899 protein-coding genes, 12 tRNA genes, 15 pseudogenes and 2 riboswitches (2 of these 928 running past the window's edge) are annotated in these 907,708 nt (G+C 61.4%); of the genes and pseudogenes, 530 read left to right on the top strand and 396 right to left on the bottom strand.

Going from position 1 to position 907,708, the window contains the following annotated elements; translation table 11 throughout:
* Positions 1-494 carry the 3' portion of a glutathione S-transferase family protein gene (locus GA829_RS26715; protein WP_195175572.1) on the top strand. 193 nt of this gene lie to the left of the window's left edge, so 494 of the gene's 687 nt are visible here — the last part of the coding sequence; its start codon lies off the left edge, out of view; the stop codon is at positions 492-494.
* A gap of 3 nt (positions 495-497) precedes the next feature.
* Here the strand turns inward: GA829_RS26715 and GA829_RS26710 are convergent, their stop codons facing one another.
* Both GA829_RS26710 and GA829_RS26705 read right to left on the bottom strand, forming a co-directional pair.
* A complete protein-coding gene (locus tag GA829_RS26710; RefSeq protein ID WP_195175571.1) occupies positions 498-1,496 on the bottom strand; it encodes a transporter in 999 nt (332 codons plus the stop codon).
* A 162-nt stretch (positions 1,497-1,658) separates the two neighbouring features.
* Positions 1,659-1,949 carry a hypothetical protein gene (locus tag GA829_RS26705; RefSeq protein WP_195175570.1) on the bottom strand — a complete coding sequence of 97 codons (291 nt, stop codon included), beginning with the start codon at positions 1,947-1,949 and terminating at the stop codon, positions 1,659-1,661.
* Positions 1,950-2,063: 114 nt separating this feature from the next.
* Here GA829_RS26705 and GA829_RS26700 point away from each other — a divergent pair, with 114 nt between their 5' ends.
* Positions 2,064-2,957 carry a LysR substrate-binding domain-containing protein gene (locus GA829_RS26700; protein ID WP_195175569.1) on the top strand — a complete coding sequence of 298 codons (894 nt, stop codon included), beginning with the start codon at positions 2,064-2,066 and terminating at the stop codon, positions 2,955-2,957.
* A gap of 65 nt (positions 2,958-3,022) precedes the next feature.
* Here GA829_RS26700 and GA829_RS26695 read toward each other — a convergent pair whose 3' ends face one another.
* Positions 3,023-3,634 (bottom strand): LOG family protein, encoded by a 612-nt coding sequence (locus tag GA829_RS26695; RefSeq protein ID WP_195175568.1) that lies wholly within the window; start codon positions 3,632-3,634, stop codon positions 3,023-3,025.
* A gap of 149 nt (positions 3,635-3,783) precedes the next feature.
* Here GA829_RS26695 and GA829_RS26690 point away from each other — a divergent pair, with 149 nt between their 5' ends.
* From GA829_RS26690 to GA829_RS26680, 3 genes are all read left to right on the top strand, one after another.
* Positions 3,784-5,385 carry a LysM peptidoglycan-binding domain-containing protein gene (locus GA829_RS26690; RefSeq protein WP_195175567.1) on the top strand — a complete coding sequence of 534 codons (1,602 nt, stop codon included), beginning with the start codon at positions 3,784-3,786 and terminating at the stop codon, positions 5,383-5,385.
* 64 nt (positions 5,386-5,449) lie between these two features.
* On the top strand, positions 5,450-5,782 hold the full coding sequence (locus tag GA829_RS26685) for an ArsR/SmtB family transcription factor (protein WP_195175566.1): 333 nt from the start codon (positions 5,450-5,452) through the stop codon (positions 5,780-5,782).
* Positions 5,783-5,807: 25 nt separating this feature from the next.
* Entirely contained in the window at positions 5,808-7,694 is a 1,887-nt protein-coding gene (locus tag GA829_RS26680) for an ABCB family ABC transporter ATP-binding protein/permease (RefSeq protein WP_195175565.1), read from the top strand.
* Positions 7,695-7,703: 9 nt separating this feature from the next.
* On the opposite strand, the gene GA829_RS26675 is transcribed toward GA829_RS26680, so the two are convergent.
* Both GA829_RS26675 and GA829_RS26670 read right to left on the bottom strand, forming a co-directional pair.
* A complete protein-coding gene (locus tag GA829_RS26675; protein WP_195175564.1) occupies positions 7,704-8,567 on the bottom strand; it encodes an SMP-30/gluconolactonase/LRE family protein in 864 nt (287 codons plus the stop codon).
* A gap of 104 nt (positions 8,568-8,671) precedes the next feature.
* The gene (locus GA829_RS26670) at positions 8,672-9,370 is read right to left on the bottom strand and encodes a lysozyme inhibitor LprI family protein (RefSeq protein ID WP_195175563.1); all 699 of its coding nucleotides are present in this window, start codon (positions 9,368-9,370) and stop codon (positions 8,672-8,674) included.
* A 290-nt stretch (positions 9,371-9,660) separates the two neighbouring features.
* Here GA829_RS26670 and GA829_RS26665 point away from each other — a divergent pair, with 290 nt between their 5' ends.
* Both GA829_RS26665 and GA829_RS26660 read left to right on the top strand, forming a co-directional pair.
* Positions 9,661-10,359, top strand: coding sequence for a phosphatidylserine decarboxylase (locus tag GA829_RS26665; RefSeq protein WP_195175562.1), 699 nt, complete (start codon positions 9,661-9,663; stop codon positions 10,357-10,359).
* Between the two features lie 3 nt (positions 10,360-10,362).
* Positions 10,363-11,178, top strand: a complete 816-nt coding sequence (locus GA829_RS26660; protein ID WP_195175561.1) for a CDP-alcohol phosphatidyltransferase family protein — start codon at positions 10,363-10,365, stop codon at positions 11,176-11,178.
* Positions 11,179-11,206: 28 nt separating this feature from the next.
* Here the strand turns inward: GA829_RS26660 and GA829_RS26655 are convergent, their stop codons facing one another.
* On the bottom strand, positions 11,207-13,429 hold the full coding sequence (locus tag GA829_RS26655; RefSeq protein WP_195175560.1) for an AMP-binding protein: 2,223 nt from the start codon (positions 13,427-13,429) through the stop codon (positions 11,207-11,209).
* Positions 13,430-13,604: 175 nt separating this feature from the next.
* On the opposite strand from GA829_RS26655, the gene GA829_RS26650 reads away from it, so the two are divergent.
* From GA829_RS26650 to alc, 5 genes are all read left to right on the top strand, one after another.
* Positions 13,605-14,543: a LysR family transcriptional regulator gene (locus tag GA829_RS26650; RefSeq protein WP_195175559.1), complete on the top strand. Its 939-nt coding sequence runs from the start codon at positions 13,605-13,607 to the stop codon at positions 14,541-14,543.
* A gap of 180 nt (positions 14,544-14,723) precedes the next feature.
* Positions 14,724-16,178: a purine-cytosine permease family protein gene (locus tag GA829_RS26645; protein WP_195175558.1), complete on the top strand. Its 1,455-nt coding sequence runs from the start codon at positions 14,724-14,726 to the stop codon at positions 16,176-16,178.
* A gap of 102 nt (positions 16,179-16,280) precedes the next feature.
* Positions 16,281-17,657, top strand: coding sequence for an allantoinase AllB (allB, locus tag GA829_RS26640; RefSeq protein WP_195175557.1), 1,377 nt, complete (start codon positions 16,281-16,283; stop codon positions 17,655-17,657).
* Between the two features lies 1 nt (position 17,658).
* Positions 17,659-18,444 carry an aspartate/glutamate racemase family protein gene (locus GA829_RS26635; protein ID WP_219738833.1) on the top strand — a complete coding sequence of 262 codons (786 nt, stop codon included), beginning with the start codon at positions 17,659-17,661 and terminating at the stop codon, positions 18,442-18,444.
* Positions 18,441-19,679: an allantoicase gene (gene alc, locus GA829_RS26630; RefSeq protein WP_210337697.1), complete on the top strand. Its 1,239-nt coding sequence runs from the start codon at positions 18,441-18,443 to the stop codon at positions 19,677-19,679. Before GA829_RS26635 ends, alc begins: the two co-directional genes overlap by 4 nt.
* Before the next feature lie 192 nt (positions 19,680-19,871).
* Here the strand turns inward: alc and GA829_RS26625 are convergent, their stop codons facing one another.
* On the bottom strand, positions 19,872-20,279 hold the full coding sequence (locus GA829_RS26625) for a tautomerase family protein (RefSeq protein WP_195175556.1): 408 nt from the start codon (positions 20,277-20,279) through the stop codon (positions 19,872-19,874).
* Between the two features lie 113 nt (positions 20,280-20,392).
* Here GA829_RS26625 and GA829_RS26620 point away from each other — a divergent pair, with 113 nt between their 5' ends.
* Complete coding sequence (locus GA829_RS26620; RefSeq protein WP_195175555.1) at positions 20,393-21,253, top strand: LysR substrate-binding domain-containing protein; 861 nt, start codon at positions 20,393-20,395, stop codon at positions 21,251-21,253.
* Positions 21,254-21,459: 206 nt separating this feature from the next.
* Here the strand turns inward: GA829_RS26620 and GA829_RS26615 are convergent, their stop codons facing one another.
* Genes GA829_RS26615 through GA829_RS26605 form a run of 3 tightly spaced genes read right to left on the bottom strand, consistent with a single transcriptional unit; the run spans position 21,460 to position 23,615 of the window.
* A complete protein-coding gene (locus tag GA829_RS26615; protein WP_195175554.1) occupies positions 21,460-22,368 on the bottom strand; it encodes a DMT family transporter in 909 nt (302 codons plus the stop codon).
* Between the two features lie 48 nt (positions 22,369-22,416).
* Positions 22,417-23,304: a DMT family transporter gene (locus GA829_RS26610; protein WP_195175553.1), complete on the bottom strand. Its 888-nt coding sequence runs from the start codon at positions 23,302-23,304 to the stop codon at positions 22,417-22,419.
* A gap of 59 nt (positions 23,305-23,363) precedes the next feature.
* On the bottom strand, positions 23,364-23,615 hold the full coding sequence (locus tag GA829_RS26605) for a hypothetical protein (protein ID WP_195175552.1): 252 nt from the start codon (positions 23,613-23,615) through the stop codon (positions 23,364-23,366).
* A gap of 66 nt (positions 23,616-23,681) precedes the next feature.
* Here GA829_RS26605 and GA829_RS26600 point away from each other — a divergent pair, with 66 nt between their 5' ends.
* The 3 genes from GA829_RS26600 to GA829_RS26590 all read left to right on the top strand — a co-directional run bounded on the left by GA829_RS26600 (position 23,682) and on the right by GA829_RS26590 (position 25,801).
* Complete coding sequence (locus tag GA829_RS26600) at positions 23,682-24,263, top strand: VOC family protein (protein ID WP_195175551.1); 582 nt, start codon at positions 23,682-23,684, stop codon at positions 24,261-24,263.
* A gap of 27 nt (positions 24,264-24,290) precedes the next feature.
* Positions 24,291-25,169 (top strand): glutathione S-transferase family protein, encoded by an 879-nt coding sequence (locus GA829_RS26595; RefSeq protein ID WP_195175550.1) that lies wholly within the window; start codon positions 24,291-24,293, stop codon positions 25,167-25,169.
* Positions 25,170-25,294: 125 nt separating this feature from the next.
* Positions 25,295-25,801: an OsmC family protein gene (locus GA829_RS26590; protein ID WP_195175549.1), complete on the top strand. Its 507-nt coding sequence runs from the start codon at positions 25,295-25,297 to the stop codon at positions 25,799-25,801.
* A 39-nt stretch (positions 25,802-25,840) separates the two neighbouring features.
* Here the strand turns inward: GA829_RS26590 and GA829_RS26585 are convergent, their stop codons facing one another.
* The 13 genes from GA829_RS26585 to rpsF all read right to left on the bottom strand — a co-directional run bounded on the left by GA829_RS26585 (position 25,841) and on the right by rpsF (position 37,787).
* Positions 25,841-26,059, bottom strand: a complete 219-nt coding sequence (locus tag GA829_RS26585) for a hypothetical protein (RefSeq protein WP_195175548.1) — start codon at positions 26,057-26,059, stop codon at positions 25,841-25,843.
* A gap of 131 nt (positions 26,060-26,190) precedes the next feature.
* Positions 26,191-26,820, bottom strand: coding sequence for a hypothetical protein (locus GA829_RS26580; RefSeq protein WP_195175547.1), 630 nt, complete (start codon positions 26,818-26,820; stop codon positions 26,191-26,193).
* An 82-nt stretch (positions 26,821-26,902) separates the two neighbouring features.
* Positions 26,903-27,658 carry an SDR family NAD(P)-dependent oxidoreductase gene (locus GA829_RS26575; RefSeq protein WP_195175546.1) on the bottom strand — a complete coding sequence of 252 codons (756 nt, stop codon included), beginning with the start codon at positions 27,656-27,658 and terminating at the stop codon, positions 26,903-26,905.
* Between the two features lie 153 nt (positions 27,659-27,811).
* Positions 27,812-29,281 carry an amidophosphoribosyltransferase gene (gene purF / locus GA829_RS26570; protein WP_195175545.1) on the bottom strand — a complete coding sequence of 490 codons (1,470 nt, stop codon included), beginning with the start codon at positions 29,279-29,281 and terminating at the stop codon, positions 27,812-27,814.
* Between the two features lie 96 nt (positions 29,282-29,377).
* The gene (locus tag GA829_RS26565; protein ID WP_195175544.1) at positions 29,378-30,025 is read right to left on the bottom strand and encodes a CvpA family protein; all 648 of its coding nucleotides are present in this window, start codon (positions 30,023-30,025) and stop codon (positions 29,378-29,380) included.
* Between the two features lie 82 nt (positions 30,026-30,107).
* The gene (radA, locus tag GA829_RS26560; RefSeq protein WP_195175543.1) at positions 30,108-31,511 is read right to left on the bottom strand and encodes a DNA repair protein RadA; all 1,404 of its coding nucleotides are present in this window, start codon (positions 31,509-31,511) and stop codon (positions 30,108-30,110) included.
* Positions 31,512-31,559: 48 nt separating this feature from the next.
* Positions 31,560-33,050 carry a replicative DNA helicase gene (locus tag GA829_RS26555; protein ID WP_195175542.1) on the bottom strand — a complete coding sequence of 497 codons (1,491 nt, stop codon included), beginning with the start codon at positions 33,048-33,050 and terminating at the stop codon, positions 31,560-31,562.
* Positions 33,051-33,386: 336 nt separating this feature from the next.
* Positions 33,387-34,358 carry a small ribosomal subunit Rsm22 family protein gene (locus GA829_RS26550; protein WP_195175541.1) on the bottom strand — a complete coding sequence of 324 codons (972 nt, stop codon included), beginning with the start codon at positions 34,356-34,358 and terminating at the stop codon, positions 33,387-33,389.
* Between the two features lie 3 nt (positions 34,359-34,361).
* A complete protein-coding gene (locus GA829_RS26545; protein WP_195175540.1) occupies positions 34,362-34,685 on the bottom strand; it encodes a YnfA family protein in 324 nt (107 codons plus the stop codon).
* Positions 34,686-34,767: 82 nt separating this feature from the next.
* The gene (locus GA829_RS26540) at positions 34,768-36,072 is read right to left on the bottom strand and encodes an SAM-dependent methyltransferase (RefSeq protein ID WP_195175539.1); all 1,305 of its coding nucleotides are present in this window, start codon (positions 36,070-36,072) and stop codon (positions 34,768-34,770) included.
* A gap of 175 nt (positions 36,073-36,247) precedes the next feature.
* Positions 36,248-36,820 (bottom strand): 50S ribosomal protein L9, encoded by a 573-nt coding sequence (gene rplI, locus GA829_RS26535; RefSeq protein ID WP_195175538.1) that lies wholly within the window; start codon positions 36,818-36,820, stop codon positions 36,248-36,250.
* Positions 36,821-37,038: 218 nt separating this feature from the next.
* Entirely contained in the window at positions 37,039-37,287 is a 249-nt protein-coding gene (gene rpsR / locus GA829_RS26530) for a 30S ribosomal protein S18 (protein WP_006203718.1), read from the bottom strand.
* On the bottom strand, positions 37,287-37,787 hold the full coding sequence (gene rpsF / locus GA829_RS26525) for a 30S ribosomal protein S6 (RefSeq protein ID WP_195175537.1): 501 nt from the start codon (positions 37,785-37,787) through the stop codon (positions 37,287-37,289). The genes rpsR and rpsF overlap by 1 nt, the downstream gene beginning before the upstream one ends.
* Positions 37,788-38,245: 458 nt before the next feature.
* Here rpsF and GA829_RS26520 point away from each other — a divergent pair, with 458 nt between their 5' ends.
* The gene (locus tag GA829_RS26520) at positions 38,246-39,901 is read left to right on the top strand and encodes a pilus assembly protein (protein ID WP_195175536.1); all 1,656 of its coding nucleotides are present in this window, start codon (positions 38,246-38,248) and stop codon (positions 39,899-39,901) included.
* 45 nt (positions 39,902-39,946) lie between these two features.
* Here the strand turns inward: GA829_RS26520 and GA829_RS26515 are convergent, their stop codons facing one another.
* On the bottom strand, positions 39,947-41,875 hold the full coding sequence (locus GA829_RS26515; protein ID WP_195175535.1) for an LTA synthase family protein: 1,929 nt from the start codon (positions 41,873-41,875) through the stop codon (positions 39,947-39,949).
* Between the two features lie 255 nt (positions 41,876-42,130).
* On the opposite strand from GA829_RS26515, the gene fabD reads away from it, so the two are divergent.
* The 7 genes from fabD (at position 42,131) to gmk (ending at position 48,647) form a co-directional block, all read left to right on the top strand.
* Complete coding sequence (gene fabD / locus GA829_RS26510; protein WP_195175534.1) at positions 42,131-43,072, top strand: ACP S-malonyltransferase; 942 nt, start codon at positions 42,131-42,133, stop codon at positions 43,070-43,072.
* 60 nt (positions 43,073-43,132) lie between these two features.
* Positions 43,133-43,870, top strand: coding sequence for a 3-oxoacyl-[acyl-carrier-protein] reductase (gene fabG, locus GA829_RS26505; RefSeq protein ID WP_195175533.1), 738 nt, complete (start codon positions 43,133-43,135; stop codon positions 43,868-43,870).
* Positions 43,871-44,081: 211 nt separating this feature from the next.
* Complete coding sequence (locus GA829_RS26500; protein WP_006203723.1) at positions 44,082-44,318, top strand: acyl carrier protein; 237 nt, start codon at positions 44,082-44,084, stop codon at positions 44,316-44,318.
* A gap of 34 nt (positions 44,319-44,352) precedes the next feature.
* Positions 44,353-45,615 (top strand): beta-ketoacyl-ACP synthase II, encoded by a 1,263-nt coding sequence (gene fabF, locus GA829_RS26495; protein WP_195175532.1) that lies wholly within the window; start codon positions 44,353-44,355, stop codon positions 45,613-45,615.
* Between the two features lie 102 nt (positions 45,616-45,717).
* Complete coding sequence (mltG, locus tag GA829_RS26490; RefSeq protein ID WP_195175531.1) at positions 45,718-46,986, top strand: endolytic transglycosylase MltG; 1,269 nt, start codon at positions 45,718-45,720, stop codon at positions 46,984-46,986.
* 110 nt (positions 46,987-47,096) lie between these two features.
* Complete coding sequence (locus GA829_RS26485; protein WP_195175530.1) at positions 47,097-47,987, top strand: YicC/YloC family endoribonuclease; 891 nt, start codon at positions 47,097-47,099, stop codon at positions 47,985-47,987.
* Between the two features lie 3 nt (positions 47,988-47,990).
* Positions 47,991-48,647, top strand: coding sequence for a guanylate kinase (gene gmk, locus GA829_RS26480; protein ID WP_195175529.1), 657 nt, complete (start codon positions 47,991-47,993; stop codon positions 48,645-48,647).
* 23 nt (positions 48,648-48,670) lie between these two features.
* On the opposite strand, the gene rsmA is transcribed toward gmk, so the two are convergent.
* The 7 genes from rsmA to GA829_RS26445 all read right to left on the bottom strand — a co-directional run bounded on the left by rsmA (position 48,671) and on the right by GA829_RS26445 (position 56,665).
* Positions 48,671-49,510 (bottom strand): 16S rRNA (adenine(1518)-N(6)/adenine(1519)-N(6))-dimethyltransferase RsmA, encoded by an 840-nt coding sequence (gene rsmA / locus GA829_RS26475; RefSeq protein ID WP_195175528.1) that lies wholly within the window; start codon positions 49,508-49,510, stop codon positions 48,671-48,673.
* The gene (pdxA, locus tag GA829_RS26470) at positions 49,507-50,535 is read right to left on the bottom strand and encodes a 4-hydroxythreonine-4-phosphate dehydrogenase PdxA (protein ID WP_195175527.1); all 1,029 of its coding nucleotides are present in this window, start codon (positions 50,533-50,535) and stop codon (positions 49,507-49,509) included. The genes rsmA and pdxA overlap by 4 nt, the downstream gene beginning before the upstream one ends.
* 13 nt (positions 50,536-50,548) lie before the next feature.
* Entirely contained in the window at positions 50,549-51,484 is a 936-nt protein-coding gene (locus tag GA829_RS26465) for a peptidylprolyl isomerase (protein ID WP_195175526.1), read from the bottom strand.
* Between the two features lie 120 nt (positions 51,485-51,604).
* The gene (locus tag GA829_RS26460) at positions 51,605-54,049 is read right to left on the bottom strand and encodes an LPS-assembly protein LptD (protein ID WP_195175525.1); all 2,445 of its coding nucleotides are present in this window, start codon (positions 54,047-54,049) and stop codon (positions 51,605-51,607) included.
* Entirely contained in the window at positions 54,049-55,134 is a 1,086-nt protein-coding gene (gene lptG, locus GA829_RS26455) for an LPS export ABC transporter permease LptG (protein ID WP_195179814.1), read from the bottom strand. The genes GA829_RS26460 and lptG overlap by 1 nt, the downstream gene beginning before the upstream one ends.
* Positions 55,131-56,333, bottom strand: a complete 1,203-nt coding sequence (lptF, locus tag GA829_RS26450; protein ID WP_195175524.1) for an LPS export ABC transporter permease LptF — start codon at positions 56,331-56,333, stop codon at positions 55,131-55,133. The genes lptG and lptF overlap by 4 nt, the downstream gene beginning before the upstream one ends.
* Positions 56,334-56,458: 125 nt before the next feature.
* Positions 56,459-56,665 carry a hypothetical protein gene (locus tag GA829_RS26445; RefSeq protein WP_195175523.1) on the bottom strand — a complete coding sequence of 69 codons (207 nt, stop codon included), beginning with the start codon at positions 56,663-56,665 and terminating at the stop codon, positions 56,459-56,461.
* Positions 56,666-56,700: 35 nt separating this feature from the next.
* Here GA829_RS26445 and GA829_RS26440 point away from each other — a divergent pair, with 35 nt between their 5' ends.
* The 6 genes from GA829_RS26440 (at position 56,701) to GA829_RS26415 (ending at position 61,406) form a co-directional block, all read left to right on the top strand.
* Entirely contained in the window at positions 56,701-58,197 is a 1,497-nt protein-coding gene (locus tag GA829_RS26440) for a leucyl aminopeptidase (protein ID WP_195175522.1), read from the top strand.
* A gap of 19 nt (positions 58,198-58,216) precedes the next feature.
* Complete coding sequence (locus GA829_RS26435) at positions 58,217-58,666, top strand: DNA polymerase III subunit chi (RefSeq protein ID WP_195175521.1); 450 nt, start codon at positions 58,217-58,219, stop codon at positions 58,664-58,666.
* A 70-nt stretch (positions 58,667-58,736) separates the two neighbouring features.
* Positions 58,737-59,351 carry a hypothetical protein gene (locus GA829_RS26430; RefSeq protein WP_195175520.1) on the top strand — a complete coding sequence of 205 codons (615 nt, stop codon included), beginning with the start codon at positions 58,737-58,739 and terminating at the stop codon, positions 59,349-59,351.
* Positions 59,348-60,205, top strand: coding sequence for a 23S rRNA (adenine(2030)-N(6))-methyltransferase RlmJ (locus GA829_RS26425; protein WP_195175519.1), 858 nt, complete (start codon positions 59,348-59,350; stop codon positions 60,203-60,205). Before GA829_RS26430 ends, GA829_RS26425 begins: the two co-directional genes overlap by 4 nt.
* The gene (locus tag GA829_RS26420; protein ID WP_195175518.1) at positions 60,202-60,828 is read left to right on the top strand and encodes a class I SAM-dependent methyltransferase; all 627 of its coding nucleotides are present in this window, start codon (positions 60,202-60,204) and stop codon (positions 60,826-60,828) included. The genes GA829_RS26425 and GA829_RS26420 overlap by 4 nt, the downstream gene beginning before the upstream one ends.
* 125 nt (positions 60,829-60,953) lie before the next feature.
* Positions 60,954-61,406 carry a hypothetical protein gene (locus tag GA829_RS26415; protein ID WP_195175517.1) on the top strand — a complete coding sequence of 151 codons (453 nt, stop codon included), beginning with the start codon at positions 60,954-60,956 and terminating at the stop codon, positions 61,404-61,406.
* A 222-nt stretch (positions 61,407-61,628) separates the two neighbouring features.
* Here the strand turns inward: GA829_RS26415 and GA829_RS26410 are convergent, their stop codons facing one another.
* Both GA829_RS26410 and GA829_RS26405 read right to left on the bottom strand, forming a co-directional pair.
* Positions 61,629-61,958, bottom strand: a complete 330-nt coding sequence (locus GA829_RS26410; protein WP_195175516.1) for a transcriptional regulator — start codon at positions 61,956-61,958, stop codon at positions 61,629-61,631.
* A 311-nt stretch (positions 61,959-62,269) separates the two neighbouring features.
* Positions 62,270-62,797 carry a hypothetical protein gene (locus GA829_RS26405; RefSeq protein ID WP_195175515.1) on the bottom strand — a complete coding sequence of 176 codons (528 nt, stop codon included), beginning with the start codon at positions 62,795-62,797 and terminating at the stop codon, positions 62,270-62,272.
* A gap of 430 nt (positions 62,798-63,227) precedes the next feature.
* Between GA829_RS26405 and GA829_RS26400 the strand changes: the two genes are divergently transcribed.
* A complete protein-coding gene (locus GA829_RS26400) occupies positions 63,228-63,824 on the top strand; it encodes a glutathione S-transferase family protein (protein ID WP_195175514.1) in 597 nt (198 codons plus the stop codon).
* A 69-nt stretch (positions 63,825-63,893) separates the two neighbouring features.
* On the opposite strand, the gene GA829_RS26395 is transcribed toward GA829_RS26400, so the two are convergent.
* The gene (locus GA829_RS26395) at positions 63,894-64,547 is read right to left on the bottom strand and encodes an outer membrane protein (RefSeq protein WP_195175513.1); all 654 of its coding nucleotides are present in this window, start codon (positions 64,545-64,547) and stop codon (positions 63,894-63,896) included.
* A gap of 413 nt (positions 64,548-64,960) precedes the next feature.
* Between GA829_RS26395 and GA829_RS26390 the strand changes: the two genes are divergently transcribed.
* The 6 genes from GA829_RS26390 to GA829_RS26365 all read left to right on the top strand — a co-directional run bounded on the left by GA829_RS26390 (position 64,961) and on the right by GA829_RS26365 (position 70,133).
* Entirely contained in the window at positions 64,961-65,725 is a 765-nt protein-coding gene (locus GA829_RS26390; RefSeq protein ID WP_195175512.1) for an SDR family oxidoreductase, read from the top strand.
* Positions 65,722-67,788 carry an excinuclease ABC subunit UvrC gene (uvrC, locus tag GA829_RS26385; RefSeq protein WP_195175511.1) on the top strand — a complete coding sequence of 689 codons (2,067 nt, stop codon included), beginning with the start codon at positions 65,722-65,724 and terminating at the stop codon, positions 67,786-67,788. Before GA829_RS26390 ends, uvrC begins: the two co-directional genes overlap by 4 nt.
* A gap of 101 nt (positions 67,789-67,889) precedes the next feature.
* Positions 67,890-68,486, top strand: coding sequence for a CDP-diacylglycerol--glycerol-3-phosphate 3-phosphatidyltransferase (gene pgsA / locus GA829_RS26380; RefSeq protein WP_195175510.1), 597 nt, complete (start codon positions 67,890-67,892; stop codon positions 68,484-68,486).
* 58 nt (positions 68,487-68,544) lie between these two features.
* A complete protein-coding gene (locus tag GA829_RS26375; RefSeq protein ID WP_258052363.1) occupies positions 68,545-68,754 on the top strand; it encodes a MoaD/ThiS family protein in 210 nt (69 codons plus the stop codon).
* Positions 68,755-68,758: 4 nt separating this feature from the next.
* Complete coding sequence (locus GA829_RS26370; protein ID WP_195175508.1) at positions 68,759-69,241, top strand: molybdenum cofactor biosynthesis protein MoaE; 483 nt, start codon at positions 68,759-68,761, stop codon at positions 69,239-69,241.
* 130 nt (positions 69,242-69,371) lie between these two features.
* Positions 69,372-70,133, top strand: a complete 762-nt coding sequence (locus tag GA829_RS26365) for a YbaY family lipoprotein (RefSeq protein ID WP_195175507.1) — start codon at positions 69,372-69,374, stop codon at positions 70,131-70,133.
* Between the two features lie 5 nt (positions 70,134-70,138).
* Here GA829_RS26365 and GA829_RS26360 read toward each other — a convergent pair whose 3' ends face one another.
* Positions 70,139-70,612, bottom strand: coding sequence for a cupin domain-containing protein (locus GA829_RS26360; protein WP_195175506.1), 474 nt, complete (start codon positions 70,610-70,612; stop codon positions 70,139-70,141).
* Positions 70,613-70,676: 64 nt separating this feature from the next.
* Here GA829_RS26360 and GA829_RS26355 point away from each other — a divergent pair, with 64 nt between their 5' ends.
* Entirely contained in the window at positions 70,677-71,132 is a 456-nt protein-coding gene (locus tag GA829_RS26355; protein ID WP_195175505.1) for a MarR family winged helix-turn-helix transcriptional regulator, read from the top strand.
* Positions 71,133-71,188: 56 nt separating this feature from the next.
* On the opposite strand, the gene ndk is transcribed toward GA829_RS26355, so the two are convergent.
* Positions 71,189-71,611: a nucleoside-diphosphate kinase gene (gene ndk, locus GA829_RS26350; RefSeq protein WP_027048827.1), complete on the bottom strand. Its 423-nt coding sequence runs from the start codon at positions 71,609-71,611 to the stop codon at positions 71,189-71,191.
* 349 nt (positions 71,612-71,960) lie between these two features.
* On the opposite strand from ndk, the gene GA829_RS26345 reads away from it, so the two are divergent.
* On the top strand, positions 71,961-72,224 hold the full coding sequence (locus tag GA829_RS26345; RefSeq protein ID WP_258051957.1) for a DUF2934 domain-containing protein: 264 nt from the start codon (positions 71,961-71,963) through the stop codon (positions 72,222-72,224).
* Between the two features lie 11 nt (positions 72,225-72,235).
* On the opposite strand, the gene GA829_RS26340 is transcribed toward GA829_RS26345, so the two are convergent.
* The gene (locus GA829_RS26340; RefSeq protein WP_195175503.1) at positions 72,236-72,925 is read right to left on the bottom strand and encodes a glutathione S-transferase family protein; all 690 of its coding nucleotides are present in this window, start codon (positions 72,923-72,925) and stop codon (positions 72,236-72,238) included.
* A 59-nt stretch (positions 72,926-72,984) separates the two neighbouring features.
* Between GA829_RS26340 and GA829_RS26335 the strand changes: the two genes are divergently transcribed.
* Complete coding sequence (locus tag GA829_RS26335; RefSeq protein WP_195175502.1) at positions 72,985-73,497, top strand: DinB family protein; 513 nt, start codon at positions 72,985-72,987, stop codon at positions 73,495-73,497.
* Between the two features lie 58 nt (positions 73,498-73,555).
* Here GA829_RS26335 and GA829_RS26330 read toward each other — a convergent pair whose 3' ends face one another.
* Positions 73,556-74,494, bottom strand: a complete 939-nt coding sequence (locus tag GA829_RS26330) for a LysR substrate-binding domain-containing protein (protein ID WP_195175501.1) — start codon at positions 74,492-74,494, stop codon at positions 73,556-73,558.
* Positions 74,495-74,605: 111 nt separating this feature from the next.
* Between GA829_RS26330 and GA829_RS26325 the strand changes: the two genes are divergently transcribed.
* From GA829_RS26325 to GA829_RS26290, 8 genes and pseudogenes are all read left to right on the top strand, one after another.
* Positions 74,606-75,436, top strand: a complete 831-nt coding sequence (locus GA829_RS26325; RefSeq protein ID WP_195175500.1) for a hypothetical protein — start codon at positions 74,606-74,608, stop codon at positions 75,434-75,436.
* Positions 75,437-75,481: 45 nt separating this feature from the next.
* Positions 75,482-76,372 carry a DMT family transporter gene (locus GA829_RS26320; RefSeq protein ID WP_195175499.1) on the top strand — a complete coding sequence of 297 codons (891 nt, stop codon included), beginning with the start codon at positions 75,482-75,484 and terminating at the stop codon, positions 76,370-76,372.
* Positions 76,365-76,568: a hypothetical protein gene (locus GA829_RS26315; RefSeq protein ID WP_195175498.1), complete on the top strand. Its 204-nt coding sequence runs from the start codon at positions 76,365-76,367 to the stop codon at positions 76,566-76,568. Before GA829_RS26320 ends, GA829_RS26315 begins: the two co-directional genes overlap by 8 nt.
* A 164-nt stretch (positions 76,569-76,732) precedes the next feature.
* Entirely contained in the window at positions 76,733-77,182 is a 450-nt protein-coding gene (locus tag GA829_RS26310; protein ID WP_195175497.1) for a Ros/MucR family transcriptional regulator, read from the top strand.
* 140 nt (positions 77,183-77,322) lie between these two features.
* Positions 77,323-79,200 (top strand): ABC-F family ATP-binding cassette domain-containing protein, encoded by a 1,878-nt coding sequence (locus GA829_RS26305; protein ID WP_195175496.1) that lies wholly within the window; start codon positions 77,323-77,325, stop codon positions 79,198-79,200.
* A gap of 112 nt (positions 79,201-79,312) precedes the next feature.
* Positions 79,313-79,708, top strand: coding sequence for a thioredoxin family protein (locus GA829_RS26300; RefSeq protein WP_195175495.1), 396 nt, complete (start codon positions 79,313-79,315; stop codon positions 79,706-79,708).
* A gap of 9 nt (positions 79,709-79,717) precedes the next feature.
* Entirely contained in the window at positions 79,718-80,437 is a 720-nt protein-coding gene (locus GA829_RS26295; protein WP_195175494.1) for a cytochrome c biogenesis CcdA family protein, read from the top strand.
* 95 nt (positions 80,438-80,532) lie between these two features.
* A pseudogene (locus tag GA829_RS26290) lies at positions 80,533-82,643 on the top strand (molybdopterin oxidoreductase family protein).
* Positions 82,644-82,649: 6 nt separating this feature from the next.
* Here GA829_RS26290 and GA829_RS26285 read toward each other — a convergent pair.
* Positions 82,650-83,150 carry an Lrp/AsnC family transcriptional regulator gene (locus GA829_RS26285; RefSeq protein ID WP_374940369.1) on the bottom strand — a complete coding sequence of 167 codons (501 nt, stop codon included), beginning with the start codon at positions 83,148-83,150 and terminating at the stop codon, positions 82,650-82,652.
* Between the two features lie 81 nt (positions 83,151-83,231).
* Between GA829_RS26285 and GA829_RS26280 the strand changes: the two genes are divergently transcribed.
* From GA829_RS26280 to dapB, 7 genes are all read left to right on the top strand, one after another.
* Positions 83,232-84,440 (top strand): diaminopropionate ammonia-lyase, encoded by a 1,209-nt coding sequence (locus GA829_RS26280; protein WP_195175493.1) that lies wholly within the window; start codon positions 83,232-83,234, stop codon positions 84,438-84,440.
* Complete coding sequence (locus GA829_RS26275) at positions 84,437-85,672, top strand: Zn-dependent hydrolase (RefSeq protein ID WP_195175492.1); 1,236 nt, start codon at positions 84,437-84,439, stop codon at positions 85,670-85,672. The genes GA829_RS26280 and GA829_RS26275 overlap by 4 nt, the downstream gene beginning before the upstream one ends.
* A gap of 15 nt (positions 85,673-85,687) precedes the next feature.
* Positions 85,688-86,839 (top strand): M20 aminoacylase family protein, encoded by a 1,152-nt coding sequence (locus GA829_RS26270; RefSeq protein WP_195175491.1) that lies wholly within the window; start codon positions 85,688-85,690, stop codon positions 86,837-86,839.
* A gap of 407 nt (positions 86,840-87,246) precedes the next feature.
* Positions 87,247-87,507: a hypothetical protein gene (locus GA829_RS26265; protein WP_258051956.1), complete on the top strand. Its 261-nt coding sequence runs from the start codon at positions 87,247-87,249 to the stop codon at positions 87,505-87,507.
* Positions 87,508-87,607: 100 nt separating this feature from the next.
* Positions 87,608-87,781 (top strand): hypothetical protein, encoded by a 174-nt coding sequence (locus tag GA829_RS26260; RefSeq protein WP_195175490.1) that lies wholly within the window; start codon positions 87,608-87,610, stop codon positions 87,779-87,781.
* A 45-nt stretch (positions 87,782-87,826) separates the two neighbouring features.
* Positions 87,827-89,920 (top strand): ATP-dependent helicase, encoded by a 2,094-nt coding sequence (locus GA829_RS26255; RefSeq protein WP_195175489.1) that lies wholly within the window; start codon positions 87,827-87,829, stop codon positions 89,918-89,920.
* A gap of 7 nt (positions 89,921-89,927) precedes the next feature.
* Positions 89,928-90,704 (top strand): 4-hydroxy-tetrahydrodipicolinate reductase, encoded by a 777-nt coding sequence (gene dapB / locus GA829_RS26250; RefSeq protein ID WP_195175488.1) that lies wholly within the window; start codon positions 89,928-89,930, stop codon positions 90,702-90,704.
* Between the two features lie 36 nt (positions 90,705-90,740).
* Here the strand turns inward: dapB and GA829_RS26245 are convergent, their stop codons facing one another.
* Complete coding sequence (locus GA829_RS26245; RefSeq protein ID WP_195175487.1) at positions 90,741-93,866, bottom strand: efflux RND transporter permease subunit; 3,126 nt, start codon at positions 93,864-93,866, stop codon at positions 90,741-90,743.
* A 3-nt stretch (positions 93,867-93,869) separates the two neighbouring features.
* A complete protein-coding gene (locus GA829_RS26240; protein WP_195175486.1) occupies positions 93,870-94,994 on the bottom strand; it encodes an efflux RND transporter periplasmic adaptor subunit in 1,125 nt (374 codons plus the stop codon).
* A gap of 327 nt (positions 94,995-95,321) precedes the next feature.
* Between GA829_RS26240 and GA829_RS26235 the strand changes: the two genes are divergently transcribed.
* The 3 genes from GA829_RS26235 to GA829_RS26225 all read left to right on the top strand — a co-directional run bounded on the left by GA829_RS26235 (position 95,322) and on the right by GA829_RS26225 (position 98,127).
* Entirely contained in the window at positions 95,322-96,278 is a 957-nt protein-coding gene (locus GA829_RS26235) for an ABC transporter substrate-binding protein (protein WP_374940433.1), read from the top strand.
* A 133-nt stretch (positions 96,279-96,411) separates the two neighbouring features.
* A complete protein-coding gene (locus tag GA829_RS26230; protein ID WP_195175484.1) occupies positions 96,412-97,236 on the top strand; it encodes an ABC transporter ATP-binding protein in 825 nt (274 codons plus the stop codon).
* Between the two features lie 12 nt (positions 97,237-97,248).
* Positions 97,249-98,127, top strand: a complete 879-nt coding sequence (locus GA829_RS26225) for an ABC transporter permease (protein WP_195175483.1) — start codon at positions 97,249-97,251, stop codon at positions 98,125-98,127.
* Between the two features lies 1 nt (position 98,128).
* Here GA829_RS26225 and GA829_RS26220 read toward each other — a convergent pair whose 3' ends face one another.
* The gene (locus tag GA829_RS26220; RefSeq protein ID WP_195175482.1) at positions 98,129-99,487 is read right to left on the bottom strand and encodes a sensor histidine kinase; all 1,359 of its coding nucleotides are present in this window, start codon (positions 99,485-99,487) and stop codon (positions 98,129-98,131) included.
* Complete coding sequence (locus GA829_RS26215) at positions 99,477-100,145, bottom strand: response regulator (protein WP_195175481.1); 669 nt, start codon at positions 100,143-100,145, stop codon at positions 99,477-99,479. Before GA829_RS26215 ends, GA829_RS26220 begins: the two co-directional genes overlap by 11 nt.
* 566 nt (positions 100,146-100,711) lie before the next feature.
* On the opposite strand from GA829_RS26215, the gene GA829_RS26210 reads away from it, so the two are divergent.
* The 3 genes from GA829_RS26210 to GA829_RS26200 all read left to right on the top strand — a co-directional run bounded on the left by GA829_RS26210 (position 100,712) and on the right by GA829_RS26200 (position 101,656).
* The gene (locus GA829_RS26210) at positions 100,712-100,939 is read left to right on the top strand and encodes a DUF680 domain-containing protein (RefSeq protein ID WP_195175480.1); all 228 of its coding nucleotides are present in this window, start codon (positions 100,712-100,714) and stop codon (positions 100,937-100,939) included.
* A gap of 48 nt (positions 100,940-100,987) precedes the next feature.
* Complete coding sequence (locus GA829_RS26205; protein WP_195175479.1) at positions 100,988-101,197, top strand: DUF680 domain-containing protein; 210 nt, start codon at positions 100,988-100,990, stop codon at positions 101,195-101,197.
* A gap of 207 nt (positions 101,198-101,404) precedes the next feature.
* Positions 101,405-101,656: a DUF680 domain-containing protein gene (locus GA829_RS26200; RefSeq protein WP_195175478.1), complete on the top strand. Its 252-nt coding sequence runs from the start codon at positions 101,405-101,407 to the stop codon at positions 101,654-101,656.
* Positions 101,657-101,705: 49 nt separating this feature from the next.
* Here the strand turns inward: GA829_RS26200 and GA829_RS26195 are convergent, their stop codons facing one another.
* The 3 genes from GA829_RS26195 to purM are packed head-to-tail and all read right to left on the bottom strand — an operon-like array spanning position 101,706 to position 104,021.
* Complete coding sequence (locus tag GA829_RS26195) at positions 101,706-102,209, bottom strand: SixA phosphatase family protein (protein ID WP_195175477.1); 504 nt, start codon at positions 102,207-102,209, stop codon at positions 101,706-101,708.
* A gap of 10 nt (positions 102,210-102,219) precedes the next feature.
* Positions 102,220-102,930, bottom strand: a complete 711-nt coding sequence (purN, locus tag GA829_RS26190) for a phosphoribosylglycinamide formyltransferase (RefSeq protein ID WP_195175476.1) — start codon at positions 102,928-102,930, stop codon at positions 102,220-102,222.
* The gene (gene purM / locus GA829_RS26185) at positions 102,927-104,021 is read right to left on the bottom strand and encodes a phosphoribosylformylglycinamidine cyclo-ligase (RefSeq protein WP_195175475.1); all 1,095 of its coding nucleotides are present in this window, start codon (positions 104,019-104,021) and stop codon (positions 102,927-102,929) included. The genes purN and purM overlap by 4 nt, the downstream gene beginning before the upstream one ends.
* 162 nt (positions 104,022-104,183) lie before the next feature.
* Between purM and GA829_RS26180 the strand changes: the two genes are divergently transcribed.
* The 5 genes from GA829_RS26180 to GA829_RS26160 all read left to right on the top strand — a co-directional run bounded on the left by GA829_RS26180 (position 104,184) and on the right by GA829_RS26160 (position 107,425).
* The gene (locus tag GA829_RS26180; RefSeq protein ID WP_195175474.1) at positions 104,184-104,741 is read left to right on the top strand and encodes a CDP-alcohol phosphatidyltransferase family protein; all 558 of its coding nucleotides are present in this window, start codon (positions 104,184-104,186) and stop codon (positions 104,739-104,741) included.
* Positions 104,713-105,903 (top strand): AI-2E family transporter, encoded by a 1,191-nt coding sequence (locus GA829_RS26175; protein ID WP_195175473.1) that lies wholly within the window; start codon positions 104,713-104,715, stop codon positions 105,901-105,903. Before GA829_RS26180 ends, GA829_RS26175 begins: the two co-directional genes overlap by 29 nt.
* Before the next feature lie 45 nt (positions 105,904-105,948).
* On the top strand, positions 105,949-106,653 hold the full coding sequence (hdaA, locus tag GA829_RS26170) for a DnaA regulatory inactivator HdaA (protein ID WP_195175472.1): 705 nt from the start codon (positions 105,949-105,951) through the stop codon (positions 106,651-106,653).
* Positions 106,654-106,787: 134 nt separating this feature from the next.
* Positions 106,788-107,045, top strand: coding sequence for a type II toxin-antitoxin system Phd/YefM family antitoxin (locus GA829_RS26165; RefSeq protein ID WP_195175471.1), 258 nt, complete (start codon positions 106,788-106,790; stop codon positions 107,043-107,045).
* Complete coding sequence (locus GA829_RS26160; RefSeq protein ID WP_195175470.1) at positions 107,042-107,425, top strand: type II toxin-antitoxin system VapC family toxin; 384 nt, start codon at positions 107,042-107,044, stop codon at positions 107,423-107,425. The genes GA829_RS26165 and GA829_RS26160 overlap by 4 nt, the downstream gene beginning before the upstream one ends.
* 218 nt (positions 107,426-107,643) lie before the next feature.
* Here GA829_RS26160 and GA829_RS26155 read toward each other — a convergent pair whose 3' ends face one another.
* Together GA829_RS26155 and GA829_RS26150 are read right to left on the bottom strand one after the other, a co-directional pair.
* Positions 107,644-107,925 carry a hypothetical protein gene (locus tag GA829_RS26155; protein WP_195175469.1) on the bottom strand — a complete coding sequence of 94 codons (282 nt, stop codon included), beginning with the start codon at positions 107,923-107,925 and terminating at the stop codon, positions 107,644-107,646.
* 43 nt (positions 107,926-107,968) lie between these two features.
* Positions 107,969-108,874: a LysR family transcriptional regulator gene (locus GA829_RS26150; RefSeq protein ID WP_195175468.1), complete on the bottom strand. Its 906-nt coding sequence runs from the start codon at positions 108,872-108,874 to the stop codon at positions 107,969-107,971.
* 116 nt (positions 108,875-108,990) lie between these two features.
* Between GA829_RS26150 and GA829_RS26145 the strand changes: the two are divergent.
* Positions 108,991-109,272: pseudogene (locus GA829_RS26145) on the top strand (Atu4866 domain-containing protein); the annotation flags it as partial.
* A gap of 162 nt (positions 109,273-109,434) precedes the next feature.
* Here GA829_RS26145 and GA829_RS26140 read toward each other — a convergent pair.
* Positions 109,435-109,511: transfer RNA gene (locus GA829_RS26140), tRNA-Pro, on the bottom strand.
* Positions 109,512-109,635: 124 nt separating this feature from the next.
* Between GA829_RS26140 and GA829_RS26135 the strand changes: the two genes are divergently transcribed.
* Together GA829_RS26135 and GA829_RS26130 are read left to right on the top strand one after the other, a co-directional pair.
* Positions 109,636-109,941: an ETC complex I subunit gene (locus GA829_RS26135; RefSeq protein WP_195175466.1), complete on the top strand. Its 306-nt coding sequence runs from the start codon at positions 109,636-109,638 to the stop codon at positions 109,939-109,941.
* A gap of 29 nt (positions 109,942-109,970) precedes the next feature.
* Positions 109,971-110,047, top strand: a tRNA-Arg gene (locus tag GA829_RS26130).
* A 13-nt stretch (positions 110,048-110,060) separates the two neighbouring features.
* Here the strand turns inward: GA829_RS26130 and GA829_RS26125 are convergent.
* From GA829_RS26125 to ssb, 5 genes and pseudogenes are all read right to left on the bottom strand, one after another.
* Positions 110,061-110,567 (bottom strand): hypothetical protein, encoded by a 507-nt coding sequence (locus GA829_RS26125; protein WP_195175465.1) that lies wholly within the window; start codon positions 110,565-110,567, stop codon positions 110,061-110,063.
* 11 nt (positions 110,568-110,578) lie between these two features.
* Positions 110,579-110,932: a hypothetical protein gene (locus GA829_RS26120; RefSeq protein WP_195175464.1), complete on the bottom strand. Its 354-nt coding sequence runs from the start codon at positions 110,930-110,932 to the stop codon at positions 110,579-110,581.
* A 291-nt stretch (positions 110,933-111,223) separates the two neighbouring features.
* Entirely contained in the window at positions 111,224-111,493 is a 270-nt protein-coding gene (locus tag GA829_RS26115) for a hypothetical protein (protein WP_195175463.1), read from the bottom strand.
* A 52-nt stretch (positions 111,494-111,545) separates the two neighbouring features.
* The gene (locus GA829_RS37625; RefSeq protein ID WP_195175462.1) at positions 111,546-111,737 is read right to left on the bottom strand and encodes a hypothetical protein; all 192 of its coding nucleotides are present in this window, start codon (positions 111,735-111,737) and stop codon (positions 111,546-111,548) included.
* 3 nt (positions 111,738-111,740) lie between these two features.
* Positions 111,741-112,073: pseudogene (gene ssb / locus GA829_RS37620) on the bottom strand (single-stranded DNA-binding protein); the annotation flags it as partial.
* Between the two features lie 132 nt (positions 112,074-112,205).
* On the opposite strand from ssb, the gene GA829_RS26100 reads away from it, so the two are divergent.
* Positions 112,206-113,594, top strand: a complete 1,389-nt coding sequence (locus GA829_RS26100) for a hypothetical protein (protein WP_195175460.1) — start codon at positions 112,206-112,208, stop codon at positions 113,592-113,594.
* A gap of 10 nt (positions 113,595-113,604) precedes the next feature.
* On the opposite strand, the gene GA829_RS26095 is transcribed toward GA829_RS26100, so the two are convergent.
* Complete coding sequence (locus GA829_RS26095; protein ID WP_195175459.1) at positions 113,605-115,548, bottom strand: acyltransferase family protein; 1,944 nt, start codon at positions 115,546-115,548, stop codon at positions 113,605-113,607.
* A gap of 253 nt (positions 115,549-115,801) precedes the next feature.
* On the opposite strand from GA829_RS26095, the gene GA829_RS26090 reads away from it, so the two are divergent.
* The 5 genes and pseudogenes from GA829_RS26090 to GA829_RS36885 all read left to right on the top strand — a co-directional run.
* Complete coding sequence (locus tag GA829_RS26090; protein WP_258051950.1) at positions 115,802-116,680, top strand: glycoside hydrolase family 108 protein; 879 nt, start codon at positions 115,802-115,804, stop codon at positions 116,678-116,680.
* Positions 116,681-116,835: 155 nt separating this feature from the next.
* The gene (locus GA829_RS26085; RefSeq protein WP_195179903.1) at positions 116,836-117,129 is read left to right on the top strand and encodes a hypothetical protein; all 294 of its coding nucleotides are present in this window, start codon (positions 116,836-116,838) and stop codon (positions 117,127-117,129) included.
* Positions 117,130-117,298: 169 nt separating this feature from the next.
* Entirely contained in the window at positions 117,299-117,679 is a 381-nt protein-coding gene (locus GA829_RS26075) for a hypothetical protein (RefSeq protein ID WP_195175457.1), read from the top strand.
* 531 nt (positions 117,680-118,210) lie between these two features.
* Positions 118,211-118,516 (top strand): DUF768 domain-containing protein, encoded by a 306-nt coding sequence (locus tag GA829_RS26070; RefSeq protein ID WP_195175456.1) that lies wholly within the window; start codon positions 118,211-118,213, stop codon positions 118,514-118,516.
* Positions 118,517-118,672: 156 nt separating this feature from the next.
* Positions 118,673-118,795: pseudogene (locus GA829_RS36885) on the top strand (ATP-dependent DNA ligase); the annotation flags it as partial.
* On the opposite strand, the gene GA829_RS26065 reads toward GA829_RS36885, so the two are convergent.
* The gene (locus GA829_RS26065; protein WP_195175455.1) at positions 118,779-118,997 is read right to left on the bottom strand and encodes a hypothetical protein; all 219 of its coding nucleotides are present in this window, start codon (positions 118,995-118,997) and stop codon (positions 118,779-118,781) included. The pseudogene GA829_RS36885 and the gene GA829_RS26065 overlap by 17 nt on opposite strands.
* 419 nt (positions 118,998-119,416) lie before the next feature.
* Between GA829_RS26065 and GA829_RS26060 the strand changes: the two genes are divergently transcribed.
* Complete coding sequence (locus tag GA829_RS26060) at positions 119,417-119,626, top strand: hypothetical protein (RefSeq protein WP_195175454.1); 210 nt, start codon at positions 119,417-119,419, stop codon at positions 119,624-119,626.
* A gap of 97 nt (positions 119,627-119,723) precedes the next feature.
* On the opposite strand, the gene GA829_RS26055 is transcribed toward GA829_RS26060, so the two are convergent.
* Together GA829_RS26055 and GA829_RS26050 are read right to left on the bottom strand one after the other, a co-directional pair.
* A complete protein-coding gene (locus tag GA829_RS26055; protein WP_195175453.1) occupies positions 119,724-120,071 on the bottom strand; it encodes a hypothetical protein in 348 nt (115 codons plus the stop codon).
* A gap of 31 nt (positions 120,072-120,102) precedes the next feature.
* Positions 120,103-120,612 (bottom strand): hypothetical protein, encoded by a 510-nt coding sequence (locus GA829_RS26050; protein WP_195175452.1) that lies wholly within the window; start codon positions 120,610-120,612, stop codon positions 120,103-120,105.
* A 142-nt stretch (positions 120,613-120,754) separates the two neighbouring features.
* Between GA829_RS26050 and GA829_RS26045 the strand changes: the two genes are divergently transcribed.
* The 5 genes from GA829_RS26045 to GA829_RS26025 all read left to right on the top strand — a co-directional run bounded on the left by GA829_RS26045 (position 120,755) and on the right by GA829_RS26025 (position 126,289).
* Positions 120,755-121,420, top strand: a complete 666-nt coding sequence (locus tag GA829_RS26045; protein ID WP_195175451.1) for a response regulator transcription factor — start codon at positions 120,755-120,757, stop codon at positions 121,418-121,420.
* A complete protein-coding gene (locus GA829_RS26040) occupies positions 121,417-122,808 on the top strand; it encodes a sensor histidine kinase (protein ID WP_258051949.1) in 1,392 nt (463 codons plus the stop codon). Before GA829_RS26045 ends, GA829_RS26040 begins: the two co-directional genes overlap by 4 nt.
* Before the next feature lie 113 nt (positions 122,809-122,921).
* A complete protein-coding gene (locus tag GA829_RS26035; protein ID WP_195175450.1) occupies positions 122,922-123,707 on the top strand; it encodes a GGDEF domain-containing protein in 786 nt (261 codons plus the stop codon).
* A 158-nt stretch (positions 123,708-123,865) separates the two neighbouring features.
* A complete protein-coding gene (locus GA829_RS26030) occupies positions 123,866-125,092 on the top strand; it encodes an anion transporter (RefSeq protein WP_195175449.1) in 1,227 nt (408 codons plus the stop codon).
* Between the two features lie 27 nt (positions 125,093-125,119).
* A complete protein-coding gene (locus GA829_RS26025; RefSeq protein WP_195175448.1) occupies positions 125,120-126,289 on the top strand; it encodes a sugar-transfer associated ATP-grasp domain-containing protein in 1,170 nt (389 codons plus the stop codon).
* A 20-nt stretch (positions 126,290-126,309) separates the two neighbouring features.
* Here the strand turns inward: GA829_RS26025 and GA829_RS26020 are convergent, their stop codons facing one another.
* Positions 126,310-126,894 carry a TetR/AcrR family transcriptional regulator gene (locus tag GA829_RS26020; RefSeq protein ID WP_195175447.1) on the bottom strand — a complete coding sequence of 195 codons (585 nt, stop codon included), beginning with the start codon at positions 126,892-126,894 and terminating at the stop codon, positions 126,310-126,312.
* A gap of 87 nt (positions 126,895-126,981) precedes the next feature.
* On the opposite strand from GA829_RS26020, the gene GA829_RS26015 reads away from it, so the two are divergent.
* Positions 126,982-127,881 carry a crotonase/enoyl-CoA hydratase family protein gene (locus GA829_RS26015; protein WP_195175446.1) on the top strand — a complete coding sequence of 300 codons (900 nt, stop codon included), beginning with the start codon at positions 126,982-126,984 and terminating at the stop codon, positions 127,879-127,881.
* Here GA829_RS26015 and GA829_RS26010 read toward each other — a convergent pair.
* The 5 genes from GA829_RS26010 to GA829_RS25990 all read right to left on the bottom strand — a co-directional run bounded on the left by GA829_RS26010 (position 127,824) and on the right by GA829_RS25990 (position 131,933).
* On the bottom strand, positions 127,824-128,135 hold the full coding sequence (locus tag GA829_RS26010) for a cupredoxin domain-containing protein (RefSeq protein ID WP_195175445.1): 312 nt from the start codon (positions 128,133-128,135) through the stop codon (positions 127,824-127,826). The genes GA829_RS26015 and GA829_RS26010 overlap by 58 nt on opposite strands.
* 10 nt (positions 128,136-128,145) lie before the next feature.
* Positions 128,146-128,670 carry a DUF4142 domain-containing protein gene (locus tag GA829_RS26005; RefSeq protein ID WP_195175444.1) on the bottom strand — a complete coding sequence of 175 codons (525 nt, stop codon included), beginning with the start codon at positions 128,668-128,670 and terminating at the stop codon, positions 128,146-128,148.
* A gap of 108 nt (positions 128,671-128,778) precedes the next feature.
* The gene (locus GA829_RS26000) at positions 128,779-129,459 is read right to left on the bottom strand and encodes an RNA polymerase sigma factor (RefSeq protein ID WP_195175443.1); all 681 of its coding nucleotides are present in this window, start codon (positions 129,457-129,459) and stop codon (positions 128,779-128,781) included.
* Positions 129,460-129,546: 87 nt separating this feature from the next.
* On the bottom strand, positions 129,547-130,635 hold the full coding sequence (locus GA829_RS25995) for an HPP family protein (protein ID WP_195175442.1): 1,089 nt from the start codon (positions 130,633-130,635) through the stop codon (positions 129,547-129,549).
* 125 nt (positions 130,636-130,760) lie between these two features.
* Positions 130,761-131,933: a cystathionine beta-lyase gene (locus GA829_RS25990; protein WP_195175441.1), complete on the bottom strand. Its 1,173-nt coding sequence runs from the start codon at positions 131,931-131,933 to the stop codon at positions 130,761-130,763.
* A gap of 312 nt (positions 131,934-132,245) precedes the next feature.
* On the opposite strand from GA829_RS25990, the gene GA829_RS25985 reads away from it, so the two are divergent.
* The 7 genes from GA829_RS25985 to GA829_RS25955 all read left to right on the top strand — a co-directional run bounded on the left by GA829_RS25985 (position 132,246) and on the right by GA829_RS25955 (position 139,207).
* A complete protein-coding gene (locus GA829_RS25985; protein WP_195175440.1) occupies positions 132,246-132,881 on the top strand; it encodes a DUF1326 domain-containing protein in 636 nt (211 codons plus the stop codon).
* A 9-nt stretch (positions 132,882-132,890) separates the two neighbouring features.
* Entirely contained in the window at positions 132,891-133,751 is an 861-nt protein-coding gene (locus GA829_RS25980) for a DUF2182 domain-containing protein (protein WP_195175439.1), read from the top strand.
* A 400-nt stretch (positions 133,752-134,151) separates the two neighbouring features.
* Entirely contained in the window at positions 134,152-135,180 is a 1,029-nt protein-coding gene (locus tag GA829_RS25975) for an amino acid ABC transporter substrate-binding protein (protein WP_195175438.1), read from the top strand.
* Positions 135,181-135,242: 62 nt separating this feature from the next.
* A complete protein-coding gene (locus tag GA829_RS25970) occupies positions 135,243-136,430 on the top strand; it encodes an amino acid ABC transporter permease (RefSeq protein ID WP_195175437.1) in 1,188 nt (395 codons plus the stop codon).
* 4 nt (positions 136,431-136,434) lie between these two features.
* Positions 136,435-137,592: an amino acid ABC transporter permease gene (locus GA829_RS25965; RefSeq protein WP_195175436.1), complete on the top strand. Its 1,158-nt coding sequence runs from the start codon at positions 136,435-136,437 to the stop codon at positions 137,590-137,592.
* A 78-nt stretch (positions 137,593-137,670) separates the two neighbouring features.
* Positions 137,671-138,420, top strand: a complete 750-nt coding sequence (locus GA829_RS25960) for an amino acid ABC transporter ATP-binding protein (RefSeq protein ID WP_031213892.1) — start codon at positions 137,671-137,673, stop codon at positions 138,418-138,420.
* 118 nt (positions 138,421-138,538) lie between these two features.
* Positions 138,539-139,207, top strand: a complete 669-nt coding sequence (locus GA829_RS25955; RefSeq protein WP_195175435.1) for a TIGR02117 family protein — start codon at positions 138,539-138,541, stop codon at positions 139,205-139,207.
* A 33-nt stretch (positions 139,208-139,240) separates the two neighbouring features.
* On the opposite strand, the gene GA829_RS25950 is transcribed toward GA829_RS25955, so the two are convergent.
* Both GA829_RS25950 and GA829_RS25945 read right to left on the bottom strand, forming a co-directional pair.
* Positions 139,241-140,461, bottom strand: coding sequence for an FAD-dependent monooxygenase (locus GA829_RS25950; protein ID WP_195175434.1), 1,221 nt, complete (start codon positions 140,459-140,461; stop codon positions 139,241-139,243).
* 13 nt (positions 140,462-140,474) lie between these two features.
* On the bottom strand, positions 140,475-140,720 hold the full coding sequence (locus GA829_RS25945) for a zinc-finger domain-containing protein (RefSeq protein WP_195175433.1): 246 nt from the start codon (positions 140,718-140,720) through the stop codon (positions 140,475-140,477).
* Positions 140,721-140,865: 145 nt separating this feature from the next.
* Between GA829_RS25945 and GA829_RS25940 the strand changes: the two genes are divergently transcribed.
* Together GA829_RS25940 and ppx are read left to right on the top strand one after the other, a co-directional pair.
* A complete protein-coding gene (locus tag GA829_RS25940; RefSeq protein WP_195175432.1) occupies positions 140,866-143,058 on the top strand; it encodes an RNA degradosome polyphosphate kinase in 2,193 nt (730 codons plus the stop codon).
* Positions 143,058-144,593, top strand: coding sequence for an exopolyphosphatase (ppx, locus tag GA829_RS25935; protein WP_195175431.1), 1,536 nt, complete (start codon positions 143,058-143,060; stop codon positions 144,591-144,593). Before GA829_RS25940 ends, ppx begins: the two co-directional genes overlap by 1 nt.
* Positions 144,594-144,619: 26 nt before the next feature.
* On the opposite strand, the gene GA829_RS25930 is transcribed toward ppx, so the two are convergent.
* The 5 genes from GA829_RS25930 to betI all read right to left on the bottom strand — a co-directional run bounded on the left by GA829_RS25930 (position 144,620) and on the right by betI (position 148,906).
* The gene (locus GA829_RS25930; RefSeq protein ID WP_195175430.1) at positions 144,620-145,021 is read right to left on the bottom strand and encodes a DoxX family protein; all 402 of its coding nucleotides are present in this window, start codon (positions 145,019-145,021) and stop codon (positions 144,620-144,622) included.
* A 153-nt stretch (positions 145,022-145,174) separates the two neighbouring features.
* Positions 145,175-145,597, bottom strand: a complete 423-nt coding sequence (locus GA829_RS25925) for a DoxX family protein (protein ID WP_195175429.1) — start codon at positions 145,595-145,597, stop codon at positions 145,175-145,177.
* A gap of 145 nt (positions 145,598-145,742) precedes the next feature.
* Positions 145,743-147,140: a class II fumarate hydratase gene (gene fumC, locus GA829_RS25920; protein WP_195175428.1), complete on the bottom strand. Its 1,398-nt coding sequence runs from the start codon at positions 147,138-147,140 to the stop codon at positions 145,743-145,745.
* 258 nt (positions 147,141-147,398) lie between these two features.
* Positions 147,399-148,172 carry an SDR family NAD(P)-dependent oxidoreductase gene (locus GA829_RS25915; protein ID WP_195175427.1) on the bottom strand — a complete coding sequence of 258 codons (774 nt, stop codon included), beginning with the start codon at positions 148,170-148,172 and terminating at the stop codon, positions 147,399-147,401.
* 95 nt (positions 148,173-148,267) lie between these two features.
* Positions 148,268-148,906 carry a choline-binding transcriptional repressor BetI gene (gene betI / locus GA829_RS25910; protein ID WP_195175426.1) on the bottom strand — a complete coding sequence of 213 codons (639 nt, stop codon included), beginning with the start codon at positions 148,904-148,906 and terminating at the stop codon, positions 148,268-148,270.
* Between the two features lie 83 nt (positions 148,907-148,989).
* Here betI and choX point away from each other — a divergent pair, with 83 nt between their 5' ends.
* Both choX and GA829_RS25900 read left to right on the top strand, forming a co-directional pair.
* Entirely contained in the window at positions 148,990-149,928 is a 939-nt protein-coding gene (gene choX, locus GA829_RS25905) for a choline ABC transporter substrate-binding protein (RefSeq protein WP_195175425.1), read from the top strand.
* 11 nt (positions 149,929-149,939) lie between these two features.
* Positions 149,940-150,767, top strand: a complete 828-nt coding sequence (locus GA829_RS25900) for an alpha/beta fold hydrolase (protein WP_195175424.1) — start codon at positions 149,940-149,942, stop codon at positions 150,765-150,767.
* Here GA829_RS25900 and GA829_RS25895 read toward each other — a convergent pair.
* Positions 150,764-151,537, bottom strand: coding sequence for an NIPSNAP family protein (locus GA829_RS25895; RefSeq protein ID WP_195175423.1), 774 nt, complete (start codon positions 151,535-151,537; stop codon positions 150,764-150,766). The genes GA829_RS25900 and GA829_RS25895 overlap by 4 nt on opposite strands.
* Before the next feature lie 97 nt (positions 151,538-151,634).
* Here GA829_RS25895 and GA829_RS25890 point away from each other — a divergent pair, with 97 nt between their 5' ends.
* Complete coding sequence (locus tag GA829_RS25890) at positions 151,635-152,240, top strand: TetR/AcrR family transcriptional regulator (protein WP_258051948.1); 606 nt, start codon at positions 151,635-151,637, stop codon at positions 152,238-152,240.
* Here the strand turns inward: GA829_RS25890 and GA829_RS25885 are convergent.
* Entirely contained in the window at positions 152,237-152,827 is a 591-nt protein-coding gene (locus tag GA829_RS25885) for a hypothetical protein (RefSeq protein ID WP_195175422.1), read from the bottom strand. The two genes, GA829_RS25890 and GA829_RS25885, sit on opposite strands and share 4 nt — an antisense overlap.
* A gap of 132 nt (positions 152,828-152,959) precedes the next feature.
* On the opposite strand from GA829_RS25885, the gene GA829_RS25880 reads away from it, so the two are divergent.
* Complete coding sequence (locus tag GA829_RS25880; protein WP_195175421.1) at positions 152,960-154,093, top strand: metallophosphoesterase; 1,134 nt, start codon at positions 152,960-152,962, stop codon at positions 154,091-154,093.
* Positions 154,094-154,147: 54 nt separating this feature from the next.
* Here GA829_RS25880 and GA829_RS25875 read toward each other — a convergent pair whose 3' ends face one another.
* On the bottom strand, positions 154,148-154,327 hold the full coding sequence (locus tag GA829_RS25875) for a CsbD family protein (RefSeq protein ID WP_195175420.1): 180 nt from the start codon (positions 154,325-154,327) through the stop codon (positions 154,148-154,150).
* Positions 154,328-154,500: 173 nt separating this feature from the next.
* Here GA829_RS25875 and GA829_RS25870 point away from each other — a divergent pair, with 173 nt between their 5' ends.
* Positions 154,501-155,154, top strand: coding sequence for a glutathione S-transferase family protein (locus GA829_RS25870; RefSeq protein WP_195175419.1), 654 nt, complete (start codon positions 154,501-154,503; stop codon positions 155,152-155,154).
* Positions 155,155-155,221: 67 nt separating this feature from the next.
* Here the strand turns inward: GA829_RS25870 and GA829_RS25865 are convergent, their stop codons facing one another.
* Positions 155,222-156,073: a LysR family transcriptional regulator gene (locus GA829_RS25865; protein ID WP_195175418.1), complete on the bottom strand. Its 852-nt coding sequence runs from the start codon at positions 156,071-156,073 to the stop codon at positions 155,222-155,224.
* Positions 156,074-156,165: 92 nt separating this feature from the next.
* Here GA829_RS25865 and GA829_RS25860 point away from each other — a divergent pair, with 92 nt between their 5' ends.
* The 9 genes from GA829_RS25860 (at position 156,166) to GA829_RS25820 (ending at position 161,506) form a co-directional block, all read left to right on the top strand.
* Positions 156,166-156,627, top strand: a complete 462-nt coding sequence (locus GA829_RS25860; protein ID WP_195175417.1) for a RidA family protein — start codon at positions 156,166-156,168, stop codon at positions 156,625-156,627.
* A gap of 14 nt (positions 156,628-156,641) precedes the next feature.
* Positions 156,642-157,430 (top strand): SDR family oxidoreductase, encoded by a 789-nt coding sequence (locus GA829_RS25855; RefSeq protein WP_195175416.1) that lies wholly within the window; start codon positions 156,642-156,644, stop codon positions 157,428-157,430.
* A 142-nt stretch (positions 157,431-157,572) separates the two neighbouring features.
* Positions 157,573-158,946 (top strand): HD-GYP domain-containing protein, encoded by a 1,374-nt coding sequence (locus GA829_RS25850; RefSeq protein WP_195175415.1) that lies wholly within the window; start codon positions 157,573-157,575, stop codon positions 158,944-158,946.
* 194 nt (positions 158,947-159,140) lie between these two features.
* A complete protein-coding gene (locus tag GA829_RS25845; RefSeq protein WP_010915421.1) occupies positions 159,141-159,350 on the top strand; it encodes a cold-shock protein in 210 nt (69 codons plus the stop codon).
* 316 nt (positions 159,351-159,666) lie between these two features.
* The gene (locus tag GA829_RS25840) at positions 159,667-159,894 is read left to right on the top strand and encodes a hypothetical protein (RefSeq protein WP_195175414.1); all 228 of its coding nucleotides are present in this window, start codon (positions 159,667-159,669) and stop codon (positions 159,892-159,894) included.
* The gene (locus GA829_RS25835) at positions 159,894-160,298 is read left to right on the top strand and encodes a hypothetical protein (protein WP_195175413.1); all 405 of its coding nucleotides are present in this window, start codon (positions 159,894-159,896) and stop codon (positions 160,296-160,298) included. The genes GA829_RS25840 and GA829_RS25835 overlap by 1 nt, the downstream gene beginning before the upstream one ends.
* Before the next feature lies 1 nt (position 160,299).
* Complete coding sequence (locus GA829_RS25830) at positions 160,300-160,470, top strand: hypothetical protein (RefSeq protein WP_195175412.1); 171 nt, start codon at positions 160,300-160,302, stop codon at positions 160,468-160,470.
* A gap of 4 nt (positions 160,471-160,474) precedes the next feature.
* A complete protein-coding gene (locus GA829_RS25825; protein ID WP_374940368.1) occupies positions 160,475-160,807 on the top strand; it encodes a YkgJ family cysteine cluster protein in 333 nt (110 codons plus the stop codon).
* Positions 160,808-160,894: 87 nt separating this feature from the next.
* Positions 160,895-161,506 (top strand): LysE family translocator, encoded by a 612-nt coding sequence (locus tag GA829_RS25820; RefSeq protein WP_195175411.1) that lies wholly within the window; start codon positions 160,895-160,897, stop codon positions 161,504-161,506.
* Positions 161,507-161,770: 264 nt separating this feature from the next.
* On the opposite strand, the gene groL is transcribed toward GA829_RS25820, so the two are convergent.
* From groL to GA829_RS25805, 3 genes are all read right to left on the bottom strand, one after another.
* Complete coding sequence (gene groL, locus GA829_RS25815) at positions 161,771-163,426, bottom strand: chaperonin GroEL (protein ID WP_195175410.1); 1,656 nt, start codon at positions 163,424-163,426, stop codon at positions 161,771-161,773.
* Between the two features lie 62 nt (positions 163,427-163,488).
* The gene (gene groES / locus GA829_RS25810; protein ID WP_006203049.1) at positions 163,489-163,785 is read right to left on the bottom strand and encodes a co-chaperone GroES; all 297 of its coding nucleotides are present in this window, start codon (positions 163,783-163,785) and stop codon (positions 163,489-163,491) included.
* A 183-nt stretch (positions 163,786-163,968) separates the two neighbouring features.
* Complete coding sequence (locus tag GA829_RS25805) at positions 163,969-164,595, bottom strand: TetR/AcrR family transcriptional regulator (protein ID WP_195175409.1); 627 nt, start codon at positions 164,593-164,595, stop codon at positions 163,969-163,971.
* A gap of 124 nt (positions 164,596-164,719) precedes the next feature.
* On the opposite strand from GA829_RS25805, the gene GA829_RS25800 reads away from it, so the two are divergent.
* The 3 genes from GA829_RS25800 to GA829_RS25790 are packed head-to-tail and all read left to right on the top strand — an operon-like array spanning position 164,720 to position 168,326.
* Positions 164,720-165,904: an MFS transporter gene (locus GA829_RS25800; protein WP_195175408.1), complete on the top strand. Its 1,185-nt coding sequence runs from the start codon at positions 164,720-164,722 to the stop codon at positions 165,902-165,904.
* Between the two features lie 11 nt (positions 165,905-165,915).
* On the top strand, positions 165,916-167,196 hold the full coding sequence (locus GA829_RS25795; RefSeq protein WP_195175407.1) for a D-arabinono-1,4-lactone oxidase: 1,281 nt from the start codon (positions 165,916-165,918) through the stop codon (positions 167,194-167,196).
* Positions 167,193-168,326: an alanine racemase gene (locus GA829_RS25790; protein WP_195175406.1), complete on the top strand. Its 1,134-nt coding sequence runs from the start codon at positions 167,193-167,195 to the stop codon at positions 168,324-168,326. The genes GA829_RS25795 and GA829_RS25790 overlap by 4 nt, the downstream gene beginning before the upstream one ends.
* Here the strand turns inward: GA829_RS25790 and GA829_RS25785 are convergent, their stop codons facing one another.
* Entirely contained in the window at positions 168,327-169,160 is an 834-nt protein-coding gene (locus GA829_RS25785) for an AraC family transcriptional regulator (protein WP_195175405.1), read from the bottom strand.
* A gap of 293 nt (positions 169,161-169,453) precedes the next feature.
* A riboswitch (cobalamin riboswitch) is annotated at positions 169,454-169,659 on the top strand.
* A gap of 7 nt (positions 169,660-169,666) precedes the next feature.
* Here GA829_RS25785 and GA829_RS25780 point away from each other — a divergent pair.
* From GA829_RS25780 to GA829_RS25765, 4 genes are all read left to right on the top strand, one after another.
* Positions 169,667-170,149: a DUF1636 family protein gene (locus GA829_RS25780; protein WP_308462137.1), complete on the top strand. Its 483-nt coding sequence runs from the start codon at positions 169,667-169,669 to the stop codon at positions 170,147-170,149.
* Positions 170,146-170,934, top strand: a complete 789-nt coding sequence (locus tag GA829_RS25775) for an ABC transporter ATP-binding protein (RefSeq protein ID WP_195175403.1) — start codon at positions 170,146-170,148, stop codon at positions 170,932-170,934. Before GA829_RS25780 ends, GA829_RS25775 begins: the two co-directional genes overlap by 4 nt.
* A gap of 46 nt (positions 170,935-170,980) precedes the next feature.
* Positions 170,981-171,928, top strand: a complete 948-nt coding sequence (locus GA829_RS25770; RefSeq protein ID WP_195175402.1) for an ABC transporter substrate-binding protein — start codon at positions 170,981-170,983, stop codon at positions 171,926-171,928.
* Positions 171,929-172,002: 74 nt separating this feature from the next.
* A complete protein-coding gene (locus GA829_RS25765; protein WP_195175401.1) occupies positions 172,003-173,049 on the top strand; it encodes a FecCD family ABC transporter permease in 1,047 nt (348 codons plus the stop codon).
* A gap of 7 nt (positions 173,050-173,056) precedes the next feature.
* On the opposite strand, the gene GA829_RS25760 is transcribed toward GA829_RS25765, so the two are convergent.
* The 6 genes from GA829_RS25760 to GA829_RS25735 are packed head-to-tail and all read right to left on the bottom strand — an operon-like array spanning position 173,057 to position 178,855.
* The gene (locus GA829_RS25760; protein WP_195175400.1) at positions 173,057-173,992 is read right to left on the bottom strand and encodes a phosphatidate cytidylyltransferase; all 936 of its coding nucleotides are present in this window, start codon (positions 173,990-173,992) and stop codon (positions 173,057-173,059) included.
* On the bottom strand, positions 173,992-174,654 hold the full coding sequence (locus GA829_RS25755; RefSeq protein WP_195175399.1) for a lysophospholipid acyltransferase family protein: 663 nt from the start codon (positions 174,652-174,654) through the stop codon (positions 173,992-173,994). Before GA829_RS25755 ends, GA829_RS25760 begins: the two co-directional genes overlap by 1 nt.
* Positions 174,651-175,094, bottom strand: coding sequence for a hypothetical protein (locus GA829_RS25750; protein ID WP_195175398.1), 444 nt, complete (start codon positions 175,092-175,094; stop codon positions 174,651-174,653). The genes GA829_RS25755 and GA829_RS25750 overlap by 4 nt, the downstream gene beginning before the upstream one ends.
* Positions 175,091-176,416, bottom strand: a complete 1,326-nt coding sequence (locus GA829_RS25745; RefSeq protein ID WP_195175397.1) for a phosphatase PAP2/dual specificity phosphatase family protein — start codon at positions 176,414-176,416, stop codon at positions 175,091-175,093. Before GA829_RS25745 ends, GA829_RS25750 begins: the two co-directional genes overlap by 4 nt.
* Positions 176,417-176,422: 6 nt before the next feature.
* Positions 176,423-178,207 carry a bifunctional alpha/beta hydrolase/class I SAM-dependent methyltransferase gene (locus tag GA829_RS25740; protein ID WP_374940432.1) on the bottom strand — a complete coding sequence of 595 codons (1,785 nt, stop codon included), beginning with the start codon at positions 178,205-178,207 and terminating at the stop codon, positions 176,423-176,425.
* A gap of 39 nt (positions 178,208-178,246) precedes the next feature.
* The gene (locus tag GA829_RS25735; protein ID WP_195175395.1) at positions 178,247-178,855 is read right to left on the bottom strand and encodes a CDP-alcohol phosphatidyltransferase family protein; all 609 of its coding nucleotides are present in this window, start codon (positions 178,853-178,855) and stop codon (positions 178,247-178,249) included.
* Between the two features lie 272 nt (positions 178,856-179,127).
* Between GA829_RS25735 and GA829_RS25730 the strand changes: the two genes are divergently transcribed.
* The 3 genes from GA829_RS25730 to GA829_RS25720 all read left to right on the top strand — a co-directional run bounded on the left by GA829_RS25730 (position 179,128) and on the right by GA829_RS25720 (position 182,626).
* Complete coding sequence (locus GA829_RS25730; RefSeq protein WP_195175394.1) at positions 179,128-179,607, top strand: MarR family winged helix-turn-helix transcriptional regulator; 480 nt, start codon at positions 179,128-179,130, stop codon at positions 179,605-179,607.
* On the top strand, positions 179,604-180,776 hold the full coding sequence (locus GA829_RS25725; protein ID WP_195175393.1) for an HlyD family secretion protein: 1,173 nt from the start codon (positions 179,604-179,606) through the stop codon (positions 180,774-180,776). Before GA829_RS25730 ends, GA829_RS25725 begins: the two co-directional genes overlap by 4 nt.
* 314 nt (positions 180,777-181,090) lie before the next feature.
* The gene (locus GA829_RS25720; RefSeq protein WP_195175392.1) at positions 181,091-182,626 is read left to right on the top strand and encodes a DHA2 family efflux MFS transporter permease subunit; all 1,536 of its coding nucleotides are present in this window, start codon (positions 181,091-181,093) and stop codon (positions 182,624-182,626) included.
* 69 nt (positions 182,627-182,695) lie between these two features.
* On the opposite strand, the gene GA829_RS25715 is transcribed toward GA829_RS25720, so the two are convergent.
* Positions 182,696-183,208, bottom strand: a complete 513-nt coding sequence (locus tag GA829_RS25715; protein WP_195175391.1) for a CAP domain-containing protein — start codon at positions 183,206-183,208, stop codon at positions 182,696-182,698.
* Positions 183,209-183,475: 267 nt separating this feature from the next.
* On the opposite strand from GA829_RS25715, the gene GA829_RS25710 reads away from it, so the two are divergent.
* On the top strand, positions 183,476-184,300 hold the full coding sequence (locus tag GA829_RS25710; protein ID WP_195175390.1) for a DUF2189 domain-containing protein: 825 nt from the start codon (positions 183,476-183,478) through the stop codon (positions 184,298-184,300).
* A gap of 14 nt (positions 184,301-184,314) precedes the next feature.
* On the opposite strand, the gene GA829_RS25705 is transcribed toward GA829_RS25710, so the two are convergent.
* The 3 genes from GA829_RS25705 to GA829_RS25695 all read right to left on the bottom strand — a co-directional run bounded on the left by GA829_RS25705 (position 184,315) and on the right by GA829_RS25695 (position 189,270).
* A complete protein-coding gene (locus tag GA829_RS25705; RefSeq protein WP_195175389.1) occupies positions 184,315-184,947 on the bottom strand; it encodes a LysE family translocator in 633 nt (210 codons plus the stop codon).
* 186 nt (positions 184,948-185,133) lie between these two features.
* Positions 185,134-187,119, bottom strand: a complete 1,986-nt coding sequence (locus GA829_RS25700; protein WP_195175388.1) for a TadE/TadG family type IV pilus assembly protein — start codon at positions 187,117-187,119, stop codon at positions 185,134-185,136.
* A gap of 201 nt (positions 187,120-187,320) precedes the next feature.
* Positions 187,321-189,270, bottom strand: a complete 1,950-nt coding sequence (locus tag GA829_RS25695) for a pilus assembly protein (RefSeq protein WP_195175387.1) — start codon at positions 189,268-189,270, stop codon at positions 187,321-187,323.
* Positions 189,271-189,606: 336 nt separating this feature from the next.
* Here GA829_RS25695 and GA829_RS25690 point away from each other — a divergent pair, with 336 nt between their 5' ends.
* Positions 189,607-190,467 (top strand): TIGR01459 family HAD-type hydrolase, encoded by an 861-nt coding sequence (locus tag GA829_RS25690; RefSeq protein ID WP_195175386.1) that lies wholly within the window; start codon positions 189,607-189,609, stop codon positions 190,465-190,467.
* Between the two features lie 9 nt (positions 190,468-190,476).
* The gene (locus GA829_RS25685) at positions 190,477-191,472 is read left to right on the top strand and encodes a bifunctional riboflavin kinase/FAD synthetase (RefSeq protein ID WP_195175385.1); all 996 of its coding nucleotides are present in this window, start codon (positions 190,477-190,479) and stop codon (positions 191,470-191,472) included.
* 56 nt (positions 191,473-191,528) lie between these two features.
* Here GA829_RS25685 and GA829_RS25680 read toward each other — a convergent pair whose 3' ends face one another.
* Positions 191,529-192,083 (bottom strand): HdeD family acid-resistance protein, encoded by a 555-nt coding sequence (locus GA829_RS25680; protein WP_195175384.1) that lies wholly within the window; start codon positions 192,081-192,083, stop codon positions 191,529-191,531.
* A 185-nt stretch (positions 192,084-192,268) separates the two neighbouring features.
* Here GA829_RS25680 and GA829_RS25675 point away from each other — a divergent pair, with 185 nt between their 5' ends.
* From GA829_RS25675 to GA829_RS25665, 3 genes are all read left to right on the top strand, one after another.
* Positions 192,269-193,084: a MipA/OmpV family protein gene (locus GA829_RS25675; protein WP_195175383.1), complete on the top strand. Its 816-nt coding sequence runs from the start codon at positions 192,269-192,271 to the stop codon at positions 193,082-193,084.
* 279 nt (positions 193,085-193,363) lie between these two features.
* Positions 193,364-196,336, top strand: a complete 2,973-nt coding sequence (gene ileS / locus GA829_RS25670) for an isoleucine--tRNA ligase (protein ID WP_195175382.1) — start codon at positions 193,364-193,366, stop codon at positions 196,334-196,336.
* A gap of 247 nt (positions 196,337-196,583) precedes the next feature.
* Entirely contained in the window at positions 196,584-197,270 is a 687-nt protein-coding gene (locus GA829_RS25665) for a hypothetical protein (protein WP_195175381.1), read from the top strand.
* Positions 197,271-197,306: 36 nt separating this feature from the next.
* Here the strand turns inward: GA829_RS25665 and GA829_RS25660 are convergent, their stop codons facing one another.
* The gene (locus GA829_RS25660) at positions 197,307-197,759 is read right to left on the bottom strand and encodes a nucleoside deaminase (RefSeq protein ID WP_195175380.1); all 453 of its coding nucleotides are present in this window, start codon (positions 197,757-197,759) and stop codon (positions 197,307-197,309) included.
* Between the two features lie 180 nt (positions 197,760-197,939).
* On the opposite strand from GA829_RS25660, the gene GA829_RS25655 reads away from it, so the two are divergent.
* The 6 genes from GA829_RS25655 (at position 197,940) to GA829_RS25630 (ending at position 205,524) form a co-directional block, all read left to right on the top strand.
* A complete protein-coding gene (locus GA829_RS25655; protein WP_195175379.1) occupies positions 197,940-200,069 on the top strand; it encodes a pseudouridine synthase in 2,130 nt (709 codons plus the stop codon).
* On the top strand, positions 200,050-200,604 hold the full coding sequence (rsmD, locus tag GA829_RS25650) for a 16S rRNA (guanine(966)-N(2))-methyltransferase RsmD (RefSeq protein ID WP_195175378.1): 555 nt from the start codon (positions 200,050-200,052) through the stop codon (positions 200,602-200,604). Before GA829_RS25655 ends, rsmD begins: the two co-directional genes overlap by 20 nt.
* A 119-nt stretch (positions 200,605-200,723) precedes the next feature.
* On the top strand, positions 200,724-202,109 hold the full coding sequence (locus GA829_RS25645; RefSeq protein ID WP_195175377.1) for a M16 family metallopeptidase: 1,386 nt from the start codon (positions 200,724-200,726) through the stop codon (positions 202,107-202,109).
* Position 202,110: 1 nt separating this feature from the next.
* Positions 202,111-203,460, top strand: a complete 1,350-nt coding sequence (locus GA829_RS25640) for a M16 family metallopeptidase (RefSeq protein ID WP_195175376.1) — start codon at positions 202,111-202,113, stop codon at positions 203,458-203,460.
* Positions 203,457-204,326 (top strand): patatin-like phospholipase family protein, encoded by an 870-nt coding sequence (locus tag GA829_RS25635; protein ID WP_195175375.1) that lies wholly within the window; start codon positions 203,457-203,459, stop codon positions 204,324-204,326. Before GA829_RS25640 ends, GA829_RS25635 begins: the two co-directional genes overlap by 4 nt.
* 37 nt (positions 204,327-204,363) lie before the next feature.
* Positions 204,364-205,524 (top strand): ATP-grasp domain-containing protein, encoded by a 1,161-nt coding sequence (locus GA829_RS25630; protein ID WP_195175374.1) that lies wholly within the window; start codon positions 204,364-204,366, stop codon positions 205,522-205,524.
* On the opposite strand, the gene GA829_RS25625 is transcribed toward GA829_RS25630, so the two are convergent.
* From GA829_RS25625 to GA829_RS25600, 6 genes are read right to left on the bottom strand one after another with little or no spacing between them, the layout of a single operon-like run.
* The gene (locus tag GA829_RS25625) at positions 205,509-206,504 is read right to left on the bottom strand and encodes a Rieske 2Fe-2S domain-containing protein (protein WP_195175373.1); all 996 of its coding nucleotides are present in this window, start codon (positions 206,502-206,504) and stop codon (positions 205,509-205,511) included. The genes GA829_RS25630 and GA829_RS25625 overlap by 16 nt on opposite strands.
* Entirely contained in the window at positions 206,501-207,649 is a 1,149-nt protein-coding gene (locus tag GA829_RS25620; protein ID WP_195175372.1) for a GNAT family N-acetyltransferase, read from the bottom strand. The genes GA829_RS25625 and GA829_RS25620 overlap by 4 nt, the downstream gene beginning before the upstream one ends.
* The gene (locus GA829_RS25615; RefSeq protein ID WP_195175371.1) at positions 207,646-208,908 is read right to left on the bottom strand and encodes a F390 synthetase-related protein; all 1,263 of its coding nucleotides are present in this window, start codon (positions 208,906-208,908) and stop codon (positions 207,646-207,648) included. The genes GA829_RS25620 and GA829_RS25615 overlap by 4 nt, the downstream gene beginning before the upstream one ends.
* The gene (locus GA829_RS25610) at positions 208,905-209,729 is read right to left on the bottom strand and encodes an MBL fold metallo-hydrolase (RefSeq protein ID WP_195175370.1); all 825 of its coding nucleotides are present in this window, start codon (positions 209,727-209,729) and stop codon (positions 208,905-208,907) included. The genes GA829_RS25615 and GA829_RS25610 overlap by 4 nt, the downstream gene beginning before the upstream one ends.
* A complete protein-coding gene (locus GA829_RS25605) occupies positions 209,726-210,727 on the bottom strand; it encodes an NAD-dependent epimerase/dehydratase family protein (RefSeq protein ID WP_195175369.1) in 1,002 nt (333 codons plus the stop codon). Before GA829_RS25605 ends, GA829_RS25610 begins: the two co-directional genes overlap by 4 nt.
* On the bottom strand, positions 210,727-211,716 hold the full coding sequence (locus GA829_RS25600; protein ID WP_195175368.1) for a 3-oxoacyl-ACP synthase III family protein: 990 nt from the start codon (positions 211,714-211,716) through the stop codon (positions 210,727-210,729). The genes GA829_RS25605 and GA829_RS25600 overlap by 1 nt, the downstream gene beginning before the upstream one ends.
* A 299-nt stretch (positions 211,717-212,015) precedes the next feature.
* On the opposite strand from GA829_RS25600, the gene GA829_RS25595 reads away from it, so the two are divergent.
* From GA829_RS25595 to GA829_RS25585, 3 genes are all read left to right on the top strand, one after another.
* Complete coding sequence (locus GA829_RS25595; protein WP_195175367.1) at positions 212,016-214,562, top strand: caspase family protein; 2,547 nt, start codon at positions 212,016-212,018, stop codon at positions 214,560-214,562.
* 17 nt (positions 214,563-214,579) lie between these two features.
* Entirely contained in the window at positions 214,580-214,885 is a 306-nt protein-coding gene (locus GA829_RS25590; RefSeq protein ID WP_258051914.1) for a hypothetical protein, read from the top strand.
* 152 nt (positions 214,886-215,037) lie between these two features.
* Positions 215,038-216,057 (top strand): LLM class flavin-dependent oxidoreductase, encoded by a 1,020-nt coding sequence (locus GA829_RS25585; protein ID WP_195175366.1) that lies wholly within the window; start codon positions 215,038-215,040, stop codon positions 216,055-216,057.
* 16 nt (positions 216,058-216,073) lie between these two features.
* Here GA829_RS25585 and GA829_RS25580 read toward each other — a convergent pair whose 3' ends face one another.
* A complete protein-coding gene (locus tag GA829_RS25580) occupies positions 216,074-217,588 on the bottom strand; it encodes a helicase HerA domain-containing protein (RefSeq protein ID WP_195175365.1) in 1,515 nt (504 codons plus the stop codon).
* A gap of 164 nt (positions 217,589-217,752) precedes the next feature.
* The gene (efp, locus tag GA829_RS25575; protein WP_195175364.1) at positions 217,753-218,322 is read right to left on the bottom strand and encodes an elongation factor P; all 570 of its coding nucleotides are present in this window, start codon (positions 218,320-218,322) and stop codon (positions 217,753-217,755) included.
* Between the two features lie 113 nt (positions 218,323-218,435).
* On the opposite strand from efp, the gene epmA reads away from it, so the two are divergent.
* Positions 218,436-219,482, top strand: a complete 1,047-nt coding sequence (gene epmA, locus GA829_RS25570; protein ID WP_195175363.1) for an EF-P lysine aminoacylase EpmA — start codon at positions 218,436-218,438, stop codon at positions 219,480-219,482.
* Positions 219,483-219,485: 3 nt separating this feature from the next.
* Here epmA and GA829_RS25565 read toward each other — a convergent pair whose 3' ends face one another.
* Positions 219,486-219,902 (bottom strand): VOC family protein, encoded by a 417-nt coding sequence (locus GA829_RS25565; RefSeq protein WP_195175362.1) that lies wholly within the window; start codon positions 219,900-219,902, stop codon positions 219,486-219,488.
* Between the two features lie 173 nt (positions 219,903-220,075).
* Between GA829_RS25565 and GA829_RS25560 the strand changes: the two genes are divergently transcribed.
* From GA829_RS25560 to GA829_RS25530, 7 genes are all read left to right on the top strand, one after another.
* The gene (locus GA829_RS25560; RefSeq protein ID WP_195175361.1) at positions 220,076-221,419 is read left to right on the top strand and encodes a TldD/PmbA family protein; all 1,344 of its coding nucleotides are present in this window, start codon (positions 220,076-220,078) and stop codon (positions 221,417-221,419) included.
* The gene (locus GA829_RS25555) at positions 221,412-222,212 is read left to right on the top strand and encodes a 3'(2'),5'-bisphosphate nucleotidase CysQ (protein WP_374940367.1); all 801 of its coding nucleotides are present in this window, start codon (positions 221,412-221,414) and stop codon (positions 222,210-222,212) included. Before GA829_RS25560 ends, GA829_RS25555 begins: the two co-directional genes overlap by 8 nt.
* Positions 222,213-222,288: 76 nt before the next feature.
* On the top strand, positions 222,289-222,534 hold the full coding sequence (locus GA829_RS25550; RefSeq protein ID WP_195175359.1) for a DUF4170 domain-containing protein: 246 nt from the start codon (positions 222,289-222,291) through the stop codon (positions 222,532-222,534).
* Between the two features lie 5 nt (positions 222,535-222,539).
* A complete protein-coding gene (locus GA829_RS25545; protein WP_195175358.1) occupies positions 222,540-223,331 on the top strand; it encodes a lysophospholipid acyltransferase family protein in 792 nt (263 codons plus the stop codon).
* Complete coding sequence (gene waaA, locus GA829_RS25540; RefSeq protein WP_195175357.1) at positions 223,328-224,644, top strand: lipid IV(A) 3-deoxy-D-manno-octulosonic acid transferase; 1,317 nt, start codon at positions 223,328-223,330, stop codon at positions 224,642-224,644. Before GA829_RS25545 ends, waaA begins: the two co-directional genes overlap by 4 nt.
* A 1-nt stretch (position 224,645) precedes the next feature.
* Positions 224,646-225,674 carry a tetraacyldisaccharide 4'-kinase gene (gene lpxK / locus GA829_RS25535; protein ID WP_195179807.1) on the top strand — a complete coding sequence of 343 codons (1,029 nt, stop codon included), beginning with the start codon at positions 224,646-224,648 and terminating at the stop codon, positions 225,672-225,674.
* Between the two features lie 63 nt (positions 225,675-225,737).
* Positions 225,738-226,106 (top strand): YbhB/YbcL family Raf kinase inhibitor-like protein, encoded by a 369-nt coding sequence (locus tag GA829_RS25530; RefSeq protein ID WP_258051912.1) that lies wholly within the window; start codon positions 225,738-225,740, stop codon positions 226,104-226,106.
* Between the two features lie 113 nt (positions 226,107-226,219).
* Here GA829_RS25530 and GA829_RS25525 read toward each other — a convergent pair whose 3' ends face one another.
* The 3 genes from GA829_RS25525 to GA829_RS25515 form a co-directional block, all read right to left on the bottom strand.
* A complete protein-coding gene (locus GA829_RS25525; RefSeq protein ID WP_195175356.1) occupies positions 226,220-226,453 on the bottom strand; it encodes a DUF2093 domain-containing protein in 234 nt (77 codons plus the stop codon).
* 27 nt (positions 226,454-226,480) lie between these two features.
* On the bottom strand, positions 226,481-226,789 hold the full coding sequence (locus GA829_RS25520; protein WP_195175355.1) for a hypothetical protein: 309 nt from the start codon (positions 226,787-226,789) through the stop codon (positions 226,481-226,483).
* A gap of 378 nt (positions 226,790-227,167) precedes the next feature.
* Complete coding sequence (locus tag GA829_RS25515) at positions 227,168-228,094, bottom strand: LysR family transcriptional regulator (RefSeq protein ID WP_258051911.1); 927 nt, start codon at positions 228,092-228,094, stop codon at positions 227,168-227,170.
* Positions 228,095-228,185: 91 nt separating this feature from the next.
* Between GA829_RS25515 and GA829_RS25510 the strand changes: the two genes are divergently transcribed.
* Complete coding sequence (locus GA829_RS25510; protein WP_195175354.1) at positions 228,186-229,079, top strand: DMT family transporter; 894 nt, start codon at positions 228,186-228,188, stop codon at positions 229,077-229,079.
* A gap of 85 nt (positions 229,080-229,164) precedes the next feature.
* Here GA829_RS25510 and mutL read toward each other — a convergent pair whose 3' ends face one another.
* Positions 229,165-231,039, bottom strand: coding sequence for a DNA mismatch repair endonuclease MutL (gene mutL / locus GA829_RS25505; RefSeq protein WP_195179804.1), 1,875 nt, complete (start codon positions 231,037-231,039; stop codon positions 229,165-229,167).
* 59 nt (positions 231,040-231,098) lie between these two features.
* The gene (locus tag GA829_RS25500; protein WP_195175353.1) at positions 231,099-232,061 is read right to left on the bottom strand and encodes a GlxA family transcriptional regulator; all 963 of its coding nucleotides are present in this window, start codon (positions 232,059-232,061) and stop codon (positions 231,099-231,101) included.
* A 115-nt stretch (positions 232,062-232,176) separates the two neighbouring features.
* Here GA829_RS25500 and GA829_RS25495 point away from each other — a divergent pair, with 115 nt between their 5' ends.
* The gene (locus GA829_RS25495) at positions 232,177-232,485 is read left to right on the top strand and encodes a putative quinol monooxygenase (RefSeq protein ID WP_195175352.1); all 309 of its coding nucleotides are present in this window, start codon (positions 232,177-232,179) and stop codon (positions 232,483-232,485) included.
* Between the two features lie 53 nt (positions 232,486-232,538).
* Here GA829_RS25495 and GA829_RS25490 read toward each other — a convergent pair whose 3' ends face one another.
* On the bottom strand, positions 232,539-233,441 hold the full coding sequence (locus tag GA829_RS25490) for a LysR substrate-binding domain-containing protein (RefSeq protein ID WP_195175351.1): 903 nt from the start codon (positions 233,439-233,441) through the stop codon (positions 232,539-232,541).
* A gap of 85 nt (positions 233,442-233,526) precedes the next feature.
* On the opposite strand from GA829_RS25490, the gene GA829_RS25485 reads away from it, so the two are divergent.
* From GA829_RS25485 to GA829_RS25465, 5 genes are all read left to right on the top strand, one after another.
* Positions 233,527-235,095: a trimethylamine methyltransferase family protein gene (locus GA829_RS25485; RefSeq protein WP_195175350.1), complete on the top strand. Its 1,569-nt coding sequence runs from the start codon at positions 233,527-233,529 to the stop codon at positions 235,093-235,095.
* A 58-nt stretch (positions 235,096-235,153) separates the two neighbouring features.
* The gene (locus GA829_RS25480; protein ID WP_195175349.1) at positions 235,154-236,803 is read left to right on the top strand and encodes an ABC transporter substrate-binding protein; all 1,650 of its coding nucleotides are present in this window, start codon (positions 235,154-235,156) and stop codon (positions 236,801-236,803) included.
* 116 nt (positions 236,804-236,919) lie between these two features.
* Positions 236,920-237,399 (top strand): DUF3828 domain-containing protein, encoded by a 480-nt coding sequence (locus tag GA829_RS25475; RefSeq protein ID WP_195175348.1) that lies wholly within the window; start codon positions 236,920-236,922, stop codon positions 237,397-237,399.
* A 4-nt stretch (positions 237,400-237,403) separates the two neighbouring features.
* On the top strand, positions 237,404-237,970 hold the full coding sequence (locus tag GA829_RS25470) for a YqhG/Tai3 family protein (protein ID WP_195175347.1): 567 nt from the start codon (positions 237,404-237,406) through the stop codon (positions 237,968-237,970).
* Between the two features lie 6 nt (positions 237,971-237,976).
* A complete protein-coding gene (locus tag GA829_RS25465; protein WP_195175346.1) occupies positions 237,977-239,161 on the top strand; it encodes a mandelate racemase/muconate lactonizing enzyme family protein in 1,185 nt (394 codons plus the stop codon).
* A 26-nt stretch (positions 239,162-239,187) separates the two neighbouring features.
* Here GA829_RS25465 and queF read toward each other — a convergent pair whose 3' ends face one another.
* Positions 239,188-239,649: a preQ(1) synthase gene (queF, locus tag GA829_RS25460; protein WP_195175345.1), complete on the bottom strand. Its 462-nt coding sequence runs from the start codon at positions 239,647-239,649 to the stop codon at positions 239,188-239,190.
* A gap of 139 nt (positions 239,650-239,788) precedes the next feature.
* On the opposite strand from queF, the gene GA829_RS25455 reads away from it, so the two are divergent.
* Positions 239,789-241,834, top strand: a complete 2,046-nt coding sequence (locus GA829_RS25455) for an oxidoreductase (RefSeq protein WP_195175344.1) — start codon at positions 239,789-239,791, stop codon at positions 241,832-241,834.
* Positions 241,835-241,970: 136 nt separating this feature from the next.
* On the opposite strand, the gene GA829_RS25450 is transcribed toward GA829_RS25455, so the two are convergent.
* Complete coding sequence (locus GA829_RS25450) at positions 241,971-242,378, bottom strand: hypothetical protein (protein WP_195175343.1); 408 nt, start codon at positions 242,376-242,378, stop codon at positions 241,971-241,973.
* A 118-nt stretch (positions 242,379-242,496) separates the two neighbouring features.
* On the opposite strand from GA829_RS25450, the gene GA829_RS25445 reads away from it, so the two are divergent.
* On the top strand, positions 242,497-242,925 hold the full coding sequence (locus tag GA829_RS25445; protein WP_195175342.1) for a MarR family winged helix-turn-helix transcriptional regulator: 429 nt from the start codon (positions 242,497-242,499) through the stop codon (positions 242,923-242,925).
* A gap of 9 nt (positions 242,926-242,934) precedes the next feature.
* On the opposite strand, the gene GA829_RS25440 is transcribed toward GA829_RS25445, so the two are convergent.
* On the bottom strand, positions 242,935-243,675 hold the full coding sequence (locus GA829_RS25440) for a polysaccharide deacetylase family protein (protein WP_195175341.1): 741 nt from the start codon (positions 243,673-243,675) through the stop codon (positions 242,935-242,937).
* A 72-nt stretch (positions 243,676-243,747) separates the two neighbouring features.
* The gene (locus GA829_RS25435) at positions 243,748-245,823 is read right to left on the bottom strand and encodes a putative bifunctional diguanylate cyclase/phosphodiesterase (RefSeq protein WP_195175340.1); all 2,076 of its coding nucleotides are present in this window, start codon (positions 245,821-245,823) and stop codon (positions 243,748-243,750) included.
* Between the two features lie 307 nt (positions 245,824-246,130).
* Here GA829_RS25435 and GA829_RS25430 point away from each other — a divergent pair, with 307 nt between their 5' ends.
* The 3 genes from GA829_RS25430 to GA829_RS25420 are packed head-to-tail and all read left to right on the top strand — an operon-like array spanning position 246,131 to position 248,827.
* The gene (locus GA829_RS25430) at positions 246,131-247,318 is read left to right on the top strand and encodes a glycine C-acetyltransferase (protein ID WP_195175339.1); all 1,188 of its coding nucleotides are present in this window, start codon (positions 246,131-246,133) and stop codon (positions 247,316-247,318) included.
* A 52-nt stretch (positions 247,319-247,370) separates the two neighbouring features.
* Entirely contained in the window at positions 247,371-248,405 is a 1,035-nt protein-coding gene (gene tdh / locus GA829_RS25425) for an L-threonine 3-dehydrogenase (RefSeq protein ID WP_195175338.1), read from the top strand.
* A complete protein-coding gene (locus tag GA829_RS25420) occupies positions 248,402-248,827 on the top strand; it encodes a hypothetical protein (protein ID WP_195175337.1) in 426 nt (141 codons plus the stop codon). The genes tdh and GA829_RS25420 overlap by 4 nt, the downstream gene beginning before the upstream one ends.
* Positions 248,828-248,863: 36 nt before the next feature.
* Here the strand turns inward: GA829_RS25420 and GA829_RS25415 are convergent, their stop codons facing one another.
* Positions 248,864-249,313 carry a MarR family winged helix-turn-helix transcriptional regulator gene (locus GA829_RS25415; protein ID WP_195175336.1) on the bottom strand — a complete coding sequence of 150 codons (450 nt, stop codon included), beginning with the start codon at positions 249,311-249,313 and terminating at the stop codon, positions 248,864-248,866.
* Between the two features lie 92 nt (positions 249,314-249,405).
* On the opposite strand from GA829_RS25415, the gene hmgA reads away from it, so the two are divergent.
* The 4 genes and pseudogenes from hmgA to GA829_RS25400 all read left to right on the top strand — a co-directional run bounded on the left by hmgA (position 249,406) and on the right by GA829_RS25400 (position 252,211).
* Entirely contained in the window at positions 249,406-250,719 is a 1,314-nt protein-coding gene (gene hmgA, locus GA829_RS25410) for a homogentisate 1,2-dioxygenase (protein WP_195175335.1), read from the top strand.
* 43 nt (positions 250,720-250,762) lie between these two features.
* Positions 250,763-250,897: pseudogene (locus tag GA829_RS36880) on the top strand (MBL fold metallo-hydrolase); the annotation flags it as partial.
* Positions 250,894-251,907 (top strand): fumarylacetoacetate hydrolase family protein, encoded by a 1,014-nt coding sequence (locus GA829_RS25405; RefSeq protein ID WP_195175334.1) that lies wholly within the window; start codon positions 250,894-250,896, stop codon positions 251,905-251,907. The pseudogene GA829_RS36880 and the gene GA829_RS25405, both read left to right, overlap by 4 nt.
* Positions 251,908-251,965: 58 nt before the next feature.
* A complete protein-coding gene (locus GA829_RS25400; protein WP_258051909.1) occupies positions 251,966-252,211 on the top strand; it encodes a hypothetical protein in 246 nt (81 codons plus the stop codon).
* Positions 252,212-252,380: 169 nt separating this feature from the next.
* On the opposite strand, the gene hppD is transcribed toward GA829_RS25400, so the two are convergent.
* Positions 252,381-253,493: a 4-hydroxyphenylpyruvate dioxygenase gene (gene hppD, locus GA829_RS25395; RefSeq protein WP_195175332.1), complete on the bottom strand. Its 1,113-nt coding sequence runs from the start codon at positions 253,491-253,493 to the stop codon at positions 252,381-252,383.
* 138 nt (positions 253,494-253,631) lie between these two features.
* On the opposite strand from hppD, the gene GA829_RS25390 reads away from it, so the two are divergent.
* Positions 253,632-254,099, top strand: coding sequence for an Lrp/AsnC family transcriptional regulator (locus GA829_RS25390; RefSeq protein ID WP_195175331.1), 468 nt, complete (start codon positions 253,632-253,634; stop codon positions 254,097-254,099).
* 12 nt (positions 254,100-254,111) lie between these two features.
* Here the strand turns inward: GA829_RS25390 and GA829_RS25385 are convergent, their stop codons facing one another.
* The 7 genes from GA829_RS25385 to aztA form a co-directional block, all read right to left on the bottom strand.
* Complete coding sequence (locus GA829_RS25385; protein ID WP_195175330.1) at positions 254,112-254,450, bottom strand: protein tyrosine phosphatase family protein; 339 nt, start codon at positions 254,448-254,450, stop codon at positions 254,112-254,114.
* Positions 254,451-254,541: 91 nt separating this feature from the next.
* Positions 254,542-254,979, bottom strand: a complete 438-nt coding sequence (locus GA829_RS25380) for a DUF6691 family protein (protein ID WP_195175329.1) — start codon at positions 254,977-254,979, stop codon at positions 254,542-254,544.
* 4 nt (positions 254,980-254,983) lie between these two features.
* Positions 254,984-255,406 carry a YeeE/YedE family protein gene (locus tag GA829_RS25375; RefSeq protein WP_195175328.1) on the bottom strand — a complete coding sequence of 141 codons (423 nt, stop codon included), beginning with the start codon at positions 255,404-255,406 and terminating at the stop codon, positions 254,984-254,986.
* A 146-nt stretch (positions 255,407-255,552) separates the two neighbouring features.
* The gene (zigA, locus tag GA829_RS25370) at positions 255,553-256,770 is read right to left on the bottom strand and encodes a zinc metallochaperone GTPase ZigA (protein ID WP_195175327.1); all 1,218 of its coding nucleotides are present in this window, start codon (positions 256,768-256,770) and stop codon (positions 255,553-255,555) included.
* Positions 256,771-256,858: 88 nt separating this feature from the next.
* Complete coding sequence (gene aztC / locus GA829_RS25365; RefSeq protein WP_195175326.1) at positions 256,859-257,800, bottom strand: zinc ABC transporter substrate-binding protein AztC; 942 nt, start codon at positions 257,798-257,800, stop codon at positions 256,859-256,861.
* A gap of 44 nt (positions 257,801-257,844) precedes the next feature.
* The gene (gene aztB / locus GA829_RS25360; protein ID WP_195175325.1) at positions 257,845-258,720 is read right to left on the bottom strand and encodes a zinc ABC transporter permease AztB; all 876 of its coding nucleotides are present in this window, start codon (positions 258,718-258,720) and stop codon (positions 257,845-257,847) included.
* Complete coding sequence (gene aztA, locus GA829_RS25355) at positions 258,720-259,547, bottom strand: zinc ABC transporter ATP-binding protein AztA (RefSeq protein WP_195175324.1); 828 nt, start codon at positions 259,545-259,547, stop codon at positions 258,720-258,722. Before aztA ends, aztB begins: the two co-directional genes overlap by 1 nt.
* A gap of 226 nt (positions 259,548-259,773) precedes the next feature.
* On the opposite strand from aztA, the gene GA829_RS25350 reads away from it, so the two are divergent.
* Positions 259,774-260,118 (top strand): RidA family protein, encoded by a 345-nt coding sequence (locus tag GA829_RS25350; protein ID WP_195175323.1) that lies wholly within the window; start codon positions 259,774-259,776, stop codon positions 260,116-260,118.
* A gap of 12 nt (positions 260,119-260,130) precedes the next feature.
* Here the strand turns inward: GA829_RS25350 and hutC are convergent, their stop codons facing one another.
* Both hutC and GA829_RS25340 read right to left on the bottom strand, forming a co-directional pair.
* Positions 260,131-260,868 (bottom strand): histidine utilization repressor, encoded by a 738-nt coding sequence (gene hutC / locus GA829_RS25345; RefSeq protein ID WP_195175322.1) that lies wholly within the window; start codon positions 260,866-260,868, stop codon positions 260,131-260,133.
* Entirely contained in the window at positions 260,865-262,217 is a 1,353-nt protein-coding gene (locus GA829_RS25340) for a formimidoylglutamate deiminase (protein WP_195175321.1), read from the bottom strand. Before GA829_RS25340 ends, hutC begins: the two co-directional genes overlap by 4 nt.
* Positions 262,218-262,318: 101 nt before the next feature.
* Between GA829_RS25340 and hutI the strand changes: the two genes are divergently transcribed.
* The 9 genes from hutI to GA829_RS25295 all read left to right on the top strand — a co-directional run bounded on the left by hutI (position 262,319) and on the right by GA829_RS25295 (position 280,392).
* Positions 262,319-263,554 carry an imidazolonepropionase gene (gene hutI, locus GA829_RS25335; protein WP_195175320.1) on the top strand — a complete coding sequence of 412 codons (1,236 nt, stop codon included), beginning with the start codon at positions 262,319-262,321 and terminating at the stop codon, positions 263,552-263,554.
* Positions 263,551-265,089: a histidine ammonia-lyase gene (gene hutH, locus GA829_RS25330; protein WP_195175319.1), complete on the top strand. Its 1,539-nt coding sequence runs from the start codon at positions 263,551-263,553 to the stop codon at positions 265,087-265,089. The genes hutI and hutH overlap by 4 nt, the downstream gene beginning before the upstream one ends.
* A gap of 2 nt (positions 265,090-265,091) precedes the next feature.
* Entirely contained in the window at positions 265,092-265,904 is an 813-nt protein-coding gene (gene hutG / locus GA829_RS25325; RefSeq protein ID WP_195175318.1) for an N-formylglutamate deformylase, read from the top strand.
* 24 nt (positions 265,905-265,928) lie between these two features.
* Positions 265,929-266,306 (top strand): hypothetical protein, encoded by a 378-nt coding sequence (locus GA829_RS25320; RefSeq protein ID WP_195175317.1) that lies wholly within the window; start codon positions 265,929-265,931, stop codon positions 266,304-266,306.
* A gap of 4 nt (positions 266,307-266,310) precedes the next feature.
* Positions 266,311-267,981: a urocanate hydratase gene (hutU, locus tag GA829_RS25315; protein WP_195175316.1), complete on the top strand. Its 1,671-nt coding sequence runs from the start codon at positions 266,311-266,313 to the stop codon at positions 267,979-267,981.
* 4 nt (positions 267,982-267,985) lie between these two features.
* On the top strand, positions 267,986-268,585 hold the full coding sequence (locus GA829_RS25310; RefSeq protein ID WP_195175315.1) for a HutD/Ves family protein: 600 nt from the start codon (positions 267,986-267,988) through the stop codon (positions 268,583-268,585).
* Between the two features lie 266 nt (positions 268,586-268,851).
* A complete protein-coding gene (locus GA829_RS25305) occupies positions 268,852-277,407 on the top strand; it encodes a glycoside hydrolase family 94 protein (RefSeq protein WP_195175314.1) in 8,556 nt (2,851 codons plus the stop codon).
* Positions 277,408-277,736: 329 nt separating this feature from the next.
* A complete protein-coding gene (locus GA829_RS25300; protein WP_195175313.1) occupies positions 277,737-279,515 on the top strand; it encodes a glucan ABC transporter ATP-binding protein/ permease in 1,779 nt (592 codons plus the stop codon).
* A 118-nt stretch (positions 279,516-279,633) separates the two neighbouring features.
* Entirely contained in the window at positions 279,634-280,392 is a 759-nt protein-coding gene (locus GA829_RS25295) for a heme ABC transporter permease (RefSeq protein ID WP_195175312.1), read from the top strand.
* Between the two features lie 159 nt (positions 280,393-280,551).
* Here the strand turns inward: GA829_RS25295 and GA829_RS25290 are convergent, their stop codons facing one another.
* A complete protein-coding gene (locus GA829_RS25290; RefSeq protein ID WP_195175311.1) occupies positions 280,552-281,610 on the bottom strand; it encodes a D-TA family PLP-dependent enzyme in 1,059 nt (352 codons plus the stop codon).
* Between the two features lie 186 nt (positions 281,611-281,796).
* On the opposite strand from GA829_RS25290, the gene GA829_RS25285 reads away from it, so the two are divergent.
* Positions 281,797-282,483 (top strand): D-lyxose/D-mannose family sugar isomerase, encoded by a 687-nt coding sequence (locus tag GA829_RS25285; RefSeq protein WP_195175310.1) that lies wholly within the window; start codon positions 281,797-281,799, stop codon positions 282,481-282,483.
* A 41-nt stretch (positions 282,484-282,524) separates the two neighbouring features.
* On the opposite strand, the gene GA829_RS25280 is transcribed toward GA829_RS25285, so the two are convergent.
* Genes GA829_RS25280 through GA829_RS25255 form a run of 6 tightly spaced genes read right to left on the bottom strand, consistent with a single transcriptional unit; the run spans position 282,525 to position 288,472 of the window.
* Positions 282,525-283,367, bottom strand: coding sequence for an RDD family protein (locus GA829_RS25280; RefSeq protein WP_258051908.1), 843 nt, complete (start codon positions 283,365-283,367; stop codon positions 282,525-282,527).
* A gap of 10 nt (positions 283,368-283,377) precedes the next feature.
* A complete protein-coding gene (locus GA829_RS25275) occupies positions 283,378-284,397 on the bottom strand; it encodes a stage II sporulation protein M (RefSeq protein ID WP_195175308.1) in 1,020 nt (339 codons plus the stop codon).
* Complete coding sequence (locus GA829_RS25270; protein ID WP_195175307.1) at positions 284,394-285,704, bottom strand: DUF58 domain-containing protein; 1,311 nt, start codon at positions 285,702-285,704, stop codon at positions 284,394-284,396. Before GA829_RS25270 ends, GA829_RS25275 begins: the two co-directional genes overlap by 4 nt.
* Entirely contained in the window at positions 285,701-286,657 is a 957-nt protein-coding gene (locus GA829_RS25265) for an AAA family ATPase (RefSeq protein ID WP_195175306.1), read from the bottom strand. Before GA829_RS25265 ends, GA829_RS25270 begins: the two co-directional genes overlap by 4 nt.
* Positions 286,644-287,849, bottom strand: a complete 1,206-nt coding sequence (locus tag GA829_RS25260; protein WP_195175305.1) for a DUF4350 domain-containing protein — start codon at positions 287,847-287,849, stop codon at positions 286,644-286,646. Before GA829_RS25260 ends, GA829_RS25265 begins: the two co-directional genes overlap by 14 nt.
* Entirely contained in the window at positions 287,846-288,472 is a 627-nt protein-coding gene (locus tag GA829_RS25255) for a hypothetical protein (RefSeq protein ID WP_258051907.1), read from the bottom strand. Before GA829_RS25255 ends, GA829_RS25260 begins: the two co-directional genes overlap by 4 nt.
* A gap of 311 nt (positions 288,473-288,783) precedes the next feature.
* Between GA829_RS25255 and GA829_RS25250 the strand changes: the two genes are divergently transcribed.
* Entirely contained in the window at positions 288,784-289,389 is a 606-nt protein-coding gene (locus GA829_RS25250) for a hypothetical protein (RefSeq protein ID WP_258051906.1), read from the top strand.
* A gap of 11 nt (positions 289,390-289,400) precedes the next feature.
* On the top strand, positions 289,401-290,171 hold the full coding sequence (locus GA829_RS25245; protein ID WP_195175302.1) for a response regulator transcription factor: 771 nt from the start codon (positions 289,401-289,403) through the stop codon (positions 290,169-290,171).
* Between the two features lie 13 nt (positions 290,172-290,184).
* Here the strand turns inward: GA829_RS25245 and GA829_RS25240 are convergent, their stop codons facing one another.
* The 7 genes from GA829_RS25240 to GA829_RS25210 all read right to left on the bottom strand — a co-directional run bounded on the left by GA829_RS25240 (position 290,185) and on the right by GA829_RS25210 (position 297,482).
* Entirely contained in the window at positions 290,185-291,285 is a 1,101-nt protein-coding gene (locus GA829_RS25240) for a polyamine ABC transporter substrate-binding protein (RefSeq protein WP_195175301.1), read from the bottom strand.
* Between the two features lie 31 nt (positions 291,286-291,316).
* Positions 291,317-292,426, bottom strand: coding sequence for an agmatine deiminase (gene aguA / locus GA829_RS25235; protein WP_195175300.1), 1,110 nt, complete (start codon positions 292,424-292,426; stop codon positions 291,317-291,319).
* Between the two features lie 92 nt (positions 292,427-292,518).
* Positions 292,519-293,835, bottom strand: coding sequence for an aspartate aminotransferase family protein (locus tag GA829_RS25230; protein WP_195175299.1), 1,317 nt, complete (start codon positions 293,833-293,835; stop codon positions 292,519-292,521).
* The gene (locus GA829_RS25225) at positions 293,832-294,599 is read right to left on the bottom strand and encodes an N-formylglutamate amidohydrolase (RefSeq protein ID WP_195175298.1); all 768 of its coding nucleotides are present in this window, start codon (positions 294,597-294,599) and stop codon (positions 293,832-293,834) included. Before GA829_RS25225 ends, GA829_RS25230 begins: the two co-directional genes overlap by 4 nt.
* A complete protein-coding gene (locus tag GA829_RS25220) occupies positions 294,599-295,921 on the bottom strand; it encodes a type I glutamate--ammonia ligase (RefSeq protein ID WP_195175297.1) in 1,323 nt (440 codons plus the stop codon). Before GA829_RS25220 ends, GA829_RS25225 begins: the two co-directional genes overlap by 1 nt.
* Positions 295,918-296,565 (bottom strand): cysteine hydrolase family protein, encoded by a 648-nt coding sequence (locus GA829_RS25215; protein WP_195175296.1) that lies wholly within the window; start codon positions 296,563-296,565, stop codon positions 295,918-295,920. Before GA829_RS25215 ends, GA829_RS25220 begins: the two co-directional genes overlap by 4 nt.
* Positions 296,562-297,482 (bottom strand): MurR/RpiR family transcriptional regulator, encoded by a 921-nt coding sequence (locus tag GA829_RS25210; protein ID WP_195175295.1) that lies wholly within the window; start codon positions 297,480-297,482, stop codon positions 296,562-296,564. Before GA829_RS25210 ends, GA829_RS25215 begins: the two co-directional genes overlap by 4 nt.
* A 155-nt stretch (positions 297,483-297,637) precedes the next feature.
* Between GA829_RS25210 and GA829_RS25205 the strand changes: the two genes are divergently transcribed.
* From GA829_RS25205 to GA829_RS25175, 7 genes and pseudogenes are all read left to right on the top strand, one after another.
* Positions 297,638-298,804 (top strand): NAD(P)/FAD-dependent oxidoreductase, encoded by a 1,167-nt coding sequence (locus GA829_RS25205; protein ID WP_195175294.1) that lies wholly within the window; start codon positions 297,638-297,640, stop codon positions 298,802-298,804.
* Between the two features lie 14 nt (positions 298,805-298,818).
* Positions 298,819-300,657: a branched-chain amino acid ABC transporter ATP-binding protein/permease gene (locus GA829_RS25200; protein ID WP_258051903.1), complete on the top strand. Its 1,839-nt coding sequence runs from the start codon at positions 298,819-298,821 to the stop codon at positions 300,655-300,657.
* Positions 300,658-300,704: 47 nt separating this feature from the next.
* Positions 300,705-301,871, top strand: a complete 1,167-nt coding sequence (locus GA829_RS25195) for an ABC transporter substrate-binding protein (RefSeq protein WP_195175292.1) — start codon at positions 300,705-300,707, stop codon at positions 301,869-301,871.
* Between the two features lie 4 nt (positions 301,872-301,875).
* Positions 301,876-302,580, top strand: a complete 705-nt coding sequence (locus GA829_RS25190) for an ABC transporter ATP-binding protein (protein WP_195175291.1) — start codon at positions 301,876-301,878, stop codon at positions 302,578-302,580.
* 3 nt (positions 302,581-302,583) lie between these two features.
* Positions 302,584-303,465, top strand: a complete 882-nt coding sequence (locus GA829_RS25185) for a branched-chain amino acid ABC transporter permease (protein WP_195175290.1) — start codon at positions 302,584-302,586, stop codon at positions 303,463-303,465.
* Positions 303,466-303,470: 5 nt separating this feature from the next.
* Entirely contained in the window at positions 303,471-304,100 is a 630-nt protein-coding gene (locus GA829_RS25180; protein ID WP_195175289.1) for an FMN-binding negative transcriptional regulator, read from the top strand.
* 137 nt (positions 304,101-304,237) lie between these two features.
* Positions 304,238-304,432, top strand: a pseudogene (locus tag GA829_RS25175) (ornithine cyclodeaminase); the annotation flags it as partial.
* 13 nt (positions 304,433-304,445) lie between these two features.
* Here the strand turns inward: GA829_RS25175 and GA829_RS25170 are convergent.
* A complete protein-coding gene (locus GA829_RS25170) occupies positions 304,446-305,204 on the bottom strand; it encodes a hypothetical protein (protein ID WP_195175288.1) in 759 nt (252 codons plus the stop codon).
* A 274-nt stretch (positions 305,205-305,478) separates the two neighbouring features.
* On the opposite strand from GA829_RS25170, the gene GA829_RS25165 reads away from it, so the two are divergent.
* Positions 305,479-305,904 carry a hypothetical protein gene (locus GA829_RS25165; RefSeq protein ID WP_258051902.1) on the top strand — a complete coding sequence of 142 codons (426 nt, stop codon included), beginning with the start codon at positions 305,479-305,481 and terminating at the stop codon, positions 305,902-305,904.
* 28 nt (positions 305,905-305,932) lie between these two features.
* Here the strand turns inward: GA829_RS25165 and GA829_RS25160 are convergent, their stop codons facing one another.
* Both GA829_RS25160 and GA829_RS25155 read right to left on the bottom strand, forming a co-directional pair.
* Positions 305,933-307,618 carry a tetratricopeptide repeat protein gene (locus tag GA829_RS25160; RefSeq protein WP_195175287.1) on the bottom strand — a complete coding sequence of 562 codons (1,686 nt, stop codon included), beginning with the start codon at positions 307,616-307,618 and terminating at the stop codon, positions 305,933-305,935.
* 70 nt (positions 307,619-307,688) lie between these two features.
* Positions 307,689-308,741, bottom strand: a complete 1,053-nt coding sequence (locus GA829_RS25155) for an agmatine deiminase family protein (RefSeq protein WP_258051901.1) — start codon at positions 308,739-308,741, stop codon at positions 307,689-307,691.
* A 249-nt stretch (positions 308,742-308,990) separates the two neighbouring features.
* Here GA829_RS25155 and GA829_RS25150 point away from each other — a divergent pair, with 249 nt between their 5' ends.
* Positions 308,991-309,482, top strand: a complete 492-nt coding sequence (locus GA829_RS25150; RefSeq protein ID WP_195175285.1) for a YqhA family protein — start codon at positions 308,991-308,993, stop codon at positions 309,480-309,482.
* Positions 309,483-309,546: 64 nt separating this feature from the next.
* Here GA829_RS25150 and GA829_RS25145 read toward each other — a convergent pair whose 3' ends face one another.
* Complete coding sequence (locus GA829_RS25145; RefSeq protein ID WP_195175284.1) at positions 309,547-310,677, bottom strand: LysR substrate-binding domain-containing protein; 1,131 nt, start codon at positions 310,675-310,677, stop codon at positions 309,547-309,549.
* On the opposite strand from GA829_RS25145, the gene GA829_RS25140 reads away from it, so the two are divergent.
* From GA829_RS25140 to GA829_RS25120, 5 genes are all read left to right on the top strand, one after another.
* Positions 310,661-311,665, top strand: a complete 1,005-nt coding sequence (locus GA829_RS25140; protein WP_195175283.1) for a dimethylarginine dimethylaminohydrolase family protein — start codon at positions 310,661-310,663, stop codon at positions 311,663-311,665. The genes GA829_RS25145 and GA829_RS25140 overlap by 17 nt on opposite strands.
* Before the next feature lie 8 nt (positions 311,666-311,673).
* Positions 311,674-312,753 (top strand): ABC transporter ATP-binding protein, encoded by a 1,080-nt coding sequence (locus tag GA829_RS25135; RefSeq protein ID WP_308462127.1) that lies wholly within the window; start codon positions 311,674-311,676, stop codon positions 312,751-312,753.
* Positions 312,754-312,773: 20 nt separating this feature from the next.
* Positions 312,774-313,883 carry an ABC transporter substrate-binding protein gene (locus GA829_RS25130; RefSeq protein ID WP_195175281.1) on the top strand — a complete coding sequence of 370 codons (1,110 nt, stop codon included), beginning with the start codon at positions 312,774-312,776 and terminating at the stop codon, positions 313,881-313,883.
* A gap of 68 nt (positions 313,884-313,951) precedes the next feature.
* On the top strand, positions 313,952-314,731 hold the full coding sequence (locus tag GA829_RS25125) for an ABC transporter permease (protein WP_258051900.1): 780 nt from the start codon (positions 313,952-313,954) through the stop codon (positions 314,729-314,731).
* A 13-nt stretch (positions 314,732-314,744) separates the two neighbouring features.
* A complete protein-coding gene (locus tag GA829_RS25120; protein ID WP_195175279.1) occupies positions 314,745-315,530 on the top strand; it encodes an ABC transporter permease in 786 nt (261 codons plus the stop codon).
* A 26-nt stretch (positions 315,531-315,556) separates the two neighbouring features.
* On the opposite strand, the gene GA829_RS25115 is transcribed toward GA829_RS25120, so the two are convergent.
* Genes GA829_RS25115 through GA829_RS25105 form a run of 3 tightly spaced genes read right to left on the bottom strand, consistent with a single transcriptional unit; the run spans position 315,557 to position 318,601 of the window.
* Complete coding sequence (locus tag GA829_RS25115) at positions 315,557-316,495, bottom strand: helix-turn-helix domain-containing protein (RefSeq protein ID WP_195175278.1); 939 nt, start codon at positions 316,493-316,495, stop codon at positions 315,557-315,559.
* 7 nt (positions 316,496-316,502) lie between these two features.
* Positions 316,503-317,576 carry an agmatine deiminase family protein gene (locus tag GA829_RS25110; RefSeq protein ID WP_195175277.1) on the bottom strand — a complete coding sequence of 358 codons (1,074 nt, stop codon included), beginning with the start codon at positions 317,574-317,576 and terminating at the stop codon, positions 316,503-316,505.
* Positions 317,573-318,601, bottom strand: a complete 1,029-nt coding sequence (locus GA829_RS25105) for an agmatine deiminase family protein (protein WP_210337695.1) — start codon at positions 318,599-318,601, stop codon at positions 317,573-317,575. The genes GA829_RS25110 and GA829_RS25105 overlap by 4 nt, the downstream gene beginning before the upstream one ends.
* Positions 318,602-318,720: 119 nt before the next feature.
* Between GA829_RS25105 and GA829_RS25100 the strand changes: the two genes are divergently transcribed.
* Entirely contained in the window at positions 318,721-319,638 is a 918-nt protein-coding gene (locus GA829_RS25100; protein ID WP_195175276.1) for a LysR substrate-binding domain-containing protein, read from the top strand.
* Between the two features lie 5 nt (positions 319,639-319,643).
* Here the strand turns inward: GA829_RS25100 and GA829_RS25095 are convergent, their stop codons facing one another.
* Positions 319,644-320,714, bottom strand: a complete 1,071-nt coding sequence (locus tag GA829_RS25095; protein WP_195175275.1) for an ABC transporter ATP-binding protein — start codon at positions 320,712-320,714, stop codon at positions 319,644-319,646.
* Positions 320,711-321,700 (bottom strand): ABC transporter ATP-binding protein, encoded by a 990-nt coding sequence (locus GA829_RS25090; protein WP_195175274.1) that lies wholly within the window; start codon positions 321,698-321,700, stop codon positions 320,711-320,713. The genes GA829_RS25095 and GA829_RS25090 overlap by 4 nt, the downstream gene beginning before the upstream one ends.
* Positions 321,701-321,921: 221 nt before the next feature.
* On the opposite strand from GA829_RS25090, the gene GA829_RS25085 reads away from it, so the two are divergent.
* From GA829_RS25085 to GA829_RS25075, 3 genes are read left to right on the top strand one after another with little or no spacing between them, the layout of a single operon-like run.
* Positions 321,922-323,586, top strand: coding sequence for an ABC transporter substrate-binding protein (locus tag GA829_RS25085; protein ID WP_195175273.1), 1,665 nt, complete (start codon positions 321,922-321,924; stop codon positions 323,584-323,586).
* Positions 323,587-323,601: 15 nt separating this feature from the next.
* The gene (locus tag GA829_RS25080; protein WP_210337693.1) at positions 323,602-324,609 is read left to right on the top strand and encodes an ABC transporter permease; all 1,008 of its coding nucleotides are present in this window, start codon (positions 323,602-323,604) and stop codon (positions 324,607-324,609) included.
* A complete protein-coding gene (locus tag GA829_RS25075; protein WP_210337692.1) occupies positions 324,606-325,538 on the top strand; it encodes an ABC transporter permease in 933 nt (310 codons plus the stop codon). Before GA829_RS25080 ends, GA829_RS25075 begins: the two co-directional genes overlap by 4 nt.
* Before the next feature lie 103 nt (positions 325,539-325,641).
* Here GA829_RS25075 and aguB read toward each other — a convergent pair whose 3' ends face one another.
* The 4 genes from aguB to GA829_RS25055 form a co-directional block, all read right to left on the bottom strand.
* On the bottom strand, positions 325,642-326,523 hold the full coding sequence (aguB, locus tag GA829_RS25070; protein WP_195175271.1) for an N-carbamoylputrescine amidase: 882 nt from the start codon (positions 326,521-326,523) through the stop codon (positions 325,642-325,644).
* A 16-nt stretch (positions 326,524-326,539) separates the two neighbouring features.
* Complete coding sequence (locus GA829_RS25065; RefSeq protein WP_195175270.1) at positions 326,540-327,910, bottom strand: aminotransferase; 1,371 nt, start codon at positions 327,908-327,910, stop codon at positions 326,540-326,542.
* A 219-nt stretch (positions 327,911-328,129) separates the two neighbouring features.
* Positions 328,130-329,833, bottom strand: a complete 1,704-nt coding sequence (locus GA829_RS25060; protein ID WP_195175269.1) for an amidohydrolase — start codon at positions 329,831-329,833, stop codon at positions 328,130-328,132.
* A 97-nt stretch (positions 329,834-329,930) separates the two neighbouring features.
* Positions 329,931-330,875 carry a LysR substrate-binding domain-containing protein gene (locus GA829_RS25055; protein ID WP_195175268.1) on the bottom strand — a complete coding sequence of 315 codons (945 nt, stop codon included), beginning with the start codon at positions 330,873-330,875 and terminating at the stop codon, positions 329,931-329,933.
* 197 nt (positions 330,876-331,072) lie between these two features.
* On the opposite strand from GA829_RS25055, the gene GA829_RS25050 reads away from it, so the two are divergent.
* Positions 331,073-332,524 (top strand): NAD-dependent succinate-semialdehyde dehydrogenase, encoded by a 1,452-nt coding sequence (locus GA829_RS25050; protein WP_195179800.1) that lies wholly within the window; start codon positions 331,073-331,075, stop codon positions 332,522-332,524.
* An 8-nt stretch (positions 332,525-332,532) separates the two neighbouring features.
* Positions 332,533-333,762: a Zn-dependent hydrolase gene (locus GA829_RS25045; RefSeq protein ID WP_195175267.1), complete on the top strand. Its 1,230-nt coding sequence runs from the start codon at positions 332,533-332,535 to the stop codon at positions 333,760-333,762.
* Between the two features lie 141 nt (positions 333,763-333,903).
* Here GA829_RS25045 and GA829_RS25040 read toward each other — a convergent pair whose 3' ends face one another.
* The 4 genes from GA829_RS25040 to GA829_RS25025 form a co-directional block, all read right to left on the bottom strand.
* Positions 333,904-334,536 carry a hypothetical protein gene (locus GA829_RS25040; RefSeq protein ID WP_195175266.1) on the bottom strand — a complete coding sequence of 211 codons (633 nt, stop codon included), beginning with the start codon at positions 334,534-334,536 and terminating at the stop codon, positions 333,904-333,906.
* A gap of 217 nt (positions 334,537-334,753) precedes the next feature.
* A complete protein-coding gene (locus GA829_RS25035) occupies positions 334,754-335,446 on the bottom strand; it encodes a hypothetical protein (protein WP_195175265.1) in 693 nt (230 codons plus the stop codon).
* Positions 335,447-335,615: 169 nt separating this feature from the next.
* Positions 335,616-335,689, bottom strand: a tRNA-Gln gene (locus tag GA829_RS25030).
* Between the two features lie 122 nt (positions 335,690-335,811).
* Positions 335,812-336,744, bottom strand: coding sequence for a lysylphosphatidylglycerol synthase domain-containing protein (locus GA829_RS25025; RefSeq protein WP_195175264.1), 933 nt, complete (start codon positions 336,742-336,744; stop codon positions 335,812-335,814).
* Between the two features lie 429 nt (positions 336,745-337,173).
* Here GA829_RS25025 and GA829_RS25020 point away from each other — a divergent pair, with 429 nt between their 5' ends.
* Both GA829_RS25020 and GA829_RS25015 read left to right on the top strand, forming a co-directional pair.
* Positions 337,174-338,538 carry a Ppx/GppA phosphatase family protein gene (locus GA829_RS25020; RefSeq protein WP_195175263.1) on the top strand — a complete coding sequence of 455 codons (1,365 nt, stop codon included), beginning with the start codon at positions 337,174-337,176 and terminating at the stop codon, positions 338,536-338,538.
* Between the two features lie 38 nt (positions 338,539-338,576).
* Positions 338,577-339,330: pseudogene (locus GA829_RS25015) on the top strand (RlmE family RNA methyltransferase).
* 305 nt (positions 339,331-339,635) lie between these two features.
* Here GA829_RS25015 and GA829_RS25010 read toward each other — a convergent pair.
* Positions 339,636-340,538: a LysR substrate-binding domain-containing protein gene (locus GA829_RS25010; protein WP_195175262.1), complete on the bottom strand. Its 903-nt coding sequence runs from the start codon at positions 340,536-340,538 to the stop codon at positions 339,636-339,638.
* A 287-nt stretch (positions 340,539-340,825) separates the two neighbouring features.
* On the opposite strand from GA829_RS25010, the gene GA829_RS25005 reads away from it, so the two are divergent.
* From GA829_RS25005 to GA829_RS24975, 7 genes are read left to right on the top strand one after another with little or no spacing between them, the layout of a single operon-like run.
* Positions 340,826-342,340: a leucyl aminopeptidase gene (locus tag GA829_RS25005; protein ID WP_195175261.1), complete on the top strand. Its 1,515-nt coding sequence runs from the start codon at positions 340,826-340,828 to the stop codon at positions 342,338-342,340.
* A gap of 43 nt (positions 342,341-342,383) precedes the next feature.
* Positions 342,384-343,289, top strand: a complete 906-nt coding sequence (locus GA829_RS25000) for a proline iminopeptidase-family hydrolase (protein ID WP_195175260.1) — start codon at positions 342,384-342,386, stop codon at positions 343,287-343,289.
* Positions 343,290-343,307: 18 nt separating this feature from the next.
* Positions 343,308-344,969, top strand: coding sequence for an ABC transporter substrate-binding protein (locus tag GA829_RS24995; RefSeq protein WP_195175259.1), 1,662 nt, complete (start codon positions 343,308-343,310; stop codon positions 344,967-344,969).
* A gap of 21 nt (positions 344,970-344,990) precedes the next feature.
* Positions 344,991-346,007: an ABC transporter permease gene (locus GA829_RS24990; protein WP_195175258.1), complete on the top strand. Its 1,017-nt coding sequence runs from the start codon at positions 344,991-344,993 to the stop codon at positions 346,005-346,007.
* Positions 346,007-346,978 carry an ABC transporter permease gene (locus GA829_RS24985; protein WP_195175257.1) on the top strand — a complete coding sequence of 324 codons (972 nt, stop codon included), beginning with the start codon at positions 346,007-346,009 and terminating at the stop codon, positions 346,976-346,978. Before GA829_RS24990 ends, GA829_RS24985 begins: the two co-directional genes overlap by 1 nt.
* The gene (locus GA829_RS24980) at positions 346,975-347,934 is read left to right on the top strand and encodes an ABC transporter ATP-binding protein (RefSeq protein WP_195175256.1); all 960 of its coding nucleotides are present in this window, start codon (positions 346,975-346,977) and stop codon (positions 347,932-347,934) included. The genes GA829_RS24985 and GA829_RS24980 overlap by 4 nt, the downstream gene beginning before the upstream one ends.
* Positions 347,935-347,942: 8 nt before the next feature.
* The gene (locus GA829_RS24975; RefSeq protein WP_195175255.1) at positions 347,943-348,929 is read left to right on the top strand and encodes an ABC transporter ATP-binding protein; all 987 of its coding nucleotides are present in this window, start codon (positions 347,943-347,945) and stop codon (positions 348,927-348,929) included.
* A 47-nt stretch (positions 348,930-348,976) separates the two neighbouring features.
* Here GA829_RS24975 and GA829_RS24970 read toward each other — a convergent pair whose 3' ends face one another.
* Entirely contained in the window at positions 348,977-350,398 is a 1,422-nt protein-coding gene (locus GA829_RS24970; RefSeq protein ID WP_195175254.1) for an MFS transporter, read from the bottom strand.
* A 371-nt stretch (positions 350,399-350,769) separates the two neighbouring features.
* On the opposite strand from GA829_RS24970, the gene guaB reads away from it, so the two are divergent.
* From guaB to GA829_RS24955, 3 genes are read left to right on the top strand one after another with little or no spacing between them, the layout of a single operon-like run.
* Positions 350,770-352,272 carry an IMP dehydrogenase gene (gene guaB, locus GA829_RS24965; RefSeq protein WP_195175253.1) on the top strand — a complete coding sequence of 501 codons (1,503 nt, stop codon included), beginning with the start codon at positions 350,770-350,772 and terminating at the stop codon, positions 352,270-352,272.
* Positions 352,273-352,303: 31 nt separating this feature from the next.
* The gene (locus tag GA829_RS24960; RefSeq protein ID WP_195179799.1) at positions 352,304-352,849 is read left to right on the top strand and encodes a hypothetical protein; all 546 of its coding nucleotides are present in this window, start codon (positions 352,304-352,306) and stop codon (positions 352,847-352,849) included.
* A 25-nt stretch (positions 352,850-352,874) separates the two neighbouring features.
* The gene (locus GA829_RS24955; RefSeq protein WP_195175252.1) at positions 352,875-353,294 is read left to right on the top strand and encodes an MAPEG family protein; all 420 of its coding nucleotides are present in this window, start codon (positions 352,875-352,877) and stop codon (positions 353,292-353,294) included.
* Between the two features lie 7 nt (positions 353,295-353,301).
* Here GA829_RS24955 and rnd read toward each other — a convergent pair whose 3' ends face one another.
* Together rnd and GA829_RS24945 are read right to left on the bottom strand one after the other, a co-directional pair.
* Positions 353,302-354,453 carry a ribonuclease D gene (gene rnd, locus GA829_RS24950; protein ID WP_195175251.1) on the bottom strand — a complete coding sequence of 384 codons (1,152 nt, stop codon included), beginning with the start codon at positions 354,451-354,453 and terminating at the stop codon, positions 353,302-353,304.
* A gap of 76 nt (positions 354,454-354,529) precedes the next feature.
* Positions 354,530-355,774 (bottom strand): MFS transporter, encoded by a 1,245-nt coding sequence (locus GA829_RS24945; protein ID WP_195175250.1) that lies wholly within the window; start codon positions 355,772-355,774, stop codon positions 354,530-354,532.
* 193 nt (positions 355,775-355,967) lie between these two features.
* Between GA829_RS24945 and aspS the strand changes: the two genes are divergently transcribed.
* The gene (gene aspS, locus GA829_RS24940; RefSeq protein ID WP_195179798.1) at positions 355,968-357,758 is read left to right on the top strand and encodes an aspartate--tRNA ligase; all 1,791 of its coding nucleotides are present in this window, start codon (positions 355,968-355,970) and stop codon (positions 357,756-357,758) included.
* A gap of 114 nt (positions 357,759-357,872) precedes the next feature.
* On the opposite strand, the gene GA829_RS24935 is transcribed toward aspS, so the two are convergent.
* The gene (locus tag GA829_RS24935; RefSeq protein ID WP_195175249.1) at positions 357,873-359,063 is read right to left on the bottom strand and encodes a hypothetical protein; all 1,191 of its coding nucleotides are present in this window, start codon (positions 359,061-359,063) and stop codon (positions 357,873-357,875) included.
* A 330-nt stretch (positions 359,064-359,393) separates the two neighbouring features.
* Between GA829_RS24935 and parC the strand changes: the two genes are divergently transcribed.
* On the top strand, positions 359,394-361,646 hold the full coding sequence (parC, locus tag GA829_RS24930) for a DNA topoisomerase IV subunit A (protein ID WP_195175248.1): 2,253 nt from the start codon (positions 359,394-359,396) through the stop codon (positions 361,644-361,646).
* Between the two features lie 290 nt (positions 361,647-361,936).
* Positions 361,937-363,103, top strand: a complete 1,167-nt coding sequence (locus GA829_RS24925; protein ID WP_374940430.1) for an AI-2E family transporter — start codon at positions 361,937-361,939, stop codon at positions 363,101-363,103.
* A 27-nt stretch (positions 363,104-363,130) separates the two neighbouring features.
* On the opposite strand, the gene GA829_RS24920 is transcribed toward GA829_RS24925, so the two are convergent.
* The 3 genes from GA829_RS24920 to GA829_RS24910 all read right to left on the bottom strand — a co-directional run bounded on the left by GA829_RS24920 (position 363,131) and on the right by GA829_RS24910 (position 365,533).
* Positions 363,131-364,027: a DMT family transporter gene (locus tag GA829_RS24920; RefSeq protein ID WP_195175246.1), complete on the bottom strand. Its 897-nt coding sequence runs from the start codon at positions 364,025-364,027 to the stop codon at positions 363,131-363,133.
* A 130-nt stretch (positions 364,028-364,157) separates the two neighbouring features.
* The gene (locus GA829_RS24915) at positions 364,158-364,922 is read right to left on the bottom strand and encodes an arginyltransferase (protein WP_195175245.1); all 765 of its coding nucleotides are present in this window, start codon (positions 364,920-364,922) and stop codon (positions 364,158-364,160) included.
* Between the two features lie 140 nt (positions 364,923-365,062).
* Complete coding sequence (locus GA829_RS24910) at positions 365,063-365,533, bottom strand: RDD family protein (protein ID WP_195175244.1); 471 nt, start codon at positions 365,531-365,533, stop codon at positions 365,063-365,065.
* Positions 365,534-365,740: 207 nt separating this feature from the next.
* Between GA829_RS24910 and sthA the strand changes: the two genes are divergently transcribed.
* A complete protein-coding gene (gene sthA / locus GA829_RS24905) occupies positions 365,741-367,129 on the top strand; it encodes a Si-specific NAD(P)(+) transhydrogenase (protein ID WP_195175243.1) in 1,389 nt (462 codons plus the stop codon).
* Here sthA and GA829_RS24900 read toward each other — a convergent pair.
* From GA829_RS24900 to tet, 5 genes are all read right to left on the bottom strand, one after another.
* The gene (locus tag GA829_RS24900; protein WP_195175242.1) at positions 367,126-368,235 is read right to left on the bottom strand and encodes a substrate-binding domain-containing protein; all 1,110 of its coding nucleotides are present in this window, start codon (positions 368,233-368,235) and stop codon (positions 367,126-367,128) included. The genes sthA and GA829_RS24900 overlap by 4 nt on opposite strands.
* A complete protein-coding gene (locus GA829_RS24895) occupies positions 368,235-368,852 on the bottom strand; it encodes a 5-bromo-4-chloroindolyl phosphate hydrolysis family protein (RefSeq protein ID WP_195175241.1) in 618 nt (205 codons plus the stop codon). The genes GA829_RS24900 and GA829_RS24895 overlap by 1 nt, the downstream gene beginning before the upstream one ends.
* Positions 368,853-368,855: 3 nt before the next feature.
* Positions 368,856-370,427: a VWA domain-containing protein gene (locus GA829_RS24890; protein ID WP_195175240.1), complete on the bottom strand. Its 1,572-nt coding sequence runs from the start codon at positions 370,425-370,427 to the stop codon at positions 368,856-368,858.
* Positions 370,428-370,438: 11 nt separating this feature from the next.
* Positions 370,439-371,518: a toxic anion resistance protein gene (locus GA829_RS24885; protein WP_195175239.1), complete on the bottom strand. Its 1,080-nt coding sequence runs from the start codon at positions 371,516-371,518 to the stop codon at positions 370,439-370,441.
* A gap of 153 nt (positions 371,519-371,671) precedes the next feature.
* On the bottom strand, positions 371,672-372,862 hold the full coding sequence (gene tet / locus GA829_RS24880; protein ID WP_195175238.1) for a Tet(A)/Tet(B)/Tet(C) family tetracycline efflux MFS transporter: 1,191 nt from the start codon (positions 372,860-372,862) through the stop codon (positions 371,672-371,674).
* Between the two features lie 77 nt (positions 372,863-372,939).
* Here tet and GA829_RS24875 point away from each other — a divergent pair, with 77 nt between their 5' ends.
* Complete coding sequence (locus tag GA829_RS24875; protein ID WP_195175237.1) at positions 372,940-373,635, top strand: TetR/AcrR family transcriptional regulator C-terminal domain-containing protein; 696 nt, start codon at positions 372,940-372,942, stop codon at positions 373,633-373,635.
* Between the two features lie 60 nt (positions 373,636-373,695).
* Here GA829_RS24875 and GA829_RS24870 read toward each other — a convergent pair whose 3' ends face one another.
* A complete protein-coding gene (locus tag GA829_RS24870; protein WP_195175236.1) occupies positions 373,696-374,412 on the bottom strand; it encodes a TetR/AcrR family transcriptional regulator in 717 nt (238 codons plus the stop codon).
* A 107-nt stretch (positions 374,413-374,519) separates the two neighbouring features.
* Here GA829_RS24870 and GA829_RS24865 point away from each other — a divergent pair, with 107 nt between their 5' ends.
* Positions 374,520-374,924: a VOC family protein gene (locus GA829_RS24865; protein ID WP_195175235.1), complete on the top strand. Its 405-nt coding sequence runs from the start codon at positions 374,520-374,522 to the stop codon at positions 374,922-374,924.
* Positions 374,925-375,114: 190 nt separating this feature from the next.
* On the opposite strand, the gene GA829_RS24860 is transcribed toward GA829_RS24865, so the two are convergent.
* Positions 375,115-376,212, bottom strand: a complete 1,098-nt coding sequence (locus tag GA829_RS24860) for a LacI family DNA-binding transcriptional regulator (protein WP_195175234.1) — start codon at positions 376,210-376,212, stop codon at positions 375,115-375,117.
* Between the two features lie 153 nt (positions 376,213-376,365).
* On the opposite strand from GA829_RS24860, the gene GA829_RS24855 reads away from it, so the two are divergent.
* A complete protein-coding gene (locus GA829_RS24855; protein WP_195175233.1) occupies positions 376,366-376,509 on the top strand; it encodes a hypothetical protein in 144 nt (47 codons plus the stop codon).
* Between the two features lie 294 nt (positions 376,510-376,803).
* On the opposite strand, the gene GA829_RS24850 is transcribed toward GA829_RS24855, so the two are convergent.
* Together GA829_RS24850 and GA829_RS24845 are read right to left on the bottom strand one after the other, a co-directional pair.
* Complete coding sequence (locus GA829_RS24850; RefSeq protein ID WP_195175232.1) at positions 376,804-377,181, bottom strand: DUF423 domain-containing protein; 378 nt, start codon at positions 377,179-377,181, stop codon at positions 376,804-376,806.
* A 36-nt stretch (positions 377,182-377,217) separates the two neighbouring features.
* Positions 377,218-378,468 (bottom strand): multidrug efflux MFS transporter, encoded by a 1,251-nt coding sequence (locus tag GA829_RS24845; RefSeq protein WP_195175231.1) that lies wholly within the window; start codon positions 378,466-378,468, stop codon positions 377,218-377,220.
* 177 nt (positions 378,469-378,645) lie between these two features.
* On the opposite strand from GA829_RS24845, the gene GA829_RS24840 reads away from it, so the two are divergent.
* Positions 378,646-379,311, top strand: coding sequence for a GntR family transcriptional regulator (locus GA829_RS24840; RefSeq protein WP_195175230.1), 666 nt, complete (start codon positions 378,646-378,648; stop codon positions 379,309-379,311).
* Between the two features lie 103 nt (positions 379,312-379,414).
* On the top strand, positions 379,415-379,675 hold the full coding sequence (locus GA829_RS24835) for a DUF982 domain-containing protein (RefSeq protein ID WP_027028494.1): 261 nt from the start codon (positions 379,415-379,417) through the stop codon (positions 379,673-379,675).
* A gap of 66 nt (positions 379,676-379,741) precedes the next feature.
* Here GA829_RS24835 and GA829_RS24830 read toward each other — a convergent pair whose 3' ends face one another.
* On the bottom strand, positions 379,742-379,888 hold the full coding sequence (locus GA829_RS24830) for a hypothetical protein (RefSeq protein ID WP_195175229.1): 147 nt from the start codon (positions 379,886-379,888) through the stop codon (positions 379,742-379,744).
* Positions 379,889-380,084: 196 nt separating this feature from the next.
* Here GA829_RS24830 and GA829_RS24825 point away from each other — a divergent pair, with 196 nt between their 5' ends.
* On the top strand, positions 380,085-381,059 hold the full coding sequence (locus tag GA829_RS24825) for a glycosyl transferase family 90 (RefSeq protein ID WP_195175228.1): 975 nt from the start codon (positions 380,085-380,087) through the stop codon (positions 381,057-381,059).
* Between the two features lie 30 nt (positions 381,060-381,089).
* On the opposite strand, the gene GA829_RS24820 is transcribed toward GA829_RS24825, so the two are convergent.
* Complete coding sequence (locus GA829_RS24820) at positions 381,090-382,133, bottom strand: aldo/keto reductase (protein ID WP_195175227.1); 1,044 nt, start codon at positions 382,131-382,133, stop codon at positions 381,090-381,092.
* Positions 382,134-382,408: 275 nt separating this feature from the next.
* On the opposite strand from GA829_RS24820, the gene ppk2 reads away from it, so the two are divergent.
* A complete protein-coding gene (gene ppk2 / locus GA829_RS24815; protein ID WP_195175226.1) occupies positions 382,409-383,329 on the top strand; it encodes a polyphosphate kinase 2 in 921 nt (306 codons plus the stop codon).
* A 44-nt stretch (positions 383,330-383,373) separates the two neighbouring features.
* Here ppk2 and GA829_RS24810 read toward each other — a convergent pair whose 3' ends face one another.
* Positions 383,374-384,018: a dihydrofolate reductase family protein gene (locus GA829_RS24810; RefSeq protein ID WP_195175225.1), complete on the bottom strand. Its 645-nt coding sequence runs from the start codon at positions 384,016-384,018 to the stop codon at positions 383,374-383,376.
* 93 nt (positions 384,019-384,111) lie between these two features.
* A complete protein-coding gene (locus GA829_RS24805) occupies positions 384,112-384,807 on the bottom strand; it encodes a winged helix-turn-helix transcriptional regulator (protein ID WP_195175224.1) in 696 nt (231 codons plus the stop codon).
* 190 nt (positions 384,808-384,997) lie between these two features.
* Between GA829_RS24805 and GA829_RS24800 the strand changes: the two genes are divergently transcribed.
* Positions 384,998-385,327, top strand: a complete 330-nt coding sequence (locus tag GA829_RS24800; protein ID WP_195175223.1) for a DUF1330 domain-containing protein — start codon at positions 384,998-385,000, stop codon at positions 385,325-385,327.
* Positions 385,328-385,365: 38 nt separating this feature from the next.
* Here the strand turns inward: GA829_RS24800 and hemB are convergent, their stop codons facing one another.
* A complete protein-coding gene (gene hemB / locus GA829_RS24795; protein ID WP_195175222.1) occupies positions 385,366-386,397 on the bottom strand; it encodes a porphobilinogen synthase in 1,032 nt (343 codons plus the stop codon).
* A 151-nt stretch (positions 386,398-386,548) separates the two neighbouring features.
* Positions 386,549-387,406, bottom strand: coding sequence for an NAD(P)H-binding protein (locus GA829_RS24790; protein WP_195175221.1), 858 nt, complete (start codon positions 387,404-387,406; stop codon positions 386,549-386,551).
* Positions 387,407-387,607: 201 nt separating this feature from the next.
* Between GA829_RS24790 and GA829_RS24785 the strand changes: the two genes are divergently transcribed.
* The 3 genes from GA829_RS24785 to ldtR all read left to right on the top strand — a co-directional run bounded on the left by GA829_RS24785 (position 387,608) and on the right by ldtR (position 389,824).
* The gene (locus GA829_RS24785; RefSeq protein ID WP_195175220.1) at positions 387,608-388,651 is read left to right on the top strand and encodes an enoyl-CoA hydratase/isomerase family protein; all 1,044 of its coding nucleotides are present in this window, start codon (positions 387,608-387,610) and stop codon (positions 388,649-388,651) included.
* The gene (locus tag GA829_RS24780; RefSeq protein ID WP_195175219.1) at positions 388,648-389,070 is read left to right on the top strand and encodes a DUF6163 family protein; all 423 of its coding nucleotides are present in this window, start codon (positions 388,648-388,650) and stop codon (positions 389,068-389,070) included. Before GA829_RS24785 ends, GA829_RS24780 begins: the two co-directional genes overlap by 4 nt.
* Before the next feature lie 238 nt (positions 389,071-389,308).
* Positions 389,309-389,824 carry a transcriptional regulator LdtR gene (gene ldtR, locus GA829_RS24775; protein WP_013896002.1) on the top strand — a complete coding sequence of 172 codons (516 nt, stop codon included), beginning with the start codon at positions 389,309-389,311 and terminating at the stop codon, positions 389,822-389,824.
* Positions 389,825-389,927: 103 nt separating this feature from the next.
* On the opposite strand, the gene GA829_RS24770 is transcribed toward ldtR, so the two are convergent.
* On the bottom strand, positions 389,928-390,458 hold the full coding sequence (locus GA829_RS24770; RefSeq protein ID WP_195175218.1) for a hypothetical protein: 531 nt from the start codon (positions 390,456-390,458) through the stop codon (positions 389,928-389,930).
* 353 nt (positions 390,459-390,811) lie between these two features.
* Here GA829_RS24770 and GA829_RS24765 point away from each other — a divergent pair, with 353 nt between their 5' ends.
* Positions 390,812-392,065 (top strand): L,D-transpeptidase family protein, encoded by a 1,254-nt coding sequence (locus GA829_RS24765; RefSeq protein ID WP_195175217.1) that lies wholly within the window; start codon positions 390,812-390,814, stop codon positions 392,063-392,065.
* Positions 392,066-392,126: 61 nt separating this feature from the next.
* On the opposite strand, the gene GA829_RS37360 is transcribed toward GA829_RS24765, so the two are convergent.
* Positions 392,127-392,852: a helix-turn-helix transcriptional regulator gene (locus GA829_RS37360; RefSeq protein ID WP_308462119.1), complete on the bottom strand. Its 726-nt coding sequence runs from the start codon at positions 392,850-392,852 to the stop codon at positions 392,127-392,129.
* Positions 392,853-393,001: 149 nt separating this feature from the next.
* On the opposite strand from GA829_RS37360, the gene GA829_RS24755 reads away from it, so the two are divergent.
* The 15 genes from GA829_RS24755 to GA829_RS24685 all read left to right on the top strand — a co-directional run bounded on the left by GA829_RS24755 (position 393,002) and on the right by GA829_RS24685 (position 408,907).
* On the top strand, positions 393,002-394,639 hold the full coding sequence (locus tag GA829_RS24755) for a Na+/H+ antiporter (protein ID WP_195175216.1): 1,638 nt from the start codon (positions 393,002-393,004) through the stop codon (positions 394,637-394,639).
* Positions 394,640-394,813: 174 nt separating this feature from the next.
* Positions 394,814-396,127, top strand: a complete 1,314-nt coding sequence (gene glyA / locus GA829_RS24750; RefSeq protein ID WP_195175215.1) for a serine hydroxymethyltransferase — start codon at positions 394,814-394,816, stop codon at positions 396,125-396,127.
* Positions 396,128-396,230: 103 nt separating this feature from the next.
* Positions 396,231-396,800, top strand: coding sequence for an invasion associated locus B family protein (locus tag GA829_RS24745; RefSeq protein ID WP_195175214.1), 570 nt, complete (start codon positions 396,231-396,233; stop codon positions 396,798-396,800).
* 134 nt (positions 396,801-396,934) lie between these two features.
* Positions 396,935-397,399 (top strand): transcriptional regulator NrdR, encoded by a 465-nt coding sequence (gene nrdR, locus GA829_RS24740; protein WP_195175213.1) that lies wholly within the window; start codon positions 396,935-396,937, stop codon positions 397,397-397,399.
* 2 nt (positions 397,400-397,401) lie between these two features.
* Positions 397,402-398,526: a bifunctional diaminohydroxyphosphoribosylaminopyrimidine deaminase/5-amino-6-(5-phosphoribosylamino)uracil reductase RibD gene (gene ribD, locus GA829_RS24735; RefSeq protein WP_195175212.1), complete on the top strand. Its 1,125-nt coding sequence runs from the start codon at positions 397,402-397,404 to the stop codon at positions 398,524-398,526.
* An 11-nt stretch (positions 398,527-398,537) separates the two neighbouring features.
* A complete protein-coding gene (locus GA829_RS24730) occupies positions 398,538-399,155 on the top strand; it encodes a riboflavin synthase (protein ID WP_195175211.1) in 618 nt (205 codons plus the stop codon).
* Positions 399,156-399,255: 100 nt separating this feature from the next.
* Positions 399,256-399,711 (top strand): 6,7-dimethyl-8-ribityllumazine synthase, encoded by a 456-nt coding sequence (locus tag GA829_RS24725; RefSeq protein ID WP_195175210.1) that lies wholly within the window; start codon positions 399,256-399,258, stop codon positions 399,709-399,711.
* A 98-nt stretch (positions 399,712-399,809) separates the two neighbouring features.
* Entirely contained in the window at positions 399,810-400,214 is a 405-nt protein-coding gene (nusB, locus tag GA829_RS24720) for a transcription antitermination factor NusB (RefSeq protein ID WP_308462346.1), read from the top strand.
* Entirely contained in the window at positions 400,211-401,431 is a 1,221-nt protein-coding gene (locus GA829_RS24715) for an MFS transporter (RefSeq protein WP_195175208.1), read from the top strand. Before nusB ends, GA829_RS24715 begins: the two co-directional genes overlap by 4 nt.
* A gap of 227 nt (positions 401,432-401,658) precedes the next feature.
* Positions 401,659-402,570 carry a glycine betaine ABC transporter substrate-binding protein OsmF gene (gene osmF / locus GA829_RS24710; RefSeq protein WP_195175207.1) on the top strand — a complete coding sequence of 304 codons (912 nt, stop codon included), beginning with the start codon at positions 401,659-401,661 and terminating at the stop codon, positions 402,568-402,570.
* A 55-nt stretch (positions 402,571-402,625) separates the two neighbouring features.
* Complete coding sequence (locus GA829_RS24705) at positions 402,626-403,786, top strand: ABC transporter permease (protein WP_195175206.1); 1,161 nt, start codon at positions 402,626-402,628, stop codon at positions 403,784-403,786.
* The gene (locus GA829_RS24700; RefSeq protein WP_195175205.1) at positions 403,783-404,721 is read left to right on the top strand and encodes an ABC transporter ATP-binding protein; all 939 of its coding nucleotides are present in this window, start codon (positions 403,783-403,785) and stop codon (positions 404,719-404,721) included. The genes GA829_RS24705 and GA829_RS24700 overlap by 4 nt, the downstream gene beginning before the upstream one ends.
* Positions 404,718-405,467: an ABC transporter permease gene (locus GA829_RS24695; RefSeq protein ID WP_195175204.1), complete on the top strand. Its 750-nt coding sequence runs from the start codon at positions 404,718-404,720 to the stop codon at positions 405,465-405,467. Before GA829_RS24700 ends, GA829_RS24695 begins: the two co-directional genes overlap by 4 nt.
* A 193-nt stretch (positions 405,468-405,660) precedes the next feature.
* The gene (locus tag GA829_RS24690) at positions 405,661-406,575 is read left to right on the top strand and encodes a glycosyltransferase family protein (protein WP_195175203.1); all 915 of its coding nucleotides are present in this window, start codon (positions 405,661-405,663) and stop codon (positions 406,573-406,575) included.
* 190 nt (positions 406,576-406,765) lie between these two features.
* Positions 406,766-408,907, top strand: coding sequence for a sodium-translocating pyrophosphatase (locus GA829_RS24685; protein WP_195175202.1), 2,142 nt, complete (start codon positions 406,766-406,768; stop codon positions 408,905-408,907).
* Between the two features lie 75 nt (positions 408,908-408,982).
* Here GA829_RS24685 and GA829_RS24680 read toward each other — a convergent pair whose 3' ends face one another.
* Both GA829_RS24680 and GA829_RS24675 read right to left on the bottom strand, forming a co-directional pair.
* Complete coding sequence (locus GA829_RS24680; RefSeq protein WP_258051895.1) at positions 408,983-409,897, bottom strand: glycosyltransferase family 2 protein; 915 nt, start codon at positions 409,895-409,897, stop codon at positions 408,983-408,985.
* An 88-nt stretch (positions 409,898-409,985) separates the two neighbouring features.
* On the bottom strand, positions 409,986-410,528 hold the full coding sequence (locus GA829_RS24675) for a dTDP-4-dehydrorhamnose 3,5-epimerase family protein (RefSeq protein ID WP_258051894.1): 543 nt from the start codon (positions 410,526-410,528) through the stop codon (positions 409,986-409,988).
* Positions 410,529-410,743: 215 nt separating this feature from the next.
* Here GA829_RS24675 and GA829_RS24670 point away from each other — a divergent pair, with 215 nt between their 5' ends.
* From GA829_RS24670 to GA829_RS24660, 3 genes are all read left to right on the top strand, one after another.
* On the top strand, positions 410,744-411,616 hold the full coding sequence (locus GA829_RS24670) for a MurR/RpiR family transcriptional regulator (RefSeq protein ID WP_195175200.1): 873 nt from the start codon (positions 410,744-410,746) through the stop codon (positions 411,614-411,616).
* Positions 411,617-411,735: 119 nt separating this feature from the next.
* Entirely contained in the window at positions 411,736-413,304 is a 1,569-nt protein-coding gene (locus GA829_RS24665) for an ABC transporter substrate-binding protein (RefSeq protein WP_195175199.1), read from the top strand.
* 183 nt (positions 413,305-413,487) lie between these two features.
* Positions 413,488-414,870 carry a serine hydrolase domain-containing protein gene (locus GA829_RS24660; RefSeq protein WP_195175198.1) on the top strand — a complete coding sequence of 461 codons (1,383 nt, stop codon included), beginning with the start codon at positions 413,488-413,490 and terminating at the stop codon, positions 414,868-414,870.
* A 180-nt stretch (positions 414,871-415,050) separates the two neighbouring features.
* Here GA829_RS24660 and GA829_RS24655 read toward each other — a convergent pair whose 3' ends face one another.
* Positions 415,051-415,563 (bottom strand): outer membrane protein assembly factor BamE, encoded by a 513-nt coding sequence (locus GA829_RS24655; protein WP_195175197.1) that lies wholly within the window; start codon positions 415,561-415,563, stop codon positions 415,051-415,053.
* Positions 415,564-415,677: 114 nt separating this feature from the next.
* Between GA829_RS24655 and GA829_RS24650 the strand changes: the two genes are divergently transcribed.
* From GA829_RS24650 to GA829_RS24620, 7 genes are all read left to right on the top strand, one after another.
* Positions 415,678-416,217: a ubiquinol-cytochrome C chaperone family protein gene (locus GA829_RS24650; RefSeq protein ID WP_195175196.1), complete on the top strand. Its 540-nt coding sequence runs from the start codon at positions 415,678-415,680 to the stop codon at positions 416,215-416,217.
* Between the two features lie 14 nt (positions 416,218-416,231).
* Positions 416,232-416,780: a YceD family protein gene (locus tag GA829_RS24645; protein ID WP_195175195.1), complete on the top strand. Its 549-nt coding sequence runs from the start codon at positions 416,232-416,234 to the stop codon at positions 416,778-416,780.
* 121 nt (positions 416,781-416,901) lie between these two features.
* On the top strand, positions 416,902-417,972 hold the full coding sequence (gene plsX / locus GA829_RS24640) for a phosphate acyltransferase PlsX (RefSeq protein WP_195175194.1): 1,071 nt from the start codon (positions 416,902-416,904) through the stop codon (positions 417,970-417,972).
* Positions 417,973-417,981: 9 nt separating this feature from the next.
* Positions 417,982-418,953, top strand: a complete 972-nt coding sequence (locus GA829_RS24635) for a beta-ketoacyl-ACP synthase III (RefSeq protein WP_195175193.1) — start codon at positions 417,982-417,984, stop codon at positions 418,951-418,953.
* Positions 418,954-419,055: 102 nt separating this feature from the next.
* Positions 419,056-419,379 (top strand): integration host factor subunit alpha, encoded by a 324-nt coding sequence (locus tag GA829_RS24630; protein WP_195175192.1) that lies wholly within the window; start codon positions 419,056-419,058, stop codon positions 419,377-419,379.
* A 131-nt stretch (positions 419,380-419,510) separates the two neighbouring features.
* The gene (locus tag GA829_RS24625) at positions 419,511-420,050 is read left to right on the top strand and encodes a MerR family transcriptional regulator (RefSeq protein ID WP_195175191.1); all 540 of its coding nucleotides are present in this window, start codon (positions 419,511-419,513) and stop codon (positions 420,048-420,050) included.
* A gap of 91 nt (positions 420,051-420,141) precedes the next feature.
* Complete coding sequence (locus GA829_RS24620; protein ID WP_195175190.1) at positions 420,142-420,444, top strand: hypothetical protein; 303 nt, start codon at positions 420,142-420,144, stop codon at positions 420,442-420,444.
* 108 nt (positions 420,445-420,552) lie between these two features.
* Here GA829_RS24620 and GA829_RS24615 read toward each other — a convergent pair whose 3' ends face one another.
* Positions 420,553-420,735, bottom strand: a complete 183-nt coding sequence (locus GA829_RS24615; protein WP_195179902.1) for a hypothetical protein — start codon at positions 420,733-420,735, stop codon at positions 420,553-420,555.
* Positions 420,736-421,196: 461 nt separating this feature from the next.
* Here GA829_RS24615 and GA829_RS24610 point away from each other — a divergent pair, with 461 nt between their 5' ends.
* Entirely contained in the window at positions 421,197-422,729 is a 1,533-nt protein-coding gene (locus GA829_RS24610; protein ID WP_195175189.1) for an alkaline phosphatase family protein, read from the top strand.
* Positions 422,730-422,815: 86 nt separating this feature from the next.
* On the opposite strand, the gene GA829_RS24605 is transcribed toward GA829_RS24610, so the two are convergent.
* Positions 422,816-423,427 carry a hypothetical protein gene (locus GA829_RS24605; RefSeq protein ID WP_195175188.1) on the bottom strand — a complete coding sequence of 204 codons (612 nt, stop codon included), beginning with the start codon at positions 423,425-423,427 and terminating at the stop codon, positions 422,816-422,818.
* Positions 423,428-423,814: 387 nt separating this feature from the next.
* Here GA829_RS24605 and GA829_RS37615 point away from each other — a divergent pair, with 387 nt between their 5' ends.
* From GA829_RS37615 to GA829_RS24585, 4 genes are all read left to right on the top strand, one after another.
* Positions 423,815-423,994, top strand: a complete 180-nt coding sequence (locus tag GA829_RS37615; protein WP_374940366.1) for a hypothetical protein — start codon at positions 423,815-423,817, stop codon at positions 423,992-423,994.
* 151 nt (positions 423,995-424,145) lie between these two features.
* The gene (locus GA829_RS24595) at positions 424,146-424,604 is read left to right on the top strand and encodes a YbaK/EbsC family protein (RefSeq protein ID WP_195175186.1); all 459 of its coding nucleotides are present in this window, start codon (positions 424,146-424,148) and stop codon (positions 424,602-424,604) included.
* 111 nt (positions 424,605-424,715) lie between these two features.
* A tRNA-Pro gene (locus GA829_RS24590) sits at positions 424,716-424,792 on the top strand.
* 108 nt (positions 424,793-424,900) lie between these two features.
* Positions 424,901-425,131, top strand: a complete 231-nt coding sequence (locus tag GA829_RS24585; RefSeq protein WP_195175185.1) for a hypothetical protein — start codon at positions 424,901-424,903, stop codon at positions 425,129-425,131.
* Positions 425,132-425,619: 488 nt separating this feature from the next.
* Here GA829_RS24585 and GA829_RS24580 read toward each other — a convergent pair whose 3' ends face one another.
* Positions 425,620-425,823, bottom strand: a complete 204-nt coding sequence (locus tag GA829_RS24580) for a hypothetical protein (RefSeq protein ID WP_195175184.1) — start codon at positions 425,821-425,823, stop codon at positions 425,620-425,622.
* A gap of 139 nt (positions 425,824-425,962) precedes the next feature.
* Here GA829_RS24580 and GA829_RS36870 point away from each other — a divergent pair, with 139 nt between their 5' ends.
* The 4 genes from GA829_RS36870 to GA829_RS24560 all read left to right on the top strand — a co-directional run bounded on the left by GA829_RS36870 (position 425,963) and on the right by GA829_RS24560 (position 428,269).
* Complete coding sequence (locus GA829_RS36870; RefSeq protein WP_258051893.1) at positions 425,963-426,085, top strand: hypothetical protein; 123 nt, start codon at positions 425,963-425,965, stop codon at positions 426,083-426,085.
* Positions 426,082-426,516, top strand: coding sequence for a pepsin/retropepsin-like aspartic protease family protein (locus GA829_RS24575; RefSeq protein WP_195175183.1), 435 nt, complete (start codon positions 426,082-426,084; stop codon positions 426,514-426,516). Before GA829_RS36870 ends, GA829_RS24575 begins: the two co-directional genes overlap by 4 nt.
* A 424-nt stretch (positions 426,517-426,940) precedes the next feature.
* Positions 426,941-427,144, top strand: a complete 204-nt coding sequence (locus GA829_RS24570) for a hypothetical protein (protein WP_195175182.1) — start codon at positions 426,941-426,943, stop codon at positions 427,142-427,144.
* A gap of 684 nt (positions 427,145-427,828) precedes the next feature.
* Positions 427,829-428,269: a DUF6894 family protein gene (locus GA829_RS24560; RefSeq protein WP_195175180.1), complete on the top strand. Its 441-nt coding sequence runs from the start codon at positions 427,829-427,831 to the stop codon at positions 428,267-428,269.
* A gap of 406 nt (positions 428,270-428,675) precedes the next feature.
* Here GA829_RS24560 and GA829_RS24555 read toward each other — a convergent pair whose 3' ends face one another.
* Both GA829_RS24555 and GA829_RS24550 read right to left on the bottom strand, forming a co-directional pair.
* The gene (locus GA829_RS24555) at positions 428,676-431,024 is read right to left on the bottom strand and encodes a phage tail tape measure protein (protein ID WP_195175179.1); all 2,349 of its coding nucleotides are present in this window, start codon (positions 431,022-431,024) and stop codon (positions 428,676-428,678) included.
* Complete coding sequence (locus GA829_RS24550) at positions 431,017-431,280, bottom strand: hypothetical protein (RefSeq protein ID WP_195175178.1); 264 nt, start codon at positions 431,278-431,280, stop codon at positions 431,017-431,019. Before GA829_RS24550 ends, GA829_RS24555 begins: the two co-directional genes overlap by 8 nt.
* Positions 431,281-431,407: 127 nt before the next feature.
* Between GA829_RS24550 and GA829_RS24545 the strand changes: the two genes are divergently transcribed.
* Positions 431,408-431,734 (top strand): hypothetical protein, encoded by a 327-nt coding sequence (locus GA829_RS24545; RefSeq protein WP_195175177.1) that lies wholly within the window; start codon positions 431,408-431,410, stop codon positions 431,732-431,734.
* Between the two features lie 299 nt (positions 431,735-432,033).
* Here the strand turns inward: GA829_RS24545 and GA829_RS24540 are convergent, their stop codons facing one another.
* The 16 genes from GA829_RS24540 to GA829_RS24465 all read right to left on the bottom strand — a co-directional run bounded on the left by GA829_RS24540 (position 432,034) and on the right by GA829_RS24465 (position 446,076).
* On the bottom strand, positions 432,034-433,038 hold the full coding sequence (locus tag GA829_RS24540; RefSeq protein ID WP_195175176.1) for a DUF2806 domain-containing protein: 1,005 nt from the start codon (positions 433,036-433,038) through the stop codon (positions 432,034-432,036).
* 73 nt (positions 433,039-433,111) lie between these two features.
* Positions 433,112-433,642: an HK97 family phage prohead protease gene (locus GA829_RS24535; protein ID WP_195175175.1), complete on the bottom strand. Its 531-nt coding sequence runs from the start codon at positions 433,640-433,642 to the stop codon at positions 433,112-433,114.
* Positions 433,632-433,817 (bottom strand): hypothetical protein, encoded by a 186-nt coding sequence (locus GA829_RS24530; RefSeq protein ID WP_195175174.1) that lies wholly within the window; start codon positions 433,815-433,817, stop codon positions 433,632-433,634. Before GA829_RS24530 ends, GA829_RS24535 begins: the two co-directional genes overlap by 11 nt.
* A complete protein-coding gene (locus GA829_RS24525) occupies positions 433,817-434,356 on the bottom strand; it encodes a hypothetical protein (protein WP_195175173.1) in 540 nt (179 codons plus the stop codon). Before GA829_RS24525 ends, GA829_RS24530 begins: the two co-directional genes overlap by 1 nt.
* A complete protein-coding gene (locus GA829_RS24520) occupies positions 434,357-434,890 on the bottom strand; it encodes a hypothetical protein (protein WP_195175172.1) in 534 nt (177 codons plus the stop codon). It lies immediately after the preceding gene.
* Positions 434,891-435,183: 293 nt separating this feature from the next.
* Entirely contained in the window at positions 435,184-436,242 is a 1,059-nt protein-coding gene (locus GA829_RS24515; RefSeq protein ID WP_195175171.1) for a hypothetical protein, read from the bottom strand.
* 420 nt (positions 436,243-436,662) lie between these two features.
* Positions 436,663-436,860, bottom strand: coding sequence for a hypothetical protein (locus GA829_RS24510; protein WP_195175170.1), 198 nt, complete (start codon positions 436,858-436,860; stop codon positions 436,663-436,665).
* Between the two features lie 183 nt (positions 436,861-437,043).
* Entirely contained in the window at positions 437,044-438,705 is a 1,662-nt protein-coding gene (locus GA829_RS24505) for a DUF3987 domain-containing protein (RefSeq protein ID WP_195175169.1), read from the bottom strand.
* A complete protein-coding gene (locus GA829_RS24500; RefSeq protein WP_195175168.1) occupies positions 438,686-438,898 on the bottom strand; it encodes a hypothetical protein in 213 nt (70 codons plus the stop codon). Before GA829_RS24500 ends, GA829_RS24505 begins: the two co-directional genes overlap by 20 nt.
* Before the next feature lie 150 nt (positions 438,899-439,048).
* Entirely contained in the window at positions 439,049-439,255 is a 207-nt protein-coding gene (locus tag GA829_RS24495; RefSeq protein WP_195175167.1) for a helix-turn-helix transcriptional regulator, read from the bottom strand.
* A gap of 66 nt (positions 439,256-439,321) precedes the next feature.
* Positions 439,322-439,831 carry a hypothetical protein gene (locus GA829_RS24490; RefSeq protein ID WP_195175166.1) on the bottom strand — a complete coding sequence of 170 codons (510 nt, stop codon included), beginning with the start codon at positions 439,829-439,831 and terminating at the stop codon, positions 439,322-439,324.
* A complete protein-coding gene (locus GA829_RS24485; protein WP_258051892.1) occupies positions 439,831-441,057 on the bottom strand; it encodes a site-specific integrase in 1,227 nt (408 codons plus the stop codon). The genes GA829_RS24490 and GA829_RS24485 overlap by 1 nt, the downstream gene beginning before the upstream one ends.
* 273 nt (positions 441,058-441,330) lie before the next feature.
* The gene (locus GA829_RS24480; RefSeq protein ID WP_195175165.1) at positions 441,331-442,581 is read right to left on the bottom strand and encodes an O-antigen ligase family protein; all 1,251 of its coding nucleotides are present in this window, start codon (positions 442,579-442,581) and stop codon (positions 441,331-441,333) included.
* Positions 442,578-444,113, bottom strand: coding sequence for an undecaprenyl-phosphate glucose phosphotransferase (locus GA829_RS24475; RefSeq protein ID WP_195175164.1), 1,536 nt, complete (start codon positions 444,111-444,113; stop codon positions 442,578-442,580). Before GA829_RS24475 ends, GA829_RS24480 begins: the two co-directional genes overlap by 4 nt.
* Before the next feature lie 258 nt (positions 444,114-444,371).
* On the bottom strand, positions 444,372-445,502 hold the full coding sequence (locus GA829_RS24470) for a glycosyltransferase family 4 protein (RefSeq protein WP_195175163.1): 1,131 nt from the start codon (positions 445,500-445,502) through the stop codon (positions 444,372-444,374).
* Between the two features lie 10 nt (positions 445,503-445,512).
* Positions 445,513-446,076 (bottom strand): polysaccharide biosynthesis/export family protein, encoded by a 564-nt coding sequence (locus GA829_RS24465; RefSeq protein ID WP_195175162.1) that lies wholly within the window; start codon positions 446,074-446,076, stop codon positions 445,513-445,515.
* Positions 446,077-446,334: 258 nt separating this feature from the next.
* On the opposite strand from GA829_RS24465, the gene GA829_RS24460 reads away from it, so the two are divergent.
* Complete coding sequence (locus GA829_RS24460) at positions 446,335-448,662, top strand: GumC family protein (RefSeq protein ID WP_195175161.1); 2,328 nt, start codon at positions 446,335-446,337, stop codon at positions 448,660-448,662.
* 59 nt (positions 448,663-448,721) lie between these two features.
* On the opposite strand, the gene GA829_RS24455 is transcribed toward GA829_RS24460, so the two are convergent.
* The gene (locus GA829_RS24455) at positions 448,722-449,951 is read right to left on the bottom strand and encodes a GNAT family N-acetyltransferase (RefSeq protein WP_195175160.1); all 1,230 of its coding nucleotides are present in this window, start codon (positions 449,949-449,951) and stop codon (positions 448,722-448,724) included.
* A gap of 89 nt (positions 449,952-450,040) precedes the next feature.
* On the opposite strand from GA829_RS24455, the gene GA829_RS24450 reads away from it, so the two are divergent.
* Positions 450,041-451,099, top strand: a complete 1,059-nt coding sequence (locus GA829_RS24450) for a polysaccharide deacetylase family protein (protein WP_195175159.1) — start codon at positions 450,041-450,043, stop codon at positions 451,097-451,099.
* A 25-nt stretch (positions 451,100-451,124) separates the two neighbouring features.
* Here GA829_RS24450 and GA829_RS24445 read toward each other — a convergent pair whose 3' ends face one another.
* Positions 451,125-451,529, bottom strand: a complete 405-nt coding sequence (locus GA829_RS24445; RefSeq protein ID WP_195175158.1) for a hypothetical protein — start codon at positions 451,527-451,529, stop codon at positions 451,125-451,127.
* Positions 451,530-451,697: 168 nt separating this feature from the next.
* Positions 451,698-451,913 carry a DUF2842 domain-containing protein gene (locus GA829_RS24440; RefSeq protein WP_195175157.1) on the bottom strand — a complete coding sequence of 72 codons (216 nt, stop codon included), beginning with the start codon at positions 451,911-451,913 and terminating at the stop codon, positions 451,698-451,700.
* 155 nt (positions 451,914-452,068) lie between these two features.
* On the opposite strand from GA829_RS24440, the gene GA829_RS24435 reads away from it, so the two are divergent.
* Positions 452,069-453,160 carry a COX15/CtaA family protein gene (locus GA829_RS24435; protein WP_195175156.1) on the top strand — a complete coding sequence of 364 codons (1,092 nt, stop codon included), beginning with the start codon at positions 452,069-452,071 and terminating at the stop codon, positions 453,158-453,160.
* A gap of 11 nt (positions 453,161-453,171) precedes the next feature.
* Here GA829_RS24435 and GA829_RS24430 read toward each other — a convergent pair whose 3' ends face one another.
* The 4 genes from GA829_RS24430 to speB form a co-directional block, all read right to left on the bottom strand.
* Entirely contained in the window at positions 453,172-453,507 is a 336-nt protein-coding gene (locus GA829_RS24430) for a hypothetical protein (RefSeq protein ID WP_195175155.1), read from the bottom strand.
* Between the two features lie 83 nt (positions 453,508-453,590).
* Positions 453,591-454,430 (bottom strand): aminoglycoside phosphotransferase family protein, encoded by an 840-nt coding sequence (locus tag GA829_RS24425; protein ID WP_195175154.1) that lies wholly within the window; start codon positions 454,428-454,430, stop codon positions 453,591-453,593.
* Entirely contained in the window at positions 454,430-455,356 is a 927-nt protein-coding gene (argC, locus tag GA829_RS24420) for an N-acetyl-gamma-glutamyl-phosphate reductase (RefSeq protein ID WP_195175153.1), read from the bottom strand. The genes GA829_RS24425 and argC overlap by 1 nt, the downstream gene beginning before the upstream one ends.
* A gap of 38 nt (positions 455,357-455,394) precedes the next feature.
* Positions 455,395-456,399 carry an agmatinase gene (gene speB, locus GA829_RS24415; RefSeq protein WP_195175152.1) on the bottom strand — a complete coding sequence of 335 codons (1,005 nt, stop codon included), beginning with the start codon at positions 456,397-456,399 and terminating at the stop codon, positions 455,395-455,397.
* Positions 456,400-456,640: 241 nt separating this feature from the next.
* Between speB and GA829_RS24410 the strand changes: the two genes are divergently transcribed.
* The 3 genes from GA829_RS24410 (at position 456,641) to GA829_RS24400 (ending at position 460,389) form a co-directional block, all read left to right on the top strand.
* Entirely contained in the window at positions 456,641-457,915 is a 1,275-nt protein-coding gene (locus tag GA829_RS24410; RefSeq protein ID WP_195175151.1) for an acyltransferase family protein, read from the top strand.
* Between the two features lie 84 nt (positions 457,916-457,999).
* Positions 458,000-459,058 carry a glycerophosphodiester phosphodiesterase family protein gene (locus GA829_RS24405; RefSeq protein WP_195175150.1) on the top strand — a complete coding sequence of 353 codons (1,059 nt, stop codon included), beginning with the start codon at positions 458,000-458,002 and terminating at the stop codon, positions 459,056-459,058.
* 89 nt (positions 459,059-459,147) lie between these two features.
* A complete protein-coding gene (locus GA829_RS24400; RefSeq protein ID WP_195175149.1) occupies positions 459,148-460,389 on the top strand; it encodes an MFS transporter in 1,242 nt (413 codons plus the stop codon).
* 64 nt (positions 460,390-460,453) lie between these two features.
* Here the strand turns inward: GA829_RS24400 and rpsI are convergent, their stop codons facing one another.
* From rpsI to GA829_RS24385, 3 genes are all read right to left on the bottom strand, one after another.
* Positions 460,454-460,936 (bottom strand): 30S ribosomal protein S9, encoded by a 483-nt coding sequence (rpsI, locus tag GA829_RS24395; RefSeq protein ID WP_195175148.1) that lies wholly within the window; start codon positions 460,934-460,936, stop codon positions 460,454-460,456.
* A 1-nt stretch (position 460,937) separates the two neighbouring features.
* Positions 460,938-461,402, bottom strand: a complete 465-nt coding sequence (gene rplM, locus GA829_RS24390; RefSeq protein WP_013532205.1) for a 50S ribosomal protein L13 — start codon at positions 461,400-461,402, stop codon at positions 460,938-460,940.
* 216 nt (positions 461,403-461,618) lie between these two features.
* Positions 461,619-462,083 carry a PaaI family thioesterase gene (locus tag GA829_RS24385; RefSeq protein ID WP_195175147.1) on the bottom strand — a complete coding sequence of 155 codons (465 nt, stop codon included), beginning with the start codon at positions 462,081-462,083 and terminating at the stop codon, positions 461,619-461,621.
* Positions 462,084-462,271: 188 nt separating this feature from the next.
* Between GA829_RS24385 and GA829_RS24380 the strand changes: the two genes are divergently transcribed.
* The 7 genes from GA829_RS24380 (at position 462,272) to GA829_RS24350 (ending at position 467,416) form a co-directional block, all read left to right on the top strand.
* A complete protein-coding gene (locus GA829_RS24380; RefSeq protein WP_195175146.1) occupies positions 462,272-463,093 on the top strand; it encodes an enoyl-CoA hydratase in 822 nt (273 codons plus the stop codon).
* Between the two features lie 3 nt (positions 463,094-463,096).
* Positions 463,097-463,519, top strand: a complete 423-nt coding sequence (locus GA829_RS24375) for a VOC family protein (protein ID WP_195175145.1) — start codon at positions 463,097-463,099, stop codon at positions 463,517-463,519.
* On the top strand, positions 463,519-464,301 hold the full coding sequence (locus GA829_RS24370; RefSeq protein WP_195175144.1) for an AAA family ATPase: 783 nt from the start codon (positions 463,519-463,521) through the stop codon (positions 464,299-464,301). The genes GA829_RS24375 and GA829_RS24370 overlap by 1 nt, the downstream gene beginning before the upstream one ends.
* Positions 464,298-465,059: a GNAT family N-acetyltransferase gene (locus tag GA829_RS24365; RefSeq protein WP_195175143.1), complete on the top strand. Its 762-nt coding sequence runs from the start codon at positions 464,298-464,300 to the stop codon at positions 465,057-465,059. Before GA829_RS24370 ends, GA829_RS24365 begins: the two co-directional genes overlap by 4 nt.
* Positions 465,056-465,577 carry a CoA-binding protein gene (locus tag GA829_RS24360; RefSeq protein ID WP_195175142.1) on the top strand — a complete coding sequence of 174 codons (522 nt, stop codon included), beginning with the start codon at positions 465,056-465,058 and terminating at the stop codon, positions 465,575-465,577. Before GA829_RS24365 ends, GA829_RS24360 begins: the two co-directional genes overlap by 4 nt.
* Positions 465,578-465,779: 202 nt before the next feature.
* Positions 465,780-467,060, top strand: a complete 1,281-nt coding sequence (locus GA829_RS24355) for an O-acetylhomoserine aminocarboxypropyltransferase (RefSeq protein ID WP_195175141.1) — start codon at positions 465,780-465,782, stop codon at positions 467,058-467,060.
* 5 nt (positions 467,061-467,065) lie between these two features.
* A complete protein-coding gene (locus GA829_RS24350) occupies positions 467,066-467,416 on the top strand; it encodes a cupin domain-containing protein (RefSeq protein WP_195175140.1) in 351 nt (116 codons plus the stop codon).
* 2 nt (positions 467,417-467,418) lie between these two features.
* Here GA829_RS24350 and GA829_RS24345 read toward each other — a convergent pair whose 3' ends face one another.
* The 4 genes from GA829_RS24345 to GA829_RS24330 all read right to left on the bottom strand — a co-directional run bounded on the left by GA829_RS24345 (position 467,419) and on the right by GA829_RS24330 (position 472,317).
* A complete protein-coding gene (locus GA829_RS24345) occupies positions 467,419-468,483 on the bottom strand; it encodes a hypothetical protein (RefSeq protein WP_258051890.1) in 1,065 nt (354 codons plus the stop codon).
* Positions 468,484-468,679: 196 nt separating this feature from the next.
* Positions 468,680-469,834 carry a GNAT family N-acetyltransferase gene (locus GA829_RS24340; protein ID WP_195175139.1) on the bottom strand — a complete coding sequence of 385 codons (1,155 nt, stop codon included), beginning with the start codon at positions 469,832-469,834 and terminating at the stop codon, positions 468,680-468,682.
* A complete protein-coding gene (locus tag GA829_RS24335; protein WP_195175138.1) occupies positions 469,831-470,826 on the bottom strand; it encodes a sterol desaturase family protein in 996 nt (331 codons plus the stop codon). Before GA829_RS24335 ends, GA829_RS24340 begins: the two co-directional genes overlap by 4 nt.
* 240 nt (positions 470,827-471,066) lie before the next feature.
* The gene (locus GA829_RS24330; protein WP_195175137.1) at positions 471,067-472,317 is read right to left on the bottom strand and encodes a cytochrome P450; all 1,251 of its coding nucleotides are present in this window, start codon (positions 472,315-472,317) and stop codon (positions 471,067-471,069) included.
* 104 nt (positions 472,318-472,421) lie between these two features.
* Here GA829_RS24330 and GA829_RS24325 point away from each other — a divergent pair, with 104 nt between their 5' ends.
* The 4 genes and pseudogenes from GA829_RS24325 (at position 472,422) to GA829_RS24315 (ending at position 475,677) form a co-directional block, all read left to right on the top strand.
* On the top strand, positions 472,422-473,525 hold the full coding sequence (locus tag GA829_RS24325; RefSeq protein ID WP_195175136.1) for an NAD(P)/FAD-dependent oxidoreductase: 1,104 nt from the start codon (positions 472,422-472,424) through the stop codon (positions 473,523-473,525).
* Between the two features lie 122 nt (positions 473,526-473,647).
* Positions 473,648-473,746: pseudogene (locus tag GA829_RS37610) on the top strand (hypothetical protein); the annotation flags it as partial.
* A gap of 9 nt (positions 473,747-473,755) precedes the next feature.
* Positions 473,756-474,244, top strand: coding sequence for a TetR-like C-terminal domain-containing protein (locus tag GA829_RS24320; RefSeq protein ID WP_258051888.1), 489 nt, complete (start codon positions 473,756-473,758; stop codon positions 474,242-474,244).
* Between the two features lie 98 nt (positions 474,245-474,342).
* Entirely contained in the window at positions 474,343-475,677 is a 1,335-nt protein-coding gene (locus tag GA829_RS24315) for a nitrilase-related carbon-nitrogen hydrolase (RefSeq protein WP_195175134.1), read from the top strand.
* Positions 475,678-475,749: 72 nt separating this feature from the next.
* On the opposite strand, the gene GA829_RS24310 is transcribed toward GA829_RS24315, so the two are convergent.
* Entirely contained in the window at positions 475,750-476,337 is a 588-nt protein-coding gene (locus tag GA829_RS24310; RefSeq protein ID WP_195175133.1) for a hypothetical protein, read from the bottom strand.
* 326 nt (positions 476,338-476,663) lie between these two features.
* Here GA829_RS24310 and GA829_RS24305 point away from each other — a divergent pair, with 326 nt between their 5' ends.
* The 4 genes from GA829_RS24305 (at position 476,664) to hupB (ending at position 482,033) form a co-directional block, all read left to right on the top strand.
* Positions 476,664-477,293 (top strand): ATP-dependent Clp protease proteolytic subunit, encoded by a 630-nt coding sequence (locus GA829_RS24305; RefSeq protein ID WP_195175132.1) that lies wholly within the window; start codon positions 476,664-476,666, stop codon positions 477,291-477,293.
* A gap of 295 nt (positions 477,294-477,588) precedes the next feature.
* Positions 477,589-478,863, top strand: a complete 1,275-nt coding sequence (clpX, locus tag GA829_RS24300) for an ATP-dependent Clp protease ATP-binding subunit ClpX (protein WP_023759839.1) — start codon at positions 477,589-477,591, stop codon at positions 478,861-478,863.
* Positions 478,864-479,151: 288 nt separating this feature from the next.
* Positions 479,152-481,563: an endopeptidase La gene (lon, locus tag GA829_RS24295; protein ID WP_195175131.1), complete on the top strand. Its 2,412-nt coding sequence runs from the start codon at positions 479,152-479,154 to the stop codon at positions 481,561-481,563.
* 197 nt (positions 481,564-481,760) lie between these two features.
* Positions 481,761-482,033, top strand: a complete 273-nt coding sequence (gene hupB / locus GA829_RS24290; RefSeq protein ID WP_127268007.1) for a DNA-binding protein HupB — start codon at positions 481,761-481,763, stop codon at positions 482,031-482,033.
* Positions 482,034-482,108: 75 nt separating this feature from the next.
* Here hupB and GA829_RS24285 read toward each other — a convergent pair whose 3' ends face one another.
* Entirely contained in the window at positions 482,109-483,131 is a 1,023-nt protein-coding gene (locus GA829_RS24285) for an aldo/keto reductase (RefSeq protein ID WP_195179793.1), read from the bottom strand.
* Between the two features lie 166 nt (positions 483,132-483,297).
* On the opposite strand from GA829_RS24285, the gene GA829_RS24280 reads away from it, so the two are divergent.
* Both GA829_RS24280 and GA829_RS24275 read left to right on the top strand, forming a co-directional pair.
* On the top strand, positions 483,298-483,870 hold the full coding sequence (locus GA829_RS24280) for an SIS domain-containing protein (RefSeq protein WP_195175130.1): 573 nt from the start codon (positions 483,298-483,300) through the stop codon (positions 483,868-483,870).
* A gap of 6 nt (positions 483,871-483,876) precedes the next feature.
* Positions 483,877-484,620, top strand: coding sequence for a creatininase family protein (locus GA829_RS24275; RefSeq protein WP_195175129.1), 744 nt, complete (start codon positions 483,877-483,879; stop codon positions 484,618-484,620).
* Here the strand turns inward: GA829_RS24275 and GA829_RS24270 are convergent.
* The 4 genes from GA829_RS24270 to GA829_RS24255 form a co-directional block, all read right to left on the bottom strand.
* Positions 484,617-484,931, bottom strand: coding sequence for a hypothetical protein (locus GA829_RS24270; protein WP_195175128.1), 315 nt, complete (start codon positions 484,929-484,931; stop codon positions 484,617-484,619). The two genes, GA829_RS24275 and GA829_RS24270, sit on opposite strands and share 4 nt — an antisense overlap.
* A 3-nt stretch (positions 484,932-484,934) precedes the next feature.
* Positions 484,935-485,852: a carbohydrate ABC transporter permease gene (locus tag GA829_RS24265; RefSeq protein ID WP_027057238.1), complete on the bottom strand. Its 918-nt coding sequence runs from the start codon at positions 485,850-485,852 to the stop codon at positions 484,935-484,937.
* A gap of 11 nt (positions 485,853-485,863) precedes the next feature.
* Positions 485,864-486,985 (bottom strand): carbohydrate ABC transporter permease, encoded by a 1,122-nt coding sequence (locus GA829_RS24260; RefSeq protein ID WP_195175127.1) that lies wholly within the window; start codon positions 486,983-486,985, stop codon positions 485,864-485,866.
* A 90-nt stretch (positions 486,986-487,075) separates the two neighbouring features.
* Positions 487,076-488,740, bottom strand: coding sequence for a type 2 periplasmic-binding domain-containing protein (locus GA829_RS24255; RefSeq protein ID WP_195175126.1), 1,665 nt, complete (start codon positions 488,738-488,740; stop codon positions 487,076-487,078).
* Positions 488,741-489,034: 294 nt separating this feature from the next.
* Here GA829_RS24255 and GA829_RS24250 point away from each other — a divergent pair, with 294 nt between their 5' ends.
* From GA829_RS24250 to rbsK, 3 genes are read left to right on the top strand one after another with little or no spacing between them, the layout of a single operon-like run.
* Positions 489,035-490,093, top strand: coding sequence for an ABC transporter ATP-binding protein (locus GA829_RS24250; RefSeq protein WP_195175125.1), 1,059 nt, complete (start codon positions 489,035-489,037; stop codon positions 490,091-490,093).
* A gap of 28 nt (positions 490,094-490,121) precedes the next feature.
* The gene (locus GA829_RS24245) at positions 490,122-490,577 is read left to right on the top strand and encodes an RbsD/FucU family protein (protein ID WP_195175124.1); all 456 of its coding nucleotides are present in this window, start codon (positions 490,122-490,124) and stop codon (positions 490,575-490,577) included.
* Positions 490,578-490,581: 4 nt separating this feature from the next.
* Positions 490,582-491,511, top strand: coding sequence for a ribokinase (rbsK, locus tag GA829_RS24240; RefSeq protein WP_195175123.1), 930 nt, complete (start codon positions 490,582-490,584; stop codon positions 491,509-491,511).
* A gap of 20 nt (positions 491,512-491,531) precedes the next feature.
* On the opposite strand, the gene GA829_RS24235 is transcribed toward rbsK, so the two are convergent.
* Positions 491,532-491,607: transfer RNA gene (locus GA829_RS24235), tRNA-Val, on the bottom strand.
* A gap of 216 nt (positions 491,608-491,823) precedes the next feature.
* Here GA829_RS24235 and GA829_RS24230 point away from each other — a divergent pair.
* The 8 genes from GA829_RS24230 (at position 491,824) to GA829_RS24195 (ending at position 500,223) form a co-directional block, all read left to right on the top strand.
* Positions 491,824-491,900: transfer RNA gene (locus tag GA829_RS24230), tRNA-Asp, on the top strand.
* A gap of 462 nt (positions 491,901-492,362) precedes the next feature.
* Positions 492,363-494,057, top strand: coding sequence for an ABC transporter substrate-binding protein (locus GA829_RS24225; RefSeq protein ID WP_195175122.1), 1,695 nt, complete (start codon positions 492,363-492,365; stop codon positions 494,055-494,057).
* Positions 494,058-494,079: 22 nt separating this feature from the next.
* The gene (locus GA829_RS24220; protein ID WP_195175121.1) at positions 494,080-495,063 is read left to right on the top strand and encodes an ABC transporter permease; all 984 of its coding nucleotides are present in this window, start codon (positions 494,080-494,082) and stop codon (positions 495,061-495,063) included.
* Positions 495,060-495,962: an ABC transporter permease gene (locus GA829_RS24215; protein ID WP_195175120.1), complete on the top strand. Its 903-nt coding sequence runs from the start codon at positions 495,060-495,062 to the stop codon at positions 495,960-495,962. The genes GA829_RS24220 and GA829_RS24215 overlap by 4 nt, the downstream gene beginning before the upstream one ends.
* Positions 495,959-496,774 (top strand): ABC transporter ATP-binding protein, encoded by an 816-nt coding sequence (locus GA829_RS24210; protein WP_195175119.1) that lies wholly within the window; start codon positions 495,959-495,961, stop codon positions 496,772-496,774. The genes GA829_RS24215 and GA829_RS24210 overlap by 4 nt, the downstream gene beginning before the upstream one ends.
* Positions 496,771-497,694: an ABC transporter ATP-binding protein gene (locus GA829_RS24205; protein WP_195175118.1), complete on the top strand. Its 924-nt coding sequence runs from the start codon at positions 496,771-496,773 to the stop codon at positions 497,692-497,694. The genes GA829_RS24210 and GA829_RS24205 overlap by 4 nt, the downstream gene beginning before the upstream one ends.
* Positions 497,695-497,705: 11 nt before the next feature.
* Positions 497,706-498,185, top strand: a complete 480-nt coding sequence (locus tag GA829_RS24200; protein ID WP_195175117.1) for a GNAT family N-acetyltransferase — start codon at positions 497,706-497,708, stop codon at positions 498,183-498,185.
* Between the two features lie 13 nt (positions 498,186-498,198).
* Positions 498,199-500,223: a beta-N-acetylhexosaminidase gene (locus GA829_RS24195; protein ID WP_195175116.1), complete on the top strand. Its 2,025-nt coding sequence runs from the start codon at positions 498,199-498,201 to the stop codon at positions 500,221-500,223.
* Here GA829_RS24195 and GA829_RS24190 read toward each other — a convergent pair.
* The 7 genes from GA829_RS24190 to GA829_RS24160 form a co-directional block, all read right to left on the bottom strand.
* Positions 500,220-501,425, bottom strand: a complete 1,206-nt coding sequence (locus tag GA829_RS24190; protein ID WP_195175115.1) for an ROK family transcriptional regulator — start codon at positions 501,423-501,425, stop codon at positions 500,220-500,222. The two genes, GA829_RS24195 and GA829_RS24190, sit on opposite strands and share 4 nt — an antisense overlap.
* 94 nt (positions 501,426-501,519) lie before the next feature.
* The gene (locus GA829_RS24185) at positions 501,520-502,173 is read right to left on the bottom strand and encodes a GNAT family N-acetyltransferase (protein ID WP_258052360.1); all 654 of its coding nucleotides are present in this window, start codon (positions 502,171-502,173) and stop codon (positions 501,520-501,522) included.
* Positions 502,173-502,943 carry an SDR family NAD(P)-dependent oxidoreductase gene (locus GA829_RS24180; RefSeq protein ID WP_195175113.1) on the bottom strand — a complete coding sequence of 257 codons (771 nt, stop codon included), beginning with the start codon at positions 502,941-502,943 and terminating at the stop codon, positions 502,173-502,175. The genes GA829_RS24185 and GA829_RS24180 overlap by 1 nt, the downstream gene beginning before the upstream one ends.
* On the bottom strand, positions 502,940-503,935 hold the full coding sequence (locus tag GA829_RS24175; protein ID WP_195175112.1) for an ABC transporter permease: 996 nt from the start codon (positions 503,933-503,935) through the stop codon (positions 502,940-502,942). The genes GA829_RS24180 and GA829_RS24175 overlap by 4 nt, the downstream gene beginning before the upstream one ends.
* Positions 503,936-504,060: 125 nt before the next feature.
* Positions 504,061-505,101 (bottom strand): sugar ABC transporter substrate-binding protein, encoded by a 1,041-nt coding sequence (locus GA829_RS24170; protein ID WP_195175111.1) that lies wholly within the window; start codon positions 505,099-505,101, stop codon positions 504,061-504,063.
* A 40-nt stretch (positions 505,102-505,141) separates the two neighbouring features.
* The gene (locus GA829_RS24165; protein ID WP_195175110.1) at positions 505,142-505,906 is read right to left on the bottom strand and encodes an ATP-binding cassette domain-containing protein; all 765 of its coding nucleotides are present in this window, start codon (positions 505,904-505,906) and stop codon (positions 505,142-505,144) included.
* Complete coding sequence (locus GA829_RS24160; RefSeq protein WP_195175109.1) at positions 505,903-507,069, bottom strand: ROK family transcriptional regulator; 1,167 nt, start codon at positions 507,067-507,069, stop codon at positions 505,903-505,905. Before GA829_RS24160 ends, GA829_RS24165 begins: the two co-directional genes overlap by 4 nt.
* A 211-nt stretch (positions 507,070-507,280) precedes the next feature.
* Between GA829_RS24160 and GA829_RS24155 the strand changes: the two genes are divergently transcribed.
* Together GA829_RS24155 and GA829_RS24150 are read left to right on the top strand one after the other, a co-directional pair.
* Complete coding sequence (locus GA829_RS24155) at positions 507,281-508,459, top strand: M24 family metallopeptidase (protein ID WP_195175108.1); 1,179 nt, start codon at positions 507,281-507,283, stop codon at positions 508,457-508,459.
* Positions 508,460-508,469: 10 nt separating this feature from the next.
* Positions 508,470-509,684, top strand: coding sequence for a M20 metallopeptidase family protein (locus GA829_RS24150; RefSeq protein WP_258051883.1), 1,215 nt, complete (start codon positions 508,470-508,472; stop codon positions 509,682-509,684).
* Positions 509,685-509,711: 27 nt separating this feature from the next.
* Here the strand turns inward: GA829_RS24150 and GA829_RS24145 are convergent, their stop codons facing one another.
* Entirely contained in the window at positions 509,712-511,010 is a 1,299-nt protein-coding gene (locus GA829_RS24145; RefSeq protein ID WP_195175106.1) for a M23 family metallopeptidase, read from the bottom strand.
* A gap of 176 nt (positions 511,011-511,186) precedes the next feature.
* Positions 511,187-511,654 carry a peroxiredoxin gene (locus GA829_RS24140; protein WP_195175105.1) on the bottom strand — a complete coding sequence of 156 codons (468 nt, stop codon included), beginning with the start codon at positions 511,652-511,654 and terminating at the stop codon, positions 511,187-511,189.
* A 95-nt stretch (positions 511,655-511,749) separates the two neighbouring features.
* On the opposite strand from GA829_RS24140, the gene GA829_RS24135 reads away from it, so the two are divergent.
* Positions 511,750-515,130, top strand: coding sequence for a DUF3971 domain-containing protein (locus GA829_RS24135; RefSeq protein WP_195175104.1), 3,381 nt, complete (start codon positions 511,750-511,752; stop codon positions 515,128-515,130).
* 10 nt (positions 515,131-515,140) lie between these two features.
* Here GA829_RS24135 and tyrS read toward each other — a convergent pair whose 3' ends face one another.
* On the bottom strand, positions 515,141-516,394 hold the full coding sequence (tyrS, locus tag GA829_RS24130; RefSeq protein WP_195175103.1) for a tyrosine--tRNA ligase: 1,254 nt from the start codon (positions 516,392-516,394) through the stop codon (positions 515,141-515,143).
* A 321-nt stretch (positions 516,395-516,715) separates the two neighbouring features.
* On the opposite strand from tyrS, the gene GA829_RS24125 reads away from it, so the two are divergent.
* The 4 genes from GA829_RS24125 to GA829_RS24110 all read left to right on the top strand — a co-directional run bounded on the left by GA829_RS24125 (position 516,716) and on the right by GA829_RS24110 (position 520,349).
* Entirely contained in the window at positions 516,716-517,468 is a 753-nt protein-coding gene (locus tag GA829_RS24125) for a glycosyltransferase family 2 protein (RefSeq protein WP_195175102.1), read from the top strand.
* On the top strand, positions 517,461-517,793 hold the full coding sequence (locus GA829_RS24120) for a lipid-A-disaccharide synthase N-terminal domain-containing protein (protein ID WP_195175101.1): 333 nt from the start codon (positions 517,461-517,463) through the stop codon (positions 517,791-517,793). Before GA829_RS24125 ends, GA829_RS24120 begins: the two co-directional genes overlap by 8 nt.
* Before the next feature lie 45 nt (positions 517,794-517,838).
* The gene (locus GA829_RS24115) at positions 517,839-519,476 is read left to right on the top strand and encodes an ArnT family glycosyltransferase (RefSeq protein WP_195175100.1); all 1,638 of its coding nucleotides are present in this window, start codon (positions 517,839-517,841) and stop codon (positions 519,474-519,476) included.
* A 66-nt stretch (positions 519,477-519,542) separates the two neighbouring features.
* Complete coding sequence (locus GA829_RS24110) at positions 519,543-520,349, top strand: phosphatase PAP2 family protein (RefSeq protein WP_258052359.1); 807 nt, start codon at positions 519,543-519,545, stop codon at positions 520,347-520,349.
* Positions 520,350-520,377: 28 nt separating this feature from the next.
* Here GA829_RS24110 and GA829_RS24105 read toward each other — a convergent pair whose 3' ends face one another.
* The 3 genes from GA829_RS24105 to GA829_RS24095 form a co-directional block, all read right to left on the bottom strand.
* A complete protein-coding gene (locus GA829_RS24105) occupies positions 520,378-520,914 on the bottom strand; it encodes a dihydrofolate reductase family protein (protein ID WP_195175098.1) in 537 nt (178 codons plus the stop codon).
* 315 nt (positions 520,915-521,229) lie between these two features.
* On the bottom strand, positions 521,230-521,880 hold the full coding sequence (locus GA829_RS24100; protein WP_195175097.1) for an FMN-binding negative transcriptional regulator: 651 nt from the start codon (positions 521,878-521,880) through the stop codon (positions 521,230-521,232).
* Between the two features lie 22 nt (positions 521,881-521,902).
* On the bottom strand, positions 521,903-522,577 hold the full coding sequence (locus GA829_RS24095; protein WP_023669128.1) for an alpha/beta hydrolase: 675 nt from the start codon (positions 522,575-522,577) through the stop codon (positions 521,903-521,905).
* A gap of 238 nt (positions 522,578-522,815) precedes the next feature.
* Here GA829_RS24095 and GA829_RS24090 point away from each other — a divergent pair, with 238 nt between their 5' ends.
* The 8 genes from GA829_RS24090 to sufA all read left to right on the top strand — a co-directional run bounded on the left by GA829_RS24090 (position 522,816) and on the right by sufA (position 530,170).
* Positions 522,816-523,994, top strand: a complete 1,179-nt coding sequence (locus GA829_RS24090) for a cysteine desulfurase family protein (protein WP_195175096.1) — start codon at positions 522,816-522,818, stop codon at positions 523,992-523,994.
* A gap of 189 nt (positions 523,995-524,183) precedes the next feature.
* On the top strand, positions 524,184-525,701 hold the full coding sequence (gene sufB / locus GA829_RS24085) for a Fe-S cluster assembly protein SufB (RefSeq protein WP_195175095.1): 1,518 nt from the start codon (positions 524,184-524,186) through the stop codon (positions 525,699-525,701).
* A gap of 5 nt (positions 525,702-525,706) precedes the next feature.
* A complete protein-coding gene (locus GA829_RS24080; protein WP_195175094.1) occupies positions 525,707-525,994 on the top strand; it encodes a hypothetical protein in 288 nt (95 codons plus the stop codon).
* Positions 525,987-526,742: a Fe-S cluster assembly ATPase SufC gene (gene sufC, locus GA829_RS24075; RefSeq protein ID WP_027037001.1), complete on the top strand. Its 756-nt coding sequence runs from the start codon at positions 525,987-525,989 to the stop codon at positions 526,740-526,742. The genes GA829_RS24080 and sufC overlap by 8 nt, the downstream gene beginning before the upstream one ends.
* 19 nt (positions 526,743-526,761) lie before the next feature.
* The gene (sufD, locus tag GA829_RS24070) at positions 526,762-528,030 is read left to right on the top strand and encodes a Fe-S cluster assembly protein SufD (protein ID WP_195175093.1); all 1,269 of its coding nucleotides are present in this window, start codon (positions 526,762-526,764) and stop codon (positions 528,028-528,030) included.
* A 4-nt stretch (positions 528,031-528,034) separates the two neighbouring features.
* On the top strand, positions 528,035-529,279 hold the full coding sequence (locus GA829_RS24065) for a cysteine desulfurase (RefSeq protein WP_195175092.1): 1,245 nt from the start codon (positions 528,035-528,037) through the stop codon (positions 529,277-529,279).
* 5 nt (positions 529,280-529,284) lie between these two features.
* Positions 529,285-529,677, top strand: a complete 393-nt coding sequence (locus GA829_RS24060) for an SUF system Fe-S cluster assembly protein (RefSeq protein WP_136618766.1) — start codon at positions 529,285-529,287, stop codon at positions 529,675-529,677.
* 112 nt (positions 529,678-529,789) lie between these two features.
* Entirely contained in the window at positions 529,790-530,170 is a 381-nt protein-coding gene (sufA, locus tag GA829_RS24055; protein ID WP_195175091.1) for a Fe-S cluster assembly scaffold SufA, read from the top strand.
* A 16-nt stretch (positions 530,171-530,186) separates the two neighbouring features.
* On the opposite strand, the gene GA829_RS24050 is transcribed toward sufA, so the two are convergent.
* Positions 530,187-530,684, bottom strand: a complete 498-nt coding sequence (locus GA829_RS24050; RefSeq protein ID WP_195175090.1) for a GFA family protein — start codon at positions 530,682-530,684, stop codon at positions 530,187-530,189.
* A 92-nt stretch (positions 530,685-530,776) separates the two neighbouring features.
* Between GA829_RS24050 and GA829_RS24045 the strand changes: the two genes are divergently transcribed.
* Positions 530,777-531,100, top strand: a complete 324-nt coding sequence (locus tag GA829_RS24045; protein WP_195175089.1) for a TfoX/Sxy family protein — start codon at positions 530,777-530,779, stop codon at positions 531,098-531,100.
* Between the two features lie 5 nt (positions 531,101-531,105).
* On the opposite strand, the gene GA829_RS24040 is transcribed toward GA829_RS24045, so the two are convergent.
* A complete protein-coding gene (locus GA829_RS24040; RefSeq protein ID WP_195175088.1) occupies positions 531,106-532,023 on the bottom strand; it encodes a pseudouridine-5'-phosphate glycosidase in 918 nt (305 codons plus the stop codon).
* 60 nt (positions 532,024-532,083) lie between these two features.
* A complete protein-coding gene (locus tag GA829_RS24035; RefSeq protein ID WP_195175087.1) occupies positions 532,084-533,028 on the bottom strand; it encodes a carbohydrate kinase family protein in 945 nt (314 codons plus the stop codon).
* A 280-nt stretch (positions 533,029-533,308) separates the two neighbouring features.
* Here GA829_RS24035 and recA point away from each other — a divergent pair, with 280 nt between their 5' ends.
* The 3 genes from recA (at position 533,309) to GA829_RS24020 (ending at position 538,363) form a co-directional block, all read left to right on the top strand.
* Positions 533,309-534,406, top strand: coding sequence for a recombinase RecA (gene recA, locus GA829_RS24030; protein WP_008875470.1), 1,098 nt, complete (start codon positions 533,309-533,311; stop codon positions 534,404-534,406).
* A gap of 269 nt (positions 534,407-534,675) precedes the next feature.
* Complete coding sequence (gene alaS / locus GA829_RS24025; RefSeq protein ID WP_195175086.1) at positions 534,676-537,342, top strand: alanine--tRNA ligase; 2,667 nt, start codon at positions 534,676-534,678, stop codon at positions 537,340-537,342.
* Positions 537,343-537,511: 169 nt separating this feature from the next.
* Positions 537,512-538,363: an AraC family transcriptional regulator gene (locus GA829_RS24020; RefSeq protein WP_195175085.1), complete on the top strand. Its 852-nt coding sequence runs from the start codon at positions 537,512-537,514 to the stop codon at positions 538,361-538,363.
* Positions 538,364-538,421: 58 nt separating this feature from the next.
* Here the strand turns inward: GA829_RS24020 and GA829_RS24015 are convergent, their stop codons facing one another.
* From GA829_RS24015 to GA829_RS24005, 3 genes are read right to left on the bottom strand one after another with little or no spacing between them, the layout of a single operon-like run.
* On the bottom strand, positions 538,422-539,207 hold the full coding sequence (locus GA829_RS24015; protein WP_195175084.1) for a hypothetical protein: 786 nt from the start codon (positions 539,205-539,207) through the stop codon (positions 538,422-538,424).
* Complete coding sequence (locus tag GA829_RS24010; protein WP_195175083.1) at positions 539,207-539,833, bottom strand: glutathione S-transferase family protein; 627 nt, start codon at positions 539,831-539,833, stop codon at positions 539,207-539,209. The genes GA829_RS24015 and GA829_RS24010 overlap by 1 nt, the downstream gene beginning before the upstream one ends.
* 24 nt (positions 539,834-539,857) lie before the next feature.
* The gene (locus tag GA829_RS24005) at positions 539,858-541,069 is read right to left on the bottom strand and encodes an NADP-dependent isocitrate dehydrogenase (protein WP_195175082.1); all 1,212 of its coding nucleotides are present in this window, start codon (positions 541,067-541,069) and stop codon (positions 539,858-539,860) included.
* Between the two features lie 209 nt (positions 541,070-541,278).
* Between GA829_RS24005 and GA829_RS24000 the strand changes: the two genes are divergently transcribed.
* From GA829_RS24000 to murI, 3 genes are all read left to right on the top strand, one after another.
* Complete coding sequence (locus GA829_RS24000) at positions 541,279-542,130, top strand: RNA methyltransferase (protein ID WP_195175081.1); 852 nt, start codon at positions 541,279-541,281, stop codon at positions 542,128-542,130.
* Positions 542,131-542,202: 72 nt separating this feature from the next.
* On the top strand, positions 542,203-542,835 hold the full coding sequence (locus GA829_RS23995; RefSeq protein ID WP_195175080.1) for a hypothetical protein: 633 nt from the start codon (positions 542,203-542,205) through the stop codon (positions 542,833-542,835).
* A 134-nt stretch (positions 542,836-542,969) separates the two neighbouring features.
* Positions 542,970-543,737, top strand: coding sequence for a glutamate racemase (murI, locus tag GA829_RS23990; protein WP_219738841.1), 768 nt, complete (start codon positions 542,970-542,972; stop codon positions 543,735-543,737).
* Between the two features lie 78 nt (positions 543,738-543,815).
* On the opposite strand, the gene GA829_RS23985 is transcribed toward murI, so the two are convergent.
* Complete coding sequence (locus GA829_RS23985) at positions 543,816-545,207, bottom strand: RNB domain-containing ribonuclease (protein WP_195175079.1); 1,392 nt, start codon at positions 545,205-545,207, stop codon at positions 543,816-543,818.
* A gap of 167 nt (positions 545,208-545,374) precedes the next feature.
* Between GA829_RS23985 and GA829_RS23980 the strand changes: the two genes are divergently transcribed.
* Positions 545,375-545,563: a DUF3008 family protein gene (locus tag GA829_RS23980; RefSeq protein ID WP_195175078.1), complete on the top strand. Its 189-nt coding sequence runs from the start codon at positions 545,375-545,377 to the stop codon at positions 545,561-545,563.
* 30 nt (positions 545,564-545,593) lie between these two features.
* On the opposite strand, the gene GA829_RS23975 is transcribed toward GA829_RS23980, so the two are convergent.
* Positions 545,594-546,232 carry an NAD(P)-dependent oxidoreductase gene (locus tag GA829_RS23975; RefSeq protein WP_195175077.1) on the bottom strand — a complete coding sequence of 213 codons (639 nt, stop codon included), beginning with the start codon at positions 546,230-546,232 and terminating at the stop codon, positions 545,594-545,596.
* A 146-nt stretch (positions 546,233-546,378) separates the two neighbouring features.
* Between GA829_RS23975 and GA829_RS23970 the strand changes: the two genes are divergently transcribed.
* The gene (locus tag GA829_RS23970; RefSeq protein WP_195175076.1) at positions 546,379-546,798 is read left to right on the top strand and encodes a winged helix-turn-helix transcriptional regulator; all 420 of its coding nucleotides are present in this window, start codon (positions 546,379-546,381) and stop codon (positions 546,796-546,798) included.
* A 74-nt stretch (positions 546,799-546,872) separates the two neighbouring features.
* Here the strand turns inward: GA829_RS23970 and GA829_RS23965 are convergent, their stop codons facing one another.
* On the bottom strand, positions 546,873-547,073 hold the full coding sequence (locus tag GA829_RS23965) for a hypothetical protein (RefSeq protein ID WP_195175075.1): 201 nt from the start codon (positions 547,071-547,073) through the stop codon (positions 546,873-546,875).
* 391 nt (positions 547,074-547,464) lie between these two features.
* On the opposite strand from GA829_RS23965, the gene rpsD reads away from it, so the two are divergent.
* From rpsD to GA829_RS23950, 3 genes are all read left to right on the top strand, one after another.
* Positions 547,465-548,082: a 30S ribosomal protein S4 gene (gene rpsD, locus GA829_RS23960; protein WP_140769216.1), complete on the top strand. Its 618-nt coding sequence runs from the start codon at positions 547,465-547,467 to the stop codon at positions 548,080-548,082.
* A 161-nt stretch (positions 548,083-548,243) separates the two neighbouring features.
* The gene (ttcA, locus tag GA829_RS23955) at positions 548,244-549,134 is read left to right on the top strand and encodes a tRNA 2-thiocytidine(32) synthetase TtcA (protein WP_195175074.1); all 891 of its coding nucleotides are present in this window, start codon (positions 548,244-548,246) and stop codon (positions 549,132-549,134) included.
* The gene (locus tag GA829_RS23950; protein WP_195175073.1) at positions 549,124-549,957 is read left to right on the top strand and encodes an inositol monophosphatase family protein; all 834 of its coding nucleotides are present in this window, start codon (positions 549,124-549,126) and stop codon (positions 549,955-549,957) included. The genes ttcA and GA829_RS23950 overlap by 11 nt, the downstream gene beginning before the upstream one ends.
* Positions 549,958-549,987: 30 nt before the next feature.
* Here the strand turns inward: GA829_RS23950 and GA829_RS23945 are convergent, their stop codons facing one another.
* The 7 genes from GA829_RS23945 to GA829_RS23915 form a co-directional block, all read right to left on the bottom strand.
* Positions 549,988-551,256: a multidrug effflux MFS transporter gene (locus GA829_RS23945; RefSeq protein WP_195175072.1), complete on the bottom strand. Its 1,269-nt coding sequence runs from the start codon at positions 551,254-551,256 to the stop codon at positions 549,988-549,990.
* Positions 551,257-551,344: 88 nt separating this feature from the next.
* Entirely contained in the window at positions 551,345-551,680 is a 336-nt protein-coding gene (grxD, locus tag GA829_RS23940) for a Grx4 family monothiol glutaredoxin (protein WP_195175071.1), read from the bottom strand.
* Positions 551,681-551,825: 145 nt separating this feature from the next.
* Positions 551,826-552,440, bottom strand: a complete 615-nt coding sequence (locus GA829_RS23935) for a class I SAM-dependent methyltransferase (RefSeq protein WP_210337689.1) — start codon at positions 552,438-552,440, stop codon at positions 551,826-551,828.
* Positions 552,441-552,594: 154 nt separating this feature from the next.
* The gene (locus GA829_RS23930) at positions 552,595-552,828 is read right to left on the bottom strand and encodes a BolA/IbaG family iron-sulfur metabolism protein (protein WP_195175070.1); all 234 of its coding nucleotides are present in this window, start codon (positions 552,826-552,828) and stop codon (positions 552,595-552,597) included.
* Between the two features lie 96 nt (positions 552,829-552,924).
* A complete protein-coding gene (locus GA829_RS23925; protein ID WP_195175069.1) occupies positions 552,925-553,437 on the bottom strand; it encodes a hypothetical protein in 513 nt (170 codons plus the stop codon).
* The gene (gene purL, locus GA829_RS23920; protein ID WP_195175068.1) at positions 553,434-555,665 is read right to left on the bottom strand and encodes a phosphoribosylformylglycinamidine synthase subunit PurL; all 2,232 of its coding nucleotides are present in this window, start codon (positions 555,663-555,665) and stop codon (positions 553,434-553,436) included. The genes GA829_RS23925 and purL overlap by 4 nt, the downstream gene beginning before the upstream one ends.
* 153 nt (positions 555,666-555,818) lie before the next feature.
* Positions 555,819-557,231: an aminotransferase-like domain-containing protein gene (locus GA829_RS23915; RefSeq protein ID WP_195175067.1), complete on the bottom strand. Its 1,413-nt coding sequence runs from the start codon at positions 557,229-557,231 to the stop codon at positions 555,819-555,821.
* A gap of 94 nt (positions 557,232-557,325) precedes the next feature.
* Here GA829_RS23915 and GA829_RS23910 point away from each other — a divergent pair, with 94 nt between their 5' ends.
* The gene (locus tag GA829_RS23910) at positions 557,326-557,577 is read left to right on the top strand and encodes a DUF1127 domain-containing protein (protein WP_195179791.1); all 252 of its coding nucleotides are present in this window, start codon (positions 557,326-557,328) and stop codon (positions 557,575-557,577) included.
* Positions 557,578-557,592: 15 nt separating this feature from the next.
* Here the strand turns inward: GA829_RS23910 and GA829_RS23905 are convergent, their stop codons facing one another.
* From GA829_RS23905 to purC, 6 genes are all read right to left on the bottom strand, one after another.
* Positions 557,593-558,234: a Pr6Pr family membrane protein gene (locus GA829_RS23905; RefSeq protein ID WP_195175066.1), complete on the bottom strand. Its 642-nt coding sequence runs from the start codon at positions 558,232-558,234 to the stop codon at positions 557,593-557,595.
* 4 nt (positions 558,235-558,238) lie between these two features.
* Positions 558,239-558,649, bottom strand: a complete 411-nt coding sequence (locus tag GA829_RS23900) for a hypothetical protein (protein ID WP_195175065.1) — start codon at positions 558,647-558,649, stop codon at positions 558,239-558,241.
* A gap of 2 nt (positions 558,650-558,651) precedes the next feature.
* A complete protein-coding gene (locus tag GA829_RS23895) occupies positions 558,652-559,317 on the bottom strand; it encodes a glutathione S-transferase family protein (RefSeq protein WP_195175064.1) in 666 nt (221 codons plus the stop codon).
* 68 nt (positions 559,318-559,385) lie between these two features.
* Positions 559,386-560,054 (bottom strand): phosphoribosylformylglycinamidine synthase subunit PurQ, encoded by a 669-nt coding sequence (purQ, locus tag GA829_RS23890; RefSeq protein WP_195175063.1) that lies wholly within the window; start codon positions 560,052-560,054, stop codon positions 559,386-559,388.
* Positions 560,055-560,297: a phosphoribosylformylglycinamidine synthase subunit PurS gene (gene purS, locus GA829_RS23885; RefSeq protein ID WP_195175062.1), complete on the bottom strand. Its 243-nt coding sequence runs from the start codon at positions 560,295-560,297 to the stop codon at positions 560,055-560,057.
* 39 nt (positions 560,298-560,336) lie between these two features.
* Positions 560,337-561,131, bottom strand: a complete 795-nt coding sequence (gene purC, locus GA829_RS23880; RefSeq protein ID WP_195175061.1) for a phosphoribosylaminoimidazolesuccinocarboxamide synthase — start codon at positions 561,129-561,131, stop codon at positions 560,337-560,339.
* 275 nt (positions 561,132-561,406) lie between these two features.
* Here purC and GA829_RS23875 point away from each other — a divergent pair, with 275 nt between their 5' ends.
* Together GA829_RS23875 and GA829_RS23870 are read left to right on the top strand one after the other, a co-directional pair.
* Entirely contained in the window at positions 561,407-561,727 is a 321-nt protein-coding gene (locus GA829_RS23875) for a DUF1476 domain-containing protein (protein WP_195175060.1), read from the top strand.
* A 106-nt stretch (positions 561,728-561,833) separates the two neighbouring features.
* Positions 561,834-562,607 (top strand): HpcH/HpaI aldolase family protein, encoded by a 774-nt coding sequence (locus GA829_RS23870; protein ID WP_195175059.1) that lies wholly within the window; start codon positions 561,834-561,836, stop codon positions 562,605-562,607.
* On the opposite strand, the gene GA829_RS23865 is transcribed toward GA829_RS23870, so the two are convergent.
* Entirely contained in the window at positions 562,597-563,163 is a 567-nt protein-coding gene (locus GA829_RS23865) for an RBBP9/YdeN family alpha/beta hydrolase (protein WP_195175058.1), read from the bottom strand. The genes GA829_RS23870 and GA829_RS23865 overlap by 11 nt on opposite strands.
* 248 nt (positions 563,164-563,411) lie before the next feature.
* On the opposite strand from GA829_RS23865, the gene GA829_RS23860 reads away from it, so the two are divergent.
* Positions 563,412-564,224: a VOC family protein gene (locus tag GA829_RS23860; protein ID WP_195175057.1), complete on the top strand. Its 813-nt coding sequence runs from the start codon at positions 563,412-563,414 to the stop codon at positions 564,222-564,224.
* 68 nt (positions 564,225-564,292) lie between these two features.
* Here the strand turns inward: GA829_RS23860 and purB are convergent, their stop codons facing one another.
* From purB to GA829_RS23845, 3 genes are all read right to left on the bottom strand, one after another.
* The gene (purB, locus tag GA829_RS23855; RefSeq protein ID WP_195175056.1) at positions 564,293-565,594 is read right to left on the bottom strand and encodes an adenylosuccinate lyase; all 1,302 of its coding nucleotides are present in this window, start codon (positions 565,592-565,594) and stop codon (positions 564,293-564,295) included.
* 158 nt (positions 565,595-565,752) lie between these two features.
* Complete coding sequence (locus GA829_RS23850) at positions 565,753-566,277, bottom strand: hypothetical protein (protein WP_374940365.1); 525 nt, start codon at positions 566,275-566,277, stop codon at positions 565,753-565,755.
* Entirely contained in the window at positions 566,274-566,999 is a 726-nt protein-coding gene (locus GA829_RS23845) for a DUF2259 domain-containing protein (protein ID WP_195175055.1), read from the bottom strand. The genes GA829_RS23850 and GA829_RS23845 overlap by 4 nt, the downstream gene beginning before the upstream one ends.
* 142 nt (positions 567,000-567,141) lie before the next feature.
* On the opposite strand from GA829_RS23845, the gene GA829_RS23840 reads away from it, so the two are divergent.
* Positions 567,142-567,396, top strand: coding sequence for a DUF2171 domain-containing protein (locus GA829_RS23840; RefSeq protein ID WP_195175054.1), 255 nt, complete (start codon positions 567,142-567,144; stop codon positions 567,394-567,396).
* Positions 567,397-567,408: 12 nt separating this feature from the next.
* On the opposite strand, the gene GA829_RS23835 is transcribed toward GA829_RS23840, so the two are convergent.
* Both GA829_RS23835 and GA829_RS23830 read right to left on the bottom strand, forming a co-directional pair.
* The gene (locus GA829_RS23835) at positions 567,409-568,434 is read right to left on the bottom strand and encodes a P1 family peptidase (protein WP_195175053.1); all 1,026 of its coding nucleotides are present in this window, start codon (positions 568,432-568,434) and stop codon (positions 567,409-567,411) included.
* Complete coding sequence (locus GA829_RS23830) at positions 568,434-569,507, bottom strand: branched-chain amino acid ABC transporter substrate-binding protein (RefSeq protein WP_195179789.1); 1,074 nt, start codon at positions 569,505-569,507, stop codon at positions 568,434-568,436. Before GA829_RS23830 ends, GA829_RS23835 begins: the two co-directional genes overlap by 1 nt.
* Before the next feature lie 180 nt (positions 569,508-569,687).
* Here GA829_RS23830 and GA829_RS23825 point away from each other — a divergent pair, with 180 nt between their 5' ends.
* The 7 genes from GA829_RS23825 to GA829_RS23795 are packed head-to-tail and all read left to right on the top strand — an operon-like array spanning position 569,688 to position 576,063.
* Complete coding sequence (locus GA829_RS23825; RefSeq protein WP_195175052.1) at positions 569,688-570,215, top strand: flavin reductase; 528 nt, start codon at positions 569,688-569,690, stop codon at positions 570,213-570,215.
* Positions 570,212-571,141 (top strand): AAA family ATPase, encoded by a 930-nt coding sequence (locus GA829_RS23820; RefSeq protein WP_195175051.1) that lies wholly within the window; start codon positions 570,212-570,214, stop codon positions 571,139-571,141. Before GA829_RS23825 ends, GA829_RS23820 begins: the two co-directional genes overlap by 4 nt.
* Positions 571,142-571,146: 5 nt before the next feature.
* Positions 571,147-572,397: a vWA domain-containing protein gene (locus tag GA829_RS23815; RefSeq protein ID WP_195175050.1), complete on the top strand. Its 1,251-nt coding sequence runs from the start codon at positions 571,147-571,149 to the stop codon at positions 572,395-572,397.
* Positions 572,398-572,456: 59 nt separating this feature from the next.
* Entirely contained in the window at positions 572,457-572,795 is a 339-nt protein-coding gene (locus GA829_RS23810) for an XdhC family protein (protein WP_195175049.1), read from the top strand.
* Between the two features lie 12 nt (positions 572,796-572,807).
* Positions 572,808-573,512, top strand: a complete 705-nt coding sequence (locus GA829_RS23805; RefSeq protein WP_195175048.1) for an XdhC family protein — start codon at positions 572,808-572,810, stop codon at positions 573,510-573,512.
* The gene (locus tag GA829_RS23800) at positions 573,509-575,119 is read left to right on the top strand and encodes an NTP transferase domain-containing protein (RefSeq protein ID WP_195175047.1); all 1,611 of its coding nucleotides are present in this window, start codon (positions 573,509-573,511) and stop codon (positions 575,117-575,119) included. The genes GA829_RS23805 and GA829_RS23800 overlap by 4 nt, the downstream gene beginning before the upstream one ends.
* Positions 575,120-575,151: 32 nt before the next feature.
* Complete coding sequence (locus GA829_RS23795; RefSeq protein WP_195175046.1) at positions 575,152-576,063, top strand: alpha/beta hydrolase family protein; 912 nt, start codon at positions 575,152-575,154, stop codon at positions 576,061-576,063.
* Between the two features lie 21 nt (positions 576,064-576,084).
* On the opposite strand, the gene GA829_RS23790 is transcribed toward GA829_RS23795, so the two are convergent.
* A complete protein-coding gene (locus GA829_RS23790; protein WP_195175045.1) occupies positions 576,085-577,134 on the bottom strand; it encodes a DUF1176 domain-containing protein in 1,050 nt (349 codons plus the stop codon).
* A gap of 137 nt (positions 577,135-577,271) precedes the next feature.
* Between GA829_RS23790 and GA829_RS23785 the strand changes: the two genes are divergently transcribed.
* Positions 577,272-577,778, top strand: coding sequence for a DUF1993 domain-containing protein (locus GA829_RS23785; RefSeq protein WP_195175044.1), 507 nt, complete (start codon positions 577,272-577,274; stop codon positions 577,776-577,778).
* Between the two features lie 59 nt (positions 577,779-577,837).
* Here GA829_RS23785 and GA829_RS23780 read toward each other — a convergent pair whose 3' ends face one another.
* Positions 577,838-578,002, bottom strand: coding sequence for a hypothetical protein (locus GA829_RS23780; RefSeq protein WP_195175043.1), 165 nt, complete (start codon positions 578,000-578,002; stop codon positions 577,838-577,840).
* Positions 578,003-578,064: 62 nt separating this feature from the next.
* Between GA829_RS23780 and GA829_RS23775 the strand changes: the two genes are divergently transcribed.
* The 4 genes from GA829_RS23775 (at position 578,065) to GA829_RS23760 (ending at position 581,385) form a co-directional block, all read left to right on the top strand.
* On the top strand, positions 578,065-578,268 hold the full coding sequence (locus GA829_RS23775) for a hypothetical protein (protein ID WP_210337687.1): 204 nt from the start codon (positions 578,065-578,067) through the stop codon (positions 578,266-578,268).
* 85 nt (positions 578,269-578,353) lie between these two features.
* Positions 578,354-578,866 (top strand): hypothetical protein, encoded by a 513-nt coding sequence (locus tag GA829_RS23770; RefSeq protein ID WP_258051875.1) that lies wholly within the window; start codon positions 578,354-578,356, stop codon positions 578,864-578,866.
* 131 nt (positions 578,867-578,997) lie between these two features.
* Positions 578,998-580,065, top strand: a complete 1,068-nt coding sequence (locus tag GA829_RS23765) for an aldo/keto reductase (protein WP_195175041.1) — start codon at positions 578,998-579,000, stop codon at positions 580,063-580,065.
* 54 nt (positions 580,066-580,119) lie between these two features.
* Positions 580,120-581,385 carry a cysteine desulfurase-like protein gene (locus GA829_RS23760; protein ID WP_195175040.1) on the top strand — a complete coding sequence of 422 codons (1,266 nt, stop codon included), beginning with the start codon at positions 580,120-580,122 and terminating at the stop codon, positions 581,383-581,385.
* Positions 581,386-581,403: 18 nt separating this feature from the next.
* Here the strand turns inward: GA829_RS23760 and GA829_RS23755 are convergent, their stop codons facing one another.
* The 9 genes from GA829_RS23755 to GA829_RS23715 all read right to left on the bottom strand — a co-directional run bounded on the left by GA829_RS23755 (position 581,404) and on the right by GA829_RS23715 (position 589,849).
* On the bottom strand, positions 581,404-582,432 hold the full coding sequence (locus GA829_RS23755) for a histone deacetylase family protein (RefSeq protein WP_195175039.1): 1,029 nt from the start codon (positions 582,430-582,432) through the stop codon (positions 581,404-581,406).
* Positions 582,429-582,950, bottom strand: coding sequence for a GNAT family N-acetyltransferase (locus GA829_RS23750; protein WP_195175038.1), 522 nt, complete (start codon positions 582,948-582,950; stop codon positions 582,429-582,431). Before GA829_RS23750 ends, GA829_RS23755 begins: the two co-directional genes overlap by 4 nt.
* A gap of 2 nt (positions 582,951-582,952) precedes the next feature.
* On the bottom strand, positions 582,953-583,882 hold the full coding sequence (kce, locus tag GA829_RS23745; RefSeq protein ID WP_195175037.1) for a 3,5-dioxohexanoate:acetyl-CoA acetone transferase: 930 nt from the start codon (positions 583,880-583,882) through the stop codon (positions 582,953-582,955).
* A gap of 9 nt (positions 583,883-583,891) precedes the next feature.
* Entirely contained in the window at positions 583,892-585,271 is a 1,380-nt protein-coding gene (locus GA829_RS23740) for an aminotransferase family protein (protein WP_195175036.1), read from the bottom strand.
* Position 585,272: 1 nt separating this feature from the next.
* Entirely contained in the window at positions 585,273-586,913 is a 1,641-nt protein-coding gene (locus tag GA829_RS23735) for a N,N-dimethylformamidase beta subunit family domain-containing protein (RefSeq protein ID WP_195175035.1), read from the bottom strand.
* An 8-nt stretch (positions 586,914-586,921) separates the two neighbouring features.
* A complete protein-coding gene (locus tag GA829_RS23730; RefSeq protein WP_308462083.1) occupies positions 586,922-587,686 on the bottom strand; it encodes an amino acid ABC transporter ATP-binding protein in 765 nt (254 codons plus the stop codon).
* Entirely contained in the window at positions 587,683-588,342 is a 660-nt protein-coding gene (locus GA829_RS23725; protein ID WP_195175034.1) for an amino acid ABC transporter permease, read from the bottom strand. The genes GA829_RS23730 and GA829_RS23725 overlap by 4 nt, the downstream gene beginning before the upstream one ends.
* Positions 588,343-588,354: 12 nt before the next feature.
* A complete protein-coding gene (locus tag GA829_RS23720; protein ID WP_195175033.1) occupies positions 588,355-589,002 on the bottom strand; it encodes an amino acid ABC transporter permease in 648 nt (215 codons plus the stop codon).
* A 64-nt stretch (positions 589,003-589,066) separates the two neighbouring features.
* Positions 589,067-589,849 (bottom strand): ABC transporter substrate-binding protein, encoded by a 783-nt coding sequence (locus GA829_RS23715; protein ID WP_195175032.1) that lies wholly within the window; start codon positions 589,847-589,849, stop codon positions 589,067-589,069.
* Between the two features lie 136 nt (positions 589,850-589,985).
* On the opposite strand from GA829_RS23715, the gene GA829_RS23710 reads away from it, so the two are divergent.
* On the top strand, positions 589,986-590,942 hold the full coding sequence (locus tag GA829_RS23710) for a LysR family transcriptional regulator (RefSeq protein ID WP_195175031.1): 957 nt from the start codon (positions 589,986-589,988) through the stop codon (positions 590,940-590,942).
* Here the strand turns inward: GA829_RS23710 and GA829_RS23705 are convergent.
* On the bottom strand, positions 590,930-591,361 hold the full coding sequence (locus GA829_RS23705) for an acyl-CoA thioesterase (protein WP_195175030.1): 432 nt from the start codon (positions 591,359-591,361) through the stop codon (positions 590,930-590,932). The genes GA829_RS23710 and GA829_RS23705 overlap by 13 nt on opposite strands.
* A 175-nt stretch (positions 591,362-591,536) precedes the next feature.
* Here GA829_RS23705 and GA829_RS23700 point away from each other — a divergent pair, with 175 nt between their 5' ends.
* From GA829_RS23700 to GA829_RS23690, 3 genes are all read left to right on the top strand, one after another.
* On the top strand, positions 591,537-591,785 hold the full coding sequence (locus GA829_RS23700; RefSeq protein ID WP_195175029.1) for a ParB N-terminal domain-containing protein: 249 nt from the start codon (positions 591,537-591,539) through the stop codon (positions 591,783-591,785).
* Positions 591,786-591,917: 132 nt separating this feature from the next.
* Complete coding sequence (locus GA829_RS23695) at positions 591,918-592,403, top strand: SRPBCC family protein (protein ID WP_195175028.1); 486 nt, start codon at positions 591,918-591,920, stop codon at positions 592,401-592,403.
* Positions 592,404-592,425: 22 nt separating this feature from the next.
* Entirely contained in the window at positions 592,426-593,382 is a 957-nt protein-coding gene (locus tag GA829_RS23690) for an alpha/beta fold hydrolase (protein WP_195175027.1), read from the top strand.
* A gap of 38 nt (positions 593,383-593,420) precedes the next feature.
* Here the strand turns inward: GA829_RS23690 and GA829_RS23685 are convergent, their stop codons facing one another.
* The gene (locus tag GA829_RS23685) at positions 593,421-594,449 is read right to left on the bottom strand and encodes an isopenicillin N synthase family dioxygenase (protein ID WP_195175026.1); all 1,029 of its coding nucleotides are present in this window, start codon (positions 594,447-594,449) and stop codon (positions 593,421-593,423) included.
* Between the two features lie 184 nt (positions 594,450-594,633).
* On the opposite strand from GA829_RS23685, the gene GA829_RS23680 reads away from it, so the two are divergent.
* From GA829_RS23680 to GA829_RS23665, 4 genes are all read left to right on the top strand, one after another.
* Positions 594,634-595,032: a GFA family protein gene (locus GA829_RS23680; protein ID WP_195175025.1), complete on the top strand. Its 399-nt coding sequence runs from the start codon at positions 594,634-594,636 to the stop codon at positions 595,030-595,032.
* A gap of 135 nt (positions 595,033-595,167) precedes the next feature.
* Positions 595,168-595,365 carry a hypothetical protein gene (locus GA829_RS23675; protein WP_195175024.1) on the top strand — a complete coding sequence of 66 codons (198 nt, stop codon included), beginning with the start codon at positions 595,168-595,170 and terminating at the stop codon, positions 595,363-595,365.
* Between the two features lie 204 nt (positions 595,366-595,569).
* Positions 595,570-596,442 carry an undecaprenyl-diphosphate phosphatase gene (locus GA829_RS23670; RefSeq protein ID WP_195175023.1) on the top strand — a complete coding sequence of 291 codons (873 nt, stop codon included), beginning with the start codon at positions 595,570-595,572 and terminating at the stop codon, positions 596,440-596,442.
* A 79-nt stretch (positions 596,443-596,521) separates the two neighbouring features.
* Positions 596,522-597,313 (top strand): phosphodiester glycosidase family protein, encoded by a 792-nt coding sequence (locus GA829_RS23665; RefSeq protein ID WP_195175022.1) that lies wholly within the window; start codon positions 596,522-596,524, stop codon positions 597,311-597,313.
* On the opposite strand, the gene GA829_RS23660 is transcribed toward GA829_RS23665, so the two are convergent.
* Positions 597,310-597,939: a DedA family protein gene (locus GA829_RS23660; protein WP_195175021.1), complete on the bottom strand. Its 630-nt coding sequence runs from the start codon at positions 597,937-597,939 to the stop codon at positions 597,310-597,312. The genes GA829_RS23665 and GA829_RS23660 overlap by 4 nt on opposite strands.
* Positions 597,940-597,966: 27 nt before the next feature.
* Positions 597,967-598,935, bottom strand: a complete 969-nt coding sequence (locus GA829_RS23655; RefSeq protein ID WP_258051874.1) for a DUF1402 family protein — start codon at positions 598,933-598,935, stop codon at positions 597,967-597,969.
* Between the two features lie 238 nt (positions 598,936-599,173).
* On the opposite strand from GA829_RS23655, the gene GA829_RS23650 reads away from it, so the two are divergent.
* Positions 599,174-600,253 carry a glycoside hydrolase family 25 protein gene (locus GA829_RS23650; RefSeq protein WP_195175019.1) on the top strand — a complete coding sequence of 360 codons (1,080 nt, stop codon included), beginning with the start codon at positions 599,174-599,176 and terminating at the stop codon, positions 600,251-600,253.
* Positions 600,254-600,462: 209 nt separating this feature from the next.
* Positions 600,463-601,428 (top strand): DUF3592 domain-containing protein, encoded by a 966-nt coding sequence (locus tag GA829_RS23645; RefSeq protein ID WP_195175018.1) that lies wholly within the window; start codon positions 600,463-600,465, stop codon positions 601,426-601,428.
* Between the two features lie 20 nt (positions 601,429-601,448).
* Here GA829_RS23645 and GA829_RS23640 read toward each other — a convergent pair whose 3' ends face one another.
* Positions 601,449-601,808, bottom strand: a complete 360-nt coding sequence (locus GA829_RS23640; protein WP_195175017.1) for a hypothetical protein — start codon at positions 601,806-601,808, stop codon at positions 601,449-601,451.
* Between the two features lie 182 nt (positions 601,809-601,990).
* On the opposite strand from GA829_RS23640, the gene GA829_RS23635 reads away from it, so the two are divergent.
* Entirely contained in the window at positions 601,991-602,512 is a 522-nt protein-coding gene (locus GA829_RS23635; RefSeq protein ID WP_195175016.1) for a hypothetical protein, read from the top strand.
* A gap of 124 nt (positions 602,513-602,636) precedes the next feature.
* Positions 602,637-603,131: a hypothetical protein gene (locus GA829_RS23630; protein WP_258051873.1), complete on the top strand. Its 495-nt coding sequence runs from the start codon at positions 602,637-602,639 to the stop codon at positions 603,129-603,131.
* Positions 603,132-603,238: 107 nt separating this feature from the next.
* Here GA829_RS23630 and GA829_RS23625 read toward each other — a convergent pair whose 3' ends face one another.
* From GA829_RS23625 to GA829_RS23600, 6 genes are all read right to left on the bottom strand, one after another.
* Entirely contained in the window at positions 603,239-607,045 is a 3,807-nt protein-coding gene (locus GA829_RS23625) for a vitamin B12-dependent ribonucleotide reductase (RefSeq protein WP_195175014.1), read from the bottom strand.
* 713 nt (positions 607,046-607,758) lie between these two features.
* A complete protein-coding gene (locus GA829_RS23620) occupies positions 607,759-608,070 on the bottom strand; it encodes a PilZ domain-containing protein (protein WP_195175013.1) in 312 nt (103 codons plus the stop codon).
* Positions 608,071-608,206: 136 nt separating this feature from the next.
* A complete protein-coding gene (locus GA829_RS23615; RefSeq protein WP_195175012.1) occupies positions 608,207-608,695 on the bottom strand; it encodes an NUDIX hydrolase in 489 nt (162 codons plus the stop codon).
* Between the two features lie 209 nt (positions 608,696-608,904).
* Entirely contained in the window at positions 608,905-609,405 is a 501-nt protein-coding gene (gene gpt / locus GA829_RS23610) for a xanthine phosphoribosyltransferase (protein ID WP_195175011.1), read from the bottom strand.
* A 130-nt stretch (positions 609,406-609,535) separates the two neighbouring features.
* Entirely contained in the window at positions 609,536-610,369 is an 834-nt protein-coding gene (locus GA829_RS23605; RefSeq protein WP_195175010.1) for a universal stress protein, read from the bottom strand.
* Between the two features lie 81 nt (positions 610,370-610,450).
* On the bottom strand, positions 610,451-611,194 hold the full coding sequence (locus GA829_RS23600) for a competence/damage-inducible protein A (protein WP_195175009.1): 744 nt from the start codon (positions 611,192-611,194) through the stop codon (positions 610,451-610,453).
* Between the two features lie 198 nt (positions 611,195-611,392).
* Here GA829_RS23600 and wrbA point away from each other — a divergent pair, with 198 nt between their 5' ends.
* Entirely contained in the window at positions 611,393-611,992 is a 600-nt protein-coding gene (gene wrbA, locus GA829_RS23595) for an NAD(P)H:quinone oxidoreductase type IV (protein WP_195175008.1), read from the top strand.
* A 164-nt stretch (positions 611,993-612,156) separates the two neighbouring features.
* Positions 612,157-613,161 carry an alpha/beta fold hydrolase gene (locus GA829_RS23590; protein WP_195175007.1) on the top strand — a complete coding sequence of 335 codons (1,005 nt, stop codon included), beginning with the start codon at positions 612,157-612,159 and terminating at the stop codon, positions 613,159-613,161.
* 57 nt (positions 613,162-613,218) lie between these two features.
* Here the strand turns inward: GA829_RS23590 and GA829_RS23585 are convergent, their stop codons facing one another.
* The 4 genes from GA829_RS23585 to GA829_RS23570 all read right to left on the bottom strand — a co-directional run bounded on the left by GA829_RS23585 (position 613,219) and on the right by GA829_RS23570 (position 615,458).
* Entirely contained in the window at positions 613,219-613,458 is a 240-nt protein-coding gene (locus GA829_RS23585; protein WP_195175006.1) for a DUF2188 domain-containing protein, read from the bottom strand.
* Between the two features lie 30 nt (positions 613,459-613,488).
* Positions 613,489-613,764, bottom strand: a complete 276-nt coding sequence (locus GA829_RS23580) for a DUF982 domain-containing protein (protein WP_195179786.1) — start codon at positions 613,762-613,764, stop codon at positions 613,489-613,491.
* 144 nt (positions 613,765-613,908) lie between these two features.
* The gene (locus tag GA829_RS23575; RefSeq protein ID WP_195175005.1) at positions 613,909-614,226 is read right to left on the bottom strand and encodes an SH3 domain-containing protein; all 318 of its coding nucleotides are present in this window, start codon (positions 614,224-614,226) and stop codon (positions 613,909-613,911) included.
* Positions 614,227-614,354: 128 nt separating this feature from the next.
* Positions 614,355-615,458, bottom strand: a complete 1,104-nt coding sequence (locus tag GA829_RS23570; protein WP_195175004.1) for an NADH:flavin oxidoreductase/NADH oxidase — start codon at positions 615,456-615,458, stop codon at positions 614,355-614,357.
* A gap of 153 nt (positions 615,459-615,611) precedes the next feature.
* On the opposite strand from GA829_RS23570, the gene GA829_RS23565 reads away from it, so the two are divergent.
* Entirely contained in the window at positions 615,612-616,190 is a 579-nt protein-coding gene (locus tag GA829_RS23565; RefSeq protein ID WP_195175003.1) for an NUDIX domain-containing protein, read from the top strand.
* A 35-nt stretch (positions 616,191-616,225) separates the two neighbouring features.
* Here the strand turns inward: GA829_RS23565 and GA829_RS23560 are convergent, their stop codons facing one another.
* The 5 genes and pseudogenes from GA829_RS23560 to GA829_RS23545 all read right to left on the bottom strand — a co-directional run bounded on the left by GA829_RS23560 (position 616,226) and on the right by GA829_RS23545 (position 621,080).
* Complete coding sequence (locus GA829_RS23560) at positions 616,226-618,865, bottom strand: autotransporter outer membrane beta-barrel domain-containing protein (protein WP_258051869.1); 2,640 nt, start codon at positions 618,863-618,865, stop codon at positions 616,226-616,228.
* A gap of 275 nt (positions 618,866-619,140) precedes the next feature.
* The gene (locus GA829_RS36865) at positions 619,141-619,302 is read right to left on the bottom strand and encodes a LuxR C-terminal-related transcriptional regulator (protein WP_258052358.1); all 162 of its coding nucleotides are present in this window, start codon (positions 619,300-619,302) and stop codon (positions 619,141-619,143) included.
* 132 nt (positions 619,303-619,434) lie between these two features.
* Positions 619,435-619,647: pseudogene (locus GA829_RS36860) on the bottom strand (autoinducer binding domain-containing protein); the annotation flags it as partial.
* Positions 619,648-619,970: 323 nt separating this feature from the next.
* A tRNA-Leu gene (locus GA829_RS23550) sits at positions 619,971-620,056 on the bottom strand.
* A gap of 124 nt (positions 620,057-620,180) precedes the next feature.
* Positions 620,181-621,080: a LysR family transcriptional regulator gene (locus tag GA829_RS23545; RefSeq protein WP_195175001.1), complete on the bottom strand. Its 900-nt coding sequence runs from the start codon at positions 621,078-621,080 to the stop codon at positions 620,181-620,183.
* A gap of 102 nt (positions 621,081-621,182) precedes the next feature.
* On the opposite strand from GA829_RS23545, the gene GA829_RS23540 reads away from it, so the two are divergent.
* Genes GA829_RS23540 through GA829_RS23525 form a run of 4 tightly spaced genes read left to right on the top strand, consistent with a single transcriptional unit; the run spans position 621,183 to position 623,831 of the window.
* Positions 621,183-621,875, top strand: a complete 693-nt coding sequence (locus GA829_RS23540; RefSeq protein WP_195175000.1) for a cysteine hydrolase family protein — start codon at positions 621,183-621,185, stop codon at positions 621,873-621,875.
* Positions 621,876-621,899: 24 nt separating this feature from the next.
* A complete protein-coding gene (locus GA829_RS23535) occupies positions 621,900-622,241 on the top strand; it encodes a GYD domain-containing protein (RefSeq protein ID WP_195174999.1) in 342 nt (113 codons plus the stop codon).
* Between the two features lie 31 nt (positions 622,242-622,272).
* Positions 622,273-623,046, top strand: a complete 774-nt coding sequence (locus GA829_RS23530) for a transporter substrate-binding domain-containing protein (protein ID WP_195174998.1) — start codon at positions 622,273-622,275, stop codon at positions 623,044-623,046.
* A gap of 20 nt (positions 623,047-623,066) precedes the next feature.
* Positions 623,067-623,831, top strand: coding sequence for an amino acid ABC transporter permease (locus GA829_RS23525; protein WP_258051868.1), 765 nt, complete (start codon positions 623,067-623,069; stop codon positions 623,829-623,831).
* On the opposite strand, the gene GA829_RS23520 is transcribed toward GA829_RS23525, so the two are convergent.
* Both GA829_RS23520 and GA829_RS23515 read right to left on the bottom strand, forming a co-directional pair.
* The gene (locus GA829_RS23520; RefSeq protein ID WP_195174997.1) at positions 623,819-624,478 is read right to left on the bottom strand and encodes an outer membrane protein; all 660 of its coding nucleotides are present in this window, start codon (positions 624,476-624,478) and stop codon (positions 623,819-623,821) included. The two genes, GA829_RS23525 and GA829_RS23520, sit on opposite strands and share 13 nt — an antisense overlap.
* Positions 624,479-624,606: 128 nt before the next feature.
* Positions 624,607-625,458, bottom strand: a complete 852-nt coding sequence (locus GA829_RS23515; RefSeq protein ID WP_195174996.1) for an alpha/beta fold hydrolase — start codon at positions 625,456-625,458, stop codon at positions 624,607-624,609.
* Between the two features lie 204 nt (positions 625,459-625,662).
* Between GA829_RS23515 and GA829_RS23510 the strand changes: the two genes are divergently transcribed.
* The gene (locus GA829_RS23510) at positions 625,663-626,427 is read left to right on the top strand and encodes an MBL fold metallo-hydrolase (protein ID WP_195179783.1); all 765 of its coding nucleotides are present in this window, start codon (positions 625,663-625,665) and stop codon (positions 626,425-626,427) included.
* Between the two features lie 87 nt (positions 626,428-626,514).
* Positions 626,515-628,332 (top strand): adenine deaminase, encoded by a 1,818-nt coding sequence (gene ade / locus GA829_RS23505; RefSeq protein WP_195174995.1) that lies wholly within the window; start codon positions 626,515-626,517, stop codon positions 628,330-628,332.
* A gap of 43 nt (positions 628,333-628,375) precedes the next feature.
* Here the strand turns inward: ade and GA829_RS23500 are convergent, their stop codons facing one another.
* From GA829_RS23500 to GA829_RS23490, 3 genes are all read right to left on the bottom strand, one after another.
* The gene (locus GA829_RS23500) at positions 628,376-629,536 is read right to left on the bottom strand and encodes an alpha/beta hydrolase (protein ID WP_195174994.1); all 1,161 of its coding nucleotides are present in this window, start codon (positions 629,534-629,536) and stop codon (positions 628,376-628,378) included.
* 133 nt (positions 629,537-629,669) lie between these two features.
* On the bottom strand, positions 629,670-630,779 hold the full coding sequence (locus GA829_RS23495) for an alpha/beta hydrolase (protein ID WP_258051866.1): 1,110 nt from the start codon (positions 630,777-630,779) through the stop codon (positions 629,670-629,672).
* Positions 630,780-630,863: 84 nt separating this feature from the next.
* Entirely contained in the window at positions 630,864-632,267 is a 1,404-nt protein-coding gene (locus tag GA829_RS23490; RefSeq protein WP_195174992.1) for a M24 family metallopeptidase, read from the bottom strand.
* A 210-nt stretch (positions 632,268-632,477) separates the two neighbouring features.
* Between GA829_RS23490 and ilvA the strand changes: the two genes are divergently transcribed.
* Positions 632,478-633,734: a threonine ammonia-lyase IlvA gene (ilvA, locus tag GA829_RS23485; RefSeq protein ID WP_195174991.1), complete on the top strand. Its 1,257-nt coding sequence runs from the start codon at positions 632,478-632,480 to the stop codon at positions 633,732-633,734.
* Positions 633,731-634,291: a DUF1697 domain-containing protein gene (locus GA829_RS23480; protein WP_195174990.1), complete on the top strand. Its 561-nt coding sequence runs from the start codon at positions 633,731-633,733 to the stop codon at positions 634,289-634,291. The genes ilvA and GA829_RS23480 overlap by 4 nt, the downstream gene beginning before the upstream one ends.
* Positions 634,292-634,300: 9 nt before the next feature.
* Here GA829_RS23480 and GA829_RS23475 read toward each other — a convergent pair whose 3' ends face one another.
* Entirely contained in the window at positions 634,301-634,594 is a 294-nt protein-coding gene (locus GA829_RS23475) for a DUF2218 domain-containing protein (protein ID WP_195174989.1), read from the bottom strand.
* Between the two features lie 133 nt (positions 634,595-634,727).
* Complete coding sequence (gene gloA, locus GA829_RS23470; RefSeq protein ID WP_195174988.1) at positions 634,728-635,168, bottom strand: lactoylglutathione lyase; 441 nt, start codon at positions 635,166-635,168, stop codon at positions 634,728-634,730.
* A 229-nt stretch (positions 635,169-635,397) separates the two neighbouring features.
* Here gloA and GA829_RS23465 point away from each other — a divergent pair, with 229 nt between their 5' ends.
* The 4 genes from GA829_RS23465 to GA829_RS23450 are packed head-to-tail and all read left to right on the top strand — an operon-like array spanning position 635,398 to position 637,767.
* Positions 635,398-635,994, top strand: coding sequence for a cold-shock protein (locus tag GA829_RS23465; protein WP_308462081.1), 597 nt, complete (start codon positions 635,398-635,400; stop codon positions 635,992-635,994).
* A 25-nt stretch (positions 635,995-636,019) separates the two neighbouring features.
* Positions 636,020-636,583, top strand: coding sequence for a DUF192 domain-containing protein (locus tag GA829_RS23460; protein ID WP_195174986.1), 564 nt, complete (start codon positions 636,020-636,022; stop codon positions 636,581-636,583).
* Between the two features lie 20 nt (positions 636,584-636,603).
* Complete coding sequence (locus GA829_RS23455) at positions 636,604-637,371, top strand: alpha/beta fold hydrolase (protein WP_195174985.1); 768 nt, start codon at positions 636,604-636,606, stop codon at positions 637,369-637,371.
* Positions 637,372-637,398: 27 nt separating this feature from the next.
* Positions 637,399-637,767, top strand: a complete 369-nt coding sequence (locus tag GA829_RS23450; protein WP_195174984.1) for a hypothetical protein — start codon at positions 637,399-637,401, stop codon at positions 637,765-637,767.
* A 6-nt stretch (positions 637,768-637,773) separates the two neighbouring features.
* On the opposite strand, the gene GA829_RS23445 is transcribed toward GA829_RS23450, so the two are convergent.
* Positions 637,774-638,376, bottom strand: a complete 603-nt coding sequence (locus GA829_RS23445; protein WP_195174983.1) for an HD domain-containing protein — start codon at positions 638,374-638,376, stop codon at positions 637,774-637,776.
* A 124-nt stretch (positions 638,377-638,500) separates the two neighbouring features.
* Here GA829_RS23445 and cysE point away from each other — a divergent pair, with 124 nt between their 5' ends.
* Together cysE and GA829_RS23435 are read left to right on the top strand one after the other, a co-directional pair.
* Positions 638,501-639,349 (top strand): serine O-acetyltransferase, encoded by an 849-nt coding sequence (gene cysE / locus GA829_RS23440; protein ID WP_195174982.1) that lies wholly within the window; start codon positions 638,501-638,503, stop codon positions 639,347-639,349.
* A 152-nt stretch (positions 639,350-639,501) separates the two neighbouring features.
* Positions 639,502-639,705, top strand: a complete 204-nt coding sequence (locus GA829_RS23435; protein ID WP_195174981.1) for a DUF3126 family protein — start codon at positions 639,502-639,504, stop codon at positions 639,703-639,705.
* Positions 639,706-639,773: 68 nt separating this feature from the next.
* Here GA829_RS23435 and GA829_RS23430 read toward each other — a convergent pair whose 3' ends face one another.
* Positions 639,774-640,505 (bottom strand): hypothetical protein, encoded by a 732-nt coding sequence (locus tag GA829_RS23430; RefSeq protein ID WP_195174980.1) that lies wholly within the window; start codon positions 640,503-640,505, stop codon positions 639,774-639,776.
* A 119-nt stretch (positions 640,506-640,624) separates the two neighbouring features.
* Between GA829_RS23430 and GA829_RS23425 the strand changes: the two genes are divergently transcribed.
* Positions 640,625-640,966 (top strand): DUF6949 family protein, encoded by a 342-nt coding sequence (locus tag GA829_RS23425; RefSeq protein ID WP_195174979.1) that lies wholly within the window; start codon positions 640,625-640,627, stop codon positions 640,964-640,966.
* 20 nt (positions 640,967-640,986) lie between these two features.
* A complete protein-coding gene (locus tag GA829_RS23420) occupies positions 640,987-641,514 on the top strand; it encodes a gamma carbonic anhydrase family protein (RefSeq protein WP_195174978.1) in 528 nt (175 codons plus the stop codon).
* 197 nt (positions 641,515-641,711) lie between these two features.
* Here GA829_RS23420 and GA829_RS23415 read toward each other — a convergent pair whose 3' ends face one another.
* The 3 genes from GA829_RS23415 to GA829_RS23405 form a co-directional block, all read right to left on the bottom strand.
* Positions 641,712-642,320, bottom strand: a complete 609-nt coding sequence (locus GA829_RS23415) for a transglutaminase-like cysteine peptidase (protein ID WP_195174977.1) — start codon at positions 642,318-642,320, stop codon at positions 641,712-641,714.
* Positions 642,321-642,634: 314 nt separating this feature from the next.
* Entirely contained in the window at positions 642,635-643,252 is a 618-nt protein-coding gene (locus GA829_RS23410; RefSeq protein WP_195174976.1) for a PilZ domain-containing protein, read from the bottom strand.
* A gap of 118 nt (positions 643,253-643,370) precedes the next feature.
* Positions 643,371-644,009, bottom strand: a complete 639-nt coding sequence (locus tag GA829_RS23405) for a PAS domain-containing protein (RefSeq protein ID WP_195174975.1) — start codon at positions 644,007-644,009, stop codon at positions 643,371-643,373.
* Between the two features lie 390 nt (positions 644,010-644,399).
* Here GA829_RS23405 and GA829_RS23400 point away from each other — a divergent pair, with 390 nt between their 5' ends.
* Together GA829_RS23400 and GA829_RS23395 are read left to right on the top strand one after the other, a co-directional pair.
* Complete coding sequence (locus tag GA829_RS23400) at positions 644,400-645,146, top strand: rhomboid family intramembrane serine protease (RefSeq protein WP_195174974.1); 747 nt, start codon at positions 644,400-644,402, stop codon at positions 645,144-645,146.
* Between the two features lie 100 nt (positions 645,147-645,246).
* Positions 645,247-645,678: a CBS domain-containing protein gene (locus tag GA829_RS23395; protein ID WP_195174973.1), complete on the top strand. Its 432-nt coding sequence runs from the start codon at positions 645,247-645,249 to the stop codon at positions 645,676-645,678.
* A gap of 48 nt (positions 645,679-645,726) precedes the next feature.
* Here GA829_RS23395 and GA829_RS23390 read toward each other — a convergent pair whose 3' ends face one another.
* A complete protein-coding gene (locus tag GA829_RS23390) occupies positions 645,727-645,969 on the bottom strand; it encodes a YjhX family toxin (RefSeq protein WP_195179782.1) in 243 nt (80 codons plus the stop codon).
* Positions 645,970-646,365: 396 nt separating this feature from the next.
* Here GA829_RS23390 and gatB point away from each other — a divergent pair, with 396 nt between their 5' ends.
* The 3 genes from gatB (at position 646,366) to GA829_RS23375 (ending at position 649,222) form a co-directional block, all read left to right on the top strand.
* The gene (gene gatB, locus GA829_RS23385) at positions 646,366-647,865 is read left to right on the top strand and encodes an Asp-tRNA(Asn)/Glu-tRNA(Gln) amidotransferase subunit GatB (protein ID WP_195174972.1); all 1,500 of its coding nucleotides are present in this window, start codon (positions 646,366-646,368) and stop codon (positions 647,863-647,865) included.
* Between the two features lie 4 nt (positions 647,866-647,869).
* Complete coding sequence (locus tag GA829_RS23380; protein ID WP_195174971.1) at positions 647,870-648,358, top strand: GNAT family N-acetyltransferase; 489 nt, start codon at positions 647,870-647,872, stop codon at positions 648,356-648,358.
* A gap of 165 nt (positions 648,359-648,523) precedes the next feature.
* Positions 648,524-649,222 carry an AIM24 family protein gene (locus tag GA829_RS23375; protein ID WP_195174970.1) on the top strand — a complete coding sequence of 233 codons (699 nt, stop codon included), beginning with the start codon at positions 648,524-648,526 and terminating at the stop codon, positions 649,220-649,222.
* A gap of 33 nt (positions 649,223-649,255) precedes the next feature.
* Here the strand turns inward: GA829_RS23375 and panC are convergent, their stop codons facing one another.
* Both panC and panB read right to left on the bottom strand, forming a co-directional pair.
* A complete protein-coding gene (panC, locus tag GA829_RS23370; protein WP_195174969.1) occupies positions 649,256-650,107 on the bottom strand; it encodes a pantoate--beta-alanine ligase in 852 nt (283 codons plus the stop codon).
* Positions 650,104-650,946 (bottom strand): 3-methyl-2-oxobutanoate hydroxymethyltransferase, encoded by an 843-nt coding sequence (panB, locus tag GA829_RS23365; protein WP_195174968.1) that lies wholly within the window; start codon positions 650,944-650,946, stop codon positions 650,104-650,106. Before panB ends, panC begins: the two co-directional genes overlap by 4 nt.
* 252 nt (positions 650,947-651,198) lie before the next feature.
* Here panB and GA829_RS23360 point away from each other — a divergent pair, with 252 nt between their 5' ends.
* From GA829_RS23360 to GA829_RS23350, 3 genes are all read left to right on the top strand, one after another.
* A complete protein-coding gene (locus tag GA829_RS23360) occupies positions 651,199-651,597 on the top strand; it encodes an NADH:ubiquinone oxidoreductase subunit NDUFA12 (protein ID WP_195174967.1) in 399 nt (132 codons plus the stop codon).
* A 112-nt stretch (positions 651,598-651,709) separates the two neighbouring features.
* A complete protein-coding gene (locus GA829_RS23355) occupies positions 651,710-652,255 on the top strand; it encodes a DUF2155 domain-containing protein (RefSeq protein WP_195174966.1) in 546 nt (181 codons plus the stop codon).
* A 69-nt stretch (positions 652,256-652,324) separates the two neighbouring features.
* Positions 652,325-652,711 carry a hypothetical protein gene (locus tag GA829_RS23350; RefSeq protein ID WP_195174965.1) on the top strand — a complete coding sequence of 129 codons (387 nt, stop codon included), beginning with the start codon at positions 652,325-652,327 and terminating at the stop codon, positions 652,709-652,711.
* An 11-nt stretch (positions 652,712-652,722) separates the two neighbouring features.
* Here the strand turns inward: GA829_RS23350 and aat are convergent, their stop codons facing one another.
* The 6 genes from aat to GA829_RS23320 form a co-directional block, all read right to left on the bottom strand.
* Positions 652,723-653,340, bottom strand: coding sequence for a leucyl/phenylalanyl-tRNA--protein transferase (gene aat, locus GA829_RS23345; protein ID WP_195174964.1), 618 nt, complete (start codon positions 653,338-653,340; stop codon positions 652,723-652,725).
* Positions 653,341-653,352: 12 nt separating this feature from the next.
* Positions 653,353-654,696 carry an acetyl-CoA carboxylase biotin carboxylase subunit gene (gene accC, locus GA829_RS23340; RefSeq protein WP_195174963.1) on the bottom strand — a complete coding sequence of 448 codons (1,344 nt, stop codon included), beginning with the start codon at positions 654,694-654,696 and terminating at the stop codon, positions 653,353-653,355.
* A 10-nt stretch (positions 654,697-654,706) separates the two neighbouring features.
* Positions 654,707-655,165, bottom strand: a complete 459-nt coding sequence (accB, locus tag GA829_RS23335; protein ID WP_195174962.1) for an acetyl-CoA carboxylase biotin carboxyl carrier protein — start codon at positions 655,163-655,165, stop codon at positions 654,707-654,709.
* A 26-nt stretch (positions 655,166-655,191) separates the two neighbouring features.
* The gene (gene aroQ / locus GA829_RS23330; RefSeq protein ID WP_195174961.1) at positions 655,192-655,626 is read right to left on the bottom strand and encodes a type II 3-dehydroquinate dehydratase; all 435 of its coding nucleotides are present in this window, start codon (positions 655,624-655,626) and stop codon (positions 655,192-655,194) included.
* A 135-nt stretch (positions 655,627-655,761) separates the two neighbouring features.
* Positions 655,762-656,565, bottom strand: a complete 804-nt coding sequence (locus GA829_RS23325; RefSeq protein WP_195174960.1) for a DsbA family protein — start codon at positions 656,563-656,565, stop codon at positions 655,762-655,764.
* Positions 656,566-656,635: 70 nt separating this feature from the next.
* Complete coding sequence (locus GA829_RS23320; RefSeq protein ID WP_195174959.1) at positions 656,636-658,030, bottom strand: M48 family metalloprotease; 1,395 nt, start codon at positions 658,028-658,030, stop codon at positions 656,636-656,638.
* Between the two features lie 145 nt (positions 658,031-658,175).
* Between GA829_RS23320 and GA829_RS23315 the strand changes: the two genes are divergently transcribed.
* Complete coding sequence (locus GA829_RS23315; protein ID WP_195174958.1) at positions 658,176-659,324, top strand: pyridoxal phosphate-dependent aminotransferase; 1,149 nt, start codon at positions 658,176-658,178, stop codon at positions 659,322-659,324.
* 5 nt (positions 659,325-659,329) lie between these two features.
* Positions 659,330-660,259 carry a glutaminase gene (locus GA829_RS23310; protein WP_195174957.1) on the top strand — a complete coding sequence of 310 codons (930 nt, stop codon included), beginning with the start codon at positions 659,330-659,332 and terminating at the stop codon, positions 660,257-660,259.
* A 104-nt stretch (positions 660,260-660,363) separates the two neighbouring features.
* Here the strand turns inward: GA829_RS23310 and GA829_RS23305 are convergent, their stop codons facing one another.
* Complete coding sequence (locus GA829_RS23305) at positions 660,364-663,264, bottom strand: Rne/Rng family ribonuclease (protein ID WP_195174956.1); 2,901 nt, start codon at positions 663,262-663,264, stop codon at positions 660,364-660,366.
* Positions 663,265-663,913: 649 nt separating this feature from the next.
* Here GA829_RS23305 and GA829_RS23300 point away from each other — a divergent pair.
* From GA829_RS23300 to GA829_RS23270, 7 genes are all read left to right on the top strand, one after another.
* Positions 663,914-665,176: an N-acetylmuramoyl-L-alanine amidase gene (locus GA829_RS23300; RefSeq protein WP_195174955.1), complete on the top strand. Its 1,263-nt coding sequence runs from the start codon at positions 663,914-663,916 to the stop codon at positions 665,174-665,176.
* A gap of 213 nt (positions 665,177-665,389) precedes the next feature.
* Positions 665,390-667,846 (top strand): penicillin-binding protein 1A, encoded by a 2,457-nt coding sequence (locus GA829_RS23295; RefSeq protein WP_195174954.1) that lies wholly within the window; start codon positions 665,390-665,392, stop codon positions 667,844-667,846.
* A 123-nt stretch (positions 667,847-667,969) separates the two neighbouring features.
* A protein-coding gene (gene prfB / locus GA829_RS23290) for a peptide chain release factor 2 (RefSeq protein WP_195174953.1) occupies positions 667,970-669,101 on the top strand; the annotation gives its coding sequence in 2 pieces (ribosomal slippage) (positions 667,970-668,035 and positions 668,037-669,101; 1,131 coding nt in all).
* 40 nt (positions 669,102-669,141) lie between these two features.
* A complete protein-coding gene (locus GA829_RS23285; RefSeq protein ID WP_195174952.1) occupies positions 669,142-669,564 on the top strand; it encodes a GFA family protein in 423 nt (140 codons plus the stop codon).
* 241 nt (positions 669,565-669,805) lie between these two features.
* Positions 669,806-670,180 (top strand): hypothetical protein, encoded by a 375-nt coding sequence (locus tag GA829_RS23280; RefSeq protein ID WP_195174951.1) that lies wholly within the window; start codon positions 669,806-669,808, stop codon positions 670,178-670,180.
* 154 nt (positions 670,181-670,334) lie between these two features.
* Positions 670,335-670,703, top strand: a complete 369-nt coding sequence (locus GA829_RS23275) for a GFA family protein (protein WP_195174950.1) — start codon at positions 670,335-670,337, stop codon at positions 670,701-670,703.
* 162 nt (positions 670,704-670,865) lie between these two features.
* The gene (locus tag GA829_RS23270; RefSeq protein ID WP_195174949.1) at positions 670,866-671,516 is read left to right on the top strand and encodes a YiaD family glycine zipper/OmpA-like lipoprotein; all 651 of its coding nucleotides are present in this window, start codon (positions 670,866-670,868) and stop codon (positions 671,514-671,516) included.
* A 96-nt stretch (positions 671,517-671,612) separates the two neighbouring features.
* On the opposite strand, the gene GA829_RS23265 is transcribed toward GA829_RS23270, so the two are convergent.
* Together GA829_RS23265 and GA829_RS23260 are read right to left on the bottom strand one after the other, a co-directional pair.
* A complete protein-coding gene (locus tag GA829_RS23265) occupies positions 671,613-673,193 on the bottom strand; it encodes a DEAD/DEAH box helicase (protein WP_195174948.1) in 1,581 nt (526 codons plus the stop codon).
* Between the two features lie 192 nt (positions 673,194-673,385).
* The gene (locus GA829_RS23260) at positions 673,386-674,159 is read right to left on the bottom strand and encodes an NAD kinase (RefSeq protein WP_195174947.1); all 774 of its coding nucleotides are present in this window, start codon (positions 674,157-674,159) and stop codon (positions 673,386-673,388) included.
* 610 nt (positions 674,160-674,769) lie between these two features.
* Here GA829_RS23260 and GA829_RS23255 point away from each other — a divergent pair.
* The gene (locus GA829_RS23255) at positions 674,770-675,741 is read left to right on the top strand and encodes an NAD-dependent epimerase/dehydratase family protein (RefSeq protein WP_195174946.1); all 972 of its coding nucleotides are present in this window, start codon (positions 674,770-674,772) and stop codon (positions 675,739-675,741) included.
* Positions 675,742-675,755: 14 nt separating this feature from the next.
* Here GA829_RS23255 and glf read toward each other — a convergent pair whose 3' ends face one another.
* Complete coding sequence (glf, locus tag GA829_RS23250) at positions 675,756-676,928, bottom strand: UDP-galactopyranose mutase (RefSeq protein WP_258051860.1); 1,173 nt, start codon at positions 676,926-676,928, stop codon at positions 675,756-675,758.
* Positions 676,929-677,196: 268 nt separating this feature from the next.
* On the opposite strand from glf, the gene GA829_RS23245 reads away from it, so the two are divergent.
* The 6 genes and pseudogenes from GA829_RS23245 (at position 677,197) to GA829_RS23225 (ending at position 681,601) form a co-directional block, all read left to right on the top strand.
* Positions 677,197-678,132: a hypothetical protein gene (locus GA829_RS23245; protein WP_195174944.1), complete on the top strand. Its 936-nt coding sequence runs from the start codon at positions 677,197-677,199 to the stop codon at positions 678,130-678,132.
* 161 nt (positions 678,133-678,293) lie between these two features.
* Positions 678,294-679,046 carry a hypothetical protein gene (locus tag GA829_RS23240; RefSeq protein ID WP_195174943.1) on the top strand — a complete coding sequence of 251 codons (753 nt, stop codon included), beginning with the start codon at positions 678,294-678,296 and terminating at the stop codon, positions 679,044-679,046.
* An 81-nt stretch (positions 679,047-679,127) separates the two neighbouring features.
* A complete protein-coding gene (locus GA829_RS23235) occupies positions 679,128-680,114 on the top strand; it encodes a glycosyl transferase family 90 (RefSeq protein WP_195174942.1) in 987 nt (328 codons plus the stop codon).
* A gap of 224 nt (positions 680,115-680,338) precedes the next feature.
* Positions 680,339-680,539: pseudogene (locus GA829_RS37605) on the top strand (hypothetical protein); the annotation flags it as partial.
* Positions 680,540-680,625: 86 nt separating this feature from the next.
* Complete coding sequence (locus GA829_RS37600; protein WP_195179712.1) at positions 680,626-681,150, top strand: IS5 family transposase; 525 nt, start codon at positions 680,626-680,628, stop codon at positions 681,148-681,150.
* Positions 681,151-681,247: 97 nt separating this feature from the next.
* A complete protein-coding gene (locus GA829_RS23225; protein ID WP_308462078.1) occupies positions 681,248-681,601 on the top strand; it encodes a CatB-related O-acetyltransferase in 354 nt (117 codons plus the stop codon).
* A gap of 123 nt (positions 681,602-681,724) precedes the next feature.
* On the opposite strand, the gene GA829_RS23220 is transcribed toward GA829_RS23225, so the two are convergent.
* From GA829_RS23220 to GA829_RS23195, 6 genes are all read right to left on the bottom strand, one after another.
* Complete coding sequence (locus GA829_RS23220) at positions 681,725-684,661, bottom strand: caspase family protein (protein ID WP_195174940.1); 2,937 nt, start codon at positions 684,659-684,661, stop codon at positions 681,725-681,727.
* Positions 684,662-684,795: 134 nt separating this feature from the next.
* Positions 684,796-685,557: an MBL fold metallo-hydrolase gene (locus tag GA829_RS23215; protein WP_195174939.1), complete on the bottom strand. Its 762-nt coding sequence runs from the start codon at positions 685,555-685,557 to the stop codon at positions 684,796-684,798.
* A gap of 3 nt (positions 685,558-685,560) precedes the next feature.
* Positions 685,561-686,625: an ABC transporter ATP-binding protein gene (locus GA829_RS23210; RefSeq protein WP_195174938.1), complete on the bottom strand. Its 1,065-nt coding sequence runs from the start codon at positions 686,623-686,625 to the stop codon at positions 685,561-685,563.
* Positions 686,622-687,404: an ABC transporter permease gene (locus tag GA829_RS23205; RefSeq protein ID WP_195174937.1), complete on the bottom strand. Its 783-nt coding sequence runs from the start codon at positions 687,402-687,404 to the stop codon at positions 686,622-686,624. Before GA829_RS23205 ends, GA829_RS23210 begins: the two co-directional genes overlap by 4 nt.
* A 2-nt stretch (positions 687,405-687,406) precedes the next feature.
* Positions 687,407-688,273, bottom strand: coding sequence for an ABC transporter permease (locus GA829_RS23200; RefSeq protein ID WP_195174936.1), 867 nt, complete (start codon positions 688,271-688,273; stop codon positions 687,407-687,409).
* Between the two features lie 13 nt (positions 688,274-688,286).
* A complete protein-coding gene (locus GA829_RS23195; protein ID WP_195174935.1) occupies positions 688,287-689,378 on the bottom strand; it encodes a polyamine ABC transporter substrate-binding protein in 1,092 nt (363 codons plus the stop codon).
* A 91-nt stretch (positions 689,379-689,469) separates the two neighbouring features.
* Here GA829_RS23195 and GA829_RS23190 point away from each other — a divergent pair, with 91 nt between their 5' ends.
* The 5 genes from GA829_RS23190 to GA829_RS23170 all read left to right on the top strand — a co-directional run bounded on the left by GA829_RS23190 (position 689,470) and on the right by GA829_RS23170 (position 694,740).
* The gene (locus tag GA829_RS23190; protein ID WP_195174934.1) at positions 689,470-690,084 is read left to right on the top strand and encodes a TetR/AcrR family transcriptional regulator; all 615 of its coding nucleotides are present in this window, start codon (positions 689,470-689,472) and stop codon (positions 690,082-690,084) included.
* 191 nt (positions 690,085-690,275) lie between these two features.
* The gene (locus GA829_RS23185) at positions 690,276-690,842 is read left to right on the top strand and encodes a DUF2569 family protein (protein WP_195174933.1); all 567 of its coding nucleotides are present in this window, start codon (positions 690,276-690,278) and stop codon (positions 690,840-690,842) included.
* A gap of 541 nt (positions 690,843-691,383) precedes the next feature.
* A complete protein-coding gene (locus GA829_RS23180; protein ID WP_195174932.1) occupies positions 691,384-692,418 on the top strand; it encodes an extracellular solute-binding protein in 1,035 nt (344 codons plus the stop codon).
* A 93-nt stretch (positions 692,419-692,511) separates the two neighbouring features.
* Positions 692,512-693,939 (top strand): amidase, encoded by a 1,428-nt coding sequence (locus GA829_RS23175; protein ID WP_195174931.1) that lies wholly within the window; start codon positions 692,512-692,514, stop codon positions 693,937-693,939.
* 129 nt (positions 693,940-694,068) lie between these two features.
* Complete coding sequence (locus tag GA829_RS23170; protein WP_195174930.1) at positions 694,069-694,740, top strand: TetR/AcrR family transcriptional regulator; 672 nt, start codon at positions 694,069-694,071, stop codon at positions 694,738-694,740.
* A gap of 216 nt (positions 694,741-694,956) precedes the next feature.
* Here GA829_RS23170 and GA829_RS23165 read toward each other — a convergent pair whose 3' ends face one another.
* Together GA829_RS23165 and traA are read right to left on the bottom strand one after the other, a co-directional pair.
* Entirely contained in the window at positions 694,957-695,172 is a 216-nt protein-coding gene (locus tag GA829_RS23165) for a helix-turn-helix transcriptional regulator (protein WP_195174929.1), read from the bottom strand.
* Between the two features lie 128 nt (positions 695,173-695,300).
* The gene (traA, locus tag GA829_RS23160) at positions 695,301-698,348 is read right to left on the bottom strand and encodes a Ti-type conjugative transfer relaxase TraA (RefSeq protein ID WP_195174928.1); all 3,048 of its coding nucleotides are present in this window, start codon (positions 698,346-698,348) and stop codon (positions 695,301-695,303) included.
* 172 nt (positions 698,349-698,520) lie between these two features.
* Between traA and GA829_RS23155 the strand changes: the two genes are divergently transcribed.
* The 3 genes from GA829_RS23155 to GA829_RS23145 all read left to right on the top strand — a co-directional run bounded on the left by GA829_RS23155 (position 698,521) and on the right by GA829_RS23145 (position 700,226).
* Positions 698,521-698,832: a conjugal transfer protein TraD gene (locus GA829_RS23155; protein WP_195179781.1), complete on the top strand. Its 312-nt coding sequence runs from the start codon at positions 698,521-698,523 to the stop codon at positions 698,830-698,832.
* Positions 698,833-699,007: 175 nt separating this feature from the next.
* Positions 699,008-699,202, top strand: coding sequence for a hypothetical protein (locus GA829_RS23150; RefSeq protein ID WP_195174927.1), 195 nt, complete (start codon positions 699,008-699,010; stop codon positions 699,200-699,202).
* Positions 699,203-699,632: 430 nt separating this feature from the next.
* A complete protein-coding gene (locus GA829_RS23145; RefSeq protein WP_195174926.1) occupies positions 699,633-700,226 on the top strand; it encodes a hypothetical protein in 594 nt (197 codons plus the stop codon).
* 321 nt (positions 700,227-700,547) lie between these two features.
* On the opposite strand, the gene GA829_RS23140 is transcribed toward GA829_RS23145, so the two are convergent.
* The 3 genes from GA829_RS23140 to GA829_RS23130 are packed head-to-tail and all read right to left on the bottom strand — an operon-like array spanning position 700,548 to position 702,259.
* The gene (locus GA829_RS23140; RefSeq protein ID WP_195174925.1) at positions 700,548-700,970 is read right to left on the bottom strand and encodes a hypothetical protein; all 423 of its coding nucleotides are present in this window, start codon (positions 700,968-700,970) and stop codon (positions 700,548-700,550) included.
* Positions 700,960-701,256 carry a hypothetical protein gene (locus tag GA829_RS23135; protein ID WP_195174924.1) on the bottom strand — a complete coding sequence of 99 codons (297 nt, stop codon included), beginning with the start codon at positions 701,254-701,256 and terminating at the stop codon, positions 700,960-700,962. Before GA829_RS23135 ends, GA829_RS23140 begins: the two co-directional genes overlap by 11 nt.
* A gap of 49 nt (positions 701,257-701,305) precedes the next feature.
* Positions 701,306-702,259, bottom strand: coding sequence for an IS481 family transposase (locus GA829_RS23130; protein ID WP_195174358.1), 954 nt, complete (start codon positions 702,257-702,259; stop codon positions 701,306-701,308).
* A gap of 403 nt (positions 702,260-702,662) precedes the next feature.
* Here GA829_RS23130 and GA829_RS23125 point away from each other — a divergent pair, with 403 nt between their 5' ends.
* Positions 702,663-703,028, top strand: a complete 366-nt coding sequence (locus GA829_RS23125; RefSeq protein ID WP_195174923.1) for a hypothetical protein — start codon at positions 702,663-702,665, stop codon at positions 703,026-703,028.
* 13 nt (positions 703,029-703,041) lie between these two features.
* Here GA829_RS23125 and GA829_RS23120 read toward each other — a convergent pair whose 3' ends face one another.
* Entirely contained in the window at positions 703,042-703,896 is an 855-nt protein-coding gene (locus GA829_RS23120; protein ID WP_195174922.1) for a tetratricopeptide repeat protein, read from the bottom strand.
* A 54-nt stretch (positions 703,897-703,950) separates the two neighbouring features.
* Here GA829_RS23120 and GA829_RS23115 point away from each other — a divergent pair.
* A protein-coding gene (locus tag GA829_RS23115; protein WP_195174921.1) for an IS5 family transposase occupies positions 703,951-704,714 on the top strand; the annotation gives its coding sequence in 2 pieces (ribosomal slippage) (positions 703,951-704,284 and positions 704,284-704,714; 765 coding nt in all).
* Here the strand turns inward: GA829_RS23115 and GA829_RS23110 are convergent.
* A complete protein-coding gene (locus tag GA829_RS23110; RefSeq protein ID WP_195174920.1) occupies positions 704,701-707,709 on the bottom strand; it encodes a caspase family protein in 3,009 nt (1,002 codons plus the stop codon). The genes GA829_RS23115 and GA829_RS23110 overlap by 14 nt on opposite strands.
* A 639-nt stretch (positions 707,710-708,348) precedes the next feature.
* Here GA829_RS23110 and GA829_RS23105 point away from each other — a divergent pair.
* The 3 genes and pseudogenes from GA829_RS23105 to GA829_RS36850 form a co-directional block, all read left to right on the top strand.
* Complete coding sequence (locus tag GA829_RS23105) at positions 708,349-710,424, top strand: caspase family protein (protein WP_195174919.1); 2,076 nt, start codon at positions 708,349-708,351, stop codon at positions 710,422-710,424.
* 163 nt (positions 710,425-710,587) lie between these two features.
* Complete coding sequence (locus tag GA829_RS23100; protein ID WP_195174918.1) at positions 710,588-711,025, top strand: hypothetical protein; 438 nt, start codon at positions 710,588-710,590, stop codon at positions 711,023-711,025.
* A 126-nt stretch (positions 711,026-711,151) separates the two neighbouring features.
* Positions 711,152-711,351 (top strand): annotated as a pseudogene (locus GA829_RS36850) (PQQ-dependent sugar dehydrogenase); the annotation flags it as partial.
* 549 nt (positions 711,352-711,900) lie between these two features.
* Here the strand turns inward: GA829_RS36850 and GA829_RS37355 are convergent.
* From GA829_RS37355 to GA829_RS23090, 3 genes are all read right to left on the bottom strand, one after another.
* Positions 711,901-712,437, bottom strand: coding sequence for a tyrosine-type recombinase/integrase (locus tag GA829_RS37355; RefSeq protein WP_308462076.1), 537 nt, complete (start codon positions 712,435-712,437; stop codon positions 711,901-711,903).
* The gene (locus tag GA829_RS37350; protein ID WP_308462075.1) at positions 712,428-713,087 is read right to left on the bottom strand and encodes a tyrosine-type recombinase/integrase; all 660 of its coding nucleotides are present in this window, start codon (positions 713,085-713,087) and stop codon (positions 712,428-712,430) included. Before GA829_RS37350 ends, GA829_RS37355 begins: the two co-directional genes overlap by 10 nt.
* Before the next feature lie 161 nt (positions 713,088-713,248).
* Positions 713,249-713,324, bottom strand: a tRNA-Thr gene (locus tag GA829_RS23090).
* Between the two features lie 151 nt (positions 713,325-713,475).
* On the opposite strand from GA829_RS23090, the gene GA829_RS23085 reads away from it, so the two are divergent.
* The 3 genes from GA829_RS23085 (at position 713,476) to GA829_RS23075 (ending at position 714,544) form a co-directional block, all read left to right on the top strand.
* Positions 713,476-713,643: a hypothetical protein gene (locus tag GA829_RS23085; RefSeq protein WP_195174917.1), complete on the top strand. Its 168-nt coding sequence runs from the start codon at positions 713,476-713,478 to the stop codon at positions 713,641-713,643.
* A gap of 161 nt (positions 713,644-713,804) precedes the next feature.
* Complete coding sequence (locus tag GA829_RS23080; protein WP_258051858.1) at positions 713,805-713,999, top strand: hypothetical protein; 195 nt, start codon at positions 713,805-713,807, stop codon at positions 713,997-713,999.
* A gap of 236 nt (positions 714,000-714,235) precedes the next feature.
* On the top strand, positions 714,236-714,544 hold the full coding sequence (locus GA829_RS23075) for a BA14K family protein (protein ID WP_195174916.1): 309 nt from the start codon (positions 714,236-714,238) through the stop codon (positions 714,542-714,544).
* Between the two features lie 113 nt (positions 714,545-714,657).
* On the opposite strand, the gene bhcR is transcribed toward GA829_RS23075, so the two are convergent.
* Positions 714,658-715,479: an HTH-type transcriptional regulator BhcR gene (gene bhcR / locus GA829_RS23070; RefSeq protein WP_195174915.1), complete on the bottom strand. Its 822-nt coding sequence runs from the start codon at positions 715,477-715,479 to the stop codon at positions 714,658-714,660.
* 205 nt (positions 715,480-715,684) lie between these two features.
* Between bhcR and gcl the strand changes: the two genes are divergently transcribed.
* The 3 genes from gcl to GA829_RS23055 are packed head-to-tail and all read left to right on the top strand — an operon-like array spanning position 715,685 to position 719,258.
* Positions 715,685-717,466 carry a glyoxylate carboligase gene (gene gcl / locus GA829_RS23065; RefSeq protein ID WP_195174914.1) on the top strand — a complete coding sequence of 594 codons (1,782 nt, stop codon included), beginning with the start codon at positions 715,685-715,687 and terminating at the stop codon, positions 717,464-717,466.
* Positions 717,467-717,505: 39 nt separating this feature from the next.
* A complete protein-coding gene (gene otnI / locus GA829_RS23060) occupies positions 717,506-718,303 on the top strand; it encodes a 2-oxo-tetronate isomerase (protein ID WP_195174913.1) in 798 nt (265 codons plus the stop codon).
* A gap of 37 nt (positions 718,304-718,340) precedes the next feature.
* Entirely contained in the window at positions 718,341-719,258 is a 918-nt protein-coding gene (locus GA829_RS23055; protein ID WP_195174912.1) for a 2-hydroxy-3-oxopropionate reductase, read from the top strand.
* 130 nt (positions 719,259-719,388) lie between these two features.
* On the opposite strand, the gene GA829_RS23050 is transcribed toward GA829_RS23055, so the two are convergent.
* Positions 719,389-720,246: a TrmH family RNA methyltransferase gene (locus GA829_RS23050; protein ID WP_195174911.1), complete on the bottom strand. Its 858-nt coding sequence runs from the start codon at positions 720,244-720,246 to the stop codon at positions 719,389-719,391.
* Positions 720,247-720,448: 202 nt separating this feature from the next.
* On the opposite strand from GA829_RS23050, the gene GA829_RS23045 reads away from it, so the two are divergent.
* Both GA829_RS23045 and GA829_RS23040 read left to right on the top strand, forming a co-directional pair.
* Positions 720,449-720,533: transfer RNA gene (locus GA829_RS23045), tRNA-Tyr, on the top strand.
* A gap of 81 nt (positions 720,534-720,614) precedes the next feature.
* A tRNA-Gly gene (locus GA829_RS23040) sits at positions 720,615-720,688 on the top strand.
* Positions 720,689-720,772: 84 nt separating this feature from the next.
* Here the strand turns inward: GA829_RS23040 and GA829_RS23035 are convergent.
* On the bottom strand, positions 720,773-721,222 hold the full coding sequence (locus GA829_RS23035) for a YidB family protein (protein WP_195174910.1): 450 nt from the start codon (positions 721,220-721,222) through the stop codon (positions 720,773-720,775).
* A gap of 143 nt (positions 721,223-721,365) precedes the next feature.
* Here GA829_RS23035 and GA829_RS23030 point away from each other — a divergent pair, with 143 nt between their 5' ends.
* Positions 721,366-721,623, top strand: a complete 258-nt coding sequence (locus GA829_RS23030) for a GlsB/YeaQ/YmgE family stress response membrane protein (RefSeq protein ID WP_195174909.1) — start codon at positions 721,366-721,368, stop codon at positions 721,621-721,623.
* Positions 721,624-721,811: 188 nt separating this feature from the next.
* Here the strand turns inward: GA829_RS23030 and GA829_RS23025 are convergent, their stop codons facing one another.
* Positions 721,812-722,699, bottom strand: coding sequence for a DMT family transporter (locus GA829_RS23025; RefSeq protein WP_195174908.1), 888 nt, complete (start codon positions 722,697-722,699; stop codon positions 721,812-721,814).
* A 305-nt stretch (positions 722,700-723,004) separates the two neighbouring features.
* Here GA829_RS23025 and tuf (GA829_RS23020) point away from each other — a divergent pair, with 305 nt between their 5' ends.
* From tuf (GA829_RS23020) to rpoC, 13 genes are all read left to right on the top strand, one after another.
* The gene (tuf, locus tag GA829_RS23020; protein ID WP_195174907.1) at positions 723,005-724,180 is read left to right on the top strand and encodes an elongation factor Tu; all 1,176 of its coding nucleotides are present in this window, start codon (positions 723,005-723,007) and stop codon (positions 724,178-724,180) included.
* Positions 724,181-724,401: 221 nt separating this feature from the next.
* Complete coding sequence (locus GA829_RS23015; protein WP_258051854.1) at positions 724,402-726,003, top strand: hypothetical protein; 1,602 nt, start codon at positions 724,402-724,404, stop codon at positions 726,001-726,003.
* Between the two features lie 86 nt (positions 726,004-726,089).
* Positions 726,090-726,602, top strand: coding sequence for a group II truncated hemoglobin (locus GA829_RS23010; RefSeq protein WP_195174906.1), 513 nt, complete (start codon positions 726,090-726,092; stop codon positions 726,600-726,602).
* The gene (locus GA829_RS23005; protein WP_195174905.1) at positions 726,599-727,153 is read left to right on the top strand and encodes a putative glycolipid-binding domain-containing protein; all 555 of its coding nucleotides are present in this window, start codon (positions 726,599-726,601) and stop codon (positions 727,151-727,153) included. Before GA829_RS23010 ends, GA829_RS23005 begins: the two co-directional genes overlap by 4 nt.
* Positions 727,154-727,235: 82 nt before the next feature.
* Positions 727,236-727,311 (top strand) — tRNA-Trp (locus GA829_RS23000).
* A 369-nt stretch (positions 727,312-727,680) separates the two neighbouring features.
* Entirely contained in the window at positions 727,681-727,884 is a 204-nt protein-coding gene (secE, locus tag GA829_RS22995; RefSeq protein ID WP_195174904.1) for a preprotein translocase subunit SecE, read from the top strand.
* A gap of 27 nt (positions 727,885-727,911) precedes the next feature.
* A complete protein-coding gene (gene nusG / locus GA829_RS22990) occupies positions 727,912-728,439 on the top strand; it encodes a transcription termination/antitermination protein NusG (protein ID WP_013531409.1) in 528 nt (175 codons plus the stop codon).
* Positions 728,440-728,597: 158 nt separating this feature from the next.
* Positions 728,598-729,026, top strand: coding sequence for a 50S ribosomal protein L11 (gene rplK / locus GA829_RS22985; protein WP_027055614.1), 429 nt, complete (start codon positions 728,598-728,600; stop codon positions 729,024-729,026).
* 4 nt (positions 729,027-729,030) lie between these two features.
* Positions 729,031-729,729 (top strand): 50S ribosomal protein L1, encoded by a 699-nt coding sequence (gene rplA, locus GA829_RS22980; RefSeq protein ID WP_195174903.1) that lies wholly within the window; start codon positions 729,031-729,033, stop codon positions 729,727-729,729.
* Positions 729,730-730,142: 413 nt separating this feature from the next.
* On the top strand, positions 730,143-730,661 hold the full coding sequence (gene rplJ / locus GA829_RS22975; RefSeq protein WP_195174902.1) for a 50S ribosomal protein L10: 519 nt from the start codon (positions 730,143-730,145) through the stop codon (positions 730,659-730,661).
* 54 nt (positions 730,662-730,715) lie between these two features.
* On the top strand, positions 730,716-731,093 hold the full coding sequence (rplL, locus tag GA829_RS22970) for a 50S ribosomal protein L7/L12 (protein ID WP_027028829.1): 378 nt from the start codon (positions 730,716-730,718) through the stop codon (positions 731,091-731,093).
* Positions 731,094-731,347: 254 nt separating this feature from the next.
* Positions 731,348-735,484: a DNA-directed RNA polymerase subunit beta gene (gene rpoB, locus GA829_RS22965; protein WP_195174901.1), complete on the top strand. Its 4,137-nt coding sequence runs from the start codon at positions 731,348-731,350 to the stop codon at positions 735,482-735,484.
* 152 nt (positions 735,485-735,636) lie between these two features.
* Positions 735,637-739,833, top strand: a complete 4,197-nt coding sequence (gene rpoC / locus GA829_RS22960; RefSeq protein WP_195174900.1) for a DNA-directed RNA polymerase subunit beta' — start codon at positions 735,637-735,639, stop codon at positions 739,831-739,833.
* A 67-nt stretch (positions 739,834-739,900) separates the two neighbouring features.
* Here rpoC and GA829_RS22955 read toward each other — a convergent pair whose 3' ends face one another.
* The gene (locus GA829_RS22955) at positions 739,901-740,113 is read right to left on the bottom strand and encodes a helix-turn-helix domain-containing protein (protein WP_195174899.1); all 213 of its coding nucleotides are present in this window, start codon (positions 740,111-740,113) and stop codon (positions 739,901-739,903) included.
* A 10-nt stretch (positions 740,114-740,123) separates the two neighbouring features.
* Complete coding sequence (locus tag GA829_RS22950; protein ID WP_195174898.1) at positions 740,124-740,702, bottom strand: DUF2975 domain-containing protein; 579 nt, start codon at positions 740,700-740,702, stop codon at positions 740,124-740,126.
* A gap of 98 nt (positions 740,703-740,800) precedes the next feature.
* Between GA829_RS22950 and GA829_RS22945 the strand changes: the two genes are divergently transcribed.
* The gene (locus tag GA829_RS22945) at positions 740,801-741,202 is read left to right on the top strand and encodes a chlorophyllide reductase (RefSeq protein WP_195174897.1); all 402 of its coding nucleotides are present in this window, start codon (positions 740,801-740,803) and stop codon (positions 741,200-741,202) included.
* A 96-nt stretch (positions 741,203-741,298) separates the two neighbouring features.
* On the opposite strand, the gene GA829_RS22940 is transcribed toward GA829_RS22945, so the two are convergent.
* The 3 genes from GA829_RS22940 to GA829_RS22930 form a co-directional block, all read right to left on the bottom strand.
* The gene (locus GA829_RS22940; protein ID WP_195174896.1) at positions 741,299-742,222 is read right to left on the bottom strand and encodes a Gfo/Idh/MocA family protein; all 924 of its coding nucleotides are present in this window, start codon (positions 742,220-742,222) and stop codon (positions 741,299-741,301) included.
* A gap of 76 nt (positions 742,223-742,298) precedes the next feature.
* Positions 742,299-743,411, bottom strand: a complete 1,113-nt coding sequence (locus GA829_RS22935; RefSeq protein ID WP_195174895.1) for a PLP-dependent cysteine synthase family protein — start codon at positions 743,409-743,411, stop codon at positions 742,299-742,301.
* 36 nt (positions 743,412-743,447) lie between these two features.
* Positions 743,448-743,729, bottom strand: coding sequence for a transcriptional regulator (locus GA829_RS22930; protein ID WP_195174894.1), 282 nt, complete (start codon positions 743,727-743,729; stop codon positions 743,448-743,450).
* A 479-nt stretch (positions 743,730-744,208) separates the two neighbouring features.
* On the opposite strand from GA829_RS22930, the gene rpsL reads away from it, so the two are divergent.
* The 44 genes from rpsL to GA829_RS22710 all read left to right on the top strand — a co-directional run bounded on the left by rpsL (position 744,209) and on the right by GA829_RS22710 (position 778,250).
* On the top strand, positions 744,209-744,580 hold the full coding sequence (gene rpsL, locus GA829_RS22925; RefSeq protein ID WP_006333356.1) for a 30S ribosomal protein S12: 372 nt from the start codon (positions 744,209-744,211) through the stop codon (positions 744,578-744,580).
* Between the two features lie 59 nt (positions 744,581-744,639).
* Positions 744,640-745,110 (top strand): 30S ribosomal protein S7, encoded by a 471-nt coding sequence (rpsG, locus tag GA829_RS22920; RefSeq protein WP_008875664.1) that lies wholly within the window; start codon positions 744,640-744,642, stop codon positions 745,108-745,110.
* Between the two features lie 29 nt (positions 745,111-745,139).
* Positions 745,140-747,230 (top strand): elongation factor G, encoded by a 2,091-nt coding sequence (gene fusA, locus GA829_RS22915; protein WP_195174893.1) that lies wholly within the window; start codon positions 745,140-745,142, stop codon positions 747,228-747,230.
* A gap of 67 nt (positions 747,231-747,297) precedes the next feature.
* Complete coding sequence (tuf, locus tag GA829_RS22910) at positions 747,298-748,473, top strand: elongation factor Tu (RefSeq protein ID WP_195174892.1); 1,176 nt, start codon at positions 747,298-747,300, stop codon at positions 748,471-748,473.
* A gap of 69 nt (positions 748,474-748,542) precedes the next feature.
* Positions 748,543-748,851 carry a 30S ribosomal protein S10 gene (rpsJ, locus tag GA829_RS22905; RefSeq protein WP_006205468.1) on the top strand — a complete coding sequence of 103 codons (309 nt, stop codon included), beginning with the start codon at positions 748,543-748,545 and terminating at the stop codon, positions 748,849-748,851.
* 59 nt (positions 748,852-748,910) lie between these two features.
* Positions 748,911-749,633 (top strand): 50S ribosomal protein L3, encoded by a 723-nt coding sequence (gene rplC / locus GA829_RS22900; protein ID WP_195174891.1) that lies wholly within the window; start codon positions 748,911-748,913, stop codon positions 749,631-749,633.
* Complete coding sequence (gene rplD, locus GA829_RS22895) at positions 749,633-750,253, top strand: 50S ribosomal protein L4 (RefSeq protein ID WP_195174890.1); 621 nt, start codon at positions 749,633-749,635, stop codon at positions 750,251-750,253. The genes rplC and rplD overlap by 1 nt, the downstream gene beginning before the upstream one ends.
* On the top strand, positions 750,250-750,543 hold the full coding sequence (locus GA829_RS22890; RefSeq protein ID WP_023757976.1) for a 50S ribosomal protein L23: 294 nt from the start codon (positions 750,250-750,252) through the stop codon (positions 750,541-750,543). The genes rplD and GA829_RS22890 overlap by 4 nt, the downstream gene beginning before the upstream one ends.
* 23 nt (positions 750,544-750,566) lie before the next feature.
* Positions 750,567-751,400, top strand: coding sequence for a 50S ribosomal protein L2 (gene rplB, locus GA829_RS22885; RefSeq protein ID WP_195174889.1), 834 nt, complete (start codon positions 750,567-750,569; stop codon positions 751,398-751,400).
* A 16-nt stretch (positions 751,401-751,416) separates the two neighbouring features.
* The gene (rpsS, locus tag GA829_RS22880) at positions 751,417-751,695 is read left to right on the top strand and encodes a 30S ribosomal protein S19 (RefSeq protein WP_006205463.1); all 279 of its coding nucleotides are present in this window, start codon (positions 751,417-751,419) and stop codon (positions 751,693-751,695) included.
* A gap of 2 nt (positions 751,696-751,697) precedes the next feature.
* On the top strand, positions 751,698-752,087 hold the full coding sequence (rplV, locus tag GA829_RS22875; protein WP_006205462.1) for a 50S ribosomal protein L22: 390 nt from the start codon (positions 751,698-751,700) through the stop codon (positions 752,085-752,087).
* On the top strand, positions 752,087-752,818 hold the full coding sequence (rpsC, locus tag GA829_RS22870; protein ID WP_195174888.1) for a 30S ribosomal protein S3: 732 nt from the start codon (positions 752,087-752,089) through the stop codon (positions 752,816-752,818). Before rplV ends, rpsC begins: the two co-directional genes overlap by 1 nt.
* A 27-nt stretch (positions 752,819-752,845) precedes the next feature.
* Positions 752,846-753,259: a 50S ribosomal protein L16 gene (gene rplP / locus GA829_RS22865; RefSeq protein WP_006205460.1), complete on the top strand. Its 414-nt coding sequence runs from the start codon at positions 752,846-752,848 to the stop codon at positions 753,257-753,259.
* 13 nt (positions 753,260-753,272) lie between these two features.
* Entirely contained in the window at positions 753,273-753,473 is a 201-nt protein-coding gene (gene rpmC, locus GA829_RS22860; RefSeq protein WP_006205459.1) for a 50S ribosomal protein L29, read from the top strand.
* 11 nt (positions 753,474-753,484) lie between these two features.
* A complete protein-coding gene (rpsQ, locus tag GA829_RS22855; protein WP_195174887.1) occupies positions 753,485-753,724 on the top strand; it encodes a 30S ribosomal protein S17 in 240 nt (79 codons plus the stop codon).
* Between the two features lie 72 nt (positions 753,725-753,796).
* Positions 753,797-754,165: a 50S ribosomal protein L14 gene (gene rplN, locus GA829_RS22850; RefSeq protein ID WP_006205457.1), complete on the top strand. Its 369-nt coding sequence runs from the start codon at positions 753,797-753,799 to the stop codon at positions 754,163-754,165.
* A 12-nt stretch (positions 754,166-754,177) separates the two neighbouring features.
* Positions 754,178-754,492 (top strand): 50S ribosomal protein L24, encoded by a 315-nt coding sequence (gene rplX / locus GA829_RS22845; protein ID WP_013531428.1) that lies wholly within the window; start codon positions 754,178-754,180, stop codon positions 754,490-754,492.
* Complete coding sequence (rplE, locus tag GA829_RS22840; RefSeq protein WP_195174886.1) at positions 754,485-755,063, top strand: 50S ribosomal protein L5; 579 nt, start codon at positions 754,485-754,487, stop codon at positions 755,061-755,063. The genes rplX and rplE overlap by 8 nt, the downstream gene beginning before the upstream one ends.
* Before the next feature lie 27 nt (positions 755,064-755,090).
* A complete protein-coding gene (gene rpsN / locus GA829_RS22835) occupies positions 755,091-755,396 on the top strand; it encodes a 30S ribosomal protein S14 (protein ID WP_195174885.1) in 306 nt (101 codons plus the stop codon).
* Between the two features lie 12 nt (positions 755,397-755,408).
* Positions 755,409-755,807: a 30S ribosomal protein S8 gene (rpsH, locus tag GA829_RS22830; protein ID WP_006205453.1), complete on the top strand. Its 399-nt coding sequence runs from the start codon at positions 755,409-755,411 to the stop codon at positions 755,805-755,807.
* 92 nt (positions 755,808-755,899) lie between these two features.
* Positions 755,900-756,433: a 50S ribosomal protein L6 gene (rplF, locus tag GA829_RS22825; RefSeq protein WP_195174884.1), complete on the top strand. Its 534-nt coding sequence runs from the start codon at positions 755,900-755,902 to the stop codon at positions 756,431-756,433.
* A gap of 139 nt (positions 756,434-756,572) precedes the next feature.
* On the top strand, positions 756,573-756,932 hold the full coding sequence (rplR, locus tag GA829_RS22820) for a 50S ribosomal protein L18 (protein ID WP_091584612.1): 360 nt from the start codon (positions 756,573-756,575) through the stop codon (positions 756,930-756,932).
* A gap of 156 nt (positions 756,933-757,088) precedes the next feature.
* Positions 757,089-757,652, top strand: a complete 564-nt coding sequence (gene rpsE / locus GA829_RS22815) for a 30S ribosomal protein S5 (protein ID WP_006333394.1) — start codon at positions 757,089-757,091, stop codon at positions 757,650-757,652.
* 24 nt (positions 757,653-757,676) lie between these two features.
* The gene (gene rpmD, locus GA829_RS22810) at positions 757,677-757,874 is read left to right on the top strand and encodes a 50S ribosomal protein L30 (protein WP_023736690.1); all 198 of its coding nucleotides are present in this window, start codon (positions 757,677-757,679) and stop codon (positions 757,872-757,874) included.
* Positions 757,875-757,896: 22 nt separating this feature from the next.
* The gene (rplO, locus tag GA829_RS22805) at positions 757,897-758,370 is read left to right on the top strand and encodes a 50S ribosomal protein L15 (RefSeq protein ID WP_027044981.1); all 474 of its coding nucleotides are present in this window, start codon (positions 757,897-757,899) and stop codon (positions 758,368-758,370) included.
* 192 nt (positions 758,371-758,562) lie between these two features.
* Positions 758,563-759,903: a preprotein translocase subunit SecY gene (secY, locus tag GA829_RS22800; protein ID WP_195174883.1), complete on the top strand. Its 1,341-nt coding sequence runs from the start codon at positions 758,563-758,565 to the stop codon at positions 759,901-759,903.
* Positions 759,900-760,499 (top strand): adenylate kinase, encoded by a 600-nt coding sequence (locus tag GA829_RS22795; protein ID WP_195174882.1) that lies wholly within the window; start codon positions 759,900-759,902, stop codon positions 760,497-760,499. The genes secY and GA829_RS22795 overlap by 4 nt, the downstream gene beginning before the upstream one ends.
* A gap of 217 nt (positions 760,500-760,716) precedes the next feature.
* Complete coding sequence (gene rpsM, locus GA829_RS22790; RefSeq protein WP_006205445.1) at positions 760,717-761,085, top strand: 30S ribosomal protein S13; 369 nt, start codon at positions 760,717-760,719, stop codon at positions 761,083-761,085.
* Between the two features lie 127 nt (positions 761,086-761,212).
* Positions 761,213-761,602, top strand: a complete 390-nt coding sequence (gene rpsK / locus GA829_RS22785; RefSeq protein ID WP_006205444.1) for a 30S ribosomal protein S11 — start codon at positions 761,213-761,215, stop codon at positions 761,600-761,602.
* A gap of 102 nt (positions 761,603-761,704) precedes the next feature.
* Entirely contained in the window at positions 761,705-762,715 is a 1,011-nt protein-coding gene (locus GA829_RS22780; protein ID WP_013531438.1) for a DNA-directed RNA polymerase subunit alpha, read from the top strand.
* A gap of 104 nt (positions 762,716-762,819) precedes the next feature.
* Complete coding sequence (gene rplQ / locus GA829_RS22775; protein ID WP_195174881.1) at positions 762,820-763,248, top strand: 50S ribosomal protein L17; 429 nt, start codon at positions 762,820-762,822, stop codon at positions 763,246-763,248.
* Positions 763,249-763,426: 178 nt separating this feature from the next.
* Positions 763,427-764,917 (top strand): DegQ family serine endoprotease, encoded by a 1,491-nt coding sequence (locus GA829_RS22770; RefSeq protein WP_195174880.1) that lies wholly within the window; start codon positions 763,427-763,429, stop codon positions 764,915-764,917.
* A 42-nt stretch (positions 764,918-764,959) separates the two neighbouring features.
* On the top strand, positions 764,960-766,270 hold the full coding sequence (locus GA829_RS22765) for a replication-associated recombination protein A (protein ID WP_195174879.1): 1,311 nt from the start codon (positions 764,960-764,962) through the stop codon (positions 766,268-766,270).
* 68 nt (positions 766,271-766,338) lie between these two features.
* The gene (locus tag GA829_RS36845; protein WP_258051839.1) at positions 766,339-766,953 is read left to right on the top strand and encodes a DUF930 domain-containing protein; all 615 of its coding nucleotides are present in this window, start codon (positions 766,339-766,341) and stop codon (positions 766,951-766,953) included.
* A gap of 162 nt (positions 766,954-767,115) precedes the next feature.
* On the top strand, positions 767,116-767,946 hold the full coding sequence (locus GA829_RS22755; protein WP_195174878.1) for an aspartyl/asparaginyl beta-hydroxylase domain-containing protein: 831 nt from the start codon (positions 767,116-767,118) through the stop codon (positions 767,944-767,946).
* A gap of 233 nt (positions 767,947-768,179) precedes the next feature.
* Positions 768,180-769,754 carry a hypothetical protein gene (locus GA829_RS22750; protein ID WP_258051838.1) on the top strand — a complete coding sequence of 525 codons (1,575 nt, stop codon included), beginning with the start codon at positions 768,180-768,182 and terminating at the stop codon, positions 769,752-769,754.
* Positions 769,755-769,919: 165 nt separating this feature from the next.
* On the top strand, positions 769,920-770,891 hold the full coding sequence (locus tag GA829_RS22745; protein ID WP_195174876.1) for a helix-turn-helix domain-containing protein: 972 nt from the start codon (positions 769,920-769,922) through the stop codon (positions 770,889-770,891).
* Positions 770,892-771,031: 140 nt separating this feature from the next.
* Complete coding sequence (gene adh, locus GA829_RS22740) at positions 771,032-772,549, top strand: aldehyde dehydrogenase (protein ID WP_195174875.1); 1,518 nt, start codon at positions 771,032-771,034, stop codon at positions 772,547-772,549.
* Between the two features lie 109 nt (positions 772,550-772,658).
* The gene (locus tag GA829_RS22735; RefSeq protein WP_195174874.1) at positions 772,659-773,030 is read left to right on the top strand and encodes a DUF779 domain-containing protein; all 372 of its coding nucleotides are present in this window, start codon (positions 772,659-772,661) and stop codon (positions 773,028-773,030) included.
* Positions 773,031-773,062: 32 nt separating this feature from the next.
* A complete protein-coding gene (crcB, locus tag GA829_RS22730; RefSeq protein ID WP_195174873.1) occupies positions 773,063-773,437 on the top strand; it encodes a fluoride efflux transporter CrcB in 375 nt (124 codons plus the stop codon).
* Between the two features lie 37 nt (positions 773,438-773,474).
* Positions 773,475-774,455: an RluA family pseudouridine synthase gene (locus tag GA829_RS22725; protein WP_195174872.1), complete on the top strand. Its 981-nt coding sequence runs from the start codon at positions 773,475-773,477 to the stop codon at positions 774,453-774,455.
* A 46-nt stretch (positions 774,456-774,501) separates the two neighbouring features.
* Positions 774,502-775,371 carry a DMT family transporter gene (locus GA829_RS22720; RefSeq protein ID WP_195179777.1) on the top strand — a complete coding sequence of 290 codons (870 nt, stop codon included), beginning with the start codon at positions 774,502-774,504 and terminating at the stop codon, positions 775,369-775,371.
* A 12-nt stretch (positions 775,372-775,383) separates the two neighbouring features.
* Positions 775,384-776,175, top strand: a complete 792-nt coding sequence (locus GA829_RS22715; RefSeq protein WP_195174871.1) for an ATP12 family chaperone protein — start codon at positions 775,384-775,386, stop codon at positions 776,173-776,175.
* Between the two features lie 185 nt (positions 776,176-776,360).
* Positions 776,361-778,250, top strand: a complete 1,890-nt coding sequence (locus GA829_RS22710) for an MFS transporter (protein ID WP_195174870.1) — start codon at positions 776,361-776,363, stop codon at positions 778,248-778,250.
* A 92-nt stretch (positions 778,251-778,342) separates the two neighbouring features.
* Here GA829_RS22710 and GA829_RS22705 read toward each other — a convergent pair whose 3' ends face one another.
* Positions 778,343-778,540: a DUF2735 domain-containing protein gene (locus tag GA829_RS22705; RefSeq protein WP_195174869.1), complete on the bottom strand. Its 198-nt coding sequence runs from the start codon at positions 778,538-778,540 to the stop codon at positions 778,343-778,345.
* Between the two features lie 311 nt (positions 778,541-778,851).
* Here GA829_RS22705 and GA829_RS22700 point away from each other — a divergent pair, with 311 nt between their 5' ends.
* Positions 778,852-779,892, top strand: a complete 1,041-nt coding sequence (locus tag GA829_RS22700) for a glutamine synthetase beta-grasp domain-containing protein (protein WP_195174868.1) — start codon at positions 778,852-778,854, stop codon at positions 779,890-779,892.
* A 122-nt stretch (positions 779,893-780,014) separates the two neighbouring features.
* On the opposite strand, the gene GA829_RS22695 is transcribed toward GA829_RS22700, so the two are convergent.
* Entirely contained in the window at positions 780,015-781,181 is a 1,167-nt protein-coding gene (locus tag GA829_RS22695) for a DmpA family aminopeptidase (RefSeq protein WP_210337685.1), read from the bottom strand.
* Positions 781,182-781,231: 50 nt separating this feature from the next.
* Complete coding sequence (locus tag GA829_RS22690) at positions 781,232-781,834, bottom strand: TetR/AcrR family transcriptional regulator (RefSeq protein ID WP_195174867.1); 603 nt, start codon at positions 781,832-781,834, stop codon at positions 781,232-781,234.
* 146 nt (positions 781,835-781,980) lie between these two features.
* Between GA829_RS22690 and GA829_RS22685 the strand changes: the two genes are divergently transcribed.
* Complete coding sequence (locus tag GA829_RS22685) at positions 781,981-783,405, top strand: APC family permease (protein WP_195174866.1); 1,425 nt, start codon at positions 781,981-781,983, stop codon at positions 783,403-783,405.
* A 609-nt stretch (positions 783,406-784,014) separates the two neighbouring features.
* On the opposite strand, the gene glnA is transcribed toward GA829_RS22685, so the two are convergent.
* Positions 784,015-785,424: a type I glutamate--ammonia ligase gene (gene glnA / locus GA829_RS22680; RefSeq protein WP_195174865.1), complete on the bottom strand. Its 1,410-nt coding sequence runs from the start codon at positions 785,422-785,424 to the stop codon at positions 784,015-784,017.
* A gap of 68 nt (positions 785,425-785,492) precedes the next feature.
* A complete protein-coding gene (locus GA829_RS22675; protein ID WP_006205430.1) occupies positions 785,493-785,831 on the bottom strand; it encodes a P-II family nitrogen regulator in 339 nt (112 codons plus the stop codon).
* Positions 785,832-786,157: 326 nt separating this feature from the next.
* Here GA829_RS22675 and GA829_RS22670 point away from each other — a divergent pair, with 326 nt between their 5' ends.
* From GA829_RS22670 to GA829_RS22665, 3 genes are all read left to right on the top strand, one after another.
* A complete protein-coding gene (locus GA829_RS22670; RefSeq protein WP_195174864.1) occupies positions 786,158-787,699 on the top strand; it encodes an NAD(P)H-hydrate dehydratase in 1,542 nt (513 codons plus the stop codon).
* Positions 787,696-788,217: a hypothetical protein gene (locus GA829_RS36840; RefSeq protein ID WP_258051837.1), complete on the top strand. Its 522-nt coding sequence runs from the start codon at positions 787,696-787,698 to the stop codon at positions 788,215-788,217. Before GA829_RS22670 ends, GA829_RS36840 begins: the two co-directional genes overlap by 4 nt.
* Before the next feature lie 83 nt (positions 788,218-788,300).
* A complete protein-coding gene (locus tag GA829_RS22665) occupies positions 788,301-789,698 on the top strand; it encodes a hypothetical protein (RefSeq protein WP_258051836.1) in 1,398 nt (465 codons plus the stop codon).
* A gap of 10 nt (positions 789,699-789,708) precedes the next feature.
* Here the strand turns inward: GA829_RS22665 and waaF are convergent, their stop codons facing one another.
* Together waaF and GA829_RS22655 are read right to left on the bottom strand one after the other, a co-directional pair.
* Positions 789,709-790,719, bottom strand: a complete 1,011-nt coding sequence (gene waaF / locus GA829_RS22660; RefSeq protein ID WP_195174863.1) for a lipopolysaccharide heptosyltransferase II — start codon at positions 790,717-790,719, stop codon at positions 789,709-789,711.
* Positions 790,720-790,765: 46 nt separating this feature from the next.
* Complete coding sequence (locus GA829_RS22655; protein ID WP_195174862.1) at positions 790,766-792,298, bottom strand: acyl-CoA carboxylase subunit beta; 1,533 nt, start codon at positions 792,296-792,298, stop codon at positions 790,766-790,768.
* A gap of 403 nt (positions 792,299-792,701) precedes the next feature.
* On the opposite strand from GA829_RS22655, the gene GA829_RS22650 reads away from it, so the two are divergent.
* A complete protein-coding gene (locus GA829_RS22650) occupies positions 792,702-794,099 on the top strand; it encodes a DEAD/DEAH box helicase (protein ID WP_195174861.1) in 1,398 nt (465 codons plus the stop codon).
* A gap of 108 nt (positions 794,100-794,207) precedes the next feature.
* Here the strand turns inward: GA829_RS22650 and GA829_RS22645 are convergent, their stop codons facing one another.
* Both GA829_RS22645 and GA829_RS22640 read right to left on the bottom strand, forming a co-directional pair.
* Positions 794,208-795,182 (bottom strand): alpha/beta hydrolase, encoded by a 975-nt coding sequence (locus GA829_RS22645; RefSeq protein ID WP_195174860.1) that lies wholly within the window; start codon positions 795,180-795,182, stop codon positions 794,208-794,210.
* 174 nt (positions 795,183-795,356) lie between these two features.
* Positions 795,357-796,178: an SDR family oxidoreductase gene (locus GA829_RS22640; RefSeq protein ID WP_195174859.1), complete on the bottom strand. Its 822-nt coding sequence runs from the start codon at positions 796,176-796,178 to the stop codon at positions 795,357-795,359.
* A gap of 224 nt (positions 796,179-796,402) precedes the next feature.
* On the opposite strand from GA829_RS22640, the gene GA829_RS22635 reads away from it, so the two are divergent.
* From GA829_RS22635 to GA829_RS22610, 6 genes are all read left to right on the top strand, one after another.
* The gene (locus tag GA829_RS22635) at positions 796,403-797,434 is read left to right on the top strand and encodes a cysteine synthase A (protein ID WP_195174858.1); all 1,032 of its coding nucleotides are present in this window, start codon (positions 796,403-796,405) and stop codon (positions 797,432-797,434) included.
* Positions 797,435-797,437: 3 nt separating this feature from the next.
* On the top strand, positions 797,438-798,181 hold the full coding sequence (locus GA829_RS22630) for an alanyl-tRNA editing protein (RefSeq protein WP_195174857.1): 744 nt from the start codon (positions 797,438-797,440) through the stop codon (positions 798,179-798,181).
* A gap of 54 nt (positions 798,182-798,235) precedes the next feature.
* On the top strand, positions 798,236-799,087 hold the full coding sequence (sseA, locus tag GA829_RS22625) for a 3-mercaptopyruvate sulfurtransferase (protein ID WP_195174856.1): 852 nt from the start codon (positions 798,236-798,238) through the stop codon (positions 799,085-799,087).
* 5 nt (positions 799,088-799,092) lie between these two features.
* Positions 799,093-799,656 carry a GNAT family N-acetyltransferase gene (locus tag GA829_RS22620; RefSeq protein WP_195174855.1) on the top strand — a complete coding sequence of 188 codons (564 nt, stop codon included), beginning with the start codon at positions 799,093-799,095 and terminating at the stop codon, positions 799,654-799,656.
* A gap of 95 nt (positions 799,657-799,751) precedes the next feature.
* Positions 799,752-800,309 carry an OmpA family protein gene (locus GA829_RS22615; protein ID WP_195174854.1) on the top strand — a complete coding sequence of 186 codons (558 nt, stop codon included), beginning with the start codon at positions 799,752-799,754 and terminating at the stop codon, positions 800,307-800,309.
* A 219-nt stretch (positions 800,310-800,528) separates the two neighbouring features.
* On the top strand, positions 800,529-800,996 hold the full coding sequence (locus tag GA829_RS22610) for a DUF1203 domain-containing protein (protein WP_195174853.1): 468 nt from the start codon (positions 800,529-800,531) through the stop codon (positions 800,994-800,996).
* Positions 800,997-801,228: 232 nt separating this feature from the next.
* Here GA829_RS22610 and GA829_RS22605 read toward each other — a convergent pair whose 3' ends face one another.
* Both GA829_RS22605 and ald read right to left on the bottom strand, forming a co-directional pair.
* Positions 801,229-802,488, bottom strand: coding sequence for an outer membrane protein (locus GA829_RS22605; RefSeq protein ID WP_195174852.1), 1,260 nt, complete (start codon positions 802,486-802,488; stop codon positions 801,229-801,231).
* 231 nt (positions 802,489-802,719) lie between these two features.
* Positions 802,720-803,835 (bottom strand): alanine dehydrogenase, encoded by a 1,116-nt coding sequence (ald, locus tag GA829_RS22600; RefSeq protein WP_195174851.1) that lies wholly within the window; start codon positions 803,833-803,835, stop codon positions 802,720-802,722.
* A gap of 156 nt (positions 803,836-803,991) precedes the next feature.
* Here ald and GA829_RS22595 point away from each other — a divergent pair, with 156 nt between their 5' ends.
* The gene (locus tag GA829_RS22595) at positions 803,992-804,465 is read left to right on the top strand and encodes an Lrp/AsnC family transcriptional regulator (protein WP_195174850.1); all 474 of its coding nucleotides are present in this window, start codon (positions 803,992-803,994) and stop codon (positions 804,463-804,465) included.
* A gap of 599 nt (positions 804,466-805,064) precedes the next feature.
* Here the strand turns inward: GA829_RS22595 and GA829_RS22590 are convergent.
* Positions 805,065-805,715, bottom strand: coding sequence for a 5-formyltetrahydrofolate cyclo-ligase (locus GA829_RS22590; RefSeq protein ID WP_195174849.1), 651 nt, complete (start codon positions 805,713-805,715; stop codon positions 805,065-805,067).
* 170 nt (positions 805,716-805,885) lie between these two features.
* Here GA829_RS22590 and GA829_RS22585 point away from each other — a divergent pair, with 170 nt between their 5' ends.
* Both GA829_RS22585 and GA829_RS22580 read left to right on the top strand, forming a co-directional pair.
* Positions 805,886-807,151, top strand: coding sequence for an NAD(P)/FAD-dependent oxidoreductase (locus GA829_RS22585; RefSeq protein ID WP_195174848.1), 1,266 nt, complete (start codon positions 805,886-805,888; stop codon positions 807,149-807,151).
* A 141-nt stretch (positions 807,152-807,292) separates the two neighbouring features.
* Entirely contained in the window at positions 807,293-809,272 is a 1,980-nt protein-coding gene (locus tag GA829_RS22580; RefSeq protein WP_195174847.1) for a bifunctional 2',3'-cyclic-nucleotide 2'-phosphodiesterase/3'-nucleotidase, read from the top strand.
* A gap of 67 nt (positions 809,273-809,339) precedes the next feature.
* On the opposite strand, the gene GA829_RS22575 is transcribed toward GA829_RS22580, so the two are convergent.
* The 3 genes from GA829_RS22575 to GA829_RS22565 all read right to left on the bottom strand — a co-directional run bounded on the left by GA829_RS22575 (position 809,340) and on the right by GA829_RS22565 (position 812,864).
* Positions 809,340-810,596: an SAM-dependent methyltransferase gene (locus GA829_RS22575; protein WP_195174846.1), complete on the bottom strand. Its 1,257-nt coding sequence runs from the start codon at positions 810,594-810,596 to the stop codon at positions 809,340-809,342.
* A 67-nt stretch (positions 810,597-810,663) separates the two neighbouring features.
* Positions 810,664-811,509, bottom strand: a complete 846-nt coding sequence (locus tag GA829_RS22570; RefSeq protein WP_195174845.1) for a DUF1365 domain-containing protein — start codon at positions 811,507-811,509, stop codon at positions 810,664-810,666.
* 14 nt (positions 811,510-811,523) lie between these two features.
* Entirely contained in the window at positions 811,524-812,864 is a 1,341-nt protein-coding gene (locus GA829_RS22565) for an NAD(P)/FAD-dependent oxidoreductase (RefSeq protein WP_195174844.1), read from the bottom strand.
* A gap of 254 nt (positions 812,865-813,118) precedes the next feature.
* Here GA829_RS22565 and GA829_RS36835 point away from each other — a divergent pair, with 254 nt between their 5' ends.
* The 4 genes from GA829_RS36835 (at position 813,119) to kdsA (ending at position 815,505) form a co-directional block, all read left to right on the top strand.
* A complete protein-coding gene (locus GA829_RS36835; protein ID WP_258051835.1) occupies positions 813,119-813,250 on the top strand; it encodes a hypothetical protein in 132 nt (43 codons plus the stop codon).
* A 148-nt stretch (positions 813,251-813,398) separates the two neighbouring features.
* Positions 813,399-813,689: a Dabb family protein gene (locus tag GA829_RS22560; RefSeq protein WP_195174843.1), complete on the top strand. Its 291-nt coding sequence runs from the start codon at positions 813,399-813,401 to the stop codon at positions 813,687-813,689.
* 101 nt (positions 813,690-813,790) lie between these two features.
* Positions 813,791-814,675, top strand: a complete 885-nt coding sequence (locus GA829_RS22555) for a VOC family protein (RefSeq protein ID WP_195174842.1) — start codon at positions 813,791-813,793, stop codon at positions 814,673-814,675.
* Complete coding sequence (kdsA, locus tag GA829_RS22550; protein ID WP_195174841.1) at positions 814,672-815,505, top strand: 3-deoxy-8-phosphooctulonate synthase; 834 nt, start codon at positions 814,672-814,674, stop codon at positions 815,503-815,505. Before GA829_RS22555 ends, kdsA begins: the two co-directional genes overlap by 4 nt.
* 21 nt (positions 815,506-815,526) lie before the next feature.
* Here the strand turns inward: kdsA and GA829_RS22545 are convergent, their stop codons facing one another.
* The gene (locus tag GA829_RS22545; RefSeq protein WP_195174840.1) at positions 815,527-816,150 is read right to left on the bottom strand and encodes a vacuolar protein sorting-associated family 26 protein; all 624 of its coding nucleotides are present in this window, start codon (positions 816,148-816,150) and stop codon (positions 815,527-815,529) included.
* A gap of 195 nt (positions 816,151-816,345) precedes the next feature.
* Between GA829_RS22545 and GA829_RS22540 the strand changes: the two genes are divergently transcribed.
* Complete coding sequence (locus GA829_RS22540; RefSeq protein ID WP_195174839.1) at positions 816,346-816,549, top strand: dodecin family protein; 204 nt, start codon at positions 816,346-816,348, stop codon at positions 816,547-816,549.
* Positions 816,550-816,668: 119 nt separating this feature from the next.
* Here the strand turns inward: GA829_RS22540 and GA829_RS22535 are convergent, their stop codons facing one another.
* Complete coding sequence (locus GA829_RS22535) at positions 816,669-817,496, bottom strand: oxidoreductase (protein ID WP_195179775.1); 828 nt, start codon at positions 817,494-817,496, stop codon at positions 816,669-816,671.
* An 80-nt stretch (positions 817,497-817,576) separates the two neighbouring features.
* On the opposite strand from GA829_RS22535, the gene GA829_RS22530 reads away from it, so the two are divergent.
* The 13 genes from GA829_RS22530 to GA829_RS22470 all read left to right on the top strand — a co-directional run bounded on the left by GA829_RS22530 (position 817,577) and on the right by GA829_RS22470 (position 829,375).
* A complete protein-coding gene (locus GA829_RS22530) occupies positions 817,577-818,503 on the top strand; it encodes an AraC family transcriptional regulator (protein ID WP_195174838.1) in 927 nt (308 codons plus the stop codon).
* A gap of 357 nt (positions 818,504-818,860) precedes the next feature.
* Positions 818,861-820,135, top strand: coding sequence for a phosphopyruvate hydratase (gene eno, locus GA829_RS22525; protein WP_195174837.1), 1,275 nt, complete (start codon positions 818,861-818,863; stop codon positions 820,133-820,135).
* 154 nt (positions 820,136-820,289) lie between these two features.
* A complete protein-coding gene (locus GA829_RS22520; protein WP_195174836.1) occupies positions 820,290-820,613 on the top strand; it encodes an FtsB family cell division protein in 324 nt (107 codons plus the stop codon).
* Positions 820,614-820,805: 192 nt separating this feature from the next.
* Positions 820,806-821,846 (top strand): pyruvate dehydrogenase (acetyl-transferring) E1 component subunit alpha, encoded by a 1,041-nt coding sequence (pdhA, locus tag GA829_RS22515; protein ID WP_195174835.1) that lies wholly within the window; start codon positions 820,806-820,808, stop codon positions 821,844-821,846.
* Between the two features lie 15 nt (positions 821,847-821,861).
* Entirely contained in the window at positions 821,862-823,259 is a 1,398-nt protein-coding gene (locus GA829_RS22510) for a pyruvate dehydrogenase complex E1 component subunit beta (RefSeq protein WP_195174834.1), read from the top strand.
* A 78-nt stretch (positions 823,260-823,337) separates the two neighbouring features.
* Complete coding sequence (locus GA829_RS22505) at positions 823,338-823,556, top strand: hypothetical protein (protein WP_195174833.1); 219 nt, start codon at positions 823,338-823,340, stop codon at positions 823,554-823,556.
* Between the two features lie 3 nt (positions 823,557-823,559).
* Positions 823,560-824,933 (top strand): pyruvate dehydrogenase complex dihydrolipoamide acetyltransferase, encoded by a 1,374-nt coding sequence (locus GA829_RS22500; RefSeq protein WP_195174832.1) that lies wholly within the window; start codon positions 823,560-823,562, stop codon positions 824,931-824,933.
* A gap of 14 nt (positions 824,934-824,947) precedes the next feature.
* Positions 824,948-825,364 (top strand): hypothetical protein, encoded by a 417-nt coding sequence (locus GA829_RS22495; RefSeq protein WP_195174831.1) that lies wholly within the window; start codon positions 824,948-824,950, stop codon positions 825,362-825,364.
* Positions 825,361-825,996, top strand: a complete 636-nt coding sequence (locus tag GA829_RS22490; RefSeq protein ID WP_195174830.1) for an SGNH/GDSL hydrolase family protein — start codon at positions 825,361-825,363, stop codon at positions 825,994-825,996. The genes GA829_RS22495 and GA829_RS22490 overlap by 4 nt, the downstream gene beginning before the upstream one ends.
* A 16-nt stretch (positions 825,997-826,012) precedes the next feature.
* Positions 826,013-827,458: a dihydrolipoyl dehydrogenase gene (lpdA, locus tag GA829_RS22485; RefSeq protein WP_195174829.1), complete on the top strand. Its 1,446-nt coding sequence runs from the start codon at positions 826,013-826,015 to the stop codon at positions 827,456-827,458.
* An 87-nt stretch (positions 827,459-827,545) separates the two neighbouring features.
* Positions 827,546-827,803 carry a GlsB/YeaQ/YmgE family stress response membrane protein gene (locus GA829_RS22480; protein WP_195174828.1) on the top strand — a complete coding sequence of 86 codons (258 nt, stop codon included), beginning with the start codon at positions 827,546-827,548 and terminating at the stop codon, positions 827,801-827,803.
* A 138-nt stretch (positions 827,804-827,941) separates the two neighbouring features.
* Positions 827,942-828,907, top strand: coding sequence for a lipoyl synthase (gene lipA / locus GA829_RS22475; RefSeq protein WP_195174827.1), 966 nt, complete (start codon positions 827,942-827,944; stop codon positions 828,905-828,907).
* Positions 828,908-828,916: 9 nt separating this feature from the next.
* Complete coding sequence (locus GA829_RS22470; RefSeq protein ID WP_195174826.1) at positions 828,917-829,375, top strand: type II toxin-antitoxin system RatA family toxin; 459 nt, start codon at positions 828,917-828,919, stop codon at positions 829,373-829,375.
* Between the two features lie 41 nt (positions 829,376-829,416).
* Here GA829_RS22470 and GA829_RS22465 read toward each other — a convergent pair whose 3' ends face one another.
* Positions 829,417-829,905 (bottom strand): CinA family protein, encoded by a 489-nt coding sequence (locus GA829_RS22465; protein ID WP_195174825.1) that lies wholly within the window; start codon positions 829,903-829,905, stop codon positions 829,417-829,419.
* On the bottom strand, positions 829,902-831,125 hold the full coding sequence (locus GA829_RS22460) for a bifunctional 2-C-methyl-D-erythritol 4-phosphate cytidylyltransferase/2-C-methyl-D-erythritol 2,4-cyclodiphosphate synthase (protein WP_195174824.1): 1,224 nt from the start codon (positions 831,123-831,125) through the stop codon (positions 829,902-829,904). Before GA829_RS22460 ends, GA829_RS22465 begins: the two co-directional genes overlap by 4 nt.
* Positions 831,126-831,264: 139 nt before the next feature.
* Here GA829_RS22460 and dusB point away from each other — a divergent pair, with 139 nt between their 5' ends.
* The 5 genes from dusB to ntrX all read left to right on the top strand — a co-directional run bounded on the left by dusB (position 831,265) and on the right by ntrX (position 838,662).
* Positions 831,265-832,293: a tRNA dihydrouridine synthase DusB gene (gene dusB / locus GA829_RS22455; protein WP_195174823.1), complete on the top strand. Its 1,029-nt coding sequence runs from the start codon at positions 831,265-831,267 to the stop codon at positions 832,291-832,293.
* On the top strand, positions 832,290-833,432 hold the full coding sequence (locus GA829_RS22450) for a two-component system sensor histidine kinase NtrB (protein ID WP_195174822.1): 1,143 nt from the start codon (positions 832,290-832,292) through the stop codon (positions 833,430-833,432). Before dusB ends, GA829_RS22450 begins: the two co-directional genes overlap by 4 nt.
* Positions 833,429-834,889 (top strand): nitrogen regulation protein NR(I), encoded by a 1,461-nt coding sequence (ntrC, locus tag GA829_RS22445; RefSeq protein ID WP_195174821.1) that lies wholly within the window; start codon positions 833,429-833,431, stop codon positions 834,887-834,889. The genes GA829_RS22450 and ntrC overlap by 4 nt, the downstream gene beginning before the upstream one ends.
* A 130-nt stretch (positions 834,890-835,019) precedes the next feature.
* Positions 835,020-837,311, top strand: coding sequence for a sensor histidine kinase NtrY-like (locus GA829_RS22440; protein ID WP_195174820.1), 2,292 nt, complete (start codon positions 835,020-835,022; stop codon positions 837,309-837,311).
* The gene (gene ntrX, locus GA829_RS22435) at positions 837,301-838,662 is read left to right on the top strand and encodes a nitrogen assimilation response regulator NtrX (protein WP_195174819.1); all 1,362 of its coding nucleotides are present in this window, start codon (positions 837,301-837,303) and stop codon (positions 838,660-838,662) included. Before GA829_RS22440 ends, ntrX begins: the two co-directional genes overlap by 11 nt.
* Before the next feature lie 54 nt (positions 838,663-838,716).
* Here ntrX and GA829_RS22430 read toward each other — a convergent pair whose 3' ends face one another.
* Complete coding sequence (locus GA829_RS22430; RefSeq protein WP_195174818.1) at positions 838,717-839,736, bottom strand: hypothetical protein; 1,020 nt, start codon at positions 839,734-839,736, stop codon at positions 838,717-838,719.
* 310 nt (positions 839,737-840,046) lie between these two features.
* Here GA829_RS22430 and GA829_RS22425 point away from each other — a divergent pair, with 310 nt between their 5' ends.
* The 3 genes from GA829_RS22425 (at position 840,047) to hflX (ending at position 842,693) form a co-directional block, all read left to right on the top strand.
* Positions 840,047-840,910, top strand: coding sequence for a D-amino-acid transaminase (locus GA829_RS22425; protein ID WP_195174817.1), 864 nt, complete (start codon positions 840,047-840,049; stop codon positions 840,908-840,910).
* A 145-nt stretch (positions 840,911-841,055) separates the two neighbouring features.
* On the top strand, positions 841,056-841,301 hold the full coding sequence (gene hfq, locus GA829_RS22420) for an RNA chaperone Hfq (RefSeq protein WP_006202172.1): 246 nt from the start codon (positions 841,056-841,058) through the stop codon (positions 841,299-841,301).
* Positions 841,302-842,693: a GTPase HflX gene (gene hflX / locus GA829_RS22415; RefSeq protein WP_195174816.1), complete on the top strand. Its 1,392-nt coding sequence runs from the start codon at positions 841,302-841,304 to the stop codon at positions 842,691-842,693. It begins immediately after the preceding gene.
* Between the two features lie 6 nt (positions 842,694-842,699).
* Here the strand turns inward: hflX and mazG are convergent, their stop codons facing one another.
* Both mazG and GA829_RS22405 read right to left on the bottom strand, forming a co-directional pair.
* Complete coding sequence (gene mazG, locus GA829_RS22410) at positions 842,700-843,524, bottom strand: nucleoside triphosphate pyrophosphohydrolase (protein WP_195174815.1); 825 nt, start codon at positions 843,522-843,524, stop codon at positions 842,700-842,702.
* Positions 843,525-843,613: 89 nt separating this feature from the next.
* Entirely contained in the window at positions 843,614-844,798 is a 1,185-nt protein-coding gene (locus tag GA829_RS22405) for an amino acid aminotransferase (RefSeq protein ID WP_195174814.1), read from the bottom strand.
* Between the two features lie 125 nt (positions 844,799-844,923).
* Here GA829_RS22405 and GA829_RS22400 point away from each other — a divergent pair, with 125 nt between their 5' ends.
* From GA829_RS22400 to GA829_RS22380, 5 genes are all read left to right on the top strand, one after another.
* On the top strand, positions 844,924-845,538 hold the full coding sequence (locus GA829_RS22400) for a histidine phosphatase family protein (RefSeq protein ID WP_195174813.1): 615 nt from the start codon (positions 844,924-844,926) through the stop codon (positions 845,536-845,538).
* Between the two features lie 102 nt (positions 845,539-845,640).
* A riboswitch (cobalamin riboswitch) is annotated at positions 845,641-845,844 on the top strand.
* 122 nt (positions 845,845-845,966) lie between these two features.
* A complete protein-coding gene (locus GA829_RS22395; RefSeq protein ID WP_195174812.1) occupies positions 845,967-846,293 on the top strand; it encodes a hypothetical protein in 327 nt (108 codons plus the stop codon).
* 177 nt (positions 846,294-846,470) lie between these two features.
* A complete protein-coding gene (locus tag GA829_RS22390; RefSeq protein ID WP_374940429.1) occupies positions 846,471-847,001 on the top strand; it encodes a sigma-70 family RNA polymerase sigma factor in 531 nt (176 codons plus the stop codon).
* On the top strand, positions 846,998-847,774 hold the full coding sequence (locus GA829_RS22385) for an anti-sigma factor family protein (RefSeq protein WP_195174810.1): 777 nt from the start codon (positions 846,998-847,000) through the stop codon (positions 847,772-847,774). Before GA829_RS22390 ends, GA829_RS22385 begins: the two co-directional genes overlap by 4 nt.
* Positions 847,775-847,797: 23 nt before the next feature.
* Positions 847,798-848,514, top strand: coding sequence for a Bax inhibitor-1/YccA family protein (locus tag GA829_RS22380; RefSeq protein ID WP_195174809.1), 717 nt, complete (start codon positions 847,798-847,800; stop codon positions 848,512-848,514).
* Between the two features lie 86 nt (positions 848,515-848,600).
* Here GA829_RS22380 and GA829_RS22375 read toward each other — a convergent pair.
* Positions 848,601-848,759: pseudogene (locus tag GA829_RS22375) on the bottom strand (TetR/AcrR family transcriptional regulator); the annotation flags it as partial.
* 104 nt (positions 848,760-848,863) lie between these two features.
* Between GA829_RS22375 and GA829_RS22370 the strand changes: the two are divergent.
* Positions 848,864-849,748 carry an aldose 1-epimerase family protein gene (locus GA829_RS22370; RefSeq protein ID WP_195174808.1) on the top strand — a complete coding sequence of 295 codons (885 nt, stop codon included), beginning with the start codon at positions 848,864-848,866 and terminating at the stop codon, positions 849,746-849,748.
* 54 nt (positions 849,749-849,802) lie between these two features.
* On the opposite strand, the gene GA829_RS22365 is transcribed toward GA829_RS22370, so the two are convergent.
* Positions 849,803-850,048 carry a DUF1127 domain-containing protein gene (locus GA829_RS22365; RefSeq protein ID WP_258051834.1) on the bottom strand — a complete coding sequence of 82 codons (246 nt, stop codon included), beginning with the start codon at positions 850,046-850,048 and terminating at the stop codon, positions 849,803-849,805.
* A gap of 205 nt (positions 850,049-850,253) precedes the next feature.
* On the opposite strand from GA829_RS22365, the gene GA829_RS22360 reads away from it, so the two are divergent.
* The 3 genes from GA829_RS22360 to GA829_RS37595 all read left to right on the top strand — a co-directional run bounded on the left by GA829_RS22360 (position 850,254) and on the right by GA829_RS37595 (position 853,313).
* Positions 850,254-851,165, top strand: coding sequence for an agmatinase (locus tag GA829_RS22360; protein ID WP_195174807.1), 912 nt, complete (start codon positions 850,254-850,256; stop codon positions 851,163-851,165).
* A gap of 72 nt (positions 851,166-851,237) precedes the next feature.
* On the top strand, positions 851,238-852,740 hold the full coding sequence (locus GA829_RS22355) for a winged helix-turn-helix domain-containing tetratricopeptide repeat protein (RefSeq protein WP_195174806.1): 1,503 nt from the start codon (positions 851,238-851,240) through the stop codon (positions 852,738-852,740).
* Positions 852,741-852,758: 18 nt separating this feature from the next.
* Complete coding sequence (locus tag GA829_RS37595) at positions 852,759-853,313, top strand: putative immunity protein (RefSeq protein ID WP_374940364.1); 555 nt, start codon at positions 852,759-852,761, stop codon at positions 853,311-853,313.
* Positions 853,314-853,729: 416 nt separating this feature from the next.
* On the opposite strand, the gene GA829_RS22350 is transcribed toward GA829_RS37595, so the two are convergent.
* The 8 genes from GA829_RS22350 to GA829_RS22315 all read right to left on the bottom strand — a co-directional run bounded on the left by GA829_RS22350 (position 853,730) and on the right by GA829_RS22315 (position 863,173).
* Positions 853,730-854,551: an MBL fold metallo-hydrolase gene (locus tag GA829_RS22350; protein WP_195174805.1), complete on the bottom strand. Its 822-nt coding sequence runs from the start codon at positions 854,549-854,551 to the stop codon at positions 853,730-853,732.
* A 3-nt stretch (positions 854,552-854,554) separates the two neighbouring features.
* The gene (locus tag GA829_RS22345; RefSeq protein WP_195174804.1) at positions 854,555-855,349 is read right to left on the bottom strand and encodes a TatD family hydrolase; all 795 of its coding nucleotides are present in this window, start codon (positions 855,347-855,349) and stop codon (positions 854,555-854,557) included.
* The gene (gene metG, locus GA829_RS22340; RefSeq protein WP_195174803.1) at positions 855,349-856,899 is read right to left on the bottom strand and encodes a methionine--tRNA ligase; all 1,551 of its coding nucleotides are present in this window, start codon (positions 856,897-856,899) and stop codon (positions 855,349-855,351) included. The genes GA829_RS22345 and metG overlap by 1 nt, the downstream gene beginning before the upstream one ends.
* 139 nt (positions 856,900-857,038) lie before the next feature.
* Positions 857,039-858,094 carry a DNA polymerase III subunit delta' gene (locus GA829_RS22335; protein WP_195174802.1) on the bottom strand — a complete coding sequence of 352 codons (1,056 nt, stop codon included), beginning with the start codon at positions 858,092-858,094 and terminating at the stop codon, positions 857,039-857,041.
* The gene (gene tmk, locus GA829_RS22330; protein ID WP_195174801.1) at positions 858,091-858,765 is read right to left on the bottom strand and encodes a dTMP kinase; all 675 of its coding nucleotides are present in this window, start codon (positions 858,763-858,765) and stop codon (positions 858,091-858,093) included. Before tmk ends, GA829_RS22335 begins: the two co-directional genes overlap by 4 nt.
* A gap of 125 nt (positions 858,766-858,890) precedes the next feature.
* Entirely contained in the window at positions 858,891-860,054 is a 1,164-nt protein-coding gene (locus GA829_RS22325) for a D-alanyl-D-alanine carboxypeptidase family protein (protein WP_258051833.1), read from the bottom strand.
* Between the two features lie 113 nt (positions 860,055-860,167).
* Positions 860,168-861,379, bottom strand: a complete 1,212-nt coding sequence (locus tag GA829_RS22320; RefSeq protein ID WP_195174800.1) for a septal ring lytic transglycosylase RlpA family protein — start codon at positions 861,377-861,379, stop codon at positions 860,168-860,170.
* A gap of 192 nt (positions 861,380-861,571) precedes the next feature.
* Positions 861,572-863,173, bottom strand: a complete 1,602-nt coding sequence (locus GA829_RS22315) for a tetratricopeptide repeat protein (protein WP_195174799.1) — start codon at positions 863,171-863,173, stop codon at positions 861,572-861,574.
* A 214-nt stretch (positions 863,174-863,387) separates the two neighbouring features.
* Between GA829_RS22315 and GA829_RS22310 the strand changes: the two genes are divergently transcribed.
* Positions 863,388-863,477 (top strand) — tRNA-Ser (locus tag GA829_RS22310).
* A gap of 699 nt (positions 863,478-864,176) precedes the next feature.
* Here the strand turns inward: GA829_RS22310 and GA829_RS37590 are convergent.
* The 5 genes and pseudogenes from GA829_RS37590 to GA829_RS22290 all read right to left on the bottom strand — a co-directional run bounded on the left by GA829_RS37590 (position 864,177) and on the right by GA829_RS22290 (position 865,785).
* Positions 864,177-864,416, bottom strand: a complete 240-nt coding sequence (locus GA829_RS37590; protein ID WP_374940363.1) for an ArsR/SmtB family transcription factor — start codon at positions 864,414-864,416, stop codon at positions 864,177-864,179.
* Positions 864,417-864,846: 430 nt separating this feature from the next.
* Entirely contained in the window at positions 864,847-865,008 is a 162-nt protein-coding gene (locus tag GA829_RS22300; protein ID WP_195174797.1) for a hypothetical protein, read from the bottom strand.
* Positions 864,972-865,184, bottom strand: a complete 213-nt coding sequence (locus tag GA829_RS36830; RefSeq protein WP_258052380.1) for a hypothetical protein — start codon at positions 865,182-865,184, stop codon at positions 864,972-864,974. The genes GA829_RS22300 and GA829_RS36830 overlap by 37 nt, the downstream gene beginning before the upstream one ends.
* 25 nt (positions 865,185-865,209) lie before the next feature.
* Positions 865,210-865,287, bottom strand: a pseudogene (locus GA829_RS36825) (hypothetical protein); the annotation flags it as partial.
* Positions 865,288-865,518: 231 nt separating this feature from the next.
* Positions 865,519-865,785, bottom strand: coding sequence for a hypothetical protein (locus tag GA829_RS22290; RefSeq protein WP_195174796.1), 267 nt, complete (start codon positions 865,783-865,785; stop codon positions 865,519-865,521).
* A gap of 103 nt (positions 865,786-865,888) precedes the next feature.
* Here GA829_RS22290 and GA829_RS36820 point away from each other — a divergent pair, with 103 nt between their 5' ends.
* Positions 865,889-866,092, top strand: coding sequence for a hypothetical protein (locus tag GA829_RS36820; RefSeq protein WP_258051832.1), 204 nt, complete (start codon positions 865,889-865,891; stop codon positions 866,090-866,092).
* A 109-nt stretch (positions 866,093-866,201) separates the two neighbouring features.
* Here GA829_RS36820 and GA829_RS37585 read toward each other — a convergent pair.
* Positions 866,202-866,309: pseudogene (locus tag GA829_RS37585) on the bottom strand (TIGR00730 family Rossman fold protein); the annotation flags it as partial.
* A 97-nt stretch (positions 866,310-866,406) separates the two neighbouring features.
* Here GA829_RS37585 and GA829_RS22275 point away from each other — a divergent pair.
* Together GA829_RS22275 and GA829_RS22270 are read left to right on the top strand one after the other, a co-directional pair.
* Positions 866,407-866,880, top strand: coding sequence for an invasion associated locus B family protein (locus GA829_RS22275; protein WP_195174793.1), 474 nt, complete (start codon positions 866,407-866,409; stop codon positions 866,878-866,880).
* 503 nt (positions 866,881-867,383) lie between these two features.
* A complete protein-coding gene (locus GA829_RS22270; RefSeq protein WP_195174792.1) occupies positions 867,384-868,541 on the top strand; it encodes a glycosyltransferase in 1,158 nt (385 codons plus the stop codon).
* Between the two features lie 310 nt (positions 868,542-868,851).
* Here the strand turns inward: GA829_RS22270 and GA829_RS22265 are convergent, their stop codons facing one another.
* Positions 868,852-870,291, bottom strand: a complete 1,440-nt coding sequence (locus GA829_RS22265) for a hypothetical protein (protein WP_195174791.1) — start codon at positions 870,289-870,291, stop codon at positions 868,852-868,854.
* Between the two features lie 492 nt (positions 870,292-870,783).
* On the opposite strand from GA829_RS22265, the gene GA829_RS22260 reads away from it, so the two are divergent.
* Positions 870,784-871,002 carry a hypothetical protein gene (locus GA829_RS22260; protein ID WP_195174790.1) on the top strand — a complete coding sequence of 73 codons (219 nt, stop codon included), beginning with the start codon at positions 870,784-870,786 and terminating at the stop codon, positions 871,000-871,002.
* A gap of 616 nt (positions 871,003-871,618) precedes the next feature.
* Positions 871,619-872,371 carry a response regulator transcription factor gene (locus GA829_RS22255; RefSeq protein ID WP_195174789.1) on the top strand — a complete coding sequence of 251 codons (753 nt, stop codon included), beginning with the start codon at positions 871,619-871,621 and terminating at the stop codon, positions 872,369-872,371.
* A gap of 770 nt (positions 872,372-873,141) precedes the next feature.
* Here GA829_RS22255 and GA829_RS22250 read toward each other — a convergent pair.
* On the bottom strand, positions 873,142-874,578 hold the full coding sequence (locus GA829_RS22250; RefSeq protein ID WP_258051831.1) for a DUF4214 domain-containing protein: 1,437 nt from the start codon (positions 874,576-874,578) through the stop codon (positions 873,142-873,144).
* Between the two features lie 239 nt (positions 874,579-874,817).
* Positions 874,818-876,095: a glycosyltransferase family 4 protein gene (locus GA829_RS22245; RefSeq protein ID WP_258051830.1), complete on the bottom strand. Its 1,278-nt coding sequence runs from the start codon at positions 876,093-876,095 to the stop codon at positions 874,818-874,820.
* Between the two features lie 197 nt (positions 876,096-876,292).
* Between GA829_RS22245 and GA829_RS22240 the strand changes: the two genes are divergently transcribed.
* Complete coding sequence (locus GA829_RS22240; RefSeq protein WP_195174788.1) at positions 876,293-877,423, top strand: glycosyltransferase family 4 protein; 1,131 nt, start codon at positions 876,293-876,295, stop codon at positions 877,421-877,423.
* On the opposite strand, the gene GA829_RS22235 is transcribed toward GA829_RS22240, so the two are convergent.
* A complete protein-coding gene (locus tag GA829_RS22235; RefSeq protein ID WP_195174787.1) occupies positions 877,416-878,648 on the bottom strand; it encodes a glycosyltransferase in 1,233 nt (410 codons plus the stop codon). The genes GA829_RS22240 and GA829_RS22235 overlap by 8 nt on opposite strands.
* Positions 878,649-878,894: 246 nt before the next feature.
* Here GA829_RS22235 and GA829_RS22230 point away from each other — a divergent pair, with 246 nt between their 5' ends.
* Both GA829_RS22230 and GA829_RS22225 read left to right on the top strand, forming a co-directional pair.
* A complete protein-coding gene (locus GA829_RS22230) occupies positions 878,895-879,767 on the top strand; it encodes a glycosyltransferase family 2 protein (RefSeq protein ID WP_195174786.1) in 873 nt (290 codons plus the stop codon).
* A gap of 2 nt (positions 879,768-879,769) precedes the next feature.
* A complete protein-coding gene (locus tag GA829_RS22225) occupies positions 879,770-881,095 on the top strand; it encodes a polysaccharide biosynthesis/export family protein (protein ID WP_195174785.1) in 1,326 nt (441 codons plus the stop codon).
* 494 nt (positions 881,096-881,589) lie between these two features.
* On the opposite strand, the gene GA829_RS22220 is transcribed toward GA829_RS22225, so the two are convergent.
* Entirely contained in the window at positions 881,590-882,381 is a 792-nt protein-coding gene (locus GA829_RS22220) for a sugar transferase (RefSeq protein WP_258051829.1), read from the bottom strand.
* A 127-nt stretch (positions 882,382-882,508) separates the two neighbouring features.
* Positions 882,509-884,389: a GumC family protein gene (locus tag GA829_RS22215; protein ID WP_195174784.1), complete on the bottom strand. Its 1,881-nt coding sequence runs from the start codon at positions 884,387-884,389 to the stop codon at positions 882,509-882,511.
* Positions 884,390-885,110: 721 nt separating this feature from the next.
* On the opposite strand from GA829_RS22215, the gene GA829_RS22210 reads away from it, so the two are divergent.
* The 4 genes from GA829_RS22210 to GA829_RS22195 all read left to right on the top strand — a co-directional run bounded on the left by GA829_RS22210 (position 885,111) and on the right by GA829_RS22195 (position 890,387).
* Positions 885,111-886,631 (top strand): phosphomannomutase/phosphoglucomutase, encoded by a 1,521-nt coding sequence (locus tag GA829_RS22210; RefSeq protein WP_195174783.1) that lies wholly within the window; start codon positions 885,111-885,113, stop codon positions 886,629-886,631.
* 12 nt (positions 886,632-886,643) lie between these two features.
* Positions 886,644-888,944: a mannose-1-phosphate guanylyltransferase/mannose-6-phosphate isomerase gene (locus GA829_RS22205; protein WP_195174782.1), complete on the top strand. Its 2,301-nt coding sequence runs from the start codon at positions 886,644-886,646 to the stop codon at positions 888,942-888,944.
* Positions 888,945-889,206: 262 nt separating this feature from the next.
* The gene (locus GA829_RS22200; protein WP_195174781.1) at positions 889,207-889,488 is read left to right on the top strand and encodes a hypothetical protein; all 282 of its coding nucleotides are present in this window, start codon (positions 889,207-889,209) and stop codon (positions 889,486-889,488) included.
* Positions 889,489-889,667: 179 nt separating this feature from the next.
* Positions 889,668-890,387 (top strand): Crp/Fnr family transcriptional regulator, encoded by a 720-nt coding sequence (locus GA829_RS22195; RefSeq protein ID WP_195174780.1) that lies wholly within the window; start codon positions 889,668-889,670, stop codon positions 890,385-890,387.
* 11 nt (positions 890,388-890,398) lie between these two features.
* Here the strand turns inward: GA829_RS22195 and GA829_RS22190 are convergent, their stop codons facing one another.
* From GA829_RS22190 to GA829_RS22170, 6 genes and pseudogenes are all read right to left on the bottom strand, one after another.
* Positions 890,399-892,174 (bottom strand): SEL1-like repeat protein, encoded by a 1,776-nt coding sequence (locus tag GA829_RS22190; RefSeq protein WP_195174779.1) that lies wholly within the window; start codon positions 892,172-892,174, stop codon positions 890,399-890,401.
* A 1-nt stretch (position 892,175) separates the two neighbouring features.
* Positions 892,176-893,453: an HlyD family type I secretion periplasmic adaptor subunit gene (locus GA829_RS22185; RefSeq protein WP_258051828.1), complete on the bottom strand. Its 1,278-nt coding sequence runs from the start codon at positions 893,451-893,453 to the stop codon at positions 892,176-892,178.
* 136 nt (positions 893,454-893,589) lie between these two features.
* Entirely contained in the window at positions 893,590-895,740 is a 2,151-nt protein-coding gene (locus GA829_RS22180; protein WP_195174777.1) for a peptidase domain-containing ABC transporter, read from the bottom strand.
* A 339-nt stretch (positions 895,741-896,079) separates the two neighbouring features.
* On the bottom strand, positions 896,080-898,848 hold the full coding sequence (locus GA829_RS37345; RefSeq protein WP_308462351.1) for a beta strand repeat-containing protein: 2,769 nt from the start codon (positions 898,846-898,848) through the stop codon (positions 896,080-896,082).
* A gap of 618 nt (positions 898,849-899,466) precedes the next feature.
* Positions 899,467-899,856 (bottom strand): annotated as a pseudogene (locus tag GA829_RS36805) (DUF4347 domain-containing protein); the annotation flags it as partial.
* A gap of 94 nt (positions 899,857-899,950) precedes the next feature.
* Positions 899,951-900,949 (bottom strand): DUF4347 domain-containing protein, encoded by a 999-nt coding sequence (locus tag GA829_RS22170; protein ID WP_195174775.1) that lies wholly within the window; start codon positions 900,947-900,949, stop codon positions 899,951-899,953.
* Positions 900,950-901,534: 585 nt separating this feature from the next.
* Between GA829_RS22170 and GA829_RS36800 the strand changes: the two genes are divergently transcribed.
* The 3 genes from GA829_RS36800 to GA829_RS22160 all read left to right on the top strand — a co-directional run bounded on the left by GA829_RS36800 (position 901,535) and on the right by GA829_RS22160 (position 904,622).
* Positions 901,535-902,761: a glycosyltransferase gene (locus GA829_RS36800; RefSeq protein ID WP_258051827.1), complete on the top strand. Its 1,227-nt coding sequence runs from the start codon at positions 901,535-901,537 to the stop codon at positions 902,759-902,761.
* Positions 902,728-903,636: a glycosyltransferase family 2 protein gene (locus tag GA829_RS36795; protein ID WP_258051826.1), complete on the top strand. Its 909-nt coding sequence runs from the start codon at positions 902,728-902,730 to the stop codon at positions 903,634-903,636. The genes GA829_RS36800 and GA829_RS36795 overlap by 34 nt, the downstream gene beginning before the upstream one ends.
* 185 nt (positions 903,637-903,821) lie before the next feature.
* The gene (locus tag GA829_RS22160; protein ID WP_258051825.1) at positions 903,822-904,622 is read left to right on the top strand and encodes a hypothetical protein; all 801 of its coding nucleotides are present in this window, start codon (positions 903,822-903,824) and stop codon (positions 904,620-904,622) included.
* Positions 904,623-905,206: 584 nt separating this feature from the next.
* Here the strand turns inward: GA829_RS22160 and GA829_RS22155 are convergent.
* Positions 905,207-906,259, bottom strand: a complete 1,053-nt coding sequence (locus GA829_RS22155; RefSeq protein WP_195174774.1) for a GNAT family N-acetyltransferase — start codon at positions 906,257-906,259, stop codon at positions 905,207-905,209.
* A protein-coding gene (locus tag GA829_RS22150; RefSeq protein ID WP_195174773.1) for an oligosaccharide flippase family protein crosses the window boundary here: on the bottom strand, positions 906,246-907,708 show its 3' portion. Its footprint extends 214 nt past the window's final position; the window shows 1,463 of its 1,677 coding nt (coding positions 215-1,677); its start codon lies off the right edge, out of view; its stop codon occupies positions 906,246-906,248. The genes GA829_RS22155 and GA829_RS22150 overlap by 14 nt, the downstream gene beginning before the upstream one ends.

Below are 907,708 nucleotides of genomic sequence, written 5' to 3'. Positions count from 1 at the left end.
GGGATTCGCTGGCCATCGCCGAATATCTTGCCGAGCGTCACCATGGTGTGTGGCCGGTTGAAGCCAAGGCCCGCAGTTGGGCGCGCTGCGCCGCCGCCGAAATGCATTCGAGCTTTTCTGCCTTGCGCAACGACTGCACGATGAATTGCGGCGTCCGCGTTCAGCCGTTCCCGATGTCCGACGCCCTGAAACGGGATCTGTTTCGGCTTGGCGATCTCTGGAACGACGGCCTCAGCCGGTTTGGCGGGCCATTCCTGGCGGGCGGCAGCTTCACGGCCGTGGATGCGTTCTTTGCCCCTGTAGCCTTCCGGGTGCAGACCTATGGATTGTCATTCGAGGGGGCCGCTTCAGCCTATCCGGCACAGTTGCTTGGCCTGCCTGCGATGCAAGACTGGTATCAGGCGGCGCTGGTCGAGACCTGGCGCGAGCCGGAGCATGAGGCTGAGGTTGCCGCTGCTGGAACCATGCTTGAGGACTTTCGCCTCAGGGCCTGAGAGCTACATTTGACCGATCCGCCTGACGAACAGGTAGGTTATCCCCGCGATCAGCAGGGAGGCCCCTGACACCACCCAAAAGCCCATTGGGGTGTTGACCAGCGGCAGGCCGCCGACATTCATGCCGAACAGGCCTGAGATGATGGTCATAGGCAACAGCACGGCTGTCATCACCGACAGAACGTAGAGCAGCCGGTTCGACTGTGTCGTCAGCTTGGCCATCAGCTCATCCTGCAAAAGCCGAGCGCGCGCCTGCAACTGCTCGCCGTCGTGATGCAGTGTCTGCGCCCGGTGCGACAGCCGGGCCGCCATGTCGTTGATGGAGTCGGGCAAGTCGTTGCGGTGTGAGTGGTCGAGATGACGAAACAGGCTGGTCAGGGTCGCCATCTGGCGATGGATCACCACGAGATGCCGGCGCGCATCGACAAGCGCCTGCCGCTCATTGTGCCATGCGTCACAGACGATGCGGTCCTCGATGCCGTCCATGCTGTCGCCGAGTGCCGCTAGTTCCGCCGCCATCCCGTCAAAAGACTGGCCCACGACAGCCTCGATCAACTCTGCTGGCGATCGGAATTTTCGCGATCCGTTTTCGATCGCCTTGCGGATGTTGTCGACCGATTGCAGCGGCTGCTTGCGGGCGCCGACCAGCATCGTATCGTTGAGGGCGAAGCGGAAATGGCCGAGCCCGCCGGCTTCCGCTGAATAGTCATGGCGCAGGTCCGGCAGGTCGCCGTAGAGCCAATCATCCTCGAGATCGATGTGGCAGCCATGGCTGGCGGAGAGAAAGGCTTCGCGCACCGGCGCCGGCAAAGCCTGATCGGCGGCGATCTCGTGGCGGGCGCGCATGTCGGAGAGCTGGTAGCTGCGCCAGGTCCAGTGCGCGGCGCTCGCGTCCCTGGTTCGCACCCCCTCCGCCGTGAAATGATAGAGGAAGAACAGCCCGTGCTCGTCGGGCATGTAGGGGGAAAGGTCTGTGTCTTCCCGGGGAGGGGCGATGTTCATTGTCGTTTCGCCAATACGGGTCACGTCGTCGATCGGAGAACGCCCGACGGCTGCTTCCTAGCATAGGACAACCCGATTTCGTGTGACGGTTTCTTGACACTTGGCCGTGGACTGCCGCGCCTCCATGGAGACGCGGCAGTCCTGATCCGTTGGCCAGCCGCCTCAGCGCTTCGGACCGAAGCCGGGATACGGGTTGAGTGGCACCAGGGCGGTGATGTCCATCATGCCGGCCTTTACCAGTGGCAAGGTGGCGAGGTGGCCGCGCGCCTCGGCATCGCTGGCGGCTTCCAGCATCATGCCGCTGCCCGGGATGTCGCCACGGTTCCACACCTGGCGCACGGCACCGTCGGCATAGAGGGTGCGGCGCTGCTCTGCCTCGCCGGGCAACAGCGGGGCGAAATCGGCATCGGCGAATTTTTCGGTGTTGCGGGTGAGAAGGGCAAAGAACTGCATGGCGGTCTCCTTTTTTCGGCGGTTGATGACAGAAGCTATCGCGCTGACTAGTCAGACTGTCCAAGACTGATTAGATTAAAGTTGAGACCAAAAAGGACTTTATTTTCAAAAACGATGTTTGACCTTCGCCAGCTCCGCTATTTCGTCGCCGTCGCCGAGGCCGGCAATGTCGGCCGTGCCGCCGAACTGCTGCATATCTCGCAGTCGCCGCTCAGCCGCCAGATCATGCAGCTCGAGGAACAGCTCGGCGTCACCTTGTTCGAGCGGGCAAGACAGCGGGTCCATCTCAATGCCGAGGGGCGTGCCTTCCTCACCGAGGCGCGTGCTTTGCTGGCCAATGCACGGCGCCTGGAAGAGCTTGGCCGCGATCTGGCCAGCGGCGCTGTCGGCCGGCTTGCCATCGGCTATGTCGAGGGCGCGGTGCATGCCGGACTGGTCGCGGGGATGCTGCGCCAGTTCCGCCGTGATCGGCCCGATTTTCACCTGCGGCTGACGAGCGCTCGGTCGGCAGCGCAGCTGGACGGCTTGCGGCAGCGTTCACTCGATCTGGGTTTCGTCTATTCGCCCGCAGTTGCCGACGATCCTGATATCGCCAGCCTGCTGCTGCGCCGCGAGCCGCTGGTTCTGGCCATTCCGGAAGGCGATTCACTCGTGGATGTTGCCGATATCCAGCCGCGCCACCTCGACGGCCGCACCTGGATCACAGTCGTGCGCCAGCCCGACGACACCAACCGAGGCCTGTTCCTGGCCGCTTGCGCCAAAGCGGGCTTCCTGCCCGACATTGTCTATGAGACGGCCGATCCGTTGACGTCGCTGGGATTGGTCAGCGCCGGGCTGGGCCTGGCCACGGTGCAGGCCAGCCTGCGCGCCTCAGCCCCGCCTGAGGTCGTCTTTCGCGACCTGCCGTGGTTCGAACGCACCGTGTCGATCCACCTGGCGTGGCGGCGGCATGACCAGCGTGCGGTGATTGCCGCCTTGCGGCAAGCGGTTCAAAGGGTAGGGCAGTAGGGCAGTAGGGCAGTAGGGCAGTAGGGCAGTAGGGCAGTAGGGCGCGCCGTTCTCGGCAGGTCTCTCTACAGCTTGTCGATGACCGACTGCACGCCTTCAGTTGGAGCATCGACCGAAGAGCCGGCCACCATGATGGCGGCGACGATGGCTTCTGGATCGTTGACCACCAGCGGCTTGACCCGCTGTGCCGTGTGAATGAAGCCCTCGGCCGTCATGTGATCAAGCAGCGCCAGCATCGGATCCCAGAAGCCGCCGACATTGCCGAAGACGATTGGCTTGCGGTGATGGCCAAGCTGCGCCCAGGTCATGACCTCGACGATCTCCTCGACCGTGCCGATGCCACCTGGCAGCGCCACAAAGGCGTCGGATTTCTCAAACATCTTGTGTTTGCGCTCGTGCATGTTGTCGGTGATCACGAGCTCGTCGAGCCGGTCAAGCGCGGTTTCGGTTGCCTCCCTGTTGATTAGGAAGCGGGGAATGATGCCGGTCACCTTGCCGCCGGCCCGCAACGCACCTTCGGCGACGGCGCCCATGATGCCCTTGGTGCCGCCGCCATAGATCAGCCGCAAGCCGGCGCGCGCGATCGAGCGCCCGAGCAGGTGTCCGGCTTTGATATAGATTTCATCGCGGCCCGGAGACGAGCCGCAGTAGACGCAGACGGATCGAATCGTGTTCATGCAACTGATCGATGATGGGTTTCGTAATTAAAGGTCATGGACCAGATTTATGAGTTCAGGACCGAGGTCAAGCCCGGGCGGGCTTTTTCTTGTCGGCTTTGGCAAAACAGGCTAGACCGGCATTAGGTGGCTAAGGGGTGGGTAAATATATGGCGATCAATCCATTGAAGGCGTTTTTGTTCGCGGCGGGTGGGTCCGTGGCCGCGGCAGGAACTGCCTATGTGTCGGGCGCACTCGACCCGTATCTCAATCACACGCCGCCGGCGGAAGTGGCGGCATTGACACCTCCTGCGGCTCCGAAGCCGGCTGACCCCGGCACGGAAGCGAGGTTGCCGCCCGCGGCTGTACCGGCTGCTCCCGCGGCAGTGCCGCAAGCGACGGCTCCAGCCACGCCTGGCGCCGATGCGGCTGCTCCAGCCGCGCCGGCTGTGGCTGCGCCCGCCGCTGCTGGTCCAACCCTGCCGAGTTTCGATGTGGTGCGTGTTGAGGGTAACGGCTCGATCGTCGTTGCCGGCAATGCAGCGCCAAATTCAAAGGTTGAAATACTCAACGGCACGACCGTGCTTGGCTCGACGGTCGCAGGCCCCGATGGCGCCTTTGTCATCGTCCTCGATGACCCGCTGAAGCCTGGTGACTACACAATTGCCCTGCGCTCGACGACCGGCGCTGTCGTTACCGCTTCGGCACAGGCCGCTGTTGTCTCCGTTCCGGCAAATCCTGCCGGCCAGGTGCTTGCCATGGTCGAAGAGCCAGGCAAGCCGGCCGAATTGTTGACTGTTCCGGCACCAGAGACCAAACCAGCGGCACCTGCTGCCGGCGACCAGGCCGCCGCTCCCGCTGCTCCGGCCGCAGAAGCGCCTGCCGTCGCTGCGGCACCGGCCGCCCCTGCTGCAACCACACCGGCGCCGGCCGTTGTCGAAGCCGCGCCTGCGCCGGCTCCGACGGCGCCAGCGGTGTCAGCCGCACCCGCTGCGGAACCCAAGATCGTCGTCGAGGCAGTCGAGATCGACGGCAACAAGATTTTCGTCGCCGGTCTGGCCGATGCGGGCCGCAAGGTGCGCGCCTATGCCAATGACATCCTGCTGGGCGATGCGCAGACATCGCCGGACGGCCATTTTTTGGTCGAAGCAACACGCGACATTCCGGTTGGCAGCTATACTATCCATGTCGATGGCCTCGATGCCGACGGCGTGAAGGTAGTCGCCCGCGCGGCTGTTCCCTTCGAACGCGAGCCGGGAGAAGCAGTCGCCGCCGTGGCGCCGGCCGCGCCAAAGCCCGCTGAAGCAAAACCGGCTGAACCGGCGGCGCCCGCTGCGGCGGCAGCACCTGCCGCGCCGGCGCCTGCCGCGCCCGCCGTTGTCGCCGCCGCTCCCGCTGCACCGGCTGTGGCTGCACCAGCTGCCGAGACTGCACCTCCTGCGGCACCTGCGGTGGCCGAAGCGCCGGCCGTGGTGGCGGCAGCGACGCCGCCATCCGATGTGCCGGAGACAATGGCACCGAAGCTTGAACATGCCGACGGCGCCGTCATCATCCGCCGCAATGATACGCTTTGGCGCATTTCGCGGCGCGTTTATGGCCACGGCGTACGCTATTCGACCATCTATCTTGCCAACCAGGATCAGATCACCGATCCCGACCGGATCTGGCCGGGGCAGGTGTTCAAGGTTCCGGAAAAGTCGAAGGAAGGCGAAGCCGCCGACCTCAAGGCAATGGGCGACCAGGCGACGACCGCGCCGACCAAGACCCAGTAAAAGCCGGCTCTGCCCATCCGGGCAGGTTGCGGTGTATCAGTTCATCGTCTATCGCCGATAGACGATGAACGCTCCGTTGAGTCCAGATTACAAACTATGCAACGCCGCTGACAGCAAGTCTGTCGCCGCGAAGCTTGCCGCGCTGTCGCACCCGACGCGCATCGAAATCCTGAAACACCTCTCTGCCAGCCAGTCCTGCTGCTGCCGTGAGGTCGTCGATCATCTCGACCTCGCGCAATCCACCGTTTCCCAACACCTGAAGATCCTGGTTGAAGCCGGGCTGGTTCGCTTCGCGCCGGACCGCCAGCGCTCGCGCTATGAGGTCGATCACGCGGCACTTGCAGGCGTTTCCGCCTCGCTCAACGCACTCGTCAATTCCTGCTGCTCCGGCTGCTGACCCTCTCACCCAAAAGGCAAGAAAAGTGGCCGACAAAACCGTTTCCGCCGAATCCGGCTCGACCTTCAAGACATTGCTCAATCTGTGGCCCTACATGTGGCCGGCCGATCGTGCTGATCTGAGGGCGCGGGTCACCTGGGCAACTCTGCTTCTGGTCGTTGCCAAGCTGACCCTGGTCGCCGGCCCGTATTTCTTCAAATGGGCAACGGACGCGCTTGCCGGCGATGCCAAATCCGTGCCGCCGCTGCCTTCTTTCCTGCTGGCGCCGGTCATGCTGGTTGTCGCCTACAATGTCGTGCGGCTGGTGCAGCTCGGCTTCAACCAGCTGCGCGACGCGTTGTTTGCCCGCGTTGGCCAATATGCGGTACGCCAGCTTGCTTTCCGCACCTTCGTCCACATGCATCAACTCTCGCTGCGCTTTCACCTCGAACGGCGCACTGGCGGTCTGTCGCGCATCATCGAGCGCGGCACCAAGGGCATCGAGACGATCGTGCGTTTCATCATGCTCAACACCGCGCCGACCATTCTTGAATTCGCGCTGACCACCGGCATTTTTGCCTATACCTATGGCTGGAAATATGTGGTCGTCGTCGCGGTGACCGTCTGGATATATGTCTGGTTCACTGTCAGGGCGAGTGACTGGCGCATCTCGATCCGCCGCGACATGAATGACAGCGACACTGACGCCAACACCAAGGCGATCGACTCCCTGCTCAACTTCGAGACGGTCAAGTATTTCAACAACGAGGCCATGGAGGCCGAGCGCTTCGACCGCTCAATGGCGCGCTACGAAATATCGGCGACGAGAATCTGGACTTCGCTCGGATGGCTGAATTTCGGCCAGGGCATCATCTTCGGCATCGGCACCGTGGTCGTCATGTGCATGTCGGCGCTGGAAGTGCAGGCCGGCACCCAGACGGTCGGCGATTTTGTCTTCATCAACGCCATGCTGGTGCAGCTTTCGGTGCCGCTCAACTTCATCGGTTTCATCTACCGTGAAATCCGCCAGGGCCTGACCGACATCGAGCAGATGTTCGATCTGCTCGACGTGCCGCAGGAGATTGTCGACAAACCGGACGCCAAGCCCCTGGCGGTCAGCGCCGGCAAGGTCGAGTTCCGCGACGTGCATTTCTCCTACGATCCCAACCGCAAGATCCTGAAGGGTGTCAGCTTCGAGGTGCCGGCGGGCAAGACGGTCGCCATTGTCGGACCGTCCGGGGCGGGCAAATCGACCATCTCGCGGCTGCTGTTCCGCTTTTACGATATCCAGGGCGGCGCGGTGCTGATCGATGGCCAGGACGTGCGCGACGTCACGCAGGAGAGCCTGCGCGGCGCGATCGGCATGGTGCCGCAGGACACGGTGCTGTTCAACGACACCATCGCCTACAACATCCGCTACGGCCGCATCGATGCCAGCGAAGAGGAGATGCGCAAGGCAGCCGAACTGGCCCAGATCGGGCCGTTCATCGAGCGGCTGCCCGATGGGTACAAATCCATGGTCGGCGAGCGTGGCCTGAAACTGTCAGGGGGTGAAAAGCAGCGCGTGGCGATCGCCCGCACCATCCTGAAAGCGCCGCCGATCCTGATGCTGGACGAGGCCACCTCGGCGCTCGACAGCCACACCGAGCAGGAAATCCAGGCAGCGCTAGACCTGGTCAGCCGCGGCCGCACCACGATCGTCATCGCCCACCGCTTGTCGACGGTGATCACAGCGGACGAGATCATCGTGCTGCAGGATGGCCAGATCGCCGAGCGCGGCACCCATGCCGAACTCATGCACAAGCATGGCCTCTACGCCTCGATGTGGGACCGCCAGCGTGAAGCGACCGAGGCAGAGGAGCGGCTGCGCATCGCCCGCGAAGGCGATGAGCTTGGCGTGATCGTGCGCCGGCGCACGTCGGAGGTTTCGTAGCGCTGCAGCCTAGGGCCAGCCAACGCCAGGGGCCGGCGCTTCGACGCTCAGCACCTGGCCGGTGCGGGCCTCGCTCATCATGTGCTCGAAGCCGCGCCACTCGGCGGCGACGATGAACAGTGTTTTTCCGTCAGCGCCGCCCATCATGCAGGCAAAGCAGCCGCGATCGACGTCGACGGTCTGCAGCACGTCGCCACCTTCCATCACCCGAACGCAGCGTTTGTTGGGCACGTCTGCATACCAGCAAGCGCCCTCGGCATCGAGGCAGATACCATCGGGATAGCCGTCGAGGTCTGCCCACGCCCGCCGGTTGGCGAGGCTGCCGTCAGCGGCAATGTCGAAGGCCGTCAGCCGGTTGCCGTGCGATTCGGCGATGATCAGCGTGTTGTTGTCGGCGGTGATCGCCATGCCGTTGGCGAAGGCGATGTTTTCAGCGACTTGCCGAATGCTGCCGTCCTTGGCCACCAGCGCGATCGTGCCGGGACCGAAGAACTGGCCGGGGGGCGGGGTCGGCCCGCCGCCATTGACATAGATGTTGCCGCGCCCGTCGACGACGATCTCGTTCCAGGGCTGTTTCGACAGGACGCGCAGATCGGCGTGGGTGGCGAGAGAGCCATCCGCCTCCTGGCGCAGCAAAAGCCCTTCGCGCCCCGAAACAACCAGCAACCGGCCATCCGGAAGCCAGTCGATGGAGTAGGGGATGGTGGTCGGCACGCTGAGCATGACCTCGCTTGTGCCGTTCGCATCCACGGCGACGATCTCGCCGGAGCCCCAGTTAGCGAGCCACAGCCGCCCCTCATGCCATCGTGGTGATTCTCCGAAGGCAAGGCCTGTCGTGATGACTTGCGCCCTGTTCCGTGACGATTTCTGCATGGTCCCACAGCCTCCAAGTTGCGCGCATCATCGCCTTTTTCGGGATCGCATGAAGCGCTGTCTTGCCAAGGACGGTCGAGGCGTTGTCGCGCCGACAGGCACGGCTATTGTTTTTCAGTCAGGAAGAAATTGCCGTCGGCGTGGCCGTTGGCGCCGCATGAGGGCGGTTCGGTGCGGCCTTCCTTGCCTTCGCCGCTCTGCTCGACGACGAGTTGGTCGCCGTTACGGCGGAAGGTGAAGACAAAGCCCGTCGGCTTGTCGTCATCATCTGTGTCGACCAGGCGCAATTGCTTGCCCTGCTTGACCGTATCGCCGATGTCGCATGTTCCGCTGCCCGACACCGGATTGGCGACATCTTCCGAGATTTCCAGTTTTCCAGCGTCGCCCGCCTTGATCTCGACTCTGCCGCGAATGCTGCTCCACGTGCCGATGAAACCGGTATTCGTTGGCTTGCGGATACTGGCGAGGAAGGTGGCGCGGTCACGCAGGAATTCGCCGAGATCGAAATTCTGCTCGTCCTTCGGCGTGTTCTCGTTGAACCCGGCGATCTCGTCGCGGTATTGCGTGAAGTCACGCTGATCGTCGCGCAAGGCCTTGCCGGCAACAGGGTCGAGCATTTTCAGCGCGGCCGCGTAGTTTTTGGCGACATCGGCGTCAGCCAGGGCCAAGGCGGTGTCGGCGCATATGGCTTTTTCGGCCACACTGGTGGCCTTGGCGCAGTCGAAGGATGGCTTGGCTTGTGCGAGCGCACCGCCACAGGATGCGAGCACCAAAATGATCGCGGCGAAGCCCGCCGGTTTCATTGACCTTGGCGAAGACAAGCATCTTGGCGAAGACAGGCGGCTCGTCATGAAGTCCTCTTTCAAGGCTGGGGCTGATCGGCTCGCCTGAGTTTTGACGTCAACAATTCGCACGGATTGGCAACCGCGTCACCGTCACAAGCACGTGACGACGGGCGTACAGGCCAGCGGGAGCCGTTGGCCATGCGACGACCCGTATGACCGCTTCCGTTGTTCTGCATGATTGTCGCGTTGCGGCGGTAAGTCGTTTCCGATAGACAGGCCCCACCTGAAACGGAGCCCGCCCCAGCCCGATGAGCCTCGTCGACTCAATCAAAAACGCGTTCGTTCCGATCCATCGCGAGGGCTATCCGTTCATCGCCGCCTTTGGCGCGGCAACTCTTTTCCTAGGTTATTTCTCGTCGATCCTGTTCTGGATCGGCCTCATCCTGACCGCATGGTGCGTCTATTTCTACCGCGACCCCGAGCGGGTGACGCCGGTCGATGACCGCCTGGTGGTGAGTCCGGCGGATGGCATCATATCGGCGGTCGGCCCGGCCGTGCCACCGCGCGAACTTGGTCTCGGCAGCGGTGAAATGACACGTATCTCGGTGTTCATGAACGTCTTTTCCTGCCATGTGAACCGCGCTCCGGTGCGCGGCAAGATTTCCCGTATCGAGCATCGGCCTGGAAAGTTCCTCAACGCCGAACTCGACAAGGCCAGCACCGAGAACGAACGCAATGGCCTCGTCATCGAGAGCCCCAACGGCACGGTTGCCGCCGTGCAGATCGCCGGCCTGGTGGCGCGGCGTATCGTCTGCTGGGCCGAGGCCGGCGGTTCGATCGCCATCGGCGAGCGTTTTGGCCTGATCCGCTTCGGTTCCCGCGTCGACGTCTTCCTGCCGGTAGCAGCGACGCCGCGCGTCGCCGTCGGCCAGACGGCGGTTGCCGGTGAAACCGTGCTGGCCGAATTCGGCGGTATTGCCGGTACGCCCCTCGTGCGGATTTCCTGACCGGTGGGCACCCAGTACAAAAAATTCGAAGCTCATGGCAGCGGCGGCCCGCGCATCCGCGAAATTCCGATGCGCATGGTGCTGCCAAATCTCGTCACCGTGCTTGCCATCTGTGCCGGCCTGTCCGGCATCCGCTTCGGCTTCGAGGGCCGTTTCGAACCTGCGGTGGTGATGGTGCTGCTTGCCGCATTCCTTGACGGCATCGACGGCCGTCTGGCGCGGATGCTGAAGGCGACTTCCAAATTCGGCGCGCAGATGGATTCGCTGGCCGATATCGTCAATTTTGGCGTGGCGCCGGCTCTCGTGCTTTATGCCTTCCTGCTCGACCGCGCCGGCTCGCCGGGCTGGATCGCAGCACTTCTGTTCGCCATCGCCTGTGGTCTGCGGCTGGCCCGTTTCAACGTGCTCGACGAGGAAACCGATCGTCCGGCCTGGCAGTCCGAATATTTCGTCGGCGTGCCGGCGCCCGCGGGCGCCGTTTTGGTCATGCTGCCGCTCTATCTCTATTTCCTGCGGCTTGGCGTCGAACCCGGCCGGCCGGCCGCCTTTGTCGCCACCGGCTTCACCGTGCTGGTCGCCTTCCTGCTGGTCAGCAGACTGCCGGTCTATTCCGGCAAAAGCTTCAAGATACCGGGCGACAAGGTGCTGCCGATCATCCTTGGCGTCGTTCTCTACATTCTTCTGCTGATGACCTATCCCTGGTACACGCTGACCGCTTCGGTCGCGGGATACCTGATCTTCCTGCCGTTCAGCGTGCGCGCCTATTCCAAGCGCGCCAAGCGAGAAGGTGAGAAGGTCCCGCCTTCGGATATCGGTTAAGCAAGCCCGCCGAAGCCTTTGATCCGACTCAGGCCGCCACGCTCAGCCCCAGCTTGTCGATCGCCAGCTTGCGGGTCGATACATAGTCGGTCTTGCCGGAGCCCAGCACCGGAATTTCCTCGACCTTGACGATGTCGTTCGGCACCATCAACTCGGCGGCTCCGGCCTGTTTGCCGAACTTGCGCAGCTCATCTGGATTGGCGTCGTCGGCGGTGGTGACCAGCACGATGCGTTCGCCCCGCCGCTTGTCGGGCACCGCCACCGCCGCGTGACGCTCTTCCGGCCACAGTGACTGTACCAGCATCTCGACCGCGCCAAGCGACACCATCTCGCCGGCGATCTTGGCAAAGCGCTTGGCCCGGCCGCGAATGGTGATGAAGCCTTCGCGGTCCACGGCGACGATGTCGCCCGTGTCGTGCCAGCCGGTCAAGGGTTGCAGTTCGCCGGGGCGGTCGGCGGTCATGTAGCCCATCATCAGGTTGGGTCCATCGAGCCACAATTGGCCGGCGTCGCTGATGCCCTCGACCGGTTCAAGCTTCATGCGCATGGCCGGCAGCAGACGGCCAACGGTGCCATCGCGGCCATGGATGGCGGTGTTGACGGCAACCACGGGCGCCGCTTCCGTAAGCCCGAACCCTTCAATGATCTCGGCCTGGAACCGCTCGCGGTAGATGCGCCGTGTTTCAGGCTTCACCGCCTCGGCACCGGCGACCACGAAGCGCAGGCTGGAAAAATCGCCGTCCTTGGCGGTCCGCGCGTAGTTGGCGAGGAACGTATCGGTGCCGAACATGATGGTCGGCCGCACCTTGCGCGCGATCTCCGGGATGATCTTGTAATGCAGCGGCGAGGGGTAGAGGAACAGTTTGACGCCGGTGACCAGCGGCAGGATGGTGCCGCCCGTCAAGCCGAACGAATGGAACACCGGCAGCACATTGAGCAGGATGTCGGCTGGCGAAATGGTGATGCGTGCTTCGGCCTGCATCGCATTGGCAAGCATGTTCTTGTGCGACAGCACGACTGCCTTCGGCGTGCCTTCCGAGCCGGAGGTGAACAGGATCACCGCCGGTTTTGTCGCATCCTGCCGCTGCAGTGGCCAGCGCCAGAAAAGGGCAGCGGCAAGTTTGTCCAGCTTGGTGACGCTGCTGCGGACATCCTCCAGCCACATAAGTTTCGCGCCGCCCTTTTCGACCGCCGCGACGATGTCGGCGATGTCCGCTTTCTCGACGAAGGCGCGCGAAGAGATGACAGTGCGGATCACGGCGGTGCGCACCGCGGCTGTCACGCTGGCCGGACCGGCGGTGTAGTTGATCATCGCTGCCACGCGGCCCGCCGACAGCAGCCCTGTGAGCGATAGAACCACGCCATTGGCGTTGGGCAGCATCAGCCCGACCGCTTCGCCCGGCGCCGTCACCGCTTCGAAGCGCCGGCCCAGTACGCGCGCACCGATGAACAGTTTTCTGTAGCTCAGCGCGCCAGAGATGACGTCCTCGATGATGGGATGGGAAGCGCCAACGCGGTCGGCGGCGTCGCGCATCGCGAGGAAAAGGCCTCGGTTGAGGTCGGTTGCGCCAAAGCGGGCTTCGGCGAAACGATCGAACAGGGCATTGGTGTTGGAGGCCTGATCCGGGTTCCTGGCCACCATCTCGCCGATCGTCATCGGCTCCAGCACGCTGATCGAAAGACTTGGAAACCAGCGGCGCGGCGCGACGTTGGCAGGCGTCAGCGACACAGGCAAGGTGCGTGCGCCGCCAACGAAGATCGGCACGATACGGGCATCGGCCTGCATGGCGATGCGGGTCACGGCACGAAACAGCCGAAACGTCTTGACGTCGGGCTCGACCGCATCGGGCAAGTAGACGGCCAGCCGGCCCTTGCCCTTCAAGACACGTACCAGCCGGCGGCTGACGAAGACATGTTCGGCATTGAAGGCGATGGTGCGGCCAAGCTCGCGCCAGGGCTCAAGCCAGGGGGCTTTGGCCGAGGCGTCGTCGAGTATATGCAGCGTGTCGTCGGGCAGCAGCGACAGCATCAGCGCCGGCTCGAAGCGCGATTGGTGTGAGATGACGTAGATGACCGGGACTTGCGCTTTACGCGCGATCTTGATGCGGTCGTCGCTGATCCGGTAGGCGAGCTTGAACGGCACGTAGAGCAACGCCTGGGTGAAGCGCAGGCCGAGGCGGAATTTTTCCGCCACGCCAATCAGCAGCCAGGCCAGGACAAGACCAGCAAGCAGCGCCAGTGTCAGGAACATGCCGCATCACTCCCAACGTTTCCAGCATCGCGGCTCTTAGCGGCCGTCTGGGCCAGAACCTAGACGATGTGGGGGCAAGGTCAATGTGGGTGGCTTTCTTCTCTCCGCAATACGTTGCCGCTGGCGGCTTCCCCGCCTAAGCTCACGGCCCACGCGGACATCAAGGGGCAAGGCGTTGGCGCGCAAGCAGGCGGATGCGACGGTGCGGGACCTGCAGTTCGCCAGGAACCTGGACTGGAATCTGCTCAAGTTCTTCCATGAGATCGCCAATGCTCGCAGCGTCACCCGGGCGGCGCGGGAGCTCAACCGTAAGCAGCCGGCGCTGAGCCTCGCCTTGCGGCGGCTGGAGGAGCGGCTGGGCGTTACGCTATGCCATCGCGGTCCGACCGGGTTCGAGCTGACCGAGGAAGGACGCATCCTGGCCGAGAGGTGCCGGGATTTCACCGGCGCCATCCGCGAGATCCCCGCTCGGCTGTCCGACGTCAAGGCGGAGATACGTGGACATCTCAGGGTCATGCTGGTCAGCAACCTGGTCGCGCCGGCCCTTGATGACGCCATCGCTGCGTTCCATGCGAAATATCCGGCCGTCGAGCTGATCGTGGAGGTGGCGGCGTGGACCGAGGTGATCAATTCGCTGATCCAGCACAAGATCGATGTGGGCATCTCGCCAGCGAGGGTCCAGCGGGCCGAGCTTGACTATCTCCATCTGTTCACCGAAATCCATCGGCCCTATTGCGGGCGTCCGCATCCGCTGTTCGGCAAGGCCGTTGCCGAACCCGCGGACCTCTCCGTGGATGCCTTCGTGCTGACCGGCGCCGACGAGGGCGACGAGCTGACCCAGTTCCGGCTCGAGTATGGGCTTGGCCGCAACATCGCCGGCATGTCCGATCATCTCGAGGAGGCCAAGCGGCTTGCGGTACTCGGCGTCGGCCTGTGTTTCCTGCCTGAGGGTTATGCGCAGCCCGATGTCGATGCGGGCCGGCTGTGGCCGCTGCTTCAGGGAAACAACGTGCCGCGCAACAACATGTTCGTGGTGACAGACCCGCAAAGCCCCGGCAACACGGCGCGAGACCTGTTCATCGCCGAGATTGTCGACCCGTCGCGGGCTGGGTGAGGGGGATAAATGCATTGATTTCGTCAATGCATCACGTTCGATCTTTGGACGTTGATGGGGGGTGGAGGCCTTTTCTATGGTTGGACATGGCGACATTGCATCGGTCTCGTTGATGCTGCCCTAGAGGCAAGGCGAGCAGCGTGTCGACCAGGGGAACAACCTCGCAAAGGGGAATCTGAGATGACCGTGCAAACTCCCATATCGCCCAGGCAGACGCTGCCGAACGAAACGCCTCCGGCCTTCGCCGACGGCGTTGAGACCATCCTGTCGGTCACAGAGGCGGACATTGCTGATTATACCGAGTCCGTGGTGCCACAATCCAAGCGGCGCTCGAATTTCCGCATGCTGGCGCAATTCCTGTCGATGCAGGCGGTGTTCGGCACCGTGCTCGTCGGTTACGGCGCGCGCTTCCAGGGCCTGACCCTTGCTGAACTGACGGTGGCGATGCTGATCGCCGCCGCCGTGATGAGCCTCTACTGCATCGGCTCGGCGAATGCCGGCGCCGTCACCGGCCAGACCCATTCGGTCATGGCGCGCAGCATCTTCGGCACACTCGGCAGCGGGCTGGTCTCGCTGCTTCTCATCGTCAACGGCATGGCCTTCTATCTGTTCACGGTGAAGTTCATCATCGACATCGCCGGCGGGCTGATGACCTTGCCGGCGGTCGGCGCCATCACAGCGCTGCTGGCCATCGTCATGATCGTCAACACCTATTTCGGCTTCGAGGGCGTACAGCGCTTCGCCCAGTTCGTCGCCGTGCCGGTGATCCTGGTGTGGGGCATCTTCGCCACCATCCTGGCCTTCACCACCGTGTCCAGCAGCGTGCTGGCGGCCGTGCCGCATGTCGACTCGAAGACCGGGATGCTCATGGTCATCGGCAGCATGGTCGGCCTGTCGACCTGGGGTAACGAGCCGGACTTCTTCCGCTATGCCAAGGCCGGACGCGCCGCGTGGTGGAACATCCCGACCATCGTCATCTCCTATCTGGTCGGCGCTCTGCTGTTCCCGATCATGGGCTACATGATCGCCGCACTGTCCAACCAGCCGGATTTCGGACCGAGCATCAGCTACTTCGTCAACTTCACCATGTTCGGCAGCGCGCTGCTCGGCATCATCGTCATCGTCATCAACCAGTGGGCGGTGCAGGATGGCAATCTCTACATCGCGGTGAACGGCGCGCAGAATGTGCTGTCGGGCATTCGCGGCTGGAAGCGCCAGTACACGGTCGTCGGCCTCGGGCTGATCGCATCGGTGCTGACCTTCTACCTGCCCAATCTGCAGGACACGTTCAACCTGACCACCAGCATCGGCTCTACCACCGTGCCGGTGGCCAGCACGATCATGGCGATCGATCTGTTCCTGCTGCCTTGGCTGTTCGGCATCAAGCGGCCGATGTTCCGGGTCGCCAACTGGAGCGAGCTTGGCATCGCCAACTGGCCGGGCGTCATCGCGCTTGCTGCCGGCACGCTGGTCGGCGTCTACACGGCCGGCCTGATCCCGGTGCTCAACAGCGACTATATCGGCTTCCCAGCCCTGCAGTCCTGGCTGACTGGCGCGGTAGTCTATCTGATCGGCGTAACGCTGGTCCACAAGCGCGCCAATGTGAAAGCGTTGCTCGGCTTCTCCAGCATCTGAACCTGAGCGTTCCGGGAGCCGGCCACGGCCCCCGGAACTCCAATCCCTCCACTCAATCAATACGTCTGTCGCGGCACCGCCGCGCATCCGGGAGGTATAGCGATGACATCCCTCGACCTGCTTATCAGGGCGCCGCGCGCCATCCTGCCCGACGGCGAAAGGGCGGTGTCGGTCGGCGTCGCCGGCGGCAGGATCGTTCGCATCGGGGCGATCGACACGCCAGCCGTCGCCGGTGAGACCGTCACGCTCGGCAACGATGCCGTGCTTCTGCCCGGCCTTGTCGACAGCCACGTGCATATCTGCGAGCCCGGCAACACCGATTGGGAAGGGTTTCTGACCGCGACCCGCGCGGCCGCTGCCGGCGGCATCACCACGCTGGTCGACATGCCGCTGGACAGCGTGCCGACGACAGTGACGCTGGAGGCGCTGGCCGCCAAGCGCGCCGCCGCCGATGGCCAGTGCCACGTCGATGTCGGCTTCTGGGGTGGCGCCATCCCCTCCAATCTCGCGGAACTGCCGAAGCTGCACGCGGCCGGCGTGCTCGGCTTCAAGTCGTTCCTGTGCGACACCGGCACCGACGACTTCCCAGGCATTACGCCAGAGCACATGGAAAGCGTGATGCGGGTGGTGGCCGGCCTTGGCTCGACCTTCATTGTTCACGCAGAGAGCGCCGAGGCATCGGCGCGGATGCCCAATGTCAGCACAAGACGCTATGCCGACTATCTGGCATCGCGGCCTAAGGGCATCGAGAACCTGTCGATTGCGCAGGTGATCGAAGCCGCGCGCGTGACCGGCGCCCGCGCTCACATCCTGCATCTGTCGAGCGCCGACGCGCTGCCGATGATCGCCTCGGCCATCGAGGACGGAGTGCGGCTCAGCGTCGAGACCTGCCCGCATTACCTCAGCCTCTGCGCCGAGGAGATCGGCAACGGCGAAACCACCGCCAAGGTCGGGCCGCCGATCCGCGAGGCACGCAACCGTGAGAAGCTGTGGGCCGGCATGGGCGAGGGCGTATTGACCATGGTCGTCTCCGATCATTCGCCGTGCAAGCCTGAGATGAAGGAACTGGTGTCAGGCGATTTCGGCGCCGCCTGGGGCGGCATCTCCTCGCTGCAGCTTGGTCTGCCGGTTGTGTGGAGCGAGGCGCGGCGGCGCGGCCATTCACTGGCCGACGTCGTCGGCTGGATGGCCGAGCGTCCGGCGCTGCTCGCCGGCCTGCCGCACAAGGGCCGGCTCGCGGTCGGCAGCGACGCGGATTTCGCGGTCTTCGCGCCCGACCTGGAATTCACCGTCGATCCGGTCCGTCTGCATCACCGCCATCCGGTGACGCCCTATGCCGGCAAGCAACTTACCGGCGTCGTCAGGGAAACCTTCCTGCGCGGTCGCCGCATCGAACTGTTCGGCCGCCCACGCGGCGCATTGATTGCTCGCGATGGCGTTGCCGCCGGCGAGATCCAAGGCTTGAAAAGGAGTGCCTGAGATGAAGATCCTGGTCGTCAACGTCAACACCAGCCAGTCGATGTCGGATGTCATCGACGAGGCCGCGAAACGCGCCGCATCGCCCGGCACCGAGATCGTCACGCTGACGCCGTTCTTCGGCGCCGAAGCGGTCGATTGCAATTTTGAAAGCTACATTTCGGCGGTCGCCGTCATGGACCGCGTACTTGCCTATGACGAGCCATTCGACGCGGTGGTGATGGCCGGCTTTGGCGAGCATGGCCGCGACGGGCTGCAGGAGTTGATCGAGCAGCCGGTGATCGAGATCTGCGAAGCCTCCGCCCACATGGCGATGATGATCGGCCGCAGCTATTCCGTGGTGACCACGCTGCAACGCTCGGTGCCGCCGATCGAGGACCGGCTGCGGCTCTCCGGCCTGTCGGACCGCTGCGCCTCGGTGCGCGCCAACGGCATGAGCACGCTGGAGGTCGACGAGGATCCGGCTGGTGCGATGCGCTCGATAGTAGAGGAAGCGCGCAAGGCGGTCGAAGTGGACCATGCCGAGGTGATCTGTCTCGGTTGCGCCGGCATGGCCGGATTGGAAGATGCCATCACTTCGGAACTCGGCGTGCCCGTCATCGACGGCGTCGCCGCCGCGGTTCGGTTCGCCGAGGCGGTGGTTGGCCTTGGCCTGAAGACCAGCAAGGTCTCGACCTATGCCAGACCGGACGCCAAGCGCATCATCGGCTGGCCGCTGTCGGAGGCCCTGGGGCTCAGGCCGCGCCCGACTGCCATCCAATCGGGCCTGCGCGTGGGAGGCCGCCGATGAACATGATCGGCAAGTCCAAAACCGATATGGCCGATGCCTATGCAATGCCCGGGCTGCAGGAGAATTTCGCCGCCGAGGTGGATCTGGCGTCGCGCTGGCTGGGCGGCAGCGTGCTGGCGGCAAGCGACGAATCCTTTGGTGAGAAGGAAAGCCTGCTGACGCCGACGCCGTCGGCCTTCGTGCCCGGCAACTACGGCCCGCGCGGCGAGATCGTCGACGGATGGGAGACAAAACGCCGGCGCGAGCCCGGCCACGACTGGGCGTTGGTGCGGCTGGGCGCGGCGGGCATCATCACCGCGGTGGATGTCGATACATCCTTCTTCACCGGCAATTTCCCCACCACTTGCCGCATCGAGGCCTGCGGTGTCGAGGGGTATCCGAGCCCGAAGGCGCTGCAATCCAGCGATACCGAATGGATCGAGATCGTGCCGCGTTCGCCGCTCAAGGGCGACACGCACAATCGCTTCGAGATATCGGACCAGCGCCGCTTCACCCATATCCGCCTCTCGGCGTTTCCAGATGGCGGCATCGCGCGGTTGCGTATTTTCGGCCATGTTGTTCCCGATCCGCGTCTCTTCGACGGGCTGACCATCGACCTTGCCAGCCAGGACCATGGAGGCCAGGTGATAACCAGCAGCGACGGCTTCTACACCTCGGCTGCGATGCTCAACCGGCCCGACAAGGCCCGCAACATGGGCGACGGCTGGGAGACGCGTCGTCGCCGCGACGATGGCAACGACCACGCCATCTTCCGGCTGGCGCTGCCGGGTTCGGTGCGGTTGGTCGAAATCGATACCGCGCATTTCAAGTACAATGCTTCAGCCGAGATCGCGCTTTACGGGGCAACCGGAGGGGCTATGTCGCAAGCCGGTTCGCTTGAATGGGCGCCGCTGCTGTCGCGCCGGCCTCTGCAGCCGGATACACGGCATGCCTTCGCTGTGCCGGCCGGCTCGCCGCCGATCTCCTTCATAAGGCTCGATGCCTTCCCTGATGGCGGCATTTCCCGCGTCAGGCTTTGGGGTTCCGTCGATCCGGCTGCCCGGCGCGATGCCGGGTATCGCTGGTTCAACGCGTTGCCAGTCGGACAGGCACGGCAAGTGCTGTCGGAGCAGGGCGGATCGACCGATCTGGCTGACCGGCTGGCCGCGGCGCGGCCGCTGGCTGCCGGTTCGTTAGCGAGCTCTACATCCGACATGGTCGCGATCAAGGCGATGCTGGACGGAAGTTGGGCTTGACCTGCCGCATCATGGATTCTGGGAGGAGAGGGACATGGCAACATGTAGACAGATGCTGACAGCGCTGCGGCGGCTGCTTTTCGCTGCCATGGAATTCCGCCTCGGCAAGCCCGGGAAATGACGTCCGGGCCGGGCGACGTCACACGCCCGAACCGTTCTTTTCCAGCGCCCGCGCGCGAGCCCTTTCGTCGCTCACGCCGCCTTCAGCCTGCCGCTGATGAAGCGGAATTCCTGCGTCTTGCCGCCATAGCCATAGGCGGCGGCCGGCACTTCGTGGACGAAAGCATAGCTTTCCTCATGCACTCCACCCAGCAATTGGCCGAAAGCGGCGAAGATCGCCTTCAGATAGGCCTCCAGCTCGAGCTTTGTGTTGGTGCCGTCGACCACCTTGATGTCCAGCCAGAACGTATTGCTGCCATGCTCGGCCAGCGACTTGCCGCCGGCGAACCAATGCTGGGGGTCGATATAGGATATGGCAACCGCGGTGATGGTCGGATCCTTGCGCAGATGTGTTGCAGTGATCTCCGTCACGTCGTTGGCGATCCTGGCGGACAGGGCGGCGTCTGGCTTGCCGGTGACGCTGACATTGATGATCGGCATTTTTCTTCTCCTTGGTTTCAGCGGCGTCTGATCGCCGTTGAAGAGACAATGCCACGGCCATGAATTCATGAAAATCGAATTGTTTTTGACAAAAGATTCGATAATATCGAATTATGAAAACGCTTGACCCTGATCTCCTCAGAACATTCCTTGCCTTTGTCGACGGCGGCTCGCTGGCGCAAGCGGCATCGATCGTCGGCCGCACGCCCTCGGCGGTGACGGCGCAGATGCAGCGGCTTGAGGAAATCGTCGGCGAGACGCTTCTGATGCCGCAGGGGCGGGGACGGGGTCTAACACCCACTGGTGAGGATCTTGTCGGCCATGCCAGGCGTATCCTCTCGGTCCACAGCGAGGCGTGGCTTGCGCTCAAGGGCGCGCGTGCCGATGGCCGGGTTGCCATCGGCACGACGCAGGATTTCGCCGACAGCGGCTTGCCCGACCTGCTCAGGGCCTTCGCAGCCAGCCATCCACGCGTCAGGATAGAGTTGCGCGTCGGCCGGTCACTCGAGTTGGCTCAAGCGCTGCAGACCGGCCTTCTTGATCTGACGATCGCCATGCGGCAGTTCCCGACGTCGGATGAAGTCGGTGTGCTCAGGGAGCCGATGGTCTGGCTCTGTTCGCAAAAGGGGCTGGCGTCGCGGCAAGACGATGTGCCGTTGGCACTTCTTGATCCGCCTTGCGGCTTTCGCGAAGCTGCGATCGCCACCCTCGATGCGGCAGGGCGGCGCTACCGCATCGCGGCTGGCAGCGCCAGCCTGGCAGGGCTGCGCACGGCAGTCGATGCCGGCCTGGCGTTGACGTTGAGAACAGCGCGCTTCGCGCATTCCGGCATTGTCAGGGCATCGCGCGAGCTTGCCCTGCCGCAGGTTCCGGTGGCGGAATTCGCCATACGGCTGCGCGTCGACCCGGGCGCTCCGGCGAAAGACATGGCAGCGCTGATTGATGGCAATCTGGCGGCGTCGGGTTTTGCCTGAGGGCAAGAAAGAGCCGGCATTGCGGTCGGTCGAGTTGCTAAGAAAAAGCCGACCTTGCGGTCGGCTTGGGAGTAGGACGGGCCGAGGGGTTTGGGGGGACTTTGGGGTGGCCCGTCGCATCCATAATGCTTCAATCCGATGATGGTTCCGTGACCATCCCAATTTTTTCAAGAAAGCCCGGATTTTTTCAAGAAGCCCGATTTTCATCAGGAAAGATTCGGTTCTGTGCGCCGGGAACGGGCCAGCAGCCAGTCACGGCCGGCATGGGCAAACACCGCACATAGCATAATCGCGCCGCCAAGCATGCTGGCCGCTGGCGGAATTTCGGTCAGGAACAGAAATGCAAACATAATGGCAAAAGGCACTTCGGCCGAGCCGAGCAGCCCGGACTCAGCCGGTGGAATGAGGCGCGCGCCTTCGGTCCATAGGATCGAGGATAGGGCGAAACACGAGCCGAAGGTGACAAGCAGCACTGCATCGCGCGGCGATACCGCCAAAGGGTCGGTGATGAACCAGCCGAGCACGAACAAGAGAAACGCGGATACGGCACCGGCCCACACCACCGGCGTGTCGCGGAAGGCACGCACCATGATCATGTAGAGCGCGCTGCCGATGGTCATCAGCAGTGCCAGCCCATCGCCGAAAAGATTGCCGGTGCCAAAGCCGGACCATACCATGACGGCCACGCCGCATAGCGACACTGCTGCCGCAACCATCGTCTGCAGCCGGAACGGTTCGCGCGTCAGCACCCAGGCCAGCAGGGCGGTAACGAACGGCGCGGTCGCATAGATGATCGCGACATTGGCAACGAAGGTGAACTTGAACGCCGAGATGAAGGCGATGCTGGCCAGCGCCCCTTCCACAGCCAGCAGCCAGCCGCGCCAGCCAAGCCGCAAGCTCTCCTGCCCGCCGGAACGATGGCGCCGCCACAGCACATAGAGGCTGATCAGGATAGACCCGACAAAACCACGCCAGCAGGTGATGGTCAGCGGATCGGCATGGATCGATTTGGTCAAGACACCGGTCAGGGCAAATACCGCTGCCGATGACGACACCAGAATGATGCCGAGCGTTCGGTCGGTGGGCGTGTCGGTAGTAGTCTTTATGTCAGCCATGCCGCCAATCTACGCCGCTCCGTCCTGACATCGTAGTGTCAGCAGCTGTCATAGCCGTTTGCGAAAGTGCTCGCCGCCAACAATCAGCAGGCCAGCGGCGATAATCAGGGTCGCCCCGAAGAACACCTCGTGGCGCGGGATATCGCCCCATATCGCGTAGCCGAGCCCGAATGCCCACAACAGCGACGTGTATTCGAGGGGCGCCAGGACGGACGCCGGTGTTCGCTTCATGCCTTCGAAGAGAAAATACTGGGCGAGGCCACCGAGAGCACCAATGCTGGCGAGCAACAGCAACTGAGCCAGGCTGGGCGTCTGCCACCAGAGCAGTGCCGGCACGGCCGAAAACAGCAGAAAGTAGAAATTGTTGAGCAGCAGCTGGATCATGGAACGCTCGGCAAGCGCGGTCTTGCGCAGGAGAACGATGGCGATGCCCCACAATAACGCGGCGGCGAGCACCAGGATCACCGGCACCGACAGACCGAGCCGCGCGGGGTCGCAGGCCACGAACACCCCGGCAAAGCCGATCAGCACCGCCAGCCAACGCAGCATCGGCACCTTCTCGCCGAGCAATACCACTGAAAGCACCGTGACGATGATCGGCGCCGCATAGTAGACGGTCGTCAGTTCAGCGAGCTGCAGACTGCGGGCGGCGTTGTAGTAGCAAAGCCAGGCGGCGAGCGTGAAGGCGCTGCGCAGCAGCATCGGCAACACCACTGGTGAGCGCCTTGTGTCGGCGAAGAGCTGCCGCCCGCCGATCGCAGCGCAGGCGATCAGAATGGTGGCGCTGCGAAAGAACATGATCTGCCAGACGGTCATGCCGGCAACCAGAAGCTTGATTGCTGCATCCTGTGTTGAAAACAGCAAATAAGCGGCGCCGGTGAGCAGGATGCCGGCGAGCGCCCGTTCGCGTGTCTCAAGAATGGCGATGTCGGCCATGCGGCGCGAGCCTAACTGATGCTGGCGAAAGACAGTGCAAGAGCCTCGGCTTTGCGTCGCTACGCTATACGGGCGAAACGCCAGGGCAGCGCTGCACCAGCAGCAGGCTTGCGTTGGGGCAGGGCGATGGCTTTGATCGGATGCGCGCGACACATCGTGCCGGCCCGGCTCTGCGGGTTCTGGCGCCGCGCTGCCGATTGGTTTAGCATCCTCTTACAAAGCTGGAGCCAAAGGCTTGGGCAGGCGCGCAGAACGCCGGGGAACGGATCAAGGTCGGAAATGCTGCTTAAGCGGATGCCGATCTTCGTCATGCATCATTGCGGCGCGGCGGACAGGCTCTGCCAGTAGCCAGAACCCGTATCGCGGAGGGGAAACCAGTGCAGAAACTGCAAGCGCAAGGCGTCCATCACATCACGCTGGTTGGCGCCGGCCGCCAGACCTCGATTGATTTCTGGGAAGGTGTGCTGGGCATGCCCTTCATCTTCGAGCAGCCCAACCTCGACAAGCCGAGTGAAAGCCACCTCTATTTCGATCCTGGCGACGGCCGGCTGATCACCATCTTCACCGATGAGACCCGCAACCCTGTGAAACGCCGCACGCCGACTGATACCGGCTGCGTCCACCACATCGCCTTTGCCGTGTCGCGCGTCACTTTCCTGCAAGCGGTCGCCCGGCTCGATGAACGCGCCATCAAGCACAGCGGGGTCAAGGATCGCGGTTTCATGGATTCGATCTATTTCGAGGATCCGCTCGGCCTCCTGATCGAACTCGCCTCCTACCGTTTCGAGCCGCCAGCCGGTTTCACTCATGCCGACGTGCTGATGGAGGCGCACAAGCTCCGTGTCGCACGCGGTGACTACAACATCGCCGAAGTGCATCTCGCCGACGCCATCCAGACGCTGGCGGAGCGTTCGCGCGAAACATTGTCGGCCGACCGGACACCGAAAAATCCATACTGACGTTTTGAACAGGCAAGGGAGGATCATATGGCAAAGACAGTGACGAAGAGTGCTAGGAAACCGGCAGCCAAGGCAGCGCCAAAAACCGCAGCAAAGCCGATAGCAAAAGCCGCCGCCAAGCCCGCGGCAAAAGTGTCGGCCAAGCCAGCGGCCAAGACGGCATCAAAGGCAGCCGCCAGCAAAATCACTGCCAAGGCGAAACCGGCGAAGAAGCCCGCGCTGACCATCAGCATGCTGAAGCCGAGCGTCAACAACATGACCGTTCGGGTGTTTGCCCGTGCTGCCGGGCTCGACCATGCCGAAACCGACGCCTGGGGCAGCACGCGCTCGCCTGAATACATGGCGCGCAACCCGGCCCATCTGACGCCGATGATCGAGGACAAGGGACTGCCGCGTGGCGTGCTGTGGGAAAGCTGCGCCATCATGCAATATCTTTCAAACAAACATGGGCTGGAGAAATTCTATCCGAAGGCTCCAGCCAAGCGCGCCATGATCGACAGCGCCATGTTCTACCTGATCGGCACGCTCTACCCCTATGTGGCGCGCGCCACCTATCCCGCACTTGGCTTCCCGCAATATGCCGGCGAGGTCGGCCACAGCGATGCCCACCCGGACAAGAAGTCGGAGGCCCAGAAAGCAGCAATAGCCGCCATTGCCGAGCCGCTCGAGGTCTTCCATTCCTTCTTCCGCGACGGCAAGCCGTTCATCGGTGGCAAGAACCCGTCGATCGCCGATATCCGCCTGGCGGCGACGCTCGAATTCCTTGCTGTCATCGACTATGTCCTGCCCAAATGGGCGAAGGAATACATGGCGGCGATGGAGAAGAAGCTCGGAAAGGCCTATGCTGGCCCGGCCGGTGACGTGCGTGGCTACATCGCCCATGTGAGGTCGCAGGCCAAGGCCTGAATCTTTGCGTCATCTATCATCGGCCGGGTCAACCGGCCGGTGATAGCGTCGATGTCTCCGCTGGCGCTTGCCAAACGCCCGTTCGCGTGCGGCGATACGAGAAACTGTCGAAAGGGAATGCGCAAATGGACGCGACCGGATTGAAGGCCATGCAGGCGCCGCTGAAGGAGGCCTATCGCGATGATGCCTCGCGCGCGTTGATCACGTTAAGGGCCAGGGGCTCGATCGACGATCAGTCAATCGCCTGCAAGGTCGAGACGGGCAGGGCAATTGCCCTTGCCGGACTGCATCCGGCAACCGGCGGCTCCGGGCTCGAACTGTGTTCGGGTGACATGCTGCTCGAAGCGCTGGTGGCGTGCGCCGGCGTGACGCTGAAGGCCGTGGCAACGGCGCTGGAGTTCAAGCTCGGCGCCGCCACGGTCGAGGCTGAAGGCGACCTCGATTTTCGCGGCACGCTTGGTGTTGCCAAGGATGCGCCGGTCGGCTTTCGCGCCATCCGGCTGAGCTTCGGCCTCGACACCGACGAGCCACAGGAACGCATCGATTCCTTGATAAAACTGACCGAACGCTATTGCGTCGTGTTCCAGACCATCAACCAGAAGCCGGAACTGACAGTCGTGGCGCGGCGCTGACGACCCGCCGCCAGTGGCGCGGGTCGTCTCGTTGAACGCTTACTGCGCTGCCGGTTGTTCGGCGTCGCCCTCGTCGGTGAACGGCGATGCGCTCGGCACGCACTGTACCGACCAGCCGGCCGGCGTCGGCTGCTTCTGATATTCGGTGATGGCGGCGGTGCACTGCTCGCGCTTGTCGAAGGTGCTTGGCAGCACCACCATGCCGCCCTGCGGGCCGGCGATTACCAGATACCAGACCAACGCTACGGTCGAAGCCATGGGGATTTCCTCGTTGTTGTGGGAGTCGGCGGACCCTAGCAACTCCTCGCGGTCGGCGAAAGCGTGCGCCGCGCACGGCGCTCCGCCCCATCATCACAGCCGCGTGATCGCCGGTTTGGCGTCGCCCGGGCTCAATCGATGGCAAAACAATAGAACAGGCCATCGCCGCCGGTGCCTTTCAGCGCCTCCTGGCTGCAGCCCCCACGCGAGGCGTGCGAGGAGTTCCAGGAATGAGCGGCAGCGGAATCGTCGAGGCCGGTCCGGTCGTGATGCCCCATCATCGCAGCGCCTTCAGCCCCGCTCAGGGTCCAGTCGCCGCAGGTCTGGTCGGCAATCCTGGTGCCATCGGGCTTGGAGCCGGTCAGCATGTCATGCCGGTTGGGCGTGTCGCCACGGCCATTGACCACTTCCCCCTTCTCATTCAGAGCCGTCTGCTTGCTCAACGCGTTTGCGTCGCTGTGCAGTGAGGCGACATCGCCGGCAATCTTGACACCCTTGGCATTGACCCATGGGCCCTTGCCGATGCGGTCGCGGGCGTCCGTGTCGCTGCTCGACAAATAGGCATGCCAGGTTTTGCCGGTGACACCTGCTGCTTCAGCCAGCGAGGCGCAATGCGCGTCGGCGCCCTTGAGGCCGCCGAGATCGGCTCCCTTGCCGGAGCCGACGCTGGTGACGAAGAAACTCATCGTGGCGTTTTGCGAATAGGCGACGCCCGCGGCTGCGATCAGGGCGGCGGCGGTGGCGAGAAGGAGTCTGCGCATGGTGGTCCTCCGTTCGGGTTCGAATGTCTGACATTCGAAGAACGTCGGAGGCGCCGGAATTCTTCCAGCAAAAAGGAAGGATTTACTCCGGCTGCTGGTAAGCGACGAAACGGTTGTGCTTGGCCTGGAACATCAGCCCGGTTTCCGTCAGCATCGGGCTGGCCAGAGGTATGATGCGCCTGGCAATCTCCGAGGGATGCGGCAGTGTTTGCGGATCCTCGCCAGGCACGGCCTGCGCGCGCATCGCGGTGCGGGTGGCGCCGGGGTCGGCGGCGTTGACGCGCAGCGGCAGGCTCTGCGTCTCGTGTGCCCAGGAGCGCATCATCGTCTCGACCGCCGCTTTCGAAGCCGCATAGGGCGCCCAGAAGGCACGAGCCGAATGGGCGGCGTTGGAAGACAGCAGGATCGCACGGCCCGCGTCCGAGAGCCTGAGCAGCGGATCGACCGAACGGATCAGCCGCCAGGTCGAGGTGACGTTGATGGTCATCACTTTCTCGAAGGTCTTGGCCTCGACATGGCCGATCGGCGAGATGACGCCGAGAACGCCGGCATTGGCGACAAGAATGTCGAGCTTGCCCCAGCGCTCGTGAATGGCGCCGCCCAGCCGGTCGATGCCGGCCATGTCGGCAAGGTCGAGCGGTACCAGTGTCGCTTCGCCCTTACCGGTTTTCGCATGCTCGGCCTTGATCTGGTCGTCGAGCTCTTCCAGCCCGCCAACGGTGCGGGCGACAGCGATGACATGGGCGCCGGCCGCGGCGAGCTCCCTGGCGATGAAATAGCCGATGCCGCGCGAGGCACCAGTGACGACCGCGGTGCGGCCGGTAAGGTCGAGAGTCATGCGATGAATTCCGCGAGTGGGGCTAGAGCAATTCCAGGAAAAGTGTGAAACGGTTTTCCGTCCGGAATTGCGTGAAAACAAAGGGATACGGCGGTTCGGCGTTTCCGTTAAACGATGAACCGCAATAAGGCAGATTGACGGTTTGGCGCAACCTTACGCCCCGTTGTTCGCCAGCAGCGACAGCGTGCGCACATTGTCGTGGCCTTCGAAGTCGAGCAAGCGGGTCGGATACTGGCCAGTGAAGCAGGCATCGCAGAATTGCGGCTGCTCGTTGTCGCGGCCGGCTTCGCCGACGGCACGGTAGAGGCCGTCAATGGACAGGAAGCCGAGCGAATCGACACGGATGAATTCGGCCATCTCCTCGATCGACATGCGCGAGGCCAGAAGCTTCGACTTTTCCGGCGTGTCGACACCATAGAAGCAGGAAGCACGTGTCGGCGGCGACGCGATTCGCATATGCACTTCTTTGGCGCCGGCATCGCGCACCATCTGCACGATCTTCTGGCTGGTGGTGCCGCGTACGATCGAGTCGTCAACCAGCACCACGCGCTTGCCTTCGATCATGCGGCGGTTGGCGTTGTGCTTCAGCTTGACGCCCATATGACGGATGGAATCGCCGGGCTGGATGAAGGTGCGGCCGACATAGTGGTTGCGGATGATGCCAAGCTCGAACGGAATGCCGGCTGCCTGGGAAAAGCCGATCGCGGCCGGCGTGCCCGAATCCGGCACCGGCACGACGATGTCGGCTTCAACAGGGCTTTCCACCGCCAGCTCGGAGCCGATGCGCTTGCGCACCTCATAGACATTGCGGCCCTCGACCGAGGAATCCGGCCGGGCGAAATAGACATATTCGAAAATGCAGAAACGCGTCTTCTGCGGCTCGAACGGGAACAGGCTCTCGATGCCCTTGGAGGTGACGACCACCATCTCGCCGGGCTTCAGGTCGCGTACGAAACGCGCGCCGATAATGTCCAGCGCGCAAGTCTCGGAGGCAAGAATCCAGGCGCCGTCGAGGTCGCCGAGCACCAGCGGGCGAATACCAAGCGGGTCGCGGCAGCCGATCATCTTCTTGGCGGTCATCGCCACCAGTGAAAAGGCGCCTTCGACCTGACGCACCGCGTCGATGAAGCGCGAATTGAGATCGCGCTCCTTGCTGGTGGCGACGAGATGCAGCAGCGTCTCGGTGTCGGAGGTCGAGGAGAAGATCGCGCCCTGTTTCTGCAGCGCGCGCTGGACGGTCATGGCGTTGGTCAGATTGCCGTTGTGGGCGACGGCAAAGCCGCCGTCGGCCAGTTCGGCGAAGAAGGGCTGGATGTTGCGCATGCCGGCGCCGCCGGTCGTGGCATAGCGGGTGTGGCCGATGGCACGATTGCCTTGCAGGCTGTCGATGACGCGCTGCTTGGTGAACGTGTCGCCGATCAGACCGACATGACGCTCAACATGGAATTGTGTGCCGTCATAGGAGACGATGCCGGCTGCTTCCTGGCCTCGGTGCTGCAAGGCATGCAGGCCGAGAGTGACGATGGCGGCGGCATCCTGGCGGCCAAAAATACCGAACACACCGCATTCGTCATGGAAATGATCGTCGGCCTCGGCGGAAGGCACGTCGTCTGCGTCTGCCATGGGACTCAAGCTCCGCTAAAATCGCCATATAGGGCGATAGTGCCTCGAAAGCAACGCGTGCCGTGCAACCGTTCACATCATCGTCGTTTTTCGACGTCAGTTCGCGGGCGCCGCCGGTGCCGGAGTGGCCGGAGCGTTGTCCGCCGGCGGTGTGACAGCGTCATCGGGGGCTGGTGTGCTGGAATCATCCCCAGTTGACGGCGCATCCGGGGCAGCCGGAGTCTCGGCGCCGGCTTTCGGGCTGAGCTTCTTTAGGATTGCATTTTCGGTGTCGGCGGGCAGCAGGTTCTCAATCTTGGCGCCGATCGACTCCAATAAGGGCCGCGACTTGGCATCCGTGACCCAGCCAGGAGCCTTGGCGCCAGCCAGCCAGTTGAAGAACAGAAGCGCGACAGCGACAACCAGGATGCCGCGCGCGGCGCCGTAAAGGAAGCCGAGTGTGCGGTCCAGCGCGCCAATCCGGGAATCAATGATCCAGTCAGCAAGCTTCATGGTGATGACGCTGACCACGATCAGCGCGATGACGAAAACGACGCCGGCGGAAGCCGCCATGGCGATCTTTTCGTTCTCGACATAGGGTTTGAGAAAAGGCAGGACCGGCTTGTAGAAGAAAAAGGCGGCCGCCGCCGCTGCTGCCCATGAGACAACGGACAAGATCTCGCGCGAGAAGCCGCGCACCATGGCGAGCATGGCAGAGACCAGGGTGAAGCCGACGAGAATTCCGTCAAGCAGCGTAATCGGCATGTTTTTCGCCCCACTCCATGAGCCGCATCTTAGCGCGGAGCATCAGGTTTTCCCAGCGGTTCCCGCCTTTGGGCCCGATGCCCTAGTCTTCCTCGTCCACACGGCTTCGGCGTGAGCCGGCTATGCGAGCCACGAGGTCGGCAAGCTCGGTCGGCTGGAAAGCACCGGCCCCTATCCCCCCGGCAAGTTCCTCGCTGCCCAAGGGCAGAACCGCGCTTCCAAAACCCAGCTTTTCGGCTTCCTTGAGGCGCTGTTGCGCATGCGCAACCGGCCTCACGGCGCCCGAAAGGCTGATTTCGCCGAAATAGACGCAATCCGCGGGAAGGGCAAGACCGGTGAGTGATGAAACCAGCGCTGCCGCCACCGCCAGATCGGCTGCGGGCTCCGAGATACGGTAGCCGCCGGCGACGTTGAGATAGACATCATGCGTGCCGAAGCGCACGCCGCAATGCGCCTCAAGCACGGCCAGGATCATCGACAGCCGGGCGCCATCCCAGCCAATGACGGCGCGGCGCGGCGTGCCCAGCGACGAGGGCGCCACCAGCGCCTGGATCTCGACCAGCACCGGCCTCGTCCCTTCCATGCCGGCAAAAACGGCGGCTCCCGGCGATTTCGCATGGCGTTCGCCAAGGAAAAGCTCGGACGGGTTGGCAACCTCGCGCAGGCCCTTGTCGGACATTTCGAAGACGCCGATCTCGTCGGTCGGCCCGAAGCGGTTCTTCACCGTGCGCAGGATGCGGTAGTGGTGGCCGCCTTCACCTTCGAAATAAAGCACGCCGTCGACCATATGCTCGACGACACGCGGGCCAGCGATCTGGCCTTCCTTGGTGACATGGCCGACCAGGACGATCGCCGCCCCCGTGGATTTCGCATAGCGGATCATCGCCTGGGCCGAGGCCCGCACCTGGGTGACGGTGCCGGGTGCCGAATCAGCGAGGTCGGTCCACAGCGTCTGGATGGAATCCAGGATCACCAGATCCGGCCGTTTGCCGTCGGCGATGGTGGCGAGAATGTCCTCGACATTGGTCTCGGCGGCTAGTTCCACCGGTGCGGAAGCAACGCCGAGCCGCTGAGCCCTCAGCCTGATCTGGGCAACGGCCTCTTCGCCCGAGACATAGACGATGCGGTGGCCTTTTGAGGCCAGCGCCGCGGCCGCCTGGGTGAGCAATGTCGATTTGCCGATACCGGGATCGCCGCCGACCAGAAGTGCCGAGCCGCGCACAAAGCCGCCACCGGTGGCGCGGTCGAGTTCGCCAATGCCCGAGATGATGCGCGGCGCGTCCTCGATGTCGCCGGACAGCGTCGTCAGCACCACGGCGCGCCCCTTGCGGGCATTGCGTGTGTTGGCTGGACCCGAGCCGATGCCGCCCGAAGTGCCTTCCTCGACCAGCGTATTCCATTCGCCGCAGGCGTCACATTTTCCGGCCCAGCGCTGATGCACCGTTCCGCAGCTCTGGCAGATGAACTGAACGCGCGATTTGGCCATCAGAGCGATGCCGCCTGAAATTCGCCAAGGCTAAGGCTGGTCAAGAAATCACTCGAACCTTTCTGGAATATGATGTTCCTCGGCCAAGTCGGAGAAGCGCGTAAACTCGCCCTGGAAGGCAAGGCTGACGGTGCCTGTCGGTCCATGGCGCTGCTTGGCGATGATCACTTCGGCCTTGCCCTGGACCTCGACCATCTTTGTTTCCCAGGCCAGATGCTCTGGCGTGCCTTTTTCCGGCTCCTTGTTCTTGATGTAATATTCCTCGCGATACACGAACAGCACCACGTCGGCGTCCTGCTCGATCGAACCCGATTCACGCAAGTCGGACAGCTGGGGATGTTTGTCGTCGCGGCTTTCGACCTGACGCGAGAGCTGGGAGAGCGCGATGATCGGCACGGCCAGTTCTTTGCCAAGCGCCTTCAGACCGGTGGTGATCTCGGTGATTTCCTGGACGCGGTTCTGCGATGCCTTGGCCGACGAACCCTGCATGAGCTGGATATAGTCGATGACCATCAAATCCAGCCCGCGCTGACGCTTGAGGCGGCGGGCCCGAGCCGCCAGCTGCGCGATCGAAATACCACCCGTCTGATCGATGTAGAGCGGGCGCTTGTGGTTCTCTTGCGTGTAGGCGACCAGCTTTCCGAAATCGGCTTCGGTCAGGTCGCCTCGCCTGATTTTCGACGACGGGATTTCGGTCTGCTCGGAGATGATACGGGTGGCCAGCTGCTCCGACGACATTTCGAGCGAGAAGAAGCCGACGACGCCGCCATTGGCGGCCTTGACCGAGCCATCGGCCTGCTGGGCGGGTTCATACGCGGCAGCGATATTGTAAGCGATGTTGGTGGCCAGCGACGTCTTACCCATGCCCGGGCGGCCGGCGATGATGATCAAATCCGACGGCTGCAGGCCGCCCATGCGATGGTCAAGATCGCGCAGGCCAGTAGCAATTCCGGACAGGTGGCCGTCGCGCATGTAGGCGGCGCTGGCCATGTCGACGGCGTTCTTCAACGCGTCGGAAAAACTTTCGAAACCGCCATCGTAGCGTCCGTTCTCGGCCAGTTCGAACAGCCGGCGCTCGGCATCCTCGATCTGTTCGGAGGGCGCCATGTCCACCGGCGCGTCATAGGCGATGTTGACCATGTCCTCGCCGACGGTGATCAGCGCGCGGCGCGTCGCAAGATCATAGATGGCGCGGCCATAGTCGGTGGCGTTGACCACGGTGACGGCCTCAACCGCCAGCAGCGCGACATAATGTGCCACTGTCATGTCGCCGACCTTCTCGTCGGCCGGCAGGAAGGTCTTCAGCGTGATCGGGGTCGCGGCCTTGCCCATACGTATGAACTCGGATGCCACCTCATAAATCTTGCGGTGCAGCGGCTCGTAGAAATGACTGGCCTTCAGGAAGTCCGAAACGCGGTAGAAGGCGTCATTGTTGACGAGGATAGCCCCAAGCAGCGCCTGCTCAGCCTCGATGTTGTTTGGCGCTTCGCGATAAAGCGGTGTTTCCGCCACGCCGAATTTCCGCGCTGCCTCTACCATGATGTCCCCGATTTCGATCCCGGCTTCTCGATATCAGAACGGGACAAGTCGGTGCTGACTTATCTGCACCAGTGCCTGTCCAATAGGCTTTGATGCCCGCGATTCACAGCCCTGATTTTTCAGTGGAAAGAATCACAATTGACTCGAATCGAAACGACGAGCCTAGCCCATCTATAATGAGAACAAAACAAGAAAACAAGCGCTAGCCTAGATACGGCGATATCCCTTAAAGGTGGCCGAGACGCGCCTCGATGACCCGGCGTTCGGCCGGCTGGCGCATCAGCTCAAGAGCGTGCTGATAGGCGGTTCTCGCCGCTTCGCTCCAGCCGCTGCCGGCTATTCCAGGGAAAACCTGTCGCCCCAGTCCAGCCGCCTCGCCAGCTTGAACTCCGCGCCGTCGCGCTTGGTGAAAAGGCGCTCGCCGGCACTGCCGTCTTCCTGGCAAAGCTTGAGCAAAACCTTGCCCGATCCGGACTTTGGCGGCGCCACAACCCGTGCTTGGCGCGAGGCAGGCAATTGTCGCGAAGCTGCGACATAGATGAACTTTTCGTCCTCCCACGGCACTTCGGCGTCCTTGGCGAGCCGATGCAGGCGGGAACGGGCGACCCGGCGGGCAAAATGGCACCAGTCTGGTTGGATGAGCGCGCAGGGCGCCTCATGCGGGCAAGGCGCAAGCACATGCGCGCCAGCCTCGATCAATTGCCGGCGCACGGCAAGGATGCGCTGCCATCCCGCCGGCGTGCCGGGTTCGACGATCAGCAGCGTGTCCGTCGTCAATTGCCAGAGCCGGTCGATCATCTTCGGCAGCGATGCCGGCGTGATCTCGTCCAGCACATAGGCCGCGGTCACCAGATCGGCTGGCTTCAAATCGGCGAGGTCGATGGTGACATCGCCGGCCAGCCAGGCGATGCGTGCCGCGATCGTGTCGGCGGCAAGCGTCTCGCCCACTTTGCGCACGGCGCTGCTCGCTTCCAGCAATGTCGCCTGCTCAAGATCGGGCCACTGATCAGTCGTGGCCCAAAGTACCGTACCAGGACCGGCGCCGACATCGAGCAAGGTTTTGGGCGCAAACCCCGGCTGTGCCTCATTCAACGCGTCGAGGCTGGCGCGGACCGCGGCGTAAGTCGCCGGCAATCGCGTCGCCAGATAGGCTTTCACCGCCATGTCCTCGGCCATATGCAGCCGGCCGTCGCGCAATTCGGCGCGGTAGCGGTCCGACAGGGTTTTCGCTGCCTGCTTGAGCACCGGCAGCGGCACTTTTTCGAGAATGCGGTCGACGGCCTGTCGAAGCGGGGCGGGCAGTTCCATGGCTCATACTCCTCGCGGTGCGAGCAGGATCAGCGAAGCGCCGGCGATGCAAAGTACAGCCCCGGCAATATCCCAGCGATCGGGCCGCACGCCCTCCACCAGCCACAGCCAGGTCAATGAAGCGGCGATGTAGATGCCGCCATAGGCGGCGTAGGCGCGGCCGGCGGCATTGGTGTCGACCAGAGCCAGCAGCCAGGCGAACAGAACGAGCGAGACCACGCCCGGAGCCAGCCATAGCAGCGACTTGTCCAGACGCCACCACGCCCAGACCGAAAAACAGCCGGCGATCTCGGCCAGGGCAGCGGTGCTGTAGAGGACATAGGTCATGAAAAAGGCCTCGCGACGATCACGAGGCCTTTTTCAGGGCAGGGGCTTTCAATGGCAAGCGCAGAATAGGGCGGCGCTGGTCCTATTCCTGATCGGCTACCTTGCGGCGGCGGGCTGGCCTGACAGCCGGGCCCCTTTTGACGGACGTCGTTTCGCGATGACCCATGTCGCGCATCTCCAGTGCCTTTTCGCATTTGGCCATGTAGTCGCGCGACATTGGCAAAGTGTCGTTCTTCTTGGCGATCTGGATCTGGAAGATAACCAGGTCCTGCCAGCGGAAGGCAGCTTCCGAGGCAGCTAGATAAAACTCCCACATGCGGCAGAAACGCTCATCATAGATCGCCTTGGCCTTGTCACGGTTCGCGGCGAAGCGCTCGCCCCAATGCTTCAGCGTATCGGCGTAATGCAGGCGCAGGATCTCCACATCGGTGACGACAAGCCCTGACTTCTCAATGGCTGGCATCACCTCGGAAAGCGCGGGGATGTAACCGCCCGGGAAGATGTATTTGCGGATGAAGGCGCTGGTCGCCCACGGCACGCCAGAGCGGCCGATCGTGTGCAGCAACATGACGCCATCCGGCTTGAGCAGTGTCGCCGATTTGTCGAAGAAGGTGCGGAAATGATTGACGCCTACATGTTCGAACATGCCGACCGACACAATGCGGTCGAAGCGTTCGTTGAGCTCGCGATAGTCCTTGAGCTCGAAGTGGACGCGGCTTTCCAAGCCCTGCGCATGCGCGCGGTCGGTGGCGACGCCATGCTGCTCGGTTGACAAGGTCACGCCTTGCACATCGACATCGAAGGATTTGGCCAGATAGAGGCCAAGCCCGCCCCAGCCGGAGCCGATGTCGAGTACTGTCTGGCCGGCCTTTAGCCGCAGCTTGGCGGCGATGTGGCGCTTCTTGGCTGCCTGCGCCTCTTCAAGCGTCATGTCCGGCTGCTCGAAATAGGCGCAGGAATACTGCATGTCCTCATCAAGGAAGAGCCTGTAAAGGTCGCCTGACAGATCGTAGTGGCGTTGCACGTTGCGGCGCGAGCGCGACGCGGTATTGATCTGCTGCAAGCGGCGGAAGGCGTGCCGCAAGCCCTCGATTGCCTTTGACCAGGTCGCGTCGATGCCGCCGCTGCCCATGTTCTGGAAAGCAATGCGCATCAGGCCCAGCACGCCGCCATCAATGATGTCGAGTTCGCCGTCCATATAGGATTCCGGCACGGCAAGCATCGGATCCAAGGTAATGGCGCGCTCGGCATGCCTGGTCTTGATGTGCATGTGCACAAGTTCGCCGCTGCCGTCACCGAAGACCGTTGTCGTGCCTTTGGGCCCGGTTACCTTGAGATTGCCGGTGCGCACCAGGCGGGCAAGAACGCGTTTGAGCAGAATATTCATGACCAAATGTCCCCTCTCGGTCAGACAGGCGCCTAATTCTGCATAAATATATAGGGTGCCGAAAAGTTCCTTTTGGCATAAAAATGCCCGGGCGAGAGGCCCGGGCATTGGTCCAGAGTGACTGGACCGGATCAGAGCCTGTTGTTCGTCCGAACACGCAGGCGCTTGTGGGGCATCAGGCGTCTTCGTCGCCTTCGTTCGGGTCGAAGAAGTTCTCCGGCCGGGCGTTGTCGTTGATGTCGTCACCGTAGATGGCTTCGGCGGTGGTCAGCGTCTCGCCCTTCTGCTGACGCTCGGCTTCATCGGCGGTGCGAGCGATGTTGAGCGTGATCGTGACTTCGACTTCCGGATGCAGCGCGATTGCCACATTGGTGAGGCCAATGGTCTTGATCGGCTGGTTGAGCAGGATCTGGTTGCGGTTGACCGTGAAGCCTTCGGCCGTCAACAGATCGGCGATGTCGCGCGTCGAGACCGAACCATAGAGCTGGCCGGTTTCACCAGCGGAGCGAACCGCGATGAAGCTCTTGCCGTCGAGCTTTTCGGCAACCTGCCCGGCTTCCGACTTGCGCTCGAGATTGCGGGCTTCGAGCTGAGCGCGCTGGCCTTCGAACTTCTTCTTGTTGGCTTCATTGGCGCGCAGCGCCTTGCCCTGCGGCAGCAGGAAGTTGCGGGCGAAGCCGTCCTTGACCTTGACGGTATCACCCATCTGGCCGAGGCGGGAAACGCGTTCGAGAAGAATGACGTCCATGATCTTGTTCCTTTCAGTTGGCACCAACTCATCGGGTTGGCACTGAATTCTCTGGAACAGGTCAGGAAGCTTGGGCGCCTTGGCGCTGGTGTCGCTGTCCTGCCTGTCGCGGCAGTTAGAGGCCTTGGCCTCAACCCGGGATTTTTGAATTCAACCCAAACGCGCCCGTCGCGTCGGTGAAGAAAGAGCGGGCGGCAAGCCGCCCGCTCTTAAAAGCTTTAGCGAACCACGTAGGGCAGCAGGCCGAGGAAGCGGGCGCGCTTGATCGCCTTGGCGAGTTCACGCTGCTTCTTCTGGCTGACGGCGGTGATGCGCGAAGGCACGATCTTGCCGCGCTCGGAAATGTAGCGCTGCAGCAGACGCACGTCCTTGTAGTCGATCTTCGGTGCGTTGGCGCCGGAGAACGGGCAGGTCTTGCGGCGGCGATGGAACGGGCGCCGGGTCGGGATCTGGTTGATGTCGACCATTATTCTGCACCCCCTTCAAAACCTTCGCGCGGACGGCGCGGACCACGATCGCCACCGCCATCGCGGTCGCCACCGAAGCTGCGCGGCGGACGATCGCCACGCTCGCGGTCGCCGAACGAGCGCGGACCACGATCGCCACGGTCACGGTCGCCGAAGCCGCCGCGTTCCGAGCGCTCTTCGCGCTTCTGCATCATGGCTGAGGCGCCTTCCTCATGCGCTTCGACCTTGATGGTCAGGAAACGCAGCACGTCCTCGGACAGACCCATCTGGCGCTCCATTTCGTTGAGCGCTGCCGGCGGGCAGTCCAGGTCCATCAGCGTGTAGTATGCCTTCCGGTTCTTGTTGACCCGGTAGGTGAGGGACTTCAGTCCCCAGTTCTCGACCCGGCCGACGGACCCGCCATTCGCGGAGATGACACCCTTGTACTGTTCGACAAGCGCATCGACCTGCTGCTGCGAGAGGTCCTGCCGGGCAAGAAACACATGTTCGTAAAGAGCCATTATGGTTCAGTGCCTTTCTTCGTTTCTCTCCCGGTTCCCGGCGGCAAAAGCCTCTGCAACTTCTCTGACCCGCTGGTCCCAAAAGGGCACGGGGAAGAAAGAGCATGACGAGACGGTCGAGAGCGGAGACACGGGAGGCGGAAGCGCTTCTGGCTTCACACAAAGGTTTTCGAAAACCTCCGGCCCTCCGTTCAGCCCCCAGCTGGGACCGGCAGATTGCGGGCGTCTATACAGCAATCGGGCGGGAAGGCAAGGGGAAGACCCCAATTGAAGTCACAGGCGAGGTGGCGCCAGCTGCTTCCGATCGAGATTCTTTTGCGATTTTCCCGCAACCGGCTCTTAACCACAATGTCAGGTTGTGCGCGGTTGAACCCATCCATCAACGCTCGGTTCACCATCGCGGGCGCAGAAGCCGGGATAGCCCGCACAAAAGCGGCAAGCATTTCCCGGGGGTAAGGATGCTTCTCAAGAAATTCTGGCACTCGAAAAGCGGCAACTTCGCACTCATGATGGGACTGGGGCTGCCGGCTATCCTGACAGCCGCCGCCTTCGCGACCGACGTCTCGACTATTATGCGGGCCAAGGGCAATCTGCAAAATGCGCTCGATGCCGCAAGCCTGGCTTCATCGCATCTCGGCGATCTGGACATCACCCGCAACGATGCATTCGACCGGTATTTCCAGGCCAATATCGCCGGGCATGGCGAACTCGGCAATGCGCAGGCAACGCTGACGGTGGACAAGGGCATCAACTATATCAAGACAAAGGCGGTCGCCTCGGCGGACGTCAATTTGAACTTCGCCTTCCTGTTCGGCAACGAAAGGCACATCACGGTCGACACCGCGGCCGTCGAATCAAACGATCAGCTCGAAGTCGTCTTGGTTCTGGACAACACCGGTTCGATGGCCGGCGCGCGCATGACGGCACTGAGGACAGCGACGGACTCGCTTCTGAATTCCCTTGAGGGCATGAAATCGCCAACGCGCAAGATTCGCGCCTCCCTGGTGCCATTCGTCACCGCGGTCAATGTCGACGGCGACGGGTTCGACCCGTCGTGGATCGACATGGACGGCAAATCGTCCACCAACGGCGTCAATTTCCCGGTGATCAACGGCAAGCGCCCCAACCACATGGCGCTGTTCAAGCAACTTCAACAAGATGTGCCGGTCGCCAAACGCACAGGCTGGAACGGCACTGGATGGAAAGGCTGCGTCGAGGCCCGGCCGGGCGCATACAACATCTCCGATGCGTCGCCGGATCCGTCCAGGCCCGACACGCTGTTCGTGCCATATTTCGCGCCCGATGATCCGGCGAACGCCACGAAGCCGTCGGGCTCGTATGGAAATTCGTCCACCGGCTACAACAATTCCTATCTCGACGACGTCAGCGACAAGAACAAGCTTGCCCAATCGGGCGTCAATATTCTCGGTATCGATCTGAGTGGTCTCCTTGGCTCGGTCGTCAACTTGCTGCTCGGCGCGGATCTTGAGAAGGTGGCGAAATATGTCGCGCCCGCCAACAAGCTCATCACCGAGACGACTACCGCGATCACGGTCGGCCCAAATCGTGCCTGTCCGACGCCTGTCGTTCCCTTGACCGACGACTTCAACAAGTTGCGCAAGGCAGCCAGTCAGATGACCGAATGGAACGGTTCGGGCACCAATGTCTCGGAGGGGCTGTCCTGGGGCATGCGGGTATTGTCGCCGGCGGCGCCTTACACCGACGGCGCGGCATGGAAGACCCCTGGCGTCAGCAAGATCGTGATGTTGCTGACGGACGGCGAGAATGTCGTTTACGGCGCCAGCAACGAGGCGACCAAATCCGACTACACGTCCTACGGTTATCTTGCGGGGGGGCGTTTCGGCTCGGACAACCAGGCAACCGCGGCGCGCAACGTCGACGGCTGGACGAAGAGTGTCTGCACGCAGTTGAAGAACCAAGGCGTTCAAATCTACACGATGGTGCTACAATCCGACACCGCGGCCAATCGGACACTTTACAGCGCCTGCGCCTCCAATCCGAGCGACTACTACGCGGTCAATGATCCGGCCAAGCTGCCCAACGTCTTCCTGCAGATCGCCAACAAGTTCTCGAGGCTGCAATTGACGAATTGAGAAGGAATGCCGAAGCGGCACCCACGCGGTCCCGCTCGGCGTCGTTCAACTGGTATGGGCGACCAGCTTGTCCACCGTTTCGGGGAAGAAATCAGGCGCTCCAAGGCGCTTGCCGAACATCATATCGTACTGCAGCAGGCGGAAATCGCGGATCGCCGGGTCGATCGCCTTCTGCCGGGCCCAGTCCGGGGTTGCCTGGCCCTCCGGCGTCAACAGGAGATTGCGGTCGACGACACTGTAGCGCTCGCGCATCTCGCCAAGAAATCCGGTGTAGTAAGGGTGCGTGATGCCGGCGGTCTTGAGGATGTGATAGGGCAGGAAGGCGGGGCTGACCGCGCCCATGTCCTCGGCTGGTCCGGTCTTGTTTGACCAGACAATCAGCGGGGTCTCATGGTGCAGCAGTGCCGCCTCGGTCGATGGCTCCTTGCGCGGCGCGACATTGTCGGACATGAAGCCGGTTTCCACATAGACCGGTCCAAGCGGCGGCAGATGGTCTCCGAAAAAGGCGATCACGGTGGGTCGCGAGCGGTTCTTCGCCCACTCGACCAGGCGCTTAAGTCCCTTGTCGGCGTCGGATGCACCCTCCGCGTAGGAGAGCAGCGAGTCTCGCGCCCACTGGCTGGTCAGCGCGTGAACCTTGTGGGTTGGGTTGTCGTAGCGGTAGGGCTCGTAAGGACCGTGGTTCTGCAGGCTGACGGCGAAGAAGAAGAACGGATCGTCGGTGGCGTCGGCTTCGCGAATGATCTCGTCGGTCATCGCGGCATCCGATGCCAGCGGCCCGCGCTTTTCCAGCGGCGGCAGATTTTCCTCCGATTTGAAATCATCGAAGCCGAAATCCGCATAGACCGGCGTGCGATTCCAGAACCAACTCGTGCCTGGGTGAATGGCGCGCGTCTCGTAACCCTGGCTCTTCAGGAATGTCGCCATGGACGGCACCGGGGCGCGGACATATTGCTGGTAGGGAATGCTGCCCGCCGGCAGGAAGGCATTGGAAAATCCGGTCAGCGCCTCGAACTCGACATTGGCGGTCATGCCGCCGAACTCGGGGGAAAACATGGAGCCTGACCGCAGCGAGCGCGCATTGGGGATCGGGTCGGGGGTAATGACGACACCGGGCAGCTTGGTCGGATCCCAGAAGGACTCGCTCATGACGATGATGATATCGGGCTTTTGATCGGGTACCGAGGCCGTCACTTCAGTCCTGTCGATGGCCGCGATCGCCTTGTCGGAATAGCCTGCCGGTGCCGAGACATGAGCCATCGGAACATTGAGGGCGAAGGCCAGCGCGAAGCCGTTGGAGGCGTAATTTTCCTTCTGGTCCCACATAATGGGAATGATCTGCAGCCGATCCCGGGTCCATGAGAAGGTGGCGTAGTCCATGATCGAAACGAAGAATGCGAGCAGCGGCACGGCCAGCGTCAACCGCGCAAGGCGGCCTTTGCGGCTGAGCGCGGGAACCTTGCGGCGCCAGAGCCGCCAGCCATAGATCAGCAGTGACAATCCGCCGATGATGCCGATAGCCATGGCCATGGCGGTCATCGGCCGGTCGCGAACCAGCAGCGGCAACAGGGCAACGATCTGCCGGGCATAGAGAAAGTCTGTTGGATAGAGCGGATCGCCGAGATAGAGCGACTTCTGGTGGCCGACAAAAGCCAGCGACAGCGTCAGCGGCGCCACGATCATCAGGCCCTGGTGGCTGCGGCCGAGTATGGCATCAAGACCGATCAGGATCAGTGCGAACACCACGATCGTGGTCCAGCCCGGCTTGAAGGGCTGGAAGAAGAACGACACGGTGCCGAGAAGATCACCACGCACGATCCACTCGATGGCAAACACCAGAATGGCGGAAGCGAGCAGGCTTACCAGCCCATAACGCAGGGTCGGCCAGGTCTTGCCGGGCAAATAGCCGGTGGACGGATCGTCCTCCAGGAACTGTGGCGCGGCCTTGCGGGCACCTTTCAAACTCTTAGCCACCTTGTGGATTCCCCGGTCCGCAACAAAAATGTCACGCGATTGTCATTGAACTGTCACGAAAAGCTAGCGCCTGTAGCGAAAATGAGAAGAGCCAGCAAACGAATCGTGTTCGATTTTCATCATGAGTGATCGCGAAAAAGCCTGTAGGAACAGATACTCGGCGGGTGATCGCGGCCTGAAGTGAGTTCACACCGGGCTTGACTTGGTTGCCTGCCTTGCGTCACAGGCAGGAAAAACCAGCCGTTGGAGCCGAACATGGCCATCGCATTCACCTTTCCGGGACAGGGCAGCCAGGCTGTCGGCATGGGCAAGGACCTCGCCGACGCCTTTCCGGAATCGCGCCTTATCTTTCAGGAAGTCGACGATGCTCTCGGCGAAAACCTGTCGAAGCTGATGTGGGAAGGACCGGAGGAAACGCTGACACTGACCGCCAACGCGCAGCCGGCTTTGATGGCGGTTTCGCTGGCCGCTGTCCGGGCGCTGGAAGCGGGAGGCTTTTCGCTAAAGGACAAGGTTGCCTATGTCGCCGGCCATTCGCTGGGCGAATACTCGGCGCTGGCCGCTGCTGGTTTTGTCTCGGTCGCCGATGCCGCCCGGCTGCTGCGAATTCGCGGCAATGCCATGCAGGCGGCGGTTCCGGCGGGCGAGGGCGCCATGGCGGCGATCATCGGGCTGGAGCATGCCGATGTCGAAGCGGCCTGCGCTGAAGCCGCCAAGGGTTCGGTCTGCCAGGTCGCCAACGACAATGGCGGTGGTCAATTGGTCATCTCTGGCGCCAAGGCCGCGGTCGAACTGGCGGCGAAGCTATGCACTGAAAAGGGCGCCAAGCGTGCCTTGATGCTGCAGGTGTCGGCGCCTTTCCACTCGGCCCTGATGGCGCCGGCCGCGAACGTGATGTGCGAGGCACTGGCCGGTGTGACAAAGAACGCGCCGGTGGTTCCGGTCATTTCAAATGTTTCCGTCACAGCGTCGACCGATCCCGATGAGATCGCCCGTCGCCTTGTCGAGCAGGTCACCGGGCGGGTACGCTGGCGCGAGACCGTGGAATGGTTTGGTGCCAATGGCGTCACCTCGCTTTACGAGATCGGCGCAGGCAAGGTGCTTTCCGGGTTGGCGCGCCGCATCAACCGCGACATCGCCACCAGCGCGGTCGGCACCGCGGCCGAGGTCGAGGCCGCATTGGCAACACTTGCATAATCCAACGCCATTTGATCCCATCCCTGTAAAGGGTGTTCTCTTCTCAATCAGGAGACAAAAATGTTCGAATTGACCGGCCGCAAGGCGCTCGTCACCGGCGCATCAGGCGGCATTGGCGAGGCGATCGCACGAGTGCTTCACGCGCAGGGCGCCATCGTCGGCCTGCACGGCACGCGCATCGAGAAATTGGAGACGCTGGCGGCGGAACTCGGCGACCGGGTCAAGCTGTTTCCGGCCAACCTGTCGAACCGCGACGAGGTCAAGGCGCTCGGCCAGAAGGCCGAGGCTGATCTCGAGGGCGTCGACATTCTGGTCAACAATGCCGGCATCACCAAGGACGGGCTGTTCGTGCGTATGTCGGATGCCGACTGGGACGCGGTGCTTGAAGTCAATCTGACCGCCGCGTTCAGGCTGACCCGAGAACTCACCCATCCAATGATGCGCCGCCGCCATGGCCGGATCATCAACATCACTTCAGTGGTCGGCGTCACCGGTAATCCCGGACAGGCGAATTATTGCGCCTCCAAAGCCGGCATGATCGGCTTTTCAAAATCGCTGGCGCAAGAGATCGCCACGCGCAACATCACCGTCAACTGCGTTGCTCCGGGCTTCATCGAATCGGCAATGACCGACAAGCTCAACGACAAGCAGAAAGAGGCGATCATGGCTGCGATCCCGACGCGCCGCATGGGCACCACCGCCGAAGTGTCATCCGCGGTCGCCTATCTCGCCTCCAACGAAGCCGCCTATGTCACCGGCCAGACAATTCATGTGAATGGCGGCATGGCGATGATCTGAACCATGTTCCAAGGCATTGCGGTACCCTGTGAAAAGAGACCATTTCGTCTTGGACCTTAGCCAATTTTCGTGTAATGCGGCCCGCAACCCGGCGGTTCGGGCAAAAACCGGTCTGTTGCCGTTGCGTTTCAGGCAGGACCATCTTTCAGCTTGATTAGCGGCATTCTGCCCGCTAACGAAGACAGACAAACAAAAGACGAGGATGCCCAAAATGAGTGACACCGCAGAGCGCGTCAAGAAGATCGTCATCGAGCATCTTGGCGTTGATGCCGACAAGGTGACCGAACAGGCAAGCTTCATCGATGATCTGGGCGCGGACAGCCTCGACACGGTTGAACTCGTCATGGCCTTCGAAGAAGAATTCGGCGTCGAGATTCCTGACGACGCGGCAGAGACCATCCTCACCGTCGGCGATGCCGTGAAGTACATCGACAAGGCTTCGGCCTGACACTTTCCGCAGTCATCACCGGGGAGAACCTGCGATGAGGCGTGTCGTCGTCACGGGCCTTGGGTTGCTGTCACCATTCGGCATGGGCTTCGAGCACAGCTGGAAGGAACTTCTGACCGGCCGCAGCGCTGCCAAGCGCGTCACCGAGTTCGAGGTGGATGATCTTGCCTGCAAGATCGCCCACGTCATCCCGCGCGGTGACGGCAGCAACGCAACCTTCAATCCAGAGGCCGTGCTCGAGCCAAAGGAACTGCGCAAGATCGGCGACTTCATCCTTTACGGGATCGCGGCCGCCGATGAAGCGCTGAAGGATTCCGGCTGGGAACCGAAGACCCACGAGGAACAGTGCGCAACCGGCGTACTCATCGGTTCCGGTATTGGCGGCATTGAGGGCATCGCTGAGAACGCGATGATCCTCAAGGAGCGCGGTCCGCGCCGCATTAGCCCATTCTTCATCCCCGGCCAGATCATCAATCTGGTCTCAGGGCAGGTCTCGATCCGGCATGGGCTGAAAGGCCCGAACCATGCCGTCGTTACCGCTTGCTCAACCGGCGCGCACGCCATTGGCGATGCTGCCCGGCTGATCATGTGGGGCGATGCCGACGTAATGGTCGCGGGTGGCGCCGAAGCGCCGGTGACGCGGCTGTCGATCGCCGGCTTCGCCGCATGCAGGGCGCTGTCGACGGAGCGCAATGATTCACCGCAGACGGCATCACGCCCCTACGACCGCGACCGCGACGGCTTCGTCATGGGCGAGGGCGCCGGCGTTGTCGTGCTCGAGGAACTCGAACACGCCAAGGCGCGCGGCGCCAAGATCTACGCCGAGGTGACGGGCTATGGCCTCACTGGCGACGCACATCACATCACGGCACCCGCTGAAGACGGCGATGGCGCTTTCCGTTGCATGACAGCAGCGCTGAATCGCGCCAAGCTGACGCCCGCCGATATCGACTACATCAATGCACATGGTACCTCGACCATGGCCGATACAATTGAGCTCGGCGCCGTCGAGCGGTTGGTCGGCAACGCCGCATCCAAAATTTCGATGTCGTCGACCAAGTCGTCCATTGGTCATCTGCTGGGTGCCGCGGGGGCTGCCGAGGCGATCTTTTCGATTCTCGCAATCCGTGACAATATCGCGCCGGCGACCATCAACCTCGACAATCCCGAGCGCGAGACCGCAATCGATCTGGTCCCGAACAAGCCGCGTGCCCGTCAGATCGACGTTGCGCTGTCCAATTCCTTCGGCTTTGGCGGCACCAACGCTTCGCTGGTTTTCCAGCGCTACAATGGTTAGCTGGCCTGCCGACCGGCGCAGCCCCGCCGTGTCGTCAATTTTGCCATATTCACCCCTACTCTGCCGCAGGGGATTCGTTGAGAGATCGAACGGTAGGGCGCAATGAACACAAATCCGGCGGGCAACGGAGAATTCGGGCAACGGCCAACGTCGGGCCCGATCGTGCCGAAGACGGCCAACGAGGCGCTGCGTCCCGAAGCTGGAACGCCGCCGCCGAAGCGCTCGCGTGCTTCGCGCAGCCAGGTCGTCGTGTTCATGAACTTCGTCATCTCCTCGGTGATGCTGATGGTTCTGGCCGCCGGCGTCGCACTCTATTTCGGCAAGCAGGAATTCACCGAAGCTGGCCCATCGGCCAATGGCGACACCTTCCTGGTCAAGCCCAACACCGGCGTCCAGGACATCGCCGACCAGCTCGAACGGCGTGGCTTGATCAGCGACGCCCGGGTGTTTCGCCTTGGCGTCCGTGCGTTTGGCAACGACTCCGCGCTGAAGGCCGGCGAGTATGAGATCAAGCCGAAAGCGTCCATGCGCGACATCATGGAATTGCTGAAGAGCGGCAAGTCGGTGATGTATTCGCTGACCATTCCCGAGGGACTGACGGTCGAGCAGGCACTGCAGCGCATCGCCGAGGAGGGCGCGTTGAGCGGCGACATGCCGGCCGCCGTTCCCGCCGAGGGCAGCCTTGCCACCGATACGCTGCGCTTTACCCGTGGCGCGACGCGCCAGCAGATGGTCGACAAGTTGCTGGCGGATCAGAAGAGACTGGTCGACGACGTCTGGCAGCGGCGTGCGCCGGACCTGCCATTGGCCAACATTGAAGAATTCGTCACGCTGGCATCGATCGTCGAGAAGGAAACAGGCAAGGGCGACGAGCGTTCGCGCGTTGCCGCCGTGTTCATCAACCGATTGGCCAAGGGCATGCGCCTGCAGTCCGATCCGACCATCATCTATGGTCTGTTCGGCGGCAAGGGTAAGCCTGCCGACCGGCCGATCTACCAGTCGGACATCCAGAAACCGACACCTTACAACACCTACGTCATCAACGGCTTGCCACCCACGCCGATTGCCAATCCAGGCCGTGCGGCGCTTGAGGCTGTCGCCAATCCATCAAAGACCGATGATCTCTATTTCGTCGCCGATGGCACAGGTGGGCATGTCTTCGCGGCGACGCTTGACGAGCACAATGAGAATGTCGCGCGCTATCGCGCCTTGCAGAAAAAGCAGGCCGATGATGCCGCCAAGGCGGAGGCTGCCAAGCCCGCCGCCGACAAGGCGGGCGCGGATAAGGCTGGCGCCGCTGCTGACAAGCCGGATGATGGCACTGGCGATGACGGCGGCGATGGCGACGCCGGGACCACCACTGCCCAGTGACGCCGAACCGCGGCGTGATATAAGGCACTTTGATTTTTCACACCGCGTGTGATCCTTTCCGCAAATCGCTTCGGTTTGCGGGGATCGCGTGCAGGGGGTATTTGAGCACTATGAATTTGCAGAGCATGACCGGTTTTGCGCGTGCGGTGGCCGAGCATGACGGCACGTCGATCGCGTGGGAAGTGAAGTCCGTCAACGGCAAGAGCGTCGAGATAAGGTTGCGTCTGCCGCAGGGGTTTGAACGGCTGGAGCCGGCGGTCCGGCAGACGATCCAGAAGCGGTTCGCCCGGGGCAATTTCCAGGCGACGCTGACCATTGGCCGTGCCGCTGGCGCTCAGGCGCAACCGGTGGTCAACGAAGCCTTTCTGAAGGACTTGGCCGGGCTCGCCAAGCGGCTGCAGGAGCAGTTCGGCGCCGCCCCGGCCACGGCTGACGGGCTGCTTTCCCTGCGCGGTGTTCTCGACATTCCCGAAACCATCGAAACGGAAGAGGCACGGGCGGCGCTCGATGCAGCGATCACCGCCGCGCTTGACCAGGCGCTTAACGGGCTGGAACAAGCGAGGCTTGGCGAAGGCGCGGCATTGGCGGCGTTGCTGTTGGGCCATATCGATGCCATCGAGGCGCTGACTTTGCGTGCCGAGGCGGATCCATCGCGCGAGCCGACGGCAATCCGTGAGCGTATCGCCGAACAGGTTCGGTTGTTGATGGACGCGTCCGCCAATCTGGACGCCAGCCGGCTGCACATGGAGGCAGCGTTCCTGGCCACCAAAGCCGACATTCGCGAGGAGATCGACCGGTTGAAGACGCATGTTGCGTCAGGCCGAGCACTGCTCAAGGGCGGCGGCGCCATCGGCCGCAAGCTCGATTTTCTGGCACAGGAATTTAACCGCGAATCGAATACGCTGTGTTCGAAGTCGAACGCTGCCGCGGTCACCGCCATCGGGCTGGACCTGAAGGCGGTGGTCGACCAGTTTCGTGAACAAGTCCAGAATCTGGAGTAGCCAATGGTTGCCAAGGATTTGGGGTCCCGCATCCGCCGCCGGGGCCTGATGCTCGTATTGTCGTCGCCGTCCGGCGCCGGCAAGTCGACGATCGCGCGCAATCTGCTGGAAAGCGACTCCAGTCTCGAACTGTCGGTTTCGGTCACGACGAGACCGCGCCGGGGCAGCGAGATCGAAGGCGTTCACTACCATTTCCGCACCATGCGCGAGTTTGAGCGGCTGCGTGATTCCGATGCGCTGCTCGAATGGGCCGAAGTGCACGGCAATTGCTACGCGACACCGCGCGAGCCAGCCGAACTGGCGCTGGCGCAAGGCCGCGACATGCTGTTCGACATCGATTGGCAGGGCGCCCAGCAGCTTAAGGAAAAGATGCGTGCCGACATCGTCTCGATCTTCATCCTGCCGCCATCGATGAAGGAATTGAAGGCGAGGCTGAAGCGCCGCGCCGAGGACCAGGAGGCTGTGATCGAGACGCGGCTGAAGAACGCCCGCAACGAGATCGAGCACTGGAAGGAATACGACTTCGTCATCGTCAACGACGATCTTGATCGTGCCTTTGCCGAGGTGCGCGGCATCGTCGTCGCCGAACGGCTGCGTCGTGACCGCCGTCCAGGCCTGTTCGATTTCATCTCCAGCCTGCTGGATGAAAAGACGAGCTGAAGCCTTCTCCGATCGGGAAAGGGCTACACAGCGTTGGTCAGCCGCACGAATTCCTCGACGCTGAGCGTTTCGGCGCGCCGCGTCGGATCGATGCCGGCACGTTCGAGCAATGCCTCGCCACCAAGGCTTTTCACACTCTGCCGCAGCATCTTGCGGCGCTGGCCGAAGGCTGCCTCGGTGACGCGTCCCAGTCTCTTCACATCAGCGGGCAGGGGAGCGGCGCGCGGCACCAGATGCACCACAGAAGAGGTTACCTTGGGGGGCGGCGTGAAGGCCTGCGGCGGCACGTCGAAGGCGATCCTCGCCTCTGTCCGCCAGCCGGCAAGAACTCCCAGCCGGCCATAACTGTCGCTACCGGCGGGCGCAACGATGCGCTCGGCCACCTCGCGCTGGAACATCAAGGTCATCGAGGTGTAGAACGGCGGCCAGTCGCTGATGGTCAGCCAACGCACCAGCAACTCGGTGCCGATATTGTAGGGCAGGTTGGCGACGATCTTCACTGGCTTGCCATCTCTGGATGCCTCACCGGCAAGTGCCGCGAAATCAGTCTTCAGCGCATCGCCGGAAACGACGTCCAGCCGGCCTGGATAATGGTCGGAGACTTCGGCAAGCGCGGCGAGGCAACGCTCGTCGCGTTCGATGGCGATGACGCGCTGCGCACCGTTCGACAGCAGTGCGCGGGTCAGCCCGCCGGGGCCGGGGCCGACTTCGATCACGGTTGTGTTGGACAGGTCGCCGGCGGTGCGGGCGATCTTTCCGGTGAGGTTGAGGTCGAGCAGGAAATTCTGGCCGAGCGCCTTCTTCGCCTGCAGCCCATGGCGCTCAATCACTTCGCGAAGCGGCGGCAGCCCGTCGATGCTCATGCGCTAGCCGCCCTCTTGTCAATATCGGCCAACTGCCTGGCAAGCCGCAACGCGGCCATCAGGCTATCGGGCCGCGCCAAGCCCTTGCCGGCGATGTCGAAAGCCGTGCCGTGGTCTGGCGACGTGCGGATGAACGGCAGGCCGAGCGTGACGTTGACGGCCTCATCGAAGGCCAGCGCCTTGGCCGGGATCAGCGCCTGATCGTGATACATGCAGATCGCCACATCATAGCTGGTCCGCGCGCGAGCATGGAACAGGGTATCGGCGGGCAGCGGCCCGAAAGCGTCGATGCCTTCGGCGCGCAGACTGTCGATCGCCGGGCGGATGATGCGCTCGTCCTCAAGGCCCATCGAGCCGCCTTCACCGGCATGCGGGTTAAGGCCCGCCACGGCAAGCCTGGGCTTGGCGATGCCGAAGCGGTTGGCGAGATCGGCGGCGGTGATACGTGCGGTGGCGACAATCAATTCGGTGGTCAGCGCCTTCGGTACCTCGGCCAACGCGATATGGATGGTGACCGGAACCGTGCGCAGGTCGGGACCAGCAAGCAGCATCACCGGCATCACCTCGACGCCGCTGTGACGTGCCGAGAGATGCGCCAGGTATTCGGTGTGGCCGGGAAAACGGAAGCCGGCATCGTAGAGCGGCTTCTTGGCGATGGGGCACGTGACGACCGCGGCGGCCTTGCCGGCGAGACAGTCCGCGACGGCGCGGTCTATGGCCTCTATGGTGCCGGCGGCATTGGCCGGATCTGGTCGGCCGGGGCTGTCGACGAAGCGTGCATCCAATGGAACAACGGGCAGGGCACGCGAAAAGAGCCCCGCTGCAAGTTCTGGTGTCGTCTCGATGATCGGCGCTGAAATGCCAAGCTGGCGCGCCCGCGCGGTAACCAGTGCGGGATCCGCGAGAAGATAGAACGGTGGTAAGGCGGCATCGTCGCGTGCCTGCCAGGCAGCAAGCGCTATCTCCGGCCCGACGCCGGACGGATCGCCGACGCTTAGCGCCAACGAAACCCCTGCATTCCCCACGTTCGTGCCGATTTCAGCGTTTGACGATTCGGGCTTTCGCCTTCAACTCGTCGACATATTTCTTGCTGAGCTCGTCAGCATTCTTGTCCCCGGAGCCTTCGCCCTGGAACACCATCTGCGCGACCTTGTCGTCGGATACTTCGCGCGACGAACAGATGCCGATGAACTCGATGCCGCGGTCGGTCGCGCGCGTCACAGTTGCCCCACCCACCTTGGTCGCCTTGATCTGTTCAGCCCAGTCAGGCGGCAATTGCGGCGCCAGGACCCGGCCCAGATCGCGAACTGTGACGTCGATCAGGCCCTTGGCGAATTCGCGCGTCGTGTTGCAGCCGTTGAAGCGGGCGCGCATGGCATCGGCCTCGCGCTTGCGCTTGGCCAGGGTCGCATTGCGTTCGGCCGCCGGCACGACGAAGATGACTTGCTGCAGCATGTATTCGGTGGCGCTCGGCTTGGCGCCGCCCTTCTCGAGCATCTTCCTCACGATGTCCTGTTCGCTGACCGCGCCAGTGCCATCGCCGGATCGGTAGCGTGCGCTCAGAGCCTGATTCCAAGCCATCTGCGCGCGAATGAATTCCTTGAAGTGGTCCCTGGTAACGCCGGACTTCTCCATCACGCCATCGAGCTGGTTGAGCTGCATCTTGTTGCTTGAGGCAAAGCGCTGGTAGGCGGCCTCGACTTGCGCGTCGCTGATACGGATACCGAGGCGTTTCGCTTCGGCCAGACGCAACGTCTGATCGATCATTTCCTGGGCGGCATCGCCCTTTTTGTGCTGCAGCTTCAGAAATGCCGCGCGGTGCGCGATGTCACCGGAGGTGAGCGGGATATCGTTGATGACATATTTGATCTCGCTGGCGAAGGCCGGCGGCGTCATGACAGTGAACGAGACAGATGTCGCCGCCACAAGCAGCGCAAATCCTGCCGAAAAGAGGTATTTCCGCATCGAAATCATCCCAATTCCACCCCGATATCGACCCAAGTCCATCCCTGTATCAGGTCAACGATACCCCTGCCTGCGTTATGCGGCAAAACGATGTCGCCAGCTGATCGCCCGTTGCCGGGCGGTCGTCCGTTATTGGATCGCGCCGGCAGCGCTGCTCGATGAACCGAAATCACCCAGCGTACGGAAGGACAGGTTGAAGCCGATGTTCTGCGTCACTTCCCTGGTGTTGAGGTCACGCGACTGCGAATACGTCATCAGATAGGTGAAGCAGGAGTCATTGTAGGCAAAGCCAACGCCATCACTGACCAGCAGGCTTTGCTGCAGATCATAGGTTCCGGTTCCAAAAACACGCCAGTTTTCAGCGAGATGGGTCGACGCACCGAGCGTGACTTCGTGGCGGTCGGTGGTGAAGCCGTAAAGCGGCTGCGCCTGGATGAAGGCGTATTTGGCACTCAACGACACCGGAAGACCGGAGAAGGCGGCTTTCACTTCAGCACGGCGGACTTCAAAAGTCTGTTCGTCGAAACGCCCGCTGACCGATGCGGAGAACCCGTTCGGGCTGTTGACGCCGAACAGGCCGACATAATCCGATGTGGCCTTCTCGAGGCCCGAATAGGCGCCCACATTGACGAGATCAGGCGCCGCGAACGAGTTCTGGCCCCCAATCTGGTAGGACTGGCCAAACAGCGCGTTGGTGCCCCAGCCATTGTTGTAGGAGCCGGAATAGCGCAGGCCGACATTGGCTCGTGAGCCACCCTCGACACGGTCATAGCCTGAGAACTTGTCGCGCTCGAACAGCGTGGTCGCATCGAAGACGAAGCTCTGCGCGTCCTCGTTGGGAACCGCGAGCCCGCCGACATATTGTTCGTTCGGTCGGACGAAAACCTGCGCCATGGGCTCAAGCACGTGGCTGGAATTGGCCATGGAGAACAGCACCGGCCAGCGCATTTCAAGCCCGGCGGTGGCCATGTAGCGTGCGAACGAGGATCGCATGTCGGCGTTCGTGCCTATTTCCGGATTAATCGCCATCTGAGCAATGGCAGTTAATGAGGCCGATGAAGCCCGGACATAATCGGCGTCGCCGCTCAGTGCCAGCAAGGGGGTCAGCACCAACCCGCCGTCGGTGGTGAAAGTGCGCTTCCACTCAGCCTCTGCGGTAAGGCGACCGGATTCACCTGCTATGCCGCGAACACGCTGCACGGGGGTAAGGGGATTATATGGGGTGTCGAAAGTCTGATCGAGATCATCGCGGCGGATGACCCGGGCATTGACGTTGAGCGACAACTGCCCGCCAGCGACCGATACATCGGGGATATAGGCATAGTCGAGCGAAGGCAGCACCCACGGCTGCTGGCCGCTACGCGCGGCGGGATTGCTGTTGAGCGTATCTTCCTGAACCTCGAAATGCATCGCGCGTAGGTCGAAATAGTTACGGCCGTTGAGCCCGTTCAGGTAGACCGACGATTGATGAACGCCTTGGTTATATTTGTCGATGTTGTAGGTGTTGGAGAAGTTCTTGTCGGTTTGCAGCAGGACGTCCCAGCCGAAATTCCAGCGCGGGTTGATAGCGAACTGGCCTTGGGTGCCCATCATGCCGCGGAACTTGTTCGGATCGCCCGCTTCGCCCGAATCGACGTTGTGGCCAGCACTGCCGGGGAACGCGGCGTTGTCGATGAAGCCGTCGGGGTTTTTCTGCCGAATGCCAGCGATCTTCAGGCTGTACTCGCCATTGTTGAAGCGCTGCCGCCATTCAGCCTCGCCAAGAAAGCCCTGCTTGGTATAGCCGCCCGCCGTGACCGTGAGGTCGTATGTCGGCGAAAGCGCGAGATAATATGGAATCTTGGCGCTGTAGCCCAGGTGGCTGTTGTAGCTGATGCTCGGAATCAGGAAGCCGCTCTTGCGCTTCACCGTCGGGTCGGCGATCTCGAACGCTGGCAGGTAGGCAAGCGGAAAACCGAAGAATTCGAAATTCGCGTTCTCGAAGCGAACCGTCTTTTTCTCTCCGTTCCAGATGATCTTTCTGGCCTTGATGCGCCAGGTCGGCGCTTTGTTGGGCTTGTCTTCGCACGGCTCGCAGGCGGTGTAGACGCCATTGTGGAATGTGGTCAGGACGCCGCCCATGCGCTCGGCGCTTTCGGCGGCGAAATAAGCCTTGTCGACGGTTTCGACGCGCAGCGCGTTGACGAAGCCATCGGCGAAATCGTCGGTGACGTCGATATGATCCGAATTGATCTTGGTGCCATCGCTGTTGACAAGCTCGACATTGCCGCTCGCGACCAGGCGCTTGGTGGCGCGGTCATATTCGACCCGCTGAGCGACGAGGCGATTGCCGCCGTAGTCTATCTGCACGGCGCCGACGGCGGTCACCGTCTGGTTGTCGTTGTTGTAGACAAGCGTATCGGCGGCGAGCAGCATCTGCGTGCCGTCTGGAACCTTGGCTCCCAAATCACCGACTTGCTGCGCAAACGCAGGGGCCGCCGGGGCGGCGCAGGCGAACAGGCACGCCAAGGCGGTCGCCGCATAGAGGCGCGCCAAACGGGCCTGCCTATTGCTGGGCAAAAACGCCTCCCTCACTAGCCGTCTTCCTTGTATAGCAGGAAAGTCACCCCGAAGAACATAGCTACTATAACCGGCACCCAGGCAGCCACGACAGTAGGCACGAATCCCGCCACGCCGAACGCCTTCACCAGCACCGAAACGACATAAAGCAGAAAGCCAGCGATGATGCCACCCAGAATCATCGTCGCGGATTGTCCCATCCTGGCAAATCGCATTGAAACTGTTGCCGCAATCAGCGTCATGGCGACGAGAAGGAACGGCAACGCCACCAGAGAATCAAACTGCATGGCGAAGGCATCCGCCTTCAGGCCGAAGGAGCGGGCAACCTCGATCTTGCCGGGCAGGTCATAGAACGGAATGGTTTCCGGGCGCGCCAGCCGCTCCTGCACGAATTCCGGTTTGAGATTGGTTGGCACGCGATCGTTTGCCGCAGGCTTGATGATGCCATCCTTGAAGGTCTTTACGTCCTGCAAATCCCAATAACCGTCGCGCAGGAAAGCCCGCGCCGCGTCCTTGCGTTCAACGATGTTGCCTTGCGCATCGAGAATGAAGAAGACGGCGTCGGCCATCTCCAGACCCTGGTTCAGGATGGCGCGTGCGCCGATGATGGTGTCGCCGGAACTGGTTTTCTGCCGAATCCAGGGTGCTGCATCAGCCGAAACGGTGTTGGATTTGCCGGAACGCAGCTCGGTCTCGATCTGCTCGGACAAGGAAAAGGCATGCGCGGCGAGCGGGTTGATGACACCGACCGACAAGGCGCCGAACAGCAGTGCACCGATGCAGCATGGCAACAGAAACTGCCACGCGGAAACGCCGGCGGAACGGGCGATGACCAGTTCATATCTTCGATTGAGTGAGACCAGCGTCGCCATGGCGGAGAAAAGGCCGACAAACGGCACTGTCTGCAGCATGATCATCGGTATCCTGAGCGCGGAAATGGCCACCGCTGTCCCATAGGTGAAACCGGGCAGGCCGGTTGTGCGGCCGGACAACTCGGTGAAATCGATCAGGAACACCAGCGCCAGCAGGCCGATGAAGAACCAGAACGTGATTGTCACGTAGCGGAAGAAAAAATATCGGCCCAGCGTCCAGCCCATCAGCTGACCCCTTGCCCGGATGCGCCACGCCCAAACAAACGCGCCTTGATGGCGTTCCAGCCGTCACCCATGCGGGCAGTCAGATTGGTCATCCCGTCTGCCCAGGCCACCGGCAGTTCCATAGTGCGGTTTGAGACGATGAACCAGATCGCCACCGCCGATGCGACGATGGGAATACCATAAACCATATAGGCGTATTGCGGCACGTCGTCGGCCTTGCTGGCGGCAAAGAACCCAAGCCAGCGCACGAACAGCGATATGGTGATGGCCGTTATCAGCGGATTGACGCGTGCTTCACGATGCGAGCGCGCATCTCCCGCGACCGCCAGCGCGATCAGCGCGAAGACCAGCGAATATGTCCATTCCGAAAAACGCTGGTTGACCTCGGCTAGGTACTCGTTCGGACTTTGCTGGTAATTCTTGTCGTTGGGGCTCGGATTGAGCAGATATTGGGTCGTCTGGTCCTTCGGCATCAGCGTCACCGCGGAAGCCGCCGACATGAAGGCGGACATATCGAAGGCATAGGAGGTGAACCGGATGACCGACAGATCACCGGTCAACGTTTTGCGATGGATGACGCCGTCATTCATCATCAGCACCTTCTCGCCGGCGCGTTCGATGATGCTTCCGGTCTTGGCGTAGTAGACGAGATTGACGCCCTCTTCGCGCGAATCGGCGACAAAGATGCCACCCAGCCGGTTCTCGGGAAGCCGCTCGCCGATCTGCAGGAACAGGCCTTCTTCGATCTTGCGGAACGTGCCTTCCTGAATGATCAGCGACAACAGGTCCGCGCGCGACGACGCGATCAAAGCGCGGTTTTTCTGGCGCGCATAGGGATCAATTCCGTTGTCGACGGCGAAGGAAAAGACCGCGGCCGCGAGTGCCAGAAGCATGATCGGCCGCACGATCGTCCAGCGCGAGGCGCCGGCCGCGTTGACGACGGCGAGCTCGGAATCCGAGTTCATGGTGCTAAGCGTCTGGGCCACGGCCACGACCAAGGCAAAGGGCACGACGATCGGGACGATCGAAGGGAGAATGAGGCCGGCGACTTCGAAGAAGGTAAAGGCTGACTGGCCGCTGTCGGTGACAAGGTTGATCTTGGCCAACACCTGCGTCGTCCACACGATGGCCAATGTCCAGACAAGCGCTGCCAGGAAGACCACGAAAGCGCGGCGCATGATGTAGCGTTCAACGACCTTCATGAAGGCTTTTCTCGATTTTCTCGAACGGCATCATGCCACCTGACAAGGTAGCCGTCCGGCGACGCCCGCACAACTGGTTCCATCGGCGGTTTTCATGGGCGGCTCGATCTGGCTCCCGTTCCATATCACGCGCCCCGATGACCTGGAGTGTCGGCGGCAATGGATAATAAACGGCGAACATCGATGGTTAACAACAGGTTGCGGCAGGAAGCGGGGCCGTTCCGCGACGAATCGCCATCGATTCCATCCGCCATATGGGGTGCGATCTCGGCAAAGTCTTGCCAAATGCTGGAAAACGACCAAATGTCGCGCGATCTTGAAAGCCGCTTCATCGTGCATTAGCGCCACTCCCCGAAAGCAGGACATAATGACTTCGAGACCTTCGATCGCCTTCGCTAAATTTGCCGCACCGAAAAAGGGCAGCGTTTTCGTGCTACCGGCTGATGACGGCGGCCTGGGCGAGACGGCAAAGGCATGCGACCCGGCAAAAACACTTGAGCGGGCTTTTCCCATCGCCGAATTCACTGCCAAGCTTGGCAGTGTCGTCGAAATCCTGGCGCCGGAAGGCACATCGCTCGACAGGCTGGTGGCAGTCGGCGCCGGCAAGGTCTCGGGGCTCGATGAATACGCCTGGATGAAACTTGGCGGCACCATCGCGGCGTCATTGCGCAAGGCCACGGACGTGGCTGTGGTACTCGAAATTGTCGGTGCTTCGCCAAGTGGGAAGGACGCGGCAAATCTGGCCGCGGGCATTCTTTTGCGCAGCTATGTCTTCGACAAGTACAAGACGAAGAAGGACAAGGACGACACCAAGGGAGACGCGAAAAGGCCCGCCAAGGTGACCATCCTGACCGCGGATCCGGCTGCCGCGAAAAAGGCCTTTGCCGACATGGAAGCCGTGGTCGACGGCGTGCTTCTGGCCCGTGACCTGGTCAATGAGCCGGCAAACGTGCTTGGACCAGTGGAATTTGCCGCGCAGGCCAAGGCGTTGGAAGCGCTCGGCGTCAAGGTCGAGATTCTGGCCGAGAAGGAGATGAAAAAACTCGGCATGGGCTCGCTGCTTGGGGTCGCCCAGGGCTCGCCGCGTGGGGCCCGTATGGCTGTCATGCAGTGGAACGGAGGCAAGGCCAAGGACAGTCCAGTCGCTTTCGTAGGCAAGGGCGTCACGTTCGACACCGGCGGCAATTCGATAAAGCCGGCATCGGGCATGGAAGACATGAAGGGCGACATGGGTGGCGCGGCAGCGGTGACAGGGCTCATGCACGCGCTGGCCGCGCGCAAGGCCAAGGCCAACGTCGTCGGCATCATCGGGCTGGTCGAAAATGCCGTCGATGGCCATGCGCAGCGGCCCGGCGATATTGTCACTTCGATGTCGGGGCAGACCATCGAGGTGCTCAACACCGACGCCGAGGGCCGTCTCGTGCTGGCGGACGCGCTCTGGTATTGCAACGACCGTTTCCAGCCTAAATTCATGGTCAACCTGGCCACGCTGACTGGCGCCATCATGGTGGCGCTCGGCCAGCACTATGCCGGCCTGTTCTCCAACAATGACGAACTGGCTGAGCGGCTGACGGCGGCCGGGCAAGCGACGCAGGAGCGTTTGTGGCGCATGCCGCTTGGCGCCGAATACGACAAGTTGATCGATTCCAAGAATGCCGACATGAAAAACATTGGCGGCCGCTACGGTGGCGCCATCATCGCCGCGCAATTCCTGCAGCGCTTCGTCAAGGATACGCCCTGGGCGCATCTTGATATCGCCGGCACCGCGATGGGCTCGCCGTCGAACGAGATCAACCAGTCATGGGGCTCGGGCTTCGGCGTCAGGCTGCTTGATCGGTTGGTGCGCGACAACTACGAGGGGTGAGGAACTTCAAGGCGCGACCATGACCGACGTCCTCTTCTACCACATGACCGAATCAACGCTCGAGGATGCCCTTCCCGGCCTTCTCGAGCGCAGCGTTGATCGCGGTTGGCGCGCGGTCGTGCAAACCGGCACCGAGGAGCGGCGCGATGCGCTCGATCAGCACCTGTGGACCTTCCGCGATGATTCGTTCCTGGCGCACGCGACCGATCGCGAACCCCATTCCGAGGATCAGCCGGTTCTGCTGACCACCGGTGACGGCAACCCGAATGACGCCAAGATCCGCTTCCTTGTCGACGGTGCGTCACCCTCGGACCTCGGCGCGTACGAGCGTGCCGTGTTCCTGTTCGATGGTCACGACAGCGGCCAGGTCGCCGCGGCGCGTACGCACTGGAAGACGATGAAGGACGCCGGCCACGCTGTCACTTATTGGCAGCAGACGTCCGACCGCCGCTGGGAGCGCAAGGCGTAGCAAGGCTCACTTCGGCCAAGGAACGCATCCGCGACGGCGGCAATGCCAGATAGTTGCAAGGGACCATCCGATGCGCGCTCTCTTTCTGCTCATCCTGCTTGCCGGCGCCGGTATTGGCGTCGTCTATCCCTTTGCGATGGCCAATTTCTCCGGCCACGAGATCGGCAGCTGGCGCGTCTATGAGCAAGGCAGGTTCAAGCCGGCGACTGTGTCATTGAAGGCTGGTGATGCACCCGTGCGTGTCCTGGTCGACCTCACCGCCAGGGCCGAGCGCATCGTTTCCCAGCAACGCGCCGTGTTGACCATCACCGCTGGCACCGGTGGCCGCACTGTTCTCGCCGATACGCTGCGGTTCAATCACTCCGATCCACGCGAGGCGAGCCCGCAACTGCCGGACAAGATCTTCCGCGACGAAGCCGGTCTGATCACCGATGTCACTGACGGCGCCTATACGTTCATCGTTGGGCCGGGCGATGCCGAGAGCATACCGATGCGGACGGTCGATCTCATCTTGCGCTCCGGCGCGGGTGAGGTAGACCGGCGCGCGCGGCCGGTGGGTTTCTCGCTGATGGCAATCGGTCTGATCGGCCTGGTGCTGGCGTTCCGTTTCGGCGGAGGTGGTGGCCGTCCGGAAAATCCGAATTCGCAGCCGCCTCCACCGCGCTGGGGCAGGGGGTCAACTTGAACTATCGTCACGCCTATCACGCAGGAAATTTCGCCGATGTCGTCAAGCATGTCGTGCTGACGCGCCTGCTCGAATATCTGAAGCAGAAGGACAAGGCGTTTCGCGTCATCGACACCCATTCCGGCATTGGCCGCTACGATCTGTCTTCGGTCGAGGCGCAGAAAACAGGCGAATGGCAGGGCGGCATCGGCCGGCTTGTCGACGCCCAATTGGGCAAGCTCGCGGCTGCGCTTCTGGCTCCCTATCTCGATGCGGTGCGAGCGCTCAATCCCGATGGCGGCGTGAAAAAATATCCAGGCTCGCCGCTGATTGCCCGGCACCTCATGCGCAAGCAGGACCGGCTGTCGGCGATCGAACTGCACCCGAAGGACGCCGCGAAGCTGAAGGCGGAGTTCGATGGTGATTTTCAGGCCAGGGTGATCGAACTCGACGGCTGGCTGGCGCTTGGTGCGCATCTTCCGCCTAAGGAGAAGCGCGGCCTTGTCCTCATCGATCCGCCTTTCGAGGAAGAGGGGGAGTTCGGCCGTCTCGTCGACGGGTTGGTCAAGGCGCACAAGCGCTGGCCAAGCGGTATCTATGCGCTGTGGTATCCGATCAAGGACCGCAAGGCGGTGATCGCTTTCCGCAAAGCCCTCAAGGAGACAGGCATTCCGAGGGTGCTCGATATCGAGTTCGAGATCAGGCCGTCGTCGCGAGAGCCTAGCCTTGATGGCAGCGGCCTTGTGGTGGTCAACCCGCCCTTTACCCTCGAAGGCGAACTGCGCACGCTGCTGCCGGCCTTGCACAGGTTGCTCGTCGTTGGTCGGCCGGCCGACTGGACGCTGAATTGGCTGGCGGGGGAGCTGGCGCCGTGACCGAGAGCCGACAGGCCCATTGGCAGGGCGTCTATACCAAAAAGGCCGAGGCCGAAGTCAGCTGGTTCGAGGAAAACCCGGATCTTTCGCTGGATCTGATCGCCGGGGTCGCGCCAACGAAGGATGTCTCTGTCATAGACATTGGCGGCGGCGCGTCGCGATTGGTCGATGGCCTGCTCGATCGGGGCTTTGAACACGTTGCTGTGCTGGATGTTTCCGAGGCCGCCCTTTCGGCAGCGAAGAACCGTCTGGGCGCGCGGGCCGCAAAGGTGGATTGGCTTGTCGCCGACGCAACGGAGTGGCAGCCCTTGCAAACCTTTGATGTTTGGCATGACAGGGCGGCGTTTCATTTCCTCACCGACGGACAGGATCGTACCGCGTATCTCGTCCGTATGAGGCGGGCTGTGAAGGAAGGAGGCCACGCAATTATCGCGACCTTTGCACCGGACGGACCCGAGCGTTGCAGCGGCTTGCCTATCGTACGCTACGATGCGGCGAGCCTCGGCCAGACGCTCGGACAAGGATTCGAGCTGATTGGCGCGCAAAATCATGTTCATGTGACGCCTTGGGGAGCAACTCAGTCATTTCAGTTCAGCGTGTTCCGCCGCACCGCTTCGCTTTAGGTCGGCGCGCGAAATCCTGGCTGGCTGGAATCGTTTCCGATATAGGCAACCATCGCTAGTGCGCTACCGCTTGACCGCAACCCTGCGAATCCTCACAGTGCGCGGACCAGATCATAGAGGCTGCCATGACTCGCTTCGCCAAATCCGCTCTTGCCGCCCTGCTCGCCTTCTGCACCCCGCTTGCTGCTCCGCTCGGCGTCACGCAGGCGGTGCACGCCGCCGATCTCGCCGTCTATTCCAACGATGATGGCGGCGTCTGTGGCCAGCCTTGGGTGCTCAACAAGATCACCAGCCGCTTCTCCTATCAGGTGCACCATGTGCCGCATCTGCCGGATGTGCAGATCACCGACTTCCAGCGCATTCATCAGCACCGCTATCTGCCGGCCAACGAAACCTGGCCGATCGGACGTCGCTATTGCGGTGCGACCGTCAGCCTTTCCGATGGCCGCGCCCGCACCATCTGGTACCTGATCGAGGAGGGGCAGGGCTTCGCCTCGATCGGCGACAACGTCGAATTCTGTGTTTCGGGCTTCGACCGCTGGATGGTGTACAACGGCCGCTGCCGCGTCCTGCGCTAAAGTTATCTTCCTCTTGGCCTGACCTCGGCTGGAACGGACATCCGTTCCAGCCCCGAGATGCTACGCTCAATCCGTCGCGACACGAGCGAGATGGGTTGGGATGCGTCATCAACCAGATTTCACGCCAAGGCAGCGGGCGGCCTTCGACGGGATGTGGTTCGCGATTCCTTGATGCGCTGAAGCGGATCGGCAACCAGCACCGCGGTGTCGGCCTTTGTCCCGCTACCGCGCCTTGCGCCGATTGCGTTCCACCACGGGCAGACAGGCCTCTTCAAGCAGAGCGCGCAGGTAAGCCGCATGACCTCGGAATGCGCGTCGCCCGCTTGTGGTCGCCCTGATGCGTGTCTGCGGCCGGCGCTCGACAAACAGCTTTTCGACATCGACGTAACCCGCGCCGGCCAGCGTATCGAGATGCGCTCCGAGATTGCCGTCGGTCGTGTCGACAATTGCTTTCAACCGGGTGAACTCCAGCGCCTGTCGCCTATCGAGAGTATTCAGCGCCGCCATGATCCTGAGGCGTGTACTCTGGTGAATGATGTCGTCCGCGCCCATCATCTGTCTCCAGGTTTTACAGAATATTCTGCAGCACAGAGTAATCTGTGTATCTGAGCACAGGCCGGTGATGAGCGCAACAAGCCTGCCGCTGCTGAATGAATCGGCTGCTGTTACTGGCGTTGACGCGGCAACGGCCGACGCGGAATTTGCCTGCAAAGCTCTCTGGCAATTGCTCGGGATACGAAGCGAATTTCTACGCGAAGCGGGACCTTGGCCTGCAGCCCGATGCTGAAATTTAAACTGCGAAAATCAGTGCATTGCTTCGCTGGCTAGGGAGCCGCGAGTCAGATATGCATTGCGCGCCGGGGTCATTCACGGCCGTCGGCATAACGCAAGGGGCATGATATGGCGAAGCAGTCGTCTAAGGCGCCGGCATCCAAGACACCGGCAAAGAAAGCACCTGTGAAAGCAGCAGCGGCGAAGGTCGCAACCGCGGTCAAGAAAGCAGCACCCGCGGCCAAGCCGAAGGCCGCTGCGGCCAAGGCACCGGCAAAGAAGGCGGCACCGGCGAAAGCCGTGGCAGCGGTGAAGAAGGCAGCACCTGCCAAGGCAGCAGCAAAACCCGCGGCGAAGGCAGCGGCGAAACCGGCAGCGAAGCCAGCAGCAAAACCCGCCGCCAAGGCAGCGGCAAAACCCGCGGCGAAGGCAGCAGCAAAACCGGCAGCGAAACCCGCCGCCAAGGCAGCGGCGAAGCCCGCAGCGAAAGCAGCAGCAAAGCCTGCAGCCAAGGCACCGGCAAAGAAGGCAGCCGCAGCGGCGACAAAGCCGGCTGTGAAGAAGGCCGCGCCTGCCGCCAAGCCGAAGGCCGCCGCCAAGCCGGCAGCGAAGGCCGCCAAGAAGTAAGGTCCCTGTTGGAGCGCCACGCATCCTTTAGGCTGCGTGAAGGGGCTCCGACAATTGGACGCGGCGCATGTCTCTTGCGAGAAACGTTTGGTTCTCGGGCCGTGCGCAGGACCGCCAGGGAAGGGGGCCGAGGGCAGCAAAGCGGGGCGCCGGACAGGTTGCCTCGCTCGCCTCTGTCGGGTTCTCCGCGTCTCGAACTTATGCCCCGGCGCGAAGCCTGGGCTGTGAAGGATCGGAGTTTGTCCGGGTTCATCCCGGCCTCTTTGGTCTTTGCTCGTGTAGATCGCGTATCAGCCGGTGGCCATGTCAGATAACCTCGAGCGGAAACCGTTGCCGGTTTTCTGATACTGTTTTTTGCGCTCTGGCCGTTGATCGCAGACGCGTGTCTGGACAACAGTGCGTCTGGAAAACAGGAAACCGATGATGCCAAAACTGCTTTATGCTTCTTCTTCTCCCTATAGCTCCAAGGTGCGCATGGCTGCGGCCTATGCGGGCGTTGCCGTCGACCTCGTGCCGGTCAAGACCGACGACAAGCCAGCCAACCTGATCGGCGCCAATCCGCTCGGCAAAATTCCGGTGCTGGTGCTCGATGACGGGCGCTCGATCCATGACAGCCGCGCCATCACCCAGCACCTCAACCGGGTGTCGAAGAATGCGCTGCTTCCGCGCAATGCCGACAAGCGGCTTGAGGCGGAAGTGCTGGAGGCGCTGGCGGATGGCATTTGCGACTGCGCGTTGTCGATGGTCTATGAACGGCGCACGCGACCCGAGGAGATGGTCTATCAGCCCTGGCTCGACCGGCAATGGTCGAAGATCACCGCGGCGCTCGACCTGCTCAACGCCAATCCGCCGAAACTGCCGAAGAAGATCACCGTGGGACAGCTGGCGTTGCGCGCCTGCCTTGGCTATCTGGCGCTGCGCTTTGCTGGAAAGTGGGAAAAGGGCCGAGGCCGGCTGACGCGTTGGGCGGCGCGCTTCGACGAGAAGTTCCCGGAACTGAAGCCCAGCATTCCATCCTGATCCTCAACACCAAGAACAAAAAAAAGCCGGGCGCGAGGCCCGGCTTTTTCGTGTCGTGGCTTGAACGACTTAGAACTTCATACCAACGCCGAAGGTGACGCGGTTGTCTGTCGACTTGACGTTGCCGATGCTGCCGCCGAAGTCCTTGCTGCCGAAGTCGGTGTAGCGATACTCGACACGGCCGAACACGTTGTCGGTGATCTTGATGTCGGTGCCGACGCCGGCCGTCCAGCCAAGCATGGTGTTGCTTTCGCTGTCGATGCCGTTGTCCATCTTCTGGTTCTTCAACGCGCCACCACCGGTGCCGTAGACCAGGATTTCCGGGGTCACGGCATAGCCGAGACGGGCACGCAGGGAGCCTTCGACGCCGCCCTTGGCTTCGAGGCCGGCATTGGAACCCTTGACGCCGCTGTAGCCGATATCGGCTTCAGCGCCGTACACGAAGTTCTCCTGCTGCCACTGGATGCCGCCGAAGACACCGCCGACAAAGCCCTTGGTGCTGACGTTGTTGCCAAGGTCCCTGGCATTGGCATGACCGCTGAAGCCGTAGCCGACGCTCAGACCGGCGTAGGGGCCGGCCCAGGAAGCGACGGGAAGTTCAGCGACCGGCGCGGGTGCCGGCGGCTCTTCCGTGACGACGTCCGCTGCATAGGCGGTACCACCGAGGGCGAAGAGGCCCAGCGCAACGGCCAGCGGCCGTGCGAATTTAAGATTGGCTTGCATTGTTCTTTACTCCTTAAGCCACAGGACACAGGCTTGTTTCTCACGATCGCCATCGACCCGTCCGGGGGGTGAAACGGATCTGGCGTTCGTCGGTTCCAAATGTCGTGTCAAAATGCGGCTGAAGCGAACCTGAACTTGGGTCATTCCCCGGCGCGAATGAGGCGGAACCTTGACGTTGCATCTTCGCAACAGCGAAATGTCAGCAGCCATTTCATGCTGCGCTGCACACCGCTTGGTGCAAGGAGTCCAGCGCCCTATATTGCCGTCTGGTTGCTTCGGTCCATGGCGAGTCGGGATGGCCGATCCGGCCGTTTCGCCACAATGCTGCCCCACGTGCGAACGGCATTTAACGTATTGCGGGCCATATTTCGCCGGCTCCGTCTTTTTGGGCCGAAATTGAGGATTGACAGGATATGAGCAAGGCCATGGCCGCGGTGTTGGTGACGGGCGGGGCAAAGCGGATCGGCAAGGCAATCGTCGAGGATCTCGCCGCGCATGGTTTCGCCGTCGCCATTCACTGCAACCGTTCGCGCGCCGAGGCTGATGCCCTGGCTGCCACAATCAGCTCTGGAGGCGGCAGCGCCGCTGTCGTCGTCGCCGATCTGACCGACATGGCCATGGTCGGCGGCCTGGTTGCACAGGCCGAGGCTGCGCTCGGTCCTGTCTCGTTGCTGGTCAACAACGCCTCGCTGTTCGAGGACGATTCCATACTCGATTTCGACTGGCAAGCCTGGGACAGGCACTTCGCCGTCCACGTGAAGGCGCCGGCATTTCTGGCGCAAAAATTTGCCCAGGCGCTACCGGCCGGGCAGGAGGGGCTGATCGTCAACATGATCGACCAGCGCGTCTGGCGCCCGACACCGCGCTATTTCTCCTATGCGCTGTCAAAGTCGACACTGTGGACGGCCACGCAGATGATGGCGCAGGCACTGGGACCGCGGATTCGCGTCAACGGCATCGGTCCGGGGCCAACCCTAAAGAACAGCCGCCAGGATGACAGCGATTTTGCCGCGCAGGTCGATGGCCTGATCCTCAAGCGTGGCCCGGAATTGCCCGAATTCGGCGCAACGATCCGCTATCTCTGGGAAGCGCGGTCGGTCACCGGCCAAATGATCGCGCTTGATGGCGGCCAGCACCTTGCATGGCAGACGCCCGATGTGACAGGCATGGCGGAATGAGTCCCATGGAACACAAAGGCAAAAGGGGCGGCACCGACGACCTGCCCCCTGATATCGATATCGAGGATGAGGCAGCGGAGGAGATCGTCGCGCCTGCCGGTCCCGATGTCGGTTTCACCGCCATTGACTGGACGCCGCATGCCGGCGACGCCGAAGGCATGGTCGGTGCCGAGGTGATCCAGACGCTGGTCAAGCGGCTGCCCAACGCGCCGGGCGTCTACCGCATGATGAATGCCGCCGGCGACGTGCTCTATGTCGGCAAGGCGCGCAGCCTGAAGAAGCGCGTCACCAACTATGCGCAGGGGCGCTTTCACACCAACCGCATCGGCCGGATGGTGCGCGAGACATCGACGATGGAGTTCGTCGTCACCCGCACCGAGATCGAAGCGCTGCTGCTCGAAGCCAATCTTATCAAGCGCTTGCGGCCGCGATTCAACGTTCTGATGCGTGACGACAAGTCGTTCCCGTACATTCTTTTGACCGGCGACCATGTCTCGCCCGGCATCTACAAGCATCGCGGCGCGCGCTCACGCAAAGGCGACTATTTCGGCCCGTTTGCCTCGGCCGGCGCCGTTGGCCGCACCATCAATTCTCTGCAGCGCGCCTTCCTGCTGCGCAGCTGTACCAACTCGTTCTACGAGAACCGGACTCGGCCCTGCCTGCTTTACCAGATCAAGCGCTGTGCCGGCCCTTGCACCGGCGAAGTCTCGCACGAGGACTATGCCGAGCTGGTTGGGGAGGCGAAGGACTTTCTCTCCGGCCGCAGCCAGAAGGTGAAAACCGAAATCTCGGCCGCCATGCAGCAGGCCTCCGAAGGCCTCGATTTCGAGCGCGCCGCCATTTATCGCGACCGGCTCGCCGCCCTGTCGCATGTGCAGAGCCACCAGGGCATCAATCCGCAGACGGTCGACGAGGCCGATGTCTTTGCCATCCACCAGGAAGGCGGGCAGGTCTGCATCCAGGTGTTTTTCTTCCGCACCGGCCAGAACTGGGGCAATCGCGCCTATTTTCCCAAGGCCGACCCGGCGCTGGAAGCCGCCGAGGTGCTGGGCTCGTTCCTGGCGCAGTTCTATGACGACAAGCCGACGCCGCGCACGATCCTTCTGTCGAATGGCGTCGAGGATCAGGAGCTGCTGGCCGAGGCCCTCTCCACCCGCGCCAACCGCAAGGTGGCGATCCTGGTACCGCAGCGCGGCGAGAAGAAGGACCTGACCGACAACGCATTGCAGAATGCCCGCGAGGCGCTGGGAAGGCGGCTGGCCGAAACGTCGACGCAAGGCCGGCTGCTTGCCGGTTTCGCCGAGACCTTCGGCTTGCCCAAGCCTCCAGTCCGCATCGAGGTCTACGACAATTCGCACATCATGGGCACCAATGCTGTCGGCGCCATGGTCGTTGCCGGGCCTGAAGGTTTCGTCAAGAACCAGTATCGGAAGTTCAACATCCGCTCGACCGAGATTACGCCGGGCGACGATTTCGGCATGATGCGCGAAGTGATGGAGCGGCGTTTTTCGCGGCTGCTCAAGGAACATGGCGACGTCGCCGTGGCCGAAGATGCCGTTGCGGCGGAGGCAACGGATGATATCGAGGATGACGTCGCGGGCAGCTTCCCGGCCTGGCCCGACGTCATCCTGATCGACGGCGGCCAGGGCCAGATGACGGCAGTGCGCAAGATCCTTTCAGGTCTCGGCATCGAGAACCGCGTCGTCGCCATCGGCATCGCCAAGGGTCAGGATCGCGACGCCGGCCGTGAGCGCTTCTTTGTCCGGGGCAGGGACTCGTTTTCGCTCCCCGTTCGCGACCCAGTCCTTTATTTCGTCCAGCGGCTGCGCGACGAGGTGCACCGGTTTGCCATCGGCTCGCATCGCGCACGCCGCAAGAAGGAAATGGTGAAGAGCCCGCTCGACGAGATCAGCGGCATCGGTCCCGGCCGCAAGCGGGCGCTGCTGCTGCATTTCGGCACCGCCAAGGCCGTAAGCCGCGCCGCCATCGAGGACCTGCGGAAGGTCGACGGAATTTCCGAGCAGGTCGCCAAGCTGGTCTACAATCATTTTCACGAGAGCTGACAAACCGCTGGCTATTTTCGGCTGGCCAATCGATTTTGACCTGTTGACCCCCTACATCAGCTTCTGATTTGAGTACGCAGGCAGAAAGAGTTTTCCAAGACATGGTCAAGCGCGCATTCAACCTGCCCAACATGCTCACCTACGCCCGCATTGTCGCGGTGCCGCTGGTTGTGCTGTGCTTCTTTCTCGAAGGGCACCTGAAGTCGAGCGATTTCGCTCGCTGGTCGGCGCTGATCATCTTCCTGCTGGCCAGCATTACCGATTATCTGGATGGCTATCTGGCGCGCGCCTGGCAGCAGACGTCCAACATCGGCAAGATGCTTGACCCGATCGCCGACAAGTTGCTGGTTGCCACCTGCCTCTTGCTGTTGGCCGCCGACACCGATCGCCATGCCGGGATCGCCGGCTGGTCGCTATGGGCGGCGATCATCATCCTATGCCGCGAAATCCTTGTCTCGGGCCTGCGCGAGTATCTGGCCGCGCTCAAGGTTTCGGTGCCGGTGACGCAGCTTGCCAAGTGGAAGACCGCCATCCAGATGGTCGCGATCGCTTTCCTGCTGGCCGGACCCGCCGGTGACAAGATTTTTCCGCTGACAACGCAGACCGGGCTGGTGCTGTTGTGGATCGCCGCGCTGGTAACGCTTTACACCGGCTATGATTATTTCCGTGCCGGTCTCAAGCACATCATGGACGAATGACGTGGCGGGCGGCAAAACCAAGCTCATCTATTTCGCTTGGGTCCGCGAGCGGATCGGCATGGCCGAGGAAGAAGTCGATCTGCCTGATGGCATCGACACTGTCGCTGACCTGTTGCGCTGGTTGAAGTCGCGCGGTGAGGAATACGAGCACGCGCTGCAGTTTCCCGAGGTGATCCGTGTTGCCATCAATCAGGAACATGTCGACCATAGGGAAAAGATCGGCGGCGCGCGCGAGATTGCGCTGTTCCCACCGATGACCGGAGGCTGAAGCCGTGTCCGGACTGGTCGTGGCGACAGTGCGCATCCAGGCGCTGGATTTCGACGTTGCCACCGAGATTGCCCGGCTGACGCAAGGCCACGCAGATATCGGCGCCGTGGTGACCTTCTCCGGCCTTTGCCGCGACGAACAGGGCGCGCTTTCGGCACTCGAGCTCGAGCACTATCCCGGCATGGCCGAGGCTGAAATCTCCCGCATCGCCGCCGAAGCGATCGAGCGTTGGCCGCTGCAAGGCCTCACCGCCATTCATCGTCACGGCAAGATCCGCCCAGGCGAAAACATCGTTCTGGTGGTGGCTGCCTCCGCCCACCGGCAGGCGGCGTTCGAGGCTGCGAATTTCCTGATGGACTACCTGAAGTCGCGCGCGCCTTTCTGGAAGAAGGAGCATCACGCGGACGGCGCCGAGGGAGGCTGGGTCGCTGCCAAGGATGCGGATGACGAGGCCGCGCGGCGCTGGAAGCGGCAACCGACCGAATAATGTCGCGCTGATGTCACGGAACGACCGCAATCCTTTGGCCAGTTTGTACCGTCGGGCGATTTGGCCCGTCGGTTGATTTGACCCCATCCGTTGATTTGGCCCCATCTATCAATTTAGCAAGGAGATGGTCATGCTGGACAGGATCGCCGAATTCTTCGTTTTCGGTTTCGTGCCGCTGGTTGTCGGAATGCTGGCCGTGCCGGAAATGTCGGCCGCCGCCGAGAAGACAATGGCAGGCCAGGTGATGTATCGCGAACGCATCGCGCTGCCGCCCAACGCTGTCCTGTCCGTGCAGCTTGCCGATGTGTCGCTGGCCGATGCGCCGGCGGCCGTCATCGGTGAGCAGAAGGTGACGCCGGCGGGCCAGGTGCCGATCAGCTTCGCGATCAAATTCGATCCTTCGGTGATCCGGCCGCAAATGACCTATGCGTTGCAGGCTCGTATCACGGTCGACGACAGGCTCTTGTTCATCAGCGATGTCAGGCATCAGGTCGATCCGCTGACCGACGTGCCGCAGACCATCATGCTGAAAATGGTGTCGCCGACCGCAGCAACGGGAGCGGTGTTCGGCCAAAGCTGGCTGGTCGAGTATATCGACGGCATCGGCGTGATAACCAATCCGCAGGCGACATTCAGGATCAGTGAAGCCGGCAAGGCTGGCGGCAGCGGCCCCTGCAACGTCTATTTCGCCACGGCCAAGGTCGATGGCGAGACGATCACGGTGAGCGACATAGACTCGACCTACAAGGCTTGCGCGCCAGAGGTCATGGCTGAGGAAAAGGCACTGTTCGACGCGCTGGCCAAGGCGGCAACATTCAAGGTTGACGCTGGCAAGCTGACCATCGCCGACAGGGATGGCCACGAGGTCCTGCGCTTCAACGCGGCGAGCTGAGCAGATCAGGCCTGCGGTGGCGGGGCTGGCGTCAGGCCGAAACTGCGCATCAGGTCCATGATCCTGGCGCGGTCGGGCGGGCCGCCGGCGCCGAAGATCGCAAAAGCCTCGCGGAAATATTCCGGCCCGATCGCGGCCGGTGTCACCACGCAGAGAACCTTGGCGGTCTCGGCGGTGTTGTTATCGAAACGATGGACCGCGCCACGCGGAATGCACAGGGCCTGTCCTGGCCCGATGTCGTGACGCTGGCCGTCGACGGTCAGCGTCAGCACGCCTTCGACCCCATACATGGTTTCCTCGTAGTGGTCGTGGCTGTGCGCCGGGGCGAGCAGGCGCTGCGAGCCGGCCACCGACAGTTCGAAGGCGGTGATCGAGCCGTTCGATTGCTCGCCAGTGAGCAGGAAGTGCACGGCGAGGCCGCCGTGGCCGATTGTCTCGTCCGCTGGATTGATTTGGGCCTTGGCGGCTTTGTCTAGCATTCACTCCTCCTATGTGGTAAATCCAATTTACCGAAATGGGTAAACTCAATTTACCAAGGTGTCAATGCCGTCGTTCACGGAAGATCCGCCACAAAAGCCGCCGCTGATCGGCGCGCTGTTGCGCGTGCCGGCCTTGGCCATTCATCGCAAGCTGATCAGGGAACTCAGGGCATCCGGCTTCGAGGACCTCAGCCCGCCGCACATGGCGGTGATCCAGTATCCCGGTCCGGATGGCTGCCGGCCCAGCGTGCTGGCCGAGCGCGCCGCCATGAGCAAGCAGGCCATGAACCAGTTGCTCAAGACGCTGGAAGCCATGGGCTACGTTACGCGCTCCCCGTCAGTGGACGAGGGCGGTGGCACGGTCGTCCATTTCACTGACCGCGGCCGTGCCGCCTATCAGAAGATGGCCGACATCCTGTTGGACATCGAACGGGAATGGGCCGAGGAGCTGGGGCAAAAGCGCTTTCATGAATTGAAGACGTTGCTCGGCGACCTCTGGGACACGCCGCTTATTCGCTAGCCAAAGAAAAAGCCGGGGTTTTGCCCCGGCTTTCATCATCAAGCTCGTCTATTCGTTCAGCCGACAATCTCGGTGTCCGAGAACCAGTACTTGATCTCCTCGGCGGCGGTTTCCGGCGCATCGGAACCGTGCACCGAATTCTCGCCGATCGACAGCGCGTGCACTTTGCGGATGGTGCCTTCAGCCGCGTTGGCCGGATTGGTGGCGCCCATCACTTCGCGGTTCCTGGCAATGGCGTTCTCGCCTTCCAGCACCTGCACGATCGTCGGCGCCGACGACATGAACTCCACCAGTTCGCCAAAGAACGGACGGTCCTTGTGCACGGCGTAGAAGCCCTCGGCTTCGCGGCGGCTCATCCAGACGCGGCGCGAGGCGATGACGCGCAGGCCAGCCTCTTCGAGCATCCTGGTGATGGCGCCGGTGAGGTTGCGCCGGGTTGCGTCCGGCTTGATCATGGAAAAGGTGCGTTCGAGCGCCATGGGTGGTCCTTGTCTGAGAATTGAATGGGAGAGTGGCGGGCTCTATACAAGCCGCCCGGCCCATTGCCAAGGGGGGGCGAGGAATGGTCCGCATAGCGGACGGAAAGCCAATTGCTTGGCTTTCCGAATGGCGAACGCCCAGAGCGACAGCTAAAGCCCGGGGCCTGGCGGGCAGACACTCGTGAGTTCTGGGGACGATCGCAACGCTTGGCCGGCCGACACACTGCCGGGAACAAGCGTCAGGTACAGCCATCACAACTGCTTGCGGCCCTGTTTGCAAGCGCGTCAGGTGTTATAGTCTGGTGTCGGCGCCGCGTTGAAGTCGGCCCCAACGGAGGCAGGAGTGACCATGACGAACGATCGGCAGGAGCGCATTCGCAACCGTGCACACCAGATCTGGCTGGACGAGGGACAACCGGTTGGTCAGCATGAGCGCCACTGGCACCAGGCGGCGACTGACGTCGATGGTGAAGACGCGGGGGCGGCGCCAAAGGCTGGAGCCAAGAAGCCGGCGAAAAAGGCGGCACCAAAGGAAGCCAAAACCGCCAAGCCTGCTGCAAAAATAGCCAAGGCCGCTCCGAAGGCAGCAAAGCCCAAGAAGTCCAGCAAGTAATCCTCCTGATATCAGGCCGCCGCGACCTTTCGTCCAAGCCCGCCATGCAGGTCGAGGCAGCGGTCAAACCATTGTGCCACCGTGTCGCTGTCGTCGAGCAGCCGGTAGGGCGAGGCTACGCGTGCCCATTGCAGGGCGCCGAAAACGATGTAGTCGGCAAATAGCGGCGAGGCGCCGCCGATGAACGGTTGGTAGGAAAGCATGGAGCGCAGCGGCTCCAGCGAGGTTCTGAAACTGCCAAGCCCGGCATCGCGGACCGCGATCACGTCCTCCAGCCGCTTGCCCAGGCGCTGCTCCCGGCTTTTGCGGAAGTAAACCGCGTTGGCCTCGTCCTGCATGCCATAAAGGTCCATGAGCGCGGCGGTGGTGATGTAGGAATGCAAGGTCAGTTGCGACCAGCGCTCGATGAAACGCGCCATCGCCTTGCCGCCTTCACCGCCAAACAAAGTCGGCCGTTCAGGATAGGCTTCGTCAAGGTAGAGCGCGACCGCGAAGGAATCGGCGATGATCTTTTCGCCGTCACGGATCACCGGAACGGTTTTTGAAGCACCGTTCTCAATCGCTGGCACCTCGAGAAAGCGCGTCGGCACGGTGCTGACATCGAGACCTTTGTGGGCCAGCGCCATTGCCGCCTTCCAGCAATGCGGGCTGAACGGCCGGGCCGCATCATGTCCGACAAGGTCATAAAGCAGAATGGGCATTGGCGCGGGTGCTCCTGCGGTTTAGGTAGGCCCGGGACCGATGCGAGCCGGGGGAAGCAATGAGACAGCATTTCATGATGTTTGCGGCCTACAATCAATGGGCCAATGGCCGCATCTATGAGGCCGCCGCGGATCTCGACGAAGAAGAATTCAATCGCGATGTCGGTGCCTTTTTCGGCTCGATGATGGGCACGCTCAATCATCTGCTTGCCACCGATCGGATCTGGATGAAGCGTTTCACGGGCGAGGGCGACGCGCCGACGAGTCTCGACGCCATCCTGCACCGCGCCTTGCCCGGTCTGCGCGGTGCGCGCGAGATCGAGGACAAGCGGCTTATCGGCTGGGTAGGCTCCTTGAGTGAAAAGGCGCTGACAGGCCGCTTCACCTACATGACCGTCTCCGACATGCGCACTGTTTCACAACGGCTGGCGCCGGCGCTCGATCATCTCTTCAATCATCAGGCGCATCATCGCGGCCAGGCCCACATGATCCTGACGGTCCTTGGCCGGCCTTCGGTGCAGCTCGACCTCGCCATGTTCCAGCGCACTGAGGAAGGGCGCGCATACGCCTGATTTCAACAAAGATTTTAGGTGACGTCGATCAGCCAGCCAATCAGGCGAAATGGTGCGGTCAGCTGAACTCGCGCTCCAACTGGCCCTGAGTCAAAGCAGCCTCGGCCATGATCCAGCATTTGAACAGCGCCACCTTGCGAGCCAGCAGTGTTTTGTCCGGGCAAACGAAATACCAGCCGGCCGTATTGGGGTGGTGAACCGCGAACGGTGCGATCAGTCTTTCGGCGCGGATATCGCTCGACATGTAGGCTCGGTTCGCCACGGCAAATCCCATACCGGAGTTGGCCGCTTCGTAAGACATCATGCAGGAATCGAAATAGATGCTCTTGGTTTCGTTGAGCACAAAGCCGGCACCTGCGAAGCCCAGCCAGGATTGCCAATTCTGGGTACAGGTATCGGAATGCAGCAGCGTGAAGTGGCGAAGATCCTCGGGGCTGACTTTCGACAACGGCTTGTCGCCCAAAACGTCATGAAAAAGCTTGCGGCTGCAGACCGGCGTCAGATCTTCCTTGAACAGAAGGTCGGCTTGCAGATCGGGAAAGCTTCCGTCGCCATAACGAATCTCGACATCGAAGTCGGATGTTGCGAATTCGTGAGTCGCATATGAGGTCGAAACGCGCATTTCGATATCGGGATACTGTTGCTGAAACAAAGGCAGGCGTGGAAAAAGCCACCGCGCCGCGAAGGTCGGCAGTACCGATATTTTCAAAACATGCTCCTGTGACTGCCCGGTTGCTTCCATGCTCGCGGCAACAATCCGCTCCAGGGCTTCGCGAACACGTGAAACGTAGGTTTCGCCTTCCGGCGTCAAGGAAACGGCATTGCCGCCGCGCAGGAAGATCTTGAAGCGCAGCTGATCCTCGAGGCTTTTGACACGCTGGCTGACCGCGGACGCGGTTATAAACTGCTCTTCACCGGCGCGCGTGAAATTCTTGTGCCTCGCAGCACTCTCCACGATTTTTAGCGAATTGAGGTTGACCTGACTGAGCAGACGCACGGTTTTCGACCTTAAGCTTGGCTTACGGTAGCACCAGCATTCCTAATTTTACAGGGGGAGGCAATTTAATCAACTGTCGTTCAAGTCTTGCCCCCATCTCGGAGAAGTAGAATGAACGCCCATACCATACCCGATTTGCGCTATGCGATGAGCCGCGAGGCCATCATCGGCCACGAAACGTCCTGGAAAATTTCCAGCTTCGGCGTGGCGCAATACCTGCACGGCTACGATCCGGCTCTGCTCGCCGCGATCGAAGAGGCCGCCTTGAAGCTCAAGTCCAGCCATGCCGTGCACAAGCACCTCGACCTGACCTTCATCACCGGCGCCGATCGCTTCATCCCGGAGATCAAGGAACTTCTGAACGACAAGCTCCGGCTGGAGCGGCTGTCCGACATGATGGGCACCAAGCTCGAGCCCTATCCCCTCTCCATCGTCGGCTCGACCGTTACCTTCATGAATCCCAAGGACGGCGCCGTCGAGTGGCATTGCGACGGCGTTCCTGTGACCGAGCTGATCCCATTGTCGATCAGCGAGCAGTTGATTGGAGGGCACCTCGAAATCTACTGTGACAACAGCGAAAAGGGCAGGGCGATCCTCGAGGCAGGCCGCGAGATTCCGCGCAATCGCGTCATGCGCATCGACCACAAGATGAATTATGCGACGCTCGGGCAGTTTCTGGGTGTTCTGCACCGCACCGCGCCGATCCAGCACGGCTCACGCGTCACCCTGGTGCTCAACCAGCGCTCGGTGGCCAAGCCCTATGTCGACGACAACAGAATGTTCTACCTTGCCGCCGACAACGATCAGGACCGCGAATGGGTCAACGAACTGGCCGATGACGTCTGGGCAAACCAGTTGCCAGCCTATCGCCGGCACGAGGAGGCACGCCCGGTGGCGCCGGAGGACGTGGCGGCTCCGGTCGGGGCAAGGGACACATGGTAGACGGCCCGCATTTCTCGCATGCGCCGGCCGCATGGAGTTTGAGAGATGCAGGCTAGAGCAGCATTGGGATTTGCCGCCGGCGCGGTCGGCTTATGGTCGACCAACGCGCTGGTAGGCAAATCTCTTCTGCAAGATCATCCCGTCTCGCTGGTGCAGTTTCTGCAATTCACGGGAGCCGCGCTGGTCTTCGCGGCAATCCGGCTGATGAAACAGGATGGCGCCGCCCCGGAGCGAGCGTCGCTTGTCTCGAAAGCCTCCCTCGCTGCGGTCGGCGTCGGCCTGGTCGGGCTGGTTGGTACAATGGTCTTGCAATATGTCGCTTTCGCCTCGATGCCGGTGATCGAGGCCAATCTTGTCGCCTACACTTGGCCGCTGATGGTCGCGGCGGCGGTGATCGGGTTTGGGAGCCCGCAACGCCCGGCGTTGTTGGGCCTGGCCTCTATCGTTGGTTTTGTTGGCGTGGCACTGGTGATTTCCGGTGGCCAGAGCCAGTCCTGGCTGCAGGGTAACCTGGTTGGATACGCTGCTGCCTTCGGCTCGGCACTGTGCATGGCGTTCTACACGATCGTCGTCGGCCGCCTTCCCGTGTCGCCGGATCGTCTGCTGTTGCCCTCGGCGCTGATTGGCGTTGTCCTGACCTTCCTGTGGTGTGTTCACGATGGCGTCGGCTGGCACGCCGATAGGCATTTGCTTCTCGGGCTCTACCTTGGTGCCGGTCCTATGGGCTTGGGTTACTACTTCTGGTCTCGCGCTTTGAAACTGGAAGGTGGCGGCAAGGTTGCTGTCGTCGCCTATCTCACGCCGATCTTATCAACACTTCTTTTGACCTTGTCGGGTGAGCGGTTGACGGTGACGGCCATGGCAGGCGCGGTCCTCGTGATCGGCAGTTGCATCGCGGTCGGCCTGGAGCGCTCGGAGGCCAAAAGCCATGCTTGATGAGAATGAACGTCTCGCCAGACAGGAGGCGCATTGGCTGATCAAGGAATTTGGCGCCGAAGCGCCACTCTATGCCGCTATGAAGGCGGAAAAAGCGATAGAGCAGAAAGATTTCGCACGTTGTGCCCGCTGGAAGCGTATTCTCGATATATTGGCCGAAGGCGGAGCCCAAAAACCGGCTCTATCCAAGTATTAGATTTTCTAATTTGCACGGCTCCATTTTTCATTGAAATCATTGCCTTGTATCGAGTCTTGACGCTTTGTTGAGGCTTGGCGGTCCGTTGGGGACACTGCTGGATCGATACCGCAAAAGAAGACTTCACCAGGAGCGGTGACTTAACGTCATCAGGAGTACAAGAATTGTCAAATATCGACGACAAAACAGCCATCGAACTGACAGCAGATATCGTCTCGGCCTATGTCGGCAACAATCCGCTTCCGGCGGCTGGCCTGCCCGATCTGATCGCAAGCGTCAACGCCGCGGTTCGCAAGCTGGGCGGCGTTGCGGCCGTCGAAAGCCCGGCGCTCAATCCGGCGGTAAACCCGAAGAAGTCCGTGTTTCCCGACTATATAATCTGTCTGGAAGACGGGAAGAAGTTCAAGTCGCTCAAGCGGCATCTCAGGACCGACTACGGTCTTTCCCCTGATGAGTATCGGGCCAAGTGGAGCTTGCCGCAGGACTATCCGATGGTCGCTCCAAATTACTCAGCGACCCGGTCGGCGCTGGCAAAGTCGACGGGGCTTGGCCGCAAGCCGGCCGCACCACCAGTTGCCGCGGCCAAGGCGACGAAACGCAAGGCGACAGCCTGAGTGCTGTCTGTGCCGGCGCTGAAAAGCGTCGGCACGACCAGCATTGTCGCGTGCTGTAGGCGCCTCATACGCATGTCTTGTCGCGCCAACTGGTCCGCAAGGCCTTGCGAAGCGCTGGTCTCCCGTGCAAAAGCGCGGCCATGCTGATCATAAACGACCTTTCGCTCCGCATGGCCGGGCGCCTGCTTCTCGATCATGCCTCGCTGACCTTGCCAGCGGGCACGAAGGCAGGGCTTGTCGGCCGCAACGGCACTGGCAAGACAACGCTGTTCAAGGCCATCACCGGCGACCTCGCCTCCGAGACCGGTTCGATCAGTCTGCCGAAGAACACCCGCATCGGCCAGGTGGCGCAGGAAGCGCCGGGTACAGAGGATGCGCTGATCGAGATCGTGCTTAAGGCCGATCTCGAGCGCACGGCGCTGCTCGAAGAAGAAAAGACCGCCACCGATCCGCATCGCATCGCCGATATTCATATGCGGCTGGCCGACATCGACGCGCACTCAGCCGAATCACGCGCGGCCACCATCCTCGCCGGCCTTGGTTTCGACGACGCGGCACAGCGCCGGCCGGCTTCGTCCTTCTCCGGCGGCTGGCGCATGCGCGTGGCGCTGGCGGCGGTGCTGTTTTCCGAACCGGACCTTCTGCTGCTCGACGAACCGACCAACTACCTCGATCTCGAAGGCACGTTGTGGCTGGAGAATTACGTCTCGAAGTATCCGCACACGGTTTTGCTGATCTCGCATGATCGCGACCTGCTCAACCGCGCGGTCAACTCCATTGTCCATCTCGACCAGAAGAAGCTGACCTTCTGGCGCGGTGGTTACGACCAGTTCGAGCGCCAATATACCGAGCAGAAGGAATTGCAGGAGAAGGGCCGCGTCAAGCAGGAGGCTGCCCGCAAGCACATGGAATCCTTCGTCGAGCGATTCCGCGCCAAGGCTTCCAAGGCCAGGCAGGCGCAGTCGCGCATCAAGGCGCTGGAAAGGATGAAGCCGATCGCGGCCATCGTGAACGATACGGTTCGGCCGTTCTCCTTCCCCGAACCGGTCAAGACGGTGGCCTCGCCGATCGTGGCGTTGAACAACGTCAATGTCGGCTATGTCGAGGGTCAGCCGATCCTGAAGAAGATGACGCTGCGCATCGACGCCGACGACCGCATCGCGCTGCTTGGCGCCAACGGCAACGGCAAGTCGACCTTCGCCAAGCTTCTGTCGGGCCGTCTGAAGCAGGAGACCGGCACCATGACGGTGGCCCCGGGCCTGAAGGTGGCGATCTTCGCCCAGCACCAGCTCGATGATCTGAGGCCCGACGAAAACGCCTATGAACATGTCCGCAGGCTGATGCCGGAAGCGCCGGAATCCAAAGTGCGTGGCCGCGTCGCGCAGTTCGGACTGACCACGGAAAAGATGAACACCGCCGCCAAGGATCTTTCGGGTGGCGAGAAGGCGCGGCTGTTGATGGGCCTGTCGGCCTTCGAAGGGCCGAACCTGTTCATCCTCGACGAACCGACCAACCATCTCGACATCGACAGCCGCGAATCCCTGATACACGCGCTGAACGAATTTCCCGGCGCCGTCATCCTGATCTCGCATGACCGCCATTTGCTGGAAGCGACGGCCGACCGGCTTTGGCTGGTCAAGGATGGCGCGGTCAATCCGTATGATGGCGACCTGGAGGACTACAAGACGCTGGTCACAGGTGTGTCCGGCGACCGTCGCGAGCGGCGCGAGGCGGACAAGGCCTCAAAAGCCGACCGCCGCCGCGAGGCAGCCCAGCGCCGCGCTGCCATGGAGCCGCTGGCCAAGGAAATCCGCGCCACGGAGGCGCTGATGGACCGCATCCGCAAGCGCATCGATGGCATCGAGGATGAATTGTCCAACCCGGCGGTCTATGAAAAGGACCCGTCGACGGCGACGCGGCTGGCCAAGGAGCGCTCGCAACTCGCCCAGACGCTGGCTGGTCATGAAGAAAAATGGCTGACCATGTCGGCCGAATATGAGGAAGGCACGGCGGAATAGGACGGTAACATGACCGTGAGCCTGTAACGGCTGGTCCTGACGTTGCGAATGACCAGATGTGACGGCATGTTCGCGTGCCGGGTTGTTCGATTCACGATTCCTGGAGCCAAAAATGCTTGATCGCCGCCTGTTTCTGATCGCTTTGACCGCGATGACCAGCCTCGCCTCTGCCTCGGTGGCGCTGGCCGCCGATCATCAGACCTATACACAGCAGGCGTTCGACGCCGCGCAGAAGGCGGGCAAGCCGATCCTGGTCGAGATCACCGCTTCCTGGTGCCCGACTTGCAAGGCGCAGAAGAAAGTCCTCGGCCAATTGCTGCCGATGGCCGAACATGCCGATCTCGCCGTGTTCGAAGTCGATTTCGATTCCCAGAAGGATATTGTCCGGGCCTTCGGCGCACAGATGCAGAGTACGCTGATCACCTACAAGGGTACGAAAGAGGTTGGCCGCCTCGTTGGTGTCACGCAAGCGGATTCGATCAAGCAGTTGCTCGATACCACCATCTGAGCGCTAGCGATGTTTTTGGGCTTCAGCTTCTCGTTCTTGGCCGGCGTGCTGTCGACGCTGTCGCCTTGCGTACTGCCGCTGGTCCCGGTCGTGCTGGGTGCCGCCGTCAGCCAGCATCGCTACGGGCCCGTTGCGCTGGCGGCTGGACTTGCCCTGTCGTTCACCGCGATCGGCCTGTTCGTTGCCACGATAGGGTTCTCCATCGGGTTCGACGGCGGCGTCTTCCGCAGTGCTGCCGCCGTGTTGATGTTGTTGCTCGGCGCCGTCCTTGTCGTGCCGGCATTTCAGGCCCGTGTGGCACTTGCCGCCGGACCAGCCGGCAACTGGGTCGAGCAGCGTTTCGGCGGCTTTTCCTCGATCGGCCTCTGGGGTCAGTTCGGCGTCGGCATTCTGCTCGGAGCGGTGTGGAGCCCTTGCGTCGGACCAACGCTTGGAGCCGCTTCCGTGCTGGCCGCCCAGGGCAAGAACCTTGGTCAAGTCGCCGCAACCATGGTCCTGTTCGGCATAGGTGCCGCCTTGCCGCTGTTGATCCTTGGAGCGCTGTCGCGCGAGACCTTGCTGCGTTGGCGCGGTCGCATAGCTGAAGCCGGCGGCGGTCTGAAGATTGCGCTCGGCGTCCTGTTGCTGGTGACCGCTGGCGCCATCTTGTCCGGTTTCGACAAGGCGCTGGAGACCGCTTTGGTCAATGCCTCGCCGGACTGGCTGACCGCGCTGACGACCCAATTCTGAGGCTTGCGGCTTTCGGGTCGTCAGAAAGCCAGCAGCAAAGGCCTGAGACGTTTCTGGCCCTACACCTTCGTCGCCAAAGTCGCTAAATTGGAATCATGAACCAGCACGCCAAGCTCAGGATCGGCCATTCGGCCTGTCCGCATGATTGCCCATCGACCTGTGCGCTCGAAGTCGAACTGCTCGACGGCAACCGCATCGGCCGCGTCCACGGCGCCAAGAGCAACAGTTATACGGCTGGCGTCGTCTGCGCCAAGGTCGCGCGCTACGCCGACCGCGTCCATCACCCCGACCGTCTCATGAAGCCGCTGGTGCGCGCTGGCGCCAAGGGTGACGGCGTCTGGAAGGAAGCGAGCTGGGAAGCCGCGCTCGATCTCGTCGCGGAAAAATTCATCGCGGCCGAAGCGAAATACGGCAGTGAGACGGTATGGCCTTATTACTATGCCGGCACGATGGGGCTGGTGCAGCGCGATGGCATCGACCGGCTTCGCCACGCGCGAAAAAGTACTCCGGGTTCTTCGGCTCGATCTGCACCAATCTGGCCTGGACCGGCTGGATGATGGGGGCGGGCGCGCTTCGCGGTCCGGACCCGCGCGAGATGGCGAAGTCCGACTGCGTGGTGATCTGGGGCACCAATGCCGTGGTCACCCAGGTCAACGTGATGACCCACGCCATCAAGGCGCGCAAGGAACGCGGCGCCAGGATCGTCGTCATCGACGTCTATGAAAACGCCACGATGAAACAGGCCGACATGGGCCTCGTGCTGAAGCCAGGCACCGATGGCGCGCTGGCCTGTGCGGTCATGCATGTGCTGTTTCGCGATGGCTTGGCCGACCGGGCCTATCTCGAAAAATACACCGACGATCCCCGCGGCCTGGAAGCGCATCTGCGGTCCCGCACGCCGGAATGGGCGGCAGCAATTACCGGGCTCGGTGTCGCTGAGATCGAAGCCTTCGCCAATCTCGTCGGCACGACGAAGAAAACCTATTTCCGTCTCGGCTACGGCTTTGCGCGCCAGCGCAATGGCGCGGTCAACATGCATGCGGCCTCCTGTATCGCGGCGGTTACCGGCAGCTGGCAATATGAAGGTGGCGGCGCGTTCCATTCCAATTCGGGCATCTTCAAGCTCAACCAGGATGTCCTGGAAGGCAGCCGGATGCGTGATCCCTCGATCCGCTATCTCGACCAGTCGCGCACCGGCCCGATTCTGACCGGCGCCAGCGATGCGCTCTTTGGCGGCCCGCCGGTGACGGCGATGCTCATTCAGAACACCAATCCGGTCAATGTCGCCCCCGAGCAGCGGCTGGTGAAGCGGGGGTTCCTGCGCGATGACCTGTTCACCTGCGTGCATGAGCAGTTCATGACCGATACGGCGAAACTCGCCGATGTCGTGTTGCCGGCGACGATGTTCCTGGAACATGACGACGTCTACAAGGGCGGCGGCAACCAGCACATCACGCTCGGCCCGAAGCTGATCGAGCCGCCGGAAGGGCCGCGCACCAACCATTTCGTTATCGAGCAATTGGCCGAGCGCCTCGGGGTCTCCGACAAGCCGGGCTTTGGCCTGACCGAGCAGCAGCATATCGACATCATCCTGGGCAAGCGTGGCCTGGGCAGCTTCGCGTCCCTGAAGGAAGAAAAGTGGCTCGATCTGCAGCCTGATTTCGCAACCGCGCACTATCTCAAGGGCTTTGGCCACGCCGACGGCAAGTTTCGTTTCCGCGCCGATTGGGCCGGGCAGGCCGCGCCCAACCGGCCGCCGAAGAGCATGGGCCTGTTCGGCCCTGTGGCCCAGCTTCCGGAATTTCCCGACCATGTCGACCTGATCGAAGTAGCCGACGAAGCGCATCCGTTCCGGCTCGCGACGTCACCGGCGCGCAATTTCCTCAATTCGACTTTCTCGGAAACACCGGTGTCGAAGGCCAAGGAAGGCCGGCCGGAACTGTTGCTGCATCCCGACGATGCGGCGGCACACGGTCTCGCTGAAGGCGACCGCGTCGAGATCGGCAACATGCGTGGCGAAGTGGTGCTGCATGCAAAACTGTTCAACGGCCTCAAGCGCGGTGTCGTGATCGCTGAAGGCATATGGCCCAACAGCGCGCATGAGCGCGGCGAGGGCATCAACGTCCTGACCGGGTCCGACGCGCCGGCGCCTTATGGCGGTGCTGCCTTCCACGACAACAAGGTGTGGATCAGGCCGGCTGGTTGATCGTGATCAGCCGGGCAGGGGCACTGTCAGCCCAACCTTGACCCGGTCCATGGCGACGAAGGTCCGGAACTTCCGCACATTGTTGCTGTCGAAGAACAGGCGCCGGGTCAGCGCTTCGTATTCACTCATATCGGCCACGGTGATGATCAGGATGAAGTCGGCCTCACCGGTGACATAGTAGCATTGCTGTACCTCAGGGGCGGCCGAGAATTGCCGTTTGGCGGCATCGATCAGTTCGGCGCGCTCGCTTTCCAGTTCGACCTCGACGAAGATGGTGATGGGCTGGCCGACTGCCGCCGGTTCGATAACCGCGACATTCGCGGCGATGACGCCGGTCTGTTCCATGCGCTTGATGCGGCGTTGCACCGCTGGCGCCGACAGGTTGACGGCCTCGCCGATTAGCCGCTGCGGCGTCGTGTTGTCCTTCTGCAGCACGGCGAGGATGGCGAGATCGAAACTGTCGAGTGCGGGCGGTGTTATAGGCAGTTGGCGCTCCTGACGAAACAAACTTGCATTTCAGATGCCTCAATACAGCGCCTTTTGCGCTTGGCTTGCAATATAGTCTCGCAATTCCAAGGAGGCCTACCGATGTTCCTGCTCAACGACAATGCCTTGCACGGGCAGCCGCTCGATCCGGTCGACGCCGAAACGCTTGGCGTTGATGGAGCTGATGCGGTCGAACATTTTCTGTCGCATCGCGACAACCACCTGATAACGCCACTGCATGCCTTGCCAACTTTGGCCGCTGAGCTGGGCGTCGGCTCTATCCATGTCAAGGACGAAGGCTTCCGCCTTGGCCTTGGCAGTTTCAAGGCGCTTGGCGGTGCCTATGCGGTGTTTCACCTCGTGTTGGAGGAGGCAAGCCGCCGGCTTGGCCGCCCGGTCGGCATGACCGATCTCAACCAGCCTGAGGTTCGCGCTGTTGCCGCCACCATGACGATGGCCTGCGCCACCGACGGCAATCATGGCCGCTCCGTCGCGCAAGGGGCGCAACTCGTCGGCGCCAGGGCGGCGATCTTCGTCCACGCCGGCGTCAGCGAGGAGCGCATCGCGGCCATCGCCCGCTACGGCGCCGAGATGATCCGTGTCGATGGCAATTATGACGACTCGATCAGGGATGCCGCCCGCGTCGCTGGAGAGAAGGGCTGGACCGTCGTGTCCGACACCTCTTGGCCGGGATATGAGCGCATTCCGGGCCTCGTCATGCAGGGCTACACCGCGATCGTGCGTGAAGCGCTAGGCCAACTCCGGCTACCACCGACCCATGTCTTCGTCCAGGCCGGTGTTGGTGGCATCGCGGCAGCGATCGCAGGCCATCTCGCCATTCTGTTTGGCGAGAACCGGCCAGTTTTTGTTGTTGTCGAGCCGGCGCGTGCCGCCTGCATCCTGGGCGCTGCCCAGGCCGGCCATCCGGTCAAGATCGCGCATGGCGAAGCGACGGTGATGGCGATGCTCGAATGCTATGAGGCTTCGCCGGTCGCCTGGCGGGTGTTGGCGCGGGTAGCCGATGCCTTCATGACCGTGGATGAGGACGAGGCGATATCCGTGATGCGGCGTCTGGCGCGGCCGCATGGCGACGATGCAGCCATCGTCGCTGGCGAAAGCGGCGGCGTCGGCCTTGCGGGGCTGATCCGGGCGATTACCTACAACAGAGCCGAGCTAGGCCTCGGCGGATCCTCGCGCGTGCTGGTCGTCAACACCGAAGGCGCCACCGACCCCAGCCGCTACATCGACCTTGTCGGCATGAGCCCGGCCGACGTGCTCGCCGGCCCGGCCTTTGTTGGGGCAGTGCCGTGACTTCGATCGACGCCAAGCGGCTGCTTGGGCGCATTCGTGAGTTGGGCGCCATCGGCCGCGACAGTGAGGGAAGGCTGGTACGGCTCGCCGCCTCCGATGGCGACAAGCTTGGTCGTGACCGCTTCGTCGGCTGGCTGCGTGAGGCCGGGCTTGATGTCGTCATTGATCGCTTGGGCAACATTTTCGGTATCTGGCGCAGCGAGGACAATGCCGGCCAGGCGCCGATCCTTATAGGCTCGCATATCGACACGGTCATCGACGCCGGAATCTATGACGGTTGCTACGGCGTGCTCGCCGGACTGGAAGTGATTGAGACGGTCCAGGCGTCGGGCCTTGCCCTGTCGCGTCCGTTGGCGGTCGCCGCCTTCACCAATGAGGAAGGCGTTCGTTATTCTCCCGACATGATGGGCTCCCTGGTTCTTGCCGGCGGCCTCAGTGTCGACGAGGCGCTGGCTTCCTTGGGTACGGACGGCAGCATTCTCGGACAGGAGCTGGCGCGCATCGGCTATGCAGGCGCTGAGGAGCCCGGCTTTCTCAAGCCGCACGCCTATCTCGAATTGCATATCGAGCAAGGACCGGTGCTGGAGCGCGAAGGCGTGCCGATTGGCGCGGTGGAAAACCTGCAAGGCATTTCGTGGCAGCGCGTCACCATCGACGGCATCGCCAACCATGCCGGCACCACGCCGATGTCGATGCGCAGTGACGCCGGCTATGCGGCGGCGCGCGTCGTCACCTTCCTGCACGATCGCGCCAAGGCTTCGAACACGCCGACCGTCGCCACCGTCGGCACGATGCGTCTCGAGCCGAACGCCATCAATGTCATTCCGTCGCGCGCTGTCTTCACCGTCGATCTCCGCAACCCTGACGAACAGCACTTACGCGCCGAAGAGGCGGCGCTGGCGGCCTGTCTGGAGGAGCTTGCTGAAATCGAAGGGGTGACTGTTTCGGTCGAGCGGCTGGCGCGCTTTGAACCGGTGATCTTCGACCGGCGCATCGTCGAACTGATCGAGGCTGCCGCGAAAAATCGCGGCCTTGTGTCGAAGCGCATGACCTCGGGCGCTGGCCACGACGCACAGATGATGGCGCGGATCGGGCCCGCCGCGATGATCTTCGTGCCGAGTGCCGGCGGCATCAGCCACAATCCGCGCGAGCACACCGGGGATGCCGAACTTGTCGCCGGTGCTAACATCCTGCTTGATGTCGCCACCCAACTTGCATGGAACGGACTCTAGGTCGGGAGGCGGAAAATGGCTGAATTCGATCGTGATGCGCTGAAGCAGGAGATGACCATCTGGCGGCGCGACCTGCATGCGCATCCGGAATTCGGCTTCGAGGAAAAGCGCACCGCGGCTTTCGTCGCGGCAAAACTGCGCGAATTCGGCCTCGACGATGTCACCGAGGGTGTGGGCGGCACCGGGGTCGTCGGCACGTTGAAGCGCGGCAGCGGCAATCGGGCAGTTGCGCTGCGAGCCGACATGGACGCGCTGCGTATCACCGAGCAATCAAGCGCGCCTTACCGTTCGCGCAATCCCGGCACCATGCATGCCTGCGGCCATGACGGCCACACCACGATGCTGCTCGGCGCGGCGAAGCTTCTGGCCGGGCAAGGCGGCTTCGATGGCACTGTGCGCTTTATCTTCCAGCCAGCCGAGGAATGGGGCAGGGGCGCACTCGCGATGCTCGATGATGGGCTGATGCAGCGTTTTCCCTTTGACGAGATCTTTGGGCTGCACAACATGCCGGGCCTGCCTATCGGCCATTTCGAGACCCGCGCCGGTCCGGTCATGTCGGCCGAGGACAATTTCGAGATCGTGCTCAGGGGTCTCGGCGGCCACGCCGCGCGGCCGCATTCCGGAAATGAAACGCTGGTTGCAGCCTGCGCTCTTGTCACCAATCTGCAGACGATTGTCTCGCGCAGGCTGAGTCCGGCCGACATCGCGGTCGTATCGGTGACGGAACTGCTCACCGACGGCACCCGCAATGCGCTGCCCGGCCTGGCGCGTATTCTCGGCGATGCCCGCAGCTTCCGTCCCGAGGTCAGCGCCGAGATCGAAAAGCAGATGCGTATCATCGCGGAAGGTACTGCGGTCGCTCACAATATCAGCGCCGAGGTCAGTTACAGCAGGGAATTCGTGCCGTTGCACAACGACGCCGATCTCGTTGAAGAGGCCATTACAGCCGCGCGCGGCGTTTTGGACACCGTCGCTGTCGCGACGGAGCCGATGACCGCATCCGAGGATTTCGCCCGTTTCCTCGATCACGTCCCCGGCTGCTTCGTCTTTCTCGGCAATGGCGAGACCTCCGCGCCACTGCACAATCCGGGCTTTGACTTTAACGACGACGGTCTGCTGTTTGGCACCGATTTCCATGTCGCCATTGCCAGGCAGAGACTGTCGTGACGCCTGTCGATCTGTTGGGCGGTCAGTCTGATTCAAACTGTCAGCCAGCCGATCGTGGCTGCTGATATCGTTGAATTTAACTCCGCCATGATATCTCCAACCGGGCTGCTGGTGTCGCGGCCAAGCTGTTGAAGGAGATCGCCGGCATGATGGTGAGGACCCGCACGGCAAGGACCCACCTCTAATAAGTTGGCGAGGTGAAACCGTACGTTTTTATCAATGAATAATATCACCATGACCCAGGGGAAAGACTCAGCTAGGCTCTTCTGCGCGGCGGACCTGATATCCGCCTGGCCGGCGCTATCAGGCACCTCCCAAGCGGCGCCGGCCACTTTCTTCCTGCTAAATTAGCGATTTGTAAAATTCGAACCTTCACGCTTGCGATAAATTAGGGTGTGCTTGGCATAATGCACGCAGCGTTTATCAATGGGTTGCTTGCGGTAAAGCAGATGCGCGGGCGCGGTTGGATCAAGGCATTGCGGCAAGACGAGGCCAGGCAGGTGCGGGCGCGCATAGCCGAGTTGGAGCGCGATTTGATGGCGACCTCGCCTCAGGGGCGCAACAGGCGGCACGAAACCGGACACCAGCTTCGCAGTGCGAAGTTCCATCTTGAGCGGCTTGAGGAATGCATCGCCGAAATACCGGAAAAGCCCGAAGGTTCACACTAGGCATCGTCCGGTTAGTGTCGTTGCGGCAGAAGCAACTGATCACGGCGAGGGAACCAAACACCGTCTCTTCGGTTGGTCTTGCTCCAACGGAGTTTGAGCCATGTTTCGTCTGCTCGTTACCGGTGTTTTTGCCTACGTCGCCTATCGTGTCACCCGGCAGATGATCGACAGCGTTCCCGACGCCGTCGACCCGTTGTTGTTGCCGCCATCGCAGCATGATCGTGAGGCTCTGCGTCGGCAATCGGTGGCCATGGGAATAGACCTGCGGCGCTAACGCGCCGGGCGTTGCGAACAAAGCGTAAACGATGCTTGATGGGCGATGAACCTCGCCGCCCCTGATTCGACATTTCGTGATCCAGACGTCCAACCCGCTTACCTCGCCAGGTTGAACGATGCGCAACGAACGGCCGTTGAGCACGGCGCCGGCCAGATCGCCGGGCCGCTGCTGGTCATCGCCGGCGCCGGCTCCGGCAAGACCAACACGCTGGCGCACCGTGTTGCGCACCTGATCGTGAAGGGGGCTGACCCGCGCCGTATCCTGCTGATGACATTCTCGCGCCGTGCCGCGTCCGAAATGGCCCGGCGCGTTGAGCGCATCGCCGGTGAGGTGCTCGGCCGCGATGCCTCTGTTGTTACCGATGCGCTGACCTGGGCCGGCACGTTTCACGGCATCGGCGCCCGACTGCTGCGCGACTATGCGCTGGAGATTGGCCTTGACCCCGCCTTCACCATCCACGATCGCGAGGATTCCGCCGACCTGATGAACCTCGTCCGACACGAGCTTGGGCTGTCGAAGACGGAAAGCCGTTTTCCAACCAAGGGCACCTGCCTTGCCATCTATTCGCGTGCCGTCAACGCGCAGACACCGCTCAACGAAATCCTGGGATCAGCCTTTCCCTGGTGTGCCGGCTGGGCCGAGGAACTGAAGCAGCTGTTCGCCGGATACGTCGAGGCCAAGCAGGCACAGAATGTGCTCGATTACGACGACCTGCTGCTCTACTGGGCACAGATGTCGGCCGAACCGGAGATCGCAGGGCACCTTGGCCAGCGCTTCGATCATGTTCTGGTCGACGAGTACCAGGACACCAACCGGCTGCAGTCGTCGATCCTTCTGGCACTGAAGCCCGATGGCGCCGGGCTGACAGTGGTCGGCGACGACGCCCAGTCGATCTATTCATTCCGTGCCGCCGAAGTGCGCAACATCCTGGACTTCCCGAAGCAATTCGCAAAGCCGGCCGAAGTCGTGATGCTGGAGCGCAATTACCGTTCGACCGAGACCATTCTGGCGGCCGCCAATGCGGTTATCGGCGAAGCTTCGGAGCGCTTCACCAAGAACTTGTGGTCGGAGCGCAAATCGGCGGCCAAGCCAAGGCTGGTGACCGTGCGCGACGAAGCCGACCAAGCCAATTTCGTTTGCGATGCCATCCTTGCCGAGCGCGAGGTGGGCACGGCGCTCAAGTCGCAAGCGGTGTTGTTTCGCACCTCGCACCACAGTGGCCCGCTCGAGATCGAGCTGACCCGCCGCAACATTCCTTTCGTCAAATTCGGCGGCCTCAAATTTCTCGATGCCGCCCACGTCAAGGATGTGCTGGCGGTGCTGCGGTTTGCGGAGAACCCGCGCGACCGCGTCGCCGGCTTTCGCGTCCTGCAGCTGCTGCCGGGCATCGGCCCCACGGCTGCCGCACAGATCGTCGAGACAATGGCGTCGGCGCTGGACGAGGCGATGGGCTTGGCCGCCTGGCGGCCACCAGCACGAACCGCCGACGACTGGCCGGGCTTCGTCTCGCTCTATTCCGGTCTGCGCGCGGGCGCCAAATGGCCAGCCGACCTCGAACAGATCAGGCTCTGGTACGAGCCGCATCTCGAGCGCATCCATGAGGACGCAACGACGCGCCGGGCCGACCTGATGCAGTTGGAGCAGATCGGTTCGGGCTATGCCTCGCGCGAGCGGTTCCTGACCGAACTGACACTCGATCCGCCTGACGCGACCAGCGACCAGGCCGGGCCGCCGCACCGCGACGAGGACTATCTGATCCTGTCGACCATCCACTCGGCCAAGGGCCAGGAGTGGAAGAACGTCTTCGTGCTCAACACGGTCGACGGCTGCATTCCGGCTGATCTCGGCGTCGGTACCAAGGAAGACATCGAGGAGGAGCGGCGGTTGCTCTATGTCGCGATGACGCGGGCCAAGGACAATCTCAACCTGGTCATGCCGCAGCGCTTCTTCCCGCATGGCCAGGCAGCGCGCGGCGACCGCCATATCTATGCTTCGCGCACACGCTTCATTCCGGCCTCCTTGCTTGGCGCCTTCGAGCAGGTTTCGTGGCCGTCGGCGCAACAGACTGAGGGCAGGGCGCCCCGGCCCGACGTGCGCGTCGACATCGGCGCGCGCATGCGTGGCATGTGGAAGTGAGAGGATCATGCACGCCGCGCCGCAAACCCCGATCCGGATAGCTGTCGCTGGTGCGAACGGACATATGGGCCGATGCATCGTGGACGCCGTACAGGCCGACCCAAGGCTGACGCTGGCGGCTCGTTTCCACCGCCAGGGCGTCGTCGGCGACGGGCTGGTCAGCCGCGATGAGGCGCTCGCCATCGCCGACGTGGTCATCGACTTCACTTCAGGCGTCGCATCAGCCGCGCTGGCCAAGGCCTGCGCGGATCGTGGCGGACCGGCGCTTGTCATAGGCTCGACGGGATTCGAAGACGCTGAACTGGCCGCCATTGCTGAAGCATCGAGATCAATAGCCATCGTGCGCTCGGGCAACTTTTCGCTCGGCGTCAACATGCTGATGGGGCTGGTCGAGCAAGCAGCGAGAGCGCTTGGCCCGGAATACGACATCGAGATTTTCGAGGCGCATCACCGCCGCAAGATCGACGCGCCGTCGGGCACGGCGCTGATGCTGGGCGAGGCCGCCGCGAAAGGGCGCGGCGTTGACCTTGATGCGGTGGCAAGGCGTGCTCGCGACGGTATCACCGGCGCTCGACCAGCCGGCGAGATCGGCTTTGCGGTGATGCGCGGCGGCGGCATTGTCGGCGACCACAATGTAAGCTTCGCCGCCGAGGACGAGATCCTGACGCTGTCGCATTCGGCCCGCGATCGCGGCATGTTCGCGGCCGGCGCCATCGCCGCCGCGCTCTGGGTAGTGAGCCGTCCGCCCGGCGAATACGAAATGCGCGATGTGCTCGACTTTTGAAGACGCCCGGCGGCATCAGGCCAGAGCAGCGTGCATCTACTCCGCTGCCTTTGCGTGCACCATGGCAAGCGCATTGACCTTGATATCTGAATCTGGCGATCGGCGCCGCCTGCGGCCGATTTTGCTCAGATAGATATAGACGACGGGGGTCGTGTAGAGCGTCAGGAATTGCGACAGCAGCAGGCCGCCAACAATGGCGATGCCCAGCGGCCGGCGAAGCTCGGACCCGGCGCCACTGCCAAGCGCCAGTGGCAGGCCACCAAGCAGCGCCGCCATCGTCGTCATCATGATTGGCCGGAAGCGCAGCACGCAGGCCTGGTAGATGGCATCTTCCGCCGACATGTTCCGTCGTCGCTCGCCCTCAAGGGCGAAGTCGATCATCATGATCGCGTTCTTCTTGACGATGCCGACCAGCAGGATGACGCCGATGAGCGCGATCAGCGAGAAATCATAGCCCAGCGCCATCAGCGCCAGGAAGGCGCCAACGCCGGCCGACGGCAGTGTCGACAGGATGGTGATCGGGTGCACGAAACTCTCGTAGAGGATGCCGAGCACGATATAGACGGCAATGATCGCAGCCAGGATCAGGTAGGGCTGGTTGGCCAGCGACGACTGGAAGACCTTTGCCGAGCCCTGATAGCGCGTCGTCAGCGTCGGCGGCATGATCATCGACCGCTCGAGTTTCTGGATCGCGGTGATCGCGTCGCCAAGCGAATGCCCGGCCGCCAAGTTGAACGACAATGTCACCGCCGGAAACTGGTCCTGGTGGTTGATGGTCAGCGGCGACACCGACGTCTCGTAATGCGCCAATGCCGACAGCGGCACCATCTGCCCACTGGTTGCGGAACGCACGAACAGGCGCGCCAGCGCCGACGCGTCCTCCTGGAAACGCGGCTGGAGCTCCAGCACGACGTGATGCTGGTCGAGCTGGGTAAAGATTGTCGCCACCTGGCGTTGGCCGAAGGCGTCATACAGCGTGTCGTCCACGGCCTGCGGGGTGATTCCGAGCTGGCCGATCAGGTCGCGGTCGATCCTGAGCGTCATCCTCGGGGCGCTCGCCTGCAGATCCCCCGTCGCGTCCTGCAGCTCGGGCAAGGTCTGCAATTTGGCCAGCATGATCGGCGCCCATTTGAACAGCTCGTTCACGTCCGGATCCTGCAGCGTGTACTGGTACTGAGTCTTGCTGACCCGCGCGCCGATCTGCACGTCCTGTCTGGCTTGACCGAACAGTGCGATGCCCTCAACTTTCGCCGCCGCCTTGCGCAACCGGGCGATCACTTGCGTCGCGGTCGCTTTGCGCTCGCTCAGCGGCTTCAGGTCGATCATCAGCCGGCCGCTGTTGACGGTCGGATTGGCGCCAACCCAGTAGTAGACTGTCTGTACGTCGGGGTCGGCGGTGACCACTTTGGCCAGTTCGTGCTGGCGCAGCACCATGGCATCGTAGGAGATGTCCTGCGCCGCCTCGGACGAGCCCGATATGGTGCCGTTGTCCTGCTGCGGGAAAAATCCCTTGGGGATGGTCTGGTAGAGGTAGCCTGTGGCGCCCAGCGTCGCCGCCATGAACAGCAGCATCACCGGCTTGTGGCGCAGCACCCAGCGAAGGCCGGCCTCATAGACGCGCAGCATGCCGGTAAAAATGGCTTCGAGGGTCCGCGACGCGATGTTCTCGCGGGCGCTGCGGTCGATCGGCTTTAGCAGCCAGCCGCACATCATCGGAGTGAGAGTCAGCGAAATCAGCCCAGACATCATGATGGCGATACTGACCGCCACCGCGAATTCCCGGAACAGCCGGCCGATAAGGCCGCCCATCAACAACAGGGGGATGAGAACCGCGACCAGCGACAAGGTCATCGAGACGATGGTGAAGCCGATTTCACGCGATCCGCTGAGCGCCGCCTGCAGCGGCGTGTCGCCATTCTCGATGTGGCGGATAATGTTCTCCACCATGACGATGGCGTCGTCGATGATGAAGCCGACGGCGATGGTCAGCGCCATCAGCGACACATTGTCGATCGTGTAGCCGAGCAGATACATCGCCGCGCATGTACACAGCAGCGACACCGGGATGGTGACGCTGGGAATGAGCGTGGCGCGCACATGTCGCAGGAACAGGAAGATGACCAGCACGACGAGGCTGATGCTGATCGCCATGGTGAACTGCACCTCTGAAACGGAAGCCCGGATGGTCTGGGTGCGATCGCCCAGTATCTGCATTTTGACCGAGGGCGGCAGCGTGCGCTGAAGCTCCGGTAGCACGTCCTTGATCAACTGCACCGTCTGGTTGATGTTGAAGCCGGGCTGCTTGTGAACGTCCATGATGACGGCACGCTGGCTGCCAAGCCACGCTGCCTGCCTTATGTCCTCGACGCCGTCGATGGCGGTGCCGATATCGCTGACGCGAACCGGCGCGCCGTTGCGGTAGGCAATGATCACCGAATTGAAGGCGGCTGCGTTGGACAGCTGGTCCGTGGCGGCCAGGGTCAGCGACTGCCGCGCGCCGTTCAGCGTACCCTTCGGCGCATTGACACTGGCGCTCGATATCGCGGCGCGGATGTCCTCCAGGCTAAGGCCGAGCGCGGCGGCCGCCGACGGGTCGACCTGGACACGGACCGCTGATTTCTGCTCGCCGTGGAAATCGACGAGCCCGACGCCGGTGACCCGCGACAGCTGTAGCGCGAGGTAGTTTTCGACATAGTCGTCGACCTTGTCGATCGGCAGGTCGTTGGAGGTAACGGCGATCGACATCAGCTGTGCGTCGGCCGGGTTGGCTTTCTCATAGGTCGGCGGGCTGGGAAGGCCCTTCGGCAGGTCGCCGCTGGCGGCGCTGATCGCGGTTTGCACATCCTGCGCGGCGCCATCGAGGCTGCGGTCGAGGCCGAATTCGACCTGGATCGAAGTGCGTCCAAGCGAACTGCTCGAGCTGATGGACGTCACGCCGGAAATCAGCGCGAGCTGCCTTTCCAGCGGTGCGGCGACCGTCGTCGCCATTGTCTCGGCGCTCGAGCCGGGCAGGTTGGCCGATATCTGCAGCGTGGGAATCTCGACCTGGGGCACACCGGCGATCGGCAGCAGGAAATACGCGACGAGACCCACCATGGTCACGCCGATGGCCAGCAGCGTGGTGGCGATTGGGCGGACGATGAAGGGCGCGGAAATGTTCATGCGCTAGTTCGCTGCCTGGGCCGGGCCGGTGACGTCGACCAGGTCTCCCTCCTGAATGCGGTACTGGCCGTCGGTGACGATGGTGTCGCCGGCTTCAATCCCTTCCCTGATGATGGCCAACTCCGCATTCGAATACGCCACCGTCACCGCCCGTTTGAGGATGTGCCTGTCCGTACCGACGACGAATATATAGGTCCCGTCAGGGCCGCGCACGACCGCCGTTACCGGCACGGTGATCACATTGCGTTGCAAGTCGGCCTGAACGCGGACATCGACAAACTGTCCCGGCCACAGCCGGTCGTCTGCATTGTCGAAGACGGCGCGTATCCTGATTGTCGCGGTGGCACCATTGATCTGGTTGTCGACAACGCTCAGCCGGCCGGAGGCCAGTTGCTGACCGGCGTTGTCCTGCGCGACCACAGGGGCATTGCCGGTCTTCATCACGCCCTGGATGCGCGGAAGATCACCGGATGGCAGCGAGAAATCCACCGCTATCGGGTGGATCTGGCTAATCCGGACGATGCCGCCTGTATCGCTGGCGCGGATGATGTTGCCGGCATCGACCGCGTGGATGCCGGCCCGGCCATCCAGCGGCGAGCGTATCTGCGTGAAGCCGAGCTGAATCTGCTGGATGTCGATGGCGGCCTGGTCAACTTTGTCGGTCGCCTCAAGCTGCGCCACCGTCGCCTTTGCCGTGTCCAGCACCTGCGTCGAGCCGACGCCCTTGGTGGTCAGGGTCTGGGCGCGGGCGAGGTCAAGCCTGGCATTCGCCAGCGACACGTCATCGCGCGCCTTGGTGGCCTGCGCCTGTGCAAGCACAGCCTGCAGGGGACGCGGATCGATTTCGGCCAGCAGGTCGCCGGCATGCACATCCTGTCCGTCAGCGAAGTCGAGCTTGATCAACTCGCCGTCGATCCGGCTGGTCACGGTCACGGTGCGCAGCGGCACGACTGAGCCGAGGCCGACAAGGAAGACCGGGACATCGGCACGGCGCGCCACATCGGCGACCACTGGAATGGCAGCGCCGACAGCAAAAGCGTCGAAAGTGGTCGAGGCACCGACAAGGCAGAAGCTTAGCAAACCAATGGACCGAAAGATCCGGGGAGGCCGGCGCCGTTCGTTGGTCATGCGTTCCGTCTCTCGTCCGTCCTGGTCGCGTCAATGATGGACGTACGGCAATTTCCTGACGACCCGGTTCCCAGTCTAATATCATGCGGTGCCAAATTTACACACGCATCACGGCCAGCTTACCGATCCGTAAGGTTTGCCGCGATGCCTGGCTTTTGCCTGAAAGGTGGATGAAAGGTTGATGCCATAACCATTGTCGCGCGTCCCCGTATTGTCGCAAAAGCGATGGGAGAAGAGAGGGTCGCGGGAAACGAACAAAGGGAAGAGGCCATGTCGCTCGCGCGAATACTGCTTGATTCAGCCGCCACAACCGCTCTCGTCGCCACCATGGCCTTGTCCGCGCCATCAGCGCGCGCTGACGAAAAGGTCTCGATCATGGTGGGCGGTTACGAAAAACAGATCTATCTGCCGGCCAAGCTGACCGAAGCGCTCGGCTACTTCAAGGATGAAGGCCTCGACGTTGAGTTGCTGAATGAGCCCGCTGGCGTCGACGCTGAAAACGAAATGCTGGCCGGGGCCGTCCAGGGCGTTGTCGGCTTCTATGATCATTGCATTGATCTGCAGGCCAAGGGCAAATTCGTCGAGTCAATCGTTCAGTTCAGCCAGGCCCCGGGGGAGGTTGAACTCGTCTCGACCAAACATCCCGAAATCAAATCGCCCGCTGATTTCAAGGGTATGAATCTTGGCGTCACCGGCCTCGGCTCCTCCACAAACTTCCTGACGGAATATCTCGCCGTCAAGAATGGCCTGAAGCTCGGTGAATTCACCTCCATCCCCGTCGGCGCCGGCAATACGTTCATCGCCGCGATGCAGCAGGACAAGATCCAGGCGGGCATGACCACGGAACCCACGATCACGCGGCTGCTCAAGACGGGCGAAGCCGCCATTCTTGTCGATATGCGCACGATGGAAGGCACCAAGGCCGCGCTCGGCGGCACATACCCGGCCGCGTCCCTCTATATGCAGACGGACTGGGTCGAGGCCCACAAGGATACCGTCCAGAAGCTGGCGAATGCCTTCGTCAAGACGCAGAAATTCATCAACACCCACAGTGGTGCGGAAATCGCCGACAAGATGCCGAAGGACTACTACGTTGGCGACAAGGAGGGCTATATCAAGGCTCTCGACGACGGCAAGGCGATGTTCACCGCCGACGGCATCATGCCTCAAGGCGGCCCGGAGACGGTGCTGACGGTTCTTTCGGCTTTCAAGAAGGAACTGCAGGGCAAACAGATCGATCTCGCCAAGACCTACACCTCGGAATTCGTCAAAAACGCCAAGTAGCTGATCATGCCGGTGCGATGCGAGGCATCGCACCGGCATCCGCCACGTATTTCATGACCTGCGGCCCTGGAGCATCGGGACAACCCGATACCCCAGCCGACGGTTGGCGTTCGCTGGAAACCGGAGTTCCACCATGGTCCCCCAAGAAATCAAACATGACAAAACCGCGCCGGCGATCGAACTGATCAATGTCAGTCGGCGGTTCCTCTCGCCGACGGGCAAATCGCTAACGGCGCTGCGCGATTTCACCATGACCGTCGAGCGTGGCGAATTCGTCGCCGTGGTTGGGCCAACCGGTTGCGGGAAATCCACCACCCTCAACCTGGTTACCGGACTGGCAAGTCCAAGTGCGGGCGAAGTTCGCGTCATGGGCAATCCCGTCAAGGGCATTGACCCGCGCATCGGCTTTGTTTTCCAAAGTGATGCGCTGTTTCCATGGCGCACCGTGATCGAGAACGTCATGGCCGGACCGCTGTTCCGCGGCAAACCCAAGTCGCAGGCCTTGGCCTCCGCACGCGACTGGCTCGCGCGTGTAGGCCTGTCGCGGTTCGAACAGCACTATCCCCACCAGCTCTCGGGCGGCATGCGCAAGCGGGTGGCGCTGGCCCAGACTTTCATAAATGGTCCCGAGATTCTGCTGATGGACGAACCGTTTTCCGCGCTCGACGTACAGACGCGCGTTCTCATGCACGAGGAGCTTTTGCGCCTCTGGTCGGAGGCGAAGGCCTCGGTGGTGTTTGTCACACACGACCTCGAGGAGGCGATCGCGCTGGCCGACAAGGTCTACGTCCTGACCGCCGGCCCAGCGACGGTGAAGTCGGTTTACACCATCGACCTGCCGCGCCCGCGCATCGTCGCCGATATCCGCTACGAACAAAGCTTCATCGACTATTCGCGCACCATCTGGGCCGACCTCAAGGAAGAGGTCGAGACCAGCTATGCACGCGCCGCGGCCTGAGGGAGGAATGCCATGACCGATGCCACCATCGACATCCGCGCCGGTGCCTTCAGGCCCGGCACTTCGGACGCCGAGATCGAAGCCGCCGCCGCGAAGGCGGCAACAAATCGCCGTCGTACGGTGATTTTCTGGCGAGTAGCCATTCTCGTCGTCTTCCTGGTCTTGTGGGAAGTCGCCGGGCGCCTTGCCTGGATAGATCCGTTCTTCTACGCAATGCCAAGCACGATCGCGGCACGGCTATACGAGTGGACGACAGAGGGAACGTCGGAAGGACCACTCTGGTACCATCTCTATGTGACCATGGAAGAAGCCACGATTGGCTTTGTCACGGGCTCTATCGCCGGCATCATCATAGGTGTCGCGCTCGGCCGCAACCGGATGGCCGCCGACATCTTTTCAATCTACATCAAGGTGATCAACTCCATTCCTCGCGTGGTTCTGGCGCCGATCTTCATCATGATCCTCGGCCTTGGCCTGGCTTCGAAAGTGGCGCTTGCCTTCGTCATGGTTTTCTTCGTCGTCTTCCACAACGCGTTCCAGGGCGTGCGGGAAGCCGACAGGGCAATGATCGCCAACGCCCGCATCCTCGGCGCGTCCGACTGGCAACTGACCCGCTCGGTGATCGTTCCGTCGGCGATGAGCTGGATCTTCGCCAGCCTGCATGTCAGCTTCGGCTTTGCCATCATCGGTGCGATCGTCGGTGAATTTGTCGGCTCGCGCTATGGCATCGGCCTGCTGATCAACATCGCCAAGGGATCCTTCGACGCTGCCGGCATGTATGCGGCGATCGTCATCGTCATGGTGGTGGCCCTCGGCGCCGAATATCTGATGACGATGGTCGAGAACCGCCTGGCAAAATGGCGTCCACAACCGCTTCACGAGACACAGTGAGCTAGCGGTCAGCCAGAGGCAGCCTTACCTCGACCACCAGACCCGCGGCCGCGCCATTCTCCAGGGTGACGCGGCCGCCGGCGTTCTCGGCCACCTCGCGCACAATGGCGAGACCAAGCCCGCTGCCTTCCTCGGTCGTGTCAGCAATCCGGTAGAAGCGCTCGAAGACATGATCGCGCTCCTCCTCGGGTATGCCTGGTCCGTCGTCGGTGACTGTCAGTACGGCGTTTCCGTCGCTGGCGGCGAGCTTGACGGTGACCGAGCCTCCGGCCGGTGTGTAGCGGAGTGCATTGTCGACCAGATTGACGATCATCTCGCGCAGCATGGTGCCGTCGCCAATGACCGATACCGGCCCGGTTTCCTCGAGCCCGAGATCGATGTCGCGGCTGACTGCCGTCGGCGCTTGCGTTTCCAGAACATGGCGGGCGGCTTCGGTCAGATCGATGCGGTCGGCGCGCGGCCGCCGGCTGCCCGGCTCGGCGCGCGACAGGGTGAGCAACTGTTCGGCCAGCCGCGCCAGCCGGCCTGAACTCGCCTGCAGCGCCACCAACGCTTCCTGGCGGGCATCGGGGACACTTTCGCGCAGCGCGTAGCTGGCCTGCGTCGACAGCAGCGCCAGCGGCGTCCGCAACTGATGCGCGGCATTGGCGATGAAACGGCGCTGTGCCGCCATCTGCGCGCGAACACGTTCCATATAAGCGTTGAGTGCGTCGATCAGCGGGCGGATTTCGCTTTGCGCGCCAGCCACTTCGACCGGATCGAGATCGTTGCGGCCTGGAGAGCGCACAGCGTCGCGCAGCCTGATCAAAGGCGCCAGGCCGCGGCTCAGGCCAAGCAGCACGAACAAGCCGGCAATAACCACCAGCGCCAGTTGCTGGGCAAAGGCGCCAAACCACAGGCGCCGCACCATGGCGTCGTGTCCGGCAAGCGTGACGCCAACCGTGACGATGATCGGCGACTCGTTGCCGGCGCCAACCACGGCGTGGCTTAGCGTGAGGAGCCGCAGCCAATGGTCACGATAGGCGGCCTCGGTGCTGGAGGGCCTGGACGCTTCCGGCAGGTCAGGATAGCCGGTCAGCAGACGCCCGCCGGCTGTCTTGACATGATAATAGACGCTGTCACGGTCACCTGTGTCGAACATCTCGAGCGCCGCCGGAGGCACGGTTGCGTCGAGCACGCCGTCGACCATGGCCACCTGCTCGGCAATGGTCCGAGCCGAACCCAGCAGCATGCGATCGGTGACCAGATCGGCGGTTGCCTGCGCGCTGCCATGACTGGTCCACAAGTTGATCGCGGCGAGCCCGGCCAGCGGCAGCACCACCCAGGCGAGCAACTGGAGGCGGAGGCTATCAATCCTCATGGCGGAGCAGATAGCCGAGGCCGCGCAACGTAGCGATGTGGACGCGTGACCCTTCAAGTTTCTTGCGCACGCGGTGAACATAGATCTCGATGGCGCTGGGGTCGGCGTCGGTATCGAAGTCGTAGATCGCCGCCGACAGCGCCGCCTTACTGACGGTGCGCCCAGCCTTGACCACCAATTGCTCCAGCACCGCGCGTTCGCGTGGCGTCAGTGTCAGAGCCTCGCCGGCCAGCGCGAACAGCCGTGTGTTGGTATCAAAGACGAGGTCGCCGCAAGCAATCACCGGCGCGGTGCGGTCGTTGGCGCGGCGCAACTGCACGCGGATGCGCGCCTCCAGCTCCTCGATCTGGAAAGGCTTTGCCAGGTAGTCGTCGGCGCCTTCATTGAGACCTTTGACCCGGCCATCGAGGCTGGCATTGGCGGTCAGCACGATCACCGGCACGCGGTTGCCGCGCGCTCGCAGCATGCGCAGCACCTCAAGGCCACTCATGCGCGGCAGGGCAAGATCGAGAATGACCAGCGCATGGTCGCCGGCGGCCAGCGCATGTTCGACATCCTCTCCATCATGGACGATGTCGACGACATAGTTTGCCTGACGCAGGGTCTTGCTCAGCCAATCGGCCAGTTCTCGATTGTCTTCGACAAGCAGCAGCCGCATTTTTCCATCGCCGTTCCGAGACGCGGGCCACCTGGCGCTACCAGGTTGCTCCCAATTGATGGTCGTACGCAATCGATAGTATCGATCCGGCCGCAACGCAAATAGGCGGGCCATTGCCCGTCGGGATTGCAATCGCAGCCTTAGGACTGGCCTGCCTGGCAGCTGTAAAATAGAGCCGGCTTGGTCTTTCTGGTGGATTTGGGATCGCAAGATTGTCCTTCTCAATGCTGTGACGAGCGTCGTGAAAGCCGCTGCTTTCGCTGAATCGAACCGATCGGTTCGTTTTCTGTTGACGGACCGTCTCGCGTGGGTGAACGCCGGCTTAGGAAATGCCGGGAAGCCGACAGGACCGATGTTGTCTAACGCATTGATAAAATTCATAAAAATTTTTCCCGCCGCAGCCATGTGAGGGATTTCAAGGCCCGGAATCACACGCGGGTGGAACATCTTCGTGATTGGAAACCGAAGCCGTACAGACCCATTTCGGGGTGGTCCGAGCGACGCGAAATTCCTCCCAAGGGCACGCCACTAGACGGACAGAACAAGGAAATACTGGAGTACATAAAATGACCAAGATCGCTCTTACCGCCGCCGCCATCCTCGTTGCCACGGGCAGCGCTTTTGCCAACGGTAGCGACCACTACGGCTCGAACAACGTCAATCAGCCGGCTGCCCCGGTTGCCAGTGTCGACCACTCGTTCACAGGCTCGATCAGGAAGTCGGATGTTGTGCAGCAGGACGGCGCCAACTCCAAGGTGACGATTGAATCCGGCCAGGGCATCTGGGGCCGCTAATCGCGGTTCCCGCCTCAAAATCTCAATTTCAAATCAGGAGTAACCAAAATGACCAAGATCGCTCTTACCGCCGCCGCCATCCTTGTCGCCACGGGCACCGCTTTTGCCGGCAGTGACAACTTTGGCTCGAACAACGCCAACCAGCCGGTTGCCAATATCGACCACTCGTATACCGCTTCGATCCAGAAGTCGGACGCGGCCACGCAGAACGGTGGCAAGGTGACGACTGAATCCGGCCAGGGCATCTGGGGCCGTTAATCTCCCCAGCATTTGGCTACAAGACTACAAAGAGCGGTGGGCTTGGCCCGCCGCTCTTGTTTTTTGCGCTTGGAGAAACCCGCGGCGCTCAGGCATGCGGCACCAAAACCTTCCTGTCGGGAATAAAACCTGGCCATCGGCAGTCTTCTCAGTGAGCGGCGCGATCCTCCCAAGACGCCGCGCAACAGACCAAACAGGAAGAAACAAATGATCAGGACTGTATTTCTGGCGGCGGCCATTCTCGCCACAACCGGCAGCGTTTTTGCCGGCAGCGATCACTATGGCGCGGATGGTGCCAATCAGCCGGTTGCCGCTGTCGATCACACCCTCACAGCATCTATTCGTCATCCGGACATGCATCAGAACGGCAATATGGATCAGGTGAAAACCCCGTCCGGCATGGCTGGAGCCCAACAGCAGACATGGCCCGAATCCGGCCAGGGTATCTGGGGCAATTGATCAGCTAGCCGATGATCGCCAGCAGCGGGTCAAGCCCGTTGCCTGGCCGTCAGCCCAGGTCCTTCGGCCACAGGCAGTGCGTCAGCCGGGCGGATGAGAGCCCGGCCCAGTCACCGTCAAGGACAAAGCGGGCAAGGGCGGCGGTCGGAAATTTTTCCTCAACCTTGCGCATCGCCTTGGCGTCCGAGCCTTGGCCTGCAAGTTGTTTGGTCAGGCCTTCCATGCCTGGGTTGTGTCCGAGCAGCAGCAGGACGCCGACAAAGCCCGGTGTCCGCTGTAGCGCTTTCAGCAGCGTGTCAGACGAGGCGTCGTAAAGCTCGTCGGCGAACTCAACCGGGGCAGGGACTTCTGCTGAAACCAGCCGCCAGGTCTCGCGGGTGCGCAGTGCCGGCGAGACCAGCGCCAAGTCGGGCAGCCAATCCCGCGCGGCAAGTTCGCGGCCCATCAGCTTCGCGGCCTTGATCCCACGCGGCGCCAGTGGCCGGTCGAAATCGGCAAGTGCCGGATCATCCCAGCTCGACTTGGCATGGCGCAGCAGAAGCAGTTGCTTCATGGTAGCCTTTTCAAGGTGTGATGCGCGCCAATTGCTCGAGGTCGACTTCCTCGCGCAGCGGGCTCGGTGTGATGATCATCGAGGTCGCGTTGTCGGCATCATCGGCGAAACGGGTAAACACGGTGTGGCCGCGCTCCATGCGCGCCTTGCCTTCGGCAACCAGCCCAAGCGCCAGCGGATAGAGCTGATGCTCGGCTTTCAGCACGCGTGCGGCCAGCGCATCGGCATTGTCACCAACCATTACCGGCACGGCGGCCTGGGCAATGATTGGACCATCATCCATTTCCGGCGTGACGAAGTGCACCGTACAACCATGAATGCGCATGCCGGCGGCAAGTGCGCGTGCATGCGTGTCGAGGCCTTTGAAGGCTGGCAGCAGGGCAGGGTGGATATTGATCATGCGGCCTTGCCATTTCTCGACAAAACCGCTGGTCAGGATGCGCATATAGCCGGCCAGCGCCACGATCTCGGCATTGAATGCGACAAGAGCCGCGTCGATTGCCGCGTCATGCGCTTGCTTGCTGCCATGGTCGCCACGCGAAATCACCTGGGTGGCGATGCCGCGCGCTCTTGCTATGCCAAGTCCTGCTGCGTCGGCCTTGTCGGAAATGACTCCGACGATTTCGGCCGGAAAACCCGGATCGCTGGCAGCGGCGATCAGCGCGGTCATGTTGGACCCGCGCCCCGAAATCAGCACCACTGTGCGTTTGCGTATGCTCATAGTCCGATCGAGCCCCGATAGATCACGCCTGTATCGCGGCGTGGCACGATACGGCCGATCGGCGTGACCGTCTCACCGGCTTCCTGCAGCACGGCCGCGACCTGCGCCGCCTGGCCAGAGGCTACGACAAGGATCATGCCGACGCCGCAATTGAAGGTCCGCATCATCTCTTCCGGCGCCACGCCGCCGGTCTTGGCCAGCCACGAGAACACCGGCGGAACGTCGATCGCTTCAAGATCGAGCTCCGCGGAAAAGTCCTTGGGCAGGACACGCGGGATGTTTTCGGGGAAGCCGCCGCCGGTAATGTGAGCCAGCGCCTTGATGCCATGCGTGCCACGGATCGCCTTGAGCAGCGATTTGACATAGATGCGCGTCGGCTCGAGCAGCGCCTCGGCCAGTGTAGCGCTGTCATTGAAGGGCGCCGGATCGCCCCACGCCAGGCCGCTTGCCGCGACGATGCGGCGGACCAGCGAAAAGCCGTTGGAATGCAGGCCAGACGAGGCCAGGCCGAGCAGCACGTCACCTTCGACGATGTCGTCGGTCGGCAACAACTGGCCACGTTCAGCGGCACCCACGGCAAAGCCGGCAAGATCATAGTCGTTGCCATGGTACATGCCGGGCATTTCCGCGGTCTCGCCGCCGATCAGCGCGCAGCCGGCCTGACGGCAGCCCTCGGCGATGCCGCCGACGATCGCGGCGCCCTGGTCGGGATCAAGCTTGCCGGTGGCGAAATAGTCGAGGAAGAACAGCGGCTCGGCGCCTTGCACGACAATGTCGTTGACGCACATGGCGACAAGGTCGATGCCGATCGTGTCGTGCTTGCCGGCGTCGATGGCGATCTTCAGCTTGGTGCCGACGCCGTCATTGGCGGCAACCAGCACAGGATCGGTGAAGCCGGCGGCCTTGAGATCGAACAGCCCGCCAAACCCACCGATCTCGCCATCAGCGCCGGGCCGGCGCGTGGCGCGAACCAATGGCTTGATCTTCTCGACCATGAGATTGCCGGCATCGATGTCGACGCCAGCCTCGGCATAGGTGAGCCCGTTCTTGAGCTTGTCTGTTTCCGGCTGACCTGGGTCGCGCTTGCTCATCGCGTCTCTCCTGCTCGTTTGCGGGCTCTTCGCATGAACAGCCGCGCCTCGCAAGGTGAGGCGTGTTCCACATTGGGGACGGAAAGCCAATCGGCGGCCTCACTCTTGTACCATCCCTATGTCTCAATCATGTATCCTAGGCGGACTCGGCGGGACATCGCGTTGACCATTCCCAATCTGATCACCATCCTGCGCCTGGTGCTGGTTCCGGCGGTGGTGCTTGCCATGCTGCAGGCGCGCTGGGACTGGGCCTTTGCCGGCTTCGTCGTCGCCGGCATTTCGGACGGCGTCGACGGTTTCATCGCTCGCCATTTCAACCAGCAATCAAAGCTCGGCGCCTATCTCGATCCGATTGCCGACAAACTGCTTCTTGTCTCGGTGTTCGTGGTCATGGGCTTCATCGGGCAACTGCCGCTGTGGCTGGTCGTCACCATGGTGTCGCGCGATGCGCTGATCGTCTGCGCGGTCATCCTGTCCACCGTGATGGCCCATCCGGTCGAGATGCGGCCTCTGTTCGTTTCGAAAGCCAACACCGCCATTCAGATTGTCCTGGCGGCGGTGGTGCTGGGTGAGCTTGCCCTTGCCGTTCACCTCGATCCGCTTCGGCCCACCCTCATATTGCTGTCCGGGGTCTTGACCGTGGCTTCGGCCGCGGCCTATCTCGTGGCTTGGCTGAGGCATATGAGCGGTTATGACGAAGGCTCCACTCCGGGCACCTGACAACGAAGCAGCGGTAATCGAAGCTGCAGCCGCCGATCTTGCCGCGTCCGCCGCGTTCCGCCGGCAAATCTTCTTCTGGCTGGCCGGCGCTGCCCTGCTGGCGCTTTTCCTCTATGTTTTCAGTGCAATCCTGCTGCCGTTCGTCGCCGGCATGGTGCTCGCCTATTTCCTCGATCCGGTCGCTGACCGGCTGGAGCGGCTGGGCCTTTCGCGCATCATGGCAACGGTGGTCATCCTCATCACTTTTCTCGTCGTGCTGGTGCTGGCCTTTGTCATCCTCATTCCGGTCTTGGCGACGCAGATGGCTGATTTCGCCTCCAAGCTGCCGGAATACCTGACCAAGCTGCAAGGCCTGCTTACCTCCTTCGATCCGAAATGGCTGGAACAGAAATTCGGCGTCAACGCCAATGGCTTGCGTGACGGATTGAGCTCGCTGTTGTCCTCCGGGTTCGGCCTTGTCACCACGGTCTTCACCTCGCTGTGGAGTTCCGGCGTGGCGCTGGTGTCGGTGGTCAGCCTCTTCGTGGTGACGCCGGTCGTCGCCTTCTACATGCTGCTTGATTGGGATCGCATGGTCGCGGTCATCGACAGCTGGGTGCCGCGCGACAATGTCGCCACGGTGCGCGCCATTGCCAAGGACATCAACACGGCCACCGCCGGTTTCGTGCGCGGACAAGGCACGCTCTGCCTGGTTCTGGGCGCCATGTATGCCACCGGGCTGACGCTGACCGGCTTGAATTTCGGCATCCTCATCGGCCTGTTCGCTGGGCTGATCTCGTTCATCCCTTATGTCGGCTCGTTGACCGGGCTGGTGCTGGCTGTCGGCGTCGCTTTCGTCCAGTTCTGGCCGGACTGGACCATGATCGTTGCTGTCGCCGTGGTCTTCTTCATCGGCCAGTTCATCGAAGGCAACATCCTGCAGCCGAGGCTGGTCGGCAAAAGCGTCGGCCTGCATCCGGTGTGGCTGATGTTCGCGCTGTTTGCCTTCGGCGCCTTGTTTGGCTTCGTCGGTCTGCTGATTGCCGTGCCAGCCTCGGCGGCGGTAGCCGTGCTGGTGCGCTTTGCCATCGCGCGCTATCTGGAATCCCCGCTCTACAAGGGGCACGGCGCCGACCCCGTTCCAGAGTTGCAGGGCCGCCGCCGCAAGACAGTCAAGCCATGAACCGGCCCGTGATCGACTGCACGGCCAAGCCGCAAGGCTGGCTGAATGGGTGATTTCAAAATCGATCCGCCGCGTCAGCTGCCGCTCGATCTCGGTCACGGTACCGGCTATTCGCGTGACGACCTTGTCGTGTCAGGCACCAACAGCCAGGCGGTGGCGCTTGTCGACCGCTGGCCCGACTGGCCGTCTGCGGTCGTGGTGCTGGCCGGTCCGGCAGGGTCCGGCAAAACACATCTGGCCTCGATCTGGCGCTCGCGCGCCAACGCGGTCGCGGTCGAAGCCAGACATATTGGCGACTGCATCGCAACGCTCGGCAGCCGTCCGGCGGCGATCGACGATGTCGACACTGGCGTTATCGACGAGCAGGGCCTTTTTCATCTGATCAATGCGGTGCGCGGCGCCAATTCGCAGCTGCTGCTGACCGCGCGCCGCTTCCCCTCGGCCTGGGGCGTTGCCTTGCCCGATCTCGCTTCGCGGTTGAAAGCGGCTGCGACGGTCGAAATCCATGAGCCCGACGACCTTTTGCTGGCCGGCGTCATCACCAAGCTGTTCGCCGACCGCCAGGTCGAGGTCGAGCCGCATGTCGTGCAATATCTGGTGCGCCGCATCGAACGTTCGCTGGCAACCGCCATGCGGGTGGTCGAGCGGCTTGACCGCACCGCATTGGAACGCAAGACTCCAATCACTCGAGCGCTCGCCGCCGAGACGGTCAGCGCCATGGACGAAGGGCAGGGCGAGTTCGAGGTTTAGATCTGACTCGCGTGAGCGAATTCCGCCTGCCAGATGGTGCCGATTAGGGAAGCCGCTGGTTTCATGGTTGTAATGGACCATTAAATGGTCTATTTTTTGCATGACCGTCACCTGGTCCACTTTGGGAACGACCAATGCAAGTATCTGTCACCGATGCCAAAGGGCAGTTGACCGAATTGGTGCGCCGCGCCGAGGCCGGCGACGAAGTCATCCTGACCCGGCATGGCCATGCGGCGGTTCGGCTGGTTCCGGTCAAGGCGATACCTGACAGGAAGAGCCGGCGGGCGCTGCTTGAGGCGGTTCGGGCGGCGGGGGCCGCCAAGGCGAACACCGGACCATCCGCAGCGCGCAGCCAGGACTTCCTCTATGGTGACGACGGCCTGCCCGGATGATCGCAGTCGATACTTCGGCGCTGATGGCAATCGTGCTTGACGAGCCGCAGGCCGAAGCTTGCATAGCCGCGCTCGAAGCCGAGGACGATATCCTGATCTCCGCCGGTACAGTCGCCGAAGCACTGATTGTTGCATCGCGGCGCGACGTTGCCGTCGAGCTGTCCAGCCTGATCGAAGGGCTCGGTTTCGAGATAATCACAGTCACGGCGGCCTCGGCCCGGCGCGTCGCTGAGGCATATGGGCGGTGGGGAAAGGGCGTCCATCCGGCAGCACTCAATTTCGGCGACTGTTTCGCCTATGAGGTGGCAAAGGAACATGCCTGTCGACTGCTCTATGTTGGTGACGATTTTTTGAAAACCGATATCGAAGGCGTTCTCTGACGGCCACGGCGTTTGAATCCTCGCGACATAACAGGACTGTACTGAACGCCTGCCTGTCCCATTTCGGGAAGCAATTGTTGGCATCCGTCTTGCATCATCCAGCCTGCCGGCCACGTGCTGGTCCTGATTGCGTTCCAAATCAGGTGTAGGCTCGCCGGGAGATGGCATTGGGGTTATCGCCCGGTGAGCTTGCCAAACCTCGGTCCGATTCGCTCTCTTCAAAGCCGCAACGCGGCCAGATAGCGAACCAGCAGGTAGACGGCTGTATGCGCGGCCACGTAGCCGATCGCGACGAACAGAAACATCTTCCAGCTGGCGGCCCATGACCGGCTGGGGATTTCGGCGCCGGCGGCATCTTTCCGGGCTCGCCGCTGCCCGATATTCCACATCGCAAGCCCGGCACAGGCGACCGCCCACACCACCATGACCGGAGCGGAAAAGCCGCTGAAGGCAAAATAGGCTGGGCCGAACAGGGACAGCCACGCGTCAAATCCAAACATGTCGCAAATCCCCTGTTTGCCGAATGGGCGAGAGACCGTGCCCTCAGGCGCCTCGTTCACGGTTCCACCGGCGAAGATGGTCGACGAGCACGCGCAGCTTGAGCGGCTGGTGTTGCCGGCGCGGATAATAGAGATAAAACCCGGGAAAAGGCGGACAAAACGCCTCCAGCAGCGGCACGAGCTCGCCGCGTTCCAGATAGGGACGGAAGGTCTCCTGCATGCCAAAGGTGATGCCGGCGCCGGAGCATGCGAGCCGGATCATCGTTGCCATGTCATTGGTCGTCACCCTTGGCTCGACCGCCACATCGAAGTCGCGCCCATTCTCGGTGAATTCCCATCGATAGGGCGCGACATCGGGCCGGGCACGCCAGCCGATGCAGGTGTGCGCCGACAACTCACCCGGATGATCAGGCGCCATGTGCCGCGAAAGATAGGACCGCGATGCGACCGCCACATGCCGTTGCTCCGTCGAGACGGAGACCGCGATCATATCCTGTTCGATCACCTCGCCAAGCCGGACCCCGGCATCGAACCCTTCGCGCACGATGTCGAACTCTTCATCGGTGACGGTGAGGTCGAGCCGGATATCGGGATAGGCCTCGAGAAAGCTGGGCAGTGCCATTCCTGAAAGAAAGCTCTCGGCGATGGTGGAAACGGCGATGCGAAGCATGCCGCTTGGGCGCGTGCGAAGTTCCTGCACCGCCTGAAGCGCCGCTCTGACATCCGCCAGCGCGGGGCGAGCTGTCGCATACAATTGCTCACCGGCCTCGGTGAGATGGACGCTGCGCGTCGTTCGCTGGACGAGCGCCACTCCCAGCCGATCCTCCAACCGCTGCAGGCCTTGGCTGACGGCCGAGCGGGTAATGCCCAAGCGTTCGCCCGCCACGCGAAAGCTGCGCGCCTCCGCGACAGCGATGAATGTGGAAATGCCTTCGATTGCGTCGATCATTGGTTAGCATAGCTAACCAGTTTATCAGATATTGGCAAGTAGATCAGCCTGATGGGCTCGGCTAGTTCTCATTCAACGGCGCCCGATAAATCAGCGCAACTACAGCAGTGAGAGAAATGAAACAGCATCCCTATGTCGGTCTGTGGGTGACAGATGACGGCCACATCCGCCACCAGCTCCTTCCCGGCGGGCGCTATGACGAGGCGCGCGGCAAGCGCGAGAGCGCCTATCGCGGCCGTTACGAGATCGCGGGCAATCACATCGAATATTGGGACGATACCGGCTTCACCGCGGATGGCGATTTCGTCGACCGCGATACGCTTCATCACGGCGGCATGATCCTGCGTCGCAGCGCGGTGGTTTCTTCACAAGCTGACAGAGAAAAGGAAATACGATGATTGGTGTTGGATGATTGGTTGTGGCCGTCGCCGGTTCGAGCAGGGGATCGGTGAAGCCACCGTATGAACGCTGAACATCGCCGCGAGCATGCGGAGACTGCGTCACTTGTCGAAGGCGCTGGCGACTGGCCGCACCCGGAAACCATGGTGGAAATGAGAAAATGGTCGGAGTGGAGAGATTCGAACTCCCGACCCTCTGGTCCCAAACCAGATGCGCTACCAGCCTGCGCTACACTCCGAACGGTCTGTTGCCTATTCACTTCGGTGTCACATGGCAAGTGCAAAAACCTTGCCGAGGTCCGCATTGCGCAGTAATGACGGGCGACGGGCGGCGCTGCCGCCTTGCACAGCAATGAGGTGGCCATGTCCGCGCGCATTTTCAGCCCTGCCAAAACCGCGATGCAGTCCGGCAAGGCCAAGACAGGCTACTGGGTGCTGGAATTCGATCCTGAGAGCCGCAAGAAGATCGACCCGCTGATGGGCTACACCACCTCCGGTGACATGAAGAGCCAGATCAGACTGACCTTCGAGACACGCGAAGAGGCGGTTGCCTATGCGGAGAAGGAAGGGCTGGCTTTCCGCGTCGAGGAGCCCAAGGAAACCAAGCGCCGTCAGATTTCCTACGCGGAAAATTTCCGCTATGACCGCCGCACGCCCTGGACGCATTGAAGACTATACCGGCCCTGGGGCCGGCCAGCGGTCCCGTAGCTCAGCTGGATAGAGCACCGGCCTTCTAAGCCGATGGTCACAGGTTCGAATCCTGTCGGGATCGCCAATAATTCAAGCACTTAGCGCCTTGCCGGCTTCTGAGTTCCAACTCGTTCCGGAAGCGAGTTCCAACTTTTCATCCCTTTTCGTTCTCGCGGATACGCTTGCGGCCGAGGCGGCGGGCGGCATCGGCGGAACGTACGGAAGCAAGATCGACGGGCTGATAGGCTGCATGCAGGGCGTTGGACGTGTCGATCGTAGGCCATCTTGGCAGATACCGTACCAGGCTCGGCGCCGCCGGCCAGCGCCTCGATCGCGCCCGAGCGGCGCATGTCTGCGAGCGTGCGCTTGTCGCCGGGAAAAAGTGATTCGCTGACGGCGCGGAAATCATCGGGCATGGTAAAGCGAGAATAGACGGCGCCGGAGCGGTTGCGCAGGATGGCGCCGACTTCGCAGGGCTCAACCGCCAGATAGGCGTCAAGAAGGCGCAGTGTGCGGCGACTCATAGTGCCGAGCGCATCACGTCCGGATTTAGCGCGGCCGATGTCGAAATAGCGACCGGCGGCGGCTCCCTTCATCGCCGCCATGGTCAGCTGCCTTAGATCGACAGGCGAGAATTGCGTGTCCCAGGCAATAGCGATGGCCACGGCGAGGCCGCGATAACCCTTGCGCCAAGCCTGCTTGGCCTGCCTGACCGCTTCGCCCTCGCGCCAGCTGGCACCGCGGCCTTGGGCGCCCGGTTGCGGATGCCAAGCGAGGGATCGGCCTTGCCATGGCAGTATTGCAGCGCGGCCAGGACGTTCCAGAGCGCGCGCCATATCTTGATGACGCGGTGCGCCTCAGGCAGCGATACCGTTTCCGCGATGGCTTGGCGGAATTCCGACAGCGTCTCCAGCGATATGTCAGGGTGATTCGGCACGAGGCGCCGAAGACCGGTTTGATTCGCGACCATGCGCGTTCCCATTCCTCGCGGGTGCGCGGCTTTTTGTTCGTCCATTCAACGGTCTTGCGGTAACGGTTGAAACCCTCACCAAACGATCCGGTCGGGAATTCCGGTGCGGCATCCTGCGCCTTTCCGGCGCGATGGCGCTGCCACCGATCATTCCATTGTGCGGCGACTGTCCATGCCTGCGGGCCATCGAGGCCGCACCGCACGGACGCGAACCCGGCGTCGCGCATAGCCTTCGCAGGCTGCCAATACCCGTATTTCCCCTTCTTCACGACGTAGTAGGGGATGTCCACGCTACCCACGCATCTTCTCCAGCCTTGCCGCGACGAGGCCGGTACTGTGCGACGGTAGTGACGACGATGGCAAGATGCGCCTGTGTCGAGCTGCGCGCCAGGCGTCGATCGCGTCCAAGTCGTAATTACCGGTGTCGGGATCAGAGGCCGGGAAACCGCGCGACAAAAGGCGCGGTATAAGATCACCAAACTGTTCCTGCGTCAGGCCGAGCCGCCGCGCCGCCTTTTCGGGCGGCACGTCGCGCGGATCGACGTGGAAGCGAATGCTCATACCTAGCACGCCTTGTCGCGGTGGTCATGGCGAGTATCGACAGGCGCGGCCATCAGAACGGGATCTCGTCGTCGAGTTCGCGGCTGCCGCCACCATTGCCGCTGCCGAAGCCTCGGTTTTGTTGCGCCTGGCGGGTGCGCTCCTCGACCTGACGGCGGTCGTCGGTCTCGCGTGTGCGCTGCGTGCCGTAATCCTCCGGGCCTTCGGCACCGGGCGGGCGGTTTGATGGTAGCTTGTCCAACATCTAGATTTCGCCGCGAAAGTTCTGCAGGACGATTTCGGTCGTGTAGCGGTCGGCGCCCGCCTGGTCCTGCCATTTGCGGGTCTGCAACTGGCCCTCGACGTAGACCTTCATGCCTTTTTTGAGGTGCTGCTCGGCGAGCTTCACCAGGCCATCATTGAACACGACGATCGAATGCCACTCGGTCTTTTCCTTGCGCTCACCGCTGTTCTTGTCTTTCCAGCCTTCGGATGTGGCGATACGAAACGAGGCAACATCGTTGCCGCTGTTGGTCCTGCGGATTTCAGGATCGGCGCCGAGGTTCCCGACCAGGATGACTTTGTTGACGCTGCCGGCCATTACGGTTCGACTCCAAGTTCGATCAGCGCGGCATTGGCGGCGGTGATCTGTTGATCGAGGGATGCGGTAACGTCGCCGACGATCCGAGACCCTGGCGCCGGTCTGTTCCGTCTCAACAATGCCAACCCGACGATGGCAACGGCCGATTATATCGACAATGTCGACGCCTATGGCGGAAGCGCCGCTGGTGTTTTGGACAGCTGGGATGACAGCACAAACACGGTGCGCGGCGCGGTCACCATCCGCAGCGTCAACAATGCCGCGTTGTGCTGGACCTACAATGTCACCGGCGCAGTCGTCGATGGCACGGGGTATCGCAAGCTGAGCCTGTCGTACGTTGGCGGCTCCGGCGTGCCGGCAGCGGGCGACCGATGCTGGCTGGCCTTCGCGCGCGCTGGCGACAAAGGCCTCGGCGACGCAAACGGACCGGCGGTATCGGTCAACGACAATGTCGCGACCTTCTCCGGCACCAGCGGCAAGATAATGAAGGATAGTGGCGTCGCGATCGGTGCGCTCGCCCCGAAGGCCGACCCGACATTTACCGGGACACCGGCGGCCCCAACGGCCGCGCTCGGCACCACCACCACCCAATTGGCCACCACCGCTTTTGTCAAGGCGGCGATCGACGTTGTGCTGGGCGGTGTCTCGACTGCTTATGACACGCTCTCCGAAATCGCCACGGCAATCGGACTGCTGGCGCCCAAGGCCAGTCCGACGTTCACGGGAACGCCGGCGGGCCCGACGCCGGTACCGGGCACCAACAGCACCCAGCTGGCGACGACGGCGTTTGTCGCGGCGGCTGTTTCCGGGATGAAGCTCCAGAACCTATACGATAGCACACAACAGACCATTATAGCTGGCGGCGCGCTGACGATTACTCACGGGCTCGGTGTGAAGCCAAAGCTCTATATGGCAGTGCTGCAATGCACGACTGCCGAAGGTGGCTTTTCGGTAACCGATGAAGTTGTCGTCAACCCAAATTTCTCGGCAGACAGCAGCATCGGGCGCGGCCAAGATCTTGTTCCCGATGCTACCAACATTAATGTTCGTTTTGGTAACCAGGCTAACGCCCACACGATCCTGAATAAGACCAAGGGTGCAAACTTCAACATCACGAATAGCTCATGGAAGCTCGTCGTGAGGGCATGGGCATGCGGCGATCAGATGACCAAGTATTTTGTTGATAGCAAGGGCGCCTATCTAGGCGGATTCGATGGTGCAGAGCCGCCAGATGGCGCTACGGAAGTGCCTAACGCTCCTGAAGATGCGCGTCAGGTCTGGCAGGGTGATGGATGGAGCGACGCGCCGACGATGCGCCGGCTCGTTTTGAAATCGGTTGTCCAAGCTCGCATCATTGACGCCGGCAAGATGCCGCAAGCCTATGCCATGCTCACCGGAAATGCCGTCTATTTCGCTCGATGGTTCGCGCCGGATAGGCCGGAAGTCTACGCCGATGACCCTGACGCGAAAACCCTCGTGACGGCTCTTGGCCTAGATGCCGCAAGCATACTTGCCCCCTAGCCGCAGCACCTTATTTGGCGATCAGCTTTTTGGACGATGCGATCTCTGCACTGATCCTCTCCGCGAAGAGTTTTGACCCGACATCTGTTAGATGCCCCTGGTCGAGATGGATAGGAGTCCCGTCAGCATACATCGGGCATTTCTGGTTTGGGCACACCGCGTCGAGCACAGACACATACAAGGCCGGAGTATCAGCCATCTCGGCCTTCATCATTCTATCCGCTCCGAAAATGCGGCTGCGGATCTCGCCCTCGGATATGGTGGAGCGGTCCCCACGCAACCGGCGACGAGCTAGAATGACAGGAACCTCCTCTTCGTAGGTTGGCGATTGCCCAAGGATAACGACGGCCGTTTCAGCTGGAAACTCTGATATCTGCCTTTTAAGCGACTGGATGGCCTGTTCGTCGTAAAACCAACTTGACGACATGTAAAACCACCTTGCTGACATGATGACAAGCTTTGGGCGGTTCTTTTTTATCCATTCGAACGCAGCGTCATTGAACGCTTTGCAATTGGGTTGCTGCGGAAAGTTACGTCCGACAATCGGAGGGCAGCCAGCATCGTTGAGCTGAGCGAAGACAAAGCCCTTGTGTTCTAGAATAGGTCGAAGCCCGATAGTGTAATGCGCGGCGTAACTGTCGCCCCACAGTAGCGCGACCGAACCCTCGACGGGCAGGCATGTGGCTTGATCTATGGTTGCGTAGGTATCACCGTACCCGACGAAACACTGACCATTCCGATAGCCCGCGTCTGTGCGGTTTTCGTATCTGGATCTATAGGTAAGGAGATCCTGAACGTCGGAGGGCAGCCTGTTGAGGAAACCGCCGCTTGCGAATGTGAAGCCAGCCAGCGCGAGTGATGCGACGACCCCGAACGTCGACATCTCGAATATCCGGCGCGGCTGCCAAAATCCTTCCCGGTTACGAGTCGGGATTTCGATAAATTGGTAGGAGAGCCCAGCTAGGGCGAATGACCCGGCGATGGTGACGGCCGAAAACACGGAAATCGATGCGTCAGGGTAAAGAAGCCTAGCAAAAACGATGACGGGCCAATGGATGAGATAGAGGCTGTAGGAACTGCGACCGATGTAATTCATTGGCTCCAGCCCAAGGAAACGGCTGGCGAAATTCTGGCGCTGACCACCCCAAATTATGAGTGCTGCCCCGATGCATGGGGGCAAAGCTGCGATGCCGGGAAACGGCATAGACGATGAATATAGAATTAGCGTCGCCAGAACCACGAGAACGCCGGCGGTGCTCGCTATAGAGCCTATCAAAAGCGACTTTGGTGGCTTGAAAAACGGCAGCGCGAGCATACTGCCGATGAACAGTTCCCAAGCCCTAAATGGAAGCCAGTAGAAAGTTATCGCTGGCGAGATCGATAGCATCCATTGGGAGGCGATGAGTGAGCTCACAAGAATTATCGCAAGGATCGACGCAAGGGCACGGGGGCCAAACCGCCACGTAAAAAGCGCGATAACAGGAAACAGCAAGTAGAAATGCTCCTCCACCCCGAGCGACCAATAGTGGAGGAGCGGCAGCGTCTCAGCCGCCGGTCTAAAATAGTCGGTCCGCGTGCCAAAATTTCCTGAAAGCAGCGAAGAGGCGATTAGAGATTTTGAGAACCTAACCAACTCTTCTGGCATGAAAAAGGCGTAGGCCGCGATCGCAGTCAGCGTCGACACAGCGAAGTAAGCGGGTAGGATTCGCCGGGCTCGCCGTTCGTAGAAGTCGATGAAGCTAAATTGTCCGGTTGCCAAACAATGGAAAATCCGCCCACCGATCAAGTAACCAGATATGACGAAGAACACGTCGACGCCAACAAAACCCCCAGGAACGGCTGAAATTCCGACGTGATAAAACAGCACGGCTAGAACCGCGATTGCGCGTAGGCCATCGATGTCTCGCCGATAGACTTGCTTTGGCAACGTGTTCGCACCGCCGAGCGTGGGCAAAGGTCTCCTTGTTCTGAAGCTGCGCCACTCGCGCGGCCAGTTGGATAGTCTAGGCATCTGAATGCTCATACCCGTCTAAAAAAGTACTGACTTTAGTTGGGCTTCTCGCATTGATAGCCCCAGGCTTCAATACCCGCTGACTTCTGGGGCGCCGACATCTCTCTCAATCTATTTCGCCCCTTGATTCACACCTGTCCAGCATGGAAGGCGTGGCCCTTCAACCTGATCCAAAGGCACCGCTCTGCTGACGGCCTTGGCGCCGGTCATCATCTCAACTTTGAACGTTTTCATCAGGTCCCTCGGGCCTGACCTCTATCCCCATCCGGTATCGAAAGGAACCGTCATGGCTATGTCCCGTGAAAAGGAATCGCTTGCCAAAGTGCTTGCGCACGAAGGCGGCTATTCGAACCATCCGGCCGATCCCGGCGGCCCGACGATGAAGGGCGTTACCCAGCGCGTCTATGATGGCTACCGAAAGGGCAAGGGCATGGACCCGCGCCCGGTGAAGGGCATCACCACTGACGAAATCAACGCCATCTATGATCGCCAGTATTGGGACGCGGTGCAGGCCGATGCGCTGCCTGATGGCGTCGATTACGTGCTGTTTGACGGCGCGGTCAATTCCGGCCCTGGCCGATCGATCATGTGGCTTCAGCAAGCCCTGCGGCCCGTCTACACCGCGCGCATTGATGGCGTGCTTGGTGTGGGGACGCTGGCGGCGCTGAAGGCCATTAACAACAACGATGCTCTGATCGATCGCATCTGCGATGCCCGTATGGCTTTCCTGCGCCGTCTCACCACGTTCGCGACTTTTGGCAGGGGCTGGACGGCTCGCGTTGCCGAGGTCCGTTCAATCGGGCAGGCCTGGGCCACAGGCAAGACGCCACAGGCCGCTGACTTCGTTGCGGGCGGTCAGCCAAAGGCGATCGTCGAGGATGCGCAGGGTGCCGTCGACCGCGCCGGCCGATCTCGCAACCGGCGGCGGCGTCGCTGGCGGCGGTCTGGCCGGCACGTTGGGCGAACTGCAGAACCAGATCTCGCCCTTCTCCTATTCGAGCGAACTGATCGGCAAGGTTGTCGTGGTCCTGGCTCTGGTCAGCGCCGTGCTGGTCGTCGGCGGCCTTGCCTATAGCTGGTACGCCAACCGCAAGGCGAAACATCTGGCTGCAGCCTTGGGTGCGGGAGCGGCATGATGGGCAGGTTCCTGTTCAACGCCTCGGCCGTGCTGGTTGGCGTCGTCGTGGCGATGGCCATCGTCGCCGGCGGCATCTGGCGGATGCTGGCGCAATGACCTGGCTCATCACTCTCGTCGCTGGCCTCGTCGGTTTGCCGCGCCCGCTCGCCGGCATCCTCGCCTGGGCCGCTATCGCGCTGGCCGTCTCCGGCGCCGTGTTCGGCGGTTACGAACTCATCAAGCACAGGGGCGCGGACGAGCTCCGCGCCAAGATCGAAAAGGAGAACACCGATGCCATCCACAAGGGCGTTGACGCTCGCATGTCTCTTGACGAGTGCATTGATGCTGGCGGCGTGTACGACTTCGGGCGTCAGCGGTGTAACGCCGCTACGCTCGGCCCTCGGTAATAGCTTGGCCGGTGCGCAGGGCAAGACCGTGGCTCAGAACAAGATCGACCGCACCGTAGCGGCTGGCTGCGCAATCACTCTCTACACGCGGGCGGAATGCGACATGCACACCAAGGCAAGCGCCGCGCGTCGAAACGAATTGAAGTAGCTACGCTTGAAGGGCGGGCCTATGACTGAAAACCTGGAAAAGATTGCGGACAGTGTGACGCTCCGCCTGTTCGCCCGTGTTTCTATGATCGGCGCAACGCCTGTCTTAGGAATGCTCGGCTGGTTCGCAATGAATTGGCTCGATACTCAGTTCACGGCTCAGGCCCATGCCACGGCTATTGTAGCGGAGCAGGTTCAACAGGTAAGCGCCCAGATTCCGGCTCTGAAGGACCGCGTGTTGACGCTTGAGACAAACAGCGCTCGAGGCCGGGCAGAACGCGAAAGGTTCCAAGACGACGCGCTGCAGCAGCTCCGATTAATGCAATCGGATATTCCGTCGCTCATAGCAGGGCAGGCAGCACTAGTGGCAACGATGGATGAGCGGCGCGCACGCTCAAGATGATCGGACTTCCCGCTCTGTGACGCACGCCACAAATAGTTGCTTCCGCAGACATATCAGGTCATCTTCTGCCTCACAGTTTGGGGGCTAGGATGATTTTAGGGGCTGTTTTTGGTGCCGTGTTATTGGCTGTTATATGCGGTATTGGCTGGATAATAATAACAGTATGGGTCGCATTTAGTGACGGTTCGCCAAAGCCCGGAAAGCAGTTAACAAGGTATGATGACCATGATCGAATAGCGCATGAAAACCGCACTGCCCTAATTGTCGTGGTCGTGGTGCTTCTGTTGATCTTAGTAACCTGCGGGGCAATCAACAGTAAGTTTCGATGCGAAGGTGTTGATCGATTTAGCTCCGAATGTCGGCAGTCCACAAGATAGAGAAAGTTGCAGTCTTCTCCTAGATCGGCCGCATGCGAACCGGTGAGCTCTAGACGCAGCACCAATCTCGCTGAACCATTGAAGCACGCTGCCGAAAGGTGGCGGGCTTTTTGCGTCTCTGGAACCAGATGATTGTCGCGAGCTTATCTTCCCCATGAGCACACGTGGAACCGACTTCCTACACGAATGGCTGATTGAAAACCTGCCGACCATTACCGGCTCCGACATCATCTCGGTCGCGGACGCGATACAACGGATGACGCGCGCCGCCAAATTGCGCGGCATCGGCATGGAAGAAATCGAGGAAGAGAGCGGCAGCGTATATGAGATGGTCCTCGACGCCATTGTGCACCATGACCCAGGACTACCTGAAGGGCCGTACCAAAAAAACAGCTTGGCCCCGCCTATGTCATCTATCCGCCGCCTCTGCAGGGGTTGCCCTTCCTGGCAGTACTTCTAAAGCCCGATGGCTCCGTTTTCGCCCGACCCTTCTTCTCGGTGTAAGAGGCCATCGCCTTCAACAATTCGGCCTCGGAAAAGCCACCGAATTGATATCTCGCATTTTGGGAACCATTTCAGCGCAAGCTAATTGAATCGCGGTTTTGCGAGTCAGTTCGTGCGTTTGAAGTTTGTCAAGCCGCTCATGCCAACCCTGGTGGAGAAGCCTTCAGAGGGTGACGACTGGATTGACGAGATCAAATTCGACGGCTACCGCTCGCAGATCATTCTCGACCACGATGAACCGCTACCGGTCCACTATTCAGCAACTCGACCATTCGCCGCTTGGCCAAGAGTCCGAGCCGCAGCTCGGCGTCGCATCCATAGTGATGGATATCCGGCGCATCGATGTTGGCGACGCGGTAGGGCGTCTTATCGATGACGATAGTGTCGCCGTCGATGGCGAAGACAGAGAGCAAAAGAGTGAGGGCAATTGCGGTCATTTTAGTTCCAAGTTTCCCTCTATGTTCCGCATGCTAACACCCGCCGGAAATTGGAACTATCAATGGCCGGACTATATTTCTCCCGCCCTTCTAAGCCGATGGTCACAGGTTCGAATCCTGTCGGGATCGCCAATAATTTCAAGGGCTTGATTGGATTTTTGATTCTCAGGCCAAAGCGGAAGCAGACCCTGCCGGCGTTTGCCCGCTCATTTTCGTGGCGGCAGCAACAGCAGTTGCCCTGCAAAACGGCACCACGGTTCCCCCGTATTATTTCGTGACCTCGGCTTGCTGGAACCTTCATACCCGCCATTCGTTCGGGCGCTGTATTCGCGATGCCTGATCTGCGGGCGGCGTGGGCAACAGGATGCGCGAATCGGGCCAGGAGGCAAAACAAGAATGGGTTGGGGGAGGAGCATGCCATGTCGAATCGTGAAATCGGGAAGTCACGGACCTTGGGTCTGCGGATCGCCGACCTCAAAGCCAGAATGCTAGACGCACGGATTACCCAGAACGAGATGAGGACGTTCCAGAAGGTGGCCGCCATGATGGGAGGTGGCGACGGCTCTCTGCGGCTCGATGCCGACGACCTGATTGCCGCATCTTTCGTTGCCGAGGAGGCCGGCGTCTAGTCAACCCAAGTCGGGCGAATACAGGTTCGGCCGAGAGAAACCGGAAAAGGGCGGCCACCGATTCGGCGGGCGCCCTTTTCCATTCGGGCGCGAAGGTTCAGCGTGACAGGGTGCCGAACTTTTCGATCAACTGCGACACGGTATCCGCGCAGGCCTTCATCGTCTCGTCATCGGCGCATTTGGCATCGATCTCGACGTCGCCACGCTTCAATCGGAAATGCGCGGCCTTCGAGGGCGGCGGTGGCGGCGGTCCGGCCTCGCGGCCATGCGGCGGGCCGCGATGGTCGCGCATGCCGTCGGGGCCAGGTGGGGGAGGCGGCGGCGGCGCGTCGCCCGGTGCGGTGGCACCGATCGGGGCCGGCGGCGGGGGCGGGGCATCCGCCTGGGCAAAGGCGGACGAGGCCATCAAGGTCAGGGCAAGGCTCGCGAGCAAGAGTTTCTTCATGTGGGTTTCCTCTAGGGGGCGGGGAAAAAGATCAGCCTGCGGCGCCTGGCGCGACGACATCGACGCCGGGTCCATGCAGCCGGTCGAGCAGGCCGCGCGGCCCATGGCGCGGCGGCCGCAGGCTTTCCGCACGGCCATCGGCATGAACCAGCAACTCGCCATGGATGAAACCGTCGTCGAAATGCCCTTGGACCGTCAGCATTTCACCCGAGACGACAAGCTTGCCGCCTTCGCCGCGCCGCCCGGTTTCGACCAGCGCCCGGCCACTGCCGTCATCGATGACAAACTTGTTGCCGAAGATCTCTGCGACCTTGCCTTTGACGGCGACGACACTGTCGGGCGCCAGTGTGGCGATGCTGGTCGGCTGCATCAGCATCACGCTGTCACGCGGTGCGGCGAGCATCGAGGCGCCGGCTCCGGCCACAAGGCCGAGAGCAACCAGCCCGGCGGCAAGCAGTCCTGTAATATAAGGTCGGCGCCGGCTCGCGGCCGGAGGCCCGGCTGGCGTCGCCTTTTCGGCGGTTTCTGGAGTATCGATCATGGTGGTCGCCTTTCTCTGTGTGGTGGAATGGCGCCTCTTGTAGCCAGGTGGCAGGAACCCAGCCTGAACCGGGCCGTTCAGGTTCAGTTAAGCCGGCGGGCCTAGGAGCCGGTGCCTGGGCACGCGTAAGGAAGCTGACACGATGAAGGTGCTGCTCGTCGAGGACGACGAATCGATTGCCGGACAGCTGGCCGAAGCGCTGCGCGATGAGAACTTCGTCGTCGATGTCGCCCGCAACGGCGAGGACGGCCAGCATCTCGGCGACACTGGCGCCTATGATGTCGCGGTGCTCGACCTCGGCCTTCCGAAGATCGACGGCAAGGCGGTTCTTAAAGGCTGGCGTGCGGCCGGCCGCAATCTGCCGGTGCTGATCTTGACCGCGCGCGACGGCTGGTCAGAAAAGGTCGAGGGCTTCAAGGCCGGCGCCGACGACTACCTGACCAAACCGTTCCGGACCGAGGAATTGGTCATGCGACTGCGCGCGCTGGTCCGCCGCGCCGCCGGCCATGCTCAGACCAGAATTGTCTGTGGCCCGCTCACCTTCGACGCGCAGATCGGTACGTTCGAGCTGGATGGCCTGCCGCTGAAGCTGACCGGTCTGGAATGGCGCGTGCTGTCCAGCCTGATCCTGCGAAGGCAAATCGTCGTGACTCGAACCGACCTGCTCGATCGCGTCTATGACGGTGATGCCGAGGTCGATTCCAATTCACTCGAAGTCATCGTCGGCAGGCTGCGCCGCAAGATCGGCCATCATCACATCGAGACCGTGCGCGGTCTCGGCTACCGGCTGACGGCGGGGGAATCGTGAAGCTGATCCCGCGCTCGCTGGCTGGCCGGTTGCGGCTTGCCGCGGCCGCGTCGATTATCGTCGCCTTGCTCCTGGCCGGCATCGCCATTGCCTTGATCCTGCAACGCTTCGTCATCAGCCAGATCGACCAGCGGCTCGATGGCCAGATTTTCGCCGTGGCGACCGCATTGCAGCGCGGCGGCGATGGCAAGATGACGGTGACGTCGATGCTGAATGGGCCACCTTTCGATCGCCCGGGTTCAGGCTGGACCTGGCAGGTCTCTGGCCCGGATGGTGAGCTGGTTTCGGCTTCGCTCTCGGGCCACCCGGCCATGAAGCCGCCGCCTGTTCACTCTGGCCACTTCGACAATTTTCCCGGACTGCCGAAATGGTTCGACGCGCTCGGTTCGCTTGGTCGTCCGTCGCCTGCGGACGGTCCCGGGGTTGATGGCCAGCCATTGCATTGGCGCATCCTTGCCGTGCCTTTTGGCACTGGGACAGTGACGGTGGCGGCGACAGCGCCCTACCGCGCCATCTATGGGCCGTTGCGCGATGCGCTTGTTCCTCTGGTGCTGGCGCTGGTGGTGCTGGGGCTGCTCCTCTTCGGCGCCATGCTGGCGCAGGTGCGGCTCGGTTTGCGCCCGCTGGCCGGCCTGCGCACCGGGCTGGCCGACATCCGCGCCGGCAGGCAGACGGCGATTTCCACCAACCAGCCCAGCGAAATCCTGCCGTTGGTGGATGAGGTCAACAGCCTGCTTGCCGACAACGCCGAAGGCCTGGCAAGAGCCAGACGCCACGTCGCCAATTTGGCGCATGGCCTGAAGACACCGCTGGCGGCTTTAGGGCTTGCGATGGAAAGGCAGCCGGACAATGCTGCCGGCGTCACCATTCGGGCACAACTCGATCTGATGGGGCGGCTGATCCGTCATCACCTGGCCCGCGCTCGTGCCGCGGTTTTGGCGGGTCCGGCGCGCGCCAGCACGAAGGTTGCCGAGCGGCTCGCCGACCTCACCGGCATGATGGGCAACATCCATCGCGAGCGTGGCTTGAGCTTTCACGTCAATGTCGCCGATGTCGCGGTCGCCACGGAGACGCAGGATTTCGACGAGATCGTCGGCAATCTGCTCGACAATGCCTGCAAGTGGGCGCGTTCGCGGGTCACCGTCACGGCCAGCGCTGCTGGCGGGCGCATCACCATCGACATCGATGACGACGGCCCCGGTCTCGACCCGGCCGCGATGCCGGAGGCAATGCGGCCTGGACGGCGCATCGATGAGGCAACTGCCGGCCATGGCTTTGGCCTGCCGATCGCCGCTGAGCTGACAGAACTCTATGGCGGCAGCCTTGAGTTGTTGCGGGTCGCTGGCGGCGGCCTAAGGGCAAGGGTAATTCTGCCACAGTCCCGCTGATTTTTTTGGCCTGCAATTGCAGATTGCATTTCTGACATTGAATTGAAACGAAACTGTTATCAATTTCTTTGCGTTAGCACGTCATAGTAGCTCTTACTAACGGAGTTGAGGGGATGAAGCTCGATCTGTCGCCGACGAGCTGGGGCAGGGTAATCGCTGCCACCATTGCCGGTACGGCGTTCTTCATCGCCGTCGCGTTCTTCGTCGATTCGTTCAATTTTCCCTATCTTTCGCCCGATGCGGTGTGGCGCGCGCAACTGACCGACCTGTTCTTGCCTTTGGGGCTGGGCGGCTCGTTCCTGTTCGTGTTGATGTGGAAAATACGCCAGCTGGCCAATGCCCAGCGCGAACTCAGTATTGTCGCCGCAACCGATAGCCTGACGGCTGTGTTGAACCGTGGCGCCTTCTCGATGCTGGTCGAGGCTTATCTCGAACAGACCCGCAAACAGGAGCACACCAATACAGGCGCGCTGCTGATCATTGATGCCGATCATTTCAAGTCGATCAACGACCGCCTGGGCCATGATTGCGGTGACCAGGCGCTCAAGCTGATTGCGCAGGCAATCAAGGGTCAGCTGCGTGGCGGCGACATCGTTGGCCGTATCGGTGGTGAGGAATTCGGCGTGTTTCTTCCCGGTGTCGACCCCTCGCAGTCATGGATGGTTGCCGAAAGCATCCGCCGGCGTATCAGGGAGATGGATTTTTCTCCCGGCGGGCAGCCTTGCCCGCTTTCCGTCAGCATCGGTGGAACGAGTTTCAATGGGCCAACCACCTACGAAGCAATCTTCTCCGCCGCCGACCGGCGTCTCTATACCGCTAAATCGGGCGGCCGCGATCAAGTCAGTTTCGACCCGAGCAGCCCCACCTCACCGCCCGCCAGCGCTTCTACAGTCCACTAGACGAGCTCTCGGCAAACCGTGAAGCGCTCACGTCTGCATTGATTTGCACAGGCGTGTCGCCGTGGGCGCTTCCGCTTTGCCGATAGCGCGCTAAATCTAGCACCCGATAGTCGGCTTCGTCGGAGTGGAACTGGCAGCATGAGCGGGACTCTTTGCGAATGACAGCTATAGGCGCCGCGGCACTGCTGATCCTCATTCTGACCTATGCTGGTGTCGCCATCGGCCGCATCCCTGGCTTGCGGCTCGACAGGGCCGGGATCGCACTGCTGGGTGGCGCCGCGATGATCGCCATCGGGGCGATCAGCATGGACGACGCCTACCGCGCCATCAATTTCGACACGATCACGCTTTTGCTTGGCATGATGATCGTCGTGGCGCATCTGAAGGTTTCCGGCGCCTTTCGCGGCCTTGGCGCCTACGCGATCGAACATGCGCATGCGCCATTCATGCTGCTGGTCATGGTGACACTGCTGACCGGTGTACTGTCGGCCTTCCTCGTCAACGATGCGATTTGTCTGGTGATGGCGCCGATCGTCGTTCACGTCACCCGTGTCATCAACCGCAACCCGATCCCGTATCTCATCGCCACCGCCACAGCGTCGAATTGCGGCAGCGTCGCCACCATTACCGGCAACCCGCAGAACATGGTCATCGGCGCCTTGTCGGGCATCTCCTATCCGGCCTTCTCGGCGGCCTTGGCACCGGTCGCCCTATTCGGGCTGGTTGCCGTTATCGTCATCATTCGCCTCGTCTTTCGGGCCGAATTCGCGCGCACTGTGGAACTCACTCCGGAAGTCTCTCGCGGCCACATGCATCGCGGCCAGGTGCTGAAGGCCGTTGTCGTCTGTATAGGGCTGGCCGTCGCCTTCTTCGCCGGTGTTCCAGTGGCCAAGGCGGCGCTGATCGGCGGCGCCATTCTCTTGCTTACCCGGGCCATCAAGCCGGCGCGCATCTACCGCGAGATCGACGGGCCGCTGCTGTTCATGTTTGCCGGTCTGTTCGTGGTCGTTGCAGGCGCCGAGAAGACGCTGTTGACGCCCGATATGATCGCCTCTGCGAAGGGCCTTGGGCTCGACAATCTCTGGCGGCTCTCAGGCTTCACCGCGGTGCTGTCCAACATCATGAGCAATGTGCCGGCGGTGCTGGCGCTGCGGCCCTTTGTACCCGGTCTCGAAAACCCCGAACGCGCCTGGCTGGTGGTTGCCATGAGCTCGACACTGGCAGGCAATTTCACGCTGCTGGGCTCGGTAGCCAACCTCATCGTCGCCGAACAGGCCAAGGCCGCCGGAGCGCCACTGTCTTTCGGTGCTTTCTTCATGGTCGGATTGCCACTGACCCTGATCACGCTTGCCGCCGGCACGGCATGGCTGGCGCTCGGGTTCTAGGAATACAGTCGCCTCGTGCATGCAATCGTGGCCGAGCCGCAATCCGTGTTCAGAAGGATCATCTGCAGCTACTATGCCGGGTATGCAGAGGGGCGCGCCGCACCGTATGCAGCGGGTGGCGGCAATGCGTTGGGGGTGTCGGTGTCGATCGCGCGTCGGTGGTGGGCTTATAGATCCTATCTGAAGGCTGAGTTCGAGGATGCCGCGCCGAGCCTCATCTGGCGGCTGCGCGGCCTGCTGCGCGGCCACCAGTCCAAGGCGTTGGTGATGCTGGAGGACCAGGCCTTTCGCCGGCATGATTACATCCCTTACACATTGTTGATGCGCCGCGTGGCGACGTACAATCGCCGTATCGACCCGGTCCTGTTCAACAAGTTGAGCCAGAAGGTCTGGCTGGACCGCGTGAAGCCTTCCGTGGCGCCGCCGATGACCCACTATGTTGCTGGCCGTCACCTTATCGATCTCTCAAGGCCAGATGATCGTCTCGAGCTTGAGGCAATCCTCCCACTTGTCCGGCAGAGGGGCGAATTGTTTCTCAAGCCTTCCGGCGAGGGGCAAGCGCGAGGGGCGCTGAGGCTGGCCGGCACACCGGGCGGGTTGCAGGTCAATGGCAGGGAAATGGATCCCCAGGAATGGCTGAACAGTTTCGCCAGCCAACGAACAACCGGCTACACGGTTTCTGACATTATTCGGCAAGGGTCGTGGAGCGAGGCTTTCTTTCCGCCGACGCTGAACACACTTCGCGTGCTGACAGGAACGCATTTCTCCAACCACGAACCCGTCATCCTGGCGGCGACGATGAAGATGGGGAGGCCAGCAACATATCCGACCGACAACTGGCGGGTCGGTCGTGGCGGCATCTCCGCGTTGGTCGATCCGGTGACTGGGATCCTGGGCCCAGGCCTCTCCTACGATGCGGAGACGAAACGGCGTTGTCTTCGCGAAGGCCACCCCGAGACCGGCGCGCAAATTCGGGGCGCTGCCATACCCAACTGGGATCTCGTCAGGTCGCGGATGCTGCAATTGGCAGCTCTGCTGCCTTATCCCGGCGTCATAGGCTGGGACGTGGCATTGACCGATGATGACATTGTCATTGTCGAGGCCAATACCTACCCTGGCATGGCAATTCATGAGAGCCACGCCAGCTTGAAACGTACAGCCGAGCAGCGTGCCTTTTGGGCTGAAATGAATATCTGAAGCGAGCCAGATCGCGGCGACTATTTATCGTTTCGGTTTCTCGCCCGCACAAGCGTCGCGGCGGCATGTCCAGCCGCTTCGATATAGTCGGCATTGCGGTGGATGAGCATGATCGAGAAAGCGCCATCCATAAGGAGGACGATTTCTCGCGCCAGGATTTGCGGCTCGGCAATGCCACGCTCTGACAGTTCGGCAGCCAGCCATGTCTCGAAATTTGTCTTGTGCCGTGCACCGATCTTGATCGCCGGATGCCCAGGCATCGAGGCCAGTTCCGCCGCCGTGCGCAGGAAGCCGCATCCCTTCCATTTCGGATGGCGTGCTACGCGGGCCAGGTTGGAGAAAATGGCTTCGACCTTGCTGTCGGCGCCCCCTTCGGCGGCGTCAAACCATCCAGCCATCTGCTTGAGATTGGGCTGGTCGCGAGCATCGAGGTAGGCGGCGATCAGGTCGTCCTTGCTCTTGAAATGATAGTAGAGCGTCCGCTTGGTAAGCCCGGCCTTTTCCGCCACGCCATCGACGCTGACGCGGCCTATCCCCTCGGCGTAAAAGAGCTTCGTGGCGGCGTCGACAATGCGTTTGCGGGTAGGGCTCAATGATGCAGGCATGAGGTTATGTATACCGACTAGTGAATATACACAATCAGCAAAAGGCGCCACGCTCCCTCACATCAACATGCTGGAAGGGAAGCCAAAATGACCGATCTCGTATTGACTGAAACCAGGGACGGGATAGCCATCCTCACTCTCAACCGTCCTGAAAAGCTCAACGCTCTGAACTATGCGTTGATCGACCGCCTGCTGGCGATCCTTGATGCCATCGAGGTCGACGACAGTGTTCGAGCCGTCATTCTCACCGGAGCGGGCGAGCGAGCCTTCTCGGCGGGCGGCGACATTCACGAATTCTCGGTCAGCGTGGCGGATGGTGCCGATGTCGCGGTGCGTGATTTCGTCATGCGTGGGCAGAGACTGACGGCGCGGCTCGAGGCATTCCGCAAGCCGATCATCGCCGCCGTCAACGGCCTTGCTTTTGGTGGCGGCTGCGAGATCACCGAGGCCGTGCCGCTCGCTGTGGCTGCCGAGCATGCTTCCTTCGCCAAGCCCGAGATCAACCTTGGCATGCCGCCGACCTTCGGCGGGACACAGCGCCTCCCAAGGCTGGCCGGCCGCAAGCGCGCCCTGGAGCTTTTGCTGACGGGCGAGGCGTTTTCCGCGCAGCGCGCACTCGAACTCGGCCTGGTCAACAAGGTGGTGCCGCGCGGCGACCTGATGCCGGCGGCATTTGACCTTGCCGGGCGGATCCTGCGCCATTCGGAACTGGCCGTGGCCAGTATTCTCACCGCCGTGACGCGCGGCCTCAACCAGAGCATCGCGGAAGGGTTGCTGGTCGAGGCCGAGCAGTTCGCCCGCATGGCCCCGACCGCCGATCTCCGTGAAGGCCTGGACGCCTGGATCGAACGCCGCAAACCGAGCTATATCGGCTCATGGGCCCATGTCGCGCGGCCAGACGAGGCCAGGCGAGCGTCGCTCGCGCTGGATCAGGGCGACACCACCACCAAACGGCCTTTCATGTTGGGGTGGAATCGACAGAAATAGTCAGCCGTTTCAGCTGTCTTCAGCGTCAGGCTGGCAGACTTTTTCGGCGGGATCATCACCTCCCAGCCGCCCTTGATGGTTGCCGTGTGGGCGAACGCATCCTTGTTCACCCACACGATCGTGTCGCCAACCTTCGCGTCCACGACAGCAGGCGAAAAGACCAGCTTGTCGATGGTGACCTGGATGGTGTCGGCTTGCGCCTGTCCGGCGCCGATGGCCAGCGCCAGTGCAATCCACGGATACCGCTGAGGCATGACGCTGTCCCTATTTCAGCATGCCGGCGACATGTTCGGCGTGCTGCTCATGCCCCTGGAATATCTTCAGCCCGGTTTCCAGAAGGCCCTTCAGTTCGGCATTGCTGGCCGAGGGGATCAGCAACGTCTCCAGCGCGCCATTGACCTGCTTGTGATAGGCAACCTCGTTGTCGACATAGGCCTTGTCGAAAGCCGCGCCCTTGAGCTTGGCAAGCTTGGCCCGCTCCTCGGCCGCGGCCTTGGTCAGCGCCTTGCTGGTGGCGTTGTCTTCCGGCGTCACCTTAAGCTTCTTGACCAGATCGAGCGCCTGAACATTCACCGCCTCATGGTCACGCACCATATCCTTGGCGAAATCGATGACCTCCTTGTTCTTCGATTTCTTCAGCGCCTGCTTGGCCGCTTCGACATCGAGCACGCCGGCCGTGTAGGCGATGTGCGCGATCTCAGGGTCCGTCGGTTTGTCGGCGGCTTGAACCTGCGAAGCGGCACCGAACAGGAAAAGCGCGGCCAGCGTTGCGGTCGATCGAATAAGCATGGGACCTCCTTGGCCCGACGGCCTTGATGGGTCGGGCATCGTTTTCAGTTGACGGTGATTGGATGCGGGAAATGGGCAAACGTTCCCGGGAAATCAGTGAGATGGGAGCTAATTAAATCCAAGATCGAGCCGCTTCATCACGGCTTCTGTAAGCCGCTCGCAGCGCCGGCCGGCGAAGGGGAAGGCATCCAGCAGCACCGGGCCGATCTGGTCCTCCAGCGCCTTGCGCAGCAGGGTCCGGGCGCGATGCAGCCGGGTCTTGACCGTTTCAGCGCGCACGCCAAGCAGTTCGGCGGTTTCCTCGATGCTCAGCCCTTCGACGACCCGGGCCATGAACACGCAGCGATAGACGTCGGGAAGATTGTCGGTCGCCTGTTCGACAAGCTGCAGGATCTGCCGTTGCGCCATCGTCCGCTCCGGATCGTCGCTTGGATTGAGGGGGAAGGGGATGATCTCGGCCTGGCGGTCATCCGGCATCGCGACAGCCACCGTCCGTCGCCGTTTGCGCAGGCGGCCGAGCGCCTCGTTAAGGACGATCCGTGACAGCCAGGTGGCCAGCGAAGAATCGCCGCGAAAGGCGTCGAGATGGGCGAAGGCCCGTACATAGGCTTCCTGGACGGCATCCTCGGCATCGCTGTCGTTGCGGAGCACGCCACGCGCCAGCCGGTAGAGCCGCTGGTTATGGGCCTTCATGATCGCGCGAAAGGCATCGCCGTCATGCGCCAGTGCGCGGCGCACGAGCTGCATTTCGTCGGCAAGAACAGGTGCCGCTGTCAAGACTGCAGGCATTGCGACCTCCTCGCCGACCTTCTTCGAGACATTGGATGTATCTCTCGAGGAAAGGTTCCCAACCAGGCAGCCGGTTGCGGCTGAAGCCTATAATAGGGCTTTGGCGGACCGCCTGTCTGTATTTTGTAAGCGCGCCGTTGCCGCCAGGAGATCGGTCTGGGTGATCAGCCCGAGAATGTGCATCTTGTCATCCACTATGATGACCGCATGGCTGCGGCCATCCGTCAGGACCGGCAACAGCGCCATCGCCGGGTCGCTCGCGGCGGCGGTTGCCGCTGTCGATGTGACCGTGCCAACTGCTCCCGAGGCATGGGCTAATTCACGAAGACCAACGGTGCCAACCAGCCTGGAGTCGCCATCCACAACCGGCAAGGTGCGGACATTGTGGTCGAGCAGCAACTGACGCGCCTGTTCGACGGGCGCGGCCATGTCAACCGAGATCACGTCGCGCGACATGATGTCTTCGCACAACAAGGTGGCATGCTCGCGCACCATTGCCTGCAGTTCCACCTGGCGCAGCAACCGGTCAAGATCGTTGCGGTCGATGTCGAAGGTCTCTTCAAGCGTACTAAGCGCGGCATCGATGTCCTCGGTCCGGAAGCCGACGCGCAATTGCGCCGGCGGATCGATGGTTCCATGCGTGCTTTTCGGTGCAGGGGCGGCTACGTGCGGGTAGTTGCGCCGGGCAAGTTTGTGGAAACCGTAACCCAGCGCCACCAGCAGGATCGAGTTCACCGCGACGGGCACAAAGGGGAACAGGAAGCCGGCACTGATGACGGCTGGCCCGCCGAACACAGCGGTCAGCGCAGCTGCCCCGCCCGGCGGATGCAGGCAACGCGCGAACGACATGGCAGCGATCGCCAGCGACACGGCGATGCCGGTAGCCAGAACCGGCTGGTGCACGAAATGCACCACGATCACGCCGACCAGCGCCGATATCGTGTTGCCGCCGATGATCGACCAGGGCTGCGCCAGCGGGCTGGCCGGGACGGCGAAAAGCAGCACCGCCGAAGCGCCCATCGGCGCCACCATCAACGGTATGTGCGGTCCGCTGCCGAGCGCCAGACCGCAAATGGCACCGGTCAGCGCGATGCCGATCATCGCGCCGATGCAGGCGACCAGCCGTTCGCGCAAGGTCGCGCCGGCGAGAATAGGGACAAACAGACGGAAGGCCATGGCGCCGGAAGCTCTATGAAGACGCTGGAATGATCATACCGCAATGATCCGACATCGTCGATTTTGAAAGCCAAATCGATCCGAAAAACTGCGGTTTATGGAAACAATATTCCGCGCCTGGGCGATTAGCTGGCGGCCGCCGCGGCAGCCAGGCCGCGCATCAGATCGGCCTGCAAGTCCTCGACATCCTCGAGGCCGATCTGCAGGCGGATCAGCGGGCCGGCGTAAGGTTCCCTGGCGACGACCCGGTCGCCGAGCCAGACAGGCACCGCGAGGCTCTCATAGCCGCCCCAGGAGTAACCAAGCCCGAAGATTTTCAGCGCGTCGAGGAAAGCGTGCTGCTGCTTCTGGTCGCCGCCGTCGAGCACGATGGAAAAGATGCCGCTCGATCCGGAGAAGTCGCGCTTCCACAGGGCGTAATCGGGATGGCTGGGAAGGGCTGGGTGGAGCACGTCTGCCACGCCCTTCTGGCCCTCCAGCCGCTTGGCGATGCTGAGGGCGCTGCGCTGGTGGTGCTCAAGACGCACGCCCATGGTGCGCAACCCGCGCAGCACCTGGTAGACGTCGTCGGGACCGGCGCAACAACCGAGCGTGCAGAAGCTTTCATACAGTTGCTTCCAGCAGGCGTCGTTGGCCGACACCGTGCCGAGCAACACATCCGAATGGCCTGCCGGGTATTTTGTCGCCGCATGGATGGAAATGTCGACACCATGATCGAGCGGGCGGAAATACAATGGCGTTGCCCAGGTGTTGTCCATCATCACGATCGCGCCGGCGGCATGTGCCGCCTTGGCGATTGCGGGAATATCCTGCATCTCGAATGTGTTTGACGCGGGCGATTCCGTGAACACCACCCTGGTGTTCGGCTTGATCAGCGCCGCGATACCGGCACCGATACGTGGATCATAATACTCCACCTCGACACCCAGCCGCTTCAGCATCGTATCGGCGAAGTTGCGGGTCGGGTGGTAGACCGTATCGACGATCAGGAGATGGTCACCGGCCGAGACGAAAGCGAGCAGCGGCACCGTGACCGCCGCCAGCCCCGATGGCACCAGGATCGTGCCGGCCGACCCCTCCAGCGCGTCGATCGCCTGGGCGAGTGCGTCGGTGGTTGGCGTGCCGCGTGTGCCATAGGTGTATTTCTGGCTGCGTGCCGCCATCGTACCCGCATTGGGAAACAGCACGGTCGAGGCGTGCACTACCGGCGGATTGACGAAGCCGAAATAGTCGTGCGGGTTGTTGCCGGAATGGGCAAGCCGCGTGTTGATACCCATTTCGTTGCCGTCTTTTGCCATCGTTTGTCGCCTTTTGATAAGACGCTAGCCATAGAGCGGCGGCTGGGACCGTGCAACCGTTTGGCACCCGCCAGGCGGCCGGCATCGAATATGCCAAATCACCCTAGATCAGGCAGCCGCGGCCGTCTGGCAGTGGGGTCGGCACCCTGCGATGCCGGGCTATGAAGACGGTGGTGAAAGATATATGGTGATTAGCTAATATACGACCATTGCCGGATTGCCTATGCGCGCCGGACGATCGTTCCCGGCTGCGTGCGGTTCCCGCGATGCAGACATGCCAAGAGGATGAACACAGGCAAGGGGAGGAAAATCATGCCCGACGTCAAATGGACAATTAAGGCGCGCGAATTCGTCAACTGCAACTGTGCCTATGGCTGCCCGTGCCAGTTCAACGCATTGCCGACATATGGATTCTGCGAGGCAGTCGTTGGCATGGAAATCGAGCGCGGCCATCATGGCGATACCAGGCTTGATGGGTTGCGCTTCGCCGGAGTCTTTCGCTGGCCCGGCGCTATCCATCAGGGCAAGGGCGAGGCCGCGGTGGTCATCGACGAAAGGGCCAGCGAAGCGCAGCGCGGCGCGCTGCTTCGCATTCTCAGCGGCGAGGACACCGAACCCGGCGCCACCATTTTCCAGGTGTTCTCCACCACGTTGGAAAAAGTCCACGAACCGATCTTCGCCGTCATCCATCTGGAAGTCGACGTCAATGCGCGCACCGGCCGGCTGCGTGTGCCCGGCGTGACCGATGGCCACGGCGAGCCGATCAAGAACCCAGTCACCGGCGCCGTGCACCGCGCACGCATCGACCTCCCGCAAGGCTTCGAATATTCTCTCGCCGAGGTAGGACGCGGCTGGAGCAAGGCGACCGGACCGATCGCATTCGAGGTGGCGGACACCCACGCGCATTTCGCCGACATCCATCTTTCGCAAAGCGGCATAGTTCACTGACCTGACGCCATGAACGACACGGCAATCGAGGCGGTCCTGCGGCGCGATCGGGTCGTCGTGACGGTCGCGCTCGTCGTCATTACCATCCTCGCCTGGGGCTATGTGCTGTGGCTTGCCGCCGGCATGGCGATGCCCGATAGCACTCCCCCTGCCGCGTCAGGTGGCGGTATGGACATGTCCGGCATGGATATGCCCGGCATGGATATGGACGGCACCGGCGCCGCGATGGCGCCTGTGTTCCGGGCCTGGGCGCCGGCTGACTTTGCCTTCATCTTGGCAATGTGGGCGGTGATGATGGTCGGCATGATGACGCCGTCGGTGGCGCCCATGGTCCTGCTCTATGCCGGCGTTGGCCGCAAGGCGCGCATGGACGGGCGGCCGATCGCGTCGACCGGGTGCTTCTTTGCCGGTTATGTGCTCGTCTGGGGTGCCTTCTCGGTCGTTGCGACCCTGGCGCAATGGCTGCTGGCTCGTCTCGCTTTGCTTTCGCCTGTGATGGCGGCCAACAATATGGTTCTCGGCGGCCTCGTGCTCATCGCCGCCGGCCTCTATCAATGGACGCCGGTGAAAGCGGCTTGCCTCAGGCAATGCCAGACGCCGATCGCATTTCTTTCGAGCCATGGCGGCTTCCGCTCCAATCCGTCAGGCGCGCTTTGGCTCGGCATCGAGCATGGCGCTTATTGCCTTGGCTGTTGCTGGGCGCTCATGACGCTGCTTTTCGTCGGCGGCGTCATGAACGTGCTGTGGATCGCCGGCATCGCCATCCTTGTTCTCCTCGAGAAGACGGTTCCTTTTGGACGGTTGATTCCGCGCCTCTCCGGCACATTGATGGTACTTGCAGGCATCTGGCTCCTGGCTGGTACGCCTTGAATACAGGGCGGTGTGCCGCCGCCGGCGGCGAATGAAGCTCGCAATCCTGCAAGTTGATGGCGGCGGAGAGCCAGCAACGCGGAGTAAAGCCAGAGGCCGCTACCGCTGCCCAAGCGCGGCTTTGCGTTGACAGGATTATGCCGATTTCATTTGCGCGGCTTGCTACTTTCCTGGCGCGATTGTCTGCAATTCAGGCAATTGCGCCAATCGGTTTTCAAACCGCTTCGGATTCGGTCATTTCCCTTGACCTCACGGGAATTATCGCCTTCGATGCTGTTCGTGAATGGGAGGCGGCGCGTCGGTTACGATGTGGGGTTCCGGGAATGGGCCGGAATGGGAAGCTGCGTTCACACGGGAAAAGATCAGGGTTTGCCTGAAAACAGAAAAGGGTCTGTGGGTCATGAAACACATTGCAATCGGCATTCTTGGTGCCGCGACGCTTGGCATGATGGCTTCATCCGCGTCGGCTGGCACGCTCGATACCGTGAAGGCCAAGGGCTTCGTCCAATGCGGCGTTTCCACCGGTCTCGCCGGCTTTTCGGCGCCGGACGACAAGGGTGATTGGCAAGGCATCGATGCCGACTTCTGCCGCGCCGTCGCGGCTGCCGTCTTCGGTGATGGCACCAAGGTCAAGTTCACACCGCTCAGCGCCAAGGAACGCTTTACCGCGCTGCAGTCAGGCGAAATCGACATCCTTTCGCGCAACACCACCTGGACCATCAACCGCGACACGGCACTGGGCCTGAACTTCATCGGCACCACGTACTATGACGGCCAGGGCTTCATGATCAACGCCAAGAAGCTGCCGGGCGTCAATTCGGCGCTGCAGCTTTCCGGCGCTGCCGTCTGCGTGCAGAGCGGCACCACCACCGAACTCAACCTGGCCGACTACTTCAAGGCCAACAAGATGGAATACAACCCCGTCGTCTTCGAGAAGCTGGAAGAGGTCAACGCCGCCTATGACGCCGGCCGCTGCGACGTCTACACCACCGACCAGTCGGGCCTTTATGGCATTCGCCTGACACTTGGCTCACCGGCCGACCATGTCGTGCTGCCCGAGATCATCTCGAAGGAGCCGCTCGGACCTGCAGTGCGCCAGGGCGATGATCAGTGGTACCACATCGTCAAGTGGACCTATTTCGCGTTGCTCGACGCCGAGGAACTCGGCATCACCAAGGCCAATGTCGATGAAATGAAAGGCTCCGCCAGCCCTGAGATCAAGCGCGTGCTTGGCCAGGAAGCGGACACCAAGATCGGCACCGATCTCGGCGTTTCCAATGACTGGGTTGTCAATATCGTCAAGGCTACCGGCAACTACGGCGAAATGTTCGACCGCAATGTCGGTTCGGGCAGCCCGCTGAAGATCGCTCGCGGCATCAACGCGCTGTGGACCAAGGGTGGCCTGCAATACGCTCCGCCGATCCGCTGATCGAAATGTGATCCGGAAGGCAGATCGTCTGCCTTCCGGTTTCTCTTTCAGAGGATAGTCGCATGGCATCGCAGGAAGTTCTTCGCGAAGAACCCGCCCGAGGTTCCTTCATCAATGATCCAACGGTTCGCGGGATTTTCTATCAGGCAGTGGTCGTCATCGTGCTGGTGGCGGCGGTCTGGTGGATCGTCCACAACGTCATCGACAATCTGGCCCGCTTGCACATTGCGTCCGGCTTCCAGTTTCTCAAGGGGCGAGCCGGCTTCGACATCAGTGATAGTGCGATCGCCTATTCATCCGATTCAACTTATGGCCGCGCCATTTTGGTCGGCTTCCTCAACACGCTGATCGTTGCCGTAGCCGGCATTATCACAGCGACGATGATCGGCTTTTTAGTTGGTATCGGCCGGATGTCGCGCAACTGGCTGATCCGAAAGATCTGCACGGTCTATGTCGAGGTCTTCCGCAACATCCCGCCGCTGCTGGTCATCTTCTTCTGGTATTCCGGGGTGCTTTCCGTGCTGCCGGCGCCACGCGACAGCATCAACCTGCCGTTTGGCTCCTTCCTCAACCAGCGCGGCTTCTATTTTCCCCGCGCCGTCTGGGGCGAGGGCTCCTGGCTGATCTTCGTGGCGCTGGTCGTCGGCATTGCCATGGCCTGGTTCGTTGCCCGCAAAGCCAAGCAGCGACAGATGGCAACCGGTCAGCAGTTTCCTGTGCTCTGGACCTCGGTCGCGCTGATCATGGGACTGCCGTTGCTCGCCTATGCGCTGAGCGGCTTCCCGCTGACCTTTGATTTCCCAAAGCAGTCGACTTTCAACCTGACCGGCGGCTTCCAGGTCAAGCCGGAGTTCCTGTCGCTCTATCTGGCGTTGTCCTGCTACACGGCTTCGTTCATTGCCGAGATCGTGCGTGCCGGTATCATGGGTGTCAGCAAGGGCCAGACCGAGGCAGCCGGCGCGCTCGGGTTGCGGCCTGGGTCGATTTTGCGGCTTGTCGTGGTTCCCCAAGCGATGCGCATCGTCATTCCGCCGCTGACCAGCCAGTATCTCAACCTGACCAAGAACTCATCGCTGGCCATCGCCATCGGTTATCCCGATCTGACGGCAACCGCTGGCACGGTCTTGAACCAGACCGGCCAGGCAGTCGAAGGCGTCTTGATCATGATGGTGGTTTATCTCGCGCTCAGCCTGGTCACATCGGCGGTGATGAACGTCGTCAACGCCCGCATGGCGCTGGTGGAAAGGTAGGGACATGCAAGAACACGATATGTCCTGGGTTCGCACCGAAATGGCGCTGGCGCAACCGGCACCGTCCAGTGTCAGTGGCCTCGGTGCCTGGGTGCGCAAGAATCTCATCGCTTCGGCGGGGGATACGATCTTGACCATCATCGGCATCGTGCTGGTTGCCATGATCCTGCCGCAAGCCATCAACTGGGCCTTCATCAACGCGCAGTGGACGGGCACCGATCGCACCTTCTGCGCCACCGTGGCGCAGGGCGGCATCCAGCCGGATGGCTGGAGCGGCGCCTGCTGGGCCTTCGTCAATGCCAAATTCGGCCAGTTCATGTTCGGCCGCTACCCCATTGAAGAGCGCTGGCGGCCGATCCTGGTGGCTATCCTGACGATCGCGCTACTGGTGCCGCTGCTGATCCCGCGCGTGCCCCGCAAAGGATTGAACGCCATCCTCCTTTTCGCTGTGTTGCCAGTCGTTGCCTTCATCCTGCTCATCGGCGGCATGTTTGGCCTGGAACATGTCGAAACGTCGCTGTGGGGCGGCCTGCTGGTGACACTCAGCCTGTCGTTCGCCGGCATCGCCGCATCGCTGCCGCTCGGCATCATGCTGGCGCTCGGCCGGCGTTCGAAGATGCCGATCATCAAAACGCTTTGCGTGGTCTTTATCGAGGCGGTGCGTGGCATCCCGCTCATCACGGTCCTGTTCTTTGCCAGCGTCATGCTGCCGCTGTTCCTGCCGGAAGGCGTCACCTTCGACAAATTCCTGCGCGCGCTGATCGGTGTCTCGCTGTTTGCCGCGGCCTATATGGCCGAAGTGGTGCGCGGCGGTCTGCAGGCTATCTCCAAGGGACAGTATGAAGGCGCCGATTCCTTAGGCCTCGGCTACTGGCAGAAGATGGTGCTGATCGTCATGCCGCAGGCGCTGAAGCTGGTCATTCCCGGCATCGTCAACACCTTTATCGGCACCTTTAAGGACACCAGCCTGGTCATCGTGATCTCGATGTTTGACCTGCTTGGCGTCGTCAAGCAGAACTTCGCCGACGCCAACTGGGCGACGGCGCAGACGGCAAAGTCCGGCCTGGTCTTCGCTGCCTTCGTGTTCTGGCTTTTCTGCTTCGGCATGTCGCGCTATTCAATGTACACCGAACGCCGACTCGACACCGGCCACAAACGCTAAACAAAAGGCCAAGGGGACCTATACATGGCTACAGAAAATGCCGTCAGCGCGGAAGAGATCAAGGTCAACGCCGCCAAGATGCAGATTTCCACGACCGATGTCGCCATCGACATCATCGCCATGCACAAATGGTACGGCGAGTTCCATGTGCTGAAGGACATCAATCTGAAAGTGATGCGCGGCGAGCGCATCGTCATCTGCGGTCCCTCGGGCTCCGGCAAATCGACGATGATCCGCTGCATCAACCGGCTGGAAGAGCACCAGAAGGGCAAGATCATTGTCGACGGCAAGGAACTGACCAACGATCTCAAGAAGATCGACGAAGTGCGCCGCGAGGTCGGCATGGTGTTCCAGCACTTCAACCTGTTCCCGCACCTGACCATCCTGGAGAACTGCACGCTGGCGCCGATCTGGGTGCGCAAGACGCCGAAGAAACAGGCCGAGGAAATCGCCATGCATTTCCTCAAGCGCGTCAAGATCCCGGAGCAGGCCAACAAATATCCTGGGCAGCTTTCCGGCGGCCAGCAGCAGCGCGTGGCGATTGCCCGTTCGCTGTGCATGAACCCGCGCATCATGCTGTTCGACGAGCCGACCTCGGCGCTCGATCCGGAAATGATCAAGGAAGTGCTGGAGACGATGGTGGGTCTGGCCGAAGAAGGCATGACCATGCTGTGCGTCACCCACGAAATGGGCTTTGCCCGCAAGGTCGCCAACCGGGTGATCTTCATGGATCAGGGCCAGATCGTCGAGCAGAACACGCCTGCGGAGTTCTTCGACCATCCGCGCCACGAACGCACCAAGCTGTTCCTGTCGCAGATCCTGCACTGATCGCTCTCGCACCAGTCAAAAGAGCCCGGCTGAAACATCGCCGGGCTCTTTTTCGTATGGGTGTACAGAAGGCGGGTTGTTAGGGCCGAGCCGAGGTGTGTTTGCAAGGCCGCTGGCGATGAAGAAGTTCGGACGTTATCTAGGCTTTCTCTTGATCATGGTGGCACTCGCCGTGACGCTGGGCACATTCGTGCCGAGACCGCTCTTGCGCGCTGCCGGGGAGCAGTCTGTCGCGACACGTCACATCCTGGTTCTGAAAAACCCGATCCACACCGATATCGCCATCCCGGTCGATGATGCGGTGCGTCAACGCTTCCGCTTCCTCGTCGAGGCCGGCGTCCCCACCGACATGCCCGAAGTGCGCTACATCGTCTTCGGTTGGGGCGGCCGCGCATTTTACCTGGAAACACCGACCTGGTCGCAGTTGAAGGCAGTGCCGGTGATGAAGGCGCTGACGATCGACACCTCGGTCATGCATGTCGATATCACCGCCGACATCGCCGAGCCGCAAGCCAACGTTGCCGGTTTCGATATCAGTGAAGAGCGTTTTGCGGCGCTGCTCGATTTCATCGACGCGAGTTTTCAGCGCGGACCGGCCGGTCCGCTCGTCATCGAGAATGCCGCCTACTCCAATTTCGACCGGTTCTTCGAAGCCAATGGCCATTTCAACGCGCTGGTCGGTTGTAACACCTGGACCGCCGCGGCACTACGCGCCGCTGGTCTGCGCACCGGCTGGTGGAACCCGCTGCCGGTATCGCTCGGCCTGTCGATGCGGCTCTACAATTAGCGGCCTTCAGTCGGCATCGTTCGGCCTGGCCAGTCAGGGCAGTATCTGCGGCTGCCAGCCATAGAGCCAGTCGAGATCGGCGGCGAGTTTTTCAGGCGAACGCATTTTCAGGAACAGGTTGCGAGCCATCGCCACCGGTCCGGCCGCATGCCAGGCGAGGCGGTTGACGACGCCGCGGCGGGCGGCCTGGGCGACACGCGACCGGCGGGACTGCTCCCAACTGGCGAGTGCGCCGGGGCGGTCAGCAGGGAAGGCGGCGACGAAGCCGGCAAGTGTCACCGCATCCTCGATCGCCATTGCCGCACCTTGCGCCGCGAACGGCGTCATCGCATGCGCCGCGTCACCGATCAGCGCGATGCCATCCTGTGCCGTCCACGGCTGCTTTGGATCGACCGTATGGATCGGCCACGCAGTCCACGGGCCAGCCAGTTCGACCAGCCGCATCAGCGCGGGCGACGCACCCCGTGCGGCGCTCGCCAGGATTTTCGCATCGGCATTGCCGGACCAGCCCTCGGCGATCCGCTCGCCCTTGGTGAAAGCGGCGAGATTGAAAGCAGCACCATTGCTGACGGGATAGGCGACCATATGGAAGCCTGGATGCAGGAAGGTGGTGACGCAATCGGCCGCACCGACAGCCGCGAAGGCGGTGCCGGCAACGCTGTCGGCGGGGATCGTGGCGCGCCAGGCCAGTTCGCCCGAAAACCTGCTCTGTGAGGCGGTTCCGCCAAACCCGCGCACCGATGACCAGACGCCATCTGCACCGACCAGCAGGAAGCCTTCGGTGTCGACGATCTTGCGGCCGATCCCGGCTCTCATCGTGACAACGAGTGAACCGGAGGCAACGCTGCTGACCTGCGCGCCGGTGTTGATGTGGATGCCCGGCATACCGGTGACGCGTGCCATCAGTGCGCTCTGCAAATCGGCGCGGTGAGCCACGAGATAGGGGGCCTGCCAGCGCGTTTCTGCTGCTTGCCCAAACGGCACGCGCGCCAGTTCGCGCAAGGTGCCTGCGTCCTTGAGCACGACGGCGTCAGGCCGCACGGCAGCCGGTAGCAGGTGATCGAGCACACCAAGTTGGCGCAGGATGCGCGTCGCGTTGGGAGAAAGTTGAATGCCGGCGCCTGCCGCTTCGAGTTGCTGGGCCTGCTCGAACACGTTCACCACATAGCCGCGCTCGGCGAAAGCAATGGCCGCGGTCAGTCCGGCGACGCCAGCCCCGGCGATAAATACCTGCCGGGAGCGCGTATCGTCCATGGCTAGTGGCGAATCAGGCTGCCTGATCGATATAGATGCACCCGGCCGGCAGCGTTTCGCTTGCCTTCAGCTTGGCTGAATAGCGGTAAAGCGTCGAGCAATAAGGGCATACCTTTTCATTGTCGTCACCCATGTCGAGAAACACATGCGGATGGTCGAAGGGCGGGTTGGCGCCGGTGCACATGAATTCCTTGACGCCGATGTCGATCGCCGGATGGCCCGCATCGTTCTGGAAATGGGGAATGGAACCGCCTGCCATCATCGTCTCCTTTAGCGCATTCTGCTCAGCGTTTGGATCATAACAGGTCTCTTTGCAAGTTCGATGAAATGAAACTGTCGCAAAAGCCTGTCAGAGGATAAGTTAAGCCGGTTAACCGGCTGGCGGTGCGGGAAGAGCAGGAACCATGAACGAACTGAAGCCGGTGCAGAGCGAATTCGTCCATACGCAAACGGCAAGTCCGGAAGGCAATCCGGATCGTTTCGTCAATCGCGAGTTCTCCTGGCTGCAATTCAATCGGCGCGTTCTCGAAGAATCGCTGAACCTCAATCATCCGCTCCTGGAGCGTGTCCGCTTCCTGTCGATCTCGGCCGCCAATCTCGACGAGTTCTTCATGGTGCGTGTCGCCGGTCTGGCCGGCCAGGTGCGCGAGGGGATCACGCTGAAAAGCCCTGACGGTCGTACCCCAGAGCAGCAACTCGAACAGCTTTTGCGCGAGGTCGAGCGGCTGCAGGAGGACCAGCAGAAGAGCCTGTCGGCGCTGACCGTGTTGCTCAACAAGGAAGGCATCGAGAGCATCACCCGTGATGCGCTGACCAAGGATGAAAAGGTCTGGCTTGAAGACCATTTCCAGGAGCAGGTCTTTCCGGTGCTGACACCGCTTTCGATCGACCCGGCCCATCCATTCCCGTTCATCCCAAATCTTGGTTTCTCGATGGCGCTGCAATTGCGCCACCGCAAGAACGGCGAGGAGATGAGCGCGCTGCTACGCCTCCCGGTGGCGCTTAAGCGCTTCATCCGCTTGCCGGACCGCAAGCACCACGTCCGCTTCATCCCGCTGGAAGAGGCCGTCGGGCTCTATATCGGCAAGCTGTTCCCCGGCTACGAGGTCAAGGGCTCCGGCACGTTCCGCATCATCCGCGACAGTGATATCGAGGTCGAGGAAGAGTCCGAGGATCTCGTGCGCCTGTTCGAGACGGCACTGAAGCGTCGGCGTCGGGGTTCGGTGATCCGCATCGAATTCGACATGCTAATGCCGGCGGAATTGCGCGAATTCGTCGCCGGCGAGCTTGGTGTATCGTCGAGCCGTATCAGTGTGCTGACCGGTCCGCTGGCGCTCAGTCAGATTTCCGAGATTGTCGCCGTTCCACGCGACGACCTGAAATTCGTTCCATACAATCCTCGCTTTCCCGAACGCATCCGCGAGCATGGCGGCGATTGTTTTGCTGCCATTCGCGAGAAGGACATCGTCGTCCATCACCCCTACGAATCGTTCGACGTGGTCGTACAGTTCCTGCGTCAGGCGATGGCTGATCCCGAAGTGGTGGCGATCAAGCAGACGCTCTATCGTACCTCTAACGACAGCCCGATCGTGCGCGCGCTGGTCGACGCGGCCGAGGCCGGCAAGTCTGTAACGGCGCTGGTCGAGCTCAAGGCGCGCTTCGATGAGGAGGCCAACATTCGCTGGGCGCGCGACCTTGAGCGCGCTGGCGTGCAAGTCGTGTTCGGCTTCCTTGAACTGAAGACCCATTCGAAAATGTCGCTGGTTGTGCGCCGCGAGGACGGCAAGCTGCGCAATTACGTGCATCTCGGCACCGGCAACTATCATCCGGTCACCGCGCGCATATATACCGACCTGTCCTTCTTCACCACCGATCCGACCATCGCCCGCGATGTCGCCCAGCTATTTAATTTCATCACTGGATACGCCGAGCCGACGGACGAGATGCGGCTGGCGATCTCACCGTTCACGCTCAGAAGCCGCATTCTGAAGCACATAGCCGATGAGGTTGCTCATGCGCGGGAGGGCCGCGCATCGCGCATCTGGATGAAGATGAACGCACTGGTCGACCCGATCATCATCGACGCGCTCTATGATGCCAGCCGCGCCGGCGTCGAGATCGATCTCGTCGTCCGTGGCATCTGCTGCTTGCGGCCGCAGGTGCCGGGCCTGTCTGAGAACATCCGCGTCAAATCGATTGTCGGCCGTTTCCTCGAACACAGCCGCATCTTTTGCTTTGGCAATGGTCACGGGCTGCCGTCGGATGAGGCGATCGTCTACATCTCTTCAGCCGATCTGATGCCGCGCAATCTCGACCGTCGTGTCGAGACCATGGTGCCGATTACCAATCCAACTGTGCATGAACAGATTCTGGGCCAGATCATGCTGGGCAACATCATGGACAACCAGCAAAGTTTCGACGTATTGGCAGATGGGACCTCCCGGCGCGTGGTGCTGGAAGAGGGCGAGGAACCGTTCAACGCGCAGGAATATTTCATGACCAATCCGAGCCTGTCCGGACGGGGTGATGCGCTGAAATCGCACGCGCCGAAACGCATCGCGCAGTTCAAGCGCCGCAAGAAGAACGCCTCGGCCTGATGCTGTCTGATTCCCAGGGCCGGCTGCAGGACCGCCGACCGCTGTCCATCATCGACATCGGATCGAACTCGATCCGCCTTGTCGTTTATGAGGGGCTGGCGCGCTCGCCGACCATGCTGTTCAACGAAAAGATGCTGGCCGGCCTCGGCCGCGGCATCGTGTCGACAGGCAAGCTCGATCCCGAGGCGGTGACGCGCTCGATGGAGGAGTTCCGGCGCTTCAGAGCGCTCTCCGAGCAGGCCGGCGCCGAGCACATGTATGTGCTGGCCACCGCCGCCGCGCGTGAGGCGATAAACGGTCCCGATTTCATCCGTCGCGCCGAGGATGTCCTCAAGACCGAGATCCGCGTTCTGACCGGCCGCCAGGAAGCGCATTATTCGGCGCTTGGTGTCATTTCCGGTTTCCACCCAGCCAATGGCATCGCCGGCGACCTTGGCGGCGGGAGTCTCGAGCTGGTCGATGTCAACGGCGAGGCGATTGGCGACGGTATCACCCTGCCGCTCGGCGGCCTGCGCCTGCAGGACATGGCCAAGAACTCGCTGGCTCAGGCGGCGAAGATCGCGCGCGACGAACTGGCGCGGGCGAAGTTGTTGAAAGGCGGGCAAGGCAGGCCTTTCTACGCGGTCGGCGGCACCTGGCGAAATCTCGCCCGGTTGCACATGGAAATGACCAACTACCCGCTCGGCGTTATGCACCACTATGAGATTGGCATCGAAAGCGCAGCCAATTTCCTCAAGCAGGTGGCGAAAGGTGAGATCGAGAAGGTCAAGGGCATCGAAGGCGTCTCGAAGAACCGCCGTTCGCTGCTGCCTTATGGCGCCATTGTGCTGCAGGAAATCATGGCGGTCATGCAGCCGTCGAAGATCATCGTCTCGGCGCTCGGGGTGCGCGAGGGCTTTCTCTATTCGCTGCTCGACGAAGTCGAAAAAAAGTCCGATCCGCTGATCTCCGCGTCAGAGGAGTTGGCTCGGCTGCGCTCGCGCTCCGTCTCCCACGCCCATGAACTGGTCGAGTGGACGGGCAGGACCTTTGCCTCTTTTGGTATCGAGGAAACCGAGGACGAGGCGCGCTACCGGCATGCGGCGGCATTGCTGGCCGATATCGGCTGGCGCGCGCATCCTGAATATCGCGGCAGGCAGTCGCTCAACATCATCGCTCATGCGTCCTTCTACGGCGTCGACCACCCCGGCCGGGCCTTCCTGGCGCTGGCCAATGCCTATCGTCACGACGGCATCTTCAACGAGGCGATCGCTCCGGAAATCAAGGCGCTGGCAACGCCACGCTATCTCGAGCGGGCGCGCGTGCTGGCCGCGATGATGCGCGTCGTCTATCTGCTGACGGCATCGATGCCCGGCATCATGCCTCGGCTGAAATGGGAAAATCGCGGCAATGGCGTGCTGGCGCTGGTGCTGCCGGCATCGCTGGCCGATCTCTATGGCGAGCGGCCGGCCGGCCGGCTGGCGCAATTGGCCAGGATCACCAACCGCCGCCTCGTGCTGGCGGTCGAGGGCGGCCCTAGCATGACGGTGAAATAGCCCGATCCGCCCTGGAACCACCGAGTTCAGGAACGACGGCTGTCGACCGAAACAGCGCCGGCGCCTGCCACGGCCAGCGCCAGGAAGCCGCCTGATATGGCGATATCCTTCATCAGCATCTGCTGGTGCAGGAACGCGAGCATCGCATCGCCGCCGCCTTGGCCATAATGGCCGATGAAGCCGGCAACCAGGCAGAAGGCGGCGAGCAGCAGCGCGACGACCCGTGTCTGGAAGCCGACAAGGACAAGCAGCCCGGCAAGCAGCTCGAACAACCCAGTGCCCCAGGCCGCCAGCATGGGCAGGGGCAGGCCGAGGCCGGCGAAATAGCCTGATGTACCGGCGATGTCACCCAGCGCATGGAAGCCCGAGGGGACGAACAGGGCGGCGAGCAGTATTCGGGAAAGCAGAAGCAGCGCGTTGCTGGGCATGCCATCACCTCCGTTGCCGGCAAGCGGGCCTAATGGCCCCACTGGTTGCCGCGCGCCTTGATCCTATCAGCAATCAACGCGTGCGATAAACCGACAACGAAAAAGCGGCGCGGAAAATTCCGCGCCGCCCAAGCGTTGGATACCGGTAGTCGCTCAGCCGCGCTTGGCGTCGACCGAATAGGCGCCAGCGCCGAGTACCGAAAGCAGCAGGAAGCCGCCGGTGATGCCGAGGTTCTTCTGCAGCATCAGCATCTGCATCTGGTCCGCAAAGTCGAGATGCGCGATCGCCGTGGCGGCGAGCGTGAAAATGCCGAGCACGATCGCCACGATCCGCGTCTTGAAGCCGACCAGGATGGCGAGACCGCCAAAGAATTCAAGCAGGCCCGAGCCGACCGCGGCAACCGTCGGAAGAGGCAGGCCGATGCTGCCGAACCACTGTGCGGTGCCGGAAATGGCCGTCAGCTTGGCAAAGCCCGAGAGGATGAACAGGACCGACAGAAGCACCCGGCCAGCCAAGATCGCGGCCGAGGCATTGGAAGCGGCGCCGGAACCGGCGACCGAGGAATTGATGGACATTGAGATACTCCGGATGGGGTTGATGTCCCGGAGATAACGCATCTCGACTGTTCACCAAAGATGCGAATGCGGCGACACATCGTTCACCGTTGATAGCGTTCTCGCGAGTTATCCTGGACGTGTTAACCGTCCCGGATGCGCCACGCTATCCCGGATGCGTCATGTCTTCCGGCCGCACCAGCCGGTCATAGTCCGCTTCGGTAACCAGACCTGTGGCCAAGGCTTCCTCGCGCAAGGTCGTGCCCTTCTTGTGCGCGGTCTTGGCGATCTTGGCGGCGTTGTCGTAGCCGATGCTTGGCGCCAGCGCCGTCACCAGCATCAGCGAGCGGTCGAGTGCTGCCTTGATATTGTCCTCGCGCGCCTCGATGCCGACGACGCAATTATCGGTGAACGACACCGATGCATCGGCCAGCAACTGCACCGACTGCAGGAAATTGTAGGCCATCAGCGGATTGTAGACATTGAGCTCGAAATGGCCCTGGCTGCCAGCGAAGGTCAGCGCGGCATTGTTTCCGAACACCTGGACGCAGACCTGTGTCATCGCCTCGCACTGCGTCGGGTTGACCTTGCCAGGCATGATCGAGGAGCCCGGCTCGTTTTCCGGCAGGGACAATTCACCCAGGCCGGAGCGCGGGCCCGAGCCGAGGAAGCGGATGTCGTTGGCGATCTTGAACAGGGCCGCCGCGCAGGCGTTGATGGCGCCGTGCGAGAATACCATGGAATCATGGGCGGCCAGCGCCTCGAACTTGTTCGGCGCGGTGATAAAGTCGATGCCGGTGATGGCGGCGATACGCGCCGCCACCTTTTCGGCAAAGCCCACGGGCGCATTAAGCCCTGTGCCGACGGCGGTGCCGCCTTGCGCCAGTTCCTGCAGGCCGGGCAGGGTCAACTCGATACGCTTGATTGACGAGGCGACCTGCGCCGCGTAGCCGGAAAACTCCTGGCCAAGGGTGAGGGGGGTTGCGTCCTGCGTATGCGTGCGGCCGATCTTGATGATGTGGCCGAAAGCCTCGGTCTTGGCTTCGAGCGCCGCAAGCAGATGCCTGAGCGCGGGCAGCAGGTCGTGCACGATCCGCTCGGCGCAGGCGATGTGCATGGCCGTCGGGTAGGTGTCGTTCGACGACTGGCTCATGTTGACGTGGTCGTTGGGATGCACTGGCTTCTTCGAGCCCATGACGCCACCGAGCATTTCGATCGCCCGGTTGGAGATCACCTCGTTGGCATTCATGTTGGACTGCGTGCCCGAGCCTGTTTGCCAGACGACCAGCGGGAAATGATCGTTGAGCTTGCCGTCGATGACCTCTTGCGCCGCATCGACGATCGTCTTGCCGATCGCCGGGTCAAGCCGCTTCAGCTCCATATTGGCTTCCGCCGCCGCCTGCTTGACGATGCCCAGCGCACGCACGATCGAGGCCGGTTGCTTCTCCCAGCCGATCTTGAAATTGCCCAGCGAACGCTGCGCCTGCGCTCCCCAATAACGGTCAGCTGCGACCTCGATGGGACCGAATGTGTCGGTTTCGGTTCTGGTCTTCTCAGCGCTCACGGCTCTCTCCGTCTGTCGAATTCGGCAACGGGGTATCGCGTTGCACAACGGGCTTCAAGTGGAGATTGCAGGGGCTGGTGATGCAAATCGGTTGAAGCGGGCTTCCCAGCGAAATACGCCTGCGAAAGCATGTTTGCTCCCGCTTCGCGCGTCTTCCACGCACGCGGCTGGCGGCCGCGTTGGGCAAATTCATTTGGCAAGCGGAGCGCCGCGCTCGCGAGAGAAGGAGCCGTGCTTGCGAGAGAAGGAGAAGTGTCTTCAGCCGGCCGTGTATCCGCCATCGACGGCAAAGATGCCGCCGCTGGTCCAGGCGGCTTCATCACTGGCCAGATACACCGCGATGCCAGCCAGGTCGCTGGTCTGACCGATGCGCCCGAGCGGATAGCTGCGCTCGACATACGCGTTCAGCTCAGCCTTGGCCTGTGCCGGCAGGTTGTCGACGGTCCGGCGCCGCATTGCCGTGTCGATTGTACCCGGCGCGATCGCATTGACACGAATGCCGCGCGGGCCAAGCTCGAAGGCCAGCGACTTGGTTAGCGAATTCAGTGCGCCCTTCGACAGCGAGTAGAGGCTCGATGGCCGGTTCGGGATCATCTTGTTGGCAAAATAGGACGAGATGTTGATGACCGACGCCTGCGCAGCGAGATGCGGCAGCAGACGCTGGGTGAGGAAGAACACCGCCGTTACGTTGAGCGCGAAGGACTGCTGGAATTGCTCTTCGGTGACGGTTTCGAACGGCACCAGGAAGGCGACGCCGGCATTGTTGACGAGGATGTCGATCGGCCGACCGGATTTGCTCACATGTTCTTCAGTCGCGCCGATACCCGCGCTGCTGGAGAGGTCGGCGGACAGAGTTTCGACGCCACCGCCCTCGTTTGCGGCAGTCAGGGTCTCGCCAGCCGTTTGAAGCTTTCTGGCATCGCGTGCAACGATCAAGACTTCGGCACCCTCGCGCAGGAAGGCGCCGGCGATGGCGAAGCCTATCCCTTCCGAACCGCCAGTGATCAGCGCACGCTTGCCGCCAAGCCTCATCGGGACCTCCCTGCGACTTCACCTTCGCCGCACCAATCTATTGGTGGGCGGCGCGGCTTGCCTATCGCAAAGTATGAACTTTGGTTGGCATCTGTTCAGGCGCGAACGGGTGAGGCATGCAGCAGGGCGAGCTTTGCCGCGATGTGATCCCTGACCTGGCGGATCGCTTCTTCGCGTGAGATGCCGCCCGGCTGCAGCCCGTGCCGCAACCAGAGACCATCGATCATTGCGGTGACGCCGAAGGCGATGTCATTGGCGTCGGTCGGTGAGACAAGGCCTTTCAAGCCGGACAGAAGGTTTGAATGCATCCGGGCATGGATCACCGCTTGGATGCGCGCCAGTTTCTCATCGCGCGGCACCTCCGCGCAGAGCGAAAGCCAGGCATGGCAAAGAGGCGGCAGGAACAGATGCTCCGCGAAATTACCCTCGATCACCGCGTCAACGCGCCCCATCGGCGTCCGCGCCTGGTGAAGCCGCGCGATCACCACGTCGCGCAGCGCGGCATTGCCCTCGCGCATCGCATGCTCGAACAGTTCCTGCTTGTTGCGGAAATAGTGAAGCACGATCCCCTTGGAGGCGCCGGCATGCGCGGCCACTTTTTCCAGAGTCGCTCCGGTGATGCCTTCGCGCTGCAGCACCGCGAAGGCAGCCTGCCGCAATTCCTTGCGGCGTATGTCGCCGAGACGCTTGAGTTTCACGGGATCTGTCCATGCATCGCGAATCCATGTTGACATTTTTGTCCGCCCAGATCAATGATTAACCCATGGGACAATAAAATGACCAAATGGTCAATCGCGCGACAATAGGGAGAACCGAGATGTTCCGTATCCTTGCAAATGGCGTCTGCATTGCCGCCTTGGCGCTGGCCTCTCATGCGGCTCAGGCCGCCGAGGCCGAGCAGTGCAAGACGGTCCGCATGGCCGAACCTGGCTGGAACGATCTCGCCTTCACCACCGGGGTGGCCAACGTCCTATTTCAAGCGCTTGGCTATGAGCCGCAAAGCGAGGTGCTCGGCGTAAACGTCATTTACGAGGGCATGAAGAACAACGATCTCGACCTGTTTCTGGGCTACTGGGACCCGGCCATGGTTACCTATTACGCGCCGTACAAGAAGGATGGTTCGGTCGAGAATGTACGCATCAATCTCGAAGGCGCCAAATACACGTTCGCCGTGCCGACCTATGTCTGGGAGGCCGGCGTCAAGGACGTCTCCGACCTGCACAAGTTCGCCGACAAGTTCAGCAAGAAGATGTACGGCATCGAGCCTGGGTCCAACCAGCTGATGATGGATGCCATTGCCGATCCCCAATTCGGTCTCGACGGCTGGCAGGTCGTCGAGTCGAGCGAAGCTGGCATGCTTTCGGAGGTCGGCTATGAGATCAAGGAGAAGCAGTTCATCGTCTTCCAGGGCTGGGCGCCGCATCCGATGAACACAATGTACGATTTCAAGTACCTGACCGGCGGCGACAAGTTCTTTGGCCCGAATTTCGGCGCCGCGAGTGTGACGACCCAGGTGCGCACCGGCTACCTGCAGCAATGTCCGAACGTCGCGCAACTTCTCAAGAATCTCGTCTTCGACATCGATTTCGAGAATGTCGGCATGGGTTACCTCATCAATGATGGCATGAAGCCCGAGGATGGTGCGCTGAAGGCAATCACGTTGAACAAAGGTAGGCTCGATGCCTGGTTGGCCGGTGTCACCACCTTCGACGGCAAACCCGGCCTTGCCGCGGTGAAGGAAAAGCTTGGCCTGTGAGGCCGGTCGCGATGGACGCCTTGCAAGACCAAGAAGCGTTGACGGAACAGGACGCCTGGCCCACCCGCAAACGCCTGGTCGATGTCGGCGGTCACGATGTCGCCTATGTCGAGATATCAGGCGCCGAGCCAGCGCTGCTTTTGCTGCACGGCTTTACCGACACCAGTCGCAGCTACTCGCTGCTGGCGCCGCATTTGGCCGGCCGCCGCCTTGTCATTCCGGACCTGCGCGGCCATGGCGCCTCACAACCGGAGACAGGCTTTTGCATCTCGGATTTCGCCGCCGATATTGCAGGCCTGATCCAACGCCTTCGCTTGGACCGGCCAGTCGCCGTCGGCCATTCGCTGGGTGGCATGGTGGCGATCACGTTGGCGACACGGCATCCTGAGCTCATCAGTGGGCTGGTGATGCTGGCCAGCACGCTGAAGCCCGATTTCTCACCGGACCATCCGATGCTGGCCGGTATACAAGCCCTGCGCGACCCTATTTCGCCGACCGACCCACTCTATGATTGGTGGCATGCCTGCCTGCCCGTCGTCCCCAAGGCTTTTCTTGCCGGCATGGCGAGGGACGCCTCGGCCATGCCTGCGGCGCGCTGGCGTGCGATCCTGGAGGAGGTCTGCCGTACCGATTTGACCGGCGCGGCGCGAACGGTGCGAACCCGCACACTTGTCATAGCCGGTGCGTGCGACCCGCTGTTTGGCGAAGCGCATCAACTGGTGTTGCTTCGGGCACTTCCCGAAGCCATTCTCGTCCACGCGCAAAATTGCGGCCACAACCCGCATTGGGAGGACCCGGAATTGGTTGCGAAGAGCATCCTGCAGGCGTTTGCAGCCTAGGAATATCGCCCCAGCAGGGACTGCGATGTGGGCGACAGCCGCAAGGTCTCGGTCGGCTTGGCAAGATCGGCTGTTTGCAGGAAGGCTTGCCATTGCCGCGAGGCGAGGAGCTTGGCCTGGTGTCGGGCATGCGCTTCGGCGCTGTCGAGGCCAATGACACTGATGAACACGTTTTCGCTGGCCCGGACTGGCAGCCGGGGAAAGCTGTTTTCGGCATGCTCGGTGGCAAAGGCCGCAAGCAGCCGTGCGCCGTGCGCTGTCAGCACGGAAACGGCTTCGGCGGCAAAGCGGCTGGCGAAATCGGCTTCCGCACCAGGTCGCAAGTGATGAATCTGGATAACAACAAGCCCAGCCAAGACATTGTTCGCGCTGGAATCTTCAAGCATCGTCCTCTGGGCATCTGAAAGATCGAAGCCGGCCTGCGGCCAAGCTGGTCTCAGCAACAGCACATCGTCCGAATCGATCATCGTTGCGTTGGCCGCGTTGCGGTGCTCTGCCCATATTGGTCCGCCATAGAAGGCGGTCAGCGCAGTTTTGCGGGCCTCCATGCCGGCGAAGCCACGCATCCAGACGAACATGTTCGGGCGGTCGAGGTCGCGGAACTGGCCGATGATCGTCATACCGGCCTGTTCCTGGCCCTCGATCAGATTGCCATCGAAGATGTCGATCAGCGTGTCGCGCTGGCCCGGCTTCAGCGTGTACTGCCTGAGTTCGACAATTGGCGAGGCGAGGTCGTCAGGTTTCGAGTGCGCTTTCAGCGGCAGGTTCATCGTCTCTTCTCCAAAACAGGGTGATCCTCCTGTTCATAAACAGACTGGTTGTCCTGTTTTGTCAACATGCTATTGTTTGACGATGTCAGCAGAGACCATGTCCCGGCCTAAATCGCGGCGTCAAAAACGCACCAACGATCCTGAGGGCATGCGCAAGCGCGTGCTCGACGTTGCCGAAGGGTCTTTCCAGGCGCGCGGCTACCATGCGTCCAGTCTAGGAGATCTGATGGTGGCGGCGGGGGTCACCGCGGGCGCGCTGCACCATCATTTCCCGACCAAGAAGGCATTGGCTCTCGCGGTGATCGAGGAGCGTGTCGCCAACGCCGTCGATGAAACCTGGATCAAGCCCCTGCGCGCGGCGGGCTCTGCGCGGGAAGGGATTCGGCTTGTCTTCGAAGCCGTGGCGGCGGAGCTTGAGAACCAGGGTTTCGTGCGCGGCTGTCCACTCAACAACCTTGCGCATGAGCTGTCGTTGGCCGATCAGGATTTCCGCACCGCCCTTGCCGGTATCTTCGCGGATTGGCGCGAAGCGATCGCCGAAAAGGTCAGGGCGGACCAGCAGTCGGGCAGGGAACAAGGCGTCGATCCAGGGCGCTTTGCAACGTTGGCCGTCGCCACCTATTCCGGCGCCATGTCCATGGCCAAGACAGATCAGGACGCAGGCGTGTTGCGGGACTGTCTGGCGGCGTTTGACGAGGTCTAGTTGGCCAGCGGTCTGATCGTCTGGTAACCGTTCACCGATTCCGAACTCGTGCCATCATCGTAGCGCCGTGCCAGAGCCGCCTGCAGGTCAGGCGCATAAAGGGCGGTATATGTGTCAAGTGTATCGCCTGCGCCATTCTTGAACGTCTCGCTGACGGCCAGCACACCATATTTGCAGTCGCCCAGGCGGAATGTTTCCTTGCCCTTGACGACCAAGGTCAACGTCTTGACGCTCTTCGGCGGGTCTTTCGGCGACAGCTCAACGAACTCAATCGTGCTCTTCGCGCCCACCTTCAGCGGAAACAGTTTTCGCAGATCGGAAAACGGGATCATGGCCAGCCGGCCGGTGTTGCTATCGCGAAACACCTCGATCAGGCCGGCAAACAAATATTGCGTCTGCGGCGATTGAGACCCGTATTTGTTGGCGACGGACACCATCCCACCCGCTACGGGACGGAACTCGCTGCGGATGCCAGGCATCTCCAGGGTGAAACCGTTCTTTGCGGATTTTGCGTCGACGCATTGATCCGCGTGCGCCGCACTCGCTGACAGTAAAACCGCCAGTATGCCAATAGTTGCGATCTTCATAGCCCCGTTGCTTGTCGCTCATACGTCAGCACTTGCAGGCATGACAGAAGCTCGGTGCGATGTCGATGCGCCAGCAGTCGTGATATCGCACTGAAACTGGACGCGCAGGGGCCGTATGTGCATGTTCCGTCGATGATGAATCACCGCCCACCAAGATTGTATTCGCGACGCAACGTCCTGACGGGCGCGGCAGGATTTGCCGCCGCCGGCATGCTTGCGCGCCCGGCTCTTGGCCAGACCGGCGCGCGCGTTGAGCCCATTGACGCCACCTTCCTGTTCATCGCCGATATCCATGCCTGCCGTATGGCAAGCGGGTTGAGTCCGAATTGCCTGCAGGAAGGCAAGACCGACGCTGCGTTGCTGCGCAACGTCGCGGCCTTGAACGGCATAGGCGAGAAGACATGGCCGGCCGAGATCGGCGGCGGCGCCACAGGTCTGCGCGCTGCTGGCAGCCGTATCGGCACCCCGCTTGGCCTTGTCGTCGGCGGCGACATCACCGACGACGGCGGCGGCCAGATTACCCAGCCCAGCGAAGGCACTCAGCTCCTGCAATTCAGTCAGCGCTACAGCCAGGGTGTTGGGCCGGATCGCGTTCACATGCCGGTCTATGTCGGGCTTGGCAATCACGACCTCGACCAGAACGGTCCGTCGCATCATGTCGACTGGTATCGGCGCGAAATGCGCGACTACGTCGAGGTCAACCACCGTGCCGGCGTGTTCTTCAAACCGCCGGTGCCGGCGACCGACTATGACGTCGATACCGACTGCTATTCATGGGACTGGGGCGGATTGCATCTCATTCAGACCCATCGCTTTGCCGGCGACAACGGCCATGGCGCCGTCAATGCCTTGCCCTGGCTCAAACAGGATCTGGCCACCTATGCCGGCGACGGCCGTCCCGTGATCCTGTTTCAGCACTATGGCTGGGACACATTTTCAACCGAGCGGTGGGACCCGGCGAAAACGACCTTCGACGACAGCGGCACTGGCGCGCCGCACTGGTGGAGCGACGCCGACAGGCAAGCGCTGTTGGCTACGCTAAAGGGCTACAATGTCGTCGGTATCTTTCATGGCCACCAGCACGGGACGCCGCTGATTTATCGCAGGGATAGTCTCGACCTGTTCAAGCCGAAGGCCGCCTATATGGGTGGCTTTGCGATTGCGCATATAACAAACGACGGCATGGATGTCGTTTTGGGCGAGGCCGCCAACGACCAAGGTGAGGTGACGTTCACCAACGCATTCAGCAAGAACTGGGGCACATGAGAAAAAGGCAGCCCTGGCGGCTGCCTTTTCTTCGCTGTCAAAAGCGCCGTTCGATCAAAGCGCCTTCTTGACCTTTTCCTTTACGTCGCCGTAGGCCTTCTGCACCTTCCCCGCGACCTTGTCGGCCATGCCTTCGGTCTGGGTCTGCCTGTTGCCCGTGGCCTTGCCGGCTGCTTCCTTGACCGAGCCCTTGACCTGTTTGGCCACGCCCGCGACTTGATCCTTGTTCACCATTTCGCATCTCCTGGTTTTTGTTCGCCAAGGCAAACGAGCCGACATCGCTTAGGTTCCAATGATGCCAGGCCTTCGCTTCAAAACGCGCAACTTTCGGCTGTGACGCCGTCACGCTAGTGTGCCGGTGTGTGCGCTCGAGCGGGGCTTGGGGCAACACCGTTCGGGGAGAAGAAATGGCTGAATTCAAACTCTACATCGGCAACAAGTGCTTTTCCTCATGGTCGCTGCGGCCATGGGTTGCGATGAAGCACCTGGACATTCCGTTCGAGGAAGGTTTCGTGCGGCTGCGCACGCCTGAGACTGCGACGAATCTTGCCGAGGTTTCGCCCACGGGCCAGGTGCCGGTGTTGAATCACAACGGCAAGATCATATGGGAAACGCTTGCAATCCTTGAATATCTTGCCGACCTCTTTCCGGAGAAAAAACTCTGGCCGCAAGATGTTGGTGCACGCGCGCTGGCGCGTTCGGCGGCGACCGAGATGCATTCCGGTTTTCGCGAAGTCCGTTACGGCTGGCCGATGAACCTGCGCCGGCCAAAGGGTCACAAGCCGCTCGACGTCGAAGGGGACGCGCAGCGGGCTCGCATCGAGACGCTGTGGCGGCAGTGCCGTCAGCAATACGGGCAGGGCGGGCCATTCCTGTTTGGCCATTTCACCGCCGCCGACGCGATGTATGCGCCTGTCGTCACCCGCTTTGACACTTATGGCGGCACGCTGGCGCCCGACACCAGAGCCTATGTCGAGGCGGTGCTGGCAACACCGGCAATGCGCCACTGGTACGCCGAGGCCGCGAAAGAGACCTGGCCGGAGCCTGGCCCGGACGAATAGGCGTATTGCCAGCTCTGCTCCGGCAAGCTCGCGGCGAAGCTTGACGTGCCGCCGCGACGAGCAGCACCTACATCTCAAATCCGGCGAGCAGAAAATCTCCGCACTCCTCGACCAACTTGGGCGAGTTCCTGGCGATGTAGATCCCGAAATCCGCGACTGGGGCTTGGGGCAGATTGAGGCGACCGTTGAGGCTAAGGCAGTCGTGCGGCAGCCCTTCCTGCAGCAAGAGGCCGACCCCAAGTCCGGCCCTGAGCGCCGAGATCAGCGCCGCGAAGGTCGATACACGACAGCCGACCTTCCAGCCGATCCCGGCCTCGGCAAGCGAAGCCAGCATGCGGTCCTGCCAGGAGCAGGCCCCATCAAAGATAATGAGCGGAAGCTCGGCCTCGTCGTCGAGTTCGATCATCCGGCTTGCCACCCACACCAGCTGCCGCGACAGATGGCCTCGCGGCGCCATGGTGAAACGCGCGGGATCGGCCATGACGATGTCGCACTTCCCTTCGCTTAGTGACTTGCTGAGATCGGTGCTGCCTGCCGATGTCAACTCGATCTCCACGGACGGATGACGTCGCCGGAAGTCGGCGATGATGGAGGGCAGGCGGGTCACCGCTAGGTCCTCGACGATGCCCAGCCGGACCCGGCCCACAAGTCTGCGGCCTTCTATCTCGCGTCTCGCGTCCTCACCGAGCGCGATCGCCTTGCGGGCGAAGGCAAGCAGGATCTCACCGGCCTCCGTCAGGCTTACGCCGCGTGGCGAGCGGCGCAGCAATTGAGCGCCCACTTCACTCTCGAGGCGCTGAAGCTGCATGCTGACCGCGGCTTGCGTGCGTGCGAGACGGTCGGCGGCCCGGCTGACAGTTCCCACATCCGCCACGGTGACGAAAGCGCGCAGGAGCCTGATGTCGATATCCCCAGTCATAAGGATTCCTGATAGTGCCCTAAGAAGTATCAGCCTATCGCGACACCCGACCTGAGTTCAAGGTCTCTCCTATCCAACGAGAGGAGCGGACCTTGTCCTATAGAAAGAAATTTGAAGAACTCGGTATTGCCTGGCCATCCCTTGAGCGCCCCGCCTTGCCCTTCTCGCCGACGGTGCGGGTCGGGGACATCATCTACGTCTCCGGCCAGATACCGGAGATCGGCGCAGACATCGCCGCCACCGGTCAGGTCGGCAGGGAGGTCGATCTGGCCACGGCGCAGCACGCGGCCCGGCTTTGCGCCGCCAACATCGTCCATTGGCTGGACAAGGCTCTGGACGGCGACCTCGACCGCGTCGTCAGGTTTGCGAAGCTGACCGTCTACGTGAATGCGATACCCGGCTTCAAAAGCTATTCGGAGGTTGGCAACGGTGCTTCGGAATTTCTGCTGCATGTCTTCGGCGAGCGTGGCGAGCATGCCCGCTGCGCGCTCGGCATGGGCGGCCTGCCGGCCAATGTTCCTGTCGAAGCCGACGCCATCGTGCATGTTCGCTAGCGGAGCTTGACCTGATGAGTACAAATCTGAAGGGGCGCAAAGCGCTGGTTCTCGGTGGAGGCAAGGGCTTGGGGCTTGGGGTCGCCCAAGCTCTCTCGGCAAAAGGCGCTGACATCATCCTGGTCGGGCGGGCGGCGGATACCTTGGAAAAGGCGTGCGGTATGATCCAGTCGGCTGGCGGGGCCTGCACCGCCCTCAGCGCCGACCTCTCTGACACCGGCAGTGTCTCCCGGCTGCTTCGTACGGTCGAGCAGGAACATCAACGGATCGACATCGTCCTGCTCAATGGCGGTGGCCCGCCACCTTTCGCGGCGAGTGTCTTTGACGCGGAGATATGGGCGGGGCAATTCACCAGCATGATGCTCAGCCAGATCCGGATCGCCACATGCTTCCTGCCCGGCATGCGGGCGAGGCGCTGGGGTCGCATCATCGGCGTTTCCTCCACCTCCGTCCGTGAGCCGATCCCTGGCTTGACCGCATCGAATGCGCTGCGGGCCGCACTCGCCGGCTGGGCCAAGACCCTGGCCGCCGAGGTGGCGGCGGAAGGTGTTACCGTCAATTTGCTGCTGCCCGGCCGCTTCGCAACGGACAGGACGAAGGAATTCGACGCCATGGATGCCGCGGATCGGGGTGTCGCCCCCTCCGTGATCGCTGCCGAGAGCCAGGCCGAGATTCCGGCGAAGCGCTACGGAACCGCCGCCGAGTTCGGTGCTGTCGCGGCGTTCCTCGCAAGCGACGATGCGGCCTATGTCACAGGTGTCGCGCTGCCCGTGGATGGCGGCCTCAGCCGCGGCATGCTGTGAAGGCATATTGGGCAAATTTTCTGATCGTTGACGCAGGCGGCATGGACCAGATGTCGAGGCCGCCACAACCGGCCACACCAGGAAGTGGAACGGAACGTTAAACGCTCTGTGTTTCCATCCCGCCTGTGTCAGGGGTGGCAGGATGTTGATTGTCTCGAAAGAAGGGCCTTCTGTCGGCGGTATCGGGCTTTCCGAACTGGTCAGCGCGCTCAGCTATGCGCTCGACATCAGCGAAGGCCATCCGACCGGCCATTGCGTTCGATCCTGCTGGATCGGTTTCCACATCGGCCGCGAAGCCGGGCTGTCGCCGGAACAGCTCTCGCACCTCTACTACACCCTTCTTCTCAAGGATGTCGGTTGCAGCAGCAATGCAGCGCGCATCTGCAGCCTGTACCTGGCGGACGATATCGCGCTCAAGCATGACTTCCACCTCGTCAACGACAGCCTGCCTCAGATCCTGCGCTTCGTGCTGTCGCGAACCGGCATGAAGGCGAAGCTGGCCGAACGCTTCAGGGCGCTGCTCAACATCGCCATGAACGGCGGCACCATCGCCAGGGAGCTTTTCCAGACACGCTGTCAGACCGGTGCTGAAATCGTCCGGCAGATGCGCTTTCCCGAGCAGGTCGCGCAAGGCGTCATGGATCTTGATGAGCACTGGAATGGCCAAGGCCAGCCGACCGGGCTGACGGGCGAAGCCATCTCGCCGCTGGCGCGGATCGCGCTGGTCGCGCAGATCGCCGATGTCTTTTACGCCAGCTCTGGCTCGCAAGGCGCGCTTGCCGAATTGCGCGTGCGTTCCGGCACCTGGTTCGAGCCGCGCCTTGTCGAGGCCTGTGAGCGGGCGGCGGCAGCGCCAAATTTCTGGACCATGCTGGATTCGCCAGAGCTTTCGCTGGCCGTGGTCGGCCTCTCGCCGACGGATCAGCAACTGCCGATCAATGACGACTATCTGGATGACATTGCCGCTGCCTTCGCCAAAGTGGTCGATGCCAAGTCGCCCTTCACCAACGGTCATAGCGAGCGCGTGGCCCTGTTCACCGACATGATAGCCGAGGGGCTCGGACTGGACGATCAGCGCCGCCGCCGGCTGAAGCGCGCCGCACTCTTGCACGACATCGGCAAGCTCGGTGTTTCGAATCAAATCCTCGACAAGCCCGATCGCCTTGATGAAGCCGAATGGGCGGCGATCCGCCATCATCCGGCGCTGGGCGAGATCATCCTGTCCAGGATCGGGGCGTTTCGGGAGCTTTCTCGCATTGCCGGCGCGCATCACGAGCGGCTCGACGGCAAAGGCTACCCACGCGGGTTGAAAGGCGACGCTATCGATCTCGACACCCGCATTGTCACCACCGCCGACATCTTCGACGCCCTGACGGCGGAACGCCCCTATCGCGCCGCCATGCCGGTGTCCAAGGCCTTTGAGATCATGGCTGGCGATGTCGGTACGGCGATCGATGCGGCTTGCTTCGAGGCGTTGCGGCAGGCAATTCTGCAGCTGGACAGGATGGCGGCGTAACGCCAGGCAGCCCAGAAATTTGACAGGCCTCCAAAAGAAGTCTAGAAGATGTTTGTCGATATTTGTTTGACCGACTTTTGTTATCCGCGCATTGAAGCGCGCCTTTGACGAACTTCCCCATCAAAAATCGAGACAAACGACGTTGTGCACTCGCACGGCGGCGAACGAGTATTTTGCCATGGAAAGGGTTCGTTATGAGCACCGGCACAGTTAAATGGTTCAACGCCACCAAGGGCTTTGGTTTTATTCAGCCTGACGATGGTTCGGCAGACGTTTTTGTTCACATCTCCGCCGTCGAGCGCGCCGGAATGCGCGACATCGTCGAAGGCCAGAAGCTTGGCTACGAGATGGTCCGCGACAACAAGTCCGGCAAGATGTCCGCCGACCAGTTGAAGGCGGCCTAAATTCGGAATTCAGCTTTCCCGGTGACCACGGATGTACTGGCACCGGTGAATGGCGAATTCTGAGAGCGCCCTTTGCGTATCCATCTGGACGCGAGGCGCTCTAACGGAAGGTCAGGCCATGCCTGACCTTTTTCGTTTGAGCGGTCAATTTAACAAGCCGCACAACCATTTGGTCGTGCTAAGGACGCTCTGACAGGTCGAAAGAGCATTGCGCCTTCGGTTGGCGCGCGATTTGAGACCGATACCATATTGTTTTGTGCGTGATCCCGGTCGAGAACCGGTCTTCCTGCATCACGCTGCGGACAGGAGAAAGACTTTGACCGCCACTTCGAAGACATCTCGCGATCAGGCTGAGTCCATATTCAGCAAGACCCGGACCCAATCCATGTCATTGGGCCGCATCGTGTCCGAACAGGACGCCGTCAGTCAGGCGCGTGAGGCCAAGACCGCCCGGTTGCGTGAACTGCGCCTGGAAAAAGAAGCTGACGATCTTGCGGCTGCTACGGTCCTGGCTGCTCAGCCGAAGCGCGTGGGCAAACGCTGATGGCCACCAAGCGTGTTCCGCCAAAGTTGATTGCCGCCGACTCGACCATCGCCGATGTTGTCGAAGGTCTCGACAAGCCGGTCGAATATGTCCGGCGCGTGCTTGAGAAGCTTGAGCGCTGCAAGCGCGCTCATGGCGATGCCCAGGTGAGGGTTGGGGTGCGCGGCCGCGCCGAATGCCCGAACTACCTGATCGAATATGTCCGCGAGGACGCCAAGACTCATGAGCGGGTGACCTATCAGGACGCCGCCTATAGCGGCAGCACGCATCGAGAACTGGCTTCCCACCACATCGAGGCGGTAAAGAACTGGTCGCCCGAGGAAATGAACATCACGGCGGTTTCGGCACTGATCGGCCGCCTGCGCAATCCGCGCGCGCCATCACGTTTCGCTGACGAGGACTGATATGGCCATCAAATTTTCCAGCAAGGACCAGCCTACCGCGCCGGGTGCCGCCGCCAAGCCGGCCAAGGTGAACGCTGCTCCGAAAGGCGCTGAAGAGCCTGCCGAGGCTTCGACCGACCTTTTCAAGTCCCCGTCGGAAGCGCCGAAGGGCAAGGCCCGGAAAAAGAAATAACGCTTTGCCGCAGGATAGCGATCGCCTTTCCTTGCCGCCGACGCATGGCGCATTCGATTGCCAGAGCTGCGGGGCGTGCTGCTCCTATTCGTCGGAATGGCCGCGGTTTTCCATGGAGGATGACGCGCAACTCGACCGCATTCCGGCGAAATATGTCGCGGCCGATGAATCCGGCATGCGGTGCGATGGGGTGCGCTGCTCCGCTTTATCCGGCGATGTCGGCAAGAAGACCGCCTGTGGCATCTATGAGCTCCGTCCGGATGTCTGCCGCGCTTGCATGCCCGGCGATGACGCTTGCCTGATGGCGCGCGAGGCGCACGGCCTGCCGCTCATCTGAGGCGCCTTCGACCGATTTGCGCCCGGCTTGTGCCGGCGGATTTCGGTGACTACGGTAACTCCGGGCAGGGCATCTGGAGGAACCACCGTGAGCATCGAATTCCTGTTGACGTCGCTGATCGTCGTGGCTTCGCCCGGCACTGGCGTTCTCTATACGCTGAGCGCTGGGCTCTCACGCGGCGCCCGCGCCAGCATCATCGCCGCTTTTGGCTGCACGCTCGGCATCATCCCGCATATGGCCGCTGCCATCACTGGCCTTGCCGCGCTCCTGCACACCAGTGCCGTCGCCTTCGAAACGCTGAAATATCTGGGCGTCGCATACCTGCTCTACATGGCCTGGAGGACGCTGAAGGAGACAGGCGGCCTGAGTGTCGAGGAAAATGTCGCGCCGCGCTCGACCGGCAAGGTGATTGCCACCGGCATCCTCGTCAATGTTCTCAACCCGAAACTGTCGATCTTCTTCTTCGCCTTCCTGCCGCAATTCGTCAGCACCACGGAGCCGAATGCGTTTTCAAAGATGCTGGAACTCAGCACCGTCTTCATGGTTTTGACCTTCGTCGTCTTTGTCGGCTACGGCGTCTTCGCTGCCTCTGTCCGCAATCATGTCGTGTCGCGGCCAAAGGTGCTGACCTGGATGCGCCGCAGCTTCGCGGCCGCCTTCGTCATGCTCGGCGCCAAGCTGGCGCTGGCCGACCGGTAGCGGCCATTGGTACGGCCGGTTGGGTCGATTTTTTAGCCGCTGAAACTTCCGGCCTCGGTCATACGTTGCTTTGCACGACCGCGCGTCCCTCCAGGCGGTCAGGGGGCCGTTGAAGGCCCGTCGCCCGCTGGCCCCCGCCGGCGGGCTCTTTTTTCCGCGATCGGGTTGAAGCCTAGGCTCGGAGATTTGACGCTGCTCTGAACAACGAGAAAGGGCGGCATCGCTGCCGCCCTTTCCGTAGCTGAATGCGGATGGAAGCGTGGATTAGAAATCCATACCGCCCATACCGCCCATGCCGCCGCCCATGCCGCCAGGCATGCCGCCGCCGCCGCCAGAGTCCTTCTTCGGAGCTTCAGCGATCATGGCTTCGGTGGTGACGAGCAGGCCGGCAACCGAGGCTGCGTCCTGAAGAGCGGTACGAACGACCTTGACCGGATCGACGATACCCATGGCGATCATGTCGCCATATTCGCCAGTCTGGGCGTTGTAGCCGAAGGTCGCGCCCTTGTTCTCAAGGATCTTGCCAGCAACGATCGATGCTTCCGCACCGGCGTTCGCAGCGATCTGGCGGGCCGGAGCCTGCAGCGCGCGGCGCACGATGTTGATGCCGGCAGCCTGGTCGGCGTTGATGCCGGTGGCCTTGATGTTGGCCGAAGCGCGCAGCAGGGCAACACCACCGCCAGCGACAATGCCTTCTTCCACGGCCGCACGGGTCGCGTTGAGGGCGTCATCGACGCGGTCCTTCTTTTCCTTGACTTCGATCTCGGTCGCACCGCCGACGCGGATCACCGCAACGCCGCCGGCGAGCTTCGCCAGACGTTCCTGCAGCTTCTCCTTGTCGTAGTCCGAAGTGGTCTCTTCGATCTGCTGCTTGATCTGGGCAACGCGGCCCTGGATCTCGGCCTTCTTGCCGGCGCCGTCGACGATGGTGGTGTTCTCCTTGGAGATCGACACCTTCTTGGCGCGGCCGAGCATGTTGAGGCCAACGTTCTCGAGCTTGATGCCGAGGTCTTCGGAGATGACCTGGCCACCGGTGAGGATGGCGATGTCTTCCAGCATGGCCTTGCGGCGATCACCGAAGCCCGGCGCCTTGACGGCGGCGATCTTCAGGCCACCACGCAGCTTGTTGACGACCAGCGTGGCCAGGGCCTCGCCTTCGACGTCTTCCGAGATGATGAGCAGCGGCTTCGAGGTCTGCACGACGGCTTCGAGAACCGGCAGCATGGCCTGGAGGTTGGAGAGCTTCTTCTCGTGCAGGAGGATGTAGACGTCCTCGAGCTCAGCAACCATCTTGTCGGCGTTGGTGACGAAGTAAGGCGAGAGGTAGCCGCGGTCGAACTGCATGCCTTCGACGACTTCCAGCTCGGTCTCGGCGGTCTTGGCTTCCTCAACCGTGATGACGCCTTCGTTGCCGACCTTCTGCATCGCTTCCGCGATCATCTTGCCGACCGACTCGTCGCCATTGGCCGAGATCGTGCCGACCTGGGCAACTTCCTCGGAGGTCTTGATCTTCTTGGCAGCCTTGCCGAGAGCCGCGACGACTTCGGTCACGGCCAGGTCGATGCCGCGCTTCAGGTCCATCGGGTTCATGCCGGCGGCAACGGCCTTGTGGCCTTCCTGGACGATCGACTGCGCCAGAACGGTCGCGGTCGTGGTGCCGTCGCCGGCGATGTCGTTGGTCTTCGAAGCGACTTCGCGGACCATCTGCGCGCCCATGTTCTCGAACTTGTCTTCAAGTTCGATTTCCTTGGCGACGGTGACGCCGTCCTTGGTGATGCGCGGGGCGCCGAACGACTTGTCGATGACGACGTTGCGGCCCTTGGGGCCAAGCGTGACCTTCACCGCGTCAGCGAGGATGTTGACGCCGCGCAGCATGCGCTCGCGGGCGTCACGGGAGAATTTTACGTCTTTAGCAGCCATTGTTAGCTCCTGTCGGGGCTTTGAGTTCAAGCCCGAAATTCAGTTGACGGTGAGGCCGATATTCAGCCGATGATGCCCATGATGTCGGATTCCTTCATGATCAGAAGGTCTTCGCCATTGAGCTTGACTTCGGTGCCCGACCACTTGCCGAACAAGATGCGGTCGCCAGCCTTGACGTCCAGCGGGACCAGCTTGCCAGCTTCGTCGCGAGCGCCGGAGCCGACGGCGATGATTTCGCCTTCCTGCGGCTTTTCCTTCGCCGTATCCGGGATAATGATCCCGCCGGCGGTCTTGGATTCGGATTCGACCCGGCGAACGACCACGCGGTCATGAAGCGGGCGGAACTTCGACTTTGCCATTTTTACTTCCTCGATGAGAATGGTGAGAACAGTTCCTCCGTCCGGCAAAGCCGGACAATCCATGAAAGCCCGGCGAACCGGACAATCGGTTAGCACTCACTAAAGGCGAGTGCTAACGTGGCGGTGAGATAGGCTTGTGGCTTGCCAGAGTCAAGGATCGGACGGATTTTCGTTCCGCGATCCCTAAAGAAAAAGCCGTAACTGGATGTGGATGATCGACCTGTAGTCCTCGATCGTCTTGCGGCCTTCTTTTTCGTCCTGGGTAAGCGCCAGGCGTACTACACCGCCAGCAAGCTGGAAGATCAGGAAAACGATCCGCCCGAACTGCTCGCGTCTGTCTGGATCAAGGAGAGGGGCGACCTGATCGTAGAACATGTTCGCCTGTCGCCGGGTTTCAGCGATATCGAGATTCTGCAGAGCCTTGTCGGCCTGGATCGCGTTCTGCAGGTCCTGGATGGCGGGGTCGCTCGCGACGCGCTCATAGTAGTCGTCAAGCAACCGGTCGGCGGCGCCAATGACATCGTCAACGCGGCTTAAGTCGGCGATGATCGCTGTCAGCCGTGCGCGGCTGACTTCTGAGAACCGCTCGTAGAGCATCGCCAGGATCGCCGATTTGTTGGGGAAATAGTGATAGACGGTGGCGATCGGCCCGCCGGCCAGCAAGCCCACTTCCTTCATGGTGACGGCATCGATGCCCTTTTCGCCAATCAGCCGCATCGTCGTCGACAGGATGGCATCGATGCGCTCGCGGCTGCGCTCCTGCTTCGGTTTGCGCCTGAGCTCGGTTGCCGTTCCCCTTGTTTCCGTCATCCGCCAGATCTCTCGTGGACGTCCAAATTTCTGGTTGACAAGAAACATGATCAAGTATCAGTTTCTGTAATGCTGACAACCTGTCAGATTTTCTGCCGAGCGGCAAGGACGTTGGGAGGCGCCTGTGACGTCAACAGAATCCGCGGTCGCGGATAGCGGCGATTGGCTGGTTGGCAACCCGACGCGCTTGCAACTTGCCTCGGCTCTTTGGGTGGGTTCTGTCGGCCTGCTGATCCTGGGTCTTCAGCCCGTGCTGCTTGGCGCACTTTACACCGAGGGTCATGTCAGAGGCGATGAATTGGCCCTGGTCGCCACGGCGGAGATGATCGCGATTGCGATCGGCTCGGCGGTGTTGGCGATGTTGCTATCCGCACGCAACATGCGCGGGAAAAGTGCTGTCCTTTTGATCCTGCTTGCGGTGGCGAACCTTTGGACGGCTTATGCCACGAGCGCCAACATGCTGATGGCTGCCCGTGCCCTGGCCGGACTGGCCGAGGGTGGCCTGGTCGCGGTCGCCACGGAACTGATCGCCCGTTCGCGGCGGGCCGAGCGCATCGGCGGCTATTTCGTCACCATGCAGACCCTGGCGCAATGTGTTCTTGCCTTGCTGCTGGCGCTCTATGTGATCCCGGCTGCCGGATCGGCGGGGGGCTTCATCGTTCTTGCCATCGTCTGCTTTGCATCGCTGGCGGTCGCCTTCATCGTTCCCGGCGACTACGCCCATCTGCCTAAGGAAGAGAATCTGGCCAATGTGCTGACGGCGCCTTCGATCACCGCTCTGTTGTCGGTCTTCTGCTACTTCATGTTCTTCGGCGCGGTCTGGGCCTTTCTGGAGCCGATCGGCGGACAATTCGGCATTGACGGGCGCACCATTGGCCTGATCGTCTCCGCCAGTCTCGCGGTACAGGTCCTGGGTGCGACGACGGCGACCGTGTTCGAAGCCCGCATTGATTATCGCGTCGCCATCACGGGAATTGGTATCGTCGCGCTGATCAGCTCGCTTGTTCTGGCGAGCGGGCCGGGCATCACGGCATTCTGGGCCGCTGCGCTGGTCATGGGTTTCATCCTCCTGTTCGTCGTGCCCTATCAGATACGGTTGGCAATCACCGCTGACGAGACACGCACGGCCGTGCTGCTGGTGCCGGCCGCGCAGCTTTTTGGCCTGGCGATCGGGCCGGTCGCGGCGTCGTTGCTGATCGACGGCAAGGATTTCCGGCCGGTGCCGGAATTTGCCGCTGCCAGCGCCGCCGCGAGCGTGGCGTTGCTCGGACTGTTTATCCTTGCGTCGCGCCGCCGTGCGATTGCCTGAGAGGGAGCGACATGCCGAACACGTGGAGCAATTGGTCCGGCTTTGTGAAGGCGGAACCGCGGCTGATGGCAAGCCCCGCCGATGCTGGTGAACTTGGCGACCTGGTGCGCACGGCGCCTGGCCCGGTGCGCGTCGTTGGCGCCGGCCATTCCTTCACGCCGCTGGTGAAATCCGAAGGCACCATCCTGTCACTGGAGAAAATCGAAGGGCTGGTGTCGCACGACGCCGAAAGGCATCTTGCGAGAGTACGGGCAGGGACGCGGCTTGGTCCTCTGATGCACATCCTGCAAGGCATTGGCCAGGGCCTGCCCAACATGGGCGATATCGACCGGCAGGCGATCGGCGGAGCCCTGGGCACGGCGACGCATGGTTCGGGGCCGGAACTCGGCGCCTATCACACCCAACTGGAGACGGTGCAGATTGTCGACGGGCACGGTAAATTGCGTGACTTCGATCGGGCAGGGGATCAGGACATGATCCACGCGATCGGCGTGGCGCTCGGCGCCTTCGGTATCTTGACTGAAGTGACGTTGAACAACATCCCGACCTACCGGCTGCGCCGCCGCAAATGGGTGTTGCCGATCGCCGCCATGCTCGCCGATTTCGAAACGATGATGACCGCGCACCGCTCGGCCGAGTTCTATTTCATTCCGTTCTCCGGCTATGCGCAATTCATCGCCAGCGACCTCAGCGACGCCGAAACCACCGAGCGGCCGGCCGAAGAAGACGAGGCAGCGCTGACGACACTGCGCCGGCTGCGAACCGCGCTGGGCTGGCTGCCGTCACTGCGCGGCTGGCTGATCCGCTCGGCAATGGCCAAGCTGCCGGCCGAGGATTACGTGCAGGATTGGCTCAACGTCTATGCCAGCGACCGGCAGACGAAATTCAACGAGATGGAATATCATCTGCCCTTCGAGGAAGGGCCGAAGGCGCTGGCCGAAATCATCGAACTGACCGAGAAGCGCTTCCCGAAAGTTTATTTCCCGATGGAGGTTCGCACCGTCGCAGCCGACGAATTCTGGCTCTCGCCGTTCCACAAGCGGCTGACCTGTTCGATCGCTATCCACCATGATGCGGCCAGCGATCCAATGCCGTTCATGCGAGCCGCCGAGCCGATCTTTCGCAGATATAGCGGGAGGCCGCACTGGGGCAAGATGCACAGCCTCAAGGCGGGGGACCTGAAGAAACTCTATCCGCGCTGGGATGATGCCATGGCGGTGCGGCGCGATATCGATCCCGAAAATCGCTTCGTGTCGCCTTACATGGCCAGTCTGTTCGGCATCGACGGATGAACGGCTATTTCGAGACACTGTCGGCTGGTTTGAAGGCCGCGGGCATCTTCCAGCCCACCTTGCTGCTCGACCTCGACAGGCTGGATCGCAACATCGCTCTGGTCAAACAGAGACTGTCACCCGAACTTGCCGTGCGGCTGGTCGATAAGTCGCTTGGCTGCCTGCCGCTGCTGGCGCATATCGGCAAGGCGATCGGCACCAATCGCTTCATGACCTTTCATCCGCCAATCGCCGAGGCGGTGTTGAACGCATTTCCAGAGGCCGATTTGCTGTTTGGCAAACCCATGCCGGTCGGCGCCGCAAGGGCGGTGCTGACAAAAGGTGCTGCCGACTGGTCGCGCGTCTGCTGGCTGATCGATACGCAGGAGAGACTGGCCGAATACGGTGCGCTGGCGGTCGAACTCAACACCGAACTGCGCATCGCCTTTGAAGTCGATGTCGGGCTGCATCGTGGTGGCTTTGCCAAGCCGGAGGAGTTGAAGCGCCTTTCTCTCGGCAAGCTGCTTCGCTGCGAAGGCATCATGGCCTACGAGGCGCATGCGCCGCACATTCCCGGCCTGTTCGGCGGACCCAAAAGGGCACTGGCAAGCGCATCGGCACAGGCTTCGGCCTTCGTCGATGCCCTTGGCCTGGATGAGCGCCGCATCCTCAACATCGGCGGCAGCAAGACAGCACTTCTGCACCATGGCGGCGTGGCCAATGAAGTGTCTATCGGCTCCGCCTTCGTGCTGCCCAGCGATTTCGATACGCCCGGCCTCGACGGTTTTCAGCCAGCCGCCTCCATCGCGACGCCGATCCTCAAGGTGGCCGAACCGGAATTGCCCGGTTCGGCCGGTTTTTCCCGGACACTGCAGGCGCTCGGCCTGTTTCCGCGCAAAGGCTGCTATCTCTACGGCGGCAGATGGATGGCCGAGCCCGTATTCCCTGCCGGCATGAAGACGAACAGCCTGATCGGCTTGTCGTCCAACCAGCAATTCATGGGCCTGCCCAGCGATGCAACCGCAAGGCCCGGCGACTATGCGTTTCTGCGCCCGACGCAGAGCGAGGCCGTGCTGCAGCAGTTCGGATCGATCGCGGTGTTTTCCGGCGGCGGTATCATCGATCGCTGGCCAGCCTTGCCAATGGCATAGCTAGCCTTTGACTGGTATCCAGATTTCCAGCCCGCCATTGCCGCTGTGGGGGTCGAATTCCGGGCCGTAACGCTCGAACTCGGGCGCGTCTGCTATTTCGTGGCCGGAGGCCGGCAGCCATTTGTTCCAGATCGTGTTGACGGTGCGGCGGATGGTCGAGACGTGCTCGCGGTGGGCGAAGACCGCGTATCTCTGCGCCGGCACGCGCACGCGGAAAAACTCCTTGGGGAGATCGGAAAAGTCCAAGACTTCCACGCCGGCGATGTAATCGAAATTGCCGGCATCGTCGCCGTTGACGCAGACGCCATAAGCAACGTCGCCCGTCTCGCCGGGGATGTTGCCGATATAGGGGCCAAAGCGCTGCCATTGCATCGGGATGGCGGCACTGGTTTCGCAGCTGTAGCGCTCGCCCAAACCGGCGATGAGAAACGGCCGGCTGGTCTCGAAGCGCGGCGGTTCGAGGTTGGAGAGAAAGGACTGGTCCATCAGGATCGGCTCCACGAGATCAAGGTTCTTGAGGGTGCCTTGCGCGCGAACCAGTTCCGGCGTGGTGCCGAACTGGTCACGGAAGGCACGGGTGAACGCCTCATGCGAGTTGTAGCCGGCGTCGAGCGCCACCGAGAGAATGTCGGGAGCCCCGGCGGCGAGCGTGCGTGCGGCCTCGGTCAGCCGGCGCGAGCGCATGTAGCCCATCACCGAGCGGCCGGTGGCAGCGCCGAAGGCCCGCGTCACGTGAAAGCGCGACACGCCGCTGCTTTGCGCTACATCGTCAAGAGTAACAGCTTCCGGCAGGTGGCTTTCGACGAACCACAGCGCTTTCTCGGTTGGGTTCATTCAAGCCTCCTCGCATTTGGCGCAGCCGTTGTGGCACCTGGCTGCCTCGCCGGTTTGATCACAATTGCGCATGGCGCAAAATGCCAACGCATGGCGTCGTGCCAAATGGCGAAGATAGACGTCCTTAGCCGAAAGGGCGCGCCGCGTCGCTGCCCCCGCGATGCCATCACCCTGTCGCCTTTCTGGGAACTGTCCTTCACGACAGGTCGCGCCAGATCTAAAACGTTTGACTGTATTTTTGTATTGTTATAACAGAACAAAACATCGATCTTGCCACGCCGCCAGCCGGCGCTTAGGGTGCGACTCGTGATGGTCCCCAAGCTGAAAGGCGCGGGGTGAAAAGGGAACACGGTGAGATCCGATTGGGTTGATGCCGTGGCTGCCCCCGCAACTGTAAGCGGCGAGCAAAATCCGAAATGCCACTGGCCGGCAAGGCTGGGAAGGCAGGATGGCGCTAAGACCCGCGAGCCAGGAGACCTGCCATCAGCATGAGTTGACCGGACGGGGTGTGCCGGGAGGAGACGCGGGGTCCAGGTCTTGTCGGCCGGTCCTCTAGCCTCTTTCCCGTCGCCAGTTTTGAAAGTGACGGAAAGTTGGAAGGCCTCATACCCATCCACCGCATCATTGTGTGCGCGCTTTGCCGCGACCCCGCGACTGGGGTCAGAACGGGCGAAGGGCTGTGCGCCGATCTGCGTTCCAGGTTCTCGGCACATGACGACCTTGACATGGCGCGCGGCTTTGCGGTGGAGGAGGTCGCCTGTATGGCGGGCTGTGACAGGCCGCTCACGGTTGCCTTCCAGGCTGAGGGCAAGGCCGCCTATCTCTTCGGTTCCATCGACGTAGGGACGGATGTTGACGGCCTGGTGGAGTTCGCGAAACTCTATCATTCGCTGGCCGACGGCTGGAGCAATTCCGGGCAGCGCCCTGCGGGTCTGGCGGGCAAGACCCTGGCGCGGATTCCGGCATCTCCGATCAGGAGGATCCCATGACCACGCCGCTTCTCGACGCGAAGGACCTGACCGCAACGGCGAACGGCCAGCATCTGGTGCAAGCGGTGAGCTTTTCGGTAGCTGCCGGCGATCGGCTTGCCATCATTGGCCCGAACGGCGCCGGCAAGACAACGCTTCTGCGCATGCTGGCCGGTCTGCTCCAGCCTAGCTCAGGTGAGGTGAGGCTTTCCGGCCGAAGGCTGGACAGAATTGCTGCCGCCGAACGCGCCTTGCACATAGCTGTCGTCGGTCAGACCGATCAGCCCGATCCTCGGCTTGCGGTCATCGACTATGTCGAGCTTGGCCGGGTCCCGCATGCAGGACTTGGCCGGCGCGGCGAAGAGCACGATATCGTCGTTGATGCGTTGCGCAGGACCGGCCTGCTGCCATTGCTTGGCCGCACCATCGGCTCGCTGTCGGGAGGTGAACGCCAGCGTGCCCAATTGGCGCGCGCCATCGCCCAGCAGCCGAAGATACTGTTCCTTGACGAGCCGACCAATCATCTTGATCCGCGCGCCCGCAGCGAATTGCTCGAACTGGTGGCCGGGTTCGACATGACAGTGATCGCTGTGCTGCACGATCTGGCCCTGGTCGCACCGTTTGCCACAAGGGTGGCGGTGATGAACAAGACCCGCCTGCAGGCACTCGCCGGGCCGCGCGAGGCGCTGACCCAGCAGTTGATCCGCGACATTTTCGGCGTCGATGTGCTGCGCTTGCGGCATCCGACCGAGGACCGCGAACTGACGGTGTTCGAGGTTCCCAATCGGGCTTCCTCCCCGCCCTGATCGATCCGGTAGCCATCCAACCCAATTCAACAAAGGAGCAACATCCGTGAAACGCCTTGCCTTGTCTCTTGCCTTCTCGCTGCTGGCCTCGACCGCCTTCGCTTTCCCGGTCACGGTCGACAGCTGCGGCAAGCCGCTGACCTTCGACGCCGCACCCAAGCGCGCCGTCATCCATGACCTGAACATGGCCGAGATGGCCTTTGCGCTTGGGCTGCAACCGTCGATCGTCGGTCTGACCGGCATCACCGGATGGTACAAGGTCGGCCCGGAATTCAAGGCTGAACAGGGAGCGATCCCGGAACTGGCGCCGAAATATCCGACGCTTGAAAACCTCGTCGCGGTCGAGCCCGATTTCTTCTTCGCCGGCTGGTACTACGGCATGAAGCCGGGCGGCGAGGTGACGCCCGACACGCTCGCCCCGCATGGTATCAGGACGCTGGTGCTGACGGAAAGCTGCGTCCATCTCGACAAGAACCGTCCCGCCGCCTCGATGGACCTGCTCTATGGCGACATCGAAAAGCTGGGCAAGATCTTTGGCAAGGACGCCGAGGCCGAAAAGCTGGTTTCCGGCTGGAAGACCCAGCTCGCCGAGATCACCGCCAAGGTTGGCGACCGCAAGGGAACGCGGGTATTCCTCTATGATTCCGGTGAGGACAAGCCGTTCACAGCCGGCAAGTTCGCCATTCCAAGCGCCATGATTACCGCTGCCGGTGGTGACAACATCATGGCCGACATGGACACCAGCTGGGGCAACACGGACTGGGAAACGGTGGCGTCGCGCAATCCGCAATTCCTGATCCTGCTCGATTACCAGGATGGCGGCGGCTACAAGAAACTGCTCGATTTCCTCAAGGCCCATCCTGCCATGAAAGAAACCGACGCGGTCAAGAACGAGCGCTTCGTCGCGTTGCGTTATGCCGAACTGACGCCTGGGCCGGCCAACATCGAAGCGATCGACAAGATCGCCAAGGCCATGCACCCGGAAGCTTTCTGATGCAGGTCGCCCAAAAGTGCGCAGCGGTTTTGGGGCGACGACAAGCATGAAACAAGACCTTGAAAGCGCATCGCATGAATCCTGACAAACGCGATGCGCTTTCAGGCTCGCGCCACAAAGCATTCGCACCGGCCATGCTGGCGGGAGCGGTGGCGATCGCCGCTCTCGCCTTGCTGTCGATTGCCTATGGCTCGACGCTGATACCGCTGACCGATGTTGTGGCTGGACTTGGCCATGGCATCGGATTGGGCGGGCATGAGGTGTCCGGCCCGGTCGGCAAGATCGTCGTCGATCTCAGGCTGCCGCGCACCATCCTCGCCATCTGCGTCGGTGGTGGCCTGGGCGTCGTTGGCGCGCTGTTGCAGACAGTGACGCGCAATGACCTTGCCGACCCCTTCCTGTTCGGCCTTTCGTCGGGGGCCGCCGCGGGTGCTGTCTCCGTCATCACCATCTTTGGCGACAGTTTTGGCATCTGGACGCTGCCGGTCGCCGCCTTCACCGGCGGCATCCTGGCCGCCTGCGTCGTGCTTTTGCTGGTGGCGCGGGTGAGGGGGCAAGGCCCTGAAAGGCTGATCCTTGCCGGACTTGCCGTCTCCTTCATGTTCACCGCCTTGACCAATTATCTGGTCTTCGCCGGTGATCAGCGTGCCGCTCATTCGGTGCTGTTCTGGACGATGGGCGGGCTCGGCCTAGCGCGCTGGGACAATATCTGGCTCGGTGCGCTGGGGTCGGGAACCATTCTTGCCTACGCGCTGTGGAACCACCGCAGGCTCGACGCTTTCCTGGCCGGCGAAAACGCCGCCGAAAGCCTCGGCGTGCCGGTCGCGCGCATGCGCAGGACGACATTCCTCGTCGCGGCCTTTTCGACCGCGATCCTGGTCTCGGTGGCAGGCGTCATCGGCTTCGTCGGCCTGATGATCCCGCATCTGTCGCGGCCGCTGGCCGGTCCATTGCATCTGCGCCTGGTCGCAAGCTGCGCCGTCCTGGGCGCGGTCCTGTTGTTGGCGAGTGATCTTCTGGCACGAACGCTGTTGCCGCCGCAGGAACTGCCAATCGGCATCATCACCAGCTCTGTCGGCGCCTTCTTCGTCGTCACCATGCTGATCCGCAATCGTCTGTGATTGAGGCTCAAACCGTCCAGAAGTAGCGCACGATGTGAAAGAAGATCGGTGCTGCGAAGACCAGGCTGTCGGTGCGGTCCATCATGCCGCCATGGCCTTCGATCAGATGGCCCCAGTCCTTGACGCCCTGGTCGCGCTTGATGGCCGAGGCGACCAGGCCGCCCAGAAACCCCATCAGGCAGGCGATGAAGGCGACCCCTGCTGCTTGCAGCGGCGAGAACGGCGTGACGAACGACAGGAGCGCGCCAAGCAGGCTCGCCGACACCAGCCCGCCGATCAGGCCTTCCCAGGTCTTGGATGGTGACACGGTCGGCGAAAACCGGTGCTTTCCAAACAGCTTGCCGAAAATATACTGCAGCACGTCGCTGCCTTGCACGACGATGATCAGGAAGGCGATCAGCAACAGGTTGCGGCCTTCGAAGCCCGGCACCTCGAGGGTCAGCAGCGCCGGCACATGGCTGACGCAGTAGACCGAGATCATCACCGCCCATTGCTGCGCGGCGATGCGTTCGAGAAAGCGTTCGGTATCGCCATGCAGTGCGGTGATCGCTGGCATCAGCAAGAAACAGTAGACCGGAATGAAGATGACGAAGAGCCCGTACCAGGCCGTCCACACCAGCCAGTACTGGAACGGGATGATGATGCCGAACATGCCAAGCAGCACCCAGTGATCGCTGCGGCGGGTATGCGTCAGCGTCACGAATTCGCGCAGCGCGGCGAAGGAAATCAGCGCGAACAGGATGGTCATGCCGTAACGGCCGAAGAAGAAAGCAACTGTCATCAACGCCACCATCACCCACCAGGCGTTGATGCGCTGGGTGAGATTGACCAGCGTCGAGCTGAGCGGCTTTGGCGCGCGCGCCGAGAGTATGGCGGCGACAATGCTGGCGGTGGTCAGCACCACGAGAAGACCAATGATGAGGATCGAGATTTCGTGGCGCATCAATCGTCTCGCTCGGGGCGCGGGTTGAGCGCAAGCAGTGCCGCGTGGGCGCGGTTGAGGAAACCGCGGCGCTCTTCGCCAGGGGCGACCGCCACCGGCGCGCCGAAAACCACGCGGCACAACAGTGGCACAGGCAGGAACTGTCCCTTGGGCAGCACGCGCGACATGTTCTCAATCCAGCACGGGATCAGCTCGACATCTGGGCGCGCGATCGACAGATTGTAGAGCCCGGAGCGGAAGTTGAGCAGCGGCTCCTCGGTCATGTTGCGGGTGCCCTCGGGAAAGAGGATCAGCGAATGACCCTGATCGAGAACCGACAGCATGATCTCGATCGGGTTCTCTTCAGGCTTTGTCCATTGCCGGCTGATCAGCACCGACGACAGCATGTCCTCGGCGATAAAACGGCGCAGCCGCGACTTTCCCCAATACTCGCCGGCGGCAACCGCATGGGTCATCGCGCGCTCTTTTTCCGAGAGACAGGCCGACAGCAGGATGAAGTCGCCATGGCTGGTGTGATTGGCGAAATAGATGCGCTGCCGCTCCGACGGTAGGCTGCCGTTCCAGATTGGCCGCACACCGGTCACTGCCCAGGCCATCGCCGACAGGCCGACGGACGTTGCCGTCTGCAGCAAGGTGAAGGTTTTGAGCGAAAGCCTGTTCATAGCGGCGCCCAGAATGCCGCGGCGAAAAGCATCGCCACGAACAGGCCGAAAGCAATCCGCTGCTTGAAAAGCAGCCGGCGCGTGCCCGCCATCCGATCATCGAGCAGTCGGGTGGTGGACGGGGAGGGCTTGAGGCGCATGCGCGCCAGGAGACCATCCACTGCTGCACCGCCCGACGCATCGTCACCATGGCTGGCCATGATCCTGAACAGCAGCGCGTCGAATGCCAGCAGAGTGGAGAACGCAAGCACGGCCACCGCACTTGCAGCGGCGAGCGACAGTGCGATATCGGCGTGCCGGGAGGCAAATGCGCCGCGCGCCGAGGCCGCCAGTGGCGTAAGGATATTCGCGGCCACCACCAATGCGGCCGGCCAGGCTGCCTGCCGCATCAGCATGCGTGCGAAGCGCTCTGTTCTATCCTGATAGGCATTGCCGGTCATGATGCCGTCCGTTCCGTCGCGCCGGCGATATGGACGGGCCGGCCGGCGGCAGTGAGCATACGCAGCGCGATCGCCGGTGTTTGCGCTCTGCCGGTGACCACCAGCCATTCCGCGACGACGCCGGCACTGCGCTGGAAGCCGAGCGCGCAGCAGACCAGCACCGTGCCGATGGGCCGGACGCTCTCCAGGGTGCCTGCCGCTTGTTGCTGTAGCGTGCCTGACGGCGGCAACAGATCAATCATTGGAAAGCTGATCCAATTGCAGGCAGCGCCCGAGGGTTTTTCAAGCTCCGCGGCGAGGTCGATGACCGTACCAAAACTATTGGCTTCGTGGGCCGTCGGAAAGCGGCCGAGGAAAACACCATCGGCAATCGCGACTTGTGGGGGAAGTTTGCGAGTCCAGGCCCACATGTTCACCCTGGCGCCGAGACGGTAAGGCGAAAGAAGAATACGGCTGGCCAGCGTGACAGTGCCGTCGGCGGATTTCTGGAACACGCGTGCTCCTGCTCCGGCATAACCGAAGGCGACGATCGCGAGCGCCAGCGCCGGCCACAGCAGGACGAGCCAAAACGCTGAACACAACGTGCCAGCAACGGCCGCCGCCAGCATCAGCGCGGATCCGGCGGTATAGTAGATCGTCAGGCGTCGCGCCTTTGGGTCGCTGGTTAGCCGGGCGCCTGAAAACGGCAAGTCACCGCCGCGCGGAAACAGCCACAGGGCAAAAAAACCCAGCAGGGCACCGGTCGGGATGTCGATGAAATGATGCTGCCATGTCGTCAGCACAGAAGCGCCAATCAGGAAGCACCAGACATGCCAGACCGGCAAGACAGGGCCTTTCAGCCGGAGGCGCCAGTGGTCCCAGATGATCATGAGCAATGCAATGTGCAGCGATGGCGCCTGGTTGAAAGGCTTGTCGAAGCCGCCAAGCACGGCAAACAGAAAGCCCGGCAGGCCTGACGTGGCCGGCCGCACGAAGGTCGCGGTCAGCGGAAACAGGATGAAACAGGCGACGGCGACGAGCTGCGCTGTAAGATAACGGCCAGCGAGGCGGTTGACGCCTTGCCTGGTTTCGTTGAGCAGCAGCGATAGCCCGTAGAAAAGGTTGATCGACCAGTAAGGCACGATGGTCCAGGCAACAAATGGGATGCTGTGCTCCCACGAGAACACGATGCTGCCGACATCATCGCGCCGCGACGCCAAGTAGTTGGCATAACCGTAGCTGAGGTAGAAGAACGGCGCCAGGAAGGCCAGCCACAAGGCTGCCCTTACCACGACCTGTCCATAAGGTTCGGTGCGTGGCGTTGATAAAAGCGATGACACCATCTTTGTTCAGCGGCGCCGCGCGACAGAGACGGTGAAGATGCCCCACTGGTCGATGCGCTGGTCGAGCTTGTCGAACCCGGCGGCTTCGACAAGCTGGTCCATTTCGCCTTGTGTGCGGCGGCGCATGACCCAGGCCTGGCCGCCGCGATGCGAGGTCAGGCTGCGCGCGATCATTTCAAGCTGCGGATGCCAGGGCTGGTTGGTATAGAGCAAAAGGCTTCCCGGCTGCATGGTGCCCGCAAGGCCACCCAGCGAACGGGCGATCATCGCATTGTCGGAAAACAGTTCGTAGAGGCCCGACACGATGGCGAGGTCCGGCGCCGGGTCGATGGCCGCAAGCATTGCGGGATCGAAAGCGTCGGCACGCTCAAAGGAGACATTGGCCGGCAACTGCCGCTCCGCGATCAGCTTGCGGCCAAGCCCGACGTTGAGGTCGAAGTAATCCTGCAGGCGCACGCTCGCGGGCTGCTCCGGGCTGTTCTTGATGGCATCGAGAACATAGCGGCCATGGCCGGCGGCGATGTCGAGAATATGCGATGGCCGGCCTGCCGCCTTGAGTGTTGCCAGTGAAGAGCCGATGAGTTCTTCCAGGTGGAGCTTGCGCTGGCGGATGCCGCGCCAGCCGATGGCTTCCAGGAAGACGCGGTCGACGATACGGCCGATCGGGCCGAGGCCGCGCGCTTCATTCTCGTAGACATAATCCAGCGTCGAGCCGGAATCGAAGCCGGTGGTGATGCCGGCCTTCATGCCTCTTGAGAACCAGGCGCCCATGCGGATCGAAGCGCGGCTGAAGGCCCAATAGAGACCCTTTGGCGACAACAGATCGAGCGGTGATGCCAGCCTGTCGGCTTCGTCGCGTGTATAGCCGGCGATATCGGCCTGCTTGAGGTCGACGACGGCGTCCGGCGCGGTGAACTGCTTGCCCAGGAAGGGCCTGATCAGGTCCAGCGCTTGCGCGCGGTCGCGTTCGCCCAGCGTGTCGTGGAAGAAGCCGGGCAGCACGTGGCGTTCCTTGACACGGCTGCCGAGATTGACGAAGAATTCATGCTGCGGGCCGTGGCGTACCACCCAGTCGCTGCCCGACAGCAGCAACTGCGTCGGCACGGTGATGGCGCGGGCGTCGGCAACAATGCGGGCGGCGTGCTGGTAGAGCTCGACCAGGATGTTGGAGGCGATCGGCCGCGTGATCAGCGGGTCGCTCTCGAAGGAAGCGATGCGCACGGGATCATGCGTCAGGAACTTCGCCTTGACGTAGGAATTGACGAAGAAGCGGCCCTTGAGTTTCTGCCAGAGCGCGATGCCTTCCTTGGCGAAGGGAACATAGAGCTTGACCGAAAAGGCTGGCGAGGCCAGCACCATGGCGCGCAGTTTGGGCGCGTAGTCATGCACCCAGGCCGCCGCAAGCACAGCACCGAACGATTGCGCGATCAGCGCGATATCCTGTGTCCCGAAGCCGTCCTTCGCGGCGATCTCACGCATGAAGCAGTCGATGTCGCGCACCAGCGCGGCGAAGGATGGCGCGTAGCCGCGCTCGCCGGATGAGCGGCCATTGCCGCGCGCGTCCCATGCGTAGAAGGCATGGTCGGGCATTCGCAGCTCGTCGACGAGATGCGCCATGCGGCCGCCATGCTCGTGGCCGCGATGGAAGAGCACGACCGCTCCCTTGGCGCTGGCGGAGGCCGCAGGCCAGAACCGATAGAAAATCTCCGTCCCGTCATGGCTGCGGAACACGCGTTCTTGCGCTGTCCGGCCGAGATCCTGCGCGGGCGTGGCGGCGACCGGTTCGTGCATCATGATATTTCCCTCAGGCGGCATGGCGAGCTCCCATGCTCAACTGGCGCTGCCAATAAGACCGGCGCGTATCCGGTTTATGGCGGTCAGCAGCGACAAGGTTGCCATGGCTGGAAACACAAGCGGCGCGAGCCAGCCCGGCCAGAGCCCGGCAGCGCACAGCACGGCAATGACGCCCAGCGCCAGTGCCCGGTCGCTCTTGCCGAACGGCCCTGCGTAGTTGCGTCCGATCCTGGCCGCGATGCCGAGCACACCGGCGAACTCGGTTAGAACAGCAGTTATGGCAAAGGCGACAACGCCCCATGGGGTGAAAGGTGGAACAAAGGCGAAGGGCAGGATCAGCGCAACGTCCGAGACCACATCGCAGAACTCGTTCAGATACATGCCAAGCGTCGAAGCCTGCCCGTGCTCCCGGGCCAGCATGCCGTCGACGGCATTGAGCGCCATGCGCACGAACAGCACAACGGGAACGAGCAGGAGCAGCGGGCGCGATTCGGGCAGCATCGCAATCGCCGCGCCGGCGACGATCGACATCAGTGCGGCCAGGAGCGTTATGCTGTTGGCGGTGACGCCGAGCGCCGCCAGCCGATTGACCAGCGGCCGCAGCTTTCCCTGAAAAGCCGGTTTGAGTGCGTAAAGCGTAGGCATGCGTTGGCCCCCCGGTCCAGACACTGCGGCTGTACATGAATCCGTCGCGTCGAACCAGTGTGAGGGAAAATATTGGGGGATTTCAGGCGCATGACTTTAGCCGACGCGGCCAATGCCATTGGCTTGACGAACCGAGATGCCGACGATCGGTCGCCGCCGCCTTCACCAGTCGCTAACCAAGACCTATCTTGCAAGGCTGCCATGCACATTTGCCGCCCTCTGGATCAATCCCGTGGCTTGAATAGTAAGCACGCTTATAATATGTTGCGCTCATGGTTTCCGACGGTACAGACAGATTGGGCTTTTTGATCCACGACGCGCAGCGCTTGTTGCGCAAGCGCTTCGAGGTGAAGGCGAGTGGACTTGGCCTTTCCTCTGCTCAATGGCGTCTTTTCGCCCGTGTTGCGAAGGAAAACGGCGTTGCCCAGGCACGGCTTGCCGAGCTTCTCGAAATCGAGCCGATCAGCGTTTCGCGTCTGGTCGACCGCATGGAGGAGAGCGGCTGGATCGAGCGTCGCCCGGATGCCACCGACCGTCGTGTGCGTATGATCTTCCCAACGCCCAAGGCCAGCGAGGCCTATGCCCAGGTCAAGAGCATGGCCGGCGAAGTCTACGAGGAAGCGCTTGTTGGAGTATCGCCGGAGGCCCGCCGCGTCCTGATCAAGGGACTTGAGGCGATGGTCCAGAATCTGACGGATGGCGAAACATCGTCCATCGAAAAAATCAAGAGTGCGGAAGGCGCAGCAGCATGAACGCGGTAGCCAAGATTGATGAGAATGTGACCAAGCTGGAAGCCCCGGCCGAGCCGGTAGTGGCACCAGTGGCGGTTGCGCCGCCGGTGGCTCCGGCCCCGGTCGTGCCGAAGAAGAAGAGCCGTTTGGGCCGCCTTCTGTTGATGGTTGCGCTGCCGGCGCTGTTGGTCGTTGGCGGCGGTTATGTCTGGGTTACAGGCGGCCGCTACCAGGAAACTGAAAACGCCTATCTCGAGCAGGCCAAGGTTTCCATCGCCTCGGATACGGCCGGCCGGATTGTTCAGGTCGGCATTGCCGACAACCAGACGGTCAAGCAGGGCGACCTGCTGTTCGCCCTCGATCCTGAGCCCTACAGGATCGCCTTGGCACAGGCCGATGCGGCAGTTGCCGTGGCGCGTGTCGGCGTCGAGCAGTTGCGTGCCGCCTACAGCCAGGCAACTGCGCTACAGAAGTCCGACGCCAGTGAAGTCGACTACGCGCAGTCCCAGTATGACCGCGCCGCCGATCTTGCCCAGAAGGGCATCAACACCAAGTCGTCTCTCGATCAGGCCAAGAACGATCTCGACAAGGCCAAACAGCAGATGGCGGTTGCCGAGCAAGGCATCATCAGCGCCAAGGCGGCACTTGCCGGCAACCCGGACATCGAGACCGACAAGCACCCGACCGTGATGGCCGCGCTCGCCGCTCGCGACAAGGCCGCCTATAACCTGGCGCAGACCAGTGTTCGCGCTCCGGCTGATGGCGTCATCAGCCAGGCCTCGTCGTTCAAGGTCGGCCAGTATGTCGGTGCCGGCACGCCACTGTTTTCGCTGGTCGAGACCGGCGACACCTGGATCGACGCCAATTTCAAGGAAACTCAGCTGACCCACATGAAGCCCGGCCAGAAGGCGGAAATCGTGGTCGACACGTATCCGGGCCGTACTTTCGAAGCGACGGTCAAGGCGATCGGCGCCGGCACTGGAGCTGAGTTCTCATTGCTGCCGGCACAGAACGCCACAGGCAACTGGGTCAAGGTCACGCAGCGCATTCCGGTGCGTCTCGAACTGACCGATCCCGACGCAAAGATGGCGCTCCGCACCGGCATGAGCACGGCTGTTACCGTCGACACCGGCGTCGCCCGTGGCTTTCCGAAAATCTTCGGTCACGCCACGGCGGCGGAGGCTGAATAAGCCACCCAGGCGCGCGCAGCGCCAAGGTGGCACCAATGACAGGATTGGTCCGAGAGGAGGGCGCGAAGGAGGAAGGTCTGATGGCTGTGCTGCATCAAGGATGCGGTTGACTCAGAACCTGAACCATTCGGCGCCGGACCTTTTGGTCCTACGGTTTCCGGGCGGCAGGCGTCCGTCATGTCGAGACGCTCTGTCGATGTAACCCCCACATCGATACTCGCGTCCCACCGCGATGAGGGTCTCTCCTTACGGAAGGCTCTGCCGCCCGGAAGCCAAGTGTACACGATTTCGTTACCTGCCGGAAGTTCCGTATCATGAGCACGCCAGAACCGTTTCGCGAAGTCCCGCATCGAGGCCTGATCACGGTCGCGCTCATGCTGGCGACGGTCATGCAGGCGCTGGACACCACGATCGCCAATGTCGCGCTGCCGACCATGACCGGCGATCTCGGCGCTTCGCCTGACAACATCAACTGGGTGCTGACGTCCTACATCGTTGCCGCCGCCATCATGACACCGGTGACCGGCTGGCTGGCCGACCGGTTTGGCCGCAAGGAACTGTTCCTGGCAGCCGTGGTCGGCTTCACCATCTTCTCCATGTTGTGCGGCATCGCCTGGAGCCTGGAGACCATAGTCTTCTTCCGGCTGATGCAAGGCGTCTTCGGTGCGGCGATCGTGCCGCTGTCGCAGACCTTCCTGCTCGACATCAATCCCAAGGAACGCCACGGCCAGGCGATGGCCATCTGGGGCGCCGGCATCATGCTGGGACCAATTCTGGGCCCGACCCTTGGTGGTTGGCTGACCGAGAATTTCAACTGGCGCTGGGTCTTCTTCATCAATCTGCCGGTTGGCATCCTTGCCTTCCTCGGCATGGCCGCCTACTTGCCGGCCGTTGCCCGGCGGGTGCGGAGCTTCGATTTCTTCGGCTTCGCCATGATATCGCTCGGCGTCGGTGCGCTGCAGCTGCTGCTCGATCGCGGCGGCGAGGTCGACTGGTTTTCCTCGGTCGAGATCTGGATCGAGCTCGGTCTTTCGATAACTGGCTTCTGGGTGTTCATCATTCACACGATGACGGCGGAACATCCCTTCATCGACCCCAAGATTTTCCTCGATCGCAATTTTGTCACCGGGCTGGCGTTCATCTTCGTCATGGGCGTGCTCATCCTCGCAAGCATGTCGCTGCTGCCGCCGATGCTGGCAACCATCTTCGGCTATCCGACCATGACCATTGGTGTCGTGATCGGGCCGCGCGGTGTCGGCACGATGATCTCGATGCTTCTGGTCGGTCGCCTCATGAACAAGGTCGATGCCAGGATACTGGTTGTCATCGGCTTTCTGCTAACCGCACAGTCCCTTTACACAATGGCTGGTTTCACGCCTCAGATGGACAACTGGCTGATCCTCAGTTCGGGTGTCATCCAGGGCCTGGGAATGGGGATGGTTTTCGTGCCACTGTCGACCATAGCTTTCGCCACGCTTGACGTACGCTACCGCACCGACGCAACGGCTCTGTTCAGCTTGGTGCGTAACCTCGGCTCGTCGATCGGCGTGTCGGTGGTAACGGTTCTGCTGGTGCGTAACATACAGGTCAATCACGCCGAGCTTTCGGTCTTCATCAATCCGTTCAATCCCAATCTCTGGGCGGCTTCGCCGGCGGCCGCTCTCGGCGACCCGATGGCGCTTTCGCAGGTCGATCGCGCGGTCAATCTCCAGGCGATGATGATTTCCTACGTCAACGACTTCAAACTGCTGATGATGATGACGCTGCTTGCCATCCCGTTTGTCTTCCTGCTGCGCAAGCCAAAGGCCGGTCCCGCCGCCGGCGGCGCGCCAGCCGCCCATATGGATTGATGCATCGGGCGGGCCCTATGCGATGGGGAAATTAAAGGCGACGACCCAGCTAGCAGGCCGCCGCGGGCCTCATTTACCCAGCACCAGGCTCCAGTAGCGGATGGCGCTGTCGCGGCCGTCGCGAACGTAGGCCAACCCAAAGCGGGTGAAGCGCGGGTCGAGCATGTTGCGCCGATGCCCTGTCGAATGCATCCAGATGTCGAACAGCTTCTGCTGGTCGAATCGGCCTTCGGCGATGTTCTCGGCGGCGGCACCCGCAATGCCGTTGTCCTTGACGCGCGAGGCAAAACTCTTGCCCCAACCGGTGGTGTGCGACATGCGGCCGGCGCCCGCCATGTAGCCTGCCTGCTGCAGGGCCGCCTGCTCCAGCCGCGGGTCGGGCGTCAGCGGTCCGAGCCCCGCCGAAGCGCGGATGTTGGCGAGCGTGGCGGTCGCGGACGACGAGGCACCGGCGCCTTCGCCAGCCGGTAGCGAAACGGTATTGCAAGCGGCGAGCGCAAACAGCGCGGCGAGGCCGGCGGCCTTTAGCAACATGCGGGCGCCCGTCGTGCGGCTGTCTGTGTTCGAAACATCTCTGGTCATACCGCCTGAATAGCCGTGATCATGGCTTTTGACGGGCAGACCGTTAGAAATTGTATAGGAAATCGCGATGCGTTGCGATCTGGCGGGGCGGTTGCCCATGTCCTCGATTGCTCCGGTTCCGATGAACATTGCGTGATGACGGCGGGTGCGAAGCGATCAACGCAACGACAGGGTCGCCGAAATCGGCTATCATCGTTTCTGTTTTTGAAGGGGCAGCTACTGGCGGCCATCCAGGCGGTGACCGCCCCGACACACGGGAGGAAGGTTATGGCCGGCTTTCATGTCATGGCGGATGCGCGTGGAATGCATGTGCAGCCAGCGGTGCGCCGCATTACTGTCGCGGATCTGAGCGACGCGCTGCGGCTCGGCTTTGAGGATTTTTGGGCAAAGCCGTCGCACTATATATTCCTGTGCCTGATCTATCCGATCGTCGGCCTGATCCTGACGCAATGGACGTCAGGCTCCAACGCCATCCAGCTTATCTATCCCCTGATGTCTGGTTTTGCGCTGGTCGGTCCCTTTGCCGCGATCGGTCTCTACGAAATCAGCCGCAGGCGCGAGCTTGGCATGAACACTTCCTGGCGCCACGCGCTTGACGTACGCCACTCGCCGGCCGTGCCGTCGATCGTGGTGATCGGCATCATGCTGGTGGCCTTGTTCCTGTTGTGGCTCTACACCGCGCAGTCGATCTACACCGGCCTGTTCGGCGACCAGCCGCCGGCCTCGATCGGCGGCTTCATCCGTGATCTGTTGACGACCAGCAAGGGCTGGACGCTTATTCTCGCCGGCAATGCCGCTGGCCTCATCTTCGCCGTGGTCGTGCTGGCCACCACGGTGGTTGCATTTCCGCTGCTGCTCGACCGTGATGTCGGGGTGGTCTCGGCGATCGAGACCTCGGCCAAGGCGGTGATTGCAAATCCGCTGCCAATGGCACTGTGGGGCTTGATAGTCGCTGTGCTGCTGGTTATCGGCTCGATCCCGCTGTTTGCCGGGCTCGCCGTGGTCATGCCGGTGCTAGGCCATGCAACCTGGCACCTCTACCGCAAGGTGGTCGAACCGGAGCGGGTGCATGTCAGCCGGCGGCCCATGTAGGATCGGCTAAAGCCTTAGCGCTGTGCGTCGGTCGCCATCTTCAGGGCAAGCGCCGTCAGCACCGTGCCCATCATCCAGCGCTGGACGACCAGCCACAGCGGCCGGCCGGCGAGGAACGTGGCGATTGAGCCGGCCATCACGGCAATGATGGCGTTGACGGTAAGGCTGATCGAGATCTGCGTGGCGCCCAGCACCAGCAGTTGCGACAAGACATGGCCCTTGCCGGGGCTGATGAACTGCGGCAGCAGCGACAGGTAGAGCACCGCGACCTTGGGATTGAGCAGATTGGTCATCAGGCCCATCGCAAACAGCTTGCGAGGCCGGTCCTTCGGCAATTCGCGAACCTGGAAGGGCGAGCGGCCGCCAGGCTTCACCGCTTGCCAGGCAAGCCACAACAGGTAAAGCGCACCGCCAAAACGCAGTGCGTCGTAAGCGAAGGGCACGGTGAGCAGCAGCGCGGTGATGCCGAACGCAGCCGACACAACATAGAACAGGAAGCCGACGGCAACGCCGCTGAGCGAGATCAGCCCTGCCTTTGGCCCTTGCGACAGCGATCGCGAGATCAGGTAGATCATGTTGGGGCCGGGCGTCAGCACCATGCCGAGGCAGACCAATGCGAAGGCAAGATGGTTGGCGGTTTCGGGCATTGCGCGCGTTCCCTGGCTGGGTGTGATTCCGAAGAGTGGCGACCGGTCTTCGGAAAACCTGGCGCCCGCCAAGGATCGCCTAACCAGCGCCGATCACGAGAGCGTGGAATATGTGCATCCGCCCGCGATAGCGCGCAAGTGCATCATGGCGCCAGCCGTTGCGCCAGCGGGCCGTACGCCTTGTGATCAGCCGACGACGCGCAGGTTCGACAGTTCGTTGCCGATTTCCTTGAAGTCGTTCGACAAGGTTGCGCCGGTGGCGTTCCAGAACAGTTTGGCCGGTTTGCTGGGGTCGGTCGGATCCTTGCGGAAGCGCGAGTCCGACGAACATGTCTTCAGGGCGTCGATCGCCGTCTTGTCACTGGCCTTTGTCGTGGACAGGTCGAGTGCCACGGTCATCACCAGGACGTTGGCGGCCTTGGCGTTGTTGCAAAGCGTCGCCATCTGTTCGTTGAGTGCGTTGGTGTAGTTGCCGTTCGAATAGTCGAACTGGCCAATAGCACTCGATGTGCCGGAAAACATCCGGCCGACCGACGTACCGTTGTAGCCGGGCTTGAGATAGCCATAAGACGCATAGGTTGACTTGGAATCGGCGGGGTCGGAAAACCCCAATGACGATGGCGTATAGTAGGTGTTGGCGCCATCGGTCAGCACGATCACGACCTTGTCGTTGCCTTTTTCGGTTTCCGGGCGGCCTTCTGTGAAAGGTTGACCGCTGGAAACGACGCGCCAGCCCCAGCCCAGGCCTTCCGGAACATTGGTGCCGCCGTTCGGCTGCATGAGGTCGATTGCCGCTTTGATCGCGGTGAGGCCGGTAGTGACGCTGACATCTGTGAGCGGCGTGATGGCGGTGGTGGTGCAGCTGTAGTTCGGGCCGTTGCCGGCGGGAAGGACGGGCGCATCGATTGGCCGCTGCAGAAAATATTTGGTCATCGTCCGCAGCCGGGATAGGCCGGTGCTGCTCGAAGGGTCGTCGTTCCACCAGCTGTTCACCGCATTGTAGGTGGTTGGAGCCGCTTCATTGGGGTTCTGCGTAACCTTCCATTGATTGCCCGGCTCGTCCGGGGCGAACATTGGCACGAACATCGTCGCAGGATCGCCGTTGCCGATACCCGTGTTTGCCGAGCCGCCTGACGGCGGCGTATCGTTGATGTTGTAGGGGTAGGGCCGGGCCTCCACACAGCCCTGCCAACTGGCGAATGGGCCATAGGTGTCGGTGTAGTCATATTCGTCGTGGCTGCTCGCGCAGGTGTGGTTGGACCGGTACTGGTCGCAGACCACGCGCTTGCTGCCTGCGATGCGCTCATGGCTGGTAACGACTTTCATGTCGCGATAGAGCGAGAACCGGGTCAGCATCTGGCCCTCCTCGGCTCCCCAGCCGGTGCCGCGCTTGTACCAGATGCCGTTGGTCTGCTGGGCATACTTGGTGGCCGCGTTCAGCGTCGACCAGTCGAAGTTCTCGTTCGCCACCGGCGACAGGCCCTCGGTGTCCATCCAGGACGCGTTGCCGTTCGCGGAGCCGACATTGACCGAGGCGGCGAACGGCACGAGGCCGAACTGCACCGGCCTGTCGATCTGCTTGATCGCCGCCGCTTGTAGCGCCAGCGTATCGACCAATTGCTTGGCGGCATCCTTCAGAAGATCGATACGCTTTTGCCCGGAACCCGTTCCGGGAGTCGTCATCGATCCGGAGTTATCGAGCACGAGGGCGACTTCGAGCGTGTTCTTCAGCCGCACTTCCGAGGTTACATCGAAGCCTATCTTCTGGTTCGCGTCGGTCTCGGATTTGCCGATGAGTTGGGCGAAGACAGGATAGATGTAGGGCTGGTAGTTGAGCCGGGCGCTCATCGTGAGCAAGCCCCCACCCGTGGCATTGCTTGGCAAGGTCACGTTGAGCGTGGTGTTGGCGGGATCGATTCCGTTGAGATTGGCATTGAAGAAATCAAGCGCATAGGCTCTCAACTGGTCGTCGGTAGCGCCTTCGGTAAGGCGTCGAGCGGTGGCGAAGTTGGCGGCGTCGAGTGCGTTCGACACCATTTGCTTCTCTCTGGACATCTCGGTGTAGTCTACTGCCAGCGCCAGTCCCCCCATCAGCGGGACCATCGCCACGACCGTCATCAGAGCATAGTTGCCGCGGCTGTCGCGGCAGAACTGACGCCAAAGTTCATGCATGTCTTGCAACGGCCCCCGCCGGCGGATTCTCAATGGCGCCAACGTCTCACAAAACGCTGAAGGACGTGTTGGGGAAACCGCTCGATTGCGCGGCCGCGATTTCACCAAGCGCTAACCAAATCCTTCGTCCGCCATGCCGCGGGCGCGTCCAAAGAAAAACGCCCCGCCGGAGCGGGGCGTTTACACCGGGAATTTTGCCGATCAGCTGACGATGCGCAAATTGGACAGTTCGTTGCCGATCGCCTTGAAGTCGTCGGCCAAAGTGGCGCCGGTCGAGTTCCAGAACAGCTTCTTGGCCGTCTTGCCGGTTGGGTCCGCCGGGTCCTTGTTGAAGCGGGAATCGGACGAGCAGGCTTTCAGCGCGTCCATTTGCGCCTTTTCCGCCGTGTTGGTTGAGTCCAGGTCGAGTGCGATTGTCATCACCATGACGTTGGCAGCCTTGGCGTTGTTGCAAAGCGTGGTGAAATACTCGCTCATCGCCTTGGTGTAGTTCGCGTTCGAATAGTCTGTCTTGCTGATAGCGCTGCTGGTGCCTAGGAACATACGGCCATAGCTGTAGGTGTTGTTGTAGGGCTTTACGTACCCAAGGGCGGAGTAAATGGCTTTGGCTCCGGCGAGGTCATTGCCACCAGAAGCCCAGTTGGTGCCGGAATAGTTCTGCGCCGTCACCGATGTCGGCGTGTAGTATGTGTTGGCGCCATCGGTCAGCACGATGAGCACCTTGTCATTCCCTTTCTCCGTCTCGGGCCGGCCGTCGGTAAAGGGGGCCGTGCTGGAAAGGGTTCTCCAGCCCCAGGCCATGCCCTCCGGCACGTTGGTGGCGCCGCTGGCCGCCATGCCGTCAATGGCTGCCTTTACCGCCGTTGCTCCCGCTGTAACCGACACGTCGGTCAGCGGTGTGATCGGCGTGGTGCTGCAGCTCGTATTCGGTCCGGCATTCACGCCGTAGGCTGCGGTGACCGTGGTGCCAACGTTGAAATACTTGGGCATATAGCGCTGTCGCTCTGCGTCGGTGCCGGTCGAGATGTCGACATCCCAGTTGTTGTTGGAGGGCCGCGAAGAGCTGTCGGTATTGTCGGTTTCATCGGGTGCGAACATCGGCACGAACAGGGTCGCCGGTGTCGCGGTGGAAGCCGCCGTATCCTGGATGTTGTAAGGGTAGGGACGAGATTCGACGCAACCAGCCCAGACCGCGACGCTGCCGTAGGTGTAGTTGTAGCCGCCCTGCCAGGTCTTGCAGGAGCCGTTTGAGTACGTGGCCGTGCATTTGAACTGGGCAGAGTACGTGGCCGTCGCGACGCGCTGCATCTGGTTGTAGAGTGAAAACCGCGTCAGCGGCTGGTCCTTCTGGGTCACATCCCAGCCGGTGCCTTTCGCGTACCAGACGCCGCCGACATTCTGCGCGTACTTGGTCGACGAGTAGGCCGAACTCATGGTCGTCCAGTCGAAATTTTCGTGGTGAATTGGCGATATGCCAGTCGTGTCCATCCATGTCGCCGCGGCATTGGTCGGCCCGACATTGACGGAAGCCGCGAACGGAACCAGGCTGAACTGAACCGGTTTGCTGACCTGCTTCATTTGCTGTGCCTGGCCGGCAAGCTGATCCACCAGCTGTTTGGCGGCGTCCTTGAGGAGGTCGAACCTGACCTTGTTCGAGCCATGGCCAAGTTCAGTCATCGAGCCGGAGTTGTCGAGCACCAGCGAGACTTCGAGCGTGTTCTTCAGCCGAACTTCGGAGCACGCCGAGAAACTAACGTTGGTATTACTCGCCGAGCCGCTCAAAAGCGTGACCGCCACTGGCAGGAAGTAAGGCTGGTACGTCATGGCGGCGCATAGCTTAAGCGTGCCGCCACCCGTGTTGTTGTTAGGCAGCGTCACTGTCAGCGCTGTATTTGCCGGATTGACGGGGCCGAGATTTGCTTCGAAGAAACTCTTTGCATAGGCCTTGGCGGCCGTGTCGCTCGCGCCGGTAACAATCTGCTGGGCGGTGGCGATACCGGCGGCATCCAGCGCGTTCAATGTGTCCTGCCGTTGGCGCGTCAGTTCAGTATAGTCGATGCCTATCGCCAGGGCGCCTGTGAGAGGCACCATCGCAAGCACTGTCATCAGTGCATAATTGCCGCGCCGGTCACTTCCGAATCTCCGGATCATGCTTCAAATACCCCGCCACCCCTGTGTGAATCGGGAGATTGTCACAAATCGTTAAATTTCAGGTTGCTGAAATCAGTCCAAGATCGCCAGGTCTTTTCAAGGCCTGTTAACCAAAGGGAGTGCTGGCGGATATTGTTACTGAACGAAACCGATCACCGGTGATCTTCAAGCTGCAACAAGAATGGTCTGTCTCTCGCGTGGTTGTTCGAGCTTTCACCTCAAGCCGATGCCGCTTGCCGAAAGCGGGTGACAGCGAGAAGAGGTTCGGCTAATCCGAACCGGCTGCGGCGAACCGTCGGCTGTGGCTTTGCAACGATCATGGCTCAAGGAAACGGCATGGCGTACTCGCCTGAAATCATCGGCTCGCTCGCGGAGGTGTCGAAGGCCTATTCGGCAATCCTTTGCGATGTCTGGGGCGTGGTACACAATGGCGAGTGGCATTTCCCGGTAGCGGCTTCGGCACTGGCCAAGGCACGGGAGGCTGAGATTCCTGTTGTCCTGATCACCAATTCGCCGCGTAGAAGCGCCGATGTCGTGGCGCAGATGAATGTCATTGGTGTTCCATCGTCAGCCTACGATCGTGTGGTCACCTCGGGTGATGTGACCCGCGACCTGATCGCGGAAGGCCCGCGGAAAATCTTCCACATTGGCGCAGATCGTGATTTCACCCTGTATGAGGGGCTTGATGTCGACCTCGTCGAGGAGTTCGAGGCCTCCGGTGTGGTCTGTACCGGACTGTTCGACGATGAGGTGGAAAAACCCGAGGACTATGCCGAGCTTTTGCGCCGGCTGCGCGCCAGGAACCTGCCTTTCATCTGCGCCAATCCCGACATCGTGGTGGAGCGAGGCGAACGGATGATCTGGTGCGCCGGAGCGCTCGCCCGCGACTATGCTCAACTCGGCGGGCGAACGCTGATCGCCGGAAAGCCTCACGCGCCGATCTATGATCTGGCAATGAAGGAGGTTGCCGACATTCTCGGTCGGCCGGTGGAGCGGACCGAAGTGCTGGCCATCGGCGACGGCATGATGACGGACGTCAAGGGCGCAGCCGACAACGGCTTCGACGTTCTCTATGTCTCGGGTGGGATTCATGCTCGCGACTACGGTGATCCGCTGCAGCCCGATCCGGCAAGGCTGGCGGCCTTCCTGGAAAAGCACGGCTATCGGCCAGCCGCCGTCATCGCGAGACTGCGCTAAGAGGTCAGCATGGAAAGCTTGCAGCGCACTTCGGCCCGGCACGTTTTGGCAACCGCGCCGCTTCCGGCCGATCTGCGCGGTGGCGTGGTGGCGATCGGCAATTTCGACGGCGTGCATCGTGGCCATCAGGCGGTTCTCGAGCGGGCATTGGCCGAGGCCCGCAGGCGTGGCGCTCCAGCCCTGGTGCTGACCTTCGAACCGCATCCGCGAAAGATATTCCGGCCTGAACAGCCGCTGTTCGTGCTGACGCCGCCGCCAATGAAGGCGCGGCTGCTGTCGTTGCTGGATTTTGCCGCGCTCGTCGAACAGCCGTTCACGCGAGAATTCGCCGGCCTGTCGGCCGAGGCGTTCGTCACGGATGTGCTGGAGAAGAATCTCGGCATCATCCACGCCGTAACGGGTTTTGATTTCCATTTCGGCAAGGACCGCCAGGGCGGGCCGGCTTATCTCATGGCCGCCGGCGAACGCCACGGCTTTGGTGTCACGCTGGTTGATGCCTTCCGCGACGAGGGTGCCGAGGTGGTGTCGTCGAGCCGCATCCGCGTGTTGCTGTCGCAAGGCGAGGTATCCGAAGCGGCGGGCCTGCTTGGCTATCGCTTCACGGTCGAAAGCGAGGTCGTCGGCGGCCAGCAATTGGGAAGGACGCTTGGCTTTCCGACCGCGAACATGCGGCTTTCCCCGGAGGCCAGCCTGAAGGAAGGCATTTATGCCGTGCGCTTCCGGCGCGCCGATGGCTCGCTTCATGACGGCGTCGCCAGCTTCGGCCGCCGCCCGACCGTCGGTGACAATGGCGCGCCGTTGCTGGAAACCTTCGTCTTCGATTTCTCCGGCGATCTCTATGGCGAAGTCTGTGAAGTGTCGTTCTTCGGCTTCTTGCGGAGCGAAGTGAAGTTCGACGGTCTCGACGCGCTGGTGGTGCAAATGAAGCGCGACGAAGCCGAGGCAAGAGCGCTGCTTGCAGGCGTCAAGCCACTCTCCGAACTGGATGCGGCCGTTGCCTTTTGAAACGCGACTCTGAAAGCCGGAAACCGGCTCTCGGACAGGATCATGGCAAGTCGGTTCTACTTCTTCAGCGCAAGGCCAAGCGCGATGAACGTCCAGCCCTGAAAGATCAGATCGATCGCCAGGAACAGACCCAGCACCCACAGGCTGTTGACTGGCCAGCCCATGGCAATGACGAGGCCGGCCAGCACGCTGATGAGGCCGGCGGCGACGACCCAGCCCCAGCCGCCTTCAGGCCGATGGCTGTAACCGACCCAGGCCCTGAGAGCGCCGGAGGCGACCAGGGCGATCGCCAGCAGGAAGGTCAGCACGGTTGAGGCGAGCAGCGGGTTGTCGAAGGCGAAAAACCCGGCGACAGCATAGAGCAGGCCACTGAGCAGCCAGTAGAAGAAGCGCCCCCAGGTCTTGACGCCAAAGGCGTGTACAATCTCGATGATGCCCGCCATCAACATCAGCCATCCCACGACATAAACCGATGCGACGGTGGCGATGAACAGATTGCCAAAGGCGATGCCGCCGAAAATGAGAAGCAGCACGCCAAGGGCGACGAACCAGCCCCATCTCGCCCGCGTCTGGGTGATCGCATTTTTCAGAGCGTCGCCATGTATGGTCATCGTCGCGATCTCCATTGAGGGCTGCGGGATGCTGCCAGACTGGAGGTTAGCCCCGGCATTGGCCTGCGTCCAGCGCATCGCGGCCGCGCCCAATTGCCGTGCAATGTCTCGGGCTTAAATCAAATTTTACCAAACCGCCGTCAAAGCTGTCATTGGCGGGCAGTTGTGTTGTGTTAGGAGTGGCCATGAGTTTGGTCGGGAAAATTTCCGTGGTTTTGGCCACTGTCATGTTGGGCGCGTCCGGCACGGCCGAAGCTGGCGAGGGCGGGACCTTGGGCTGGCTTTCCGGCGACTGGTATCTAACGGTCGGCGCCACCGGCATGGTCGCGCCGAACTTCGAGGGGGGTAAGAAATACCTGCTCAGCGCCTCGCCGATCATTTCCCTGGGCAAGGCCGGCCCAGCGGCCCGCTTCGTCTCGCGCAACGACAACATCTCGTTGGCGCTGGTCGATGATGGCGGCGTCCGTGCCGGTCTGACCGGCAAATTCCTCTTCTCACGCGACGACGGCAATGCCGACGAGCTGAAGGGCCTGGATCCGGTGCGTTGGGGCGGAGAAGTGGGTGGCTTCTTCGAGGTCTATCCAACGGACTGGATACGCGCGCGTGCTGAGTTGCGGCACGGTATCCGTGCCCATAACGGCTTTGTCGCTGACATCGCGGTTGACGCCTTCTACGATGTCACCCCGACGGTCAGGATCTCGGGAGGCCCGCGTGCGTCATTCGCGTCGGCGGGCTACTTCGATGCGTATTATGGCGTCAACGCGCAGGAGGCCGTGGCCTCCGGCCTCAGCCAGTATGATCCAGGCGGCGGCCTGAAATCGATTGGCCTCGGTGGCGCGGTAACCTGGAAGATCAGCGATCCCATGACCGCCAGCCTGTTTGGCGAGTACTCCCGCCTGGAAGGCCCGGCGGCCGATTCCAGCCTGGTCAAGGAGCGCGGCGACCGCAACCAGTTCATGATCGGCGTGTCGACCACCTATCGCTTCGACTTCACGATGTAGGCGATTCCACGCTTTATTCCTGTCGTTGCATCGGCTAAAAGCCGGGCTATGACGCATTTGACCCGCACTTTTGCGATTGCGATACGAATTACCAGCCCGGTGTTCCTGGCGGCCTGAAGGCTGTCGGAACCGCCGGGAATCTTGCGCGCGGCCTCACGCGCTTTTCCAGATCATCAATGCATGTGCCCAAAAGTGGCTTCGGTTTTGGGAATACGACATGCATCAAAGCAAGACTCAACGCCGCAGGCCAAATAGGCCGCGCACGCACATGGCAGACCAATGACCGACGAAACACCCAAAGATTCACCGATCGACTATTCCAAGACGCTCTACCTGCCGCAGACGGAGTTCCCGATGCGCGCCGGCCTGCCGGAGAAGGAGCCGGTGCTGGTCAAGCGCTGGCAGGACATGGACCTCTACGCCAAGCTGCGCGAAAGTGCCGCCGGCCGCGAGAAATACGTTCTGCATGACGGCCCGCCCTACGCCAACGGCAACATCCATATCGGCCATGCGTTGAACAAGATCCTCAAGGATGTCATCATCCGCTCGTTCCAGATGCGCGGCTACGACGCGAACTATGTGCCGGGCTGGGACTGTCATGGCCTGCCGATCGAATGGAAGATCGAGGAACAATACCGCGCCAAGGGCAAGAACAAGGACGAGGTGCCGGTCAACGAATTCCGCAAGGAATGCCGTGAATTCGCCGCGCACTGGATCAGTGTTCAAGGTGGCGAGTTCCAGCGGCTCGGCGTGGTCGGCGATTTCGCCAATCCCTATACGACGATGGCCTTCCATGCCGAGGCGCGCATCGCCGGCGAGTTGCTGAAGTTCGCCATGTCCAACCAGCTTTATCGGGGCTCGAAGCCGGTGATGTGGAGCGTGGTCGAGCGCACGGCACTGGCCGAGGCCGAGATCGAGTACCACGACTATGAGAGTGATACGATCTGGGTGAAGTTTCCTGTCGTCAGCCTGGCCCATACGGTCGATGATGGCGAGGCCAAACTGACGGAGGGCGCGCTCGATCTGCTACAGGCCCATGTCGTCATCTGGACGACGACACCGTGGACCATCCCTGGCAATCGCGCTGTCAATTATTCGGCTCGCATCGGCTATGGTCTCTACGAGGTCACGGCAGCGGAGAATGCCTTTGGTCCGCAGGCCGGCGAAAAGCTGATCTTTGCCGAAAAGCTCGCGGACGAAGCCGCGGCAAAAGCCAAAATCACCTTGAATCATCTTCGCAGCGTCAGCGCCGAAGAGCTTGGCAGCCTTACACTTTCGCATCCGCTCAAAGGCTTTGGCGGCGGTTATGAGTTTCCAGTGCCGATGCTTGCCGGCGACCATGTTACCGACGACGCCGGCACTGGTTTCGTCCACACGGCACCCGGTCATGGCCGCGAGGACTTCGATGCCTGGATGGACGCGGCGTCCGATCTGCGCGCGCGCGGCGTTGATACGGCGATCCCGTTCACCGTCGACGATGGCGGCTTCTTCACCAAGGATGCGCCGGGTTTTGGCCCGGCCCGCGAAGGCGGCGCCGCGCGCGTCATTGACGACAATGGCAAGAAGGGCAACGCCAACCAGGCGGTCATCGACGAACTGATCAAGCGCAACGCGCTGTTCGCGCGCGGCCGGTTGAAGCACAGCTACCCGCATTCCTGGCGCTCGAAGAAGCCGATCATCTTCCGCAACACGCCGCAGTGGTTCGTCTATATGGACAAGGACCTTGGCGACGGCACGACGCTGCGCAGCCGTGCGCTGATGGCGATCGACGAAACCCGTTTCGTGCCCGCCGCCGGCCAGAACCGCATCCGCGCCATGATCGAGGAGCGTCCCGACTGGGTGTTGTCGCGCCAGCGCGCGTGGGGCGTGCCAATCGCCGTCTTTGCCGATGCCGATGGCAACGTCCTCCAGGACGAAGCGGTCAACCAGCGAATCATGGATGCGTTCGAAAAGGAAGGTGCCGACGCCTGGTTCGCCGCCGGCGCCAAGGAGCGTTTCCTGGGCAATCACGATGCTTCGAAGTGGAAGCAGGTGATGGACATCCTCGACGTCTGGTTTGATTCGGGCTCGACGCATGTCTTCACGCTGGAGGACCGCCCGGACCTGAAATGGCCGGCCGACGTCTATCTCGAAGGCTCTGACCAGCATCGCGGCTGGTTCCATTCCTCGCTGCTGGAAAGCTGCGGCACCAGAGGCAGGGCGCCCTACAACACGGTCGTCACCCATGGCTTCACCATGGATGAGGACGGCCGCAAGATGTCGAAGTCGCTCGGCAACACCGTCGTGCCGCAGGACGTCATCAAGCAGTCCGGCGCCGATATCCTGCGGCTATGGGTGGTGACGACGGATTACTGGGAGGATCAGCGGCTCGGCAAGAACGTGCTGCAGACCAACATCGACGCCTATCGCAAGCTGCGCAACACCATCCGCTGGATGCTGGGCACGCTCGCCCATGACGACGGCGAAGAGGTGCCGCTGGACCAGATGCCGGAGTTGGAACGGCTGATGCTGCACAGGCTCTCGGAGCTCGATGAAGTCGTGCGTTCCGGCTATGACGCGTTCGAGTTCAAGCGCATCACCCGCACGCTGCTCGACTTCATGGTGGTTGAGCTGTCCGCCTTCTACTTCGACATCCGCAAGGACGCGCTGTACTGCGATGCGCCATCCAGCGTGAAGCGCAAGGCGTCGGTGCAAGTGGTGCGCCATCTCTTCGACTGCCTGGTGAAATGGCTGGCGCCGATGCTGCCTTTCACCACGGAAGAGGCCTGGCTAGAGCGTCACCCCGATGCCGTGTCGCTCCATCTCGACCAGTTTCCTGCGATCCCGGCGGATTGGAAGAACGAGGCGCTGGCGGAAAAATGGCGCAAGGTGCGGCAGGTGCGCCGTGTCGTCACCGGAGCGCTGGAAATCGCCCGCGCCCAGAAAGTCATCGGTTCGTCGCTCGAGGCAGTGCCGGTCGTCACCCTCAATGACGCGGCACTTGAAGCCGCTATATCGGATGTCGACATGGCCGAAATGGCGATCACCAGCGACCTGGTCATTGTTCATGGCCAGGCGCCGGCCGGCGCCTTCACGCTCGATGACGTCAAGGGTGTCGCTGTGGTGGTCGAAAAGGCCGGGGATCGCGGCTTGGTCAAGTGCGCGCGCTCCTGGCGTTACACCGCCGATGTCGGCCAGGACGCGGCATTTCCCGATGTCTCGGCGCGCGACGCCCTGGTGTTGCACGAATTGCAGGCGTTGGGTCGGCTTTGATGCATGTTGGCCAAAAGCGTTTAGCGCTTTTGGAACAACTGCATGCGTGAGCCAAAAAGGTGCACAAATGCCACGGCGGGCGGTCGATAAGCCGCCCGCGCGTTGCCCTTAACGAGTGGTTGAGGTAAACACGCCAAACTCCGGCCGACAAATTGTCGCCGGATTTCCGTCGCAAGAGCATGGACGATGGGGACCGGACTTCGGGCCGGTGGCGATCGAGAGGCTGTCTATAGTGGGACTTTTTGGCATGACCGAGAGATATTCCGCGCGCCTGGCGCTGCTGGCGCCGCTTGTCGTATCGGGCCTCGCCTTGTCTGGCTGCATGGGTTCGCCGACCTACGGAACCGACAAGACCGCTGGCGCCCAGCTGGCTGGCGATCTTTCCAGTGCCTTCTCGATTTCACCGAAGCACAAGGAACAGATCGACTACAAGCCGCGCCCAACGCTGGTCAAACCGGCGCCTGGTCAGAAGGAAAACCTTCCAGCGCCGCAAGACAGCATTGAAACGGCCAATGCCGATTGGCCCGAATCGCCCGAGCAGCGCCGCGCCCGCCTGCGCGCCGATGCCACCGCCCATCAGGATGATCCAGCCTATCAGTCGCAGATCGTCGATGACGTGCAGACCGATCCGACGGCGATCAAGAACGCCATGGCGCAGTCGGGTTCCAGCCACCCACCGGCATGGACGCCAGCCGACTCCGACAAGGGCCGCGCCGCCGAAATCCAGCGCCGTCTTGCCGACAGCAAGCAGGGTGACCCGAACACCCGCAAGTATCTGAGCGAACCGCCTGTGCAATACCGTGTCGCGTCCGACACGGCGCCGCAGGGCGAACTCGGCGAGGACGAATACAAGAAGGAACGCCGCCTGAAGAAGGAAGCAGCCGCCAAGAGCAAGACCGGCAGCGGGCTCTTCGACTGGCTGCCTTCCTGGTAGGAATCCCAGGCGGTTACTTCCAATGGCGCTGGGCCTTCAGGGCTCGCGCCGCTCGCGAAAAAAATCCTTGAGCAGCAGGGCTGCTTCGGTCTCAGCCAGACCCGGATAGATATCGGGTGCGTGATGGCAGGTGGGCGAGGCAAAGAAGCGCACGCCGTTGACCACCGCACCTCCCTTTTCGTCCGCGGCGCCGAAATAGAGCCTGCGCAGCCTGGCGAAGGAAATGGCGCCGGCGCACATGGCGCAAGGCTCCAGCGTTACATAAAGATCATGTCCGGTGAGTCGCTCCACGGAGAGATTGCGGCAAGCCTCGCGGATCACCAGCATCTCGGCATGCGCTGTCGGATCGGCAAGTTCGCGCGTGCGGTTGCCGGCGCTGGCGACAACAGTGCCACCGCTGGCGATGACAGCGCCGACCGGCACTTCGCCGCGCAGGGCAGCGGCTTCGGCCTCTTTGAGTGCCAACGCCATGAAATCCGGACGCTTCACGCGGGTTTCATCCCGATTATCTCCTCGCCACTCGACAGCGATCCTGTTATCTAGCCGCATGACCCGAAAGCCGGCATAGGTTTTCGGAACGGATCATGCGCAAAATCAAAGTGCTACTGCGTTCTTCGTGCGTCCGAAAGGATGCGCCACGCTGTAGCAGCGCAAACGGACAAAGGCCACATGGACGACAACGACAAGAAATCTCCGCGCAAAAGCGGCCCGAAATCGGCGGGGCCGCGTGGCCGCGACGGTGCAGCAGGCAAAGGCGGCAAGCCATCTTTCGGCGCGAAAAAACCTTACGCGCCGCGTGGCGATCGGCCAATCGCAGCCGACGGCGAACGGCCGAAGCGCGACTTCAAGGCTGGTGCAAGGCCATCTGGCAAGGGGCCCCGCTCCGACGGCAAGCCATTTGAAAAGCGCGATGGTCCACGCAAACCCTATGCGCCGCGTGGCGACCGCCCAGTGGCGGCCGAAGGTGAACGCAAGCCTTACGAGAAGCGCGAAGGGCCACGCAAGCCTTACGCACCGCGCGGCGATCGTCCAATGGCGGCCGAAGGCGAGCGCAAGCCGTACGAGAAGCGCGAAGGGCCGCGCAAGCCTTACGCACCGCGCGGCGATCGTCCGATGGCGGCCGAAGGTGAACGCAAGCCATACGAAAAGCGCGAAGGGCCGCGCAAGCCTTATGCGCCGCGTGGCGACCGGCCGATGGCGGCTGATGGCGAGCGGCCGAAGCGTGATTTCAAGCCACGCACGGACCGTCCAGGTGCCGCTGATAGCCAAAAGCGCTTCGATCGCCCCAAGCGTGATTTTGCCGATCGTGCACCACGCGACGGCGGCGATCATCCAAAGCGGGATTTCGCGGATCGCCCCAAGCGTGATTTCGGTGGCGATCGTCCGCAGGCATCGGGCGGTGGCTTCAAGCCGCGCCCACGTCCCCCCGAGGCTGCTGAAGAAGCCGGCGAGCGCATTGCCAAGCGGCTGGCCCGTGCCGGTCTCGCTTCGCGGCGCGACGCCGAGGAGCTGATCGCGGCTGGCCGCGTCAAGGTCAATGGCCGGGCTCTGTCCTCGCCGGCCTTCAACGTCATGCCTGGCGACATCATTCATCTCGACGGCATGGAAATCCCGCCGATCGAGCGGACACGGCTGTTCCTGTTCCACAAGCCTGCCGGTGTCGTCACCACCAACCGTGATCCCGAGGGCCGCAAGACCGTTTTCGATGTGCTGCCGACCGATCTGCCACGGCTGATGACCATCGGGCGGCTCGACATCAACACCGAAGGCCTGCTGCTGCTCACCAATGATGGCGGCCTGTCGCGCGTGCTCGAACTGCCAGCCACCGGCTGGCTGCGGCGCTATCGCGTGCGCGTCCATGGCAAGGTCGAGGAGAGCGCGCTGGTCGGCCTGCGTGAAGGCATTGCTGTCGACGGTGTTTTCTATGGCGCCATCGAGGCGACGCTCGATCGCGAGCAGGGCTCCAACGCCTGGCTGACGCTCGGCCTGCGCGAAGGCAAGAACCGCGAGGTCAGGAACATCCTGGGTGCGCTTGGCCTCGATGTGACGCGGCTGATCCGCATCTCCTATGGTCCGTTCCAGCTCGACGATCTTGCCGAAGGCCATGTGCTGGAGATCAAGGGCAGGGTGCTGCGTGATCAACTCGGCGAGCGCCTCGTCGAGGAATCTGGCGCCAATTTCGATGCCGAGATCACCAAGCCGTTTTCCAACAAGCCGGTGCGGCGCACCGAGATCCGCGAAGAAGAGCCCGAGCGGCCGAAATTCACCCGCGACGGCGAGCGCCGTCCGATCGGCGAGGGCGGGCTGATCAAGAACCGCAAGCGCCGTGAAGGCAGCCGCGACGAAGCGCTGGGCAAACTGTCGACAAGCCCCGACAGAGGCGCCAGGCCGGAAAAGAGCTTTGGCGAGCGTGGGCCGAGGCCGGAGCGGTCTTTCGGCGAACGCAGCGACAAGCCACGCGGCGGTTTTGGCGACAAGCCCCGTGGCGGCTTTGGCGGCAAGAAATCCGAACGCGAGCAGAAGCCGATCGAGCCGCCAGGCCAGCGCAAGGCCAATGTCTGGATGGCGCCGGGCGCCCGTCCGATCGGCAAGGGCAGGGCGGAAGCCGAAGCAGCCAAGACAGCCGAGAACAAGGCGCGCAAGGCGTCTTTCAAGCCAGGACCCGGCAAGCCAGCGCGGGGAAAGCCCGATGGCGCCAAGCCGTTTGGCAAGCCGCGCGGAGACCGTCCGGAGGGTGGTGATCGGCCACGCAGCGGCCCGAAGGGACCAAGAGGAAACAATGCGGATCGTCGGCGGTGAGTTTCGCGGGCGTCCGCTGGCGACGCCCCGTACCAGTGCCATCCGACCGACGACCGACCGAACCCGAGAGGCCGTCTTTAACGTGTTGGCGCATCGCTTCGCCGGGAAGCTGGACGGCGCGCGCGTGCTCGACCTGTTCGCGGGCACCGGCGCTCTCGGCCTCGAAGCCCTGTCGCGGGGCGCGTCCTATGGCGTCTTCATCGAAGAATCGGCGGAAGGCCGTGGCCTTGTCCGCGACAATGTCGAAGCCTTCGGCCTGACCGGACGCACCAAGATATTCCGCCGTGACGCCACCGCATTGGGCGAGGCCGGCACGCTTGCGCCGTTCGGCCTCGTCTTCGCCGATCCCCCTTATGGCAAGGGCCTCGGCGAACTCGCTCTGCAGTCGGCGAAAGCTGGCGGCTGGCTTCGTCCCGGCGCGCTCTGCGTGGTCGAGGAGGCAGCCACGGCGCCCTTCGAGCCAGGTCCCGGCTTTTCGGTGCTCGATGAGCGCGGCTATGGCGAAACCGTCATCCGCTTTATAGAGGCCGTCTGAAATCTCGCGACGCCGGGATGGCCTCTTTCCGGCCTCCTTTGACGGCCACATGACGAACAATTCACTTTGCTTGTCTCTCTGAGCCTGCCTATCGTCTTCCAGAAAAACCGGAGCCGTTGATGATTTCCAGGGCTGAATGGCTGCGAACAACCTTGCTGGCGACGTCGCTGGCGCTTGCGGTGACCAGTCCTGTGCTGGCTGACAGCGTGCCAAAGGACAGCAAGGTGAGTGAGTTCAAGGTGACGGACTTCCTGCTCGACAATGGCATGGAGGTTGTCGTCATCCCCGACCATCGCGCCCCGATCGTCACCAACATGGTCTGGTACAAGATCGGCAGCGCCGACGAACCGCCGGGAAAGTCCGGCATCGCGCATTTCTTCGAACATCTGATGTTCAAGGCAACGACCAACCATGCGGCTGGCGAGTTCGACCGTGCGGTCTCCGACATCGGCGGCTCGAACAACGCCTTCACGTCCTATGACTACACGGCCTTTCACGAAACGGTGGCGCCGTCGGCACTCGAACAGATGATGAGTTTTGAGGCGGACCGCATGCGCAACCTCATTCTCACCGACGATGTCATCAAGACCGAGCGCGATGTCATCCTTGAGGAACGCCGCTCGCGCATCGACAACAATCCGGAAGCCGTGCTCGACGAGGAAGTCGACGCCACGCTATGGCAGAACCAGCCCTATCGCATCCCGGTCATCGGCTGGATGCAGGAGATGGAACAGCTGAACCGCACCGACGCCACCGCTTTTTATGACAAATACTATCGGCCCAACAACGCCGTGCTGATCGTGGCCGGCGACGTCGAGCCGGATGCCGTGAGGGCGTTGGCCGAGAAGACTTTTGGCAAAGTGGCGCGCGGACCTGACCTGCCGCCTCGGGTCCGCCCCGTCGAGCCGGAACAGAACACCAAGCGCACGGTGACGCTGTCCGACGCCCGCGTCAGCGTGCCGAGCTTCTCGACGCAATGGGTGGTGCCGTCCTACCACACGGGTAAACCGGGTGAAGCCGAAGCCCTCGACCTCCTGGGCGAGATCCTGGGCGGAGGCAACCGTAGCCGGCTCTATCAGCAGCTGGTGGTCAAGCAAGGCATTGCCTCTAGTGCCGGCGCCTACTTCCAGGGCACGATGCTCGACGCCACCAACTTCACTGTCTATGGCGCGCCGCGCGGTGATGCCAAGCTTGCCGATGTCGAGGCAGCGGTCGACGTGGAGATAGCGCGCATCGCCAAGGATGGTGTCACAGCCGAGGAACTGGACAAGGCCAAGGATCGTTTCGTCCGCTCGATGATCTTCGCCCGCGACAAGCAGGATTCGATGGCAAACATCTACGGCTCGACCCTGGCGACCGGCGGCAATGTGCAGGATGTCCAGCAATGGCCGGACCGTATCCGCAAGGTCACGACCGACGAGGTCAAGACCGTTGCCGAGCGCTATCTGGTGCTGGATCGTTCGACGACCGGCTATCTCTTGCCGCAAACCCAGGCGGGGAACTGACATGATGACGCATTTCAGCATCCCCCGTGCGCGCGCCGTGACCACCCTCTTGCTTTCGGTGCTGTTTCTTGCGCTGCCGGCGCTTTCCGCGCGCGCCGCGATGAACATCCAGTCCGTGACATCCTCGAAGGGCATAACAGCCTGGCTGGTTGAGGACTATTCCGTGCCGGTTGTCGCCATACGCTTTGTCTTTGGCGGCGGCTCGACGCAGGATCCGCAGGGCAAGGAGGGCCTGGCCAATCTGATGACCGGTCTGTTCGACGAGGGCGCCGGCAAACTCGACAGCGACGCATTCCAGATCAAGCTGGATGATGCCGGTGCCGAGATGAGCTTCCAGGAGACGCGCGACGGCGTCTACGGCTCTATGCGTATGCTGGCCGAGCAGCGTGACGAGGCGTTTGATCTGCTGCGGATGGCGGTCAATGAGCCGCGCTTCGACCAGGCGCCGATCGATCGCATCCGCGCCCAGATATTGTCCGGCATCATCGCCGGAGAGAACGACCCTGACACGATCGCCCAGACCAAATGGGCCGAGGCGATCTATGGCGTGCATCCCTATGCGCGCTCCGACCAGGGCACCAAGCAGAGCATCGCCACGATTACGCCTGATGACATCAGGGCTTTCCACAAGGCGATTTTCGCCCGTGGGGGCCTGCATGTCGCGGTGGTGGGTGCCATCGACGCCGAGACGCTGAAGAAGAAGCTCGACATGGTTTTCGGCGATCTGCCGCAACAGCCGACGCTGCGGCCGGTGGCCGATATCGATCCAAAACTGGCACAGCATCTCGAGGTCAATTACGACCTGCCGCAGACCTCGCTGCAGCTCGCCTATCCCGGCGTGAAGCGCAAGGCGGCGGATTTCTTTCCCGCCGTGCTGATGAACGAAATTCTCGGCGGCGGCACTTTCACGTCGCGCCTGTTTCAGGAAGTGCGTGAAAAGCGCGGTCTGGCCTACGGCGTCTCCTCATCGCTGATCAATCAGGATCATGCCACAGCGCTGATCATCACCACCGCGACGCGCTCGGACCGGGCGGCGCAAACGCTGGGCCTTGTCCGCGATGTGGTGAAACAAATGGCCGACGAGGGTCCGACCGAGGCCGAACTCGCCGCCACCAAGAAATACATGATCGGCGCCTATGCCATCAACAATCTGGATTCCTCCAGCGCCATCGCCGCGACGCTGGTCGAGCTGCAACTCGATGATCTCGGCATCGACTACATGCAGCGCCGCGGCGCGTTCATCAACGCGGTGACCCTCGACCAGGTGAAGGCCGCGGCCAGGAAGCTGCTCACGACCGAGCCGGCCATCATGGTCGTCGGGCCGAAACTGGCGGAGGCCGGCAAGGGATGAGCCCAAGCTTTGGCATCGCCTTTGGCGGCGGCGGCGCGCGGGGATTGGCGCATATCCATGTCATCGAGGCGCTGGACGAACTGGGTATAAAGCCCGTTGCCATAGCCGGTTCGTCGATTGGCGCCATCATGGGCGCTGGCATGGCGTCGGGCATGGCCGGCAAGGACATTCACGACTATGCCCGCTCGATCCTCGGCCGCCGCGCCGAAGTGGCGACGCGCATGTGGCGGGCGCGGCCGGGTACTTTTGCCGAGGCGATGCAGGGCGGCATCAGGGTCAGCCAGTTCAACATCGAGCGCATCCTCAAGGCTTTTCTGCCGGAGGCGGTTCCCGAAACTTTCGCCGAGCTGAAAATCCCGCTGAAAGTGACGGCGACGGATTTCTTTGGCCACAAGCTCGCGGTGTTCGGCGATGGCGACCTGCATTCGGCACTGGCGGCCTCGGCCGCCATTCCCGCGGTGTTTCGCCCGGTGACGCGCGACGGCAGGCTGTTGATCGACGGCGGCATCTACAACCCAGTTCCCTTCGACCTGATCGAGAAAGACGCCGACATCATCATCGGTGTCGATGTGGTCGGCGCACCGGAGGAAGCCGATAAAAAGCAGCCGACCACGGTCGACCTGATGTTCGGCGCCACGCAATTGATGATGCAATCGATCATCGCCAACAAACTCAATCAATGCCGGCCGGACATATTGGTCAGGCCGGCGGTGTCGAAATACCGGGTGCTCGATTTCATGAAGATCGACGCCTTGATGACCGAGACGGTGGCGATCAAGGACGAGCTCAAGCGCGAGATCGAAAAGGCCGTGGAAGTACGCCTTGGAGCCACCAAGGCCAGGCGCGGCAAACGTGGCGTGAATTGAGCCTTGGGCCGGCCAATGGCCTTGAAGCAGGCTGTCGATGCACAATAGCTCCGTGCTTGTCACTGGAGCGCGGGCGCCGGTAGCGCTGCATCTGGCGCGCCTGCTGCATGGTGCAGGCTGCCGTGTGATCCTGGCCGATACCCCAGCCAATCCGATCGCGGCATCGAGCGTTGCTTGTGCTTCGTATCATCGTCTGCCGCCGCCGCGCTTTGCACCAGAGGCCTATGCACAGGCCGTCGAAGAGCTTGTGCGCGGGCAAGGCGTCGATCTGGTTATCCCGACCTGCGAAGAGATTTTCTACCTCGGCCATATCTGGCGCGACCGCGCGATGTCAGCCCGTCTGTTTGCGCCCGACATCGACTTGCTGGCCAGGGTTCACGACAAGCATGCATTCGTCCAGCTGGCGCATAGCCTTGATCTCGCGGTGCCGGAAACGACGCTGCTGCAATCCGATGCCGACCTCGAGAAGGTACGCAGCCGTGCTGGCGAACTGGTGTTCAAGCCGGTCTGGTCGCGTTTCGCCAGCCATATACTGCTGCGCCCGTCATCGGGCGCGCTCGACACCATCAGTCCTACACCCATTGTCCCGTGGGTGGCGCAGCGGTTCGTCGCCGGTGACGAGATCAGCGCCTATGCCATGGCGCGCGACGGCAAGCTCAAGGCGCTGGCGCTTTATCGCTCGCGCTACCGGGCCGGCAAGGGCGCCGGCATCTGGTTCGAGTTGGTGGAGGACCTCGCTGCGCGCCGCTTCGTCGAGACCTTCGTCGCCGGCACAGGCTGGACGGGGCAGATTTCCTTCGACCTGATGCGCGAAGCGGACGGCACCGTGCTGCCGCTGGAATGCAATCCACGCGCCGTCAGCGGTTTGCATTTCTTCCGCGATCCACAAGCCTTCGCGGCGGCCCTGTTTGAAGGCGGTGACGTGAAACCTGACGTGACCAGGCCCCAGACGGTACGGCTTGCGATGTGGGTGTATGGCCTGCCTGCGGCGCTGCGCTCCGGCGGGATTGGTCGCTTCCGCCATGCGCTGCACGACGCCGATGAACTTCTGGACTGGTCGGGCGACCCCGCGCCCAAACGGGCGCAATGGCACGCCCTAGCCGAGGTCGCCGGCACGGCAATGCGCGAACGCATCAGCTTGCAGGCAGCGTCAACAAGGGACATTGAGTGGAACGGGCCGCTTCAAAGCTCGATGTGATGGACACGCGGTTCCAAGGCTGCCGGCGGCATTTCGCCGGCCATGATGGCGGCGATGTCGCGGCGCAGGAAATCCAGCGGGCCGATCACTGGCAACGCCTGCGGCGCATGGCGTGCATTGTCGCTCGCTGACTTCAGCACCTTGCGGTCTTGCTGCAAGGCGATGTTGAACAGCGGCTTGAAAGCCAGCGCCATGAGATGACCCAACCCACCTTGGCGCGGCCCGATCAGCCAGCCGACGCCCTCGACAATGTTCTCGCCGGCCTGGCGAAGATGGAAGGTTGTCGCCAGCGCCAGGCCGCCTTTGCCCCAATATTCCAGTTCGGCGATCCCGGGATGACGGAAGCGGCCGATGGTTTTCGTCCGTTCGCCCTCCAGCAGCCGGCTGATCAGCCCTTGCTGGCGCTCTTCGCCGGTATAGCAGGCTTCCACCCAGCCTTCGCCGCCGGTCACCTCGACGCGCACAATGTGGCGTTTGGCGCTTAAACCCCGCAGCAGGCCCTTGTGGGTGAAATGCGTGTGGGTGGCGTCGAGAATATTTTCCGCCGCGTCGATCACCGTCGACTGTGTCGAACTGTGCACGCGCCGCACGATCACATCCTGGCTTTGCATGCAGTGGAGATAGGGCTCGCTATTGGGTGCGCCAGCAGAAATGAACACCACGCCGTCGCGTTCGATCGCGCTGTAGCGGCGCACGCGGTAGCGCGGCAACTCGCCGACATGGCCGGGAATGGCGGTACAGCGGCCTTCGCCGTCATAGCGCCAGCCGTGATAGGGGCATTCAATCTCGCCGCCGACCACCTTGCCGGTCGACAATTCAACCAGCCTGTGCGCGCAGCGGTCGAACAGCGCGGCGATGCCCTTGTCGGAACGAAACAGCACGACCGGTGCGCCTTCGAACAGGATGCGCTTCGGCCTGCGGCCAACATCGGCGGCAAGTGCCACGGCCTGCCAGCAATCCTTGTGAGCGGCCCTAGTCAAAGCTCGAATCTCCGAAGCAGCGGGATGCCGATCAACGCCAGCAGGGTTTCCATGGCGCGCACCGCAACGCGTCGGCGAAGCGGCAGATGCCCGATATAGACAGCGTTGTATTCGATGTCGGGCACAGCGCCGCGACGGCGTTTGAATTCGGCGGCACCGGCACTCATGTTGAAGAACAGCCCGCGCGCCGTGGCGTGATCCTGCGCCATCGCCATGACCATGCGGTAAAGCCCATCGCTGACCGGCAGGCTTGTGTCATAGCCGACGATCGGCTGGGTCAGCGTCGCGCCGTTCTCGAACAGGCCGGTGACGGCGACGAGCTGGCCGGCATGGTCGCGCAGGCCCGCCAGTTGCAAGATGCCACGGCGGTGCATCTCGCCGATATAGCACGCTGTGTAGTGCGGGTTGAGCGGCGTGTATTTACGGAGATAGAGCAGGTTGTAGAGGTCTTCGCTTCTGGCGTAATCGGCCTCACTGAAGTCGTCGTTGCCGATGATTTGCAGAGGTGTAGTGCGCAGCTTGGCGCGGTCGCGCTTCATGTCGCGCGTCATCGGCGGTGCTGCACTGCGGTCGGCGAAAATGTAGATCTGGCGCGCCGCCAGCATGCGAAAACCCTCTGCCTTGAGGGCCGAGATGGTCGAGGGATCGGCGATCCCGTTCAGCGATCGGATGATCACGGCGCGATCTGGATACCGCGCTGTAAGCTCGGCACGCATCGCTGCGATCGTTTGGCGGTCGAGCAACGGCACCGGATTGGTCGAAAAAAGCCAGTTGTTGACCTGCACCTGATGGTCGAGGCCGGTCGCTTTGACCAAGGGTGCGCAGGCGCTGACGAGGGCGCGGACGGCTCGCTGCAGCCAGGGACTTGAGCTGAAATTGCGGGTCTCGTCGATGGCATAGTCGATATAGGCGCTGGACGGGCAGCAGATGTAGCAGTTGGGTGCCTCGCGGCTGTCATTCAGCGTCAAGGGAAAGGCGCGGCCGGCGACCTCGAACGGCTCGACGGTGACCGTCAGATTGCGGATGAGGCCGCGCACGGGAATCTCGTTGAAAATCCGCGCGAAGGCCTCGACCTTGCGCGGATTGTTCTCAACCCGATCCGCTTGAAGGCTCTGCTCCGTGGTCGCGACAGCTGCCTGGCTCATGGCGCGGCCTCATGCGGCAGCCGGCATTCGACGCGGCGCAATTTGCGATCAGTTTCCAATGGCATCGGCGCGCGTATGAGTTCGACGGTTACCGTTGCCTGGCGCAAGGCCAGCAACGCGCGCACCGCCTCCAGCGCGGCCATTGCCGCCTCGTCGGGCAGGTCCGGCAAAAGGCGCAATTCGACGGTCTCGCGAGCGGTCTGTATCAGCCTGAAATCGTCGATACGCCGGTCGGCTTTCAGCACCGCGTTGCGCAGGACGTCAGGCGTAACCAGGATCGGCCCGCGCGCAGAGGTCAGACGGAAGGCATCATCCATGCGGCCAACGATTTCGTCGACCACGCGCAGCGGCGAGCCACACCGGCACGGCGTGGATGACAGGCGCAGCAGATCGTTCATCCGGTAGCGCGCCATGATTTGTGTCTGGCGGCGGAAGGCGGTGACCAGCGGCGTCACCAGTCCGTCGCCAGCCGGCTCGAATTCGAAGAGCACCGAATCCTCGGCCAGATGCAGTCCGCCTTGCCGGCAGGTCACCGCGAACAGACCTTCGGTTGCCATGTAAATCTGGTCGAGGGGGCGGCGAAAGAACGCCTCGATCGGCGGGCGGTCGACCGGGTCAAGCGTCTCGGCGGCGCAGAAGACGCGCAGCGGATTGATCGCGAATTGGTTGACCGCGAAGTGACGCAGCATTTTTGGCGGAGCAATGATCACCGTCGGCGCGAAGTCCTCAAGCGCAGTGCGCCAGTGCTCAGGTCCAAGCCTGAGATCGAAGAAACGCAGGTCGACGCGGCCAGATTGGCGGGCGCTGTCATAGAGGCCGGTGTTCTGCGGCAGGATCACCGCAACGCGCTGCCGGCGCCACAACAGATCCGGAATGGCCTTGGCGATAATCGTCCCCAGCCAGCGATATTTCTCGGCTTCGGAAATAACGAAAAGCCCGCGGTTTCCCGATGTTCCGGTGCTGGCGCCAACGGTCAATTCACCAAGCCTGCCGTCAGTGGAAGCGGCGGCCCAGGCATCGCGAGCCGACACGCCAGCGATGTTGAAGCCGTCGAAATTCGCCATCAATTGGGCTTTGTCAGTTACCGGCAAGTCGCTGAGCTCTCGCGGCGCCTTGCCGTAGAACCGCGCGCGTGGCAAGTCGCGGTCGAGCCAGCGGCGCAAGGCGCGGGCTTGCCAGCGCTCAAAGCCCTTGCGGCTCTTGCGCGATACCCATTGGGTAACGGCAAACGACCCGATCGCTTCACCCAGCCCGCTCATCCGCCCACCGAGGGCAGGTCGTAGGGTGTCACCTCAGGGTCATGGCAGAACACGACATCGCCGCCCGTCGCCGCGAAACGGCGCAGGATTGCGCTGCTTGGTTCGATCGCCGCGAAATCCTCGGCCAGCAGCCGTGCCGGAAAACCAGGCGTGCGGTTCTGGGCCAGCGCCTTGAGCAACCATTGCACATCGACGGCGTAGAGCAGGGGGCGATCCATTTGAGGAAACAGCAGTCCGAACTGGCCGTCGGCGTGGCCAGGCAGGTCGACCGCGACAACGCTGCCGTCGCCGAACAGATCGGCACCGCCAGGGATGTCGCCTCGCGCCGCTATCCGCCGCTTCGCTGACAATCCGTCCAGCCGGTTTTCGAAATCGGCTGGAAACAACTCGGGGAACACGCCATGGCGCAAATTCTGCCAGGCGGTCTTTTGTTTCTGCCGCGACCATGCAGCATCACTGGCAATGAAGCGGGCGTTGGGAAACTGCGACAGGCCGGAGATGTGATCGGCATGAAAATGCGTCACGATGACGGCGTTCACATCGCGCGGCGCAAGGCCAAAGCGCGCCAGCACCGGTATCGGCTGTCCGGCCAGATTGAGCTCTGGCTTGAGCATTGCGCCATAGAGGCGCAGCGTCGCACCACGATCGGCGCCACTGGTTACGTGCGGCGTATAGCCGGTATCGATGAGCACAGGGCCGACCCGCGGATGGATGATCAGCCCATAGCGGACCCGCAGTCGGACGCTCCGCCAACTGCCACCACGCAGGATCAGCCGTTCGGCGGCAGTCACCCAGGCGCTGTTGGCAAAGACGATCTTCACGCGGCTGTCCTCCAGGCGCCGTCGCCCTTGCCGAAGGTGCGGTCGAGCCCCTCTTCAAATGATACTTTCGGCGTCCAGCCCAGGATGCTGCTTGTCTTGGAAATATCGAGGCTCTGGGCATAGGCAAACAGACCGAGACCGTAGCGAGTCACAGGCGGTTCGGGTCGGCCCGGCAGCCGCAAGGCCACCGTCTCCATCGCGCCGGCCGCGAACATTGCTGGCCAAAGCGGCGTTTTCCGCCATTGCGCCTGTACGCCGACGCGCCGGCATGCGGCGTCGGCGATGTGGCGCACCGGCAGCACCTCGCCGCCCGAGACGTTGAATATCTGGCCTTCGGCGCCGCCCCCGCCCGAGAGCGCTGCGACCACCGCATCGACGACATCATCGACATGGGTGAGGTCGATGCGTGCCTTGCCGTCGCGGAAAACCGGCAAGGGCCGCCGCTGTGCAGCCTGCAACAGGCGCGGCAGCAGTGCACGATCGCCGGCGCCGTAGATGCCGCGTGGCCTCAGCACCACCGGCCCGATTTCGGGTGCCGCCAGCACGATCTGCTCGGCTTGACGTTTGGTGCGGGCATAGTGGTTGACCGGATCGGGCAGGGGACTGTCCTCGGTGACATCCAGCTGGTCGCGATAGGCGAAACAGACCGAAGGGCTAGAGATATGGACGAAACGGCGCACACCTTGCTCGCGCGCGAAATCGACAAGATTGCTAGTCGCCGTGACATTGGCAGTCTCGAAATCCGCCAGTTGGCCAAAGGGAGCGGAGAGCGCCGCGCAATGGACGATCATGTCGACGTCACCAAGCAATCGGTGGGTTGCCGTATCGAAAGGCTGCGACAGATCGAATTGCGCCACCTCGTGGCCTGCCGTTTCAAGCGCAGCGCAGCGTTGCCGTTCGCGGCCTTGTGCAAGTGCCGGCATGCCTGACCCCGCCAGCCGCGTCATGACATGGCCGCCGAGAAAGCCGCTGGCGCCGGTGACGAGCACGCGTCCCATCAAGCCTCCAGCGCCATGCCGCCGAATGACACGCCGGCCGATGTTCCAAGGAACAACACTTTTGCGCCAGGCGGGATGCGGCCCTGCCGGCGCGCGATGTCGAGCGCGAAGGGAATGGACGCCGCAATCTGGTTGCCGTGATGCGAGGCGATGTCGACCAGCTTTTCCCTGGCGAATCCGGTCTGCCGCGCCATGTGAGCCAGCGCGAACGGGCTTGCCTGGTGCGGTACGACGAGGTCGACATCCTCATGCCGCCAGCCGGCCCGTGCCAGCAGATCGCTGACGAAGCTGTTGAAATGACGCGACGTCACCCGAAACAGCTCCTTGCCATCCATGTGAAACAGCGAATGCCGGGAAAACTCCTCAGGCTGGCGATGGAAATCGAAGCGCGTACCACCTGAGCCGATGCTGCAGGCCTCATAAGCCGAGGGATAGGTGCGCATCAGGTTGGCCAGTACTTTTCCGTCTCCGGTGGTCGCCTTGCGCAATACTGCGGCCGCCGCTCCATCTCCGAACAGCGCGGCAATTTCGGGCTGCTCTTTCCAGGGCAGGGCGCGCGAGGCGATCTCCGACGAGAACACCAGCGCCGTCTTGCATTGCCCCGCCTCGATCATGCGGGAGGCGGTCTCGAAAGCGGTGAGGAAGCCAAGGCACGTGCTGTTGACGTCGAAGGCGGCGGCCGAGCCGTCGGCCAGCCCCAGCCTCTGCATGACCAGCGGCGCTGTCGAAGGCAGCGGCTGGTAAGGCACCCCGCAGCCGCCGACGACAAGATCGACGGCATTGGCCTCGATCCCGGCCTCGGCAAGTGCCAACCGTGCCGCCGCGCAGGCAAGGTCGATCTGCGATTCCCCCTCGCAGACATAGCGTTCGACGATGCCGGTGGCGGCCTCGATCCGGCCCTGGACGAGCCCCAACTGCTTCTCGATATCGCGCGACGTCAAGCATTGAGCGGGCAACGCACGCCCGGTTCCGATGATCTTGATCCGCATGCTCAGCCGCCCAGTGAGTTGCGCTTTTCTAACCGATAAATCGGATTGCGTCTGATGGTAATAGTTTATGGCGATATTTCGGTGATGAGGCAGGTGCGGTTGGACGGCTGACAGACATTTGATTCTGATGATGATTGCAGACGCTCCGCCGCTGATATAATTTGCATCGCGCTAGTCCTGAGGCTTCCGCCCGCTGTCAACACGGCTTTTCTCGGCGGATTGCCTCGCACTGTAACGGACCTTGCCACAGCAAGCTTGATCCCTGTGGTCGCTTGGTCGCCCCGATTGAGGGAATTGCCATGCTCCGACGTTGCGGAATCATTGCAGGCTTCCTCTTTGCCATGCTCACGATCTTCGATGCCTCCGCCGCTGAACGGCGGGTCGCCCTGGTGATCGGCAATTCCCATTACCGGATCGTTCCGCCCCTGAAGAACCCGGCGAAGGATATTGTCGATGTGGCCAATACGTTTCGGCTGGCGGGTTTCGAGGTGTTTGTTGCCGCCGACCTGACCAAGCTGCAATTCGAAGACCAGTTCCGCGACTATCTCGCTGCCTTGGATGGTGCCGATCTGGCTGTCGTCTACTATTCCGGTCACGGATTTCAGATCGGCGGGCAAAATTTCCTGATCCCCATTGATGCCTCGCTGAAGGAGGCGGCTGACGTCGAGGTTCAGACAATCAAGCTGGATGATGTGCTGCAGCAGATGCGTTCGAAATCAAAGGTTCAGATCGTCCTGCTTGACGCCTGCCGCAACAATCCATTCCCACGCAAGGACTATTGGCTGAAGGACCAGCTGATTACCGCAGGCGATACCGGTGGTCTTGCTCAGGTCAAAAGCTCGCTGAACACACTGATCGCTTTTGCCACTGAGCCGGGCGCGGTTGCCTATGATGGTACTGACGACCTGAGCCCCTTTTCCTCAGCGTTTTCGCGGCGCGCGCTTGCCCCGAACCAGGAAATCCACTCGGTGATGGCAGCCGTGCGCCGGGATGTGGTGGAAGCCACCAACGGCATGCAGGTCCCCTGGGAAAATTCTTCGCTGATAGACGACGTGGTTTTGGTCCGCCGCATCAGCCGCCCCTCGCTGCCGCCTGTGTTGGAAAAGGTCGTGCCAGCAGGGGTCGGGCCGGTCGCTTTGAACCTTCCGGAACCGGTTGAAGTCGACGGCGGAACAATCACCGTCAGCATCGAAAGGCCGCCCACGATCGGGCGATTGATGCTGAATGGCAAGGTTGTCGGGGCGGGCGAACCGATCCAGGGCAGTGACCTGCCGCACCTGCAGATGGATGTGCCCAAGCAGAGCAATGCCCAGGAAGACATGGACATGCTGGCCTATACCGCACGTGACAATTGGGGCGGTGAAACCAAGGGAATGCTGGTCTTCCGCGTCAAGGGCGGCGATGGCGAACAGGTCGTGGCGTCCCTCGAAGCCGAGCAGAAACAGCAGGTGCTGGAGCGGGGCATTCACATCACTGGCGCCGCCGAAGCGATCAACAACCGCGAGATCAGCGTTCCCGTCGGCGTCGGCCCGGTTCCGTTGAAGCTGGATTTCCCGACCCAGGATCCGGCGGTCAGCCTGAAGGTTGCAAGCTATCCGGCAACCGGAACGCTCTCGCTACCGGACAGAATCCTGTCACCTCAATCGAGCCTGATGGCCAACGAATTCGACGGATTGCGCTTCGAACCCCAGATTGGTGCCGGCGGCACCGTGGAGGTCGCTTTCGACATCCGGGTGGACAGCGGGACCGCCGAGTCCGCCAAGGTCAAGTTTGCCCCCAGCGTCGATCCCTGCGACACCGCTGCCGGCGAGCCTCTCGACCTGCAAGGGGTTGTGCCGGGCCGGCTTCCAAACGAAATCGGCACTGATGCGGTGGGGGTGTGCGAGGCCGCGGTCAAAGCATATCCCGCAGTCCCGCGCTTTCGCTATGAACTCGGGCGCGCCCTGCTTGCGGCCGGCAAGCTCGACAAGGCCAAGGCAATCATCAAGGAGGCAGCGGACAAGGGCCATGTTCGCGCCGTGTACGAACTCGGCTACTTCAACGCGACTGGCAGTGGAATGGCCATCGACCGCTCGCGGGCCAACGATTTCTACAAGCAGGCATCGGACAAGGGCGATCCCTACGGGATGACGGCGTGGGGCCGTGCCTTGTTCAATGGCTACGGTGTGAAGCCTGATACAGGCCAGGGGCTGGACCTGCTGCTGAAGGCGGCCGCGATGGGGCACACCTATGCCATGAATGATCTTGCCGCGATCTTCACGGAGGGCCGCAATGGCGTGCCCGCCGATGCTGCCCGGGCCGTAGCCTTTTTGCGGGCCGGCGTGGAGCGGCAAGACATGTATTCGATGAACCTGCTCGGCCGCAATTACCTCAGCGGTCAGGGTGTCGGCAAAGACCCGAAAATGGCGCTGCCGCTCTTCCAGAAGGCGATCGACCTTGGCCAGCCCTATGCACCCGCGAGCCTCGCGCGCATGTACCGGGACGGTATCGGCGTCGACCAGAATCTTGCCGAAGCGCAAAGACTGTTCGAGATGGCGACGGCGCGGGGCGATCAGTCCGGTGCCTATGATCGGGCGGCCCTCGAATTGGCCAAGGGCGACAAGGCCGACCAGGTCATTGCTGTCCGCTTCCTCGCATTCGCCGTCGCACTTGATCTTCGCAAGGAGATCCCCGGCGCCCCGGCGAGCCTCGCGAAATTCGGCGTGAAGACCAAAACGGCGGCGCTGAAGCAGTTGCGCCAGGAGCTCAAGTCGAAAATCTCGACGTCCGGTTCGCTGGACACTCAACTGGTCGTTGCAGCCAGGGCGGTATGGGAAGAAGCGAACCCGCGCAGGGATCTGTTTTGAGCAATCAGGAGGCAATGATGGGCAAGGCATTGAAGCAATCAATCATCGCGACTGTTCTATCTGGCGCGATCATGGGGCTTACCGGCTGCATGTCTATGGCGCCCAGAATTGAAGCGACCGAACCGCCGGTGAAACACCGGAAGATCGTTCACACCACGCCCCCGGCAAAGGTGGTCAAATATAAGAAGGTGGCCGCCAAGAAGGTGATAAAGCCGGCCGGTGAGATATCCGAAAAGCCGCCGGTCATCCCCGTTCTGGGCGGAGGCAACGGGGGCAGCGGGGGCAGTGGAGGCTCGTCTGGCGGCGGCGGCTGGGGTGGCTGACGAGTCACCGATGCGGGCGGGGAGAAGCCGCGTGGTGGTGGCCGACTGAACGACCTGCTTGACCTAGGACGAAATAGCAGTGGACCAGGTTGTCCGCGCGACGCCTCATTCTTTGCCTTGCGGCATAACCCGCACGTGCTAAATCGCTTGCCATGAAGAAAATCGGTTTCCTGTCGTTCGGGCATTGGTCGCCCTCGTCCCAGTCGCAAACACGGTCGGCATCCGACGCGCTTCTGCAGTCGATTGACCTGGCCGTCGCCGCCGAGGAATTGGGTGCGGATGGCGCCTATTTCCGCGTGCATCATTTTGCCCGGCAACTGGCGTCGCCGTTCCCGCTGCTGGCGGCAATCGGCGCCAAGACCAGCCGAATCGAGATCGGCACGGCGGTCATCGACATGCGCTACGAGAACCCGCTCTACATGGCGGAGGACGCGGGCGCCGCCGATCTGATCGCCGGCGGCCGTCTGCAGCTCGGCATCAGCCGTGGCTCGCCCGAGCAGGTGATCGACGGCTGGCGCTACTTCGGTTTCGCTCCGCCGGAAGGTCAGTCCGACGCCGATATGGCCAGGCGCCACGCCGAGGTGCTTCTGGAGATTCTGCGCGGACAAGGTTTCGCGCAGCCGAACCCTCGGCCAATGTTTCCAAATCCGCCTGGACTGCTGCGCCTTGAGCCGCACGCGCCGGGTTTGCGCGATCGGATCTGGTGGGGCGCCGCCACCAACGCAACGGCGGAATGGGCAGCGAAAGCCGGCATGAACCTGCAGAGTTCGACGCTCAAATTCGATGAGAGTGGTCAGCCCCTGCATATCCAGCAGGCCGAACAGATTCGCGCCTTCCGCTCGGCCTGGGCCGCGGCCGGGCACGCACACCAGCCTCGGGTGTCGGTGAGCCGCAGCATCTTCGCGCTGGTGAATGACCGCGACCGCGCCTATTTCGGCGACAACGACAGCGAGGATCATTTCGGTTATATCGAGCCGGAGAAACGCGCCGTGTTTGGCCGTGGCTACGCCGCCGAACCGGAACTTCTTATCGAGCAATTGAAGCAGGACGAAGCTATCGCCGAGGCCGATACATTGCTCCTGACCGTCCCCAATCAGCTTGGCGTCGATTACAACGCGCACGTCATCGAGAGCATCCTGACCCACGTTGCTCCGGCCATGGGTTGGCGCTGACGTCTGTTCCGCGACCCTATGACAGGTCGGCGCGAATGCCGTCCTGCTCCGCCGGCAGGTCCTCGGCATTGGGGTCACCAGGCGCTGTCGCCCAAGCCAGTTCAACCAGTGTCACGGTGCGCCGGCCGATCCCGTCAAGCTGGCAGACGATGAGGCCTTGCTCCTCGATGTAGGTGAGCAGACGCCGTGCCCGGCGCATCGAGTGCGAACCGTAGGCGCGGGCAATCGCGGCATCGCTGGGGCATGGCCAGCCTTCCTTGGCGGCGCGGGCGATCATCATGAAGACGCCTTGCATATCCTCGGGCAGAAGCGAGGCGCGGGCCGAGACATCCTGCCATGCGACATCCTCGGCCATTTCGGAGCCAAGTCCGGCGCGGGCCCGTGTCAGCAAGCGCCGGAACCCACCCAGGTCCGGTATGGCTGATGCGAGACCCTCTATCCGGCAGCGGACGACGAACTCCTGATAGAGGACGCCGATGACGCGGAAACCCGCATCGGGTTCCGCCAGCACGGCGCGCAGAATACGGTCCATCCGGTCGCGCCGCGCCGCGAGATCCTCCGCACTGAGCGGCGGCTCCACCGGTTCGGGGCGGATCTCCATCGGCGCGGACTTCGCCGCCATGAGTTGATCGAGCAGGTCCGGCGACGATCGGCGCGGGGCCCGGGCGGTCTCCGGCGGCGGAGCAGCCAGGATGATGGCGCGCGCGTCTTCCAGCGCCGATTCCGGCAGCGGCATAAGGCGGGGTGTCGCGTTGCGCGGCGCCGTATCGGTCGGGCCGATCCGCAGCCCCAGGGGACGTCGGGAAAGTGCCGGGCCCAGTGCCATGAATTGTCCGCGTTCGAGATCGCGGAACGACTCGGCCTGCCGCCGCTCCATGCCGAGAAGATCGGCGGCGCGCGCCATGTCGATGTCCAGGAAGGTGCGGCCCATGAGGAAGTTGGAAGCCTCTGCCGCGACGTTCTTGGCGAGCTTGGCCAGCCGCTGGGTCGCGATTATGCCCGCAAGCCCACGTTTGCGGCCCCGGCACATCAGGTTGGTCATGGCGCCAAGCGAGAGTTTGCGCGCCTCGTCAGAAACCTCGCCAGCGATTGCGGGCGCGAACAGCTGCGCTTCATCCACCACCACCAGCATCGGATACCAGTGGTCGCGGGCGACCTCGAAAAGTCCGCCGAGAAAGGCTGCGGCCCGCCGCATCTGGTTCTCGGCGTCGAGCCCTTCGAGATTGAGCACCGTGGAAACGCGGTGGATGCGCGCCCGTTCGCCGGCGCTCTGCAGGCCGCGCTCGGTATGCGCCTCGGCATCGATCACCAGATGGCCGAAACGCTCACCCAGCGTCACGAAATCACCTTCGGGGTCGATGATGGTCTGTTGCACCCAGGGCGCGCTCTGTTCGAGCAGCCGTCGCAGCAGGTGGGATTTGCCGGAACCGGAATTGCCCTGCACCAGCAGGCGGGTCGCCAGCAATTCCTCAAGGTCCAGAGCCGCCGGCGTGCCCGCCGTTGTCTGTCCCATTTCGATCGCAACGGTCATGGTTCTCGACTCTCCTTGGCGACAGGGCTTATCAACCTGATCGCGGACCGTCGAGCGCTCATGACCGATCGCTCCGTGTTACGCACGGCTATCCGAACGCTGTCAGTCTGGGTGCGGGCCAAGCCAGGCCGAATGGCCGGGCGTGAAGCGGGTTTGTGGACCGGTCAGTCCTTGGCGCGTTCCACATACGCCCCGTCGGCGGTCATCACCACCACGCGGGTGCCCGGCGCGATGTGCGGCGGCACCAGTGTGCGTACGCCATTGGAAAGCACTGCCGGCTTGTAGGAAGACGAAGCCGTCTGGCCCTTGGTCGTCGGCTCGGTTTCCACCACTTCGAAGGTGGCGCGCTGCGGCAGCACCAGGGAAATGGCAATGCCATTGAACTGCGAGACCTGCACGGCCATGCCTTCCAGCAGGTAAGGCGCCATGTCGCCGACCACGGCTTCCGACACCGCCACCTGGTCGTAGCTTTCCGGGTTCATGAAGTGAAACCCTTCGCCGTCGTGGTAGAGGAACGTGTGCTCGCGCTCTTCCACATAGGCGCGCTCGACCTGCTCGGTGGTGCGGTAGCGCTCCGACACTTTCACCCCGTCGCCAATGCGGCGCATATCCAGCTGCGTCACCGGCGTGCCCTTGCCTGGGTGGATGTTTTCGGCAAAGAGGATCACATAGAGCTTGCCGTCCTTGTCGACGACATTGCCTTTGCGGAGCGAACTGGCGATAACTTTCACCACGGCTTTACATCCTGAAATCGTTGATTGTCACAATCGGCTGCGAAAGCCGTCCTGCTGCGCCGTAGCGCATCTTGGGCGATCCCGCCAGCCCAATTCACCATTGGTACAGGCTCATGACCAACCCTTCGCCCTGGTGGACGCCTCATGTCCACGCCGATCGCCGCCCCCGACTGATGCTGCGCAATGGCATTGCCGCTGCCTTGCGCGACTGGTTTTCTCGCCGCGATTTTGTCGAGGTAGAGGCCGCTGCCTTGCAGGTCTCGCCCGGCAACGAGACGCATCTGTCGGCTTTTGCCAGCGAAGTGATCGGGCCGGATGGGTCGCGCCAGCCGCTTTATCTGCACACCTCGCCCGAATTCGCCTGCAAGAAGCTGCTTGCCGCTGGCGAACAGCGGATCTTCAGCTTTGGCCCGGTCTATCGCAACCGCGAGCGCGGCCCCTTGCACCATCCCGAATTCACCATGCTGGAGTGGTACCGGGTCGGCGAGACCTATGAAAGCCTGATGCTGGACTGCGCGGCAATGCTGGCGCTGGCCGCCGAGCGGGCAGGGGCAAAGCGCTTTTCCTTCCGCAACCGTGACTGCGATCCTTTCGCCGAACCCGAACGGTTGACCGTGGCTGATGCTTTTACCCGTTACGCCGGCATCGACCTCCTGAGCACCGTCGCCGACGACGGCGGCACCGACCGTGAGGCGCTCTACGCGGCCTTGACCAAAGCCGGGCTGCGCACAGCGCCGGACGACAGCTGGGCCGACCTGTTCAGCCGCGTCATGGTGGAAAAGGTCGAGCCGTTCTTCGGGCAGGGGCTGGCGACCATCCTGTGCGAATATCCGGTGGCCGAGGCGGCATTGGCTCGCCCGTCCGCGCGCGATCCGCGTGTCGCCGAGCGGTTCGAACTTTATTGCTGCGGTGTCGAACTCGCCAACGGCTTTGGCGAACTGACCGATGCCGCCGAGCAGCGCCGGCGTTTCACCCTGGAGATGGACGAGAAGCAGCGCATCTATGGCGAACGCTATCCCCTGGACGAGGACTTTCTCGCGGCCCTTGCCATCATGCCGCAAGCGAGCGGCATCGCGCTCGGCTTTGACCGGCTGGTGATGCTGGCGACGGGCTCACAGAAGATCGAGGACGTGATCTGGACGCCCGTCGCGGGTTCATAGCTCTCAATGCGCGAAAATCTGCTCCAGTGAGCGGAAGCCCTTGAATTCAAGGGCGTTGCCGGAGGGATCGCGGATGAACAATGTTGCCTGTTCGCCGGGTTCGCCCTTGAAGCGCACCATCGGCTTTTCCAGCCAGTCGATGTCGTCGCGTGCCTCGAGCCGCTTGGCGAGCCGCTCCCAGTCGTCCATCAGCAGCACCGCTCCGAAATGCGGGATCGGCACCAGGATGCCGTCGACCTTGCCGTCGCTGGCGGCTTGAGCGGCCTGTGGCCGCAAATGCGCCGACATCTGGTGGCCGAACAGGTCGAAATCGACCCAGGTCGTCGATGAGCGGCCGATGGCGCAGCCCAGCACCTCGCCATAGAAAGTGCGTGTTTCATCGAGATCACGGACCGGGAAGGCGAGATGGAAAGGCGTCATTGCGAGTGCTCCTGGGAGGCGGCGAACCGGGCCGAGATGCCTCGGCTTGGTGTGGGGAGGTAGGACCGATGCATTCTGATTGATGCCCATGCCATTGCACAAGCCGGGCCGGAACAATAGATGGTGCGCAGCGGCCAGCGCCTGAAGCAGGCCGGAAAGTAGGGATCATACGCATGACCGATACGCTCGACGCAGCAAAATTGACCGACCGCGTCGCGGCTCTGGTCGAGGCTGCCAAACGTGCCGGCGCCGATGCCGCCGACGCGGTTGCGGTGCGCGGCCGTTCGACTGGCGTGTCGGTGCGCCTCGGCAAGGTGGAAGGCACCGAGTCCTCCGAGAGCGAGGATGTCGCGCTGCGCGTCTTTGTCGGCAAGCGGGTTGCCAGCGTCTCGGCAACGGCCGCATCCGATCCGAAGGCTCTGGCCGAACGTGCCGTCGCGATGGCAAAGGTCTCGCCGGAGGATCCCTATCAGGGCCTGGCCGATCCGGCGTTGCTGGCCAAACAGACGCGCGATCTCGACCTGTTCGATGCCACCGAGGTTTCCGCCGATCAGTTGAAGGAAGCCGCTCTTGCCGCCGAAGCCGCGGCTCTCGCCGTCAAGGGCGTGACCAATTCGGCCGGCAGCGGCGCCAGCACCGGGCTTGGCGGACTGGTGTTGGCCACTTCGCACGGATTTCTCGGCCACTATGTCGGCTCCCGCTTCTCGCGTTCGGTCAGCGTCATTGCCGGCGAGGGCACAGGCATGGAACGCGATTACGAATTCTCCTCACGCCAGCATTTTGCTGACCTCGATGCGCCCGAAGACATTGGTCGCAAGGCCGGCGAGCGCGCGGTCCGCCGCATTGGCGCGCGCAAGGCCGCGACCGGTCCGGTCGACGTGGTGTTTGATCCGCGTGTGGCGCGCGGTATCGCCGGTCATCTTGCTGGCGCTATCAACGGCGCCTCGGTGGCACGCAAGACCTCCTTCCTGCGCGACATGATGGGCAAGCAGGTGGCGGCTGCCTCGATCACCGTTACCGATGAGCCGCTTCGCCGCCGTGGCCAGGCTTCCCGCCCGTTCGACGGCGAAGGCATCGAAGGCGAAAAATTGTTCATGGTCGAAAAGGGAGTGCTCAACCACTGGTTCCTGTCGACTTCGGCGGCTCGGGAACTCGGGCTCGTCACCAACGGGCGCGGCGCGCGTGGCGGCTCTTCCGTCTCGCCGTCCTCGACCAACTTGGCGATCGAACCGGGTGAACGCTCGCCGGAGGAACTGATCAAGTCGCTCAAGACCGGCTTCTATGTCACCGAAGTGTTCGGCCAGGGCGTTGACATGATAACCGGCGAATACAGCCGTGGCGCTTCCGGTTTCTGGATTGAAAATGGCGAGCTTGCCTATCCCGTTGCGGAGGTCACCATCGCCTCCAACCTGAAGGCTATGTTTCTTAACATGGTGCCGGCCAGCGACCTTGACCGCAATTTCGGCACCGCAGCGCCGACGCTGCTGATCGAAGGCATGACCCTTGCAGGTGCCTGATCCGATCACGACTGTCGAAGCGGCGCAGGATCTGCCGCTGCTGCGCGACGCCGCCCGCGAGGCCGGCGTCATCGCCATGCGTTATTTCGGCAACAGCCCGCAAGTCTGGATGAAGGGCGGCACCTCGCCGGTCAGTGAAGCCGACCACGCCGCCGACGCCTATTTGCACAAGACCTTGCTGGCGGCGCGGCCGGACTATGGCTGGCTGTCGGAAGAGACGGTTGACGATCCAGCGCGGCTCTCAGCTCGCCGAACTTTCGTTGTCGACCCGATCGATGGCACGCGCGGTTTCCTCGAGGGCCTGCGCACCTGGTGTGTCAGCGTCGCGGTGGTCGAGAACGGCCGCACGCTCGCCGGCGTGCTGGAATGCCCGGCCATGGAAGAGACCTATTGGGCAGTGCCGGGTGAGGGCGCTTTCCGCAACGGCAAGCGCATCGCCGTGCGTCAATTGCCGGAATTGGCGGAAATTTCCGGGCCGAAGCAATTGATCGACCGGCTGCCGGCGGAGTGGCAGTCCCGGCTGAAGCGCGGAGCCCATATCCCATCGCTCGCCTATCGGCTGGCGATGGTCGCCAACGGCGCGCTGGACGCGACCTTCGTCAAGCCGAACGCGCATGACTGGGACATCGCGGCGGCGGATCTGATCTTGCGCGAGGCCGGCGGCCAATTGCTCGACCAGCAAGGCCGCGCGCCGCTTTATGCCGGTGAGGTGATTCGTCACGGCGCATTGGCTGCCGGCAGCGGTGAACTGCTCGGCGTCATCGCCTCGGTGATTGCAGGACTTGACAGTTGAACCGACGATCAATGGTTCCAAAGTCGACGGCTTTGGTCTAGACCTGTCACAAACTCACAATATGTGAAGGACCGACATGGCCGCGGAAGACGGAAAGAAACAGCTTTTGCATCTGGTGTTCGGGGGCGAACTGAAGAAGCTTGGCGGTACCGAATTCCGCGATCTCGAGGGCCTCGACATCGTCGGTGTCTTTCCAGACTACCAATCCGCGCACACGGCTTGGAAAGCCAAGGCGCAAGCCAGCGTGGACAATGCCCATATGCGTTATTTCGTCGTTCATCTGCACCGGTTGCTGGACCCAGACAACAAGGCCGCCGGTTGACGTCGATGGACCAGGATTTGGCGAACGAGCCGGCCACGCAGGCTGCGCCTTCGGGCAGGGGCGGCAGTGCCAAGACGAAGGCTTTCTGGCGCCGGATTCGCCAACCGCTGGCGCAGTCGCGATTCGTCAAGAACGCCATCGCCAGCCTGTTTGCCCAGTTCGTACGGTTTGTACGCCTGACCAATCGCGTTGTTGACGGCTCGGCGCGGTTTTCGGGCGGCGCCTATGCGCAATTCGAACCAGGCATCATTGCGCTGTGGCACGGCCAGCATCTTCTCACGCCGGCCTATTATCCCAAGCGCAAGCCGCTGGTCGCCATGGTGTCGCGCAGCGCCGATGCCGAGCTCAATGCACTGATGCTGGAGAAGTTCGGTATTGAGGCTGTGCGAGGGTCAGGCGGACGTGAAAACGCCAGGCATCTCGACAAGGGAGGCGCCAAGGCGCTGATCGCCCTGAAAAAGTCGCTCGTCGCCGGCAAAAACGTGGCCATGATCGCCGATATTCCTCACGGCACGCCTCGCGACGCAGGGCTCGGCATTGTTCTCCTGGCACGTCTTTCCGGCCGGCCGCTGCTGCCTGTCGCCATCACCACCAGCCGCCGCAAGGTGCTGGAGAAGAGCTGGGACAAGACCACGATCAACCTGCCTTTCGGCCGTTCCTCGATCGTCATCGGCGCGCCGATCTTCGTGCCCTCCGATGCCGATGAAGCGGAGATGGAACGCAAGCGCCTCGAGATCACCACCGCGCTGAACGCCGCGACCGCAGAGGCCTACCGCCTCGTGGACGGCCCGCGATGAGCGAGCGCTGGGCACGAGCCATGCTGTCGGCGTACCGCTTCGCGGGCGCCGCCGCCTATCCGTTGGTTGGGCCTTATGTTGCCTGGCGCACCTCCAGGGGCAAGGAAGACCGCAACCGGCGCCGCGAGCGCTATGGTGTTGCCGGCCGTCAGCGCCCCGAAGGGCCGGTGATCTGGATTCACGCGGCAAGCGTTGGCGAAACCATCGCTGTCGTTCCATTGGTCGAGAGCATTCTCGACTATGGCGTCAATATCGTGCTGACCACCGGCACGGTAACCTCGGCGCAAGTCGCGGATGAGCGGCTGGGCGACCGCATCATCCACCAATATGTGCCGCTCGACCTGAAACCCGCCGTCAGCCGCTTTCTAGACCATTGGCAGCCCGATCTGGCGATCATCGCCGAATCGGAAATCTGGCCGATGACCATCCTGGAACTTGGCGCGCGCCGCGTGCCGCAGGTCCTGGTCAATGGCCGCCTGTCCGACCGTTCCTTCAAGTCGTGGAAAAAGCGCGCCAACATCGCGGAGGCATTGTTCGAGAACCTGGCACACGTCGTGGCCCAGTCGGATGTCGATGGTGAGCGGTTCCTGTCGCTCGGTGCCCGCCCGGTCACCGTGTCGGGCAATCTCAAGGTCGACACGTCGCCGCCGCCGGTCGATGAACGGGCGCTTGCGACGCTCAGGCGTCAGATCGGCACGCGCCCGACCTGGGCGGCAATCTCGACCCATGATGGCGAGGAAGTTGTCGCCAGCGAGGTGCACGCAACGCTGCACAAGCGTCACCACGGTCTTTTGACCATCATCGTTCCGCGCCATCCTGACCGCGCCGACGCGCTCGCCGCGCAGATTTCCGGCATGGGCCTGAAAGTCGCGCGGCGCAGCAAGGGTGACCGTGTGGCTGCCGACACCGACATATTGCTCGGCGATACGATCGGCGAGATGGGGTTGTATCTCAGGCTGACGGAGATCGCTTTCGTTGGCCGCTCGCTGACCTCGGAAGGTGGCCAGAACCCACTGGAGCCGGCCATGCTCGACACGGCCGTGCTTGCCGGCCGCAATGTGCAGAATTTCCGTGAAGCCTATCAACGCCTGATCGACAGCGGCGGCGCCAAGCTGGTGCGCGACCGTGACATGCTGGCCGGCGCCGTCAATTTCCTGTTGAGCAACGAGGTGGCACGCCACGAGATGATGGCCGCGGGGGCCGCGACCGTCGACGAGATGCGCGGCGCGCTGGCGCGGACGCTGAAATCGCTCGAACCCTATATCCAGCCGTTGATCGTCAAGTCGCGCCTGAAGGGCGCGAATGGCCGCTAGCGTGGCCTCCGAAGCCCCGCCCTTCTGGTGGCAAGAGCCGGACTGGCGGGTGCTGGCGCTATCGCCGCTGTCTGCACTTTATGGTCTTGTCGCCGGCCGCCTCATGCGGTCGGCCTTGCGCGAAAAGATGGAAGCGCCGGTGCTTTGCATCGGCAATTTCACGGTCGGCGGTACCGGCAAGACGCCGGTGGCCATAGCGTTGGCAAAGCAGGCCAAGCGCATGCGGCTCAATCCCGGATTCCTGTCGCGCGGCCACGGCGGCTCGTTCGCCCAACCACATGTCGTTGATCTTCAACATGACAGCGCCAAGCATGTCGGCGATGAGCCGCTGCTCCTGGCCGAGCACGCGCCGGTGGCGGTGACCCCGAACCGGGCCGCGGGCGCCCGGCTGCTGTTGGAGCGGCATGGCTGCGACTTCCTCATCATGGACGACGGATTCCAGAGCGCGCGAATCCACATCGATTATGCATTGGTTGTGGTTGACGCCCGCTACGGCATCGGCAACGGTCGCGTCATCCCCGGTGGACCACTCCGGGCCAAGGTCGTTGATCAACTGGTCTTCACCAGCGGCTTGTTGAAGATGGGCGAGGGCACTGCCGCCGACCCCGTGGTTCGGCAGGCCGCGCGCGCCGGGCGGCCAATCTTCGAGGCGCGTACCGAGCCAAGCAACAAGGCGGGTTTGGCAGGCAGGCGGTTCCTCGCCTTTGCCGGCATTGGCCATCCCGAGAAATTCTTCGATACGGTGCGCGAGGCCGGCGGCGAGGTTGCGTTGAAGCGTCCGTTTCCAGACCATCATTTCTATGCCGAGGACGAGCTTGTCGAATTGGCGGTGACGGCTGACGGTGCCGGGCTTGGCCTCATCACCACCGCCAAGGATGCCGCGCGCCTGCGCCATGGCGCGTCACCACCGGGTTTTCTCGATCGGCTGGATGTACTGGAGATCGACACCGTCTTCGGGCTCGATCACGTCCCGGAACGCATCATCGGCGAGACTCTGGATGCCTGGCGCCAGCGCAAGCTGAAGGGGTGACAAAAAGAAATTGGTCGATTAAGTGGTCGGACAGTCATTCGAGCATGAGATTGGGAGGGGTTCTTGCGAATAGTACTGGCCTGCGGCTTTGCCGTTGCAATGACTACCGCTGCGTCCGCCAACATGGGAATGAATTTTAGTTGGGGACCAACAGCGAAGTGCTTTGACCCAAAATCACCCCCGATCACGCTCTCCGGCGTTCCTGCGGAAACTAAGAAGCTACAGTTCAAAATGGTCGATTTAGACGCCATCGACTTCACTCACGGAGGCGGCACTGTCGTTTTCGGGGGGCAGAAGTCTCTAGCCTACGGTGCTTTCAGCTATCGTGGCCCCTGTCCGCCGCAACCACATACCTATGAGATCTCCGTGAAAGCGCTCGATGGCAATGGGAAAACAATAGCGACAGCCAAAGCGCGCAAACGCTTTCCATAATTCAATCCGACGTGTCTCTGAGAGACGAAAAACGCATACATCAACCGCGCAAGTTGACGGGGGAACGAATCCAATAGCGGAGTCATTCCGCCGCCGGTCCTCCAGAACCGGGGCTAACGCCGCTTGCGCAATTCCGGGTTCGCTTCGATCTCGCGGCGCAACGAGGCGGTTGCGCTGACATAGGGTTCCTGCCTGGCGACGCTCCAGTATTTGAGCTCATCCAGGGGAATGCTTTCGCCGGTTACCGCGCAGCGCACGAAGGCTCCTGGACTGGTGACCTGGAAGTCACCATCGAGATAGCGGATACGGGCTTCCTTGCCGCCAGGGCCTTCGAAGCGGTTCATCATGGGGTGGCGCCGAACTTCATGACGATTTCATCGCCACAAATTGTGGGCAAGGTCAAGCTTGGCGCAACGCTGAGGCGTTATCGATGGACAAGAAAACGAGCTTTGCAGGGATAGCATGGACATTTCTTCTGGCCGCCTGACTTCGGTGTTGAGAGAGGCGATCACGCCGCAAGCCATACCATCGGCGAAAGCCGATCCGGCGATCACCGCGCTCATCAAGGAGTTGGTGCAGCCGCCAGCACCATCATTGCTTGCGCAGCAGACAGCACCCGCGCTGTCGGCTCTGCCTGCGGCACAGATGGCCGTCAGATCGCAGCAGATGCCTTCGATGGGCATTCTCCAGGCATATGTGGCTTCGACAGAGCTTGGCGACGATCCAGCCAAAGATGCAGCGGTATCCGCGATCGTGGGAAAGAGATCGTCGTCGGACGGCGAAACGCCTCAACGCCCCATGGTGCCCCCGCCGAAAGCCGATGACAACGGATTCGCCAGGCCCGCGGCAGTGCCATGGCCGTCGCCTGGTGCGCAACACGTTCCGGTTTCGCTTCGAGCGTCGAACCAGAATGTCGCGAGCGGCCGAGGGAATATGGCCGGCCAGCCGCACGGTATGGCACCACCAAACCCCGAGGGTTTGCTGCTCAAGATCGGCTTGGTTTCGATAATGGCTGGCTTGCTGGGAGGGACTGCATTCGCTTTGGCGCTGCGAATCCTTGGCTAGCTCTCGGCCTCGATGAATTGCTCGATCTTTTCTGATGGGAGGCCGGCCTGCGCCGCGATGCGCCGCGACAGGTCCGCGGCTGCGGCGCGTGGTCGCCCGATTGGACGGTCGAGCCAGTAAGACACGGGATTCAGCACGATGCGGTCGTCGACGGGGACAATGCGGCCCGCCATCATTTGATGTTCGGTCAGCGGCGGCCGTGCAAGCGCGATCCCGAGGCCGTGGGCAGCGGCGTCGAGCACCAGATTGTAATCCTCGAAGCGGCGGTCCTGCGGGCGTGGGCGGTAATCCACGTCCTGAGCCGCGAACCAGGCGCGCCAGCCGGACGCGTCGGAATCATGAATAAGCGGAAATTTGAGCAGCCGCGCTGGATCGCCGCGTCCGATGTCGGCTGCCAGGCCCGGCGAGGCGATCGGGAATACATACTCCTCGAACAATTGCACCGAGACGCGGTTGGCAATGCGCCCGCGCCCGCAACGGATCGACAGGTCCATGCCTTCGTCGGCGAGATCTGCCTGACGAATATCGACCTCAAGCACGATGCGCAGCTTGGAGGGACTGTTTTCCAGCGTGGCCATGCGCGGCATCAGCCACAGGCCGCTGATCGAGGGGATCGAAGTCAGCCTTACCACAGCGGTGCCACGCGGCTCGACCCAGCGGTCGGAATGGCTCGATATCAGCGCGAAGGCTTCCGCCGTGCGCAAATGCAGCCGGTTGCCCTCGATCGTCAGCGACACGCCGCGCGCGCCGCGATCGAACACTTTCAGCCCAAGCCAGTCTTCCAGCTTGGCGATCTGCCGGCTAACCGCACCATGGGTGAGGTTGAGCTTCTCGGCTGCGGCGGAAAAACTGCCGGTTCGCGCCGCCGCGTCGAAGGCGCGCAGCGTTTCAAGCGGCAGCATCGTCTCTGAGCTGTGATCCATGCTCACAGGTGAACCTTGATTTGGTCGTTTGTCAATGCGCGCGGATTGGCGCTTTCTACACTCCGAGATGCAGGAATACGAGGGCGGTGAGATGAGCGCAACGACTGGTACGTTGAATCCGACACAGCGGATGGATACAGCAGCTGCCATCGCGGTGGCATTGACCGTGGTCGGCTGGGCTTCTGCATTTCCAGCAATCCGCGCCGGTCTGGCCGCCTTCGGTCCACTGGAACTTGGCGCCCTGCGTTTCGGCATCGCGGCCGTGCCGGCGGCGATCTTCCTCGCCGTCAAGCGCCCGGCGCTGCCCAAGTTCGGCGAGTTGTGGCGGTTCGCCTTTGGCGGCGCCATTTTCGTCGCGCTCTACACGGCCATGCTCAATTTCGGCGAGCTGACCGTTTCGGCCGGTGCCGCCGGTTTCATCATCAATGTTAGCCCGATCTTCACCGCCATCATGGCGATGGCGCTGCTGGGCGAACGTTTTTCGGCCATGGCCTGGGCCGGCACGGTGATTTCCTTTGCCGGTATCGGCATTATCGCGGTCGCCGACGGGCACGGCCTGCACTTCAACGCCGGCGCACTGTTGGTGCTGGGGTCGGCGCTTTGCTCGGCAGTCAACACCATTGTGCAGAAGCCGCTGTTTGCCCGTCATCACCCGCTGACCATAGCGGCTTCGAACATGGTGCTTGGCGCGCTCTGCCTGTCGCCCTTCCTGCCTACCGCTCTGCAGCAGGCCGCTGCCGCCAACACGGCCGGCCTCGGCGCCGTCGTCTTCCTCGGTATCGTGCCAAGTTTGATCGCCTATGCCGCCTGGGCGACCGCGCTCTCGCGCCTGCCGGCCGCACGCGCCTCGAATTTTCTCTACCTGGTGTCGCCGATGTCCGCCCTGATCGGTTTCTTCTGGCTCGGCGAAGTGCCGACGCTGCTCGGCCTGATCGGCGGCGCGCTCGCGCTCGGCGGTGTGATCGTGGTGAATTTGAAGAGGTAGTTCAGAGGCCTGCGATCCATTCCTGAATCAAAAAAGGAGCCGCGGCGATCAGGCTCCTTTTTTGTGGAAGATCCACTTTGAGGCTCTACCGCCTGCCAAACAGCCTTTCGATATCCGCGAGCTTGAGTTCGATATAGGTCGGGCGGCCATGATTGCAGGTGCCGGAACCCGGCGTCGCCTCCATCTGGCGCAACAGCGCATTCATCTCCTCGGGCCTGAGCAGGCGGCCGGAGCGGACCGAGCCGTGGCAGGCCATGGTCGCGGCGATCTTGTCCAGACGCTCCTTCAGCGTGTCGACCGTATCGTTGTCGGCGATCTCGTCGGCGAGGTCGCGCACCAGTTGCTGGACGTCGGTTTCGCCCAGCATCGATGGCGTTTCGCGCACGGCAACGGCTCCGGGACCAAAACGCTCGATGCCAAGGCCGAAGCGCGCCAGCGTCTCCGAGTGCAGCGCCAGGCGCTCGGCATCCTCTTCTGGCAGGTCAATGATTTCAGGGAGAAGCAGCATCTGTGACGGCACCGGCCGCGAATGCAGCGCATTCTTCAGCGCCTCGTAGACCAGCCGCTCATGCGCCGCGTGCTGGTCGACGATGACAAGCGAATCCCTGGTCTGGGCGACGATGTAGTTCTCATGCACCTGGGCGCGTGCCGCACCCAGCACCGTGCCGAGCAAGGTCTCATTCGCTTCGCTCTGGCCGGCGCGCGTGTCGGCACTGGCCATCGGCCCGGCATCGAACGCGGCCTGTTCATTTTCGCGCAGGCCGCGCTGGTCGAAGCCAGCGCCTTCGAAACCCATGTCGAGCGGCCGCTGCGGCGAGCGGGCGGCATCGAAATTGGCGGAGCCGGAGGCGTGGTAGGCCGCTTCGTAACTGCGATGGCCATTGGCGGGCCCGCCGTGACCATAGGAGGCTGCCCCTGGCCGGAACGCCGCCATCATGCCCGCGGCTCCGGTGGTGGCGGCGCGGATGCCGGCATCGGCCAATGCCTGGCGTATGGAGCCGACGATCAGCCCACGCACCAGGCCTGGGTCGCGGAACCGCACGTCGGCCTTGGCCGGATGGACGTTGACGTCGACGATGGCCGGATCAAGCGTCAGGAACAGCACCGTCACCGCATGGCGGTCGCGCGGCAGAACGTCGGCGAAAGCGCCGCGAATAGCGCCGGCAATCAGCTTGTCGCGCACCGGCCTCCCGTTGACATAGGCATATTGCTGCAGCGCGTTGGCGCGGGTGAAGGATGGGATCGAGACATACCCGGAAAGATGCACGCCTTCGCGCGCGGCATCGATAGCGATGGCATTGTCGGGGAAGTCGGTGCCCATCACTTGCGCGATGCGCCGCAGCCGCCCGTCCGGGCTGTCCTCGGTCGCTGGCAGTTCCAGCGTCGAACGATCGGAACCCGAGAGTGTAAAGCGAACGGCGGGGAAGGCGATGGCGATGCGCTTGACCACGTCGCTGGTGGCTGAGCTCTCGGCGCGTTCGCCTTTCATGAATTTGAGCCTTGCCGGCGTGGCGAAGAACAGGTCTCGCACCTCGACGGTGGTGCCACGATTGGCCGCTGCCGGCTTCACCGCCGAAACACGGCCGCCCTCGATGCCGATCTCGGCGGCGCTGTCGCCTGCCGCGGTGCGCGAGCGGATCGACAGCCGCGACACCGAGCCGATCGACGGCAGCGCCTCGCCGCGAAAGCCGAGCGAGCGGATGTCGTGGATATTTTCAGCGAGTTTCGAAGTGCAGTGGCGGGCGATCGCCAGTGCCAGTTCTTTTTCCGGAATGCCGGAGCCATCGTCGGTGACGCGGATGAGGCTCAACCCGCCGCCGGCTGTGGCGATCTCGACGCGCGCCGCACCGGCGTCCAACGCATTCTCGACCAGTTCCTTGACCACGCTGGCCGGACGCTCGATGACTTCGCCGGCGGCGATCTGGTTGATCATCGTTTCGGAAAGCTGGCGGATGGGCATGACGCCATTATAGGCGGATTCGGCAGCCATACGAGAGGGCGAATTTCGCCGTCAGCAGATCAGTTCGTGGCACGGATTTCGCGGACACCCTTGCGCAGCCGCCGCCGTAACAGATTGCGCAGCGTCACGCCGTCGCCATAACCCACCTTGGCGGCAATATGGTCGACGCTGTTGGATGTCGTCTTGAGCAGATGCACTGCCTGCTCGACTCGCAAATCCTGGAAATAGGACAGTGGTGTCTTGCCGAGCACGTCGTTGACGCGCCGTGCCAGCGTACGCTTGCTGGCACCAAGGGCCGCGGCCGCCTCATCGAGGTTGAAACCGACGGCAAGATGGTCGCGCGCCCAACGCTCGAAGCGCTCGACTAGCGGGTTCGAATGAGCGAGATGGTCGGAGATCGCATAGGCCGATTGCAGTGGCCGGCTGTCGACGATCAGGTATTTCGCCGTCAGCGCCGCAAGTTCCGGGCTCGTCTGCCGGACCACCATCAGGGCGAGGTCTATATGGCCGAGCGCTGCCCCGGCGGTGACGAATTGACCATCATTGACCAGCATGCGTGCCGCGTCGAGCCGCACCCGCGGGTAGCGTTGCCTGAACATCGGCGCCAGCCACCATGTCGTGGTCGACGGTCGCTGGTCGAGCAGACCTGTCTCCGCCAGCACAAAGGTGCCGATGCAGGCGGCACCAATGCGCGTGCCGGTTGCGGCCGCACCGAGCAATGCCGCGACCGCCTCGGTGACATCCGGCCTGAGCAGTGCTTGGCCAAGCGGTTCAGGCATCTTCTGGCCGAGTGCCGGAATGAGCAACCAATCCGGCGCCGGCTCGCTGCCGATCGCCGTCACCGGAACCTGCAGGCCTTGCGCCGTAAGCACCGTGTCCCTGACTCCGACAATGGTCGTGCTGAAGCGGCTTGGCGGCGCCGGCAAAAGCCCGGCCAGTTCGTTGGCAGTGCCGAAAACGTCGAGCACCGTGGCGAGGCCGGTATCGAAGGCGCCATCGAGAACGAGTACAGAGATATTCATGGCAACAATGATATCAAAGATGTCATTTTTGCCAATACGGTTTTCACGCCATACCTGCGAGGGTTGATATCGACGGCCGGCTCGGCCGCGAGGAAACACCAACAGGAGAATTGAGATGATCAAACTCGCATTGTTCGCACGCTTCGAAGCCAAGCCCGGCAAGGAGAAGGACGTCGCCGCATTCCTGAAGGTAGGACTGCAAATGGCCAATCAGGAAGCCAAGACGCCGATCTGGTTCGCGCTGCAGTTGTCGCCCAGCGTCTTCGGCGTCTTCGATGCCTTCCATGACGAGACAGGGCGGCAGGCGCATCTCACCGGCGAGATTGCCAAGGCCTTGATGGCCAACGCCGAAGCGCTGTTCGTCGGCCCGCCGACCATCGAGAAGATCGACGTGCTCGGCTTGAAGAACGACGGTTCGGACTGAACAGAACTTTGAGCGCCGTAATCCGACCAGCCGGATTGCGGCCTTCGGCGGCTTCAAGCCTGCGCGACTAGCCAGTCGCGCACCTTGCGGGCGTTTTCCGCAAGCTCCTGGTTTTTCGGCCAGACGACGTAGAAACCCTTGCCTGTCGTCATGGTGTGGCCGGTGACACGCACCAGCAGCCCTGACGCCAGCAGGCGTTCGGCAAGATGACGCCAGCCGAGCGCAATGCCTTGACCTTCCATGACCGCCTGGATCACCAGCGCATAGTCGTTGATGCGCAGGCCGCGCCCCAGGTCGGTCGTCTTGGCCCCGGCGGATTGGAACCATTCATCCCAGCTCGCGGCTTCACGAAATGGCTCCTCGAGATGGATGAGGCGGTGCGACGCAAGGCCCTCAAGGCTGTCCGGCAGTCCGAACCGCGTCACATAGCTCGCGCCAGCGACCGGGAATATCTCTTCATCAGCCAGCGGCAGCGCATGATAGTTCGGCCAGTCCTTGGGCTCGCCGCCGCGCACCCCGAGCGGGATCTCCTCAGCGATGATGTCGAGATCACGGTCGGCGGTCTGGATGCGCAGATCGACGCCAGGCAATTCGTCGCGGAACTGCTGCAGGCGCGGCATCATCCAGAAGGAGGCGAAAGCCGTCGAGGCCGCCAGCGTGACATGGCCGCCGATGGCGACCTGGCGTAGGTCCTCCGCCGACTTGCGGATATGCGACAGGCCAAGCGAGACGTCGGCATGGAAGCGCTCACCAGCCTCGGTAAGGCTGACATGCCGGTGCCGGCGCTGGAACAGCTTGGCGCCAAGCTGGTCCTCTAGCCCGCGGATCGCATAGGACACGGCAGCCTGCGTCATGCCAAGCTCCCGCCCGGCGGCGGTGAAGCTCGACAGCCGTCCAGCTGCCTCGAAGACGATCAGGCTGCCCGCCGAAGGCAGGAGATGGCGGAGGCTTCGCATAAGTCCAGCTTATACAAGAGATCAGGATTTTCCAGCGTCACAGCGACATTTTGTGCGGCTAGATTGGATGCTGAGGAGAAGCTTGATGATTGCAGCGGCCGCCGAGAAGACGATCGAACCCGCCAAGCGCCGCGAGCGTGGCGGCGGGCGCATTGCCCGGCGCGAGCTGCGCTCGCATGGCTCTGAAGGGCTCGGCCGCCCCTACATCATCCGCAACATCCCGACCTACGACATCCTGTCGGAGGAAAACCTTCTGCGTATCGAAGCCACGGCCGACCGGATCCTCGCCGAGATCGGCATCGAGTTTCGCGACGACGCCGTGGCGCTTGCGCACTGGAAGCGGGCAGGGGCCAATATCGACGGGGTATTGGTCAAGTTCGAGCCAGGCATGCTGCGCGAAATCCTCAAGACCGCGCCGGCCACCTTCACCCAGCATGCGCGCAACCCGGCCAATTCGGTCGAGATCGGCGGCAAGAGCGTCATCTTCTCTCCGGCCTATGGCTCGCCCTTCGTCATGGATATCGACACGGGCCGCCGCTATGGCACGATCGAGGATTTCCGCAATTTCGTGAAGCTGGCGCAGTCTTCACCCTGGCTGCATCATTCCGGCGGCACCATCTGCGAGCCGGTCGACGTGCCCGTCAACAAGCGCCACCTTGATATGGTCTACAGCCATATCAAGTACTCTGATCGGGGCTTCATGGGGTCCGTCACGGCCGAGAGTCGCGCGGAAGATTCGATCGACATGGCGCGCATCGTCTTCGGCCGCGACTTTGTCGACCGGAACTGCGTCATTCTCGGCAACGTCAACGTCAACTCACCGCTGGTCTGGGACGCGACGATGACGACGGCTTTGCGCGCCTATGCCCGCGCCAACCAGGCAGCCGTGATCGTGCCGTTCATCCTTGGCGGCGCCATGGGGCCGGTGACCAATGCCGGCGCCATCGCCCAGTCGCTGGCCGAAACAATGGCCGGCTGCGCGCTGACCCAGCTCGAACGGCCAGGCGCGCCGGTGATCTTCGGCAATTTCCTGTCGTCGATGTCGCTGCGCTCGGGATCGCCGACCTTCGGCACGCCGGAGCCGGCGATCGGCTCGATGGTCATCGGGCAATTGGCGCGGCGGCTGAACCTGCCGCTCAGATGTTCGGGCAATTTCACAACCTCGAAACTGCCCGACGCGCACGCCATGAACGAAGGCACCATGTCGATGCTGGCGGCGGTGCATTGCGGCGCGAATTTCATCCTGCATTCAGCGGGTTTCCTCGATGGGCTTTTGTCGATGTCCTACGAGAAGTTCGTCATGGATGCGGATTTCTGCGGCGCGCTGCACACCTATCTCGATGGCGTGAAGATCGACGACAACCAGCTGGCACTCGATGCCTTCAAGGAGGTCGGGCCAGGCAGCCACTTCTTCGGCAGTGCTCATACCTTGGCGAATTACGAGACAGCATTCTGGGATTCCGAGATCGCCGACAACGAGCCTTACGAGAAATGGCAAGCAGCGGGCTCCGAAGATGCCGCGATCCGCGCCAACCGCCGCTGGAAAAAGGCCTTGGCCGAGTATCAGGCGCCGCCGCTGGATGTGGCGGTCGACGAGGAGCTTCTGGATTTCATGGGCCGCAAGAAGGCCGAAGTGGCCGACGCCTGGTACTGAATTTCAACGCAAGACAACAAACAACACGCAGCGAACAATGCGGAAAGCGGAGGATAAAATGTCAGTCTTCAGCAGTAATGGCGATCGCGTGCCCGTCACCATCGAGGCGATGGCGCAAGAGGCCTGTGCGGGACGGATGGACCGGCGCGAATTCCTGGCGCTGGCAAGCGCGTTTGGGGCATCGACGGCCCTTGCCTACGGCATGATCGGCCTCGCCGTGCCGGAACGCGCCTTGGCGGAGGAGCCGAAGAAAGGCGGAACGCTTCACATATCGATTTCGGTGAAAGCGCAGAAGGATCCGCGCACTTACGACTGGGTCGAACTCGCGAATATCTCGCGCTGCTGGCTGGAGCCGCTTGTGCGCTATACCCGCGAGTTCACTTTCGAACCAGTCTTGCTGGAAAGCTGGGACGTCAATGACGACGCCACCGAATATGTTCTTCACGTGCGCAAGGGCATCACCTGGAATAATGGCGATGCCTTCAACGCCGACGATGTGGTGCACAACCTGACGCGCTGGTGCGAGAAAGATACCGCGGGCAATTCCATGGCCGCGCGGGTTGGGGCGCTGATCGACACCAAGACCGGCAAAGCCAGGGATGGCGCGATTACCAAGGTCGACGACAACACCGTCAAGCTGAAGCTCAGTGAACCCGATATCTCGCTGATCCCGAACTTCACCGACTATCCGGCGCTGGTCGTTCACCGCAAGTTCGATGCCGACGGCGCCGATCCGATCGCCAAGCCGATCGGCACCGGGCCATTTGAGCTCGTGTCCTATGCCGTTGGCCAGAAAGCGGTCGTCAAGCGGCGCGAGAGCGGCAAATGGTGGGGCGGCGAAGCGCCGCTCGACAGCGTGGAATTCATCGACTACGGCACCGACTTCAACGCTTCGGTGAATGCATTCGAGTCAGGCGAGATCGATCTCAATTTCGAGTCGCCCGCCGACTTTATCGAAATACTCGACAAGATGGGGCTGGCAAAGTCCGAAGTCGCGACAGCGACCACGCTAGTTGCCCGCACCAACATCACGCACAAGCCCTATGATGACAAGCGGGTGCGCAACGCCTTGCAGATGGCAGTCGACAACAATGCCGTCCTCGAACTCGGCTATGCCGGGCGAGGGACGGTTGGCGAGAACCATCACGTCAGTCCAATTCATCCGGAATACTATCCGTTGCCCAAGAAGACGCGGGACGCGGCCGGCGCCAAGAAGCTGATGGCCGATGCCGGACAGGCCGACTTCGAACATGAGCTGATCACGATCGAGGATGACTGGCAAAAGAACACCGGCGACGCGATTGCCGGCCAGTTGCGCGATGCCGGCATCAAGGTAAAGCGTACGGTTCTGCCCGGCTCGACCTTCTGGAACGACTGGACGAAATACCCATACTCGATGACGATCTGGTACATGCGCCCGCTCGGCGTGCAGGTGCTGGCGCTCGGCTACCGCACGGGCGAGGCCTGGAATGAATCGGCGTATGCCAACCCCGATTTTGACGCCAAGCTCAAGCAGGCTCTCTCGCTCATAGACGTGGCCAAGCGGCGCGAGGTGATGAAGGATGTCGAGCAGATCCTTCAGGATTCAGGCGTCATTATTCAGCCCTACTGGCAGAAGCTCTACAGCCACATGAACAAGAAGGTGAGAAACTACAGTGTCCACCAGACATTCGAGATGGATCTCCAGAACGTCTGGCTGGAAGGCTGAGCCAACGGCCAGGGGCGCGGCAGCAAGCGCCGCAAGATTTCATGGACCGCAAAAAGGCCGAGATGCAAGATGCGTGGTATTGATAGGGCTCTATCGTCCAGCATCCGGGGAAATGCATGAAACTGCCGCTTGTTGTCGCCATACTCTCGATCGCGGCACCCGCCGCGGCTTTTGCCGGACCGGCGTCCGACGCCGTGAAGTTCTTCTATGTCCCGGCGGTCAAGTTCGAAGCCGACGCGAAATACCGTGACCGCTTTACCGAACCGGTCACCAAACTGTTTGACCTCAACGACCAGGCGGCCAAGAAGAACCCGGACCAGGTCGCCTGCATCGATTTCGACCCCGGCCTGGATGCGCAGGATTTTGATCAGAAAACCATCGGCAAGACATTGAAGCTGGCTGAGGTGGTTGATGGCGACGGCGCGCAGGTGACCGCGACCTTCAAACTGTTTCCGGAAGGTGACGATTCGGCGCGCGAGATGCACTGGTTCCTGAAGAAGATCGACGGCAAATGGAAGATATCGGACATCGCCTCGAAGACCAGCGACTGGACGCTCAGCCAGTTGGAATGCATGGCAGGCCAAATCCCGGAGTGATGCAATGGCCCGCCGCTGCTCCTTCGCACTGTCGATTGCCTGTCTGCTGATGACGCCGGGTAGCCTTGCTTTGGCGGAGGGCCTGCTTGGCGCGCCGCCCGCGAATGCGCCTGGCGACGCCGCGCCGCCGGCGACGCCCCCGGTCGGATGGTCGCCGCCCGACAGCACGCCGGCCGCGCCGATACAGCCGGGATCACCGACGGCGGTTGTCAGGCCGTTCTACGATCAGGTCGGGGTTGAGATCGATCCGGCTCAGCGCGGTCATTTCATCGATCCGGCAAAGACCGTGCTCGACAAGAGTGATGCACTGCGAAAATCCGGGCAGGGCGAGTGTCTCGATGCCAACATGGCGCTGGACAATGCCGACTATGACAAGGCCGAGATCGACAAGAGCCTGAAAACCCTGGAGGCGGTCAAAGGCGACGAGGCCAAGGTCATCGTCGCCTTCGTCGTGTCAGGCAATCCGCATCGGCTGGAATGGAAATTGAAGAAGGTCGATCGCGACTGGAAGATATCGGACCTCCTGTCGGTGACAGGGGAGTGGGCGTTGAGCCAATACCAGTGTGAATAGGGCAAGATGAAGATCACCAACATCCGCGTCACCCATGTCAACGTGCCGTTTGACGCCCCGTTCTGGTGGACGGCGGGGCTTTATGGCGGCGCCTCGAAGTCGATCATCGAGGTCGAGACGGATCAAGGCGTTGTCGGCCTTGGCGAGGCGCCATGGTGGCATTTCGGCGAGGTGATCAAGGCGGAGATCGCGCCGGCTCTGATCGGCGCCGATCCGCTTGATCTCGCCGATTGCGAGGCCCGCTGCGTGCCGCCCTGGCAAATCACCGCCAACACCGGTGAGAACGCCGCCTCGGTGGCTTTCGGCGCCGTCGAACTGGCGCTGTGGGACATAAGGGGCAAGGTATTCGGCATGCCGCTCTACAAGCTTCTCGGCGGGGCGGTGCGCAAGGAAATCCCGTTCTCCGAGTATTTCGCGTTTCGCCCGGCCCAGAGCGGAGCGGGCGGCGAGATGAGCCCCGAGGCCATCGTCGACTACTGCCTGAAGATGCGCGAGCAACATGGCTCGACGATTTTCGAGGGCAAGCTGATCATGGGTGATCCGCAGCTCGAGATCAGAACGGTGCGCATGCTGCGCGAGGCGCTCGGTCCCGAAGCGCAGATCAGGCTCGATTCCAACATGCAGTGGTCGCTGACCAGTGCGCGCTGGGTGTTGCGCGAGATCGAGCCGTTCAACATCCGCAACTACGAGGATCCGGTTGGGTCGTTCGAGGAGATGGCGGCATTGCGCCAGCATTCGCGCATCCCGTTTTCAACGCACATTCCCGATTTGCGACGGGCTGTGGCACTTGGCGCGCCGGATTATTTCGTCTGCAATTTCGCTGCGTTGGGCGGTCTGTCCAAGACGCTGAAGTTCGTTGCTGCCTGCGAGGCGATGGGCAAGGGCTTCTGGTGCTATTCCAATGATCTCGGCATCATGACAGCGGCCTATCTGCACGTGGTGGCTGCTACCCCATGGATCACCGAGGCGTCGCAGTCGCTGTTTCGCTGGCAGATTGGCGATGTCATCAAGGACGGACCCTTCCGGCAGACCGCAAACACTGTCAGCGTGCCGGAAGGAAACGGGCTCGGCGTCGAACTTGACCCGATTGCCATGCGGCGCTGGGCTGCTCACTTTGCCGAGCACGGGCCGATGGCCCATTTCAGCGATCCGGCCAATCCCGGCCGCTATCGGCGGCTTCCGCTCAACTGATGCGTTGTGTCGTCACAGAAGCCCGCTCAACCGCGCCCGCGATAGGGTGCGACGCCGGTTTCGGGCAGCCACGCGCCTTCCGGAGGGGCACCCGTCTGCCAGAACACGTCGATCGGGATGCCGCCGCGCGGATACCAGTAGCCGCCAATGCGCAACCACAGCGGCTTGGTCGCTGCCACGATGCGGCGGCCGATCATGATGGTGCACTCTTCATGAAAGGCGCCGTGGTTGCGGAACGAGGTCATGAACAGCTTGAGCGACTTGGATTCCACCAGTGCCGCGTCTGGAGCGTAGTCGATAACGATATGGGCGAAATCCGGCTGGCCGGTCATCGGACACAGCGACGTGAATTCAGGGCAAGTGAAGCGCACGATCGCCGGCGGTCCGTCACCACGCGAAAACGGCACGGTTTCCAGCACCGCGACATCAGGGTTTTCCGGCGTCTCGACCTTGGCGCCGAGCTGGGTGAGGTTTTCTGTCACGGTCATGGGCGGTACTCCCGGGATTTGTGGCGCTCATTAGCACCGTACCGAAAACTTCGCAGCGGTTTTCGACCAAATCCGAAGATCGAGTGAAAGGCCGGATCCGCACAGGCGGCCCCGCCACCATTGAAACAGCAGGAAGACGATGACCAGCAACGATCCGCTTCTCCAGCCCTACCAGCTCAAGCACCTGACGTTGAAGAACCGGGTCATGTCGACCAGCCATGAGCCGGCCTATTCCGAAGACGGCATGCCGAAAGAGCGCTACCGGCTCTATCATGCCGAAAAGGCCAAGGGCGGCATGGCGTTGACCATGACCGCCGGCTCGGCGATCGTCTCTCGCGACAGCCCCGCCGCCTTCGGCAATCTGCATGTCTATGACGACCGCATCGTGCCGTGGCTGGCCGAGCTTGCCGACACCTGCCATGAACATGATTGCAAGGTGATGATCCAGATCACCCATCTGGGCCGACGCACCGGCTGGAACAAGGCCGACTGGCTCCCGGTTCTGTCGGCATCGCCGGTGCGCGAGCCAGCGCATCGCGCCTTCCCCAAGACCATCGAGGACTGGGATATGGAGCGCATCATTGCCGATTATGCTTCCGCCGCCCAACGCTGTCAGGCAGCCGGCCTCGACGGCATCGAATTCGAGGCCTACGGCCATCTGATGGACGGTTTCTGGTCACCGGCTACAAACCAGAGGGACGACGAGTTCGGCGGTTCGCTGGACAATCGCCTGCGCTTCTCCGACATGGTGCTCGACGCGGTGCGCGCCGCAGTCGGCGAAAAATTCATTGTCGGCATCCGCATGGTCGCCGACGAGGATTTTTCGCAAGGCCTGTCGAAAGAAGAGGGCGTTGATATCGCCAAGCGGCTGGCTGGCTCCGGCAAGGTCGACTTCCTCAACATCATCCGCGGCTCGATCGAGACCGATGCCGCCCTGACCAAGGTCATTCCCGTCACCGGCATGCGCTCGTCGCCGCATCTCGACTTCGCTGGCGAGGTGAGGGCGGCGACGAAGTTCCCGACCTTTCACGCAGCACGGATTTCCGATGTCGCCACCGCGCGGCACGCCATTGCCACCGGCAAGCTGGATATGGTCGGCATGACCCGCGCCCACATCGCCGACCCGCATATCATCCGCAAGGTCATGGAAGGCCGCGAGCACGAGATCCGCCCCTGTGTTGGCGCCACTTATTGCCTCGACCGCATCTATGAGGGCGGCGAAGCGCTGTGCGTCCACAACGCCGCGACCGGCCGCGAGGCCGAAATCCCGCACATCATCGCCAGGACCGAGGGCCCGAAACACAAGGTCATTGTTGTCGGCGCCGGCGCCGGTGGGTTGGAGGCGGCGCGCGTTGCCGCCGAGCGGGGTCATCAGGTCACAGTCCTTGAAGCGTCCTCGCAGGCCGGCGGGCAAGTGCGGCTGGCGACGCAGAATCCGCGCCGCAAGGAATTGATCGGCATCATCGACTGGCGGCTGGCTGAACTTGCACGGCTGGGTGTCGAGATCCGCTATGATACCTGGGCCGAGAAGGACGATGTGCTCGCCCTGGCGCCCGACGTCGTGGTGATCGCCACCGGCGGTCTGCCGCAGAACCCGCCATTGGTGGCCGGCGACAATCTCGTCACGTCGAGCTGGGATATCATGGCCGGCAGTGTCAAACCGGCCGACAACGTGCTGCTCTATGACGACAATGGCGGCCATCAGGGCATGGGAGCGGCCGAATTGATCGCCGGCAGCGGTTCAAAACTGGAGCTTGTCTCGCCGGAACGCTTCTTTGCCCCGGAAATGGGCGGCATGAACCACGTGCCTTATGTCAGGGCCTTCCAGGAAAAGGGCGTCACTGTCACCATCAACACCCGGCTGCGCTCGGTGCGGCGCGAGGGCAATCAACTGGTCGCTGAGCTCGCTTCGGACTTTGCCGATGGCTGGCGCGGCGAGCGTCGGGTCGACCAGGTCGTGGTCGAGCATGGCACGCTGCCGCTCGATGACCTTTATCTCGTCCTGAAACCGCTGTCCAAGAACGGTGGCGCGATCGACTACGAGCATCTGGTCAATGGCGGCGACATCTTTCCGCAACGCAATGCGGAAGGCGGGTTTGTGCTGTTGCGCATCGGCGATGCCGTTGCCTCGCGCAACATCCACGCCGCGATCTATGACGGGATCAGGTTTGGCTTGCGGATCTGAAACCGCTTGGGGAAGTTGGTGGCGCGCAGCCGGACGTCTGTACGAGAGCCCTTGTACGTCGGTTCGATCCGCGCGCCGCGCACGTCATCGGTTTGTAGCCGGATGCCGTGCGGTTCTTGTGATCCGTGGTTGCCGCCTAAAGGAATCTCGCTACCGCCATGCACAGTACGGTGATGGCCAGCAGCCCCGCTGCAATGCGTTCGCCCATCGTCATCCGGGCGCGCAGCCGTGGATGCGCGGTGGGATCGGAGTCGGCGAGCTGGCGGCTGGCTGACCCAACCACCGCGCCTTGCACGCCAGCGGCGGCCAGTGCGGTCAGGATGCCCAACGCGAGCACCATTTCCGTCGAGCCGAAATAGGCGCCATGGAAGAAATACCAGAGCAGCGCACCAGTCAGGAAAACACCCATGGCCGCGCCCATCTGCGGCCGCAAAAGTCGCTCCACCCGGATTTCCGGGTCGCGGGCCATTGTCATCGTGGTGCCTGCCCAGAACACGCCGGCCATGACATGAAAACCGACGACTGCGATGTAGACATATTGCATAGCGGAGCGTCCCTTCGCTGATAACAATCGACGATATAGTTAGATATCGAACGATTAGATGTCAATGCGAATGGGCGAACCAGTTTCCTCCTCGGGAAACACCGTCTAGTGTCGGCTCATGACTCCTTTTGAACGTCCGCCTGTCGGCATGAATCTCGGTCGTACCGCCAAGCTCGTCGCGCAGGCCTTTGATGCCACACTGGTCGAGGCCGGCGGCACGCTGCCGGTCTGGCTCACCTTGCTTTCAGTCAAGTCGAGCGAGCTGGCCAACCAGCGCGAATTGGCCGGTATGATCGGGATCCAGGGGGCCACGCTTACCCATCATCTCAACGGTATGGAAGCGCAGGGGCTGCTGACGCGGCGCCGCGATCCGGTCAACCGCCGTGTTCATCTCGTCGAGTTGACCGAAGCCGGAGAGGCGATGTTTGAGAGGCTGCGCATGGCAGCGCTTGGCTTCGACAAACGGCTGCGCGCAGGGTTGCCCGATGAGCGGCTAGCGGAATTCGCGGCCGTGCTTGCGGCACTGCGTGCCAATGTCGGAGCCTGACGGGACCTGTCAGCGATCATAGTCCGCAATGGCGCCGAAGCTGTAGTGGCGCTGTTTCAACGCGATGATCAAATTTGTCAGTTTCGTCTTGCCATCAAAGGCGTCCTGAAACATCTGGTCGTGCATCAGCAGGATCAGTTTTCCCGGCTTCACAAAGCGCCCGTAGCCGAACAGGTGATCGATTTCGCTCACCAGATGGTCGACGCTCTGCACCGGCTTGCCACTGTCTTCGTGCACCCATTCATGATCCCAGCCATAGAGGTAGAAACCCGACGCGGCGACAAATTCGTAGTCTGGCTCCTCACGGCCTTCCTGGGCGAGACCGAGCGAGGTGTCGTTCTTAGACATCGAGGGCAGCCGGAACACGTCACGCCCCGGTAGCCTTGCATGCACCGCCGGCTTGAGTCCGAGCACCGCGTTCGCCCGCAACATGTCGGCGACGACGCCCTCGGTGTCGGCGTAGAAATGCTGGTAGCGATTGTTGGCGTGGCTGTAGCTGTGGTTGCCGACCGCTACCAGTGAAAGCTGCTTGGCGCGCTGCACAAGCGCTCTGTTGGCCGCGTTCGCCTGAGCATGCATGCCGACCATGAACATGGTCGCCGGAACCTGCTCAGCCTCCAGCACGTCGAGAATGTTGCTGGTGCCGTTCAGCGGGCCATCGTCGAAGGTAAGGTAGATCGTACGATCCGTTGCATGCGCGGGGAACGCGACGATCAATAGCACCGCCAAGGCAAATCGAAACGGCGTCATGATCCGCGATACCCGTGTCCGATCGCGACAGGCCGCCATTTTCGCGGCAGCTTGTCAAGGCGCTTGGGGTGCTTAGGCCAGGCTTCCCTGCAGCACTGTCAGCCTGGCCTTCTTCGGCATGCGGGCAGTCAGCCATTCCCGTGCCTTGTCCTGTGGCATCGGGAAGGCGATGGAATAGCCCTGTACCTGGTCGCAGCCGATCGCCATCAGCGATTTGAGCTCCGCCTCGGTTTCGGCGCCTTCGGCGACAATCGATATGCCGAGGCCGCGGGCGAGCTCCGTGATGGCCCGCACGATCTTCGAGTTGTCGCCATTCTCGTGGATATTCTGGACGAAGCGGCGGTCGATCTTCAGCCGGTCGATCTCGTTCGGGTTGACATGGCTGAGCGATGCATAGCCAGTGCCGAAATCATCGAGCTCCAGATGCACGCCCGCGGCGCGGATGTGGCGCAGCTTGGCGGCAATGCCGGTCTTCTCGTCGTCGAGGATGACGGATTCGACGATTTCCAGCGACAGCTTCTGCGGCGGCAATCCCGCTTTTTCGAGAGTCTCGAACAGGAAGGTATCGAAGTCGTGTTCCCGCAGCTCCGTGCCAGACACGTTGACCGCGAGCCGCCCGAAGGCGATGCCGGCACGGTTCCATTCGGCGGCCTCGTTGATCGCCTTGCTGATGACGATGCGGCCGATCTCGGGCATGAAGCCGCATTTTTCGGCAACGGGAATGAATTCGCCTGGTGCGATCATGCCGCGTTCGGCGTGGTTCCAGCGAACCAGGGCCTCGATACCGCTGATCGTGCCGTGGGTCAGTGAGACCTGCGGCTGGAAATAGACCTGAAACGCCTGTTCGGAGATCGCGACCTTGATGTCGTGCTCAAGCTGCTTGCGGTAGTCGAGCTCTCGCCTCAATTCCTCGGAGAAGAACGAGAAATTGCCGCCGCCCATTTTCTTGGCGGAATAAAGCGCGAGATCGGCGTGAACGAGCAGATCCTGCGCATTATCGGCATCAATGGGATAGACGGCAATGCCGCCGCTGGCGCCTGGCAGAATGGTCGTGCCCTGGAAGACGATAGGCTCGTTGATATGCGCCAGAATGCGCCTTGCCAGCATGTTGATGTCCTCGGTGCCGCCGGCGCCGCTGAGGATCATGACAAACTCGTCGCCGCCAAGGCGCGCGCACAGATCGGATGCGCGGCAGGAATCACGCATCCGCTGCGCCGTGACGACCAGCACATAGTCGCCGGCGGCGTGACCAAGCGTATCGTTGATCTGCTTGAACCGGTCGAGGTCGAGCTGCACCACGGCAAGGCGCTCACGCCGGCGATGTGCGCTCTTGATCAGAGTTTCGAAATGATCGGTCAGGAAGGTGCGGTTGTGCAGGCCGGTCAATCCGTCATGCACGGCGATGAAAGCCATCGAATTGCGGGCATCGACCAGCTCGTGCGTCTTGCGCAGAATGGCGTTCGACATCGGCCTGAAGATGAACAGAGCCACCAGCAGGATGACGGCAATGGTGGCGAAGAACAGTGTCTTGTGCAGTTGGAGCAGGTTTTCCGAGCGTTCGTCGGCAAAGGCACTGATACGCTGGCCGAGTGCGGCGTACCCCGACAAGGTCGCGTTGGCGACCGATGCGTCGAGGTTGACGCGCTCGCCGCCGCCCTTGTAGCCGCTGTCGTCGGTCTTGGTCAGCTGGGATTCAAATGACGAGATCAGGCGCTCGCCATTGGCGATCAGCCCGACCGAGAAATAATCCAGGTGAAACGGCTTGGCGAACAGCACGCTCTCGATCGATTTCGGATCGAGCCGTGCTGGCGATTGCGGATCCGCGCCGGTTTGCTTCAAAAGAAGGTCATAGTTCGTCTCGAATTCTGTGGTCGCCTGCTTGAGCGCGCTGACCAGGGCCGGCTGCTTGTCGCGCGATGCCGCGCCCGTTGCGCTGGCCAGGAAGACGATACGTTGCGACAACGCCTTTTGCGTGCTGACGATGTCGAGCAAGGTGTGATTGTGCCGCTGGGTCGCCATCATCTGCTGGAGCAGGATGAATGAGGCCATCACCATGGCTGCTATGATCAGCAATGCCAGCCAGTAGCCAGCCTTGATCAGCAGTGTGAGCTTGCCTGAAACGGTTTGCACCGGCTGCTGCTGCGACATTTTCTTGGGCGGCCCTCTCGCCAACGGATTCCTGCTGCGAGAACCATTGCCTTGCAAATGTTAACAGGTCTGGAAAACGGCAAGTTGCCATCGTCGGCCAGCGTTGAATGATCGAGAAATGGTTATCGGGTCCTTTCTGGATGTGCCTGCATTTGAATGTCTCTGAAACGGCCATTTTCGCCACGCAACGACGCCGTTCGGACGACGCTCAGGCCCGATGCCATCGAACCACCGATCCGGTCGTTTTTGCGGTGGATTTTTCGCGCTGGCGGGACGACAGTCGGCCCATATCAAACGGGGCCTCGTGATGACCGCAGCATTCCTCTCCCATATCGACAGTGAGCTTGCAGGATTGAGGTCGGCGGGTCTCTATAAATCCGAGCGGGTGATCTCCTCGATGCAGTCGGCCGAGATCGAGGTTGGTGGGCAGAGGGTGCTGAATTTCTGCGCCAACAACTATCTTGGCCTCGCCGACAGTGCCGATCTGCGCCACGCCGCCAGCAAGGCGCTGGACCGCTATGGCTACGGCATGGCCTCGGTACGCTTCATCTGCGGCACGCAGGAAGAGCACAAGCAGCTTGAAGCCACGATTTCGAGCTTCCTCGGCCTTGAGGACACCATTCTCTACGGTTCGTGTTTCGATGCCAATGGCGGCTTGTTCGAGACACTGCTGGGCGAGGACGATGCGATCATTTCCGACGCACTCAATCACGCTTCGATCATCGATGGCGTGCGGCTGTCGAAGGCCAAGCGCTTTCGTTATGCCAACAACGACATGGCCGATCTGGAAGCCCGGCTGAAGGAAGCAAAAGACTGCCGCTTCCGGCTGATCGCCACGGACGGCGTGTTCTCCATGGACGGTATCATCGCCAACTTGAAAGGCGTCTGCGATCTCGCCGAGAAATACGACGCCATGGTGATGGTCGATGACAGCCACGCCGTTGGTTTCGTTGGCAAGAATGGCCGTGGCTCGGCCGAGCATTGCGGCGTCGAGGGCAGGGTGGATATCATCACCGGCACGCTTGGAAAGGCGCTGGGCGGCGCCTCGGGCGGTTATACTTCCGGCCGAAAGCAGGTGGTTGACTGGCTGCGCCAGCGTTCGCGGCCCTATCTTTTTTCCAACACGCTGATGCCGGCGATCGCGGGTGCCTCGATCAAGGTGTTCGAGCTGGTCCGCGATGGTGACGCCTTGCGCGAGCAGCTATATGCCAATGCGGCGCGGTTCAGATCCGAGATGGGCAAGCTCGGTTTCACGCTCGCCGGCGCCGATCATCCGATCATTCCGGTGATGTTGGGCGACGCGACACTGGCGCAGGAAATGGCGGCGCGCATGCTGAAGCGGGGCATCTACGTGATTGGCTTCGCGTTTCCGGTGGTGCCAAAGGGCCAGGCACGCATCCGCACGCAGATGTCGGCCGCGCATTCCAGCGCCGACATTGATCGTGCGGTGGCTGCCTTCGGCGAAGTCGGGCGCGAGCTGGGCGTGATTTCCTAAAAGACCGGTATCGAAAAGCGATTCCGGATCAAGAGATTCAAGGGACAAGAGAATGTCGAACATGATGAAGGCGCTGGTGAAGGCCAAGGCCGAGCCGGGCATCTGGATGGAAGAAGTGCCGGTGCCGGAGATCGGCCCGAACGACGTGCTGATCAAGGTCAAGAAGACGGCGATCTGCGGCACCGATGTTCACATCTACAATTGGGATCAATGGGCGCAGAAGACCGTGCCGGTGCCGATGGTCACCGGCCACGAGTTCGTCGGAACGGTCGCCGATTTCGGCGCGGCGGTCACCGAGTACAAGGTCGGCCAGCGCGTGTCGGGCGAAGGCCATATCGTCTGCGGTCATTGCCGCAACTGCCGGGCGGGCAGGGGGCACCTGTGCCGCAATACACTCGGCGTCGGCGTCAACCGTCCTGGCGCCTTCGGCGAGTATCTGGCGATCCCGCAACACAATGTCGTGCCGATTCCCGATGGTGTGCCGGATGAGATCGCCGCCATTTTTGACCCGCTCGGCAATGCGGTCCACACGGCGCTGTCCTTCGACCTGGTTGGCGAGGATGTGCTGGTTACCGGCGCCGGGCCTATCGGCATCATGGGTGCTTTGGTGGCGCAGTGCGTCGGCGCGCGAAAAGTCGTCATCACCGACATCAACCCCGTCCGTTTGGCGCTGGCGAAAAAGCTCGGCGTCCAGCATGTCGTCGACGCCTCCAAGGAAAAGCTGCGCGACGTGATGCCGGCGCTCGGCATGACCGAAGGTTTCGATGTCGGGCTTGAAATGTCGGGCGCGGCGCCGGCTTTCCGCGATATGATCGACACCATGAACAATGGCGGCAAGATCGCTATTCTGGGCATCGCGCCGACCGGCTTCGAGATCGACTGGAACAAGGTCATCTTCAAGATGCTGCATCTCAAGGGCATCTATGGCCGTGAGATGTTCGAGACCTGGTACAAGATGATCGCGCTGGTGCAGGGTCCGCTCGACGTTTCCCAGCTTATCACCCACCGCATCGGCATCGACGACTTCCAGGCAGGATTCGATGCCATGCGCAGCGGCAGTTCGGGCAAGGTGGTGATGGACTGGTGAGCCAGTTATCTTTTCGACACCTGAATACGGATTGGAATGCCGAGCCTAATGCTCCTGACGTCGAACTGACCGTCGAAGGTGACGTAGTTCGACTCTCCTTCCTTTTGAATCCATGGGCATACGATGCCAAAGTGGGAGAGATAGGAACACTTCGCTTCGTTGGCTGTGATCGTTTGCGATGGGACGCTACCAATGATCACGCTTGGTTTGCAGGCAAAGGCCGCTACAGCAATCAGGCTCCAGAATGGGGCGAGTTCTATGAGGTGATCGGCGACGACCACGCAATCAATGATCTGGATTGGGAGGTTCTATCGCAGGACAGCCCGAATTCACGGCATTTCTTGTTCTATTTTCGAGATGAAACTATCGAGTTTTTTGCTCAAGATTGGTCGCTCACCCGAAAGATGCCAAAAGGCGGATAAAGATCTGCCCAGTCGTTCAGAACGATCGGGTTGACGCTAGCCGGTCGTTGAGGCCAGATTGGCCTCCAGTGAAGCCAATCCTCCTGCGATAGCGCCACGCTCGCCGGCACTGAGCTTCGCCAGCAACTCCTGTTCGAACGCCTTCGCCAGCGGCACCATTTCGCGATAGGCGGCAAGGCCGGCTCGCGTCAGCGTCAGGTGCTCGACGCGTCGGTCGTTTTCATCCGATGTACGGACGAGCCAGCGCCGCCTTTCAAGCTCCGCCACGGCTCGCGAGACCTTGGTCTTGTGCATCGCCGATTGTTCGCCGAGTGCTGTTGCAGTCATCGTGCCATGCTGGCCAAGCCCAGCCAGCGTACGCCATTCCGGTCGGGTCAGGCCGTGGCGATCCTTGTAGACGGCGGCGAATTCGCGGCTGACGGCCTCCGCGAGGCGGTAGAGCCGATAGGGCAGGAAGCTTTCGAGCTCAAGAACGTCCTTTTCCATCTATTCTCATCCCGGAGCCGTTGATGGTTACATTTTCGATGGTTACAAATGAAACCAGTTTGGTCAATTGAGATCCATTCCGGGAGGACGCGATGGCCTTTTCCTACATGCCGGGTTTCGGCAACGACTTTGAAACCGAAACGCTGCCAGGCTCGCTGCCGCAGGGCCGAAACTCGCCGCAGCGGCCGGCCTACGGCCTCTATGCCGAGCAGCTTTCCGGCTCGCCCTTTACCGCTCCGCGCGGCACCAATGAACGCTCCTGGCTCTATCGCATTCGCCCAAGTGTCAAGCACACCGGCCGCTTCAAACCAGCCAGCTATCCCCTTTGGAAGAGCGCGCCCAATGTCGGTGACCACGAACTGGCGCTCGGACAGTACCGCTGGAACCCGGTGCCTATGCCGAAGGAGCCAACGGATTTCATAGCGGGCATACGCTCCATCACCACTGCAGGCGACGTGCTGGGGCAGACGGGCATGGCGGCCCATGTCTATGTCGCCAACACTTCCATGGTCGACGACCATTTCTTCAACGCCGACGGCGAGTTGCTGGTGGTGCCGCAGGTGGGTAGCTTGCGCTTCATCACGGAAATGGGCGTCATCGAGTTGCGCCCCGGCGAGATCGCCGTGCTGCCGCGCGGCCTCGTCTTCAAGGTCGAACTCGTGGACAAGGAAGTGCGCGGCTATGTCTGCGAGAACTACGGCGCCAAGCTGACGCTGCCGGATCGCGGCCCGATCGGCGCCAATTGCCTGGCCAATCCGCGCGACTTCAAGACGCCCTGCGCCTGGTACGAGGAGAAGGAAACGCCGTGCCGGCTGACGGTGAAATGGTGCGGAAATTTCCATGTCATCGAGATCGGCCATTCACCGCTCGATGTGGTGGCGTGGCATGGCAACTACGCGCCTTACAAATATGACCTGGCGACCTTTTCGCCGGTCGGTGCGCTGCTGTTCGACCATCCTGACCCGTCGATCTTCACCGTACTGACCGCGCCAAGTGGCGAGGAAGGCACGGCCAATATCGATTTCGTCATCTTCCCGCCACGCTGGCTGGTGGCGGAAGACACGTTCCGCCCGCCTTGGTACCACCGCAACATCATGAGCGAGTTCATGGGGCTGATCCACGGCCAGTACGACGCCAAGGAAGAGGGTTTCGTGCCCGGCGGCATCAGCCTGCACAACCTGATGCTGGCCCATGGCCCGGATGCGCCTGGCTTCGAAAAAGCCTCGCGCGTCGACTTGAAACCCGTCAAGCTCGACAACACCATGGCCTTCATGTTCGAGACCCGCTACCCGCAGATGCTGACGCGCTATGGCGCCGAACTCGAAACCCGGCAGGACAATTACATCGATTGCTGGGCCGACTTGAAAAAGCGCTTCAACGGCACGCCCGAGGGTGATTGGTCTTGATTACCAATCGCCTCGTGCTTCTCGGCTCGAAGGGTGGCCCGGCGATCCTGAGATCGGCGAAGCCGGTTGGAAGGTTGTTGTCAGGAAAACACGGGCTGGCGGCTTGACGATCGCCCGCGACGGCCTTGTTGTGGAACCAAGCGGCGCCAAAGCCGCATCTGGAGAGGAAACCGCATGAAGCTTGCCACAATGAAGGACGGGACACGCGACGGAAAGCTGGTCATCGTTTCGCGTGACCTGACGCGCTACACCGATGCCTCGTTCCTGGTGCCGACTTTGCAGGCGGCGCTCGACAATTGGCAGCGCATCGCGCCGCATCTGGCGACCATCGCGGAATCGCTGGAAAGCAATGCGGTGCCTTCCGAGCGGTTCCATGAGCACGACGCGCATTCGCCGCTACCACGCGCCTACCAGTGGGCGGATGGCTCGGCCTATGTGAACCATGTCGAACTGGTGCGGAAGGCGCGCGGCGCCGAGATGCCGGCAAGTTTCTGGACCGATCCGCTAATCTACCAGGGTGGTTCCGACAGCTTCATCCCGCCGCGCGATCCGATCCGCATGGCTGATGAGGCCTTCGGTATCGACATGGAAGCGGAAGTGACGGTCATCGTCGACGACGTGCCGATGGCCGCAAGCTTAGACGAGGCACGCGCGGCGATCCGGCTGATCATGCTGGTCAATGATGTCACCTTGCGTGCACTCACAGGATTGGAGTTGGCCAAGGGCTTCGGTTTCTTCCAGTCCAAACCGTCATCGGCCTTTTCGCCTGTCGCGGTCACGCCGAATGAGCTGGGCGACGCCTGGGACGGCGGCAAGGTCAGCCTGCCGCTGCTCGCCGATCTCAACGGCAAGCCATTCGGCCGCGCCAATGCCGGCGTCGACATGACCTTCGATTTCCCGGCGCTGATCGTTCATGCCGCGAAAACACGGCCATTGCTTGCCGGCACTATCATCGGCTCCGGCACTGTCTCCAACAAGCTTGACGGCGGGCCGGGCAGGCCGGTCTCGGCTGGTGGCGCCGGCTATTCCTGCATCGCCGAACTGCGCATGATCGAGACCATCGAGGCAGGCGAGCCGAAGACGCCGTTCCTGCGCTTCGGCGACACGGTTCGCATCGAAATGAAGGACAGGGGCGGCCATTCGATCTTTGGCGCGATCGAACAGACGGTGGAGAAATACGTCAAATAGGGGAGAGGGAATGATAGGGTCGTCAATCTATCTTGTCTGCGGTGTCTGGGCTCTCGTCATGCTGGCGATCTTCATTCAGGCGATCCGGCTGAGCTACCGTATCGAAGCACGTTCGCCTGACCTCACCAATCGCAGCGGGTTTCCACGCAAGGCGATGATGTTTCACACCATCACCAACCTGAACGTCGCGCGGGACGTGGAAACGCAAGCCATGCGCCGGCGCATGAATGGGCTACTGCTGATTGTTCTCGCCGGATTTGCCCTGCTGGCGGCAGGCGCTTTCCTGCTCCGGTCAAACGGGTGACGCCGCGAGTGCATCCGCTCAACCGTAACTCGACGAATTCTCCGTCGGCTATGATCTGAAGGTAAGAAAAGAAGAGGTCGAGCGGCTGGGGCTCCAGAACTGAATTTTGCGTCAGCTCCGAAAATCGTTTCCGACCTTCGAAGCTGGCGCAATCCGCTCGACCTGAAACCTATTCGGCGGCCTGGACCTTGATCACGCCACGCTTGATCTGGTCCTGCTCGATCGATTCGAACAGCGCACGGAAATTGCCTTCGCCAAAGCCTTCGTCGCCCTTGCGCTGGATGAACTCGAAGAAGATCGGCCCGATCACGGTCTTCGAGAAAATCTGCAGCAGGATCTTGGTCATGCCGCCATCGACGACGCCTTCGCCATCGATGAGGATGCCATGCTTCTTCATCCGCTCGATCGGTTCGTCATGGCCGTTCACCCTGGCATAGGACATGTCGTAGTAGGTCTCGGGCGGGCCGGGCATGAACTTCAGCCCGTTGGCGGCCAGCTTGTCGGTGGCAGCATAGATTTCATCCGTGCCGACGGCGATGTGCTGGATGCCCTCGCCATTGTATTTCTTCAGATATTCCGCGATCTGGCTGGTCTCGTCCTTGGACTCGTTGAGCGGAATGCGGATCTTGCCGCAAGGCGAGGTGATGGCGCGGCTGACCAGGCCGGTGATCTTGCCGTCGATGTCGAAGAAATGGATCTGCTTGAACCCGAACAGTTCGCGGTAGAAATCCCACCACTTGTCCATCTGGCCGCGATAGACATTGTGGGTGAGGTGGTCGAGAAAATAGAAGCCGACGCCTTGTGGACGGGGGTCGCGCACGCCGAGCCACTCGAACTCGGCGTCATAGGCCGAGCCCTTCTTGCCGTATGCCTCGATAAAATAAAGCAGGGAGCCGCCGATGCCGACGATGGCGGGCACGTCGAGCGCCTTGTCCTCGCCTTCATAGGGAGTAGCGCCCTTGGAGACGGCATGGTCGAAGGCGTGCTTGGCATCAACCACCCGCCAGGCCATCGACGCCGCGCAAGGACCATGCTGGTCGACGAACTTCATCGCATGCGAGCCGGGCTCGGCATTGAGGACATAGTTGATGTCGCCCTGCCGCCAGACGGTGATGTTCTTGGTGCGGTGCTTCGCCACCGGCTCGTAGCCCATGCGGGTGAACAGTTCCGCCAGCTTCTCGGGTTCCGGATGCGCGAACTCGACGAACTCGAAACCATCGGTTCCAGCCGGATTGGCGTCGCTGATCTTGGCGGGTGGGGCGTCGTGCGGGAAGGGACCCATGGCATTCCTCCGAAAGCTGGCTCGGCCTAGAAAGGCCATCTGAAGCCATCATAGCGCGGAGCCGGTGCATGGTGCTTGCATTCAAACGCTTGAAATGGTGATGTCGTGCATGAAACATGCATGAAATGGGAAAATTCCATGGATGAGACGCGCATTGATCAATTTGATCGCAAGATATTGGCGCTTTTGCAGGGCGATGCGCGGCTCACCAACAATGATCTCTCGGAGCGCGTGAACCTGTCGGCATCGCAATGCTCGCGCCGCCGCCAGCGGCTGGAAGAGGATGGCTACATCAAGGGCTATCGTGCCGTTCTCGACCGCGACAAGCTCGGGTTTTCGCTGGTCAACGTCATCTCGGTGACGCTCGCCACGCACAACCGGGACAACGCCCGGCGCTTCGGCGAATTGGTGGCGCGGCTACCGGAAGTGCAGGAGGCGCACGCGCTGACCGGAGAGATGGATTACATCCTGAAAGTGGTGACGCCCGACCTCAAGTCGCTGTCGGAATTCGTCAACGGAGTGCTTCTGCCGCACGAATCCGTCCAGCATGTGAAGACGGCGATCGTTCTGGAAACGCTGAAGGAAACCGGCGCCTTGCCGATCTGATTTTGCTGTCGCTCAGCCCTTCGACTGCTGGATCGCCGCGAACAGATTGGTGCAGCGTGCGCCGGAGCGGCAATAGGCGAACACCGGTCCTTCCAGCTCGTCGAGCGCTTCGGCCTGCTCTTCGACATTCTCCGCTGTCATCTGGCCGCTGATGACGGGGATGTAGCGAAAGGCGAGACCAGCGGCGGTGACCGCTGCCTTGACGGTGTCAGCCGACGGCTGTCCCGGCTGTTCATCATCCGGCCGGTTGCAGATGATGCTCTTGAACCCGGCGGCCTTTATGGCTGCAACGTCTTCAGGCTGAATCTGGCCCGAGACCGAATAGTCCTCGCTGATCTCTCGGTATTCCATGATGATGTCCTCGCGAAGTTGAATGCGCTGTAGCTTGTAGAGAGTCTTGCCACTCCCTGAGGTGGCCGGCAACTGGCGCCGCCACGATTTCCTAAGCCGCCGCCTCTCGAACAAGCCGCGCCTTGGCGAAACGCGCGACGACAATGCCGCCTATCACGGCTGCGACGAAGACCAAAGTAGATGAATAGCCAAGGCCAAGCGCCGGTATGGCACCGCCCGGGCAGAAGCCGGCAATACCCCAGCCAATGCCGAAGATGGCGGCGCCGCTGACAAGCTGGCCGTCGATCGTGCGTCTTGCAGACCGTGCGAAGGTGGGCTCGAATACCGGCGCCTTGCGCCAGCCGAACACCAGCCGATAGCCAACGAACGCGACAGCAAGGCCACCGCCCATGACGAAGATCAGGCTCGGATCCCAGGTGCCGGCGATGTCGAAAAAGTTCAGCACCTTGGCCGGATTGATCATGCCGGAAATGGCGATGCCGAGGCCGAAAATACCACCGATAAGGAAGGCCGAGACGAGCTTGTTCATGAGATCATCCTCCAATCACGTGGCGGACGATAAAGACGGTGGCAAAGGCCGTGATCATGAAGGTCACGACGGCAACGATCGAGCGTGGCGACAGCAGTGCAATGCCGCAAATGCCGTGCCCGCTTGGGCAGCCGCCGCCGAAATGCACGCCGACGCCGACGAGGACGCCGCCGATCACAAGCGCCAGCGTCGGAACTGGAACACTGAACTCGACGTGTCGGCCGGCAAGTACAATCAGGAAGGGAACCACAATAGCGCCGGCAAGAAAGGCCGCGCGCCAAGGCCATTCCGCTGAAAGCGGTGGAATGATGCCAGTCAGGATGCCGGTCATGCCGGCGACGCGGCCATGAAGCGCCATCAAGAACACTGCCGACAGGCCAATGAGGGCGCCGCCAAGCAGGGACTGGAAAGGCGTGAAATCGGTCATGGAAACGCGGGCCCCCGAGCTGCATCCGGTCATCTGCCGGTGACAAGATGAAATCTCGCTGCCAGATAGACATTTCCCACGCGAAATCCAACCGGGCCTGTCGTGGCCCGGCAGGGGGCGTCATCAGGCTTGAGCCGGCGCGGATGTCAGGAAGGCCGGCGCTCCCAAACCGGGAAAGGATCGGGCAGTCCGCGCCACAGTTCGGGCTGGAAGTCCGTCGCATCGAGCAGGCAGTCGTCCAACTCGGCGCGGATGCGGGCCTCATCCATCGGCTCGCAGCCGATGAAGACCATTTCCTGGCGCCGGTCGCCCCAGACTGGATCGAGATAGGGCTGCATGCTCTCCAACCATTCGGGATGATCCGGCCATTGCTCCGATGGCACCGAGGCCCACCAAAGGCCGCGCTTTTCGGTGCGCACCAATGCGCCGGCGTGGCTCAACTCGCCAACATGCCGCGGCCGCGTCGCCAGCCAGAAAAACCCCTTGGCACGCACCACACCCGGCCAGGAGCGGTTGATGAAGGCCTGGAAGCTGGCGGGGTCGAAAGGTTGTCGCGCCCGGTAGACGAAGGAGCGGATGCAGTATTCCTCGGTTTCGGGAATGTGGTCGCGAAATCCGTTGAGCTCCTTGAACCAGAGCGGGTTTTGCTGTGCCTTCTCGAAATCGAAGCGCCCGGTCGCCAGCACCTTGTCGAGCGGCACTTGTCCGAAATCGGCTTCGACAATCTCCGCGTCGGGGTTGAGCGCACGCACGATCAAGCGTGCCATGTCGCGCTGATGCGGGCTGGCCATACCGACCTTGTTCAGTACCACGATGTCGGCGAACTCGATCTGTTCGACCAGGAGGTCGACCAGTGCGCGACTGTCCTGCTCACCCAGCGATTGGCCGCGTTGGCTGAGGAAATCGGCGGAGGAATAGTCCTTCAGCAGGTTGAGTGCGTCGACGACCGTCACCATCGTGTCGAGGTGGGCGACGTCGGACAGGCTGTCGCCATTCTCGTCGCGGAAGTCGAAGGTCGCGGCGACCGGCAACGGCTCGGAAATACCAGTGGATTCGATCAGCAGGTAGTCGAAACGCCCTTGTTCGGCCAGTGCACGAACCTCCTTCAGCAGGTCGTCGCGCAGCGTGCAGCAGATGCAGCCGTTCGACATTTCCACCAGCTTCTCATCGGTGCGCGACAGGTCGGCGCCGTCGCGCACCAGTTCGGCGTCGATGTTGATCTCGCTCATGTCGTTGACGATGACGGCGACACGGCGGCCCTCGCGGTTCGACAGGATGTGGTTCAGGAGCGTGGTCTTGCCGGCGCCGAGAAAGCCGGACAGCACGGTGACGGGGAGATGTTTCGAGACGGATTTCTGCAGCATGAATTGCTCCGGATGGTTATGTTATTTAATTACAGATACAGATCGGAGAGGCGGAGTCCAAACTCCGCCTCTCCGAGAGACCTGGTTGTCAGCTGCCGAGGATCGCGCCTTTGATCTTGGCGATGTTGTTGTGCATCATGTCGACATAGGTCGAGGCCGGGCCATCGGGCTGCGACAGGGCGTCGGAATAGAGCGTGCCGCCAACCTTGATGCCGGTTTCGCTGGCGATCTGCTCGATCAGCCGCGGATTGGTGATGTTCTCGACGAAGATCGCCGCCGCCTTGTCCTGCTTAACCTGATTGACGAGCTTGGCGACATCGGCGGCGGAAGGTTCCGAGTCCGTGGAAATGCCTTGCGGGGCGAGGAAGGTGAGGCCGTACGCCTTCTCGAAATAGCCGAAGGCGTCATGCGAGGTGATGACCACGCGCTTCTTTTCCGGAATTGATTGGATCGCGGCCTTCACTTCGACCTCGAGCGCATCGAGCTTCTTGGTGTAGGCGGCGGCATTGGTCTGGTAGCTGACGCAGCCGTCGCTGTCGGCGGCGCAGAAGGCTTCGGCGATGTTCTTCACATAGATCTTGGCGTTGGCGATCGACTGGAAGGCATGCGGGTCGGTCACCGTCTTGCCGGCACCGGTATCAGCGCCCTCGGCTGCATCGGCGTCGGCGAACTCGGGTTTGAAGTCGATCGGCGTCACATCCTTGGTCAAGGTGACCACGGATGCCTTGGTGGCGCTGGCATCGACCAGGCGCTGCAGGAAGCCTTCGAAATGCAGGCCGTTGACCAGCACAAGATCCGCTCCGGCCATGGCCACGGCATCGGCCGGGCTTGGCTCGTAGACATGGGCATCGCCATCCGGCCCGACGATGGTGGTGATGTTGACCCGATCGCCGCCGACATTCCTGGCGAAGTCAGCAATGACGGTGAAGCTCGCGACCACTTTCAGCGGGGCGGCGAAAGCCGATGATGCGCCGAAAGCCGTTAATGTTATAACGCTCATCGCCAGGGCGGCTCGGATCGATTTCAACATTTGGGAGGTCTCCTTGCTTGGGGAAAGGGGTGGGAGAGGCGGGATCAGGCCGTTCTGTGACGGTGATGAATGATGCGGGCGCGCAGGATGCCGCGCGTACCGAACAGGATCGAGGCAAAATAGACGACGCCAGCCGACAGGATGATGGCGGGGCCGGAAGGCAGCGACGCGTGATAGGACAGCAATAACCCTGCGATGCAGGAGGCAAAGCCGATCAGCACCGCCAACACGCACATGGGTTCGACGCGCACGGTCCAGAATCGGGCGGCGGCGGCGGGCAACATCATCAATCCGACCGACAGCAAGGTGCCAAGCGCCTGGAAGCCGCCGACGAGGTTGAGCACCACAAGGCCAAGGAAGATGAAATGCACCGGGCTGCCCAGTCGGCTGACCGAGCGCAGGAAGAGCGGGTCGAGGCATTCCGCGACCAGCGCCCGCCAGAAGATGGCGAGGCTGACCAGGGTCACCGCGACGATGCCGCCGATCAGTGTCAGCGCCTCATTGTTGAGCGCCAGCACGGTGCCGAACAGGACATGCATGAGATCGACGCTGGAGCCGCGAACCGACACCATCAGCACGCCGATAGCGAGCGAAATCAGATAGAAGGCCGCCATGGAGGCGTCCTCGCGCTGGATGGTGAAGCGTGAGACCGCACCGGCGCCAAGCGCCACGATGATGCCGGCAATCAGCCCGCCGATGGTCATCGGCAGGATTTCCAGGCCGTAAAGCAGGAAGCCGGCCGCGGCACCGGGCAAGATGGCATGGGCCATGGCGTCGCCGGAAAGGCTCATGCGCCGCAGCATGAGGAAGACACCCACCGGGCAGGCGCCGAGTGACAGCATCAGCGAGCCGATCAGGGCGCGCTGCATGAAGCCGAAATCGGCGAATGGCGCTATGAAGAGTGCGTAAAGCGTGTCCATCAAGCAGCTCTCGGCCCGGAGCCGTGGTTGTGATCATGGTCATGATCGTGCGAATGCCCGTGACCATGGTCGTGATCATGCGCATGACCATGTTCTTCTGGTGCGCACCATGGTGCGTTCTCTTCCCAGGCTTCGTGGAAACGGCGGGCGCGCAACAGGTTTTCCGGCCGCAATGTTTCCCTCGTTTCACCCCAGGCGATCGGCTGGCGGGCGAGCAGCAATGTCTCGGGAAAATTCTCGCGCACCAGATCCATGTCGTGGACCACGACCATGATGGTACGCTCCTCGCCATGCCAGCGCTTGATCAAGGCAATGAGGTCGCCGACCGTCTTTGAATCCACGGCATTGAAAGGCTCATCGAGAAGGATGAGGTCAGCATCCTGCAGAAGCACGCGGGCAAACAGCGTGCGTTGCAACTGGCCGCCTGACAATGTGTCGATCGGGCGCTTTTCGAAGCCGCCGAGGCCGACTGCCATCAGCGCTTTGCCGACCGCGTCGCGGTCCTGCGCGGTGTGGCGGCCAAGCAGCCCGCGCTTGGGCCACAGGCCGAGCGAAACCAAGTCGACAACCCGGGCCGGAAACGAGCGATCGAGTTCCGATTGCTGCGGCAGATAGGCTGCGCGCACCCCGGGCGCCCGCATCACCGCGCCCGCCATCGGCTTCAAGACGCCGACAATCCCCTTCATCAAGGTCGACTTGCCGGAGCCGTTGGCACCAACGACGGCGGTCAGCGAGCCCTTGCGGATCGTGCCGTCGAGATGATGGATCGCCGGATGGCTGTTGTAGCCCAGCGTCAGGTCGCGGAATGTCAGGCAGGTTTGGGTCATTCGACGATTCTGTGAGGACGGCGATCCGGGACGGAGACAGCGGCCGATTGGATATGTGATGTTATTACATTAGTCAACAAGCCAATCGGGCGGAATTGCGGCGAGGCCTCCAGGTGACGGATGTGTGACTGGCCCAATGTCGTGTCGGGGAATTCGCGCCGCCGACCTTGCCCCGGAGCAACCGCGACTCTAAAGAGGCGCGACCGTCAAAAGAAGGAAACATCCAATGAGCATTCGTCGCATCGATGTCGGCCCGCGCATGAGCCAGATCGTCATCCACGGCAACACCGTCTATCTGGCCGGCCAGGTCGGAACGCCCGGCGCGAGCGTTGGCGAGCAGACCAAGTCGATCCTGGCGAGCGTCGACGAATTGCTGGCCAAGGCCGGCACCGACAAGACCAAGATCCTGCAGGCGATCATCTGGCTGGCCGACATGGGCACCTTCGCCGAGATGAACAAGGAATGGGACAAGTGGGTGCCGCAGGGCAACACGCCCGCCCGTGCCACCGGCGAAGCCAAGCTTGCCGGCCCGGAATACACGGTAGAGATCATCATCACCGCGGCGATCTGATCGCGGCGGAAATCATGACTGCGAGGGCGTGAAGCGCGCTACCAGCGTGTGGCTCTCGGCCGCATAGGTGAAGCGGACATGGGTGACCGGGTGATCGGCACTCCATGTCCGCCGCTCGACCACAAGGCACGGCGCGCCAGGCTCGATATCAAGCGATGCCGCGATGTGCCTGTCGGCGGCAACGGCACGGATGCGGTGCTCGGCCTCGCTCCACGGCACCCGCCCGATCAGCCACGGCCCGGGAGCTGTATCGAGAAACGCCTCTTCTGAAGCCTCCGTGACAGCGGTGAGGTTGATCAGCCGCTGTTCATGCGCGAATGGCCGCTTTCCAGCGAAATGCCGGCATTCCAGCGCCAGCACCGGCCCGGCGATACTCAGCTCCAGCAAGGCGCGATCCTCAGTGCTGCTCCGCCTTTTCTGCCGCGATATAAGCTCATAGCGATAAGGCAGGCCGAGCGCCTCGACCTCGATCCGGATGTCATGGATCTCCAGCACCGCCGCTTGCGACTGTGGCCGGCGCACGAAACTGCCTGAACGGCGTCGGCGTTCGATCAGACCAGCCTTGGCCAGTTGCGACAGCGCCTTGTTCACCGTCATGCGGGAGCAATTGTATTGCTCGGTCAGTTCGTGCTCGAACGGAATACGATAGCCGGGCGCCCAGGCGCCGGACAGGATGCGTTCGCTGATCTCGGACAGGATACGCTGGTGCAGCGAGCCGCCGCCTTCGATCTCTGTCCCGGTCACGCTCATGCCGTCAGCGCCGTCATCACGCCGCGAAAGCGTTCGGCGATGGCTTCGCGCCTTGCGTGTTTGCCACCGCTGACCTGCTTCTTGCCATGCACCCAGACACAGTCGACCTTGCTGCCATTGGCGAAGATCCAGGAGTCGAGAATAGCATCGCCAACCTTGCCGGTTAGTGAAGGATGGCTTGCATCGAGCGAGACGATGTCCGCAGCCGCGCCAACCGAGATTTGCGAGGCACCGGCGCCAAGGGCAACACCGCCGCCGTCGAGCGCGGCATCGAAAAGCGCGCGGCCGGTCGAGCCGCCGGCGACAGCCAGCACGTTGCGGGCTCGATGGACGAGGCGTTGTGAATATTCAAGCTGGCGCAATTCGTCGGGCAGACCGATCAGCACGTTGGAATCGGAGCCGATGCCAAAGCGACCGCCATGTTCCGCGAACAAAGGCGCGGCAAAGGTTCCATCGCCAAGATTGGCCTCGGTGATAGGGCAGAGGCCTGCGATGGCGCCGCTCCTGGCCATGCCGATTGTTTCGGCATCCGTCATGTGGGTGGCGTGGATCAGGCACCAGCGCTGGTCGACCTCCGCATTGCCAAGCAGAAATTCGACGGGCCGCGCACCCGACCAGGCTACGCAATCGTCAACCTCTTTCACTTGCTCGGCGACGTGGATGTGGATCGGGCCGTTGGGCGCCAGCGCGGCGACTGCCACAAGTTCCTCAGGCGTTGCGGCGCGAAGACTGTGCGGGGCGACACCGACCACGGCTTGATTCAAAGCGCGAACGGATTCGCTGGATTTCTCAACGAGCTGGGAGAACCGATTCACATCATTTATGAATCGCCGCTGGCCCTCGTTTGGCGCCGCGCCGCCAAAGGCGGAATGCGCATAGAAAACCGGCAACAGTGTAAGGCCAATGCCGGTCTCACCCGCCGCTGCGGCGATGCGTTCGGCCATCTCGGCAATGTTTGCATAAGGCTCGCCGTCGCGGTCGTGGTGGAGGTAGTGGAATTCACCGACGCGCGAGAACCCTGCTTCCAGCATCTCGACATAGAGCTGGGCGGCAACCGCCTCGACCTGATCCGGTGTCATCGACAGCGCGAAACGGTACATGACCTCGCGCCAGCTCCAGAAACTATCGGCGGAAGGGCCGCGCAACTCGGCAAGGCCCGCCATGCCGCGTTGGAAGGCGTGGCTGTGGAGATTCGGCATGCCGGGCAGAATTATGGAATGGCGCTCATCGCCTGGCAGGGCAGTCACCGCTGTCTCGACCGTGGCTATGCGGCCATCGGTCATGGCGATGCGCACATTGCTATGCCAGCCGCCGGGCAGGAGTGCCTGTTCCGCAAAGATCGCCGTCACGCCTTTTTCCTCCGAATCTGAATAGCGGCTGTGACGATAGCACTTGCGCCGCGTTTCAATATGTATATACATAATCGCAGCCAATGGAAACGGAAAAGATCATGGCGGGAGAGAACAACAGCCGGGCAGGGGTGGTTCGCATCTGGCGCAATGCGCGCCTGGCGACACTGGCCGAGGCTTTGCCCGGATTGGGCATTGTCGAAGACGGCGCGATCGCTGTTCAAGGTGGCCGTATCCTTTATGCAGGCCCGGAAGCCGAGATGCCTGCCGCACTCGGCCAGAACGCCGAGATCATCGACTGCGAGGGCCGCTGGATCACGCCCGGGCTGATCGACTGCCACACCCATCTGATCCATGCCGGCAACCGCGCCAATGAGTTCGAAATGCGCCTGGCCGGCGCGACCTATGAGGAAGTCGCCAAAGCCGGCGGCGGCATTGTCTCCTCGGTCAAGTCGCTGCGTGCCGCCAGCGAGGACGAACTGGTTGCCCAGTCGCTGCCGCGTCTCGACGCGCTGATTGCTGAAGGCGTCACATCAGTCGAGATCAAATCGGGCTATGGGCTCGACCTCGAAAACGAAAAGAAATCCTTGCGTGCCGCCCGCCGGCTTGGCGACGAGCGGGCCGTGACGATCCGCACGACATTCCTCGGCGCTCACGCCTTGCCGCCAGAAGCCAAGGGCGACAAGGATGCCTTTATCGACCTCGTTGCCAAGGAGATTCTTCCGGCTGTCGCCGCCGACGGTCTCGCCGATGCGGTCGATGGATTCTGTGAGGGCATAGCCTTTTCGCCGGAACAGATGGCGCGCGTTTTCGACGTCGCTAAGGCTGTGAGCCTGCCCGTCAAGCTCCACGCCGACCAACTCTCCAACCTGCATGGCGCCGAACTGGCCGCCCGCTACGGCGCCCTGTCGGCGGACCATCTCGAATACACCGACGAGGCCGGCGCCGTGGCGATGGCCAAGGCCGGGACCGTGGCGACGATCCTGCCCGGCGCCTATTATTTCATCCGCGAGACCAGGAAGCCGCCGATCGGCCTGTTTCGCCAGCATGGCGTCAAGATGGCCGTCGCCACCGACAACAATCCCGGCACGTCGCCACTGACCTCGCTGCTGTTGACCATGAACATGGCAGCGACCCTGTTTGGCCTCACCGTCGAGGAATGCCTCGCCGGTGTGACCCGCGAAGCCGCCCGTGCGCTTGGGTTGCTTGAGCAGACCGGCACATTGGAAGCCGGAAAGTCGGCCGATCTGGCAATCTGGGACATCGAGCGCCCGGCCGAACTCGTTTATCGCATGGGCTTCAATCCGTTGCATGCCCGTATCTGGAGAGGACAATGACCGAACTTACCCTGAAGCCCGGCAATGCAACATTGGCCGAGTGGCGCGCCATCTATCGCGGCGCCGTCCCGAAGCTCGACGCCGCCTGTCGTCCGAAAATCAAGGCCAGCGCCGACGCCGTCGCCAGGATTCTGTCCCGTGGCGAGCCGGTCTATGGCGTCAACACCGGTTTCGGCAAGTTGGCCAGCGTTCGTATCCCGGATGCCGATCTTGAAACATTGCAGCGCAACATCGTTCTGTCGCATGCAGCCGGCGTTGGCGAACCGATGCCCGTTGCCATCGCGCGGCTGATGATGGCGCTGAAGCTGGCCAGCCTGGCGCAAGGCGCTTCCGGCGTGCAGCCGAAAACCATCGAACTGCTGGAGGCGATGCTCGCCAACGACGTCATCCCGGTCGTGCCGGCGCAAGGCTCTGTCGGCGCTTCGGGCGATCTGGCGCCGCTGTCGCACATGACGGCAGTGATGATCGGTGTTGGTGAGTGCTTTACGCCGCATGGCCGCGTTCCGGCAAAGGTCGCGTTTGTCTCGCACGGCCTGGAGCCGGTGACGCTCGGCGCCAAGGAAGGTTTGGCGCTGCTCAACGGCACCCAGTTTTCCACCGCCTATGCGCTCGCCGCTCTGTTCGAAGCCGAAGTGCTCTATCAGTCCGCGCTGGTTGCCGGCGCCTTGTCGACCGACGCGGCAAAAGGCTCTGACGCCCCGTTCGATCCGCGCATCCATGTGCTGAGGAAGCATCGCGGCCAGATCGAGACGGCGGACGCCTTGCGCAATCTGATGGCCGGCAGCGCGATTCGGGAATCGCACCGCGTCGGCGACGAACGGGTGCAGGATCCATACTGCCTGCGCTGCCAGCCGCAGGTGATGGGTGCGGCTCTCGCCGTGCTGCGCCAGGCTGCCGATACGCTCGGCACCGAAGCCAATGGCGTCACCGACAATCCGCTGATCTTCGCAGAGGACGACACCGCGCTGTCCGGCGGCAATTTCCATGCCGAGCCGGTGGCTTTCGCCGCCGACATGATCGCGCTCGCCGTCTGCGAGATTGGCTCGCTATCGGAACGGCGCATCGCCATGCTGGTTGATCCGGCGCTATCGGGCATGCCTGCCTTCTTGACGCCGAAGCCCGGCTTGAATTCCGGCTTCATGATCCCGCAGGTTACGGCTGCCGCGCTCGTTTCCGAAAACAAGCAGAAGGCCTATCCGGCGAGTGTCGATTCCATCCCGACCTCGGCCAACCAGGAAGACCACGTGTCGATGGCGGCACATGGCGCGCGCCGCCTGATCGGTATGGTCGAGAACGCAACTGCCGTCATCGGCATCGAACTGTTGGCCGCCGCGCAAGGCTGCGATTTCCATGCCCCGCTGGCCTCGAGCACCGCATTGGAGGCCGTGCGCAAGCTGGTCAGGGCAGAGGTGCCGCATCTCGACAACGACCGGCATTTCCATCCCGACATGGAAAAGGCAATCGCCATGGTGCGCAGCGGCGCGACCGTCAGGGCGGCGGCTGCGGTGACGCTGCCGTCGATCTCTGGAGCCTGACAATGAGCGACTGGCTCACGGTAACGGAAGGGACGGCGCCATTGCTGGTGTCGATCCCGCATACCGGCATTGACCTTGCCGGTATCGACGGCCGGCTGATTTCGCCCTGGCTTGGCCGGCGCGACTGCGATTGGTGGATCGACCAGCTCTATGATTTCGCGGCCGGCCTTGGCGCCACGGTGGTGCATACGGCGATTTCGCGCACCGTCATCGACGTCAACCGTGATCCCTCGGGTGCTTCGCTCTATCCTGGGCAGACAACGACGACACTTTGCCCGACCGAAACTTTCGACGGCGACCCGATCTACCGTCCTGGCGAGGAGCCGATGCCGGCGGAAATCAGCCAGCGCCACGCCTCGTATTTCCTGCCCTACCACGAGATGCTGGGGTACCAGGCCACAAGGCTGCGCGGCCTGCATGAGAAGGTCGTCATTTATGATTGCCACTCGATCCGTTCCGTCCTGCCGCGCCTGTTCGAAGGCACGTTGCCGGTGTTCAATCTCGGCACCAATGACGGCCAGACGGCCGATCCCGTGCTGCAGAGCCTAGTTGGCCAGATCATGGCCGAAACCGGCGAGAGCTATGTCATCAACGGCCGTTTCAAGGGTGGCTGGATCACGCGCTACTTCGGCAACCCGCAAGGTGGCTTCCACGCGCTGCAGATGGAACTTGCCGACCGTGGCTACATGCACGAGCCCGAGGGCAAGGGTGAGCCGGACAATTGGCCAGTACCTTATGACGCCGACTTCGCCGCACCCATGGCCGCGACGCTGAAGAAAATTCTCGAAGCCGCGATCACCTGGGCCAAGAGCTGACGCAAAAAGCATCGGGAGGATGCCATGAACCGCCATGCCGGCATCGGCTTTCTCGCCGTTCAACTGGTTGCCGCAACGCTTTCACTCGGAGCCTTCGCCGATGAAGTGACAATGAAGGGCGCTGACATTCTCGCCACCTTGAAAGGCGCGCATGTCGAAGGCCCGGATTGGACGCAAAGCTTCGATGATGGTGGCGCGACGCTTTACATAAAAGGCAGCAACCAGTCGCAAGGGCGATGGGACGTTCGCGGCGATCAGTACTGCTCGCTGTGGCCGCCGTCCGATGTCTGGGCCTGCTACGCCATGACCATCGATTCCTCTAATCCTGCCCAGGAGCAGGTCACATGGATCAGCGCCGACGGCGCCCGCAGCACCGCACATCTCATTCGAAAGGGACAGTGAAGTCATGAACAACCCCCGCCACAACATCCGCGAAGTCCGCAGCCCGCGCGGCACCGAACTCAACGCGCGCACCTGGCTGACCGAAGCGCCGCTGCGCATGCTGATGAACAATCTCGACCCTGATGTCGCCGAAAATCCCAACGAACTCGTCGTCTATGGCGGCATCGGCCGTGCGGCGCGGACCTGGAATGATTTCGACCAGATCGTCGCTTCGCTGAAGACGCTCGGTGATGACGAGACACTGCTGATCCAGTCTGGCAAGCCGGTTGGCGTGTTCCGCACCCATGCGGATGCGCCGCGCGTGCTGATCGCCAATTCCAACCTGGTGCCGCATTGGGCGACCTGGGAGAAATTCAACGAGCTCGATAAGAAGGGCCTGATGATGTACGGCCAGATGACGGCCGGCTCGTGGATCTACATCGGCACGCAAGGCATCGTGCAGGGCACCTACGAGACCTTCGTCGAGGCCGGCCGCCAGCATTATGGCGGCAACCTCAAGGGCAAATGGATCCTGACGGGCGGCCTCGGCGGCATGGGCGGCGCCCAACCGCTTGCGGCGGTCATGGCCGGAGCCTGCTGTCTTGCGATCGAATGCAACCCGGACTCGATCGATTTCCGCTTGCGCACCCGCTATGTCGACGCGAAGGCCGAGACGCTGGATGAGGCCATGGCGATGATCGAGCGCTGGACGAAAGCCGGCGAAGCAAAGTCGGTCGGCCTGCTCGGCAATGCGGCGGAGATCGTGCCGGAAATGTTCAGGCGTGGCATCCGTCCCGATATGGTCACTGACCAGACCTCGGCGCATGATCCCATCAATGGCTATCTGCCGAAGGGCTGGACGATGGCGCAGTGGCGCGAGAAACGCGTCAGCGACCCCAAGGCTGTCGAGAAGGCTGCCCGCGCCTCGATGCGCGAGCATGTCGAGGCGATGGTGGCATACTGGAACGCCGGTGTGCCGACACTCGACTACGGCAACAACATCCGCCAAGTGGCCCTGGAAGAGGGCTTCGAGAACGCCTTCGCCTTCCCCGGTTTCGTGCCGGCCTATATCCGCCCGCTGTTCTGCAAGGGCATTGGTCCGTTCCGCTGGGCCGCACTGTCCGGCGACCCGGAGGATATCTACAAGACCGACGCCAAGGTTCGGGAGCTGACCCCCGGCAACACTCATCTGCACAACTGGCTCGACATGGCGCGTGAGCGCATCGCTTTCCAGGGCCTGCCGGCGCGCATCTGCTGGGTTGGCCTTGGTGACCGTCACCGGCTCGGGCTGGCCTTCAACGAGATGGTGGCCAAGGGCGAGCTGAAGGCGCCGGTGGTCATCGGCCGCGATCATCTCGATTCCGGCTCGGTCGCGTCACCGAACCGCGAAACGGAATCGATGAAAGACGGCTCGGACGCCGTTTCCGACTGGCCGCTGCTCAATGCTCTGCTCAACACCGCGTCCGGCGCCACCTGGGTGTCGTTGCATCATGGCGGCGGCGTCGGCATGGGTTTCTCGCAGCATGCCGGCATGGTGGTCGTCGCCGATGGCACACGGGACGCGGCCAGGCGCCTCGAGCGCGTGCTGTGGAACGACCCGGCGACCGGCGTCATGCGCCATGCCGATGCCGGCTACGACATCGCCATTCAGTGCGCCAAGGAGCATCAGCTCAATCTTCCCGGTATCCTTGGCTGAAACGATGCGTGTTCTCAAGGCATCCGAATACCGGTCGATGCCGTGGAAGAATGGCGGCGGGGTGACGACAGAGATCACCGTCTCGCCCGCCGGCGCCGGTCTCGATGATTTCGACTGGCGTATCTCCATGGCCCGCGTCGAGAGCGGCGGGCCGTTTTCGCAATTCGCCGGAATCGACCGGACCCTGGCTGTACTGGAAGGCGAGGGGATTGTGCTTGACCTCGCCGGACGGCCATCGGCCACCGTGACCAAGACATCGGCTCCGTTTGCCTTTCCGGCTGATGTTTCGACCGAAGCCGCGTTGATCGCCGGGCCGATCACCGATCTCAACGTCATGACCAGACGCGGGCGCATGACCCATACGGTTCAGCGTCTACACATTTCCGATCCGCTCGAAATCCGGGCAGGGGCCGAAAACACCCTCATCCTGAGCCTGGACGGGGGCATCACCATATCTGGTGGCTTGCCCACCCATCTTGGAGCGCTTGATACGCTGCTGCTCGGGCCAGACGACGCTGATGTTCTCATCAAACCTGCCCACGACACGACACTGTTCGTGATCCGGATCAACGGCTTGGCCTCGGGCATTTCGGCGAACCATTAATGGCTGTTGCCAAACATGATCGTGATGCCGGCGAAATATAGCGTAAGCTGCCGGCGGCATCACGAAAAAGCCTGAATCCTCCCCGTCGATCAATCGCGACGGGAGCGAGGGGCGCTCGTCTGGAATTTGCTGAGAGATGACGCCCTGTCCTGGTGCGGAAACAAACTTTCGGCAAGTGCTGTGATGCAACCAATTGCATTTGAATCGGTTTTAGGGACATTGCCGTGGCGGTGACGCCGCCGTCGTCCCGCCATACGGATTTTTCAATGAATATTCAGACGAACCCTGCGAAAATCGAAACGACGAGCGCGAGCTTCCCGGCCATCACGGAAGAGCCGATACGCTCCAATTTCCTGCCCGAAGAACGCTTGCGGGCACTCGGCGAAAGCCTTGCCAAGGGCGACCTCTCGGACCTCTTCGGTCTGACCCCATTCGATTTCCAGGCCCGCATCCGCGACAGTGCCAAGAAAATCCTCGAAGTCTATCGCTCGACCAATGCCGCTCAGGCCAAGGGCGAAACCATCACCCCGGCCGCGCAATGGCTGCTCGACAACAACTATCTGGTCGAAGAGACCATATTTCAGGTCAAACGCGATCTCCCGCGCCGCTTCTACCGGCAGTTGCCGACGCTGAAGCTGCCCGACGGCACCGGCGTGCCACGTGCCCTGGCACTGGCCTGGACTTACGTCGCGCATTCCGACAGCTCTGTGTCGGCCACCATGTTCAAGTCGATCGTCCAGGGCTTCCAGTCGGTTGAGCCCTTGAAGATTGGTGAGCTGTGGGCGCTGCCTTCGCTGCTGCGCTTCGTCCTCATTGAAAATCTCCGTCGGCTGGCTGTTCGGGTCAACCGTACCCGCCAAATGCGCCAGATCGCCAATGATGTCGCGGACCGCGTGCTGGCGACCGACGACAGCGCCGACCGGCAGGCGATCCTGTCGACCTTCGGTGCCCACGCGCAGGACACGACCTTCGCCACGCAGTTGCTCTACCGCCTGCGTGATGGCTCGCAAAATGCCGGCAAGGCGCTTGAGTGGCTGGAAAGCGAGCTCGAAAAGACCGGCTCCGACGCCGAAGAAATCATCATCGCCGAACATCACACGCTTTCCAGCGGCAATGTGACCACCGGCAACATCATCCGTGGCCTGCGCCTCATCAACGATGTCGACTGGACCGTATGGTTCGAAGGCGTCAGCCGCATCGACACCGTGCTGCGCGAACGCACCGATTTCGCCGCGCTCGACTTCTTCTCGCGTGACCAATACCGGACCGCGATCGAGGAACTGGCGCGCCGCTCCGAACTGTCCGAATATCGCGTCGCTGAAAAAGCGATCGAAATGGCCACCGACGGCGATGGTTCCAATGCCGATCAGGCCAACCCCGCTCATTCCGATGTCGGCTTCTTCCTCGTTGGGCCGCGACGGCTGGAGCTTGAGAAGGCGATCGGCTACCGGCCGACCATCAGTCAGACCATCAACCGGACATTCCGCAAGACCGGCTGGCTGGGTATTGTCTTGCCGGTGTTCGCGCTGACGGCCCTGCTGCTTGTGCTGGCGGGCAACGCGCTTGCCAATCTTGGCCTGTCGGTCGAGTCCATCGTTCTGATGCTGGCGCTGTTTGCCGTACCGGCCAGCGAAGGCGCGCTCGCCTTCTTCAACACCGTGGTGTTGCTGTTCCTCAAGCCGACCCGGCTGGTCGGCTATGACTACAGGCATGGCGTGCCGCCGGAGGCCCGCACACTGGTGGTGGTACCCTCGCTGATAGGCTCGCGCGACGACGTCGAGGAAAATATCCGCAACATCGAGGTGCATCACCTCGCCAACACAGCAGGCGAAATTCATTTCGCCTTGCTCTCGGACTGGCCGGATTCGAAGACCGAGATCGATACCGCCGACATCGAAATCCTGCAATTTGCCCGCGACGAGATCGCCCGCCTGAACGCCCGTTATCCATCGGAGGGTGCGCCGCGCTTCTACATCCTGCATAGGCGCAGGCTCTACAACGCCGCGCAGGGCGCCTGGATGGGCTGGGAGCGCAAGCGTGGCAAACTGCACGAGCTCGATCTTCTGCTGCGCGGCGACAGCGACACCACCTTCATGCCTTCGGAAGTGCCGCTGCCGGAAAACGTCGTCCATGTGATGACGCTCGATGCCGACACCCGCACCACGCGCGACGCGGTCGCCACGCTGGTCGGCAAGCTCTGCCATCCGCTCAACCGTCCGCATTTCGATGCGACCAAGCGTGTCGTCACTTCGGGCTATGCGATCCTGCAGCCGCGCATCACGGCGTCGCTGACCAGCGGCGACGACGCCTCTTTCTTTCAGCGGGTGTTCTCGGCCAACCGTGGCCTCGACCCTTACGTCTTCGCTGTGTCCGATCTCTACCAGGACGTCTTCGGCGACGGTTCCTTCACCGGCAAGGGCCTTTACCATGTCGACGCCTTCGAGGCGGCGCTAAAGGGCCGCATCGAGGAAAACACCATCCTCAGCCACGATCTGCTTGAAGGCGCCCTGGCGCGTTCGGCATTGGTCACCGACGTCGAGCTGGTCGAGGACTATCCGACCCGCTATTCGGTCGATGCATCCCGCCACCATCGCTGGGCTCGCGGCGACTGGCAGCTTCTCGGCTTCATTCTCGACCCGCGCTCCGGTGTTCCGGCACTGTCGCGCTGGAAGATGGTCGACAACCTTCGCCGTTCGCTGACGCCGATCTTCTGGGTCATGGCGGCGATCGCAGGCTGGACTTTGTTGCCGTTCACGCAGGCCGCGCAATGGCAGGCGCTGCTGATCCTCAGCCTGTTCATGGCGCCGACCTTCGACATCATCAACGCCATTATCCCCAAGAGCGGCGACCAGACGCCGCGCGGCCATTTCTCGGCACTCGCGCGTGACGTCGCCTTCGGCACTGCCATGGTGGCGCTCAAGATCGTGCTGATGGCGCATCTCGCCTGGATGATGGGCGATGCCATCATCCGTACCCTCTACCGGCTGTTCGTCAGCCGGCAGAACCTGTTGGAATGGCGCACCGCCTCGCAGGCGCACAAAAGCGGCGACAACGATCTCGGCTCTTACTACGGCATGATGTATGGCGCGGTGATTATCGGATTTGTCGGCCTCGCCATCCCGGTGCTGGCCGATTCCACCGGTGCCTTCGTCGCTTTCTTCTTCGCCCTGTTCTGGATCGGCTCGCCGGCGATCGCCAGCTGGATCAGCCGCTCGGCGGAAACCGAGGACCGCTTGCGCATCTCGCAGGCCGATATTCACGCGCTTCGCACGATTGCGCGCCGCACCTGGCACTATTTCGAGAGCTTCGTGACGGTCGAGCATCACAATCTGCCGCCTGACAATTTCCAGGAAAGCCCGGCACCGATTGTGGCCCCGCGCACATCGCCGACCAATGTCGGCGTCTATCTCCTGTCCGTGGTTTCGGCGCGCGATTTCGGCTGGATCAGCCTGTCCGATGCCATCACACGCATAGACGCGACCATGACGACCATCGAGAGCATGCCGCGCCACCGTGGCCACCTCTTCAACTGGTACGACACCACGACGCTGAAGCCGCTCTACCCCTTGTATATTTCCGCTGTCGACAGCGGCAATCTCGCCGGCCACCTGGTCGCGGTTGCGGCCGCTTGCGTCGAATGGGCCGAAGCGCCTTCGGTCCACTTGCAAGGAGACTTCGAAGGTATTCTCGACACGGTGACCATCCTCAGCGAAAGCCTGGATGAATTGCCTGACGATCGCCGCCAGTTGCGGCCGTTGCGTCAGCGTCTGGCCGACCGCCTCGACGGCATGCGGCGCGCTGTCGATACGATCAAGGCGCAGCCTGAAATGGCCTCGATCCGAACCATCAATCTGGCCGTTCTGGCCGGGGAAATCCGTAAGCTCGCCGCCGCGATCCACACCGAGGCCGCCTCGGCGCAGAGCGACGTTCTCGTCGACTGGGCCGCAAGGCTCGAAGCCACCTGCGAAGCGCATGTGCATGACGCGCATAGCGACGACAACACCGTCGAAGCGCTGCGCGCCAAGCTGCTGGCCTTGCGTGAGCGGACACGCCGCTTTGCCTTTGAAATGGAATTCGCCTTCCTGATGCGCACGGAGCGCAAGCTTTTGTCGATCGGTTACCGGGTCGAAGAGAACCAGCTTGACGAAAGCTGCTACGACCTTCTCGCCTCCGAGGCGCGGCTGACCAGCCTGTTCGCCATCGCCAAGGGCGATCTGCCGACCGAGCATTGGTTCCGGCTTGGCCGGCCGATCGTCGAGATCGGCTTCCAGGGCGCGCTGATGTCGTGGTCGGGCTCGATGTTCGAATACCTGATGCCGCCGCTGGTCATGAAGGAGCCGCAAGGCAGCATTCTCAACCAGACCAGCAAGCTGATCATCAAGCGCCAAATCCAGTATGGCCGTTCGAAGAACGTGCCGTGGGGCATTTCGGAAGCGGCTTACAACGCCCGTGACCGCGAGCTGACCTATCAGTACACCAATTTCGGCGTGCCCGGCCTCGGCCTGAAGCGCGGTCTTGGCCAGAACACGGTCATCGCGCCCTACGCCACGGTGCTGGCGGCGCAGTTCAATCCCCGCGAAGCCGTCCAGAATCTGGCCCGGTTGCGGGACATCGGCGCTCTTGGCCGTCACGGCTACTATGACGCGGTGGATTTCACCCCGCAGCGTGTGCCGGAGGGCACCAACCATGCCGTGGTGCTGAACTACTATGCGCACCATTCGGGCATGTCGATCGCCGCCGTCGCCGACGCCATCTTCGAAGGCCGCATGCGGGACCGCTTCCACAGTGACCCGGTCATCGAGTCGGCTGAATTGCTGCTGCAGGAGCGGGCGCCGCGCGATATCCCGACCGCCACCGTCAGGACCGAAGCCGACGAGCGGGCAAAGGACGAGACGGAGGCCGAAAGCCCAGACACCCGCATTGTCCTCAATCCGCTGCAGTCGCTGCGCTCGACCAGCGTCATGTCCAACGGCCGCTATTCGGTGATGGTCACGGCGACCGGCTCCGGCTACAGCCGCTGGGGTGATATGTCCGTGACGCGCTGGCAGCCGGACCCGACCGAAGACCGGCTTGGCTCCTACATCTTCCTGCGTGATGCCGGCACCGGCGACTGGTGGTCGGCAACGGCAGAACCGAAGCGCGCGCCCGAGGAGAAGGCTCAGACGCTGTTTTCCGACGACAAGGCGAGCTTCGTCAAATCGGTGGGCACCTTGCGCTCCGAGGTCGAGTGCATCGTCATCTCCGAAGGCAATGGCGAGGGCCGGCGGGTTACCCTCTATAATGACGGCGGCACCGACCGGCATATCGAGGTGACCTCGTTCGCCGAGCTGGTGCTCGGCTCCGATGCTGCTGACAACGCCCATCCGGCTTTCTCGAAAATGTTCGTGGAAACCGAAATCGCTTCGAACAATGGGGCGATCTTCGCAACCCGCCGCAAGCGCGAAACCAGCGAGCCGGATATCGCCATGGTGCATTTCGTCACCGATCCATCCGGATTGGCGCGCGATGCCGAAGCCGAGACCGACAGGCGCGCCTTCATCGGCCGCGGACGTACCATCGTCGATGCCGCCGCGTTCGATGCCGGCGCAAAACTTGGCGGCCATTCCGGCTTCACGCTGGATCCCGTCGCCTCGCTGCGGCGCCAGGTGCGCGTGCCCGCCAACAAGAAGATATCGCTGACCTTCTGGACCGTGGTGGGCGCAAACCGGACCGAGCTGGACGAGGCCATCGCGCGGCTTGACCATCCCGAAAGCTTTGCCCGTCAGGCGATGTTGGCCTGGACCCGCAGCCAGGTGCAGACCCGCCATATGGGCCTCAGCCTGACCGACGCCGCCAATGTGCAGAAACTGGCGCGCTATCTGATCTATCCGGACCCGTTCCTGCGTCTTCCCGCCGAATCCATCGTCTCGGGGCTCGGCAGGCAGTCCAGCTTGTGGCCAACCAGCATATCGGGCGATTTCCCGATCTTCCTGGTCAGGATCGGCGACGTTGCCGATCTCGAGATCGTCGCCCAGGCGCTGCGCTTCCAGGAATACATGCGTGCTCGCGGCATGATGGTCGACTTCGTCGTCGTCAACGAGCAGGCGTCTTCCTACGTCCAGGACCTGCAGCGGGCTGTCGAGACGCTGTGCGAGAACAGCCGCCTGCGCGGCAAGGAACTCGGTCCGCGCCAGCATATCTTCGCGGTGCGCCGCGATCTCATGGACGAGACCACCTACAAGACCTTGCTCGCGGTTGCCCGTGTGGTGCTGCATACGCGCAACGGCACCATTTTCGACCAGATCGAGCGGGCCGAGGCGGCTGCGCTACAGGCGCGCGACGCCTTGCAGCCGGCAGTGTTGCCAGGATCACGCGAACTGGCGCCGGTAACGCAAACCTATACGTCGCATGCCTTGGTCGACAGCCGGGCGGACGGTGCCGGGCTTAGCCAGTGGAACGGTTTTGGCGGCTTCGATGGCGACGGGCGTCACTATGTCGTGCGCCTCGCAGGCCGCCGCTCGACGCCTCAGCCGTGGATCAACGTCGTCTCCAACGCCTCGTTCGGCTTCCACACTTCAGCGGAAGGCGCTGCCTTCACCTGGAGCCGCAACAGCCGCGACTATCAGCTGACGCCATGGACGAACGATCCTGTCTCCAACCGGCCTGGCGAGGGCATCTACATCTACGACCAGGCCAGCGGCAAGGCGTTCTCGCCATTGGCCGCCGTGGTGCGCGACCCCTCGATGACCTACGAAGCATGGCACGGGCAGGGTTTCTCGACCTTCCGCTCGAAGCGCGGTCCGCTGTCGATGGACCTCACGCATGTCGTCGATCCAGTCGATCCGGTAAAGATCTCCCGGCTGCGCATCCAGAATTCGGGCTCGGTGCCGGCGCGGCTGCGCGTCTATGCCTATGCCGAGTGGGTGCTGGGCGGGCATCGCTCGCGCACGGCGGCAACAATTATCCCCTCCAGGGATGCCGCGACCGGTGCTTTGCTGGCGCAGAACCCATACGGGCTCGACTTCGGCGACCGGGTTGCCTTCCTCGCCGCCGATGGCGGCGTGCATTCGGTGACGGCGGACCGCACCGAGTTCCTCGGCCGGCATGGCAGCAGTGAACTGCCGCAGGCCGTGCTGAGCGGTGCTGCCCTTTCAGGCCGTGTCGAAGCCGGCGACGATCCATGCGCGGCTATCGCGCGGGATATCGAGGTTCCTGCCGGTGGCGACGTGACGCTGCTCTGGTTGCTCGGTGACGCCGACTCCGTCGAGGAGGCGAGTGCCCTGGTGCAGGCGCACCGTGGCAAGGACTTCGATCAGCGGCTGGCCGACAACGAGCGCGAATGGCGCGGCTTCCTTGATACGATCCAGGTCGAGACGCCGGACAAGGCGCTCGATGCCATGGTCAATCACTGGCTGCCTTACCAGAGCCTGGCGTGCCGCATCCGTGCTCGCTCCGCTTTCTATCAGGCGAGCGGCGCCTTCGGTTTCCGCGATCAGTTGCAGGATACGCTGGCTCTGCTGGCGCACGATCCGACCCTGGCGCGGGATCAGATCCTCAATGCGGCGCGAAGGCAGTTCCCCGAGGGTGATGTGCAGCATTGGTGGCTGCCGCGCACCGGAGCAGGTGTCCGCACCCTGATCTCGGACGACGTCGTCTGGCTTGCCCATGCCACGGCGCGTTATCTCTCGGTGACCGGCGATGCCTCCATCCTGAAGGAGCAACTGCCCTTCATCGATGGACAGCCGCTGGGCGAGGGCGAGCACGATGCCTTCTTCACCCCCGAGGTGTCGAAGAAGTCGGCCTCGCTTTACGACCATTGCGCGCGTGCGCTGGATCTCGCCATCAAGCGCAGCAGCCCCGCCGGACTGCCGCTGATCCTCGGTGGCGACTGGAACGATGGCATGAACCGCGTCGGCCAGCACGGCAAGGGCGAGAGCGTCTGGCTCGGCTGGTTCCTCTTGAAGACGCTTGGCGACTTCGCCGCCATTGCCAAGTCCGAAGGCGACACCAAGCGGGCACAAGGCTGGACAAAGCATGCCGACGCGCTGAAGCGGGCTTTGGAGAGCACCGCCTGGGACGGCGAGTGGTACCGGCGCGGCAGCTTCGACGATGGCACGCCGCTCGGTTCGCGAACGTCGCTGGAGTGCAAGATCGACTCGATCGCGCAGTCTTGGAGCGTGCTGTCAGGCGACGGCGATCCGGCCCGTTCAATGACGGCGATGGACCAGGCAACCAGGCTGCTCGTCGACGATAAGCTCAAGATCGTCAAGCTGTTCACGCCGCCGTTCTCGAAAACCGAAAAGGATCCGGGTTACATCAAGAGCTACCCGCCAGGCGTTCGCGAGAATGGCGGCCAGTACACGCACGCTGCCACATGGTTTGTTATCGCGCTCGCCGAAATGGGGCGGACGGATGATGCCTATCGCTGTTTCTCGATGCTGAACCCCGTCAACCACGCCGTCGACGAGGCCTCGGCCGAACACTATCGGGTCGAGCCTTACGTCGTGGCGGCTGACATCTATGCGGGAGACGACAAGGGCGGCCGCGGCGGCTGGACCTGGTACACGGGCTCCGCCGGCTGGCTTTACCGTGCGGCGGTCGAGAGCATCCTTGGCATCGAAAGGCGCGGCCAGCGCGTTCAGTTCAAGCCAAGACTTCCCAGCCATTGGGATGGTTACTCGGCAAACCTCAAGATGTTGGGGGCTGAGCTCAAGGTTCGCGTTGTCCGCGACAGCAAGGCCAAGGCCATTTCGTTGGAACTGAATGGTACGAAAACCAAGGCGTCGGCCGTCGAATTGAAGAGCGGCGAGGTTACCGAGGTCACCGTCAAGATCCCGGCTTGAAGCTTTGGTCGCCTTTATAGGCGCCCTGACAGCTCCTATATTGCGCACGATACTTTGCCAGAAGCCGATTTCGGCTTTTGGTCATCGGCCCGACATTGTTGGTGATTAAAATTGTGGCAGCGCGGGTCGACTGCCATGATTTTGCCGCATGCCTGACATTTTACCTGTCTTCTCAAACCGTTAGGTGATCACGGCAGATTTCGGAACGTCGTCATCTTTTGTTCGCGAAATGGGAACGGAAGAGATAAACGGGCATTGTTTTGCGACGTATCAACCGATACGAGTCAAATGATGCAGTGCACAATAAACAGCGTGGCGGAGTAACTGGGGTGACCCTTCTGCAAATCTACTGGAGAGCGCTCGGTTATCTGGCCGCCGACAGGAAGCGTGTCGCGCTGATCTGCTCGGCCAACGTCGCCCTCGCCATTGTAGCGCTTCTTGAGCCGATCATGTTCGGTCGCGTCATTGGCGCGATCTCCGAGCGCGGCTCCGTCTTCACGACGCTGATCATGTGGGCCGGTCTCGGTGCATTCAACATCGTTGCTTTCGTCATGGTGGCGCGCGGCGCCGACCGCTTTGCCCATGCGCGCCGCAGCGAAGTTCTGTGCCAGTCCTTCGAGCGCGTCATAACAATGCCGCTCGCCTGGCACCATCAGCACGGCACGTCGAATGCATTGCACACGATGCTGCGCGCTGTTGAAACCCTGTTCAGCCTCTGGCTCGAATTCATGCGCCAGCACCTTTCCACGGCTGTCGCCCTGGTGCTGCTGGTCCCAACCGCGATCAGCATGGACCTGCGCATGTCGCTGGTCCTGCTCGGTCTCGGACTGCTCTATGTCGGCATCGGCCGGATGGTCATGCGCCGCACCAAGGCGGGCCAGGCGGCGGTGGAGCGCCACTATCATCAGGTCTTCGCTCACGTAACGGACTCGGTCAGCAACGTCGCGGTTCTGCAGAGCTACAACCGTCTTGGTCACGAAGCCGAGACGCTGAAGCGCTACGTGAAGAACCTGCTCGACGCCCAGAACCCGGTGCTTGACTGGTGGGCGCTGGCCAATGCCTTGCACCGTCTGTCATCGGCAATCTCGATGCTCATCGTGTTGTCGATCGGATCTTATCTCGTGACACATGGCCAGCTGCGTATCGGCGATGTCATCGCCTTCACCGGCTTTGCCACGATGCTGATCGCTCGTCTCGACCAGATGTCGGCTTTCGCCAACCAGATTTCCGAGGCACGCGCCAAGCTCCAGGATTTCTACCAGCTCGAGGACTCCGCCGCCGAAGCAGCCGAGCCGGAGGGCCTGCGCGATCTCGTCAACGTCACCGGTCATATCCGCTTCGAGAATGTCGGCTTCGAATTCGCCAATTCGGGTCAGGGTATCGACGACGTGTCGTTCGAGGTTCAGGCCGGCCAGACCGTCGCCATTGTCGGCCCGACCGGCGCTGGAAAGACGACGCTCATCAATCTCTTGCAGCGCGTCTTCACGCCGTCCAGCGGCCGTATCCTGATCGACGGCATCGACACCCGCAGCGTGACCCGCAAGTCGCTGCGCCACTCAATCGCCACTGTGTTCCAGGACGCCGGGCTGCTCAACCGTTCGATCGAGGACAACATCCGTGTTGGCCGCGCCGATGCGAGCTATGACGAAGTCCATGCCGCCGCCAACGCGGCTGCCGCGCAGGACTTCATCCTGTCGAAGAGCAGCGGCTACGACACGGTTGTCGGCGAACGCGGCGGCCAGCTGTCGGGTGGCGAGCGCCAGCGCATCGCCATTGCCCGCGCCGTGCTCAAGGATGCGCCGATCCTGGTTCTTGACGAAGCGACCAGCGCGCTCGACGTCGAGACCGAGGACCGCGTCAAGGAAGCGATCGACGAGTTGCGTCGCGACCGCACGACCTTCATCATCGCCCACCGCCTGACCACCGTTCGCGACGCCGATCTGGTCGTGTTCATGGACAAGGGCAGGGTGGTCGAAATGGGCGGCTTCGCCGAACTGTCGATGCGCAATGGCCGTTTTGCCAGCCTGCTGCGCGCCGGCGGCCTGCTGAACGACGAAGAGGTTCGCCGCCTCAGCCGTTCCGTGCAGCAGCAGGGCGAGGCTGCCTGAGCATATCAGGCTCCGGACGACCCGGAGCTTCCATTCCCTTCAACCAAATCCCGCGCGTCCAAAGGACGCGCGATGCCTCGGATTGCCGCCAACGTGCCGGCGGTCTATGTAAAGTCGCATGAGCGACACACGGTCAGTCCCGACAGGATGGATGGATCTTGCCAACCCGACGCGCTTCGTCGCGCTGGCGGACAGGATCGTGCCATGGCTTGCGGCTGTTGCGGCGCTTGTCCTCGCCGTCGGCCTCTATATGAGTTTCACCGCGCCTGAGGATTTCCAGCAAGGCATCACTGTTCGCATCATGTACATCCATGTGCCGTTCGCCTGGCTGGCCATGATGTGCTACACGCTGATGGCGGTTTCGGCACTGGGGACACTGGTCTGGCGCCATCCGCTGGCGGATGTCGCGCTCAAGTCCGCGGCCCCCATTGGAGCGGTATTCACCGCCCTGGCGCTGGTCACCGGTTCGATCTGGGGCAAGCCGATGTGGGGCACCTGGTGGGTTTGGGACGCGCGGCTGACCTCTGTCTTCGTGCTGTTCCTGATGTATCTCGGTATCATTGCGCTGACCCGGGCACTGGATGATGTCGGGCGTGCTGCCTGGGCCGCCGCCATCATCACGCTGGTCGGCTTCATCAACATTCCGATCATCAAGTTCTCGGTCGACTGGTGGAACACGTTGCATCAGCCGGCGTCGGTGTTCCGGCTCGGCGGGCCGACTATTGACCCCAGCCTGCTATGGCCGTTGCTGGTGATGGCTGTCGGCTTTACCGTGCTGTTTTTCGCACTGCATCTGACCGCGATGCGCACCGAGATACGCCGCCGCCGCGTCACCGCCATGCGCCGCGTCGCAGCCCGGCAAGCCGAGCGCTCTTAATCTTCTCCCCTGTGGGAGAAGGTGGATCGGCGCGTTAGCGGCGAGCCGGATGAGGGGTGCTGGAAGGAATGAGATGCTGGTGTTTTCTGGAACACCCCTCATCCGACCTCGCTTCGCTCGGCCACCTTCTCCCACAAGGGGAGAAGGAAAGGAGCCCGCTCACCCCATCCTGCCGCGCGCCGCTACCGGCAGCGTTTCCAGCACCTTGTCGCCGTCGACCAGGTTGACCTCATTGAACAGGTTGGTGACGACGCAGCAATGATCGGGCACGACGCGGACGCGCTCGCCGATGCGCAACCTGGCATCGCCCGACAGCGTCACTGTGCCGTGCTCCTCGCTGAGCCCGACCACCCGTGCCCCGGCAACGCCAAGCAACTCGCCGAAATCCTTGAGGCCCAGCGTGTCGCTGGACAGCGCCTTGCTGCCGGCATCCAGGATGGCGCGCGTCGCTGTCGGATGGCTCACTACCGTCGACAGCACGGTCAGCGCGCAATCGTCGATGGTGCCCACGCCTTTGTCGACCTGGTAACGGTCGAGATAGATGTAGGTGCCGGGGCGATATTCGGTGACGACGGATGTGTCGCTGGAGCGCCATATATCAGGCGTGCCGCCGCTGGAGATGCGTTCGCAGGCCAGGCCCGAGGCGGCCAGCGCCTGGCGAGCCTCTGCAAGCCAGGCCTCGGCCTCCACGGCGCGGCCTGCCGCGGGATAGGTCATCAAGCCGCCGAAGCGAAGACCGCCGGCCTTGTCGATCTGTTTTGCCAGCGCCAGCGCCTCCGCCGACGACTGCACGCCGCAGCGGCCCATGCCGGTGTCGCACTCGACCAGCATCGGCAGCTGGTGGCCGGTATCGGAGAAGGTGGCGGCCAGTCCCTCGACCGTCTCCATGCTGTCCGCCGTAACCGACATTGTCACTCGGTGATGTAGGGCCAGCAGCCGTTCCAGCTTGGCGCGCCCAAGAATGTTATAGGGGAGAAAAATGTCGGTGAGACCGGCATCGGCCATGACTTCAGCCTCCCCGATCTTCTGGCAAGTGATGCCGACGGCGCCGGCCGCCACCTGCTTCTTCGCCCAGTACGGCAGCTTGTGCGTCTTGATGTGCGGCCGCAGCTTCAGCCCCTGGCGGTCGGCATGTGCCTGCGCCCGCGCGATGTTTGCTTCCGCGCGCGCGGCATCGATCAGGATGGAGGGCGTATCAAGGTCGTGGATAACAGGCATCAGGCATCACCCTTGAAAGGAACCGCATGCTTATGGCCTTGTACGGAGCCGATGTCACGCGGCCAGCGGACCGGATTTGTGATCCATCGGCAGGTGCGGGAGGGCAACACAGATCGACAGCGGATCGGCGTTCGGCTATGCGGTTTGGGTAGAGCCAGACGACGGCGACGGGAAGGAACCAGGACCATGAAACGCTCCACCATCAACGACATCATCCGTGACGCCGACGCCTTCATCCGTTCGTTCGGCTACATCATGCCGCCCTTCGCCTACTGGTCGCCAGAACAGATGAAGGCGAGCAAGCAGAGCTCCTCGGCGATTTTCTCCTCGCGGCTCGGCTGGGACATTACCGACTACGGCCAGGGCAAGTTCGATGATCTCGGCCTCTTCCTGTTCACTGTCCGCAATGGCGTCTACGCCGATATGAAGAAGGGCATGGGCATGCTCTATGCCGAAAAGATCATGATCTCGCGCAAGGATCAGATGTCGCCGATGCATCGCCACAACATCAAGGCCGAGGACATCATCAACCGTGGTGGTGGCAAGCTCGTGCTCGAACTGTTCATGCACGATCGCGACGGCGGCATCGACCCCAAGGCCGAAGTGTCGGTGCCTGTCGACGGAACCATCCACAGGCTGCCGGCGGGCGGGCTGCTGAAGCTCGACCCGGGCGAAAGCGTCACCCTTATGCCTGGCGTCTGGCACGCGTTCTGGGCCGAGGGCAAGGATGTGCTGATCGGCGAAGTGTCGACCGTCAACGACGACGTCACCGACAACGTTTTCCGCGACCCGATCGGCCGTTTCGCCGACATCGACGAGGACACAGCACCCTTGCACCTGCTGGTGTCCGATTATGAGAAGTGGGTGGGGTAAGGCGGCAACGCTGCCCGGCCGCGTAAGCTCCGGCGGCTGGGCTACCGCTGGTGCTTGTCAGCCTTGCGGGTGCCGAGCAGCAGTTTTCGTTCAAGGTGCGCTCTGAGGTCCCCGTAATAGGCCGTGAGGAATGGCCTTGCGTCATGCGCTTCCGGTGCCGAACCGATCTTGCGGCCGATCGTTTCGGCGACCGCGCGCAGCGCGAAATAGTCGTCGCGGCGCAGCACTTCTTCCAGCTTGTGCAATTCGGCGATGCCATAGGTATCGAGCTGGGCCTGGTTGAAATGGAACGCACGCGCCACCGGATCCTGACGGGCTGACAGGTCCTCGACGAGTGCCACCTTTGGCGCTTCGACCACCCAGGTTCCGGCCAGGAGGTCGCCGATGCGCAGGCGATCCCGGTTGAACAGCAGAAACAGGGCGAACATCAGCGTCCACACCAGCCCGAAGATGGTCGTCAGTGTGTCTGCGACCCCGGCACCGCCGCGTCCGGCGATAATCGACAGTGGCAGGAAAACCTCGATCTCGCGCATCAGGTTGCGGGCGATGACCTGGTCGATCGACAGGCCGGTGCCGTTGCGCGAGGCGACCCGGATGCCGACGATGCGCTTGCCGGGCGTTGCCGCTCGGCGGCCTGCTTCGAAGACGATGAAATAGGCGTTGCGCAGCAGAAAGATCAGGATGATCCAGACGATGAACAACGGCTCCATCTCACCGGCGCCAAGGCCTCTCAGCCCGAACAGCGCAACAATGGTGATGAGGATCGCGGCCGTGCCGATGAACACCACATCGAGCAGGAAGGCTGCGGCGCGCGTGCCGGCCGTGGCCAGCTTGACGCGGAGATCGACACCTTCGGGCGTGATCAGCGACCGTGTCTGAGGCACTGCGGGGCGCTTAGCCGTCGCCATGCCGCACCACGCGAAACATGTAGAAATAGAGGACCCAGAACGCCAGCATGCCGCCGCCAACGGAGTAGCGCACCGCATCGCTGGTGATCGTCTGCCTGCCGATGCCCTCGAGCAGGCCCGCAAACAGCAGCATGATCACCACGCCGACCATGGCGGTCGCGGCGACCCGCCCGGCATTCGCGGCTGCCGCCATGCGGGTCATGTCGCCGGGGAAAGCGATGCTGGTGCCGATGCGCATGCCTGCCGCACCCGCCAGCGCGATGGCGAACATCTCGGTGGTGCCGTGGATGGCCAGCCACCCGCCAAGTTCGAGGCCCAGCCCTTTCGACACATAGATCTGAAACAGGGCGCCGAGTATGCATCCGTTCATCAGGATGAGCAGCACGCTGGGCAGCGCGAAGGCAAAGCCGAGCGCGAAAGCCAGGATCGCCACCTGCACATTGTGCGTGAAAAGATAGGCCGCGAAGCCTGAAAGGAATTCGTTATCCGCGCCACCGTAGAGAACGCTTCGCAGCATCTCGGCGGATGTGTCTGGATTGCGTCCGCCGGCAAGGCTCGGTGGAATGATGGCGTCGTACCAGCCCTTGTCTGACGCGACCAGCCAGAAGCCGGCGCCAGCACCGACCACAGTCAGGGCGACCGCAGCCAGTGTCTCGCGCCACAGATCGCGAATGGCATGCGGCCAGTCGCGCAGGAAGAAATCGCCGATGCGCTGCCGCAAACCGCGCCGTGCGCCATAGAGATAGAAGTAGCCGCGCAGGCAGAGCGCTTCGAGATAGGTGATCAGCGCATTGTCGAGCGATGTCGCCCGGGCCACCGATAGCGAGGACAGGGCCGACCGGTAGAGCAGCGGGAGCGACAGCAACTCGTCTTCTGAAAGCGTACGCGGCGCGCGCTTCTCAACGCGCGTCAGCAATGCTTCGAACGCCTTCCAGTCCGTCTCGCGCTCCAGCCGGAAGCTGGCCAGCGACTGACGGACGATGGTGTTGCCGGCCGGCCCGCTCACAACAGGTCTCCCTGTTTAAGCTGCAGATAGCGTTCGACCAGTGCCGGGCCAAGCCGGCGGTGGTCGGCCTCAAGCACATGCGCACCAAGCAGCCGCAGACGCCCAATGACCACTTGCCGCTCGCGCAGCAACCCACCGGCGGTCACGGCGCGCGCGACATCTTCGGGCGATGCCGGCGACATGTCAGCCAGCGTCTCCAGTTCGACATCCTTCATCATCATGAACAGCACCAGATGGCGCTCGGTCAGCCGCCCGACGGTGCGCAGCATCAGTTCCGCGCTGATCGGGTCGACGAAATCGGTGAAGACGATGACCAGCGAGCGCCGGTCCAGCTTTGCCGCCAGCGTCGTCAGCGCCAGCGTGAAATTGGTCTCCTCGCTGGAATAATCGATCTCGGCCGCCCGCTTCTGGATAATGGCGAAGCTGGCGGAGCCACGCACCGCGCCGCTGGAGACGCGGGGCCGCGCATCGAAGCCGAACAGGGAAACCATGTCGCCGCCCTTCAGGGCGATGAATGCCGACAGCAGGGCGGCTGTGACCGCCCGGTCGACCTTCGGCACGCCATCGACCGGCTCGCACATCAGCCGTCCGCTGTCGATGGCCAGCACGATGTTGTTGTTTTCCTCGATGCGGAATTCACGGGCCAGCAGTTTGCCGTGCCGGGCGCTGCGCTTCCAGTCGATCATCCGCCGGCCCATGCCAGGCTGATAGTCCTTCAGCGCCTCGAATTCCCGGCCCTGGCCGGCGCGGCGCTGTGCATGGCCGTCGGGCAGGGCGGAGCGCTGCAAAAGGGTGATCGCCTCGTCGCGGGCGCTGCTGACATCGGGCAGCACCGCCACCTTGTTGTCCATCGGCAGAACGACCTGGTTCCAGACGAGACCGAACGGCCCAGGCCAGCGCAGCCATAGACGGTCGAAGCTCGCAATGCCGCGCCGGAGCGCCTGAAACCGCAGGTCGAGCGTTCCGCCGTCATGCCCCGCAGACAGCACGCCTCCGGTGCCGCCGATCGGCGCCAGCCGCGCATCATGGCTGACGCGTGCCTGCAAGGCGCGTGCCTTGCCGGCAAACCGGGCAGTGACATGCAAGGTGAACTGGCCACCGACGCCAACTTGCGGCGGCGCATGCAGGCTGGCGCTCAGCGACGCCCGCCCGCGGCCGGCCGCCGCGTCTACTGCCAGGAAGGCGAGCAACGCGCAGATCCACAGCAGGCCGGGATACCAGAGCGAGGGTAGTGCCAAAGCGACGAGGAAAGCCGGAACCGCCCCTACCACGCCTGCCCAGACAGCTCTGCCGCTCGGATAGATCAACGCGGCGCTTCCGTCTGGTCGACGAGGTCCGAGACGATCTGTTCGACCAGCCGTCCGTCGATCTGGGCAGCCGGCGACAGGATGACGCGATGGCGCAGCGCCGGCACCGCCAGAGCCTTGACGTCGTCGGGGATGACGTAGGCGCGGCCGTCAAGCGCTGCCCTTGCTCGCGCCGCCCGGGCCAGCATGGCACCGGCGCGTGGACTGGCGCCAACTTCCAGATCGGCGCTGACGCGCGTGGCGCGTACGAGTGCCGCGATATAACCAACGACATCATCGACCAGCGTGACGGAACCAACGGCGGCAAGCGCCGCATCAAGCGTCTTGCGATCGGTCTGCGCTTTGATGCCATATTGCTTGATGTCGTGCGAAGCGGTGCCGCCGCCATGATGGACGATGATCGCACGCTCTTCCGTAGCGTCGGGATAGCTGACCCTATGCTTGAACAGGAAGCGGTCGAGTTGGGCCTCGGGCAGCGGATAGACGCCTTGATGCTCGATCGGATTCTGGGTCGCCACCACCATGAAATTGTTGCCAAGCGCATGGGTGGTGCCATCGAAGGTCACGGCATGTTCCTGCATCGCTTCGAGCAGGGCTGCCTGCGTCTTGGGCGGCGTGCGGTTGATTTCGTCGGCGAGTAGCAGGTCGCAGAAGATCGGCCCGCGGGTCAGCGTGAACTGACCGGTCTGGAAATTGTAGATGTTCGAACCGACGATATCGCCGGGCATCAGGTCCGGTGTGAACTGGATGCGTCCATAGGCGACACCCAGCGCTTGCGCGAAGCAGCGCGCCGTCATCGTCTTGGCCGTTCCGGGCGGGCCTTCAAGCAGGATATGCCCGCCGGCAAACAATGCGGTCAGCATCAGGTCGACCGTATCGTGTTGCCCGGTGATCGCCTTGGCCACTTCTTCCCTGATCCGTGTCGCCAGGGCCTTCACATCATCGACGTTCACTGAGCCTCCTTGTCGTCCAGTCATGCAGCCGCTCCGCGGCGTCGTGCATTTGCGCCAGGGTTTTCGCCTCGCTGGCGGCCTGGGCCCGGGCGGTGAACCCTCTGGTCTCACCCTTATCGCGAGAATCGAGCCAGTGGTCGAGCGCCTCTCCCTGCAAACCGTGAGGTGCACCGAGCAGGGCGCCGGCGCGCTGCCGCATCAGCGTTGCATAGCGGCTTCCCAACTCCTGCAGCCGCCCGGCGCGTCGCAAGAGCATCGCAGTCGTATCCACCAGCGCCCGCTTGCCGAAAGGAATGGCGCGCCCTTCGGCGCGCGGTGAGCCAAAGCGGCCAAGACCATGCAGGAAAGCCAGCGCGGCCGCCGCCAGGATCGACAGCGTCAGCGCCAGAAACGGCGGTTCGACCAGAAGCTTGGCGAGATCGTATTTGCGTCCCGCGCCGTGCAAGGTCAGGTCGAACATGACCAGGCGGCTGTCGTGCTGAAGCGTGGCGATCAGATCAAGCACCGCCGCTGCCTTGGCCGGATCCTTGAGCCCGGAATTGTTGATCAGGTCGGGGTCGGTCAGGATGTAGGAGGGCTTGCCGCTCAGTTCCGTAAGCACGGCCTTGCCGTTGCCTGCCGCGATCAGCGGATGATCGTCGGCCACCCATTGCATCTCCTCCGGAGCGGCAACCATATGGCCTTCGATGTCGAGTTGCTTGACCGTGCTCTCGCCAACGCCGAGCTTCGCCTTTGCGATCCGGCCGAGCCATTCGTTGACGACCGTGGCGGGCAGCCGCTCCAATCTCATCTCCCATCCCTCATGGCCTCGCAGCGGGAAGGTCAGCCATTTGGGCAATATAAAGAGCGTGGGCAGATCCTGCCGCACCGCGAGAATACGGTCGAGCGCCGCCGGGTCGCTGCCTGGGGAGATCGTAACGATCAGCAACAGATCGCTGGTCAGATCGTCTTCGCTTCTCGCCATCAAGGGCTTCTCGCCCGTCAGATCCAGCCATTCCGCCAGTCCCGCATAGCCGATGCCGCTTTTCGAAAGCGGCGTAGCACCGCCCTCGCTTGGTTGCCGGAAGTCAGGCGCATAGGTCGACAGCAGGAAAAATCCTGCCGCCGCCAGCAGGCTGGCGAAAATCCCCCAGAACAGCGTCTTGCGGCTGAACGGTTCCTGCGCTGCGTCTCCGGCCGGAACCGCGCTCATGCCCACGCGCCCCGGAACACGAATTGCTCATAAGCCGCGCGGGCTTCCTGCCAGCCCTCGACGCCGACTGGCCGGCGCGCGAACAAGGCCGCCTCGACAATGCGCGCGATCTGGCTGAAGGCGCTTCGCGCCCGCGCTGGCAGCGACGGAGCACTGGCGATGTCGCGTGAAGTCAGCGATGGTCGCAGGAAATCGGGCAGCCTGTTGGCGATGTCGGCGACACTGCGCTGAAGCAGGAGGTGCACGGCTTCGTCATAGGCGCCGCGCGCCGCCAGGGCGTCCGCTTCCGACAGAAGGATCTGCGCGGCGCCGGTGTCCGGGCTCCAGGAGGCTTCCGCCTTTGCTTCGCTGCGCGCCTTGCGCCAGGGCAGTCGCCAGGCAATGCCTTTGACTTCGAGAAGGATCAAAAGCAGGATGATCGCCGCACCGATGATCACGGCACCCCAGAACAGGTAGATCATGTAGGGGCCGAGCCAGGACAGCATGTCGGTGATCGGCTTCAGCCATTCAGGCGGCTTGGGTGCTACATAGGCCGGCAGGTCGAACTGGATCGAATCGTCGGCGAGAAGTTGCTCGTGCACCTTCGCCAGCCATTCGGCTCCCGCTGTGTCCGGCGTCGCCACTTCGCTCGCTCCCCCTGCAACCCACGGTTCCGCGCAGACACTGGCAATGCACCGCAATAATTGCAAGTGGGCTGGACGCCAGTCGCCAATCTTGGCAGATTTACCGGCATCCGGCGGTAGAGCAAGGGGGCGCGATGACTTCGGCAACATTGGATGGGCCAGAAAGATTCAGCATCGGCAGGGTCTTCAACAACACGTTCTCGGTCATCAGCCGCAATATTGTTCTTTGCCTGGGAATGGCCGCGCTTTTTTCAGGATTGCCCGCGCTTGTTCTTCGGCTTTGGACCCAATCGGTAGCAACGAAGATTGCGTTGGGCGCGCCCAACGCCGCGCCTGATCCCGGCATGATACTCAGCGGCTTTTCGGTTACGTTCGGCGTTGGTTTGATATCGTTTGTGCTGGCGCTGCTGCTACAGTCCGCGCTTGTGCGGGCAACGATCGAAGACATGAACGGCAAGCAGCCTTCTTTTGGCGATTGCCTTCAGATCGCCGTGCGCTACCTTCTGCCGACCCTTGGCGTCGGCCTTCTCGTCGCTTTGGGCGCCGGGCTTGGCGCCCTGCTGCTGTTCGTGCCGGGCGTGATGCTGTGGCTCGGCTGGTGTGTCGCGGTGCCGGTCTTGATCCAGGAACGGCTCGGCGTGTTCGGCTCGATGTCACGTAGCCGTGTCCTGACCAAAGGCAACCGCTGGCCGCTGTTCGGTCTCTTTGTCGTCCTGTTTCTCGCGGTTATGGCCATCCAGATGGTGCTTGGCACCGTCACCCTCCTGCTGGGCGGGATCGTCGGCGCTGTCGGGGCGGCTCTGGTGTCGACCGCATCCTCGATGCTGCTGTCGATCGCGACAGCGGCGACCTATGTCGAGTTGCGTCAGGTCAGGGAAGGCACCAGCGTCGAGGAACTGGCGGAAATCTTCGCGTAGGATCGTTGATCATGCAGCTCAGTTTGTCCGCCGGCCAGTTTGAACGATGGAGCGTGGCCATCGCCACTGCCGCGAGCGCACAGACTCCCCAACATCTGGCAGCGAGCGTTTCGGCAGGCGCGCGCGAGCTGTTTGCGTCCGATCGCGTCTATGTCGGCCTCTACAATCGCGGCACCGCGCCGATGACCATCGATGAAGGCGGCCCGGATCGCTGGAACCGCGCTTACGATGCGCTCAGCTACAAGCACGATCCATTCTTCCAGCTTTTCACGCGTTCGGCGGATGATTTTCTTTTGCCGCTAACGTCGCTTGCCACGGATGACTTCGAGCGCAGCCGCTACTACCGCGAGTTCTACGATCCGTCGGAGAGCTGCGATGAGATCACCGGCGTGTTCAATCTCGACGCCTCGACGGCGGGCTTCATTACTTATTGGCGCAGGAGAGGCGCGCCGCCTTTCGGCGAGGCTGAACTGTCCATTGCCAAAGCGGCGAACCCCGCGACACGCATGTTGCTGGGCAGGCTGTGGCATTTGCTAGGGCGCGACGGCCACCGCATAACTGCCATCAGCGATTTTTCGGCGCTCAGCGCGCGCGAAACCGAGATTACGCGTCTGCTGCTGGCGGGCGGCTGCGCCAAGTCCATCGCGCGCCGCCTCGCCATCTCGTCAGGCACGGTTCGCAACCATATCAAGAGCATCTACGGCAAGCTGGGTGTTCACTCCCAGGTCGAACTGATGGCGCTGCGCGCGCCGGCCATCGTTGCGCCGAGACTGGTGAGTTGACCGGGGCACGGCGTCATTGCCCGGAGACGATCTTCGTCCAAATGCGGTTTTGAACGCGCAGTGTCTTGCTGTCGCTGGTATGGACCACCACCAGCTTGGCCCTGACCGCTTCGGGCGGATAGATGCCGGGGTTGTTGGCCACCGACGGGTCCATCAGGGCACGGGCTTCCGGCACGGGATTGGCGTAGGAAACATAATTCGAATTGGCCGCGGCGATGTCCGGCCGCAAGTTGAAGTTGATCCAGAGCAAACCGTTGTCGGGATGTGGCGCGTCTTTCGGCACGGCCATCGTGTCGAAATTGACCACTGTTCCTTCCTTGGGGATGGAGTAGGCAACATCCACTCCATTGCCGGCTTCCACACCGCGCGTATGCGCCTGCAGGACATCGCCGGACCAGCCGAGGGCAACGCAGATGTCGCCATTGGCCAGATCGTTGATGTATTTCGATGAATGGAAGTAGCGGATATAGGGCCTCACGCTGACCAGCAGTGCCTCGGCCTTGGCGAGATCCGCCGGATCCGTCGAATGCGGGTCGAGACCCAGGTAATTCATCGCGATCGGCAGGATTTCCGTTGGCGCGTCGAGGATGGTGACACCGCAATCGGCGAATTTCTTGACGACATCGACCTTGAAGATCATGTCGAGCGAATCGATGGGTGCATCGGCCATGCGCGCCTTCACCGCCTTGACGTTGTAGCCGACGCCATCGGTGACCATCATGTAGGGGACCGCGTGCTCGTTCCGCGGATCAGCCATGCTGATCAGCGACAGCGCTTGCGGATCGAGTTTGGCGAAGTTTGGCACTTTCGCGCGATCCATCGGCTGGAATGCACCTGCCGCGACCTGGTTCTTCAGGAAAGGGTAGGCTGAGGGATAGACCACGTCATAACCGGTGCCGCCGGCAAGCAGCTTGGTTTCCAGAATCTCGTTGGAATCGTAAACGTCGTAGCGAACCTTGATGCCTGTTTCCTTCTCGAATTTCTCGGCGGTGTCGGGCGCGATATAGTCCGACCAGTTGAAGACGTTGACCACCTTCTCATCGTCTGCCCATGCTGGCATGGACGCTCCGGCGACAAGCATGGCAGCCATGCCGGCGACAATCGCAATACGCATCTTGTTCTCCTCTTGGCCTTGAAGCCGTGGCCTATGAAGCCGTTCGCCCGGCGTAGACCGGCAAGGTGATGCACGCCACATTGCCGCCGCCGAGCAGTATCTCGCGCGAGTTTTCTATGCCGATGATCCGGTGGTCGGGAAACAGGCCGGCAAGCGTCGCCTTTGCGCCCCGGTCAAGGTCGCAGCCGAATTCCGGAACGACCACCACGCTGTTGCCTGGGTAATAGTTGATGTAGCTCGCGGCGACACGATTGCCGGCCGGCCGCGCCCAGGTCGAATCCACCAGGTCGATGCTTTCGCTTTCCTTGGCCGTCATCTCGCTCGGCAGTGGGTGGTAGAGCCGATGAATCTCAAGCAGACGGCCGCGAGCGTCGGTGGCCGCACGCAGAATGTCTTCCGCTTCCCGGACGATTTCATATTGCGGATCATCGTGATCGTCGGTCCAGCTCAGCGCGACGACGCCGGGGCGGACAAAGCAGCAAAGGTCATCGACATGGCCGTCGGTCTCGTCGAAGGCCATGCCGCGCGGCAGCCAGATGATCTTCTCGACCCCGAGATAGGCCTGCAACTGCCGCTCCACTTCGGGCTTGCCGAGATGGGCATTGCGGTTGCGGTTGAGCAGGCACTGTTCGGTGGTGATGAGCGTGCCCTGGCCATCGCATTGCAGCCCGCCGCCTTCGGCGATCAGCGGGGACCGGTAGCGGTCCATATGCTCGGTCTCGAGTATCTTGCGAGCCAAGGCATCGTCGAGATCCCATGGGTGATAGAGCCCGCCGTCGAAACCGCCATAGGCGTTGAAGGTCCAATCGACGCCGCGCACGTCGCCATGATCGTTGACGACGAAATTGGGGCCGCAATCGCGCAGCCAGGAATCATTGGTCGACATCTCGACCACCCTGACATGCTCGGGCAGGCGGGCCCGCGCATTCTGCCATTGCTTCTGCGAGGCGATGATGGTGACCGGTTCGCTTTGCGCGATCGCAGCGGCGACGGCGGCAAACAGTTTCTGCGCTGGCTTGGCGCCCAGCCGCCAGGTGTCGGGGCGCTCAGGCCAGATCAGCCAGCAGCCCGCCTTGGGCTCGAATTCGCCGGGGGCACGAAACCCATCCTGCCTGGGCGTTGTTTGAAGCGTACGTGGCATGCCGTGGACCGCGATCTCGAAAGGTTGAGGTCGCAATCAACCGCAAAAGCCACATCAGTCATATATCCCATTTGGGACGGTGAGGGCGGCCGTCACCACATCATGAAAGAGGCAACATCCGCGTCAGTGACCTTGCCAGCCATGACGTCCGTGATCGACTGGTCGACGATTGCCACACCCTCGGCCACTTCGTCTTCTGTAAGCGTCAGCGGCGGCATGAACTCGAGCACATTGGCCTTCAATCCGACATAGCTGAAAGCCGCGCCCAACTCGTAGCCGCGATAGATGATCTTGGCCGTCATCGTTGCCGCCACCGGCTCGCGCGTCTTGCGGTCCTTGACCAGGTCGACGCCGATGGCGAGACCGCGCCCGCGAACGTCGCCAATGATTTCGTGTCTTTCGCCAAGCGCCCTCAGCGCATCGGAAAACAGCGTGCCGATACGCGCCGAGCGCTCGACCAGGCCTTCCGCCTCGATCGTTCTCAGCACCGCATTGCCGGCGGACGTCGCCACCGGATTGCCGGCGGTCGTCTGCAGCGCGAAGGCCGGCGCATGGTCCATGATCTCCTTCGGGCCGATGACAGCTGAGAGCGGCAGGCCACCGCCGATACCCTTGCCGAACACGACGAGGTCGGGCGTCAGCCCTTCATGCTGGAAACAGTGCATCATGCCGCTGCGGGCGAGGCCGACCTTGACCTCGTCGAGCACGATCTTGATGCCATGTTTGCGGCAACGCTCCTGCAGCGCCTTGAGGAATCCCGGCGGCGGCACAATCAGGCCGCCATCCGACATCAGCGGCTCTATGAAGATGGCCGCTACCTGGTGCGGCGGGCAGGTGGTCTCGAACTGGTAGTCAAGCAACGCCAGCACGTCATCGGCGCTGAAATTCGGCCGGTAGGGATCGGGGTAGGGCAGCAGGAGCACGCCCGGTCTCGGCAGCGTGTGGGTCATTGCGGTGTGGCCGCTGATGCCCATCGAGCCCGAGAGGTTGCCGTGATAGGAGCCGATGAAGGAAATGAAGCGTGAGCGGCCGGTGGTCGCCTGCAGCACGCGCACCGCGCAGTCATTGGCATCCGAGCCGGAATGGCCGAACCAGACACGCCGTTCGCCGTCTCCCGGCGTGATGGCCAAAAGCCTCTCGGCAAGCGAGACGGCCGGTTCATTCGGATAGAGCAAAAGACTGGCGCCGGCCATGTTGCGGGCCGACGTTTCGACCGCTTCGACGATTGCCGGGTGGCCGTAGCCCAATACAGCGGGGCCAGCGGACGCGGAGAGATCGAGCAGCGAGCGGCCGCCTTCTTCGATGAGCCGGTTGCCCTGGCCGCCAACAACGCTAAGCGGCGAGAAACGCAGCTTGCCGATCTGGGCAATGGTCGCGGCGTCACGCTCGCGCAGGCTGCGGTTGATCACGAGGCTGTCTCCGTCTGTCGTGCGGGCAACGCCGTTGCAAGGCGGTCCGCCCATTCCTCGATGCCGGAGCGGCTCGACAACAGATCATGCCGGATTTCGACGAGGACCGCAGGTATGTTTCGATCGTCGCCATGGATCGGCACGGCATAGTCGGCGTCGCGGCTGATCACGTAGGGCACATTGGCGGAGACGTTGAGTGCCGTATCGGTACGCAGGCCGGCAAGCAGAGCCTCGCCGAGATCGGCCGCCTGATCATACAGTACACCGGCATGCCATGGGCGGGACACGCCCAGGAAAACCGGTGTGAAAGAGTGGATCGTCACGATCCGCGTCGGTCTGCCGTCCTTCGCCCGGCGGTCGAGATGTGCCGCCACCCGATCGTGGAACGGGGCAAACATCAGCTCGGCGCGGCGGTTCCGTTCCTGCTGAACGATGCCGGCATTGCCGGGAATGTCGGTGTCTTCCGACAGCAGCGGGATGCTGCCCTTGGCCCCCAATGGCCGGTTGAGATCGATCAGCAGCCGCGAATAGCCGCTCAGGAAAGCCGCCGCATCGAGCCGCGCCGACAACAGGCGTGTCACCTCCGCGGCGCCAACATCCCAGGCTATGTGGCGCTGCAGATGCCTGGCGTCCAGCCCCAGCAGGCCGTATTCGGCCGGCATGTGGTTGGAGGCATGTTCGCACAACAGCACGATGTCCGAGCGGCCGCTTTCGTTGATGACCTCGACGGCAGCCGGCCAGTCTTTTTCAGGCTGCGCAGTCATCAATAGAGCGTCCGGTAGACATCGCAGACTGCAGCCGGGTCGAGCCCTGCCATGCGTTCGCTCTCGTGCCGTTTGACGCCGACAAAGGTCTCGATGAAGGCGGGCGCGAACCAGCCCGTGACCGTGCTGTCGGCCAGCAGTGCGTCCAGCGCCGCCGGCAAGGTTTCCGGCAGACGCACCAGGCCGAGCTTTGCCCGCTCCGCCTCGCTCATAAGTGTCGGGTCGCCGGTGACCAGCGGCGGCGACGGCAGCTTGGCTTTCAGTCCTTCCAGCCCGGCGCGCACGATCGCCGCAAGCGACAGATAGGGATTGCCGGTGGCATCGGCGGCCCGGTACTCGACATTGTATTGCCGTGCCGGGTCGCGTCCGCCCATTGTCACTGTCGGGCAGATGCGCAGCGTCGCCTCGCGGTCGCGATCGGCCAGCCAGGTGTAGGACGAGCTCCAGCTGTGCGGCTTCAGCCGATAGAACGACGACACGCTCGATGCGGTCATCGCGGTGATCGCCGGCAGATGGCGCACCACGCCGGCACAGAACGCGCCGGCCTGGCTGGAAAGGCCGCCGGGTTGCGACGGATCATAGGTTGCCGGCTTGCCCGCTTCATCGACAAAGCTGAAATGGATATGTACGCCGTTGCCGACAGCGTCGGGAGCGGGCTTGGGCGCGAAGCTGGCTTGCCAGCCGGCATTGCGCGCCAACTCCCGCGTGATTTCGCGGATGGCGACGGCGCGGTCTGCCGCCGTCAGTGCGCCGGCCGGCTCGTTTGTCACCTCGAATTGTTCACTGCCGAATTCGGCGATGACGACTTCGGGTCCGATGCCCGCTTCCTCCAACGCCGCCATCAGGTTGGGCGCGAAAGGATCGGTACGCCTGAGCGCCGCAAAAGATAGCGAATGCGCAGGCGCGAAGCCGCCGTCGGCAACATGGAACTCATGCTCGAAGGCAGCGACGACGGACAGGCCGGTCGCGGCCTTCAGATCCGCAAGCGCATCCCTGAGCATTGTCCGCGTACAGCCAAGCCAGGGGCTGCCGTCGAGTTCGACGAGGTCGCCGGCGACCATGTCGAAAGGCGTCGCCGATCCGGTCCGTGCGGTGCGAAACCGCGCCTTGAGATCGGGTATGAGCCGCAGGTCGCCCGACGAACCCCAGGGATTGGGATTGACGATCGAGTTGAACGGCGTCAGCGACAGGTTGGCCTGTAGCCAACCGACGCCGGTCGCGGCGGTTTTCTGCAGCTTGCTTTCGACAACGAAGCGGCCCCGCGTGACGGCGGAAAGATCCGTGGTGACGACTGCGACCAGGGGCTCGACGATCGATGTCATGCAGGTTTTCCCAAGCCTTCGAAACGGGCGACAACGGTATCGGTGTCGGTGACCCAGCAATAGCCGCCGAACGCCTTGAGCGCGATGTCATGGCGCTCCTGCGTGATGGTGGCGCAAGCGTCCGACACGCAGGTTATGAGATAGCCCCGGTCGGCACCGTCGCGCACCGTCATGTCAACGCATTGATCGGTGAGCACGCCGACGACGACGAGATAGCGGATGCCGAGGTTCTTCAGCAGGTAATCGACATTGGTCGAATTGAAGAGGCCGGATGACGTCTTCGGGAGCATGATTTCGTCGCCGACCGGCGCCAGTGACGGCACCGGCAAACCCTCGGGGAGGCTGGGCGCGACATGGATTGGCGTCAGTTTGTGGTCGAGCGAGCGGTCACGGCCGTCTTCGGTCAGGCTCTGGATGATGGTGTGGATGACCTCGACGCCGTTGGCGCGCGCGGCTGCCAGCAAACGTTCCTGATTGGGAATCGTCTGCGACGCGGTCTGCCGGTAGAAATAGTGATCGGGGCCGCGTTCCGGGTGCGATGGATCGGCGCCCGGCTCCAGCCAGATGCGCTGCATGTCAACGAGCAGGATCGCCGTTTCGCCGGGGCGGAAGGCTTCGTTTCGCTTGGGAAGGGCTTGGGTCATGCTTTGTGGTCCTGCTTTGCTGATTTGGGTCCGGGTGTTTTGCGTGCGCCACTGTCTTCGGGGTCGCTGTCGAGCGTCACGGCATTGGCATGCCGTACCTTCTCCAGCCGTTCGATGCGGGCACGGGCTTCATCGCCGAGCGTGGACACGATATGGGCGGTGAGGGCTTCCATCTGTGCGATCGCCGGCGCCAGCGTGTCATAGGGCGAGGCGACTTCAAGCGGACTGACGATGGTGACTTCGGCAAGGTCTGATATCGGCGACAGCCATTGGTCGGTGAACAGCAGAATGCGGACATCGGATGCCGCTGCCTGCTTTGCAAAGGACATCACGTCGAGCTGATAGCGGCGGTAATCGAAGACAATCAGCACGTCGCGGCGGCCAAGGTCGGCCAGTGTGTCGAACGTCTGCGGCGACAGCACACCGAGATCGCGGACGCCAGGGCGAAACTGCAGCAGGTAGCCGGCAAGCATGCCGGCGATGTGACGGCTGAAGCGGCCACCGACCAGGACAACTTCGCCCTTGGTTTCCATCAGCAGGCGAGCCGCCCGTTCATAGGTCTGGACCGGCGTGGCGGCGGTGGCTTTCTGCAATGCCAGGGTGACGGAATCGAGATAGGCCAGCACGGCGCTGTCATTGGTGCCGCTCTGCCGCTTCGCCTCCATCATCAGCAGAGGCGAATGCAGCCTTGCTTCGACCTCCGCCAGAAGCTTTGATTGAAAATCCGGGAAGCCTTCGTAGCCGAGCTTCACCACCAGCCTGACCACGGTCGGGTCGCTCACCCCAGCGCGTCGCGCCAAAGCCGAAGCAGTGCCAAGGCCAGAGGTCGGATAGTCCGTCAGAAGCAGGCGGACAATCTTTTCCTCCGACGGCGTCAGCGCCAAATCCTGGCGCATCAGAACATCGCGTATCGCCATGGGCCTCCCCGAAATGCGTGCTGGGCTCTCTGCCTCGTTGTGTTGAATTTATTACAGAGATTTAAATGTCGGTCAAGAATGAAGAGATGTTGACAAGATGCGTTTGTTAGCTCTAGCTTGTCGCAAAACAGCCAGAGAGACTGTGGGGAACAGCTATGCGGAACGGAAGCGACGTCATTGTCGTTGGCGCGGGAATTGTCGGATCAAGCGCTGCCTATCATCTGGCTGCCGCCGGAACGGCGGTAACACTCATCGAACAGACGCATCCCGCAGGAGGCCCGTCCGGCAAGTCGTCCGCCTTGCTGCATGCCTTCTATCTGATGCCGGAACTGTCACAGCTCTCCATCCGTGGCCGCGAGATATTGGTGTCGCTGCCGGAGATCGCCGGCGAGGGCTCCTTTGTCACCGAAGTCGGCATGATGTGGGTATGCGGCAAGGACAATGAAGCGAGCTGGACGGAAGCGGCCGAACGCATTCGCGGCGAGGGCGCGCTGATCCAGACGCTGTCGCCTCGGGCCTTCGCCGACGCGGCGCCCGGCTTTGCACTGGACAATGTTGCCCTGGCGTTGTGGGAGCCTGAATATGGTTATGCCGATGCCTTCGGTGCCACCAATGCGATTGCCCGCGCCGCCCGTGCCCATGGCGCAACGATCCTGCAGAACACCGGCGTCGAGCGGCTTGTCCGAGAGGGCGATCGCATCACCGGCGTCATGCTTGCCGATGGAACCATGCTCAACGCTGATATGGTCGTGCTTGCCGCCGGGCCGTGGACACGCCGCCTGTTGGCCACTGTCAATCTCGACCTGCCGCTGCATGTAGAGCGCCATCCCATGGCCGTGCTCGATGCCGGCGGCAAGGCGCGCCAGGTCATGCCTTTTGCCTGGTGCGACGATGTTTCCTGCAACTACGCACGGCCTGACAATGACGGTGTCATCCTCGCCGGCACCTGGGCGGGAGGCGGCACTGGCATGCGCCACGAGCACGCGGGGCGCCCGCGTCTGGTGGAAAACCCGGACGACTACATGGAAGGCGTCGAGGAATCGGAGTCGGTCGAGATCCTCGAAACCTTCGCGACGCGCGTGCCAGCCATGGCTGAACTGGGCATCCGCCCGGGCTATGCCGGGCTCTATGACATGAGCCCCGATGATCTGCCGGTGATCGGCGCCATGCCCGACGTCGAAGGACTTGTCGTTTCAGCTGGCTCGTCCGGCCACGGTTTCAAAACCGGACCGGCGGTTGGTGAAGCGGTCGCGAGACTGGTCACCGAAGGGGCTCAACCGATCCTGGCGCCATTTTCGCCCAATCGTTTCAAGGCAGTATGATGGTGTCGGTTACAATGAACGAGAGCAAGGCACGCCGCTTCATGCCGGCGGCATTCCGCAACGCAACCGCCGATGCCTTGTGCATGGTGGCGGCTTTGCTGCTGGTGGCGCTCGCCGCCTATATCTTCGGCGGCGCGGCCATGCAGCGCGTCGTCACCTATGCCGCGATCATGCTGACGGCGGTGCTTGGCCTGCAGATATTTTCCGGCAACAGCGGCATTGTTTCGTTCGGCCATGCCGCCTTCATCGGGCTTGGCGCCTATGCCACAGGCATCCTGACCATGCCGGCGGCGCTGCAGCGCACGGCTCTGCGTGACCTACCGCAGTTTCTGGCTGGCCATGAACTGTCTTTCTTCGCGGCACTGGCTGTCGTGCTGGTGCTCGCGGTGGCAATCGGCCTTCTGACAGGGACGCCGCTGCTCAGGCTGACCGGATCGAGTGCATCGATCGCAACGCTGGCCATGCTGATCATCGTCTACACGCTGCTGGTCGCCGGGCGCGAAATCACCAGGGGCAGCCAGCCCTTCTACGGGGTGCCCCGCGAGGTTGGGCTGTGGACGGCAATCACGATCGCTGCCGTGGCGCTGGTGGCGGCAAGGCTGTTTCGCGAAACCGCATTTGGTCTCGGCACTCGCGCCGCCGCCAATGACGAGCGTGGTGCCGCTGCCGTGGGCGTTGACCAGCGTACGGCCAGGCTCGCCGCCTGGGTGGTCGGCGCCGTTGCCGCCATGGCGGCCGGAGCCATGATGGCGCAATTCCTCGGCGCCTTCTCGCCGCGCGATTTCTACTTCGACCTCGGCTTCACCTTGCTCGCCATGCTGATCGTCGGCGGCATGAGTTCGTCGCTCGGTGCTTTCGCCGGCGTCGTCGTCACCATTGTGGTGATTGAAATCGTGCGCCGTTTCGAAGGCGGCGGCGAGGTGCTGGGCCTGCATCTTCCGGTCATGTTCGGCCTGACCCAGGGCGTCCTGGCGGTCGCCATGATCCTGGTCATCTGGCGGCGGCCGACCGGGCTGTTCGGTGATCGCGAACTGAATTTCCTGCGCCGTTCAGGACGCCAGGCCGTGACGGCTTCGGCTGCACCGCCTGAGCATGTAGGCAATGACCGGCTGGCGGCGGACCATCTGTCGCGACGCTATGCGGGTGTCGTTGCCGTTGATGATGTCACGCTCAGCTTCACGACCGACAGCATCACCGGCATCATCGGCCCGAATGGCGCCGGTAAGACGACGCTGCTCAACATGCTGGCCGGCGATGTCGAGCCAAGCGCGGGAACTGTTTCGCTGGGCGGCGCGGTGAAACAAGCCTCTGCCTTCCGCTTTGCCCGCTCGGGCATTGCCCGCACCTTTCAGAATATCCGCGTCTTCCCGCAAATGACCGTTCTGGAGAATGTCGTCGTCGCGGCACGCCAGATTGAATCTGATCTAGGCCAGGCCGAGGCGGCGGCGATGCGCGAGTTGGCCCGCATGGGCCTGGACAAATTTGCCGATCAGCCTGCCGCCAGGCTGGCTTATGGCCAGCGTCGGCGGCTGGAAGTGGCGCGCGCACTGGCCTTGAAGCCGCGCTTCCTGCTGCTCGATGAGCCGGCAGCTGGCATGAACGCGGTCGAAACCGCCGAACTGGTCTCGATCCTCTCAGCGGTCCGCACTGAGCGCCGTATCGGCGTGGTGCTGATCGAACATGACATGCGGCTGGTGATGAACCTGTGCGAGCGCATCGTCGTCATCGACCATGGCCGCGTCATCGCCGACGGCGTCCCAACCGATGTGCAGAAGAACCCGGCGGTGATCGCCGCCTATCTCGGCAGCCGCACCGCCCGCGCCAAGACGGCACCTGAACCCCAGCCTGCATGACCTCAACGACAACAAGCCAACCATAAAAATCCAGAAGGAGAACCGATATGCCAAGCCTGTATCATCTTCACCGTGCCGCGCTCTGCGCTGCGGTGTTCGGCACGACATTTGTTTCGGCGGCTTCCGCCGAGGAAATTATCATCGGCGCCGCGACCGCCCAGACAGGTGTTCTCGCTCCGTATGATCAGCCCGCGCTCGCCGGGCTTCGCATGTCGCTCGAGGAGCTCAACGCCAAGGGCGGGCTCGGCGGCAAATACACCGTCAAGCTGCTGATCAAGGACACCCGTTCCGACACCGCGCAAACCGCGACGGTCACCCAGGAATTGATCGACGCCGGCGCCAAGATCATGATCACGCCTTGCGATGCCGATCCCTCGATCTCCGCTGGCCAGCTTACCCAGCCGCTTGGCATTCCGACATTGACGCTCTGCGGCTCGGCACCGGTGCTGACCGGTGCGGTTGGCGATGTCATGTTCGGCACCTATCCCGCCGACAATGTGCAGGCGACAGCGGTGGCCGACTTCGCGCTGTCCGAAGGCAAGAAGAAGGTCTTCCTGCTGACCTCGCCGGACACAACCTACACCGCCAACCTGCCGGAGTATTTCGGCAAAGTGTTCGAGAAAAAGGGCGGCGCCATTGTCGGACGCGGCACTTTTACCATGGGGCAGCCTGACTTTTCCGCCGAGATTACCAACATCAAGGGCCTGGCCGACAAGCCGGACCTGATCATGACGGCGGCCTACGAGCCTGACTTCCCCGCCTTCATCCAGCAATTGCGCGGCGCCGGCGTCACCATCCCCGTCTACGGCGCGGATGCCATCGGCACGCCGACCATCAAGGCACTGGGCAAGCTGGTCGATGGTGTCGTCTATACGGCGGCCGGCTATGCCGAGCCGGGCAGCAAGCTGGAAGCCTTCAACGCTGCCTTCACCAAATATGCCGGCCACGCACCGGAATCGACCTATGAGGTCAATGGCTACGAAATCGGCCTGATCCTCGACCAGGCGGTGAAGACCGCCGGCACCGATGACCCCAAGGCGGTGCGCGACGCCATTGCCGGCCTCAAGGATTTCGAAGGCATCACCGGCAAGATCACCTATGCCGGCACTGATCGCATGCCGCTCAGGCCGGTGGCCTTGATGCGCTACGAAGGCGGCGAGCAGAAGCACGTCGAAACCATGATCCCCGCCGCTGCCGACGTTCCCGCGCCGTGATGTCATGCTGAGCGTCGAAGCCCTGAAAATCCGATACGGCGAAGTCGAGGCGGTGCGCCGCGTCGACCTCACAGTCGACAGTGGCGAGATCATCGCACTGGTCGGCGCCAATGGCGCCGGCAAGAGCTCGACGCTCGGCGCCATCGCCGGGCTGGTGCCGGCAGCCGCGGGCAAAGTGGTCTTCGACGGTGTCGATATTACTGGCCTGACGCCGGAGGCGATCGCCCGCAAGGGCGTCTCGCTGGTGCCGGAAGGGCGCCGCATTTTCGCCAGCCTCACCGTGGCCGACAATCTGCGCCTTGGAGGCGCCGTGCATCTGCCGGCGGTCGAGGCGAGGGCGCGCGAGGAGGAAATGCTGGAACTGTTCCCGATCCTGCGCCGCTATCATCGCGTCAAAGGCGGCAATCTCTCCGGCGGCGAGCAGCAGATGTTGGCGATCGCCCGCGCCTTGATGAGCAAGCCGCGCATGATCTTGCTCGACGAGCCGTCGCTCGGCCTTGCCCCGCAATTAATTGATACCGTCTTCGACCTCATCGCCGAATTGCGCCACAAGGGCCTGACCATTCTTCTGGTCGAACAGAATGTGGCGCTGGCGCTTGAGATCGCCGACCGCGCCGTCGTTCTTGCCAATGGCGAGGTGGTGCTGTCGGGCACGGCAAAAGAACTCGCCACTTCGGACCTTGTCCGTCAAGCTTACCTGGGAGCCTAGAGCATGGTCGCGCAGCAGATCATCAATGCGGTGAGCCTCGGCGGCGTCTATGCGCTGCTGGCGCTGGGCCTGGCGATCGTCTTTTCCATCGTCGGCCTGATCAACTTCGCCCATGGCGAACTGATGACCCTGTCGGGTTACGCGCTACTGGCTTCACTGGTGCTCGGTCTCCCGTTCCCGGTAGCGGTGCTCGTCGCTGTCACTTGTGGTGCGCTGGCGGCGGTTGCCATGGAGCGCATCGCGTTCCGGCCGATGCGCGGCGCCAGCGTCACCAGCCTGCTGTTGACCAGTTTCGCGGTTTCCAGCCTGTTGAAAGTCGTGTTCCAGAACGGCATTTCAGCGCGGCCGCAAGCGGTTGCCATGCCCAGCTGGATGACCGGCGCCTTCTCCTTCGGCGACTTCACCATCGGCGTTGGGCCTAGCATCTCCATCGTCGTCTCGGCTTTGGCCCTGATTGCGCTGGAAGTCTTCCTGCGCCGTTCGGTGACCGGCACGGCGATGCGAGCCGCTGCCGAGGACTTCAATGTGGTGCGGCTGATGGGCATTCCGGCCAGCCGCATCATCGCCACAGCCTTCCTGCTCTCCGGCCTGCTTGCCGGGTTGGCGGCGATGCTGTGGGTTGCGCAGCGCGCCTCGGTTGACCCGTTGATGGGCTTCACCCCGGTGCTGAAAGCGTTCATCGCCGCTGTCGTCGGCGGCCTAGGCAGCCTGCCGGGTGCTGTAGCAGGCGGCTTCCTGCTTGGCATCATCGAGGTGCTGTTGCAGGCGACGCTGCCGGCCGCGGTTGCGCCCTATCGTGATGCCATCGTTCTGTCGGGCGTGATCGCCGTGCTTCTGCTTCGCCCGCAAGGCCTCATCCCGGCCGTGCGTGTACAGCGCAGTTAGTGCACATGTACAGCAAGCCAGAATTCGCGCCGCTGTCGCGCGAGGCGGTGTTCGATCTGATCGAGGCGGCGGCCTTCGCCACCGTCGTGACCTCGGGACCGCAAGGCCTTGTCGCCTCGCATCTGCCTTTCGTGCTCGACCGGGACAGGGGCTCGAACGGCACCCTGATCTCGCATCTTGCCAGGCAGAATCCGCACAGCGCGCTGATCGCCGAGGGCAGGGAGACCATCGCGGTCTTCCAGGGGCCGCATGGCTATATCTCGCCGTCCTGGTACCCGCGCAACCCGGTGCGCGACAGCGCGCCGACCTGGAATTTCGCTGTCGTTCATTGCCATGGCAGGCCGGTGCCGCTCGATGATCACGCCACGGCACGGCATCTGCTCAGGCTTGTTGATGTTCTGGAGAAAGACCGTGAAGACCGCTGGCGTATGCGCGAGCTCGGTCCTGGCGGTATGGAACGGCGCATGCCCCACATAATCGGCTTCGACCTGCCGATCGACCGGATCGAGGCGAAGTTCAAGATGGGGCAGGATGAGCGGCTCTACGACACCCTGGGCGCCATCGAGAAGCTGGAACACGGCGATCCGGCTTTGGCAACGATGATGCAGGGGCACAACGCGCATCGCAAAGACTGATTGCCCTCTGAAAGGCGGAGGACAGCAAGGCCACGATCGTCAATCTCAACATCGTTCCGGCCGTCAGCGTCGACCATATGATGAAGGTGGTGCCGCAGATCGGCGTCGAGCGGCTCCTGACGGAATTCGCCGGTTAAGGCCGGCGCGATGCCACTCAGATCTCGCTGTTTGATTCCGTCGGCTTCGCCATCGAGGATTTTTCAACGCTGCGCTATGTCAGGGACCAGCTGCGCTCGACCGGGCTATACCAGGAACTCGACATGCTCGCCGAGCCGCGCGACCTGTTCGGCATGCTTTTGAGGGCCGCGGTGCCGGCCAAGGCCGCGTCATAGGAGGCATCACCGCCTATTTCACGTGCTGATATTTCTTGGTCTTTTTGTTGAAAACATAGTCCATCGAATATCCGGCGCGGCCGTCCCGAAAATTCACCGAGATGGTATCTGAACTCTTTTCCGTAAATTTCTGGACATTCTCGTATATGGGCGTCATCAGCATGCCCGCATTGCAGTCCTCGTCCTTGAACCTGATCTCCTGCGCGACCCTGCCGCTGCGCTTGTGGATGACCTGCATTTTTTCCATGCAAATTCCGGCGCCTGTACTCGTGTAGGTTCCTGAAAACCTCTCGGTGGCGGTCTGTGCCCAGAAGGGGATATCGACGCTTCCGTCGATCTTCTGGTCGTGGGTGTCGTCAAGGCTCGCCACCTTCTTGAGCGTGACAGGATATTTTTCCGTGCCTTTGCTCCAGGTCCCGGTCGCGCCGGTTTCATTCATCTCCAGGGAAAACGGGCATCCGCTGGTGTCGACAGGTGTCTTTGAACCCATCGTCAGGATCCGATAGAATTCCTTGTCGTCTGAAATCTCGCAAAGGCCGAGCTTGCCGTCGCTGACCCTGCCATAGATCGTGATGGGGGTCTGCTTGGCATCCTGGAAATAGCTTCCCTCGACCGTAATCCCACTGCCAAAGCCGTCATATGTCTGAATGGAAAAGTGAATGGGATTTGGCCCAAGAAAACCCTCGTAATTTTCCACGTGGTACCAGCCCGCGAAGGCCTTTCCGCTGAACAGCAACGAGCAAACAGCAACGGACACAAAACGCATTTTCATCCCACCCCTTGATGCATTGTTCACCCCTGCCGCAGGTTGGATCAAATTCCGCGCGGTTTGCAAATCCCTGTCTGTGTCAGATCACCCAGTTTGGATAGCAGCACGTCCGCCCGGGCCAATCCGCAAAGACGTTCAGCGCCAGCGGATCTCCGATTTCAATATGTGGTTCAGACGATCCGAAAACTCGTGCAGGGCCGCTGACCCTACTCTGGCAATGCGAGACTATATGCCTTACCACCAACGCCGACCCGCTATCTGATTTGCGGGGCGCGCAGTGACCAAGCCCATGGAGCAAGTCTTGAAATCAACTCTGGTTCTAGCCATCGCCGCCTTGATGGCCTTCGGTTTTGACATGGCGGCCCAAGCGGCCGGTTTCGACAACATTGTCCTTTCCGCGACGAAGGACGGGGATACGCCCCAGAGCAATTTCCCTGCCGACACCCCGGTGATTTACATATCGGCTGACTTGGTGGATGTCGAACCCACATCGAAGATCACATTCTCCTGGATCTCGGTCGATTCTCACGGCGCTGCACCGGACAACTACACCATCGACAAGGTCGACCTCGATGTCGGATCGAACAATCAGGCGGATTCGCAGCTCAGCAAACCGACGGCGGGATGGCCGGTGGGAACCTATCGTGTCGATTTGCTGATCGACGGGACGGTTGCGGACTCGGTGCCCTTCAGCATTCCGTGATTGGGAGATGAATTGCCCGAAGGCCAGCTCAATGACAGCAGCTGTGTTCTGACGGCACATTCGTCCGGCACAGGCATGACGAGCTGATCGGCACGTCCGCCTTGGCCAATGCTGCGGCGAGCGCCGTCTCCAGCGCCGGCGAGTCTTCGGCCTCGCCGCGTAGTTTCAGGCATTCGACCAGCCCGTGCAGCGCCCACACGTTGTTGGGGTGCTGCGCGCAGCGCTGCACCTTGCCGCTCAGGCCGAGATCGTCACGATAGACTTGCTCGGCCTCTTGCGCGTGGCCCTGATCCAGAAGCAGCGCGGCCAGCGCGTGGCGCGGCGGGTGCATCCACGCCCAAGGCTCGGTGTAGGACAGGTTGTCGTCAAGCTCGACCGCTTGCCGCAGATGGCGGTAGGCATCGTCATGCCGGCCCTTGTGATAGGCCAGCTCGCCGTCAAGCAACGCAGCGCCAACCGCAAGCGAGGCATGCGTGGGATTGCTTAGGAAACGCCGCGTCTGCGGGATACCGGCCAGATGCCGATGGAACCGTTCGCGCTCCACTTCCGCCCTGGCGAAATCCTTCAGCGTCGCATGCGCGACCCCCTTGGCGTAGTGCTGCATCGCGGTGGTCACGACGTAAAGCTCAGGCGCGTCGATCATCGGTTCGTCGATGATCTCCTGCCAGCGGCCAAAGCGCACCTGCACATGCGATTTCATCGCGTGGTAGCCTTCCACCGTCTGGGTGAGCTTGGGCCGGTCCGGGATGCTGACGACTTCGCGCGTCACCAGGCCGCGCACCTGATCGGCGGCCCATAGCGCCGGCCTGGACTGGCCGAGGAACAAGCAGGTGAACATCATCAGATGCAGGTCGTGGCAGCAGCCGAGCAGATAGTAGGTCGGCTCGTCAGCATGGGCGAGATAGAGATCGTTGGCGCGTACCGCCTTTTCGCTGGCAAGTTTCGCTTTCTCATACTCGCCGCACAGAACGTAAATATGCCCCGGCATGTGGTTCATGTGTCCGGCATCCGGGCACATCGTGCCGAGCAGATCCGCCGAGCGCATACCGCGCTCCGGCAGGGTCGACATCTCCAGAAGATGGATGTGAAGGTGAATGATCGCCGGATGCTGTGCAGCGCCTGTGTCATCGGCAAGCCGGATTGATCGCTCGCAAACTTCAAGCGCCTCAAGGACATCCGAATTCGGCGCCGGCTCTCCCGTCTTGAGGTTCCACAGGCGCCGCACTGTGCGCATCATCAGCGCTTCGACAAACAGCGCCATCACATCATGGTCGTCGGGAAAGCTTTGGTAGACGCGCCGCATCTCGGCGGCATAGGCATCGTCCCATCGCTCGAATTCAGGCGGCGTCACGCCATGTGGTTTTTGAAACCTGCAAGCCAGCGCCTCTATCAGGCGCCTTTCCACGTCGCTGGCGGAAGCGGCGTTGGCGCGCGCCAGTTGGACATGTTCGAAACAGAGCTTGGCTGCACGGTTGGCCTCGGCTTCGCCATGCTCCTTCCAGGTCAGATTATAGAAAGGTCCGGCGGCATAGGCGATGCCCCAGTGAATCATTGGGCAACCCGGGTCCGTTTCAAGCGCTTTTTCAAAGCACTTGATGCCTTCCTCGTGGTTGAAGCCGTAGCACCAGTTCAGGCCGATATCGAACCAGCGCTGGGTTTCCGTTGAGCGGGTGGAGATGGGACGCTGGTAGGCACCGAGATCAAAATGATCCATGTCTTCTCATGCAATGAAGTCGCCGAGCAGTCGATGCAAGCCAGTGCCGTGTGCCACGGTTAGGATCGCTCTAGGCAGGTTGCTGTTGTGTCGTACAATGGATGCCGCCGCCGCCTGCCGCAATCCCATCGATGTTCAGCTGGATAATCTCCCGGTCCGGGAACAACTCCTGCAACGCATCGCGTGTCTTGCCATCTGCGTCCTTATCGCCGAACTCCGGTGCGACGACAGCGCCGTTGCAAACGTAGAAATTGATGTAGCCCGCCGCGAACTGGTCGTTTTCGTACTTGCTGCGCACGGTCGATGGACCTTGCAACACGACGACCTTCAGTTTGCGTCCGTTGGCATCGGTGGATTCCCGCAGGATTTCCAGATGCCGTTTGGTCACCGCGTGATCATAGGAGGATGGATCCGGGTCCAGGCCGGCAACGACCACGCCTGGGCTGGCAAATCGGGCGTAGAAGTCGGTATGGCCGTCGGTGATATCCTTGCCGGCGATCCCGGGCAGCCAGATGATCTTTTTCAACCCGAGCAGGCGAGACAGTTCCGCCTCGCATTGGGCTTTGCTCACGCCCGGATTTCGGTTGGCGTTGAGCACGCAGCTCTCGGTGATGATGGCCGTGCCTTCGCCATCGACTTCGAGCCCGCCGCCTTCGAGCACCAGATCGGTCCCGAGGAATTTGGCCTCGACCGAACCGGCGATGAAGCCGGCGACCTTTGCGTCCTCATCGTGTTCCTGCTTGTTGCCCCAGCCGTTGAAATTGAAGCCTACGGCGCCGGACTGCCCTGTCTTGTCTTTGACGAACACCGGGCCGGTATCACGCATCCACAAATCGTCGATTGGCTGAATCACCAGAGTGACCGAAGGCCCACACAGGCGCGCGGCGATGTCATGATCCTCTTCGCGCACGAGCATTTTCACAGGCTCATGCGCCGCGATCGCCTTGGCTATGCTGGCCAGGTTTTGCCTGGCCACGGCAAGCAGCTTTTTGCCCCATATCTCCTCGCTGGGACCGAAGGCCATCCAGGTGGCGGCATGGGCGGCACCCTCATCCGGCATGTGCCACGTTTCATCTTGCGCCCGCGCCGCCCCGGTGAAGCCACTTGCAAGCGTGCCTGTCATGAAAGCTCCTCCTGAAACCAGCATTGTGCGTTTCAAAAAACCGCGTCGCGTTGTCATGAGGAACTCCTTGTTTGCGATCTGGGCATCACGATTGGAAGGCAGCGCTGCTCTCGGTGCTGGAAGTATCGTTGACATTCAGCCTGCATTGCGGCGGGGTCGGGGCCGGCGCGAGAACGCATCTCGGCGCGAAAGTCTGAATGAGATAGACTGCGTCAAGCGCACGCCAAAAGAGATGAAGGCAGGGGACTCATGAAGGCAACACCGGTCTACGGCATCCTGGCCCTGTTTCGCTGGTTTCTGCTTGTGTTTTACGGCGGACTGGCGCTCTCGCTCGTCGCTTTCTCGATCATCTTCATCCGCAAGCTCTGGTCGTTCATTCTCTCGATCCCCTATGTCGACGACATTGATGCGGTGCTGAAAGCGCTTGGCCTGATCGACGCCACGCTGGTCGCCGGACTGATCGTGATGGTGATGCTGTCCGGCTTTGCGAATTTTGTTCAGCACCCTGACGAAACGCAGGAGAAAAGCTGGTTCAACAATCTGAGTTTTGCCGGCCTGAAGACCAAATTCTCGGGAACCATCGCTGCGATATCGGCCATCAACCTGCTCGAAATGTCGCTGGATGTCACCAATCTGGATGTAACCAAGATTTTGCTGTTGTGCGGTGTGCAGGTCGTCTTGCTCCTTGTTTTCCTTGCATTCGCGCTGGCGGAGCGAATGTCGCATTCGGATCACGGCTGATCCCTTCAAATAGCTCACTCAACCGAATGCCGTTATAACCCGTCAGGGTGACTGGCCGTCGAGGTCATGCCGACACGGACGGCATCTCATTTTTTGTTGTTTCCGTCGTCAGCCACTCCAGAAAAGCTTGAGCCGGCTTGGACATCACGCTGCCGGCCGGGGTGAGGATGTAGTAAGCGTTGTTTTGTGGGCGCAGGGCTTCTTTCAACGGCCTGACCAGGGCGCCGCTTGCGAGGTCCTCGGCGCTGGTGACATTGTCACCCAACGCAACGCCGAGCCCAGCACGCGCGGCCGCCAGATTGTGATTGAAATCGGTGAAGCAGAGACGGCGCGCGTCCCTCGCACTGGCATTGCCGATGAGCGAGAACCACTCGATCCAATGGGTGTTCTCGGGATCATCCAGCAGGACGTGGCGAAGCAGATCCGACGAACGGCGGATCTTGTTCTCGCCACTCAGCAGAACCGGGCTGCAGACCGGAAATAGCTCCATCTGCTTCAGCAGGCGAACATTGAGATGCGGCCAGCGGGGCCGGCCAAACATGATCGCAACATCCACGTCAGGGTCGCGGAACGGATCGTCGTCCGTCGGTGGCATCACTGTCAGCGTGACGTCGGCATAGCGGGTGACAAAGCGCGACAGTTTCGGGATCAGCCAATGCGTCGCGAAAGACGGCATGCAGATCACCTTGACCCGGCCGACGATCTCACCGCGACGCACATTGCGAACCGCGAGCGAGAGGCTGTCAAACGCCTTCGAAAGTTGGTCGAGCAGCGCCTGGCCCTCTGGCGTCAGCGAGATACCACCGCGCACGCCATCGATAAGTTCGAGGCCGAGATGCTGCTCCAGCGACTTCAACTGTTTGCTGATTGCTCCATGCGTCACGAAAAGTTCGTCGGCCGCTCGGCTGACGCTCCGGTTGCGGCCGGCGGACTCGAAGGCGCGCAAGGCATTCAGCGGTGGCAGGTCACTCATGGGATGCTCCAATGTAACGGCAAATCGTGCGGCGGCAGTGTGAGTTAAATTCCGATTTTGACATAATTCTTTTCGTTTGATGGAAAAAAAGTCAACGCCTACGATCCCCCGACAAGTTCCAGACCGATGCAGGCGAAGGCCTTGCCGGGTACGAGCCCGCGCCCGGTCGGCGTGTGTCTGAAACTGAGGGAGAGGATCGAAAGCGTTGGAACAGAAAAACAAGTCGCATTATTCGGACACGATCAAGCTGTTCGGATCGGAGCCCGAACCGGCATTCGAATCCGTCGATCGCCTGACAGCCTTGTGGTCGCGCAACTGGGGCTGCGACAACGACGTCGGTCAGATCAGGGCCGTGCTGATGCACCGGCCCGGCGATGAGTTCGGCGTCATCGACCGCGGCAAGCGCATCGATACGACCGGCACCTTCGGCGATCTGGAAAAGGGCTGGTACTGGCAAAGTGACCGCATACCGGAGCTGTCGGAATTGCAGGCCCAGCATGACACCCTGGCGGATGTGCTGCGCGCCGAAGGCGCAGAGGTGATCTATCTCGAGGGCGTCGGGCAGGGGCGCTTCAAGTCCGTCTACACCCGCGATTCTTCCTTTGCCATCAAGGGCGGCGCCATTGTCGCACGGCTTGCACCGCGCATGCGTCACGGCGAGGAACTGCCGGTCACGCGAACGCTGGCCAAGGCCGGCATGCCGATCCTGCGCACCTTACATGGCACGGCCATGGCCGAAGGCGGCAGCTTTGCCTGGCTGAACAGCAGCACGGCCGTGATCGGCCGCGGCATCCGCGTCAACGACCAGGGCATCGCGCAGATCGCGGACGTGCTGCGTCATCAGGGCGTGGAAACGATCGTCGTGGACCTCTCCGGCTATGACATCCATATCGATGGCCATTTCCTGATGGTCGATACACATCTGGCGCTCGTCTCGCCGCGCGGCTTGTCATTCGTCTTTCTGGAGCGGCTGAAGGAACTCGGCATCAAGACCGTCGAGATCACCGAGGACGACAACAGCTGGGTGGTCAACGGTCTGGCTGTCCGGCCGGGCCGGGTGATCATGCCAAGGGGACTGTCGGCGGGCACACGCCGCGCCCTGGAAGGCCACGGCGTCGAGATCATCGAGATCGACTACGACAAGGTGCAGCTCAACGGCGGCGGCATCCACTGCTCGACATGTCCATTGATCCGCGACCGTGTCGATTGAGCAGAGCCGTGACCAGTCACATCAAGATGGTCGGTGTCGGCAAGGCGTTCGGTACGTTCAACGCCTTGAACCACGTCGACCTCGACATAAGCCGGGGCGAGTTCCTGACCTTTCTCGGCCCGTCCGGCTCGGGCAAGACGACGCTGCTGATGATCCTTGCGGGGTTCGAGAAACCAAGCACCGGCATGGTCACCAAGGATGGAGTCGATATCACTGGCGTTTCGGCGGACCGCCGGAACTTCGGCATGGTTTTCCAGGGCTATGCCTTGTTTCCGCATATGACGGTGGCTGACAACATCGGCTTTCCCCTGCGGGTTCGCGGCATTCTGAAGCGCGAGCGGCAAGCCCGCGTCGCCGGGATGATCGATCTGGTCGGGCTCGACGGCCATCAATCGAAACGGCCGCAGAACCTGTCGGGCGGACAGCAGCAGCGCGTCGCGCTTGCACGTGCCCTGGTGTTCAAGCCTGAGCTTCTGCTGCTGGACGAACCGCTGTCGGCGCTGGACAAGAACCTGCGCGAGCAGTTGCAGTTCGAGCTCAAGGAGGTGCATCGCAAGACCGGCACCACCTTCGTTTTCGTCACGCACGACCAGAACGAGGCGCTGGCGCTGTCCGATCGCATCGCCATCTTCAACCACGGCAACATCATCCAGATCGATACGCCGGAGCGGCTGTATTCGGCGCCTTGCGACAGGTTCACCGCCGAGTTCCTCGGCTCGATCAACATCTTCAGATTGAACAACCCGCGCCGTCAGCATGGCAGCATCATTGGGGAATTCAGCGGCCAGGTGCTGAGCGCGCCAGCCGTGGAGGGCGCAACGAGTTCCTTGTTGTCGGTGCGTCCGGAGTTCCTCGACGTGCGCGAGGAAGGTCCCGCGCCTGATGAGGATGGCGTTCGCGCTGTTTTGCGCGCGCGGGTCTATCAGGGCGGAAGCACGATCCTGAAACTGGCCGCTGCTGACGGCTCCGAGTTGATTGCAACGCACGGTGCCGGACAGGCGTCCTGCATCGAGATCGGCAAACCGGCCTGGGTGACCTGGCCACGCATGCGCGGACGCATAATCCCAGAGACTTCACTGAGCCTTTAACAACAACAAATGGGTGGAACATGGAAAATCACTTCAAGCAGGATTGCCTGATCGTTCTCAAGGAAAAGCTGGCGGACGGTACGATCGACCGCCGAACGTTCCTGACCGGACTGGTGGCTCTCGGAGCCTTCTCTGTCGCCGGCGGCCATATGGCCAAGGCGGCCGGCGGCGACCTCGTCGTCACCAACTGGGGCGGCGATGCCGTGCCCGCCTTCAAATCCGCTTTTACCGATGGCTTCTCGCAGAGCGCCGGTCTGGCCGTAAAGATCGATGGCTCGGGATCGACCAAGGGTGCGATGAAGGCGCAGTTCGACAGCGGTGCGGTGCACTGGGATATCTGCGATGCCGACCCGGGCGCGACCAAATCGCTGGGGCAGGCCGGCATGGTCGAGAAGATCGACTATGCCGTGGTTGATAAGGCCAAGGTCGAAGACGGCTTCGCTTACGAATACAGCATCGCGAATTACTTCTTCAGCTATGTCATCGCCTATGACGCCAGCAAATTCGCCGGCGACCCGCCAAAATCCTGGGCCGATTTCTGGGATGTGAAGAAGTACCCCGGCAAGCGCACGATGTACAAATGGATGGCCGGCAGTCTGGAAGCCGCTTTGATGGCCGATGGCGTGCCGATGGACAAGCTCTATCCGCTCGACATGGACCGTGCCTTCGCCAAGCTTGAAGAGCTCAAGCCCCACATCGTTAGCTATTGGGACTCGGGCGCCGAGAGCCAGCAATTGCTGCGCGACGGCGAGGCCTCGATGGGGCTGGTCTGGCACACGCGCGCCAATCTCGTCGAGACCGACACCAATGGCGCCGTCTCCTGGACCTACGCGCAAGGCATCATGGCGCCCTCGGGCTGGGCGGTGATCAAGGGCAATCCGGCTGGCAAGGAAGCGGCCATGAAGTTCATTGCCTGGTGCCAGGACCCGGCGCGGCAGGTCGTCCTGCTCGAAACGCTCGGCAGCGGGCCGGCCAACCCGGCGGCACACGCATCGGTTCCAGCCAAGTTGAAGCGGCTCGACTGCAGCGCACCGGAAAACCGCGCCCTGCAGGTCGCCATGGATATGGACTGGTATGCCGTCAACTCGGACAAGGCGTTGGACAGGTACCTCGCCATGGTAGGCGGCTGAAAATGGCGGGAGCGTCGCGAACAGGAAATGATAGCCTCGGCATCCAGGCCTTGTTGTGGACGCTCCCCGTGCTTTTGCTCGCGCTCTATGTCGTGCCGTTCGCCGGTGTCGTCAGCTGGAGCGTGACGCAGCCTGAGATCGGATTTGCCCAGTACTGGCGGATCCTGTCCGGCGGCGACATGACCAACGTGTTTTTGCGCACCTTGCGTATCGCCGTCATCTCGACGACGATCACTGTGCTGGTCGGTTATTGCCTGAGCTACTATTGGGTGATGGGCTCGCGCCTGCGGCAGACCATCTTGGAGGTCTGCATCTTCATCCCGTTCTGGATTTCGGTACTGGTGCGCGCCTTCGGTTGGCTGATCATTCTGCGTGACAATGGTATGGCCAACAGCTTCCTGATGGCCGCGCATGTGATCACCGAACCGCTTGGCACCGGACGAAACGAGTTCGCCGTGATCGTCGGCATGGTGCATTTCATGGTGCCGTTCTCGGTGTTCCCGATGGCGACCGTGATGCGTAAGATCGACCGTAGGATCCTGCTAGCGGCGCATGGGCTGGGGGCCGATCCGGCCACCGTGTTCCGGAAGATTTTTCTGCCCTTGTCCATGCCTGGCGTTTTCGCGGCTTTCGTCATGGTGCTTGTGTTCTCGGTCGGCTTCTTCGTCACGCCTGCCATTCTGGGCGGCGGGCGCGTCGTCATGGTTGCCGAGGCTGTCTTCGTGCAGATGTTCCAGACAACAAACTGGGGTCTGGGAGCCGCGATGAGCGTTGTCTTGCTGCTGCTGATCGGAGCCATTGTTGGCTTGGCCTACAGGCTCCTAGGCGTCAGAAGCTTCGTTGGATGAAGGGGAGGGCTTGATGTTCGGACGTTCCAGGCTTGGCGGCGCATTGGCCTATCTCGCCGCGGCTTTCCTGCTGCTGCCGCTGGTCGCGGTCATCCCGGTTTCGTTTACCGCCAAGCGCTTCCTGTCGCTGCCCGATGGCGAATGGTCATTGCGCCACTACCGCGCGCTCTTTGAAGACGGCGCGTGGCTTTCGAGCATCGGCACGAGCTTCACCATCGCGCTGGTTTCGAGCATCCTGGCAACGGCGCTGGCAACCAGCTTCGGCCTGGGGCTGTGGCTGCGCCGACCGCGGGCCGGCGCGCTCTTCGTTGGGTTTGCATTGCTGCCGATGGTGGTTCCGCCGGTCACCTCGGCCATCATCCTCTATTTCCTGCTGGCCAGGCTTGGCTTGCTGGACACGATCGCGGGTCTCGTGATCGGCCATGCCATCATGACGCTGCCATTCGCCGTCATTGCCATGCTGAGCGCCTTCGCCAAGCTCGATCGAAGCCTGGAGATGGCGGCGCGAAATCTCGGCGCTTCGACAACACAGAGCATCTTCCTCGTTGTGCTGCCCAATCTGAGAACCGGCATCCTGTCCGCCTGGTTCCTGGCTTTCATCCTGTCCTGGGAAGAGAGCTCGGTGACGCTGTTCACCAGCGGTGTGCAAGTCATCACGCTGCCGAAGCTTATCTGGGACAATCTGCGCCTGAACGTCGATCCCGTCATTGCCGCCATCTCGGTGGTGATGGTGGTCGTCACCACTGTGGTGATCATCACGCGTGCACTGGCCAGGCACCGGCTCTCGACACCGCAATAGCGCGTCCTGTTCGCGGATCGCGCATTTCATTTCGTTGGCGTGGAGAAATCCTCGAGATAGACCAGCGGATCATCCTGGCCGTCGGGCGGCATGCAGGACAGCGCCCGCAGGAAGATAGAAAACAGTTCGCCTTGCGATGCAATCCGCATCTTGGCGTAGATGCGCTTGCGATGAACCTTGACCGTCTCCGGGCTGTTGCCGAGAACCCGGGCCGTCGATTTGCTGGAATGGCCCTTGAGGATCAGGCGCACGATCTCGCTCTCGCGATTGCTGAGCACTGACGTTCCGAACATTTCGAACGCCTTCTCCAGGTGATTGTCACGGCGTGGCAGGCCGTTCTGCGATGTCGGCGCCAGACGCGGCCAATTCTGCCGGCACAGGTTGGCGATCACGTCGACTAGCGCTCCCAATGTTGCCTTCGCACGTGCCGAGCAATGAATTCGCTCGTCACGGGAGCCGAGTGAAATCAGAACGCTGGCATCGGCGCCGAAACTGACAAGCACACCCAACTCGTCGCTGAGGCCGGTGTCGGCGTAGAACATCCGATAATAGTCCGAGGAACGGAAATCGTCGGGGGCGCAATCATTGAGCCCGACCACGCGGTCGCCCGCCAGCTGGCTGCTCAATTCATAGAAGGGATCGAGCAGATAAGCGAAGCCGAGATAAGGAATGACGGTTCGCCGGTCCTGTTCCTCGTTTAGGTCACTGTAGATCGGCAGCGGCTTGTGGCCGGCGAAAAACGCGCACATGAAAGCGCTGTCGAAATGCGTCACGTGCAGGCATAGCCGCGCGATTGCCGCGGGGAATTCGCTCGACCCGACTGCCGCGATCGCGTCGGCGATCAGGCGCAGGACCTCCTGGTCGACCAGAGCCGCCGTGCCAAGCAGGCCGCCGATGGAGAGGTCCGCGGGCTGCTCGAGCCTGCGGCTTTCCCCTTCGAGCACGAGCGACTGGAAGACGGTCATCGCGCGCTCACGCTGGCTGTTGCTGGGTGATGCAGTGAATGCCGCCGCCTCCGGGACAGATGTCGAGAATGTCGACCGGCACTATCCTGCGGCCGGGAAAACCTTTCTCGAAAACCCGTCGCGCCGGTTCGTCCGTCTTGGTGTTGAAGCACGGAACAACGACACCGCCATTCGCGATATAGGCGTTGACGTAGGAAAGTGCTGTGTGATCGTTGTCGGCCTCGACCATGTAGGCCTCGTCGACCAAGCCGATCTCGATCTCGTTGCCGTCGGCATCGGTCTGGCCGCGCAGCGCACGCAGGTTTTCCTGGCAGACCTTGTGGCGGGGATTTGCCGCGTCCGGGTTGTTCTCGAAGATGACCTTGCCCGGCGCGCAATAGGTCAGCATGCCGTCGATATGGCCGTCGGTGATCCATTCCGCGTCGTCGCCGGGCAACCAGATGACCTTGCGGGCACCCAGGCTGTGAAACAACTCCGTCTCCACATCCTGGCGCGACATGCCGGCGTTGCGATTGGCGTTGAGAAGGCAGGTTTCGGTGGTGATCGCCGTGCCTTTGCCGTCGACATGAATGCCGCCGCCCTCACCGCACAACGGTGAGACGTAGACCGGCATCGACAGCCGGCGGGCGAGCGCTTCGCCGACTCTGGCGTCGTCGTCATAGTCGGGGAATTTGCCGCCCCAACTGTTGAAGACCAGCCTGGACGCGACGATCCGGTTGTCCGGGTCCTTCACGAACAGCGGGCCGGTGTCGCGAAACCAGATATCGTCCTGGGGAAGTGCCACGACATCGATCGTGCGGGGCAGGGCCCTGCGTGCATCGGCGGCAACATCCGGATGCGCCACGACCTTGACCGGTTCGAACTGGCGGATCGCGCTCGCGACACGGACGAAGGTCCGTTGTACGGCGGGCATTGATCTGCCCCACACCTCCGGGTGATCGTCATGCGGCCAGGCCATCCAGCAGCAGGCGTGTTCGGCCGTTTCGATCGGCATGACGAAGCCGAGTTCACCCGGTGTCTTGCCCATGCCGAACAATGCATCGAGCCCTGCCAGGGCTCTGGCATTCGCGCTCGCGGTCATGCCGCCGGCTCCTGCTGCGTGATGCAATGGATGCCGCCGCCGCCAACGGCGATGTTGGCGATCGGGACCTGGCGCACGGTGCGGCCTGGGAACAGCGCCTCAAACGTCTCGCGCACCAGATCGTCGCTACGAATGCCATAGCGAGGCATGATCACGCCGCCATTGACCAGGTAGGAATTGACATAGGACCGGCAGAACCGGTCGCCGACAGACTCGGCCTCAAGCGCCTCCGGAATGGTGACGAGCTTGATGCGCCGTCCCTTGGCATCGGTCTGGCCTTCGAGCGCCTTTATGTTGGCCAGGTTGATGTCATGCCACGGTGAAGACGCGTCTCCGGCGCCCTCGACCAGCACGACGCCTGGCGCGACGAAGGTGGCGATGCCGTCGACATGGCCGTCGGTTTCCGTTTCCTCCGCGTTGCCCGGCAGCCAGATCACCTTGTCACCGCCAAGCATTTCCTTCAGCTCGCGCTCGATCTCGTCACGCGACCAGTCAGGGTTGCGGTTGCTGTTGGGAAAGCAGGTTTCGGTGGTGAGGATGGTGCCTTCGCCATCGACCGACACGCCACCGCCTTCGGCAATCAGGCGCGAGTCAAAGGTCTTGGCATTTGCCTGTGCCAACACATAGCTCGCGAAGGCGTCGTCCTTGTCATGTGGCTGATATTTGCCACCCCAGGCATTGAACCTGAAGTTCACACCGGCCCGAGCGCCTAGATCGTTCACAACAAAGCAGGGGCCGGCGTCGCGGGCCCAGGAATCGTCGATGGGTGTGATCGCCAGCTCAATGTCTCCGCCGAGCATCGAACGGGCCTCGGCCGCATCCTGTGGCCGCACGGCCATCGTCACCGGCTCGAACTCGCGAATGGCATGGGCGACGCCGACATAGTCGCGCTTGGTGGCGGCGATATCGTCCCAGAATCCGGCCCGGGTCGGCCACATCATCCAGCTGCGCTCATGATGCTCCCATTCCGCCGGCATCCGGAACCCGGACTGTTTCGGTGTAACCATGTCTTCGGCATGTCGCATCATTGACCTCAGGATTAAAATTGCTCATCAATAGATGTCGCTGCGGCGATCATCTTGAGCTGGATGTGAGGGTATGAGCCTGATCATGCGGCCGCAAACGCGAATCCTTCAGGTATTCGATGAAAAATCCTCATGCGAACCCGTATCGAAACCTGCCGCCGATGGCGGCCATGGCGGGGTTCGAGGCCGCGGCGCGGCTGTCCAGCTTCTCACTGGCGGCGCAGGAGCTGAACATGACCCAATCGGCGGTCAGCCATCAGGTGCGGGCACTGGAAGAGCATCTAGGGCAGCCGCTGTTCATGCGCCTCAACCGGCGTGTCGAACTCACCGATGCCGGGCGGGATTTCCACGGCACCGTGGCCGCTAGCCTGGAAACGCTCCGCCTGGGTGTTCGCAGGCTGGGCTTCTACACCAAGCCCGGATCTGTCGTGTTGGCGATGCCGCCATCCTTCGCTTCCGGCTGGTACATGCCACGGCTGGCCCAACTTCAGGCCGACCACCCCGACATGGAGCCGTGGCTGGTGACGACGGTGGAGGAAATCGACCTGACGGAATCCGAAGTCGACATCATGGTCACCCATGGACGCGGCAATTGGGATGGGATGGTCTCGGTCACCCTGTTCACCGACACTGTCTGGCCGATGTGCTCACCGTCGTTGCGGGACAGGATGCCGGCGGCTCCGGATGCGCGGACATTCCTCGATTTTCCCATGTTGCACGACGAGACCGAGGACGACTGGCAGAGATGGTTTCTGGCTGAAGGGATGGATGGTGGCGAGCTCGTCAACGGCCTGAACTTTTCCGATTCCGGGGTCATGCTCGATGCCGCCGCACGCGGCTTCGGCGTCTGCCTTGGCAGCGTCAATCTCGCGTCCGAGCGGCTGGCGCGTGGCGAACTGGTTCTGGTCGGCGACAGGGGGATGGCGTCGACAAAACCCTTCATGCTGGTCGCCCATCCACGCAACCTTCGGCATCCAGTGGTGATTGGGCTTTGGGACTGGCTGGTCGCCGAGGCCGATCGCGATATGTCGAAGTGAGGCGATCAGGCGCTGGCCGGCCTATAGGCGACCGCGTCGGGATAGGTGCAGCGCACAGCGTGGTCGTGCGCTGCATTGTCCAGCGTTGGCATCGTCTCGCGGCAATTCTCCGGCCGGCCCAACTGGTTGTAAAGCCAGCATCGCGTGTGGAAGGCGCAGCCTGACGGGACATGGGCGTGGCTTGGAATGTCGCCTTCGAGCTGGATTGGCTTTGCCGCCGGCGCGCCGTCTTCAAGGCGATGGATGCGTGGTGCGGCGGACAGCAAGGCGGCCGTATAGGGATGGCGTGGCCGGGCGATGATCTCCTCTGTTGGCCCGACCTCGACGACACGGCCAAGATACATCACCGCGATGCGGTCGCAGAGATGGCGCACCACCGACAGGTCATGCGAGATGAACAGCATCGCCATCCCCGTTTCGCGCTGCAGGTCCCGCAACAGGTTGAGGATTTGCGCCTGGATCGAAACATCAAGCGCGCTGACCGGCTCATCGGCGATGATCAGTTCAGGCTCGTTAGCGATGGCGCGCGCGATCGCGACGCGCTGACGCTGCCCGCCGCTGAGATGCAACGGGTAGAGACTGGCATGCGAGCGGTCGAGGCCGACCCTCTGCAAAAGTTCGAAGACACGCTGCCGCCGTTTGGACCTTTCGACGGTTCCCTGGATGCGCAGCGGCTCCTCCAGCGAACGGCCGATCGTCTGGCGCGGATGCAGCGATGAATAGGGGTCCTGGAACACCATCTGCAGGTGTCGCAGATAGGGCTTGCGCGCGGGTGGTGACAACGATGCGATGTCGTCGCCACGGAAGGCGATCTTGCCTGCACTGCTGTGCGTCAAACCCATGATGGCGCGGCCGAGCGTCGTCTTGCCGCTGCCAGATTCGCCGATCAGTCCCAGTGTCTCGCCCCTGCGCAAAGTCAGATCGACGCTGTCGAGTGCACGAAACGTCGCCGCCTTGGAGAAAAGCTTGCGGGGTGCGGAGCTTTTGAAATCGACACACAGTCCGTCAACGTCCAGAAGCGGCGGCTCCGTCACGGCCGTTGCGTGGGCGCCACGCACGAAAGCGATGCTGTTCAAAGCAAGCCCCTCCTGGAGTTGGAGGTCAAGACGTGGCAGGCGGCGCGATGCGTGCCGCCGTCCAGCAGTGCAAGGTCCGGCTGGATGGCTGAGCAGATTTCCGTTGCCTGCGGACAGCGAAGTCTGAAGGCGCAGCCGGATGGCCTCTGCCTGATGTTGGGCGGCGAGCCTGGGATGGGCACAAGCTCCCCCACTTTTTCGTCAAGCGACGGATGGGCCTTAAGCAAGGCGCGCGTGTAGGGATGAGCCGGGCGCTCCAGCACGGTTCTGGTGTCGCCGCTTTCGACGACGCGGCCGGCGTAGAGAACGATCAGGCTTTCGGTCATTTCCGAAACCACGCCGAAATCATGGGTGATCAGCAGCAGCGACATTCCCATCTCCGCCGTCAGCTCCTTCAGCAGCCGCAGGATTTGTGCCTGGATCGTCAGGTCGAGCGCGGTGGTCGGTTCGTCGGCGATGATCAGTTGCGGGCGCAGTGCGATCGCCATTGCGATCAGGATGCGCTGGCGCTGGCCGCCGCTCAGCTGATGCGGGTAGCGTCGCTTCGTCGTGGGCGGATCCGGCATGCCGACGCGGCGCAGTGCATCCATGACCTGCTGGTCTATCTCCTGGCCGGAGAGCCGGCTGTGCGTGCGAATGCATTCGGCGATCTGGTCACCGACGCGCATCACCGGATTGAGGCTGCTCGCCGGATCCTGGAAGATCATCGCGATCTTGGAGCCCTGCACCGAGCGCAGTTCGCTGTTGCTCATCTCCAGAAGATCGCGCCCCTGGAAGCGGATATCGCCTGACGTCTCGATCTGCCTGTTCTGGCGTAGAAGCCCCATGATCGACAGGGCGGCTGTGCTCTTGCCAGAGCCGCTTTCGCCAACGATGCCAAGCGATTGGCCACGATCAAGCGAAAGCGTCAAACCTTCAATGATCGGCGCCGCCGCGCCGGTGTTGCGCAGGCCGACCGACAGATTTTGGACATCGAGCAAATTCAACGAACGGCTTCCTCCCGGTCCTGGTTCGCATCGCTCCGAGGGCTGGTCTGGAGCCGTCTTGGGGCAATGACGGTCCAACGTTCGTACACTTCAGCAAGCCCGGTAAGTGACCCTTTCGGGGTATCGACATCGCGCCGTATTCCCAAAACTATGGGAGCGGGAACAAACGGCGCCTCGAATGCGGCGCTTCATCAAAACAACGATATCAGGAGCTCGTGACCATGACCGGGGACGACAGCAAGCGAAGCCATGCCGTCAATCAAGCCTGGCATCAGGCCTTGACCAGAAGGCATTTCCTGGCCGGCACGGCGGCAGTTGGCGCAGCCGCGATCGGACGAATTCCGATGTCATACGCGGCGGCATCGGACCTGCCGATCGGCAACCGCGATCCCAAGACACTTGTTGTCGCTGTTGACGCGACGGTGGAAAATCTCGATCCGGCAACCAATGTCGAATGGGCCTATGGCCTAAGGCCGGTCTACGAGACACTGACGGTGCTGGATGGTGCTGAAGTCCTCAAGGTGCGGCCGTCGCTGGCGAAGTCGGTCACGTCCTCCGACGACAAGATGATGTGGACCTTCGAAATTCCGCAAGGCGTCAAGTTCCAGGACGGTACGGTCTGTGATGCGACGGCGGTCAAGGCCGCCGTCAAGCGCACCATAACGCATCCGAGCGGCCTGGGCGTGGCATGGCAGATCGACGACCCGGACAAGCAGATCGTGGCCAAGGATGCGGCGACGCTTGAATTCCACTTCACCGAAGCACGGCCCTTCTTCGACCTCGAAGTGTCCTCGCAATATGGGTTCTGGATCGCCAGCCCGACCGCCGCCGAGAAGAACTCCAAGGGCGCGAACGACATGGGCTCGGAGTATCTCCAGTCGCATCCGGTCGGGTGTGGGCCCTACAAGATGGAATCTTTCAATCCCGGCCAGGACATCACCTATGCCCGGTTCGATGAATTCCATGGTGGCTGGGACCACCCGCATTTCGAACGCATCATCACCAAGACAATTCCTGTCTCGGCGACCCGGCGCCAGCTGCTTGAAGCCGGCGAGGTGGACATCGCCTTGCGGATGGAGCCGCAGGACACGGTGGAGTTGAAGAAAGATCCGCGTTTCGTCGTCCAGGACACGTCGACCGCGACCATTCAATATGTCGTGTTCGCCACCGACGGCAAGCTGGCCGACAAGCGGGTGCGCCAGGCGATCTGCCACGCCTTCGACCATGATTCCTATTTGCGTGAAGTCACGCTTGGCACCGCCGACAAGCCGCGCTCAGTCTTTCCCGCGCAGATGCAGGGCCTGGACGACACGTCTTATCTTTTGCCCTTCGATCTCGACAAAGCCAAGGCACTGCTCGCCGAGGCCAACTTCCCCAGTGGCAGCGAGCTGACGATCACCTACTACACCGGCTTTGGCGACACCGAGTGCCAGCTGTTGCAGGGCTGGCTGAGCCAGCTTGGCATCACGTTGCGCCTTCAGGAAAAATCCTTCAGCGCTTTCCTCGACGACTTTTTCGGCGACGCTCCGGCGGACCAGCGCGCCGACCTTTTCTACTTCTCCTGGTGGCCGAACGTCGACCATCCCTACAGCTATGCGTGGAGCCTGTTCAGCGGCGAGACAAAGGCCGCCAACGGCAATGCCGGCCGCTACGCCAATGACGAAGTGACCAAGCTGATCGACGACCTCCGTCAGAAGAAGATCGACGCGGACCAGGCGGATAAGGTGAAAAAGCTGGCGCGGATCCTGACGGCGGACAATCCCGCCTGGCTGCCGATCCAGCAGGAGCGCATGCAGTTCGTGGCGCGGCGCGACATCAAGGGGATGGTCAACAATCCGATCTATGTCGCCACGCTCGACATGTACAACCTGTCACGCTCGGCGTGACGGGGAACCGGATCGGTGCAGAGTTTCATTCTCCGGCGTCTCGTTTCCACACTGTTCCTGCTTGCTGGCGTTCTGGTGATGACCTTCGCGCTGGCGCGGATCCTGCCCGGTGACCCGGCCCGGCTCATTGCCGGGGCTAGGGCAGGGCCGGAGGCGGTGGCCGCCGTTCGCGCGCAACTTGGGCTGGACCTGCCGCTTGTCCAGCAATTTGTCCACTACGTCTCGGGCATCCTGCACGGCGATTTCGGCCGCTCGATCATCACCCGGCGGCCGATCTCCCAGGACATCCTGACGTTCTTTCCCGCCACCTGCGAACTGGTGATCCTGGCCTCGTTCATCAGCCTCATCGGCGGTGTTGCGCTAGGTGCGGCCGCCGCCGTCAATTCTTCGGGCAAGACGGATGCCGCCGTGCGCGTCATCTCCGTTTTCGGCCTGTCCGTGCCTGACTTCTGGATGGCGCTGATCTGCCAGTTGCTGTTCTTCTCCGTTCTTGGCGTTCTGCCCTTCGGCGGACGTCTGGCGACCGGCATTGCCATGCCGCCTTACGTCACCGGCTTCCTCAGCATCGACAGCCTGCTGGCTTGGCGTCTGGATCTGTTTGCCGATGCACTGCGGCATATGATCCTGCCGATCATCGTGCTCGCCATTCCATCAATGGCCGTCATCATCCGCGTCGTGCGAACCACGATGCTGGACGTTCTCTCAGCCGACTACATCCGCACCGCCAGGGCGAAAGGCATTGCACCCCTGAAGGTTTATCTGCGCCATGCTCTCGCCAACAGCCTCCTGCCGATCGTCACCGTCTTCGGTCTCAACATGGGGCTGCTGATATCGGGGGCGGTGCTGGTCGAACTGATCTTCAACCTGCCTGGCCTCGGCCGCTACACCGCGGATGCCATCTCCGGGTCCGACTACAATGCGATCATGGCGATCACGCTTGTGGTGTCCGCAGCCTACATCGTCATCAACCTCGCCGTCGACCTTAGCTATGTGTTCCTCGATCCCCGGGTTGAGCTGAAATGACCATCATGACAAACACTGATCTCGCTCCCGGTTTCGAACGCTCCCGCTCCATCGGGAAGGTGCTCAATTCCGTCATCGCGTTCACAAGATCCTCGCCGCAGAGCATGGTCGCGGTCGCCATCGTCTCCGTGGTGGCACTGACGTCGATCCTGTCATTTGCCGCGCATGTGTTTGGCTTCAGCCTCACCACATACGATCCGATCAAGATGAACATCATCGCGTCACTGAAGCCGCCGACATTCGACCACTGGATGGGCACCGACAAGATCGGCCGCGACACGCTTGCCCGCGTGGTCGGCGGCGCCTGGATCACTATGTCCGTCTCCTTCGCGGTGCTGGCCGTCGCGGCTGTCATCGGCACCGGCGTCGGCATTGTCGCCGGGTTCTTCGGCGGCCTCGTCGACGAGATATTGATGCGGGTGACGGATCTCTTTCTGGCTTTTCCCGCCCTGATCCTCGCGGCTGCCATTGCAGCGACCTTCGGCGGTGGCATGGGGCCGACAACGGTCGCCTTGGCCGCGGTTTTCTGGCCTTGGTATGCGCGGGTGATCCGCAGCCGGGTTCTCTCGCTCAAGGAGCAGGAGTTCGTCTCGGCCGCACGCGCGCTCGGCGCCTCGCGGACCTATCTCCTGGTCGTCACGCTGCTGCCGATGGTCTGGCCGTTGGTGTTGGTGCAGCTGACCAGTGACGTCGGCTTCGTCATGCTTGCCTCGTCGGGCCTTTCCTTCCTTGGCCTCGGCGCGCAGCCGCCGGCGCCGGAATGGGGCGCCATGATTTTCGACTCGCTGGCGCAGCAGCCGCGCGCCTGGTGGCTGGGCGTCTTTCCGGGTGCGGCAATCGCCACCGTGGCGATCGGCTTCAACCTCCTCGGCGACAGTTTGCGCGATTATCTCGACCCCTCGCTCGGCGCAAGCGAGGCGGGCATCTAGGAATGAGTGCGGCTCCCCGGAGCCAGACATCTGGTTCAAACAGAAAGGGCGTGACCGCCGCGCGGTCACGCCCTTTCTGTTTGGATAAATGGTTGCCGGGGGATCAGCCAGCGAAGACCGTACGGCCATCCAAGGTGCGCAAGGCGCCGTACATTTCTGGCCGACGGTCGCGAAAGACCCCCCAGGCCTCACGATAGCACTCGATTTCGTCGAGATCGAAGGAGGCCAGCAGATAGGTCTCGTCGGTCCGGTTGGCGTCCGCCACAATGGCGCCGGTGTGATCGGCAATGAACGACGTCCCGTAGAAAGTCGTGCCCGTTGTGCCCTCGGTCTCGCTGCCAACCCGGTTGGAGGCGACGACAGGGATGATGTTGGCGGCCGCATGGCCTTGCATCGTGCGCCGCCAATGGCCGCTGGAATCGAGACCCGGATTTGCCCTCTCGGCGCCGATCGCGGTCGGAAACATCAAGACCTGCGCTCCGAGCAAAGACAGCGATCTGGCGGTCTCGGGGAACCACTGGTCCCAGCAGATGCCGCAACCGAGCCGGCCATACTGGGTCTGTACAACCTTGAAACCAGTGTCGCCGGGCGAGAAGTAGAATTTTTCTTCGTAGCCCGGAGCCTGCGGAATGTGGGTCTTGCGATAATTGGCCAGGATGCTGCCGTCGGCATCGATGACAGCCAGTGAATTGTAGTGCGCCGCACCCGCCTTTTCGAAATAGGAGATTGGCAGGACGACCTTGAGCCTGGCGGCCATGCTTCGAAAATGCGCCACGGCGCGGTCGTTCTCCTGCGCTCGCGCCAGGGCGTAGTGCTCGCTCTTTTGCTCGATGCAGAAATAGGGCGTCTGGAACAATTCCTGCAGGAGAATGATCTGCGCGCCGTCTTCAGCGGCAAGCTGCACCAGTTCCTCGGCCTTCTCTATGTTTTCATCCAGATTCCAGCTGCAGGCCATCTGCGTGGCCGCCACGGTCAATTTTCTCATGATACGCTCCCTGATGTCAGCGGCTGGCGACAAATTCGAGAATGCTGTCGTTGATCGCAGAAACGATCGTGTCGCATTGCTCTTTGTCGATGATGATGGGTGGCGAAACGACGATGCGGCTGCCGATGGGCCGCACCATGACGCCGCGCTTGAGGCATGACCGGGCGATCTTGTCGGCGGCTTTCTCCGCTGCCGGCAGCGGCGCCTTGCTGCGCTTATCGGCGACGAGGTCGATGCCCAGCATCAGATGGCTGCCGCGGACGTCGCCAACGATCGGCAGGTTGATGAGATTTGCCGCTGTCGCTTGCAGATGCGCGCCGACGCTGCGGGCGTTGCCGAGCAGATTTTCACGCTCGATGATTTCGATATTCTTCAGCGCCGCCGCGCAGGCGACGGGATGGCCGAAATAGGTCAGGCCCATCGAGAAAACGCCGCCGTCGCATTGCGGGCGGCTGATCACCTCATGGATTTCCGACGAGATCAGCGTCGCTCCCAAAGGGATGTAGCCCGAGGTGATGCCCTTGGCGCAGACCAGGATATCCGGGCTGTGGCCGAACAGTTTCTCCGAAGCGAACCACTCGCCGAGCCGCCCGAACGCGGTAACGACCTCGTCGGCGATGTAGAGCATTCCGTAGCGTTTGCAGACCTCGTACATCCGCCGGTGATAGCCCTCGGGCGCCACCAGCACCCCGCCGGCGCCCATGATCGGTTCGGCGATGAAAGCGGCGACATTGTCCGGGCCGAACTGCTGGATGCGGTCTTCGAATTCCTTGACCAGGAAATCGCAGTAACCGTCCTCGCTCATCTCATCCGGCCTCGAATAGAGGTCGGCTGCGGATACGTGATGGATGAAATCCTCGCCGATCCTGTCGAAGCCGATCTTGGTGCCGTGGATGCCGGTAAGGCTGGCGGCGACATAGGTCGCGCCGTGATAGCCGTTCAGCCGCGAGATGATCTTCTTCTTGCGGTGCAGGCCCTTCATGCTGAAATAGTAGTGGACGAGACGTACGGCGGCATCGTTCGCCGTCGAGCCGCCGCAGCTGAAATAGACATGGCTTAGATCGCCCGGAGAATTCTCGGCAAGCCAATGCGCGAGCTTGGCAGCGGGCACGTTCGAACTGTGGCCGAACGGGTTGTAATAGTCCATGTCCAGAACCTGGCGCGAGATCGCCTCGGCCATGTCCTCGCGCCCGTGACCGATGTTGACGCACCAGAGACCGGCGATGCCATCGAGAATGCGGTGGCCGTCGGTATCCGTGACATACATGCCCTTGGCCTTCTCGATGATCTGGCTGCCTTCGGCGGCGAAGCTCGAGAAGTCGGAATAGGGATGGAGCACATGCGCGCGGTCCATCTCCCAGGCGCTTGCACTTCTAGGAACGGTCATTTTGATGCCTCGTCTGAACGGAAGGCATGCCCCGCCATTCAGCCGGCGCCATTGCTTTTCCGAATTGCCCTATGGGCTCGGCCAGCCGAAACCCAACAGGACTCTGTCGAAAGCAATACCGTCCGCAAATCACCTTTAAGGGTTACGCGCTGGCCCGGTGCGACATGAACGTGTGCGGCGCCGCTTGGCCGACCGCGGCCAAATGCCCGACCGTCGAGCCTATTTCTCGAACAGGTGGTCGGCGTCGTATACCGGCTTGCCTTGCAGCAGCGTCGCCACAACCTTGGCGTTGCCGATCGCCTTGACCGGAAGCTGCAGGATATCGCGGTCGATCACCACCAGATCGGCGAATTTTCCCACCTCGAGTGAACCCGTCGTCGCGCCTTGATGCAGCAGCCGCGCCGGGTTGATGGTCATCCACTCGATGGCGGTCGCAACGTCAGGAGCGCCGTTGGTCTTGCGCATCGCGGCGGTCTGAATCTTGATCAGCGGCGACAGTTCATCGGCGTCGAAATCACTGCTCATCACCACGGCCGCGCCCATTGAGGCGAGGGTTCCCGCCGGCATCATCGTATCGGCGCGGTCGCCGATGAACTGCCGGATGAAACGCACATATTCGGGATCGACCGAGCTGGGCGCGAGCTGGAAGTCGGCGACCACGCCCAACTGCTTGAAGCGCGGCAGGTCGGTCTTGTCGACCAGATAGAGATGCGTCAGGCGGTGCGGCCCTGGAGCCGGGTCGGATTGCGCGATTGCATCGAGCGCCAGCCGTGCGCCACGGTCACCGGTGACATGGTAATGCAGCTGGAAGCCGGCCTGCGACAGCGCCTTCGAATAGCGGTTCAGCGTATCGACGTCGAAATAGAGAAAGCCCCGGTCAAAGCCGTGGTCGATACCGGCGCCTTTTTCATAGGGCTCGAGCACGGCTCCGGTACGCTGCTCCAGAATGCCGTCGACATAAATCTTGGCCTGGTTGAAGCGCAGCAAGCTGCTGGCATCGTTCGAATAGAGCTTGGTCAGAGCCGCCATCTGTTCGTCGAAAGGCATGTCCGGATAGACGTAGAGCGCATTCGAAGCCCGCACGGTCAGCGTGTTGTTCGCCAGGGCCTTTTCCCAGACCTTGACGTGACCTTGCGGCCAGAAGCCACCGGCATCACTGACCGTGGTGATGCCGTTCTCGGCCATGGTCTTCAGCGTCGGAAGCATGCTCTCATAGGCGAATTCGACGTTTTCCGGCGTGTCGGGAAAGGCAAGGTTGCGCAGCTTCTGTTGTGCGTTCTCCAGGACGACGCCGTTCGGCTTGCCGGTTTTCGGGTTGCGCAAAATGATGCCGCCGGGCGGATTGCCGCTCAGCACGTCATAGCCGGCGGCATGCATCGCGGCCGAATTGGCCCAGGCGCCATGCCCGATATCATCAAGGATCAGCACCGGCCGATCCGGAGAAATCTCATCCAGGAGGGCAATCGGGTTGTCGTCCTCATCAAGCAGGTTGGTCATGCTGACGCCGGAGCCAAGCACCCAGTCCGTCTTGCTGCTCTTCAGGCAGTCTTCAACCGTGCCGAGCGTGTCGGCGAGTTTGCCGAACGGCTCGAACTCGCAGAGAATCTGGTTCACGCCGGCCTCGATCAGGTGCATATGCGCATCCTGAAATCCCGGCAGCACCATCTTGCCACCGAGATCGATGATTTCGGCGTCCTTGCCGGCGGCGTTCAACGCGTCCTTCTCGGTTCCGACCGCCAGGATGACGCCCTTGTCGTCGATGGCGATTGCCTCGGCTGACGGCGCCTTTGGGTTCACGGTGTGGATCTTGGCGTTGGTCAGCACCATCGGCTTGGCGAGAGCAACCGGCATCATCGCGATGGTGCTGGCGAGAAAAGCGGCAAGCGCGGCCTTAAGACCTGCATGGGGTGGAACGCCAGACATTCGCTTCCTCCGGAACACCCGATGAAGGTACGCGGTTTCGGATGATTGTCCAATGCATCCAACGGCCTGCGCGGCATCGTGCCACTGCTGGCGGAAGCTACCTGGAAGCTGTCGCCGATTCCGTCCGCGTCAATTCAAGAGCCAGCCAGTCGTGCAGTTTGCGGATCATCTGATCCCTGCGGCGCGAAGGCGCGGCGATGAAGTAATAGGCGCCGAGCCGGATGTCAGTGGCGAATAGCTCAACCAGCCGGCCCTCCGCCATCTCGTCCGCCGCCGTCAGCCGCGTCGCCAGCGCCACGCCTTGCCCACCGAGCGCGGCGTCGAAGCCAAGGCTGGCATCCCACAGGCGAGGGCCATGCAACGCGTTGCCATGATCGACCCCGGCGGCACGAAACCAGTCGAGCCATTGCTGGCGGTTCTCTTCGTGGATCAGCGGTACGCGCGTCAACTCGGCCACATTGGCCGGCGCGCCAGGCTTTGACAGCCAGTCCCGGTTGGCTACGGGAAACATCCTTGGATGGACAAGCGGGCTTGCCCCAATCGGAAGATCGTCCAGGTTGCCGAAGCCGATCATGACATCGGCCTCGCCAACCGAGAAGTCAGGCAAGCGATCGATCGCCCGAAGGATGATCTCGGTTCCTTTCAGCACGTCCTGCATTTGCGGCAATCTCGGGCCAAGCCAGCGGGTCGCCAGGCCAGGCATGCACCACAGTCGCAGCGTGCGCCTGTGCGAGGGCGGGCGAAGCTCCGCCGCCGTTGCCGCGATGAGTTCGAAGGCCTTCGATACGGAGGCATGAAGCAACTCTCCCTCGCGCGTCAGGCGCAGGCCGCGAGGGGTTGACGTCACAAGCTTCACCGCCATCCAGAGTTCCAGGTTTTTCACATGACGGCTGATGACGGAATGACTGACGCCAAGGTCTTCCGCGGCCTTTCGCATCGAGCCCATGCGGCCGGCAGCCTCGAAGGCGCGAACCATCACCAGCGGCGGCATCCCCTGGCGCTTGTCGCTCGCGGCGGTGTCTCTCCTTTTGTCGGCAATCACCTGTTGTCCTTCCACGCCAAGTGGTGCTCACGATGCACCGCTGCGCATAAATCAATCGCGCACTGCTTGCAAAGGATTGCCGCTATCGTCCGGCTGAATTTGTGGAGCATGCCATGATCGATAACCATACCTTGCCAGCCCGCCGAAACGGCGTCTCCGGGAACTCGATGTTCGCTTCGTCTTCGGGCGGGGCCGGCATGCGTCCGCTTGACGACGCCTCACTTCTCAAGGCGCAGGCCTTCATCGATGGCGCGTTCGTCGGCGCTGGCGAGACGCCGGTCACCGATCCTGCAACGGGCGCGGTGATTGCCCGCGTCCCCGATCTGGGAGCTGCGGAAGCGACAGCAGCCGTCGATGCGGCATCGCGCGCATTCCGGCCGTGGTCGGCAAAACCGGCCAAGGAGCGCTCGGCCATACTCAGGCGCTGGTTCGATCTGATCAACGCCGCGCGCAAGGACCTTGCCACCATTCTGACCAGCGAGCAGGGCAAGCCCTATGCGGAGGCGCTCGGCGAGATCGACTATGCCGCATCCTATGTCGAATTCTACGCCGAAGAGGCCAAGCGCGTAGCCGGCGAGATCCTGCCGTCGCACCGCGCCGACGCGCGCATTCTCGTGCAGCGCCAGCCGATCGGCGTCATCGCCGCCATCACGCCGTGGAACTTCCCGGCCGCCATGATCACGCGAAAGATCGCGCCGGCCTTGGCCGCCGGCTGCACCGTTGTCGTCAAGCCTGCGCCTGAAACACCGTTGACGGCACTGGCGCTCGCCGAACTGGCGCGCCGCGCCGGTTTTCCCGACGGAACGGTCAACGTCGTCACCGGCAATGCCGTGGCCATCGGCGGCGTGCTGACATCGCATCCCGCCGTGCGGCTGGTCGGCTTCACCGGTTCCACACCGGTCGGCAAGCTTCTGATGCAGCAGGCGGCGACCACGGTGAAGCGCGTTGCCTTGGAACTGGGCGGCAACGCACCGTTCATCGTCTTTGATGACGCTGACATCGATGCCGCCGTCGAAGGCGCGATCAATTCGAAGTTCAGGAATACCGGCCAGACCTGCGTATGCACCAACCGCATCTATGTCCAGTCGGCGATCCACGATACCTTTGTCGAGAAACTGACGGCGCGCGTGGCTGACCTGCGCGTTGGCTGCGGCTTTGACGACGGCGTGCTGCAGGGTCCGCTGATCTCCGAGCGGGCGGTTTCCAAGGTCGAGGCGCATCTCAGCGATGCCTTGTCGAAAGGTGCCCGGATCACCACCGGTGGCCGGCGCCATGCTTTGGGTGGGACTTTCTTCGAGCCGACCGTCCTGACCGGGGCGTCGTCCGACATGCTTCTGGCGAAGGAGGAGACGTTCGGGCCACTGGCCCCGGTGTTCCGGTTCGAGACCGAGGACGAGGTCATTTCGGCAGCGAACGCCACCGAGACCGGGCTTGCCGCGTATTTCTATACGCGCGACGCGGCGCGTGTCTTCCGCGTGATGGAGCGGCTTGAATGCGGGATGATCGGCATCAACACCGGTCTCATCTCCACCGAATTGGCGCCATTCGGCGGCGTCAAGGAAAGCGGCAATTCCCGTGAGGGGTCGCATCACGGCATCCTCGAGTTCACCGAACTCAAATATGCCTGCCTCGGCGGCATCGGCGCATAGGCGAAGCGATGCGGAACCTGAGCGTGAATGGCGACCGCCTGTGGCGGAGCCTGATGGAAACGGCTGCCATCGGCGGCACGCCAAAGGGCGGTATCAAGAGGCTGACGCTGACCGAGGAGGATCGCGCGGTGCGCGATTGGCTGGCTCGGGAATGCCGAACGCTGAATTGCGCCATGATCGTCGATGAAGTCGGCAACATGTTCTTCACGCGGCCCGGCACCGATCCCGCCCTCAAGCCGATCGCAATCGGCAGTCACCTCGACACGCAACCTACCGGTGGAAAGTTCGATGGCATCCTTGGCGTGCTGGCCGGCCTTGAGATTCTGCGGACGCTGAACGAAAGCCGCTATACGACGCGGCATCCGCTGATGCTGGTCAACTGGACGAATGAAGAGGGCGCGCGCTTCAGCCCGGCCATGCTCGGCTCCGGCGTTCATGCCGGCGTGTTCGACCGCCGTTATGCCGACACTCGTATCGCACGCGACGGGCAGGCCTTGGGCGATGCGCTGGAGGCGATCGGCTATCGCGGCGACGCTGCCGCCGGTTCGACGAAGATGGCCGCCATGCTCGAACTCCACATCGAGCAGGGGCCTGTCCTCGAAGCGCAGGGCAAGGACATCGGCATCGTCGAAGGCGTCCAGAGCATGCGATGGTACGATCTGGTCATCGAAGGCGTCGAGGCCCATGCCGGCCCAACCCCGATGCCTTTGCGGAAAGACGCTCTGGTCGCCGCCGCCGAGCTGGTCCTGCTGGTCGAGTGCATCGCGAATTCACATGCTCCCGGTGTCGGAACGGTTGGCTGTCTCGAGGTTCATCCCAATTCGCGAAACGTCGTCCCCGGCCGCGTCGAACTGTCGATCGACCTGCGGCACCCCGAGGATGACCAGCTTGATGTCATGGAAGCCGAACTGCGGCGCGAGATCGGCGCGCGTCTCGGTGATCGGTTCGCCATCGGCCTGACGGAAAACTGGCGCAGCCCTGCGGTCAAATTCGATCCGCGATGCGTCGAGGCGGTCGCGGAAGGCGCCGCCGCCGCCGGATACAGCAGCATCCGGATCCACTCAGGCGCCGGCCACGACTCCGCCTACATCGCCCGCGTCGCCCCTACAGCGATGATCTTCGTGCCATGCCTGGGTGGGCTCAGCCACAATGAGGCGGAATCGGCGACGAAAGAGCAGTGCCTGGCTGGCGCGCAGACCTTGCTGAATGCGGTGCTGCGCCTCGACCACCTTGAGTGAACGAGGGGAACCGGGATTCGAACCAGGACCGACGGAGTCAGAGTCCGTTGAGCTTCCTCGAAAAGTGAGCCTTGTTGCGCATCCATTGCGCAATCCCTTCGGCTCGTTGGCTTCTGCCCTCAAAGGAGATTGCAGCCACCTCTAGTCGATGTCTTCGGGCAGTGCTTCGTCTTGCCAGCCGGCCAGTTCAGGCAGGTCGTCAAGCCAACTTTTCTCAGGAACAGAGGCGTCGCCGGTCGGCGGTGCGGCCTCGGCGGCATTTTGGATCAGCCAGTCCATCCATTTTCGATAGGCAGCCGGATCCATCTGGGGCGGCAGCACTCTGGCCTTGAGCAGCATCCGCTTGCGGAAACTGGTTTGCCTGCGCAGCTTGGTTGTCGTGAATTTGATTGCCTTGCCTTGGTGTTCAACCGTCCAGCGGTCGTCCCCATGGCCGACAAGCCTGTCGATAGAAAAACCGGCGTCAACCGGTCGGTCGCGCCAGGGAAGCACGATGGCATTCTTCCTCAACTCGATGGCCCACCGCCGGTATTCGGCCCCAGCACGCTGGGGCGGCAGCACGCCGGCCTGTTCGAGTATCTTTCGGCGGAAGGTAGGCTGCTTCTTGAGCTGGCCGGTCGTCAGCTCGATTCGATGCCCCCGAAATTCGACATGCCACCGGATCCGTCCATTGCCGACATACTTCACCAGCCTGTCGATGAGGAACTCGCCGTCGGAAAGCGTGACGCAGCCCTGCTGGATATGTTTGAGGATGAATTCGGTGTCAGTGATCATTCGGCGGACTCGTGCAGGAATCGTTCGCGAAGCTTAGCCAGTAGCACCAGCGTCCGCAGATCTTTTCGCTTCGGGAATCTGGCCTGGGTCAAGCAGGCGAAAAGTAATGCGCGGGGTGCGGCTGACGTGCAAAACGAGGGCTTGCGCACCCGACCTGCTTGGGACCTCGATGCGAGCCGGGGCTGACGGAGACCACGTCAATCTGCCGCGGGTCTCGTCACCGACACGGGACTTCAAACGCTCCGGAACTCAACGAATTGGCAAGTCTGTTGGGGGCAGATAATGTCTCACTTTGAGCTTGGTCGAAACGAACTCCGCAAAACTCAGGGAGCCACTTTAAGATTCTTTCAATGGGACCGTCCGTCACTCGCTCATAGGTAACCTCCAGTGCGATGCGCTTGAGGGATATACCGGGTCCGAAAGTCGCCTCAAGATTATGGGGATCGACCTCTTTCACTGACTTGGGGTCGGAAAGATCATCAAAAGTTACCAGTTCCGGGTAATTGACATATGGGACGAAGCCTGTCCCGTGCTTGCTGGCCAGCTCGCTGAAGATTTGAGCACTGGTGGCGCTCGCCTTGAAATGGAAAGAAACCATCGCGCGCTCGGTTTCATGATCGTTGAGTACCGAAAAGAGATATCTGCCGGGCAATACCTCCACGAACGATGACTCTCCCTGAATCGTGCTATGCACGTTGCCGGACGTGATGGGAATCCATTCTGGATCCATGCCTATGCTTGCCGAGATAGTGCTTCCCCCTGCCACAAGTCCGCCGGGAGTATTCACCTCAAGCACGAGTTTTTGATGCCATTCCCAACTTCTGAATCCAAGTAGTCTTGGTCCCAGGAACCAAATAGCGAGAGCCGCTGCGATGACGATAACGATAATCCTGTCGCTACGTCTCGACATCAGCGCTCCTCGACGATCATCGAAGTTGGTTTACAGGCTCTATTCATGAACGAAAACTTGGTCTGCGATCACTCCAATGCTGAACCGAAAGGCGAGCGACCTATGACCGAACGCTGGACTGCCATCGCGCGAGCGAAGGTTGGGCCCAGGACTTTCCCGCGGAAACTTTTGGCTGGGGAACCTGGATTCGAACCAGGACTAACGGAGTCAGAGTCCGTGGGTCTACCGTTAACCTATTCCCCAGCAGGCGTGGTCATGAACCACGCGGGCCGAGCGGGCGAGCCGCTTGAGCGCGCCTTGTAGCCGCCAGCGGAAAATAGTCAAGCCTGCCCAGCGTTTCAATTGTGATGTTTTGGTGCGGCGCTTCAATTGCCGGTGCGGCCGAACTGCGAGCGTTCGAAGAACAGCACCACGCCGAGCCCGAGGAACAGCGGGATGATCAGGTAAAACAGACGGAACACCAGCAGTGCCGCCAGAACGCCGACCGGGTCCATGTCCGACAGGCCGGCGAGGAACACCACCTCGAAGACGCCGAGCCCGCCAGGCGCATGCGAGATCTGCGCGATCGAGAACGACACAAGAAAAACGCCGAGAACGATGAAATAGCCGGGATTGTGGGTTTCGGGCAAGGCGAAGAAGATGATCGCCGCCGCGGCCAAAAGCTCGATCGGGCCGATCAGCAGCTGCCGTGCGACGATCGGCAGGGCAGGGTAGTGCAACTGGAAACTGCCGATCTTCAGCGGCCGCAGGTGCAGCCAGCTGCCAAAGACGTAGGCGGCGACGAGCGCCAGCATCAGAAGGCCGGCGAATTCCGACAGTCCATGATGCGCAATGCCGGAAAACCGGTCGATGATTTCAGGCTCGAACACCAGAACCAGGCCCGAGACGAGAATCGTCGACAGGACGAAGGTGATCCAGCAGATCGCCACCAGGACGCCGACATCCTGCCCGGTCAGCCCTCTGGTGCCGTAGGCACGGTAGCGGATCACCGCACCGGAGAAAACCGAGCCGCCGATGTTGTGCGACAAGGCGTAGGTGGTGAATGAGCACAGCGTAACGAACAGCCAGGATACGCGCTTGCCGATATGCAGCAGCGCGATGTGATCGTAGCCGGCGAGCGAGGCATAAGCGACGACGGAGCCGAGCGCGGCGAATAGCCAGCCCCGGGCGGGGATGGCTGTTATGCCGTCCCAGACATCGTCGAGCGAAATACCGCGCAATTCATGCCAGAGCAGCAGCAGCGAGAAAATCACCGCCGCGATGCCGACAACCGGCCAGAAGTACCGCCTCCAGTTCATTGGCTGACTGCCATGCGTTGCGGCCCGTTCCTTTCTGCTCGCCACGGCTAGGCCGTTCGCGATTCCGGTTCTTTCTTTCATTTCAGAAATGCCTCATCGAAGCCGGCTATTCAACAGCCAAGGCCTTGGCGCCCGCTGCCGGCCACATTTTGTCGCGTCGAAGATGGGAAGCAGGGCGCTAGCAAACAACTGTTCGGCGGCATCGATTTCAACATACGGATCGTCTCCAGTGGGCGTTCCGGTATCAATCCTGGCTTGCAGGGACATTACGTGATGCCCCCACGCGGGCGGTTGTCATGGCCAGCCGGCAAAATTCAGCAAGGGCGCTCTTGGTGATCCGGGCAGGCGCTGCTACTCTGGCGGCAACTTAAAACACTGAAGCGCCTGCAGCGTCCGTCAACGGTTCGCGCGGCGCTGGAAGGAACGACAGTGGAAGACCGCGACACCGGCGCAAGCGCGCCGGAGGTAGGCGCGTCCAGCGCTTCCCCGAGGCCAGCCGGCCCGGGGGCCGCCGGTTGGCAGCAACGCCGCCGGGCGGAGTCCCGCTCCGGAGACGGGCAAGCGGGCGACGCGACGCATCAGAAGGGCAAGGCCAAGAAGCGGCGTAAACGCAGGCGTGGGCGCAAGGTTTTCGCACGCGACGAGGTTCGCGTCGCCTCAACCGGTTCACCCGCGATTGGCATTGAGGCGGCGCCGGCTTCAAGCGGCCAGGCGCAGGGCAAGCCCGATTCGGCCGCTGTTTTGGCCCCGCCATCGCAAGCCAGGCCCGAGCAGAGCTTTCGCCGGCCGCCGATGCAGGAACTGCCGGTGTTCGCGGCGCTTGATCTCGGCACCAACAATTGCCGGCTGCTGGTCGCGGTGCCGACCCGGCATGGCCAGTTCCGCGTCATTGACGCGTTTTCGCGCATCGTCAGGCTGGGCGAGGGGCTCACAGCCAATGGCCGGCTCGGCCAGCCGGCGATGGACCGCGCCGTCGAGGCGCTGAAGATCTGCGGCGACAAATTGCGCAACCGCAAGATCCGCAAGGCCCGGCTGATCGCCACGGAAGCCTGCCGCACCGCCGACAATGGCGTCGAGTTCCTCGAACGCGTCGAGCGCGAGGCCGGCCTGAAGCTCGAGATCATCGATCGCCAGACCGAGGCGCGGCTGGCCGTTTCGGGCTGCGGCTCACTGGTCGAGCGCGACACGCAAGGTGTCGTGCTGTTCGATATCGGCGGCGGTTCCTCGGAAATCGCGCTGATCGACCTCACCGGCCGGCGTTCGCCAAGGCTCGCCAACCATATCGTCTCGTGGACGTCACTGCCGGTTGGTGTTGTCTCCTTGGCCGAGCGTTTTGGCGGCCGCACGGTGACGCGCGAGATTTTTGCCGCCATGGTCGATGATGTCGCGGGACGACTTGCCAATTTCGATGGCCGCGACCGGCTGAGCCATGTGCTCGCCAGCCCGAATTTCCATCTGCTCGGTACTTCTGGCACCGTGACGACGCTGGCCGGCGTCCATCTTGACCTCGATCGCTACGATCGCCGCCGCGTTGACGGGCTGTGGATGGACCGTGACAGTGTCGACCGCATGGTCGAAAGACTGGTCGGCTGGGATTTTCAGCAGCGCTGCGCCAACCCTTGCATCGGCGCCGACCGCGCCGATCTGGTGCTGGCGGGCTGCGCCATACTGGAAGCAATCCGCGCGGTATGGCCCTCGGAGCGGCTGCGTGTCGCCGACCGCGGCCTGCGCGAAGGCATATTGAGCGAATTGATGGCCGATGACGGCGTGTGGCGCAACAATGGGCGTGGGTAGGGCATGATCCCGATCATGTTCAAACAAGAAATCAGGCAATGACCAAGAAACCGGAAAAAACCAGGATCCGCCAGCATTCGCGTGCTGAAGACCCGGATCAAGAAGAAAAGCGGCCTGAAAGAGTCATCGCGCCGCTGGCTACAGCGCCACATCAACGATCCCTATGTCCAGCGCTCCAAGGCTGACGGCTACCGCTCGCGCGCGGCCTACAAGCTGATCGAGATCGACGACAAGCACCATTTGCTGAAACCCGGCATGAAGGTGATCGACCTTGGCGCCGCTCCGGGTGGCTGGTGCCAGGTGGCGGCCGCGCGGACAAAATCGACGGCTGATAAGCCCCACGTCATCGGCATCGATTATCTTGAAATGGATGCCGTACCCGGCGCGCCGGTTCTTTTGATGGACTTTCTCGACCCCGAGGCACCGCAAAAGCTCGCCGAGGCGCTTGGCGGTGACCCGGATATCGTTCTGTCAGATATGGCGGCACCGACCACCGGGCATCGCCGCACCGACCATATCCGCACCATGCATCTGTGCGAGGTTGCGGCCGATTTCGCGCTCTCGGTGCTGAAGCCCGGCGGTCATTTTCTCGCCAAGACCTTTCAGGGCGGAGCGGAAAACGAACTGCTCGCCATGCTGAAGAAGAACTTCCGCTCCGTGCACCACGTCAAGCCGCCGGCGTCTCGCGATGAATCCGTCGAGTTGTACCTGCTGGCGAAGGATTTCAAGGGGCGAGAGGCCGGTCCGCCGTCAGGCGGATCGGAACGTCCAGTGGACGTTTCGAAGGACTAGAGCGCCCGGAGCCAAAGCGAAGGGCCGGAGGACGCAGAGGGCTGATTTCGCTGAACCGCCGGTCCGCCGTCAGGCGGATCGGAACGTCCAGCGGACGTTTCGAAGGACTCGAGCGCCCGGAGCCAAAGCGAAGGGCCGGAGGACGCAGGGGGCTGATTTCGCTGAACCGCCGTTCAGCCATTGAACGGATCGGAACAGGACGCCTCAAAGCCCTGATCCAGGGCATCCCGAAAATGAATCCCGGTTTCGGAAAAGATTCGCTTATCAAACTGATAGAGCGAAATCCTGATTCTGGGGGAACGGTTCTAAGCGATACCCATCGCCCGCTTGTGCTCGGCAACCTCGGCAAGCAGCCAGTCCTGGAACAGGCCGGTTCCCGGCTTGTTGCCGACGCTGCGGCGCTGCTGCAGGTAAATGCCGGCTGGATAGGTGTGACGGGCGGGAAACGGGGCGACGAGCTTGCCTTGCTGCAGAAGATCCTGTGCCATCATCGTGTCGGCAAGCGCGATGCCGCCGCCATTGATCGCTTCGCGCATGATCAGCGTGCAATCGTCGAAAGTTGTGCTGGATTTGGGCGTGGTATCCAAAACGCCCTCCTGTTCCAGCCATCGCTTCCACCGCATTGTTTCGCATTCGTGGATCAGGTGATGATTGACCAGATCGGCTGGTGATCGCAGTGGCACCGGACCGTTCAGCAGCGAAGGCGCGCAGACCGGCGTCAGCACGAGCGGGATCATCAGCGTCAAGGCCGGGCCGGCCTTGTAGACAAACTCGTCGACAATGGCCAAATCAAAGTTGGCCCGCTTGCCCGAAGTCGATATCTCCATGTCAACGGATGGATGCAATCGTCGAAAATTGGGCAAGCGGTCGGCCAGCCAAAGGTTCAGAACCGCTGGTACACATAAAATCCTGACACGTTGAGCTTTGCTGTGGCGCGGGCCATTGCCGAGGCTGACATCGTCGGTCGCGCGCCAGATGGCCTCGAACGCTTCGGAGAGGCTGCGCGCATAATAGGAGCCTCGTGTCGTCGGAGTGATCTGGCGAAAGCCGCGCTCGAACAGTTCCTGCCCGAGATTCAATTCAAGCGCACGGATGTGACGGCTGACGGCCGAAGGCGTCAGGTGCAGCTCTTCCGCTGCATCCTTGACACTGCCGAGACGTGCAGCGGCCTCGAAAGCGCGCATGCCATTGAGTGAAGGTAAGGCCATTGGTCAATCATGGGTTCTAAGTTGATTTTTTGTCAATCGACACTGACAAAATTGGCGTTTGATCAGGCGACCCGTTCAGGGATACCGAAAAGGCACGAGCAAACTAAGTCGGCAAGACAAAACGACTTTTCGGAACTCCGCCACCCCTGGCGGAGAGCGGTTTGGCCGTTTCCGCCGGTGGCGGTCGCTGTCAGGCACAAGACATCAAATTTCGGATTGGCCTGCAAAAGCCGCCTTTCGAAACCGTAAGCGGCCGGCGTCGCCGCACTGTTGGAGAACGCCCGCTTATGCCTCAATCGCCAGTGCCGGTTTTCGAAACGTCAGACGAGATTTCCGCGGAAAGCTCTGTCGTCGTGGTCTTGCAAACCGCCCAGCAGGGCTTTGGCCCTCGGGGAGCGGCACTGGACGCTGACATGGGCGGCATTCTGTCGCGAGCGTGCTCGGATGTGGCAGCCTTGGCGGAATCCGGCGCCTGTATTGATCTCATCGCGCCGCAGGCGGTGGCGGCCAGACGCGTCATCATCCTGGCTCTGGGCGAGGCCGAGACTGTGACGACCTTGTCCCTGGCACGCGCCGGCGGTGCCCTTGCCGCGCATCTGGAAAGCAAGGGCGAATGCGCGGCCACTGTTGTCCTTGATCCGATCGGCGGCGTTGCCTTGCCCGGTGCGGAAATCCTGGCCCGCGTTGCGCTCGGCATGCGGCTGCGGCGCTATCGTTTCGATATGCGCAACCAGCGGCCGGGAGCAGGAGCGGACCGGACCTTGCGGGTGCAACTGGTCGGAGCCGGCGGCGCTGATCTGGCCTCGGCACTGACGCGGATCAACGCCATCGCGGATGGCGTTGAATATGCTCGAACCCTGGTCAACTTGCCGCCGAACCATCTCCATCCCGACAATTTCCACGATCATCTGGAGCCGCTGCGCGAAGCTGGCATCGACATTGAAATGCTCGACGCCGTGCAGTTGAAAGAGCTTGGCATGAACGCGCTGCTGGCTGTCGGGGCAGGCTCGGTGCGCCCGCCACGCGTCGCTGTCCTGCGCTATCGCGGCAAGGGTTCCCCCGCGCAACCGATGGCTTTCGTCGGCAAGGGCGTCTGCTTTGATTCCGGCGGCCTCTGCATCAAGGGCGGGGCGCAGATGTTCGACATGAAGGCCGACATGGGCGGCGCCGCCGCGGTGGTCGGTTTGCTGATAGCGCTGGCCCGCCAAGGCAGCCCCGTACACGCTGTCGGTGTGCTCGGCATCGCCGAGAACATGCCGTCCGGCACCGCGCTCAAACCGCGCGACATCATCACCACGGCTTCAGGACAGACCGTGGAAGTGTTCGACACCGACGCCGAAGGGCGTCTGCTTCTGGCCGATTGCCTCCACTATGCCGCGACGCGCTTCAACCCGTCTGTCATCGTCGATCTGGCGACACTGACCTATTCGGTCACGCGGGGTCTGGGATCGATATTCGCCGGCCTGTTCAGCACCGACGATGCCATCGCCTCACGGATGATCGCCGCCGGTGAAACGGTCGGCGAGCGGTTCTGGCGGCTGCCGCTCGACCGGGCCTACGATGAGGGGCTGCAATCACCATTCGCCGATCTGCGGCACCACGCCAAGGATATGGAAGACGGCGACGCGCCCTATGCAGCGGCATTCCTGCGCCATTTCACGGAAGACCGACCCTGGGTGCATCTCGACATCGCCAGCAAGGAACTGACGGACACCGATCGGCCGCTAGGCAGGCAAGGCGCCACGGCATTCGGCGTGCAAATGCTGGAAGAGTGGGTGCAAGCCAGCCTCGGCGGAAACTAGATGCCCAGACAGAAAGATGCCTTCAACCGCGTTGGGAATTGAGATGTCGTCTGAGATCATGACCAGGGAAGGGCGGGCCACCTTCGGCGATTACGAAACCTGGTATCGAATCACGGGCGAGCTTGATGCCGACAAGGCCCCGGTGGTGATCCTGCATGGCGGCCCTGGCGTTGCGCATAACTATGTCGATGCCTACAAGCTTCTTGCCCGCCGGGACCGAGCCGTCATCCACTATGACCAGCTGGGTTGCGGCAATTCCACATTGTTGCCAGGCAAGGGCGCCGACTTCTGGACGCCCCGGCTTTTCATCGACGAGCTTGAAAACCTGGTCGACCATCTCGGCATCCGTGCCGGCTTCCATGTCCTCGGCCAAAGCTGGGGCGGCATGCTGGGCGCCGAATACGCTGTCACGCAGCCGAAGGGGCTGAAGTCGCTGACCATCGCCAACTCGCCGGCTTCCATGAAATTGTGGGTCGAAGAGGCCAACCGGCTGCGGGCGGACCTGCCCAAGGAAGTCCAGGAGACGCTGACCCGGCATGAACAGGCCGGCACGACGGACCATGCGGATTATCAGCAGGCGACGATGCTGTTTTACGAGCGGCACGTCTGCAGGGTCGTGCCGTTCCCGCCCGAAGTGACGGAAAGTTTCGCCCAGGTTGTGCGCAACCCGACCGTTTACAATCTGATGAATGGACCAAACGAGTTCCATGTCATCGGAACGCTGAAGAACTGGAGCATCATCAACCGCTTGCCGGTCATCGATGTTCCCACGCTGATCATCTCCGGACGCTATGACGAAGCAACCCCCGCGACCGTGCAGCCCTACAAGGACGGCATCAAGGGATCGCGCTGGGAGATATTCGAACGTTCCAGCCATATGCCGCATGTCGAAGAGCAGGACGCGTGCATGCGGGTAGTGGGCGACTTCCTGGACCACAACGACAGCTAAGAAAAGGGGAATGACGATATGAAGAAACTGCTTTTGGCGGCATCAGCCGCCGCATTGCTGGCCGGCACGTGGCTGGCACCGGCCCAGGCCGAGTATCTCAAGGAACATCGCGGCGGCACGATCCGCCTGCTGGCCCGCTCGGCGGCCGGAACGCTTGATCCGCACATCAATTACACCGACCAAGGCTGGCAAATGTACCAGCCGATCTATGACGGCCTCGTAGCCTTCCGCAAGGCCGAGGGCATGGACGGCTTCACAATCGTGCCTGATCTGGCCGAGGCGTTGCCAGAGGTCAGCAATGACGGCAAGACTTTCACTTTCAAGCTGCGCAAGGGCATCAAGTTCTCCAACGGCCAGGATCTCGGCGTGAAGGACGTCGTTGCCTCCTTCCAGCGCATCTTCAAGGTTTCCGGGCCGACTTCCGGCACCTTCTATGCCGGCATCGTCGGCGCCGACAAATGCCTGGCCGACACCAAGAGCTGTACGCTGGAAGGCGGCGTTGTCGGAGACGAGGCGGCTGGTACGATCACCCTCAACCTCACCAAGCCGGATGCCGAGATCCTCTACAAGCTTGCGTTGCCGCATGCCGTGACCTTGCCGGCGAACACGCCGGCGGAAGACCTGGGATCCAACCCCATCCCCAGCACCGGCGCCTACATGATCTCCGCGTTTGATCCCAACAAGGGCATGACCGTATCGCGCAACCCCAACTTCAAGCAGTGGAGCGAGGACGCGCAGCCGGAGGGCTATCCTGACGTCGTCCAGTATGATTTCGGCCTCTCCGAGGAAGCCGCCGTCACCGCGATCCAGAACGGTGAAGCCGACTGGATGTTCGATGCACTGCCTAGCGATCGTCTGGGCGAACTTGGCAGCAAGTCCATGGATCAGCTGCACATCTCGCCACTTTCGGCGTGGTGGTATGCGCCGCTCAACACCCGGCTAGCACCGTTCGACAACGAAAAGGCGCGTCAGGCCGTTGCCTATGCGATCGACCGCAACACGCTGGTCAAGCTGTTCGGCGGCAAGGTGCTGGCGTCCCCGGTCTGCCAGGTCCTGCCGCCGGATTTCCCAGGACATGAGGATTATTGCCCCTTCACCAAGAACCCCGGCGCCAAGTGGTCGGCTCCTGATCTCGACAAGGCCAAGCAGCTCGTCGAGGAATCCGGAACCAAGGGCCAGAAGGTGACGATCATCGTCGAGGACACCGCCATATCGCGGTCGATCGGCGTTTATCTGCAGAGCGTCCTGACCAGCATTGGCTATGCCGCGGACGTCAAGCCGATCTCGTCCAACATCCAGTTCACCTACATCCAGAACTCCAACAACAAAGTGCAGATGTCCGTCACCCAATGGTACAAGGACTATCCTGCGGCTTCGGATTTCCTGAACATCCTGTTCAGCTGTGCTTCCTTCCGCGAGGGTTCGGATGCTTCGATCAACATGTCGGGCTTCTGCGACAAGGACATCGATGCCCAGATGCAGAAGGCGCTGGACCTCGGCGTGACCGACCAGAAGGCCGCCGACAAGATGTGGGCTGAAATCGACAAGCAGGTTACGGACAAGGCGCCGGCTGTTGGCCTCTTCACGCCGAAGCGGCTCGATTTTGTCAGCAAGCGGGTTGGCAATTTCAAGTTCAACCGGCAGTTCAACTGGATGATCACCCAGTCCTGGGTGCAGTAGCGAACTGTGGAGGGCACGCGCGTGTCGAACCAAGCCGCTGTCATGCCGCGCAAGACGCGAGGGCCCTGGGCCGTCGCGTTTGCGAAGCTGGCAAGGGACAGGGCCGCCATGGCGTCCCTGGCCGTGTTCCTCCTCGTCGTCGCTGCCTGTTTCAGTGCGCCGCTCTATGCGCACTGGGCGGGCGTCGATCCGTTCGCATCAACGCTCGACGCCGTCATCCAGATCGACGGCGCCGACGTTCCGGTGATGGAGCCGTCGACCGAGGGGCTCGGGCTTGGCTACACGCCGATCGGCCCGACCTGGCAGCTCGGCACCTATTTCCTCGGCGCCGACAGCCAGGGGCGCGATGTCATGGCCAGGATGCTCTATGGCGGCCTTTCCTCGCTGCTGATTTCGGGGGCAGCCACCATATTCACCCTGATCATCGGCACGGCGGCGGGCCTAATCGCCGGCTATTTCGGCGGCATTACCGATACCGTGCTGTCGCGCCTCCTCGATATCCTGTGGGCGTTTCCGATCTATCTCCTGGCGATTTCGCTTTCCATCGTCACCATCGCGCAAGGCATCTCGATCGGGCCGATTGAGATTGAGTCCGGCAGTCTGTGGCTGCCGGTCATCATCATCGGCATCGTCTACGTGCCCTATGTGGCGCGCCCGATACGCGGGCAGGTCTTGTCGCTGCGGCACAGCGAATTCGTGCTGGCGGCGATCAATCTGGGCGTACCGGGATGGCGCATCCTGTGGCGCGATATCCTGCCCAATATCACCACCACGCTCATTGTCTTCGTGCCGCTGATGATGGCGCTGAACATGCTCACGGAATCAGCACTTTCCTTCCTTTCGATCGGCGTGCAGCCGCCGGCCGCCAGCTGGGGCACCATCATCCAGGACGGACAGGCACTGCTTTACACACGGCCGCTGGTGGCGCTGGTGCCGGGCCTGGCGATAGCCGTTTCCGTCATGGCGCTTAATGTCTTCGGCGACGGTCTGCGCGATGCGCTCGACCCGCGCTCCAAGGTTCGCCTGGGGCGCGACTGATGATCTACGCAATCCTGCGCCGTTTCGGTCAGATGCTGTTCGTGATGTTCGGCATTTCGGTCATCGTTTTCCTGATTTTCTTCGCCACGCCGGGTTCCGACCCCGCCGCGCGCATCGCCGGCCGCAACGCCTCGCCCGAAGTGCTGGAAGCGGTTCGCCACAGCTTCGGCTTCGACCGGCCGCTCTACGTCCAATATGTAACGATGATGGAGAAGATCTTCGTCACCGGCGACCTGACCTCCTTCGTCAATCGCGGTTGGAAGGTGGTGCCGGCCGTGCTGGATTCCATTCCGGTCACGCTGTCGCTGGTGTTTGGTGCCGCGATCCTGTGGGTGGTGGTGTCCATCATCATCGGCATCGCCGCCGCCGCCACCCGCGGCAGCTGGCTGGACAAGCTTCTGATGGCCTTGGGTCTGCTCGGCATTTCCATGCCGGTCTACTGGTTGGGCGAGGTGATGAACCTGATCACCCAGAGCCGCTATCACGACAGCTGGCTGTTCTCCTGGGTGCCGCCGCTTGGCTACAAGAATTTCTCCGACGATCCGAAAGGCTGGTTCCTGACGCTGGTCATCCCGTGGATCACGCTGGCCATTCTCTACATCGGCATCTACGGGCGTGTCTTGCGCGCGGCCATCATCGAATCCTTGCAGGAGGACTACATCCGCACCGCCCGCGCCAAGGGCCTGTCGGAAACCCGCATCCTGCTGCGCCATGCGCTGCGAACGTCGCTCATTGCCTTCATCACCTTGTTCGGCCTGGATTTCGGCGCGCTGGTCGGCGGCTCGGCCCTGCTGACGGAGGTGGTGTTCGGGCTGCACGGCATCGGCAAACTCACCTATGACGCGCTGCAAAACCTCGATCTGCCGATGATCATGGCAACGGTGATGTACGCCTCCATGTTCGTTGTCGTCGCCAACGCGGTTGTCGATTTCGTCTACATCCTTCTCGATCCGCGCCTGAGGACATCATGATACTGTCAGTGCGCAACCTCAGGGTATCCTTCCGCACCAATGACGGCCTGGTGCGGGCCATCGACGGCGTTTCCTTCGATCTCGAAGAGGGCGAGATTCTCGGTGTCGTCGGCGAATCCGGCTCCGGCAAGACCGTGTCGCTGCTCGCCGTCATGGGTCTCATCACCGATCCCAATGCCATCATCGAAGGCTCGATCCTCTACAAGGGTCGTGAACTGGTGGGACTGCCGGCGCGCGAACTCAGGCGCCTGCGCGGCAACGAGATCGCGATGATCTTCCAGGACCCGATGACGGCGCTGACGCCGGTCTACACAATCGGCTGGCAGATCGCCGAGCAGATCCGCGCTCATCGCAGCATCAGCAAATCCAAGGCCATGGAGCGCGTTGAAGAACTGCTGGCGGAGGTCAATTTCCCCAATCCGCACGAAGCGATGTCGCGCTACCCGCACCAGCTTTCCGGCGGCATGCGCCAGCGGGCGGTGATTGCGATGGCCCTGTCCTGCAATCCGGCATTGCTGGTGGCGGACGAACCAACCACGGCACTGGATGTCACGGTGCAGGCCGGCATTCTCGATCTCGTGCGCAAGCTGCGCACCACGCACAATTCAGCGGTGGTCTTCATCACGCATGACATGGGCGTCGTCTCCGAACTCGCCGACCGCGTCATGGTCATGTATGCGGGCCGTGTTGTGGAACGTGGCAGCCGCACGGAGCTGTTTGCCGATCCGCGGCACCCCTACACAACCGCGCTGCTTGGCTCGATCCCGCCGCTCACCGGCGCAAAACCGCGCCGGCTGCCGGCTATTCCCGGTTCTCCGCCGTCGCTGCTGCGATTACCTCAGGGCTGTGCGTTCAGCCCGCGCTGTCCAGTTCATTTCGAGCCGTGTGAGACCGGCAAGCCCGACCTTGGCGACGGCACGCATGCCGCTGCATGCTTCCGGGTGGCACAGGCATGAGCGGATCGATGACCGACAAAGACAGGCCAATTCTCGAAACGCGTTCGCTGGGCAAACGCTTCTCGATCGGCACGCGGTTCTCCGCCGAAGGCAAGCGGACCGTCCATGCGGTCGACAACGTTTCCCTGACCGTGCAACGCGGCGAGACAGTGGGACTGGTCGGGGAATCGGGGTGTGGCAAGTCCACGCTGGCACGCTGCCTAGTCAGGCTCTACGACATTTCAGACGGCGAACTCCTGTTCGAAGGTGACGATATCACTTCGAAGTCGCTGTCCGAGCTCCGGCCGCTTCGGCGCCGCCTGCAAATGGTGTTCCAGGATCCGTCCGCCTCGCTCAACCCGCGCCGCCGCGTCGGCGACCTGGTGGCAGAGCCGCTGCGTATCCACACCAAGCTGTCTTCCCGCGAGATCACCAAGCGTGTCGCGGAACTGTTCGACCTCGTTGGGCTGCTGCCGGACCATGTCATGCGCTATCCGCACGAGTTCTCCGGCGGGCAGCGTCAGCGCGTTGGCATCGCACGCGCGATTGCCCTCAATCCTGATCTCGTCGTGCTGGATGAGCCCGTCTCCGCGCTCGACGTGTCGGTGCAGGCGCAGATCGTCAACCTGCTTGCCGATCTTCAGGAGAAGCTGAAGCTCACGTACATCTTCATCGCCCACGACCTGTCGGTGGTGCGTCAGGTCTCAACCCGCATCGCGGTCATGTATCTCGGCTCCATCGTCGACGAAGGGCCGGCCGAAGAGGTGTTTGCAACACCGGCTCATCCCTATAGCCAGGCGTTGATCTCGGCGGTTCCTGTCGTCGAGACAACGCCCAGCGGGACCCGCAAGCGCATCATCCTCACCGGCGATGTGCCAAGCCCGCTCAACCCTCCATCCGGCTGCCGGTTCCATCCACGATGCCCGATCGCCGTGGAACGCTGCCGTTCGGAGCGGCCGGAGCTCAGAGAATATCGAACCGGCCGCAAAGTGGCCTGCCACTTCCCGACGATATAGCTCAGGGCGTAGCACAGGGGCGCTGCTGGCCGAAGTCTGAGGTCCAGTCAATTTCCGGGCGGGCTCACCGGCTCCAGGGTCTTTGCCGGTGTCAGCCGCCCATGACCGGAGACAGCGTTGCCGGCATCCGGCGCCAGCCGCATGAATGACAGTGATGCGGCGGCCGAAATCGCCGCGACAATGAAGAAAGCGGTGTGGAAATCGGCCAGTGTCAGCGAGCGGTCATGCAGGCTCGTCGACACTTCCAGGATGCCGCCGGCCACGGCCACGCCAAGCGCGATGGAGAGCTGCTGGAATACCGCCGCGATCGGCGTCGCCTTGCTGGTGTCGGCGGCCGAAACCTCGGCATAGGCCAAGGCGTTGACGCCGGTGAAGAACATCGAACGGATGAAGCCGCCGACCAGAAGCATGGCCAGCATCAGGGCATAGGGCGTGTCGGGCGTGAACAAGCCGTTGACGGCGACCGATGCCGCCGCGACCAGCGACCCCACAATCAGCACGCGGCGAAAGCCGGCAACCCTGAAGATCAGGGCGGTGACGAACTTCATGCCGATGGCGCCGAGCGCCGACACGAAGGTAATCATGCCCGACTGGAACGGTGTCAGTCCAAAGCCGATCTGGAACATCAGCGGCAGCAGGAAAGGGACTGCGCCGATGCCGATGCGAAACAGACCGCCGCCAAGCACGGACGAGCGGAACACCTGGTTGCGGAACAGGTCCAGCGCCAACAGCGGATTTTGCGCGTGGCGCGCGTGCAGCAGATAGAGCCCGCCTGAGATCAAGCCGACCGCCACGGTGATGACCCCTGCCATCGGCGGCAGCGCCGGCAGGCTGACCACGGACAGGCCGAAGACGACGCCGGAGGCGGCAAGGCCGCTCAGGACAAAGCCGATGAAGTCGAGCGGCGGGGTTTCGCTCGGTTCCGTTTCCGGCAGAAAGCGCGTCGCCAGCCAGATGCCGACCACCCCGATCGGCACATTGATCAGGAAGATCCAATGCCAGGTGAAATAGGTGGTGATGAAGCCGCCGACTGGCGGTCCGACCAGCGGCCCGACCAGGGCAGGGACGGTCAGCCAGGACATCGCCGCGACAAGCTCGCTCTTGGGCGTCGCACGCACCAGGACGAGGCGCCCGACCGGCGTCATCATCGCCCCGCCTATGCCTTGCAGGAAGCGTGACACCACGAAAGCCGGCAGCGAATTGGAGATGGCGCAGGCAACCGAACCGACGATGAACACCGCGATCGCGGCGCGAAACACGTTCTTGGCGCCAAAGCGGTCGGCCATCCAGCCGCTGATCGGGATGAAGATCGCCAGCGATACGAGATAGGCGGTCAGCGCCAGCTTGAGCGCGATCGGGCTGGTGTGGATGTCGATGGCGATCGCCGGAAGCGACGTCGCGATAACGGTCGAATCCATGTTTTCCATGAATAGGGCGACCGCCAGGATAAGCGGAATGGTGCGGTTCAAGGAACGCGTCCCGATTTCAAGTTGCGCCGTCGGCTGGGGCAAGCCGACAGAACCGGCGGTTACCATGGCTAGGACCCGGTGTCGTGTTAAATTGCTGTCACGTTTGTGCGACCGGACACCGGTTCCCGGTCATCGACGGTCCCATCGCCGCGGTGTAGCGCGTTTCCTGCCGATATCCGGATGGCGACAGCTTGCCGCGAGGGCGCATCATCGGCTTTTCATCGGCGGCGGGACGTGTTACCAGCCAGCGCCAATCCTGAAAGGGAAGAAGACGAGTCGGCGCTGTCCAAACCGGTCCAGCGCTTTTCACGCATTCCAGAGTGGCGAACCCGAAATCGCCTCTCCTGGGAGCAGCGCAATAGGGTCTGGCCATGGCAAAAATCATCGAAACCTCCACCGGCGCACTGGCGCTGACTTTTGACGACGTGCTGCTGCAGCCGGGCCATTCCGAGGTCATGCCAGGCGAAACCGATGTCCGCACCCGCATTGCCGGCGACATCGACCTCAACGTGCCGATCCTTTCCGCCGCCATGGACACCGTCACCGAAGCGCGCCTTGCCATCGCCATGGCGCAGGCCGGCGGCATCGGGGTCATCCACCGCAATTTCTCGCCGGCCGAACAGGCCGAGCAGGTGCGGCAGGTCAAGAAATTCGAGTCCGGCATGGTGATCAATCCTGTCACCATTGGCCCCGACGCCACGCTGGCAGATGCGTTGTCTCTGATGCGGACCTACTCGATCTCGGGCATTCCGGTGGTTGAGAATGGCGGCACTGGCGGCCAGAAGATCGGTCGGCTGGTCGGCATCCTCACCAACCGCGACGTGCGCTTCGCTTCCGACCCGTCGCAGAAGGTCTACGAGTTGATGACCCGTGAGAACCTGATCACGGTCAAGGAGAACGTCGATCAGGATGAAGCCAAGCGGCTTTTGCACCAGCACCGCATCGAAAAGCTCGTCGTCGTCGACAGGCAAGGCAATTGCGTCGGCCTGATCACGGTCAAGGACATCGAGAAGTCGCAGCTCAACCCACACGCCACCAAGGATGCGCAAGGGCGCCTGCGCGCCGCCGCTGCCACCAGTGTTGGCGACGATGGTTACGAGCGCGCCGAACGCCTGATCGAGGCTGGTGTCGACCTTCTGGTCATCGATACCGCGCATGGCCACTCGCAGCGCGTATTAGACGCGGTGACACGCGCCAAGAAGCTTTCCAACTCGGTCCGCATCCTGGCCGGCAACGTCGCCACCGGCGACGGCACGCAGGCGCTGATCGACGCGGGCGCCGACGCCGTCAAGGTTGGCATCGGCCCGGGCTCCATCTGCACCACCCGAATCGTTGCCGGTGTTGGTGTGCCGCAGCTTTCGGCGATCATGTCAGCTGTCGAAAGGGCGCATAAGTCGGGCGTTTCGGTGATTGCCGACGGCGGCATCAAATATTCCGGCGATCTCGCCAAGGCGCTCGCCGCCGGCGCGAGCGCGGCGATGATCGGTTCGCTGCTTGCCGGGACGGACGAAAGCCCGGGCGAGGTTTATCTGCACCAGGGCCGTTCCTTCAAGGCCTATCGCGGCATGGGCTCGGTCGGCGCGATGGCGCGTGGTTCCGCCGATCGCTACTTCCAGGCCGAGGTACGGGACACGCTGAAGCTGGTACCGGAAGGCATTGAAGGACAAGTTCCTTACAAAGGACCTGTGTCTGGTGTGCTGCATCAGCTTGCAGGCGGCCTGAAAGCCGCTATGGGTTATGTTGGTGGTCGCGATCTTGCTGATTTCCGCGACCGCGCCACTTTTGTGCGCATATCCAATGCCGGACTTCGTGAAAGCCACGCCCATGACGTCACGATTACCCGCGAAAGCCCGAACTATCCCGGCGGAGCTTGATTCTTACGGGCTCAGCCGGCGTCTACCGGTGATGATCCTGCGGCTGTCGCGTCACGCGGGAGCCCTGTGCTTTCTTTCGGCCGCGGTTTTCGCTGCCATGACGATGCTGGAATTCTTCTATTTCCGCCGGCTGAGCGGCGGCTTGCCGTCGCTCGACATGCGTTTTACCGGCTTCACGCCCGACGAAGGCATGGCCTGGCTGACGGCTCTTGGCCGGCGCGGCGGCGAGATCATTCTCGTTTGGCACTATCTGACCTTCGACCTGCTGTTCCCGGCGCTGTTGTCGCTGACGCTGGTCAGTCTGCTTCTGGCTACCGGGAGGAGACTGGAGACTTTCCGTGCGCTGCCGGGGCAGATGCAGTCAATCTGCGCCCTGGTTCTGGTCCTGCCTTATACATTTGCCGACTATGCCCAGAATCTCGCGGTGGCGCGGCTGCTGTCGGACTTCCTGTCGGCCAATCCGGATTCGCTGTCTCTTGCCTCGGCGTTGATCGTCACCAAATTCGCGCTTCTCGCCGTCCCGGTGATTGTCATTGCCGCTTTTTGGCTGGCGGGCCAGAGGCGAAGCCAAGCTTGATCGAACATTTGGGTAGGGGAGTTTGATGAACCAGACCGCGATTTTCTGGCCGATGCTTGCGCATGTGCTGCTGATCTATATCGTCTATGGAGTGATGGGCCGGCGCCGATATTTCGCCGTCACATCAGGCGAAGCCAAGGTCGGCCAGTACAAGGTACGCTCGACCGAGCCGGCTTCCAGCGTCACCGTTGCCAACAATCTGATCAACCAGTTCGAACTGCCGGTGCTGTTCCATGTCTTGTGCCTGGCGCTCTATGTGACGAACGGCGTCAATTACCTGACACTGGCGCTGATGTGGCTCTTCATCCTGTCGCGCTACTTCCATTCCTGGGCTCACCTGACAAGCAATTCACTACGGCTGCGCAGCCGTGCCTTTTACGTCTGCGCGGTGGTGCTGGCGCTGGCCTGGATCTGGTTCGCGCTTCACCTGCTCACGGTGGTCTAGACCAAACCTAGAGGTCGAACACCGCGATCTTGCGTTTGTCGAACTTGATGCCGATCTCGCCGCGCACCAGTTTGAGGGCCGCGTCACCGAACACCGCACGCCGCCAGCCCTGCAAGGCTGGCACGTCGGCCTCCTCGCCTTCGGCGGCGATGCGGTCGATGTCGTCGCTCGAAGCCAGAACCTTGGAAGCCACGCCTTGCTTCTCGGCCACGATCCTGAGCAGCACTTTCAGCAGCTCGGCCGCGGCACTTGAACCCTCCGGCGGCTGGAAATTCTTCGGCAGCTTCGGCATCTCTTCGCGCGGCAAGGCAAGTGCCGCGTTGACCGCGCCAAGCAGCGCCGTTGCGGTCGAGGATCGCTCCCAGCCCTTCGGCGTGGTGCGCAGCTTGGCAAGCGCGGCAGCATCGCGCGGCGCCTGCTGCGCCACTTCGTAGATGGCGTCATCTTTCAGCACACGGCCACGCGGGACATCGCGTTCGCGCGCCTCGCGTTCACGCCATGCTGCCACCGCCTGCACAATCGCCAGTTCCTGGGGCTTGCGCAGCCGCATTTTCAGCCGCTTCCAGGCGTCCTCGGGGTGCGGATCGTAGGTCTCGCGCGAAGTCAGCACCTCCATTTCCTCGTTCAGCCAGTGGGCGCGGTTTTCCCGCACCAGCTCGGCATTGAGGTGCTGATAGACCTCGATCAGATGGGTGACGTCCGCCAGCGCGTAGTCGAGCTGCTTTTCGGAAAGCGGCCGATGGCGCCAGTCGGTGAAGCGTGAGGACTTGTCGAGCCGAGCGCCGGTGATCCGCTGCACGAGCTGGTCGTAGGAAACGCTGTCGCCGAAGCCGCAGACCATTGCAGCGACTTGGGTGTCGAACACCGGGTGCGGCACGAGATCACCGAGATGAACGATGATTTCGATGTCCTGCCGGGCCGCGTGGAAAACTTTGACGACGGCTTCATTGGCCATCAGCTTGAAGAACGGCTTCAGATCGATGTCTGGCGACAGCGGGTCTATCAGCGCGGTCACGCCGGGCGCGGCCATCTGGATCAGGCACAGAATCGGCCAGAAGGTCGTTTCACGAATGAATTCGGTATCGACGGTGACGAATTCCGACTTTTCGAACGCGGCAAGAACTGTTTCGAGTTCTTTCTGGGTGGTGATGACGTGCATCAAATCGCTTTTGGCAAAGAGTAAGGCCCTCTTCAATTTCAGCCGGCAAGGCTTTCGTCAAGCGCGGGCACCTTGATCATTGGTCCGCCGACCCTTCAGAGTCGCCATTTCTTTTGGCCAGCCGCGCGAAAACCGTCGATGTACGCAAAAGTGCGATAAAGCGGCCGCGTTTGCCTGCCGGCACGCCGGACCTGGCCTGCATCCGGTAGAGGATGACGGCGATGAAGATTGCATAGACCACGGCGCTGAACACAAACAGCGCGCTTGGTCCGAAATACTGCATCGCCGTCGAGGCCGCGAATGGTCCGCCGATGGCTCCGAAGGAATAGAACAGCATCAGCGCCGCGTTGATGAGCACGAACTCGCCCTTGTCGGCGCGGTCGTTCGAATGCGCCGCCGACAGCGAATAGAGCGGCATGGCAAAGCAGCCGAAGATGAAGATGATGATGAAGTTGAGGGACGGATTGCTGCCAGCGATAAACACCAGCGCCAGCGCGGACAGCATCGCGCAGCAAGTTGTCATCAAAAGCACTGACCGCCGGTCCCACCGATCGGAGAGATAGCCGAGCGGGTATTGGATGATGGCGCCGCCAAAGATGCCGACGCTGACGAAGGTGACGACATCGGCCACCGACATGCCGATCTGCTCGGCATAGACCGGCGACAGCGTGCGGAAGGCGCTGTTGGTGACGCCGACGGCGATGCAGCCGAAACAGCCTAGCGGCGAGATCCGCCAGACACGCGCCAGATCGAGCTTGACGTCTTCCGGTGGCGTTGGGTTGGAGCGGTCGCCGAGCGACACCGGCACCAGCGACAGCGTGATCATGATCGACATGATGGCGAAGGTGGTGAAGCCGCCGGCGCCAAAAACCGGGATCAGGAACTGCGCTGATGTCACCGAGCCGGTGTCGACCATGCGGTAGATCGCCAGCACCCGCGCGCGGTCATGGTTACTGACGCCGGAATTGAGCCAGCTTTCCACGATGGTGAACAGGCCAGCAAAGCAGAAGCCGCCGGCAAAACGCACGGCGCACCACATCACTGGATCGATGACCAGAACCAGCAGCAAGGTGCCAACCGAGGCGATTGCCGCCAGCGCGGAAAAAGCCCTGATATGGCCGACGGCCTTCATGATGCGGGTGATGGCAAGACAGCCAAGCAGGAAGCCGGCGAAGTAAAAAGTGCCCATCAGTCCGATGATCGCCGGCGAGAAACCCTCTTGCGCGCCGCGCAAGGCAATCAGCGTGCTCTGCAGGCCATTGCCGCCAAGCAGGATGCCGGCGGCAATCAGGAGCGGAATCAGCGGACGGATGGAAGACATGAAAAGCAATCACTTATCGATGATCCCTTATTGAACCATCACTCTCCGCAATGCCAGCAGCAATTCCCCTCCTATTGTGGTTGCAGCGCCCGTTTACCTTGACAAACAGGACCTCTCATGCGCTTTTCGCGCAAATTTCGAGCCGGGCAGATGCTTCGGCTCGCAACCCAGCATCCGGACTTTACCAATGACAATGCATCGTTACCGCAGCCACACCTGTGCCCAGTTGAGAAAGAGCGATGTCGGCTCGTCCGTTCGCCTGTCGGGCTGGGTCCATCGCGTGCGCGACCATGGCGGCCTGCTGTTCATCGACCTGCGCGATCACTATGGCCTGACCCAGATCGTCGCCGATCCGGATTCACCGGCCTTCAAGATCGCCGAGACCGTGCGCGGCGAATGGGTCATCCGCGTCGATGGCGAGGTCAAGGCGCGTTTGGCCGACACCACGAACGCCAACCTGCCGACCGGCGAGATCGAGATTTTCGCGCGCGAGATCGAGGTGCTGTCGGCGGCCAAGGAACTGCCGCTGCCGGTGTTCGGCGAGCCGGACTATCCCGAGGACATCCGCCTGAAGTACCGCTTCCTCGATCTGCGCCGCGACACGCTGCACAAGAACATCGTGGCGCGTACCAAGATCATCGCCGAAATGCGCAAGCGCATGGACGAGGTCGGCTTCACCGAATTCTCGACGCCGATCCTGACCGCGTCGTCGCCGGAAGGCGCGCGCGACTTCCTGGTGCCGTCGCGCATTCATCCCGGCACCTTCTATGCGCTGCCGCAGGCGCCACAGCAGTACAAGCAACTGATCATGGTGTCGGGCTTCGACCGCTATTTCCAGATCGCGCCGTGTTTCCGCGACGAGGACCCGCGCGCCGACCGGCTGCCGGGTGAATTCTACCAGCTCGACCTTGAAATGAGCTTTGTCGAGCAGGACGACGTGCTGTCGACCATGGAACCCGTGATGCGCGGCGTCTTCGAGACGTTCGCCAACGGCAAGCCGGTGACGCAGAAGTTCCAGCGCATTCCCTATGATGTCGCGATGCGCAAATACGGCTCCGACAAACCGGACCTGCGCAACCCGATCGAGATGCAGGCTGTGTCGGACCATTTTCGCGACTCCGGCTTCAAGGTGTTCGCCAACATCCTGGCCAACGATCCGAAGGCCGAGGTCTGGGGCATTCCCGCCAAGACTGGCGGTTCACGCGCGTTCTGCGATCGCATGAATTCCTGGGCGCAAGGCGAGGGGCAGCCGGGTCTCGGCTACATCTTCTGGCGCAAGGAAGGCGAAAAGGTCGAGGGCGCAGGTCCGCTGGCCAAGAACATCGGCGAGGAGCGCACCGAGGCGATCCGTCAGCAACTTGGCCTGGCCGATGGCGATGCCGCCTTCTTCGTTGCCGGTGATCCGAAGAAATTCGTCTCCTTCGCAGGCGCTGCGCGGACTCGTGCGGGCGAGGAGTTGAACCTCGTCGACCGTGAGCGTTTTGAGCTGTGCTGGATCGTCGATTTCCCGTTCTTCGAATGGAACGAAGACGAGAAGAAGATCGACTTCGCCCACAACCCGTTCTCGATGCCGCAGGGCGGCATCGACGCCTTGAACGGCGGGGAGCCGCTTGGCATCAAGGCGTTCCAGTACGACATGGTCTGCAACGGTTTCGAGATTGCCTCGGGCGGTATCCGCAACCATCTGCCGGAAACCATGGTCAAAGCCTTCGAGATGGTCGGGCTGGATCGTCAGACGGTCGAGGATCGCTTCGGCGGCCTCTATCGTGCGTTCCAGTATGGCGCGCCGCCGCATGGCGGCATGGCTGCTGGCGTCGACCGTGTCGTCATGCTTCTGGTCGGTGCCAAGAACCTGCGCGAAATCACCATGTTCCCGATGAACCAGCAGGCCTACGATCTGTTGATGAGCGCGCCGTCCGAGGCAAGCCCGCAGCAGCTTCGAGAATTGTCGCTACGCGTTGCGCCGACCAAGAAGGACGCCTGAGCTGCTTCTGGCACCGCTTTAAAAAAATGCCAGAACCGATTCTTTCGATTCGCTAATCTCACAAAAAAGCCCGGCATCGCTGCCGGGCTTTTTCGTATCTTGATGTCGCTTCGATCAGTCCTCGTTGGCCTTGACCGTGACGCCCAGCGTCTTCGGCAGGTCAAGCGGGTTGGACATGGCACCAGCCATGATCAGCGCGAATGGCACCGATGCCGGTGGCTCGGCCGAGACTTCGAGGCTCTTCGGATCGTCGAGGAACTTGCTGACAGCGGCCGTCACTTGTGCGGTCAGTTCCGGATTGTTGAGCTGCGCCATGCCGAACGGCACGATTGCCTTGGCCTGGTTGGCAATGTCCTTGCCGGACATGCCTTGCTGCTTGCCGACATAGTCCAGCACCTTGTTGGTCAGCGAATCGTCGTCGAAGCGGATCGAGGCGCTGTTGAACGAAAGCTGCTGCAGCAGGCCGAGCATGGCCATGCCTTGCGCCGATTTATCAGCGCCTTCCGGTTGCGCCGCCATCTTCTTCTGCATTTCCTGCAGCGACTTGATGAAGTCCATCGTGTAGCCGCCGAGATCGAAGGTCATGCCGAGCGTACCGGCGTTCTCGATGGAGATGTCGTATTTCGACAGTTCCATCTTGCCGTCCGCTGGCTGCCAGGTGCCAGCCATCTCGAAATTGCCCTTGATGTTCTGGTAGCCAAGCGCGTTGATGACTTCCTTGGACTTCGCGTCGTCGACTAGCGTCAGGTCAGCGGTGAACTTTTCGGTGGTGCCGGTGAATTCCATCGCCTTGCCGTCAGCCGGCGGCGTGATTTCGATGGCAAGCCCGTCCATCGAGAAGGCGGTCTTGTCGGCGACCTTGACAGTCATGTTCTGGAGTTCGGCTGACTTGTACATCATCAGCGAACCAAGCGGGCCCGTTGCGCCTTCAGCCGGAACCGTCATGTCATGAATGACGAACGGGGTGAGGTTAAGGGTGACGCCATCCTGGCTGTGCGTGAATGCCGACGTCGACACCGTTGCGATATCAAAGCCGCCGTTTGCAGCGGTGACACCTTCAAGCTTGACGTCGCCGATGGCGAGGGCTTCCTTTTCCGCCGCTGGCTTCACGGAGACACCCTGCAACACCATGCTTGAGTCGTCGCCGGTCACGCCGGTCCAGGAGATCTCAATGCCCTGGGCTGCAAGTGTTGCCTTCAGCCGGTCAGCGACAGCCGTGTCCTGCGCCAGCGCCGCATTCAGTGGGAGGGTCAGCAGGAAGGTCGAAAAGGCCAGTTTCTGGAGAGTTGAGCGTTTGATTGTCATCGCAAGTTCCCTGAGAGAGTGTCCTGAGAAGTGTTTTTCAATTCTTTGCGCCATCACCATTCCGTGACGAACTGGACGGGAAAAAGGCGTATCCCGACACATTGGTCAAAAATCCCGATGAAAGGCAAACCGATCTCGCTGTCTTTGCGCAAACCGGTGAATTTGTCATTGAAGATCGGTTTGCCTGCTATCATCATGCTTGCCCATAGAGGCCGCATGTAACAGGCTTATGTTGGCTGACAACCCTCGCGTTCGATTTCACGTTGCACAAGGGGGTGGCGGATCCGACGGCCTCTTGCCGCGAATCACCCGCTCGGTTAGTCCCACCACATGGCAAAAAGGCTTTTGCCGCCTGAAGATGGCGGCGGCGATCATATCGAACCGGTCGATTTGAAGAAGGCGCTGGAAGAGCGCTATCTTGCCTATGCGCTGTCGACCATCATGCACCGGGCATTGCCCGACGTGCGCGATGGGCTGAAGCCGGTTCATCGCCGCATCATGCACGCCATGCGCTTGTTGCGCCTCAATCCCGAGCAGGGTTTTGCCAAATGCGCCCGCATCGTTGGCGAGGTGATGGGCAAATTCCACCCGCATGGCGACCAGTCGATCTATGACGCCCTGGTGCGGCTCGCTCAGAGCTTCTCGATGCGCTATCCGCTCGTCGACGGACAGGGCAATTTCGGCAATATCGACGGTGATAACGCCGCCGCCATGCGCTACACCGAAGCGCGCATGACCGAAGTGTCGACGCTGCTTCTTGAAGGCATTACCGAGGACGCGGTCGATTTCCGCCCCACTTACAACGAAGAAGACGAAGAGCCGGTCGTGTTGCCCGGCGCTTTCCCCAACCTGCTTGCCAATGGCTCGTCGGGTATCGCGGTCGGCATGGCCACCTCTATCCCGCCGCACAATGCCGCCGAACTTTGCAATGCCGCACTGCATCTGATCGAGCATCCGGACGCGCCGGTGGCGAAGCTGATGGACTTCGTGCAGGGGCCGGATTTCCCGACCGGCGGCATCATCGTCGACAGCCGAGCCTCGATCCTGGAAGCCTACGAGACCGGCCGCGGCGGCTTTCGTGTTCGCGCCAAATGGGGCCAGGAGGACCAGGGCAGGGGCACCTGGAACATCGTCGTCACCGAAATCCCCTATGGCGTCCAGAAGGCCCGCCTGATCGAGAAGATCGCCGAGCTGCTGATCGCTCGCAGACTGCCGTTGCTCGAGGACATCCGCGACGAGAGCGCCGAGGACGTCCGCGTCGTGCTGGTGCCGAAAAGCCGTTCGGTCGATCCCGGCATCCTGATGGAATCGCTGTTCAAGCTCACCGAGCTTGAAAGCCGCTTCCCGCTCAACATGAACGTCCTGTCGCGCGGCAAGGTGCCTAACGTCCTGTCGCTGAGAGGCGTGCTCAAGGAATGGCTGGAGCATCGCCGCGATGTGCTCATCCGCCGCTCCAAACATCGCCTCGGCGAAATCGAGCGGCGCCTGGAAATCCTCGCCGGCTACCTGATTGCTTACCTCAACATCGATGAGGTCATCCGCATCATCCGCGAGGAGGATGAGCCCAAGCAAGTGATGATGGCCCGTTGGTCGCTGACCGACACCCAGGCCGAAGCTATCCTCAATATGCGGCTGCGCGCCTTGCGCAAGCTCGAGGAATTCGAGATCCGCACCGAGTTCGACGGTCTGAGCGCGGAAAAGAAACAGATCGAGGCGCTGCTCGCGTCGAACGAAAAGCAGTGGGCGACCATCAAGTGGGAAGTCGCCAACGTTCGCGACAAATACGGGCCCGAGACCGAAATCGGCAAGCGCCGCACCCAGTTCGCGGACGCGCCCGAGCATGACCTGACCGATATCGCGCACGCCATGATCGAGCGCGAGCCTGTGACCGTGGTGGTTTCGGAAAAGGGCTGGCTCAGGGCCATGAAGGGTCACCTGGCCGACTATTCGACCTTGACCTTCAAGGAGGGCGACAGCCTCAAGCTGGCCTTCCATGCTCAGACCACCGACAAGGTGCTGGTCTTCACCACCGGCGGCAAGTTCTACACGATCGGCGCCGACCGCTTGCCGGGCGGACGCGGCCACGGCGAGCCGATCCGTATCATCGTCGACATGGACAATGACCAGGACATCGTCATCGCCTTCATTCATGATCCGAAGCGCAAGCTTTTGCTGGTCTCTCATGACGCCAATGGCTTCATCGTGCCGGAAGAGGAAGTCGTCGCCAACACCCGCAAGGGCAAGCAGGTGATGAACGTCAAGGCGCCCGATGAGGCCAAGCGCTGCATTCCGGTCAGTGGCGATCATCTCGCCATCGTCGGCGAAAACCGCAAGATGCTGGTGTTCGCGCTGGCCGAGATTCCGGAGATGGGCCGAGGCAAGGGCGTGCGGCTGCAGAAATACAAGGATGGCGGCCTCCTCGATCTCAAGCCGTTCACGCTTGAAAGCGGCCTCTCCTGGCAGGATTCAGCTGACCGGACCTTCGCCCGGTCACGGGAGGAGCTTGCCGAATGGATCGGCGCCCGCGCTTCGGCCGGACGCATGGTGCCGAAGGGATTCCCAAGGACAGGGAAATTTGGATGAAGCGGGTGTCTCCCCCTCAAGGGGGAGATGTCGCCGAAGGCGACAGAGGGGGTCGGCACGACCTGACTCGATGCCCTCTTTGTGGCGAAAGATGAAGCTTACGCTCGAGGCGCGGCAACCCCCTCTGGCCTGCCGGCCATCTGCCCCTTGAGGGGGAATTCCAACTTCTGCCCAATTTGGACTATCGTCACGATTGCTGCACTATGTCAGTGCATAGCTGACCGGATCAGCCGGGGAGAGTCGGGCGTTTGAAGGAAGCAAAAATCCAGAAGCCGGAGCGGCAGCAGCGCCTGTTTGGCCTGTCGACGCCGCTCAGGTCCGCTGTCATTCCACCACTGTCGGCTGCACGCTGGTTGCTGGTGCTGATCGTCGCGGCCGGCGTCTACTTCTTCCACGGCTTCCTGTTTCCCGTGCTGGCCGCGCTTGTCATCGCTTTCGCCAGTTGGCCACTTTATCGGCGGCTGCTTGTCGCTGTTGGCGGCAACCGCACCATCGCCGCGACCTTCGCCATACTTTTCATTCTCGCCTTCCTGGTGGTGCCGATCGCGCTCGCCGGCACCTATGCCATCAACGAAGTTCGCGAATGGGTCGGCTGGGCGATCGAGACCAACCGGCACGGCGCGGTGACTCCGCACTGGATCGCCACGCTGCCGGTGGTGGGCGACTGGCTGAACGAGCAATGGACGACCAATTTCGGCCATCCCGGGGGCATTGGCGAACTGATCCAACTGGTCAGTGGCGCCAACATCGGCAGCATCTATCGCGGCGTGCTGGCTGCCGGCGGCAGCGCCTTCGGGTTGCTGCTGACCCTGTTGTTCATGATGATCGCGCTGTTCTTCGCTTATCGCGACGGCGAGCATTTCGCTGGTCAGATCGACCGTCTTGGCGAGCGCATCCTGCCGACAAGATGGGAGCGGATTTCGCGCGTCGTGCCGGCGACGATCTCTTCGACGGTAACCGGCATGACGGTGATCGCCATCGGCGAGGGACTGGTGCTGGGCATCGCCTACTGGCTGGCCGGTGTGCCGTCGCCAGTCACGCTCGGTGCGCTGACTGGCGTCATGGCGCTCATTCCCGGAGGCGCGCCCCTGTCCTTCACCCTGGTGTCGATCTACCTCGCCGCCAGCGGTTCACCGATGGCAGGTCTGGCGTTGTTCGTATGGGGCACCGTCGAGCTGTTCATCGTCGACAAGACATTGCGTCCGAAGCTCGTCGGCGGGCCGATCAAACTGCCCTTCCTGCCGACGTTTTTCGGCCTGATCGGCGGCGTCAAGACGATGGGCTTTCTCGGCCTGTTCATCGGCCCGGTGCTGATGGCGCTGCTGGTTGCGATCTGGCGCGAGTGGCTGCGCGAGGTGGAGCTGGCCGATGAGGCTGTTCTGCCGCCGGAAATCGAAGCCGGCCCACAGATCGAAATCCTGCCGGAACCCGGCGCGGTGAAAAAAGCCAGCGCCTGATTCCCAAACCTGTCCTACCTGCCCAGCCTAAGTTGGATGATGCACCGCGAGGTCGGCGCGGCGCTTGCGGCCTTCATGCAATTGCCATAGCGAATGCGCGATCAAGGTGACGATCAGGATCGCACCGCCGATGAGGCTGTTGCGGGTCGGTGTTTCAGCAAAGATCATCCAGACCCAGACCGGCGCCAGAACCGTTTCCAGAAGGTAGAACATCGCCACCTCCGGCCCGGAGATGTATTTCGGACCGTTGGCGAGACAGAAGAACGAAATCGGCATGATGACGGCGCCGTTAAAGATGATCCACCATGGCGCGTTGACGTGGAAACCCTCGCCGGTGACCATGAAGGCCGCCACTCCGAGCGGCAGGATCACACCAACCAGGGCGGTGAATCCCATATCCTTGTCGCTGGTGCGCGAGATGGTGATGGCCACCGCGATCAGGAAAGCGGAACACAGCGCCATGAAGTTGCCGAACAGATGTCCGGTACCGACCGAGCCACCGACAATGACCAGCACCCCGAGGATCATCACAACCATCGCAACGACCGTCACCAGTTGCGGCCTCTCCCCAAGGAATATCCAGGACAACAGCGCTGCGAACACGGTGTTGAAGGCCAGGATGAACACTAGGTCGGCGGTCGATGTGTGATAGACGGCTGTGACGAAGGTAACCCCTGTCAGACCGTAGCATATGGCGACGACAAGTCCGGACCAGCCGGGGATAAGCTGCGGGGCGTTCCGGCTCAGTGCCCGCCAGACCGACCAGATAATCATGGCCGCGACGAAGGTGGTGCCGGTGCGCAGCAACATGATTGTCCACGCGCCACCATCGGCAAGCCGGATCAGCGGGATGTCGACGGTCAGCGTCAGCCCTCCGATCGCGGTCATGAGAAGACCTTTCTGGTGATCGTGATGGGAGGACATGCAGGGACTTTCGCAATGATGTGGAAGCGGCTGGCCGGTCCGGCGCCATCGCGCACTCTCCCGCCAACTGGCGGAAAGACCAGCATCCTCTCCCTTGAAACAGTTTATGGTTGGAGCGTGGAAAAACTACTCAGCGCAAAACCGCTTCGTTGGTGTAGCGCTCCCAGCCTTTCGGGCCGAGATGCTCCTGCGGCATGAAGCGCATCTTATAGTTCATCTTGCGCGAGCCGTTGACCCAGTAGCCGAGATAGACATGGGGCAAACCCATCGCCCGGGCGCGGGCGATGTGATCGAGGATCATGAAGGTACCGAGCGACCGTTCTTCGAAATCGGGATTGAAGTAGGAATAGACCATCGACAGGCCGTCAGCCATCTTGTCGGTCAGCGCCACGGCGATCAGTTCACCCTGGCCTTTGCCGGTGATGAATGTATCGGGGCCGCGCCGCCGGTATTCTATGACCTTGGTGTCGACATGCGTGTCCTCGACCATCATCGCATAGTCGAGCACGGTCATGTCCGACATGCCGCCACGGCGGTGGCGGGCATCGAGATAGCCGCGGAACAGGGAATATTGCTCGGTTGAGGGCTCGGCATTGTGCATGAAGCCGACAAGATCCGAATTGTGCTGCAGCACGCGCTTCATGTTGCGGCTGGCGGCAAATTCCTGGGCCAGGATGCGCACGGAAACACAGGCGCGGCAGGTTTCGCAGGCTGGCCTGTAGGCGATGTTCTGCGACCGCCGGAAGCCGCCTTGCGTCAGCAGATCGTTCATCTCCGACGCCTTGTCGCCAACCAGGTGCGTAAACACCTTGCGTTCAAACTGGCCCTCAAGATACGGGCACGGCGAAGGCGCGGTCAGGAAGAACTGTGGCGACTGGGTCGGATGCTGCGTCATCGAGCCTTGGAAACACTCCTTCGAATCGCTCTACCTTTGGCTCGGGCGGCGAAAAATTCAACAGGATTGTGCAGGCGTGGTTGACCGAACGCCTTCACATTTGCGCACAAACCCCTGTGGCGACTCCCAGAAGCGGTGTTTCAGCGCCCTGTCCGGCTGACAACCGTGCCAAGCAGCAGATCGTGCAAGGTGCGCTTGCGGTCGGAAAACAAGGTCACCAGCAGGATCAGTGGCGACAGGATGACGTTGCCGGCCCAGAACAGCACCGAATGCACGACGGCGGTGAGGCCATCGATCGGCCTGCCGTCGAGGCGGTCGAGACGGATGCCCATCATCTTCATGCCTGAAGTCGCCTGGTCGGCGCTGCCCAGTGTGTTCCAGATGTAAAGGATGGCGACAGCCGGCACGAGAACGCCGAACAGCATCCAGCCAAGCCCCAACGTCAGCAGCCCGAGAAAGAACACCAGTATGGCGAACGGGATGGTGAGCAGCGCGACAATGACATAGTCGATCACGAAGGCGAGGATGCGCTTCGTGCGCACGCCTTCATAGGCTCTTGTATCGTCCAGCCTGGTGTTGATGATTTCGCCGTCGAGAACGCGCGCGTTCATGTCATTTCCTCGTAATAGGGCCCGCGATAAGGTGCGCCCGCCGTCCCATGAAATGGTGAAGGCCAATCGTGGAATCAAGATCGAGCGTTGCCAGCCCCGCAAGATAGGCTGGCGCGAATCGCATTCTGAACCGGTTGAATTCGCAGCGGCGATGGCGTTAGCTTGCTGCGGCGCAACAAATGCGCTCAGGGGCAGGGACGGGGCAATATGGATTATGACATGCTGGTCATCGGCAGCGGCCCTTCCGGGCGTCGCGCCGCCGTGCAGTCGGCCAAGCTCGGCAAATCGGTGCTGGTCGTCGACCGGGGCCGGCGCCTTGGCGGTGTTTCGGTGCACACGGGAACCATCCCCTCGAAAACCCTGCGCGAAACGGTGCTTAACCTGTCCGGTTGGCGCGAGCGCGGCTTCTATGGGCGCGGCTACCGGGTCAAGCAGGACATTTCGGTCGGCGATCTGGTCGAGCGCCTGCACAAGACGCTCGACCATGAGGTCGAGGTGCTGCAGCATCAGTTCATGCGCAACACCGTGAAGAGCGCACGCGCCGCGGTAAAATTCATCGGCCCCAACAAGGTCAGCCTCACCACCGACACCGGCGACTACAGCGAGGTTGGTTTTGCCAATGCGCTGATCGCGGTCGGCACAAGGCCTCACCGGCCGCGCGACGTGCCGTTCGACAAGACCCGCGTCTTCGACAGCGACGAGATGCTGGAGCTCGACCGTTTGCCGCGTACGTTGACGGTGATCGGCGCCGGCGTCATCGGCGTCGAATACGCGACGATCTTTTCCGCGCTCGACGTGCCGGTGACACTGGTCGAGCCGCGCAACAGCATACTCGATTTCGTTGACCGCGAGATCGTCGACGATTTCATTCATCAGATGCGCGATCGCGGCATGACCATAAGGCTAGGCAGTGCGGTGAAGGAAATCCGCTCCAAGCCGGAGACTGCCGAGGTGGAACTCGCCGACGGCCGCACGATCCGCTCGGAGGTCGTGCTTTACGCAGCTGGCCGCACCGGCAATGTCGGCAGCCTCGGCCTCGACCTGGTCGGCATCGAGGCCGACTCCCGGGGGCGCATCAAGGTCGATCCACAGACCTTCCAGACCAGCGTGCCCAATATCTATGCCGCTGGCGACGTCATCGGCTTTCCAAGCCTTGCGTCCACCTCGATGGAGCAGGGCAGGGTGGCCGCCTGCCATGCTTTTGGCGTGCCGTTGCCGCCGCCGCCGGAAACCTTTCCCTATGGCATCTATGCCGTGCCTGAAATCTCCACGGTTGGTCAGTCCGAGGAGCAGGTGCGCGAGAGCGGAGCGGCCTATGAGGTCGGCGTGGCGCGTTTCCGTGAAACGTCGCGCGGCCACATCATGGGCGTCAACACCGGCTTCCTGAAGCTGCTGTTCTCGATCGAAACGCGCCGGCTGCTTGGTGCGCACATCGTCGGCGAGGGTGCCACGGAACTCATTCACATCGGGCAGGCCGTCATCAATCTCGGCGGCACCGTCGACTTCTTCGTCAACAACACCTTCAATTATCCGACACTGGCCGAAGCCTACAAGATCGCCGGGCTTGACGCCTGGAACCGTATGGGGCGCGGCTAACCTTCCATCTGCGCGAGCAGCGCCAGCATGACGTCGGCTGACGGCATCGGCAGCACGGCTTCGATTTCGGCCGGCCGCACGCCGGCGATGGCCGCATCGGCGCCACCGGTGACAGTGCCGAGCGGGCCACGAAAGCCGTGCTTCGACCAGGCGAGTTCCTGCAGCTTCGGGCTGATCAGCGCCTGCAGCAGCGGATCGACAGCCGGATCGATGACGATCAGCGGATGCGCCGAATAGACGGTCGGGCGCGGGTAGAGAATTTCGGGTTTCGCACCCGTGCCAGCCTGCACCCTTTGCCAGCGCGCCGGATCGGCAAGCGCCCATTCCACCAACTGGTTCTCATAACCGACAGCCATTGGCTCGGCGCCGAGCCCGCCTGCGATATACTGGTCGAACAGTTTTCCCGACGATGAGGACTTCAGGCCCATGCCGCGGAAGATCGCCTTGGCTTCGTCGCCGTGACGGGCAAGTAATTCCTGCGTCGCCACATCGCCGCTCATCAGGCTGAGCACCAGCCCGGCGAACATGAAGCCGGAATTCGAACGGTTCGGATCGGTGGAGACGATACGAGCCCGGCCATAGAGCTCGTCGATACCGAGGTCCGACCAGTTCTTGCCGGCCAGTATCGCATCGAGCAAGGCCTTAAGGTCGAGCTGGTTGTAGCCACCCTTGGCGGCGACAGTGACGAGCCCGCTCTTCTTCAGGCCTTCAACCACCGGTCCCCATGTGTAGATGACGATCGGCGAATTGAGCACTACCTGGTCGTTGCGGATGGCAACGCCGTTCTTGCGCGCCAGATCGACCATGATCGACGAGGACGGCCACAGGAACTGTGGTTTCTGCGACAGGAGAGCCGGCTCGCGCACCATTTCCACCGAACCGGCGACGCGCGCGTTAAGCTCGAGCCCATAGCCAGCCAGCGCGTGCATGACATCCGGATCGGCAAGAAACGCCTGCTTTTCCCCGCCGATAAAACCGGACAGATGCGCCTTGTTGCCGAGGTAGCCCCGGAATTCAGGGCGATCCTTGAGCGTCAGATAGCCACCGGTGCCGGCTGCAGCGGCACCCAGCAGGCCCAATCCGAAAGCGCGGCGCGAAATGGCCATCAGCGACCGATATCCTCTTTCAGCGACTCCTGAATGAGTCGCAGGTCCACGTCGAGCGTGCCGAGTTCGCTGTCGGCGAGACTGTCGGCATAGTGCACGAATGCATCCTGAAGTTTGGTGACCACAGAGCCGATGCTGGCCAGCCGCGCCTGGTTTGGCGCGCGGCGGTTGGCCAGCGCCGCATAGCCCTCCGCCACCTCCGCCGCCTGCGGCACGTAATAGGTGAGAAACCGCCGCACCGAAGAGGCGCTTTCCGGCTTGGCCTCGACCCGCGAGATGACATCGGCGGCGATGTCGGACAGGTTCTTCACTTTAGCCGCCATGTCCTTGTCGGGAATGGAACGGGCCGTCGCGGCCAGCCGTTCAGCCGCCGGCTGGGCTTGCGCCAGCAATTCACGCGCGAACGCCACCCGGCTGCCGCCGACAGAACCGAGGTCGAGCCCCTCGAACAGTTGGCGCGGCGCCAGCACGAACACCAGCCCGGCAAAGACCAGAGCCGCGATGATCGCCGATACCAGGAAAGGGAAATGGGTGAGAAAGTTCAGCCCGATCAGCAGCGCCGCCGAGACGATGCCCGCCGCGATCCAGTTCCAGTCATTGCCGAACAAGCCACGCATTGTTCAATTATATCCGCGTGCGGCACGAAACGCGCCAGCCAGATCGCCACTGCCGTCGAAGACACGCGCTGACGTTGCCTTGGCAAGGTTGTCGAGCTGGCTCTTGTCGGCGTCGCCGAAAGTGATGCCGAACACCGGCACTTGTACCGGCGCGCTGCGCCACTGGCTGAGGAAGAAATCGGCGCTGCCATCGGTCTTGCCGTCCGTCATGATCACGATCGCCGGCAGATATTTCGACAGATCCGGCGTCGCGGTGATCTGCTGCAGCGCTTGTTGAGCACAGGCATACATGTCGGTGCCGCCGCCGGCATGCTGCTGGGCGACCGCCGCCAGCAGCTGGCTTTGCCCAGCGGCATCGCCCGTTGCTTCGAAATTGTCGCGTACGGTGCTGTCAAACGGCAGCACGAAGATATGGTCCGACGGCGTCCATTGCACCAGCACTTCGCTGGCTTTTTCCGGCGTGAACAGGAATTGCGCGGCCGCCTGCAACTGTTTCTCGCCCTGGTCTTCCATGGAGCCTGAGAAATCAAAGCACAGCGCCGTCAGCGAAGGTTTCCGCAACGCCTCCTGATAGAGATTGAGCGCCTTGCGGATCACCGCCGGCTCCGGCATGCGGATCGATGTCACCAATTTGCCGGGATCGAAGTTCCAGTCCGGTTCGGCCGCCGCCTGGATCGCCGAGCCGCCCAGCGGCAGCCGCCTGCCGGTGTCGGCGATGCGCTTGCGCACCGCGTCCGATTGCAGATAGGCGAGCAGGTCGGTGAAGAATCTCTCGGCATCCGGGCCGCGGCCATGGTCGATGAAGCCGAGTGGCGAATCGCCGACAGCAACGCCATCTGCTGGGTAGATCGCGTAGAGCGGCTCCTTGCCCATCGCCTTTAGCTTGTCATTGGTTTCCTTCAGCGTCGCCTCATAGTTCCACATCGCGTCATAGACCGTGCCCTTGCTGGCATTGTCGACGTAAAGATCAGCGAGCCAGCCCGACGAGCCGGACGAACGCTCGACGCCCTGCAGCAAGGCGCTCACGGTTTCGCGCACGCTCGGACTGTCGAGATCGCCAGGTTCGATCACTTCCTTGCCGCCAAGCGCGCTGGACAGCATGGCAAGGTAGGCGCTGGCGCCGGAATTGGACTGCGTCGCCGAGGTCATCAGGAATTTCAGCTTGCCGTCCTTCACGGCGGCAAGGATGTCTTTCATGAAGACGTCCTTGCCGACCCAGCCGAGTTCGGTGGCCTTGGATTTGCGTACGCCCAGAATGACCGGCATCTGCGCGATCGAGGTCAGGTTGCGCACCTTGCGGCCGGAATCGAACAGGTCGACCCACACACTCGAAGCCGGCCAGACCGCGTCCTGATCAAGCCCGCCCGGCCTTTGCAGCCCAAGCCCTATGTCGAGCGAACCCTCATAGGCGAAAGTGCAGGTGGCGCCTTGCTTGGTGCAGAACTCCTGCACGATCGGCTGCAGCACGGTGTTTTCCGAGCCGGAGACGATGGAGAATTTCACATCGTTGGCGTTGCAGGCCGCCAGCAGCAAACAGAAGGCCAGCAGCAGCACGGACATCAGCGTCTTCGGCATGGCGGTTCCGATCAGGACTGGGTCAGCGCTTTCTTCAGATCGATGGTCATCTGGTCCATCTGCTTTTCGGCATCGGCCCGCTTCTGGCGGCCCTCCTGCTGGACCTTCAGCACGCCTTGCACGGTGTCGATGAGATCGCGGTTGGCTTGCGCCAGCGTCTCGACATCGACAATGCCGCGCTGCGCCTGTTCCTCGATCGAGATCGCCTGGTCCTTCATCATCTTGGAAGTCTGGCGGATCATTTCGTTGGTGGCATCGGTCACTGTCTTTTGCAGCTCGAGCGCCGACTTCTGATTGTTCAGGCCAAGCATGATGACCATCTTCTGCTTCCACGCGGGAACAGTCAGCGCCGACGTCGCCTGCAGGTTTTCGATCAGCGTCTCGTCGCCGGACTGGACGATGCGGATCTGCGGCAATTGCTGGATGCCGAGCTGGCGCGCCTGCACCAGATAGAAGACGCGCTTTTCCAGCCGGTCCAGCGCCTGCACGGCATCCTGATAGGTCTGCGCCTCCAGCGTGCCGCCGACATCGCCGCCGGCACCATCCGCTGCGGCTTTCAGCTTCGGCAATTCGTTGTTGCGATAGTCCTCGACGTATCTCTTGCCGGCCTGCACATAGGCATCGAGCTTGAGGATGGAGTCCTTGGTCTGCTCATGCAGGTCATCGAGCACGGCGATGTCGCGCCGTAGCGTATCCTTGTGCCGGTCGAGTTCGAGGCCGATGCGGTCGATCTGCCCGGCAATGTCCTCGTACTTCTCCTTGAAGCGTTCGAGCCGCGCCTTGAAAGAGCTGAACAGATTGCCGAGAAATCCTTCATCCTTCAGCGAAGCCGGGTCGAGGTTCTTGGCCTTCATGATGATGTCGGTCAAAAGATCGCCGGTGTCGCCAAGGTCGCGGTTGCGCAACTGGCCCAGGATTTTGTTGGCGTAGTCGCTGACGGCCTGCTGGGCACGGTCGCCATAGACCGAAATGCCGGCACGATCCTTGACGTCGATCGTGCTCTCAATCCTGGCGATGTCGGACGGGTTGGCAACAATTGCCGGCAATGTCGAGGTGTCGTCGAGCAGTGTGACGCTGTTCTTGTCGGCCATGCAGACCTCCCCTCAAATGAAGAGTATCTCCATAGGCTGTGTGTGACAGGCATATGTCGGTGCTGTGGATAAGCGAAGAGCTTTGACCGGCGCGGCACGCAAAACACAGCGGAATCCTGCTGGATTGACCAGAAATTGCGTCAGTGGACAAGTTTACTCAGCCGCTGTCGCCGGCGTTCGTCGGGGCAGGCTGGCGGCGAGCAGCGGCAGGCAGAGCAGGTAAAGTGATGCGCCGGCGATCCACACCAGCCCCGGAAAGACGCTGCGCGTGTGGAAATAGGTCATGCTGATGACCAGCGGACCGACCATCGAAGCAAGGCTGGACATGCTTGCCAGCACGCCTTGAAGGCGGCCTTGATGATCCTCGCCGACACGCGCGGTAAGCAATGATTGCAGCGCCGGCGCGCCGATGCCGCCGAGGCAGAACAGTGGCAGCAGCGCGAATGCCACCCAGCCCTGTGTTGCCAATGCTATGGACACATAGGCGGCGCTATCGGCGGCGATGCCTATGAGGAGCGCCCGCTTCTCGCCCCAGCGTTCGCTGATGGGTCCGGCGACGAAGCCCTGGGCGCCGGCGTGGAACAGTCCGAACAGCGTCAGCGAGACGCCGACGGTCAGCACGCTCCAGCCAAACTTGTCCTGCCCGTAGAGCACCCAGATCGTGCCGCCGATCTCGCCGACCAGGCCCAAGACGACGAAAACCCCGATCAGCGGCAGCAGCGCCGGAAAGGTCAGCGCCCAGCGAAGCGGCGCCAGCGGATTGAGCGACGGTGTTTCGCCGGCACCCCTGGCGCGCTCCGGTTCCGGCAGCAGGAAGAAGGCCAACGTCAGGTTGAGGCAGTTGAGGGCCGCGGCCGCGAGAAACGGCGCGCGCAGCCAGATTTCGCCGAGCAAGCCGCCTAGTGCCGGACCGGCGATGAAGCCGACGCCGAAAGCGGCGCTGAGATGGCCGAAACGGCGCGCGCGCTGGTCCTCCGGCGTGATGTCGGCGATGTAGGCGGACGCCACCGCCATGCTGGCGCCGGTGATACCGGCGATCATCCTGCCGGCGAACAGCAGCGGCAAGGTCGGTGCGAAAGCCATGAACAGATAGTCGATCGTGGCGCCCGCCAGCGAGATGAGCAGCACCGGCCGTCGACCGTAGCGGTCCGACAGCGCGCCGAGCAAGGGTGAGACCAGGAACTGCATGGCGGCGTAGGCGGCAAGGAACGTGCCGAAGATCCAGCCGATCTCCTTGATGTGGCCGACCTCGCGCAGCAGGCCGGGCAGAACAGGCATGATCAGCCCGATGCCGGCGGCATCGAGCATCATCGCCATCAGCACAACGGGGTAAGCTCTTTTCATCGTAATAGTCCATAATTTATCGTTGATAAGGAGCGCTTATCACTGATAAGTAGAAGTCGCAAGCTGGAGAAGCTCGGATGAAGCTGGACAAGACGCTGATCGTCACCGAGGCGTTGGCGCTGCTGAACCAGGTGGGCATCGACGCATTGTCGACGCGGCTTCTGGCGGAGCGGCTGAAGGTGCAGCAGCCGGCGCTCTATTGGCATTTCAAGAACAAGCGCGCGCTGCTCGACGCCATGAACGACGAAATGCTGAGGCGCGGGCACCGGCACCGGGCGCCACAGGCTGGCGAAAGCTGGCAGGATTTCGTCCGCAACAACGCCCGCAGTTTTCGCGGGGCACTGGTCGCCTGGCGCGATGGCGCGCGCGTTCATGCCGGCACGGAAGCCAATCCCGACAGCCTCGAGCGGTTCGAGGCCATGCTGCGGTTCCTTGTTGGTCACGGCATGCTCGCCCAGAATGCCATGCAGTTGCTGCTAGCGGTCGGCCGCTACACGGTCGGCTGCGTGCTGGAGGAGCAGGCCGACGCGCCGGAAGGGCCGGGCAGGGGCGCTGAACTCGATGCGGCGGCGCAGGCCTATCCGCTATTGAGCGCGGCCATTCTGGCCTATCGCGCCGGCGGCCACGAGGCACAGTTCGAAAGCGGTCTTGCTTTGCTGGTCGCCGGAGCGGAGGCGAGATTAATCGGCACATCTGGCGCAGAGAAAGGCCGGTCGGCGAAGGTGAGCGAGCCGGATGCGGAGCCTGTCCGGCAATGGCAGTTGCCACTCTGACAGCTTCGCTCGCCGCCTATCGCCAACGGCGGGCCGTATGTGAACTCGGGGCCTTTGGCTTCAATTCCCCTCGCGCCAGAGAAATGAGCTCCAGTCGAGTGATTTGACAGGTTTTTGAGGCTTTCGCTGCGTTGGCCCTGACGATTGCGACGGCGCGCCATAAGCGACAAGAAAGGCCTCGACCGAGACATCGGCGTGCCGTTCCAGTTCAGCCATGGAGCGCGGGTTCCTGTTTCCGGTGAACATAGCTTCGTTCATCGGAATCCAAAGAAGCATTCCAAAAAAGTGGCTGGCCGCCAAATGCGGATCGCGGGTTTGCAAAAGGCCTCGGCTTGTCAGCTTTTGAAAGCAAGAAGCCATCGTGGCAAGCATGCGCTCGAAGCCTTTTTCGTACCAATCGCGGCCAAGCCGCGGCATCCTGTCCGCGTTGGCAATGATCAAGCGTCTAAGCTTCAGTCGCTCCTCGTCCATCAGCGTCGTCATCAAACGCCGGGCAAGCTGTTGCAGGCCGCCCGCCGTAAATTCGGTATCGGAGAGCAACCTTGTCACCAATTCAATGGCATCATTGGCTTGGGCCGCGCTTGATCGGACGACATCGCCAAAGAGCGTCTCCTTGTCCGTGAAATGCTTGTAGACGGTCTGTTTGGAAACCCCTGCCTTGGTGGCGATTTCCTCCATGCTGGTACCGTCGTATCCCCCGCGGACGAACGCCGCCGTCGCGGCCTGGATGATTTCGCGATCCTTGCGTGCCGATCTCGTCTCGCCGTCGATTTCCATGTGATCCTCCAATGCCAGTACTAGACAGTTCAGTTCCCAACTGATAGTCATAAATTTCGGGTACTAGACGGTCTAGTTCTCATTGAAATGGGTAGGAATTTCAGTCCATGGCTAAGAAGATCTTCGTGAATTTTCCGGTGCGCGATCTCAAGGCGGCGACCAGATTTTACCTCGCGATCGGAGGCACTCTGAACCCGCAGTTCTCAAACGAACAGGCGAGCTCGATCATGTTCTCCGACACGATTGGCGTGATGTTGCTGACGCACGAGCACTACACCCAGTTCACAAAGCGGCCGATCGGTGACCCCAGCCGTGAGAGCCAGATGTTGGTGGCACTCACCGTTGACAGCAAAGAAGAAGTCAATGCCGCAATCGCGAGCGGCGTGGTCGCGGGTGGTCGCGCTGATCCCAATCCGCCGCAGGATCTCGGCTTCATGTTCAACCGCCACATTGAAGACCCGGATGGCAATGTCTGGGAGTTCCTGTGGATGAACCCAGCCGCGATGCAATAGCCGGCAGGGCCGAAAAGGTCGGCCTTGGCCATGAGCCTCGACCTCGGCGCCATACCGCCCGAACAGCGCCGGGCGAAGGGCGCGTAAGTGATGTCGGCCTTGCGGCGATGATCAGCAGGCACAAAGCTGGCAAACCTTCGGCTCGTCTCGGATGCTTTGCCGATTATGCGCTTTGACGCATCAGATGGTTTCAGGTGGGTGAGGGGCCGGACGAAGCCCGCACCACAAGATCGACCGGCAGCAATTGCCGGCTGAGGGAGCCATCATATTCCAGGATCGCCTTGACGGCGCGGCGGCCCATCTCGGCGATCGGCTGGGCGACCGTGGTCAGCGGCGGCTGGGAGACCGCGCCTTCAGGGACTCCGTCGAAGCCGACGACCGAAACATCGCCTGGAACAGCGATGTCGTGCCGACGCAGCCAATCCAGCGCGTGCAACGCCATCCTGTCCGACATGGCCAGGATGGCGGTCGGCTTCTCGGAACCGGCGAAGATATGATCGAGACCTGCCCACACGCTCTCTTCATTGTTGACGGTCTCGTAGATCGGCACCTGTGAGACGTCCACACCGATCCGGGAAATTTCCGCGAAGTAGCCACGCAATCGGTCGCGCGTGCCGGAGTAGAGGGCTTTCTCCACGTGCGCCTGGGTTGTGGGGCCGAAGCCGGAGTCGGCGCAAGGCAAGGCAAGCACGGCAAAGCGACGATGTCCAAGTTCGGTCAGATGCCGTGCCGCAAGGGTGGCGCCGGCGACGTTGTCGACACCGATCGCCGCGACAGAATTGTCGTCTGATTCCAGGTCGTCGAGCGCCACGAAGGGCAGCTTGCGTTCGCGCGCCAGTTCAACCAGCCGCGAGCCACCTTCAACACAGAAGACGATAAAGCCGTCGACAAGCGCGCTCTGGATGTTCCAGGCGAGCTGTTCCTTGTTGGCCGCCGAGACCAGCGAGATGCCTGCGCCGGTTGCATCGCAAGCCTGCGAGATACTGGCCATCATCACCCGCGCAAAAGGGTCGTCGAAGAAATAGGACAAAGGCTCCGCGCTCGCCACGCCGATGGCATTGACCTTGCCGGCGCGCAGCAGACGGCCCTTGGGATCCGGTCCGCCATACCCCATTGCCTCGGCCGCTGCCTTGACCCGTTCTCGGACCTCTTCGCGCACGATCTCCGGGCGGGCGAAGACGTTGGAAGCGGTGCCGTGTGAAACGCCCGCCGCCCTGGCAATGTCCGCGAGCCGGATCGGCCTTGTCTTTCCCGAGGTCAATCTCTTTCCCGAGGTCAATGGCGCCATTTTTGTCTCCTGAGCCAGCCTCATCTAACACTTTCGTTGGATCGGTTCAAATTTTCACTTGATCAAGCGGGCGTGGGCGTATACGATTGAATCGATCCAAATGGCAGGCCGCCCCGCAATTGGACCGCATCAATTATGGAAAGGAGGTGCGCTATGCATCCCGTCAATTATCTGTTCGAAGACATCTATCGCAACGACTGGAGCATCAGTTCGGCCGCATCGACCGAGAGGCGCCGTGGCAAAGCCAGTCCATGGGTTCGCGAGTTTCGCTTCCTCGTGGCACGCAAGCGCGCCTGAGCCACAGTGGTTTTTCAGATCCACAGATTGGATCGATTCAATCACTTTGCTTGGATTATTGAGGAGGCCAGATCGTGCACCCCGTCACCTATTTGCTCGAGGATATTTATCGCAACTACTGGGGCATCCCTTCGGCTCCCAGTCGACCTGAAGGTCGTCTCCTAATCAGATGGCGTGGCCGCGCCCGGGAACCGTTTGTCCAACTCAAACGCAGACTGGACTGAGTGTCCCTGAAAAGCTCTTGGCGCGCTCGACATGGGCAGGGCGCGTCCCGCCGTTGAGAGACAGGCCTGTTCAGGGGCGGGCGCTGCGCACCAGTGCGGAGGCCGCGATCAGCAGCCAACCGGCGATCAGCAACGTGCCGCCGATGGGCGCCGACATTGGGAACAGCCGCGAGCCTAGAAAGTCGCGGGCGAGCAGGTCGCCGCAAAACAGGACAAGGCCAAAAAGCAGGACAAGGCTGCTCAAGCCAAGAAACCGGTTCCTGCCGAGCAATCCGACAGCGAGAAAAACCGGCGCATGCATCAACAGGAAGGATGCCGCGGTGGAAACAAAGGCGCCGCCCATATGCGCGGCCGCGGCCGATAGCGCCACACCGGCCGCACCACAAAGCCCTCCAGCAAGAACAAGGCTACGACCGAAGCCGCCGGCGGTTTGCTCAGCTGTATTCATATCGGTAACTCCATGAATTCAGGGTGACTTGCCCGGTCAGGATTTGCGGGCTTCAATAAGCATGTCCCGCGCACGGCGTGACTGCACCAGCCAGTTATAGGCCGCTCCGCCCGCCATCAAGACGGACGTGCCGAGAAACACAGCGCGCATGCCGAAATGGCCGCCGACGTAGCCGCCGAGCAAGGGGCCGGCGACTTGCCCGACATATTGCGCCGAGATCGATAGCCCAAGCACGTTGCCACCGACGCCATCGGGAACGTTGTGCCTGATGACGCTGGTGATGCAGGGCAGCAGGCCGCCCAACGCAAGGCCCATGAGGAAGCGCAGGCCGATCAATTGCCAGCTTTCCGTGACGAAAGCCTGTGGGATCAACAGCAGTGCCGAAATGGCAAGAGCGCCGACGATGACGTTCCAGTGGCCGACACGGTCCGCGAACTTGCCGAGACGCGTGGCTGACAGGATGCTGCCCAGTGCCGCCGCCGACATGACGACACCCGATATCAAAGTTACCTGGCTCTGGTCGTTGGCCAGTTGCGCGACATAGACCGTGATGATCGGTTCGATCGACATATTGGCGAACATCAAAAGCAGCCCGGTCGCAAGCATGGCGACGATCGGGCGCTTGTCCGCAATGAGCGCCCAACCGCCCTTTCGCTTCTCGCCCTTTGCCAGTGCCGGGCGAACGTCTTCCCTGATCAGGAACGTCGTGGCGAGAAAGGCGATGAAAATGACGCCGCCCGACAGCAGAAAGATGGTGCGGATGCCGATAAATGGAGGCAGCGCGCCGCCGACCAAAGGGCCAACCAGATTGCCGGCCATAATTCCTGAGGACAACAGCCCAAGCGCCCAGCCGGAACGGTCCTTTGGCGTCTGCATTGCAACGAGGATCGTCGATCCGGATGTATAGCCGCCGGCGAAGCCGATCAGCAGGCGCAGCGCCACCAATTGCCAGACATCATGAACCATGCCCATCAGCGACATGGTGACAGCCATGCCGAAGCTGGCCCTCACCAGCATCAGCTTGCGGCCGTAGCGGTCGCCGAGACGGCCCCACAATGGCGCGACCAGGGCCGCGGCAAAGAACGTCGCGCCATAGGCGATGCCGGACCATTGCACGATGGCTGCATGCCCCTCGACGCCTAGCTGTTCGACATAGAGCGGCAGGAATGGCAGCAGAAGCGTCATCGCCACGATGTTGATGAAGGAGCCGGCGAAACACACGAACAGGTTGCGCCGCCAATAGGCGGTTTCCGTCGCGCTCGTTGGCGTTGTGCTCTCTGCCGGCATCTTTCTGTCCTGTCCGATCAGCCAGCTTCGCCGGCCGCGATTGACCGGGTTGCCCAAGAAACCATTTTGGGATACCAAGCTGGTGTCCTTATTGGACACCAAGCTGGCCGCTGTCAATGCGGCGATCCGTCTGCCGACTGGACCGGGAAATGGAACGACTGAGGAAGAGGTGGGACAGTGTCGCAGATGCAAAGTGTCGAGAAGCAGCTTCGCGAAATGATCCTGGCCCTCGAGATCGGGCCGGGCGAGCGACTGACGGAACGCTGGATCGAAAGCCGCTTCGGCGCGTCACGCACGCCTGTGCGCGCCGCATTGTTACGGTTGGAGACTGAAGGTCTGATCTGTCGCGACGGCCGGGGTTGGACTGTGTCGCCGATCAATCTGGCCGAACTGCAGCAGATCGCGGTCTATCGGGAAGCGGTCGAGGTCGCGGCTGTCAGGCTGACCTGTGCGCTGGAGGACCGAAGCGCGATCGATGTCATCGAGGCGATGCTCGAATCCTGCGACGGCAACACCCCGCGTGAGGAATGGCACCGTGTCGGCATGGATTTTCATATCGAGCTGGCGCGTCTGTCGGGCAACGAGTTCCTGTTTCGGGGCGTCCGGGACGCCATGACGAGATTGTCCCGCGCGCGCTGGCTGGAGGTCCGCGACGAGGCGGCCCTTGGCCGGGCCTGGGCGGAACACAGTGCCATCTTGGACGCGGCGCGCCTTGGTGATGCCGATGAGGCGACGCGCCGGCTTTCCGCGCATATTGTCGGCAGCCGCGAGCGATTGGTAACATCGCTCGCCAATGATCGGCGTGGTCTTCGTGCAAGGGGATTTGCAGTCGTCGCCGCATGATACTGTGGACGGTAGCGGGTTGCCCGTTCCGTAAAAGGCGGTGTCCAGACGCGAGGCCTACTTTCGGCCTCGCTTCGCGTGCGCCGATGGCGTAAGAGCGGCGATGGAAAACAACCGATTTGAAACGCCCGTGACCGTCAAGTCAGTCACGGCGGGAAGCACTCAGCTCTTGCGCACCGCGCGGGAGGCTTCCGACTACCTCCTCAACAGCTGGCCGGGCAAGCGCAGCCCCAAGCATCGCGCTGCACTACAGGCCTGTCACGATGCGTTGGCGGGCGACAAGCCCGCGATGAACGCAAGACGTGCCTTCATTGCGGCTGCGCGCGAAGTGGACGTGTTTGTCAGCGACAAGGCGCCAGCCTGAGACGACACGAAAATCTGGGGGCAACCTGGATAGAGGCACGGCCCGCGTTCGCGGGCCGTTTTGCCGTCATTCCGCCGTTTCGGTTTCGGTCTCGTCTTCTGGCTTCGAACGCTCCCGCGCGGCAACCTTGGCAGCCAGTTTCTCCGCCTTCTTGGCGGCCTTCTGCCGGTCACGCTCCTTGCGCTCCTGATCGTAGTTTGGTGCTCTCGCCATATCGGTTCCTTTCATGCCCTTGGGCTGGTGATCCTGCCTAGGAGCATTGGTCGGCAAACACAACACCGGAAAGAATGATCAGGGCCGGGCAAATCGGTTCCGCGCTGTTGTGGGCTTGCAAGATGCGCGGCACAGTGGTGTAGGAGAAGCGGTCGCTGATATCGCGGCAGCCTGTCCGTTTCCAATCAAGTGACCGATGGCCACAATTTTTCGAAATTCCACCAAGGTTTTCTACTATGCGCGAAACGTTGTCCGCGATATCGCGCCACAGGCGCTGTTTCGCCGTCGATTGGCGGGTCGGCTCCAAAAGGCCGTGCTTTCGGGTGAGCCGGTTCGCCAGCGGCTGAACTACTACAACAAGCTGCAGCACGCGTTCGTGCCGAGCCCGGCCGCTGTCCGGGTCGACAAGGTGCCGTTTTCCCCGAGCATGTATTATTACGACCTGAAGGAATTTGCCCGCTATTTCGATCCTGAACTGCTGATCGATCTGGAGTTCGGCGATGTCAGGAGCGTGCCGAGAATGCCATCGATCGTCAAGGATCGGCCAATCGTCGCCGAGAACAGCAATGCGGTGCTGTTGAAGCTCGACAAGTTTCGCCATTTCCACATGCCTGCCGACAAACTTGCCTTTACCGACAAGCTGCCAACCGTGGTCTGGCGTGGCGATCTCAACAATCCGATGCGGACCCGCTTTCTGAAAGCCGTGCGTGATCTGCCTTTCTGCGATGCCGGCTCGCCCAAACCGAGAGCGGCGGCCGAATACCGCAAGCCGTATCTCAGCATCAACCAGCAGCGGCGCTACCGCTACATCGTCTCGCTCGAAGGCAATGATGTCGCGACCAACCTCAAATGGATCATGAGCTCGAACTCGCTCTGTCTGATGCCGCCGCCGACCTATGAGACATGGTTCGCGGAGCAGCGGCTTGAGGCGAACGTCCACTACGTGCCGCTCGAAGCGGATTTCTCGAATCTCGGCGAATGCGTGCGGCATTTCGAGCAGCATCCGGCGGAGGCGCAACGCATCATTGCCGCGGCGAATGCCTATTGCACGACATTCGCCGACGAGCGCGCCGAGCAAGCGATCTCCTTTCTGGTGCTCTACAAATATTTCGTGCTCAGCGGCCAAATCGAGCCGGATGCTGACGTCTGGCGTTACATCAGCGGCAGTTGACCGCGAACATTCCGCTTTCCTGAATTCTGGTCAGACGCCACTGCGATCCATAACCAGGTCGGCGGCGCCGAACCGGTCTTTCGCGGTCATTTGCTGGTGCCAGTAGGGATAGAGCACCGGCGGCCGGCTGACGGCGTCGAGGCGGCTGCGTTCGTCATCGGCCAGAACGAGACCTGCCGCCGCGATATTGTCCTTGAACTGCGCTTCGGTCCTGCCGCCGATGACCAGCGAACTGACGGCGGGCCGTCCGAGCAGCCAGGCAAGCGCCACCTGCGCCGCCGACACGCCGTGCGCGTTGCCGATCTCGGCAAGCACGTCGACGATCCGCCACAGCCGGTCCTCGTCGCGGATCGGCGGTTCCGACCAGCCGCTGAGCTGCCGGGCGGTCGGACTGTCACGATTGTATTTGCCCGACAGCAAGCCGCCGGCAAGCGGGCTCCACACCAGCACGCCAAGCCCCTGGTCGACCGAGATCGGCAGCAATTCATACTCCGCCTCGCGCGCCTCCAGCGTGTAATGGATCTGCTGGGTCACAAAGCGCGGCTGATGCTGGCGGTCGCTGATGCCCAGTGCCTTCATCACTTGCCAGCCGGAATAGTTTGAACAGCCGACGTAGCGGATCTTGCCTTGGGCGACCAAAGTGTCGAGGGCGGCGATGGTTTCTTCCAACGGCGTCACCCCATCCCATTCATGCAGGAAGTAGATGTCGATGACGTCGGTTTTCAACCGCTTCAGGCTCTTCTCACATTCGCGGATCAGGTGATGGCGCGACAGGCCTTCGTCATTTGGCCCTTTGCCGATCCGCATCCGCGCTTTCGAGGCGATCAGCACATCACCCTTGCGCTTGCCGCCCAAGGCCTCGCCGATGATTTCCTCGGACAGTCCGTTCGAATAGACATTGGCGGTGTCGATGAGGTTGATGCCGGAATCGATGCAGAGATCGATCATCCGGCGTGCTTCGTCGAGGTCGGTCTTGCCCACCGCCGAGAAAGCTCCTGCGCCGCCGAAGGTCATCGTACCCATGGTCAGGGTCGAGATTTTCAGGCCGGAACGGCCAAGCGTGCGGTATTCCATGTCAGTCCTCGTGATTGCATCGGGGAAGGGAAGCTCGGACGAGCTTGACCTATTTGTATGACAATTTGTGCGGTTTGTCGCCCTCGGCAGGAGAACGCGAGCGCATTTCTGCAAAACCGGATCCTGGCCGGCAGATCAGCCTGCTGCAATAAAACCGTCATTGCCGGCCTATATCTAGTCGGCTCAGGGCGATCCTGAACGCGGCCGGCCGGCCGTCGTTTGCGGCCGCCCGGTCATTGCCGACGGGTGGCAGCTTGCAGGTGGAGCAGCACGAGATGAACGAATCCAAACCAAAGTCCGGCGCCAAGGACTGGCTGGAAGCCGAACTCGCCGACACGCTTGATGAAGACTATGAGCTTGAAATGTCGGAGCCGGCGCTGTCGCTGGAGATCGCCAAGATCTACAAGAACGCCCATCCGCCTTCGATCGATCGCCTGCAGTATTTTCGCGACCTGATCACGCTGCAATCCGAGTTGATCAAGCTGCAGTCGTGGGTCGCCTATCACAAGAAGAAGCTGGTGGTGATTTTCGAAGGCCGCGACTCGGCCGGCAAGGGGGGCGTCATCAAGCGCATCACCCAGCGTCTCAATCCGCGTATTTGCCGTGTCGTCGCGCTGCCCGCGCCGACCGAGCGCGAGAAGTCGCAATGGTATTTCCAGCGCTATGTGCCGCATCTGCCCGCTGGCGGTGAGATCGTGCTGTTCGACCGCTCCTGGTACAATCGTTCCGGCGTCGAGCGCGTGATGGGCTTTGCAGGACCCGATCAGGTCGAGGAATTTTTCCACGACGTGCCCGAGTTCGAACGCATGCTCGTCCGCTCAGGCATCACGGTGGTCAAATACTGGTTCTCGATCACCGACGAGGAGCAGCAGATGCGCTTCATGATGCGCATCCATGATCCGATGAAGCAGTGGAAACTGTCGCCGATGGATCTGCAGTCGCGCGTGCGCTGGGAACAGTACACCAAGGCCAAGGAAGAGACTTTTGCCCGCACCAACATTCCGGAAGCGCCATGGTACATCGTTGAAGGCAACGACAAGAAACGGGCGCGTCTGAATTGCATCGACCATCTCCTCAAGCAACTGCCTTACGAGGAGGTGCCGCATGAGGACATCACGTTGCCGGAGCGCGTCTTCAATCCGGAATACGAGCGTCAGACGCTGCCGCGCGATCTCTACGTGCCCGAGAAATACTAAGGCCGAGGCGAGGTGGCCGCGGCAGGCGGCCACCTCGGCGCATGCTATGCCCGTTTGATGACGACGTGCGTAGCGAGCGGCGTCGCCACCTGTTCGGAACATTGATAGCCGAGCTTTGGCAGGTCCAGCCCCTGGAGAAGGTTCTCGCCGGCGCCAAGCAGGACCGGCGAGATCGCCAGATGCATCTCGTCGATCAGCCGTTCGCTGAGATACTGGCGGATGGTGGAAACGCCGCCGCCCACTCTCACATCCTTGCCGGCTGCTGCTGCTTTCGCCTTTTCGAGCGCGGAGTGAATGCCGTCCGTGACGAAGTAGAAGGTGGTGCCGCCTTCCATCACGATTGGCTGGCGCGCATACTGCGTCAGAACGAAGACCGGTACATGGTAGGGCGGGTTATCGCCCCACCATCCTTTCCAGCTCTCGTCTTGCCATGGGCCGCGAACCGGTCCGAACATATTGCGACCGAGGATCCACGCGCCGACGTTTTCGAAACTGCGCACGGCGAAATCGTCGTCTGGGCCAGTCGCGCCGCCTTCCTGGCCGAACATCTTGCGGAAGGTTACGGTGGAAAAAGCCCATTTGTGCAGCGCGCCGCCGCCGATGCCGAGTGGATTTTCGAGATCCTGACCGGGGCCAGCACCGAAGCCGTCGATCGACAGGCTGAAAGCATTGACGCGAAGTTTGGACATGAAAGCCTCCTCTAACCGGTTGTTTTACGCAACCGGTTTCGGATAGCAATACTGATTATGATTTGCAAGCGGTATTGCTGGTTGTTCAACTGGCTAGGCTGCCGCCCGTTTGGGCATAACCGCAAACGGGCTGAGACCGAGCCATGTCTGCATCTTGCCGGCGACATCGAGATCCCCCGTCAGAGTAATCCTCTCGCGTTCCTTGTGGACCGTGGTCAGCCCCATCCAGATCGACGTCATCGTGCAGAGATCGGTCGAGACATAGAGATCGACGTCGAACCCTGGATCATACCAGCAGAGGTCGACATCGCCATGCTTCTCAACGATCAGCCACCAGGACCGTTTTGATGCCGGCAGATCGTGATACAGGAATTGTATCACGGTGCGCCCATCAGGCAGCGGACTGGGGTTGAGGTTGCGCCGCATATCCCACATCAGCAGCGATGGATCGAGGTTCTTCAGGGACAGTCTGGCCTCGACCCATTTCTGGCCCCAGAACCCCATCGCTTCGATCACCGGGCGTAAGTCCTTGCCGGCTTCGGTCAGCCGATATTCGAACACGCCCGGCTCGGATTTGATCTCGACCCGCTCGACAATGCCGCCTGCCTCCAGGTCCTTGAGCCGTTGTGACAGAAGGGTTGGCGACATTTTCGGGACGCCGCGGCGCAGGTCGTTGAAGCGGGTCGATCCCGCCACCAGTTCGCGCAACAGCACCATGGTCCAGCGTGTGCACAGCAGCTCCGCGGCCATGGAGAGCGGGCAAAATTGCTTGTATCCGGCTTGCGTCATGTGGCGACCTCCAACTGAGATTGCCTGACCTTAGTCAGAAACCCGTTGGCCGGCCAGTACAGAACCTGTACCGGCCAGCCATCGCAGCCCTGGTACAGTTCGGTGACTGGAGCGCTTCGCCACCTCCATGCGAGGCAGTCGTCACGTCACCGGGCTGTCCGGTGCCGACTTGCAACCATGGAGACTGAGAATGACCGTTTATATCATCGCCGACATCAAGGTGACGGACGACAAGTGGGTGCCGGCCTATGCCGCTTCGGTGCACGACCTCGTGCACAAGCATGGCGGCCGGTATCTCGCGCGCAGCGGCAATGTGAAGACACTGGAAGGCAAACCGCTGGAAACCAGCCTGATCGCGCTGATGGCGTTTCCTTCGGCTGCCGCGGCCGAGGCTTTCACCAGCGATCCGCTCTACGCGCCTTATATCGCCGCCCGTCAGAGCGGCAGCGAAAGCCGCTTCCAGCTGATCGACAACACCGATCTCGCGGGAACGATCCCTTACTTGCCCAAGGCAGCGTAAGATCTGGCCGGAGCGTTACGGAGCGGCGTTCCGGCCTTCTATCCCTTCAGCATTTCCGCCACTTCAGGCGCGAAATAGGTCAAGATGCCGTCGCACCCGGCGCGCTTGAAGGCGAGCAGCGATTCCAGCATGGCTTTTTCGCCGTCGATCCAGCCATTCGCGGCGGCGGCCTTGATCATCGAGTACTCGCCCGAAACCTGATAGGCGAAAGTCGGCATCTGGAACTCATCCTTCAGCCGGCGGATAATGTCGAGATAGGGCAGGCCGGGCTTGACCATGAGCATGTCGGCGCCTTCGGCGATGTCCTGCTCGGCCTCGCGCACCGCTTCGTCGGAATTGGCGTGGTCGAGGTAATAGGTCTTCTTGTCGCCCTTGAGCAGGCCGGCGGTACCGACCGCCTCGCGGTAGGGGCCGTAGAAGGCCGAAGCGAATTTCGTCGCGTAGGACATGATCGCCACATCGGAAAAGCCATTGGCGTCGAGAGCGTCGCGAATGGCGCCGATGCGGCCATCCATCATGTCCGATGGGGCAATGATGTCGGCGCCCGCCGCGGCCTGGATGACGGCGGCGGCGGTCACTTGTTCCACCGTCTCGTCGTTGACGATGATGCCATCGCGCAGGATGCCGTCATGGCCGTGCGAGGTAAATGGATCGAGTGCGGCATCAGTGATGATACCGATCTCCGGCACCGCGTGTTTGATGGCGCGAGTGGCACGATTGATGATGTTTTCGGGGTCAAGAATGTGCGAGCCGGTCTGGTCGCGGAGACCAAGTTCGACATTGGGAAAGGTGGCGATTGCCGGAATGCCAAGTTTTGCCGCACGCTCGGCTTCCTTGATGGCCAGGTCGAGCGACAGCCGGAAGACGCCCGGCATGGCAGCGATCGGTTCGCGCACATTTGTGCCGTCGACGACGAAGATCGGCCAGATCAGGTCATCGACGGTGAGGCGGTTCTCCTGCACGAGGCGCCGCGACCAGTCAGCCTTGCGCATGCGGCGCAGACGGCGGCTGCCGGTGATCTCATCGACGCTGCGCGCGCCGGCAGGTTTTGCGGGGGTAAACTTGTTCATGGCCAAAACTCCGGATCAACGGCTTTTTATCACGAGCCCTTGCCGCTGACCAATGCGACACGATTGTGCCAGCGGTGCTGTCCTGTCAGGGCTGGCCGTGACAGATCACAGTTCACGGCATCAGTTGTCAGGCTGCATCCGCTCCCGAAATTCAGTCGGACGCGGCATCCCGAACAAATCTCTCAAAGCTGGTTGGAGAATGACCGGTCAGACGCTCGTATGCGTCAGTGGCGCGTTGATAGCGGCCCTCGGCGATCGACCGGCACAAAGTCGAATAGGCATGCGGCCATGGGTCTTTCATCTCGGCCGATGCACGTTGGAGAAAATCGGCGGGCGAACAGGGGATGAAACGGAGAGGGCGAGCAAGGGCTGAGGCCGCGACCTTGGCGAAGTCATGCAACGACAGTGATTCTGGCCCCGTCAGCTCATAAATCTTTCCGGCATGTTTGATCGGCGATGTGGCAACGGTCGCCAACGCCAATGCCACGTCATCTCTCGATATCGCCGCGATCTGTCCTGCGCCCGTCGGCAGCGAGAGGGTTCCGGTCAGCAAGGCGGGTTTGATCCATTCGTTGAGCACCAGATCCGAATAGAGCCCGCATCTCAGGATCGTCCAGGCCAACCCGCTCTCGCGCAATCCGCGCTCCGCATCGCGATAGACAGGCGTGAAGTAGAACGGCGATTGTGCGTCGATATCGATGATGCTGGTGAAGACAACTGACCTAATCTTTTGCGAAACGGCGGCTTCGATGACATGCGCATGGTGTCGAAGCATGTCCCGGGCCGTGACGTCGCTCGAGACGAACAGCAATGTCGTGATGCCGTCGAAGGCCCGCCGCAAACTCGCGGGGTCGTCGTAGTCGGCGACCCGCAACGGCGTTTGGGCGGGCAAGCCGGCCCCACGCCTGTCGACGTTCCTGACCATCCCAACCGCCGGCAAGCCTTGGCGCAGCAGCGCGGCAAGCGCCTTTCCCCCAACATATCCCGAAGCGCCGGTAACAAGGATCACGCGTTGGCCCTTCCGCTCATAGTGTCCGAGATGGGTAGGTTTGCCTTCGCTTGCAACTGCGCTCGTCCTGTCGGAGAGGCAAGGATGCCTCTTTGTTTAAAGGCCAGATGCACCCACGGCGATTGGCCCTGGCATTGACGCACCCATGCGCCAGCTTTAGCACTTCAGTCCCGGCGGCGCGGGGGAGGGGATTCTCTGACGATGGATTTTGGCGGTGGCGATGAGATCCGCTTCGAGCGGTTGGGCCGGGCAGGTGTCGTCACCCTGACGCGGCCGCAGGCGCTCAATGCCCTTACGCACCGCATGGTCAAGGCGCTGGACAAGGCATTGCATGCCTGGGATCGCGATCATGAAGTCAATGTCGTCATCGTCAAGGCCGAGGGCCGGGCGTTTTCGGCCGGCGGCGACATTCTCCATGTCTATGAGACCGGCCGGGCGGGAAAACCGCCTGTCGACTTTTTCGCTGACGAGTATCGCTTGAACGCCCGTATCGAGCGTTTCAAGAAACCCTATGTCTCATTGATCGACGGCATCGTCATGGGCGGCGGCGTTGGCATTTCCTTCCACGGCTCGCACCGGGTGCTGACCGAGAACGCCCAGTTCGCCATGCCGGAAGTCGGCATCGGCTTTTTCCCGGATGTCGGCGGCAGCCACCTCTTGCCCGATCTTGGCGGCAGCTTCGGCATGTATCTGGCCCTGACCGGAAATCGCATCCGCTATGGCGACGCGCTTTGGTCGGGCCTTGCGACGCACACGATCAAGGCCGAGGATCAGGCCGGCTTTCTCGAACGCGTGATAGACACCGGCGATCCGGAATCCGTGCTGCGCGGGTTCTTCTTTCCCGCGCTGCGCGAAACGGACAGGCCGACGCTGGACGCAATCTCCAGGCATTTTTCGCAACCGTCGCTCGACGGCATCATTGCCAGCCTCGAACGGGCAGCGGCCAGTGACGACTTCGCGGCAAAGACGCTGGCGACAATCAGGTCACGCTCACCGACCAGCCTGCGCGTCGCCTGGCGCCAGATCAGTGCCGGCCAGACGCTTTCGATGAATGCTTGCATGAAGATGGAATTCCGCATCCTCAACCGCATGCTTGCGGGCCACGATTTCTACGAAGGCATCCGCGCTGTCATCATCGACAAGGGGTCGACACCGCAGTGGCGGCCGGCAAACCTCGGTGAGGTCAGCGATGCCAATGTCGATGCCTATTTCGCCTCGCTCGACGAACGGGAACTGGAGCTGTGAGCGAGGCCGCGTCCAGGCGCATCGTGCTGCAGCCCTCAGGGGTCGAAGTGATCTTCGCCTGGTTCCAGCGTGTGGTCGCTGGCTACTGCCTGCTGTTCGGTATCCTCTACTGGATCAAGCTGATCGGTTTTTATCCTGGTCCGCTATGGCGTTTCGATCTCATGCCGGTGCACTGGCAGGTGGCCGCCGTGCTGCTCGCCGTGTTTTTTCCGTTTGCCGCCGCCGGTCTGTGGATGCTGGCGTCCTGGGGGCCGGTGATCTGGTTCATTTGCGCGGTAACCGAGACGGTGATGTATGCCGGTTTTCCCGAGCTTTTCGGGCATAGGCTGCTGATTGTCGCTTCGCATATCGCCGTGGCGCTGCTTTACATCGTCTTTCGCGTTGTCATCTATATGCAGAAACGGCCAGTGCGGGCGTAAGCCCCTGTGCTTATTGAGGATCTGGCCGCCCTGGGGTTTTGCCACCGAAATCGTTGGCTAAATCTTTAGGTTAATTATCCTTACTCGGGTGACCGATCGTTAAGCCTCTTCCGAAACCTCTTACCGGTAAGCTCTTGTTAGCCCTAGCGTTTAAGTCGAATTTTATGAGTATTCGATAGTGTCGCGATCAAGGTGAAAAACAAAAAATCACCAGGGCGACAAACGAGAGGCAAAGACAATGATCAATTCGCGTCCGGCGGCGAAGACCGCCAACGTATCCGACGACCGCCGCGAGGCAATCCGTTCGTTGTACATGGAATCGCTGCAGCTTGTTGAGCGGCTGCACCGCCGCCTGCTTGATGTGATCAAGGACGAATTCGACCGCAACGGCCGTTCCGACATCAATGCCATCCAGGCGCTGCTGCTGTTCAACATCGGCAATTCGGAGTTGACCGCCGGCGAGTTGCGCTCGCGGGGCTACTATCTCGGCTCCAACGTCTCCTACAACCTGAAGAAGCTGGTCGATCTCGGCTTCATCAACCATCAGCGCTCGCGCATCGACCGTCGTTCGGTTCGCGTTTCACTGACGCCGAAGGGCAATGAAGTGGCGGATGTTGTCGCTGGTCTCTACGAGCGTCACGTCGGCTCGATCGAGCAGGTCGGCGGCATCAACACCGACGAATTCAAGCAGATGAATCGGGCTTTGCAGCGGCTCGACCGCTTCTGGAACGATACCATCGCTTACCGGATGTGAGCGCCAGATACCGAGAAGCCGCGCCGAAGCAGCGCGACCAGGAACGGATCTCAATCGTGGGCCGGTGTCGAAAGACGCCGGTCCTTTTTCTTGTTGCATCCGGCTACCGTTTCAGCGGGCAGAATTTTTCATGAAAATAGGCGAGGGCCTGGTCGGCTTTGTCGGGTGCTCCGAAGAATGGCCCGATGTTTTCCGGTTCCCGCGTCAAGTCGCAGGCGCCATCCGTATCCGTCGTGCACTCCTTCATCAGCCCTTTCAGTTCGACATATTCGGGGGCGTTGCTCGAGACAAAGCTGGTGACGGCGCCCAACTGCAACTTGTAGGTCAGGCGAAAATAGATTTTGCCATCTTCCTCATATTGCTGTTCGGCACTGTAGGTGCAGTCGTCGAGCCGGGTGATGATGAAGCGCAGCGTCTCCAGTTTGTCGCCGACTTCGCCTTTCCCGGTGCTGGTGAAGATCGCGGGCGACCTGGAAACCCGCTTCAGCGGCTCTTCGATCTGCTGCCCGTATCTTGGGTGCACGCCCTGTTCGAGTCCGTGCGCGAAATAGGCGACGGTTTCCTCGGCGGTAGGAGGGTGGCCAGCGCCTCCGTCCAGGCCGAACGCCGCGACCACCGCAATGACACCAAACATGGCTTTTCCTCCGGGTCGCATCTGTGTACATCATCAAAGGCGATCGGTTCACGGATATGTGCGACCTGGTGCCAAAAAGCACACGCCTTCGCCTTTCGGGACCTCGGTCGGCCCAAAACGCGGCCAAGGTCACGTTGCCGCCATATTCCAATGGAACCGAGGAAGCCGGTGATGCTGCGGTGAAGTCCGTGCGTTCATCTGGAACCCAAGTCGCGCCAACGCGTTTTCACGCCGAAGTGACACGGGACATGGTTGGCTAATTGTTAACAATGCCAACTTTAGAGTACGGGCGAGATAGCCCGATGAACGAACGCAGCAGTGGTCTAATTGCTACAAAAATGTCTGGAACGTCCATGAAAACCAGCCGCCGTCTCTTCCTTTCCGGAGCCTCCGCGCTCGCAGCCGCCGTGGTTGCTGGCAGTGCGAACGCTCAGGACGTGATTGGGGATATCCTGAAATCCTCGGCCCGTGGCAATTGGGACGACCAGTTCGATGCCCGCGCCAGCGAAGGCGGCAAGGTCGCGTCGACGCTGCCGATCTTCAGCCCACAGACCGTTTCCTTCACCGAACAGGCGATTACACAATACCAGAACATCGTCGCCCAAGGCGGTTGGCAGCCGGTTCCGGACACCAAGAAGCTGATGCTTGGCGTAGATGATCCTGACGTCGTGCCGCTGCGCAAGCGCTTGATGGTTTCCGGTGATCTGGCGCAGAGCGCCGGCATTTCGACAGCCTTCGATTCTTATGTCGACTCGGCGGTCAAGCGCTTCCAGTTGCGTCACGGCCTGCCGGCCGACGGCTCATTGGGCAAATACACCTATGCGGCAATGAATGTTTCGGCGCAGGTTCGGCTTGGCCAGTTGCAGACCAATCTGCAGCGGCTGCGCGAGAAGGCCGGCACGCTCGGCAATCGCTATGTGCTGGTCGATATTCCGGCCGCGCAGATCGAGGCGGTCGAGAACGATCGCGTCGTGCTTCGCCATACCGCCATCGTCGGCAAGATTGATCGCCAGACGCCGATCGTCAATTCCAAGATCAACGAGATCATCGTCAATCCGTATTGGAACGCGCCGGTCTCGATCGTGCGCAAGGACATCATTCCGCTGATGCGGAAGAATCCGAGTTATCTGAAGGACAGCCATATTCGCTTGTTCGCACCGGATGGCAGCGAGGTCGATCCGCTGAATGTCGACTGGTCGACCGACGATGCAGCCAAGTACCGTTTCCGCCAGGATCCGGGCGCCGGCAACGCGATGGCCTCGGTCAAGATCAATTTCCCGAGCCCGGACGGCGTCTACATGCACGACACGCCGCAGCAGAGCCTGTTCGGCAAGATGATGCGCTTTGATTCCTCCGGCTGCGTGCGCGTGCAGAACGTGCGCGATCTCGTCACCTGGGTGCTGCGCGATACACCTGGCTGGGATCGCCAGCATTTCGAAGCGGCGATCAAGACCGGCGAAAATACGCCGGTGCAGGTCACCAACCCGGTGCCAGTCCATTTCCTCTATCTCTCGGCCTGGTCGACAGGTCCGGGTGTGGTGCAGTTCCGCGATGACGTCTACGCCCTCGACGGGGCCAATGAGCTACAGATCACGTCTTCGCTCTAAGTATCTGATTATAGAGAAAGAAAGCCGCCGCAAGGCGGCTTTTTTCTTGGTGGAGCCGGCGCTAGATCAATCGCTGGTTCAGCAGGCACGCCACCGCATGCGCCCGGTTGACCGCGCCCAGTTTGCGGCGCGCATTGTCGATGTGAAAGCGCACGGTCGCCTCCGCGATGCTCAGGATCACTGAGATTTCCCAGTTGGTCTTTCCGTCGGCGGCCAGGGCCAGGCAATCACGCTCGCGCGCTGACAGTTTTGGCGGCGTTGCCGGGGGTGGCGTGGACAGGCTTATCAGCCGCTCCGTCAGGACAAGGCCGGCCATTTGAATCGCAAAACTCTCTTCCGGCGCCAGGTCCTGTTCTGGAAAACCGAGATGAAGAGAAGCGATCGACCCGTCGGGGCCATAGGACGTGGCGCACAGCGCGTCGTATATGTTCGCTTCGCTCATCGCGTCCCAGTAGGCCTTGAAACCTTGATCGTGCCTTGGCGCGAAATCGCTGAAGCGATAGCGGGTCCGGCTTTCACGTATAGCAGTCAGCAGCGGATTGCATTCCAGGCACACATAGTCGAATGCCGAGCTTCCCGGCCAGGTGTCGGGGGCAACCCGGGTGATGAAGCCGCCCGCTGCCCAGTGGCTGGCCGAGGTCAGCCGCATTGTCGGCCGCCTATAGAAGCGGGTCTGCAGGTAGGAAGCCCCCAGGCCTTCCACCGCGGCGAAGAAGCTTAGACTTGCTTGCTCGGGCGTTTGCGCCGCGAAGGCAGCTTCAGCACGAGACATGATTTGCGATAGCATGGACTGGCCCCTGTCCGCACAGGCGACAGGGTGGCATGGGTGAGCCCTGCCTACAAGGTCGGAGTGAAGCGTCGCAAGGTGCAAGGCCATGGCTGGACCTGGAGGCGCGGTTTGCGCATGGTCCTGGAAGCGCCGTTCGGAATCGTCCCATGCAAATCGCCATCTTCATCCTCGTTGTGCTCGCCTTCGTGACGCTGTCGGGCGCGCTGGTGCGGCTGGTGCGCGTGCCGCTGCCGGTACTGCAGATCGCCATTGGCGCCGCTCTGGCGTGGCCGGCGCGAGGTGTTCACTTCGAGATCGATCCTGAGCTTTTTCTGCTGGTATTCATTCCACCGCTTCTGTTCGGCGACGCGTTCGCGGCGCCGAAACGGGAACTGATCGCGTTGCGCGGCCCGATCCTCGATCTCGCCATTGGGCTCGTCTTCTTCACCATCGTTGGCTTCGGCTATGCCTTGCACTGGCTGGTGCCGAGCATCCCGCTGGTCGTCGCCTTCGCTTTGGCCGCCGTGCTGTCGCCCACCGATGCGGTTGCCGTGTCTTCGATCGTCGACCGCACTGTCGTTCCGGCGCGGCTGATGCACATTCTCGAAGGCGAATCGCTGCTCAACGACGCGTCGGGCCTGGTGATGTTCCGCTTCGCCGTCGCCGCGGCGCTGACAGGCAGCTTTTCCTTCGCGGGCGCATCGTTGAGTCTCCTTTATGCCGTGGCGATCGGCATCCTGGCCGGCATAGCCGCGCTGTTCATTGCCGCCAAGGCGCTGCAGATTCTCGGCCGTATCACGACCACTCCGCCGGAAGCGCAGGTGCTCGTCATTCTCCTGCTGCCCTTCGTCGCCTATCTCGTCGCCGAGCACTTCGGTGCCTCGGGCATTCTTGCGGCGGTCACCGCCGGTCTCCTGACCGGATATTCCGGCATCGTCCGCTACATGGCGGTCTCGGCGCGCATCCAGACATTTTCTCTCTGGTCGATGTTGACCTTCATGTTCAATGGCGCGCTGTTCATCCTGCTTGGGCTGCAGCTTCCCGATATCATCCGCAAGGTGCCGCCGGAGCTGACGACCCGGCACTGGCTGTTCGAGCCGGCATTGACCGTCCTTTTGCTCACCCTTTGTCTGATCGGCCTGCGCTTCGTCTGGATATGGATCGGCGACATCGGCGCCGGCCTCGCCGCCAGGCTCGGCAACCGCAAGGCGCAGCCGTTCGGCGTTCGCGTCAGGCTGGCTGGATCGGTGGCCGGCGTGCGTGGCGCCATAACGCTCGCCGGCATCCTTTCGCTGCCGCTCGCCTTGCAGGATGGATCGCCCTTTCCAGCCCGCGATCTCGTCATTTTCCTGGCCGCTGGCGTTATCATCTGCTCGCTGGCGATCGCCAGCCTTACCTTGCCGACCATCGCGCGCGGTCTTGTCGAGCCCGGTGAGGACCTCGGTGCGGCCGAGGAACGCAAGGCACGGGTCGGCGCCGCCAATGCGGCCATAGCCAAAATTGAAGGCCTGGCCAGCGATGGCAGCGAAGGAGACGCTGCCGACACAAGGCTCGCTATCGCCGAAAGCGTCGTCTCCATCTACCGGCGCCGTATTGCCCTGTCCGATGACGGCGAGGAAGCGCGCGCCGACGCTCGCGATACTGGCCGGCTGGAGGTTGAACTCAGGATTGCCGGCATTGAGGCGGAACGAACCGAGTTGCAAAAAATGCTCCGCCGCGGCGACATCAATGATCACACGGCGCGCAAGCTGTTCACCGAAATCACCTTCTCCGAAGCGGTGCTGAAGGGGCGCGCGCCGCAATAGCCGCGCGCGCAGCCTGTCTTGGCGCAAACCGGCCAGCAAATTTCGCGGCCCAAACGTGGCGAGGTCCAAACAACTGTGTTAATGGCGCGGCAATGCATGTCGCCCAAGGCCGCGCCACGGCTTTTGGGTGACGATATGCATAGAGAATTGCCCCGAACCGGAGGATTTCAGGCCATGGCAAACGCAGCGGCAGCGTCGAACAAATTCGAATCCTTCTTCGAAACCACGCTGGAAGATGCCGATCCGGAAATCTTCGGTTCGATCCGCAACGAACTCGGCCGCCAGCGCCATGAGATCGAGCTGATCGCCTCGGAAAACATCGTCTCGCGCGCCGTGCTCGAAGCGCAGGGCTCAATCATGACCAACAAATATGCCGAGGGTTATCCGGGCAAGCGCTATTACGGTGGCTGTCAGTTCGTCGACGTGGCAGAGGAACTGGCCATCGAGCGCGCCAAGAAGCTGTTTGGCTGCAATTTCGCCAACGTCCAGCCGAATTCAGGCAGCCAGATGAACCAGGCCGTGTTCCTGGCGCTGCTGCAGCCCGGCGATACGTTCATGGGCCTCGACCTCAATTCCGGCGGTCACCTGACCCATGGCTCGCCGGTCAACATGAGCGGCAAGTGGTTCAAGGTCGTGTCCTATGGCGTGCGCAAGGAAGATCACCTGCTCGACATGGACGCGATCGAGAAGACCGCGCACGAGACCAAGCCGAAGCTGATCCTGGCCGGCGGCACTGCTTATTCCAGGGTCTGGGACTGGAAGCGCTTCCGTGAGATCGCCGATGCCGTCGGCGCCTATCTGATGGTCGACATGGCCCACATCGCCGGTCTTGTCGCTGGTGGCGTGCATCCGTCACCTCTGCCGCATGCCCATGTGGTGACCACCACCACGCACAAGTCGCTGCGCGGCCCGCGCGGCGGCATGATCCTGTGCAACGACGAGGATATCGCCAAGAAGATGAATTCGGCGGTGTTTCCGGGCCTGCAGGGCGGTCCGCTGATGCATGTCATCGCCGCCAAGGCGGTGGCCTTCGGCGAAGCGCTGAAGCCGAGCTTCAAACTCTATGCCGAAAGCGTTGCCGCCAACGCCAAGGCGCTCGCCTCGAGCCTGAAGGAGACGGGTCTCGACATCGTTTCCGGCGGCACCGACAACCATCTGATGCTGGTTGACCTGCGTCCCAAGAACGCCACCGGCAAGCGCGCCGAGGCTGCGCTCGGCCGCGCCAACATCACCTGCAACAAGAACGGCATCCCGTTCGACCCGGAAAAGCCTTTCGTCACCTCGGGTGTGCGGCTTGGCACGCCGGCCGGCACCACGCGCGGCTTCGGCCAGGCCGAGTTCCGCGAGATCGGCAAGCTGATCGCCGAAGTGCTGGACGGCCTGAAGGTTGCCAATTCCGACGAGGGCAATGCCAGCGTCGAAGCGGCGGTGAAGGCCAAGGTCGTTGCGCTGACCGACCGTTTCCCGCTCTACCCCTATCTCGGCTAAGACCTCTCCGGCTTCACTTCGGCGACGCCTCCTGCGTCGCCGAAGCAGCTTGCGCATTGTCCTTGGCTGACGCACCCTCGGCGAAAACCCAGGAGCGGTCAGGATGAAGACAAGCCCTTTGCGCAACGTGGCCTTGAGTGCCGTGGCCGTCTGGACGGCGCTGAGCGCCGGCCCATCTTTGGCCGAGCCCAAGACCGAAACGTCAGGCAAATGGTCCGCGACCGTGGACGAGCTCAGCAGCGGTCAGGACGTGCACAAGACCTGCGCGGCGTCGACGGCTTTTGTCGATCAAAATGGAAGCCCCGGCACAGTGACGCTGATCATCTCGAGCGACGACGCACTGCCGCCCAATGCCTATCCGGCGCTGACCCTGGCGGTCGACAACAAGGATCTGCCGAAAGGCAACAGCATCGCCACGGTTTTCAGCGATGGCAAAGGCAAGGTCGCGGCGACGGTCAGCGAGGGCGACAGCATCGGGCCGCACCGCCAGTGGATCATGGACAACAAACCCAAAACCAGCCTGGCGCTTCTGCGCGCCATGCGCCAGGCATCGACGCTTGATGTCACGCTCGCAAGCATACCGGTGGCAAGCATCGAAATGACCGGTTTCACCAAGGCCTATCGCAACCTCGGAACCTGGTGCGGCTTCCCGACCGGCGACGTGGCACCCTGACGCCTCCCGAATACTGGCGCTCTCGCAATTCTCCCCATGTCTCGCTATCTCTGAGACGCGAGAGGCTGCTTTGCCATCGCGGCAAAAGGCACTAAGCCTTTCGACTTACAAGAATCGCCAACCGAAGGCCGCCCATGCGTTGTCCCTATTGCCAGTCCGAAGATACGCAGGTGAAGGATTCGCGTCCTGCCGAGGATGGCGCCGCGATCCGCAGGCGTCGTGTCTGCCCTGATTGCGGCGGCCGCTTCACCACCTTCGAGCGCGTGCAGTTGCGCGACCTCGTCGTGGTGAAGAAGTCGGGGCGAAAAGTGCCGTTTGATCGTGACAAGCTGTTGCGCTCGGTCGAGATCGCCGTGCGCAAGCGCAATGTCGACCCGGAGCGTATCGACCGAGCGGTCACCGGCATCGTGCGCCAGCTCGAGAGTTCGGGCGAAACGGAAGTGGCCTCCGGTGAGGTCGGCCGTCTGGTGATGGAAGCGCTGAAGTCCCTCGACGACGTCGCCTATGTGCGCTTCGCCTCGGTTTACCGCAATTTCCGCGAGGCCAAGGACTTTCATGACGTGCTGGGCGAACTGAAGGGCGAAGAGGACGCCAGCTGATCATGGCTGGACTTGGTTCTTCCGCACAGGACACCCTGGATCGCCGCTTCATGGCGGCCGCGCTTCGGTTGTCTCGCAAGAATGCCGGGCGCACTTCGACCAATCCGTCCGTCGGCACGCTGATCGTGCGCGACGACGGGGCCGGGCCGATGATCGTCGGCACCGGTGTAACCGCGGTTGGCGGCCGGCCGCATGCCGAGACTGAGGCGCTGGCCGAAGCCGGCGAACTGGCCCGCGGTGCCACGGCCTATGTCACGCTGGAGCCCTGCGCCCACCACGGCCGCACGCCGCCTTGCGCCAACGCATTGGTCAATGCCGGCGTGGCGCGTGTCGTCGGAGCCGCCAGCGATCCAGATCCGCGCGTTTCGGGCCAAGGCTACGCCATCCTGCACGCCGCCGGGATCGAAGTGGTCGAAAAGGTGCTCGCGGCGGAAGCGGCCGAACAAATGGCCGGCTATCTGATTCGATCTCTCAAAAAACGCCCCGAAGTGATTCTCAAGCTTGCGCTTTCCAGCGATGGAAAGATTGGCAGGCAGGGCCAGGGTCAGGTGGCCATCACCGGCGACATCGCGCGTCGCGAAGTCTATCTGATGCGCGCCGAGGTCGACGGTATCCTCGTCGGCATTGGCACGGCGCTGGAAGACAACCCGGCGCTGACGGTGCGCTTGCCTGGCCTCGAAAACCGATCGCCGGCGCGTATCGTTCTCGACCGGCAAATCCGCTTGCCGGAAGCATCCAAACTGGTCTCCGGAATCGATCGTGTGCCGCTCTATGTCGCCGCTTGCCTGGAGGCGGATCCGCAGCGGCGTGCCTTGCTCGAGCGTGCCGGCGTGCGCTTCATCGGTACGGAAACGCACGAGGGCGGTGTGGCCCTGCCGGAACTGCTCGAGGATCTGGCCGCCCTCGGCATGGCCAGCGTCCTGGTGGAAGGCGGCGCCAGGATAGCAAAGGCCTTCCTCGCGGATGGGCTGGTCGACCGCATCGTGCTGTTCCATGGCCCGGAAGCGATCGGCGAGGATGGCATTGCATCCCCCATCGACGCCAACCATATCCCTGCAGGTTTCCGCAAATTGCGCGAGATGCATTTTGGCGTGGACAGCTACGCCGAGTGGATAAGAGACTTCTAGGATCACGATTGATGTTTACCGGAATTGTCACTGATGTCGGCACCGTCGCCGCCGTGAAGCCACTTAGGGAAGGCGTGGGCTTGCGCATCGACACGGCATACGACCCGCAAGGCATCGCCATCGGTGCTTCGATTTCCTGCGGCGGCGTCTGCCTGACCGTGACGGCGTTGCCGGATGGCGGCTCGAACGCGCGCTGGTTCGAGGTCGAGGCCTGGGAGGAGGCGCTGAGGCTGACGACCGCCGCGCGTTGGACGTCCGGCACCAAGCTCAATCTGGAGCGGGCGCTCAAGATCGGCGACGAACTCGGCGGCCACATTGTTTCTGGCCATGTCGACGGCATGGCCGAGATCGTGGCGCGCGAGGAGGAGGGCGACGCCGTGCGCTTCACGCTCGAAGCACCGCGCGAACTGGCAAAATTCATCGCACCGAAGGGCTCGATCGCGCTCGATGGCACCTCTCTCACAGTCAATAAGGTGGAAGGCACGCGCTTCGACGTGCTGCTGATCCACCACTCGCTGACCGTCACGACCTGGGGCGAGCGCAATGTCGGCGACCGCGTCAACCTCGAGATCGACACGATGGCCCGTTATGCGGCGCGCTTGGCGGAGGCCGCGAAAGAGGGACTTTGAGCAGCCGGTCGGCAATTAGAGCCGGTCTGACGCTGCGACAAAGCTTGCGAACTTGGCTGCTTGGGCTTAAGTCACCGGCTCCTCCGGAGACGCGAGCCAAATGCCCAAGAACAAGAAACTCAAGCTGCTGATCATCGAGGCACGCTTCTACGACGATCTGGCGGATGCGCTGCTCGATGGCGCCAAGGCCGCGCTCGACGATGCTGGCGCCAAGTATGATGTGGTCACTGTTCCCGGCGCGCTGGAAATTCCGGCGGTGATTTCGTTCGCGCTCGACGCGGCTGAAGGCGAGGGCACCCAATACGACGGCTATGTCGCGCTCGGCACCGTTATCCGCGGCGAGACGCACCATTTCGATATCGTCGCCAATGAATCCGCTCGCGCGCTCATGGATCTCTCCATCCAGGAATCGATCTGCATCGGCAACGGCATCCTGACCACCGAGAACGACGAACAGGCCTGGACGCGCGCCCGGCGCACGGAAGGCGACAAGGGCGGCTTCGCCGCTCGCGCGGCGCTGACCATGATCGCCGTTCGAAAACAGCTCGGAGCCTGAGCGACGTGACGCAGTCCGGAGACAACGACCGACCACCGGTGCGCCAGGCCAACAAGCGGGGTGCTGCCCGGCTTGCCGCCGTGCAGGCGCTCTACCAGATGGATGTCGCCGGCAGCGGCGTCTTCGAAATCACCGCCGAATACGAAGCTTTTCGGCTCGGCAAGGAAGTCGACGGCGCGCTCTATCGCGAGGCCGACGCGCAATGGTTTCGCGCCATCCTGGCTGGTGTTGTCGAGAACCAGACGACCGTCGATCCGATCATCCGCCAGGCGCTGACCGAGGATTGGCCGTTGTCGCGTCTGGATTCGACATTGCGCGCCATTCTGCGCGCCGGTGTCTATGAGCTGATGAAGCGCGAGGACGTGCCGGTCGCCGTCATCGTCTCCGAATATGTGGACATCGCCAAGGCATTCTACGAGGAAGACGAGCCAAAGCTTGTCAACGCCGTGCTCGACCGTGTCTCGCGCCGCGTGCGTGGAGAAGGGCGCGGCAAGGACGCATGACCGTGGCCGTGACAGCGGTGGCCAAGGAGGCGCGCCGCACGGCGCTGATCCTCGCTGCTTCGCAGGCAATCATCGGGTCGGCCGCTCCCATCGCGATTTCCATGGGCGCGCTGGCCGGACAATATCTTCTCGGTGCCGACAAATCGCTGGCGACGGCGCCGATCACCGGCTTCAACCTTGGCGTGGCGCTCGGCGCATTGCCGGCAGCGGCCATCATTCGCCGTATGGGGCAGCGCGGCGGCTTCATGACCGGCACGATCATCACCGCGCTTGGCGGGCTGGTTGCGACGCTGGCGCTTTTCCAAGCGAGCTTCTGGCTGTTCGCTTTTGGCTTGCTGCTGATTGGTGTCGGTGGCGCTTTCGTCCAGCAGTTCCGCTTCGCCGCCGCTGACAACGCCCCGCCGGAATTCAAGGCGCGCGCCATTTCCTTCGTGCTGGCCGGCGGCATCATCACCGCCATCCTCGGGCCGCAGATCGTCATCTTCACCCGCGAACTGTTTGCTCCGGTGATGTTCGCCGGTTCGTTCGCCTCCATCCTGGTGCTGGCGGCGGCGGGCGCGGCTATCCTGTCGTTCCTGCGCCTTCCGGCCAAAACAGCCGCGAGCAAGGCTGAAAGCGCCGTCAGCGATGCCCGGCCCTTGGCCGAGATCGTGACACGACCACGTTTCGTCGTGGCACTCTTCTGCGCCGTCGGCAGCTACGCACTGATGAGCTTCGTCATGACCGGCGCGCCGCTTGCCATGGTCGGTTGCGGCCTGTCCACCAACGATGCCACGCTGGGTATTTCCTGGCATGTGATGGCGATGTTCGGGCCAAGCTTCTTCACCGGCTCGCTCATCCGTCGCTTCGGCGCCGAACGCATCGTCGCCGTTGGTCTGGCCCTGCTTGTCGCCTGCGCCGTCGTGGCTTTGTCGGGACTGGCCTTGTGGCAGTTCTGGACCGCGCTGATCCTGCTCGGGCTCGGCTGGAATTTCGGCTTCATCGGCGCCACCGCGATCGTCGCCGACAGCTATCGGCCGTCGGAAAAGGGCAAGGTGCAGGGCTTCCACGACTTCGTCCTGTTCGGCTCCGTGGCCTTTGCCTCGCTGTTGTCAGGCGCCGTCTACAACGCCTGGGGCTGGTCGATGCTCAACTGGATCATCTTCCCGGTGACCGCGCTCTGCTTCGTGGCGCTGGGCGCTTTGAAGATAACAGGGCCGCGCCAGCTTAGCGCCTGACTTGAGCCGTCGGCTCGCGGCAGGCGGCAACGTCTCGGAATACTACCGCTTCGCTATGCAACAGCTGACACGACGCCGTCGGGACAGACCGCGTTGTTTTGGCTGCGATCGAACAAAATTATTGCGCTGGTCCCACATCTTATGAAACCGTGTGCCCCGACGGGGCGTTGAAGCCGTGATCATATGCGCCCCAACCGGTCTTCGGTTCACAGCAAGGGAATTTCACAATGCGTTCCATCAAACTCATGGCCGGCGCCGCGCTTGCGCTTGGCCTGGCCATCGCTTCGGCCAACGCCCAGGTCGTGGTGTCCTCGAAGATCGACACCGAGGGCGGGGTGCTTGGCAACATCATCCAGCTGGTGCTCAACGCCAACAACATCAAGACCACCGACCGCATCCAGCTCGGCGGTACACCGGTGGTGCGCAAGGCGATCACCGCAGGCGAGATCGACATCTATCCGGAATATACCGGCAACGCCGCCTTCTTCTTCGAGAAGGCCGACGATCCGGTGTGGAAGGATGCGGCCAAGGCCTATGAGGCGGCCAAGAAGCTTGATTACGACGCCAACAAGATCGTCTGGCTGTCGCCGTCGCCGGCCAACAACACCTGGGCGATCGCGCTGCGCAAGGAAGTCGCTGAAACCAACAAGCTCGCGACGCTTTCCGACTTCGGCAAATACGTCGCTGGCGGCGGTCAGATCGTGTTGGCTGCCTCGGCTGAGTTCGTGAATTCGGCCGCGGCCCTGCCAGCCTTCCAGACCACCTACGGCTTCAAACTCAAGCCCGAGCAGCTGATCACGCTTTCAGGCGGCGATACAGCTGCTACCATCGGCGCTGCGGCCAACCAGACCAGCGGCGCCAACGCTGCCATGGTCTACGGAACTGATGGCGGCATCGCACCGTCCGGCCTAGTCGTGCTTGATGACGACAAGGGCGTGCAGCCGGTCTACCAGCCGGCGCCGATCATCCGCGAGTCAGTGTTGAAGGAGCACCCGGAGATCGAGACGCTGCTGAAGCCGGTCTTCGCCAAGCTTGACCTTGTCACGCTGCAGGAGCTGAACGGCCGTGTGCAGGTTGGCGGCGAACCGGTCAAAGGCGTTGCCGAGGACTTCCTGAAGAAGAACGGCTTCCTGAAATAGGAAGATCCCGGCGCGCTGCGTTCGTGGCGCGCCGGATCGGCTGACGGGGGAGGGCGTGCAAATCCGGTTTGACAAGCTCGGCGTGGTCATCGCCGCGATCGCGGCCTATGCTGCGCTCATAGCGCCCTTTGCCACGTTTCGCGCCAACCGCATCGTTCCCGGCCAGGCGCGCTCGATCCTCGAAGCGCTGCCGCCAACATCCGGACTTCTGCTGCTCGCCATTGTCGTCGGTGCCGCGCTCATCGCGCTGTTCAAGACACCGCTCGTGGTGCGCCTTGCCGCCAGCGTCGTGGCACTTGTCGCGCTGGCACTGCTGATTGGCGTCGCCGGCACCTTCCTGACGCCTGCTGGCAACACATTCGCCCGAATTTCGCCGGCCTCCGGTTTCTGGGTCCTCATCTTTGCCTTCACGCTGCTTCTGGCCGACGTGCTGACGCGGCTGAACCTGTCGCCCTTGGCCCGGGTCGGCGTACTGATCGTTGCCGCCGCCGCGATCGGTGTTCTCCTGATGTCGGGAAGCTGGAACGACCTGTCGATCCTCAAGGAATATGCCAACCGTGCCGACAGTTTCTGGGCCGAAGGCTCCAAGCATGTGACGCTGGCGCTCGGCTCGCTGGCAGCGGCGGTAATCGTCGGCCTGCCGCTCGGCATCCTCTGTCACCGTGTCGAGAGCCTGCGGGCCGGCGTTCTCAATGTGCTCAACATCATCCAGACCATTCCTTCGATCGCGCTTTTCGGCCTGCTGATCGCGCCGCTCGGCTGGGTCGCCACGCATGTGCCGGGCGCCGCCGCACTCGGCATTCGTGGCATCGGCACCGCGCCGGCTTTCGTGGCGCTGTTCCTCTATTCACTGCTGCCGGTGGTGGCCAACACCGTCGTTGGCCTTGCCGGTGTGCCGCGCGCGGCCAACGACGCGGCACGCGGCATGGGCATGACTGACCGGCAGCGCCTGTTCGGCGTGGAGTTTCCGCTGGCCTTTCCGGTCATCCTCACCGGCATCCGCATCGTGCTGGTGCAGAACATCGGCCTTGCCACCATCGCGGCGCTGATCGGTGGTGGTGGTTTCGGCGTGTTCGTCTTCCAGGGCGTTGGCCAGACCGCGATGGATCTGGTTCTGCTCGGCGCCGTGCCGACCGTGGCGCTGGCATTTGCCGCCGCCATCATCCTCGATGCTGTAATCGAAATGAGCTCTACCAAGCGACGTGAGGCCGCATGATCGAGATCGAAGGCATTACCAAGCGCTACGACGCGACGACCGTGGTCGACAACGTGTCGATGGTCATCGAGCCGCGCACCATCGCCGTCATCGTCGGCACGTCCGGCTCCGGCAAGACGACGCTGCTGCGCATGATCAACCGACTGGTCGAGCCGACCTCGGGCGTTATCAAGCTGGATGGCGCCGACAACCGTTCGGTGCCCGGCTACGAGCTGCGCCGCAGCATCGGCTATGCCATCCAGGGCCACGGCCTGTTCCCGCACCGCACGGTGGCGCAGAACATCGCCACGGTGCCGGCACTGCTCGGTTGGGATGCCGCACGGATCAAGGCCCGCGTGAACGAGCTGATGACGCTCTATCAGCTCGATCCCGAGGCTTATGGACCGCGCTATCCGCATGAGCTTTCCGGCGGCCAGCAGCAGCGCGTCGGTGTTGCACGCGCGCTCGCCGCCGAACCCAATGTGCTTTTGATGGACGAGCCGTTCGGCGCGCTTGATCCGATCATCCGCACCAAGGCGCAGGAGGATCTGCTGGCGATCCAGAAGCGCTTCGGCACCACCATCATCCTGGTCACCCATGACATGGAAGAGGCGGTTCACATGGGCGACAAGATCGCTGTGATGGATGCCGGCAAGCTGGTGCAATACGCCAGGCCTGCCGAGATCCTGGCGAATCCGGCCAGCACTTTTGTCGAAACCCTCGTCGGCGCCAGCGAGCGGCCATTCAGGTTGCTCTCACTCGGTCGGGTACGCGACGCCGTGGAAAAGGGTACAGCCGAAGGCGATGCGATCCCTGGTGATGCCAGCCAGCGTGATGCTCTAGCCGAACTGCTTTGGTCAGGCCGGCCGGCGTTGCCGGTGAACGGCACTGACGGCAAGCCGATCGGCCGCGTCACCGTCGACGGGTTGGTGAAACGCGCGGCGAGGCCAGCATGAAAGCCTGGCTGCCGGCGCTGTTGCGCCTTGCCCTGGTCGTGCTGCTGGTTGCCTTCGTCACCAATCCCGGCTGGTTTGAACCGCTGCTGAAGCCGCTGACCGAGAACAATGCGCCGGCGATCTACAATCAGGGCAGCCTGCTGACGCTGACCCTGCTGCATCTGAGGATTGTCTTCGTCGCGACCTTGGCTGCGATCATCGTAGCGGTCGGGTTGGCGATCCTGGTGACGCGGCCGGTCGGTGCTGAATTCCTGCCGCTGTCGCGCAGCCTGGTCAACATCGGTCAGACTTTTCCGCCGGTGGCGGTGCTCGCCCTTGCCGTGCCAGCCGTCGGCTTTGGCGAGAAGCCGACGCTGATCGCGCTGTTTCTCTACGGTCTGCTGCCAATCTTCGAGAACGCGCTGACGGGGCTGACCACCCTGCCGGCCAATGTCGTCGAGGCCGCGCGCGGCGCCGGCATGACCGGCTGGCAAAGGCTGATCAAGGTTGAACTGCCGCTCAGCGCCCCCATCATCCTCGGCGGCATCCGCTTGTCGGTGGTCATCAGCCTCGCCACGGCCACCATCGGCTCGACGGTGGCCGCCAAGACGCTGGGCGAGATTATCATTGCCGGCCTGCTGTCTAACAATCTCGCCTTTATCCTGCAGGGCGGCCTGATCGTCGCCGCGCTAGCCGTGCTGATCTATGACGGCCTGTCGGCAGTCGAGCGCTACGCGGCGCGGCGCATGGGGCGGGAGGTGGAGTAGCCCTCTGCGTGCGTTTGGCTGTGGGCAAGGCGTTTCCAACGGCCCGTTGGGTGCTCTTGAGCCTTGTCACGAAAATCCCATCGACTATTCAACAAAGGTGAACGCGGAGCGGCGAGCAACAGCAAATAGGCAAGAATATGAACTGGCGTCAGGCCTCAGTCGCAGGTTTTGGCGCTCCCCTGGGGAACATCCAGTGCGGCCGGCCGGCTTTCCGATTGCCATCCTGTCGTTCGATCGACCTGGCTACCTTCGCCAGGTTCTAAAAAGCCTTCGCCCGCAGATCACCGAGGCAGACAAGGTGGTGTTGTTTCAGGATGGTGGCTGGAACCGCTGGAGCAAGCGCCAGAAGGGCAACAACGAACGAATTGGGCAGTGCGTCGCCACCTTTCACCGAACTATCCCATGGGGAGAGGTGATCGAGGCGCCGGAAAATCTTGGTATCGCGCTGAACTACGAACGCGCCGAACGTCATGTGTTCGAGGATTTGCAGGCAGGGAAGGGCCTCTTCCTTGAGGACGATCTGGTACTTTCTCCCAATTACCTGGGCACGATCGGACAGCTTCTCGATCTCGCCGAGCAAGACCCGCGTATCGCCTATGTCGCGGCTTATGGTGATCTTTGGGCCAGTCAGCGCGTCCAGCGGCAGCGGGCACATGACCTCATCGCGATGCATGAGAACTGGGGCGCCGCGCTCACCCGACGTACCTGGCTGGCGGAACGACCTTTTCGCAAGAAGTATCTCGAGCTGGTCGATGGCTGCGACTATTCCAGACGCGACAGCCACGCGATCAGGGCTTTCTATGCAGGCCGCGGCTGGAAGAACCCCGTTACCAGCCAGGATGCTGCCCGCTGGATAGCCTGTGCCGAGCGTGGCGCGGTTCGCATATCCAACTTCGCCTGCCATGCACGCTACATAGGCAAGCGTGGCGAACACTCTAACCCCAGGCTGTTCAAGGCGTCCCGGTTCGCCAGCACGGTAATGTTCAGAGGCTCTCCACCTGATCTGGCGGCTCCGACGGACGCGCAGGTTGCGCAGTGGCTGGACGCCGAGCGTCAGCGCTTTCTGGGCGACGGCAAGCCCTTCTATCCAGGACACGCTCTGACTTGAGCGCAATTCAATCGGTTTGCATGAAAGCATCATGGCGAAAGCCGGGCAAAAACCGAACAATATCTTGACGTTCGTACCCCTGTTTCGCATACAGCCAGCGAAGAGGCGGATTCCCTGTGCGGAGCCCGGTCTTTGTCTCAACGGCCCAGGGAGGGGTTCTTTTGGGCCATCAATCGAGGAAAATCCGGCAATGACAATACTATACGCCGTCATCGCCTGCGGCTTGCTTTCTGTCCTTTACGCCATCTGGGCGACTCGGTCGGTCCTTGCGTCCGACCAGGGCAATGCACGCATGCAGGAAATCTCCGCCGCCATCCGCGAAGGCGCGCAAGCCTACCTGGCACGCCAGTACACCACCATCGCCATTGTCGGCGTGGTCGTGCTGATACTCGCTTGGTGGCTGCTGTCGATCACCGCCGCGATCGGCTTCCTGATCGGCGCCGTGCTGTCTGGCGCCGCCGGCTTCATCGGCATGCATGTCTCGGTGCGCGCCAATGTGCGTACCGCGCAGGCCGCTTCGAACAGCCTCGCCGCCGGCCTCGACATCGCCTTCAAGTCAGGCGCCATCACCGGCATGCTGGTCGCTGGTCTCGCGCTGCTCGGCGTCTCCATCTACTATCTTGTCCTTACACATTTCATGGGTCTCGCGCCCAACGACCGCATCGTCATTGATTCGCTGGTCTCGCTCGGCTTCGGTGCCTCGCTGATCTCGATCTTCGCCCGTCTCGGCGGCGGCATCTTCACCAAGGGTGCGGATGTCGGCGGCGATCTGGTCGGCAAGGTGGAGGCCGGTATCCCGGAAGATGATCCGCGCAACCCGGCCACCATCGCCGATAACGTCGGTGACAATGTCGGCGACTGCGCCGGCATGGCCGCGGACTTGTTCGAGACCTATGCGGTGACGGTCGTTGCCACCATGGTTCTCGGCGCTATCTTCTTCGGCGGCTCCGCCGTTCTCGGCTCGGTCATGCTCTACCCGCTGGCCATCTGCGGCGCTTGCATCATCACCTCGATCGTCGGCACCTTCTTCGTCAAGCTCGGCTCTAATGGCTCGATCATGGGCGCGCTCTACAAGGGCCTGATCGTCACCGGACTGCTCTCGATTGTCGGTCTCGGTGTCGCCACGTCGGCGACTGTTGGCTGGGGTGAAATCGGCGTCGTTGCCGGCATGTCGATCACCGGCAAGAACCTGTTCATCTGCGGCCTGCTCGGCCTCGTGGTGACGGGTCTCATCGTCGTCATCACCGAATACTACACCGGCACCAACAAGCGCCCGGTGAACTCCATCGCCCAGGCGTCGGTCACCGGTCACGGCACCAACGTCATCCAGGGCCTTGCGGTGTCGCTGGAATCGACGGCGCTTCCGGCAATCGTCATCGTCGGCGGCATCATTTCGACCTACCAGCTCGCTGGTCTTTTTGGCACGGCGATCGCGGTCACCACCATGCTCGGCCTTGCCGGCATGATCGTCGCGCTCGACGCCTTCGGCCCGGTCACCGACAATGCCGGCGGCATTGCCGAAATGGCTGGTCTGCCCAAGGAAGTGCGTCACTCGACCGACGCGCTCGACGCGGTTGGCAACACCACCAAGGCGGTGACCAAGGGCTATGCCATTGGATCGGCGGGTCTCGGCGCACTGGTGCTGTTTGCCGCCTATTCGAACGACCTGAAGTTCTTTGCCGCCAACGGCGACAAGTACCCCTACTTCAGCGGCATGGGCGAGGTCTCCTTCGATCTCTCCAACCCCTACGTCGTCGCCGGCCTGATCTTCGGCGGTCTCATCCCCTACCTGTTCGGTGGTATCGCCATGACGGCCGTCGGCCGTGCCGCGGGCGCCATCGTCGAGGAAGTGCGCAAGCAGTTCCGCGAGGATCCGGGCATCATGGCCGGTACATCCAAGCCGAACTACGCGCGCGCCGTCGACCTGCTGACCAAGGCGGCAATCCGCGAAATGATCATCCCGTCGCTGCTGCCGGTGCTGGCGCCGCTCGTCGTTTATTTCGGCGTGCTGCTCATCTCCGGCTCGAAGGCCTCGGCCTTCGCAGCGCTCGGTGCTTCGTTGCTTGGCGTCATCGTCAATGGCCTTTTCGTCGCCATCTCGATGACCTCGGGCGGCGGCGCCTGGGACAACGCCAAGAAGTCCTTCGAGGACGGCTTTGTCGACAAGGATGGCGTCAAGCACCTGAAGGGGTCCGATGCTCACAAGGCATCGGTGACCGGCGACACCGTCGGCGATCCCTACAAGGACACCGCCGGTCCGGCCGTCAATCCGGCGATCAAGATCACCAACATCGTCGCCCTGCTGCTGCTCGCCGTGCTCGCTCACGGCTAAGCTTGGCGGTTGCCCGAAAAAAAGCCCGCGGGAGCGATCCCGCGGGTTTTTTGTTTGAGGCCAAAACCATCCCGTTCAGTTCTTCTCGGCCTCAGCCTGGTCATTCCGCTTTCGATAGAGGTCGAGCATTTCATCCAGGCCCGGCTCAAGCGCTGAAAGAGGCGGCAGGCCGCGTATCTCTCGCAACCTGGTGACAAAGGCGCCGCGTCCGTATTCGCGGCGAAACTCCCTGGCTCTCGGATGGATGCCGCAAGCGGCCAGAAGCCTGCGTTTCAAATAGGTGGATTTTTTAAGAGGACGTGGCGCCTCAGCCATGGCGAGAACCTTCACGCGCAGGGCGTCCGGCATTTGCATGCCGTTGACGAGTTCCTCCTGCTCTGGCGCCGTATTTTCGAAATAGCTGCCTTTGCGCATGCCGGAAAACAGGCTGAGCACGCTCAGGTGAGGCATGGTCGTGATCACGGCCCCTTTTCGCCATGCCCGAAAGAGCCAATCCTGCGAACTTTCGCAGAAGCACTCGCGGGCGGGGCGCCAGGGGCCGAGCCAGCTGAGAGACGTCCGCCGGACCATTTGTGCCGATCCATAACCAGCGGTGATAACAGGATCGTAGAAGCCGTCTTTGCCAACCCCATAGATCAGGTTCTTGTCGGGATCGCCTTGGACCGGTCGGGGTTGGACAATAGCGCCTCGCGCGATCACGACATCGGCGCCTGTCGCATCGATCCAGCCGGTCATCGCCGCGAGGTGGTCGGGAAACCAGAGATCGTCATGATTGAGCAAGGCAACAAACCGGCCGCGCGCCCTCGCGAGGCCGATGTTGTTGGGGCCGGATTGCTCGCCGAAATTGACGGGCAGGTCGATGTAGCCGATACGCGGATCGGCAAATTCGGCGATGACCGCCGCCGTATCCGGCCGGCAGGCGTCGCCGATCACCAGGATTTCCCAATCCTGCAGCGTCTGACCAACCACGCTCCTCAGCGTCTGTCGCAAAGCAGCTGGCCGGTTGTGGGTCGCGATCACGACCGAGACGAGCGGTTCGCTTTGGTCGGTTGGATCAAGGTGCCTGGATCGCCTCACGCTACACCAGCTTATGAGGAATATGGTCCGTGTCTGGCGGCAGGCGCCAATGATCGGGCGCATCGTAGGCATACGCCTTGTCGACAAGATTGAGCAGCAGCGCGGTCTCCGGCCCGAGTGCGATAACGCCGTGCCATACGCCAGGCGGGATGATGACGATTGCCGGGCGCGACGGGCCGAGGATCTTGTGCCAGACCGTACCGAAGCTGGGCGAAGCCTTGCGCCCGTCATAGAGCGAAACGCGGATACTGCCGATGCAGCAGAAAAGCCGATCCAGGGTCACGGCATGCGCATGCCAGCCTGTCACGGCACCTGGATAGAGGGTGCGCTGAAACACTTGGCCGACCGGTGAGGAATCGAGTTCCCATTCATCGCGAAAAATCTCGGTCAGATAGCCGTTGGAGGTCGCGACCGGTTTGATTTCCTTGATCTTTACTCCGTCGATTGGCGGCGAATCGATCGCCATCCAGTCGGGCGTGACGGTTTGCCTGTCAGGCGTTCCAACCGCCATCCAGCCTTCAGGTGGTTTGCGGTCGTCGTTCATCGATTGGCCCCCACGCAAGTCGTGACGACTGATAGGAAGCCGGACAGGCGCTGACAAGCTGCTTGCCGACAAAAACAGCCGACAAAACTAGCACGGCGCGGTTGCGCCCTTTCGCGAAAAGAACCGCTCTCCCATCAAGGGCAGGTGTGCGTCAGAAAAATATCATTATTGACTCAATATCAGAAAACTGTCACGAATTTGCCCTGGGAGGAACGATGTCGAACGGAACCGCACGTCAGAGATTGACGGACAGCCTGCAGGGCGGCGCCGGCGCCGGTCGCGCGATCGCGGCCTATATGCTGGCCAACCTCAACGAATTGCCGTTCGAGACCGCCGTGACGGTCGCCGAAAAGGTTGGCGTCAGCGAACTGACGGTGGGGCGCTTCTGCCGGTCCATCGGCTACCAGCATTTCAAGGATCTCAAGGCCGATCTGAAAGCCGACATCGGCGACACCCCGTGGCTGATCGGCGACAGGCTCCGCGAGTTCCAGGTCCGCAGCCGGGAAAACGACGTCGGCCCCAGCAAAAGCCTGGAACTGGAACTCGCGACGATCGTGCGCGTCTACGAACTGGCCCAGACCCCGGCGATGAAGGCCGTGATCAAGCGCCTGGCGGCAGCCGAGCGGGTCTTCATTGGCGGCTTCCAGAGCGAACGCGGCATCGCTGCTACAATGGCGCATCTGCTGCAATATGTGCGCGACGGCGTCCATCTGGTCGACCATTCATCCGGCAGTTTCGGCGAGGTGCTTCTGGGCTCGCGGAACGCGGCGCTCGTGCTGTTCGATGCCCGCCGCTATTCCCGCCAGGCCCCGATACTGGCGCGCCGGGCCCGCGATGCCGGCCTGCCGGTGACGCTTGTGACCGACCTGTTCTGCGACTGGGGACATGAATGCGCCAGCGAGGTCTTTGCGCTGCCGTCGGAGATCAATCTGTTCTGGGACACGAACACGCCGATGCTGTCGCTCGTCCATCTGATGCTCAACGGGATTATCGGCGAACTCGGACCAGACGTCGAGTCACGCCTCGACCGGATGTCGGAACTCTACGGCGATTTCGTCGGCCATGCCGGTCGGCATCCACGGCGCTAAAGCATGATCCCGAAAAGTAGCGACCGGTTTTCGGAAGAGACCATGCGCACCGAATGCGTGCTGGCGATTCGCCATCTAGCCAACGAAAAACACCAACGAGGTCTCGGGAGGACTCCGATATGAATAGACGTGATTTTCTAATTTCCACATCCTTGCTTTCGCTCTGCATGGGCGGCGGTCTGTCATCAGCCGCCCATGCGTCGGAAGGTGAGGCAGTCATCGTGCTGGGCCGGCAGGAGTCGGGCTCGGCGAACTACGATCCGATCCGTTCGGTATCGCTCAACATGGCATCCGCACTCATCTACGACCGGCTTGTCGAGCAGGACCCCGGCGATCAATCCTATCATCCGCATCTGGCGCAATACTGGGAGACCAGTCAGGACGGCCTGACCTGGACCTTCAAACTGCGCCAGGGCGTGACGTTCCATGACGGCGAACCGTTCAACGCCGCGACGATCGCCTGGTGGATCCCCAAATTCGCAGGCACCGAGAACGAGTACATGACCAGCGCGATCGACCATGTCGAGGTCGTCGACGACCATACGGTGCGGTTCCTCATGAAGCGGCCAGAGCCCAATCTGATCTACAATCTGGCCTCGGTGAACATGGGCGTCCCTTCGCCCAAATCCTATGACGCGGCGGGCGATGGCGGCTACGGCGTCATCGAGGCTGTCGGCACCGGCCCCTACAAGCTCGAAAGCTTCGTCGTCAGCCAGGAGACAGTTCTGGTGGCCAACGGGGACTATGCCTGGAGCAGCGATCTGACCGGTGGCACCCCAAACATCAACCGGCTGACGATGCGCGAAATCCCGGACGCTTCGACTGCCTTTCTGGAGCTGAAGACCGGTGGCGTCGACTTGTTGCTCGACATTCCCACCGATTTCCTGCCGCAACTCAAGGCGCAGCCCGAAATCGAGTTCCGCGAGCTGCCGAGCTACGGCGTGACTTTTGTTGCCATGAATACCCGAATTCCGATCTTCTCCGACATGCGCGTGCGCCAGGCGACGGCGCTGGCCATCGATCAGGGGGCGATCCTGAAGAGCGTATATGGCGGAGCCGGGAAGGAAGCGCACCAGTTTCTCGTTGGTACGCTGGCGGAAGCGAAGGTCGATCCCACTGTCGAGATCCACCACGATGCCGCCAAGGCCGGAAAGCTCCTCGACGAGGCCGGATGGGCGCCTGGCGGCGATGGCATCCGTGTCAAGGACGGCAAACCGATGAAAGTGAAGCTGTGGGCTCGGGCCGATACCGAATACCGGCGCATGGCCGAGATCATCCAGGCCCAACTCAAGGCAGTCGGCATGGCTGCCGACATCACCATTTTCGATGAAGGCACGTACCGCGCGGAGTTCAAGAAGAAGGACCGCGAACTGGTCATCGAACCCTATTCATGGACCAATGCCGACATTCTCGACAGTTTCTTCAGCGCCAAGTTCATGGATGGCTGGAACCTGTCGTCGTGGGACGACGCCAAGTCCGAGGAACTGAACGAGCGCGCCATGCATGGTTCCGCCACATGGGAGGAGCGCGTCGCGAACTTCAAGAAGTATCACGAAAACCTGCTGGCCAATTTCCTTGGCGTTCCAATCCATGAACCGGCCCAAACACTGGCATTCAACAGCACGAGGCTAAGCCTGCCGGACCGGCTGCGAATGCCCCTCACCATGGTCGATATGATCGTGAAATAGGCGGATAGAGCGCGCGCCGATCTTAGCCCGTTGCGCTCAATCCGCGCGGGCGGTCGACCAGGCCATGGGGCCAACCTGGACGGCGCGCTCTGGCGACTTTCCTAGAAATCAACGTCGCAGCCGCGCCGAGCAGATCCGGCGCCGTCCGCGGGGCCTGCCAGTTCGACGCAATGGAGATATTCGATGAGTGCGAAATCCACCACCAGTCTGGAAGCCTCGCTGGAGCAATACCTGGTATCGGAGATGGACACGCATGCCATACCTGGCCTCGGCTTGGCCATCGTGCGGAATGGCAGCATTCTGCATGTCGGCGGCTACGGCCTGGCCAATGTCGAGCATAAGGCGCGTGCGACGCCTGACACGATCTTCCATTCTGGATCGACCGGCAAGATGTTCACCGCCGCCGCCGTACTGTTGCTGGTCCAGGATGGGCGCATCGGGCTCGATCACCCGTTGAAGCGCCACATCCCCGAAGGGCCGGCAAGCTGGGACGGCATCACCATTCGTCAGCTTCTGTCGATGATGAGCGGCCTCGGCAATTTCGGCGAGAGCTTCGCGCCGACGCCCATTCGTGACAACGTCGTGCCGCTCAACCAGTGGCAGGACCATAGCGACGAACAATTGATCGCGCTTGCGGCGCTCTCGCCGCCGCTGTTCGGGCCTGGCGAGAGCTATGCCTACAGCAACATCAGCTACGTGTTGGCCGGTTTCATTGTCGCCCGTATCTGTGGCAAGCCCTACTATGAATTCCTGCGTGATCGCCTGTTCCAGCCCATCGGCATGGCAACGGCGCGCGACGCGTCGTGGTTCGACATCGTGCCGAATCGCGCCGCGGGCCACAGCTTTCGCGACAATCGCCTGCACAACCGGCAATGGACGGCGCCGACGCTGTTCAGGACCGGCGATGGCGGGCTCTATTTCTCGCCACGCGACATCGCTCACTGGTTTCTGGAGCTGGACAACCCCCGATTATTCAGTCCGGCCAGCGTCGAACTCATGGTCGAGCCCGCGCTGATGAGCGATGGCCGCGAGGCCTTCAACGGCTACGCGCTCGGCTGGCAGAATTCCGAGGTGCGCGGCCATCGCAAGATCCGCCATGGCGGCACCTGGGACGGGTTTCGCGCGGAGTTCATGCGGTTCCCGTCGCAAGGATTGTCGGTCGCCGTGCTTGCCAATGTTGAACAGGCGCAGGTTGCGCGCATTGGACAAGAGATCGCCGGGCTCGTCGAGCCGGCCGTGGCGGCCTACCAACCCATCGCCGAGACCGATCCCGACGCGACGCGGCGCGATGACGATCTGCTGCGGGCCATCGTCGCCCGCCAGGCTCCGCGCGATGCCTTCAGCGACAAGGCCTGGTCCGACTGGAGCCGCAACTGGTTCGAGCAGGCGCTGGGGGAGGCGGAAGCGGACCTCGCCACCGCGCCGCTGGAACTCATCGACCATGCCGGCGATGGCGCCGCGTACAGCCGGCGCTACCGCTTGCCCATGGGGCGTTACCACATGCACTGGGTGGTCCAGCGTTCAGCCGACCGGCGCGTCGGCGCCATGCGCTTCCACATGGAGTAGCCGGGCTTGCCGGGTGTGCGGTGGTTCCGTTCCGGCGCATTCGAACCCTGGACGGATGATCGAGCCGATGTCGGCAAGCAGCGTCCAGGCATAAACAGCCAAAAACAAAAACCCGTGGGATCGCTCCCACGGGTTTTTGGTCGCCTGAGATGATGGGGCTTCGGGTGAAGCCGAAAGAAATTAGGCGCCGCCGCCAGGAATGCCGGGCGCCAGCTTGCTGGCGCCGTTGATGACCTGGCTGAGGAAGTTCTGGTCCTTGCCGCCGGTCGGCGTGGTACGCGAGATGAAGTCGAACACCTTGCCATCCTTCAAGCCGTAGTTGGCAATCTGGGTGACGCGGCCATCCGCGCCGAAGTAAACCGCCAGCACCTTCTGGTCGATAAGCCTTGGCTTGTCGAAGGCGACGTAGCGCTTACGCGTCTGCGAAATGTAATAGAAAGCTTCGTTGTCGAAGGTCGCCGTCGTCGACGGCGTGCCGAGCGCCAGAAGCACTTGCTCGCGGCTCGAGCCAACCGGCACAAGGTCGATGGACTGCTGGTCGATGACGTAGCCCTGCGTGAAGGTCTCGCTCGGGTTGAGGTCTCCGATCATCTTGGAGGTGTGGCAGGCGGACAATGCCGAAATGACGACAAGCAGCGAGATTGCGCCGGCGGGCCTGGACGAGAAGGTCGACTTGAAATTCAGCGCGCGCAACAACAACTCCATTAGCTGGCCGCAACTTGCGCTGGGCCGCAAAACCGGTAAACCAGCTTGCTTGCCGATGCAACAAGGCCAATTCAACAAACGGTCCCCGGGAGACCATCCCCAATGTTTCAGCGCCTTTTTGGCCGCGAACGCCACGCCAACCGCGCTATCACCGAGGCGCTTTACGCACAAATCGTGGCGGCGGCGCGGCAGACCGTATTTTATTCCGACTGGAATGTGCCGGATACGCCGCTTGGCCGTTTCGAGATGCTGTCGCTTCATATGTTCCTTTTCCAGCACCGGTTGCGCGGCGAGGGCGGCGCGGCGCAAGAGATCGCGCAAGTGCTGATCGACGAGTTCTTCCTTGATGTCGACCATTCGCTGCGGGAATTGGGAATCGGCGACGTTGGTGTGCCCAAGCGTATGAAAAAGCTGGCGAAAATGTTCTATGGGCGCACAGCCGCCTATGATGACGCGCTGGAAAGAAAAGACATTGACGGGCTTACTGCGGCCCTTACCCGCAATGTCAGGCCAGATGCGGGCGCTTGGCCGCAAGCCGCACGGCTGGCGCTCTACGTTGTCGATGCCGACAGGCACCTGGCCGCGCAGCCATCCGAATCGATCGTTTCCGGCACGGTGACGTTCCCGTCGGCCGCGAATTAAAGGAGGCAGCTGTCATGAAACATGAAGAACCGCATAGCCCGGTGTCCTTCGTCGCCAATGTTGCCCGCTTGCCGCACAAAGGCTTGCCGGTGGTTATCATCGCCGACGAGGCGCAACGCACGGAGCTCGCCAGGGAGCATGATTTGCTTTCGGTCGAGAACTATCGCGCGGAAATCCTGGTAGCGCCGTGGAAGCGCAACGGCCTCAAGATCACCGGCCGTGTCGAAGCCGATATCACCCAGGCCTGCATCGTCACGCTTGAGCCTGTGCAGGCCCATGTCGACGAGGCGGTCGAAGCCCTGTTCCTGCCGGAGGACTCAAAATTCGGCCGGGAAGGTTTCGATAGCGCCGGAGAAATCATGCTGGATGCTGATGGGCCGGACAGTCCAGAGACTTTTTCCGGCGACAAGATCGATGTCGGGGCGCTGGCCGAACAATTCTTCGGCTTGGCGATCGACCCTTATCCTCGCAAGCAGGGCGTGTCGCTGCAAGCCGGCACCGACAATGAGCCGGCGGAGAACGAATTTCAGCAAAAGCTGCGATCCTTGCTGGGAAAATCCTGAAAAGCTCCGCCGCGACGGAAAAGTCGGTTGTGCGTCAGCCCAAAACCGCTATTTTCGCCGAACCTTCGCGGTCGCTAAAGCGAACCGCGCCCGGCCGTGCAAACCGTGAGATGAATATCGAGTGATCAGGATTTCTATCGATGCCATGGGCGGCGATCACGGACCAAGCGTGGTCATCCCGGCGCTCATGACGGTCGCCACACGGCGCCCCGACATTCGCTTCGTCATTTATGGGCGCGAAGAGGTGGTCCGCCCGGAATTGGCCAAATTCCCCAAGCTGGCCGATGTCAGCGAGTTCTTCCACTGCGAAATATCGGTGAGGATGGACGACAAGCCGAGCCAGGCGCTGCGCCATGGCCGCTGGAAGTCGTCGATGTGGAAAGCGGTTGAAGCGGTTAAGTCGGGCACGGCCGACGCCTGTATCTCGGCCGGCAACACCGGTGCGCTGATGGCGATGTCGAAATTCTGCCTGCGCACCATGGCGACCATCGACCGGCCGGCAATCGCAGCTCTTTGGCCGACCATGCGCGGCGAAAGCGTGGTGCTGGATGTCGGCGCAACCATCGGTGCCGACGCGCATCAGCTGATCGACTTTGCCATTCTCGGCACGGGCATGGCGCGCTCGGTTTTTGGCGTCGCTCGGCCCAGCGTCGGACTGCTCAATGTCGGAGTCGAGGAGATCAAGGGCCAGGAAGAGGTCAAGGAAGCCGGGCGCATGCTGCGCGAAGCCAACATGGCCTCGATGAATTATCACGGTTTCGTTGAAGGTGACGACATCGGCAAGGGCGTGGTTGACGTTGTCGTCACGGAAGGTTTTGCCGGCAACATCGCGCTGAAAACGGCGGAAGGCACCGTCCGGCAGATCGCCGGTTATCTGCGTGCCGCGATGGGCCGGACACTGATGGCCAGGATCGGCTATATCTTCGCCAAGGGTGCATTTGATCGCTTGCGCGAAAAGATGGATGTCGGCCGCTCCAATGGCGGCGTCTTCCTGGGGTTGAACGGCATAGTGGTAAAGAGCCATGGCGGTGCCGATTCGGACGGCTTCGCGGCGGCGATCGAGCTTGGCTACGATATGGTGCGCAACAATCTGCTGGACCGTATCGAAGCCGACCTGGACCTGTTTCATGCGCGCAATCCGCATGCCCAGACATCGAGGAAATCCGACGTCGTTAGCGACGCAAAGGAATAGGAAAGCGCTTTGATCAGATCAGTCGTGCGCGGCACAGGCGCCGCGCTGCCCCGCCGCATCATGAAGAATGCCGATTTCGAAGGCATGGTCGAGACCTCCGACGAGTGGATCGCCCAGCGCACCGGCATCCGCCAGCGCCATATCGCCGGCGATGACGAGACGACGGCTTCGTTGGGAGAGGCTGCCGCCCGCGCAGCGCTGGACAATGCGGGACTGACGCCCGCGGACATCGATCTGATCGTGTTGGCGACCTCGACGCCCAACAACACCTTCCCGGCGACCGCCGTCGAGATCCAGAACCGGCTTGGCATGCATCATGGCTTTGCCTTCGACATGCAGGCGGTATGCACCGGCTTCGTCTATGCGGTAACGACCGCCGATCTCTATATCCGTGGTGGCTTGGCCAAGCGCGTGCTGGTGATCGGGGCGGAAACGTTTTCGCGCATTCTCGACTGGAGCGACCGCTCGACCTGCGTTCTGTTCGGCGATGGCGCCGGCGCTCTGGTGCTGGAAGCTGGCGAGGGAACCGGCGGCATCGCTGACCATGGTGTGCTGGCGGCCAGCCTGCGCTCCGACGGCGCCCACAAGGACAAGCTTTTTGTCGATGGCGGTCCTTCGACCACTGGCACGGTCGGCCATCTCCGCATGGAGGGCCGCGAGGTGTTCAAGCATGCGGTCGGCATGATCACCGACGTCATCGAGGGGACATTCTCCCAGGCCGGCATTACCGCTGCCGACCTTGACTGGTTCGTGCCGCACCAGGCCAATAAACGGATTATTGACGCTTCCGCCAAGAAGCTCGGGATTGCCGAGCAAAAGGTGGTGGTTACGGTCGATTTGCACGGTAACACCTCGGCAGCTTCCGTGCCGCTGGCGCTTTCGGTGGCCGTCGCCGACGGTCGCATCAAAAAGGGCGATCTGGTGTTGCTGGAAGCCATGGGCGGCGGCTTCACCTGGGGCGCTGTTCTCGTTCGCTGGTAAGAGCCGAACGGTCCGGTTTCGGTCCTTGACCTTGCCGGATCAATTACTTAGGCTCTACCGTTGTTGTATCGATTTTATGTTTTGAGCTGATGGGACGGTCGCATGGGGGGAAAGACACTTACGCGCGCCGACCTTGCCGAAGCAGTTTACCGCAAGGTAGGACTGTCACGCACTGAATCGGCTGAACTCGTCGAGGCCGTCCTTGACGAAATCTGCGAAGCGATCGTGCGTGGCGAGACCGTGAAATTGTCGTCTTTCGCGACGTTCCACGTCCGTTCCAAGAACGAACGCATCGGACGCAATCCCAAGACCGGCGAAGAAGTGCCGATCCTGCCGCGCCGGGTGATGACCTTCAAGTCATCGAACGTTCTGAAGAGCCGCATCTTGCGCTCGCATCAGAGCAGCAAGACCAAGGGAAGCAAGTAGGCTCGTCCCATTGTCTGGTTGAAAACCGGCTCCACCATTGTGCCGGGCTTGAATGTTGCGCCACAAACCGCTGAAATGAACTGCGATTCGGCAAGATAGGCCGGATCATCGTCCAGCGTGAGGATTCGCCCATGGACAAGAGCCCCGACGCTTTCCGCACCATCAGCGAGGTCGCCGAAGATCTCGACTTGCCACAGCACGTGCTGCGTTTCTGGGAAACCCGTTTCAACCAGATCAAACCGATGAAGCGCGGCGGCGGCCGCCGTTATTATCGGCCGCAGGATGTCGAACTGATCAAAGGCATCCGCCACATGCTTTACGATCAGGGCTACACGATCAAGGGTGTGCAGAAGCTGCTGCGTGAGAATGGCAACCATTTCCTGGTTGCTATCGGCAATGGCGACATGGCCGCCGTGGAAGCGATTTCGCAACGCAAGCAGGCCGATGCGGTGCCTCTGACACCAGGTGCCCAGCCGCGCGGGATGGACGACGAATTGGTTGGCCAACCCAGGGTAAAACCCAGCCGCCGCTTCTTCGGCCTGGGCAAGACCGACGAGGAAGGTCCTGTCACGCCTGACGTGTCGAAGCTGTCGCGAGACAATCGTGCGCTGTTGCAGGAAGCCTTGTTCGACCTTCTGGAGTGCAAGCGCCTGCTCGATCAGGTGCGCTGACAGCCGCACAAGGCGGCTTTACGTCGACAGGGCTGGAACCCGGCCAGCTGTGATGCGTTACGTTTCCTTCTGCAAAGCAAGGAAACCTATCATGGCATCATTCTCGACCCTGTCCGACATCGACCTGGACAAGCAGATCACTGCTCTCTCAAGGGAATTGGCGGCTTTGAAAAAGGCGGTGTCCAAGCGGGGCGGTGCTTACTATGAAGATGGCCGTGACGCCGCGCTGGATACGTACTCGGACCTTGCCGTGCGTCTGCGCGATGCAATGCCCGCGATCCGCAAACAGGGCAGGGTGATTGAGAAATCCGCCCGTGATCACCCCGCCACGGCCGCTGCCGTGGGCCTCGTGGTTGTTGGTCTCGCCGCCAGCCTGCTTTTCAGCCGCCGCTGACGAACCTATTCACGAACTGCCTGGCGGCACGTTCGGGCCGAGCAGACCAGGAGAAGACCGGCCTCGCACAAGAAGCCAAAGCCGGTCTTCTCGCTGGCAGTCTGTATGTTATGCCTTCTTCATCATCTTCATGTGGTGATGATGATGATGGTGGTGGTGGTGACGATGATGGTGGCGGTGATGCTTCTTCATGTGCATCGGAGCTGCGTCCGCGCTGGTTGCACCGACGACCGGCACCGTGAAAGCAAGTGCAACAGCAAGGCCGAGGGCCGAGAGGAGGGACTTTTTCATGGATCGTTTCCTTTTTTCGCCGGCTGATCTAAATCAGGCCGATAGCCTGATCGCCGCGAATGCGATTACGCTCTCGAATTTTTTCGTCAGTATTTCCCGATTGTAGAATTTTGTTTCTGGACTGTTTCTGAGAATCGCGCCGCGCCGGGCAAACCGGTCCCATTGCAGCGGCGGACAAGCTCGCATCCATGATCCTTGATCGCGCCGCGTCGCCTCGGTGCCAAGCCCAATAAACAGACCCATCTAATTGATTCAAATCATTTTTCGGATGCTAAACTCGACGTGAACCAAGAATGAAATGTAACTCTCGCGAGGAGAGATAGTTGGGCGGCCGAGGCATGGCACGCTCAACGAATTGGACGATGGAGTCCTCGTAATCACCCGCGGCGAGTTTCATGAACCTGTCACATCGAGGTGCCTATCCTCGATTGATCGCGGGGCTGCGAGATGAGGGACACTCAATGACAAGGTTCAAATCAGCACTGACAGCGAGCGCGCTTGCGGCGGTTTCGCTCGCCGCGTTGTCGACTTCCGACGCGCTCGCCGCGCCTTACAAGCACGTGCTGCTTGTCAGCGTCGACGGCCTGCATGCACTCGACCTGGCGAATTATGTCGCCGCAAATCCGGCAAGCTCGCTCGCCGCGCTTGCCCATAGCGGGATCTTCTACCCCAACGCATTCACCGGCACGCCGTCCGACTCCTTTCCCGGGCTTGTGGCGCAGGTGACCGGGGGCACGCCCATGTCGACCGGCGTCTTCTATGACGACAGCTACGACCGCACCTATTTCGAGCCGGGTTCGGATTGCAAGGGAATGCCGGGCGCGGAGGTGGCTTTCGCCGAGAATATCGACGTCGATGCGACCCGCCTTGATGGCGGTGGCAAGCCGGGTGATTTCCATAGCCAGATAGACCCCGCGAAATTGCCGATGACATTGATTGGCGGCAAATGCTCGGCCGTCTATCCGCACGACTTCGTGCGTGTGAACAACGTCTTCGAGATTGTGAAGGCTCATGGCGGTCGTACCGCATGGTCTGACAAGCACCCGGCCTATGAATGGCTCAACGGGCCTTCCGGCAAAGGCGTCGACGATCTCTATGCCTTGGAACAGGACAGTCTGATTCCGGGCACTAAGGTGAAGACGACAGGCAGCTTCAAGGCAGAGCGCGATTTTGACCAGGCGCGGGTCAAGGCGGTCATAAACGAAATCAAAGGCCTCGACAGCACGGGCTCGCAACCGGCGCCGGTCCCAACACTCTTTGGCATGAACTTCCAGGCAGTAAGCGTCGGCCAGAAATTGCCGAAAGCCGGCCCTGGCGACGAGGCCGGCCTCGTCGGGGGCTACAAGGATGCGAGCGGTACGCCGAACAATGGCCTTGCCAAGCAGCTCGCCTATGTTGACGGCGCGCTCGGTGAACTGGTCTCCGCCCTCAAGGACAACCACCTCACCGACTCGACCCTTGTTATCCTCGCCTCGAAGCATGGCCAGTCGCCGATCGATCCGGCGACCTTCCAGGCGCTCGACGACGATCCGTACACAAAGACGCCCGGCTACGCCTTCCACATAGCCGACGATGCCGCGCTGATCTGGCTCAAGCCGCAGGACAGGACCAGCAACCTTGCCGCGGCGCAGGATTATCTCGAGAAATTGAGCAAGGCGGAGGGCATCGCCCAGATCCAGCCGCCGAGTGTTCTGGCGCTTGCCTATCAGGATCCGGCCACCGACAGCCGTACGCCGGATTTCATTGCAACGGTCAATCCAGGCGTGGTCTATACCTCCGGATCAAAGATCGCCGAGCATGGCGGCGCCAACATCAACGACCGAAGCGTCGCTCTGCTGATCAGCGGTCCTTCGCTCGCGCCGAGATCGGTGCCGGCGCTGGTACAGACGACACAGGTCGCGCCGACCATTCTGCACGCTCTTGGCTATGATGCGAACGAGTTGCAGGCGGTGAAGATCGAGGGCACGCAGGAATTGCCGGCAACACCGTTCTGAAATCCGGTCCTCTCATTTCTCCGACAGCCGCCATCCGGCGGCTGTTTTCTGGTCCATTGCCATCATTTCCCGGGATCCCACGGCCACTACATTGGCGGAACGACACCGTTGTTGCCGACGACGACGCGGCTGGCGCTTAGCGTGCCGTCACCGTCGCGCTGAGCGATCACGAAGACCGTTGCGCCTGGTTTGAGATCGGTCGAAGTGGCCGGTGCGAAAGTCACGACAGGTGTGTTGTCGGGTATTGATATCTTCTTCGTCTGTCCGTTGTCGTAGGTCAGCGTAACCGCCCGGCCGTCGACATTGGTCACGTCGGCGACGGTGCCGTTGGTCATCCGGCTGTTGGGCTGCAGGTCCCAAGGCCGATCACCCTCGCCAGCACCTTTCAGGGCGGCGGGAAAGACCACCACCTCGAGCGCACCACTGCCGCCATCCGCTTTCGAGACGGAGGCGATGCCGAGGAAGTCACCTTGCTTAATATCCTTTATGGACGCGCTGGCGACCCCGGATATTTTCCAGCCAGCGGCCAGCTTGATTGTATCCGTGCCGCCCTGGCGGTTCTTTACCGTCAGCTGGGACGCATCGGAACTGGCGACGATCCCGCGCACGCGTACCGGGTCGGTCGCCTGGGCACTCGTGGCTGCAACGCCAAGGCCGGAAATCGTGCCGAACACGATCATGACAGTCCGCAATTTCATCGCATCGATCCTCTCTGGGGAAATGGGGCGCCATCGTCACCGGTTTGGCGTTGACGGCATCGGAGACAACGAAATGGCGCATCAAAACCACGGGGCAATGCGGCGGAATGGCGTTCAAAAGAACTTGATCGGCAAGCCTCGGAAATCGCTGCCGATCCACGTGGTTCACGATCCCGTGACGGCCCCTTTGGCGCTTGGCAAAATGGTGGCGAGCGGGCATGTTCTGGCCCATCTCAGGCAACATCCATTTTCATCTAACTCTTTCAGCCAACGGAGTTGCCAATGCCCCACAGTGCAAAAGACGAGCCCGTCCCGGAACTGGTTGCCAGTGACCTTGTGCAGGGTCACAACGCCCTCAGAGCGATCCGGGTATCCCGGGGATACAGTGTGGAGGAGCTTTCCCTGACATGCGGTCTGTCGATCGATGAGATCGAGGACATTGAGAGTGGCCGATCCGCCGATCCGTCGAAGCTGCGCCGTATTGCGTCCGCGCTTCGGCTACCCCAGGAGGCGCTGGCTGGCTCAGTCGTGCAGGCGCGGGCCACGCAAGGCCGACCCGCGCTGTAGCGCAAAGCCCGGCATGATTGGAAACCCGCCATGGATGACCCTGGCGGGTTTTCTCATTTCGGCGCTGCCTCCGGCTTGCCTGTCGGCCTATGGCACGTGTTTATGGACACCGGTTTATGGTCCCATCAATTTGAACCCGCGAGTTTTCGATATGAGCTTGGACTCCGTTCGCGCCTTCTTTGCCAGTCACGCGCCCGACATCGACGTAATCGTCACCGAGGCGAGCTCGGCAACGGTGGCGCTGGCGGCGGATGCGCATGGCGTGCTGCCGGCCCAGATCGCCAAGACGATCTGCCTGCGTGTCGGCGAGCGCACCATGCTGGTCGTAACCAGCGGCATCGCCAGGCTGGACAACCGTAAGTTCAAGGACAGGCTCGGCGGCAAGCCACGCATGCTGGATGCCGACGAAGTTCTGCGGGCGACGTCCCATCCGCCCGGCGGCGTCTGTCCCTTCGGTCTGCCTGCGCCACTGCCGGTCTACTGCGATGAATCGCTGCGTGCGTTCGACGAGGTCGTTCCCGCCGCCGGTGCCACCAACGCCGCCGTGCGGATCGCGCCACAGCGCATGGCTGATCTTACAGGCGCGGAGTGGGTCGATGTGTGCCAGTAGCCGGGTGAGGGCGGGTACGACAAGGTTCGTCAGCACTCCAAATCTGCCTATGGTATGGCCGCCGAATTCGGTTGACCCGACCAGGGTTATCACGATACATCGCGACCGGTCCGGAGTGTAGCGCAGCCCGGTAGCGCACTTGACTGGGGGTCAAGGGGTCGTCGGTTCGAATCCGGCCACTCCGACCAACGAAAACAAAGAGTTAGCCGTTTCCCCCAGAGGTGGCTACAAATTTTATAGCCACATTGTAGCCAGACAATATATAACCCTTGCTGTCGGCAGAGGAGTCTTCCGCTTTGGGGATTATTTTTGACTGGCTAACCTCTTTTCAACTGTCAACACTGACCGCGGGCGTTGCATTAGGTGCCACGGGCATTGGCTTGTTTCGTTGGGTTGCCCAAAAGCTGCGATATAATCGCCTGCCGCTGACGGGTGAGCCGAGGGTATTCGTCGGGTTCTTGCGCGGCTTTGAGAACGGTGCGCTCCTCGAGGTCGAAATCCGAAACATCGACCATGCCGACATTTAGATTGAAGACGTCGCACCTGTAAGCCGCGCTTGGGGCTTGATCGCTCCGTTCGACACAAAGCTCCTCGCGAACTCTGGAACCTCGCCAGCGGCGGTGTCACTTGAGCCAATGCCTTGGTTGAAGTTAAGACGGCGCCTTAAGCCTGATGAAACCATGACGTCCACTATTTGGGTTGGTGGGCGGGAGTGGTCGATTCACCATGCATCGCTCACTTTTAAATGGAGTCCCCACGGATCTGCTGGCAGACCGACCTCTCTTACCATCCACTGCGAGTTTTAAAGCCAAGCCCCAACAAGCCCGCGTACGACGCTTCCCTCGGGGAACTTACCGACTGCGAGACGGTTGAGGCCGGTGACGGCGAAGCGTTGTTTTGTCCCTCAGATAGACGTAGGGCCTCGTATCCCGAATTCGCCGTCACACACCGCGCGGAAAAGCCCGCCGCCATTTCTGGAAGCGGGCCGCGCTGCTAGCCGTTGGCGCGGCGAGCGCTAGCAAGGAATCAACCGGTACGTCCCGACCCACTCCTCTCCGTCCTTCTCCAGCCAATGCACTAGCCAGCGGCCTTCGTTGTCGAACACGGCGCGCTTTGCGGTGCGGCCCTGTGTGCCGCACTCGCGGCAAGTGCAGGGTTCTGTCGGGCGCTCGCCGAGGCCGGCGGCATTGACGCAAATCGTCGTGAATTTCTTTCGCATTGCGGGCTCCTTTGTTGCTAGTTGATGTTAGCAGTGGTAAATCAATGCTCGTTGGCTGTCAACTAGCATCTGCTAACAATTGCAAACAGGAACCGGAATGGCCAGGACTGCACCACTCGGACTTAGGATAGAGCCTGTCGTGAAGGACGCCTTAGAACGGGCAGCCAAGGCAGACAAGCGCACGGTCGCCTCATACGTCGAGATACTGATCGTCGCCGATCTCGAGGCAAAGGGCTTCCTGCCGAAAGGTGCGGCGGAATGACGTCAGACATCATCGTCATCCCCGTCTTTCTGGTTGATAGGCAGGGCAAAGCAACCAGTGATTTTATCAACAGTTGCCCATGCGTAAGACTAACACTCCGTAATGCACCTGATACCAAGCATGAAGTTGCGCTTGGAATGATAGATACCGGAGCGAGCGGTGCCTACGTGGACACGCAACTTGTCGAAAAACTTGGCGCTCCCGTGCTTAGGCCGGAGACGGTTCACGGGGCGACATCAATAATTCAGACTACGCTTCACTCTGGCATATTCGAAATCGAGAACGTAAAACCTCTTTCGTTGGAATACAGTGCAACACCCCTCAGAGCCACTGGCCGTTCCTATGATGTTGTCCTCGGTCGTTCGGTGATCAGCCTTTTTAAGCTGGAAATTGATCGAGGTCGTATTATTCTTACGCTTCCGCAAGATTGATTCCACCACCCGACATAGGCGCCCGATGCGGCGGCTTTCCCAATCGGGACAAAGCTACGTGACTCACGCGGTGTATCATTTTAATACAATCGCCAATTGGTAGACTCGCGCGATGCACCGGCGGATACTGCTTCCTAGCAGGCCAAAGGAGGGAAAAGGCCGCGAACGGGAGCAAACGATGTCCACTCAGAAAGGCGACTATCGCACGAACAGAGCTGACTACGCGATCGCTGCGACGCATGGCCGAGCTAGCGTTGAAAACACTTCTCGAGCCGAGATGCTGGCGAGCAAAAAGAAGTCCCTGTGGTTAAAAGAGCGGCGATCGGCCAGATTGGGGGAGAACCCCATGGAGAGCGCGCCTCTACCCCAAAGAAAACCTCGGGGTTAGGGCCTGCGACGTTTTATCCGCCAAAGGAACTCCCAAATGGCTGCTACCGCACTTTTGGTCTGGTATATAGTGATCTCTGGCCCGCAAGGCGGGATGGTCCTGCTGCCCACCACGTTCGATAAACGCGAACAATGCACCGCTGCCATCACCGAATATCAGAAGCAGCCCGCCCCGCCCGGCTGGTCGGTACAGTGCGTGCCGAGTGCATCGCCATTCACCGACAATGGGTCGGCGGAATAAGGAGCGGTCCATTAGGTTCTGCAAGACAGATTCCCATCGGAACACTATCGTCGCAGTCGCCGCAGTCGCGGTGTTACTGGCAGCGGTATTAGAAGGAGGTTTCGCTTAGTCGAAACGCACGAATCTCTCGGCGCTCCGTGAGCGCATGGTGTCGAGCAAGTCACTTTCCTGAACGATCCCGCTTTGAAAAAGGATGATCAGCCTGCTGGCAGCGTCCTGCGCATCGCCCGAATCTTGCTCGTGCCCTTGTTCCTTGCAAATCTGCGCGAGGACCTTCGACAGGATATCGAGGTCGCAAGGATACAGTGCATCGGAGAAATAGGTTCGGTTCAACATCTCAGCGCCTCATACCCCTGCGAGAGTGCAATTCGCTCCCAAGCGCCCGCTTGTAGAAGCGGACGACACGCGGAACATATATCGAACATTCCGGCCCCTCAATAACATATGACGTACGCCCGAAGATTGTTCTGCGGAACAATTGTCGGGATGGCGCATTGAGCTATCGGCCATCTCTCCTACTCCACGGCCTTTGAAGAGCCCGCTACTGTCCCTCGGTAACGGGCTCTTCTACTTTCGGTTGGAACATTATCAAAGAGCGCCGGGTTTGTGTTCATCGCCAGCATCGAGAATGGCAGCTGACGACAGGGGGGCAAACTGCTTCCGCCTCAGCATTCGGAGCCGAACATGTCTCGGTATTTTTTCGACATCCATGATGGCCATGCGCTTACCAGCGACGATGACGGCATTGCCTGCGAGTCTCTAAAAGACCTTAGCTACCAAGCAGTCGACGTTTTGCCGGATCTGGCGCGCGAGGATTTGCCCAACGGGCCCACTAGAACGTTTTTCGCGAAAGTCCGTGACGATTCTGGCCGGTATGTTTTCCGAGCCACCCTGACATTGGCCTCGGCGTGGATAGTGGACACCATTGGCGGAGAGCCCCAGCCAGGAGGCGATCGTTGGTTGGCTGCCCTAAGTAGGGCAAAAGCGCAGGTCAATGCCCTCAGGAAAGAGTTTGCTGAAGATGGGCTATCAGCTCACGTCGAAGGTCTCGACAGCCTTTTTTCGGTGGCTGAGGCTGAGGTGGACAGGCTGCTGATCAGAAAATCGCCGTTATTTGATCGATAGGCATTTGCATATTGACTGGTTGTCAGAGGCAAGGATTATATTCCTACCCTGGAGAACGCCAATGCCCGCCCGCCATAAAAAGGCATCAATTCCGACGCCTATGTTCGGTGTGGTCTTTCCGCGCTACTTCTCCCACGCGCTACCCGTGCTCGATATTGATTGCCGCTATTCCTGCCACCGTTTGTAACCGGCAGCTTTGCCAGCGCGGTCGCGCATGGCGGCCAAGATCACTTCAAAGATGCTCCCAAAAAAGCCCGTCGCCCGATTTGATTGGGATCGGAGAGCGACGGGCCGTTTGCGTGGAGTGCGGTACTGAAACTCTGCCGCAGCGTAGATAATGGGCCGGCATGGTCAATGAAGTATTAAGAAGCTCGCCAGAGCGCGGGCTGGTCTGCGCGTCACTCGCCTATGCCATCCCCCTTATTTTCGCCTGCCGTAGCGCCGCCACCGTGCGCGGAACGCTATGCCGATCATACTCAGCCAGTGCGCGTTTGATCTCGTCGCCCACGCCTTGCTGGGCGCCCCTGGCGTCGATGCTGATGTTGTTGTTGACCGCAACGTTATCCCCGCCCCGCGCCGGAGCACTAATCGATGGCATATTGGGTGCCGCTATCGAACCGCCACGACGCAGTGCCTCCACGGCCGCCACACCGCCATTGCGGCGAATGTCGTCCTGGCTAAAGACCACCTCGCCTTTGTGGACGATGCCCGCCTTCTGGTTCTTGCCGCCCGCGCCCGTATAGCCGCCGTCCGCGTACAGGCCGCCAGTGCTGTTCAGCGACCCGCCACCAGGGAACGCGTTGCTGGATCCCCCGCCGCCGCCCGTTAGGAAGCCGAGTACACCGCCCAGAATACCACCACCGCCGCCACCCGCCGCCGAATTGGCCTGCAGAATGGAGTCGATTAGATCGTTCTCGATTTTCGAGATGATCTTATCGAGCGCATGCGTCGCGATGTCCGCGAACGTTTTCCACGATAACTGGCCCGACTCCAGAGCCGAGCGAAAGTCGTCAAATGCACCCTTCAGCACATCGCGTTGCAGGGCTTGCGATTCCTGCGCTTTGCGGAGTTCGTCGGCTTGCCGTGCGTAGGCCTCGGAGACCTGATCAATCGCGGCGATCTGTGCTGGCGTCAACTGCGCGTTCTGGTAGTCGACGTCGCCCTTCTTGCGGGCTTCCTCGCGCACCTGCTTCAGGGCAGTTTGCTCGAGTTGCAGCGATATTTTGCGCTTTGTCTGCGCTTCGTAGGATAGCCCCAAAGAGTTGAATTCTTCGTTTAGGGCGGCCGTGCGGTCCTTGATAGATTGAAGGTCGCCAGCGAACTGGTCCATGGCGGTTTGGGCTGGTGCTTTGGATTTGTGGCCGCGTGCGGCTTTGGCCGCCAGCTTGTCCTCGTAAGCGCCCTGATCCTCGCGGTTGGGTGCCTCACCGGGGATTGGAGCGCTGTCGGGCAGAAGCCCAACGGGGAGTTTTTGCCTGCTATTTGGGCCGCCGCCTTGGTTGGCGAAGTACTTGGACCCAAGCGCATCTAGAGCCGCGTCGGTCGCCGCAGCGGCCTTCAGCATCCCCGCAAATCCGGCAATGATGCCAGAAAAATTGGGGTTGGCCTGCTCTAACGCTGCAAGCGACTGAAGAATGGCGTCGATCGGCTCCTTACCGTCTCGGGCCTTGTCGAAGAGCGCCTGCAACTCTGCCTGGATCGGCTTTGAGTCTACGTTGGCGAGCTGTAGGGCAAAGGCGTTTACGGTGTCGGTTACCGCATCAACCGTATGCCCGAGGTTGGGCAGTGCCGCCTGCGTCTTTGCGGCTTCCGCGGCCATGTCGGCAAGGGCGGCGCGCGCAGACTCGAGCTTCGGATTGACCTCCGATATGGCGGCGAGCTGGTCGATAAACGCCTTCACGTCGTGCGATTTCGCCAAGTCGGCTAATGCCTGCTTGAACGGTTCAAACTGCGATTTCAGAACTGTCTGTAGAGCACCCTGGCCACCGCCTCCGGCCCCGATGGTTTGGTAAATGCTATCAAAAATGCCCTTGATCTGACCGGACAGGACATCCTTGGCGTCCTGCAAATCTTTCGAGTTTGCGGCGTTCACCGAGCGAGCCGTAAGCGCCGCATACTTCTGCTGCTTCCCGGCTACTTGGTCGTAGGCGTCGCCAAGGAGCAAAATGTTCGCTTCATGGGTCTTGAGGATGTCGTCAAGCGTGCGCAGGTTTGTGCCACCAAGCGCCTCGTATGCTACGAACGCAGCGCCAGCAACCGCTATGGCTGCCGTAACCTCCGGGAATTTTGTCGCCAAACCCACTATTGTGGAGCCGGCCGACTTCAGCGCTCCGGTAAGTCCGCCTGGCTGGCTGGCAACATAACTCAGATGCGAAAACTGCGCGGTAAGCGCCTGAAGGGGTGAAGTGCCAAGCGCAATCTGCTCGATCATGGAGCGCGCCGAATGTTGGAGCGCCATCATCTGCGTAGCGCTGGCGCCTGCGGCATGTCCGGTATTGCCTAGTTCTTTCCCGAAGCCCGAAAGCGCACCTGTCCACTCTTTAACTTTGCCCGTATAGGGGATTCCCACCATGTCATTGATGCGGCGCTGCACAGGCGTGAACGACTGGTCTATCCCCTTGCCAAGCGCATCGAACTGTTTCTGGATTCCGGAAGTGGTTTGGCCGATGCTGTCGCCGAGCTGCTTCAACTGGCGTTTGATGGTTGAGACGTCAGTGGATACGGAGATAATCAGATCGTCGGTCTTATCACTCACCGCTGACCTCCTTCGCCATCTGCTCGAGCAGACCGGACCAGGGCGCCTTGTTCGGCATGCCGCGGATCAAGGTAGTGGCGCCCGCTAGAAGCGAGGCAATGATGTAGGCATCTGAGAAGCCGTGGCTCCGGAGATGATTAATGTGGCCGGCCGTGGCGGCTGAAGAAACGATGTTCTCGATCGCGTCTAGCAAGGCCTGATCCGGGTCGTGTTTGGGCGCACGGATGCGCCGCGCGGTTGCGCGTTTGGGGGTCATTTGGGAATTCCTGTGCGTAAGTTGTTGGAAGGATTGCCGATTACACCAGCGCGCCCATATTCGACGAATGGGGGCGCAGTACGTCAATCTCGTTTTACATGAGCAGTCGGTTGCTAACGGCGGAGGTATGAATCGCCCGTTTTCCGATCGGGTGGATGACGTAGCCAAAAAAACTGGCGGCTCGGTGCTGTTCGACGTTCGCGTTGACGCAACTGGCATTCAACGAATGGCTGCGATCGGTTACGGCGCGGATGGCGTGGTTGCGATCTTCATCGATGGCAATGGAGACATCACCTCATTGCCGGTCGGCGGAGACAGCGACGCTCAGATTGCCGAACTAGCCGCATGGGGCAGACTTCCGATGGCTCAACAGGTCACTGCCAGCTATCTCGATGCGGCAACGACGCTGATTGCGGAGCTTCGTCAGGCCGGCCGTTTCGATCGGGCGTCATGATGGTCACTGTAACGGTCTGATATCATGTTTGATCCTTGCACATCTCGATTGAGCAGCGTTAACGATGTTTCTTCGGGTTTGATTAAATTGCAGCGCACATGGTCATCGGATGTGGAAGATTAATCCGATCTGCGCCGCTCTTCTGCTCGCGCCACTCGCGTTAGCTGTTGCGTTGTTCGTGCTCGCCACGGTCTCTGACCGAGCGCATCCGCCGCAGCCTGATCATGGGTACACGTCGTCTATTCGATAGACGAGAGAAAGCGGCGGCGCATTTTGATGGTTACTTGTTGTGCCGGTAATTAAAATGCAACGAATTGATCGCCATCCGTTCTTTTATACTTGCGAATTTTTGAGGGATCTCCGATCGCTTCCCCCATTTTAGCAGCAAGTTCAGTCAACGCCTTCAGTTCGGTCTCCGGCAATATTGATGAGATCGCAAGACCTACGTTAGTCAATACATAGACGCGTATGGCAGGTTTCCCGTCATTGAATGTGATAGCCTCTGCGTCCAACGTCGAAGTACCGTCTTTGGGATAGGCAATGGCAAGATTCCCAAAAGATTGCATCCACAATTCTGTGCCGGAGCCATCCTTAACATCTTGAGATTGATTAAGTTGGCCACCGATCCCCGGCTCAACAAGCAATCCGGCGTCAGTGAGGCTTATAATATCTGGGAAGCTTAATTCTCCAATCAAGCTCTTCGGTAAGACATTACTCAACCGGGATGTACATACTTTCTCGAAAAGGCCCGCTGTTTGAGGATCAATCTCATCTATTACTCTCATGACCTTCGCTGAAAAAGTGCCCGGCTTGCGAATCTCCGACGCCAATACGCGCCCCCATTTGAGGCGGGTCTCTTCGGTGGTTGCTTCCTCTGCGAACCTCTCAAATCTGTTCATGAAGGAGTCCTGAAGCTCTTCCGCCCCAGAGACGGCCTCATCATCGGTGGGCGGCTGGTGACTTAGATCATCTACAGCCGCAGCGACAACCGCATCTTTGTTGTCTTGACGTTCAAATACCTTACCGAGGTGGTTCTCCAGTGCACGGTTTGCTGCTTCTGGATCGCGTTCGAGGCGCTCTATGCCGAGTTTGGTGACCGCCTCTATGACTTTGAGACGGGATGCCGATACGGCTCTTGCCTCGGCGGTCTTGGATTCCATAGGCGCGTTCCACCGTTCGAAAACATTTCCTAGAAGCCTGTCAAATGCCGCAATCGCTCTACTTTTGGCACTGGCCTTAACGCCAGTCGGCGTGAGTTCAGCTGATACTGAAGTCTCTTTATCGAGATGGTCTTCTTTTTCCACGCTTCCCCGCCGCCGTTGCCTCTATACAGCAGCGACAGCATACCATGACAACTTCAGTGAGGAAGTGAGGACTCTACCGAATCCCCCGCAACCGATGCGCCGCTTCGATCTTGTCCAGCAGGCGGCGGCGGGCGTTTGTGGCGTTGTCGTTCGCATTCGACTGGCGCGAGTAGAGCGTGGCCGAGGTAGCTTTCCCGTAAGCACCCCAAACCAGCAGGCTTATTTCCACCAGGCCGGCTTGCGTGATGAGCCGCTGCGGCAAGTCCCCTGTATCGTCCCACTGCTCGACCTCCGAGAAAAAAGATACGCTAACCTGACCAACATCGCCGCGACCGACCGCGGCGATTGCCTCTTGCCCCATCGGGGAGTCCGGGTTTGGTGTCAGTTCGTATCGAAGGCCGATGCTGTCCGAAATTAGCTTGAGCGACCCGTTGGCCACGCGGCCGAGTGGCTTGGAGCTATCATGTGCCCAAAGGCACACGACGTCGGGATTCTCAATGAGGGATTTGTCGAATGCGCCCCTCGCGAAGCGCTCAATAAAGACGCCCGCGATATTTGCGGGCGCCTGCCACTCAAGGGCATACCCAGAAATCTCAGCCGTCATCCTTCAGCACCTTGATCTGCTTGTCGATCTTGTCGATGGCTATCTGGCGCGCGATTTCCTTCGCCGTTTTGCCGCGCTTTGCATGCCTCGTTTCGCCGGGGAGCTTAATCATTCGCTCTGCTGGACTGCGGCGACCATCGCTCGTGGCCCGTTCGATTTCACGATGCTCAGCCATTATGCAATTCCCTTACGAACGTTGCCTTCTATGAACTGAACTGCGAAATGCGAGATATTGCTTTGCGGCCATTCAAATGAACCCGCAATATCGTTCGCGTCGAAATCGCGCTGGAGTTCCTCGATGGCGCGCAACGGCTCCAGCGCAGCCTCCAGCGCGGTTGCCGCCGCTGCAGCGCGGCTCGCGTACTCTTCTCGAACAGCCGCGATCAGTGGGCGCTTGGCAAGGTCGCGACGCTCGCGAAGTCGCTTGCCGACAAGGTCGATTGCGGTTGCCAGGTCGCTCGAAAGCTTGCTCAGTTCCGCGGCGCGCTGGCGCTTGCCGGTCAGGGATGACGGTGCTTCACCGACCAACGCGGCCACACTGTCAGAAAGGACAGGACCGCGCGTGCCGGCAAGCTCTTCGCGCAGGACAGCAAATTCGCGATCGGTTGCGGCCTTTTGGCTGTTGAGGTCGTGAAATTGGGCATCGAGGCGAGCGTATTCCGGGTCTACTTCAGCAAGGCTAGGGACTTCGAAAGCTTCAGTGTTTTTCGGCATCTACTTCTTCTCCAAAAAAACGTCATTGATGGCGGCAAGGAAGGCGCTGCCGTTGATTTCCACCGACTTGCGATGGCCGTAAGCTTGCCAGCGGCCAGGCTCGCCGGAACTAAAACGGCGGGTGTCGATGCGATCGACCAGGGTGATTTCCGACCAGTTGTTTACAACCGTCATGATGGTCTTAGCCGCCCGCGCCTTGGCCTCTAGCGAGCCCGTGGCAGCAATCTCGGCGAGGATGTCCAGTTCTTCGCCTGCAGTGTTGCTGATGGCCTCAGGCGCGCCTTCTGGCACGCCTTCGCGGCGCAGGGCACGATACTGCCGCACGGTGTCGGCAACGGCTCGCAGGGGCACGTCCAAGGCCACGCCTAGCATAAGTGTGGCAACGTCTTGCGGGGTGAGTTCGGGCGATCGGCCTGGGCCGCCGGCAGGCAGCACGGAGGCGTCGGTTAGTACACGGGCAACAGCAGAAGTGCGGCCGGGATCATAGCCGACGCAGCGCACAAGCGCCTCGACGGCCTCCTTGGTAGATTTCATGTTTGTTCCTTGATGTTGGAAATTCGCGTGTGTGGTGGGTAAAAGAAAACCCGGCGCAAAGGCCGGGCTAAAAACCGTCTGATCTCTTGATCAATGACGGAATAGATGCGCCCGCCCAGTTTGGGAACGGACGGGCGCTGCGCCGCATGGGGACGGCGTAAATTGTCGCTGGATGCTGCCCTTGGGTGCGTCCAGCGTCAGGGTCTAACCCTGAAACGAAAAGGGCAGCCGAAGCTGCCCCTGTACTGTATCTCTCCACCTTACCCTGTGGGATTCCGGATTGGGTATACCCTCTAAGCGGCGCGCTTAAGGATCGCGTCCGGGTACATGAAGGACCGATAATACCCGGCAGGGACCGGCATGCCGGTTTGCCATCTGTCAACGACGACCAGCCGGGGAGCGTGGTTGCGGGCCGGCTTCTGCCATAACTCGTCAACAGCTTGCATTCCGAGCATCACCAGCGCGCGGCCGGCACCCTTCGCCCCGGCTTGGTTTCCTACACCGTGCCCGCGGCCGATCTTCTCCAACGTGTCTCCGAACACAACCGCAGCCTCAAAGCCCTCGCGCAGGAAACCAAGAGATGTTTGCAGGGCGGAAAGCTCGCGAGCGCAGTCAAGGTGATGGATCAATGCCCAATCGCCCTGCCATATCTTCGCAATCGGCTTAGCGCGTTTTTTCGTCTTGTCGGGATCGGCTACGACTGAGCGCTTCGCCGGCTCGTCCAGCCGTGCCTTCTTGCCCATAATTTTCTTAGGGCCTTTGTCGGTAAGCTCACCAGTGGACTCATCCAGCCGAACGTCAGCCATCAGGTAAACGTTATCCGCCAGATCGCGCCCGACGAGATCATGGGGCATGTTGGCGACGTTCCACACGTCGCGGTAGCGTTCAGCAAGACGCAGGCAGTGATCGTTGCCCTCTGCCTTCAGAAGCTTCGCTAACGGCCAATCGATGTTATCATTGGCAGCCTGGCCACTGAAACGGTTTGACGCCATGCGTGCCGCTTGCGCGTCCATGCGCCACGATATGGCCGGCCCGTCATTTCCATAGCGGAAATGTATGGCGCCTCGAGGTGCGCGGATGTTCTGCGGTGTCCAATCGCCTTGATCGTCTACGACACCTGATAGCTCGCGCGCCGATTCTGCAATGTCATAGACGGAATCATCGTTGCCGGGCCTTGAAGCCGGTTTCTTCCGCGGCTTGGTGGCGATGACGGTTTCCGGTTCAGAGATGATCTCATACGCCTCTTCGCCGCGCAGTCCGAGCCGTGAAGCAGAAAGCGCATTCACGTAACCGCATCCTGCAACGCGCAGCATTGTCGTGCCGGAGGGTTCCGGCTTATCGGTATGTGCCATATTAGGAAGTTCCCCATGTGTAGGCAGCGGTTCCCGCGCGGCCACTCAACGTGTTGCCGGCATTGCCGGCGTGATGGCCGCATCCCGCGACACTATCTAGAGTCGTGCCCACCTGAAAACACTAGATATAGTGCCAACTGGCAATTTATTCCAGTCGGCGACGCTCGATGCGCATTGAAAGTGTCCCTCCTGTCTACGTATAGCGCCCTGCGACGTGTTTCCGCTGTATGGACTATAAAAGGCGGCTCGTTTTGCACCGTCAAGGGTTCGTTCGAGCGGCTTCTATGGCACCACATATTGTGTGTCACATGGGCCGCAAACGGGGACATATAGGCGGCAGTTACAACCTGTTAATCATTTTCCCTGCAGTATCACGGTCGAGCGCTATCAGGTGTTTGCGTTGGCGCGCCCATCATCTTGCTAGTAGAAATCAACCTGGCTGACGTAAATCGTGCCGTCTTCCTGCTCGATCAGGATGACGAAGCCCGCCTGTGCGGTTGCGGATTCTGTGGTGACTCCGATGACTCGGCATGGCGACCATCGAGGGGCGGCGTTCATCATCCTAGTCATGTATTCACCGTCGAATGGTTCTATCGGCATGTTGGTGGCGTTGGTCACTGTGGTGTTCTTTCATTGGGTGTTCTCCTCGATTGCGTGGTGCCCGGAATGGGCTGGTTTATTTGTCACCACTTGCACCTTGCGCGCCACACGCTTTGGCGAAGTACCCATTGGATAGTAAAAAAGAGAGATTTTGACTATGTGTATAGTGCGCAATGCGCGAGTGGTGACAAGTAGGTTAGCTTAGGCAAGAGTGCCGCGGATCAACTCACGAACTGCGGCGCGTTCTTTGGCGATTGTAGCTGCTTGACCGGCGAACTTCAGGTGAACGCGCGGGTTGACGTTGTAGTGCTGCGTTGTTTCGTTTCGTATTAAAGGCCTCGGGTCGATCCATGCGTATCCGTCAAGGCGCCCGAGCACTCTGTCGACCTCCCATGAAGCGGCCTGGCGTATTCGCCGTGTCCCGTGCCGGACCAATGATCGCGACGAGACCTCAGTGGCGAGGTTCGCATTGGTGAGGATGGATCCGGCTGCCTCGGTCAGCAGATCGTGCACGTCAGTAGCGCCGAGCACATTGACGTGCAGCGCGATTGCATGGGGAAGCAGGTAGTCATGCAACAGCGTGCGCGCACGCTGGGCAGTGTCGAGACTTACTTCGCGCGGAAGGTCTCCTGTGGCGTTTTCAATCAAGTGGATCAAGAGCGCCAATCGTGCGAACAGGCCATCGAACTTTCCAACATGGGTAGCCACACGCTTGTTGACGGACTGCCAACGCCGCTCAATCTCCCGGTGTTCGGCGGCGAGGTCACTTCTAAAAGCCTGTGCCTCGTCATCAAATTTCAGGCAAGCTCCAGCCAGGAAGCGCGAGCGCAGTGCGTACAAATCTTCCACCAGCTTGCCGTACACCGCATTGTCCAACGATGCTGGCTCGTCCCTATCTTCACCGGTAGGGGCGAGCATGATCGGGAAGATACGCTGCAGTAGGCCGTCGTCGGACATGCTGTCAGCGATCTGCCGCAGCGGGTCGGGCTGGATACCGCCGAGCAATGAGATCGATACGTTCGGCACCCAGATCGAGCCGCGGCCGATCCTGTCGACGCTATAAGGAACGCCACCAAAGGACTTCAGCCAAAAGGCTCGGTCTGCACCTGCTCCTTTCGCGCCCGCATACTTCTCCATGCGAGCGAAGAAACCTGACAACTCATCATCAATGAGTGCGATTCCTGCCTCGTTGTTCGACAGAATCTCGGCTACCTTTTCAGTCGACGCATCCTCGGCAATTACGCGCTTGGCTATGGGCTGCGGCGTGTCTTTCTTCGTATCCTTGGGAAGCGCGTTCCATGCCCGCATGGCATCGCGGTGGTCTGCCTGCAATATCGCCTCGATTTTGCGAAGAGGAGCGGACGCGGCGCTGATTATCGGAGATTTGCGCGTTGACGGTTCGCCTACCGCTACCGTCCAGATGCGGGCGGACTCTTGCCAGGTCTCGTGTCGCTTGACCTTCAGTGTGATGCTGTCGGGGATGGCTGCTGCGCAGACTGTCATAGCCGCCATTGCTAGCCCTCCCGCATCAGCACCCATCTGATCTGCGCGGCTTCGTGCAAACGCATCGATGATCGGTGGAAGCACGCCCAAGGGAAGGCTTGGGCTGGTAGCTTCTGCCCACGGGTCGACAGGATCTGGGTTGTTATCGTTGTTGGCTATCGGCGCCGCCACAGGAGCGTCTGACGGCGACAGGTAGTCCATCACCGCGAAGGCAACTCCATGTCCGGCTTTGCCGTGCTTGTCGAAACGGACATGGCCGCCCGCGCCGACCACCTTGATCACCGTCCCGTGCCCCAACTCGGGATGTTCGACCCGATCGTCTACTTTGTAGTGACAGGTGTTAGCGGATGGTGCGGTCATGCGGCATTGGCTCCTTGAGCGCGGCCACGGCCGCCTCTGCGATTTCGTTGACAAGTGTGCGGCTGAAGGTCACGACGCGGCCACCGAGGGCATTGGGACCGAAAACGGCGTAGTTGCCGTCAGGTCGCTTCGAGATTTTCAGGTTAAACACTTTGATGTCGTCGCTGATTTCGATATCGGCGCGCGCAATCACGTTGCCGAGGCCGGGTGGCTCGGGTCGAATTGATAATACTCTCAATTGATTGGTCCTATTTCAGGGGTCAGGTGAAGTGAGCCGGTTGGATCCGGTGCTGTTGGATGCGCTAGGCGGCGTGGATCGGCCGCGATTGCGGGCTGGATTTGGTTAGGCCGCTGCCGCCCTCGCAGGAGAGTTATCGTTGGCGCTTCGCCGATTTGCGGCAAGCCAAGTGTCGAGGTCTTCGGTGCGGTAAATTACAGAACTGCCGAGCTTGATGAAGGTGGGGCCTTGCCCCCAGCACCGAAGTTTGTCGAGAAGCGATTTTGACAATCCGACGTATTGCGCTGCCTGCCGTACGCGAATGTTTGCCATGCGTTTACCTCCGTGCATGTTGTTGCAGGAGGTAGATAGAGGGTACTATGTCACATTAAGAGAAGGTCATTCTTGTGACAGTTCGCGAGCCGCTTTTTCCGTGGCTCGCGTAGCGATGATTTTGTATGGCAGTACACGCATGGCATCGGGCGGCGAGGCGGGTATTGAAAGCACATTTTTTAAACTGCCCTCCTTGTGCCCGGTACGTTTGGAAACTCTTCGCGCGGCTTCGCGGTTGCTAATGCCAGGGCTGTTGCGAAGCTCCTGCTTCATCAACGAGCGCTGCGACCAGTTGCTCCAACCTGATGGTCGCCCTCCGATGCCGCTCCTCCCGTTGCGATCCACCGGCGTCTCGATCTGAAATGCCGGTTCGTACTCAAGAGCGAGTTCGATAGCCAACTGTCGCCACCCTTCGATGGTTGGCTTTAATCCGTTACGGGATGATAGAAGAGCCTCTAATCGTTCTGCCACCTCGGGCAGAATATCTTCCGGAAGGGTCTGTGGCCCGATCTGAATGGGGGGGCGGCCAAGAACCTCGACCCATGCCGGTAGATAGTCCTCTGGATCGTCTGCCATTACCTGCCTCCGATCGCGACGGCGATCTTATCGGCGATAGCATTCGCCGCTGCGCGTGTTGGGTCAACATGGAGATGAGCGTAACGTTGTGTCGTGGCGGCGTCCGCATGACCTAGTAGCTTGCCGATGGTCAACAACGACATGCCGTCACCTGCGCCAACGCTCGCGAAGGTATGCCGAAGGTCGTGCAGATGCACATCAGCAAGCCCGGCCCGGCCCGCAATCGCGGCCCATGGCTTCTTTAAATCGGTGCGCGGCTTCTCGTCCTCGGTGGCGGCAGATTGGCCAGCGACAACATATTTGCCGACGCGAGGCAGGCTGTCCAATTCGGCTTGTGCGGCGGCGGATAGAACCACTGTTTTTCGACCTGTCTTGCTGTCGGGAAGGAGCAACAGCCCCCGCTTTTCATCATATTCGGTCCAACGCAGATTGAGGATTTCGCGTAGGCGGCAGCCCGTAAGCATTAAAAGACGGATAGCGCCCGTCACGTGCGGGCCGTAGACGGTGCGGTTTTTCTCTTTGGGTGCGTGCTTGCTATCGGACGCCCTGTGCGGAATGCCGACTGTTTCAGCTTCGCGAAGTGCATCACCAAGGCGCGCCATCTCGTCGTCGGTAAGGTAGCGTTCGCGTGCCTCTTCCTTGTTGCGGTCGATCCTGGCGGCAGGATTCATGCCCTCTGGCATGTACCCGCGCTTTGCACCCCATACGTAGGCGGCCGATAGCAGCGCCATTGCACGGTTGGCGCTGTAGCGAGCCCTCTTTGACATCTTGTCGTGTGCTCGCTGGACGTCGGTGCGGAGTACGGCAATTGCCTTCACGGATCCCAGGAAAGGCTCGATCTGCGTCTTCAGCGTTGTCTTGTAAAAGGCGCGGCTGGATTCCTTCATCTTCTTGCCGGCGATGTAGGCTTCAACAAGTTCTTTGACCGTGCTGCTGGCGCGCTCATCCGAGCGGTTCTTTGCGAGATCATTGCCTAGCGCCGCGTTGGCGATAGCCTTGCGCGCCGCCTCACGCGCTTCATTCGCCTTCAAGGTGCCTACGCGGCCGAGCTTCAGCCGGCGCTTGCTACCGCCAGATACCGGCCGGAACTCCGCAAACCAGGTGCCGACACCAGACGGCATTCGATAAAAACCGAAGCCGGTTAGATCGTCGTCCCAATAGAACTTTTGTTTGTTCAGTAGGGCCTCATCCATGATCTCGGCCACCTTGTCCGCCGTAATCTTCATACCCGCCCCATCCCGTTTTATAGCCACATTGTAGCCAGCATATTGGAGTGGGAAGGAATAAAGTCAAGCGGGCCTATGTTGCACATCGTTGCAATTCTGCGGTTCTTGGCAATATTGTGCAACGCTAGGAATGGCTATAAAACAGGTATTATAAGACTGGGGGTCAAGGGGTCGTCGGTTCGAATCCGGCCACTCCGACCAATTCGAAGCAGGACTTCCCCCGAGTCCGCATTGGCCGCAAGTTCGGCCACATCAATCAGATCGTGGATCGTGTTAACCGCTCGCTTCGGTGAGCACAGGCCGTAACTGCCGTTGATGACGGTATTCCAGCGCGATCGCACCCCAGATCAGTCCGAGCAGCAGATAGACGTGGCGCCAGTGGTCGATGTCGATGAAGGTGCCGAGCCCGATATTGCCGATGAAGGCGACATAGGCACACAGAAGATAAGGCTGCCACGGTCGATCGCGCAAAAGGATGCGGAACCCGGCTGATATCGTCCACAAGGTGAGTGTCAGGAACGATACGAAGCCAAGCCAGCCATAGTCCATCAGCGTCTTCAGCCAGATGTCGTGGGTGTCTTCGCCGAAAATCGTGCCAAACACGAGCGGGCCGATGCCGAACGGGTGTTCCATCGCCATCTGGAAGCCGATCGAATAGCGCGCGAAGCGGCCAAGGCGTGCGGTGTCGTAGCTTTGTTCGAGATGCGCACGGTTGGAAAACATCTCCGACACGCCGGGCAGTTGCAGGATGACGAGGATGGCGATGGCCAGCAGCGACAACGCCGCGATCGTCATCACCACCACGCGCAGCCGGAACATGCCGCTGGCGCTTTGCAGGAACAGGCATCCGGTGAGCAGGACCGCCGAGACAGCGAACATGCCCCAGGCGCCGCGCGAGAAAGAGAAGAAGATCCCGGCCGTGATGATCAGCAGCGGCACCGCCAGCAGCGGCATGCGCGAGATGGGGCCGGTCAAAAGCAGGTAGAGCAAGTAGATGCCGGGCAGAACCAGGAAGGGCCCGAACACATTCGGGTCCTGGAAAGCACCGGCGGCGCGATCATATTTGGTGAACATTTCCGCGCCGGGGAAAGCATGGAAATAGCCGGCGATGCCGAGCAGCGAGGTTATCACCGCCGAAACGACATAGGCGAAGAAGATCAGGCGGTAGAGGCTCGGCTGTACGGCTGTCACCGAAGCGAAGAACACGGCGGTGAAAGCAAGAAACAGGGAGACCGCGAGATAGAGCGGCGTGTTCGCCAGGTTCGACATCTGCGTCATCGAGATCATGCCGCCGATGTTCATCGTCACCAGAAGCACCAGCAGCGGCATGGCGGCGCGGGATACCCGCAAGCCGAAGAGTGCCCACACGGCAATGAGCCCGGCCATGTAGAGCTCGTAGGGCGCCGGTTCGCTGATGACGAAACCGGACAGGAATATACCGAGGAAAACCGCTCCTGATGAAATCAGCGCGATCAGCTTGGCGTTGACCGCCGCGCGCGGCAGCTCATGGGAAATCGCGCTCAATAGGCGTTTTCCGTGTTGAGCAGCCGGACCGGCGTCAGGAACAGGATTTGCAAGTCGAACAGCAGCGACCAGTTCTCGATGTAGTAGAGGTCATACTCCGTCCGCATCCGGATCTTCTCATTGGTGTCCATCTCGCCGCGCCAACCGTTGATCTGCGCCCAGCCGGTGACACCTGGCTTGACCTTGTGGCGGGCGAAATAGCCGTCCACGACTTCGTTGTAGAGGAGGTTGTGCGACTGGGCGGCAATCGCGTGCGGCCGTGGCCCGACCAGTGACAGCGAACCCAGCAGCGCGTTGAAGAATTGCGGCAATTCGTCGATCGAGGTCTTGCGGATGAAGCGGCCGACGCGGGTAACGCGCGGATCGTTCTTGGTCACCGTCTGCTTGGCTGTCGGATCGGATTTGTCGGTGAACATCGAGCGGAATTTATAGACTTCGATGATCTCGTTGTTGAACCCATGCCGCTTCTGGCGAAACAGCACCGGTCCTTTGCTGTCTAGCTTGATGGCGATCGCGGTTGCCAGCATCACCGGCGAGAACACGACGATACCGATGATGCTGAAGATGATGTCGAAGGCGCGCTTGGCGACCGAATCCCAGTCGTTGATCGGCTTGTCGAAAATATCGAGCAACGGCACCGCGCCGATGTAGGAATAAGAGCGCGGGCGGAATTGCAGCGCGTTCGAGTGCGCCGAAAGCCGAATGTCGACCGGCAGCACCCAGAGCTTCTTCAACAGTTGCAGCACGCGCGCCTCGGCGGTCAGCGGCAGCGACACGATCAGCATGTCGATGCGGGCAATGCGGGCGAACTCGATCAGGGCTGAAATGGTGCCAAGCTTGGGATAGCCGGCCACGATCGGCGGTGAGCGCTTGTCGCCGCGATCATCGAAGATGCCGCAGATGCGGATGTCATTGTAAGGCTGCTTTTCAACCGAGCGGATCAAATCCTCGGCCGCCTTGCCGCCGCCAACGATGACGGCGCGCCGTTCCATGCGCCCGTCACGCGCCCAGCGCCGTATCAGCTTCGACATCACCAGCCTGAGACTGAACAACACAACGAAGCCGAGGACGAACCAGGTGCCGAACAAAAGCCTGGAATAGTCTTGCGACATCTTCATGATGAAGGCGGTCAAAGCCATCAAGGCGAACGCGCCGGCCCACGACAGGAAGATGCGGCCAAAATTGGCGATTGGACGCATCAACGACACAACCTGGTAGCAGTCGGAGACGTCGAGCAGCACAACGGCTAGAAATGACGCAGCGGCGATCGTCAGCGGATACTGCCATGCCAGGTAGTTGAAGAAGCCGACATAATGGAAATAGGCGGCGAGGCCGGCCAGGAACAGGACCGAGAATTCGACCAGGCGTAGGACGCCGCTGACCATGACCGGCGACATCGTATCGCGCCGATATTGCGAGGCGACCTGACGGGCAACATCGTTCATGCCACCAGCCGCATCACCATCGGCCGGGCCGTCGAATTTGCGCACCGCATCCATTGAAAAGCGGTGCGGGGGGTCGATCTCGTTCATAGGAACCATCCGCGAGCTTACCTCACGTGAATAGCAAAAGAGAGCTAAAAAACCCTTGAAGCAATGGATGGTTTTGGAACGGCCTTGGCTCAAAGCTAATAAAAAGGGTAGCTCAACTGGAAATACATCACGACCTGGCAACGGTCTGCCCAGGCATCGTATCGGCGTATTGTTGCAATTCCAGGAAGCTTGTGGGCCGGCTGCCGGCGCTGAACTCAGGGCTGGCTGGCAATCACGCGTATGCCGGCGCCTCAACGTCTATCTGTTGAGTGCGGAGAAATAGGCTTTCTCGATCTCGGCCGCCATCACGTCGGCGCCGAAGCGTGCCTTGAGGTCGATGGCGTCAGGCATCAGTTTGCTGTAGGCATCGAGACCGGCCAAGGCGTCACGCATCTTGTCGGCGAGCTGGCGTGGGTCAGGCCAGATTAGGGCCGGGGAGCCGGTTCCGAAAATCTCCGGTATGCCGCCGACAGCGGTGGCGATCATCGGCTTTCCGGCAGCCAGCGTTTCCAGAACGATGTAGGGCATGGCCTCGGCACGCGAGGGAACGACGACAAGCCCCGCCAGTGCGAAAGCCTCCCTGGCCGGCATTGGCGCCAGGAAGCGGACGTGGCTATCGAGCCCCAGGCGCTTGACCTGGGCATGGTAGCGGGGCAGGTCGTCACCATCGCCGACCATCACCGCGCTCAGCGCGCGGCCAAGGCGGGGGCCCGCAAGCGCCAGCGCATCGATGAAAATATCCGGCCCTTTGAGGTCGCGCATCATGCCGATGTAAAGCAGGTCGGCTGCATCGGGCCTGCTCAACACCGGCTCGAACTCGGCCGCGCGCAGGCCGTTATAGACCAGCGTGTTCGGGATTGGCGGCTCTCCGACTTTCTTGCGATACGTTCGTCGTTCATAGTCGGAGACAAACAGCAGGCAATCGGTGAAGCGGGCCATGAAGCGCTCAAGCCCGAAGAACATCTTTCCCGTGGCGGTGTTCTCGTCATAGTGAAGGGAGCCGCCGTGCGGCGAATAAAAGCGGGCTACGCGAGACCTTGATACCCGCAACAATGAGCCGAACAGACGGGCATAGGCGCCACCCTTGGCGCCATGTCCATGAATTACGTCCGGCCGCAATTCCTTGATGATCCTGTAGGTGCGCCAGGCCGAGGCGAGGTCGCCCGGGCCGACATGGCGCTGCATGGGTGTGCGATGAATGCCGAGCGCGAGGCTGTCTTTCATCTGCTCGAACAGATGTTCCTCGAAGTCGCCGCCGGTGCGCGAATCGCAGACAATGCCGATGGAATGGCCCGCCGCGACTTGCGCCGCGGTCAGGTCGCGCACGTGCCGGAAGATTCCTCCGACGGGTGAGCGAAAGCAGTGAACGATCCTGAGCTTGTCGGCCACGTGGTGTTCGTCAGAACAGACGTTCGCGAACGTAGACAGTATCGCCAGGCAGCAGCGGGTCGGAGGTGACCACCCGGCCGGTCATCACCTTGCCGTTGATGTCGCGGGTGATGTCGACGCTCTCCTGGTTCGCTCGGGCCGAGAAGCCGCCGGCAATCGCAACGGCCTTCTGGACCGTAAGGCCCGGCACATAGGAATATTGGCCGGCCGCGCCGACTTCGCCCATGACGAAGATTGGCCGGTATCGATCGATTTCGACCGACACATCTGGATCGCGCAAGTAGCCTTTTCTCAGCTTGTCAGCGATTTCCTTTTCCATTTGCTGGGCGGTGTGGCCGCGCGCCGGCACGGCGCCGACAAGCGGGAAGGAAAGATAGCCGGACTGGTCGACACTATAGGTATTGGTCAGGCCTTCCTGCTCGAACACCGTAACGCGGATGCGGTCGCCGGCGCCGAGACGGTAAGGCTGGTCGAGCACCTCATGGAAGGCGGCCGGGGTTGGCCGGTAGCTGGAGCAGCCGGCAAGCATCGATACGGCAAGCAGCGCGCGGAGGAGGGGAGCAGTGCTTTTCATGACCGGACAGGTACCTTCGACTGGCCGCTTTTGCGCTGCGGCAAACTTTAAGGATCGGGGTCCGTTATCATCCTGTTAGGGTTAATGGCCGGTAAAGGGAGCGGTCGTTCCGGAGGTCGCCGACAAGAGTTTTTGTCAATTTGGGCTTCTTGTTTGCTTCCTGTCAGTAAATCCTAACGAAAACCTACCGTGATCTTAACGGCTGAGTTACCATAGTTGTTTACGGTGTTTCCTGATCCAGTATCGGAGTAGGGATGTATGTCCGTTCAATCCGCGGCCGCAGATGTCGACGTTGATCTCAGGCAGCTCTTTGCCAGCCTGGCGCGGAACTGGCTGCGCATTCTCGTTGTCGCGCTGGTTGTCACCGGTCTTGCCTTCGCGTTGGCCTGGCTCGCCAAGCCGCACTACAAGGCCGAGACGCGGCTTGTGATCGAAACGGGCGAATCCGCCTACACGCGTCCCAATGGCGCCAACGACAACGACAAGCCGATCCTTGACGAAGAAGGGGTGGCCAGTCAGGTCCAGGTCATCTCTTCAAGCGATATCCTGAAGCAGGTGGCATTGAAGCTCAATCTGTCGCGCTTGCCTGAATTCGACGAGGCCGCCAACATGTCGGCGCTCAGCCGGCTCCTCGTTATCGCCGGCCTCAAAAGCGACCCCCAGGAAATCCCGGCGGACGAACGCGTGCTGAAAAAGATGCGTGAGAAACTGAATGTCTACAGCGTCGAAAAATCCCGCGTCATCGCCATCGAGTTTTCCTCTCAGGATCCCAAACTCGCCGCCAGCATCCCCAATGCCATAGCCGAAGCCTATATCGCGGCCCAGGGGGCCGCGAAGATCGATTCGAATTCCGCCGCCACGGCCTTTCTCGGGCCGGAGGTTGCTAACCTGCAGAAGCAGGTGAAGGACGCGGAAGCAAAGGTTGCGGCCTTCCGCTCGCAGTCCGACCTGTTGATGGGCGGCAACAATTCGGTGCTGGCCACCCAGCAGCTGTCCGAATTGTCGACGGAACTGTCGCGGGTCCGCGCCAATCGCGCGGCGGCGGAAGCCACAGCCGACAGCGTGCGCAAGGCGCTGCAGAATGGCGGCTCGCTCGATGCCGTGCCTGAAGTGCTTTCTTCCGATCTGATCCAGCGCCTGCGCGAGCGGCAGGTTGAGCTCAAGGCCAACATTGCCGATCTGTCGACGACGCTGCTCGACAATCATCCGCGCATTCGGGCGTTGAAGTCGCAGCTTGCCGATCTCGACAGCCAGATCCGCAACGAAGCGCAAAAGGTCATGAAGGGGCTGGTGACCCAGGCGCAAACCGCCCAGGCTCGCGAGAACCAGCTTATCGCCGACGTCAACACGCTGAAGGCCGAATCGGCACGCGCTGGCGAACAACAGGTTGAGCTGGATGCGCTGCAGCGCGAGGCGAACGCCAAGCGACAGCAGCTAGAGACATACCAGGCCAACTACCTGGCGGCGTCTTCGCGCAACGACCGCAAATATGTGCCGGTGGATGCCCGGGTATTTTCCTGGGCGCAGGAGCCATCCGAGCCATACTTCCCGAAGATCATGCCGATTGTTGGCGCCGCCTTCGTCGCATCGCTGCTGATCATGGCGATTGCAACGCTTCTGAGGGAGCTGTTCTCGGGCCGTGCCATGCGGCCGGCCACCGGTGCCCGCTTCGAGCGGATCGATGAGGTGGCAATGCCAGCTGTCCATCAGGAGCCCGCTGCCTCACAAGAGCCGGCTGCATTCCACGAAGTGGCAGGACATCCGTCCGAAACCCAGCCCGAGCCATATGTGGCCGTTGACCCCTATGGCGCAGCCGAACGCTATGCCGCTGCCGCCGTGCCATATACGGCTGCCACGTCAAATCCAGCGCCAACGCCCTATGCTGCCCCAATGCCCTACGCGGCAAAGACGCTTGATACAGCCGTGATGCCGGATGCCGCGGAGCCGGTGCAAACAGCCGCCAAGGCCGAACCGGCGCGTCCCACGCTCGGTGAAATCGACATTGAGAAGGCTGCGGAAAAGGTGATCGCCAGCGGCGCGGCCCGTGCCATCTTCGTTTCGCCTGAAGGCGATGACGCAGCCGCGTCGGCGGTCCTGGTGGCACGCGAAGCCTCGGACGCCGGACTGCGCGTGCTGTTGCTTGACCTGACGGCTTCGGGCGCCGCCTCACGGCCGATGCTGGACAGTGGCCTGTTTCCCGGCATCACCAATCTGCTGGCCTCCGAAGCGCAGTTCAGCGATGTGATCCATGCCGATCTCTATTCGGACTGCCACGTCATCCCGGTCGGCACCGCCGACCCGGTCCGTGCCATGCGTGCCGCCGACCGCCTGCCTATTATCATGCAGTCGTTGACCACGGCCTACGATCTGGTGGTGGTGGAATGCGGACCTGCCGACGCACAAGGCATCGGCCGCCTGGTTGGCGATGCCACGGAGGTCTTCCTTTCCATGCTGGAACCCGACGAAGAGGTGGCGCAGGCCGCGGTCAAGCTGATCGAGAATGGCTACCCGGACGTGACATTGGTGACGCCGGTCGGCTACGAGACGCCTGGCGCACCAGCACCTGGGCATCGCTCGGCTGCCTGAGGCGGAACGACCGAACACCGCCCTGATTTCTATCCGGTTCTATTGGATACGGCTCGGTTCTAATTGTCGTCCTCGGCGGGAGCCGCCGAGCGCTGGCCAGCCGCCTTGCGGCGCAGCATCTTTGTCAGCTTCCAGATGAGGGGGCTGTTCTTGATGAAGGCTTTCAGACGCGCCGCTTGCCGAAGTCCCAGCGCGAGCATGCGTCCCTTGAGGGTCAGCGGAACCAGAACCTCGAAATGCTGTGTTTCGATGTCGCACCATAGCCGTTTGTAGGGCTCGTCGCCGACGGAGAAATCATAGACTTCAAAGCCGGTTTCACAGGCTTCCAGGATGTTGTCGAAGAACAGGAAATCGCCTGGGCTGGTGTGGCCGAGATCGTCCTCGGCGATGGCGCCGAATTCGCAGATGAGGCGCTTGCCACAGCGGCTTGATCCGGTGATGGCTCGGAGCTTGCCGGCGACCTCGAGCCCGTGCAGCATGAAGGACGGCTTGTCCTCCGCTAGGGCTTCGGTGAACAGCACGCGAAAGAACGCGCGTACTTGATCGTCGCCGAAGACATTGGCGATGCCCATTTTACGGAAGCGGAATTCCTTCATCTCGAAAAAGGCATCGAGAAGCCTGTTCACCTCGTCCATCGTGCCGGCCGCGATGCGTCGGTGGCTGCCGACAACCTCGAACTTGCGCGTCTGTGAACGGTGCTTCTTGCGCTTGCGTTTGCCGCTGGCGCGGGAGAGCAGCGCATCGAAGCCGCCGATCAGATCGACGGCCAATGACAGGTTGGGGCTGGCGAAGTGAGGAAGCAATGCCAGCGGATTGGCGATGCCATCGAGGTCGGGAAGCAGCCGCTCCAGCGCCACAAGATCGATATCCGGGCGCGCCTTGGCGATTGCGCTCAGCACCGACCGGATAGCCGGCATATCCGCTTTGGCCAGCCAGTCAGCGTCCGCGGCGGCGAAATTGCCATTGGCATGGCGATCGCTCATGAAGCGCGCGATTCGGAAAGGCCCGCTCTGGGTTACCTCCAGTGCCAATGAAAACACCGGCATGTCATCGACGCTCAGCATCGCCAGGACCACATCCGGCCGCACCTGTGTTGCCCAGTTCAAGATCCAGGCAGCACTCTGCGCCGGGGCAAACAAGGCCGTGCGGCAGAACTCGGCATAGGCCGGAAGGCCAGCAGCGGAAACGACGGATATCGACAGCCCGGCCTGATCTCGCGGCAGTGCGCGCGACGATGCTTCGGTGGCCGCGAGCCGAATGCCGTCAAATGACGCAGCGGCGTCAACCATACCTCAATCCTTAGGGCGTATTGATCGCAATTTGGGGGTTCGCGTAGGCATTAGGTGCTTGCATTAGCCTAGGCGCAAAAGGTGAATGAATGATCGACGGAGGCGAGGCAATCCGGAAACTGGCGCTGAATGTCGCCCGCTATACCGGCCTTGCACCGCTGGCCAAGCCGTTCATTGGCGGCATCGGCGCAATCCTGATGCTGCATCGCGTGACCGCGACGCCGGAAAAGCCTGATAGCGTCAACCGGCATCTCAATATCGCTCCTGAATTTCTTGACGCCGTCATCGCCGACATGAAGGCGCAGGGCTATGCATTCGTCTCAATGGACGAGGCGGTAGAACGCATCAAGGCGGGTGGCAAGGGCGGCCAGTTCGCGACGATCACCGCCGACGATGCCTATCGTGACAACATGACCGAGGCGCTGCCGGTGCTTGAGAAGCATGATGCGCCGATCACCATCTATGTCGCGCCCGGCCTGATCAATGGTACCGCCGATCTGTGGTGGGATGTGGTCGAGGACATTGTCAACGCCAGTGGCCGACTGACACTGACCACGCCCGCAGGCCCTGAGGCGATCGACTGCTCGACTCCGGCCAGGAAGCTTCAGGCGATCGCACGTCTGCATGCCTATCTTACCACCGAGGTCCCCGAGAAAGACCTGCGCACTGTGCTGCGCGAACTCGCGCGTGCGAATGGCGTTGACGCGGACGCCCCCCGCGTCGCAACGCTGATGAATTGGAGCCAAATCCGAAGCATCGCCGCGCACCCCCTGGTGACGATCGGTGCGCATACGATCAATCACAGCAATCTGAAGCGCCTTTCCGAGGCAGATGCACGCCATGAGATCGGCGACGTCAGGCGGATGCTGCAAGCCGAACTCGGTGAGGAACCGCGCCATCTCGCCTATCCCTATGGCTATGCCAGCGCCGTGGGCTGCCGCGAGGTGGGATTTGCCCGTGATGCCGGCTATATCTCGGCGGTGACGACGCGCCACGGCGTCCTGCGCGCCGAACATGCGGGCTTCCTGCACGCCCTGCCACGCATTTCGGTCAACGGCCGCTATCAGAGCCTTGCTCACATCCGCACGATGCTGTCTGGCGTGACGACGCCGCTGGCCAATGCCGGCAAGATGCTCGTCACGGTCTGACTACCCGCGACAAAGCGCGGCTCTGTCAGCATTTATGGAAATACCGATAGGTATCCGGTGCGCTCATCCACTTGAAGTCGGGTGTGAGGCCGCCATGTGCATTGATCCACCCTTTGATATCGGATGCGTAGGCGCGCCACAGCAGGGCGGTCATATCAGTGCGATGCGCGGTATGGAAACCGAAACTCGCCGCCGGCGTGACACAGATCCGGCTGCGTGGAATGTAGCCGAGCAGAACAGTGCACGCCGACTGACATTTGCCGACGATGCGTACATCGACACCGCGCTTTGCGTTGGCCTGCCATCGTTGGCTATATGCGGCAACGCTGCCGCCATGGTCGTCGGAAACATTGATGGTTTCAGCCGCGGCGAATGTTGCACTGAGCAGCGCAACAGCCAAGACCAGTCTGGGGAGAATTCCGTTCAGCATGCCTGCCTCGGTGGGGCGGACGTTCCATGCCATCAAACGCCTGTTGACGGCGGCAGCCGGACATCGCCTTCACAACCAATAGTCTCTTGTTTGCCGCTCCCCGAAATCACAATCGCGTTTGTGAGCCCGGCACCGGGCTGGCGAAAACGAGGACTGGCGGCGGAAGGCTCAGCGCTTGGGCCGTGGCTCCAGCATCAGCCATTTGATGATGCCCATCGCCGGCAGCACCCACAGCAGGCCGCTGAGCAGAAAAAAGCTGAATTGTACGAAAGGGCCGGACTCCGACAGCCGGGCCACGGCGAAAATCGATGCGATCAGCGCATAGACGATCACCAGCGCCACCAGCAGGAAGGCTCCGATCAGTTTCTTGACGCGTGTGTGCATATGCGGGCGGTCTCGTTGATTGCTATCGATTAGGCCGAACGGAAGATGCGTGCAACCCGCCTGAAGCGGCGCGACGGCGTGCCGCGCCGGCTGGTCTTGCCAGCCGGATTGCGATGGTTCACCAATCCGCGAACTCAACCTGCCGGAAAAACACCATGGCTGCCATCTCAGTTGCCGCGCCTTTCGTGGACCGCGACCGCGACCTGCACAACCGGGCGCTGCTGCGCGGCTGGCTCTATGTGGTGCTTCTGGTGCTGTTTGCGCTGGTGCTGGTCGGCGGCGCCACCAGGCTTACCGATTCCGGCCTGTCGATCACGCAATGGCAGCCGATCCATGGGGTCGTGCCGCCATTGAACGACGCCGAGTGGCAGGAGGAATTCCTGCGCTACCAGCAGATTCCGCAATATGCCGAGCTCAACAAGGGCATGAGCATCGAGGCCTTCAAGTCGATCTTCTGGTGGGAATGGGCGCATCGCATCCTTGCCCGCAGCGTCGGCATGGTCTTCGCCTTGCCGCTGCTGTTCTTCTGGGCGACGCGCCGCATCGAGCCTGGCCTCGCGCCCAAGCTGGCCGGCATTCTGCTTCTTGGCGGTCTGCAAGGCGCTATCGGCTGGTGGATGGTGGCGTCCGGCCTCGTGGACCGGGTGTCGGTCAGCCAGTACAGGCTGGCAACGCATCTGACGCTGGCCGCACTGATCTTCACGGCAACCATGGTGGTGGCGCGAGGCCTTGCGCCACACTCCGAACCCGCCGCCGATCGCTCGACTCAGCGGTTGGCCGGCTTCATCGTGCTTCTGGCACTGATCCAGATTTACCTTGGCGGCCTGGTCGCCGGGCTGGACGCCGGTTTGAGTTACAACACCTGGCCGTTGATGGATGGCAAGTTGATCCCCAGTGATCTGCTGATTCTCGAGCCGGCATGGCGCAACTTCTTCGAGAGCCCGAAGACGGTGCAGTTCATCCACCGGCTCGGCGCCTACACGGTGTTTGCCGTGGCGCTTTGGCATATGATTGCCACACGTCGGCGGTTGCCGGGCTCAACGCATGCTCGCCGCGCGGCCTTGCTGTTCCTTTTGGTGCTGGTGCAGGCCTCGATCGGCATCGGCACGCTGCTGATGCATGTACCGCTGCATATGGCGCTGACCCACCAGGGTTTTGCGCTGGTCGTGCTGGGCTTTGCCGCCGCGCATTGGCGCGGCACCAAAGGTGCTTACCCGTTGCCGGCTGAAATCTCTCCGAGGGGCTGAGTTCTGTCCGATCACATCCAGAAGGCGTTCGACGGCGTCGTCTTCTCACCGTCGAATTCGGCCTGACGCAGCGCGGCTGCGGATGGCGTGGATTGGCCTTGATCCGCTTTTGCGGCCTTGTCGGCGGCTTTGGCTGCGTCAGCGGCCTTCAATGCATCAAGCTTCGCCTGCAGTGCCGCGATATCCTGCTGCTGCTTGGCGGCATCAACCTGATCCTGAGCTGCCTTGGCCTGATCCTTAAGGGCTTGGATCTGCTTTTCGAGCGCGGCTTCCTGAGCCGCGTTGTCGGATGAACTGGGTGCGGAATACTGCTGTGCCTGCGAGGAAGCCGAAATCGCACCAAGCATGACAAATCCTTTGTGAAAGCCAGGACCTATCAGTACCCAATCATGGTGAACAAATCGTTAATTCCATCATTTGGCGCGTCACATCAGAAGCTTCTCCGTACCGCCCGGATCGCCAGGGTGATCGACAATTCACGAGTTTCATCTGGCTCGTTTTTGTCCTCATGATGCCATGATGACGACAGGCAGCCCCAGGCGATTGCGTGATCCAGGATGGCCGCCGGCGTCTGGCCCAGTGTCCCGGCGAAGACCTCGGCCATGTGGGCGATGCGCTCAGGATCGCTGCAAAGCTCGTCACGGCCGGGCGCGTTGAAGAACATGTTCGCCGCGTCGAATCCGGGGTCGCCCAGAACGCCTTTCGGATCAATGGCCAGCCAGCCGCGCGGTCCATGCAGGATGTTTTCGTGGTGTAGATCGCCATGCAGCGGCTTGATCTCGTGCGGATTGGACAAACGCCGCTCGGCGATATCTGCTGCCTCGACATAGGGACTGTTTTCGCCGGCATCGCGATCGGCTCTGGCCTTTTTGAACAGGCTGACGAACCGGTCCCGAAGCGGCTGCAGGTCAGGCGGGAAGGGATGCCTGGACGGTGAGAACAGCCTTGCCATCACCTCGGCGGCAATCCCGGTCGCGGCATCGTCTCCCTGTCGATGGAGGACATCCGACAGCAATTTGTCACCGGCATATTCGAGCAGCATGCTGTGACCGTCGCGGCCAAGCAGCCGCACCGCGCCTTCGCCGCGCCGCCAGGCCAGATAGTGCTCGCCGCGTAGCTCGTCTTCGACATCGTCGAAGGGTTTCAACGCCTTGACGATCGCCGGTGAGCCGTCGGCGAGCAGCACCTTCCAGATGCGGCTCGAGAACGTCTCGGCAATGAGTTCAGGCGCGCTGACACGCCAGCGCGTTGGGAAGATCGGCTGGTCCATTAGAGGCCGAGCATCAGGTCCATGTTCTGCACGGCGGCGCCCGAAGCGCCCTTGCCGAGATTGTCATAGACCGCCAGCAGCAGCGCCTGTGCCCGGCTGTCGTTGGCGAAGACATAGACCTTCATCTTGTTGGTGCCGTTGTAAATCTCGGGGTCGATCTCCGGCATGCGTTCCAGATGCGCATAGGGCGCCACCTCGACCACGCCGTCCTTGATGCCGGCGAAATGGTCGGCGATCGCTGCGTGCAAATCGGCGCCGGTCGGCACACGGTCTAAACCGCCGAGTTGCAGCGGCACCACGGTGATCATGCCTTGCGCGAAATTGCCGACCGCCGGCTGCATGATCGGATCATGCGAGAGCTTGGCATAGGCCCTGAGTTCCGGCACGTGCTTGTGCTGGAGCGTCAGCCCGTAGGGCAGGAATTCCGAAGCATTCTCGCCCTTGGCGACATAATCCTCGATCATCGGCCGGCCGCCGCCCGAATAGCCGGAAATGCCGTTGACGGTGATCGGGAAATCCGCCGGCAAAAGCCCGGCCTCCACCAGCGGACGCAGAGTGGCGATCGGCCCCTGCGGCCAGCAGCCCGGGTTGGCGACGCGCTTCGCCGAGGCGATGGTCTTTGCTTGCGCTTTGTCCATTTCGGCGAAGCCGTATTCCCAGCCCTTGGCGACACGATGCGCGGTCGAGGCGTCGATGACCTTGGTGGTGTCGTTGCTGATCAGCGACACGCTCTCTTTCGCGGCGTCGTCTGGCAGGCACAGGATCGCGACATCGGCGGCATTGAGGAATTCGGCGCGGGCGGCCGTCTCCTTGCGACGTTCGGTCGGAATGGAGATGATTTCCAGATCGCCGCGTTCGGCAAGCAGCGCCCTGATCTGCAGACCAGTGGTGCCGTGTTCGCCGTCGATGAAGATTTTCGGTTTCATTGCCTGTCGTTCCGTCTAAATGCCAAGAGATTTCAAAGCTATATGCCGTGACCGTGATTCGTTGCGGCATGATGATTGCCGTTGTTCATCTCTTCCTGCCGGGCTTTCCGTTCAGCCAGCAGGCCGAGATATTGCATCGCCACCATCGAGCCTGCGATCGCCGTTATATCGGCGTGATCATAGGCCGGTGCAACCTCCACGATGTCGGCGCCGACAATATCGATCTGATTGAGCTGGCGCAGCGTCGACAGGATCTTGGCCGACGACGGTCCGCCAGCAACCGGCGTCCCGGTGCCGGGTGCATAGGCAGGGTCGAGGCAGTCGATGTCGAAGGTGAGATAGGTCTTCTTGCCGCCGGTGCGGTCCACGATGGCGTAGGCGATGTCGGAAGCCCGCATCTCCTCGATTTCGTAGCCGTAAAGGATCTTGATCCCGAATGTATCCGGCGCATGGGTGCGGATGCCGATCTGGATCGAACGGTCGGGGTCGATGATGCCTTCCTTGACGGCGCGCCCGACGAAGGAGCCGTGGTCGATGCGTTTGCCGTCATCCGGCCAGGTGTCCTGATGGGCGTCGAATTGCACCAGGGCGAGCGGCCCGTGAATCGCGGCATGCGCCTTGAGCAGCGGCCAGGTGACAAAATGGTCGCCGCCCAGCGTCAGCAGGAACGCACCCGATTTCAGGATCTTGGCCGCTTCGCGCTCGATGGTGCCCGGCGTCTTCTGATGATTGCCCGAGTCCAGCAGGCAATCGCCATAGTCGACCACCGCGAGGTGTTCGAACAGCTCGCGCGAAAACGGATATTGCGGGTCATTGTCGAGGATCGCCGAGGCGCGGCGAATCGCCTGAGGCCCGAAGCGGGCGCCCGGCCGGTTGGTGACGGCGGCGTCGAAAGGGATACCCCACACCACCGCGTCCGCGCCTTTCACATCCTTCGTGTACTTGCGCCGCATGAACGACAGTGCGCCGGCATAGGTCGGCTCGTACGACGGCCCGGTCTTGGAGCGAGCGGTAAAGGCGTGATCGATCTCTTTGTTCGGCATGCGGCGGTCTCCTTGCGTCGAAGCGCATTCTTATTGGACATTATTTTCAGAAATGCGACCCCTGCTGAAAACCTCGGCCGGCGGCGGCCAGTCACAAATTCTTGCTCTCCGGCACATGTTTCCTTGGTTTTCGCATCTGGCGCCCGACTGGCGCGGATATTGCGATGTCGACCGCAAGGCAGGTCTAAACCCATATGCGGTCCCATTCCGGGACGCTGGGGCGGCCCGGAGCGGAACAGCCATGCGGGCGCCAACACTGGAAATCCCGCGATCGCAAGACGCGACGGGCGCGGCACCGGCTGTCCGGTTCGAAGCGCTCGACAGCTGGCGCGGCCTGGCCGCGATCATGGTTGTCCTGTTTCATGCCCAGATCGTCAGCAACATCAGGCTGTTCGGCCTGGTCCGGTCGGGTGAGGCCTTCGTCGATTTTTTCTTCGTTCTGTCGGGTTTCGTCATCGCCCATGCCTACCTGCAACGCCTCTCGACACCTCGGCACGTCGCGACGTTCTTTATCCTGCGGCTTGGCCGCCTCTACCCGCTCCACATCTTCATGCTCGCGCTGTTCGTGCTGTTCGAAATGGGCAAGGCCTTCCTGCCCGGCCTTGGCAACGCAGCCGATCCGGTCTTTTCGGGCACCAACGACCCGTCCTATCTCATCAGCAACATGGTTTTCGCGCAGGCGCTATGGCCGTTCGATCAGCTCAGCTGGAACACACCGTCGTGGAGCATATCGGCCGAGTTCCTCGCCTACGCGCTGTTTGCTTTGGCGGTATTTCTGCAGCGAAGCCGGCTCGTGTTCTGGCTGGGCTTGGCCATTGTCGCGGCACCCGTGGCGCTGGCTGCTCTTTCGGCAGACGGGATGGGAGCTGTCAGCGGGCTCGGCGGCCTGCGCGCGGTCTACGGCTTCTCCGTCGGCGCTCTGCTCTACATTCTCTTCAACAGGTCGATCCTTCGGCAACACGCGACGACCAGCCTGCGCCCGCAGCCCGGCTTCTGGACCGTGGCCGAGGGCGCGGCATCCGCAGGCGCGATCATGATTGCCTGGAAGACGCATGCAACACCATGGGCCTATGGTTTGCCCTTCGTCTTCGCGCTGGTGGTCGGTGTTTTCGCTGTCGAGCGCGGCCATCTTTCGCGGCTGCTCAAGCTGCGGCCGTTTGCGCTGATCGGCCTGCTCTCCTATTCGATCTATATGACGCACATGTTCCTCCAGCTGCGGCTGCTGAACGTTGCTCGCCTGTCGGACAAGGTTTTCCAGACCTCCCTCATTCAACAGGTCGGGCACACCGAGCGCTACGGCGCAGGCATCGACACCGGCAACCTGTTCGTTGGCGATCTCATCATCGTCGGCGTGGTGCTGGTGACGGTGGCATTCAGCTATCTGACGTATCGCCTGATCGAAAAGCCTGGTCAGCGGATGTCCCGCCGGATCGCCGAGCGCCTGCTTGCATCGCGCGAATTCCGTCGCGGCCCAGCCATGAAACAGGTTGAACCGGCGCTGGCCAAGTCAGCTTAAGCCACGGCCGATAGCCGGCTTCGTTCACCGGCCTGTCACCGGCATCGCTTAACCGGGCTGTGATCCGGAACGGAGCGATTCCCGATGCGAACGATCTGGCTTGGTCTTCTTCTCGCCGCGACGCTGACGGCCACAGGTGGCCATGCTTCCGCAGCTGAAACGCGCGCCGGCCAGATTCTCGATCGATTTGAACATGCCAACCAGTGGTGCGACCACGTTCTGGTGGCGGCGCACCGCGCCGGCGGCATGCAGGCCGGCAAGACGCGCTACCCCGAGAACTCGCTTGCGGCGGTGGAAGGCTCGATCGCCATCGGCGCCGAGATTGTCGAGGTCGACATCCGGCGTTCGAAGGACGGCCAGTTTGTGGTCATGCATGACAGCTGGCTCGACCGCACGACGACCTGCAAGGGTGAGGTGCTGCAGCACACCGTGGCTGAACTGAAGACCTGTAGGCTGCTCATTGAAGGCAGCGGCATTGCCACCAATGAAACGGTCTCGACACTGCGCGAAATGCTGCTGGCGACCCGGGGCCGGATCCTTATCAACCTCGACAACAAACTCGAAGTCGGAGACCTCGCCGGCATGATCTCGGTTGCCCGCGACCTGGGGATGGCAGAGCAAGTGATCGTCAAGGAAAACCTTTGGAATCCTGCGCGGATCGCCAGTGTGAAGGCGGCAATGGACAAGATCGGCGGCGGCTTTCAGTTCATGCCGATCCTCGCCGACGACGCTGTCCATGATGCCGGTTTCGCCGAGACGGTCGACCGGGCTTTTTCGATGCACGCTGCCGAGCTCATCAATTGGCGGGCCGGCGCGGAGACGCTGACCGAGACCGGCGGGCCGCTGTTCAGCCCGCGCATGCGCGCTGCGGCGGTGCGAGGCAACTGGCATATCTGGGCCGACACCTACGCCATCGTCAACAAACCGGGCGGTTTCCTATCCGGCGGCCGGGGCGACGAACTGGCTGTTCAGGCGAGCCTGCCGCGTGAGACGTATGGGTTCTGGGTTGAGCGCGGCGCGACCATCATCCAGACCGACGAGCCGAAAGCGGCGATCGACTGGCTGACGGCGAACGGCTACCGCGTACCCTACGTCGCGCCATCCGAGCGCATCGAGCCCGCGGCGACCGCCAGCATCAATTGAAGATTGCTGGCCATTCAGGCCGGTGTTCGACACTTGCCTCATCCTCCTGACAGAAGGCTGTCAGGACGACAGGGTTACGGTGCTGCGTCATGACCTTGAAACAGCCCGCCAGAAACTATGCCCTCACCGTGGCCGCCACCAGCCTGGGCTTCGTGGTCGTGCAGCTTGATGTCTCGATCGTCAACGTCGCATTGGCAAGGATCGGTTCCGCCCTGTCGATGGGTGTCGACGGGCTTCAGTGGGTCGTCGACGCCTATACATTGGCCTTCGCCTCGTTGCTGTTGACCGGTGGTGCGTTGGGCGACAGGATGCCGTGCTCGCTGGCACTTCTTAACCGCGCCTATGCGTCCGACAATCGACAACGAGCCCGCGCCGTCGGCTTGTGGACGGCGGCTGGCGGAATAGCACTGTCCGCCGGACCCGTTCTGGGCGGCTTCATGGTCGCTTCGCTGGGCTGGGCCAGCATCTTCCTGGTCAACCTGCCGGTCGGTGTTTTCGCCATATGGATGGCCTGCCGGTTTCTCGACGAGACACCGCGCAAGACCGATAGACCGCCGATCGACTGGGCCGGGCAGGGGCTTGCCATCCTGACGCTGTTCGCGCTCACCGGCTCGTTCATAGAAGCCGGTCCATTTGGCTGGAGATCGCCGCTGATCATCGTTGGTTTGGCAATCGCCATTGTTGCCGGCATTGCTTTTCTGGTGGTCGAAAGCAGGGCACGCTCGCCGATGGTGCCCCTCGATCTTTTCGCCCGGCGCGTGCCGGCAGCGACGAGCCTCGTTGGCCTGGTTGTCAACCTGACACTCTACGGCACGATTTTCATGCTCAGCCTGTATTTCCAGCAGGAGCGGCACTACTCACCGCAGCAGACCGGGCTCGCCTTCCTGCCATTCATGGCAGCGGTAACCGTATCCAATGTCGCGGCCGGGCGGATCGCCGGGAAATATGGCGCGCGGTTGCCGATGGCCGCCGGTCTGCTGATCGGTGCGGCGGGGTTCGGCCTCATGGCGCTTATTGATACGGACACGTCCTATGCGTCCTTGCTCTGGCGCTTGCTGTTTCTTCCCGTTGGTATTGGCCTTGCGGTTCCCGCCATGACGACAGCACTGCTGTCTTCCGTGCCAACGGCGGTGTCAGGCACCGCATCAGGCGTCCTCAACACGGTGCGCCAATCGGGTGGCGCGATCGGCGTCGCGCTGTTTGGCTCAGCCCTGACGATGGGCACGATAGACGGCATGCGACTGGCTTTCCTAGCCTCCACGCTTGCCGTGGCCGGATCGGCTGTCTGTGCATTCCTGTTCATTCGGAGCACCGAAGCTTCCGCTGGATGACCGGAAGCCCAACGCAAAAAGGCCGCCCGAAAGCGGCCTTTTCGATATCGGAAATTCGAGACGCTTAGCGCTTCGAGAACTGGAACGAACGACGGGCCTTCGCCTTGCCGTACTTCTTCCGCTCGACGACGCGGCTGTCGCGGGTCAGGAAGCCACCCTTCTTGAGCACGGCGCGCAGTGCCGGCTCGTAGTAGGTCAGCGCCTTGGAAATGCCGTGACGAACAGCACCGGCCTGGCCGGAGAGACCGCCGCCGATGACGGTGGCGATGATGTCGTACTGGCCCGAACGGTTGGCCGCGATGATCGGCTGGTTGAGGATCATCTGCAGGACCGGACGCGCGAAATAGGTCGCGAATTCCTTGTCGTTGACGACGATCTTGCCGGAACCCGGCTTCACCCAGACGCGGGCGATGGCGTTCTTGCGCTTGCCGGTGGCATAGGCGCGGCCCGACTTGTCGAGCTTCTGAACATAGACAGGCGCCGCGGCTTGCGTGTTGGTGTTGCCGGTGGCGGCGCCCAGTTCTGCGAGCGAGGAAAGCTCAGCCATCTTATGCGACCTTCTTGTTCTTGGCGTTCAGCTTGGCCACGTCGAGCACGACGGGCTGCTGGGCGACATGGGGATGCTCGGCGCCGGCGTAGACGCGGAGGTTCTTCATCTGGCGACGGCCGAGCGGGCCGCGCGGCACCATGCGCTCGACAGCCTTTTCGACGACGCGCTCGGGGAACCGTCCCTCAAGCAGCTGGCGCGCGGTGCGCTCCTTGATGCCGCCGGGGTGGCCGGTGTGCCAGTAATAGACCTTGTCAGTGAATTTCTTGCCGGTGAACACCACCTTGTCGGCATTGATCACGATGACGTTGTCGCCGTCGTCGACATGCGGGGTGAAGGTCGGCTTGTGCTTGCCGCGAAGATGATTGGCGATGACAGTGGCGAGACGGCCGACGACGAGACCCTCGGCGTCGATCAGGATCCACTTCTTCACCACATCCGCAGGCTTCTGCGAAAAGGTTGTCATGGTTTTCTGCTTTCGGTTCGGACCTTCACGAGTGAAGGCGTTTCTTGTTGCTTGGATTGACGAAAGGCACTCGCCCGCCGCCAATAACAAAACGGCGGCCTTTGCGGGCCGCTGCTTCGTGAGGGCTTATAGGCGAGGGGCGGGGCAGCGTCAAGGCGTTCGGAAAGTCTCATATCCAGAAATGAGTAGCAAAAACAATGAGATAGAAAAAAGGTATTATTTTACCACATCGACGGTTTGCTTCGGAGGGATCGAATAGGTGCCGGTGGCATGGGCGACCGTGTGACCTTCTGGGCCGGCGACAATGTCGATATCGAACACCATCAGGCTCTTTCCCAGCTTCAGGATGCGGCAATGGCCGTCGATCGGCCCGGCCTCGGCCTTGCGGACAAAGTTGATATCGAGATTGACGGTAACCGAAAGCGCATCCGGCCCGGCGTGAGACAGCACACAGACGAAGCCGCCAATATCAGCCAGGGTGAACAATGATGGGCCGGACACCGTGCCGCCGGGGCGCAGGTGCCGCTCGCCGGCATTGAGCCGCACCGTGCAGCCGCCGGGAAACACCTCGAGCGCCTCGTAGAAGGTGAACTGCTCGTTGAGTTGCGGATAGACGGTTGCCATCAGCGCGTTGACCTGCGCGGCGGTCATTACCGGCTTGAGATTGCTTTGAGCGGGCATGGCGATCTCCCTTGCGCTGCGCCTGTATGAACGTGGTCCAGCCCATCTTGCAACACCGCTGGAGCGGGCAATGGCATCAGCTTCATCAGTTGCTTGGGCCAGTTGTCGGTTTGAGGATGTTGGACGAAGCGCGATCGCATACTAGATTGTAGCCACCCATTCGATCCGGAATCGCGGAGAAACGACCCATGGCCGAAATCGTCGCCATTAAGCCGGCTGTCACCGAAGGTCCGGTCGCCGCAAGGCTGGAAAAGGGCGTCCTGCGCCTCACTCTATCCAATCCGCCCGCCAACGCCCTGTCTTTGACGGTGATGGCGGCGCTGACGGAGGAACTGGAGCGGGCGAAAGACGACAAATCCGTGCGCGTCATCGTGCTTTCCGCCGCCGGCAAGGTGTTCTGCGCCGGGCATGATCTGAAGGAAATGACCGCGCGCCGCGCCGATCCGGACCGGGGCAGGGCCTTCTTCGAGAAAACCTTCGCCGCTTGCGCCACCCTGATGCAGGCAATCGTGCGCCATCCCTTGCCTGTCATCGCCGAGGTCGACGGTCTCGCCACCGCAGCCGGGCTGCAACTGGTCGCCAGTTGCGACCTGGCTATCGCATCGCATGACGCGACCTTCTGCACGCCGGGCGTCAACATTGGCCTGTTCTGCTCGACGCCGATGGTGGCGCTGTCGCGCAACGTCTCGCGCAAGCACGCGATGGAGATGCTTTTGACCGGTGAGACCATCGACGCCGCGACAGCCAAGGAGTTCGGCCTCGTCAACCGCGTCGTGCCGCGCGAGTACCTGAATCAGATCGTCACCAAATATGCGCAAACCATTGCTTCCAAATCATCTTTGGTGGTGAAGGTCGGCAAGGAAGCGTTCTACGCGCAGGCCGAGATGGGGTTGGCCGATGCCTATGCCCATACCGGCCGCGTCATGGTCGAGAACATGCTGGCGCGTGATGCCGAAGAAGGCATCGGCGCCTTTATCGGCAAGCGCAAGCCGGAATGGACGGACGAATAGGCCATGGAGCCACGCATCTCCATCATAACCGTCGCCACCGATGATCTTGATCGCGCCGTGCGTTTCTACGAGGCGATGGGCCTGAAGCGTCATGCCGGGATCACCGATGGCGTAGCCTTCTTCCAGATGGGGGGTGCGATCCTCGGGCTCTTCCCGCGCGCCAGCGCCGAGGAGGATTCCGGCGTCACTTTCGCCGAGGCGCCGTCGGCGGTCTACCTCGCCTACAACACTCGTTCAGATGCTGAAGTCGACGAAGTCTTGGCGCAGGCCGAAAAGGCCGGCGGCCACATCGTCAAGCCGGCCGGCCGCGCCTTCTGGGGCGGCTGGTATGGCTATTTTGCCGACGCCGACGGGCATATCTGGGAAGTCGCGCACAATCCGGCTTTTCCGATAGCCGAAGACGGCACGATCTCGTTGCCGGGCTGATGGCCTATCGCAGGCAACTGACGCGGCTGAAGGCGCCGTACCTGAAGCGCATCCTGATCGAGCCCGAACGGGTTGGCGATTGGGAAAAATACCCGTGGAACCTGCCGCTATTTCGCGGCCACGAATTCCAGCTGGAATTCACCAACTCGATCACCATCATCGTCGGCGAGAACGGCACCGGCAAATCCACCTTGCTGGAGGCGATCGGCGCATTGGCTGGCTATGACGAAGCCGGCGGCGGCAAGGGATATATGCCGGTCGATCACTCAAGCGCCATCGACAAAAGCGGCGTGGCGTTGGCGGGCACATTGCGGGCGCACTGGCTGCCAAAGGTCACCGCCGGCTGGTTTTTCCGGGCCGAATCCTTCTATTCGGTGGCGCGTTATCTTGACCGAGCCGCACTCGAGGACCCCTTCAAGCCGCCGCCGCCGGATTTCCTGTCCTGGTCGCATGGCGAGGGCTTCATCCGCTTCTTCGAGGAGCGTTGCAGCAGACAAGGCATCTATATCCTCGACGAGCCTGAAAGCGCGCTGTCGCCCTCGCGCCAGATCGAACTCCTCAAGATGCTGCGGCGCATGGACCAGTCCGGCACCGCACAAGTGATCATGGCGACACACTCGCCGCTGCTGATGGCTTGCCCCGGCGCGCAATTGTTCCGCATCAGCCGCTTTGGCCTCGACCCGACCGATTTCGAGGACACCGATCATTTCCGCATGATGCGCGACTTCTGCACCGACCCTGAGTCCTTCATGGAAGAAGCGTTGAGGGAAGACGAGGCATGACAGGCGGCGATGATGATCTCAATTGGCGGGTTGAGCAGGCCTGTCGCGAGGGCTGGCCGGCGGCGACTGAGGTGATCGTCGATGGCTGGCTGCTGCGGCGGTCGGGTGGCAGGATCCGCCGTCCCAATTCGGTCAACCCGTTGCGCGGCAAACGGGCGGGGCCTGAAGAAACGCTTGCTTCCGCCGAGGCATTCTATGCGGGCCATGGCCAGGCGCCGTTGTTTCGGGTCCCTGATATCGCCAGCGAAATGGACGCAGTCCTCGATCGGCATGGCTATGCCATCGAGGGCGGCACGATCCACCTGGTCGCCGGCATCGATGCGTTCAAGGTATCACGCGACACACAGGTGACCGTCTCGCCGACGCCAGGCGAAAGCTGGTTCGAGGCTCGCTTTCGCATGGGGGCTTATGACGAGACCGACAGCCGAATCTTCCGCGAGATGACGACATTGATCGTTGGCGAAAAGGCATTCGTGTCTATGGAGATCGATGGCGCGATTGTCGCCGTGGCCTTTGGCGTCATCAGGGATGGCCTGCTTGTCCTGGAGTCGGTTGAAACCGATGGCCGTTTCAGGCAGCAAGGCTTGGGCCGCAGGACCGTCGGCAGCCTGATCGATTGGGCGCGGCAGGCCGGCGCCTCGGCGGCTTGCCTGCAGGTGGTCGCCGACAATTCGCCTGCCAGGGCGCTCTATGCTTCGCTTGGTTTCAACCGCGAACTCTACCGATATCATTACCGCAGGAAGGCAATCGCCACGTGAATCACGATACTTACGACAATGCCTACATTGGCGGCATCCTCAATTCGGTGAAGACCGTCGCCATGGTCGGTGCCTCGGCGAATGATGTGCGTCCGAGCTACTTCGTGCTGAAATATCTGCTGGCCAAGGGATTTTCGGTGTTCCCGATCAATCCAGGACAGGCCGGCAAGGAAATTCTTGGGCGCATGACCTATGCCAGCCTTGCCGAGGTGCCCGAGCCGATCGACATGGTCGACATCTTCCGTGCGCCGGCAGCTGTGTCGGGCATCGTCGACCAAGTCCTGGCGCTTGATCCTTCGCCGAAGGTGATCTGGATGCAGCTTGGCGTGCGCCATGACGAGGCGGCGGCGCGTGCTGAAGCGGCCGGCATCAAGGTGGTGATGAACCGTTGCCCCAAGATAGAATACGGCAAGCTGTCCGGCGAGATCGGCTGGACCGGCGTCAATTCCGGCGTCCTGTCGTCCAAGAAGCCGCTGATGCGGTCTGGTTTTCAAAGTTTCGGGGTTCGCCAGAAATAGACCTTGATCCCCAAAAGCGGGAACCGGTTTCCGGGCAGGATCGCGATCAATCAGCAAGACGCAAAATTATTGCGGGAAGAAATCAATTTTCTCCGGCGTTGATCGCAGATCGTTCGCCGAAAGGTATTTTCTTCTTTGCATTCGCGCTCAGGCTTCGCCAAGAATGCCCCGCGATTTCAGAAATTCAAATGGGAGGCTCTCAATGACCCGCACGCCCGGTTTCAACACGCTCGCTGTCCATGCTGGCGCCAAGCCCGACCCGGCCACCGGCGCGCGCGCCACGCCAATATACCAGACGACCTCCTTCGTTTTCGACGACGCCGACCATGCGGCCTCGCTTTTCGGCCTGAAAGCTTTCGGCAACATCTACACCCGCATCATGAACCCGACGCAGGCGGTGCTGGAAGAACGCATCGCCGCGCTTGAAGGCGGAACGGCGGCGCTCGCGGTCGCGTCCGGTCATGCTGCCCAGGTGCTGGTTTTCCACAATCTGATGCAGCCCGGTGACAATTTCGTTGCCGCCAACAAGCTTTACGGCGGTTCGATCAATCAGTTCGGCCATGCCTTCAAGAACTATGGCTGGGAGGTGCGTTGGGCGGATACCAACGACATCTCGACCTTCGAGAGCCAGATTGACGACAAGACCAAGGCCATCTTCATCGAAAGCCTTGCCAACCCGGGCGGCACCTTCGTCGACATCGAGAAGATCGGCGACATCGCGCGCAAGCACGGGCTGCCGCTGATCGTCGACAACACGCTGGCCTCGCCATACCTGATCCGGCCGATCGAGCACGGCGCCGACATTGTTGTCCATTCGCTGACCAAATTCATCGGCGGCCACGGCAATTCGATCGGCGGCGCCATCGTTGACGGCGGTACCTTCGACTGGTCGAAGTCGGGCAAGTACCCGATGCTGTCGGAGCCACGGCCGGAATATGGCGGCCTCGTGCTGCACGAAACCTTTGGCAATTTCGCCTTTGCCATTGCCGCGCGCGTGCTCGGTCTGCGCGACCTCGGCCCGGCAATCTCGCCGTTCAATGCCTTCCTCATCCTGACCGGCCTCGAAACCTTGCCGCTGCGCATGCAACGCCATTGCGACAACGCGGTGACTGTCGCTGCCTGGTTGTCCAACCACCCGAAGGTCGCTTCGGTGAACTACCCCGGCCTGCCAAGCGATAAGAACAATGCGCTGCAGAAGAAATACTCGCCGCAAGGCGCCGGCGCCGTGTTCACCTTCGCTTTGAAGGGCGGCTATGATGCCGGCGTCAAATTCGTCGAGGCGCTCGAATTGTTCTCGCACCTTGCCAATGTCGGCGACACAAAATCGCTGGTCATCCACCCGGCTTCGACCACGCATCGCCAGCTTTCCGATGAGCAGAAGGTCAAGGCTGGTGCCGGGCCGGACACGGTGCGCCTCTCCATCGGCATCGAGGATGTCAACGACATCGTCGCCGATCTGGAACAGGCGCTCGGCAAGGTCTGATTGAAATGGCCGAGCAGAAGTTTCTTGCCGTCGGCGTCGACAGTGTCGATGCCGAACTCGGCGCTCCGGCGTCGGGTCGCCTGATCTCGGGCGATCCGAAATTCCGCACCTGGAACGTCGAGGAGCAAGATGGCGGGCTCTACGCCGGCATCTGGGAATCGACGCCTGGAAAATGGCGCATCGAATATGACGAATGGGAGTTCTGCCACATCCTCCTGGGCGTCTCGGTGATCGCAGAGGACGGCGGCGAAGCCCGCACGGTCAGGGCTGGTGACAGCTTTGTCTTGAGGCCGGGCTTCAAAGGCAGCTGGGAAGTGCTTGAAACGACTCGCAAGGAGTATGTGATCAAGCTCTGATCTTACTTCGAAGGAAACGCCGCGAGGCAGGCGTCCGAAGCCTTGTCGTGCGCGGGCAGCAGATTGGCGTCCCGCGCATCGACATCCGCATCTGAAATCTCGTCGCGATAGTATCGCGTCAGAAGATCCAGCCCTTCCTGGCTGACCCCGTAGGTGGGGACTTCGCGGGCGAGGCAACCGCAAAGACTGAGCGCCCGATCCGGCGAGCCAACCTTGTGGTTGGTCAGGATAAAATCCTGCTTCGGGCAGGCCGCGATGAAGCCGTCGAAATTCAACTTCTGCTGCGGCTGGTCACCATGACTGAAATAGGCTGGCGGCCATTGGCTTTTGCCGCTGGCGACATCGCAACCGGTGCCGACGTCCTCGGCATTCTTGGCCGTGACCTGCCAGGCTTTTTCCTTGTCACCAGTAGGGTATTTGAAGTTTTCGCCAATCGATGTCGTGTACATGTCGAGATCGGCCTGTGCGAAGCTGATCGCCTGAAACCGGTTCAACTGGCACTGGCACTCGCTTACAACCCGTTCGGCTTCGCCTTCGGCAGGCTGCTCGTTGGCTTTGGCTTTCTGGCAGGCCGTGAGGAAGGCGGCGCCGTCGAGTGAAGTGGCAGGGAAGGTCGTGGCATCGACATAACGTTTTCCATCCCAGCCAATTGTCATTGTGTCGGATTGGATGTCGAGAAAGCCGTTTCGCTTGAAGGCGCTGAGCCCGATCTTGTCCTGTGGCACCAACCGGACGCCCGGAATGCCGCCAAGAACTTCCTGATAGCTATCGCCTTCAAGGACGAAGAGGAAGTTGCCGCAATTGATACCGTCGCAGCCCGGCGCATATCGATAGGCGAAAATCTCGGGAAAACCATCAAGGTTGAGGTCCACCTCCACTGCAAAGGATGCCAGTGGCAGGCCGTTCGATCCGGTCTGCCGCTGCAGCAGGCCGATGGCCATATTCCTGGCGATGGCCATGCTGTTTTCCCACGGAATGTTCTCCGGCTGCTGCGCGGACGCACTCTGGACGTTGGCGATCAGCAGCGTCAGGGCGAGTGCGATCGCCTGTGTCGAAATGAGTTTCATATCGCAGCCCCAGGCCCGTGATCGTCACAAATCGACAGCGAGCGTTTCCAGCCCATGGAAGTGACAAGTGTCGCGGAAGCAGGGCTGTTCGGCAAGATGGAGCCTTGGTTGCCGGCCGAACAAAATTTCGAAACACACCCGTAGTCAAGCCGGGCGAGCGGCGGCGTGCCTGTGACGGCTCGTAAGCAGCATGCGATCAAGCCGCGGGCGCCCGCTCCGGATCAGAGGGTGCGGACTGGGCCGATCCGCGCAGGCCCTTGAACGCATGATGGGCGCGATCGGCCAGAGAGGCGAACAAGCCTTGCGCCGTACGCGTTCCGAGAACCGACTGCATGGTGACGGCCTGCGTGGAAAACCTGTGCTTGAAGGACTCCGTGCCACAGAGAAAGTCCACTTCTCGCAGGCCTTGGTCGATGGACCATTGTATGTAGTCCATCAGCAGTACAGTACCCGGCGATGCCCGGCTGAAGTCGGGATCGTAGGTGGTAACAAATGCCATCATCTTGTTGCGCTGAACAAAATTGATGGAGACAGCGACCATGGCGCCGTTGCATTCGAGCACGAAAATACGCAGCACGCCGACGCGCGCGAGCACATCCACCAGTGCCGCGAGCACTTGCTCGCCTTCAATGAACAGGTTGGATTCACGCGTGTGCCGCACCAGCCACATGCGTTTCAGGGCCGAGAGCCGCTCCAACAGTGGCGGCAGGGGCTCGTCTGGCGAAACCAGACGAAATTTCACCCCTCCGGTTTCTTGCAGCGCACTGATGCCGCGCCGGTAGTTTTGGCGCATCTTCTTGTTCAGGCTTGCCAGCCATGCCGCGCCGCTCGCCCATTCTCCGGCCACGCGATAGCTGATTTCTTCCCGGTGGTAAGGGCGAAGCTTCATGCCGCCGGCGGCTCCCGGAGCGAAGATCTTGCGCGCCGCCGCGTCCGGCAACAAGCGTCTGAGAAAGGCGACATCGAACCCTTTCGCCGTGCTGAGCTGAACCCAGAGGCTCCGCAGGGACGAGAGGGAGCATTCCGGGGCGATCAGAATGTCTCCATAGTCGGTATGGTCGGCGGCCGCCCATTCGAGAACGCGTAGCCCTTTGCGTTTGCCTATCGCCAGAGGGACGACGGCTACAAGCCTGTCGTCGTTCCAGATCAGGCCGATCCGCAGCGCGCGGCTGTCACGATCCTGAATGGCACCCCACCATGCCGATATCCAGGCGTGACTCTGAAAGATCAGTCCGTCCGCCTCATGCCAGAGACTGGTCCATTCGGCTTCGATCGCGGCCAGGCGGTCAGATGAACTGACAATCTCCAGGCGCTCCGCGTTAACGGCGTCAATCGAAGCAATCTTGTTCATGGCAGCAGACTATCCTGTGTTTGCACAGCTTTGCTGGTGCGCTTGCGGAACCGTCGCACGATATGCCCTGACATTTTCTTAAGCGGCAGAATATAGAGGCCAAAAAGCGACTGGTAGTCGCGCACATCGCGGTCCAGCAAGCCAAATTTCAGTTCTTCATTGGGATCTGGAATGAACTGCGTTCCAAAAATTCGGTCCCAGAACGAAAAAAGCAGGCCGAAATTCTTGTCATAGTGACGTGGATTGGTGCTGTGGTGCACTTGGTGCCAATGCGGACACAAGATGATGCTGTTGAGCCGGCCAAAGGAAATCTTGAAGTGCGTGTGGCGAACAAAATCCATCATCAGGATGTTGCGCACTATATAGACGTTGACGCCAAAAATGGTGACCTCTACCGGATCGAGCGCAATCAGACTCCAGATGCCGAAGCAAATCCCGGGTATGACGCCATCCCACATACGGTTCATCAACTCGTCGAGCGGATGAACTCGATCCTTGGTGATCCCAACCATCACTTCGGCCGAATGATGCACCTTGTGCAGTTCCCAAAGGAACGGAAAACGGTGTTGGGCGACATGATAGAGATAGTAGGAAATATCGTAAGCGATCAGCATCGTTACGGTGAAGATGACGATCACGACCGGTCCGGCCGGACCATCGATCAGCGGTGACTGGATGCCGAACAGGCCGCCGATAAGCTTGTTTGTTCCATAGCCGACGGCTGCAACGAAAGTGACGCCGGCGGGAATGAGCAGGAAGGGCATCATCAGTTTTTTGGTGATCCAGAACAGCGCGTCCGCTCGCGCCGACGGGTGCAAAATGACCTCCGTGGGAAAGGCGAAGTCAAAAAAGTCCCTGAAAGATTTGTGCTCGACGGTACGCCAGTAGGCGATCAAGGCGCTGCCCAGCGCCATGAAAAAGATAAGGCCGGGCACAACCAGATTGACGCTCGCGAGCTTATCCGAAATTTTCTCGAGAAAGTCGTAAAACATCAGTGCGTCGGCTCCGGGGTGGTGTTGCGGCAATGAGCTTGATTCAAGCACAGATTGGCCAAGCCTGCCGCGCGCGCATGCAACCTGACAGCCATGTAAGCCAGGCAGGAATACGCATACTGCATTCCCTACCAGCCTAATAGGTCGACCTTAGCAAAACCGTAAGATATCAGAAAGAATACGGTCGGTTTGCAGGCCGATTTTCAGATCGGACATTTGCGCCGGCAAACGCTGCTTGGCTCAGAAGCCAGCTCGAAGCGCTTCCAGCCCATGGAAATGATAAGTGTCGCGGAAGCGGGGCTGTTCAGCCAGATGGATCTGGGGGTGCCGCTCGAACAAGGTTTTCAGCGACACCTGCAATTCGAGCCGGGCAAGCGGCGCGCCGATACAAAAATGGATGCCGGCGCCGAATGACACGTTCTTCTGGTCCGCGCGGCCTGGCCTGAAGGCGAAGGGATCGGCAAAGGCAACCGGATCATGATTGGCCATGCCAAGCAGCAAGCCGACGGTCTGGCCGGGCCGCACGACGATGCCGGGGGCGATTTCGATATCCTGATAGGCATAACGGGTGAACATGTGCAGCGGAGCATCGAAGCGCAGGCATTCCTCGACGGTTGCCGCGGTCTCTTCCTGTGAGCCGAAGAAGCGGCGCGGGTCGCCGCCTTGCTCAAGGATAGAGCGTACGGCATTGCCGGTTTGATGCACGGTCGCCTCGTGGCCGGCATTGAGCAGCAGGATCGCCGACGAGACCAGTTCGTCCTCCGACAGTTTCTGGCCGTCTTCCTGGGCTGAGATCAGCAGCGACAGCAGGTCGTCGCCTGGCTTCTTGCGCCGTTCGGCAACGTATCCGCGCAAAAAGTCCGAGAAATCCCGTGCCGCCTGATTGGCGCTCTTTTCCGTCTCACGGGTGCGGCCATGCATATACATGGCAACCATCTGATGCGACCAATCCAGCAGTTGCGGCCCCATCTCGACCGGCACGCCGAGCATTTCGGCGATGATGGTGATCGGTAGCGGCGCCGCGAAGGCTGGCAGGAGATTAACCGCTTTGCCCGGCTCGAAACGGTCGATCAGCTCGTTGGCGAGGGCTTCGACACGTGGGCGCAATCGCTCGACCTGACGCGAGACAAAGGCGCGGTTGACCAGCGTTCTCAGCCGCGTGTGGACCGGCGGCTCCAGTTCCAGCATGGAATTGGCCTCGATGCCGTCGAAGGCGCTGAGATGGCCGCGGTCCTGTCCGATGCCGCGGCTGTCCGGAATGCCGGCCGGGTTCTGGCGACCGAGGCGGCGGTCGCGCAGCAGCCGGTTGACGTCATCGAAGCCGCCAAAGCACCAGAAGCCGAAATCTTCCCAGAAGAATGCATTCGACAGGCCGTGCAGCACGGCATACGCCTCGTAGGGATTCTGGAAGAAAGCCGGCTCGTGCGGGTCAAGTCGCAGGTGGCGAGTGGCTGGATCAAAGGCGAGGTAGGCTGGTGTCGATTTGCTCATGCCAGACCCTTAGCGCGCCTTGCCTGTCCGGTACCAGACCGTATGTTGCCCAGGCAAAACCAATGGATTGAGCCAGCTAGCGCGGCTGGGGAAAGACTGATCGCATGAATGTAATCGTTGTCGGCGCCGGTATCGCAGGGCTCTCGACCGCATGGTCGCTGGTCAAGGCCGGTCACAGCGTTTCCATCGTCGAACAGGGCCCGATCCCCAATCCGCTCGCCGCGTCAGGAGACCATCACCGCATCATCCGTCGCGCTTACCGAGCCGGAACGGGTTATGGCCGGCTGATCACCGAAGCCTATGATGCCTGGGACGAGATGTGGGCAGACCTCGGCGAGAGCCATCTCGACCCGCGCGGATTCGTCTGCATTTCGCGCGAGCCGGGGGATGAGGCCGAGGAATACCGCGAAGGTATGGAAGAGGGCGGCTATCCGCTCGAATTGCTTGATCCGGATGCCGCCGTCAAACGCTGGCCTTTCCTGCAGCCCGGGTCGTTCCGCTATGCCTATTTTTCGCCGGATGGCGGTGCACTGCATTGCAGGAAGATAGCGGCCGGCCTGGCGAAATGGCTGCGCGCCAATGGCGCCAATGTCTATGAACATAGCAAGGTCACGGCGATCGACACCGAGGCCGGTCACATCCTGCTCGAAACCGGCGAGACGATGCAAGCCGACCGTATTGTAGTCGCTGCCGGCGCCTGGGTGCTGAAACTGTTCCCGGATCTCGACGGCGAGTTGAAGACATACCGAACGGCACTTGCCTATGTCGAGCCGCCGGCGGACCTGAAGGCGACTTGGGAGGCTGCTCCCGTCGTCCTCGATGTCGGCGGTGCGGCCGACGGCTATGCGATCCCGCCGTCCGGTGGCGCCGGCATGAAATTCGGCTCGGGCTTGCACAGGGTGCCGACCAGCGACGCCGACTGGAACCGTCAGCCGGTGGCGGGCGAGGGCGAGGCAATCCGCAACCTGTTCTCGCCGCCGATTGCCCGCATCGACGAATACAAGGTCACCGAAGTGGTCACCTGCGCCTACACCTTCACCGCCGATGAGAAGTTCATGGCCTCCGAGCGCGGCAAATGTCTGATCGTCTCCGCTTGCTCCGGCCATGGCTACAAGTTCGGCGCCGCGGTCGGCAGGCGTGTTGCCGCCACTGTCGGCGACGGCGATGTTGCCGGGTTGAAGGCATGGCTGCGCGCTGAAGTTGCTTGAACTGGGCGCGGCGCAACCGGTCATGCACGCGCATCGGCCGGTTTCCTTCTAAGCCCAATTGCATCCCTTGAATCTCGTCCCTTCTGGAAGTATACACTGTATACATCCAGAAGGGAGCGACGATGAATTCGGGCCAACGCATCCTCGAATGCGCGCTGAATGAACTGGTCCGCGTCGGCGCCGCGGATTTCAGCTTGCGCGCTGTCGCCGTCGCTGCCGGCATCACGCCGATGGCCATCTATCGCCACTACCGCAACCGGGAAGAGCTACTGTTTGCCGTGGGTGAAGCAGCCTTCTCGGCCTGGTTGCGGCGTGTCGAAGCCATCAATGAGAGCGAGGATGTGGATTGGCTGCGCCAGGCAGGGCAAGCCTATATCGAGTTCGCGCTCGACGACCCGGCCCGGTTTGACGCGTGCTTTGTCATGCAGACCCGGGTGGAAAGGCTCTACCCCGCGGATTTTGAAGCAGGGCTTTCGCCTGTCATCTCCATTGTGACGAGGCGCATCGCTGCAGCGCAGGCGCAAGGCAATCTGGCCGCCGGCAATCCGCTGGAACTCGCCCTATTTTACTGGGCACAGCTTCACGGGCTCGCTTTGCTGCATCGCTCCGGCCGTTTCGCCATGCAACGCGACGCCTTTCTGGCGCTCGCATCCCGTTCTTTTGACCAAATCCTGAAAAGCTTGAAGGCTGGCGGATATGCGCCAGAAAACAGAACATGACAGAAAAAGACCGCCTCTGGCTCGGTGTCCTCGCAGCCTTGATGACGGGAGTGCTCTTTTGGGCTTCGCGCGATACCAGCCCATTTGGCCCTCTTGTCTTGATCGCACCCATCCCATGGTTGGTCTACGCCTTGCCGGCACGCAGCGTCTGGGTGGTTGCGGTACTTTCGTTCGTAGCCGGCACCGTCGGCCGGCTTGGACTGATCCTCACCTATATCTCGGTCATTCCGCTGGCGGCGCTATTGCTCTGGGTTGTATTCCTGCCCCTGTCGTTCATGGCGGTTGTGCTGCTCACACGCTGGCTCTATCGGCCTGACGCACCATGGCTGGCTCTGCTGGCCTATCCCGTCTTCTCGACGGCAAGCGAATTCCTGTTCAACCTTGCCTCGCCGCATGGCATTTTTGGATCGCTCGGCTATGCCTTGACCGATTTTCTGCCGCTCATGCAGGCGGCGAGCGTTGGTGGTGTGGCCGCGTTGACCTTCATCGGTTCGCTCATTCCGATGGCCGCCGCATTGTTCATCATCGCGCCTCGCTCGTGGAAGTCCACTGCGCTTCTGGCTGGACTGCCTTTGCTCGCTGCCGTGGTCTTTGGCGCCACGAGGCTGATGCATGGCTACGACCGAGAAATGGTTGTGGCCTTGGCCGCGATCGATGCCACGCAAAACGATGATGTCAGGGACGAAGCAACGGCGGTGCAAAATGCACAGGCCTATGCGGCATTGATCGACGGGTTCGCCGACAAGAAGCCTGACTTTGTCGTCCTGCCTGAGAAAAGTGTGATCCGGAAACCCGGCTGGCGCGATGCTGGCGCGTCCGTGCGGGAAGCCGCTGAGCGAAATGGCATGTCCGTTGTCTCGGGCCTCAACGAAACGCTGGCGGATGGACAACATGCCAATGTTGCAGAGCTTTATCGCCCGGCACAGCCGCCGCGGCGCTATCTCAAACGCAAGCTGATACCTGGCCTCGAATGGGAATTTATCACCGGCGCCGATAGTCTCGTCGCCGGGAACATTGGCGTTGCCATCTGCAAGGACATGGATTTCCCTGCGCTTATCAGAGACTACGGCCGCCAGGGCGTTGAATTGCTGCTGGTCCCGGCATGGGATTTTCGCGCCGATGCCCGGCTGCATTCGCGCATGGCCGTCATGCGCGGGGTGGAGAACGGCTTTGCTGTTGCCCGGGCAGGGGCGAATGGAATGCTCACGGTCAGCGACGCCTATGGCCGGATCCTTGCCGAACAGCCGACTTCGTCGGACCGCGCCGTGGTCATGAACGCCACGGTCGGATTGCAGGCAGGCAGAACGCTGTATTCCCGGATTGGCGATGCTTTTGGCTGGCTCACCGTTGTCGGCGCGACGCTCCTGATCGTCAGCCGGTTTCGATTTCTCTCGACAAAGCGTGTCGACGGCAGGAGTCCCCAACCGAGTTGAAAAACCCGTCGGCGTCTACCATTGGTGCCCTCAAGCGGGGCACCAATGCTTATCAAGGCGTTTTGACCCCTATCAGCCGCAATGCCTGGGAATATGCACCTGTCGCCAGCCGGATGATCCCTCGGAGACCAGCACACGCCGCGCGACCGTCTGGTAGGAGGCGGGCACGTTGATGATGCGCCGCTGCTCCGGTTGCACCAGAACTTCCTCGGCGACCTTGTCATATTGCGCCGGGGTGACGATGCGGCGTGTGCGCTCCGGCTGTATCACCACCGTCTCGGCGACGCGTTCGTAGCTTGCCTTCTGCCAGATCTTGCACAGCACCTTGCGGCCATGGATGACGCGCCATTCCCAGGAATAGCCGCCGCCATCGATCCTCACCGTATGATAGACGGTGCGGGTGATGGCTGGCACCACGTCATAGGTCACCTGGGCCGGCACGGTCATCACCACGCGTTCGCGCGTTCCATAGATGGCGGGAACATAGTCGACCTGATGGCCCGCCGGGCTGACCAGCACGTTTTCGTAGACCGTGTCGTAGACGGCGGGTGTGTTGACCGGTTCGTAGCACTCGACGGCGCGGTCGCCTGCCGAGGTCTGGGAAACCGAACCGAGCACAATCAGTCCGGTGGTGACGAAGGACGCGGTTTTCCTGAACATGGCACTCCCCCTGTTGACGGCATAATGAGTGTTCAACGTTGGATTGTAGGGGACGGGGCGTCGGGGGGAAGCAGATTCGCCGCATTTCGTTAAGCGATGCGGTTAAGAAATTCCTACACGGCGGCGGCCACGTCCGGCGTGGGGAGCGGCATCGCTCGGAGGCCTTGTGCGTAACCCTGATTCGACTTAACCGAATGGCTAGGAGGGTCGGCCTTGCGCAAGGGTGAGCCGGCATCCTATTTACATCGCAACGATCCAGAACCGATTCTGCCCGAATTGCTCCCATCGCCCGGCGCCGGAATCCCACCTTCAAAAAGGGATAGTCCATGAAGAACCCCGTCGAAACCTACATGAACCTCGTTCCGATGGTGGTCGAACAGACCAATCGCGGTGAGCGGGCCTACGACATTTTCTCGCGGCTCTTGAAAGAGCGCATCATTTTCATCACCGGCCCGGTCGAGGATGGCATGGCGACGCTGGTCTGCGCGCAGCTCCTGTTCCTCGAGGCGGAGAATCCGAAAAAGGAAATCAACCTCTACATCAACTCGCCAGGCGGCGTGGTCACATCAGGCATGGCGATCTACGACACCATGCAGTTCATCAAGCCGGCGGTGTCGACGCTGTGCATCGGCCAGGCTGCTTCGATGGGGTCGCTGCTGTTGACCGCTGGCCACAAGGACATGCGCTTCGCCACGCCAAACGCCCGCATCATGGTTCACCAGCCCTCCGGCGGCTTCCAGGGCCAGGCTTCCGACATCGAGCGCCACGCCATGGATATCGTCAAGCTGAAGCGCCGCCTCAACGAGGTCTATGTCAAGCACACCGGCAAGACCTACGAGGAAATCGAAAAGACCCTCGACCGCGACCATTTCATGACCGCCGACGAAGCCAAGGATTTCGGCCTCATCGACAAGGTGATTTCGTCGCGCGAGCCGGCCGAAGGCGCTGTGGCATAAAGGCCTGTTGGCGGTTGGATGGCGGGATCACGCGCTTTTGGCGCTGCTTGCGGCATTTCGGCCACAATTGGCTGTTCCCTCGGCGGATAGGATTGCCTACGTTAAGGCTATGTTGAGTTTCGGCGGCTTAGCTTTATGCGGGGTCGTCGCGAATCATTGCCACGTTTTCTGATTTGTGTTTCGTACGGAATGCGTTGCGGGAGCCGGGACACTGGCGGCGGCGGATTCCCGCGATAGATAGAATATGCGCCCTTTCAGCCAGACCATCGGCGGGCGGCCATGAAAGGACATGAAAATGAGCAAGGTCGGCAACAACAGCGGTGATTCCAAGAACACGCTTTATTGCTCGTTTTGCGGCAAAAGCCAGCACGAGGTGCGCAAGCTGATCGCCGGTCCAACGGTGTTCATCTGCGACGAATGCGTCGAGCTGTGCATGGACATCATCCGCGAGGAGAACAAGACCTCGATGGTGAAGTCGCGCGAAGGCGTGCCGACACCGCAGGAGATCCTCAAGGTTCTCGACGATTACGTCATCGGCCAGCCCTACGCCAAGCGCGTGCTGTCGGTGGCCGTGCACAATCACTACAAACGCCTGGCGCATGCCGGCAAGAACAACGACGTCGAATTGGCGAAGTCCAACATCCTGCTGATCGGCCCGACCGGTTGCGGCAAGACGCTGCTTGCGCAGACGCTGGCCCGCATCATCGACGTGCCTTTCACCATGGCCGATGCCACGACGCTCACCGAAGCCGGCTATGTCGGCGAGGACGTCGAAAACATCATCCTGAAGCTTCTGCAGTCGGCCGACTACAATGTCGAACGCGCCCAGCGCGGCATCGTCTATATCGACGAAATCGACAAGATTTCGCGCAAGTCCGACAATCCCTCGATCACCCGCGACGTGTCGGGCGAGGGCGTGCAGCAGGCGCTGCTGAAGATCATGGAAGGCACGGTTGCCTCCGTGCCGCCGCAGGGTGGCCGCAAGCATCCGCAGCAGGAATTCCTGCAGGTCGACACCGCCAACATCCTGTTCATCTGCGGCGGCGCCTTCGCTGGCCTGGACAAGATCATCTCGGATCGCGGCAGAAAGACCTCGATCGGTTTCGGCGCCATCGTTGCTTCACCTGAGGATCGCCGTACCGGCGATGTGTTCCGGCTTGTCGAGCCGGAAGATTTGCTGAAATTCGGTCTCATTCCCGAATTCGTCGGCCGCTTGCCGGTCCTGGCGACCTTGGAAGACCTTGACGAGCCGGCGCTGATCCAGATCCTGACCGAGCCGAAGAACGCTCTGGTCAAGCAGTACCAGCGGCTGTTCGAGATGGAGAATGTCGACCTGACGTTCCACGAGAACGCATTGTCGGCGATCGCCAAGCGCGCCATCGAACGCAAGACCGGCGCGCGCGGCCTGCGCTCGATCATGGAAGCGATCCTGCTCGACACGATGTTCGAACTGCCGGCGCTCGAAGGTGTGCGCGAAGTGGTGATTTCGGAGGAAGTGGTGACCGGCAGTGCCCGGCCGCTCTACATCTATTCCGAGCAGAAGGAAAAGAAGGGCAATGTCAGCGCCTGACATGAGCCCGCAGCAGAATTATGAAACGGCGCCGCAAGGCGCCGTTTTGCTGTGGCGTCCCCTTTCGCTGTGGCGAATCTGCCTCGTCGAGACAAGTTGGAGGGGCGGATTTGTACTCGCCTCTTGATCTTTGTGGATCGTGCATCCAACTAACCAAAGAAGGCCGAGGTGCCCGGTTTCTGTGCTGTAAAACTCCCGTCACAAACGGTGGTAGGCGGAACGATCCCCGGTCGTTAATATAAGATTCGCGGTTGGCCGATTGGTGGCCGCGATATGAAAGGTTCGACAATGGCCAAAGTATCCAAGGCTCCCAGCGACGGTGTCTTCGCGGTCCTCCCGCTGCGTGACATCGTGGTGTTCCCACACATGATCGTCCCGCTCTTCGTCGGGCGTGAAAAGTCGATCAAGGCGCTGGAAGAGGTGATGGGGCAGGAAAAGCAGATCCTGCTTGCCACCCAGATGAATGCCGCCGACGACGATCCCGAGCCCGGTGCGATCTTCGACATCGGCACGCTCGCCAATGTGCTGCAGTTGCTGAAGCTGCCAGACGGCACCGTAAAGGTGCTGGTCGAAGGCGCTTCGCGTGCGAAAATCGTGTCGTTCACCGACCGTCCTGACTTCCACGAGGCCCACGCTGCGGCGCTGGCCGAGCCGGAAGAGGAGGAAGTCGAGGTCGAGGCGCTGGCCCGTTCCGTCGTCACCGACTTCGAGAACTACGTCAAGCTGAACAAGAAGATCTCTCCCGAGGTGGTCGGTGCGGCCAGCCAGATCGACGACTACTCCAAGCTCGCCGACACGGTTGCCTCGCATCTCGCCATCAAGATCCCCGAGAAGCAGGAAATGCTGGCCACGCTCTCCGTCAAGGAGCGGCTGGAGAAGGCTATGGGCTTCATGGAAGCCGAAATCTCCGTCCTGCAGGTGGAGAAGCGCATCCGCTCGCGCGTCAAGCGCCAGATGGAGAAGACGCAGCGCGAGTACTACCTCAACGAGCAGATGAAGGCGATCCAGAAGGAGCTCGGCGAAGGCGAGGACGGCCGCGACGAGGCCGCCGAGATCGAGGCACGCATCAAGAAGACCAAGCTCTCCAAGGAGGCCCGCGAAAAGGCGGAAGCCGAGTTGAAGAAGCTGCGGACGATGTCGCCGATGTCGGCGGAATCGACCGTTGTGCGCAACTATCTCGACTGGATCCTGTCTATTCCGTGGGGCAAGAACTCCAAGGTCAAGCAGGACCTGGCTTACGCGCAGAACGTACTCGATACCGACCATTTCGGTCTCGATAAGGTCAAGGAGCGCATCGTCGAATATCTCGCCGTGCAAAGCCGTCAGAAGAAGCTGAAGGGTCCGATCCTGTGCCTCGTTGGACCTCCCGGCGTCGGCAAGACCTCGCTCGGCAAGTCGATCGCCAAGGCGACTGGACGTGAGTTCATCCGCATGGCGCTGGGCGGCGTGCGCGACGAAGCCGAGATTCGCGGCCACCGCCGCACCTATATCGGCTCGATGCCCGGCAAGGTCATCCAGTCGATGAAGAAGGCGAAAAAGTCCAACCCGCTCTTCCTGCTCGATGAGATCGACAAGATGGGTCAGGATTTCCGTGGCGATCCGTCATCGGCGCTGCTCGAGGTGCTCGATCCGGAACAGAACTCGACGTTCATGGATCACTATCTCGAGGTCGAATACGATCTGTCGAGCGTGATGTTCGTGACGACGGCGAATACGCTGAACATCCCCGCGCCCTTGATGGACCGCATGGAAATCATCCGTATCGCTGGCTACACCGAGGACGAGAAGATCGAAATCGCCAAGCGGCATTTGATGCCGAAGGTGATCCGCGATCACGCGCTGCAGCCGAAGGAGTTTTCCGTCGGCGAGGACGCTATCCGCGCCATCGTCCAGACCTACACCCGTGAAGCGGGTGTCAGGAGCCTGGAGCGCGAGCTGATGAAGCTTGGGCGCAAGGCGGTGACCGAGATCCTGAAGACGAAGAAGAAGACGGTGAACATTACGGCGGCGAACCTCGCCGACTATCTCGGTGTTCAGCGCTATCGCTTCGGTCAGGTCGAGACTGACGATCAGGTCGGTGTCGTTACCGGTCTTGCTTGGACGGAAGTCGGCGGCGAGCTGCTGACGGTCGAAGGCGTCATGATGCCCGGCAAAGGCCGCATGACGGTGACCGGCAATCTGCGCGACGTGATGAAGGAATCGATTTCGGCGGCGGCTTCCTATGTCCGCTCGCGCGCCATCGATTTCGGCATCGAGCCGCCGCTGTTCGACAAGCGGGACATTCACGTGCACCTGCCTGAGGGCGCTACGCCGAAGGATGGCCCATCTGCTGGCGCCGCCATGGCTACGGCTATCGTGTCGGTTCTGACGGGTATACCGGTCCGTGCCGATGTGGCGATGACTGGCGAGATAACGCTTCGCGGCCGCATCTTGCCGATCGGTGGCCTGAAGGAGAAGCTGCTTGCCGCACTGCGCGGCGGCATCAAGAAGGTGCTGATCCCGGAAGACAACGCCAAGGACCTGGCGGAAATTCCGGATAACGTGAAGAACGGCATGGAAATCATTCCGGTCTCGCGGGTTGGTGAAGTGTTGCGCCACGCACTGGTGCGCATGCCTGAGCCGATTGAATGGGTCGAACCTGCTAATCCTCCGGCTTCCACGGACATCGCCGATGACGCTGGCAAGTCACTTTCGCATTAGTATTTTCTAATAGTGCAATGCACAAAGAGAGAGCCGGGCTTCGCGCCCGGCTTTTTCATGTGAAAAACCCCGGATTTCCGGGCTTTTTTCGCTTTTTTCTAAGCTTTTCGACTTGGTTGACGGAACGCTTCTTTCTAAAGTCCGTTTCCTGCCGGATGAGTCGTTGAGTTCCGGTTTTCTCATGGAAGGGAATTTTTATGAACAAGAACGAACTGGTGTCCGCTGTCGCCGACGCCGCGAGCATTTCGAAGGGTGACGCGCAGTCGGCTGTGGATGCGGTATTTTCCGTCATCACCGGCGAACTGAAAAAGGGCGGCGATGTCCGGCTTGTCGGCTTCGGAAATTTCAGCGTTTCAAAGCGTGCGGCATCGACTGGCCGCAACCCGCAGACCGGTGCGGAAGTGAAGATCCCGGCCCGCACCGTGCCGAAGTTCTCGGCTGGCAAGGGCCTCAAGGACGCGGTCAACTAAGACCAGTTCCTTTCAGAGACCAGAAAAGCCGGGCTTGCCCGGCTTTTCTTTTGCACATTTTTCAGCTGCTCCGGATCAGGCCGTCGGCGCATCAGCGCGCATCAGCCCTTCCGTCTTCAGGTCGGCCCAGAGCGCTGCGGGCAGGTTGGTGTCGAGCAGCGACCGGTTGCTTTCCACCTCGCCTGGCCGCTGGCCACCGGGGATCACCGAGACGACCGAGGGATGCAGCAGTGGAAACTGCAGGGCGGCCTCGATCAACCGCACGCCATGGCGTGCGCAGACCGCCTCGATGCGTGCGACGCGGTCGAGGATTTCCTTGGGGGCTTCGGAATAGTTGTAGTATGCCCCTGGCTTCGGCCCGCTGGCTAGGATCCCGGAATTGTAGGGGCCGCCGAGAGTGATGCCGATGCCACGTGCCTGGCAGAGCGGCAGGAAGGTAGCAAGCGCCTCCTGTTCCAGCAACGTATAGCGGCCGGCAAGCAGGAACAGATCGAAATCGCCGCGCTCGGCGAGGGTCTGGGCAACCTGCCATTCGTTGATGCCACCGCCAAAAGCCTTGATGACGCCCTGATCGCGCAGCGCCAGAAGCCCGTAGTAACCGGAGCGCATGAATTCCTCGATGCGCTGGTCGGAGGCCTCCTTGCTGCCATGGGTGAAGATGTCGACGTCATGCACGTAGAGGATATCGATGCGGTCGACGCCAAGGCGCTCCAGCGAGGCTTCAAAGGAGCGCATGACGCCATCATAGCTGTAGTCGAAAACCTCCTGCCGTGACGGCGTGTCGAAGAACTTGCCGATGCCTGTGCGCTGATCCGGCGCGCAGGCGCGCATGAGGCGACCGACCTTGCTCGACAGCACATACTCATCGCGCTGCTTGGACCTCAGGAACGGGTTGAGCCGTGTCTCGGACAGGCCAAGGCCGTAGAGCGGCGCGGTGTCGAAGTAACGGCAGCCGGTCCGCCATGCGGCCTCCAGGGTGGCATTGGCGTCCTCGTCTGAAAGAGCACGGTAAAGATTGCCGAGTGGCGCGGTGCCGAAGCCGAGCTCGGTAAAGGTGATGCCACCATTGCCGATGCGGTCGAAATGCCGTGTCTTCATGTCCTGCTGTTTCCTGGCTGATTTGTCTGACATGACACTATCATGCCCGTGGCCCTGCAAAAGCACCGCGGAGCGTTGGACACGGATTTTCACGGTGGTAGCATGAACGAAATCAAGCTGTTCGTGAAACCACGAGCGACAATCTCCGGAAGAGTTCGAGGCTGTTTTGCGCGCGAGCAATACCGACGACAACCTGTTTACGATCGCTCTGGGTGAGCTTGGTTCCGTCCTGGCCGGAATAGACGACGGCGGCATCGATGCCGCCTGTGCCATGCTGGCCGGCGCGAAGCAGATCGTAGCCTATGGCTGCGGCCGTGAGGCCTTGCAGGTCAAGGGTTTCGCCATGCGTCTCTACCATCTTGGCCTGCCGGTCTCGATGGTCGGCGACATGACAACGCCGCCGCTGGGACCCGGCGACGTCTTCCTGGTCAGTTCCGGCCCGGGTGAAACCTCGACCGTGCTGACCCTGATGCAGGTCGCGCGCGACGCTGGCGCCGCGAGCCTCCTGCTGACTGCCCAAGCTGGGGCCAGTGCGGCAAGACTCGCTGATTTCACGCTGCTCATTCCAGCGCAGACCATGGCCGACGATCAGGGTTCGCAGCGGACTTCCGTATTGCCTATGGGTTCGGTGTTCGAAGGCGCATTGTTCCTGCTCTTCGAGGTGATGGTGCTGAAGCTCAAGTCCCTGACCGGAGCCTCGCCCGAAGCCATGCGCGCCCGTCACACCAACATGGAATAGACGCCCATGCGCTACGAACTCATGCTGCCGCACCAGATTCGCAAGGCGATCGCTGAGAACTGGCCGATCGTCCTGCCGCTCGGCGTGCTGGAATACCATGGCGAGCACATGGCTGTCGGCATGGATACGCTGGCCGTCATCAAGACGCTGGAGCTGTTCGAGAAGGAGAGGGACATCGTCATCCTTCCATCCTTCTACTACGGCGCGGCAAGCTACGCGGTGGCGGCGCCGGAAGGCAGTGGCTCAGTGCAGGTTGGCGGCCATGCGCTGGCACCTTTCGCGGAGGAACTTTTCTATGGCCTGCTGCGCATCGGCTTTCGCAACATCCACGCCATCATCCACCACCAGACCGAGAATTTCGCGGCCGGCATGCCGACCGATCTCGCCTTCAAGACCGCCGGCCGGCAAGCGATCTTCCGCTTTCTCGAAAAGGAACGCGGCGAAGGCTGGTGGGGCTCGGAGGCGATGGCTGGCTACTACGCCGAACATGCGGAAGGCGGCAATTTCTTCAACTGGGTGCAGGTCCACCCGCTGATGCCGGCGCAGATGAACGGTAAATACCCGTTCGACCATGCGGGGATCGGTGAAACGTCGCTGATGCTGGCGCTGTGTCCCGATGCCGTGGACGCCGCGCATTTCAGTGACAACAAGAGCTGGTACACGGCAAGCGCCAAGGATGCGTCAGCCGAACTCGGGCAAACGGGCGTCGCCATGATCATGGACCATCTGCGCACCATCCTGACGCGCTAGGCTCTATTCTTCTGCCGCTCCGCCCGATACTCGGCCATGCTCTTGTCCGGGTCGCTCTTCGTTGCCACGGCCCAGATGAAGGTGCCGCCGCCGGCAATGGCGAGGATGACGAACAGCGCGATCCCGAGGGCAAAGAGGCTGGTGTAGAGCCCGATAAACAGCATGGACAGACCGCCGCTGATCATGGCGGCAATGAAGCCGGCGATCACCGCCCGGCCTTCCCAACTGATCGGCATCACGCCCTTGCCATAGCGGTCATAGCCCTGGTGGCCGACGCGAATGTTGCGTGCGAACCAGTATCTGGCGGCCATGGCCTACTTCACCGCTCCCGCTGTCATGCCCATGATCAGATAGCGCTCGAGCGCGATGCCGATGACGGCTAGCGGCGCGATCGCGGCGGTGGCAAGCGCTGCCATCGACCACCAGTTGATGCCTTGCGAGCCGGTCTGGCTAGCCACCATCACGGGTATCGTCTTGGCGTCGGTGGAGGTCAGCAGTGCGGCGAAGAAATACTCGTTCCAGCACAGCACCATCGCCAGGATGAAGGCGGCGACCATGCCCGGCAGCGCGATTGGCATGACGATGCGGAAGAAGGCGCCCCAGATCGAAAGGCCGTCGACAAGGGCCGCTTCTTCGAGCTCGACCGGAATGGAGTTGAACTGGTCGCGCATGATCCAGATGACGATCGGCAGCACCATCAGCGTGTAGAGCAGGATCAGCCCGATGCGCGTGTCGAGCAAGCCGACTTCCCGGTAAAGCACCAGGAAGGGCAATGCCAGCACCACCGGCGGCAGGATCAGTTGCGACAGGAAGAAGAACGAAATGTCCTCGTTCTTGAACCAGGCGAAGTGATAGCGGTAGCGCGTGAGGCCGTAGGCCGCCAGGCTGCCGATGACGATGGCGAGGCTCGACGCCCCGACCGAGGTGATGACCGAGTTCATGAAGCGCTTGAAGAACTCGTCACGCACCGTGGATGTCTGGAAGATCGAGTCCGGCGAGAGGCCGAGCGATCGCCAGCCCTTCCAGTCCGGCTGGAAGTCGATGAAAGGGATGAGATGGCCTTGCGTGACGTCGACCGCCGATTTGAACGAGGTGGTTATCGTCCAGTAGATCGGGAACAGGCAGATGAAAGCCCAGAACACCAGCGCGCCGTAGATGAAGACGCGGCTTGTGATGAAGCTCGCCGGAGAGCGGATTTCGGAAACGGTGTACTCGGTGGTCTGAACGCTCATGATCCGGCCACTCAGTTGACGTTGCGCACGAAGCGGTTGGCGAATTTCAGCAGCCAGGTCACGAAGACGACGATGATGACGAGATAGGCCATCGCCAGCATGGTGCCGTAGCCGACATTCGAGCGGTCGCGGTATTCGCGGTAGATGAAGCTCGACACGGAATCGGTGGCGCCGCCGGGGCCGCCTGACGTCACCGTGATGATGATATCGGCAAGTTTCAGCTTGAAGATGATGCGCAGGATCACCGCCGTCACCGACACCGGCAGCATCAGCGGAAAGGTGACCTGCCAGAAGGTCTGCCAGGCATTGGCGCCGTCGACCCGTGCGGCCTCCAGAACCTCGCGCGACATGGCCTGCAGGCCGGCCAGCAGCATGATCATCATGAACGGAATGAAGGTCCAGGCATCCAGTATCATGACCGAGATCCGCGCGGTGATCGGATCCGAGAAGAAAGCCGGATTCTCCCAGCCGAGATGGCGCGCCAGCGTTGCCGCCGGCCCGAACCGGTACTCCATGAGCGATTTGCCGATCATCCACGACACGGCGACCGGCGACAGCATCAACGGCATCAGGAAGACGACGCGGAAGAACTTGCGCGCTCGGATCTGCGCGTTGAGCAGCAGCGCCAGCCCGAAGGCGATGACATATTCGACCAGCACCGCCAGCACGTATAGCACCATGTTGAACAGCGCATTGCGGTAGTAGGGGTCGTTCAGCATCTGCCAGAAATTGTCGAGCCCGTTGAATTTGCGGCCCGAGAACGAACTCAGGTTCCAGTCGGTCAGCGCAATGTAGAGGCCGAACAGCGTCGGGAAGATCACCATGGCGATGGTGAACAGCAGCGCCGGCAGCAGGAACAGCGCACGCTGGCCGTCCTCGCCGCGCGTCAGCACCTGGCCGATGCCGAGCGCCACGCCCCACAGCACATAGGCATAGACAACCGGGCGCCAGGTTTCGAAGCCGATCGTGTCGGTATCGGTCTTGTACAGTATCTCAAGTACGATCGTCGCCAGCAGGCCGAGCGTCGCGGCGGCCATCAGCGCCCAGCCAAGCCGTTTGCGGCCGGGAGAGATCAGATCATAGGGGGCGGCATCTGCCGGCCACTGGTTTGCGGTCGAAGTCTGGTCAGCCACAAATCTCGCCCGTTTGGAAGGCCCTACTTGGAGCCGGAGCTGGAGGCTGTGGTCCGGCGTTGCCGCCGGACCACGGGTTCATAGCGCAGCCTACACGCCGAGTGAGGCCTTGTAGAGCTTGACTTGCTTTTCGCGGCCGATCTGGTCGGTCAGCTTTTCCCAGGCCGCGGCAATGGCGTCAGCGCCTTCCTGCGCCTTCATCTTGCCGGCGAAGGTGTTGGCCAGGATGTCCTCGGCAGCGCTGTAGTACTGGAAGATGCCGGGGATGCGCGGCTCGATCGCCCCGTTCGGATGGTTGTAAGAGTTGAACTGGGAATCAAGGTAGTTCGTGATGAACGCCTTGTCGTAGCCGGCGGCTACCCATTCCTCGATGTCGTGCTGGCTGTTGCGGTAGCACTGGAAGCCAGACGGATACATCGCCGTCCAGATCGCCAGATCCTTGCCGCCGAGATGCGCCGCCGCGCTCCAGGCGGCCTTCTGCTTCTTCGGATCGCTGTCGACGCGGGCCATGACATAGACGCCCCAGCCGAGATAAGCGAGGTTGGGCGCGTAATTGGGGCCGCCCGGCAGCTTGTCCCATTTGCCGGTCTTGGAGTTGTAGACGTCATCCGAGCCCGGCAGGATATCGAAGCCGCAAAGGTCGCCAACCACCGAGGAATCGTTGGTTTTGACGTTCGAGCCGATGTCGCCCCACCAGGGGATCATCGAACCGGTTCCGGCCAGGAATTGCTGGAAACCGGTGGTGTTCGGGTCGGCGTTGATCTGGTCGGCTGGCTCGGAAGGCAGGGCGTCGATCACGTCCTGTATGGCGCGCACCCAGGCCGGATTGTTGATGCGTGGCTTCATCGTGTCGGCGTCGAACAGCCACGCCTTGTCGTCGGGATGCTTGGCGTAGGCGCTGGCGCGGCTGCCAAGGAAGTAGAAGCCAAAACCGCCCCAAGGCTTGGGTGCATCGAGATAGCCATAGACATCCTGGCCCTTGAATTTCTTGCCCTTGAGGAACTTGGTCACGGCCTGCACCTGCTGCCAGGTCTTCGGCACGCCCCATTCGCCGGCACCGCCGCCGTCCTTCCACTGCTTGGCGAGATCGGCATCGGCGAACACGTCGGCGCGGTAGTTGAAATTGTGCGTGTCGCCGTCGATGGTCACGCGATACTGCTTGCCGTCCCAGGTGCCGACCGGCGGCTTCAGGTAGTTGACCAGATCCTCGATATCTATCTGCTTCTTGACCCAGTCGGGCATTTCGGAAGTCAGGCCCTTGCCGCACACGTCGCCTTCGAAAGGCGCGCCCATCTCGGCAATGTCGAAGTCCACGGTGCCGGTGGCAATCGACTGCTGCAAGCGGGCGTTGTAGTCAGCCTGCGCCAGATCGATCCAGCTGATCTTGGCGCCGGTATAGGCTTCCCAAGGCTTCAGGAAGCCGCGGAACAGCACATTGTGCAGGTTCTGGTTGTTGAGGCCCATGAATTTGAGCTCGACACCGGCGAACTCGCCTTCCTTGACACTTGCCTTGGTCGCATCGAGGCAGAGCTCACCCACCTTCTGGAAATCAGCATCGGTCGGCTGGCCCTTGCCAACGCCCGGAATCTGCAGGATTTTCGCGCGAAGTTCGCTTGCGGCCGAGGCAGGACGCGTCAAGGCGCCGAGTCCCGCGCCGGATGCCGCTGCCATCGCGGCCATGCTGGCCGCCCCTTTCAGTATGTCGCGCCTGGTAGCGCCCGCACGAACCAGTTTCTCGTAAAGATCTACTCTCATCGACTATTCCTCCCAGAACATCAGTGTGAATGGATGTGGCCAACCTGTCGGACGCTGGAACGCCAGCGGTTCTCTCGGCTCGTGAACGAAATTATGCAGGACCCCACCTGCTCGATTTAAAGTTCCGGTTGCGGATTGGCTCCGGCATTAGGACCAGCCCCACCACTATTCTCACAACCAGCTGCCGTGTCAACGAAAACGGGTTTTTATCTATAAGAGTCTGTCTTGCTCTGGCAGGTCGCGTTGGTTAGCTTCTGCGCCTGAGATACCGGCAGGCAGCCGGAAGGGGAGGATATGGCTCAAGTCGCAATTCGCAATGTGGCCAAGGCGTTTGGACCCGTAAAGGTCCTGCACGATGTCAGCGTCGACATCGCCGACGGACAGTTCGTGGTGCTGGTCGGCCCGTCAGGTTGCGGCAAGTCCACGCTGTTGCGGATGGTGGCCGGGCTCGAGACTGTTTCCGGCGGCACCATCGCCATCGGCGATCGCGTCGTCAATCATTTGCCGCCCGCCAAGCGGGACATCGCCATGGTGTTCCAGAACTACGCGCTCTACCCGCACAAGACGGTGGAGCAGAACATGGCCTTTGCGCTCAAGCTGCGGAAAACCGATCCGGCCGAGGTTAGCGAACGCGTCAGGCGGGCAGCCGAGATTCTCGACCTCGCGCCGTATCTCAAGCGCTACCCCCGGCAGCTTTCGGGCGGCCAGCGCCAGCGTGTCGCCATGGGCCGTGCCATCGTGCGCAACCCGCAGGTATTCCTGTTCGACGAGCCGCTGTCCAATCTGGATGCCAAGCTGCGCGTGCAGATGCGCACCGAGATCAAGGAACTGCATCAGCGCCTGAAGACCACCACGATATATGTCACCCATGATCAGATCGAAGCCATGACGATGGCCGACAAGATCGTCGTCATGCGGGATGGCCGCATCGAACAGGTGGGAGCCCCGCTGGAACTCTTCGACAAGCCAGCCAACCTCTTCGTTGCCGGCTTTATCGGCTCACCGTCGATGAACCTGCTCAAGGGTGTCGTGCGCAAGGGCGAAAAGCCGGGCGTCGAGATTGCCGGAACGTTGTTTCCCATCGCAGCGACCAGCGGGGCAGAGGACGGGCGCGATGTCGTCTATGGCGTGCGGCCCGAGCATCTTGAAATCCATCCCGATGGCGTGCCCGCGCGCATCTCGGTGGTCGAGCCGACCGGCTCCGAAACCCTGGTATTCCTGCGCTTCGGCGACGGCGAGATGGTGGCGCTGTTTCGCGAGCGTCACGATTTCAAGCCAGGCGATACGCTCCACCTGAAGCCAAGGCTGGATCAGGTTCATCTTTTCGATGCGGAGACCGGCAAGCGTCTCTGATATCAAATCCCCTTGCACGAGGACCATCATGCTCAAGAATATCAGCCCGCTGCTCAACGCCGACGTGCTTCATGCGTTGCGGGCGATGGGGCATGGCGATGACCTGATCATCGCCGACACAAATTTTCCTTCGGATTCGATCGCGCGCCAGACCCGTCTCGGCAAGCTGCTGAGGATCGACAATGTCACCGCGGCCGAGGCTGTTACCGCCGTGCTGTCGCTCTACCCGCTTGACACTTTCGTCGATGATTCCGCCGCACGGATGGAAATCGTCGACAAGCCGAACGAGATTCCACCTGTCCAGCAGGAGGTACAGAAGGCGATCGACAAGGCCGAAGGAAAATCCTGGCCGATGATGCCGGTCGAGCGCTACGCTTTCTACGAGCGCGCCAAGCAGGCCTATTGCGTCATCCAGACCGGTGAGCGCCGCTTCTACGGCTGTTTCGCCTTCCGCAAGGGCGTCGTGCCGCCGGATGCGGAGTAGCGGCATGGTCTCCGGCAAGCCAATCGTCGTCCTCGGTGTGTTCGTCGCCGACACCGCTTACCGGGCGCAGCGGCAGCCGCGCATGGGTGAGACGGTCCTAGGGACATCCTTCACGCTCGGACCTGGCGGCAAGGGCTCCAATCAGGCCGTTGCCGCCGGCAAGCTCGGCGCCGACGTCACCTTCCTGACGCGTCTCGGCGTCGATCCCTTCGCCGAGATGGCCAGGCAGACCTGGGCGCAAGCCGGCGTCAGGAATGCCGTGATCGATACGCCTGAGAGTTATACGGGTGCCGCCTATATCTTCGTCGAGGAGGCGACCGGCAACAACGCCATCATCGTGAGCCCCGGTGCGGCGATGCTGATCTCGCCTGATGACATCGAGGCCAATGCAGCCTTGATTCGCACAGCCGGTGTTTTCGTCACTCAACTCGAACAGCCGATAGACGCCGCGATAAAGGCGCTGGAGATCGCGTGCGGGGCAGGGGTCACGACGATCCTCAATCCGGCGCCGGCGGCAAAGCTGCCCGATGGCATCTACGCGCTCTGTGACTATCTCACGCCCAATGAGACCGAAGCGGCTGAATTGACCGGAATAAAGGTCGTTACGGTGGACGATGCCCGGCGAGCCGCCGCGAAGCTGCTCAAAATGGGCGTCGGAGCGGTCATCATCACGCTTGGCGAGAAGGGCGCATTGCTGCACGACGCGACGCGTTCGGAACATGTCCCAGCCGTCAGTGCCGGCCCGGTGGTCGAGACCACGGGGGCGGGCGACGCCTTCAATGGTGGTTTCGCAGCGGCGTTGTCGCGGGGTGTCGAGCCCCTGCAAGCGGTACGCTTTGCCAGCGCGGTCGCCGGCATTTCCGTGACGCGGGCTGGCACTGCGCCATCCATGCCGACATTGCAGGAAGTTGAGGCGCTGCTCGCCAAGGGCTAATGCCGCAGCGGCAACTGAAGTGGTGGGCGATGACGGACTCGAACCGCCGACATCTTCGGTGTAAACGAAGCGCTCTACCAACTGAGCTAATCGCCCGCTCCGGCCGGACCTTTAAGCAGTTAGGAGAGGCTTCGCAAGGCCAAATGAGCGTTTGCCGGCGTAGTCCGCAGCCGTGATCCGCGACAAAATGGTGCCTGTCAAAAAACCTTCTCTAGTTTGCTGTTATGCTGTCCAGGTGCGCTTGACACCCGGTAACGAACCCCTTATCCACCGCCCCAACGACGAACACGGCTGACACGTGCTCGTCAATGCGCGGGTGTAGCTCAGTTGGTTAGAGTGCCGGCCTGTCACGCCGGAGGTCGCGGGTTCGAGCCCCGTCACTCGCGCCATTTCTCTCAAGGGTCAACGATCCTTGGTCTAAGAGAAATGTCGACGTTTTTTGTCAAAATCCTCTCCTTGAAGAGTTGAGCTCAGGTGCACTGCTTCGCAGTGCTCATTGGCTTTCCATCCTTGCAATTTGGATCAGAAAGCAGACTTCCCCCACCGCTCCCGAGTTGCCCTTCAAATATCCGGATGGCGGCGCTTGGCATGGCCAGGCTGGGATCAGCGACCGATAGCGACGACAGCGCCATCGCGCGCATACCCGATCGGATCGGTAGTTGAGGCTCGCTACATGGTCAGCGCACCGACGTATTTGGCCGAACCGACTTCCGATCGGATTTGAAGCATTTCGTCCTCTTGTCCGCGACATGTGGAAAAATTGCATCCTGACAATTGACGGCACCGGTCGAAGTCTGCACTATTAAATCAATTTGATTGACTTCAAAAATCATAACCGAGGGAACGTGAGAATGGGACAACACAAAAGCGTAAGCCGCATTGTTTCCGCGCGTGCCGGCTGGGCCGCGGCGACGGCCATGGCGGCTCTGATGGCCTGGGGCACCGGAGCCGCTTCGGCGGCTGAAGCCGTGCTCACCATGCACATCGAGGAGCAGACCAGCTGGGTCCAGAACTTCAATCCTTTCGACCTTGCCGGCCGCCGGCAGAGCACGATGGATTTCATCTATGAGCCGCTGGTCATTTTCAACGCGCAGGACGGCGGTAAGCCGGTTTGGCGCCTGGCGACCGGCTACAAGTTCTCCGACGACCTGAAATCGATCACCTATGAATTGCGACCCGGTGTGAAATGGTCCGATGGCCAGCCGCTGACGTCGGCTGATGTGAAATACACGATCGACCTGATGCTGAAGAACGCCGCGCTCGACATCGTCGGCGTCGGCCAGACGGTCGCCTCCGTCGAGGCTCCGTCGCCGACCGAGATCAAGATCAATCTCAAGGCGGTCAATTCTGATTTCCCGGAATCGATCGGCGATCTTCCGGTTGTACCCGAACATATCTGGAAGGACGTTGCCGACCCTGTCGCGTTCAAGAACGACAAGCCGATCGGGTCGGGCCCGATGACGGAACTGCGCCGCTTCACGCCGCAGGTCTATGAGCAGTGCCGCAACCCGAACTACTGGGACGCTGCGTCGCTACATGTCGATTGTCTGCGGCTGCCGCAGATTTCCGGCAACGACCAGATGCTGGCCACCTTGCCAGAGGGCAAGATGGACTGGATCGGCTCGTTCATCCCCGAGATCGACAAAACCTTCGTCGCGCTCGATGCTGATCACAACGGGTACTGGCAGCCGCCGGCCGAGACGGTTGCCTTCCAGATGAATTTCAAGAGCACGAACCCCGGCAACCTCGAAGCCTACAAGGACCTGAACTTCCGCCACGCCTTCAGCCTGGCGATGGACCGCACCGCAATGGTTGATATCGCGGGCTTCGGTTATCCGGTTGTCAACTTGCATGCGTCGGGCCTGCCGCCGCGTTTCGAATCCTGGCGCAACAAGGATGCCGAAGGCGCCAAGGACGAATTCATGGGGTTCGACACCGCCAGGGCAAACAAGATCCTTGACGATGCCGGCTACAAGAAGGGCGCCGACGGTTTCCGCACCACACCGACCGGAAAGCCGATCGCCTTTCCAGTCATCGTGCCGAACGGCTGGACGGATTGGATCGATGCGGTTCAGATCGCGGTCGAAGGTCTGCGCGCTGCCGGCATCAACGCTTCGGTGGCCACGCCGGAATATGAGCAGTGGCAAAAGCAGATCCTCGACGGCAGCTTCGAGGTCGTCATGAACTCGCGTGCCGATGGCGCAACACCGTTCCGTGGCTACTATCAGAGCCTGTCGACGAATTATGGCGGGCGCATCACCAGCGCGCCATCGCGCTATTCCGATCCCAAGCTTGATGCGCTCTTCGATCAATATTCCAAGGTGACCTCGGACGAAGATCACAAGAAGATCTTCAACGAGATCCAGGTGCTGATCGCCGATGGTTTCCCGGTCGTGCCGGTGTTCAACGGCCCAACCTGGTACCAGTATTCCAGCAAGCGCTTCACCGGCTGGGTCACCGACAAGGATCCGGTGATGAACCCGGAAGACCATGACAACAACCGCATGCGCCTGATGCATCTGCTACGTCTCAAGCCAGTTCAATAAGAACCGGACGAGAGACAACGGAATGCATATTTCCCGGCGGCGCCTCGGCGTCTACGCAGTCGCCCTGGCATTCGCCATTGTGATGAACTTCGTGCTTCCCCGGCTTATGCCGGGGAGCCCCGTCGATGCCATGATCGCGCAGCTCGGCCCGCGCGCGACGCCCGCGGCCATCGAAGCGATCAAAGCGCGCTTCGGCGCAGTCGATCAGCCGCTGCTGTCGCAGTTTGTCGACTATCTCAGGGGGCTTGCCACCTTGGATCTCGGCGTTTCGGTAAAGTATTACCCGCAAACGGTAACGCAGGTCCTGGGCCGCTCGGCAATCTGGACCTCGTTTCTGGTGGTCACCGCCATCACCTTCTCACTGTGCGTCGGCGTCGTGCTCGGAGCCGTGGCCGCGTGGCGCCGTGGCGGCCGCTTCGACACCATCGTCTCACCGCTCGCCGTGATCATGATCGCCATCCCACCTGTCATCATCGCCCTGACCACGCTGTTTGTCTTCGCGGTTTCCTTGCGATGGTTTCCGGTCGGCTATGCCTATGATCCAAATCTTGATCCGGCCTTCAATTTTACCTTCATCGGCAGTGTTTTCGCGCATGCGATCCTGCCAGTCCTGACACTGTCGCCTTACCTCATCGGTGAATTCCAGACGACGATGCGCTCGTCGATGATTTCGGTGCTCGGCGAGGACTACGTGACGATGGGCCGGGCGAAGGGCCTCAGCCACCAGGCCGTCATTTTCAGCTATGGCGCGCGCAATGCCATGCTGCCGGTTCTGACCAACCTGGCATTGATGCTTGGCGCGGTCTTCGGTGGCTCGATCGTGACCGAGATCGTCTTCAACTACCCGGGCCTGGGCCTGACGCTCTATACCGCCAGCATCACCCGCGACTATCCGGTCATCCAGGGCCAGTTGCTTTTGATGACGCTGGCCACGCTTGGCGCCAATCTGCTGGTCGACATCATCTACGGGCTTGTCGACCCCAGGCTGCGGGAGGCATCCGAATGAAACTCGCTTTGCAGCCCATCCTTGCACAGAAAAAGGCTGTCGCCGGTCTGATCATCATCGTGGTTCTCGGGCTGATGGCGCTGTTTGCTCCCATCATTGCGCCGGGCGAGCCCGCCGCGCGTGTCGGTCGTTCGCATCAGCCGCCATCCGTCGAGCATGTGATGGGCACCACCAAGATGGGGCGCGATGTCTATCGCCAGTTCGTCTGGGGCGCGCGCACCTCTCTCGCGGTCGGATTTGCCACAGGGATTGCCATTACCATTCTCGGCACCGCGATCGGGCTCATCGCTGGCTATGTCGGCGGCAGGACGGACGCCGCGCTCGATCTCTTTACCAATGCCGTTCTGGTGATCCCGAACCTGCCCCTGCTGATCCTGCTTGCATCCTTTGCCGGCACGGTCGGGCCGATGACGATCATGGTGATCATCGCGCTGACCTCATGGCCGTGGGGCGCGCGGATGACACGTGCGCAGACGCTGGCGCTTCGCAACCGCGATTTCGTCACCGCATCCAAGATGATCGGCGAGCCGGCATGGCGCATCATCTTCGTTGAAATCCTACCCAACCTGACGCCGCTGGTCGGCATCAATCTCGTCGGCAGCATCATCTACGCCCTGGTCGCGCAAACGACGCTCGAATATCTCGGCTTTGGCGACCCGCTGAAAGTCTCCTGGGGCACGATGCTCTACAATGCCCAGAACTCGTCGGCGATCATGGTCGGCGCCTGGTGGGATATCGGGGCGCCGGCAGCCGGCATCGCGCTGACCGGCCTGGGTCTCGCGCTGCTCAACTTCACCTTCGACGAGATTGCCAACCCGCAACTTCGCTCCGGTCCGGCGCTGACGCGCTGGTTCCGCCTCACGCGCGTCCGCAACCGGCAGCTGGAGGCGGGTCGATGAGCGACAATTTGCTGGAAATCGAGAGGCTCAATGTCGACTACCTCGTCGACAAGGGGGAATTCCGGGCCGTCAAGGAGGTCTCCTTCAACATCGGGCGCGGCGAAATCTTCGGACTGGCCGGCGAGTCCGGTTGCGGCAAGAGCACCATCGCCTATGCCATCACGCGCCTTTCCAAGGCGCCGGCCTGGATCAGCGGCGGCAGCATCCGGCTGGACGGGTGCGATCTCCTGCGCCTGCCCGAGCGCGAGATGCAGAAAATCCGTTGGAAGCGCATCGGCATGGTGTTCCAGAGCGCGATGAATTCGCTCAATCCGCTGATGCGGGTCGAGGCGCAGTTCCATGATGTCCTGCACCGGCATACCGGCTGCTCACGGCAGGAATCGCGGGCGCGCGCCGATGAGATGTTTCGCCTCGTCGGCATTCCCGCGCATCGCGTCAGCGACTATCCGCATCAATTTTCCGGCGGCATGCGCCAGCGCATCGTGATCGCCATCTGCCTGGCGCTCAAGCCCGAACTCATCATCATGGACGAGCCGACGACGGCACTCGATGTCGTCGTCCAGCGGGAAATCCTCGAACAGGTCGTCGACCTGCAGCGCAGCTACGGTTTCTCGGTGCTGTTCATCACGCATGACCTGCATCTGATGGGGCAGCTCAGCCAGCGCATCGGTGTCATGCTGAAGGGGGAACTCGTCGAAGTCGGTGACGTGCGCCAGATCAGCGAGGCGCCTTTGCACGCCTACACTCGCAAACTGTGGAACGCCATTCCCCAGATTCCCGGCAAGACACATCTTTCGGGTATCCCGGCATGAGACCCCAGGCAAATCCATATGGTGCCGGCCCGGTCATCCGGCTTGACAGGATAGAACGCCATTTTGGCGCGGTGCGGGCGTTGAAGGGCGTATCCTTCTCGCTCTTTCCCGGCCGTGCATTGGCACTGGTCGGCGAGTCCGGTTGCGGCAAGACGACCTGCGCCCGCATCATCGCCAGGCTCGACAGACCGACGGGCGGCGCGCTCTTCTTCCGAGGGCAGAACCTGACGGCGCGCGGGCAGGCGAAAGACGAGCATCTCTACCGCAAAAACGTACAGATGGTCTTTCAGGACCCTTTCTCGTCACTCAATCCGGTCTTCACGGTAAGCCACCATCTGTTGCGGCCGCTGCGGCTGCATGGGCACGGCGCGTCCAGGCCGGCCATCGAAGACAACATTGCCCAGCTGCTGGCGAGCGTCGGCCTCGATCCGGCTGTGACGAAACACAAATTTCCGCACGAACTCTCCGGCGGCCAGCGCCAGCGCGTCAACATCGCCCGGGCGCTCGCTGTCCAGCCGAGCGTCCTGGTCGCGGACGAACCGACCTCGATGCTCGATGTGTCCATTCGCAAGGACATTCTCGACCTGCTTGCCCGGGTGAAGCGGGAGAAGGAGCTCGCGATGCTCTACATCACGCATGACATTGCGACCGCTGCGCATGTGGCCGAGGAGATCGTCGTGATGTTCGCCGGCCAGACGGTGGAGTGGGGTGACACCGACAGCGTGCTGGCCAATCCAGCCCACCCTTACACGCAACTCCTGCTTTCGGCGGTCCCTGATGGCCGCCCGTTCGTCAGGGGCGACAGTGCGCGTTTTCTCGAACAGGCGGAAAAGGTGCGGGCGTTGAGCCGTCCCGAATCCACTGTCATCGAGCAAATCGGCCCCAATCATTTCAAGCGCGCCCTTGGCGCCGCGACATAGAGGATGGTTTCGTGGACTATCTGGTGAACCTTTCCACCTTGCCGCAGGACGCGCAGTCAACCGAGCGGATGGCGCGCGAAGGCGTGACCATCCGGCGCGCCCTGTCACCCGAACTGAACCTCATCGTGCGCTGGGTCGAGGCGCGGTTCGGCGACGGCTGGGCGAGCGAGACGACCATCGCCATGGCGCGACAGCCGCCGGCCTGCTTCATCGCCACGCGCGAGCAGAAGCTTCTGGGTTTCTCCTGTCACGAGGCGACGGCGCGCGGCTTTTTCGGTCCGACGGGCGTGGAAGAAAGCCAGCGCGGCTTGGGGGTTGGCCGGGCGCTGCTCTTCGCCAGCCTCAACGACCTGAAGGCCATGGGCTACGCCTACGCGATCATCGGCGACGTTGGACCATCCGCGTTTTACGAAAAAACGGTGGGTGCCATGCCGATCCCCAATTCCAGCCCGGGTGTCTATGCCGGACTCCTGAAATCCAAATTCCAGTAAGTGAAGAGTGATCATGTCTGCACCGCGACTCCTGGCCCTGCGGCTGGAAACCCTTTGGGAACCGCCATCGGATGGCAAGGACCTCTCCTATATCCTGTGTCTGAAGAATTCGGGCGCTGAGCCGATTTCGGGCTTCGCGCTCTGTGTCTCCGGACCCGGGCGCGTCGATCCGGCGGGTCGTGTCGAAGGCGCGACCATCGCCAGGCGGCTCTCGAACTTCACTGAATTTCACCCACCGGCGGGCTTTGTGCTGGGCTCGGGCGAAACCTGGACGATTGCCGTCCACGCGTTGAGCTGGAACTTCCGTCACTGGACCGATGGCGCGACATCGGCCTATCTCGTGCTTGCCGACGGCAGAACGATTTCGCTCGGCGTTGAGCCGACCCGCTCCACTGCAAGCAACGCGCCCTTGAAGCGTGGCGCCGAACTCTATCCCGTCCCGGCCAATGCCCCGGTGAAAGTGTCGATCATCCCTTGGCCGAACCATGTCGCGGTCTCGTCGCGGCGTCCGCTGCCGGCGGGGTTTTCGCTACAGGCGCATGATCCTGAAGCGAAGGCGGCGGCGAGAGGATTCACTGCGCTGGTTGAGCATCTCTTCGCGGTCGAAGGCATTGTCCGCCCGGAAGCAGAGGGCGCCGTTCCCGTCGCCTTGAAAAAGGCCGCCGGATTTGGCCCGGAAGCCTACCGGCTGAGTTTCGAGGCCGAGACGATCACCATCGAGGCAAGTAGCCAGGGCGGCTTCTTCTATGGCCTGGTCACACTCGGTCACATCTGGCGCGGCGCCAGGCTGCATCCGCAAGTGTTCCAGTTTCCGGCACGCGGCGAGATCGTCGATGAGCCATCGATGGGCTGGCGGGGGCTGCATCTCGACGTTGCCCGTCAATTCTATGCCGCGGCAGAGATCAGGAAACTGGTAGCGATTCTCGCCTGGAACAAGCTCAACCGGTTCCATTGGCACCTTTCCGACGATGAAGCCTGGAGGGTCGAGATTGACGCCTATCCGGCGCTGACGCAGATCGGCGCCTGGCGCGGCCACGGTCTTGCCGTTCCGCCGCTGCTTGGCTCGAGTCCCGCCCGCAGCGGTGGCTACTACACAAAATCAGTCATCCGCGAGATCGTCGCCTCTGCCCAGGGTTTTGGCGTGGAGATCGTGCCGGAGATCGACATGCCCGGCCATTGCCACGCCATGCAGCTGGCAATCCCGGAGCTGCGCGATCCCGACGAGCTGGGCAGCTACTACTCGGTCCAGGGTTTTCCCGACAATTGCATCAATCCGGCGCTCGAAAAGACCTATGAGGTCGTGGAGACCATCCTCGACGAACTCATCGATCTGTTTCCTTTCAAGACGATCCATATCGGCGCCGACGAAGTTCCAGTCGGTGCGTGGTCGGGCTCGCCAATCGCACTTGAACGGTTGCGGGCATTTGCCGGTGACGCGGTTACCGACCGGCACGCCAAGCGATTGAATGTCATCACCAACAAGCATGGCGCCGATGACATCGACGGTTCTGGGGCCGCGATCCTACAAGCGGAATTCCTGGAACGCATCCAGCGCTTCCTGGCACGGAGAGGCTGCGTCACCGGCGGCTGGGAGGAGGCGGCGCATGGAGACCGCATCGACAAGGCAAACAGCTACCTCTGCGGCTGGCGCAATGTCGAGGTCTCTGCGGGTTTGGCCGAGCGCGGCTACGAGATGGTGGTCTGTCCCGGGCAGGTCTACTATCTCGACATGGCATTGCGCCCCGACTGGGATGAACCGGGCGCCAGCTGGGCCGGCAATTCGGACACAGAGACGCTCTATGGTTTTGATCCGGTCCAGGGATGGACGGAAGCACAGAAAGAAAAGCTGCGCGGCATTCAGGCCTGCATCTGGTCGGAGCCCATGACCGATCGCGCGGTCTTCGACCGGCTGGTTTTCCCGCGCCTTTCGGCGCTGGCTGAGACAGGCTGGACGAAGCCGTCCTCCAAGTCGTGGGAGCGTTTCAGGGCGCTTGCCGGCCTGATGCCGCTGCTCTACGGCCAGCTACAACAGAGCTAACCAAGCGGCTTCTGCAGCACGTCGAAGCGCGGATTGGTTTCTGAGAAGATCGGCAAGGCGGCGGCACCAAGGATAGCGGTGTCCTTGCCGCTCATGCCGATCATGACGCGCGGAACGGTCCGCTCCTGCGCGGTCGGATCAAGCGGCTTGTGCAGCGGCTCCAGCCGCTCGGCGAGCCGCCGCATCATTGAAGTTGGCGCACTGCCGCCAAGAACGATGGTCTTCGGATCGAAGGCAAGCTCGAGGAAATCGAGGGTCTGCCGCAGCGGCTGCACGGCTTGATCGAGCCACGCCTCGAGGCCATCGCCCCCCTTTTCGACAAGCCTGTCGAGGTCGTCCGGCGGCAGCCCCTCGGCCTTGTCTATTCCCATCAGTTCATAGGCGACGGAAGGAGAGATGTAGCGGTCCAGGCATCCGCGCTTGCCGCAGCTACAGGGCCTGCCGTTCGGTTCGACAATAATGTGGCCAATCTCACCGGCATTGCTGTGGCTGCCCTTGTAGAGCTGTCCGTCGAGAAACATGCCGGCGCCGATGCCGCCGTCTCGGGCGAGGAACAGATAGACAAAGCTGCTGAAACCGCGCGCGACACCATGCAGCCGTTCGCCGATCGCCGCCGCCGCCGCGTCGTTTTCGACCAGGACCGGGACCTTGACCCGCGCCTCGAGTTCGCGGCCAACCGGAAAGTTCTGCCAGCCCGGCAGGTTGTCCGGGCTGAGTGACGTCACGCCGCCGTCGGCATAGCGGCCGGGCAGGGCCATGCCCACCCCCAGCAGCCGGTTGCGGTCGAAGGCGAAGGCACCTTGCAAATCCGCCACGATGCCTTCGAGAGCCGGCATGGCGTGCTCGGGATCGGGATAGTCGACATGACGTTCGGTTCGCGCGCATACCGCCCCGGAAAGGTCAGTCAGGACCCCCGCCGCCCGCTGGCGGCCAAGTTCGAGGCCGATCGAATAGGCACCGTGAGGATTGATCGAATAGGGGATGATCGGCTGGCCACGTGCCTGCCTTTGCGCCTCGGCCGGAATGAGCAGGTGCGACTTCTCAAGTTCCTCGACGATGTTCGACACCGTCTGCGCCGTCAGCGCCGTCATGCGAGCGATCGCCGCACGCGACAACGGGCCATTGGCGCGGATGGATTCAATCACCACGCGCCGGTTGTGCGATTTGGCCTGCTCGAGGTTGGTGCCTGATATTGTTTTCATTTTCGACCGCTGTGCCCACTCAATGCGAGCAGCCGGCCGGTTTGTCAAATGGCGGGCGGCAAACGAAAGGCATGCTCGAGGCGTAAGCGGAATCTCAGCGAGATGGTTCCGCCGAAACGGCAAGTCGCTTGACGACATGGATGCAGTCTTTCGGCAGTTCCGGATCGAGCAGCGGTTCGAACCCGACCGCCCTGTAGAAACTCAGCGCGTCGTGATTTTCGGGGTCTACGCCAAGGCAAAGCCCTGCTGAACCGCCGGCGGCGAGGCGCTGTTCGAGAAAGGCCATTGCTCGCCTGCCGATGCCTTTGCCGCGCGCCTCCGGCAAGAGATCGATATGGCCGTGTGACGGATACGCGGCCAGCGCTTTTGGGACCGCGAAATCGGGATGATGGATCAGGTGGCGCGCCCAGTCGCTGCCGCGCCAAAGTGAGCGATCGGAGCCAGGATTGGCGACGCTGGCCTGGAGGCGAGGGTACCACTCAACGGCCAATTTTGCGTTGAAGCTGCCTGTATCAGCCACGCCAAGGACATAGCCTGAGGCGCCACTTGGGCCATCGATGATGAAGGCGAGGTCGGGCTCGAACAGTTGATAGGGAATTGTGTAGATCTGGCCGAGCAGCGTCGGGTCGTCCTCACGTGCTGTCGCGTCCTTGCCGGCATCGCCAGTCTTCAGGCAGATCAGGGCAAGAGCGGGATGATCGGATCTGCTTGCCTGGCGCAAGGCAAACCCGTTGCCGAAATCGAGCATCACGGCGGCAGCAGCCTGAAGTCGGCGCCTTCGGGCAGGAGCTGTCCGCCATCAACCACGATGGTCGTGCCGGTGATGTAGCTGGCGTCGTCGGAGGCGAGGAACAGGAACGCATTGGCGATATCGCGCGGGCTGCCAAGCCGCCCAAGCGGTATGGAGTCCTCCATGCCCTTGATGAAGGCAGCACCGCGATGCAGTTGAATGGCTTCGGTCAGTATGTTGCCGGGTTCAACGCCGTTGACGTTGATGCCATATCCGGAGAATTCCAGCGCCGCCGAGCGGATGAAGCCGTTGATGCCGGCCTTGCTCGCCGAGTAATGGCCGTGACCGGGACTGGTGACATGCGGGCCGGTGATAGACGAAGTGAACAGCATGCGGCCTGAGTGCTGCGCCTTCATCGGTAAAAGGGCAGCCCGGGCTGCGTTGAAGGTGCCGCGCAGGTTGACCGCCATGACGCGGTCCCAGTCATCCGGACTGGTGTTCTCGATCAACTGCCAGGGATAGATGCCTGCATTCTGGACGATGATGTCGAGCCGGCCGTGGTGCTTCAGGGTCAGCGCCACCGCGGCCTCCGCGTCGGCCATTTTCGAGATGTCGGTGTGAATGAAGCCCGCGCCCATTTCATTGGCTGTTGCCTGTCCGGCCACGGCCTCGAAATCGGCCAGCACGAGGCTAGCGCCTTCCTCGGCAAAGCGCTGCGCAATGCCCTTGCCGATACCGCGCGCCGCGCCGATGATCAGCGCGACCTTGTTGGCGAGGCGGCCACTCATGCCAGCCTCTGCCGAATGGTTTGCTTGAAGGCGTCGAGCAGCACGGCGGCCAGCACCAGCAGGCCATGGATGACCTGGGTGAAATTGGCGGGCAGGCCCATGAGATTGATCGCCGTGTTGATCGCCGAAAGCAGCAGCACACCAGCGTAGACGCCGGGGAGGGTGCCGACACCGCCCTTCAGGCTGACACCGCCGATGACGACGGCGGCAAAGGCGTTGAACAGCAGGCCGACGCCGAGATTGGCGGTGGCGCCAGAGGTGCGGATTGCCAGCAGCCAGCCGGCAAGACCCGCGATGGCCCCGGCAAGCACGAAGGCGATGATCAGGTTGCGGTTGACGCGGATGCCGGCGCGGAAGGTCGCCGTCTCGTTGCCGCCGATCATCACCAGATGCCTGCCAAACGGTGTCTTGGCCATGATCAGCGAGAAGATGACGAAACAAGCGATGGCGATCCAGGCGGTGAGCGGCAGGCCAAGCAGGCGCTGGATACCGAACCAGCGGATGGCTGGTGCCAGATCCTGCGCAGAGCGGCCGCCGGAGATGACAAGCACCAGGCCGCGCACCCAGATATAGGATGCAAGCGTGATGATGAAGGCGCTCATCTTGACCCGCACCACGAGATAACCGTTGAAGGCGCCGATCAGGCCGCCGACAGCAAGGGCGAGCAGCAGCGACACCGGGACCATCAGCCATTCCGGATGCAATTGAACGCCAAGGCCTATGCCCGACGAGCAGAACAGGATGCCGACCGCCATCGCGCTGAGCGCCGCCACGGATTCGACCGACAGGTCCATGTGGCCGGCGATGATGACCAGCGCCAGGCCGATCGACATGACGCCGAGCACGCTGGAGGCCTCGATGATGTTGGCGAAAATGCCGAGCTGGAAATAGTTCGGGATCAGCAACGAGAAGATCACCAGAACGAACAGCAGCATGAACCAGACAAGGTTGTCGAGGATGAACTCGAGGGCGTGGCGGGTGCGCGGGTTCATGGGCCGATCCGGTTGGCGCACGCCTTCCGGGAATCAATCCGATTCCCGGAAAGGATCATGCGCGGATGAGAAATGCGGGAGGTGGCTCCGGGCCGCTTTGGCCCGGAGCCACCTGTGCGACGTGCCTATTCGACCGACTTGACGGTATCCGTCGGCGGCTTCTGGTTGCCCCAGAAGGCCGGATTGTCGACATTTTCCTTGGTGATCGCGGCACCCGGGATCTTGATGTTCGGGCCCCAGGTCTCCTTGGTTACGGTCGATTTCAAACCGAGCACGTCATATTCGCCGGGCTTGATTTCTTCCTTCTTGGCGATCTTGTCCATGAACATGGCAACCGCGGCGGCTTGGGCGTAGAGCGGCTGCTCGACTTCGACATTGAGCCAACCCTTGCGGATCAGGTCGAGGCCGACCGGCGCGCCGTTCGAGCTCATCAGCATCACATCGCCCGGCTTCTTGCCGGCGGACTCAAGCGAGGCGACGGCAGCGACCGACAGGTGAGCGGCATGGCTGAAGATCAGGTCGATATCGGGGTTGGCAAGCATCTGGTCCGCAACAATGGTGCCGGCGTTGCTGGCTTCCCACTGCATGGCCGGAAGCGAGATGATCTTGACGTCCGGGAACGCCTTCATCTTCTCCTCAAAGCCCTTCTGGATGTCGAGCGTGTAGGGATCGCCGGGGTCACCCAGCACCTGCAGGACCTTGCCTTTCACCGAGCCGTTCTTGGCCTTCAGAAGCTTCTCGGCTTGATCAGCGGCGACATAGCCGATCTCGATGGTTCCCGCGACCGACGTGAAGTCGGAGGGTGTCGAGGTAATCTGACGGTCGAACTCGACCACCGGAATACCGGCGGCGCGCGCTGCTTCGATGGATGGTTTCAGCGCGTTGAAATCGACGGCGGCCAGGATGATCGCGGACGGCTTCAGCGCAATGACGTCGTTCATCTGCGACTGCTGCGCGTCGGTCTTGTTGTCGGCGTTCAGCGTCTTCATCTCATAGCCGACCTGCTTCAGGAACAGCTCCAGCGCGCTCACCGAGCCGGTCTGGAACTCATCGAGCAATGTCGGCACCATGTAATAGACGGTTCCCTTGGACTGCGCGAATGCCGGCATAAGCGTGGCAAAGGCCAGTGCCAGGATACCGAAGAGAGCAAGAAGTATTCGCTTCATGTCGTTCGCTCCTGTTAAGCCGGACCCCTCTCTTTGTCCCTCAACCTGCCGGTCCGGCACCGGCAAGCGTCTCACCGGTGATCATGTTGATCACCGCATCGGGACTTGTCTTGTTGCGTGCGACATCGCCTGCCACGACGCCTTGGCGGATCACCACGATCCGGTCGGCGACCTGAAAGGCCTGTTGCATGATGTGGGTGATGATGACGACACCGATGCCCTGGCTCGCCACCTGGCGGATCATGTCGAGACCGCGCCGCGTCTGCTCGACGCCGAGTGCCGCGAACGGCTCGTCGAGAAGCACCAGCTTGCCGCCCCAGTGGACGAACCGGTTGAGTTCGATGGCTTGCCGCTGGCCGCCCGAGAGGTGTTCGACATTGGCGCGCAGCGACGGGATGCGGGTGCCGGCGCTGGCCAGTGCCTTTTCGACCACGTGCTCCATCGCGCGCTCATCAAGCACGGGAATGCCAAGAACCTTCCTAGTGATTTCGCGGCCCATGAAGAAATTGGCCACGACGTCAACATTGGTGCAGAGCGAGAGGTCCTGGTAGACGGTTTCGATACCGGCCGCCTTGGCCTCGGCCGGGGATCTGGCCAGGAACTCCTTGCCCTCGAACAGCATGCGGCCGGAGGTCGGCTCGAGGCCGCCGGCAATGATCTTGACCAGCGTTGACTTGCCGGCGCCGTTGTCACCCAGCAACGCCACGACTTCGCCGCGGCTGATCGAGAAGCTGATCCCCTTCAGCGCTTCGATCGCGCCATAGTTCTTGGTCACATTGTCAAGCACCAGCAGAGGTTCACTCATGCTGCAATCTCCTTACCTGTCAGAAGATCGCGACCGCGTTCGCGGTCGGCGGTGAATATCTGGCCGAAGCGTGGCGAGAGCACACCCGAAACGGCAAGTGCGGCGGCCCCACGCATCACCGAGTGCTGGCCGCCGCGTGCGACGACGATCCGTGGTGTCGTGCGGTCGTTTCGCGCGGAGACGGAGTTGTGCAGGTGGGCGGTGGAGCCGGCAAGGCGTTCGAGCAGGTCGATGGAAGCCAGCCCGCCCAAGATGACGGTCTCTGGGTCGAACAGGTTCTCGATAATGGCGATGGCGTTGTGGAAGATGGGGGCGACCTCGCTTACCCAGTCGGCTTCGCTGCCATTCCAGCGCCGCAGCGCTTCAAGCGAGAGATATCTTTCGAGGCAGCCGCTGTTGCCGCAAGGACAGGGCTCGCCGCCGGGGACGACAGGAATGTGCCCGACTTCGCCGGCATTGCCCCAGGCACCACGCAGCACGCTGCCGTCATGCACCATCACGCCGCCGAGGCCGACGCCGAAATAGAGATAGTAATATTCGGAATACTGAGCGCCCAGCCCATAAAGGCGCTCGCCCATGGCGGCGGCGGCCATGTCGGTCTCGAAAAACGCCGGCAGCCCGGTCGAGGCCGCCAGCCGCTCGCGCAGCGCCACGTCTTTCCAGCCGGTCATGGTGGTTGGACCGACAAAGCTCATGGACTCGACACCGAACGGGCCGGGCAGGGCCATGCCGACGCCGAGAACGCGTCCTCCTGCCCGCAATCTGGTCAGGTCGACGACCATGGCCGCGATCAACTCGAACGCGTGGTCGGGCGTAGCGTTTGGAGCTTCGCGGTAACTGCTTTCGATAACGTCGCCGCTGAGATTGATCAGCGCGGCGTTGATGCCAAGCGGCGTGATGTGGACACCGACGGCATAGCCGCCCTCGGGATTGATCCTGAGTGTTGCCGGCGGCAAGCCGCGCCCTTTCGGCTCTTCGCGCAGGGAAAGGATGTAGCCGTGCTCTTCCAGCTCGCGGACAATGGTCGACACGGTCTGGACAGTGAGCCCGACCCGGCTTGCGATATCGCCGCGCGCGATCGGGCCATGAAGGCGGATGGACTCAAGCACGATGCGCCGGTTGTACGGCCGCCCGAATTCCTGATTGGTCCCCCGCAGTGCCATGCCTTGCGTCCCCTAGGAGAGATCAGCTTCGCATCCGCTATTTATTCAGTCAAATGGAATTCAAAAATAATTTCACTGCTCAGGTGAGGGATCGGCGTGGCGGGTTTAGGACCTGCTCACATGCTGCCCTTGGCTGATTGCCGACGCGGGGAAACCGCTTCATTGGTGCCTGAGACCAAAAACCGGCCATCGAGCTACGCATGGAGAAAAGATGATCGAACTGCCATTCGCGCGCGACGAGTATCAGCAGCGGCTTCGAAAGATCCGTGCCGAGATGGCGAGGCGCGGCCTCGAACTGCTTGTCGTCAACGACGTTGCCAACCAGCACTACATCACCGGCTATGATGGCTGGTCCTTCTACACGCCCCAGGTGGTGCTCGTTCCGCTCGAGGAGATCGAGCCGGTCTGGATAGGGCGCGCGATGGATGCCGCGGGCGGCCTTCTGACGGCCTGGATGAAGCCCGAGAATGTCGTCGGTTTCCCCGAGGATCACGTTCAGCGCGCAGATCGCCATCCCATGGACTGGATTGCTGCCTGGATCGTCGCGAACGGCTGGGGCACCAGGCATATCGGCATCGAACTCGAAGCCTATTATTTCTCGCCAAAAGCGCATGCCAGGCTCGTCGCCGGACTTCCCAATGCAAAATGGCATGATGCCGATCTCCTGGTGAACTGGATACGCGCCGTCAAATCGGCACCCGAGATCGACTATCTGCGCAAGGCATCGACCTTGGCCGAAGCAGCGGTCACGCGAGCCTTCGAAGTCATCGCGCCAGGGGTTCGCGAGTGCGACGCCATCGCCGCCATCCAGGCGGCCCAGATCGCCGGCAGCCCCGATTTCGCCGGCGACATCACCGCGCTTCCCCCGACAATCCTCGGCGGTGAGAATGCATCCGCGCCGCACATCATGTGGAGCGACAGGCGGTTCGGAGACAACGAGACGATCGCTCTGGAACTCGCCGGCGTCTGCCGCCGCTATGCCGCCGGGCTCGCGCGGACCATGCAACTCGGCAAGACGCCGGCAAATGTTTCGGACACGGCAAAGGCGGTGATCGAAGGCATGGACGCGGTGCTCGATGCGGTAAGGCCAGGAACGACAGCCGAAGCGGTCGAAGCCGCCTGGCGCAAGGTAATTCAACGCTACGGTCTCAAGAAAGAGTCGCGCATCGGCTATTCCATCGGCGTTGCCTATCCCCCGGACTGGGGCGAACACACGATCAGTCTGAGGCAAGGGGACAAGACAGTGCTTGTATCAGGCAACGTCGTTCACTCCATCCTCGGCATGTGGATGGATGGCTGGGGCATCGAGATCAGTGAAACCATCCTGGTCACCGAAACTGGCAACGAGACCCTGACCAAATTTCCCAGGGAGATTCATGTCAAATCCTGAGGGGCAAACCATGACAGGCGCTGCCGCAGCGCCCATCGCGGCCGATATCGACACGGGAATTCTCGATCGGATGATCGAGATCCGCCGCCATCTGCACCGCAATCCCGAGTTGTCGAACCAGGAAGCGAACACGCAGCGCTATTTGCGGCGGATGCTGGCTGGTGAAGGCATCGCTGATGTTCGTGATGTCGCGGGCTACGGTCTGGCGGTTGACATCGTTGGCACAGGCGCACCGTCGAACCGCAAACTGGCCATCCGTGTCGACATCGATGCCTTGCCTATCGAGGAGGAATCCGGAGTCGAATTCGCGTCGATCAACCCCGGCGTGATGCACGCCTGCGGTCATGACGCCCACGCGTCGATGGGCTTTGCGGCTGCCGCGCATCTTCACCGATCAAGGGCTGATTTTGGCGGTACGGTGCGGCTCATCTTCCAGCCGGCCGAGGAGGACGAGCCGTCAGGCGGGAGACGTGTGGTGGAGGAGGGGCTTCTCGACGACGTCGATGCCGCGATCTGCATTCATGTCGATCCCTATACACCATCCGGCAAGGTCGCGGTCGCCTCCGGTCCATACACACTTGCCTGCGATACGTTTGATATTGTCGTCACAGGCTCGGCCGCGCATGCGGCGAAGCCCTATGAAGGTGTCGACGCGATTGCCGTGGCGTGCTCCATCGTGGGCGAACTGCAGAAGATCGTCTCACGCGAGATCGATCCTTACGATCCCCTGGTCATATCGGTGACGACCATCCAGGGCGGCAGCGCCTACAATGTGATCGCTGGCAGGGTCACGCTGAAAGGGACCATCCGCAGCGGCAGCGATGCAACCCGCGAGCACGCTTGGCGCCGCGTCCGCGCGGTATCGGAGGGAATAGCGGCGAGCCACGGCGCCAGTGCTCAGGTCGACCTTCACAAGGGCGAGCCAGGCGTCGTCAACGATGTCGAGATGACAGAGCTGATTGTCGCCAGCGCCAAAGCCTGCATCGGGGCCGACAATGTTCTCAGCACACCGGGTTGGACCATTGCGGACGACTTTGGCTACTACAGCGAGAAGCGCCCGTCGGTCTATTTCCGGCTGGGGATTCGTAACGAAGAGGTCGGGTCGGTCTTTCCGCTTCACCACGCCCGGTTTCGTGTCGATGAAGCCGCTTTGAAAATCGGTGCCGCCACTTTGGCTTCAGCGGCGACGATGTTCCTGTCGATGCGGGGGGAAGAATTCGCCTGACCGTGACAGACAGGATCAGACTCCGCCTTACAGATACTGCGCGACTTTCCTGCCGACGGTCAGGAAGCGCAACGGATCGATCGCCTCACCGTTGTGGCGAACCTCGTAATGCAGATGCGGACCGGTCGAGCGGCCACTGCTGCCGGTCTTGCCGATGATGGCGCCGGCATCGAGCTTCTGACCGACGGTCACGTCGATCTCGCTCAAATGGCCATAGCGTGTCGCGAAACCATTGCCGTGGTCGACTTCCACCATGCGGCCGTAACCGCCGTTCCAACCGGCCTTGGTGACGATGCCGGGCGCTGTGACCTTGGCGGACATGCCGATCGGTGCCCTGAAATCCATGCCGGAATGCAGCGCGGCTGTACCCAGGATAGGGTCGGTGCGCACCCCGAACGGGCTGGTCACGGAATGGCCGGGGGCAGGGTTGGTGAGCGGCAGCTGGCGCGCTTCCTTCTTGAGCTCATCGAGCGTGTCCAGCGCCTCGTCGAGCTCCTTGACCTTGCTGTCGAAGATCATCGAGCTGTCGAGCGGAATCAGCGGGCCGCCGGCATCGCTCTTGCCAAAGTCGCTGTCCACCGGCAGGCCGGCGGCCTCCAGCGCCTGTGTGATGGCGTCGGCATTCTTGTAGGCGTTGTCGGCAAGCGTGCTGATGCGGGTCAGCTGCTCGCTCTCGATCGATTTCAGGGACTGGTTGATCGACACGAACAATTTGTCGGCGCGATCGGCGGCGGAATCATTTGGCAGCGGCTCGGAGCGGGTCGACCAAAGCGAGAACGGCCTTGTGTCGCCGTCGCCCGGATTGGCGCTCAGACTGGCGACCGCATAGTTTTGCGGAGCCTGGCTGATGCTGCCGGTCACTTCCGCGCGTTTGTCCGGTTTTGCAACCGCGGCCGGATCCGCGACGGGTGCCGTTCCGACCTCGTTCTCGGCGCGCTCGAGCAGTGGCCCGAGACGGCCATGGCGCTGGCTCAGCTGGCTCTGGCGTTCGATCAATTCGCTGACCTTGGTTTCCATCAGCCGCTGGTCGAGCAATTGCCGGCTGGTGATGCGGTCGACCTGCGCGCGAAGCGCCGAAATACGGTCCTCATAGGCCTGCTGCATGCGCGCCTGGCGCGCCGTGGTCGCGCCGATCAGGTCGTCGCGCAGCACGAGATAGGAGGTTGCCAGGAGGTAGCCAATAGCGATCGCCGCCAGGGCGGAGCCGAGAACCGCGACCAGCCAGGGTCTTACCGTAAAGTGCCTGATTTCATTGCCCCGGGCGATGATGACCGTATGGGGCTCCTTGCGCCTGCCGAATACTGCTGACTGACCGGTTACGTTCACGGGACCAAGCTTTCGTTTACGACACCACGACAGCTTGATTACACATTATTAGGGTTAACAAAGTTTTGCCGAATTGAGTGCGCCGGAATTAATGCACGCGGCGCGGGCAAAAGGTTGCACGAGGATTTCCAAAAGACGCCCCTGGATGTCCCCTGGCTTAGTGCCAGGGGGAGCCATCAAAGGGCGCGGACAGCTTCCAGAACCTCTTCCGCATGGCCCTTGACCCGAACCTTGCGCCAGATCCTGGCGATCCGCCCATCGCGGCCGATCAGGAATGTCGCGCGCTCGACACCCATGTAGTTGCGGCCATACATCGATTTCTCGACCCACAGATGGTAGGCCTCGATCACCTTGCGCTCCTCGTCGGCGGCGAGATCGATGGTGAGATTGTATTTCGACTTGAACTTGTCGTGCTTCTTGACCGTGTCGGGCGACAGGCCGATCACGACGGCGCCTGCCTTCTCGAATTCCGGCTTCAGCTGCGAAAAGCTGATGGCCTCTTGCGTGCAGCTTGTTGTGTCGTCTTGCGGATAGAAATAGAGCACAACGGGCTTGCCGGAGGATGCGGCAAGGCTGACTGATCCGCCGCCATCTCGCGGGAGGTCGAATTGCGGTGCAGGATCGCCTAGGTTGAGGTCAGCCATACCGATGCCCTTGTTTGAGGTTACGCGCGTAGCCACACCGATATAGTGTCGAGCGGGGATTCGTCCACGATCGAGTTCGTACAACGGAAAATTGCGTGGATCAGGAGCAGCCGCAGCACGAGAAGATCCGGTTCAGGCGTGATGAAATCACCGACCTGGGGGCCTTCCCGTCCGCGTGCCGCGTGCCGCCGCTTGGTCAAGCTCCGATCGGGCGTGGTTTTCGCATCCTGGCAAGGGTATTTGCCGGTTTCGCCAGTCTTGTGTTGCTGGCCGCGGTCGCCGTCTATCTTGTCGGCGTGTCCGGCGTCGGCTCCGAACGGCTTCGGGCTGAGGCGGAAGCCGCCATTGAGAAACTGGCCGGCGTCGACGTCAATGTCTCGGTCGGACCCGCGCGCATCACCCTTGATGGATCGAGCTTCGTTGCATTGCAGGTCAGCGATGTCAGCCTGAAGACGGCCGCCGGCAAGCCGATGGTGGATGCCGGACGCGTGCGCTTCGGCGTGCGCCTGATGCCGCTGCTTTGGGGGGATGTGCGGCTGACCAGCGCCCGGATCTCCGATGCCCGCGTTGTCACGGCGGCGATGCCTTCTGGCGGCGACTGGACCGTGGCGCTCCGCAATGAGGACGGCCTCATCGATCCGGAAAAGCTGGTGGATTCGGTGTTCGGCAACGTCAATCGCGCGCTCGACGCCGTGCGGGAGGATTCACTGCGCCGGATCGATCTCAGCAATGTCGAGTTCGTGCTGCCTGAGGCCGGAACAATCAAGTCGATCAAAATCGCCGACGCCACCGTCAAGCAATCGGGCGCTGGCGGCATGGCGTTTTCATCCGAGTCAGATGTCGATGGCCGGACCGTCACCGTCACGGCCTCCGCCGCGCGTGACGCCGCCACGCATCGTATCACGGCCCTGGATGCGAGCATCGACCTGGCGGATACCGGCGAAACAACTGCCGCGGCGGGGAGACTGGGCTCGGTCGCATTCAAGCTGACCGGATCGCAAGGATCCGGGGCCGATGCGTCGCGGTTGATGGTCGTCTCGTCTTCGGCGGGGTCCGTGCTGGATCTTGGCACACGTGGCCTGCTGCCCGCCGACGTCAACGTCAATGCCACGCTTGTCGCCGGCACGAACAAGATCCAGGTCGACAAATTGCTCTTCAAGACCGGCCGGTCGACATTCGATTTCGCCGGCTCGATCGGACCAAAGCCAAAAACGGGTGCCGCCGGCGAGGAGCCTTCCTATCGTTATGACCTGACCAGTGACGGTTCGTCACTGGCACCGTCGGAATCGCCCGAACCCGCACTCGCCTTCCTCGCCCGCGTCGCCGGCGTCTATCAGACGGTAAGCCACAAGCTGGTGGCCGAACAGATCGCGCTTCGCTCCGGATCGGCAGGGGAGGTGCTTGGCACCGCATCCGTGCAGTTCGTTGACGGCAAGGCGCCGGGTGTCAATCTGGCCATCAATATCCACGACATGCCGGTTTCTCACGTCAAACAGCTGTGGCCCTGGTTTTCCGCGCGCAACGCCCGGCTGTGGGTGCTGGAAAATCTGTTCGGCGGGCGCGTCGTTGATGCCAATCTCCAGTTCCATGTCGTACCGGACCGTCTTGGCAATGGCGTACCGCTTTCCGCCGACGAGGTGTTCGGCCGTTTCCAGATCGAAGGGTCGCGTTTCGATACAGCGGGCCGCATCCCGCCGATACGCGATGCCATCGGTGTGGTCGGCTTCCATGGCAATGATGTCGACATCGCGCTGACATCAGGCACGGTCTTCATGCCGAGCGGCCGCACCGTGGCCGCCAGCAACGGCACGCTGGCCGTGAAGGCGGCCAACCATCCTCCGGTCATTGGCGCGCTCGACATTGATGTTAACGGCGAGGCGCCGGCAATCGCCGAGTTGGCATCCTACGAACCGATCAACGCCATGCGCCATGTCGGCCTTCTGCCGGAAGATCTCACCGGTACGGTCACCGGCCACGTCAAGGCGGACATTCCGCTGCAGTCTGGCGTCGATACCTCGAAGCTCGATTGGTTGGTGTCGCTGGACTATGCGGGCCTGTCACTGGCCAAGCAGTTCGAGGGCCAGTCGGTGACGGATGCCGACGGCTCGATCACGATCGGCCCGGAAAAGGCGGTGATTTCGGCGAAGGCACGGTTGAATGGCATTCCCGCGGAGCTCGACCTGATCGAGCCGCTTAGGGATGATGGCCCGGCGCGCAGCCGCAAGGTGGCCCTGGTCCTGGACGACAAGATCCGTGCGGCCGCCATGCCTGGGCTGTCGCCGCTGCTTTCGGGAACGGTGAAAGTCGCGATCGACAAGAGCGGCAGCGGCAACCAGAATGTTTCGGCCGACCTGACCAGCGCCAAGCTCGATATTCCCTGGGCAGGCTGGAGCAAGGGGGCAGGGGTTCCCGCCACGGTCACGTTCGTCATGACCAAATCCGGCGACACCACGACGCTGTCGGATTTCAACCTCGACGGCAAGACATTCTCCATCGATGGCGGCATCGTGCTGGTCAACGGCGCCCTGTCCTCGGCGCGATTCAGCAAGGTCACCTTGAACAGGGGGGACGATGTCGCGGTGTCGGTGAAGCGGTCGGGCAAGGGCTATGCGGTCAACATCAGCGGCAACGCCCTTGATGCCCGGTCGCTGATCAAGCAATTCACCTCGGATGTGGATACCGCGACCAAGACCACCGGCTCCGACGCCATCTCCGTCAGCGCCGATGTCGATCAGCTGACCGGTTTTCATGACGAACAACTGTCGAACCTCAAGCTCGACTACAGCGCTGCCGGATCAAGGGTGAACGGGCTGAAAGTGAGCGCCACGGCAAGTTCGGGTGCGGCGATCACCATCAGCAACACCACGGGCGGCGGGCAGCGCGCGCTCAACATGCAGTCGGCCGACGCCGGCGCCATCCTCAGGTTTCTCAACATCTACGAGCACATGGAAGGCGGCGCGATCACGCTGGCGCTGGCGGGAGCCAGTGATGGCGCGATGAAGGGCAAGGTCGATACGACCAATTTCTTCATAGTCAACGAGCCGAAGCTTGCCTCGATCGTTTCGACCACCCCGGCCGGTGACAGCCGCAGCCTCAATCAGGCGGTCAAAGGCAATCTTGATACGTCGCGGGTGAAATTCGAGCGCGGCTATGCCGAGATCGACAAGGGCAGTGGTTATCTGAAGCTCGCCAACGGCGTTGTGCGCGGGCCACGCATCGGGACGACCTTCCAGGGGACGCTCTACGATCCAAACAACAACATGGATATGACCGGCACGTTCATGCCGGCCTATGGCCTCAATCGAATCTTCGGCGAACTGCCGCTGGTGGGAGCGCTGCTCGGCAATGGCCGCGACCGTGGCCTGATCGGCGTCACCTACCGGCTCAAGGGCAACGCCAACAAGCCGGTGCTGGACATCAACCCGCTGTCGGTGATCGCACCTGGAATATTCCGCTCGATCTTCGAGTTCAGGTGAGCCGGGAAAGCTAAACCGGCCGCACCAGAATGTGTTTCTTCCTGCCCAGCGACAGCTTTACGACATTTTCCGGACTCAAATCCTGAGCGTTCACCACTCGGCGGTCATCGGAAACCGGCTGGTCATTGAGGCGCACCGCACCGCCCTGGATGTGCCGCCGCGCCTCGCCGTTGGATGCCGCAAGTCCAGCGGTGACAAAGAGTGACAGGATGCCGACGCCGGCTTCGAGCGCCGCCTTGTCGATCTCGACTGTCGGCAGCGTCTCGGCGAGCCCGCCTTCCTCGAAAGTCTTGCGCGCGGTTTCGCTGGCGCTGTCAGCAGCCTGGCGGCCATGCAGCAGAGCGGTGATTTCAGTGGCGAGGATCTTCTTGGCGTCGTTGATCTCGGAGCCGCCAAGCTTTTCCAGGCGCGCGACTTCGCTCATCGGCAACGTCGTGTAGAGTTTCAGGAAGCGGGGGACATCGGCATCCTCGGTGTTGCGCCAGTATTGCCAGAATTCGTAGGGGCTCAGCATTTCGGGATCGAGCCAGACCGCGCCCGAGGCCGACTTGCCCATCTTGGCGCCGGAAGACGTGGTGAGCAGCGGCGTGGTCAGTGCGTAAAGCTGTGCGTCCTCCATGCGACGGCCAAGATCGATGCCGTTGATGATGTTGCCCCACTGGTCGGAACCGCCCATCTGCAAGCGGCAGCCCAGGCGCTTGTAAAGCTCGACGAAATCATAGGCCTGCAGGATCATGTAGTTGAATTCGAGGAACGACAGCGACTGCTCGCGGTCGAGCCGCAGCTTGACCGAATCGAAGGCCAGCATGCGGTTGACGGAAAAATGCCGGCCGACATCGCGCAGGAAATTGACGTAGTTGATTTCCATCAGCCAGTCGGCGTTGTTGACCATGATCGCGTCGTTCAGGCCGCCGCCGAACTTGAGGTAAGGTACGAAATTGCGGCGGATGCCGACGAGATTGTCCTCGATGTCCTGCGGCGTCAAAAGCTTGCGCGCCTCGTCCTTGAACGACGGGTCGCCGATCATCGAGGTGCCCCCGCCCATGAGCGCGATTGGCCTGTGGCCGGTCTGCTGCAGCCAGTGCAGCATCATGATCTGGATCAGAGATCCGGCATGCAGGCTTTTGGCGGTGGCGTCGAAGCCGATATAGGCGGTGACCGTCTCCTTGGCGAAGGCCTGGTCGAGGCCGGCATCATCCGAGGTCTGATGGATGAAACCGCGCTCGCTCATCGTACGCAGGAAATCGGATTTGAAGGCGGACATTGTTTCTTTCCCGAAAGCGTCGGCCGGTGGCCGGGGCGTGGCATGCATGAACGCGGGCGTTTAGCATCCATGCGCGATCAGCAAAAGTGGAATCCGGTTCTGCGTTGGATCGCGCCCCGGAGGAGGCATCAATCACTGAAACGTTACAAGCCGACTTCCGGCACGAATGCTTGCGTCATTGTTTCGGCTGGCGTAATGAGGCGCCGCGCCATGGGGTCCTTGTAATCTTGAACCCGTTGAGACGGCACCGCACGGCATCTGCATGCATGTCGCCCGAAAGTGGGCACCGGTTTTGGGACGACGACATGCATCAAGACAAGAATGCCATATCCGACGACAGAGCCTGACGCCTTGATATCCATTGTCATTCCTTGCCGGAACGAGGCGGCAAATCTGCCGCTGCTGATCGATGAAATCGAAGTCGCCATGGCCGGCCGAGACTTCGAACTGATCATCGTCAATGACGGCTCGACCGACGAGACTGCCTCTGTGCTTCGCGAGCAGGCCGCCCTTCGCCCCTTTCCGGTGCGCGAACTGCGCCATCTGAAATCCGCTGGCCAGAGCCTCTCCGTGCGCTCCGGCGCCTGGGCAGCGCGCGGTGGCATCGTCGCCACCATCGATGGCGACGGCCAGAACGACCCGCAATATATTCCGGTGCTGATCGACGCGCTGCGGCAGGCTGGGCCCGATTTTGGTGCCGCGCAAGGTCAGCGCCTCAAGCGCCGCGACAGCAAGGTCAAACAGCGGGCGTCGCGTTTCGCCAACTGGCTGAGAAACGCCATTCTGCATGACGAGACACGCGACACGGGCTGTGGCCTGAAGGCGATCCATACCGACATCCTGCGAAAACTGCCGTTCTTCGATGGCACGCATCGCTTTGTCCCTGCGCTGGTCATCCAGGAAGGCTACCGGGTCGTGCATTGCGACGTCGTTGACCGCTCGCGTCGGCATGGCAAATCGAACTACGGGATTTTCGATCGCGGCTTACAAGGCGCGCTCGATCTGGGCGGGGTCTGGTGGCTGCGCCGCAGGCGCCGCAGAATGCCAAAAGTAGAGGAAATCAAGCATGTTTAACGTGCTTCAGGAACTGGGGGCCTGGCTTCACCAGGTTTTCATCAAGCAGTTCGATGCGTGGATCCTGCTCGGCTTCGTTGCCCAGTTCTTCTTCACCATGCGCTTCGTGGTGCAATGGCTCGCCTCGGAAAAGGCCAAGCGCAGCGTTGTGCCAGTCGCCTTCTGGTTCTTTTCCCTGTTCGGTGGCGGCCTGCTGCTGATCTATGCCATCCAGCGCCAGGACCCGGTGTTTATCGCCGGCCAGGCCATGGGCATGTTCATCTATGTCAGGAATCTCTGGCTGATCGCCAATGAGCGCAAGGCCGCGATGAGCAAGGTCGACTGAGATCGATCCGGTCGTGGCTGGCAATCCGAGGACTGATGCGTGGCGATGAATAGGAATTATATCTTTCTCTTTCTGTTCAGCCTGCTGATGACGATGTCGGGGCTGGCAGCCTTGCCGCCCATCGATCGTGACGAATCGCGCTTCGTTCAGGCCACCAAGCAGATGGCCGAGGCCGGCGACTATGTTGACATTCGCTTCCAGGATGCTTCACGCTACCAGAAGCCGATCGGCATCTATTGGCTGCAATCCGCCGCCGTGGCTCTGAGCGGCGAGGGGGCCGCCGCACCGATCTGGGTGTACCGCCTGGTCTCAACGCTCGCCATCGCCATCGCCGTTGTCGGCATCGCCTGGACCGGTGCCAATCTGTTCGGGGCGAATGCCGGCGTCGCCACAGGCCTGATGATGGCGGCGATCTTCGCCACCGCTTTCGAAGGCCGCGATGCCAAGACCGACGCCATGTTGCTGGCCTGCTGTGTGTGGGCGCAAGGGGCGCTGGCGCAAATCTATATGGCATCGCGCCGCAAGGAGCCGGTCGCTGGTCATTTGCCTTGGATTTTCTGGTTCGCCCAAGGTGCTGCGATCCTGATCAAGGGTCCGATCGCGCCGCTGCTGTCGGCGCTGACCATCGTCACACTGGTCGCCTTCGAGCGCGACTGGCGCTGGCTGTCGAAACTGAAGACTGCCAGAGGTCTGGCCCTGGTGGTCGTGATCGTGTTGCCCTGGATCGCGCTCATCAGCTGGAAAAGCGGCGGCGCCTTTCTGCAGCAGGCCGTCGGCAAGGACATGCTGGGCAAGGTCGCGCAGGGCGAGGAATCGCACGGCCTGCCGCCTGGCTTCTACATGCTGACCTATTCCCTGTTCATGTGGCCTTTCGGCCTTATCGCGGTTGGCGCCGGGCTACAGGCCATCAACCGTCTGCGCGACGACGCTCGGCTGCGCTTCTGCCTCGCCTGGTACATTCCGTTCTGGTTTGTGTTCGAGCTGATCCCGACCAAGCTGCCGCACTATGTCTTGCCGGCCTATCCCGGAGCGGCGTTGCTGATCGGTTGGCTTTTGACCCTGTCACCGCAGGACGCCAATACACCGCTCAGGCGCTGGCAAGACTGGCTGTGGTGGTCAACAGCATTCGGCCTCGCCGTCGTCAGCCTTGGCCTCGCGGCGGTCTGTATCGGAGCGCCGATCTACCTCACCGGCAGCTTCTCTTGGTGGAGCATTCCAGCGGCCGCGGCAGCACTTGGCGCCGGCTACCTCGCGTTCTCGCGCGAACTGCAGGTGCCGCTCCATCGCATCGGCGCCATCGCGGCCTGTGCCGGCATTGCCTATGGTTTGCTGTTTGGCGTCATCGCGCCTTCCTTGAAGCCGATCTGGCTGAGCCCGGCGATCGAGGCGGCAGTCCGCGCCAACAGGCCTTGCGACACAACGGTGCTGGCTTCGGCTAGCTATCACGAACCGAGCCTGGTATTCCTCGTCGGTACCAAGACGGTGCTGACCGATGTGGACGGCGCGGCAAAACATCTGCTCGCCGACCCCGCCTGCGCGATGGCGCTTGTATCGGTCGGCGAAGAGCAGAAGCTGAATGGCTTGTTGGCAGGCAAATCGGCGAGCCGTGTTGCGGTCATCGATGGGCTCAACTATTCGTCGGGAGACAAGATGTCTCTCGGCCTCTATCGTATCGCTCAGTGACAGCTTGCCGATGACAGGGTCGAATTTCAAATGCTCGTGAAATCGCGACCATCTGTTTCCGTCGGGATGTTTGCGGTGCTGCGCCGATCCCTGAGCAATTTTCGCGATACGATGCAGATCGCGCGGAAGCGCTTTGCGGATCGTCCCGCCACCTATCCGCGTATCCTGTGGCCGGTATGGGCGCTTGTCTGGGCTTTTCTGATCGGCGCGGCCTTTGTACGCCTCGACACACCGGCGGGCATGCTTAGGGACCAGTGGTCGCCGGGTTTCGTCCGCGTGGCCGACTTCCTCACCCAGTTCGGCCTCGGCGGCTGGTATCTCATTCCGTCGGCACTGTTGCTCGTCGCCGCGAACCTGACGGACTGGCGAAGCCTTTCACGGCGATCGCTGCTGCTCGTCTACAACTGGACCTGCCTGGCATCTCTGGTGCTGAGCGCCGTTGGCCTGTCGGGCCTGACAGTCAATGTGCTGAAATATGCGATCGGCCGCGCCAGGCCGGCCTATTTCCATGATTTCGGGGTTCTGTCCTTGCACCCCTTCGCGTTTGACGCGGGCTTTGCCGGTTTCCCGTCCGGCCATGCCACGACCATGGGCGCGGTGTTCGGGGTGGCGCTGCTGTTGTTTCCAAAACGCTGGTACATCGCCCTGACGATCACCGCGTGCATCGCCTCGACACGGGTTTTCGTCGGCGCCCATTATCCCAGTGACACGGTCGCCGGCTTTGGGTTGGGCTGCGCTTTCGCGCTGGCCTGTGGACTGGTCTTTGCCCGGCTGGGCTTCATCTTCCGGATCGTGCGATCGGGGTTGCCGCTCCGAAAAGGCACGTTTCGGCTGACATGGTTCGGTGAAGCCAAGCGGGTCCAGACCAGCTAGCGGCCGAAGCAGAGCCTTGGCTCCTGATCTAGTCAGGGACGTAAGTAAGCCTGATTACGTCGCCGTCGTAGCGATCAGTGCCAGTCAGACGTAGCGGCGGCCGATGTCCAGCGAAAAAGGGCGTGCCGTGACCGAGCACGACCGGGTGCAGGTAAATCCGATACTCATCGATCAATCCCAGGTCGGTTAGGCCGCGCGCCAGATGTGGTCCGCCGACTTCAATCTCGCCATCCACCTCGGCCTTGAGCCGGCGGATTTCCCCTTCTGTATCGTCTCCGAGCAGCGTTGCGTTTGGCCCGACCGTTTCCAATGTCCGCGAGACCACCCATTTTGGTGTGTTGCGCCATGCCAATGCGAACTCGCGCTTCTCTGCATCCCAACCAGGTTGATCGTCGTCCCAGTAGCTCATCAATTCGTACAGGCGCCGGCCATATAGGCTCCCGGCCAGGTTTCGCGTCTGGTCGATGAATTGGCGAAACAGCATCCGGCTTGGTGCGAACGGGAATCGATCGTGATCGACAAAGCCATCCGGGGATTGGTTCATTCCAAAGAAGAATCTGGCCATGCGGTGGCTCCCATTGACCGGCGCGGTCGATCGACCGCGTTCATTTGCGCCGAGGCCATGGTACCAGTCGGCTTATGGTAAAAACCAACCCCATTTTGCAACCAGTTTATAGTGCCCTATGAGACTTGGACGCTCCGGATCCTGTTGGAGCGCCAGACTGCACCGGCATGACTTGGGAATGGCTGCTTTCAGGATCGAGCGTTCCCATCACCAATGACCGAGATGTGGTCGAAAGCGGCCCTCTGAAACAGACTTGGCAATTCTGCTTCAGAGGCGGTTCCCAGGTGGTGCCAGATGTTGATCTTTGGCCACCAACTAATTGCCGTCCAGCCCGCCGTAGGACCGCACCAGCCGCGCCATGTCAGGCGAGTTGGGCGCCTCGCTTTCGAGGCCCTCGGCAACGCCGGCGCGATCAGCGACCGGCCGGTTCTGGCTGACTTTCCACTTGCCGTGGATTTCGGTGATCTCGATCTCCAGCCCGATAATGCCTTTGATCTGCGACTGGATGAAGGGGGCGGGTGCGTCGGTCACCGCCCAGGGCGTCTCGCGGACACCCTCCTGGGATCGGGTCAGGTCGGCGATCTGCTGCGCCAGCCAGGCCTGATCGTCGATCACCTTGACCATGCCACGCACCTGGACAATGGCGTAGTTCCAGGTCGGTACCACCTTGCCGGTCTCGCGCTTGGTCTCGTACCAGGATGGGGTGACATAGGCATCGGCGCCCTGGAAGACGATCAGGGCCGGTGATGTCGGATTGTCGGCCAGCAGCCGCCATTGCGGATTGGCCTTGGCGAGATGCGCGCGCAGCCTGCCGTTTTGCCCGACGCCAGCATCGAGCAGGAACGGAATGGCATTGGCAACGGGGCCATCCTGCCCGTTGGAAATCAGCAGGCCAAGCGGATGCGATCTTATGAGCCCGTGCAGAACGTCCTGCCGCGTTTCCTGGAAATGAGGAGGCTCGTACATCGCTACCCGCCTGCTTTCTGCCTTAACGGAGCCGCTTCGGACGCGGATCGGACAATTCGCCGGCAAGCCGGCGGTCGAGATAGTCCGCGCATTCCTCGAGCAGGAGATCGGCGTCGTTGGCGAAGAAGTGGTTCGCGCCAGGCAAGGTCTTCTGCGTGATGGTGATGCCCTTTTGCGTGTGCAGCTTGTCGACCAGCCCTTGCACGTCCTTCGGCGGGGCCACCTTGTCGGCGTCGCCATGGATGATCAGGCCCGATGACGGGCAGGGGGCCAGGAACGAGAAATCATACGTGTTGGGCTGCGGCGCGATCGAGATGAAGCCCTCGATTTCGGGCCGGCGCATCAACAGCTGCATGCCGATCCAGGAGCCGAAGGAATAGCCGGCGACCCAGCAGCTCTTGGAATCCGGATGCAGCGACTGCACCCAGTCGAGAGCGGCAGCGGCATCCGACAACTCGCCGGTGCCGTGGTCGAATTCGCCCTGGCTGCGGCCAATGCCGCGAAAATTGAAGCGAAGCGTGGTGAAATCCCGCTTCTGGAACATATAGAAGAGGTCGTAGACGATCTTGTTGTTCATCGTGCCGCCGAACTGCGGATGCGGGTGCAGCACGATGGCAATCGGCGCGCTCTTTTCCTTGGAAGGCTGGTAGCGTCCTTCAAGGCGGCCGGCCGGACCGGTGAAAATGACCTCAGGCATGAAATACTCCACTTAGTATACGAATGCGCGGCGCCCGGAACTTGACTTCCTCTGGCCTTGACGCAGGGCGAGCGTCTTCTTAGAAGCTAGTTTAGAATGGTTCAAAACTGAGCGGCCGAACGTCGAGCCCGGCCACCCGCGCCGCAAGCCGGGTAAATAGGACGGCTCGCCTTGGAATTTCAAGGAAATAACGCGATACGTCCGCGGAATGGCTTTGAACGGCATCAACAGGACGAAAATGGCCGGAATGCGCGCCTATCTCGACTATAATGCCAGTGCGCCGCTGCTTGCCGCGGCGCGCGAGGCTATGGTCGTGGCGCTTGATGTCGCGGCCAACCCGTCGTCGGTCCATGCCGAAGGACGCGCCGCGCGGCGCCTGATCGAGACCGCGAGGCGCGATGTGGCGGCATTGGTCAACGCCAAGGCCGCGCATGTCGTGTTCACCTCCGGCGCAACTGAAGCCGCCTCGACACTGCTGACGCCAGATTGGCGGATGGGGCGTGGCACGGTGCGCATGAGCCGGCTCTATGTGTCCGAGGCCGATCATCCCTGCCTGTTGAATGGCGGGCGTTTCCCGGCGGCGCAGGTGACGCGGATCGGCGTCGACGCCAACGGCGTCGCCGATCTGGACGCCCTGGCCGCCGCTCTTGGCGGTCACGACAAGGCGCAAGGCCTGCCATTGGTAGCAATCCATGCCGCCAACAATGAAACCGGCGTCATCCAGCCGATCGATCGGATCGCCGAGATCGTCAAGGCGGCTGGCGGTATCCTCGTTGTCGACGCCGTTCAGGCGGCGGGGCGTATTTCGATAGACATGTCAGCGGGTTACGCCGACTATTTGATTCTGTCTTCGCACAAGATTGGCGGCCCCAAGGGCGTCGGCGCGATCATTGTCGCGTCGGACCTGATGATGCCGAAGCCGCTGATCAATGGCGGCGGTCAGGAAAAAGGCCATCGCGGCGGCACCGAAAACCTGCCCGCCATTGCCGGTTTTGGCGCGGCCGTAAGGGACGCCTTGATCGGATTGCAGGCGATCGATGCGGTGCGCAATCGCCGCGATGAGATCGAAGCCACCGTGAAAACGCTGGCGCCTGATGCGGAAATCTTCGGAACCGGCGCGCCAAGGCTTGCCAACACGTCATTCTTCGCTATTGCGGGCATCAAAGCCGAAACCGCGCAGATTGCCTTCGATCTCGCCGGTATCGCACTGTCGGCGGGGTCGGCCTGTTCGTCGGGCAAGGTCGGGCCGAGCCATGTGCTGAAAGCCATGGGGTACGGTGACAGCCTTGGAGCGCTTCGCGTGTCGATTGGTGCAGCGACCGGCGCCGAAGACGTTGAACTTTTCCGCGCCGCACTGGCAAGCATCACCGCACGCCAGCTTGGCAAGGCGAAGGCAGAGGAAGAAAGGGCCGCGTGAGTGGCCGAACATATTCGGGCCTGACGGCCTGGTAGAGCCGTGCGTTTCATGCTGGCCGGGTGAATTTCCGGTCGGAACGCACTATATGAAACTTACGCTGCCGCGAGTGCCTGTTTGGCGTTCGTTTTTTGGCGGTGCCATAGTTTGAAAACTGTCGGGCCTTGACCCCGGCGTGGATGGAGAACGCTTATGCCTGCTGTGCAGGACACGATCGATCGGGTCCGAAAGATCGACGTCGACCAATACAAATACGGATTCGAAACCGAAATCGCTGTCGACAAGGCCCCCAAGGGCCTGAGCGAAGACATCATCCGTTTCATTTCGGCCAAGAAGGACGAACCCTCATGGATGCTCGAATGGCGTCTGGAGGCGTATCGACGCTGGCTGACGCTGGAAGAGCCGACCTGGGCGCGCGTTCATTATCCGAAGATCGATTTCCAGGACATTTACTTCTACGCGGCGCCGAAGAGCACGCCCGGCCCGACCTCGCTGAGCGACGTCGATCCCGAACTGCTGAAGGTCTATGAGAAGCTCGGCATTCCGCTGCGCGAGCAGGAAATCCTCGCCGGCGTGCAGAAGACCGATGTGTCGGAACTCGAGGAACCCAGCGATAACGTCTACAAGTCGGGTCGCGTCGCCGTTGATGCTGTGTTCGATTCCGTCTCTGTCGTCACCACTTTCAAGAAAGAACTGGCGCAGGCCGGCGTCATCTTCTGTTCGATCTCGGAAGCCATTCGCGAGCATCCGGAGCTGGTCCAGAAATATCTCGGTTCGGTCGTGCCGACCTCGGACAATTACTACGCCACGCTGAATTCGGCTGTCTTCACCGATGGCTCGTTCGTCTTCGTGCCCAAGGGTGTCCGCTGCCCGATGGAACTGTCGACCTATTTCCGCATGAACGAGAAGAACACCGGCCAGTTCGAACGCACGCTGATCATCGCCGAGGAGGGAGCTTACGTCTCCTATCTCGAAGGTTGCACGGCGCCGCAGCGCGACGAGAACCAGCTTCATGCCGCGGTCGTCGAACTGGTGGCGCTCGACGATGCCGAGATCAAGTATTCGACGGTGCAGAACTGGTACCCCGGCGACGCCGAAGGCAAGGGCGGCATCTACAATTTCGTCACCAAGCGTGGCGACTGCCGTGGCCATCGTTCGAAAATCTCGTGGACCCAGGTCGAGACCGGTTCGGCCATCACCTGGAAGTACCCAAGCTGTATCCTGCGCGGCGACGATTCCTCGGGCGAATTCTATTCGATCGCGGTCTCGAACGGTTATCAGCAGGTCGATAGCGGCACCAAGATGATCCATCTCGGCAAGAACACGTCGAGCCGCATCATCTCCAAAGGCATTGCCGCCGGCTTCTCGCAGAACACCTATCGCGGCCAGGTCTCGGCGCATCGCAAGGCGACCAATGCCCGCAACTTCACCAATTGCGACTCGCTGCTGATCGGCGACCAGTGCGGTGCGCACACCGTGCCCTACATGGAAGCCAAGAACTCGACGGCGCAGTTCGAGCACGAGGCGACGACGTCGAAAATATCAGAGGACCAGAAGTTCTACGTCATGCAGCGCGGCATCCCGGAAGAAGAGGCAATCGCACTGATCGTCAACGGCTTCGTCAAGGATGTCATCCAGCAATTGCCGATGGAGTTCGCGGTCGAAGCCCAGAAGCTGATCGGCATCTCGCTGGAAGGCTCGGTAGGCTAGTGACCATGGCGACGGGGCTGCCCAGGGAAGACATCTGGTTTGCCTTGCGCTGGCGCAGGCTTTGGGCTGTCCGCCGCGAGGGCAACATCGCCATGGCGAAATATGCCGGAGCGACGGTTCTCTCGGCTTTTGCCGGCATCCTGCTGATGGCCTTCGTCAACCTTTATGTCGGCGTCGCTTGCTTCGCCATTTGCTTTGGCCTGTCCTTCTGGTGGCTCAAGGCCCTGCAGCGTCAGCACACCGATTACACCATCACTTACGACGACTATTTCAGAGAAAAGAACAATGCTTGAGATCAAGAACCTGCATGCCCGCATCGTCGATGACGGCACCGAAATCATCCGTGGCTTGAACCTGACGGTGAAAGCCGGCGAGGTCGCCGCCATCATGGGTCCGAATGGCTCGGGCAAGTCGACGCTGTCCTACATTCTCGCCGGCCGCGAGGATTACGAGGTCACCGAAGGCGACATCCTCTACAACGGCCAGTCGATCCTTGAAATGGATCCGGCCGAGCGCGCCACGTCAGGCATCTTCCTGGCCTTCCAGTATCCGATGGAGATACCGGGCGTTGCCACGATGGAATTTCTGAAAGTGGCGATGAACGAGCAGCGCAAGGCGCGTGGCGAAGAGCCGTTGAAGATCCCGGAATTCCTGAAGCGGGTGAAGGAAGCCGCCGCCTCGCTCAGCATGGACATGGCGATGTTGAAGCGGCCGCTCAATGTCGGCTTCTCTGGCGGCGAGAAGAAGCGCGCTGAGATACTGCAGATGAAGTTGCTGGAGCCGAAGCTTTGCGTGCTCGACGAGACCGATTCCGGCCTCGACATCGATGCGCTGAAAATCGTCTCCGACGGCGTCAACGCTTTGCGTGCGCCGGACCGTGCGTTCCTGGTCATCACCCACTACCAGCGGCTGCTCGAACACATCGTGCCCGATACCGTACACGTGCTCTACAAGGGCCAGGTCATCAAGTCCGGCGACAAGTCGCTGGCGCTTGATCTGGAAGCCAATGGCTATGCCGGCGTGATCGGCGAAGCCGCTTGAGATGCCAGGGGCCAAGCTGATGAACATGCACCCGACACCCCAGCGCACGCAGGCCGAAACGGCGCTTATTGACGCGTTCGGCGAGCGGCTGTCGCTGCTGCCGGGCGACGGCGCGGTGATGCTGAAGCGCGACGACGCCATCGAAACGATCAAGCACGGCCTGCCGACACGCCGCGTCGAATCCTGGCACTACACCGACCTGCGCCGGTTGTTGAATTCGGTGCCGGATTTCGATTCCGCCGCCACGGCCAAAGCCATCGCGCCGATCGTTGAAGGCTCTGACGTCTTGCCGGTGCTGAACGGCGTATCGAGCGCCAAGGTGCAGGCCCAGGACGGCGTGACCGTTCAGCGTCTGTCGGAAAAGCTCACCGACGGCAGCATCGCACCAGGGCTCGATCCCTATGGCAGCGACGACGCCATTGGCGCGTTGAACACGGCCTTCGTTGCCGACGGCTATTTCGTCGACATCGCCGATGGCGCCGAATTGGAAAAGCCGGTCGAATTGCAGAACCTGCAGGCCGGCGGCCAGACCCATGTGCGCCTGGCCGTCCGTGCCGGCGCTGGTGTCAAGGCAACCATCGTCGAACGCCAGACCGGCGAAGGTGCCGCGCTGGTGAGTTCGGTCAGCCAGCTTGTGCTGGGCGAGGGTGCCGACGTGACGTGGCTGATCATCCAGGAGCAGCCCGAAACGGCAACGCATCTTGCGCAGTTTAAAGCCCATATTGGCAAAAACGCGAAACTGACGGTGTTCTTCATGAACGCGGGCGGCAAGCTGGTGCGCCAGGAGATCGTGGTGAAGACTACGGGCGAAGGCGCCGACTTCAAGCTGCGCGGCATCAACCTGCTGGCTGGCGACAGCCATGCCGACGTGACCATGGTGCTCGACCACGCCGTGCCGCATACGACCTCGACGGAGATCATCCGCAACGTCGTCACCGGCAAGGCGCGTGGCGTTTTCCAGGGCCGCATCAACGTCCATCAATATGCCCAGAAGACCAACGCCAAGATGGCCTGCAACACGCTGCTTCTGTCCGACGATGGCGAGTTCTCGACCAAGCCGGAACTCGAAATCTTCGCCGACGATGTCATCTGCGGCCATGGCGCGACGGTCACAGAGATCGACCACGACCATCTGTTTTATCTGATGGCGCGCGGCGTCGACGAGAAGAGCGCGCGCGGCCTTCTGGTCAAGGCGTTCGTCGCCGAGGTGATCGAGGAACTGGACGACGAGGCGATTGTCGAGGCGCTGGAAGCACGGCTCGACGACTGGTTCGTGGCACACGGGTGATCTGATGAACGCACCGGGCAAGATCGGCGATTTTTACGACGTTGAGGCAATCCGCCGCGATTTCCCGATCCTGTCGCGGGAAGTCTACGGCAAGCCACTGGTCTATCTCGACAACGGGGCCTCGGCGCAGAAGCCCCAGGCGGTTCTCGACGCCATCCAGCACGCCTACAGCCAGGAATACGCCAACGTCCATCGCGGCCTGCATTTCCTGTCAAACGCGGCGACCGACGCCTATGAAAAGGCCCGCGAGACGGTGCGCCGTTTCCTCAACGCGCCAAGCACCGACAACATCATCTTCACCTCGAACACGACCGCGGCCATCAACACCGTTGCCTACGGCTATGGCATGCCCAACATCGGCGAGGGCGACGAGATCGTGCTGTCGATCATGGAGCATCACTCCAACATCGTGCCGTGGCATTTCATCCGCGAGCGGCAAGGCGCCAGGCTGGTATGGGTGCCTGTCGACGATCTCGGCGCTTTCCACATCGAGGATTTCGAAAAGAGCCTGACCGACCGCACCAAGCTCGTCGCCATCACCCAGATGTCGAATGCGCTGGGCACGGTGACGCCGATCAAGGAGATCGTGCGCATCGCGCATGCGCGCGGCATTCCAGTTCTTGTCGATGGCAGCCAGAGCGCCGTGCATATGCCGATCGATGTGCAGGATCTCGACTGCGACTTCTTCGTCTTCACCGGCCACAAGGTCTACGGACCCTCGGGCATCGGCGTGCTCTACGGCAAGAAGAACATTCTGGAAGGCATGCGCCCGTTCATGGGTGGCGGAGAGATGATCGAGGAGGTGACGGAAGACATCGTCACTTACAACGACCCGCCGCACCGCTTCGAGGCCGGCACGCCGCCGATCGTCCAGGCGATCGGGCTGGGTGCCGCACTCGACTACATGGAAAAGATCGGCCGCGAGCGCATCGCGGCGCATGAGGCCGATCTGAAGGACTACGCCCACGAGCGGTTGCGCAAGATCAACTCGCTGCGCATTTTTGGCGATGCCCCAGGCAAGGGCGCGATCATCTCCTTCGAACTTCATGGCATCCATGCCCATGACGTCTCGATGGTGATAGACAGGCAAGGCGTTGCCGTGCGGGCCGGCACGCATTGCGCCCAGCCGCTGTTGAAACGCTTTGGCGTAACATCCACATGCAGGGCATCGTTCGGCATGTATAATACCAGGGCCGAAGTTGATGCCTTGGCCGAGGCGCTGGAAAAAGCGCGCAAGTTTTTTGGGTGACGATCATGGATGATGTGAGTATCGCTGCCGAGACCACGCCGGAAACCGCGCCCAATGCGCTGGTGTCGGGGTCAGCAATTCCCGCCGATGAACTGGCGCGGCTGACCGACGATATCGTCTCGGCGTTGAAGACCGTCTACGACCCGGAAATTCCGGCCGATATCTATGAGCTCGGCCTGATCTACAAGATCGACATCGAGGACGACCGCTCGGTCAAGATCGACATGACGCTGACCGCGCCTGGTTGCCCGGTTGCCGGCGAAATGCCCGGCTGGGTCGAGAATGCCGTCGGCGCCGTCGAAGGCGTCTCCGGTGTCGAGGTCAACATGACTTTCGATCCGCCCTGGTCCGCCGACCGCATGTCGGAAGAGGCGCAGGTCGCGGTTGGCTGGTACTAGCTTCGGGCCGCGAGAGTGCGGGTTGGCACACTTGCACCTGACAGAAAACTTCACCATTTTAGGTGAAGACTCATTCCACGGGCCTTGAACCCGCGCGAAAGTGGAGAATGACATGGGACGCTTTGCCGTCATCACGATGACCGAAAAGGCCGCTGACCGGGTGCGCGAGATCGTTGCCACGCGTGACAGCGCGCATGGCATTCGCCTCGGCATCAAGAAGGGCGGCTGCGCCGGCATGGAATACACGGTCGACCTTGTGACCGAGCCCAATCTCAAGGACGATCACATCGAGCGCGATGGCGCCCATGTCTATGTCGCCCCGGAGGCCGCTCTGTTCCTGTTCGGCACCGAGATGGATTTCGAGCAGACGACGCTGCGCACAGGCTTCACCTTCCACAACCCGAACCAGAGCTCGGCTTGCGGCTGCGGCGAATCGGTTGAGCTGAAGCCGGCGGATCTGAAGGCGCTGGCCGAGGCACGCGCCTCCGCCTGAGCAAGAACGGCGCGCTTTAGTCGACCCACATCCCGGTTCGTTTGTGCCAATCGGCGATTGATTCTTCCGGGTAGACCTCGAAGGCTTTGTCGCCCTTGCGAATCTCGGGTTCCACCCAGTTCGCCTTGTATTTCAGCATGAGGTGCACGCGTTCCGGAGGGGTTGGCAGATCGCTGTCGATCGCCGAGGCGAAGGGATGCACCAGATCCGGCCATGTCGGGTCGTAAAGCCAGAGCGCCGAACCGCATTTCCGGCAGAAATTCCGCTCGCCCGACGAGATCTCGCAATGCGGATGCTCGTCATCCTCGATCTTGGCCCGGTAGACCCCAAGGCTTCTCTTGCCCCTTATGTTCAATGTCTCGTTGTCGGCACCGAGATTGATGGCGAAGCCGCCGCCGCCCTGCTGCTTGCGGCAGATCGAGCAGTAGCACAGCATGAACGGCACCGGCGTGTGGCTCTCCACTTCGAAACGGACGGCATTGCAGCGGCAGGAACCCTTGAGCAGGACGGCCATGGCGGGAAACTCCGATCGATCCTCTTTCAACCTGTCAGCATGATTTTGGTTGCGGCGATGACAAGGCGGCATCGCGGTGGCATGGTCGCGGCATGGACAATGAGCGCATAGAAGAACTCTTCCAGAGCCTTGGGCCGGTCAGCATCCGCAAGCTGTTTGGCGGCAAGGGCATTTACTGTGATGGCGTCATCGTCGCTATCGTGCTGCGCGGCGAGTTGATGCTGAAGGCGGATGAACAAAGCGCGCCTGATTTCGAGGCCGCCGGCTGCAAACAATGGACCTATACCGGCTCACGGCATGGCAAGCTTGTCTCAATGCCTTACTGGAGCATTCCCGACGCCGCGTTCGACGATCCCGACGAAATGGAGGTCTGGGCGCGCCGCGCCTATGAGGCTGGGCGGCGAGCCGGCAAATAGGGTGCCTACAAAGCCTTTGCGATCCGTGCCGCCAGCCGCGCGTTGTTTTCGACCAGCGCGATGTTCGTCTTCAGGCTCCTGCCGCCGGTCAGTTCGAGAATTTTCCCCAAGAGGAACGGCGTCACCGCCTTGCCGGTCACGTTGAGCGCCTCGGCGGCCTTCTGCGCCGCTTCGATGTAGCCCGCCATCTCTCCAGCCGGGATCTCATGGTTTTCCGGCACCGGGTTGGCGATCAGCACGCCACCGCCGAGGCCGAGTGCCTGCCGGGTCTTGTAGAAATGCGCGATCTCTTCAGGCGTGTGCAAGGTCAACGGGGCGCGGAACTGCGAGTGCCGCGACCAGAAGGCCGGCATCGTCTCGCAGCCATGGCCAACCACCGGCACACCGCGCGTCTCCAGCACTTCCAGCGTTTTCTCGATGTCGAGGATGGCCTTGGCGCCGGCCGACACGACGATGACCGGTGTACGCGCCAACTCATCAAGATCCGCCGAAATATCAAAACTTTTTTCGGCACCCTTGTGCACGCCGCCGATGCCGCCCGTGGCGAACACCTTGATGCCAACCATATGCGCGGCGATCATCGTGGCGGCAACCGTGGTGCCGCCGGTACGGCCGTGCGCGACCGCGAAGCCCAGATCGGCGCGCGACAGCTTCATCGCATCGCCCGTCATGGCCAGCGACTCGCGCTCGCCGTCGGAGAGGCCGATCTTGATGCGGCCGCCAACCACGGCGATCGTCGCCGGCACGGCGCCCCCATCGGCGATGATCTTCTCGACATTGGCCGCCATGGCGCCATTGTCGGGGTAGGGCATGCCGTGGGTGATGATCGTGCTTTCCAGTGCTACCACTGGCCGCCCGGCGGCCAGCGCCGCAGCTACGGGCGTATGGATGTCGATGAAGGGGCGAGCGGTTTCTGGTGTCATGGGGTTTCTCCGTCCGGTGCATTCCCGTCAGGGAAACAACACCAAGTCATTTTGCCGGTGTCATGGCATTTCATCAGCGTGCGGCACAAGGGCCAGCGCCTCGGTGAAGGTAGCCGCCGAAAAGTCGGGAACTGCATCGGCACTCTCGATGGCTAGTGTCGCCGCACCCACACCTTCCCGCAGCGCGGCGCGCAATGGTACGCCACGCAGCAAGGCCGCGACGGTCGCGCCGGCCAGTGCGTCGCCGGCGCCGGTGACATCGGCGACCCTCCTTGGCGCCGGCGGCAGGATGGTGAAGGCGCCGGCTTCGTCAAAACCGAGCAAGGGGCCATCGCCCGCCGTCACGACGCCGCTTTTCAGGCCGCTGCACCTCAAGCCGTCGACGATCTCCCGTTCCGTTGCTTTCTCGTTGACGCCGGCCAGCACCATGGCCTCGCGCCGGTTCATGAAGACAAGCACCAACTCACCCAGAATGGGGATCAGCCGCACGACCTTGGCCGGTGAGATGGCGATGGCAAATATCGGCTTGCACTTGGCGAGCGTTGCCAGCCGCTCCAGCGCCGAAGCCGGCAGATTGGCATCGCACAGCACCGCTCCGGCCGAATGCACAGCCTCGCGCACCTTGGAGCGCCGCATCTGCTTGGGGAAAGCCAGGTCGTACAGCGCCATGTCGGCGAACCCGACGATCAGTTCACCGTCACGGTCGATCAGCGCCGTGTAGCTGGGGGTCGTCCGGTCGAGAAACACCACCGACAGATCGGTAATACGTGCCTCGGTGATGGCGCGCGAAACCGTATCGGCAGCGGCATCGCCGCCGCGCACGGACAGCAACGACGCCGAGACACCGCGCCGCGCGATGGTCCGCAGCGCATTGAAGACACCGCCGCCGACATCTTCGCGCATCGTGCCGGGATTGGATGCGGCCGGCACATAGGGGCCGGAAACCTGGCCGCGCCGATCGATATGGGCACCGCCTATCGCCAGGATGTCAGGGGATTTCACCATTCTGGCGATATGCCTTTGTTAATTGCCCGGCACAAGCGATAGGCTGTGTGGCGAGGCTCGGCAACCGGGGAAGCGATTCGGTTGGCGGGCACGAGGACCCTGTGCGGCATGTAAGCGAATCTGCTCACGCCGTGTTTCATGAAACGAAAAAAGAACAAACGCCGATATTGATTGTTTTTCAGATATTTGACCCCTCTTGCCAAACGAGAACAAAAAAGGTACAAATTGGCAGGGATTACGGATTGTCCGGCCTTCATTGACGACCAAGGGGTGATGTATCATGGCTCAGAATTCTTTGCGGCTTGTAGAGGACAAAGCGGTGGACAAATCAAAGGCTCTGGATGCGGCGCTGTCGCAAATCGAGCGGGCTTTCGGCAAAGGCTCGATCATGCGGCTCGGCGCGAACGAGCAGGTCGTCGAGATCGAAACGGTACCGACGGGCTCGCTTGGCCTCGACATCGCGCTCGGCGTCGGTGGCCTGCCGCGCGGCCGCATCGTCGAAATCTACGGGCCGGAAAGCTCGGGCAAGACGACGCTGGCGCTGCACACGGTGGCAGAGGCCCAGAAGAAGGGCGGCATCTGCGCCTTCGTCGACGCTGAACATGCGCTCGACCCGGTCTATGCCCGCAAGCTTGGCGTCGATCTGGAAAACCTGCTGATCTCGCAGCCTGACACGGGTGAGCAGGCGCTGGAAATCTGCGACACGCTGGTGCGCTCCGGCGCCATCGACGTGCTGGTGGTCGATTCGGTCGCGGCGCTGACGCCGCGTGCTGAAATCGAAGGCGAGATGGGCGATTCACTGCCGGGCCTGCAGGCCCGCCTGATGAGCCAGGCGCTGCGCAAGCTGACCGCCTCGATCTCACGCTCCAACACCATGGTCATCTTCATCAACCAGATCCGCATGAAGATCGGCGTCATGTTCGGCTCGCCCGAAACCACGACCGGTGGCAATGCACTGAAATTCTACGCCTCGGTCCGCCTCGACATTCGCCGCATCGGCTCGGTCAAGGACCGCGATGAGGTCGTCGGCAACCAGACCCGCGTCAAGGTGGTCAAGAACAAGCTGGCGCCGCCCTTCAAGGTGGTCGAGTTCGACATCATGTATGGCGAGGGCGTCTCCAAGACCGGCGAACTGGTCGATCTCGGCGTCAAGGCCGGTGTGGTCGAGAAGTCGGGCGCCTGGTTCTCCTACAATTCGCAGCGCCTCGGCCAGGGCCGCGAGAATGCAAAGCTGTTCCTGCGCGACAATCCTGACACGGCGCGCGAGATCGAACTGGCGCTTCGGCAGAATGCCGGCCTGATTGCCGAGAAATTCCTCGAGAATGGCGGCTCCGAAGGCGGCGATGACGGCTTCGAGGATGAAGCCGGCGCCATGTAGGAAACCGATCATGGCCGGAGTTCGGCCATAATCCGAGTTTATCATCTCTGGCTTATGTAATCGAGTTCTGTAGTACCGCGTTCTGAACCGCCGGCCTCTGTGCCGGCGGTTTGCGTTTCAGGCCACTGGCAACGCCCGCGAATTGGTCCAATTGCGTGTTTCTGGACAGGGTGCGAAGCGGCGGCTAAAAGGCCAACTCCATCTTCTTAAAAACGCAGAGCCCATACTCCGCCGGCCAAGCTGGCGGCTCTCTCGAAAAGGCAGCATTCATGAGTGGCGTGAACGAGATCCGGTCGACATTTCTCGACTATTTCCGCAAGGAAGGCCACGAGGTCGTCGCCTCGAGCCCGCTTGTGCCGCGCAACGACCCGACGCTGATGTTCACCAACGCCGGCATGGTGCAGTTCAAGAACGTCTTCACCGGCCTGGAGAAGCGGCCCTATTCGCGCGCCACGACCGCGCAGAAAAGCGTGCGTGCCGGCGGCAAGCACAACGATCTGGACAATGTTGGCTACACCGCCCGCCATCTGACCTTCTTCGAGATGCTCGGCAATTTCTCCTTTGGCGACTACTTCAAGGAACGTGCCATCGAGCTTGCCTGGAACCTGATCACCCGCGAGTTCGGGCTGAAGAAGGACAAGCTGCTGGTCACCGTCTATCACACCGACGAAGAGGCGGCCGGGTTCTGGAAGAAGATCGCCGGTATTTCCGACGATCGGATCATTCGAATCGCGACGTCGGACAATTTCTGGGCAATGGGCGACACCGGGCCTTGCGGACCGTGTTCGGAAATCTTCATCGACCGCGGCGAGCACATCTGGGGTGGCCCTCCCGGCAGCCCGGAGGAAGACGGCGACCGGTTCCTCGAATTCTGGAACCTGGTCTTCATGCAGTATGAGCAGGTCACGAAGGAAGAGCGCGTCGACCTGCCACGTCCGTCGATCGACACCGGCATGGGGCTGGAGCGCATGGCGTCCATCCTGCAAGGCGTCGAAAGCGTCTTCGAGACGGATCTGTTCCGTCATCTGATCGAGGCGGCATCCTCCGCGCTCGGGCGCGGCCCGGACAAGGAGACGGTCGCGTCCTACCGGGTCATTGCCGATCATCTGCGTTCGTCCTCCTTCCTGGTGGCCGACGGCGTGCTGCCGTCGAACGAAGGCCGTGGCTATGTCCTGCGCCGCATCATGCGCCGCGCCATGCGGCACGCGCAGTTGCTCGGCGCCCGCGACCCGCTGATGTGGCAGTTGGTGCCGGCGCTGGTGCGCGAGATGGGCCAGGCTTATCCGGAGCTGGTACGCGGCGAGGCAATGATCACGGAGACGCTGAAGCTTGAGGAGACGCGTTTTCGCAAGACGCTGGTGCGCGGTCTCGGTCTGCTGTCCGAGGCAACGGAAAAACTCGGCGCCGGCGACATGCTGGATGGCGAGACGGCCTTCAAGCTCTACGATACCTACGGTTTCCCGCTCGACCTGACGCAGGACGCGCTGCGCCAGCGCAACATCTCGGTCAACCTTGCCGGCTTCACCGATGCGATGGAGCGGCAGAAGACCGAGGCGCGCGCGCATTGGGCTGGCTCCGGCGAGGCGGCGACAGAAACGGTCTGGTTCCCGGTTCGCGAGAATGCAGGCGCCACCGAGTTCCTCGGCTACGAGACCGAGCAGGCCGAGGGCCTCATCCAGGCGCTGGTCAAGGACGGCAAGACCGTCGACAGCGCCGGCAAGGGCGACACGGTTGCGGTGGTCGTCAACCAGACGCCGTTCTATGGCGAGTCCGGTGGCCAGATGGGCGATGCCGGCGTCATTTCGGGCGAAGGCTTCTTGATCGAGATTTCCGATACGCAGAAGAAAGCCGATGGCCTGTTCGTCCACCTCGGCAAGGTGACCAGCGGCACCGCCAAGACGGGATCCGCCGTCGAACTGAAGGTCGACCATACCAGGCGCTCGCGGCTGCGTGCCAACCATTCGGCCACGCACCTGATCCACGAGGCGCTGCGCGAAGTGCTGGGCACGCATGTGGCGCAGAAGGGTTCGCTGGTCGCGCCCGAGCGCCTGCGTTTCGACATATCGCACAACAAGCCGATCTCGTCCGACGAACTCGAGGTGGTCGAGCGCATGGCCAACGAGATCGTCGTGCAGAACAGCCCGGTGACAACGCGGCTGATGTCGGTCGACGATGCCATCGCCGAAGGCGCCATGGCGCTGTTCGGCGAGAAATACGGCGATGAAGTGCGCGTCGTGTCGATGGGTAGGGGCCTGCATGGCGCCAAGGCCAACCGGCCCTATTCGGTTGAACTCTGCGGCGGCACGCATGTCAGGTCGACAGGCGATATCGGTCTGGTGCGCATCGTGTCGGATGGCGCGGTTGCGGCCGGCGTGCGCCGCATCGAGGCGCTCACGGGTGAAGCCGCGCGCAAGTACCTCGACGAGCAGGATCGGCGCCTGAAATTGGTCGCGGCGACATTGAAGATCTCGCCCGCCGATGTGCCGGCCCGCGTCGAGGCATTGCTTGACGAGCGCAAGAAGCTTGAAAAGGAGCTGACCGAAGCGCGCAAGAAGCTGGCGCTGGGTGGCGGCGCTTCTGCTGGCGCGCTACCTGAGAACGAGATTGTGGCCGGCGTCGGCTTCCTCGGCAAGGCGGTTTCCGGTGTCTCGCCGAAGGACCTGAAGCCGCTGGCCGATGCCGGCAAGACGTCGCTCGGCTCCGGCGTCGTTGTCTTTGTCGGCGCTGGCGAGGACAACAAGGCAAGCGTCGTCGTTGCCGTCACGGACGATCTTGTCGGCCGCTTCAGCGCCGTCGATCTGGTGCGCGTTGCCTCGGCCGCGTTGGGCGGGCAGGGCGGCGGCGGACGGCCTGATATGGCGCAGGCCGGTGGCCCCGACGCCTCCAAGGCCAATGACGCCATTGCCGCGGTGAAGGCCGCACTGGAAGCAGCCTGATCGCGCCCATCCCGATTGTATCGGGATCGGACAGGCTCTCTGTCGGCAGTAGGAAAAGGTCCGCTTTGGCGGGCCTTTTTTGTTTGTCCCCTTTGGACGGCAAGTCAGCAGGATTTGTCAAATCCGGCTATGGTTGTGTCCGCTCGAACGGTTTGCATGAAGGCTCTACATGAACGGCGACACGGCATGGGCAGTCTATGAGACGCGCCTGAGAAGGGTTTCGGCTCATATCCATGATCATCTCGACGAGGATCTCGATATGGACCGCCTTGCCGATATCGCCTGCCTGTCGAGCTATCACTGGCATAGGATTTATCGAGCAATCTACGGCGAGACGTTGGCGGCCACGGTCAAGAGACTACGGCTGCATCGTGCGGCCGGCGAGATTGTCGAGACGAATCTGAGTGTCGGCGACATTGCGAAACGTTCTGGCTATCCCAACGTCCAGTCGTTCAACCGGATATTCAGGTCGGTCTACGGCATGCCACCGGCGCGTTATCGGAAGGAAGGAAGCCATCGGCTCTTTGACCCAACGTCTCACGGAAAGGCTTCCAGAATGTTCGATGTTTCACTACGCAAGCTCCCCGAAATGCATCTTGTCGGGGTCGCCCATTCGGGCTCCTACATGCAGATCGGCAAAGCGTTCGAGCAACTCTTCGGTACGCTCTATGCGCGCGGGCAAGGCAACCCCGGCATGCGCATGATCGGTGTCTATCTGGACGATCCCGACATCGTCGCGACCGACAAGCTGCGCTCTTACGCCTGCGTTGCCGCCGACGCTGGCCTGTCGCTGGCGGCGCCGCTTGAAAGCAAGGAGATCGATGGCGGCGACTATGCGGTTCTGCGGCACAAAGGGCCCTATGCCGAGATGCATAAGGCCTATGCATGGCTCTACGGCGAGTGGCTGCCGAAATCCGGCCGCCGGTTGCGCGAGACCGTGATGTTCGAGGAATACCTCAACAATCCGCGCGATGTCCCGCCAACGGAATTGTTGACCGAGATCAATTTGCCGCTGGTGTGACCCTCGCGCCTCCGAACGATCGGCCCCGGCCGCTCTAGCGGCTGGGTGCTGTCTCGGCTCAGATGAAACCCTTGCCGCCGGTGTATTTCTGGCGCAGCCGGCCGCTCAGCCACTTGTAAAGTGGCCTGTCGCGCCGGCGGTGCAGAAAAACGGTCTGGCGAAACGGCGCATCGTCAGACCCTTGCGTGTACCACTCGCCAAATTGTGAGGGATCGCGAAAAAGCGCTGCCCCTTGCTGCTTCGCCAGAATGGTCAGTACCGACTGATCGTGCCGGTGATCGACGAAGTCTGGAAGGTTTGGAAGGCCGTGGATGTTGGGCATGTCCGTCAAGCGTGCCTCGCTTGCCATAGCCTGCGCCAGCAGCGACACGAAATGCCGCGCTTGCGGCCCGGTGCGGTAGAGTTGCACGCCAGCCGCCAACTGCGGCAGCGCCCAGAATTCCTCGGTATCCGCGTCCATTTCAATGAAGCAGTCGCGTTTGGTCCATTTGCCTTGCCGCATGATGTCGGTCATCACGAAAAGGCATACGGGATGCCGTTCTGTGAGCGCGATCATCGGTGCGGGATCGGCAATAAAGGTCAAGGCAGCATCGGTGTAGAGGATGGGCGTTCCGTCCGGCACCTTGTCCATCATGTCCAGGATGATAAACGGCTTCCAAAGCCAGTACCCGGCGCCACGCGGCGCTGACATGATCGACGGGTATTCGCGCGCCAGATCCAGCACGATTGGATGCACCGGCGTGTAGAGATGGCTATCGAGTCCGAACCGGCGCGCGGTTTTTTGAAGAAGCTTGCTGGCTTGCGAGAATTTCGGCGTCGCGAAACTCACGTGAACCGCGCGCATCATTCCGCCTTTTGCGTGCGACCGAAGCTCGGGCGTTGGTTCATGCGTTCCCACCACGCCTGGATGTCGGGAAATTCGGCCAGCAAGGTCTGTCCCTCGGCGACCTTGACGAAATAGCCGATGATCGGGGCGGCATGCAGGTCGGCCAATGTGAGCTGGTCGCCCAGCAGCCATGGGCCAACGGCCTTCAGCGTGGTGAGCACACCAAGCACGGTTGCGGCCTGCCGCAGTCCGCCGGCGATCAGGACTCCATCCGGTTCCGGCTTCTCCAGCCGCTCGACGGCGACGTCCCAGACCATGGCCCGATAGGCATAAGCATCGAGCAGGCCGATGATCTGGTTCATGGTTGCGCGGGCGCGGGCGTCCGTCGGCTGCAGGGCAGGGCCGGCAAATCCTTCGTCGACATAGCGGGCAATCGCGCTGGTCTCGAACAGACGAAAGCCATCATGTTCGAAGGCTGGAATGCGGCCAAATGGGTGGTGCGCGCCATACCAGGCCGGCGCGCCACCTTCCGCGAAGATATCGACCGGTACGAGCTCGTAGCCGATACCTTTTTCCTCAAGCGCAAGCCGGACGATGCGCACATAAACGCTATAGTCCGCGCCATAGACGACCGGCTTGCCCATGTTGTCCCTCGCGATCGTGGCGCCTTATGCCATCGCCTTCTGCAGGTTCTCGTCGATCTTGTCGAGGAAACCGACGGTCGAAAGCCAGGGCTGGTCCGGGCCGATCAGCAGCGACAGGTCCTTGGTCATGAAGCCGGACTCGACCGTCTGGATACAGACTTTTTCCAGCGTCTCGGAGAACCGCTTCAATTCGGCATTGTCGTCGAGCTTGGCGCGATGCGCGAGGCCGCGCGTCCAGGCGAAGATCGAGGCGATCGAATTGGTCGAGGTTTCCTCGCCCTTCTGGTGCTGGCGATAGTGGCGGGTGACGGTGCCGTGCGCGGCCTCGGCCTCGACGGTCTTGCCGTCCGGCGTCATCAGCACCGAGGTCATCAGGCCGAGCGACCCAAAGCCTTGTGCCACCGTGTCGGACTGCACGTCGCCATCATAGTTCTTGCAAGCCCAGACATAGCCGCCCGACCACTTCAGGCTGGACGCCACCATGTCATCGATCAGGCGGTGTTCGTACCAAAGCTTCTTCGACTTGAACTCGGCTTCGAATTCAGCCTCGTAGACTTCCTGGAAGATGTCCTTGAAGCGTCCGTCATAAGCCTTGAGGATGGTGTTCTTGGTAGAGAGATAGACCGGATAGTTGCGCAGCAGGCCGTAGTTCAGCGAGGCCCGTGCGAACTCACGGATCGACTCATCAAGATTGTACATGGCCATGGCGACGCCGGCGCCGGGCGCATCGAACACCTCGTGCTCGATCACCTTGCCGTCCTCGCCGACGAACTTGATCGTCAGCTTGCCCTTGCCGGGAAAACGGAAGTCGGTGGCGCGGTACTGGTCGCCAAAGGCGTGACGGCCAACGATGATCGGCTTGGTCCAGCCGGGAACCAGGCGCGGCACGTTCTTCATGATGATCGGCTCGCGGAAGATGGTGCCGCCGAGAATGTTGCGGATGGTGCCGTTCGGCGACTTCCACATCTTCTTCAGCTTGAATTCCTCGACGCGCTGCTCGTCGGGAGTGATGGTCGCGCATTTCACGCCGACGCCGTATTTCTTGATGGCGTTGGCCGAATCGATGGTCACCTGGTCGTTGGTGGCGTCGCGGTGCTCGATGCCGAGGTCGAAATATTCAAGCTTGAGGTCGAGATACGGGTGGATCAGCTTGTCCTTGATGAACTGCCAGATGATGCGGGTCATCTCGTCGCCGTCGAGTTCGACGACCGGGTTCGCCACCTTGATCTTCGCCATGGAAAGATTGCCTCGTTGCTGGGATTGGAACGGCCTTGCCAGCATGGCGTTCGGCCGGGGATGCGGCCCGTATATCAAAGCATTTTTGGCCGCGCAAACGGCGATCCATCCACCGGTGGACGCCAATGCTTATTCGCCAATGCTTCATTTCCGCGCCTGAATGTGGCAGGGGATGCTGAAATGCCGCAAACAACGGTTCCTTGACCATCATGACAGCCATCGAAGACGCCAATTCAGCTCCCGCCGCCGGCCCGGCGATCATTCTGGTCGAGCCGCAGCTTGGCGAGAACATCGGCATGGTCGCGCGCGCCATGGCCAATTTCGGCCTGTCGGAACTGCGCCTGGTCAATCCGCGTGATGGCTGGCCGAGCGAAAAGGCGCGCGCCGCCGCAAGCCGCGCCGATCATGTCATCGACGCGGTCAAGGTATTTGACGATCTGGCCTCGGCGCTCGCCGACCTGAATTTCGTCTTCGCCACCACGGCCAGACAGCGCGACGGCTTCAAGTCAGTGCGCGGCCCGGTCGAAGCAGGCAGGATGCTGAGAGCCCGCCATGGCATGGGTCAGCGCACCGGCATCCTGTTCGGCCGCGAACGCTTCGGCCTCTACAATGATGAAGTTGGCCTCGCCGACGAGATCGTCACCTTTCCGGTCGACCCCGACTTCTCCTCGCTCAACATCGCCCAGGCGGCCTTGCTGATGTCCTACGAGTGGATGAAGTCCGGTCTGGAGGATGAAACCAAGACCAATTTCACTGGCCCCGAGATGAAGCCGGCAAGCAAGGAAGAACTGCACGGCCTGTTTGCCTATCTCGAAGGCGCCTTGGAGGCGCGCGGCTATTTCCGTCCGGCGCCGAAGAAACCGAAAATGATCGACAATCTGCGTGCCGTGCTGACTCGCGCCGGCTTCGCCGAGCCAGAACTGAAGGTGCTGCGCGGCATCATCTCGTCACTGGACAGGTTCTCGCCGGCCATGCCGCGCGGCGATGGCTCGCCGGGCGATGATCCGAGACGGCTGCCGGCCGCCGCCGCGCGTGCCAAGAAAGCGGCGGAAAAAGACTAGGTTTCCCCAACGTTACCAGTAACCGAATTTTATTCGATTTGCCCCATTGTCCCGAAAACGATGGGTCCTCGAATGTTTACTTCAAATATCGGGCGTCTCCGCTTCTTCTCCTATTCAGCGGCCCTGCTGGTGGTGGAAATCGTAGCGATTGTCTTGTGCATCGCTGGAACCATCGGCTTCATGGGATTGGTCAACTCGAAACCCGGCTCATCCCGGGAAGGGATGGCCGCGGCGATCCTGTTGGCTTCGCTGGTGCTCGTCCTGCTGCGTGGCAACATTGCCTGGCGCCGGAGCCGTGATGCACGGGGCTCTCGATGGATCCTATGGTCCTACATCGTCTTTTCAGCCCTCTACGCGGTTCTGCAGGCGGGCACGATCCTCGTGATCGATTTCAACAATCCGGACAGGCTCTCCGGCGGCCTCAATCTGCTCGGCTTCAGCATTCTTGGCCTGTGGGTCACTCTTCTCGTCGCCAAGCCCGCCGGCGTCGACATCAAGGAACTGACATCGGTTTTTGATTTCGATGACCATGACGCTCCCGCACTCAGCGCCATGAAGCAAAAGGTCTACGCGTCGCCGGCCGCCGGCGCGTCCGCGCAGGTTTTCGCCCCTCTGTCGCGCGCAGCTCCAGCGCCGTCACGACCGGCGATTCCAGGCAATGGCCGGCCGCGACCCGGCGGCTTTGGCAAGCGCGGCCTGGTCTGAGGATCGGGGCGGGCATTTCGTCACTTCAAGGCCATGATCGTTGCCGATAGAAGCATCGTGGCCGGTTTGGCCTTCTCGAACTGATCAGTCTTGCAGGAAACATCCCCGTGACATCAAACCACCGTCCGATCCTGATGTTCGATTCCGGCATCGGCGGGCTTACCGTGTTGCGGGAAGCGCGCGTGCTGATGCCGGACCGCCGCTTCGTCTATGTCGCAGATGATGCTGCTTTCCCCTATGGCGCGTGGGAGGAACCGGCCCTCAACGCCCACATTCTTGGCCTGTTCGGTGCATTGCTGGATAAATTCCAGCCGGAAATTTCCGTCATTCCCTGCAACACGGCCTCGACGCTGGTGATCGATGCACTGCGTGAGAAATTCCCCGGCCATCCCTTTGTCGGCACGGTGCCGGCCATCAAGCCAGCGGCTGAGCGCACGCGTTCCGGGCTTGTCTCGGTGCTTGCAACGCCGGGCACAGTGAAGCGTCAATACACGCGCGACCTGATCAGCAAATGGGCGCAGAAGTGCCATGTCCGGCTGGTCGGTTCGGATCGGCTCGCGCCATTGGCCGAAATCTACATGCGCGAGGGATTTGTCGACGAGGAGATCGTTCGCCACGAGATCGCGCCGTGCTTTGTCGAGAAGGATGGCGCCCGCACCGATATCGTCGTGCTCGGCTGCACGCACTATCCGTTCCTGGCCAACCGCATGCGCAAGACCGCGCCCTGGCCGGTCGACTGGATTGATCCAGCCGAAGCCATCGCCCGCCGGGCCATGTCATTGTTAGCGCCGGTCGATGGGCCGCTGCCTGAAGGCGAGCCCGACATTGCTGTCTTCACTTCGGGTAAGGTGGATTTCGCCACCAGCCGGCTGATGCAGGGTTTCGGATTGAGCACGCGCTAACGCATCTTCAGCGCAATGCATTTTAATCGGCGCTTGGTATCGCGATGGCTGGCCGATCGCTTACGGAACGTCCGCCGCTCAGACAGGCGCGACAGGTTCGAAGACGATGCTGCGTTGATCTGGATCGGCCGAAACCAGTTTTAGTGTCAACCCATCGCCCTGGCTGAACCCGGTGGCCTTCACGTTGGCAACGACGGGTATGTCTGAAAGCTGAACGCGCACGCCATGGTCGGCGAAGTCGGTGACGACAGCCTGGAACGTCTCGCCTTCGCGTCCCTTGAGCATGACCGCCTCGGCAAGGTCGATGGCGGCGTGGTTGATCTGCGAAGCACGGGCGTCCGCGCGCCCCATCACCTTCGGCAGCCTGGCGAACCCGTCAGTGACAGCCTGCGGTACCGGCTGACCGTTGGCGATTGCCAGCGCGCAGCGTACGACGTAGCGGTCGGCCAGCCGCCTGAGCGGTGCGGTGGCATGCGCATAGGTCGCAGCCATCGCCTCATGCCACGGAACGACGCCTTCCTCAAAGGGTTGGTAGGACGCGCCGGAGCCGGCATGGCGGATTTCCAGCATCAGTGCTGCCTGTTGCTTGTTGCCCGGATCAAGGGTCCGCTGGTAGTCACGCAAGCTGGTCGTGGCTGGCCAGGACAAGCCAAGAGCCTGCGCCGCGTTGCGCAGTCTTTGCACCTTGGAAGCATCCGGCGGCGCCATCACGCGGAACAATCCCGTCCGGTGTGCCAGCATGGCGTCGGCGATCGCCATATTCGCGGCCAGCGAAAGCGCGGCGTTGTCCTTCTCCGACTGCAGCAGCGGTCTGAACGAAAGCTGGTATCCGCCGTTGGCGAGCCTTTCTACCTCCTGCTCGGGCGGGTCGACGCGGGAGGCGCCACGGCGCTCTTCGTTTTCCGCCATGCGCCGCGCCATTTCGCTGAAGTCCGCCGGAAGGTCAGAGGCCTGCACGCTGTCATAGGCGAGCTTGGCGCGGCTTTGAATGATGGCCCGCTCCGCGCCGTCCAGCTTTACCGCTCCGTCCTCGCCGACCCGAACCGTGAAGATGACGGCTGGGCGCGGCCCATCGGGCAACAAACTCGCGGCACCCTCGGCAAGCGTCGGCGGGTAGAGCCCCGCCTTGCCGTCGGGCAAGTATAGGGTCTCACCCCGCGTCCAGGCTTCGGTGTCGATCGCGTCGCCGTCCTCGACAAACCAGGCCACATCGGCAATGGCATAGTGCAGGAGCAGGTCGGCGCCGCTCGCCTCGATCGAGAAGGCCTGATCGAGATCTGTCGAGGCCGCTGGATCGAGTGTGACGAAGGGCATCGCGGTCCGGTCGGCATGCTGGTCGGGCACGCGCTTGGCTGCCGTCTCCGCCAAGGCCATCACGCCAGGCGGAAATCCATCCGGCACGTGGAACTCGGTGCGGATTTTCGAGAGGCCGATGGCGAGTGCTTGCGAAGGATCGGTCAGCGATTTCATCCAGCCGTCCTACACCGGGGTTCCAGACTCGGGAAGGCTGCCAGCGAGAATCGTCAAGGCCGGGCACCAAAGCGGCCGGCACCGGGCAGACCAATGGCCGTGTCCGCGCCCCGCTGGAACTGCCGCCGAGGCGCGGCGTTTATCCCGCAAAGCGAAGGAGAAACGACATGCCAGCCACTTCGAAAGCCCAACAGAAAGCCGCCGGCGCGGCCTTGTCCGCCAAACGTGGCGAGTCGAAGAAGAGCGAGCTTCAAGGCGCATCCCGTGAAATGTACGAGTCCATGAGCGAAAAGCAGCTTGAGGAATTCGCCGAGACCAAGCGCAAGGGGCTGCCGGAGAAGAAGTCGAAGGACTGAGCCTCTGCCGGCAGCGCCCGATGAGCCTGGTCAGTAGCCGAGCGTGAAGCGTTTGCCGGTGTGTTGCGGCGTTTCGGCTTCATTGATCAGTGCAACCGCCAGATCCTCGACCGAAATGTGGCTTTCGCCCTTGGCATCAAGCACAGGCTGGTCGCCACCAAGCCGGAATTCTGCAGTGCGGTCGCCAGGTGCCATATGTGCCGCAGGGGAAACGAAAGACCATTCGATATCCTTCTCTTTGCGGATTTCGGCGAGCGCGTCGCGTGCGGCGCGGGCACCATCCCGATAGGCATCGGGAAAATGCGGCGAATCGACAAACTGGCTACCATCCGGCGCGTGCAGGCTGCCGGCTCCGCCAACGACGATCAGGCGAACGCCAGCGGCCTTGGCCGCTTGCACGATCGCCCTCGATCCATGGAGGTGCTTGTCATAGATATCCGGATCGCCCCAGCCGCCATTGAAGGCGGAAATGACCACGTCGTGGCCAGCAAGCACTGAGCCGAGTTGTTTCGCGTCAGACACGTCGGCCTTGATGGCGCTGACGCCGGCCTGCGGAGCCAGCTTGTCCGGATTGCGCACGATCGCGGTGATCGAATGGCCGCGCGCGATGGCTTCCTTGAGCACGGCGGCGCCGACAAAGCCGGATGCGCCGATAAGAGCGATTTTCATTGATATCTCCTGCGTTTTCCGCTGCTTGGATCGAGGGGAGGCGGATATGATTTGTAATCTGGTTATTGACAGTAACTATGTAGCTGCTATCGCCAGTGTGCAAAAGAAGGCATGATTTCATAAGCAGGTTACCCCGGAGGAACCGCATGAACGCAAGACCGAGCGACCCCATTCCGGTGCTGCATGCCCATCCAGGCTTCGAGTGGGACGGCAGCGGCAGTTGTCCGGTTCGTTATGTCCTGGACCGGGTTGGCGACACCTGGAGCCTGCTGGTCATCATCAACCTTCAGGAAAAGCCGACGCGCTTCAACGCGCTGAAGCGTTCCATAGAAGGCATTTCGCAGCGCATGCTCACGGTTACGCTGCGCTCGCTCGAACGCGACGGCTTGGTGACGCGCACAGTGCGTCCGACAACGCCGCCGGAAGTGGAATACGCACTGACCGACCTCGGCCAGTCGATCGCGGTTCCCGTCGGAGCACTCGGCGCCTGGGCCGCCAGGAATCGCGACAAGCTTGCGCATGCCCGCGCATCATTCGACGCCGACGGTGGCCCCATTGCAAAATAGGCCCGCGACGGATCGCGGGCCTATGGAACTCTTGCGGTTTTCGGGACATGGAAGCTGCCCGGGTTTCGGTTGAGCTACCAAATGCGATGGCAGCGCCGTACCTTGCGGATGATCACTTTGCGATGACCGTGCCGCCACACAACTCTCTTTGTCACGATGATACGGCAGACTTGCTTGTGTCCATGCCAGTGCCGCGCCATTGCCGGCTCCGGCGCCACCGCCATCGAACCTGCAAGCACCGCTGCGCCTGCCAAGGTAAGGAAGAACTTCTTCATCTTAAGTCGGGCTCCTCTAGCTCCAGTCCCTTCCTGATGCCGTTGGCGCTACCTCCCGCCATATCCGGCACCGCATCAACGTGGAAAACGTTATATGGTTGCCTTGCGCGGCGCCACTCACAAGCTTGACACCGGTTAAATCTCCGTTTAACGAACCGCCAACACCGGGCAGCGATGTCCGGTGGTTTCTTTTTGTATGCCAAGGTCAAGTTTGTATGCCAAGGTTTGGCGGACCAGTCTTCCGACCTTGTTTGAAATGACGTGTCCCGTGGGTTTTCCGCCGCGTTGCGTGGGAAAACCCTGTCAGGTCTCGAAACGGAGGCCAGAGGAGGGCGCGTTTCCTTCACCCGGACCATGAGGTTCCGGGTGTGTTGTTTTGAAAGGGAATGCGATGAGCAAGCGCGAATCCGCGAAGTATAAGATCGACCGCCGTCTCGGCGAAAACATCTGGGGCCGCCCGAAGTCCCCGGTCAACAAGCGTGAATACGGCCCCGGCCAGCATGGCCAGCGCCGCAAGGGCAAGCTTTCCGATTTCGGCCTGCAGCTGCGCGCCAAGCAGAAGCTGAAGGGTCACTACGGCGACGTTTCGGAAAAGCAGTTCCGCAAGGTGTATGAAGAGGCGGACCGCCGCAAGGGCGACACCTCCGAGAACCTGATCGGCCTGCTCGAGTCGCGTCTCGACGCGGTTGTCTACCGCTCCAAGTTCGTGCCGACCATTTTCGCGGCGCGTCAGTTCGTCAACCACGGCCACGTCAACGTCAACGGCAAGCGCGTGAACATCGGTTCGTACCGCTGCAAGCCGGGCGACGTGATCGAAGTTCGTGAGAAGTCGAAGCAGCTGGTGATCGTTCTGGAAGCGGTCGGCCTGGCCGAGCGCGACGTGCCGGATTACATCGAAGCCGATCACAACAAGATGGTCGCGACCTTCTCGCGCATCCCCGGCCTGGCGGACGTTCCGTTCGCCGTCCAGATGGAACCGAACCTGGTCGTCGAATTCTACTCGCGTTAATCGAACGCGGTTGCGACAAAATCCAAAGGCCGCCGTCGAGGCGGCCTTTTCTTTTGTGCTCTCGTATTCCCGGTTGAAGGCTTGCGCCGCAGAAATCGATTTCGATTTTCGGGTCGATGCGGTAATCCGGGCGGCAACAAGGGCACTTGGACCGACGCGCCATGAACATGCTGCCAGATCTCAAGCTTGAACCAATCGCCGACACTGAAGGCGGCTTCCATCCGCTGTTCGCCGATGTGCCGTCATCGGTCGAATTCAACAAACTGCGCAAGCGGCTGTTGCGGCTCACCCGCCAGGCGATCGAGGATTTCTCGATGGTCAAGCCGGGCACGCGCTGGCTGGTCGCCCTGTCGGGCGGCAAGGACTCCTACGGACTGCTGGCGGTGCTGCTCGACCTTAAGTGGCGCGGGCTGCTGCCGGTCGAGCTTCTGGCCTGCAATCTCGACCAGGGTCAGCCTAACTTTCCCAAGCACATCCTGCCCGACTATCTCGACTTGCATGGTATCGAGCATCGCATCGAGTACCAGGACACTTATTCTGTCGTCACCGACAAGTTGCCCGAAGGCAGCACCTATTGCTCGCTGTGCTCGCGGCTCAGGCGTGGCCATCTCTATCGCATCGCGCGCGAGGAGGGCTGTTCGGCGCTGGTGCTTGGCCATCACCGCGAGGACATCCTGGAAACCTTCCTGATGAACCTGTTCCATGGCGGCCGTCTCGCCGCCATGCCGCCGAAACTTCTCAACGACGACGGCGACGTCATGGTGCTGCGGCCATTGAGCTACTGCGCCGAGGCCGACCTCGAGAAATTCGCCGCCGCGATGCGGTTCCCGATCATCCCTTGCGATCTCTGCGGTAGCCAGGAAGGCCTGCAGCGCAACGTCATGAAGGCGATGCTCGAGGATATCGAAAAGCGCATGCCCGGCCGCAAGGACATCATGATTCGCGCGCTGTCGAACACCAGGCCATCGCATCTGCTCGACCGAAAGCTGTTCGACTTCGCCGCTCTCAACGAAACCCTCAGCACCGGGCAAGACATTTCCGATGACATTTGACGACGTCGCAATCGACTGGCTTTCCAGCCTCCTGGCCGAGGCAGCGACGGTCGAAATCATGCCGCGCTTTCGCAGGCTGGGTGACGGCGATATCCGCCAGAAGACCTCCGCCGCTGACCTGGTAACCCAGGCTGATGTCAATGCCGAGCGCCTCATCACCGCCAGGCTGCGGCAACGCTATCCCCAGGCGATGGTGATCGGCGAAGAAGCCTGCTCCGACAACCCGGCGCTGCTCGACGGCCTGGGCGACGCGGATCTCGCCTTCGTCATCGATCCGGTGGACGGCACGTTCAACTTCGCTTCGGGCGTGCCGCTGTTCGGCGTCATGCTGGCGGTCGTGGTCAAGGGTGAGACCGTTGCCGGCGTCATCCACGATCCCGTTGGCAAGGACTGGCTGATCGGCGCCAAGGGCGCCGGCAGCCATATCAGGCACGCGCATGGCAGCATCGAGAAGGTGCGCGTCATCAAGCCGGCGCCGATCTCGCAAATGACCGGCTCTGTCTCCTGGCAGTACGTGTCCGAGCCGGAGCGCTCGCGGCTGGCGCGCAACCAGACGAAAATCCTGTCGCAATTCGCTTATCGCTGCGCGGCTCACGAATACCGGCTGCTGGCCAGCGGCCATGCCCATTTCGTCGTCTACAACAAGCTGATGCCATGGGATCATCTTGCCGGCGTGCTGATCCACGCCGAGGCCGGCGGCTATGCCGCGCGCTTTGACGGCAGCGCCTATCTGCCATCGCATCTCGACGGCGGCCTGCTTGTCGCGCCCGACAAGGAAAGCTGGCAGGTCCTGCGCCGCGAGCTCTGGACCGACCAGAATTGACCCTCAAGTTACCGGACTGACCGCCAGAGGTTAATGCAGATCAGTGACGTGCCCTGAGACGGGTGGGTTGTGCGGCTGGAACATCTTGCCGCGCTCGGCGATCAGGATCATCAGCAGGGCAGCGACCGAGACGCTGCAGAAGCCAGCGGCCAGCGGCGTCACCGTGCCATTGTAGGCCTGGCCGATCAGCGCGCCGATGATGGCGCCAAGAAAGGTCTGCATGAAGCCCAGAATGGATGCAGCCGTGCCGGCGAGTTCGCCGAGCGGCTCCATGGCAAGCGCGTTGAAATTCGCACCAAGGCCGCCGAACGGCAACATCGCGCCGGCAAAGAAGGCGATGAACAGCCAGAGCGGCATATTCATCTCGAGCGAGACGACGAGCCAGGCGAGGCTGACGCAGAGGAACAGCAACAACGCGCCTTGCGACAGGCGGCGCATGCCAACCCGCCCGACCAGCCGCGAATTCAGGAAGTTCGAAAAAGCGAGCACGCCGGCGACGCCGGCAAAGATGACGGGGAACAGCTCGCCGACATGGAAGATATCGAGATAGATCTGCTGTGCCGAACTGATGAAGCCGAACATGGCGGCGAAGATGAAGGTGCTGGCAAAGGCGTAGCAGAGTGCGATGCGGTTAGTCAGGACGATGCGGAAACCATCGGCGACCGAGCGTACTGTCAGCGGCCGGCGATGTTCTGGACGTAGCGTCTCCGGCAAGCGCAGCAGTGCCCAGGCCGACACGATCAGGGCGCCGACGGCCATGGCGACAAAGATCCAGTGCCAGCTCGCAAACAGCATGACGAGCTGGCCAATGCCTGGCGCGATGACCGGAATCGCCATGAACACCATGAAGATCAGCGACATCACCTCGGCCATGCGCCGGCCTTCGAAGGTATCGCGCACGATCGAGACGGCGATGACGCGTGTTGCAGCCGCGCCGAAGCCCTGCACCAGGCGGCAGGCAAGCAATATGGCAAAAGTCGGCGAGATGGCGGCGGCGGCCGCGGCGGCAACATAGACGATCAGGCCGAAGACGAGCGGCGCGCGGCGTCCATAGCGATCCGAGATAGGACCGAAGAACAGCTGCCCGCCGCCGAAGCCGAGCATATAGGCGACGATCACATATTGGCGGTGGTTTTCATTCTCGACACCCAGCGAGGCGCCGATCTGCTGCAGCGCCGGCAGCATGATGTCGATGGCAAGCGAATTCAGCGCCATCAGCGCCGCGCAAAGCGCGATGAATTCCCAGCGCGGAATGGGCAATTTGACTGCCGATTGCGTTGCCTGTTTTTGCTGGTCCACGGCAAGTCCGATCTTTCAAACGAAAATGCGCCGGCGGGCCGGCGCATTGGCTCGTCTTGGTCCCGGAGGCCGGGGCTACAAACAGAAATCAGGCAGCGCCTTTTACGCGCACGCCCTTTTCGACCAGGAAGGTCTGCAACTCGCCAGCCTGGAACATCTCGCGGATGATGTCGCAGCCGCCAACGAACTCGCCCTTGACGTAAAGCTGCGGGATCGTCGGCCAGTTGGAATATTCCTTGATGCCTTGGCGCAGTTCGGCCGAGTCGAGGACATTCACGCCCTTATAGTCGGCACCGATATAGTCGAGAATCTGTACGACCTGTCCGGAAAACCCGCATTGCGGGAAGCCAGGCGTGCCTTTCATGAAAAGCACGACGTCGTTGCCTTTCACTTCGTTGTCGATGTAGTCGTTCATGCCACTCATGGATAATCCTTTCCCGCCTGTGGGAGTCAGGCTCGAAACATACAGTTCAAATAAACCCATAGATTGCCTGAAACAAGACATTAGCCATGCCATCGCCGAAATGGCGCAAAGGATCGGCCGACTTGGGCCAAGCGGCACCGGGTGCTCAGGCTATTTGCGGGCGCGCACGCAGATGAACGCCGGCGACATGCTCAACTCGGCAAAGTGCCGAGGATCCATGGTTTCCATTTCCGGCTGGGGACGCGGCTCGACGAATCGGTCGAGCATCCAGCCTGCGCCGGCAAGGCCGTTGAGGATGTCGCCCAGCGGCCTGCGGTAGGATTCCAACATAGGGATTGGGTTCGCCAAAGCCGGTCCAGTGCATGCCCCAGCGATTGGCCTCGAAATAGGTCTTTTGACCTCTGGTGCGTGCATCCGCCCAGTCACGCATGGGGTGCCCCATCGAGAAGACCAGCCAACCGCCCGGCCGCGTAACGCGGTGGAATTCGGCGAACACCGGCTTGAGATCCTCGACATAATCCAACGCCAGCGCACAAAGCACGCCATCGACACTCCGATCGGCGATCCAGTCGATCGGACTCGACATGTCGCCTTCCCGGATGTCCACGCCCAGCCCCGCGCATCGCGAGCGAGCCAATGCTGTCATTTCCGGGGTGACGTCGAAGGCGCGGACACGCGCACCGGCACGGGCCAGTTTTTCCGCTGAGATGCCGGAGCCGCAACCGGCATCAAGAATATCCAGCCCGGCGACATCGCCCATGAGAGCGAGCGAAGCCGGGCGTTCGTACAGCGCATTGTGCGGCTTGGTTGGCGCGAGCGCATCAATAACGATCCGCGAACGAGGCATAGGCCGGCTTGGCGATCGGCGTATCGCTCGCCATCTTGATCGTCTCTGGGTTGGAAGCAAAAATGTCCTAGTCGGGAACGCTGGTCTGCAGGGCCAGTGCGTGCAGCACGCCGCCCATATTGCCCTTCAGTGAATCATAGACCATCTGGTGCTGCTGGACGCGGCTCTTGCCGCGAAAGCTTTCGGCCACCACCTCGGCCGCATAATGATCGCCGTCGCCGGCCAAGTCGCGGATTGTCACCCTGGCGTCCGGGATGCCGTCCTTGATCAGTTTTTCGATGTCGTGGGCATCCATTGCCATGGCAAAAAATCCTGTTTTGGGCGGCGTGGCCCCTGCGATGAGAGTCGGGGGAGCCTAAAGCCTTTCTGGTTTGGATTGAAGAGACTCCAGGGCGGTCTAGCCCAACTGGTCCACTCCTTCGTCGGGAGCGTCTTCGCGCATCGAGAAAGCGCGGCCAAGACTGAAGGCCAGCACATAAAGCGGAATGTTGAGCGCCAGGGCGATTATCGGGAGATAGCTCGTCATCTGCCAGAGCGGCGAGAAAAACGCCTGGCCGTAGCCGTCACAGACAAGCGACGAGCCGTATTCCCACAGTGCTCCGATGACAACCGAGGCAGCAAAGAACTGGATGCAGGTAACGATATGTCTCGACCGTGCCGGCTCGGGCGAAAGACGGCTCCACAGCACCAGGCACACGATTGGAACCGCGTAGATAAAATCCTGCAAGGCCAGCATCGGCAGCGTGCCGTTGGCAGCCGCCAAGAACTCGGAGCGCGTTTCCAGCCGCGTGCAAACCTCGCTTGAGGTCGTCGACAGCAGGAAGAAGACGAACGGGCCGAGGAACCAGAAGAAGAACAGCGACGGCCAGAAGACGACTGCAAGCAGCGCCCGGGCGGCCAGCTTCGTCAACTGGCCTGATCCATGAACCGCGGGAACCAGCCTTCATGTGCTCCGCTGAGTTCACTGACCGAGATCGCGCGCGCTTCGCCGAGTTTGAGCGTGCTGCCGCCGGTAGAGCCGATCCACGGTGCGAAAATGCCAAGCTCGCCTTGCTGTTTGCGGATGCCGTGCCATTCGTCACCATGGGGATCGATCGACAGCGTCAGGAGATAGCGCCCCTGATCTTCGCCGAACCAGACCGGGATCGGGTCGGTGCCGACAAGTCCGGGAACGGTCGCGCCGATGCCGGAGGCCATCGCCATCTCGGCCAATGCCACGGCAATACCGCCGTCGGAAACGTCGTGTGCTGCAGTCACGATACCCGACGCGATCAGCGAACGAACATGGTCGCCGACACGCTTTTCATGGTCGAGGTCGACGGGCGGCGGTGGGCCGTCGGTGCGGCCATGGATGTCTCTGAAATAGACCGACTGGCCGAGATGCGTTCCCCACGAAGCGGGCCCGCCGACCAGCAGGATCATCTGCCCTTCGGCGGCAAAGCCGACACGCACCATTTTCGACCAGTCGGCAATCAGCCCGACGCCGCCGATGGTTGGTGTCGGCAGGATGCCCTGGCCGTTGGTTTCGTTGTAGAGCGAGACGTTGCCCGAAACGATAGGGAAGCCAAGCGCGCGGCAGGCCTCGCCAATGCCTCTCACGGCGCCAACCAGCTGGCCCATGATCTCTGGCCGTTCCGGATTGCCGAAATTGAGGTTGTCGGTGGCAGCCAGCGGCAGCGCGCCAGTGGCGGTCAGGTTGCGCCAGCATTCGGCGACAGCCTGCTTGCCGCCTTCGAAAGGATCGGCCTCGCAATAGCGCGGCGTCACATCGGATGAGAAGGCGAGCGCCTTGGTGGCGTGGCCTTCGACGCGGACCACACCGGCGTCACCGCCCGGCAGTTGCAGCGAATTGCCCTGGATCAGCGTGTCATACTGTTCCCACACCCAGCGGCGAGACGAAAGATCAGGGCCGCCCAGCAGCTTCAGCAGCGCATCGGCGACATCGGCTTGCGGCACGTCGTTCGCGGCAAGCGGTGCCTGCTTCTTCTGTTCGACCCATGGGCGATCATATTCCGGCGCCTTGTCGCCAAGGTCCTTGATCGGCAGGTTGGCGACCTCTTCGCCCTGATGCAGGATGCGGAAGCGCAGATCGTCGGTCGTCTTGCCGACGATGGCGAAATCGAGCCCCCATTTGTGGAAGATCGCCTCGACCTCCTTTTCCTTTTCCGGGCGCAGCACCATCAGCATGCGCTCCTGGCTTTCCGACAGCATCATCTCATAGGCGCTCATGCGCTCCTCGCGCACCGGCACCTTGTCGAGATCTAGCTCGATGCCGAGGTCGCCCTTGGCGCCCATCTCGACCGCCGAGCAGGTGAGGCCGGCGGCGCCCATGTCCTGGATGGCAATGACCGCACCCGAAGCCATCAGTTCGAGACAGGCTTCGAGCAGGCATTTTTCGGTGAAGGGGTCGCCGACCTGCACGGTCGGACGCTTCTCGTCGATCTTGTCATCGAATTCGGCCGACGCCATGGTGGCGCCGCCGACGCCGTCGCGGCCAGTCTTGGCGCCGAGATAGACGACCGGCAGGCCGACGCCCTTGGCTTCCGACAGGAAGATCGCATCCGTCTTGGCAAGGCCGGCGGCAAAGGCGTTGACCAGGATATTGCCGTTGTAGCGGGCGTCGAAATTGACCTCGCCGCCAACCGTCGGCACGCCAAAGGCGTTGCCATAGCCGCCGACGCCGGAAACGACGCCGCTCACCAGGTGACGGGTCTTGGGATGGTCCGGCGCGCCGAAGCGCAGCGCGTTCATCGCCGCGATCGGCCGTGCACCCATGGTGAATACATCGCGCAGGATGCCGCCAACGCCGGTCGCCGCGCCCTGGTAGGGTTCGATGAAGGAGGGGTGGTTGTGGCTCTCCATCTTGAAGACCACACAGTCGCCGTCGCCAATGTCGACCACGCCGGCATTCTCGCCCGGGCCCTGGATCACCCGCGGGCCGGTGGTCGGTAAGGTGCGCAGCCACTTCTTCGATGACTTGTACGAGCAATGCTCATTCCACATCGCCGAGAAGATGCCGAGCTCGGTGAAGCTCGGCTCGCGGCCGACGAGTTCGAGGATGCGCTGATATTCGTCGGGCTTCAGCCCGTGCGCGGCAATGAGCTCGGGGGTGATCGTCACGGAATTGGAAATGGTCATGGGCGGCGATTTTTATCCGGGGCGTTGGGATTTTGAGTCCCGTCTTATCGCAAGCAGACAGGCCGATACACCCTTGGATTGACGAAAAACGCGCGAAAACCGGACAAAGCCACAGGGCAATGACGATCCCTCGCGCGCAAGGCGCTTTGTGGCTCAGGAGAAGCTGTCGTATCCGGCGCGGCCTTCGTCGAGCAACCGCCGGATCACGGCGACGCCTTGCGTGATGTCCTTGCGATGCCTGGGCTGCGAGACGCCGAAGCGGACACCGTGCGAGACCTGCTCGGAACGGCCGGCCTTGAACTCGTCCTCGTCATCGATCAGCACGCCATGTTCAAGGCAGGCATGCTTGAACGTGCCGGAAAGCCATGGGTCGGGCAAGGTGAGCCAGACAAAGGGCACCTTGTCGTGGGCCTTGAACTCGAAGCCGGCCAAAGTCTCGCGCGCGATCGCGATGCGGGCACTGATTTCGGCAATGCAGTGCTTGCGAATGTCGCTGGCCTGGCCGGACAAAACCAGCCTTGCATTCACCTCGGCCAGCAGGAAAGGCATGCCGCCAGTCATCATCTTGTGGGCGACGCGGATGCGGTGGCGATAGGCGGGCGGGCAGGAGAGCCAGCCGCCGCGCACACCGGCCGCGACCGATTTTGACAGGCCGCCGGCCACGATCGTACGCTCGGGCGCATACTCGGCCAACAGCGGCGTGGGATCGTCGGTGAGGTTGCCGTAGAGATCGTCCTCGATGAGGATGACATTATATTCGCGCGCGACACGCGCGATCGCTTCGCGGCGTGCCGCCGACAGCGTCGACAGTGTCGGGTTCTGGGCCGTCGGCATCAGGAAGATCATCTTGGGGTGTTTTTGCGCGCAGACGCGTTCGAAATCCTCGGGATCGAGACCATCCTTGTCCGACGCCACCAGAGCGGTTCGCCGGCCGATCAGCCCGGCGCTGCGGGAAATCTGCGAGTAGGTCAGATGCTCGAACGCGATATAGTCGCCGGGCGTGGTGAGTGCCGCGATCGCGGCCATCACAGCGGCGTGGGTGCCGAGCGTGGGAACCATGGTGTCGGCATTGGGGCGAAACGAGTTCCGCGAAAGCCAACGCGCACCGGCCTCGAACCAGCGTTCGGGAAAGTCGCGCGTATAGCTTGAAATCTCATGCGGATGGTCGAGCGCCGTGCGCGTCAGCACCTCGGTGACGACAGTGCTCTGGTCGATATCGGGCGCCGCCGTGCTGTCGAAACGCAGCATGCCGCGCGGCGCATCCATATAGCGCGTGCCTGCTTCATCACGCGCCATGGGCTCGGTCTTCACATCACTTGTGTGCTGGCTGAGCACATAGGTTCCGCGCCCGACTTCGCCGCTCACCAGCCCGCGCTCACGCAACACCTGATACGCCCTGCCAACCGTGCCGACGGTGGCGCCGATATCATAAGCGAGATCGCGCTGCGGCGGCAGTTTTGCGCCGGCATTGATGACGCCCTTGTCGATATCGGACTCGATGCTGTCAGCAAGGCGCTGATAGAGCGGGCCGGAACCGGACGATAGGTCGGGGAGCCAATTTGTCATGGTGACAATTTTCTATATTGCGCCGCACAATGAGTCAATACATATGAGTTGCGCAGAGAAAATGGTGCAATTTGTAGCTCTTGGTAGAAATGAAATGGATACAATAGAGACAATCCGTCATGGCAGCCCTGAATTGTTTGGGAGGGCGATGCGTCCTTCCAGCCGTGGGACTTATGGCCGCCGGCTGTTGCGCCTTGTCAGGTCATTCCTGACCTGGATCGCCAGTCTGCTCGATCGCCGTCGCAGCCGACTGGCATTGCTCGAGATGACAGACGACCAGCTTAAGGATATCGGCCTCTCTCGTTGCGACGCGCACCGCGAGGGCATCAGGCCGATCTGGGACTGATCGTCGGCACGAGCACTATTTCGGGCTCGAAGATCGCATCCGCAAGACACCATTGTCGACGAATACCGCGACAATGCACAGCAATACAAAAAGCCCGGTGACGGCCAGCGCCGAAATGGCGACGCTGACTGCCCCGTTGTTGGCGACACTCAGGAATGGGTAAGGCACTTCGCCGGCAATCGGCGCCCGCACCAGCACGTAGGCAAGGTAGGCGACCGGATAAATCATCCATCGGGGGATGTCGCGCCACTGCCGCTTGCCATCGGCGCCCGCCACCAACCACCACAGCACGAACAGTATCGGCGCCACATAGTGGAGCAGGATATCGCAGACCAGAAAGAGGCCTTGCGGTTGCCAAAGGCGCGCCAGCACCACGGCATAGACGATGCAGACCAGGGTTATCGACACAGCGACGCCAGCCCGCACGCTCGGTCCGGCAAAGGCCGGCAGCCAGGCATAGCCGCTTGCTGAGAGCAATGCGGTGTAGACGAGCACCGCGCCGATGTTGGTCAGGACGGTGAAGAAGCTCAAAAAGAAGACGATGGAGCCAAGCAGGCTGCGGCCAGCCTCCATCGAGGCTGGAATGGTGATGCAGAACTGCAGGACAATCCCTGCCAGGCCGATGATCAATCCCGCAATCTGCAGGAACCGGCCCATTGCTTCAGGCGGCCGCGCTGCAGGACGGATTGCCGGTTTGCCAGCGGGCAATATCGGAACCGATACGCGCACCGAGCGGATCTGCCATCAGCGGGCCGAACGCGTCGACGCGCCTTGAATTGCCTTGTGCCTGCACGACCAGCAGCGGTTTGCCGCCATAATGCTTGGCCGGCACCAGCAGGAAGCGCGGCGTGCCGCTGAACGAATTCAGCTCGTTGGCCATCTGGTAGGACTTGAAGGCCGGGTCCTTGCTGGCAATCCAGCATTTGTGGGCTGCAATCGCCACCTGTTCCATGCTGAGCAGAGAGGCACTCTTGCCCGAAGGCGGCGGCGCCACTTTCGGGCTCGACTGGCAGGACGCAAGCAGAAAACCACCGGCAACGACTACAGCGAGGCTGGCGATCGTCTGTTTCATGCTCAAGCTGCACCCATCTCAAGTTCGGAAAGGAAGATTTTCAGGCCGTCGGTCATCTCCCCCCAGACCCGTGACAAGGCCGGATGCTGTGAGGCGATCTGCTCATAGGCGTCGAATTTTGGATAGGCGTCAAGCAGGTCGCTTCGCCCTGTCACCTTGCGGAAATTGTTGAAGATGAAGCGGGTCGGCGTCAGCCAGGCGTCGGCGAAGCTGATGTCGTCGCCCAGTGCGAAAGGCCCATGCGCCATGCGGCTCTCGATCGCCGCAAGCCCGTGATGCAGGCGCGCGAACTGTGCCGCGATCTCGACCTCGTTCCGCTTCTGCACGAAATGCAGTTCGAACAGCTTCATCGTCGGGGTAAGGACATCGAGGTCGGTGATGCGCGCGAACATCCGCACCAGGGCGCGATCCCTCGAATCCGTCGGCAGCAGCGCCGGCTCCGGAAACCGCTCTTCCAGATACTCGGCAATGACCACCGATTCGATGATTGTCTCGCCCGAACCGGTAATCAGCACCGGAATGCGGTTGAGCGGCGATATGGCGCGGAATTCTTCTGGAATGGGGAAGCCAGGCGGCGGTGCGATGATCTTGAGCGGCACATCCTTAATGTAGGAGAGCGCGCGCACGATCGACGAATACGGCGACAACGGCCGCGAATAGAGCTTCATGACCGTCTCTCTCCCTATGTGATGGATCTAAAGTCCATTCAGTTCTGCTGTAGTCCCGTCGACAAATTTCAAGCTGCGATGCCCAGCGCGCTTTCGAACAGGCCGCGCCCGTCGCTGCCGCCATGCGCCGCTTCAATCAGGTTTTCCGGATGCGGCATCAATCCCAGCACATTGCCCTGGCTGTTGATGATGCCGGCGATGTCGTTGATCGAACCGTTGGGGTTGGTGCCTTCCGCATAGCGGAACACAACCTGGCCTTCGCCTTCGAGCCGGCCAAGCGTCTGCGCATCGGCGAAATAGTTGCCGTCGTGATGCGCCACCGGCGAGCGGATGATCTGGCCTGGCTGATAGCGGCGGGTGAACATGGTGTTGGCGTTGGTGATCTGCAGCTTGACCTGCCGGCAGACGAATTTCAGCGAGGTGTTGCGCATCAGCGCCCCCGGCAGCAGGCCGGCCTCGACCAGGATCTGGAAGCCGTTGCAGACGCCGATGACCATCACGCCCTTGGCTGCCTTCTCGGCAACCGCCCGCATGACAGGCATGCGCGCGGCTATCGCGCCGCAGCGCAGATAATCGCCAAAGGAAAAGCCGCCAGGAATGGTGATCAGGTCGACATCGGGAATTTCGGTGTCGGTCTGCCAGACTGTGACCGGCGGCTTTCCTGAGATTTTCGTCAGCGCCGCGATCATGTCACGGTCACGATTGAGGCCGGGCAGGAGGACGACGGCGGATTTCACCTAAGCGATCTCCACCGCGTAATTCTCGATCACCGTATTGGCCAGCAGCTTGTCGCACATGGCCTTCAGGTCCGCCTCGGCCTTGGCCTTGTCGGTGTCCGAAAGCTCGACGTCGAACACCTTGCCCTGCCGCACCAGGCCGACGCCGCCAAACCCAAGGCCAGACAGTGCATGTTCTATCGCCTTACCTTGCGGGTCGAGCACGCCGTTCTTGAGGGTGACGGTAATGCGGGCCTTGATCACGCTGGACGTGCTCCTGTTTTGGTATCGTGCGCTAGAATATCAGTGCGGCTTGCCTTTGAGGCCGTCGGTCGAGGCCACGAGCACCGGGCCGGTCGGGCGCGGCGGCTCGTTCTCGTTCATGATACCAAGGCGGCGGGCGACTTCCTGGTAGGCTTCGACCAGTCCGCCCATGTCGCGGCGGAAACGGTCCTTGTCGAGCTTGTCCTGGGTCGCGACGTCCCACAGGCGGCAGGAGTCCGGCGAAATCTCGTCGGCGACCACGATACGCATCATGTCGCCCTCGAACAGCCGGCCGCATTCGATCTTGAAATCGACGAGCTGGATGCCGACGCCCATGAACAGGCCGGAGAGAAAGTCGTTGACGCGGATGGCGAGCGCCATGACGTCGTCGATTTCCTGCGGGCTGGCCCAGCCGAACGCAGTGATGTGCTCTTCCGATACCATCGGATCATCAAGCGCATCGGCTTTGTAATAGAATTCGATGATCGAGCGCGGCAGCACGGTGCCTTCCTCGATGCCGAGGCGCTTGGACAGCGAGCCGGCGGCGACATTGCGCACCACCACTTCGAGCGGGATGATCTCGACTTCCTTGATCAGCTGCTCGCGCATGTTGAGCCGGCGGATGAAGTGGGTCGGGATACCCATCCGGTTGAGATGGTTGAAGATGTGCTCGGAAATACGGTTGTTGAGCACGCCCTTGCCGTCGACAATCTCGTGCTTCTTGTTGTTGAAGGCGGTCGCGTCGTCCTTGAAAAACTGGATCAGCGTACCGGGCTCGGGTCCCTCATAGAGGATCTTGGCCTTGCCTTCATAAATGCGGCGGCGATTTTTCATCTTATTTTTCTCTGGATTTCGGGGCAGGCGGCAAGCGACCAATTCCTGTCCATCGCCCTAAAATAGTATGCTGACGGTATGGTTCAATGCCGGGTCTATCCCAATCGCATCGTTTGCTCAATCGGCAAATCCTTCCAATCAACCGCTTTCAGGACCGAAATGCCGCAGCGCAGCAAATGATGAAGCGTATTGACCGGCCAGCGGCCTTTTGGTTTGTGCTTGGCCACCACATATAGACCATCACCAGCGAATCGATTTTCACCGGAGGGATTGCCATGAGCAGCATGAAGGATCGCGAAGAAGGCTTTGAGCGCAAGTTCGCATTCGACGAGGAGCTTCGGTTCAAGGCCTCCGCGCGCCGCAACAAGACGCTTGGCCTGTGGGCCGCTGAAAAGCTTGGCAAGACCGGCGCCGATGCGGATTCCTATGCCAAGGAAGTGGTCATTTCCGATATCGAGGAAGCTGGCGACCACGACGTTTTCCGCAAGATCCGCAAGGATTTCGACGCTGCCGGTGTCGATCAGTCCGACCATCAGATCCGCCGCACCATGGACGAGATGATGGCGCAGGCGATCGAGCAGATCAAGAACACCTGATCCAGCCACACTGGACCAATCGACCGCCCGGCCTATCCGGGCGGTTTTTCTTTGCCTTTGCCGTCGTTTCCGGGCGAAACTGCGATTGTTAACAAGGAAAGTGTCCATGTCCCTGAAGTCCCGCCTCGCTGCCGATGAAACGCTGTTCACCGCCTGGTCCGGTGTGCCGGATGCCCTGACCGTCGAAATCGTCGCCAAACAGGGGTTCGACGCGGTCACGCTCGACATGCAGCACGGCGGCCATCATGAGGACAGCGTCTTGCGCGGCCTGGCGCCGATACTCGCCGCCAACAAGCCGGCGCTGGTCCGCATTCCGGTCGGACGTTTCGACATGGCCAGCCGCGCGCTCGATTTTGGCGCCGAGGCGGTGATCGCGCCGATGGTCAATTCAGTGGCGGATGCCAGGCTGTTCGCCGCCGCGATGAAATATCCGCCAATGGGCGAACGCTCCTGGGGGCCAACCTACGCTTTCCCCAGGCATGGCAAGGGTGACCAGGCTGAATGGCTGCGTGACACCAACCAGCGCACCATGGCCTTCGCCATGGTCGAAACCCGCGCCGCCCTTGATGCGCTCGACGGCATTCTCGACACGCCAGGCATCGACGGCATCTTCCTTGGGCCGTCGGATTTCTCGATTGCGTGGAGCAATGGCGCGACGGTGAATTCGACGCTGGAAAGCATGATGGAGACCGTTGCTTCGATTGCCGAGCGCACCCGCAAGGCCGGCAAGCACGCGGCGATCTATGTCATCGAACCCGCCATTGCTGGCCGCGTCGTGGCCATGGGCTACCGGCTGCTGGCCATGGGTTCCGAACATGCGCTGATCGGACTGGGCGCCAAAACCCTGCTCAAGAGCATGAACGATTCGATCAAGGGCTAGGTTCGGCCTTCAGATCGGTCAAAAATTTGGCGAAGGTCATCGATCCCTCGGGCCACGGGCCGAAGCCGGAATCCGCGTTGAGGTGACCGGCTTCGCCGGCGTCGATGAACAATGAGCCCCAGGCTCCGGCAATGTCCTCGGCGACATCGAAGGCGCAGAACGGGTCATTGCGGCTGGCGATCACGATCGACGGAAAAGGCAGCGGCTCGCGCGGGTAGGGGCCGAACGTCATCAGGTGCCTGGGCTTGATCTTGGGATTGGCGACATCGGGCGGCGCCACGAAGAAGGCGCCGGCGACAGGCTTCTTGAACTGCGGAATGGCTTGGACCGCGGCGGCGACACCAAGCGAATGGGCAACGATGACCACAGGCCGCTCGGCCTCGTTGACGGCGTTCGCCACGTTCGCCGTCCAGTCCTCGCGCACCGGCTTCGACCATTCCGTCTGTTCGACACGGCGCGCCGTCGACAGTTTCGACTGCCAGCGGCTTTGCCAATGCTCGGGCGCGGAATTGGTGTAGCCCGGTACGATGAGGATATCTGCGTCTTTGACCTTCATAGCGCTGAAATAGCGAGCGGCGTCGCTTCATGCAACGGGCAGGATTGGCGCTCTTGATCGCAATTGTGAACACGATGTTCGCTTCTTGGCGTCTTGTGTGAACGATGGCGATGGACGATCTGTCGTGAGGAAAAGAAACAGCCGTGTAGGAAAACCTGATTTTGGATCTGACACGACGTACAATGATTGGCGGCGCGGGGCTCCTTGCCTTGGGAGTTTCACCGCAGGCCGGCCGAACGGAGCATTTTATGTCTGAATTGCCTTTTGCCGCCACCACTCCCGTCAGCGTTGCCCGCGTCGGGCTGAAGGCGCGTGACGCCGAAAGCCTCGCTGAATACTACCGCAAGGTCGTTGGCTTGCAGGAATTGAGCCGCGCCGACGGCGCGATCACGCTTGGGGCCGCCAACCGCCCGCTGCTCGTCCTTGAACCGGATGCGTCGGCAAAGCCTGACGATCCGCGCAGCGCCGGCCTGTTCCATACCGCGTTCCTGCTGCCCAGCCGCGCCGATCTCGGCCGCTGGATCAACCACGCCATCGCCAGCAAGATCAGCATCGACGGCGCATCCGACCATCTGGTCAGCGAGGCGCTTTACCTGACCGATCCGGAAGGCAATGGTATCGAGATTTATGCTGATCGCCGCCCTCAGGACTGGACATGGAATGGCGACAAGATTGCCATGGCCACCGAACGGCTGAACATCCCGTCCGTCGTCGGCGAAGTGCCGGCAGGCGACGCCGGCTGGCAAGGCGCGCCGGAAAACAGCATTGTCGGCCACGTCCATCTGCGTGTTGGCAGGCCGGAAGATGCGGAAACCTGGTGGAACCAGGAATTCGGCTTCGACACGGTGGCGAAATACGGCGGCCAGGCGGTGTTCCTGTCGTCCGGCGGCTATCACCACCACATCGGCGCCAATGCCTGGCAGAGCCCGGGCGCCGGCCGCCGCGATGCCAGCCGTTCTGGTTTGGCCTGGGTCGAGATGCGTTCGGACAATGTGAAAAGCGCCGTGACGCGCGAAGACCCTTGGGGGACGGTGATAAGGACCGTTCCCGGCAAAGCGTGACGGTATTTGGCGAAACGCTCCGCCACAGCTTCCTTCTCCCCGTATGATAACGGGGAGAAGGAAAGCCCTTAGCCAAACACGCGCTTGAAGATCGTGTCGACATGCTTGGTGTGATAGCCAAGGTCGAATTTCTCGCGAATCTCGGCCTCCGGCAAGGCAGTGGTTACTTCCTTGTCGGCGAGAAGTTCCTCAAGAAAATCAGCGCCTTGCTCCCACACTTTCATGGCGTTGCGCTGCACCAGCCGGTAGGAATCCTCGCGCGAAAGGCCGGCCTGGGTCAGCGCCAGCATGACGCGCTGCGAATGCACCAGGCCACGGAACTTGTTCATGTTCTTCAGCATGTTGTCGGGATAGACGAGCAGCTTGTCGATAACGCTGGTCAGCCGCGACAACGCGAAATCGAGCGTCACCGTCGCGTCCGGTCCAATCATGCGCTCGACCGATGAATGCGAGATGTCGCGCTCATGCCAGAGCGCCACATTCTCCATCGCCGGCAGCGCGAAGGCGCGCACCATGCGGGCAAGGCCGGTGAGGTTTTCGGTCAGCACCGGGTTGCGCTTGTGCGGCATTGCCGACGAGCCTTTCTGCCCAGGCGAAAAATACTCTTCCGCCTCCAGCACTTCGGTGCGCTGCAGGTGGCGGACCTCGATCGACAGCCGCTCGATCGACGAGGCGATGACGCCGAGCGTGGCGAAGAACATAGCGTGACGGTCGCGCGGGATCACCTGCGTCGACACCGGCTCCGGCTTCAGTCCAAGCTTGGCCGCGACATGCTCTTCGACATAGGGGTCGATGTTGGCGAAAGTGCCGACCGCGCCTGAAATGGCGCAGGTCGCGATGTCCTCGCGGGCATGCACCAGCCGCTCGCGGCAGCGTGAGAACTCGGCATAGGCCTGCGCCAGCTTGACGCCGAAGGTCGTCGGCTCGGCATGGATGCCGTGGCTGCGGCCAATGGTGACGGTGTCCTTGTGCTCGAAAGCCCGGCGCTTCAGCGCTGCGAGCAGCCCGTCGATATCAGCAAGCAGGATGTCGCTGGCACGTGTCAGCTGCACGGCAAAGCAGGTGTCGAGAACATCGGACGATGTCATGCCCTGGTGGATGAAACGGGCGTCGGGTCCGACGAATTCGGCGAGATGGGTCAGGAAGGCGATGACATCGTGCTTGGTGACGCGCTCGATCTCGTCGATGGCCTCGACGTCGAATTTCGCCGCGCCGCCCTTTTCCCAGATGGTCTTCGCGGCCTCTTTCGGGATGACGCCTAGCTCGGCCAGCGCGTCGCAGGCATAGGCCTCGATTTCGAACCAGATGCGGAACCGGGTTTCCGGCGACCAGATGGCGACCATTTCCGGTCGGGAATAGCGAGGGATCATCGGTCAGTCCTGATGTGTCTAGAGCAATTCCAGGAAAAGTGCGCAGCGGTTTTCCGTCCGGAATTGCGAAAAAGAGAAAGTTGGAGCGGGTCGGCGATTCTCTGAGACATTGAACCGCTCCAGGTTAGCCCGCGTCCTAACAGAGGCGAGCAAAATGCTCAACGTTGCTGGCGCGCAAACCAGACGCTGGCGACCGCCAGGGCAGCGAAACCCAATGGAAAATAGAGCCTGATGCCCAGCACCACGAATTGGTAGAGCGCCGTCAGCGTCGTAAACACGAGCTGGAAGCCCCAGGTCGGGGTGAAAGCAGGCGCATGCCATTCGGCGTAGTAGGACCGGTATTGCAAGGCAAAGAGCCCGCCGGTGAACGCGAGCGTGGCGGCAAGCAGGCAGACAAACGCCGCCGCCAGGGCAACCTCCCATTGCCGGCCGAGCGACACCAGGCGAGCCAGATACAGGCCTGCCGGGAAACCCAGCGCGCCGCCGGCTGCATAAAGCAGCGACACGAAGCGGATCTTTTCCGGCGTCTCCCAGGCATCCGACCACAGATTGACGAGCGCGCTCGCGCCCATCGCCGCCGCCCACAGCAGCGCGCCGACAAGTGCGACGCGCGGTGTCGGCAAGGAACGGTGGAGACGTGTCAGGGCGCGGTTGCGTCCGGTGGGCTGAGCAAAAGGTGTCACAGGCGGCCGGTCACCGCGATCCAGCGGAAGTCCGGGCCTTCGAAGCCATATTGGCGCACCGCGATCAACACGGCATAGGCACTGAGGCTGTCCATGGAGAATGTCTGCACCGCCCCAATGCGGTAGCCGTTGGGGCAACCCCGGCTCTTGGGAATCGACTTGTCCTCATGCAGAAGCTTGGTCGTGCCGCCATCCTGCGCCTCGATGCGCAACAGCCGAAAGCCGTTGATCTCGCCCTGGCTCTCGCAACCCGCCGTGTTGTTCATGCCGAGTTCGTCGAGGCGAAACTCCAGCGGCTGGTCGACCGGTGAGAAGATCGGGCGCGGATTGACCACGATCCGGTGCGGATCGGCGGAAAGCTCGGTCACCGGGTTAAAGCCGGCGGTGATCCCCTTGTTAGAAGTCAACTCAGCCTGCTTGACGATCGCTTCACCCTTCTGCCGGGCCTGGAGGCGCGCCGCTTCGAGTGTGGCGGCTTCATCTTCGATCTGGACCCGGATCGGTGTTCCCTTCAGAAAACTGTCGTCACTGGTGTCGATGTAATAGCGGTTGGCGTAGGGGAATCCCGACCCGTCTTGCACGCCATATTCCTCGAAGGCGAACACGCCGCCGTCCTTGCTGAAGCCGAGTATTTCCAGCTCCGCGACATCGCCGGCATGAGCGGCAAGCGGCGTGGAAAACTGGGCAAGCAAGGAAATGGCTAACAGAAAAAGGAATCGCATGGGGTCCCGCCAAGGCAAACAATGTCCGGCAATTCCCCTATCACGAGACACGCGGCACGTCGCGCTGTCCGGTAATGCAAATGCGATGCATCCAATCGGCGCCCCGCTAGTTATTGTCGGCAAGTCTCAATGGAGAACCATCATGACCGACACCAGCAAAATTCGTGAACACATGGAAGTCGTCGGCGCCGACGGCGTTCATGTCGGCACTGTCGACAAAGTCGACGGCAAAAGGATCAAGCTGACCAAGGCGGACAGCGGCGAGGGCGCCCATAAGGGCCACCACCACTACATTCCGCTCAGCCTTGTCGCCGAGGTCGATGGCAAGAAAGTGTGGCTATCGGCGAATTCCGATGTCGCGGTAACGTTCGAGGAAGAGAAGTCCGATCCGGTCTGACGGCCTGCCGATTTATCGCAAACGCGACGACCAGACCGGAAACAGATCCTTTTCGGCTGGCGTTGCCGCGTAAACACCCCGGCTGATGGCGCGCGCCATGGTGGCGCCGGCTGCGGCATAGAGGTCGATGGCGTTGTCGGCGGATAGCTCGATGCCGCTCTTGCCCGTGGCCAGCGCGAATACCAGATCGCCATCGGCTGGCGTATGCGTTGGCCAGATGGCGCGAACAAAACCATCATGAGCGGCCATCGCAAGGCGTTTCGCGGCGGCCTTGGTGAGGACTGCGTCAGTGGCGATGACCGCGATTGTGGTGTTGCCACCTTCGCCGGCAGCCTGCCCGACGCGCTTGTCGCGGTATTTCAGCAGAATCTGTTTTGCGTCGTCCGGCATTGGCGAGGGGTAGCCGCGCCCGCCGAACTCATCGCCGATCTCGAACGGCGCGGCCCAGAAATATTGCGAACGGCCCACGGTCACCGAGCCGGTCGGGTTGACGGCGGCGAGCGCGCCGATGGTGACGCCGCTGCCGAGCATGGTTGAGGCCGAGCCGAGCCCGCCTTTCAGCCCCGAGGTCAGCGCGCCGGTGCCGGCCCCGATCGTGCCTAGCGCGAAATCGCTGGTTGCTGCTTGAGCGGCCTCGTAGCCGAGATCGCGATAGGGCGGATAACGGCCCCAATCCTTGTCGCCGCCATTGCGCAGGTCGAACAGGATCGCGGCCGGGACGATCGGCACTCGAAAGCCGCCGACCTCAAAGCCTATGCCGTTTTCGCGCAAGGCCGCCTGGACACCGGATGCGGCGTCCAGGCCGAAAGCCGAACCGCCTGAAAGCACCACGGCGTGGATGCTCGCTATCGAATTGTGCGGCTCGAGCAGGTCGGTTTCGCGCGTGCCGGGTGCACCTCCCAGGATCTGGACTCCGGCCACCGCCGGTTCATCGCAAAGAACAACGGTGACCCCGGACTTCAGCTTGGGATCAGCACTGTTGCCGACGCGCAGGCCGGCGACATCGGTGATCAGGTTGCGCGGACCCGTGCGGAACATCAATTGCTTTCCAAAGGCACGAAACGCGCCCCGTCGAAGCGGAAGACGCGATACGGATTCTCGGTCAGGTCGCCTTTTTCATCAAAGCGGATCGGCCCGATCGCCGTGCTGAAATCGTGAGCGGTGAGCAGATCGGCCAAGGGCTTGCCCGAAGTTTCCCCCGCCGCCGACGCAGCCTTGGCGATCTCGATCGCCGCGTATGCGGGCAGTGTGTAGCCGTCCGGCACGATCTTTTGGGCGGCAAAGCTATCCAACAGCTTCCGATCGGCGGCATCGGCCCATTCGGGCGGTGCGATCATCAGCGTCCCCGTTGCATAGGGTACATCGCCGGCGGGCGTGCGCAGGTTTTCGCCGCCGGCAATAGTCATGCCGGCATTCAACTGGCCGGCATCTCGGCCCATGATAGCGATGTCGTCACCGTCGCCGCCGGCAAAGACATGCGTCGCGCCGGCTTTCTTCAACCGGCCGATCAGGCCGATCTGGTTGTCGAGCTGTGGACGGAACGTGTCGACGAACACCGGCTTCAGCGCTGCTTGCTCGGCGGCAGCGCGGAATGTCTCGGCCAATTCCCGGCCATAGATGGTGCCGTCATCGATGATGGCGAACAGCTCATTCTGCCAAAGCCGGGTTAGTGTGGTGGCCACCGCGTTGCGCTCGTCGTCGCCGCGCGGCCCGAGCCGATAGACCGGCCAGCCGGTCTTGGCGCGCCGGTCGGTCAGGCTTTCGGTGCGCACGCCAACGGTGATCACCGGAATGTTGGCATCCTTCAGGATCGGCAGTGCAGCCTCGATCGCATCGGTGCAAAGAAAGCCGACAACGATAGTGACCTTGGCCGCCGCGAATTCCCGGGCCGCCGCCGCACCGCCATCGGCACTGCAGGCGTCATCGACGGTTTTGAGCTCTATGCCGTTGGCCTCGGCGGCAAATCCGCTGCCCGTTTCGATCTGCTTGCCGAGGAGCGCCGATGGTCCCGACAAGGGAGCCGCGACGCCGACCAAAAGCGTCTGGGCGTTGGCGCTGCCGGCCAGAAACAGCCAGACCAGAGCAGCGGATATTGTTGCCTTGGAGCGCATTCGGGCGAAGAATTCCTCCGTGCCGGCCATCTCGGTCCGGCATCATATCCTGCAAAGACCTAAAGGCTGCCCGCGCTTGGTGCAACACGCGAATTTCAGGATGCATGTCAAGCACTTCGCTTGTGGCAGGCGATATGTGGCCATATATACCGATTGGGTTCTGGCTGTGGAAAATATCCGGTGCTGAAGAAGAACGACATTGGGCCGCAGGCCTATCGCGACGCGATGAGCCATTTTGCCGGCCACGTCCACGTGGTCACCACCGACGGCCCGGCCGGCAAGCGGGGCGCGACGGTGATTGCCGCCTGTTCGGTATCGGATACGCCGCCGACCATTCTGGTTTGCCTGAACCGCGAAAATCCCAAGAACGAGCCGTTCGTGAAAAACGGCAGATTCGCCTTGAACACCCTGGCTTCGCACCAGGAGCCTTTGTCGATCGGCTTTTCCGGCGTCACCGGCCTGCCGGTTGAGGAGCGCTTCGCGCTTGGCGAGTGGGATGTCATCTCGACCGGCGCGCCGACGCTGAAAGGCGCGCTCGCGGTGTTCGACTGCGAACTGATCGACACCAAGGATCTGGCCACGCATCGTGTGCTTTTTGGCAAGGTGACAGGCCTGCGGATGGGCGATAATTTGCGGCCGTTGATCTACCACGCCCGCGGCTACCACATTCTGGAAAGCGGGGCCGAGGCGTCCACGGAGAAGGAATGAGCGAGCTGAAACCGCGAGCCGCACCGCGGACGATCGACGAGACGCTCGATCTCCTGACCGGCGCGGACTACGTGGCGGACCGGTCGCTGGCGACCGTGCTGTTCCTGTCGCTGCGCATGAAGCGGCCGCTGTTCCTCGAAGGCGAGGCGGGTGTCGGCAAGACCGAAATCGCCAAGGTTCTAGCGCGGGCGCTCGGCCGCCGGCTCATCCGCCTGCAATGCTACGAAGGGCTCGACGTTTCCTCCGCCGTCTACGAGTGGAACTATGCCGCCCAGATGATCGAAATCCGCATGGAGGAGGCGGCTGGCAAGGTCGATCGTTCCGACATGGAGCGCAATGTCTTTTCCGAAAAATACCTCATCCGCCGCCCGGTGCTTGATGCGCTGACCGGCAAGACCGGAGCGGCGCCTGTCTTCCTGATCGACGAGCTTGACCGCACCGATGAGGCGTTCGAGGCCTTCCTGCTGGAGATATTGTCAGACTTCCAGGTGACGGTGCCCGAACTCGGTACCATCAAGGCGGAAGAGCCGCCGATCGTTATCATCACCACCAACCGCACCCGCGAAATCCACGACGCGCTGAAACGGCGCTGCCTCTATCACTGGGTCGATTATCCCAATGCCGAACGCGAGTTGGAGATCGTGCGCCGCAAGGTGCCGCAGGCCAACCAGCGGCTTTCGGCGGAAGTGGTTTCGTTTATCCAGAAATTGCGTCAGATCGAACTGTTCAAGGTGCCGGGTGTCGCCGAGACCATCGACTGGGCCGGCGCGCTGACTGAACTCGACAAGGTGGCGCTCGATCCCGAAACCGTGTCCGACACGATCGGCGTGCTTTTGAAATACCAGGACGATATTGCCCGCATCGAACAAGGCGAAGGCCGGCGCATCCTCAATGAGGTGAAGGCCGAGCTTTCGGCGGCGGAGTAGGGGCGATGAAAGCGCCGAGCCCCGAACCCAGGGAAGCCAGGCCGGACGGACGCATCGCCGACAACATCGTCTATTTCGCCCGTGCATTGCGAAAATCCGGCATGCGGGTCGGGCCGGCCTCGGTCAAGGATGCCATCGAGGCAGTTCTTGCCGCCGGCATAGGGTCCCGCGACGACTTTTACTGGACCTTGCATGCCGTGCTCGTGTCACGTCACGAGGATCATCCGACATTCGACGAAGCCTTCCGGCTGTTCTGGAAATCGCGTGAGTTGATCGAAAAGATGCTGGCGATGTTTTCGCCAGTGGCCCCCGACAACAGGGAGAAGCAGAAGCCCCGCGCCGCCGAAAACCGTGTCAGCCAGGCGATGTTCGAGGGCCATCAAAAGAACCAGCCGGTTCAGGAGATACCCGAGATCGAAGTCGACGCCCGCTTCACCTTCTCCGGCAACGAGGTGCTGCGCGGCAAGGATTTTGCCCAGATGAATGCCGCCGAGATGGCCGAGGCCCAGAAGGCGATTGCCCGGTTGCGGCTGCCCTTCGATATGGTTCGCACGCGCCGCTTCAAGGCGGATGCGCATGGCCGCCGCATTGATCCTCGCGCCATGATGCGCATGGCCGCGCGCACTGGCGGCGAACTGATTCTGCCGAGGTTCCGTTCGCCGCGCGAGGTCCATCCGCCGCTGGTCGTGCTGGCCGACATTTCCGGCTCGATGAGCCAGTACACGCGCATTTTCCTGCACTTCCTGCATGCACTTACCGAGAAGCGCCGTCATGTGCATACGTTCGTCTTCGGCACGCGGCTGACCAATCTGACGCGGCAGATGCGCCACCGCGATCCCGATGCCGCACTTGCCGACTGTTCGGCGGCGGTGAAGGACTGGTCGGGCGGTACCCGCATCGGCGACACGCTGGCCGAATTCAATCTTGTATGGTCGCGTCGCGTGCTGGGTCAGGGCGCGGTGGTGCTTTTGATTACCGACGGGCTCGAGCGCGATGATGTCGGCGGCCTGTCCGAGGAGATGGAGCGTCTGCACAAATCCTGCCGCCGGCTGATATGGCTGAACCCCTTGCTGCGTTTCGACGGCTTTGAGGCGCGCGCCCGGGGCGTCAAGGCAATGCTGCCGCATGTCGACGAATTCCGCTCGGTGCACAATCTCGATGCGCTTGCCGATCTCTGCGCGTCGCTCGACAAGAAGCCGGCACACGCGGTCGACCCCAGGCGATGGATGGAAGCTGGTGCCAGGCGTGCTGCATAACCACATGTTTCCCTTGGGCAATCTATCCCTGGGAAAAACAGACTTTGAGAGAAACGGCCATGGACAACAGCGTCTACCTTGATGAGGCCCGCGATCCTCTGATCATCGCGGAAGGCTGGATGAAGGACGGCAAGGATGTCGCCATCGCTACCGTTGTCGAGACCTGGGGCTCGGCACCACGTCCGGTTGGCAGCCATCTGGTCATCGATGCCGAAGGCAATTTCCATGGCTCGGTCTCCGGCGGTTGCGTCGAAGGCGCTGTCGTGACCGAGGCCATCGACGTGATCGACAGCGGCAAGGCGAAGATGCTGGAATTCGGCGTCGCCGATGAGACAGCTTGGCAGGTCGGGCTGTCCTGCGGCGGCCGCATCAAGGTCTATGTCGAGAGACTGGGTTAGGTCGGCGCGGCCATGGACCCCTATGCCCTGAAAACCCTCAATGCCGAACGCCGCGCCCGCCGCGCGGCGATCCTGGTCACGGATCTTGGCGACGGGCGTGATCGCATCGTCCGCGAAGGTGATCAGGTCGCGGGCGATCTTGGCGCCGCGATCGGCAAGGCGTTCCGCACTGGCAATTCGGGGGTGGTCGAAGCCGAGGGCCGCACTTTCTTTCTCAACGCGCATCTGCCGCAGCCGCGCCTGGTGGTGATCGGCGCCGTGCATATCAGCCAGGCGCTGGCGCCGATGGCGAAGATATCAGGCTACCCCGTGGAAATTATTGACCCGCGCACGGCCTTTGCCACACCGGACCGTTTTCCTGATGTCGCGCTGCAGGCCGAATGGCCCGAGGATGTGTTGAAGCGCCAACCACTCGACAGCTATACCGCACTCGCCGCCGTCACCCATGATCCGAAGGTCGATGACTTCGCACTGAAGGCTGCGCTTGACGCGAACTGTTTTTATGTCGGCGCGCTCGGAAGCCGCAAGACGCACGCCAAGCGCATCGAACGGCTGCTGGCCCTGGGCGCGACCGCGGACCAGATCGCCCGCATCCATGCACCCATCGGCCTCGACATCGGCGCTGCGAGCCCAGCCGAGATTGCCGTCGCCGTGCTGGCGCAGGTCATCCACGCCTTTCGCTCGCGCGGCTTGGAATCAAAAGGCGTAGCGGCGTGAAATTCGGCCCGGTCTCGATCGAGGCGGCGGAAGGTGCTGTGCTGGCGCATGCCACCACCGCCGGCGAACGGCGGTTCCGCAAGGCGCATAGGCTGAGCGCGGCTGATGTTGCGTTGCTAAGAGCTTCTGGCGTTTCCCAGGTTGTCGCGGCGGTTCTGGCAAGCGATGACCTCGGCGAGGATGCCGCCGCCCAGAAAATCGCCGAGAGCATGGCTCATCGCAACATCGAGGCGAAGCCCGCCGCGACCGGCCGGGTCAATCTCCACGCCAAGGCTGCCGGCATCTTCACTGTCGATGTGGCGATGATCAACGCCATCAACGCTGTCGATCCGACCATCACCATCGCCACGCTGGCGCAGCACGCGCCGGTCGAACAGGATCAGATGGTCGCGACCGTGAAGATCATTCCCTTCGCTGTTGGCTCGGCCCTCGTCGACAGCGTAACGGCGATCTGCGCCGGCGGCGAGATTTTTGCCGTCAATGCCTATCGTTCGGTGCGGGTCGGGGTCATCCAAACGGTGTTGCCCGGCATCAAGCCGAGCGTGCTGGACAAGACGCTGCGCGTCACCGAGGCGCGGCTGGCGCGCTCTGGCGGCAGGCTGACGGCTGAACGGCGTACGCCGCATGAAGTCGAACCGGTGGCGGCGGCCGCCGCCGCGCTGGCGCGTGACAATGACATGGTGGTGATTTTCGGCGCTTCCGCCATGAGCGATTTCGGCGATGTCGTTCCAGCCGCGATCGAACGAGCCGGCGGCACTGTCGTGCGCGCCGGCATGCCGGTTGACCCCGGCAACCTGCTGGTGCTCGGCACGCTGGACGGCAAGCGCGTCATCGGTGCGCCGGGCTGTGCCCGCAGCCCCAAGGAGAATGGCTTCGACTGGGTTCTGGACCGGCTCATCGCCGGCCTTGATGTGACGGCGAAGGATATCGCGGGCATGGGGGTTGGCGGGCTTTTGATGGAGATCCCAACACGGCCAGAGCCGCGTGAACCCATGCCGGCAAGAGCCGAACTGAAGGTTGGCATTGTGCTGCTCGCCGCAGGCCGCTCCAGCCGCATGGGCGGGCCCAACAAGCTGCTCGCCCTGTTCGATGCCAAGCCATTGGTGCGCCGCGCCGCCGAGCGCGCGCTGGCATCGAAAGCCTCCGGGATCGTCGTTGTAACGGGCCATCAGCACGAGCGGGTACGCGCGGCGCTTTCAGGCCTTGATGTAAGCTTTGCCGACAATCCGGATTTTGCCGAAGGCCTGTCCTCGTCGCTGAAAACAGGCATTGCCAGGCTTCCAGGGGATGTCGCCGGCGCGATGATCGTCCTTGGCGACATGCCGGGCGTCTCGTCCGACGATCTCGACAGGCTTGTCGAGGCATTCCGGAAATCCGGCGGCCGCTCCGTCGTACGCGCTTCGCATGACGGCAAGCGCGGCAATCCAGTGCTTCTGCCGCGTTCGCTCTTTCCAGCGATCGCCCATCTCGAAGGTGATACCGGAGCCCGCCATCTGGTCGAGGCTGAAGGGCTCGACGTCGTCGATGTCGAGATCGGCCAGGCAGCGGCCATCGATGTCGACACCCGCGAGGCGCTGGAAGACGCCGGCGGCGTGCTGCAGGATTGACAAACCAAAGCCGAAAATCGCAAGGCTTCGGCATGATTTCCAGAATTCACTACCCGTTCGCGGTGTTGCCGACCCTGCTTTCCACGGCCCTGCTGCTTCTGCTGGCTGGTGGCATCGCCTGTGCCGATGCGCTCTCGCTCAAACCGTTCAAAGACGATCTCTTTGCCTATCCGGCAACTCTATCGTCCGGCAACAATGGCGCCTACACGGTCATCGACTATCAGGAGCTGCGCGACATCAATGCCCGTGACGAGGTGCCTGAGCGCCGCGTGCATGCCCAGTATACTGATACCAGCGTGCGCAAGGTGCAGCAGGACCTGCTGCTGAAAACCGATGCCGGAGACGTCAGGCATATTGCGGTCGGCAGCACGACAGGCGCCGGCATCATCGTGCTCTACCTGCACGGGCAGGGCGGTAGCCGCAAGCAAGGCGTCGACGACTTCACCTTCGGCGGCAATTTCAACCGCATCAAGAACTTGATGGCCGGCAACAATGGCCTCTATCTCAGCCCGGATTTCCCTGACTTCGGCGACAAAGGCACGGCGCAGGTGGCGGCACTGATCGACCACTATGCCGAACAGTCACCCGGAGCGAAGATTTTTGTCGCTTGCGGTTCGATGGGCGGCGCCCTGTGCTGGAAGCTTGCCTCCAGCACGGATACAGGCGCGCGCATCAGCGGACTTTTGCTGCTCGGCTCGCTGTGGGACGAAAGTTTCTTCTCAAGCCCGGCCTTCAAGCGTCACGTGCCGGTGTTCTTTGGCCAAGGCAGCAAGGACCCGGTGTTCGCGGTGGAGAAGCAGGAAGCCTTCTTCCGCTCCATCGTCGCCAAGTCGAAAACCTACCCAACGCGTTTCGTCCGCTTTGAGACAGGCACCCACGGAACGCCGATCCGCATGACCGACTGGCGCGGCACGCTCAACTGGATGCTTTCGAAGGCGCCGTAGAGCGCGATCGAAGGGTATGGATCAGGGTGCTGTGTTGTAATCGACGATTGTCTGCGGGTTTTCCTCGCCATCATAGGATGCATCGACGTCGTACTGGACCAGCGAGAAATCGCCGTTGCGGAACAGATAGGTGCCGGAGTCCGAGGCATCGCCGACGCCGCGCCACTTGTTGAACGTTGTGATCGTGTGGGCATCCTGATCATAGTCGGAATTGACGGCCCAGCCCGTCGTACGGAAGCCGATCACCGTCACACTCAACAGTTTGCCGTCGCTGTCGTTGTTTTCGTAGCGGATGTCGGTCTCCGGCTCAGCGAATTGCAACTGCCGTACTCCGTCCACGTCATCGGTCATGTAGTAGATCGAGCTCTCGTTATAGGCAGCGGCCGAGCAGGAGAAATGAAACAGGCGTGTCTCCTTGTCGGGATCGCCGGCAGCCGCATTCTTGTCCTTGTAGTGAATTGAAAAGACCTCGGGCTCATCGGCCAGGAATTGCTTGTCGCATTGGCCGCCATAGGTCGCCAGGAAGGCCTTCTTGGCCTGCTCCAGTGCCGTGTCCTTCTTCGGCGGCGGTGGCCCGTCGCCGCAGCTTGGCGGCACGGCCTTTTCGAAATCGTCGGTGGAAGGTTTCAGCGCACCCTTTTCGATGTGGATCGGATTAAAGGGTGGTGCCTGAATCTGGGCATTGACCTGGCGCAGCGTGTAGCAGCCGGCGAAGACTTTTTCGCCACCGTCCTTGTCTGTCGCCTTGATGGCGACGGGAACGCTGTAGAAAGTGCTGCCGGCCGCACCTTCATCGGAAACGGCGCCGGTTTCGACTTCGACCTTGTTCGTGCCGTCATAACCCTTGACGAAACTGTCAAAATCCTTAGCCGGCTTGGTGTCGCCGAAATAGTCCCAGGCGCGGGCGAATTCATGCCTGTTGATGGCGCTGTAAAGTGAGCGGACGACAGCGTCTGCGCTCGACCTGTCGTCGACATAAGGGGCCTCCGGTGTATCCTCGGCGGCGAGTACCGCCTGGCCTGTCGTGGCAAGGGAGAAGAAAGCAGCCGCTGCGAAAAGAGCACGTCTCATCGAGAATCTCCACGGATGGCGGATTTTACCATCAGGATTGCGGCGGCGCGGTGACGCCAACTGTCGTCATGCTTGAAGAATCGTCGGGGAAGGCGCTACGTCCTGCCGTCGGCGCTCCAGCCGGATAGGAGATTCACGTGACGATATCGATGTACGAGGCATCCGTGCCTGTGTTTTCCGCTCGATTGAAAGCGCTTTCCACTGTGCTGTCGACCGCCGAACAGAATGCGCTTGACCGCAAGATCGACCCTCAAGTGTTTTTGACGTCGCGGCTGGCGCCGGACATGTATGCACTGACAAGACAGGTACAGATCGCCACCGACCATGCCAAAGGCGCGCCATCGCGCCTCGCTGGCCGCGAGGTGCCGAAATACGACGACAGCGAGGCGAGCTTTGCCGACCTGGAAGCACGCATCGCCAAGACGCTCGCCCATCTCGCGACATTCTCGGCCGCCGATATCGACGGTTCGGACGACAAGATGATCGAGCTGAAGCTGGGTGGCCGTGAAATCTCCATGCCCGGCACGCAATATCTGCTGCACCTGGCCATGCCCAATTTCTATTTCCACCTGACCACGGCCTACGACATCTTGCGCCACGTTGGCGTGCCGCTGGGCAAGGCGACGTTCCTGGGCGCGCGCTAAAGTCCTCAGGCCCTTGGGGTTCCCCGGCTCTTGTCGGGAAACCTCTGGTGCCTTCGGGACTAGCGAATGGACATTTCGCGGGCGATGCGCGGAAAATCGGCGGGCTTGATGCCGATATCGGCGCGGTCGGAATTGCTCATCGAATGCAGCAGAGCCAATGCCGCGCGGTATCTCAGATGTTCCTGCGGCCTTGGCCGGGCGAACATTTCAGTGAAGAAACCCATAATTCAGGCTCCTGGTTGGTCCTCCACACCGCGCAATATAGGTGAGTCGTGACAATTGTGCAGTGCAGCATTCGCATGCCAGCTATGTCCTGCTGATTTTTTTGGCCGCATTTCATTTTCGCGATGAAACTCTTGGCGCGGGCCGACCGTATGCTTCAACGCTGGCACATGGCCGGTTTTTCCTCGCCACTCCTGGCGAATTTCCGGACTGCATGAAAGTGCAGTCCGGCTTTTTGTTCGGCTTGCCGAGCCAGCTTGCCCGTTAGGCCGGCAGACAGCTAAATTCGTTAAGATCGACGGCATTCATTTTTAACGAGCCCGCTCTATGTTGGATTTCTCGAATACGCATGTTTGAGACAGGAGGAGGCTGACATCGGCACTGCGGCCAAACGCGACTTCGCGTCGTTGCTCGACGACCTCTTTGTCGAATCCGACAAGGTCGAGGACGCAGCTGCTCGTCCCTCCATTCCGTTCGACTACCTCTCCGTGGCTGACGAACTCCATTCGGGCCGCATCAAGGTGTCAGGCAGCAGCTTCGCCACCGAGTATCGTGAGGCAGGAGCGGATCTGGCAACCGAGTTCGCCGCGCTGCTCGATCATGCCAAGCTCGCGCTTGCCGGCGAAGAGCCAAGACCTGAGGAAAAGCTGCCGCCGATCGATCCGGAAACGATCGCTGTCGAACTCGGCCTCGACAATTCCAAGTCGGCCGCGGATTTCAGCCGCATGCGCCGCAGCTTTGCTTTTTCGAACCATCCCGATCGGGTTGCCCCGCATTTGCGCCAGCGCGCCATGATCCGCATGCAGGTGGCCAACATGCTGATCGACGAGGCCAAGCGGCGCGCGCTGGCGGGGCCACGGCGCTAGAAATCATCCAAATAGCAGGAAGCCAGCCGCTACTGGGCGCTAATGGGCTTGGAGACCGTCCTCGCGGTCCTGTATGCTGTGGCATCCGCTCAGCGCTGCCCGCGCCAAAACTCCCGTCGGAGCAACAACCCATGCACAAACGCCGTCTCGGTCGGACCGACCTTCTTGTTTCCCAGATCTGCCTCGGTTCGATGACCTGGGGCCAGCAGAACACCGAGGCCGAAGGCCATGCGCAGATGGATCTGGCCTTTTCGCGAGGCGTGAATTTCATCGACACCGCAGAGCTTTATCCGATCCCGCCCAAGGCAGAGACCCAGGGCCGCACCGAGAAGATCATCGGCAGCTGGATGAAGGCAAAAGGCAACCGCGACAAGGTGATCCTCGCCTCGAAAGTGGTTGGCCGCACCGCCAACACCTGGTTTCGGGGCGACCGTCCGTCGCAGCTGGTGCGCGCCGACATTTTCGACGCCATCGACAAGTCGCTGACCAAGCTCGGCACGGACTATCTCGACCTCTACCAGATCCATTGGCCGGAACGGGACATTCCCTGGGGCTCCAATCCGACCCGCGTCGGCACGACGGCCCGGCGCGCCGATTCCGTCGGGGCGCCAACGGATGAAACGCCGATCGCCGAGACGCTTGCGGTGTTCGACGAGTTGGTGAAGGCGGGCAAGATCCGCCATCTCGGCCTGTCGAACGAGAACTCCTGGGGTGTGATGCGGTTTCTAGCCGAAGCCGAAAAGGGCGGGGGACCACGCGTGGTTTCGCTGCAGAACGCCTATAATCTCGTCAACCGCACCTTCGAGGTGAACCTCGCCGAGGTCTGCGATCGCGAACAGGTGTCGCTGCTGCCCTATTCGCCCCTGGCGCAGGGCTACCTCACCGGCAAATACGACCACGGCGCGCGGCCGCAGGGGTCCCGCTCGCAGCTCTTCAACCGTGGCCAGCGTTACGAGACGCCCAATGCAGCCGAAGCGCTGCTTGCCTATAACGAATTGGCGCGCTCGTTTGGTCTGGAGCCAGCCTTGTTCGCCAACGCCTATGTCTCCAGCCGCCCCTTTGTCACCTCGAACATCATTGGCGCGACGACCATCGGGCAGCTCGAAATGGCGCTTGATTCTGTTGATGTCTACTGGACTGAAGAGATGCAGAAGGCGGTCGACGCGATCCACCAGCGGGTCGGCAATCCTTGCCCATAAGCCGGCAGATCCGCGCCGCCAGACGAGCTGTTTGAATTTACGAAGAGGGAAGTCATGTCATTCGAGATCGAGGCCGTGCGGGCCAAATTCCCGGCGCTTTCCCTGGCCGACAAGGGCCGGCGCCGCATCTATCTCGACAATCCCGCTGGCACGCAGGTGCCGCAAATGGTGGCCGACGCGGTTTCGCGCTCCCTGCTCACAACCAACGCCAATCTCGGCGGCTACTTCGAGACCACGATTGCCGCGCAGGCGGTCGTCGACGAAGCGCATCTGGCGATGGCCGATTTCCTCGGAGCGAGCGGCCCTGAGGAGATCATCATCGGCGCCAACATGACGACGATGACCTATCACATGTCGCGCACGCTCGGCCGCGGGATGCAGCCCGGCGACGAGATCATCCTCACCCGCATGGACCACGAGGGCAATGTATCGCCCTGGTTGCAATTGGCTGAGGACCTTGGCCTTGTGGTGCGCTGGCTGCCTTTCGACGAGCAGAGCTGGCAGGTCGAGGAGACAGCGCTGGCGGCACTTCTCAACGAGAAGACGCGGCTCGTGGCGCTGAATTATGCAAGCAACCTGACTGGCTCGATCAACCGCGTGAAGGCACTGACGCGTATCGCCAAGGACGCAGGTGCGCTGGTCTATGTCGACGCCGTGCAATTCGCGCCGCATGGCCTCGTCGATGTGCAGGACCTCGGCTGCGATTTCCTGATCTGCTCGGCCTATAAATTCTTCGGGCCGCATATGGGCATCTTGTGGGGGCGGCGCGATGTTATCGAGACGCTGGAGCCGTACAAGTGCCGGTGTTCCTCCAACGGGTTGCCGGAACGCTTCGAACTCGGCACGCCGCAGATCGAACTGATGGCCGGCCTGACGGCTGCTGTCGCCTATTTCGCGGAGCTGGGCGCGGCGGCCGGCGAGGGCGGTTCGCGGCGCCGGAAGATAGCCAAGGCGTTTGAGGTTTCCATTGCCTATGAGAATGCGCTGGCACAGCAATTGATCGACGGCCTGTCGGATATTTCGGCCCTGACCATTCGCGGCATCACCGATCCGGCGCGGGTGGGCGAGCGCGTGCCGACCGTCTCCTTCACGGTTGAGGGCATCGTGCCAGACTCGATCGTGCGGCAGATGAATGCTGAAAACATCTTCCTGTGGTCAGGCCACAACTACGCCTGGGAGATCGTCCAGCAACTCGGGATTCCCCCTGAGCACGGCGTCGTGCGCATCGGCATTGCCCACTACAACACGGCGGCCGAGATCGATGAGACACTGGAAAGCGTGCATCGGGTCATCGCCATGCTGCGGCAGGAGCGTTCCTGACGCGGCCTCCGGGTCAAATCACCGTCCCTTGCCGCCAAAGCCGGTGAGGAATGCCGTGAGGTTGGCGCCGAGTTCGTCGCAGAGATAGCCACCCTCCTGCACGATCACCGTCGGCAGCCCGAGCCCGGCTATGGCCTCGCCGATGCGCGAGAAGCCGGGCGTCGTCACCGACAGGCCGCCGAACGGGTCGCCTTCGAAAGCGTCGAGACCGAGCGCCACTACCAACGCGTCGGGCGAAAAGGCACGGATGCGTTGGAAAGCAACGCCAAGCGCCTCCAGAAAGCTTGCGTCGGCGGATTTTCGCGGCAAGGGCAGGTTGAAATTGTAGCCGAGGCCCGGACCTTCGCCGCGTTCGTCGGCATGTCCCCAGAAGAAGGGGTAGAAGCGCACCGGGTCGGCATGCACCGATACGGTGAGCACATCCGGCCGTGCATAGAAGATGCCTTGCGTGCCGTTGCCGTGGTGGAGGTCGACATCGAGGATCGCGACCCGGGCTGCGTTTTTGCGCAAGGCCTGTGCCGCCACCGCCGAATTGTTGATGAAGCAGAAGCCGCCGGCGACATCGGCGAAGGCGTGATGGCCGGGCGGGCGGCACAGCGCGTAGGCAGCCGACGCGCCTGACATGACGGCTTCGGAGGCCTCGACAGCGCTCCAGGCACTCCACAAGGCGCTTTGCCATGTCTCGCCTGAGATCGGGCAAGCAGTATCCGCCATATGATAGCCGGCCTGACCCACCGCCGAAGCCGGGTAGGAGCCGTTGCGCGCGATCGGGTGGATGTTGGGCATTACCTCGGCCGAGGCGCCCTCGATGCGCTGCCAGCGGGTGTAGATGTGTTCGAGGAAGTCGAGATATTCCGGCGTATGCACTGCCGAGACCGGGCCCAGGCCGTGATTCCGGGGCCGCCCGATCGTGCATCCCGCCGATATTGCGCCGGCTAATAATCTTTCCGCGCGCTCCGGTTTTTCCGGGTTGGGCTGTGCCGCACCGCTCGACAGGAAGGCCTTGGGATCGTGGCGCTTCTGTTCTTCGGCATAAAAGGCCTTCATGATTGCTCCTCATCCTCGGCATCGGCAAAGGCGAAGAAGGCCTCGCCAAGGATTTTCTGCGTTTGCTCGTAGCTCGACCAGGCGATGCCGAGCTTTTCGTAAAAAGCGATCGCGCCCTCATTGTCGGTGTCGACGGACAGCCTGAGATAGGCGCCGCCGTCCTTCCGGCATAGTGCCGCCACGCGGCGCAACAGCCGCTCGCCGATCCTGTGGCCGCGAAAGCGGTCCTCGACATAGAGGTCCTGCACATAGACGCCGGGCCGCCCCATCCAGGTCGAAAAGATCGGAAAATAGAGACAAAGCCCGGCAAACGCGCCATCGACTTCTGCGATCAGCGTCGAGAACGCCGGGTTCGCACCAAAACCGTAGGTGCGAAAATCATCCACGGTCGATTTGACGTCTTCGGGTGCGCCAATGTGAGTGCCGAGCTGCAGGATGGCGGCATGGATGGTCTCGGCATCTTCCACCCGGCCGGGGCGAATGATCATTTTACCGGAGGCGGGGGTGGGGTTCGTCATGGCTAGAACGCTACCCGGTCGCCACCCTTCAGCGCCAGCATGTCGCGCGCTTCGGTTGGTGTGGCGACTTCAAGTGAAAGCCCATCGAGAATGCCACGGATGCGGCGCACCTGGTCGGCGTTGGATTTCGCCAGTTGCCGGCCGTCATAAAGGCTGTCTTCCAATCCGACACGGACATTGCCGCCCATAGCCGCGGCAATCGAGATCAGCGGCATCTGGTTGCGTCCTGCGGCCAGCACGGAGAACTGGTAGCTGTCGCCGAACAATTTGTCAGCGATGCGCTTCATGTGGACGAGATTATCTGGATCGGCGCCTATGCCACCCAGGATGCCCAGCACGAACTGGATGAACAGCGGTCCCGACACCAGGCCCCGGTCGCGAAAATGTGCCAGCGAATAGAGGTGGCCGACATCGTAGCATTCGAATTCGAAACGTGTGCCGCAACCTTTGCCCAGCCGTTCCAGCACGCCTTCCATGTCGGCGAACGTGTTCTTAAAAATGGTGTCACGGGTGGCTTCGAGCAGCTTCGGCTCCCACTCGTGCTGCCATTCTCTTGGCTTGTCGAGCATCGGGAACAGCGCGAAATTCATCGAACCCATGTTGAGTGAGCACATCTCGGGTTCCGCCCGCAACGGTGCCGCAAGCCGTTGATCGAGCGTCATCAGCGAGGAACCGCCGGTGGTGATGTTGATCACAGCATCGGTCGCCTGTTTGATGCGCGGCAGGAACTGCATGTAGACATCAGGGTCGGCGGTTGGCCGTCCATCTCTGGGGTCGCGAGCATGCAGATGCAGGATGGATGCTCCTGCTTCGGCGGCGGCGATAGCATCCCCCGCGATCTGGTCCGGTGTCACCGGCAGATAGGGTGACATGGATGGCGTATGCACCGAGCCGGTGACGGCGCAGGTGATGATGACTTTTCTTGGCGCCATTTTTGTTCCTCAACCCTCGACCGGCAGGTCGAGTTCGTTAGCCAGCGCCTGCAGCAAATCGCCGATGATGGAGATGATCTCGCCGACCTGTTCCCTGGTGACGATCATCGGTGGGGCGACCATGAAATTGTCGCCGTCGACGCCGCCCTTGACCCTGCGGCCATAGATGATCAGCCCACGCTCATAGGCGAGGTCAAGCAGCCGTTGTGTAGCCTTCTTGCTCTGTTCGATAGGTTTCAGCGTATCGGGATCGGCAACCATCTCGGCGCCGGTAAGCAGGCCCTTGCCGCGAACATCGGCCACGAACGGGAAACGCCTGGCCAATCCTTTCAGTCCGTCCATCAGCACATCGCCCATGGCGGCTGCGTTGGCGATCAAGTCGAGGCGATCCATCTCGCCAAGCACGGCAAGGCCGGCGGCGCAGGCCAGTGGATTGCCGGCATAGGTGTGGCCGTGCTGGAAGCCGCCGGAGGCAAGCAGCGGCTGCACCAGCCGCATGGGCGCGGCCAGCGCGCCGAGCGGCGCGTAGCCGGAGCCCAGCCCCTTCGACAAGGCAACAATGTCGGGCTTGCAGTTCCAGTGGTCGCCGCCGAGGAATTTGCCGGTCCGTCCAGCGCCGCTCATCACCTCGTCATGGATGAGCAGGATGCCGTAGCGGTCACAGATTTCGCGGATGCGCGGATAGTAGCTGTCGGGCGCCACCAAGGCGGAAGTCGCCGCGCCGCCGATCGGTTCCATGATGAAGGCAAGCACGCTTTCCGGCCCTTCGGCCTGGATCTTCTCCTCCAGCATGTCGGCATAGCGGATGCCGCGCTGCTCCATCGAAAGGTTGTCGCGATCACGCCAGGTGGTCGGCGCCGGCACTGTTGGCATTACCCGCATCATGGGCGTGAAAGTCTCAGACAGCGCATCGTCACCGGTGATGGAAAGCGAGCCGAGTGTGCCGCCATGATAGGAGGGAAAGCGCGTAATCACCTTCCAGCGGCTCGGCTGGCCGGTGGCAACAGCCCATTGCCGCGCCAGCTTGATGCAGGATTCCGTTGCCTCCGAGCCGCCCGAGACGAAGAAGATACGGTCCATGCCCTCGGGCAGCTTGCCGGCCAGTGCGCGGGCCAGTTCCTCGGCGGGTTCGTTTTCGAAGTGCAGACGGTAGGCGAAGGTGGCGCGATCCATCTGCCGCTTCATGGCGTCGAGCACATTGCGGTTGGAATGGCCGATATTGGCAACCATCGGTCCGCTCGAGCCGTCGATGAAACGGCGTCCGTCCTGCGTCCACATATAGATGCCCTCGGCGCGGTCGATCAGTGGCCGGCGCAGGCTGGACAGATAGAACAGATGGGATTCCCGCCGGGCGTCAGCGGCGGTGACCTGGGGCAGAGCGTTCGACATGTCAGGACTTTCCGAGATAGTGGTCAAGGACATTGCAGGTGACTTGTTCGACCATTGGGTCTTGTCTTAGCAGGCCGGCGACCCATTCGCAGCTTCCGGCATGGAACACCTCACCTTTGCCGCGCGGGAAATTGACGATCATGCCATTGCCGCGCTTGACCTTGTCGAGATTGGCGTCGCTGGCCTCGCCAAACAGCGTTTCGGCGGTGAAGCGGCCATCCTCGTCGGTAAGGAACTGGTCCTCGATCGGGATGTCGGCGCTCTCTTCGACCTGGCTGGCCATGCCGACCGCCAGCACTTGCAGGCCGTCCGGTGCGCCGCTGGTGGCGGTGGGATAGGGCAGGCCGCCGCGTATCTCGAAATCGAGCCCATCCACCTCATAGCCATAGACATGGCTGTCAGCGCCGAGCAGGTCGCCGTAATAGATACCGGTTCCGGCAAAGGCCCAGTGCTCGGGCCTGTAGACCGGAAAGCCGCGCACGCCGCGCGGCGCGCAGCCGCCCCAGCCGGCATAGACGCCCCTGGTCGCATTCAGCCCAAATGTAGCGCAGCCCGGCCTGCCGATCTCTGGCGCTTCCCAGGAGTTGGTGGCGCGGGTCACGTCGCCGCTCTGGTAGACCGGGTCCTCGGCGCGGGCGCGGTATTTGTAGCAAACCTGCCGGCGGCCCTCGTCCTCCAGCCGCGTCTGCCACATGAAGTTGCCGGCGAAACGTGCCGCGTGGCCGCCGCGCTCGACATAGCGGTCGACGGCGTCGCGCATCTCCCATGTCCAGTATTCGTCGTGGCCGACGAAGACGGCACAGTCGTAGCCGTCGAGAATCTCCGGCGAGAAATGCAGGTCGTGCTGGCTGGCGAGATCAATTGCGTAGCCGGAACGTTCGGCGAAGCGGAACATGTGGCTGTCATAGCTTGCCCAGCCGGACGAAGCGTATTTCTTCGAATGTCCAGTCGCCAGTGCCCACTCCATGTGTGGATAGCGCGGTATCGTTTTCGGAGGCACCGCGACTTCCAGTGGCACACGCGGTGCGCCTTTGGGCAGTAGGACGAAGCCACGGCACCAGGGACGCTGCGTCGACACGACGGGGGAATATTGGTTGCGCTCCGGTCCGGTGATGCCTTGGTAGTGGTTGGAGCCGCCCCAGGTGTTGTAGGCAAGCCAGGTTCCTGTTGCCGCCACTTGCAGCACGCGCCCGGGCTTCTTGCCGGCTTGTGGAGTGACAATGAAAAGATGGTGGCATTGGATCGGCTGGCCGTCGCCGCCGTCGGCTGTCAGCGTGATCCGATAGGCGCCGGACGGCCAGTCGGCATCGACACGGAATTCAAACGACGCCTGCCAGCCGCAGCCCAGCGCCGAACATTGGTCGGGCGTGTCCTGCCACCGTGACGCTATACCCGACGTTTCGAACGCCTTTGTTTCGGTGCCGCCATCCCGGACGATCACCATGCCGAACTGAGTGGCCGTCGAGCTGACATGAAGGGTCACCGTCTCGCCGGCGCGGTAGGAAAATCGGTCGCTGTAGCACCAGATTTCGCCACGCTCGCCATCCATGCCGGGCCACTCGTAATAGTGGCCGCGCACCGCGTGGCGGCGCTGCTCGGCTGTCAGCCCGAAATCGGGGAATTCAGTAGGAAGATTGGTCATCATCTGGCTCATGCGGAGAGATATTTCTTGAGGAAGCTGCGGGTGCGCTCCTTCCGAGGCGCGCGGAACATCTCTGCCGGCGGGCCTTCCTCGACGACAACGCCGCCGTCCATGAACAGCACCCTGTCTGCCACTTCGCCGGCAAAACGCATCTCATGGGTCACGATCAGCATGGTCATGTGCTCGGCGGCAAGCTGTTTCATCACCGCGTTGACCTCGTCGACGAGTTCGGGATCGAGCGCCGAGGTCGCTTCATCGAACAGCATCACCTTGGGCTGCATAGCCAGCGCGCGGGCAATGGCCACCCGCTGTTTCTGGCCGCCGGAAAGCCGCGACGGATAGGCGTCGATCTTCTCGGCGAGGCCAACCTTGGCCAACAGGCCAAGCGCCAGCTCACGCGCTTGCGGCTTCGGCATGCCTTTCAGGATCACCGGCCCCATGGTGATGTTTTCGAGCACGGTCAGGTGCGGGAACAGGTTGAAGTGCTGGAACACCATGCCCATCTGCTGGCGCACCTTGTTGATGTGCCGCTCGAAAGCCTGGCCGTGCAAGGACTGGTTGACCTGCACGCCGTCGAGCCAGACCTCGCCGCCGTTGAGCGATTCCAGATGGTTGATGGAGCGCAGCAGCGTGCTCTTGCCCGAACCGCTCGGCCCGATGATCGCCACGATCTGCCCGCGATCAACCGAGAGATCGATGCCCTTGAGGACTTCGACGGCGCCGAATGATTTCCGTGCGCCACGGACCTCGACCATTGGCTGTTGCGTGCTCATCGCGAAATCTCCACGTTGCGTTCGAACCGGCGCAGGCCTGCTTCGAGCACGAGGTTCAAAATGTAATAAAGCGCGGCCGCCGTGATGTAGAATTCGAATGGCCGGAACGTCTCGCTGATCGCCAGTTGCGCCGAATGAACCAATTCGGCGATGCCGATGATCGACACGATCGAGGATTCCTTCAACAGCGCGATCAGATTGCCGCCGATCGGTGGCGCCGTGTTGCGGACAGCCTGCGGGATCACGACATAGCGTAGCGCCTGCCATTTGCCGAAGCCGATGCTGCGCGCGCCTTCCGTCTGTCCGGCATCAACCGCGACGATGCCGGCGCGTATGATATCGGCATTGTAGACGGCGAAGTGCAGGCCAAGCCCGATAATGCCGGCGGCAAGGGCTGGGATATCGATGCCGATCTGCACCAGACCGAAATAGATCAGGAACAGCTGCAGCAGGAGCGGCGTGCCCATGAACAGCCACATGAAGGCACGCACCGGGTAGGCGACGACCCTCGGCGCGTAGAGCACGATGACGGCAAACACGATGCCGAAGGCGAAGCTCAGCACGCCCGCCGAAACCGTCAGCACCGCCGTCCACCAGGCGCCGGTAAGCAGCAGGTCCCAGTAGGGCAGAACGACGGAGAAATCCAAGCCTTGCATCGCGCCCTCCGGTCAGACGATCGCGAAACGTTTGTCGAGCAGGTCGACGACCCTGGCGACGGCATAGACCATCACCATGTAGAGCAGGGCCGCCACGCCAAAAATCTCGAACGGCTTGTAGGTCGAGCCGATGAAGCGTTGGGCCGTATAAGTCAGTTCGACAACCGAGATTGTCGAGACCAGGGCCGATCCTTTAAGCAGCGCCACCGTATTGACGCCGAGCGGCCGGATCATCAGCCGCGCGGCCTGCGGCAGCACCACTTTGCGCAGCGTTTGGAAGCGGCTGAAGCCTATGGTGCGGGCGGCCTCGGTCTGGCCTCGGTCGACCGCGACCAGCGCGCCTCGGATCGATTCCGCCATATAGGCACCGATGTTGAGGCCAAGGCCGATGAAGCCTGCCGAGAACGGCTCCAGATTGATGCCGATCTGCGGGCCGCCGAAATACAGCACAAAGAGCTGTATCAAGCAGGGCGTTCCACGAAACAGGCTGACATATAGCGTGCCGGCCGTGCGCAGGACCGCTGATCTCGACATGCGCGCGGCCGCGGTCAGTGCCGCGACCGCTAGCCCCAGGATCAGGGCCAGCGCTGTGATTTCGATCGTCACCAGCGCGGCTTCCACGAAGAACGGGAAGACGCGCTGCATCAAGGAGAAATCCATGGGCTGGTCCAGCAGGAGTGACGCTCGGCTTCAGCCGGCTTTGGACGTCAGGATACCGGCGGAATTAGCGGATGTCGCTGCCAACCCATTGCTTGGAGATCTTCTCGTAGCTGCCGTCGGCCATCATGCCGTCCAGCGCCTTCTGCATGGCCGCCTTGAGCTCGGGATTGTCCTTGCGGATGGCGATGCCGATGGCGACGCTGCCGCCTTCGATGTTGGGCGTGTCGAGCTGGCGGACCTTCTCGCCCGTCTCCTTGACGGCGATCATGACGGGAATGTTATCGACGACGATTGCGTCGACGCGACCGGCCCGCAGCTCCAGCAACAGTTCAGGTAGGCCCTTGTAGGTACGGATGTCCCACCCGCCCTTTTCGCGCGCCCACTTCTCATGCGTTTCGCCCAGCGTGACGCCAATCGTCTTGCCTTTGAGTTCGTCCAGGCTCTTCACCGTCGATGCTTCGTTGACGAACACCGCGCGACCGGCGTGGTAGTACGGGCCGACGAAATCGACGACTTTTTCGCGCTCCGGCGTGATCGTCATCGAGCCGACGACGGTGTCGTATTTGTTGGCAAGCAGGCCGGCGATGATGCCATCCCAGGCGGTGGTGATGATCGTGCCCTTGACGCCGATACGCTCGGCGATCGCCTTGCCGATATCGGCGTCGAAGCCGACGACCTCGTTCTGGTCGTTGACGAAGTTGAAGGGCGGATACTGCCCGCTCATGGAGATCTTCAATTCGCCCGCGGCCTTGATCTTCTCCAGGTCATCGGCCCTGGCCGAAACGCTAGTGAAGGTCGATGCAAGCAGCAGGGCCGCGACCGCGATGCCGGAAAATACTCTGTTCATCTGTTTTCCTGTCCTCTGGATGGAGCGCGAATTGTTGTTCTTGGGAGGCGTAAGGCCGCTTTCCTGACGTTCATGATTGCTTTTGGAGAAGCATTGCGCAAATAGATAATGGGAATAAGGAGCATAGATTTCAGGAATGGTTGCGCGCCCCGAACGCCTGGTCTGGGACCTTGACTGGAACCTCCTGCGGACCTTCGTTGTCATCGCCGAGGTCAAGAGCATCACCCGCGCCGCCGAGCGCCTCAACCTCAAGCAGCCGAGTGTCAGCAACGCCTTGCGGCGCCTGGAGGATCGGGTTGGCCGCCGGCTGGTTGAGCGCGACGCGACACGCTTCGAACTGACCGAGGTCGGCAAGCTGCTCTATGAGCAGAGCATCGAGGTGTTCGGCACCATATCGCAATTGCCGCTGTTGATGCGCGGCGTCAGCGACGATGTCACGGGACATGTGATGATCGCCACCGCCAGCCATGTCGTGTCGCCGCTGTTTGATCGCGCGCTGTCGGAGTTCCACAGCAACTATCCGCGCGCCAGCATCACCATTTCCGTGGCGGCGAGCACCGAAGTGACCAAGCAGGTGCGGGAGCGGCGCGCGTCCTTCGGCGTCTGCCTGGTCAGCCAGCGCGACCCGGCGCTCGATTATCACATGGTCTACCGGGAATTCTTCGGCTTCTTCTGCGGGCCGCGGCACAGGTTTTATGGCAAGACGGGACTGACATTGGCTGACCTGCGCGGTGAGCCGTCCGTCTCCTTCCAGACCGATTCGATTGCGGATGCATTGCGCCCGGTGGCGCTGCTGCGCAGTGAGGCGAGGCTGGACGCCGATGTCGTTGGCGTCTCCTCCAGCCTGGAGGAAGTCAGGCGCATGATTGTCGCAGGGCTCGGCATCGGCCCGCTGCCTTTGCATGTGGCGCGGCGCGATGTGGCGGATGGGATGCTCTGGCGGCTGCCGCCCTATGACGCGCCGCCGGCCATCGACATCTTCCTGCTGGTCAATGCTGACAAGGCGATGAACCGTGCCGAGAAGGCGTTGCTGTCTGGGCTGCAGGCGATCATTGCCGAGACGCCCCTCGAGGATCGCGTCTACAGCGGTTGAGCAGGTTGCTCGACAAGCAACGCCAACGCGCGTTCGCGCATGGCGTCATCCAATGGCACGGAAGCACGCGCAGTGAGGTCGAAGCGCACGCTGGTCGTTCGTCCCACGGCGTGCACGACGCCGTCCAGCGATCCCGACATCACCTGTTCGAAAGTAATGGAGGAGCGGCCGACCTTCACCACATGCGAGCGGATGGTGAGCAGCGCGCCAGCCTTGGTCTCGTGGCGATAATCGACCTCGTAGCGAACATCGGCCCAGCCGATGCCGCCTTCATTGCCGTCCTTGGCGGCGATGTGGCCAAGCAACTGGAAGCTGGCATCGTCGAACATGCCTGCGTAGTGGCGCACATTCATGTGGCCCATCGTGTCGCACATCCAGGGGTGAGCCATGCCGACGAAGGTGACGAGAGCTGTGCTCATGCGATGGGTCCGTGATCGATGATGACGGACAGGCAATATCGAAACGCGCGACGACAGGCAAACCGGCAGGCGAAGGCGAGCGCCATTTGCGCTGCTTTCGTTAGCCGTGCCCTTGGCCGCTTGTGCCAAACGGACTATCTCAGGGAAGGGCGGGTCTTCCGCCACGGGAGCCGCCATGCTGAAAGTGCAAAAGGTCAAGGTCGACGACATCTACGTGCCGACGGCACGCAAGAAGACGCTGCACCCCGAGACCGTACGGCACCTGGCAGAGGATATCCTGGAGAATGGCATGAAGACGCCGATCCAGGTCCGGCATGACGGCAAGCGCCACATCCTGGTCGAAGGATTGCATCGGCTGGAGGCGGCCAAGTGGCTCGGCGAAACCATGATCGACGCCTATCTGGTGCAGGCCAAACGGCACTAGGTTCCGTCTCACTCCGGTCGTCCGTCTCCTCGTTTTCTCAAATCTTTTTTTGAGGGCTGTGTCGGCTTGCGCTTCGTCCAGGCGTCTTTGAGACGGAAGCCAAATTCAAAACCCACACACGAGGAAATCATCATGACCACCAAGCTCGATGTCACCCCCACCAATGACCGCGAACTGGTTCTTGGCCGCATCATCGATGCGCCGCGCGACAACGTCTATCGTTGCTGGAGCGAAACCAAGCTGTTGACGCAGTGGTTCGCGCCGAAGCCGTGGACGACGCCGCGCGCCGAAATGGATGTACGCACCTGCGGTTCCAGCCTGGTCATCATGGCTGGTCCGGACGGCAACGAATTCCCGAACCCAGGCGTCTTCCTCGAAGTCATTCCAGGCAAGAAGATCGTCTTCACCGACGCCTACACAGCGGCATGGGAGCCATCGGAGAAGCCATTCATGACCGCAGTGTTGACGTTCGAGGACGAAGGCGAGGGCAAGACCCGTTATGTCGTTCGGGTCCGGCATTGGAGCGTCGCTGACCGCGAGCAGCACGAGAAAATGGGTTTCCACGAGGGCTGGGGCCAGTGTGCCGATCAGCTCGAAGAACTCGCCAAGACGCTTTGAAGCGCGACGAGAGGAACTCGATATGTCCAAAACCTTGATTTTCGCCATTATTGCCTCGGCGGCAGCGCTTCTCGCGTCACCGGGCACCATCAATGCAGAGGAGGTAAAACCTGCCATGACGACCGAAACGAATGCACTGCCGAAGCCGGAAAAGTCCGGTTTGCTGCCGATCGACGGCCTGAACTACTACTACGCCATCTACGGCAAGGGTGAGCCGCTGCTCCTGTTGCATGGTGGTCTCGGCACCTCGGACATGTTCGCGCCGCTCCTGCCGAAACTCGCCGAACACCGAGCGGTCATCGTCGTCGACCTGCAGGGCCACGGCCGCACGGCGCTTGGCGACCGGCCGTTCGGCCTTGAAGCGATGGGCAATGACATGGCTGAGATCGTCAAGGCGCTCGGCCATGACCAGGTCGATGTCATGGGCTATTCGCTGGGGGGCGGTGTCGCTTTCCGCATGGCCGTCCAGCATCCCGAGGCGGTGCGCCGGCTGGTGCTGGTTTCGACCGGCTACGCCGCTGACGGCTTCTATCCGGAGATGCGCGGCCAGCAGGCGCAGGTTAGCGCCGCGGCGGCGGATTTCCTGAAGGGCACGCCGATGTACAAGTCCTACATGGCGGTCGCGCCGCGCCCGCAGGATTTCCCGAAGCTGCTTGATGCCCTCGGCAACTTCATGCGTCACGACTACGATTATTCCGCTGATGTCGCCAAGCTGAAGATGCCGGTCATGCTCGCCTATGGCGACAGCGACATGTACCGGCCCGAGCATGAGATCAAGTTTTACCAGATGCTCGGCGGTGGGTTGAAGGACGCGGGATGGATGCGTGAGAACCTGTCGCAGAACCGCCTGGCGATCCTGCCCAACCGCACCCACTACGACGTCTTCTTCGCGCCTGAACTGACGGCCGCCGCGCTGCCGTTCCTCAACGGCGAGACCAAGGTGAAGACCTGGGACGACGTGGTCAACGAAGCTAAGTGACGATCAGCGCCGGCCATCTCAACGAGATGGCCGGTTATTCATTGCGGGGCATTGGCCCCGCGCGGCTGCCTCAGGTGCTTGATGCCGCTCATCTCGACGAAATTCGTCGCCGCGTCCCAGAGATAGTCGCCATAAAGAAAGGGTTCGAAGACCTCTGCATCGGCAAGCGGCAGTGGTGTGATCCTGGCGTCAACGCGCGGCTCGTAGAAGAATGGAATCGAGAGCCGCGCCGTTTTCGGCGCAATCACCCGGTGCCGTGTCGCGCGGACCCGTCCGCCCGTCCAGCGTTGCAGAAGTTGACCGAAATTGACCGCCAGCGTGCCGTCCGCAGGCGGAACATCGATCCATTCGCCGGCGAGGTTCTTCGCCTGCAGGCCTTCGACCCCGTCTTGCGCCAGCAGCGTCACGAAGCCGGAATCGGCGTGCTCTCGACCGATTATGGTGCGGCTTTCGCCTTTGTGGATGACCGAGAATTCCGGTCCGCTAACGTCGACACTGTTACCGTCGCGCAAGGGATAGCGGATCAGCCGCAGTGTCGAGATGCCGCCATTGAAGTCGGCATCGAAGACCGTTTCCGGCAGGCCAAGTCCGCGCGCGATCGATCGCATCAGCGCGTTGCCGACAGCCTCCATGGCCAGATAGTAGGCCGCCGCCGCCGCGCGCCAGCCCGGCAGCGTGGCCTCGGTCGGCAGCGGCGTCGGCTCGCGCAAGGGATCGTCGGAGGCCGGGACAGACGCCGCATGGGCAAGGTCCGGTCCCATGTCGATGCCTTCCTTGTAGGAGACGGCGCTGGGCTGCAATGGAAACCAGCCGCGATAGACGTTCTTCTTCGTGGGGTCGAAGTTCCAGCGCAGCAGTTTCTGCTTCTCGCTGTCCGGCAAATCGAAGAGCCGAAGCAGTCGCGCCCGTTTCTCCGGTGTCAGCCATTCGTCGCCAGGAAAATCCTTGATCGCCATGAAGCCGATGCCGGACGCGGCCACCATGATCTCAGCATCGACACGGTCACGGACGGGCGAGGGTGGGCCGAACAGGGCCGCGATCGCGATCGTTTCTATATCTTGCGCCATGACATCCGATCCGTGTTTGGGGCGTGCGGAATGAGGCGTTAGCGGCCTGGCCTTGTCAATCTCACCCGGTTCCGACCCAAGATCGCATCAGAGGAACAGATATCGTCATCAAGGCTTTTCAATTGACCCTGATGGGTCCGCCGCTACCTTTACGGCTCAATCCTTGGGAAGACGGATCCGGACCATGACAAAATATCAGGGCGGGTGCCTGTGTGGAGCGGTGCGCTACCACGCCGAGGCAGAGCCGCTCAACGAGCGCATTTGCCATTGCCGGGTCTGCCAGAAGGCGATCGGTGCCGCCTTCAATGCGCGCGTGCTGTTTCGCATCGATGACGTGACGATCGACGGACCGTTGGCAACCGTGAATTCCTCACCCGAGCTAAAACGTGGCTTTTGCCCGGGTTGCGGCACGACGATGTTTTCCCGGCGGGATTCAGCCGGCATCATCGGCGTCACCACCGGCTCACTCGACGACCCCTCGGTGTTCCAGCCGCAGATGCACATCTTCACCGGTTCCAAACAGCCCTGGGTCGTGCTCGATGACGGGTTGCCGCAATACGAAGGCGCGCCGCCGCCGGCCTGAAGCGTGCGCCTCGGCTCTCGGGCCGATCACGAAAACTTTTCGCCCGGAGACACGAGATAGCCGGCAAAGCGTCATTGGCGAGCCATCTTTGCAACCCTATCTGTGGGCTGCGGCGTGGCTTTCGAGGAGGCGAATATGACCGAAGGCAGACAGACCCTGGACGAGCTTCTGGGTGATCCGATGATCCAGCTGGTTATGGCGCGCGATCGCGTGCGCCCGGAAGAAGTGCGCATGTTGCTTGAGCGGGCCCGCACACCCTCCATGGAGCAGCCGCACGTACCCCCGGCTCACGTCATCGCCAGGACCTGCCAGAAGCTTTGGCTATGCCCCTGATTGCACCGGTGAGCGCACAAGGAACACGATTGTGAACATGAAAACCGGTCCGAATGGGCCGGTTTTGGTGCCTGCGTGGCGGCAGAAGCGCCAGCTTACAAAATCGTAAATTGATTCCTCGTTCCATGACGATAAGGCTTCCGCGGGGCTGACCGGCACCGGTCCTCCTGCGCAAGTTCGCTTCTCTCAGACATGGAATTCGACATGGCCGGCATGTGTACTCAAGGGTTGGACACCGGCTTCGCCGGTCTCGGATATGCCAAGGTGGCGTTTCTCGGCCTTGTGCAAGGCATCACCGAACTCTTGCCGATCTCGTCGACCGCCCATATGCGCATCGTGCCGGCTGTGCTTGGCTGGCAGGATCCCGGCTCCGCCTTCTCCGCCGCCATGCAACTCGCGGCGCTGGCCGCGGTGGTCAGCTACTTCTGGAGCGATGTCAGGGACATCGTCTTCGGCTCGCTTGGCGCTCTGGCGCGGCGCGATTTCGCTGACCGGTATTTCCGTCTCGCAACCTGGATTGTGTTGGCGACGATCCCGATCGTCATCGCCGGCATTGCGCTGTCGGGCGTGCTCAACGCCTGCGACTCGCCGCTGCGCAGCCTGACCGTCATCGGCTGGGCCTGCGTCGTCATGGCGATCCTGCTGGCGCTGGCCGAGATCTATGCGAGCCACAGGCGCACTGTCGATGACGCATCGCTCACCGATGCGCTGCTGATTGGCGTTGCTCAGGTCGGCGCACTGATCCCCGGCGTCTCGCGCTCTGGCTCCACGCTGACGGCGGCCCTTGGACTCGGCTTCAAGCGGGCGGAGGCGGCGCGCTTCTCGTTTCTGCTTGGCCTGCCGGCCATAGCACTTGCCGGTCTCAAGGAGCTTTGGGAACTGCACAAGGTTCATCTCGACGCACATGGCTGGTCGGTTCTGGCGGTGGGGCTGGTCGTCGCCTCGATTTCCGCCTTTTTCGCCATCTGGGGCCTGATGCGAGTGCTTGAACGCTTCTCCGCGTGGCCGTTCGTCATCTATCGCGGTGTGCTCGGCGTGGTTCTGTTGTTGAGCGTTGCCATGGGATGGCTCGTCTAAAAACGTTCGGGCTTCCATAGTCTCGCTTGGAAACGGGCTATAGCTTTGCCAGAAGCAAGATCTCGATTCCGGTAAGCCCATGGATTTTTTGACCCTCCTGCAATCGGCGCCATTGCTGTTGGCGTTGGCAAAGGGCGCGCTACCATCGGTGGCCGCTCTCGGCATGGGCTTTGGCCAATGGGTGACATCGCTGCCGCCATGCCGGGATTTCGCCTTCGAGACATCAGGCTATCTCATCTGCGAGGTTGATCCGAAGCGATACCAGATCGAATTCTTCTGGAAGGATTCCGCCGGCCAGCCCTACCATTCGCTGCACAATCTGGAAGCTGCACAGCAGGCAGCGGGGCGCACCATGCTGTTCGGCATCAACGCTGGGATGTATCACCCCAACCTCGATCCGGTCGGGCTCTATGTGGAGCACGGCCAGGAAATGACATCGGTGAAGGTCGGGACGGGCAGCGGTAATTTTTCGATGCAGCCGAACGGTATTTTCTATCTGGCCGATGGCAAGGCCGCTGTCCGTTCGACGAAGAGTTTGCTCGGTCGGCGTCCACGGCTGGAATTTGCCACGCAGTCCGGACCCATGCTGGTCATCGATGGCCAGCTTCATCCAAAATTCCGACCGGACAGCACGTCGCGCAAAACCCGTGACGGCGTTGGGGTACGCGATGACGGTGTCGCCGTCTTCGCGATTTCAAACGGGACCGTGACATTCCATGAATTCGCGCGGCTCTTTCGCGATGCGCTGGGCTGCCGGAATGCGCTGTTCCTCGATGGCTCGATATCGAGCCTGCTCGCCCCCGCCGTTGGCCGCAACGACGATTACTGGAATCTCGGGCCGATGATCGGTGTTTTCAGGAAACATGGCTAGCGATCGCGCTTGCCGCGATAACGCAGCTTGACGGCGATCACCGCGACGATGATCGCTGATATGGCAGCGATCATGACTGCGCCGGACAGGCTGGTCGCATCGAATCTGGCGAAACTATCAGCGCCCCTGGCCGCCAGCCATCCCGGCGACAGCACGACCGGTGCCCACACGATCGCCGACAGGATATTGGCGATCTGGAAGCGGAGGCGGTTCATACCCATCATGCCTGCGACCAGCGGCACGGTGGCACGCACGGGGCCGAAGAAGCGGCCGACGAAGACGGCGGCAGAACCATAGCGGTGAAAAAACAGCCGCGCCCTGGCGACTTCACGGCGATAGCGGTTGAGCGGCCATTTGTGGACGACACCTCTCCCGAGCCATTTGCCGAGGAAATAGGAGATGGTGTCGCCGAGAATTGCGCCGATCATCGCGGCGAGCAGGACGGGCAGGGGTTGAACGATGCCCGCACCCACAAGCCCGCCGACGATGATCAGCACCGTGGTGCCGGGCAAAAGGATGCCGACCAGCACCAGCGATTCGCCGAAGGCCAGCAGTCCGACCACGAGCCCAGCCCAGGCCTGATGGTTCTCGATGAAAGAAACGCTCTGGTCGACGAACGACTGCACGGCGGCTCCCCGGCGAGATGTGTTGCTCTAGCTGCCGCTGTCTAGGACGCTTCTCAACTCATCCAGCTTCTCGTTTACCAGCCAGCCGTAATAATTCTCCACCGGCAGCCTGCGGCCCTTGCCGCTCGCCACGGCGGCGCGCAGTTCAGCAGCGCGCTGCCTGGGCTGGCCGACATTGTAGAGCGTCGCGGTGATGCCAGGATTGGCGGAAATGTCGAAACCTTGTTCCTTGTAGGCATCGATGGCGTCGCGCACGATGGCGGCGATGTAGACGATGCTGCGGTCGGGATCCATGACGTCACGATAGATCGCCTGCGGGCGGTCGGGCGTCAGCCTGTCATAGCCGCTGACCTTGTTGACGAGATCGGTGACCTGCAGCGCGGTCAGCGGGCTGATCTGTCCAAGCCCGAATGTCTGGCCGGCGAAGAAGGGCTGGAAGAATGCCTGCTGGAAGGACAGCGCCTCATAGGTGACGCCATCTACCGTCTTGCCGCGAAAATGCTCGATCCATACCTGGTCGCGGCAGCTCCAGAGCGCCGCGCCGCCTTTTGCCTGTGCGCAGGCGGCGAATTCCGGCCGCTCGACAAAAGTCTGCACTGGCACACCCTTGTAGCGGAAGGAAAAGTCGAGCCCGGAGTAGGACAGCGCCTTGACATAATAAGTCTGGACCGACCCGACAGCGGTGACATTGTAGGTGTGTTCGCCGACCAGTGCGCCGACGATGTGGATCGGGTCGATATCGTAGAGGGCCGCCACCTGCTTGATATGCGCGATCAGCTTCTTCTCACGCTTCAGCAGCGCGATGATCTTTTCGTATTTCTCGTCATAGGTGGTTTTGAACGCGCGGGTTCGGTTCGCCGATGCATCCGGTATCGGCGGCTGTGTTTCCGCGCGGTTGCCGGGCGGGACGACGACAAGTGTATCGGCCGCGAGCGCCGTGCCGCATGGAGCGGCAGCGAGCAGGAGGACCAGGAGAAGCCGCTGCAAGGCAGTCATCGGGCGCCTTTTCGGATTTGCTGATATAGCCGGCACGGTGCCGCGTACCTGTCTCAACAGCCACATCATGGCACTGTCAAGGCTGCGCCGACACCGAGCATGTCAGCCTCGTTGGCAGGGCGTCCGACATGCTTAATAACTTGATTCAAACTTTATTGGTAATTTCTCGTTCATAACTGTGTCTGGTTTGTCCGTTGGCCGTCGCCTTCGGTCTGTTGTGTTTTGAGTACAGGTCCAGATGCGGCTATCGGGCATCCCCAGTTTCTTGATCGTATCACTGTGCCTTGCAGGATGTTCGTCGACATCCGGCATGGAGGCACTGGACATTCAAAAGCCGTCGAGCGAGACGACCAGTTCGGTCGTGCGGCCGAGTGCACCGATTGCTTCAGCTCCGATGGCCAGGGCCAGCAAGGCGCCCAGCAAGACACAAGATGTGGCCGAAGCAGAGCCTTCGGCTGAAATCGATCGCCCGTTTGGTTTGGCCGAGGAAGAGACCGTGGCGTTTGCCGCGCCCGCCCTGACCGACAGCGCCGAGCCACAGGTGGAGCCGGCTGCGCTCGTGTCGCCGCCAAAGCTTCTGTCGAGGGCGGCTCCCGCGATGCTTGCCGGGCCGCTCACGCGCTACGGCTTTCGCGATGCCAAGCCAATCAATTTCGGCAAGTCGTCGCCCCGGCATCTTGCCGTCCATGGCGTCGATGTCTCGCGCTGGCAAGGCAACGTCAATTGGGAAAAGCTGCGTGGCCAGGGCGCCAATTTCGCCTACATCAAGGCGACTGATGGCGGCGACCATCTCGATCCGATGTTCATGAAGAACTGGCGCAATGCCGAAGCAGCCGGCCTGAAGCGCGGCGCCTATCATTTCTTCTACTGGTGCCGCACCGCCGGCGAGCAGGCCGACTGGTTCATCCGCAATGTGCCGAAGATGGATGGTGCCTTGCCGCCGGTCATCGACGTCGAATGGAACGGTGAGTCCAGCTGCAAGCGGCGTCCGTCTCGCGAAAAGGTGCTGGAGAAGATGCAGGTCTTCATGGACAAGCTGGAACGCCATTACGGCCAGCGGCCCATCATCTACACCGCGCCCGATTTCTACCGCGACAACCTTCGGGGTGAATTCCTCGACTACTCATTCTGGGTGCGCGCCGTGGCACAGCACCCGTCAAAGGTCTATCCGGGCCGCAAGTGGCTGTTCTGGCAATATTCCGGCTCCGGCCTGTCGCATGGCGTCACCGGGCGCATCGATCTCAACGTCTTCCACGGCGACGAGCGGCAATGGCGCAATTTTGCCGGTGGACGGCAGACGGTGGCTGACGCGAACTGAGACATCTGGATTGACATTGTTGCCAGCGCCGGCTCGCCACCAACCGACCGACGGCAACAAAGCCCGTGGTAAGATGACGAATACGGCTGACATTCCAGTTTGACGCGCTGAGCGACGCTTAGTCGGCTTTTCCGAGAATAGACAAGACTTTGCCGCCGCCTTGATGTCTATGTCCAGGTTCCTGCACTCTTGGTCGTCGGGGGGACGAGTTGGAGCTCAAGCTGCTGTTGGTTGGGTTTGCCTGCGCTGTCGCCGGCATGCTGTCGCTCATCACCTTTGTGAAATGGCGAGAGGTCAAGGCGGTCAGCCGCTGGTTGCCGACGCCGGGGAAGATCATCTCGTCGCGTGTCGAAGCACGCGAGGTCAAAAGCTCGGGCGCGGGCTCCGACACCAGCAATTCCACCGAGATTCGCAATTTTCCGGCGATCACCTATGAGTACAAGGTGGGCGGCAAGAAATTTCAAAGCGCGCATTATAGCGTGCAGGAAAACCTCGGAAATTTCGAAGTCACGGAAACCCTTGCGCGGTTTCCACGCGGCGCCGAAGTGACCGTGTTTTATAACCCGACCAATCCGGCCAAGGCCGTCATCGAGCGCACCATGCCGGATGGCGCTTTCAAGTTCATGGTCCAGCTTTCGGCTGGTCTGGTGGTCGGAGCCTTGGTGCTGGTGTTTTCCGTCGGGGGTGTGCTCGAAGCGATCGGGCCGCATCTGCCCAAGCCGCAAAACCTGGGTGCGGCGGCATTCCTGCTGTTCATGGGCCTGTTTATCCTGCGCATGGGCTTCGCCCAGAAGTCGCTTGCCGATCAGGCGGCAAAATGGCCGACCACCGCCGGCCGCATCGATGCGTCAGGTCTTCAGGCACTCCAAATCCATGGCGGCTATCAACGCTGGCGCACCGTCTTCCGGTCTCGCATCGTCTACAGCTACGGCGTCGCCAACCAGCGCTACAGCGCCGATCGGGTGACCTTCGGTGCCACCGTGACGGCCTCGCTGCCCGGCCTCGTCAGCGGACAGGCCCGGCGTTATGCCGAGGGCAGCAAGGTCGACGTGCACTACGACCCCGCCAATCCCGGCTCGGCGGTGCTCGAATGCCGGGTGCGCGGCCTCTGGTTGCTTTGGACCTGTTCGGTAGGCTTTCTCGGCGGCGCGGCCTTGCTCGTTGGGCTGGTTTGACCGCCGCTGTGCGAAAGTCTTCAGCACCGCGCGAGAGGTCCGCTGTCAAAGCCCGGCCAGGTGAATCTCAAGCTGGTTCCAGTCTTGACGATATGGATGACGCGGGAAAACGGCTCCTCGAGCGTTGGATCAGAACCATAGCACTGGCTTGCATGGACCACCCAGCCGGTCGCGGTTTTGCGGAATGTCGCGTGTTCGCAGCCAAGCTCGGGAACCGACAGGGCGTTTTGCTGCACCGAGTATACGGTCTGGCTTTGGACGTCGGCACTGGCGGTACAGTTCGCCCGATCCTTGGACCATGTGCCGACATAAGGCTCGGTGGCCAACGCTGGGCCAGCCGCGAATGCACACATCGCCATCGTCACCATGAAACGCCGCATTCCGGATTTCTCCCCAGCCGCAGCGTTCGACCATACAAGCTATCGGGTTTCATGCCGGATAAGTTTCCATCAAGGAGCAGACAGATGTTCGGGGATTTCGCTTATCGTTCTGCGTGGATGATGCAATGTGCGAACCGAGGGCACCTGGCTTTGATTTCTCCCTCCTTTTCAAGAGACATCCGATGATCATTCGCAAGTCAGGCATCGTGTTTTTCAGCCTGCTCGGCCTGGTACAGGCGGCGAGCACGAAGGAATGCCTGCTGAGCCACGCCACCTATCGCGAGCCGCGCTCAGGCGCGATCCTGCAGTTCCGGCCGATCAACAACGAGCCGGCGGCGCTGACGACCGAGGTCTTTTCGCTGGCCGTGCCGAATACCGCGATCAGCCTCGCGGCCGACATCACCTGGACCAACGGCAAGAACTCGTTTCCGCTCGGCACCATCCGCCACACTTGCACCGATGACGATCGCGAGGCGGGTCTCGAGGATGGCAGCGGATTGTGTCGGGTGTGGGAGGGCCAAGTCTACGCCTTGACCGGTGGCGGCGCCGAGCAACTGAACTCACGCGAAGCGACACCCGCACCGAAAGGCCTGCTGCTGCCTGAATTCGGGGCGACGTTCACCGAATGGCCCGACTTCGCCCAGGCCAATCCCAATGGCTCGGCCTGGGACGCTTTTGCGCTGACAGGGTGCAGCGATGAATAGCGCGGTGAAGTCCATGATCGGGATCGGCGCCCTCTTTGCATCAGTGACGCTGGCTGCTGTCGCTTGTGCTGATGAACCCGCACCGTCGCGCCCGCCCATCGACAAATGCGTCTGGGAAAAGTTGGTGGACCAAAAGGTCAGACTGGCCGCCTGGGCGCAGCGCTGCGATTTCGGTTTCCGAAAAATCCATTTCGAATTCGCAGGCAATGCGCTTGCCATAAAATACAGCGATGGCGGCGACGCCGAACCGCTTGTCGAACTGTTCGATATCCACCCCGGCGAAACCGCCGAGGCCGCCTTGCAGCGTCTGTTCCTGGAAAAGACCGACAAGGCCATCAGCGCCCGCTGCGTGCTGACGCCTTACACGGAGGGAACCAAGCCCGCCGGCATCAAACGCTATACGTTCAGCCCGGACGCCGCCTACACGAAAGAACTGAAGGCGCTCGCCAATCCTGACGAGATTCCCGAGCCGCCCTGCGGCGAATGGGGCGTAGCGCCTGATGGTATCCAGTATTTCGAGGTGCCGGCGGGTGAGGGGCGGAAGCTTTTGTTTGTGCGTGTTGGGCAGGACGAGCCTTTGTTTGACGAGCAGACGCTGCGGGTGTTGCCGGCGGGGTAGCAAGAGCCTGCGTCGTATAGCGTTGGCCTACCAACAACCTCAAACGACTTCGGCCCGATCTTGCGACCGGGCCGATTGTCTTAGATAGCTAGAAATTCGCCTGTCGATCAGCTGCACCCGCTCGTGGCGCCACAAGTATCGCATTTCTCGCAGGTGCCATTCCGCACCATCGTAAAATTCTGGCACTCGGAGCAGGAGTTGCCGGTGTAGCCTTGCAGCAGGGACTTGGCGCGGCGGTCGGCGGCGAGCTTTTTCGCCTCGGCTGCTTCGTTTGCCGCTGCATCGGTGAACAGCGCCGAGGCCCCCGTGAGTTCGGACGCGGCACCAGCTGCTTCGTCGAAGGCGATGTCCTCGGCCAGTTCCTTGGCACGCTCCTCATAGTCGCGCTTGTAACCAATCGCCTGATCGGCTTTCAGCACGGTCGCCGTGGCCGACGACAGCGCCAGAACGTTGGAGCCGGAGAAGGCGGTCGGCGCCGAGCGGACAGGGGCGCTTGAGGGCGATCCACCGGCAAAGCCCTTCGGATCGCTGCTCACCGCCCGCGACACCAGCTTCACCGGCGAGCCGCGTGTCAGGCCCTTGGAGACGGCGTCGGTCTTGCCTTCGCTGATGCCGCGGCCAAGAGCGGTGTTGGAAAAGTCCGACTGGTCGACATGGGCGAGGTCGTTGCGGTCGAGATAGGAGATGGCGAGTTCGCGGAACACGTAGTCAAGGATCGACGTCGCGCTCTTGATCGCATCATTGCCGATGACCATGCCGGCCGGCTCGAACTTGGTGAAGGTGAAGGCATGCACATATTCGTCCAGCGGCACGCCATATTGCAGGCCGAGCGAGATGGCGATGGCGAAGTTGTTGAGAAGGCCACGCAGGGTGGCGCCTTCTTTGTTCATGTCGATGAAGATCTCGCCGAGACGGCCATCGTCATATTCGCCGGTGCGCAGGAAGATGGTGTTGCCACCGATCTTGGCCTTCTGCGTGTAGCCCTTGCGGCGGCCAGGCAGCTTTTCTTGCTCGCGCGACACGCGCTCGATGATGCGCTCGACAATCCGCTCGGTGATCTGCGCCGCACGCGCCGCCGCCGGTGCCTGGATCAACTGCTCGACCACATCGTCCTCGTCCTCCTCGCCATCGGCGAGCAGCGAGGCATTGAGCGGCTGCGACAGCTTGGAGCCGTCGCGATAAAGCGCATTGGCCTTCAGCGCCAGCTTCCACGACAGCATGTAGGCGCCCTTGGCGTCTTCCACCGTCGCGTCGTTGGGCATGTTGATGGTCTTGGAGATAGCGCCGGAGATGAAGGGCTGCGCCGCCGCCATCATCATGATGTGGCTGTTGATCGAAAGCGAACGCTTGCCGATCTTGCCGCACGGGCTGGCGCAATCGAACACCGCCAGGTGCTCCGCCTTGAGGAAGGGCGCACCCTCAAGGGTCATCGCACCACAGACATGGATGTTGGCGGCTTCGATGTCCTTCTTCGAAAAGCCAAGCGCCGGCAGCATTTCGAACGAGAAATCGTTGAGCTGCTCGTCGGTGAAGCCGAAATTCTCCTTCACCCAGTCGGCGCCGAGCGTCCACTGGTTGAAGACGAACTTGATGTCGAAGGCCGACTTCAGCGCAGCGTTGAGTGCCGCGATCTTCTCGTCGGTGAAACCCTTGGCCTTGAGCGAACCGGGGTTGACGGCCGGTGCCTGGTTGAGGTTGCCGTGGCCGACCGCATAGGCCTCGATCTCGGCAAGCTGCGCTTCCGAATAGCCAAGCGTGCGCAGCGCTTCCGGAACGGCGCGGTTGATGATCTTGAAGTAGCCGCCACCGGCGAGCTTCTTGAACTTCACCAGGGCGAAGTCAGGTTCGATGCCGGTGGTATCGCAATCCATGACCAGGCCGATCGTGCCGGTCGGCGCGATAACGGTCGCCTGTGCATTGCGGTAGCCATGCTCTTCGCCGAGTTCGATGGCGCGGTCCCAGGCAGCCTTGGCATGGGCAGCCAGTTCCGGCTGCTTGAGGTCGGAAGCGACCAGCGGCACCGGGTTGACGGCGAGCTTCTCGTAGCCGCCCTTTTCGCCATAGGCGGCGCGGCGGTGGTTGCGCATGACGCGCAGCATGTTCTGCGCATTGCGGTCGTAATCAGCGAAAGCGCCGAGTTCGGATGCCATCTCGGCCGAGGTGGCATAGGCAACGCCGGTCATGATCGCGGTGAGTGCGGCGCAAATGGCGCGGCCCTCGTCGGAGTCATAGGGAATGCCCGAGGTCATCAGCAGGCCGCCGATATTGGCGTAGCCGAGACCAAGCGTGCGGTATTCGTAGGACTGCTTGGCGATCTCCTTCGACGGGAACTGCGCCATCATGACGGAGATTTCCAGCACGATGGTCCACAGCCGAACCGTGTGCTCGTAGGCAGCGATGTCGATCGTGCCGTCGGCATTGCGGTAGGGCAGCAGGTTGATCGAGGCCAGGTTGCAGGCCGTGTCGTCGAGGAACATGTATTCCGAGCACGGGTTGGAGGCCCGGATCGCACCGGCGGAAGCGCAGGTGTGCCAGTCGTTCATCGTCGTGTTGAAGTGCAGGCCCGGATCGGCGGAAGCCCAGGCGGCGTAGCCGATCTTTTCCCAGAGGTCGCGTGCCTTCAGCGTCTTCATGACCTTGCCATCCTTGCGGGCGGTCAGGTGCCAGTCGGCATCGTCCTCGACAGCGCGCAGGAAATTGTCCTTCAGCGACACCGAATTGTTGGAGTTCTGGCCCGAAACGGTGAGATAGGCATCCGAATCCCAGTCGGTGTCGTAGGTCTTGAACGACATCGAGGTGTAGCCCTGCTTGGCGAACTGGATGACGCGGTAGATGTAGTTTTCCGGCACCGCGCTCTTCTTGGCCGCCTTGATCTCGCGCTTCAACGCGGTGTTGATCGCGGGGTCGAAGCAATCGTCATCCTGGCCTTCGCAATTGATGCAGGCCTTCATGATCGCCTCAAGATGTTTCTTGACGATCTTGGAGCCGGTGACGAGCGAGGCGACCTTCTGCTCTTCATTGACCTTCCAGTCGATGAATTCCTCGATATCGGGGTGGTCGGCGTCGACAATGACCATTTTCGCGGCGCGGCGCGTGGTGCCACCCGACTTGATGGCGCCGGCGGCGCGGTCGCCGATCTTGAGGAAGCTCATCAGGCCGGACGAACGGCCGCCGCCGGACAGCTTCTCGCCTTCGCCGCGCAGCATGGAGAAATTGGAGCCGGTGCCGGAGCCGTATTTGAACAGGCGCGCTTCGCGCACCCACAGATCCATGATGCCGCCTTCGTTGACAAGATCGTCCTGCACGCCCTGAATGAAACAGGCATGCGGCTGCGGATGCTCGTAGGAAGACTTCGACTTGGTCAGCTTGCCGGTGAAGGGGTCGACATAGAAGTGGCCCTGGCTCGGGCCGTCGATGCCGTAGGCCCAGTGCAGGCCGGTGTTGAACCATTGCGGCGAGTTTGGTGCGACGCGCTGGGTGGCCAGCATGTAGGCAAGCTCGTCACGGAAAGTGAGGGCGTCTTCGTCCGATTTAAAGTAGCCGCCCTTGTAGCCCCAATAGGTCCAGGTGCCGGCAAGACGGTCGAACACCTGACGGGCGTCGATCTCGGAGCCGTAGCGCTCGGCTTCCGGCAGCTTGGCGAGCTCGGCCTCGTCGGCGATCGAGCGCCACAGGAAGGAGGGGACGTCGTTCTCCTCGACCTTCTTCAGGCGAGCGGGAACGCCGGCCTTGCGGAAATACTTCTGCGCCAGGATGTCCGCGGCTACCTGGGAGAACTGCGTGGGGACATCGATATTGTCCAAGCGGAACACCACCGAACCATCCGGATTCTTGATCTCGGAAAGCGCCTTGCGGAACTCGATCTCCGCGTAAGCAGATTGTCCTGGCTTGGTGAAGCGACGCTCGATGCGCATTGGTCCGGATCCCTTTTGTCTATATATAGCGCTTTTCCCCAGGGATTTCTCCTCCCCAATGCGAAACGCGCAAGTCCGCCGTTTGCCGGCGTTCGAAAACACCGGCTCTCCATTTCGCGGTCTTCGTGGCCAGTCGGTCAAAACCTCTTGCGAGGCTTCTGTGCAACCCGCCAACGAACCCCGCGGGTCCATCAACTGAAACTTTTTTGCGATTCCCTCGACCGAGGGAAATTCACACTATCTAGCGTCGAACCTACCTGCAAACACTAAATATAGTATTAACAGACAATTTATTCCAGTCCGACAATTCTCCCTATCGTCCCCAGTCGCCCCACATTCCCAACGCTTCCGCCAGCCTCGTAAACAGGCGGAAATGCGGGAAAAAACTCACATAATCCGGGAAAAAGACCGGGCTCTGAACTTTCCGGTCGCGCTCTCAACAGGAGCGCATGGCCTATAAAAGGCGACTCGTTTTGCGCCGTCAAGGATTCGTTTGCGTAGCTTTTGTGACCCCAACATCTTGTGTGTCACATATGTGGATAACGGGGATAGAATGGGGGCATCGCAGGCTGTGGTTGCAGCAGACCGCCGCACGTGCCGTCGTGGATCGAACACGAAGTGCGTCATATCAAAGTGGCGAATTCGACCGTCCCGACGCCATCTTATGAAGAACGCCTGGCGCTACGCCACGGAGAACGTGTTTGAAGCGAGGCTCAGCCGTAGTGCAGCTTCGGCTTTGGCTCCTTGCCAGTGAATTGCACTCCGATCCGGTCGCTGCGGCGCCAGCGAACCTCGCAGCGATAGGCGACGCCGTCGACCGCGACGTAAAGGAGGAAGCGATCAGGCACCCTGGCCTCGAGCGGGATCTTCAGCTCCGCGCCGCCTTCATGCTGGTTGCGCAGCGTGCAGCCAACCTCCGAGTTCGAAATCCCGGTAATGATCGTCCCGCCCTTGAGCATACGCTGGCGGTGTTCGCGCCGTGGCTCATCGGAGTCTTCCGGAGATGGGTTTGCAGGGTTTGTCATCAATAGGCACCAGAGCAGCCAAACCCTACAGCTGATTCCTTAGCAAAGCATTCACAGTTGCGTGCAGCGGTTGCGCCGATTCAACCATGGATTGTTAAGCGTGTGATTGAACCTCAGCCGTGCATTCAATATCCGGTCATGAAAATCGGTGCGGGTCGGCGCAGAAATAGGCGATGATCTGGCAAAGATCCGGCTCGTTGACCATGCGTACGGCTTCGGATGAGCTGACCCATTTGCGGGTGCGGGAGCGTTTTTCCTTCCAGCGGTCGGCGATCTTGTCGACGTGCATCGGAAAGACGAGAACCTCGCAAGGCACTTCTTCACCGGAAGCAAGCGCCTTGGCGTAGAAATAGCGTCCAGCTTCGAGGTTGGAGATCGTCCCGCGCAACCCGGCTTCCTCACCCGCCTCGCGCGCCGCGGCTTCGCAGAGCGGCTCCTTGGCTTCCGGCCAACCCTTGGGAATCACCCAGCGGCCTGTGTCGCGACTGGTGATGAGCATGATCTCGACGCCATTTTCCGCATCGCGCCAGGGCAGGGCGGCAACCTGCAAACGACACGGTGCGGAGCCGAAGAGTCGCCGGACCCTTTCAGCCAGATGATTGTGCGCCGTCGGTCTCGTCAGCATCGCAGAAGCTAGCCCCAGCCTCCAGAATCGTTTGCCGTCTCATGAATCCTACGGCGAATTGTCAGCAATAAAAGTAAAAACTTTGATTGGACTGGCCAATTTTCGCCAAGAAAGGTCGATTTCACAAGAAATCGTGCTCAGCGAGCCCGGTTCTCGAAGCAAATGTCACTCTTGGGTAGCCGAAAATTGGAAAAACAGTTCGCTCCGAATCAGCCGGCGTGATCGTCGGCGATCGGTTTCTGGTAGGTGAAACCCATGTCCCAGGGGAAATAGATCCAGGTGTCCTGGCTGACTTCGGTGACGAAAGTATCGACCAGAGGCCGGCCCTTCGGCTTGGCGTAGACGGTGGCGAAATGCGCCTTTGGCATCATCGCGCGCACGATGCCCGCGGTCTTGCCGGTGTCGGTGAGGTCGTCGATGATCAGCACGCCGGCACCATCATCGACGAGCAGGGCCGGCGTTACATCCTTCAACACCTGCAATTGCCCCTGGCTGGTATAGTCATGATAGGAGGCGACACTGACCGTCTCGATGATCCGGATGCCGAGTTCGCGTGAGATGATCGCTGCCGGAACCAGGCCGCCGCGCGTGATGCACACGATTGCCTTCCATTGGCCTTTGTTGGCGCCGGCAAGCCGCCATGCGAGCGCGCGCGCGTCGCGGTGAAACTGGTCCCAGGAGACTGGAAAGGCTTTTTCAGGAAGGGACATTTCGCGCACTCCGAAGCGCGCGAGGACCGCGCGCAAGAACACAAGGGAATGCGCGCGGAATTAACTGGAAAGCCTTGGCTTTGGCAAGGGCAAGCCAAGCGATCGCTGTGGACCTATGCCCGATATTGCTTCAGCGCGACAGGAAAGCCGCCACAGGTACGGTCCGCAACACGGTACGCGTGACACCGCCGAACAGAAGCTGTCTCAGCCACGAATGGCTGTAGGCGCCGAGCACAAGCAGGTCGGCGCCGGTCTCCGTGATCCTCGTCTGAATGACATCGTCGACCGAGGCGCCCGCTGATTGCAGCACCGAGACACTGACATTGGCGCCATGGCGGGAAAGGGCGGACGCGATTTCGGCGCCGGCTGCCTCGGGGCTTTCGTCGAGCGTGTCAGGCGGATCGATGACCAGGATGTCGGTTTTTTCGGCTTCGATGATGAAGGGCAAGGCGTCGAAGGCGGCCCGCGCCGCTTCCTTGCTGCCGTTCCAGGCGAGCAGCACATGCTTGAAGCTGGTAATCAGCGGACCGGAGTGCGGCACCACCAGCACCGGCCGCCCGGCGTCATAGACAAGCGTGTCGACGTCGGCACTTGGATCGCCCCCAGACTCCCGTTGCGCGGCAATGATCAGGTCGGCGGTCCGAACGCTGGATATGCCGGTCAGTGCGCTGTCGCCGGAAAAGCTCTCAAGGCTGCGCCATTCGAAGGACAGCCCGGAATTCTCGATGTGCCTGAGGAAAGTCGCCTGCAATTTCTCGGCCCGCTCGCGGCTCATATCGGCCGAAACCTGCAGAAACTCGGTATCTGGAAAGCCGGTGGCCGAGGTGTAGGGCACGGGAAGCGCTTCGGCATGGATGCCGATCAAATGGCTCTGAAACCGGCTGGCAAGCGGAATTGCGCAGTCCAGAACGCGCTCGGCATCCTGTTCGTTCTGCAAAATGGCAACGATGGTCTTGAAACGCATGGGAATCCCTCATCTCTGACGCGATCGAGATCGCGCCAAGGAAACGTTGCAGCGCCGCGCTTGGTTCCGGTCTGGCCTAGCTCAGGCAGCTGTGTTGGCGAAACCCGCGACCATTGCCTCGACATCAGCCCGTGCGGCGTCCAGGGCCTCCTGGCTGCGGGCGCGCACGACAAGTTCCGTCCAGAATTTGCCGTCGCCGTATTTGGGATAGGAGCCAATGATCGTGTCCGGATGCGCTTTCTGGATGTCACCCAGCGGCCCGCCGATCAGGCCTTCGCCAAACGGGCAGTGGACCGTGGCCGACAGCATCTTGGTGCCGGCCTTCAGCGTCGGCACGACATTGTCGAGCATGGCCTGGAAGATCGACGGCACGCCGGCCATGACATGAACGTTGCCGATGCGGAAGCCGGGGGCCACGGACACCGGATTGTCGATGTGGTCGGCGCCGCGCGGCATCCGCGACATGCGCTTGCGCGCCTCGGTGTATTCGATGCCGCGCGCGGCGTAGCTCGCTTCCAGCATCGCGTAGGCCTTGGCATCGTATTCACAAGGCACGCCAAAGGCTTTTGAAATCGAGTCCGCTGTGATGTCGTCATGCGTGGGGCCGATGCCGCCGGTTGTGAAGACATAGGTGTAGCGGGCGCGGATGGCGTTGACGGCGGCGACGATCTCGTCCTCTTCGTCCGGAACGATGCGCACTTCTTTCAGGTCGATGCCAATCGCCGTCATGATGTCAGCCAGATGGCCGATGTTCTTGTCCTTGGTTCGGCCGGAGAGAATCTCATCGCCGATGACGAGCATGGCGGCGGTAACGATTTCAGGCATGGAAGGCTCCGGCACACGGGTCGTCTTTGGCAGACAAAGTCGCTTGAGATAGCGCGGCGGGAGGCTGGCGGCAATGCCACCTGAGCGGTGAACAATCTGTGCCCATATCCGCGATATCCCTCGAACGCCCAGCTCCGTAGAAAGCCCCGCCGGACTAGGCGGCTCCGGCAATCAGCATAAACGCATCAAGGAGATAGAATGGCGAAGGTACTTGTAGTCTATTATTCGAGCTGGGGTCATATGGAGCAGATGGCCAAGGCCGCTGCCGAAGGCGCGCGCGAGGCCGGCGCCGAGGTGAGCATCAAGCGGGTTGCCGAACTGGTGCCTGAGGCGGTTGCCAAGGCGGCGTATTACAAGCTCGACCAGGAAGCACCAATCGCCGATCCGCTCGAGCTTGGCGACTATGACGCCATCATTGTCGGCGCCTCGACGCGCTATGGCGCCATGGCCGCGCAACTGAAGAACTTCTTTGACCAGACCGGGCCGCTCTGGGCCAAGGGCGCGCTGCTGGATAAGGTCGGCTCGGTGATGGTATCGACCGCCACCCAGCATGGCGGCGCCGAGCTGGCGCTGATCAGCACGCAGGCGATGCTGCAGCACCACGGCATGATCATCGTACCGCTCTCCTATGCCTATCAGGGTCAGATGGGTAACGATGTGGTGCGCGGCGGCGCCCCTTATGGCATGACCACGACCAGCGACGGCGACGGTTCGCGTCAGCCTTCGGAGCAGGAGCTCGAAGGCGCGAAATTCCAGGGCAAGCGCGTCGCTGAAATCACCCGGAAATTGCACGGCTGATTTCTTGTCCAAAGCGGCAGGGTCAAGCATCCTCTAGGTTCGCCGTGTTGGGCGCTGGGACATCCAACAGCGCAAAGAAGGGCGGCTCGCAAGGCTGCCCTTTTTGCAACTTTGCCGGCGAGCCGGGGATGGGTAAGGTGCGCCCGTTCAGTTCCGGGTGAAGAATGCTGGTATCGATTCTGTCGTGGCTGTTTGGCGTGTTTTTTCTGCTGGCAGTCCTGATCATTGCTGGCTTGTTGCTGGCAACGCAGTGGATCGGCGCGAGGGCCGAACGGCTTGTCCCGCCTGTCGGCAAATTCATCGATATCGACGGCAGCCGCATCCACTATGTCGAAACAGGCGAAGGCCTGCCGATCGTCTTCCTGCATGGTCTTGGCGCGCAGCTCCACCATTTTCGTGACACGCTGTTTGGCCGTTTCGGCCCAGGCTATCGGCTGATTGCACTCGACCGTCCGGGCGCCGGCTATTCAGCACGGCCCAGCAACGGCACCGGCCGGCTGCCTGAACAGGCCGAGACGGTGCGGCGCTTCATCGATGCGTTGGGCCTGGAAAAGCCGCTGGTGGTCGGCCATTCCCTGGGAGGCGCAATTGCGTTGGCGCTGGCGGTTGAGCACCCCGCCGTGATTTCTGGCATCGCGTTGCTGGCGCCGCTGACGCGCATGGAAGGCAGCGTGCGCAAGAAATTCGGCTCGCTCTATATCCGCTCACGCCTGCTGCGCTGGATCATGGCCCATACCGTGGCGATACCCATGAGCCTGAGATACGCCAGGCCGACGATGGAGTTCGTCTTCGCGCCGCAAGCCTTGCCGGCCGACTACATGACCGAGGGCGGCGGCTGGCTGGGGCTCAGGCCAGGCCATTTCTACGCCACGTCGACCGACATCGTGGCGATCGAGCAAGATCTTGGCCGCATCAGGCAGCGCTATGGCGACATTGCCATGCCGGTCGGGATTCTGTTCGGCACCGCCGACCATGTGCTTGATATCGGCACGCAAGGCGATCCGATGGCGTCGGGGATCAAGGATCTGGATTTCGAGCGGGTCGATGGGCTCGGCCACATGCCGCAATTCGTCGAGCCGGAACGGATCGTCGCTTTCATCGAGCGCATCGCCACCCGAGCCTTTTCCAGCCGGACGTCGCCTCACAACAGTTTCACTGAACCATCGTAGTAATTGGCGGTGTTAGCCGTGCCGCACCGAGCACCGGCCACCGTTGACGCCATCAACTCAGTCGGAAACCTCGGTCTGCGGCCGGTCCCGTCCATCGGCCAGTTCTTCATGCCATTTGCCGTCGGCGTCCTCGTACTGAATGCCATCGGTAGCCCCGGCGACCTGCTGTTCGGCGGACGCAATCTCGGCAGCGCGAAGCGCATCGTTGTGGCTCGGAAATGTCTCCGAAAAAGTCGCCCCGACCTTGTAGGCCCAACCGCCGTCATGCTCGACGATCTTGTAAGTCAGCTTCGCCATGAAAATCCTCCGGTTGAAAACTCCGCCTGCTCAATGCAGGCGGTCGTCTGCCAGTCTGTCGTCCGGCACCAGCACTTCCGATTCCCGTGCGGCTTCGATCAATGCCCGGCGCGCTTCCGCGGTCGAACGATAACCTTCCAGCACTTTGAGGCAAGTGTCGAGGGCATCACGATGGCGCGGGCCGCGATTGAGCGGCCACACCGTCATAAGGCACTCGGCAGCCTCCTGGGTGCTGCGGATATGGCGATATTTGCCGACGTGGCCGAGTTCGACGACGACAGGCACTTCAAAGGGTTTGTTGTCCATGGCGGCCAACGCAAAGCAGCCAATTTGGTTGCAAACGTGTCGTCGGCCTGCGCCCAAAAGTCGCGTCGCGTTTACGACGCGCTTCAAATCTCCGCTCGATGCGTGCCCCGAACCCGAACTTTTTGGGCGAAATGGATTGGCGTCTCAATAGCCGCAATCGTTGCGCAGCCAGCGCGCATTCGCCCAGCCGGTCGTGCCGCCGATCTCGACCTGGTACCAGTTGCCGCGCCGGTCGAAGATCTCGGTGTGATCGCCGTTGAACAATTGGCCGATCATGCGCGACGACGAATTCGGCCGCGTCCGCACCGCCAGAAAGCCGCTGCCGGTGGCGAGATTGTAGCGGCCGGACAGGCCGTGCACCGTGCCTTCGCAATATTGCGCGCCCGCGGGTGCCGATGTGCCGAGCCAAAGCCCTGCTACGAGCGTTGTGGCCGCGACCCCCAAAATTGCCCTGAATGTCATGATATCAGCTCCCATCCCGGCCGCGCCAAGGCGGCCTTCCCCAACGGAATACTTTACGGAGCGGATTAAAGCGAAGCTGTGGCGGACTGTCCAGCCGCTTTGCCGGACAGTCCGCCGGGCGTTGCTGCTTAGCTGGCTGCCTTCATCCAGTGTTCCATCGTCGTTACGGAACGGGCGAGTTGCTGCGCCGGATGGATTTTCTCGCCGAACGTCGCGGCGGCACGCCAGCCCCAGCGCGGATCGGCCAGGAAGCCGCGTCCCAGCGCCACCATGTCGGCGCGGCCCTGGGCGATGACAGCCTCCGCCTGCTTCGGGTCATCGATCAAGCCAACCGCCCGCGTTGGAATGTCAGCGCCCTTGCGTACCGCTTCCGCAAGATGAACCTGATAGCCGGGACCGGCCGGCAGCTTCTGGAGGGGTGAATTGCCACCGCTCGAGCAACAGAGATAGGCGACGCCAACCGCCTTCAGCGCTTTGGCCACTTCGATCGCATCCTCGACGTCGAAGCCGCCATCGACCCAGTCTTTGACCGATAGGCGCGCACCCAGCATCAGCTTGGGAGCAGCCTTCTTCACCGCCTTGGCGATCTCGACGGCAAAGCGCATGCGGTTTTCGACGGAACCGCCCCAGCGGTCCGTGCGCTGGTTGGAAAGCGGTGACAGGAACTGGAAGATCAGATAGCCGTGCGCCGCGTGCAGTTCGATGAAGTCGAAGCCGGCGCGCTCGGCTCGCCGCGCGGCATCGGCAAAACGTTCGATGAGTTGCAGGATCTCGTCATCCTCAAGTGCATGCGGCACATTCCAACCCTTGTCGTAGGGGATGGCGGAAGCCGAAACAGTCTGCCAGGGGTCCTCGTTGGCCTTCAGAGGTCCGCCGCCGTCCCACGGCTTCTGGTTGGAAGCCTTGCGGCCGGCATGGGCGAGTTGCGTGCCGAATTTGGTGCCAGGGGCCGCGACCCGCTTGGCGGCATCGAGTGCCCGCTTGGCGGCGGCCTCGTTGTCGTCGGAATAGAGGCCGAGGCAGCCATGCGAAATGCGGCCGCGCCGCTCGACATCCGTCATCTCGACGGTGACCATGCCGGCGCCGGACATGGCGAGGTTCATCCAGTGATACAAATGCCAGTCGCTGGCGGAGCCGTCTTCAGCCGAGTATTGGCACATCGGCGCAACGGCAATGCGGTTCGGAAAGGTCAGGCCGTCGAGCGTGATCGGCTGAAAAAGCGATGCGGTCATCAAGGAGACTCCGGATGGGGGTAGATCAGCTATCTAGGTAATCGATCCTCTACGCGCCAGACACGAGGCGGTGAAGCTTCGTCTGGACCAATCACTGCCTGGATTGCGCGCGCACCGGTTGGCGGCTACGCCTCGCATAGCACGGAGATCATGATGGAAGACCGCATTCGCATCCGTTCCGAGGAAATCCTCTCCGACGACTGGGCTGTTCTGAAAAAGACCGTGCTCGATTATCGCCGGCGTGACGGCCAATGGGAAACGCAAATCCGCCAGACCTATGATCGCGGGGACGGTGCGGTGATCCTGCCATACGATCCCGTCCGCTCAACCGTGCTTCTGGTGCGCCAGTTCCGTTACCCCGCCTTTGTCACCGGCCACAAGGAGCCGCTGATCGAGGCCTGCGCCGGCCTGCTCGATGAGAATGACCCCGAGACATGCATCCGCAAGGAGGCGGAGGAGGAGCTCGGTTACCGCCTGAAGAACGTCCAGCGCCTGTTTGCTCCCTACATGAGCCCGGGCAGCGTTACGGAGCGGCTCTGGTTCTTCGTTGCCCGTTATTCTCCGGCCGACCGCATCTCGGCGGGTGGCGGTGCGCCGGAAGAGGGCGAGGACATCGAGGTTCTGGAAATGTCGCTCGATGAGGCGTTGGCAGGGATTTCGGACGGCCGCATCATCGACGCGAAGACAATTATCCTGATCCAGCATTTGAAACTGAACCCGATGCCTGTTTGAACTGTCGGCTCCGTCCTTCCAGATCCGCTGACCGATCAGAACGAAAGACCAAGCTTCGCCTTGAACCCGTTGTCATGCGCATCCGCGCTGAACTGCCCGGCATAGGACAGGCCAAGCTTCGCGTTGGAGGTGAGTTGCAGGTCGACACCCAGTTCGACAAGGGCGGCATCCCTGGCTATCGGTACGCCGGCAATGGTGAAATCGTCGCTGCCGGCAAAGGCGACAGTAGACAGCGGCGTGACATCTCCAAAGGCATGCCGCCAGCCGAGCATGCCGCGCGCTGTCGCCTCGACGCCACCCAATTTGAAGTCGCTGGAGACCCTGACGCCGAGCGTGGTGAAGGTGGCATCGGTGCTCGAGCTTCCACTCGTCAACGCAGCCATGCCACCACGCTCGGTGAAGCCATCGGTGCGCAGATTGACGTAAGCAAGATTGGCGAAGGGTTCAAAGCTGAATTGGCCGGCGCGGCCCGCGTAGGCAAGCTCACCAAAGGCCTGTGCCGTCCCGGCATTGTAGCCGGCCGACAATTGATCATTGAAGCCGCCGAAAGAGACCGAGCGAGTGGTCGATATATGGTGCCACGCATAGGCGGCGCCTGCCCGCAATGCGATGGCGCCCCAGTTCGTTCCAGCATAAAGGCCAAGATGATAATTGTCGCTGTCGGCGGAGGCGCGCCGGTCGCCGACATCAAAGCTTGAGCGGCTGTACCCACCGAGCACGCCGAGCCGCCAAGCGCTAGCCAAGGCGTCCGCGCCTATCAGCAAGCCGCCGGTCGAGCGATCGAGAGCGGCGGCATTGCCATCGCTCCCGCGTGCTCCCCAGGAGCCGAAACCCTGGCTCCAGACGGCAAAGCGCTCGGTGTCGGCCGCGGCCAGTTCCGGTCCGCCTTCGCCATAGGCCATCAGCGGAGCGGAGGTCGCGGCAGGGTTGCCAAAGGCGGCGTCGAGGCGGTTGGCGACGGCATCGCGGACAAAACGGCTGTCATCGAGCAGGGAGCCCTTGATCGAGGCGTGGATTTCCCCGGAAAGCTGATCAAAGGCCCCGCGCGCGCCATCGATGTCCAGCAGCGCAACGGCTTCATAGATCGGGTTGCCGAAGCCGAGCGATTCCACGCCGCCTCCGGCCGAACGCTGGTTCGGTGTGCCGCCGATACTGGCGAAGTCGATCCCGTTGCGCACCAGGGTAAGATAGACGTTGTTGGCGTCGTAGGTCAGGGTTGGGTCGAGGAACGCGAAGTTGCTGGTGACGCTGCTGAAAGTGCCGCTGCGCCCCGCGCTGGCGGTCAGAATGGTGTACGTCGTACTTGGCGCATAGATGCCGGAGCCTGCCTGGACCTGCACCGTGCCGCCGTTGAGAGTTGCCGTCCCAGTGACGCCAAGCACTGCATTGCTTGCTGGTGTCAGGCCAATGGCCAGGGTGGAGCCGGCCTGGCTGGTGAAGCTGCCAGTGACGCCAAGCGCGCCGGATGAAACGAGCACGGTGCCGGAGTTCTTGACCGCACCAATGAGTGTGCCATTGCCTGTCAGCGTGCCCGCCGACTGCACGGTGATCGTCGGGCTGGTGAGCACTCCAGCGACCGTCAACTTACCGGATTTGACATCGGTGCTGGTTGAGAACGTGCCGGTGCCATTCAACTGCCACGCTTTTCCCTGCATCGACAGGGTCTCAAAGGCCAGGAACTTGGCCGCACTTTCGCTTCCAGTCCCAAGCAGCACGAGACTGTCCACACCGGTTCCGCCCTGAACAATGCCGTTGAGCACCGAGCCCGTGTCGAGATTGAGGATGCGGGCGTAATTGCCGGTGAAGTTGATGGCGCGGACAGCGCCGGAAATCGTGCCGCTGTTTGTTACCGTCCCGCCGCGCGCCAGATACAGCCCATCACTGGAAGCCGACTTGATCGTACCGGTGTTCGTGAAGGTACCGCCGCCCGTCGCTTCAACGGCACGTGCGCTCGTGTTCGAACCTGTCGATTCAATGACGCCGTTGTTCGTCAAGGTCAGCGGCGCGCTGAGGCTGGCGTATACGCCGTTGAAGGTGCCGCTGATGTGCCCCGTTGCGTTGTTCGTAACCGTGCTCGCCCCGCCTTGGACCAGCACCCCGGCGGCAAAATTGGAGCCGGTGTTGGTGATCGTGCCGGAGTTGATCACGGTTCGTGAGGCGCCCTGACCAACAGATACCGCGTTGCTGCCATTGTTAGCGGAGATTGTGCCGCCTTGCAGGTTGGTGACGGTGCCGCCGAAAAGCAGGGTGACGAGATCGCCGCTTGTCCCGGTCTGAGTGATGGTGCCAGCATTGATGACGGTCCCTGCACCTCCTCCGGGCGTGCTCATGGTCGGGGCCGTGCCAATCCTGATCGAACTATGACCTGAACTGATGGTCGCGCCGGCCTTGTTCTCGACGCTGCCGCCGCCGGTCATCCAGACCGAATTGCCGGTTGCATCGCTGGCGATCGAGCCGAAATTGGTGACCGAGGAGCCATCGACGGAAAGCGAGACGGCATTGGCGAATGAAGACGAAATGGCGCCACGGTTCGTCAGGGCCCAAGGGTTGATCGTCGCGCTGACCGGCACGCTCAAGGGCACATTTGTCACGGTCACGCCCGGATTGATCTCGACGGTACTGCCTGTCTGAGTATCAAGATTGATGCCGGTTCCGACATTGGCGGTGACGTTCACGTCCGCGGCTCGTGCGCCGCCCCACATGGCCAAGGGCAAAAGCGTTGCCGTGGCCAGCCACGTCGTTCGGCGCAAAACACGCAAAGCTATGCCGTCCGCCCGGAAAGGGCGGTCACAAATCCCACTATTCAACTGTAAGCCCCGTTGCCCTTGCCGTTTGGTCGGCGCGATTCAAACCCGCGATGCAATGACGCTAAAACAGATCATGCTGCGGCGCACCTAACTGAAAAGATAGGTTGGACAACCTGGCATGGGCGGGCAGGCGGAACGAGATCCTAGACGGTGCCCGCGAGCACCAGCAGGGCCACGGCTTCGCTGCGGCTGCGCGTGCCGGCTTTCTTCTTGACCTGCTCGACATGATAGTGCGCGGTCGCGGCGGCGATGCCGAGGATGATGCCGATTTCCGCGTCGGTCTTGCCGGCGGCAACCCAGCGCATGCACTCGGCTTCGCGCGGCGTCAGGTGAATGGGAGGCCGAGTGCTGTCACCAAGGCCGATGGAGGCATGCGCGCGGTCGTGTACGGCAAGCGCCATCGTATGCAGGAGCGCCCGCTCGGTCGTGCTCATCGAAACCGAATTCAGCGACGCAAACGAGACGAGCCCCTGGTAGCCCGCCGGCCCGTGGATTGGGACGCCCATCACCTCGGACCATCCGTAAGCCTTGCCTGCCTCCAGCACCGCTCTGCCCTCCACCGTAAAGCTGCGTGCGTCGCCCATTTCGCTCCACAGGAACGGGGTCATGCGGCGGCGCGTCTCGATGATCATGGGGTCGATGTCGAAAAAGCCGTTGGCGAGATAGAGATCGAGCCAGTCCTTCGGCCAATTGTTGAAATAGAAGCGGTGCGCGCGTGCCGCCGACGCCGACCCATGCCCCGCCCGCCGACACGTCGAAGCCGAAAATCTTGATGGTCTCCAGGAAGTGCGCGATCACATCTTCGGCGTTCGGCTCGTTCGCGCAAAACTCGAGAAACCGCAACCCCGCGGCTTGCTTCATCAGTCGCCCCATTTCCTCGGATTTTCGATCGTCGCAGGCAATCGTCCGAGATCAACCGTCGCCTGTCGATACCGAAGTAAGATGACGGTGGTGAAACGGCAACGCAATCAGCTGGTGCGGACGACGGGAATCGAACCCGTACGATCAGAGATCGAGGGATTTTAAGTCCCTTGCGTCTACCAATTCCGCCACGTCCGCGTCCCTGTCGTTTCAACTAGTTAGGCAATTTCGTCAATCGGCGTTGTTCAGGCCAGAAAATGTGTTGTGCAAAATCGTGTTCTCCTCATTGCTGGGTGCTTTGCGGCGCTGAGGCTCATTGCGGTCAAATCCGCTGCTGCATCCGCGACCGGTCAAGGATCCATTCTGTCATGCGCATGATTTGCGGTTCAGTGGCTCGGCTCTCGGCGCATACGCAATAATAGCTTCGGGACCCCTCTATTCCCGTTTCGAACGGCCGCACCAGACGGCCGGATTGAAGATAATCCGAGGCAAGGAAATCACTCACCAAAGCCAGTCCACGCCCTTCCAGAGCAGCTGTCATCGCCATCATCAAGGTGCTGAAATGCGCATTGCGCGAGGCGGTTTGCGAGACGTTCGCCGCCGTCAGCCAGCGTAACCATTCGCTGCCATCGTCTTCGTGCAGAAGCCAGTGATCGGAGACGTCACGAGGCGATTTCAACGACGGCGAGCTGTTCAGGAGCCGCGGACTGCAAACAGGTCTGAGGACAATGTTCGCCATCAGGCTCCAGGAGAAGCCTTTCCAGGGAGGCGAACCGTAGACGATCGCGATATCGGCTAGGCGCCAATCCACCTGGGCGAAGTCGACGGCGGAAAGGATCCGGAATTTCGTCAGGCCGGCGACCTGCGCGAAGTCAAACATTTGCGTGGCAAACCATGAAACCGCGAGGGCAGGCGGCACCGCGATCGTGACGGATCGGCTGACTGGCAATGCACCGGGCTTGGCGATTTCCTCAACACAGCTATCGATCTCCGAAAAGGCTACCGCCGCGGAGCGTTGCAGTGCACGTCCTGCTTCCGTCGGGCGAAGCCGCCGTCCATCCCTGACGAACAAAGGGACACCAAGGGCATCCTGAAGGTTGTGGATTTGTTGGCTTACCGCCCCCGGAGTGACGTTCAGTTCGATGGCCGCCGAGCGAACCGAACCAATGCGGGCCACTGTTTCGAAAACGCGAAGATAGGCCAGCCCATGGGGATGCTTCATGGCAATTGTTTAGTTCCGCTAACTTGAAACCGTATAAATCATATGGATTGTAATAACAATCGGCGGGCCATAGTTTCGGGCGGACAACCAGCGGAGACAGAAATGACGGGCACAAAGTGGATCAGATCGCGGCCTTTCGATTATCCCTATGATGGCAATCTTGATCCGGCTGTGACGGCGCTTCTCGTCATCGACCTGCAGGTCGACTTCCTGTCGTCCGACGGCTACTTCGCCAGGAAGGGTTACGACCCGGCGCCGCTCCGTGCGATCTTGCCCAATGTCAATGCTTTGATCGATGCCGCACGGGCGGCAGGATGCCTGATCCTGCACACCAGGCAAGGGTATCGCGCCGACATGGCCGACATGACGCCCTATGAGCGTTGGCGTCGCAAACGTGGGGGCCTTGAGGGAACCCAGGTCCTTTTGCGCTCATCACCGGGTTTTGAGATCGTTCCGGAAATTACCATCCACGCCGACGACATCATTGTCGACAAGACAGCCAACGGCGCGTTTACCCATACTGACCTCGATCATGTCCTGCGGGCCAGGGGAATTTCCCACCTTCTCTTTACCGGCTGCACGACGGACGTCTGCGTGAGCACGACAATGCGCGAGGCGGCCGACAGGAATTACCAATGCCTGCTGGTCGAGGATGCCTGCGCCAGCGGCGACCAATACGCGCACGACGCAGCCGTCCACATGGTCACCGTCGAAGACGGCATCTACGGCGTTGTCTCCAGGGCGGCGGACGTGATTGCAGGCCTTCGCGCATTGGATACGTCCTCGGCCAACTGACCAAACACTAGCGGATTTTACCCAATGCCATATTTCATCTCCCTGATGCGTCTCACGCAGCGGGGGCTCAACGAGATTGCCAACTCTCCTGAACGCGCTCGGGTCAGCCGCGAGCGTGTCGAAAGCCTCGGCGGGCGCAGCGTCGCGCTCTACGCAACGATGGGCGCATACGATTTCGTGCAGGTTTTCGAGATGCCGAGCGAAGCGGCGATGATGCAGTACCTGCTCGTCGCTCGCCAGGACGGTCATGTCGATCCAGTCGTGCTTCGCGCATTCGATGGCCAGGAGTGGGGCTCGATCGTCGAGGCATCAATAAAAAACGGAACTCAAAAAGGGAACGGTCATGAAACAGTCAATACTGCGTAGCTGCCACATCGCTTCAGCGCTTGGCGCAGCATTGTTCAGCCAAGCCGCTTATGCTCAACCTGCTGCGCCGTCGTTCGTAAAGGACGGCCATATCACCGTATGCACCACCGCCGGCTTTCCGCCGTTCACCTATATGGACAAGCCGACCGATGCACGGCCGGTAGGCGTGGATATCGATGTCGCCGACGCGCTCGCCAAGCTTTGGGGCGCCGACATTACATTCGTGGTCTCGGGATTCGACGGGCTCCTGCCTTCGCTGCAGGCGGGCCGCTGTTCGCTGGTGATCAGCGGTATTTACTTGAGCGACAAGCGCCGTCAGTCATACGACGGGGCTCCCTATCTGAAATCATCGACCGTGATCGTCGCCGCTGCCGGGAACGATACGATCAAGACCCCCGAAGATCTCAGCGGCAAGTCGCTGGCCATCGAGGCAGGCACGTCCTACGCGGACACACCTGATGAGCTGAACAAGAAATTCAAGGCGGATGGCAAGGCACCTGTGACCTTCCAGACCTATGAATCGCAAGTCGCCGCGACCCAGCAGGTCATAATCGGGCGCGCCGACGCGACACTGACCGAAGCGGCTGAAGCCGGCGTTCGCATCAAGCAAACAGGTGGCCAGATCAAGGTCGTCTACACCTTCCCATCCGAATTCAAGTTCGGCATCTACATTCAAAAATCGCCGAAAGACCTGGAGTTGCTAAGGTCGGCGTTGAAGACCCTCAGTCAGCAGGGGACGTTTGAAGCGATAGCCGGGAAATACAATTTTCCCAAGTCGGGCTTCGACGTCGACTTTGACTCGTAAGCACGGAGCGCCGGGCCGACGTGCTGTTTGATCCGACCATTTTCCTTCAGGCTCTCGTCAGTCCCGCCCTGATCCAAGGCGCCCTGATCACGATTGTCCTTTCGATCTGCGTCCAGGCAACCGCCTTTGTACTGTGTCTGCCCGTGGCGATTGGCTTGAGTTCGAAGCGTCGTCTCGTGCGCTGGGCACTGGCGGTCTATGTCTGGCTGTTCAGAAGTGCGCCGATGATCCTGGTGCTGCTGTTCATATGGAACGGCTTGCCACAGCTTTTTCCAATGTTCCGCTCGACCTGGTTCACGCCATTTCTGGCTGCGTACATTGGAATGACCATGGTCGGCGTGGCTTACAACGCCGAGATCATGCGGGCGGCACTTGCGTCCCTGGGCACTGGTCAGAGAGAGGCGGCCGCGGCATTGGGTCTTAACAGATTCCAGGCCTTCCGCCTGATCGTCCTGCCCCAGGCGATGCGCATCGCCTTGCCGTCCCTGATGAATGAATTCATATCGCTGCTGAAATCGACATCGCTCGCATACACGATTTCGCTCCGGGAACTGATGACGACGACGTCCTTGTCCATATCGGCGAGCTTCCGGTTCACCGAATGGTATGCCTGCGCCTTCCTCTATTACCTAGCGATGGTCTCCATCCTCACGCTCGCTCAAGCGCGGATTGAGAAGCGGATGTCGGCTCCATATTCGCGAAGCAACAAGCAGGGCAGGGAGTCCAGTCGAACCGCTTCAGCGCGCCAGCCAGGGCCGGCACACGCAATTGATCAGAACTTGTAGCTCAGGTTCACGCCAACGGTGTTCAGCTTCACGTTCTGATCGCGGTCGACAAACGGGTCCGGAGTGTCGAAATGCTCCGAGCCGAAATCATAGTAGCGATACTGGGCGCCGACGACGAACTTGTCGGTCAGCGCGTAATCGACGCCGGCCCCAATGGTCCAGCCGACACTCGTCTTTGTCTCCGCGAGACTCGGAGCTTGCGACGTTTCGATTCCCGCAAAGGCAATGCCGCCAATGCCATAGACCAGCATGCGGTCCATGGAGAAGCCGGCCTTGGCGTTGACCGACCCGAACCAGTTGATCTTGGTACCCAGCGGGTTGCCGACACCCAGGTCGGCGTTGCCGTCAATGCGGGCGTAATTGAGATCGGCTTCGCCGCCGATCACGGCTTGATCGAACTGCCATAGGCCTGCGACGTGGCCGCCAATGAAGCCGCCGCTGAGATCAGGCGAGACCGAGAATGGGCCGCCGTCAAATCCGGTAATTTCAGATTGGCCCCAGCCATATCCAGCCTGGAGGCCGGCATAGTAGCCTGTCCAATCGAAGCCGGGTGCGGTCATAGGAAGAGTGGCCGCAGGGTCGGCTGCGAAAGCAGGCACGGCCAGAGCGGCAAGAAAACCGGCAGTTGCGACCACCAGGCGACGCATCGATCTCCTCGAACGCCGATTCAAAAACTCCTGTGCGGACACTAACCCGATTTGCATCAAAACGGAATCAGATTTCGACCGGGCCGATTTCCAATCATCTGACGTGGTTTAAAAAAAGGGCGCTGACTCTACTTGGCGTCGATGAAACCAAGCACCGACTGACTGTACTCGTCGGGTGCCTGAAGTGCGGCGAAATGGCTGACATTGGGCAGGATGATCTCCTTCGCACCGGGGATGGAAGCAGCCATATAGTCGGTGTGTTCGCGTTTGATCGCCTCGTCATGATCGCCTGCGACGATCGCCGTCGGCGTGGTGATCTTTGAAAGGTCTTCCTTGCTCCAGTTCGGCTGGCTTGCCCACATCTGGCTGATTTGCCCGACGAAGGCATCATACTGGTCGGGCGTCTTCGACAGCTTTTTGTAATCGCGGCCGGAGCGCTCGATATAGGCGCCGAAGGTCTTGTTGGCGAGAACGCCGGGGTCGACACCGTCGGTTGTGACGTTGGCGGCCTGCGCATACAGCCTGGTCAGCCGCTCAGGGTGATGCAGTGCGATGTCGATGCCGATGATGCCGCCGTCACTCCAGCCAACAAGTGCCGTCTTGCCGATCTTGAGGTAGTCCAGCAGCGCCAGATAGTCCGAAGCCATCAAATCGTAGCCAAAGGGCTGATCGGTGCGTGTTGAGCGGCCGTGCCCCCGGCTGTCGGCGATGATCACCTTGTGGGTCTTGGACAGTGCCGCCACCTGGCTGGCCCAGATATCCCCATGGCCGAGGCCGCCGTGGATGAACAGGACCGGATCGCCCGCGCCGAAGACGGCATAATACATCTGGATACCGTTGACGGGCGCGTAGCCGGTCTGATCGGGTTTGGGCATGGCCGCCGGCTCGGGCAGGGTTAGCCAGCGCTCTTCCGCGTATGCCGAGCCAGCGGAGACCAGGAACAGGGTGGCCAAGGCGAGCGCTTTCCAGAAACGGGTCATGCTTTCCCTCTCGCGGTTCAGATGGGCAATCCACACCTTTTGCAGACACCAAGTCAACGACCTCAGGCGGCCACTGTCTGGCGCGCATCACCAATCGCTGCCGCAGAACTGGCCCTTGGCTATTCATTCGCTCGCACCGATATCAGTCCCGGCGGGTGGCCAGTGAAAGGGATATTCATCGTGGACGCAACGGGGCCTGACGGCATGACAATCACCTTGATCGGCGGCCCGACCGCGCTGATCGAGATCGCCGGAATTCGCTTTCTGACGGATCCGACCTTCGATGTACCCCAAGCCTATGAGGCGGGCGCCGTGCGCCTGGTCAAGCAGTCGGGTCCGGCCATCGGTGCCGACGACCTGCCGCCGATCGACGTGGTCTTGCTCAGTCATGACCAGCACCTGGACAACCTTGATCTTTCAGGCCGCGCTTTCCTGCCGCGCGCCGGTCGCGTGCTGACGACGGAAGTGGGGGCCAGCCGGCTGGGCGGTTCGGCGGAAGGTTTGGCTCCCTGGCAAGGCGTGGATGTCGCGGGGCATGGCGGTCGACGTCTGCGCATCACCGCCACACCTGCACGGCATGGTCCGCATGGCATCGAACCGATCAGTGGCGATGTTGTCGGGTTCGTCATATCGCTCGATGGGGATGACGGTCCCAGCGTCTATGTCTCCGGCGACACGGTCTGGTTCGACGGTGTTGCCGAGGTGGCGCGGCGTTTCGACATCAAGGTGGCAATCCTGTTCACCGGTTCGGCGCGGCCACGCGGTGCCTTTCACATGACCATGGACAGCAACGACGCAATCGAGGCCGCCAATGCCTTCCCCCAGGCGCGGATCGTCGCGATCCACAATGAGGGTTGGCAGCACTTCACCGAGACGCAGACCGAGCTTGCCCTTTCCTTCAAGGCGCTCGGCATCGCGGAGCGCTTGACGTTGCTGGACCGCGGCGTCGCCGTCGACCTGGCGTTGTGAGGTCGTTTCAGCCAACCACGCCGACCCGCGCCTCTGGCTACACGCGCCGACATTTGCGACACTGACCGCAACCGAAGGAATCGCCCAATGCCGACCGCCAAAGCCGAAAGCGCCGCCAAACCCAAACCCTGGACGGAGATGGCGACGCATCTCGTCGATGTCGCCATGGGCCGCAAGCCCGCCGATCTCGTCATCCGCAACGGCCGCTGGGTGAACGTTCATTCCGGTGAAATCATCGCGGGCACCGATATCGCCATTGCCGGCGGCCGCTTCGCCTATTGCGGGCCAAATGCCAGTCACGCCATCGGACAGGGCACCAAGGTGGTCGATGCCGGCGGGCGTTATCTGGTGCCTGGCCTGTGTGACGCGCATATGCATGTCGAGAGCGGCATGGTGACGGTGACCGAGTTCTGCCGCGCGGTCATTCCGCATGGCACTACCTCGATGTTCATCGATCCCCACGAGATCGCCAATGTGCTGGGCCTGCCGGGTGTCCGGCTGATGCATGATGAAGCCGTTGCCATGCCGATCAACGTGCATGTGCAGATGCCGTCCTGCGTGCCCTCGGCGCCGGGGCTCGAACATGCTGGCGCGGAACTGACCGTCGCCGACGTCACCGAGGCGATGACCTGGGAAAACATCATCGGGCTCGGCGAGGTCATGAATTTCCCTGGCGTTGCCGCGAACGATCCGGTCATGTCTGGCGAGATCGCCGCCACGGTGAAATCCGGCAAGACCGTCGGTGGGCACTATGCCTCGCGCGATCTCGGCCTGCCATTCCACGGCTACGTCGCCGGCGGACCGGAAGACGACCATGAAGGCACGCGCGCCGAGGATGCTATCGCGCGCGTGCGCCAGGGCATGAAGGCGATGCTGCGGCTCGGCTCTGCCTGGTACGACGTCGCCACGCAGATCAAGGCGGTGACGGAAAGCGGCATCGACCCGCGCAACTTCATCCTGTGCACCGACGATAGTCATTCCGGCACGCTGGTCCATGAGGGCCATATGGACCGCGTGGTGCGCCATGCCATTCAGCAAGGGCTGAAGCCGGTCACCGCAATCCAGATGGCAACGATCAACACCGCCCAACACTTCAAGCTGGAACGCGAGATCGGCTCAATCGCGCCGGGCCGGCTCGCCGATGTCCTGATCGTGTCGGACCTGGCCGAAATGACCATCGACGAGGTCTATGCGCGCGGCGCCAGGCTGGCCAAGGGTGGCAAGCTAGAGATCGATATTGCTGCCTATGACTATCCGAAGACCGCCAAGAATACGGTCAAGCTCGGCAAGAAGCTCAAGGCCGTCGACTTCGACATTGCCGCGCCCAAAGGCGCCAATGAGGTGCGGGTCCGGGTTATCGGTGTGATCGAAAATCAGGCGCCGACAAGAGCGCTGGAGGCCGATCTGCCTGTCGAGGACGGACTGGTCGCCATGGATCGCCGCAACGATGTCTGCCAGATCGCGCTTGTTGAACGACACCGGGGTACAGGCGGTGTCACCAATGCCTTCGTCTCGGGCTTCGGCTATATCGGCGACTGTGCCATGGCATCCAGCGTGGCGCATGACGCCCACCACATCATCTGCGTCGGCACCAACAAGGAAGACATGGCGCTGGCGGTAAACCGGCTGGGCGAGGTCGGCGGCGGTGTCGTGCTCTTCTCCAAGGGCAAGGAACTGGCACTGGTCGAAATGCCGATTGCCGGGCTGATGTCGGACGAGCGCGCGGAGATCGTTGCCGCCAAGGCCGAGAAACTCACGGAGGCGATGCGCAAGATGGGCTGTTCGCTGAACAATGCCTACATGCAGCACTCGCTGCTGGCATTGGTCGTCATCCCCGAGCTCAGGATTTCCGATGTCGGCCTGATCGACGTGACGACGTTCCAGAAGGTCGATCTGTTCGTCTAGAATCTCGAAGTGCGTCTAGTCGCGGTCTGGGCGTCTTCCTCGCTCATCCGCCGGTAGCGATGGTCAGCACCTTGAACGGCGTGGTGATGACGATCTCCGCCACTGAGCCGACGGCCTTGCCGAGTCCCTGGCCGAGATTTTCGATCGGCTGCGTGTCCTCATCCGATGCCAGGCCGGCCGGCGCGCGCAACCGATCGCCAAGCAATTGCACCAGGAACGGGTTGTCGGCGAACTTGGCGTGGTTCAACTGGTCGCCGCCCTTGGTCTTGGTCAGATCGACGACCGATACACCATAGCTGGCCAGGTCGGCGGCGTTGCCATAGTCTCCGACGCGCGGCTTGTCGCCCGAAATGAACGACGAGAGTTTCAGGGCGCGATCGTCGCCCGAAAGCAGGATGGCGAAAGGCTTGGTCGGCTTGCCGTAGCGGATCATCTGCTTCTTGAACACATCGACATCGATATCCGGTGACGCGAGGATGACATAGCCGAGCTTGCCACCGAGATCCCGGTCGCCCGTGATGGCAAGCTGGCGCAGCGCTTCCATCGTCAACCAGTTTCCCATCGAATGGGCGATGATGTCGATGCTTTTGACCTTGGTCTTGGCCAGCATCCGCAACGTCGCCTCAAGGTCGTCGCGCGCCGCCGTGGCGCTATCCCTGTCGTAGAGGTACCCGGTCGTCTTGGCACTGGAAGCCCAGGAGAACAGCACCGGCGTGCCGGGATATTTGGTGTCGTGGGCGATCTGGGTCAGGCGATAAATGCCGTCATCAAAACCATTGTTGAAGCCGTGCACGAAGACCAGCGCGCGGTCGCCACGCATGGCGATATCCGCGCCCACCGCCTTGGCGAATTGTGGCGCGCCGTCATAGAAGGCGACGTCCTTTGCCGTGAAGTCCTTGGCCGGATTGCTGTTGGCTGAGCCTTTGGCGCGCTCGATGGCGCCGACCTGATGGCTTTTCGGAACGGTGACGTCGACGCGGGCGTAGCTGGTGGTCAGCGAGCGATCGCCATCGAACACCTGTCGCGGATCTTTTGTCGCCTTCTGGCGCGTGGTGGCGACAAAGATCTGGTGCGTGGCCGCGATGTCCGAAGCCGGCGCGGTGATCGTCGTCTTGCTGAGGAGATCATGCGTATTCTGCCCGGCGCAGCCTGCGACCAGCAGCGCGATGGCAGCGACAAGCAAAGTGTTCGAACGCACGGTCACACAGGCTCCTGTGGGCGCGTCAAACGCGTCGCGCCCTTGCCTATCTGGATAGAGGCAGAGCTCAGCCCGGTCCAGTTCAAACTGAGCCGATGGTGCGGCAATCCTGAACAAGGCCTGGCGACGGACCGCACCCCTACTGCCCGAGCAGGTTGATGCGGTCGGTCACGTCGCGGTCGCTGGCAAAGCCGTCATCTTCACGCAGCCGCTGGCCGATCATCTTCACCAGGGCGGGATTGTCTGCGAATTTCGTGTGGTTGAAACTGTCCGATCCCTTGACCTTGGAGAGGTCGACAACCGTGACGCCGTAAGAGGCGAGGTCGGCGGCGTCCTTGTAATCGCCGACGCGGGGCCGGGAGCCTGCGATCAGGCCGGACAGCCTCAGCGCCCGATCGTCGTCGGACAGTAGCAGGATGAAGGGTTTGTCGGGCTTGCCGTAACGGCGCATCTGGCTCTTGAACACGTCGACGTCGATGTCGGGCGAAGCCAGCACCACGTCGCCAAGCTTGCCGCCGAGATCGCGGTCGCCGGTGATGGCGAGCTGGCGCAGCGTCTCCATGGTAACCCAGGTTCCGAGCGAATGCGCGACGATGTCGATGCGCCTTGCGCCCGACTGTGCCAGCATCCTCAACGTCACTTCCAGCTGATCGCGGGCAACGCTGGCGCTTTCCTTGTCGTAGACATAATCGGTCGTGCGGGCGCCCGATGCCCATGAGAACAGGACGGGGGTGCCTGGATAGCCTGAATCATGGACGATCTGGGTAACGCGGTAGACCGCGTCGTCGAATCCGGTGTTGTAGCCGTGCACGAAAACCATGACGCGGCCGCCGCGCGCCGCGATGTCCGCGTTGAGCGCACTGGAGAACTTCGGCTGGGTGTCGTAGCCGACAACCTCCGAGGCCATGAAATACTTGGACGGGTCATCGGACTTGCCGCGCGATCGCCGCTCGATCTGGCCCGTCTTGTGAAGCCCTGGAACGGTAACATTGACGCGCGCGTAGTTCAGCGTGGCCGAACGCTCACCGTCGAAAACCTTGTTGGGATCGTCGGATTTCTTGCGCGTCGTGGCGATGAAGATGCTGTGGTTGCCGGCAATCTCCGTGACCGGTGTCGCGACGACGGCGCTGCCGAGCAGTTCCTGGGTTTGCGGGCCCGCACAACCGGCGACGAGCAAGGCGAGGACGACTGTAAAAATCTTCTTCAAAGGCACGTCTGAAATTCCACTCCGGCCTAAAGGCCCATCCATCGCCAAAAAGGCCTAGCCACCCCCGCGACACCTCCCGGACAGGGAGAGTGCGGCGGAACTAAGTCGTGTCCAGCCGAAATGTGGTCAGCGCCGTGCGACAGCCATCGCACTGTTGCGCGAAAGCCAAAATGAGGGAAGAAATGCTGGAATGTTGGAGAAGGGCAGCACTTCCGGCCTGAGGCGAATTCCGAGCACGTCCGTCATGAAAGCGCGGCGTGCCTCGATGCGGCTCCAGGCTTCCGGGTAAAGTGCCGCGATCTCGTGACGCAGCGGTTCGTCGGCCAATGCGATACCGTCCTCGATGTTGCTGGTGAAGTAGTCGGTGCCGGTCGCTGGAATGATGTCGACCTGCAGCGCCATCCCCGATCTGAGCTTGATGTCCGAGCCGGAAAACACCGGTGAATGCATCCATTCGTCGATATGGACGAGGTGGCCGGGATTGAGCGTGACACCAAAGAACGGATCGCCGATCCGGTCATGCACCGCCTTCCATAAGGCACCGCCCGTGACGCCGATGCCGATCGTCTCATACCAGTCGACAACGGCGGCGAAGTAGGGAGCGACCAGCCTTTCGACATAGTCGCCAATGGCTTGCGGGAGCTCGGATGCCGCTTCGACCAGGAACCCGGCGCGAGCATTGAGTGCACCGTGGATGCCGTAGGCCATGGTCACCGGATCGCCGCGCTTGATGATGTCGAGGCGCGGGCTGGGCAAGCCATAGGCGGCCCGCTTTCCCGCCGACAGCATCGGATGGCAGCCAAGCGGCAGGCCGTTCATGCCCATCAGCCGTGCCGCCTGCAATTCTGTCATGCCGGGTTCGATGTCTTGCAAGACATTGCGCAACCCCTGTGAGGTGAAGGTGGCCGCGAATTCGAACGAGGCCAACTGGTCGGCTTCGTTGATGGCGCGCAGGCCGTCGGTGGGGTTCATCAGGAGATTGGCTGCATTGACCACCGCGCCTTTGTCGCCGGCAAGCGCCCGCAATGTGTCCGCGATGAAGGAGGGCAGGTCCAATGCCGTCTCGCCAAAACCGGCATCGCCCGGTCCAAACGGCTTCCAGCCGATGGCGCCGATCCGTTGGCCGGCCCTCAGGCCGCAGTCGGCAAGAATATCCAGGAGCGCTTGCGAGCGGTCACGCGGCTGCGCCGGCAGCGAGAACGTCTGGTAGAGGATACGCTCATAGGGCCCCGCGCAAATCTCGGCATAGCCCCAGCCCTCATTGCCAACGAGAAGTTTTGGCTGGCGGCCCGGAACGATGACCAGCAGTGTTTCCTCGAAACGAGGGTCATAGCCCGAGAGATAGGCGACATTGGCCGCGTGTTCGCGGTCGCCATAGACGGCGAATACATCGAAGCCAGCTTTCGCGCCTCGCAGCAACAGCGTCTCGATGCGCGTTTCGTAAGCGGCGCGGGCCAGCAACGGCATTACGGTCGGCTCGCCAAAATGTGGCAAGCTCATCGATTTCAGGTCAACCGAAGCGACAGGCATGAACAAACGCCTCCAAGTGCTTGCAAGGATTCCGCGAATTCCCCGTCACCGGGGTGCATGGCTGGCTGGACAATGGCGTCGTCGAGCCAGACATGCAATAGGCGGAGACCGAACACCCGCGGCGAACCAGGCTCCTAACAAACAAGCGCTGACGGGCCCAATCAATGATACAGGCTTTGTCAAAGTCATGCCCTGTCAGGTGATTTCCAGATGAACAGTTTCTCCACACGCGTCGCCACGGCCACGGCCGCGATCCGCCAGATATTCCCGGAAACACCGTTGCAGGAAAACGACTACCTGTCGAAGAAGACCGGTGCGCGCATTCTGTTAAAGCGTGAGGATCTGTCGCCGGTGCGCTCCTACAAGATCAGGGGCGCCTTCAACTTCTTCCGCAAGGCGCTTGCCGCCGGCAACGAGGCCGAACTTTTCGTCTGCGCCTCCGCCGGCAATCATGCCCAGGGCTTTGCTTTCGTCTGTCGCCACTTCGGCAAGAAGGGCGTGGTGTTCATGCCGGTGACGACGCCGCAACAGAAGATCGACAAGACGCGGCTGTTTGGCGGTGAATTCGTCGAGATCAGGCTGGTTGGCGACTTTTTCGACGACTGCTACCGCGCCGCTTTCGAATTCACCGAAACGGCTGGTGCCCATATGGTGCCGCCCTTCGACCACAAGGATATCATCGAGGGCCAGGCGACCGTGGCTTACGAGATATCAGACCAGATGCCCGGCGCGCGCATGCCCGACATCATCATGCTGCCGGTTGGCGGCGGCGGCCTGGCCGCCGGCGTTACGCACTATTTCGCCGATCAGGGCCGTGAAACACGTTTCGTGTTCTGCGAGCCGGCGGGGGCGCCAAGCCTTCGCGAAAGCCTTGGCGCCGGGAAACGGCTCAAGCTGGCCAAGGTCGACAATTTCGTCGATGGCGCTGCGGTGGCCGAGATCGGCCGCGAGCCTTTGCGACACCTCAAGGAGTTTGCTGCAGACACGGTGCGGCTGATCCCCGAGAACCGGCTTTGCGCGACCATGATCGAGATGCTGAATATCGAGGGTGTCGTGCTGGAACCGGCGGGTGCGCTGACGATCGATGCGCTGAAGGATTTCTCGAAGAAGGATATCAGGGGCAAGACCATCGTCGCCGTGGTCTCCGGCGGCAATTTCGACTTCGAACGGCTGCCGGATGTGAAGGAGAGAGCGCTGCGCTTCGAAGGGCTGAAGAAATACTTCATCATCCGCTTCCCGCAACGGCCAGGCGCGCTGCGCGACTTCCTCGACATGCTGGGCCCGGACGACGACATCGCCCGCTTCGAATATCTGAAGAAGTCAGCGCGTAATTTTGGTTCGGTGCTGATCGGCATCGAAACCAAGGACCGCCGCAACTTCGACCTGCTGAAGGCGAATTTCGAAGCCGAGGGCGTCCAGTATCAGGACATTACCGACAACGAGACATTGGCGGGCTTCATCATATGAGCCCGAAGGGCAAGGTATTCGTCGCGCTGTTTTCCGGCATCAATGTCGGTGGCAACCGCATCGTCAAGATGGCGGAGCTGCGGGCGTTTTTCGAGACGCTCGGCTTTACCGATGTCGCCACTTATGTGCAGAGCGGCAACGCCGTGTTCAGGGCGCGGACGGGTGATGCGCCCGAACTGACGAAAGAGATCGAGGCGGCTTTCGAGAAAAAATGGGGTTTCTATTCGCGCATCATGGTGCGGGATGCCGACTGGTTCGAGCGGTTGGCGAAGGAAAATCCCTATCCGGAAATCGCTGGCGAACCGAAGAAGCTCCACGCCTATGTGCTGGAGCGCGAGCCGACCGCCGAAGAGACGGCACAACTCACCGAGAAATGCGTCGGTCCCGAAGCGTTCCAGATCAAGCGCGATGTGCTTTACCTGCACGCACCGGAAGGGCTTGGTGAATCGAAGTTCGCCAATCTCATCCCGCGCGTGCTCAAGGTACCGGGCACCGCGCGTAACTGGCGCACGGTGCAGGCGTTGCTGGAGATGGCTGCGAAGGCAGGCGGTGGCTGAGCCCGAGGCTTAGGCCGCGGGCGCCTGGGCCCAGTTGAAGGTCAATTCCTCGCGGAAGGCGAAGCGCTTGATGTGGTCGGCCACGACTTCTTCCAGGCGGCCGATCGAACCGGCGTCTTCCGTGGTCACCGTGATGTGGAGCGTCGCCGCGTCCGCGTCCATCACCGTGCGGCCCATCGACAGGTCGATGACGCCATGGTTCGGATCAAATTCAACGGGAAACTTGTGTGCCCAGTGTTTGCAGAGCTGCTGCAGATAGCGGCTCGCATGTTCGGTGGCGACGTCGGCACGGCTGGTCGGCATAAGTGAGTTCTCCGTGGGCAACCGCCCATTCGCATGAAAGCGCCAGCCGTCAGGCCGGCATTACATCGGCATAGATAGGCATTGTCGTGCCAAACGCCAGCCGCCGGCCATCTGGTCCGGCGAAGCTTGGCGGTTACCAACTGCCGGTATTGGCCATCGATGCCCAGGGTTCGGCCTTCGCCTTGGCCGGGCCTTTCTGCAGGAGCTCGATCGAGATGCCGTCCGGTGACTTGATGAAGGCCATGTTGCCATCGCGGGGTGGCCGGTTGATGGTGACGCCCTTGTCCATCAACTGCTGGCAGGTGGCGTAGATATCGTCGACCTCATAGGCGAGATGGCCGAAATTCCGCCCGCCCTTGTAGTCTTCCGGGTCCCAATTGTAGGTCAACTCGACCAGCGGCGCCTTGTCGGCGATGCCGCTCTGCTCATCTTCGGAGGCGGCGAGGAAGATCAACGTGAAGCGTCCTTGCTCGTTCTCGTAGCGCCGTACCTCCTTGAGGCCAAGCTTGCCGCAGTAGAAATCGAGCGAGGCATCGACATCGGCGACGCGGACCATGGTATGCAGATAGCGCATGTGATTTCCTCGAGATGTTGTGATGCGGCGCAACATAGGGGCGGGCCGGCCAAAGGGCAATCGTCAGGACAACGCATGCGCCTGGTGGGCGCCGGCAAATAACAAATCCGGTATTCCTGTATTGAACCGTGAAAAAAGGCACGGCAGGTCTTGCACAGACCGGAAGCCGCGGTGTTAATCTGGTGTCAAGAATCAGTTGCGGTGTTCTTGAAAAAAAGGGGGCATTCTTATGGGGGAAAAGGCCTCTTTTATGGGGCGGGACGGGATCCTTGGCGACGCCTTGCCGCGCGACGAAGGTGGCGATGCCGCTGATCTGGTCGAAGTCGCAGGCGCCATCAAATGGTTCGATGTGGCCAAGGGCTATGGTTTCATCCTTCCGGATGACGGCAGTTCCGGCGACATTCTCCTCCATGTGACATGTCTTCGAAGGGATGGCTTCCAGACTGCTCTGGAAGGTGCCCGGGTTGTTTGCCTCGTCAAGCACGGCGATCGCGGACTGCAGGCCTTCCGCGTGCTATCGATGGATGTCACCACGGCGATCCATCCGGCCGAGATGCAGGAACAGCGAACCCATGTTTCGGTGACGCCTGAAAGCGGTCTCGAACGCGCGCTGGTGAAGTGGTTCAACCGCACCAAGGGTTTTGGTTTCCTGACCCGAGGCGAGGGCACCGAGGACATTTTCGTCCACATGGAAACGTTGCGCCGCTACGGCATCACCGAGCTTCGCCCTGGGCAGGTTGTGCTGGTTCGTTTCGGACGCGGCGACAAAGGCCTTATGGCTGCCGAAATTCACCCCGATATGGGCACCTTGCCGGTTTCGCACTAGGACGATTTCCGGTCGAGGATTTTGGATGGCTCACAGGAACAGGCTGACGGCGGGCGCAATCTGCGCCGTGATGGCCGTCATCGTCGCTTCAGGCGCTTACTTCTATTCGCAGACACCAAGTGCGGCCGACAGCCGGGCGATGGTCCTGCCTGTCGATCCCGCTCCGCTTGTCGCGGTGACCAAAAGCGGCGATCGCTCTTTCTCGATTGAAGTCGCCGACAACGAAGCGGAGCGCGAGGCGGGCCTGATGTTCCGCGAACAGATGACCGACAATCACGGCATGCTGTTCGTGTTCGAGGCGACGCGCGAGGTCAACTTCTGGATGAAGAACACGCCGATGCCTCTCGACCTGATCTTCGTTGGTCAGGACGGCAAAATCCGCGCGATCAAGCAAGGAGAGCCACAATCCGAGGCGGTCATCTCGCCAGGAGAGCCGGTTCGCTTCGTGCTGGAACTCAAGGCGGGCACCGCGGCCAGGGATGGCATCGAGAACGGCGATCTTTTGCGTCATCCCGCCATCGGCACCGCATCTGGTCCCGGCATGCCGCCGGCGGACAAGGGCGATACGCCCAGTGTCGAGTCCGACTGAACGCCGAGGACGCCTGGCCCATGCAGTTTTTCGCCCATGACGGCTTCGACCTCGCCTTCCTTGACCGCCAGCCGGCATCAGGACAAGGCGATCCGGTGCTGATGATCCACGGCTTTGCCTCGAGCCATTATGTCAACTGGGTGTCGCCCGGCTGGTTCAAGACGCTGAACGACGCCGGCTACCGCGCCATCGCCTTCGACAATCGCGGCCATGGATCGTCGTCGAAGAGTTATGACGAGGCCGACTACACACCGGCCAGGATGGCCTCGGATGGCGCTGCGCTGCTGAACCATCTCGGCATCGAACGGGCCCATGTCATGGGCTATTCGATGGGTGCGCGCATCGCGGCCTTCCTGGCGCTGTCCGATCCCGACAAGGTCGCAACGCTGGTCTTCGGCGGTCTTGGCATCGGCATGATTGACGGCGTCGGCGACTGGGATCCGATCGCAGAAGCCTTGCTTGCCGATGATCCCGGTGCAACCAGCCATCCTCGCGGCCGTTCGTTCCGCGCTTTCGCAGACCAGACGCGCAGCGATCGGCGGGCTCTCGCCGCCTGCATCGCGACATCGAGGGAGTTGCTGACCGAGGATCAGATCACGCATATCGCCCAACCGACATTGGTCGCTGTCGGAACGACGGATGACATTGGCGGCTCGCCGGATGAACTGGCCGCGCTGATGCCGAATGCCACGGCCTTTCATATCGAAGGCCGCGATCATATGCTTGCCGTCGGGGACAAGACATTCAAGCAGCGGGTGCTGGAGTTCTATGCCGACAATCCGCTTTGAGCGGTAAGCAAGCGGGGGCGCAAAAAAGTGGGACAATGGGGAAGAACCGCCGACGCGCCGAGCGTCGTCGTGCAAGGCAGGCTCGGTAAACGTTCCGTCATACTGGCGCTGTCCGCGTTTGCGGCCGGGGCGATTGCCATAACCATCCTCGTGGCGATGCCGAGTGATGCTTCACAGCTTGTCCAGAACATCGCCACGGGTTTCTTCATGGCGGTGTTTCTGCTGGCGGCGCCACTGGCGCATGTTACCGGCGTGGTCTTCGGCATCATGGCGCTGGCGCGCTCAAACGACAGCCGCTCGCTTGGCCTTCTCGGGATCATTCTCAACGGGCTGTCGGTGATGGCAGGGCTGGGTATCCTGGCCGCCATGGCTTCGACAATAGGCGCCTTCACCTGATTGCCGTCAGCTTGTCGTAATGGCCTCCAGCGATCGCGCCATGTTCAACCTGGCCCGCGGTTCGAAGCGCTGACGGAACTCCTCGGTATGAAAGATATGCCGCCGGCCGAGAAAATTCTTCAGAACCTCGCCGCGTCCCGCGCGCCACATCGGCTCCTCCACCCACTGATATTCAAGACGCACGGCCCGCTCGTAGGCATCGAACAGGGCCGGCGTCGCACCCAGGATCGACAGGTCCATATCGAGGAAGAGAGCGGCGTCCCGCGCGGATCTGGCATCGTCGAGACTTGGCAATTCATGCGTTGCGGTGGCGACGATCATCGCCGTGATGCGGTCTAGGCGCTCCGGGTCAGCGCGGCCTGAGAGCTTTTTCCGTGCCAGTTCCGCGCTCCGCGCCTCATTGTCCTTGGCCCGGCTGTCATAGATCGCGTCATGAAACCAGATCGCCGCTTCGACGGCGCCGGCGTCGTGCAGTGATGCCCGGTAGTCGCCAGCCAGCGCCAGCATCGCCTCGATATGGGCCATGCCGTGATAGTGGCGGTCGTCCGCCTCATAGAGCCCGGAAAGGCCTCTTTTCAGCGCATCATCGATCAAGGGTTCGTTTTCCATGGCTGCTTGAATTCCCGCGAACCAAATCCATTTGACACTGCACTAAGGAAAATTGAGTTCAATCGTGCTAGGATCTGGCTTATAGGTGCGGCCAGACACTAGGCAAGCCGGCAGGACGACGTCGATGAACAGCATCAGCATTTCCCGACACAGCGCATTGCAGCCGGTCGACCCGATCTGGCGCTCGATCCGTGATGAGGCGATGGACGCCGTCAACCGCGACCCTTTGTTGGCTGCTTTCCTGTATTCGACCATTCTCAACCAGGAGAGCCTGGAAGAGGCGGTCATCCACCGCATTGCTGAGCGGCTTGCCCATCAGGACATTGGCTCCGACCTCATTCGCCAGACCTTCAAGTCGATGCTGGCCGATGACAAGGACTGGTCGACGACCGTGCGCGTCGACATCCAGGCCTATTACGACCGCGATCCGGCCTGCGACCGCTTCATCATGCCGGTGCTCTATTTCAAGGGCTTTCACGCGATCCAGACCCATCGGCTGGCGCATTGGCTGTGGAACCAGGGCCGTAAGGACTTTGCGCTCTATCTGCAGAGCCGTTCATCCTCGGTCTTCCAGACCGACATCAATCCGGCTGCCCGCATCGGCAAGGGCATCTTCATCGACCATGCCACCGGCCTTGTCGTCGGCGAGACGGCGGTGATCGAGGACGACGTCTCGATATTGCATGGCGTGACGCTGGGCGGCACCGGCAAGGCCGGCGGCGACCGTCACCCGAAGATTCGCTATGGTGTGCTGATCGGCGCCGGCGCCAAGATCCTCGGCAACATCGAGATCGGCCATTGCTCGAAGATCGCGGCCGGCTCGGTTGTGCTGTCGCCGGTACCCCACAACAAGACCGTTGCCGGTGTGCCGGCCCGGGTCGTTGGCGAGACCGGCTGCGACCAGCCCTCGCGCCAGATGGACCAGCTTTTGCCGTCGCAGTCGATGGATCAGGTCGTCAGCTTCGACATCTGATTTTTTTATACTGCCGAGACGCCCAGCCGGATTCCGGATGCCTATGGGAGTGGGCATTGTCTCGGCTTATCGGCGGGCTTGCCTTTACAGCGCCATTGTCGACGTGCCAGAAGCGCGTTCAAACGAGCAAGACCGATGATCGGAGAAGACTGTTGAAGCCGGACGAAATCAGAAAGCTGGACGCCTATTTCAAGCGCGTCTTCCAGAATCCCAAGCTCGAGGTGAAGGCGCGGCCGCGCAAGGAAGACTCGGCCGAGGTCTATGTCGGCGACGAATTCCTCGGCCTTGTTTTCAAGGACGAGGACGACGGCGACTACAATTTCTCGATGGCGATCCTCGACATCGACCTGGCCTGAACCAGAAATCCTGGCGGCTGGCCGGTTCCGCATCGAAATGCGCCGGCCAGCCTTTTCGTTTGATATTGCTAGCGTCCGGTTTTCAGGACGCGTGCGGCTTCGGTGGCGATCGCCGCGTCGAGCCGCTGCCAATCCCCCAGGAACTCTCTCGGGAAACGATAGGTGAGGCTGAGTTCCTCGCCGACCTGAATGTCACGTTCGCAGGGCGCCAGCGATTCATCCGCGCTCGGGCCGCTCAGGCAACGGGCGACGAATGGGTCCTTGCCGGGACGCTTGCCGACAACCAGCACCTCGTTCAGGTAGCCTGATTTCTCGTTGAAACCATACACCGTCGTGCCGCCAGGCCCCGCCGTACCAGGCTGGACAATCAAGGCGCTGTAGATCGGTGAGAAACGGCCGCTCATATCACGCGACATCATCTGCGGCTCGAACGAGAGGAAGATGATGTCCTTGCTCGACCCCGTGTGGTTGAAATCGTCGCGTGCCGCCTCGCTGTAACCGTCCATCTCGGGATAGCGCAGATAGAGGTCGAGCCGCGAGGCGATACCGTCGCGCCTAGCCTGATTGAAACGGATCATGTTGGCCGGCACGGCGATGACGTTCTTGCCAATGACGACCTTATGCAATGTCGGGTCGTCTGTGTATCCGGCCATGGCGATGGAGTGACCGAACCACTTGCCGCCGAGGCTGATTGCCACCGACAGCAGCGCCAGCGTCGCGAACCCGTAGAAGACCCGCTTCATCAGCTTGGAATCGACCACGGTAAGTTCGGGGCCGTCGGCGATAGCTGCCTGCTTCATCTCAGTCCTCGATCTCGGCCTGCCCCCGTGGGTGTCCTTGGGCGGCACACATCGCACGGCATGATGCTTGCAGTGCGTTGTGAACGACTGTGCGATTTCATGGTAAACGGAAGGTAAAGATGAGCCCGCTGGAACTCACCGCCTACGCTTTTGTGGTTGGCTTGACCGTGTGCGGTCTGGCCGGATCGGCGATGGAACTGATTTCGGGACGGAAAATTGCTTTCGTCGAGCCCTATGTGTCGCCGTCGCATATCCTGCGTTCGCTGGCCGCGACGGCCTGCGCTGGGCCTTTCATGCTCTTCAACGACGCCTTGGACGCCAGGCGCACCGGCCGCATTTCGACACTGGCGCTGATGTCTTGCTGCTGCACGGCAATCGCCTGGTCGCTGGCGTTGGGTGTTGTCGTACTCGCCATTGCGTCCTGGGCGTCTCGGCTTCTAGGGTCCGACTTTCCTGCCTGAGGCGATTCGGAGACTTCAAAATGCCGCTCTATGCGATCGATGGAAAGCAACCGAGCTTCGCGGAGGCGGGCAGCAACTGGATCGCGCCCGATGCGACGCTCATCGGCGATGTGCGGATCGGTCGCAATGCTGGTTTCTGGTTCGGTGTCGTCATTCGCGGCGACAACGAACCCATCGTCATCGGTGCTGACACCAATGTGCAGGAACACACGGTCATGCACACCGACCCAGACTTTCCGCTGACCATCGGCGAAGGCTGCACGATCGGTCACCGCGCGCTGCTGCATGGCTGCACGATCGGCGACAACAGCCTGATCGGCATGGGCGCCATCGTTCTGAACGGCGCCAGGATCGGCAAGAACTCATTGGTCGGCGCCGGTGCGCTGGTCACCGAAGGCAAGGAATTTCCCGACAATTCGCTGATCGTCGGCTCGCCGGCCAAGGCAATCAGGGTGCTGGACGATGCAGCGGTCGCCAGGTTGCGTAGCTCAGCCGCGCACTATGTCGCCAACGGCAAGCGTTTCAAGGCAGGGCTTAAAACAGTCTGAAATTCCGCCAGAAATGGCGGAGCCGGCCCGGGGACGGGGCCGGCTCCTTAAGCCCGGTCGTTGGGGACGGGGAGGGTGGGGACTCGACCGGGTTTCTCCTGAAGCGCATCGCCTTCATGCGAAGCGCCTGACCTCTGCTTCATCCACGCCGTTACCCCAAGACGCTTGCGCATCCCGGGCGGCATGTGTTGACGCCCTTAGCGGACGCTGGCGACCGCGTCGGAGCGGCCGTCGTTGATCGTCACCCAGACGCCGGAATTCTGGTCCGACTGGCGCTTGAGATACGTGTAGTCGGTGTCTGTCCAGGACAGGACCTTGGTTTCAAGGTTGTCGAGGATGAATTCCCCGAGGCTGGTGCGCACGGTCAGCACGGCGTGGCCGTCGCCATTCGGCTGGCGCGCAACCGTCATCAAGAGATTGCCCGCCGGAACCCCGGCATCCATCAACTCGCGGCGCTTTTCCAGCGCGTAGTCCTCGCAATCGCCATAGCCGTTGTCGGGATAGGCCCAATATTCCTCGACACCGTAGTTTTCCATGTCGGTGCGCGGCTTGATGCGTGTGTTGACCGAATTGTTGATGTTGACAATCGTCGCCCACAGTTTGCGGGTCAGTTCGACCGGCGCGCCTTTGGGCGTCTTTTCGCTGCATTCGCCAGGAATACGCTGGCAGAATTCATAATGGCCAACAGGCTGCGTTGTACGGCCGCCGGTATGCATATAGGCCGGTCCCGCGGCATATGCTGATCCCCAGGCGGAAAGCTGCATCGCCATTGCCACCAGCAACAGCTTGCCCCTCGTTTTCTTCATTGTTGTAGTCTCCCCGTTTGAGGAGACATTGACACGGGTGGATTTATTTGACGCAAAAGCTCGAAGTAGATATTAAGTAAAACGCCTGTAGAATAAGCATAAAATTTGAATCATTTGAGTATTAAATTGTTCAGGCACTCACTTGAAGTCGCTGTTGTTCCATGGGTTGGTGACCCGCGGAGAGGGCTGACGACTCGGGAGATCACGGCTTGGAAAGGGTGGTCAGTCGCCCGTCGCCCAAGATATCAAAAACAGGGCTAGCCATCAAAAAAAGCCGGCCACGAGTGACCGGCTCTTCGGTTGCATTAAAATGATCAGGCGCGCGGTGTATTGAACTCGGAGTCGAGCGTTTCGGGGCGCTGGATGACCGCGAATTCGACGGCAACACCGTCCTCGAAGTGACGCACGATCTGCCCGCGCATTGTACCGAGCATCACCTGGATGCCGATCGCCGGCTTGACGTCGATCTCGATCGCCGCTCCTGAAAGCGACAGATCGATGATGCGGCATTGATACTGGCGCCCGTCCGTAAGCTGCAGCACGCTGGTTGGATTGCGTGGGGCCACGCGTTCATGGCGGCGATCTTCCGGCAGATCAAGCTCGTGCTTGTTGGCAAGCCAGGTCAACTGCGCGGCGAGCTTGTCCTTCTTGCGATCGGACGCGATGACTGTCATCGCAAAGCCGTCCTGCAGGGTGCGGGTGATCACGCCTTCGATGCGGCCGATATGATCGATATAGGCGATGACCTTTTCGCCCGGCATGCCGATGCGCTCGGTGCGAAACGCAACGTTGCCCGGTGACATGTCGACAACCTGGCACGGATGCTCGGTGCGGTCTTCCAGCATGAAGCGTCCGTAAATCTTAACCCGGACGCGCTGAAAGTTACGCCTTTCAGCTCGGGACGGCGCGTAGTCGACCGCCGCTGACCTCATGACTGACTACACCCCGTTTGGCATCCCTGCGCGCTGATGCGAGGAACTTCACAGGAGAAATACAACAAAGCGAGTTAACAAAGGGAAAAAGCAGGCGGCTGATGGCGCGAGAATCCGGTTATTCTTCACGCCCGCCGTCAAATACCACGAGGTGACGGATTCGGCGTGCTTTGCCGAGCGCCGAGATCGTTTCGGGTCCCTCGAGATCCGAAGGAACAAGCGACGGAACGGCGATTGCCGGTCGGCTTTTCAGGAGCATTGGTTCCTTTTCCGGATCGATGATGCGGATGGTGTCGATCAAGGCATCGGTGATCGGATCCGCGCCCAGCCAGAAAGGCTTCTCGACGGCGCTGATGACACCGAGGCAACGCGGATTTTCGACACCGCCGTCAAGCGGCAGGGCCAGAAGTTCGAACCTGTTGGAACGCCCGTTGCGGCTGAACCCTTCATAGGTGATGAGCACCACCGACTTCTGTTCGAAGACGCCGTGGATCAGGCGGGAGACAAGCCGCTGGTCCTTCTCGCGCCAAAGCGAGGGAAACGAAAACCCCTTGAGCTCGCGGCCGTAAGACGCGCACAGCCGGGTGCCGGCCAGGCGAAACACCGCCTGTCCGCGCGTGTCCCGTTCCAGGATGAATGTGTCGGCCAGCAGCGACTTGATATCGGCAGGCTCTACCTCCGAACGCTTCGGGGCAGGGCGCCCATCACGCAGGCGGTTCCAATATTGGAACAGCGTGATTGATCCGTTCTGGTTCATGGTTAGGTTGCTCCGCGCAATCTGTCGTCTGATGTCCCATCGGTGAACAGAAGGGCGCCCTCCGATGGTCTACATGCGTTGCGGAGCAGGAAGCGTGCCAGCGTCGTTAACACTTGTTCACGGGTCGGGGCCGTTAAGGTTAACAAGTGGTTTACGTTGTGCCCGGGCCGGGCCTGTGGCACATAAAAACCACTCCAGAAGCGGTCGTTTTGCAACGATCGGCAGCACTTCGGTTAAGATTTTAGGGGAGCAGGGGGCTCGACCAGCCGTTCAAGGGAAACCTTGGACGGCTTCTTTTTTGATTCGCGCGCGGCGATTCGGCATTTGCCGTAGGTCCGGCCGTGATCTAGATGCTCAAATCCCGAATCGCCGCACAGGGTGCAACTGCAGATGAGTGAACCGGTAAGCCCCTCGGAAATCGAGCCGATCGAGGATGTGCCCGAGCAGCGTCGTGAACCGGTGTTCAACCTGCCGCTGGTGGTGTTGGCGGTGATCGTTGCCTGCGTCGTCGTTCATCTGCTGCGGGAATACGTGCTGACCCAAGCCCAGCAGCTGACCGTGCTATACGACGGAGCCTTCATTCCTGTTCTCTATACCGGCCAATACGGCTTCGACTGGTTTCTGTTTTCTCGACCCTTCACCTATGCCTTTCTGCATGGCGGCTTTGCCCATCTCGCCATCAACATGGTCTGGCTCGCCGCCTTTGGCTCGCCGCTGGCCAACCGCCTCGGCACATTCTGGTTCGCGGTGTTCTTTGCCGTCACCGGTCTGGCATCGGTGGTGCTTTTCTGGGCCGTGCATCCCTACGGCGAAGCGCCGCTCGTTGGCGCCTCGGGCGCGATTTCCGGCATGATGGGCGCTGCGGCGCGCTTTGGCTTCCGCACCGATCGTTCGTCGGGCAAGGCTGCTTTCAGCGGCCCAATGCTGCCGATCTCCATGGTCCTGCGCTCGCGTGGCGTGATGACATTCCTGGCTGTGTGGATGGTGATCAACCTCGTCACCGGCCTCGTTGGCTTCGCGCCAGGGGTTGCCGGCCAGATCGCCTGGGAAGCCCATATCGGCGGCTTTGTCGCCGGCTTCTTCGGCTTGCACTGGTTTGACCGGCGTTGGCAGCGGACAGACAGCCGCGAGCGCTGACCGCCGCACTTGAAATGCGGTCGATCACGGCGCACGATGTTCACTCTTATGTGAAAGCCGGTCAGGGCAGGAACCGGCAAGCAAAGCAGAGGAGGACGCCATGACGGTTAAGGCAATTCTCGAGAAAAAAGGCCATGACGTGTTGACGCTCGGGCCGAACGAAAAGCTTAGCGAAGCCATTCGCATCCTTGCCGAACACAAGATCGGTGCACTGGTGATCACCAATGGCGATCGCAAGATCGTCGGCATCCTTTCCGAGCGCGACATTGTGCGGGTTGTCGCCAAGGAAGGCGGAGCGGCACTCGACATCGCGGTGCGCTCGGCAATGACGCCGAAGGTGAAAATCTGCAATGAAAACCACACGGTCAACGAGGTCATGGAGATCATGACCCGGGGCCGCTTCCGCCATCTGCCGGTGGAAAAGGACGGCCTGCTCGACGGCATCGTCTCCATCGGTGACGTCGTCAAGCGCCGCATCGAGGATGTCGAGCGCGAGGCCGATGAGATCAGGGCCTATATCGCAACGGCCTGACGCGACGGGAGAGTTCCGCCGGCCGGATACCGGCCGGCGGAATTATCCTCATCTGTTGTCGAGTTCTGAACGGACGAGCTCGAGCCCGCGCCGGGTAATGCGGTAGGCACCGCCACCCGACGATGAAACCGCCTTCTTCCGCTTCAGCTTTCGGAGCAGTTCGAGATCGACGCCCGGATAATGCCAGCCGTCGCGGGTGAGGCATTTGACGGAGGCGATCCGCTTCTTTTCATTCTTTTCGATTTCGATGTACCCGCCCTGCGCGAGCAGGTGCAGAATGCGCTGTTCCACAGCGCCGCGCGTCCTCTTGGACGCGCTAAGGACGCTGTGGCACTTTTGATTTGGCGCATGATCCTTTCCGAAATCGATTCCGATTTTTGGGGTCATGCGCTGCGCGAAATATCCATGTGAGAATTCCCGGGAAAACAGAAAATGCCGCCGCCGCGAGGTCTCGCGGCACGGGGTTTCAAGTTTTCTGCCCTGCCTCATCGAGAGGTCAGGGCCTCACCGGGACTGTGCGTAAGTGGACATCCACTCTCCATTGGAATGGAGAGGGATGTAGCCGAAGCCGTTCGAAAACGCCAGTCTCTGGCTTTGCGCTTGTCTCATGCAGCGGTTTGCACTAGCGAAGTTGCACACCAAGATATGCGTTCACGCATAGTCCGCAGTTCCAATATGTAGGCCGTCATGTCCCTTATCGACACCCGCACACCCGACGCCAAACGCCTGATCTCCGGCGCCACCGGCGACTGGGAGATCATCATTGGTCTCGAGGTCCACGCGCAGATCACCTCGGTGGCGAAGCTGTTTTCCGGAGCCTCGACGGCTTTCGGCGCCGCGCCCAACGCCAATGTCAGCCTTGTCGACGCGGCGATGCCGGGCATGTTGCCGGTCATCAACGAAGAGTGCGTCAAGCAGGCGATCCGTACCGGCCTCGGGCTGAAGGCACAGATCAATCACAAGTCGGTTTTCGACCGGAAGAACTATTTCTATCCGGACCTGCCGCAGGGCTACCAGATATCGCAGTTCAAGCAGCCGATTGTCGGTGAAGGCACCGTCATCATCTCGGTTGGTCCTGATCGCCAGGGCGAGTTCGAGGACATCGAAGTCGGTATCGAGCGCCTGCATCTGGAGCAGGACGCCGGCAAGTCGATCCACGACCAGCACCCGACCATGTCCTATGTCGACCTCAACCGCTCCGGCGTGGCGCTGATGGAGATCGTGTCGAAACCCGACATGCGCTCCGGCGATGAGGCCAAGACCTACGTCACCAAGCTGCGCACCATCATGCGTTATCTCGGTACCTGTGACGGCAACATGGACGAAGGCTCGCTGCGCGCCGACGTCAACGTCTCGGTCCGGCGGCCCGGCGGCGAGTTCGGCACCCGTTGCGAGATCAAGAACATGAACTCGATCCGCTTCATCGGCCAGGCCATCGACTTCGAGGCGCGCCGCCAGATCGCCATCCTGGAGGACGGCGGCAAGATCGACCAGGAAACGCGGCTGTACGATGCCGTCAAGGGCGAGACGCGCTCGATGCGCTCGAAGGAAGAGGCGCACGACTATCGCTATTTCCCCGATCCCGATCTCTTGCCGCTCGAATTCGACCAAGCCTATGTCGAAGCGTTGGCGAAAGACCTGCCGGAACTGCCGGACGACAAGAAGGCGCGGCTGATCTCCTCGCTCGGCCTGTCGACCTATGACGCCGCGATCCTGGTGTCGGAAAAGGCGATCGCGGACTATTTCGAGAAGGTCGCCGCCGGACGCGACGGCAAGCTAGCCGCCAACTGGGTCATCAACGATTTCCTCGGTGCTTTGAACAAGGCCGGCAAGGATATTGAAAACGCTCCACTTTCACCCGATCAGCTTGGCGCGGTCATTGATCTGATCAAGGATGGCACCATTTCCGGCAAGATCGCCAAGGATCTGTTCGAGATCGTCTGGAACGAGGGTGGTGACCCGCGCGTACTGGTCGAAAGCCGCGGTATGAAGCAGGTCACCGACACCGGCGCCATCGAGAAGGCGGTTGACGAGGTGATCGCGGCCAATCCTGACAAGGTCGAGCAGGCGCGCGCCAAGCCGACAATGGCCGGTTGGTTCGTTGGCCAGGTGATGAAGGCGACCGGGGGCAAGGCCAACCCACAGGCCGTCAACGATCTCGTCAAGGCCAAGCTCGGGATCGAGTAGGGCGATGTTCGTCCGCACCGCCGGAGAACGTGATCTTGTCGCCATCCGGGCGCTGCTGGTCGAGACGTGGCACGCAACCTACGACGCCATATACGGCGTCGAGAAGGTCACGGAAATTACCAGTGAATGGCACTCGGTTGCGGCGCTGAAGGCGAGGCTGGCGCGGCCAAGTACCGAGTTTCTCGTCGCTGATGACGGCAAGCGCATTGGCGGCATAGCCTTTGCCGAAGCCGTCGATGGCGGCGAGGTGCTTGTGCTGAGGCAGCTCTATGTTCTGCCCGACATGCAGGGCCGGGGCATCGGCGGCATGCTGCTCGATGAGGTCATCGAAAGTTTTCCTGAAGCCCACACCATTCGGCTCGAAGTCGAGGAAAAGAACACGCGCGCTATCGCCTTCTACCAGGCGAACGGCTTCGTTCGGGCCGGCAGGGTTGACGATCACGGCGGGACCGGCATTCCTGCGCTGATCTACGAACGAGTGCTTGCGGCCTGAGTGCGGCCGCTTCGACGGCTCGGCACAAGATCACGTTCCTGAGAGCAGGCCTGCGGATAGCACCTTTCGTTTGACGCCCCCAAAGTCCGGCAGCAAAGCTGCTGGAGCCGTTGCTGCAAGAACCGGCATTTGGCCGATGGCATGCATGCGGCGTGGGGGATCATCATGCCTGACTTGCCGGAACTAATGCCGACGCAGGTGTCGGACGAAACCTTTGGCGGTGTCACCTATCACATAGCGGGCGAACTGGTGCCTGTCTTGTCCGTCGATGTGACACGGATGCCGGTCTATTTCGAACACCACATCCTGCTGTGGAAGCACTCGACCATCACCATTGCCCTGAAGTCGCTGAAGGGTGCGTTGAAGCGAATGATGGCCGGAATGCAGATCTTCGTCACCGAGGCCTCGGGGGCGGGTATCATTGCGTTCAGCCGCGACGGTCCAGGCCATATCGTGCCGATCCATCTCAGGCGCGGCGAAGAGGTTCAGGTGCGCGAACACCAGTTCCTCGCGGCAACCGGCAATGTCGATTACACGTTCGAGCGTGTGCGTGGCCTAGCGACGATGCTGTTCGGCCAAAGCGGCTTCTTCATCGATCGCTTTCGCGGCGATGCCGGCGACGGCATTGTCTGGCTGCACGGCTACGGCAATGTCTTCGAAAAGACGCTCGCCGCCGGAGAGACCATCGACATCGAGCCTGGTGGCTGGCTGTTCAAGGATGTGTCGGTCAAGATGGAGACGAAGATCGATCGTCTTTCCAGCGGCTTCTTCGGCGCCAATATGAATTTCATCGTCAATCGCTTCACCGGGCCGGGCCGGGTGGGCATCCAGTCGATGTATCTGCACATGCCAACAGAGGAATAGGCGCCTCTTCCGATCGATCGCTGGTCGGGGAGGCTAGGTGGAGGATATCTCCATATTGTCGATCAGCCTGGTTTTGCCGAGCCAGGCTGCGGCAAGCAGGCGTCCGTCACGATCCCTGCGCCACGGCGCGAGCGTCAGGCTTTCACGCGCCTCGACATAGTCGATCTTGTCGAAGCCAGCGGTGGCGAGAGCCCGGCTCGCGGCAGCGGTCGCGACAGCCTGATCAGCGCCGTCAGCAAGTGCCACGGCAGTTTCACGCAGGATCACATTGAACTGGCGTGCGATCTTGAGTTCGGTCTCGCTGAGATAGGCGTTGCGCGATGACATCGCGAGACCATGGCGGTCGCGTACGGTCGGCGCCCCGATGATGTCCACCGGCAAGTCAAGATCCCGGCAAAGCTGCCTGACGACACAAAGCTGCTGATAGTCCTTTTCGCCAAAGATCGCCCGGTCGGGCGTTGCCTGCAGCAAGAGCTTTGCCACGACCGTGGCGACACCATCGAAGAAAGTCGGACGAAAATCCGATTCCAGCCCGGATGAGGGGCCACCGACCGAAATCCTGGTGGCAAAGCCGGCCGGATACATGTCACCGACCGTCGGTGTGAAAGCGAGATTGGCTTTGGCCTCGGCCAGCAGATCGAGGTCGCGGGCGAGTTGGCGCGGATATTTGTCGAGGTCTTCGGCTGGTGCGAACTGCGCCGGATTGACGAAGATCGAGACAACACAGCGATCGGCCTTCTCAAGCGCGACCCTGACCAGGGAGATGTGGCCTTCGTGCAGCGCGCCCATGGTTGGCACCATGGCGATGCTGAGACCATCGCGCCGCCAGTCGCGGACTTGCGCACGAAGAGCGGCAACGCTTTCGACGACGATGGGCTGGCTCATGCCTTGTCCTTGCCAGATGTCGCCGTGAAGACGTGGCCAGGGCCGGGGAATGTCCGGTCTCGCACCTCCGCTGCATAGTCTTTGGCGGCGCCGGAGATCACGCTGCGCAGATCGGCATATTGCTTGACGAATTTGGGTACGCGGTCGACGGTCAGGCCGATCATGTCGTCGGTGACCAGAACCTGGCCGTCGCAGTCGCCGCTGGCGCCAATGCCGACGGTCGGAATGGAGATGTGCCGGGTGATGTCAGCGGCGACATTTTCGACCGTGCCCTCGATGACCACCGAAAACGCACCAGCCTGTTCGACAGCGGTTGCATCGCGAAACAGCGCCGCAACGTTCTCCTCGGTCCGGCCCTTGATCTTGTAGCCACCTTCGCTTTCCACGGATTGCGGCTGCAGGCCGATATGTCCCATGACTGGAATGCCTGCGGCGACGATCGCCGCTATCTGCGCGGCAACGTCGACGCCGCCCTCAAGCTTTACCGCCTGGCAGCCGGTTTCATCGACGATACGCCGCGCCGAGGCGACGGCTTGCGTCGCAGAGTCTTCATATGTGCCGGCGGGCATGTCGATGACGACACAGGCCCTGGCCGAGCCGCGCATCACCGCCTGGCCATGGGCGATCATCATTTCGAGCGAAGCGCCGAGTGTCGTCTTGTAGCCATGCAGGACCATGGCGACACTGTCTCCGACCAGCAGCAGGTCGACATGTTCGTCGAGCAGGCGGGCGATCGGATATGTATAGGCCGTGAGGCAAACGATCGGCACGCCGCCCTTGCGATCGCGAATGGCGTCGACACTGATCCGTGCGTCTGTGGCGGACAACTCTGGGGCCAATTCAACCTCCCTCAGTCAACGCCACCGCCTGGACAAGAGCAGAGGGGCGGGCAGACCTTTAGAAACACCGGACCGGCTTGGCAAGCATGCTTCCCGCAACTGTTATCCAGCCCGACAACAGGCTCGTTGGGATCACGGGCTTGTGCGGCGTCACCGCCGCCATTTGCATCGTCCTTGCGGCAAAACCCTTGCCTTCGCGAAGGCCTGACGCCATAAGCAGGAAACGGGCGCCGGCGGCGCGAGGGTTCAGAGATGAAGACTTTCCTTCTGCAGTTTTTCACCTGGTGGAACAGCCAGACGCTGGGAACGCGCCTCCATACCTGGCGGCACGGCAAAAGGGTGGGGCAGGACGACGTCGGCAACGTCTACTATGAGGGCGGTGTCGATTCAGAAGGCCGTACCCGCCGCTGGGTGATCTACAAGAATTACTCGGAAGCCTCGATGATTCCCCCAGGCTGGCATGGCTGGATGCATCACCGCGTCGATACCGCACCGCCGAGCGATGATTACCGCCCGCGCGACTGGCAAAAGCCGCATGAACCGAACCTGACGGGCAGCCCTGCGGCCTATCGTCCGAAGGGCTCCGTGCTGACCAATCAGCATCGTCCGCAGGTGACCGGCGATTATGACGCCTGGACGCCGGGCTCTTGATCGGCAGCCGGTCTTTTATCGCCACAATTGACGTTTAGCAGCTTGCTCATCTGACAGCGGCGACTAGCCTTGGTGTACGGAATCACCCGGGCGCAACCACCGGTATTTTTGCATGAGCGTTTTCGGCCGAATCTCGATGGGCGGACTGGCAGCCACGGCTGCTGTTCTTGCGTTCAGCACAACGGCGTTCGCCGCGGCCACGGCACCGACCGCGCCCACGACCTCCGAACGCATCACCAACCCTGTCGCGGAATTCGCCGGCATCGACAAGATCACCGGCCGGATCATCACCTTTGATGTCTATGTCGACGAGACTGTGCAGTTCGGTGCTTTGCAAGTGACGCCGCGCGTCTGCTATTCGCGGCCGCAGACGGAAGAGCCGAAGACCGATTCCTTTGTCGAGGTCGATGAGATCACGCTCGACAGAAAGATCCGCCGCATCTTCACCGGCTGGATGTTTGCCGAAAGCCCGGGCCTCAACGCTGTCGAGCACGCCGTTTATGACGTCTGGCTCAAGGCCTGCAAGCAGAAGTCGGATGTGCCTGCACCCACCTCGGCCAAAGCCGACACCGCCAAGCCGAAACCCGCGGCTGCTCCTGAGGCGACTGCTCCCGATACAACCGAGCCCGCCGAGCCGGATGCGACCAACACCAACTGATCCTTCGGAACCGCCATGGCCTCCATACGTTTGGCCAGGGAGCGCATCAATGCGCATGGAGGGTTTCCTATGTCAGCCATGAAGCCGATCACCGCCAGCAAGAAAGAGCTGCTTGAGCTCGAGCAAGGATTCTGGACCGGCGACTCCGCATTCTATGCAGCCAATGTCGACACCGACTGCCTCGTTGCCTTCCCGAAAATGGCGCAAGCGATGAGCAATGCCGATCTGGCGGAGACTGCCAGCAAGCCAAACCGCTGGCGCGACCTCAAGATCGACCTCAAGGGCATGGTTGAGCCGGGCAGCGACATTGTCATGCTGACCTATGAAGCGCATGCAACTCGGGAAAACGGCGAGCCCTATGCCGCATTGGTCAGCACAGGCTATGTCCATCGCGTCAACGGCTGGAAGATGATGTTTCACGCCCAAACCCCGCTGGAAGCAGCCGCCAAAGGCTGACGGGCAGGCAATCAGGGAAAAAAGACCGCTTCGCCCTTCAGCGCTTCGGCGAGCATCTTCTCATACTTGCCGCGCGGCACGTCGACAGCGCCGAAGCGCTTGAGGTGCTCGGTGGTGAACTGCGTATCGAGCAGAGCGAAGCCGCGTGCCTTCAAGCGCTCGACCAAGTGCACGAGGCAGGTTTTCGAAGCGTCCGTTTCCTTGGAGAACATGCTTTCGCCGAAGAACACCCGGCCCAGAGACACGCCATAGAGACCGCCGACCAGACGCTGCTCGTGCCAGGCTTCGACCGAATGGCAATGCCCCATGCGATGCAACTGCACATAGGCTTCGCGGATCGGGGCATTAATCCAGGTCGAATTGCGCTCCTCACGCCGTTCGGCGCAAGCGTCGATCGTCGCTTCGAAATCGAAATCGAAACGGATGTCGAACAGGTTCTTCCTGATCGTCTTCTTTAAGCTCTTCGGTGTGTGGAAACCGTCGAGAGGGATGATGCCGCGCGTCTCCGGCCGGACCCAGAACACTTCAGGGTCCGCGGCACTTTCCGCCATTGGAAAGACGCCCGAGGCATAGGCCTTGAGCAGAAGGTCGGTGGGGATGCGATAGCCGGGCGCGTACGGGCGGGTCATCGCGTCCCTGACCTAGTCCTCTTTGGCCAGATACTTTTCCAGCCAGTGGATGTCGTAGTCGCCATTGGCGATATCGGCATTGCCAACGAGGTCGCGGAACAGCGGCAGCGTCGTCTTGATGCCATCGACGACGAACTCGTCCAGCGCACGCCTGAGCCGCATCATGCATTCGACACGGTTGCGGCCATGCACGATCAATTTCCCGATCAGGCTGTCGTAGTAAGGCGGGATCTTGTAGCCGGAATAGACGCCGGAATCGACGCGGATGCCGAGGCCGCCAGGCGTGTGGAAATGCGTGATCGTGCCGGGCGAGGGCGTGAAATTGCGCGGATCCTCGGCATTGATGCGGCATTCGATGGCATGGCCGTTGAACTTGATGTCTTCCTGCTTGACCGAAAGTCCACCACCTGAGGCAACGCGGATCTGCTCGTGCACGAGATCGATGCCGGTGATCGCTTCCGTTACCGGATGCTCGACCTGCAGGCGCGTGTTCATTTCGATGAAGTAGAACTCGCCATTCTCGTAAAGGAACTCGATCGTGCCGGCGCCGGAATAGCCGAGATCGGCGATCGCATTGGCGCAGATGCCGCCGATGCGGGCCCGCTCTTCAGCATTGAGGGCCGGCGAGGGCGCCTCTTCCCAGACCTTCTGGTGGCGGCGCTGCAGCGAACAGTCGCGCTCGCCGAAATGCACGCCGCGGCCAAAGCCGTCACCGAACACCTGCACCTCGATATGGCGCGGCTTCTGCAGATATTTTTCGATGTAGACGGCATCGTCGCCGAAAGCAGCACCGGCTTCCGTACGCGCCGTCTGCAAGGCGATCTCGAGATCGGCCTCGGTCAGTGCGACCTTCATGCCGCGCCCGCCACCGCCGGCTGACGCCTTGATGATCACGGGGTAGCCGATATCGGCGGCAATGCGCCTGGCTTCCTTCTCATCGGTGACCGCGCCGTCCGACCCGGGCACAACAGGGATGCCGAGGCGTTTTGCTGTGCGCTTGGCCTCGATCTTGTCACCCATGATGCGGATGTGATCGCCGGACGGGCCGATGAAGGTGATGTTGTGGGCGGCCAGGATGTCGGCGAACTTGGCGTTCTCCGACAGGAACCCGTAGCCCGGATGCACGGCGTCGGCGCCGGTGATCTCACAGGCCGCGACGATCTGATGGATGTTGAGGTAGCTGTCACGCGACGGCGGCGGGCCGATGCACACACTCTCGTCCGCCAGCCGGACATGCATGGCATCGGCGTCAGCGGTCGAATGCACCACCACGGTCTGAATGCCGAGCTCCTTGCAGGCGCGCAGAACCCGAAGGGCGATTTCGCCGCGATTGGCGATGAGGATTTTCTGGAACATCCGGTCCGCTCTACTCGATCACGACGAGCGGCATGCCGTATTCGACCGGCTGCGAATCCTCGAACAGGATCGCCGTCACCGTTCCGGCGCGCGGCGAGGGAATCTGGTTCATCGTCTTCATCGCTTCGATGATCAGTAGCGTCTGGCCTTCCTTGACCTTCTGGCCGACCTCGATGAAAACCTTGGCATCGGGCGATGGCGCCAGATAGGCGGTTCCGACCATCGGCGAGGTGACCGCATTCTTGGAAAGATCCGCCACGGCCGGGGCCGCTAGGGCGGCAGTCGGTGCCGCGGCTTGTGCATAGATCGGCTGCGGTGCGGCGATCGCGTGAACGGCTGGCGCCTGCCGCGACACGCGTACCTTAAGGTCACCCAGCTCGACTTCGATTTCGGTCAGGTTGGTGTCGTTCAAGATGCCCGCGAGATCGCGGATCAGCTGCTGGTCAACACCGGTCTTCTTTATAGACATTTTCGAGCCTTCTGTTTGTTGGCCGGTCATAGGCGTGCCGCCAGCGCTTGCAGCGCCAGTGTGTAACCGAGCGGCCCAAAGCCACAGATCATGCCGACGGCGACCGGCGCGACCATGGAGACGTGGCGGAATGATTCCCGCGCATGGATGTTGGAAAGATGAACTTCGGCGACGGGCATCGGCGCGATGGCGCGGATGGCGTCGTGAATGGCGATGGATGTGTGGCTGTAGGCCCCAGGATTGATGACAATGCCGACGGCTTTGTCGCCGGCTTCCTGGATCCAGTCGACGAGGTCACCCTCATGGTTAGACTGGCGGAAATCAATCTCAAGGCCAAGGGCCTTGCCGGCTTGCTTGCAGTCGTCGGCGATGGCGGCCAGCGTCTTGCCGCCATAAATCCCCGGCTCGCGCTTGCCAAGCGCGTTGAGGTTGGGACCGTTCAGGACGAAAACCGTTTTCAAAAAAGCCGACCTTTCACGGCGCCGGCATCAAGCCCGCGCGCCGGACCCTCTATAATGGGCATAGACGCCCGCGAAAAGAGCGCAAGTGCGTTCTTTCACTGTCCACAACAGGCGGAAATGTACCCGTGAGCAAAATCAGAGCGCGGCTTTCGCCGCTTCGATCTTTTCAGCCAGCACTTCCTGTCCGAGCGCACCGAAAATTACCTCGTTGCCGACCACATAGGACGGCGTACCGGTGATCGCCAGCTTGTTGGCCAGATCGTAGGTCTTGGTGAAGGCTTCGGTGATCGACGGGTCCTTCATCTTCTCGTGCAACGTCTTCTCATCGGCGCCGAGCGACAGCGCGATCTTGATCGCCGATGCTTCAGTGGCGCGCCCCTGGCCGCCGAGCAGCGCGTTGTGGAACTCGCCGTATTTCTCCGGCATCATCAGGTGGAACGCCATGGAGACGACGCTCGCCTTCTGCGAATCCGGCCCGAGGATCGGAAATTCCTTCAGCACGAAGCGCAGATCGGAATCGGTCTTGGTCAGTGCCTTCATGTCGTCGATGGCGCGTTTGCAGAAGCCGCAATTGTAGTCGTAGAACTCGACGATGGTGACCTTGCCATTCGGGTTTCCGACAACGCCGTCAAAAGCCGAGTTGAAAATCTGATCCTTGGCGTTCTTGATCACGCCGAGGTGAGCGATGCGCTGCTCTTCCTTCTGCTTGGCCTCAAGCGCGTCCTGCACCTCGAGAAGAACCTCGGGATTCTTCAACAGATAGTCGCGGATGATGCCTTCGACCTCGGTGCGGTCAATCTTCGTGTCGGCCGCCGCCGTCTCGACAGGCTGCGCCGTACCGGCCTTTGCGATTTGAGGACTCCCGGCGACAAATCCGAAAGCCAGCATGGCCAAGGCGACAGCGACGCCCGTTGTGCTCAGCAGCAGTGCCTTTTTCATGGTGTCGATCCTTTTTACCTGTTTCCGGCCAGCTATGGTCTGGCTGTGTCGCCGCGCACGGCCGGAAGGTTCACTTTATCTTGGTTGATGGCGTGTAGTTTATGATGTCCTGAGCCCGAATCCAACGTGGCTCACCGCGTTTCATCTGTTGCTGCGCGCGCATGGCGAAAATCTTCGCATCCTTGTAGGCACCGGAATAGAAGTGACCTTCGGCGGTGGCAAGTTCGGCTCCTGGAATATCACCCAATTCGCCATAGGCCTGAGCGAGATAACGATAGCCCGCGGTATTTTCCTTGTCGCGCGCCAGTCCGTTGTTGATCTGCACCACGGCCTTTTTCAGGGATTCGGGCGTGCCGATGGCCATCAGCGCCTGACCGAGCGAAACCGGCAGCAATCCGGACCGCGCCGGATCGAGACTGACTGCCTTGGCATAGGCCTCCGCGGCATCCTTGGGCTTGTTCGCCTTCATCAGGATATCGCCGCGCAATTCCTGGAAATAGGCGTTTTTCGGCTGCGCCTTGATCAATGCATTGGTCTTGGCAAGCGCGGTGGCGATATCGCCGAAGAGGTAGGCTGTTTGCGCATCGCCATATTGCGCGGCGAGGCTGCCCGGCATCTTGCGTATGAGCCTCGAGGCCGCGGCTTGGCCTTCCATGTAGGCGGCGATCTTGACCCGCATCATGTCGTGCCGCTGCTGCAGCGCCGGCGGATCGAGCTTGTCGACATTGGGGCTCTGCTTCACCAGCACTTCAAGATTGGCGATGCGATCCTGCGGCATTGGATGGCTGATCCGATAGGGATCGACCTGCGCGCCTGACAGCGACAGCGCCGTCTGGAAGCGGTGAAACGTTTTCAGCATGCCCATACCGGATTGACCGGTGGCGTTGAGATAGGTGATCGCCGAGCGATCGGCGGTGATCTCCTCGGTGCGCTGATAGGCAAGGATGCTGCGCTGCGCCATCTCGCCGCCGCCGGCCGCAACACCCATGCCGGCGCCAGCGAGGCCTTTGCTGTTGGTGGTTGCACCAGCGACGATCGCACCGGCGCCAAGCAGGGTCGCGATGATGGCCATCGTCTTGGCGCGTTCGAGCTGGTCGCGCAGCTTCTGCTGATGGCCGCCGGCGATATGGCCGGCTTCGTGGGCGATGACGCCGATGATCTCATTGGGTGTTTCAGCCGCCATCAACGCGCCGGTGTTGATGAACAGCCGACGCCCGGTGACGAAGGCGTTGAAGCTCTGGTCGTTGACCAGCACGATGTCGATGCCGTCATTGGCAAGCCCGGCTGCCTTGAAGATCGGCCGCGCGTAGTCGCGCACCAGCGCCTCTATCTCGGCGTCGCGCACGACCGGAACGTTCTGCGCGAAGGCGTTGACGGAACCCGCGATCGCGGTGGCCATGGCAAGCGAAAGCGTCGCGAAGACGCGCGCAGCCCCGGCAATCGCTGATCTGGGTCGGCTCAACATGGCGTATCCACTGGTAGACGAGCGGGCGAAAGATGAAAAGTCGGCGCTGGAAACTTCCTCAACTTGTGATCCTCACATCAATCGGGCATTTGTGCGGCGCGGCTGCCGAAGCGTGGTGCGGGCGGCCGGAGCAAATGAGATGAAAATGGCCGTTTCGCTTTCACGCCGTGGCAATGTCGAACCGTTCCATGCCATGGACATTCTGGCTGAGGCAAACCGCCTGAAGGCACAGGGTGCGCCAGTCATTTCCATGGCTGTCGGCCAACCGTCCGATCCGGCACCGATCGGGGTGAGGGAAGCTGCCGTTAACGCGCTGAAGATCGGTCGCATCGGCTACACCGATACGTTGGGCCTGGCGGGTTTGCGCAAGGCGATCGCCGAGCACTATGCCGATCACTACGGGCTTGAAGTGGCGCCAGGCCGAATCGCCGTCACCACCGGATCTTCCGCCGCCTTCAACCTGGCCTTCCTGGCGATGTTCGATGCCGGCGACCGTGTTGCCATCGCTGCGCCCGGTTACCCTGCCTATCGCAATATCATGGCGGCGCTCGGCATCGAGGTTGTCGAGATCGAGCTCGGCGGCGAGGCCTATCTGCATGCGGGGCACCTGCAGGCCGCGCATAGCGAGAAACCGCTGAAGGGCGTGCTGTTCGCCAGCCCGGCCAACCCGACCGGCGCGGTCATCCCCGCTGATGAGTTGTCAACACTGGTGAGGACAGCGGAAGAACTTGGCATCGCTGTCATCTCCGACGAAATCTATCACCGGCTTGCCTATGCCGCGCCCGATACGACAGCGCTTGCCTATGGCAACGGGGTGACCGTGATCAACTCGTTTTCGAAATACTACTGCATGACCGGCTGGCGCATCGGCTGGATGGTGCTGCCGGAAGAACTGGTGCGCCCGGTCGAACGTGTCGCCCAGAGCCTCTACATTTCGCCACCCGAACTGTCGCAGATCGCCGCGATCGAGGCGTTCAAGGCGACTGAGGAGCTGGAGGCGGTGAAGGGCCGCTATGCCTGGAACCGCGAACTGCTGATGCAGCGCCTGCCGGAGCTTGGCTTTCCGCTGGCTGCCCCGATGGACGGCGCCTTCTACGCTTTCTGCGATGTCACCAGGCACACCAACGACAGCATGGCCTTTGCCCGCAAGATGTTAGCCGAGGCACACGTGGCGGCGACACCCGGCCGCGACTTCGACACCCTGGCTGGGCACCGTACGATGCGTTTCTCCTATGCCGGCAGCCATGACGACATGGTCGAGGCCATGTTGCGCATCGAACGCTGGCTGAAGTAGCGCCCATGCCGGAACTTGAACAGGCCCTGGCCGAAGTCGCCGCCGAAATGGCGGAGCGGACGGATCGTGGCGACGTCGCCACCTACATTCCGCAGCTCGGCAAGGTCGATCCGAAGAAGTTTGGCCTTGCCGCCGTCACCAATGACGGCCGTGTGCTGATGGCGGGCGATGCCGATCAGGCCTTTTCGATCCAGAGCATTTCGAAGGTGTTCACGCTGACTCTGGCGCTCGGCAATGTCGGCGACGCTTTGTGGAAGCGGGTCGGGCGCGAGCCGTCGGGCAATCCGTTCAATTCGATCGTCCAGCTCGAGCATGAGAACGGCATCCCGCGCAATCCGTTCATCAATGCCGGCGCCATTGTCATCTCCGACATCCTGCTTGCTGGCCACCAGCCACGCGAGGCGATCGGCGAAATCCTTCGTTTCATCCAGTTCCTCGCTGACGACGAGACGATCATCATCGACCGCGAGGTCGCGGCTTCCGAGCGCGCCACCGGCTATCGCAATTTCGCCCTTGCCAACTACATGAAGTCCTTCGGCAATCTCCATCATCCGCCGGAGCTCGCGCTGGGCGTCTATTTCCATCATTGCGCCATTGCCATGAGCTGCCGGCAACTGGCGATGGCCGGCAGGTTCCTCGCCAATGGCGGCAAGAACCCGGCGACGGGGCATTCGGTGGTGTCGGCCGAACGGGCCCGCCGCATCGGCGCCATGATGCTGACCTGCGGCCACTACGACGGCTCGGGCGACTTTGCGTTCCGCGTCGGCATTCCAGGCAAGAGCGGCGTCGGCGGCGGCATATTGGGCATCGTGCCGGGCGTCGCCTCGCTCGCGGTCTGGTCGCCAGGCCTCAACGCAAACGGCAATTCCAAATTGGGCTCGATTGCTCTGGAGAAGCTGGCGAAGATGATGAACTGGTCGATCTTCGCGCCATAGCCGGCTGCGATCTCTTGGAGCGGAAGATACGAAAAATCCCGCGCTGCCTTTCGAGCAACGCGGGATTTATTTTGTCAAATAGCCAATCTAAATGGCTGAAAGGCTTAGAAAAAGCCCTTCCGCTGCCACCAGCCGGCACGCTTCGGCTTGTCCTCTGCCTTGGCCGCCGGCTCATCGGCGACGGTCGAGGAGACCACCGGCGCTACCGGTGCATCGGCTGCCGCCACCTTGCGCCGCGAGGCGCGGGCCTTCGGCGCAGGTACAGTCGCGGCTACCGCTGCTTCCTCGGCGGCAGGCGCTTCGGCCGGTGTTTCAGCGACCGCCTCGACGACCGGCGTCTCGGCGACGACTTCCGCTGCGGCCTTCTTCGGCTTGGCAGCGCGACGTGGCTTCTTCGGCTTTTCGATCGGCGCGTCATCATTGGCTGGTGCCAGTGCGACAGGCTCTTCGACCGGTGATGCGACTACCGGCTCGCTGGCGATCGCCTCGGTTCCGGAAGCCTCAGCGTCGGACGCATCCGCCGCTTCTCCAGATCCTGCCTCGGTCTCACCTTCGCCGTCTTCACGGCGATTGCGTTTGCCGCCGCGCTTGCCGCGCCGGCGTTTCTTGCCCGCGCCTTCGTCCGAAGTGTCGATGGCTTCAGCGGTTTCAACAACGGCGAGCGGAGCGTCGTCGTCCGCTTCGGTATCATCATCGTTTGCAACGCCCTCCGAATCGGAGAACTCGCCAGACGCCGCCGAGACGGACGCCCCGTCCACGGGAGCGCCATGTTCGCGGTCGCGATCCTTGCCGCCACGCCGCCTGCGGCGCTTGCGGCGCTTGCGGTCACGGCCTTCGCCTTCCTCGCCATTGGCAGGCCGCGGCTGTTGTTGCTGCGGCTGCTGGCGTGGCTGCTCGGCTTGCACCGGTGCCTCGTCATCCTCCTCGACAACGACAATCTCGTCCTCGGGCTCTTCCTGTTCGACATAGGCCGGCAGGCTACGCGCTTCGACAAAGCCTTCCGGCTTCTCGGCAAGCGCACCGCGGAAGATCGCGTAGTGCTGCGAGCCGACCGAATCGTCGGCTTCGATGGTGATGGTCAGCCCGAAGCGGCTCTCGAGTTCCACCAGCGTGCCGCGCTTGTGGTTGAGCACGTAGAGCGCGGTCGCCGCAGGCGTGCGCACAGTGATGTGGCTGCGCGAATCCTTGAGCAGGAATTCCTCGATCGCCCTGACAACCATCAGCGCTACCGACGAATCGGAGCGCACATGGCCGGTGCCGCCGCAATGCGGGCACGGCTTCATGGTCGATTCCAGCACGCTGGCGCGGATGCGCTGGCGGGACATTTCCATCAGGCCGAAATGCGAGATGCGGCCGACCTGGATGCGAGCCCGGTCGTTCTTGAGGTGATCCTTCAGCCGCTTCTCGACGGAGCGGTTGTTGCGGTTCTCCTCCATGTCGATGAAGTCGATGACGATCAGCCCGGCGAGATCGCGCAGCCTGAGCTGCCGCGCGACTTCCTCGGCCGCTTCCAGATTGGTGTGGAGCGCGGTGTCCTCGATCGAGTGCTCCTTGGTGGAGCGGCCCGAGTTGACGTCGATGGCAACCAGCGCTTCGGTCTGGTTGATGATGATGTAGCCGCCGCTCTTCAGCGTCACCTGCGGCTGCAGCATGCGGTCCAGTTGCGCCTCAATGCCGTTGCGCACGAAGATCGGCGTCGTGTCGCGGAACGGCTGAACCACCTTGGCGTGGCTCGGCATCAGCATGCGCATGAAGTCCTTGGCTTCGCGATAGCCCTCCTCGCCCGAGACGAGAATCTCGTCGATATCCTTGTTGTAGAGGTCGCGCACCGAGCGCTTGATCAGGCTGCCTTCCTCATAGACCAGGGCAGGGGCCGTCGACTGCAATGTCAGATTGCGGACGTTTTCCCAGAGCCGCATCAGATATTCGTAGTCGCGCTTGATCTCGGCCTTGGTGCGGCTTTCGCCAGCGGTGCGCAGGATGACGCCCATGCCTTGCGGCACTTCCAGATCGGCCACAACTTCCTTGAGGCGCTTGCGGTCGACCGCGCTGGTGATCTTGCGGGAAATGCCGCCGCCACGCGCCGTGTTGGGCATCAGCACCGAATAGCGGCCGGCGAGCGACAGATACGTGGTGAGAGCCGCGCCCTTGTTGCCGCGTTCTTCCTTGACGACCTGCACCAGCAGAATCTGCCGGCGCTTGATGACTTCCTGGATCTTGTACTGGCGGCGCACCGGCTTGCGGCGGTTGCGCACTTCTTCCAGCGCATCCTCGGCGCCGACCGATTCGATCTCGTGATCATCCGGATGCGAGGACTGCACCTCTTCCAGCATGCCGCGATCATTGTCGTTCGATGTGGCTTCGCCGTTGTGTTCCGTGTGCGGGACGGCCTCGGAAATCACATCCGCTTCGACGGTCGCCGCGATTGAAGTAGGCCCGCCCTCGGGCGCTTCGGTTTCGCCGTGATCGACGGCTTCGTCGCCCTGGGCGGAGGTATCCGAGGCGTTGTCAGCGTGTTCGGAAGCGTGACCATCGTCGGCAACCGCATCGGCGCCATCATCGTTGTGTTCGCCAGTCTCATTCGAATCGGCGGCATCCGCATCGCGCTTGTGCTCACCGCGCTCCCGGCTCTTGCCGCCGCGTCGGCGGCCGCGCCGTCCACGATCCCGGTTCTGGCGGTCGTCGCCGTCACCGTCTTCGTTCTCCTCGTCTTCGGCTTCCTGCGCTTCCGCGCGCAGCAACGCCTGCCGGTCGGCGACGGGGATCTGGTAGTAGTCGGGGTGTATTTCACTGAAGGCGAGGAAACCGTGACGGTTGCCGCCATATTCGACGAAAGCTGCCTGAAGGGAAGGTTCGACGCGTGTTACGCGGGCGAGGTAGATGTTTCCTTTGAGCTGCTTCTTGTCCTGGGATTCAAAGTCGAATTCTTCAATACGGTTACCGCGAACGACGACAACACGTGTTTCCTCCGGGTGGGAGGCGTCTATCAGCATTTTGTTGGGCATTATTTCGTTTCCCCCCGGCAGCCGTCAGCCGCAGCTTGCGAGGCAAAGCCCGCTGCTGCGTGTCTGGACCATGGGTGCCGGATAATTGAACGTCCGCCGGCCGCCGCTTGAGCGCCATGTCGGTGCCGCCCGCAGCCGAAGTGGCGCGGTTTGATGCGGACCTTTCCATGATTGCGCTTGAAGCCATCGTCACCAGCAGAACCTTTTGAACCAAAGCCCGGGCGAACCGGACCAGCTTGTTTGCTCATACAGAGCCGGCGCGGGAACAAACCCGGCCGTTTTCCTCACGCAGGCGATTCCCCCGCCACGGGCGCACACCTGCGAAATTCGTCGCGATCACCTGAACCCTTTTCGCATGAAGCGAAAGGAGCCGCCTTTCGTCTAACCCTGTAGCAGGAAGCTGCGGAGGAGGGCGGTTCCAGGATTGCAGTGATCCACCATCGCTTTTATGATTTGGCGGGGTGGAAGGCAACCCCGATTTCCGATGCCGGCAAAAAGCAGTTCCGTAGCGTAAGAACAGGCTAAACCTTGCATGAAAAGGCTTGGTTAACCTTATCTGGATACCAATCGTTAATCGAGTTCGCGGCCTAACCGGCACTTCGACGAAACGAACTGGCGCCTGGCGCCAAACCGGAGCGACTGGAAAGAGATGGGACTGGCAGACTTCACGCACAAGACTTGTCGTGCTGGAAGCCATGTCTTGCGCGCCGCCTGGCTCTTGCTGTTGATCGCGATTTCCCCCGTCCTGGCATCTGTTTGCCATGCCGAAGATGCATCGCGCATCGCAACCGGCTACAAGATGGCGGGCGATGCCACCAAGATGCGCATCGTCATGAGTTTCGACCGCGAGCCGGATCTCAAATGGTTCCTGCTGCGTGGTCCCAATCGTCTGGTCGTCGATCTCCAGAATACGAAATTTGCTATTGATGCCAAGGATTTGAAGGCGCGCGGGCTGGTCAAGGGCGTGCGCCTTGGCGATCTCGGCGATGGCGTGTCGCGGCTGATTCTCACCGGCAAGGGGCCGTTCGCGGTCGACAAGCTCGACATCCTCAAGGACGATACTGGCGCCGGCTATCGCATTGCGATCGATATTTCGGCGGCTTCCGAGCGCGAGTTCGATGAAGCGCTTGCCAATCAGGCGCTGACGACCGGTTCGACCGTATCGACCGAAAAGGGCGGCCGCGTTGGCACCGGACCTGTCTCCAATCCAGGTCATCGCTTCACCATCGTCATCGATCCCGGCCATGGTGGAGTCGATGGCGGCGCCGAGGGCCTGAACGGCACGATCGAGAAGAATGTCACGCTGGCTTTCGCGACCGAGCTCCGCGACAAGCTCGCCGCGGTCGGTAACTATGATGTGTTCATGACCCGCGATACCGACGAGTTCCTGCGGCTCGACGACCGCGTCCGCATTGCCCGCCAGCATGAAGCCGATCTCCTGATCTCCATTCATGCCGACACGATCAGCGTCAAGGGCATCCGCGGCGCGACCGTCTACACGGTCTCCGACAAGGCCTCCGATCCCGAAGCGCAGGCGCTGGCCGATCGCGAAAACCTCTCCGACCAGTTCGCCGGCATGGTGATCAAGAATGACAGCAAGGAAGTCACCGACATCCTGATCGACCTGATCCGTCGCGAGACGCACAGTTTCTCGATGAGTTTCGCCCACACGCTGGTCGGCCAGTTGTCCACAAGCGTCGGTCTCATCAACAACCCGCAACGTTCCGCGGGCTTCAAGGTGCTGAAGGCGCCTGACGTGCCCTCTGTTCTGGTGGAACTGGGCTATCTCTCCAACGCCAAGGACGAGGCACAATTGCTCGACGCCGATTGGCGTGGCAAAGCCGCGCAAAGCATCACCAACGCAGTCGCCCTGTTCGCGTCCGCCCGCACCGGAACGGCGACGGGAGGCTGACATGTCGCGCGCCGCCTGCAACCAGGGGCAGCGTTGCATGACAACAACACTTGCAGCTTTAGTTTCCGGCACCGGGAACCAAAATCCCGGCCTGCCGTATTTTGTCCACATGGTGGCGACATGGGTTTTCGAATACGGATTGGGACCGTCTCGAAAGCTTGCGCGGAAGGCGGCTTCGTTTAGGAAATTCCCGAACCAAGGACTGGAGCGGGTATGATTCGTCTTATTGGCTATTTCTTCGGCATCGGCACGACGCTGGCCCTTTTGGTCGCGGCGGGCGTTGCGATTTACATCAGCCATCTGTCGAAGGATCTGCCCGACTACGAGGTTCTGGCCAAATACGAGCCGCCGGTAACGACCCGCATTCATGCCTCCGACGGTGCTCTGATGGCGGAATATGCGCGCGAGCGGCGCCTCTATCTGCCGATCCAGGCCATTCCGGATCGCGTCAAGGCAGCCTTCCTTTCGGCGGAAGACAAGAATTTCTACAATCATCCTGGCATCGACGTGACCGGTCTTGGCCGCGCCATTCTGGTCAACCTGCAGAACTTTGGTTCGGGCAGGCGCCAGGTCGGCGCTTCAACGATCACCCAGCAGGTAGCGAAGAACTTCCTGTTGTCGGCGGATCAGACCTACGAGCGCAAGATCAAGGAGATGATCCTCGCGTTCCGCATCGAGCAGGCCTATTCGAAGGACCGGATTCTCGAACTGTATCTCAATGAAATCTTCTTTGGGTTCGGCGCCTATGGCGTGGCTGGTGCTGCGCTTACCTATTTCGACAAGTCGGTGAACGAGCTGACGGTCGCCGAGGCGGCTTATCTGGCTTCACTGCCGAAGGGCCCCAACAATTATCATCCCTTCAAGCATGCGGACCGCGCGCTGGAGCGCCGCAACTGGGTCATCGACCAGATGGTCGCCAACGGCTATGTCACGCATGATGAAGGTGAGAAGGCCAAGGCCGAACCGCTTGGCGTGACGCCGCGCCGCACAGGCCCGTATCTCTTCGCCGGCGAATATTTCACCGAGGAAGTGCGCCGCCAGATCATCTCGCGTTATGGCGAGAATGCGCTCTACGAAGGTGGCCTGTCCGTTCGCACCACGCTTGATCCGAAAATTCAGCTCATCGCCCGCAAGTCGATGCAGAACGGGTTGATGAAATACGACACTTTGCGCGGCTACCGCGGACCGGTGACATCGATCGATGTGTCTGGCGACTGGGGCGTGAAGCTTGGCGCCGTAAAAGGGCTCGATGACGTTCCCGAATGGTCGTTGGCCGTCGTGCTCGACAGCTCGGCGACCGGCCTATCGATCGGCCTTCAGCCGACGCGTCAGGTTTCGGGCGACCTCGTCAAGGAACGTATCGAGGGCACTGTCAGCAAGGACGACATGGGTTTTGCCATGCGCCACGTCGTTGACGGCAAGACCGTCAAGGCCAAGTCACCGGCGGATGTGTTGAAACCGGGCGACGTCATTTTCGTGCAAAAGAACGATGGTGCCGATGGCGGCTACAGCTTGCGTCAGGTGCCTGAAGTCGAAGGCGGCATGATAGCGATGGACCCGCACACCGGCCGTGTGCTGGCCATGGTTGGTGGCTTTTCCTACGCGCAGTCGGAATTCAACCGTGCAACGCAAGCCATGCGTCAGCCGGGCTCCTCGTTCAAGCCGATCGTCTATTCGGCGGCGCTCGACAATGGCTATACGCCGGCCTCGGTCATCATGGACGGACCAATCACCATCCAGAGCGGCAACACGACCTGGACGCCGAAGAACTACGACGGCACTGTTGCCGGCCCGGCGACCTTGCGCTCCGGCATCGAAAAGTCACGCAACCTGATGACGGTGCGGCTCGCCAATGACATGGGCATGAAGCTGGTGGTGGAATATGCCGAACGGTTCGGCGTCTACGACCATCTGGCGCCTTATCTGCCGATGGCGCTTGGCTCCGGCGAAACGACCGTGATGCGCATGGTCTCGGCCTATTCGATCATGGCCAATGGCGGCAAGTCGATCAAGCCGTCGCTCATCGACCGCATCCAGGACCGGTACGGCAAGACCGTGTTCAAGCAGGACGAACGTGGCTGCGAAGGCTGCAATGCGCCTGAATGGAAGAATCAGCCGGAACCGGAACTGGTCGACAATTCCGAGCAGGTTCTCGACCCGATGACCGCTTACCAGATCACCTCGATGATGGAAGGCGTGGTCCAGCGCGGCACCGGCGCCACCATCGGCGAACTTGGCCGTCACATCGCAGGCAAGACCGGAACGACCAACGACGAAAAGGATGCCTGGTTCATTGGCTACACGCCCAACCTCGTTGTCGGCCTCTACATGGGTTATGATACGCCGCGCGGACTTGGCCATGGCGCCACGGGTGGCGGTCTCGCCGCGCCGATCTTCAAGGACTTCATGCGGGTGGCGCTGGACGGCACGCCCAACGTCGACTTCCAGGTGCCGGAAGGCATGAACCTGGTCGCCATCAACCGCAAGACCGGCATGCGTGCCGCCTCGGGTGATCCCGGCACCATCATCGAAGCCTTCAAGCCGGGCACCGGTCCCGCTGACAGCTACTGGGTGATCGGCATGGGCGCCGACGGCTCCAATGCCACCGGCGGTGCGCTGTCACCACAGGCCAACCAGGCCATCCAGGACGGCGGCGGCGGCCTCTACTGACGAAATTCGGGGCTGAATGGGCTGGCTTCGGGCTGGCCCATTTCGCTTTACAGGGACGGATGCGATCCCTATGTATCGCGCCGGCCATAGCGTCATTTCAGCAACAGGATCGAACACCAAGCCATGCGCGCGGAAACGCAGAACATTGTCGACGAGATCAGGCAGGCAATTACCCTGCTGAGGAGGCATCTTTGACTGGGATCAGGCCATAAAGCGGCTTGAATACCTGAATGTGCGTGCCGAGGACGCGAGCCTCTGGAACGAACCGCTGGAAGCGCAGAAGCTGATGCGCGAACGCCAGGGTCTCGAAGAGGGGATCGCGGCGGTGAAGGGATTCACCCAGGCGCTGGAAGACAATATCGGCCTGATCGAGCTTGGCGAGGAAGAGAAGGACGAAGCTGTCATCGCCGAGGCGGAGGCGGCGATCCGCTCGATGCAGGGCGAGGCGAAGGCCCGCCAGATCGAGACGCTGCTCTCGGGCGAGGCTGACGCCAACGACACCTATCTCGAAGTCCATGCCGGCGCCGGCGGTACCGAGAGCCAGGACTGGGCCTCGATGCTTTTGCGCATGTACACGCGCTGGGCCGAGCGCCGCCGCTTCAAGGTCGAAGTGCTGGAAGTGCATGACGGCGAAGAGGCCGGCATCAAGTCCGCCACGCTGCTGATCAAGGGCCACAATGCTTATGGCTGGCTGAAGACGGAATCGGGCGTCCATCGCCTGGTGCGCATTTCGCCCTATGACAGCAATGCGCGCCGGCACACATCCTTCTCCAGCATCTGGGTCTATCCTGTCGTTGACGACGCGATCGACATCGACGTCAACGAATCCGATGTTCGCATCGACACTTATCGTTCGTCGGGCTCGGGCGGTCAGCACGTCAACACCACCGATTCGGCCGTTCGCATCACCCACCTTGCGACAGGCATAGCGGTTGCCTGCCAGGCGGAACGCTCGCAGCACAAGAACAAGGCCAAGGCCTGGGAAATGCTGCGCTCGCGCCTTTACGAGGAAGAGTTGAAGAAGCGCGAAGCGGTGGCCAATGCCACGGAGGCATCGAAGAGCGATATTGGTTGGGGCCACCAGATCCGTTCCTACGTTCTGCAGCCCTACCAGCTGGTCAAGGATCTGCGCACCGGCGTCGAAAGCACCAGTCCGTCGAGCGTGCTTGACGGCGACCTCGATGACTTCATGGAGGCGTCGTTGTCGCAGCGTATCGAAGGCGGCGCTGGCGAAGCCGTGGCCGACCTGGACTAGCAGGGGGCAGCGAGAGCCGTCAGGCAATCGGGGTTGGACGATGGTTCGCAAGCTTGCTGGAAAATGCTTCTGCGGTGCCGTTCACTATACCGTTGCCAACGAATTCATTTACGCGGCGAACTGTCATTGCTCGAACTGCAGGCGCACAACCGGTTCGGCCTTCAAGCCAATCGCGGGCATCGAACGCAACAAGCTTGATCTCATCAAGGGCCAGGACAAGCTGCTGATCTTCGGCGAAAGAGACGGCAACGACACCCACTGCAAGATCTGTGGCTCGTTGCTCTACTCGATCGTTCGCGAGGGGGCTTTTGTCCATGTGGCGATGGGAACGCTGGTCGACGAACCGTCCATCCGCCCGACCGCGCACATCTTCGTCGGTTCCAAGGCTGGTTGGTTCACCATCACCGACGATCTGCCGCAACATCAAGCGCATCTCGTGGCTGCCGGATCTGCCGGCGAATAGCCAATGTCACCTTAAAGCGCGCTGATTCTTGGGCGGCACGCATCTAGCCAAGCCCCATTCCAGCAGTTCCCTAGTCTATTGCACCGACTCATAAATCGGCTCACCATTCGCGGGTGGAGGAGCCAAAAGCATTGATGGCCGCGCGCGGCGTATCTGTGAACTGACGATCGGCCACTGGGAAGAACACGTTCCGGGGACGGGCAAGCGAAACGCTTGAAGCTCGTTTGAAAGGAACGTTGTCATGTCTGCTGCCACATCCAGATCGGCCGAAGCCGCTCGACCGGCCGGCCGGCTTCTCTTCTCCCTGTTCGCAACATGTGCGATCGCCGTGCTGGCGACACCGGCCTGCGCGCATGACGCGAAGCCGACCGCCGCGATGCCGCAAGGCTGGACCTACCCGTTCTCGTGCTGCTCGGGCTATGATTGCCGCGAGGTCTCGCAGACCTCCATCAGCGAGCGCCCCGATGGCTATGTCATCAAGGGAACAGGCGAGGTCGTCGCCTACAGCGACAAGCGGATCAAGAATTCACCGGATGGCGAATATCACTGGTGTTCTGTCGCCGGTTCCAATGACGGCAAGACCATTTGCCTGTTCGTGCCGCCGTCATCCTACTGACACCAACCTGCTGTTGAGCCGGGCCTGTTACTGACGCCAAGCCTGCTGCTGACAACTCTCTGTCAGTAGAGCCTCCTGACAGAGAGTTGTCAGCAGCGCTCCTTTATGGTGCCCTTGCCGCGTGGAGCGGCGGGCAATCGTGAGGAGCGTGTTCATGACCATCAAGGCAAGCTGTCACTGCAAGGCGACGACATTCGAGGTTTCGGAGGCGCCGCAAACGGTGACACAATGCACTTGTTCCTTCTGCTCGAAACGCGGTTCGCTATGGGCTTATTACACACCCTCGCAATTCAAGCTCACCAGCCAGTCCGACAATGTTTCGTTCTACCAATGGGGCTCGAAAACCGTCAAACATGGCTTCTGCGCCAGCTGCGGCTGCGGCACCTTCACGGAAACTCCTGACTGGTCGACGGGGACACCGGATTTCGACAATCCCAAGATCAGCGTCAATTCCCGGCTGTTCGACGACTTCGACCTCGACAAGGTTGAAATCGTGGTGATCGACGGCAAGAACCTCTGGTAGCTGCCGCGATGCGACCCTCCGGCAATGCCTGGAATTGGTCGGGAAAAGCCCTCATTCGGGCTTTTGCCGTTCCGCTTTTCGCCGTATTTCATGTTACAAGACGCGGGAAGGGCTGATGTGGCGCGCCGCAGGCGTGACCAAGGTTTGGAGAGGGACGATCCTATGAAAAAGACTGTGCTCGTCGTTATGGCGACGGCTTTGCTCGTGACCGCCTGCACCACCACTGATCCGTATACCGGCGATCAGAAGATTTCCAACACCGCCGCTGGCGCAGGCCTTGGCGCGCTGGCAGGTGCCAGCCTTGGTCTGCTTGCTGGCGGCAACGATCGCCGCAATGCTCTGATCGGTGCCGGCATCGGCGCGCTTGCCGGCGGCGCCATCGGCGCCACGATGGACCAGAACGAGGCCGAATTGCGCAGGCAGCTTGAGGGCACTGGCGTCAGCGTCACCCGTAGTGGCGACCAGATCATCCTCAACATGCCGTCCGACATTACCTTCAACGTCGATCAGGATGCGGTGAAGCCCGGCTTCTACCAGGTGCTGAATTCGGTCGCGCTGGTGCTGAAGAAGTTCAAGCAGACCACGGTTGATGTGTTCGGTCACACCGATTCGACCGGTGGCGAGCAGCACAATTTCGACCTGTCGCAGCGCCGTGCACTGGCGGTTGCCAATTACCTGTCCGGACAGGGCGTCGATTCGCGCCGCTTCGCCGTCACCGGCTTCGGCAAGACACGCCCCGTCGCGTCCAACGGCACCGCGGAAGGCCGCGCCCAGAACCGCCGCGTCGAAATCCAGCTCTCGCCGCTCACCTGAGCGTGACTGTTCTGAACGTGAAAACGGCCCCGCGAGGGGCCGTTTTTCGTTGGGTCTGTGCTGGTAGAGCGGTTGCCGCGAGGCCGGACCTAAAGGTCAGACCTTGGCGACGATCCGCATGAAGGCCGGCATGTCGTCGCCGAAGCCGACGGTTGAATCATTGTCTTCCTGGCGGTGACGAGTAGGGCGGTTGGCTTCGCGCTGGGGCCTTGTGTCACCGCGCTCCGGTGCGCGCTGTTCGTTGCGATCGGATGCCTTGCGCTCGGTGTTTTCGGAGCGGATCGCTTCCTTGCGCGTCCGGCGCTCGCCAATGTCGGCGACTTCGGCCTCAGCCACGACAGGCTGTTCTTTCCGCACCGCCTCGGGCTCGGCGTCGTCACTGTGTCTGGCGTGACGTTCGCGTGGTTTGCGCTCGCCCCTTTCCTTGCCTTCGTCCTTGCGGCCTGCACGGCGCGGCGCACCACGGCCACGGCGAGGGGCTTCGTCCTCACCGCCTTCACTGGCGACGACGGTCGAAAGGTCGCCATCATGCCATTCGATCTTGGTGCCGATCAGCCGTTCGATCGCGTCGATGTATTTGGTGTCCGACTTGGTCGCGATGGTGAAGGACTTGCCGGAGCGTCCGGCACGGCCGGTGCGCCCAATGCGGTGAACGTAGTCCTCGGCATGGATCGGCACATCATAATTGAAGACATGGCTGACATCGGGAATGTCGAGGCCGCGCGCGGCGACGTCGGACGCAACGAGGTAGCGCAGCTTGCCGTCACGGAAATTGGCCAGCATCTGCATGCGGGCGCGCTGGTCCATGTCACCATGCAGCGCACCGGCGTCGAAATCATATTTCAGCAGCGAGCGGAACAGCTCCGACACTTCGATCTTGCGGTTGCAGAAGATGATGGCGTTCTTCAGTTCCGCGTCTTCGGCCTTGATCAGGTTGCGCAGCGTCTCGCGCTTGTCCCAGGGCTTCGAGCCGGACTTCACCAGCCGCTGGGTGATGTTGGTGGCGGCGGATGCGGCTTTCGAGACCTCGACGCGCACCGGCGCGTGCAGGAATTTTTCGGTGAGCTTGGTTATTTCCGGCGGCATGGTCGCCGAGAAGAACAGCGTCTGCCTGGTGAACGGGATCATCTCGCAGATGCGCTCGATGTCGGGAATGAAGCCCATGTCGAGCATGCGGTCGGCTTCGTCGATGACAAGGATCTCGACGCCATTGAGCAGCAACTTGCCGCGTTCACGGTGATCGAGCAGGCGGCCAGGCGTCGCGATCAGCACGTCGGCGCCGCGTTCCAGCTTCTTGTCCTGCTCGTCGAAGGAGACGCCGCCGATCAGCAGTGCGATGTTGAGCTTGTGGTTCTTGCCATACTTGACGAAGTTTTCCTCGACCTGCGCGGCAAGCTCGCGTGTCGGCTCAAGGATCAGCGTGCGTGGCATGCGGGCGCGGGCGCGGCCCTTTTCCAGTCGGGTCAGCATCGGCAGCACAAACGAAGCCGTCTTGCCGGTACCGGTCTGGGCGATGCCCAGCACATCCTTGCCCTGCAAGGCGTGCGGGATGGCACCAGCCTGGATCGGCGTCGGCTCGGTGTAGCCGGCATCGGTGACTGCGGAAAGGACCTTCGGCGACAGGCCGAGGTCTGCGAAGGTCAACGCTTCTTGAGCGGTCGTGGTGTCTGAGGACAAGTGTTGTTGTCTTTGGCTGGTTCGGGGAAGCGCAACGGCATCCGTCGCGGCAAGCGCCACGCGCCTGCAAGATTGGTATTGCGATTAGGCGCAAGCCCGCGATTTGTCAACAGAAACGGGCGTGATTGGTGCGATTGTGAAGTCGTAACCTTAATCGCGATGCTTAATCCGGCAGCTTGTCGTTATGCCGGCTCAATAGCGGAACTGCTCTGCAAGAATGCGCTCGTTCCAGGAATGGTTGGGATCAAACAGCAATGTTGCGGTTGCCGTCGGCGATTCCCGCACGGTCACCGAGGTCACGGCTTTGACTTCCGTGTGGTCGGCAGCAGCGTTTACCGGCCGCTTTTCCGCCTCGAGAATGTCGAAACGCACGGTCGCCTTGTTGGAGAGCAGCGCGCCGCGCCAGCGGCGCGGGCGAAACGGGCTGACCGGGGTGAGCGCGAGCAGGGGCGCGTCGAGCGGCAGGATCGGGCCGTGCGCCGAGAGATTATAGGCGGTCGAACCGGCCGGCGTCGCGATCATCACGCCGTCGCAACTCAGCTCTTCAAGCCGGATCTGGTCATCGACGGTAATGCGGATCTTGGCGGTCTGGTAGGATTGCCGCCACAGCGCCACTTCGTTGATCGCCAGCGCCGATATCTCTTCGCCTTCCGCTGTCACCGTCAGCATTTCCAGTGGCCGGATGGTCTCGGCGACAGCGGCCGCGATCCGCTCTGTGAGGCCGCCGGAGCGATACTCGTTCATCAGGAAGCCGATAGTGCCACGGTTCATTCCGTAGATCTTGCGGCCCGTGCTCATTGTGTCGCGCAGGGTCTGCAGCAGAAAGCCGTCACCACCAAGTGCCACCACGACCTCGGCATCCTCGACGGGGCATTGGCCATACCGTGCCGACAGGCTTTCCAGCGCTGCCTTGGCGTCGGTTGTTTCTGACGAGACGAAGGCGATACGGCTGGCGGCTTTGCTCATGGCTTCCCGGTGACGGCCCAGTGGGCGGCGGCCATTGGGCCGCCGGCAGCGCCGGGGTAGCATGGGCGAGGGGCGTCTGCAAAGAGAGCCACGGTCCCCGACGATTCCAGTATATCGAACCCTGGATATGCCGTTCGCGTTTCATGTCACGACGCAGGTGAATGTGATGGTTAAGGCGGAGCTTAAACTCTCGTAAAGTCGTATCGATCATGTTAGCCGGCAGGGATGGGCGGCGTGGGGCCAAACTAGTCGAGGCCGACATATTGCCGGTAACACGTCTGATCATAGTCTTCATGATGCTGGGAAGCTTCGCGCTTGTCTTCGCCGAACTGGTGCGCCAGTCCGAAGAGATGAGCTTCAGGCTGATGCCCACTGCTTCGCGCTGTGGCGATGCCGCCGGGGCGCCATGCCCGCAAAGGGCATTATAGTTTCTCCAAATTCCGCCAGATCGATGCCACGGTGAGTTGCAGACCGAGTTGCAATTCAGCCAGTCACGGCATAGATCGGCGCGGGGGCGGAAAACAGCGTTTTGGCTTGAGCAATGAAGTTCCCCTGCCTCAGGCAACTGGTTTGTCGCCGGTTGTCCGGAGCAATGCCGAGGGGGCTTTGGATGTCGCGCAGTGTATTGGTTTCCGGCGGTTGCGGCTTCATCGGTTCACATTTGATCGATCGGTTGTTGCTGCGCTCCGATCTGGAGAAACTGGTCGTCGTCGACAATCTGTGGACCGGACTACGGGACAATATCGCGCATGTCACCGATCCTCGGCTCAGCCTGCGGGTACTGGACGTCGAGAGCTTCGCATCGGATCAACGCTTCGACGAAATCATCCATCTGGCCTCACCCGCCTCGCCCGTATGGTACATGCGCGATCCGATCCGCACCATAAAGGCCAATATCGGCGGCGCTCTCAATCTCGTTGCGATGCTGAAACCCGGCGGCCGGTTCTGCTTTGCCTCGACTTCGGAGGTCTACGGCGACCCTGCCGTTTCTCCGCAACCAGAGAGCTACAGGGGCTCAGTGGATTGCACCGGCCCAAGGTCGTCCTATGATGAAAGCAAGCGCTGCACGGAGGCACTGCTGTTCGAACAGCAACGCATGAGCGGCCTTGATATCCGGGTCGTCAGGCTGTTCAACACTTATGGACCGCGAACCCGCATTGATGATGGGCGGGCCATTTCCAATTTTGTCAGCCAGGCGCTTATGACGGGCGTCTTGACCGTCTATGGCGATGGCTCCCAGTCGCGTAGCTGGGGCTATGTTGACGACATCGTCGATGGCCTGGAACGTTTTTTCTGGCTCGACAACATCTCGCATCGCGGCCCGCTGAATATTGGCAACAATCGCGAGGTCTCTGTCCTGCGGATCGCGGAATTCATCTGCTCCCTCGTTCCGGGTAGCCGTATCGAGCACCAGCCGCCATTCCCCCAGGATCCGACAAATCGCTGTCCCGACTTGACTTTGGCGCGGCATGTTCTGCCCGGTTGGGAGGCAAAAACCGGCTATGAGGACGGCATCAAGCGTACCTTCGAATGGTTCCGCCAGCAGATACCTGCTGAAAGCGCCGCCGCTTTAACAGCTTGACCTGTCGCCGCCGCTCAGGCCGGCCGCGAGAGAGAACCAGGCTTTCCCTCGAAATAAGGTTCAAAGACTGTTTCGAAGGCCTTGAGGGCCGCGCCGATCGCCTGGTGCATATCTAGATAACGGTAGGTGCCCAATCTTCCACCGAGATGGAGATTTGCTTCATCGGCGGCACGGGCCAGATAGCGCCGATAAATCTCCTGGTCCTTGCGTGTATCGATCGGATAGTAGGGTTCGTCGGCGCGGCGCGCGAAACGCGAATATTCGCGGCCGATAAGCGTCCTGCCGGACTTGTATGAACGCTCCGGGTTGAAATGGCGAAACTCGGTCACGCGCGTGTAAGGCACGGTTTCATCGGCATAGTTCATGATCGCGGTGCCTTGATAGTCCGGCGTATCCATGACCTCCATCTCGATATCGATGGTTCGCCAGCCGAGTTCACCCTCGCAATAATCGAAATAGCGGTCGATCGGACCCGTGTAGACCACCGGTAAACCTTCTGGCAGCGAGGCCTTGATGTCGAAGAAGTCGACGCCCAGCCTCGTTTCGATGAAGTCGTGCGCGAGCATCTTTTCAAAGATGGCGGTGTAGCCATCCAGCGGTTGACCTTGGAACCGGTCGTTGAAATAGCCCTCATCGAACGTGTAGCGGACAGGCAGGCGCGCGATGATCTGCGTTGGCAATTCGCGCGGATCCGTCTGCCATTGCTTGGCAGTGTATCCCTTTATGAAAGCTTCGTAGAGCGGACGTCCTACGAGAGAGATGGCCTTCTCCTCGAGATTGCTGGGCGAGCGATCGCCAAGTTCCGAGGCCTGTTCGGCAATCAGGCTGCGTGCCTCGTCGGGACTAAGCCGTTTGCCGAAAAACTGGCAGATCGTGGCCAGGTTGATCGGCAGTGGATAGACCTTGTCGCGATAGGTCGAGAAAGCGCGATGGCGGTAGGATGTGAAGCCTGTGAAATTCTGAAGGTAGTTCCAGACCTCTTCGTTCGAGGTATGGAACAGATGCGGCCCATAGCGATGAACCTCGACGCCGGTCACAGGGTCTTGCTCGGTATAGGCATTGCCGCCGATATGCTGGCGCCGATCAATAACCAGCACGCGCTTGCCGAGCTTCGTGGCGATGCGCTCGGCCAGCGTTGCACCGTAGAATCCAGCGCCGACGATCAAAATCTCGGCTGAGCTGAGCAAATTCCTGTCCATTCGGTCCTGTCTACGCAATGGTCAACGCTCGCACGCCATTCACAGCTGCCTATCGCCGTTCGAGCGAAGCGGGAGACATCCCACATAATGTCTGGATTAAACAGAAGTGACGTTCTGGGTATACAATGATTTTTTTCGTGATTTACAACACGTCTCTTCTGGTTACAAAGAAATCAAGTTATCGGATCGCCTTATTATTCACTATCATTGATCACGCGGCAGCGCGGGCTCACTGCCAATGTAGGACTTTCTATCCATGAAATTGATTGTTGTCACCCCGGCTGGCCGGGAGAAATATCTTCGGTTGCTAAGTCATTATATTTTAGAGAGCACTAATATCCATGAATGGCATCTCTGGGATAATTGCCGCAACGAGGCTGATCGCGCTTACCTGCAAAGACTGGCTAAGAAAGACCCGCGCTTTAAGATCAAGAACCTTCCCCATGCCGATGGCGGTTTTAATGTAATTGGCGATTTCTATCGCTTCTGCGACGATCCCGACGCTTTCTACCTGCGCCTCGATGACGATGTGATTTTCGTCGAGGACGGCTTTTTTCCGAAATTCATGGCAAGGGTTATGGCCGAAAGAGGGTCGGCCATCTGGTACGCGCCCCTGATCATCAACAACGCTATCTGCAACTCGTTGATCAAACATCTTTCCAGAGTTGTGATCGATGGCCCACTAACGTGCCAGGCAGGATGCGAATACTCGTGGGCGCACCCCGCTTTTCCGCAAGCGCTTCATCCGGTCTTCATCGAAGCAGTTCAAGCCAACAGAATTGATGATTTTCGTGTTCCGGACCGCGAAATCAGGCTGTCGCGATTTTCTATCAACGCGATCGGGTTCTTCGGATCGGATATTGTAAGTTTGGGGGAGGCTTTCCAACCGCCACCAGGCGAAGAGGAAGAGTGGCTGTCTTCCACACTGCCTGCAAAACTCGATCGCCCCGGCAAGATTTTCGGCGACTTGATCGCAGCGCACTTCAGTTTTTACCCACAGGAGCGTCAGCTCCTGCGGAGCAACATCCTGGAAGGCTATTATAAACTCGCTGGACTGGCTTCTCCAGTTTACGAGAAACCTGCTTTCCGGTTGCGGGAGAAGCTGAAATCCTGGTCGAGAGGCAACAGAGCCGCAGGGCCACGCTACACAATTTCGCTGCCTGTCAACGAAGGCTCCCCGCACCAGATCTGATTGAACTGCGCAAGGAGACCGGCAGGAACAGCGCGAAGCCTATCCATTGGCGCCGGGGACAATCGCTTGCCTATCCATCTATCTGCAGCGATCGCTTCACTAGGTATCAGCGTTTTGCTTGGCCATTGCGCAAGCGCGGCATTATTGAGTTAGGAGAAGAGATGCCTCCAAGCGTCGATTTCGCAACCAACTGCTATGAAAACGACTGGCAGATCGTTCTCGGTAAGGATTATCTGCGCACTGTCATCGACAGGTGTGCTCAAGATTTTTGCATGCGAAGACTAATTATCAACAACGTGAACTCGCGGGGGCCTGTGGAATTAGAGGCCCAGGCCGCAATCGCTCGCGGTGACATCAACGAGTACATATTCGCGGAGGATGTTGCGTCAAAGGTCCTGGAGTTTTTCCAAGTCGACGAAAGATCATTTGGACGGGGATATTTATACTCGATCAGCGAACTTGTCGCTATCCACGCCAGCAGCGCTGACTATCTGCTTTACTACAAGAGCGATTCTTACCCGCAGCGCCGCTCACACTGGGTCGATGCGGCTATCCGTCTCATGGAAGGCAGAAATGATTTTGTTGTTGCGAACCTTTGCTGGAACAGCCGGTTTCGGGAGGCAAGGTCAGAAAGCTTCGGCCAGGAGCGTGAGTTCTTCGTCGGCTATGGTTTCTCAGATCAGTGCTTCTTGGCGAAGATGTCGATTTTTCGTGGGCCTATCTACAATGAGCACAACCCCGCGTCGGAACGATACCCCGCGTACGCAGATGAGCCGTTTGAGAAGCGCGTCGATGCCTACATGCGCAATCATGGCGCCAAACGGCTTACGCATAGCAGCGAGAGCTACACCCACAAGAATGTCCCGAAAGATGGCCTGAAGAGAATTTGGCGACGATTGCGCCCGCTTGCTTGAATATTCGTGCAGCCAGATCTTGCCGGATCGCCTTGGGCTTAGCTCAAATATTCGTATAACCTAGCGATGAGTATCTTTGTGATGTCAGAACGCAACTTGATGATCAAAGGTTCGCCTATCCCCGTCAGGATTTTCGAGCAGGGGAAGCGTCTATTTGGAGGTCTAAATTCAGGTGAAATGTACTGCCGGTTCAACAATGGAGAGCTGAGGGCTGATTTTCGAGGCGCCTGGCTTCAAAGGCACGTTCAGGTCTTGAGCCTGGTTGCAGAAGCTCTGGGGTTGCTGGGCTCTCCCACCATACCGCCATTCTATGTCAACTTGAGTGACAGGCCCTTTGAGACCAGATACCGGCACTTCAGGACGCGCTTTAGCCTGTGTTCGGCAAACGGGTTTGCCGAAGTTGCAGCTCCGGATTTCGTGTTCAGCGGTTGGCCGGAGGCAAAATTCGACAACTACGATAGAAAGACCGCTGCCATGGCAGCGGCCTCGGAAAACCAAGCCGGCGACGATCGCGCATTTTGGGCGGGGCGCTGTATCAACGATGCGCGAAAGACAACGGTCCAGATGGCGTCAATCTGGCCCGATTTGCTGGAAGCCTATGACACCCAGCCTGGCTTTGACGAGGCAACGGCCCAATATTCCGGCGCATTCAAAACCATGGAGGAGCAGGTCTCCGCTTACAGATACATGATTGATGTGGAGGGTTTGGGCTATAGTGGTCGCTTTAAGTTGCTGCTTCACACCAAACGAGCTGTGCTATTGCAGGAGCGCCCCTGGCATGAGTGGTTTTTCGCCGACATTGAACCGTTTCGTCACTATGTCCCGGTGGCGCGCGATATGTCGGATTTGCCCGAACGTATCGAATGGCTACGTGCCAACCCTAAGATGGAGTCCGAAATAGCTGGGGAAGCGCAACAGTTCGCGCGAACCCGCCTCACGCGCTCGGCGGCCGTGGCCGCCTGGGCAGAATTGCTCGAAGACCACATCGCGGCAGGTGGCAATCTCAAGTCTGGTTTGCAGAAGCGCCAGCGCGCTAAGAAGCCTCGCCGCACCGAGCCAACAGGGTGATATGTTCAGTCAGGAGTGGGGCGATGGGTTTTGCAAGGAAGTTGAGACAAAAACTTGGGCTGGTACCAAGATCTAAATTTCCAGACCGTTTCCGTGGGTCGATGGACTTTTGGTGTCGAACCGAAACTCATCTATAACTGTGATAAGACGTCGCCGCTAGGCCGTGTGGACGAATTGACTCAGGTATAGGTTTTGGGGTTCCGCTGACGAATCCAGTCTGATTCATGGATTGTCGACTGATTTGGAGGTCGGCGATGTCCACGAGGATGACGGAAACGGATTGGGCGAACACGCTGGAGGTTTTCCGGGCCTGCCTGCCACGGCGAGGCCGCAAGGCTGCGGACGACCGGCTGTTTCTGGAAGCCATGCACTTCTTCACGGTGGAGAATGTGCGCTGGCGTGCGCTGCCGGAACGCTTCGGCCACTGGAACTCAGTGTGGAAGCGCTTTGACCGGCTGAGCAAGGCCGGCGTGTTCGAAGCCTTCTTCGACACGTTGGCCGAGATGAGCGCATCGGCCCATCTGATCCAAATGTTCGACTCCACCATTGTCCGCGCCCATGTCTCGGCAGCGGGCGCAAAGGGGGGCAGCAAGGCCAGGCGCTCGGCCGCTCGCGCGGCGGGTTCACAACGAAAATCCACGCCAAGGCGGACAATTCTGGCGACATCATCGCGTTCGATCTGACCGGTGGCCAGGTTGCCGACACAACCCGCTTCGAGACCCTGCTCGACATAGGGCCGGACATCACCCCACGCGCCGCGCTGGGCGACAAAGGCTATTCCAGCAAGGCCAATCGCGCCGCCGCGCGGACACGCGGCATCGCCCCGGTGATCCCTCACAAGGCCAACGAGAAAAACAGGCCAGCCTTCTTCGCCAAGACGCTCTACAAGGCGCGCGCCCGCATCGAACAAGGCTTCGGGCGGCTCAAGCGCTTCAAACGCGTTGCCCTGCGATGCGAAAAGACCGCACGAAACTTCCGCTCAATCGTAAGCTTCGCCGCAGGCCTATGCTTGATCAAATTCGTCCACACGGCCTAACAATTGGTGCGTTCTGTTCTATAGCGAGCGAGGTTCTCTTCCTCGGTCGCTCCATCATCCTATGCAATTTGCCTCGACGTATCCCATCCAGGTCATCATGGCCAATGAGCAGGCTGGGGGTTCAGATTTGTCATCAAAGGGCCCAATTCGGATCGGCAATGACGTATGGATAGGTCGACGGGCCATCATTCTCTCCGGTGTAACGATCGGCGATGGAGCGGTCATCGGGGCTGGCGCGGTGGTCTCAAAGGACGTTCCACCCTATGCGGTTGTAGTCGGAAATCCTGCCGCCCTGGTTCGATATCGCTTTAATTCTGGACAGATCGCCAGCCTTCTGGAGATTCGATGGTGGGATTGGGAAGATGACTTAATCAAAACTGATCCGAGTTTCTTTCTGCCAATCGATGAATTCATCGCAAAGCACCATCGTGGCTCCGCTAGCTCGCGTTGATCTGGATGGTTCCACGGCAGACGATCAAGATGTCGTGATAAAATATCCGACTATTAAAGCGCGCAGCGCTCGATCTGGTCAATCAGCGTTGCGCGATCAGGCCGCCGTATCGCGCAACGGCGCTCATTGCGTCACCACCTGAAGGTTGGCGTTGCCGTAGAATGTGTAGGCGAGATAGGTCGGGTCGCCGGTTTCGTAGAAGCGCTTGCGCACCTGCTGCAGAACCCCGGCGAGATAGACAGGGCCGTCCTTGAGCTGATCTGCGATGTCGCCGTAGAAACTGCCGGAGAAGGCGGCCGCCGCGCGGTCGGTCAGCGGCCACATGCCCCCGATAAAGCCGGATGCCCCACCCGCCAGCACGGCAGGCCCCCAACCTTGCACAAAGCCGCCAAGCATCTGTGAGCGCCCAGTGTCGCAGGCGTTGAAGAAGTAGAACGGATTGCCCTTGCCGTGCGCGGCGGCGACCAGGGCACTCCATGTGTCGGGATCGAGCGACTGGTCGACAAGATCGATGGCAAAGACCGGCCGGCCGCTGCTCGGCTGATTGACCTCGCCGTGGCCGGAAAAATGGATGAAGCCGGTCGAAACTTCGCCAACCAGTTTTTCAAAGGATACAAAATCGCCGTCGAAGCGGCGGTAACCGGCAAGCTTGCTCAGCGCATCGATCTCGACTTGCTGGAACGGCAATGACTGTTTGTCGACATAGGAGGGCGCTACGGCGGCAACCCCGGTGAAGGCCATGCGGTCGAGCGGGTTGTCGATCTGCGAGGAGGCGCTGCGCGGCGCCCAGCGTGCCAACCGGTAGCTCATACCAAGGAAACCATCGTTGGTGGAGCCGTCTTCGCTGCGCGGGCGGATCAGTTCCCAGGGCAAGGTCGGACTGTTCGAGGTGACCTGGATGGAGTGTAACTCGCCCTTGTCGCGTAACGTCCAGAACACGTCCTTGAAGGTTTTGGGCACATAGTCCTTGTAGAGCGCGTCGCCAAACCCTTCGGCTGCGAGCGTGACAAAGCGCTTTTGCGCTTCCGGGTCGCTGTTTGCGGCGGGTTGCCGCAGCGAAGCCGCGCCGCGCAGGCTCAGCCCAAGCTGCAGCAGCCGGCGATATTCGGACTCCAGCCATGCCGCCATCTCTGGCGGCGTCGAGAATGTATCGGTCACCGGCCCGGCCAGATGCGGCGAGTGGATGATGATCTGTCCGGCGCCGAGGCCGCTCGGGTCGTCGTAGAGGATTGTCACGTCGAGGTCGGGGACATCATCGCTGCTGGCACCTCCAAGGCTGACATTGCCTGTCACCGCAGGCGGCGGTGGCGCGGAAGCCAGCATCAGCATGGCAGGTGCTACAGTGCGTGCGGCTGTAGCACTCGGTGCGGCCTCGACAGGCGGCGTTCGGAGAATGGTGACTGGCCGCGACGCCGATCCCAGGAATTTTCCCGCGCTGTAGATGCGGGCGATGAACTGCGCCGGCTTGCTGTCTTTGGTGATTGGCCTGACCTCGAGGTCGAAGCGGACGAAATCGCTGTCACCCTGACGATAAAGTATCGTTTGCCGGCTCCATTTGCCGCCGTCAGCGAGATCGAAGCCGGAAGCGAACAGATCGATGTCGACGGGCCACTGCTCGGTTCCTGCCGGCAACGCCATGGCCAGCGCACCATCCGCCGTCACCGATGAGCCGGGAGCGGCTTTCACTTTCACTTCCGGTGTCAGCTGCTCCTCGGTCAATGCGATGGAAACGGTCACGGTTTCGCCGGCGACAACCTCGTCCGGGGCATCGATGGTAGGATGCCGCACCACTTCGACTTGCGCCGTGCCACCGGGTGATGTGGTGTCCGGAGGCGGAGCGGGCAACGGAGGCACCGGTTGGGTTGGCAACTCAGCCTGATCGACGGGCGGAACAGGAGGTTCGACAGTCGCCGGTTCATCAGGCAGCGGAGGAGGTTCCGCGCTTGCGGCTTCGCCTTCCTTCACATAGCCGCTGGCCAGACTGTTCTGCGCCGCGGCGCTGGCCTTGGCAGCGTCTTCGACATATTTCTTCTGCTCCTCATACTGGCGGCGGACCTGCTCTTCATACTGCTGGCGCTGCTGTTCGGCCTCTTTCGACTGCTCGTAGGCGGCAGCATCATCTGCGCTCGTTCCCATCTTCGCTTCGTAGTCGCTGCCGCCGGATTGCGGCGCAACGTCCATCGGATAGGGCTCCGCGACACCATCCGAGCCGCTTGCCATCGGCGGCGACGGTTCGAAGGGAAGGGCAGGTTGTTCCGGCGCGGCCGCCTGTGGCGGCAGCTCCACCGGCGCGGGCGGTGCTGGTTCGGCGGTGGCTTCGTTCGCCGGCGTTGGCACAAAATTGCTGTCCGCCAACAGGCCATAGGCTACCCATGGCGACTGGGTGCCAAGCGTTTGCTCGGTGACCGTCTGGGTAACCGAGGCGAGCATGGTGCCGATGGTCATGCCACGCCTGGTCAGCGCGGCGGTGACTGTATCGGCAAACACCGTGACCGGTCCGTCTCCATTCAGCGCGACGTGCCCAGGCTGGGCGGCAAAGGCGGCGATGGTGCTGGACAGCGGGCCGACCGCCCCCAGGCCTTGCGCCACGCCGGGCGTCGGATTGTGCCCATCGCCTGGATTGTCGAGCAGCACCAGCTTCAATGTCGGTGTTGCCTCAACCGCCTGCATGAACAGATCAAGCGGCAAAGCCGTCTCGTCGATCGCCTCCTTGGAGTCGGTCCGCGTCCCGCGCGTCAGCAGATAGCTCCGGTTGTTGGCCTGAGCCGTATGGCCGACATAGTAGAAGACGCCGACGGTATCGGCTGCCCCGAGCGACTTGGCGAAGTCGAACATCGCGTGCGCCACGTCGGAACGGTTGCCGTCCGACACTTGCCGGACGGTAAAGCCAAGTGAGCGCAAGGTTGTTGCAACAAGCTCAGCGCTCAAGTCCGCGTTGGCGATGGCAGGCGCATTGTCATAGGCTGGATTGGCAACAACCAGAGCGATCCGCTCTTCGCTGCGTGCAGCAGAGAAAAGCGTCATTGCCAGCAGCAGCCCGATTGCCAGAACGAGGCGCATGAACCTGACCCAAGCCTGCAAACCCAGGCGTTCAGACCAAGGCTTGCCCCAATTCATCAATGGCCGCGTCTATGACCATATCATGACGCCTGACGTAGCGACAGGACGCGCAAACCCTGATTGCTAGGGTTGGGCTATCGGGTTTGCTGCAGGTGGCAGCCTGCCTGCCGCTTCTGCGCGAGATACTCGTCGATGAGCTGGCGATAGCGCACCTTGCCGAAACTCGGGAAATGGCCGCCATGCACAACCGAGACATCGAGATCGCGCATGCGCAGCAGGGTTTCGACATAGGCGTCGACGACAGAGTGGTAGGCATCGTCGATCAGATGGCCATCATAGATGATGTCACCGGACAGCAGGATACCGGTCCTCTTTTCATAGAGTGCGATGCCGCCGGGCGAATGACCGGGTGTGTGGATGACCTCGAAGACGCGGTCGCCGAGATCTACGACATCGCCTGCCTCGAGCAGGTGATCGGTCGGCGCCGGCGGGATTTTGTAGCGAGCGGAGTTCCAGCCTTGCGGCATGCCGTCGAACATCTCGTCCGTCGCGTAGCGGTCCGCGAGCGTCCAGTCATTGCGCGGGTCGGCCAGGATCGTTGCCTCGGCCGAATGCACGCAGCGGTCGGGGAATTCGTGGTGGCAGCCGATGTGATCGAAATGCGTATGGCTGGCGACGCAGGTAAGCTTGCGCTCGGTCACCAGAGGTACGTGGCGGCGTAGGCTGAAATGGCCAAGCCCGGTATCGAACAGCAGGTCGCGGTCGCGGCCGCGCACATGCCACATGTTGCAGCGAAAGAATGGCTTGATCCACGGCTCATGGATCAGCGTGACGCCGTCGCTCATACCAGTGGTCTCGTACCAGTCGGGAGCATCGATGATCGGGAGCGTGCCCATGGTTCAGTCCGTCAAAAGGATGATGTCGTCGGTATTGCATGAAACCGCGATCGTGTCGCCCGGCTGGATGGCCATCGCGGCAGGAACCTTGGCAATGAAGTTCAGGGCGTGATCCTGCAGGGACGTTGCCAGCACACGCTTGAAGCTGCCTTGAAAAACGACGTCGCTGACCTTGGCCGCACCCAACGCTGCATTGCCCGTACCCGCGCCAAGGACAAGATGCTCCGGACGAATGGCGAGGGCGACAGCGGCGCCGTCCGCCAATTGTCCGGACAGCGAAACGGGGCCGGCCTGCGTCGCGACGGTGATCGTCCCGGTGCAGGTCCCGGTCACCGTCCCCGCTAGGATGGTGCTCTCACCCATGAAGGTGGCGGAAAATCGCGTCGCCGGGCGCGCATAGACGCGCTCGGGCGGGCCTTCATCCTCGATGCGGCCGTCATTCATCACCACGCAATGGTCGGCCAGCGCCATCGCTTCTTCCTGGTCATGGGTGACATGGATGAAGGCGGTGCCGACGCGCTTCTGGATAGCCTTCAACTCGTCCTGCATCTGCCGTCGCAGCTTGAGATCGAGCGCGCCGAGCGGCTCGTCGAGCAGCAGAACGGCCGGCTCGACAACAAGCGCCCGCGCCAGCGCCACGCGCTGCCGCTGGCCACCGGAAAGCTGGTGAGGTTTCTTGTCGAAGGCGCTTGCCAGGCCAACCAGCGTGAGTGCCTCGCGCGCCCGGGCTGCTCGCGTCGCTGTGTCCACGCCCCGCATGCGAAGGCCAAAGCCAACATTGTTGCCGACGCTCATATGTGGAAACAGCGCGTAGTCCTGGAACACGGTCGTCGTCGGACGCTTCGCTGGCGCGACCGTCGTGCAATCCTCGCCGCGAATGAGCACCTTGCCTTCGCTTGGTGTGACAAAGCCGCCGAGAATGGAAAGCAGCGTCGTCTTGCCCGAGCCTGAGGGCCCGAGCAGGATCGTGTAGCTACCGGGCTCGATCGCCAGTGAAACATCTTTCAGCACGGACAGCTGGCCGAAGCGATGCGAGATGTTGCGGATATCGACCAGGGGCGCGCTCATGCCGGCTTCTTTCGCAACAGGGTCAGTTCGAACAGCACCACCAGCACGATGGAGACAGCAAAGACCAGAGAGCCGACGGCGTTGGTCTTGGGGTTGAGACCGGAGCGCAGGAGGTTCCAGATCTCCACTGGCAGTGTCGTATCGAAGCGGGTCAAAAGGAACGAGATGACGAATTCGTCCCAGGAGAAGGTCATCGACAGGAAGAAGCCGGCGAAAATGGCTGGCGCCATGACAGGCACGCTGATCAGCAGCAGCACCTTCCACTCCGGCGCGCCGAGGTCGCGCGCGGCGCGTTCGATGTTGATCTGATGGTCACCCATCTGGCTGTAGATAATTGCAAAGCAGAGCGGCAGGTTGATCACGACATGGCCGATGCCTGCCGAGATTAGTGACTTCGGTATACCGGCCCAGTTGAACAGCACCAGCAACCCCATGCCGATGATGAGATAGCTGACTGTCAGCGGCAGCGTGATCAGCCCGCGCAGCAAGGCCGAGCCGGGCAGATGGAAGCGCGCGAAACCCCAGGCGGAAAGGAAGCCGAGCGTGACAGCGGCGGCTGAGGAGAGGGCGGCAACCAGCAGCGAATTGACCAGCGCCGACGTCAGCCGCGTGTCGGACAGCACGGCCTCGTACCAGCGCAGCGACGGGCCGGTGAAGGGCGGGATCGGAAACGATGTCGCTTGCAGCGAAAACAGCACCAGCACCACCACCGGCAGGAAGATAAAGCCGTAGATGGCAAGGGCGTAGACGCTCGAGGCGATGCGGAGGAAGGTGCGCATGGTCAGGCCCGCTCGATCTTCAGCCAGCGGGCGCAGGCGAGATAGGCAACCGTGACGACGGCCATCAGAATGATCGACAGCGCCGAAGCCAGCGGAAAATCGCCGCGCCGCCCAATCTGCATCATCACCAACTGCGGCATCAGAAGCTCATTGTTGCCGCCAAGAATCTGCGGCGTGATGTAGTCGCCGATGCAGAGCACGAAGGTCAGGAAGGCGCCGACCATGATACCGGGCAAGGTCAGCGGCAGGACAACGTGCAGGAAGGTGCGCACCGGCCCGGCGCCGAGATCGGCGGCGGCCTTTCGGTAGCTGGGGCTGAGCTGCTTCAGATTGGCAAAGATCGTCAGCGTCAAAAGCATGACGAAGAAATGCACGAAGCCGATGACGGTGGCGAGCCGCGTGTTGGCCAGTTGGACCGGCTCATTGAACAGGCCGGAGCCGGTCAGCGCCCGGTTGACGACACCGTTCTGCGCCAGCACCAGCAGCCACGAATAGGAGCGCACGACATAGGAGGTCCAGAACGGCAGCACGGCCAACATCAGCGCCAGCCGCTGCCAGCGTTCCGGCACCTGTTCGGCCAGGATCCAGGCGAAGGGGTAGGCGAGCAGCACCGAGATCACTGTGACGATCGCCGTGACCTGCAGCGAGTTGACCATTGCCTGCCAGTAGGAAGGGTTGGTGAAGAACTCGCTGTAGTTGGACAGCGTGAACGCCCCGCCATCATGCGCCGTCAGGCTTGATAGCCCCATGGCGATGAAAGGCAGCACGAAGAACAGCAGCGTCCAGCCGAGCGCCGGCGTGACCAGCGCCCAGGGCAGGGCACGGTCCGCCCGGGGCAGGGCTTGCCCGTTGTTTTCAGTGATGCTCATGAGCGGCGATCGCTCACTTCGCCTGCAGCATTTCGGTCCACATGTCCTGCATCTTCTTGTCGAGATCGGCATTCGGCGCCGGATAGGCCTGGGCGCGTGCGAGGAATTGCGGCTGCTCGTCGAAGCGCAGAACCTTCTTCTGGTCGTCGGTGAGCGCTGCCTTGGTATTGGACGGCATGCCCCAGTAGCAGGACGAGGTGGCGAGGCGCGCCTGACCTTCCGGGCTCATGATGTACTGGATGAATTTCAGCGCCATGTCCTTGTTTTTGGAATCCTTGAACATGGCCAGCGATTGTGACCACAGCACCGCGCCCTCTTTCGGAATGGAGAAGTCCAGCGCCGGGTTTTCCTTGGCCAGACCCGCCGTTACCCATTCGCCGCCGCCAACGAGGATGTCGACCTCGCCGGTCGCCAGAGCCGTCTGGCTGGCAGTGACTTCGCCGACCAGCTTGGCATTGGCCTTCATCTTCAAAAGCTCGGCCTTGATGGCGGGGAGGTCGGCTTCGGTCAGATCCGCCGTCCTCTTGCCGATGGCGAGCGCCGCCATGCCGATCACAGGCAGGTAATAGTCGTAGATGGCGACCTTGCCCTTGTATTTGTCGCTTGTAAGCGAGGCCAGCGACTGCATGTCAGCCGGGTCGACCTTGGTCTTGTTGAAGCCGATCGTGTTGTAGCCGAACTTTTCGGTGATGCCGTAGCGCTTGCCGCCAACGATGGTGGAACCGTCCATCTTCACCTGCGCGAACAGGTCGGCGAAGGGCAATTTGTCTTCCGGCAATGGCTCGAACAGGCCCTTTTCGACGCCGCGCGGCACGTCGATGCTGTCGATCACCATCACGTCCCAGTCGCCCGGTTGCGATTGTTCGACGATCGCGAGGCCCGCGCCGGTGCCTTCGAATTCCTTAACGTTGACCTTCACGTTGTTGGCCGTTTCGAACGGCTGCAGCAGCGCCGGATCGGCATGGTCGCACCAGATCAGCGCGTTGAGATCGGCTGCCTGGGCAAGGCTGCCTGTCGCCAACAGGAGTGCCGTCGCGGCGCATGCAGCGCGCAACCGTGTCTTGAGTGAGGAAAGCGCATTGGTGGATGCAGGATTAACGGTCATCGAGTGTTCTCCCTTGCCTTTGTGGCTTCTCGTAAAAAATTGAACCAATTCTAAAATTGAGTCAATTCGATTTTTATGGCAAGAGGCTGTTATGAGTGGATTGCGGGCAAGGCAAAAAGCGGATCGGCACCGGCGCATCATCGAGGCGGCGGCAACGCTTTTCCGCGAGTCCGGCTATGAGGGCGCCAAGATAGAGGCGATCGCCGCCCAGGCCGAAGTGTCCATCGGCACAATCTACAATTACTACCAGAACAAGGGCGACATCCTCGGCGCCATCGTCTCGCTCGAGGTCAACGAGGTGATGAATGCCGGGCGCGGCGTCGTCGCCAACCCGCCGGCCAATGTCGGCGACGCACTGGACACGCTGCTCGGCATCTATATCGAGCATTCGCTGCATTATCTCAGCAAAGAGATGTGGCGGCAGGCGATGGCAATCTCGACGCAACTGCCCGACAGCCCGTTCGGCCAGGCCTACACCGGGCTCGACCAGTCACTGACCGAGCAGATTCGAGCTCTGATCGCCCGGCTGCAGGAATTGGGTCTGGTGCGCAAGGATATCGACGGGCAGGCGCTGGGCGAACTGGTCTTCAACAACATGAACATGATGTTCATCGAGTTCGTGAAGCGCGACGCGGCCAGGATTCCCGAATTGCGGGCGGCGATACGCCGGCAGAACCGGATACTTGTCGCCGCGATCATGGCCTGAGGGGATGTGTCGGGAAGCCGATGCCTTCAGCCTAACCGACCCCAGTCCCGGTAACTCCCGCGCTTCCCCTTGGGGATGTCAGGAGCGGGCAGGAGGGCCGCGTCAAACACCGGTTTGCCGTACGTCTGCTCTTGCGCGAGCACTGAAATTGAATACAACTATAGGGTGTATTTCTTGGGGGGAGGGGTAAAATGCAATCTTCTATCTGGCACTGGGCGATCCTTCTGCTGCTGTTCGGCGTGCCTGTTTTCTTTGCCGTTCGTTCGGCGGCCAAGCCGTCGACGGACTCGGCTCTCGTCGGATTCGGAGGCTGGTTGCTGCTGCTTGCGATTTTTCTGGGGCTGTCATTGCTGCGGGGTGCCGCCGAATTGGCTTCGTCGGGCGAGGCATACAGCCAACTCATCACGCTTCCGAATGGCCCCTTGGCTACCTACGGTGAAATCGCATTGTCGCTGGCCTTGATGGCCCTGCAAGCGTTTGTGTTCGTTTCAATGCTGAGGCGAAGCCATCGGTTCAAACGGCTGTTCCTGTACCAGTGGCTTGCAATGCCCGTGGTGTTTGTGGCGGACACGGTATGGATTTCAGCTGTTCTTGGCTTCCCAGTGGGGCAGGTGCTGTCCACGGAGTCACTGGCGACAGCCATTATCGCGTTCGCACTGACCGGTCTTTGGGTAGCTTACGTCTACAAGTCGGTCAGGGTCAGCAACACATTCACCCGCGCCGATGCATCTGGCTATGCCGAGGGCGCGACAAGCTGACAAGATGCTTGGCTGTCGGCGTGCCCTGAAGACGCAAGGGTGTTGACGGTCTTGGGTCCTCGAGTGGAAGAGACGCTCCCGGCGCGGATCGCACTGCGCTGGTGTGTATCTGGCGGAAACGGTAGCGAATGTCTGCGGCCTTCCGCGAGGCTACTGCGCCGCGCTTTGACTTGCCGTCTCCGTTTGTCAGGCGATTTCGTAGCTCACCGATTCGAACTCCGCAGCCTCAGGTGACTGCTGCTTATCGCCGGGATCGATCGCAAGGCCGCTTACATTTGTTGAGCTTTGGCAAGCGTCATCACCGGTCGCGCATCGTCAAAAAAATATTGACTGTATGGTTAGTAATAGTTACCCCTTAGGCCGTGGATCGGGTTGGACAGCTGGCTTTCGCCGGCGAATGCCACACAGAAGCACGAGGGGAATATCCTGAGAGCCATCCCATCCGCCGTTGAGGTGCAAGGCGTCGTCGCCTTCGTTTCTTCAGCGCAAACGGACCCGAGGTTGCGTTGCCGCCGGGGTTCCAACAATGGGAGCAAATGGCATGAAATGGAAATTGACCGCGACGGCCATCGGCCTGTCGTTGCTGGCCGCTACAGGCGTTGCCCGCGCCGACGGCGAACTCAACATCTACAACTGGGGCAACTACACCAGCCCCGACCTGATCAAGAAATTCGAGGAGACCTACAAGATCAAGGTCACCGTCACCGACTTTGATTCCAATGACACCGCGCTCGCAAAAGTGCGGCAGGGCGCTTCCGGCTACGACATCGTCGTACCGTCGGCCAGCGTCGTGCCGATCTGGATCAGTGAAGGCCTGCTGCTGGAGACGGACCCCAGCAAGATGGACAACTTCAAGAATGTCGATCCGAGATGGGTTGACGTGCCTTTCGACCCGGGCCGCAAGTACACGGTTCCGTGGCAGTGGGGGACGACCGGCGTGTCGGTCAACAAGTCGGTCTATACCGGCGACATCAATACGTCCGCGATCTTTCTTGATCCGCCGCCAGAGCTCGTTGGCAAGATCAATGTCGTCCCTGAAATGGGGGACATCCTGTTCCTGACCATCGCCTACGAAGGTGGGAAATACTGCACCGCCGATATGCAGCTGTTGAAGAAGGTCCACGACAAGCTGGTCGAGGCCAAGGCGAAGTGGCTGTCGCTCGACTATGCGGCGGTAGACGGCCTGGGCAGGGGTGACATCGCGGCGGGGGTCAACTGGAATGGCATATCGCTGCGCCAGCGGCTGCAGAACGACAAGATCGTCTATGGCTATCCCAAGGAAGGCTTTCCGATCTGGATGGACAATGTCGCCGTTCTCAAGGACGCCAAGAATGTCGAGAACGCCAAGCTTTTCCAGAACTTCATCATGGATCCCCAGAACGCCGCGCTGATCTCCGCCTTCGCGCACTATTCCAACGGCATCAAGGGGTCGGAAGCCTTCATGCCCGACGACATGAAGAATGCGCCTGAGGTGAACATTCCAGCTGAATTCGCCGACAAGGGCCAGTTCATGCCGGCCTGCCCGGCGGATGTGCAGGCGCTCTACACAAAGATCTGGACCGACCTGCAGAAATAATCTGCCCAAGCTTTCTCCGCGCCGCGCCATGCGGCGCGGCCATCTCCCTTTCATTTGAGCCAAACGCGATCCGCCGATCGCAGGAGACTTTTCATGAGCGACCTCGACCTTTGCTACATGCCGGCCAATGAAGCCTTGCAACTGTTCAAGGCCAAGAAGCTTTCCCCTGTCGAATTGATGCAGGCCACCATCAGCCGCAACGAGGCCACGAAGTCGACGGTCAACTGTTTCACCTTCACGCATTTCGACGAGGCGATGGACCTGGCCAAAAAGGCCGAGGCCAAATACGCCAAGAGCGCCAGGACGGGATCCCTCGAAGGCCTGCCCATCGGCATCAAGGACGAGAGCTACATCAAGGGCAAGCCGACCTCGAATGGTTCGCTGCTGTCGAAGGACGCCATTGGCGGCCACACATCGACGATGAACGAGCGCGTCATGAAAGCGGGAGGCATCGTGCACGCGCGTACGGCGACACCTGAGTTCAGCTGCGCCGGCTACACCTGGTCCAAGCGATGGGGCGTGACACGCAATCCGTGGAATCCGGAATTCACGCCGGGTGGTTCGTCCGGCGGCGCCGCGGCAACGCTGGCCTCCGGCACATCCTCGATCGCGACCGGTTCGGACATTGCCGGCTCGATCCGCATTCCGGCATCGGCCTGCGGTCTTGTCGGCTTCAAGCCGCCTTACGGCCGCAATCCGGACGAGCCGCCTTTCAATCTCGATTTCTACTGCCACACGGGCCCGCTGGCGCGAAATGTCAGGGATGCGATCCTGCTGCAGAACGTCATGGCCGGGCCAAGCCCTCTTGATATCGCCACGTTGCGCCCGAAGCTGCGCCTGCCACTCGACTACAAGCCGATCAAGGGCTGGAAGATCGGCTTCTCCATGGACCTCGGTTCCTTCGAGGTGGATGCGGATGTGCGCAAGAACACGCTTGCCGCCTGCGACGTGTTTCGCTCGCTCGGCGCCACCGTCGAGGAGGTCGATCTCGGCTGGGGCGATGAGGTGCTGAAGGCCGGCATGATGTATCTGGAGCACCTGTTCGGCGCTTCGCTGTCGCCACTGCTCGAAAAGCACGGCAAGGACATGACGAGCTATGCGCGGCGGTTCGCCGAGGACGGGCGCAAGTCGAAGGCCACGGACTTTGTCGCAACGCTCGATGTTGCCGCAAGGATGTACCTGACGCTTGGACCGCTGCTGGAAAAATACGATGTGCTGATCTGCCCGACCAATGCGCTTCCGTCGGTGCCGGCGGAGTTCGACCAGACCACGGGCATAGTCGAGATCAATGGAAAACAGGTGAACCCGTCGCTCGGCTGGGTGATGACGACGCCGTTCAACATGGTCAGCCGCTGCCCGGTTCTGTCAATTCCTTCGGGCCGGGCAGCAAGCGGTGTGCCGACCGGCATCCAGATTGTTGGCCGCACCTATTGCGACGCCGACGTGTTCCGGGCCGCCTTGGCCTATGAAACGGCCCAGGGCGAATGGTACAGGAATGCCGAAACGCGGCCGTCGCTCTGATCCGGCTGGCAAGCATCCGCGCGAGACTGGTGCTTGCTCTGTCGGGTCAAGTATGGTGAGCCGGCACCCGGCGTCAGCCTGGACGTTGGTCCGTAGGGATGCTGTCGACGGCAAGAAGGCTGGACAGGTATGGCGCAACGCAAGGCAACAGCCGAGGGCAAGGATTTGAAGACTGATCCGGTCCAGAGGGATCGCCGGCGTGAGCGCGGCGAGGCAAGCGTCCAGCGGATCATCGACGCCACGATCGATCTGATTGCCGAAGAAGGCCTGGCGACACTGACCATGCAGCGCATTGCCGGGCATGTCGGTTCGTCCAACGCGCTGGTTGTCTTCCATTTTCGCAGCAAGGAAAACCTTTACCGGGCCGTCCTGCAGTACCTCAGCGATCAGTATGACGCCTTGTGGGCGACATTGGTTCGGCCTCCGGACCTGTCGCCCGTTCAGCGGCTGATGGGCGCGCTCGAATGCGCGCAGAGATTCTCACGGCTGCATCCCAAATGGGTATCGGTCTTCGTCGTCTTCTCCAGCGATCGCAAGAGCATGCAGATCTACAATGAAATCGGCATGCCCAATGATCTCGCCTATACGGCCGAGGCGCGCGAGTTCCTCGTCGAAATCGCGCGCACGGGCGGCTATGGCGACGTCGATACCGATACTTTGGCTGAAAGCCTCAACTATCTCGTTCACGGCGCCTGGTTCTGGGATCACCTGAACCCGCCGGAAGGCCGATCCGATGTGCTGCGCAAGACGATGCTGATGCTGCTGCATCAGGCATTCCCGCGCCATTTCGATTTGGCGTAAAGGCGCCGTGCTGACTTTCTTATTGGCTGGTGCCCCGGACGGATTCGCACTAATAGCCTATATAATTGAATTTATTGCTGAATTTTCCGTGCAAATAATGGTCATTACCCGCAAAATTACCCAATTTTAAGCTTTACCCGTGGTTCGATTCACTTTTCCACAGAAATTTGCGTCGCAAAGATGAACGATATCATTTTTCATCCTTTGCATCCGGAATTATCGGATTTCGCCACCTTCTCGCCTCGGCCCACAATATCCAGGATTTTCTACCCACCGATTAACATCGGATTCACGCCAGCCAGCGCCGTTTATGCTGATCTTGATCTGAGCCGGGAACGTGCCTCCGGCGATCTTGCGATAGATGGTCGAGCGGGAGAGGCCGGTCCGGTCAAGGACGGTTCCGAGCCGTAAGATGCGATCCGGTCCGGACATAGCTCACCTGCTTCTCACTGGTTGTTGCTGGTATCTGCTGGGACAGACAGGACGGACTGATGCTGGACGCAATCAGGTTTGTCATGCCATCCGCCTGCGGCGTGGAAACGGCGACAAATCGGACGTGTTCAAATCCCGATGCCGCGTCCTCTGCCAATGCCATGGCTGAATGCGAGTTCCGAGGCGAGGCTACGGCCGGAATCGGTATGAATGCCAAGATCGTGCTTGCGGTTGGCAAGGAGGGATTCGAGCTGCGGATCGCGTTCGAGGCTTTTGGCCATGTCGGACATGGCCGAACGCGTCGACTTGTAGCCGGACATGTCGCCGGTCTGGTATTGATGCTGGCCCGTGCGGTCGAGCTTCTGCCAACGTTCCACGAAACGGTCGGCGCGGCGGCCCGGGTCGGTATCCAGTCCGGTGCGGATTTCCGTCTCAAGCTGGAGAGCGAGCACGATGCGGTTGACCCGACCGGTCGCCGCCTCACGGACAAGCTCGGGATTTTTCGCGTAGGCCGCTTCGGCATCGCGCCAACCATGCGGCCGAACCTTCTCGAACGCGCCGCGGGCGTCCCTCAATTCGCGCATCTGCTCGGGAGTGACCTGACCGTGCGCATTTCCGGTTTGGATAACAGCATCGAGCGCGCGCGCGTGACGAACAAGCGCCGCCGTGCGAGCCCTGCGCAACGCCGCTTCCGAGTCCAACGGCGCGTCCGTTTCGCGTTGCCCTCCCCTGGCGGAAATTTCTCTCCCAGGCGCAGGGCCGGCATCACCGGTTCGACCTTCACCATTTTCCCTTCCCGGCCTGCGGCCACGGTCCTGGCCGGGCTCGACGTCTGCGGGCGAGCGCAACCCGTCCAGCAGGCCGCCGATCCTGTCGCGCAACTTCTCCGGAACGATCCGACGCACGATCTCGACCACGCGCTGGCCGAAGGTGATGCCGCGCCGCTCGGCATAGATCCGCGCCGGATCGATCTGCTCGTAATCCAACGCCATGTCCTTGGCGCGGTCTCGTGACAGCGTCCGGACGAGGCGTTCGCCGGTCGCGAAGTCATCGCCACCGTAATACAGGTCCATCCCGTCTCGATGCCGCGACAAGGCGACATAGCTGCCGTGCGCATCCAAGCCCGGCGTCGCGAGTACATGGGTCCGGTCAACGGTCATGCCTTGCGCCTTGTGAATGGTCGCGGCATAGCCGTGGTCGATGTGGGCATAGTCTTTCAGGTCAAAGCGCACAGACCTGCCGTCGTCGGTGCGCACGACCATGCTTTGCACGCTGACCTCTTCGATCACACCAAGCGTGCCGTTCTTGACGCTGAGCCCGCGCTCGTTGCGCAGGAACATGACGCGGTCGCCAATGGCGAAGGTTCTTGCACCTCGTTCCACATTCACCTGAACATCTTCGCCGAGATCGCCGGCAGCGCGCATGCGCTCGCGTGCTTCCTTGTTGAGCGCGCGCACTTCGTCGTTTGTGTGGGTGAGGATGATCCGGCTTGCCTGTGGCTGCGTCTGCCTGTCGCGATCCCAGCGCTCGACCAGATCGCTGCGTGCCTCATCGCGCGTCGCGGCCTGATGCACCATGCCTTTGTCGTCATAAGCACTGATCGCAAATCCGATTCTGCCGGTCGCCAGATCACGCGTGGCGTCCCGCTGCCAGTCCTCGCGCTGCCGCCGCACCTGTCCAATTTCGACGCCGCCATGACGCTCATAAAGCGAGCGGAATGCAGCGCCGGCTTCGATTGCCTGCAACTGCTGCGGATCTCCAACAAGGACGACTTTTGCGCCAACGTCCGCGGCATGGGAGAGCACGCGCTCCAACTGGCGCGTGCCGACCATGCCGGCCTCATCGATCACAAGGACATCGCTCGCGGTGAGCAGATCGCGTCCCTGTCCCCAGCCATGTTCCATACTGGCGATGGTGCGCGACGGGATGCTGGATCCGCTTTCCAGATTCTCGGCTGCGATGCCGGAGAGTGCCGCGCCTCGAACTTCGTAGCCTGCGGCTGCCCATGCCTGGCGCGCAACACCCAGCATGGCGCTCTTGCCGGTTCCGGCAAATCCGACAACGACACCAAGACCGTGCCCATCGGTGATGTGTTCCAGTGCATCGCTCTGCTCCCCTGACAAAACAAGTCCGCGCTGCTTGGCGGACGCCAAAGCTGCCTCGCGCTGTGCGTCACTCACCGCGTGGCGCTCCTCGCCAGCCATGCGCTCTGCCGCGCGATGCAGGCGCTGTTCGGTCTCGATCATCTGCCGGGTGGTGAACCGATCTTCGCCGCGTCCGTCCTTGCCGAGTTCGACCAGATCGGGCGCGTTGCTGATGGCTGCCATGACCGGGCTGAACTGCTCCATTCCGTCGCTGTGGCGGTGCGAGAACTTCGCAATATCCTTGACGGTGAAGGTCGATTGCTGATGCGTGATGGCATCCAGCGCCACGGATGGATCGGCGATGATCCTCGCACCATTGTTGCGCGCGATCTCGCGGTGCAGTTCGGCGCGATCTGATTCAATGCCGCCATCGTCAATGCCCGTACCCTCAATGCGTTGGGCTGGTGCACCAATCTGGGTTTGCGGCTCCAGGGCAATGCCTTGTTCTTCCAGACTGCGATGATCGATGCGGGCGTCGATGTCGAGCTCGGCTAGTCGCTCATTGGCAAGTTCCGCCCATCGCTCGCGCCAGCGCTCGACCATCTGGGTAGCATTCCAGTCGCGAACCTTTGACCCAAAACCATTCTCGTCCACGGACCGCATGGTGAGCATGACATGGGCATGCGGTTTGGGGCTGCCATCCTCTGCCCTGTCCCAATGCACATTGAGATCGGCGACCATGCCCTTGCTGACAAACTCGACTTGTACAAAGTCCCGCGCCAGTTCGATGCCTTGCGCCTGGCTCAGTTCATGCGGGAGCGAAAACTCGACCTCGCGGGCAAGCTGCGCATCCTTGCGCACCTCGAACGCCTCAACATCGTTCCACAGCCGCTCGCGCTCGCTCCAGGCGCCCAGTGCATTCTCCGGCAACATCACTTCGGAATGGACAACACCGCGCTTGGCTGAGAAGTCATGGCTGCGTTCGATGCGCTCGTCACGCAACCGCGAAGCCGAGCGGTAGGCGGCCGACGCCACGGCACTGCTCCCAGCCTTGCGGCCAATGACCTTGACGTGAAGATGATAGATCGCCATCGCGACAGGATCATTTGCACGTCAAACCGCACGTCGGCACGACGTATAAGCGCGCCCTCCCTCGAAAAATTCTCTGGATGGACCAGCCCGTCCCGGGCAGTCTCGGCGACCCTGAAGCCTTCCGGCGGACGCTCGCCTATCATCGCCACATCGACAATTAATGGAGACAGCCATGCGCAAACCAAGGGACTTAGATACGGGATTGAAGGCGCTGGAGGACAAGGCGCGAGAACTCAAGACGCGAAAAGAGCAACAACTCGGTGATCTGGTGATCGCCACCGGCGCCGATCAACTCGGCACCGACGAACTGGCCGGTGCGCTGGTCGCAATCACGGAGACGAAAGACGCCGCAAAACGCGAGGCATGGGCCAAGCGTGGGGTGATGTTTTTCGAAAGCCGACCCCGGCGAACTGCTCCGGCATCTCAGCGCAACCCTCGCAGCGCTCCAGCGCAACCGGGCAGGCGCGAACGTCAGCTTTCCTAACAACGTTGCCCGGGACAGCAAGCGATCACCGTTACCGATTTGGATGGTGATGATATTCCCGACTACATGGTGGTTCACGACAGGTGATCCATACTTCCTGGTGTGGAACCGGCGGCTGTGACCTGGAACTTTGGCGCGGAACCAAAAACGGTCATCCGGTGCGGGTGTGGAATGAATGGTGCGCGAGCAGAGCATCTCCCGCAGAGCGGGTAAGATCATCTTTGACTTCGATTTTCATGGCAGCAATTGTGGCACCTTCGGTGCTGAAGCATGTCCCGCCAGCTTCGCCTGGGATGCCACGGCCGGACGAATGATCGAGGAGCCAACGCTCGATGGGAATACGACTGTGCGGCTCATTGAACCGATCTGAACAACACAGGCGCAGGTTCCCGCCCCAATTCTTGCACTAATCCAGAGGCCAAGGGAGCAATGCGTGGCAGCTGGTCAGAGCTTCGTGACAAGCGACGATCTGTCCGTTTCGGTTCTCGATTTCGATGGAGACGGCGTGCGCGATTGGGTGATCACACTGCCAGACTGCTCGAATGCGAATGCGTATACTCTTGTTCAAACGCTTTTTACCACTGCGGGCGATGCCTCTACCCGAGTCATTGCAGCGACGGGCGCAAACTTGAGCAATCATTCTTCGAGCTATCATTTGGCACCAAGCCGGCATCCGTTTCGCGCGTAAACAAGACCGACGCATGCGAACGATATAGCGTCGAGCAAGATGTCAAAGTGTGCACGAGGACGCCGATGGTGTGGGACGGTACCGCCAAAACGCTGCGAACATTGGAGCAAAAATGATCCATATCCCCCTTTCGGACAATCGGATTGCGCAATTCGAAGCGCGTTTTGAGACGTATCAGGACGGGTATGTCTATTACGGGGATAGTAGCTTGGGCGGGTTGCCACTCAGCGCCCAGGAGCGCGATCGTTACGTGACGAACTTCGTCACGATTTTGCGCAGGGGCAATCGGGTGATGTTGTGCTGGATCATACTGGCTGCCGTAGGATTGTTAATAGCAGAAGTGGAATACTCTCATTCGTTCGCAAGGTGGCAGCAAGCCATCGTGTTTCTGATGCCGTTCCCTTGGGTACTATTGACCTGGCGGCGGTCGACACGGTTGGTTCTTGATGAGATTGGGGGCCGTACATCGGTTACGCCGCCACGCGGCTACTTGAAAAGCATCCATTCGCGCGTCGCGGCATTCCCACCCGCATTGCCCCTTACGATGATTGGCATCGGCGCGCTCTTGCTCGTCCAGCTTTGGCGCTATGGTGATGCGCGCAACGATATCAGCGGTGTCGCCCTGGGGTTGGGTGTCATTGGCTTCGGGATATGGATATTCTGGGTAAAGCGAAAGGTGAAATGGAGCGGTCAAAATAAATCATAAATAAATGCGAGTCTGGACGATCCAGCATTGCGATCCTGGACATCGGCCGGATGTACGACGAGACTGACAATCGCTTTGTGTTTCTCACCGACGCTGTCGAGAACGCCTTCCGTCAACCGAGACCCCCCGATGGAGGCTCTTCATTTTTTCAACGGCCTCTGGGCTAAAGCTGATGGTCACATCGTAAGCGCACGGTGCTTAAGCAGCTGCTTTCACAGGCTCCGATCCAAGGTGAAACAGGGCTCCGCCGAAAACGAGTGGTGAAGCGCGGAATGGTCTGGTCATGGTCTTTCCTCCAAATGAATCATGAAACGCTGTCGATCAGTCTCTGTTTAGAAATCTCACTGCGTTTAGATCGCCACCGGCGTCTTTCACAAAGATCATCAAATCGGGTCGTTCGTGTTGCAGACGCACTGCCAAATCGAGGCCCTCGACCTCATGTGCGGCTTCGTGCTCTGGGGTGCAGTGGGGCTCGGTCGGATCGATTTCGTTGAAAAAGGTTTGATAGTCCCAGTTCCAGTCATTGAGAGCCCGGCAGAAATCCGCCGACAGGTTCAGTTCTTCTGGTACGATTTCACCATAATTGTCGCGCCAGGCGTCAAGGCCGTCGTTCAGCCTCGGCGTCAATACCAGGCTGTCCGGCTCAATCCCCGCCACCAGATCATGATCCGAGGTTGCCAGGGGCTGGTAGCCGTAGCTAGGCACGAGCTTGAGCTTTGTCAGTCGAGAGGCGTCACGGGACACAGCCGTAAACGTTACTTGACCGGAGGGTTGTCCAGGAAGGCGCGGCCGAACCGGATTCCTGAAGATCCAACACCAGGTTTCGGACAAATTCAGCACTCGCTCCGCGTATGCCGAAACAGACGATGTTCAGCGCAACAGGCGCTTTCAGTTGAAATGCCGGATATTTCCCCAGGCATTCAGCGAGATGGCGCGCAAGCCTGCAGCTGTGCGCGATCGACCCGCCGGCCCGCACGATGGGCGCTTTGCCCACGATGAGGTTCGGATCTGCCGCGCTTTTCAAAGCCATCAAGCCTTCAGTGAGGCGGTGGTTGCGGCCGGTTCAGCCTCCACGCCGCCTAGGTGTGGAGCCTCAATAGGTTGTCCTCGGTTCTGTCGAGGCGACTGATCGGTGTTTTGGACTTTAGGCTGCCGTGCGGGCGATGCCAATTGTACCTGTGGAGCCATACCGGCAGTTCGGCTGCGCGGTGGTGCGAGGTCGGATAGGCGATGGCATAGGCCCATTCCCTTAGCGCGGTCTGGATGAAGCGCTCGGCCTTGCCGTTGGTCTTGGGCGTGTAGGGCCTTGTCCTGACATGCTTAAGGTCGAGATCGCGACAGGCTTTGGCGAAGGCTTTCGACCTATAGCAGGAGCCGTTGTCGGTCATGACGCGCGCAATGGTGACGCCGAGGCTTGCATAATAGGCCAACGCCGCCTTGAGGAAGGCGACGGCGCTTTCCTTCTTCTCGTCGGGCAGGATCTGCGAGAAGGCGATGCGAGAGGCGTCGTCGATGCAGACATGGACGAATTCCCATCCGGCGCCGCGCGACTTGCCCTTCTGTGGATCGCCGGTGATGCGGTGCCCGACCTGGCTGAAGCGGCCCAGCTTCTTGATGTCGATGTGGATCATCTCGCCGGGGTGCTCGCGCTCGTAGCGCCGGATCGGTTCGGCCGGCTCAATGTCCTTCAGCCGCGACAGCCCGGCACGCTTCAGCACCCGGCTGACGGTGGCGGGTGAGACGCCAACCTCCATGGCGATGTGCTTGCCGGTCAGCCGCCGGCGGCGCAATGCCATGATGCGCTCGGCCACCGCCTGTCCGGTCATCCCCGGCATGACATGAGGCCGCGACGAGCGGTCGACCATGCCGGCCCGGCCCTCGGCCTTGTAGCGCTCGACCCAGCGCGCCGCGATCTTCGCCGACACACCATACGTCCGCGCCGCATGGGCTTGGGAAAGACGACCTTCTATCACCGACAGCGCCATTTCCTCTCGACGCAGCGGCGTGAGACGGGCATTCTTGTGGATGTTCATTCGGACCCTCCGATGAGTGCTGAAGCTTGGTAACTCCAGTCTCCTCGGTCAGGTCCGAATGGACAACCCCCTGAGAGCTCACACCTAGTGCACCATGTGCGGTCTCACTCTGGCTCTCAACGCTTGTGCGAGCCTTGTGGCGTTCTGCGGAAGCGTGCCTTGTCGATTGCTGACCCGAATGCCTGCCCGCTTTTGATGCTCGGTCGCTGCGCTGATGACTACATTCCTCATCGAGCTCGCCAACTGCACGATGTTGGGGGTCGCCGCTCCGCGTGTGATTGCGCGGCGACAGGCGCGCCTTCGCATCTGCCGGGTCGCGAGCCACCGCTCCGCTTCCTGCTGGCGGTTTTGCTCACTGTCGTGGTGGCATATCCGAGGATCACGACCTGTGTGGCCGACGGCAATGACAGGTAAACTTATTACCAATTTGTACTACCCCGGTGTGCTTGATCGGGCACAGTCTGCCGTGAACCGCTGCGGCTCGCCTTCAAGGCGGAAACCTGTCGAGTTCGAGAGGTGGCTTTTACCGATGCGTCGCGACAATCGTCTCAAAACCGAGCCAGTCGAACACTGCCGCGATGCCGCGGGCATCGTTCTCGGGATTGGGCAGTTTGCCGACATGCTGGTGTTTGGACTAGCCGATTATGAGCGCGACGCCTTTCAGTTACTTAGGCGCCTAGGTTTGAAAGGCACCGACAGAGCCATCTGCGCAATGATAACCATCGATGCAAGGAGCCAGCGAAAGCGCTCGGACAAAGAGTTTAGGTGAAGCATGTGGACCATCACCGCAATGCATTCCTGCCCTTGCGAACGTTGTCGAGGTTCTGTGTCGTTTCCTGCGCGTTTTCCGCGTTGCCTGTCGCCATGAAGGCATCGAGCGCGGTCTGGCAAACCGTTTCGGCTTCGTTGAAGGCCGCCCTGTCGTGGCCATAGGTGCCTACGCCGGAAAGCGCGCGACACAGGCTATCATTGATGTAGGGCAGACTGGTTTGCGATGGCAGATTTCGCTGGGCGGCGACAGCCTGGCGCAAGGCAGTGACCGCCTCGGTGAACGGTTCAAGCTTGTGTTGTCGCTCCCCCATGATCGTCAGGCCATAACCGACGCCGTTTTGCGCTATGGCGAAATCGTCCGGGAAGGCGGTGTTGGTATAGACGTGCAATGCGGCGCGATATGCGGTGATCGCTTCAGCCAACACGGAGATAGCCTCGGGATCATTCTCGCCGATGCTCAGCAGCGCATTGCCCAGCATGCGCTGCGTCTGCGCCCAATCGTCGGCGGGCTTCGCTGCGGCCTGCAGCTCCGCCGCCGAACGGTAGGCGGCCACGGCCTGTTCGAGGACGGCGCGGTTCTTGTCATGCGCGCCGAGCGAGTGCAGAGCTACGCCGAGATTGTATTGAGTACTCGCCCATTGCTGCGGCTCTTTATCCCGCGAATAGGCTGCAAGGGCGCGGCGAAAGGCGTCGGCCGCATCTGCCCACAGTTGCGGCGTACCCTGGGCATCGGCAAGCTTTTGCAGAAGCAGTCCGCGATTGAATTCCGAGGACGACAGGTTGGCATTGGGATCGCCGGCACGGTCAAAAGCAAGCGAGGCGTTGAAAGCCTCGACGGCCTTCTTGTAGCTAGGGTCAGGACCCATTAATTTGTTGAATTGAAGAGTATTCGATGATTCAAGGTGGCAGGAGGTGCTGGCTTGAGTGATTTGCTGATGTTGACGCCGGAGCAGATGCGGCGGATCGAACCCTATTTTCCTCTGTCGCATGGTGTGCCGCGAGTGGATGATCGCCGGGTGCTGAGCGGCATCCTGTTCGTGATCCGCAATGGCCTTCGCTGGCGGGATGCTCCTGCCGGTTACGGTCCGCACAAGACCATCTACAACCGCTTCATCCGCTGGAGCCGGCTGGGTGTGTTCAACCGCATCCTGGCCGAACTGGCGGCGCGGGGCGGCAAGACGGACAATCTGATGATCGATGCCACCCATCTGAAGGCGCACCGCACCGCCGCCAGTCTGCTCAAAAAGGGGCTCTACCCCGATGTATCGGACGCAGCCGAGGCGGACTGACTACCAAGTTGCAAGTGGTCTGCGACGGCAAGGGACGCCCATTGCTGCTGCATTTGAGTGAAGGGCAGGCCAATGATCACAAGACCGCTGCCGCAGTGATCGAAACCTTGCCTCAAGCCAACTCCCTGCTGGCCGACCGAGCTTACAGTTCCGCCGCCTTCCGACAGGCGCTCGTCGAGCGCGGCATTACGCCTTGCATTCCACCGCATGCCAGCCACCGCATCCAGCACGCCTACGATCCGGTCCTCTACCGCCAGCGCCACAGGATCGAAAACCTGTTCGCACGCCTCAAGGACTGGCGGCGCATCCACACCAGATACGACCGATGTGCTCATACCTTCCTGTCGGCAATCGCCTTCGCTGCTGTCTTCATCTTCTGGATCAATGAGTCCTGACCCTAGATGTATCGGACGTGGCGTCGCCAAGCTGCTGCAGACAATAGCCGATATTGAACTGCATCGAGGCCCAGTCCGCCGGCGCGTTATCCCGGCGATAGCCTGAAAGTGCAGCGCGAAAGGCGCTGGCCGCCTCGGCCCAGCGATCCGGCTTCCGCTCGCGGTCGGCGATCGTCTGGAGCAACAGCCCGATATTCTTGTTGGTGGCGGCCCAGTCGGCGGAGGTCTTGTCCTTGCCATAGACGATGAGCGCGAGGCGGTAGGACACGACGCCCTGGATGAGGCGGTTGGTCGCGTTGGAATCGGACCCGAGCTTCTCCAGGATGATGCCGGAATTGAACTTGGCGGTTGACCAATCAACCGGATCGTCAGCTGGAGTGTAGACTTCCGTTGCCGCCGTGTAGGCTGAAAGCGCTTGCTCAAGCATTGCATTGTCGGATCTGGCCTGGCCGGCCATCAGCGAGACATAGGCGAGATTGATCTGCGCGCTGGCCCAGTCCCTCGGCACCCTGTCTCTGCTGTAGTAGCGCAGCGTCTGTCGCATCGCGTCGGCGGAGCGCTGAAACAAGGCGGTGTCGGCCGATCTTTCGGCCAGTTTGCGGTCGACGAGGGCCATGTTGAAGAGCGTCGAAGCCCAATCCTTTGGGGTCTGTACCTCGGTCCATTCCTGCATAGCGGCGGAATATGCATCCAACGATTGGTGAAGCACGGCGACATCGTCATCGAGGTCGGCATAGTCTTGCAATGCAAAGCCCAAATTGTACTCGGTCTGGGCCCAGTCGAGCGGCACGCGTTCGCGTGTGCGCTCCTCGAGTGCCGCACGGTAGGCAACGAAGGACTGTTGGTAAAGCTCGCGATCCTTGCGGCGCTTGGCCAGCGCCGACAGCGTATTGCCGAGATTGTTCTGTGTCGTTGCCCAATCGAGCGGAACTTTCTCCCGGCTGCGCTCCTCAAGCGCGCCGCGATAGGCTTCCGCCGCCTGCTCAAGATACCTGTCGTTGTTTTCCAGATCGCCGAGCAGGCGTAGGGCAGCGCCAAGATTGGTCTGGGTGTTCGCCCATTCCAGCGGTTCGCGATCGCGTGTGAACTCCTCCAGCGCACTGCGATAGGCGCCGATCGATTGCCGCAACAGCCCGGCATCGTTTTTGCGGTTTCCGAGGAGGGAAAATGTTGTACCGATATTCTGCTGGGTGCGAGCCCAATGGATCGGATCGCGGTTCCGCGTGCGTTCCTGTAAGGAGAGCGTGTAAGCCGCGATTGCCGCCACCAGCTTGTCTGAGTCGCCGTCGCGGACACCCAACGTGGACAAGATGTTGCCGATGTCCATCTGGGTCAGCGCCCAATCATCGGGATATTTTTCGCGCGAATAGAATTCGAGCGCTGCGCGCTGCGCGGCCAATGCCTCTTCGATGCGGCCCGTGCCACGCTCGCGTTCGCCGAGTTCGAGCAAGGCGACGCCGAGATTGTTTTGCGCCAGCGCCCAGTCTTCGCCATCATCATCCCTAGAGGCGAAGCGCAATGCCCGATGGTAGGTATCGATGGCGCGCTGCAGCGCCGCATTGTCACCCTTGAAGTAGCCATGGCGATAAAGCGACAGCGCCTCGCTGTTGAGGTAGGAGAAGGCAAGCCCGTCATCCCAGCGTTCGACCTGCTGGAACGCCTTCTCGTAGTCGGCGGCCGCCGTCAGATAGTCGAAGGAAAGCTGATAGGCGGCGGCACTCTTGCCATAGACTTCGGCGAATTCGATGCGGCGCGCCTTCACATCGGCTTCGGCGTTACCGACATCGCCCTCGAGCGAAGCCACGCGCGCCTTGGCTTCCTCGTGTAATTTGATCGCGGTCTCCAGGGCGCCCTCCGAGACCGCCTTGTCGGCCAGGCCCGAGAGGCGAACGATCTCAGGATCGGTGGTTTTCAGCGCCTGGCGCTCAGCCATCAGCGCCTTCACTTTCTCGGCTTGCGTTTGCAACAACTGGCCGAGCTTGGCCGGATCGTCGGGAACATCGCTGCCCAGCGCCCGCAGCATGCCGTAGAGCGCGTCCATCGGTACGCCACTGTCGGCCGCCGCCGTCTCGACTTGCTGGCGTTCGCCGCTCGGCAGCGTGGAGATGGTAAGCAGCAGTTTTCGCCGCTCCGTCAGGATTTCACCGTCGACGCCTTTCGGCCCTTCGACGGGCATGCCAAAATAGAGCATGCTCCTGAGGCTCTCGTTGACCCAGGGCTGCTGCTTGCCGCCGGTCTTGAGGTAGACCTCTTCGGCAACCAGCCGCAGCACGGTGCCGAACTCGTCGCCTTGCATGGCGGACAGATGTTTGAGCAGGGCCGCAGCATAGGGGCTGTTGCCGCCCGTCGGCCCATCCAGCGCCGCCTTGCCGGGTTCGGCCGCAAAACCCAGCACCGTGCCGAGGCTCTTGACCGTCGCCGAAGCGGAACTCAGCGCCATCGCGCCGCGCGGCATGCCGAGCCCTCTTGTGTTCATCGCCACCGGTAAACCGCCAGATTCCAGTCGCACGGACGCCCCGGTGGGGAAGGGATTCGAGCGACAAGCGTCGAGCAGCACGATAGCCACCGGCACCGTCGCTTTCAGTTTATCGACGATGCCCGACAGCGGGACCAGCTTTTCCTCCGCATCGTCGAGCGCATCGACAGAGGCGTCCACCGGAACCAGGAAGTTCTCGCCGCCAGCTTCGATGCCATGTCCGGAGTAATAGAGCAGCGCCACATCGGCGCCTTCGGCATCTTCGGTGAAGCGCTGAAGCTCGCGCATCAATTTTTTGGCGTCGCGGTCGGCGACCAGCCTCGCCTCGAAACCCAAATCGGTCAAAAGCTTCTGGATTTCTCGCGCATCATTGCCGGGATTGGTTAGCTTACCGAGGTGCAGGTAATTCTGTTCGCCGATGACGAGCGCGACGCCTTTCAGCGCCTTCGGCTCTTCAGCCTGAGCCGGAACCAGCGCGCACAGGCACAGCACGAGTGCCGCAGCAACGGCCACGCCCATGCGCGTACTCTTGATTGTCAACCGCACAAGCCGCATCGCCACCCCGGAACTCGCAAAGCACAAATACTCAACGAGATGGCATCATGATGGCCGGCGCCTGGAAAGTCATGGGGAGCGGTTCATGCCGCGCGCTGTTTCCGATGCCGGCTGGCTTTCAAGCCGCGACGGGACGGTGTTCGCCAAAGCGTTTTCAGGGGGGGGTGCATGACAGAATTCAAACCAGAGTTCGATCTGGACAGCAAGGCGGTGCTGGTCACCGGCGCCTCGTGCGGCATTGGCCACGCCTGTATGAATACGCATTGAAACGAAACCTCATCGCAAAGACCATTATTGTATTGTTTGCACTCCGATTTTGTCGAACAGACACGGTCAACCCTCAGAAGTCACAGCGATATCAGCCCGATATGCCAAGCCCTCGCGGTGGTCAATCTTGAATGCATATTCGCAACGCGTCCCCGGAAACAGATACACCGATTTCGCCTATACCGACATAAGGCCGCCCGATTTACCGATTTGACTGGACATGGGCTGCACCAGCTTGCGAATGTAAGCTGGTGCTAATGATGGGCGAGCGGCATGACTGTGCGCTTGGGGTGGTGTTGCATATTTGCCGGAGCCTTTCTGCTCGGCTGCTCTCTTGTGCACGCCGAAACCCGGGCGCTCGTCGTTGGCGTATCCGGCTATCCTAACCTTCCTGATGCCATTCACCTCGTCGGACCTAAAAATGATGCCCGCGAAGTCGCCAACACACTGGTCCGGCTCGGTGTGCCGGCCGCGGATGTGACCGTTCTGGCCGACGGTGTCAGGGATTTGACCGAGGGCGTATTGGCCCCTGGGCCTGGCACCAGGCAGGCGATCCTTGCTGACCTCGACAAGCTGGCCGATAGCGCCCGCGAAGGCGATCTAGTTATCTTCTATTTCTCCGGCCATGGGTCGCAGCAGCCGGACACCAACGGCGACGAAGAGGGCGGTCTCGACCAGATTTTCCTGCCCTACGACATAGGCCGCTGGAATGGAGAAGGCGTGGACCGCGCCATCGTCGATGACGAACTCGCGCGGCGCGTCCAGCGCATCCTCGACAACGGCGCCGACTTTTTCGGCATTATCGATGCGTGTCATTCCGCTAGCGGGTTTCGCGATGTTGCCGGCGACGACGCCCGGGCTCGTGGCGTCGATCCGGTTGATCTCGGAGTGCCCGAGGACAAGGGGGCGGCGACCCGAGCACTTTTCCTCGAACGCAAGGCAGTGCCCAAGGGACGCGGACGAGCCGCCTTCTTTTACGCTGCCCAGACAACCGAGTCCGCGCTGGAGAAAACCCCACCTGGCGCGGCCGACGGCGAGAGCTACGGCGTCTTCACCTACACCATGCTGAGCCGGCTCAACCTGACACCGGACCTGACCTACCGCACCCTGCATCAGGCCGTGGTGGCCGACATCAAGCGCAATACGTTGATGGCTACGCAGACACCGGATCTTGAGGGTGATTTGCTCGATGAACCGGTGCTCCGGTTGAGCAAGGCCCGTCCGATCAGGCAATGGCCGATCTACGCCGGGAACCTTCAGGCCGGGCAACTCGCCGGCCTCAACGACGGCACTATTGTCGCGCTTTACGCGGACGCAGCGGCGGCCGAGGCGCAGGTGGTTGCCTATGGGCTGGTCGAGAATGCCGGAGCCACGAAAAGCATCGTCACGCAAATCGCCTGGCCTTGTGCCAAACCGGCCGGGGAAAACGGCTCATGCCCGGCGACGCTCAACGACGCGGCCTTCAAGAAGGGCCGCTTCGCCCGAATCGTTGAGCCGGGCGTCGATCTCTCCGTGACGCTGTCAGAGCCGATCCGGGTAAATCCTGCGGATGGACAAGACTACGCCGCCGCAATCGCCGCCCTTCGCTCGGCGGTCGCATCCGACACGTTGTCAAAACGCGTTTCCATGCGGTCGGCTGGTTACGATATCGCCGTTGCCCTGGTTGACGGCAAACTCGCTTTTTCAACCACCGGCGGCCAGATCGATCGTCTCGGGCCAGGTTCATCGCCACGGCTGTCCTTGCCCGGCAATCCGCAGGCCGCGACCGCCACCGTGGCTGCGGCAATCAACCGGATCGCGCGCGCGCTGGCGCTGCAACGCCTTGCCGGCAGCGAGGCTGCACAAGCGATCGGCCTTCAGGCGCGTGTGCTGATCGCCCGCGCGAAGCCAGAGGCGGTGACCGACAAACAATGTTCCGATGACCGTTCAAGGTACGAACCGCCGGTCGAGGCCGGCGCCGCCCCGCAACTCGGCAATTGCGACATCATATCGATAACGATGCGCAATACGGGCCCCAAGCCGGTCGATGTCACTGTGCTGCTGGTCGGTCAGGACTTTTCGATCACGACGCTTTGGCCAGCCGCCGGCACCATCAACCGGCTCGCTTCCGGCGACGAGAAAAACGCCGACATCGCTCAGATCGAGCCTGATACATCATTAGCCAGCGACGAGCGTCTGATCTTCGTCGCGGTGCCCGGCCTCGGCAAGGCACACACTGTCTTCGACAATCTCGAGCAGGAGGGCCTTCGCGATGTTCCCGGAACCGAAGATACCGCGCCAGAAATGGCCGAACTGCGCAATCTGGTCTCGACCAGCCTGAACGACATGGCCCAAGGCTCGGTGAGCAAACCACCGCGCATCGAGGAAGACATGTCCATCGATATCCGGCCGTTCACGGTGACGGCGAAATAGACGCTGCCTCTACGGCAGAACGAATTGGCGCCGCCCAGACCGGCGCTAGCAGGATCCGCAAGCTGGTTTCGCCGCGAAGGGGGGCGTGATTGGATTGAGGAGGCGCCGGCGAAACTGATGGGTAACCGGCGGTAGTGAAACGGACACAACAGAGGACTGACCGATGATGAAGAAACTGCTTCTTGCCGGCCTTCTGGCCGCAACCAGCCTGACATCAGGCGCTTCGTTCGCAGAGGACAAAAAGCCTGATATCTCGGCCGCCCAGCAAGCCGAAGGACGCCAGATCCTGGAAACCGCCCGGGCGCTCGAAAGCTATGGCGAAGCGAAGGGCGATCCACTCGCTCTTGTCACCTCCGCCAAGATGGTGGCGAGCGTTCCCGGCCGCGTTCTGGCCGACGGCCAGCAAGGCGACAAGGGTGCCAACTTCGACGTTGAAGCGGTGCTCAAGAAGGCTGAGGGCCTTGCCCAGGGCGATGCGCTGATCACCAAGGTGGCCGCCGACGTCCGCACCATGGCAAAGGCCAATTCCAAGGCCGTCTGCTACTGGCAGTACTACTGCTACTGGAACGGCTACTGCGAATACGCCTATTACTGCTATTGATTTGCGCCCTGGAGAGGCGCCCTGCGGATTTGCCGCAGGGCGCTTCTCCAGGCCCGGGTCATTGGCGCTGCATAGCAGTAGTGACTAGCAAAATTGCGTTAGAGCCCCTTTTGCCGGCCGATTGAAATATTTGCCGGCGGCCTCCCCAACCCAAACGGCCTCACTTGAATTGAAGAGAGCTCCCTGTGGGCCGTCGTCAACGAGCGCGCCGAACTTGGTCCGGACCTGGTTCCGGACCACATGGCTTCGGTCAAGGATGGCGCCCTTCTATGGCTGGCCCTTACGGCTACTATGGCCTTGCCCAGGGGCCGAAGCTCAGGCCCCGCTGCCGGGTGTATTCGGGGGGGTAGGCAGCGGGGCCGCGATGGATCGCGTAAATCCATCGGACAGCAGGGTCTGCGCTGCCGTCGTCGACGATACGGCGAGCCGGAACGGTTCAGCAAATTACGGATTCGTATAAATTGGCCGCAATTTCTTTGTACTCGTTTCGCTTAGTTCTGCGGCGGACATGCTGGACCGCTTGGCCGGCCTGATTCAGGCAACTTCCATTAATGGCGCCGGCCACCTCCACCAACGCGAAACTGATCAATTCCCCAGCCGTATTCCAATCGACGGCATGTCAAACGGCTTCCAAAACTGACCCTCGATCGGCGTCCAATTCTGATCCCCCTTATATAATGCGCGACGGTCAGCGTTCGCCCGGGCAAGGGTTGCGCAGCCCCGGCGAGCGCGGATGGGGCTTGGCAGCTTGATGGGGTGATCAGGCGCGATTCTGAAGCGCTAGGTTGCTGCCAACTGAACAGCTTAACTACTTATACCCGCGGTGATCACGCCAAACCGAAAAACAGCGGCACTCCCGTAGAGTGTGTACAAGACTAACGGTGCGCTTTTAGCGCGTCTAGCAAATCCCCCCACCCGTGCATCAGCGTCACGCGTTGCTCCCAATAGGTCGCGCGGTTGTAAGTACGCCGAATGGCGTTCTTGTCTTGGTGCGCCAGTACCGCCTCAATGACGTCTGGATCGTAGTTGCGGGCGTTGAGGATGGTGCTGGCAGTCACCCGAAAGCCATGGGCGGTTACTTCGTCTTTTCGGTAGCCCATCCGCCGTAGCGCGGCATTCATGGCGTTCTCGGAAAGCGGACGCTTGGTCGAGCGGATCGAAGGAAAGACTAGGCCGCCCCGCTCTGAAAGCGGCCAGACTTCTCCCAGGACCCGGAGCGCCTGCTTGGATAGTGGCACATCGTGCGGGGCACGCATCTTCATGCGCTCGGCTGGTATGTGCCAGACAGCCTTTTCTTGGTCGAATTCGGCGCGGGTCGCCCCCCGTACCTCGCCGGGACGGACGCAGGTAAGGGCGAGGAACTGGAGAGCAGCTTTCAGGGTCGGCCAGCCATCGTACTCATCTATCGCCACGAGGAGCTGACCGAATTTCTTTTCATCGGTGATAGCGGCACGACCATTGGCTTTAGGCGGCTGGAGGGCGCCCCGAAGCGGCAGGGTCGGGTCGCCCTCGGCCCGCAGGTGACAATCGCCAACCGGAAGACACTGCCGATCACGCCGCGCAGACGCCGCGCCGTTTCCCGTCGGCCGCTCCTTTCGATCTTCTGGAGAAGTTGAAGTATCTCCGCTGGGGTGATCTCTTTGATTGGACGTTTGGCCAGCGGGCAGGCCAAGTCTTCGAGGAGCCACTTGGTTTTGGTGACGGTGGCCGCTGCGGCGCCTCGCTCCTCCATCCGTTTGACGTATTCCTCGGAGATCAAGCCGAAGGTTGTGCGCGCTTCTGTGAGAGCCGTGATCTTCTCCTCCCTGCGTTTTGTGGAGGGGTTAATACCGGCGATAAGCAGCCTCTTGGCCTGGTCGCGCTTCTCTCTCGCGTCGAGTAGCGACACCAATGGGTATTTCCCAAAGGAGAGGATGTTTTCCTTTTCCAGGCTGCGATACCGCAATTGCCAAAGTTTGGAGCCGCTTCTTTGGACGAGGAGATAGAGCCCGTCGCCGTCAGTGAGGCGATACGGTTTGTCTTTGGGCTTGCTGTTCTTGCATGCGAAATCGGAGAGCGACATGGGTAACGGACCTCCCGGGTAATGGGTAACGATCCGGATCGTTACCCAAAAATCGATGCGTTGCAACGGTACGCGGCGGGTCGGCATGAGCAGCTAAGACAAGCTAACTCGTTGATTATGTTGAGTGGTGGGATGCTATGAGAAGCTGTGGGAAAGGAAGGTGGTGCCCCCGGACGGAATCGAACCGCCGACCTTCGGTTTACAAAACCGCTGCTCTACCAGCTGAGCTACAAGGGCACTGGCGCACCGGTTAGCCATATTTGCCGCGCCAGTAAAGACAAAAGTCTGTTTTTTTGGCTCAGCGGGTGCGGGCAGCGGGCATCCTGAAAACGGCCAATGTGCTCCCTATATGATTGGAGGGTGCAATCGCATTGGGCGAGGGTGTCGCATGATCAGATTTGTCATCATTCTTCCGATTCTCCTGGTGGCGTGGCTTCTCCTGGTGAAAATCATCAAGGACGTGAAGAGCGCCAACGTCGACTGGACCGGCGTCACCACCATCATCGGTTTCATAGCAATAGCCTTCTGGCTCCGCCACATCACCGGCATGGGTTGACCGTCGGACAGTTGGTCGTGGATAGCCAGTAACGAGCCGCGATGAAGGTGGCGGGCTCCCACTGGAGGAAATCCTTCGAGCCTTCGAACCTTTTGCCGCGCCGCGCCGACTGATGGTCAGGGGCGAATGGGTCGCCTCGATCAAGGATCCAGGAGATCATCATGAAGCGCAGTCTCGTTTCCGGCCTCATCGCCGTTTTCGTCGTCACCGGCGCACTCGCCGGCACCGCTGGCACGTCGTCGGCTCACGGCATGCACCACCACCATCATCACCACCACAGGCACCACAAAGATCACTGGTGGTGGCACCACAATCATCATCACCACAAGCATGGCAAGGTGATCATTTTCCTTTGATGGAGAGACCCAATTCTCCCAAAAGGGCGGCTTCGGCCGCCCTTTTTGCGTTGCGGGGGGCTGAGCGTGCGTCAGTGTGAGGGACCGCGCAGGCGGATCGGTCCGCGACCTTGAGGGTCAAAACCAGCTCCCTGAAAAAAATCGGAAAAAATGTCGAACCTTTTTCTTGCCCGCAACGACTGATCTTCAAGAGGCGGATGGATCGCCTCGGTCAACGAAGCAAGGAGATCATCATCATGTTCACGCGCACACTCGTTTCCGGCCTTATCGCCACCACCGTTGCCGCCACCGCGCTGGTCGGCACTGTCCAGCCTTCGGCCGCCCACAGCCACAATCACGACCTTGGTATCGGCATCGCCGCCGGCGTCGGTGGCTTCGTCCTCGGCAGCATGCTCGCCCAGCAGCCGCGCACGGTCTATGTCGACCAGTATGAGGGCGGTGGTTCCTGGCATGTCCGCCGCTGCTACGATCGCTACCAGAGCTACGATGTCGACTCCGACACCTATGTCGGCCACGACGGCTACCGCCACTATTGCCGGCTCTAGGAGGAGGCGAACCGTTTCAAGCAACCTGAAAGAGGGGCGTCCCCACCGCCCCTTTTTCAGCTGTTTTTCACCTGGTTTGCCCTGCGTGCATCGTTAGATTCGCGCCACCGGCATCATGGCGAGCCGACCCCGCCGATCATTTTCGTCACATCGGCAGCGGCGTCACGCACCAGGGGGCCGATCTCGGCCAGCCGTTCCGGCGTTACCCGCACCGTCGGCCCGGATACGGAAACGCCACCGATGGGTTCGCCGAATTCGTTGAAGATGGCAGCAGCCACGCACCGCATGCCAGGATGCCGCTCTTCATCGTCCACTGACCAGCCGCGCTGCTTGATCGCCGCGAGATCATGGGCGAGGGCGGGTATCTCAAAGAGTGTCTTGTCGGTAAAACGTTGCAGCCCGGCCTTGCGCAAGATGGCGCCGACACGCTCCGGCTCGAGATGGGCCAGCACCGCCTTGCCGATGCCGGATGCATGGAAAGGGCTGCGTGTGCCCGGCTGGAAGAAGGCGCGGATGGCCTGGTGCGTCTCGACCTGGCTGACGAAAACCACGCAATCATCCTCGGCGACACCGAGATTGGCGGTCTCGCCGGTTTTCTCCATCAATTCCTGCATGACGACGCGGGCTCGATCGACCAGCTTGCGGCGGCGCAGGAACGCCGCACCCATGCGATAGGTCTCGACGCCGATCGACCAAAGCTGGTCAGAACTGTCGAACTCAACCATGCCGTGGTTTTCGAGCGTCGTCAGCATGCGATAGGCGGTGGAGGCGGCGAGGCCGGAACTGGCGGCGATCTCGCTGAGCGACAAGCCGCTGCCTTCGGCGACAATGGCAAGGATACGCAGCGCCCGGTCCAGCGATTGCACAGAGGATGTCTCCGAGGGACCATTGAAGGAGCGCGGACGGCCACGCTGACGTTTTTCGGTTGTGTCCATGGACTCATTCTCCTCCATTTCGTCAAAGGCGCAATGAAAAAGTTTTTCAATTTGTTCGCCGCCAGATTCTTGGAAAACAGAAAAGCACGCAATTTCAATGCTCAGGCATTGTTTTTTAGAAATGAAAAAATATTCTGAAAAAATTGAAAAATAGCCCACCTGGTGACATCCTTAGCCATCCAACAATCATCTCGTGGAGCTGAACATGGCCAGGATGCGCGCAGTCGATGCTGCGGTTCTCGTTCTCGAAAAAGAAGGCATCTCGTGCGCCTTCGGCGTGCCGGGCGCGGCGATCAACCCGTTCTACTCGGCATTGAAGGCGCGTGGCAGCATCCGCCATGTCCTTGCCCGCCACGTCGAGGGCGCCTCGCACATGGCCGAAGGCTATACTCGCACCAAGGCTGGCAATATCGGCCTATGCATCGGCACGTCGGGCCCAGCGGGCACCGACATGATCACCGGGCTCTACTCGGCCGCCGCTGATTCCATTCCAATCCTCTGCATCACGGGCCAGGCGCCGCGCGCCCGGCTGAACAAGGAGGATTTCCAGGCCGTCGATATCGCCGCGATCGCCGCACCCGTCGCCAAATGGGCGGTCACCGTCATGGAGCCCTATCTGGTGCCGATGGCGTTGCAAAAGGCGTTCCACCTGATGCGCTCGTCGCGGCCCGGTCCCGTCCTGATCGACCTGCCGGTCGACGTGCAACTGGCCGAGATTGAGTTCGACATCGACGCTTATGAGCCGCTGGTGCCGTTCAAGCCGGCAATGACGCGCGCCCAGGCCGAGAAGGCGCTGCATATGTTGAACGCGGCTGAAAAGCCGCTGATCGTCGCCGGTGGCGGCATCATCAACGCGGACGCTTCGGATCTGCTCATCGAATTCGCCGAGATCACTGGTGTTCCCGTCATCCCCACGCTGATGGGCTGGGGCGCGATCCCCGATGATCACCGTCTGATGGCCGGCATGTGCGGCCTGCAGACGTCACATCGCTACGGCAACGCCACCATGATCGAGGCCGACTTCGTCTTCGGCATCGGCAACCGTTGGGCAAACCGCCACACCGGCTCGGTCGATGTCTACACCAAGGGCAAGAAATTCATCCATGTCGATATCGAGCCGACGCAGATCGGCCGTGTCTTCGCGCCGGACCTCGGTGTCGTTTCCGACGCGGGTGCCGCACTGAAGATCCTGCTCGACGTCGCCACCGAGTGGAAGACGTCAGGCAAGCTGCGCGACTGGTCGGGTTGGGCAAAGGAATGCCTGCAGCGCAAGAAGACGATGAAGCGCAAGACGCATTTCGACCAGGTGCCGCTGAAGCCGCAGCGCGTCTATGAGGAGATGAACAAGGCCTTTGGCCGCGACGTCACCTACGTCACCACCATCGGCCTGTCGCAGATCGCCGGCGCGCAGTTCCTGCATGTCTACAAGCCGCGCAACTGGATCAATTGCGGCCAGGCCGGCCCGCTCGGCTGGACGCTGCCGGCAGCGCTTGGCGTCCGCGCCGCCGACCCGCACCGTGCCATCGTCGCCCTGTCGGGCGACTATGATTTCCAGTTCATGATCGAGGAACTGGCTGTCGGTGCGCAGCACAAGCTGCCCTACATCCACGTCGTCGTGAACAATGCCTATCTTGGCCTGATCCGCCAGGCGCAGCGCGGTTTCTCGATGGATTTCGAGGTCAGCCTTGCCTTCGAGAACGTCAACCGGGCCGGCGATCCCGAGGCCGGCTATGGCGTCGACCATGTTGCCGTTGCCGAAGCCATGGGTTGCAAGGCGGTGAGGGTGCGCAAGCCGGAAGAATTCGCCGGTGCCTTCAAGGAGGCGCAGCGCCTGATGGAGGAATTCCAGGTTCCAGTCGTGCTCGAATTCATCCTCGAGCGTGTCACCAACATTTCCATGGGCACGGAAATCGACAAGATCACCGAATTCGAGGAACTTGCCGAACGTCACGAAGACGCGCCGACGGCGATCGTGATGCTGGACTAATTCAGGCTCGCTTGATTCATTTTGTAAGGACGTTCCGCTATGCCACGGTTTTCAGCCAATCTTTCGATGCTTTTTGGCGAGCATGATTTTCTCGACCGCTTCGATGCCGCCGCCCGCGCCGGCTTCAAGGGTGTCGAATATATCGGCCCTTATGACCATGCGCCTGACGTCGTCGCGGCCCGGCTGAAGAAGAACGGACTGTCGCAGGTTCTGTTCAACCTCCCACCGGGTGACTGGGCCAGAGGCGAACGCGGCATAGCCGTCTTGCCGGATCGCATTCACGAATTCCGGCAAGGTGTAGCCAAGGCCATCACCTACGCGCACGCGCTGGGCTGTGAGCAGGTGAACTGCCTTGCCGGCATCGCACCGCAAGGCGTTGCGCGCGACGTGTTGGAAAACGTCTTCGCGGAGAACCTCGCTTTCGCGGCGGAAAAGCTGGGGCAGGCCGGCATTAGGTTGCTGATCGAACCGATCAACACGCGCGACATCCCCGGCTTTTTCCTCAACACGTCAAACCAGGCGTTGTCGCTTATCGATCGGGTCGGCTCGAAAAACCTGTTCCTGCAATACGACATCTACCACATGCAGATCATGGAGGGGGATCTCGCCCGTACCATCGAGGCAAACCTCGGCCGCATCGCGCATATCCAGCTGGCGGACAATCCCGGTCGTCACGAACCGGGGACGGGCGAGATTAATTACCCCTTCCTCTACGATCATATCGACCGGATTGGTTATTCCGGCTGGGTTGGGGCTGAGTACAAGCCGAAGGCCGGGACGGAGCAGGGGTTGGGTTGGTTCAAGGCATTGACCGGCCAGGGAAGTGCGGCGGCATAGCCGCGGAATTTTGCCGATAGAAATACGGAGAAGAAACATGGAAACCATCGGCTTCATCGGCCTTGGCATCATGGGCGCGCCGATGGCGGGGCACCTGCTGGATGCCGGCTACACGGTAACGACCAGCGATCACCGCTCGAAACCGTCCGCTGATCTTGTCGCCAAAGGGCTGAAGACGGTCTCCGGCCATGCAGCGGTAGCGAAAGCCGCCGACATCATCATCATCATGGTGCCTGACACACCGCAGGTCGCCGACGTGCTGTTTGGCGAGAACGGCGTCGCCCAAGGCCTGTCCAAGGGCAAGCTCGTCATCGACATGAGCTCGATCTCACCAATCGAGACCAAGGTCTTTGCCGGCAAGGTCAACGCGCTTCGCTGCGACTACCTCGATGCACCGGTGTCCGGTGGCGAAGTTGGTGCCAAGGCGGCGTCGCTGACCATCATGGTCGGCGGTGAGGATAACGCCTTCGAACGGGCAAGGCCGGTCTTCGACAAGATGGGCAAGAACATCACGCTGGTCGGCCCGAACGGCGTCGGCCAGACCACCAAGGTCGCCAACCAGATCGTCGTCGCGCTGACCATTGAAGCCGTCGCCGAAGCGCTTGTTTTTGCTTCGAAAGCCGGTGCTGATCCGGCCAAGGTGCGGCAGGCGCTGATGGGCGGGCTGGCGGCATCGCGCATCCTAGAAGTGCATGGAGAGCGCATGGTCAAGCGCACCTTCGCGCCGGGCTTCCGCATCGAACTGCACCAGAAGGATCTCAATCTGGCGCTGGAAGGGGCAAAGGCGCTGGGCGTATCGCTGCCCAACACCTCGACCACCCAGCAACTGTTCAATTCCTGCGCAGCCAATGGCGGCGCGAAGGAGGATCACTCGGCGCTTGTGAGGGCGCTGGAGCGGATGGCCAATTTCGAAGTCGGCGGCGAAGCCGCTGATATCAAGGGCAAGGCAGCATAGGCCAGGACAAGGCGGCGCAACGTTCCCACGTCGTCAACCTTTCCTGTCGAAGAGCGGGTTCCTGCGTTTAAACGCGGGAACCCGTTTCTCGTTCGATTATTCTGCCTGCAACGGGCCTGATAGTCCCGACCTAGCTGCGTTGCTTCAAAAATGCCCGCGCCGCATAGAGGCTGATCGCGGCCGCGTTCGATACGTTGAGCGAGCGAATGGCGCCGGGCATATCGAGGCGCGCTAGTGTCGTCACCGTTTCCTGGGTCTTCTGGCGCAGACCCTTGCCCTCGGCGCCCAGCACCAGGGCGATCTTGTCGCCGCCAAAACTTGTTTCAAGTTCCGCCGGCCCGTCCGAATCAAGGCCGATGGTCTGGAAACCGGCCTCGTGCAATTGCCCAAGCGCATCGGCGAGGTTCTTCACCTCGATCTGGTCGATATGTTCCAGCGCGCCGGAAGCCGATTTCGCCAGAACGCCGGATTCTTGCGGGCTGTGGCGCGCCGTGGTGATCAGCGCGCCGGCGCCGAAGGCGACCGCCGAACGCAGGATGGCGCCGACATTGTGCGGGTCGGTGACTTGGTCAAGCACCAGCACCAGTTTCGTATCGCCGAGCGCATCCAGCCGCTTGGGCTTCAGCGGTTCGGCCTCGATCAGCACGCCCTGATGCACCGCATCCGAACCGGTGACCCGGTCGATGTCCCGGGGCTCGACCAGTTCGGTCTTGAAGGGCAGGGCGGCGAGATCGGCGATGGCCAGGCGCTCCAGGGCATTGCGCGTCACCAGCATCTTCCTGATCTTGCGGCGCGGGTTGTCGAGTGCGGCGCGTACCGTATGCAGCCCATAGAGCCGCACTAGGCCGTCCGCCGCGTTCTCGCCTGCTGCCACCGGCTGGCGCGGCTTGAACGCCGGTGCGCCGCCGCTCTTCTCGTCGCGAAAGGCGCGGCGCAGCTTGGCGTAGTGGGTATCTTTAGGGGTGTTGGATTTGCTGTCGTTGCTCATGGCTGGCTTCTATAACCATGTCACACGGCTGTGGATACTGCCGGGTTGAGCGGCCCGCCGGACAGCGGATGAAATTCAGCGTGTTTTGCCGGATTCTTGCGGTTGACAGTTTTGGACGGTGCCGCCATAAGGCGCTTCGCGGGAGGCTGCTGAGGCGGTCGTAACGCGACGATGCTTCGTTGCATGGCTCCGGCGGCAGACTGGAGAGGTGCCCGAGTGGTTAAAGGGGACGGACTGTAAATCCGTTGGCTATGCCTACGTTGGTTCAAATCCAACCCTCTCCACCACTGCCGGCCCGGAAGCCCTGAAACGACGAGCATCGACCGAAAAGTGTGCAGCGGTTTTCGGATAGGTCTGAATCCCTGCATGCGGGTATAGCTCAGTGGTAGAGCAGCAGCCTTCCAAGCTGAATATGCGGGTTCGATTCCCGCTACCCGCTCCAAACAATCCCAGATCACCAAAGATGCACGAGCGCTCTTCCGCGCGCCCTGGCGGACGCGCGGTGCCTGTCTGAAGGGCGGGGCTCCTAGCTGTTGAACGCCGACGCCACCTGATGCGGCTGTGGCACCTGTCCGTTTGGCGTCAGCTTGTCGATCACGCCCGGTAGGGCGGTGGACAATTGCTTGAGCAGTTCCTGCTCGTCCATGCCCGTCCTTTGTGCGATCTCGCGGATGACTTGCGGCCCCAGCGCGCTGCCGAGGTCGTTGGCGTTGATGGGCTGGTTCTGTCCGGTGCCGACCCAGGAATCGGCGACATTGCCGTGGCCGGCATCCTTGAGCTTGTCGAGCAGGCCGCCCAGTCCGCCAAGCAGACCGCCGTCGGCGGATGTCGTTCCGGTCGGAGCCGGGCTTTGAGGTTGGTCTGGCTGCTCGGCGCTTTTGCCGCTCAGCATCTTCCCAACCAACAGCGCGCCGAGGGCGATCATCAGAGGTTTGGCGATGTTGCCGCCGGGAACGGCGTTGTCAAACAGTCCCATTGTGGATCTCCATGTCAACGTTACCCCCGCTTCAACAATGGCCCTTTCAGGCGCGATTTCAAGCTGGCCGCGGAAATTCAGCCCGGCTTGAGCTTTGGCCGCTGCTGTGAGCATGATTGGGCGGGGGGCAATGGAGAGGATAAATGGGTATCATCAGCTGGATCATTCTCGGCGTCATCGCCGGCTTCCTGGGCAGCAAGATCGTTAACAAGACCGGCCAGGGCATGATCATGGATATCGTGCTTGGCATCGTTGGCGCGATCGTCGGCGGCCTGATCTTCAGCGCCTTTGGCGCATCAGGCGTCACCGGACTGAACATTTACAGCCTGATCGTCGCTGTCGTCGGCGCCGTGGTTGTCCTTTGGGCCTACCACCAATTCACCGGCAACCGGACGCTTTAAGAGCCGGCTAGCGGGCAGCCTGCCGCTTTCCGGGCATTCCGGCGGTGAAAGATGCGGCTTCGGCTTTTCCGAAGCCGCAGGTGGTTCACATACAGCATAGACAATAGACAAAAGCGTTCGCGGCGTAACTCAGCGTTTCCGAGGGTAACATCGACAAGCAAGTTGCGGATGCCCGCGCCCGATTTGGATTACGCTATGACGGTCAACCGCCGCTTCCGCTCATCGAGCGACACGATGGTCAGCCCGCTGGCAACCACCAGCAGGATGCCGCAGATAGCCAGCGTATTGGGGAATTGCCCGAACACAAGCAGCCCCGAAATGACCGCCCACACGGTGAAGCAATAGTAGAATGGCGCCACCGCGCTGGTTGGCCCGACGCGATAGGCCATGAAGATGAAGAAGTGGCCGAAGATCAGGAAAAACCCGGCGCCGGCCATCAGCAGCAGATGGCGTGCCTCGGGCATGACCCAGCGTTCCGAAATGAGATGCGCGGCACCGGCGCCCACCAGCACGACCACGACCGCCGAAATCGCAACGATCATTCCCGGGACCTCGGCCGAGACCCGCCTGCCGGCAAGGTCGCGCGCGGCGGCAAGTGCCGCGTTGCCGAGCGCCAGCAAGGCGTAGATCGAAATGCCTTGCATGGTCGGTTGCGCCACCATCAGCGCGCCGATGAAGCCGAGCCCGATGAGCGCCATGCGCTGCGCGCCGATCCGTTCGCCGAACAGCAGCGAGGAGCCGACCAGCATCAGCAACGGCGTGATCTGTCCGAGCGCGGTTGAATCAGCGATCTGCATGTTGGCGAGCGCGACCACGTAGCAAAGGATTGCCGCCAGTTCCAGCAGGTTCCGGCTCAGGACGCGCTTGTCCAGGATCAGCGGGATCTGTTTGCGGTAGCCGAGTGCGAACAACAGCGGAAAGCCCCAGAGCGTTGCCGCCACCCCGCGCAGAAACAGCACCTCATAGGATGGCAGTCCTGATGTCGCGAGCTTCATCATCGTATCGTTGACGAGGTAAGACCCCGTGGAAACGATCATGAACAGGGGGCCGCGAATGGCAGGCGGGATGAAATGCATTCGTTCAGGAAATCAGAGCTTTGCAGCAGCGGCAATGGGCGCTTGGGCGGCTCGTGAAATTCTGCGGGGGACAAGCAGTATTCCGGTCGCGGACGCCATGTACCGGCGGTCGCGGGCCGGATCTTCGCCCATTTCATTTCCGCTTATCCATACCTATATCCGCGTCACATCCCCGAAATCGGATACCGGGTTCAGACCGAGTGAGACGGCGCCCGGCCAAAAGACGCTTGTGTTTTTTGGCCTTTGTCGGTAATCGCCCCGCATTCGACTGAACTGAAGGTCCAGGCCGTCCAAGGAAAGAGACTATGGCAAAAGGTAAATTCGAGCGTAACAAGCCTCATGTGAACATTGGCACGATTGGCCACGTCGATCATGGCAAGACGTCGCTGACGGCAGCGATCACGAAGTATTTTGGCGAATACAAGCGCTACGACCAGATTGATGCGGCGCCTGAGGAAAAGGCACGCGGCATCACGATCTCGACGGCGCACGTTGAGTATGAGACGGCAGCCCGCCACTATGCCCACGTCGATTGCCCCGGCCACGCCGACTATGTGAAGAACATGATCACCGGTGCGGCGCAGATGGACGGCGCGATCCTGGTTGTGTCGGCGGCTGACGGCCCGATGCCGCAGACCCGCGAGCACATCCTTCTGGCGCGTCAGGTTGGCGTTCCTTCGATCGTGGTGTTCCTGAACAAGGTCGACCAGGTTGACGATGCCGAGTTGCTCGAACTGGTCGAGCTCGAGGTTCGCGAGCTTCTTTCGAAGAACGAATTCCCCGGCGACGACATTCCGATCGTCAAGGGTTCGGCTTTGGCCGCGCTGGAAGATTCCGACAAGAAGATCGGTGAAGACGCGATCCGCGAGCTGATGGCAGCGGTTGACGCCTACATCCCGACGCCGGTTCGTCCGCTCGACAAGCCGTTCCTGATGCCGATCGAAGACGTGTTCTCGATCTCGGGCCGTGGCACGGTTGTCACCGGCCGCGTCGAGCGTGGCATCGTCAAGGTTGGCGAGGAACTCGAGATCATCGGCATCCGTCCGACGACCAAGACGACCTGCACGGGCGTTGAAATGTTCCGCAAGCTGCTCGATCAGGGCCAGGCTGGCGACAACATCGGCGCGCTGCTGCGCGGCGTTGACCGTGAAGGCGTTGAGCGCGGCCAGGTTCTGGCCAAGCCGGGCACCGTGAAGCCGCACAAGAAGTTCGTTGCCGAAGCCTACATCCTGACCAAGGACGAAGGTGGCCGTCACACGCCGTTCTTCACCAACTACCGTCCGCAGTTCTATTTCCGCACGACGGACGTGACGGGCATCGTGTCGCTGCCGGAAGGCACCGAGATGGTGATGCCTGGCGACAACATCACGGTCGATGTCGAGCTGATCGTGCCGATCGCCATGGAAGAGAAGCTGCGCTTCGCTATCCGTGAAGGCGGCCGCACCGTCGGTGCCGGCATCGTCGTGACGATCAAGGAATAATCGAGGCCGGCATTTGCCGGAATTCGATGGGAGGGCGGTCTTCGGGCCGCCCTTTTCATTTCCGCTACCCTGCGGGACGAGTATTGCAAGCGCCGTCGCCGCAATTATTATGGGTTGCATAAAGGGGGCTCTTGCCAAGCGTGGTTCCGGGAAGCCGCTCAGGAAGTATGGCAAGTTGGTGGCGCGGGCTGGCTCGCCTGGCACCGGTTGTAGCGATGGTGATGGCAGTCTTCGCCGCGAAGGCTGAGGACATCTTCCCGAAAATATCCGATCCGAAGATATGGTCCAACGATAGTTCGCAGATGCGGTTCGTCGTCGTGCGCAGCAACGCGTCGGGCTGCGAGCCCAACTGTCCGGAATGGATATCCGCCGAAGGCACCATTGAGGCCGGGACGCCAGCTCTGCTCAGGCGTACGTTGAAAGCGCTCCCCCGGAAACTGCCGATCGTCGTCAATTCCCCCGGCGGCAATGTCGACGCGGCGCTTCAGCTTGGCCGAATAATCCGCAAGAACAAGCTCGACATCGCCGTCGGCGCGACCAGGTTTTCCGGTTGTTGGCCGGGGATGAAGGATTGCCGGGTCAATGACGGCAAGGGCGCCGCCTATTTCGGCATTGCCTTTGACGGTGGCACCATGTGTAGTTCCGCTTGTCCGCTGATGTTTGCCGGAGGCGTGCGCCGTCTCGTCGGCAGCTGGGCTTTTCTAGGTGTTCACCAGATAACCACCACATACCGGCGCGAACAGATAAGTTACCGCACCACCTATAGAATTGTGAACGGCAGGAAGAAGGTTATCGGCACCAAGGTCGTCGGCCGCACGGAGGCTGGCAGCTACAAGACCTATGAGATGAGCAAGGCGGTTGAGAGAAGGCTCTCCACCTATCTGACGGGGATGGGTATAGGCGCGGACATGCTGGCGACGATGAAGGCAACGCCAGCCAGCGAAATCCACCAGGTCGCCCTCGACGACATGCTGACGATGAAGCTGGTTACTGGCACGGATGCTGTAGACCTGTTGACCAGCGCAAGCCTGTGCATGGTTGACCCTTTGGCCTCGAATTGCCGGCAAGTGGTCATGCCTGCAACAAAAGCACCGGTGGCAGAGCCCGCCGCTGCGGCCGCGCTTGAGCCGGAGGTTGCGAAGGCCCCTGAAGACATGCGCTTTGTGCTTGTTCGCGGCGGCGATCCGGTCTGCAATCCTGATTGCCCCGAATGGATTTCCGCTCAAGGCGTGATTACATCCGAGACGCCGAAGAGGCTGCGTCAGCTGTTTGAGACAATTGGAAGTCGAAGGTTGCCGTTGGTTGTCAGTTCACTGGGTGGCGACGTGCTCGGCGCCATGGCCGTCGGAAGATTGATCCGTGAACACAAGCTTGACGTGGCGGTAGCGCGAACGACCTTTGTCGGATGTGCTCCGCAAAATGTCGGATGCACTCCCAAAAATGGTGTCTATGCCGGCATTGCGACCGATGCAGGCGGGCAGTGCGATGCGGCCTGTCCGATCCTGTTCGCCGGTGGCGTTGGACGCGTCGTCGGCGACGGTGCTCGCTTGTCTGTGCATTTCCTGGCGTTCGAGCAAAAAACCAGCGACTATCTCGGCGAGATGGACATCGGGTCAGGTTTTTCCCTTTTGATGCAATCGGCGCTCTCGGTGCATTATGTCCAGCTCAGTGCTGATACGATGCTGAATTTCAGGCTGACGACCGGGCCTCAATCAGTCAGCGCACTGACCGGAGCCATGATATGCAAATCATCGCCGAAACCCGATAATTGTCGGGCTCTGCCATCCACGAATGCACAGGTGGACACGCCTGCGAAGCTGTAGCGGTTCCCGCCCTGGCCATGCTGGGAGGTTGAGCGCCGCCAGGCCTTGCCGTATCTTTCATGCCTGTCGAGGCTTGAGGATCGGTGATGAGCAAGGATGTTCCAACTCTCTACGAATGGGCCGGCGGCATCGAAGCGTTGAACCGCTTGACGCAAACCTTCTACGACAAGGTTGCGCAGGACCCGATCGTTGGACCGGTGTTCAAAACCATGTCGCCGGATCATCCGGCCCATGTCGCGGCTTTCGTCGGCGAGGTCTTTGGCGGACCGAAGACTTACAGCGAACAATTTGGCGGCCATCGCGAGATGGTGATGCACCATTTGGGCAAGCATCTGACCGAGGAACAGCGCCGCCGCTGGATCAATCTCCTGGCCGATGCCGCGGACACAGTCGGCCTGCCGGATGATCCGGAATTCCGCTCGGCTTTCATGGGCTATGTCGAATGGGGATCGCGGCTGGCCAAGATGAATTCCAATCTTGGCGAGACCTGCAATCCAGAGACGGAACCGATGCCGGCCTGGGGCTGGGGCGTGCCGGGCGGTCCATACACACCGCCGGGTGGTGATGGTGTGCTTCCACCAAAGGCTCTGGAAGAGTGACGTCCGACGAGTCGCGGATCGTCCGTTGGCGCGAATGGGATGGGCCTGGTCTCGAACATCTGGCCCTGCGGCGGCGTTCAGGGGAGATTTTGGCGGAAGCGGCGGTCATCTGTTCCGGCGAGGATCCGTTCGCGGTTCGCTACCGTATCGTCTGCGACGCTGGTTGGTGTGCCAGGAGCGTCGAGGTCGATATGATCGGCACTGGCGAAAGGCTGGTTCTTGCTTCGGACGGCGATGGCCGCTGGACCAGGAACGGCATGCCGATGCCCGAACTTGACGGCATTCTGGACCCTGATCTTACCGTCACGCCGTTCACCAACACTCTGCCGATCAGGCGATTGCGGTTGGCGACCGGCCAGAGTGCCGAGGTCATTACGGCTTTCATCGAGTTGCCGGCGCTCACTGTCGTGAGCTATCCACAACGCTACACATGTCTCGAAGAGGGCAGGCGATACCTCTATGAATCGCGCGCCAGCGACTTCAAGCGCGAACTCGAAATCGACCGGGACGGACTGGTCGTCACCTATCCCGGCTTCTGGCACAGGGTGTGAAGGTGCGTTTGCATGCAAACCGCTCTTTACAGAGCGTGCGGAAGCTTTTAGGAAGCGCCTGCTGCGCCGAGTTGCGCACGATACGGGCATAGCTCAGTTGGTAGAGCGGCGGTCTCCAAAACCGCAGGTCGTAGGTTCGAGCCCTGCTGCCCGTGCCATTTCTAGAAATGGCGAAGTGAACGAAATACGCTCTTTTGCAGTCCTGCCTTTGAAAATTGGCGACGCGCTTGCCATATTAGGGCGATTGGGGCATAAGGGCGCCATAGCCGGGACGGAACGACTGGATGGTTCCGAGGCGGCGTTTGGTCATAAAGCGGGCACTTGCCACTTGCGTGGATCAAGAATCGGTTTTATGTAGACGAAACAGACACGCGACGCGTGGAGCTGGGAAGCCGGCTTTACGCGTCTGATTTGCATGGGCGAAATGATTGCGCTGATTCGGCGCGAGAGTGAGCCTAGGCGGCACGTCCCGGCCAGCGGGATCATCCAGGGGACCCGGCCAACGGGTCTTGAAGACAGAGCGGCATATGGCTTCGAAAACCACAAATCCTTTCGTCTTTCTCCAGCAGGTTCGCGCGGAGACCGCCAAGGTGACTTGGCCGTCGCGTCGCGAAACGATGATCTCGACGGTGATGGTTCTGGCTTTCGCTGTGATCGCGATGGTCTTTTTCTTCACCGCTGATCAGCTCATGGGCCTTGCGGTCGAGCAGCTTCTTGGCATCGGACGCTAAGTCCGGCGATTACGGAGAAATCTTGAAATGACCGCGCGGTGGTACATCGTCCACGCCTATTCGAACTTTGAAAAAAAGGTCGCCGAGGATATCGAGAACAAGGCCAAGCAGAAGGGTCTGTCCGCCGATATCCATCAGATCGTCGTGCCGACCGAGAAGGTCGTCGAAGTTCGCCGTGGCCGCAAGGTCGATGCCGAGCGCAAATTCTTCCCGGGCTACGTGCTCCTGAAGGCCAACCTGACCGATGCCGTGTTCTCGCTCGTGAAGAACACGCCGAAGGTAACGGGGTTCCTGGGCGACTCGAAGCCGGTGCCGATCACCGAAGCCGAGGCCCAGCGCATCCTGAACCAGGTGCAGGAAGGTGTCGAGCGGCCGAAGCCCTCGGTCACTTTCGAGATCGGCGAGGCGATCCGCGTGTCGGATGGTCCTTTCGCGTCGTTCAACGGTTTCGTCCAGGAAGTGGACGAGGAGCGTGCGCGGCTCAAGGTGGAAGTTTCGATCTTCGGGCGCGCCGTGCCGGTCGATCTGGAATTCGGACAGGTCGAAAAGGGCTGATCCGAAATCCTGCCGCCCTGTGCGGCAGGGAAGGGCGGCGCGGAGATCGCGCGGCTCTGAGTACGGTGGGAGACGAGTGCGGCTTAGCCGGCCGCATGGATCGAACCACCAGACTGCAACCGCCGGCAATGCCGGCATGAGAAAAGGCAGGAAAAGAGATGGCTAAGAAAATTGCAGGCCAGCTCAAGCTCCAGGTCAAAGCGGGATCGGCAACGCCGTCTCCGCCGATCGGCCCGGCGCTTGGTCAGCGTGGCATAAACATCATGGAATTCTGCAAGGCGTTCAACGCGCAGACCCAGGAAATGGAAAAGGGTTCTCCGGTTCCCGTCGTCATCACCTACTATCAGGATAAGTCGTTCACCTTCGTCATGAAGACGGCCCCGGTGAGCTACTTCCTCAAGAAGGCGGCGAACCTGACAGCTGGTTCCAAGGAGCCGGGCAAGGTCAAGGCTGGCACCGTTTCGCGCGACAAGGTCCGCGAGATCGCCACCGCCAAGATGAAGGATCTGAACGCAAACGACGTCGAAGCGGCCATGCGTATGGTCGAGGGCTCCGCCCGCTCGATGGGTCTGGAAGTGGTGGGCTAAGATCATGGCAAAGATTGCAAAGCGTGTATCGAAGACCCGCGAAGGCATCGATCCCAACAAGGCCTATGCCCTGGGCGATGCTCTGAAGCTGCTCAAGGATCGTTCCTCGGTCAAGTTCGACGAGACCATCGAAGTCGCCATGAACCTCGGCGTCGACCCGCGCCATGCCGACCAGATGGTCCGCGGCGTGGTCAACCTGCCGAACGGCACCGGCCGCTCGGTCCGCGTCGCTGTGTTCGCGCGCGGCGACAAGGCTGACGAAGCGCGTGCCGCCGGCGCCGACATCGTTGGTGCCGAGGATCTGGTCGACATCGTCCAGAAGGGCACGATCGATTTCGATCGCTGCATCGCCACGCCGGACATGATGCCGCTCGTAGGCCGTCTGGGTAAAGTGCTCGGCCCGCGCGGCATGATGCCGAACCCGAAGGTCGGCACCGTCACCACCGACGTCGCCGCCGCCGTCAAGGCGTCCAAGGGCGGTGCGGTCGAGTTCCGCGTCGAAAAGGCTGGCATCGTCCATGCCGGCGTCGGCAAGGTCTCGTTCGACGTCAAGGCTCTGGAAGAAAACATCCGCGCCTTCGCCGATGCGGTGACCAAGGCAAAGCCGGCTGGCGCCAAGGGCAACTACGTCAAGAAGGTGTCTGTCACCTCGACGATGGGCCCGGGCCTCAAGCTCGACGTCTCGACGCTCGCTGCGTCCTGATATGACCATTTGGATCGGCCGCTAGGCGGCTGATCCGTAAAAGAATCCCGGGCCTCCGACCTCAGGTTGGCGGCCCGGTGCCGGAAGCCGCGAGGCTTCCGGACATCCTGTCCGAGATTGCGGGCGGTCCAAGCCTTGGTTCCAAGGGGAGGGCCTTAATTCATGTGGGCCTGCATGAGACGGGTGAAGACCGGACAACGGAGCGACCGCTCCAATGAAAGGTTCGAACCGTGTTTGCCTTTTGTCTGCGCATCTCCGGCCTGGCCGTCGATGTGGCGAAAGGGGGCAGGATCCTCGAGCGTCGTTCGGGAGATCCGTTACTGGATAGCCCGGCCGACAAAGGCAACCCGACGCCGGTCCTCGTCAATGGGAATGTTCCCGTTAGCAGGATTGGGGTCAACTGGAGATAGGCAGTGGACAGAGCGGAAAAACGCGAACTCGTCACGGGCCTGAACGGTGCGTTCTTGAACGCAGGTTCAGTGGTCGTGGCCCACTACGCCGGTATCACCGTCGCGCAAATGAACGACCTTCGGTCGAAAATGCGCGCCGCCGGTGGTACCGTCAAAGTCGCGAAGAACCGTCTCGCCAAAATCGCTCTTCAGGGCACGGACTCCGCATCGATCATCGATCTGTTCAAGGGACAGACGCTGATTGCTTATTCGGAGGATCCGATTGCGGCGCCGAAGGTCGCGTCCGATTTCGCCAAGGGAAATGACAAGCTTGTCATTCTCGGTGGCGCAATGGGCACCACCTCGCTCAACGCCGACGGTGTGAAGGCACTCGCCACACTTCCGTCGCTCGACGAGCTGCGCGCCAGGCTGGTTGGCATGATCGCCACGCCGGCAACCCGGATCGCCCAGATCGTCAATGCGCCAGCGGCTTCGGTCGCGCGCGTCATCGGCGCTTACGCCCGGAAGGACGAGGCGGCATGAGGCCGTTCCTCGCTATCACATACACACGTTCGAACCTTATGAAGGAACATTACAATGGCTGATCTCGCAAAGATCGTAGACGACCTTTCGAAGCTGACCGTCCTCGAGGCGGCCGAGCTGTCGAAGCTTCTGGAAGAAAAGTGGGGCGTTTCCGCCGCTGCTCCGGTGGCTGTTGCCGCCGCTGGCGGTGGTGCTGCTGCTGCTGCTCCGGTCGAAGAGAAGACCGAGTTCGACGTCGTTCTCGTCGAGGCAGGCGCTCAGAAGATCAACGTCATCAAGGAAGTGCGCGCCATCACCGGTCTTGGCCTCAAGGAAGCCAAGGACCTGGTGGAAGCAGCTCCGAAGCCGGTCAAGGAAGCCGTTTCCAAGGCCGACGCTGACAAGTTCAAGGCCCAGCTGGAAGCAGCCGGCGCCAAGGTCGAACTGAAGTAAGCGTTGAATACCGGCGGACGGCCTCGCGCCGTCCGCCACTTCCTTGGTGTCCAAGGGAGGCCGCGTAACGCGAGACATACGAGAACCTCTTTCCTGAGGGCCGCGGGCCGGCCTTCAGGAAACGGGTTTTCTCCCGTTCTAGCCAGCCGCCGCCAGGTGGCGGGAAAACAGACAAAGGGCTGCCGCCAAGGTGGTCCAGAATGCAAGGCGAGCCGCGGCGAGGTTCGTCCCGAGTTTAGAGCTAAGGAGCGACGATGGCCCAGACCCAGACTTTCAATGGCCGCAGACGCGTACGCAAGTTCTTCGGAAAGATCCCGGAAGTTGCGGAGATGCCGAACCTGATCGAGGTTCAGAAGGCATCTTATGACCAGTTCCTGATGGTGGCGGAGCCCAAGGGCGGACGTCCGGATGAGGGACTGCAAGCCGTTTTCAAGTCGGTCTTCCCGATTCAGGACTTCTCCGGCTCCTCGATGCTGGAATTCGTGAAGTATGAGTTCGAAGGACCGAAATTCGACGTTGACGAATGCCGTCAGCGCGACCTGACCTACGCCGCGCCGCTGAAGGTGACGCTGCGCCTCATCGTGTTCGATATCGACGAAGATACCGGCGCGAAGTCGATCAAGGACATCAAGGAGCAGGACGTCTACATGGGCGACATGCCGCTCATGACCTTGAACGGTACCTTCATCGTCAACGGCACCGAGCGCGTCATCGTCTCGCAGATGCACCGTTCGCCGGGCGTCTTCTTCGACCATGACAAGGGCAAGTCGCACTCGTCGGGCAAGCTTCTGTTTGCCGCGCGCGTCATCCCCTATCGCGGTTCGTGGCTCGACATCGAGTTCGATTCCAAGGACGTCGTGCACGCCCGCATCGATCGCCGCCGCAAGATTCCGGTGACGTCGCTGCTGATGGCGCTCGGCATGGACGGCGAAGAGATCCTGTCGACCTTCTACAACAAGATCACCTACAAGCGCGCCGGCGACCATTGGCGCATTCCGTTCAACGTCGAGCGCTTCCGCGGCCTGAAGGCTGTCGGCGACCTGGTCGATGCCGATACGGGCGAGATCGTTGTCGAAGCCGGCAAGAAGATCACCGCCCGCCAGGCGAGGGCGCTTGGTGAAAAGGGTCTCAAGGCGATCAAGGCGACCGACGAGGATCTGCTCGGCAACTACCTCGCCGAGGACATCGTCAACTACGGCACCGGCGAGATTTTCCTCGAAGCCGGCGACGAGATCGACGAAAAGACGCTGAAAGTGCTTCTCGGCACGGGCGAAAACGAGATCAAGGTTCTCGACATCGACCACGTCAATGTTGGCGCCTATATCCGCAACACGCTCAACGTCGACAAGAACGAGAGCCGTCAGGACGCATTGTTCGACATCTACCGTGTCATGCGCCCCGGCGAGCCGCCGACGCTCGAAACCGCTGAAGCCATGTTCAACTCGCTGTTCTTCGACAGCGAGCGCTATGATCTGTCGGCCGTCGGCCGCGTCAAGATGAACATGCGCCTTGAGCTCAAGGCCGAGGACACCGTGCGCGTGCTGCGCAAGGATGACATCCTGGCCGTGGTCCGCACGCTCGTCGAGCTGCGCGACGGCAAGGGTGAGATCGACGACATCGACAATCTCGGCAATCGCCGCGTGCGCTCGGTCGGCGAGCTCATGGAAAACCAGTACCGCGTCGGCCTGCTGCGCATGGAGCGCGCGATCAAGGAACGTATGTCCTCGATCGAGATCGACACGGTGATGCCGCAGGATTTGATCAACGCCAAGCCGGCGGCTGCCGCCGTGCGCGAGTTCTTCGGTTCCTCGCAGCTGTCGCAGTTCATGGATCAGACCAACCCGCTGTCGGAGATCACCCACAAGCGCCGTCTCTCGGCGCTTGGACCGGGCGGTCTGACCCGCGAGCGTGCCGGCTTCGAAGTGCGCGACGTGCATCCGACCCACTATGGCCGTATCTGCCCGATCGAAACGCCGGAAGGCCCGAATATCGGTCTGATCAACTCGCTGGCCACCTTTGCGCGCGTCAACAAGTACGGCTTCATCGAGAGCCCGTACCGCAAGATCGTTGACGGCAAGCTGACCAACGACGTCGTCTATCTCTCGGCGATGGAAGAGGCCAAGCACCACGTCGCGCAGGCTAACGCCGAACTCGACAAGAACGGCGGTTTCGTCGACGAATTCGTCATTTGCCGCAGTGCCGGCGAAGTGATGATGGCGCCGCGCGAAAACGTCGATCTTATGGACGTGTCGCCCAAGCAGATGGTGTCGGTGGCCGCGGCCCTGATCCCGTTCCTTGAAAACGACGACGCCAACCGCGCTCTGATGGGCTCGAACATGCAGCGTCAGGCCGTGCCTCTGGTGCGCGCCGAAGCGCCGTTCGTCGGCACCGGCATGGAGCCGATCGTTGCTCGTGACTCGGGCGCCGCTATCGGCGCCCGCCGCGGCGGCATCGTCGACCAGGTGGACGCGACTCGTATCGTTATCCGCGCCACCGAGGATCTCGATCCGGGCAAGTCCGGCGTCGATATCTACCGGTTGATGAAGTTCCAGCGCTCGAACCAGAACACCTGCATCAACCAGCGCCCGCTGGTGCGTATGGGCGATCTGGTCAACAAGGGCGACATCATCGCCGACGGTCCGTCGACGGAGCTCGGCGATCTGGCGCTCGGCCGCAACGTGCTGGTCGCGTTCATGCCGTGGAATGGCTACAACTACGAGGACTCGATCCTGCTCTCCGAGCGTATCGTGGCCGACGACGTCTTCACCTCGATTCACATCGAGGAGTTCGAGGTCATGGCCCGCGACACCAAGCTCGGGCCTGAGGAAATCACGCGCGATATTCCGAACGTCTCGGAAGAAGCGCTGAAGAACCTCGACGAGGCCGGCATTGTCTACATCGGTGCGGAAGTGCAGCCGGGCGATATCCTGGTCGGCAAGATCACGCCGAAGGGCGAAAGCCCGATGACGCCGGAAGAGAAGCTTCTGCGCGCCATCTTCGGTGAAAAGGCATCGGACGTGCGCGACACGTCCATGCGCATGCCTCCGGGAACGTTCGGCACGGTCGTCGAAGTGCGCGTCTTCAATCGCCACGGTGTGGAGAAGGATGAGCGCGCCATGGCGATCGAGCGCGAGGAGATCGAGCGCCTGGCCAAGGACCGCGACGACGAACAGGCGATCCTCGACCGTAACGTCTATGCGCGTCTTTCCGACGTGCTGGTCGGCAAGGAAGCAATCGCTGGACCGAAGGGCTTCAAGAAGGGCTCGACGCTGTCCAGGGATACGCTCGACGAGTATCCGCGTTCGCAGTGGTGGCAGTTTGCCGTGGAGAACGAAAAGCTCCAGAGCGAACTGGAAGCCTTGCGTGGCCAGTACGACGACTCCAAGAAGGCACTCGAACAGCGCTTCATGGACAAGGTCGAGAAGGTGCAGCGCGGCGACGAAATGCCTCCGGGCGTCATGAAGATGGTCAAGGTCTTCGTGGCCGTGAAGCGCAAGATGCAGCCGGGCGACAAGATGGCCGGCCGTCACGGCAACAAGGGTGTCGTGTCGCGTATCGTTCCGGTCGAGGACATGCCTTTCCTCGAGGACGGCACGCATGCGGATATCGTGCTCAACCCGTTGGGTGTGCCGAGCCGTATGAATGTCGGCCAGATCCTGGAAACGCATCTGGGCTGGGCTTGCGCGGGCATGGGCAAGAAGATCGGTGATCTGATCGATGCGTACAAGACAGCCGGCGATATCAAGCCGCTGCGCAAGACGCTCGAAAGCTTCATTCCGGCCAACGACCGCAACGAGCCGGTTCGCGAATACGACGACGAGAGCATTGTTCGCCTGAGCGAGCAGATGCGCCGCGGCGTCTCGATCGCGACACCGGTGTTCGACGGCGCCCACGAAGCCGACATCAACATCATGCTGGAGCAGGCGGGCCTGCACACCAGCGGTCAGTCGCAGCTCTATGACGGACGCACCGGCGAGCCGTTCGATCGCAAGGTGACGATGGGCTATATCTACATGCTCAAGCTTCACCACCTCGTGGACGACAAGATCCACGCGCGTTCGATCGGACCTTACTCGCTCGTTACCCAGCAGCCGCTGGGCGGCAAGGCGCAGTTCGGTGGCCAGCGCTTCGGCGAGATGGAGGTCTGGGCGCTGGAAGCGTACGGCGCCGCCTACACGCTGCAGGAAATGCTGACGGTGAAGTCCGACGACGTCGCCGGCCGCACCAAGGTCTACGAGGCGATCGTTCGTGGCGACGACACGTTCGAGGCTGGCATCCCCGAGAGCTTCAACGTTCTCGTCAAGGAAATGCGGTCGCTTGGCCTCAATGTCGAGTTGGAGAACACCAAGCTGGACGACAATCCGGTCCGGCTGCCCGACGCTGCCGAATAGGGGCGCGGCCGAATAAGCAAGACGTCGGGTCGCGGGAGAAGGCTCTCGCGACCGGACGCACAAATTCCACGGCCGGTGGCCGACAAAGACGGCGGGCGTTTGGTCCGCGTTAGATGCAAGGGGTTTTCGAGGACCCCGAAAAGGAGAACGGCATGAACCAAGAGGTCATGAATCTCTTCAATCCCCAGGCGCCGGCGCAGGTGTTCGATTCCATCCGGATTTCGCTCGCCAGCCCTGAGAAGATTCTGTCCTGGTCGTTCGGCGAGATCAAGAAGCCGGAGACCATCAACTATCGTACTTTCAAGCCGGAACGCGACGGCCTGTTCTGCGCGCGCATTTTTGGCCCGATCAAGGACTATGAGTGCCTGTGCGGCAAGTACAAGCGCATGAAGTACAAGGGCGTCATCTGCGAAAAGTGCGGCGTGGAAGTCACGCTGTCGCGCGTTCGCCGTGAGCGCATGGGCCATATCGAGCTCGCGGCGCCGGTCGCCCATATCTGGTTCCTGAAGTCGCTTCCGTCGCGCATCGGTACGCTGCTCGACATGACGCTGAAGGATATCGAGCGCGTCCTCTACTTCGAGAACTACATCGTTACCGAGCCCGGCCTCACCGCGCTGAAGGAGCACCAGCTCCTCAGCGAGGAAGAGTACATGATTGCTGTCGACGAGTATGGCGAGGATAGTTTCACCGCCATGATCGGCGCCGAGGCCATTCATGACCTTCTGGCTGGCATGGACCTGGAGAAGATCGCCGGCGACCTGCGTTCGGAACTGGCTTCGACCACGTCCGAGCTGAAGCAGAAGAAGTATCTGAAGCGGCTCAAGGTCGTCGAGAACTTCATGGAATCCGGCAACCGTCCGGAATGGATGATCATGAAAGTGGTTCCGGTCATTCCGCCGGACCTGCGCCCGCTCGTTCCGCTGGATGGTGGACGTTTCGCGACGTCCGACCTGAACGATCTCTATCGGCGCGTCATCAACCGCAACAACCGCCTGAAGCGGCTGATCGAGCTGCGCGCCCCCGGCATCATCGTGCGCAATGAAAAGCGCATGCTGCAGGAAGCCGTCGATGCGCTGTTCGACAACGGCCGTCGTGGCCGGGTCATCACCGGCGCCAACAAGCGTCCGCTGAAGTCGCTGTCCGACATGCTCAAGGGCAAGCAGGGCCGGTTCCGCCAGAACCTGCTAGGCAAGCGCGTCGACTATTCCGGCCGCTCGGTCATCGTGACCGGTCCGGAGCTCAAGCTGCATCAGTGCGGCCTGCCGAAGAAGATGGCGCTCGAGCTGTTCAAGCCGTTCATCTACGCCCGTCTCGACGCCAAGGGTTACTCCTCGACCGTCAAGCAGGCGAAGAAGCTGGTCGAGAAGGAGCGTCCGGAAGTCTGGGATATCCTCGACGAGGTTATCCGCGAACATCCGGTGCTGTTGAACCGCGCGCCGACGCTGCACCGCTTGGGCATCCAGGCATTCGAGCCCATCCTGATCGAAGGCAAGGCGATCCAGCTGCATCCGCTGGTCTGCACGGCCTTCAACGCCGACTTCGACGGCGATCAGATGGCTGTTCACGTGCCGCTGTCGCTGGAAGCGCAGCTTGAAGCCCGCGTGCTGATGATGTCGACAAACAACATCCTGCACCCGGCTTCCGGCGCGCCGATCATCGTGCCGTCGCAGGACATGGTTCTCGGTCTCTACTATCTCTCGATCGTCAACCAGAACGAGCCGGGCGAGGGCATGGTGTTTGCCGACATGGGCGAGCTCCAGCACGCGCTTGAGACCAAGGCCGTGACCTTGCACTCCAAGATCAAGGGCCGCTTCCGCACGGTCGACGCCGAAGGCAAGGTCGTGTCGAAGATCCATGACACCACGCCTGGCCGCATGATCATCGGCGAGCTTCTGCCGAAGAACGTCAATGTGCCCTACGAGACCGCCAACCAGGAGATGACCAAGAAGAACATCTCCAAGATGATCGACACCGTCTACCGCCACTGCGGTCAGAAGGAGACGGTCATTTTCTGCGATCGCATCATGGCCCTTGGCTTCAGCCACGCCTGCCGCGCCGGCATTTCGTTCGGCAAGGACGACATGCTGATCCCGGACGCCAAGATCAAGCTGGTGTCCGATACCGAGGCTTTGGCCAAGGAATACGAGCAGCAGTACAATGACGGCCTGATCACGCAAGGCGAGAAGTACAACAAGGTCGTCGACGCCTGGGCCAAGTGCTCGGAAAAGGTCGCCGACGAAATGATGGCCCGCATCAAGGCGGTCGAGTTCGAGGACAATGGCCGTCAAAAGCCGATGAACTCGATCTACATGATGTCGCACTCCGGTGCGCGTGGCTCGCCCACCCAGATGCGCCAGCTCGCCGGCATGCGCGGCCTCATGGCCAAGCCGTCGGGTGAAATCATCGAGACGCCGATCATCTCGAACTTCAAGGAAGGCCTCACCGTGCTCGAGTACTTCAACTCGACCCACGGCGCCCGCAAGGGTCTGGCCGACACCGCCTTGAAGACCGCGAACTCGGGCTACCTCACCCGTCGTCTGGTCGACGTGGCGCAGGACTGCATCGTCAACTCCGTCGACTGCGGCACCGACAAGGGCCTCACCATGCAGCCGATCGTCGATGCCGGTCAGGTCGTCGCTTCGGTTGGTCAGCGCGTGCTCGGCCGTACCTCGCTCGACGACATCACCCATCCGGTGTCGGGCGATGTCCTGGTCAAGGCCGGTACGCTGATGGACGAGCGTGACGTGGAACAGATCGAAAAGGCCGGCGTGCAGTCGGTTCGCATTCGCTCGGCACTGACTTGCGAAGTCAGGATCGGCGTCTGCGCGGTCTGCTACGGACGCGATCTGGCCCGCGGCACCCCGGTCAACCAGGGCGAAGCCGTCGGCGTCATCGCGGCGCAGTCGATCGGCGAGCCGGGCACCCAGCTCACCATGCGTACCTTCCACATGGGTGGTACCGCGCAGGTGGTGGATAGCTCGTTCCTTGAAGCCTCGTATGAGGGCAAGGTCGAGATCCGCAACCGCAACGTGGTGCGCAACTCCGACGGCCAGCAGATGGTCATGGGCCGCAACATGGCGGTTCTGATCCTCGACGAAGCCGGCAAGGAGCGCGCCTCGCACCGCCTCACCTATGGTTCGCGTATCTTCGTGGACGATGGTGACAAGGTGAAGCGTGGCCAGCGTATCGCCGAATGGGATCCCTACACCCGCCCGGTCCTCACCGAAATCGAGGGCAGGGTGTCGTACGAGGATCTGGTCGACGGCATTTCCGTCCAGGAAACGGCCGACGAGTCGACCGGCATCACCAAGCGTGAGGTCATCGACTGGCGCTCGACGCCACGCGGCAACGATCTGAAGCCGGCGATCGCCATTCAGGATGCCAAGGGCAAGGTCGGAAAACTGTCGAAGGGTGGCGATGCCCGCTTCCTGCTCTCGGTCGAGGCCATTCTTTCTGTCGAGCCGGGTTCACAGGTTCGCCCCGGCGACGTGCTGGCGCGTATCCCGATGGAAAGCGCCAAGACCAAGGACATCACCGGCGGTCTGCCGCGTGTTGCCGAACTGTTCGAGGCACGTCGTCCGAAGGATCACGCCATCATCGCCGAGATCGACGGCACGATCCGCTTCGGCCGCGACTACAAGAACAAGCGCCGCATCATCATCGAGCCGCATGACTCGACGCTTGAGCCGGTCGAATACCTGATCCCGAAGGGCAAGCCGTTCCATCTCCAGGACGGTGACGTCATCGAGAAGGGCGACTACATCCTCGACGGCAATCCGGCGCCGCACGACATCCTGGCGATCAAGGGCGTGGAGGCACTTGCTTCCTACCTCGTGAACGAAATCCAGGAAGTCTATCGTCTGCAGGGCGTGTCGATCAACGACAAGCACATCGAGGTGATCGTTCGCCAGATGCTGCAGAAGGTCGAGATCACGGTGCAGGGCGATTCGACCTACATTCCGGGCGATCATGTCGACGTGATCGAGCTGGAAGAGGTCAACGATCGCCTGGTCGAGGATGGCAAGAAGCCGGCCGAAGGCCTGCCGGTGCTGCTCGGCATCACCAAGGCGTCGCTGCAGACGCCGTCCTTCATCTCGGCCGCCTCCTTCCAGGAGACGACCCGAGTGCTGACCGAAGCAGCGGTTGCCGGCAAGACCGACATGCTGCAGGGCTTGAAGGAAAACGTCATCGTCGGCCGGCTTATCCCGGCCGGTACCGGCGGCACGATGAGCCAGATCCGGCGCATCGCCACCTCGCGCGACGAACTGATCATCGACGAGCGCCGCAAGGCGTCGGGCGCCGAAGTCGCCGAGCCGATGCTGACCGAAATGATCACCGCCGCGCAGTAAGCGCGTCGGCACAAATCTCAGGCAACGAGGCCGTCGGGGCAACCCGGCGGCTTTTTTGTCTTTTGGGTTATCCGCTCGGCTTTTCGAACCGTAGCAGATCGCCCGGCTCGCAGCCGAGATACTCGCAGATGCGCTCCAGCGTATCGAAGCGGATGCCCTTGACCTTTCCTTGTTTCAACAGGGAAAGGTTGGCCTCGGTGATGCCGACATATTCGGCCAGATCCTTCGACTTAACATTTCGCTCGGCTAGGACGACGTTGAGGCTGACCCGTATCGGCATGAGTTGATCCTCAGACGAACTGTGCATTTTCTTCGGCGAGCGCGGACGCTTCTGCCATCACCCAGGCAATCACCGCAATGATGCCGGCCGCGAGCAGCGCCAGCATCGTGTCGCTGCCAAGGCCAAACGTCAGGCGATGCTGGCCGCTAGGGGCATTCCAGGTCAAAAGCACCGACAATGCCGCGGCTGAAAAGGGTTTCAGCAACGCGGACGCAAGCAGGCCGAGGGCACAGTTGCGCAGGTTTCTTGTCACTTCCGGACTGAAGAAGATGCCATCCACAAAAGCGCGGAAGCAACGTCTGGCCGCCATCAGCGCCCAAATCAGGCAGGCGAGCGGGGCAAAGGAAATCGCAAAGCCCGCCACTCTGCGGCCAATGCCAAGATTGGCCAGCCACTCCGGTGGAATCTGCGCGTCGGTCGCCACTGACGCGGCCGATGCCATGAACCAATAGAGCAGCAACGCAATCGTCAGCAGTGCCGTCAATGCAACGCAACACCGCCCCAGCATGACGCTGAAGAAACGGATTCGATCCAATCTGGCTTGACGAGCAGGATCAAGGGCTGAGGTCTTGGCTAGGGACTCGGTCACGGTTCGCCTCGGTTGGGTCTTGAAATTATCGTTTTACAATAATAAATTTATGCGCAATGATGTTTCTTGTCAAGATGACACCCAGACAGGAGAAACCTATGCCTTCCTTTGACCGCAAGATCGCCTTTGCCGCCATCTGCGCCATCTCCGCCCTCATGCTGCCTTTCCCGGTATCCGCCGCGCCATCGACCGCGAAAGGCCAGATCTCGGTCGGACAAGTTATGGAGATGATCGCAAAAGCCGACTCAAGTGCGATCGCCAGACAGACGCTGGTGGCCTATGTCGCTGGTGTCGGCGAAACGGCCGGAGCCATTGCCGATACTATCGGCAAACGCGCCCGCGGCGTGTCGTGCAAGAGCCCATTCAGGCTGGATGCGGCGTCGGTGCGTACAGCCCTGGAAACAGCAGCTCCAAGCCAGGCCAGTTGGTCGCAAACGCCAGCAACCCCGCTGATCGTGGCTGACATGGTCAAGCGCGCCGGTTGCCGCGCCGAGGATTGATACCTGCCGGATCCGTGGTACGGGGAGCCCGGTAGACAATCGCAAAGCGGGCGCCGCCAGTCACAAAAGGTGGCGCCCGGTTGTTTCAGGCGAGGCTCAGTCGAAGAATGCCTCGACCACATTGCGCTTGCCGAGCATGAAGGCGTCGGCGACATGCTGAAGCGGTGCCAGATCGACATCCGAGACGCCGGCACGGACGATTTCGGCGAAACGCCTGTAGAGCATCGGGTATTCCGCCTCGGGCTCTTCATGAACGACGCGCCCGTCGATCGCGAGTTTGGTGCCGCCGCCCGAAAGTACCATCTGCCCGGCGTCTGTATCGGCAAGAATGTCCCAGCTTTGCGGCCCGGTCTGACGCCAGTCGAGGTCCATCGCCACCGTCAATCCGCTGGCGCGGAAAGTAACCTGTGCGGCGATCGGGGCGGCGCGATTCTCGGGAAAATCGAGCGTTGCCGAAGTAATGTGCATGGCCGGCAGGATATAGGTTGCGATCGACAACGCGTTGATGCCGGGATCAAAGACGCCAAAACCACCTGGCTGCCAGATCCAGTCCTGGTTCGGGTGCCAGCGGCGCACGTCTTCCTTCCAGTTGATCGCGGCTGCCTTGATCCGGGTCGACGCGAGGAAGCCGCGCGCGGCTTCCACCGCCGGCGCATAACGCGAATGCCAGCTGGCGAACAGGCAAACACCTTGCTGCGCTGCCAGCGCCTTCAGGTCCTCGACCTCGCTGACCGTGGCACCAGGCGGCTTTTCCAGGAAGACATGCTTTTTCGCGTCCAGCGCCATGCGCGCCGCGTCGTAGCGGAACTGTGGCGGCATGCAGAGCGAAACCGCTTCAAGTTCCGGAACGGCGCCAAGCATCGCCCCGATATCCGGGAAGTTCGGGATGTCGTCGACCTTGCCATGCCGGCTTGCAGCCGCGATCAGCTGGAAATCGCGATCTTTCGCCAGGGCCGGCAGATGCTGGTCACGAACGATCTTGCCGACGCCGACAATGCCTATTCTGATGGGCTGGGACACGGACGCTCCGTCTGTTGAATTGCGCGCATTTCTTAGCAGAAGAACGGTCTCGGACAAGCTGCGGGCTTGCGGTATCTCAACCCCAGCTTTCCTCGAACTTCAACGTCAGCCTTTCGCCGTTCAGAAAGGCTTCGATCGCCGGTTCGAAGGGGGAGGGGTCAAGGCCATTCGCCAGCAGCCATTCGTCGGAATAATAGGTATTGGCGTAACGCTCGCCGGAGTCACAGATGAGCGTGACCAGCGAGCCAGCCTTGCCGGCCTCGATCATTCGCGCCGCCTGAAAACAAATCGCGATGAAGTTGGTGCCGGTCGAGCCGCCGACGCGGCGGCCAAGGCGGCGCGACAGAACCCGCATCGCCGCCAGTGAAACCGCGTCCGGCACCCGCAGCATGTGGTCGATGACACCTGGCACGAAGGAGGGCTCGACGCGAGGCCGGCCGATGCCTTCTATCCGCGACGGCTGTTCGCAGCGGCGGTCGCGGTCATGTGTGGCAAAGCCATCGAAGAAGGCGGAGCGCTCTACGTCGGCGACCGACAGCCGCGTCGCATGCTGTTTGTAGCGGAGGAAGCGGCCGATCGTGGCTGACGTGCCGCCGGTGCCGGCGCTCATGACGATCCACGTGGGGATAGGATGCCGCTCATCGCGCATCTGGCCGAAGATCGATTCGGCGATGTTGTTGTTTCCGCGCCAGTCGGTGGCGCGCTCGGCATGGGTGAACTGATCCATGAAATGGCCGCCGAGCCGTTCGGTCAGTTCCGCCGATTCGGCATAGATGCGCCTGCCATCGTCTATGAAGTGGCAATTGCCGCCATAGTGCTCGATCGCCGCTATCTTTTCGGGCGAGGTCGAACGCGGCATCACCGCGTAGAACGGCACGCCGATCATGCGGGCGAAATAGGCTTCCGACACCGCGGTCGAACCGGATGACGCTTCCACCACGGCGGTGCCTTCACGAATATGCCCGTTGCACAGCGCATAAAGAAACAATGACCGTGCCAGCCGGTGCTTCAGGCTGCCGGTCGGATGCGTGGACTCGTCCTTGAGATAGAGGTCCATGCCGGTCAGTGCCGGCAGGTCGAGCTTCCACAGATGGGTATCGGCCGAGCGGCGCTGGTCGGCTTCGATCGCGGCAACCGCGCGGTCGGCCCAGGCCCGGGATCGCGGTTCCATCGCTTTTGACTTCGCCATCGCTACTGCCTCGATTCGATTCTCGATTGGCCAGCTTCAGATAGGAACGTCGAACGTCACGATCGAAACCTCACCTTCGAGGGCGCCCTGAAATGCCGACAGATGCGGCTCGTCATCGGGCTCGCCGTCCATGTCGCCGATCTGGTCCAGTTCAGCCTCGGCATAGCCTTCAGCCGCCAGCGATTCGAGTACGCGGCGCACCGCCGAATCGTCATCGGGTGCGACAAGCATGACGTGGACGCCTTCCGGTTTGCCGCCTTTCTTCTTCCATACCCGGCCAGTGATGATGGTGACCGGGCGCTCCTCATTGTCGTTCACGAACTGATTCCTCTCAGGCAAAATGGGCCGGGCGGGCGAGGTTGTGCCGCTCATACGGCCTTTTCGCACGAAGCCTGGCCTTGCGACAGCCAAAAGCCGGTCACTTTCTTCCTCGCGCTTGCAAAACGGCGAAAGAAAATTAGCTGCGGTTTTCGCATGGCAGCCAAGCCCTGCCTTCAGTGCAATATTTGGCGCTGCGGGGTTGACGGTTCGCGGGGTTGCGGGTAGAAGCCGGCCAGTCAGAACCGATGTGAGGCTCTCCTTTCCGAAGCGACACGCTTTGGAGTTTGCCTCAAACAGGGTTCATTTTACGAGCGAAAAGACATTTCCGGCGTGCACGAAGCGGCTTCCGCTTCCTCTGCCATTTGTTCGGGCAAGACCGCGAGGCGCGGTTTATGGCCCGAATTTGCGTATGGAAATGACGCTTTGAGCGGCCTTGACTGGGCACGAGACACGGAATTGAGAGACAAGAGGGTTTAATGCCTACCGTCAACCAGCTGATCCGCAAGCCGCGCATTGCGCCGGTGAAGCGCAACAAGGTCCCGGCCATGCAGCAGAACCCGCAGAAGCGGGGCGTTTGCACGCGCGTCTATACAACGACGCCGAAGAAGCCGAACTCGGCGCTTCGCAAGGTGGCCAAGATTCGCCTGACCAACGGTTTTGAGGTGATCGGTTACATCCCCGGTGAAGGCCACAACCTTCAGGAACACTCCGTGGTGATGATCCGTGGCGGCCGCGTGAAGGATCTTCCGGGCGTCCGTTATCACATCATCCGCGGCGTGCTCGACACGCAGGGTGTGAAGAACCGCAAGCAGCGCCGTTCGAAGTACGGTGCCAAGCGTCCGAAGTAAGGTTTTCCGGCCTTGGTGCTCTTTGTGGTGCCGGGCTACGAGATTGAGAGACAGAAGCCATGTCCCGTCGTCATAGTGCAGAAAAGCGTGAGATCAATCCGGACCCGAAGTTCGGCGATCTGATCGTTACCAAGTTCATGAACGCCGTCATGTATGACGGCAAGAAGTCGGTTGCCGAGACCATCGTCTATGGCGCGCTCGACCAGGTTCAGTCCAAGACCAAGCAGGAGCCGGTCACGGTCTTCCATCAGGCGCTCGACAATGTCGCGCCGCATGTGGAAGTGCGTTCGCGTCGTGTTGGCGGCGCCACCTACCAGGTTCCGGTCGACGTGCGCCCCGAGCGTCGTCAGGCTTTGGCGATCCGCTGGTTGATCGCTGCTGCCCGCAACCGCAATGAGACCACCATGGTCGACCGCCTTTCCGGCGAGCTGATGGACGCGGCGAACAACCGCGGCACGGCCGTCAAGAAGCGTGAAGACACCCACAAAATGGCTGAAGCCAATCGCGCTTTCGCACACTACCGCTGGTAAAGCGCGAACGAGACTGAGAGGCACCTCCCATGGCCCGCGAATACAAAATCGAAGACTACCGCAATTTCGGTATCATGGCGCATATTGACGCCGGCAAGACGACGACCACCGAGCGCGTCCTCTATTACACGGGCAAGTCGCACAAGATCGGCGAAGTGCACGACGGCGCTGCGACCATGGATTGGATGGAGCAGGAGCAGGAACGCGGCATCACCATCACGTCCGCCGCGACCACGACCTTCTGGAAGGGTCGCAGCGGCAAGATGTACCGCTTCAACATCATCGACACCCCCGGCCACGTCGACTTCACCATTGAAGTCGAGCGTTCGCTGCGTGTGCTCGACGGCGCTATTGCGCTGCTCGACGCCAACGCTGGTGTTGAGCCGCAGACGGAAACTGTCTGGCGTCAGGCCGACAAGTATCGCGTGCCGCGCATGATCTTCTGCAACAAGATGGACAAGATCGGCGCCGATTTCTACCGCTCGGTCGAGATGATCGGCTCGCGCCTCGGTGCGCAGGCTGTCGTCATGCAGCTGCCGATTGGCGCTGAGACCGAATTCAAGGGTATCGTCGATCTCGTCGAGATGAACGCACTGGTTTGGCGCGATGAGACCCTGGGCGCGGCCTGGGACGTCGTCGAAATCCCGGCCGACCTTCAGGCGCGTGCCGAAGAATATCGCGAGAAGATGATCGAAGCCGCCGTCGAAATGGACGAGACGGCGCTTGAGAACTACCTCGAAGGCAGGATGCCGAACAACGAAGAGATCCGTGCGCTGATCCGCAAGGGCACCATCGCGGTGAAGTTCTACCCGATGTTCTGTGGCTCGGCCTTCAAGAACAAGGGCGTGCAGCCTCTGCTCGACGCCGTTGTCGAATACCTGCCGTCGCCGGCGGACGTGCCCGCGATCAAGGGTGTCGATGCCAGGACCGACGCCGACATCGAGCGCCACGCTGATGACAACGAGCCGTTGTCGATGCTCGCTTTCAAGATCATGAACGATCCGTTCGTTGGATCGCTGACCTTCGCCCGTATCTACTCGGGCAAGCTGACCAAGGGCACCTCGGTCGACAACACCGTAAAGGGCAAGAAAGAGCGCATCGGCCGCATGCTGCAGATGCATGCGAATTCGCGCGCCGACGTCGAAGAGGCTTTTGCCGGCGACATCGTTGCCCTGGCTGGCCTCAAGGATACGACCACCGGCGACACGCTCTGCGATCCGCTGCATCCGGTCATTCTGGAGCGCATGGAATTCCCCGATCCGGTCATTCAGATCGCGATCGAGCCGAAGACCAAGAACGACCAGGAAAAGATGGGCCTCGCGCTGCATCGCCTGGCCGCGGAGGATCCGTCCTTCCGCGTCAAGACCGATGAGGAAAGCGGCCAGACCATCATCTCCGGCATGGGTGAACTTCACCTCGACATCATCGTCGACCGCATGCGTCGCGAGTTCAAGGTCGAAGCCAATGTCGGCGCGCCGCAGGTGGCCTATCGCGAGACGATCACCCGCAGGCACGAGCAGGACTACACCCACAAGAAGCAGACCGGTGGTACAGGCCAGTTCGCTCGCGTGAAGATTGTGTTCGAGCCGAACCCCGATGGCGAGGAATTCGTGTTCGACTCCAAGATCGTCGGCGGCGCGGTGCCGAAGGAATATATCCCCGGCGTCGAAAAGGGCCTGCTGAGCAAGATGGGTTCCGGAACGTTTGCCGGTTTCCCGATGATTGGCGTCAAGGCCACTCTGATCGACGGCGCCTACCACGACGTCGACTCCTCGGTGCTCGCGTTCGAAATCGCTTCCCGCGCTTGTTTCGTTGAAGCTTCGCCGAAGCTCGGCGTGCAGTTGCTCGAGCCGATCATGAAGGTCGAAGTTGTGACCCCGGAAGACTATGTCGGCGGCGTCATCGGCGACCTTAACGGCCGTCGTGGCCAGATCCAGGGCCAGGAAGCTCGCGGCGTGGCCGTGGTCATCAATGCGATGGTCCCGCTGGCCAACATGTTCAAGTACGTCGACAACCTGCGCTCGATGAGCCAGGGACGCGCGGCCTACACCATGCAGTTCGATCACTACGAGCCAGTGCCGACGGCGGTGGCCACCGAAGTCCAGAAGAAATACGCGTAACCCGCCAGGGTTGCAGCAGTAACTTAAATTCAATGCCCGCACGGGCGAGCAGGAATGGAGACATCACATGGCAAAAGGTAAATTCGAGCGTAACAAGCCTCATGTGAACATTGGCACGATTGGCCACGTCGATCATGGCAAGACATCGCTGACGGCAGCGATCACGAAGTATTTTGGCGAATACAAGCGCTACGACCAGATTGATGCGGCGCCTGAGGAAAAGGCACGCGGCATCACGATCTCGACGGCGCACGTAGAGTATGAGACGGCAGCCCGTCACTATGCCCACGTCGATTGCCCCGGCCACGCCGACTATGTGAAGAACATGATCACCGGTGCGGCGCAGATGGACGGCGCGATCCTGGTTGTGTCGGCAGCTGACGGCCCGATGCCGCAGACCCGCGAGCACATCCTTCTGGCCCGTCAGGTTGGCGTTCCTTCGATCGTGGTGTTCCTGAACAAGGTCGACCAGGTTGACGATGCCGAGCTGCTCGAACTGGTCGAGCTCGAGGTTCGCGAGCTTCTGTCGAAGAACGAATTCCCCGGCGACGACATTCCGATCGTCAAGGGTTCGGCTTTGGCCGCGCTGGAAGATTCCGACAAGAAGATCGGTGAAGACGCGATCCGCGAGCTGATGGCAGCGGTTGACGCCTACATCCCGACGCCGGTTCGTCCGCTCGACAAGCCGTTCCTGATGCCGATCGAAGACGTGTTCTCGATCTCGGGCCGTGGCACGGTCGTGACCGGCCGCGTCGAGCGTGGCATTGTCAAGGTTGGTGAGGAACTCGAGATCATCGGCATCCGTCCGACGACCAAGACGACCTGCACGGGCGTTGAAATGTTCCGCAAGCTGCTCGATCAGGGCCAGGCTGGCGACAACATCGGCGCGCTGCTGCGCGGCGTTGACCGTGAAGGCGTTGAGCGCGGCCAGGTTCTGGCCAAGCCGGGCACCGTGAAGCCGCACAAGAAGTTCGTTGCCGAAGCCTACATCCTGACCAAGGACGAAGGTGGCCGTCACACGCCGTTCTTCACCAACTACCGTCCGCAGTTCTATTTCCGCACGACGGACGTGACGGGCATCGTGTCGCTGCCGGAAGGCACCGAGATGGTGATGCCTGGCGACAACATCACGGTCGATGTCGAGCTGATCGTGCCGATCGCCATGGAAGAGAAGCTGCGCTTCGCTATCCGTGAAGGCGGCCGCACCGTCGGTGCCGGCATCGTCGTCACCATCACAGAGTAATTTGGACTTAAACCGATCTGTCGCGGGCGCAGGATATGCCCGCGCCGCGCCAGAACAAGGAAGTGACGCATGAACGGACAGAATATCCGCATCCGCCTCAAGGCGTTTGATCACCGGGTGCTCGACGCCTCGACACGGGAAATCGTGTCGACGGCCAAGCGTACCGGCGCCAACGTCCGCGGCCCCATTCCGCTGCCGACGCGGATCGAAAAGTTTACGGTCAACCGGTCGCCTCACGTCGACAAGAAGAGCCGCGAGCAGTTCGAGATGCGCACGCACAAGCGTCTGCTCGACATCGTCGACCCGACCCCGCAGACGGTCGATGCTTTGATGAAGCTCGATCTGGCCGCCGGTGTGGACGTCGAGATCAAGCTCTAAGGAACGAGAGCGAGGAAGGGGCGGTGCCCCTGGCCCGGAACTCTAAAGGAATTGAACCGATGCGTTCAGGTGTGATTGCAAAAAAGGTGGGAATGACCCGCATCTACAACGATGCCGGGGAACATGTTCCCGTCACCGTTCTCCTGATGGAGAACTGCCAGGTCGTGGCTCAGCGCACGCAAGAGAAGAATGGCTATACCGCCGTTCAGCTCGGCGTTGGCCTGGCCAAGGTGAAGAACACGTCGAAGGCGCTGCGCGGCCATTTCGCCACCGCTTCCGTCGAGCCGAAGGCGAAAGTCGCCGAGTTCCGCGTCTCCGCCGACAACATGATTGATGTCGGCGCCGAGATCACCGTCGAGCACTTCGTCGCCGGCCAGAAGGTCGATGTGACGGGCACGACGATCGGCAAGGGTTTCCAGGGTGTTATCAAGCGGCACCACATGGGTGGTGGTCGTGCGACCCATGGTAACTCGGTTTCGCACCGTACGCATGGTTCGACCGGCCAGCGTCAGGACCCGGGCAAGGTGTTCAAGGGCAAGCATATGGCTGGCCACATGGGCGATACCCGCGTCACCACGCAGAATGTCGAGGTTGTCTCGACTGACACAGATCGCGGCCTGATCCTGATCCGCGGTGCGGTTCCCGGATCGAAGGGCGCCTGGATCCTGGTCCGCGATGCGGCCAAGGTGGCGCTGCCGGCCAATGCGCCGAAGCCCGCCGCGATCCGCGCCGTTTCGGCAGCTGCTACGAACGAGGCTCCGGCCACAGAGGGAGCGGAATAATGGATCTCAAGATCACAACGCTTGGCGGCAAAGACGCCGGCAAGGTGGAACTCTCCGATGAGATTTTCGGCCTTGACCCGCGCGAGGACATTCTGCAGCGCGTCGTGCGCTGGCAGCTCGCCAAGAGGCAGCAGGGCACGCACAAGGCCAAGGGCCGCGCTGAAATCGCGCGCACCGGCGCCAAGATGTACAAGCAGAAGGGTACGGGCCGCGCTCGTCACCATTCGGCACGCGCTCCGCAGTTCCGCGGCGGCGGCAAGGCTCACGGCCCGGTCGTTCGCAGCCACGAGCACGAACTGCCCAAGAAGGTTCGCGCACTTGGCCTGAAGCACGCTCTCTCGGCCAAGGCCAAGAGCGCTTCGATCATCATCATTGATGAGCTGAAGCTGACCGAGGCCAAGACGAAGGCACTGATCGCGAATTTCGCGACGCTGGGCCTGACAAACGCCTTGCTGATCGGCGGCGCCGAGCTTGACAAGAATTTCAAGCTGGCGGCCACGAACATTCCGAACATCGACGTGCTGCCCATCCAGGGCATCAACGTCTACGACATTCTGCGCCGCGGCACGCTGGTCCTTTCGAAGGCCGCCGTCGAGGCTCTCGAGGAGCGCTTTAAATGACCGACCTTCGTCATTACGACGTGATCGTCAGCCCGGCGATCACTGAAAAGTCGACCATGGCCTCCGAGCAGAACCAGGTCGTCTTCAACGTCGCCAAGAAGGCGTCGAAGCCGGAAATCAAGGCCGCCGTCGAAGCGCTGTTCGGCGTCAAGGTGATGGCCGTGAACACGCTTGTCCGCAAGGGCAAGATCAAGCGCTTCCGTGGCACGGTTGGCCGCCAGAGCGACGTCAAGAAGGCGATTGTGACATTGGCCGATGGCCAGTCGATCGACGTCGCGACGGGTCTCTGAGCAAGGCCGCGAGGACAACAAACATGGCACTGAAAAAATTCAACCCGGTAACGCCGAGCACCCGCCAGCTGGTCATCGTCGACCGCTCGGGCCTCTACAAGGGCAAGCCCGTCAAGGGTCTGACCGAAGGCCTGACCAAGTCGGGCGGCCGCAACAACTACGGCCGCATCACCGCCCGCTTCATCGGCGGTGGTCACAAGCGTTCGTACCGCATCATCGACTTCAAGCGCCGCAAGTTCGACGTCGTCGGCACGGTCGAGCGCATTGAATACGATCCGAACCGCACCGCCTTCATCGCGCTGATCAAGTACGACGATGGCGAACTGTCCTACATCATCGCCCCACAGCGTCTGGCTCCCGGCGACAAGATCGTGGCTGGTGAATCGGTTGACGTGAAGCCGGGCAATGCGATGCCGCTGGCCTCGATGCCGGTCGGCACGATCGTCCACAACATCGAGCTGAAGCCAGGCAAGGGCGCGCAGGTTGCGCGTTCGGCCGGTGGTTATGGCCAGCTCGTCGGCCGCGACCAGGGCATGGCGATCCTTCGCCTCAACTCGGGTGAGCAGCGCGTTGTGCACGGTTCGTGCATGGCCACTGTCGGCGCCGTGTCCAATCCGGACCATGGCAACATCAACGACGGCAAGGCCGGCCGTACGGTTTGGCGTGGCAAGCGTCCGCACAATCGCGGCGTGACCATGAACCCGGTCGACCATCCGCACGGCGGCGGCGAAGGCCGCACTTCCGGTGGCCGCCATCCGGTTTCCCCATGGGGCAAGCCGACCAAGGGCAAGAAGACGCGGTCCAACAAGGCGACCGACAAGTTCATCCTGCGCTCGCGCCATCAGCGCAAGAGCTAAGAAGAGGTAACGCCAAGTGACTCGTTCTATTTGGAAAGGCCCCTTCATCGACGGCTACCTTCTCAAGAAGGTGGACAAGGTTCGTGAAGGTGGTCGCAATGAGGTGATCAAGATGTGGAGCCGTCGCTCCACCATCCTGCCGCAGTTCGTCGGCTTCACCTTCGGTGTCTACAACGGCCAGAAGCATGTTCCCGTCTCGGTGAACGAGGACATGGTCGGTCACAAGTTCGGTGAATTCGCTCCGACCCGGACCTATTACGGTCACGGCGCGGATAAGAAGGCGAAGAGGAAATAATCATGGGCAAGGCCAAAGCTCCGCGCAGGCTTGCTGATAACGAAGCGCGCGCCGTGTTGCGCACGATCCGTATCAGCCCGCAGAAGCTGAACCTCGTTGCCGCGCTGATCCGCGGCAAGAAGGTCGCGACAGCGCTTTCCGATCTCGAATTCTCGGCCAAGCGGATTTCCGGCACGGTCAAGAAGACGCTGGAATCGGCGATCGCCAACGCGGAAAACAACCACGACCTGGATGTCGATGCACTGATCGTGGCGGAAGCCTATGTCGGCAAGTCGATCGTCATGAAGCGGTTCCATGCCCGTGGCCGTGGTCGCGCCAGCCGCATCGAGAAGCCGTTCTCGCACCTCACGATCGTTGTTCGTGAAGTCGAAGAAAAAGGGGAGGCCGCATAATGGGCCAGAAAGTCAATCCGATCGGTCTGCGCCTCGGCATCAACCGCACCTGGGATTCGCGCTGGTTCGCGAACACCGGCGAGTACGGCAAGCTGCTGCATGAGGACATCAAGATCCGCAAGTATCTTGAGAAGGAACTCAAGCAGGCTGCGATCTCGAAGGTCGTGATCGAGCGCCCGCACAAGAAGTGCCGCGTCACCATCCATGCCGCTCGCCCTGGTCTGATCATCGGCAAGAAGGGCGCCGACATCGAAAAGCTTCGCAAGAAGCTGATGGAAATGACGAAGTCCGAGACGCACCTCAACATCGTTGAAGTGCGCAAGCCGGAAATCGACGCGACCCTGGTTGCCCAGTCGATTGCCCAGCAGCTCGAGCGCCGTATCGCTTTCCGTCGTGCCATGAAGCGCGCCGTGCAGTCGGCGATGCGCCTCGGTGCCGAAGGCATCCGCATCAACTGCGCCGGCCGCCTCGGCGGTGCCGAAATCGCGCGCATGGAATGGTATCGTGAAGGCCGCGTGCCGCTGCATACGCTGCGCGCCGATGTCGACTACGGCACGGCTGAAGCGCACACAGCCTATGGCATCTGCGGCGTCAAGGTTTGGGTGTTCAAGGGCGAGATCCTTGAGCATGACCCGATGGCTTCGGAGCGTCGTGCGACCGAGGGTGATCATGCGCATGGCGGCGGTGGTGGTGGTGATCGCGAACGCGGTCGTCGTCGCGAAAACGCCTAAGACATTTAGGAATTTGGAGTTAGAACGATGCTGCAGCCAAAGCGCACAAAGTTCCGCAAGCAGTTCAAGGGCCGTATCCATGGTACCGCAAAGGGCGGTACCAATCTGGATTTCGGCGGTTTCGGGCTGAAGGCGCTTGAGCCGAACCGCGTCACCGCACGTGAGATCGAGGCGGCCCGCCGCGCGATCACCCGTGAAATGAAGCGTGCCGGCCGCGTCTGGATCCGTATTTTCCCAGACGTGCCGGTCACTTCGAAGCCGACCGAAGTCCGCATGGGCAAGGGCAAGGGCGCTGTCGATTACTGGGCGGCGCGCGTCAAGCCGGGCCGCATCATGTTCGAGATCGACGGCGTCAATGAAGAAACCGCCCGTGAGGCGCTGCGTCTCGGCGCGGCCAAGCTCTCGGTCAGGACGCGCTTCGTACAGCGCATCGCAGAATAAGGACGGGCTGATCATGAAAGCCGAAGACATCCGGACCAAGACCCAGGACCAGCTGACCGACGACCTGGCCAGCCTGAAGAAGGAGCAGTTCAACCTGCGCTTCCAGAAGGCCACCGGCCAGCTCGAGAAGACCGCGCGCGTGAGGCAGGTCCGTAAGGACATTGCGCGTATCAAGACCATCGCTGCGGAAAAGTCCGCGGCTAAGAAGGCTTAAGGACGAAAACCATGCCAAAGCGCATTCTGCAGGGCACCGTCGTCAGCGACAAGAACGAGAAGACGGTTGTCGTCAAGGTCGAACGGCGCTTCACGCATCCCGTGATGAAGAAGACCGTGCGCATGACGAAGAAGTACAAGGCGCACGACGAGAGCAACGCCCACAAGGTTGGCGATCAGGTGTCCATCCAGGAATCGAAGCCGATTTCCAAGGATAAGCGCTGGATCGTTGTGTCTTCGGACCAGGCGTAACAAAACGAATTTTGGACAGACCGGGGAGGGGTGAAGAACCCATCCCGTTAGAAAAGAAGAAGGCGGCCAGTCATGATTCAGATGCAAACAAACCTCGACGTCGCGGATAATTCCGGCGCCCGTCGTGTCATGTGCATCAAGGTGCTGGGCGGCTCGAAGCGGAAATACGCTTCCGTGGGCGACATCATCGTGGTGTCGATCAAGGAAGCCATTCCGCGCGGCCGCGTTAAGAAGGGCGATGTGATGAAGGCGGTCGTGGTTCGCACGGCCAAGGACATCCGCCGCCCGGACGGCAGCGTGATCCGTTTCGACAAGAACGCGGCCGTTCTCGTCGACAACAAGAAAGAGCCGATCGGCACGCGTATCTTCGGACCGGTTCCGCGCGAACTCCGCGCCAAGAACCACATGAAGATCATCTCGCTCGCGCCTGAAGTGCTGTAAGGAGCCGGACCAATGCAAAAGATTAGAAAAGGCGACAAGGTCGTCGTGCTGGCCGGCAAGGACAAGGGCCGTTCGGGCGAAGTCCTCTCGGTTCAGCCGAAGGAAGACACCGCGCTGGTGCGCGGCGTCAACATGATCCGCCGTCACCAGAAGCAGTCCCAGTCCCAAGAGGGCGGGATCATCACCAAGGAAGCGCCGATCCAGCTGTCGAACATCGCGCTGGCCGACCCCAAGGATGGCAAGCCGACCCGCGTCGGTTTCATCTTCCAGAAGGACGGCAAGAAGGTGCGCGTCGCCAAGCGCTCGGGAGAAGTCATCAATGGCTAAGGCTCAAACCAAGCAGGCAACTGCCCAGAACACGCCGCGCCTCAAGCAGGTCTACAACGAGACCATTCGCAAGGCGCTGCGGGAGCAGTTCGGCTACGAGAACGAGATGCAGGTTCCCCGCATCGACAAGATCGTGCTGAACATGGGTGTTGGCGAAGCAACCGGCGACTCGAAGAAGCCTTCGATCGCTGCTGAAGATCTCGCGATGATCGCCGGCCAGAAGGCCGTCGTGACCCGCGCCCGAAATTCGATCGCCGGCTTCAAGGTCCGCGAGAAGATGCCGATCGGTGCCAAGGTCACGCTGCGCAAGGAACGCATGTACGAGTTCCTCGACCGCCTCGTGAACATCGCACTGCCACGCGTCCGCGACTTCCGCGGATTGAATCCGAAGAGCTTCGATGGCCGTGGCAACTACGCCATGGGCATCAAGGAACACATCGTGTTCCCGGAGATCAACTACGACAAGGTTGATCAGATCTGGGGCATGGACGTCATCGTTTGTACGACTGCGAAGACGGACGACGAAGCCAGGGCATTGCTCAAGGCTTTCAACTTCCCCTTCCGCCAGTAACGGCAGCGAGAAAAGGAAAAATCTGAAATGGCAAAGACCAGCTCAGTCGAGAAGAACAACCGGCGCCGGAAACTTGCGGACCAGTACGCTCCCAAGCGTGCGGCCCTCAAGGCGATCATCATGGATCAGACCAAGCCGATGGAAGAGCGCTTCCGCGCCCAGTTGAAGCTTGCGGCCATGCCGCGCAACTCGGCCAAGATTCGCATCCGCAACCGCTGCGAAGTCACCGGCCGTCCGCGTGCCTACTATCGTAAGCTCAAGGTATCGCGCATCGCGCTTCGTGATCTCGGCAACAACGGCCAGATCCCGGGCCTGGTCAAGTCGAGCTGGTAAGGAGCACATAACATGTCATTGAGCGATCCTCTCGGCGATATGCTGACCCGCATCCGCAACGCCTATGGGCGCAAGAAGTCGAGCGTCTCGACGCCGGCCTCGCGCCTGCGTACCCGCGTCCTCGACGTGCTGAAGGCTGAAGGCTATATCCGCGATTACAGCCAGACCGACTTCGACAACGGCAAGTCCGAAATCGAGATCGAACTGAAGTATTTCGACGGCGCGCCGGTCGTGCGTGAAATCGCCCGTGTTTCGAAGCCAGGCCGTCGCGTCTACGTTTCGGCCAAGTCGATCCCGCACGTCGCCAACGGCCTCGGCATCGCCATCCTTTCGACACCGAAGGGCGTGATGGCCGACCACGAAGCGCGTGAACAGAATGTCGGTGGGGAAATCCTCTGCCAGATCTTCTGATCTGGTAAGTGACCCCGAAAATTGGAATCCGGTTTTCGGGATCATGCCCGAAGACAGAGACCTGAAACAAGAGAAGTGACGAGGACAACAAAATGTCTCGTATTGGAAAGAAACCCGTTTCGCTGCCGCAGGGCGTGACCGCGACCGTCAACGGCCAGACCGTGACGGCGAAGGGCCCCAAGGGTGAGCTGAAGTTCGTGGTGAACGACGAAGTCCTGGTCAAGATGGAAGGCAGCGAGATCGCTGTCCAGCCGCGCGACCAGACCAAGGCCTCTCGCTCCAAGTGGGGCATGTCGCGCACGCAGATCGTCAACATTCTGCAGGGCGTCAAGGACGGTTTCGAAAAGAAGCTCGAGATCACCGGCGTCGGCTATCGTGCCGCCCTGCAGGGCAAGAACCTGCAGCTCGCGCTTGGCTTCAGCCACGATGTCGTTTACCAGACGCCGTCAGGTATCACGATCACCGTGCCGAAGCCGACCGAAATCACCGTGGCCGGCATCGACAAGCAGCAGGTCGGCCAAGTTGCCGCCGAAATCCGCGAGTATCGCGGTCCCGAGCCTTACAAGGGCAAGGGTGTTCGTTACGCTGGCGAGAAGATCGTCCGTAAGGAAGGCAAGAAGAAGTAGTGGGCTTGGCCCCGAAAGGTTTCAGACTTTTCGGACAGGACCAAGCCAAGGAAGTGCAACGCCGCGGGGAGCGGTCGCGGGAGGCGTATCGCCTACCGCATATGGCAGTCCCCGTTTTTTGAAGGCAAGGAAGACTATCATGGCTACCAAGGAATCCATCCAGCGCCGCGCGCAGCGTGTCCGCCGTCAGATCAAGAAGGTCGCCGGCGAGCGTCCGCGCCTTTCGGTCCACCGCACGTCGAAGAACATCTATGTTCAGGTCATCGACGACGCCAAGGGCCACACTATCGTCGCGGCCTCGACGCTTGAGAAGGACCTCAAGGGTTCGCTCAAGACCGGCGCCGACACCGCCGCTGCCGCCGCGATTGGCAAGCTGATCGCCGAGCGCGCCACCAAGGCCGGCGTCAAGGAAGTTGTCTTCGATCGCGGCGCCTATATCTATCACGGCCGCGTCAAGGCACTGGCAGAAGCTGCTCGCGAAGGTGGCTTGAGCTTCTAATTGCCTGATTTTGAACTGTAAGTCAGCGCAGCAAAAAGTTGCAGACTTTTCAGTTCGGATCATGCAAAGGGAAGAATGAATTTCGCCCCCGATGACCCTCAGAGGCATCGGATCTTATCAGCAACCGTGCTTCCGGAAAAAAACAAGGAACAGGATATGGCACAGGAACGTAGGGATGGCGGCCGAGGCCGCGATCGTGAGGAACGCGATGACGGCATGGTGGACAAGCTCGTCCACATCAACCGCGTCGCCAAGGTCGTCAAGGGCGGCCGTCGCTTTGGTTTTGCAGCACTCGTCGTTGTCGGCGACCAGAAGGGCCGCGTTGGCTTCGGTCACGGCAAGGCTCGCGAAGTGCCTGAGGCGATCCGCAAGGCAACTGAATCGGCCAAGCGCGACATGATCTTCGTGCCGCTTCGCTCGGGCCGTACGCTGCATCACGACGTCGAAGGACGCTGGGGTGCTGGACGCGTGCTGCTGCGCGCTGCCAAGCAAGGTACCGGCATCATCGCCGGCGGCCCGATGCGCGCTGTGTTCGAGACGCTCGGCATGCATGACGTGGTCGCCAAGTCGATGGGTTCGTCGAACCCCTACAACATGGTTCGCGCCACGTTCGACGCGCTGAAGAGCCAGATGCATCCCAAGGATGTGGCTGCTGCTCGTGGCATCAAGTATTCGACGCTTCAGGCCCGCCGCGGCACCGCCGTTGCGGCTGAAGAATAGTCGATCTGACCAGGGATTTTGACCATGGCCAAGAAAGCAACAAAGACCGTCACCGTTGAGCAGATCGGTTCGCCGATCCGCCGCCCGAAGGAACAGCGCGCGACGCTGGTCGGGCTCGGCCTCAACAAGATGCACAAGCAGCGCACGCTGGAAGATACGCCCTCCGTGCGCGGCATGATCGCTGCCGTCCAGCATCTCGTCCGCGTCGTGGACGAGGGCTGAGCCAGAGCGCAGGAGAACTCAGATGAAACTCAATGATCTGCGTGACAAGGACGGCGCGACGCACTCCAAGAAGCGTCTCGGCCGTGGCATTGGCTCCGGCTCCGGCAAGACCGCCGGTCGCGGTGTCAAGGGCCAGAAGGCTCGCTCCGGCGTTGCCATCAACGGCTTCGAGGGTGGCCAGATGCCACTTTACCGGCGCCTGCCGAAGCGTGGCTTCAACAACATCTTCGCCAAGAGCTTCACGGTCGTTTCGCTGGCCCGCATTCAGGTAGCCATCGACGCCAAGAAGCTCGACGCCAAGGCAACCGTCACGGCTGAATCACTCGTCGCTGCCGGCGTCATCCGCCGCGTCAAGGACGGTGTGCGCATCCTCTCGGACGGCGAGATCAAGGCGAAGCTCGCCTTTGACGTCGCCGGCGCCTCCAAGGCCGCGATCGAGAAGATCGAAAAGGCCGGCGGTTCGGTCAAGTTGCCGGAAAAGGCAGCTGCCGAGTAACAGCAATTTGAAGCGCGGTCGGCAGGAGTGGGATCCATTTTTGCTCGCGGCCGTGCTTTGATCTGCTCAATATCGCGGCCGCGTCAACGCGGCCGCTTGCATGTTTACGGTCCGGAGCTTATCTCGTGAGCTTCGGTGACACGCGCCGCCTGACCTGCGGGCCATTGAGCGTTACCAAGCGGAGAATCAGGCATGGCTTCGGCTGCTGAACAACTAGCCTCGAATCTGAATTTCTCGGCCTTCGCCAAGGCAGAGGATCTGAAGAAGCGCATCTGGTTCACGATCGGTGCATTGCTCGTCTATCGCCTTGGCACCTATATCCCGCTGCCCGGTATCAATCCCGACGCCTTTGCGCAGGCCTTTTCCTCGCAGAGCAAGGGCGTGCTCGGCATGTTTAACATGTTTGCCGGCGGCGCCGTGCAGCGCATGGCGATCTTCGCGCTCGGCATCATGCCCTACATCTCCGCCTCCATCATCATGCAGCTGATGACCTCGGTCATTCCGTCGCTGGAATCGCTGAAGAAGGAAGGCGAGCAGGGCCGCAAGATCATCAACCAGTACACGCGCTACGGCACTGTGCTGCTGGCGCTGGTTCAGGCCTACGGCATTTCTGCCGGCCTGGAGAACGGCAACGGCATCGTCAGCGACCCCGGCATGTTCTTCCGCATTTCGACGGTCGTCACGCTGGTCGGCGGCACCATGTTCCTGATGTGGCTTGGCGAGCAGATCACCGCGCGCGGGATCGGCAACGGCATTTCACTGATCATCTTCTCTGGTATCGTCGCCGGCCTGCCGCATGCGATCTCCGGCACCCTGGAGCTTGGCCGCACCGGCGCGCTGTCGACGGGCCTGATCCTGGCGATCATCGTTCTCGCCGTCGTCGTCATCGCGCTCATCGTGTTCTTCGAGCGCGCCCAGCGCCGCTTGCTGATCCAGTATCCGAAGCGACAGGTCGGCAACCGCATGTTCCAGGGCGATACCTCGCACCTGCCACTGAAGCTCAACACCTCGGGCGTCATTCCGCCGATCTTCGCTTCGTCGCTGCTTTTGCTGCCCGCGACCATCGCCGGCTTCTCGCAGACGACCAACATGCCTGCATGGGCAAGCACCATCCTGGCGTCGCTTGGCCACGGCCAGCCACTCTACATGGCGTTCTATGCGGCGATGATCGTGTTCTTCGCTTTCTTCTACACCGCGATTGTGTTCAACCCGAAGGACACCGCCGACCAGCTCAAGAAGCATTCAGGCTTCATCCCAGGCTATCGTCCGGGCGAACGGACCGCGGACTACATCGATTACGTCCTCACCCGCATCACCGTCATCGGCGCCATTTATCTGGTGCTGGTGTGCCTGTTGCCTGAGTTCCTGATTTCGGCGACTGGCGTACCGTTCTACCTTGGTGGCACATCGCTTCTGATTGTGGTCAGTGTCACGCTCGATACCGTGGCGCAGATTCAGGGCCACCTGATCGCCCATCAGTATGAGGGCCTGATCAAGAAGTCGAAGCTGCGCGGGGGGAAGAAAGCCAGATGAGGTTGATATTGCTTGGGCCGCCAGGGGCGGGCAAGGGGACGCAAGCACAAAGACTGGTAGAGAAATACGGCATACCCCAGCTTTCCACGGGGGACATGCTGCGCGCCGCGGTTCAGGCTGGCACCGAAGTCGGCAAACGCGCCAAGGCAGTGATGGACGCCGGGGAACTGGTGTCCGATGCGATCGTGAATGCCATCGTTGCCGAGCGTATCGATCAGGCGGATTGCGCCAAGGGCTTTATCCTCGATGGATACCCGCGGACGCTCGTCCAGGCCGACTCGGTCGATGCGATGCTTTCCGAGCGCGGTTTGAGCCTCGATTCGGTCATTGAACTGGTGGTCGACGACAGGGCGCTGGTTGGACGAATCGTCAAGCGCGCCGATGATGCCAAGGCCGCCGGCCAGCCGGTGCGCAAGGACGACAATCCTGCCGTGTTCGAGGAGCGTCTGCGCGAGTACTACAAGAAGACAGCCCCGCTGATCGGCTACTACTATGCCAAGGGCAAGCTCAAGGGCGTTGACGGGATGGCCGATATCGACGCGGTCACCAAAGAGATCGAAGCGGTGCTCGCGGCTGCGGCCAAAGGGGCAAAGTAGAGATATTAACGATTGCGCTTGACGGGAGCGGTTCGCTGGGGTATGGCGGCCCGTCTTCCTATCAGGCATGAGGCTTGCTTGTCCGCAAGGGCAAGGCGGTCGCTTTGAACTGGAAACTCCCGCATGGGCCGGCCTCCACCGGACGCGGGGCAACTTAGATAGTGCTTGGTCAGCCTTTTTAATGGTTCGCCAGGCCCCACATGGAGAAGAGAAGAATATGGCTCGTATAGCCGGCGTTAACATTCCGACCAACAAGCGCGTCGTCATTGCGCTTCAGTACATTCACGGCATTGGCAAGAAGTTTGCCCAGGAGATCGTCGACAAGGTCGGCATCCCGGCAGAGCGCCGCGTCAACCAGTTGACTGACGCGGAAGTGCTGCAGATCCGTGAAACCATCGACCGCGACTACCAGGTCGAGGGCGACCTGCGCCGCGAAGTGTCGATGAACATCAAGCGCCTGATGGACCTCGGCTGCTACCGCGGCCTCCGTCACCGTCGTTCGCTGCCGGTTCGCGGCCAGCGCACGCACACCAATGCGCGCACCCGCAAGGGCCCGGCCAAGTCGATCGCTGGCAAGAAGAAGTAAGTTTCAGGCGGCTTGTCCGTCTCGCCCGGCAGCCTCGGCTGCCGGTTGCGTTTTCCCGGCAACTGAAAAACGGGATGGTGGAGCCGCTGGCATTACGGCGGTGTAGAGATCAACTGAAAGGACTATCATGGCCAAGGAAGCCGCTCGTGTTCGCCGTCGCGAACGCAAGAATATCTCGTCGGGCGTTGCCCACGTCAATTCGACCTTCAACAACACGATGATCACCATCACCGACGCGCAGGGCAATTCGATTGCCTGGTCGTCGGCCGGTGCCCAGGGCTTCAAGGGTTCGCGCAAGTCGACCCCGTTCGCTGCCCAGATGGCTGCCGAGGACGTTGCCAAGAAGGCCCAGGAACACGGCATGCGCATGCTCGAAGTCGAGGTCTGCGGACCCGGCTCCGGTCGTGAATCAGCTCTGCGCGCCCTGCAGGCGGCCGGCTTCACCATCACCTCGATCCGTGATGTGACGCCGATCCCTCACAATGGCTGCCGCCCGCGCAAGAAGCGCCGCGTCTAAGAAATTACCGAACGCCGCGAGAACGCCTAAAGGCGTTCCTCTGCGGTATTCCAGGTCGCCCGCCACGATTGGATGGTGGCGGGTCAACGGAAGGAAAGCATCATGATCCAGAAAAATTGGCAGGAACTGATCAAGCCGAACAAGATCGAGTTCTCGTCGAAGAAGAAGACGCTGACCACGCTGGTCGCCGAGCCGCTCGAGCGGGGCTTCGGCCTCACTCTCGGCAACGCGCTGCGTCGCGTGCTTCTGTCTTCGCTGCGTGGCGCGGCTGTTACCGCCGTGCAGATCGACGGCGTTCTACATGAATTCTCGTCCATCGCCGGTGTGCGCGAGGACGTGACCGACATCGTGCTCAACATCAAGGAAATCGCCATCCGCATGGAAGGCGACGGCCCCAAGCGCATGGTCGTTCGCAAGCAGGGACCGGGTGCGGTTCTCGCTGGTGACATCCAGACGGTTGGCGATGTCGAGATCCTCAACCCCGACCACGTCATCTGCACGCTGGACGAAGGCGCTGAAATCCGCATGGAATTCACCGTCGACACCGGCAAGGGTTACGTGCCGGCCGACCGCAACCGCGCCGAAGACGCGCCGATCGGCCTTATACCGGTCGACAGCCTCTACTCGCCGGTCAAGAAGGTCTCCTACAAGGTCGAGAACACCCGTGAGGGCCAGGTTCTCGACTACGACAAGCTGACCATGACCATCGAGACCGACGGTTCGATCACCGGTGAAGACGCGGTAGCTTTCGCTGCCCGCATCCTGCAGGACCAGCTCGGCCTGTTCGTCAACTTCGACGAGCCGCAGAAGGAAGTCGCCGCCGAAGCCGTCACCGAGCTCGCCTTCAACCCGGCGCTGCTCAAGAAGGTCGACGAGCTCGAGCTTTCGGTGCGTTCGGCCAACTGCCTGAAGAACGACAACATCGTCTATATCGGCGACCTGATCCAGAAGACCGAAGCAGAGATGCTGCGCACCCCGAACTTCGGCCGCAAGTCTCTGAACGAGATCAAGGAAGTCCTGGCGGCGATGGGCCTCCATCTCGGCATGGAAGTGCCGGACTGGCCGCCGGAAAACATCGAAGACCTCGCCAAGCGTTACGAAGATCAATACTGAGCATGAATTCCAAGGATCGGCGGCGTAAGCCGCTTGATCCGACGGTCATGCGGAAAACCATCAGAGGCCGTGGCCTCTTGAACAACTGAAGAAGGAAAAGAGCTATGCGCCACGGTTTCAAAGGCCGCCGCTTCGCCCGCAGCATCAGCCACCGCAAGTCGATGTTCGCCAACCTGGCCGTGTCGCTGCTCGAGCACGAGCAGATCGTCACCACTTTGCCGAAGGCGAAGGACCTACGTCCGATCGTCGAGAAGCTGGTGACACTCGGCAAGCGCGGCGACCTGCACGCTCGCCGTCAGGTGATCGCGCAGATCGGCAACGAAGGCGTCGTCAAGCGCCTGTTCGACACCATCGCACCGCGCTACGCCACCCGTAACGGCGGCTATCTGCGCATCATGAAGGCGGGCTTCCGCCACGGCGACAACGCGGCCATGGCCGTGATCGAGTTCGTCGATCGTGATACCTCGGCCAAGGGCGCCGGCGATCGCGCCCGCCTCGAGGCAGAAAGCGCCGATTCGGAAGCTGCTGCCTGATCGCACGATCTTTGCGGAGTGAATTCAAAGGGGCCTACGGGCCCCTTTTCGTTTTCTGGAAGCAGCAAATGGCGGTTGGATCGATTTGAGCCAAAATATTCGGATTTCAGCGGCTTAGCCTTTCATTTTGCACAATCGTCGGGACAATGGCGCCCGAACTGGCCTCGGAGGATTCGCAATGCGCGCCAAAAGACTGTCCCTTGTTCTGCTCTTCGCCGCGATGGCGTTCGCAGTCGCACCTGTGGTCAGGCAGGCGTTCGCGGAAGACGCGGCCAAGACCGATCCGGGCCTGTCCGACGTGCTGACCGATCTGCTGCACGGCGTCGAAGGCGAGAACGGCACTTCTGGCGCCGACAAGCGCGTGCCGTTCGGTCGCGAGGAAGTGCAACTGTCCTTCGCGCCGCTGGTCAAGCAGACAGCGCCGGCGGTGGTCAATGTCTACGCTTCGCAGACCGCCAAGGTAACGTCGCCCTTCGATGGCGATCCGTTCTTTGAGGAGTTTTTCGGCCGCTCGCAGCCGCGCGCGCAGTCATCGCTCGGCTCCGGCGTGCTGGTCGATCCGACCGGCGTCGTGGTCACCAATTACCACGTCATCAAGGATGCGGACCAGGTCAAGGTTGCGACCGCCGACGGCCGAGAATTCGCCAGCAAGGTCCTGCTCAAGGACGAGACGCTCGACCTTGCCGTGCTCAAGATCGAATCCGACAAGCCGTTTCCGGTGATCGCCATCGGCGATTCCGATGCGCTTGAGGTCGGCGACCTTGTGCTGGCCATCGGTAATCCCTTCGGCGTCGGCCAGACCACCACCAGCGGCATTGTCTCTGCCCTGGCGCGCAGCCATATCGGCGTCTCCGATTCCAGCTTCTTCATCCAGACCGATGCCGCCATCAATCCCGGTAATTCCGGTGGTGCGCTGATCAATATGGGCGGCCAGCTGATCGGCATCAACACCGCCATCTACAGCCGCAGCGGCGGCTCGATCGGCATTGGCTTTGCCATTCCGGCCAACATGGTGCGCGCCTTCGCTGATGCCGCCAAGGCTGGGCTTTCCTTCTTCGAACGGCCCTATATCGGTGCTGAGTTCGAGGCGGTGACGCCACAGATCGCTGAATCGCTCGGTATGGAAAAGCCAACCGGCGCACTGGTTTCATCGGTTGACGAGTCGGGTCCGGCCGCCAAGGCCGGCCTCAAGCCCGGTGATGTCGTGCTGCAGCTCAACGGCAAGCTGGTCGAGAGCATTGAAGCGCTCGACTTCCGCATGGCGACCCTGTCGATCGGCACCAAGGCCAACTTCGCCGTGCTGAGCAAAGGCCAGCAGGCGGCGATGGAGATCGCACTGGAGCGCGCGCCGGAAGGCGCCAAGCCATCCGAAGTCACCCTGCACGGCCGCAGCCCGTTTTCCGGCGCTAAAGTCGCGGAGCTGTCGCCGCGGCTGGCGCAGCGGCTTGGCCTGCGCACCGACATCAAGGGCGTCACCGTGGTCGACATCAATCGCGATTCGCCAGCCGCTGATTTCGGCTTCCAGCCGGGTGACATCGTGCGCGAAGTGAATGGCACCGCCATCGATACCGCCGCCACCTTGGAACAAGCGGCCAAGCAGGACACACGCTGGTGGCGCTTTACCGTCGAGCGTGGTGGGCAGATACTGCGGCAGGTGTTGCGTTACTGAGTTCGATCCCCTGAAGCGATCGGCTCCAACCAAAAGAAGTGCATGGCCGATCTGTTCAGCGTTGATGAGCCGGAAAAAGTGCCGCCTGGCAGGCCGCTGGCCGACAGGCTTCGGCCGAGGAACCTGGGTGAGGTCGTCGGTCAGGAACACCTGACTGGCCCCGACGGCGCGCTGACGCGCCTCATTGGCTCCGGCTCGCTCGGTTCGATGATCTTCTGGGGCCCGCCCGGCACTGGCAAGACCACGGTCGCGCGGCTGCTCGCCGGCGAAACCAGCCTGGCTTTCGAGCAGATATCGGCTGTGTTTTCCGGCGTCGCCGATTTGAAGAAGGTGTTTGAAGCGGCCAAGCTTCGCCGGTCGAACGGGCGCCAGACCCTGCTTTTCGTCGACGAGATCCATCGTTTCAACCGCGCCCAGCAAGACGGATTCCTGCCTGTCATGGAGGACGGTACCGTTGTGCTGGTTGGCGCCACCACCGAAAACCCGTCCTTCGAACTGAACGCCGCGTTGCTGTCCCGCGCCCGCGTACTGGTCTTCCATTCGCTGGGGCAAGAGAGCATAGCCAAGCTCATGGCGCGCGCCGAGGAGAACGAGGGCAGGGCGCTGCCGCTCGATGACGAGGCGCGGGCGATGCTCATCAGGATGAGTGACGGCGATGGCCGCGCATCGCTGACGCTCGCCGAGGAAGTCTGGCGGGCCGCGAAGCCAGGCGAGGTCTTCGACACCGATGGACTGCAGCGCATCGTCCAGCGCCGCGCACCAATCTACGACAAGGGCCAGGACGGCCACTACAATCTGATCTCGGCGCTGCACAAGTCCGTGCGTGGTTCGGATCCCGATGCCGCGCTCTACTATCTCGCGCGTATGTTCGATGCCGGTGAGGATCCGCTCTATCTCGGCCGCCGGCTGGTACGCATGGCGATGGAGGATATCGGGCTCGCCGATCCGCAGGCGCTTGTGGTCGCCAATGCCGCCAAGGATGCCTACGACTATCTCGGTTCGCCGGAGGGCGAACTCGCTTTTGCCGAAGCCACCGTCTATCTCGCCACCGCGCCCAAATCCAATGCTGTCTACAACGCCTTCAAGGCGGCCACGCGCGCGGCCAAGGAGTTCGGTTCGCTGCTGCCGCCCAAGCATATCCTCAATGCGCCGACCAAGCTGATGAAAGAGGAAGACTACGGCGCCGGCTACCGCTACGACCACGACGAGCCGGATGCCTTTTCGGGCCAGGACTATTTTCCAGAAAAGATGGGCCGCCAGACTTTTTATGATCCGCCCGAACGCGGTTTCGAGCGCGACATCCGCAAGCGGCTGGATTACTGGGCGAAGTTGCGAAGCGAACGGGAAAAGTAGGCTTGCGCGGCCCTGTCGTCGTCACGCTTCGAGATGAAGTTTCGCCTTGGGGCATTTCCGCCACCGTCTTGCTCCACACGCTGCTGGCGGCGACACTGGCCCTGATGCCGCTACCCAAGCGCCCGAAACGCATGGAGGAGGAGCGGGTGTCGGTCGACATCCTGACGCCGCAGCAGTTCGAGGCGGCAACCAGGCCGCCACCGGTCCTGGCGGCACCTCCCACTCCGCAACCCGAGATTCAAGCTGCACCAACGCCGCCTCCAAGCGCTCCAGAACCGCAACTGCCCAAGGCGCCCGCCATGATTCGCCCGACGCAAATGCTGTCGGCAAAAACCCTGGCCGATCCGCGTAGCAGGCAGGCGCGCGCGGATCTCAAAACCTTCGCCGCCGACGAGCGCATGGTGCAACTGTGCAATCTCGAAGCCATGGACCAGATCCGGCGGTGGCGGGCGGACTATCAGCCCGAACGGGTGGTGCCCTATGCTACGGCCGAAGAAAAGATCGCCGGTACGACGATCGCCGCCAACGGTGCGGCTTTCCGCAGCCGTAAAAACTGGTACGGTCTGAGGTTCAAATGCCAGCTCGCGCAGGACGGCGAAAGCGTCATCGGCTTTGAATTCCTGGTCGGCGACCCCGTGGCTAGGGATAAATGGGACGAGCTTGGCTTGCCGGCGGTGCATTGACCTGATGCCGGCGGGCTCCACCAGGCAGCCGCAAGGTCACGATGCAGTGGCCGTTGTGTGGCGACCCAAAAAACCTTATCAAGGCGCACGGCCGGGCGGTGGTCGTTGCCAAGATTTTGGCGCATCTCAATCGCAACAGGATCGCGCTCAGCGCGTGGAAAAATGACAAAAACCCTTCGCAAATCCCTTCGCAAGTTTGCCATCGCCATTCCATTGCTAGCTATTGGCTTCTATTTCATCCCGATCATCACCTCGGTTTTCATCGTGCTCGGCCTCATCGATGTGCTGCGCAACGACCGCAAGGATCTGTCGCTTTTCAGCGGCTATTTCCTCGGCAACGGCATTTTCACCTGGCTGCTGTCGCCATTCAATTTGCTTGTCGATCTCTTGTGCTACCGAAACCCGGGTGTCTGGAAGCTGGAACAGTTTCCGGCCGACTATCAGCGCGAGGTCAATGAAGTCCTTGATGTCTTCAAGGCACGCAAGGACGAGATCATCGCTGATATCGATGCCAATTTCGGCACCGGCCGGCGCGGCATGTATGTCTACCAATGGTACGGCAAGCACCGGATCGACAACGTCGCCGAGTTCAACAAGGATTTCAAATACATCAAGACGATCGCCGTTTCCGTGTTCAGCAAGCGCGAATCGACCTCATGGCACTTCGGGCCGCTTCGGCTGAGCCTGCGGATTCTCTACAATCTCGTGCCGGTGAAATCAGAGATTTTCGTCGAATGCGGCACCGTCAAGAACTACTGGTACGACAATCCGCTGTTCATCTTCGACGACACTCTGCTGCATCGCTCCGTCAACGAATATGACGGGCGTCGCTACTGCGTGTTCATGGATATCATCCGTCCGTCCCCGGTTCCCAGCCTCATCGCCGGGATGCTCGCCATTGTTTCGGTGAGCGTCGAACGCATCAACTCGATGTTCTACAAGAACTGGAAGATGATCGGGTCGACCAAGCCGAAGAAGGTTGAAACCATCTGAGCTGAAAGCTCTTTTGCTGCCGGCTCCGGCGTCGGAGCCGGCAGCACTTGGCCTGAGATCTCATCCTCGCGGGCTGCCAGTCCAAGGCCCCTCAATCTGCATTCCGATGTGCGTTAATTCATCCTGGATATTGCTTCGCGGATGATATCGATTGAAAAGGACGTATGTTGGGGTTTTGGACGAAGACATATCTTTGCAGCGCGTTGATAAGCATTGTTCTATGCGCGATATACGTGAGCATTGAGCAGAACGTATATTATTGGGATTTTATTGCTTACCACGATAGCTTTAATCAGCTGGGAGCGCTTTTGATTGAGAGCCCGATCCAGGCGCTGATCAAGCTGAAGAATTCCATCGAAACGGACGACTATGGCATGGCGATCTTGGTGCCGCTGATGCCGTTTCAGATACTGTTTGGAGGCTCAAGGCTTTCATTCATCGTTGCGGTGGTCACGATATACCTAATTCCCACCGCCCTTTTCGTGGCAAGACTGAGTTACCTGGAAGCCGTCACCACGACACAGCCATCCCGGGGCTGGCTTGCCGTATGGATCGCTGCCCTTCTCTACACTCCATTTTGGGCGGCTACGCTTCGTGGGTGGCCAGATATTGCCGGTTGCCTTGCACTTCTTGCCGCGACCTATTTTCTATGGAAACCAAGGTTCCTCACTCGCGAGCCGGTAATCAGCGGAATATGCGTTGGCGTGTGCTTGTGGTTGGCATTCATGCTGCGCCGCTGGTACGCCTACAGCGTGGTGGGGCTTTTGATTTCCGCGGCATTGTTTTGCTTGTTGCAGGCTGCAAGGGATCGAGAATTCTCAACGCTCTGGAGGGCTGCGTTAGGGGCTGCCTGCGCAATTTGCGTCATTGTCGCTGCCGCATTGACTTTCCAACTGCCTTTGATTTCCAAGATTTTGGCTACAAACTATGGTGATCTCTACAGCGGGTATAGGACGAATTTCGCCTCCCAGATCGATCAGTTCGGAGCCCGGCTGAGCTATGCAAACTGGCTGTTGATCGGGACCGGCCTCTACCTTTCCATCACGCGTCGCAATAGATTTTCCTTGTTTTGTGCGGTGGCCTCCGCACTGACTTTCTTGCTTTTTGTCCGCACGCAGGACCCGGACCGTCACCATTCAATGCCAATGTTCCTTTGGCTCTTTCCTGCCTATGCCCAGGCAATTGTCGCGATCGTTTCCATGCCGGCGCTGAGATGGCGCTGGGCGAACGCGGTCATGGTCGTCGTAGCTGGCCTTGCGTTTTTGGGTGCGTTTTTCCCAATGGGCCGCCAGCTTCTATCACCAATAAGTTATTTTTTTGCCAGGGAAGCGACGCTTCCTCTTCATCTTGACAATCTTGCGGAATACAGGCGCCTGGTCGATGATCTTGTTAAGAAGGGCGGAACTGGCGACAGTTTCTCAGTATTTGCGTCGGGCGCAATAATGAGCGATTCACTGCTACTCAGCATGAACCCAGTTCTTTATAATTATGTGATCTTGTCTTGCCAGATTGACAGCCGTGATCAGTTTCAGCCTGAATCTTTGAAATCGAAATACATTGTTGTAACCAACCCTCCCATTATCCACCGGCAACCGGACGCGCAGATCTGTGTGACATTGCCGGACCAACACATCGTCCAAGGGACAGGCATTGGCGCCGCGTACAGGCGCATTACGACATATCAGCTGTCCGGCAACGTGACCGGCTACCTTTATGAGCAAGTGCGACCGGTCAGCAAAACCGAAATCGACGCCCTGTACAGCGAGTTCAGGGAGAAATATCCAAGCTGGACAACGCCTGAGTGGTGACGATCATGGCTGTGGGCTTGGGCTGGCCGCTCTTCCCCGCAACCCTTGCACCATCGTCCTATAGCGCCGTCGCGCTGCGATCCTCTACAACTCCGACAATGGATATATCTTAGCGGATATAACGCTGCTTTGAGTTGGAAGCGACATTCGCCTTGGGAGGATGAGGTGAGCGGACGGCAGCCGACTGGCCATCATGCGGATTTTATCCAGGCTTCCATCGCCAGCAGCGATGCGGCCCGCTCGGCATTGGTCGCCTCATGGCGGCGCTCGCTGACATTGCATGGCCTCGATCCGGCTGAGCGAAAGGCGACGCGACGACTGACCGAAGGCGAACTCCGGCATGCTCGACAACGCATAGAGCCATTGCTGCGCGCTGCGGATGCTAGCCTCGACCGCCTTTATCTCGCAGTCGGCGGCATTGGATGCTGCGTGCTGCTTGCCGATCGTGAAGGCATTCCGCTCGAACGCCGCGGCTCTGTCGCGGATGACGACACGTTCGATGAATGGGGCTTGTGGACGGGCACCGTCTGGAGCGAGGTCTCGGAGGGCACCAACGGCATCGGCACATGCCTTGCCGATCAGCGCGCGCTGACGATCCACCGCGACCAGCATTTCTTCTCGCGCAACACGCTGCTCAGTTGCACCACCGCGCCGATCTACGATCATGAAGGCAATCTGGTGGCGGCACTCGATGTGTCGTCATGCCGGTCGGACCTGACCGAAGGCTTTGTCAATCTGATCGCTATCGCGGTGGGCGATGCGGCGCGCCGCATCGAGGCCGAGAATTTCCGTCTGGCGTTTTCCGGCGCCCGCATCCTGCTGGCGCCGGTGGCTGAGCGCAGCGCCGGGGCCTTGATCGCCGTCGATGCCGACGATCTGGTGATCGGAGCGACACGCTCGGCCCGTCTTGCTCTCGGCATCACGCAACAGACCTTGGCCAAGGGGCTTCCTGCCGCGGACATCCTTGGCGGTTCGGCAAAGGCAGCTGAAGACCTGGACGAGGCGGAGCGCGGCGTGGTTCAGCGCGCCATCGCACGCGCCGATGGCAATGTCTCGGCGGCCGCCAGCAATCTGGGGATTTCGCGTGCCACCTTGCATCGCAAGCTCGCGCGCTTCGGCATCCGCCGTCCGCACTGAGTTTGAGGTCGGCAGCTGTCGCATATCTGCGACAGTCGGCTCCAGCGAGTGGCAAACCCGGGCTGACAAGCCGCCACTCATCCGCAACTCTCCCCCACGACGCGCCGCATCCCGTGGTGCTGCTTCTTGGGAGGAAGACGATGAACAAGGTTGAATTTTCGCGCACGGCCAAGGTTCCCTTCGCCAAGCGCTATGACAATTACATCGGCGGCAAATGGGTCGCCCCGCATTCCGGGAGATATTTTGAGAACATCTCCCCCGTCACCGGCCGACCACTGGGCGAGGTCGCCCGCTCCGATGCCAAGGATATCGAAGCGGCGCTCGATGCCGCGCACAAGGCCAAGGACGCCTGGGGCAGAACGAGTGCTGCCGCACGCGCGCTGATCCTCAATCGTATCGCCGATCGTATGGAAGACAATCTCGACCTGCTGGCGCTCGCCGAGACCTGGGATAATGGCAAGCCGATCCGCGAGACGACCGCCGCCGACCTGCCACTCGCCATTGATCATTTCCGCTATTTCGCCGGCGCCGTGCGCGGCCAGGAAGGCGGCATCTCCGAGATCGACCACGATACGGTTGCCTACCATTTTCATGAGCCGCTTGGCGTCGTCGGTCAGATCATTCCGTGGAATTTCCCACTGCTGATGGCCGTGTGGAAACTGGCGCCCGCGCTCGCCGCCGGCAATTGCGTGGTGCTCAAGCCCGCCGAACAGACGCCCGCCACCATCATGCTTTGGGCTGATCTCATCGGCGACCTGTTGCCTGATGGCGTGCTCAACATCGTCAACGGCTTTGGCCTCGAAGCCGGCAAGCCGCTCGCCTCGTCAAACCGTATCGCTAAGATTGCCTTCACCGGCGAGACCACGACCGGCAGGCTGATCTCGCAATATGCCAGCCAGAACCTCATCCCGGTGACGCTCGAACTCGGCGGGAAGTCGCCCAACATCTTCTTCCAGGACGTGACCGCGGAGGACGACGATTTCTTCGACAAGGCGATCGAGGGCTTCGTCATGTTCGCCCTCAACCAGGGCGAGGTCTGCACCTGCCCCAGCCGGGCGCTGGTGCATGAGAAGATCTACGACAAGTTCATGGACAAGGCGCTGAAGCGTGTCGAGGCGATCGTCCAGGGCGACCCTCTCGATCCGGCAACGATGATCGGTGCCCAGGCATCGAGCGAACAGCTGGAAAAGATCCTGAGCTACTTTGACATCGGCCGCCAGGAAGGTGCCGAAGTGTTGACTGGTGGCGAACAGAACCATCTGCCGGGAGATCTGGCTGGCGGCTATTACGTCAAGCCGACAGTGTTCAAGGGCCACAACAAGATGCGCGTCTTCCAGGAGGAGATTTTCGGACCGGTGGTCTCGGTGACGACCTTCAAGGATGACGATGAGGCACTGTCGATCGCCAATGACACGCTCTACGGCCTTGGCGCCGGCATCTGGAGCCGCGATGCGAACCGCTGCTACCGCTTCGGCCGCGCCATCCAGGCCGGCCGCGTGTGGACCAACTGCTATCATGCCTACCCGGCGCATGCGGCGTTTGGCGGCTACAAGCAATCGGGCATCGGGCGTGAAAACCACAAGATGATGCTCGACCACTATCAGCAGACCAAGAACATGCTGGTCAGCTACAGCCCGAAGAAGCTCGGCTTCTTCTGATCGCCTCCCAGGCTGCGGCGCCCGCTCCTGACATCAGGATTGGGCGCCAGCCGCTGGTGGAACGCGGCCTGTGTGGCGACGTTCCGATTACCGGACGATGGAGGACGGAATGCTAGACAAGATCTCGCTGGGAAAAGTTTCGGCCACGCCGGCGGCCAGAAGCTTTCTGGCGGAAATCATCGCGGACCATGGGCCGGTCCTGTTCCATCAATCCGGCGGCTGTTGCGATGGTTCCTCGCCCATGTGCTATCCCCGCAATGATTTCATGGTCGGCGACAATGACGTCATGCTGGGGGAGATCGACGAGACGCCGGTCTACATCAGTGCTTCGCAATTCGAGGTGTGGAAACACACTGACCTGATCATCGATGTGGTGCCGGGCAGGGGCGGCATGTTCTCGCTCGACAATGGGCGTGAGAGACGGTTTCTGACGCGTTCGACGGTCTGTGTTGTTCCAGTTGCGGGAGGCGCAAGGGATTGACCGGCACGCCCCTGCGGGGGCACTAAACGGGAATGTTCAATCTGCTTCTCGTTGTGGTTGGTGGTGGCATCGGCGCCGGCATCCGCCATCTCACCAACATCGGCGCGCTGCGTCTCGTCGGCCCCAACTATCCCTGGGGCACGATGGTCATCAACATTATCGGCTCCTTCGTCATGGGCGTGTTCATCGCATCTCTGGTGCGGCGTGGCGGCTCGAACGAGCTCAGGCTGTTTGTCGCCACCGGTATTCTCGGCGGCTTCACCACTTTCTCCGCTTTTTCGCTCGATTTCGCGACGCTTTGGGAGCGCGGTTCGACACTTCCGGCACTCGGATATGCGCTTGCCAGCGTCATTGGCGCCATTATCGCCCTGTTTCTGGGTCTTTGGCTCGCAAGAAGCCTGCCTTAGTGCTATGGCCCCGCTTTGAAACGGGTAAAACGAGATAATGGCAGGCGTTGAACAGATAACAGTGGAGGCTGGCGAGGCGGGTATGCGGCTCGATCGCTGGTTCAAGACCCACTTTCCGGGGCTTGGTTTCGGCCACCTGCAGAAGCTGCTGCGTTCCGGCCAGATCCGCGTCGATGGCGGCCGAGTCAAGGCCGATACCCGCGTCGAGCCGGGCCAGATGGTTCGCGTCCCGCCGCTCGAGGTGGACAAGAAGGGCGAAAGCGCGCTGACCGGTTACTCGATCCGCAATCAGGGTGATGCCGACGTTCTGGCGAAGATGCTGATCCATGAGGATCCCAAGGTCTTTGTCTTCAACAAGCCTGCGGGTCTCGCCGTTCAGGGCGGCTCGGGCGTTACCCGCAATGTCGACGACATGCTGGAAGCCTGGCGCAGCCAGAAGGGCGAGAAGCCGCGGCTGGTCCACCGGCTCGACCGCGACACCTCGGGCGTGCTGGTTGTCGCACGCACCCGGCTCGCCGCCATGAAGCTTTCCGAGGCGTTTCGCGCGCGGGAAACCAAGAAGACCTACTGGGCGCTGGTCAAGGGCGTGCCGCCCAAGCGTGAGGACAAGATCTCGACCTGGCTGATTAAAGAGCCGACGCCCGACGGTGACCGCGTGCGCGTTGCCAACCATGGCGAAAAGGGCGCCGACCACGCCGTGTCTTACTACCGCGTCATCGAGCAGGCGGCCCAGACGATGACCTGGCTGGAGATGGAGCCCTATACCGGCCGCACGCACCAGCTGCGCGTCCATGCGGCTTACATCGGCTGCCCGATCATCGGCGACCCCAAATATTTCGAGGCCGACACCAACTGGGACTTTCCAGGCGGCCTGCAGAACAAGCTGCATCTGCATGCACGGCGTATCATCATCCCGCATCCCGACAAGGGTTTCATTGATGTCACCGCGCCGATGCCGCCGCACATGCGCCAGAGCTGGAATCTGATCGGATTCGACGACGCCAGCGCGGAGGATTAAGTTGAGCAGCGCCGCCGATACACTCGATCGCCGCGATACGATCGATATGGCGGCCGCTGCCATCATGGTCGGCCTGACCTTTTCCTGGGGGCTGAACTACGTCGCCGCCAAGATCTCCTATGCCGGCTACGATCCCGTTTTCCTGTCGATCGCCCGCTCGGTCATCGGCGGCCTATGCGTCGTCCTCTGGTGCCGGTGGCGCGGCATCGCATTGTTTCGTCGTGACGGAACACTGCTGGCCGGCATTGCCGTTGGCGTTCTGTTCGGCATCGAGTTCCTCTGCCTCTATGTCGGCCTGGAGCACACGACGGTTGCCCGCAACACGCTTCTGGTCAACACCATGCCGTTCTGGATGCTGGTCGGCGGCCATTTCCTGCTTGGCGAGCAGATCACGTTGCGCAAACTGCTTGGCCTGCTGCTCGCCTTCGCCGGTCTTGCCTCGGTTTTTTCCGACAAGCTTAGCGGCGGAGACATGCTATTTGGCGACCTGTTGAGCCTCGGCTCCGGTTTCTTCTGGGCCGTCACCAATATCCTCATCAAGCGATCGAAGCTGGTCGAGGCGAGCGCCGAGAAGCTCTTGCTCTATCAACTCGCCGGCGCGGCCGTTGTCGGTATGCTGGTCCTGCCTCTTGCCGGTCCGGCTATTCGCGATCCTGCCGTGCTCCCGACATTGGCGCTGCTTTTCCAGGCGGTCTATATCGTCGCCTTCACCTATGTTCTGTGGTTCTGGCTGTTGCGCCGCTATCCGGCATCAGGTCTGTCCAGTTTCACCTTCCTGTCGCCGGTTTTCGGTGTGCTTTGTGGCGCGCTGTTCTTGAATGAGCCGCTGACCATTCGCATTTTCCTGGCGCTTGGCCTCATTGCCGCCGGCCTGATCATCGTCAACCGGCCGGCGCGCAAGCAGGTGCCGGTGTGAGAGAGAATTTCCATGCGTGATATCCTAAACGATCTCGAAGCCGGAAAGCAGCTGTCCGACCCGGATCCAGTGCGCCGCGCCCAGATCCAGATGAAGACACACTTGCCGAAGCGCTTCTACAAAGCCGCCGCGGTGGCGCTGGTCGAAAACGGCTTTGCCGTGCATCTCGACGGCAAGCCGGTGCGCACGCCAGGCAAAGCGCTGCTGGCGCTGCCGACGGAAAAAGCGGCAACGCTTGTGGCCGATGAATTCGCCGCGCAAGGCGAGACCATAAATCCGGTGACGATGCCGGTCATGCGTCTGGTCAACACCGCCATCGATGGCGTTGCCAGCGACCCGCAGGCAGTGCTTGAGGACATCCTGCGCTTCGCCTCGTCCGATATGCTCTGCTACCGCGCCGACGCACCGCAAGGGCTGGTAGAGCGGCAGAACCAGCATTGGGACCCGGTGATCGACTGGGCGAGGGCGGTTCTTGGCGCGCGCTTCAACCTCGCCGAAGGTATCATCCATGTCGAGCAGCCGCGCGAGACCATCGCTGTGCTGGGTGTCCACCTCAGCCAACGTGCGGAGCCGATGCGGTTGGCTGCCATTCACGTAATGACATCGTTGACCGGGTCGGCACTGCTGGCGCTAGCGGTCGATTTCGGCGAACTTGATGCGGAGGCCGCATGGGCCGCCGGTCACGTCGACGAGGATTGGCAGATCGAGCAGTGGGGACAAGATGCCGAGGCCGTCGCACGGCGCTCCGCCCGCAAACGCGACATGATGGCCGCTGCAAGTGTTCTTGAGGCACTCAAGAACTAGCAGTCGACTGCCAAAATTTATTTTGCACCGCACCTAATACCAAAGTCATAATCCCAAAGGCGCTCTGCCGTTGGCGGGTGCTTTCTGTCATTTTTTCCGTGATGGCTGCTTTGAGTCCGCGTTCGGAGGAGAACGGGAATTCTAACGCGCAGCATCGAGGGAAAGTCTCACGGGAGGACACATCAATGGCTATGGCATCGACCGCCGGCGGAGCAAGCCGCGGCATGACGCGGGAGGAGAAGAAAGTCATCTTCGCTTCCTCGCTCGGCACTGTTTTCGAATGGTACGATTTCTATCTCTACGGTTCGCTCGCGGTGTTTATCGGCTCGACGTTTTTCAGCCCAACCATTCCAGAAGCGACGCGCAACATCTTCGCGCTGCTGGCCTTCGCCGCCGGCTTCCTGGTCCGCCCGTTCGGCGCTCTGCTCTTCGGCCGTATCGGCGACCTTGTCGGCCGCAAATATACATTTCTTGTCACCATGACGATCATGGGCCTGTCGACCTTCCTGGTCGGCCTGCTGCCCGGCTATGCTACCCTTGGCATCGCGGCTCCGGTGATCCTGATTATCCTGCGCATGTTGCAGGGTCTGGCGCTCGGTGGCGAATATGGCGGTGCGGCCACCTATGTCGCCGAGCACGCGCCCGACAATCGACGCGGCTACTACACCTCGTGGATCCAGACGACGGCCACGCTCGGTCTGTTCCTGTCGCTGATTGTTATCCTGATCGTGCAGGCCTCCCTGAGCAAGGAAACCTATGCTGCCTGGGGTTGGCGCATTCCGTTTATTGTTTCATTCCTGCTGCTCGGCATATCGATCTGGATCCGGCTGTCGCTTTCGGAATCGCCGACGTTCCAGCGCATGAAGGACGAGGGCAAGGGCTCCAAGGCGCCGCTGACGGAAGCCTTCGGCCAGTGGAAGAACGCCAGGATTGCGCTGCTGGCATTGCTCGGCCTCACCGCCGGTCAGGCCGTGGTCTGGTACAACGGCCAGTTCTACGCGCTGTTCTTCCTCACCAACGTCCTTAAGGTCGATGCGCAATCGGTGAATATCATGATCGCCATCGCGCTGGCGCTCGGCTCGATATTCTTCGTCGTCTTCGGCTGGCTCTCCGACAAGATCGGCCGCAAGCCTATCATCATGGCGGGGCTCGCCTTGGCGATCGTCTGCACGTTCCCGCTGTTCAAAGCCTTGACATGGGCCGCCAATCCGGCACTCGCCAAAGCCCAGCAGAGCACGCGCGCGACGGTAACCGCCGCACCTGGAGACTGCAGATTCCAGTTCAATCCGGTGGGTACGGCGAAGTTCACAACGTCATGCGACATCGCGACTTCGTTCCTCACCAAGAACTCGGTCCCTTATGACGTGGTGTCGACGGCTGCGGCTGGAACGGCTGCTTCAGTCAAGATCGGCAATGAGACGGTGAATTCCTATGACGCCATCGCCGCCGGCGATCAGGCCAAGGCCAAGGACGCTGCTTTCGTCAAGGCCGTCAACATGTCACTGCAGGACGGTGGCTATCCACTGAAGCGTGCCGCGATCAAGGTTACGGACCAGAAGCTTGATGCGTTTGTCGCGGCCAATCCGGAATTGAAGCTTGATGCCGCCGCCATTCGTGCCGGCGAGAAGGCAACGGTTCCGGCGGATCAGGCGATCAAGGACAAGCTGCTGACCGCCGACGAGGCGGCAGGAGCGCCCGAGGTCACCGTCTATAGCATCCCCGGTGGCGGTGCCTTTGCCATGTTCGCCGATTCGGCCGCAATCAACTGGCCGATGACAATCGGCATCCTGTTCATCCTGGTCCTGTTCGTGACCATGGTTTATGGGCCGATTGCCGCGATCCTGGTCGAGATGTTCCCGACTCGCATCCGATACACTGGCATGTCGCTGCCTTATCACATCGGCAACGGCTGGTTCGGTGGCCTGCTTCCGGCGACCGTCTTCGCGCTCAGCGCCTACAAGGGCGATATCTACTATGGTCTCTGGTATCCGGTGGTCATCGCCGCGATGTCGCTGGTCATCGGCATGATCTTCGTCAGGGATACGCTGGGAACTGACCTGAACACCAAGCAGTAATCACCTAGTGCTCCATGGAAAAAACCCGGCGCGAGTGATCGCGCCGGGTTTTTCAATTCTTGGCCCGCAAAAAAGGGGATCGCGAAAGAGGACTAGCGTTTTCGCTCCTGCTCCGCTTGCTCTATGGCTGCCTCGTGATACCAGCCGTCGCCGAAATCCGCGCGAACACCGCGCAGCGAGGCAAGCTCTGCCGCGAATTTAGCCTTGCCGCTCAAATTTGAGGCAGAAGCGCGGACTGCCACCGGGAACATCAGAATTTTTGCCGACGGACGGGCGGAAGTGACTTCCATTGTCGGGCTCCTTTCCTCTGTCGAACCGTGTTGATTCAACTCTTCCCAAACATAGGTTCTGCAATCGAGTTAGGCAATATGCCTACCAAAAGATCAGTATTTGCCTAATATTTGTGCTGTTTGCAAATGTGGCCGATCCAAACGCATTGCTTAGACCGCTTGGCGGTTTTGCCCTGAAGTGACCGTCATTTTTGTCGCACCCATGATTGGCGGAGTGGCACACGAATTGCATTTTATGAATTGGCAGGCCGCTGCTGGCGGCGGACGCATGTCAGCGCCAGTGTTCGGTGAACTAGCAACGAGAGGTTAGAATGACGAAGTACAGGCTCGAGTACATCTGGCTCGATGGATACACCCCGGTCCCCAACCTGCGCGGCAAGACGCAGATCAAGGAATTTGCAGAGTTCCCGGCGCTCGAGCAGCTGCCGCTTTGGGGCTTTGACGGTTCGTCGACGATGCAGGCCGAAGGCCACAGCTCCGACTGCGTCCTGAAGCCCGTGGCGGTCTATCCGGATCCCGCTCGCACCAATGGTGTGCTGGTGATGTGCGAAGTCATGATGCCCGATGGCGTGACGCCGCATGTTTCCAACAAGCGCGCCACGGTTCTCGACGACGAGGGCGCCTGGTTCGGCTTCGAGCAGGAATATTTCTTCTACAAGGATGGCCGTCCGCTCGGCTTCCCCGAGACCGGCTACCCTGCGCCGCAGGGCCCTTACTACACTGGTGTCGGTTATTCGAACGTCGGCTCAATCGCGCGCCAGATCGTTGAGGAGCATCTCGATCTATGCCTCGCGGCGGGCATCAACCATGAAGGCATCAACGCCGAAGTGGCCAAGGGCCAGTGGGAATTCCAGATTTTCGGCAAGGGCTCCAAGAAGGCCGCCGACCAGATGTGGATGGCCCGCTACCTTCTGCAGCGCCTGACCGAGAAATACGAGATCGACATCGAATATCATTGCAAGCCGCTCGGCGACACCGACTGGAACGGCTCGGGTATGCACGCCAACTTCTCCACCTCCTTTATGCGCGAAGTCGGCGGCAAGGCCTATTTCGAAGCGCTGATGGCGGAGTTCGACAAGAACCTGATGGATCACATCGCCGTCTATGGCCCGGACAATGACAAGCGCCTGACCGGCAAGCACGAGACAGCGCCGTGGAACAGGTTCAGCTATGGCATCGCCGATCGCGGCGCCTCGATCCGCGTGCCGCATTCCTTCGTCAACAACGGCTACAAGGGTTATCTGGAAGACCGCCGTCCGAACTCGCAGGGCGACCCCTACCAGATCGCTTCGCAGATCCTGAAGACGATCGCATCCGTGCCGGCCAGCGCACAGGTTTCGGCCGCCGCATAGGTTCGGTTCACGGGGCGGGCCTTGGCCCACTTCGAAGGATTTACCTCCCAAGAGAAATCCCGGCGCTGTTGCGTCGGGGTTTTTTGTCGGAGGTGTACGGCTGGACGAAACGATGTGTTTGGTCAGCCGGAGATGACGCCGCGTGCTTTCAGCGCCGCCACGACCTTGTCATGCGGCAGCGCCGGGCTGCGGTTGCCATCGCGGCCGATCATGTCGTGGTTGGCGACAAGTGCATTGAGCACGGCTTCCTCTGTCGCCTGGACAACCGCCGTATAGAAATCGTCCATCCGCCCCCATGGGATGAAGTCCATGTGGCCGTAGCTCTCCTCGGTGGCGGGTCCTTGTGGAAAGCGGCCGTTCAACGCATCGGGATTGGCGTTTGAGACGGCGAGGAAAATATCGCCGGAAAAATGCGAGCCGCTGGTGCCCGTGCGGGCGAGGCCGAGCGGCACGCGCCGCGCCAGCGCCTTGCACTGCCCAGGCAGCAGCGGCGCATCGGTGACGACAATGCCGATACAGGAGCCGGCGCCTGTCGGCTGGCCGCTGAAGAAGGATTCTATCGGGTTCTCGCCAGCGAGCTCATTGCCAAGCGGTACCCCGGCGATGGTGAGTTCGTGGCGCGAGCCGAAATTGGTCTGCAGGAAGACGCCGACCGTGTAGTCGCGATGGCCGTAGCCGACGACACGCGAGGCGGTCCCGGAACCGCCCTTGAAAGCGTAGCAGTTCATGCCCGTGCCGCCGCCGACCGAACCTTCCTCGATACTCCCGCCGGCAGCACTGTCGATCGCCGCCATGGCGTGGTCGACGGTGACGTGCGAACCGTTGATGTCGTTGAGGTAGCCGTCCCAGGTCTCGCCCACCACCGGCAGCAGCCACTGGCTGGTCATTTCAGGCTTGTTGCGCGCCACCCAGTCGATGACGCCGCGATGGCAGGGGCCGACCGCATGGGTGTTGGTGATCAGGATGGGCAGGCTGAGGCTGCCTGCTTCCTCGATCCATGACATGCCGGTCATTTCGCCATTGCCGTTGAATGAATGATAGCCGGCTGCGCAAGCGAGACCGACGCCCTCCCGGCCAAGCGGCAGGATCGCGGTTACGCCGGTGCGTACTGGCCCAAGGCCGAGATTGAGCTTGCCGTCGCCCTCGATGATCGTCGAATAGCCGACGAGAACACCTTCCACATCGGTGACGGCATTGGCTGGCCCGGGCTTGCCCCGGAACGGAATCCCCAGCGCGCGGGCACGTTGCTTGCCGGCGGGCGTCATGTTGAGAACGGCGCGTTGGTTCATTGCGGTAAGATATCCTTCCGTGGGGCCGGGCCGGGCCGTGAGTGCTGGGCTCAGCCGAGGCGGCAGCCGGTCGCGAGTTCGGCATAGTTGGTGAGAATTGTCAGAGCAGCCTGTTGGTCGACCGCCGGAACGATGTTGGTAAGGTGAAGGCCAAGCCCGTCCTCGAGCACCACCAGACTGCGAGCGATGGTGTCGCTGCCTGCTTGCAGCTTGAACACGCCCGTGGCTGCACCGGCTTCGAGGATGCCGATATAGATCGCCACCTGTCGCTCGAACAACGTGATGTGGCGGGCCGCGTAGCTTGCGTCGGAACGCGAATAGGCGCCGAGTTCCAGCAGGAGTCTGCAGAGCTGGTCGTCCTTGTCCGTTGGCAGCCCGCTCTCGATCATTGCCTTCAGCCGCGACCGGGGATCGGCGATTGCCGCGACCGAGGCGGCACGCAGCGTGCAGAACCGTTCGACCGCCTTGCGCTGCACATCGTCCAGCAAGTCCTTCAGCCCAGGGTAGTAGTAGAGCAGGGCGCTTGAACTCATGCCCGCCTCGCTGGCGACGTCACGCAAGGTGACGCCGGCGAGCCCGCGCTTGGCGATCATCGATTCCGCGGCTGTCACCAATGTCAGGCGGCGGTCGGTCTGTGTTTTGGGTCTGCCCATCTCATTTCCTGAATTCTATTCAATTAAAAACTGGCATACGAAATTTTGCAAGCCTCCGTACGCCATATTCGTTGACGCTTTGTCATCCTGTCGATAGGTTCCGCTGCGGAGGATAATTTTTATCTGATTAAAAAAAGGGGAGGACAATGTCTACAAACGAAGCCACAACTGGGGCAACAGCCAAAGCCGCGCCCACCGCCAAGGGACTGGACCGGGCGCTCAACGCGCTGGGCACGCTCATGATCGTGCTGTCGGCGGTGACGCCGGCATCGTCGGTGTTCATCATCGTGCCAGGCGTCATCGCCCTGGCCGGCACGGGCTCATTTCTCAGTTTCGTCATCGCGGCCGTCATCGGCCTGTTCATGGCGTTCGTCTACGCGGAACTGTCGTCGGCCTATCCCATGGCCGGTGGCGAATACACGATGATCGGCCGTACGCTCGGCCGCTTCTGGGGATTTGTCACCTTGGTTCTGGTGTTCGTCTCGATCGTGCTGATCGTGGCGGTTATCGCGCTTGGGGTCGGCACCTATCTCGGCGTTCTGATCCCCAATCTCAGCCCGGAATGGGTGGGCGTGGTGACAATCGCGCTGGCCGGAACTGTCGCGGCGATGCGGATCAAGCTCAATGCCTTGGTCACCGGCATATTCCTGGGCATCGAGATGTTAGCGCTGCTGATCTTGACCGGTCTTGGCTTCGCTCATGTCGAACGGCCGCTGAGCAGCCTGTTCACGGCGCCTCAACTGCTCGATCCGGCCACCAACGCGCTGGTTCCGGCATCGGCAGGCATCGTGATGGCGGCGACTGCCGTGGCTCTCTTCGCCTACAATGGCTACGGTGCCGCCGCCTATTTCGGCGAGGAGACGCATGACGCCAAGCGCAACATCGGCAAGATCGTGGTGTGGGCACTGCTCATCACGGTCGCTGCCGAACTGATCCCGCTAACCGCCGTGTTGCTTGGTGCTCCGGATCTCGTCGCCTTGCTCGCCGCACCGCAGAAGATCGAATATTTCCTTGAGGCCCGCGGCGGTCATGCACTCACGGTTCTGATCAGCCTGGCGATTGCCGTTGCCATTTTCAACGCGGTGATCGCGATCATCCTGCAGGCAGCTCGGCTGCTGTTCAGCTCTGGCCGTGACAAGACCTGGTTCGGCCCTATCAACGCCGCTGTTGCTTCCGTCCATGGCAGCTACGCGTCGCCTTGGGTCGCGACCATCGTGGTGTCGGTACTGGCGGCGCTCGCTTGCTTCATCGACATCAACCTGCTGCTGGTCGTCAGCGGCACGTCGCTGGTGGTGATCTACGCCTTGCTGTGCGTCGGCGCGTTTATCGGCCGCCGCAACGGCACCACCAGCGGCGGCCATTACCGCATGCCGCTGTTCCCGTTGCCGGCGATCCTGGCCTTCGTGGCGCTGATCTATGTCGCTTACCAGAACCTGCTTGACGCTGCCTTTGGCCGCCCGAGCCTGATTGCCACGCTTCTGATCATGGTCGTGGCGGCGGTCTATTATGTGCTGGTTCTGGCCAGGCGCGCGGACTGGACGCTGCATGGACCTGATGAGCTTGCAGAGTAGATAACGTCCCTCCGACTGTCTGCTGTTGCAAGAACCCCGGCCCAGGCCGGGGTTCTTTTTTGCGGGCTCTGAGAGGTTCCGGCAAAATGCACCCAGAAAAAGTCAGACAAATAGGGGCGGATGCAATTCTGGGGATGTGCGGTTCTCCCGGACGCCTTTGTCACGGGTGCCGCTTCGGAAAAGCCCGGAAAACCGGCTGTTTTGGTGCTGTTTGCATCAACGAACTTGTCGATAAGCAATTGTTCAGACAGTGAAATCGACTATCCATCGCCTTGCCGTGGCGTTGACAGATCGCAGTGCAGCATGCGTATTCAAGCTCTTGGGGTTACGCATCGCGGTGTTGTCGGGACGGGGCGGGGTTTCGTTAACGATAGCACGGGCGCCGGACGAGCGGACATTGCAGCCTGAGGCAGTGTACCGCTCGCTCCTGGCTTGATCTTGCTGGCCGAGGCAGCACCGAACGGCTGTTGCCGTGCTTCTACAAAAAATCAAAGAAAATGAGAGACGGCCGCAGCGCGGTCGATCAACCATTGCGCATGCCGGACGGCAACAAAAAACCCTTGAGAGGTTCGGATAAACCTCTCAAGGGTTTTGATATCAGGCTGAATATCAGACCGAGTAATACATGTCGTATTCGACCGGATGTGGCGTCATTTCGAAGCGCATCACCTCAGCCATCTTCAGCTCGATATAGCTGTCGATCTGGTCATCATCGAAGACGCCGCCGGCTTTCAGGAAGCCGCGATCCTTGTCGAGGCTCTGCAGCGCTTCGCGCAGCGAACCGCAGACGGTCGGGATCTTCTTCAACTCCTTCGGCGGCAGGTCGTACAGATCCTTGTCCATCGGCTGGCCGGGATGGATCTTGTTCTTGATGCCGTCGAGGCCGGCCATCAGCAGCGCGGCGAAAGCGAGGTAGGGGTTCGCGCCCGGATCGGGGAAGCGGACCTCGACGCGCTTGGCTTTCGGCGAGTTGCCGAACGGGATGCGGCACGAAGCCGAACGGTTGCGTGCGGAATAGGCGAGCAGCACGGGCGCTTCATATCCCGGCACCAGGCGCTTGTAGGAGTTGGTCAGCGGGTTGGTGAAGGCGTTGATAGCCTTGGCGTGCTTGATGACGCCGCCGATGAAATACAGGCAGGATTCCGACAGCCCGGCATATTCGTTGCCGGCGAAGGTCGGCTTGCCGTCCTTCCAGATCGACATGTGGACGTGCATGCCCGAGCCATTGTCCCCGAAGATCGGCTTCGGCATGAAGGTTGCCGTCTTGCCATAGGCGTTGGCGACCTGATGCACGACGTATTTGTAGATCAGCATCTTGTCGGCGTTACGAACCAGCGCGTCGAACTTGATGCCGAGCTCGTGCTGGGCGGCAGCCACTTCGTGGTGATGCTTTTCAACCCGTACGCCCATCTCGGCGAGCACGGTCAGCATTTCGGAGCGCATGTCCTGGGCGCTGTCGATCGGCGGCACCGGGAAGTACCCACCCTTGACGCGCGGGCGGTGGCCAAGGTTGCCGGTCTCGTAGTCGGTGTCGTCATTCGACGGCAGTTCGGTCGAGTCGAGCTTGAAGCCGGTGTTGTAGGGATCGGCCTTGTACTTGACGTCGTCGAACACGAAGAACTCGGCTTCCGGGCCGACAAAGATGGTGTCGCCGATGCCTTCGGCCTTCATGTAGGCTTCGGCCTTCTTGGCGGTGCCGCGCGGATCGCGGTTGTAGGATTCGCCCGAAACCGGATCGAGGATGTCGCACAGGATGACCATGGTCGACTGGGCGAAGAACGGGTCCATATGGACCGTCTCGGGGTCGGGCATCAGCACCATGTCGGACTCGTTGATGGCCTTCCAGCCGGCGATCGACGAACCGTCGAACATGACGCCATCGGCGAACATGTCTTCTTCGACTTCGATGACATCCATCGTCACGTGTTGCAGCTTGCCCTTCGGGTCGGTGAAGCGCAGGTCGACGAATTTAACGTCGTTGTCCTTGATCTGCTTCATGATGTCTTTGGCTGTCGTCATGTCATTTATCCCTGTGTGATGACGTTTTTTGGTGATGACGTTTCAAGAGGAGGTCTTGGCCCGAGGCGTCAGACCGCGTCCATGCCGGTTTCGCCGGTACGGATACGCACGACTTCCTCTATGTTGGAAACGAAGATTTTTCCGTCGCCGATGCGCCCGGTCTGAGCCGCCTTGCGGATGGCTTCGATCGCGCCTTCGACAGCATCGTCGCCGAGCACGACTTCGATCTTCACCTTGGGCAGAAAATCGACGACGTATTCAGCGCCGCGATAGAGTTCTGTGTGACCCTTCTGGCGGCCGAAACCCTTGGCCTCGGTCACGGTGATGCCTTGCAGTCCGGCTTCCTGAAGCGCTTCCTTCACTTCGTCCAGCTTGAATGGCTTGATGATCGCTTCGATCTTTTTCATGTAAAAAGTGGCCTCCACTGCCAAAAAAACGGGTTGTGAGCCCCCGCTTGCGCATTCTTCAAGCACGAACTGTGCCAGTTGAAGGGATTCGAAGCGGTGTCAGGCGATTTCAATAGCATGCCGCGTCGAGATGTGAATTCGCGTCATTCGCTGCATGGATGCGTCACGGCAACCTCGACCCTGCATAGGGTCAGCCCTGGCGGCTGCCCAATAATTAGGCATATCGCGCATTTAGCAGGCAGTCGATCGCTGGCAACCCATCTCTTCCCCGTTTGCTTTCGAACCGGAAACTGGACAATGCTTTATCGAAGGCGGATCGGCAATCCATGACCCATGAACTTCTTTCTCCGGCGCAGATGAGCGAGGCTGACAGGCTGGCTACTGACGCCGGTCCATTCGACGGCATCGGCCTGATGCGCAACGCTGGCGCGGCGGTCGCCGCTGTTGTGCTGGCCCGATATCCCCAGGCGACACGCGTGCACGTGCTGTGTGGTCCCGGCAACAATGGCGGCGATGGCTATGTCATAGCCCGCTTCCTGGCGGCCAGTGGCGTTGACACGGCGGTGTGGGCCTCTGGGTCCCCAAGACCGGGAACGGATGCCGCGCTTGCAGCGGCGGAATGTCCGGTCAAAGCACGGCCATTGTCGAATTTCGTGGCCGAGACCGGCTCGCTCGTGGTCGATGCGCTTTATGGGGCAGGACTGTCCAAGCCATTGTCTGGCGATGATGCGAAAGCCGTGGATGTCGTGACAGCTATGCGTCTGCCTGTGGTTGCCGTCGATCTGCCGTCCGGCGTCTCCGGCGTCAGCGGTGAAATGCTGGGCAAGGCGTTTCGCGCCGAAATCACCGTCACTTTCGCGCGAAAGAAGCCCGGCCATTTGCTGCTGCCGGGACGAGAACAGTGTGGTGAAACCGCGCTCGCCGATATTGGCATCGGTGACGGCATCATCGCCCTGCTTGGCGTGGCGACCTTCGAGAATGCGCCAGCCCTGTGGCTGCGGGAATTTCCCGTGCCGGCGGTGGACGCACACAAGTACAAGCGTGGTCATGTCGGTGTCTTTTCAGGCGGCCCTGGTGCTACGGGTGCGGCGCGGCTGTCAGCCATGGCCGCCGCAAGAAGCGGGGCGGGAGCGGTGACCGTTCTGTCACCGGCCAACGCCATGCAGACGAATGCCGCGCATCTGACATCGATCATGCTGCGCGAGGCGGGCTCGCTTGAAGAGGTGCAGGAATTCCTCGCGGCGCGGCATCCCGAATCCCTGGTGTTTGGACCGGGGCTCGGCCCCAAACCCAAAGTGGGTGATTTTGCCTTGCGGTTGATCGCGGCCTTGGCGGATGGTGCATTACCTCCGCCTTCAAACCATCGAAGCGCGATTGTGCTCGATGCCGATGCCATCACATCACTGGCGCATCAGCCCGAGGCATTTTTCGAAGCCGCCCGCCAGCAGGGTGCTCCGGCCCTGGTGATGACGCCACATGAGGGCGAGTTCGGCCGGCTTTTCCCCGACATTGCGGCGGACAAAAACCTGTCCAAACTGGCCAAGGCGCGTGCCGCGTCAGCACAAGCCAACGCCGTCATCGTCTACAAGGGTGCCGACACGGTGATCGCGGCACCAGATGGCACAGCCGCGATCAATGCCAACGGCGCTCCTTGGCTGGCCACCGCCGGCTCGGGCGATGTCTTGTCAGGCATCATTGCCGGCCTGCTGGCACAAGGCATGCCGCCGTTCGAGGCGGCATGCGCCGGGGTATGGATCCACGCCGAGGCCGGCAGCCGGTTTGGACCAGGGCTGATCGCAGAAGATTTGCCTCTAGCGCTGGTCCCGGTGCTGCGCGAGCTCTTCGACGCGCGCAAGGCCGCTGAATGAGCCGCGCCCTGGCGCTGCTGCTGGCCACCCTCGCTGTCGTCTTCACGGCATCGGCGGTGCGAGCCGAAGGTCCGGTGACGATTGTCGATGATCCGTCCGTGCTCGCCGTGCTGGATGCCAAGGGCTTTGGCTTTGCCCGCATTTTCAGCACAGCAGGTGAAGGCGATCTGAAAACCCTGTACGACACCGCACGGGCCTATCATGCGATCGTTGAGACCGTGGCATCGGACGTCGCCGCGCTGCGGGCCGAAATGAAGGCTGGCGGGCGAACGCTCTATGAGGTCACCGACGGCAATGTCGGGCGCGTCATGGACATGCGCTGGCTGAAGACCGAGGCCGCCCGGTTCCGGCTGGTTGGCTTCGTCAACCGGCTCGATCGGCGCGATTTCGCCGCGGTGCGAGGCGACAAGGGTTGCGGTGAGGTGCGCTTTGTCTATCGCCTTGCCTACAGCTTTCGCAAGAACGGCAAACAGCTGGCTTCGCGCTGCCGTTCAATTTCAACGCCGTCTATTCGGTAGCCCCCGATGCCGATGGCGGCTGCACGGGCGTCGCCGGGCGCTGGACCCCACAGCTCGACGAAACGGTCGATGCCGGCTGGCTGATGGGTGGGCCGATCGAAAGGAGTGGGCTGGCTTTCAAGCAGCTCGAGCTTAACGCACAGGTGGTGCGGTTCCCCTCCGGTCAGGAAACCGAGTTTGGCGGCCAGGCTGCCTATCTCATGCGCATTTTCGGAATAGATGGCGCTGTGGTCAGCGAGAAGCCGCTGGAAAACACGCCTGATACGGCCCGGCTGTCGCAGGATGTGGCCTTGAAACAGAGGCTCGCGGACTATGTCAGAGCAAATGTCACTGCCGTCGATCTCGGCGTCTACGAAATCCCTGACGAGTTCCTGGCCAGGAAGGTTATCTCGTGGTCGACCTTCGGCAGCGCGCGACAGGCGAACCATCCATTCACGCCGCTTTTCGAGCCGAAGGATTTCGCCGGCCTCGACTATTCGGCACTGAAGCTGGTTCGCAGCCCGGAAGCGCTGGTCGAAAGGCTCGACAATGGCGCCTGCCAGGGCTGTCATCAGGCCGGTTCGACCGCCGGTTTCCATTTCATTGGGCGCGATGACAACACGACGTCACCGCTCAACCGCATCGAGGTTGGCATCTCGCCGCATCTTCATGCCGAGATACCGCGCCGCCAAGCTTGGCTGCGGGCGACCGTCGAAGGCAAGGAGCCGAACCGCTTCCGGCCACTGTCCTTCGCGCCGCCGGCTGACTGGACTGCTGCCGGCTCGGTCGAATACGCGCCAGCCGAGATGACAATGCCGTGCCTGATGCCGGAGGATGCTGCCCGCTTCGGTCCAACCTGGCAGTGCGGCGGAGGCACGGTCTGCACGCAGCTGACAGCGGCGTCGGGTGTGAGGACAAAACTGGCGCAATGCCTGCTGCCCAAGGACAGCACGGAGATGTTTTCCGGTCATCCCTGCCTGACCGGCTCCATCGCCAGCAACGCGGCGCGGCCTTTCAACGACCGCTACAGCATCACGGGCCAATTCGCGGCCTTCGCGCCGCAGGCGTCGCGCACCGCTTACACCTGCCGCCCGCCCAAGATCGGCGTGCCGGCGGGGATTGCCTACCGCGGCTGCGACGACAAGGATCGTGCTTTCGCCAGCTTCAAAGCCGGCAAACCGATGCCGAATGAAATCTGCGGCCTGGTCGGCGGCAAGAAATTCGACATCTGCGTGGCCACCAATAATTTCGACCAATGCCTCGGCGGCGCCGTCAATCGTGGCAATCGGCCGGCTTGTTCGGCCGATCATTTCTGCCGTGAGGATTACATGTGCCAGTCGCTGCCGCCCGACACGCCCGGCATCGCCAAGGTCAAAGGCATCGGTTTCTGCTCACCGACCTACTTCATCTTCCAGATGCGCATCGACAACCATGCGACGCCGTGGGCGAGTAGCGCCCGCGCCACCATGGGCGCCGGTTTCGGTGCGGCGCAAGATGAGTGAATTCTGTCGATTATGGGCCGTAGCGGTCGGCGTACAGGCGCGCCATGGCATCGAGAACCTGATTCACGCTGACGCCCAGCGCGCCTTGCACCCGGCTTGGCGTTGAAATCGGTGGTTCCACCAGCCGGACATCGTGATTGACCGGGCTGCCTTCGTAGGAACAATTCGACCGGAAGATCAGAACGCTGGGAACGCCAAGGGCGCCGGCTGCGTGCGCCGGGCCACCATCGACGCCGAGGAACATGGTCGAAGCAGCGATCTGGCACATCGTTTCGGTGAGCGACGATTTGAAATGGGTCGCTTCCGGGACCGCGGCCATGATCTGTTCGGTGGCCTCGCGCTCACGCGTGGCGCCGATGATCCAGATTGACCAACCACGCCGGGCATAATCCCTGGCGATCGAGATGAAACGGTCGATCGGCCAGGCCCGCCGGTCGTCAAGCCCGGATGTATAAATCGCCAACGCGGGTTTTACCGGGTCTACGCCGTTCCGGTGGCGCCAGTCGTTCACCTGTTCCGGAGTGACAATTAGCCGGGGCGCCGGCCATCCCTCCACAGGGACGGGCTCCCTGGCGAGGGTCGCGATATCGCAGACCTCTTCATAGAGACGCAGATGCTGCGTGCCGAGATTGAGCATTTGACGCAACCAGTCGGCCGGGAACCGGTTGACCAGGCCGAACTGGAATTCTCGGGGGTAGCCGATGCGTTCGGGTATGCGCGCCATCCATGGCGCAAGCCCGGCCTTGGTGGCGCTCGTCAACAGATAGGCGGTTCCATACTTCTCCTGGCGCAACTCGCGGGCCAGCCGATAGCGGTCCGCGAGCCCCTGCAGCAGCGGCTTCTTGTCCAGCGTCCAGGCTTTCCGGACGTTCGGCATCAGGCCAGCCAGCGGCGCGGACATCGACGACGTGATGACATCGATCGGACGATCAGGAAATTTCTGGGCAATGATCTGGATGGCCGAATGGCTACGAATGAAATCGCCGATCGCCGGGAAGCTGACTACGAGGATGGGGTCCAACAAGTGATGCCTTTTTGATCAGAAATGTCTTGGCGACGGATAGACCCTATAGCGGAATGTTGTCGTGCTTCTTCCAGGGGTTCTGCATGTCCTTGTTGCGCAGCATTCTAAGCGCGCGGGCGATGCGGCGGCGGGTGGAATGCGGCATGATCACCTCATCGACATAACCACGTTCGGCGGCGACGAAGGGTGACAAGAACCGATCCTCATAAGCTTTTGTATATGCTGCGATTTTTTCGGCGTCGCCGATATCCTTGCGGTAGATGATCTCGACCGCGCCCCGGGCTCCCATCACCGCGATCTGCGCCGTCGGCCAGGCATAGTTCATGTCGCCGCGCAGATGTTTTGAGGCCATCACATCATACGCGCCGCCATAGGCCTTGCGGGTGATGACGGTAATCTTCGGCACTGTCGCCTCGGCGTAGGCGAACAGTAGTTTGGCGCCATGCTTGATCAAGCCACCATATTCCTGCGCGGTGCCGGGCAGGAAGCCAGGCACGTCGACAAAGGTGACGAGCGGAATCGAAAAGCAGTCGCAGAAGCGCACGAAGCGCGCTGCCTTGCGGCTGGCATCGGAATCGAGCACGCCGGCCAGCACCATCGGCTGGTTGGCAACGAAACCAACCGTGCGGCCTTCGACGCGGCCGAAACCGGTGACGATGTTCTTGGCGAAGTTCTGCTGGATCTCGAAGAAGTCGCCTTCATCGGCAACTTTCAGGATCAGCTCCTTGATATCATAGGGTTTGTTGGCGTTGTCGGGGATCAGCCGGTCCAATGACAGGTCATGGTCGGTGACCGACTGATAGCAGTCGATTTCGGGGATTTCGGAGGTGTTCGACGCCGGCAGCAGATCGACCAGCCGCCGCATTTGCAGCAGCGCCTCGACATCATTGTCGTAGGCGCCATCGGCGATCGAGGACTTTGTCGTATGGACGGACGCGCCGCCAAGGCTTTCAGCGGTCACGGTCTCGTTGGTGACGGTTTTCACCACGTCCGGCCCGGTGACGAACATGTAGGACGTGTCGCGCACCATGAAGATGAAGTCGGTCATTGCCGGCGAATAAACGTCACCGCCGGCACAAGGTCCCATGATGACGGAGATTTGCGGGATGACGCCGGAGGCGAGAACATTGCGCTGGAAGATTTCGGCATAACCGCCAAGCGCGGCCACGCCCTCCTGGATGCGCGCGCCGCCCGCATCGTAAAGACCGACGATCGGCGCGCGGTTGCGCAGCGCCATTTCCTGCACCTTGATGACCTTCTCTGCATGGGCCTCGGAGAGTGAGCCGCCGAACACCGTAAAATCCTTGGCGAAAAGGTAGATCGGGCGGCCGTTGACCGTGCCCCAGCCGGTAACGACGCCGTCGCCGGCGACTTTGGTCTTTTCCATGCCGAAATCGGTAGACCGGTGCTCGACATACATGTCGAACTCCTCGAACGAACCTTCGTCGAGAAACACCTCGATGCGCTCGCGGGCGGTGAGTTTGCCTTTCTTGTGCTGGGCATCGATGCGGGCCTGGCCGCCGCCCATGCGTGCGATCTCGCGGCGGCGCTCAAGTTCCTTCAGCACGTCCTTCATCGCGTATCTCCCAAGCCAGCGGCATTTCGTGGTAATCGCGCCAGCAGGGGAGCGCAAGCGCCGCTTGCGTCATGGACTTGCTGCGCTGCAACATGAAGCCTCTTGCATTTCGAGGCGAACTGGGCCATATGCGGCGGCATAGGCGCTTGGGCCGGGAACAATCCGGCCTTCTCGACAAATGAGACTGGTTGCGTCTGTTTTCCCTCTTTCCGGCAAATCGGCTTAAGGTCGATCGGCAAGGTGGTGAAAAAGCCCCGTGGCATGAAGCCTGCGGGCACGACAGCGCAGCCGCGCGGACGAAACCGTCCGCCGCCTTGTCGTTCCATGACAATTTGTTCGACGGCAGGTTGCGCCCTGCCGCCATTGATGTTTGCGGCCAGAAGCCGCGTGAAAGAAGATTATTTTGACCAATGAAAACACCGCGGAACTGAACGGTTTCGCAGCACTGGGAATTACCGGCGCGCTGCTCAAGGCGACCCATGCAGCCGGCTTTACCGATCCCAAGCCGATCCAGGCCCAGGCGATCCCGCCGCAGATGGAAGGCCGCGATATTTTCGGCATCGCTCAGACCGGCTCGGGCAAGACCGCGGCCTTCGCGCTGCCGATCCTGTCGAAGATCATCGCTCTCGGCACCAAGCGCCGCCCGAAGACGGCGCGTGCGCTGATTCTGGCGCCGACGCGTGAACTGGCCGTGCAGATCGAGGACACCATCAAGATCCTGGCCAAGGGCGCGCATGTCTCGACGGCTCTCGTGCTTGGCGGCGTTTCGCGCTTCAGCCAGGTGAAGAAGGTTGCTCCCGGCGTCGACATCCTGATCGCCACTCCCGGCCGATTGACCGACCTGGTCCGCGAAGGTGACCTCATGCTTGCCGACACCAAATGGCTGGTGCTGGACGAAGGCGACCGCATGCTCGACATGGGCTTCATCAACGACGTCAAGCGCATCGCCAAGGCGACCGCGCCGGACCGTCAGACAGTGCTGTTCTCGGCGACCATGCCCAACGAAATCGCCGAATTGGCGAAAGGCCTGCTGAAGAACCCGATCCGCGTCGAAGTCGCTCCGCAGAGCACCGCGGCGGCCGAGATCGTGCAGGGCGTGGTCTTCGCCCGCACCAAGCAGAAGCGCCAGGTCCTTTCGACGATGCTCGGCGATGAAGCCATGAAATCCGTCATCATCTTCTCGCGCACCAAGCATGGTGCCGACCGGGTGACCAAGGATCTCGAGCGCGACGGCTTCAAGGCCGCCGTCATTCACGGCAACAAGTCGCAGAACGCCCGTCAGAAGGCACTCAACGATTTCCGTGACGGCTCGGTTCGCATCCTGGTGGCGACAGACATTGCGGCGCGCGGCATCGACGTGCCCGGCATCAGTCATGTCGTGAACTTCGACCTGCCGGACGAAGCCGAAAGCTATGTCCACCGCATCGGCCGTACCGGCCGCAACGGCATGGACGGCATCGCGATCACGCTTTGCGATCCTTCGGAAAACAGCAAGCTGCGTCAGGTGGAGCGGATCATCCGCACCAAGCTGCCGATCGTTGCCGACCATCTCGGCAGCCCTGATCCGGTGCGCAACCCGGCTGAAAAGAACGAGCGCTTTGAGCCCGCCAACGATCGCAACGACCGCAATGGCCGTCGCGATGGCAGGCGGCCAGGCGGCCAGAACAATGGCCCCAGCAAGAAGCGCTTTGGCGAAAAGCCGGCGTTCGCCGGCGAGCGCAAGCCGGAAGGCGCCAAGCCCTTCAAGGGCAACAACAAGCGCCGTTTTGGCGGCAAGCGCCCGGCAGCGCGGGCGGCGTAAGCAGACCGCGTTGCTTTCAGCCAGTCCTACTAGGCTGGTTGATCGCCGTTGACCGACAACGACGAGGGCGGCTGGAGCGATGCTTCAGCCGCCCTTTTTGTTTGACCTCTATTTCGCCACCGCCTCGACCCAGACAGCAATCCTCTGCGCGAGGTAGGCCGTGGTCGACGGCGACAGCGCGTCACCGGCAATGACGTGATTGTCCGGGTCGCCAGTGGCTTCGAGCGGCACCAGCTCATGTGCGACACCCCAGCGGCCGGCAATCTCGCGGGTGCGGTCGGGCCGCACCACTTTGTCGGCATCCGAGAAGATGAACAGAGCCGGGATGGTGGCCTTCTCGACAGGCGCTTGATAAGCCAGTTCGGTCAGCGCTGCCATCGGCAGTGTTGCGCTCATCGGATAGCGATAGGTCCAGAATTTCTCATGCAGCGCGTTGCGCGGCACGAAACTGTGCTCCTTGCCGGCGACGAGCTCGGCAATCTGCTTGCCCCACGGCATGGTCAGCAGTTCGGCGCCGGATGCCTTGACGCCGAAATTGGGTGATATGAACGCGATTGCCGCCACTCCGTCCGAGGCGCCGGGCTGCGTTGCCGCCCACACAGCGAGCGAGCCACCGGTGGAAGTACAGATGACAACAACCTTGTCGCCGATCGCCCGGCCGATGGCGAGTGCTTCTTCGTAATCGTTGATCCAGGCGTTGACGGTGCCTAGCGTCATCGCGGCCCCATCCTGTCCATGGCCGGTCAGGCGGGTGTAGAAAAGATTGGCGTCGAGCTGGTCGGCGACTTCGTCGGGCAGGGGGCGAACCTCCCCCTTCGATGCCGAAAAGCCGTGGATGTAGACGATCGCCAGCGGCGTCTTGGCATGCATCATCGGATCGGCCCAGACGATCTCCTTCTCGAGCCCGTCGCGGATGCCGGGTGTGGCGGCCTCCTCCTTGGCCACATAGGCCTGCGGATCGTCGCCGATCGCCGAGGGATCGAAATGGATCGTCGTGTCGACCGCAACGCGCGGGCCAAGCATGAAGGTCAGCGCGAGCACAACCACCACCGCCAGCAGAATCAGCACGATGCGCCGCCCCATTCAAAACTCCCGACCCAGATTGGTCCGCAAACTATGGCGGCGGCGGTGAACACGCAACGTGCGTCTGCGATGGCGGCTAATTGAATTTCAGGCCTGGGACAACGCGGACGAGCCGGCGCATCCCACCGCGATTGTACCGCATTTGCTGCTACCTGAGAGACATGCCAGCGTGGTTCAGTCTTGCGGCGGCTTGCGGTCGTAGTTCAGGGGACGCGCCGGCCAGTGGGTCGCAAGGCTGATGAACCAGCGACAGAGCGGCCTCGGCAGGATGCTGAGCAACTTCAAACCCCAGCTCAGCCGGCGTGGGAAGGTGACTTCGAAGCCGCCGGAGTTGATCCCCTTGGCCATACGCCGCGAAGCGCGGTTGACCGGCATCAGTCCAGGCATCGGCAACATGTTCTTCTCGGTCAGCGGCGTGTCGATAAACCCCGGATTCATCACCTGGATGCGGACATTCATCTTGTCGAAATCATACTTCAGCGATTCAGCAAGGATGTTGATCGCTGCCTTGGTGCCACCATAGGCGGCCGTGGTTGGCCAGCCGAAATAGGCAGTGACCGAGCCGACGAGCACGATATGGCCGCGCGCGCGGACGCGCATGCGCTCGACGAGCGGCACCAGGCCATTGACGATGCCGAAATAGTTGACTTCGAAGGATTTGCGGAAATCGCGAACGGTGAGGTTTTCCCCCGGCGTGGCGATGTAATTCCCGGCATTGAACACGGCAAGCACGATGGGACCGAGTTCCTTCTCGATCATGGCGACGGTCCTTGCCATGCGCGGCTCATCGGTCACATCGCATGGATAGGCTTTGACGCTGCCCGGCATCTGCGCCGTCTCGACGACAAGCGTGTCGATCGGATCGTCGTCGAGCGCGGTCACGGCGACGGTATAGCCTTGGGCGGCGAGGTCCTTGGCCAGGGAACGGCCGATGCCGCTGCTGCCCCCGGTAATCCAGGCGACGCCGTGCTGCGGGTTGGCCCGGTAGAGTGTCATGCTGTGCCCTGCAAACCTGTCGCCAATGCTCTAGCGGTGAAGAAATCGAATGAAAAGAGTGCTGTCAGCAGATCATGGAAATCGGCACGATGGCAACGCATCTGTTATCGAGAAGCCTCGTGACCACCGCAGTGCCTGGAATGCGACTGGACCAGGCAAATTCTTGCCTTGAAACCGAAGCGCCGGGTTTCTAGGGTTTCGCTACAAGCACAAAGGAATCCTTGATGCCCCGTTCCGTGATCGACGCAATCGGCAACACACCGCTGATCCGCCTCAACAAAGCCTCCGACGAGACCGGCTGCGAGATCCTGGGCAAGGCCGAATTCATGAATCCGGGACAATCGGTAAAGGACCGCGCCGGCCTGTTCATCATCCGCGATGCGGAACAACGCGGGCTGCTGAAGCCGGGCGGCATCATCGTCGAGGGCACTGCCGGCAACACCGGCATCGGCTTGACACTCGTCGCCAAGGCGCTCGGCTACCGCACCGTCATCGTCATTCCTGAAACACAGAGCCAGGAAAAGAAGGACACCATCAAGCTGCTTGGCGCCGAGCTGATCGAGGTGCCCGCGGTTGCCTACAAGAACCCCAACAATTACGTGAAACTGTCGGGACGGCTGGCCGAGCAGCTGGCCAGGACCGAACCGAACGGCGCCATCTGGGCCAATCAGTTTGACAATGTCGCCAACCGCGATGGCCATATCCGCACCACGGCGGAGGAAATCTGGGCCCAGACGGGCGGCAAGGTCGATGGCTTTGTCTCGGCGGTCGGCTCCGGTGGCACGCTGGCCGGCGTCGCTTTTGGGCTCAAGGCCAAGAGCCGCGACGTGAAAATCGCGCTCGCCGATCCGCTGGGTGCGGCGCTCTACAGTTTTTACACCAGCGGCGAGCTGAAATCCGAAGGCAGTTCGATCACCGAAGGCATCGGGCAGGGCCGCATCACCGCGAATCTCGAAGGCTTCACTCCCGATTTCTCGTTCCAGATTCCGGACGAGGATGCGCTGCCGATTGTCTTTGACCTGATCCAGGAAGAGGGCCTGTGCGTCGGCGGCTCAACCGGCATCAACATTGCCGGTGCGATCCGGCTGGCCCGGGAGCTGGGACCCGGCCACACAATCGTGACCATCCTTTGCGACTATGGCACGCGCTACCAGTCGAAACTGTTCAACCCGGCGTTCCTGCGCGAGAAGAACCTGCCGGTACCGGGTTGGATGGACGAGAAAAGCACAATTTCAGTGCCGTTTGAAAAGGTCTGAGTGATGGCGCACAAGACCGAGGCGCTGTTTCGCGACGATGCCTATCAGCGGACGGCTGAGGCAACGGTTGTTGCCATCAATGACCGTGGCGGCATCATTCTCGACCGGACAATTTTCTACGCCACCTCGGGCGGTCAACCGGGCGACACCGGGTATCTCGAGCGTGCCGACGGCAGCCGGATCACCATAGCGGCCACCATCACCGGCGAGACCAAGGACGAGATCATCCACGTGCCGGCGCTGGAGCAAGCGGTGCTGACGGCCGGTGAAAACGTGAAACTCGCCATCGATTGGGGACGGCGGCATTTGTTGATGCGTATGCACGCCGCCTGTCATCTGCTCACTGTCGTCTGTCCGTTCCCGATCACCGGCGCATCGGTTTCAGAAGATGATAGCCGTGTCGACTTCGACATCCCGGATACCGGCTTCACCAGGGAAGATGTGACGGCAGCCATGATGGAGCTGGTTCGGGCGGACCACCCGATCTTTGTCAGGCTGATCGGCGACGAGGAATTGGCCGCCAATCCGGGTTTGGTGAAATCCAAGAACGTTCGCCCGCCGACAGGCACCGGCAAGATCCGCCTGGTCTGTATAGGCGACAATGCTTCCATCGACAGCCAGCCTTGTGGCGGCACGCACGTGAAGAGCACGGGCGAGGTCGGCGAGATCCATATCGGCAAGATCGAGAAGAAGGGGCGCGAAAACCGGCGCTTCCGCATCCGCTTCGGGCCGATGCCCGCAGCCTGATACAACGCGTATTGCTCTATAACGCTTTGGCGAGGGCCGGGCAGGAGAAGAAGAATGGCCGAAGATAGTCCTTTCACCGTCGACGCGGATTGGTTGCAGGCCCGCCTCGGCGAGCCTGGCCTGACAGTCGTTGATGCCTCCTGGTATTTGCCGGTGCAGAAGCGTGACGCGCGCGCCGAATATGAAGCGGCGCACATTCCAGGCGCGCGCTTTCTGGATCAAGACGCCGTGTCGGACCCGGATTCTGCTCTACCCCACACGCTGGCGTCGCCACGGCATTTTGCCCAATATGTCGGCGCGATGGGAATTTCGGCCGATGACACAATCATTGTCTATGATGGCCCCGGCTTTTTCTCGGCGCCGCGGGCATGGTGGATGTTCAGGGTGATGGGCGTGTTCCAGACCTACATCCTGGATGGCGGCTTCGATGGCTGGCAGGCAGCGGGACGGCCTGTGACGGCTGAGCCGACCCGAATCGCGCCAAACGTGTTTCATGCCGATTTCGACGCCGGCCGCGTTGCCAGCCTTGCCGACATGCGCCGGATGGTCGGAACCAATGAGAGTCAGATCGCCGATGCGCGGGGCGCGGGCCGGTTTACCGGTTCGGAGCCGGAGCCGCGCGCCGGAGTACGCTCCGGTCATATGCCCGGCGCACGCAATCTGCCCTATTCGGCGCTTTCGGAAAACGGCGTGTTGTTGTCCAAGGACCGGTTGCGCAAGGTCATCGAGGATGCGGGCATCGACCTGTCGAAGCCCGTTGTCACGTCTTGCGGCTCTGGTGTGACGGCAGCTGTTGTCACACTGGCACTGGAGACGCTTGGCCATACCGACAACAGGCTCTACGACGGCTCCTGGACGGAGTGGGGTGGGCTCTCCGATACCCCCGTGGTGACGGGCAAGGAGTAATGGTGATGGAAAATGGCGTGCTGGAAGACATCGAAGTCACGGTGACTTTTCTCGAAATGCATGTGCCGCCGCCGTATTCCCCGCCTGTGCCTTACAACAGGCAGGTCGCACTACTGAAGACCAAGGAAATTCCACTGCATTTCTACCGCTACCTGATGGATCGGGTGGGGCGCAAATGGCATTGGGTCAATGTGCTTCGGTTGGACGACGATGAGCTTGCCGCCGGTATCCACCGCGAGGACCGCGATATCAGGGTGATGTATCTTGACGGCGCGCCGGCCGGTTTCTTCGATCTCAAGCCGCATTTGCCCGATGAGGTTGAACTCGCCTATTTCGGCATGATGGAACATGCAACGGGGCAAGGCATAGGCCGCTGGTTCCTGGGAGCCGCGATTGCCGCTGCATGGTCGCATGGGCCAAAGCGTGTAACGGTTCAGACCTGCACGCTGGATCATCCGGCGGCACTACCGCTCTACCAGAAGCTCGGCTTCACACCGGTGGCACAGAAGAAGGAAACCGTGCATCCGTTGCCGTTCGCCGAACGCGCGGCCAGCGTAATGCGGCCGTGATTTTTCGAGGAATCTGAACTTCCCGTTCATCGCGGCTTCAGACTGTCTTTGCCATCTTGCCGGCACCAACAAACCGGGCTGAAGGAGAAAAAGACATGCTGACCCGCCGTACACTCGCCGCCGCGTTGATCGCTGCAATAGCCATGCCGAGCCTCGCCGCTGCACAGGCGACGACGCCTTCGGCAGCAACCATCGAGCGTCAGCTTGAGGCCGCGCCGCGCGTGAAATTGCGGCCGAATGAGCGGGTTACCATTCGCGACTTCAAGCGGCGTCCGGACTTGCGCAAGATGGCCCGCTCGATCGACATCCAGTCAATCAACTTCGCCTTCGGCTCGTCGGCCATTTCCGAAACGCAGTACAGCAAGATCGAAAACATTGCCGACGCACTGGATCGCATCCTGCGCCGTGACCCTGGTGCTCGTGTCTTGATCGAAGGCCATACAGATGCGGTAGGCTCCTTCCAGTCCAACCAGCTCCTGTCCGAACAGCGCGCCGCCTCGCTGAAGCGCACACTGGTGCGTGAGTTCGGCGTCCCTGGCCGAGCGCTCGAAACGGTTGGCTACGGCGAGGAGTTTCTGCTCGTGCAGACCCAGAGCGAGAACTGGCGCAATCGCCGGGTGACGCTTCGCCGGTTTGACGACTTTGTCCGCTAGGCGGACGGAAACAGATTTCCGCCGGCTGGCACTCTGTTGCGGCGGTCTATTAGCCGGCTACTATCACCCAAATCAGGCTGCAATCCGCGACCTGTAGCCAAACAGGATCGGGACCGATCGGCGCATGCCGGTCTGGTCCGGATAGGGTTGGCAGGAATCGGGTGGGAGGCCTGAGGTTGAGCGCATAGTTTCCGGTCAACGACACCGGAGACTTTCGCCATGACCATCCAGTTCACAGCCTTGCCGACAGAAAATGTGAGAGCCCTGCAGCGCGGCGGCCCGGATGCCTATGGCCGGACGCCTGAACACAAGATTTCCGACGGCGACGGCGTGCCTTGCAGGCATTGCCTGAAGAACGTTGCCGCGGGCGATGGCTATCTTGTCCTTGCCTACCGGCCATTTCCCGAACTCCAACCCTACGCCGAGACCGGGCCAGTTTTCTTGCACGCTGACGAGTGCGAGCGTGCCACCGAGACAGAGGGGTTGCCCGAGATACTCGGCAGTTTCGACTACATCGTGCGCGGTTACGGCAACGACGATCGTATTGTTTACGGCAGTGGCGGCGTCATCCCAACCGACGAGATAGCAGCTCGAGCCGAAACGCTCTTCGGTCGGGATGATATCGCTTATGTTCACGTCCGCTCGGCGCGCAACAATTGCTATCAGTGCCGCATCGAGCGGGCCTGAAGCGACCAAACCGCGTCGCCGGTACTTGTCGCACTGTCGTCGCATTGCGGCGCTAGAAGATACGTGTCGATCGATTTGCCGACCGCGGATGAACCGGCGGGAAATCTCGACATCAGAGGAAGCGGGGCCTTGGCTCCGCTTTTTTGTTGCCTTCAGCTGAACATCGCAGATGTGCAAAGAAAAAGCCCGCCGGCATTGCCGACGGGCTGAAAACTTTTGCCTGGAGGGGCTTTTAGTTGAACTTGTATTTCAGGCCCAAACGAACGGTCTGAAACGACGGTGTAATCTCGGTGCCGCCACCGACATCCTTTGATGCAAAGTGTGAATAACGATATTCGAGATTGACTGCCACCTTGTCGGTGAGCGCCGACTCGATGCCGCCGCCGACCGAATAACCACTGGAATTCCAGTCAGGTAGGGGGCCACCACCGCCACCTGACGGTACATCCAGCTTCATATGCTGCAAGCTGTAGCCACCGAGCACGTAGGCAAGCGTCGATTCGCTGGCCTTCATGCCAACCCTGCCGAGTACATCGAAGCCGTAGTCAGCACTAACCTTGAAACCAAGGCCGAACCCGGATCCGACCTCTGAGCTTATGCCAGAATACCGACCGTCAACCATGACACCTGCAACCCAGCTTCCGAAGTCATGATCGTAGCCGGCGCTGAGTTCGCCAAGGACACCATCGCCACCGAAGCCGTTAAAGGACCCAGTGCCGAAGAAATTACCAAACTTATCTTTGGTCGAACCTGCGCCAAGAGCGCCACCGACATAGAAGCCGGTCCAGTTATAGGCCGGCGTTTCGAACCCTGCATCCGTGGCTCCGCCATTCAGCCGGTAATTCAATCCAACATGGAAGGTATGATAGGACGGATCGGTGGATATAAAGCCGCCGGAGCCCAGATCGTTGCTGGCGTACTTGGAATAGCGGTATTCACCTTTCAGGGTCCAGTTGTTGTGAACAACTGTCTCCATGCCAAGGCCAAGCACATAGCCATTGGAGCTCCAATCATAGAATGTCCCGACGCCGGTAGCGCTGATCTTGAAATGCTGACGGCTGTAGCCGCCAAGAACATAGGCGAGCGTCTGTGGCGTGACGAGATAACCCGCCCTGGCTAGGACGTCGAAACCGTAGTCGGCTTCGCTCTTGAAGGATCCACCGGGAACGTCAAGCGAGAAGCCGATGTTGCCGTAGCGGGCATCTGCGTAAGCGCCGACGAGGAAACGCTCGTTGACCATATAGTCGTAACCAACAGTGAGCTCACCGAAAACGCCGTCGCGACCGAAGGGAAGGGCAAAGGTTCCACCTGCGGTCAGGTCGTGAACCCCGCCACCTGCACCACCGCCGAAACCAACATAGAGTCCGCTCCAGTTGTAGCCGGCGGTTCCTTGGACCGGCGCCACAACGTCAGCCGCATGCGCGACCGATATCAGCGCCACTGCCGAGACAGCACCAAGAAGAATAGATTTCGCAGATACGCGATTGAACATAGCCCATACCCCATAAAAACAACCCCGAGGCTTCTCTAGCAGGGAGTCGACTAATTTAGGAATGGCAAAAATGCAACAATGGCAGGCAAAGTGCTGCCGGGGAACATCTTGTTTCGCTAATATGCATAGGAAAATGCTCGAAAAAAAGGCTTTCGAGATTGGCGTCATTCCAAGAAAAAACCCGCCGGAATAACCGGCGGGCTGACAGGAGGAATATTAGTCGACTTAAGATCAGGCGGCCAGAACGGCCTTGGACTCGACCAACTCGTAACCGAGCGCTTCGGCAACGGCACGGTTGGTGATCTTGCCTTTGTGGACATTTAGGCCATTGCGCAGGTGATGGTCATCGATCAATGCCTTCAGCCCCTTGTCGGCAAGCTGCAGGCCGTAGTGGAGCGTGGCATTGTTGAGCGCATGGGCCGAGGTGACCGGCACGGCGCCTGGCATGTTGGCGACGCAGTAGTGGATCACGCCGTCAACCTCGTAGGTCGGGTCGGCATGGGTGGTGGCGTGCGACGTCTCAAAGCAGCCGCCCTGGTCAATGGCGACATCGACCAGCACCGCGCCCTTCTTCATGCCTGACAGCATTTCGCGCGAAACCAGCTTCGGTGCGGCGGCGCCCGGGATCAGCACGGCGCCGACGATGATGTCGGCGGAAAAGCACTCTTCCTCCAGCGCTTCGACCGTCGAGTAGCGGGTGTGGACGCGGCCGTTGAAAATGTCGTCAAGCTGGCGCAACCGCGGGATGGAACGATCGATGATGGTGACGTCGGCGCCGAGGCCGACCGCCATCCGCGCCGCATGCAGGCCGACGACACCGCCGCCGAGCACTGTGACTTTGCCCGGCAGCACGCCCGGCACGCCGCCGAGCAGCACGCCACGGCCGCCATTGGCCTTCTGCAGTGCCGTGGCGCCAGCCTGGATCGACAGGCGGCCGGCAACTTCAGACATCGGCGCCAGCAGCGGCAGACCGCCACGGTCGTCGGTCACGGTCTCGTAAGCGATTGCCGTAACGCCGGAAGCCAGAAGGCCCTTGGTCTGCTCCGGATCCGGAGCCAGATGAAGATAGGTGTAGAGAATCTGGCCGTCGCGCAACTGAACCCATTCGTTGGGCTGCGGCTCCTTGACCTTGACGATCATGTCCGACTTGGCGAACACATCGGCGGCCGTCTTTGCGATCGTGGCGCCGGCGGCGCGATAGGCGTTGTCGTCGGCACCAATGCCGGCACCGGCCCCGGTCTCGACCAGCACTTCGTGGCCGTGCGCGACATATTCGCGGACCGCGCCTGGCGTGAGGCCGACGCGGTATTCATGGTTCTTGATTTCCCGAGGGCAGCCAACGCGCATTTTCTTCTCCTGATCCGGCCCTTTGGGGCTCACTCCCTGTATTGTCGAAGTGAACCACGAATCGGTGCGCAAGTGTTTGCGAATGCGCTTGCGCGACCGGCCTAGTTTCGGTAATCGTTGCGTCAAATTGCTCAGTTTTCGCAGGATCCACGAAGAATGCCGCTCGACAGGATTGATATCGCTATTCTCGAGACGCTGCAGAAAGACGGACGGATACCGAATGCTGCGCTGGCGGAGAAAGTTGGCCTGTCGCAGTCCGCCTGCTCGCGGCGGCTGGACAATCTGGAAAAATCCGGCACCGTCCGAGGCTACCACGCCCGGCTGTCCAACGCAGCCCTTGGCCACCAGATGACCGCGATCGTGCACATTTCGCTGTCAGGCCAATTCGAGAAGACATTGTCGGACTTCGAGGCCGCGATCAAACGCTGCCCCAACGTGCTGTCGTGCCACCTGATGTCGGGCGAATACGATTACATCCTCAGGATCGCGGCCAAGGATCTCGTGGACTATGAGCGCATCCACAAGGAATGGCTGTCGGCGATGCCGCATGTGACGAAGATCAATTCGTCATTTGCCTTGCGCGAAATCGTCGACCGCACGGCGATGGGCCTGAAGCCCGAGATGGCCTAACGCCAAAGGCACACCCGGACATCCTTTCCAACATAGCATGCGCCTTCGCGCCGAAGGTCTCCCCAATCTCCTGGTTGACCATGCGTTTCGCGAATATCCGAATTCCCATAGCCCTCCCAAAGATCACCGTCCTTGTATAAAACTGCCCAGTAATCCTGGGACATTTCCCCAGCCCCACTATGCGTGTCAGGATAGTCGATACCTGCGAAAACCTGTCGAGGCCCCTGGATATTAAAATCGCCGCCCTTCTCGATTTGATAGGAGCATTTTCCGGATATGCGAGTCTGACCGTCAACAACGAGGAGGCAGCGGCCCCATTTGTAGCCGCTCGGCAAACGATGCTGTGGTTGCGAAGGCGAAAGGGAAAACGCAATTGCAAGGGCAGCCGCTATGGTTCGTCCGATCATCTTGTCATCCGTTGTGAAGCAGTCAATCCAGGACCGGCTGGACACTGTTGGATCCGGCAGGGGCGCATGTCGCAACAGTCTTGCGCGGCATGGTCTCCTTAAGGATCATGCTATTTGTCGACCAAGTCGGATTTTTGTCACGTGACATTTGCGAAACGGAAATCCGACTGGCCTCATTTTCCAGCAGCGCTGTCAGGCCTCGGTAACGAGCCGGTCCATCGGGATGTCGTGCGGTTGCGGATAGATGGTCGCGATGCGCTGCAATTCATAGCCAACGCCGATGACCAGCGGCTTGAATGGCATTGCCGCCAGCGTGCGGTCGAAAAAGCCGCCGCCATAGCCGAGGCGATAGTTTCCGGGGTCGATGCCGACAATCGGTGAGATGACAATGTCGGGAAGAACCGGGTCGCCCTCGGCTGGGATCGGAATGTTCCAGACCCCCTTTTCCAGCCGGTCGCCTGGCGCGTAGGCGCGAAAAATCAGCGGCTGGCCCTTCTCGATGACAATCGGCAGCGCTGTACGTCCGCCTCGCCCGTTGACGGAGGCCATCCATGGCCGCAGGTCAGGCTCGCCACGGAACGGCCAATAAAGGCTGACCAAGCGTCCGGCGATGTCGCCGATCACGGCGTCAAGACCTTCGGCGATACGCTGCGACATGGCCGCTCGTACATCAGCTGAGACAGCGAGGCGGGCGGCGATCAGGCGTTCGCGCTCGGCCTTGCGCCAGCGTCTTACATCGGTCCAGTCGGATAGCGGCGCTCGAAACTCGGGGGCGAGTTCATGCATGAAACAAGGTGGCGAGGAATACTGCGCCGGACCTTCTTCGTCATGGTCGTTAGCCACGCTTCACCTATCCCGCTATTTTGATCAAACTATACCTGCTTGCGGCAAGCGGTACGTGTATTCACGACATTCGGCGACGAGTCCCGGGTAGATGCCGGGGAGGTGTTGTTGCACTGCACAAAAGCACCTACATCACGGCCAGGTGATTTTACTCGTCAGGAGTGAATGAGATGAACGAAGCCAGCCATCATGTCGTCGTCGTCGGCGCGGGTTTCGGGGGCCTCGAATTGACCAGCGCGCTTGCCGGTGCATCGGTGCGCGTGACCATGATCGACAAGCGCAATCATCATCTCTTCCAGCCACTTTTGTATCAGGTGGCTACCACGGCGCTGGCAACGTCGGAGGTCGCATGGCCGATCCGTCATCTCCTGCGCAAGCGCAAGGATGTCACGACGCTGCTTGGCAATGTCACTGGCGTTGATCGTGCTGGCAAGCGCGTGCTGCTCGACGATGGCAGCGCGATTGCCTACGACACGCTGGTGCTCGCCACTGGCGCCCGCCACGCCTATTTCGGCCATGATGAGTGGGAGCCATTCGCACCCGGGCTGAAGACGCTGGAGGATGCAACCACCATTCGCCGGCGCATTCTGCTGGCCTTCGAACAGGCGGAGCGCGAAACCGATCCCGCCAGGCGTCAGGCGCTGTTGACGATAGCAATCGTTGGTGGCGGCCCAACCGGCGTGGAACTGGCCGGCACCATCGCCGAACTGGCGCATGACACGTTGCGTGGCGAGTTCCGCAACATCGACACACGCCAGACGCGCGTGGTGCTGATCGAGGCAGGCAGCCGCATCCTGTCCAATTTCGCACCAGAACTCTCCGACTATGCCAGCAAGGCCCTGGAGCGGCTTGGCGTGAAGATCGAGCTTGGACGCGCCGTTACGCGCTGTGATGCTGAAAGTGTCGTCTTTGGGGAGACGCATCTGCCGGCCAGGACCATCCTGTGGGCCGCCGGCGTCGCCGCTTCACCTGCCGCCGAATGGCTGGCGGCGAAGGCGGATCGGGCGGGCAGGGTGCTTGTCGAACCAGACCTGACCGTGCCAGGCAGCCCGGAGATTTTTGTCATCGGCGACGCCGCCCTTGTGATGCGGCCCGACGGGCGGCCCGTGCCTGGCGTGGCACCTTCGGCCAAGCAGGAAGGCCGGCATGTTGCCGCGACCATCAAGGCGAGGCTCGGCGGTAGCACGGCTGCCCGGCCGTTCCACTACAAGCATGCGGGCGACCTGGCGACGATCGGCAAGCGCGCCGCCGTGATCGATTTTGGCTGGATCAAGCTCACCGGCTGGCCGGCCTGGTGGCTCTGGGGTCTTGCCCACATCTACTTCCTGATCGGATTCCGCAACCGGCTGGCGGTTTCACTAAGCTGGCTATGGATCTACGCGACAGGCCAGCGCAGCGCGCGGCTGATCACGCAAGGCGACGAAGACAAGAGCTGACACCACGTTAGTCATCCGCGCGTCATCTGTTGCTGATGGGACTGCAATCCGACGCGCGACTTCTTGAATGGACTCCCACGAGTTTCAGCGCGAAGTTCGCTCCGGGCAGGACTTGTCACGTCGTTGAAGAAGGAGAACACAATGTCGCAACTGCTCCAACCCGTCTCCCGTCGTTCATTACTAGCCGGGATGGCCGCCACAGGGGCACTGATCATGCTGCACCCGTTCTCCGCCCGAGCCCAGGCCAATCAGGCGCACCTCAGGATCATGGAAACGACCGACATCCATGTGAACGTGCTGCCTTACGATTACTACGCCGACAAAGCGAACGACACTATGGGTCTGTCACGGACGGCGTCGCTGATTGACGCGGTGCGCAAGGAAGCCACCAACGCGATGCTGATCGACAATGGCGACCTGCTGCAGGGCAACCCGATGGGCGACTATATCGCCTACGAAAAAGGCATGAAGGAGGGGGATCTTCATCCGATCATGAAGGCCATGAACCTGCTCGGCTATGAATGCTCGACGCTGGGCAACCACGAATTCAACTACGGCCTGTCCTTCCTGGACAAGGTATTGGCCGGCGCCAATTTCCCCTTCGTCTGCGCCAACCTGATCCGCGGCACGCAATTGGCCACGAACCCGCGCGACGACAAGCTCTATCTCAAGCCCTACGTCATTGTCGAAAAGAAGATCAAGGACGGGTCAGGCGCCGAACAACCGATCAAGATCGGCATCATCGGCTTCGTGCCGCCACAGGTCATGGTCTGGGACCTCAAGAACCTCGAAGGCAACGTCAAGACGCGTGACATTGTCGAGGCCGCCAAGGCATGGGTGCCGCAAATCAAGGAGGAAGGCGCCGACATCGTCATCGCGCTTTCGCACTCCGGCATCGACACCAAGCAGGGCGACATGATGGAGAACGCCTCGTTCTTCGTCGCCGGCGTCGAGGGCATCGATGCCGTGTTCACCGGCCACCAGCACCTCGTCTTCCCCGGCAAGAAGGATTTTCAGTCTCTGGAAGCCGTCGACACCCAGAAAGGCACGTTGCAAGGCAAACCCGCCGTCATGGGAGGCTTCTGGGGCTCGCATATGGGGCTGATCGACTTGATGCTGGAGCGCGACGGGTCGAAATGGAAAGTGATTTCGGCGACATCCGAGGCGCGGCCGATTTTCGAGCGTGTCGACAACAAGAACAAGCCGACTGTTCCGGACGACAATCGCATCATCGCCGCGCTCGAGCAGGATCACCAGGCGACCCTTGCCTATGTACGCCGCCCTGTCGGCAAGACCTCGGCGCCGCTCTATTCCTATTTCGCTCTGGTCGCCGACGATCCGTCGGTTCAGGTCGTCAGCCAGGCGCAGACCTGGTACCTGAAAGATATCCTCAAGAGCACGCAATGGAAGGATGTGCCACTGCTGTCGGCGGCGGCTCCCTTCAAGGCGGGTGGGCGCAACGGCGCCGATTATTACACCGACGTGCCGGTGGGCGATATCGCCATCAAGAACGTCGCCGACCTCTACCTCTATCCAAACACCGTGCGTGCGGTCGAAATCACCGGCGCGCAGGTCAAGGAATGGCTGGAAATGTCGGCCGGCATCTTCAACAAGATCGAGCCGGGCAAAGCTGACCAGCCGCTGATCAACACGGAGTTTCCGTCCTACAATTTCGACGTCATCGACGGCGTCACCTACAAGATCGACCTGTCGCAGCCGCCGAAATATGACGCCAAGGGTGGGGTGGCCAATGCCGGTTCAAATCGCATCGTGGATCTGACGTTCGATGGAAAACCAATTGATCCCAAAATGAAATTCGTCGTTGCCACCAACAATTACCGCGCTGGAGGCGGCGGCAATTTCCCCGACATCAATGCCTCGAAGATCATCTATGAGGCGCCGGATACCAACCGGGACGTCATCGTCCGCTATGTCGTCAGCCAGGGTACGATCAATCCGTCCGCCGATGGCAACTGGTCTTTCGCCGCACTGCCCGGAACCAGCGTCGTGTTCGAGACCGGCGCCAAGGCAAAGGATTTCATAGCCGACGTCAAATCACTGAAGATCGAACCCGCGGGCGATGGCGAAGCGGGTTTTGCGAAATACCGCATTCTTCTCTGAGGGCTGCCCGGACTTTGCTCCTCGACCAAGTCCCCAAGCCTATGCGGGCGTGGGGACTTGCCGCGCACTACGCCTTGTAGATCACCTGGCGCACGTCGATGTAGCTGGCCCGGAACCCAGCCTCGCAATAGTGCAGGTAAAACTCCCACAGCTTCTTGAAGCGGTCGTCGAAGCCGAGCGGAACGATCTTTTCCCACGATGCCCAGAAGCGCTCACGCCAATCGGCCAGCGTGCGGGCGTAATCCTCGGGGAAGACGCGCTCGCGCAAATGGGCAAGGCCATGGTTGGCGCCCAGCGTTTTCAGGATCGAGGGTGTCGGCAGCATGCCGCCCGGGAAAACGTAGCGCTGGATGAAATCCGGCCTGGCGCGGTATGTGGCGTAGGCGGCTTCGTTGATGGTGATGATCTGCAGGCCCGCCGTGCCGCCTGGCCGCAGGCAGGCCTTCATCTTGCCGAAGAACACCGGCCAGTATTTTTCGCCGACCGCCTCGAACATTTCGATCGAGGCAATGCGGTCATAAGTGCCGGTCTCGTCGCGATAGTCCTGCAGCTTGATGTTGACCTTGTCGCTCAGCCCGGCCTTCTCGATGCGCGCCTTGGCGAAATCGTGCTGTTCGCGGCTGATCGTCAGGCCGGTGACCCGGCAACCAATCTCACGCGCCGCGAACTCGGCAAAGCCGCCCCAGCCGCAGCCGATCTCCAGGACATGGTCCTTCTTGCCGATGCCGATATCCTTGGCCAAGGCACGATATTTGGCGGCCTGCGCGCTTTCCAGATCATTGGCGCCGGTCGTGTACAGGGCCGAGGAATAGGTCATGCTCGGGTCGAGCCACTCCTTGTAGAAGGCATTGCCAAGGTCATAATGCGCGGAAATGTTGCGTTTCGACCCGGTGCGGGTGTTCTCGTTGAACCAGTGGCGGATGCGCTGGACAGTGTTGATGACCCAGCTGGCGCCGCCAGCGACACGCTCGCCAATCGCCGAGTTGATGACGAACAGTTCGAGGAAGCTGGTCACATCAGGGCTTTCCCAATCGCCGTCGATGTAGGATTCGGCAACGCCGATGGTGCCGCCGGAAAATGCCCGGCCAGGCAGACGCCAGTTCTTCAGCACCAGTTCGGCATCGGGGCCGGGACCTTTGCCGCCAACGAGAACGGAGCGGCCGTCAGGCAACCTCACCTTGAGTGAGCCGCGCGGCAGGTTCATCGCCGCCGATAGCACCATCCGCGCCTTGGCCGGCAAACCCTTGACGATCTCGGCGAAATTGAATTCGTCGAGCTTGATTGCATCGCCCGACCCAATTCCGGTGTGTTCCTTGGTAGTCATTTCACGTCCCTGGAATCATTTTGCGGGGCCGGCAATTAAACCTGCCAAACTCCACACCCTCTCGCAGTCATTCGCCAGGTTCGAACGCCGCTCCATGGTCCCGATAGCTGGCCGATTCGGGCGCGGGCGGGCTCGAACGAAAGCGTGCACCCTTTAACCAGAGCTTCAACGCTTCCCAGTGAATTCCCGCCACAATCTTCCACGTCATCAGTGGGAACTTCAAGAGGCAAGTCGCAAGCTGGGCTGTGCCAAGCGGTTGACCTTCGCCTGCAAAGGTAGCGGATAGCAGCGGTTCGCCCTTTTCCGTCTCATGAATACGCAGGCGCACCACCTTACCTGGGGGCAATATATGGAAGTGGTAGCGCGCGCCCATGTCGATGAAAGGGGAGACGTGAAAGATCTTTGTCCTGGTCTGGCGCACCCCGGCCGAACTGAGGTCGCCGGGTTCGATCGGAGCGACATAACTGTGCCGCTCGCCAAACGTATTGCGCACGGCGTAGATCATGGCGATCAGCACGCCGGCATCATCATAGCAGAAATAGACCGAGATCGGATTGAAGGCGTAGCCGAAGATGCGGGGGTAGGCGAGCAGCAGGATGCGCGCCGCGGGTTTTGTCAGGCCGGCACCAGCGAGCAGCCGGTCCGCGAAATTCCGCAAGGTCTCGCCTGGCCGCTCGACATGATCGCTCTCATGAAATGAGGAGAGGCCGCGTCTGTTGACCCGCAACAACCACGTCATGCGCCCCAGTTCAGATAGTCTGTCGATATCGACGAGCAGCGAAAAGACCGAATAGACGAAACGATGGCCGAACGGTTTCAGCCGTGCATGCATGACGTCGCCCGGGTAAAGCACACCTGCCGCCTGCGGCGGCGGTCCGTTTTCCGTCATTGTCGAAATGCGTTGTCTGGTCATCGCGGTTGTTTTTGCTATTCGGCGGCCAGCGCAAGTTCGGGCAATGCGCTTGCGGTTCGCCACGGCACGGTCGCACCAAGTGCGATCGCGGCGTCGAGGCCCGAACGCAGCCCATCTTCGTGAAAGCCGTGCCCTGTCCACGCTCCGGCAAAATACGTACCGCGCACGCCCTGGATGTCGTCGAGGCGCGCCTGGGCCGACAAGGCGCGGGCGTCATATTGGGGATGGTCGAAAACCCATTCGCCAAACACCAGTTCTTCACGCGGCTCGACGACCGGATTGAGCGAAACAAACAATGGCTTGTTCTCGTCGATGCCTTGCAGGCGATTCATCCAGTATGTCACGGATACTTCCGTCTCGTTGCGGTCGCAGGACGAACGCAGATAGTTCCATGCCGACCAGGCAGCGCTGCGTTTCGGCATAAGCCGCGGATCGCGATGCAGGATTACCCGGTTTGGCCGATAGGGGATCGCCGAAAGGATCGTCTCCTCAACGCTTGAAGCATCACCCAGCATGGCAAGCGCCTGATCGCTATGGGTGGCGATGATGACATTGTCGAAACGGTCGGGCGGCATGTCGCCGGCCCAAACAGTGATGCCGAAGGCGTCGCGAACCATGGTTTTGACTGGTGCGGAAAGTTTCAGGCGCGAACCGAGCGGCGCCAGCAGCTTCTGCAGATAGTTTTTTGAGCCACCGCTCACTGTCCGCCATGCCGGACGTTCGCTGTGGATGAGGCGGTGGTTTTCGAAAAAGGAGATGAAACTCGACGCCGGGTAATCCAGCATCCTGGCCCGTGGTGTCGACCAGATCGCGGCCGCCATCGGCATCAGATAGTTGTCGCGGAATACAGCCGAGTAGCGCTTCTTCTCCAGGTAATCGCCGATCGTGATATGTCCGAGAGTGCCACTGTCGCGGTCAACGACGCATTCCTTGTTGAACCGCAGGATTTCGCGCAGCATCCATAGAAAGCCGGGCGAGAAGAAATTGCGTTTCTGGGCAAATATCGTGCGCAGCGTCGAACCGCACCATTCGAGCTTGCCACCGTCCAGCGACAGCGAAAACCCCATATCGCTTTCATGCGTGGCGACGCCCAGATTCGAAAACAGCGCGGTGAGGTCCGGGTAGGCAAGTTCGTTGTAAACGATGAAGCCGGTGTCCACCGAGACTGGCGCGCCGTCATAGTCGATGTCTACGGTGGCAGTGTGCCCGCCTGGGCGGGCCGATGCTTCAAACAAGGTGACATCGGCTGATGGATGAAGTGCCCAGGCGGCTGCGGCTCCTGAAATTCCCGATCCAATGACCGCGATCTTTTTTCTGCCGCCGTCTTTGCCGCGGTTGATAGGCACGATGTTCATCTGGTCCCCTTGCATCGACTTTTTGGCTGTCATGGCGCTGTTGAAGCGGCATGCGGTGGTCAATGAAGAGGTACGGGGCAATCGACGCCGAGTTTCACGCTTGATGCGGACAAAATGTCTCTCGGCGTGTCGAAGCCGGCTTCCAGAACGGGCCCAGGCCAACAGATGCGGCTTGGCCAGAAAGATTGTGGGATGGACGCCAGCCGGCATTGGAATTCTATGGCCGCGGCCATCCTGATGCGATAGCTTTAGCCATGCGTTATGTAATCGTCATCTCCGCCATCGCTTTCTTCCTGATCTGGGACGGGCTCTATAATCAGGGCCGCTATCTTGATCTCGCGGTGAGGCAGACGACTCACGCCATCCATTACATCACGGGCAAGTAAGGCCGAGCGGCCTTTCCCCCGGCGAATCCTCGCACTGAAGCCCGCATTCGACACCTGTGCGGCCAACGGAAGCGCGGCGTTGTGGACGGTTGACGCGACCGTATCGCCGTAACAAAAGACCCCGGCATATTTGATCGAGGAGGCTGGGTTGATCCGGCATATCGTTTTCTTCAGCGCGCGGCGTAATGAGGATATAGAGGCAGTGCGCACCGGCCTGCTCGCGCTCGGCGGCATCCCCCATTCCAGTCTGTTCGAGGTGACTTACAACACCAAGGTCGATCCACTCTCGGACGCGATCGACGTGGTTGTCTATGCCGAGTTCGCCGATGATGCGGCCCTGGCCGCCTACAAGGCGCATCCGCTCTACGCAAAGACCACAAGCCACGTCAAACCATTGCGCGAACTGCGCTATTCGGCAGATGTGGTAGCCGGAAGCTGATCCAGCGCCGAGATTGCTTCGAAGGCTGTTGCTGTGCCGCAGAGGCCGGAGATGGCGATCAAGCCTTGAACCGCTTTGCGGAATGATGCACATCGCGCCGGATGACCCGTACAAGAACCACCGGCACCCATCCGCTTGATCATCTGGTGCTGCCGACGCAGAACCTGGATACGGCGCGTGCCAGGCTCGCCGCGCTTGGCTTTATCGTTGCACCGACTGGGGTTCATCCTTTCGGCACCGAAAACTGCTGCGTCTTCCTCTCGGACGGCACCTATCTTGAACCGCTGGCCGTCGGCGACGAGCACGCGGCGATGGCGGCCATCGCCAACGGAAACGTCTTCGTGGCACGCGACCGCACCTATCGCGACAGCCGAGGCGACGAAGGGTTCTCCGCACTGGTTCTGGGTACTGACAGCGCCGATTCGGACCATGCACGTTATGCCGAAGCTGGAATCTCGGCAGGAGAGATACTCAGCTTTTCGCGCGCTTTCGCCGATCCCTCCGGAAAGAGCGATATCGCATCGTTCAAACTTGCCTTCGCAGCCAATGACACGCAGGCGGATGCTTTTCTGTTTGCCTGCGAGCGGGTCAACGCCCCGAAAGTGGACCGCACGGCGCTGCAGGCCCATGCCAATGGCGCCGAAGGGATGGTCGAAATCATAGCCGTCAGCGACGCGCCTGCCACGCAGAGTCGCCTCGTGTCGATCGCCACGGGCGCGGTGGAACAGAGCGGCACGATATTTCACTTGCCGAATGCCACATTGACACTGCTGGACCCCGAGGCCTTTGAAGCGCGTTTCGGCCTAGCGACCGGCATGCCATCGAAATTCCGGTTTGCCGCGATCGTGTTTTCAGTCCGCAGTATTGACGCGCTTTCGAGGCTGCTTGCAGCCAATGCCATCAACCACGATATACGCGGCAATGGCATTATCGTGCGGCCGGCACCCGGACAGGGCGCCGCCTTTGTTTTCCAGGAGACCAGATGAGCAAGCCCAATTCGTCCGTGACTGTCGGCAATGTCGTCTTTGACAACACCGCGCCATTGTCGCTGATCGCTGGTCCTTGCCAGTTTGAATCGCGCCAGCACGCCTTCGACATGGCCGGCGCGCTGAAAGAACTGACGCAAAAGCTCGGCATCGGCCTCGTCTACAAGACGAGCTACGACAAGGCCAATCGTACCTCGCTGTCGGCCACCCGAGGCGCCGGGTTGGAGGCGGCGCTGCCGGTCTTCGACGATTTGCGCAAGGAATTCTCGCTCCCGGTGCTGACCGACGTCCATACCGAGGAACAGTGCGCGATCGTCGCCCCACATGTCGATATCTTGCAGATCCCGGCCTTTCTCTCGCGCCAGACCGATATGCTGGTCGCCGCCGCGAAAACCGGCAAGATCATCAATGTGAAGAAGGGCCAGTTTCTCGCCCCCTGGGACATGAAGAACGTCGTCGCCAAGATCACCGGCTCCGGCAACGCCAATGTTCTGGTTACAGAGCGTGGCGCGTCCTTCGGCTATAACACGCTGGTCTCCGACATGCGTGCGCTGCCCATCATGGCCGAGATCGGCGCACCGGTCATTTTCGACGCCACCCATTCGGTGCAGCAGCCGGGCGGGCAGGGCGGTTCTTCAGGCGGCGAGCGCCGCTTTGTCGAGACGCTGGCCCGCGCGGCCGTTGCCGTTGGCGTTGCCGGCGTCTTCATCGAGACTCATCAGGACCCCGACAATTCGACGTCGTCTGACGGCCCCAACATGGTGCCGTTGAAGGACATGCCGGCATTGCTCGAGCGCTTGATGGCTTTCGACCGCATCGCGAAGAGCTGACGGCGCATCGGTTGTTCCGGCTTACCGCCTCATGTCGATCGCGAAAACGGCGTAGTAGTCGACACCCGGCATCGGCGCGGTGACTGTCAGGATCCAGCGTACATTGCCATGCCGGCGTTCGTATACCGGTGGGCCGACCGAGGGAGGCGCATCGGCGGGGATCGCGAAGGCGAAGGGGATGCCGACGCTCGACTGCACCGAACCACGCGGGACGGCCAGCTTTTCCTCGTATTTGATTTCTTCCCTGTAAGTCGACTTCTCTCCCCCGGCTGTATTCACGATCGGCCCGCCCACCCGGTAGGTGCGGATGCATCGCAATTTGACCGTGTAGTCGCCGGAGGGAGCCAGATCGCGGCTCGACCGGAGCATGCCTTCAAACCGGCCGCCAGGTCTTGCCGCGCCGGCGTGAAGCGTCGTGGCGCCGAACTTGCGCACGCGCAGCGTGTCGCGGATCGCTTTCAGCAATGCGTAAAGCCCGATGACGGCGAAGACGACCGGGACAAATGCCAACGGATTGAATTCACGGTCGGTAACGTCGAAATTGAGCGGCAGCTCGAAATACCAGGGGATCAGAACCGCGATCACCCCCATGCCGCCGGCAAAGAAATAGCCACTCGACGCATTCGCCGCGTTGGCGTCGACCACAGGTTCCGCGGGCTCCACCACAACTGGCCGCTGACTACGCCTTCGGGCCACTGCTGCCTCGTCAAACGACCGCACGTTCCCTCAATGCCATGCAGGGTGGCCGCGTGACAATGGCTCCAGGTTGCCGGCGCTTGTGATCGATGGAAGCCGGCTGTACGCTTGGCCGGCAAATGAGCGTTTTGGCAGGAGGAAGCCATGTCTGTTGCCCGTGTCACCGAAATCACGTCGTCGTCGAAGAAGAGCTTTCAGGACGCCATCGAAAAGGGAATTATGCGCGCGTCCAAAACTCTCAAGAATGTCGAAGGCGCCTGGATTCAGGACCAGAAGATCGTCGTCGAGGACGGCAAGATCGCGGCTTACCGTGTCAACATGAAGGTAACCTTCATCCTCGCGGAGTGAGCGACAAAACCCGGGAACGGTCAGGGGCTCCTCTCATTGTCAAAGTCCAAGTCAACGACAATGAGGAGCGATATGGCGACAACCCAGACAGGACACACTGGAGCGATCGCCCAATTCAATCAGCCATCGGTCGAGACCGTGACAGATTTCCACAGCTCGATCTCCTGCTGAAGACGCTCGATTCTGTCCGAGACATGCGTGAGGGCATCGCTGCCAAGCAGGAGCTGAGGCGGCGGGTTGTCGGATTCGACCAGGCCTAAAACGGCGGTTGCCAGTTTGTTGGGGTCGCCGAGCTGCTTGCCGCTTTTTGCCTGTCGCGCCTCACGTATCGGATCAAAAAGTGCGTCGTAGTCGGCGATGGACCTTTCTGTGCGGACCATCGAGCGTCCGGCCCAGTCCGTCCGGAATGAGCCGGGGCAGACCGTGGTCACGTGGACACCGAACGGCGCCATTTCCGAGCGCATCACTTCCGATATGCCTTGGAGCGCAAACTTGCTGCCGCAATAGTAGGCGATGCCCGGCATGGTAATCATGCCGCCCATCGATGTGACATTGACGATGAACCCGCGGCGCCGCTCGCGGAACCGGGGAAGGAAGGCCTTGGCGACAGCGACAGCGCCGAAGACGTTCACATCGAACTGACGACGCATCTCTTCGATCGGCGACTCCTCAAGCACTCCCTCGTGGCCATAGCCGGCATTGTTGATCAACACGTCAACCGATCCATGTTCGTTCTCTGCCTGCCTGACGACCTCAGGTATGATGTCGAAATCAGTTACGTCGCAGAGGACTGAGCGAACTGAGGGGAGAGCGTCGGTGAGCGCTGCTCGCGATATCTCCGAGCGAACGGTGCCAATCACCCTATGGCCCATCTGGATGGCCGCGGAAGCTATGGCCAGGCCAAAGCCAGAATTCGCGCCGGTGATGAAGAAGGTCTTCTGTGACATAATCCGCAAGCTTTCCTTGATTGTAACGGATTGACAAATAGTATGAGGAAAGCCGCAGTTCGATTGTAGATTCTCTGAATATGTTGCCAATTCCTATTGACGCCAAAAGCGAACGATCCGGGCGAGGCGAGCTGGTCGCGTTGGCCGGGACGCTCGCCCCTCGTCGCGGCTACAACCCGACCGCGCTCAATTGCGTCCGCATACTGCGGACGGAAGCCGTGCTTCACGACATCCCGGTCCTCTACAAGCCGGGCGCGGTGTTCGTGTTACAGGGAAGCAAGCAAGGCCTCCTTGAGGGAGAAATCTACCGCTACGACGAACAACACTACCTGGCGGTTTCGGTGCCCGTTTCATTCCGCATGACGTCGACGGCCAGTCCGGAGCGGCCATTGCTTGCGGTCTATGTCGAGTTCGATATGCAGATGGCAGCCGAGATCGCCATGCAAGTGGAGATGCATGCCGAACTGGCAAGCGGCAAGCCACGAGGTCTCACGTCAAGCAGGATGGCCGCCGAAATCGAGGATGTCCTGCTACGCCTCCTGATGGCGCTTCGCAGCCCCGTTGAAATTGCCGTTCTTGGCGCCGGCATTCTGCGCGAACTGCACTACCGGGTGCTGGTCGGCCCGCAGGGCGGCGCAATGATCGCGGCGCTGCAACAGAAAGGCACATCCGGAAGGGTTATCCGGAGCCTCGCCTGGTTGCGAGAAAACTATGGCTCTGAAATTTCGATCGCTGATCTGGCAAGAAAAGTGGGCATGAGCGTTCCCTCCTACCATGTCCACTTCAAGGACCTGACCGGCACCAGTCCAATGCAGTACGTGAAAGCGATGCGGCTGCACGAAGCAAGATTGATGATAGTACGCCAGAACAGGACGATCGCAGAGGCCGCCGCTTCAGTCGGCTACGCGAGCACGGCTCAATTCAGCCGCGATTTCAAACGGCATTTCGGGCGCACGGCGTCGGAAGAGATGAAATGGGTCCGCCGCCATCTGGGCGAACTCGCCTAAGCTGGCGGCGAGCCAGGCCTGTTCGTTTTCAGCGGTGCCTATTCGCTGCTGTTCAAGGCAGGCAGCGCTGTTGCCTTTGGCGGCTGCTGACTGTCGCACGACGTCAGGAACGCCGCCGCGATCAGGAACAAACTCACAATACCGCTTAACTGGGACATGGCGAAACTCCTCCTGTTTCGCCCCGCGCGGCTGCAATCATAGACCAGAAACGACGATGGCGTGCATGACTTATGATGACAGAAATTTGCGTTTCGTTAATCGGTCTCGCGGCACTATTTGCGAGCGCCCCGATTGCCTTTTGCAGCGCTTTGGCTAAGACGTGCGCGACGCTTCGTCAGATCAATTGGGGACATCGCAATGACCGCCATCATCGACATTGTAGGGCGTGAAATCCTGGACAGCCGTGGAAATCCGACTGTCGAGGTCGATGTCATACTCGAGGACGGCTCGATGGGTCGGGCCGCGGTGCCTTCGGGCGCATCGACAGGCGCCCATGAGGCGGTTGAGCTCCGCGACGGTGGCGCCCGTTATCTCGGCAAGGGCGTGCTGCGCGCCGTCGAAGCCGTGAATGGCGAGCTGTTCGAGGCGATCGGTGGCATGGAAGCCGAAAACCAGATCCACATCGACCAGACCATGATCGAGCTCGATGGTACTCCCAACAAGAGCCGGCTCGGCGCCAACGCCATTCTGGGCGTCTCGCTGGCGGTGGCCAAGGCCGCTGCGGACGCTGCCGGCCTGCCGCTCTATCGCTATGTGGGCGGCACCAAGGCGCATGTCCTGCCTGTGCCGATGATGAACATCATCAATGGCGGTGCCCACGCCGACAACCCGATCGATTTCCAGGAGTTCATGATCCTGCCGATCGGCGCGCCGACGCTGCGCGAAGGCGTTCGCTGGGGCTCCGAAATCTTCCACACGCTCCGCAAGAAGCTGAAGGATGCCGGCCACAACACCAATGTCGGCGACGAGGGCGGCTTTGCGCCGAACCTGAAAAGCGCACCGGTGGCGCTCGATTTCATCATGGAATCGATCGAGAAGGCCGGCTTCAAGCCGGGCGAGGAAATCGCGCTTGGCCTTGATTGCGCCGCCACCGAATTCTTCAAGGACGGCAACTACGTCTATGAAGGCGAGAAGAAGACCCGTGACCCGAAGGCGCAGGCCAAATACCTGGCCAAGCTCGCTGCCGACTATCCGATCATCTCGATCGAGGACGGCCTAGCCGAGGACGACTGGGAAGGCTGGAAGTACCTGACCGACCTGATCGGCAAGAAGACCCAGCTGGTCGGCGACGACCTGTTCGTCACCAACACGGCGCGCCTGCGCGACGGCATCCGCATGGGCGTCGCCAACTCGATCCTTGTCAAGGTCAACCAGATCGGTTCGCTGACCGAAACGCTCGACGCCGTCGAGACCGCGCACAAGGCCGGCTACACCGCCGTCATGTCGCATCGCTCGGGCGAGACGGAAGATTCCACCATTGCCGATCTCGCAGTCGCCACCAATTGCGGACAGATCAAGACCGGCTCGCTGTCGCGCTCGGACCGCATGGCGAAGTACAACCAGCTGATCCGCATCGAGGAACAGCTCGGCAAGCAGGCGCAGTACGCCGGCAAGTCGGTGGTCAAGGGCTGATCCTTGCGACAATCCATATGCGAAAAGGGCGGGGTATCCCCGCCCTTTTTCATTTGAGGCCCCGCCACGCGCATCGTCCGTAACCGTCCGTTAAGCACAATCAGGCGAAAAACATCCTGGGCCGTATGAGTTCGCGGCCGCGAGGAGCCGAGTCATGTGGACGCGCCAGCACAAGCAGAGAAACACCGGCCGGCTGATCATTCCATCGCTTTGCGTGGCGTTTTTGGCCTATTTCGGCTTCCATGCCTATCACGGCGAATTCGGCATCTATTCCAAATACCGGCTGGAAGCGCAGACGGCCGAGCTGCAGGGCGAACTCGATGCCGTCAAGGCGCGCCGCGTGGAACTTGAGCGGCGTGTCCGGCTCATGCATGACGGCACGCTGGAGAAGGACATGCTCGACGAGCAGGCCCGCAGGGCGCTCAATGTGTCCCAGGCGGACGAAATCACCATCATGCTGCCGGCTTCGGTAAAGTAACCGGTTTCCAGTTAATCACCAATATTTTCAATGATTTTAACTGCTTAGACGCATGTCAGCTATGCAATTTCGGCATGGCGGAACGCTTTCCAGCGTGTTAGCCTCCCATAAATCGGTGGGGAGGAGCTGATCTCCCCGGAGCAGATTTCATCTGCTCAATGTCCGCAAAGAGACGCCAACAGGGAGTGATGCATGGCCACCGCCGCCAAAAAAGCGCCTGCCAAATCCAAATCGGATGGCAAATCGTCGGGGATTTCGGCTCCCAAGCCTTCGGAATTCACCAAGGACGAGGAGCTTGCCGCCTACCGGCACATGCTGCTCATCCGCCGCTTCGAGGAAAAGGCCGGCCAGCTCTATGGCATGGGTTTCATCGGCGGTTTCTGTCATCTCTATATCGGCCAGGAAGCTGTTGTCACCGGCATGAAGATGGCGCTGGTCGACGGTGACCAGATGATCACAGCCTATCGCGACCACGGCCACATGCTGGCGATGGAACTGTCGCCGCGCGGCGTCATGGCCGAACTCACCGGACGCCGGGGCGGCTTGTCGCGCGGCAAGGGTGGCTCCATGCACATGTTCTCCAAGGAGAAGCATTTTTACGGCGGCCACGGCATTGTCGGCGCGCAGGTGTCGCTCGGCACCGGGTTGGCCTTTGCCAACCGCTACCGTGACAACAACAACGTGTCGCTGACCTATTTCGGCGATGGCGCCGCCAATCAGGGCCAGGTCTATGAAAGCTTCAACATGGCCTCGCTGTGGAAGCTGCCGGTGATCTACATCATCGAGAACAACCGCTACGCCATGGGCACGTCGGTATCGCGCTCGTCGGCCGAGACCGACTTTTCGCATCGTGGTGCCTCCTTCAAGATCCCCGGCATCCAGGTCGACGGCATGGATGTGCGCGCGGTGAAGGCCGCCGGCGATCTCGCCACCGAATGGTGCCGTGCCGGCAACGGCCCGCTGATCCTCGAGATGCAGACATACCGCTATCGCGGTCATTCGATGTCCGATCCGGCGAAATACCGCTCCAAGGAAGAAGTGCAGAAGATGCGCTCCGAACATGACCCGATCGAGCAGGTCAAGGCGCGGCTGACCGAGAAGAAATGGGCGACCGAGGACGAGTTGAAGACCATCGACAAGGAGGTTCGCGACATCGTCGCCGATGCCGCCGAATTTGCCCAGAACGACGCAGAGCCGGATCCGTCCGAGCTCTGGACCGACATCGTATTGTAACGAGAGGGCTAGGACATGCCGATCGAAATTCTCATGCCCGCTCTCTCGCCGACGATGGAAGAGGGCAATCTTTCCAAGTGGTTGAAGAACGAGGGCGACAAGGTTGTCGCCGGTGATGTGATCGCCGAGATCGAAACCGACAAGGCGACGATGGAAGTCGAAGCCGTCGACGAAGGCACGCTGGGCAAGATCCTGATTGCCGCCGGCACCGAAGGCGTGAAGGTCAACACGCCGATCGCCGTGCTGTTGCAGGATGGCGAAAGCGCTGCCGATATCGGCAAGTCGGCGGCACCTGCAAAGGCTGAAGCGCCAGCGAAGGTGGAAGCTCCCGCCGAGGAAAAGACAGCCGCCGTAAAGCCGGCATCAGCACCGGTTGCCGCCGCACCCAAGGCGGACATCGCAGCCGATCCGGACATTCCGGCCGGTACCGAAATGGTCTCGACCACCGTGCGCGAAGCACTGCGCGATGCGATGGCCGAGGAAATGCGCCGTGACGGCGACGTCTTCGTCATGGGTGAGGAAGTCGCCGAGTACCAGGGCGCCTACAAGATCACGCAAGGCCTGCTGCAGGAGTTTGGCCCGCGCCGCGTCGTCGATACGCCGATCACCGAGCATGGCTTTGCCGGCGTCGGCGTCGGCGCGGCAATGGCTGGTCTTCGTCCGATTGTCGAATTCATGACCTTCAACTTCGCCATGCAGGCGATCGACCAGATCATCAACTCGGCCGCCAAGACGCTTTACATGTCGGGCGGCCAGATGGGCGCGCCGATCGTGTTTCGTGGACCAAACGGCGCCGCCGCTCGCGTCGCCGCCCAGCATTCACAGTGCTACGCTGCCTGGTACAGCCACATCCCCGGTCTGAAGGTGGTGATGCCGTATACGGCAGCTGACGCCAAGGGCTTGCTCAAGGCCGCGATCCGCGATCCGAACCCGATTATCTTCCTTGAGAATGAGATCCTCTACGGCCAATCCTTCGATGTGCCAAAGATGGATGATTTCGTGCTGCCGATCGGCAAGGCGCGTGTCCACAAGACCGGCAAGGACGTCACCATCGTCTCCTTCGGCATCGGCATGACCTATGCGGTGAAGGCGGAAGCCGAGCTGCGCGCCATGGGCATCGATGTCGAGATCATCGACCTGCGCACGATCCGTCCGCTTGATTTGGATACGATCATCACCTCGGTGAAGAAGACCAACCGCCTGATCGTCGTGGAAGAAGGTTATCCGCAAAGCTCGGTCGGCGACCATATCGCCAACCAGGTCTCGCAACGCGCCTTCGATTTCCTTGACGCGCCAGTCATAACCATTGCCGGCAAGGACGTGCCGATGCCTTATGCGGCGAACCTCGAAAAGGTGGCGCTGCCCAATGTCGGCGAGGTCATCGAGGCGGTCAAAGCGGTCACGTATCGCTAGGAGGCAGCGCCGATGGCATCGTTCGGGGCTTTTGCAATGATTGTTCCGACGGTCGCTATTGCTTGCCTTATACGTGCGATGACCGGCAGATTCGATGCCGTGCTTCTGATGCTGAGTGGCTGTGCGTCGCTGGTCCTGGCAATCGTTGCCACCGGCTCGGCCAAAGTCGATCAGGGCAGCGGCATGATGGTTCTCGAAATGAGCAAGAGCAGCTACCATTTCGGCGTCTTGCCGCCGGTGTTCGTCGTCGCCACGCTGACCGTTATGCGCGGCCTGTTCAAATTTATCCAGGAGTGAGCGATGCCTATCAACATCACCATGCCGGCCCTGTCGCCCACGATGGAAGAGGGCAACCTGTCGAAGTGGCTTGTGAAAGAGGGCGACAAGGTTTCGCCGGGCGATGTCATTGCCGAGATCGAGACCGATAAGGCGACGATGGAAGTCGAAGCCGTCGATGAAGGCGTTGTCGCCAAGCTGGTTGTTCCGGCCGGCACCGAAGGCGTCAAGGTCAACGCGCTGATCGCGGTGCTCGCCGCCGACGGTGAGGATGTTGGCGCGGCTGCAAAGAGTGGTGGCGCTGCCGCCCCTGCCAAGGCCGAAGCCGCGAAAGCGGAAGCACCCAAGGCCGAGTCGCCCAGGCCTGAAGCCCCGCAGCCTGCCGCCGCACCGGCGCCCAAGGCCGAAGCCGTTCCGGCGGCCAATGGCCACGCTGGTGGCGCGCGCACCTTTGCGTCGCCGCTCGCGCGCCGTATCGCCAAGGACGCTGGCGTCGATGTGTCGGCGATGACCGGCACCGGCCCGCACGGCCGTGTGGTCAAGGCCGATGTCGACGCGGCGATTGCCGGTGGCGGCGCCAAGGCGGCACCAGCCGCGAAGGCGGCGCCTGCCGGTGCTCCGGCAACTCCCGCCGCCGTGCCGAAGGCAATGTCGGACGAGCAGGTGCTGAAACTGTTCGAGCCCGGCTCCTACGAGCTTGTCCCGCATGACAATATGCGCAAGACCATCGCGCGGCGCCTGGTCGAGGCCAAGACAACCATCCCGCATTTCTACCTGACGCTCGACTGTGAGCTCGACGCGCTGCTGGCGCTGCGCACGCAGATCAATGCTGCAGCCCCGGTGAAGAAGACCGAAAAGGGTGATGCGCCCGCCTACAAGCTGTCGGTCAACGACATGGTCATCAAGGCGATGGCGATGGCACTGAAGGCGGTGCCCGATGCCAATGCCTCATGGACTGAAGGCGCCATGGTCAAGCACAAGCATGCTGATGTCGGCGTTGCGGTGTCCATTCCTGGCGGCCTGATCACGCCGATCATCCGCAAGGCCGACGAAAAGACGCTGTCGGTGATCTCCAACGAGATGAAGGACCTGGCCAGCCGTGCGCGCAGCCGCAAGCTGAAGCCGGAAGAGTATCAAGGCGGCACGACGGCGGTTTCCAATCTCGGCATGTTCGGCATCAAGGACTTTGCCGCGGTCATCAATCCACCGCATGCGACGATCCTGGCCGTTGGCGCCGGCGAGGAGCGGGCGGTGGTGAAGAACGGCGAGATCAAGATCGCGACCGTGATGTCGGTGACGCTGTCGACCGATCACCGTGCCGTCGACGGCGCGCTGGGTGCTGAACTGCTTGTCGCCTTCAAGCGCCTCATCGAAAACCCGATGGGCATGCTGGTCTAAGAAGGAAAAGGGCGGTGCGGAAATTCTTCACCAGCTTTTTCGCCTTCCTCATTTCCGGCCTCGCCGGTGGGCTGGTGGCGCAGGAACTCGCCGTCGCCACCGGTGCCGAGGAAGAGTACATCATCGTCTTCATGGCCTCGGTGCTGGTCACTTGCGTGGTGACCTTCATCTTTTTCGTGGCGCAATTTCAGCGCGATCCACTTGCCGCGGTGAATGCGACTGGAAAGTGGTCGCTGATCGTCTTCGCGGCGCTGCTTGTCCTGCTGGTGGCGCTGATCCTCTACAGCGACAGCACTTCGACCGCGGTGAAGGGTGATGTTCCGATCGTGATCGGCCTTGGCCTGCCGGGGCTGGCGACGATCATCATACACTGGCTGTTCGTGCGCTGGCGGGTGCGGCGCGGTTTGGTCAAGACGCAGGTGAGCGCATGAAGACGGTTCTTTGCTACGGCGACTCGCTGACCTGGGGCTATGACGCCGAAGGTGGCCGTCATGCGCTGGCGGACCGCTGGCCAAGCGTGCTGCAGGCGGCGTTGGGGGCCGGGGTGTATGTTATCGCCGACGGCCTGAACGGCCGCACCACGGCCTTTGACGACCATCTGGCCGGCGCCGACCGCAATGGGGCGCGGCTGCTGCCGACTGTCCTGACCACCCATGCGCCGATCGACCTGATCGTCATCATGCTTGGCGCCAACGACATGAAGCCATGGATTCACGGCAACCCGGTGGCTGCCAAGCAAGGGATCAGCCGGTTGATCGATATCGTGCGCGGTCATGACTATCCGTTCGATTGGCCGGCGCCGCAAATCCTGATCGTGTCGCCGCCTGTGGTCAGCCGCACTGAGAATGCCGACTTCAAGGAAATGTTTGCCGGCGGCGACGAGGCGTCGAAGCACCTTGCGACACAGTACTCGGCCCTTGCCGACGAGACCGGCTGCGGCTTCTTCGATGCCGGCAGCGTGGCGCAAACCACCCCGCTCGACGGCGTCCATCTCGACGCGGAAAACACGCGAAACATCGGCACGGCGTTGGCACCTATCGTGCGCGTCATGCTGGAACTGTGAATGAAGGAGAAAATCCGTGGCTGAGAATTACGACGTCATCATCATCGGCTCCGGTCCCGGCGGCTATGTCACCGCGGTGCGTTCAGCTCAGCTCGGCTTCAAGACGGCGATCGTCGAGCGCGAGCATCTCGGCGGCATCTGCCTCAACTGGGGCTGCATTCCGACCAAGGCATTGCTGCGCTCGGCCGAGATCATGCACTATTCGGATCACTTGAAGGACTATGGCCTGAAGCTCGACGGCAAGGTCAGCGTTGACACGGCTGCCGTCGTCGACCGCTCCAGAAAGGTTTCGCTGCGGCTCAATGGCGGCGTTTCCTTCCTGATGAAGAAGAACAAGGTCGACGTGATCTGGGGTGAAGCGAAGCTCTCCAAGCCAGGTGAAATCATTGTTTCCAACACAGCAAAGAAGCCGATGGAGCCGCAGCCTCCGGTGCCAAAGGGCGTCAAGGGAGAGGGCACCTACACCGCCAAGCACATCATCCTGGCGACCGGCGCCAGGCCGCGCGCGCTGCCCGGCATCGAGCCCGATGGCAAGCTAATCTGGACCTATTTCGAGGCGATGGTGCCCAAGGAGATGCCGAAGTCGCTGCTGGTGATGGGCTCGGGCGCCATCGGCATCGAATTCGCCTCGTTCTATCGCACCATGGGCGCCGAGGTGACAGTGGTCGAATTGTTGCCGGCGGTGATGCCGGTCGAGGATGCCGAGGTCTCGAAATTCGCGCAGAAGCAGTTCGAGAAGCAAGGCATGAAGATCATCCTCGAAGCCAAGGTGACCAAAGTCGAAAAGGGTGCCAACTCGGTCACCGCGCATGTCGAAATGAAGGATGGCAAGGTCGAGAAGATCACCGCCGACCGCATGATCTCGGCCGTCGGCGTGCAGGGCAACATCGAGGGTCTTGGTCTTGAAACGCTTGGCGTGAAGACCGAGCGTGGCTGCATTGTCGTCGATGGCTACGGCAAGACCAATGTGCCAGGCATCTATGCGATCGGCGATGTTGCCGGCCCGCCCATGCTCGCCCACAAGGCTGAGCATGAAGGTGTCGTCTGTGTCGAAAAGATCGCCAATTTCCCCGGCGCGCATGCCATCGACAAGCTGAAGATACCGGGCTGCACCTACTGCAATCCGCAGGTCGCCTCGGTCGGCCTGACGGAAGCAAAGGCGAAGGCCGAAGGCAAGGACATCCGCGTCGGGCGCTTCCAGTTCGCCGCCAACGGCAAGGCCATTGCGCTCGGCGAGGACCAGGGTTTCATCAAAACTATTTTCGACAAGAAGACGGGCCAGTTGCTCGGCGCCCATATGGTCGGCGCCGAAGTGACCGAACTGATCCAGGGTTTTGTCGTGGCGATGAACCTCGAGACCACCGAGGAAGAGTTGATGCACACGATCTTCCCGCATCCGACGCTGTCGGAAATGATGAAAGAAAGCGTGCTGGACGCCTATGGCCGCGCGCTGAACGCGTGATAAAATTGATCACGCCAGAGTCGGTGGAACTCAACGGCGGGGTAACTCGTTTCCGGACGCATTTTCACTCATTGAAGGAGAGGGCATATGGACGTGAATGGAGTGGGCTGGATCGCAGCCATCATTATCGGCGGTCTGGCGGGCTGGTTCGCCGAAATGGTCATGAAGAGCAACACCGGCATCTTCATGAACATAATTCTGGGCATCATCGGCGCGGTCGTGTTGAACGCCATCCTGAATGCGCTGCACTTCGACCCGTTCGGCGTGGGCTGGACAGCCTATCTGATCACCGGCTTCATCGGCGCCTGTCTGCTGATCGCCGTTGGTCGCATGGTTCGCCGTTAACGCGGCTAAACATTCGCTATGCAAAAAGGGCTGTTGCGGCATGCGCCGCGACGGCCTTTTTCTTTGCGTTGAAAAGTCTTAGATGACGTTGTGAAGGCGAGTGTCCGAGAGGAACTCGCGAATGAACCAGGTTTTCCGATGGTCACTGTTCTCGATACGATCGCCAACGCACCGCGCCTGCGGCACCCGGAGAAGGCGCACAAGCCCGATCAGGATGTGCTGCGCAAGCCCGACTGGATCCGCGTCAAGGCGCCAGTGTCGAAGGGCTATGCCGAGACGCGCGAGATTGTGAAGTCGCACAAGCTGGTGACGGTGTGTGAAGAGGCCGGCTGCCCCAACATCGGCGAGTGCTGGGAAAAGAAGCACGCCACCTTCATGATCATGGGCGAGATTTGCACGCGCGCTTGTGCGTTCTGCAATGTCGCCACCGGCATCCCGACTGCCCTTGATCCGGACGAGCCGGCGCGCGTCGCCCATGCCGTCAAGCAGATGGGCCTGAGCCATGTCGTTATCACTTCGGTCGACCGCGACGATCTCGCCGACGGCGGCGCGCGCCATTTCGCCGAAGTCATCCGTGCGATCAGGGCAGCGACGCCCCTGACGACGATCGAAATCCTGACGCCTGACTTCCTGCGCAAGGAAGGCGCGCTGGAGATCGTCGTGGCGGCTAAGCCCGATGTCTTCAACCACAATCTCGAAACCGTGCCGTCGAACTATCTGACGGTTCGGCCAGGCGCCCGTTATTTCCACTCGATCAGGCTGCTGCAGCGGGTCAAGGAACTTGACCCGTCGATCTTCACCAAGTCCGGCATCATGGTGGGCCTGGGTGAGGAGCGGAACGAAATCCTGCAACTGATGGACGACCTGCGTTCGGCCAATGTCGACTTCATGACCATTGGCCAATATCTGCAGCCATCGAAGAAGCACCATCCGGTGATCCGTTTCGTCACGCCGGAGGAGTTCAAATCCTTCGAGACAATCGGTCGGACCAAGGGCTTTCTGCTGGTGGCGTCGAGCCCGCTGACGCGCTCGTCGCATCACGCCGGCGACGATTTCGCCAAGCTGCGCGCGGCGCGGGAAGCGTTCCTCAAGAAATCGGCCTGACGCCGGTTCATGCCGAAATTCGAAGCCACCCGCCGCGTTGCCCACACGCCGGAGCAGATGTTCGCGCTGGTCGCCGATATCGAGGCCTACCCGCAATTCCTGCCGCTTTGCGAGTCCCTGACAGTGCGTTCGCGCAAGGAACGCGAGGGGCGAACCATGCTCGTCGCCGACATGAGCGTCGGCTACAAGGCGATCCGCGAGACGTTCAGCACGCAGGTGCTGCTCAAGCCCGACGAGAATACCATCGACGTCCGATACATCGATGGCCCGTTCAAATATCTGAGCAATGTATGGCGGTTCGAACCGGCTGTCGGCGGCTGCAACGTGCGCTTCTTCATCGACTATGAATTCAAGAGCCGCATTCTGGGCGCGGTGATGGGAACCATGTTCGATCGCGCTTTCCGCATGTTCGCCGAGGCCTTCGAGAAGCGTGCCGACGTCATCTACGGGACGAACCCGGTTTCCTGACTTTCCAGACTATCGCTGACTTTGCAGACTACCCCCGATTTTCAAGACTGCCGAAGTGCGTTGAGAGCGAGTTGCAGCGCGTGACTGACTGTGTCCTGACGGATTGAGTCACGGCCCTTGTCGGCGAAGAGCATACGCTCGGCTGCAACGGGTCGATCATTCAAGGCGAGACCGAACCAGACCAGGCCGACGGGTTTTTCCACCGAACCACCGCCAGGGCCGGCGATGCCGGTGACAGCCAGCGTCAATCCGGCGCGCGAGCGTGCAAGGGCACCGGCCGCCATCTCGAGCGCCGTTTCGCGCGACACCGCGCCGTGCGCTTTCAGCGTGGCCGCTGAAACACCAAGCATCTCCATCTTGGCCTCGTTGGAATAGGTGATGAAGCCGCGATCGACCACGGCCGAAGAACCGGCGATGTCGGTCAGCGCGGCGATGATCATGCCGCCGGTGCAGCTCTCCGCCGTCGCCAGCATTATGCCACGCTGTTGGCAGGCCTGAAACAGTGCATTTGCCAACTCGCCGTTGCTCATTCCGGTATCTCACCGGGAAAGGCGACGCTGGCGGTAGCGATGGCAGCTATGCCTTCCTCGCGCCCGACAAAGCCGAGCTTCTCGTTGGTGGTCGCCTTGATCGAGATGCGGTCCCGCGAAATCCCCAGCATTTCGGAAAGCGTCACGGTCATCGCCTCACGATGCGGGCCAACGCGCGGGGCCTCGCAGATCAGCGTGACGTCGGCATTGGCGATACGGCCGCCACGTTCACGCACCAGCTTGGCCGCATGCTCGACGAATATCCGCGAGGCAGCACCCTTCCATTGCGGATCGGACGGCGGAAAATGCGTGCCGATGTCCCCGGCGCCGCAGGTCGCCAACAGCGCATCAGTCAACGCGTGGAGGCCAACATCGGCGTCCGAATGGCCTGACAGTTTCTTGTCGTGCGCAATGGCGACACCACACAGCGTGACATGATCGCCGGGTTCGAACGCATGGACGTCGTAGCCATTGCCGGTCCGGATGTCAGGAAAGCGCATGCGCTCGCCGGAAAGTCGCTGGTCCGCCATCGCGATGTCCCGTGCCCAGGTGAGTTTGAAGTTGTCGGGAGAGCCCGGAACGATCTTTACCGGAATATGTGCCCATTCGGCGATTGCCGCATCGTCGGTAAAATCGGCTTTCCCCAGATGATGGGCTTTCTCATGCGCGGCCAGGATCGGCCAGAACGGGAAACCCTGAGGCGTTTGCGCCGCGTGAAGCCCATTCCTGGAGACGGTTTCGCCGACCACACCGGAGGCCGACTCGCGCTTCAGCGTATCTGCTACGGGCAGGGCGGGCAGCGCGCCTTCGCGTTCGCCGATCGCCGCGATCGTTCGGTCAATCAGCTCGGCATCGACGAACGGACGAACCGCATCGTGCACAAGCACCCGGCTCGGTGCGTGGCTTCTCAACGCGAGCAGGCCAAGGCGCACGGACTCCTGTCTCGTCGCGCCGCCAATAATGGCAGTGACCCGTACCGCGCTGGCGCCTGCCGCGAGTTGAAACAACTCATGGTCGTCAGCATGAATGGCGACAATCACGGAGCCGGTTCGCGGATGGGCCAGGAATGTCTCAAGTGTGCGCGCGATGACGGCGCGGCCACCGATGTTTTGATATTGCTTCGGCCCATTGGCCTGACCGGCGCGCGCGCCGCGGCCGGCCGCGACGATAACCACGGCTACCTTGTCATTCATGGCCGAAGTTTCACTTGCATCAGTCATGGTCAGTGCCTTAGTCGCGGCCAAAGCCGAAGGCCAGCATTTTCCCAAATGCGCCTTAATGTGGCGTCATTCCGCGTTGCACATTGCACTGGTTCTGGCTAGAGAATGTGCAGCAATTAAACATGCTTGGTTTTTGTGCATGCCTGACCTGAACAAATTGGCCGCGCCGTTGGACGTCGGCGGGGTAAGAATCCGCAATCGAGTCTTTCTGGCGCCGATGTCTGGAATAACCGACGAGCCGTTCCGGCGGCGCGCGCATGCGCATGGCGCGGGACTGGTGGTATCGGAAATGGTAGCGAGCGGCGAGCTTGCCAAGGGCAGGGCGGGTTTTGATCTGCGCATCCGTCATTCCGGGCTGCCTGTCCACATGGTTCAGCTTGCCGGCCGCGAAGCGGTTCATATGGCCGAGGGTGCGCGTATCGCCGCTGGTGAGGGCGCCGACATCATCGACATCAACATGGGCTGCCCCGCGAAAAAGGTGACAGGCGGCTATGCCGGATCGGCGCTGATGCGCGATCTTGATCACGCTTTGTCGCTGATCGATGCGGTGGTTGGTGCCGTGGATGTGCCGGTGACGGTGAAGATGCGGCTCGGCTGGGATGAAGGCGCGCTGAACGCTCCCTCTCTTGCGCGCCGTGCCGAGGAGGCCGGCGTCAGGATGGTAACGATCCATGGCCGCACGCGCTGCCAGTTCTATCAGGGCAAGGCCGATTGGCTTGCCATAGCCCGCGTCAAGGAGGCCGTGTCCATCCCGGTCGTCGCCAATGGCGATGTCGGTTCGCCGGCGGAGGCAGCCATGATCCTTGAACAGTCCGGCGCCGATGCGGTGATGATCGGCCGCGCGCATTATGGCGCGCCCTGGATTGCTGGCAGCATCGCCGCGGCAGCGCGAGAAGAGCCCGTGCTTGGCTTGCCCGACCGTGAACACGCGTTGGCTGACTATGTCATTGCCCACTACGAAGACATGTTGGCGCTGTACGGTGTCGAAAGCGGCCTGCGTCAGGCCCGCAAGCATCTTGGCTGGTATCTCGATCGTCATGCCGCCGGCGTTGCCGACGATCAGCGCAAGGCCGTCCTCACCGCATTCGAGCCTGCCCGCGTCATCGCCTTGCTGCGCGAGGTGTTTTCGAGCGAGCCGCGGACAGTGAACCTGCGGAGCGCAGCATGAACGCCACCATTGCCCAAGTGCCCGAGATGGCGAATGCCGCCCAGATCGTGCTCAACACAATCCGCCGTCCGGTGATCATGATCAACCCGGATGGCTTCATCACCTTCGCCAACGCCGACGCCGAGGACTTTTTCCGCTCAAGCGCCACCATGCTTGCCCGCAACACGCTGTCCAAGCTGATCCCTTTTGGCAGCCCGCTTTTGACTCTGGTCGATCAGGTGCGCGAGCGCCTGGCTCCGGTTAACGAATACCGGGTCGACGTGTCTTCGCCGCGGCTTGGCATCGAGAAGGTCGTCGATCTCTACGTTGCGCCGGTGCCGGAATTTCCCGGTGCGGTCGTGGTGATGTTCCAGGAACGCTCGATGGCCGACAAGATCGACCGGCAGATGACGCATCGCGGTGCCGCGCGCTCGGTGACTGGTCTTGCCGCGATGCTTGCCCATGAGATCAAGAACCCGCTTTCCGGCATCCGTGGCGCCGCCCAGTTGCTGGAACTTTCTGCGTCCGACGAGGACCGAGCGCTGACGCGCCTGATCACCGACGAGACCGACCGTATCGTGTCGCTGGTTGACCGCATGGAAGTGTTTTCCGACGAGCGGCCGATCGATCGCTATCCTGTCAATATCCACGTTGTTCTTGATCACGTGAAGGCAATTGCGAAGAACGGTTTTGCCAGGAGAATCAAGATATTGGAGGATTATGATCCTTCACTGCCTCCGGTGTTTGCCAACCGCGACCAGCTGATCCAGGTGTTCCTCAACCTGGTCAAGAATGCCGCCGAGGCGATCGGCAGCGATCCGCAGGGCGAGATCATCCTGTCGACCGCGTTCCGGCCGGGCATCCGCGTTTCGGTGCCGGGAACCCAGGACCGTGTCTCGCTGCCGCTGGAGTTTTGCGTGCGCGACAACGGTTCCGGAGTTTCCGAAGACATCCTGCCGATCCTGTTCGATCCTTTCATCACCACCAAGCCGAACGGTTCGGGGCTGGGGCTGGCGCTGGTCGCCAAGATCGTCGGCGAGCACGGCGGCATCATCGAATGCGATTCGACACCACGCGGGACCACGTTCCGCATCCTGATGCCGGCCTGGAAAGAAGTGCCATACGGCGCCGATGACGAAGGCGAAGGAGACCGCAAATGACTGTTCGCGGCAACATTCTGGTCGCAGACGACGATGCGGCGATCCGCACTGTCCTCAATCAGGCGCTTTCACGCGTCGGCCATGAGGTGCGGGTGACTTCCAACGCCTCGACGCTGTGGCGTTGGGTGGCGGCGGGCGAAGGGGACCTGGTCATCACCGACGTGGTGATGCCGGACGAGAACGCTTTCGACATGCTGCCGCGCATCAAGAAGGCGCGGCCGGAACTGCCGGTTATCGTCATGAGCGCTCAGAACACGTTCATGACCGCGATTCGCGCCTCCGAGACCGGCGCCTACGAATATCTGCCGAAGCCGTTCGATCTCACCGAACTCCTCAACATCGTCAACCGGGCGCTTTCGGAGCCGAGGCGGCCGAAGATCGATACACGGCCGGAAGAACAGCCCGACGCGATGCCGCTGGTTGGCCGCTCGGCGGCCATGCAGGACATCTACCGCATGCTGGCGCGCATGATGCAGACCGACCTGACGGTGATGATTTCCGGCGAGTCCGGTACCGGCAAGGAACTGGTGGCACGCGCGCTGCACGAATATGGCCGCCGCCGTGGCGGTCCGTTCGTGGCCATCAACATGGCGGCAATCCCGCGCGATTTGATCGAATCGGAACTGTTCGGCCACGAGAAGGGCGCCTTCACCGGCGCGCAGAACCGCTCCACCGGCCGCTTCGAACAGGCCGAGGGCGGCACGCTGTTCCTCGATGAGATCGGCGACATGCCGATGGAGGCACAGACGCGGCTGCTGCGCGTCCTGCAGCAGGGCGAGTACACGACTGTCGGCGGGCGCACGCCGATCAAGACCGATGTTCGCATCGTCGCCGCCACCAACAAGGACCTGCGCACCCTGATCAACCAGGGACTGTTCCGCGAGGATCTCTTCTACCGCCTGAATGTCGTGCCGCTCAGGCTTCCGGCGCTGCGCGAGCGCTCCGAGGACGTTCCAGACCTCGTCCGCCACTTCTTCAAGCTCGGCGCGTTGGAAGGCTTGCAGACCAAGCGCATTTCCACCGGCGGCATCGAATTGATGAAGCGCTACCCATGGCCGGGCAATGTGCGCGAGCTGGAAAATCTTATCCGTCGGCTGGCCGCACTCTATTCGCAGGACGAGATCTCCGCCGAAATCATTGAAGCGGAGCTGAAGACCGGCGAACGGCCGGTCGTTCCAGGTGGCGGCAACCTCATTCCCGACGACCTGTCCATCGGCCAGGCGGTCGAGCATTTTCTGCAACGTTACTTTGCGTCGTTTGCCGGCGAATTGCCGCCAGCAGGTCTTTATCAGCGTATTTTGTCCGAGGTCGAGTATCCGCTCGTCCTTGCCTCAATGACCGCAACCCGCGGCAATCAGATCAAGGCCGCGGAATTGCTGGGGCTCAACCGCAACACGCTGCGCAAGAAGATTCGCGAACTTGGCGTCAATGTCTACAAATCGTCGCGGCAGTCCTGACCCTTGACCTGGGTCAGGTCCTTTTCCGGGGGATCGATCGCCGAAAGATTTCCGTCTCGGCCACACTTGTTGCATAATCGCCACAATGCGTTGCATACATCCGACGCAATCATTGGCTCAAGACGGCGACATGGCTCTCCAGGCACCCTCACTCAACGAACCGCTTTTCAGCGAACCCAGCGCGAGGGAAGGACGCCGGCTGCTTGCGTTGCCGGGCGTGGTTGCGGTGGGCGGCGCGCTGGTGACGGCGGCGATCTCGTTCGCCATTCTTGTCGGTGCGACGCCGATTACCCCAAACGAGTCGACGACGCTGGCGTTGATCGCGCTCAATGCCGCCTTCGTCCTGTTTCTCATCGCCCTGGTTGGCCGCGAAGTGCACCGCATCCTCATGGCGCGCCGGCACGGCAAGGCTGCGTCGCGGCTGCATGTGCGCATCGTGGCGATGTTCGCGCTGGTCGCCGCCATTCCCGCGATCATGGTGGCCATCATCGCGTCTATCACGCTCGACATCGGCCTCGACCGCTGGTTCGAGATACGCACCAAGACGATCGTCAATTCGTCGCTGTCGATCGCCGATGCCTATGTCCAGGAAAACGCCCGCAATCTTCAGGGCACGACCCTGTCGATGGCCTATGATCTTGACGCGTCGCGCACGCTCTACGGGCTTGATCGGACAGGCTTTCTCGACCTGATGAACAAGGAGGCCGCGGGCCGATCGCTGGCTCACGCGGCGTTGGTCAAGGCAGACGGCTCTTTTGTCATGAGCGCCAAGACCGATGCCGATTTTTCCATGCCGGAGCCACCCGAAGGCGCCGTCAACAGCGCCGCCGACGGCAGGACCGTTCTGATTGAACCCAAGACCCGCAACATCATGGGCGCCATCGTCAAGCTGCGCGAGATCGAAGGCCTCTATCTCTACACAATTCGCCTGGTTGACCCCGAAGTGATCAAGGCGCGGCAGATCGTCAGGTCCAACACGGACGAATATCGCGGGCTCGAGGACAATCGCCGCACCTCGCAGGTGGCCTTCGCGCTTCCTTACCTGTCACTGACGCTGATCATCATCCTGTCCGCCATCTGGACCGGTATTGCGGTCGCCGACCGCCTGGTGCGGCCGATTCGTCAGCTTATTGGCGCCGCTGACGAGGTCGCGACCGGCAATCTCGATGTCGCCGTCGCCGTCAGGCCCTCCGATGGCGACGTCGCTTCGCTTGGTGATACGTTCAACAAGATGCTGCTGGAACTGAAGTCCCAGCGCAACGAGATCCTGTCGGCCAAGGATCTGATCGACGAGCGGCGGCGGTTCTCCGAAGCGGTGCTCGCGGGCGTCACCGCCGGCGTCATCGGTGTCGATCCCTATGGCATCGTAACCATTGTCAACCGTTCGGCGGAGACAATGCTGGCCATCTCCGCCGATGCGGCCCTCGGGCAGAACCTGTCCGCCGTGCTGCCGCATGTCGGCCGCGTTTTCGAGATCGGCCGGAAGTCCGGCAAGCCCGTCTATCGCGAGCAGGTGACCTTCTACCGAGCCGGCGCTGAACGGACTTTCAACGTGCAGATCACCATCGAGGCCGGCGACGACGGTACCGAGGAAAAGTCCTACGTCGTCACGGTCGACGACATTACCGATCTGGTTCAGGCGCAGCGCTCGTCAGCCTGGGCCGACGTGGCACGGCGCATCGCTCACGAAATCAAGAACCCGCTGACACCGATCCAGCTTTCGGCTGAGCGTATCAAGCGCCGCTACGGCAAGGTCATCACCGAGGACCGCGAGGTTTTCGACCAGTGCACCGACACCATCATCCGACAGGTCGAGGACATCGGCCGTATGGTCGATGAATTCTCGGCTTTCGCCCGCATGCCCAAGCCGGAGATGAAGGCGATCGACCTGCGCGAATCACTGCGCGAGGCCTCGTTCCTCGTCGAAGTCAGCCGCGCCGACATCACATTCGAACGGGTTTTCGGCAACGAACCGCTCAAAGGCACCTTCGACAGCCGTCTGATGGCGCAGGCTTTCGGCAATGTGATCAAGAACGCCGCCGAAGCGATCGACGGATTGGAACAGAAGGATGGTTCGGACGGCATAATCCGGATTCAAGCCGGGCGTCAGAATGGCGCGATTCGCATCGACGTCATCGACAATGGCAAAGGTTTGCCGCGCGAGAATCGCCAACGGCTGCTCGAGCCCTATATGACGACGCGCGAGAAGGGCACGGGGCTCGGTCTCGCGATCGTGAAGAAGATCGTGGAGGACCATGGCGGCAGGCTGGAACTTCATGATGCACCCGCGGATTTCCACGGTGGGCGGGGTGCGATGATCAGCATCATTCTGCCGCCAGCCGCTGCGGCTACCGCGTCTTCTCGCGGCGAAGGCAGGGCGGCAAACGAACGAGAAACTGAAAAGGTCGGTAATGGCGTCTGATATTCTCATCGTCGATGACGAGGAAGACATCCGTGAACTCGTCGCTGGTATCCTGAGCGACGAAGGTCATGAAACCCGCACGGCGTTCGATGCCGACAGCGCGCTCGCGGCAATCGCCGACCGGGCGCCTCGCCTGATTTTCCTCGACATCTGGCTGCAGGGTTCGCGCCTGGACGGGCTGGCCTTGCTGGACGAGATCAAGACGATGCATCCGAGCCTTCCGGTGGTGATGATCTCCGGTCATGGCAACATCGAAACGGCGGTATCGGCCATTCGCCGTGGCGCCTATGACTTCATCGAGAAGCCGTTCAAGGCTGACAGATTGATCCTCATTGCCGAGCGCGCGCTCGAGACTTCGAAACTGAAACGCGAAGTCTCGGATTTGAAGCAGCGCAGCGGCGAGACCTTCGACCTGATCGGCATGTCGTCGGCGATGAGCCAACTGCGCCAGACCATCGAGCGCGTCGCGCCAACCAACAGCCGCGTCATGATCATTGGCCCGTCCGGGTCGGGCAAGGAACTGGCGGCGCGCGCCATCCACACGTTGTCGACGCGCAAGGGCGCGCCCTTCGTGACGCTGAGCGCCGCCAACATCACGCCTGAGCGTATGGAAATCGAGCTTTTCGGCACCGAATCGAATGGCGTCGAACGCAAGGTCGGCGCGCTGGAGGAGGCGCATCGCGGCATCCTCTACATCGACGAAGTGGCTGACATGCCGCGCGAAACGCAAAACAAGATCCTGCGCGTTCTGGTCGAGCAGCAGTTCGAGCGGGTGGGGGGCACCAAACGGGTCAAGGTCGATGTTCGTATCATCTCCTCGACCTCGCAGAACCTGGAAGCGATGATCGCCGACGGGCGCTTCCGCGAAGATCTTTATCATCGCCTGGCGGTGGTTCCTGTCATGGTGCCGGGCCTGGCCGAGCGGCGCGAGGATATTCCCTACCTCGTCGACAATTTCATGAAGCAGATCGCGCGCCAGGCCGGCATCAAGCCACGCCGTATTGGGGACGACGCGCTGGCGGTGCTGCAGGCGCACAACTGGCCGGGCAACGTCCGCCAGCTGCGCAACAACGTCGAAAGGCTGATGATCCTGGCGCGTGGCGACGATGTCGATTCGCCGATCACCGCTGACCTTTTGCCGTCCGAGATCGGCGATGTCATGCCGCGTACGCCAAACCAGTCGGACCAGCACATCATGGCGCTGCCGCTGCGCGAGGCGCGCGAACAGTTCGAGAAGGACTATCTGATCGCCCAGATCAACCGTTTCGGCGGCAACATTTCGAAGACGGCCGAGTTCATCGGCATGGAGCGCTCCGCCCTTCACCGCAAGCTGAAGTCGCTGGGCGTCTGATAACAGTTGGTCCAGCGAGTCGGGTGCAGCCAATTGGCGGTTGCGGTCAGATTCTCAAGGGTAGGTCGAGTCAAAAGGATCGTGATCTTCTTCCCCAGGCTTTGACACCCAAGAAGGCCGATCTGGCACAGACCAGGCTGCCAGATTTCTAGCCGTTCTAAACATTCCGCGTGGCATAGGGGCATCCACGAGTCCGGAATGATGTAATACCGCGATTATCTTCATCGAGGCGAAAAGGCAGAACGCCGCTTCTGCGGGAGACGCAACCACTCCATTATGAGCAATGGCGTTTCTTTTCTTGTTGAGGAAGTCCAATGCGCTGGCCCCGTCATACCAAATTTCACTAAGGTTTTTTCCTGACAGTAGCTTTAACAGCGGGCCTAAAAAAGTCTTCATCCGATCTGAAGAAATTCCCCGCAAAATAAGCTTTCTCTCCTCTTGCTCATCTATACCCTTATCTGTCAAGGATCTATTTATTAGTTCCTGAATGGTGTCGTCTAGTATTCCATGACCGACGATCACGGCCTCTGAATAGTATCCGTGGTCAAACAGTTCGAAGCATGCGAGGTAACGGCGGGCTATTGCAACCGTATCGCCTGCTACATGTGAACTCGCAAGGTCTTGCGTTTCAGCGCGATCTTTCGCATCGGGTTCATACCCTAACCGTCGATTGACGACAAATGGGTCCACGATCCCGTCGATTAAGCACGTGTGAAATAGTGTGTCCCCAGTTCCAACTCTGCGAAGATGCAATCCCTCAGAGTTTCCCAGACGTACCAACTTGAAAGCATCCGTCAGTTGGTTGATTGCCTTCAGAGCCTTGAAAAGCGGCAACTGCCGTTCGACATGGCCATCGAATTGCGCCTGTGTCTTTCCGTTTGAGTCGTCCCATGAGACACAAAAAACGGTGCTTGTTTTAGGTAACTCAAGGCGACCTAAGAACGGCGTAGAGTCGATCATAAAAGCGTCAGGGTAGGACACGTTGACGTGGGTACGACCGATCGCATAGTCACCAGCATCAATCGCTCCTCGAAAGCCTACGCCGATATAATATCGTACCCGCTTCACGCTCATGCCTTTCACAGACTCGTTGCGGGCAGGTTAGTCGAGCCGACCTTTTGCGTAATGAACAATCGCGTGGACCAGTCCTAGAGGGTTCGCGTTGGTGGCTTATGGGCATACGATGCTGAAAACCTTGCGGTAAGGCCGGTCAATCGTCGACCGATGAGACCGCATCCTTCTTCGATGCACCGAAACCGCGGATCGCGACGGAGGTGGAAAATCGAAGAAAAATTCAAAGTTCCCATGTTTGAAACCAGGCTCGTTGAGTTGGCGCCAGCAACGGAATCGCCTAAGAAAGCTGGGACTTTCCTGAGGGACTACCATGCCACGTATTGCCTATGTCAACGGGCGCTATGTCGTTCATGCCGATGCCGCCGTGCACATCGAGGACCGCGGTTATCAGTTCGCTGACGGTGTCTACGAGGTCTGCGAGGTGGCGCGCGGCTTTATCGTCGATATGCCGCGTCATCTCGCCCGGCTGAATCGGTCCCTGACGGAACTGTCGATCGGCTGGCCGGTCACCTCGGGCGTGTTGCCGCTGATCGTGCGCGAGGTGGTCAACCGCAATCATGTCTTCGACGGCCTTGTCTATGTCCAGGTCACGCGGGGCGTCGCCAGCCGTGACTTTGTATTTCCGTCCGCTGACACCAAGTCGTCCCTGGTGATCACCGCCAGGAAGGTCGATCCAATGGTGGCCACCAGGCGGGCAGAGACCGGTATAAAGGTCATCACCGTGCCTGAAAATCGTTGGGACCGAGTCGATATAAAGACCACGGGACTGTTGCCGAATGTATTGGCCAAGCAAAAGGCCAAGGAAGCCGGTGCCCAGGAAGCCTGGTTTGTCGACCCCCACGGCAACGTCACCGAAGGCGGCTCATCAAACGCCTGGATCGTGACCCGGGACGGCGTACTGGTCACGCGATCGGCCGAACACGGCATCCTGCGCGGCATCACCCGCACCACTTTGTTCGAGGTGGCTGCCAAGCTCGGTCTGAAGATCGAGGAACGCGGCTTTTCCGTTGCCGAGGCCAAGGCCGCGCGCGAGGCTTTCTTGAGTTCGGCAACGACGATTGCCATGCCGATCGTGGCGATTGACGGCGATCCTGTGGCCAACGGCCACCCCGGCTCAATAACACTTTCGTTGCGGCAGGCCTTTTTTGACGTTGCGGAAAAAAGTCCAGCCTGATAACCGCACAGGTGGAATGAACATCAATATATCTCGTTCTGCTTGTCGTTACTGACGGCAAGATGGTGTTTGCGAGCTTGACATGCGCACGTTAATTTGGCGCATTGGCTTGCAAACCGAAGGGGATCGGCGAAAGACAAGAACAATGGCGGAACGATCGCAAAATCTTCAGGACCTGTTCCTGAATTCAGTTCGCAAGAGCAAAAACCCACTCACCATCTTTCTCATCAACGGCGTGAAGCTGACCGGCGTGGTCACTTCGTTCGACAATTTCTGTGTTCTGCTGCGCCGCGACGGCCACTCCCAGCTCGTCTACAAGCACGCCATTTCCACGATCATGCCGAGCCAGCCGGTTCAGATGTTCGATGGCGAGGAAAGCCAGGGCGCCTGATTGGCACGTGAGACAGACGCGGACCGCGGCGTCCGTGGGAAATCAGCACATCAGCCTGGGACGGAAGCCAAAGGTCCGACCCGGGCCGTTGTCATTGTGCCCGTGCTTACCCGCCACCAGCGCAGCGACGATGAGGCGAACCGGCCCCGGCTGACGCGTTCAGCCGATGCCCGTCGCGACGAAGCAGTCGGACTTGCCCGCGCCATCAATCTTGACCTGATCCATACCGCGGTGGTGACCGTCAACGATCCGCGCCCGGCAACCTTGCTTGGCAGCGGCAAGGTTGCCGAGTTCGCCGAGATCGTCAAGGAAGGCCATGCGGAAGTGGTCATCGTCGACCATCCGCTGACGCCGGTGCAGCAGCGCAACCTCGAGAAGGAAATGAACGCCAAGGTGCTGGACCGCACCGGGCTGATCCTCGAAATCTTTGGCGAGCGCGCACGCACCAAGGAAGGCACGCTGCAGGTCGAGCTTGCCCATCTCAACTATCAGAAGGGCCGGCTGGTACGCAGTTGGACCCATCTTGAGCGTCAGCGCGGCGGCGCCGGCTTCCTCGGCGGCCCCGGCGAAACCCAGATCGAATCCGATCGGCGGCAGTTGCAGGAAAAAATCATCAAGCTGAAGCACGAGCTGGAAACGGTGCGGCGCACACGCGACCTGCACCGCGCCAAGCGCAAGAAGGTGCCGTTCCCGGTGGTGGCGATCGTCGGCTACACCAACGCCGGCAAGTCGACGCTGTTCAACAGGCTGACTGGAGCCGGCGTGCTGGCCGAGGACATGCTGTTTGCCACGCTTGATCCGACATTGCGCCGCGTGCGCCTACCACATGGCACGCCGATCATTCTTTCGGACACGGTCGGCTTCATCTCGGATCTGCCGACCCACCTGATCGCGGCATTCCGCGCCACGCTGGAAGAGGTGGTCGAGGCCGATCTCGTCATCCATCTGCGCGACATTTCCGACCCCGACACCTCGGCACAGGCCGAGGATGTCGAGCGCATTCTCGCCGATCTCGGCGTTGATGCCAGCGACACCAAGCGCGTCATCGAAGTCTGGAACAAGATCGACCAGCTCGACGAAGGCAACCGGGCCCGGTTGCTTGCCGATGGGGCCGACGCCAGCAAAGCGCCTCCGGTTGCGATATCGGCAATCACCGGCGAAGGCATCGACGCCCTCAAGGCGATTATCGAGACGAGGATGTCCGGCGAGCTGGAATCGTTGACAGTGACGATCGAGCCCGCACAGTTCGGTCTTGTCGACTGGGTCTATCGCAACGGTGATGTCGTCTCACGCATAGACAATGAGGACGGCAGCGTGACCATCTCGCTGAAGGCCACGCACAGCGCGCGGGACGAGATCGAAAGCAAATTGCATCGTAAAAACAACGGATAAAACCGCTTACTTCGCGGTCTTTGCCTGCTGCCAGAGCGCTTCCATCTCGTCCAATGTTGCCTTTTCAAGTGTGCTGCCGGAGGCGTCCAGCGCCCGTTCGACATAGTGAAACCGCGAACGGAACTTCTCATTGGTGCCACTTAGCGCCGCCTCGGAATCCAGCTTGAGGTGGCGGCCGAGATTGACGACGGCAAACAGCATGTCGCCAAACTCATCCTTGATCGAAGCCGTGTCGCCCTTGGCGAGAGCCTCGCGCAATTCGCCGATTTCTTCCTCGATCTTGTCGAGAATGGGCGCTGCTTCGCTCCAGTCGAAGCCGACGCGGGCGGCCTTCTCCTGAAGTTTTAGTGCCCGGGTCAAAGCGGGCAGGGCCACCGGCACACTGTCCAGGAAGCCGGCGCCATTGTCTTCTGGGTCGAGTCCCCGGGCGAGACGGGCACTCCGCTTCTCCGCCTTCTCCTGCGCCTTGATCTTTTCCCACATGCCCTTGGCCATGCCGGCGCTGCGAGCCTTCTCGTCGCCAAAGACATGCGGGTGGCGGCGGATCATTTTCGTGGTGATGGCTTGCACCACGTCAGGGAAGGCGAACTCGCCGGCCTCCTCAGCCATTTGCGCGTGATAGACGACCTGCAGCAGGAGATCGCCGAGTTCGTCGCGCAGATCGTCGAGGTCGCCACGCGCGATGGCGTCCGCCACTTCGTAGGCTTCTTCGATCGTGTAAGGCGCGATGGTCGAGAAATCCTGCTCGATATCCCAGGGGCAGCCAGTTTTCGGCGCGCGCAGCGCCGCCATGATCTCGATCAGGCGGGAAATGTCTTTCGATGGCGTCATGTGGCGGATGCTACCTTGCGGTCCGCCACACGGCCAACGCTGTCAGCCGGCGAGGGCGCCTTGTCCACAGTTGTGGGGCACCGGTACCCTCAATCGAGGACAGAGACGATCGCCTTGGCGAGTTCGTCCATTCCGTCCTCGGGCAGGCCGGCAACGTTGATGCGGCTGTCGCCGACCATGTAAACGGCATGCTCGGTCCGCAGCCGCTCGACCTGTGCCTCCGTCAGGCCAAGGCGGGAGAACATGCCGCGATGGCTGGCGACGAAATCGAAGCGGTCGGAATTGGACTGCCGCCGCAGCGCCTCGGCGAAGGCGACGCGAAGCCTGAGCATGCGCAGGCGCATGTCTTCGAGCTCGGCTTCCCAGTCCGCGCGCAGGGTGGCATCTTCAAGCACGATGCGCACGGCGGCCGCGCCGTGGTCCGGCGGCATCGAATACATCACGCGTGCCGCCGACAGGATCTGGCTCATCGCCACATCCGCCTGCGCGCTGTCCTTGGCAAGGATCATCGCCGCGCCGACACGGTCGCGATAGACGGCAAAATTCTTCGAGCAACTGGAGGCGACAACCATTTCCGGCACTTTCGCGGCCAGCAGGCGCAGGCCAACAGCATCGGCCTCAAGGCCGTCGCCAAAGCCTTGGTAGGCAATGTCGACGAAGGGCAGCAAGCCGCGCTCGACAACGAGGTCGGCAACCTCGGCCCATTGCCTGGCGTCGAGGTTGGCGCCGGTTGGATTGTGGCAGCAGCCATGCAGCAGAACGACGTCGCCGGCCTTCGCCGTGCGCAACGCAGCGAGCATGTCGTCGAAACGAACGGCACCCGACACAGCGTCGAAATAGGGATACTCACGAATCTGCAGGCCGGCGGCGCGCATGACCGGCATGTGGTTCGGCCATGTCGGGTCCGACAGCCAGATCGTTGCATCGGCGCGTGTCCGCTTCAACAGCTCGGCGACAAGCCGCAGCGCGCCGGAGCCGCCTGGTGCCTGCGCCGCGCGGATGCGCGTCATGTCGGCTTGCGGACCAAAGGCGAGCTTTGCCATCACCGTGTTGAAGCTGGTATCGCCAGCAAGGCCGAGATAGGTTTTGGTATCCTGGCCCTGGAGCAGGCGCTTCTCGGCCTCGCGCACGGCGCGCATCACCGGCGTTTTCCCGTCGCGATCCTTGTAGACGCCAACACCGAGATCGACCTTGTTGGTTCGAGGATCGGCGCGGTAGAGGCCTATCAGGGCGAGAATCTTGTCGGCGGGGGCAGGCTGAAGGTCTTCGAACATGGGAATGGTTCCATTGGCGCGGCGGAGTGATACGCAAATCGGGTGCGCTTCACCAGTGGTTTCAGTTGCGCCAATGCAAAATGCGAGATGATGCCGGTTGGCAAGGTTCAAGGGATGACTGCTTCATGCTCGTACGCCTGACGATGATCTGCGGCGGCGCCACGACGGCAACGCGGCAAGGATCATTTCCGCTCGACGAACCGCTCGAGTCGCGATCGCTCGTCCTGGCAAAAGCGATGCACGGGGCACTGCGCCGTGCCGATCGCATCTGGACTGGACCAGCGCTTCGCGCCCGCCAGACTGCCAAGGCGCTGTCACTGGATGCATCGATAGAGCCGCTTCTGGCGGACCAGGATCACGGGCAATGGGCTGGCAAGCGCTTTGAGGATCTGCAGGCCGAGCAGCCCGACGGCATTGCCTCTTGGTTCAATGATCCTGACGCGGCTCCGCATGGTGGCGAATCATTGGCGGATGTTGCGCACAGGGTCTCGGGCTTGATGGACGGCTTGATCGCCACGTCAGGCCACACGATCGCGGTGACCCATGCCAGTGTCATCCGCGCTGCCATCCTGCATGTTCTCGGTGCGCCGCTCGCCGCCTCTGGGAAGATCGACGTCGAGCCGCTCAGCATCACCGATTTTCGCAGCGACGGCCGTAGATGGATGCTCCGCGCCTGCGGTGTCACGGCGCCCAAACAGCGCAAGCTCTCCGAACGAGCGAATGGCGAGCCCAATTCCTGACGCCGACCGGCCTTGCCGTTCGTCCACGCAGTTGGCGGAACCTGTCGTCTTTTTTGCTCCGGCCTTGTCGTTTCCGTATGGACTGGAATCAGCGAACGGTGCTTAGATCGCTGCGCTTAAGGTGCTCATCCGTTCCACGGATGGGATAATTGGGAAGCCGGTTTGATGCCGGCGCTGCCCCCGCAACGGTAGCGGAGCTTTCGTTTCGACCAGGACCACTGGGCCCAAAAGCCTGGGAAGGTGTCGAGACAGTCCTGAAATGGACAGCTCCGAAGCCCGGAAACCAGCCTCAAGCCAAGTGAACTCGACTGATCGCGGTGGGCGGTCAAGAGGCAGAGTGCTCCGGTGCTGGGTCCCGTGACCATGCGCGCCTGGAGTTCTCAATCCTCCATCTCCACCGGATCGGTCCTCGAAAGCGAGGGCAGGCTATGCGCAAGGATGATGTTGTCGGGGACCGCGATCCGCTAGGGAGAAAAGCCTCGCGGGCGAGTGCTGACGGGGCCGCGTGCGGCTCGGCACGCAAGATCGACACGGCTACAATGCGGGCTGTGTCACCGCTGCCGCCACCCGAGGAAGTCTTCATCGACTGGCTGATGTCGTTGCCGCATGGCGCGAGCATTGAACGGGCCGCCCGTCGCCAGATCGCGCTCATCGACCAGCGCGTGTCACTTCACCCGGATGTCCAATGCCTTCGAACGCTGCTGGTCGCCGTCGCCGGCGCGACGCACTGGCAAAGGCCCGTTTCCAATCTGTAGAGGAAAGACCCAAGTCCTGTTCTTTCCCTGCGAGCACGGTCCACGGCTTGGCGCTTGCACGCGGCAGCGAGGACGGTTTGCGGAGGCCATGGCTGGGATTCCAGCTTCGCGCTCGGTTCCGGCGAAAAAAATCGGCGCGGCGGGGATTAAAATCCCCACATGCTCCGTACACAGGACATGAAACGCTCGATGCCACGCTTCGATATCGTCGGACAGCTGGGTTCGCTCAGGCGCTACGCGCGTTCGCTGACGCGCGATGGCGTCGAGGCCGAGGATCTCGTGCATGACGCGCTGGTGCGCGCCTATGAGCGGCGCGGCACCTTCCGCTCGGGTGGAAATCTGCGCGCATGGCTGTTGGCGATCGTCCACAACACCTTCATCGACCGCATGCGTTCCCGCCGCTCGGAGGCGGCGCGCGTCGAACAGGCCGGATATCTGACCGAGGCCAGCACGCCGGCGCCGCAGGAACATTCGTTGCGGCTGGCGCAGGTGCGCGAAGCCTTCTTCAACCTGCCGGAGGAACAGCGCTCCGCCCTGCATCTCGTCGCCATAGAGGGGCTGTCCTACCAGCAGGCGGCGGACGCCAGCAGCGTGCCGCTGGGAACGCTGATGTCGCGCATCGGCCGCGCACGCGCCGCACTTCGCGAGATGGAAGCGGCTCCGGCGAAAGCGAAGAACCATCTCAGGATCGTTGGAGACCCGTCATGACCGCTTCCATGCTTGATCCTGTCACGGAAGCCGATCTCGACGCCTATGTCGACGACCAGATGGATGTCGTGCGCCGTATCGAGGTCGAGGCATATCTGTCCGGCCGTCCGGAGGCCGCAGCGCGCGTGATGTCGGACCTGCGGACCCGCGATGAACTTCGCGTGGCGCTTGCCGGCTCCAGGGGCATGGCGCGGCCGGCGACCGCAGATGCCGCGCGGCGGCTGGAGAGGGGGCTTGGCCGGGGTCGTATCCTAGGCGTTCTGCAGCGCGCCGCCGCTGTCGCCGCCTTCGTTGCTGCTGGTTGGCTGGCCAACGGCATCATCGGCCCGATGTCAGTGACCAAGGTCATCGCTTCGCCGCAGCCGCCTGCCTATGTCGACGACGCGGTGCGTGCGCACCGCACGACACTGGTTCGCGAAAGCATGGCTTCGCAGCCAGAGGCGCCGAACTACAATGCCGGCGAAATTCGCGCCGCCACCGCCATCGTGATGCCGTCTCTGCCGAAGGACTGGAAGGTCCGCGACGTGCAGGTCTATCCGTCGCGCTTTGGTCCGAGCGTCGAGATGGCTGTCGAAACGAAGGAGATGGGGCTGGTGTCGCTGTTCGCGATCCGGCCAGGAACCTTCGACGTGGTCAAGCCGACCGTCGCGCCCTCGGGCGATATTTCCTCGGCGTATTTCCAGATTGGCGAGGTGGCCTATGCGGTGGTCGCGAAGAGCGAGGTCCATGATCTCGATCGCGCCGCCGAGGCACTTGCCAGAACGCTTTACTGATCGACCCGCAAAGGAGAATGCAAATGAACACCCCTAACATGGGATACCGCGCCGGCGCGGGCGCCCAAACCGGCGCCATTTACGACGAGGGCCTGCGCCAGCATATGCTGCGCGTATATAACTACATGGGCGTCGGCCTCGTCGTCACCGGCCTTATCGCCTTCATGGTATCGTCGACACCGGCGCTTTACGTGCCGATCTTTTCCAGCCCGCTGAAATGGGTGGTGATGCTGGCGCCGCTCGCCTTCGTCCTGCTGTTCTCGTTCAAGATGCAGACCATGTCGGCGGCGAGCGCGCAGGCGATGTTCTGGGCCTTCTGCGCCGTCATGGGCCTGTCGCTGGCCTCGGTGTTCCTGGTCTTCACCGGAACCAGCATCGCCCGCACCTTCTTCATCGCCGCCACAATGTTCGGCGCCACCAGCCTCTATGGCTACACGACCAAGCGGGATCTGACCCAGTTCTCGTCGTTCATGATCATGGGCCTGATCGGCGTGGTGATAGCCAGCATCGTCAACATCTTCCTCGGCTCGACGGCACTGCAGTTCGCGATCTCAGTGATCGGCATTGCCGTGTTCATCGGCCTGACCGCTTGGGACACGCAGACGATCAAGGAGCAGTATGCTGAAAACTTCGACGCGGAGTCGCGGCAGAAGCTCGCCGTGTTCGGCGCCTTCTCGCTCTATCTGAACTTCGTCAACATCTTCCAACTGCTGCTGAACTTTACCGGCGAGCGCGAATAGCAATTCGCCAACGAAAAGCAGAGGATTGCCATGGCCGAAGGACAGCCTTCGGCCATGGCTTTTTGCTTCAAGGATGCGGCAGCAGCTTACGGTCTTGGAGAAAGGCCATCGAGCAGGAAGCCGAGGCCTTTCCTGAAAGCACCTTCCCAATCGTCATCCAACAGCAGGCGCGAGCGTTCGATTGTCGGATAGCGTTCGCCGAGACCTGCAAGACGCTGCTGCGCGGCGGCTCTCTCGTCGTCCGAGCGCCGGCAGTCTCTCATAGGAGGCGCTCCCGGCATCTCGCACCTTGAGTATGCGAGGGCTTTTGCTAACCTGCTTGCGGGGTAGCCGCAGATCGTGAGGACATATGGAACAGGACAGCCACACGCTTCGCGGCGACGGCATTTCGGCTGTAATCGTCGGGCAGGGGGCGGAGTTGGTCTCCCTGCGCGACGCGGACGGTCTGGAGTTCCTGTGGCAGGCCGGCCCGGCTTGGAAACGCCATTCGCCGGTTCTGTTTCCAATCGTTGGCCGGCTGAAGGGCGATCAGTTGCGCCATCGCGGCCGCGCCTACGCGATGACGCAGCACGGCTTCGCCCGGGACAAGCCGTTTGCCTGGGCGGAGAGGGGCTCGCGATCCTGCACGCTGGTTCTGATGGACGATGCGGATACCCGTGCCCGCTACCCATTCGCCTTCCGCCTCGCTGTCAGCTACACGCTGGAACGCCGGCAACTCGAAGTGACCTTCGAAATCACCAACACCGGTGACGAGCTTCTGCCGGCATCGGTCGGCGCGCATCCGGCCTTCAATTGGCCGTTGCTGCCGGGTGTGGCAAAGGAAGCGTACCGGCTGACCTTTGCCGCAGCCGAAACCGCGCCGATTCGCCGCCTGAAGGATGGCTTGCTGTTGCCCGCGCCTCAGCCGACGCCGGTTGAAGGCAATATCCTGGCGCTGTCCGAACGGTTGTTCGAGGATGATGCCGTCATTCTCGATCGCCCCACCAGCACCAGCGTTCGCTATGCTGCGGACGATGGTCCGGCGCTCTCGGTATCGTGGCAGGAATTCCAGGAATTGGGCATCTGGTCGAAGCCCGGCGGCGCGCCGTTCCTTTGCATCGAGCCCTGGCACGGTATGGCCAGTCCCTTGGATTTCGATGGTGAGTTTGTCGACAAACCAGGCCTGATGCTGATCGAACCCGCCGGAAAGCGGGTCTTGACCTATCAGGTTCATCTGGATGGCGAGCCGGTATGAGGCGGCATTCCTCAGGACGAAAGACACCGTCCTGCTGTCATCGCGGACTTCACCTTACTCCTGCCAGAACGGTTTGACGATCTCTGCCTCGACCTGCCGTGCCGTCAGGCCGATGTCGTCAATCAGATGGGGATTATCCCTGGACATCCGGTCAAGTTCCCAGCGAAAGCGTTTCCGCGCTTCCCAGGCTGCGATAATGCTCCGCAAGGTAGTCAGGCTGTAGTTCCGGCGCGAAACGTCCGTTGGCTCCGCCGATGTTCCCGGATCCTGATGCAGGCCGGACGCAAGAGAATCGTTCATGGCAACCTCCATAGGGTAGGGTCCTAAGACCTCGACTTGAAAGAGGATGACTTCTGCCGGATACGAGCGGCGCCGTAATTAAGCCTTCCCAAATAGTTCCAAAAACTTCCAAACGGGCTAGTCTTGCGATCTTCAGGCGCGAGGATCTCCCCACCGCGAACGCCCCATCCTGCAGCCACCGGAATTTCATCAGGACCATCAAGAAATGACAGATCCATGCCCCTTTCTCGGCTTTCCAGATCGCCTCGCCGATGGCCACAGGCCACATGCGGTGATCTTCGGAGCTGGTCACGGGACCACTTATCCTGGCCAGGACAGCAGTGGCTATGCGTTGGCCGCCAACGCCATCCGCGTCGCAAGCCAAGGCGAGGCCGCCCTCGTCGGCCACTGGGATTTCGATCTCGGCGGCCCGCTGTTCGACGGCAAGCCGGCCTTCTGCCTAGACATTGGCGATATCCCGACCACCATGGGTGACAACGCCGGCAACCGGGCGCGGATCGAGGCGAAGACGCGTGAGGTTCTGGAACTGCCTGCCGTGCCAATCCTGCTCGGCGGCGATGATTCCCTGCCCATTCCCTTCCTTGCCGGCTTTGCCGATCACGGGTCGGTCTGGATCCTGCAGATCGACGCTCATATCGACTGGCGCGACGAGGTGCATGGCGAGCGCTACGGCTATTCAAATCCGATGCGGCGGATCAGTGAAATGCCGCATGTCGCCGGCATGGTGCAAGTCGGGCTGCGTGGGGTCGGCAGCGCGCGGCTTGCCGAAATCGAGGCAGCGCAACGCTATGGAAGCCATTTCGTGACCGCCCGAGAGGTTCACACTCAAGGCGTCGAAGCCGCCCTGCGGCATATTCCGGAAGGGGTGCGGGTCGTCGTCACCCTGGACTGCGATGGTCTTGATCCCGGCATCATGCCCGGCGTGGCAGCGCGCACGCCCGGCGGTCTCACCTACACGCAGGTCATCGACCTGATCGCGGGCCTCGGCAGGCGAGCCAGCATCGCGGGATTCGACATCGTCGAGCTTTATCCGCCAGCCGACATCAACGGCCTGTCGGCCCTGACCGCGGCACGCCTTCTCGTCAATGCCATCGGGGCCATCGCCCGCCAGATCTGAAGCCCGGCTTCCTCCCTGGTTGCCGGCACTCGGGGTTCCTTCGAGACTCGAAAGCCTCTAAGGATTCGCCGCATGCAAGGATCGCGCTTTGCCTTTGGTCCGTTCGTGCTTGATCCGGGTGCGGGAACGCTCCTTCGGAACGATGATCCTGTCCCCGTAGGCCATCGTGGGCTGAAGCTGCTTGCGGCACTTGCCGGACGGCCCGGCGAAATCCTCGAGAAGGGCGAATTGATGGATGCGGCCTGGCCGGGCACCGCTGTCGAGGAAGGCAATCTCACGGTCCAGATCGCGCTGCTGCGGAAGCTGCTCGGCCCGGCTGCCAACGGCGGGGAATGGATATCCACGGTTCCGCGCGTCGGCTACCGCTTCACGGGGGCAATCGAACAGCTCGGTGCGCGAAACCCTTTGCCGCTGCCCGACAAACCATCGATAGCCGTGCTGCCGTTCGTCAACTTCAGCAACGATCCCGAGCAGGACTCCTTCGCGGACGGGTTGACGGAAGATCTGATCACCGACCTGTCCAGGATTTCTGGCCTGTTCGTCATCGCACGCAACTCGACCTTTGCCTACAAAGGGAAGGCGAGGGACGTGCGCGGAATCGCCCAGGACCTTGGCGTGCGCTACCTGCTGGAGGGTAGCGCACGACGCGCCGCGGGGCGCGTGCGCATCAACGCCCAGCTGGTCGACGCATTGAGTGGCGATCATCTGTGGGCGGAACGCTTCGATCGCAACCTGGAAGATATTTTTGCGGTTCAGGACGAGGTCACGGCCAAGATCGTGCAGGCGTTGCTCGGCCGGCTGCTCGCACCGCCGCCGCGCAATCGGCCCAGGAATATGGAGGCCTACGATCTCTGTGTGCGAGCGCGCAAGCTGATCGACGACTCGCCACAAACGGGGCGGGAAGCGCATCTCATGCTCAGGCGCGCCATTTCGCTCGATCCGGACTATGCCGAGGCCTATCGCTGGCTCGCCATGAATCACTGGATGGGATGGGTGCATTGGGGCGAACCCATCGAACCCAACCGTGGCCTTGCCTTGGAACTGGCCCGCAAGGCGGTGGCGATCGATCCCAACGATTCTGGCTGCCGGTGGGTTCTGGCCAACCTGCTTGCCTATGAGCGTCGCTTCGACGAGGCGGATAGCGAATTCGCCAAAGCGTTTGATCTCGACCCGAACGAAGCCGACGCCTGGGCGACACTGTCCGACATCGTGGTCCTGTCTGGGCGGGTCGGGGAGGGCCTTGAACATATTCGCAAGGCGTTCCGGCTGAACCCGTTTCCGGCGAGTTGGTATTATCTGACGCTTGGTCAGGCGCAATATGCAGCCGCTGACTATGAAGCTGCTGTCGACACCCTTCGCAGGGACGAGACCTATCGTACAAGCTCACGCCGTTTCCTGGCGGCAAGCCTTGCCCAACTGGGCAGGCTCGACGAGGCGCGCGCGGAGGTCGAACTCTTCCTCGTCGGCAACCCGCATTTCACCACGAGTCACTGGGTCGCGACCGAGCCTTTCCGCGACACAGCAATGCTTGACCATTTCGTTGATGGCTTCCGCAAGGCTGGTCTTCCTGATTGAGGCACAGGAGTGAAGGAGATGCCTAAATCTCCGCAGGCATTGAGCGAATCCGACCGACGCCTGGTTGCCGCATGGGGCGCCGATTGTGCTGAACGAGTTCTGTGGATGTTCGAGGTTGAGAGACCGGCTGACGGTCGTCCTCGCGCCGCTATCGCCCGGACCCGAGCATACTCCCGCGGGGAGTTGGACACCGCCGTGGAAATTCTCCAACGGTTTGTGGGTGGCGGCGCTGCTAGAGACGTGAAGTCTCCCGCAGCGGCTGCTGCCGCAAGATCTGCCGGTCAAGCTTCAGCCATTTGCCATATGGGTGCACATGCCTTGGGTGCTGCAGCGTACGCCGTTAAGGCCACCAGCCTGGCGTTCTCCGAACGGCCGGAAGCCGCCAATGACGAGATCCGCTGGCAGCTCGGGCATATGACAGCGGAGGTGCGGACCGCATTGCGAACTCTTCCGCCTGTAGGCGAAGATCGTTCCGGCCCCTTGGGGCCAGGGCTCCTTGCCTCAGGTCAACTCGGCACTATTATCCGTGACCTTCAGGATGGCATTGCGCTGCCTGACCCCGAGCTGGATTGAACAAAGAACCCAAATGGCCGTTTTGGCCCGCCAATCTGCTCGCTGCTCGCCATATCAGAAAGTCGCATAAGATAGATTATGGAACTATCATGTTGGGTGCAGGCTTGAAATTGCTTCTATTTTTCAGCGCTCCGGTGCGCTTGGTCGTGCTCAACATCGAAACAAACCTCGCGCCACCAGTGTCACCACAGCAACCCTCGTGGCATTGACCATGGCACGTGCTTTGGATTACGGCACGTGGCGTGGCCGCAAGGCTCACATAATGCACGCTGTGCCGATGCGGTCGAAGTCGACGCCAGCGATGGCGAGCCGGCTTCCTCACGGATCAGCGCGCCTCAGTGCATTGCGGCTTCGGCCGAGCGCGTCGAGGCGCCGTGAGCCGAACACCAATAGTCAGCCTGGTTTTGGTTCCAAACCTATCCAGCTGATTCATAAGGGATTTCGATCACCATGCCATCGTAGGCCGGAGCGACGTTTTCGGGCGTCTCCACCATGACAGTGGCATAGTCGAGCGGCCCATGCATATGCGTCAGCACTGCCTGTTTCGGCGCCAACCGTTCGATCCATTCGAGTGCCTGACCGAGCGACAGATGGCTCGGGTGCGTCCTGTACTGCAACGCATCGATGACCAGCATGTCGAGTTCGCCGAGCCGCTCGGCGGTTGCCTGCGGGAAGTCGCTGATGTCAGGACAGTAGGCGAGCCGGCCGATGCGGAAGCCGAGCGAAATGATGTCGCCATGGATCTGCGGCAAGGGCTCAAGGGTGAGGGCACCGCCCTCGCCTTCAATCACAACCGGCTTGCCGTGATCGATGACATGCGCCCGCAAGATTGGCGGATAAGAGCTGCCGAGCGGTGTTTCAAAACAATAGCCGAAGGCCTCGCGCAGCCGCAGCAGCGTTGGTTCGTCGGCGTGAATGTCGATCAGCCGGCGCTGGTCCAGGACATAGCCGCGCAGATCGTCGATGCCGTGGATGTGGTCGGCATGAGGATGCGTGTAGATGACAGCATCGATGCGACGGACATCGGCCCGCAGCATCTGTTCACGGAAATCCGGACCCGTGTCGATGACGACGGTGGTGCGAGCGCCGTTTGGCGCTATGCGCTCGACCAATGCCGCGGCGCGCGTGCGCCGGTTCCTCGGATTTGATGGATCGCAATTGCCCCAGTCACCGGTAATGCGCGGCGTGCCAGGCGACGACCCGCAGCCAAGAATGGTAAGGCGCAGCCGATCGGTCATGGTTCAGGCGCTTTGCTCGGCAGGCCGAGGCATCTTGCTGAAAAGGCGAAAGAAATTGTCCGTTGTCAGCGCCGCGATTTCGTCGTCGCTGACACCGATCGCTTCGGCCAGCACTTTGGCCGTATGCGCGACATAGGCAGGCTCGTTGCGCTTGCCGCGAAATGGTATCGGCGCCAGATATGGCGCATCGGTCTCGACCAGCAGCCGGTCGCGCGGCACATCGGCGGCAATGGCGCGAAGCTCTGGCGAGTTCTTGAAAGTCAGAATGCCCGAGAAGGAGACGTAGCCGCCCAATGCGACGCCGATCTCCGCCAGCCGGCGGCCTGACGAGAAACAATGCAGGATGAAAGGGAAGGCACCCTTCCCTGTCTCATCCTCGAGGATCGCGGCCATGTCGTCGTCGGCATCGCGCGAATGGATAACCAGCGGCAGCCCCGTCTGCCTGGCTGCTGCGATGTGGTTGCGAAAGCCCTGCGCTTGCTCCTCGCGAGGCGCCTTGTCGTAGAAATAGTCGAGCCCTGCCTCGCCGATCGCCACCACTTTGGGATGGGCCGAAAGGCGCACAAGGTCAGCCGTGGTTATATCCAGTTCCTCAGCCGCATTGTGTGGATGCGTACCGACCGAGCAATAGACTTCGTCGAAAGCTTCAGCGATTTCAAATATTTGCTGAAATCGCTTTACCCTGGTCGAGATCGACACCATACGGCCGACCCCGGCCGCCTTGGCGCGGGCGACAATGGCCGCCCGCTCCTCCGCGAAATCAGGAAAATCGAGATGGCAATGGCTGTCGACGAGCATCAGGCGTCTGCATCCGTCTGCTCGACATAGCGCGGGAACACACCTTGCGGCGCAGGAAGCGGCGCTCCCGGCACCAGCGCATGCGCCTCACCGACATGCGTGAAGCTGCGCGCATCGGCGGCCACCGCCAGCAGGTCGAGCAGCTTGCCTGCCGATTCCGGTATGTAAGGCTGGCAAAGGATCGCCAGCCGCCGCACGGTTTCGGCGGTCGTGTGCAGCACTGTCTCCATGCGTGCCGGATCGGTCTTCTTCAGCGCCCACGGCTCCTGGCCCGCGAAATAACGATCGGCCTCGGCAACGACGCCGAAGATCGCGCCAAGCGCCAGGTGGATTGACTGTTCGTTCATCGCCTTGCGGGCCACATCGAGCGCCGCTTCCGCCTGGTCGAGGATTGCCTTGTCGGCGTCCGTCAGCCCTTCCCGCTTCGGCACCACGCCGCCGCAGTTCTTGGCGATCATCGACAGCGAGCGCTGGGCCAGATTGCCGAGGCCGTTGGCGAGATCGGCGTTTGTGCGGTTGACGATCGCTTCATGACTGTAGCTGCCGTCCTGTCCAAACGGCACTTCGCGCAGCAGGAAGTAGCGCACCTGGTCGAGCCCGTAGTGCTCGACCATCGTGAATGGGTCGATGACATTGCCGACCGACTTCGACATTTTCTCGCCGCGGTTGAACAGGAAGCCATGCCCATAAACGCGGTTCGGCAGCTCGACACCCGCTGACATGAGGAAGGCTGGCCAATAGACGGCGTGGAAGCGGACGATGTCCTTGCCAATAATGTGCGTGGCAGGCCAGAACCCCCATTTGTCAGCATTTACATCGGGATAGCCGACGGCAGTGATGTAATTGGTCAAGGCGTCGACCCAAACATACATCACGTGCTTTTCATCGCCCGGCACCGGCACGCCCCAGTCGAACGTGGTGCGTGAGATCGACAGGTCCTTCAATCCGGACTTGACGAAACTCATCACCTCGTTGCGGCGCTCGGAGGGGCCAATGAAATCAGGCCGGCTCTCATAGAGCGCCAGCAACTTATCCTGGTAGGCCGACAAGCGGAAGAAATAGCTCTCTTCCTCGACCCACTCCACTGGCGTTCCCTGCGGACCATACCGCACGTTGTCGGGGCGGACCTCGGTCTCCTCCTCACCGTAGTAGGCCTCGTCGCGCACCGAGTACCAGCCGGCATAACCGCCCTTGTAGATGTCGCCATTGGCGGCCATTGCTTTCCAGATCGCCTGGGAGGCTGCGTAGTGCCGCTCTTCGGTGGTGCGGATGAAATCGTCGTTGGACGCATTGAGCGCAGTGGCCATGCGTTTGAAATCGGCCGCGTTGCGGTTGGCCAGTTCGCGCGGCGAGATGCCCTCGCGCTTCGCCGTCTGCAGCATCTTGATACCGTGCTCGTCAGTGCCGGTGAGAAAGAAGACGTCCTTGCCGTCGAGCCGCTGAAAGCGGGCAAGCGCGTCGGTTGCAATCAGCTCGTAGGCATGGCCGATATGCGGCTTGCCATTCGGATAGGAAATCGCGGTCGTGATGTAGAATTTGTCGCGTGACATGAATGAACCGTCATGAATGTCTGAATGGAAGGTGTGGCGGTGGATATCTTATCGAGATGGCTATTGCCATCCCGAGCCTGGTGCATGCCGTCCAAAAGTGACCCCGGCCTTGGGGCAACGGCATGCGCCAGGAGAGCCGTCACATTCGCATGGCAGAGTTCAAACGGTCGATCATGGTTAGCGCGTGCTGCTTCTTGTCGAGGTTGTAGGTGTCGGTCTCAGATACAGCGTCCAGGGCTTCATGCCAAGTGTCGGACAGCGCCTTCGCCCGTGCTAGATCGCCGGCCAGAGCGGCCTGGCTTGCCGCGTCGGACAAAAGGTCGAGCGCCCGGCGGTTGAAGATATCGAACTGGATTGCCTGGTCGCGGCCGGCGACGGCCTCGGCGAGGCGGTAGGCGCCCGCCACATCGCTCTTTCTCGCCGCCACCAGCGCATCGAGCGTCTCGGCGATCTCCAGCCCGCCATACTGCGTCAGCAGGATCGCATTGCGCACGCTGCCCCCTGCCCGGTCGATCAGCGCCGCCCTTGCCGCTGCATCGTCCGGCGGTGGCGGCTCAGCGGTCCGCAGAACCGCCACCAGGTCTTCGGCGTCGAGCGGCGCCAGCCGTACGACCTGGCAGCGCGACCGGATCGTCGGCAGCAGACTTCCTGGCGCGTGGACGATCAGAATGAACAACGTCCGTGCCGGCGGCTCCTCGAGGTTCTTCAGCAAGGCATTGGCGGCATTGGTGTTCATGTCGTCAGCGGGGTCGACGATCACCACCCGGTAGCTGCCGTCATGCGAGGTCATCGACAGGAAGCGGCTGACCTTGCGGATCTCGTCGACCGTGACGACCGTCTTGAAGCTCTTGGTCTTGTCGTTCAGCGGGCGGGTGAGATGCAAGACGGAAGGATGGGCGCCCGTGGCGATCTGACGAAACAGCGATGAAGTGGGGTCTGGCACGGCCAGGCTTTCCGGAGCCTGTTCGAAGGCTGGGTGCTTCAGCAGGTGATGTGCCAGGTGGAAAGCGAGCGTTGCCTTGCCGATGCCGACGGGCCCGGCGAAGATCAGCGCATGCGGCAGCTTCCCCGCGCGGTAGGCGGCGGTGAGCACGCCAGCGGCCTCTCCGTGCCCGACAAGGCGCGGCGTCTCGGCCGGCTCAGGCACGCCGTCCAGCGTATCGTGCTGTTCCGGCGCGATGCGTTCGAAGATCATGCCGGCGCCACCTGTTTGCTATGCGCCGGCGCCCTCGCCTCAAGCGCCGCGAAGACGGCGGCGGTAACGACATGCTCGACCGTATCCTGGTCAGAAGATGCGTCGATGACGATACAGCGCTCCGGTTCCGCGGCGGCGATCGCCAGGAAGGCATCCCGACGGCGCTGGTGAATGGCCAGCGTTTCCTTTTCGTACCGGTCCGGCCCGTCCTCGGCGCCGCGGCGTGCCGTTGCGCGCCGCAGGCCCTCGATCGGATCGATATCGAAGATCAGTGTCATGTCGGGCACCATGCCATTGATGGCAACCTGCTCCAGCGCATCCATGAAGGCCGGATCGATATTGCCGGTGACGCCCTGATAGACGCGTGAGGAATCCATGAAGCGATCGCACAGAACGACTGTGCCGCGCTCAACCGCCGGACGGATGACCTGCTCGACATGGTCGGAGCGCGCGGCGGCGAAGAGCAACGCTTCCATCTTGGGACCGAAGGGCTCGGCAGCACCCGAAAGCAGCACATGCCTGACCGCCTCGGCGCCGGGTGAGCCGCCTGGCTCGCGGCTGACGAGGACATCATATTTCTTGGCGCGCATTTTCATGGCCAGCCGCTCGATCTGCGTCGACTTGCCTGCCCCTTCGCCGCCTTCAAACGTGATGAAAAATCCGCGCGCCAACTAAAACGCCTCTGCCCATGCTTGCCGGGACTGTAATAGTCCGGCTCTGGAAAAAGGTCCACGATTCTAAAGTGCGTTGAGCCCGCGCGAGCTGGGCAACGGCTTCAGGCTCTAGCCTCTTTGCATCAACGCAGCCACCCGACGGCCAGTTCCTTGACCGCGTCGAGGGCACGCTGCGGCAGCGTGCCGACGCCAACCGATTCGGCGGCGAACAACGGTGTTTCCTGGCTTAGCGTGTCGCCGATCCAGACGCGGAGCGCTCCCACCGCTTGCCCCTCCTCCACAGGCGCTGCCACCGGACCGGTATAGACGATCCTGGCCGTGAGCTTGTCGCGGTTGGTGATCGGCAGAAAGATATCGATCGGTCCCTTTGCCTTCAACGTGACGCCGGATTTCGCACCGCCAAAAACCTGTGCCTCCCCGACCACCTCGTCCTTGGCGAAAATCTCGGTCTTCTCGAAGGAGCGCGCGCCCCAGTCGAGCAGCTTTCGTGCCTCCTCGGCCCGCTCGCGATCGCTGGCCAGCCCACTCATTGCCATGACCACACGCGAACCGTTGTGGCTGACGGAAGCGACAATGCCGAAACCGGATGCCTCGCTGGTCCCAATCGCCAGACCGTCGGCGCCGATATCCATGGCCAGCAGCGGGTTGCGGTTCTTCTGGGAGATCTTGTTCCAGGTAAAATCCTTCTGGGCGTAGTAACGGTAGAGATCGGGGTAATCGCGCCACAGATGCAGAGCCAGAAGCGCCAGCTCGCGCACGTTCGTTTGCTGGCCGTCAGCCGGCAGGCCCGTCGAGTTGACGAATGTCGACTTCGAGAGGCCAATCTGGCGGGCACGTTCGGTCATCTGCGCGGCAAAATTCTCCTCGGAACCGGCCATGCCTTCGGCGATGGCGATGCAGCCGTCATTGGCGGCTTGCACCGCCACGCCCTGTATCAGGTCCTCGATGCGGATCGAGGATTTGAGCTTTGCGAACATCGTCGACGTTCCCGAAGGAGCGCCGCCTTTACGCCAGGCGTTTTCACTCACAACGAACGTGTCGTCGAGTGTGAGGCGTTTGGACTTGACGGCGTTGAAAACCACTTCCATCGTCATCAGCTTGGCCATTGACGCCGGCTGCATCGGCTTGTCGGCGTCCTTCGAAAACAACACCGTTCCGGTGTCGGCATCGATCATGAAGACCTGAGCGGCCTTGGTTTCGAACAACTGCGCATTGGCCGCCGCAAGCGACAGCAATAGCAGGCCGAGCCCGAGAAATGCGGTCATGGGCACAGAACGAAATGTCATGAAGTTCGACCCGTTAGCCGGATTTTCTGGCAATCGCGGCGAAGCTATCAGGCTTTCTCGCGGCGGATCAATCTCAAGGAGGGATACTGCCGAGACTTTTTAGATCTATAGGATCAATTCCGCACGACGAGGGCGTCGGGCGCCCCATGTGACCATGCCGCCTGCAACATCTCGTCTAGATTGCGATGGCCATCGGGATAGAGATTGACCGAGTACCAGTCCTCGCCGTCGAGTTCCGAACGCTGGATCTCGGTCTTGCCGAAAGCGGCGAGTTGCGCGGCGATGCGCTTGGCCTCGGCGGCATTCTCGAATGAACCCGCCGCGACATAGTCGGTAGCCGAACCAGCCGGCGGAGCTTTCCGCTTCCAGGATTGCAACACGTCCGCCGGTGACATGCCGTCCCCGCCGAGCGCTGCAAAGACATTTGAGGCGCGCTCAACGCGTTCATCCGCATAAGACAGCGATGCTATGGCAAATGGCGATTGCGGCGGCAGGCCGATCTCCGGACGTTCCGGCACGATCGGTCCGAAATCCGGCAGCGCCAGATCACCAAAAGCGGACTGCGCCGATGCGGCAATGGCCCCCGAACTCGTCAATTGACCAGGAAACGGCACGGCCGCCGCGCCGACCGGCAGGCTTGGGGATGGCCCGTTCATGGCGACCATCACACCGGTCGGCAGCCCGTCGGATGGATCCGGTATTCTATTGCCGGGATGATAGGACGCCATCAGATACTGGTCGTCATTACCGTCAAGCGGCGCGCGTCCAACATATTCGACCTTCACCTGCGCGGTGCCGATGTTGGCATAATCGAGCATCTGCGCGGCGCGCTCCGACACGTCGATGATGCGGCCTTCATGATATGGCCCTCGATCATTGACGCGCACGATGACCGAGCTGCCGGTCTTCATATTGGTGACGCGGGCATAGCTCGGCAACGGCATGGTCGGATGTGCCGCCGTCAGATGCGACATGTCGTAGACTTCGCCATTGGCGGTCAGCCGACCATGAAAGGCATCGCCATACCAGGATGCCAGGCCAACTTTCGCGTAGTGCTTTTCTTCTTTCGGATAGTACCACTTGCCGCGAACCTGGTAGGGATTGCCGAGTTGGTCCCGGCCGCCGCCGCGCCGCAGGAAGCCGACACGCGGGCTGGCCTTCACGCCGTATTCGGCTTCGGCGAAATATTCCTTGGAACGGGTCTTCTTGTAGACCATGGCTTTGGGCTCAGGCTGCGACGCGCAAGCCGCCAGCAAGGCCGCTGATGCGGCGAGCAGCGCGACCGTAGCAGCGCGACGAAGACGCGGGTGCGCCATAGCCTGCATTTTCCTGATGTCCCCTACAGTCTCAACGAAAGACGCCGCTTGAACATCTGAGGAGCCAAAGCACTCACTCGACCGAACCCAACAACGCCTTGAACCCCGATCCTTTGTGCGCAGGAATTGTTTATCACGATATTAACCGATTGTGACCGAAACCGGGCAAGATTGTGACCGCGATTGCCGATGTTGCGCGGATTAGCCGGAGAGGATTTCAATGAAGCGTTGAATGATCGGCCTGCTCGGTGCGTTGGTTTTATCCAACTCAAGGAACTTCTTGTAGGCGGCTATTGCTTCGGGTTTGCGATCGGTGCCGCGATAGCTGTCACCAAGCGCACTGTAGATTTCAGCGTTGTCGGGCGCGAGTTTCACGGCCGTATCCAGCGCCGCCAAGGCTTCCTTCTGCTTTCCAAGCGCCTGAAGGCAGCGGGCATATTCCAGCCAATAGGCCGCATTGCCGGGTTCAATTGTCCTGGCGCGGTCATACCGCTCAGCGGCGGCGTCCCACTTGTGCAGCAGAGCGAGCAGGTTGGCATCCTGGGCCTGCGCCTCGGCATTGGAAGGCGAATAGTCGGCCGCGTCGCGAAAAACCTTTTCCGCCTCCTCGTAATTGCCGTCACCAATATACATGGATGCAAGATAGGCGAAGGACACGATGTATCCGGGGTCGAGTTCCAGCGAACGGCGCAACAGACTGACGCCCTTGTCCTTGTTGCGGCGGTCGAGTTCGATCTTTCCTGCCTTGGCATAATAGCGCGGATTTTCCGGATCGAGATCGGCCGCCTGGATCAGGAATGCGATGGCCTCGTCGGGCTTCTTTCGCGCCATTGCCACATCGGAGAAGCCTTCGATAGCAAGCGCGCTGTGCGCATCGCGGCTACGCACTTCGCTGAATTCGGCCTCGGCTCCATCGAGATCGCCAGAAACACGCAGCACGTTTCCCAGATTAAGGCGCGCCGGCAAGAAGCCAGTATCGAGGGCGATGGCCGCGCGAAAATCCTCGATGGCCGCTGGCAGGTCGCTGGCATTGTAGCGGATGAGGCCGACGAGATTATACGCCCATTTCGCATCCTTGTGGTGCGAGCGGATCAGTCGCCGTGCCAGGGTTGTCGCTCGCAACGGCTCTTTCTCGGCGTCCGCCGCAATGGCTACGAACGGATCAAGGTTCGCCATGACATTCGAGGCAGCATCCGCGAAATACTGCCGCTCGGGCTGGTCGCCGATTGGCGGCAGATCGATGATTTCGACGGTGTCGCGAACAACGCGCAGCCGCAGCCGAAGGCCCGCCCGGGCACACTCGCTGTCGGAACAGACGAACTCTCCCGAAATGCGTGTCTCATAGGCGTTGAACAGCCGCCGCACGTGAAAGATCAGCGATTCGATCGAAAAGCCGGAATCAGGGAAGGAAAACTCGACGCGGCGAGACTGCGGGATAGCGCTTATGCTTGCCTTGCTGGTCTTCGCCTTGGCCGTAACGTCCTGAAGTCCGTCCCAGATACGGCTTGCCGCCACGTCGGCGGTCAGGCCTTCCTTGCTCAGTGCCTCGGGCACGGCGATTGGCTCGATAACCACCTCGTCACGGCGGAACTGGCCGACGAGCACCGGAACGACGACGAGGATCGCGATCAGGAAAAGCGCATTGAGAAAGATGCTGCGGACCGTGGTCGACCATGTGTCGAAGCCAGCAAGTGAAAACCGGTCGCGCAGTCGTCCCTGCCGCCCCTGCGGCTTTGGCGAAACGTCCATCGTTTCAGGCGGTTGCTCTGCAGTCGATTCAGCCTTGCGACGCTGATGCGCCATGCCATCCACCCCAATTTCCCCGAGCTACATTAGCCAATGCGAAGATGGATTGTCACGCGGCACGAGGAATGCACGACCATGCATCAGGGAAAAGTTGACGGCGTGCCTTGCAAGGCTATAAACGCGATCCGTGCGACCCAGTGATTGCAACCTAGATGCGGATATCGATCCTGACTTTCTACGAGATCGATAAAATCAACGGGTTCAATGGTTTGGAGGAATGGCCGAGCGGTTTAAGGCACCGGTCTTGAAAACCGGCGTGGGTGCAAGCTCACCGTGGGTTCGAATCCCACTTCCTCCGCCAGATGTAATTGATTTTGTTTGATAATTTGTATTTATTAAATTCTACCCGCCAAAATACCCATCAACCGAAATGGCATTGATTCGGACGGCACACGACGGGATGAGACAAAGTCGCTGGTTCGAATTCGGCGGGGAGCCAACACTTTCAAAGACTTAGTCGATCCTAAAAAGATCCGGAAAATGGCTTAGCTACAGCATATCTACAGAATTTGGTTTCGCTATGGACCTGCTCTGATGATTGCTGCGGTCAACATAATGGAAGGCTTTGAACGAACTTCACCATCGTTCAACGCCCTTTCACGGCGGCAACAGGGGTTTAATTCTCCTTGGCGTACCAAGAATGTCAACGGCTGAGCTCGGCTTTTTGGAGAACCGTCAAAATAAGCCGTTTGCGGCGTGCCCAATTTGCTATATGCCATCTAGCCTTGGCATAGAGGTTCTGCCCCATGCCTGACATCCTATTCGAGTCCGTCGTCTAGATCAGGCCGACAGCCTTCGATTTGCGACCTCGCACCTGAGGCGTGTTTGCAAATCCCATTCCATCGCAGGGGTGTCAGGGCCGAAATGTGTGCGCGCAAAATCGCTTGGCACCTCCGCGCAACTTCAGTTGGCGGCAGATATGCCCTGCGCCATAGCGGCCTCCGTTGCAAGCGGTTTGACCGGTTCAAGCGGTTGGACAATGTGACTGTAATCGTCTTCTTTAGGATATGCGAGGTATGTGAGAGATGCGTCCTTCGTCGACCAGCCCCAATATCACTCTGAGAATCATTCTGGCTTCGACTGAGTTGCAAAAATAGACCCGCCAAGTGCCTTCCTTGCGGCAATCTATCAGCCCAGGCTTCCTCATCTTTTTCAAATGCCGCGATACAGTTGACTGGCTGCCGCCAATTTTAGCCATGAGGTCCGAGACGGTCGAGTCGGCCTCAATGAGATAAGCCATTATCAGGAGACGTGTGGGATGGGCCATAGCGGCCAGAATTGGCGCACATGTCGGAAGGTACACCTCGCGGAGAACCGCGCGGCGCTCTTTCCTGATCTTTGCGATTCGGCTTCTAGCGTAATTCAAAGCAATCCCCACTGCCGCCCCAGGTCACTGTATGGGAATATATCTTAGCCTATGCTTAATGAGGATAACGGGTAATTCCGGTGAGCTGTTGACCGACGATGCGTCGAGCTCAGCTTCCATTTGATCACTCATACGGTTGGTCTTGGCGGTTCCCGGGCAACTAAAGCCTTCGTGCCCCAGTAGCCATGCGTCGGCATTCTCTTGCCAATAGCCTGGAACCGCCAGATCCTTGCGGTCTTTGCTGGCCTAGTTGCTGTACATCCAAGCGTAGGCGACGCGCTCCTGATCTTTTTCGTTACGGCCATCAACCTTCCTCCCGGAAATCCTGCAGCGAAGCAGGCCGCAGTTCATCCTCGCCATGCAAGCTCATTACGCGACCGATGATCGTGCCGGGCTTGACCCATTCGTCGCCGGCCGCTTCAGGCGCTTTCAGCGCCGGGCCGGCATTGGCTTGGAGCGGTGCCACAACCGCTCACGGATCGCGCGGCTGGTATTGATGAAGGCCGAACCGACGTACTTGCTTGTCTTTCTGTCCGCCATCAGGGCGAACGCCGGCTTTCCCATTTCGCGCACGGCGGCCATCAGGTGGTATTCTTCGACGGCGTAAATCTCCCTGGACGGCATCCCAATGCTGGCGATCATAGATGGCGTTGATCTCGTCGGCCGTTATGCCCTTCACCGGGCGTGGGACCATGCCATTGCCTCGGCGGTAGCCATCATAGACGCGCTGAGTAACGCCCTTCATTGTCGGGCCGCCAGGGTGTTGTGGGTGGTTAGAATACCCGCCCTCGTGCGAGCACTTTGGCAAGCGATTCCTTTTCACGGGATATAGCCATGACGGTTCCTTTCGATGTTTGGGTATTGGCCTGAAACTTGCTGCTTGCCCCTTCAGAAAAGGCACCTGTCCCGATACGGGACAATTAGCGGAGCAGTCCCAATGCTTGTTCAGGTTGAGCCATCGAAGCGACAGGGGAAGTCACGAATAATCTTCAACAGGCCTCTGCTTCGAGAAGATATTGAGGTAGATCCAAATGGGCTGATGACCGTGTCGATCGATGCTGAAGGCGTCTACGAAGCGAAGTCGAAATACCGTTACTCGCTGCAGTTTTCGCTTAATGACCTTCAGGCCCTGACTGACAAACGAAATGGTTCGCGTCGCATCGTGATTTCGAACGCGCCCCGACAATGCCTTTGACGTGCCGGGCGATAGCCGCGCGAGATCAGCCGCAAAGTTGCGGTCCATGGGTTGTCCTTTCGGAGTAATTCGCTAAGGCCGGCGCCAGGAGGGCCGATCCCACGACGTCAGAATTGCGACGAAAAGGATCAGTGCACTTGGACGCTCCCTGATGATCAGCCATGCGGCGATCGGCGTAATGACGGCCGAAGCGCTGATGAGGAGGCTCGAATTCGTCACCGTCGTGCTGACATTGGACAGTTGCTGGACCACGCAGCCGAGGGCAAAAAGCAGGACCACTCCCGTCCGGCAAGGCCACGAAGGCATCCGCGTAGTCGAACATGAGCTGCTTGCGGATACTCATGTCGGGACCTGAAATCGCCTGGCATCCCGGATGAAAGCATTCTCATCCGCTCGACTAGGAACTGCGGAGTGATGGCGACCACCGATCCACCCGCTTGTGCAGCGGCAATCGCAACCTGGCCCATCAGGCCATCACAGCCTCCGCCATAGATCAGGCGAATGCCGGCTGCGGCAATTGCCTCGCCGAGGATGGTGGCGCAGCGGGCGTGGTCGGGATCGTTGCCAAGCATGGCGCCGCCGAAAACGCAGATCGTGCCGATACGTCGCTATCGGCGATCCATCGATTGATCGGATTCGAGCCAGCCCGCTCCGTTCTTGAATGCTCCGTTGGCCGCACCGAAACCGCGAAAAGCCGAAGCTCCGGCCGCACTTGCGCCTCAGCCGGCTAAGGTCGCGGCAGTTTTTGGGACATGGAAGACAGAATGCGCGGAGAAGGCCCCGAAGCCAAATTGCCAGGTGATCGTGCGCTCCGCCGTCGGCGATCAGATCGCGCTGGTTTTGGGGATTGCCAGACCGACGAAAGGCGGCGCCCGGATGCAAATGGCGGTGCCCCTTGGTCTTGCGATCGACAAAGGCGTGACGATCAAGGTTGGTGTTTATAGCAACACCTTCCCGATCAGCCGCTGCACAGCGCAAGGATGCCTTGTGGAGGGAGAAGTGCCGCAGGCATTCATTGAAGCATTGCAGAAAGGCAACGGTGGTGCGGCCATCATCTATTCGTCGGATAGCCAGACCATCAAATTGCCATTGCCCGCAAAATCCTTCGCGGAAGCTTACGCGTCAATCAGCACCACCAACTGATCGGGCGACGATAGAGCTGCGATCTCGGCAAGATGCAAGACGTTCCGGCATGTCCTAGCACAATGACGGCGACAAAGGTCCAGCTGGATATTCGGGTCCGCAACCGGCCTGACAGGCCCGCCGGGACAGACGGAGGCTGGAACCATCTACGAGATTGGGCAGCGCGGCCAACGGACTGGGAAGAAGTTGATACTTCGAACAGGTAGATTGAATTTGCATCCGCCCCCTGCCCTTGCAAGGGTCTGATGATGCCAACTTTATACTAATTGTCGCTGAACTGGCTGCAGAATCGCCGGGGCGTGACAGCGGCGACTATTATCCGATAGAGTTAGAGCCAACTTGATCCTTTAGAGAAGCCTCTTCCCCCTGTGGTTCTATTGACAAAAAGCTACTGCCCGATACGCTTCTGGCAACCAAACTGAACACTTACGACGATTTTTCGACATTGTCGGTGCATTGGATGAAAGCCGTCGACGAGTTCGTAACTACCATCAGGTGGACGGATGTTGCATATTGACACGCGCCAGGGTCCGCGCGCGGCGACGGAAAGGATTGGATCAACTTGTTCAGAGCCTCTCGGGGCTGCAGCCGTTGGCCGTCCACTCTTTGAAAACTCGCTATCGATATTGAACCGGACTGGCGCTTGGCATATCGCCAAGGACCTCTGCCAGGAATTTGTACCAGAGCACGCACAGGTTCGATATTGGAGACTTGGCGCGACGGCTCCCGAAGGGCTGGCGCGCAAGATCGCGGCTAGGCTGATGATGTTGGAAATCAGTTGGCTTAAGGACAGCCAATATTGCTTGATTGACAGCAAAGCCGCAGGCGGCAACAGCCGGATCTTTCTCGATCCGCTCTTTGTGCTGAGATCTGAGCTAGCTGAAAAAGATATCGTGCTCTGCCATGACGTTGGTCCTTTGAGCCACAGCTTCCTCTATGACTCCGTAACCGTCGAGAACTACCGTGTCGCCTATGAAAAAATCCGCAGGCACAAGCCCGGGATTGTTTTCGTCAGCGATTGGTCGAAGGACAATTTCGTTTCCATCTATGGGTCAAACTTCCGCTTCCTGACTACCATTCCGCTATACGTGCGAACGGGCCTGTTTGAGGGGTCGCTGGAATCCCTTCCTGGTGTCGACGGGCGATTTTTCTTAACTGTCGGCGCCTTTGAAACACGTAAGAACCAGATCACGGCGCTTGAGGCCTATCGAGACGGCGGGTTCTACAAGCAAGGTATCAAATACGTGCTTTGCGGCTCGCGAGGCGACGGCCGCGAGAAGATCATCGCTCTTGCAAAATCGATACCAGGGACGGTTTTGCCGGGATATGTGCGGGACAGCCAGTTGCGCTGGCTCTACGCGAACGCAGAGGCATTCGTCCTGCCTAGCCTTCTGGAAGGGTTTGGCATGCCCGCCCTGGAGGCGGCATATATGGGCCTCTTACCGATCGTCTCGGAGGGAAGTGCGTTGGTGGAAGCGGTTAAAGGCGTCTGCGTGCAAGTTCCTCCAAAAGACACGATTGCAATCGGACAAGCGATGCGACGAGCCCTTTCACGCACTTCAAGCGAAAAGGCACAGGCCAGCCGCGAACTACGGGAAGTTGCTTCGCGCGCTTCGAAACAGCACTTCCTGGAATGCTGGAGAAGCCTGCTGTTGGGATAGAGCGGGCCCGGAGTTTGGTCGAGGCTGGGTATTACCTCGCCTCTGGCGCAGCGCCCAAGAAGGGCAGGCCAAGCAATATCAAAATGGCGAATTGCCCGCAGCCACCGCAAACCTCTAATTTCAGCCCAGTCCAAGGGTAAGGAACACGGCATACGGCTGCGGATATCGCGCGCATAAACTTCCCAAAGAGGCGCAATTGCGCGATTGCCGTGAATAGCCTACGAAAAGCAGTCGTTCAATTTTTCGGGATCGTGGCAATACAACTGAAATGATGGGTAATTGCACGGGCGCAGCGTAGCGGGCCAGTTGCCTAAGCAGCATCGATGGCAGGCATGGGCTGGGTCTGATAGCGATGTCGTCGTTCAAAGCCTGCTGTCATGCGCAAGGCGCTGACCCTGGTGGCGGCGACAACAGCGATTGCGATGAAGAAGAGGGGTCCGGGGTCGGCGCTGCCGCCTGAAACCGAGTTGGCAATTACGCCGGCGAAGGCGGCATTCCTGATGCTCAGTGTCACTGCAGCCGTCTCAGGCGCCACCAATCGTTGTACCCCGCCCAATCCCCTGGTCAGGACACCGAGCAGCATAGCCAGCATCAGTGACCCAAAGAAGCCAAGCTGGGACAAAACCGCGATCGGCCAGCTCGATGCCCTGGAACTTCCGAAGCCAACGCCAAGGCCACTGGTGTCGACGAAAGATTGCAGGCTCTTGAGGTTCCAATAGGTGCGCTCGTGCCCCGAGGCGGAATCGGCCTTATTGATGATGGTGCTGTTGATGAGCCTGACAGCGGGATCAAGCGCGTCGGCTCGGTAGAGGCTGACGCCCATAACAACGGCTAGCCCCAGCAACATCAGGACGGTGATCAATATCTCCTCCCGCTCGACTCGTCCCTTGAGGACTGATGCCAACATTGAGAGGGCGACGGGAATACACAGCAAAGTAAGGCCAACATAAGCGGTCGAGGACGTGGACAAGATGGTCAGGAAAAGCAGAATGGCCGACAGCCACTCGGCGACACGGGACCTGGTCATTCTCCAATATGTGTAGGAGAATGCCAAGCACGCCAGGGAGGCGCCGGCAAACGAAGACGCCTCGGAAAAAGGTCCTGTGATGCGTGCGAAACCAGCCTCGTAAGCATCGCTTATGATCGCGTAGTTGGCGGTTCTAATCGGGCCAAGTACGTCGCCCACGCCGGCATTCTTGCTGACGAAATCAATCAGCCCCATGCCAGCATGCAGGCCGCACCACAAGAAGAATCCGCGGCGTAGCTGGTCTATCCTATCGGCGTGCAGCAACAGGGTGCAAAGCGCGATTGTTGTGAGCCCACCGAGAATGAAATAGCCTGTCTGAGAGGTATTTCCTGAAACCGGAGCCAGTGAAGCTTCAACGACCGTGCCGCGGATTTTTGACTGAACAAAGACAGCCGTCTGACCGGCGAAAAACCTTGGAAACAGCCACGCTCCAATGATTGCGTAAACCATGACGCTCGCGAGGATCCAGACCGGGCGGATGCTCCCAAACACGCGCCCTAAGTCGAGCCATATATGTCGTCTGGCGGCGACGGCAGCAACGAGCAGAGCCTCGAACATGGTGTAGATGAGCGGAGACGACCCACCCAAAAAAGTCAGGGTCATGACGGCCGTGGCGCCGAATGCCTGGGAAGCAATCAGCCCAACAATCAGCATTCCTCGGGAATAGTATGCAATGATCAGAATAGCCGCGCACACGAGCAAACCCGGTAAAGAAACCTGCATTGCTGATTGAGCCCCTCTCCCAGTTGGTGATGCTAACGAAAGACACTGTCCGATGATGCATCATTCGACTGGCGCATAGCTTCGGCAAGAGAGCCAAACGGCGTAGTCCCGCGTTTCGAAGGAAGTCGTAGCCACGAGCAGCGACAGATCCCAAAGCGCAGCGTTATGGTTCTCGGTGAACCTGATAAAAAGGGCTGCCGGCCATGGGGGCGAAGTGCGGAGTTGTTCACTTGCAAGCGCAGCATATGGCCAACACGCTGCGATAATCAGAGACGCCGGCCTTTTGGATTACGGCGTACCCCTTCCTGCAAACGGCTAAATGGCAAACGCACACTAAAGAACGCCTCGACGGCGATAAATGTCACGCTTATACACAGTCGGCGGGCAAGCTTATGCTTACAATCGTGAAATGTCGTGTTAATTGGAGAATGTCGGGAGCTCTTGGCAACGGGGTGGGTTCTCCAGAGTTCCATATTGAGGAGGATAACGGGTATGACCACCCAGGTTGTACATTGCGCATTTGGCCCTAAGCAGATGATGCAACTCAGGGAAATTTATGAACGGGCGCGGGCTGTGACCGCCCAGTATCCTGAATCCCACGTTGCCAACAAAGCCGCCAAGAAGTTGATCGATGCCTTCGAAACCGTGACCCATAGCGATGAAAACGGTGGGCGGTGGCTGATTGAAACGGTTCCCCAGGGAACCGCCTGAGGTTCAATCATAAATTGCTGGAGCTTCTATCCGCCTGTCAGCTGATGCTGGCAGGCGGTTTCTATTTTCTGCTGTGGCGCGCACGACCGCAAAGTGATAGGGGAGCCAATTGGGCGGGCGAGTGGCTCCCCTATCCCCTATCCTGTCTCGCTTTATCCGCAGACAGACCGCGTAAGCCCGGGCAGACGCTGGCAAATCAATGTTCGTCTTGTCCTACATATGTCGTCAACGAAGCCTTTGGGGTAAGACGCTGCGGAAACCTGTCTGCCTAGCTTCCGCCTATCGGATGAGCATGAAGGCTCTGCCAGTCTCGATCTAATTGCATGCTGGATCCATTAATCGAGCAGATCGGCCAGCCCCTGTTGTCCGCGCGATTAGCGAGATTTCTTGGATGTGAGTAAAAAAATTACCAAAAATTAACTTATATTAGCCCCCGCTGCGTAAAGCATAAACTACTCAATTCTAGGTGGTATAGGGGAGAAAACGATGAGCGTCGAAGCTGGAGAAATCCGGCTAGGCCTTCATGGGCATAAAACTTCGAAAAAATCCAGGAATTTGAGGGGGTTATGACGGCCGCCTGAAGGTCGTCTTGTATGGGCAAAGTTGGGGTACTAGTATGGTTTCTGCAATCGGACTGCAAAATTTTGAGTTGGCGCGTCGATCTTCTTTGAGAAGTACTGGAAGAAGCGACGAACAAGCCGATAAAGAGTGCCTGCTTATTCTGGACGGAAGGGCCTTGGATCGGGAATGTCTTGCATCGGCCCTTAGAGACCATGATCTCGGTATGGCCGTGGCCGCGATGGGCACGATCGAAGAATGGCGCCAAAGGAAGGACGCTTGCCCTCCCCTAGCTGCCATTCTATTTAATCTTGGCGGGCGTAAAGTTATCGACTCCGGCATTGCAGATGAGATTAAATTAATCTCATCTGAGTTTAGCTCAGTTCCGGTAATAATTTTGTCTGACATAGATGATATTGGGCAAATACTGACAGCGCTTGAATGCGGTGCACGTGGGTATATTCCTACTTCCGTCGGCATTGATGTCTGTGTCGAAGCCGTCAACCTCGCCGCGGCTGGCGGTATCTTTGTGCCGGCCAGCAGTGTTTTGTCCATGCGGCATCTGATCGATTCAGGTAGCCGCGACACGCGGCCGTTGACGACTATGTTCACGCATCGGCAGGCTGAAGTCGCTCAGGCGCTTCGGCGCGGTAAGGCGAACAAGATCATAGCCTATGAATTGAACTTGCGCGAAAGCACGGTGAAGGTTCACATCCGAAACATCATGAAAAAACTGAAGGCAACGAATAGGACTGAGGTTGCCTACAAGGTCAACGATCTTTTCGGAGAAGGCGCTCTCGCGCAAGAATGATATTGGTTTCAGACGGTACGCCGAGGGTTAACCTCGGCGGACCGTATTTTTTTGACCTCGTTCAACCACTGTCCAATCTACGACCGCAGCCAGTCGCGTCCTGTTCGTTATCAAGCGCAGTGTGTGTCTCCGATATCGATCATGTTGAGCCGGAGACTTCCGCGAAGGCTGGAACGGCCTATACGTCCGAGCAGAGCCGTGCGCGCCAACTGATCCGAAGTGGCTGACGCGCGAACGGCAAGGACGGGCAACGACGATTCTCGCGCCAGGCTCTATCGAACGTGATCTTGGGAGACCTCGACGGCAACGAGTACGTGAATATGGCATGTGTAATCGCTCGCTCCCTCGACCTGAGGCACGCCTAATGTCACGAGCCGTGGAGGCGGCGCCACACGGCGGTTCCAATAGTCGCGAAAGCGCGTGCCGCGGCCACCGCAAAAAGAAACGACTTTCATCTCGGCAACTCCGCCGGATCCATCTCTGCCATGAAAGGAGTTGGCAAAGTTCGCGCCCCAGCCGGCGACTTGATGCATATGCCTGATGAAGGTAATTGTCCTTAGATTTCCATGGAAGGATCAGGTGTAGCCGGCTCGCAATGGTCGATCGACTTGATTGACATAAGTATGCCCGGCAAGAGCAAATCGTGCCCCTACGGATTCCGGTCGGACGTGAAGTAAGAATAGGTTGCCGGCGGTGTCCTCAAGTTTTATGGCGGCAGGCACAACAAAGGACTTCCAATGCAACCGTCCTAACCGGCGTCATTGCCTTGATCAGCCGGGCGCGGGCACATCGGAATCGCGCATTGCGGCATGTCGGGATTTGAATTCACTCGAGCTGACGATGCCCAAGGCTATGGCGTCGCGCGTCATTGATCCAGCCCGCAACTGGCGAACATAAGTTTCCATGCCGTAGCTGTCCCCAGGGCGATTCAACAGCAACTGGTAGAGAAAGGCAATGTAGGCGCGGTCTGTGAGGCCGATAGTGTCATATTTAGCCTCGAACTTATCGGATCGAATGGATTCCATGATCACGTCGACGAGCGTGGCATCTCCATTGTCGAGCGCCGCCGACCAACGGTCTAAGCCGGCGGCGTCGCCGTCATGGCCAAGGACGAGGCAGTAAGCAAAATTAACCTTGCGGATATAGGTGAACCCATCAGCAAACTTGGGATCGGGGTCGCACTCTCGGCGCGGCGTGGGCAACGGCTGCGGGCCACGGGTGATGTCGCGAACAGCCAAATAGGCAGGTTTCGGCTCACCGGTTATCCATTTGCCGTTGTTGCTTTTCGTAAGTCTCACAAGCCCCATATTGGCTTCGAAGCTCGTCCCCCAATAGGTCTCATCGAGCAGCTCGTAGATATGCGCAGCTTCCACTTTGTACTTATCCTGGAGTTCGCGAAGCCGCGTCATTGTTTGCTTGACACCGTCAGCCTGCTGCCGCTCGCTGCGCTGACTTCCGTAGGGGTTGTTGAATTCCGTGACCCAGATGGGTTTTCCGTAGGAGGAAATCTCGCGGAAAGCCCATTCCGGATCTTCCCCATACATGTGCCAGACCGAGATGTCCCAAGCGATCCCGTCCTGCTTCATCCGCGCGAAGGCGCCAGTATGGCCCCATCCGGCCGTCCCCATTGCTCGTTTCATACTAGGGTCAGCTGCCGTAATGCCGTCGGATAGTCCCTTTAGAACAGCGCTCACTTTTATCCAGCGCGGACCATAGTAGTCGAGCACTCCGGTTCCACCTGCGGGGCCCCAACCGCATGGATACTGCGATCCGTCATCGCGTTTCTCGCAGGGCTTTATGATGGCATAGATCTCCATCTCGTTGCCGAGTTCCCAAACGCGGATATCGTCCTTGAACCTTGCGCCAAGGGTGACCGCCAATTGCCGGGCCTCACTATAGAGTTCTTCCGACTTTTCCTTATCCAGGTCCAGTCCCGGTGTAATCACGGGCAGTATTTCGATACCTCTGTCTTTACCGGCCTTCACCACCCGAGCAAGAGCATCTCCGTCACCTGCGGCAGTGATGTTGACCCGATATGATTTGAGACCGAGATTTTTGACGAAATCGAGTTGTTTTTCGATCGGAACATCCGGGTATGAAACCACCGGATGGCCGTTCACGCCCCAGAGCAAATCGGCGGATGCGGGAGCGGATGCTGTCAGCAACAAAGCAGCTGCGGCTACGAAACGAAATGACATGGCGATCATGCCTCCCTGCACGACATTGAATATTGGGATTGTCGGAACTGCGGGACGCTGAAGCAATTTGCCTATACGGGTATGGGAAGCTTCGCATTACCTCCTTTGGAGGTCATAGCCTAGCCATCAGACGGCGTGGCTATTTGAGTGCCGCTATTCTGGCCCAGCACCCGGATAAGCGTTGGTCAACGCCGACGATGAACCGAATTGATATGCGCTTTTCCCGATAAACAATGGGGTAACCGCACTCACGGTCCGTTACCCCTGAACTCCCCGAAATCCGCGTCGACCTGGATCATAAGCTCGAGATACTTCCATGCGATCCAGCGCCAAGAGTAGCTGCTCGCCCTGGTATGGCCCTTGCCCACCATTCGCTTGCGCAAATCCGGGTCGACCGCTAGCTGGCGCACATTCTCAACCCATGCCTGGACGTCGTCTGGATCAGCATAGAGGGCGGAATCTTCGCAGATTTCAGGCAAACAGGGCGAAGTCGAGGCTATGACCGGGCAACCCGACGCCATCGCCTCGATAGCGGGCAACCCAAAGCCTTCGATCCGTGATGGAAACAGAAAGCAGAGAGCGCCTTCGAGCGCTTTTTTAAAGTCATTATCGCTTATGCGCCCAAGGAGGATGATGTTTGACGGCATTTCCGGGACATGTCGCAAGACCGTACTCTCGTCGATATCACCCGGCATCCAGAGATCGAAGCCCATCTCATCGAGAAACGGTGCGAGCTTAGCAAGAAGCCCCATGTTCTTGTATTCTTGATCCCCCCGCCCCAGGCAAACGACATATGGCCTGCTTCGATTGACAGCCAAGGATGATCTTGTTGCGTCCCACTTCTTAGCATGGTCGCTGCCGTTGTAGGTGACGACAATGTTTTCCGCGCGCGCGATCCCAAACTCGACCAAATGACTGCGGGAGAGTTGCGAAACCGTAGTGATCCGTGCAGCCCGCCTGCCCAGCAGTGGCAGGATCAGGCGGTGCGCCCAACGGAAGCCTCGCGCGTAGCTCGAGGGCATCAACCTTGGATGCATGTCGTGGATACATGCAATCTGGCGTCTCAGCACGACCGGTGCGAGGTTGCAAAAACTTAGCAACCCTCCCGGCACGTGCCAAGGCAACTGCGCCTGCACCCAGAACTGAGGAAGTCGAGGCCTGTTGAACTCGGGGACAACCCGCACCGAGATGGTTTGCAGTTGAAGAGGCTCGGCAGGCTGGCGCGGCACCACGAGATCGATCTCAAGGTCGCGACCCAAGGGATGCCCTTCCGAAATAAGGGCGTCGAGAGCCATTGTCACCTCGTGAGCGTATCGCGCTATCCCATTGCGTCGAAGCGTGGTGAAATCGCCGTTTATGGTCCACCGCCGCTTTGGCGGCTCTAAGTCCGCAAATGTCCGGCCCGGATGGCCAATCAGGTACTGGGAGCCTTCGGGAAGCGATCTTGCCATCACTGTGGCGCAGATCTTTCCGTTCAAATTCCCGGACTGCACCACCGGCGCCGCATTGAACTCAGATTTGCCCATCGCCTCCTCCGCCTTGCCGGACCACTGGCAAGACTAACACTCTCGGAAGCGCTGCGGCCCTCAAACGTTTGAGGTAGTTCCAACACTCGCCCTCGCCTGCCTGGATGATGCTGGGCGGGTCCGGATGACCCAACGGCCGTAGTGACCGCACGCGCTGACGGTTTCAAACTAGGGACATCGAGAGGGTGACATGACACATGGCACGGCACTGGACGATCAACGGACGTTTCCTTTCTCAACCGACAACGGGCGTCCAGCGTTATGCGGGAGAGATCGTCCGTTCGCTGGACGCTTTGATCGCCGAGCAGGCGCCGCTCACCCGTGGGCTTGAGCTCAGGCTTCACTGCCCACCGGGCAGCTCAGATATCGCGCTCAATTCTATCGAACGATGCGAGATAGGCACCACGGGTGGGCATCTATGGGAGCAGACCCGGCTAGCCGCCTCTCTTCACGGCGGCGGGCTACTTAGCCTGTGCAATACCGGGCCGCTTTTGTCGCGCAAGCATATTGTCTGTATTCATGACGCAAATGTCTGGAATGCGCCACAGAGCTATTCACTTGGCTTCAGGACCTCCTACAAAGCGCTGCTGCCATGCCTTGGTAAGACGGCATACAGCATTTCGACAGTTTCAAATTTTTCGCTAGACGAACTGGTTCGGCGGGACATCGTCCCAGAGCGGAGGGTCTTCGTAGCTCCGAACGGCCATGAACATGTCTTGCTCTGGAAGCCTGAACACTCCGCAGCGACACGGTTGGCGGCATCGCCTGAAACCATCGTCATGATCGGCAGCGCCGCACCCCACAAGAATGTGCATCTCATTCTCGATATGGCCGACCGCCTTGGCAAAGCTGGGCTGAAGATCGCGATTGTCGGGATGTCGGATTCGCACATTTTCAAAACGGCATCGGCCAGGGCTGAAGCCCGAAACATCCATTGGCTGGGACGCATTTCCGACAACGAGTTGGCTGCGCTGTTGACGGACTCGCTTTGCCTGGCCTTTCCTTCACTAACCGAAGGCTTTGGTCTCCCCGTTGTCGAGGCGATGGCGTTGGGCTGTCCGGTTGTCGTGTCCGAACGCGCCAGCCTGCCAGAGGTTTGTGGGAGCGCAGCCCTTTACGCTGCGGCCGACAACCCGCAGGCATGGTTCGACCGTTTCATGGGACTGCGCAATTCCAGGGCCTTACGCCTGCAGTTCATAGCGAAGGGAAAAGCCAGAGCCTCGGCATATAGCTGGAGAGCGAGCGCCTTGATATACCTGCAGGCAATGGCTCTTGCTGACGGCATCGATACAGAAACCAAGGTCGTCAGGTTGCGTGAACTCACGTGACCCTGTGAAGTGCCTGGACAGCTCCGATCGACTCAAGCATGGCCCGGTCGAAATTCTCTTCCGAGAAGCGTTGCGCGTTCCTGGCGCAGTCTTGGGGCGTGATGAGGTGGCTGTTTTCCTCGAACCGTTTGACCGCCTCCTTGAGGTGCTCGATGGTCTGAGCCTTGAACAGCACCCCCGTCGGTTGGGGATGTGCCCCCAGGCCCCGCGCGATATCGACCGCGCCGCCTCTGCCGAAAGCGATCAGCGGCGTCCCGCAGGCCTGCGCCTCGGCGAGGGCGATGCCGAAGTCCTCGCAACCCGCAAAGACCATCGCTTTAGCTCGGGCAAGCGTATCGATATATTCCTTGCGAGGAAGGAACCCTGAAAATGTTACATTCGGACCTGCCAGCGCCCGCAGGCTGGCTGATTGCTGTCCTTCGCCGACGATGACGAGCCGTCGCGACGGCATCTCATTGAAGGCTCTGATCACGAGGTCGGTGCGCTTGTAGGGGGCGAGGAAGGACGCCGAGACATAGTAGTCGTCCTTGTCCTCGACACAGGACAGTTCTTTCAGCGAGACCGGCGGGAAAACAACCCGTGCGTCACGTCCATAGATGTGCCGGATTCGGGAACGGACATAGTTTGAGTTCGCCAGCATCAGGTCTGGGCCGTGCGCGGTTCTCGTATCCCATGCCCTCAGGCGATGCAGCATATAGCGGTAGAGCATTCCCTTCGGACCGAAGCCGAGCTTGCCTTGCTGAAGATAGGAGAATTGCTCGTCCCAGGCATAGCGGACGGGGCTGTGCACATAACACAGATGCGGCTGATCAGGTCTTGTGATCACGCCCCGAGAAAATGCAGCCGAAGACGAGATCACAGCGTCATAGCCAGTCACATCGAACTGCTCGATCAGAAAAGGGCAAAAGAAGAAGAGGGACCGGTAGAATTTCCTTACCATCGGTATCCGATTGGCCGCGGAGGCGTGAAATTCCACGTCGAGGAAGTATTGCTCTTTCACCTCGGCCGGGAGGAAATCGAAAAGTGTGAACACCTCCGCATTGGGAAGTTGCTTGCAAATCTGCGCCAGTACGCGTTCGCCTCCCCGGAAATTTGGGCACCAGTCATGAACGACCGCTATCCTGGCATATCTGTCGAAGTCGGGCACCGGGGCAGCCGGAAACTCCTCAATCGGCATTTCGACCTTGGCCGCAATGGCCAGGTCGGAAGAACGTTCGTGGAGCATGGTTCTCCCCTTCCCCTTTGAGGCCTCAGTTTCTGTTTTATCCGAGGGCGATCGCAAGTTGTCCGATCGGTCACGGACTGCTGCCGGCGAGTATCCGCCTACCGCTTATGGTTGTGAGCTGCTTGCAGGAAATACTTCAAAAGCGGATACCCGGGGGTAGGCCGCGTTGGTCGAGCCCACTTTTATGCAGGCTGTTTGAGCGCTCGCGTCATCATAGGGTGTGGGAAAGCGACGCTTGGGCGAAACATGAAACTTGCAGTGATTATTCCAACTCTCGGCCGCAGCAAGCAAGTTGCTCACCTGCTGGGGTATTTGGGTGGCCAGACGAGACTTCCAGACGAAGTCATATTGTCGGCACCCGACGCCACAGATATCGAACTGCCGGTCAGCTGCCCCTTCCCGGTGTCGAGTGTTTTCGGTCCGAAAGGATTGGCTGCCCAACGCAACACCGCTCTTGTGCCCTCATTAGAGCGTTTCGACATCATAACATTCTTCGACGACGATTTCGTTCCATCCTCCCGATATATCGAGCAGATCGAGCAGGCTTTTGCTGGAAATGACCGATGGGCGGTTGTCATGGGCACGGTCGTTAGAGATGGCGCCACCAATGCCGGTCTTACCTGGGACGATGCAGAAGCTGCGCTCAAGGAATCGGAAGGCCGAAAGCCAGATGGACCGTCCGTGGTCGACCATGTCGGTGCATACGGATGCAACATGTCGTTCCGCTCCTCGCTGGTTGGCGACTTGCGCTTCGACGAGCGCCTCGTCCTCTATGGCTGGCAGGAAGACATCGACTTCACAAGTCAGATGAGATCCAAAGGTCGCGTCGTATGCGTGACCTCGATCACGGGCGTTCATCTCGGAATCAAAACGGGACGCGTCAGCGGAAAGAGGTTCGGTTACTCGCAGGTCGCCAATGCGATCTACCTGATAAGGAAGGGGACAGTTCCGGCCTCTTTCGCGCTTCCCCTTATGTTCAGGAATATTGCGGCCAACCTCGCAAAGAGCCTTTGGCCCGAGCCATATGTCGACCGGAGGGGGCGTCTGTGCGGCAACGCGCTCGCGATCGTGCATATCGCCATGGGGCGGATCGAACCCGAATACATCTTGAAGATCTGACGATGGTGAAGACAATGCGGAAATGGCTTTCAACAGTGGCAGGGATTTCATTGGCGGCAGGCGCTGCTTGTCCGTTGCCGGCATCGGCCGCGGAGTACCTGCTTGGGCCGCAGGACAAGGTCAGGCTCAAGGTCTACGAATGGCGCGCATCGCGTGATGTGATCTTCGAGTGGACGGCTCTGAACGACAGTTTCACTGTCGGTGCCGACGGGACGCTCTTCTTGCCATTTGCCGGGCAGATACGCGCCGAGGGCACCGCACCGGGGGATCTCGCTCGCGCCATAGGCGATCGGCTTATGCAGCACATGGGTCTCGGCCGTCAGCCGGACGTGGCCGTGGAGATTGCCCAGTACAGGCCGTTCTATGTCGTCGGAAACGTCAAGCAATCCGGAGAGTTTCCCTACAGGCCCGGCCTGACGGTGCTGCAGGCGCTTGGGGTTGCCGGCGGGTTGCCCACACGTGAGGATGATGTGTCTCGGCTTGGACGAGAATACATCACGGGCCAAGGCGATGTCGGGCTGCTAGCTTTGAACAATGTCAGCCTGCTCGCGCGAAAGGCGCGGTTGCAGTCAGAGCTGGCAGGCAGTGACGACATCGCTTTCCCGTCCGAACTGAGGGACAGGGCTTCGAACGAAACCGTCGCGCTGGCCATGGATCAAGAACGCAAGATTTTCGCTATCCGCAAGGATGCACTGGCGACCCAACTTCGTTCACTGCGAGAACTCAAGGACTTCCTGCAACAGGAGCTGGCCTCGCTCGAGCAACAGCTGACTTTCCATGACAAACAGATCGAGCTCATCCAAAAGGAGCTCGCGGGTGTCTCAAATCTCGTGCAGAAGGGCCTCGCGGTTGCACCGCGGGAACTTGCTCTGGAGGGGACCGTCGCCCAGATGCAGAGCGACAGATTGGCGGCCGAGACCTCGATGCTGCGTGTCAGGCAGGAGATAAGCAAGACCGACATCGAAATACTCAACCTTACCAATCAGCGTTCCAGCGAGGTCGCCGAGGGCCTGCGCGAAACACAGCTTCAGCTCAGCGAGGTCACCAGCAAATCCGACACCGCGGTGCAGTTGCTGCACGAGACGCAGATTGCGGTCCCCGCTCTGCTGGCCCTAAGGCAAAGTGCGGCCAGGGCCAAGCCGATCTTCAAGATTGTGAGGGCAAAGGACCACGGCACGCAAGAAATCGCTGCCCAAGAAACAACCCTTGTCGAGCCGGGCGATACCGTGAAGGTCGAAATCCCCCTGCCGCAGTCGGGCTTGGACAGCTTGCCTGCAGCGGATGCAAGCATCCAGGCGGAAACAACGGCTGTTGGAAGTACGAACTGACCGAGTCCGCGTTGGGACCAACTAGGGCGGCATGCTGGCTCGGCCGATGATCAAGCCGGGCTGCTCGCTTCGAGGTGGCGCCCGTTTCCGATATTTCAAACAGGATTCCGAAGCACCGTCTCTAGGACTTGCCTTGCACTGCGAGCCCGCATATCTGTTGGCGCACGCTGGGCTCTCGGCCCCTGATGGAACTCCCTGCCGCGGCAAGCCAACCGGTTCTGCGGGTGCCACTGGAGATATCGGTGCTCACAAGCATACTGGCCGTATCGGTGGCGGGGATACTCCTGGGGTTACGGTTCAAGGCTGCGGCTCTTCTGGCAGCGACCGCACTGCTCCTGGTCGGAGCCGGTGCGTGGAATGGTCTGGGGCTGCCTGGCCATGTGACGGTGGGCAAATTTCTAATTCTGATGTTTGTTCTAGCTTGCGCCTACCTCACGGGCTTGTCTCTATCGCACCGCTGGAATCGAAACGAAAAGTGATCGTCGTTAGACGTTTCAGGAGGCCCTGTCGACCCGCATGACCGCGACGATGGTCCTGAGCAAGATCACGACATCGAGCCAGATGGACCAGTTCCGCACATATTGGCTGTCCAGTGCAACGCGGTTATCGTAGTCCATGCTGCTTCTTCCACTCACCTGCCAAAGACCGGTAAGTCCTGGTCTCGTTGCAAGGTACTCTGCCTGATGCACGCCATAACGCCTGAGTTCGTCCTTGACGATCGGTCTTGGGCCCACGCAACTCATGTCGCCGCGCAGTATGTTGATCAGTTGGGGGAGCTCATCCAGGCTAGATTTGCGCAGCAGGCGCCCGAAGAGCGTGACGCGGGGATCGTTCCTGATCTTGTGGGTCTCTTCCCACTCCTTGCGTGCGTCGGGGTTGGCATCGAGATAGGCCTTCAGGACTTCGTCCGAATTGGCCACCATCGAGCGAAACTTATAGCAATCGAACGAGCTTCCGCCGAAGCCTATCCGACTATGCGAGAATATTGCCGGACCCCCAGCCGTAATCTTGATCAACAGACCCACGAGGATCATGACGGGCGCGGCCAGAACAAGCGCTGCGACGGCTATAGCCAGATCCATGATGCGTTTGAGGAAGCCTCCAATCGGAGGGTTCGTCCTCCCGGTGATGACATCCGGGAGGTCATTCAACACAGTCCCGGCGGCGGCGTAGTCATGTGCAGCAACGACATGAAGGACCGTCTTGCTCTCGACCGCCGCCGGCACAACGGGTTGGCCCCAAAGCGCCCCCCCTTGGTGCGACTGCTTTTCGAAGGCGTTTGTCATGTGACGGTCGCTGTTTCTCGTTGTTTGACGTCGACAGTCTTCCAAGGACGGGACGTGCCGGCAAGAAATGCAAAGGAGGTAGCGCGATACTCCATGGCCTACCCCCTAATCCTCACGTATGATTGCTCTACACGCTTTGCCGACTTCCGAAAGCGCTGCGCTTGGCCGCAACCCGACGATGCTTGGACGTCATTGCCCGCGCCTTGGTGAGAAGCGCGCCAAGTATCGGTGTCCTGGCGGCTTGGAGTGTTCTTACGAGTTCCCGCAGCGTGTCGACGTGCGTCTTTCCCCACTCCGCAACGACCACGACACCGTCGAGCACGGATCCAACGGTTAGGTCATCCGCCCCGGATTCAAACGTTGGCAGGTCAACGATGATGATATCATAAGCAGCCAGCTCGTAGCCGGTCGCATCGTCAACACAAACTTCAGAGAGGAAGGCCTGCATGTTCTTTGGCATGAGCAGGTTCTTTGCATCCACCACGGAACTCGAAAGAAAGTCGAACCGCCGCCCCGGAGCGCGGATGATATTGAGCCGAACGGAATCCTGGCACTCTTTCCCCCGGACGTCCGAACCCCCGAGCAGTCGTGTGGTCATCGTCGATCTGCGAACATCAGCGTCGATCACCAACGTCTTTAGACCGGACATCGAATATAGAGTGGCGAGATTGCTGACGACGGAACTCTTCTGATTGTTGTTCGAAACAGCAGTCAGTCCAAGGAACTTCACCGGGTGGTTCGTTTCCGCCAAGCTGATTTCGGTTCGCGCTTTCCTCAGACTCTGGCTGTATCGCGACCACGGATGCCTGGTCACCTCGTCGACGCTTCCGAACTCCCTGCGCTTGCTCGTGGGCGCCAGTTCTCCGACGCACTCTATTCCCAGATTATCGCGGATATGACGTGGCGACCGTATGGTCCAGTCGAACGAATGCCGCGCGAAGGAAAGGCCAATGCCGAGAATGAAGCCTGCGACGCCAGCGAAGGCCAACACCAGCTTCGGTTTTGGCGCGCTTGGCAAAAGCGGCGGTGTCGCAGCAGTGATTACTCTTGCATCTGCAACGGGGTAGGATTGCTGGCTTACCGAGTTGGTATAAGCCTGAAGGAAGCTCTCATACATTTTTTGATAGGTGTCAGCCGTAACCTCGAGTTCTTCAAGAGTAGGTTCGGAATTAACGCCGTCACCGTCACTTGGACCACCGCCCACGCTGTAATCGTGTCGAGAGCGGAACGCCTGTGCTCTGGCCATCGCCTTGTTCATTTGGGTGCGCAGTTGCTGAAGGCGTTTCTCCAACCATGCGCCACCTTCTCTTGCCGAATCGGCCTTAGTGTCGATCTGTTCATGCACAAAGGCGTCAGCCGTTGCGTTCGCAATCTTGGCGGCGCCTTCGGGATCGGCGGAGGTGAAGGATATGTCTATCGCGTAGGAGACACCTACCCTTCGCACATCGAGCCCATTGAGGAAGATCAGCATGCTGAGACGGGACTTCTGGTAATCGTTCAGCCTCGCGGTCGACTCCGGGGCACCTAAACCGATATGCCCCCAGAGCGCGTTTAACCGGGCGTTTCTCTGAAGTCCCAAGGCTTGTATCATTATATCTTTGATCGTCCTGAATCTATCCTGCAATATCGGCGTCTCAGGGCGATTGAAACTCGCATCTTCAATCAGATTTAATTGGCCGATTACCATCGAGGCGATCTTCTCGGATTGCAGTACCGCAATTTGACTCTCTATTTGTGCGGTGTCCAACGACAGATTTACCTCACCACCCTCCTGCAAATGTTGCGGCAGTTTAGGCTCGATCAATATCCGCGCACTGGCCGTAAAAACCGGATCGGTGGTCGAATTGTAAAACCATGCGACCAACAGGGCTGCGGCAAGGCAGGCCGTAATTGTTCCGACATAATGTCTCAGAAACCCGGTTATGTCCGAGAGACCGATGAATTCCTGTCCGGCACCGGCCTGCTGATTGGTTGCCAAGGGCCATTGGTTGGCGAACAAGCGGTTCATTCAAAGTCTCCGGCGGGCATGAAGGGAGAGTCCTTCGTGCACGCCGCCCTGACCAGGAGCCTCATGGCGTCCGCCCGATGTTCTCATAAAAGCCGAGGCCCGCGATCCCCGTACTTTTGCAATAAAGTCTACGCGGACGCAGGGGAACGTAAACGCCACCAATTGGCGTAGAGCTACACCCTGTGAGAATGAAGAACGCGCGGCAGACCTGCCCTTACCCTAGCTAGAAATGACTTCTGCTGTTCCAGCAGCAACTGTCGTGCTCGGTTGGCCGCCAGGTCCTGGGCGAGAATATCCAACTTGTCTGACATGCCTGGGCTCTGATCCCCGTTTTCCGTCGCCTCTAGGGAGAATGCGGCACAATCTGTCAGCCGATTCCGAGCCTGGCGAAGTCGCTCACATTCCCTTTCGATCTCTGGTTGAATGCCGTCGAGCGCACGTGCCAAAGCTCGGAATCGCCTATGATCGACGTTTTTCGGACAAGACAATCTGAATGGTGTCAGCGGCACGGCACAGCCACAATTGAGGTTAGCGTCCGATGCGGACCGACTTGCCACGATACTCAACCGCCATACCCAGACGAGACATCCTTTCGATCATCGATCGGCACCACCTATTGGATGATGCGGCACGAACCGGGGGGTAGTGCCACCCAAATTCATGAAGGGGCTGTGGCTCGTCGAGATGCTAGGAATGTTGGTGCAATTACGGAGCGCTAGCCGTGACCCTAAAAATAGTCGAACAAGCCAGGCCGAACACATTCGCGTTCGAGAACAATGCTCTCATCAAAGCCACTGGCTTCCGGGAGTATGATGCGCGCTGGTGGTTCGGCTGTCCCGGCTCGGAGAAGGAGCCCGAGCTCAATTTGATGGGCGCCCAAGCGCTGGGAATGGGTCTTGGCACTCTAATCCGCCGAATGGGAGTCGGTCCGGAAATCATTACCGGTCACGACTTTCGCAGCTATTCCATGTCCATAAAATTGGCGCTGGTCTCAGGCCTGATGGCAGCTGGCGCACGTGTCAAGGATATAGGCTTGGCGCTGTCCCCGACCGCCTATTTCGCCCAGTTCGCACTCAACACTCCGTCTGTTGCCATGGTAACGGCCTCTCACAATGAGAACGGGTGGACTGGAGTGAAGATGGGCGCGCAAAGACCGCTCACATTCGGCCCTGACCAGATGACAGCGCTGAAGGCGCTCGTGCTGAATGGCGACTTCGATCTTACAGGGGGTGGTAGCTATGAATTCGTTTCCGACGTCCGTGAGAGATACATCGAAGACTTGACTGCCGGAAAGAGCGTTCGACGCAAGCCGCGCGTCGTCGTTGCCTGCGGCAACGGGACTGCTGGCGCATTTGCGCCGCAGGTGCTGGAGATTGTTGGCTGTGACGTGATCCCGCTCGACGTAGAGCTTGATCACACTTTTCCGCGCTATAACCCGAATCCCGAAGACATGCAGATGCTGCATGCGATCCGCGACAAGGTTCTGGAGACCGGCGCCGATCTGGGGCTCGGGTTCGACGGCGACGGCGACCGCTGCGGCGTGGTGGACAATGAGGGGACCGAGATCTTCGCTGACAAGGTCGGCGTCATGCTGGCGCGCGACATCTCAAGCCAACATCCACAATCCACCTTCGTCGTGGACGTCAAATCGACCGGGCTTTTCCTGACAGATCCCGTTCTCGCGCAAAACGGTGCGCGGACGGACTATTGGAAAACGGGACATTCCTACATCAAGCGACGGGTTGCCGAGCTTGGCGCAATCGCCGGCTTCGAAAAGTCGGGGCACTTCTTCTTCAACCCGCCGATCGGCCGTGGCTATGACGATGGCCTCATCACCGCGATCGCCGTCTGCGAGATGCTTGATCGCAATCCGGAAAGGACGCTGGCCGAACTCTATCGCGCCCTGCCCGTAACCTTTGGCACCCCAACGATGTCGCCCCAATGTCGCGATGAAGTCAAATACAGCGTTGTCGACAAGGTCGTCAGCGACTTCATGAAAATGAAGGGGGATGGGACCGACTTTGCCGGTCAGCCGCTGGCTGACCTGATTACCGTCAATGGGGTGCGTGTCGTGGCTCAAGACGGCACCTGGGGTCTGGTCAGAGCTTCGTCAAACAAGCCCGAAATTGTTGTCGTCGTCGAAAGCCCCGTCTCGTCGGAGCGACGTCGGCAGATGTTTGAGGCAATCGACACCGTCCTGCGCCGCAATCCAGAGGTCGGGGCCTACAACCAGACATTCTGAGAGGACTGAAGCATGGCACACCGGATCGTAAGTTTTGTGATGAGCGGGGGGGTAGGGTCGCGGCTATGGCCGCTGTCGCGCGAAGACAATCCAAAGCAATTCCACGACCTGTCGGGGGATGGCTCCATGCTGGCGAAGACTGTTCGACGCCTGAGGGCGTGGCCGGACAGCGAAACGCCGATCTATCTAATCGCGTCCGAACGTCATGCCGAACGCGTCATCTCGGACATAACGCCGCTCGGACTGAACGGCGGAAAGCCAATTTTCGAACCCTTGGGCCGCAACACCGCTGCAGCTGTCGCCATCGCGACACTGCAGACGATTTCGGAGCACGGCAAGGATGCGCTCGTGCTCGTGGTACCCTCCGACCACGAAATATCGACCGAGACGCAGTTCTGGGAGACCGTTGAAGCGGGCATGCCTGCCGCCGACGCGGGAAGCATCGTCGTGTTCGGCATTAAGCCCACTCATCCAGAGACTGGATATGGATACATTGAGGTTGCCGCCAATGGTGACGGCGCGGCCGCGGTCTCACGCTTTGTCGAAAAGCCGAACATCGAGACGGCGCAAAGATATTTGTCGTCGGGAAGGTTCTACTGGAATGCTGGCATCTTCCTGTTTCGCGCCGACACAATGCAAAGAGCTTTGGTCGAGTTTCAGCCGCAGATATGGGAAACTGCGGAACGCGCCTTCAGGACTGCCAAGGTGGACGTCTCGGGTCTGTACCTGCCACAAGGTTTCTACTCGGCTGTTCCCTCCACATCTATCGACTATGCCGTCATGGAACGCGCGCAGGGCATCGCGATGGTGACGGCTTCCTTCCGCTGGAACGACCTTGGATCTTGGCAATCGTTGCTGGAGGCAAGCCCCGTGGACGGCAACGGCAACGTGATAATGGGCGACGTCGTCGCCATGGACTGCGACAGCTCCTATCTCAGAAGTCAAGGTCGGCTACTCACCGTCATAGGAATGAAGGATGTGGCGGTGGTAGCAACGCCCGACGCAATATTCGTCGCGCCGGTCAGCCAGAGTCAGAATGTGAAGAAGGTCGTCGAGCAACTCGAGAGGAGCGGGCGCCTCGAGACGAAACTGACAGCGTCAGAAGACCGGGTCATTGTCAGCGGGTCGTGGCGCAAGCGTGTCGAGCACTGGCTCTTCAACGAGACCCTTCCGCTTTGGTCACACGCAGGGGTCGACAACGTGCATGGCGGCTTCCACGAAGCACTCGGTTTCGATGCGAGGCCATTGGGCAAACCCAAGCGGATGCGGACGATGGCACGCCAGATCTACGCGTTCGCTGTGGCCAAGGAACGTGGCTGGACCGGGGCCGCTGACAAGCTCATCGAGCACGGGATCGACTTCATCGCAAAATACGGCCGCACCGATCGAGGAGGCTGGGTACGCACCTTAAATTGCAATGGAAGCGTGGCCGATCCGGCGGAGGATGCCTACGATCATTCATGCGTGCTCCTCGCACTTGCTCACGCCTATCGATGCGGCCACCAACCTGCCCTGCAGCTTGCACAGGAGACCTTTCATTTCATCGACTCTCATCTGGAGGACGGGAGCCTGAATGGCTTCCTCGAGACACCTGGCTGGAACGGGGCTCGGTCCTCCAACCCACACATGCACATGCTTGAATCTTTCCTCGCCTGGTATGCCGCAACCGGCGATCGCGTATACCTGCGTCGAGCGGCTCGCGTCATCGATCTATTCCGCAGCCATTTCTTCGACCAGGAAAGTTGGACGCTCGGCGAATTTTTCAATGCCGACTGGCTGCCGTTGCCCGGAGACAAAGGACAGTGGACCGAACCGGGGCACCATTTCGAATGGGCCTCTCTGCTCGTCGAGTTCGCGAGGGCAAGTGGGCAGAAAGACCTGGCTGCCTATGCGAGAAAACTCTATTCGTCGGCGGTCGCCAGCGGAATGAATCGAGCCACGGGACTGGCCTATGCGGCCGTTTCGCGACAAGGGATGCCCCTCGACAGGCTCTCCCGCAGCTGGCCTCAATGCGAAGCAATAAAGGCAGCGATTGCGTTGGACGACATTGGCGGGCCCGATCTGAAGCCCGAGATCGAAGCTCGTGTCGCGCGACTTTTCAGATGGCATATCGATCCCGCACCGCTTGGCTTGTGGATGGACAGGATTGACGAGCGCGGTCGGTCGCTGGCGGCGGAGGTTCCTGCCAGCATCTTCTATCATTTGGTGACAGCGTTGATGCAATATCTCGACAAGACCGAGGGACAGGTTGAGGCGTTTCCGGTACCGTCTCTGAAAGCGGACAGCCCTGTTGCGAAGCAAAGTTATGGCTAAAGATGGCGACCGTTCATCGCGTCATAACGCGGCAGATCCTTTTCCAAACAGGATTTTTCTTACCGTTTTCCCTGTGATGCCGTGGGATGCAGGCTACCGCTAATTCGGTATCTTCCCGCCTCTGTGTCACCACTGCAAACTGCGGTACCGTCAAGCGGAAGCCACGCCAAAATGAGAGTGCCGACCTGCTTCTCGGTTCCTGGGTGCGCAACTCGCGAGACGTTGGAATTAGAAACTTTTGTCCGGGCAGCTGAAGGCGACGATGGCAAAAAAGAAATCGCGAGACAGGCGCAGCGGTGATCTCCTGAAGCTGCTTGCAACAAGGCCCAGGGCAGTTGCGCTTGCTGCGCTGCATGTGAGTGAATCGGTCCTCTTGGAACTTGAGGCATCGGAGTTGTTGTCGCCGTCGGAGATCAGGGGACTGCTGAGGGACGCGTCGCTGACGTTGCGCAACGCCGCCGACCAGGCGGATAATCGGAGCTGTCTCGTTGCCAGTGAGATAGTTGAGTCAATGAGGGAGAATTTTAAGAGAAGTAAGTCATAGCTGATACCAGCTCTAGGCGGCATCAATTGAACCGTGTGCTATTCCGATCCAGGTTTCGACAGGAACTTGATGGCGTGACACCTTCTTTTGGCGAGGTCTGGAACAAGGATCATTACATAAAATTTAGTATACGTGATGAGCGTCAGGAGGGTACATATGGAATTGGGTAGGGGGTGCATATGGCACAGGCTTCACGTTCTTTTTCGAAAGGAGATGAGCACCGTTCGTCATATGTTGGACTCAACGATGATGACGCCGCTCTGATCAAGACTCTCGGCTTCACCGCGAAGCGATATCCAGCTGACGCGGTAATCTTCAGCCAAGGTGACGACAGCGATCGTGTTTACATCGTCGAGTCGGGTTGGGGGTGCATCTCCCATGAGCTTCCAGACGGGCAGCGACAAATTCTCGATTTTGCCCTGACTGGAGATGTCGTTCTTTCTCAGGCACCTGAAAGCGGCTCTATTGGGACCTTCGTAGCTCAAACTGAACTTTCCTTGCTGGTGGCACCCACCAAGACATTGACGCTTGCTGCTATGAAATCGCCTCATCTGTTCTCGTTCATCGTTGGAGCCCTCTTGCGCAACGGGGCAGTTACAGCTCAGCACCTTGCCAACGTAGGACGACGCAACGCGTTGGAGCGGACAGCACATTTGCTGCTCGAGCTGACAGCGCGTCTGCAACGAGTAGGTGCAGTTGACCGCAACGGCTTCGACTGCCCGCTCACCCAATATGACCTGGCTGACGCCCTTGGCCTTACTCCGATCCATGTTAATCGAATGTTGCGGGAACTTCGCGAGCGGAAGTTTATCGAATTCCGCCAGGGCCATGTCCGCCTGCTCGATTCTCGGGGCCTGACGAAGTTCGCTGGATTCGACGGCGAATACATCAAGAGTTGAGCGCCAGGGCCTCAGCCCCTTGGAACCCTCGCATTAGAGCGACCTAAACCTTCGCGTCTGTCTTGAAAACCAGCAAGATAGTCGGCTGCTTCCTCGATACCCTGAGAGGCAGCCCGCTTGAGCCAAATACGGCCGGCAACTGGATCGTACTCACCGGCAACACCTTTGGAGAGGTAGCGGCCCAGCATGAATTGGGCGTGTCCGTGACCTCGCTCCGCAGCGGCCGCGAACCATTTCTGCGCCGCCTTCCGATCGAGAGTAAGCCCCTGCCCGTTCTCGTACAAAGCACCGATTGCAAACATCGCACCAACATGGCCGGTGGCGGCAGCCTGCTTGAAAAGATGGGCCGCGGCTAGAGCCGAGCGCTCTCCACCGCGCCCATTGTAGAGCATTTCGGCAAGCGCCACCTGCGCGTCCCCCATTCCAGCGTTGGCCGCCCGCTCAAACCAAAGCCTTGCCTGCTTCTGGTCAGCGGGCACACCGCGTCCATCCTGAAGCAGGCGCGCATACATATATTGCGCCTGTGCCATGCCTTCGGCTGCGCGCCTCATCCACTTCGCTGCCAGTTCCTGGTCCTTGCGCACTCCGACCCCCTCGGCAAAACAAAGTCCGAGATTGAAGGCAGCGACTGCTTCCCCTGACGACGCGTTCGCTTCAAACCATTCGGCGACATCTACACCATCTTTGAGATCGCCGGCGTTCTCAAGAATAAGATTCGCGAGGTCAACCTGGGATTCACGATTGCCACTGTTTGCGGCGACGCGCAGCCAGCGGGTTCCTTCCTCGGCATCCTGAGCCACTCCATTCCCAGAAAGATAAAGCGAAGCCAAGGCGCGGGCAGCTGCGTGGTGGCCTGCGTCCGCGGCGCGTCGATACCAGGTCGCTGCCTCCGCATACTCCGGCTGGGGACGCTTTACGTATTGCTCGCCGATACGATAGGCGGCCTCGGGATTTCCGGCCAGTGCGGCGCGACGCATCCACGCCTCGCCAGCTGCGGGATCCTGACCTGACAAGTTGCCCTCGATAAGAGAAAGCCCCAGCCTGAATTGGGCCGAGGCCAGGCCCTTTTCCGCAGCAAGCTGATAAAGCTCAAAAGCTGACTCGCGATCGACCGGCACGCCCATTCCGTGCTCGGTGAGGACCGCAAGAAGATAGATCGCCGTCGGCAGACCTGCATCGGCTGCCCGCCGCAACTCCTCGGCAATCCTCGTTCTGTGCTCCGGTTGCCTGCGACGGGCGAGTGACAGGGCGAGCCCAAGGCACCCTTCCGGACAACTGGCCGCTGCGGATTTCTCGTACCAGCTGTGCGCGGCATCGAGATCGCGCATGGCTGTTGGGCCTTTGCTGAGAATATAACCAAGTATGGCTTGCCCGGTTGCTGAGCCGGCCGCCGCAGCTTTTTGAGCGAACGGAAGTGCCGCCTCGAAATCAGGCTTTCGTGAAGATTGCGACTTGAACAGACTTTCTGAACTGCTGGTTCCTGCGTTGTCCTCGTGTTCAGCCAGCCCGGCGGTGTAAAGCGCGGCAAGGAGAGCCTGCGCATCGGCGCTCCCATGGTCAGCAGCCCGCCGCAGCCAGCGCGTTCCTTCCAATCGGCTTGGCGGGACGCCCGATCCCTCCAGATAGAAGCGGGCGACGCGGCATTCCGCTTCTGGAATGCCGGCACGAGCAGCGATTGCCATCAACGGAAAGGCTTTGGCGAGCTTGCCTTTTTCAGCCAGCTGAATCCCTCTACGCAACGCCAGCGCCGGGTGGATGTGTCCGGCCAATCGATCCATCATCACCATTTTACGGCTCCCGCATCGCTTCCTGGCCGATCGGCAGCATCGCGCCGAGGATATATTTGAGCACCGTGCGGCGGCCGACCTTCACATCAGCTGTGACAGGCATGCCAGGGGTGACCGTAAAGCCGGCGGGCACACCATGAAGGGCAACATCGTCGATGGAAATCTGCGTGCGGTAGAACTGGTCGGTATCAGAAGGCAGCATGGCCAAGGAGCTGTTCGGGTCGCGCACCTGATCCCTGGCGGAGAAGGAGTCCGGGCTGACTGAGCGTACAGTGCCGTGAGCCAGGCCATATTGCGAATAGGGGAAGGTATCGAATTTGATTGCGACGGGATCACCGACATGGACGAAGCCACTGCTACGGCCGATGATGTTCGTCGCCACCTCGAGCACCGCGTCAGCGGGGACCAGTGTGATCAACCGCTCGCCAGACTGCAGAACAGACCCCACGGAAACCTTGGCCACAGATTGAACAATGGCGTCGGCCTCGCTCCTCAGTTCCACCAACTGTTTGCGAAGCTTGGCCTTGTTGAGGAGCTCGTGGGCGTCGGACATTCGCGAGTTGGCTTCCGACAGGCTCTGCGACACGTCCGCGCGCCAACTCTGGACGAAGCCGTCACGCTCGGCCGCGACACCCGCCTGCTGCCGCTTGCTGGCCTCGGATGTCTGCTCGGCGTTGGTAAGAGCTCGCGACATTTCAGCTGTGTTGTCCTCGGCAAGCAGCGTGTTGAGGCGGCTTCCGACCTGTCTTACCTCAAGCTGTTTGCGCATTTGCTCGATGGACCCCGCGACGGCCAAGCGGTGCTTGTAACCTTCGGCATCCGATTGGGAGCGAGAGATGACAGAACTGAGTTGGTCACCTTGTTGATCGAAGCTCTCCAGCTTGGCGTCATAGACCGCCTTGCGACGTTCGAAGATCGAAGCCTGTAGCGTCCAACTCGGATCCAGCCCGTCATAGGTAAATGACCTTCCGTCGGCCTCGGCCTTCAGGCGAGCGACCTCGGCTTCGAGGGTCGTGACTTGAGCGGCCAATGCCGTGAGATCGGCCGAGGCAAACGTGGCGTCGAGGCGGGCAAGCACCTGACCGGCCTTCACATGCTGTCCTTCGCGCACCTCGATAGAGCGGACGATCGCTGTCTCAAGCGGCTGAACGACGATGTTAGGCGACTGAGCCACCACCAGCCCCCTCGTCGTGACCACTTGGTCAACCGGTATCAGCGCTGCGAGGGTTATCAGCGCGACGACCAGGCTGAATACGACCCAGACGATGCTGCGAGCCACTCGCGGTATCGGCGCATTGGCGACGGCTGTCGATGGCCATTGGAATTCGAGAATGGCCGGGGCCGTAGGATCGCTGATCTTTGCGCGAGGACGGCGAGCAGGAATTGAGGAATAAGCGGTGACGCTCATGGCCAGCTCACATCATCCCGGGTGGCACAGCCGCCAGTCGGCCACGCCGGCCTTCCAGATGCCGATTCTGCTGGAGCCAAAGCTGGCGGTAGACGCCACACCGTTCGAGAAGGACGGAATGTGGCGCGACATCGAGAACCTTACCTTGATCCACGACAAGGATCTGGTCACACTCGGTCAGCGATGCCAGCCGGTGCGACACGATGATCATCGTTCGGCCGCTGGCAATACGCATGAGGTTGTCGCTGACCACCGCTTCACTCTCCGGATCAAGCGCACTTGTCGCTTCGTCCAGTATCAGGATGGTCGGGTTGTGAATGAGTGCGCGGGCTATTGCCAACCGCTGCCGTTGCCCGCCCGACAGGTTCGGCGAGCCTTCCTCAATGTAAGTATCGTAGCCATTCGGCATGCGTTCGATGAACTCAGCCGCGCCGGCGAGATGAGCAGCCCGCATGGCATCCGAAAGCGTCAAACCCTGACGTCCCGCGATGATGTTGTCTCTTATCGAACCGCGGAAAAGGAAGTTATCCTGAAGGACCACACCTAGGCCCTGGCGGAGGTGACGCAGGTTGATTTCCTTGAGGTCGACCCCGTCGAGCTTGAGGAACCCGCTGTAGTCGCGGTTGATGCCTTGCAGAAGGCGCGCGATGGTCGATTTTCCCGACCCGCTCCGCCCGACAATGCCGAACATTGAGCCAGACGGGATGTCGAAGCTGACCCGGTCGAGCGCCGGCGTCTTGGTACCCATGTAAGTGAAGGTCAGGTCGCTGAACTTGATTTCGCCGACGAGTTTTGGCCTCAGGCCTACTGAATTGGAACTGCTTTCCAACGGACGGTTAAGAACCGATGCCGCCTCGCCAATGGCCGCGCCGACCTCTTCGTAGTCCTCTACCAGACGCGCCAGGCCGACAAGGGGCTGCGCGACGCGTTGGGCGATCATCATGAAGGCGAACAGGCTGCCGACCATGTAGCCAGTGCTGTCGTTCATGGCCAAGTAAGCCCCGATCAGCATGGTGCCCAATACCATGGCGCGCTCAATTGGCGTTACGAGGGTTTGCGGCCAATTGGCGAGTTGCCCAAAAGCGAGGCGCGCCTTACCCGCGTCCGCCACTCGTTCGTCCCAAAGCGCCTTGCGTTGCGGCTCGAGACCAAGTGCCTTCACCGTCTTGATACCGACGACAGTCTCGCCGAGCGCGGCCGACTTCCAGGTCTCCGCATCCACCACGCGTTGGTAGCTGATCCGCAACGGCGCAAGGAAAGCGAGGATGATCAGCATGATCAAGACGGCGCAGCCGAGCACCATCCAAGCGAGTGTTGCATTGATATAGAACATGACCGGGATGAGCACACAGAGCGTCATCAGATCCAGGAAGGTGCTGAGCAATTTGCCCGTGAGGAATTCGCGGATGCGGTAGACCTGTGCCAGATGGTACAGTGTCTCGCCGGCTGGATGGCGCTCAAAATAGTCAAGTGGCAGGCGCAACAGTCGGCCGAAGACATGCAAGTTCAGTTTGGTGTCCAGGCGAGCGCCGACCACGTTGATGATCATGCGTCGCGCGTGGCCGAGCAGGGTCTCATACGCGAAAACGACGACTATAACCGCACTCAGCAATGCCAGGGTTGAGATGCTGTTGAACTGCAGCACCTTGTTGACCACGGTCATGACGATGAGGGGTGGCAGGATTGTCAGGATGCTGAGCGTGAACGAAGCGATGCCAATGTCGCGCAGCGGCCTAGTCTCGAGCCGCACAAGATCCATGAGCCAGCGGAAGGTGAAAGGCGCATCGGCGGCGACGAAGGATCGCTCAGGACGCAGCAGCACCGCCTCGCCCGTCCAGACCCGCGACAACCTCAACTCGTCGATCGCAATCGCCTCGGCTCCATCCGGCGCATCGACGCTCGTCAGGAAAATGAGATTGCGTTCGGCGCTAGCGCCAGTAAGCAAGGCAGCGCGACCATCGCTGAACAGCAGAACGACCGGTCCGGTTTGTTCGAAGCGCAGGAGATGCGACCAGCGGACGCGAATCGCGCGCGACCACATCCCACCACTCTGCGCCCATTGAGAGAGGTCCGCGGCGGTCGGGACGGTGCCTGTGCTCGCGGCCCTGAATTCGTTCGGGTCGAGCTCGACACCGTGATAACGGGCGACCTTGATCATAGCCCTCAGGCGCGGAGCGACCTGGCCGAATTCGGCAGGCCCGCCTGGAGTCGGTTGCGCTATACCCTCACTCGGATGCTTGCCGGCCGCATCCGGTTGCGCGTCAGGATTGTTCGGGCTCGGTTTAGGCCCTTGGCTGAGTTGTACGCTCACAGTGCCCCGCTCCCGCTAACCAGAAGCAACAGTTCGAAAATGCCGCCTGCGCGTTGTCGCAACATAATTTGGCAAAACCGTCTGTATCTCCAACAGGCATACGAGAAGAGACGATTGCCGGCACTGGAAGCGCGCACGCGCGGGCCCTGCCTTCCAGCAGGGTCCGCGCGCATTGTTTTCAACCGCTCAGTCATGCGGCTTCAGAATATTGTTCAGAGCCTTTTTCAGTGTGTCGTCGGTCTGAGCAAACCCGGCACTCTGCTTGTCCGAGGTCAGGTCCAAGGTCGACCCAGAGTGGTTGTTCTGGGTCTGACCGAAGCCTGCCACCGAGGTCAGCAGGTGCAGAAGATCCGTCGCCACCGAAATGATAGCGAGGCCGATGAGTTGCCTGAACAAGTCCTGGCTGTCAGCGGGGCTGCCAGACTGCATGAACTGCTTGATGTCTTTCAGTCCAAGCGTGTCAGTCGAGATGTTACCGCCCTGGCCGTTGCCGGTCGAACCGTGCCCATCTTCGCCATGCCTTCCATGACCATTGTCATGGTCACCACGGCCATTGTTACCACGGTCATTGTCGTGGCGGTTCCCATTGCCGTCGTGGCGATCATGGTCGTGATTGCCGTTGTGACCATGGTGATTGTGGTTGCCATTGTTGTCATGATCGTGGTCGCCATGACCGGTCGCACCAGTGGACCCGGTGGCTCCGGTCGGACCGGTGTGCCCAGTCGCTCCGGTTACACCAGCGTGCCCTGTAGCACCGGTGGAACCTGTCGAGCCAGTAGCGCCTGTTGGCCCGGTGGACCCCGTTGACCCGGTCGTACCTGTTGCTCCAGAAGCACCAGTTGCTCCGGTATCGCCGGTCGCGCCTGTGGCACCAGTATCACCAGTTGAACCCGTCGAGCCGGTGGCTCCAGGATCGCCAGTCGCACCCGTCGCGCCTGTGGCACCAGTATCACCAGTCGCACCCGTCGAACCGGTGGCGCCGGTATCGCCAGACGTACCGGTCGCGCCGGTATCACCAGCAGCACCCGTGGCACCGGTCTCGCCAGACGCACCGGTCGCACCAGTATCGCCAGTTGAACCCGTCGAGCCGGTGGCTCCAGGATCGCCAGTCGCACCCGTCGCGCCTGTGGCACCAGTATCACCAGTCGCACCCGTCGAACCGGTGGCGCCGGTATCGCCAGACGTACCGGTCGCGCCGGTATCACCAGCAGCACCCGTGGCACCGGTCTCGCCAGACGCACCGGTCGCACCAGTATCGCCAGTCGCACCCGTCGACCCGGTGGCTCCAGGATCGCCAGTCGCACCCGTCGCGCCGGTATCGCCAGACGCACCCGTGGCACCAGTATCGCCAGTCGCACCCGTCGACCCGGTGGCGCCGGTATCGCCTGACGCACCGGTCGCGCCGGTATCGCCAGCAGCACCCGTGGCACCGGTCGCGCCGGTATCGCCAGCAGCACCCGTGGCACCGGTATCGCCAGACGCACCGGTCGCACCAGTATCGCCAGTCGCACCCGTCGACCCGGTGGCGCCGGTATCGCCTGACGCACCGGTCGCGCCGGTATCGCCAGCAGCACCCGTAGCACCGGTATCGCCAGACGCACCCGTCGAACCGGTGGCGCCGGTATCGCCAGACGCACCCGTCGAGCCGGTGGCTCCAGGATCGCCAGTCGCACCCGAGGCACCGGTCTCGCCAGACGCACCGGTATCGCCAGTCGCACCTGTAGCACCGGTATCACCAATCGAGCCCGTAGAGCCTGCGGCGCCAGTTGAGCCAGTCGTCCCAGGGCTACCAGTCGCACCCGTGGTGCCAGTCGCACCCAAGGCTCCTGTCGCGCCCGTTCCACCTGTCGAGCCAGTCACTCCAGCATTGCCGGTAGCACCTGTTGAACCCGTAGCGCCGGAGTGACCTGTCGCGCCAGTTGCGCCTGTCGCCCCGCTATGGCCGGTGGAACCCGTAGCTCCCGTACGACCTGTGGCCCCAGTTGAGCCTGTGGAACCGGTATGACCCGTTGCGCCTCCAGCTCCGGTTGCACCAGTCGAACCCGTCGACCCGTTGGAGCCTGTCGCGCCTGTTGTTCCAGATGCGCCAGACGCACCGGTCGCACCGGTATCGCCAGACGCACCGGTCGCGCCGGTATCGCCAGACGCACCCGTAGCGCCGGTATCGCCAGACGCACCGGTCGCGCCGGTATCGCCAGACGCACCCGTGGCACCGGTATCGCCAGACGCACCGGTCGCGCCGGTATCACCAGCGGCACCCGTCGCGCCGGTATCGCCAGACGCACCCGTAGCGCCGGTATCGCCAGACGCACCGGTCGCACCGGTCTCGCCAGACGCACCCGTAGCGCCGGTATCGCCAGACGCACCGGTCGCACCGGTCTCGCCAGACGCACCGGTCGCGCCGGTATCACCAGTGGCACCCGTAGCGCCGGTATCGCCAGACGCACCCGTGGCACCGGTCTCGCCAGACGCACCGGTCGCGCCGGTATCGCCAGACGCACCGGTCGCGCCGGTATCACCAGTGGCACCCGTGGCACCGGTATCGCCAGACGCACCGGTCGCGCCGGTATCACCAGCGGCACCCGTCGCGCCGGTATCGCCAGACGCACCGGTCGCACCGGTCTCGCCAGACGCACCGGTCGCGCCAGACGCACCGGTCGCACCGGTCTCGCCAGAGGCCCCGGTCGCGCCGGTCTCGCCAGAGGCTCCGGTCGCGCCGGTATCGCCAGCAGCACCGGTCGCACCGGTATCGCCAGACGCACCGGTCGCGCCGGTATCGCCAGCAGCACCGGTCGCACCGGTATCGCCAGACGCTCCGGTCGCACCAGACGCACCGGTCGCACCAGTATCGCCAGAGGCTCCGGTCGCACCGGTCTCGCCAGACGCACCGGTCGCGCCGGTATCGCCAGCAGCACCGGTCGCGCCCGTCGCACCTGCAGTGCCAGTCGAACCCATCGCGCCAGTTGAGCCCGTCTGACCCGTGGCGCCTGTTCCGCCCGCCGTGCCAGTTGAGCCCGTCTGACCCGCGGCGCCTGTTCCGCCCGCCGCGCCAGTTGCGCCTGTAGAACCAGTGGCTCCCGTAGAGCCGGTGGCACCAGTGTTGGCGGTATACGAAGCAGCGGTTAACCTGAACACACCATCATCGGAGTCGGTGTCCGCGCCGCTAAGGGTCACGGGCCCGGAGACTGGGATCGTGATTGAACCGGCGCTTATGACACTATAGCTTGAGATATTCGAATTGCTGCTGGTTGGTACAAGTGCTGTTATATTATAAGAACCGCTAGACGGTACATTAACAATCATTTGAGCGGACGAAAATGTCGAGCTTACAGTTCTTGATGGTAGCGTAAAACTATCTACAATTACTCCAGAAGAATTTGTTATGTAATATTGCACAGGATACGTACTAGATACTCCACCGAAAGAAGAAGTATCAAGCAAGCCCGTAAGCGTGACCTCGAGACTCAGAATGGCCGCGTATCTTGCTGCCCCTGTTTCGGTCATTGGAGGCATCGCCCGTTGACCATCAAGGTCCCACGTCCCGTTCAGCGCCTTGGCGCCCACGAGCCCCGTCGCTGCCCTGACCTGGGCGCCGCCTGCATCGTTCAGCGCCTCGACGAACGCTTCGCCTGCCCTGCCCTTGCCCGTTTCACAGCTCCACAGCCTGAAATCGCCTTTGGTGCTTAGCGCCTTGCCGATCGCCGCAAGGTCGTCCGCTGCATCTTCCAGCGTGTCGACCGACCAAGTGCCTGAGCTGAAATGCACCTGTCCCGGCGAGCCGTGCGCGATAATGTGCACGGCATCCAACCCGCTGCGCCCTTCGAGCGCCTCGGCGATCTGGCGGGCCGCCGGCCGGCCGCCGTCCAACATGATCGCCTCGACCTTCGGTCGCAGGTTGCCCAAGATGGTCCCGAGATCGGGCGCGGAGAGGTCGACAAAGAGAATTTCAGAAACGCGGGCCATGGCGAGGTCCTTTTGACGCGAAGTCAGCTCACGAGAGGAACAAAGGCCGGCATGGCCGGCGCGGCGAAGAGAAGAAGGTCAGGAGATCCTGCGATCATCTGCCGGATGGCCCCATCGCGCCGGTCGGCTTGGCCGAGGCGCTCACGCTCAGGATCTTGGAAGGCTGGAAGTTACCGCTGTCGTCGAATGTACCGATGGCCAGCGGGGCTGTTATGTTCGGCACCTTGACCGCCATGGATACCGGCGTTGCCTTCGGCATGGCACCGGGCAACATGACCTGGCCGACGATAGCCTTCTGATCCGAGTCGACGATGTAGTAGGTGACCGGCCCGGCCATATTGCCCACCGGCAAGGTGCCGGTGACCATTACCTCTGCGATCAGAATTCCCGCGTAGATTCCCATGCCCACCTCCGTCAGCGGCGAACGCGCCTCGGCGCCTTCGGTCCGCATGTTCAGTTCCCAAAATCCGCCGAGCGCTCGCGCACCGACGTCGTGCGAAGCTGCCGCGACCGGCCTACCGGCCGCCCTCGACAGCGAAACAATGAAATCAGACCCCTCGGACCCAGCGCCCGCCCGGCAGCTCCACAACCCAAGAGCGCCGCCTTCGTCGAGCGAGCCGCCAATCGTGGCGAGGTCGCTGGCCTCATTTGCCAACGTCTCGGACGACCAGTCGCCAGAAGCAAAGGCCACGCGCCCTGGCGCGCCGTGAGCAATGACGTGGATCGCCTGGAGTCCCCCGAGCCCGCCGACCGCAGTCGCCATCTGGCGTGCCGCCGGCTTCTTGGCGTCGAGGACGATTGCTCCGACCTCAGGCCTAAGGTGCCGCAAAACCTCGCTGAAAGCGGATACGCCGGAATCTACGAAGAGGATTTCGGACACGTCGGGACGAACGGCATCAGGATCTCGACGCTTGTCGAAGTCGCGAGTTCGAACGGCCCAGATCTTGGACGATTTCAACTGATACAATACGCACCCCCAATCGGTGGCGCTGATTTGCCAGCGACAACCTGCGAGGGAACCGTCTACTTGCGAGGGAGCACCAAATTCGGAAATACGTCGGCCAATGAAACAGACGCGGCGCGTTGCCAGCAAGCAACCGCGCTGTGCCTCTCGTGCACAAAACAGGCTCGCTCCCGATATTCTCCTAGCTTTGCAGACTTCCACGGACAGACAGCTCTTGACTGGCCAGTGGCTCCCCTCTCGTTAATGAGCATTAAGTAAGTTGGAAATATTCGAATTGTAAATGGATCGATTTACACCACGCAATCCGAGGTAGTATCCTGGACACCAAGGAAAATATGATGCAAATCCGTGGCTTAGATATTTTTACCTGGCACCGCTATGAAGTCTTATACGTCTAATGTTTGATGCCGGACGATTCGCGGGTGAGAGCAGGCTCCTCCGAAAAGAGTACCCTTTTGCACCAGCATGAATGTTGGCTAACCCGCCAATGCCCGGCATGTTGCGAGGTAACCGTCTGGCTACGAAAACTAGGAATGGGACGCCAATCTTGAAGGATGTCCGGCACCTTGGCTGATCATGGCTACAGCCTCACTACCGCCGCGTACGCACGCCGCGACACTGCTACCGCGTGCGGACGCGGTGAATTGCATGAGCGTGCCATTCCACCATCTCGAAGAAGCCCTATAGCGAATGCCGCTCCAACGAGGAAATAGCATGAGCACCATCGGCCTCTGCATGATCGTCAAGAACGAGGCAAAGGTCATCCTGAAATGCCTCGACAGCGCGCTTCCCATTGTTGACTATGTGTTGATCATCGACACGGGTTCCGAAGATGGCACGCAGGAACTGATCCGAGGCTTTCTCACGGCGCGCAATGTGCCGGGAGCCGTTATTGACGAGCCTTGGCGAGACTTCGCATACAACAGGACTTTCGCCCTTGAGCGACTGCGCGAAGTCGGCGAGGTCGACTATGCAATGATCATCGATGCCGACGATGTGCTGATCCTCGATCCCGATTTCGATCCGATCGCATTCAAGTCGCTGATGGACCAGGATTTGTACAATGTTGAAGTCTCCCATGGCGATATTTTATTCTACCGACCTCAGATCTGCCGCAACCGGCTCCCCTTCTCCTTCAAGGGCGTGCTGCATGAATATCTCGATGCCCCGGCCTGTCCGATCTCTCGGCAGGATGCCAGAGGATTTCGTATCGCCACGGGACGCGGTGGGGCGCGCAGTCAAAATCCGCGAAAGTATCAAGACGACGCGGCGGCGTTGGAAAATGTGCTGAAAACCGAAGCCGACCCGTTCCTCGTATCGCGCTATACGTTTTATCTGGCACAGAGCTACAGGGACTGCGGTGAACGTGAAAAAGCGCTGGAACACTATCTGCAGCGTACCAAACAAGGATTTTGGAACGAGGAAATCTACGTAAGTTCTCTCGAGGCGGGTAATTTGATGGCAGCTCTCGACCAGCCATTCGAAGAGGTGGTCGCCGTGTTCGAGCAAGCGACACAGATGGTGCCTACCCGCGCCGAGGCCCTGCATGCGGCAAGCCGTTACTGCCGCGACCGGAGCAGGAACGCGGAGGGGCAGGAATATGCCCGGCGCGGTTTGAACATCAACAAGCCACCAGGACTTTTCGTGCAGGGATGGGTATACGACTATGGGCTGCTCGACGAGTTTGCCGTTAACGCATACTGGGCTGGCGCCTATCGAGAGTCACTCGATGCCTGCCTAAAATTGCTGGCCTCAGATAAGCTGCCCAGTCACATGGTACAGCGCGTGGCAGCCAATGCGCGTTTCGCCTCAGACAAATTGGAGGTGCGCGAGCCTCGTGCATTGGGCAAGGTTGGCGCCGAGAGCCTGCTCGACCAGCATAGGCTGGTCCTGCAGCGTTCACTGCGATGCGCCTGCATGGCATGCCGCGCGTTCTCGTAGCGATCCTGGCAAAACAGAAGGAACCCGCACTGCCGCTTTACCTCGAGTGCATCGAGGCGCTCGACTATCCGAAAGAATCGATTGTCCTCTACATACGAACCAACAACAACACGGACAAAACCGAGCGCATATTGCGTCAATGGGTGGAGCGCGTTGGCCACCTGTACGCGGCGGTTGAGATGGACGCCTCTGACGTCGTCGAACGGGTTGAGCAGTTTCGCGAGCACGAGTGGAATGAGACGCGCTTCAAAGTACTTGGACGGCTCCGCAACATGAGCTTGGCCAAAACATCGGAGCACCACTGCGATTTCTATTTCGTCGCCGATGTCGACAACTTCGTGCGTCCAGCCACGCTGCGAGAGCTTGTGGCGCTCGACCTTCCTATCGTTGCTCCATTGCTGCGCTCCATTTCTCCGGATCGATACTATTCCAACTACCACGCCGAGATTGATGGTAACGGCTATTATATCGAGTGCGATCAATATTCCTGGGTGCTTAATCGTCACGTGCGAGGCGTCATCGAAATGCCGCTCGTGCACTGCACCTATCTCATCCGGACCGACGTGCTGAACGAGTTGACGTATGAGGATGAGACCTCTCGCTACGAGTACATTGTCTTTGCCGATAGTGCCAGGAAAGCCGGAATCCAACAGTACTTGGATAACCGGCAGGTCTATGGCTACATCACCTTCGGCGATCATGAATATCATGTGAGTGATGGGATTGAACGCGCGAGAGAGCTTTTGCGGGACGCGGGCGATACCCCCATACTGGATGGCGCTACCGCCTCCAGGCCCAGATCTGGGCTAGCCCGCCCCGAGCGGGACTCGCCCGTGCCGCTCCATCCGATGCGCTTGATTGCCGGGTCGCGGTAGCGGGGTTAGAAGACCTCATCTCACCTTTAGGATTCAGCACTAGGACAGCGCATCGTTCGTCGAAGCATCAGGGAATGATGATAAGGCGGCGATATCCTGTTAACATTGCCTGCGGGCTCACCCGCACTGTGTCTAACGCTGGGGGGTGCGGCTTTTCGGGCGCTCGTGAAAAGAGATCGGCAGCGATGTCTCCTGAGCCTATCTCTACGACGCTCATCACCGCACCGATCGAGCTTGCCGGTGACTGGGGCCGCATGTTGGAAGGCGCCGTCGCTCAGGTCATCGAGCGGATGCGACATGCCTGCCTGCACGACCTCCACCTCGTTTCCAACCGCCAGCCGACGCGACTGCGTGTCGACGAACGTACCTCCGGCCCACCCGTGATCTGGCTGCATCCAGACGAAAGCGATATGGCGTGGATCATAGTCGACAGCGGCGAGCGGGACTGGTCGAAGCTCGCCTATCAGTTCGGCCATGAACTCGGCCATGTGTTTGCTAACAGTTGGCAAGCCGACGCCGAGCCGAAGGCACCCTGCCAATGGCTTGAGGAAGCCATGGTCGAAGCATTCTCGTTGCGCGGCCTCGGACGTCTGGCGGAGGGCTGGAAACAAAATCCACCGTTCGTCGGCGATAACGCTTTCGGTGACGCCATCGCCCAATATCGCCAGAACATTGTTCGCGCCTATGCGACCCTTGCCCATAGCCAAGGCCTCACCCGCGACGCCGCCGCCTGGTTCGCCAACAACCGCAGGGAGATCGAAATTCCCGGTCTCAATCCGTTCGCGCAGGCAATGAGCCTGACAATCCTCGCTGAATACGACCAGGCTCCTGATTGCATAGAAGCGCTCGGCGCTCTCAACCGCTGGCCTGACCGCAGCGGAATTCCCGTCGGTGAGCATCTGCAGCGATGGAACGAGAGCTGCGCCGAGTTGCAAATCTCTCCGATCCTGCCGCTCCGCTTAGGCGAGCTTTTGGGGGTTTCTTGAGCGTAGCTCGAATAAGCATGAAGCGGCGTCAGCCTGGTTTAGCTGACAACGTGGCATGCAGGTCCGACATTTGCTGTTTCAATTCGGGGTAGGCCAGTTGCCAATCACGCGGCGCCCTCTACCCCTTCGTCATTCGTTTGGATGAATTCTTCTTATATAATCAATAGCATATATCTCGATGTCACCGGCGCGCGAAATTAGTGGATCCTGCCGGTCAGGCCCGGCGCCGTTAGCCCCAACCCCACCGGCGCCGGGCCGCGCGGGCTCATTCGGCAAGGTGGCGGATCCGCTCAAACGGCCCGACAGCCTGTTGGCGTACAATCTTCCTGACCGTCCGGCCTAACCGCCTCCGAGGGATGGCGTGCCGGCTGGGCATCAGTGGTAATATTAGCAACTTTGAAACAAACCTCCCAGAGCTGTTTTCCCCGGCTTTGTGGCACTCATCGGTGAAGTGCCTGCTCGGCTTCCGGGGCATCACTGGCAGTGGGTCGGTCGCCGTTCTCGATAATGCAAGTTCGAGCCGGCTCGCTCAACAAGCGACTGTCACTGTGCTGTTCAAACGAAATTGAATTCACGCAGCGAAGTCACAGAAGCCCCAACCGATAGAGCGCGCTGACCGCACGTGGGCGAAAGATCGCACCATAACGCCCCGCCACGGGCTCGCCCCAACTCTGCTTGTAGTCTTGCCCGGAGCCGAGATCGAAGTGGCGATGCCCAGCGCTTGCCGCCCATTCGATCGACCCCTCCATTATGCGGACACCGACCCAAAAGCTGTCGTATTCGGGGTCGCGGACGATGCATTGGCCGAGCACGATGCCGGCCTGGCACATCAGGACGGTGCCGGCCGTGCGCCTATCGCCGTCGAGCAGAGCCAAGGTGTGGAACTGGGTCGGACCGTCGGCGGTCTGCCGTTTCATGAAGGCGCGCCAGAACCGCAGGCGGTCCTCGGCGGCCACCGTCTCCCCGGCGTCGTTGCTTTCCCACACGCGGCCCCACTGGGCGCAGCACCATTCCAGGTCGCCCACATCGTCGACGCGAAGCCGCATGAACTCGTCGCAACGTTGGCAGGCCTTGCGCACATTCTTGCGGTGATTGCGGCTCCACCGTGCCTGATAGTCGCCCTGCAGGTCGATGCGGTAGTTGTCCGGGGACCAGTAGGATCGCGGATTGAGATCCACGACGCTCTTGTCGAGCCCCGCCTCGATCCGCACCTCGACGCCCAAGGCGTGCAGCGCCCGACCAAGGGCGGCGGGAGAGGACGCGGGCGCGATCACGCCGGAAAGCGCTTGATAGGCGACGGGCTCCCAGTATCGGCGGCGGCGACGCAGGGAGATGAGCGCGGTCGGCTGGCCGTTCTCCGTCGCCAGGGCGTGGCGCTTCCGGACGCTCGTAGGCTGGGTGAGTTCACGATAAAGGTCGCGATCGCAGCCGGGAAAAGCCGGCAGGGCGTCCAGGGCCTGGTCGAGGGTCGAGTTCCAGACGTCAAACCAGGCGATGTGAACGCCCCGCGTCGTCAAGGGGGTGACGATGCGGGCAGCGGAGATCACGGCGGGCGCGGCGACATAGCCTAGCGCACGCTTGAAATCCGAGCCGGCGGCGTTCGCGCCCTCCGAATCGATGGCGTCAGAGTGGCTCATCACCCAACCCCCCTGCGGTGCGTGCTTGTCTGCCATCCAGGCGATCGTTCGAAGAAGCGGCCGGTCGCCCTTTGATCACAGACCAAACAGATTGCACGCCGCCCTGACGGCGCGGAATATTGATTTCGCTGTCCGTATGGGCCGGCACAGGCGCCTGTCCCTGTTCGGTGTCGTCGCCTAGAAAGCGCCGGATGAGGGCAAAGGGAGCGCGCAGGCGCGCAGGCGCCAGGGCCTGGGCCCTCCCCAGCAGATAGGCCAGCTCGGAGGCGAAGGGATGACGAATCAAGCCCATGGCCAGGAACCAAAACACGGCGCCAAGCCCGCCGCCCAAGACCGCCTGCAACACCGATATGTTCATGTCGAAGCCGTTCAGCCCGATGACGACAAGCGGGCCCAGCGCCGTGGCGACGGTAGCGGCGGCGCTGGGCACAAGCGCGCGCAGATATTCGCCGACGCTCAGTTTTAGCCGGCGCATCAGGAACCAGAGGCCAGCGCCCACCTGGATCGGCGTGGTGACGAAGATCGAGAGCGCCAGGACAAAGGGGCCATGCTGGGCCGCCAGGATCATGATCAGGCTGGTGATCGGCAGGGAAATGATCCAGGCCTTGGCCGTGTCTCGGATTCCGCCGGCGGCTACCAGGGCCGGAAACATCAGGGGGACGGGGAAGCAGAGCATGGTGGCCGCCGCCATCACCTGCACCAGCGGGATGGAGGTGTCCCATTGCGGTCCCAGCAGGACGTGCACCAGGGGATAGGCGAAGAGGATGACCATCGCCAGGCCCGGCCAGTGGAACGCGGTCAGGCTAGCGACGGCGTTGAGATAGGGGGCCTTGAGGGGACGTCCCGTGCGCGCATGGGCGGCGAACCCTGGCAGGGCCACCGCGGAGATAGCCGATATGACCAGGCGGCTGGGCATCTGCGTGACCTGTTGGGCTCGGCTGTAGAGACCGACATCGGTGGTGCCGCTGGCCCGGCCCAGCATGAAGGTCGGAATGACCTCCCCGAGGGTGGTCAGAAGGCCGGTCGCGGTGTTGAAGCCGCCGAACGCCAGAATCTCGCGCCATTTGGTGAACTCGATCCGGAAGATGGACAGGTCCGGGCGCATGAGGATGGCAAAGACGAAGGTGGAGAGCGGATAGCTCAACGAGCCCCAGGCGAAGCTCATATAGCCGAAGCCCATCATCACCAAGCCAGTGGTGGTGATGTTGCCGACCAGGGCTGACCCCAGGTTGATGGCCGCGATGTTCCAGAACTTCAGGTCGCGGCGAAGCAGAGCCACGATCGGTGAGCCGACGCTGGAGAACAGATAGCCGAACGCCACGGTGCGGACAAAGTTCTCCAGACGCGGTTCGTGGGCGAAGTCGGCATAGAGACCCGCCGTCGCGACGAAGGCGGTCGTTAGAACGATGGCGACCGCCAGCATCATGGTGAAGGACGTGCGTATTTCTG

The sequence above is a fragment of the Mesorhizobium sp. INR15 genome (assembly GCF_015500075.1).
Taxonomy (GTDB): domain Bacteria; phylum Pseudomonadota; class Alphaproteobacteria; order Rhizobiales; family Rhizobiaceae; genus Mesorhizobium.
The sequence above is the reverse complement of the archived record's forward strand: the minus strand, read 5'-3'. Positions and strand labels throughout refer to the sequence as shown.

Coding starts and splice junctions, on each gene's coding strand:
- GA829_RS26710 (WP_195175571.1), bottom strand. CDS start 1,496: ATGAACATCGCCCCTCCCCGGGAAGACACAGACCTTTCCCCCTACATG.
- GA829_RS26705 (WP_195175570.1), bottom strand. CDS start 1,949: ATGCAGTTCTTTGCCCTTCTCACCCGCAACACCGAAAAATTCGCCGAT.
- GA829_RS26700 (WP_195175569.1), top strand. CDS start 2,064: ATGTTTGACCTTCGCCAGCTCCGCTATTTCGTCGCCGTCGCCGAGGCC.
- GA829_RS26695 (WP_195175568.1), bottom strand. CDS start 3,634: ATGAACACGATTCGATCCGTCTGCGTCTACTGCGGCTCGTCTCCGGGC.
- GA829_RS26690 (WP_195175567.1), top strand. CDS start 3,784: ATGGCGATCAATCCATTGAAGGCGTTTTTGTTCGCGGCGGGTGGGTCC.
- GA829_RS26685 (WP_195175566.1), top strand. CDS start 5,450: ATGAACGCTCCGTTGAGTCCAGATTACAAACTATGCAACGCCGCTGAC.
- GA829_RS26675 (WP_195175564.1), bottom strand. CDS start 8,567: ATGCAGAAATCGTCACGGAACAGGGCGCAAGTCATCACGACAGGCCTT.
- GA829_RS26670 (WP_195175563.1), bottom strand. CDS start 9,370: ATGAAACCGGCGGGCTTCGCCGCGATCATTTTGGTGCTCGCATCCTGT.
- GA829_RS26665 (WP_195175562.1), top strand. CDS start 9,661: ATGAGCCTCGTCGACTCAATCAAAAACGCGTTCGTTCCGATCCATCGC.
- GA829_RS26655 (WP_195175560.1), bottom strand. CDS start 13,429: ATGTTCCTGACACTGGCGCTGCTTGCTGGTCTTGTCCTGGCCTGGCTG.
- GA829_RS26645 (WP_195175558.1), top strand. CDS start 14,724: ATGACCGTGCAAACTCCCATATCGCCCAGGCAGACGCTGCCGAACGAA.
- allB (WP_195175557.1), top strand. CDS start 16,281: ATGACATCCCTCGACCTGCTTATCAGGGCGCCGCGCGCCATCCTGCCC.
- GA829_RS26635 (WP_219738833.1), top strand. CDS start 17,659: ATGAAGATCCTGGTCGTCAACGTCAACACCAGCCAGTCGATGTCGGAT.
- alc (WP_210337697.1), top strand. CDS start 18,441: ATGAACATGATCGGCAAGTCCAAAACCGATATGGCCGATGCCTATGCA.
- GA829_RS26625 (WP_195175556.1), bottom strand. CDS start 20,279: ATGCCGATCATCAATGTCAGCGTCACCGGCAAGCCAGACGCCGCCCTG.
- GA829_RS26620 (WP_195175555.1), top strand. CDS start 20,393: ATGAAAACGCTTGACCCTGATCTCCTCAGAACATTCCTTGCCTTTGTC.
- GA829_RS26615 (WP_195175554.1), bottom strand. CDS start 22,368: ATGGCTGACATAAAGACTACTACCGACACGCCCACCGACCGAACGCTC.
- GA829_RS26610 (WP_195175553.1), bottom strand. CDS start 23,304: ATGGCCGACATCGCCATTCTTGAGACACGCGAACGGGCGCTCGCCGGC.
- GA829_RS26605 (WP_195175552.1), bottom strand. CDS start 23,615: ATGACGAAGATCGGCATCCGCTTAAGCAGCATTTCCGACCTTGATCCG.
- GA829_RS26595 (WP_195175550.1), top strand. CDS start 24,291: ATGGCAAAGACAGTGACGAAGAGTGCTAGGAAACCGGCAGCCAAGGCA.
- GA829_RS26590 (WP_195175549.1), top strand. CDS start 25,295: ATGGACGCGACCGGATTGAAGGCCATGCAGGCGCCGCTGAAGGAGGCC.
- GA829_RS26585 (WP_195175548.1), bottom strand. CDS start 26,059: ATGGCTTCGACCGTAGCGTTGGTCTGGTATCTGGTAATCGCCGGCCCG.
- GA829_RS26580 (WP_195175547.1), bottom strand. CDS start 26,820: ATGCGCAGACTCCTTCTCGCCACCGCCGCCGCCCTGATCGCAGCCGCG.
- GA829_RS26575 (WP_195175546.1), bottom strand. CDS start 27,658: ATGACTCTCGACCTTACCGGCCGCACCGCGGTCGTCACTGGTGCCTCG.
- purF (WP_195175545.1), bottom strand. CDS start 29,281: ATGGCAGACGCAGACGACGTGCCTTCCGCCGAGGCCGACGATCATTTC.
- GA829_RS26565 (WP_195175544.1), bottom strand. CDS start 30,025: ATGCCGATTACGCTGCTTGACGGAATTCTCGTCGGCTTCACCCTGGTC.
- radA (WP_195175543.1), bottom strand. CDS start 31,511: ATGGCCAAATCGCGCGTTCAGTTCATCTGCCAGAGCTGCGGAACGGTG.
- GA829_RS26555 (WP_195175542.1), bottom strand. CDS start 33,050: ATGGTAGAGGCAGCGCGGAAATTCGGCGTGGCGGAAACACCGCTTTAT.
- GA829_RS26550 (WP_195175541.1), bottom strand. CDS start 34,358: ATGGAACTGCCCGCCCCGCTTCGACAGGCCGTCGACCGCATTCTCGAA.
- GA829_RS26545 (WP_195175540.1), bottom strand. CDS start 34,685: ATGACCTATGTCCTCTACAGCACCGCTGCCCTGGCCGAGATCGCCGGC.
- GA829_RS26540 (WP_195175539.1), bottom strand. CDS start 36,072: ATGAATATTCTGCTCAAACGCGTTCTTGCCCGCCTGGTGCGCACCGGC.
- rplI (WP_195175538.1), bottom strand. CDS start 36,820: ATGGACGTCATTCTTCTCGAACGCGTTTCCCGCCTCGGCCAGATGGGT.
- rpsR (WP_006203718.1), bottom strand. CDS start 37,287: ATGGTCGACATCAACCAGATCCCGACCCGGCGCCCGTTCCATCGCCGC.
- rpsF (WP_195175537.1), bottom strand. CDS start 37,787: ATGGCTCTTTACGAACATGTGTTTCTTGCCCGGCAGGACCTCTCGCAG.
- GA829_RS26520 (WP_195175536.1), top strand. CDS start 38,246: ATGCTTCTCAAGAAATTCTGGCACTCGAAAAGCGGCAACTTCGCACTC.
- fabD (WP_195175534.1), top strand. CDS start 42,131: ATGGCCATCGCATTCACCTTTCCGGGACAGGGCAGCCAGGCTGTCGGC.
- fabG (WP_195175533.1), top strand. CDS start 43,133: ATGTTCGAATTGACCGGCCGCAAGGCGCTCGTCACCGGCGCATCAGGC.
- GA829_RS26500 (WP_006203723.1), top strand. CDS start 44,082: ATGAGTGACACCGCAGAGCGCGTCAAGAAGATCGTCATCGAGCATCTT.
- fabF (WP_195175532.1), top strand. CDS start 44,353: ATGAGGCGTGTCGTCGTCACGGGCCTTGGGTTGCTGTCACCATTCGGC.
- mltG (WP_195175531.1), top strand. CDS start 45,718: ATGAACACAAATCCGGCGGGCAACGGAGAATTCGGGCAACGGCCAACG.
- GA829_RS26485 (WP_195175530.1), top strand. CDS start 47,097: ATGAATTTGCAGAGCATGACCGGTTTTGCGCGTGCGGTGGCCGAGCAT.
- gmk (WP_195175529.1), top strand. CDS start 47,991: ATGGTTGCCAAGGATTTGGGGTCCCGCATCCGCCGCCGGGGCCTGATG.
- rsmA (WP_195175528.1), bottom strand. CDS start 49,510: ATGAGCATCGACGGGCTGCCGCCGCTTCGCGAAGTGATTGAGCGCCAT.
- GA829_RS26465 (WP_195175526.1), bottom strand. CDS start 51,484: ATGATTTCGATGCGGAAATACCTCTTTTCGGCAGGATTTGCGCTGCTT.
- lptF (WP_195175524.1), bottom strand. CDS start 56,333: ATGAAGGTCGTTGAACGCTACATCATGCGCCGCGCTTTCGTGGTCTTC.
- GA829_RS26445 (WP_195175523.1), bottom strand. CDS start 56,665: ATGAAGCGGCTTTCAAGATCGCGCGACATTTGGTCGTTTTCCAGCATT.
- GA829_RS26440 (WP_195175522.1), top strand. CDS start 56,701: ATGACTTCGAGACCTTCGATCGCCTTCGCTAAATTTGCCGCACCGAAA.
- GA829_RS26435 (WP_195175521.1), top strand. CDS start 58,217: ATGACCGACGTCCTCTTCTACCACATGACCGAATCAACGCTCGAGGAT.
- GA829_RS26430 (WP_195175520.1), top strand. CDS start 58,737: ATGCGCGCTCTCTTTCTGCTCATCCTGCTTGCCGGCGCCGGTATTGGC.
- GA829_RS26415 (WP_195175517.1), top strand. CDS start 60,954: ATGACTCGCTTCGCCAAATCCGCTCTTGCCGCCCTGCTCGCCTTCTGC.
- GA829_RS26410 (WP_195175516.1), bottom strand. CDS start 61,958: ATGGGCGCGGACGACATCATTCACCAGAGTACACGCCTCAGGATCATG.
- GA829_RS26400 (WP_195175514.1), top strand. CDS start 63,228: ATGCCAAAACTGCTTTATGCTTCTTCTTCTCCCTATAGCTCCAAGGTG.
- GA829_RS26395 (WP_195175513.1), bottom strand. CDS start 64,547: ATGCAAGCCAATCTTAAATTCGCACGGCCGCTGGCCGTTGCGCTGGGC.
- GA829_RS26390 (WP_195175512.1), top strand. CDS start 64,961: ATGAGCAAGGCCATGGCCGCGGTGTTGGTGACGGGCGGGGCAAAGCGG.
- uvrC (WP_195175511.1), top strand. CDS start 65,722: ATGAGTCCCATGGAACACAAAGGCAAAAGGGGCGGCACCGACGACCTG.
- pgsA (WP_195175510.1), top strand. CDS start 67,890: ATGGTCAAGCGCGCATTCAACCTGCCCAACATGCTCACCTACGCCCGC.
- GA829_RS26375 (WP_258052363.1), top strand. CDS start 68,545: ATGGCCGAGGAAGAAGTCGATCTGCCTGATGGCATCGACACTGTCGCT.
- GA829_RS26365 (WP_195175507.1), top strand. CDS start 69,372: ATGCTGGACAGGATCGCCGAATTCTTCGTTTTCGGTTTCGTGCCGCTG.
- GA829_RS26360 (WP_195175506.1), bottom strand. CDS start 70,612: ATGCTAGACAAAGCCGCCAAGGCCCAAATCAATCCAGCGGACGAGACA.
- GA829_RS26355 (WP_195175505.1), top strand. CDS start 70,677: ATGCCGTCGTTCACGGAAGATCCGCCACAAAAGCCGCCGCTGATCGGC.
- ndk (WP_027048827.1), bottom strand. CDS start 71,611: ATGGCGCTCGAACGCACCTTTTCCATGATCAAGCCGGACGCAACCCGG.
- GA829_RS26345 (WP_258051957.1), top strand. CDS start 71,961: ATGACGAACGATCGGCAGGAGCGCATTCGCAACCGTGCACACCAGATC.
- GA829_RS26340 (WP_195175503.1), bottom strand. CDS start 72,925: ATGCCCATTCTGCTTTATGACCTTGTCGGACATGATGCGGCCCGGCCG.
- GA829_RS26335 (WP_195175502.1), top strand. CDS start 72,985: ATGAGACAGCATTTCATGATGTTTGCGGCCTACAATCAATGGGCCAAT.
- GA829_RS26325 (WP_195175500.1), top strand. CDS start 74,606: ATGAACGCCCATACCATACCCGATTTGCGCTATGCGATGAGCCGCGAG.
- GA829_RS26320 (WP_195175499.1), top strand. CDS start 75,482: ATGCAGGCTAGAGCAGCATTGGGATTTGCCGCCGGCGCGGTCGGCTTA.
- GA829_RS26315 (WP_195175498.1), top strand. CDS start 76,365: ATGCTTGATGAGAATGAACGTCTCGCCAGACAGGAGGCGCATTGGCTG.
- GA829_RS26305 (WP_195175496.1), top strand. CDS start 77,323: ATGCTGATCATAAACGACCTTTCGCTCCGCATGGCCGGGCGCCTGCTT.
- GA829_RS26300 (WP_195175495.1), top strand. CDS start 79,313: ATGCTTGATCGCCGCCTGTTTCTGATCGCTTTGACCGCGATGACCAGC.
- GA829_RS26295 (WP_195175494.1), top strand. CDS start 79,718: ATGTTTTTGGGCTTCAGCTTCTCGTTCTTGGCCGGCGTGCTGTCGACG.
- GA829_RS26280 (WP_195175493.1), top strand. CDS start 83,232: ATGTTCCTGCTCAACGACAATGCCTTGCACGGGCAGCCGCTCGATCCG.
- GA829_RS26270 (WP_195175491.1), top strand. CDS start 85,688: ATGGCTGAATTCGATCGTGATGCGCTGAAGCAGGAGATGACCATCTGG.
- GA829_RS26265 (WP_258051956.1), top strand. CDS start 87,247: ATGCACGCAGCGTTTATCAATGGGTTGCTTGCGGTAAAGCAGATGCGC.
- GA829_RS26260 (WP_195175490.1), top strand. CDS start 87,608: ATGTTTCGTCTGCTCGTTACCGGTGTTTTTGCCTACGTCGCCTATCGT.
- GA829_RS26255 (WP_195175489.1), top strand. CDS start 87,827: ATGAACCTCGCCGCCCCTGATTCGACATTTCGTGATCCAGACGTCCAA.
- dapB (WP_195175488.1), top strand. CDS start 89,928: ATGCACGCCGCGCCGCAAACCCCGATCCGGATAGCTGTCGCTGGTGCG.
- GA829_RS26245 (WP_195175487.1), bottom strand. CDS start 93,866: ATGAACATTTCCGCGCCCTTCATCGTCCGCCCAATCGCCACCACGCTG.
- GA829_RS26240 (WP_195175486.1), bottom strand. CDS start 94,994: ATGACCAACGAACGGCGCCGGCCTCCCCGGATCTTTCGGTCCATTGGT.
- GA829_RS26235 (WP_374940433.1), top strand. CDS start 95,322: ATGGCCTTGTCCGCGCCATCAGCGCGCGCTGACGAAAAGGTCTCGATC.
- GA829_RS26230 (WP_195175484.1), top strand. CDS start 96,412: ATGGTCCCCCAAGAAATCAAACATGACAAAACCGCGCCGGCGATCGAA.
- GA829_RS26225 (WP_195175483.1), top strand. CDS start 97,249: ATGACCGATGCCACCATCGACATCCGCGCCGGTGCCTTCAGGCCCGGC.
- GA829_RS26220 (WP_195175482.1), bottom strand. CDS start 99,487: ATGAGGATTGATAGCCTCCGCCTCCAGTTGCTCGCCTGGGTGGTGCTG.
- GA829_RS26215 (WP_195175481.1), bottom strand. CDS start 100,145: ATGCGGCTGCTGCTTGTCGAAGACAATCGAGAACTGGCCGATTGGCTG.
- GA829_RS26210 (WP_195175480.1), top strand. CDS start 100,712: ATGACCAAGATCGCTCTTACCGCCGCCGCCATCCTCGTTGCCACGGGC.
- GA829_RS26205 (WP_195175479.1), top strand. CDS start 100,988: ATGACCAAGATCGCTCTTACCGCCGCCGCCATCCTTGTCGCCACGGGC.
- GA829_RS26200 (WP_195175478.1), top strand. CDS start 101,405: ATGATCAGGACTGTATTTCTGGCGGCGGCCATTCTCGCCACAACCGGC.
- GA829_RS26195 (WP_195175477.1), bottom strand. CDS start 102,209: ATGAAGCAACTGCTTCTGCTGCGCCATGCCAAGTCGAGCTGGGATGAT.
- purN (WP_195175476.1), bottom strand. CDS start 102,930: ATGAGCATACGCAAACGCACAGTGGTGCTGATTTCGGGGCGCGGGTCC.
- purM (WP_195175475.1), bottom strand. CDS start 104,021: ATGAGCAAGCGCGACCCAGGTCAGCCGGAAACAGACAAGCTCAAGAAC.
- GA829_RS26175 (WP_195175473.1), top strand. CDS start 104,713: ATGACGAAGGCTCCACTCCGGGCACCTGACAACGAAGCAGCGGTAATC.
- hdaA (WP_195175472.1), top strand. CDS start 105,949: ATGGGTGATTTCAAAATCGATCCGCCGCGTCAGCTGCCGCTCGATCTC.
- GA829_RS26165 (WP_195175471.1), top strand. CDS start 106,788: ATGCAAGTATCTGTCACCGATGCCAAAGGGCAGTTGACCGAATTGGTG.
- GA829_RS26160 (WP_195175470.1), top strand. CDS start 107,042: ATGATCGCAGTCGATACTTCGGCGCTGATGGCAATCGTGCTTGACGAG.
- GA829_RS26155 (WP_195175469.1), bottom strand. CDS start 107,925: ATGTTTGGATTTGACGCGTGGCTGTCCCTGTTCGGCCCAGCCTATTTT.
- GA829_RS26150 (WP_195175468.1), bottom strand. CDS start 108,874: ATGATCGACGCAATCGAAGGCATTTCCACATTCATCGCTGTCGCGGAG.
- GA829_RS26135 (WP_195175466.1), top strand. CDS start 109,636: ATGTCCGCGCGCATTTTCAGCCCTGCCAAAACCGCGATGCAGTCCGGC.
- GA829_RS26125 (WP_195175465.1), bottom strand. CDS start 110,567: ATGGCGGCGATGAAGGGAGCCGCCGCCGGTCGCTATTTCGACATCGGC.
- GA829_RS26120 (WP_195175464.1), bottom strand. CDS start 110,932: ATGGTCGCGAATCAAACCGGTCTTCGGCGCCTCGTGCCGAATCACCCT.
- GA829_RS26115 (WP_195175463.1), bottom strand. CDS start 111,493: ATGAGCATTCGCTTCCACGTCGATCCGCGCGACGTGCCGCCCGAAAAG.
- GA829_RS37625 (WP_195175462.1), bottom strand. CDS start 111,737: ATGTTGGACAAGCTACCATCAAACCGCCCGCCCGGTGCCGAAGGCCCG.
- GA829_RS26100 (WP_195175460.1), top strand. CDS start 112,206: ATGGCAACGGCCGATTATATCGACAATGTCGACGCCTATGGCGGAAGC.
- GA829_RS26085 (WP_195179903.1), top strand. CDS start 116,836: ATGACCTGGCTCATCACTCTCGTCGCTGGCCTCGTCGGTTTGCCGCGC.
- GA829_RS26075 (WP_195175457.1), top strand. CDS start 117,299: ATGACTGAAAACCTGGAAAAGATTGCGGACAGTGTGACGCTCCGCCTG.
- GA829_RS26070 (WP_195175456.1), top strand. CDS start 118,211: ATGAGCACACGTGGAACCGACTTCCTACACGAATGGCTGATTGAAAAC.
- GA829_RS26065 (WP_195175455.1), bottom strand. CDS start 118,997: ATGACCGCAATTGCCCTCACTCTTTTGCTCTCTGTCTTCGCCATCGAC.
- GA829_RS26060 (WP_195175454.1), top strand. CDS start 119,417: ATGTCGAATCGTGAAATCGGGAAGTCACGGACCTTGGGTCTGCGGATC.
- GA829_RS26055 (WP_195175453.1), bottom strand. CDS start 120,071: ATGAAGAAACTCTTGCTCGCGAGCCTTGCCCTGACCTTGATGGCCTCG.
- GA829_RS26050 (WP_195175452.1), bottom strand. CDS start 120,612: ATGATCGATACTCCAGAAACCGCCGAAAAGGCGACGCCAGCCGGGCCT.
- GA829_RS26045 (WP_195175451.1), top strand. CDS start 120,755: ATGAAGGTGCTGCTCGTCGAGGACGACGAATCGATTGCCGGACAGCTG.
- GA829_RS26035 (WP_195175450.1), top strand. CDS start 122,922: ATGAAGCTCGATCTGTCGCCGACGAGCTGGGGCAGGGTAATCGCTGCC.
- GA829_RS26030 (WP_195175449.1), top strand. CDS start 123,866: ATGACAGCTATAGGCGCCGCGGCACTGCTGATCCTCATTCTGACCTAT.
- GA829_RS26020 (WP_195175447.1), bottom strand. CDS start 126,894: ATGCCTGCATCATTGAGCCCTACCCGCAAACGCATTGTCGACGCCGCC.
- GA829_RS26015 (WP_195175446.1), top strand. CDS start 126,982: ATGACCGATCTCGTATTGACTGAAACCAGGGACGGGATAGCCATCCTC.
- GA829_RS26010 (WP_195175445.1), bottom strand. CDS start 128,135: ATGCCTCAGCGGTATCCGTGGATTGCACTGGCGCTGGCCATCGGCGCC.
- GA829_RS26005 (WP_195175444.1), bottom strand. CDS start 128,670: ATGCTTATTCGATCGACCGCAACGCTGGCCGCGCTTTTCCTGTTCGGT.
- GA829_RS26000 (WP_195175443.1), bottom strand. CDS start 129,459: ATGCCTGCAGTCTTGACAGCGGCACCTGTTCTTGCCGACGAAATGCAG.
- GA829_RS25995 (WP_195175442.1), bottom strand. CDS start 130,635: ATGGCCTTCCGTCTGTTTGTCCCTATTCTCGCCGGCGCGACCTTGCGC.
- GA829_RS25990 (WP_195175441.1), bottom strand. CDS start 131,933: ATGGCAAAAGACGGCAACGAAATGGGTATCAACACGCGGCTTGCCCAT.
- GA829_RS25985 (WP_195175440.1), top strand. CDS start 132,246: ATGCCCGACGTCAAATGGACAATTAAGGCGCGCGAATTCGTCAACTGC.
- GA829_RS25980 (WP_195175439.1), top strand. CDS start 132,891: ATGAACGACACGGCAATCGAGGCGGTCCTGCGGCGCGATCGGGTCGTC.
- GA829_RS25975 (WP_195175438.1), top strand. CDS start 134,152: ATGAAACACATTGCAATCGGCATTCTTGGTGCCGCGACGCTTGGCATG.
- GA829_RS25970 (WP_195175437.1), top strand. CDS start 135,243: ATGGCATCGCAGGAAGTTCTTCGCGAAGAACCCGCCCGAGGTTCCTTC.
- GA829_RS25965 (WP_195175436.1), top strand. CDS start 136,435: ATGCAAGAACACGATATGTCCTGGGTTCGCACCGAAATGGCGCTGGCG.
- GA829_RS25960 (WP_031213892.1), top strand. CDS start 137,671: ATGCAGATTTCCACGACCGATGTCGCCATCGACATCATCGCCATGCAC.
- GA829_RS25955 (WP_195175435.1), top strand. CDS start 138,539: ATGAAGAAGTTCGGACGTTATCTAGGCTTTCTCTTGATCATGGTGGCA.
- GA829_RS25950 (WP_195175434.1), bottom strand. CDS start 140,461: ATGGACGATACGCGCTCCCGGCAGGTATTTATCGCCGGGGCTGGCGTC.
- GA829_RS25945 (WP_195175433.1), bottom strand. CDS start 140,720: ATGGCAGGCGGTTCCATTCCCCATTTCCAGAACGATGCGGGCCATCCG.
- GA829_RS25940 (WP_195175432.1), top strand. CDS start 140,866: ATGAACGAACTGAAGCCGGTGCAGAGCGAATTCGTCCATACGCAAACG.
- ppx (WP_195175431.1), top strand. CDS start 143,058: ATGCTGTCTGATTCCCAGGGCCGGCTGCAGGACCGCCGACCGCTGTCC.
- GA829_RS25930 (WP_195175430.1), bottom strand. CDS start 145,021: ATGCCCAGCAACGCGCTGCTTCTGCTTTCCCGAATACTGCTCGCCGCC.
- GA829_RS25925 (WP_195175429.1), bottom strand. CDS start 145,597: ATGTCCATCAATTCCTCGGTCGCCGGTTCCGGCGCCGCTTCCAATGCC.
- GA829_RS25915 (WP_195175427.1), bottom strand. CDS start 148,172: ATGAGGCTTGGCGGCAAGCGTGCGCTGATCACTGGCGGTTCGGAAGGG.
- betI (WP_195175426.1), bottom strand. CDS start 148,906: ATGTCAACATGGATTCGCGATGCATGGACAGATCCCGTGAAACTCAAG.
- choX (WP_195175425.1), top strand. CDS start 148,990: ATGTTCCGTATCCTTGCAAATGGCGTCTGCATTGCCGCCTTGGCGCTG.
- GA829_RS25900 (WP_195175424.1), top strand. CDS start 149,940: ATGGACGCCTTGCAAGACCAAGAAGCGTTGACGGAACAGGACGCCTGG.
- GA829_RS25895 (WP_195175423.1), bottom strand. CDS start 151,537: ATGAACCTGCCGCTGAAAGCGCACTCGAAACCTGACGACCTCGCCTCG.
- GA829_RS25890 (WP_258051948.1), top strand. CDS start 151,635: ATGTCCCGGCCTAAATCGCGGCGTCAAAAACGCACCAACGATCCTGAG.
- GA829_RS25885 (WP_195175422.1), bottom strand. CDS start 152,827: ATGAAGATCGCAACTATTGGCATACTGGCGGTTTTACTGTCAGCGAGT.
- GA829_RS25880 (WP_195175421.1), top strand. CDS start 152,960: ATGATGAATCACCGCCCACCAAGATTGTATTCGCGACGCAACGTCCTG.
- GA829_RS25875 (WP_195175420.1), bottom strand. CDS start 154,327: ATGGTGAACAAGGATCAAGTCGCGGGCGTGGCCAAACAGGTCAAGGGC.
- GA829_RS25870 (WP_195175419.1), top strand. CDS start 154,501: ATGGCTGAATTCAAACTCTACATCGGCAACAAGTGCTTTTCCTCATGG.
- GA829_RS25865 (WP_195175418.1), bottom strand. CDS start 156,073: ATGACTGGGGATATCGACATCAGGCTCCTGCGCGCTTTCGTCACCGTG.
- GA829_RS25855 (WP_195175416.1), top strand. CDS start 156,642: ATGAGTACAAATCTGAAGGGGCGCAAAGCGCTGGTTCTCGGTGGAGGC.
- GA829_RS25850 (WP_195175415.1), top strand. CDS start 157,573: ATGTTGATTGTCTCGAAAGAAGGGCCTTCTGTCGGCGGTATCGGGCTT.
- GA829_RS25845 (WP_010915421.1), top strand. CDS start 159,141: ATGAGCACCGGCACAGTTAAATGGTTCAACGCCACCAAGGGCTTTGGT.
- GA829_RS25835 (WP_195175413.1), top strand. CDS start 159,894: ATGGCCACCAAGCGTGTTCCGCCAAAGTTGATTGCCGCCGACTCGACC.
- GA829_RS25830 (WP_195175412.1), top strand. CDS start 160,300: ATGGCCATCAAATTTTCCAGCAAGGACCAGCCTACCGCGCCGGGTGCC.
- groL (WP_195175410.1), bottom strand. CDS start 163,426: ATGGCTGCTAAAGACGTAAAATTCTCCCGTGACGCCCGCGAGCGCATG.
- groES (WP_006203049.1), bottom strand. CDS start 163,785: ATGGCAAAGTCGAAGTTCCGCCCGCTTCATGACCGCGTGGTCGTTCGC.
- GA829_RS25805 (WP_195175409.1), bottom strand. CDS start 164,595: ATGACGGAAACAAGGGGAACGGCAACCGAGCTCAGGCGCAAACCGAAG.
- GA829_RS25795 (WP_195175407.1), top strand. CDS start 165,916: ATGCCGAACACGTGGAGCAATTGGTCCGGCTTTGTGAAGGCGGAACCG.
- GA829_RS25790 (WP_195175406.1), top strand. CDS start 167,193: ATGAACGGCTATTTCGAGACACTGTCGGCTGGTTTGAAGGCCGCGGGC.
- GA829_RS25785 (WP_195175405.1), bottom strand. CDS start 169,160: ATGAACCCAACCGAGAAAGCGCTGTGGTTCGTCGAAAGCCACCTGCCG.
- GA829_RS25775 (WP_195175403.1), top strand. CDS start 170,146: ATGACCACGCCGCTTCTCGACGCGAAGGACCTGACCGCAACGGCGAAC.
- GA829_RS25765 (WP_195175401.1), top strand. CDS start 172,003: ATGAATCCTGACAAACGCGATGCGCTTTCAGGCTCGCGCCACAAAGCA.
- GA829_RS25760 (WP_195175400.1), bottom strand. CDS start 173,992: ATGCGCCACGAAATCTCGATCCTCATCATTGGTCTTCTCGTGGTGCTG.
- GA829_RS25755 (WP_195175399.1), bottom strand. CDS start 174,654: ATGAACAGGCTTTCGCTCAAAACCTTCACCTTGCTGCAGACGGCAACG.
- GA829_RS25750 (WP_195175398.1), bottom strand. CDS start 175,094: ATGACCGGCAATGCCTATCAGGATAGAACAGAGCGCTTCGCACGCATG.
- GA829_RS25745 (WP_195175397.1), bottom strand. CDS start 176,416: ATGGTGTCATCGCTTTTATCAACGCCACGCACCGAACCTTATGGACAG.
- GA829_RS25740 (WP_374940432.1), bottom strand. CDS start 178,207: ATGCACGAACCGGTCGCCGCCACGCCCGCGCAGGATCTCGGCCGGACA.
- GA829_RS25735 (WP_195175395.1), bottom strand. CDS start 178,855: ATGCCTACGCTTTACGCACTCAAACCGGCTTTTCAGGGAAAGCTGCGG.
- GA829_RS25730 (WP_195175394.1), top strand. CDS start 179,128: ATGGTTTCCGACGGTACAGACAGATTGGGCTTTTTGATCCACGACGCG.
- GA829_RS25725 (WP_195175393.1), top strand. CDS start 179,604: ATGAACGCGGTAGCCAAGATTGATGAGAATGTGACCAAGCTGGAAGCC.
- GA829_RS25720 (WP_195175392.1), top strand. CDS start 181,091: ATGAGCACGCCAGAACCGTTTCGCGAAGTCCCGCATCGAGGCCTGATC.
- GA829_RS25715 (WP_195175391.1), bottom strand. CDS start 183,208: ATGACCAGAGATGTTTCGAACACAGACAGCCGCACGACGGGCGCCCGC.
- GA829_RS25710 (WP_195175390.1), top strand. CDS start 183,476: ATGGCCGGCTTTCATGTCATGGCGGATGCGCGTGGAATGCATGTGCAG.
- GA829_RS25705 (WP_195175389.1), bottom strand. CDS start 184,947: ATGCCCGAAACCGCCAACCATCTTGCCTTCGCATTGGTCTGCCTCGGC.
- GA829_RS25700 (WP_195175388.1), bottom strand. CDS start 187,119: ATGCATGAACTTTGGCGTCAGTTCTGCCGCGACAGCCGCGGCAACTAT.
- GA829_RS25695 (WP_195175387.1), bottom strand. CDS start 189,270: ATGATCCGGAGATTCGGAAGTGACCGGCGCGGCAATTATGCACTGATG.
- GA829_RS25690 (WP_195175386.1), top strand. CDS start 189,607: ATGGCGTACTCGCCTGAAATCATCGGCTCGCTCGCGGAGGTGTCGAAG.
- GA829_RS25685 (WP_195175385.1), top strand. CDS start 190,477: ATGGAAAGCTTGCAGCGCACTTCGGCCCGGCACGTTTTGGCAACCGCG.
- GA829_RS25680 (WP_195175384.1), bottom strand. CDS start 192,083: ATGACCATACATGGCGACGCTCTGAAAAATGCGATCACCCAGACGCGG.
- GA829_RS25675 (WP_195175383.1), top strand. CDS start 192,269: ATGAGTTTGGTCGGGAAAATTTCCGTGGTTTTGGCCACTGTCATGTTG.
- ileS (WP_195175382.1), top strand. CDS start 193,364: ATGACCGACGAAACACCCAAAGATTCACCGATCGACTATTCCAAGACG.
- GA829_RS25665 (WP_195175381.1), top strand. CDS start 196,584: ATGACCGAGAGATATTCCGCGCGCCTGGCGCTGCTGGCGCCGCTTGTC.
- GA829_RS25655 (WP_195175379.1), top strand. CDS start 197,940: ATGGACGACAACGACAAGAAATCTCCGCGCAAAAGCGGCCCGAAATCG.
- rsmD (WP_195175378.1), top strand. CDS start 200,050: ATGCGGATCGTCGGCGGTGAGTTTCGCGGGCGTCCGCTGGCGACGCCC.
- GA829_RS25645 (WP_195175377.1), top strand. CDS start 200,724: ATGATTTCCAGGGCTGAATGGCTGCGAACAACCTTGCTGGCGACGTCG.
- GA829_RS25640 (WP_195175376.1), top strand. CDS start 202,111: ATGATGACGCATTTCAGCATCCCCCGTGCGCGCGCCGTGACCACCCTC.
- GA829_RS25635 (WP_195175375.1), top strand. CDS start 203,457: ATGAGCCCAAGCTTTGGCATCGCCTTTGGCGGCGGCGGCGCGCGGGGA.
- GA829_RS25630 (WP_195175374.1), top strand. CDS start 204,364: ATGCACAATAGCTCCGTGCTTGTCACTGGAGCGCGGGCGCCGGTAGCG.
- GA829_RS25620 (WP_195175372.1), bottom strand. CDS start 207,649: ATGAGCCAGGCAGCTGTCGCGACCACGGAGCAGAGCCTTCAAGCGGAT.
- GA829_RS25615 (WP_195175371.1), bottom strand. CDS start 208,908: ATGAGCGGGCTGGGTGAAGCGATCGGGTCGTTTGCCGTTACCCAATGG.
- GA829_RS25605 (WP_195175369.1), bottom strand. CDS start 210,727: ATGGGACGCGTGCTCGTCACCGGCGCCAGCGGCTTTCTCGGCGGCCAT.
- GA829_RS25600 (WP_195175368.1), bottom strand. CDS start 211,716: ATGCGGATCAAGATCATCGGAACCGGGCGTGCGTTGCCCGCTCAATGC.
- GA829_RS25595 (WP_195175367.1), top strand. CDS start 212,016: ATGCTCCGACGTTGCGGAATCATTGCAGGCTTCCTCTTTGCCATGCTC.
- GA829_RS25590 (WP_258051914.1), top strand. CDS start 214,580: ATGGGCAAGGCATTGAAGCAATCAATCATCGCGACTGTTCTATCTGGC.
- GA829_RS25585 (WP_195175366.1), top strand. CDS start 215,038: ATGAAGAAAATCGGTTTCCTGTCGTTCGGGCATTGGTCGCCCTCGTCC.
- GA829_RS25580 (WP_195175365.1), bottom strand. CDS start 217,588: ATGACCGTTGCGATCGAAATGGGACAGACAACGGCGGGCACGCCGGCG.
- epmA (WP_195175363.1), top strand. CDS start 218,436: ATGACCAACCCTTCGCCCTGGTGGACGCCTCATGTCCACGCCGATCGC.
- GA829_RS25565 (WP_195175362.1), bottom strand. CDS start 219,902: ATGACGCCTTTCCATCTCGCCTTCCCGGTCCGTGATCTCGATGAAACA.
- GA829_RS25560 (WP_195175361.1), top strand. CDS start 220,076: ATGACCGATACGCTCGACGCAGCAAAATTGACCGACCGCGTCGCGGCT.
- GA829_RS25550 (WP_195175359.1), top strand. CDS start 222,289: ATGGCCGCGGAAGACGGAAAGAAACAGCTTTTGCATCTGGTGTTCGGG.
- GA829_RS25545 (WP_195175358.1), top strand. CDS start 222,540: ATGGACCAGGATTTGGCGAACGAGCCGGCCACGCAGGCTGCGCCTTCG.
- waaA (WP_195175357.1), top strand. CDS start 223,328: ATGAGCGAGCGCTGGGCACGAGCCATGCTGTCGGCGTACCGCTTCGCG.
- GA829_RS25525 (WP_195175356.1), bottom strand. CDS start 226,453: ATGATGAACCGCTTCGAAGGCCCTGGCGGCAAGGAAGCCCGTATCCGC.
- GA829_RS25520 (WP_195175355.1), bottom strand. CDS start 226,789: ATGCCCATCGAAGGCATCTGCTGCGATCTGACGGCCATCTGTGCCGCA.
- GA829_RS25515 (WP_258051911.1), bottom strand. CDS start 228,094: ATGGATCACAGCTCAGAGACGATGCTGCCGCTTGAAACGCTGCGCGCC.
- GA829_RS25510 (WP_195175354.1), top strand. CDS start 228,186: ATGAGCGCAACGACTGGTACGTTGAATCCGACACAGCGGATGGATACA.
- mutL (WP_195179804.1), bottom strand. CDS start 231,039: ATGCCCATCCGCCAGCTTTCCGAAACGATGATCAACCAGATCGCCGCC.
- GA829_RS25500 (WP_195175353.1), bottom strand. CDS start 232,061: ATGAATATCTCTGTACTCGTTCTCGATGGCGCCTTCGATACCGGCCTC.
- GA829_RS25495 (WP_195175352.1), top strand. CDS start 232,177: ATGATCAAACTCGCATTGTTCGCACGCTTCGAAGCCAAGCCCGGCAAG.
- GA829_RS25490 (WP_195175351.1), bottom strand. CDS start 233,441: ATGCGAAGCCTCCGCCATCTCCTGCCTTCGGCGGGCAGCCTGATCGTC.
- GA829_RS25485 (WP_195175350.1), top strand. CDS start 233,527: ATGATTGCAGCGGCCGCCGAGAAGACGATCGAACCCGCCAAGCGCCGC.
- GA829_RS25480 (WP_195175349.1), top strand. CDS start 235,154: ATGTCAGTCTTCAGCAGTAATGGCGATCGCGTGCCCGTCACCATCGAG.
- GA829_RS25475 (WP_195175348.1), top strand. CDS start 236,920: ATGAAACTGCCGCTTGTTGTCGCCATACTCTCGATCGCGGCACCCGCC.
- GA829_RS25470 (WP_195175347.1), top strand. CDS start 237,404: ATGGCCCGCCGCTGCTCCTTCGCACTGTCGATTGCCTGTCTGCTGATG.
- GA829_RS25465 (WP_195175346.1), top strand. CDS start 237,977: ATGAAGATCACCAACATCCGCGTCACCCATGTCAACGTGCCGTTTGAC.
- queF (WP_195175345.1), bottom strand. CDS start 239,649: ATGACCGTGACAGAAAACCTCACCCAGCTCGGCGCCAAGGTCGAGACG.
- GA829_RS25455 (WP_195175344.1), top strand. CDS start 239,789: ATGACCAGCAACGATCCGCTTCTCCAGCCCTACCAGCTCAAGCACCTG.
- GA829_RS25450 (WP_195175343.1), bottom strand. CDS start 242,378: ATGCAATATGTCTACATCGCAGTCGTCGGTTTTCATGTCATGGCCGGC.
- GA829_RS25445 (WP_195175342.1), top strand. CDS start 242,497: ATGACTCCTTTTGAACGTCCGCCTGTCGGCATGAATCTCGGTCGTACC.
- GA829_RS25440 (WP_195175341.1), bottom strand. CDS start 243,675: ATGACGCCGTTTCGATTTGCCTTGGCGGTGCTATTGATCGTCGCGTTC.
- GA829_RS25435 (WP_195175340.1), bottom strand. CDS start 245,823: ATGTCGCAGCAGCAGCCGGTGCAAACCGTTTCAGGCAAGCTCACACTG.
- GA829_RS25430 (WP_195175339.1), top strand. CDS start 246,131: ATGACCGCAGCATTCCTCTCCCATATCGACAGTGAGCTTGCAGGATTG.
- tdh (WP_195175338.1), top strand. CDS start 247,371: ATGTCGAACATGATGAAGGCGCTGGTGAAGGCCAAGGCCGAGCCGGGC.
- GA829_RS25415 (WP_195175336.1), bottom strand. CDS start 249,313: ATGGAAAAGGACGTTCTTGAGCTCGAAAGCTTCCTGCCCTATCGGCTC.
- hmgA (WP_195175335.1), top strand. CDS start 249,406: ATGGCCTTTTCCTACATGCCGGGTTTCGGCAACGACTTTGAAACCGAA.
- GA829_RS25405 (WP_195175334.1), top strand. CDS start 250,894: ATGAAGCTTGCCACAATGAAGGACGGGACACGCGACGGAAAGCTGGTC.
- GA829_RS25400 (WP_258051909.1), top strand. CDS start 251,966: ATGCTGGCGATCTTCATTCAGGCGATCCGGCTGAGCTACCGTATCGAA.
- hppD (WP_195175332.1), bottom strand. CDS start 253,493: ATGGGTCCCTTCCCGCACGACGCCCCACCCGCCAAGATCAGCGACGCC.
- GA829_RS25390 (WP_195175331.1), top strand. CDS start 253,632: ATGGATGAGACGCGCATTGATCAATTTGATCGCAAGATATTGGCGCTT.
- GA829_RS25385 (WP_195175330.1), bottom strand. CDS start 254,450: ATGGAATACCGAGAGATCAGCGAGGACTATTCGGTCTCGGGCCAGATT.
- GA829_RS25380 (WP_195175329.1), bottom strand. CDS start 254,979: ATGAACAAGCTCGTCTCGGCCTTCCTTATCGGTGGTATTTTCGGCCTC.
- GA829_RS25375 (WP_195175328.1), bottom strand. CDS start 255,406: ATGACCGATTTCACGCCTTTCCAGTCCCTGCTTGGCGGCGCCCTCATT.
- zigA (WP_195175327.1), bottom strand. CDS start 256,770: ATGCTGCAGAAATCCGTCTCGAAACATCTCCCCGTCACCGTGCTGTCC.
- aztC (WP_195175326.1), bottom strand. CDS start 257,800: ATGTTGAAATCGATCCGAGCCGCCCTGGCGATGAGCGTTATAACATTA.
- aztB (WP_195175325.1), bottom strand. CDS start 258,720: ATGGACACGCTTTACGCACTCTTCATAGCGCCATTCGCCGATTTCGGC.
- aztA (WP_195175324.1), bottom strand. CDS start 259,547: ATGACCCAAACCTGCCTGACATTCCGCGACCTGACGCTGGGCTACAAC.
- GA829_RS25350 (WP_195175323.1), top strand. CDS start 259,774: ATGAGCATTCGTCGCATCGATGTCGGCCCGCGCATGAGCCAGATCGTC.
- hutC (WP_195175322.1), bottom strand. CDS start 260,868: ATGAGCGTGACCGGGACAGAGATCGAAGGCGGCGGCTCGCTGCACCAG.
- hutI (WP_195175320.1), top strand. CDS start 262,319: ATGGCGGGAGAGAACAACAGCCGGGCAGGGGTGGTTCGCATCTGGCGC.
- hutH (WP_195175319.1), top strand. CDS start 263,551: ATGACCGAACTTACCCTGAAGCCCGGCAATGCAACATTGGCCGAGTGG.
- hutG (WP_195175318.1), top strand. CDS start 265,092: ATGAGCGACTGGCTCACGGTAACGGAAGGGACGGCGCCATTGCTGGTG.
- GA829_RS25320 (WP_195175317.1), top strand. CDS start 265,929: ATGAACCGCCATGCCGGCATCGGCTTTCTCGCCGTTCAACTGGTTGCC.
- hutU (WP_195175316.1), top strand. CDS start 266,311: ATGAACAACCCCCGCCACAACATCCGCGAAGTCCGCAGCCCGCGCGGC.
- GA829_RS25310 (WP_195175315.1), top strand. CDS start 267,986: ATGCGTGTTCTCAAGGCATCCGAATACCGGTCGATGCCGTGGAAGAAT.
- GA829_RS25305 (WP_195175314.1), top strand. CDS start 268,852: ATGAATATTCAGACGAACCCTGCGAAAATCGAAACGACGAGCGCGAGC.
- GA829_RS25295 (WP_195175312.1), top strand. CDS start 279,634: ATGAGCGACACACGGTCAGTCCCGACAGGATGGATGGATCTTGCCAAC.
- GA829_RS25290 (WP_195175311.1), bottom strand. CDS start 281,610: ATGCCTGTTATCCACGACCTTGATACGCCCTCCATCCTGATCGATGCC.
- GA829_RS25285 (WP_195175310.1), top strand. CDS start 281,797: ATGAAACGCTCCACCATCAACGACATCATCCGTGACGCCGACGCCTTC.
- GA829_RS25260 (WP_195175305.1), bottom strand. CDS start 287,849: ATGAGCGCGGTTCCGGCCGGAGACGCAGCGCAGGAACCGTTCAGCCGC.
- GA829_RS25245 (WP_195175302.1), top strand. CDS start 289,401: ATGCAGCTCAGTTTGTCCGCCGGCCAGTTTGAACGATGGAGCGTGGCC.
- GA829_RS25240 (WP_195175301.1), bottom strand. CDS start 291,285: ATGCGTATTGCGATTGTCGCCGGCATGGCTGCCATGCTTGTCGCCGGA.
- aguA (WP_195175300.1), bottom strand. CDS start 292,426: ATGCCACGTACGCTTCAAACAACGCCCAGGCAGGATGGGTTTCGTGCC.
- GA829_RS25225 (WP_195175298.1), bottom strand. CDS start 294,599: ATGACTGCGCAGCCTGAAAAAGACTGGCCGGCTGCCGTCGAGGTCATC.
- GA829_RS25220 (WP_195175297.1), bottom strand. CDS start 295,921: ATGACATCGATCGTCGAGCCCCTGGTCGCAGTCGTCACCACGGATCTT.
- GA829_RS25215 (WP_195175296.1), bottom strand. CDS start 296,565: ATGACCCAAGCCCTTCCCAAGCGAAACGAAGCCTTCCGCCCCGGCGAA.
- GA829_RS25210 (WP_195175295.1), bottom strand. CDS start 297,482: ATGGCGATACGCGATGTTCTGATGCGCCAGGATTTGGCGCTGACGCCG.
- GA829_RS25205 (WP_195175294.1), top strand. CDS start 297,638: ATGCGGAACGGAAGCGACGTCATTGTCGTTGGCGCGGGAATTGTCGGA.
- GA829_RS25200 (WP_258051903.1), top strand. CDS start 298,819: ATGAACGAGAGCAAGGCACGCCGCTTCATGCCGGCGGCATTCCGCAAC.
- GA829_RS25195 (WP_195175292.1), top strand. CDS start 300,705: ATGCCAAGCCTGTATCATCTTCACCGTGCCGCGCTCTGCGCTGCGGTG.
- GA829_RS25190 (WP_195175291.1), top strand. CDS start 301,876: ATGCTGAGCGTCGAAGCCCTGAAAATCCGATACGGCGAAGTCGAGGCG.
- GA829_RS25185 (WP_195175290.1), top strand. CDS start 302,584: ATGGTCGCGCAGCAGATCATCAATGCGGTGAGCCTCGGCGGCGTCTAT.
- GA829_RS25180 (WP_195175289.1), top strand. CDS start 303,471: ATGTACAGCAAGCCAGAATTCGCGCCGCTGTCGCGCGAGGCGGTGTTC.
- GA829_RS25170 (WP_195175288.1), bottom strand. CDS start 305,204: ATGAAAATGCGTTTTGTGTCCGTTGCTGTTTGCTCGTTGCTGTTCAGC.
- GA829_RS25160 (WP_195175287.1), bottom strand. CDS start 307,618: ATGGATCATTTTGATCTCGGTGCCTACCAGCGTCCCATCTCCACCCGC.
- GA829_RS25155 (WP_258051901.1), bottom strand. CDS start 308,741: ATGACAGGCACGCTTGCAAGTGGCTTCACCGGGGCGGCGCGGGCGCAA.
- GA829_RS25150 (WP_195175285.1), top strand. CDS start 308,991: ATGAAGGCAACACCGGTCTACGGCATCCTGGCCCTGTTTCGCTGGTTT.
- GA829_RS25130 (WP_195175281.1), top strand. CDS start 312,774: ATGGAAAATCACTTCAAGCAGGATTGCCTGATCGTTCTCAAGGAAAAG.
- GA829_RS25120 (WP_195175279.1), top strand. CDS start 314,745: ATGTTCGGACGTTCCAGGCTTGGCGGCGCATTGGCCTATCTCGCCGCG.
- GA829_RS25115 (WP_195175278.1), bottom strand. CDS start 316,495: ATGACCGTCTTCCAGTCGCTCGTGCTCGAAGGGGAAAGCCGCAGGCTC.
- GA829_RS25110 (WP_195175277.1), bottom strand. CDS start 317,576: ATGACCGCGAGCGCGAATGCCAGAGCCCTGGCAGGGCTCGATGCATTG.
- GA829_RS25105 (WP_210337695.1), bottom strand. CDS start 318,601: ATGCGACATGCCGAAGACATGGTTACACCGAAACAGTCCGGGTTCCGG.
- GA829_RS25100 (WP_195175276.1), top strand. CDS start 318,721: ATGAAAAATCCTCATGCGAACCCGTATCGAAACCTGCCGCCGATGGCG.
- GA829_RS25085 (WP_195175273.1), top strand. CDS start 321,922: ATGACCGGGGACGACAGCAAGCGAAGCCATGCCGTCAATCAAGCCTGG.
- GA829_RS25075 (WP_210337692.1), top strand. CDS start 324,606: ATGACCATCATGACAAACACTGATCTCGCTCCCGGTTTCGAACGCTCC.
- aguB (WP_195175271.1), bottom strand. CDS start 326,523: ATGAGAAAATTGACCGTGGCGGCCACGCAGATGGCCTGCAGCTGGAAT.
- GA829_RS25065 (WP_195175270.1), bottom strand. CDS start 327,910: ATGACCGTTCCTAGAAGTGCAAGCGCCTGGGAGATGGACCGCGCGCAT.
- GA829_RS25060 (WP_195175269.1), bottom strand. CDS start 329,833: ATGTCTGGCGTTCCACCCCATGCAGGTCTTAAGGCCGCGCTTGCCGCT.
- GA829_RS25050 (WP_195179800.1), top strand. CDS start 331,073: ATGCGTCCGCTTGACGACGCCTCACTTCTCAAGGCGCAGGCCTTCATC.
- GA829_RS25045 (WP_195175267.1), top strand. CDS start 332,533: ATGCGGAACCTGAGCGTGAATGGCGACCGCCTGTGGCGGAGCCTGATG.
- GA829_RS25040 (WP_195175266.1), bottom strand. CDS start 334,536: ATGATCACTGACACCGAATTCATCCTCAAACATATCCAGCAGGGCTGC.
- GA829_RS25035 (WP_195175265.1), bottom strand. CDS start 335,446: ATGTCGAGACGTAGCGACAGGATTATCGTTATCGTCATCGCAGCGGCT.
- GA829_RS25025 (WP_195175264.1), bottom strand. CDS start 336,744: ATGAACTGGAGGCGGTACTTCTGGCCGGTTGTCGGCATCGCGGCGGTG.
- GA829_RS25010 (WP_195175262.1), bottom strand. CDS start 340,538: ATGGCCTTACCTTCACTCAATGGCATGCGCGCTTTCGAGGCCGCTGCA.
- GA829_RS25005 (WP_195175261.1), top strand. CDS start 340,826: ATGCCTCAATCGCCAGTGCCGGTTTTCGAAACGTCAGACGAGATTTCC.
- GA829_RS25000 (WP_195175260.1), top strand. CDS start 342,384: ATGTCGTCTGAGATCATGACCAGGGAAGGGCGGGCCACCTTCGGCGAT.
- GA829_RS24995 (WP_195175259.1), top strand. CDS start 343,308: ATGAAGAAACTGCTTTTGGCGGCATCAGCCGCCGCATTGCTGGCCGGC.
- GA829_RS24985 (WP_195175257.1), top strand. CDS start 346,007: ATGATCTACGCAATCCTGCGCCGTTTCGGTCAGATGCTGTTCGTGATG.
- GA829_RS24980 (WP_195175256.1), top strand. CDS start 346,975: ATGATACTGTCAGTGCGCAACCTCAGGGTATCCTTCCGCACCAATGAC.
- GA829_RS24975 (WP_195175255.1), top strand. CDS start 347,943: ATGACCGACAAAGACAGGCCAATTCTCGAAACGCGTTCGCTGGGCAAA.
- guaB (WP_195175253.1), top strand. CDS start 350,770: ATGGCAAAAATCATCGAAACCTCCACCGGCGCACTGGCGCTGACTTTT.
- GA829_RS24960 (WP_195179799.1), top strand. CDS start 352,304: ATGATCCTGCGGCTGTCGCGTCACGCGGGAGCCCTGTGCTTTCTTTCG.
- GA829_RS24955 (WP_195175252.1), top strand. CDS start 352,875: ATGAACCAGACCGCGATTTTCTGGCCGATGCTTGCGCATGTGCTGCTG.
- rnd (WP_195175251.1), bottom strand. CDS start 354,453: ATGCACGTCATCACCACCCAGAAAGAACTCGAAACAGTTCTTGCCGCG.
- GA829_RS24945 (WP_195175250.1), bottom strand. CDS start 355,774: ATGTCTTCCATCCGTCCGCTGATTCCGCTCCTGATTGCCGCCGGCATC.
- aspS (WP_195179798.1), top strand. CDS start 355,968: ATGCATCGTTACCGCAGCCACACCTGTGCCCAGTTGAGAAAGAGCGAT.
- GA829_RS24935 (WP_195175249.1), bottom strand. CDS start 359,063: ATGACAATCAAACGCTCAACTCTCCAGAAACTGGCCTTTTCGACCTTC.
- parC (WP_195175248.1), top strand. CDS start 359,394: ATGGCAAAAAGGCTTTTGCCGCCTGAAGATGGCGGCGGCGATCATATC.
- GA829_RS24920 (WP_195175246.1), bottom strand. CDS start 364,027: ATGTCCTCCCATCACGATCACCAGAAAGGTCTTCTCATGACCGCGATC.
- GA829_RS24915 (WP_195175245.1), bottom strand. CDS start 364,922: ATGACGCAGCATCCGACCCAGTCGCCACAGTTCTTCCTGACCGCGCCT.
- GA829_RS24910 (WP_195175244.1), bottom strand. CDS start 365,533: ATGAACGCGCGCGTTCTCGACGGCGAAATCATCAACACCAGGCTGGAC.
- sthA (WP_195175243.1), top strand. CDS start 365,741: ATGGATTATGACATGCTGGTCATCGGCAGCGGCCCTTCCGGGCGTCGC.
- GA829_RS24900 (WP_195175242.1), bottom strand. CDS start 368,235: ATGGCCATTTCGCGCCGCGCTTTCGGATTGGGCCTGCTGGGTGCCGCT.
- GA829_RS24895 (WP_195175241.1), bottom strand. CDS start 368,852: ATGCGTGGCTTGTTCGGCAATGACTGGAACTGGATCGCGGCGGGCATC.
- GA829_RS24890 (WP_195175240.1), bottom strand. CDS start 370,427: ATGCCGAAGACGCTGATGTCCGTGCTGCTGCTGGCCTTCTGTTTGCTG.
- GA829_RS24885 (WP_195175239.1), bottom strand. CDS start 371,518: ATGGCCGACAAGAACAGCGTCACACTGCTCGACGACACCTCGACATTG.
- tet (WP_195175238.1), bottom strand. CDS start 372,862: ATGAAAAGAGCTTACCCCGTTGTGCTGATGGCGATGATGCTCGATGCC.
- GA829_RS24875 (WP_195175237.1), top strand. CDS start 372,940: ATGAAGCTGGACAAGACGCTGATCGTCACCGAGGCGTTGGCGCTGCTG.
- GA829_RS24870 (WP_195175236.1), bottom strand. CDS start 374,412: ATGGAAATCGACGGCGAGACGAGATCGGCACGCAAGGATCGCGAAATC.
- GA829_RS24865 (WP_195175235.1), top strand. CDS start 374,520: ATGGCTAAGAAGATCTTCGTGAATTTTCCGGTGCGCGATCTCAAGGCG.
- GA829_RS24860 (WP_195175234.1), bottom strand. CDS start 376,212: ATGGCGCCATTGACCTCGGGAAAGAGATTGACCTCGGGAAAGACAAGG.
- GA829_RS24855 (WP_195175233.1), top strand. CDS start 376,366: ATGCATCCCGTCAATTATCTGTTCGAAGACATCTATCGCAACGACTGG.
- GA829_RS24850 (WP_195175232.1), bottom strand. CDS start 377,181: ATGAATACAGCTGAGCAAACCGCCGGCGGCTTCGGTCGTAGCCTTGTT.
- GA829_RS24845 (WP_195175231.1), bottom strand. CDS start 378,468: ATGCCGGCAGAGAGCACAACGCCAACGAGCGCGACGGAAACCGCCTAT.
- GA829_RS24835 (WP_027028494.1), top strand. CDS start 379,415: ATGGAAAACAACCGATTTGAAACGCCCGTGACCGTCAAGTCAGTCACG.
- GA829_RS24830 (WP_195175229.1), bottom strand. CDS start 379,888: ATGGCGAGAGCACCAAACTACGATCAGGAGCGCAAGGAGCGTGACCGG.
- GA829_RS24825 (WP_195175228.1), top strand. CDS start 380,085: ATGGCCACAATTTTTCGAAATTCCACCAAGGTTTTCTACTATGCGCGA.
- GA829_RS24820 (WP_195175227.1), bottom strand. CDS start 382,133: ATGGAATACCGCACGCTTGGCCGTTCCGGCCTGAAAATCTCGACCCTG.
- ppk2 (WP_195175226.1), top strand. CDS start 382,409: ATGAACGAATCCAAACCAAAGTCCGGCGCCAAGGACTGGCTGGAAGCC.
- GA829_RS24810 (WP_195175225.1), bottom strand. CDS start 384,018: ATGTCCAAACTTCGCGTCAATGCTTTCAGCCTGTCGATCGACGGCTTC.
- GA829_RS24805 (WP_195175224.1), bottom strand. CDS start 384,807: ATGACGCAAGCCGGATACAAGCAATTTTGCCCGCTCTCCATGGCCGCG.
- GA829_RS24800 (WP_195175223.1), top strand. CDS start 384,998: ATGACCGTTTATATCATCGCCGACATCAAGGTGACGGACGACAAGTGG.
- hemB (WP_195175222.1), bottom strand. CDS start 386,397: ATGAACAAGTTTACCCCCGCAAAACCTGCCGGCGCGCGCAGCGTCGAT.
- GA829_RS24785 (WP_195175220.1), top strand. CDS start 387,608: ATGGATTTTGGCGGTGGCGATGAGATCCGCTTCGAGCGGTTGGGCCGG.
- ldtR (WP_013896002.1), top strand. CDS start 389,309: ATGATCAATTCGCGTCCGGCGGCGAAGACCGCCAACGTATCCGACGAC.
- GA829_RS24770 (WP_195175218.1), bottom strand. CDS start 390,458: ATGTTTGGTGTCATTGCGGTGGTCGCGGCGTTCGGCCTGGACGGAGGC.
- GA829_RS24765 (WP_195175217.1), top strand. CDS start 390,812: ATGAAAACCAGCCGCCGTCTCTTCCTTTCCGGAGCCTCCGCGCTCGCA.
- GA829_RS37360 (WP_308462119.1), bottom strand. CDS start 392,852: ATGCTATCGCAAATCATGTCTCGTGCTGAAGCTGCCTTCGCGGCGCAA.
- GA829_RS24755 (WP_195175216.1), top strand. CDS start 393,002: ATGCAAATCGCCATCTTCATCCTCGTTGTGCTCGCCTTCGTGACGCTG.
- glyA (WP_195175215.1), top strand. CDS start 394,814: ATGGCAAACGCAGCGGCAGCGTCGAACAAATTCGAATCCTTCTTCGAA.
- GA829_RS24745 (WP_195175214.1), top strand. CDS start 396,231: ATGAAGACAAGCCCTTTGCGCAACGTGGCCTTGAGTGCCGTGGCCGTC.
- nrdR (WP_195175213.1), top strand. CDS start 396,935: ATGCGTTGTCCCTATTGCCAGTCCGAAGATACGCAGGTGAAGGATTCG.
- ribD (WP_195175212.1), top strand. CDS start 397,402: ATGGCTGGACTTGGTTCTTCCGCACAGGACACCCTGGATCGCCGCTTC.
- GA829_RS24730 (WP_195175211.1), top strand. CDS start 398,538: ATGTTTACCGGAATTGTCACTGATGTCGGCACCGTCGCCGCCGTGAAG.
- GA829_RS24725 (WP_195175210.1), top strand. CDS start 399,256: ATGCCCAAGAACAAGAAACTCAAGCTGCTGATCATCGAGGCACGCTTC.
- nusB (WP_308462346.1), top strand. CDS start 399,810: ATGGATGTCGCCGGCAGCGGCGTCTTCGAAATCACCGCCGAATACGAA.
- GA829_RS24715 (WP_195175208.1), top strand. CDS start 400,211: ATGACCGTGGCCGTGACAGCGGTGGCCAAGGAGGCGCGCCGCACGGCG.
- osmF (WP_195175207.1), top strand. CDS start 401,659: ATGCGTTCCATCAAACTCATGGCCGGCGCCGCGCTTGCGCTTGGCCTG.
- GA829_RS24700 (WP_195175205.1), top strand. CDS start 403,783: ATGATCGAGATCGAAGGCATTACCAAGCGCTACGACGCGACGACCGTG.
- GA829_RS24695 (WP_195175204.1), top strand. CDS start 404,718: ATGAAAGCCTGGCTGCCGGCGCTGTTGCGCCTTGCCCTGGTCGTGCTG.
- GA829_RS24685 (WP_195175202.1), top strand. CDS start 406,766: ATGACAATACTATACGCCGTCATCGCCTGCGGCTTGCTTTCTGTCCTT.
- GA829_RS24675 (WP_258051894.1), bottom strand. CDS start 410,528: ATGAACGACGACCGCAAACCACCTGAAGGCTGGATGGCGGTTGGAACG.
- GA829_RS24670 (WP_195175200.1), top strand. CDS start 410,744: ATGTCGAACGGAACCGCACGTCAGAGATTGACGGACAGCCTGCAGGGC.
- GA829_RS24665 (WP_195175199.1), top strand. CDS start 411,736: ATGAATAGACGTGATTTTCTAATTTCCACATCCTTGCTTTCGCTCTGC.
- GA829_RS24660 (WP_195175198.1), top strand. CDS start 413,488: ATGAGTGCGAAATCCACCACCAGTCTGGAAGCCTCGCTGGAGCAATAC.
- GA829_RS24650 (WP_195175196.1), top strand. CDS start 415,678: ATGTTTCAGCGCCTTTTTGGCCGCGAACGCCACGCCAACCGCGCTATC.
- GA829_RS24645 (WP_195175195.1), top strand. CDS start 416,232: ATGAAACATGAAGAACCGCATAGCCCGGTGTCCTTCGTCGCCAATGTT.
- GA829_RS24630 (WP_195175192.1), top strand. CDS start 419,056: ATGGGGGGAAAGACACTTACGCGCGCCGACCTTGCCGAAGCAGTTTAC.
- GA829_RS24625 (WP_195175191.1), top strand. CDS start 419,511: ATGGACAAGAGCCCCGACGCTTTCCGCACCATCAGCGAGGTCGCCGAA.
- GA829_RS24620 (WP_195175190.1), top strand. CDS start 420,142: ATGGCATCATTCTCGACCCTGTCCGACATCGACCTGGACAAGCAGATC.
- GA829_RS24615 (WP_195179902.1), bottom strand. CDS start 420,735: ATGAAAAAGTCCCTCCTCTCGGCCCTCGGCCTTGCTGTTGCACTTGCT.
- GA829_RS24610 (WP_195175189.1), top strand. CDS start 421,197: ATGACAAGGTTCAAATCAGCACTGACAGCGAGCGCGCTTGCGGCGGTT.
- GA829_RS24605 (WP_195175188.1), bottom strand. CDS start 423,427: ATGAAATTGCGGACTGTCATGATCGTGTTCGGCACGATTTCCGGCCTT.
- GA829_RS24595 (WP_195175186.1), top strand. CDS start 424,146: ATGAGCTTGGACTCCGTTCGCGCCTTCTTTGCCAGTCACGCGCCCGAC.
- GA829_RS24580 (WP_195175184.1), bottom strand. CDS start 425,823: ATGCGAAAGAAATTCACGACGATTTGCGTCAATGCCGCCGGCCTCGGC.
- GA829_RS24575 (WP_195175183.1), top strand. CDS start 426,082: ATGACGTCAGACATCATCGTCATCCCCGTCTTTCTGGTTGATAGGCAG.
- GA829_RS24570 (WP_195175182.1), top strand. CDS start 426,941: ATGGCTGCTACCGCACTTTTGGTCTGGTATATAGTGATCTCTGGCCCG.
- GA829_RS24560 (WP_195175180.1), top strand. CDS start 427,829: ATGTCTCGGTATTTTTTCGACATCCATGATGGCCATGCGCTTACCAGC.
- GA829_RS24550 (WP_195175178.1), bottom strand. CDS start 431,280: ATGACCCCCAAACGCGCAACCGCGCGGCGCATCCGTGCGCCCAAACAC.
- GA829_RS24545 (WP_195175177.1), top strand. CDS start 431,408: ATGAATCGCCCGTTTTCCGATCGGGTGGATGACGTAGCCAAAAAAACT.
- GA829_RS24535 (WP_195175175.1), bottom strand. CDS start 433,642: ATGACGGCTGAGATTTCTGGGTATGCCCTTGAGTGGCAGGCGCCCGCA.
- GA829_RS24530 (WP_195175174.1), bottom strand. CDS start 433,817: ATGGCTGAGCATCGTGAAATCGAACGGGCCACGAGCGATGGTCGCCGC.
- GA829_RS24525 (WP_195175173.1), bottom strand. CDS start 434,356: ATGCCGAAAAACACTGAAGCTTTCGAAGTCCCTAGCCTTGCTGAAGTA.
- GA829_RS24520 (WP_195175172.1), bottom strand. CDS start 434,890: ATGAAATCTACCAAGGAGGCCGTCGAGGCGCTTGTGCGCTGCGTCGGC.
- GA829_RS24515 (WP_195175171.1), bottom strand. CDS start 436,242: ATGGCACATACCGATAAGCCGGAACCCTCCGGCACGACAATGCTGCGC.
- GA829_RS24505 (WP_195175169.1), bottom strand. CDS start 438,705: ATGACCGCACCATCCGCTAACACCTGTCACTACAAAGTAGACGATCGG.
- GA829_RS24495 (WP_195175167.1), bottom strand. CDS start 439,255: ATGGCAAACATTCGCGTACGGCAGGCAGCGCAATACGTCGGATTGTCA.
- GA829_RS24490 (WP_195175166.1), bottom strand. CDS start 439,831: ATGGCAGACGATCCAGAGGACTATCTACCGGCATGGGTCGAGGTTCTT.
- GA829_RS24485 (WP_258051892.1), bottom strand. CDS start 441,057: ATGAAGATTACGGCGGACAAGGTGGCCGAGATCATGGATGAGGCCCTA.
- GA829_RS24475 (WP_195175164.1), bottom strand. CDS start 444,113: ATGAACGAGATCGACCCCCCGCACCGCTTTTCAATGGATGCGGTGCGC.
- GA829_RS24465 (WP_195175162.1), bottom strand. CDS start 446,076: ATGAAAAGCACTGCTCCCCTCCTCCGCGCGCTGCTTGCCGTATCGATG.
- GA829_RS24460 (WP_195175161.1), top strand. CDS start 446,335: ATGTCCGTTCAATCCGCGGCCGCAGATGTCGACGTTGATCTCAGGCAG.
- GA829_RS24455 (WP_195175160.1), bottom strand. CDS start 449,951: ATGGTTGACGCCGCTGCGTCATTTGACGGCATTCGGCTCGCGGCCACC.
- GA829_RS24450 (WP_195175159.1), top strand. CDS start 450,041: ATGATCGACGGAGGCGAGGCAATCCGGAAACTGGCGCTGAATGTCGCC.
- GA829_RS24445 (WP_195175158.1), bottom strand. CDS start 451,529: ATGCTGAACGGAATTCTCCCCAGACTGGTCTTGGCTGTTGCGCTGCTC.
- GA829_RS24440 (WP_195175157.1), bottom strand. CDS start 451,913: ATGCACACACGCGTCAAGAAACTGATCGGAGCCTTCCTGCTGGTGGCG.
- GA829_RS24435 (WP_195175156.1), top strand. CDS start 452,069: ATGGCTGCCATCTCAGTTGCCGCGCCTTTCGTGGACCGCGACCGCGAC.
- GA829_RS24430 (WP_195175155.1), bottom strand. CDS start 453,507: ATGCTTGGTGCGATTTCGGCTTCCTCGCAGGCACAGCAGTATTCCGCA.
- GA829_RS24425 (WP_195175154.1), bottom strand. CDS start 454,430: ATGGACCAGCCGATCTTCCCAACGCGCTGGCGTGTCAGCGCGCCTGAA.
- argC (WP_195175153.1), bottom strand. CDS start 455,356: ATGAAACCGAAAATCTTCATCGACGGCGAACACGGCACCACTGGTCTG.
- speB (WP_195175152.1), bottom strand. CDS start 456,399: ATGCCGAACAAAGAGATCGATCACGCCTTTACCGCTCGCTCCAAGACC.
- GA829_RS24410 (WP_195175151.1), top strand. CDS start 456,641: ATGCGGGCGCCAACACTGGAAATCCCGCGATCGCAAGACGCGACGGGC.
- GA829_RS24405 (WP_195175150.1), top strand. CDS start 458,000: ATGCGAACGATCTGGCTTGGTCTTCTTCTCGCCGCGACGCTGACGGCC.
- GA829_RS24400 (WP_195175149.1), top strand. CDS start 459,148: ATGACCTTGAAACAGCCCGCCAGAAACTATGCCCTCACCGTGGCCGCC.
- rpsI (WP_195175148.1), bottom strand. CDS start 460,936: ATGGCTGAGCTTTCCTCGCTCGCAGAACTGGGCGCCGCCACCGGCAAC.
- rplM (WP_013532205.1), bottom strand. CDS start 461,402: ATGACAACCTTTTCGCAGAAGCCTGCGGATGTGGTGAAGAAGTGGATC.
- GA829_RS24385 (WP_195175147.1), bottom strand. CDS start 462,083: ATGCCCGCTCAAAGCAATCTCAAGCCGGTAATGACCGCCGCGCAGGTC.
- GA829_RS24380 (WP_195175146.1), top strand. CDS start 462,272: ATGGCCGAAATCGTCGCCATTAAGCCGGCTGTCACCGAAGGTCCGGTC.
- GA829_RS24375 (WP_195175145.1), top strand. CDS start 463,097: ATGGAGCCACGCATCTCCATCATAACCGTCGCCACCGATGATCTTGAT.
- GA829_RS24370 (WP_195175144.1), top strand. CDS start 463,519: ATGGCCTATCGCAGGCAACTGACGCGGCTGAAGGCGCCGTACCTGAAG.
- GA829_RS24365 (WP_195175143.1), top strand. CDS start 464,298: ATGACAGGCGGCGATGATGATCTCAATTGGCGGGTTGAGCAGGCCTGT.
- GA829_RS24355 (WP_195175141.1), top strand. CDS start 465,780: ATGACCCGCACGCCCGGTTTCAACACGCTCGCTGTCCATGCTGGCGCC.
- GA829_RS24350 (WP_195175140.1), top strand. CDS start 467,066: ATGGCCGAGCAGAAGTTTCTTGCCGTCGGCGTCGACAGTGTCGATGCC.
- GA829_RS24345 (WP_258051890.1), bottom strand. CDS start 468,483: ATGAAACTCATTTCGACACAGGCGATCGCACTCGCCCTGACGCTGCTG.
- GA829_RS24340 (WP_195175139.1), bottom strand. CDS start 469,834: ATGAACAAGATTGCTTCGATTGACGCCGTTAACGCGGAGCGCCTGGAG.
- GA829_RS24335 (WP_195175138.1), bottom strand. CDS start 470,826: ATGTTTTACGACTTTCTCGAGAAAATTTCGGATAAGCTCGCGAGCGTC.
- GA829_RS24330 (WP_195175137.1), bottom strand. CDS start 472,317: ATGAGCAAATCGACACCAGCCTACCTCGCCTTTGATCCAGCCACTCGC.
- GA829_RS24325 (WP_195175136.1), top strand. CDS start 472,422: ATGAATGTAATCGTTGTCGGCGCCGGTATCGCAGGGCTCTCGACCGCA.
- GA829_RS24320 (WP_258051888.1), top strand. CDS start 473,756: ATGGCCATCTATCGCCACTACCGCAACCGGGAAGAGCTACTGTTTGCC.
- GA829_RS24310 (WP_195175133.1), bottom strand. CDS start 476,337: ATGTTCAGGAAAACCGCGTCCTTCGTCACCACCGGACTGATTGTGCTC.
- GA829_RS24305 (WP_195175132.1), top strand. CDS start 476,664: ATGAAGAACCCCGTCGAAACCTACATGAACCTCGTTCCGATGGTGGTC.
- clpX (WP_023759839.1), top strand. CDS start 477,589: ATGAGCAAGGTCGGCAACAACAGCGGTGATTCCAAGAACACGCTTTAT.
- lon (WP_195175131.1), top strand. CDS start 479,152: ATGGCCAAAGTATCCAAGGCTCCCAGCGACGGTGTCTTCGCGGTCCTC.
- hupB (WP_127268007.1), top strand. CDS start 481,761: ATGAACAAGAACGAACTGGTGTCCGCTGTCGCCGACGCCGCGAGCATT.
- GA829_RS24285 (WP_195179793.1), bottom strand. CDS start 483,131: ATGAAGACACGGCATTTCGACCGCATCGGCAATGGTGGCATCACCTTT.
- GA829_RS24275 (WP_195175129.1), top strand. CDS start 483,877: ATGCGCTACGAACTCATGCTGCCGCACCAGATTCGCAAGGCGATCGCT.
- GA829_RS24270 (WP_195175128.1), bottom strand. CDS start 484,931: ATGGCCGCCAGATACTGGTTCGCACGCAACATTCGCGTCGGCCACCAG.
- GA829_RS24265 (WP_027057238.1), bottom strand. CDS start 485,852: ATGAGCGTTCAGACCACCGAGTACACCGTTTCCGAAATCCGCTCTCCG.
- GA829_RS24255 (WP_195175126.1), bottom strand. CDS start 488,740: ATGAGAGTAGATCTTTACGAGAAACTGGTTCGTGCGGGCGCTACCAGG.
- GA829_RS24250 (WP_195175125.1), top strand. CDS start 489,035: ATGGCTCAAGTCGCAATTCGCAATGTGGCCAAGGCGTTTGGACCCGTA.
- GA829_RS24245 (WP_195175124.1), top strand. CDS start 490,122: ATGCTCAAGAATATCAGCCCGCTGCTCAACGCCGACGTGCTTCATGCG.
- rbsK (WP_195175123.1), top strand. CDS start 490,582: ATGGTCTCCGGCAAGCCAATCGTCGTCCTCGGTGTGTTCGTCGCCGAC.
- GA829_RS24225 (WP_195175122.1), top strand. CDS start 492,363: ATGGGACAACACAAAAGCGTAAGCCGCATTGTTTCCGCGCGTGCCGGC.
- GA829_RS24220 (WP_195175121.1), top strand. CDS start 494,080: ATGCATATTTCCCGGCGGCGCCTCGGCGTCTACGCAGTCGCCCTGGCA.
- GA829_RS24215 (WP_195175120.1), top strand. CDS start 495,060: ATGAAACTCGCTTTGCAGCCCATCCTTGCACAGAAAAAGGCTGTCGCC.
- GA829_RS24210 (WP_195175119.1), top strand. CDS start 495,959: ATGAGCGACAATTTGCTGGAAATCGAGAGGCTCAATGTCGACTACCTC.
- GA829_RS24205 (WP_195175118.1), top strand. CDS start 496,771: ATGAGACCCCAGGCAAATCCATATGGTGCCGGCCCGGTCATCCGGCTT.
- GA829_RS24195 (WP_195175116.1), top strand. CDS start 498,199: ATGTCTGCACCGCGACTCCTGGCCCTGCGGCTGGAAACCCTTTGGGAA.
- GA829_RS24190 (WP_195175115.1), bottom strand. CDS start 501,425: ATGAAAACAATATCAGGCACCAACCTCGAGCAGGCCAAATCGCACAAC.
- GA829_RS24185 (WP_258052360.1), bottom strand. CDS start 502,173: ATGCTCGATTTCGGCAACGGGTTTGCCTTGCGCCAGGCAAGCAGATCC.
- GA829_RS24180 (WP_195175113.1), bottom strand. CDS start 502,943: ATGAGTGGCCGCCTCGCCAACAAGGTCGCGCTGATCATCGGCGCGGCG.
- GA829_RS24175 (WP_195175112.1), bottom strand. CDS start 503,935: ATGAACCCGCGCACCCGCCACGCCCTCGAGTTCATCCTCGACAACCTT.
- GA829_RS24170 (WP_195175111.1), bottom strand. CDS start 505,101: ATGAAGCGAATACTTCTTGCTCTCTTCGGTATCCTGGCACTGGCCTTT.
- GA829_RS24165 (WP_195175110.1), bottom strand. CDS start 505,906: ATGAGTGAACCTCTGCTGGTGCTTGACAATGTGACCAAGAACTATGGC.
- GA829_RS24160 (WP_195175109.1), bottom strand. CDS start 507,069: ATGGCACTGCGGGGGACCAATCAGGAATTCGGGCGGCCGTACAACCGG.
- GA829_RS24155 (WP_195175108.1), top strand. CDS start 507,281: ATGATCGAACTGCCATTCGCGCGCGACGAGTATCAGCAGCGGCTTCGA.
- GA829_RS24150 (WP_258051883.1), top strand. CDS start 508,470: ATGACAGGCGCTGCCGCAGCGCCCATCGCGGCCGATATCGACACGGGA.
- GA829_RS24140 (WP_195175105.1), bottom strand. CDS start 511,654: ATGGCTGACCTCAACCTAGGCGATCCTGCACCGCAATTCGACCTCCCG.
- tyrS (WP_195175103.1), bottom strand. CDS start 516,394: ATGTCCGCCTTCAAATCCGATTTCCTGCGTACGATGAGCGAGCGCGGT.
- GA829_RS24125 (WP_195175102.1), top strand. CDS start 516,716: ATGCCATATCCGACGACAGAGCCTGACGCCTTGATATCCATTGTCATT.
- GA829_RS24120 (WP_195175101.1), top strand. CDS start 517,461: ATGTTTAACGTGCTTCAGGAACTGGGGGCCTGGCTTCACCAGGTTTTC.
- GA829_RS24115 (WP_195175100.1), top strand. CDS start 517,839: ATGAATAGGAATTATATCTTTCTCTTTCTGTTCAGCCTGCTGATGACG.
- GA829_RS24110 (WP_258052359.1), top strand. CDS start 519,543: ATGTTTGCGGTGCTGCGCCGATCCCTGAGCAATTTTCGCGATACGATG.
- GA829_RS24105 (WP_195175098.1), bottom strand. CDS start 520,914: ATGGCCAGATTCTTCTTTGGAATGAACCAATCCCCGGATGGCTTTGTC.
- GA829_RS24100 (WP_195175097.1), bottom strand. CDS start 521,880: ATGTACGAGCCTCCTCATTTCCAGGAAACGCGGCAGGACGTTCTGCAC.
- GA829_RS24095 (WP_023669128.1), bottom strand. CDS start 522,577: ATGCCTGAGGTCATTTTCACCGGTCCGGCCGGCCGCCTTGAAGGACGC.
- GA829_RS24090 (WP_195175096.1), top strand. CDS start 522,816: ATGGCCGGAATGCGCGCCTATCTCGACTATAATGCCAGTGCGCCGCTG.
- sufB (WP_195175095.1), top strand. CDS start 524,184: ATGCCTGCTGTGCAGGACACGATCGATCGGGTCCGAAAGATCGACGTC.
- GA829_RS24080 (WP_195175094.1), top strand. CDS start 525,707: ATGGCGACGGGGCTGCCCAGGGAAGACATCTGGTTTGCCTTGCGCTGG.
- sufC (WP_027037001.1), top strand. CDS start 525,987: ATGCTTGAGATCAAGAACCTGCATGCCCGCATCGTCGATGACGGCACC.
- sufD (WP_195175093.1), top strand. CDS start 526,762: ATGAACATGCACCCGACACCCCAGCGCACGCAGGCCGAAACGGCGCTT.
- GA829_RS24065 (WP_195175092.1), top strand. CDS start 528,035: ATGAACGCACCGGGCAAGATCGGCGATTTTTACGACGTTGAGGCAATC.
- GA829_RS24060 (WP_136618766.1), top strand. CDS start 529,285: ATGGATGATGTGAGTATCGCTGCCGAGACCACGCCGGAAACCGCGCCC.
- sufA (WP_195175091.1), top strand. CDS start 529,790: ATGGGACGCTTTGCCGTCATCACGATGACCGAAAAGGCCGCTGACCGG.
- GA829_RS24050 (WP_195175090.1), bottom strand. CDS start 530,684: ATGGCCGTCCTGCTCAAGGGTTCCTGCCGCTGCAATGCCGTCCGTTTC.
- GA829_RS24045 (WP_195175089.1), top strand. CDS start 530,777: ATGGACAATGAGCGCATAGAAGAACTCTTCCAGAGCCTTGGGCCGGTC.
- GA829_RS24040 (WP_195175088.1), bottom strand. CDS start 532,023: ATGACACCAGAAACCGCTCGCCCCTTCATCGACATCCATACGCCCGTA.
- GA829_RS24035 (WP_195175087.1), bottom strand. CDS start 533,028: ATGGTGAAATCCCCTGACATCCTGGCGATAGGCGGTGCCCATATCGAT.
- recA (WP_008875470.1), top strand. CDS start 533,309: ATGGCTCAGAATTCTTTGCGGCTTGTAGAGGACAAAGCGGTGGACAAA.
- alaS (WP_195175086.1), top strand. CDS start 534,676: ATGAGTGGCGTGAACGAGATCCGGTCGACATTTCTCGACTATTTCCGC.
- GA829_RS24020 (WP_195175085.1), top strand. CDS start 537,512: ATGAACGGCGACACGGCATGGGCAGTCTATGAGACGCGCCTGAGAAGG.
- GA829_RS24015 (WP_195175084.1), bottom strand. CDS start 539,207: ATGCGCGCGGTTCACGTGAGTTTCGCGACGCCGAAATTCTCGCAAGCC.
- GA829_RS24010 (WP_195175083.1), bottom strand. CDS start 539,833: ATGGGCAAGCCGGTCGTCTATGGCGCGGACTATAGCGTTTATGTGCGC.
- GA829_RS24005 (WP_195175082.1), bottom strand. CDS start 541,069: ATGGCGAAGATCAAGGTGGCGAACCCGGTCGTCGAACTCGACGGCGAC.
- GA829_RS24000 (WP_195175081.1), top strand. CDS start 541,279: ATGACAGCCATCGAAGACGCCAATTCAGCTCCCGCCGCCGGCCCGGCG.
- GA829_RS23995 (WP_195175080.1), top strand. CDS start 542,203: ATGTTTACTTCAAATATCGGGCGTCTCCGCTTCTTCTCCTATTCAGCG.
- murI (WP_219738841.1), top strand. CDS start 542,970: ATGTTCGATTCCGGCATCGGCGGGCTTACCGTGTTGCGGGAAGCGCGC.
- GA829_RS23985 (WP_195175079.1), bottom strand. CDS start 545,207: ATGAAATCGCTGACCGATCCTTCGCAAGCACTCGCCATCGGCCTCTCG.
- GA829_RS23980 (WP_195175078.1), top strand. CDS start 545,375: ATGCCAGCCACTTCGAAAGCCCAACAGAAAGCCGCCGGCGCGGCCTTG.
- GA829_RS23975 (WP_195175077.1), bottom strand. CDS start 546,232: ATGAAAATCGCTCTTATCGGCGCATCCGGCTTTGTCGGCGCCGCCGTG.
- GA829_RS23970 (WP_195175076.1), top strand. CDS start 546,379: ATGAACGCAAGACCGAGCGACCCCATTCCGGTGCTGCATGCCCATCCA.
- GA829_RS23965 (WP_195175075.1), bottom strand. CDS start 547,073: ATGAAGAAGTTCTTCCTTACCTTGGCAGGCGCAGCGGTGCTTGCAGGT.
- rpsD (WP_140769216.1), top strand. CDS start 547,465: ATGAGCAAGCGCGAATCCGCGAAGTATAAGATCGACCGCCGTCTCGGC.
- ttcA (WP_195175074.1), top strand. CDS start 548,244: ATGAACATGCTGCCAGATCTCAAGCTTGAACCAATCGCCGACACTGAA.
- GA829_RS23950 (WP_195175073.1), top strand. CDS start 549,124: ATGACATTTGACGACGTCGCAATCGACTGGCTTTCCAGCCTCCTGGCC.
- grxD (WP_195175071.1), bottom strand. CDS start 551,680: ATGAGTGGCATGAACGACTACATCGACAACGAAGTGAAAGGCAACGAC.
- GA829_RS23935 (WP_210337689.1), bottom strand. CDS start 552,440: ATGGGCGATGTCGCCGGGCTGGATATTCTTGATGCCGGTTGCGGCTCC.
- GA829_RS23930 (WP_195175070.1), bottom strand. CDS start 552,828: ATGGCAATGGATGCCCACGACATCGAAAAACTGATCAAGGACGGCATC.
- purL (WP_195175068.1), bottom strand. CDS start 555,665: ATGACCATTTCCAATTCCGTGACGATCACCCCCGAGCTCATTGCCGCG.
- GA829_RS23915 (WP_195175067.1), bottom strand. CDS start 557,231: ATGACAAATTGGCTCCCCGACCTATCGTCCGGTTCCGGCCCGCTCTAT.
- GA829_RS23910 (WP_195179791.1), top strand. CDS start 557,326: ATGGATACAATAGAGACAATCCGTCATGGCAGCCCTGAATTGTTTGGG.
- GA829_RS23905 (WP_195175066.1), bottom strand. CDS start 558,234: ATGGGCCGGTTCCTGCAGATTGCGGGATTGATCATCGGCCTGGCAGGG.
- GA829_RS23900 (WP_195175065.1), bottom strand. CDS start 558,649: ATGAAACAGACGATCGCCAGCCTCGCTGTAGTCGTTGCCGGTGGTTTT.
- GA829_RS23895 (WP_195175064.1), bottom strand. CDS start 559,317: ATGAAGCTCTATTCGCGGCCGTTGTCGCCGTATTCGTCGATCGTGCGC.
- purC (WP_195175061.1), bottom strand. CDS start 561,131: ATGAAAAATCGCCGCCGCATTTATGAAGGCAAGGCCAAGATCCTCTAT.
- GA829_RS23875 (WP_195175060.1), top strand. CDS start 561,407: ATGAGCAGCATGAAGGATCGCGAAGAAGGCTTTGAGCGCAAGTTCGCA.
- GA829_RS23870 (WP_195175059.1), top strand. CDS start 561,834: ATGTCCCTGAAGTCCCGCCTCGCTGCCGATGAAACGCTGTTCACCGCC.
- GA829_RS23865 (WP_195175058.1), bottom strand. CDS start 563,163: ATGAAGGTCAAAGACGCAGATATCCTCATCGTACCGGGCTACACCAAT.
- GA829_RS23860 (WP_195175057.1), top strand. CDS start 563,412: ATGTCTGAATTGCCTTTTGCCGCCACCACTCCCGTCAGCGTTGCCCGC.
- purB (WP_195175056.1), bottom strand. CDS start 565,594: ATGATCCCTCGCTATTCCCGACCGGAAATGGTCGCCATCTGGTCGCCG.
- GA829_RS23845 (WP_195175055.1), bottom strand. CDS start 566,999: ATGCGATTCCTTTTTCTGTTAGCCATTTCCTTGCTTGCCCAGTTTTCC.
- GA829_RS23840 (WP_195175054.1), top strand. CDS start 567,142: ATGACCGACACCAGCAAAATTCGTGAACACATGGAAGTCGTCGGCGCC.
- GA829_RS23835 (WP_195175053.1), bottom strand. CDS start 568,434: ATGTTCCGCACGGGTCCGCGCAACCTGATCACCGATGTCGCCGGCCTG.
- GA829_RS23830 (WP_195179789.1), bottom strand. CDS start 569,507: ATGCGCTCCAAGGCAACAATATCCGCTGCTCTGGTCTGGCTGTTTCTG.
- GA829_RS23820 (WP_195175051.1), top strand. CDS start 570,212: ATGAGCGAGCTGAAACCGCGAGCCGCACCGCGGACGATCGACGAGACG.
- GA829_RS23815 (WP_195175050.1), top strand. CDS start 571,147: ATGAAAGCGCCGAGCCCCGAACCCAGGGAAGCCAGGCCGGACGGACGC.
- GA829_RS23810 (WP_195175049.1), top strand. CDS start 572,457: ATGGACAACAGCGTCTACCTTGATGAGGCCCGCGATCCTCTGATCATC.
- GA829_RS23805 (WP_195175048.1), top strand. CDS start 572,808: ATGGACCCCTATGCCCTGAAAACCCTCAATGCCGAACGCCGCGCCCGC.
- GA829_RS23795 (WP_195175046.1), top strand. CDS start 575,152: ATGATTTCCAGAATTCACTACCCGTTCGCGGTGTTGCCGACCCTGCTT.
- GA829_RS23790 (WP_195175045.1), bottom strand. CDS start 577,134: ATGAGACGTGCTCTTTTCGCAGCGGCTGCTTTCTTCTCCCTTGCCACG.
- GA829_RS23780 (WP_195175043.1), bottom strand. CDS start 578,002: ATGGGTTTCTTCACTGAAATGTTCGCCCGGCCAAGGCCGCAGGAACAT.
- GA829_RS23765 (WP_195175041.1), top strand. CDS start 578,998: ATGCACAAACGCCGTCTCGGTCGGACCGACCTTCTTGTTTCCCAGATC.
- GA829_RS23760 (WP_195175040.1), top strand. CDS start 580,120: ATGTCATTCGAGATCGAGGCCGTGCGGGCCAAATTCCCGGCGCTTTCC.
- GA829_RS23755 (WP_195175039.1), bottom strand. CDS start 582,432: ATGAAGGCCTTTTATGCCGAAGAACAGAAGCGCCACGATCCCAAGGCC.
- GA829_RS23750 (WP_195175038.1), bottom strand. CDS start 582,950: ATGACGAACCCCACCCCCGCCTCCGGTAAAATGATCATTCGCCCCGGC.
- kce (WP_195175037.1), bottom strand. CDS start 583,882: ATGGCGCCAAGAAAAGTCATCATCACCTGCGCCGTCACCGGCTCGGTG.
- GA829_RS23740 (WP_195175036.1), bottom strand. CDS start 585,271: ATGTCGAACGCTCTGCCCCAGGTCACCGCCGCTGACGCCCGGCGGGAA.
- GA829_RS23735 (WP_195175035.1), bottom strand. CDS start 586,913: ATGACCAATCTTCCTACTGAATTCCCCGATTTCGGGCTGACAGCCGAG.
- GA829_RS23730 (WP_308462083.1), bottom strand. CDS start 587,686: ATGAGCACGCAACAGCCAATGGTCGAGGTCCGTGGCGCACGGAAATCA.
- GA829_RS23725 (WP_195175034.1), bottom strand. CDS start 588,342: ATGCAAGGCTTGGATTTCTCCGTCGTTCTGCCCTACTGGGACCTGCTG.
- GA829_RS23720 (WP_195175033.1), bottom strand. CDS start 589,002: ATGGATTTCTCCTTGATGCAGCGCGTCTTCCCGTTCTTCGTGGAAGCC.
- GA829_RS23715 (WP_195175032.1), bottom strand. CDS start 589,849: ATGAACAGAGTATTTTCCGGCATCGCGGTCGCGGCCCTGCTGCTTGCA.
- GA829_RS23710 (WP_195175031.1), top strand. CDS start 589,986: ATGGTTGCGCGCCCCGAACGCCTGGTCTGGGACCTTGACTGGAACCTC.
- GA829_RS23705 (WP_195175030.1), bottom strand. CDS start 591,361: ATGAGCACAGCTCTCGTCACCTTCGTCGGCATGGCTCACCCCTGGATG.
- GA829_RS23700 (WP_195175029.1), top strand. CDS start 591,537: ATGCTGAAAGTGCAAAAGGTCAAGGTCGACGACATCTACGTGCCGACG.
- GA829_RS23695 (WP_195175028.1), top strand. CDS start 591,918: ATGACCACCAAGCTCGATGTCACCCCCACCAATGACCGCGAACTGGTT.
- GA829_RS23690 (WP_195175027.1), top strand. CDS start 592,426: ATGTCCAAAACCTTGATTTTCGCCATTATTGCCTCGGCGGCAGCGCTT.
- GA829_RS23685 (WP_195175026.1), bottom strand. CDS start 594,449: ATGGCGCAAGATATAGAAACGATCGCGATCGCGGCCCTGTTCGGCCCA.
- GA829_RS23680 (WP_195175025.1), top strand. CDS start 594,634: ATGACAAAATATCAGGGCGGGTGCCTGTGTGGAGCGGTGCGCTACCAC.
- GA829_RS23675 (WP_195175024.1), top strand. CDS start 595,168: ATGACCGAAGGCAGACAGACCCTGGACGAGCTTCTGGGTGATCCGATG.
- GA829_RS23670 (WP_195175023.1), top strand. CDS start 595,570: ATGGCCGGCATGTGTACTCAAGGGTTGGACACCGGCTTCGCCGGTCTC.
- GA829_RS23665 (WP_195175022.1), top strand. CDS start 596,522: ATGGATTTTTTGACCCTCCTGCAATCGGCGCCATTGCTGTTGGCGTTG.
- GA829_RS23655 (WP_258051874.1), bottom strand. CDS start 598,935: ATGACTGCCTTGCAGCGGCTTCTCCTGGTCCTCCTGCTCGCTGCCGCT.
- GA829_RS23650 (WP_195175019.1), top strand. CDS start 599,174: ATGCGGCTATCGGGCATCCCCAGTTTCTTGATCGTATCACTGTGCCTT.
- GA829_RS23640 (WP_195175017.1), bottom strand. CDS start 601,808: ATGCGGCGTTTCATGGTGACGATGGCGATGTGTGCATTCGCGGCTGGC.
- GA829_RS23635 (WP_195175016.1), top strand. CDS start 601,991: ATGATCATTCGCAAGTCAGGCATCGTGTTTTTCAGCCTGCTCGGCCTG.
- GA829_RS23625 (WP_195175014.1), bottom strand. CDS start 607,045: ATGCGCATCGAGCGTCGCTTCACCAAGCCAGGACAATCTGCTTACGCG.
- GA829_RS23620 (WP_195175013.1), bottom strand. CDS start 608,070: ATGACAAACCCTGCAAACCCATCTCCGGAAGACTCCGATGAGCCACGG.
- GA829_RS23615 (WP_195175012.1), bottom strand. CDS start 608,695: ATGCTGACGAGACCGACGGCGCACAATCATCTGGCTGAAAGGGTCCGG.
- gpt (WP_195175011.1), bottom strand. CDS start 609,405: ATGTCCCTTCCTGAAAAAGCCTTTCCAGTCTCCTGGGACCAGTTTCAC.
- GA829_RS23605 (WP_195175010.1), bottom strand. CDS start 610,369: ATGCGTTTCAAGACCATCGTTGCCATTTTGCAGAACGAACAGGATGCC.
- GA829_RS23600 (WP_195175009.1), bottom strand. CDS start 611,194: ATGCCTGAAATCGTTACCGCCGCCATGCTCGTCATCGGCGATGAGATT.
- wrbA (WP_195175008.1), top strand. CDS start 611,393: ATGGCGAAGGTACTTGTAGTCTATTATTCGAGCTGGGGTCATATGGAG.
- GA829_RS23590 (WP_195175007.1), top strand. CDS start 612,157: ATGCTGGTATCGATTCTGTCGTGGCTGTTTGGCGTGTTTTTTCTGCTG.
- GA829_RS23585 (WP_195175006.1), bottom strand. CDS start 613,458: ATGGCGAAGCTGACTTACAAGATCGTCGAGCATGACGGCGGTTGGGCC.
- GA829_RS23580 (WP_195179786.1), bottom strand. CDS start 613,764: ATGGACAACAAACCCTTTGAAGTGCCTGTCGTCGTCGAACTCGGCCAC.
- GA829_RS23575 (WP_195175005.1), bottom strand. CDS start 614,226: ATGACATTCAGGGCAATTTTGGGGGTCGCGGCCACAACGCTCGTAGCA.
- GA829_RS23570 (WP_195175004.1), bottom strand. CDS start 615,458: ATGACCGCATCGCTTTTTCAGCCGATCACGCTCGACGGCCTGACCTTT.
- GA829_RS23565 (WP_195175003.1), top strand. CDS start 615,612: ATGGAAGACCGCATTCGCATCCGTTCCGAGGAAATCCTCTCCGACGAC.
- GA829_RS36865 (WP_258052358.1), bottom strand. CDS start 619,302: ATGCGCTGGGTTGCCGCCGGCAAGACCGACGCGGAAATCGGCATCATC.
- GA829_RS23545 (WP_195175001.1), bottom strand. CDS start 621,080: ATGAAGCATCCCCATGGGCTGGCCTATCTTCGCGTTTTCGAAACAGTG.
- GA829_RS23540 (WP_195175000.1), top strand. CDS start 621,183: ATGACGGGCACAAAGTGGATCAGATCGCGGCCTTTCGATTATCCCTAT.
- GA829_RS23535 (WP_195174999.1), top strand. CDS start 621,900: ATGCCATATTTCATCTCCCTGATGCGTCTCACGCAGCGGGGGCTCAAC.
- GA829_RS23520 (WP_195174997.1), bottom strand. CDS start 624,478: ATGCGTCGCCTGGTGGTCGCAACTGCCGGTTTTCTTGCCGCTCTGGCC.
- GA829_RS23515 (WP_195174996.1), bottom strand. CDS start 625,458: ATGACCCGTTTCTGGAAAGCGCTCGCCTTGGCCACCCTGTTCCTGGTC.
- GA829_RS23510 (WP_195179783.1), top strand. CDS start 625,663: ATGACAATCACCTTGATCGGCGGCCCGACCGCGCTGATCGAGATCGCC.
- ade (WP_195174995.1), top strand. CDS start 626,515: ATGCCGACCGCCAAAGCCGAAAGCGCCGCCAAACCCAAACCCTGGACG.
- GA829_RS23495 (WP_258051866.1), bottom strand. CDS start 630,779: ATGGATGGGCCTTTAGGCCGGAGTGGAATTTCAGACGTGCCTTTGAAG.
- GA829_RS23490 (WP_195174992.1), bottom strand. CDS start 632,267: ATGCCTGTCGCTTCGGTTGACCTGAAATCGATGAGCTTGCCACATTTT.
- ilvA (WP_195174991.1), top strand. CDS start 632,478: ATGAACAGTTTCTCCACACGCGTCGCCACGGCCACGGCCGCGATCCGC.
- GA829_RS23480 (WP_195174990.1), top strand. CDS start 633,731: ATGAGCCCGAAGGGCAAGGTATTCGTCGCGCTGTTTTCCGGCATCAAT.
- GA829_RS23475 (WP_195174989.1), bottom strand. CDS start 634,594: ATGCCGACCAGCCGTGCCGACGTCGCCACCGAACATGCGAGCCGCTAT.
- gloA (WP_195174988.1), bottom strand. CDS start 635,168: ATGCGCTATCTGCATACCATGGTCCGCGTCGCCGATGTCGATGCCTCG.
- GA829_RS23465 (WP_308462081.1), top strand. CDS start 635,398: ATGGGGGAAAAGGCCTCTTTTATGGGGCGGGACGGGATCCTTGGCGAC.
- GA829_RS23460 (WP_195174986.1), top strand. CDS start 636,020: ATGGCTCACAGGAACAGGCTGACGGCGGGCGCAATCTGCGCCGTGATG.
- GA829_RS23455 (WP_195174985.1), top strand. CDS start 636,604: ATGCAGTTTTTCGCCCATGACGGCTTCGACCTCGCCTTCCTTGACCGC.
- GA829_RS23445 (WP_195174983.1), bottom strand. CDS start 638,376: ATGGAAAACGAACCCTTGATCGATGATGCGCTGAAAAGAGGCCTTTCC.
- cysE (WP_195174982.1), top strand. CDS start 638,501: ATGAACAGCATCAGCATTTCCCGACACAGCGCATTGCAGCCGGTCGAC.
- GA829_RS23430 (WP_195174980.1), bottom strand. CDS start 640,505: ATGAAGCAGGCAGCTATCGCCGACGGCCCCGAACTTACCGTGGTCGAT.
- GA829_RS23425 (WP_195174979.1), top strand. CDS start 640,625: ATGAGCCCGCTGGAACTCACCGCCTACGCTTTTGTGGTTGGCTTGACC.
- GA829_RS23420 (WP_195174978.1), top strand. CDS start 640,987: ATGCCGCTCTATGCGATCGATGGAAAGCAACCGAGCTTCGCGGAGGCG.
- GA829_RS23415 (WP_195174977.1), bottom strand. CDS start 642,320: ATGAAGAAAACGAGGGGCAAGCTGTTGCTGGTGGCAATGGCGATGCAG.
- GA829_RS23410 (WP_195174976.1), bottom strand. CDS start 643,252: ATGAGGTCAGCGGCGGTCGACTACGCGCCGTCCCGAGCTGAAAGGCGT.
- GA829_RS23405 (WP_195174975.1), bottom strand. CDS start 644,009: ATGAACCAGAACGGATCAATCACGCTGTTCCAATATTGGAACCGCCTG.
- GA829_RS23400 (WP_195174974.1), top strand. CDS start 644,400: ATGAGTGAACCGGTAAGCCCCTCGGAAATCGAGCCGATCGAGGATGTG.
- GA829_RS23395 (WP_195174973.1), top strand. CDS start 645,247: ATGACGGTTAAGGCAATTCTCGAGAAAAAAGGCCATGACGTGTTGACG.
- gatB (WP_195174972.1), top strand. CDS start 646,366: ATGTCCCTTATCGACACCCGCACACCCGACGCCAAACGCCTGATCTCC.
- GA829_RS23380 (WP_195174971.1), top strand. CDS start 647,870: ATGTTCGTCCGCACCGCCGGAGAACGTGATCTTGTCGCCATCCGGGCG.
- GA829_RS23375 (WP_195174970.1), top strand. CDS start 648,524: ATGCCTGACTTGCCGGAACTAATGCCGACGCAGGTGTCGGACGAAACC.
- panC (WP_195174969.1), bottom strand. CDS start 650,107: ATGAGCCAGCCCATCGTCGTCGAAAGCGTTGCCGCTCTTCGTGCGCAA.
- GA829_RS23360 (WP_195174967.1), top strand. CDS start 651,199: ATGAAGACTTTCCTTCTGCAGTTTTTCACCTGGTGGAACAGCCAGACG.
- GA829_RS23355 (WP_195174966.1), top strand. CDS start 651,710: ATGAGCGTTTTCGGCCGAATCTCGATGGGCGGACTGGCAGCCACGGCT.
- GA829_RS23350 (WP_195174965.1), top strand. CDS start 652,325: ATGTCAGCCATGAAGCCGATCACCGCCAGCAAGAAAGAGCTGCTTGAG.
- aat (WP_195174964.1), bottom strand. CDS start 653,340: ATGACCCGCCCGTACGCGCCCGGCTATCGCATCCCCACCGACCTTCTG.
- accC (WP_195174963.1), bottom strand. CDS start 654,696: ATGTTCCAGAAAATCCTCATCGCCAATCGCGGCGAAATCGCCCTTCGG.
- accB (WP_195174962.1), bottom strand. CDS start 655,165: ATGTCTATAAAGAAGACCGGTGTTGACCAGCAGCTGATCCGCGATCTC.
- GA829_RS23325 (WP_195174960.1), bottom strand. CDS start 656,565: ATGAAAAAGGCACTGCTGCTGAGCACAACGGGCGTCGCTGTCGCCTTG.
- GA829_RS23320 (WP_195174959.1), bottom strand. CDS start 658,030: ATGTTGAGCCGACCCAGATCAGCGATTGCCGGGGCTGCGCGCGTCTTC.
- GA829_RS23315 (WP_195174958.1), top strand. CDS start 658,176: ATGGCCGTTTCGCTTTCACGCCGTGGCAATGTCGAACCGTTCCATGCC.
- GA829_RS23310 (WP_195174957.1), top strand. CDS start 659,330: ATGCCGGAACTTGAACAGGCCCTGGCCGAAGTCGCCGCCGAAATGGCG.
- GA829_RS23305 (WP_195174956.1), bottom strand. CDS start 663,264: ATGCCCAACAAAATGCTGATAGACGCCTCCCACCCGGAGGAAACACGT.
- GA829_RS23300 (WP_195174955.1), top strand. CDS start 663,914: ATGGGACTGGCAGACTTCACGCACAAGACTTGTCGTGCTGGAAGCCAT.
- GA829_RS23295 (WP_195174954.1), top strand. CDS start 665,390: ATGATTCGTCTTATTGGCTATTTCTTCGGCATCGGCACGACGCTGGCC.
- GA829_RS23285 (WP_195174952.1), top strand. CDS start 669,142: ATGGTTCGCAAGCTTGCTGGAAAATGCTTCTGCGGTGCCGTTCACTAT.
- GA829_RS23280 (WP_195174951.1), top strand. CDS start 669,806: ATGTCTGCTGCCACATCCAGATCGGCCGAAGCCGCTCGACCGGCCGGC.
- GA829_RS23275 (WP_195174950.1), top strand. CDS start 670,335: ATGACCATCAAGGCAAGCTGTCACTGCAAGGCGACGACATTCGAGGTT.
- GA829_RS23270 (WP_195174949.1), top strand. CDS start 670,866: ATGAAAAAGACTGTGCTCGTCGTTATGGCGACGGCTTTGCTCGTGACC.
- GA829_RS23260 (WP_195174947.1), bottom strand. CDS start 674,159: ATGAGCAAAGCCGCCAGCCGTATCGCCTTCGTCTCGTCAGAAACAACC.
- GA829_RS23255 (WP_195174946.1), top strand. CDS start 674,770: ATGTCGCGCAGTGTATTGGTTTCCGGCGGTTGCGGCTTCATCGGTTCA.
- GA829_RS23245 (WP_195174944.1), top strand. CDS start 677,197: ATGAAATTGATTGTTGTCACCCCGGCTGGCCGGGAGAAATATCTTCGG.
- GA829_RS23240 (WP_195174943.1), top strand. CDS start 678,294: ATGCCTCCAAGCGTCGATTTCGCAACCAACTGCTATGAAAACGACTGG.
- GA829_RS23235 (WP_195174942.1), top strand. CDS start 679,128: ATGTCAGAACGCAACTTGATGATCAAAGGTTCGCCTATCCCCGTCAGG.
- GA829_RS23225 (WP_308462078.1), top strand. CDS start 681,248: ATGGCCAATGAGCAGGCTGGGGGTTCAGATTTGTCATCAAAGGGCCCA.
- GA829_RS23220 (WP_195174940.1), bottom strand. CDS start 684,661: ATGCGCCTCGTTCTGGCAATCGGGCTGCTGCTGGCAATGACGCTTTTC.
- GA829_RS23215 (WP_195174939.1), bottom strand. CDS start 685,557: ATGGGCACGCTCCCGATCATCGATGCTCCCGACTGGTACGAGACCACT.
- GA829_RS23210 (WP_195174938.1), bottom strand. CDS start 686,625: ATGAGCGCGCCCCTGGTCGATATCCGCAACATCTCGCATCGCTTCGGC.
- GA829_RS23205 (WP_195174937.1), bottom strand. CDS start 687,404: ATGCGCACCTTCCTCCGCATCGCCTCGAGCGTCTACGCCCTTGCCATC.
- GA829_RS23200 (WP_195174936.1), bottom strand. CDS start 688,273: ATGAGCATCACTGAAAACAACGGGCAAGCCCTGCCCCGGGCGGACCGT.
- GA829_RS23195 (WP_195174935.1), bottom strand. CDS start 689,378: ATGACCGTTAATCCTGCATCCACCAATGCGCTTTCCTCACTCAAGACA.
- GA829_RS23190 (WP_195174934.1), top strand. CDS start 689,470: ATGAGTGGATTGCGGGCAAGGCAAAAAGCGGATCGGCACCGGCGCATC.
- GA829_RS23185 (WP_195174933.1), top strand. CDS start 690,276: ATGCAATCTTCTATCTGGCACTGGGCGATCCTTCTGCTGCTGTTCGGC.
- GA829_RS23180 (WP_195174932.1), top strand. CDS start 691,384: ATGAAATGGAAATTGACCGCGACGGCCATCGGCCTGTCGTTGCTGGCC.
- GA829_RS23175 (WP_195174931.1), top strand. CDS start 692,512: ATGAGCGACCTCGACCTTTGCTACATGCCGGCCAATGAAGCCTTGCAA.
- GA829_RS23170 (WP_195174930.1), top strand. CDS start 694,069: ATGGCGCAACGCAAGGCAACAGCCGAGGGCAAGGATTTGAAGACTGAT.
- GA829_RS23165 (WP_195174929.1), bottom strand. CDS start 695,172: ATGTCCGGACCGGATCGCATCTTACGGCTCGGAACCGTCCTTGACCGG.
- traA (WP_195174928.1), bottom strand. CDS start 698,348: ATGGCGATCTATCATCTTCACGTCAAGGTCATTGGCCGCAAGGCTGGG.
- GA829_RS23155 (WP_195179781.1), top strand. CDS start 698,521: ATGCGCAAACCAAGGGACTTAGATACGGGATTGAAGGCGCTGGAGGAC.
- GA829_RS23150 (WP_195174927.1), top strand. CDS start 699,008: ATGGTGCGCGAGCAGAGCATCTCCCGCAGAGCGGGTAAGATCATCTTT.
- GA829_RS23145 (WP_195174926.1), top strand. CDS start 699,633: ATGATCCATATCCCCCTTTCGGACAATCGGATTGCGCAATTCGAAGCG.
- GA829_RS23135 (WP_195174924.1), bottom strand. CDS start 701,256: ATGGCTTTGAAAAGCGCGGCAGATCCGAACCTCATCGTGGGCAAAGCG.
- GA829_RS23130 (WP_195174358.1), bottom strand. CDS start 702,259: ATGAACATCCACAAGAATGCCCGTCTCACGCCGCTGCGTCGAGAGGAA.
- GA829_RS23125 (WP_195174923.1), top strand. CDS start 702,663: ATGACAGGTAAACTTATTACCAATTTGTACTACCCCGGTGTGCTTGAT.
- GA829_RS23120 (WP_195174922.1), bottom strand. CDS start 703,896: ATGGGTCCTGACCCTAGCTACAAGAAGGCCGTCGAGGCTTTCAACGCC.
- GA829_RS23110 (WP_195174920.1), bottom strand. CDS start 707,709: ATGGGCGTGGCCGTTGCTGCGGCACTCGTGCTGTGCCTGTGCGCGCTG.
- GA829_RS23100 (WP_195174918.1), top strand. CDS start 710,588: ATGATGAAGAAACTGCTTCTTGCCGGCCTTCTGGCCGCAACCAGCCTG.
- GA829_RS37350 (WP_308462075.1), bottom strand. CDS start 713,087: ATGTCGCTCTCCGATTTCGCATGCAAGAACAGCAAGCCCAAAGACAAA.
- GA829_RS23085 (WP_195174917.1), top strand. CDS start 713,476: ATGATCAGATTTGTCATCATTCTTCCGATTCTCCTGGTGGCGTGGCTT.
- GA829_RS23080 (WP_258051858.1), top strand. CDS start 713,805: ATGAAGCGCAGTCTCGTTTCCGGCCTCATCGCCGTTTTCGTCGTCACC.
- GA829_RS23075 (WP_195174916.1), top strand. CDS start 714,236: ATGTTCACGCGCACACTCGTTTCCGGCCTTATCGCCACCACCGTTGCC.
- bhcR (WP_195174915.1), bottom strand. CDS start 715,479: ATGGACACAACCGAAAAACGTCAGCGTGGCCGTCCGCGCTCCTTCAAT.
- gcl (WP_195174914.1), top strand. CDS start 715,685: ATGGCCAGGATGCGCGCAGTCGATGCTGCGGTTCTCGTTCTCGAAAAA.
- otnI (WP_195174913.1), top strand. CDS start 717,506: ATGCCACGGTTTTCAGCCAATCTTTCGATGCTTTTTGGCGAGCATGAT.
- GA829_RS23055 (WP_195174912.1), top strand. CDS start 718,341: ATGGAAACCATCGGCTTCATCGGCCTTGGCATCATGGGCGCGCCGATG.
- GA829_RS23050 (WP_195174911.1), bottom strand. CDS start 720,246: ATGAGCAACGACAGCAAATCCAACACCCCTAAAGATACCCACTACGCC.
- GA829_RS23035 (WP_195174910.1), bottom strand. CDS start 721,222: ATGGGACTGTTTGACAACGCCGTTCCCGGCGGCAACATCGCCAAACCT.
- GA829_RS23030 (WP_195174909.1), top strand. CDS start 721,366: ATGGGTATCATCAGCTGGATCATTCTCGGCGTCATCGCCGGCTTCCTG.
- GA829_RS23025 (WP_195174908.1), bottom strand. CDS start 722,699: ATGCATTTCATCCCGCCTGCCATTCGCGGCCCCCTGTTCATGATCGTT.
- tuf (WP_195174907.1), top strand. CDS start 723,005: ATGGCAAAAGGTAAATTCGAGCGTAACAAGCCTCATGTGAACATTGGC.
- GA829_RS23015 (WP_258051854.1), top strand. CDS start 724,402: ATGGCAGTCTTCGCCGCGAAGGCTGAGGACATCTTCCCGAAAATATCC.
- GA829_RS23010 (WP_195174906.1), top strand. CDS start 726,090: ATGAGCAAGGATGTTCCAACTCTCTACGAATGGGCCGGCGGCATCGAA.
- secE (WP_195174904.1), top strand. CDS start 727,681: ATGGCTTCGAAAACCACAAATCCTTTCGTCTTTCTCCAGCAGGTTCGC.
- nusG (WP_013531409.1), top strand. CDS start 727,912: ATGACCGCGCGGTGGTACATCGTCCACGCCTATTCGAACTTTGAAAAA.
- rplK (WP_027055614.1), top strand. CDS start 728,598: ATGGCTAAGAAAATTGCAGGCCAGCTCAAGCTCCAGGTCAAAGCGGGA.
- rplA (WP_195174903.1), top strand. CDS start 729,031: ATGGCAAAGATTGCAAAGCGTGTATCGAAGACCCGCGAAGGCATCGAT.
- rplL (WP_027028829.1), top strand. CDS start 730,716: ATGGCTGATCTCGCAAAGATCGTAGACGACCTTTCGAAGCTGACCGTC.
- rpoB (WP_195174901.1), top strand. CDS start 731,348: ATGGCCCAGACCCAGACTTTCAATGGCCGCAGACGCGTACGCAAGTTC.
- rpoC (WP_195174900.1), top strand. CDS start 735,637: ATGAACCAAGAGGTCATGAATCTCTTCAATCCCCAGGCGCCGGCGCAG.
- GA829_RS22955 (WP_195174899.1), bottom strand. CDS start 740,113: ATGCCGATACGGGTCAGCCTCAACGTCGTCCTAGCCGAGCGAAATGTT.
- GA829_RS22945 (WP_195174897.1), top strand. CDS start 740,801: ATGCCTTCCTTTGACCGCAAGATCGCCTTTGCCGCCATCTGCGCCATC.
- GA829_RS22935 (WP_195174895.1), bottom strand. CDS start 743,411: ATGGCGAAGTCAAAAGCGATGGAACCGCGATCCCGGGCCTGGGCCGAC.
- rpsL (WP_006333356.1), top strand. CDS start 744,209: ATGCCTACCGTCAACCAGCTGATCCGCAAGCCGCGCATTGCGCCGGTG.
- rpsG (WP_008875664.1), top strand. CDS start 744,640: ATGTCCCGTCGTCATAGTGCAGAAAAGCGTGAGATCAATCCGGACCCG.
- fusA (WP_195174893.1), top strand. CDS start 745,140: ATGGCCCGCGAATACAAAATCGAAGACTACCGCAATTTCGGTATCATG.
- tuf (WP_195174892.1), top strand. CDS start 747,298: ATGGCAAAAGGTAAATTCGAGCGTAACAAGCCTCATGTGAACATTGGC.
- rpsJ (WP_006205468.1), top strand. CDS start 748,543: ATGAACGGACAGAATATCCGCATCCGCCTCAAGGCGTTTGATCACCGG.
- rplC (WP_195174891.1), top strand. CDS start 748,911: ATGCGTTCAGGTGTGATTGCAAAAAAGGTGGGAATGACCCGCATCTAC.
- rplD (WP_195174890.1), top strand. CDS start 749,633: ATGGATCTCAAGATCACAACGCTTGGCGGCAAAGACGCCGGCAAGGTG.
- GA829_RS22890 (WP_023757976.1), top strand. CDS start 750,250: ATGACCGACCTTCGTCATTACGACGTGATCGTCAGCCCGGCGATCACT.
- rplB (WP_195174889.1), top strand. CDS start 750,567: ATGGCACTGAAAAAATTCAACCCGGTAACGCCGAGCACCCGCCAGCTG.
- rplV (WP_006205462.1), top strand. CDS start 751,698: ATGGGCAAGGCCAAAGCTCCGCGCAGGCTTGCTGATAACGAAGCGCGC.
- rpsC (WP_195174888.1), top strand. CDS start 752,087: ATGGGCCAGAAAGTCAATCCGATCGGTCTGCGCCTCGGCATCAACCGC.
- rplP (WP_006205460.1), top strand. CDS start 752,846: ATGCTGCAGCCAAAGCGCACAAAGTTCCGCAAGCAGTTCAAGGGCCGT.
- rpmC (WP_006205459.1), top strand. CDS start 753,273: ATGAAAGCCGAAGACATCCGGACCAAGACCCAGGACCAGCTGACCGAC.
- rpsQ (WP_195174887.1), top strand. CDS start 753,485: ATGCCAAAGCGCATTCTGCAGGGCACCGTCGTCAGCGACAAGAACGAG.
- rplN (WP_006205457.1), top strand. CDS start 753,797: ATGATTCAGATGCAAACAAACCTCGACGTCGCGGATAATTCCGGCGCC.
- rplX (WP_013531428.1), top strand. CDS start 754,178: ATGCAAAAGATTAGAAAAGGCGACAAGGTCGTCGTGCTGGCCGGCAAG.
- rplE (WP_195174886.1), top strand. CDS start 754,485: ATGGCTAAGGCTCAAACCAAGCAGGCAACTGCCCAGAACACGCCGCGC.
- rpsN (WP_195174885.1), top strand. CDS start 755,091: ATGGCAAAGACCAGCTCAGTCGAGAAGAACAACCGGCGCCGGAAACTT.
- rpsH (WP_006205453.1), top strand. CDS start 755,409: ATGTCATTGAGCGATCCTCTCGGCGATATGCTGACCCGCATCCGCAAC.
- rplF (WP_195174884.1), top strand. CDS start 755,900: ATGTCTCGTATTGGAAAGAAACCCGTTTCGCTGCCGCAGGGCGTGACC.
- rplR (WP_091584612.1), top strand. CDS start 756,573: ATGGCTACCAAGGAATCCATCCAGCGCCGCGCGCAGCGTGTCCGCCGT.
- rpsE (WP_006333394.1), top strand. CDS start 757,089: ATGGCACAGGAACGTAGGGATGGCGGCCGAGGCCGCGATCGTGAGGAA.
- rpmD (WP_023736690.1), top strand. CDS start 757,677: ATGGCCAAGAAAGCAACAAAGACCGTCACCGTTGAGCAGATCGGTTCG.
- rplO (WP_027044981.1), top strand. CDS start 757,897: ATGAAACTCAATGATCTGCGTGACAAGGACGGCGCGACGCACTCCAAG.
- secY (WP_195174883.1), top strand. CDS start 758,563: ATGGCTTCGGCTGCTGAACAACTAGCCTCGAATCTGAATTTCTCGGCC.
- GA829_RS22795 (WP_195174882.1), top strand. CDS start 759,900: ATGAGGTTGATATTGCTTGGGCCGCCAGGGGCGGGCAAGGGGACGCAA.
- rpsM (WP_006205445.1), top strand. CDS start 760,717: ATGGCTCGTATAGCCGGCGTTAACATTCCGACCAACAAGCGCGTCGTC.
- rpsK (WP_006205444.1), top strand. CDS start 761,213: ATGGCCAAGGAAGCCGCTCGTGTTCGCCGTCGCGAACGCAAGAATATC.
- GA829_RS22780 (WP_013531438.1), top strand. CDS start 761,705: ATGATCCAGAAAAATTGGCAGGAACTGATCAAGCCGAACAAGATCGAG.
- rplQ (WP_195174881.1), top strand. CDS start 762,820: ATGCGCCACGGTTTCAAAGGCCGCCGCTTCGCCCGCAGCATCAGCCAC.
- GA829_RS22770 (WP_195174880.1), top strand. CDS start 763,427: ATGCGCGCCAAAAGACTGTCCCTTGTTCTGCTCTTCGCCGCGATGGCG.
- GA829_RS22765 (WP_195174879.1), top strand. CDS start 764,960: ATGGCCGATCTGTTCAGCGTTGATGAGCCGGAAAAAGTGCCGCCTGGC.
- GA829_RS22755 (WP_195174878.1), top strand. CDS start 767,116: ATGACAAAAACCCTTCGCAAATCCCTTCGCAAGTTTGCCATCGCCATT.
- adh (WP_195174875.1), top strand. CDS start 771,032: ATGAACAAGGTTGAATTTTCGCGCACGGCCAAGGTTCCCTTCGCCAAG.
- GA829_RS22735 (WP_195174874.1), top strand. CDS start 772,659: ATGCTAGACAAGATCTCGCTGGGAAAAGTTTCGGCCACGCCGGCGGCC.
- crcB (WP_195174873.1), top strand. CDS start 773,063: ATGTTCAATCTGCTTCTCGTTGTGGTTGGTGGTGGCATCGGCGCCGGC.
- GA829_RS22725 (WP_195174872.1), top strand. CDS start 773,475: ATGGCAGGCGTTGAACAGATAACAGTGGAGGCTGGCGAGGCGGGTATG.
- GA829_RS22720 (WP_195179777.1), top strand. CDS start 774,502: ATGGCGGCCGCTGCCATCATGGTCGGCCTGACCTTTTCCTGGGGGCTG.
- GA829_RS22715 (WP_195174871.1), top strand. CDS start 775,384: ATGCGTGATATCCTAAACGATCTCGAAGCCGGAAAGCAGCTGTCCGAC.
- GA829_RS22710 (WP_195174870.1), top strand. CDS start 776,361: ATGGCTATGGCATCGACCGCCGGCGGAGCAAGCCGCGGCATGACGCGG.
- GA829_RS22705 (WP_195174869.1), bottom strand. CDS start 778,540: ATGGAAGTCACTTCCGCCCGTCCGTCGGCAAAAATTCTGATGTTCCCG.
- GA829_RS22700 (WP_195174868.1), top strand. CDS start 778,852: ATGACGAAGTACAGGCTCGAGTACATCTGGCTCGATGGATACACCCCG.
- GA829_RS22695 (WP_210337685.1), bottom strand. CDS start 781,181: ATGAACCAACGCGCCGTTCTCAACATGACGCCCGCCGGCAAGCAACGT.
- GA829_RS22690 (WP_195174867.1), bottom strand. CDS start 781,834: ATGGGCAGACCCAAAACACAGACCGACCGCCGCCTGACATTGGTGACA.
- GA829_RS22685 (WP_195174866.1), top strand. CDS start 781,981: ATGTCTACAAACGAAGCCACAACTGGGGCAACAGCCAAAGCCGCGCCC.
- glnA (WP_195174865.1), bottom strand. CDS start 785,424: ATGACGACAGCCAAAGACATCATGAAGCAGATCAAGGACAACGACGTT.
- GA829_RS22675 (WP_006205430.1), bottom strand. CDS start 785,831: ATGAAAAAGATCGAAGCGATCATCAAGCCATTCAAGCTGGACGAAGTG.
- GA829_RS22670 (WP_195174864.1), top strand. CDS start 786,158: ATGACCCATGAACTTCTTTCTCCGGCGCAGATGAGCGAGGCTGACAGG.
- GA829_RS36840 (WP_258051837.1), top strand. CDS start 787,696: ATGAGCCGCGCCCTGGCGCTGCTGCTGGCCACCCTCGCTGTCGTCTTC.
- GA829_RS22665 (WP_258051836.1), top strand. CDS start 788,301: ATGGGTGGGCCGATCGAAAGGAGTGGGCTGGCTTTCAAGCAGCTCGAG.
- GA829_RS22655 (WP_195174862.1), bottom strand. CDS start 792,298: ATGAAGGACGTGCTGAAGGAACTTGAGCGCCGCCGCGAGATCGCACGC.
- GA829_RS22645 (WP_195174860.1), bottom strand. CDS start 795,182: ATGGGGCGGCGCATCGTGCTGATTCTGCTGGCGGTGGTGGTTGTGCTC.
- GA829_RS22640 (WP_195174859.1), bottom strand. CDS start 796,178: ATGACACTCTACCGGGCCAACCCGCAGCACGGCGTCGCCTGGATTACC.
- GA829_RS22635 (WP_195174858.1), top strand. CDS start 796,403: ATGCCCCGTTCCGTGATCGACGCAATCGGCAACACACCGCTGATCCGC.
- GA829_RS22630 (WP_195174857.1), top strand. CDS start 797,438: ATGGCGCACAAGACCGAGGCGCTGTTTCGCGACGATGCCTATCAGCGG.
- sseA (WP_195174856.1), top strand. CDS start 798,236: ATGGCCGAAGATAGTCCTTTCACCGTCGACGCGGATTGGTTGCAGGCC.
- GA829_RS22620 (WP_195174855.1), top strand. CDS start 799,093: ATGGAAAATGGCGTGCTGGAAGACATCGAAGTCACGGTGACTTTTCTC.
- GA829_RS22615 (WP_195174854.1), top strand. CDS start 799,752: ATGCTGACCCGCCGTACACTCGCCGCCGCGTTGATCGCTGCAATAGCC.
- GA829_RS22610 (WP_195174853.1), top strand. CDS start 800,529: ATGACCATCCAGTTCACAGCCTTGCCGACAGAAAATGTGAGAGCCCTG.
- GA829_RS22605 (WP_195174852.1), bottom strand. CDS start 802,488: ATGTTCAATCGCGTATCTGCGAAATCTATTCTTCTTGGTGCTGTCTCG.
- ald (WP_195174851.1), bottom strand. CDS start 803,835: ATGCGCGTTGGCTGCCCTCGGGAAATCAAGAACCATGAATACCGCGTC.
- GA829_RS22595 (WP_195174850.1), top strand. CDS start 803,992: ATGCCGCTCGACAGGATTGATATCGCTATTCTCGAGACGCTGCAGAAA.
- GA829_RS22585 (WP_195174848.1), top strand. CDS start 805,886: ATGAACGAAGCCAGCCATCATGTCGTCGTCGTCGGCGCGGGTTTCGGG.
- GA829_RS22580 (WP_195174847.1), top strand. CDS start 807,293: ATGTCGCAACTGCTCCAACCCGTCTCCCGTCGTTCATTACTAGCCGGG.
- GA829_RS22575 (WP_195174846.1), bottom strand. CDS start 810,596: ATGACTACCAAGGAACACACCGGAATTGGGTCGGGCGATGCAATCAAG.
- GA829_RS22570 (WP_195174845.1), bottom strand. CDS start 811,509: ATGACCAGACAACGCATTTCGACAATGACGGAAAACGGACCGCCGCCG.
- GA829_RS22565 (WP_195174844.1), bottom strand. CDS start 812,864: ATGAACATCGTGCCTATCAACCGCGGCAAAGACGGCGGCAGAAAAAAG.
- GA829_RS36835 (WP_258051835.1), top strand. CDS start 813,119: ATGCGTTATGTAATCGTCATCTCCGCCATCGCTTTCTTCCTGATCTGG.
- GA829_RS22555 (WP_195174842.1), top strand. CDS start 813,791: ATGACCCGTACAAGAACCACCGGCACCCATCCGCTTGATCATCTGGTG.
- kdsA (WP_195174841.1), top strand. CDS start 814,672: ATGAGCAAGCCCAATTCGTCCGTGACTGTCGGCAATGTCGTCTTTGAC.
- GA829_RS22540 (WP_195174839.1), top strand. CDS start 816,346: ATGTCTGTTGCCCGTGTCACCGAAATCACGTCGTCGTCGAAGAAGAGC.
- GA829_RS22535 (WP_195179775.1), bottom strand. CDS start 817,496: ATGTCACAGAAGACCTTCTTCATCACCGGCGCGAATTCTGGCTTTGGC.
- GA829_RS22530 (WP_195174838.1), top strand. CDS start 817,577: ATGTTGCCAATTCCTATTGACGCCAAAAGCGAACGATCCGGGCGAGGC.
- eno (WP_195174837.1), top strand. CDS start 818,861: ATGACCGCCATCATCGACATTGTAGGGCGTGAAATCCTGGACAGCCGT.
- GA829_RS22520 (WP_195174836.1), top strand. CDS start 820,290: ATGTGGACGCGCCAGCACAAGCAGAGAAACACCGGCCGGCTGATCATT.
- pdhA (WP_195174835.1), top strand. CDS start 820,806: ATGGCCACCGCCGCCAAAAAAGCGCCTGCCAAATCCAAATCGGATGGC.
- GA829_RS22510 (WP_195174834.1), top strand. CDS start 821,862: ATGCCGATCGAAATTCTCATGCCCGCTCTCTCGCCGACGATGGAAGAG.
- GA829_RS22505 (WP_195174833.1), top strand. CDS start 823,338: ATGACCGGCAGATTCGATGCCGTGCTTCTGATGCTGAGTGGCTGTGCG.
- GA829_RS22500 (WP_195174832.1), top strand. CDS start 823,560: ATGCCTATCAACATCACCATGCCGGCCCTGTCGCCCACGATGGAAGAG.
- GA829_RS22490 (WP_195174830.1), top strand. CDS start 825,361: ATGAAGACGGTTCTTTGCTACGGCGACTCGCTGACCTGGGGCTATGAC.
- GA829_RS22480 (WP_195174828.1), top strand. CDS start 827,546: ATGGACGTGAATGGAGTGGGCTGGATCGCAGCCATCATTATCGGCGGT.
- lipA (WP_195174827.1), top strand. CDS start 827,942: ATGGTCACTGTTCTCGATACGATCGCCAACGCACCGCGCCTGCGGCAC.
- GA829_RS22470 (WP_195174826.1), top strand. CDS start 828,917: ATGCCGAAATTCGAAGCCACCCGCCGCGTTGCCCACACGCCGGAGCAG.
- GA829_RS22465 (WP_195174825.1), bottom strand. CDS start 829,905: ATGAGCAACGGCGAGTTGGCAAATGCACTGTTTCAGGCCTGCCAACAG.
- GA829_RS22460 (WP_195174824.1), bottom strand. CDS start 831,125: ATGACTGATGCAAGTGAAACTTCGGCCATGAATGACAAGGTAGCCGTG.
- dusB (WP_195174823.1), top strand. CDS start 831,265: ATGCCTGACCTGAACAAATTGGCCGCGCCGTTGGACGTCGGCGGGGTA.
- GA829_RS22450 (WP_195174822.1), top strand. CDS start 832,290: ATGAACGCCACCATTGCCCAAGTGCCCGAGATGGCGAATGCCGCCCAG.
- ntrC (WP_195174821.1), top strand. CDS start 833,429: ATGACTGTTCGCGGCAACATTCTGGTCGCAGACGACGATGCGGCGATC.
- GA829_RS22440 (WP_195174820.1), top strand. CDS start 835,020: ATGGCTCTCCAGGCACCCTCACTCAACGAACCGCTTTTCAGCGAACCC.
- ntrX (WP_195174819.1), top strand. CDS start 837,301: ATGGCGTCTGATATTCTCATCGTCGATGACGAGGAAGACATCCGTGAA.
- GA829_RS22430 (WP_195174818.1), bottom strand. CDS start 839,736: ATGAGCGTGAAGCGGGTACGATATTATATCGGCGTAGGCTTTCGAGGA.
- GA829_RS22425 (WP_195174817.1), top strand. CDS start 840,047: ATGCCACGTATTGCCTATGTCAACGGGCGCTATGTCGTTCATGCCGAT.
- hfq (WP_006202172.1), top strand. CDS start 841,056: ATGGCGGAACGATCGCAAAATCTTCAGGACCTGTTCCTGAATTCAGTT.
- mazG (WP_195174815.1), bottom strand. CDS start 843,524: ATGACGCCATCGAAAGACATTTCCCGCCTGATCGAGATCATGGCGGCG.
- GA829_RS22405 (WP_195174814.1), bottom strand. CDS start 844,798: ATGTTCGAAGACCTTCAGCCTGCCCCCGCCGACAAGATTCTCGCCCTG.
- GA829_RS22400 (WP_195174813.1), top strand. CDS start 844,924: ATGCTCGTACGCCTGACGATGATCTGCGGCGGCGCCACGACGGCAACG.
- GA829_RS22395 (WP_195174812.1), top strand. CDS start 845,967: ATGCGCAAGGATGATGTTGTCGGGGACCGCGATCCGCTAGGGAGAAAA.
- GA829_RS22390 (WP_374940429.1), top strand. CDS start 846,471: ATGAAACGCTCGATGCCACGCTTCGATATCGTCGGACAGCTGGGTTCG.
- GA829_RS22385 (WP_195174810.1), top strand. CDS start 846,998: ATGACCGCTTCCATGCTTGATCCTGTCACGGAAGCCGATCTCGACGCC.
- GA829_RS22380 (WP_195174809.1), top strand. CDS start 847,798: ATGAACACCCCTAACATGGGATACCGCGCCGGCGCGGGCGCCCAAACC.
- GA829_RS22370 (WP_195174808.1), top strand. CDS start 848,864: ATGGAACAGGACAGCCACACGCTTCGCGGCGACGGCATTTCGGCTGTA.
- GA829_RS22365 (WP_258051834.1), bottom strand. CDS start 850,048: ATGAACGATTCTCTTGCGTCCGGCCTGCATCAGGATCCGGGAACATCG.
- GA829_RS22360 (WP_195174807.1), top strand. CDS start 850,254: ATGACAGATCCATGCCCCTTTCTCGGCTTTCCAGATCGCCTCGCCGAT.
- GA829_RS22355 (WP_195174806.1), top strand. CDS start 851,238: ATGCAAGGATCGCGCTTTGCCTTTGGTCCGTTCGTGCTTGATCCGGGT.
- GA829_RS37595 (WP_374940364.1), top strand. CDS start 852,759: ATGCCTAAATCTCCGCAGGCATTGAGCGAATCCGACCGACGCCTGGTT.
- GA829_RS22350 (WP_195174805.1), bottom strand. CDS start 854,551: ATGACCGATCGGCTGCGCCTTACCATTCTTGGCTGCGGGTCGTCGCCT.
- GA829_RS22345 (WP_195174804.1), bottom strand. CDS start 855,349: ATGCTCGTCGACAGCCATTGCCATCTCGATTTTCCTGATTTCGCGGAG.
- metG (WP_195174803.1), bottom strand. CDS start 856,899: ATGTCACGCGACAAATTCTACATCACGACCGCGATTTCCTATCCGAAT.
- GA829_RS22335 (WP_195174802.1), bottom strand. CDS start 858,094: ATGATCTTCGAACGCATCGCGCCGGAACAGCACGATACGCTGGACGGC.
- GA829_RS22325 (WP_258051833.1), bottom strand. CDS start 860,054: ATGACATTTCGTTCTGTGCCCATGACCGCATTTCTCGGGCTCGGCCTG.
- GA829_RS22320 (WP_195174800.1), bottom strand. CDS start 861,379: ATGCAGGCTATGGCGCACCCGCGTCTTCGTCGCGCTGCTACGGTCGCG.
- GA829_RS22315 (WP_195174799.1), bottom strand. CDS start 863,173: ATGGCGCATCAGCGTCGCAAGGCTGAATCGACTGCAGAGCAACCGCCT.
- GA829_RS37590 (WP_374940363.1), bottom strand. CDS start 864,416: ATGGCTTATCTCATTGAGGCCGACTCGACCGTCTCGGACCTCATGGCT.
- GA829_RS36830 (WP_258052380.1), bottom strand. CDS start 865,184: ATGATCGCCAGCATTGGGATGCCGTCCAGGGAGATTTACGCCGTCGAA.
- GA829_RS22290 (WP_195174796.1), bottom strand. CDS start 865,785: ATGGACCGCAACTTTGCGGCTGATCTCGCGCGGCTATCGCCCGGCACG.
- GA829_RS36820 (WP_258051832.1), top strand. CDS start 865,889: ATGATCAGCCATGCGGCGATCGGCGTAATGACGGCCGAAGCGCTGATG.
- GA829_RS22270 (WP_195174792.1), top strand. CDS start 867,384: ATGTTGCATATTGACACGCGCCAGGGTCCGCGCGCGGCGACGGAAAGG.
- GA829_RS22265 (WP_195174791.1), bottom strand. CDS start 870,291: ATGCAGGTTTCTTTACCGGGTTTGCTCGTGTGCGCGGCTATTCTGATC.
- GA829_RS22260 (WP_195174790.1), top strand. CDS start 870,784: ATGACCACCCAGGTTGTACATTGCGCATTTGGCCCTAAGCAGATGATG.
- GA829_RS22255 (WP_195174789.1), top strand. CDS start 871,619: ATGGTTTCTGCAATCGGACTGCAAAATTTTGAGTTGGCGCGTCGATCT.
- GA829_RS22250 (WP_258051831.1), bottom strand. CDS start 874,578: ATGATCGCCATGTCATTTCGTTTCGTAGCCGCAGCTGCTTTGTTGCTG.
- GA829_RS22245 (WP_258051830.1), bottom strand. CDS start 876,095: ATGGGCAAATCTGAGTTCAATGCGGCGCCGGTGGTGCAGTCCGGGAAT.
- GA829_RS22240 (WP_195174788.1), top strand. CDS start 876,293: ATGGCACGGCACTGGACGATCAACGGACGTTTCCTTTCTCAACCGACA.
- GA829_RS22235 (WP_195174787.1), bottom strand. CDS start 878,648: ATGCTCCACGAACGTTCTTCCGACCTGGCCATTGCGGCCAAGGTCGAA.
- GA829_RS22230 (WP_195174786.1), top strand. CDS start 878,895: ATGAAACTTGCAGTGATTATTCCAACTCTCGGCCGCAGCAAGCAAGTT.
- GA829_RS22225 (WP_195174785.1), top strand. CDS start 879,770: ATGGTGAAGACAATGCGGAAATGGCTTTCAACAGTGGCAGGGATTTCA.
- GA829_RS22220 (WP_258051829.1), bottom strand. CDS start 882,381: ATGACAAACGCCTTCGAAAAGCAGTCGCACCAAGGGGGGGCGCTTTGG.
- GA829_RS22215 (WP_195174784.1), bottom strand. CDS start 884,389: ATGAACCGCTTGTTCGCCAACCAATGGCCCTTGGCAACCAATCAGCAG.
- GA829_RS22205 (WP_195174782.1), top strand. CDS start 886,644: ATGGCACACCGGATCGTAAGTTTTGTGATGAGCGGGGGGGTAGGGTCG.
- GA829_RS22200 (WP_195174781.1), top strand. CDS start 889,207: ATGGCAAAAAAGAAATCGCGAGACAGGCGCAGCGGTGATCTCCTGAAG.
- GA829_RS22195 (WP_195174780.1), top strand. CDS start 889,668: ATGGCACAGGCTTCACGTTCTTTTTCGAAAGGAGATGAGCACCGTTCG.
- GA829_RS22190 (WP_195174779.1), bottom strand. CDS start 892,174: ATGGTGATGATGGATCGATTGGCCGGACACATCCACCCGGCGCTGGCG.
- GA829_RS22180 (WP_195174777.1), bottom strand. CDS start 895,740: ATGATCAAGGTCGCCCGTTATCACGGTGTCGAGCTCGACCCGAACGAA.
- GA829_RS37345 (WP_308462351.1), bottom strand. CDS start 898,848: ATGGGTTCGACTGGCACTGCAGGTGCGACGGGCGCGACCGGTGCTGCT.
- GA829_RS36800 (WP_258051827.1), top strand. CDS start 901,535: ATGAGCACCATCGGCCTCTGCATGATCGTCAAGAACGAGGCAAAGGTC.
- GA829_RS36795 (WP_258051826.1), top strand. CDS start 902,728: ATGCGCCTGCATGGCATGCCGCGCGTTCTCGTAGCGATCCTGGCAAAA.
- GA829_RS22160 (WP_258051825.1), top strand. CDS start 903,822: ATGTCTCCTGAGCCTATCTCTACGACGCTCATCACCGCACCGATCGAG.
- GA829_RS22155 (WP_195174774.1), bottom strand. CDS start 906,259: ATGAGCCACTCTGACGCCATCGATTCGGAGGGCGCGAACGCCGCCGGC.